Genomic DNA, 910,290 nt, shown 5'->3' with positions numbered 1-910,290 from the left:
TGGAAAAAGCGATACAACCTCACCCCAAAAGAGGGACGCGGTTGAAGGGGAAACCAATCCTCTTGATCGATGATGTAATGACTTCTGGCGCGACTTTGAGGGCCTGCGCGGACGTCTGTATTGAGGCTGGATCGGGGCCTGTTCGCATCCTGACACTAGCAAGAGCGGTCAAAGACGCTTAACTCCTTGTTCAACATCTGTTGAAAAGGACCTGATCATGAACGCTGTTGAAATCTACACTTCCCCTCTTTGTGGTTTTTGCCATTCGGCAAAACGGTTACTGAACCAAAAAGGTGTCAACTTTTCCGAAGTGAATGTACTGGCGAATCCAGAGCGTAAATCCGAAATGATTAAGCGTGCCGAAGGTAGCCGTACTGTACCTCAAATCTTTGTGGGCGACATTCACGTTGGCGGCTGTGACGAGCTTTATGCGCTTGAGCGTGCTGGCAAGCTTGATGCTTTGCTGGCCGTATGAAAACCGCGATTCTTCAGCTGAATGTAACCGATGATCCGGTCACAAATTTAGCTGTTACCCGTGGAATGTTGGCTGATGCGGTTGGGCAAGGCGTTGAATTTGTTCTCACGCCTGAGGTGACAAATTGTATCTCGACCAGCCGCGATCACCAACAGGCGGTCTTGTATCATGAAGCTGATGATCCAACTTTGGCTGCATTGCGGAGTGACGCAAAGCGGCACGGTATTTGGCTGTTGATCGGCTCGCTTGGTCTCAAGACGGAAGATGCAGATGGCCGTTTCGCCAACCGCTCCTTTATGATTGATCCGCAAGGTGAGATCGTCGCGCGGTATGATAAAATCCACATGTTCGACGTACAGGTTACGCCAACTGAGACGTGGAAAGAATCAGCGGCCTACCGTCCAGGGACGCAGGCGGTTCTTGCGCGGACATCCTTTGCAAATATCGGGATGGCAGTTTGTTATGATGTCCGCTTTCCCGAACTTTTTCAGACATTGTCAGAGGCTGGTGCGCAAGTTTTAACAATTCCGGCAGCATTTTCACCTGTCACAGGGCAGGCGCATTGGCATACGTTACTTCGTGCTCGTGCCATTGAAACGGGTTGCTTTGTCATTGCTCCGGCTCAAACGGGAACTCATGCCAGTGCCGAGCATAAGACGCGTGATACATATGGGCACTCGCTGGTGGTTTCTCCGTGGGGTGAGGTCATAGTAGACGCGGGTACTGAGGCAGGGGTATATGTTTTCGAACTGGATTTGGCGCAAACAGATGCGGCGCGCGCCAAAGTACCTAGCATGAGTCACAAGCGCCCTTTTGATGGACCTAAATGAGCGATGATTCCAACACCCTTGCGATTATGTTGTTCAGTGAAATTCTGGGTACTGATCAGATTTTGCGCAGTCGCCTGAGCAGGGTGCTGCCCAAGGGCATGGAAATTTCGCACTTTTCAGTTCTGAATCACCTCTCGTGGCGCGATGCAGAACGCACACCAGCGCAATTGGCTGAGACATTTCACGTCACACGTGGCGCAATGACCAACACTTTGGCCAAGCTGGAGTGGGCGGGATATGTACATATTCGCCCCGATTGGGATGATGCAAGGCGCAAGATGATTACGATCAGCCCCGCAGGCCGTCAGGCCCGTGAAACTGCGTTAGGTGCGATCGCGCCGATGATTACCCAAGTCGTTGAGAAGCTGGGCGAGGAAAAAGCCCGCGCCGCGCTACCCATCTTGCGTGAATTACGCAACCAGCTGGGCTAGTTACCTGTTCAGTCTTTTGGTTTCAGGCTGGCTGTGACGTAGTTAACACTTAGGTCACGCGAAGACAGGCTCCAGCTCCAGAGGATTGGATTAAAGACAAACCCTTTACGATCAACAGGCTCCATTCCTGAGTCTTCGAGTAGCTTGAATAGTTCATTTGGTGTAATGAATTTGGCCCATTCATGGGTGCCTTTGGGTAACCAACGCATCACATGCTCTGCGCCGATAATCGCTACAACGTATGATTTTGGATTGCGGTTGATGGTTGAGCAAATGTGCAACCCACCCGGTTTTAGCAGCTGGTGGCACGCCGTGAGATAACTAATCGGCGAGGCGACGTGCTCGACCACTTCCATGTTTAGAACAACGTCAAATTGTTCTCCGGCTTCGGTCATGGCTTCGGCGGTGGTGTGGCGATAGTCGATTTCCAGATCGGACTGATCTGCATGAATCTGTGCCACAGGAATGTTGCCAGCGGCGGCATCAGCCCCAACAACAGTTGCGCCAAGACGGGCCATGGGTTCTGACAACAGACCGCCCCCACAGCCGATATCCAGAATGCGCAGGCCCTTGAATGGCTCCGGTTCGGTTAGATCGCGGTCAAACTCACCTGCGATCTGGTTTGCGATATAGTCGAGCCTGCAAGGGTTGAGCATGTGCAATGGCTTGAATTTGCCCTCTGTATCCCACCATTCGGCGGCCATGGCCTCAAACTTTGCGACCTCATTTGGGTCAACTGTGCTTTGATGCGCTTGCATTTTGACGCTCCTGTATTCAATGTCGTCTCTCTTACTATATATAGGCTGGTAATGGATAAGACCCCTGATCAAAAGCGCGCAGTGCAGTATTTATATCCGCCGGTTGACCCGTTCGACCGACGCATGCTGTCTGTGGGGCAAGGCCATGAGATTTATGTCGAACAATGTGGCAATCCTGACGGTATTCCAGTTGTAGTGCTGCATGGTGGCCCTGGTGGCGGCTGTAGCCCGTCGATGCGCCGCTATTTTGATCCTGAAAAATTCCGTGTGATTCTGTTTGATCAACGCGGCTGTGGTCGATCAATCCCGCATGCTTCGGTTGTGGATAACACGACATGGCATCTGGTTGCCGATATCGAACTGATTCGTGAAACGCTGGGTATTGCGCAATGGGTTGTCTTTGGCGGCAGCTGGGGTGCGACACTTTCGCTGATTTATGCCCAGACGCATCCGGCGGCAGTGCGCAATTTAGTTTTGCGCGGCGTGTTCTTGATGACACAAACTGAGCTTGATTGGTTTTATGGCGGTGGTGCAGGAAAATTCTGGCCCGAGGTTTGGGACAAATTCACCGCCTTGGTTCCCGAAGAAGAGCAGGGCGATTTGATTAAGGCGTACCATCGCCGATTGTTCGGTGACGATATGCTGACGCAAACCCGCTACGCCCGTGCGTGGTCTGGATGGGAGAATGCGTTGGCCTCGATTCAGTCAATGGGACATATGAGTGAAGGTCCTGGCGAGTACGCGCGTGCCTTTGCCCGGCTTGAGAATCACTATTTTATAAATGCTGGTTTCCTTGAATATGATGGTCAAATCCTTGCTCAGATGGATCGCATCGCACACATTCCGGGTGTGATTGTGCAGGGGCGATACGATATGATTTGCCCGCCCGAAAGCGCCTATTCGATTGCAAAAGCATGGCCTAAATCCGAACTGAAAATAGTACGAAACGCGGGCCACGCTCTTAGCGAGCCTGGCATCACTGCTGAATTGATCCGCGCCATGGACAGGATTGCACTGACATGACGCGCAAGGCTTTTGATAGGCGCGCATTGTTTGCAAGCGGCGCGGCAGCAGCATTATTGGCTGCAGCGGGCGTCAGCGCTGGACCATTGCCACAGCGAGGCGGCAAACTGCGGCTTGCATTGTCAGGTGCCACGCGCAGTGATGACTGGGTGCGGGGCGACGGCCTGTTCATGCAGGTTGCGCGGCAAGGTTTGGTATTTGAAACACTGACCGAAGTCGCCGCAGATGGCACGTTGCGCGGTGAGCTGGCAACCGACTGGTCCAGTACGCAGGATGCGCAGGTTTGGATGTTTAATTTGCGTCAGAATGTACGTTTTCATGATGGTGTTCTGTTTTCTGCTGCGGATGTAGTCCACAGCCTTGCGGCGCTGGGCAAGGTGGAGGCCGTGGGCGCTAAGCAAGTGCGGATAACCCTGAATGCTCCTGATCCGTCCCTACCGTTTAAGCTCAGCAAAGCGGCGCATGTCATTCGTGCCGCCCATTCGCCAGATAGTGGTGTTGGGACCGGAATTTACCGTGTGCGTCATTTCTCTGCAGGTCAGCAGCTTTTAGCCGAACGTGCCGATACGCATTGGAAAGACGGTCAGGCGGGCTGGTTTGACAGTGTCGAATTGGTTTCGATTCCCTCTTCTCCGGTGCGTGCGCAGGCGGTTGCCGAATATCTGGTGGACGGTGCGGACGTTGAAGATGCGGGTGCTTTGACTGGCTATGATGATATTGTTGTGTTTGATGGTCAGGCGGTTTCGCGTAGCGTTTCGATGCCCTCGGTGTTGGGTCATGGTGTGTTTGATGACCTGCGCGCGCCGCAGCGCTGGTGGGGGGCTTGATGTTCTGAGGTTCCGCGCGTATATGATCGTCTAACAGCGGCGCGCTCGGGTCCAAACCAAGCGCCCACCGAACCTCTGACACGGGCCGCGCGCCCGTTTTTTTGTGCCTAAAGGCAAGAGACTTATGAACAACGATCTAATAGCAAAAGCAGCGATGGACCGCCGATTGGCCGAAATCATAACCCCTGTCATCGAAGACTTGGGTTATGAACTGGTACGCGTGCGTCTGATGACTGGTAAAACATCTACGCTGCAAATTATGGCTGATAAGCCTGATGGCGGTATCGAAGTTGATGACTGCGGCAAGATCAGCACGGCTGTTGGTGCGGTGCTGGATGTCGAAGATCCGATCATTGATGAATACGCGTTGGAAGTGTCCAGCCCGGGCATTGATCGCCCTTTGACACGTCTCAAAGATTTTGCGAACTTTGAAGGCTATGAAGCTAAGATCGAAACCGATGATTTGATCGATGGCCGCCGCCGCTTTAAAGGGCAACTGGCTGGCGTCGAGGGCAATGAAGTGCTGATTAACATCGAAGAAGGCACCGTAGGCCTGCAATTCGAATGGTTATCAGATGCCAAACTGGTCCTGACGGACGAGCTGATTAAAGAAATGCTACGCCAGCGCAAAGCGAGCGGCGTGATTGACGAAACCCAATTCGATGAACTGCAGACCGAAGAGTCTGATGAGGGAGAGACCTAATGGCCATTACATCCGCAAACCAGCTAGAGCTTTTGCAAACCGCTGAAGCCGTTGCGCGTGAAAAGATGATCGATCCGGTTCTGGTGATCGAGGCGATGGAAGAATCGCTCGCACGTGCAGCCAAGTCCCGCTACGGCGCAGAAATGAACATTCGTGTTGAGATCGACCGCAAAACAGGCCGCGCAACATTCACGCGTGTACGTACCGTTGTTGCGGATGAAGAGCTGGAAAACTACCAGGCTGAATTCACGGTAGTGCAAGCCAAGCAGTATATGGCCAATCCCGAAATCGGTCAGGAATTCGTCGAAGAAGTTCCACCTGTTGAAATGGGCCGCATTGCTGCGCAATCAGCCAAGCAGGTTATCTTGCAGAAGATTCGCGAAGCTGAGCGTGACCGTCAGTTCGAAGAATTCAAAGACCGCGCAGGCACGATCATCAATGGTCTGGTCAAACGCGAAGAGTATGGCAATGTTATTGTTGATGTGGGTGCTGGTGAAGCAATCCTGCGCCGCAACGAGAAAATCGGCCGCGAATCATATCGCCCGAACGATCGTATCCGCGTTTACATCAAAGACGTTCGTCGCGAGCAGCGCGGACCACAGATTTTCCTAAGCCGCACGGCGCCGGAATTCATGGCAGAGCTGTTCAAGATGGAAGTTCCGGAAATCTATGACGGTATCATCGAGATCAAAGCGGTTGCGCGTGATCCAGGTTCCCGTGCGAAGATCGCTGTGATTTCATATGATAATTCCATCGATCCCGTTGGTGCCTGTGTTGGTATGCGGGGCTCTCGTGTTCAGGCTGTTGTGAATGAACTTCAGGGCGAAAAGATCGATATCATCCCTTGGAATGATGACCAGCCAACGTTCCTTGTGAACGCATTGCAGCCTGCCGAAGTATCCAAGGTTGTTTTGGACGAAGAAGCTGGTAAAATCGAAGTTGTAGTTCCTGAAGAGCAATTGTCGCTTGCGATTGGCCGCCGGGGCCAAAACGTGCGTCTGGCCAGCCAGTTGACGGGTCTAGACATCGACATCATGACAGAAGAGCAAGAAAGCTCGCGCCGTCAGGCCGAATTTGAACTGCGCACCAAGCTGTTCATGGACAACCTTGATCTGGATGAGTTCTTTGCTCAGCTTCTGGTTTCTGAGGGCTTTACGAGCCTTGAAGAGGTTGCATACGTTGAAGTAGGCGAACTGCTGGTTATCGACGGTGTCGATGAAGCCACAGCGGGCGAGCTTCAGGCACGTGCACGTGACGTTCTGGAAGCGCAAAACAAGGCGGCACTTGATGCTGCCCGTGCACTGGGCGCAGAAGACAGCCTTATTGAATTTGAGGGTCTTACACCCCAGATGATTGAAGCGCTGGCAAAAGACGATGTTAAGACGCTCGAAGATTTCGCAACTTGTGCGGATTGGGAGCTTGCTGGTGGTTGGACCACTGAAAACGGCGAACGTGTTAAAGATGACGGTGTGCTGGAACCCTTCGAGATGAGCCTCGAAGATGCCCAGAAGATGATTATGACAGCCCGCGTTTTGTTGGGTTGGGTTGATCCAACAGACCTAGAAGCGGACGTCGAAGACGGTGGTGAAACAGATGAGGAGGCCGAGGCCTGATCGTAGGCTTCGGGGAGATCCAGCATGGGACGCGGTGGCGCATCTAAAGACCGTGAAAGCGGTGCAGAACGCAAGTGCCTTGCCACAGGTGAGGTGCAACCAAAGTACAAGCTTGTCCGTTTCGTCGTAGGACCAGACGGACAGGTTGTGGCGGACATCATGGGCAAGTTGCCCGCACGTGGTATGTGGGTGACGGCAGATCGTGCAGCCATAGAAACCGCAGTAAAAAAGGGATTGTTTTCACGCAGTGCGAAGCAGCCTGTTAAAACACCAGACGATTTGGTGGACGAAGTTGAAAAGCAGATGGCCCGCCGTGTGGTGGACCTAATTTCGATGCAACGCAAAGCGGGTAAAGCCGTTGCGGGCTATGAAAAGGTCAAGGGTTGGCTGCAAACTGAAGAGGCGCTGGTGTTGATCCAAGCTGTAGATGGATCAGGACGTGGCAAATCAAAACTGAGCACGCCGCATTACGGACACTATATTGGGTGTCTTACTGCGGATGAATTGGGTTTGGCATTCGGACGTCAAACTGTGATACATGGGGCGCTCGCCTCTGGTGGACTCACTCTACGTGTTGTAGAGGAGGCTCATAGATTGAACGGCGTGCGCAAAAACGAGGCTGGTATCGACCAGCCGAAAGGATAGACGAGCTAGATGAGCGATAGTGACGGCAGAAAAACATTGGGCCTTGGTGGCTCACGTCCCAGTAACGTAAAGCAAAGCTTTAGCCACGGGCGGACGAAGAACGTTGTGGTCGAAACCAAACGCAAACGCGTTGTGGTGCCAAAGCCTGGCGGCCAAAAACAAACTGGCCCTGGCGCTGGTCCGGTTGGCGATCCTTCACGGCGTCCCGCAGGGATAACCGATTCTGAGATGGAACGTCGCCTGAAAGCTGTGCAAGCAGCCAAAGCGCGGGAAGTCGAAGAGGCAGCCGCACGTGCGGCACACGATAAGGCGCGCGCAGAAGACCGCGAGCGCCGTCGTGCCGAGATCGATGCCAAAGAGGCAGCCGATCGCGAACGCGAAGAAAGCCTGAAAGCGAAAGCTGAAGAAGAAGAGCGCGCCAAACGTGAAGCGGAAGCCGCGGCACGAGCTGCTGCTGCACCTGCACCTGTTGCGAGTGCTGCTGCACAACCACGTGCTACGCCAAACAAGGCACTTCCAGCATCTACGCCTCGCAAGACCGAGCGTGATCGCGAAGAGACCAACAAGAAAAACCGTCAAGCTGACGATCGTCGCTCTGGTAAACTGACAGTGAACCAAGCGATGCGTGGTGGCGAAGGCGGCCGTCAACGCTCCATGGCGCAAATGAAGCGTAAGCAAGACCGTGCGCGTGCAAAAGCGATGGGCGGTAACGTCGAGCGCGAAAAGATCATTCGCGACGTACAATTGCCACCAGCGATTGTTGTGTCCGAATTGGCCGCGCGTATGGCTGAAAAGACAGGCGCAGTTGTAAAAGCGTTGATGAACAGCGGTTTGATGATTGGTCAAAATGAAACGATTGATGCAGACACCGCAGAGCTGATCATCGAAGAGTTTGGCCACAAGGTTGTTCGTGTTTCTGACGCTGACGTTGAAGATGTGATTAAGCTGGAAGAAGACGATGCAACCGATCTGGTTGGACGTCCTCCTGTGATCACGATCATGGGTCACGTTGACCACGGTAAAACATCCCTATTGGATGCGATCCGTAAGGCAAAAGTTGTTGCGGGCGAGGCCGGTGGCATCACTCAGCACATCGGTGCCTATCAGGTCACAACCGAAGGCGGTCAGGTTCTGTCGTTCCTCGATACTCCGGGTCACGCGGCGTTTACGTCAATGCGTTCTCGCGGTGCTCAGGTTACTGATATCGTGGTTCTGGTTGTTGCGGCGGACGATGCCGTGATGCCTCAGACCATCGAAGCGATTGCGCACGCAAAGGCCGCTAAGGTTCCTATGATTGTTGCGATCAACAAGGTTGATAAGCCATCAGCCGACCCTGACAGAGTGCGCGCAGCCTTGCTGCAGCACGAAGTCGTCGTCGAAAAGATGTCTGGCGAAGTTCAGGATGTTGAGGTTTCGGCCATCACAGGCCAAGGTCTTGATCAACTGCTCGAAGCAATTGCGCTTCAGGCAGAGATCCTTGAACTGAAGGCAAATCCATCACGCGCCGCAGTTGGTGCGGTGATTGAAGCAAAGCTGGACGTTGGCCGTGGGCCTGTCGCAACAGTTCTGATTCAGAACGGTACACTGCGCACTGGCGATATCTTTGTTGTAGGTGAGCAGTACGGTAAGGTTCGTGCGCTGATCGATGATCAAGGTAACCGCATCAAAGAAGCTGGTCCTTCGGTCCCTGTTGAGGTTCTTGGCCTGAACGGTACACCCGAAGCAGGCGATGTGTTGAACGTGACCTCAACTGAGGCGCAGGCACGTGAAATCGCGGAATACCGCGCGAACGCAGCCAAAGACAAACGCGCTGCTGCTGGTGCTGCGACGACGCTGGAACAATTGATGGCAAATGCCAAAGCGGACGAAGATGTGTCCGAGCTGCCCATCTTGGTCAAAGCCGATGTGCAGGGGTCTGCCGAAGCGATTGTTCAAGCGATGGAGAAAATCGGCAACGACGAAGTCCGCGTGCGCGTGCTCCACTCTGGTGTGGGCGCAATCACCGAGACCGATGTTGGTCTTGCCGAAGCATCCGGTGCGCCAATCATGGGCTTTAACGTCCGTGCAAACGCATCAGCGCGCAACACGGCAAACCAGAAAGGTGTCGAGATCCGCTATTACTCGGTCATCTACGATCTGGTTGATGATGTGAAAGCGGCTGCATCTGGCCTGTTGAGCAACGAGATCAAAGAAAACTTCATTGGCTATGCCAACATCAAAGAAGTCTTCAAGGTCACAGGTATCGGCAAAGTTGCTGGCTGTCTGGTTACCGAAGGGGTGGCTCGCCGTTCTGCTGGTGTTCGCTTGCTGCGCGACAACGTGGTTATCCACGAAGGCACGCTCAAGACGCTCAAGCGCTTCAAGGACGAAGTGCCAGAGGTTCAGTCTGGTCAGGAATGTGGTATGGCGTTCGAGAACTACGAAGACATTCGTCCAAACGATGTCATCGAGATCTTCACACGCGAAGAAGTTACACGCACACTGAGCTAATCTGGTGTGATAACTCAAAGAAAAGGGGACGGTGCAAAACACCGTCCCCTTTTTCATTTCAGCAGTCCGATGTGCTTATTTTCTTGTGACAGGCACGCCGGAAAAAACTGTGTTGTCCACCTGAACGGCGATGCGTCCATCTGGCATTGAACGTACAAAGGTTCCTTGAACAGAAACACAGCTTCCAATTGTAATAGTCCGTAGCATAACAATCCTCCCCAGAATTTCGCTACATCCACACTACAAAGACTTTTCAGTGTTTCCAGCACTAATTGGAAACAAAAGTAATATTTCTCGACTATTGGTGAAATATTCGAACGCTGACGTCACAGCCAATCCCGTAAGATCGCAATAAGAGGGATGTCAGCTGCTGGCATTGGGTAGTTTCGCATCTCATTTGGTTTAACCCATTTTAGGGTCTGCCCTTCACGCGGCTGTGGCGTGCCGTCCCATTTGCGGCAGGCAAACAAAGGCATCATCAGATGGAAGTCGTCATAGGAATGGCTGGCAAACGTGAGGGGAGCCAAGCAGGACGCCCAAGTATCAATTCCTAGTTCCTCGTCCAACTCACGGATGAGGGCGGCTTCTGGCGTTTCATCAACCTCTACTTTACCTCCGGGGAATTCCCACAGGCCCGCCATGGATTTCCCCTCTGGGCGTTGTGCCAGCAATACGCGGCCATCAACGTCAATCAATGCAACAGCCGAGACTAGAACCATCTTCATGAGCGGTAATCGGCGTTGATAGTGATGTACCCATGCGTCAGATCGCAGGTCCAAACCGTTGCCTTTCCTGATCCGATCCCGATATCGACCCCAATCTGGATGTTCTCATTTTTCATATGAGCTGCAGCGGCCTCTTCGGAATAATCTTCACTGCGCCATCCGTCCTTGGCTACTTCGACATCACCAAATCGGATGCTGAGCCGATCACGGTCTGCCGCAGCGCCTGATTTTCCGACGGCCATAACAATGCGGCCCCAGTTGGGGTCTTGCCCCGCAACGGCGGTTTTAACCAAAGGAGAGTTCGCAATCGACAGTCCATGTACCTTTGCATCTGCATCAGATGCGGCGCCAGTAACGGTGATTTCGACGAACTTTGTCGCCCCTTCGCCGTCGCGAACAACCTGATGGGCGAGGTCCTGCATTACGTTGCGCAAGGCAGCACCAAACCCCTCGTGACCATCTACCGTGACGCCGCTAGCGCCAGTTGCAGCAACAATCAAGCTGTCTGAGGTAGAGGTGTCGCTATCCACCGTGATGCAGTTGAAAGTTTGTTCGTTATGCGCCGATACTAAAGTTTGCAGGGCGTCCTGTTCAATTTTTGCATCGGTAAAGATGTAGACCAGCATGGTTGCCATATCTGGTGCTATCATTCCCGATCCCTTTGCGATGCCCGCAATAGAGATGGTTTTTCCGTCAATTTCAATTTCCGCCTTTGCGCCCTTTGGGAACGTATCGGTAGTCATGATTGCCTTTGCCGCATCCGCAATGCCACCTGCCAGAGTGTTTTTGCAAAGCGTTCCAAGGCACGCTGTAATGCGGTCGTGGGGCAATGGTTCACCAATGACACCAGTGGAGGAGGTGAAAACCCGCTCCTGTGGGATGTCACAGGCCTGTGCAACAGCATCAGTGATAGCGTTCACCGATGCTGTTCCGTTTTTTCCGGTAAACGCATTCGCATTCCCAGAATTTACAAGAATGGCCGCCCCCGCATCCGATGTCCGCCCCAGTTTTTCCTGACAGTCCCGAACGGGTGCTGCACGTGTGGCAGAGCGTGTGAACGCTCCCGCCACAACAGTACCAGGTGCCAACGTGGCAAGCATGACGTCAGTGCGCCCCTGATACTTTACACCTGCGGCTATGGTGGCAAATTTTACGCCCCCAATCGCGGGCAGAGACGGAAAATTGGCGGGTGCTAACGGTGAGACAGCGGAGGTGTTTACCATGGTTGCGCTTACTCCAGCACGTTGACTTGTTTGATGACAGACGGAGAAATGCCTTCCGCCCCGCTCCGGTCAACATCAGCCGCTGCTGTGATGGCCTCGATTTCTTCTTGAGCGTGGATTTGGCGAATTTGCAACTCGATTTCTTCGCGAACCTCTTCCAAAGCAGGAACATTTTGAACTCGAGTTTCATTCAGTTTGATCACGTGCCAACCGAATTGGGTTTTTACAGGATCAGAAACTGCTTCGACTTCTAATTCAGTGACGGCTGCTTCAAATTCTGGAACCATTGCGCCTTTGCCAAACCAGCCAAGTTGTCCACCGTTTGGGCCAGAGGGCCCCGTAGATTTCTCACGTGCAACGGCTGCAAACTCGGCGCCGTCAGCGAGTTCCTGCTGAACAGCAATTGCTTCTTCTTCCGTTTCTACAAGAATGTGAGATGCGTTGAACTCAGGTTCTTGGTCAGTATCGGCATAGTCTTTGTCATATGCGGCTTGGACATCTGCTTCGTCTAGTGGCGCTTCCATGATACCGTTCACGGCCTCGCCCGCTGTTAGTGAGCGGCGTTCGTTTTCCAACTGAAGTGCTATACGTGGTGGTAGGTTACCGTCAAACTGTTGTTGTAATGCTGTTTGCTGAACCAACTGGTCTAGGATGCCTTGGAAGAGAACATCATCGGGTAAACCTTGATACTGCTCTGGCAGGCCAGCCCATGCCACAATCATGTGACCAATTGTGATCTCGGTGTCGCCGACGGTCGCTACAACCGTTGATGGGTCTGCTTTTGCAGTCTCTTGGGCGGATAGTGGAAGGGCCAAAGTGGCTACAAATGCCAAAGAGGCTAGAAAAGTGAGGGGTTTTTGCATGGATCGTCCTATCATTCCGGTGCGATTGGGTCGGTTACATTGACACGCTACATGGTGGCCCTTACATCGCTGATGGGCGCGGCATTGAACCACCATTCTCACCTCCTATTTATGGACTGGGTGTTTGCGGGGCAAGCAGATCGCGCAGAACACTTATAACTTCGGCTGGAGATCGCATGCTGGGACTCGGAAAAATCACCAAAAAGGTTTTTGGTTCGCCAAATGATCGCAGGATCAAGGCCATCCGCCCGCTTATCGAAAAGATCAACGCGCTGGAGCCTGAGTTCGAAAAACTCAGTGACGAAGCCATCAAAGATAAAACCGAAGAGTTCGCTACGCGAGCTCTTAAAGGTGAAAATCTTGATGATTTGCTTCCCGAAGCCTTTGCTAACTGTCGCGAGGGCGCGCGACGCACGCTGGGTCTGCGGGCATTTGACACCCAGCTGATGGGCGGGATCTTTTTGCACCAAGGCAATGTAGCAGAGCAAAAAACAGGTGAAGGTAAGACCCTGACCGCAACGTTTGCGGCCTACCTGAATGCGCTGACACACAAAGGCGTGCACATTGTTACAGTGAACGAATATTTGGTGAAACGTGACGCCGAATGGATGGGCAAAGTGTTTGCCTCCCTCGGTCTCACAACCGGATACATCTCGCCAAACATGCCTGACGATCTAAAACGTGCGGCCTATGACTGCGATATTACCTATACGACCAACAACGAGCTAGGCTTTGATTATCTGCGCGATAACATGAAAGCCGAGCTGAGCGAGATATTCCAGAAAGAGCATAACTTTGCCATTGTGGATGAGGTCGACAGCATTTTGATTGATGAAGCGCGTACGCCGCTCATCATTTCTGGCCCGTCTGGTGACCGCTCGGACATGTACCAAACGATTGATGGGGTGATTCCGTCCTTGGCGGCAGAGCACTATGAGTTGGACGAAAAGACCCGCAATGTGACATTCACAGATGACGGGATTGAGTTCCTCGAAGAGCAACTGCGCGCTCGTGAACTTCTCGAAGAAGGCTTTACCCTCTACGACCCAGAGAGCACGTCAATTGTGCACCATGTAAACCAAGGCTTGCGTGCGCATAAGCTGTTTGAGAAAGACAAAGACTATATCGTGCGCGAAGGCGAAGTTGTCCTGATTGATGAATTTACGGGTCGTATGATGGCTGGTCGCCGTTTGGGCGACGGATTGCATCAGGCGATTGAAGCCAAAGAAGGCTTAGACATCAAACCAGAGAACATCACGCTCGCGTCTGTGACATTCCAGAACTATTTCCGTCTGTACAACAAATTGGCAGGTATGACGGGTACAGCATTGACCGAAGCAGCCGAATTTATGGAAATCTACGGGCTTGGCGTTGTCGAAGTGCCGACAAACGTTCCAGTTTCGCGCGTGGATGAAGACGATGCTGTTTACCGCACCGCTGCTGAAAAATATGCAGCAATGATTGAGAAGGTCAAAGAGGCCCATGCAAAAGGGCAGCCATGCCTTGTTGGTACTACCTCAATCGAGAAATCCGAAATGCTCAGCAAGATGCTCGAGGGTGAGGGGATCAAACATAACGTTCTCAACGCACGCCAGCATGAGCAAGAAGCGCAGATCGTTGGCGATGCTGGTAAATTTGGCGCAGTCACGATTGCGACCAACATGGCGGGCCGTGGTACTGACATTCAGTTGGGCGGCAACGTTGAGCTGAAGGTTCTTGAGGCGCTGTCAGCAGATCCAGAAGCAGATCCTGTTGCCACCCGCACCAAGATCGAAGCAGAACACGCAGACGAGAAGAAAAAAGTCCTAGAGTCCGGTGGCCTGTATGTTCTGGCGTCCGAGCGCCATGAAAGCCGCCGGATTGATAACCAATTGCGTGGCCGTTCCGGTCGTCAGGGTGATCCAGGGCGTTCATCTTTCTTCCTGTCACTCGAAGACGACCTAATGCGTATCTTTGGTTCCGAACGTTTGGAAAAAGTCCTGACTTCGTTGGGCCTAAAAGAAGGCGAAGCGATCATTCACCCGTGGGTGAACAAATCACTTGAGCGCGCTCAGGCAAAGGTTGAGGGCCGCAACTTTGACATTCGTAAGCAGCTATTGAAATTCGATGACGTCATGAACGAACAGCGCAAAGTTATCTTTGGCCAACGTCGCGACATCATGGAATCGCAAGATCTGCATGAAATCACCGAAGACATGCGCCATCAAATGATTGATGATCTGGTTGATCAATATATGCCGCGCAATACTTATGCCGATCAGTGGGACACTCAGGGCTTCTATGCTGCCGTGATTGAACAGCTAGGCGTTGACGTGCCTGTCATCGCATGGTGCGAAGAAGATGGCGTTGATGATGACGTCATTCGTGAACGTCTCGTTGAAGCGACTGATGCATTGATGGCCGACAAAGCCGAGCGATTTGGCCCTGAAAACATGCGCAACATCGAGAAGCACTTCTTGCTGCAGACTATTGATGCGAAATGGCGTGACCATTTGCTGACCTTGGAACACCTCCGGTCTGTGGTTGGGTTCCGCGGTTATGCGCAGCGCGACCCGTTGAACGAATATAAGAACGAGTCGTTCCAGTTGTTTGAAGGGATGCTGGACAGTCTACGTTCTGACGTAACACAGCGCCTCTCGCGTATCGAACCAGCAAATGAAGAAGAACAGCAACGCATGATCCAGCAGATGTTGGCGCAAGAACAGGCGGCAGCAGCAGCAGCTGAAAAAGCTGTGGATCAAGCCGAGGCAGCAGCGGATGCCGTTGAAGGGTTTGATGAAAACGACCCAACAACATGGGGAAACCCCGGTCGGAATGACATCTGTCCATGTGGTACCGGAAAGAAATTCAAACACTGTCACGGCCAACTTTCCTAAGCATTTTCTAGAAATGTCATAAGAATGGCGCGGGGCTGCCCCATTGCAGCCCCGTTTCTGAACAAAAACTATTCTCGACCCAAACCGCAACAAGGGACCGAGAATATGCGTTATCGCAAAGAAATCATCATGGCTGCCGGAACGCTGACTTGTGCTGTTGGCATCGGTTTCTTCATGCAGCAGTCAACATCGGACGCCGCGCCTTCTGCAGATTATGCTGGTGAAGCACTGATCAACGCAGATGCATCTGTTCTTGATGTCGAAGAGATCATTCTGACATCTGCCGATTTTGTGGAAAGCTACGTTGCCCCTAAGGCAGAAGATGTTGTTGCTTTAGTTGATACTCCTGAGAAGATTATGCCACCAGCGGATGAGGAAGACGTCCTTGCAAGCGAAGAGACTTTCGCGCCCGTCTGCGAAATTACGGCAAGTGCGCGCCCAATAGCGGCGGCGATGGTAAACTTAACATTGGATGCCAAATGCCTGCCCAACGAGCGGGTTACAGTACACCATAAGGGTTTGTTGTTTAGCCAAACCACTGATGACAATGGCGAATTTGACATCACAGTTCCCGCAATGACCAAAGACGCAACATTTGTTGTGGCCTTCACCAACGGCGAAGGCGCAGTAGCCCAAACGGTTGTAGATGAATTGGCCGATTATGATCGTGTTGCGCTGCAGTGGAAGGGCGACACGGGGTTTGAGTTACATGCCCGTGAATTTGGTGCCGAATATGGCTCGGAAGGTCACGTTTGGTCTGGTGCATCTCGTGATCTTACATTTGCGGTGACTGGTCAGGGAGGCTTCATCTCATCGTTGGGTGATGTAACTGTCGCTGATGGCTCTATGGCTGAGGTTTACACTTTCCCAAAAACACCCGCACAAGGCAGCGGTGATGTTTTCCTGAGCGTCGAGGCAGAAGTTGCCAAAAACAACTGCGGCTTAGAGATCGAAGCGCAAACGTTGCAGACGAAAAGTGGCAACGATATCACATCGAGGAGTTTGACAGTGTCCGTTCCAGACTGTGACGCCGCTGGTAACTTTCTAGTGTTGAATAATTTGTTCGAAAACCTAAAGGTTGCATCAAACTAACGCAAACCCGAGGTCACATGATCAAAGTGATATGTGCGGCGTTCTTCGCCGCACTTTTCCTATTTTGTACTACCCTGGCTGTTGTCGCTCAGGACGTTACACTTACCTCACGTGATAGCACGGTTGAGCTGAGCGGAACGCTGCTCGGCTTTGATGGTGAATTCTATCGCCTCCAAACTGAATACGGGGAACTAACAGTCGATGGATCGGCTGTTTTGTGCGCAGGGCCAGGGTGTCCGAATTTGCAGGATTTCGTGGCTGAGTTGCAAATCTCTGGAGCACCCACTTTGGGCGCAATTGTGATGCCTGCCTTGATCGAAGCCTTTGCACAGAAAAATAACTATTTGACTGAACGGGAAGATGGGGATGACCCCAGTAGCTTCACCTATTTAATCCGCCGTTCTGATGATCAAAAGCTGGCTGCGCGGTTCTATTTTAGGGTGACAAATACCAACGAGGGATTTGCCGATCTATTGGCAGACGAAGCGGATATAGTAATGTCTCTTCGTGAAATTCGCCCAGATGAACGCACCCGTGCACGGGAGGCTGGTTTGGGCGATATGACAGGCTTAAACCGTAGTCGTGTGTTGGCATTGGACGCGATTGTGCCTGTTGTGTCAGGCAGCAACCCGGTTCAGGGGATTTCGCCATCAAAATTGGCGCAGGTTTTGGCCGGAGAGATCACAAACTGGGATGCGTTGGGCGGACCTGATGTTCCGATTGACGTGCATCTGCCAGATGACAGTTCAGGGTTGGGGCAGGCTATTGTGGATCAGCTTTTACATCCCGCAAACCTCAAAGGTTTAACTGATCAGGCCACACGTCACTCTTCGCCTTGGGATTTGTCTCAGGCAGTTGCGGCGGACACATTTGCACTTGGCCTCACCAGCTATGCCGACCGAGGTGATACACAGCCGTTGATGTTGACTGGGAACTGCGGTTTTTCCATGCAAGCCTCACGGAGAACCATCAAGACAGAGGATTACCCGCTTACCGCTCCTATGTTTTTGTATTTTCCGGCACGTCGCCTCCCTCGATTGGCACGGGAGTTTTTAGCGTTCACACGAGGGCCAGCCGCCCAAATTGTGATCCGTCGATCCGGTTTTGTTGATCAGACCCCAGAAGAAATTGCAGTGGAACAGCAGGGGAACCGGTTTGCCAATGCGATCGCAAAGGCGGGGACAGAGATAACATTGGGTGAGTTGCAGCGCATGACTGCAACGCTCACGCCGATGGCGCGGTTAAGTACATCGTTCAGGTTTGAAGCTGGGTCCATTCGATTGGACGCGCAATCAAGATCCAATATCCAACAATTGGCGCGTGCGTTGGAGGTTGGGCAATATGATGCACGGCGTCTGCTGTTTGTTGGTTTTAGCGATGGAGAAGGACCAGCAGAGGCCAATCGTGATATCGCACTGCGACGGGCTGATGCAGTGCGCCGCGCAGTAAGTGAAGCGGCGGTTGCAGCCAATTTGGGTAGGGTAGAGCTGGGTGTGGATGCATTTGGTGAGGCAATGCCAATGGCCTGCGATGAAAGCTCATGGGGGCGCCGTGCGAATCGTCGGGTCGAGGTCTGGGTCCGCTAAAGATGTCCAGTTGCGCGAAAGCTAAGCTCTTGCGATTTTCCAATAATCAGATGGTCGTGCAGTGTGATGCCTAACGCGTCACAGGCATTTTTCACCCGTTGGGTCATGTCGATATCAGATGGCGATGGGGTTGGGTCGCCGGAAGGGTGATTATGGACCAGAATGACAGCGGAAGCATTTAGTTCCAGCGCGCGTTTGGCGACTTCACGTGGATAGACGGGAACATGATCCACGGTGCCTTTGGCTTGTTCCTCATCTCCGATCAGTACATTTTTACGATCCAGATAGAGGACGCGAAACTGCTCTGTCTCGCGGTGGGCCATCGTTGTGTGGCAATAATCCAAAAGGGCGTCCCAGCTAGATAAAATCTGTGTTTGCATGACTTTAGAACGCGCCATTCGGTGTGCCGCTGCTTCAACGATCTTTAATTCAGTAATGACAGCATCGCCTACACCTGAAATGTCGCGCAGGCGGGCATGGGATGCAGTGATGACGCGATTAAAGTCACCAAACCTGTCCATAAGATCACGGGCCAATGGTTTGACATCGCGACGCGGGATTGCGCGAAACAGGACAAGTTCCAGCAGCTCATAATCGGGCATGGCAGCGGCACCACCAGTCATGAAACGTGCCCGTAGCCGTTTTCGATGGTCAGCAATGTAGGAGGGTTGCTTTCCGGCTATGGGTGTAGCCGAAGTTGCCTCATCCATGAGGAACGGTAAGGGCTGCTCATCAAAATGGTTCATGCGAGCAGGATGCTGCAGGCATGGTTAGGGAATAGTTAACGGTGGGAGTAAAGTTTTGGGGGCTTTGGAACCGTGTCCTACGTGCGTAGAACTTTCTAGACGCTAGACTTACTTGGGAGGCGTAGCGTATTTGGGTTCAACCAGCGCACCATTTACGTGGTGCGCTGGTTAATAGGAGTTACCCCTTCATTGAATCCCAAAAGGATTTTACAGAAGAAAAGAAGCTGCTGCTTTCAGGGTGGTTCTCTTCAGAAAGCTCATCAAATTCGCGCAGGATCTCTTTTTGGCGGGCCGTTAGATTCACGGGTGTTTCCACCGCCAATTCGATGATCATGTCGCCTGTTGCGCCACCGCGTAGATGCGGCATACCCTTGCTGCGCAAGCGCATTTGTCGACCCGATTGGCTTCCGGCAGGTACTTGGACACGGCCACGGCCGCCATCGATGGTCGGCACTTCGATACTGCCACCCAACGCCGCACTACCCATCGTTACGGGTACACGGCAGAACAGGTTTGGCCCGTCCCGTTCAAACAGCTCATGCTCTTGTACTTCGAGGAAGATGTAGAGATCGCCGGATGGACCGCCACGCATGCCCGCTTCGCCTTCACCAGCGAGGCGAATGCGTGTCCCGGTTTCAACACCTGCGGGGATGTTAACCGATAGTGAGCGATCTTTTTCGACACGGCCGGCACCACGACAGGAATTGCATGGGTTCTTGATGATCTGGCCAAGCCCCGAACAGGTTGGGCAAGCACGCTCAACCGTGAAAAAGCCCTGCTGCGCGCGTACTTTACCGATGCCGGAACAGGTTGGGCAGGTTGTTGGTTCTGCGCCGCCTTCTGCGCCAGTACCGTTACAGGATCCGCACCCTACAGACGTGGGAACATTGATGGACTTTTGTAGGCCCGAAAATGCGTCCTCGAGAGAAATCCGAAGGTTGAACCGTAAATCAGAGCCACGCGCCGCACGTCGTCCACCGCCTTGTTGGCCACGACCGCCCATGAAATCGCCGAACAGATCGTCGAATACGTCGGAAAAAGCTGAGGAGAAATCACCCTGACCTCCACCGCCAAAGCCGCCACCTGGACGGCCACCGCCACCCATGCCACCCTCAAATGCCGCGTGACCGTAGCGGTCATAGGCCGCCTTCTTGTCATCGTTTTTGAGAACTTCGTAAGCTTCATTTGCCTCTTTAAATTGGCCTTCAGCTTCGGGTTTGTCTGTGTTGCGATCGGGATGAAGTTCTTTCGCCTTCTTGCGATAGCCCTTTTTGATCTCATCAGCTGACGCACCTTTGGCGACACCGAGGACCTCATAATAATCACGTTTTGACATCTTTAATATCCTTTACAGGAACGTGAAGGGCCGGCCCGTCTAATCGGACCGGCCCAATCATTGGTTCCGCCGCGCGGATTTACGTGCGTTTGTCGTTGTCGAGGTCTTCGAAGTCCGCGTCAACGATATCATCGTTTGCACCAGCATCAGGAGCCTCGTCCGCAGCTGCGGCCATGTCATCTTCGTTAGCATCATTAGCGTTCTTGTAGATCGCTTCGCCCAGTTTCATCGCTGCTTCGGTGACGTTTTGGATGCCGGATTTGATCTTCTCGGCGTCCTCGGTTTCCATTTCGTCTTTCAACGCAGCGATTGCCAGCTCGATGGCTTCGACAGTTGTTGGATCAACCTTGTCAGAGTGCTCTTCCACGGACCGTTCGGTCGAATGGATAAGGCTCTCGGCTTGGTTTTTCGCTTCGATCAATGAGCGGCGTTCTTTATCCGCCTCTGCATTGTCTTCTGCATCCTGAACCATCTTTTCGATGTCCGCATCTGACAAACCGCCAGAAGCTTGGATCGTGATCTTCTGCTCTTTGCCTGTACCTTTGTCCAAAGCGCCTACAGATACGATACCGTTGGCATCAATATCAAAAGTCACTTCGATCTGTGGCATGCCACGTGGGGCAGGCGGGATGCTTTCAAGGTTGAAGGCGCCGAGGATTTTGTTGTCGGCGGCCATTTCACGTTCACCCTGGAAGCAACGGATGGTCACGGCGTTCTGGTTGTCTTCCGCAGTCGAGAAGATTTGGCTCTTCTTGGTAGGGATCGTTGTGTTGCGGTCGATCAAGCGTGTGAACACACCGCCAAGGGTTTCAATACCCAAGGACAAAGGTGTTACATCAAGCAGAACAACATCTTTTACGTCGCCTTGCAGAACACCAGCTTGGATCGCGGCACCAAGGGCCACAACTTCGTCAGGGTTCACACCTTTGTGCGGCTCCTTGCCAAAGAACTTGGTCACTTCTTCGATGACGCGCGGCATGCGTGTCATACCACCAACAAGTACAACCTCGTCGATGTCAGAAGCGGACAGGCCGGCATCTTTAAGCGCTGCTGCACACGGTTTCATGGACGCTTTGATCAGGTCGCCAACAAGGCTTTCCAGTTTTGCGCGGGTCAATTTCATGACCATGTGCAATGGCTGGCCTGTGGCACCCATTGAGATAAACGGCTGGTTTATCTCGGTTTGGGTTGCTGACGACAGCTCGATTTTAGCTTTTTCGGCAGCTTCTTTTAGACGCTGAAGAGCCATCTTATCTTGCTTTAGGTCAACGGAGTTCTCTTTTTTGAACTCATCTGCAAGGTAGTTGACGATGCGCATGTCAAAGTCTTCACCACCAAGGAATGTGTCACCGTTGGTAGATTTTACTTCGAATAGGCCATCGTCGATTTCTAGGATCGTTACGTCGAACGTACCGCCACCAAGGTCATAAACCGCGATGGTTTGTGTTTCTTCTTTGTCGAGGCCATACGCCAACGCAGCTGCTGTTGGTTCGTTGATGATGCGCAGCACTTCGAGACCGGCAATTTTGCCTGCGTCTTTCGTTGCCTGACGCTGGGCGTCGTTAAAGTAAGCAGGAACCGTGATGACAGCTTGGGTTACTTCTTCACCCAAGTACGATTCAGCTGTTTCTTTCATCTTGCCCAGAATGAAGGCAGATATTTGCGAAGGTGAATATTTTTCACCACGGGCTTGAACCCATGCGTCGCCGTTGCCGCCATCGATGACTTCGAAAGGCAGGTTCTTTTTATCCTTGGCAAGATCGGCATCGTCGTTGCGACGGCCAACAAGGCGCTTTACGCCAAAGATTGTGTTTTCTGGGTTTGTGACGGCCTGGCGTTTTGCCGGCTGGCCTACGAGGCGCTCGTCTTCGGTGAAGGCCACGATGGATGGGGTAGTGCGAGCACCTTCTGCGTTTTCGATAACGCGAGGCTGGCTACCGTCCATGATGGCGATACAAGAGTTTGTAGTTCCAAGGTCAATACCAATTACTTTGGCCATGTGTTCGATCCCTTTTCTAGCTCAAGGCGATTACACGAAGCGTCGGCCCATTGTGGCACCATTACTTCGATCTGGTTAACGCTGGAAACGGCTCGTCTCCAACGGTTCGGTGGGTATATAAGGAGGGGGTGCGGGTGCTGCAACCATGGCTGACACCAAGATGTGATGATTCAGGAATTAATCGTGAAATTTGAGGGAAAAATGAGGGTATCGCCGTGAAATTGTCGGTTAAGGGCTTTGATATCCACTCAGGCTTGCTTGATGTCACCGAGCAACGTTCGGTTTTGGACGCAGTGCGAAGCGTCGTTACGCGTGCTCCGTTTTTTCGACCCGAGATGCCGAGTGGGAAACGGATGTCAGTTCGTATGACCGCGGCGGGGCAATACGGCTGGTATTCTGACAAAGAAGGGTATCGATATGTACCGACACAGCCGTCAGGTCAGCCATGGCCTGACATTCCGCTAGAGGTGCTTGAAATCTGGCAAGAAGTGACGGGACTAGAGCGAAAGCCAGAGTGTTGTTTGATCAACTACTACGATGCGGAAGCCAAGATGGGACTGCATCAAGATCGTGACGAAGCCGATATGGGATGGCCAGTGGTTTCAGTCTCTCTGGGGGATGAAGGGCTATTTCGTATGGGCAACGTGACGCGGGGCGGTAAAACCGAAAGCATGTGGTTGCGATCTGGTGATGTAGTGGTGATGGGCGGAGACGCGCGGCGGGCATATCATGGCGTAGACCGTATCAGGGCGGGTTCATCAAAATTACTACCTAAAGGGGGTCGGTTGAACTTGACGCTTCGGGTTGTGGATTGAGGGAGAGGCAACGTCTAGATGCGTCCAATATGTCACGTTGTGATGAGGGTCTTTGAACGTTAGCGCGGTAGTGCAATGTTGGAGAAGTGCTATGGAAAAACATGAGCTTGTTACGCTTCCAAATTCGAATATTCAGACGTTAGCCCAAATCGCTGAGCTTGATTTTTTTGATCGACAATCCGTCATATTATCAAAATCGGTGGCCCCGCTTGAAGCGTGGGGATCAATGATGTCACGCCCTTCGTTCATTCTAAATTTAGCGTTCCGGATTAGAGATGCGATTTCATCCATGTTTAACGTGAAAAGAATCGGAGGGTTTTCGAAATCGGCCCCCAAAACCGTTGCCGTGGGAGATAAGCTGGACTTCTTTTTGGTTGAGCACGTATCGGAAGACGTACTCTCACTATCTGAGCGGGACAGTCATCTGGATGTATTGACCTGCATATCGAGGGTTGGAAACGAATTGACGATCACGTCGTCCGTGAAGGTCCACAACACATTTGGGCGTTTGTATATGTTGCCTGTTGGTCCGGCACATAAATGGATCGTTCGGTCGTTCTTGCGCCGATTGAAAAAAGAACACAGCTGAATTTCAAAGAGCTACGCAAAGGTTTAAGGCTTAGCGCCTTGCGCTCCATGACAGCGAAGCATGTTTGCGAGTGTAAAATTCGCCCATCAGCCCGACCATTACCAGCACCAATCCGACCCATAAGGCGTACATCGGGTCGCTATAACGAGGATTGTAGTTGAGGAAGGCAAAGCCGCGCGCCTGATCAATGGTGTGGAACAAGGGGTTCCAATCAAACATGGCCAGCATGAAGCCTGGTAGGGTGTTTGCGACAAACATTTTACCCGATGCGATCATATTGGCGCGTTGATAGATGGTTGAAAAGATACCGACAGCAGTGGGAAACCACGGTTTGATTGCGAGCAGTACCAGACCCAATGCTGCACCAGTGAACCATGCTAGGATCAGCATCGCAAAAGCAGCAAACGGCTGTTCAATTTCCAACGGCGTAAAGGCCACATGATAGACAAACAGGATCATGGCCAACGACAAAACCTGAATATAAAGCGCACCAAGCGCCGCAGAGCAGATTGAGATAATTGTGTTCATGGGCGCGTGCTGCATCATCGGGCTCGCGGGACCCTCAGAGCCGACAACAGCGCCTAGCGCTTTGGAGTGCGTCATGTATAGAAAAATACCCGACATGATGTAGATCAAGAAATCACCGCGCAGTGCAGCACCTCGCAGACCCAAAATAGAGAACATCACATAGAAGGCGCCAACAAAAATCACCGACTGCAAAATATTCGTCGCGATAGCCAGAAACGCGTTGTTATGGCTTTTCCGCACTGACCTGACGATGGAATGATAGATCAATTCCCACATCGTCAAAATGACGTGCAGTGTGGATCGGTGTTTGCGAACGGGTTGGAACATTTGACTACTGCCTTGCGGTTATGACCACGATTGCACGGAATTCTTGCCGATCCGTTACAAGGGGATCATAAGGTATCTAAATTTTATATCAACGAAGGATGGCGAGAGTTGGGCATGGATTACGAAAAGTTGACGTGGGTGATGCGTAAGCTGGCATTGGAAGCTGGCGATAAGATCATGGAAATTTATGGTCAGGACGATTTTGATGTGAAGTCAAAGTCAGATGATAGCCCTGTAACGGCCGCGGATGAAGCAGCAGACAAGATCATTTCAGACGGTCTGCGCGCAGAATTTCCTGATGTGCTTTTGGTCACTGAAGAGCAGTCAGCGACACACAGCACAACAGGCGATACATTCCTGATCGTTGACCCGCTGGATGGCACCAAGGAGTTCATTCATCGCCGTGGTGATTTCACAGTAAATATTGCGTTGGTTGAGGGCGGTGTCCCGACTCGCGGTGTGGTTTACGCCCCAGCAAAAGATCGGATGTTCTTTACTGGTGTTGACGGTCGGTCCGTCGAAGAGACAGGCGATCTCGACAAAGAAACTGTTGGACCAATGAAGACGATATCAGTCTCTAATCCAGACAATTCGGCATTGATGGTGGTAGCAAGTAAGTCACACCGTGATCAGGCCACGGATGATTACATCGGCAAATATGCAGTAAAAGATATGAAGAGCGCTGGATCGTCCCTCAAGTTTTGTTTGATTGCGACCGGCGAAGCGGACATCTACCCGCGCGTTGGGCGCACCATGGAGTGGGACACCGCCGCTGGTCACGCAGTTCTAAAGGGCGCGGGTGGTGATGTGATCCGCTTTGATGATCATAGCCCGCTGACATACGGTAAAGATGACTATGCAAACCCCTTCTTTATTGCTTACGCGCCGGGCGTTGACCTGAAAAAGGCCTGAATGGTGTTATCGCAGATAAGTGCAAATTGACTATGAGTGATCAGACCGTCAGCGTGATTATCGTCAGCCGTGAGCGGCCCGATGCATTGCGCCGATGTCTGATCGCTGTTGCACAGCTGCAATATAGCGCGTTTGAGGTTGTGGTGGTTGCTTGTCCTGCTGGGATCGCTGTGACCGAAGAGCCTGATATAGTCTCGGATATTAAATGTATCGCATTTGATGAGGCTAATATCTCAGCAGCGCGCAACATCGGCCTGACCCATGCTGCGGGTGAAGTTGTGGCGTTTATTGATGATGACGCTGTGCCTGAACCCCTATGGTTACACCATCTAGTAGCACCTGCAGTGCAAAGTGATGTCGCGGCAATGGGTGGATTTGTGCGGGGTCGTAATGGCATCACTTTTCAGTACAAGGCCAGAATACTTGATGCGCAAGGCGCTCCGCAGGGCATAGATGTGGACCCACTGCAGGCGACGGTTCTAATTCCTCCCAAAGGCAAAGCGATCAAAACTGAAGGCACCAATATGGCCTTTCGACGTGACGTGCTGGTGGGTATCGGAGGGTTCGATCCTGCGTTTCGCTTTTTTCTGGATGAAACCGACGTGAATATGCGGCTGGCCCGCGGCGGCCATGCTACGGCATTGGTGCCGTTGGCGCAGGTGCATCATGGGTTTTCGGCTAGTGCAAGACGGCGCCAGGATCGCGTTCCACGCGATTTATACGAGATCGGCGCCAGTTGGGGTGTGTTTCAACGCAAGCACCTTCCAAAAGAGGACCGTGCAACGCATTGGCAAAAGCAATGCGCGTCTGAAAAACGAAGGTTATTGCGTCACATGGTTGCAGGTCGGCTAGAGCCGCGTGACGTGCGTCGGCTCATGAAAGGGTTGTTTGCGGGGTATGCGGAGGGGCAACAGCGCAGCTTTGGAGGGGCTCCATTGGCAAGGCATGCAGTGTTGCCATTCCGAGCAGTGAATGTTCCCCGGCGCATAGCAAATTTCACGGCAGTTCGTCGGGTACGTGGGGCAGTGGGTTTAAGAGATGCAGCCGTCCGTGTTGCAGCGGGAAGTATCGAAACGGTTGTTATCTTGTCGCGTACAGCGTTGTTTCATCACGTTTCATTCAACGCTCAAGGGGTATGGGTGCAGCGGGGCGGCCTGTTTGGACGTGCAGACAGAACAGATCGCTTGATTGGCACGACTACATTTTCACGCCGACGGGAACGGGAACGTGAGCGTGTTTCCCTTGTTCGGGGTCCTCTCAAAGGTTAAAAGTTGAAATATATTAGATTTTCCCCGTAGGTTTAGGCCGATTGGTCATATTTGCGCCTTGGTTGCGCAGCAATAGAATTGGTATATTCAAACTGCGATGTCATCTGGGCCAGTAAGCTGAAAGTGTGGAGCAAGGCCTCTCTAGATAGAGCACTAAAATAATTATGTAAGGTCTTCGAACAGATATGACAAATAAAGTCACAACAGCAGTATTTCCGGTTGCAGGTATGGGTACGCGATTCCTGCCCGCGACAAAATCCGTTCCAAAAGAAATTATGACTTTGGTTGATCGCCCTTTGATTCAATACGCTATTGATGAGGCCCGGGCTGCAGGCATCACCGAATTTATCTTCGTGACCTCACGCGGCAAAGGTGCGCTTGAAGATTATTTTGATCTCGCGCCCAATCTAGAAGAAGAGCTGCGCCGCAAAGGCAAGACTGAGCTCTTGAGCATGCTTGAAGAAACCAACATGGATAGCGGTGCAATCGCATATGTGCGCCAACACAAAGCGTTGGGCCTTGGCCATGCTGTATGGTGCGCGCGGCGTTTGATCGGTGATCAACCTTTTGCGGTTATTCTGCCCGATGACGTTATCTCGGCGGAGAAGCCCTGTTTGCAGCAGATGGTAGAAGCCTACGAAGAGACGGGCGGTAACATGGTTGCAGCGATGGAAGTGCCACCTGAAAAGACGTCGTCCTATGGTGTGCTGGATGTGGTGGAAGAGAGTGGTAACTTGCTCGACATCAAAGGCATGGTCGAAAAGCCCAAAGCTGAAGATTCTCCCTCAAACCTTGCTGTGATTGGCCGCTATATTCTTTCTCCTACTGTCTTGAAAAACCTCGACGAGATGAAGCAGGGCGCGGGTGGTGAGATCCAACTAACAGATGCGATTGCAGCGGAGCTGGAGCAAAAGCGCAAAGTTTATGGCTACCGATTTACTGGGCAACGATTTGATTGCGGCTCTAAGTCGGGCTTTTTGCAGGCAACTGTTGCCTACGGCTTGGCGCGACCAGAGCTTCGTGAAGATCTTGCGGCTTATATCAAAGATATTGCCCCAACTCTGAAGTAAGCCTGTTGAGGGTGAAAAGGGAGCGTATCGTTGAATATGTCACCGACTAACCCACCGTCAGCCCGTCTGCTGGATTTTACGCGTCTTTTGCGGCGTGCTGGGCGTGTCTGGACTGGTGTGGATAGGGTTGAGTTGGCTTATATTGAGGCCCTGATAGCGGATGCTATACCTGTTTGGGGTTTGGCGCGGACACCCTTTGGGTATGTTCTGCTGGACGAGGCGGGTTTGACTGAGATGTACGGCCGCTTAACCGGTGACATCGCGTTCTCAACACCTGATGTGCTGTCTCGTTTGCAGCTCAAATCAATCGCGACCTCACGGGGCGCGCAGACTGATGCGCGCAAGTTTGCTGTCGGTCGTTGTTTGCCGGGCGGGCTTGCCAAGCTTTTGAGTCGCCTGCTTCCGGCGGGAGTGGCATACCTGAATACAGGCCACAGCAACCTGACAGATCGGGTGCTATCAGCAGTGCGTAGCATGCCTAAATCTCAAATCACCGTTTTTATACATGATGTTATACCGTTGGAATTCCCCCAGTATCAACGCGAAGGAACGGTTGAGCCATTTGAGAAAAAGATGCGACGCGTGCAAGAACATGCTGATCTGATCCTGTATAATTCGGTTGATACAAAGGACCGGACAGAGGCTGTAATGACCCGATGGGGGGATGTTCCGAAGGGCATTGTTGCTCACTTGGGGACAATACCTCCTGCGGTGGACGTGTCAGAAATTCCTAAAGATGTGATGCCAGAGGCGCCGTATTTTATTACTGTTGGCACGATTGAGCCACGCAAAAACCATGCCTTGCTGTTGGACATATGGGATCGGTTAGGGCCGCAGGCTCCAATGTTGCTGATCTGCGGTGGGCGTGGTTGGAATAACCAAGACGTGTTCTCGCGGTTGGACGCTCTAGGTGAAGACGCGCGGATAAAAGAGCTTTCTGGCTTAACGGATGCAGCCTTGATGGCGCTTGTTGAGGGTGCACATGGCATGTTGTTTCCTAGCCATGCAGAAGGATTTGGTTTACCTGCTGTTGAGGCGCTACAGCTCGGAACACCTGTTTTGTGCAGCAATAAGGCGACATTTAGAGAAATCCTTGCAAATAACGCGGTTTATCTAGATGATTCAGACCATCAGTTGTGGGAAGAAAGAATAGTAAACTGGTCCAAACAGGCTCGGGAATCGTTGAGGGTAAGTGGTTTTGAGGCGCCGTCGTGGGCGACGCATTTCAAGATCGCATTAAGCTTTACCTGATAGGCGTGCCAGAAGACTGAAGGACCAAGAGTATGAGGGCGGTGTTTGGGTGCGATCCAATCATATCGGCTAAGGCTGCAACGGCAACGTTGGCGTGCTAGGGCATTTAGGAAACGGCGCGAGTTAAAGTGCGTTGTGGACCGGACCGATCAAATTCGGGCCGACGATATTCTTTTGTTCTGTACGCAGCGAAACGAAAAAATCCGGCTGTCATACTTCCTTGATTACTATCGTAAACAAGGGGTGAACCATTTCTTTTTCGTGGACAATGACAGCGACGATGGTGCGTTGGATTATCTGCGCAATCAGCCAGATGTATCACTGTGGTCTACACGTTCCAGTTACCGGCGGTCCCGTTTTGGTGTTGATTGGTTGAACTGGTTACAGCGTAAATATGCGCACGGGCATTGGACGTTGACCGTCGATCCAGATGAGTTCTTGGTTTACCCATTTTGCGATACTCGCCCATTGCGCGCGTTGACAGATTGGCTGGATGCTTCGTCAATCAAATCGTTCTCGGCGATGCTGTTGGATATGTACCCCAAGGGACGGCTAGACGAACAACCGTATCATTCGGGTGAAGATCCTATTGAGATTGCCTCTTGGTTTGACAGCGGAAATTATACTATGGCGCGTAATCACACCTTCACAAACCTGTGGATTCAAGGTGGCCCGCGCGCGCGCGTGTTCTTTGAAGGAACACCTGAAAAAGCGCCCGCACTGAACAAGGTGCCATTGGTGAAATGGGATCGTAAATACGTCTATGTCAGTTCGACGCACATGTTGCTGCCACGCGGTCTAAACCAAGTCTACGATGAGTGGGGTGGCGAGAAGGCTAGCGGTGTATTGCTGCATGCAAAATTCATTGACACATTCGGGGCAAAAGCCGCCGAAGAACTAGAGCGGGGCCAACACTACGCCGGGTCAGTCGAATACAAAGCCTATGCAGAGCAGGTTAAGGACAACCCACAACTTTGGTGTAAGTGGAGTGAGAAATATATCAATTGGCGTCAGCTTGAAATTCTAGGCCTGATGTCAAAAGGGAATTGGGCGTGACCGCCTCTATGGGCGTAGCGATGTTGGTGCACACTGCGTTGGGCCGCGCCGAACAGGTTGCGCGGCATTGGGCGGCAGCTGATGTGCCAGTGGTGATTCATGTCGACCGCAATGTTTCCAAGAAAACCTATGATAACTTTGTTGCTGCTTTGGCTGACGTGCCGAACGTTCTTTTCAGCAAACGATATCGTTGCGAATGGGGCACATGGGGCATTGTAGCCGCATCTCAAGCAACTTCAGAGCTTATGTTGGCTAGTTTTCCGGATGTGCGCCATGTCTACCTTGCGTCGGGTTCTTGTCTACCATTGCGACCCGTCCATGAATTGATCGATTATCTGGCCGACCGTCCCCGCACCGACTTTATCGAAAGCGCGACAACGGCAGATGTACCGTGGACGGTTGGTGGGTTGGACGAAGAACGGTTCACGATGCACTTCCCATTTTCTTGGAAGCGTCACCGCTATTTGTTCGATAAAACAGTCAATATTCAAAGATCATTAAAGCTCAAGCGTCGGATGCCGCGCGGCTTGGTGCCGCATATGGGGTCGCAGTGGTGGTGCCTGACGCGGCAAACCCTTTCCGCGGTTCTGCAGGACCCCGAACGCCCGAAGTATGACCGGTATTTCCGGCACGTGTGGATTCCAGACGAGAGTTACTTCCAGACGCTCTCAAGGCTCTATTCCACAAATATCGAAAGCCGTTCGTTGACGCTGTCCAAGTTTGATTTTCAGGGTAAGCCACACATTTTCTATGACGACCACTTACAGTTGTTACGCCGATCTGATTGCTTTGTTGCACGTAAAATTTGGCCATATGCAGATCGTTTGTACGAGGCGTTTCTTACCGACGCGGCGGGTGCGATGAAAAAGACCGAGCCGAACCCCGGCAAGATTGACCGTATTTTTGCAAAAGCGGTTGAGCGGCGGACACGAGGCCGTTCAGGTCTATATATGCAAAGCCGTTTCCCCAATGAAGATTGGGAAAATGGTGTGACGGCGGCGGAATACTCGATGTTCCAAGGGTTTTCTGAGCTGTTCGAGAATTTCGAACCCTGGCTGCATAATGCGACAGGTGCCCGTGTTCATGGTCATCTCTTTGCGCCTGATCGCGTTCACTTTGCCGAAGGGCAAACAACGTTGAATGGGGCGCTTAGCGACAATGCTATCCAGAGAGACTACAATCCGGAAACTTTCCTGACGAACCTGATCTGGAACACCCGTGGCGAGAGGCAGTGTTTCCAGTTTGGACCTTATGACAACCAGGAGATCAACTGGCGCATCGCCAAAGATCCAAACGCGCAAATTTCGGTAATTACTGGCGCATGGGCAGTCCCGTTGTTCAGGTCAAATATGGATTTTGTGGATATCCGTCGGATAGCGGCAACGTTGCAAAAAATTGAGAGCGAGCACATGGATGTTCTGCGCTCTCCTTATACGAAGTCGCGTGTACGTATTTGGTCCATGGCCGAGTTTATCGAGGCTCCGATGGAACCGTTGCAAGGGATTCTAGATGAGATCGGTCAAGCGCGGATTAGGCGCCTGTCAGAGGCCCCAAAGATGGTTGATCTACACGGTTTTGGTCAATTCCTGCAAAATCTGAAAAACCAGGGTATGCATCCATATTTGATGGGTGATTTTCCTGTAGAACGTGGCCCTGTTTCTAGCACGGAAGTGCCACGTAAACCTTATTTGGTGAAATAGAATGACAGAACGTTTTAGCAGTTTCGTTGTGTTTGCAGAAATGCGAACCGGGTCTAACTTTCTTGAGGCAAATCTGAATGCGTTCTCTGGAATTTCTTGCCATGGCGAGGCGTTTAACCCCCATTTTATTGGATATCCCAACACCACAAACATCCTAGGCGTAGATCAGGCAACCAGAGACAATGAGCCAATGGCGTTGTTGCGTGCGATACGTCACGATCATGGTGTGATGGGTGGGTTTCGGTATTTTCATGATCATGATCCGCGCGTTCTTGACCTTGTTTTGGATGATCCGAAATGCGCCAAGATTATTCTCACTCGGAACCCGGTAGAAAGCTATATCAGCTGGAAGATCGCGCAGGAAACTGGCCAGTGGAAGTTGACCGATGTTAAGGCCCGCAAGGGTGCGAAGGTTGCTTTTGATGCAACTGAATTTGAAACTCACCTTGAGGCTTTGCAAAAGTTCCAGCTGTTATTGATGAACAGGATGCAGACCAGCGGCCAAACAGCGTTCTATGTCGCCTACGAAGACCTGCAAAGTGTCGAGGTTATGAATGGAATTGCGACATATTTGGGTGTGCCAGAGAAGTTGGATGAGCTGGACAAGAACCTTAAGAAGCAAAACCCAAGCTCGCTGTCTGAAAAGGTCAGCAATTTTTCGCAAATGGAGCAGGCGTTGGGACGGTTGGATCGTTTTGATCTGACAAGAACACCAAACTTTGAGCCCCGAACTGGCCCAAATGTGCCTGGGTATGTGACGGGTGTCAAAGCGCCGTTGTTGTTTATGCCGATTGCAGGTGGCCCTCAGCAGGAGGTCCGTCGATGGCTTGCTGGCTTGGATGACCAAAAGCAGAATGCTTTGGGCATGAAGATGAATCAAAAAGAGCTACGCCAGTGGAAGCGTAAAAATGACGGTCACCGAAGCTTTACTGTGCTGCGTCACCCGCTGTTGCGTGCACACGAAGTTTTCTGTCACCGGATTTTGAATTCTGGACAAGGTAGTTTTTTGCAGCTTCGGCGTACGCTGGTCCGACGCTATAAATTGCCGCTTCCAGAAGCAGGGCAAGAAGACGATATCGATTTGGCGGCGCACCGCGCCGCATTCATGGCGTTCCTAACGTTTCTGAAGGGGAACCTTGCTGGCCAAACTGCAGTCCGCGTTGATAACGCGTGGGCAACGCAAGCCCAGCTAATTCAAGGATTTGGTGAGTTTACCTTGCCTGATGTGATTCTGCGCGAAGATTCATTGTCAAAAGATCTCGTTACGTTGGCCGCTGGTGTTGGATATACAGATGCAACCGTTATTCAGCCGCCGTCTTTCCACGGTACATTTGCGCTGGAAGACTTTTATGACGATGAGGTCGAAGCATTGGGTGCTGATGTCTATCAGCGCGATTACATGATGTTTGGCTTCGGTCGCTGGCGCTAACGCTCTAGGCTGCTTTCACGATCTCAGCTTCGGTCAAGATCGTGTACAGGGTGTTTGGGCTAGGGTTGGCCCGCAATTTGCTGCAAATTCCGGTGTCTCGTAGGGTGCGAGAAACCAGTGCCAAAGCCTTAAGGTGTTCGACACCGGCATTCTCAGGAGCAAAAAGAGCAAATGCAATGTCTACGGGTTGCCGGTCAACGGAACCGAAATCGACAGGTTTCTCAAGTAAGACAAACAAGCCTGTAACCTCTTCTACACCTTCAAGGCGCGCATGAGGCAGCGCCACGCCGTGGCCCACTCCTGTGGGCCCCAGCGCTTCTCGGGCGATCAATGCTTCGCAAACGCGTTGTGCGTTCAGATTGTAAGCACCTTCAGCCAACTCACCCAGATCCATAAGGAGCCGTTTTTTGCTGGTCGCGGATGACAGTACCTTTACCGCCTGAGGCGTTAGAAGTTTTGCGAAGTTCATGTATCTTCAATCCCTATGGGCACGTCGTGTGTGCCCTAGCTCAGTCTCTATGCGGGGTCAATCCAACCGATGTTGCCGTCTTCTCGGCGATACACGACGTTGACTCCATCTTCACCTTGTTTTTTGAACACCAGCGCGGGTGCGCCAGACAGCTCCATTTGCATAACCGCTTCGCCAACAGACAGAGTCGCAATTTTTGTCTGCATTTCGGCGATGATCATAGGCTGGAGAGTTTCTGGTTCGTCCCCTTCGGCGTCCTTTTCTGAAGCAAGGATATACGATGAAGCGCCGAAAAGCTCAACCGGTTCTGCGCGTTCGCGGTGGTGATCTTTCAGCCTACGCTTGTATCGCCTCAGTTGCTTTTCCATCTTTTCAGAACATCCGTCAAAGGCTGCATAGATCTCGTTTGCATGTGCTTTTGCAGACGCTGTAAGCCCTGTAGAGAGGTGTACGGTAGCTTCGCACACATACTCGTGGCCTGATTTGGAAAAGACAATTAGCGCATCAGTCGGTCGTTCGGCGTATTTCTGTACAACTACATCAAGTTCTGTCTTCACATGTGTCTGCAGTGCTTCGCCGATGTCGATTTGTTTTCCGCTGATTTGGTAACGCATAGTGTCTCCTTCAATGTGTGACCTGATTCTCTAAAAACGCGCCCAATGCAGGCGGCGAATTATGGATTCAGATGCGGGAAATGGCAGCAGGCAGCAGGTTGTTCAATACCGTCCCACCCGAAGGTGACAAAGCGTTTTCATACATGCATAGCCAGTTTGCCATACCTAATTAGACGGTCAATTGGATGTCAAAGTCAACCAAATTAGCTGTGTTCAGCAAGCTTGCGCGCGGCAAATGGCTTAAGAAATCTTAAAATTGTCACCAAGATAGACTCGGCGGACATCTCCATCCCGAACAACCTCATCTGGTGTGCCAGACATAAGAACACGCCCTTCGTGCAGGATATAAGCACGGTCAACAATCTCTAGCGTTTCTCGTACGTTATGATCAGTGATAAGCACGCCGATACCGCGTTTTTTCAAATCCGCGACTAAATGGCGGATGTCCCCAACAGAGATCGGATCTACGCCTGCAAATGGCTCATCGAGCAGAAGATACTTTGGATTCGCAGCCAAGCTACGTGCGATTTCGACGCGGCGCCGTTCACCGCCAGACAGGGCAAGGGCCGGCGCGCGGCGCAGATGTTCAATTGAGAACTCTGTGAGCAATTCCTCTAGGCGTTCTTGTTTTTTGCGGCGGTTCTTCTCAACTATGTCGAGAATCGCCAAGATGTTTTCTTGAACGGACATGCCGCGAAAAATGCTCATTTCTTGCGGTAGATATCCGATGCCCAGTTGCGCACGACGGTACATGGGGAGGGTAGTAACGTCCTTCCCATCAATCGTGACGCTGCCACTTTCTGGCGTCACCAGTCCGGCGACGGAATAGAATGTCGTTGTTTTGCCCGACCCGTTTGGTCCCAGCAAAGCCACAACTTCACCGCGCATCAATTCCATCGAGAAATCCCGAAGGACAATCTTTTTTCGATAAGATTTACGAAGGTGCGATATACGCAGTCCAGCGCTACCTTCCGCTACTTTTAGATCAGGGGTCGCCATCAGTTATTGCTACCAGTCTGCAGTCGGGTTTTTACATTGCCAGACATGTGAGCGGTGCCGTCGCGTAAGCGAATGGTCATTGTGTCTGCACTTAGGGCGCTTGCCCCCTGTGCCAAAAGAACATTCCCGCGCATCACAATTGTACCTTCATCAATACTATAATCTGCACGTTCCGCTTCGGCGGCATCGGGGCCTGAAACCAGCGTTACGCCGCCTGTGGCTTCCATCTTTGCGATCCCATCTGCTGTTGCACGGTACACAACCAGTACCCGTTGCGCAGACAGGCGCATTTCACCCTGACCAATGACCACGTTTCCAGTAAAAATCGCTGTGCCAGTTTCTTGATCTACAGACAGCTCATCCGAGCTAACCTCGACAGGCAGATTGGTGTCTTGGGCTATGGTGCCAAAGGCGACACTGGCACCTTGCGCAATAGCTGACGAGGAAACGAGCGCTGTAAATAGCGCGATCAACAACAGTCGAAGACCCATAATATTATAACACTCTCTTACTCAGTTAGGGACGTATACCAGTTTCACACCGCCACTGAAAATCATTTGCGTCGCTTCACGTTGATTTGAAGAAAAGACATGCATTTTTCCGGCAGTAAGGGTGCCCAACGGGCCGTCAACGTACACCTCTTGCGGTGCTGTGATGTCCAATCTGGACACCAGTGCATCAAGTTGTGCGGTGTTGATGTGGTAACCAGTTGAGGTCACCATTGATACATCTCCAGTCAGTGCCGCCGTGTCGCCCGCGATGTCCAGCTCCACAACATTGGCCTTTAGTTCAAATTTTGCACCGCGCGCGGTTTCGAGTGATGCGGTTGCGTCTTCTGCGCGGTTAGTACCAACACGTCCGTTCAATGTAATCAGCTTTTGCGCGGAAAACGAAATCTTGTCTCCGTCAGGTGTAGAACCGGAAAAGAATGGCCCGGTGATTTGTTGATCGCGCAGTCGATCCTGAATCTCTTTGTCCGCAAAGGGAATCGCCGTTTCTGTCTCCATCGCACGGGATAAAAGAAATAACGTCGATAACAACGCAAGCGCTGAGAGCGGGAAAGCCACCTTCAACAAAGCGATGGTTCGCGAGTGGCGATCCCGTGCAATCATGAGTGTGCAAAGATGTCCGAGTCAGGCCAGCCGGCCAGATCAAGTTTGGCGCGCATTGGAAGGAAGTCAAAACAGGCCTGTGCCATTTCCATGCGGCCTTCACGTACAAGCCGTCCATTTAACACGTCGCGTAGGCGATGAAGGTATAGAACGTCAGACGCGGCGTAGTCTATTTGCGCCTTCGTTAACTTCTCAGCACCCCAATCACTGGACTGTTGTTGTTTGGAGATGTCGACTGACAGCAATTCCTGAAGCAATTTGGCCAAGCCGTGGCGTTCCGTATAGGTGCGGATCAGGCGACTGGCGATTTTGGTGCAATAGACTGGCGCTGCAGCCGCCCCAAAGGCGTTCAACATTGCTGCGATGTCAAACCGTCCATAGTGGAACAGCTTTAGCACATTGGGATCTTCAAGCAGCTTGCATAAATTGGGCGCTTCGGTTTGGCCACGTGCGATCTTGACCAAATGCGCATGACCATCCCCGCTAGACAACTGAACAAGGCAAAGCCGATCACGGTGCGGATTTAGCCCCATGGTCTCACAATCAATAGCCACCATCGGCCCAAGGTTTAGCCCGTCTGGTAGATCGTTTTGGTATACTTTGTTTGTCATAGTGCGTTCTATACAGGGAGCAGAGCAAAGGGGAAAGCGCGGTGCGTTCAGTTCGGCAGGATATGGGTTAGTCTTGGTCTGGGCAGTTCTATGAGCAGCCTATCTAGTAGTACATGGCATCTGTGACCCACCCAATTTTCAGGGAGTAAGGAGAGCGGAAGTGCGGGATGCCGCAGCACGATACGTCGCCAGTTATGTACGATCAAACAGCGCAACACTGCAGTTTGCAATTGGTTCGGCCTGCTGTGTAACAACGCGCGTTCTACGTTTTGCAGCACTGGAATGAGGGCGCTGTATTCGTCTTCCAGCATTTGGGGGGCCATTTGTTGGCGCAACCAATTTGGGGCGGTATTTCCAGTTACTGTTAACGCCGATGCGGGCGGAATAGCGTGAGGTCCGCCCAAATAGACGCGAGGCAACACGGGTGTAAAACGGCGCTGCGCCATTTCATCCCGTGTCGGCGAACTGCTGTCTTCAAGCAGGACAAGTTGCCAGTTGGTTTCACGGGCTGATGGATTGGCGTAGATTCGCGTACTGGCTTGCTGTGTTTCTTGACGGCTAGTGGGCGTAAGCGCGTGACGGCGTGTCCGCCCCTGCTTTTGAGACTCAATCCAGCCGTCGTTGCGCAAGCGATGCAAAGCCACACGTACGGCTTCGGGGCGAACATCAATTTCAGCCATAATGGCAGATAGGACGGGGCCATCTATTGTGCTGCCTTCTGGCTGCGCTAGATCGCCGAAAATCGTAACCATCAACGACCAGACCCGCTGTCCGCCCAGCGCAAGCAGCGCAGTCTTGGTTTGCTGGTAAGTTTCAGGCGTCATAGGGTGATCCGTTAGAGTATATCTAGTACCAATATAGGTGTTTTGTGGCTCAGTACCAACACAAGCATTTCAACAGACTTCTTCTGCAACGAGGCTGATGAAATCTCCAACCTTAACCAGCCCCGGAACGTGGCGTGCAGTAAGAATGCCAGCACGTAAGCTACAGCATTCTGCAGGTGCAATTCCTGTTCGATCTGCAGGCCAGATGCGGGCAATGGGCTGGCCTATTTCGACTTGGTCACCAAGCTCGATCAGGTATTCGATCAGGCCAGGCATTTGGGAAAACAGAAAGCAGTTTTCATCTGGCATATCGAGTTGGGTGGTGGGTTCTGTTTCTACCTCACCGTCAAGAATTCCAGCATGGATCAGCAGATTACGGATACCCTTGCGGGCAATTTCGACGGTTCGTGCGGTCGATGTTCCGGCACCACCTAGTTCGGTCGTGACAAAAACCTTCCCTTGGTTTTCGACCTCGGTGTCGAACATGCCTAAGTTATCGATCTCCAACATCCTGACAGAATAGGGTGCGTTGAACGCCTGCATTGCGGCCATGCAGGCGGCTTCTTGTGATTTATCTTCAAGGATATGCGCGGCAGCGAAAGGCAGAAAATCAAGGGTACTACCGCCTGAGTGGAAATCGAGCACGATGTCCGCCTTTGGTACCAGTTGGGTGGCGATAAAGTCGCACAGCTTTTGAGTGACCGTTCCATTGGGTCGACCCGGAAAACTGCGGTTCATGTTTGCCCCATCGATAGGTGAGCATCGCTTTCCAGCAGCAAATGCGGGCATATTCATCATCGGCAGGATAATCACGCGGCCTTTGATGTCTTCTGGTTTGAGCGTGATTGCAAACTCTTGGAGCGCAATGGGCCCCTCATATTCATCGCCGTGATTAGCACCGGTCATCAAGGCGGTAGGGCCATCACCATTTGCAATGATGGTGATGGGAACCATAACAGATCCCCAAGCGCTATCATCACGGCTGTGGGGCAGTTTGAGGAAACCGTGGTGAACGCCGTTCGCATCAAGCGGTATCGTTGAGGTGATGCTCATGTTTTGACCGACAGTTCGCGGGGCGTTTTGCACAGGCATTCGTAGCCGCTATCCGTGATCAGGATTGGTTCGGTGATTTCCAAGCCTCCATCATCAAGCCAAAGCGCCGGCATAAAGTGGAACGTCATGCCGGATTGCAGAACGGTGGTATCCCCTCGACGAAATGAGATCGTCCGCTCGCCCCAATCGGGCGGATAGCTGATGCCAATGGCATAGCCACAGCGGCTGTCTTTTTCAAAACCGGCCTTGTTGAGGGTCGCGTTAAAGGCATTAGCGATATCTTGCGCTTGATTGCCGGGTTTTGCTTGTTCTAATCCGGCAGCGATCGCATCAAGGACGGCAGCCTCTGCGTCTTGGAATTTCTGGGGAACTTTACCCAGAAACAGGGTGCGCGATTGCGGACATTGATAGCGTTTATGCGCTCCAGCGATTTCAAAAAATGTCGCCTCTCCCTTTTTCATTGGGCGGTCATCCCAGGTGAGGTGCGGGGCAGTGGCATCTAGGCCTGAGGGCGCCATAGGGACAATCGCAGGGTAATCACCCCAATGGCCATCCGCCCCCTTTATGCCTGTGGCGTATATTTCGGCAATCAGATCATTCTTTCGCAATCCGGGCTCTGCAAGATCAAGGATTCGCGCGTGCATGGCCTCTACAATTCGCGCAGCTCGGCGCATGTATTCTATTTCTTGTGGTGATTTTACACCGCGCTGCCAGTTCACCAAACCTGTTGCGTCGTGCAGGACCGCATGAGGTAGCGCGGCCACAAGCGTGGCATGGGCTGCAGCGGTATAGTAGTAATTGTCCATCTCAACGCCGATGGTGGCGCGTTCTAATCCGTGCTCAGCCAGCAGGCCAGCCAGCTCTTTCATGGGGTGCTTTTCGGGATTCTGAACAAAGGTATCGTCATACCCTCGGATGTTGTCCGGATTTTCCATAAAAACCGTTCGGCGTGCGCCCTGCGCATCCATTGCACGGCCCCACCAAATGGGTTCACCCGTTAGAGTTAGGATCACACCCTGGTGTACATAAAACGACCAGCCATCATATCCCGTGAGCCATGACATATTCGATGGATCAGTAACAAAGATCGCTTGTAGTCCTGCGGCATCCATCGCGCTGCGCGTTCTAGCAACGCGTTCAAGATATTCAGCGGTCGTAAAGTTGGAGTCGTATGTTGACATATGCTGACCTCTGATCTGTGAACCCTCTGCCCAAACGGTCCTTTGTTTTTGCCATTCACGCAAGGATTTAGTTTTCGATCATCGTGATGGACGCAGTGCATAAAAACCCCTAGCCATGTTGGTAAGAGTAAGTAACCGTTTCGAATAAGGAAAACCCAATGACCAAGACGCAGACAAATGATGTGCTGACCCAATGGGATCATGACCACTTTTTCCACCCCTCTACGCATTTGGGGCAGTTTGCGCGGCGTGAATTGGGAAACCGGATTATTCAAACGGCGAATGGTGTTCACATCACCGACCGCGAAGGTCGCAGCTCACTTGATGCATTTGCTGGGCTGTATTGTGTGAATGTCGGGTACGGGCGCACCGAAATTGCAGATGCGATTGCGGCACAAGCGCATGAGTTGGCCTATTACCATTCCTATGTTGGGCATGGAACCGAAGCATCTATCACTCTGTCGCGTATGATTGCTGAGCGTGCGCCAAAGGGGATGAATCACGTCTACTACGGGATGAGTGGATCAGATGCGAATGAGACCAACATCAAGCTGGTCTGGTATTACAACAATGTCCTTGGACGTCCCAAGAAGAAAAAGATCATTTCCCGCTGGCGTGGATATCACGGATCTGGATTGGTGACGGGATCGCTGACAGGGCTTGAGTTGTTTCATAAGAAATTCGACCTGCCATTGGAGCAAGTGGTCCATACTGAGGCGCCATATTATTTCCGCCGCGAAGATCGAAACATGAACGAGGCGGAGTTCTCTGCTGATTGCGCGGCAAAACTGGAAGAACTCATTGAACGTGAAGGTGCCGATAACATTGCAGCCTTCATCGGCGAACCTGTGCTGGGGACAGGTGGTATTGTGCCGCCACCAGAAGGGTACTGGGCCGCTATTCAGGCAGTTTTGGACAAGCATGACATCCTTCTCATCGCGGATGAGGTTGTTACAGGATTTGGCCGTTTAGGCACAATGATGGGGTCGGAACATTACGGCATGAAGCCTGATTTGATCACAATCGCAAAAGGTCTGACTTCAGCTTATGCGCCTTTGTCAGGGTCGATTGTCTCGGACAAAATGTGGGCTGTGCTGGAGCAGGGAACAGATGAGTTCGGCGCTATTGGTCATGGTTGGACCTACTCAGCGCACCCAATTGGTGCGGCAGCAGGTGTTGCGAACCTTAAGCTACTGGATAGCCTTGATTTGGTGAACAATGCTGGTGCCGTCGGTGGGTATCTCAACACTGCGATGACACAGGCGCTGGGCGAACATGCAAATGTAGGTGATATCCGCGGAGAAGGCATGTTGTGTGCGGTTGAGTTGATGAAGGATCGTGACAATCATGTGTTCTTTGATGCAGCGGACAAAATTGGGCCGCGCATCGTCTCGGCGATGCTAGATCGCGGTGTGATTGCACGTGCAATGCCACAGGGTGACATCATCGGCTTTGCGCCACCATTTTCGCTCACGCGCGAGCAGGCAGATGAGGTTGTTGGTGTCACCAAAGAAGCTGTGGTCGAAGTTTTGGGCGGTTGATGGTATGATGTTGTTGATTGGTTTCGGCGGCAGTAGCTGGCATGCTCGCTTTCATGCTATTGTTCCCAGTTTGTTGAAGATTTAGGGTCAATTTATTGGCTAAAGCCGTTTGATCAGTTAGGACTAGCTCATGAAAAATATCGTACTCAAATTTCGCCATCTGCTTCTTGCGCTTTTCATTTTGTGCCCGTTTGCCTCCTTCGCAGCGAGTATCGACGATTTTGAGGGTACTTATGAAGGCGAAGCGCAATTTGTTTTTGAAGGTGTAACAACAAAGCGCGACATGAGTACGACGATCAAGGCGACCAAAAAGGGTTTTGAGCTGAGTTGGACGTCGGTTACCTACAAAGGTGATGGCCGAACAAAAGCGAAAACCTACACCATCGAATTCATCCCAAGTAACCGGGAAAACATCTATAAATCAGCGATGAAGACAAACGTGTTTGGCAAAGCAACGCCTTTAGACCCGCTTCAAGGTGAGCCTTTTGTCTGGGCGCGGTTTGAAGGGGATACACTGTCCTTATTTTCGTTATTCATCAATGAACACGGCGAATATGAATTGCAGGAGTTTCATCGCACGTTAACGGATGACGGTTTGAATTTGGTTTTTCGATTGGTACACAACGGAACCTCGGAAAAAGAGATCGTAACAACGTTAAAACGGGTCGAGTGATGATCAGCATAGTACAGGGTTGTTTTCCCTAAAACCGAAGCGCCGAAAATTCCTGAATATCAACAGAGGGGGTGCGCCCTTGTGCAAGGTCCACAACAATCTTCCCTGTTACACCTCCCAAAGTTAGCCCGATGTGTTGATGTCCAAATGCCAAAATAACGCGGTCGGATGCTTTTGAGGGACCAATGACTGGCAGCGAATCCGGCATTGTAGGGCGGTGCCCTAACCACGTGTCGTCAGGTACACTCAGGGGACCAAACATTTCCTCAGATTTGCGATGCAGATAATCAGTGCGCTCAGTACTAAACGGCGCATCAATTGCGTTAATTTCAACAGTTCCTGCAACGCGTAAACCGTCAGCCATTGGTGTTGCGTAAAATCCGGCCTCGGCCCACCCAACGGGGCGCGAAACAAGGTTGCCGAAGTCGCGATAGAGCACGTGGTAACCGCGTTCGGTTCCCAGTGGCAGATGCTCTGCACCCGTTCCCGTGATTTGACGCGACCGTGCGCCAGCCGTTAACGCCAGATGTCCGCCGCGCATCTGACTGCCATCGCTTAGAAACGCAGTTACACCCGCGGTATCAGGTTCGCTGCGCGTAACGCTGTGGGGAAGGTACGTACCGCCTAGCGCTTCAAATCGTGTTTGCATTCGGCTGACCAGCTCTTGCGGGCTGCTGATATGGCGCGCACCCTTGAAACGTAATCCACGGTGGATTGGTTGCTGCAGATTTGGCTCCAGCCCGCGAACGTCTTGCGCCGTAAGCTCATCAAAGGACACACCCTGCGATGCGCGCATAGCATTGCTGTCCCGCGCACTTTCAAATCCCGATTGGGTGGACCAAACATAAAGACAGTCATTATTGATGACCAAGTCTTCAGCCCCCGCCTCCTTTATCAGCGGGTTCAAGCCGTCGTCGGAATGGATCAAGAACCGACCCAGCGCTTCACTGATGTGTTTTACACGCTGTGGACGGCAATTATTCAAAAACGAAAGCATCCATCGCGGGTTTCGCAATCCATGCCCAATGTTAAAGCTCAGCGGGCTTTCCGGGCTGGTCAGGAGATTGGGAAGTGACCTAAATATTGAGGGGTGATTTACTGGTACACATGCGTAGGTTGCTATGGTGCAGGCCGAGCCGTATGTGGTGCCCGAACCTGCCGGATTTGGATCACAGATTAAGGTCTTTAAACCTTCCTTCTGGGCCCAAAGAGCCGTCGACATGCCGACGATGCCCGCACCCACAACGATTAAGTCAAAGTCGTTATCTGACATTTTTATTTCTTACCTTAATGCGTCCAGTTTTTCGATTTCTGGAAAAATCTAAACTGGTTTTTGATGTCATTTCAGTTGGATTGTCGTCAGCGTTTTGGCCAGCAGGTGTACCCATCCAAGATGATACGGTTGATGGCAGATGTTTCAATCCAAAGGCCACATAGTTTTGTAAATGCCAAGGGGATTTTTCTTTTGTGGACGATAGCTGTGCGCGAAAAAAGCCGCACCGCGCGTGATTTTTCATCTGTAGCATCCTGTTCCATCTTCGTTGGCGCAGAGAGGTTAATAGAAGGTCTGGTATGGGGTATTTTTGAACAGGGTATTTTTGTGCATCCAAACGTAGAAAACACGAATTATCCAGTAGCTCTATTTCTTGATCAATTCGGTGGTAAATAGTTGACTTGGGTATTTTTAAAACTAAATTCAACTAAAAGTAGATGAATTATTTTGATGCTCCCACGCGACAGTAGCGAAGCGGAACGTTAGTCCAACCAAGGAGTGAAATTATGCCCGTCGTTACTTCTTTGCCAACTCTGTTAAATGCACCTGACCAACCCGTGTCTGTCACGGCGAACCACTTCGGTTCCAATTTCCTTTTTGGGAAGGATGATCCGACTGAGGGGAGTCTCTATGACGTCATTAATGATGCAGTTAATGTTCAAACATTGCGATTTCCTGGTGGAACAGTGGCCGAATACCATGTGTCAGACGAGGAAGGGACTTCGATTCGAAGGTTTGACATAGAAAGTAGTGCTCACGCAGATATCCTCAGAGATTTTTTGGATTATTGCGCAAGAAATGGCCAAGGCGCGACCATCGTATTGCCGACATATAGGTATTTTGTGGATGGCACTGATGCAAGTACTAGCCCGGTAGATCCTGACGCAGAGACGATAATTAAGGACTATGTTGAATTAGTACTGGAAACAGCCGAAGCTAAAGGAGTGACCATTCAAGGATTTGAGATCGGTAATGAATTTTATCAATCTGATTTTGCTTGGACGTTTTCAGAATTCGCAGAACTTCAGGCGCAGTTTGTCGAATGGGTGAGTGACGCGATTGACGGAAGTGGCGTGATTGATGGGAATGGTGAGGGTGCTGAGATTTATATTCAATCAGCTAAAAAAATAAAAGATGTCCCAACATCTTTTGCTGAGGCAAACGAAATATTTCTTAATGCATTCAAGCCCAATTCGAACTCTGATCCAGATCTGAGTGATGTGGATGGAATCCTTACACACATATATTATAGCCCTAAAGAGAAAGATTTGTCCCAGATCGTAGCGGTGGAAGACCGCTTAGAGAGTTTAGAAAAAGTATGGGGCGATTATGATCTTGATACAATTATCACAGAGTGGAATGTGAGCGAAGCTGCATCAGCGGATTTTGTATATACTGGAGGTAATGCCGTTTACGGTTTTGCCCGCCTAGCAGCGCTGACGCGAGGCTTTGGAGATATAATCGGGCATGGTGTCGATACGGCTATGATTTGGTCAACGATTGCAGGCGGTTCCCGTGGACGAGCAACCCTCGCGAAACAAGCCGGAGATACTCTTCCGACAGATTATGGGTCCCTTATTCTTCCAACAGGCTATTGGTACCAGCTCATGGCCACAACATTGATCGACACAGAATTGGTGTCCAATCATGGGTACGGCGCTGCTTTCCTTGATGGAAATGGCGATTTTGCAGGTTACTCGCATACGTTTCAGGGGACGGGTGCCAAGAACAATGATTATCATGTTGTCTATGCGAGCGGCATTTATGACCAACTTGATCTAGACTTGGATATATCAAGCTTAATGTCAGCGGGTAGTTTTGTTTACGCGACCGTTATTCGCAACGAAGGTACTACTGCCCTGAGTAACTCTGACTCGGCTGATGATATTCTGGCGGCCAATCTGATAAATGCTAACGCGGAAGCCTCAATTGAGGTGATCACGAACCTGACAAGTGATGTCGATATCACCCTTGAGTCCTATGAATTCGTCGAAATCAACGTGGTGACAGGGCACGGGCTTAATCTAGATACGGACATGTTTAACGGCATTAAGGATAATCTAACGCTGACAATTCATGACGATGTTGTCTCGACCCATGATGGGAATGATACGGTCGTAGCAAACGGCGGCAACGATCGGGTCGATCTGGGATCAGGTAGTGATGTTGCTTATGGTGGTGACGGGGCTGATACTTTGTTTGGTGGTGCGGGCAATGATAAGCTGTATGGCGGTGACGGAATTGATGACCTCCGCGGGGAAGCTGGCAATGACACTTTGTTCGGGGAAGTAGGCAATGACCAGCTGGATGGCGGTGCGGGAAATGATATTCTGCTTGGTGGATTGGGAGCAGACATAATTAATGGGGGCGCTGGTATCGACCGTGCGCAGTATCATTTGGCTGTGTCCGCCGTTGAGGCCGATTTACAAATCGAGAGCGCCAACAAGGGAGAAGCGGCAGGGGATCAGTTCGACTTGGTCGAGAACCTGTTCGGCTCCAGATTCAACGACACCTTGAGGGGCGACAGTGGAGACAACCATATCTGGGGACATCTCGGAGATGACGAGCTGTATGGTCGCGATGGGAATGACGCGCTTCAAGGCCAAGATGGCAATGATAAGCTGTATGGCGGTAACGGAGTTGATGTCCTTCTCGGGGAAGCTGGCAATGACACTTTGTTTGGGGAAGCAGGCAATGACCAGCTGGATGGCGGTGCAGGAAATGATATTTTGCTTGGTGGATTGGGAGCAGACATAATTAATGGGGGTGCTGGTATCGACCGTGCGCAGTATCATTTGGCGGAGATCGCCGTTAAGGCCGATTTGCAATACGAGAGCGTCAACAGGGGAGAAGCGGCGGGGGATCAGTTCGACTTGGTCGAGAACATGTTCGGTTCCGGATTCAACGACACCTTGAGAGGCGACAGTGGAGACAACCATATCTGGGGACATCTCGGAGATGACGTGCTGCATGGTCGCGATGGGAATGACAGGCTTAACGGTGGTGCTGGTGAAGACGTATTTGTATTTGACGGGCAATTTGGTCAAGATGATGTATCCGACTTTACGCTAGGCCCAGACGGAGATGTCATAAACTTGATATTGATCACCAGCATCGCAAATTTCGAAGACCTTGTTTCGACCCATTTGAGCCATAATGGCGGACACGCGTTGATAAGCGATGGGAATGGGAACACAATTCAATTGGATAACGTGGACTCCACGCAGCTCACTGAAGATCACTTTTTCTTTATAGATGACTTTTCCGTTTCGTAGCGGGGGTACAGTACAGTTAGGCGGCCTCTTTGGATGTGACGTGACGGGAGTTTGATATGGTAAACGCAGTGCGCAAATCCTGAGTTTGTCGTCCAACACCGTCATGCAGATTGCGTAGTTCCGGTGAACAAAGCTCAGCATCACGAGGTTAAACCAGCACATATTCAGGCTCAACTTTTCTTCAGATGAACCGAAGTATTTTGCATTTTTACTTACTCAAAAATATGAAGCCCGTTCTAATTGCCACCGCTCAGGACAAGGAGGCCACTGGGTTTGGTCACGTCACCGTCGCTGATATGAAACGTTTGCTCGCCCCATATCCGCGCGACGCAGTGCTTCAGAGTTTTATGTGGGTTTTTGCTCCGTTGTATGAACAATGTTTTACGTTTGAAAAAGAAAATATTTCATTATCTGCGATTCAGGATGGCTTGTTACCCAAGCTCCTGAGCGGAGAGATCAAGGTTACCGGTGAGGTGACTCAATGAGCAGAGAATGGGTTTCAAGCAGTAAAAAGTCATTAAAAGTGTCGTAACCGCACTGCAAAGCGCATATTTGAAAAAATGACGACATTCATCAAAGATTGAATGACGGAGAGCCAATTAGAAATAAACGGCCTTTTGCCTGATAGAGAAGAATATTCATACGAGTGAAGCGAAGCGCATTTTTTGGATGGATCGAAACACCTACTATGAGGAAATTGAGTTTTGCCTATTCAAGCATCATGAAGTGGCGATTGGATTTATTAGGCAAAATGAGCTAAAGCCTGTTTTCAAGGGCTTGGTTTCTTCAATCAAACGAAAGAGAATTGTTCCGTTCGTCGGAGCCGGGATGTCGTTATCTTCGAGTTATCCCTTATGGAGGCGGCGCTTGAAGAGATTCTGGGCCGAATTGATGATATCGATGCGGCAGCAATTAAGGTCAAAATTGCCGACTGCGACTATTTCAATGTGGCACAGGACTTGTGGGACGCTGAACATGCACAATTCAAAAGCTATATTAGAAATAAGTTTGCAGACGGACGATTGCCTGGTGGAGGCGCCGGTCGGCGCAATAAACCTGCTTTAAAACTTGTGCGATGGCTGCATTGTAACAACGAATTTTGATCCGTTGATAGAAACGGTATTAGGTAAAGGCCACATCACTGGCTGCATGCATTGGCGTCAAGAAGGCAACAAGTTTTCAACGAAGCTGATCAAAGGTGAGCGATGTTTGCTAAAGCTTCATGGTGACACTGAAGATCATGAGACTTGTGTCTTTACATCAGAGCAGTATGACCAAGCATATGGTTCCCCTTAGACTTTACCAAGCTGCTCCCTAAGGCTCTGAGGCAGATTATTTTAAAAGCTCTTTGTTGTTCTTGGGCTGAAGTATGACACAGATAAGACACTTGAGCTTTTTCAGAGGTCATGAAAGATTCTGATTTTGATGTCTCTGACCACTTTGTTTTGATGTCTTTGCCAAATAGAAGAGAAACAAAAAATCAAAAAGAAGCACGCCTAAATGGGCTGTAAATACGTCCCATTTGGTATTCCGCAGAGGATCACACCTTCGAAGAGAAATACTTGAACCTCGCGTTGGATATGGCTGTGGAAAGGTTGAAAGATTTTTAACATGAGCTGGATTAGTGAAGACCAACTAGAAAAATGTGCCTCTCTTGGTTTGCGGATGTAGGATATGACTATAAACCCAGTCGTGACACGCATGAGACATATTCTGTTCTTTTGGAGAAGGTGGATGTGGTTCGCGTAATTTTACATGGTTTGGATTATAGCGGCTTTAAACAGAATGCTATGCAATTGCTTCCGGGGGCGATGAACCACATTCAGGGCGCGCAGGAGGACAGCAATAACCTTGATGGCAAACGGCGTTTTCTGGATGTTAAGGCGGCTATCGGCATGGCGTACACCCTGTGTAGTACTATGGACGAAGTCGCCCCAATCAAGAGAGAAATAGCTTTTCTGAGCGCAGTCAAAAACGCGATCACAAAATTTACAACTGTCGACAAGCGCCGGACAGATGAAGCGAAAAACTCTGCTTTGAAGCAGATAATTGACAATGCGATTGTTGCCGATGGTGTCGATGACATTTTCCATTTGGTCGGGTTCGATAGGCCAAACATTGGATTGTTGTCCCCGGAATTCATGGATGATGTTGCTAAGCTTGAAGAAAAGAACCTGGCTGTCGACTTGCTGGAGCGCTTGCTACGCGATGAAGTGAAGGCCCGTATGAAAACCGATGTTGTGTCGGAGAAAAAGTACTCAGACAGAATATTGGAAACCCTTCGCAAGTATCACAACCGCGCAATTGAAACAGCTCAAGTGATAGAAGAACTGATTCAGATGGCTAAAGATATGGCTGAGGATGCGGAGCTAGCTGAAAAATCTGGTCTAAATCCGGATGAAATAGCCAATTACAGATCGCTGAATCAAAATGAATCGGCAGTGAAAGAACTTGGAGATAACGACCTTCGAGAACGCGCCAAGCATGTGACAGCATAGCATAAGAAAAGGACCACTGTTGATTGGCAAGTTCGTGACAGCGTAAGAGCGAAACTGCGCAATCTAGTTCGTTGGGCGTTAAGAAAGTGGCGTTACCCACCAGATAGGGCTGATGAGGCAGTGGAACAGTGCCTGAAGCAGACAGAAGCATTGAGTGAAAGTTGTAGCCGCTAAGGTGGCGTTGGAGATGCTACGTAGCGGCACGCGTTACGTTGGTTTGGGGGTGGGTTTGACATAGAAAGGTAACCCCTAAAACGTATTGGTATACAAGAGATACCATAGAACTGGGACGTGCAGCGCGGGCTGCACAGTTGCATTCGAATTGCAATCTAAATGTCTGGTTTGGATCGGTTTTCACACTCTACAAGCCGATTGCGGCTTTTTGAACATGACTTGTGGTGACATCGTGATACGGGAACAGCTGTTAGGGATAATATCCAACCTGCACGCGCAGTTTATATCATCTTCCCATTCGACAACAGCAACGCGCACCTGATGCGACACTTCGATCTGCAAGCTCAAAGTGTGAAAGGTGGTCGGTAGCGTGGGTAACATCTCAGGTGGTATCCGTAATATATTGATCTTTATTCATATTTACGGAAAAATTGGTGCCCAGAAGAGGACTCGAACCTCCACACCGTTGCCAGTACTAGCACCTGAAGCTAGCGCGTCTACCATTCCGCCACCTGGGCACACCTTGTGAGAGCTGCATCTAAGGTGGGGAACACTAGGAGTCAATTGCATTTCAAGATAGAAAGTGAAGTTCTTTTGTTCTGCTATGTCCGAGCGATTTTTGAGCCTTGTTTGCATGGCTTTGGGGGGGTACACCCATGCGGGACAATCGTTGAGGGTATACATCATGTCTAAGCTGGTTACGATCTATGGTGGTTCTGGTTTTGTCGGGCGCTACATTGCGCGCCGGATGGCCAAAGAGGGCTGGCGCGTGCGAGTCGCGGTGCGGCGCCCCAACGAAGCGATCTTTGTGAAAACCTACGGCGTTGTTGGGCAGGTTGAACCTGTTTTGTGCAATATTCGTGATGACGCCTCTGTTGCGTCAGTCATGAAAGGCGCGGATGCAGTTGTGAACTGTGTAGGCGTTCTGGCTGAGGCTGGCAAAAATACGTTTGACGCCGTTCAGTCCGAAGGTGCTGCGCGGATTGCAAGACTAGCAGCTGAAGCGGGCATCACACGTATGGTTCAATTGTCGGCTATCGGTGCCGACGCTGATAGCGATAGCGAATACGCACGAACCAAAGCCGAAGGCGAAGCTGCCGTGCTTGAGCATCAGCCGGATGCAATGATTTTGCGGCCTTCTGTTGTGTTCGGTTCGGAAGATAGCTTCTTTAACCGCTTTGCCGGGATGGCACGCTTTGGTCCGGTTCTACCGGTAGTGGGTGCGAATACGCAGTTCCAACCAGTTTATGTGGATGATGTTGCCCAAGCTGCCGTTATGGGTGTGCTGGGGAATGCCTCAGGCGTCTATGAGTTGGGCGGCCCGGTAAAGATGAGCTTTCGCGAGTTGATGGAGCAGATGTTGCAGGTGATCCGACGCCGGCGTTTGGTTTTGAATATCCCGTTTTTTGCCGCACGGATTATGGCGTTTAGTTTTGATATGCTTCAAGCCGCATCCGGTGGATTGATCAAGAATGGCATGGTCACACGTGATCAGGTTAAAAACTTGGCCAATGACAATGTGGTTTCTGAAGGTGCTCAAACCTTTGAGACGTTGGGTATTGCCCCTGTCACGATGGCGTCTGTCCTGCCGGAGTACCTGTGGCGCTTCCGCCCATCCGGCCAGTATGACGCTATAAAGGAATCAGCAAGCAACCTGCGCTCCAGCTGATGGAGAACACCACGATTGTTGCGGCCTTTCTAGGCTTGCTAGAGGGGCTGACTGAGTTCATCCCCGTTTCCTCTACGGGACATGTCCTGCTTGCAGGGCATTTTTTGGGCTTCGAATCTGCAGGTAAAACCTTTGAGGTTGTTATCCAGTTGGGTGCCGTTTTGGCCATCCTTACATTGTACTCTGCACGTTTGATTTCGGTGTTTGCCGCCGCTCCTTCCGATCCACAAGCGCAGCGTTTTATCTGGTCTGTGCTGCTGGCCTTTTTGCCAGCGGTGTTCATCGGTGTGATGGCGCATGGTTTCATCAAAGAAGTTCTGTTCGAGACGCCAATGCTTATCGCTGTGATGCTGATCTTAGGCGGTATTGTATTGGTCTTTGTAGACCGTTTCGCGCCCGAACCTGTCTATGATGACGCGATGAAGCTACCTATTCCGATGGCGATCAAGATCGGATTTATCCAGTGCCTTGCGATGGTGCCCGGCGTTTCACGATCTGGCGCCACAATCGTTGGTGCGTTGATGTTAGGTGCAAGCAAGCGCGCTGCGGCAGAGTTTTCGTTCTTTTTATCCATGCCAACGATGGCGGGTGCCTTTGCATATGACCTCTATAAGAATCGTGATGTGCTAGACACTTCTGCGATGGGTGAAATCGCGGTTGGCTTTGTTATGGCCTTTATTAGTGCAGTTTTAGTGGTCAAGTGGTTGCTGGGTTACGTCAGCCGCAATGGGTACGCATTATTTGGCTGGTGGCGCATCATTGTAGGGTCTTTGGCTTTAGTCTTTCTTATCAGCGGCTTTTGACCTTTAAGGTTCGAACCGGACCTTAAATTGGACCTGTGCGGTGGGGGTTTCTAAGGTTGGGGCGAAAAAAGTTATATATAGGTCAGTAATACTGACTTTTAATTCCATTTGGCTTGGAGTATCCAAGGCGCTCAGACGGGATTTAAGGAACTTGCACCATGGCAAAGCAACCTATGTTGAAATTCACCAGCGTTGAGCGGGACATGCCGGAAAAACGGCCGCCGAACTTACGTCGTGAAGATTTTAACGAGATTTATGCAGAGTATGCCGACGCAAAGGCTAAGGAACAGTCCAGCCGTTGTAGCCAGTGTGGTGTGCCTTATTGCCAAAGCCACTGCCCGTTGCACAACAACATTCCGGATTGGTTGCGTCTAACCGCTGAGGGGCGTTTGCAAGAAGCCTATGAGGTGTCTCAAGCAACCAATACATTCCCAGAAATTTGTGGCCGCATCTGTCCGCAGGATCGCCTGTGCGAAGGTAATTGCGTTATTGAAAGTTCCGGACATGGGACTGTCACCATTGGGTCGGTAGAGAAATATATCACTGACACCGCATGGGAACAGGGTTGGGTTAAGCCAATCACTGCACCATCTGAGCGAACCGAGAGTGTCGGAATTATCGGTGCTGGTCCCGGCGGCCTTGCGGCGGCTGACTTCCTGCGTCGTTCTGGTGTTCAGGTCACGGTTTATGACCGTTATGACCGCGCGGGTGGTCTGATGACCTACGGAATTCCGGGCTTCAAGCTTGAAAAAGACATCGTCATGCGTCGGAACGAGCAGCTTGAGCAGGGCGGCGTGACCTTTAAACTGAACTGCGCTGTTGGCGAAGATATCTCATTTGCAGAAGTTCGTTCGGCTCATGATGCGGTGATCATCGCAACGGGTGTGTATAAAAGCCGCGATTTGCAAGCGCCGGGCGTTGGTGTGCAAGGCCTCGTTCCCGCGCTCGATTTCCTGACGGTGTCCAACAAAAAGAGCTTTGGCGATGATGTCCCTGAGTTCACCGACGGTAGCCTAAACGCTGAAGGTAAGAACGTGGTTGTTATTGGTGGCGGTGACACAGCAATGGATTGTGTACGCACTTCCATTCGTCAGGGTGCAAAAAGCGTTAAATGCCTCTATCGTCGTGACCGTGCGAACATGCCAGGAAGCCAACGTGAAGTCGCCAATGCCGAAGAAGAAGGTGTGGTGTTTGAATGGTTGAGCGCGCCAAAGGGCTTTACTGGTGATCCGATCGCTGGCGTGATGGTTCAAAAGATGCGTTTGGGTCAGCCCGATGCAACAGGCCGCCAAGCGCCCGAAGTAATCGAAGGCGCAGACTATGTTGAAGACGCTGATCTGGTGATCATGGCGCTTGGATTTGAGGCTGAAGATTTGCCAACGATCTGGGATTGTCCTGATCTGCCGGTGACCCGCTGGGGAACTGTAAAGGCTGATTTCACAACAGGCCGTACAGAGGCCGACGGAGTTTACGCCGTTGGTGATATCGTGCGTGGCGCATCATTGGTCGTTTGGGCAATCAAAGACGGTCGCGATTGTGCTGAGGCGATATTGGATGAATTCAACGGAAAATCAGCACTCGCTGCTGAATAAAGGCGCCTCGCGCCCCTCAAATTCATATCGATACACAGGTCCGTCGCAGCGGCGACACCCCATGTAAGAGAGTTTTAAAATGTCTGAAGATATTAAAGGCCAATGTTTATGTGGTGCAGTTCAAGTCACCGCGACAGTCGACAATCCGCGCATGCGGGCATGTCATTGTGACATGTGCCGCCAGCATACATCAGGACCGTTCTTTTCACTGGAAACGGTGCCGGGCAGCGTGACCGTGACGGGACCATCCAAAACGTTCAAATCATCCGATTGGGGCGGCAGGGGTTTCTGCGAAAAATGCGGATCGACACTTTGGTACGGCTTTGACGCGGATGGATCACGCAACCTGTCAGCTGGCCTTTTTCCCAATGGCGGCGGCGGCGTACTAAAAGTCGAATTTTTCTCAGACAAATGCCCAAGTGGCTATGCCCTAGCTGGCGATCAGAAAAAAATGACGACCGAAGAAACACTTGAACTATTTGCACCAAAAGATGGAGACGCCCAATGACCAAGTATGATGAAGCATGGGTTGCACGCGAAGAAGCCAAGCGCGCATTTGTGGCGGAAAAAGGCCTGTATTCACCAGAAGAGGAGCACTCCTCCTGTGGTGTGGGCCTTGTCGTAAACATTGATGGTTCGCGTTCACGCGAAGTCGTCGAGAACGGCATCAAAGCGCTTAAGGCGATCTGGCACCGTGGTGCTGTTGATGCAGATGGTAAAACTGGCGACGGTGCGGGTATCCACGTACAGATTCCAGTACCCTTCTTTTACGATCAGATTGAGTGGACAGGCCACAAGCCTCGCAAAGATGAACTAATGGCTGTCGGTCAGGTGTTCCTACCGCGGACTGATTTTGCTGCGCAAGAAACCTGCCGTACCATCGTAGAGACTGAAGTTCTGCGTATGGGCTACTACATCTATGGCTGGCGCCATGTGCCCGTGAAGGTCGAGTGTCTGGGTGAAAAAGCCAACGCAACCCGTCCCGAGATCGAGCAGATCCTAATCTCAAACGCTAAAGGCGTTGATGAAGAAACATTCGAGCGCGAGCTGTATGTGATCCGTCGCCGCATCGAAAAGGCAGCCATCGCAGCACAGGTTCCGACGTTATATATCGCGTCCATGTCGTGCCGCAGCATCATCTACAAAGGCATGATGCTGGCTGAACAGGTAGCCGAGTTTTACCCTGACCTGATGGATGAACGGTTTGAGAGCGCCTTTGCAATCTATCACCAGCGTTATTCCACTAATACCTTCCCGCAGTGGTGGCTGGCACAGCCGTTCCGCATGCTGGCGCACAATGGTGAGATCAACACGCTCAAGGGCAACCTCAACTGGATGAAGAGCCACGAAATTCGCATGGCATCTTCTACCTTCGGCGACATGGCTGAGGATATCAAACCAATCGTTGCAGCAGGGTCTTCAGACTCGGCGGCGTTGGATTCTGTTTTCGAAGTCTTGGTGCGTGCAGGTCGTTCTGCACCGATGGCCAAAACAATGTTGGTTCCAGAAAGCTGGTCCAAGCAGGCCGTTGATTTGCCGCAAGCGTGGCGTGACATGTATTCTTATTGCAACTCGGTCATGGAGCCATGGGATGGCCCAGCCGCGTTGGCAATGACAGATGGCCGCTGGGTTTGTGCAGGTCTTGACCGTAACGGCCTGCGCCCGATGCGTTATGTCGTCACCAGCGACGGTATGCTGATCGCTGGCTCTGAGGCGGGCATGGTGCCATTGGATGAAGCGCGTGTAATCCGTAAGGGCGCATTGGGCCCAGGCCAATTGCTGGCCGTGGACATGCAAGAAGGCAAATTGTTCGGCGATACCGAGATCAAGGACAAACTGTCCGCGGCGCGTCCCTTCGGTGATTGGGTTGGTAAGATCCATGAACTTGACGAAGAGCTATTGGGCGTAACTGAAAAGCCATTGTTTGAAGGTAATGAACTGCGCCGTCGTCAGATTGCAGCAGGCTATACTATCGAAGAGCTGGAACAAATTTTGGCTCCGATGGCCGAGGACGGCAAAGAAACGCTTGCGTCGATGGGCGATGACACGCCGTCTGCCGTGTTGTCTGGCAAATACCGTCCGCTGAGCCACTTCTTCCGTCAGAACTTTTCTCAGGTGACCAACCCGCCAATCGACAGCTTGCGCGAATTCCGCGTGATGAGTCTCAAAACGCGTTTTGGTAATCTTAAGAACGTGCTGGATGAAAGCAGTAGCCAAACTGAGATTCTGGTGCTGGATAGTCCGTTTGTTGGCAATGCGCAGTTTGATGAGCTGACCAAGCATTTCAATGCTGATCTGGTGACGTTGGATTGTACCTTCGAGGAAGGTACTGGAAACCTGAACACCGCATTGGAACGCATTCGTGCCGAGGCAGAGGATGCGGTGCGTTCGGGTGCAGGACATCTAGTTCTGACTGACCAGCACAGCAATGCGGATAAGATTGCGATCCCGATGATCCTTGCGACCAGTGCGGTCCATAGTCATCTGACGCGTAAAGGTCTGCGTACGTTTACGTCGATCAATGTGCGTTCGGCGGAATGTGTTGATCCGCATTATTTCGCAGTGCTAATCGGCTGTGGCGCTACTGTTGTGAACGCCTATCTCGCGGAAGATTCACTGGCCGATCGCATCGGTCGTGGTTTGATGGATGTTGATCTGACGGCCGCAATTGCACGCTACCGCGAAGCGATTGATCAGGGCCTGCTCAAGATCATGGCAAAGATGGGGATATCTGTTGTTTCCTCTTACCGTGGGGGTCTGAACTTTGAAGCAGTGGGCCTGTCCCGCGCTATGGTTGCCGAATTTTTCCCCGGTATGACCAGCCGTATTAGCGGCATTGGTGTCAGCGGCATTCAACGCAAGACCGAACAGGTCCATGCAAAAGGATGGTCCGGCACTGACGCGATTCTGCCAATTGGCGGTTTCTACAAATCACGTGCATCTGGAGAGACCCACGCATGGGAGGCAACCTCCATGCACATGCTTCAGGCGGCGTGTACCCGCGCATCTTACGAGATGTGGAAGCAGTATAGTGCCAAGATGCAAAGCAACCCACCGATCCACTTGCGAGACCTATTGGCGCTCAAGCCATTGGGTGAGGCAGTGCCGATTGAGGAAGTGGAAAGCATCACTGCGATCCGCAAACGCTTTGTTACTCCGGGAATGTCGCTGGGTGCTCTTAGCCCAGAGGCGCATAAAACGCTGAACGTGGCGATGAACCGGATTGGTGCAAAATCGGACAGTGGTGAAGGCGGCGAAGACCCAGCGCACTTCCACCCTGAGGCCAATGGCGATAACCCGTCAGCCAAGATCAAACAGGTTGCGTCGGGCCGTTTTGGTGTGACCGCAGAATACTTGAACCAGTGCGAAGAGCTGGAGATCAAGGTTGCGCAGGGTGCCAAGCCGGGCGAAGGTGGACAGTTGCCCGGTATGAAAGTGACCGAACTGATTGCCCGATTGCGTCACTCGACTCCTGGTGTGACACTGATCTCACCTCCACCGCACCACGATATCTATTCCATCGAAGATCTCGCGCAGCTGATTTATGATCTCAAGCAGATCAATCCGCGTTGCAAGGTGACCGTTAAGCTGGTCGCCTCCAGTGGTGTTGGTACAATTGCGGCGGGTGTGGCAAAGGCGAAAGCTGATATCATCCTGATCTCCGGTCACAACGGTGGTACTGGCGCCAGCCCTGCAACTTCGATCAAATACGCAGGTCTACCGTGGGAGATGGGCCTCACTGAGGCGCATCAGGTTCTGTCTATGAACAACCTGCGTGACCGCGTGACATTGCGGACTGATGGCGGTTTGCGCACAGGTCGTGACATTGTGATGGCGGCGATGTTGGGTGCTGAGGAATACGGCATCGGTACCGCCGCGTTGATCGCGATGGGATGTATCATGGTACGTCAGTGTCAGAGCAACACCTGCCCAGTAGGTGTCTGTACCCAAGACGAGGCGCTGCGTGACAAATTCACAGGAAATGCGGATAAAGTTGTGAACCTCATCACCTTCTATGCAACTGAAGTGCGGGAAATTCTCGCATCTATCGGTGCGCGTTCGTTGGATGATGTGATTGGTCGTGCTGATCTGTTGACGCAGGTTTCGCGTGGCTCTGCCCACCTTGACGATCTAGACCTCAACCCCTTGTTGATCTCCGTCGATGCAGAGCTGCACACGGTCTATGACCGTAACAAGCCGCGCAATGTTGTGTCTGATACTTTGGATGCACAGATCGTAGCGGATGCGGTGCGCTTCCTTGAGGATGGTGAAAAGATGCAGCTGAGCTATGCTGTGCAAAACACGCACCGGACAGTTGGCACACGCATTTCCAGCCATATTGTCAAACGTTTTGGCATGCGTAATGATCTGCAGCCCAACCACCTGACAGTGAATCTGACTGGTTCCGCTGGCCAATCATTGGGTGCATTTGCAGCGCCAGGTCTAAAACTGGTCGTAGCGGGGGACGCCAACGACTATGTGGGCAAGGGGTTGTCTGGCGGTACTGTTGTGGTCCGGCCGCAGATGAAATCCACAATTGTGGCCGCAGAGAACACAATCATCGGTAACACAGTCCTCTACGGTGCAACTGATGGGTTCCTGTTTGCAGCGGGCCGCGCGGGTGAACGGTTTGCTGTTCGTAACTCCGGCGCGCATGTTGTGATCGAGGGTTGTGGCAGTAATGGGTGTGAATACATGACTGGCGGCGTGGCGGTTATCTTGGGTGAAATCGGCGCGAACTTTGGCGCGGGTATGACGGGTGGTATGGCCTACCTGTATGACCCTGAAAACCGTGCTATCGCCATGATGAACCATGAAACACTGGTACATTGCGCCGTTACCCAAGATCACTGGGAGCAGCAGCTCAAGACTTTGATCGAACGTCATGTTGCTGAAACCAATAGCCGCAAGGCCATGGATATCTTGCAACATTGGGATCTAGAAAAAGGTAACTTTATCCAGATCTGTCCAAAGGAAATGCTGAACCGCATTCCTGTGCCGCTTGGCGATGAAGCACAGGCCATTCCAGCGGAATAACCGCATTATCAATTGTGTCAGCGAGGGAAACAATCTGTTTCGCTGACACAAAATGGCCCCGATTAGAAACAATTCGCGGCAAACTCTCGGCAAATTTGACCTGCATTTTAGGCATTAACCAATGCCGAGGATGCAGTTCATGCCAATTATTTACAAAGACCAGTTTTTCCAGATGGATCCGGGCAATCCGCCCGCTTTTGGAACCGCATTGACCGTTCAGCGCGCTGAGTTCATTGATTTCGATGAAAACGGTCAAATCAACCCAAACAGCAATGATACCTTTGAAGGCAACTTGATCTCTAGGGTTTGGGTGAATGACTCGATCACGATCAATGTGGCGGGTATTGGTAATATTCAGTATTTTGGTGTCACCTTCTATTTTGCCAATGGTGACCCGGCGGTTTTCACACCCAACGACGGGCAGGCGCTTCAAGACGGGACTTTCGTCAGCAGCACCTTTGTTAATACTAGTACGCAAATGCCCGTGGGAACATTTGGCCCCACCTGTTTCACCCCTGGAACACAAATAGACGTTCCCGGTGGAACCTGCGCGGTTGAAGACATTGTCGCAGGCGACCTGGTTGAGACAATGGATGAGGGCGCGCAACCTGTACGACTGGTTTTGCGTCAGACCGTGCGCGCCTATGGCAGTTTCGCCCCGATCCTTTTTGAGGAGGGCAGTATAGGAAATGAACGCGCATTTATGGTTTCGCCTGAACACCGGATGTTGATTTCGGATTGGCGGACCCAGCTGATGATGGGGTGTGATGAGGCCTTGGTGGCTGCGAAACATCTGGTAAATGATCGCGATGTACGTTTTGTAGAAGGGGGCGTAGTTGAATATATTCACCTGCTCTTTGACCGACACCAGATTGTTTTTGGTGAGGGCTGCCCCTCAGAAAGCTGTTTGCCGGATACGGGACTGGCGCTACAAGGGTGTGAACAACAGGCTGAATTGCTGACGCTCTTTCCGCAATTGGCAGATCACAAGTGTCGAACATTAGCTGCGCGTACAGTCGCTAGAAAGATTGAAGCAACCTGTTTAATGGCGGCGTGATGTTGCAGGTAGTAGGTTTTTACAATGGCAGTGCGGTTTTTGGCACGGCAGGGACTGATGTTAATCTCTTTTCACAGCAAAGTTCACAAATACGATATGCATCGCTATAGCTGAACAATGGCAAAACGTACTTCAAAAACCACAACAAAACCCAAGGGAAAAGCTCCGGCAAAAGAGCCCAAACGCCTGCCTTTGCGGCGACGCATCAGGCGTTTTGTTTGGCGGGTTGTGGCCGTTGTATTTTTACTGGTGGCAGCAGCTGTGCTGCTAGGGCGGATCGTGAACCCGCCAACAACGGCATATATGTTCAGCGAATCCCGTCGATTGGGTGGTGTGGATTATGAATGGGTACTGATGCGAGAGATTGCACCGGTAATGGCGCGCGCTGTTGTTGCTGCTGAGGACGCAAATTTTTGCGAACATTGGGGCTTTGACCTCAAGGCGATCAAATTGGCGATATCACAAGGATCAAACCGTGGTGCATCAACGCTGAGTCAGCAGACTGTAAAAAACGTCTATCTGTGGCACGGGCGCACGTGGATTCGCAAAGCATTAGAGGCAGGTATTACGCCGATAGTGGAAGCGGTTTGGCCAAAGCGGCGAATATTAGAGGTCTATCTAAATGTCGCAGAATTCGACGAAGGGGTATTTGGTGTTGAAGCGGCTTCGCGTCATTATTTCAAAGTTGGACCAGAAGAATTGACCGCGCGGCAGGCATCGCAACTGGCAGCGGTCCTTCCTTCGCCAAAAACACGAAGTGCATCGCGGCCGACGAATTACCTCAAAAAACGGGCGGCGCAAATCCGCTCGGGTGCGGCAACAATCAAAGCTGACGGGCGGGCAGATTGTTTCGAGAGTTGAATGTTTGCGCGTCACAAGGCATTTAGGTCGGGTACCCCATTTACGGATTTATCATGGCCCGCCTGTTTCACGTCCCTCTATCGCCCTTTTGCCGCAAGATTAGGCTAAGTCTCGCGGAAAAGAAAATTGAGTGTGAACTGGTTGAGGAACGGTATTGGGAGCAAGATCCAGACTTTTTACGTCGTAATCCGGCTGGCAAAGTACCAGTGCTTCGATTGGATGGTATCATGATGTCCGAAAGCGCAGCGATTTGTGAGTACATCGAAGAGACGCGCCCAGAGCCATCTTTGCTCCCGTCTGATCCTGCACAAAAGCTGGAAGTACGACGGTTGGTCAGCTGGTTCGACGACAAATTCCATCAGGAGGTCACCTCGAAGCTTTTGTATGAGCGGGTGAACAAGAAGATGATGAAGTTGGGTTATCCCGACAGCAAGAATGTAAAAGCAGGCGCACGTGCGATCAAATTCCATCTCGGTTATTTGACTTGGCTGCTTGATCATCGTCGCTGGTTGGCTGGTGATACAATGACCTTGGCTGATTTTGCAGCAGCCGCGCATTTGTCCTCGCTTGACTATATTTCGGATGTTGACTGGAATAGTTGCCCAGAAGTGAAAGATTGGTATGCGAAAATCAAATCGCGTCCTGCTTTCCGATCAATTTTGGCGGATCAGGTTCCCGGATTTACACCACCGAAGCACTATAATGATCTGGATTTCTGATTCCATTCCATGTGCTGCTTCTAGTACAGGCAGGCTGTGCGGAATTTGGTTCAAAGGCTTTTAGATCATGGATATTAAGGCAAGGCTGACCGCCCAAGCATTGGCTGAAGGGTTTGTGGCCTGCCGTATTTGTCGACCTGATTCCGTCCCAGAAGTGCCCGAACGATTAGATGCGTTTCTGGAAGCCGGATATCACGGGCAAATGGGCTGGATGGAAGAACGCAAACATTGGCGTGGCGATCCATCTGTTCTTTGGCCGGAGGCCCGCTCGGTCATCATGCTGGCTGAAAGTTACGCACCTGAACATGATCCGTTAGCAATTTTGGAGCGGCCAGACCTAGGGGCGGTTTCTGTTTACGCGCAGGGACGCGATTATCATGATGTCGTTAAGAAGCGTCTCAAGCGGTTAGCGCGTTGGCTCATTGAACAAGAACCGTGTCAGGTGAAGGTATTTGTCGATACCGCGCCCGTTCCAGAGAAGGCATTAGCGCAGGCCGCGGGGTTAGGGTGGCAAGGCAAGCACACCAATATCGTAAGCCGTGATTGGGGGAATTGGGCCTTTTTAGGCTCTGTTTTTACCACGCTAGAGTTAGAACCCGACGCGCCTGAAGTGGATCGGTGTGGAAGTTGTACCGCCTGTCAGGAGGTTTGTCCGACGAATGCATTTCCTGCACCATATAAATTAGATGGGCGGCGGTGCATTTCATATCTGACCATCGAACACAAAGGCCCCGTTGACGAGAAAATGCGTTCAGCGCTGGGCAATCGTATTTACGGATGTGATGATTGTTTGGCGGCGTGCCCTTGGAACAAGTTTGCCGTTGCGGCAAGTGACATGCGTTACCATGGCAGTGCAGGTGGTACGTTGGCCGAGCTTGTTGTGCTAGATGATGTAGCATTTCGCACGCGGTTTTCTGGATCTCCAGTCAAGCGGATAGGCCGGGATAGGTTTGTGCGCAATGTGCTCTATTCCATTGGGAATTCGGGCGACCTATCGCTGCGCGACGCTGCTCAGGCTCTATGTGAGGACCCTGACGGAGCTGTTGCTGATGCCGCGCGATGGGCAGTGGCGCAACTGGCACTTTAATGACGCGAATAGGCTGGCTTTGTTCTACTGGTAGGTTAGGACACTTCCCAACAACTCGAAGGAGAGATCCATGGCTTTGCTTTTGGGCGTAGATACTGGTGGCACCTACACGGACGCGGTGATTATCCGTGACGAGCGAGACGTGATCGCCAGCGCCAAGGCGTTAACCACGCGGCATGATTTGGCCATCGGCGTTGGAGGGGCCGTGCGGGCAGTTTTGGAACAGTCAGGTGTAGCAGCAGCAGACATCGCGTTGGCTTCGCTGTCTACAACCCTTGCAACAAATGCACTTGTGGAGGGGCAAGGCGGACGTGTTGCGCTAGTCTATATTGGTTTCAAAGAACGTGATCTGGAAACACATGGATTGCTCGAGGCACTCAAAGGTGATCCACATGTTGTGCTGGCGGGAGGCCACAACCACGCAGGAGGCGAGGCTGCGCCACTAGACGAAGAAGGCCTTCGGATGTTCCTGAAACAGCATGGTGCGGGCGTTGGCGGCTTTGCTGTGGCTGCCCAGTTTGGGACGCGTAATCCAGCGCATGAATTGCGGGCGATGGCCCTGATTAGTGAATTGACTGACAGACCAGTTTCCGCTTCGCATCAATTATCAGCAAAGCTGAACGGTCCAAAGCGCGCGATGACAGCCGTTTTGAATGCGCGGCTGATTGGTATGATTGATCGACTCATCGGACGGGCGGAAGACACGCTGAAAGACTTGGGCGTCGTTGCGCCATTGATGGTGGTGCGTGGTGATGGTGCGTTGATATCCAGCGCGCAAGCACGCGAACGACCAATTGAAACAATCCTGAGCGGCCCTGCGGCGTCCATTGTGGGCGCGCGGTGGATGACAGGCGCAGATCACGCATTAGTCTCTGATATTGGCGGAACGACAACTGATGTTGCCCTGCTTAGAGACGGTCGTCCGGCGATTGATCCAGCGGGCGCGCGTGTCGGCCCCTATCGCACCATGGTCGAGGCGGTTGCGATGCGGACGACAGGCCTAGGCGGTGATAGTGAAGTACATTTCCTGTCTGAAGGTTTGCAAGGCGGCGTTTCACTAGGTCCTCGGCGTCTGCTTCCGGTGTCTTTGGTTGCAATAGATGCGCCGGATATCGTGCATGCTACGCTTGAGTCTCAATTGCGAAGTACCCTCCCGGGGGAACATGATGGAATTTTTGTGCGCGCGGTTGCAGGTCAGACCATGGAGGGCATCGGGCCGCGCGAAGAGGCGTTGCTGGAACGAATCGCAGACAATGTCCATCCATTGGGTGATGTACTGCGTTCGCGGATTGAGAATGGTGCGCTTAAACGGTTGGTCGAACGTGGGTTAGTCCAGATCGCAGGTGTGACGCCCTCGGATGCGAGCCACGTACTGGGCTTGGCGGATACATGGGATGTGGATGCAGCCCAAAAGGCACTTACGTTGTTTGGCCGCAGGCGTACCGGATCAGGTGACAGACTTGCTGCTGATCCAAAGGTGATGGCGCGGATCATCATTTCTCAGCTCGAGCATCAAACTGCATTGACCTTGTTAGAGACTGCATTTGCCGAAGAAGAGACGAAATTCGGCTTAGAGCCGGATGTGTTGGCGCGACACGTCTTAATGCAGCGTGGATTGGGCGGACATCAGGGTTTAGTGCGTCTGGATACGGGGCTGGCCGTGCCTGTTATTGGATTGGGAGCGTCAGCGAGCACCTATTATCCTGCGGTTGGTACAAGATTGGGATGCGAAATGATCCTGCCAGAACACGCGGGCGTGGCAAATGCTATTGGTGCTGTTGTGGGCCGTGTGACCATGCGGGAAGCTGGCACAATAACGTCGCCTAGTGAGGGCAAATACCGTGTTCACTTGACCGAAGGCCCAGAGGATTTTGGCGATGCGGAGCAAGCACTTTTGCGGCTCGAAGATGTGCTGCGTGCTCGCGCATTGGCGGCAGCAGAGGCGGCTGGGGCCGAGGATATTCAAGTGAGCGTGGCACGCGATGTGCGCAGTGCAGGCGTTGAATCCCGTGAAGTGTTTGTGGAGGCTGAAGTGTCAGTAGAAGCCACAGGTCGCCCACGCGTTGCGGTTTGAAAAATGCAATTACGTCCTACATAATTTGCTCGCATAGCGCGAAGAAGTTGTTTAGATCGTGTCTCATGTCGATGATGAGATCACTCTCTTTCAGATTTCTTACATCCTGCGCATTGATTATTGCGTTGGCAGCTTCGGGTTTTGCCCATGCCAGTCCACGGATGGAATCTTCGCCTGAGCTTTTGGCCTACATCGCGGCGGGCGGTTCTCTGAGTGATCTATGCGGAACTGCTGGTGAACAGGATGGCGCACAGACCCAAAAATGTGAGGCCTGTCGACTGATTGGCGCGGTTGTTTTGCCGCGTGACTGTCACGGTGTTCCTGTTCTTCTATCCGATCAAGCTCTCAAGCTGTCCTTTGTCGCTAAGCGTGTACATCACACGCGCCCGCTTGATCCTTCCCGCCTAACACGCGCTCCTCCGCAAGCCTGACCTCACCTTACAGAGTTCAAATTTTTGCCCGCTATAGATGCGGACCCATAGGCGTGGAGCCAAAACATGACACCTACTGACACCAATGCGCAGCCCGAGGGCAGCGTAAATAAATTCTATTTCGCAGCGTGGCGCTGGCATTTTTATGCCGGGCTTTTCGTTATTCCGTTTTTCACGGTTCTGGCAATCACGGGCATGTCCATGTTGTGGATTGCTTGGATAGACGGCCGAGATGGGGAGCGCACTGTCGTAGTCCCACAAGAGATCATTGCACCGATCTCGCAACAAGCTGAAGCTGCTGTTGAGGCCATCCTTGGTGGGACGTTGATACAATATGTGGCGCCGCGTAACGATGCAGTCGCGAGCTTGTTTCGGGTTGATCTAAACGATGACGCCATAATGGTCGCCGTTGATCCCTACACAGCAAAAGTGATCGAAACATTCCCGCGGCACAGCGGGTGGTACGATTTCGCAGATAATATCCACGGTGAGTTGATGCTGGGTGTCACAGGCGACCGTATGATTGAAACGGCAGCTTCGTTGGCACTCGTTTTGATCGCAACAGGCTTGTACATGTGGTGGCCGCGTGAAGCGGGTTGGCACAAGGCGCTTATTCCCAACTTTTCTGGCGGTCGAACGATGTGGAAATCTCTTCACGGAGTCGTTGGCATTTGGTTGTCTGTGTTTTTGGTGTTCTTCCTGATCTCGGGGCTGTCGTGGTCGGGCGTATGGGGTGGCAAAATGGTGCAAGCGTGGAGCCAGTTCCCTGCTGAAAAATGGGATGCTGTGCCCTTGTCAGATGACATTCACGCCAGCATGAACCACGACCGTCGTGAGGTGCCATGGGCGCTTGAACAAACACAAATGCCTGCCTCTGGCAGCGATGCAGGAACAGGCGGCGTCGTGGACACGGCGGTTACGTTGGACGCGGTGGATACGCTGGCCCGTGAGATTGGATTTGATGCGCGATATCAACTGAATGTTCCACAATCAGATACAGGTGTTTGGACGTTGAGCCGTGATTCAATGAATACAGATAGCACTGATCCGATGTCAGATCGGACGGTTCACGTTGATCAATATACAGGCAAGGTTTTGGTGGACGTTCGGTATGAAGACTATTCGCTTGCGGGCAAGGCGATGGCAGTTGGTATTGCATTGCACATGGGCACGATGGGTCTTTGGAGTGTACTTGCAAACACGCTTGTCTGCCTATCGGTGATTTTTCTGTGTGTTAGTTCCATCGTTCTTTGGTGGAAACGCCGGCCTGCACATGCTGGCCGTTTGTCAGCGCCGCCAATGCCAAAAGAAATGCCACTTTGGCAAGGCGCCATATTGGTTGGGCTTGCCGTTTCAATGGCCTTTCCTATGGCTGGTCTGGCTTTGCTGGCGGTTCTGACATTGGATGGGCTGATCCTGTCGAGATTGCCACGACTACGCCATAGCCTGACCTAGTCAGGCGCCCGTATGGCTTCGTCAAATAAATGTTGCATGACAAAGAAAGGGCCACCCGATCTACTGGGTGGCCCTTAGTTATTATTCCGCTGCCGCACGCCTTGGCAGGACCCAATCGGGGCGGGGGAAGTGGCAAGTATATCCATTTGGAATACGTTCAAGGTAGTCTTGATGCTCTGTTTCGGCTTCCCAGAAGTCTGAAACTGGTTCAATCTCGGTGACGACCTTACCGGGCCAAATGCCCGATGCTTCGATATCGGCGATGGTATCCAGCGCGACAGATTTTTGGTCTTCGTCCTCAAAATATATCGCGGAACGATAGCCCATTCCGCGGTCATTACCTTGGCGGTTCTCTGTCGTGGGGTCGTGGATTTGAAAAAACAGTTCAAGCAATTCGCGGTAGCTAAAAACAGCCGGATCAAACATGACCTCTATGGCTTCAGCGTGGGTGCCATGATTGCGGTACGTCGCGTTTGGAACATCACCACCTGAATATCCCACACGGGTGCTGACCACACCTTTGCGTTTGCGGATCAAATCCTGCATGCCCCAGAAACATCCACCTGCCAGTACTGCGCGTTGATTGCTCATGTTACGTCCTCCACTTGATCAATGTATTTTCCATACCCTTCGGCATCCATGTCGTCGCGGTGGATAAACCGCAATGACGCCGAGTTGATGCAATAGCGCAGGCCGCCACGGTCAGGCGGTCCATCTGGAAACACATGCCCAAGATGGCTGTCACCATGGGTACTGCGAACCTCGGTGCGGACCATGCCCAATGTTGCATCGCGTAGTTCTTGCACGTGCTCTGTATCTATCGTCTTGGTGAAGCTGGGCCATCCGCAGCCGCTCTCGTACTTGTCAGCAGATGCGAACAGTGGCTCGCCTGAGACAATATCAACGTAGATACCAGGGGCTTTGTTCTCCAGCAACTTGCCCGTGCCCGGACGTTCCGTACCGCTTTCTTGCGTGACGTGGAATTCTTCAGGTGACAGGGTTGCGATAACGTCAGGGTTTTTGGTGTATTCCGACATGTGTGTTTCCTTGCGTTTTGCTTACCCTACTAGATGGGGCTTATAGAGGAGAAATCAAAGGGGTATTGCTTGAGACGAGAGATAGGCGATTGAGATATTCCTGAACTGGGTTAGCATTACACTCTAACAATTGAGGTCGCGATGCACGATAAACCTGATCTGGATAAAGCCTACGCATTAGAGACACCTGAGGACAATCAGGCACTCTATGCCGACTGGGCGACGACCTATGACGCAGGCTTTGCGATTGAGATGGACTACCAGTTGCCGCAAATCGTAGCGGAGATTTTGTCTGAACAGACACCTCAGGGACCGATCTTGGATGTTGGGGTGGGAACGGGGCTGGTAGCACAGGCGTTTCCATTGAAGAGCAGAATTGAGATGCATGCATTGGACATCTCTCCAGAACTGCTGGCTGTTGCCATGAACAAGGGGCTGTATACACGAGCAATACAGGCCGATCTGACGCTGCCACTGACGTTGGAGGTTGAAACATACGGTGCGGTGGTGAGTTCAGGTACGTTCACACACGGACACGTTGGTCCCGTCGCACTGGATGAGTTACTGCGAGTGGCTAAATCAGGCGCCGTTTTTGTCCTTGCGATTAATGCGGAACATTTTGAGGCACGTGGTTTTACAGAGAAGTTCGCGAGCTTAGAGACTGATATCGATGCTTTGGAGTTTCGAGAAGTGGCGATCTATGGCGCTGGTGCGGATATTGCGCATCGCAATGACACTGCGCAGATCGCGATATTTAGAAAACGTTGATACTTTAGCTGTGGTCAGACCAAAGAACCTTACCATCAGTGGCCTCCAACCCGGGTGGGATGCCATAGGCGGCGCGGTAGTTTTTTGAAAAATGCGACAAAGATTTGAATCCGCAAGCGATGCAAACATTCGTTACAGTTAGATCAGTTTGGCGCAATAAGTTGCGACCTTTTTCCAACCGGATGCGTAAATAATGTCGCTTGGGAGAGATGGACAAATACTTGGCAAACAACCGTTCTAGCTGCCGAGTAGATAGCCCAACAACGCCTCCAATTTCTTCAGGGCTTAGGGGGTCTTCGATGTTGTTTTCCATAACCTGCATAGCCAACAGCAATTTTGGATTACGCACCTCTGGCCGTGATTGAAGGGACATCCGTTGGGCGTCAGAATGGGCACGTGGCACAGTATAGACCATTTGGTCAGCAACCCATGTTGCCAAATCCGCGCCATAGTCGTCACGCAAGCGATGCAGCATCATGTCCATTGACGCAGCTCCGCCAGCGGAGGTGAATACGCGGCCATCAATGGAAAAGATTGTGTCTTCCATGATTACGTCAGGCAGCATTTCAGCGAGTGCGGTCTTGTACTCCCAATGGGTTGTGACGCGCTTGCCGCCAATCAAGCCAGCCAAAGCAAGGATGTAGGTTCCCGATGAGAGTGCGCCAAAATCATTTCCGCGCCGCGCTTCGCGGCGGAGCCAGTTCAAGAGGGTTTTTGAGCCCGCCTTACCGGCATGTTCTCCTGCGCAAACAACCAATGTCTCCCCGCGATCCAGCGGAGTTAGGGCGCTGTCTGTTGCGATCTTTACACCGTTATAGGCCTCGACAGGCTCGCCTGTTTCAGAAAGTAGACGCCAGCGGTAAAATACCTGTTTTGAGGGATGGTGGTTGGCAAGGGATAACGCATCAAGCGCACAGGAAAAGCCCAGCGTAGAAAAGCCGGGGAGAAGTAGAAAAGCGTAGGGTTTTGGGGTGGTGTGTGTGTCGGTCATAGACAACACAATACCAAATCGCAGCAACCCCACATGATGAGGTGCGTCATCTAGATGTCGGAATTAGGCCACGCGTTGGCGCGATATTTGAACCGCCAGAATACCAGCTGCGATGATTGCGACACCAATTATGTCTCGTGGCCCGAGGGCTTCGCCCAGCAAAAGGGCAGCTATTGCAACACCAAAGAAAGGATTGAGGAAATGGAACGTCGCCGCGCGGGTTGCGCCGATGCGGCCCACCAGAAGAAACCAAATCCATGTCGCGGTAAGGCCTGGAACGAGACAGGTGTAGACAAAAGCAATAGCAAGTGGCCAGCTTGGTGTGACTTGCGGTGTTTCAAATAAAAGCGTTGCAATGCTTAGTGCAACAAATCCCACTAACATCTGAAGACCCACGACCATCAAGAGGTTTCCACCTGCGGATGCGCCGCGCACGGTTAGCGTCGCGATGGTGAGTGCCAGCACTCCGATAAAGCAGATCCCAAGGCTGACGAGGTCCACACCATCGGTAATGCGTGAACCCATAATAAGCGCGACACCAACAAGGCCGGCGATGAGGCCAATAATGCCCAACGGGCTAAGCTTGTCCCCCATAAATGCCCACGCAGCCAGTGCGACCATCAAGGGCATTGTAGACGCAATGATTGAGGCAAGCGACGCTTCGATTGTCTGCATAGCCACAAAGAACAGGCCCAAATAAACTGCGTTCTGCAAAAATCCAAAGCTGATGGTAGCCCGCCATTGAGCGCGCGATAATCGCCAACTTTGTCCAAGTGCCCAAGCAAGCCCAACGCCGATAATGCCGGAAACAAGGTAGCGCATGGATAGGGCAAACAGAGGAGATGCATCTGTTACAATTATGCGGGCTGATGTGAAGGCAGAAGACCACATGAGCGCGAAAGCAAGGCCAAGTCCGATAGCGCGTATGTCCATGAAGTCTCTGCCTGCTGATCGCTGAATTCCGTTGACCATCGGTTAGAAAACAACGAGTTGCAACCGCCGATAATTCGGTTGAATGAGACGCAGTCGAAAAAGAAAAGGGCCGCCCGAATGGACGACCCTTTCATAGACAATCAGCTTATGGCTGATATCAACCGTTAACGCTGTCTTTCAGCGCTTTGGCGATGGTCATTTTCACAACCTTGTCCGCTTCTTTCTTGAACTGCTCACCAGTCGCAGGGTTGCGAACCATGCGCTCAGGACGTTCGCGGCAATAGATTTTGCCAACGCCTGGAAGAGTCACGGCACCGCCACCAGATACTTCTTTGGTGATCAGTGCGCATACTGCATCAAGTGCGCTGCCTGCAGCTTTTTTGTCGGTGCCCATTTCATCTGCCAGTGCGGCGACGAGCTGAGTTTTTGTCATTGGTTTGGTTGCCATTATTAATCTCCTCGGCTGCCCGAATGTTGGGCCTCATTAGCAGAATGTAACGGTATGTAGTAAGCAAACACAACGAATAGTGGCGACATTTCCTAAGAAATAGGAGGTTTTCCGCATATTTCTTAGGTCAATAGGCCTCAAAGGAAGGCAGTTTCGTCAAATGAGCGCAATTTCCGGCTGTGAATCCGCTCTAGCGGCATACCGCGAAGCTGCTCCATCGCGCGAATTCCGATCATCAAATGGTTTGCAACTTGGGTTTTGTAAAAGTCTGACGCCATACCGGGAAGCTTTAACTCGCCGTGCAGTGGCTTGTCTGAGACACATAGTAATGTGCCATAGGGCACGCGGAAGCGATAACCGTTTGCCGCGATTGTCGCGCTTTCCATATCCAGTGCAACTGCGCGAGATTGGCTGAGGCGTTGAACAGGGCCAGATTGGTCGCGCAGTTCCCAGTTGCGATTGTCGATAGTGGCAACAGTTCCCGTGCGCATGATGCGCTTCAGCTCATACCCCTCAAGCTGGGTCACCTGAGCGACGGCATTTTCAAGTGCGATCTGGATCTCAGCCAGCGCAGGGATTGGAACCCAGACCGGTAGGTCATCATCCAGCACGTGATCTTCGCGCAGATAGGCATGGGCGAGAACAAAATCACCCAAGGCTTGCGTGTTGCGCAGGCCTGCACAGTGTCCAACCATCAACCACGCATGTGGGCGCAGTACCGCGATGTGATCGGTCGCGGTTTTGGCATTGGATGGCCCGACGCCGATATTCACCAGAGTGATGCCAGAACCATCTGCGCGTTTCAGGTGGTAGGTCGGCATTTGCGGTAATTTGGCAGTCGCTTCGATGGGAGAATCCCCATCGGTGATTTCTTGATTTCCGGTTGAGACAAAGGAAGTGTAGCCACTGCTTTTGTCACGCAGCATGGCCCGGGCGTATTCTTCAAACTCAGTCACGTAGAATTGGTAGTTGGTGAATAAGACGTGGCACTGAAAATGGTCCGGATCAGTAGCCGTGTAATGCGCGAGCCGTGCCAGTGAATAATCCACACGTTGCGCGGTGAAGGGGGCCAATGGCTCCACACCATCTGGTGCCACATAGGTGCCGTTGACGATGTCATCGTTGGTGGTGCTAAGGTCGGGCACGTCAAAAACATCGCGCAGCGTAAAGTCGGCAGCACCATCTTGTGGCACCGTCATGCCCGCATCGCTGGTCATGGCAAAATGTACAGGGATGGGTGTTTCAGACGCGCCGATGATCACAGGTTGCCCGTGGTTTTCAATCAGCAGGCCAACCTGTTGGATGAGGTAGTTCCTGAACAGATCTGGCCGTGTGATTGTCGACGCATAAGTTCCAGGCCCTGAGACATGTCCAAAGCTTAGTCGCGTATCAACTTGGGCATAGGATGAGGTCGTAAACCGAATCTCGGGGTAAAACGCGCGAATACGCGTTGGGGGCGGCGTGTTGGCCATCGCATCGGCAAACTGCGTTCGCAAAAAACCAATCGACTGCACGTAAAGTTCGGTCAGACGGTCCACGGCGGCGGTGGCATCAGTGAATGCTTCGGCCTTGGGCGCGTCGGGTGTCAGAGTTTGGTACTGCTTCATAATACTATGTCTCAATTCTTTGTTTCAAACAGCGTGCCGATCTTATCCATGATCGTTTCTGAGCTGTCGGTGTCGTTAAGATCAAGGGATTCAACCGTTCGCATCAGTTCTAGCTCATAAGCCAGTTCTTCTTCGGAGGGTTCGGGCGTAGCCGATGAAATCCATTTCGCGAAAGGGTCGTTTGTTTCGGTGTCATGATATTCAGGGAAATTCGAAATTCCCAGCTCGCGTGCAGTTGTGGGCATATCTAGATCAAAGCGTTGTTTGAGAAACTCTTGCAAGGCGATAGGCGCGACAGGTTGCTCACTAGGGTCCAAGTCAGTGATGGCTCCAACGCCATGGTAATCTAATGCCGCCTGCAATGGGGTAATATCTGTTTGTTCTAATGCGCCCGCTTCTAGATAGCCCATGGCTAGAAATTGCAGCAGGACCAGCGGATCATCTGTGATCACCCTTAGGCTGTCATGCCCGATGTGGACAAAATGCTGTTTGCCCATTTCATCAAGCCAGATGGCAACCCTCCCTCCATCACCTGACGTGACGCCGATCTCAGCGATGCGGTTATCGACGGCCGTGTCAGGTGCTGACCAATGATTGGTATAGGGCACGGTTGTGCCGCCAAAGGTGACGTGGCTTGTTCCTAGGTGATTTAAGAATTCAGGCGGATAGATGGAGAGCCAATGATCTTCGGGTGCGCCTGTCTTTCGAAGATGAAGCCAACCTTGATCTTCTAACCAGTCGAAAACCTCAACCAAATCGGAAGGCAGCGTGACCCCCGCAGGCATAAGGGAGGTCAGCTTCTTTGCGAACGTCTTCATGTGACGATCACATCTACGAACTCAAAGGTACGCACATCTACCAACCCCAAATCAGAGATCCTCAGCTCGGGGATCACGACGAGCGCCAGCAACGAGTGCTGCATGTAGGCGTTATTAAGGGTGCATCCGCAGTCGCGCATTGCTTGCATCATGATGTCCGTCTTAGCGGCCACTTCGGCAGCGGGCTTGTCAGACATGAGGCCCGCAATGGGCAGATCAATGGTCGCGAGGGGGACACCGTCTTTGAAAACTGTGATGCCGCCGCCAAGCTGCTTGAGGTGGTTTGCCGCAAGCGCCATGTTTTCGGCATCAGTGCCGACCACGATCATGTGGTGGCTATCGTGTGCCACGGTCGAGGCCATCGCCATGTTCCCCGTATACCCAAAACCAGACACAAGCGCGTTGACCACGCCACCTGTTGCACGATGCCGTTCTACCAATGCGATTTGGCAGACATCACCGTGCGCGGTGACACGCCCTTCGGTTACTGGCAGCTCGAATTGCAGCGCGCGGGTGGGCGCCTGATTTTCGACCACACCAATTACATTTGCCGTGACAGCGTTGGCACCAGCAGGTGCGGTGATTGTAAAGTCGTCGCCTTTTAGATCACGCGCCATGTTGACAGTCTGACGCGCGTGAGTTGGCCAGTTGTAGTGTGGGCAATCGACCAGACATTCACCATCCTGTGCAACGATTTGGCCGCGTGCGATGACTGTCTCAATGGGCAACGTCTTGAGGTCCGAAGAGAGGATCACGTCAGCACGGCGACCTGGCGTGAGGGAGCCAATGTCACGTTCTAAGCCAAAGTGGGTGGCAGTGTTGATCGTCGCCATTTGCAACGCGACCAGCGGATCACAACCACAATCAATAGCGTGCCGCACGGCACGGTTCATGTGACCGTCATTGACCAATGTACCAGAGTGGCAATCATCGGTGCAAAGTATCATGTTGCGCGGATCAAGGCCGCGTTCGGTAATAGCGGTGATCTGGCTTTCGACATCATACCACGCCGAACCAAGACGGATCATGGATCGCATCCCTTGGCGCATCCGCGCGATTGCGTCTTCTTCGCAGGTGCCCTCATGATCATCAGCTGGGCCTCCGGCAACATAGGCTGCAAAAGGTGCGCCCAGATCGGGAGAGGCATAGTGCCCACCAACCGTTTTGTTCGCGCGCTGTGTTGCTGCGATTTCAGCTAGCATTTGAGGGTCGGCGTTGCTGACACCGGGAAAATTCATCATCTCTCCCAGACCAATGATTCCCGGCCACTCCATGGCTTCGGCTACGTCCTCGGCTGTGATCTCGAATCCGGTTGTTTCCATGCCGGGTGCGCTGGGCGCGCATGAGGGCATTTGTGTGAAGATGTTTATGGGCTGCATCAGTGCTTCATCGTGCATCATGCGCACACCCTCGAGGCCCAGAACATTTGCGATCTCATGCGGATCGGTAAACATACTGGTTGTCCCGTGTGGTATCACCGCACGGGCAAACTCAGCAGGGGTGAGCATGCCACTTTCGATGTGCATATGGCCGTCGCAAAGACCAGGGATCATGTAGCGGCCATTGGCCTCAATGATCTGAGTATCAGCTCCTTTGCAATGATCCGCTGAGGGACCAACAAATGCGATACGGCCGCGCACGATTGCGATGTCATGTTCAGGGATAGCTTCACGGGTATGGACGTTTACCCAGATGCCGCCAGTGATAATCATGTCGGCAGGCGTGCGGCCTGCGGCGACATTGACCAGATCGGTGGCCACGTCGGGCCAAGTGGGGAATGTTGCTTGTGTCATGTCCCAATATTTCACAGGGTTTGCGCAGGCACAAGCGGGAGGAGAAGTAATGGACTATGATCAAGTCGGAGCAGCGGAATTTGGCGCAGGGTTACGTGGGATTGGATTAAACCTGTTGGTAAGGGATGTTGCTGCACAAGTGGCCTTTTTAGAGACTGTTTTTGGTATGAGTGCCCACCAGTCGACTGCTGATTTCGCTATCATGGTTTATGGCGCACAAGTATTTCAATTACATTGCGACAGCACTTACCATTCGAATCCCCTGTTGGGGCTATTGCCCGAAAACCCACCACGCGGTGGAGGTATTGAGATTAGGCTGTATGACACCGATCCCGAAGAGGCCTGTGTGCGTGCAAAGGCAGCAGGTGGTACCATTTTACAAATGCCAACAAACAAGCCGCATGGCCTGCGTGAAGCGTATATCTTATGTGAGAATGGATATGCTTGGGTGCCGAGCCGCCCATTGGTTAACGACGAATAATGTCGCAGATAGGATGGACGGGTCGCCAATAGGATGATCTGTGGTAAGGCAAGGAAAAGGATGGATAAATGAGCGTTACAGAATTGAAATCGAACATGGACCACTGGCAAGAACGTGTGGATATGGCTGCTGCATTTCGCTGGACTGCGCGGCTTAATATGCACGAAGGTGTTGCGAACCACTTTTCCCTTTCGGTGAATGATGATGGAACGCAGTTTCTGATGAATCCAAATCAGGTTCATTTTAGCCGTGTTAAGGCGAGTGATCTGCTTTTAATCGACGCAAATGATCCAGATACCCTTGTGGGGCCTAATGCGCCTGATCCGACTGCGTGGGGGTTGCATGGCGGTGTTCACCGCGCTTGCGGCCACGCGCGCTGCGTTATGCATGTTCATTCGATTTTTGCGACCGTGCTGGCATGTCTTCAAGACAGCCGCTTGCCGCCGATTGATCAAAATTGCTGCACGTTTTTCAACCGAGTTGTGATTGACGAAGATTACGGCGGCTTGGCATTTGAGGATGAGGGAGCGCGCTGCGCCGAATTGCTGACAGATCCCAAGCAAAAAGTCATGGTTATGGGCAGTCATGGTGTGATGGTGATCGGTGACAGCGTAGCTGATACTTTCAACCGATTGTACTATTTTGAACGCGCCGCAGAAACATATATTCGGGCTTTGCAAACAAATCTTCCTTTGCGCCGGATCAGTGATGAAATTGCAGAAAAGACTGCAAGTGAGTTGGAAAACTACCCCGAACAAGATGCACGCCATTTGGCCGAACTAAAGGCGATATTGGACGGTGAAGGGTCCGATTATGCTGGCTGAATTACGGTAATCTACATGTGCCACAAGGCAAATCAATCTGTTCCCTTCACGAAGGGGCGGAAGCAAATAATGTGAATGCGTAAACGATTACATAGCGGGAAAAGACCATGATTTACGGCCTGACAGAAGAACATCAGATGATCGCGGATTCAGTGCGCACATTTGTTGAGAAAGAGATTTATCCGCATGAGGAACTGGTAGAGCGCACGGGCGAAGTACCAGCTGAGATCGCTCAGGAGATCAAACAAAAGACGATTGATCTGGGGTTTTATGCCTGCAATTTCCCTGAAAGTGTCGGATGTGCGGGATTGAACCACGTAGAATTTGCGCTGGTCGAGCGTGAGTTGGGCCGTGGCTCCATGGCGTTGAACCACTTTTTCGGTCGGCCGCAAAACATCCTGATGGCCTGCGAAGGAGAGCAGATCGAGCGTTACCTGATGCCAGCAGTCCGCGGTGAACGTATGGATGCGCTTGCGATGACAGAGCCGGGTGCGGGGTCTGATGTGCGCGGGATGAAATGTAATGCCGTGCGTGACGGTGGAGATTGGGTGGTCAATGGGACCAAGCATTTCATCTCTGGTGCAGATCATGCGGATTTCATCATTGTCTTTATCGCCACTGGTGAAGATCAGACACCCAAGGGCCCCAAGAAACGGATCACAGCCTTTTTAGTTGATCGGGACACACCGGGTTTTACCATTCGTGATGGGTACAAATCGGTCAGTCATCGCGGTTATAAAAACATGATCCTTGATTTTGATGACTGTCGATTGCCCGACGCACAGGTGCTAGGTGAAGTTGATAGCGGGTTTGAGGTGATGAATACGTGGCTCTATGCGACGCGCATCACGGTTGCCACGATGAGTGTTGGTCGCGCGCGCCGTGTGTTCGACTACGCCTTAAACTATGCGGCCGAACGTGAGCAGTTCGGTCAAAAGATTGGCAAGTTTCAGGGCGTGTCGTTCCAGTTAGCGGATATGATTACCGAGATTGACGCGGCCGATTTACTGACACTTGCAGCCGCAGATCGGCTGGACAAAGGCGTGTCTGCAAACCGTGAGATCGCCAGTGCGAAACTATACGCCAGCGAGATGCTGTCGCGTGTGACAGATGCTGCGATTCAAATACATGGCGGTATGGGACTGATGGATGATTATCCGTTGGAACGTTTCTGGCGCGATGCACGTGTTGAGCGGATTTGGGATGGTACGTCTGAAATTCAACGTCACATCATTAGCCGCGAAATGCTGCGGGCCTTGGGTGCGTAAAGGGACTGTGATGAAATACATAAAAGGAACGCGAAATGACGCGTGATCTATCGCGGCTGCTGCGCCCGCAATCGATTGCAGTGATTGGTGGTGGCGCATGGTGTGCACAAATCATCAAACAATCGCGGCGCATGAACTTTGCAGGCCGTATTGATGTTGTTCACCCTCGCGGAGAAATCATCGAAGGTGTTCAAGCCGTGCCTGAACTGGGCGCGCTTGATCATGCGCCAGACGCGGTTTTTGTCGGTGTTAACCGGCATGCAACCATAGAAGTTGTTGCCGCGCTTGCCGCTATGGGCGCGGGGGGCGCTGTGTGTTTTGCCTCCGGTTTTTCCGAGGCCGCGGCAGAAGATGAAACCGGCTCAGACCTACAGGCTGCATTGGTTGCGGCAGCAGGTGATATGCCAGTGTTAGGGCCAAATTGTTACGGGTTCATTAATGCGCTGGATGGCGCTCTTTTGTGGCCTGATCAGCATGGCTGTGTTGCGGTCGACAAAGGCGTTGCCATTCTGACGCAATCATCAAACATCGCGATAAACCTGTCCCTGCAGCAACGTGGTTTGCCAATAGCTTATGTGGTTGCCTGCGGGAACATGGCGCAAACATCACAGGCGCAAATTGCGACCGAACTGTTGGATGATCCGCGCGTGACAGCCATTGGTTTGCACATTGAAGGCTTTGGCGATTTGGCCGCTTGGCATGAGCTGGCCCATAAGGCCAAGCGCAAGGGCGTGCCGTTGGTTGCACTAAAGGTTGGCAAATCAGATCAGGCCCAGCAGGCAGCGGTTTCACATACCGCATCCCTTGCGGGGAGCGATGCAGGTGCCAAGGCGCTGTTGGCGCGGTTAGGCATTGGCCGTGTTTCTGATCTGCCTACATTTTTAGAGACACTTAAATTGCTGCATATGGTTGGTCCACTGGATGCGCCGACGTTATCGTCGATCAGCTGCTCTGGGGGCGAAGCGAGCTTGGCCGCTGATACGGCTGTGGGTTCAGGTATGACATTTCCAGCATTGTTGCCTGAACAGCGCCACGATTTGGCGGCGGCGCTTGGTCCGATGGTCGCGCTGGGCAATCCGTTGGATTATCACACTTACATTTGGCGTGATGCAGAAAAGATGGCGTCGGCATGGTTGCCCATGGCAGCCGAGCATATCGGCCTCACGCTTATTATCGTTGATTACCCGCATACAGACCCTGTTGATTGGGTTTGCGCAACCGAGGCCGCCTTGGCCGTCAGGGCGCAAAGTGGGCGGCCCGTTGCGATGGTCGCTACGTTGTCAGAATTGATGCCGCCGGATATTGCCATAACACTGATGGAAGGTGGCGTTGTGCCGATGTGCGGTTTGACAGAGGCAATCGCCGCTGCCGCTGTTGCTGCGACAATGGGCGCCCCTGATACCGCTGCAGTTCTAGTGCCCGGATCTGATCGTATAGCTGAGTTGGTTGATGAAGGTACAGCCAAGGCGGCACTTGCGCAGTACTGTGTTCCTGTCCCTAAGGGGGGCTTGGTCGCTGATATTGATGCATTGCCTACACAAGCGGCCCAGCTTGTTGGGCCATTGGTTCTGAAAGTGACAGGCCTTGCGCATAAGTCCGAGGCAGGTGGCGTAAAGCTTGGTGTGTCACCCGAAGATGTTGTCACCGCCGCGCAGTCGATGCCAAAAGGCGGCTATCTGCTTGAGGAAATGGTGCAGGGCGCAGTTGCGGAACTTTTGGTTGGCGTCTTACGGGATCCGGCGCATGGATTTGTACTGACGCTAGGCGCGGGCGGCGTTTTGACAGAGCTTTGGCAAGATACGGCATCAGTGTTGGTGCCTGCTTCGGCTCATTCTGTTGAAACGGCGCTGCGTTCGCTCAGGATATGGCCCTTAATTGAAGGGTATCGGGGTAAACCCGCTGCTAATCTGGATGCCATTGTTGCTGCGGTGATGGGTGTGCAGGATTACATTGTTGCCAATGCTGACCGCGTCAGCGAAGTAGAGATTAACCCGCTGATGTGTACACCCGACGTGGCCATCGCTGTGGATGCGCTTGTGCGCGAAGCTTAAGGAGATAACGACATGGACCCGATCAAGACACGCCGTGAAGGCGCCATTCTAGAGGTCACGCTGGACCGTCCCAAAGCCAATGCAATTGATCTAATGACTTCGCGGCGTATGGGCGAAGTGTTTGCTGAATTCCGCGATGATCCAGAACTGCGGGTTGCGATTATTACTGGCGCTGGAAATAAGTTCTTTTGTCCGGGGTGGGATTTGAAAGCGGCGGCTGATGGCGACGCGGTTGATGGCGATTACGGTATCGGGGGTTTTGGCGGATTGCAGGAATTACCAGGTTTGAACAAGCCAGTGATTGCTGCCGTGAATGGTATCTGTTGCGGTGGCGGGCTTGAATGGGCCCTGAGTGCTGACATGATTCTTGCCGCCGATCACGCAACATTTGCGCTGCCTGAAATTCGTTCAGGCACGGTTGCCGATGCGGCAAGTGTGAAGTTGCCCAAACGCATCCCGTATCACATCGCCATGGAGCTGCTGCTGACGGGCCGTTGGTTTGATGCGCAAGAGGGCAAAGGATGGGGCATGATCAATGAGATCGTTGCCGCAGATCAATTGATGGACCGCGCATGGGAGCTGGCACGCCTGTTGGCATCTGGCCCGCCGCTGGTTTACGCGGCGATCAAAGAGATTGTGCGCGACGCAGAGGATGCCAAGTTTCAAGATGCTATGAACCGGATTACAAAACGGCAATTGCCCAGTGTTGATATCCTCTATTCATCTGATGATCAGCTGGAAGGTGCGCGGGCATTTTCAGAAAAACGCGATCCCGTCTGGAAGGGTAAGTAACCACAATTTGCCAATTGTGGGCAGTTGAGGTTATCTGACCTGATTGATTAGATAGAAAGGCGATATGCCCCAATGAATATTATGTTTGTTCACCAAAATATGCCCGGCCAATATCGAGAGCTCGTGCAGTGGTTGGCCGAGAGGCGCGAACATAAGATTTACTTTCTGACCCAGCGAAAGAACCCTCCTAAGATCGAGGGCGTTGAGACACGTATCTACAAGCCACACCATGCCCCAAAGAAAGAGGCCTACGGCCTTAGTAAAGTTTGGGAAGAAGCAACTGGTGCCGGTTTTGGAGCTGCCATCGCGGGACAACAGCTCGAACAGAAGGAGGGTTTTAAGCCCGACTTGATCGTTGGGCATGTAGGGTGGGGTGAGCTGACATTCTTCAAGCAAGTCTGGCCAGACGTTCCGATAATTGGGTTCTTTGAATATTACTACCGCCTGCACGGCGGGCCAGTAAACTTTGATCCCGATGAACCGGTCAACGAGCACACGCCATTCTTGTTGCACGCACGTAACGCGGTGCCGGCAGCGAATATTACGACGGTTGATCGTGGGATTAGCCCGACCAAATGGCAGCGCGACTGCTTTCCACCGGAAATGCATAGCAAGATTTACGTTTGCCATGATGGCATCCGTACGGACAAGTTGGTTCCTAACCCCAAAGCGACACTAAAATTGGGCCGGATTGATAAGCTCCAAACCTGCGATGATGAGATCATTACCTACATGGCGCGCAATCTGGAGCGGATGCGTGGGTTTCACCAATTTATGCGCGCCTTGCCTGACATCTTAGAGGCACGGCCAAATGCGCGGGTGTTGATCATTGGTGGGAACGAAGTTTCATATGGTGCCAAAAACAAGAAGCCGGGTGGTTTGCGTGGCGAAATGGAAGCCGAAGTTGGCGATCGCGTGGATTGGAGCCGTGTGCATTTTCTGGGGCAGGTGCCCTATGAGGATTATCAGAAAATCATCCAAATCAGCAGATGTCATATCTACATGACGATGCCGTTTGTTCTGTCTTGGTCGCTGTTAGAGACGATGTCGATGGAAGCAACGATTGTTGCCTCGGATGTCGAACCGGTGCGCGAGGCGATGACGCATGGCGAGACTGGGTTGCTTGTCGATTTCCACAACCCTGCAGCGCTTGCGCAGCAAGTGATCGATGTGTTGGAACGGCCAGAAGATTTTGCCCACCTTGGCCCTGCAGCGCGAAAGCATGTGATCGCTGAGTATGACTTCCTGACAAAATGCCTGCCGGAACATATTGCCGAAATGAATGCCCTGCTGCCGCAGGACAAACAGATCAACATGCCCGATTAGTCGGGCGGTTTAGTTGCTGGCGATGTTAACCAGACCAAATGCTGAACCGACAAGGCCTACAATTACAGTAGCACTAGACACAGGGCTTTCGGTGGCCAGAACAAGGTCACCGGAATTGATGTGAAAATTCCGCGCAGAGAAAAGCCCGTCTGAGGTGGTTAGATCAATGGTAAAGACGACACGCTGTTGGCGTGGCCCGCGCTGACCGGATTTAAGCGCTGAGGCGGGGTATTCGCGCAGGACTAGCACACCTTTTGGATTTGCGCGGGTATCGTTAACGCCTCCAATGATGGAAAGCGCATCAAGTGCAGATACGTTATCTCTGTTAAAGTCGAACTGGCTTTCGGCACCTGCCGCCCCAAGAGATAGGAAGTAGCGTGGGTCTTTTTCTACAATGACCCTGTCGCCACCGCGCAGGCGGGTGTCCATGTCAGGGTTGTCAAATAGACGTTGAAGAGATGTTCGATAGGTTTTGTGGCTGCGGATCAGTTTGATTTGCGGATTAGTCAGCGCTTCATTTACGCCGCCAGCAGCAGAAATCGCCGCCATCACCGAGAAATTCTGATCTGGCATCCTGATGTTGCCAGGTGAACTGACCCCGCCGACCATATCAACCGAATTTATTCGGCCTTCTGTCACAGAGAGCTGTACTTGTACGCCCGGAGCCACCGTTTCAAGCTGGCGTTGAAGTAACATGCGGGCGTTATCAGGTGTCCGGTCGGCAACACGGACTTTCCCGACGTAGGGTACAAAGATTGATCCACCCTCAGATACGCGCAAGTTAGAAAGCTCTGTGCTTCTTTCATCTGGGCCCATCAGCAGTGAATTTTCCGCGCTGTCCCAGATGATAACGTTCAACGTGTCTCCAGCACGGATGATCTGTGCGTTTGATCCGTGGCTGTGGGACAACCAGTTATATCCGCGCTCTCCGGTCTTGGGCCACTCGGCTACGCTAGGTAGGAATGCCTTTGAAACTGGGTAGACGGCAAAATCTGCTTCAGGCTTATCGGCGCCTTTCGTGATCTCCGTTTGGATGGCTGCACCACGGGGCAACGTGCCACAAGCCGCAACAGTAACGCAAAGCGCGATCCAAAGAATGTACTTTGTTATCTTGCCCATTGGTTTCACCGCTCAATCTAATTCAATTTTACCCATTGGCCACACCGTTAATCCGGAGGGATTGGGTTGGAAATTCTTAAATCGCAAGATACTGCATGACGCCATGAGGTCAATCATTTCAACAAACGTCACAGACGATTCTCGGATGCTGTTGCTAGGTGCTAACGGGCGTTTGGGACGTATGTTGATGCGGCATTGGCCTATTCATGGCCAGATCAAAGGGCAGAGCAGGCATGAAATCGATGGTTTGTTACGCTTTGATCCACTTTCATCGCCAAATGACTTAATCGCAGCGTCTTTGGATGTTCAGGCGGTAATTTGCCTGTCTGGCATCACGCCGGCCCATGCCGCCGCTAGCGGGAATGCGATGAGTTTGAACAAAGATCTCGCTCTTGCGGTGATTGAAGCAGTGCCAGCCGCAACACGGGTGTTCGTTGCTTCATCTGCGGCGGTCTATGGTGCGGCAGATGGGCCACACTTTGAGAGTGCTGCGGTTAGTCCAATCAGCGAATATGGTCACGCCAAACTGGAGATGGAGCAAGCGGCCCTAGCGCAGGGTGGAGGAAGGGTCTGTGTCTTGCGGATCGGGAATGTTGCTGGTGCCGATGCTATTTTGGGTGGATGGCGGACAGGCATGGGGTTGGATGTGTTGCCAGACGGGCGCACCCCGCGCCGAAGCTATATCGGTCCGCAATCGCTTGCGAAGGTGATCCATGCTTTGTCGGTTGCTCCGACTGTACCAGACATTCTAAACATCGCGGCGCCGGGTGTCGTCGAGATGGGGGGGCTTTTGGATGCTGCAGATCTAGATTGGGCTGCCCGAACTCCAGATGCTAACGTCATTGAAGAGGTTGCGCTGGACACTAGTCGGCTCGAAGCGTTTTACCAGTTCGACCGAGATGAATGCACCCCGCAAGGGATGGTTGCGCAATGGAATATGAATGGGAAGCTTCGATGACATGGCGCAAGCGTATCTTTGATTTGTTTTTCGCCAGCTTGTTGGTGATAATCCTTGGCCCCATTATCATTTTCTTGGTGCTCTACATTTATCTAAAACAGGGCCGCCCGCTGTTCTATGTGGCTGAGCGGATGAAAACCCCGACCCAACCTTTTGGCCTGATCAAGTTTAGAACGATGACTGTCGTCAGCGATGATCAGGGTGTATCAGGGGCGCACAAAGCATCCCGCGTGACGCCTGTCGGCGCACGTTTGCGGTCCAAGAGATTGGATGAGTTTCCGCAGTTGTGGAATATATTGAAAGGCGATCTGTCCTTCGTGGGTCCACGGCCCCCGTTAAAGGAGTACGTTGATCGATTTCCAGGTATTTACGGTGAGGTGCTCAAATCTCGGCCTGGGGTAACGGGGCTGGCGACGATCCGCTTTCACAAACACGAAGAACGCCTGCTATCGCGCAGTACAACTGCGGAAGAAACCGACGACATCTATTGTCGCATCTGTGTGCCGCGAAAGGCGAAGCTGGACCTGATCTATCAACGGAAGCAAAGCACATGCTATGACTTTGATCTGGTCTTTCAAACGATCGGTAACCTTTTCAAGGGCTCAAAAGAGTGATGGCCGCGATCTAATTACGTCGGTTTATCATTTATTATGTGTTAGAGTGGATTTGGGTTAACGTACCCACAGGTTGTAGGTAACGCTTGCCGCCAACTAAACCGTTCTAAAGCTACACTTGGTCTTCCATTGAGTGATAGCGGCAAATATCTGTATTGTGGATCAGCTGATGTTAAATTTGATCAAGTCGCTCAATAAAGTGCAAAAGCGGCGGGTTATGCAGGCCTTGGATGCGGCGCTAGTGCCGCTTGCATTGATATTCGCGTTTGCTGCATCGGACCTGCCTAATGGCCTGTGGGCGAATATGGACAGCTATATGTTGCTGCTCCCCTACTTGATTTTGGCTGCCGCATGTATCGCTGCGTGGCTTGGTATCTGTGATATTCAGGTCAGCTCTTATGAGGCCGCATCGGTTGGTTTGACTGCAGTCCACGCGATTTTCTTGACGATAACGTCGATCACGATCTCGGATATTGCGGGGCTTGGGCTTCCTGTCGGCGTGCATATGGTTTTTGGCATGGTTTTCTTTTGCCTTGCTGTCGCCTGCCGGGCTGTCCTGTTGCAGTTGGTTCTGGCCGTTTACCGTTATTCAGCTAATCGCACCCGAGTATTGATTTACGGTGCAGGTACAACCGGTTCGCAGATGGTCTCGGCATTGCGTGGGCATGAAACAATTCAGCCCGTCGCGTTTGTGGATGATAGTAAGGGCTTGCATGGGATGCGCGTGCAGCGCCTTCCGGTTTATCCTGCGCTTAATATCGCGACCGTGGTGAAAGAGAAAAAAATTGATCGAGTGCTGTTGGCGGTGCCGTCTTTAAGCCGTCCCAAACAAGCGCAAATCGCGCGGCGGTTGGAGAAAATGGGTCTTGAGGTTCAAACGCTGCCATCGTTCTCGCAGTTGATTGGCGAAGAAGCGCTGGTGGATAAGCTAACACCAGTTTCCGCGAAACACTTTTTGGGCCGTGCCGAGGTTGATCATCCGTTGGCAGAAGCAGGCGTGAGTTATGAGGGCAAGGTTGTGCTGGTTACTGGGGCAGGTGGATCTATCGGATCCGAGCTTTGCCGTCAGGTGATCGATTGCAAGCCTTCTAAGTTAATCCTGTTCGAGCTGAGCGAGCTTTGCTTGTACAATATCGATATGGAACTGCGGAGCACGATCGAGCACGAAGGTCTCGAGATAGAATTGATTCCTGTGTTGGGCTCGATTACGGATAGCCGTCAGGTGCGTAAGTTGCTGGTCACGCATAGTGTTCAGGTTGTGCTGCACGCAGCCGCCTACAAACATGTACCGCTGGTCGAAGCCAACCCGTTAACGGGTTTGGTGAACAACGTGTTGGGGACACAGACCCTTGCTGAACAAGCCGCCAAAGCTGGTGTTGAACGGTTCATGTTGATCTCGTCGGACAAGGCAGTGCGCCCTACCAACGTAATGGGTGCGTCGAAACGTCTGGCAGAGTTGGTTGTGCGCGATATGGCCAAACGTGTTGGCAATAAATCAGGCACGGTTTTTTCCATGGTGCGCTTTGGGAATGTTCTAGGTTCTTCGGGGTCTGTTGTGCCGCTATTTCAGGATCAGTTGAGCAGGGGCGGCCCTTTGACTGTGACCGACAAGGGGGTTGAGCGGTATTTCATGACCGTTCAGGAGGCAGTGCGACTTGTGTTGCAGGCTTGCTCAATCAGCCGTGGGGCTGAGGTGTTTGTTTTGGATATGGGGCAACCTGTGCCAATTTTGCGTCTGGCCCGTCAGATGATTGAAAGCGCAGGCTATGAAGTACGTGACGCAGACAATCCGGATGGCGATATTGAAATTGAAATTACGGGCCTTCGTCCCGGTGAAAAGATGTCAGAAGAGCTGACGCTGTCTGATGACCTGTTGGGCACAACATATCCAAAAATCTTCATGACCCACGAAGAAGGCCTGTCCGAAATCGAGATTGCAACTGCTCTGCGCAGCCTGCGCGAAGCATTTATCGCGTGCGATGAGGACATGGCACGCGAAGTTGTGCGGCGTTGGGTTGAAGGGTTTCAGCCCAATGTTGCTAAGGTAGAAGTGTCGTAATCACGGGCGCATAATTGTCACGCAGTGATTCTATCGCGGTTGAAGCGATTCTGTTTTGTTTGCATAAGATAGATCGGGCGTGCATTAGTTTGCCCAAAGACAGTCCCGGGCAGAGAGCAGTAAATGATCCGACATCTTGCACACACCACTTTTGGCGCAGTACTTTTTGCCGCTACGGCATTGGTGCCAGCCTATGTTGCCGCACAGGATACAGACCGTGTTTTCAACACGCCTAACCGTCCTACCCTTAATTTTTATGGAACAACTGGGCTGATTGATATGCCCTCCGCCGAGATGTTGCCGGATGGTCAGGTTGCCATTGGTATTTCGACATTCGGCGCGTCCACGCGGACGACGCTCACGTTTCAGGCGCTGCCACGGGTTCAGGCCAGTTTCCGATATGCGGGAATTAAGGATGCAAACCTTTCCGGTTTCGACACGTACCGAGACCGCAGTTTCGACATCAGGTTTTTGCTCAATAAAGAAAGCCGTTTTTTCCCGGCTCTGACCGTTGGCTTGCAGGATTTTGCGGGTACTGGCATCTACGCGGGTGAATTCATTGCCGCGACCAAGAATTTTTCAGGTGCGCGTATTCCCGGCACGGTCAAGGCAACAGTCGGCCTTGGTTGGGGACGTCTTGGTAGCTCTGGAAGTATCGGTACGCCATTGGGAAGTGAACGCCCTGCGTTCCAATCCGGTGATACAGGTGGCGAACTATCAGTTGATCAATGGTTCCGCGGTGATGTCGCTCCCTTTGCTGGGATCGAATGGCAGATAAACGACAAATGGGGCGTTAAGGCCGAGTATAGCTCGGACGCATATGTCACTGAAACGAATGTTGATGTGATTGACCGCAAGTCACGGTTTAACTTTGGCGCTGAGTATCAGTTTTCTGAAGGCGTACGGCTAGGCGGTTATTACCTTTATGGTTCAGAAGTTGGCCTGAATCTTGAAATTCAGTTGAACCCTGATAGGCCCGTGTCCAAGCTGAGAATCCCGGCACCTCGCCCTTATTCAGTTCGGCCCAGCCGCCGTGCAGATCCGCAGGCTTATGATGACGATTGGATTGTAACGGATGCCGCCGCTTCGCGTGAAGTGCGCGACGCACTTATACCTCTGTTAGAAAAAGAAGGCCTGACGCTGATTGAAGTGAAGACAACAGCTTCGACAACCGAAGTGCGGTTTTCCAATGAACGTTATGGTGCAACAGCGGTTTCTGTAGGCCGCGTAGCACGGGCGATGGCGCGCCTATTGCCTGCATCAGTTGAGACATTCCGCATTGTGCCCGTTGTAAATGATCTGGCACAGTCTGTGATCGTATTCCGTCGCTCGGACTTGGAGGCCTTGGAGTTTTCACCGAACGCCCCTGATGCGCTGTTGGCTGTTACAGGATTTGGAAATGCGGATCCTGTGTTAGAAGGGAGCGCGCGGAACGAAGCGCTGTTCCCCGCAATCAATTGGTCAATTGGCCCCTACATAACACAGCGTTATTTTGATCCAAACGAACCGATCCGTTTGGATGCAGGTCTGTCACTGAATTTATCCTACAAGCCCGCACCTGGATGGAAGATAGCGGGCCAAGTACAGCACCGTTTAACCGGAAATGTCAGTGATATTTTCAGGCAGAACCAATCAAACCTTGAGCACGTGAGATCTGATGCTGTTGAGTACGATCAAGGCGGAGCAACGTCCATTCCGCAGCTATATGTAAGTCGTCAATGGAAAACCGCGCCTGATGTTTATACTCGGGTGTCTGCTGGCTATCTTGAACGCATGTTCGGTGGGGTTTCGGCCGAAGCGTTATGGAAACCCGTCGCGAGCAGGCTCGCGCTTGGAGCGGAAGTGAATTACGTAAAACAGCGTGCATTCGACGATATTCTCGGCTTCCAAGACTATAGCGTCGCGACTGGGCATGTGTCGGCCTACTATGAATTCAAACATGGACTGACTGGCCAGCTCGACGTGGGGCAGTATCTGGCTGGCGATGTCGGGGCGACGTTCACATTGGAACGTGAGTTTGCAAATGGCTGGCGTCTGGGCGGGTTCTTTACGCTTACAGATGCAACCGCAGAAGAATTTGGCGCGGGGTCCTTTGACAAAGGTATCATTCTAACGATTCCGGCAGATTGGCTGCTTGGGAAGCCGGACACGCGGGTTCGGTCAACAACAGTACGGCCCTTTAGCCGTGATGGCGGGGCACGTTTGAATGTGCCGGGTCGTCTTTATGAACAAGTCCGTAGTGGTCATCGCAAAGGGCTAGTCGGAAATTGGTCAGGAGTTTGGGAATGATTGAATTCGCATCGCGTACTATAGCTGCGGGTCTGATTGCGGCTCTGTTGGCGGGCTGTAGTTCTGATCAAACCAGTTCAGTGAACCTTACTAAGGTACTTGCGACAACTCTAGTTAGTGCGGTTAAGGCGCGTCGCTCTGATGCGCCTCAGCAGGTCAATGTTACGCCTGAAATGCATGCCAAAATCGTGATTCCTTTGCTTCAGGTGAATCCAGTGACATTGGGCGGGAGCGACTTTTTGCAACGCGTCGTTGCACGGCGTGATTCGCTTCCTGGGGCGGTTGAGGTCTGGAAATCGTCTGATAATGCGCAGATTTTTTTGAGAAATGGCGTTGTGATTGGGACACGTGGCATCGGAAGTGACATAATTGCTGCAGATGCAAACTACACGGTTAACGCATTAAAAACGGGCGTTAGCGGGAGTGGAATTCGCACATTTACTGTTTCCGATGGTGACGTGACGACCACAAAACGGCACTACCGTTGCGAAATAAGAAACCTAGGGTTGGAAAAAATTATCGTTGTAAACAAGGGGTTTGCAGTGACTCATTTCAGTGAATCCTGCAGTTCAACTATTGCGGGTGAGGCGGGTTTGCGCAACGAGTTTTGGGTGGAACGTGGTACTGGTGTGGTGCGTAAGTCCAACCAATGGATTGGTCCAGCAGTGGGGAACTTTGAAATGATCCTGCTTAAAAAATAGGCAACAACGCAACACTTGGCAGAAGCTCGCCAACAATGTAGTTCTAACCCCATAATACCGTTGAGAACTATTTTCCTTTCGGCTATTCATTTTTCAAACGGGTATGGCCCCGCACTGATCAACTTATAAACAGGATGACAATTATGTTGAAAACTATCTCATTCGCTACAATGCTAGCATTTGCCGCAACTTCTTCTTTCGCTGGCTCATTGGCCGCAACCGAAGATGATGATGACGTAATTGCATACGTTCCAACAGGCGGTTCCGGTATCGGTACGCCAGCAATCATCGGCGGCGTTCTCGCAGCCGTAGCAGTTGCTGCTTTGATTTCAAACAGTGACGACGACGATGACAGCTCCGTCGACGGTCACGGTTCAGCAGACTAAGATCTGTTCCTAGGTCTATAGTTGGGCGGCCCTTCCTAACGGAGGGGCCGCTTTTCGTTTGGGGTTCGGAAGATCCTATCTCCCCCCTGATATGACGAGGGCCCCGTATGGATAAGAGATTGCTATCATTCGGTCATGGTTTCAGCGCTCGCGCACTTGCAGCGCGTTTGATTCCAGAGGGCTGGCACATCATTGGCACAACCCGTAGCGAGAACAAGCTGGCCGAAATTGCTGAAACAGGGGTTGAGCCGCTGCTATGGCCTGGGTCCGATCCAACGGCACTTATCCAGGAGTTCCCTAATATCCTCATTTCTGCTGGTCCGGGCCCTGACGGCGATCCGTTGCTGGCGGAGCTGCATGACGCTTTTGCAACCGCAGCTTCAGATATGCGTTGGGTTGGTTACTTGTCGACAACTGGTGTCTACGGAGATCACCAAGGCGACTGGGTTGATGAGCAGACACCGCTTACGCCAAGTACGAAACGTGGTCAGGCGCGCGTGAAAGCTGAGGCGGCTTGGCAGAGTATTCCCGATATCCCTCTACACATCTTTCGCTTGGCTGGCATTTACGGGCCAGGTCGTGGGCCGTTTGCCAAGGTGCGCAACGGAACAGCGCGTCGTATCATTAAAGAAAATCAAGTTTTCAGCCGCATCCATGTGGAAGACATCGCACTTGCACTAGAGCTGTCTCTGGACGCGCCACATGCGGGGGCGGTCTATAATCTGTGTGATGATGATCCTGCTCCACCGCAAGATGTCATCGGGCACGCGGCTGAGTTATTGGGGCTGCCTGTCCCTGCTGCGATCCCAATCGAAGACGCGGATATGACATCGATGGCGCGCAGCTTTTATGCGGAAAGCAAACGTGTTCGGAACGATCATATCAAGCGCACGTTAGGCTGGAAGCCAATGTATCCTGATTACCGGAGTGGCCTTGCCGCGATGTTGGAACAAACTTTGCAAACCAAGGGCTAGTTCTATGCGTTTGAAGATGTTGCGATCCTGATTAACTGTAGGCGGTTTTTAAGTAACGCCTTTGCCTTGTTGTAGCAGGGTAGCCACGCCATATAACACGCAACCAGCGAACGACGGAGCCTTCATGAATTTCACCCAAAAGCTATCTGCCTACCTAGAGGCGGACCGTGTTCGCAATGCAATTTTGGTGGTGATCCTATTCAATGCAATAATCCTCGGGCTTGAAACCTCTAAGACCGTGATGGCGCAAGCGGGCGGATTGATCACACTCCTTGATCGCCTGTGCTTAGCTGTGTTCGTAACAGAGCTGGCTGCGAAATTGATTGCCTACCGCGGGCGGTTCTTTCGCGATGGATGGAACATCTTTGATTTCGTAATTGTGGGCATTTCGCTGGTTCCAGCCGCCCAAGGGTTCTCTGCACTTCGTGCATTGCGAATACTTCGGGTGCTGCGTGTTGTTTCTGTTGCCCCACGCTTGCGCCGGGTTGTTGAGGGATTTGTGACCGCACTGCCGGGTATGGCGTCGGTGTTCATTCTTATGGCACTCATTTTTTATATCGCTGCGGTGATGGCGACAAAGTTGTTTGGAACCTCGTTCGAGGAATGGTTCGGTACGCTTGGGCGTTCAGGATACTCCTTGTTCCAGATCATGACGCTGGAAAGTTGGTCGATGGGTATCGTCCGTCCTGTTATGGAGGTTTACCCCCATGCGTGGATGTTCTTTGTGCCGTTCATCTTGGTCACGACGTTTGCGGTTGTGAACCTATTGGTGGGTCTGATTGTGAATTCAATGCAAGATGCGCATCAGGAGGAATCGGTGGCGAGTACTGACGCCTACCGTGCAGAAGTATCCGAAAAACTGGCCGCACTTGAGGTCAAGTTGGACCAGTTGATCGCGTCAAAGAAAGACTAAGCGCTTTTTGCACCGATCTTGGCGATGCCAAGTGTGTCTAGAACCTTGGCTTCAATTTGTTCGGCATTCATACCCGCAACAGCGTACATGTCAGCCGGATTAGCCTGATCAATAAAGATATCGGGCAAAACCATTGAACGATATTTAAGGCCTGTATCGAATACACCTTCTTCTGCAAGCAGCTGTGCGACGTGGCTGCCAAAGCCCCCGATAGCACCTTCTTCGACGGTGATCAGCGCCTCGTGGTTATTCGCCAAGGACAAAATCATTTCGCGGTCTAGTGGTTTGGCAAAACGGGCGTCCACAATTGTTGGTGTGATGCCTTTTGCTCTCAGTGCTTCGGCGGCTTTCTCGACCTCTTCCAGACGGGTGCCAAAAGACAAGATCGCCACGCGGCTACCTTCGGAAATCATGCGGCCTTTGCCGATCTCTAAAGGCACACCGCGTTCTGGCATGTCTACGCCACGCCCTTCGCCGCGTGGGAATCTAAAGGCGATTGGACCGTCATCATAAGCGGCAGCGGTTGCGACCATGTGCTTCAGCTCGGCCTCATCAGCGGCGGCCATTACGACGAAACCGGGCAGGTTGGCCAGAAACGCGACGTCAAAGGAACCCGCGTGTGTTGCGCCATCCGCCCCAACCAGTCCTGCGCGATCAATCGCAAAGCGGACAGGCAAGCGTTGAATTGCCACATCATGCACAACCTGATCATAGCCACGCTGCAAGAATGTCGAATACATTGTGCAGAACGGTTTCATACCACCGGCAGCAAGGGCTGCTGAAAATGTCACGCCGTGCTGTTCGGCGATGCCCACATCAAAGCATCGCGAGGTGTAGCGTTCCATAAATAAGTTGAGGCCAGTACCATCAGGCATGGCAGCAGTGACTGCGCAAATCTTGTCGTCATCTGCGGCCTCTTGCAAAAGGCTGTCTGCGAAGACGTTTGTATAGCTTGGCGCGTTGCTGGGCGCTTTTTTCTGTTCACCGGTGATCACGTTGAACTTGGCTGTGGCATGGCCTTTGTCGCGTGCGGTTTCGGCAGGGCCGTACCCTTTACCCTTTTTGGTAAGTACGTGAATTAGGATTGGCCCCGTCGCGCGCGCCTTTACGGTGCGCAATACGGGTAGCAATTGGTTCATGTCGTGTCCGTCAATTGGTCCGACATAGCTGAAGCCAAGTTGTTCAAATAAAGTGCCACCGACCGCCATGCCTTTCAGTACCTCTTTGGCGCGTTTGGCCCCCTCCCTGAAGGGATAGGGCAGCAAACTCACCGCGCCTTTGGCTGCTGATTTGAGCTCTTGGAATGGCTCTTCCGCATAGAGTTGGCTCAGGTAGGACGACATAGCACCGACAGGTGGGGCAATGCTCATCTCATTGTCGTTAAGGATGACGATCATCCGCTTTTTCAAGTGGCCTGCGTTGTTCATGGCTTCATATGCCATTCCCGCAGACATTGACCCGTCCCCGATTACTGCAATTGCATCGCCAAGGCCCTCTGGCACCACGCCACCCAAATCGCGCGCGACAGCAAAGCCAAGTGCCGCAGAGATGGAAGTGGAGCTATGGGCCGCGCCAAACGGATCATAGGGGCTTTCTGAACGTTTAGTGAAACCGCTCAGGCCGTTCTCCATCCGTAACGTGCGGATGCGGTCACGCCGTTCGGTCAAAATTTTGTGCGGGTAACATTGGTGGCCAACGTCCCAAATGATCTTGTCGCGGGGGGTGTCAAAAACGGCATGAAGCGCGACGGTCAATTCAACCACGCCCAGACCAGCTCCCAAGTGCCCGCCTGTAACTGACACAGCCGAAACAGTTTCAACACGCACTTCGTCAGCAAGCTGCCTCAACTCACGGTCCGATAGGAATTTCATGTCCGCGGGGCGGTTGATCCGGTCTAGCAAGGGTGTATTTGGCGTATCGGTCATTTCGTCATTCCTGGCTAGCTTTTGCGAGCTACTACAAATAGTGCCGCTTCGCGCAGCGTTTCGGCATCATTGCCGTATTCGGATAACACATCACAGGCTGAGGTTACCAAAGACTGCGCGCGCGCTTTGGCACCATCAAGGCCTAGTAAGGACACAAATGTGGCTTTGCCTGCGCTGGCATCTTTACCTACCGCCTTGCCGACTGTTTCGGCATCGCCCTCGACATCCAGAATATCATCGGCAATCTGGAATGCGAGACCTAGATCACGGGCATATTGACTCAGTGCAGTTGGATCGGCTTGGGCCATGGTAGGGCCTGCTGTGGCAGACCATTCAATCAACGCGCCTGTCTTGCCAGCCTGCAGTGTTGTGATTTCCGGTAAGGTTAGTGGCACTTCCGCCGTTTCGGCGGCGATATCGCGTGCTTGACCGCCAACCATGCCGCGCACGCCAGAGGCCTGTGCCAGCGCGGTAATCAGCTTGATGCGGGCGGAGTCGGGGCAAATGGTTTGCGCGACCAACTCAAAGGCGAGTGTTTGTAGGGCATCTCCTACTAGGACTGCTGTAGACTCATTCCATTTGCAGTGCACGGTTGGTTGTCCGCGGCGCAAATCATCATCGTCCATACATGGTAGGTCATCGTGCACGAGGGAGTAGGCGTGCAATGCTTCAATCGCAGCGGCAGCCGGAGCGGCATCCATCTCATGCATCCCGTGTAATCGTGCGCTTTCCATCACCAGGAATGCGCGCAGGCCTTTGCCGCCTGTTGTCGCGTACAGCATTGCGTCACGGATTGGCCCCGTGGTTCCCTCCAAAGAGGTTGTGATCTGCGTTGCAGCCAGCTTGCCTGCATTTTGGAGCGCCGTTGCAAAAGGGGTCACTTTTACAGGCCTTCGACGGGCTTCAATCCAGCAGGGTTGCCGTCTGTGTCCAACGTAATGGCGGCAACTTTTTCTTCGGCTTCTTTCAATTTTGTCTCGCAACGTGCTTTCAGCAATGCACCGCGTTCGTACAAAGTAATGCTCTCATCCAGTGCAACGTCACCTCGTTCCAGCTTACCTAGAACGGTTTCCAATTCTGCCATTGCAGATTCAAAGCTCATCTCGTTGACGGGTGTGTCGGTCATAGAAAACTCTTTCAGTTCGTGTTGCTAGGACCATACTGATCCTGCCGCGTCATGACCAGCGGGTGCGCGGTTGTGAGCCACCTAAATTTGTAGATCGAAGCAGCGTCAAAAGGTTGAGTTTGTTTTTCAGTCAGGTGCAAGCATATATCCTGCGCCGCGTACGGTTTGCAGGTAGCGGGGTTGCTTTGGATCGGCCTCGATTTTGCGCCTTAGCCGTGTGATTTGAACATCCACCGCGCGTTCCTGTGCTTGTCCGCGATCACGACCCAAGTCTTCGACCAGTTTGGAGCGGCTCAATGCCTCCCCTGGCTTTGCTGAAAATATTTTCATGAGCTGAATTTCAGTTGCGGTAAGACGGACCAGCTCTTCACCCTGCCACATTTCTCCACGCTCCATATCGTAGCGGATTGGTCCAAGGTTCAGAACTTTGGGCGTAACGTCCTCAGGGACGGTTTCTGGCATCCTGCGTAAGATGGCATTGATCCGAAGCAACAGTTCTTTTGGTTCAAAAGGTTTGGCGAGGTAGTCGTCGGCGCCGGCTTCCAATCCTTCGATGCGATTGTCGGTTTCCCCTTTTGCGGTCAGCAATAGGATCGGTGTCGTCATCGTTTCGCGCAGAGATTTGGTTAGGCTTAGCCCGTCTTCGCCCGGCATCATCACATCAAGAATGATCATGTCAAACTCGAGCCCCGATAGAATGCGTCGAGCATGAGCCGCATCACGCGCGGCAGTCACCAAAAAGCCATGGCGCATCAGAAATTTCTGCAAGAGCGTGCGGATACGTTCATCATCGTCAACGATCAGGAGGTGTGCATCGGGAGTATTCATGATGTGCTATCCTTTAAGCGCGCGTAGCTGTTGCGCATTTCACTATCCATCATCGCTTCTAGAACGGTGCGGAAACCTGCGACGGCGTCAGGGCCTGCATCCCGAAAGGCGGCACGCATACGTGCGCGCTGGGCGTCCGATAATGTTTGTTCCAAATTGCGTCCTGCTAGCGTGAGGTTGAGGTGCCGTTCCCTCTTATCGGCCCGACCTATCTTACTTTCCACCAAACCATCGGCAATCAATGTACGCAATACACGGTTCAGAGACTGTTTTGTGACCCCGAGAATATTTAGAAGGTTGTTTACTGTGGTTCCGGGCGCGCGGCCGATAAAGTGGATAGCGCGGTGGTGCGCTCTACCATAAGCCATGTCAGCCAGAATACGGTCAGGATCAGCGGTAAAGCCCCGGTAGGCAAAAAACATCGCCTCGATTCCCTGCTTGAGTTGTTCGTCAGTGAGAAACAGCAATGCTTCACCGCTGGTGGGGCTGGATGTTCGCCTGTCCATTGTTCGCCTCCTGGGGCATTTCTGGAGGTGAGTTTAAGTCAGTGTTGTTGACATTCCAACCACGAAAGGCTACGCACCGCAAGGTTTTGCGTAATTATGTGTCGAAATATACGAGCTACACGCAATATTTGAAATAGACGTTGGATTCGAAAGGGAAATGCAATGACTGGTGGATATGATGATCGCGATGGTTACATCTGGATGGATGGGAAGATGATCCCATGGCGGGACGCCAACGTGCATGTCCTGACGCATGCCATGCATTACGCTTCCTCGGTATTTGAGGGCGAGCGTGCGTACAACGGTAAGATTTTTAAGAGCCGCGAACACTCTGAACGCCTAAAACGCTCTGCGCAAATGGTCGACTTTGAAGTACCGTATTCTGTCGATGAACTGGAAGCCGCCAAGGCAGAAGTGCTCAAGGCATCGGGTTTGCAGGATGCTTACGTGCGTGCAGTCGCATGGCGCGGTGCGGGCGAAGACATGGGTGTCGCCTCAGCGCGCAACCCTGTGCGTGTCGCGATCGCCGCATGGGAGTGGGGCGCCTATTACGGTGACGCAAAGATGAAGGGGGCCAAGCTCGACATCTCGAAATGGAAGCGGCCCAGCCCAGAGACGATCCCAAGCCATGCAAAGGCAGCGGGCCTCTATATGATTTGCACAATGTCCAAGCACGCGGCAGAGGCAAAAGGGTGCTCGGATGCGATGATGTATGACTATCGCGGCTATGTCGCTGAAGCGACGGGCGCGAACATCTTCTTTGTGAAGGATGGCGAAGTGCATACGCCAGATCCTGATTGTTTCCTGAATGGAATTACCCGTCAGACTGTGATCGGGATGCTCAAAGATCGTGGAATTACTGTGCACGAGCGTCACATCATGCCGGAAGAGCTTGGGAGTTTTGAGCAATGTTGGCTCACTGGTACAGCCGCAGAAGTTACTCCGGTTGGCCAAATTGGAGAGCATACTTTTGAAGTGGGCAAGTTGACGCGTGAGATCGCTGAAAGCTATGAAAAGCTAGTCCGGGAATAATTCGATACCTTAGACGTAGCCGCCAGCCGGAGCAAAGCTCCGGCTGGCGGCGTGGCGGGGCCGAAGGCCCCGCCACGCCGTATCTGATTTAGTATAGTGCGACAGGGTTGATCATGGCCTGAACCGTGCCAATGATCCGCGGCTGACCCAGCACAAACATGAATTCGTTCACACCTTCACGTAGTAGCGGCCCAACATTCATTGTCTCGAGAATGTAGATGCCGTTTTCCTTGAGTAATGTTACGTGGCCGTAGAATATCTTGTCACCTTCAGGTGCAGGGATAGGCTCCACGCCCCAAGTATCGGCACCAACGGCCATCGGGTTGAGCGATGCAACGTATACAGCGCCTTCATTGTTTAGGCCTGGCTCGGTGCTGCCCCATGCAGTCGGGTCACTTTCCAGCATTCCTTCGGTCCAACCTGTGTGGAACAGGATGATATCACCTTCACCCATGGTTACACCCTGCGCTTCGGCAGCTGCTTTTATTTCGACCGAGCCAAAATGTTGACCCGCCGCCATAACTTCAACACCTGCATGCGCGGCCATATCAAGGATCACTGCGCGCCCAACGAGGGGTGGTACATCGTGTGTGCCCAGCTTTGTCAGGCCAGTGATCGCGCTGATTTCTTTTTCATCAAGGCAGTTGTAGTAGTGTCCGCCCTCACCAAGGTGACCCAATCCATCTAGCTGTGAGCCGATACCGATCCACGTTTGAAGGATGTCGTCGTTGTAGTTCCCTTCATATCCGAAACCGGACAGCTTTTGACCACCTTGCTGGTTGGGCTGTACAATTTGTAAGCTGAGTGAGCGCGGCGGGAATGCAGGAGTGTTCGGCCCAATCGCAATGCCAAGTGGCATGGATTTGCCTTGCTTGATCAGTTGGGCAGCCTTCAGCGTCAGCTCTGGTGAAATCAAGTTGGCCGAACCAATGGTGTCATCTGGACCCCACTGGCTGGTCGAGGTGCACTCGGCCCAGGCAGCACCCGCGCCAAGGCTAAGACCAAGGCAAAGTGCCGTAATTTTCTTCAAAGTCATATCAATCCTCCACTATTGGACAGGCGAGTCCTCTAGCGGGACGATTCGTCCTGTTTGAAGTTTCACGCTAGCACGAGGTCTTGTGCCTCAGAGGGTTTTCGAAAGTGACGTTACGACGCTTTTTAGAAATCTACGCCGCGCTGGGCTTTGATACCTGCTTTGAACGGGTGCTTTACTTCGGTCATTTCAGTGACCAAATCGGCGTATTCGCACAGCTCCGGTTTTGCATCGCGACCTGTCAAAATCACGCCAGTACGGCTGTCTCGCGCGTCCAAACCAGCGATGACATCTTGCACGGAAATGTAATCATAGCGCATCGCGATGTTGATTTCGTCCATGATGATGAGGTCGTATTTGCCGCTTTCCATCATCTCACGGCCTTTGGCAAACGCAGCCTGCGCGGCAGCGATATCGCGCTCCTTATCTTGGGTGTCCCACGTGAAACCTTCGCCCATGGTGTGCCATGTGACATCACCCAAACGTTCAAAGAACAGGCGCTCACCTGTCTTCCACTTGCCTTTGATGAACTGGACAACGCCTACCTTTTGCTTCCAGCCCAGTGCGCGTACGACGACACCAAAAGCAGAGGATGACTTTCCTTTGCCTGCGCCCGTATGCACCAGCACCAACCCTTTTTCAGGATCTTTCAGCTCAGAGACGCGCTTGCGTTGCTCTGTCTGACGTTCCTGCATTTTCTTTTTATGATCGTCTGACATGTTAATCTCCTAATTTGGTGTGCCGGAGGGCGCAATGCTGGGCTTTGATTTGCTTCGATCCAAACCCAATTGCCGTTCGCGCCATATGATCAACACACCGCCAGCAATGACAAGGGCTGCACCGATCAAAATCGTCGCAGTTGGTATTTCGTTGAATGCAAGCCAGCCAATGAGCATTGCAAAGATCATCGAAGAATAATCAAAGGGTGCCAACATGGATGCAGTTCCAAACCGATATGATGACGTCACCATAATTTGTGCAATCCCCCCAATGAGACCTGCGCAGATGATCAGCGCAAATACGCTGAAATGGGGCGCGGTCCACGCGAGAGCGGGGATAGGAAACACCCACCCCAGTGGCAGGCTAAGAAGGGAAACAAGCGTCGCAGTGAGTGAGAAGTAAAACACAATTGCTGACGTACTATCCGTTTGAACAAGGCGACGGACGTGAATTTGAACCAGCGCCCGTAAAATCGCCGCAGTAAGGATCATCAATGCGCCAATTGTCGCGGTGTCAGTGTAGCTTTGATTTAGCGACAAGCGGGGGGCAATTACGATCATGACGCCGACGAGGCCAAGCGCGACCGCTGATAGACGAAACAAGCGTATCCGTTCACCCAAGAAAAACGCGGCGAAGATCACAGTAAACATCGGCGTTGCGTAGCCAATCGCGGTGACCTCAGGCAGAGGAAGCAAAGCGAGACCTCCAAAGGTCAACGCCATTGCGGATGTGCCAATCAGCCCGCGCCAGACATGACCTAAAACGTTATTTGCTTTAAATCCATCGTGCAGATGACCCTGCTGCCAAAGCCACGCAACTATGATTGGCATGGCAAACAAGGATCGAAAAAACACAGCTTGCCCAGCGGGTACGTCATCCGAGGCAGCCTTAATCAACGCCGCCATAATCATAAACAAGAATATTGCAGCCGTTTTGAGGGCAATTGCACGGCCGGGATTATTCTGGGTCAGGGGTTTGGACATGCCGATTTAATGCGCCTCGGTTTTGGAAAGTGCAAGGCGCACATAAAAAGATTCCGGTGTTATCCGATGGTTCCCCGGTTTGCGCCAATTTGCCCGCGATGTAGTAGCAAGTGATCTAAAATCACGCAAGCCACCATCGCCTCACCCACAGGCACGGCGCGGATGCCGACGCATGGATCATGGCGCCCCTTGGTGATGATTTCGGTTTCTTCACCCGTCTTTGTGATGGTTTTGCGTGTGGTGAGAATAGAGGAAGTCGGCTTGACCGCGAAGCGTACTACAATGTCTTGGCCTGTGCTAATCCCACCCAAAATGCCACCTGAGTGGTTTGACGAATACGACGGTTTGCCGTCATTTCCCATAAATATCTCATCTGCATTCAGCTCACCCGTCAGCATCGCGGCTGACATACCTTCGCCAATCTCAACGCCCTTCACGGCATTGATGCTCATCATTGCGGCAGCAAGATCGGTGTCGAGCTTGCCATAGACCGGCGCGCCGATGCCCGCAGGAACGCCGCGTGCAGTGACTTCGATGATGGCACCAACGGATGAGCCGGACTTGCGCAAGCCATCAAGGTATTCAGCCCATTCAGTTGCCGCGTTTGCGTCAGGCACCCAGAATGGGTTTTGTTCGATCTGGCCCCAGTCAAAGGCACTGCGATCAATTTGATTTGGACCCATCTGGACCATGTAACCAGTGATCTGAATATCCGGCGCAATTGCTTTTATCGCTTCGCGGGCTAATCCGCCTGCTGCCACACGGGATGCTGTTTCACGTGCAGACGAACGACCACCACCGCGATAATCGCGAATGCCGTATTTTTGGAAATACGTGATGTCAGCATGACCGGGGCGGAATTTCTCTTTGATGTCGCCGTAGTCTTTTGAGCGCTGATCTGTGTTCTCGATCATCAGTTGGATCGGCGTACCAGTTGTCACACCTTCAAACGTGCCGGATAAAATCTTCACTTCGTCGGCTTCGCGCCGCTGCGTGGTGTACTTATTTTGACCGGGCTTACGTTTATCGAGCCAGTGTTGAATCATCTCGGGTGTAATTTCTACGCCCGGAGGGCAACCATCGACGGTAGCACCCAATGCAGGCCCGTGGCTTTCGCCCCAAGTGGTCACGCGGAAAAGATGGCCAAAACTGTTGATCGACATGTGGGTGCTCCTTTGTCCTCTGCATTAACGGGGCAGGCCCTGCGCCTCAAGGGTTTTTGGCTTGCCAAACGCGCATCGGCCTCCTACGTCTATTTTCACCTCGGGGGGCTGTGCGTTTTTGGATTTCTGAAAACGCTAAGCTGAGATGCGAATGATCGCGGACCCGTTGAACCTGAACCGGTTAACACCGGCGGAGGGAAGGTCTGGACAATACTCCAACGCTTTCTGACGCCGCAATTTGGAGGATGCTATGAAGTATCTCACGTTTGCAGCTGCAACACTGGCCGCCACAGCGGCCATGGCGGAAACGCCAGAACTCACCGTTTATACCTACGACAGCTTTGTTTCTGACTGGGGCCCAGGCCCCGCGATTGAGAAAGCGTTTGAAGAAACATGTGCTTGTGATCTCAAATTGGTTGGCCTGGGGGATGGTGCAGCGTTGCTGGCACGCTTGAAACTTGAAGGCGTGCGTTCTGATGCAGATGTAGTGATGGGCCTTGATACGTCGTTGATCGCAGCAGCCAAAGAAACGGGCCTGTTCGCTGAAACAGCCGTCAGCGCAGATTACGCGTTGCCGATCGAATGGACTGATCCCGTGTTTGCGGCCTACGATTGGGGCTATTTCGCGTTTGTGCACAACAAGGACCTAGTTGCGCCTACAAACTTTAAGTCGCTGGGGGAGAGCGATCTAAAGATCGTGATCCAGGATCCGCGTTCTTCAACTCCCGGTTTGGGCTTGCTGATGTGGGTCAAGGCGGCTTACGGCGACGAAGCGCCTGCCATTTGGGACGCTTTGGCCGATAACGTGGTTACAGTGACCAAAGGTTGGTCCGAAGCGTACGGCCTGTTCCTAGAGGGCGAAGCCGACATGGTGCTGAGCTATACCACTTCACCAGCCTATCACCTGATTGCAGAAGAAGACGACAGCAAGGCAGCGGTAGAGTTTGAAGAAGGTCACTACATGCAGATCGAGGTTGTGGGTAAACTGGCAGGCACCGATCAACCTGAGTTGGCGGACAAGTTCCTTAACTTTATGGTTTCAGACGCGGCGCAATCTATTTTGCCAACAACAAATTGGATGTATCCAGCGGTAACTCCTGCTGCGGGTTTACCTGCAGGGTTTGAAACGCTGACAACTCCGGCAAAGGCACTGCTCATACCAGCCGCAGATGTTCCTGCAATTCGCGATGAAGCATTGGCCGAATGGCTCAAAGCGCTTTCCCAATAAGCCCAAAAACAGGGATCAGCGCGGCGCTTTTGGTGCTCGCGCTGATCGCTATCGCGCTGGGCGCGGTTTTGAGCCGTGCAGAAGCTGGCGCAGGATTGGGCGCGGGCGACTGGGCTGCAATCCGGTTCACGGTTCTGCAGGCCCTCGCGTCATCGGTCATCTCTGTCTTTCTAGCAATTCCAGTTGCGCGCGCGTTAGCGCGGCGGCGGTTTGTCGGGCGGGCGGCGTTGGTGACGCTATTGGGCGCGCCCTTTATCTTACCTGTGATTGTCGCGGTGTTGGGGTTGTTGACCGTATTTGGCCGCAGTGGTTGGGCGAACGCTTTGCTTGATTTCTTTGGCCTTCCCAGCGTGTCTATCTATGGATTTCACGGTGTGGTGCTGGCGCATGTGTTCTTTAACCTGCCACTGGCCACGCGCCTTTTGTTGCAGGGTTGGCAGAATATTCCTGCAGAGCGGTTCCGCCTTGTTGCGCAGCTGCGGCTAACGCCGCGTGCGATGTTCAGTGCGGTTGAGATGCCGATGCTGAAACAAATTGTGCCGGGTGCACTGGCGCTGGTGTTTGTGATTTGCCTGACCAGTTTTGCGGTTGCTCTGACATTGGGTGGTGGCCCAAAGGCCACGACAATCGAGCTGGCAATTTATCAGGCGTTCCGGTTTGATTTTGATCTGGGCCGCGCGGCGTTGCTGTCTGTGTTGCAACTGATTTTGGCGGGTAGTATGGCGGTTTTGGCATTGCGACTGGTGCCAGCAATTGCGGTGGATGGTGGTTTGGATCGCGTGATGCCTCGCTGGGATGCGCGTGCCGGTCTGCAACGCGTTGCAGACGCAGTTGTCATTGCGCTGGCGGCGCTGTTTTTACTGGTCCCGTTAACGGCTGTGGTTTTACGGGGAGTGATGGGCCTGCCTTCGATGCCATCGTCGGTTTATCAGGCCGCGTGGGTTTCGATTGGTGTCGCAGGGATGAGCATCCTTTTGCTGCTTGTGCTGGCGTTACCTATGGCGGGCTGGGTCGCTGGCCGCAAAAAGGGCGGCGTAGAAGCGGTTGGGTTGTTGGGTCTATCTGCATCTCCGCTGATGATCGGGACAGGCTGGTTCATCGTGATTAACCCCTACGCCGATCCGTTCGATTTTGCCTTGCCTGTAACTGTGCTGGTGAACGCGATGATGGCGCTGCCGTTTGCCCTGCGCATTCTTGTGCCGCCTCTGCGTGATACCGTCCAACAATACGGCAGACTTAGTGCGATGCTGGGCGTCACCGGATGGCGTTTGTGGCGGGTGTTGTTGATCCCGCGACTGCGCGCACAGATCGGGTTTGCTGCGGGGCTGACTGGGGCCTTATCTATGGGTGATCTGGGCGTCATTGCATTATTCGCTGACCCTGATCGCGTGACATTGCCGTTGCAGATGGTACGTCTGATGGGCGCATATCGCATGGACGCGGCGGCGGGTGCCGCGCTTGTATTACTTGCGCTTAGCCTTGGGATTTTCTGGATCTGTGACAAAGGGGGGCGTTGGGGTGCTGAAGCTTGAAAATGTGTTGATCGTGCAAGATGATTTCCAAATGCAGGCTGATTTCACCCTAGAGGCCTCGCGCAAATACGCGGTGATTGGCCCGTCGGGTGCGGGTAAATCAACCTTGCTTGGTGCGATATGCGGCTTTGTGCCTTTGGCGTCAGGTAGAATGCTGTGGGAAGGTAAAGATATCACTGATGTCTCTCCGGCTGAGCGGCCCATGACGATGCTGTTCCAAGATAACAACCTGTTCCCACACCTGAGCGTGTTGCAGAATGTGGGGCTGGGGATACGTCCTGATCTTGGGATGAGCGCAGCAGACCATCTGCGGATCAACGAGGCGCTTGAGCGCGTTGATCTATCCGATTTTGCGCGCGCCAAACCGGGGAGCCTGTCTGGTGGGCAACAAAGTCGCGTTGCACTGGCAAGGGTGCTGGTGCAGGCGCGTCCGCTGGTGCTGCTGGATGAGCCGTTTGCCGCGTTAGGGCCTGCGCTGCGCAACGAGATGTTGGATTTGGTGCAGGATACTGTTGCGCAAACAGGTGCAGCGCTGGTGATGGTTACCCATGCACCAGACGATGTGAGGCGCATTGCAGATGATGTGATTTTTGTTGAAGGCGGTCGCGCGCAAGCGCCGCGTCCGGCAAGGGCATTAATGGATGATCCCCCGCCGGAACTCCGTGCGTATCTTGGCTAGGCGCCCGCAACTAGTGAAAGTGCTGCGCGTGCGGCTTCACGACCTTTGTCGATAAAATGCGCGCGGTAGATTGTGTTGTGGTGATCCGTCTCTTGGTACTGATGCGGCGTCAATGAAACCGACAGAACAGGCACGCCTGTATCAAGGCCAACACGCATCAATCCATCCACCACGGCACCAGCGACAAAATCATGGCGGTAGATGCCTCCATCCACAACAAAGGCGGCACAAATGACGGCGTCATATTTGCCTGTCTTGGCCAGCTGTTGGGCTTTTAGGGGCATTTCGAATGCGCCGGGGACATCAAACACATCCGTTTGATGGGCGGCGGTTAGCTCGGTGAAGCCGTCATAGGCACGGTCAACAATATCAGCATGCCATTGTGCTTTGACAAAGGCGAAGCGGGCGGGGGTGTCAGTCATGGTAATCTCCTTTAGGTTCGACACGTCCACCCAAGGCGATCACAGACCAGTGGCCGCACCCGTAGGTGACGCCAAAAACCTGCATTCTCTTCCATCCGGACTATGACCGTCGGCTCCGGCATCTCACCGGATCTGCTGACCAAGCGTGCCCATAAGGACACACATTGCGCTCGCGGGCTCGAAGGTCAGGCCTCCATACCGCCGGTGGGGAGTTTCGCCCCGCCCTGAGAATAGTCCTAGATTGCCAACCATAGCCGACCTCTGCAATAGCTTATTGCATCACAAGTGTAGGAGAACGCTATGCACCCCAATCCGGTTTTTCACGATGCAGACACCGCGCGTAACATTGCGTTTGCCCGCGCACGTGCTTTTGGCGTGCTTGCGATTAACGCAGAGAATGGCCCACTCCTTAGCCATATCCCGTTCCTGCTGAATGAAGATGCGTCTTGTGCCGATTTACATTTAGTCCGCTCAAACCCCATCGCACGCATGGGCGAGGGGCCGCAGACAGCAAAGATTATCGTGTCTGGGCCGGATAGTTATGTTTCACCTGATTGGTACGGTGTGATCGATCAGGTGCCAACGTGGAACTATGTTGCTGTGCATCTGACGGGCACGCTGGAGCGATTGCCGCAGGAGGTGATGCACGACATGCTCGATCGTCAATCTGCTGCGTATGAGCAACAGTTATTGCCCAAGACGCCGTGGGTCACGGGCAAGATGACACCAGAGGTGTTGGAAAAGATGATGCGAATGATTGTGCCGTTTAGATTTACCGTGACGGGGGTGGATGGCACATGGAAGCTGGGCCAAAATAAACCAGAGCAAGTGCGCCTGAACGCAGCAAATGAAATGGCAACGCATGGCATCGGCAGTGAGCCAGACCTTATTGCGGCGATGATGCGGGATCTCGATCATACTTAATGTGTGGTTGCAAAGCAGGATGCTGGCGTAAAGAGTGTGAGTAAATGCACATCCAAGGAAGTTCCCCATGAAGCTCTATTACGCACCCACATCACCTTATGTGAGAAAAGTCATGATCCTGCTCGAAGAGACTGGGCAGCTTGGCGATGTTGAACTGATAAATGTGGCGACAACGCCTGTGGCAGCTAGTCCTGAATTGTTGGCGAAAAACCCGCTTGCAAAAGTTCCTGCACTTGAGCGGCCTGATGGTCCGACCTTGTATGATAGCCGCGTCATCACTGCCTATCTGGATGCGCGCGCGGGGGATAAATTGTATCCAACCGGGCCGCGCCGCTGGGACACGCTGACATTGGAAGCAACTGCAGATGGGATTCTGGATGCAGCCCTGCTGATGACCTACGAGGCGCGCCTGCGTCCCGAAGACAAGCGGATGCCCGAATGGGTAGAAGGACAGTGGGACAAGATTGTGCGCAGTGTAGCCGCACTCAACACGCGCTGGATGAGCCATCTGCAAGGGCCGTTGGACATGGGGCAGGTTTCCGTAGCTTGCGCGCTTGCGTATGTTGATTTCCGGCATGATGCGCGCGGTTGGAGGCAGGGAAATGACGGCCTGTCTGCATGGTTCAAAGAGTTCGAATCGCGCGACTGGATGCAATCAACTGTGCCGCCAGCCGCGTAAAACGGGCCAAAGTGGATCAAATCACAGGTGATTTTTTCAAACTGCGACCCTTTGCGCGTCTAAACCATCTGGACGAGTGGCGTACTGCAAGTTAGATACCGCAGCAATATCCGGCGCCTTTAGATAAGTGCGTCTTAATACCTGTTGGCCATATATTGGCCCAAAATACGGAGATACCAACGTGTCACATGCTGATGATACCGAAGGCAACCGGAGGGATTTCCTCTATTACGCCACCGCAGGCACAGGCGCTGTAGCTGTAGGCGCCGCTGTTTGGCCGCTGGTCAACCAGATGAACCCATCTGCTGACGTGCGTGCCCTGTCGTCTATCCGTGTTGACGTAAGCGGTGTTGAGCCAGGTACGCAATTGACCGTGAAATGGTTGGGTAAACCCGTATTTATCCGTCGCCGGACAGAAGATGACATTGAAAAAGGTCGCGCTGTTGAATTGGCTGACCTGCCTGATCCGATTGCTCAGAACGAGAACATGGGTGAAGCGCCGGCGCTTGATCAGAACCGTACGTTGGATGAAGCTGGCGAATGGTTGGTCATGATGGGTGTGTGTACGCACCTTGGTTGTGTGCCTTTGGGCGATGCTGGTGACTTTGATGGCTGGTTCTGCCCGTGCCACGGTTCACACTATGACACTGCGGGCCGTATCCGCAAAGGCCCCGCGCCGACGAACCTGCCCATCCCGGTGGCAGAGTTCCTCGACGAAGCCACATTGAAACTCGGTTAAAGGAAACAACACATGTCTGGAATTCCTCACGACCATTATGAGCCAAAGTCAAACGGCGAGAAGTGGCTTCACAGCCGTTTGCCAATTGTTGGTCTCATGTATGACACGCTGATGGTCCCCACGCCGAAGAACCTGAACTGGATGTGGATCTGGGGCATCGTTCTGACGTTCTGTCTGGCGTTGCAAATTGCAACTGGTATCGTTTTGGCAATGCACTATACGCCACACGTTGATCAGGCGTTCGCAAGCGTTGAGCACATCATGCGTAACGTAAACGGCGGCTACATGCTCCGTTACATGCACGCAAATGGTGCGTCACTGTTCTTTATCGCCGTTTACGCCCACATCTTCCGTGGACTGTATTACGGTTCATATAAGGCACCTCGTGAAATCACGTGGATCATCGGTATGCTGATTTATCTGATGATGATGGGTACAGCGTTTATGGGGTACGTTCTTCCATGGGGGCAGATGTCCTTCTGGGGCGCAACCGTAATCACTGGCCTGTTTGGTGCGATCCCACTTATCGGTGAACCGATCCAGACACTGCTGCTTGGTGGTCCTGCTGTGGATAACGCTACGCTAAACCGCTTCTTCTCGCTGCACTATCTGCTGCCGTTTGTGATTGCTGGCCTTGTAATCCTTCACATCTGGGCGTTCCACACGACAGGCAACAACAACCCAACGGGTGTTGAGGTACGTCGCACGTCTAAAGAAGATGCAGAAAAAGACACGCTGCCGTTCTGGCCATACTTTGTGATCAAAGACTTGTTTGCACTCGCTGTGATCCTTGTCGTGTTCTTTGCAGTTGTTGGCTTTATGCCGAACTTCTTGGGCCACCCAGACAACTACATCGAAGCAAACGCGCTTTCGACACCTGCACACATTGTGCCTGAATGGTACTTCCTTCCGTTCTACGCAATTCTGCGCGCCTTCACCGCCGACGTTTGGGTTGTACAGCTTACGTCTTTCCTGACTGCTGGTATCGTTGACGCCAAGTTCTTTGGTGTGCTTGCGATGTTTGGTGCAATTGCCGTAATGGCCGCTGTGCCGTGGCTTGATACAAGCCGTGTTCGTTCTGGTCGTTACCGTCCGATGTTTAAGTGGTGGTTCGGCTTGTTGGTTTTGGACTTCTTTGTCCTGATGTGGGTTGGCGCTATGCCAACAGATGAGCCTTACGCGACGATCTCGTTGATCGCTTCCGCATATTGGTTTGGCTATTTCTTGGTCATCTTGCCGCTGCTTGGCGTGATCGAGAAACCTGATGCACAACCTGAAACAATCGAAGCGGACTTTGACGCGCACTATCCGCCAAAAGCGGGTAACGCGACATCAGCCGCGAAATCTGCGGAGTAAATTGAGATGAACATGATCAAAGCAACACTCCTCTCCGCCGTATTGGCACTGACTGCACCTGTCGCATTTGCGGCGGGTGGGGGTAGTGGCCACGAGATCGAGAATGTTGATTTCTCCTTCGACGGTCCATTTGGGTCCTACGATGTGAACCAGCTTCAGCGTGGTCTGCAAATCTACACTGAGGTTTGCTCAGCGTGTCACGGTCTCCAGTATGTTCCACTGCGGACACTTGGTGATGAGGGCGGACCACATCTGCCCGAAGAGCAAGTGATCGAGTATTCCAAGCAGTGGGAAACGTTCGATCCGGACCTTGATGATTTCCGCCCTGCAACACCTTCGGACCACTTCCCGAAGTCGGGATTGTCAAATGCACCTGACCTGTCATTGATGGCGAAAAAGCGTGCGGCGTTCCACGGTCCTTACGGTCTGGGGATCAACCAGTTGCTGAAAGGCACTGGCGGCGCGGAATACATTTCTGCAATCCTGCACGGCTATACTGGCGAAGAAAAAGAGCAGGCAGGCGTTACGTTCTACGAAAACCATTACTTCCCTGGTGGCTGGATTTCGATGGCGCCTCCGCTGTATGACGAAGCCGTGGAATTTGCAGATGGTCACGCCAATACGGTTGAAGCGATGTCTCATGATGTTGCGGCATTCCTGATGTGGACAGCTGAACCAAAAATGGGCGCGCGCAAGCAAGCTGGTTTTGCTGCTGTTGTGTTCCTGACGTTGTTGTCGGTACTTTTGTACCTCACCAACAAGCGCATCTGGGCGACCGTCAAACGCAAAGACTAAGCTAAGTCTTGAGATACCTAAAACGCCCGCAGATTAGTTCTGCGGGCGTTTTGCGTTTTGATGTCTGAACAGGTTGGCGGCTCAGCGCTATGCAGTAAGCTGAGTGCCCTCTTGGCCCGTGATAGTGGTGGCGACGATCGCGCCTTCGGTCTGGGGTTCGATAAATCGAACCTCCGCAAATTGGGCAGTGCGACCCATATGTGGTTTTTCCATGAGAACCTGATGCAACTGACCTACCTGAGCCGTGAGGTGGCGCTGAACCTGTACATCTCCTGATGCGCGTAATTTAGCTGCGCGCACTTTGATGATAGCACCGTTCACGGGCGGCATACGGGCCGCTGGCGTGCCTTCCCGGGCTGAGTAGGGAAACACATGCATCCAAGTCAGATCGCATTCCTCGATCAGTTTTAGCGAGTTTTCAAACATAGCATCAGTTTCAGTCGGGAAGCCGGCAATGATATCGGCGCCAAATGTCATATCGGGCCGCAATTTGCGTGCTTGGGTGCAGAAATCAATTGCGTCATCGCGTAGGTGGCGGCGTTTCATCCGCTTTAGGATCATGTCATCGCCGTGTTGCAGGGATAGATGCAGGTGGGGCATTAACCGCGCCTCAGTTGCGATAGCTTGCATCAAATTCTCATCGACCTCGATGGAATCGATCGAGCTGATCCGCAGGCGAGGAAGGTCCGGCACAAGCCGCAAAATACGCATCACCAGATCACCCAACTTGGGTGCGGCAGGCAGGTCAGCGCCCCAAGAGGTGAGGTCAACACCTGTCAGGACAACTTCGTTAAAGCCCTTGTCGACAAGTCGCTTGATCTGATCCACCACAACGCCAGCAGGAACAGAGCGGGAATTTCCACGGCCATAGGGAATGATGCAAAACGTGCAGCGGTGATCGCATCCGTTTTGGACCTGCACGTAGGCGCGGCTGCGCGTGCCAAATCCATCAATGAGATGACCTGCGGTCTCGGTCACGGACATGATGTCATCAACCTGCAAGGCCTCGGTCTCACCTATAAAGTCAGCCGCCAACCCGCGCCAAGTGTCACCCAACATCTTTTCGGTATTGCCGATCACAACGTCGACTTCATCCATATCCGTGAATGTTGTGGGTTCGGTTTGTGCCGCGCAACCCGTAACGATGAGGCGGGCATTTGGATTGGCCTTTCGCAGCTTGCGAATGTCTTGTCGCGCTTTGCGTACGGCTTCGGCGGTGACCGCGCAGGTGTTGACCACCACGGCGTCCTTAAGGCCCGCGTCGCCGGCTAATTCTTTCATGGCTTCCAGCTCGTATTGATTTAGCCTGCAGCCGTGATTTGAAAATATTGGGGTACTCATGAGCAGCTCGCGATGAAGTCTGATGTGAATGTACCGTCTGCTACATGCATGGTTGGTCCGGTCATCCAGACACCATCATCACGCCAATCTATGTTTAAGGTGCCCCCGTCTAGCTCAATGCGTACTGAGCGCCCTGTAAGGCCGCGCCTGGCTGCTGCAATGGCCGTCGCGCAGGATGACGAGCCAGAAGCCAACGTGACCCCCACACCGCGCTCCCAGACGCGCATGCGTATGTGATCAGGGCCGATGATTTGCGCAACTTGTACGTTTGTGCGCTCTGGATAAAGCGGATGATGTTCATGTGCCGCGCCAAATTCTGCCAAATCAATCGCATCGGCATCCTCAACAAAGAATGTACAGTGCGGGTTGCCCATCCCTGTGGCCACTGGGGACCCCATGATAGGCAGGGACAGCGTATCCATCTCACGCGCCAAGGGCACCTCACTCCAATCAAGTTGGGGTTGACCCATATTGACCGATGTCAGTCCACCACCAGAATCCTTGGCGAACAAATCGCCGCGAACAGTGGTCAGATGGAGATTTGTCTTGCCCGTCTCATCCATCAAGTGACGTGCAATGCAACGTGTTGCATTACCACACGCCGCCGAGGTCGAACCGTCCGCATTGTAAAATGTAAGATGTGCGTCGCCGACGCCATTTTCGATGACGGTTAGTTGGTCGAAACCGATTCCCATCTGTCTATGAGCGATTCCTTTTATCACGCCCTGGGGTAAAGGGACTTCACCCTTGCGGGCATCGACAACAACGAAGTCGTTTCCTAGGCCATGCATCTTCATGAATGGCATCGGGGGAGGGGAAATCTGGCTCATGATGGGGATATAGCGACGGTGTAATAATTATTCCAGCACTGCAGTGATATTTCGTGCGTTATGGGGGTTGACCCGGTCGGCCCAGCTTTCTAAATACCGCTGCAGTGGGCCTGTAGCTCAGTTGGTAGAGCAACTGACTTTTAATCAGTAGGTCTCCGGTTCGAACCCGGACGGGCTCACCATAGATTTCAACGGGTTAGTAGTTTTCTGCTAACCCGTTTTTTGTTTGTAGCAACCACCTAGCTACCACCCTGCATGAAAAAGCGTAGAATTCTGTGATAATCCGTGCGCGAACGGCATGAGTTATTCCACCGATGGATTAGATTTCAAGCTATTGATATTAATTGTAAATTTGACTTTTAGTCGATTTTCAGTACACTGTATTTGACAGCATAGCACGCAGTAGACCTGTGTGGCGTGGTGTCAACTGCTATGAATCATACTCAACGCACTGATTTCAGTGTTGAAAATTTCCGCTACTACTCGGCTGAATGAACCGGCATTCTTGCCGTCGAAATCGATACCATCGGGTCGCGACTCATCCGACGCTTTACAACACGGGAGAACAGCGCTAATTTTTGTATGCTCTTTACGCGTTGTGCTAAGCAGCACGGTCAGGTGTATAGCCAGACCCAAATTTATTGGCGGCACTTTGGCGCGATAAGAAGAGTTTTCTCTTATCGTCCCGCTCGGCGCTCCTTCGATAAGAGAAAACCCTTCTTATCGCTTCTTTAAGGGTATTGAGCCAAATATAGATGAACTTGGACATTTTGGATCCACGCGACAACTTTATCCAACTAGTTGACCTGAAAAACTCAAAAGTTCAGCTGGAGCCGAGAATATTGTTTATTTGTGGCGGCCCTGTGGACGCAACAAAGCTGACAAACCATTCGATTCGCAACATGTTTATGAACTTGAGCGGCGGCCTCGAAAGCAAGGCAGACGGGTTTGTGTTAGCCGAAAATTTTCAAGATTGGGAACGTGGCTATAAGAGCCTCTCAGAGTTTGAAAATGACATCGCATTCATCTCCTCACTCGTAGTAATAATATTGGAAAGTGAGGGAGCGCTAACTGAGTTTGGGTTGTTCTTCGCTAATAATAAGCTTCGCGAAAAGTTAGTTGTAGTCCTGCATGACGAATTTCATGAGTCAAAATCCTTCATCAAGTTCGGACTTCTCAATCCATTGGAACAGAACGATCAAGGCTCTGTGCGTGTTTACAAGATTGATCACCGAAGAATCGAAAACGTAGAGAAATCTGAAGTCAAAGATATCTTGGACGATGTACTTGAACACTGCGAAGGAAAAAATCGAACTGAAAAGTTCAACGGCGCTGATCGAGGCCGCCTGATCTTTCTCGTCTTTCAGATAATTGATCTTTTTCATGGCCTGACAAAAACCGAAGTTAGGTTATACCTTTCTGGCATGAACGCTACACTTTCAGGTGCCGAGCTGGATTCGGCACTGTACATACTTCAAAAGTTCAACCTCCTGAAAATGGAGAAAAAATCGTCACAGTATTTCTACTATGTGCCATCCGGCTTAGCGGACCGGATCGATCTGAGTTTTTTGTCGCCTGATCGGCGTTATGACACGGCAACCATAAAAATAGCTGTAGCAGAATACTATAGAAGCGCTGCAATGGTCGACGCCAGCCACAAGCGGAGATTGAAGGTCTTAGAATCGGCAGCAAAGGGTGGCGCAAAATGAGTGTTTCAGAACTTATCTGCGCGCGCTTTTCATTCTCTCCGTTGGAGTTGCGGACCTATGCACGGACCTGCCCTTACCGCTATAAAACCTATCCCATTGATAAGCGAAATAGCGACGAAAAGAGGTGGATTTCACAACCCTCTAAAGATCTGAAGGCGGTTCAAAGGCTAGTACTTTCTGAGTTTCTTATGCCAAAACTTATAGTCCATGATTCGGCAAAAGCGTACAAGGCTGAGACTAACATTCTCGACAATGCTAAGCCTCATCTAAAGAATCAATTTCTCTTGAAGATGGATTTTCGGAACTTCTTCCCTTCGATCAAATCTGATGATTTCGTCACATACCTACTCGAAAAGGGTATCGTTCATAATGATGTTGAAGCTGGCCTACTTGGGGAAATATTTTTCAAGCACGAGGATGGTGAATTCGTTCTGAGTATTGGGTCGCCAGGTTCCCCAATCATTTCTAACGCATTAATGTTCTCGTTCGATAAAGAAATTTCAGACATTTGCGGTAAAGAAGAGGTGGCCTATACTCGTTATTCCGACGACATATCATTCTCTACAAATCGACGTGATCTTCTTTTCACTTGGCCCGCGAAGGTTGAAGCCGTAGTCGCCGGGCTTCGCGGTCTGCGGCTGGAAGTAACACACCAGCGATTACAATTGGATACAGCGACCATGCGATGAGTGCCGAAAGCCATCTGTTAAAGTAGTCTTGTGTGACTTTGAATAGTGTCAGTGTGATCATGACTGGCGCGATTCAGACAAGAAGCGTCACCACCATCTTCGAAAGCACCAACGTGTGCATCTTCGGTTCGAACCAGCTCTTCACCGAATATGCTGTGATCGTCACGCTCATCCCCAAGCAGCAAGCTATCAGCGCCATCCAAACCAAAGGCATCGAGGCCGTCTTCTCGGTGTTCGCGCTCCGCCGCATCAGATGCTTCCTCACGCGCAACAGATACGTTTCTGTATCGGTCTTGATTATAGCCAGCCCGCTTTCGGCAATGGTCTTCAAATCGGCCCTGAAGCTCTGCAACTGAGCTTCCATCAAGGCGGCGTTCTCGCCGCGCATCTGCTCTAGGTCCGCGTTCAGCTTCTCGCTCAATCGCTGTTTCGGCTGTCCAGTCTTCATGGGAAAATTCTCCTTTTAAGCGGCACCGCTCATTGGTGTCAGGGTCTTTGACCGTCAGGTAATTCTTGCCAGCACGAGGGACTTCGAAGCCCGCTTCTTTAAGCGCCTCGGTCAGCACGGCCCGATCCGTGATCAGACCCTCATATATCTGATCACGGATCCAGCCGTGGAGCGCCTCACGTCCCGGAGCGCGGTCCGGTGCCTCAGCCACCTTCTTCGTCTCGGCTGTACGAGCAGCATCCATTGGATCGGCCCAGTCGTTTTCCTTGTTCATCAGATCACGGAGACTATCGAAGGCACGTTCGTATCCTGGCGGTGCGATGTTCAGGCTTCGACCGCTGTGTAGTTCCATGCGCGGTGTGCAGAAATGCAGCTCAACGCGGCCTTCATGCGTGTGCCGCACCCACATGCAGGCGTGTTGGTCGCCATCGAGGCCAGCGAATGCCAACTCCTCGAAACGATCAATCACATACCGCTGTTCTTCTTCGCTTGGTTTGTCACCACCGGCAAAACTTATGACACAGGCGCGATAGCTCCAATTGTGGGGGCAAACATCAATCAGGTCGGTCATAATTGCAGCATCGCCGCGAAGAACCGCAGGCAGTGGATCGTGGGTTAAATGCTTTGGCTGCCCACTGGCATCGCGGATCAAGTCGCGGTTCTCATCATAGGCAAAAACGGTGCGGGCTGTCAGGTAGTCGACAGGTCCAGCACCGCCACCTTTGCCGTTTGGAAAGAACTTGAGCAGCATCATGACGCCTCGCGGTGGGCATCAATGATCTGTTCCAACTGCCGTTCAATCCCAACGAGCGCAGTGGTCACGCGTAGCGCATCAATCTGTGACGCATGGCCAGCACGCACCGCCGTGTTTAACCAGCGAGTCACCTGGTTGAGATTGCCACCGTAGCGCGACACGGCCAGCACCAAGGATGGATCAACGCGTGGCAATTTGCGCCTACGCTTTGGCTCCGTGCCGGTGGCGAGCTGGCGAAGGAAAGCTGACATGGACAGGCCGCGATCTTTGGCAGCCTGCCGGATCAGCGCCTTCTCTGCAGCCGAGCAATAGAAGAACACCGCTTCTGGTTTTGCGGCTGGACCTGGCTTCGTGGCAGGTCGGTTGGGGTTCGAAGGGGAGGCTTGCCGCCCCTCGCAAGGTCCCGGTTCAAAGGTCGCAGACCTAGAACTGGGTCGCCTTGCTGTTTCCCTATCTGCTGGTGCGATCTTGTTCATGATCTTAGCCCAGCGGCTTGGACTTGGGCCTCTGTCACCAGCTTGGACGCTAGCAACGCGGAGACTTGGGTTGGCGTGATGTGCTGGCACATCGGATGGCTATCGCTGATCCAGCAGGCAAGCCGCGCATGGTGATCGGCGGCCACAACCTCAGCTTCCTTCCGCTTGGCACGGATATCCTCGATGTATCCTTGCCAGCGCCGCGTCTGAAACCAGTTGTCGGAAAAGCAGACTCTCGAACGGGTGAAGCCTGCGCTTTCGGTCGCATAGGCTTGGACGGCCAGCAACATCTCTGCTGCTGCGATACCTTCGTTCACGGCCCCTTCGATCTGGGTAAGGCAAGCTTGTTTGTCACGAAGACGATCCGATGGATAGGCAGCCAAGATCTTCCCAGCCTCTAAGCCATCTGCATCCTCGCGCTTGCGCGGTGGTGGTTTAAGGATAGTTTGGGGTCCGCTGTGGACCAGGTACCGGGTCCACCATGGGCTGGGTTCCGGGTTCGGTCTGGACGGGGGCCACAGTGAACCCGGTCTCTATGTCTGATTCTCTTGTCAGTTCGAGAAGCATAACTTTGGCCAGTATCAGGCGATAGACGATGGTGTGACCGTTCTTGCATCTCTTCTTCTGACCCGTCTCAATCAAGATCCCTTCGTCTAGGAATTCCTTGATCGTCCGCTTCACAGTGCTTGCGCCAAGCTCGGTATGGCGCTGGATCATGCCCTTAGAACACCAGATGCCCGAGCCGTCGTCACTCGCCTTGTCAGCCAAGAACATGATGATCTGTTTGCGTGGAGCACTCCCAAACCTGCGTTCAGCGCATTCCTTTGCGACGCGCCAGCTCATCGAGAGGCCTCAATAACCGCAAGGGCCCACAAATTTTGTACAGGTTTTGTACAGGAATTTGGTGATTTTAGCCGACATCGGCCTGCATCGCCGCGCAAGTTTCTGCAAGCGCCTGCACAAAGCCCTGTAAATACGTCATATTTTAAAGGTGTTTTTGGTGACCCCGATTGGATTCGAACCAATAACCTGCCCCTTAGGAGGGGGCTGCTCTATCCAGTTGAGCCACGGGGCCGTTGAGGTGTGGTTATCCTAGTCTTGATCTCTATTCCAGAGTGGGAACATCATAAGTTGGTTTTGAAATGAGTCTCACAGTGGACTGGAGTCGAAAGTTGACTGGTTGCCGCGAAAAGGCAACTGGGTATGTAATCACACAGATCGCTGATTGCCTGTCACAACCTTATTCACTACGCTAACATTAACGATAGTCGTAAGCAGGAATACCAATTTGTCCCAAACGCACAAACGCCCACTCACCTTGCGCGATGTCTCTGAGGCTTGCGGTGTTTCTGAAATGACGGTGAGCCGCGTGCTCCGAAAGAGTGGGGACGTTTCGGCTGCAACCCGCGAGCGGGTTTTGATCGCAGCTAAAGAGTTGGGCTATGTCCCAAATCAGATCGCCGGATCGCTTGCTTCCCAGCGAGTCAATTTGGTTGCCGTGATCATTCCATCCCTGAGCAATATGGTCTTTCCCGAAGTACTCAATGGGATAAACTCAGCCCTTGACGACACGCCCTTACAACCCGTTGTCGGTGTCACCGATTACCGCCCTGAGAAAGAAGAGCAGGTCTTGTATGAGATGCTGTCGTGGCGCCCATCTGGTGTGATTATCGCTGGGTTAGAGCATTCCGAGGCAACGCGGGCGATGTTGTTGAATTCGGGTATTCCTGTTGTTGAGATCATGGATGTTGACGGCAATCCGGTTGATGCGATGGTCGGTATATCACACCGTCAGGCTGGGCGCGATATGGCGCGGGAAATCTTGCGTGAAGGGTATGAGCGGATTGGCTTTCTGGGAACCAAGATGCCACTAGATCACCGTGCTCGAAAGCGTTTTGAAGGTTTCACTGAAGCCTTGGCAAAAGAAGGTATCGAGATCGAAGATCGGGCCTTTTACTCGGGTGGATCTGCGCTGCTCAAGGGACGTGAGATGACCAAGGAAATGTTGGCGCGTTCCCCTGATCTCGATTTCCTCTATTACTCAAATGATATGATCGGTGCGGGTGGGCTGCTTCACCTGTTGGATGAGGGCATCGATGTTCCTGGTCAAATTGGCCTTGCTGGTTTTAACGGTGTTGAACTGTTGGCGGGGCTTCCCCGTCAGTTGGCGACAATGGATGCTTGCCGCCGCGAAATTGGAGAACAGGCTGCGAAGATCATCCTCAATGCATCCAGCCCTGAACCAAACGCTGATGTACCCAATACAGTGATCATGAAGCCGACGTTGTCACTTGGAGATACGCTGCGCCGCCGACGTCGCGGATGAATCTCCCACGTCTAAGCAATATTGCTGCGAGGCGTATTTTCCTGGACCGGCATGCACTGCTTGAGACTCCTCAAGGGGCAGCAGATAGCACTGGATTGTTGTCACTGATTGAACGACTTGGGTTTGTTCAGCTTGATAGTATCAACACTGTGGCACGGGCACATGACTTGATCCTGTTCGCCCGCAAGCCGCGTTACCGCACTGACGATTTGAAGCGTCTCTACGAGCGAGACAATGGGTTGTTTGAACATTGGACGCACGATGCGGCGGTGATCCCGATTTCCTATTATCCGCATTGGGAAATGCGACGCACGCGGGACTCTGCAAAGTTGCGTAAGCAATGGCGCAGCTGGCGGCGCGACGGATTTGAAGAACAGCTGCAGGGCGTATTGGATCACATTCGAGAAAATGGCGCATGCGGATCATCCGATGTGGGGCAAGGCGAAAAGCGCGGCTCAGGCGGTTGGTGGGACTGGCATCCTTCAAAAACGGCTCTCGAATACCTTTGGCGTAGCGGGTCGCTCCATGTTGTCGGGCGTCAGAACTTCCAAAAGCGCTATGATCTGGCAGAACGAGTATTGGCACCTCAGCTCCATTCACCCGACAGGGCACTGACGGAAGCGCAAACAATTGAATGGTGCTGCTCAGGGGCGTTGGACAGGCTTGGCTTTGCTACATCGGGTGAGATTGCTGCGTTCTGGGCACATGTGACTTCAGCGGAAGCGAAGGGGTGGTGCATGGACGCGCTCAAGGCTGAGCAGCTTGAAGAGATTGAAATCACGGGCACAGATGGCACACTCAAGCGCGTGTTTGCGCGGCCCAATCTTTGCGACGATCCTTCCACCGCGCAGGCTGCACCGCAGCGCCTTCGCGTCCTTAGCCCATTTGATCCAGCCCTGAGAGACCGTAAGCGGGCAAAATTCTTGTTTGGGTTTGACTACCGGATTGAAGTATTTGTCCCCCAAGCAAAGCGGGTTTTTGGTTACTATGTTTTTCCACTGTTGCAGGGTGATCGTCTGGTTGGCCGCGTCGACATGAAAGCCTTTCGAGGCGAAAACACTTTGCGGGTCCGTGCCATCTGGCCCGAACAAGGTGTTGTATGGGGCAAAGGGCGACATGCCGCATTTGAAGCCGAACTAGACCGGATCAAAAAGCTGGCGGGTGTGGAGAACATCGAATTCGAAGACGGCTGGCTGAGGCCTTCAGCTCAACACCAGTTCTGAAAGCTCGGTGGCGGCAGCCTGTAACCGCGGCAGATGGGCCTTTAGATCGTCTAGCGTAATACGTTGCGTTGGGGCATGGACCGATAGTGTGGACATCAGCCGCTTTTGAGCGTCGAACAATGGCACAGCTACCGCGACCATTCCGTCCAAGAATTCTTCGTTGTCAGTGGCGTAGCCATTATCACGGATCGTCTCGATTTCGGCAGCCAAAACGGCAGGTTCAGTATACGTGTGATTGGTGTGGGGATTCAGTGTGACGATGTTGAGATATTTGGCAAATAGCCGAGGCTTTAATGAACTAAGATACATCTTACCGCTTGCTGTGCAGTGGAATGGTACCTCAGTACCGACAGGCAATTGAATCCTCAGCGGCCACTTTGTTTCAACTCGGTCAAGATAAACCATCGCGTGGCGTTCAGGGATCGCAATATTGCAGGTTTCACCGACATCTTCCGCCAACGCATTCAGTACAGTCTGACGCACCATTCGGATCCGTGAGGTCGACAAGATCGAGCTAGCCAACCTACGCAGACGCACCCCCGGCGCGTACGAGCGACCGTCAATATCGCGCTGTAGAAAACCTTCCTGCTCAAGCGTATGAAAGAGACGATGAATGGTCGGTTTGGGAAGGCCCAGAACCTCATTCACTGCAGTAGGCGTAATGGGTACCCCGACCCGTGCAAGTTCTTCCACCAGCAACAGCAACCTCAAATTGGTTGGGATTGTTTTGTCCGTGTGGTTGGCATCGTCATGCATGGGTCAGGGTAGTCCTTATCTGCTTGGCAAAAGAAATAGTGCCAATTCAGGGGTCAGAGCTACGATAACCCAGACACTTATCAAAGCAATAAGGTAGGGAACCGTGTACTTCAACAGGCGGAAATAGGGGACGCCTGTGACTCCACTTGCCACATAAAGATTCAAACCATAGGGCGGTGTGATGAAACCAATCGATGCACCCACAAGGAAGATCACCGAAAAGTGGATCGGATCAATGCCTACAGACGCCGCAATGGGAGCCAAAATCGGAGCTAGAATGATTGTCACTGGAAGCGACTCGAGGATCATTCCAGTAACAAACACGATGGCCATCGATGTGAATAACACGGCGTGATAGCCGCCCATCCCTGTCACAAATTCACCGATGAATTCTTTTGCGCCCAAGGATGACATGACCTGTTGCATTGCAACAGACACCGCAATCAGCGGCACCAAAATGCCAGTGATCTGAGCGGAGCGTGATACGATGTTTGGCAGGTTCAGTAAGGTGAACCCCTCTACCACAAACATAGAAGCGACTGACTTTTCCTCTACTGGAGTATCGGAGTTGTCGCCCATGATCTTGTTAAGCGGGTAACTGATCATGCCAACGATGATACAAAAGCCCACCGTCACGCCAGCAGCTTCGGTTGGTGAGAACTTACCAGAATAGATGCCCCATAGAACCAGACCAATTGCGAAGAAACCCAACCATGCCCCAATTGCCGTTTTTATAACGCGCATCGGTGACAACCGGATAAGGAAGCCCCAGCCGTTGATCGTGCAGATGATAAAGGCTGCGGTCATCATCGCGAGAACCATCATGGCACCCGGAATGATACCTGCGATGAACAGATCAGAGATCGGTAAGTTCAGTAGGAAACCGTAAACGATGAAAATGATGGAGGGAGGGATGATGATCCCGACCGTACCGCCAGCAGCGGCGGTTGCCGCTGAGAACCGCTCGTCGTATCCGCCTTTGACCATTTCTGGATGAAGCATCGAGCCGATCGTCGCTGTCGTTGCTGAGTTTGATCCTGAGATCGCAGCGAACAAACCACATGCGGCAAGTGCTGCCATGGCCAAACCGCCACGCAGCCAACCAAGGCACGAATAGGCAAAATCAGATAATCGCCGTGCGATTCCTGATTGGTTAATCAGGTCACCTGTTAGGATAAACAGTGGCATCGCAAGCAAGGCAAAGCCCTTGTTAAAGACATTGAGCAACTCGTTGCCTGTGTTGTCGAGCGGAAGGTCGATGACAAAACTACAGCCAACAACCCAATAAAAGATCACTAACAAGACGGGTGTGCCCAGCATAAAGAATATCGTCACACCAAGAGAAATGAGTGTGATCCACGTTGCGTCAGCCATCAGGTATCCCCTCCGATTACAGCTTGCTTTATGATCGGATTGCCTGATTTGAAATTACCCCAATCTTCGATCCAGTTCCCGACAACACGGCCGGACATCAGGACAAAGGCAATCGGAACCGTGATATAGAACCACCACTTCATGACGTTATCCACGCCATCTACCATTTGGAAATTGTCGGCCGAATACGCGGTGAACCGCAGAGATGTTGTGATTGCGAGCAAACAGAAGCCAAGCCAAAGGATCGTATCCAAGGACAAGGCGCTCATCTGGCGACTTGGGCCCATCTTGGACCGAAATTCGCTAAAGCTTAGATGCGTGCGGAGCTTCACATTATAGGAGCACCCGAACCACGCCATAATCATAAACAAGAACGGTGGAACCGTTGTTGAGCCAGACCATTGGTTGGAAAAAACAAACCGATCAATCACACCCCAAAAGATAATCGCGGCGATCATCAAGTAAGCAACAACCGAAACACCGCGTTCCAGATGGCGTTCAATGAACGGCACGTTCTTAAACAACAGATGCGCTAGATAGCCACCTATAAGAGTTACAAACGCGCCGAAAAGCCACATGCCATCCGAATAGAACGCGCTTTTCATCTCCCATGGATCGCCGGAAAGAATGGCAGGCACAACTGACCACGCCTCAGACCAAATCGACATAGTTATCTCCCCTTTTCGCTATCCAGTCCCGCACTGAATATCGACCCTTTTTGCCTGCACATGAAACTGAAATAGCCGACCCGCGTCTTGCGGATCGGCTAAGGTCTTACCTAATTAGATTAGGCTTTCCACCAGCGACGTGGCTCAACGTTCTCTGGCAGAGTATTGCCATCGATTGTACGAACTTCGTCGTAGATCTCCTGATACGTGTCGTGTCCACCGGACCAACCGTTCAGGCGCTCGCGCCACTGTTCCCACAGCTGCGGCTGGAACTCAGGTGAACACATTTCTTCGGCTTTCTTGATTTCTGCGTCAGACAAGAATGCGTTGCGCACATTGTTCTGAGCAAAAATTGTACCTGGAAGCTGTGGATCAGACTGACCAACAGTTTTCACAAGTGCTGCCTCGTTTGCGGCCTGAACGTGTGTTTGTGCCCAGTAGGAAGATTCCAAAACAGCATCTTGCAGATCGCCGGAAAGACCATCGAAAACAGATGCGTTCATGGACGTCGCTTCAGTACCGCAGAAGAAGTTCAAGTGAACTGACTGAGACACAACAGGCGCCATGTTTGCATATGCAACCGCAGATGCCCAAGTTTCCGCACCATCAATCAGGCCCTGTTTTAGACCATCAAGAGTTTCTTCCCATGCAACCGGAACAGGGTTCAAGTTCATAGCCTTCATCGCGATGCGACCAAGTTGTGTACCTGTTACGCGGTTCTTTGTGCCAGCAAGCTGATCAACGGATGTAACCGTTGGCTTATCTTCCCATGACAGACCCAACTGGATGCCGCGCAGTTCTGCGTGTGAGAACAACAATTTCAGGCCGTGACGTTTTTCATAAGGCTCACGAAGCAACTTTGCGGATGCTGGTGAATACAAGAAGTGGTATTGGTCCGCGCGGTTACGGAACATGTATGCATAATCCAACACGTTCAGATATGGTGCGCCGCCAGCAGAGTTTTGCGTGGACGCCGCATAAAAATCAACGATCCCTTGCTGACATTTTTCAACGCATGAGGTTTGGCCACAAATTTGGTTGTCGCCGATAAATTCGATTCGAATCTCACCATCGGTACGTGATTCTAAATCACGAGCGAATTCCAGCGCACCCGCACGTTCGATCAAAAGGTTGCGTGCGTTAAAGCCCGCAGCACCAAATTTAAACGTGTGCTTTGCTGGTTTCGCGAAGCGCTTATCATACGTCGACTCAGCAGCAGTGGCCAAGTTTGCAAGGCTCATTGCGCCACCAAAGCCGCCAGCGGCTAGCAAGGTTGAGCTCATTCCGTAGCGACCTGCTACGCGAAAAAGATCTCGGCGTGAGATACCCTTTAAGTTATTTTGTGTCGTCATTGTCGTTCCTCCCGTTAGGTTTTGTCAATTAATGAGACTTTTTGTTTCAAAAAAGACTAGCTTGAATAGTTCGTTCTGTATAGAAATTTCTTTAACGCAGTAGAGGATTCCAGAATGGACGCAGATTTTATCGTTGTAGGCGCAGGTTCTGCAGGGTGTGTTCTGGCCAACCGGCTCAGCGCGAACCCACGCAACAAAGTGGTTTTGCTGGAAGCAGGTGGCCGAGACTGGAACCCTTGGATTCACATTCCGGTTGGATACTTCAAAACGATCCACAATCCGTCCGTTGACTGGTGTTACAAGACGGAACCTGATCCGGGGTTGAACGGGCGATCACTTGATTGGCCGCGCGGCAAGGTTTTGGGTGGGTCATCTTCCTTGAACGGTTTGCTGTATGTACGTGGACAACCGCAAGACTATGACCGTTGGCGCCAGATGGGGAATACTGGATGGGGTTGGGACGACGTGCTGCCGCTTTTCAAACGTGCTGAAAAAAATGAACGTGGCGCAGATGAGTTTCACGGTGATCAAGGGCCACTATCAGTCTCTAATATGCGTATTCAGCGCCCAATCACGGATGCCTGGGTCGCCGCGGCACAAGCGGCTGGGTACAAGTTCAATCCTGATTATAATGGCAAAGACCAAGAAGGCGTTGGGTTTTTCCAGCTTACCGCGCGCAATGGGCGACGTTGTTCAACGGCGGTGGCCTATCTCAATCCCGCCCGCCAACGTGAAAATCTACAAATCATCACACATGCGCAGGTTGAGAAAGTTGTCCTTGAGGGAAAGCGCGCTGTCGGCGTGCAGTACAAAGACAAGTCAGGCACCGTGCACACGCTGCGAGCCTCTAAGGAAATCATCCTGTCTGGCGGGGCTATCAACTCGCCACAGTTGTTGATGTTATCTGGAATTGGCGAGGCCGAGCACCTGCAAGAGCACGGTATCGAGGTCAAAGCAGACCTGAAGGGCGTCGGAAAAAACATGCAGGACCACTTGCAAGCGCGACTGGTTTACAAAACGCATGAGCCAACTTTGAACGACGAAGTTTCTAGTATGTTCGGGCAGGTCAAGATCGGACTTAAATACATGATGTTTCGCGCTGGCCCGATGACAATGGCAGCAAGTTTGGCCACGGGGTTCTTGAAAACACGGCCTGAAATGGAAACGCCGGACATTCAATTTCATGTTCAACCCCTTTCGGCCGAAAACCCGGGCAAGGGGGCGGACAAATTCTCTGCATTCACCATGTCAGTTTGCCAGTTACGTCCAGAAAGTAAGGGAGAGATCAGGCTCGCGTCATCTGACGGGCGTGCCTACCCCAAGATTATTCCCAACTACCTTTCGACAGAAACCGATTGTCGAACAATTGTTGAGGGCGTGAATATCGCGCGGCGCATTGCACGCAATGCTCCGCTGACGTCAAAGATTTCGACTGAATACCGCCCGAACCCAGATCTGGATATCGAGGATTATGATGCGACCCTAGATTGGGCGCGCAATAACACTGCATCCATCTATCACCCAACGGGTACCTGCAAGATGGGGAATGATCCTTCTGCTGTCGTAGATGCGCGTTTGCGGGTGCATGGTATTGCAGGTCTAAGGGTTGCTGATTGTTCAATCATGCCAGAAATTGTTTCAGGCAATACCAACGCACCTGCGATCATGATTGGGGAAAAGGCCAGCGATTTGGTGTTGGAAGACAACCCAACATAATGGGTTAAAAGGGAATTTAGTGGCATTGCCTTTGCCCTGCTGCTCTGGTCTGTCTGACGGACAGGAGGCAGCAATGCATCTCATCAAACCCCTCGTCGGTGTGTAATGGCATACCTGTTGCAGCTGATTTCTCGGCATGCCCGCTTGTGCCTGATTGTAGGGTTAGCGGCAGGGCTGATGCTGCCCGCTTTGGCGCAAGCTATGACGCCTTGGTTGCCTTTGATGATAGCGGCTTTGCTTACGATCACCGCTTTGCGCATTGGTCACGCAGCGGCGCGCGGCGCGGCAAGTGATTTGCGTTGGGGGCTCGGTGCCGTCGGCGTACTGCAGCTTGGCGTGCCGCTTTTCTGTTTGGGGGTGCTTACTTTTTTTGGGTATGCACAGACCCCTGCTGGGCTTGCGCTGGTCCTTGCCACGTCTGCGCCTGCCATTTCAGGCAGCACAAATCTGGCTTTGTTGTTGGGGCTCGATGCGGGACGCATGATGCAGATTATGGTTCTGGGCACAGCAACGTTTCCGATTACGGTGCTGCCAATTTTGATGCTTTCGCCGCAAATTGGAACGTTTGTGGATGTGCTTCAGTCTGCTAGTTTTGTCTTGTTGGTTATCCTCTGTGCTACTGCGCTGGGCTTTACGTTGCGCGCTACCTTTTATCCGTCACCATCCAGGACACAAATTCAAACATTGGATGGTGCGTCGGTACTGGCATTTTCGGTTATTGTTATCGCGCTGATGGCTCCGCTGAACCATGCGATTCAAACGGAACCATTGCAGGTTGCTCTTTGGGCGTTGTTGGCATTTTCGATCAGTTATGGCTTGCAGGCCGCGACCCTTTTGGCTTTGCGAGGCTCCGCACTGAGCGCCGTTTCAGGACCTCTGGCCATTGGCGCAGGCAACCGCAACATTGCCTTGTTTCTGGTTGCGCTTCCTCCCGAAACATTGGCTCCTGTACTGATCTTCATTGGCTGCTGGCAACTTCCCATGTATCTCACACCTATTCTGCTCCCAAAACTCTATAGGAAGGTTTTGCAAGATGGCTGAGTATCCGCGTATCCGGCAAGTCGGCCTATCTGGTCTGCTTGTTCAATTTGGTGAGGGCATGACTGAGCCTGCCAACCGCGCAGCTATTGCGTTTCGCGCAGCGATTGATGCGCAGCACTGGGCCGAAGTGAGCGAAACATCCACGTCTCTTGTTTCAACCTTTGTCGTCGCTGATTTGATCAACATGCCTTCGGAGGCTTTACTTGAAAAGCTACAGGAACTCCTGACAAGTCAGGATTGGTATGCCGCCCCATTGCCATCGGGGCGAACCCTTTGGGAAATACCGACGCTCTATGGCACCGATGCAGCACCCCAGTTGGAGGAAGCCGCACAGGCCGCTGGCGTGTCTCCAGAACAAGCGATTATAGAACTTTCCAGCGCGCGGGTACGTGTTCTCACCCTCGGGTTTGCGCCCGGTCAGCCCTATACGGGGGAACTGCCGCCTCATTGGGATATCCCTCGCCAACAGGCGCTGACGCGATCTGTTCCCAGTGGTGCGCTGGTTGTGGCGATCAGACAATTGATCATTTTCACCAATGCGTCGCCCACGGGGTGGCGGCATATTGGGCAAACTGCCTTTCGCACATTTCGCCCCACCAGCAGTGTTCCCATTGCATTATCGCCGGGAGATGAGCTGTGCTTTCCTTCAATTACCACCAAAGAATATGAACATATCCAGCAAAGTGACCTATCAGGTGATGGCGGTGCCCAGCGAAGTGTTTTGACATGAACGCGCAACTTGAAATCCTCTCATGCGGGCCAGCGGTTACCGTTCAAGATTTAGGCCGCCCTGGTTTCCTTGCCCAAGGGTTGACCCGAGGGGGGGCGGCAGATGTGCTTGCGCTTTACGAAGGGGCTGCGTTGTTGGGGCAACCACCGGACTTTGCCGCGCTAGAGATGGTAGGAATGGGCGGTAGCTTTCGGGCAAATGCCGACATGCGGATCGCTCTGACGGGTGCGCCGATGGCGACTACGCTCGACGATGTTCCAATTGCTTGGAATGCTAGCCACCTATTGCTTGCTGGAAGTATCCTTAAGATCGGTGGAGCCCGGAGCGGGACCTACGGATATCTGCACATCGGCGGTGGGATCGAAACGCCAATGATGATGGGCGCGCGCGCGACACATCTGAATGCTAGTTTGGGCGCGATGCTGCAGGTGGGTGAAATACTGCCTGTTGGGCAGGATCGCGGCAAAACAACGGGCATGACGCTTACGTCTGAGGACCGCTTTAACGGTGGGCGTATTCGCATCACGGCCTCGATGCAAACCGATCAATTCGATGTTGCCACGCGCGAACGTTTTACCTCGACTCCTTTTATCCGTGACGCCCGGGGCAACAGAATGGGGGTCCGCATGCAGCAAGACGGTGACCCGTTTATGGCTGCTGATCAGCTCAGCATTCTGTCTGATGTTATTGTTCCCGGTGACATTCAAATCGCGGGAGACGGCGCGCCATTTGTTCTCATGAGCGAATGCCAGACAACAGGGGGCTACCCGCGCATCGGGACTGTCCTGCCATCTGATATGGCCCGTGTTGCACAGGCACCTGCCGGAGCCCCCATTTCATTCGAGTTCGTTGATCTGCCCCAAGCCCGCGTAATTGAACAACGGGCAGTCATTGCCCGCAAGGCGCTGGGCAGTTCAGTTACTCCACTATTGCGAGACCCCCATAGCATCCGCGATCTGCTATCCTATCAGTTGATCAGCGGTGCTGTTTCTGCCACCCATGACCCATCCACACAAGAGGACTGACTATGCGCGTAGACCTGAATGCCGATATGGGCGAAAGCTTTGGACCGTGGCGCATGGGAGATGATGCGGCACTGCTGCGTACGGTTACGTCTGCCAATGTCGCCTGTGGTGGGCATGCTGGTGATGCTGATGTGATGTCTGCAACGATGACACTTGCTCATAAAAATGGCGTGGGTATCGGGGCGCATCCGGGTTTTATGGATTTGGCAGGTTTTGGTCGTAACCGTATGACTGTGCCGCGCGGCACGCTGCAAAACCAAATCCGTTATCAGGTTGCTGCCAGCGTTGGTATGGCGCGCAGTGTCGGCGCAAAAGTGCGTCACCTCAAGCTGCACGGCGCATTGTCCAATATGGCGTCTGAAGATCCCGTTTTGGCGCGCGATTTGTACGAAGCAGCCCTATCCGTTGATCCTGATCTTATTGTGATGATCTTGGCGGCTACGGCCCATCAACAAGCGGTCGAAGAGTTGGGGTGTGCATGGGCAGGTGAGATTTTTGCAGACCGCGCCTACAATGATGATGCCACGTTGGTAGATCGTAGTATTGACGGTGCAGTGATCCACGATCCGGAAATTGCAGGTAAACGGATGGTCGAAATGGTAAATGCGGGTGCGATCATTACCGAAAGCGGTAAACACATCCCCGCAGCGATCGACACAATTTGTCTACATGGCGACACCCCGACGGCAGTGCAAATTGCAGGCTCGGTACGTTCAGCGTTAGAAGGCGCAGGCGTTTCAGTTCAAACGTTCGAAGGGCGCGGTTGATCCTCCCAGAAGATTAAACGGTATTCCTTGGTTTTGAACTTGCGTAGTTGGCCGCCTCAAATTGTGACAAGAAGACCTTGCCAGTCATTTCTTGTAGGAAATGTTGCTCTTTCAGGCGGTCCATCACAGGGCCTTTGACCTCCGACAAATGCAGCTTCACATCCATTTCCTTGAGCCGTTCATTGATCATTTCAAGCGACTCAAGTGCGCTTAGGTCAATTTCATTGATCGCCGAACATTGCAGGATCACATGGCGAATTTTGGGGTCTCCTGCGACACGATTATAAATCTTGTCCTCTAGGAACCTCGCATTGGCGAAATACAGGCTTTCATCGACGCGCAGAGTGACAACATCTGGTTCTGTGATCACGTCATGCCGAAGAATATTCCGGAAATGCTCGGTACCTGCAATCAGGCCAACCTCGGCGATATGTGGTTTAGATGATTTATACAGATGTAGCAGAATGGAGAGCCCTACGCCTGCGGACACACCCACCTCAACTCCCATGGCGAGAGTGAGTAAGATCGTCGCGAGGACCGCAGCAAAATCCGCTTTTGAGTAGCTCCAACTGCGTTTCAAAATCGAAAAATCAACAAGGCTAAGAACCGCAACAATAATTGTTGCCGCCAAGGTTGCCTTGGGCAGGAAAAAGATCAAAGGCGTAAGCGTAAGTGCGGCGATTGCTAGACCAACTGCTGTGAACGCGCCTGCCGCTGGAGTCTCTGCGCCGGCATCGAAATTCACAACTGAACGCGAAAATCCGCCAGTGACTGGAAAACCACCTGTCAGTGATGCGCCGATATTTGCGGCCCCCAGTCCAATCAACTCTTGATCAGGATCGATCCGCTGGCGTTTTTTCGCGGCCAAAGTTTGGGCAACCGAAATTGATTCGACAAACCCGATGATTGAAATCAGAAATGCGGGAAGAAGAAGTTGGCCCAATAGGTCTGGCGAAAACGACGGCAGAGTCAACGGAGGCAAGCTTTGGGGAACTTCGCCCACGATTTTGACACCATTACCTGCCAAATCGAAAACCCAAACAGCCGTTGTTGATATAACAACAACGGCACCGGGGCCGGTTTTCACCAGAATCCCTGTCAGACCCGCGCTTAGGCCAAATCCCTCAAGCATCGGTTTTAAACCTTTGCGCACCCAAAAGAGAAACCCAGTTGCAAGAACGCCGATGATGGCCGTTGTCCAATTGGTTTCTGGCAGGTGTTCAATCAGAGAGATAGCCAGCTCCAGCAGGTTGTGTCCATGCGCATCGATGCCAAGGATATGCTTGAGCTGGCTTGCCGCAATGATGATGCCTGAAGCTGTAATAAAGCCAGCAATCACGGGGTGGGACAGGAAATTGGCAACAAACCCTAACCGGAACAAACCCATCGCCAAAAGAATAACACCGGACAATCCCGCAAGCGACAATGCGGCCACAGCGTAACCCATGGTGCCCTGCTCAACGATGTTACTGAGTGCGGCAGCAGTCATCAGTGAAACAACAGCAACTGGGCCAACCGCCAGCGCGCGGCTGGTGCCAAACACGGCGTAAAGAACAATAGGCAGGATGGACGCATATAGCCCTGCTTCAGGTGGCAGTCCGGCCAACAACGCATACGCAAGCGATTGAGGGATTAGCATGATCGTTACGATCAAAGCCGCCACAAGGTCACTCGATAGGGCAGAGCGGTTGTAGAGCCGCCCCCATGTGAGGATCGGCAGATAGTTTGAAAGTGTCATTCAATACCCGAAGCTTTACGGCTGCCCCATTCAGTGATTGGGACAGCCGAGGTGTTAGTTAACGGTGATCTTTTCAGGCTTGGCCATCCATTCGCGGCCCTTCAGCATGCCTTTCCAATAGATCGGGGGCAGTATCTTTTCCTTGAGAAACCAAGCGGCGCGCGATGGCTTGGTGCCATCAATTAGGAACTTTGGAAAACTAGGGAGCATTGTTCCGCCATAACCGAATTCGGCCAAAACGATTTTGCCCCGCTCAACCGTTAGTGGGCACGAACCATAACCGTTGTATTGGGCCACTGGCGCATGGCCTTGCATGTCGGCAACTATATTCTCAGCTATGATCGGAGCCTGAATGCGTGCGGCGGCAGCTGTCTTTGCATTGGGTGCATTCATGACGTCACCCAATGACCAAACATTGTCATAGGTTTTGTGCCGCAATGTGGCCTGATCAACATCTATCCAGCCTGCGGCATCAGCCAAGGGAGAGACGCGAATGAAATCTGGTGCAGTTTGTGGTGGACAGACGTGCATCATATCAAAACCCATCTCAACCCGTTCAACTGGTGTGTCGGGCTTAGCCACGTCGAACCACGCTTTTTTGGCAGCTCCGTCAACAGCTACAAGATTGTGGAAGAAATTGAGGCTGGCATCATATTTCTGGACGTATTCCATCAGGGCCGGAACATAATCTTTGACGCCAAAGAGGACACCACCAGCATTGTTGAACTGGATATCGATGTCTTTGAGGACATTGCGTCGATGCCACGCATCACCCGATAGATACATTGCTTTTTGGGGCGCACCGGCGCATTTGATCGGCATGGGAGGTTGGGTGAAGATTGCGCGACCTTCGTTCATGCCGTTAACCAGTTCCCATGTGTAGGGCGCAAGGTCGTAGCGGTAATTTGATGTGACCCCGTTATGGCCAAGTGTATCAACCAGCCCTTCCACTTTGTTCCAATCAAGCTTTAAACCCGGACAAACGATAAGGCGCCCGTATTTCACCACGCGACAACCGTCCAGAACAACAGCATTGTTTTCGGGTTCAAATGCAGCGACGGCAGACTTGATCCAATGCACATCGCGCGGGATCAATGAGCCCATGGTCCGCGCCGTTTGTTGGGGTTCAAAAATACCGCCACCAACCATCGTCCAGCCCGGTTGATAATAGTGAACATCTGAGGGGTCTATGATGGCAATTTCAAGATCGGGTTTGCGGGCCTTTAAGCTGGCGGCAGCGGCAATACCGCCCGCGCCAGCACCCACAATCACAACTTCATAGGTGGCATCACCTGTATCGGTTGGCGTCTTGCCACCATTGACGATCCGGCGCACCACTCCGCCCATGTCATACCCAGCAGCCTTTGTCGCAGCTAGGATATCCGCAAGGCTGCGCTGTTCGGATTGACAGAGCGACCAAAGGGTCGCTGAACGCGTCCCCGTTCGGCAATATGCCAGAATTGGCCCCGGTTGGTCTGATAGCAACTTATCGAACGCTGCAGCATCTTCATTGGTAACTTTCCCAGCAATGATAGGGAGGTATCCCACGTGGATATCAAGCTTTTCCGCCGCGGCCGTGATTTCCGCGCATGTGGGCTGATCCGCCCCTTCGCCGTCTGGACGGTTACAGATGATCGATTTAAATCCAGCATCCTTGATGGCCAGCATATCGCTAGGCACAATTTGACAGCTCACGGACAGGTCCGCGCTCAATGACTTGATTTCCAATTTATCTCTCCGGGATTAGATACCGTTGACGGGTATCTTCAACATCTGGTTGCCGTTTTCGTCAGTCGGGATTTCGCCAGCACGCATGTTCACCTGCAGCGATGGGATGATCAGCTTAGGCATAGAGAGCTGAGCATCACGTTCCGTGCGAAATTTGATGAAATCCTCGCGGGTTTTATCGCCACCGACATGAATGTTGGAGGCTTTCTGGTCAGCCACCGTGGTTTCCCATTGGATGGAACGGCCGTTTGGACCGTAGTCGTGGCACATGAACAGTCGCGTTTCATCAGGGAGGGAAAGAACCTTTTGAATGCTGTCATACAACTCCTCTGCGGAGCCGCCAGGGAAGTCACATCGCGCAGAGCCACCATCGGGCATAAACAATGTATCCCCCGCAAATGCAGCATCGCCAATGACGTGAACCATACAAGCGGGGGTGTGACCCGGCGTGAACATCGCAAATGCTTGCATCGTTCCAATCATGTAGGTGTCGCCGTCTTTGAATAACGCGTCAAATTGAGACCCGTCGCGTTGGAATTCGGTTCCCTCGTTAAAGATTTTTCCAAACGTTTCTTGGATGATCATGATCTTTTCGCCGACACCGATCTGTCCCCCCAGCTTTTGCTGGATGTAGGGTGCAGCGCTCAGGTGGTCTGCGTGAACATGGGTTTCAATAATCCAATCGAGGGTAAGCCCCTGTTTCTCAATTTCAGCGATTAGGGCATCTGCGTGATCGTAAGTAATGCGGCCCGCAGCATAATCGATGTCCATGACGCTATCGATGATAGCGCAATGATTGCTGGCAGGATCTTTGACAATATAGCTGATCGTATTGGTGGTCTCGTCAAAGTGGGCTGACACTTCGGGCTTCACTGACATGTTTACTGGATAGTCCAATTGATGTCCTTCCTTTACCTAAACTAGAGAACGCGCATGGTATCTGAACATGGCCTTCAACACTTTAGCAATGGCGATTCTGACGGGTAATGCTGTAGCGTGAAGTACAATTACAGCTATTAAAGCTTGCAGGTCCTGACGCCAATGATGCGGTACAATGGGCAGAACCGCATGCTAGATGTTGCCAGCATTACGGCGCCAGCAAGCATTGCAATGATCGTTGCTGTGCTAGATGCGAAGATAGCCCATCCTGTTACGAAGGGTGCGACAAGCAAGAAAATGCCCAAGATGATGCGGATGACGCGGTCGATGGTGCCAATATTTGCAGTCATTTCGATGTCTCCATTTGAATTTTCATTCAAGCTAAGCTTTTGGGAACCTCGCGTCGGTGACATTGTCACTAAGTGGTAAATTAACTCACGTGTTATGGTCTGCCAGTTGCTCAATTTGGATGCGCTCCGTTAATGCAACGCGACCTCTGCTTTGTTCTATCCAACCACGCCTTTGAAATTCCTGAAGCTGTCGTGAAATGACCTCCCGTGCGGTACCAAGTTCGACAGAAAGTTTTTGATGGGTGGTGGCTATGACATCCTGTTCATCGGAAAGCTCGATCAATTTGTGTGCAAGGCGCACGTCGAGCCGTTGAAAAGCCACTTCGTCAATCATTAGAAAAAGGTCAGTAATCCGCTTGGAAAACGCTGCAAAAACGAAATTGCGGAATGATTTTGATTGCGCGACCAGATCATCAAAAACCGCACGTGGCACAGCGGCTGCGCACACGGCTGTCTCGGCTATTCCCTCTGCCGAATAGTCGTCGTAGGCAAGTAGGCATGCCGTGGTTAAAACACAACTTTGACCAGCGTGAATGCGGTAGAGGACAATTTCATGTCCGGTTTCGGATACTTGTTGAACGCGCACTGTCCCCTCTAACAAGAACAACATATTCTCGGGTGAATTTCCGGGGCCAAATATTGTGGTCCCTTCGGGTGCGGAAATGATAGTACTGCGGTTTAGCAGTAGTTCCTTTATGGGCGCCTCCAAGCGCGACAATCCGGGAAATCGTTCAACCCATTCATTTGGATGTGTCATCGCAGTACTCCCTCGTCTTTGCGTGGGATCCAAAGGGCAAAGCGTGCCAACCGAAACCTGCTACCGTGCCATAGCGCCTCAAAGATACATTCAAGATGTTCTTTCTGTAAATGTGACACTTTGGATCATGTTCAAATGTAGGAAAAAGCGATTGAGGCATAGGGTCGGGGCACGGTTCGAATCTAGATGGCCAGGTAACAACCGAAATCCTGCGCGCTGTTGACGCATTGCAAGCGGGTGATGCTTCATGGATTGCTGCCCCCATGAATGGACACTCGATCGGGACGTAATCACCCCGCTGATCGTCACAGACGATCTAGCAAAAGATGCGTTTCAACAAGGCTTTATGAGGCGACGCGCCTACCTTCGCACTGCAAAATCTTAACCTTCCTAAGACAGATAGAATCATTACGAAACGGAGCACCTATGTTTGACGGTTTCACCGCAGAGACACTGGCGAGAGCGCAATTTGCGTTTACCGTGTCCTTCCACATTATCTTTCCTGCATTCTCAATCGGGCTGGCAAGTTACCTCACAGTCTTGAATGCCCTTTGGCTCCGCACAGGAGATGAAACCTACCAAACCTTGTTCAATTACTGGAAGAAAATCTTTGCAGTAGCCTTTGGTATGGGTGTCGTTTCGGGCATTGTGATGTCCTACCAGTTCGGCACAAACTGGTCTGTCTTTGCAGATAAAACAGGGCCAATTCTGGGACCTCTAATGGCTTACGAAGTCTTGTCTGCATTCTTCCTAGAGGCTGGGTTTTTAGGGATCATGTTGTTTGGCCGTGAACGTGTTGGGGATAAACTACATATGTTTGCAACGGCTATGGTTTCGTTTGGAACCTTGATGTCAGCAACGTGGATTTTATCGGTCAACTCATGGATGCAGACGCCCGTGGGCTATGGGATAAATGATTTGGGCCAGTTTGTACCTGAAGACTGGTGGCAGATTGTTTTCAACCCGTCCTTTCCTTACCGCCTCGTTCACATGGTCCTTGCGGCCTATCTGACCACAGCACTTGTCGTTGGCGGTGTTGGTGGCTTGCATTTGTTGCGCAACCGCGAAGATGCTCCTGCGCGCCGGATGTTTTCGATGGCGATGTGGATGCTGATCGTTGTGGCGCCTCTTCAAATTCTTGCAGGTGATTTCCATGGGCTGAATACTCTCGAGCACCAACCTGCCAAAGTCATGGCAATGGAAGGCCACTACGAAAGCCATCCGCACGGGGCACCATTGATTCTCTTTGGTATTCCTAACCCCGAAGAACGCCGGATCGATTACGCTATTCAGATTCCAAAACTATCGAGCCTGATTCTGAAGCATCATTGGGATGCCCCGCTTGCAGGTTTGGACACCATTCCCGACATTGACGAACCACCCGTCGCCATCCTGTTCTGGAGTTTTCGAATAATGGTTGGCCTTGGTTTCGCAATGCTGGGCCTTGGCATATGGAGCCTGTGGCTGCGGTTGCGGGGACGTCTTTATGAGAGTGGATGGGTGCACCGTGCAGCAATTGTTATGGGGCCGATGGGATTTGTTGCCGTGCTGGCAGGGTGGATCACCACCGAAGTCGGCAGACAACCGTTCACAGTTTATGGCTTGCTGCGGACGAGTGATAGCCTCGCCCCTGTCGCAGCACCAGCTGTTGCTGCTTCCCTGCTTGCTTTCATCATCGTCTACTTCTTTATCTTCGGGTCAGGTACATTTTATCTACTGCGGATGATGAATAATCCAGCAGGAACACAGCGTTTAGGTCTTCGTGACGGACCTATCAGGACCGCAAGAATGACTGAGCTGGTACATAAAGCTGGTGAAGCAACCTCCGGCAAAAAAGGAGAGTTATAATGTTTGAGCTTTCATTTATCTGGGCTGGGATAATCGCATTTTCTGTCCTGACATATGTGATCCTGGATGGTTTCGACCTAGGCATTGGCATTTTATTTCCTTTCGCCAAAAGTGAGCGGGACAAAGCGACCATGATGAATTCAATCGCGCCGATATGGGATGGGAACGAGACATGGCTGGTCATGGGGGGCGGAGGCCTGTTTGCAGTCTTTCCGCTTGCTTATGCCGTCATCATGCCCGCTCTATATATGCCGATCATCCTGATGCTTCTGGCGCTGATCTTTCGCGGTGTCGCGTTTGAGTATCGCTGGCGAACAGTACGTTGGAAGCCAGTGTGGGATGTCGCGTTCTTTGGTGGCTCATTTGTTGCAGCATTTATGCAGGGCATCGCGTTGGGTGCATTGGTTCAGGGCATCAAAGTTGTTGATCGCGCCTATGCAGGCGGCTGGTGGGATTGGTTGAGTATGTTTTCCATACTAACTGGATTTGCCGTCGTTATCGGTTATGCATTGTTGGGGGCGACGTGGATTATCCTGAAAACTGAAGGGAACTTACAGCGTCAGATGCAGGGTTATGCATGGTGGTTGGGGGTAGGGACATTGGGCTTTATCGGAGTCGTTAGTATCCTGACCCCGTTCCAAGACGCGATTTATTTCCAACGCTGGTTTAGTCTACCGGGTAGTATCCTCAGCGTCTTGATCCCGGGTGCAGTTTTGGCGACGGCGTGGGCGCTATTCTCGGGCTTGAGTGCTGGCAAAGATGCGCAACCTTTTCTTGCTGCTCTTGGTTTGTTTGTTCTTTGTTTTGCGGGCATCGGAATCAGCTTTTACCCCAACATAGTTCCCCCAAACCTGACAATTGCGGCAGCTGCAGCACCAGACGAAAGCCTTTGGTTCGCGCTTGTTGGTACCCTTGTTCTTGTACCAATGATTCTAACCTACACTGCATATACCTATTGGGTATTTCGCGGCAAAATAGACCCGGAAGAGGGGTATCATTGATGATACCTGCATCCCTTCGCAAGGTCGGCTGGTTTGTAGCCATCTGGCTGATGAGCGTCTTTGCGCTGGGTATCGTTGCCTATGTGATCCGTTTGGCAATACCGACTTGAGGTAAACGTGAAATACCACTGTGATTGCAGCGGCTACCAGTTCGGATTTCGAAACGTAGCCGCTTTGATCCTTTGTTAAGCCTCCGCAACCTCAGGAGATCGGCAGGAGAGCCAGAAAAATCCAGCAATCTGAAGAAGAGCAAACAATATTTCAGGAACGAGAAATATCCACACTAATGGTGTAATCCCAGAAAACAGCGCAACACCCATCCAAGCTGAGAAAAAACCACGAGCGACCCCATCATAGATGGCCAATCGTGTATCGTTCCAAACAAGACGAACCAACGACCAGATTATTACAACTGTTCCAAAAAAGTTAGCGAATAGCATCGAATGAACATCAAGGTCTGGGAGTGCTCCCAAACCTAAGGATGCATTCAGGGGTGACATCACTGACCCCCAAAAAATGGCCATCGTAAAGGGTACTGCAAACGGCCAAGTAACAAAGAGATCATACCAAGCGGAGATTCTATAGATCCTGTGGGGAACGCATTTGGGTATCATTTTCTTTCCTTTCATACCAACAGGAAGCGTTCTAAACCTTTGAGTATAGTCCAAGGTCAACAGGTATTTTTATGAGAATTGGTGAACTTGCAGACGCGACAAATGTGAGCACTGACACGTTGCGATTTTACGAGAAGCGAGGACTCATTCACTCTCAACGGCGTGCAAACGGCTACCGAGATTTTCACGAAGAGACTGTACAGCTTGTTGAGATCATTCGGCTGGGCAAAAGCCTTGGCTTCAATCTTCGTGAAATGACTGAACTGTCACATGCAATGTCTCAGGATAACGTGAACGAGCAGGAAACCGCAGAGATTTTGGCTCAAAAGCTTGCCGAGACAGACCAACGCATTCTTAGTTTGCAGCAGCTTCGGAAAACTCTGAGTGCAGCAATTTTGAGAAATTGCCCCATCAGAAAGCTAAGCAAACGACCATGAGGCAAGTCGCAACAAAGGTCTATCTGGGTTCGGAGTGCTTGACGTTTGAGTGCGTATAGCATGCCGCAGTAGTAGGATTTGAAACTAACATTCGCGGGATGCAGCCGAAACAGGGCGATGTCCGCTGATGAAGAATTAGGTCTCACTTTGCCCCTTGGGGTGCCAGCACCAAGCAGAGATGGACACTGAGTTGTTGAAATTTTAGCACGTGTTGGCCTCTTTACTGCCGCATTAGAATAGCAATCTACGTGGAAACCATACAGAGGTTATCATGGATTTATTGTCTCAGCTCTTTTCGACACTCATTGTGAGCTTCACCGATCTTGGCTCGCGGCTGGCTGTTTTTTATCTCTGTATCACTGTTTTGATCGTTGCAGCCTTGTGGATTGTCCGTGGCCGTCCCAAGACATTCGTGGAGTATCTGCTGCCCAAGGAGGTATACCTGCACAAATCAAACATCGTTGATATCAAGATTTTTCTGTTCAATTCACTGCTTTCGGCTGGTGGCCTATTTGCTGCCGTCACAATGACGCCGGTGATGACGACAACGGTGCTAAACGCTCTTATCTCGGTAACTGGCGCATCAACTGCGCCTGTTGACCTGACATTCGCAAAGTTGGCATTGGCCACAGTCATTATGATTTTGACACTGGATTTCTGCAAATACTGGGCGCACCGCCTGCACCATGAGGCTTCAATCCTATGGCCTTTCCACGCACTGCATCACTCCGCAGAAATCATGACGCCACTTACCGCAAATAGAAACCATCCAATGTTTTTGGTCCTGCGTGCGCTGATTTACACGGTTGTTGTTGGCTCCGTCCAAGCATTGATGCTGTTCTTGCTCATGGGTAAAATCGAAATTCTTGCCATTGGAACGGTGAACGCTGGATATTTCATGTTCAATGCTCTTGGTTCGAACCTGCGACACAGCCATGTTTGGCTTAGCTATGGGCCTGTGCTTGAACATGTCTTTGTATCGCCAGCCCAGCACCACATTCACCACTCGATCGACCCAAAGCACTACAATAAGAATTACGGCGAAGTATTTGCGATCTGGGATTTGGTGTTTGGGACACTGTATGTGCTGCGGTCCCATGAAGAGATTGTTTACGGTTTGGCCGATGAACATGGTGAGCGCATTGAACAGCCCTATCCGAACCTTCGCACTGCAATTCTGGACCCATTTAGGGACAGTTGGCGCGCCTTATGGAAGGGTACCTCACGCGATCCGAAGGCCATTCTTGCAACCAAAGAAAGTGCCACGTCGTGACCCGAGGACTCTCCATCTGGCTGGATGCGCTTCGTGTCTGGGCAACTATTGTTGTTGTCTTTTCGCACGTCGCTTATCCACGGTTTACACGGGGTGATTACATTTTCATCCGTGAACTCAATCTAGGCAGTGACAGTGTCATCGTGTTCTTTGTGATCTCGGGGATGGTGATTGCCTATGCCGCTGGTCGCGATGCAAAACTGTCCACATATGCCTTCAATCGCCTGACTAGATTGCTGTCTGTGTTGGTGCCTGCGTTGTTTCTAACGTTTGCCTTTGATCAAATCGGTCAACGCATTGGCCCAGAAGCATACAGCAGCTTTTACAGTCCTTTGCCACTGGGTGAGCTGTTGGTGCGTGGCCTTTCAATGACAAATGAGTGGGGCGCATTTGACCGCGTCCGCCTAGGGACAAATGGGCCGCTCTGGTCGCTCAGCTATGAGGCTGGTTACTACGTCCTATTTGCGGCCGCGTTTTTCCTGTCTGGTATTCGTAGAGTTGCCATTTTGATCCTGCTCACGCTGCTTGTCGGACCAAGGATTTTGCTGTTGATGCCTGCGTGGTTGATGGGTGTATGGCTCTGGAATTGGGTCTCGTCAGGTGGTCCTGCTCGGCTGTCAGCAAGCAAGGCACGTGTCTTTGCATGGGGTGGGCCGCTGCTTTATGTGTACTGCTTGTGGACGGGTGTGCCTGACGCTTTGGCCTCCTTAACTGCACAGTATTTCTTGCCCATGGATTATCGATTTGCACTCGCGTTTTCGGATGAATTTATCTGGAATGCTCTGTTGGGTACTATGACGGCATTCCATATCATGGGAATGGCACGGCTGCTGCAAGGCTATGAAGGAAACCATCCGCGTATCCGTTGGTGGGCAGGCGCAAGCTTTTCGATCTACGTCACGCACTATCCAGCACTGCACCTAATTGATGCCATTTTCCCTGCCGAAACGCTTGCGCGGGATGGTCTGCTTGTTGTCGGTTCAATTTTGGTTGGTTTGGTTTTTGCGCAGTTTTTCGAGCGACACATCGGTATGATCCGCCGCAAAGTGCTAACACTTCACGACGGATTACGCTCTGATCTAAAGAAAGCCTGAGATCAGACCTCAGTTGCGGTGAAATCACCGTGCAACGCGACCTCTAAAAGCTCAATATCCTCAGACACGTCTTGGTACTGAACAACCATGTTTGGCGGTATCACAAATCCGTCTCCGGCTTGGAGTTTGCGGTCTTCTTGCCCGTCCGCATGCAGGGTCATGGTGCCGTCCATCACAAACGTGAAATGGATGTCTGCATTATGGGTGAATGCAGGGGATACGCCGTCAGCGCGGCGAACAACCTGAATACCAGCAACGCCTTTTGTACCTTCAGAAATCCCTGTGTCACGGGCGGTGAAGCCGGAAATGCGGAAGGGCTTCCATGTTGCCGTATCTTTGACGTGATGAACAAACGTCTGCCCGTCCCATTCGCGGGCGGGGTCACCTTTGCCATTGGGTAGGGTGAAGTCATGGTCAATAGTTGTGACGTGTTCGGCCGGGACGCCGATTTCGATGACTTCGATGTTTGGTGATGCTTCTACAACACGGTGGCGAATACCAGGGGGTTGGGTGACGCAATCGCCTGCATGGAGCCTGATCATGTCGCCTTGATCTTCATAAAGAACATCTACCCAGCCACGGTAACAAAATATCAGCTGAAACCCGACTGTGTGGTAATGCACCATGTCTGGTACAGGCCCACCATCAGGAATGCGAATGTGGCTGGCAATGATCGATCCGCCCAATCGCGAAGGGATTAGATCGCGGTAATGCATGCCAGCACGCCCAATGACCCAAGGCGCCTCATCCGCGATCCTACGGACAGCAAATTCGTGCTGCGTGGTTGTGTGTTCGACTTGCGGTGTGAGCGGAACAATAGAAACGCGGGTACCATTGGGTGCCGTTAACTCACGCGCTCCATCTGCGAAACCATCCAGATCATCCGTCAGAATGCGTATGTGCCCTGGAGGGACGTCAGCCCCTTTTTCAATGCGAAGCCGCAAACCGTGACCTGAAAAACTAGCAACCGAAGGGTCATCGGCGGGAAAGATATTTTCCAACCGCATGCCTAGCGTTTTGGTGAAAAACGGCAGGTCATTGCGCAATTCATCTGTCGGCAACAAGAACTCTGCGAGGATGGGGGAGTCGGTCATTTTGGGGTCCTGTAATCAATGTTACTGCGGACGCTGCCAGCTTTTCTTTGATTGCTCAAGGCGCAAAGAAGCTTTTGATATTCAATGCGCGCCCAATCCAAGAGGGGCGCGCATTGATTTTAGTTTGTGTTAAAGGCTCGCGTTGAGCGCCTCAAGGATGACATCCCCCATTTCGGAAGTCGAAATCGGGGAGCCACCTTCTTCGCCCATCAGGTCTGCTGTGCGCGCGCCGTTTGACAGTACTTTTTCGATGGCCTGCTCCAGACGTGTTGCCTCGTCACCTTGATCAAACGAATAGCGCAGAGCCATCGCAAAGCTAAGGATACATGCAATTGGGTTCGCCTTACCTTGGCCGGTGATGTCAGGTGCGGAGCCGTGCACAGGTTCGTACATTGCTTTTGGGCGGCCATCAGCATTTGGCGCGCCAAGGGATGCAGAAGGCAACATGCCCAAAGAGCCAGTAAGCATGGCCGCGCAATCACTGAGGATATCACCAAAGAGGTTGTCAGTGAGGATCACGTCGAACTGCTTGGGCGCGCGCACCAACTGCATGGCGCCATTGTCGGCGTACATGTGGGATAACTCGACATCAGGATAATCCGTGTCGTGTACTTTTTGTACAACTTCGCGCCACAAGATACCGCTTTCCATCACGTTGGCTTTTTCCATCGAGCAAACTTTGTTGCCACGGCGGCGGGCCAGCTCGAATGCGGAACGCGCGACACGGTCGATTTCGGATTCAGTGTAGCGCTGCGTGTTGATGCCTACGCGTTCGTTGCCTTCTTGGAAGATGCCGCGTGGTTCGCCGAAATAAACGCCAGATGTCAGTTCACGCACGATCATAATGTCGAGGCCTGCGATCAAGTGCTTTTTCAGCGAGGAGAAATCTGCCAGCGCGTCAAAACACTGCGCTGGGCGCAGGTTGGAAAACAGGTCCATCTCTTTGCGTAGGCGCAGTAGGCCGCGCTCTGGTTTGACGGAGAAATCAAGATCGTCGTATTTGGGGCCGCCAACAGCGCCCAGTAGAACGGCGTCTGCTTCCAGTGCCTTTGCCATTGTATCATCGTGCAGAGGCGTGCCGTGCTTGTCATAGGCTGCGCCGCCGACCAGATCGTGGCTTACGTCAAACGCCAGATTACGCTTTTCGCCGAACCAGTCGATGATGCGTGTGACTTGGCCCATAACTTCGGGGCCGATGCCGTCACCTGCGAGGATCAAAAGGGTGGGGTTTGCCATGCGAATTTCTCCTGAAATTGGTTGCAGATGGCGTATCGCGCGCAGGGTTCGCCGTCAAGGATTGCGGGGGGTTATATCAACCCAAAGCAGACTGTGGCGACTGGCTTTGGGCGCGTACAGCGTGCCGTGGTTCACGATATGCCAGCGGGCAGAGGGCAGCAGATAATCCACACGTAAATCGCCGGGCAGGGGTTCTTTGAAGTCGGCTGTGGGGGAACTGTCAAAAGGGTTTTGCAACTTGCTGTGCGCGAGTAAGGCGTTGATGGCCTCGGGGCGTCCGCTGCCCCGCTCTGGATCGGTGTTTGCTGTGCCTGCTAGGACAAAGGGTAGACCACTCTTGTCACGGGCTAAATAATCGAGCCAGAAAGCCGTCTCGTCGTGGTTGCGCTTCCCGTTTCGGTCCTCGGGTCCGTCATACAGCGGGGGCGTGGCGTGATAAGTCATCAATCGCATCTTACCAAATTGGGGTGTGATGATCGGTACAACCCAGTGTCCGCGTGAGGATAGCCTATGGACTGAAAGCACGGCGTTGCCACCAAATGGCTTGCCGTTTTTTACTGGATACAGATGGTTTGGGAGGTCCCGCCAAAGAAAGGCGCTGTAGTCTTCAACAGCGTCCTCTTGGATAGGAAAGCGGGATAGGACTGCCATGCCGCCCATGCCGTTAAAGCGGCCAAAACCATGCGCGTCGTCCGCGTCACCTAGTTGTCCATTGCCGTTTAGATCAAGGCCAGTGTCTTGGCCTGCATTTGGCGCCGCTGAAAATAGATAGGAATAGTTTAACCCGTGTTTGGATAGGTCATCGGCCAGTGCTTTTAGGGCGGTTCTGCGCAGATCATAGTCAATGCCCTGAAGGGCAATGATATCTGGCCTGACTTCTAGCATCACAGATTTGAACGCGGCGATTTGAGAGTCTTCGCCCTTGAGAATATCCCGGAGCAAGAGGCCGGGACCTTTACGTATTAGTTCAGCGTTGAATGTCGCAATGCGCAGACCAGTTTCCTGAGCCGCAGCAGCGGTGCAAGCACAAGCGAACACCATTGCGATCAGCGTTTGGATCAGGCGGCTTGTAGACCACCCTCTGCATAGGTGCGCTTGCGTTTTTCTTCGATCATGTCGGCGATTTTGCCCATGGCGATGCCGCGCATGATGATGCTGGCTGGAAGGAAGGCCCATGCTGAAATTGTCCAGATAAGGGTTTGCGGGTTCTGCAATGAGATTGGATCTAACAGATCATTGGCCAGTTTGACTACTGCAGGGACAAGGAAGGGCAGCAAGAAGCCAAGAGCGATATTGATCCGCGCATCTCGTTGCAGGCGCTCCAAGACATCTCCACCAGCGGTTGGATCGAAAAGGGGCAGGTTTACCCAAACGTTGAATGCACCAGAACGTGCTGGCCAGTTCAGGACACGCACAAGGATCAGGAATGCTGTCATCGCGATGAGCGAGATCATATAGGCCAAGCCAGCCGCAGTGCGTACAAAGCTGACGGTTTCAAAAGATGCATCTGCAGGCAACATAAGCACAACAAGACGAACAGGTGAGTAGGGGAAATCAATAGCGTTACCGATGATGGTGCCAATTGACGTCAATGCGGCAGTCAGCAGCGTAGGACTGGTTATACCCTTCATTATGGCGCTTAGCAAAAAGACCGTAGCGAACAAAGAGGCAAACCGCAGACGGTTAAAGGGTGCCGCATCCCGAAATTCCACAATGCTGGGAAAAGTCGAGTTGTATTCAACAAATGTGAGGACAGCAGCCAGCAAGGCCACCAGCAACACAACTTGTGTCGAATCGCTCGCTAGACCCGGCAGCACAAGCGCCGGAGTCATAATTAGGGTCGCAACTAAAATTCCGCGCGCCGCAGCGCTGGTCATACGTACTATCAACGTTCTATCCCTTTCAAACTGGCCAGCTGCGTTTGCCGCGTGCTTGTCCCAACTTGATGCCTTCGGGTCGAGAAGGCCTGCCTCATTGTTGTCACAATCGTGCCTTCTTTCGCCTTAGTTCTCAAGACTATTGCGTCAGATCACCCTAGAGGTGGGGCGTTTTGAGGGAGAGGGTGGTGCGTTCTTGCATCATTTCAGCGGCGTAAATAAGGCAAGGGCAACATGTAGTGGGCGCGGCGTGCGCGCCCACTAGAAAATCAGCTCAAATTTGAGGAGATATTAAATAAATATTAAACCCATGGACGGCTTTGTTCGGCCGCAGCCTCGAACGTATCGATGGAGGTTACTTTCTCCATTGTCAGGCCAATGTCGTCCAGACCGTTCATCAGGCAATGCTTTTTGAACGCATCAACTTCGAACGCAATTGTTTCACCGTCCGAAGACGTGATTGTTTGGCTTTCTAGATCAATTTCGATCCGCGCATTTGCGCCTTTTTCCGCGTCCTTCATCAACAGATCTACTTGCTCCTGTGGAAGCACGATCGGCAGAATGCCATTCTTAAAGCAGTTGTTGTAGAAAATGTCCGCATAGCTTGGTGCAATGACGCAGGTGATGCCGAAATCCGCAATCGCCCATGGTGCGTGCTCACGGGAGGAACCGCACCCGAAGTTTTCACCCGCGACAATGATCTGTGCATCGCGGTATTGGGCCTTGTTGAGAACGAAATCAGGGATTTCGTTGCGGTCGTCATCATAACGCATTTCGTCAAACAGGTTCACGCCAAGACCAGAACGTTTGATGGTCTTGAGGAACTGTTTCGGGATGATCATATCGGTGTCGATGTTGATCAAAGGCATCGGTGCGGCAATACCGCTCAGGGTGGTGAATTTGTTCATGATTGAATTCCTGTTCTGCCGATTATGCACAATTCGCCACGAAGGCGAATAAGCCGTTCGTTTGTGGAGTTTCGTTGTAAGTTGTCAACTTCTCGCTCGGGCAATCGACTTGAATGAACTTTTGAATTTTGTCTGCGTCCCAACCTTCTGGGTTGTAGGTTCCATTCATTTGGCCATCTTTGAAGTTGAAAGAGAAGGCACCAGAATCCTTCGAAGCGACGTCGCCGCAAGCAGCAAGTGCCAGGCAGGCCATAAGTGAAAGGGCTTTGTACATCACATCATCTCCCGCACATCAGTGAGCTTACCCGTGATAGCAGCAGCAGCTGCCATTGCCGGTGACATCAAATGCGTACGTCCGCCGCGGCCCTGACGGCCTTCGAAGTTGCGGTTTGACGTAGCAGCGCAACGCTCACCCGGAGCAAGCTGATCGGGGTTCATGGCAAGGCACATGGAACACCCTGCAAGGCGCCATTCAAAACCAGCCGCAATGAAGATGTCAGACAAACCTTCTTCTTCGGCTTGGGCGCGGACCAGACCAGAACCTGGAACAACCATCGCACGGATGCCGTCTTTCTTCTTTTTGCCCTTCAGGATTTCTGCAGCGGCACGCAAGTCTTCGATACGGCCGTTGGTGCAGGAACCGATGAACACTGTATCGATCTCGACATCCGCAAGCGGCGTGCCAGAGGTGAGACCCATGTAATCAAGCGAGCGCTGTGCAGCACCTACTTTACCACCGTCAAAGTCGGATGCAGATGGAACGTTTGCCGTGATTGGCAGAACGTCCTCTGGGGATGTGCCCCATGTGACAACAGGCGCAATGTCTTCGCCCTTGAGTGTGATCACTTCGTCCCATGCGGCGTCATCGTCTGTGTAAAGTGTCTTCCACCATGCAAGTGCAGCTTCCCATTGTGCACCTTTTGGCGCGTGGGGGCGGCCCATGCAGTACTCATAGGTCTTTTCGTCTGGTGCGATCAGGCCGGCACGTGCGCCACCCTCAATTGCCATGTTGCAGACGGTCATGCGGCCTTCCATGCTCAAATCGCGGATCGCTTCGCCACAATACTCGATCACGTAGCCAGTACCGCCAGCAGTACCAGTGACGCCAATGACTGACATTGTGATGTCTTTTGCCGTCACACCGGGGAGCAACTTGCCGGTGATCTCGACTTTCATGTTTTTGGATTTTTTCTGGATCAGGGTTTGCGTAGCCAGAACGTGCTCAACTTCGGATGTGCCGATGCCGTGGGCCAACGCGCCAAATGCGCCGTGTGTCGCGGTGTGGCTGTCGCCGCAAACCACTGTCATGCCCGGAAGGGTCCAGCCCTGCTCGGGGCCAACAATGTGTACGATGCCCTGACGCACGTCAGAAACTGGATAGTAGTGAATGCCAAAGTCTTTGGCGTTCTTATCCAGCGCATCAACTTGAATGCGGCTGTCTTCGGTCATTGTTGTCGCGTCGGCACGGTCCAGCGTTGTTGGGACGTTGTGATCCGGAACAGCGATTGTTTTTTCAGGTGCACGAACTTTGCGCCCCGTCATGCGCAGACCTTCAAATGCCTGCGGGCTGGTCACTTCGTGGACCAAGTGGCGGTCGATGTACAAAAGGCATGTGCCGTCTTCGGCTTCGTGGGCTACGTGTGCATCCCAGATTTTATCATAAAGCGTTTTGGGGGACATGAGGTCCTCTCCCTTGGATTTGGATGATGTGGAGGTGTGCAATATCGGGTCAGCGCAGCATAGCAGGCGCGCTGGGCGTTCTTATAGCCGGGCCAGTACAGTATGCGTGGCGCCGAAAAAGCGTTCGCGCAGACGGGCGCGGTCTGCTTTATCAAAAACATGTTTCATAGGCGCTTTAGATACAGCGCAATGAGCAACGCTGCAAGGGTTGCAGGCGGTTCACCTTCATGCGACGATTCTTGCAGCAAGGAGCACTCATGCAAGACCCTGTCGACCCATTTGCAGAATTTCTGGTCTCGGTGCTTGGTCTTTGGACTGACGCGGTCAGTTTCCTTTCTGGGTTTATGGTGTCCGGACCGAAGCAAAATCAGGTAATCATTGTTGCGGTTTTGGCTTTTGTCGCGTGGTGCCTGCACCGCTGGACTGGGACGCTTCTGCAGAACTGGGTACGGTCATGCGAGGGCTGGGCCAAATGGCAGCTTCGCATGTTTGTGCAGCTCAAACGTCGGTTGGGGCTGATCTGGTTCGCTGTTTTGGCGGGGGGTGTTTATGTCGTAATGCAGAACATCACATGGCCATCATATTCTTATCTTATTGGAATTGCAGCAAAGTTGTCGTCTGTTTGGGTTTGTGTTGCGTTTGCTGCTCTGTTGGTCCGAAACCGCCCTATCCGGCGGATCGTTGCGTGGTTCTTATGGATATACGCTACTTTGTATTTGTTGAATGTATCTGACGATGTTTCATCTTTTCTGGACCGTATTGCACTTGATATAGGCGACTTTCACCTGTCGATCTTAACGCTCATCACGGCAATTGTGGTGATTGGCGTGTTAGTCACCATCGCGCGTATCATCTCTCAGGCAACGGCCAGTACGATCCGTCAGAACGAAGACATAAGCCCCTCCATGCAAGTTTTGGCCGTCAAAGCTGTCCAAATGGGGATGTACGGCTTTGCGTTTTATATGGGCGTCAAGGCTGTAGGCGTAGACCTGACAGGCCTTGCAGTGCTGTCGGGTGCTATTGGTGTTGGGCTTGGTTTTGGTCTGCAAAAAGTGGTGTCCAACCTTGTCTCAGGTGTAATCATCTTATTGGATAAATCTATCAAACCCGGGGATGTGATTTCGCTGGGTGATACGTTTGGTTGGATTCAAACGCTGGGGGCGCGGTACGCCTCGGTGGTGACGCGAGATGGCAAAGAATACCTAATTCCCAATGAGGACCTGATCACCGGTCAGGTGGTCAACTGGTCTCATTCAAATGACTTTGTGCGCCTAGATATCTACTTTGGGACCGCATATGGTGATGACCCGCACACAGTGCGTAAACTGGCAATTGAAGCGGCAAAATCGGTGGACCGTGTGTTGGCGCACAAGGCACCTGTTTGTCACATCGTCGGGTTTGGCGACAATTCAGTGGATTATATCCTCCGCTTTTGGATAAAGGACCCGACTGGCGGGCTCACGAACATTCGGGGCAATGTATATCTCGCACTTTGGGATACATTTAAGGAAAATGACGTATCTATTCCGTTTCCGCAGCGCGAAGTGCGCATGTTGGATGAGGGCTAAAGGGACTGATTCTAACGCCGCTTGGATCAGCGGCTAAATCCCGATGATTGTAATTTCCAGCGTTAAGATGTGTCGTGTGTCATCATTTTGAGGCGGCCAAGCGAAATGTCGCACCAATTGAAGGTTGCAGAAAGCAATGTGTTTGGGACGGCGTTAAAAACATCTAAGGCGCTCATTTCACAACAATATCTGCACCTTTACTATATGAACTTTGATGAATAGTGGTTCGCGAATGGTTGTTTAGGCAGATAAAATCGTCACAATGCACATAGTGCAAAGGCCTAAGATGATCGCTGTTATTGAATTGTAGCGTTTGCGTTGCTAACTACCCAGTAATCCCCAGCGCCGGGGGTCTGTCGGCGCCCCTTAAGGAGGACAATGTCCTGTCTACGCAAATTTCCGCAGGTTCACCTGCAATTCCTGGTGCAGTTGTAATGGCTGGTCAGAAACAAGCCACCAGCGATCTGCTGTTGGAAACCGTTCTTGCTTCACTCAATGACGATAAGGCCGAAGATATTGTGCAGATTGATCTGCGCGGCAAAACCGAGATTGGCGATCACATGATCATCTGCTCGGGTCGGTCGACACGTCAGGTAAGTGGTATCTCCGAAAGACTCGCTCAGCGGGTCAAAGATGAGTTTGGTCATACCGTTCGCACCGAAGGCAAAGATTCAGGCGACTGGGTCTTGATCGATACTGGCGATGTTATTGTCCATGTCTTTCGTCCCGAAGTACGTGAATTTTACCAGTTGGAAAAGATGTGGTCGCCAGAAGGCGATGCCGCAACTTAAGCGCATATGAAGGTACAGATTTGTGCCGTGGGCCGGCTGCGTGCCGGACCTGAAAAAACGCTGATAGACGACTATCTTACGCGATTTGATAGAACCGGCCGAGGGCTTTCCCTTGGGCCGGTTTCTGTTTTGGAAGTCGATGATCGCAAAGGCGGTGGAATGCCTGCTGAGGGCGCATTGTTGCGCCGGGCTGTGCCGCAAGGTGCTATCATCTGTGCGCTGGATGAACGCGGCACTGTTGAGACATCACCGAAATTTGCCCGTCGCATCGAAGGATGGCGCGATTCAGGTCATAGTGATTTGGCATTCGTGATCGGCGGTGCAGATGGAATTGATCCTGAACTGCGTGCGCAAGCCGACCACTTGTTATCTTTTGGTGCAATGGTCTGGCCGCACATGATGGTACGCGTGATGTTGGCCGAGCAGTTGTATCGCGCGGCCTCAATCCTGTCTGGTGGGCCCTACCACAGGGTTTAGGGCAGCTTTACAGTTTTCGTTTCTGCGGCCCAGCCCGTAACAGTGTCATGTGCCTCGATGACGACCGATTTAACACCGTCCGGAATCTTCACGCCTGACAACGAGCGGGTAAACGGCTGTTCGTTGACGTGGGGGTGGGCGAGCACGCGTTCGCCAAGAGTGTTGCCATTCATGTCTTTCACACGCCATGCATTTGCGTAGTCATCCCAGCCACTGTCAGAGTGCAAAAGGGTCACTTTGAAGGTATAGCTGCCGTTAGCTTTGGATACTTTAACGTTTTGCACTTTTACAGGGTCAGCAAGTGCAGGCGAAGCACAAAGCGCTAAGGAAATGAGAGTTTGTTTAATCATGTTCTTTGTCCAACTATAAGCAGTGAACATAACCCTTCACAGGTCTTCTTCCAATAGGACCTTACGCGATTGTGAAGCGAATTCTCGCCGCCAGATTACAACACATGTAACAATGGTAGCTGCAATGAGTGCGGCAGGTCCGGCAAGCCATGCAACTGTGGCTAAGCCAAAATAGATGGCTCTCAGCCCGCGATTGAAACTGCGCGCAGCGGCGATGTTCAATTCTGCGGCTTTATGGGAAAATGATGACGCTTTTGAGTGGTTTGGATCGTTTGGTGCAGCACCAACTAAAACCGAACAATACCCAAACAGCCGGTTTGACCAGACGAATTTCAAAAACGCGTTGGTCAGGAACAGGACGATCACAAGAAGCTTCAATTCCCAGACAATTGCTGGTGCGCTTGCGTCGGTAAGGTCCGCTGCGACGCCGGCAACCTGCTCTGCATTTCCGATCAGCGCGAGCGTTCCACCGATTGCGATCACGCAAGTCGAGGCAAAAAAGGATGTTCCTTGGCGTAGGGTTCCGATGGTTTGCGCGTCAAATATCCGCACATCGCGGTCTATCATTTGATCCATCCATTGGCGGCGATAGTTGGCCATTATCCATGACGTAGAAGGTGTTTTTGCAGAGGGATGTTCGATGCGCCATCCGATGCCACCCCATAACACCATCAGGAAAATCAGCGCTCCGGCATCAAGGCGTGTCAGAAATGAGAGGTTTTCAAGTGCGTTCATGGTGTCTCTCTAGGGGCCAACGCCGGCCAGCGCCAGTACACCCGTCGTTAACTGTCGGATTGTTTTGTGGCGTGTGGGCAAAAGCGCGCGCCACCCAATCGGTATCCAAATGCAATTTGGATATTTACCGTGTGTAAGTTTGTCTTCTCTAAAGCTGTATCTGTCTACTCTAAGTTTGTGGATGCTAGGGGAAATTGCAAGAGATCAGGGCCAGTAACGCAGCATGGCAAAGGAAGAAGCTTGTGTTTAATTTAAATTGGTAATATTAGTTTACCAATATAGAATGACGCGATCAAAACTGGAGACACGTTATGGAAATGCCCATCCCAAATCCTGCGATACTTGCGCGCAAGGCGCGTATTGTTGAACGCTTGAATTCTGTGCTTCCAACGGATGCCGTGATCCATGACGTTGCCGAGACGCGTGCATATGAATGTGACGCGTTGGCGGCGTATCGTTGCCCCCCTATGGTGGCTGTACTGCCCTCCACAACTGAAGAAGTATCCGCAGTATTGCGCATTTGCCATGAAGAGGGTGTGCCCGTTGTTCCGCGTGGATCGGGTACCTCATTGGCGGGCGGGGCGCTGCCTACAGCTGATTGCGTAATCCTTGGAATAGCGCGCATGAACGATGTCCTTGAGACAGACTACGACAACCGCATCATTCGCGTGCAAACAGGCCGCACCAATCTAAGCGTAACTGGAGCGGTTGAAGAGGATGGCTTTTTCTATGCACCGGATCCGTCCAGTCAGTTGGCGTGCGCAATCGCAGGCAATATCGCTATGAATTCCGGTGGTGCGCATTGTTTGAAATACGGCGTGACCACGAACAACCTGATGGGTGTGAAGATGGTCATGATGGATGGTGAGGTCGTCGAGATTGGCGGCGGGCATCTGGATGCAGGGGGGCTCGATCTGTTGGGCGTGATTTGTGGTTCCGAGGGTCAGCTAGGTGTTGTGACCGAAGCAACGCTGCGCATCCTGCATAAGCCCGAAGGTGCGCGCCCTGTGTTGATGGGTTTTGACGACAACGAAGTCGCTGGCGCATGTGTGTCTGACATCATCAAGGCAGGTGTGTTGCCCGTCGCGATCGAATTCATGGACCGCCCTTGCATTGAGGCGACCGAAGCCTTTGCCAAGGCGGGATATCCAATGTGTGAGGCGCTGCTGATTGTTGAAGTTGAAGGGTCAGATGCGGAAATTGACCATCAGTTAGAGCTGATTATGGAAATCGCCCGTCGGCATAATCCGGTCGAATTGCGCCAAAGCCGTTCGGCAGAAGAAAGCGCTGCGATCTGGCTGGGCCGCAAAAGTGCGTTTGGCGCGATGGGGCAGATCAACGACTATATGTGTCTCGACGGAACAATTCCCGTCTCCTGCCTGCCGCATGTATTACGCCGGATCGGTGAGTTGTCGGACGAATACGGGCTGAAGGTTGGGAATGTTTTCCATGCGGGTGATGGCAACATACATCCGCTCATCTTGTTTGATGCGAATAAGGCCGGCGACCTAGAGATTTGCGAGGCAATGGGGGCGGAGATCCTTAAGCTGTGCGTTGAGGTGGGTGGTTGTCTTACGGGGGAACACGGCGTGGGTATCGAAAAACGCGACTTGATGCATGTTCAATATAATCCCGTAGACCTTGATGCGCAAATGGCAGTGAAGGACGTGTTTGATCCGAAATGGCTTTTGAATCCTGCAAAAGTATTCCCGCTTGATGTGTCTGATACACGTCGGCAGCTGGCAGTTGCCGCAGAATGATACCGGGTACGTATCCCAAACCTTCCAGAGGATTTTATGGCTAAAGAATACTTAAACATGCCATCGGATGAAACCGAGCTGGCAGGGTGCATTGCCGATGCGACCGGCCCCTTGGCCATTCATGGCGGAGGTACACGCGGCATAACGGTTGATGGCACGCCATTGAGCACGTCCAAATTGCAGGGCATCACGCTGTATGAACCGGGCGCGATGACGGTAGTGGCCCAAGCGGGCACTCCGCTTAGTGAAATTGAGACCGCGCTTGTAGCCGAGAACCAACGCCTCGCGTTTGAACCCATGGATCATCGCGGTTTGTTAGGTACGCAAGGTGAGCCGACAATTGGCGGTGTTATGGCCGCTAACGTTAGCGGACCAAGGCGGATTTCGGTTGGGGCTGCGCGTGATTTTCTGCTGGGAGTGCGGTATGTCGACGGGATGGGCCGGATCGTGAAAAACGGTGGCCGTGTGATGAAGAATGTCACAGGCTATGATCTGGTGAAACTTATGGCAGGCGCGCATGGCACTTTGGGTGTGCTGAGCGAGGTCTCTCTAAAGGTTCTGCCCTGTCCCGAAACCCAAGCGACACTCGTTTTGCACGGGTTGGATGATGTGGCTGCAATCCAAGCTTTGTCCAAGGCGCTGGGCAGCCCGTTTGAAGTATCCGCTGCGGCGCATGATCCGGCGCAAAAGCAGACGTCCTTACGTCTTGAAGGATTTGAAGCATCGGTAAAGTACCGCATTCAATCTCTTCAGGATTTACTCGGTGGGGAAACCAGTATTGAGCAAGATAGTGCCGCACGCTGGGTTACTTGGCGGGATGTTCAGGACTTTGCAGACGTAGGCGAGGATGTGTGGCGCGTCTCTTGTAAGCCCTCTGTTGCACCAGCATTGGTCGCTAAATCAGGCGCGACTGGTGCGCGCTACGATTGGGCGGGCGGATTGATTTGGTTGCGGGTTTCGGCGGGCCATGATTTGCGGACGGCATTGGGTAGCTATGATGGTCATGCGACATTGGTGCGGGGAACCGGTCAGCCAAAATTTGAACCAGAAGCCGCAGGAGTAGCACGTATTAGTGCCGGAATTCGGGGCCGATTTGATCCGCGCGGCGTATTAAATGCAGGTCTAATGGGATGAGCTATTTAATTGTTTTTGTGATCGTTTTTGTTGGTGGCCCTCTGACATTCCGCGCGTTGACGCGTGATGGTCCTTCCCCGCGTGCATTCAGGCGCTTGGCCATGTTCACAGCGTTGAGCGCGGCAACAGGCCTCACGCTTCGCTACGGACTTGCGGATTTGTGGGGGAGTGATCTGCTGATCACTGGTACGGGTATAGCCTTCATCTGGGGCGGATGGATTGGTGTGTTAGCTTATGGCGTCCAAGCATTGCGCAGGATGGATACAGGGCTGGGCATGCATCGTTGGAGCGGTGTTATGGGTGCGGTAGGAACAACAGTGCCTTGGTTCGGTTTGGCCAGTGCCAACCTGCTGGTGGTTTAAGGGAACGATATGCAAACGACATTTTCAGACGAGCAGTTAAAAGACCCCGGTACCAGCCGCGCAAACGAGATTTTGCGGGCCTGCGTACACTGCGGCTTTTGCACCGCTACTTGCCCCACCTATCAGGTACTGGGGGATGAATTGGACAGCCCGCGTGGCAGGATTTATCTGATCAAAGACATGCTTGAGAATGAGCGTGAGCCAGATGCCAAAACCGTAAAGCACATTGATCGCTGTCTTAGCTGTTTGGCATGTATGACAACCTGCCCGTCCGGTGTTCATTATATGCATCTGGTGGATCATGCCCGCGACTATATCGAGCAGCGATACAAGCGTCCGTTTTCGGATCGCGCATTGCGTTGGATTCTGGCGCGTATTCTGCCTTATCCAATGAGGTTTCGCGTCGCCTTGATAGGGGCGAAAATCGGACGTCCCTTTGCGCGGTTCATGCCCGATGCGCGGCTGCGCGCTATGTTGGAAATGGCCCCCAAACATATCCCGCCTGTCAGCCGCAATGATGACCCGCAAACGTTCCAATCAAAAGCGCCCAAAAAGATGCGTGTCGCCCTGATGACGGGTTGTGCGCAAAAAGCGCTGAACACTGATATTAACGATGCGACCATTCGGGTGCTTACCCGTCTAGGTGCTGAGGTGGTTGTCGCCGAGGGTGCAGGATGCTGTGGGGCTCTTACGCACCACATGGGCAAAACCAGTGAAAGCCATGCCTCGGCTGCGAAAAACATCCGGGCATGGGTGCGCGAGATGGATGAAGACGGGCTAGACGCCATTGTGATTAACACATCTGGTTGTGGCACAACGGTGAAAGATTATGGGCACATGTTCCGAAATGATCCGCTTGCAAAAGACGCCGCGCGAGTTGCGGGCATTGCGCGTGATGTTTCTGAAGTGTTGATTGAGCTGACAGCTGCTGATGAACAAGGAAACGATTGGCAGCCAGAAGTGGAATGGAATGAAAGTGCCACATCCAGTCGCCGGGATGAGGCGATGGTTGTCGCGTATCATGCGGCCTGTTCATTGCAGCACGGCCAACAGATCAAAACGCACCCCAAAACTTTGTTAAAACGGGCGGGCTTTAGTGTTGTTGAACCGTCTGATCCGCATCTGTGTTGTGGCTCCGCTGGGACGTATAATTTGATGCAGCCAGAGATTTCAACGCAGCTAAAGGAACGCAAGGTCAAAACCTTAGAAGCAAAGAAACCTGACGTTATCGCAGCTGGAAATATCGGGTGCATGATGCAGATCGGCTCTGCCACGCAAACGCCGATTGTTCATTCTGTCGAATTGCTGGATTGGGCGTGGGGTGGACCAAAACCCGCCGCGTTGGATGGTACTTTCATTCGAAAGGATGAAATCCCTCGTTTACGATGATGGGGTGCCCTAATTCTGCCGTACGGTGTATATACGACACAGGTCTAGGGCGCTCTTTTAAGGGGAAATCAAATTGCGGCAATGGGTTATATTAACCATCTTTGGCCTGTTGCTCACCACTGGTGCAGTTGCTCAGGACGGTCGGCTTAAGCGGCTTGATAATGGTGACGATGCAAAAGCATGGGAAGCTGTTGGTCGGTTGAACATCGATGGCAAAGGCTTTTGTACTGGCGCGCTTATCGCCCCCAAGTTGGTTTTGACGGCGGCTCATTGCATGTTTGATGCGCGTACAGGTGAGCAGATTGACAAAGGCCATATTGAATTCTTAGCGGGCTGGCGCAACGGTCGTGCAGGTGCCTATCGCAATGTCTCCCACGTTGTTGTTCATCCTGATTATGCTTTTGACGACGCATTATCTTCGGAACGTGTGCGCAACGACCTTGCTTTGTTGGAGCTTGAACAGCCGATTCGCAATGTATCTATCAAACCTTTCAAGACGGCTGCACGTCCCCGCAAGGGAGACCGCGTAGGCGTTGTAAGCTACGCGCAGGACCGTTCTGAAGCACCATCCTTGCAAGAGGTTTGTTCTGTTTTGGCCCGCCAAGATGGCGTTCTGGTAACATCATGTTCGGTTGATTTTGGGTCCAGTGGTGCACCAATTTTTGTGATCGAAGATGGCATTGCTCAAATTGTTTCGGTTGTTTCAGCCAAGGCCGAAGTGCGCGGCGAAGAGGTGTCCCTTGGCACGGCACTTGGTCAACCTTTGGCTGAACTACAGGCCGAGCTAGTAGCTGGCCGCGCGGTGTATCTGGGGGCGAACCCCGAAGAGAGCCGGGTGCGTGTAGGTGACAGCAAGACAAACACAGGTGCAAAGTTCGTACGCCCATAGGGTTGCAATTGTGGCCCTTGAAACCGGAAAACCAAATCCCCACATCATTTGGGTTAGGACGCCTATTCAGGGTCCTGACGTAATAGCAGCAAGCCTGTCCAATCACGGAAGGCTCGCACTGACAATCGCTCTATGATGAGGATGAACACATGCGTAATTTTGATTTTGCACCGCTTTACCGCTCCACCGTTGGTTTTGACCAGATCGCCAATATGATGGACCGCGTGCTAACCACCGAGACAAGTCAGCCTAGTTACCCGCCCTACAACATCGAAAAGCTTGAAGATGAAGCCTACCGTATTTCTATCGCGGTTGCAGGGTTTTCAGATGCTGATCTGAATGTTGAAGTGCGTGAGAAGTCGTTGATTGTGTCTGCGCGTAAGGCGGACGAAGAAGTAGATAAATCCTATCTGCATCGCGGTATCGCAACCCGCGCATTTGAACGGCGCTTCCATTTGGCAGATCATGTCGTCGTAACTGGGGCTGCTCACGCAGACGGTATGCTCCACATTGAGCTGGAGCGGCAAGTACCTGATGCTCTGAAACCGCGTCAAATCCAGATCGCGACACAAACACCCAGCATCGCCAAAGATGTCGTTGATGCGAAATCAGTCAATTAATCAATTCTGATTTCAAGACGAAGGCTCGACGCATCAAAGCGTCGGGCCTTTTGTGTTTTGCGTGGGCGCTGTTACCAAATTTAAATTAATTACTGTCAGTTTGCTTAGAGTGTGATGATGCAGGTGATGTGATGTTTAGTTGGTTTGGCTTGGTAAGTCTGGTTTTCGCAATTTGGATTGGTGGTAATGCGCGTGCCGAAGCGGTCTCGATCTTTGGTGGTGGTGGAACTCCCCGAACGGCCTTGATTGGAGCACCAAAAACGGCGGTTCGGGATGTATCATTCGGTGCCTCAAGCCTTTTTATTGGGCGGGGTAAAGGGGGGCTGTTTGTTGACCGCGACGAGGCCGCACCAGCCTTTGCAAGCGCTGTTGTAGCTGGGATGTCCGGTAGGGCGGTTCAGATGATCCGCCACATCATTGGACAGGCTGAATCAAGTCGTGCGGGCTATGACGCCGTTCAGCACGGTGCGCGGATCAAACCGCCACGATTACCGACTCAAATGAAAGTTGCTGATATATTTAAGTGGATCGAGGCTACGCCGGGTCAGCCGCATGCTATCGGCCGATACCAGTTTATCCCTCAGACCTTACGGCGATTGATGCGAAAACTTGACCTTTCAGCGCAGCAGCGGTTTTCACCGGATTTGCAGGATAAGCTGGCTGACGTTTTGCTCGCTGAGGCGGGGTATCATAAGGTCAAGAGCGGCCAGCTGAGTAGGCATGCGTTCATGAATAACCTTGCAAAGATTTGGGCAGGTTTACCAAACGATACGGGGCGTTCGCACTATGACGGTTACGCGGGCAACAAGGCTAGCATGACCTGGGCGCAGTATGATGCGCAGATGGTGCGAGTATTTGTGCAGTAAGCGTGCCACCGACATCAAGAGATATCGGTGGCACGCAGGCGCGGATTAAACGCTCATGCAGATGTATTTCATCTCCAGATAATCCTCGATGCCGTGGTGGCTACCCTCGCGGCCAAGGCCGGATTGCTTGACACCGCCAAAAGGTGCGACTTCGGTGGAGATGATGCCAGTGTTCACGCCGACGATACCGTACTCCAAAGCCTCAGCGACCTTGTAAACGCGGCTCAAGTCTTTGGCGTAGAAATAACTGGCCAGGCCAAAGATGGTGTCGTTTGCCATTGCAATTACATCGTCAACTGTGTCGAATTTGAACAGAGGCGCGAGAGGGCCAAATGTCTCTTCTTGGGCTACTTTCATGTCCTGCGTTACGCCAGTCATGATTGTCGGTGCAAGGAAGTTGCCGTCCATTGCGCCGTTTTCGCCCAAGATAATCGTCGCGCCTTTGGCTTTTGCATCATCGATATGCTCTTTGACTTTTTCACCAGCTGCAGGAGTGATCAGTGGGCCAAGGTCTGTACCGGCTTCAAACCCGTCACCAACCTTCATCTTGGACACTGCTGTTTTCAGCTTTTCAGCGAATGCGTCATAGACACCTGCCTGAACGTAGATGCGGTTTGCGCAGACACAGGTTTGGCCGTTGTTACGGAATTTACACAGGATCGCGCCTTCGATTGCGGCGTCTAGATCTGCATCGTCAAACACGATGAAGGGTGCGTTGCCGCCCAGTTCCATCGAGCATTTCATGACCTGATCTGCGGCTTGTTTCATCAGAATACGACCTACTTCGGTCGAGCCTGTGAAAGTCAGCTTGCGCACTGCCGGATTTTCACAAAATTCTTTACCGACAGCAGAGGATGAGCTGGAAGGTACTACGTTAAACACGCCTGCTGGGATGCCAGCACGTTCCGCCAAAACACCCATGACAATAGCGCTAAGCGGTGTTTCCGCAGCAGGACGTGCAACAAAGGAACAGCCAGCTGCCAGTGCAGGCGCGGCCTTGCGGGTGATCATCGCATTGGGAAAATTCCATGGCGTGATGGACGCAGCAACACCAATTGGTTGCTTGAGCACGGTGATACGTTTGTCGCGCTGGTGGCCCGGAATTGTTTCACCGTAGATGCGCTTTGCTTGTTCACCAAAGAACTCGATGAAGGACGCACCATAAGCAATCTCGCCTTTGGCTTCTGCCAACGGCTTGCCCTGTTCGGCAGTCAAGATTGCGCCTAGATCATCTTGGTTCTCCATCATGAGATCGAACCATTTACGCATCACTGCGGCGCGTTCTTTGCCTGTCCAGCTGGCCCATTCTTTCTGTGCAGTCTCAGCTTGCGCAATCGCTCCCGCGACCTGTGCGCGGCTAAGGTCGGCAACTTTTGCAACAACGTCGCCTCGGGCCGGATTCGTGACGTTGAAAGTTCCGTCCTCGCCCTCAATCCATTTTCCGCCAACATATGCGCGGGTTTCTAGTAGGCTTGGATCTTTGAGCATTGATTTGAGATCAGTCGTCGAAGCAGTCATTATCGGTCCTCCATGAATTCTTACTGGAACCCAAAGCAAGTATGGATATGATTGTCCAGTTCACTTTGAAAGGATCATACCGATGAAGTTCGATGATGCCTATGCTAACGGAGCCTACATTGAGGGTGCCGATGCCTACCCTCCGCGTTGGGAAAATGCCGCAAAATCGTTTCGAGAGAAGCTGGGCGCACGCGCGCAGCAGGGGATTTCCTACGGGATATCCGACCGCCAAGTATTTGATTTCTTTCAGCCCGAAGGAGTTTCGCGCGGCACGATGATCTTTATTCATGGTGGCTATTGGAAGGCGTTTGACGCGTCTGTTTGGTCCCATCTTGCAGCTGGTGCTTTGGCGCGAGGGTGGGCAGTGGCGATGCCAAGTTATGATTTGTGCCCTGACGTGCGCATTAGCGACATTACACGCCAGATGGGGGCTGCTATCACTCGTATTGCTGATAGAACATTTGGCCCAATGGCACTGGTGGGTCACTCGGCTGGGGGGCATTTAGTGTGTCGCATGACCGATCGGTTGATTTTGCCTGCCGAAATTCGCGGTCGGATCAAACAAGTTGTATCAATATCTCCAGTGGCTGATTTGGCACCACTTATGGAAACCAGCATGAACGAAACATTGCGTATCGACGCCGCTGAGGTCAAATTAGAAAGCCCCATAAACATGCAGCCTCCGCATGGATTGGACATGACAATATGGGTCGGTGGGGATGAGCGGCCAGCATTCCTAGCGCAGGCTGAGCTACTTGCGCGCGCTTGGGGCGCACGGCGTATTGTTGATGAAGGAAAGCACCATTTTGATGTGATTGATGCCTTGGCGGATCCAGACAGCCCGATGATAAAAGCAGTACTAGGTTTGAAGTAGAACAGGAATAGTTTGCCTATCGGCGAAACGGGGGGTGATTGCGCCCCCTCAATTGCGGGTTGGGATGCGGCTAACCTGATTGTCTGTGAGGGCTTTAGTTTGGCACCGTGTTCGGGCTTTCCTTTGACGCAAGGTTTTGCGAAACTTTGTGGATAGAACGGTTGAGGGGGATGTAAATCGCATTCACATTCCCTATATTAATGAAAAGAAACACAAATACGGAGTTCTTAATGGCAAATCTCGATGCACAGGTTCGCGAATCCCAGACTCAGGTCGCTGAGGCACAAAGCAAAATCGCAGAGCTAACAAGCCGGATTGAAACTGCACGTGCGAAACTCAAGTCGGGTGAAGCTGCTGAAATTGACATTGAGAATGCCTCGCTCGAAGATGTTCATGCCCATACCGAAGTGATGAACGCCAACATCGCCGAGCTGATTATGGGGCTGGATGATGTAACCTCAGGCTTTTCCCGTGACTTTGACGACATGCGTTCAAAAACGGGTTGGGAGAGTGTCATTGGCATCTTTTCCTCGGCCAAGTCTGACAGCATGCGCCAAGAGCGGGTGCGCTCGGCCTCGATTGACGACAAGTTGCAGGACCTGATCGCTAAGTCCGATACAATTGTGCAGCTTCTTGAGGGGCAGTTGGCTGTTCTTGAAGAGCAAAAGACGAAAGTCGAAGCTAATCTGGTTGAGACACTGGATGATCGCGAAATGACTGTTGCTGAGTTGGAAGCCTTGCGCACAGATATCGGGGCGATGGACCCGGAGATCATTAAGCTTGAGAATGCGATCGGTTCTGAAATGGACGCAGCTAAACGTACAGCGCTTGAGACAGAGCTTGCCGAGGCGAACAGCCGTTACAATGCGATGGTGCAGGACGAACAGGTCAAGCTGGCCAAAAGCCAAACGCTTGAGCGTTACATCGACAAAGGTAAGACGTGGGTGGACAGCCTCCAGAACCAAGCAGCTACGCAGATGGTTTTGATCAACAAGCTGCAAACCGACACCAAGCAGCGCGTTGTTTTGTATGATGCACTGACCAAATCCCTCAAAACTGCTCAGCAGCAGGACGTTGCACACCGCATCAACGAGATCGGAGTGAAGACGGACCAAGAGGCACAATCAGCCATGGCAGGCATTGGTGCCGCGACAAATGCGCGTATGGCCGAGATGATGGAAAACCATGAGGACCACATGGTGTTTGCCCGTGACGTGCTAGAGCAAAAAGCAAAGGCCGACGAACGGTTTGCGCGCCGGTTTCAGAAGATTATCGAGAAACATGATAGCAACGCGTATGGCGAGTAATGCGAATTAGAACGCGGTCAGCAATTTTTTGTTTCAACGGGAATAGTGATTGGGATAGGGGCCGAGAAGATGGATCCGAACGCATTTAGTCATGAGGTTTCGATGCCGCTGGCCAGTATGTTAGCATGTATTGCATTCTGGTTTGTTGTTTTGAGTTTTGTTCCCTTTTTGCAAAGGGGGATGTGGAAAATTATGAAAATTCAAGACAACGGATACTACCTGTCCAAGTGGGAAGAGCGGTGCAACGGTCCTTTTGGAGAAGTAATGGAGTGGGTTAGCGGGATCAATCCTGACGGCACGTTGAAACCATGACTGACCCAGCCGCAGACCATTACGGCTTAACCGATACCTTCGCCAGCCGCCGGTATTTTGCCAAGTTCCAAGGTATCATGCAGCACATGCTGCGTGTGGCGGGGGTGATGGAGGCCGAAGGCCAGATGTCGCGCGATGAGGTGAATATCCTTACGCGCTATGCCGTAAGCCTGACGCATACGTTTCAGGCCCTCAGCTGGAAATATCTGCTGGTGGGCCGTGAGACGGGCCGCTTCTTTGGCTCCCTTTCAATTGACGGGCGCGACAGCGGTTTTCCCATCGCCGAAGAGCTGATGACCATGGCCAATGACGCCCAGCAGGCGCAGGTGCATCTGTCTGCCATGCCATCCGTCGATGTGCACAAAGACCAAATGGTGCAAACCATTTTGAGTGATGGAAAGATCCCGACGAAACTCCAGTTTAGTCTCTCACAAAGGCTCTATTACGAGGAATTGCTGAAGGGAGAACTGTTCTGGATACGCAATGATGCGCAGGCGGAATGGATGGGCGAGACAAAAGGCCGCCGCATGTACCGTGTGCATTGGGCCACGTATGACAGTCAGGTGAACCTGCCCGTTATCTACATGATGGAGCTTGAGGACACAGGCCGCGAAGCATTGCCGCGTGACACCCGCCGTTGGCCCGAAGTGCAGGCGCATCTAAGCGCCCAAGCGCTGGGCGGCCTTAAACTGGTGACAATCGCGCGCGGCTTTGATGAGGACTTTGATGATCTACATCCCAAACGTCTGCGCCGCTTCCACCTAGGCCCGATGTACAGCCACGCCTATACCCGCCAAACGGGCCCATTGCGCGATGTGTTGGCCGAAGCAAAAGCGCCCGAAGGTCAAGACTGGGCTATGGTCTGGACCGAAGAAGAGCTGATATCGGACCGAGTGATTGAAGAAAAAGCAGGCTGGTTCTCAACCGTTGAACGCCAGATATTTGCGCTAGATCCAATGGGCGAACAACTGCCCGATATGGGCTCCACCCGCACCGAACGTAGCATCATCCTGCCGCAACGCCCCTATCAGGTCCTCGAAGAGCACAACCCGCCGGGCTTTGCCGGTGTGCGCAAATTTGTGGTCAGCGGCGCAGGGCGGGTGTTGCAATATTGAGGGTAGGATGACGTTCAACATGTGGACAAAAAATGCGGTACTTCTGACCTGCCTTGTTGCATTGACTGGATGCGTTTCAACAGTGCGTCCGCAGGCCGAGGCAATTCATGTGAAGGCGCTTGATTGGAGTCCCAATAGCGAAAAGTTAAGTGGTTTTCCGATGCGGCGGGGATTTCGGGAATATACTTCTGAATGGGGCATGGGTGGTTATGATCACTGTGTAGAAAAAGCGCGCGGCGGAGCACTGTGGGGCGTTGATGTCGTGCGGTTTTGTGCGTCGGAAAATGGCCAGTTCCGAGTGAACCACTTTAATACCCACGGCACTGCGTTTGAGTGTTTCGCTTTTGATCCCGAGCACGGGACAACTAAAAAATGCGATGCCCGCCAATGATTTTTGAATTAAGAATTTTGAGGACAAGTTTCCAATGAGCCAGACATCAGATCAAATGGAGCTTCGCGAAGAAGACATCGTCAAACACACCGTGATGGCGCAGTCGCTGATCGAAGGGTTTGACCACGCGCCGCGGATTGGCAAATCCGTTGATGCGCCCACAACCGAGCGCTCATCAGGCGTTGGCACACGACGGCGGTTCCGCTCGACCACGCCGGGGTTGGTGACACAGCGGCGCACGGCGTCCGGTGCTGTTCAACTGATCGCGCGGATTGAAGGGGCTGACGACGATGATGCGTTGATGTCGCCGCTGCAATCTACTGTGCTACATGCCCTGCGCCGCGCGATTTCTATCGCTTTAGCTGTGGCTGAAAACTTCGCTGAGCAGTCCAGCCTCGGTGATCTAAAACGCGCCAATCTGGAAGGCTCCCTTCCCGCTGCGCGTAAGGCCGAGTTTTCCGAGCTGCTGGCCGCCGAGGCGCTTGTCACGCTCTATGTCTTTGGCAACGCAACCGCCTACCTTTTGTCCACGCACCTGACCGAAGCAACTGTTGAAGTTGGCGAGGTCGAAGAAGTGTTGACCGATAACGGCCAGACCGCGCTGCACGGCGCGCTGTGGGAGCTGGATCAAGATATCGCCGCCCATGCGCAAGACGATCAGCGGCTGGTTGCCACAGTCAGTGCATTTGCTGAAATGCTGATGGAAAAGGTCGCGCTGCGGGCCACGACGGCGCCGCGCTTAGACGCATTTGCCGCCGCCGCGTGGCACGTTGAGGCAGATGATTTCACTGTGCGCGGCTTTAGCCCTTCGTCCAAGGCGAAATCATCCAAGTTGACCATGACGTTCAAGAAACCAAACGAGGTTGTCGGCAATCACATCGCAAAATACCAGTCGATGAAACTGGCCAAAATGCTGATGGCCTATGATTTTGAGCGCCGCCTAAACCCGTTTGCCGAATTGGGCGGGTTCATCTTTACCTTCATGGGCGACGGCGCGCCGGGGACGGGTAAGACAACCTTGATCCAGATGATGGCGGGGCTGGTGTCGGAGTATTGCGGCAATGCGGATTATCCGTTTCGCTATCAAAACCTCAGCACCGATAACATCGACAGCTATCAGGGTAAGTCGGGCCAGAATGCCAAGGCGTTCATCAACAACGTGCTTGATCCCTCAGTCATCGGCTTTGGCACCATCGACGACATTGACCAACTTGCGGGTAAACGCGGTGATCGTCAGTCTTCGGCTGGTCAGTTGGAAATCACAGCTGTCCTGATGGAGAGCTTTGCAGGCGCCAACACCGTTGTGCGCGGCAATTGCACCTTTGGCATGTTCTCAAATTATCCTGAAAACGTGGACGATGCCCTGCGCCAACGGGCTGGCGCGCGCTTCCTTGTGGATGGTCCGCAGACGCGCGACGACTACGTTGATATCCTGTATTTGCTGATGGGCAAAAACCACGACATCCCGCTAGGCGATCACGAAGTGTTCGAGGCTCAGATGATCAAAAAAGCAGTTGCGGCGTCGTTCGAGGGCCACTCAAAACCGCATGAGGCTGGGCTGCTGAAAGTCTACGAAGCCGTGCGCGATGAGATCGGAGAGCTGGACACAATCAACAAGTTGGGCACCTACCTAAAGGCCATTCAAGAGGCCGATCCGCGCTTTACCGGACGCGCGATCAAAAACATCACGGACGCGGTAAAAGTCCGCGCGATGGATTTTGAACTGCCCGATGAATGGATGGAGCAACCCGACCTGTTCCTGTTCAAAGACTACGACACCAAAAAAGCGATGATCGAAGACATGCGCCAGCCCATCACGGTGGACATGGTGGTGCAGGAGATCAACCGCTACGCGGATTCTGAGTTCCGCTATGCCGATAAGTCGGATGAGGTGGCGATTGAGAGCATGGTCCGTGATATGGGGCGGAGTGTTGAGGCTAAGAAGCGGTATTTGGGGGGGGAGAGTTAATGGCAAAGCCTTCCACATCAATATTCTTAAGCTATTCACACCTAAATTTTCATGCTGCCGCATTAGTACGAAAAATATTAGAGGAAGAGCAGATTGAAACCTGGCATGATTCTAATTCACTCAAGGCAGGGGATGAATGGCGTTCATCGATTGATGATGGGATCGATACTGCGGACGTATTCGTACTTATTTTGTCGGAAGCTTCGATGCTTTCAGCCTATGTGACTTACGAATGGGCGCGTGCCTTAACACAAGGAACGACAGTCATTCCTGTTCGGATCGATGCTTGTAAGGCGCACCCAAAACTTGAACCTATCCAATACTTTGATTTCCAAACGCCGAGTGATTCGGACTACGAGAAGTTAGTCGCACGGGTTAAGGATAGTGTGGAAAACTCGGAGGAAACAGCACAGGATAAAGTAATAGAGCAGCGACATTCGAGCGATGCGGAAGTGGAAGATCATGACTTCGAGGAAATCAAAAAACAAATTATAGAATACATGAACGCACGTGGCCGAAGGTCGATTAGCTTCCACCTGTTGAGAGCGAAACTGGGGCTCAAGACTACTGACGCAAGATTTTCAGAGATGGTCGAAAAGGAAAGAATTTTTACACATAAAACCTTGCACTCGAGAGTAAATCCAAAGACTCGAAAGGGCCTGAGACTAAGATGAATATCTGTAAGTATAAACAATGAACCGCCTCATCCGCGCCGGCCTGATGTTCGGCAACCTCTTTCATGTCCACTCGCCCGCATTGGTCGAACGGTATAACCGCGCGCTGCAGCATCTTACGGGGCAGCAGACCGCGCTCATGGATTTCTACATCGACATTTCCGGCTACTCCCCCGAGATCGGGGATGAGTTGGGTGATCCGCTGTACCTCAACCATAAGGGCGTGAACCGGCAGTTTATCTTGCTGAGTGTGGATCAGCGCACCGCGCCCCTGCTCAACACGCAGTTCTCGACGTCCAAGGCGATCTTGCAGGAGTTTATCGAGGAAAACGAGGCGCCGCTGTTTGCCCTCACGGCCAAGGATGCCGTCGCGGGGGAGCTGGTGAATTCGGTTTATGATGTCTCTGACCCCAAGCGCTTGTTTGATATTCGCCGCATCACCATTGATGCCGACACCACAGGCGGCACCGTCAAAGACGCGGCCAAGCTGGCCGAGATGGTGGATGAGTTCCGCGATTCCGATGAGGGATGGTATGACGATGTGCTGATCGCGCAAATGATCGAACTGGCGGGCAAAACAGGTGATGTGGTGCGTAATCCGGTCAAGCTCAAAACGATGAGCTTTGATCAACGCAATTTCTGGACCGCGCATTTTGGCGGGCTGTTTGTGTTCCAAGATGTTGAACATCCGGCGGTGATTGCCCCTGCGGGCAAAACGGGGCTGGATAACATTCCGCTGGAATATGTGTTCGACGCCAAGCAACGCAATCGCATCGCGCAGTTCTTTCACCTCAACGGCCTAACTGAGACAATCCTAGAGGCACGCGGGATCAAATCCGCTGCCATCCTGCGCCAAAAGATGGATTTTGTTCTGATTGATGCCGTGGCTGGGCAGGGTGCCGACCTCAGCAGCCTTACCCGCGGTGATCTGCGCCGGCTTGCGCGCCAGCACGCGGACAAGCTGCCGCGCGAATTCCACACGCTGGGGCAACTGGTCAACTGGGCTGAAAATGGCGGGACCTTCCCCAAAATCGATAGTGATGATCCGGTCTATTTCTACACCCTGCGCGCGGCGGATACGCCGGACGCTGAGATGGTCAATATGCTACTGGCGCAACTGGCCCCCAAAGACATCCGCCAGCTGTTCATCTGCCACAAAGACCTGTTTTATGAGACATACGCAGGCTGGCCAGATGCGAAAAAGACCTATGTTGCCGAATTCCTTGAGCGTGAGTATCAAGTGGACAAGGCGGGCGTACGTGACGCACTATTTGGCCACGCGCCAGAGATACCACAACTACCGCGTAGCCGCAAAAAACCACCCCCCGTTCCGGACCGCATTGCGGCAGTCGGACCTTGGGGTTCTGTGAAGAGGAGATAGGCGTATGTTCGCACTTGCACGTTTGATGGTCGTCGGCTTTGTTGTTTTGTCCGTGATCTATGTTTGTCTGTCGCTGTATTCGCGCGCTGTGCGAAAGGGTAAGCTACGCGCGCAATGGCATGAAGGACCACAGGACCAGACGCTTGATGCGTTTCTGGACGACGGGCTAGAGGATTACGATAAATCCCTGCGGCGCAAATTGATCCTGTCGGTCTATGTTATTCCGGTGATCCTTGTGTCAGTGGTCATCTATCTTACGAATTTTAGTTAAAAGGGTACCGTATGTTTGGTTTTATCCGTTGGACGTTTTGGATCACTGTTTGGGTCCTTATCGCTGGAGTGTTTCATTACACGCTGCCGCAAATCGACATTGTGCGCATCACGGACACCTACGAAAAGCGACAGGATTTTGGGGAGAACTCATTGTTTTGGGCGCAGGCCGATACCGGCACTGACGGAACGCTGACAAACCGCGATGTGTTCTTTATCCAGACGCGCCGCGCCAAAGGTGATGTGATGGTGTACCGCAACGAGGATACGGGCTGGGGATGGCCGCCATATTTCAAGTTCGACACATCGAACCTACAGGCCGAGGCAGGTGATTTGAAATCCTCAGAGGATGCCGCACGTTATGTTGCGATCAAACATTACGGCTGGCGCAATGAATTCCTGACGATCTTTCCCAATGCGATTTCGGTGCGTGCGGTGGATGGCCCAGATGCGTCCAAGGGTATTCCATGGGTGAACATCTTTATCATCACCATCTTCCTGACGGTTGTGTATGGCATCTGGGTGCGGTGGCGGCGTTTCCGCATTGCGCGGATTGATCCAACCATGGAAGCCATCGAGGATGATCTGGCCGAGGCATCGGGTGCCGTGACAGGCTGGCTAGGAACGTGGCGCAAGAAAAGCTAAGCGCCACGAAATTTGATTTTTGATAAAGCGTCGGATGGTTAGCCTTTTGGTTGAACCATCCGGCGCATGTGTTCGCCACCTAGAACGTGCACGTGCAAATGGGGCACTTCCTGTACGCCGTGTTCCCCTGCGTTGCTGATCATGCGAAAACCGTCACCAGCGTCCAGCGACACACCTTCCATCCGGCAGACTTCGCCTATGGCGCGCGTGTAGTCAACGATTTCAGCATCCGATGCTTCGGCCGCAAAGTGGTCGTAGCTGATGTATGGCCCCTTGGGGATCACCAGCACATGCACGGGCGCTTGCGGGTATAGATCGCGAAACGCGAGCGCGTGTTCGGTTTCCAACACGGTTGTATTTGGAATTTCCCCGCGCAAGATTTTGGCAAAGATATTTTGGTCGTCATAGGGGTAGGCCACAAGCAGGTTCCTTAGTCGGAAAAGAGATAATCGGAGCTGGTAATTTCATGCGCCTTGTCGCCGCCAATACCCAAAAACTTGGCCAGTTCATGGGCGTTTTCGTCCGTGGAGGCGGTCTCGCGGATGCGGCAATGGTTCTCGAATTGAGCGTCACGGATTGCGTCACTTTCAAACACCATGTCATTGCGGATGGTTGGCAGCAGACGGTCCAGCGTTTCCTGTGAGGTCTGTTCACCCGCAAGCCCCACGCGCATCGCGTGCCCGATCAGGTAATCATCTGTGAAATTACAATCGATTTCGAGAATTCGGGTAACCGAGCGGTCAGCGGCAAAATCTTCCAGAAGGTCGAGGTTGCTGGGGTCCATGCAAACGATCAGGCGGTCGGTTTCAAAATAATCGAACAGCATACGCATCAGGGCACGGCGGTGGCGGGTGCGTTTGCCCAATGTCTTTTCAATGCCACCTAGGGCGGGCAGGGGTGTGTCTTCTTCGTTGAAGACATATTCGATGGCTGGCACGTTTGTATTCTGCCGAATCCGTTCTAGAACACGTTTGGCCACATGCCATTTTTTGCACACCACAATGAGCAGCTCGCGCTCGCGGCCCAATGTGCTTTCTGTCTCCCAGAACCGCATGGAAAAGCGACGCCCGATACGTCCACGGCCCGTGAGGAACTTGAACAGGCTACGCCCTTCGTTGCTGATCTGAAAATGCACCCCTTGCGCAGCGTAAAGCAGGCCCAAACGGCGCTTGAGATCGGATGCATCCGCGCTGATCTTGCGGGCAAACAGATAATCCTGACTAAGCAGTAAATCGTAGTGATCATTATAGAATGTCACCGGCATCCCGTAGTCGGTGAACATCAGGAAGGTTAGTGTTCGCCCGCGAATTTCGCCTTCAGGAACAAGGTGTCGGACCAATGTCTGGAAAAACGTTTCATCCGGAATCCAAGTGGTCTTGAAAAACCGGATCACGTCGCGGCGCTTTTTGGAGAAATCCAAAATCCATTCGATGGTCCGGCGACGCAGACACCACCACTGGCTGCCAATTTGGACCTGAAGATCTGCTGGTATCTCGCGGGTCAGTCCAAAACGTTTCTGGAACTTGAACATCCCATAAAATAATTTCTTCTGCGTCCGCTCGTTGAACCAATGGCGGTAAATTAGTCGCTCTTCTGTCCAACCCGTTTTGATCCAGTCACTTTCAAAATAGTCAAAGCTCTCGATGAAATCAGCGTCGTTATTGTCTAGAAAACGGTGCGTGTATTCGGCGGATTTGATTGCCATGCAATCACCGGACAGCATGTAGAAATGAGTTGCGCGTGGAAAGGATTCCACAGCGGATTCGACTGCGTATAATGTTGCCTGAACCAGTGACCATTCACCCCAGCCACAGCGAATGCGTTTGGCGGCAAAGGTGACGTTCGGGTTGTCAGCTAGCGCCGTGCGAATGGCCTTATATTGCTCTGGGTCCGCGCTGGCGTCAAAATGAATAGACATGTAGTCGCCGACGGCCGTTAGCCGCTCTGCCTGCTTGATAATGGCGTCTGGGTCTTTGTGACACAGGAGGATGTAGGCGATTTTTGCCATTCAGGAACTATTCACCCTAGATTTGCTCGATTGTTTACCTAGATAATGATGAACACTCATTGAATAAACAGCAAATATTTGCTTTTGTAAGCGAAAAGCTGTCCCAAGAGGCGGCGCAGTTAGTATGAGCAGGAGTATCGTGTCATGGGTTTTCCCGGAACTTGGATGACCGAAAGTGAAAGTGTTGTGTACCGCGTGGTGCCTAAATGCGCGTGTTCGACCATTGGCCAAATCATGTATTACTCTGATCACGGTACGTTTTTCGACGGTGATATCCATGATGCTAAGGGCGGTATGCACAAATGGGCGTTGGATGGCAGCCAAGAGGCCATCGCGCAGAATGTGCAAAACCATAGCTCCTACGCCTTCACTTGCGTACGAAACCCGTACACGCGAATTTTAAGTTCTTTCTTTGATAAGATCTGCGGAATCCAACGTAACGGACGACGCTACCGTGGCAATTTGGTCCCACTTTTGGTTCAGAAATACGGGATCGAAGTAGGTGGTGACGATGGAAAAGAAGAATTCGACCAGATCGCAAGCTTCCGCCGCTTCTTATTGTTTGCGCGTGACACCATTCGCTGGCGCCGCCCGATGGACCCCGACATCCATTGGTCGGGCATGTCCGGCCACGTGAGCACCTTCATCGTCAACGGTGGCAAATACGACAAAATCGTCTGGACCGAGAGCTTTAATGACGGCATGCGGGATGTGTTGGACGCGATTGAGACTCCGCACGCGGTTGATCTGGCAGGAATCCCTCGTTTTAATGAAAGCGAAGGACACGGGCCAAAACGGGCGCACCCTGTTGAGGATTACTTTGACGATTTGTCGATGCATCTGGTTTATGAAATCTACAAACGGGACTTTAACCTGTTCAAATATGATTTTGAGAACCCAGGAAACAAGATGCCAATCGGTGAGATCGATCTGGATGAGGTCCACGCCAAACTAGGCGACTAACTTCTTATTCGTTCCTTAATATTTTAATTAAAATACAATTGGTTGTTTCGCATGCGAAACGGCCTTTGTTGTCTGTCTGGACAATCATCGCGGTCTTCGGTTTAGTCTTGATTGTCTCAGGTCACACCCAGAAAAGGCACTCCTCATGGCTTATGTTTTTGACGCTCCACCACAGGCAAGTCTCGCTGTTCAAGATAATGATATGCGTTTTCCTGTGCGACGGATTTTTTGCGTTGGGCGCAACTATGAGGCGCATGCACGTGAAATGGGCAATGACCCAGATCGCGAGCCGCCGTTCTTCTTTACTAAACCGGCTGATGCAGCCTGTGACACGCCCTGCACGATTCCTTATCCGTCCCTCACCAACGATCTACACTATGAGATTGAGCTGGTCGTCGCGATTGGGAAAGGTGGCGCAAATATCGCCCCCAAGGACGTGGCAAATCACATCTGGGGCGCTTCTGTCGGGATTGACCTGACCCGCCGTGATTTGCAGGCCGATGCCAAGAAGACCCGCCGCCCGTGGGACTGGTCCAAAGCCTTTGATCTATCTGCCCCGATTGCACCCATAAAACAGATTGCTGATGTGCCTAGTCTGACGAATGCACGCATCTGGCTCGCGGTGAATGGAGAGATCCGTCAGGATGCCGACATTGCTGATTTGATCTGGTCCGTGTCCGAACACATCGCGACCCTAAGTGAGGGGGTCACACTTGCACCCGGCGATTTGGTGATGACAGGCACGCCTGCTGGCGTGGGCGCTGTTGTTTCCGGTGATGTGATAACTGGCGGAGTTGACGGCATCGCTGAGCTTGAGGTCACCATCGGGCCGCGCGCTTAAGGTCTATTCCTTCAGCCAGCAGGCTGAAGGATGCTAATAGGTGGGTGAACTCAACGGTTCGGTGGCAAACCCCACTGGTTTGCGGCCTCATGGGTCTTAGTGCAGTAGAATACGATCAAAATGATCCAGCCGATGATTGGAAGGAAGATCAGCAAATACCACCAACCTGCTCGCCCAGTATCGTGCAGCCGACGGATTGCTACTGCAATTGACGGCAGGAAAATCGCCAATGACACCAAAAGGCCAACTGGTCCTGAGTCTCCCGCTCCAAGAACACCATCAACAAACCTGGCGCCAATGCTGATGATGATAGACCACAGTGTCCACCACCAGAATTGAGGGCGAGTCGAACGGGACTTAAAATCCACGTAGCGGGCAAAACCGTCTTTGAGCGCGCCCAAGAACGTATTGGCATCGTTTCTGGCAGGGTCTTGGGAGTTGCTGATGGGGGCGTGCGGTTGTATCGGCTCGGCGCTGTCTAAGCCGCCTGCACGGCGATAGGGCAGCCAGTCTTCCATACCCTCCTGCCAGACCAGCGTATCGCTGCGAATGGTGCCGACACTCACCAGATTTTCAAATTCGGCTTGGCTCACGGGGCCATGAGATGTGCCTTCGATCGCGTAATACCATTCTGTGCTCATGATCTGTGCACTCCCATTTGTTTAATTACGCCAGCCTAGCGGCGCTTGCGCCATGCGGCAACGGTGTCAGTCGTTTTGGTTCGCAAGGGTATGGGCAGCACGCGTGCGGGCTTCTTGTGCGAGAGAGGGCAAGCCGGATTTGTCATAAACATCCCCCAACATCAGGTTCAGCGGCACTCCGTCAGGGTCATAGGTGCGGCGCATTTCCAGAACTTGTTGTGCGGATGATGCCTGTCCGTCTTGTATCAGTGCATCTAGGTGTATTTGTTCGAACAGATCGCGCTGTGCGTGGCTGCCACCGCATTCCGACATACGCGGCAGTGCGCGTGACATCAGAGAGATGGCTGTGCCCCAGTCACCTTTTGCGTGTGCCATGATGCCCTCGGCAGCAGGCAGGGCCACATCACGCCAAGGGATATGATCGTGTTTTGTGCTGTCATTTGCACGCTCAAAGATAGCGACCATCATTGTAGCTGCCTCTGGCCGTGCGGTGCGGGCTAAAGCGTATAAATATTGCAACGTTAGAAATGGGTTCACTGTATCGGCTCCGCGGGCGGCGATGTGATCGGCAACATCGCCCCACCGTTCGCCAACATCCACGCCTGCAAATTCCATGCGTGCCAGTAAGGACGTCGCGCCAACTTGATCTTGGGAATATTCCTTTGCCAGCCCCCATACATGGGTATCATAGGCGCGGCGCACGTCGTCATGGCGCCCAAGGCTCAGATAAAATAGCGCAAGATGCCACCAGTTGTGACTGCGCATAAAGCTGTTCAATTCACCCCACGAATCCGCAACGCTTTCCAAAAACGCCGCACCTTCAGACACGCGACCTTGGGTGAGCATGACATGGGCGATGGCGTGATGAGACCACGCATCGTCGTGTTGTAGCGTCATCGCGTGGCGCGCGGCTGCTTCTGCGCGCTCCAGCAGGTGGCATTGTTCATACCCGAAGGCGATCATGCCATGGGCATAAGCAATGTCATCGGCCTCTGGCAGCACAGCCAGCGCAGTGCGCAACATGCCTGTGGCATCCCCAAGGTTGAACAGGTGGTATTGCGCTAGTTTTAGAATTGCCATGTCGCGGGGGTAGTCGGCGATGATCTGGTCGCAGATTTCCAACAGCTTGGGTACTTCGCCGCGCGTCCATGCGGCGGCGGCATCAATCACTAGTGCTTCACGTGGAACAACACCATCGCGTGCAGCCTGCGCACGGGCCAGATACGGGGCGGCCTTTTGGGGTGCTACGGGTGCCTCAAGAAACATCCACAACAGGGCCGCATATGCATTGGCCAACGCGCAATCGGGGTCTGCGTCTGCTGCGGCGATGATGTGGGTTGCTTTGGTTTGGTAGCTGAGAAACCCGTGTATGAAGTCATTGATGCCTTGCAGGGTGTCGGGGTTCTCAACAGTGACGGGCAGGCCATAAAGGTCTTGGGTCATGCTGTGGTTTCCCCGTGCAAGGTGATGAAACGGCGTAAGTGATCGGCAACTGCATCGGGTGCGTCCCAATGGATGGAATGGCCTGCACCATTAATCAGATGTGTTGGGATGTCCGCAAAAGTTGGCATTGCGAGGTCTGCAGGCAGGATCAAATCCCCCTCAGCAAGTAGAGCCTGCGCGGGGCAAGTCAGCTCAGTAATGTCTTCGGGAACATATCCATCAAGGGCGGCAATCTGATGAGCCATGGCGTCACAGCTTTGGGCAAAAGGGTAGGCAAGGGACGCTGTTGCAGCCTGCGCCACTGCGCCGGGAATATCGTAAAGCGCGGGTGCGAACAGCCACGGGAATAATGCGTTTAGCCACGCGTCTGGGGCTGCATTGCTTTGACGAATCGCCAGCAGTGATTTGAACAGAGCTACGTTCCGCTCAAGCCGTAGCGGGGCAGACGCGGCAAGGGTGAGTGTTTTGACGGCGTGTGGGTGCGCACTGGCCAATCTTGTGGCGATCATCCCGCCTAAGGAATGGCCCATTACATGCGCAGGGCCGACGTTTAGGTGGTCTAACAAAGCCGCACAATCGGAGGCAAAGATATCTACGGAGCCGGGGGCATCCCACGGCGTTGTACGCCCGGTGGTGCGGTTGTCGGGGCGAATGACCGTAAAATGCGGCTCTAACAATGGAAGAAGGGGCGCCCAACTTGCACTGTCACTCATCATGCCCGCAATCAAAAGAAGCGACATCCCTTCACCAGAAACTTCATAATGGAGCGAGATCGCGTCGTGTTCAAAGATCGGCATTGGCAGTTTTCCAGCAAGGCATAATGTCCCCCTCGGATGGGGTGGCGGCGTAGACAGCGCGCGCAATTGCACGGCTAAGGCAAAGAGCTGCGGCGTGACCAGTTAGCAAAACATCGGCTGCGGGTTTTGCGCCCGTTGTCAAAGCAAAAACCAGATCACCGTCGTTGGGCGTATGCGCTGGCACACATGCGCGCGCAATTCCGTCATGCGCGGCTGTTGCCACGCGGTGGCACTCGGCCTTTGTGAGGGTCGCATCTGTTGCCACAATCGCAATCGTCGTATTGGCCCGTGAAGAGAGCGCATTCATCTTCCTGCTCTCACGGCTTAGGCCCAAACCGCTGCGGTGATCAGGGCCGGCGCCGCCAAATTCATCGTCCATCTCGAAGGGGGCTGCATAAAAATGGCGATCCCCCGGCGTGGTGACCGCGCCAACAGGGTTTGCGGCAACCAATGCTGCAACCGTGCTGCCGTCAGGCAATTGCAAGGATGCAGTCCCTAAACCACCTTTTAGCATCGCCGTCAGCGCGCCAGTTCCTGCGCCAACGGTCCCGATGTCGAATTCGGAGGTGGCAGAGTGGTAGGCGGCAAGCCCCAGCGCACGGTACGGATTTTCGGCCCAGCCTTTGTCGCCACCGTTCAGCAGGTCAAACAGAATGGCACCGGGGACAAGCGGGATTTGAGCGGACCCAATGACAAACCCGCGCCCGTCTGCGCGCAGCCCGTCAACGACACCTGAACATGCATCAAGCCCAAAAGCGGAACCTCCAGACAGAACAAGCGCATCGACCGCCGCCACAGATTTATCAGGGGCTAACAAATCTGTTTCGCGTGTTCCGGGCGCGCCGCCCATGACTGCAACCGAGGCAATGAAAGGCGCATCACCGACAACAACGGTTGTACCAGATTTTAAGGCATCGTCCTGCGCATTGCCTATGCGTAAGCCTGCAATGTCACTTAAGCTGTTTGTTGGACCCGATTGCATATGACTAAAGCCTTGGTTTGCTGCTGGCGGTTGCAGGGTCGCCTGAGTTTGGTGTGCCTTTTGGTTCGATCAACAGGACATGACATTCCTCAGATGCACGTGGACGGTGTGTGACGCCACGCGGAACGATGAACAGTTCACCCTCTTTTACAATATGGCTGGTGTCTTCGACATCCATGGTCATTTCGCCTTTTAGGACGAGAAAGAAATCATCGGTATCTTCGTGCAAATGGAAGGGAAACTCACCAATAAATTTGACGACCATAACGTCGTTGTCATTGTAATCGGCAATGACATGCGGGTCCCAATGGGTGCTGATTTTTGAGAGCTTATCTGTGAGGTTTACAGGTTTCATGCGGTCTGGCCTTTAATTTCGGGCAACACTGGTGCGGCTTCGATTAGGGTTTTAGTGTATTCGTGCTGGGGATTGGTGAACACGTTCTCGGTTTGGCCCTGTTCGACGATTTCGCCGGATTTCATCACTAGAACGCGATCCGTGATGGTGCGGACCACGCTAAGATCGTGAGAGATAAACAGATAGCTAAGGGAATACGCCGCGCATAGCTCCACCAGCAGATCAAGAATTTGTGCTCGCACTGAAACGTCCAGTGCACTGACGGCTTCGTCAAATACAATCAGGTCAGGCCGGATGATGAGGGCGCGTGCAATTGCGATACGTTGACGTTGCCCTCCGGAAAATTCGTGGATGTATTTTTGCGCATCAGCAGGGGTGAGCCCCACCGCGATCAATGCTTTGTCGATTGCTTTTTGACGCTCCGCACCTGTGGGTGGAGTATCTAACAGGTGGAATGGTTCAGTGATTTGACGCGCGACGCGGTGACGTGGATTGAAGCTGCCAAAGGGGTCTTGGAACACAACTTGGATGCGACGGCGCACAGCGAGGTTTGGTTTTGCGCCAGTGAACACTGGGTCGCCGCCAAGGGTGATGGTGCCTTCTTGAACAGGCTCAAGGCCCAACAGCGCGCGGGTTAGGGTAGATTTTCCGCACCCGCTTTCACCAACAAGGCCCAGACGCTCACCATGTTTGAGCGTAAAATTGACGTTGTTTACAGCGCGAAATTTGCCCGGTTTGCCAAACAGCGTTTTGCGCGGCGTTTGATAGTCACGGCTGACGCCCTTCACCTCCAACAAGGCGGATGAGGCGCCGTTGTCGGGAAGGTTAACGGTATGAGAGGATGCGGCGAACAGCATACGCGTATAGGGATGCTGCATGTTTTGGAGCAGTTCGAGTGTGTTGCCTTGTTCAACAATGTCTCCGTTGCGCATGACAATGATGCGATCCGCCATTTGCGCTACGACGGCCAAATCATGAGTGATCATCATCAGGCCCATGCCATCTTCGCGCGCTAGCTTGGTCAGTAGCGTTAGGATTTGTGCCTGCGTGGTGACGTCCAGCGCTGTTGTCGGCTCATCCGCGATGAGTAGGCGAGGGCGCAGTGCGATTGCCATGGCGATGACAACACGTTGACGCTGACCACCCGATAGCTCATGCGGGAAACGCGAAAGCGGGAACTTTGATTGGGGCAGTCCGACACGCTCTAGTGTTTGTGCGGCGCGGTTTAAGGCGTCTGCTTTGGATGTGCGTTCATGTATTTGGATGGTCTCTGCGACTTGATCGCCGATGGTTTTGACGGGGTTCAGCGCGGTCATTGGTTCTTGGAACACCATACCGATGTCATTGCCGCGGATGCTGCACAATCGTTGTTCTGTTAACGTGGTGATGTCATCGTCACCCAGCATAATGCGTCCGCTGGTGGTTGCCCCTTGGGGGAGCAACTGCATCGCGGCCAATGCGGTCATGGATTTGCCTGATCCGCTTTCGCCTGTAATCGCGACGATCTCACCTTCACCGACTTCAAAGGTAACATCGTGCAGGATGTCAAAGTCATGGATCGATAGGCTGAGGTTTTGAACAGAAAGGAGGCTCATACCCGTTTCACCCGAAGACGTGGGTCCAGATGATCGCGCAATCCATCCCCCATCAGATTAAGCCCAAGGACCGTGAGAATAATCGCAAAGCCGGGCATCAATGCCATGTGAGGTGCGATGCTTACCATGGTTTGCGCATCGGCCAGCATTCGGCCCCATGACGGTGTGGGCGGTTGCGCCCCAAGGCCAACATAGCTGAGGCCGGCCTCAGCCAAGATGCCCAAGCTAAACTGGATGGTGCCTTGAACGATCAGCAGATTGGTCACGTTTGGCAGAATATGCTCAAGCGAAATACGCGCGGCGGATTTACCAGCAACACGTGCGGCAAGGATAAATTCGCGCTCCCACAGGGATAGGGCAGCACCACGTGTGATGCGGGCAAAGACGGGGATGTTGAAGATACCGATGGCGATGATGGCATTGATTGCACCCGCGCCGAAAACAGCAGTGATCAGGATCGCGATGACAAGGCTGGGGAAGGCAAACACCAGATCATTGCCACGCATGATGATTTCATCAACCAAACTGCCACGCCGTGCAGCCGCCCAAAGGCCTAGCGGAATACCAAGGCAAACACCGATGCCGACCGCAACCAGAGCCACAGCAATGGAGGTGCGCGCGCCCACCATAATGAGGCTCAAAATATCGCGACCAAAGTGATCGGTTCCCAGAAGATGGGTCATGTTTGGAGATTGCAGGCGTGAGGGGATGTCTAGGAGTATGTGATCAAACGGGGTCCAGACAAAAGACAAAAATGCCGCAATCACAAATATGGAAGTGAGAACACCGCCCAAGATCAGGTTCCGGTTCATGTGCGCGCCCTCAGTCTGGGATCAACAACAGCGTAGGCCAGATCAACGGTGAAGTTCACAAAGATCACCGCAAAGACGAGCAACATGGTCACGCTTTCCACCACGATCAGATCCCGCGCCGAGATTGACTGAAAGATAAGGCGACCGAGGCCGGGAAGGTAGAACACCTGTTCAATGATGATGGCCCCCGCTAGCAAGAATGAGAATTGAAGACCGATGATCGTCAGCACCGGGATCATCGCATTGCGTAAACCGTGGCGCCATAAAGCTTGTCGCGCGGTTAGGCCTTTGGCGCGGGCGGTCCTCATAAAGTCCTCTCCAAGTACATCAAGCAAGGACGATCGCATAACGCGGGCAAGGATCGCAGCCTGCGGTAGGGCAAGTGCGATTGCGGGTAGTGTCAGGGAATGCAATCCGGCGAGCAGACCTTTTTCCCAGCCGACAAATCCCCCCGCAGAGAACCAGCGCAATTTGATCGCAAACAAAAGGACCAACATCATGGCAAACCAGAAATTGGGGATAGCCACGCCAAGCTGCGTCGCGCCCATCACCCCGATATCGCCAGCCTTACCGCGCCGTGCAGCAGCATAGATACCCGCTGGAAATGCGATCAAAGTAGAAAGCGTCAGCGCATATAGCGCTAGAGGAAGTGAGACCCAAAGGCGCTGGCCCACCATATCCGCTACAGGGGTTCGGTAGGTATAGGATGTCCCGAAATCACCGCGCAGCATACCTGTGATCCAGTCGATGTAACGCTGGGTTTTAGACAGATCGAGACCCAGCTCGCTACGCAGCGCAGCCAGCGTTTCAGGTTGCGCGTTGATGCCCAGCATAAAGGATGCGGGATCACCGGGCGCGATCTCGATCACTGCAAAAATCACAAAGGATGCAATGGCTAAGCTGATAAAGAGGGAGAGTAACCGTTTGAGGGTATAGCGTAACATTCTGCAGAGCGTAGGCGCTCATTTCTGGATGGTCCAGCGGGTTTTGCGCTGGGTGGTAATTATCTTTTTCACGGATAGTAGTTTGGTTCTAAAGGTAATTGTTCAATTTGTTGACTGGATGACGCGTGTCATAGGTGTTTAGCGCGATGCAGGGCGTGTTGCTGGTGGGCGAAGCGACGTTTTGAGCGAAGCGCTATCGTTTGAAGCGGCTTGTAGCTTGCTCGCCTGAATTGGTGGCTTGTTGATCTGGTCAGGCGGCGCAAGAAAAAAAGTGCTGTGGTGATCACCATAAACGTGCCAAAACTCAGGGTGTATAGGAGACCAATGTCGTTGAGTCGGGAACCGAAAGGTTGTTTGGATGATTTATGTCGCAAGCGTTTTTGCGCGATTTTTGCGCCGAACCAGCCGCCTATTGCAGCCCAAAATAATAGCGTTGCTTCTGGCGTGCGCTGTTGCTTCTCGATCGCATAGCGTTTGTCATTGGCGAAGGCCCGATAGGTGATCAGATTGGTGACTACCAAATACAAGATGAGCGGGATGATTAGTATCAACAAGGTAAATCTCGTTCTAGGAATTGTTTGAGGATACTACGTAAAAAGGCCCCACGATGTGGGGCCTTTGTTTGGTTTTATTGTGGCAATGGCGGAATTATTCCGACCAGCTTACTGCGGTTAGATCATTTGCTTGGGTCGGGGCATTTGACCAAAGGCCATTCAGCCCAGCCTTTGCGACAGACAATGCAGCAAGTTGGAACAAATAGCCGTTTACATAATCAGTAGAGATCATTTTTTGGGCGTCGCCCAGCATGCTCATGCGCATGTCGGGGTCTGTTGTTGCATTGAGTTTGGTCATCAACTCTTGGAACGCAGGGTTATCGTATTGGAAGTAATAGTCAGGATTGGCGTAGATGCCGATGTCCATTGGCTCGGTGTGGCTCACGATTGTGAGGCCAAAGTTCTTGCCTTTGAATACTGATTCCAGCCACTGCGCCCATTCGACGTTTGTGATCTCTGCCTTGATGCCGACCTGCGCCAGTTGTGAGGCGATGATTTCGCCGCCGCGACGCGCATATGAGGGGGGAGGCAAGAAGAGGGTTGTCTCAAACCCATCCGGATAGCCGGCTTCTGCGAGCAGCGCCTTGGCTTTTTCAGGGTCGTAATTGCTCATTCCGGTGAAATCGACATAGGCGGGGTTGTGAGGTGCAAAATGCGTCCCGATAGGGGTGCCGTAGCCGAACATTGCACCATCAATGATGGACTGGCGATCAATTGCGTGGGCCAGTGCTTCGCGTACCTTCACGTTGTCAAATGGCGGCATCTTGTTGTTGGTGGAAAGGATCGTTTCACCCTCAGTTGACCCAACAAGGACTTGGAAACGCGGATCTGCTTCAAACTGGGGAAGATTTTCAGGTGCAGGAAAGCCGGAGAACACATCGACGTCTTCCGCCATCATCGCAGAGAAGGCTGCAGTGGGGTCGGAGATAAATTTGAACGTCGCGCTAGTGAGCGTGGCAGGGGTGCCCCAATAATCTTCATTGCGGCTCAGCTCGACTTTGTCGCCTTGTGTCCAGCTGTCAAACTTGAATGCGCCGGTCCCGATGGGTGTCTGTTTGATGCCTTCAATGCTTTCGGGTGCGACGATCACGGCGTCCCCCCATGCCAGGTTGAACAGCATGTTGCCGTTGGCCTCAGACAGCTTGACCTCGACGGTGGTCGGGTCGATCACGTTCACTTCGCTGATTGCAGCGTACAGTGCTTTTTGTGCGTTCGCGCTGTCTTCAGCACCAATCCGGTCTAGTGAGAATTTCACGTCTTCGGCGTCCATGGTGGTACCATCGTGGAACTTAACACCGTCGTGCAACATGAAAGTATACGTCAGGCCATCTTCGGAGATTTCCCAGCTTTTTGCGAGGCCAGGAATGACACCGCCATCACTGTTGAAACGGGTAAGCCCCTCGAAGACGTTGGAGTACAGCACGGAATCAATAGCGCCAGCGGCAGCGCTGGTTGGATCCAAATGCGGCGGCTCTAGCTGGATTGCGATGGTGATATCGTCTTTTGCACTGGCGGCGCCAGCGAGCAGAGCAGCGGCGCTTACGCTTAGCAAAAGGGTACGAAAATTGAACATTATGGACTCCCATGGGAATTGATATGCAGGAATGTTAGGCGACGAACTTTGGGAAGGCTAGGAGAAACCTTGCGGCACACGGATCGCTGGGGTAGGGCGTCCTCCTTTGATATGCGAAGGAGTGGGTTATGGCAGTCTTGGGTGTGGATTTTGGAACGTCGAATTCGGCTGCGGGTGTGACCCGTGATGGTGCGCCCTATTTGATCCCGCTTGAAGGCAGCGAGATGACGCTCCCGACGGCTGTGTTCTTTGATTTTGAAGCCAAGCGAATGCTGATCGGCGGGGCCGCTGGAAAAGCACTTCTGGCTGGAGAAGAAGGGCGATACATGCGCGCCCTCAAGAGCCTTCTGGGCGCCCCCTTGATGCGCGAGAAGCGCAACCTATTGGGTGAAAAGCTAGACTTTATCGATATCGTTGCGCGGTTTCTGATGCAGGTGAAACAGCAGGCAGAACGCGACACAGGTGAGCGGTATGACCGCGCATTGTCGGGGCGCCCTGTTCGGTTTCATGCGGATGATGCCCGTAATGCGCAGGCCGAGGTCGATCTGCGCGAAGCCTATCTGCGTGCAGGCTTTGACGATGTTGCGTTCATGTTTGAGCCCGAAGCCGCCGCGCTTGCGAACCGCGCGTTGTTGGCTGAGGGCGATCTGGGGCTTATTGTTGATATTGGCGGTGGTACATCGGATTTCACTCTGTTTCGTAATTTGGCCGAGTCGATAGACATCTCGGCAAGTCACGGCGTTCGGTTGGGCGGGACAGATTTCGACCGCATGCTAAGCTTGGAAAATGTGATGCCGTTGCTTGGTCGAGGAAGTGCCATTCGACATGCGTTTGGTAATGAAACGCATGTCGCTCCGACAACTATTTTTAACGATTTGGCGACGTGGCAGAAGATTCCGTTTCTGTATGCGCCTGAAAGCAGACGGTTGGCTAAAGACCTCGCACAATACGCGGTAGAGCCGGAAAAGTTTGCGCGCCTTGTGTCTGTTCTGGGGGATGAGCTGGGCCATGACATTGCCTTTGCCGTTGAGGCAGGGAAAATCGCTGCGAATAACAATGGAACAGGTAAGGTGGAGCTTGGTGTTGTTGAGCGCGGGCTTGGTGTTCCTCTGGAAGGCGATATGGTTGAAAAATTACTGTCGCCAATGGCACAAGAAATGGCATCGGCCGCACTTACAACTGTTGCGCAAGCAGGTGTTGCGCCTGCTGATGTGACGCATCTGGTTTTTGTTGGCGGGTCGAGCCTGATGCAGGTGACACGCAACAGCCTGAGTGAGGTATTCCCTCAAGCTGCTGTGCATCACGGATCAGCACTGACCGCGATTGTGGACGGGCTTAGCCTTGCTGCTGAATCGGCGTTCGATTAGTCGCGGGGCAGCAAAAGCGTCTCTAGTGCAGCTCCCATAACGCAGGCGCTGTCGATCATATCATCAACGCCGATCCATTCATCCGGTTTATGCGCCAGCTCTAAAATGCCGGGGCCGTAGGCGATACAGTTTTTCAGCTTGCCGATGCGGTCGATGTGCTTTTGATCATAGGTTCCGGGCGAGGCGACGTATTGAGGGGCCTTGCCCATGACATCCTCAATGGCGCGCGCAACGGTTTGCACCACTGGCGCGTCTCGGTCTGTCATGGAGGGTAAAACCGAGTTAAGCTCGGTCAGTTCATATTCAAAATCTGGTCGGGTTGCACGTAGCCCCTCCAAAAGGCCAGTGACTTCGTCACGCACCTGATCAAGGGGTTCTTCGACAAGAAAGCGGCGGTCGATTGTGATGCGGCAACTGTCAGGAACGCAATGCGATGGCAGCCCGTCAAAATCTTCGTCTTGTTCCTTTTGTCCGCCATGGATGGAGTTGATGTTCATGGTCGAGCTGCGCGCGCCTTCGGGCACAACAGGCATGTCGGTAATACGGGCGGCCATTGCAGGGAATAGTTTCTCTTCGAATTCGTTCAGGACAGCGCCCATGTGGCGCACGGCGCAATCGCCCAGAAAGGGCATTGAGCCGTGGGCGATTTCGCCTTTGGTCTCAATTTCGGCCCACCATCCACCACGGTGCCCAAGGCAAATGCGGTCTTTGTTTAGGGGTTCAGGAATAATCACGTGTTGCACGCGCTCAGGGTTAAAATAGCCCTGCTCGGCCAAATAGGCGACACCGCCGTAGCCACCGGATTCTTCATCTGCAGTGCCGGAAATTTCGATGGAGCCAGCGAAGTCTTTGTAGATCTCGATAAAGGTTTCCGCAGCAATGATAGACGTAGCAAGCCCGCCCTTCATGTCACATGCACCGCGTCCGTAGATTTTGCCGTCCTTCAGTTCACCGCCGAATGGATCAGTGGTCCAGCCTCTGCCTTCTTCGACAACATCTGTGTGGCTATTGAAATGCACGCATTCCCCTGGATGAGTGCCTGTTCGACGTGCAATGATGTTCCAGCGTGGGTATTTGGTGCTGTCACCGGGGGTGCCATGAGCGCGGATGAGTTGCGTTTCAAAACCATGCGCTTTTAGGCGGCGGTCAAGATACTCGCAGATCGCCAGATAGTCCTGACCGGGTGGGTTAAGCGTGGGGATACGGATCAGGTCCTGTGTCAGGGCGATCAGATCGTCACGCTTGGCCGTTATGGCCTCTGATAAGGGCGTATTCATCCGGTTATCCTTTTCTTGAGCAAAAATGCAGGCTTATACGTTTTGACGCATCATTACCGATCGTCGGAGTTGTGCAAGTCCTGAATTTGATGTTTGGCACGATGATCTATATTTGATCTATAAGCTTTGAGTGAACAGCAATGAATGAAACCGAAATCACACCCGTATCTAAAGGGCCGATTGGTAAAACATGGGCTGCACTGCGCGGTGGTCTGCGGCAAATTAGTGAAACCAACTTAACGTTAATATCCGCAGGTGTCGGGTTCTATGGGATGCTGTCGCTGTTTCCCGCAATTGCTGCGCTGATCGCAGTGATGAGTTTGGTTTCAAATCCATCGGTTGTTGTGGCGCAATTGTCGGAAATGCGCGGGCTGTTGCCTGATGACGTTTATGAAATATTTAACACCCAGATCGTGAGCCTTGTGACGACCAGTTCGGATACTTTGGGCTGGGCGAGTGCGATTTCTATCGCGGCCGCGTTGTGGTCTGCACGGGCAGGTGTCGCAGCGATGATGTTGGGGTTGAACGCTGTGCACGGTGAACAAAACCGGACAGCTGCGTCGCATTACCTTCGTGCGCTGCTGCTGACATTGGCGTTGATCGGTGTTGGGATCGTTTCGCTGATCACGTTGGTCATTGCACCCGTTGCCTTGGCGTTTTTTCCATTGGGCGGCGTTGCGGGTGTAATCGCTGAGGCAGTGCGCTGGGCCACTGCTGTGTGTGTTCTTTTATCGGGTCTCAGTGTGCTGTACCGCTATGGCCCCAACCGCGACGAAACGCGCCGACGTTCTATTAGGGCAGGCGCAATTTTTGCTGTGGTGAGTTGGGCGGGGCTATCCGTATTGTTCTCGAATTATGTCGCGAATTTTGGAAACTATAATCAAGTATACGGGTCAATCGGGGCTGTAATTGCGATGCTGCTGTGGTTGTGGCTCAGCAGTTTCTTGATTTTGCTTGGTGCAGTTGTGAACGCGCAGGTTGAAAGACATTTTTACGGCGTGATTGTTCCTACGGGTATCCCTTTGGGGGGTGGATCGCCCCACATGTCAAATGATCAATCCAAAGACGAAGCGCCCGCTGAGGAGCAGTAGGTTTCCTAAATACGGGCCTAAAATACTGGCGGGGTCAGCGCGCTGACGATCTCACAAGGTTCTGTATCAATGTTGCGAAAACGGTGTGGCTGGTTGCTGTCAAAAAGATAGCCCTCTCCGACACCAAGTACTGCGATAGCATCCCCCACTGTCACCTCGATCTGACCACGGGTGATGATTCCCGCTTCTTCACCTTCATGGGCCAAAAATTCGGGTCCTGTGTCTGCGCCAGGCGGGTACGTTTCGTGCAGGACCTGAAGCGTGTGTTCGCGCGCGTTGCCCAATTGCCTCAACGACACTTGGCCCGGACCTTCGGGGGCAACATGGGTGAACTCATCTGCACGGTAGAACACCTTGGGTGTGTTGCTGTCTTCGAGTGATCCAAAGAACTCCGCCATCGAGATGGGAATGGCGTCTAGTAAGCTTTTGAGGGAGGCGACAGAAGGGGAGGTTTTATCGGTTTCGATCAATGAGATCGTACCGTTGGTTAACCCTGCGCGCGCGGCGAGTTCGCGCTGGGATAACCCGCGCTCCATGCGGATTTGTTTGAGGCGTTTTCCGATGTCCACAAAAGGCTTCCTGCTGTTGATGCGCGCGGTGTTGTAGCACGGTGGGTTTGCCGAAATTGACCACCCCGCAAGGGAAAATACAAGTGGTAGGATTATCATGATTGACAATTATATTAAACAGAAGGAAAGGTTTTTTAAACGCGGGTTTGCCGCGTCTGGTTTTCATTAAATTTAGGAGCGCACCATGGCCAGCCCTGCAAAACGTACACCTCGGAAGAGCACTAAGAAAAAAGCCCAGATTGCTATCGTAGAACCCACAGCACCAATCACGTATACAAATGCGGATTTGGTTGCGCGTCGCGAAGCTGCGGTGCCCCGCGGTGTGGCGTCTGCTGCGTCTGTCTATGCGTCTTACGCCGAGAATTCCGAATTATGGGATGTTGATGGCAAACGCTTCATTGATTTTGTAGGCGGCATTGGTGTTTTGAACACAGGTCATCGTCACCCCGGTGTGATTGCGGCGGCCAAAGCGCAAGAGGATTTGTATACGCACACCTCATTTCAGGTTGTGCCCTACGCGCCCTACATTGAGTTGGCCGAAAAACTAAATGCAATTGCCCCCGGTGATGCACCCAAGAAAACTCTGCTGGTGACAACGGGTGCTGAAGCGGTTGAAAACGCAGTGAAAATCGCGCGTGCTGCAACTGGCCGATCAGGTGTTATCGCCTTCACGGGTGCCTACCATGGACGCACGTTGTTGACGCTTGGCATGACTGGCAAAGTGTCACCTTACAAAAAAGACGTAGGCCCGTTTCCTGCCGATGTGTTCCGCGCGCCGTTCCCGAATGTGCGTGACGGTATCACGGTTGAGGACGCCCTTATTGGCCTGCGCAACATGTTCCTCACCGATGCGCAGCCTGACCGTATTGCCTGTATGATCATTGAACCCGTCTTGGGCGAGGGTGGCTATACGCCAGTTCCATTTGAGATGATGACCGCACTGCGCGACATTTGCGATGAACATGGCATCTTGCTGATTGCTGACGAAGTTCAGGCAGGCTTTGGCCGAACTGGCAAATGGTTTGCAATTGAACACTCAGGTGTTGTTCCAGATATGATCACAGTGGCAAAATCCATGGCGGGTGGCTATCCGCTGGCGGGTGTTATTGGCCGCGCTGATGTTATGGATGCGATGGACCCTGGCGGTTTGGGTGGCACTTATGGCGGTAACCCTGTCGCATGTGCCGCGGCCTTGGCTGCGATCACAGCGATTGAGGACGAAGACCTGCTCGCGAAATCCATTGCGATGGGTGACAAGCTCAAAGCGCGTTTTGCCGAGATCGGTGCGCGTGCAGCCCCCTATCGTATGTGGGATATTCGCGGCCTTGGCGCGATGGTTGCTGTTGAATTTGTCACTGATTTTGACAGTGCGGCACCGGACGGTGCCTTGACCAAACGTGTCATCGCGCATGCTCTGGAACGCGGTCTTTTGCTGCTGAGCTGTGGTATGCACGGAAACGCAATCCGCGTGATGGTTCCGTTGACTGCTTCAGAAGAAATCGTTGACGAGGGCCTCGCTATCTTTGAAGAATCCCTTGCAGCGGCCATCGCTGAGGGCACGATCTAAGCTGACTTATAGCGGCGAATTTTGAGCGCGCGGAGGGAAACCTCCGCGCGTTTTTTCTTTTCCTGATGAGGTTCTTCGGGGTAACCCAATGTGAAGGGGGATCGATGATGCGGCTTTTGATGATCTTGCTGATTGCGATGTTTGGGGGGCCAGTATTGGCCAAGGATGGACTGCGTCTGGGTGTCTTCGGTGTTGTCCAAACCGTTTCGCCATTGATGGTCGCAGGACAGAAAATTACCCTACCCGAAGACGTGCCCGTGATAAGCCCTCTTGGGCTTGGTCAAACGATCGGCGTGGGGGATACGCTGGCAGTTCGTGTGAAGATGGATCAAGGGTCTTTGACCGCGATGCGGATATTGCAAATTCATCCGATTGTTGGGCCAATTTCTTCAGTTCACGGCAATACGGCCATTATCATGGGGAGTGCGGTGCATGTTCCCCCTGATCTGGATCTTAAAACCGGAATGTGGGTCGCGCTAAGTGGCTTTTGGAGTGGTGAAAAGCTAATCACCACAAGGTCGCGCGGTATCACTCAAAGTGGTTTTGGGCATTTAACGGGTGTGGTTTCAAGCCAAGATTTCAAGTTGGGCGGAAGCGAGTTGTATGGTGCAAAGGCGCCAGATGAAGGTTTTGGCAATCACATCTGGATGTTTAGTGGCGCACCGCAAAAAGAGGGGCTTGGGGTGAGCCTGATTGCGAAGGGCATCTTCGGCGGCGACATGGATTTGGCTGTATGGCAGGGACATGCATCCCTGCCAATTGCCTCACAGACATATACAATCCACGGCACTGGTTTGATTGGAACTGCGCGCGATGCGCAGATGCCAGATGCCGGAGCGCTGATCACCCGCTGTACCCGCAAAGGCCGCATTCTGGATGTAGCACCAGATGGGATGGAAGCGGCGTTTGATGCGCTGGGCTGTTCTAGGTATACTCAGGCGGACTAAACGTTTCTGCGCTGGCACGTGACCAACGGTCTTTATATCCTAGGTGGTCTGCCGCATGTTCATCCACCAAAAATCCAATGGGAAGATACGGGAACGCTTTGTTCCCTTGAACCATGGACCGATCGGATTGCCGTTGCATCAGATGATGAGGCATGAAGCCGCTAGGATCGGACAAGCCGGCCGCACCCGTCATTTCACCAAGCGCATCCAAGGTGTTGCGATGAAAGCGGGTTACACGTTTTGACTTGTGGACTGGATCTAATGCGCGGGCGCGCGTCGGGTCTTGGGTGGCGACGCCGACGGGGCAATGGTTCGTGTGGCATGCTTGCGCCTGAATGCAGCCGATTGAGAACATAAAGCCGCGTGCAGAGTTGCACCAATCGGCCCCCAACGCGAGCGCGCGCGCGATGTCAAAAGCAGAGACTATTTTGCCCGCAGCGCCCAATTTTATCTCATCCCGAATGCCCGCACCACGTAGGGTATTGTGTACAAATGACAGCCCTTCAACCATGGGCATGCCAATGTGGTTTGCAAACTCCAAGGGTGCCGCGCCAGTGCCGCCTTCGGTTCCGTCCACAACGATAAAGTCGGGGATGATGCCCGTCTCGAGCATCGCTTTTACCATACACATGAATTCGCGTTGATGGCCGATGCAAAGCTTGAAGCCGACAGGCTTTCCACCGGAAAGTTCGCGCAGTTGGCCGAGAAAATTCATCATCCCCGTTGGCGTGGAAAAAGCAGAGTGTGAAGCTGGCGAAACGCAATCCTCGCCCATAGGGACGTCGCGCGCTTCAGCAATTTCTTGGGTGATCTTTGCAGCGGGTAGCATTCCGCCATGACCGGGTTTGGCGCCCTGCGATAGTTTGACTTCTATCATTTTCACCTGATCACGGGCTGCCTGTTTGGCAAATTTTTCAGGGCTGAATTCACCATCAGCCGTACGGCAACCGAAATAACCAGAACCAATTTCGTATATCAGGTCGCCACCACCTTCACGGTGGTGTCGGCTGATCCCGCCTTCACCTGTATCGTGTGCAAATCCGCCAGCGGCTGCCCCGACATTCAGTGCGGAGATTGCGTTAGCCGAAAGGGCACCAAAACTCATTGCGGAGATATTGTAGATGGATGCGTTATATGGCTTTTTGCAGTCTTTGCCGCCAATCTTGGTGCGAAAATCGGTATCTGCAATGTGCTTTGGCTGAACAGAATGCGTTACCCAGCTGTAGCCACCTTCATAAACCCGCTTTTTGGTGCCAAAAGGGCGCGCGTCTTCTTGGCCTTTGGCGCGTTGATAGACGAGAGAACGCGCATCGCGGCTGAATGGTTCTTCGTCTTGGTCATCCTCTAACAAGTACTGACGGATTTCAGGTCGAATGCTCTCTAACAAAAAACGCACATGGCCTAGTACTGGATAATTTCGCAGTATCGAGTGCGATTTTTGGCGAACGTCGTTCCACCCAAGTGCTGATAATGCCGTAAAGACGATGAGCGGTAGTGCGAACCAACCCGACCAGAAAACCGTGGCGATCAGGCTAAGTATGGCAAGGATGATTACAGCGGCAAACGTGCTGAAACGGGTAAGATCGGATAGATGCGGCATTCAAGGCTCCGGACTGTTTTTTACTAGCTAACGTGCATTTGTGTAGAGCTCATTAATGCGACACTTGGCAAGCGTGGGGTTATTGCTCTGGCGTGAACGTGATCTTTTTAGATTGAGGTTGTGAACGCTTGGCGGAACAGGGAAGCGAAAAGCTGCATGACTTTCATCACATTAGATTAACTGTCTTGCAGAACTCAGAGAGCGCTTGCTCATCTTTGGAAAGCTTCCTAAGCTCTTGAGAGTTTTGGACTGGTCTTTTAAAAACGATCAAATTGGTTGGTTCGAGAAATACTTGCCCAGTCATGCAATGCGCGAAATGAATGTGTTGTGTGGCGAGGATTGTGAATGCGTTACGAGGGGGAAAAGCTATTTTTAGAGACGTCGACCTAAAATTCTCTGCTTCGCGCGCAGGATTGGAACGCTCTAAAGGCTTATCGCACATCCTCATGGGTAAAGCCGAATTTGATTTGGGTCATTCGCACAAGATGATGGTGGTTTAAATTCACCTGATAACGATGTCATATTTGTTTCTGAACACCATAGCGACGCCATTGCATTTGGGCTGTTTTACTCATGCGGCAAAGGGCGTAAAGGTCTGCTGGAACGGCCAATGCCGTAGTTCCAGGAGTGAGCAAATATGACACCTTTCGCAATTGCAGGCGTACAGATGTACGTCAATGCCCTGCAGCCCAACGTTGACGGCATGATCCACCGGCTTGATATCTTGATGGCGCGGTTCCCATGGACCCAAATGGTTTTGTTTTCAGAACTGGCTGCATTTGGTCCGTTAGATCAGTATTCATTGCCGCCCCAAAACGAAGCGCTTGAAAAATTTCAGGCAGCGGCTGCAAAATATGGTGTTTGGTTGATCCCGGGGTCGATGTTTATTACCGATCCAGAAGACGGCCGGATTTATAACACATCGGTTGTGATTAACCCTGCAGGGGAGATCATCCGCCGATATGCAAAAATGTTCCCGTTCCGCCCGTATGAGTCTGGCATCGCCGCAGGCACCGAATTCTGCGTGTTTGACGTTCCTGAGGTTGGCCGATTTGGCCTGTCGATCTGTTATGATATGTGGTTTCCCGAAACCACCCGTCAGCTGACATCGCAAGGTGTTGAGGTTCTATTACATCCGGTTTTGACTGGCACAACTGACCGCGATGCAGAATTGGCCATTGCCCGTGCAACGGCTGCGCAGTTCCAATGCTATGTTATTGACGTGAATGGTTTGGGCGCTGGGGGTGTTGGTAAGTCTTGTGTGGTTGACCCTACTTCTATGGTTTTGCACCAGTCAGCTGGCCAAGAAGATATGTTCCCGATTGAGGTAGACCTTGATATGGTGCGTCGCCAACGTGAAACGGGCATGAAAGGCCTTGGTCAGGTTCTCAAGTCTTTTCGCGACCGTTCCACAGACTTCTCAGTCTATGATCGGTCTAGTGGAACTGACGAATATCTCAAAACGCTGGGTCCTCTTGCGATCCCGCAACAAGGAACTACTGCGGGTCTAGATGCGACAACACCAGCAATGCGTGTGCCACAAGCATCTTCGTCTGTAGGCGAGGATAGCCTGCCGGGTTTTGCCCATAAGGTGCCGCCTGCATTCCCTGATGAACCCTTACCAAACCCGTCCGCGGGTACGGCCACAACAGTGGCCAATCCCGTGGTACCAACGGGTACGCCTATTCCAATTGTCAAACCCGGTGTTCTGCCTGGAGCGACTGAAAACGATACATCCAGCGGCTAGGTCCCGTGAGGAAGGGGCAGGCAAAACGTCTGCCCCTTTTGCTTGAGCATCCTAGCTGCGCAGTAATATGCGGAGAACGATAGATGCATACGATGAAAGAATATTCGTCAGCGATTCAACTTCGGTCCGATCGCTGGAGTGCGCTTCGCGAAGCTACTGCCGCACTTATCCGCAGTCCAAGTGCGGGCGAGGCCGCGCAATTGCGCAGCACTGCAGAGGAGCTGTTCGACAGCTTGGGCACAATGGAGGCCTATTGGGCCTTTCCGGGGAAACACGCATTTGCATTGATCCGGCGACACTTTGAACAAGGCAAGCTTGAAGATGTCAGCTTTGCTGTGAGCCGAATTAAGCGTGCATTAACGACAGGTGCATATCGCCGCCGTTCCATCCCACTAGAACGCGATAGCGTTGATCAAGACGAACAGGACGACGAAGCCCACCACAGCCCGGAAATGCGGGCGCTATCCAAGCCCTATTTCGAGGTGCTGATAGTTGACAGTGTGAGCGAGCAGCAAGAGCGCTGGCTAAAGGCGAATGTAACGGGGATGCGCCGGCCAGAAGATCAGTTCATCTATGAGGCGGTTGTTGTGCCCTCAATCGAGGATGCGTTGATTGCGGTTCTGTTCAACCATAACATTCAAGCCATTGTTGTACGTCCGGGACTGGTGCTTCATTCGGTCCACGTGGAAGAAATCCTGACGCGATATTTAGCGCGCGCAGGGGGGCGAGAAGAAATCGACGCGATCCAGCCTGAAAACTATGGCCCCGAACTGTGCCGTATGATCGCCAAAGTGCGGCCAGAACTGGATGCGTATCTGGTTACAGAGCGGTCCGTTGAGGATATCGCTGGTCTTGATTTAGGGATATGCCGCCGGGTCTTTTATAACTCCGAAGACTTCATGGAGTTGCATCTCAATATCCTGCGGGGGGTACAGGCGCGTAATAAGTCACCGTTTTTCACTGCGTTGGTTGAATACTCCAAGCAGCCAACGGGTGTTTTCCATGCAATGCCGATCAGCCGCGGGAAATCCATCACGCGCTCGCATTGGATTCAGGACATGGGCGCGTTTTACGGGCCCAATATTTTCTTAGCAGAAACCTCGGCCACGTCAGGCGGGCTTGATAGTTTGCTAGAACCGCACGGACCGATCAAAGAAGCGCAAGAACTGGCGGCGCGTGCATTTGGATCAAAGCAGACGTTTTTCGCCACCAACGGGACATCGACCTGCAACAAAATCGTGGTGCAGGCCCTGATTAAACCGGGTGACATTGTGCTTGTTGATCGTGATTGCCATAAATCACACCACTACGGCATGGTCCTGTCGGGCGCACAGGTAAGTTATCTTGATAGCTATCCGCTCAATAAATATTCGATGTACGGCGCGGTACCGTTGTCCGAGATGAAAGAACGGCTGCTGGAGCTGAAAGATCAGGGTAAGCTGGACCGCGTTCGGATGCTGTTGCTGACCAACTGTACTTTTGATGGGCTGGTCTACAACGTTGAACGTGTGATGCAAGAATGTCTGGCCATTAAACCCGATCTTATCTTTTTGTGGGATGAGGCGTGGTTTGCTTTTGCCCGATTTAACCCAACTTATCGTCAACGCACAGCAATGAATGCGGCCAATGTTCTACGCGAAAAATTCAAGACCCAAAAACACCGCGAGGCTTATGACGCTCAACAAGAAGAGCTGAAAGATGCGGATAACGAGACGTTGCTGAACACGCGTTTGATCCCGCCACCTCATGCCCGTGTCAGGGCCTATTCTACGCAATCCACACATAAGACGCTGACATCTTTACGTCAGGGTTCGATGATCCACGTAAATGATCAGGACTTTAAGGGTGAGGTCGAGCAGAGCTTCCTTGAGGCTTACATGACCCACACCTCAACCTCACCAAATTATCAGATCATCGCATCACTGGATGTCGGGCGCCGTCAGGTTGAGCTGGAAGGGTTTGAGTTTGTTCAGCGCCAGATTGAGGCAGCTATGTCGATCCGTCGCGCAATTAGTGACCATCCGCTGCTTCAAAAATACTTTCAGGTCCTCACTGCGGGCGACATGATCCCTGAGAAACACCGTGAAAGTGGCGTGACCAGCTATTACGATGCGGACCAAGGCTGGACTGACATGTGGGATTGTTGGGAGCGGGACGAATTTGTTCTGGATGCGTCGCGTGTCACGCTTTTGGTAGGCGGCACGGGTTGGGATGGAGATACGTTCAAAAATAAAGTGTTGATGGATAAATACGGCATCCAGATCAACAAGACGTCCCGCAATACGGTTTTGTTTATGACCAATATCGGGACAACGCGGTCCTCGGTTGCCTATCTGATCGAAGTGCTGGTGGAGATCGCCAAATCACTGGACGAGCGCAATGATGATGCGAGCGGTATGGAAAAGCTTGGGTTTGACCGCCGCGTCAAGAATTTGTTGGAACACTATCCGCCGTTGCCAGATTTCAGCCGTTTCCACAAAGCATTCCTAGAGAGCGGCAATAGCCGGGAGGGCGACATTCGTAAGGCTTTCTTCCTCGCTTATGAAGAAAAGAATTGCGATTATCTTGAGTTGAACGGCACACTCAAGGACGCAATGGAAAAGGGAGAGACGATTGTCTCGGCCAGCTTTATAATTCCGTATCCACCGGGCTTCCCAATCTTGGTGCCAGGGCAGGTAATCAGTCAGGAAATCCTTAGCTTTATGCGGGCGCTGGATGTGAGCGAAATTCATGGCTATCGGCCTGATCTAGGTTTGAAAGTATTTGCCCAAAAAACGCTGGAAGACGCGACAACTGTTTCTAACAAAATTTCATCTGACTAAAGTTCAAGACAAGGAGAGCACGTATGGCCACCGTTCTGAGGAATATCTCTGAAATTCGCCGGTTTTTTCACCGAAACGAAGACCCTGTCTATTTTATATCGGCGACCAACTTTAATCTTCTTGGTCTTGATGAGTGGGTGAAGAACTTTAAATACATCTGCTACATCGACTGTTATGGCGGCAAGCACCCGAATGTGTTCTGCCCGACGGAACAACCGCATGCTGAATTCCAGTCCATTGAGGACATCAACAACTATCTGCTTCAGCACAAAGAGGTCATCGACTTTATCAAAAAGCGCGGCGGCAAGCCAAAGTTTGTCTTCCTGATGTTTGACGAAGAGACCGAGCGCCTAAGCAAAGAGTTGGGCGCAGACGTTTGGTTCCCCAAAGCTAAATTGCGCACAAATATGGACAACAAAATCGAAACTGTGCGTATCGGCAACAAGGCGGGTGTGCCGTCCGTGCCCAACACGCTGGCTGAGGTCACGTCCTACGAAAACCTGCGTGAAACCTGCGAAAAGGCAGACATAGGCCATGATTTGGTCCTGCAATCTGCATTTGGCGACAGTGGCCACACCACGTTCTTTATCAAGAACGAAGCTGATTTCAGGCGCCACCAAAGCGAGATCATCGGCGAGGGTGAGATTAAGATCATGAAGCGGATCAATTGCCGTGGTGCGGCGATTGAAGCATGTGCCACCAAAGAAGGCACCATTGTTGGTCCGTTGATGACAGAACTGGTCGGATTTAATGAGCTGACGCCGTATCGCGGTGGGTGGTGTGGGAATGAGATCTTGTCCACAGCATTCCCGCCAAAGGTCCGCCAACAAGCGCGCGATCTGACATTCAAGTTTGGCGAACAGCTGCGCAAAGAGGGTTATCGCGGGTATTTCGAGCTCGACTTTTTGATTGATAAAAAGACGGGTGACCTGTGGCTGGGTGAATTGAACCCGCGCATCACTGGCGCGTCCTCAATGACCAATCACGCCGCCTTTGCACATGCGGATGCGCCGTTGTTCTTGTTCCACCTGCTTGAGTTCTCAAAGAAGAAATTCAACCTTGATGTGGATGAGCTGAACGCGCGCTGGGCTGATCCTGCGAACATTGATAGCTGGTCGCAAATGGTGATTAAACACACCAAGGACAGCGTTGATATCTGCTCGGAAAGCCCTGAGACAGGCATCTACCGGATGCGTGAAGATGGCTCGGTCATCTGGGACCGCTTTGATTACCACCGTCGCGCCGTGGAGAGCGAGAACGAGGCGTTCTTCTTGCGGATCATGCAACCGGGTGATTATCGCTATGAGGGGGCCGATATTGGCATCCTTGTCACACGCGGACGGTCTATGACCAAAAGCTTCCAGCTTAATGAGCGGGCAAAGAAGTGGATACATGGTATCAAGAGCAAGGTTGATGGTTCGCCACTACCTGTCGCCGCTGCTGATCCGCTGTTGTCTGATCCGGCGTTCAAGATCCTTTAGGATAAATCTATTAGAAAGGCCGCCCATGTACTGGCGCGCAATCTCTGAGGATTTGCCCGGCCCCAAGTGGGCCGGGCTTTTCCGCGAATATTGGTCCGACTATCGGGCTTGGTGGCTCAAAGAAGGTGAGACCGCCCGCCCGACCTATGCCGAATGCCTGCGTGCCGTGCGCACCCACATGCCAGAGATTGTTCCGCTGTATGAAGAGTTGTGCGAGTTGGCAGGCGGTGGTGATCACGCGGCACGGTTCCTCAGCTTTTATACGCCACCACCCTATCTAGCGAGTTGCTCCCAAGCGATTTGGGCGGGCAAACAACCCGTCATGGTGCGCAATTACGACTATAATCCCAAGGCCTTTGATGGCCTTGTACTAAGGACGCGTTGGATGGGCCGCGCTGTTATGGGCACATCCGACGGGCTTTTTGGTTTGGTTGACGGTCTGAATGACAAAGGTTTGTCTATTTCGCTGACATTTGGTGGGCGGCGTGTGGTGGGCGAGGGGTTCGGCGTGCCGTTGATCCTGCGCTACGTTTTGCAGGTGTGCGAAACGGCTGAGGAGGCCGGAGAGGTTTTGGCGCGAGTGCCGACACACATGAGCTATAACGTGACTGTGCTGGACAAAAAACGGAACTATCTGACCGTGATGATGGCACCGGATCGCCCAGCAATCATCACCCATGCGGCGGTGGCGACGAACCATCAGGAAAATGTGGAATGGATCAGCCACGCGCGCTTTACCGCCACTGTCGAACGGGAGCGGTTCTTGCTTCAACGCCTGCGGCTACACCAAGATCCTGAAGACAAATTCATCAATGCGTTTCTGCGCCCGCCGCTGTATTCGACCGCGTTCAAACAGGGCTTTGGCACACTTTATACTGCGGTGTATCGCCCGCGCAAAAAACAGATGGAGCTGCGGTGGCCCGATGTGGTTTGGCCTTTGTCGCTTGATGAATTTGTTGAGGGCGCGCGCGAAGTCAAATTGCCAGGAGTTGAGTGATGGCCGGACCCTTAGCATCACTGAAAGTAGTCGAATTTTCCGGCCTTGGTCCGGCGCCATTGGCTGGGCAGCTCCTTGCCGATCTTGGCGCTGATGTGATTACCATTGATCGAAAGGCTGCTCCTGCGGACCCGACAGACATCAATCGAAGGGGGAAACGATCGGTTGTGTTGAACCTGAAATCACCCGAGGGGATAGAGGCCGCGCGCCGCCTGATCGCGTCCAGTGGCGTGCTGATCGAAGGCTTTCGTCCGGGTGTGATGGAGCGGCTGGATTTGGGGCCGGACAGTTGTGATAGCTCTCTGATTTATGCCCGTATGACGGGGTGGGGGCAGGAGGGGCCATGGGCACAGACAGCTGGCCATGACATTAACTACCTTGCGCTAACGGGTGCTTTGCATGCGATGGGTGATGCTGATCGCGCACCAGTGCCACCGCTTAATATGGTGGCGGACTATGGCGGCGGGACGATGTTTTTGCTGCTGGGTATCCTCAGTGCGGTGATCGAACGTGGCGTATCTGGCAAAGGTCAGGTTGTGGATGCCGCAATGGTTGACGGTGTCCCCGCGATGATGGGGTTGATCCATTCCATGCTTGCACGTGGTCAATGGAGCGAGACGCGCGGAACAAACTGGTTGGACGGCGGCGCGCCGTTTTATCGCTGTTATACCTGCGCTTGTGGCGGTTACATCTCGGTTGGTGCATTGGAACCTCAGTTTCATGCGCTGCTATTGGAAAAGGCGGGGTTGCCTGACGATCATCAGGAAACCCAAAACGATGAAAGGCAATGGGCCGCGCGCCATGTGTCATATGCCGCTGCCTTTCGGTGCAAGACCCGTGATCAATGGGCCGATGTATTTATGGACAGTGACGCGTGCGTTGCACCAGTTCTCACGTTTTCAGAGGCACAATTTCACCCCCACATGGCAGCACGTCAGACGATCCTTGCACCAGATGGTATTGCGCAGGCGGCCCCCGCACCGCGCTTTAGCAGGACCCCCGCCGCGATGCCAAAGTCTCCTACAGCCATTGGCGCAGACACAGATGATGTGTTGGAGGGGTTGGGATACGAGGCAAAAGCCCGTGCTGCGATAACAGGATAATGCATAGGCAACTCCTGTTGCCGCTTATGCCGCGATTGGGAGTGTTATAGCGCAAATGATGCGCTATATGTTGCGCATGTCTGAAGTTGCCGACCTTTCTCATGCGCCTCTTGAAGAATTAATTGTGTGCCCCGCTTGCGATGCGACCTATCAGTTGCGGCGCCCCAAACCGGGCGAGCGTGCAGTATGTGCCAGATGTCACAAAGTGCTGATCGAGCCGCGTAAGAAAGCGGGCATGCAAATTATCGCGGTCTCAATCGCGGTTGTCGTATTGATCATCGCAGCAAGTGTTTTTCCGTTTCTACAAATCTCGGCCGCAGGCCGCAGTAATTCGGTTTCGATCATTGATGCGGCACTTTCCTTTACCGAAGGGCCGATGCTGGTGCTTGCGCTGTTAACGGCTGGGTTCATCATATTTGTGCCATTGCTGCGGATGCTGCTGACCCTTTATGTCCTGATCCCAGTTGTGCTTGATCGTCCGGCGGCGAGATATGCAATGCGTGCATTCCGGTTGTCCGAGGCGATGCGTCCGTGGTCGATGGCCGAAATTTTTGCATTAGGCTGTGCGGTTGCATTGGTGAAAGTGGCTGATTTAGCCACGGTTAGTTTTGGTCCTGCGTTTTGGATGTTTGGTGTCTTAGTTGTATTGGTCATCGCGCAAGACGGTTATATGTGTAAGTGGTCTGTATGGAACTCTCTGGAACACCCCAAAAAACGGTAACAGCCCGCGAGGCTGGCCTAGTGGCGTGCACGCGTTGCACCCGTGCTTGGCCGCTCGGAACGGATGTCTGTGGGCGTTGTGGCGCAACCCTCGTTTCGCGTGATGCCATGAGTTTGCAAAAGGTATGGGCGCTGTGGATCATGGGCCTGATGTGTTACGTGCCTGCCAACGTTTTTACGATGCTGCGCACCCAGCAGTTGTTTGATGTCGACGAAAGCACAATTGTCGGCGGCGCTGTGGAATTGGCGCATCATGGTGCATTGGGGATTGCCGCAATTATTCTGATTGCCTCTGTGTTGATCCCTCTGGGTAAGTTCTGGGCCATTGCATTTTTGGCTATTAGCGTGCGTTCGCATAACAGTTTCACATCCCACAGGCGACTACTGATGTACGAAATCGTTGAGTACATCGGCCGTTGGTCGATGATTGATATCTTTGTTGTTGCCATCCTGTCCGCTCTGGTGCAACTCCACGGGCTAGTTTCTATTACACCTGGGCCAGCTGCATTTTTCTTCGCACTGTCAGTGATTTTCACCATGCTATCTGCCCAAGCTTTTGATCCGCGCATGATTTGGGATGCGCAACTTAATGATGACGAGGCACCTGAACATGTCTGATACGCCACCACCTGTTTCGATCAAATCTACGCGCAAAAGCGGCGTGTCAGGAGCGTCTCTAATCTGGATTATTCCGGTGATTGCGCTGTTGGCTGCATTTGGCGTGGCGTGGCAATCGTATTCAGCGCGCGGTCCATTGATTGTTGTAAGCTTCGCTGGCGGGTCAGGTATTGCGGCAGGCGAGACCAAACTAAAGTACCGTGATGTTGAAGTTGGCGAAGTCGAAGAAGTTGGCTTTAGCGATGACTTAGCCGTGGTTCAGGCACATATCCGCCTCAAGAAAAGCATTGCGCCTTTTGTGGACGCGAACTCAGTCTTTTGGATTGTGCAGCCGGAAGTCACCGCGCAGGGGATCACCGGATTGAGCACCGTCTTAAGCGGTGTCTACATTGAGGGGTCTTGGGATAGTGATGTTGATCAGTTTGCGGACACGTTCCGCGGTTCTGACGTTGCGCCGCTGATCAAGCCGGGTGAAAGCGGCTTGCAGATTGCTTTTCGTACAACCACAAATGGGTCGCTGACCGATAATGCGCCTATCTTGTTTCGAGGCATCCAAGTCGGCCAAGTTGGACGTGCGCAGATTGCGCGTAGCGGTGCGTTTGCGATTACTGAAGGCCTGATTTACGAAGAACATCGCCACCTGATCAACTCTTCCACGCGGTTCTGGGATACGTCCGGTTTCGAAGTGTCCATTGGCCCTGCAGGAGCCGAAGTTGATTTTTCCTCACTTGCAACATTGATCGGTGGGGGTATCACGTTTGACACATTTGTGTCCGGTGGAGACACTGTGCGCGACGGTGAAGTTTTTGAGGTTTACGAAGAAAAGGAACAAGCGCGTAATAGCCTGTTTGCGGCGTCCGAAGTTGACCCACTTCATCTCAGCGTGATCTTTGATGAAAACGTCTCTGGTTTGACTGTGGGTGCGCCTGTTGAACTAAGTGGCTTGCGGATTGGATCAGTGGATAGCTTGTCTGGCATCGTTGACTTTGATCAGTTTGGCGATAGCCGCGTGCGCCTAAATGTTATTTTGTCGATTCAGCCTGCGCGCCTTGGTTTGCCGGGCGACGTATCGGCGGATGCTGCGCTTAGTCTGCTGCAAGATCGAGTGGTGAATGGTCTGCGGGCACGTCTGGCATCTGCCAGTTTGTTGACTGGGGGCCTAAAGGTTGAGTTCGTTGAGGTTGAAGATGCGCCGCTGGCGCGTGTGATCATATCAGGTTTGGACTTGCCGATTATCCCCACAACCAAAGGCGAAACCTCGGATGCTGCTGCGACAGTAGAGGGTGTTTTTACTCGCATTAATAACTTGCCTATTGAAGACTTGTTGAACAGTGCAATCAATGTGATGAATTCGGCTGACGCTCTTATCTCTAACAATGATTTACAGGAAACACCTGCAGATGTGCGCGCATTGCTGAGTGATTTGTCTGGTATTGTTACATCGGATGATGTGAAGAACATTCCCATTGCGTTGAATGCGACCCTTACGCGGGTTGAAGGACTGGTTGCGGAACTAGAGAAGCAACGAATTGCCGAGACATTGGGTAAGACACTGACTGCGGCGGCTGAAGCGGCTGATGCGGTTACCTCGTCTGTCGCGGGCGTGCCCGAATTGATCGAAGATATTCAAACAGTAGCGGCCAAGGCGGCGACATTGGAATTCGATACGTTGATCCAAGAGCTGACATCGCTCACGTCCTCTGCCGAAGCATTGGTGAGCAGCCCAGACACTGCGCAACTGCCCGCTGCCCTAAAGGGTGCGCTGGACCAGCTGAACGCTACTTTGCAAGAACTACGTGAAGGCGGCGCGGTCGAAAATGTAAACCAAACACTGGCTTCTGCGCGTAATGCTGCCGACAGTATCGCAGTTTCAGCCCGTGATCTGCCAGAGGTGATAAACCGCCTAAACGGGTTGTTTGCGCAAGCGGGCCGCACAATTGAAGGCTATAATAAGGGCGATCAATTGAGCCGTGCCGCCGAGGCGGCGCTGCGCGATATTCAACAAGCTGCCAGCGCGCTGGAAAAACTGGCGCGTACCATCGAACGAAATCCGAATTCTCTGCTGCTGGGAAGATGATATGATATTTATGAAACCTCTCGCCGCCGCTGCCGCGCTGGCCTTTTTGGCCGCTTGCGGCGCACCTGATAGCATTGTGGTCCAAGCACCTGCCATCACCGAAACTGTGCGTATCGGGTTCCGGTCGGTTGAGGTGAAGGACGTGTCCCTACCTAGTTATGCGGCCGCAGACGAGATTGCACAGCAGGCTCCGGATGGGTCGTTGATTACCTCTAAGGTGCTGTGGGCAGATGCCCCTGATCGCGCGATTGGCTTGGAGCTGAGCCGCAACCTTGCGCGGCTTACCCGTGCGCGGATCGCATCCGAACCATGGCCATTTGAAGAAGACGCCGCTGCTGCGCTAGATGTGCGTTTTTCCGATTTGATTGCTGGAACCGATGGGACCTTCCGTGCGACAGGGCAGTATTTTGTTGCTGTGTATGAAGGGCGTGAACGTTCAGGCTTGTTTGACCTCAGTGTGGCATATGATCCTAACGGCGGTCCCGCTGCCATCGCCCGTGCGCGTGGGCAGATTATTCTGGATCTCGCGAAATACATCGCAAGCAAAGGGCTGCGTTAGGGCAATCCCTTGCGCAAAGGGCGCTAGCGCCCTACATCGCTAACTATGGCTCAGGTAAAATCATCTTCCAAATCGGACCCCAACTATAAGGTCGTCGCAGAAAACCGCCGCGCGCGGTTTGATTATGCGATCGAAGAAGACATTGAATGCGGGATTATGCTGGAGGGATCCGAAGTGAAATCCCTACGCATGGGCGGCTCTAACGTTGCCGAAAGCTATGCCGCTGTTGAAGATGGTGAGCTGTGGCTCGTGAATAGTTATATTGCGCCATACAAACAGGCGAAAACCTTTGGTCACGACGAGCGCCGACGCCGCAAGCTGCTGGTCAGTCGCAAACAATTGGCCGAGATGTGGAATGCAACTCAGCGCAAAGGCATGACGCTGGTGCCGATGGTGATGTATTTCAACCATCGCGGCAAAGCCAAGATCAAGATCGGCATCGCTAAAGGTAAAAAACTGCACGACAAGCGTGAAGACGCAGCCAAGCGCGACTGGTCACGTCAAAAATCCCGCCTGATGAAAGATCACGGCTGAGAGGCCTGATTTCTAATTCCCCGTTAACCATTTCAGTCCTCGTGATAGCGTGCCCTTCACTCTAGGAAAGCCGCGCCAAGGGCGCTTTTTAAATTCTGCGGCGCGAGGAATATATTATGGAACTTTTAATTGGCCTGATTTCAGGCGCTTTGGGCGGTAACGTTGCAGGCAAAGCTATTGGTGGCATTAACCAAGGTACGTTGATCAACTCGATTGCGGGTATCGTAGGTGGTGGCCTTGGTGGTTCGATCCTTGGTATGATCACCGGTGGAGGTGCTGCAGCAAGCGGCATGGATATTGGTTCGATCATTACGCAGATTGCTGGCGGTGGCATCGGCGGCGGTGTTGTTTTGGCCGTGGTCAGCATGATTCGCAACAAGCTGGGCTAATTTGCCATGTAGGGTAGGTGGCAAAAGCCTCCTGCCCTTGCCAGACTCGCCCCAGACAGCTAGGCAAAGAAAAATCTTGTCGGGGGCATGAAATGGTAAATGATCCGAAAACGCTGGTCTCAACTGAATGGCTGGCGAAACATCTTAAAGATCCTGATCTTCGGATATTGGACGCATCGTGGTATCTGCCAGCGGACGGGCGTGACCCAAAAGCGGAGTATGACGCAGGCCACATTCCTGGTGCGCGCTTCTTTGACATTGATGAAATTTCGGATGGCAGGTCCAACTTGCCGCATATGGCGCCTCCGATAGAAAAATTTATGTCGCGGATGCGTGCGATGGGCGTTGGTGATGGTCATCAGATCGTTGTGTATGACGGCGCAGGCATTATGTCAGCGCCGCGTGTTTGGTGGCTTTTCAAATTGATGGGTCAAGAAAATATTGCCGTCCTCGACGGTGGTCTACCCAAGTGGATCGCGGAAGGGCGCGCAACAGAAGACATGCCGCCAATCCCGCGCGACCGTCACATGACGGTTCGGTTTCAAAATCAGTTGGTGCGTGATGTGACGCAGGTTGCGCATGCATCCAAGCTTGGGTTGCCCCAGATTGTGGATGCTCGGGCTGCCGTACGCTTTCGTGGTGAAGCACCAGAACCGCGTGAAGGTCTGCGTTCGGGGCACATTCCCAAGGCGCGAAATGTGCCATTTGGGACGTTGCTAAATGCCGATCAAACTCTAAAGACAGCCGCTGAAACCAAGGCCGTGTTTGAGGCTGCAGGCGTTGATTTGGCCAGGCCGATTATCACATCGTGCGGGTCAGGTGTGACCGCTGCTGTGCTGGCCTTGGCTTTGGAAAGAATGGGCCATACTGAGTGGGCCCTTTATGATGGATCATGGGCCGAGTGGGGAATGTTCCCGACCGTGCCAATCGCAACCGGAGATGCGTGATGTTTGAGACCCTAAAGCAGCAACCAGCAGATAAAATTCTGGCTCTTGTTCAGATGTACCGCGAGGACCCACGCGAGTCTAAGGTAGACCTTGGTGTTGGTGTCTACAAAGATGCTACGGGCCTTACGCCAATTATGCGCGCTGTTAAAACGGCAGAGCATCAACTGTGGGAAACCCAAGACAGCAAGGTTTATACTGGTCTTGCGGGTGATCCGGCATTTGGCGATGCGATGGTTGATTTGGTTCTTGGCGATGCCGTGCCGCGCGCCAATGTTGCGGCAGCGGCCACTCCGGGTGGTACGGGTGCTGTGCGTCAGGCATTTGAGTTGATCCAGATGGCACGCCCGGATGCGCGTATTTTTGTGTCTAATCCGACATGGCCCAACCACATTTCAATGCTGTCATACCTTGGCATTGAAATGGTCCCTTATCGATATTTCGATGATGAGACACGGGGTGTTGATTTTGATGGTTTGATTGCTGACCTAAAGACCGCGAAAAAGGGTGATGTGGTTCTGCTGCACGGCTGCTGTCACAACCCGACAGGCGCGAACCTCAATAGCGCTGAGTGGGATGAGGTTATCAAAGTGCTGCTGGAAACCGGCGCTACCCCGATGATCGACATCGCCTATCAGGGCTTTGGGGATGGGTTACAGGAAGACGCAGCCGCCACGCGCAAGCTGGTCGCGGCGGTTCCTGAATGTCTGATCGCGGCAAGCTGTTCAAAAAACTTTGGTATCTACCGTGAACGCACGGGCCTGTTGATGGTTGTTAGTGCTGAGAGCAGTGCAAAGGCGCTTTATCAGGGGACACTTGCGTACCTCAATCGTCAAAACTTTAGCTTCCCGCCCGATCACGGCGCACGTTTGGTCACGATGGTATTGAACGACGCAGAATTGCGGGCCGATTGGGAGGCTGAGCTGGAAGATGTTCGTCTAACCATGTTGGGGCTGCGCACCCAGTTGGCCGCTGAATTGCAGCGGTTGTCTGGTTCGGATCGTTTCGGTTTCCTTGCCCAGCACCGTGGGATGTTCTCTCGTCTAGGGACAACACCTGAAATGGTGGAAAAACTACGCGCTGAGCACGGGATTTATATGGTTGGCGACAGCCGCATGAATATCGCGGGCTTGAACAAGCAAACAGTGCCAATCCTCGCAAAGGCGATTGTGGACATCGGCATTTAAGCCTGAAGGTTTTTAGTGCTTCAAATAGAAAAAGCCCCGCATCAGATGATGCGGGGCTTTTTGTTTGCCTTGTGAATGCGCGGCCCTCTGGGAGGAGGTCGAAGGCCGCGCATTTGAATTACCCGCGGGTGAATTCAGGGTAGGCTTCCATACCCAGTTCGGCCATGTCGAGGCCCATGATTTCGGCTTCTTCGCTGACGCGAATGCCCATGGTTGCCTTGAGGATAAACCAGACCGCGCCGGATACGACGAAGGTGAAGACACCTACAACAATGATGGAATAGAGCTGCGTGCCGAGGCTCGCGTCACCATTCGTAAGAACAACAGCGATTGTGCCCCAGATACCTGCAAACAAGTGCACAGGGATTGCGCCAACAACGTCGTCGATCTTGAGCTTGTCTAGGAACGGAACCGCGAAGACTACGATCACACCACCGACGCCACCGATCAGTGTCGCCATACCAAGGGACGGCGTGAGCGGCTCTGCCGTGATGGATACGAGACCCGCCAGTGCACCATTCAAGATCATGGTAAGGTCAGGCTTTTTGTACAAAAGCTGTGTCAGCACCAGCGCCGCAATAACACCACCAGCAGCAGCAGCATTAGTGTTGGCGAAGATGCGGGAAACGTCTGCGATATCGCCTACAGTACCCATCGCCAGCTGTGAGCCACCGTTAAAGCCGAACCAGCCGAGCCACAGGATGAACATACCCAGTGTCGCCAAAGCAAGGTTGGAACCAGGCATTGGGTTTACACGCCCACCTTTGTATTTACCGATACGTGGTCCAAGGATCAGCGCGCCTGCCAGAGCAGCCCAGCCGCCTACAGAGTGCACAACAGTGGAACCTGCGAAGTCAAGGAAGCCCATTTCGTCCAAGAAGCCACCGCCCCATTTCCATGACGCTTGCAAAGGATAGATGATGCCGGTCAGGATGATCACGAAGATCAGGAAAGGCCATAGTTTGATGCGCTCGGCCAAGGCACCAGAAACGATGGATGCAGTTGCCGCGCAGAACATCAGCTGGAAGAAGAAGTCAGAACCGGTTGAGGCATATTCTCCGTCATCCGCACTGGCCAGATCGATGCCAACGGCTTCGAGAACACCTGTTCCGAATACGCCGGACAGAACGCCCTCAACGGACCATGTACCAAGCGGGTACATCAGATTATAGCCGAACGCCCAATAGGCGATTGTGGCCAAGGAAAAGAGTGCCACGTTTTTGGTCATCTGCATGGTCACGTTTTTGGAACGTACCAATCCGCCCTCTAACATGGCAAAACCAGCAGCCATGAAGAAAACCAGAAAACCGCCGATCAGGAACAACAGCGTGTTCATGATCCAAATCATTTCAGCTGAAGAGGGGACAGCCGCGTCTTGTGCCAGTGCAAAAGTCGGCAGCGTGGCTGCGGCGACAGTGACCGGAATGAGAGATTTCATATTCATCTTATTGTCCTTGAGTTAGATAGCGTCTTCGCCGGTTTCGCCTGTACGCACGCGCACAACCTGCTCGACATCGAGCACAAAGATCTTGCCGTCACCGATTTTTCCGGTTTGTGCAGTTTTGCTGATCACTTCGACCATCTGGTCCGCAACGCCGTCTGCAACGACGAGTTCCAGTTTGACCTTTGGTACAAAGTTCACGACGTATTCTGCGCCGCGGTAAATTTCGGTATGGCCCGACTGCGCGCCAAACCCTTTGATTTCTGTAACCATAAGACCGCGCACGCCCGCTTCGGTCAGCGCTTCGCGGACTTCCTCGAGTTTGAATGGTTTGATCGTGGCAATGATGAGTTTCACCTAATTGTCCCCTCTTAAGTTGCAGGCTTTCCTGCTTAATGCTTTTGGAGAGAACTGGATAAACACATCAAAAGGGAAGGATTCGTGGGGGTAATTTGGTACATCACCGTACGGCAGTGATTAAAATTTAATCGATAAGTCGAATCTGCCTAAAAACCGTGCATCAATATGAAGCTTTCTGAGGTATCAAGTGCTAAACAATTGGGCCGCAGGGGGCTAAGATGAAAAAAAACAACAGCCGAGCAGGCCCTATTAATGACTGATAAACCTAAACGCAGGCGGCCCTTGGTCGCTGAGAACCGGTATGGTAGCAAAGCCCGCGCAGCAGCGAGCAAATCTGCAACAAAGACACGAGCGAAACCTAAGCCAAAGGCCAAAGCAAAGCGTACGGCAAAGCCCGCGCGTAAACGGCGTGGCGGTATCTTGGGGTTCTTGTCGGGGTTAGTGCGTTGGTTCTTTAGATTGATCTGGGTGATTACGTCCCGTTCGGTGCTTGCTGGCCTTGCGATATTGGCCCTGTTTGTGGGCTATTATTACACCACGCTGCCGCCAGCCGGAGAGATGTCGGATGGGCGTGCTGGTGGATCTGTCACGATGTTGGACTACAAGGGTGAGGTCTTTGCTTGGCGCGGTGATCAGTTCGGTGGAGCGGTGACAGCAGAAAACGTGTCTCCCCATCTTATGAATGCAGTGGTGGCGACAGAGGATAAGCGGTTCTTTAGGCACTTCGGTCTCAGTCCACGGGGCATTGCTTCTGCAGTTCGGATTAACCTGAGCGAAGGGCGAGGTCCCCTTTCGGGTCACGGGGGGTCTACGATCACGCAGCAAACTGCCAAGCTGTTGTGCTTGGGGGAGCCATTTGACGTAACATCTGGCCAGACCGAAGCGGAATATGAGGCGGAATGCCGCCGTGGTTCGCTGAAGCGTAAAGCCAAAGAGGCCGTTTATGCGATGGCGATGGAGGCGAAATACTCCAAGAATGAAATCCTGTCGATCTATCTGAACCGTGCTTATATGGGCGGTGGTGCTTATGGTGCGGAGGCCGCAGCGCAGCGTTTCTTTGGCAAACAGGCTGCCGTTCTTAACCCAGCTGAATCCGCTATGCTTGCCGGTTTGTTAACTGCGCCTAGCACCCTTTCACCTACCTCAAATCTTGAGCGGTCCCGTAATCGGGCGGCAACCGTTTTGCGTCTGATGAAAGAACAAGGGTACCTTTCGGATGAAGAAGAAGCGGCTGCGCAGGCTTCTCCAGCAGCTCTTTCTGAGGCGGCGCAAGCGCGTGCAGGTGGTGCTTTTGCCGATTGGGTTATGTCCACAGGACCAGAATTTTTCACCCGCAAAACCACAGAAGACGTGATCATTCGAACAACGCTAGATCAACGCATGCAACGAGCTGCAGAGGATGGCCTGAACTGGGTCTTCGAAAATAAGGTTCGTGCAGGTTCAAAAGCACAAGCCGCAATTGTTGTGATGAGCGCAGACGGCGCTGTCCGCGCAATGGTAGGTGGACGCAAAACCAAAGTGTCGGGCGCGTTCAACAGGGCCACGCAGGCACTGCGTCAGACAGGGTCTGCATTCAAACCGTTTGTGTACGCAGCAGCGCTTGATCTGGGTTATTCGCCCAATGACCTTGTAGATGACAGCCCCTATTGTCTGAATATTCCGGGTTCAGGCCAATGGTGCCCAAAAAACTATACTAAACGATTTGTTGGACAAACGACGATGACAAACGCATTGGCGAAGTCGCTGAACATTCCTGCGGTCAAGATATCTGAATCTGTTGGTCGTCAAACAGTGAGTGCAGTTGCGTCGCAATTCGGGATCAAAAATGATCTGGCGACTGGTCCTGCTTTGGCCCTTGGTGCGTCTGAAAGTACTTTGATCGAAATGACGGGGGCTTTTGCGGGTATTCTGAATGGTGGCTCATCTGTGACCCCCTTCGGATTGATTGATTTACGCCTGAGGGGCGACTCTGAGCCATTGATGGGGACAGGGGGCGGTATCGGGGAGCGTGTCATTCAAGAAGATGCAGCTGGCCAGTTGATCTATATGATGGAAAAGGTTGTCTCTGAAGGGACGGGAAAACGTGCGCAATTTGGCGGCCGCCAGATTGCAGGCAAGACGGGTACAACGTCGGCAGCCAAAGATGCGTGGTTTATCGGATTTTCTGCTGATTATGTTGCTGGCGTCTGGATGGGGTACGACGATAATACCCCGCTCAAAGGGGTTACTGGCGGTGGCTTGCCAGCTGAAATTTTCCGCGAAGCGATGAAACGAGTTCATGAGGGTGTCCCAATAAAGCCGTTACCGATGGTTGATCCGGCACCTGCTCAGGTTATTTTTGAGGGTGACGTCAACGAAGTTACTCCTTTTCCTCAATCTCAGCAGAACAATCGTCCTGCCAGTATCATTGATCAAGTACTCCAAGATATATTTGGGGGCAGTGGAAGCGGTAGCGGAACAAGTAACCCAACTGGTGGAGATCGCTAAGCACTCGTGTGTAACGATCCCATGTTGCGCGGTCGTCGGGTACGGAATATGCCTTGTTAACGCATGTTATGCTTGGCTACAGTCGGCGTTATATGGCTGTGGTGTTTGGCGTGCTGTCGTTATTTCGCGATCTATGAGCGCCGAAGGTCGTTTTGAAAGGTATTTATGCAAACCGATGCAATTAAACGAGGGCGCGAAGAGTTGCGTCAGATTCGTAAACGTAGTCGTTCCCTCTATTGGACCGTAGGATTATTTTCGGCATTTGCGAATCTGCTGATGCTGACTGGTCCGCTTTATATGCTGCAGGTTTATGACCGCGTATTGGGGTCGGGGAGCCAGGAAACACTGGTGGCTCTTTCACTGTTGGTTGTGTTTCTCTACGCTGTTATGGGTATTCTCGACTATACGCGTGGCCGGATTATGGCCCGCGTGGGTGCGCGGTTTCAGGATGATCTGGATCGGCGTGTGTTCGATGCTGTTGTGCGCAAATCTGCTGTGGCACCTGACGCAAAAACCAACGGAAGCCTCACCGATCTAGAATCGGTGCAGCGGATGATCATATCGCCAGTATTGATGGCGGCGTTTGACCTTCCTTGGACGCCGATATTTTTTGCGGGCATTTTTGTTTTTCACGCCTATTTGGGGTATATGGCCCTGATCGGTGGGGCGGTATTGATTGTTATTGCGATCGCCAACCAGTTTCTTTCGCGCGGCGCTCAGGCGCGGGCGGGGCTTGCAGGCCAACATGCGTCTAGCATGGCTGATCAGATTCGCACCGAAGCTGAGATGGTGCAGGCGATGGGCATGCGTGAGGCAGCGTTCAACCGCTGGCAAAAAGCACGGACTGAAGCCCTTCAGGGACAAGTACGTGCGGCAGACGTTGGTGGCACGTTTAGTTCGATGACAAAGACTATTCGGTTGTTTCTGCAATCTGCGATGCTGGGGATGGGGGCCTATTTGGTTCTACAAAACCAGCTGACGCCGGGTGCGATGATTGCTGGTTCGATCCTGTTGGGTCGTGCGTTGGCACCCGTCGAGATGATGTTGAACCAATGGCCAATTGTGCAACGCGGTATGACAGGATGGTCAAATCTGGTGGAGCTTTTGGGCACAGTCGCCGTTGAAGGGCCGCGCACCGAATTGCCAAAACCAAAAGCATCATTGATTGCTAAAAATCTCACTGTGGTTCCTCCGGGAGAAAAACAAGCGTCACTTAAGTCTATCTCGTTCAAGGTTGAGCCGGGACAGGCTGTTGGTGTGATCGGGCCTTCGGGCGCGGGCAAAACGACATTGGCGCGTACGCTCACCGGGGTCTGGCGTCCTGCGGGTGGCTCAATTCGTCTGGACGGTGCCGCGCTTGAACATTACGGGACCGAGACATTGGGTGGACACATCGGTTATTTACCGCAAAGCGTTTCATTGTTTGATGGCACCATTGCACAAAATATCGCGCGATTGGCGGAAGCCCCTGATGATAAAAAGGTTGTCGCAGCAGCGAAAATGGCCGCAGCCCATGAGATGATCCTTGAGTTGCCAGATGGGTATGACACTGTTATCCGGTCGGGGCAGGTGCGCCTTTCTGGCGGCCAAATGCAACGCATTGGCCTTGCTCGCGCTTTGTACGATGAGCCGGTCTTGCTGGTGCTGGATGAGCCGAATTCGAATCTCGACAACACCGGATCGCAGGCATTGAACCATGCAATCCGCGCGATGAAAGCATCGGGGCGTTCGGTGCTGATCATGGCCCACAGGCCAGCCGCCATTCAGGAATGTGATACGCTTCTAGTGCTTGATGCAGGTGTGCGCATGGCATTTGGTCCTAAGGACGAAGTGCTAAAGGGCATGGTGAAAAACCACCAAGAAATCCAAAAAGCGCCAGCCGGTGCAGGAGGCGTGTCATGAGCGAAAAAACGAAGTGGTCCGCTTGGCGTCCCGTTACCATTGGTATGATCGGGATTTTGATTCTGTTCGGTGGCTTTGGCACATGGTCTGTGATGTCCAATATTGCGGGCGCAATTGTTGCATCGGGGCGCATAGAGGTCGATCGCAACAGACAGGTAGTGCAGCACGATACAGGCGGCACCATCTCTGAAATACTTGTCGATGAAGGCGATCTGGTTAAGGCGGGCGATTTGTTGCTGAGGCTTGATCCAGAGCAGGCGCAATCTGAATTGACGCTCATTGAGGGGCAGTTGTTTGAACTCATGGCGCGCCGTGGTCGTCTAGAGGCGCAGCGCGATGAAGGGGACACAATAGAATTCGCCGACTCTCTCGTGGAAGTGGGCAAAATGAACCCTGACGCTCAGGAATTGATGGACGGTCAAAGAAACCTGTTCTTTGCACGCCGCGATAGTATCAAACAAGAGATCGATCAGTTGGGTAAGCAAAGCAATCAGATCGAAGACCAGATCATAGGTATTAATGCACAAGAGGAGTCTCTTGTTACGCAACTTGGGTTGATTGAACAGCAACTTGTAAGTCAGCAAACATTGTTGGACCAAGGGCTGGCGCAAGTTTCTTCTGTACTGGGTCTGCAACGGGAGATGGCGCGCCTTACAGGTGAAATCGGTAGTTTGATTGCATCGCGCGCGCAGGCTGAGGGCCGCATTACAGAGATCGATATCATTGAATTAAAACTGGGCACATCTGGTCGTGAAGAGGCGATATCGCAGTTGCGGGAAATTCGTTATCAAGAACTGTCTCTTGTTGAACGGCGTCGCGCATTGAAGGCCACGATTGACCGTTTGGATATTCGTGCACCAGTTTCCGGCATAGTCTATTCTTTGCAAGTGACCACACCGCGTTCGGTTATTCGCCCTGCGGACCCTTTGATGTTCTTGGTTCCCCAAGACCGCCCGCTGGTGATTGCAGCACAAGTCATGCCCACAAATGTTGACGAGATTTCGGTTGGACAAGAAGTAAACTTGCGGTTGTCCTCGCTTGATCAGCGCACCACACCCGAATTGAAGGGGCTTGTGGTGCTGATCTCAGCGGATGCACTGGATGACCAAACAACCGGGGCTAGCTATTTCCGCGCCGAGATAGTTCTGTCTCCTGGTGAGATGGAGCGGTTACCGGAAGGCACCCAATTATTGCCCGGTATGCCAGTGGATGCGTTCATCAAAACCGGTGACCGATCCCCGCTGACGTATCTGGTTAAACCAGTGACCGACTATTTTGTGAAATCTTGGCGCGAAAGCTGAACCTTGGGTCTTTCGCGCGAAGGCTAACGGGGTTAGCTTCCGCGCGACTCAACTGACCAAAGGACTTAAAATGAGCATTGCACAACGTCTCAAAGATCAGAATATTACTCTGCCTGACGCCTCGGCCCCAGCGGCTAACTATGTCCCATTCGTTCAGGTGGGCAATACACTGTATGTGTCTGGCCAGATTTCGCGCACGGATGACGGGTTGATATTGGGCGTATTGGGTGAAAACATGAGCGTCGAAGACGGTGCTGCGGCAGCTCAAACCTGTGCATTGCAGCTTTTAGCTCAAGTTCAGGAAGCCTGTGGCGGAGACATTAATCGTCTTAAGCGTGTGATCAAGCTTACCGGTTTTGTGAACTCTACCAAGGACTTTACGGACCAACCCAAAGTTATCAACGGATGCTCCGATTTCTTGGTTGAGGCATTGGGTGAGGCCGGACGCCACGCGCGTTCCGCCGTTTCCGCAGGTGCATTGCCATTGGGCGTTGCCGTTGAGATCGAAGGCATTTTCGAAATTTCATGACCAAAGCTGCGTTACCAGATAGCTTTGCGCGGGTGCCCTTGGCACACCGCGCATTGCACGACGTTGCCGATGGCCGTCCGGAGAATTCCCGTGCGGCCATTTGTGCGGCTGTTGAGGCCGGATACGGCATTGAAATTGATCTCCAGCTGAGTTCAGATGGGGAGGCGATGGTCTTTCACGACTACCATCTTGAGCGGCTGACAGAGACCCAAGGAGCTGTCCAATTGTTCACCGCTGCTGCGCTCAAGGAGACCCCCTTGCGCGGCGGAGATGAGGGTATTCCAGATTTGGCGGAGGTCCTAACGCTGATTGGGGGACAAGTGCCGCTGCTGATTGAACTCAAAGATCAAGACGGAGCAATGGGCTCTAATGTGGGTACGTTGGAACGGGCTATCGCTGAGGCACTTGTTGGTTACGTCGGTGATGTTGCGGTCATGTCGTTTAACCCGAATTCGATTGCGATGATGCAAGAGCTTTGTCCTGATGTTCCACGTGGCCTTGCGACATGTGCTTACGATACACATGAATGGCCACTGTCAGATGCCGTCTGTGAACGGTTACGTGCCATCCCTGATTATGACCGTGTCGGCGCGTCGTTCATCAGCCATGAGGTGAATGATTTGGACCGCGCAAGAGTAAACGAACTAAAGCAAGCTGGCGCATTTATCTGTTGTTGGACAGTGAGCAGCGCCGAGCAGGAACAGCAGGCGCGGCGGATGGCAGATACCATTACATTTGAAAGCTATCTTGCGGCGCCTCCTGCTTGAACATCTCTGTTAAGGTGCCACTTATAGTGAACAGACCAACAGCAGGGACATCAACATGAGCGCGCAAGAGGTCGAGATTACGATTGTCCAGTCGCTGTCCGAGATTAACGCCGCCGATTGGGATGCATGTGCCTGCCCTGAGGCTGTTGACGGCGCCCGGCCCAATGATCCCTTTACCACTCACCGCTTTCTTAAGGCGCTTGAGGACAGTGGCAGTGTTGGTGGGAGGACAGGGTGGCAACCTCAGTATTTGACGGCGCGGATTGCGGGCCAGATCATTGGTGTCGCGCCGCTGTATGTGAAATCGCATTCTCAGGGTGAATACATCTTTGACCACTCTTGGGCGCATGCCTACGAGCAGGCGGGCGGGCAGTATTACCCCAAGCTTCAGGTCGCGGTACCGCATACGCCTGCTTCGGGCCGACGGTTTTTGACGCGAGAGGGGTTTGAAGAAACGGGGTTCAATGCACTGGTCCAAGGGGCTGTGCAGCTCACTGAGAATAACAATCTAAGCTCTCTTCACGCGACATTCTGCACCGAAGAAGAGGCTAAGCGTGCTGAGGCTTTGGGCATGATGGTGCGCAAGAACCAACAGTTTCATTGGTGCAATGAGGGGCATAGCGATTTTGATGCTTTCCTAAGCACCCTCAGCTCCCGCAAACGCAAGAATATCCGAAAGGAACGTGCAACCGCTCAAAGCTTTGGAGGGAATATTCAAACCTTTACGGGAGATAGTCTGAAACCTGAGCATTGGGATGCGTTTTGGAGGTTTTATCAAGACACAGGCGCGCGCAAATGGGGGCAACCCTATTTAACACGGGCGTTCTTTGACATCGCCCATGAGGTGCTGCGCGACGATATTGCGCTGGTACTGGCCGAGCGTGATGGGCGGTGGGTTGCTGGCGCGCTCAATTTCATAGGCGCGGATACGTTATATGGTCGATACTGGGGCTGCAGCGAGCACCATTCCTGTTTGCATTTCGAACTGTGTTATTATCAAGCTATCGATATTGCGATCGAAATGGGATTGGGTAGTGTTGAAGCTGGCGCTCAGGGAGAACACAAGCTGGCACGTGGCTATCTTCCGACGCCGACATGGTCGCTTCACTGGATGCGAGACGCAGGATTCGCGCGCGCTGTAGGCGAGTTTCTAAACGCTGAACGTGCCGCAGTGGATGAAGAAATAGAGATACTGACCGATTACGGACCTTTCAAAAAGACGAAAGTCGAGGAGCAGGAATGACAGAGAAGCTAAGTGTAGAGACACGCGGACCATTGCTTGATCCACTATTCCAAAATGGCTGGGCTATGGTTGAAGGACGTGATGCGATTGTCAAAACCTTCAAATTTGATGACTTTGCAGATGCGTTCGGCTGGATGACCCGCGCGGCGATTTGGGCCGAGAAATGGGATCACCATCCCGATTGGAGAAATGTCTATAACAAGGTGATTGTTACGCTCATCACGCATGACGTTGATGGTCTTAGTACGCTTGATGCCAAACTGGCGCGCAAAATAGATCGTCTTTGAACAATAGATCGCTGAACTGCAGATAGGCCAATGCCCAAAGGGTAAAAGAGGTTAAACAGGGTCGCACAATGTGCGACCCTGTTGTCGTTTTACATGCTGTCGAGCAGGCTTTCACCACCAGAGACGTCGCAGACGCCGGAGTTTTCTTCGGCTTGAAACAGCGTCACCTTACCATCATCAACCAGCATCGCATATCGTTTGGAACGCGCAACCAGACCAGCAGGTGCCGCATCAAAATCCATCCCAAGTGCCTTGGTGAATTCAGACGACGCATCGGCCAGCATTGTGATGCCTGCTTCAGTTGCACCAGTTGCTTCGCCCCATGCCTTCATGACGAAAGGGTCATTGCAGGATACGCAGATGATCTCGTCTACGCCTTTTGCATCGAACTGATCTTTTGTGCGAACAAAGCTGGGAACATGGGCAGAGTGGCATGTAGGCGTGAAGGCACCCGGCACAGCAAAGATCACAACTTTGCGGCCTTTGGTTTTGTCGCTCATTTGCACTGGTGCTGGTCCTTCAGCGCCCATTTGTACAAGTGTCGCGTCGGGCAATGTATCGCCTTGAGAAATTGGCATGTGGTAACCTTCCATGTGATTGTGTTTATCCTTATGCCAGATATAGGGTCTGCACAGTGCTAGGGCCAGTGCATCAAGGGAGATAACCATGCGCCATATCGTAGTGATCGGAGCAGGGCAGGCGGGATCATCTTGTGTGGTTAAGCTGCGCAATGGCGGTTTTGATGGAAAAATCACTTTGATTGGTGCCGAATCCCACCCCCCTTACCAACGCCCACCATTGTCTAAAGCCTATTTGATGGGGGATATGACGCTTGAGCGTCTATTTTTGCGGCCCGAGAGTTTTTATGGCGAGAATGACATTGATTTACGTTTAGGCGTGACTGTTGAGGCAATTGATGCCGCTGGGCAAAAGATAACCACCAGCGATGGTGTGATCGGATATGATGAACTGGTGTTCACAACGGGCTCCATACCGCACAAATTGCCTGCTGCTATCGGTGGTGCTCTTGACGGGGTCCATGTTGTGCGTGGATTGGCTGATGTTGATGCAATGGAACCGCGCTTTGTAAAAGACGCGCGTGTGCTGATTGTCGGCGGCGGTTACATCGGGCTAGAGGCTGCATCGGTTGCCGCCAAGCTAGGCCTTGAGGTTACTTTGGTCGAGATGGCACCGCGGATCTTGCAGCGGGTGGCGTCACCTGAAACGTCTGATTTCTTTCGCACTCTGCACCAGGGTCATGGCGTTGATCTGCGCGAGGGTGTTGGCCTTGAGCGGTTGACTGGTGAAGGTGCCGTAAATGGAGCTGCGCTTACGGATGGTACCACGCTTGATGTTGATTTTGTCATCGTTGGTGTGGGCATCGCGCCTGCCACGGCATTGGCCGAGGCTGCAGGTGTAGCGCTGGACAACGGGATTGCCGTTGATGGTCACGGGCGTACCAATGTTCCCCACGTCTGGGCCGCGGGTGACTGCGCCTCGTTCCCGTATCGTGGCGGACGTATCAGGCTGGAAAGCGTACCAAACGCAATCGAGCAAGCCGAAGTTGTGGCTGAAAACCTGATGGGTGCGGAAAAGGATTATACTGCGAAGCCGTGGTTTTGGTCTGATCAGTATGACGTGAAGCTGCAAATTGCGGGCCTAAATACGGGTTATGACCGCATTGTTACGCGCGGCGCGGCGCCTGGACCTGTTTCATTTTGGTACTATAAGGGTGAAACGCTGTTGGCAGTGGATGCCGCCAATGATCCGCGCGGATATATGGTAGGAAAGCGCCTGATCGAGGGCGGTAAATCACCCGCACCTGAGGTGGTCGCTGATCCTGAAACTGATCTCAAGGCACTGCTCAAAGCGTGAGGATCATATCAGGGGCATATCGCGGAACGGTGTTGGCAGATGTGGGCAAGGGCGACGTGGCTGCGCATTTGCGTCCTACATCAGATCGCGTCCGCGAGAGTCTGTTTTCCATGCTGACACATCTCAACGTTATCAACGGCGCACGCGTGCTTGATCTATTTTCAGGTACTGGCGCGTTGGGCATAGAGGCGCTGTCGCGGGGTGCCAAAGACGCGGTGTTTGTCGAAAATGGCCGCGTTGCGCAAAAGCTGATTGCTCAGAACGTCGATAAAGTCAGAGCTGGTGAAAAGACCACGCTTATGCGCAATGATGCGACCAAGCTTGGCAAGTGTTCAGCCACGCCTTTTGATCTGGTTTTTCTTGATCCGCCTTATGGCAAAGGGATGGGGCAGCAGGCACTCGCCGCTGCGCGCATGGGCGGGTGGCTGGCTAAAGGTGCGTTGATCGTTTGGGAAGAAAATGCGCCGATGGATGCGCCAGATGGCTTCACACGAACCGAACGGCGTAAATACGGCGACACGCACGTCACCTTGCTGACACACAACTGATCCGCACCGCTCATGAGCCGTGCGGATCAAGCGTTATGAATGTTGATCAATACGTCGGGTGGAATTTTCCAGCAGGCGACAGAGTAAAAATCTCACACCCATCTTCTGTTACGCCAATGGAATGTTCGAACTGCGCTGACAGGGATTTGTCGCGCGTAACGGCTGTCCAGTCATCGGCCAACGTTTTGGTTTCGGCGCGACCCAAATTCACCATGGGCTCAATCGTAAAGAACATACCTGGCTCTAGAACGGCTTTTGTACCTGCCTTGCCGTAGTGCAAAACATTTGGCGGCGCGTGAAAAACACGGCCCAGACCATGGCCGCAGAAATCAGTTACTACAGACATCCGATGCCCTTCAGCAAAGGTTTGGATCGCGTGGCCGATGTCACCAAAGGTGTTGCCGGGTTTGACGACCTCAATACCCTTCATCAAAGCCTCGTGCGTGATGTCGATCAGGCGCTCGGCCTTGCGGCCCAATTTGCCCGCAACATACATGCGTGATGTATCGCCGAACCAACCGTCAACAATAACAGTTACATCGATGTTGACGATGTCGCCGTCTTTCAGCTTTTTGTCGCCGGGGATGCCGTGGCACACAACGTGGTTGATCGAAATACAGCTGGCATGTTCATAGCCTTTGTACCCGATAGTTGCTGATTTTGCGCCAGCGGCGTTGACCTTCTCTTCGATCAGGCGGTCAATCTCGGCTGTGGTTTGTCCTACAACAACATGCTCGGCGATCTCATCAAGGATGGTCGCGGCAAGTTTGCCTGCGGCGTGCATGCCAGCAAAATCTGCAGCTTCATGGATGCGAATGCCGTCTTTTGTCGTGCGACCTTTGTGGGTGTCTGTCACCGGTCTCTCCATCGGTTGTTTGGCCTTGTTTAGCGCGCAGTGCGGCCAAGGACCAGAGGGGTGGCAATGGTGATGCCTTCTGGGGTGATGTGGGTGCCAATGCACAGGGTTTCAACGCCTGCCTTTGTAGCGTCTTCATGGGCGGCGGCATAGGTCGGGTCGATGTCGTGGGCGATGTCGACATGTGTGCAATCGGTGCGTTGTACCAAATACAACAGCACGGCGCGATGGCCTGCCTGCGCCATCTTGGCAAGTTCTGCCATGTGTTTTGCCCCGCGTGCAGTGACCGAGTCGGGGAATTCTGCTAAACCTTGGGTGCGGCATAGGGTAACGGATTTCACCTCAACATAGGCATCCGGAAGGCTGTCTTGGGTGAGTAAAAAATCAACACGAGAATTGGTTCCGTATTTCACCTCTGGGCGCACGGTGGTGTAGGCGGCGAGTGGCGCTATCGCGCGGGCCTCTAACGCGGCGCGCAACACACGGTTGGGCAGTGAGGTATCAACGCCTGTGAAATGACCGTTTTCATGATCAACCAAACGCCAGCCATATCGCAGCTTTTTCTTGGGATCGTCATTTGGTTCGAGCCAGATTTTACTGCCCTCAACAGCGAGCCCCATCATTGAACCAGGGTTGGCGCAATGGGCTGTTACCTCACGTCCGTCTTCCAACCTGCAATCGGCAAGGAAGCGTTTATATCGGCGGATTAGGCGGGCGGGTACAAGATCGGTTTGAAAGCGCATGCTAGGGGGCTATACCTTTGAGAGAACAGGCTCAAGGAGAGGCGAAATGACGAACCCCACTGCGGCGATGTTGGTGATCGGGGATGAGATCCTCTCGGGACGGACACGGGATGCGAATATGCACCATCTGGCTGGGCAGCTAACTGAAGCAGGCATCACGCTGGCCGAGGTGCGTATTGTGCCGGATGAGCGCGATGTGATTATCGCGGCCGTGCAGGCGTTGGCTGCTGGTTACGAGAATGTATTTTCATCCGGCGGGATTGGTCCGACGCATGATGACATCACCGCGGATTGCATGGCGGCAGCCTTTGGTCAAAGCATCGATGTGCGCGATGATGCCCGCGCAATTTTGCAGGCGCATTATGACAAAGCAGGAACCGAAATGAATGAGGCGCGTCTGCGTATGGCGCGTATTCCTGCTCAGGCGACGTTGATCGATAACCCCGTTTCATCCGCGCCGGGTTTCACCATCGAGAACGTGCATGTGATGGCTGGCGTCCCAAGTGTTTTTACCGCGATGGTCGCAAGTGTTTTGCCAACGCTGACAGGCGGCGCGCCATTGCTCAGCAAAACATTGACCGTGCATCGCGGTGAAGGCGATATCGCTGGCCCGTTTGGCGCATTGGCCGAAGCTTATCCTGCGCTTTCAATGGGCAGCTACCCTTTTCAACGTGATGGTAAATATGGTGCTAATCTGGTTGTGCGGGGCCATGATGCTGGAATGCTCGACGAGGCGATGAGTAAGCTGGAAGAGGTGTTTGCATGACATCTGATGTGCAGCAACTTTATGATGTTGTTGAGGGTACATGGCCGCCAGCGCGGGTATGGTCCGATGGGCCATGGACATTGCGCGATGGTGCTGGCGGCGGGAAACGTGTGTCGGCTGCAACGGCGTCGGGTGATTTTGTCGACGGTGATATCGCGTTGGCAGAGGCGGCCATGCGCGAGATTGGCCAAACTCCGTTATTCATGATCCGTGAAGGTGACGGCGCACTCGATGCACTGCTGGCCACGCGCGGGTATGATTTGATCGACGAAGTTGTGCTGTATAAAGCCCCGATTGAGATACTCACGGATTTGCCAATTCCGCGTGTGACCTGTTTTCCGATTTGGGAACCTCTCGCCATAATGAGTGAGATTTGGGCGCAGGGCGATATTGGCCCTGCGCGATTGGATGTGATGGGGCGTGCCAAAACAAAAACAGGTGTGTTGGCGCGGTGGAATGAAAAACCAGCGGGAGTGGCATTTGCCGGAATTCATGATGGCGTTGCGATGGTTCATGCAGTTGAGGTTCTACCGCATCAGCGCAAACAAGGCGTCGCACAATGGTTGATGCGCGCGGCGGCTATCTGGGCCGAAAAGCAGGGTGCAACAGAAATCGCTGTCTTGTGTGTGACTGCAAATAAACCTGCCAACGCGCTCTATACCAAGCTGGGCTTTGCCCGCGCTGGGACGTATCATTACCGAATATTATCAGATCAAAGGAACGCACCATGAGTGACGAAGCCCCCACCGCCCTTGACTTGCCCATGGTTGATCCGCTGCCTGCGGAGACGCAAAAGTACTTTGATATTTGTACGGAAAAGTTGGGGATGATCCCTAACGTTCTGCAAGCTTATGCTTTTGATATCGACAAGCTGAACAGCTTTACCGCGCTGTATAACGATCTGATGCTGGGCCAAAGCAACCTGAGCAAGCTAGAGCGCGAAATGATTGCAGTTGTTGTTTCCGCAGTAAACCGTTGTTTCTATTGCCTCACGGCGCATGGTCAGGCAGTCCGCGAATTGTCTGGTGATCCGATCTTGGGTGAGACGCTGGTGATGAATTACCGCGTTGCCGATCTGGACCCTAAGACGCGTATGATGTTGGATTTTGCAGTCAAGCTTACTGAAGCCCCAGAGGTGATCGAAGAAGACGATCGCGAAGCGCTGCGTGCCATTGGGTTCTCGGATCGTGACATTTGGGATATCGCATCGGTTGCTGCGTTCTTTAACATGACCAACCGTGTAGCAAGCGCGTCAGATATGCGACCCAACAAGAGCTATCACGCGCGATCACGATGAAGCATTGGCTATGCGCACTGGCGGTTATGTCTGCAGGAACCGCGCAAGCGGTTGACCTGCAGCTGCCCGCTGGTGCACGGCAGATGATTGTACGCGATACAGTCCAAGATCGGTATTTTGCGCCGATTGCGCCTTTTTCAGAGGGTGATCTGCCAACCTTAATGCTGGAGGGGGCAGTCGCGCGCAGTGCATGGCGTGTTGATGTGGCGGGGTTGACGCCGCTGCAACTGATAACACCGCTGCGGGATCAGTTGTTGGCGGCGGGGTTTCGCATTGTGTTGGACTGCGCAGCGTTGGATTGCGGAGGATACGATTTCCGCTTTGCGACTGAGGTGCTGCCAGCCCCCAACATGTACGTCAATATCCGAAACTATCACGTCATCACGGCACAACGTGGTGCTTTGGATTCGCCTGAGGTTGTGACAATCCTTACGAGTGCTTCAAGCGGTGGATCATTTGTTCAAATCATTCAGGTGGGCGGTGATGCTGCCGAGAACAGGATTGATGCCGTGTCAGGGCGAACAAGCACGCTTTCTGAGGGCGACATAGATGAAACCCTGCTGAGGGACGGGCATGTTGTACTGGCTGGCCTGGATTTCCAAAGCGGTACATCCGAATTAGGCGCTGGCCCGTTTTCGGCGTTGGCGGATTTGGCTCAGGTGCTGAAATCACAACCTGAAATGCGCGTGGCGCTTGTTGGTCATACGGATAATGTTGGCGAGTTGGATGGGAATATGCTGCTTTCGCGCGATCGGGCAAATGCAGTGCGTGCGCGATTGATCGAGCAGTATGGTGTTGCCTCTTCGCGATTGGATTCGCAGGGAATGGGATATCTGGCGCCCTTCACTTCGAACCTCACCGAGGCAGGCCGCGAAACAAACCGACGCGTCGAGGCTGTTGTACTCGGAAACTAAAAAGCCCCCGATATTGCAACTGCAATACCGAGGGTGAAGGTCACCGAGGGGACTTGGTGTTTTATGTCTGGCTTACCACTCGCTTGGGCCTTTTTCGGCAAAAGAGTGGACCAGAAAGTCGATAAAGGCGCGGACTTTGGGCTGCGTGAAGCGTCCGGGAGGATAGACCGCATAGATGCCTTGGGTTTCTTGTGGCAACTCAGGAATTGCATCGACAACCAGACCTTTTTCCATGGCTTCTGCGTAAAGAAAGCTAGGGAGGTATGCGATGCCAAGGCCAGAAATTGCGGCGTTTAGCAGCGATTGGCCGTCATTCACAGAAAGCCAACCAGCTGTGCGAACCTGACGTTTTTCACCAGATGGCGCAGTGAGTTTCCACACGTTGCCCGAGGACTGGTTTGAATAGTGCAGCAGCTTGTGATCATTCAGATCATCAATCTTTTCAGGACGGCCATACTTCTCGAAATACCCGGGAGAGGCGATCATCCGTTTGGTCGTTTCCGTTAGCTTCCGTGCGCGAAGGGTGCTGTCTTCCAGCTCCCCGATGCGGACTGCCATGTCGAAACCTTCAGAGATCAGCTCGACGTAGCGGTTGTTGAGGACCATGTTGACTGTGATGTCTGGGAAGTCACCTAAGAATTCCGATAAAACCGGCGATAGGTGGTTCACCCCGAAATCGGTTGCGACCGATATTCGTAATAGGCCCGAGGGCGCGGATTGCATGGATGTGACCAGCGCATCTGCTTCACCAGCGTCATTCAGAACGCGGCGGGCGCGGTCGTAGTAGGCTAGGCCAATTTCTGTCGGGGACACACGGCGTGTCGTCCGGTTGAGAAGGCGTGCACCAAGGCGGGCCTCAAGTGAAGAGACGTGCTTTGAAACAGCGGATTTCGAAATCCCCATCTTCTTTGCGGCATCGGTAAAGCCACCTTGATCCACTACCGTGGCAAATGCTTCCATTTCTGTAAGGCGGTCCATGCCGTCCCCTTCCATTCCTAGTTCGAGGATCAGCTATGATGGGGGAATGGGGCGCAAACGGGGCAAGTGTGAGACAGTAGCAAGGTAATTGCATAACCGTTGCAGTACGGGAAACGCTGGAACAGTGTGTTTCCCGTCTTGGCTTTAGCAAACTAGCAAGTCTGCTCATGCCGATTGCTGTATGTCGTATAGGCGCTCTCCGAAGGAGGATCTCCCTCGGAGAGTATTTGTAACTACAGGCTTGCTGCCAGTCGTGTGCCTTGGTCGATCGCGCGCTTTGCATCCAGTTCGGAGGCGACATCAGCACCACCGATCACGTGGCATGTCTTGCCCTTTGCTTCCAACGCGTCGGCAAGTGAGCGATCCGAAAGCTGGCCAGCGCACAGAACAATAGTATCAGCAGGAATAACCTGGGGGTTCTCACGCGCTTCACCAAAGGAGATATGAACGCCGTCATCGTCGATCCGCTCATAGTTGACGCCTGCGATCATCTTGACGTTTTTCATGGTCAAAGATGCACGGTGAATCCAGCCTGTGGTTTTACCTAGGCCTTTACCCGGTTTGGTTGGTTTGCGCTGCATCATTGTGATGGCGCGGGTTGGCTTGTGAGGTTGCGGCCCCTCAGGTGCGAGGCCCGAGCGGTGCTCGGACGTGTCGGCTACACCCCATTCCCGCATCCATTCCGGTAGGTTCAAGGTTGTGCTTTCACCGTCATCCACAAGGTGCTCGGAAACATCAAAGCCGATGCCGCCAGCGCCGATGACCGCAACGTGATCGCCAATCTTGGCGTTGCCCTTGAGTACGTCGATATAGCTGTAGACGTTTTTATGGTCTTGGCCGTCGATCTGCGGATCACGCGGCACAACACCTGTAGCGATGATAACCTCGTCAAACCCATCCAGATCGTTTGCAGAGACTTCTGTGTTCAGCTTTACGTCGATGCCATGATGGGCAACCATGGTGCGGTACCAATCGACAAAGCCCCAAAACTCTTCCTTGCCCGCAACTTGTTTCGCAAGGTTCAATTGGCCGCCGATCTCGGACGCACGGTCAAACACGGTGACGGTGTGGCCACGCTCTGCGGCCGCAATCGCTGATGACAGGCCAGCAGGGCCTGCGCCAACAACTGCGATGGTTTTTGCAGCTGTGGTTGGCTCCAATACCAATTCGGTTTCATAACAAGCGCGCGGGTTCACAAGACAAGACGAGATTTTACCGCTGAAGGTGTGATCAAGGCACGCTTGGTTACAGCCGATGCAAGGTGCGATGTGCGCGCCTTTGCCAGCTGCTGCTTTGTTTACGAAGTCAGGATCCGCCAGCATGGGCCGCGCCATAGACACCATATCGGCGCATCCGGTCGATAGGACCTCTTCGGCGACTTCGGGTGTGTTGATGCGGTTGGAGGTGATGAGCGGAATGGAGACTTTGCCCATCAATTTTTTCGTGACCCAAGCAAACGCCGCACGCGGAACGGAAGTTGCGATTGTGGGGATACGAGCCTCATGCCAACCGATACCAGTGTTGATAATCGTGGCACCCGCTTTTTCGATCTCTTGAGCCAACTGCACAATTTCATCAAAGGTTGAGCCGTTCGGTATAAGATCGATCATCGACAGGCGGTAGATCACGATGAAATCGGTGCCGACCGTTTCGCGGACACGTTTGACGACCTCAATCGGCAGACGCATACGGTTTTCATACGAACCACCCCATTCATCGGTTCGCTTATTTGTGTGGGTCACCAAGAACTGATTGAGGAAATACCCCTCAGAACCCATCACCTCAACGCCGTCATAGCCCGCTTCTTTTGCGCGACCCGCACAGGCGGCGATGTCTGCGATCTGTTTTTCAATGCCTGCTGCATCCAGCTCGGTTGGCGGGAAGGGAGAGATCGGGGATTTGATGGCGGACGGAGCTACACATTTTGGGCCATACGCATAGCGACCTGCATGCAGGATTTGCATAGCGATTTTGCCGTCTGCATCGTGGACACGGTCCGTGACGATCTTGTGGTTTGCGACGTCTTCATCGCTGGTTAGCATCGCAGCACCGGGTAGCACTGACCCTTCTAAGTTGGGGCCAATACCGCCCGTCACCATAAGGCCAACGCCGCCACGCGCACGTGATGCATAAAATTCTGCTACGCGGTTCCAGTCTTTTGTTTCTTCCAGACCGGTGTGCATTGAGCCCATGAGGACACGGTTTTTGAGGGTGGTAAAACCCAGATCAAGCGGAGCAAGCATATTGGGATAGCTGGACATGGGGATAACCCTTCTGGCGTTATAAAGTTCGGTTCAGCATGGCGGTGGCAGCACCGCTTGTCATTAAAAACGCGGCGTCAGGGGCGGGGAGGTTTCAGCGCTGTAAATGATGATGTAGGTTTGATTTCAAACGTATCAAATAGTTGGATGTTTCAATGACACCAGAAGAAATTGAAAAACTGCCTTACCGTCCATGTGTCGGTGTGATGGTGGTGAACGCGGCGGGACATGTTTTTGTTGGGCAACGCGTGGATCGTGATTACGATGCTTGGCAAATGCCGCAGGGTGGTGTGGACCCCGGCGAGGACCCGCGTGAGGCCGCACTACGCGAACTTGAAGAAGAAACGGGCATCACACGTGATCTTGTGACGGTTGAGGCTGAAACCAAAGATTGGCTGCCGTACGAACTGCCCCGTGATCTGGTGCCAAAACTGTGGAAGGGTCGTTTTCGCGGACAGGAGCAAAAATGGTTCTTGCTTAGGTTCAATGGCACTGACGCACAGGTGAATATTCAGACAGAGATACCTGAGTTTAGCAAATGGCGCTGGCTTGCAGCTGATGAAATGCTGGATGGGATCGTACCGTTCAAACGTGAGGTTTACGCGCGTGTGCTGGATGAATTTGGGGATTTGCTGTGAGGGGTGTAATAATTGCGGCTTTGGTCGCAGTTACGCCAGTCTCAGCGACGGCACTGTCTTGCACGCCTCATTCAGTGGAAGTCGCGTATCAACAGGCTGATGCCGATGACGCGCATTTTGTGATTGTACGCGGTTCTCTAGATTTTGACGCGGGCGAATTGCCGAAAGGTGGCGTGGAAAACCAAAGCCGTACAGTGCCATTAACGCAAATCAAGGCGACGTTGTCAGGGCGGGCGTTGTCGCAAAAAGGATTTTCTACACCATTCAATAAGTCAGTAACGCTTGAGGTTGCCTGCTATGGCCCGTGGTGCGCGCGTCCCCAGATTGGGCACGACGTATTGGCCTTTGTTGAGTTGACGCAGGACGGTGGGGTAATTGCAACCAACCCTTGCGGTGGGTATTTATTCAATTCGCCAGCGCCAAAAATGATCAGTGCAGTCAAAAGTTGCTTTGCCGGAAAGACGTGTCAGCCGCTTAGATAACGGGCACCCATGCCGCGGCATTTTCGGGTAGGGCACCGATTAGACGCGGGTCATCGTCGATTTCCACTTCACGTTTGTATGGCGTAAAGCCTGAGCGAACGTAAAAGTTGAGTGCTTGGGGGCTATCGATTGTGCAGGTATGGACATGAAAACGGCTGATGTCGGTATCCCATGCATGGCTTATCGCTTGGTTCATGAGATAACGGCCCGCTCCTGTCCCAATGAGGTTGGATGTGAGACCAAAATAGGCTAACTCACATGCGCCATCCATGCGAAAATCAAGCTCAAGAAGGGCTTCGTCCACGCCGCCCTTGCTGAGCGTGAAGACGATAACCTTTGGATCATCAAGGATCGCTTGCAGCTCGGCATCGGGCATTTTGAGACGCCCGTACCATAGCCAGTCAAGTGCGCCGACACGGGTAAACACATCGCGGTACCACTCCAGTGTCGGTTTGACCTGCCGAAATGTAATGCCCTCTGGCAGCGGTACATCTTTGATAGGCGCAGGCGCGTGCATTTCCAAATGCGTGACAATCATCGCCAGCTTACCCTTTGGGACAGCGTGGTACCCATCCGCCAGCATCAGATCAGGCCTGCTTTTTCGAACTCTTTCATCATGTCCTTGGCGGGGCGTGGCCCAACATGAGAGATGACTTCGGTGCCGCATAGATTTCCCATACGCCCACATGTTTCCAGATCGCGGCCTGTCGCGATGCCATAAATGAATCCAGCAGCAAATTGATCGCCTGCGCCAGTTGCGTCAACTGGGACAATGCGCGCGGGTGCGGGGATATCAACGCGTTCTGATCCACGGATCAGAGTCACGCCATCGCCACCGCGTGTACACACCATGATAGGGCACATTGCGGCGGTCTTGTTCATGGCATCTTCAAGGTCGTCTGTTTCGAACAAGGATTTGAGCTCGGCTTCGTTACCAATGACAAAGTCCAGCTCGTGTTCGATCATCTGCAAAAAGTCAGCCCGGTGGCGTTCTACACAGAAGGGGTCAGAGATGGTGATTCCCGCCATACCGCCACCTGCTTTGGCTGCGCGCGCGGCTTCGCGGAATGCTGTTTTACCAGCGTCTTCGTCAAACAGGTAACCCTCAAGGAACATGATCTTGGCGTTTCCTGCGACTTCCTGTGGAACATCTGATGATGCCAAGCCCGTGGATATACCAAGATAGGTATTCATCGAGCGTTCGCCATCTGGGGTCACAAAGATCATGCTGCGGGATGTGGGGCGATTGCCATCAACCACAGGGGGGTTCACAAAATCAATACCGTTATCCGTCATGGCATCTGCATAAAAGCGGCCCAGACCATCATCACGTACCCGCCCGATAAATGCTGTTTTCAGACCCAATGCACCGACGCCAGCAATGGTGTTAGCCACAGCGCCACCGGGCGTTTGTAGGCGATCACCCATCGCACCATACAACTGTTCGGCCCGGTCTTGTTCGACCAGCTGCATGATGCCTTTTTCAATGCTCATGTTATCCAGAAACGCGTCATCCGAATGGCTGATGACATCCACAACTGCGTTGCCGATACCGACGAGATCGTAAGTCTTCATTCTGTTTTGTCCTTGTATTCGCATAGATCCCGAATGATGCAGGTCCTGCATTGGGGTTTGCGAGCTTTGCAATGATAGCGTCCGTGTAAGATAAGCCAGTGGTGCGCATGCAACTGGAAATCCGCAGGGATATTGTCTTCGACCGCGCGCTCAACCGTGTCCACGGTTTTGCCGGGCGCAATGCCAGTGCGATTGCCGACGCGAAAGATATGGGTGTCTACTGCTTGCGCAGGCTGATGCCACCACATGTTCAGCACGACGTTGGCGGTCTTGCGTCCCACGCCGGGCAATGATTGTAGCGCTGCGCGTGAATTGGGGACTATGCTGTCGTAATCGTCCACCAAAATCTGGCTCAGCTTGATCACGTTCTTGGCCTTTTGGCGGAACAGACCGATTGTCTTGATGTGTTCGGTCAGACCTTCAAGACCTAGGTCCAGCATCTTTTGCGGCGTGTCAGCGATTTCGAACAACGCGCGGGTTGCTTTGTTAACGCCCACGTCGGTTGCTTGCGCGGACAGGGCCACGGCGACTACCAATGTGTAAACGTTTACATGTTCCAGTTCACCTTCCGGTTCTGGATCGGCTTCTTGGAAGCGTTCCATGATGGCGCGAATGGTATGATAGTCGAGTTGTTTTGAAGGATTGTTCATGGGGCAAGGGTATGCGCAGGTTTCGGGTCGCGTGCAAGCGGGCGGCGGCATAATGTGATGTCATGATACAGATGATGCAAAATCCAGATGAAACCCAAAACACCTATCATTACGGGGTGATTGCCCGCGCAATTGCGTTGATCGACAGCGTTGAAGAACCGCTTAGCCTTGAGGCACTCGCAGCTGAAATGGGAATGAGCGCTGCACACTTCCAACGCGTGTTCTCTATGTGGGCGGGTGTTTCTCCCAAACGGTATCAACAATATCTGACACTAGGGCATGCCAAGTCGTTGCTAAGGTCGCAGTTCACGACCTTGGAGGCCGCACATTCTAGTGGTCTATCTGGCACAGGAAGATTGCATGATCTGTTTGTGCGCTGGGAAGCCATGAGCCCGGGAGATTTTGCCAGAGGCGGTTCAGGACTTCAGATTGACTGGGGTTGGTTTGATAGCCCCTTCGGGCCCGTATTGGTGATGGGCACGCAAAAGGGCATTTGTGGCCTGTCGCTTGCTGCTGAAATGGGAGAGCAGGCTGCGATGGAAGATTTGCGTAAGCGATGGCCTGCAGCAACGTTTCGCGAAAACCCCGAGCGGATAAATCCGTGGGTGCAGACTGCATTTGGACAAGGCAGCAAGAATGAGAAGGCGCCGCTATACCTGACGGGTGCGCCGTTCCAGATTAAGGTTTGGGAGGCGTTGTTGCGTCTGCCAGAGGGGCAGGTAACGACCTATGGTGCGATCGCGGAATCGATTGGCAATCCAAAAGCGGTCCGTGCTGTGGGTACAGCTGTTGGACGTAACCCAATTGGGTATCTCATTCCGTGCCACCGAGTGTTGCGCAAATCTGGGGGGCTGGGAGGCTATCACTGGGGGTTGCCGATGAAACGGGCCATGCTGGGATACGAGGCCGCACGAGCAGAGAACCGCTGATCTGACACAATACGCGCCCGTTTTGCGCAAGATGCCGCTTATTCCCCGTAACGAGCCATTTTGTCGGGGAGAGTTAGTCCTTATATTGTTTCTATCGAAAAGATGCTTCGCCCGAACGGAGCCGAAACAGTAAGGCAGTAGTACTATGACATTTCTAAAATTCCCTCTCGTTGCTGCGGTGACGGGTCTTGTCGCGTTGGGCGCATGTACCGATCCAAACGGCTCCATTCTGGCCCAAGACGGCGATGCGAACAAAAATCTGAAAAACGGCGCACTTCTTGGTGCGGGCGCGGGTGCTGTGATTGGCGCGCTGTCCAAAGGTGACGGTAACCGTGATCAGGGTGCCGTACGTGGTGCATTGATTGGTGCGGCGCTGGGCGCTGGTGGCGGTGCGCTGTTGGATCGTCAGGAACGTGACCTGCGTCAAAGCCTCGGCAACGACAATGTGACCATCACCAACACAGGTGATCGTTTGATTGTGACCTTGCCACAGGACATTCTGTTCGCCAGCGGTTCCTCTGCTGTGCGTCCTGACTTGCAGCGTGATCTAGGGGCAGTGGCCAGCAACCTGCAGGCTTATCCGAACTCCTCTATTCAGGTTGTCGGGCACACTGATAGCGACGGCGACGCGGGATATAACCAACAACTTTCCGAAAGTCGGGCCAATGCGGTTGCAAATGTGTTGATCAACAACGGCATCTCCGGATCACGCATTATTGCGAATGGCCGTGGCGAAAGCCAGCCAGTGTCGAGCAACCTCAACCCACAAGGCAAAGCCCAAAACCGCCGTGTGGAAATCATCATTCTGCCAAACGCAGCCTGAATGATCTAAATGCCGATGATGGGCCCCGATGCAGCAATGTCTCGGGGCCTTTGTTCGTTTAATGCATAGATGCACAGCAACTGTTTGTGCACGCGTCTTGAGATAAAATGTAAAATCGTCAGTTTGGTTAGGCAAACGCAAAACTGATGAAGGATCAATCTCATGGCTCTCCCTAAACTTGTTGGTATTTCAGGATCTCTGCGTAAGGACAGCCATAATTCCTTTTTGCTAAAAGAAGCCGCGCGGTTATTTGGGCCTGCTGATTATATACAGGCAGATATCAATTTGCCGCTGTATTGCGGCGACAACGAAGAAGCGGACGGCGTGCCTGCATCAGTTGATGCGTTGGCCCAGCACATCATGGATGCGGATGCGGTTCTGATTTCAACACCAGAATATAACTCTGGCCCGTCAGGTGTTTTAAAGAACGCGTTGGATTGGATTAGCCGTTCGTCAATAAAACCATGGGGTGGTAAGCCGCTGGCGGTCATGTCGGCGGCGGCTGGTCAATCAGGTGGTACCCGCGCGCAGTCTGTGCTGCGCGGATTTATGGTGCCGTTTCGGACACGAATTTTGCAAGGGCCGGAAGTCCAGATTGCCGCCAGCTACGCCGCGTTTGATGAAAACGGTCAGTTGACGGACGAGAGGCATATCAAAAGCCTAACAGAGTTGATGGAAAGCCTGTGCGCTGAAATCGCGACTTAAGCGGGGTTGCTAATCTCGATGAGGTTACCATCGGGGTCACGAATATAGATCGATAGGATTGCTCCGGTAGCGCCAGTGCGGCGTACCGGATCGATTTCGATCTCTACGCCCTGTTCAGTCAAATGGGCCTGCCATTCTGTTAGAGGCGTCTGAGACAGAAAACACAAATCAGCAGAGCCTGTTTTCACATTTTGCGCCTTGGGCTCAAACTCGGCACCGTTTTGATGCAAGTTGATCTTCATTGTGCCAAAGCATAGCGCGTGCCGTGTGCTGCCATCTGCAACCGTGAACGGTGCGGGGACCATGCCTAAAACCTTAGTATAAAATGTGAGGGTGCTGGGAATGTCAGCGACAGTCAGGACAAGATGATCAAGCGTTGAAAGTTGTGGTGTCATAGATTGTCCTCGACCCTAAATCCGTCTGGAATGGTATCAGTGCCATCAAGAATAAGATCAGCCATTACTTGAGCGATCTTTGGGGCCATTCCAAAGCCGATCTTGAAACCACCATTGGCGATAAAGTGACCAGTGCGATCAGGCCACATGCCCAGCATCGGCGAACGGGTCCGGGAGCGCGGGCGCACACCAGCCCAACGGGCTATAACGGGTGCATCCTGCAAAATTGGAATGACTCTGCGCGCTGCAGTGATAACATCGTCTAGCTGCGCATCTGTACTGGTTGCGTTTTCGAAATATCGTTCCGTGGTTGAGCCGACAGCGACCGTACCATCCAAGTGGGGGATGACATGCACGCCCTCTGAAAACAGTTGGGGCAAGCCGCTTGCATCATATTGTAACAAGGCTGCCTGCCCCTTTTCGCCACTACCTACAATGCGGCTGCGCCCCAAGTTTAATTCTTCCAGCCCAGCGGCCCCTGTAGCCCATAAAACTGCACCTCTGTCCGGCGCTTGGGGTTGAACGTTGACACCTTTGGCTTCCAGTGCGGCGACCAGAGCGTCACATGCGCGGCGAGGGTGAATGTGCGCGCTTAGCGTATCTCGGATCAGGTGGCCATCAGGGCTGATGGGCTGCCAGTCGGTGTTTGATGTCGGGATGACTTCCCAATTTGCATTGTCTTGCCAGAGTTCGCGGGCTGTCTCTATCCGGCGTAGGGCCTGCGCGCGCGCAGTTTCGTTCGCAATTGATTGCAAACGCCCTGTCCGCGCGTAGCCTGCATCCTTACCACCAGTAGCGGCGATTTCACTCCAGAACTGCTCTGTCATCAGCAGGCTTTCCAGCTGGAATGCCTTTTTGGTGTTCCAGCTTTCAGGCACATGCGGCGCCAATGCCCCAACAAGGCCGCCACTGCTGCCAGCCCCAGCACCGTTGGGATCAATGATCTGAACGGTAGCCCCGCGCTGGACGCATGCCCATGCAATTGACAGCCCAAAGATGCCTGCGCCGCGAATGGTAATATCGGTCATTGCCCCTGCCTTTGATTGCGCGCAGATTGCGCCTGAAAAACAGTTATAGGGCTATAGCGTGCAGGACCAGACAGCACAGATCGAATGGCGTGATGGGCGGGTGCCTGTTTCAACCCAGTTTGATGATCCATATTTTAGCTTAGAAAACGGCATGGACGAAACGCGCCATGTTTTTTTGGACGGAAATGACCTGCCTGCGCGGTTTGAGGATCGGTTTCATGTGGCCGAATTAGGGTTTGGCACAGGGTTGAATTTCTTAGTGGCGCTGCAGGCATTTCGCGATTGCGGTTGTGGCGGGACATTGCGGTTCACCAGCTTTGAGGCTTTCCCGATGGCGATGACCGATCTACATGCAGCATTGCGTGCCTTTGAAGGGTTGCCTGATGATCTGGCAGACGCGACCGAATTCCCAGTGCAACTAGATGGCCCTGATTTTGAATTACGTGTCATTCTCGGGGACGCACGTGAAACCCTGCCCGTGTGGGATGACAAAGCCGATGCGTGGTTTCTGGATGGGTTTTCTCCCGCTAAAAATCCTGAGCTGTGGTCACCCGAATTGATGGCCGAAGTCGGCGCGCATACGGCCCATGGTGGCACCGCAGCTACTTACACTGCCGCGGGCTTTGTGCGGCGTGGATTGGCGGATGCGGGTTTCTCGGTGAGCCGCGTACAAGGGTATGGCCGCAAACGGCACATGACACGCGCGGCAATAGTGTGACGCAAAGCAACAATATCCCGCTCGGCATTATGTTGATGATTGCGACAACGCTGGTTTTTGCAATTCAGGATGGGCTGTCACGACATCTGGCTGGTGAATATAACGTGATGATGATCGTGATGATCCGCTATTGGTTTTTTGCGGCTTTTGTCATTGCGATTGCCAAACGTTATGTGGGTGGCATCCGTGCGGCAGCCCGTACCGAGCAACCTGCGGTCCAGATCATTCGCGGGCTGCTGCTGTCGCTTGAGATTTGCGTCATGGTCGCCGCCTTTACCATCCTTGGATTGGTAGAAAGCCATGCGGTGTTTACCTGCTATCCGCTGTTGGTTGCTGCCCTGTCAGGGCCTGTGTTGGGCGAACATGTGGGTTGGCGGCGCTGGGCGGCGATTGGGGTCGGGTTTATTGGTGTGATCATCATTCTACAGCCAAACGGCGATGTGTTTGATATCCGCGCGCTGATACCGTTGCTGGCCGCTACAATGTTCGCCGTTTATGGGCTGCTGACCCGCTATGCCTCTCGTCGTGATACATCTGCGACCAGTTTTTTCTGGACGGGTGTGGTCGGTGCTGTGACCATGACGATATTGGGTGTTTGGTTTTGGGAGCCGATGACAGGCCCAGACTGGTTTTGGATGGGGTGTCTTTGTATCACAGGCGTAACTGGACATTGGCTGCTTATACGCTGTTATGAGGTGGCGGAAGCCAGTGCAGTCCAGCCGTTTGCCTATCTACAACTCGTATTCGCGGCAACGATTGGCATCGCGATCTTTGGCGAAACCATAGGTGCAAATGTTGCGATTGGTTGTGTGATTATCGTGGCGGCAGGGCTATTCACGTTTTGGCGCGAACGCCTTCAGGGTTGAGCCGGTCAGCTCTTCGTAGAAGGGGATCGGCAGTGGATCTAGGCCAAGGCGTGCGCGATAGATGGGCAGGCTTTCTGTGACGCGCATGATATAGTTTTGCGTTTCGCGGAAGGGGACCATTTCAACCCAGTCCGTAATATAGATATCGCCTTCACGTGGATCGCCGTTTTCGTTCATCCAGCGGATAGGGCGGCTTGGGCCTGCATTATATCCAGCTGACATCATCACAACGTTTCCGTCAAAACGCCCTGCAAGCTCGGCCAGATACTGTGACCCCAGACGCGCATTGTAGACGGGATCAGCCGTCAGGCGGTCAGTGGTGTGCTGTGGTAAAATACCAAGACCTTGGGCCACTTCACGGGCTGTGGCAGGCATCAACTGCATAAGACCTCGCGCACCAACACTGGATTGAACAACCGGATCAAATTCACTTTCGCGGCGGGCGATGGCTAGGGTCATCTCGGGGGCCATTGGCAGGTCGGCTTTGCCCGCGGGATGTAGTGCGTAATAGGGGGCGGCAATTTCTAGGCCACGGCGCGCGGCGCGTTTGCCGATCATCACCGCGATGTGGGGTTGCTCCACATCAATAGCGGCTTGGCCCAAAAGCTCCAGGTCAGGCTCTAATAGCTGCCCGGCTAGATGGGTCCAGAAACGTTCAGCCAAATCCAACTCGCCTGACGCCTGAAGCAAAAGACCAGCTTCAAATAAGGGAGCCGTTGCCAGTGGGCTGGTCTTCCAATTGGTTTGAGGGGTGGCACCTTTTAGTTTTTCTGGGAAAGGTATGCGCGCACGCTCTGCTGCAAGTAACCCATAAAAGGAAGTCTGGAAGTTCGCGCCCATTTGATAGGCAGCGGTAGCACCTTCGTTATCTCCTGCAACCTCAAGGGCCCGCCCCTGCCAATACCCGGCTCGGCCTTGGCTGATGGGCGATTCAACGGCTGAATCGTGGTTCAGAAAGTGTTGATGTGCCTTCATCGGTTCCTTTAGAAAGCGAAGAGCAATATAACCGGAAAGCCATTCTAGATCGGCGTAATCCGAGCCTTCGGTAAGGAAGTGCTGTGAGGCCATCGCGTAGGCACGTTTGGGGTCGCCAGAACGCATCTCACCGCGCGCCAATGCGCGGCGGCGATTGCCCCATGGGGCCGGATCACCCAAGGTTTCGATGCTTTCAGATGCTTCAAGAAGTAAGTCTTTTGCATCACCAACACGGCCCTTGCGGATGCGCCATTCAAACCGAGCGTGGTTTACGCCGCCGGTGTTCTTTAGGTTGTCGGGTAGTTTTTCATAGATGTTCGCAGCGCTGTCAGAGCGGCGGTAGAATGCAATGCGCGCCTCGGCTGCCTGTTCGGCTGCTTTGCTGGCGACACCGTACATTTGCCTTGCTTCGTTATATTCGCGCTGCCACACCATCGCATCAAGCCGAGCGTCGTGATGGGGCTTTAGCAACTCTGCGTTATTTTTTAGGAAAGCGGCCTGAGAGTTGGCATTCATCGACATGGTTCGCCAGGCGAGCACCAGATTTACTTCCGCAGGCCCCGTCAAGCCTTTGGCGGTGAGAGCATTTGCATGGGCTAACACGCCACGCGGAGTTTGCGCAGGGAACTGCTCAAAGAAGGCAATTATTTTTTCATCGTCTTGTTTGATGACATCGGGCTCTGAGCGGCGCAGTAAATACTCCATTCCTGGCCAGTCAGGTCGCCGCTTTATGAAGTCGATTAGTTGGCCATAGGTGCCTTGGGCTGCACGCAATCGGTGCCAAATAATGACATCCTGCGCAACAGTACCGTCCCGTATTGCGATCTTTTCAGCGGCATCAAAATCACCACCACGCATGGCATCTAGGGCCCATCCCAAGGGGCGCGGACGCTCTGCATTGGCAGAGACCGCCATGGCACACAGCAGCAACAGGGCCGTCAGATAACGTGTCATGGCTTGCATTTCCTATCTTGCTCACAGTACAGCCTTTTAACATAGTCTATCTGCGCGCGGGTACAAATCACGTGTCCGCAAGCAGGCGGTCTTTCTCTTGTGGTCTCGATCTTCGGGACGCATTCACCCCGGATGGCCTTTCGGTCTCCAGCACATAAGGAGCGTGCACATGTTTTCAGGTTCTATGCCTGCCCTCGTCACGCCGTTTCGCAACGGCGAGCTGGATATTGAAACACTTAAGAAACTCGTGGAATGGCATGTGGGCGAAGGGTCTGACGGGCTTGTTCCTGTTGGGACTACGGGCGAATCGCCTACTTTGACCCATGCCGAACATGAGGCTGTTGTCGAAGAGGTTGTGAAAGCCGCCGCTGGCCGTATTCCAGTTATTGCAGGCGCTGGTAGCAACAACACGTTGGAATCCATTCGCCTTGCGCAGCATGCAGAAAAAGTGGGCGCAGATGGTATTCTGCTGGTCACGCCATATTACAACAAACCCACTCAGCGCGGTTTGATTGCGCATTTCACGGCCGTGCATGATTGCTGCAAACTGCCAATCATTATCTACAACATCCCCGGACGTTCGGTTGTTGATATGACACCAGAAACAATGGGCGAGCTGGCTAAGCTTGAGCGGATCGTCGGCGTTAAAGACGCAACAGGTGATCTGGCGCGCGTTTGCGAACAACGCATCACGTGTGGGCCTGATTTTATCCAGTTGTCTGGCGAAGATGCGACTGCACATGGTTTTAACGCACAAGGCGGCGTTGGCTGTATTTCGGTTACGGCAAATGTAGCGCCTAAACTGGCATCCCAACTGCAGGCCGCGTGTACAGCAGGTGATTATGCAACTGCGCTGCAAATTCAAGACAAACTGATGCCACTGCACCAAGCGATCTTTACCGAGCCGGGCTTGGTTGGGGTGAAGTATGCAATGTCTCGTCTTGATTTGTGTTCCGAAGAAGTGCGCCTGCCGCTAACAGGCCTGAGCGACGAAACACGCGCATTGGTCGAAGCAGGCCTGAAACACGCCGAACTGGTCTAATATTTGGGCGGCTTAGCTGCCCTATACACATCGCGAATTTTCGGACGTAGGATGGGGTGAACCCACCTATGTCCGGAGACAGCTTGATGAACATTCTTCCCGTTATTGCCGATAGTACCGAAGAGCTGACCGCGATATTTCGTGATCTGCACACCCATCCTGAAATCGGTTTCACCGAAGAACGCACCAGTGCAATCGTTGCGGAAAAGCTGCGCGAGTACGGCGTTGATGAGGTGCACACAGGTTTGGGTAAGACAGGCGTTGTGGGGCTGATCCATGGCAAGCAAAAGGGCAACCGCCGCGTCGGGCTGCGGGCGGATATGGACGCTTTGCCAATCCACGAGATTTCGGGCCTTGAGTATTCTTCAGTGAATGATGGTGTGATGCACGCCTGCGGCCATGACGGACACACAACGATGCTGCTGGGCGCTGCCAAACATCTGGCGGCAACCCGTGATTTTGACGGCACGGCCGTGGTGGTGTTTCAGCCCGCCGAAGAGGGCTTGGGCGGTGCACGCCAGATGATCGCCGACGGTTTGTTTGAGCAATTCCCCTGTGACGAAATTTATGGAATGCACAATTTGCCCAATGGCCAACCGGGAAAGGTGGGCATCTGCAAAGGTGTCGCGATGGCGGGTGCGGCGTTCTTTGACATCAAAGTAACGGGCAAGGGTAGCCATGCAGCACGGCCGTCGGACAGCAAAGATGCGTTGATCATTGCGGCCAGCCTCACCACCGAGTTGCAGACTATACTAAGCCGTAATGTGCCAGCACTTGATGCGTGCGTGTTATCCGTGACGCAGCTGCATGCTGGTGCTGCCTATAACGTGATTCCCGAGGTCGCGGCTCTGGCAGGGACAATTCGTTATTTCAAAGATGAGGTCTACGCCTTGGCCGCGGATCGTATGCAGGCGATTTGCGACGGGTTCGCCTTGGCGCATGATGTTCAGATCACGTTAGATTTGCGAAATGTGTTTGATGTTTTGATCAATGATGACGCGCTGTCAGATGCATATATGGACGCTGCCGCTGACATCGTTGGGGCCGATAATATCTTCAACAAGGCTGAGCCTGCGACAGGGTCCGAAGATTTCGCTGATATGCTCAAGGTTGTGCCGGGGGCGTATTGTGTTGTTGGGCATGCGGGAACGTTGCCGCTGCACAATCCGTCCTTCACCCTTGATCCTGACATCTTGCCTATTGGCGCTTCGGTCATGGCGCGGGTCGTTGAAAAACGTCTACCGCTTTAGATACTGCGCGCCATGTGCGGGATCACGCGGTCGGGGATCGCCTCGGAGGGCGTGTCGTGGATAATCTTAAAACCCAGCCTTTTATAAAACGGCACTGCTTCCGGATCGGCGTCTAAGACAAGTTTTGTAAATCCCAAGGCTTGCGCATGACTTAGCAACTTGTTCCACAAAACCTTACCTACGCCGCGGCGTTTATGCTCGGGGGCGATGAAGAATGCGCAGACCTCAGCAGTGTTGGCGTCTTGGGGATCTAACATGGCGCAGCCAAGAAGTTGGTTGTCGGCCTCTGCCAAAAAGGCATGTCGCTGTTTTAGGATTTCGGGTGTGACACGCAATACATCAACGCAAAGTTCCATAAAGGCATCATCATATCCGTTGGATTTTTTTGAACGGAAGATGAGGGAAGTGAGCGCCGCAGCATCTTCTGAAACTGCGGCGCGAATTTGTATTTGGGGGTTGTTCATCGCTTGCCGTAGTACAGACCAACGACATGTTCAGCCTCAGCAAAAAATAACCAGCGTGCCGTTAGGACGCCTGCGATATGTGCCACTACGGCAAACAGCGCCAAGAAGTGGTTGAAGGAGATTACCAGTAGAATGATCGGTAGAACAACCATCAAGATGATCGCGATGATCCGTAGCTTTTGGGCGTGTTTGCGTCCGACAACATGCACAAATTCACGCAGCAAATAGTTGGTGCCAGTGTGGGGTGGTTCAAACGCGCGCACGCTTCCGATGTTGCCAAGGCCAGTGGCCGTTTCCATGTTTGTTCCGCTTTGTGCAAATGCGGTGTCGCCGCGCATCCATGTCGCGATCTGAATGCCACCCGCAACCAGCAGCAGCAGCATGGCCCATTTCACCTCACCTGACAAAAGCGCGCCGCCTGCGATGCAGAGCGACAGGAAGTTTGCAGGTGTCAGTGGGCTGTTCCAGCGCGGAACAGTTTTGAGTTGGCCGTAGATCATTGAGGTTGTGTAGACGGTCCCCAAGGACGCGATCGCGCCCAGTAGACCTAACAAAACCCAACGTTGGCCAAAAAACACAAGTCCAGCGCCATAAACCGCCATGAGCGTCAGCGCGGCGACTGCGCACCATGCTTCGCGGGACAACCAGCTGGTGCGCCATTGGCTGAATGCCTTTAGCGCGCGTTCGGGACGTCCAAGGTGGAAGGTGGATGAAATCAACCCGCCGACAGCAAGCAGATAAGCGATGACAAAGAAGGCAAAGGCGCTCCACCCTGTGACGCCCGGCATGCCGAGACCAAGAAAAATCAACAAGCCAAAACCTAGGCCTGAGAAGGAAGAGAAGAAGATGACGGAGGGTGCCGGATGCATCAGAGTTTCTCCAGTGTTTTATCGAGCCAGCTGAGGAAGCCCTTTGTTTCGGTGGCAACAGGTTCAAGGAAGGGCGCAAGAATATCGATCTGCTCGTCTTGCTGGGCCAGTTGATCCTTGGGGCGTGGTGGCAGGTATTTATTGACGGGCTTGGTGCCCAGTTCGGGCATCAGGTCCATGCCGCCGCGTTCGGCTACCAGCAGGCTCACGTCTGAATTGGGATCACCCAAATCGCCAAAATGGCGCGCGTTTGAAGGGCAGGTGCGCACGCAGGATGGTGTACGGTCAATTTCTGGCAGGTTTTCATTATAGATGCGGTCAACGCATAGGGTGCATTTCTTCATCACGCCTTCGGCTTGGTCTAGCTCACGTGCGCCATATGGGCAGGCCCATGCGCACAGGCCACACCCGATACAGTCGGATTCATTAACCAATACGATGCCGTCTTCGACCCGTTTGTAGCTGGCGCCCGTTGGGCAAACGGTGACGCAGGGCGCGTCTTCGCAGTGCAGGCAGGATTTGGGAAAGTGAATAAGCTGCGCGTCGCCCTCTTTTGGCTGGACCTCGTAGCTGTGCACACGGTTTAGGAAGGTGCCGGATGGGTCCGCGCCGTAGGGATCTTGATCGCTTAGGGGGGCGCCGTAGTTTTCGGTGTTCCAACCTTTGCAGGAAATCACGCAGGCATGACAGCCAACACAAGTATCCAAATCGATGACAAGCCCGAGCTTTTTGTCGGTGTGTGTGGGCAACTGGGTCATTGGCCGACCTTCCATTTAAGTTCCGGGGCAGCTTTGCCAACGGGTGATTTGATCGGCGGCATCGAGGGTTTGGATTCCTCGTCCGTTGGCGCAGCAACCTTTTTGATCGCCACCTTAAGGTCAAACCATGCGGCCTGTCCTGTGATCGGATCAGAGTTGGCCCACCGCAGGCCATCACCTTTGGGGGGCATCAGCTCATGGATGAGATGGTTGAGCAGAAAACCTTTGGTGGCTTCGGGCGCGCCTTCATCCAATGCCCACGCACCTTTGCGTTTGCCAATGGCGTTCCATGTCCAGATCGTATTTTCGTTCAGCGCGGCCATCTCCATTACGGGCACAGTGATAGCACCGTGCGGGGATGTGATCTCTGCCCAGTCGCCATCTGATAGGTCGTTTTCGCGCATCAGCTTTGGCGGCATGTACATCGGGTTGCGGCCATGGAGTTGGCGCAACCACGCGTTCTGGCCACCCCATGAGTGGTACATCGCCATCGGGCGCTGGGTCAGAGCCGTGACAGTGTAACCCTCGTTCCCTACTTGATCAGTCTCGTACCAATAAGGCAGTGGTGACATCTTTTCTTTGATGCGCTCGCGCAGATGCTCGGGAGGTTGGCGATCCCCATGGCCTTCGGCAGCAAGTTGAAATTTGCGCATGGGTTCGGAATAGAGCGTGAAAAGGTAGGGCTGAGGGGTATCAAACAGTCCCATCTTCACGGCCCAATCCTGATAGGCTGCGTTCCACGGTTTGTAGTAGTTTGCGCCGTCAGGAATATGTTCGACAAAGAAGCCACCGTTTTCGATGTACTTGTCGAGCTGATTTTTATTGACGCCGCCACGTCCACTTTGCGGGCCGTCTTCGCCCATGCGCCACCCTGCGAGGGGGCCAACACCGGGGCGGCGTTCGTGGTTGACGATATAGTCGGCATAATCGGCGTACTTCTGGCTGCCATCTTCATTCACAAATGCGGGTAGGCCCAGCTTTGCACCCAGATCACACAGGGCGGATTGAAAGCCTTTGACGTTGCGATCAGGCTCTACAACAGGCCAGCGGATAGCATCGGCGACAGCGTCTGCTTCGCAGATGGGACGATCCAGCAAAGAGATACAATCATGGCGCTCAAGGTAGGTGGTGTCAGGCAAGATCAGGTCGGAATAGGCTACCATTTCCGAGCTATAGGCATCTGAATAGATGATGCGTGGGATCACGTATTCGCCGTTCTCATCCTTGTCTGTCAGCATCTGTGTGACGCCCGTTGTGTTCATGGACGAGTTCCAAGACATGTTCGCCATGTACATGAACAAGGTGTCGATCTTGTAGGGATCACCCGCATAAGCGTTTGAGATCACCATGTGCATCAGGCCGTGCGCAGACATGGGATTTTCCCACGTGAATGCTTTGTCGATGCGGGCCGGGCTGCCATCATCTTTCAACGCAAGGTCTTCGGGGCCGTGCACAAATCCGAGGTGCGGACCGTCAAGCGGAGCGTTTGGTGTGACTTTGCAATGGGGCTTTGGATGGGCTGTCGCAGGTTTGGGGTAGGGTGGCTTAAATCGGAACCCACCCGGAACTTCGACGGTGCCAAGAATGATCTGAAGTGTGTGCAAGGCACGGCAGGTTTGGAAGCCGTTGGCATGTGCCGAAATTCCGCGCATCGCGTGGAATGAAACAGGGCGGCCTGTCATCGTCTTGTGATGTTCGCCGCGGAAATCCGTCCACTCATGCTCAAGCTCGAATGCTTCGTCAAAGGCGACGCGTGCGATTTCTGCCGCCAATGTGCGGATGCGCGGTGCCGAGATACCGCAACGTTCGGCCACTGCTTCGGGTGCGTATTTCTCGTCCAGATACATATCAGCCATCTGGTGGAAAACGGGGCGGTGGGTGATGCCCTTAATGCGGTAGGTCGCGGCCAGATCGGGCTTTACGCCCTTTTGGTCGTATGGCGCCAGCTTACCGGTGTTGCGATCAACAACCAGCTCTTTGCCGTCGTCATCGCGCAGCTTTAGGCCAAACTCCGGCGATTTTTCATCGCCATTAATCAGGACGGCGGCATCAGTGTATTGCGCCAGATAGTTCAGATCCATTTTGCCAGCCTTCATCAGGCAATGGATCATCGACAGGATAAACAACCCGTCTGTCCCGGGTGTGATGCCCACCCAATCATCTGCGACGGCATTATAGCCTGTGCGGATGGGGTTCACGCCAATGATGCGGGCGCCGCGCTTTTTGATTTTGCCGATGCCCATCTTGATGGGGTTGGAATCGTGATCTTCGGCCACACCGAATAGCATGAACAGCTTGGTGTGATCCCAATCTGGTTGACCAAATTCCCAGAACGCACCGCCCATGGTGTAGATGCCAGCCGCCGCCATATTAACCGAGCAGAAGCCGCCGTGTGCCGCATAGTTGGGCGTGCCAAAGGACTGCGCGAACATCGAGGTAAAGCTCTGGGACTGATCACGTCCCGTGAAAAATGCCAGCTTTTCAGGATTGGTTTCGCGGATGGGCTTCAACCAACTTGCAGCAATCTCATAGGCTTCATCCCAGCTGATTTCTTCAAACTCGCCTGAGCCGCGTTCGCCTACGCGTTTCATCGGCGCTTTGAGGCGCGAAGGGGCATTGTGTTGCATGATGCCAGCAGACCCTTTGGCACACAGAACACCTTGGTTTACGGGGTGGTCCCGGTTGCCCTCAATGTACGCCACCTTAAGATCGCCAAGCGGGTCTTTTTTCATATGGACGTTAATGCCACAGCGACAGGCGCACATATAGCAGGTGGTTTTACGTATCTCGTCAGAGACTTTGGGGCTCAGGTCCAGCGTGGGCTGCTTATGGGTCATAGTCTCTCCTGGCGGGTCAATTTGTAGCTTGTAGAGTAGTGACGGCGATCATGTTGGTGACATCTGTGGCAGTGCAGCCGCGTGATAGGTCATTTGCGGGCTTGCTGAGGCCTTGGAGTACCGGACCGATTGCATCACAGCCCCCAATACGCTGGGCGATCTTGTAGCCGATGTTTCCGGCATCAAGATTTGGGAAAATAAGGACGTTGGCATGGCCTGCGACATCTGAACCGGGTGCTTTTGACGCGCCAACTTCGGGAATGAATGCGGCGTCAAATTGTAGCTCACCATCGGCGGACAAATTCGGGTGGCTTTCGTGTAGCAGAGCAAGCGCGTCGGTGACCTTGGTCACACGTTCATGGCGTGCAGAGCCTTTGGTTGAAAAGCTGAGGAGAGCAACCTTGGGTGCATCACCCAAAAGCTGTTGGCACGAGGCCGCAGATTGTGCGGCAATCGCGGCGAGTTCGGTGGCATTGGGATCAATGACCAAACCGCAGTCACCGAATATCATCGCAGAGCGGCCAGTCGAGTGGCCCTCAGGCATAGCCATTAGAAAAAAGGACGAAACAAGTGCAGCATCAGGTGCTTTGCCGATCACCGTAAGAGCCGCACGCACCGTGTCAGATGTGGTAGCGACTGCCCCACCCACAGTGCCATCCGCGTCTCCGTTACGGACCATCAGTGCGGCAAATACCAGCGGATTGCGGACCTGTCGTGCGGCAGCTTCTTCGCTCACGCCCTTGTGTTTGCGCAGTTCAAAGTAGAGGGCGGCATAAACTGGAGTTAATTCGGAGGTTTCAGGGTCTTGAATGTGCAGATTGGCGTGCGTCTTTGCACCAGCCTCTGCTAGCCGTGCCTGAACATCAGCAGTGAGGCCAACAAGTGTGATGGGCCCCATGCCAGCATCAAGTGCGGCAAGCGCTCCGGCCACGACCCTTTGATCGTGACCTTCGCTTAGGACAATATGGGCAGGCCGAATGGCTGCGCGTTTTTGTAGATCGCGCAACACATTCATGTCGGCCTAACCCTTTTGTTTTGTGCAATCATTGGCACGTTTTAGACAGTTTGCTCACGCATGTCGGATGCATCGATGCCTGCTACTTCAACAGGGTTTTTCATTGCATCACGGCGGAACGGGTCACCCAGCTCTTGGTTGATCATCGCTTCGATCAGGGTGGTTTTGCCGTGGTTCATCTGGTCATCCAGCGCCTTGGCAAGAGCTGCGGTTAGCTCCTCTTGTGTGCGTGCGACAACGCCTTCCAAACCACAGGCCTGCGCGATGCCGGCATAGGAAACGTCTGTGTCCAGCTCGGTGCCTACAAAGTTGTCATCGAACCACAGGGTTGAGTTACGCTTTTCCGCGCCCCACTGATAATTGCGGAAAACAACCTGTGTCACAGGTGGCCATTCGCCACGGCCGATTGCAGTAAGTTCGTTCACGGCGATACCAAAGGCGCCGTCACCTGCAAAACCAACAACCGGAACGTCAGGTTGACCAATTTTCGCACCAACAATCGCTGGTAGGCCGTATCCACAAGGGCCGAACAAACCAGGTGCCAAATACTTGCGGCCTTCGTTGAAGGACGGGTAGGCGTTACCGATTGCGCAGTTGTTACCGATGTCAGAAGAGATGATCGCCTCTTGTGGCAGTGCGGATTGGATCGCGCGCCATGCCATGCGTGGTGACATCCAGTCAGGTTTGGCTGCACGTGCACGCACGTTCCAGTCTGTACCCGGATCGTCTTGCTCATCAGTCATGGACGTCAGTTCTTGGGCCCATGCTGATTTGGTTTGTGCGATCAATGCAGTGCGGTCTTTGCGACCCGCATCGCCTGCAGTGTCAGCCAGTTTGGCAGTGATGGCTTGTGCAACTTTGGCTGCGTCACCAACAATACCCACAGTGACCTTTTTGGTCAGGCCGATGCGGTCAGGATTGATATCAACCTGAATGATCTTGGCGTCTGTTGGCCAGTAATCAATGCCGTAACCTGGAAGGGTTGAGAACGGGTTGAGGCGAGTGCCGAGGCACAAAACAACATCTGCCTTTGAGATCAGCTCCATTCCAGCCTTGGAGCCGTTGTAGCCAAGAGGGCCAGCAAACAGCGGGTGGTTGCCAGGGAAGGCATCGTTGTGCTGATAGCCAACGCAAACAGGTGCATCGAGTTTTTCCGCCAAAACGCGGGATGCTTCAATGCCACCAGCAGCAAGCACAACGCCCGCACCATTCAAGATCACTGGGAACTTGGCAGTGGACAGCATTTCAGCTGCTTTGCTTACGGCGTTTTCACCACCTTGGGGCAGTTCAAAGTCGACAACTTCTGGGATCTCGATATCGATCACCTGGGTCCAGAAATCACGCGGGATGTTGATCTGGGCTGGGCCGGATGCGCGTTTTGCTTGCATGATCACGCGGTTCAGCGTTTCGGCAATGCGCGACGGATCACGTACTTCTTCTTGGTAGGCAACGCAGTCGGCGAACAGGTTCATCTGTTCCATCTCTTGGAAGCCGCCCTGACCGATTGTCTTGTTTGCAGCCTGAGGTGTAACCAACAACAGCGGTGTGTGGTTCCAGTAGGCTGTCTTAACAGCAGTCACAAAGTTTGTGATGCCAGGGCCGTTTTGCGCGATCATCATCGACATCTTGCCAGTGGCGCGTGTGTAGCCGTCAGACATCATGCCCGCAGAACCCTCATGGGCGCAGTCCCAGAAATTGATCCCTGCTTTTGGGAAAATGTCAGAGATGGGCATCATGGCGGAACCGATGATGCCAAAAGCATGCTGAATGCCGTGACGCTGTAGGGTTTTTACAAATGCTTCTTCGGTGGTCATCTTCATAGGAGGTGATCCTTGATTTGGGTGGATGAGAATCTGGCTTGGCCGCAATTTAGAATCTAAGCGAGTAATCCGTTAGGGCCAGTTAGCGCGGCGGAATATAACCAGAGCCTAACATGGCTCTAATTTCGGAGGATATGACTTTTATCCCGTCCGAGATGCGTGAGGATGGTATCGAGGAATAGCCGAGGCGGTAGAAATTTTTGGGCTGTGCGTCGCCGGCGAAAAACGAATGACCGGGTTCTATAAGGACGCCAACGTTGCGCAATCGCGTGGCAAGGATCTGGGTGTCTATTTCTTCTGGCGCGCGCATCCAATAGGAAGAGCCGCCATGCGCACCCTGACCCGCAATTTGCAGCCTGTGCTGCAGGATCGCTTCCTCCATCTTTGTGCGCCGTTCATGCAAGGCGGTGCCCGTACGGCGCACCAAAGCATCATAGTGACCCAGCGAAAGAAAGTAGGAAGCCGTGCGCTGAATATGACCCGGAGGGTGTCGTAGTACCGAAGCGCGCAATGCGCGCGCCTCGCGGATAAACGGTTCTGATCCCACGAGGTAACCAAGGCGCAAGCCCGGAAATAGGGACTTTGAGAAGCTGCCAACATAAATGACCCGCCCATCCGCATCGAGCGATTTCAACGCAGGCGAAGGAGGGCGCAGAAATGAAGTTTCGAATTCGTAATCATCTTCGACAACGATTGCTTCGATTTCTTTTGCCCTTTCAAGCAGTGCGCGGCGACGTTCCATGGGCATAGTCGCATTCGTCGGGCATTGGTGGCTTGGCGTGGTGAATATGACATCGGTATCGGGTGGAATCGCGTTAGGTGGAAGGCCGTCAGAGTCCACACGTACGGGCGTTACGTGGCAACGCGACTGGATTAAAATCTCGCGCAAGGCATGATAGCATGGGTCTTCAATGGCGGCACGTCTGCGCTGTGTCAGCAAAACCTGGGCTGTCAACCACAGCGCATTTTGTGCGCCCATGGTGATCAGGATTTGTTCGGGTGCCGCGGTGATGCCGCGGCGCGGCAGCGTGTGGCGCGCGATAAATTCGACTAGATTTGGATCGTCTTGATCATAGTAGTCATTGGTCATTGAGCTAAAGTCGCGCTGCCCAAGAGCCTGCATTGCGCAGAGCCGCCAATTGGCGTGATCAAACAATGACTGATCGGCCTGCCCATAGACAAATGGATAGCGGTATTTGGACCAATCTTGTGGTTTTGTAGGAGTTACGCCACCGCTAAACCGCTGCCCGATGGCGCGGTTCCAATCAACAGCATCTTGCATACTTGGGCTGGGGGAGAATGACGGTGGGCTAGGGGCATTTTCCGAGACGTAGTACCCCGAGCGCCCTTTGGAAGAGAGGTAATCATTTGCCAAAAGTTCTGTGTACGCGATGGTCACCGTAATGCGGCTGACGCCAAGGTGAACTGCTAACTTGCGTGTAGAGGGGAGTTTTTCACCGCATTGAAAACGACCAGACAGAATGCCCTGTGCGATCATCTGCTGTATCTGCGACTGCAGGGTTCCTTGGGCTTGGGCCTGAAGGAAGAAGGTTTCTACCGGGAGTGCCATAAATGGAGTTTATTCTGGACTTAACGGCATGTCAGTTTGGACTTACCGTCGGGCGAAATGGATAATAAAGATGCAGCATAATACCAAATCCTCTGGGAAACACAATCGGATAATGAGACTTGTGGTTCCAATTTAATTATTCATGGTTTTAGGCGCGTGGTTTGCTCACGCAATTTCTATCGATGCAGGCGGCCTCTTAGAGGACAGCGCAATTGGGTAAATTGTCGGGAGTTGCTATATGGCTTCCAAAACAGACTGTGACGCAGGCTAATTTGGCAAAGAAGGCACCAATAAACGTGTTTCAGAAAAAGTTAAGCACGTGCGCGCTGTGTCTGATCTGTTGTCCGGCTGAGTCCGAAGATCGGGGAAAAGCGCAAACAGTTCTTCGCGGGCCGCTGGGTGCATATTTTCTTTGGATACGTCGCCAGTGTGTAGGCTCTCGGTTGGTGCGCCATTGGCCGTTATGATCTGGTGGCGGGCAAAGGCGAGGTGAATGTATGTCACGCCTTGTTTTGCAGTTTGTGATAGTATCGTGCTGTCATTGAGCAGGCCTTTGGCAGGTGCTAAAAGTTGATCTGCGCTAAACAGGAGCTGGGCGCGCCAGCCGCTCAGAAGCATGCGGTGCTGCGGTGAAACAAGCAGATCCCTGTCAGGCAGGTTCGGCCCCAAACTGCCAGCCTTTAGTAGGATCGGGCGCAAATGTGGGGTTTGGGTAAGTTCTTGTCCGCTCAAATGGGTGCGGGTTGTGATTAGAACCGGCTGTGGACCCTCGTCATGCGTAAGTACTATGTCGCCTTTGGCAATATCGGCGACATCCCGTAACCCGTAACCCGTAAGGAGTGGCGATCACCGTTCCTGGCGTAAAGCAAAGGATTTGACCTATTTCAAACCCAACGAGGCCGAGAGATTCCGTGGCATGGGCAGAGTTGCCGTCACCAGTTTCCTCGTCAAACTTTGCAGTGATTGTGCCAGTCGAACCAGTTGTGCTGGCTCCGTTTGATAGAACGACATTGCCTGCATCAGCGTCGTTTATCGATTGGGTTTCACCAAATACCGCGCCGTCGGTCAGGCTGCCGCCTAGAGCATAACTGCTTGTTGATGTGCCAAGACTGCTGTGAAGTGAGGCGTAACCTGCTGTTCCGTCACCGCCTGTAGAAATTGCGATCCACCCAACATCTTCGCCAGTGTCGACACCATCAGATAGTGAACCTTCCTGCAATGGGACATCAAAACTACTGCCGGTGACGTTAAACGGATCGCTGTCGACAACATCGGGGTCATTTTGGCTCATGACATTCGTTAAAACAACGGGTGTGCCGCCATGTGCGCCTGCAAGCGAGACAGAGCTTGCAGCGTCTGTTGCGGTTGTTGTTCCTGCTTCGATTACACGGCCATCCGAAAGGGTGTGAACTCCGGTTTCGACTGCGATCCAGTTGATTGTTTCCGTGGCTGGGTGGGGGCCGTCTTCGTCTTCCCACTCATCTAGAACGAAATTGAAACCGTTGGCATCTACAGAGATGACGGGCAGGGAGAATTCGTTACCGCCTTGGTTGGTTGAGGAAAGGTGGATGATGGCGTCCGTCATGGGTTCGGTGAAATCAATCCGAACGACTTCACCATCTCCAAAACCGCCACGTACTAGCGTACCAACCTCACCAATGGGCATGGTGCACCTCACTCATAAATACAATTTTCTAGTAATTTTTCTAGAATTTAAAACGGGCAGGAATGAGTTGAAACCGCGTTGAACCTATGTTGAAAACTACAGTTTCAACTGAATTTCGGGGAAATTTGAGGGGTGGTGGATCATCTGTGATGCCGTTGATCAGAGAGGGTGAAGATCAGCAAATAGCTGTTTGCAGCTGGGCTTCAGACAAAAAGAGCCCCGTTTTTGAACGGGGCTCTTTTAATAGCAGTTGGTGTCTGCAGGATTTTAGCCGAACACGCGACCCAGCGCACCATCCACAGCACCGACGATTTGATCGATGTCGTCTTTTGTCGCGATCAAAGCTGGTGAGAAGCAAAGCGTGTTATTCTTGCCCGGCAAGGAGCGGTTGGTTGCGCCAATGATGACGCCCTGTTGCATACAATCCGCGACAACGGCTCCCACCATCTTTTCTGGCATAGGTGTTTTGCTGGTGCGATCTTCGACCAGCTCTAGACCAAGGAAAAGGCCTTTACCGCGCGCCTGACCGATCACCGCATGTTTGTCGGTTAACGCGTTTAGCTGATCGAGCATGTAGTCACCCATTGTGACCGTATTTTCGAGCAAGTTTTCACGCTCGATAATTTTCATGTTCTCAATTGCTGCTGCTGGTCCCGCAGTGCACCCGCCAAACGTCGAGATGTCACGGAAGTAGTTGAGCGGATCAGTTGCATCGTCTTTGAACATGTCAAAGACCGCTTCGGTAGTCACGAGGCAAGAGATCGCCGCATAGCCGGAGGCAACGCCTTTGGCCATTGTGACCATGTCGGGTTTGATACCGTAGTGCTGGTATCCAAACCATGTGCCAGTACGACCCACGCCACAGACAACTTCGTCAATGTGCAGCAGTATTTCATACTGATCACAGATTTCGCGGATGCGTTCCCAGTATCCATCAGGAGGGGTGATAACGCCACCGCCCGCTGTCACGGGCTCAAGGCAGAGCGCGCCAATGGTTTCAGGACCTTCACGCAAGATTACTTTTTCAATCTCGTTTGCAGCCCAAACGCCGTAGTTTTCATCTGGCGCACCGTCTTGTTCGTGTTTGCGGTATTCTAGGCAGTGAGGAACGCGAATGAATCCGTCGGGGAAAGGGCCGTAATGTGCGTTGCGTTCGTCTTGACCGCCACAGGCCATCGTGGCGATGGTGCTGCCGTGGTAATCGCGATCACGGTACAGGATTTTATGTTTTTTGCCACCAAAGCGTTTTACCGCAATTTGGCGGACCATCTTATAACCCTTCTCGTTCGCTTCAGAACCGGATGAGCAATAATAGACGCGGCTCATGCCTGGCATTTTGTCGATCAGCATTTCAGAGAAGATCGCGCCGGGGATAGAGCCAGCTGTGCCGCCAAAGAAGTTCAGTTTTATCAGTTGATCGCGCACGGCGTTCGCAATTGATTCGCGGCCATAGCCTACGTTGACTGTCCAAACGCCGCCAGCAACAGCGTCAATGTGCTCTTTGCCTTTTTGATCCCAAACACGCATGCCTTTACCCTCAACAATGATGCGAGGGTCGGATGTTTCGTAAGGTTTATGCTGGCTTAGGTGGTGCCAGACATGGGCGCGATCCGCCTCAACGATGCGTGAAATGTCATTTTCGTTAAATGTACCGTCCATGATGGCGACCTTTCGAGTGAGTAGCTTGTTAGGGGAAGTCGGGCAAAGTGATTGCCGATTAAGTATACACCTGACATGGGATTTTCGGGAAAAAATAGGGCCAAAGATTACGTATGAATATAGCCAGATTGGCGATTTGAGTGAATCCTCGTTGTTTCTCATGGTTTCACGGCGGCCAAAGGCGAGTAGTGCTTGCCTAAAATTTAGGCCTCGAGAGGGAGTTAGTTTCTATGGGGGCGGATTTGGGGCCTAGAAAACAAGGGCGCGCTGACGAATGTAGATGGCTTAAAAAGCTCATATAAATTGGATGAATTGGAGATCGCGGAAACCGTTTCACGTGCAAATGATGCGAAATTTCATTCGCTAGGCGTCGGCTGAGTTGACGAAAGTAGGGCTGGAGAGCTTATGTTGAATACTTAAAGCTGGACTCATTGCGGGTGCTCAACTGGACATTTTCTTATTAGCCTATGCAGCCAGAGTGATTGTTGTTCGAAAGATTGTGCATAAGGTGTTTTGTTGAATGATGCGGATAGGCTGGCAGTTATGTCCGAGTGTGTCGATTTCTTCACCTTGGTCGCGTGTAAGTGTGTTAAACCTAATAGGACCAAAAATGGGACCGCTAGACCCAATAATACGTTAAACATTATTGCAAGTGGCAGAGGCTTCTCTAGGATGTCTATGTCGGTTGCGAATTTCGTAACGATCAATCCCGAGTGCCGCAAAGGGACCGGGCAATAAAATAACTGGGAGAAATAAAAATGATGAAAAAAACAGTAAGCGCATTTGTCGCCGGCGCCGTGATGTCAATCGCTGCTACGTCCGCTTTTGCAGATGGTCACGAAGAAATCACCGTAGCCTATTTCCTTGAATGGCCAATGCCGTTTCAGTTCGCAAAAGTGAACGGAACATACGAAGAAGTTCTGGGCAAGAAAATCAACTGGGTTAGCTTTGACAGTGGCGTTGCAATGTCCGCAGCGATGGCATCTGGCGACGTACAGATTTCCGTAAGCCAAGGTGTGCCACCATTCGTTGTAGCAACATCCGGCGGTCAGGATCTTCAGATTGTTGACGTTGCTGTATCCTATTCCGAGAACGACAACTGCGTTGTTGCTTCGGGCTTGGAGATCGACAAAACATCCGCAGCCGAGCTGGCTGGCAAAAAAGTTGCCGTACCACTGGGTACCGCTGCTCACTACGGCTTCCTTAAGCAGATGGGCCACTTCGGCGTAGATGTTGCTGGCATGTCTGTTGTTGATATGGCCCCTGCCGAAGGCGCAGCCGCGCTGAGCCAAGGTGCTGTAGACATGGCATGTGGTTGGGGTGGTGCACTGCGCCGCATGAAAGAATCCGGCAACGTGTTGCTGACCGGCGCAGAAAAAGAAGAGCTGGGCATTCTGGTGTTTGACGTGACATCAGCTACCGCTTCTTATGTTGCCGAAAGCGGTGATGATCTGGCCAAATTCCTCAAAGTAACGGCAGATGCCAACGCAATGTGGAACTCTGGTGAGAACACCGACAAAATGCTGCCAGTGATCGCAAAAGATGCGGGCATGGACGAAGCGGCAACAGCAGAAACTCTTGCTGGTTTTGTATTCCCATCCGTGGAAGACCAGCTGAGCGCCAAATGGTTCGGCGGCGGCAGCCAGGCATTCATGGGCGGCGTTGCAGACGTATTCCTTGAAAGCGGATCCATCGACAAGACGCTGGAAAGCTATGAAGGCACTGTAAACACAGGCCCATTGATGGCTGTAAAAGGCATGTAATTCCTTAGGGGGTTAACACGGCCCGGCGCGTTGATATCGCGCCGGGCCTTTTTCTTCAAAGAGGCGGGGCCCACCTCGTCCTATATCGGCTCATATTAGTGGCCAGAAAGCAGGGACATGTCCGGACTTTCAATTGATAAACTCTCGATGCGATTTGATCTGCCAGGTGGTGGATCAGTGCAGGCGCTCAAAGACGTCTCGCTGGACCTGAAGGCGGGTGAGCTGTTGAGCGTGCTGGGGCCATCAGGCTGTGGCAAGACAACGTTGTTGAACATTGTCGCAGGCTTTTTAGCACCCACCGCAGGTGTGATGACCCTGAATGATCATGTGATTAAGGGCCCTGATGCCGAACGCGGCATGGTGTTCCAGCAAGGCGCGTTATTTGAATGGATGAGCGTACGTGAAAACGTAGGTTTTGGTCCTTCAATGAAGGGCATGCCAAAGAACGACAAAACAGAGATCGTTAACCACCTTCTGGACGTCGTCGGGTTACAGGATTTCAAGGAAAAGGCGGTGTATGAACTGTCTGGTGGGATGCAGCAGCGTGTGGCTTTGGCCCGTTGCTTGGCGAACGACCCTGATGTGATTTTGATGGATGAGCCACTAGGCGCATTGGACGCGCTGACGCGCGAGAAGATGCAATCGCTGGTTCTGAAGTTGTGGAAAGAAACGGGCAAAACGATCATCCTGATCACGCACTCCGTTGAAGAGGCATTGCTGTTGGGCGAGCGTCTGATCGTGATGGCACCCCGCCCCGGCCGTATCCACAAAGAATACCGTCTGCCGTTTGCAGAACTTGGTGTGAATTCCGATTTACGTGAAGTGAAATTGCATCCTGATTTTGGACCTAAACGCGAAGAGATCCTCAATATGATTTGGGACATGGAAGAAGAAATTATGGGCACCGCGGAGGCAGACGCATGACCGGACTTATCGTACTGGCCGTTTATGTCGGCATCTTTGTTGGATCGATGATGATCTTTACCCGTATTGGCGCAGGTATCCGCGACTATACGTCTCTCAAGACGGTGACGTTTGGCGATGAAAGCGCTGTGCGTCCCAATCGTGCAGCAGGTATTATTTCGCTTCTCACGCTGTTCCTGTTGTGGGGGATGTTTACAGGCTCCTCGCTTATTCCCGGCTTTTTACATGCGCCTGCGCCTTACGCGGGTGAGACATCGTTTGAATATACCGTTGAGGTGAATGGCGAGACCGACACAGCAACTGTGAAGGTACTTGTACACAAACGTGAAGAAACCCCTGATGCACCCGCTGTTGAACCGGGTGAAGGTTTTGCCAAAAACGACAGCATCAAAGTTGCCCAATATCGCAGCCAGTTGGTGTCGTTTGATAAGAACGATGATTTGAAAAAGAAGGATGGTGCCAAGATCGTAGCCATCAACGGGCAAAAAGTTCAGCCCGGTGATACGGTCGAAATCGAAGGTGGTTCCGTAACGATCTCCCAAAAGGGCACGCCGAATTTTGCACCCGAGAATGGCTTGCAGATGGAGCCGCTTTATCTGCCGTCTCCAGAGGCGGTGATCGCGCGCACAGGCAAAGTACTAGACGAGGGTTTCCGTGGCACATCGCTGCTGGGTCACTTGGGTTGGTCGCTGTTCCGTGTTGTTGCGGGCTTTATCTGTGGTGCGATTGTTGGCATCCCGCTGGGGTATGCGATGGGTCTAAGCAACTGGTTCCGTGGTTGGTTTGATCCGATTGTGGAGTTCATGCGTCCGGTTCCGCCTCTTGCATTGATCCCGTTGGTCATCATCTGGGCTGGTATTGGTGAGACAGGCAAAATTATCCTGCTCTTCCTTGCAGCGCTTTGGATTATGGCAATCGCGGCACGTTCGGGTGTGTCTGGCGTGAATATTTCCAAGGTACACGCGGCCTATTCGCTGGGCGCCAGCAAATGGCAAATCATGCGCTATGTGATTATCCCGAACTCACTCCCGGAAATCTTTACGGGTGCGCGTGTGGCGATGGGTGTGTGTTGGGGGACTGTTGTTGCGGCCGAATTGGTTGCAGCCGAAAAGGGGGCAGGCATGATGATCATGGTCGCGTCCAAGTTCCAGAACACTGACATCGTTATCTTGGGTATTATCCTGATTGGTGTGATCGGTTTTGGCATTGATATGCTAATGCGCGGTGCTGAGCGGATTATGGTTCCTTGGAAAGGCAAAGGCTGATCTAGCCTGCGCGTATTTCCTGCATGATACAGAAAAGGCCGGAGCAGATGCTCCGGCCTTTTTCGTTTCTACCAAGAACCACTAGGCAGTTCAAAGAATGTCCTGCCTAGTGGTTTGTATTTTACTTCTTAGGGCCGCTTGGCTTTTTGCTTTTGCCCGGAGGGGTAAAGCGCTTGGATGAATCCGCTGCGCGGTTATATCCGCCTTCTGGTTTTGCATCGCGTTTTGGCGCACCCTCTTTCGCTGGCTTCTTCCAAACGGCTTTTGAGGCTGGCTTGTCGCTGGCTGCACCGGTTGGCTTGTCTTTCCAGACGGGTTTTGCCTTGGGTTTTTCACCAGCCTTCATCGGCGTGCGCTCGGTCTTGTGAGACTTTGGCGGCCGTGTTGCGTCCCGCTTGGATTTGGCAGGGGCACCGCGTGGTTTGGATTCGGATGTGCGGGGTTTGTATTCCGCTGCTGGCGCATCGTCGCGTGGTGGGCGCGGTTTGTGCGCTGGCTTTGGTGCATCGGGATCATAGGCCGGCTTGCTGCGAGCGTCCGGCTTTGGCCCTTTGTCATACGCAGGTTTCGGGCCTTTATCATACGCGGGCTTCGAGCCCTTATCGTATGCTGGTTTGGGGCCGCGTTCCTGACGTGGGCCTTTGGGGCCAAAATCGGGAACACCGTCAAGGCGGGTGAGGGTCACGCCATCTTCGGCTTTCATGTCTTTACCAAGTGCATTGACCAATTTCGGTACAGCGCCTTCAGCAACTTCCACATAGGAGTGGCGCGGCTGTACGCGTATTGCACCGATGTCGTCACGTGTCATGTCACCTACGCGGCACAGCATTGGCAGCAAGGTGCGCGGCTCTGCTCCGTCATTACGGCCTGTGGATACGGTGAACCAAATAGATTTACCGAATTCCATGCGTGGTGCGTTCTCTTTGCCGTCGCCGGGGTTGGAGAGTTCTTCGGGTGCGGATCCGCGTGAGCGGTGCAGGTTTACAAACGCAGTCGCGAGTTGCTCTGGCGTGTAACGTTCTGCCAGTGTTGCCACAAATTCTACAGCATCTTCTGGCGCAGGCGTTGTCCATGCATCATCATTGAGCAGACGCTCTTGGTCCGCGGCGTTCACTTCGGCGGCAGATGGGGGCAGGGCCCATTCGGCATCAAGCTTGGCCCAACCCATCAGGCGGGTTGCTTTTGAACGCATTTTTGGTGGTACGATCAACGCAGATACACCTTTACGGCCCGCGCGACCTGTACGGCCAGAGCGGTGCAGAAGCGTGTCAGCGTTGGTGGGTAGGTCAGCGTGAATCACCAGCTCAAGGTTGGGCAGGTCGATACCGCGTGCAGCAACGTCGGTTGCCACACAGACGCGGGCACGGCCGTCGCGCAACGATTGCAGGGCGTTGGTACGTTCTGTCTGGGACAGTTCACCCGACAACGCCACAACTGAGAAGTTGCGGTTCGTGAGGCGCGTGGTCAGGCGTGCCACGGCGGCACGTGTGTTGCAGAATACGATGGCGTTCTTGGCTTCGTAGAACCGCAAAAGGTTCAGGATCGCATTCTCGGTATCGCGCGGATTCACGGTGAGGGCGCGGTATGAGATGTCAGAGTGCTGCTTGCCGTCAGACACAACAGAAACACGCTGTGCATCGCGCTGATATCCTTTTGCCATCTTTGCAATGGCGGCAGGAACGGTAGCGGAGAACATCAATGTGCGGCGTGTTGCAGGGGATTCGCCCAAGATAAACTCAAGATCTTCGCGAAAGCCCAGATCAAGCATTTCGTCTGCTTCATCCAGCACCACAGCGCGAATATCCGTGAGGTTGATGTTGTTGCGTTTGATGTGGTCACACAGGCGGCCTGGCGTGGCGACAACGATGTGTGCACCCCGGTCTAGCGCGCGGCGTTCGGTACGGGTGTCCATGCCACCCACACAGGTGGTGACGATGGCGCCTGCTTTTGCGTAAAGCCATGTCAACTCACGACTAACTTGCATCGCCAGCTCACGTGTGGGGGCGATAACAAGGGCCAATGGCGCGCTTGCGCGGCCGAAATGCGTTTCATCGCCCAGCAATGTGGGGGCGATGGCAAGGCCGAAGGCAACCGTTTTGCCAGAGCCAGTTTGAGCGGAAACCAATAGGTCTGCGCCATCTAGTTCAGGCGCGATTACGGCGTCCTGTACGGGTGTCATTGTTTCGTAGCCTTGGGCGGCCAGTGCGTCTGCGATCGTTTGAATCAAGGGATTTTCCTGAGCGGATAAGAATGGAGTTGGCCTGCCCCTACTGGGTTGCAGGCTGTTTGTATACGGGTGATTTCGCGCGAACGGGACTGCGCGAGGCGCATAGCTGTGCGGAAAACCGATGTATATGGGTAAAAAGGGGGGGTGTCAAAAAGGGGGTTTTAAAGTAGAACAAAAAGAGAACAAACTGGGGGATGTATGATGAGCGATTCTTCTTTGGGTCAGTTGGTGCAACTGGGGCTGCGGCGCGGTGTGGTGGATGTCCCTGCGCCGGATGCTGCGCAAGCGGTGTTAAAGGATGCACTGTCGGTGCAGCCGTTCGATGCGGCGGCCACGGCATTTGTGCTGGCATGTTTGCCGCGCAGCAAGGCTCCCGTGTTGTGGGTCCAAGACCGCGCCTCGCGATTGGAAAACGGGCGGGTATATGGTCCTGCCCTCAAAGGGCTCAAACTGCTGAGGGTAGATGTGAGCCATGCACGCGATGTGTTGTGGGCGATGGAGGAGGGCGCGGCTTGTGCTGGCTTGTCCGCAGTTGTGGGCGAGGTGCACGGCGCACCGCCCGTTCTGGATTTTACGGCAACCAAGCGGCTTGCGATGCGCAGCGAGGCGTCGGGTATACCTGTCTGGTTGATCCGATCGGGGGCGGCAGAAGGGTTGAGCGCGGCACGCGAGCGGTGGCGAATAGGGTCTTTGCCCTCTGCCAAGCATCCCTACAACGCGGCAGCCCCCGGTGCGCCGATATGGGAGGCCGAGCTGTTTCGGGCGCGTGGGCGCAGTCCGGGCGTCTGGTCGGTGTCCGATGAAGGACGGGGGCGCACGAATAGTCTCCGTTTTCTTCCCCGATCTAGCGATGGATCGATGGAGGCGGATCACGGCTCAGCAACGCACGTTACCGGATGATGTGGTGCCAGTGGTGCTGTCTGCGCACGGAACCCACGGACCGGTTGTGTACGCGGTGAACGCTGCGGGGCTGGCGCGCGGTATTTGTGTTGACGCGCGGGTGGTGGATGTGCAGGCGATCCACCCGGACATGCATGTAGAGCAGGGGGATCAAAATGGGGATCGTGCGCTGCTAGATCGGTTGGCCATGTGGGCGCGACGATGGTGCCCGTGGACGGTAGCCGAGGCTGACGGGATGCTGATGGATGTGCGCGGTGCGGCGCATTTGTTTGGCGGCGAAGTACAGATGTTGCGTGATATGCATGGTCGCTTTGCCATGCAGGGATTACGGGCGCGGCTGGCTTTGGCCCCTACACGCGGTGCGGCGCAAATGTTGGCACGGTTTGGTGCGCAGGGTGTGATCTGTGGGCCTGAGGATGTGGCGCAGGTTTTGGCCCCGCTATCTGTAGCGGCTCTTCGATTGCCCAGCGATACAATACGTTTGCTGGATCGATTGGGGTTAAAGACCATCGGTGCGCTGGAGGGCGTGCCGCGTGTAGGACTTATGCGGCGCTTTTCAGGGGCGGCAGAAGAGCGTAATCCGCTGGTGTTGCTGGACCGCGCATTGGGGCGCAGTGCAGATCCTTTGGATGCGCCACCTGATGTGCAGATATGGCGCGCGTATGCGCGCATGGCGGAACCCGTAATTGACCCGATCCCATGGCTAGGGGGTTTAGCAGAAGATTTGACAACGCAACTGGCGGCGGCTGAGCAGGGCGCGCGGCGCTTGCGCTTGACGATTTACCGCGTGGATGGGGAGTGGCGTTTTCGGGATGTGTCTACGGCCAGTGCAAGCCGCGATCCGGCGCATTTTGTGCGGTTGGTGACGGGTAAACTGGAGGGGATCGACCCTGGCTTTGGGTTTGATTTGATGACGCTGGAAGCGTTAAATGCCGAACCGCTCTCCTTGCATCAGGACCAGTTGGGGGGGGCGCGGGATGCGAGCGCGGACATCGCGGCGCTGTTGGATCGGCTGACGGCTAAGTTGGGGTCATCTAAGGTGACATGGGCGGTATGGCTACAGAGCCACAAGCCGGAACGGGTGGAGCGCGGAGTGCCTGTGTTGGCGGGCGGCGGGCAAACCGTGGCTGAGGTGGCGCATGAACGACCGTTGCGGATGTTTGATCCACCTGAGGAGATTGCGGTGCTGTACGCGGTGCCCGAAGGGCCACCTGCGCGATTTCGGTGGCGGCGTGTTGCGTTTTTGATGGCGCGGTTTGAGGGGCCTGAACGGATAGCCCCTGAGTGGTGGCGCGATAGGGCGGGGACGCGGTTGAGGGATTATTACAAGGTTGAAGTGACGGACGGGAGGCGGTTCTGGCTCTTTCGGGAAGGGATTGTCGGGGATGCACGAGGAGGTGCTCCGCGCTGGTTTGTACATGGCGTTTTTGGATGACATGAGACGTGCACCTATGGGCGACACCCCTCCCGCCATCCCAAGCGGTTGGTTGATGGCATCCGAGTTGAAGGGGATGAGCGCGAATGATGCGCTGTAATAAAAGATAGGGCTGCCACCTGATGCCAGAGCAAGATGGACATAAGCGCCGCTCAATTGAAGAAGATGAACCGTTCCACCCGAATGACCCCAGCGTTTATGTGGAGCTGGGTTTGTCCACGTGTTTTTCGTTTCTGCGCGCGGCGTCTGATGCGGTGGATTTGACGGCGACGGCAAATATGCTGGGATATCATGCGATGGGTGTTGCAGACCACAATACGCTTGCAGGTGTTGTGCGGGTGCATGCTGAGGCGAAAACCGCGAAGGTGCGTCCGCTGATCGGGGCGCGCTTGGTGTTATTGTGTGGCACCGAATTGTTGGCTTATCCGCGTGATCGCAGTGCCTATGCGCGGCTCTCGACGCTTCTGTCCAAGGGGAAGATGGCGGATGTGGATGGCGAGTGGCAGCTGAAAGGACAGACCCACCTGACGTTGGAGATGGTCGCTGGGCACAGCGATGGTGTGCAGCTGATTGTTATGCCGCGGGAAAATTTGGATGTGTTTGAGGTGGGATTGGGCCGATTGTGTAATGCCTTGCCCACATTGCGGCATGTGGGGGCTGCCTATCTGTATCGCGGTGATGATGTTGCGCGGATCAATCGATTGGACTGCATCGCGCGCGCGCATGGTTTGGAAATACTTGCCACAAATGACGTATTGTACCACACGCCTGAACGGCGTCCATTGCAGGATGTGATGACCTGTATTCGCCACAGTAAGACGATTGAGACGGTGGGTTTTTTGCTTGAGGCGAACGCTGAGCGGCATTTGAAATCGCCCGATGAAATGTGCCGCCTGTTTGCGCCGTGGCCGCATGCCATTGCCGCCACGCGGTTGGTCGCGGATGCTTGTGCATTCAGTCTGGATGATTTGAAGTATGAATATCCGCATGAGATCGTGCCGAAGGGTCGCAGCCCGATGGAAGAACTGGAACGGCTGACATGGGAAGGTGCGGCGTGGCGATACCCTGAGGGGGTGACGCAGCGTGTCAAAGCGATCATCGAAAAGGAATTCGACCTCATCCGATCAAAAAAGATCGCGCGTTATTTTCTGACGATCAACGACATTGTGCGGTTCGCGCGCCATGAGGCCAGTCCACCCATCCTGTGTCAGGGACGCGGATCTGCTGCTAATTCGGTGGTGTGTTTTTGCTTGGGAATCACGGCAGTAGACCCAGAGGAACACGACGTCTTGTTTGAGCGGTTCTTGTCTGAGGAGCGTGACGAGCCGCCGGATATCGATGTGGATTTTGAGCATGAACGTCGCGAAGAAGTGATCCAGTACATGTACGCTAAATACGGGCGGGAACGGGCAGGGCTATGCGCCACGGTCATTCATTATCGCCCTCGCAGCGCCATTCGCGAAGTCGGTAAGGCGATGGGGCTGAGTGAGGATGTGACGAGCAAGCTGGCAAGTACTGTCTGGGGTAGCTTTGAAAAACAGATGGGGGATGAGCGCGTCAAGGATGCGGGAATGGATTTGTCTGATCCGTACCTGCGGCGGGTGATCACGCTGGCGCGGCAGATGACGGGGATGCCACGGCACCTGTCCCAGCATGTGGGGGGCTTCATCCTGACGGAACGGCCGCTGACAGAGATGGTCCCGATTGGAAATGGAGCGATGCCGGAGCGGAGCTTTATTGAGTGGGATAAGGATGACATTGATGTGCTTGGCATCTTCAAGGTGGATATCCTCGCGCTTGGAATGCTGACCTGTATCGCCAAGGTGTTTGACATGCTGGGGGCGCATTACGGGGTGCATCATGATCTGGCGAGCGTGCCAAGTGATGATGAGGACACCTATGACATGCTCTGTGCTGGCGATAGCTTGGGGGTGTTTCAAGTCGAAAGCCGCGCGCAAATGGCGATGCTCCCCAAGCTGCGCCCGAGGCGTTTTTATGATTTGGTGATCGAGGTGGCGATTGTCCGGCCTGGTCCCATTCAAGGGGATATGGTGCATCCGTATCTGCGCCGGCGTCAGGGAATTGAGGGGGTTAGCTATCCCGCGCCGGGATCCGAGTATCCGCAAGATGAGCTGCTCAAGATTTTGGGCCGGACATTGGGTGTGCCTATCTTTCAGGAACAGGCGATGAAGATCGCAATTGATGCCGCGCAATTTTCGCCGAAGGAGGCCAATGAATTGCGCAAGGCGATGGCGACGTTTCGATCCCGCGGGACAATTGAAACACTGCAGGCCAAGATGGTCGGGCGCATGACCGATCGCGGTTATGCCCAAGAGTTCGCAGAGCGATGTTTTAACCAGATCAAGGGGTTCGGTGATTACGGTTTTCCCGAAAGCCATGCCGCGAGCTTTGCCAAGCTGGTGTATGTGTCCAGTTGGATGAAGTGCCACTATCCGGCAGCCTTTGCCTGCGGTCTGCTGAACAGCCAGCCGATGGGGTTTTATGCGCCAGCCCAGATCGTGCGTGACGCGCGCGATCACGGGGTCGAGGTGCGTGCAGTTGATGTGAATTATTCGGATTGGGATTGCACGTTAGAGCCTTGCGCGGATGGCTTTGCATTGCGTCTTGGGTTGCGTCAGGTGGACGGGATGCGCCGTGATGCAGCTGCGCGCATTATGGCTGCGCGGTCCGAGCCTTTTGTCGATGTGGCAAACCTAAAGGAACGGGCCAAGGTGGATCGTGGGGCGATAGGTAAGTTGGCCGCGGCAGATGCGTTCCGGTCCTGTGGTATCGACCGCCGACAAGCATTGTGGCAGGCGCAGGGGTTGCGCGATGCGCCGTCGTTACCGATTTTTGAACATGCCGAGGCAGTAGGTGAGGGCAGTGAACCACTGGTTGCATTGCCCGCGATGGCGCAGGCCGAACATGTCGTGGCAGATTACCAAACACTCAGGCTTTCGCTAAAGGCACACCCCATGAGCTTTTTCCGAACCAGCCTATGTAAGCAGGGGTTTGCTAGTTCGCATAACCTTATCCACATGGCGCATGGCGCGCGGGTGTCGCTGGCTGGATTGGTACTGGTACGCCAGAAACCGGGGAGTGCCAAGGGCGTGTGTTTTATCACGCTGGAGGATGAGGACGGCGTGGCGAACCTTGTCATCTGGCCCAAGTTGTTTGAACATTTTCGCGCATTGATTATGACCGCGCGCCTGTTGGTAGTGCATGGGCGTGTGCAGACAGATGGCCGTGTGATCCATGTGGTGGCGGATCGGTTGGAAAACCGCACTGACCGTCTGGATGGTTTGGCGGATGAGCATGTGCCAATGAGCCAAGTGGGTGGCGAAACCCCTCCGCAGCAGCGGCCAAACCACGTGGCAGGCGGGCGTAAGCATCCACGAGATGTACGCATAATTCCGAAATCACGCGATTTTCACTGAGAGAATGCTGGGTTAAGGTAGGGTACCTAGAAACAAAGGCCCATCCATGAATAACCCGCTGTATGACACGATGTTTGCGCCCTACGCTGGCAAAGATACACCCTTTTTGCAGTTGCCAGAAGGCGGGGTCATCACCCATGCAGAATTTGTAAACCGTGCAGCACAGTTGGCGCATGCTCTTGAAAGGTATGGCGTAAATACTGGTGACCGTGTGGCGGTACAGGTGGAGAAATGCCCAGATATGCTGGCGCTTTACGCGGCATGTGCGCAATTGGGTGCGATTTTCCTACCGTTGAACACGGCCTATAAGGCTGCTGAATTGGCCTATTTTGTAGGGGATAGTGGCGCGGCGTTGCTGGTTGGGGATCCTGCGCGGGCGGATGAGTTGGACGCCGTTGCAAAAGCATCAGGCGCTGCATTCGCGACATTGGATGCAGCAGGCGGCACTCTGAGCGATAGTGCTGATAACCAGAGCCAGACCTTTGAGACGGTTAAACGCAGTGAAGATGATCTCGCCGCGTTTCTATATACCTCAGGCACAACAGGGCGTTCTAAGGGCGCCATGCTGAGCCAGAAAAACCTGATCAGCAATGCGGCAACGTTGAAAAAACTGTGGCAGTTCACGCGCGATGATGTGCTGTTGCATGCATTGCCGATCTTTCACACGCATGGCCTGTTTGTTGCGACCAATGTGATGTTGATGGCGGGTGGTTCGATGGTGTTCATGCCCAAGCTTGATATCGACCAGATGATTGAATGGATGCCCCGCGCCACAGCAATGATGGGTGTGCCGACATTCTACACGCGCCTGCTGGATGATGTCCGGTTTGATCATTCGTTGACAGTAAATATGCGTCTATTCATCTCGGGCTCAGCACCCTTGCTGGCCGATACGCATGTCGCGTTTGAAGAACGTACTGGTCACCGTATTTTGGAACGCTACGGCATGACCGAAACGAATATGAATACTTCTAACCCCTATGAGGGTGAGCGGCGCGCGGGCACTGTTGGGCTGCCGTTGCCGGATGTGGCGTTGCGGGTTGCAGATGGTGACGGAACTGAATTGGCGCGCGGTGAGACAGGCGTGGTTGAGGTCCGTGGGCCTAATGTATTTCAAGGATATTGGAACATGCCTGAAAAGACCAAAGAAGAACTTCGAGAAGACGGGTTCTTCATCACTGGGGATCTGGGTGTGCAAGACGAAGAAGGTTATGTCACTATCGTTGGACGCGGCAAAGATCTGATCATTTCTGGGGGTTACAACATCTACCCCAAAGAACTGGAATTGGTGCTGGATGCCCAAGTGGGTGTGTTAGAAAGTGCAGTGATCGGTATCCCGCATGATGATCTGGGCGAAGTGCCGCTGGCGGTGCTGGTGCCCGAGGCGGGCGTGCAAATTGATTTGGAGGCCGTGAAAGCAGCAGTGAATGAGGCGCTTGCACGGTTCAAGCAACCGCGTGAATATCGCGTGCTGGATGGATTGCCGCGTAACACCATGGGCAAAGTGCAGAAGGTCGCTCTGCGAGAGGAATTTGGCACATGATTGACCCGACTAAACAAGCGTTTCTGACTTCTCTGTTTGATGCTGCTGTAACAGCAGCGGATGCGCGTGCCGCATTAGAACCACACCTGCCACAACGCCCAAAAGGGCGCACAATTGTTGTAGGTGCTGGCAAAGGTTCAGCGCACCTTGCCGCGGCATTCGAAGACTTGTGGGATGGTCCTGTTCAGGGCGTTGTGGTCACGCGGTACGGCTATAGCTGTCCGACAAAATCGATTCGCGTGATGGAGGCTTCACACCCTGTGCCTGATGCCGCAGGGCTGGCTGCGACTGACGCATTGTTTGAGGCTGTGTCAAACCTTGGGCCAGATGATTTAGTGGTGGCGCTTATATGCGGTGGAGGCTCTGCATTGCTGCCCTGCCCACCTCAAGGGCTGACGCTAGAGGACGAGCAGGCACTGAACGAGGCACTGCTGGCCTCTGGTGCCCCCATCGGCGTGATGAACGCGATACGCAAACACGCAAGTGGGATCAAAGGCGGGCGCCTTGCTGCTTTGGCGCATCCGGCGCGGGTGGTCAGCCTTGTTGTTTCGGATGTTCCCGGCGATGACCCTGCACAAGTGGCCTCTGGCCCGACGGTTCCCGATGCCGTGACACTGGAGGACGCGTTGAGCCTGATTAAGGCACGCGGGTTGGAATTGCCGCCTACTGTGCTGGCAGGGTTTGTACGGGCGCCTATGCCTGATGATCCGGTGTTCGAGGCAAACGAGGTGCATGTCATCGCATCGGCGCGGCTTTCGCTTGAGGCTGCAGCAAGCGCAGCAGAGGCCGCGGGCGTGCCTGCGGTCATCCTGTCAGATGCAATTGAGGGCGAGGCCGAGGTCATCGGTCAGATGCATGCGGCAATCGCGCGCGAGGTGGCCACGCAGGGCCGCCCGTTCAAAGCTCCGATTGTTGTGCTGTCGGGCGGTGAAACAACTGTGACCCTGCGCCATAAAGATGGGCGCGGGGGGCGCAATACGGCGTTCTTACTGGCATTTGCACAGGCGATTGAAGGTATGACAGGTATCACTGCACTGGCTGCGGATACAGACGGGATTGACGGTTCTGAAGATAACGCAGGTGCCTTTGCAGATGGCGGCACTGCAGTAGCAATGCGCGCAGCTGGAATTGATCCGGCAGATGCCTTGCGCCGCAATGATGCGTGGGGGGCATTTGACGGTGCGGGCACTATCTTCAAGCCGGGCCCTACGGGCACCAACGTGAATGATTTTCGCGCAATCTTGATTGACGGCTAGGGTAGCGTGTCAGGAAATAAGTGGGCTCTCTCTCAAGAGGGCTGTCGAAATAGGCGAGATCAGGGAGCGCGGTAGAAACCGCCAATGACGTCCTATGCCCGAAAACGCCGTAATCAATAGTGCCTAGTACGCGCAAAAACAGGAAAAATTGTAGATTGAGTGCTTGCGGTGTTCTGGCCTGAGCGAACTTTAAGGAGAAAGTGGTCGCCAAGTATCACTTGTAGGTCTTTGGCTTCAAACGGTTCTCGTTTTTTTCGACTGGGGGAGGTTTGTGGGGATCGACTTCAGTTTCAGCGCGACGTCCGGTTCCACAATTTGCTCTGGGACAAACCCGTTTAGAAAAACCCGAAAAATACTGAAACTCTTCTTCAGCGGTGCTGGAGCAATAGTCACACCGCCTAGCCGTTCATTCTCCAAGTTGGCATCGCTCACGGTCAAGTCGCAAATGGCTAGTGACGGCATAAATGTCGCTCTTCGCTCACCTCAACGCAGGGTACTTGGACAAGTCGCCCATGCTTTTTGTGTGATATTCAGGAAGGCTTTTGATTTTATGGCCCTGTAAGGCCTTCACCCACTTGAGGGGTGATTGGTGGAGCATAGCGGGATCGAACCGCTGACCTCCTGCATGCCATGCAGGCGCTCTCCCAGCTGAGCTAATGCCCCAAATCACGCAAGCGTGGAATGGTATCCCCTAGAGGATCTGAGTTTGACCCAACAGGGTCAATGCGCCGTGTACTAGGCACAAGCGGCGGCGGGATCAAGCGAAAAACGCATCACCCGCCACAGCAATTTAGCTATCGTCTTCGTTTGCTGCTACGTCCGCGATTTCTTCGAGCGGAACAGTATCGCTATCGTCTTCGTCATCGTCCAGCAGATCGTCGTCCAGATCTACGTCTACATCGTCGTCATCGACCAGATCATCTTCGTCCTTGACCTCAGCAGCTTTGGCTTTTGTGGTCGCGGCATCTGCAGCATCAGCGGCAATCATGCGGGATTTGGATTGATCGACTTCAACCACTTCGCCCGAGTACGGGCTGATGATCGGATCTTTGTTTAGGTCGTAGAAACGCTTGCCCGTGGTGGGGCAGAGGCGCTTGGTTCCCCATTCTTCGTTGGGCATGGATTTCCCCTTTTATACTTGGTGTTGTGTCTAGATGATTCAGCGCAATTGCCATATGCAAAGGGTGCTGTCCAGTCTAAAGCCAATTCACCCCATACCAAGAGCCTGATATGTCCGACCCGCATCTGCCCGGAGACCCGCCCATCCCCCTGATCTTGCGGCGCTCTGCGCAGGCAAAGCGTATTTCGTTGCGTATCAGTCAATTGGATGGGCGCGTTACATTAACGATGCCAAAACGGCTGGTTGAGCGCGAAGCGATGGATTTTGCCCGCAGCAAAGAAGCATGGATTCGCAAACATCTAGGCGCGCGTGGCGAGGATGTGATGATAGGTGAAGGTGCTGAGCTGCCTCTGAGTGGACGGATGTATCCAGTTCTTGCTGGGACGGGACGTCGCGTAAAGATCACACCAGATGGTATTTTTGTTCCAGGCCCACCCGAACGCATGGGCAAGCGTCTTAGCGCGCATCTCAAGGAATTGGCACGTGATAGGCTGGCTGGGGCCAGTGATGATTATGCCGCGCGACTGGGGCGTGGTTACACACGCCTATCGTTGCGCGATACGCGGTCACGTTGGGGGTCATGTACCTCGGATGGTGGGTTGATGTATTCTTGGCGGCTGGTGATGGCCCCGCCCGAGGTGCTTGATTATGTAGCGGCCCATGAAGTTGCGCATTTGGCAGAAATGAATCACTCAGCCGCGTTTTGGGCGGAGGTGACACGGATATACGGCGACTATTCTGCTGCACGGAGCTGGTTACGCACGCATGGCAGTACGCTGCACCGATACAAGTTTTAACCAATTTTGTGATCACATCATTGACGTTCATCGTTGTTGTGATCACAAGGGCAATATGACACTGACCGCTCGTCCAATTGACCCCGCTCCATTAGCGCATGACCGCGTCTATCGCCATCTGCGATCGCGCATCATGCATGGTGACATACCCCCAGGGCATGCCCTAACGCTGCGGGGGCTTGGCAAGGAATATGGAGTCTCGATGACGCCTGCGCGTGAATCTATTCGCCGGCTGGTTGCTGAGGGCGCACTGAGCATGTCCAACTCGGGCCGGATTTCGACGCCGCTGCTGAACAATGAACGAATTGAAGAACTAGCCGCTCTGCGTGCCCTGATTGAGGTAGAGCTTGCCTCGCGGGCGTTGCCGCGTGCGCATTTGGCGTTGATTGAACGGCTGCAAAACATCAATGCAAAGGTCGGTGAGGCTGTCGCACATCGTGATGCGGTGAGCTATATCCGTACTAATCTGGAATTTCACCGCACGCTTTATCTGCGGGCTCAAGCGCCCGCGATGCTTGCCATGGCAGAAACGGTCTGGTTGCAGATGGGCCCAACAATGCGCGCGCTTTATGGTCGTTTGCGCCGAACCGAGCCGCCTCACTTCCATCGCCTTATTATTGCGGCCTTACGTGCAGGGGATGAACCAGGTTTGCGGCTTGCGGTACGTTCTGACGTAACACAAGGCCTGCGGATGTTGGCGAGCTAGGGCATCTTGACCCAGCGTATTGGACGGGTGATGTTGAGATATGAAAACTGAAAGCTCTCATATCACAGTGTATTATCGCCGCTCCATATAACGCGCGGACGATCCCCCTATATTTTAATTTATCGTGCCGCCGTCTGTGCGGGTTTGTGGCGTGGGCGGATGGCCTCTCAGGAGCCTGAACATGACCCAGATACGACCCATCATTGAAGCAGATATTCTTGACGTTCTACCCATGATCCAAGCGTTGGCGACGCATCATGGCGACAAGGCGGCAATCACTGTGGACGAGCTGCGCCGTGATGCACTTGGACCATCGCCTTGGGTGCGGGTGCTGGTTGCCGAAGGGTTGGGCTATGCTGCTCTTTGCCCCTTGTCGCAGTTGCAATTTGGTGTGCGAGGCATGGATTTACATCATATATTTGTTGTCGAATCGGCGAGGGGGCGTGGTGTGGGGCGCGCCCTGATCGATGCTGCAATCGCATGTGCTAAGGCCGAAGGTGCGAGGTATTTGACCGTTGGAACACACCCCGAAAACGTGCACGCGCAGGATATTTACCGTTCTGCGGGCTTTGAAGAATTTAATGCAGCCGGCGTGCGCTTTAGGATGAAGTTTTAGGTTGCGTCGTGCGGGCAATCTGAGCGGCTATTGATGTGCGGATGAATGCCGCCTGTTCTGGGGTGTCAGGCACTGGCACACCACGTTTGGCGCTGACATGTTGCAGTGTCATTTCCGCATCAAATCCAAAATGCCCCAAAATGGAACAGGTCAACATTCCTGAACGCCCGATACTAGCATAGCAATGAACCGCAATATTTGCGCCGTGAATTAGCTGATCTGCGAGGTCAGCGGTAAACGCAGCAAAGCTGTCTGGATCAGGTAGGTGCATATCGCGGATGGGATGATTTAGGAAGGTTATGTCCAAAGCCGCACAAATTTTGGCCTCATCCTTGAGATCAAATTTCGCGGCTTCGGCGGGCTCTAGCAGGGAAACGATGGTATCAATTCCAGCGCTGTGAGCTGCGGCAATATCCCCTGATACGTCATGCGGGCGCGCCATAATAGCGAGCGAACCCGGCAGTTTAGTGATCAGGGGGTATAGCGTATTCAGGCTGCCAGTCCTCGGTCACCCATATCAAGATACTTCTCGCGCCTGTCTTTGATCAGCGCTTTGGGGGCCTTGCCTTCCAATGACTTTAGCATTTCAGAAATTGCCTCAGACACAGATGCAATCGTCGTTTGCGGGTCACGGTGCGCGCCGCCTCTGGGCTCGGGGATAATCCGGTCAGCGACACCAAGTTGCTTGAGGTCTTGTGCGGTCAGGCGCAGGGCTTCGGCGGCTTCGCGCATCTTTTCGGCATCTTTCCACAGAATTGCGGCACAGCCTTCAGGCGTGATGACGGAATAGACGGAGTGTTCCAACATCGCGACACGGTTGGCGGTTGCGAATGCAACAGCACCGCCAGAACCACCTTCGCCGATGATGACGCTCACAAGTGGGACGCCGATCGCGAGGCACTTCTCAGTTGAACGTGCGATGGCTTCGGATTGGCCGCGTTCTTCGGCACCTTTGCCTGGATATGCGCCCGGTGTATCCACAAGGGTGATGACAGGCAGGCCAAAACGGTGGGCCATTTCCATCAGACGAACAGCCTTCCGGTAACCCTCAGGGCGGGCCATGCCAAAATTACGTTCGATACGGGAGGTCGTATCATCCCCTTTTTCATGGCCGATCACCATGACAGGTTTGTCGTTAAACCGCGCAAGCCCGCCCATAATTGCATGGTCATCTGCAAAGTTGCGGTCACCAGCAAGGGGGGTGTATTCGGTGAATAACGCCTCAATGTAATCTTTGCAGTGAGGGCGCTCTGGGTGGCGTGCAACCTGACACTTACGCCAAGGCGTAAGGTTCTGATACAAGTCGTCCAGCATTTTATCCGCTTTAACGTCGAGCGCTTTTGCCTCTTCGGTCACATCGGTTTCAGGGTCGCGCCGCGCCATCGCGCGCAGCTCTTCGGCCTTTCCCTCAATCTCGGCTAGGGGTTTTTCAAAGTCCATATACTGGGTCATTGCATGCTCCGCACAGATTATTGGTCATTATATGGCGGTCAATTCATCGGTTTGCAACGCGTGGCGGTAGCGTTATTGAATTGGGCAACAAGGAGTGAAGTGATGAAACAGTTTTACCTAGCCATTGCATTGGCTGTGATGGTCCCTCAATTCGGCTTGGCGCAGTCTGTCCAGTTTGGTGACAACAGCAGTGAATGGGCGAAAGACGGCGAATGTGATGATCGACGGTTTCGCGGTGCCGCCATGGCGTCCAGTCTGGATGCGGATGACACGGGCAAGGATAGAACCGACTGCAAGCGCGGCTATGACATGGGGCAGCTTAAGATCTGGGACTTTAAGGAAGCGCTTGCCGCAACTCAGTGCCACGAGATCAACTTTGGGGATAACAAATCAGACTGGCCCAGGGATGGTGAGTGTGACGATTTTCGCTTTGAGGGGCCAGGTACGGATGGCGTTATGATGCAATCAGACGTGGGCCACGACGCATCTGATTGTCGTAAATTATGCGATGCTGGAAAGATCGCGCTGCGCAATTACTAGTTAATTCTGCAAAACGGGGTACAGCGAGGCGACCAACAATGTTGCCATCGTCCAATTATAGACCCGCAAACGACGCGGATTTGTAAGGATGCGCTGGAGTTGCTGTCCGGCGATTGTCCACATGGAAACAGACGGTAGATTGATGAGGCTAAATAGCGCCGCACCTGCGGCCAGCCAGATCATCGCTGAGTCCCCGACATAGACAGTGACTGCCGTCAGGGCCATTGCCCATGCTTTTGGATTAACCCATTGAAAGGCTGCGGCCTGTAAAAATGTCATGGGAACACCTGCGTCGGCGCTTTTTGTAATCGGCGCGGCGTTTGCGATCTTCCACGCCAGCCAAAGCATGTAGATGACGCTGGCGACTTTTAAGATGTCATAAATGACTGGGAAGCGGTCAAATATCTGGACCAGCCCACTGCCAACAGAAAACAACATCACCATAAATCCAATGGAAATGCCCAGCATATGTGGGATCGAACGCCAGAAACCAAAGTTGGCTCCAGACGCCATAAGCATCAAGTTGTTTGGCCCCGGCGTTGCGGAACTTACAAAGGCGAAAACCGCAAGGGCGGTGAGAGTTTCAAATGTCATGGCGCAATGATTGATTGAAATGCGCGACATGAAATTGCAAACTTTGGGCATAATTGAGGAATTGCACAATCTATGACCAAAATTGATCAAAAATCAGATGAGATATTGCGTGTGCTAGGTCGAGATGGCCGGATCAGCAATCTGGAACTCGCGGATCGGGTGGGATTGTCGCCTTCAGCGTGCTTACGGCGGGTGCAAGAGCTTGAAAGGCGTGGGGTTATCAAAGGGTACCGCGCGGTACTTGATCGGGCCGCGATGGGTGCGGGGTTTGTAGCCTATATTGGTGTAGGACTGAGTGACCATAGCAAGGCCTCACAGGAGGCCTTTGAAAGGTCGATCTCTCGCGCACCAGAAGTGCGGGAATGCCACAATATCACTGGAACAATCGAATATCTGCTGCGCGTCGAATGTGCTGACCTACCTGATTACAAACGGTTTCACACCGATCATTTAGGGGCCTTGCCGCAGGTGGCAAAAATCACGTCATATGTTGTGATGGGATCACCTAAGGATGAACGGGCCTAAATGAAAAACGGCCCGCCAAAGGCGAGCCGCAAATATTGAGCTTGAGAGCGATTAACCTGCAAAGAGTTCAGACTGACGCACAATGACCTCTGCCTGTTTGATGGAGGCGATGTCCACAAGGCGGCCCTTGTAGACGGTTGCGCCTTCGCCGTTGGCTTTTGCGGTTTCCATTGCGGCTAGAATTTCGCGCGCTTCAGTGACTGCTTCTTCGGAGGGTGTGAAGACCTCGTTCGCGGTTGCGATCTGCTTGGGGTGGATGGCCCATTTGCCAACCATACCCAGTGTTGCAGAGCGGCGCGCCTGCGCGCGGTACCCTTCATCGTCCGAGAAGTCCCCGAATGGGCCGTCAACGGGCAGGATGCCATGGGTACGGCAGGCCGCAACGATAGCTGTTTGTGCCCAGTGCCACGGGTCTGACCAATATTTTTGGCCTTCGCGCAGCATGTAGTAATTTTCCTGCGTACCGCCGATGCCAGTGGTTTGCATGCCCATTGAGGCGGCAAAATCGGCCGCACCAAGGCTCATCGCTTCGAGGCGGGGGGAGGATGCGGCGATGGCTTCCACATGTGCGATGCCAGCGGCACTTTCGATGATGACTTCGAAGGCGATGCGTTTCTTGCGGCCCTTTGCAGCTTCAATCGCGCTGACCAATGCGTCGACGGCATAGACGTCTTCGGCACAGCCAACCTTTGGGATCATGATTTGGTCAAGGCGCTCAGAAGCTTGTTCCAACAGGTCCACAACGTCGCGGTACCAGTAGGGCGTATCGAGGCTGTTGATCCGCACGGAAAGGGTTTTTGTGCCCCAATCCACTGTGTTGATGGCTTCAATGACGTTGGCGCGGGCCATGTCTTTGTCATTTGGCGCAACGCTATCTTCGAGATCAAGGTTGATCACATCCGCAGCTGATACTGCCATTTTTGCGAATAGTTTTGTATTGGAGCCTGGGCCGAACAGCTGGCAGCGGTTTGGGCGTGCGGGCGCGGTGGGTTGTAGGCGAAAGCTCATGGGGCCGATCCTCTTAAGACATAAAATGTCGTATACTTGCCTGTCGGGGTTATAAAATTACGCGGCGCCCTGCAAGAGTGTTTTGCACTTGCAGCATTTCAAGAGATGCAAAAAACGTGTGCATATTTGACGAATATTCGTAAAATTGTGCGCCAACGTGGCGTCTCTTGAGAGAAAAGCAATTGAATTGCGTGAGTTTTGGCGCAATCTGCGCAAAAGTCATATCTTAGCGGAGAATCGAACCATGATCCAAACCCCATATTTGCTGTTTCTGGGCGATGCCCCTGATCAATTGACCGCCAAAGTGGCACAAGGCATCAAGGATTGGCGCCCCGAGAACGCTTTGGGGCAGTTCCGTTTGGATGGGTGTAAGGCCGACGTTGGTGTGGCTGATATGACTTTGGCTCAGGGGCTGGAAGCTGGCGCTAAGACACTTGTGATTGGTGTTGCCAACCGTGGTGGCCAAATTTCCCAGATGTGGAAAGAGGCGCTGATCGAGGCGTTGGCCATGGGCTATGATCTGGCATCTGGCCTGCACAACCTGTTGAACGAAGAAGCGGACCTGGTTGAGGCGGCTGAAAAGCATGGCCGGGTGTTGCATGATGTGCGCATCCCTACCGTTGATTACCCAATCGCAACTGGTGTTAAGCGGACAGGCAAACGGGTTCTCGCCGTTGGGACCGATTGCTCGGTTGGCAAGATGTACACAGCGCTTGCGCTAGACGTTGCCATGCGTGAACGCGGTATGAAATGCACATTCCGCGCGACAGGTCAGACGGGTATTCTGATCACAGGTGATGGTGTTCCATTAGACGCGGTGGTTGCCGACTTTATGGCGGGGTCTGTTGAATACCTGACGCCGGACAATGATGCAGATCACTGGGATATCATTGAGGGGCAGGGCAGCTTGTTCCACGTGAGCTATTCTGGTGTGACGCTGGCGTTGATCCATGGTGGTCAGCCTGATGCGTTGATCATTTCGCACGAACCAACGCGCGAACATATGCGCGGACTGCCTGACTATAAGGTTCCCGAAATGTCTGCGATTCGTGACGTTGCCCTGACTCTGGCCAAAGTCGCCAACCCAGATTGTAAAGTTATTGGCATTTCCGTGAATACTCAGCACATGTCCGAAGACGAAGCCCGCGCCTATCTGGCAAAGGTCGAAGCTGAGATGGGTTTGCCTGCAGTTGATCCATTCCGACACGGTGCTGAGCGGTTGGCAGAAGCTTTGGCGGCGCTATAAGTCACGTTAAGGTTAAGAGTAATAGTGAACTGCAAGGGGCGCTGATGTGCCCTTTGCATCTCGCGTGAGGAGTGATGATGCAGATTGAAGTAACCGCAGATGTGTTTCGATTGGCGCAGGTATTTACGATTTCAAGGGGATCACGCACCGAAGCCAAGGTGCTGACGGTTCGCATCACAGATGATGGCGTGACGGGCATGGGCGAATGTGTACCCTATGCGCGTTATGGCGAAACGCTGGAAAGTGTCACCGCCGAGATCAAGGGACTAAGTGGTCAGCTGACCCGCGAGGCGCTGTACGATCTTCTGTCCGCAGGTGCTGCGCGCAACGCAGTAGATTGCGCGCTGTGGGACCTGGAAGCAAAGCGCAGCGGAAAATCCGCGTGGGAATTAGCCGGTCTTGCGCCGCTTAAGCCCGAGATCACCGCATATACATTGTCCTTGGACACGCCGGAAAAGATGCGCGCACAAGCTGCCGAGCATTCCTTTCGCCCGTTGTTGAAGATCAAATTGGGTACACCCGATGACATGCCTCGCCTAGAGGCCGTGCGCGCAGGCGCGCCTGATAGCACTATTATTGTTGACGCAAATGAAGGCTGGTCCGCCGAAGTATATGCAGATCTTGCGCCGCATTTGGTGCGCCTTGGCGTTGCGTTGGTTGAACAGCCGCTGCCCGCTGGTGAGGATGACGCGTTGATTGGGATGGACCGTCCCGTGCCCGTCTGCGCCGATGAAAGCTGCCATGACCGCGCGAGTCTTGCGGGGCTCAAAGGGAAGTACGATGTCGTGAATATCAAACTGGATAAAACAGGCGGCCTTACTGAGGCACTTGCATTGCGTGATGCTGCGCTGGCCGAAGGTTATGACGTGATGGTCGGCTGCATGGTTGGATCGTCTTTAGCAATGGCACCAGCAATGCTTGTAGCGCAGGGCGCCAAGATTGTAGACCTTGACGGGCCGCTGTTGTTGGCCGAAGACCGCGATGCAGCTTTGATATTTGATAAGGCTGGCGTGCACCCGCCCAGCCGTGAACTTTGGGGATAAGACGATGCGGACAGTTTACGTAAACGGCGAATATATGCCGGAAAATGAAGCCACGATTTCAATCTTTGATCGTGGGTTTCTGATGGCAGATGGCGTCTATGAGGTGACATCAGTTCTGGATGGTAAGCTGATCGACTTTGACGGTCACGCGGTACGTCTTGAGCGTTCACTGAGTGAGCTGGACATGCGCAACCCGATTTCCAAAGAAGACCTGCTGGAAGTTCATCGTGAGCTGGTAAGCACAAACGAGATCAACGAAGGTTTGATCTATCTTCAGATCACACGGGGCTCTGACGGAGATCGCGACTTTGCCTTCCCTGATCCTGAAACAACAGTGCCGACAATTGTTCTGTTTACCCAGAACAAGCCGGGTATGGCCGACAGCCCTGCTGCCAAAAAAGGTGCAAAGGTTATCAGCATCGAAGACATCCGTTGGGGCCGCCGCGACATCAAGACAATCCAGCTGCTTTACCCGTCAATGGGTAAGATGATGGCCAAAAAGGCGGGTTGTGACGATGCGTGGCTGGTTGAGGATGGCATGGTGACTGAGGGCACATCCAACAACGCTTATATCGTTAAGGGCAATAAGATCATCACACGCCAATTGAGCACTGATATCTTGCACGGCATTACCCGTTCGGCAGTTCTGCGGTTTGCGCGTGAGGCCCAGATGGAGGTCGAGGAGCGTTCCTTTACTATCGAGGAAGCGCAAAAAGCGGATGAAGCCTTCACAACCTCGGCCAGCGCCTTTGTGATGCCTGTCGTCGAAATTGACGGTGTTGAATTGGGTGAGGGTACGCCGGGGAAAGTGGCGCTGCGCCTACGCGAGATTTACCTCGAAGAGATGCGCAAGGCAGCGGTTTAAGTAGTCGCTCAAATTAAGCCCCCTCAGTGAGTTAATGTCTGAGGGGGCTAAGCTGCTTACGCAAATCCGGCCAGCTGAAGATCTGCGGCATCTATGATAGAAATGTCCACGTTGGATGCGTCGCTGTCATTAAGTCCGTTCAACACGGCCACTTCCTCATCCCGCCAAAATGCACGTAAGGCATTTTCATCTGAATCGTAGCGCAATTCGATTTCTTCTGCGGGGTCGTTCGCTTCTGGAACGAATACAATTAGCGTGTCTTTTTCGATTTCGAAGTCCGTTATTGTGACCGCTTCGGTGTCCACACTTGCAGGTTGGATCGCTGCAAAAATGTCAGCACCGTCGCCGCCAGTAAGGATGTCTCCATTGTCACCGAACAAAACATCCTCACCTGAGCCGCCATCGAGGGTGTCGGGAGCATCAGGTGTATTCCCTATGCCGAAGGCAGCAAGGACGTCATCACCATCGTCGCCATAAAGAGTATCGCTGCCGCGGAAGTCGACGATCCCGTCATCTCCAGAACCACCGCGGATGATATCATTTCCACGATCGGTGACCTCATCCTCCTCGGCGACATAGATGTCTTCTCCGTCACCTAAGAATATAAGGTCATCACCCTCGCCACCAATCACGGAATCATCGCCATCACCAGCATAGATGGTGTCGTTCCCTGCTCCGCTGTCTATTGTGTCTGCGCCGCCATTGGCCTGAATGAAATCATTTCCGCCTTCAGTAAAAATGAGATTGCTTTCATCATTTCCTTCTACGGGGTCAATTGCGTCTTCTTCGCTAGAGTTGACGATGTCGCTGTCATCACCGCCAGTATCTTCATCTATAAAAAGCGCGAGCCCCAGCAGGGCAGGGACGAGTAACAGTGCAAGCATTCTAGGGGCCTATTTCAATTTTGAATAACGTTGAGTTAAAGTTAAATTTGAAACAAGGCAGGAATTGGCCGGGGACACGTTGGTTGTTTGACTACTTCAGGTTGTTTGATCTGCTGAGTGTCTCCGAAAGGCGATAGGTCGCTGGTGCTGCTGGATTTACAGATGCTATTTTTCGAAGCTATTCTTTTCCGACATTCTCAGCGAAGGCGGTTTTGAATGCCTCTTGCTGTGTGCCAGTTGCCTCGGTTTGGTGGTTGGCTTTCCATTCGTCCATGGTCATGCCGTAAAACAGCTCACGTGCTTGGATCTTGCCTATTTCGACACCACGTTCGGCAGCGGCCTCTTGATACCAACGGGACAGGCAGTTGCGGCAAAAGCCCGTGAGATTCATCATGTCGATGTTTTGAACGTCTGCCCGGTCTTGCATCAAATGCTGCTGTAAACGGCGGAACGCGGCGGCCTGAAGTTCGATCTCTTGTTGGCTGTATTCGGTCATGATGGCTCCTGTGGGTTAGCATGTTAGATGAATGCAGGGCGAAGTGCGGTCAAGTTATATGCTATTGCTGTATTGTCACGCCCTTGAAATGGTTTTCGGGTTCAAGTTCCCTTGATATGAAGGTAAAGCTTGATAAATGGGTGGTGTGAGCGCTAACATTCCGCCGAAACTCGAGGTAAAGGAACACAAGTATGAGACGCCAACGCAATGTAAAGATTCTGGCCACGCTTGGACCCGCCTCTGATACGCATGAAATGATCAGCAATTTGCACAAGGCTGGCGCGGATGTGTTCCGCCTGAATATGAGCCACGGCACCCATGACGAAATTCGCGCCAAGCACGCGGTGATCCGCGCCGTCGAAAAAGAATTGGGCTCGACTATCGGGATTTTGGCGGACTTGCAGGGGCCCAAGCTGCGCGTTGGCGTGTTTGCAAATGAAAGCGAAGACCTAGTTGTTGGAGCTGCCTTCCGGCTTGACCTAAACGAAGCTGCGGGCGATTTGCAACGTGTTTGCCTGCCGCACCCCGAGATTTTTTCAGCGCTGAAAGAGGGTGCATCCCTTTTGGTGAATGACGGTAAAATCCGCTTGCAGGTTAAAGCCTGCGGCGTTGATTTTGCTGATTGCGAAGTCATCACAGGTGGTGCGATTTCCAACCGTAAGGGCGTGAACGTTCCTGACGTGGTGCTGCCTTTGGCAGCTCTTAGCGAAAAGGACTTAGCGGATCTGGAAGTTGCATGTGAGCTGGGTGTGGATTGGCTTGCGCTTAGCTTTGTGCAGCGACCTGAAGATGTGACCGAGGCGCGCGCGCTTGTAAAAGGTCGCGCGGCGATCCTTTCCAAGATTGAAAAACCTTCCGCTGTTGAACGGTTCGACGATATTCTTGCTGTGAGCGATGGCATTATGGTCGCCCGCGGCGATCTGGGTGTTGAATTGCCAGTCTCTGCAGTGCCACCAATTCAAAAGCGTCTGGTCCGTCGATGCCGGGCCGTGGGCAAACCAGTGATTGTCGCGACCCAAATGCTAGAGTCGATGATTGAAAGCCCGATGCCAACGCGTGCGGAAGTATCCGATGTTGCGACTGCAATTTATGAGGGTGCAGATGCGATCATGTTGTCTGCCGAATCGGCCGCTGGTAGCTTCCCCATTGAGGCGGTTACCATGATGGATAATGTGGCCATCGAGGTTGAACGTGACCCGACCTATACGCAAATCATCGAATCCAGCCGCACAGCATCACGATCAGGGATTGCCGATGCCATGGTTGCCGCTGCGCGCGAGATTGCGGAAACAACTGATGTGAAGGCGATCTGTTGTTTCACTCATTCAGGCACCACGGCTCTGCTGACGGCACGTGAGCGGCCTCGTGTTCCGATCATCGCGCTGACCCCGTTGGTCGATACGGCGCGCCGTTTGGCGTTAAGCTGGGGCGTGAACTGCGTGCTTACCGAAGAACTAGATCGATTCAAGAAGGCAGTTGTGAGTGCGGCGCGCGCCGCGCGCGAAGAAGGTTTTGCCAATGAGGAAGATTTTGTCGTGGTAACGGCGGGTGTGCCCTTCAACGTACCGGGCAGCACAAATATCCTGCGCGTTGCCCCTTGCGATGAACGTTTGATCTTCGCGTCTGATCCGGAGTAATCTCACGGAAACGTTAACGAAGGGACTAACACATTGGATACAGATCTTGCGCTTGTTGTGGGCATTGTCATTGCGGCATTGTCGGTCCCTTCGATTCTATCCGCGCTAACAGACAAACGCGCACCGCGCGCCTCGGCTATTACAGTCCTGATTGCGGGTGGTCTCATCGTGTTTGCCGTTCAGGGTAAACCCGGTGGCTACCAATTGCAGCAAATACCAGATGTGTTTGTGAACGTAATTGCACGTTTTATGCCCTAACTGGCGCACTGCTGCTTTCCTCTATTGCGTTAATTAGCGGTGCAGCCTATAGCCAGCTTTCATTCCTGCGTGGCCGGCCTCAAGTGGCATGCCGAGTCGCGCATAAACCGTAGACTATAGGAGACGGAAATGCCCAAGATGAAGACGAAATCGAGCGCAAAAAAGCGCTTTAAGATCTCGGCGACCGGTAAGGTCATCGGCAGCCAAGCTGGTAAACAGCACGGCATGATCAAGCGGAGCAACAAGTTCCTGCGTAACGCACGCGGCACGACAGCACTTTGTCCTGCTGATGCCAAGATCATCAAGGGCTTTATGCCCTACGACCGCTAAGGAGAGCCGATATGTCCCGTACAAAAGGTGGTACAGTTACCCACGCCCGTCACCGTAAGGTCGTTAAGGCAGCCAAAGGTTATTATGGCCGTCGTAAGAGTACCTTTAAGGTCGCACGCCAGGCCGTCGATAAGGCCAACCAATACGCAACCCGTGACCGCAAAAATCGCAAGCGCAACTTCCGCGCATTGTGGATCCAGCGGATCAACGCGGCTGTGCGCGCCCATGATGCAGAGCTGACGTATTCACGCTTCATCAATGGTTTGAACATTGCCGGTATCGAAGTTGACCGTAAGGTTCTTGCTGATCTGGCCGTGAACGAGCCAGAAGCGTTTACTGCGATTGTTAAGCAAGCACAGGCGTCTTTGGCAGCTTAAGGCTCTCGAACGTTTAAACAGATAGAGAATAGCCGCTCCCAAATGGGGGCGGCTTTTTTCGTTTGGTAGTGGGTTAGGTGGCCGAGGTGCCCAATGCGCCGACCTGCGTGAGCCAACGATCAACTTGTCCGGTCTTGGGGTGGCTGGCACCTGACAAAAAGGTGAAGCGTGTCGGGGTGATGCCGACAAACTTGAGAACTTGTTTTCGCAGCTGATGGATGATCGCGCTGCGGTACATCAACGACAGGAACCAGCGCGGCGTATCTGAGGTAAGGATTACCCGTGCGCTGCGTCCACTAAGTATGGGGAGGGGCATCTTTCCGGGTGGCACCCGCGAATCAAACGTGCGGCCAGGCAGGAAGCTACGGTCGATGGCGCCCTTCAGCTTGGCAGGTATGCCTCCCCACCACATTGGCGTCACCAGTACCAGATGCTCACACCATTCGATGTTTTGCATCATGGTTTCCAATGCAGGTTCAAGTGGTTTGTGGTTTGCAAACCCGCCAAAGCCATAATCGATGTCGAAATCCATCTCGCTTAAGTTCTGTGTGCGAACGTGATTTCCAGCAGCTTTTGCGGCAACGGCATAGGCCTGTGCCAAGGCTTTGTTCAGGGATGTATCGGCTGGGTGGCCGTTGAGGATAAAAATGCGTTTTGTCATGAGACTCTCATTTAATTGACCGTGGTCATTATTAATTACGTACAAAAATGACCACGGTCAACATCAATTTGATAACGGTCAATAAATGTGAAATGAAAGCGTATGGAAAAACCGATTCAAAAAAGAACGCTCGCCACACGTGCCAAGTTGATTGCGGCGGGGGAGGCGATAGTATCGGAAGGTGGTTTTGACGCGCTTCGAGTGGAGGAGGTGGTTTCGCGCGCGGGTGTCGCCAAGGGTACATTCTTCGCGCACTTCCGCGACAAGGATGCGTTGATGGAGCGTCTGATCGGAGCGCGTTTGGATAGCATCCTTGATGCGTTGTCCGAGGTTCCAGCGCCCGCAACAATCGACGCCATGGTGGATGAAATGCTGCCCATGCTGCAATTCATGGTCAGTGAGCGTTACGTTTTCGATCTGATCCTGCGGTATTCAGGTGCTGCGCTGATTGATGATATTGGCCCAATCGGTATGTGCATTGGGCGTCACGAAACGGTAGTGATGGGGTGGTTGAACGCAGACGGGCTGCGGCGTGATGTTGCCCCCAAGATTTTGGCCGAAGGCATTCAGGCCTTTGTTTTCCAAACGCTGGCGCTGCATTTTTGCGCGCTTCATTCCGATATAGCGATACAAAGTAGGCTACGGTCGTATCTAAAGCCGTGGCTGCTGGCACATTAAGACATTGGTTTAGAGCCACGCCAACGTGCCCAATGGGTTGCGTTTGCGCGCGGTTCTGGTAGCAGGATTGCATATTCTAAAGGGCGTATGTGACATGGATGATCTCAAGCAAAAGTACCTGAGCCAGATTGCGAATGCAGGTGATGAATCCGGACTGGAAGATATCCGTCTGGCTGCTGTTGGCAAAAAGGGCGAAGTTGCGCTCAAGATGCGTGAACTGGGCAAGATGACCCCAGAAGAGCGTCAGGTAGCTGGCCCCACGCTGAACGCGTTAAAAGACGAAATCAACAGCGCACTTGCCGCCAAAAAGGCCGCCCTTGGCGATGCCGCATTGGACGAGCGCCTGCGCAGCGAGTGGCTCGATGTCACGCTGCCGTCGCGTGAGCGTCCTGCGGGCACGTTGCACCCTGTGTCTCAGGTTACCGAAGAACTCACCGCGATCTTTGCCGAGATGGGATTTTCCGTGGCTGAGGGGCCGCGCATTGATACCGATTGGTATAACTTTGACGCGCTGAACATTCCGGGACACCACCCTGCGCGCGCCGAGATGGACACGTTCTATATGGCCCGCGCTGAGGGTGATGAGCGCCCGCCGCACGTTTTGCGTACCCACACCAGCCCCGTACAAATCCGCACGATGGAGGCCGAGGGCGCACCGCTGCGCATCATCTGCCCCGGTGGTGTGTACCGCGCTGATTATGACCAAACGCACACGCCGATGTTCCATCAGGTTGAAGGTCTGGCGATCGACAAAGATATCTCAATGGCGAACCTCAAATGGACCCTTGAGGAATTCTTCTCGGCGTTCTTTGAAATTGACGGCATCAAGACCCGCTTCCGCGCGTCCCACTTTCCCTTCACCGAGCCATCCGCCGAAGTCGACATCCAGTGTTCGTGGGTCGACGGCCAGCTGCGCATTGGTGAGGGTGACGGTTGGATGGAAGTCCTTGGCTCCGGCATGGTGCATCCTAAAGTGCTGGCCGCTGGCGGGATCGATCCGGACATCTGGCAAGGCTTTGCCTTTGGCATGGGCATCGACCGCATCGCGATGCTGAAATACGGCATCCCCGATTTGCGGGCGTTCTTTGATAGCGATTTGCGCTGGTTGCGTCACTATGGGTTTGCCAGCTTGGATCAGCCTAACTTGCATGGTGGCTTGAGTAGGTGAGTGATCCAATCAGTTCTGACCATGTGAGTTTTCTTGTTCAGATTGGTCGTTTTTTTCCTGAGAGCGATATCGTATGGGCAGCCCTTATTGGCTCGGCAGCTTATCTACTAAAAGGCTGGATGGATCGGAACCGTTGGCTTCTCGATCAGCGAGTGAACAGCTCAGCCGCTGCTGCGGATGCTCTGGTCGATTTTTTTGCTGCTCTGAACGAAACTGAACAGATGCCCATAGAGTTGGCATTACGAAAAGCAAAGGCAGCTCAACCAAAGATGGTTCTGTTCTGTTCGCGCAGAACAGAAGAAAAAGCACTTATCTTTCTTAAATACGCAAATGAACTTTCAGGCTATATGGGTGGCTGTGAAGTGAATTCTGACGCTAGCATTATGAAAAGAAAGAAAGAGAGCTCGAGAGAAGCTGCCACGAACTTCTTGAATTCTCTCAGGCTAGACATACTCAGTTGGTCGCGGTTTGGAATGATACATAGAATATCGACTTGCTATGATCGTTTCAATTGGCGGCGGAATGAAGGAAAGAAGAAATGAAATTCACTCTCTCCTGGCTCAAAGAGCACCTCGACACCACGGCTTCGGCTGATGAGATCACCTATGCGCTGACCAATTTTAGCTTGAAGGCGCTTACGGTAATGTGAGGTGACAGCACCGCTGCTGCCGCTACGTTGCATCAGATGAAAAAATTTCTCTCCATTCTTATCGCCTTAACGCTCCTCCCTGCCATGGGGCCGTGGAAATCTGCCTGTGAAGGGGAGGTTGCCTGCGCATTAGGTGACCGCTCGTATCACGTCCGCGCACCTGACGGGTGGGATGGTGAAACGCCCATGCCCGTTTTGCTGCATTTTCATGGCTGGGGGCGGCAGGGTGATTTGATCGTGAAGCACACCCGCATCGCAACCCATACGCGCAGCCGTGGGGTTTTGCTGCTTGCACCCAATGGCCTTGGGCGCACGTGGGATTTCTGGCGCGCTGGCAGTGCGGATGTTGATTTTGCCGCCGCCGTTATCGAAGACGCGGCCAAGCGTTATCCGATTGATCGTTCGCGTATCTATATTTCGGGCTATTCTTTTGGATCGGCCATGGCGTGGCGTTATGCCTGTGACAATGGAACGGATGTTGCTGCTCTATTGGCGATCAGTGGTTCGCTGCCTCAAGACACTGAGTGCGCCACCATGCCGCGCGAGGTGCGCCATGTGCATGGGTTGGATGACACGGTGATGGATTTCCCGATGGGGGCAGGCGGGGACGAAACCTATCCTGTCGCGCTTTGGCGTGGCGCGTTTGAGTGTGGCAGCAGCACTGCGCAGGGCAGCTACAAGATCAGGCCGTTCCTTGCGTTTCAGCGCACACAATGGAGCGATTGCGCCGATGATCATACCGTCACATTGGATGTACACACTGGCGGTCACTTTATCCCGCATGGCTGGATTGGCTGGCAGTTGGACGAGTTGGCAAGCCAGACGCCGCGATATCCGTGAATGGCGTTGAAAAGCGCGCCATAAGGCGTTACCCAAACGGCAAATAGGCCCGTAAGGACGCACGCGATGAAATTCACTCTCTCTTGGCTCAAAGAGCACCTCGACACCACGGCTTCGGTTGATGAAATCACCTATGCCCTGACCGATTTGGGTCTGGAAGTGGAGGGCGTCGAAGATCGTGGCGCCAAGCTGCGCGGTTTTACGTTGGGTTTTGTGAAATCCGCCGAAAAGCACCCCGATGCGGATCGCTTACGTGTGTGTCAGGTTGAGACGGATGAAGGCCTGCAACAGATCATCTGTGGCGCGCCGAACGCACGTGAAGGCATCACCGTCGTGATCGCCAAGCCGGGTGTTTATGTGCCGGGCATCGATACCACCATCGGTGTGGGCAAAATTCGCGGGATCGAAAGCTTTGGCATGATGGCCTCCGAAAAGGAGCTTGAGCTGTCGGACGAACATGACGGCATCATTGAGCTGGCGTCAGGGAATGTTGGCGATAGCTTTGTTGATTGGCTGGCGGAAAACGATCCTGCCAAGGTTGATCCGGTGATTGAAATTGCGATTACGCCCAACCGTCCTGATGCGCTGGGCGTGCGCGGTATTGCACGTGATCTGGCGGCGCGCGGTTTGGGCAAGCTCATTAAGCGCGAAGTCGCTGCTGTTGAGGGCATGTTCCCGTGTCCCGTAAGTGTGAGCATTGATGAAGACACGCTAGAACAGTGTCCGGTGTTTTATGGCCGTCTCATTCGAGGTGTGAAAAATGGTCCGTCGCCTGTGTGGCTTCAGGATGCGCTGCGCGCGATTGGCCTGCGTCCGATCAGCTTTTTGGTCGATGTGACAAACTTCTTCACCTACGACCGTAACCGCCCTTTGCACGTATTTGATGCGGATAAGATCGCGGGAAATACACTGCGGGTGCACCGTGCCAAAGGTGGTGAAACCTTGCTTGCTTTGGACGACAAGGAATACACTTTTACCGAAGGTATGACGTTGATCTCTGATGCGAATGGCGTCGAGAGCATCGGTGGCGTGATGGGTGGTTTGCAATCTGGTGTGACCGAAGAAACCGTAAATGTCTTCCTTGAGGCCGCCTATTTTGATCGGGTGCGTACGGCATACACGGGTCGCGCGCTTAAGGTGAACTCCGATGCACGCTATCGTTTTGAGCGGGGCATTGACCCAGAGTGGACACCCTACGGGATCGAACACGCAACGCGGATGATCCTTGATCATGCGGGCGGCGAAGCATCCGAGGTTGTTGTGGCTGGCAAGGTGCCGGATACGTCGCGTGCTTACCGTTTGAATGCCAAGCGCGTGATTTCGCTGGTTGGTATGGATATCCCCGAATCTGAGCAACGTCAGACGTTGACTGCGCTTGGCTTCCGTCTGGAAGGCGATATGGCCCACGTGCCAAGTTGGCGCCCTGACGTACAAGGCGAAGCTGATCTGGTTGAAGAAGTGGCACGCATTGCGTCCCTGACCAAATTGGAAGGTCGTCCGCTACCCCGTTTGACCGCAGGTGTGCCGCGCCCGATCATGTCACCTGTACAGCGCCGCGAAGTGGCGGCGCGACGTACTGCTGCTGCATTGGGGTACAATGAATGTGTGACCTACAGCTTTATTGACCAACCCTCTGCTGCATTGTTCGGTGGTGGTACAGATGTCACGCGTCTGGAAAACCCAATCAGCAATGACATGAGCCACATGCGCCCGGCGTTGTTGCCCGGTCTGTTGCAGGCTGCTGCACGCAATCAAGCGCGCGGTTTTGCTGACATGGCACTGTTTGAGGTTGGTCCTGCGTTCCATGGCGGTGAACCGGGTGAGCAGCATATGCTGATCTCTGGCCTGTTGGTTGGCCGCACTGGTCCAAAAGACGTGCTGGGTGCTGCACGCGATGTCGATGTCTTTGATGTCAAAGCGGATGCGGAAGCTATCTTGGCAGCTATTGGCGCACCAGCAAAAGTGCAAATTCTGCGCGGTGCAGCTGACTGGTGGCATCCGGGCCGTCACGGCAAGATCTGCCTTGGTCCCAAGAAGGTGCTAGGTATTTTTGGCGAAGTACATCCCAAAGTGCTGGCAGCGATGGATGTGAAGGGCCCTGCGATGGCGTTTACTCTATGGCCAGGTGAAGTGCCGCTAAAACGTAAAGCTGGGGCGACTCGTCCTGCTCTCAAGACGAGTGATCTGCAAGCTGTTACGCGTGATTTTGCTTTTGTTGTGGATGCGGATGTTGAGGCGCTGACATTGGTCAATGCTGCGATGGGTGCGGATAAGACTTTGATCGAGGACGTGCGCGTATTTGATGAATTCATTGGCGGCAGTCTTGGTGAGGGCAAGAAGTCTCTTGCGCTGACGGTACGTTTGCAACCGCGTGAACAGACGCTCAAGGATGCGGATATTGAAGCCCTTAGTGCCAAGGTTATCGAGAAGGTAGCTAAAGCAACGGGTGGCGTGTTGCGCGCCTGAACTTAGGCGACGGTTTGAATTTGATGGAGACGTAAGAGATGTTGAAAGTTTATCTGTCTGGTGAAATCCATACTGACTGGCGTGAGCAGATTAGTGAAGGTGCGCGGGGGCTGGATATTGAGTTCACAGCCCCTGTAACGGATCACGGCGCTAGCGATGATTGCGGTGTCGAAATTCTAGGCCCTGAAGCAGACAAATCCTGGCACGACCGTAAGGGCGCGCAGATCAACGCAATCCGCACCCGTAAAGGCATATCCGAGGCGGACGTTGTCGTCGTGCGCTTTGGGGATCAGTACAAGCAATGGAATGCAGCCTTCGACGCAGGTTATGCGGCCGCATTGGGTAAGTCGCTGATTATCCTGCACGGACCAGACCATGCACACGCGTTAAAAGAAGTAGATGCGGCGGCACTTGCCGTGGCATCCGAGCCTAAGCAAGTCGTTGATATCTTGCGGTATGTTCTGACGTCCAAATTACCTTGAAAGGCGCGCCGAACGCTTAGGTCTTCACCACAAGAGATATAAGATTTCTTGTGGGTTAGCCCATAAAAGAACGGCGTCCAGTGTGCTGTGGCCCCGTGAAATGAATTAAATATTCGGTCCATTTACTGTGCAACAGGGGTTCCACGTGCTGGGGCTAAGCCAGCCCTTTTTCCCCTTAAATACAAGCTGCTCAAAAAGCTTACATGTGTTAAAAAGCTGCACAACGGTACAGTGGGTGGGAAAATCCGCGCGCCGAAAACAAAAGGGACAAAAAAATGCTAAATGAATTCAAAGACTTTATCGCCAAAGGCAACGTCATGGACATGGCCGTTGGTATTATCATCGGTGCGGCGTTCACCGCAATTGTTGGCAGCTTGGTTGCCGACATCATCAACCCGCTGATCGGCCTCTTCATGGGTGGTGTTGATTTTGGTGGGCTTTCTGCTTCCGTTGGCGATGCAGTATTTACTTATGGTACCTTCATCATGGCGATCATCAACTTCCTGATCGTCGCGTTTGTCGTCTTCATGCTGGTTCGCACTGTGAACAAAATGAAGAAAGCCGAAGAAGTAGCCGCGCCAGCGGCGCCAGCAGGCCCAACACAAGAAGAGCTTTTGGCTGATATCTTGGCTGCGCTGAAGAAGTAATAATCCATTCATGGATGTGGAAGGCCCGCCAAACTGGCGGGCCTTTTTTGTCTAAACCTTTAAGGCTTGCTGCGGCGTAATCACATCAATGCCAAGGGCCTTACCGACGGCATCATAGGTTAGCTGCCCTGCGTGGACGTTCAGCCCGGCAAGCAGGTGTTCGTCATCAACACAGGCCTGTTTCCAGCCCTTGTCAGCAAGGGCCAACATGAACGGCATCGTGGCATTGCCAAGTGCGATGGTCGCTGTACGTGCAACCGCGCCTGGCATGTTGGCAACACAGTAGTGCATGATGCCGTCGACCTCATAGATAGGGTCTTGGTGGGTCGTCGCGCGCGAGGTTTCAAAACATCCCCCCTGATCAATCGCGACATCAACAAGCGCTGCTCCGGGTTTGAGTTCGCCAAGCTGCGCACGGCTGATCAATTTCGGGGCTGCTGCTCCGGGGATCAGGACCGCACCGATGATCATATCTGCTTCGCGCGCCAACTCGATTGTGTTGCCAGCAGAGGCAAAGCTGGTTTTGAAATCACCACCGAACACGTCATCCAGATAGCGCATGCGCGGCAATGAGCGGTCAAGTACTGTAACGTCCGCACCCATGCCCGATGCAATGCGCGCCGCTTGTGTACCAACGACACCGCCGCCGATGACAACAACTTTTGCGGGGCCAACGCCGGGTACGCCACCCATCAATACGCCACGACCACCATTGGCTTTTTGCAGCGTCCATGCGCCCACTTGTGGTGCAAGGCGGCCAGCAACTTCGGACATTGGAGCAAGCAGAGGTAGGCCACCTGATCTGTCTGTTACGGTCTCATATGCAATACATGTCGCGCCTGAAGCTATCAGGTCTTTTGTCTGTTCGGGATCGGGGGCGAGGTGAAGGTATGTAAATAGGATCTGACCTTCGCGCAGCATCTTACGTTCGCCTGCCTGAGGTTCTTTGACCTTAACGATCATGTCTGCAGCGGCAAAAACTTCAGCAGCTGTACCGATGATTGTCGCACCAACAGCAACATAATCGGCATCTTCAAAGCCAGCCCCGATACCAGCATTTGTTTCGATGATGACTTCGTGACCGTGGTTAACAGCTTCAAGAGCCGCATTAGGCGTCATGCCAACGCGAAATTCCTGAGGTTTGATTTCTTTTGGGCAACCGATTTTCATATCTTGTTTCCTCCTCCATTTATAAAAAGAAGAATGCGCTTGTTTCTCCGCATTTTTAGACGATAATCTATCGTCAAATCGCACCATATTCGAATAGTGTTGCGTGAAATGACCCAATCACGCAAAGGCGTTGCATCATGCTGGATTCCATCGACCGAAAACTTCTTGTTGCGTTGCAAAAGCGCGGGAGGATGTCCAATGCGGATCTTTCCGAGCAGGTTAACCTATCCCCGTCTGCTTGTCATCGTCGGGTGCAGCGACTTGAAGCGGATGGGTATATTCGTGATTATGTCGCCTTGCTGGATGCCCGAAAGATTGGTGTTCCAACAACCGTTTTTGTTGAAATTACATTGCAAGGTCAAGCAGATGAAGTTTTGGAAGCCTTTGAAAAATCCGTAGCGCGCATTCCTGACGTTCTGGAATGTCATCTTATGGCGGGCTCTGCAGATTATCTTCTTAAAGTTGTTGCCGAAGACACAGAAGATTTTGCCCGTATTCACCGCCAGTATTTGGCACGTTTGCCAGGCGTGGGACAAATGCAATCCAGTTTTGCGTTGAGAACAGTGTTCAAGACAACAGCGCTGCCCTTATAGACCGCTTAAGGTTGCTGGAATAGTGTTTTGCAAGGCAATCACCTCGTAAGATTTGAGGCACATTCGAACAGTTGAACCAGAATTATTGTCTTTTTCAGCCAGTTCCGGGAAAATTTCCAAAACCTCGTTTCGTGTGTCTACATCCAGCGCATTTAGGCTGGCGGTGCCAGGATGGAAACTTTCGCTCAACGCGCCGTTTGCGTAGATGATTTGATGTTGGTCGAAAAGGATATGGATGTATGTCACTTCCTTGGGGCGTTCGCGGCGAACCCCCTTCATCATTGTTAGACATTTTGCCGCCACTAAAATTTCGGACGCGCCAAATAGCAATTCAGCGTCTACCGATCTGACAAGCATCCGGTGGTTGGGTGACACCGATAGCTTGCTCTCGTTGCCGATAGTATTTTTGTCAAAGACTACGGGAGCATTTTTATTCGTAACATCAAGTGTTTTTGATCCGACCCAACGGATTGGCTGAAATCCGCAATCTAGCGTAAGGACGAAGTCCCCCACCTCAAGGTCTTCGACAGCGACTTCACCAACGTCTGTTTTGATCATTGTGCCTTTGGTAAAGCAGGGTGCGATTTCCGTGTTTACGTTTCCGGCAGCGCCTTCCCGCGTATAAGATTCGCCAACAACAAGTGGAATGGACGCGCCTGGTAAGCTGTACAGTGCAGTTGATGTCTGCCATCCACCGCCGACTTTAGGCACCAGAAAATCGTCGGCTGATGAACCGGATTCTATTCCGCGCGAGCCACCAAAATAGAACGTATCGCCTACGTCCCAGCCAGAGGGTGCGCCCGGACCCAATGATTGAATAACTGGTGGTGCACCTGTTTCTGTCGTGGCGTTGTTTGATAGTTGGTCGTCACCGACACCGAAATTGTCATCAGAATCAAAAATAGTGACGGTAAATGAACCAGTGACAGTGAATGAGGAGTTCCCACTGCCGGAGATCGTATACATCGTAAAGGTATATGTTCCGCTTGGCATTTGGTCACCTCAGTAAGATGTCAGCCCGTCAAAAAACGACATCATTAAGACACCACCGCAAGTTTGGAGGAGGGATGTTGTTGAACTGAAATGACGGAATTTTGCTGAAATCGAGTAAACAAAACGGAACGAACTAGGTCATCTTGCAGACAGTTTTCCATTAATCGATCAGAGGAGGGCGCGGCACACAAGTGTCAGTGGGGTGTCGTCTTTGGGACCTTGGGGTAATAAAAAAACCCTACAGCCACAGGGGCTGTAGGGTAATTAATTATTCAAAGCTTGGAGGGGATGATTTACATCATACCTTCGCGTTCTAGCTTCTTACGTGCCAATTTACGGGCACGACGGATCGCTTCGGCTTTCTGGCGTGCATTTTTTTCGGACGGTTTCTCGAAATGTTGCTTGAGCTTCATTTCACGAAACACACCCTCGCGCTGAAGTTTTTTCTTCAGGGCGCGCAGCGCTTGATCGACGTTATTATCGCGAACACTAACCTGCATGTGGTTTTCACCACCTTTCTAGTTTGAAGTTGCAAGGATTTGCAGGAATTTGCGCTATAGCAAAGCTGTGTTATGTTGTCTAGTGTTCAGACCCCAGCAGGAGAGCGACGATGCCCAATTCCCAAGCCACTACACAGGCTGGCCCAAAAGACTTGCTGCTTCTGGCTGCACTGGATCATGTGCCCTTTGATGGCTGGTCGCCGATAACCTTTGGGGCGGCGATTGCCGATTCGGATGTAGAGCCTACCGTAGCCAATAGTGTTTGCCCCCGCGGTGCGGTTGATCTGGCCATTTTATACCACGAACGTGGTGACGAAATGATGCTGGCATCATTGGCGCAGGCCGATTTGGAGGGCATGAAATTTCGCGATCGTGTCGCGGCTGCAGTTCGGTTCCGCATGGAGGTTGTTGAGGACAAGGAAGTTGTTCGTCGTGGAACAACTTTGTTTGCTTTGCCGATGTATGCCGCAGATGGGGCTAAGGCGATTTGGGGCACTGCAGATGCAATATGGAATGCGCTGGGGGACACATCGGAGGATGTGAACTGGTACACAAAACGCGCAACACTTAGCGGCGTTTATTCGGCCACTGTTCTCTATTGGTTGGGGGACACAAGCGAAGACCATGCAGAAACATGGGCATTCTTGGATCGCCGGATTGAGAACGTGATGCAGATTGAAAAGTTAAAAGCACAAGTGAACGCCAGCCCGATCCTGAGTAAGATCATGGCAGGGCCAACATGGCTGATGGGCCATGTCAAAGCGCCACAGCGTGCGCCACAGTCTGGTTTACCTGGCAGATGGAACGGCTTCTAAGGTTTGGTCTGTTCGCGGCGAGGTCTGGCTGTTAGATCAGCTTTGATTTTCTAGCCGCAAGGTTTGCAGAGTGCCCACCAATACCAGATTGATAGAATTGAATGCCGTCGATTTTGCAATTGACGGAAAAGATGTGCTGCGCGGAATTTCCCTTTCGTCTGATGCGCACCGTTTGGCGGTTGTGGGTCGCAATGGTTCGGGCAAAAGCACGCTTGCGCGGGTTATTGCAGGGTTACAAACGACAAGTGGTGGTAGCGTGCGGGTGGATGGCGTGGATGTGGCGCGTGACAGACGCGGGGCATTGGGCGCTGTCGGGATATTGTTTCAAAACCCAGACCACCAAATTATTTTCCCTACCGTCGGAGAAGAGCTTGCCTTTGGCCTCACCCAGATGGGTCTTACCAAACAGGAAGTTGGTGATCGTGTTCGCCAAACGCTTGAGCGATTTGGAAAGGCGGAATGGCACGACGCTGCAATTTATCAGCTTTCTCAGGGGCAGCGACAGCTTGTCTGCCTGATGGCAATCCTTGGAATGGCACCAAAAGTGATCATTTTGGATGAACCGTTTGCTGGCCTGGATATCCCAACTGCAATGCATTTGACGCGGGTGTTGGATGGATCTGATGCCGCTTTGGTGCACATCACCCATGATCCGCGCATGATCATTGGGTATGATCACGCGGTTTGGATCGAGGCGGGCGCGGTCGAAATGCAGGGACCAGCGGCGCAGGTCGCAAAAGCGTTTGAGGATGCCATGCAAAAACTTGGAGAACGTGATGATCTCACTCACCTCTCCGGTTAAAACCCGCGCGCACGGCTGGCCTGCTGGGATCAAGCTGTTGGCGTTGTGCGTTGCGTCGGTGGTTCTATTTGCAGCCCCGTATCTTTGGTTTCAGGCAGTGGCGGCCTGTGTGGTTCTTGTTCTTTATTCCCTTCCAGGGCGGGTGTTTTGGCAGTACGGTTTGCGGCGCATTCGGCCACTTTGGCCGTTTGTTGTAGTAGTTCTGGCATGGCACCTGTTGACGGGTGCACCACAACTGGGAGCGGTGATCACATTGCGGATGCTGACCGCAGTTGCCTTGGCGAACCTTGTCACGATGACAACAACACTTGAGGCGATGATGAGCGTAATTCGGCGCTTGCTGGCGCCCCTTTCCCGCCTCGGTCTCAATTTGCGGGCGGTTGAGCTTGCAACTGCGATGGTGATCCGCTTTACCCCCGTTCTAGCCCAAAAGGGCGCAGCGCTGACGTTGGCGTGGCGTGCGCGTGCACGGCGTCGTGCGGGCTGGAGAGTAATCGTGCCATTCATGGTGTTGGCATTGGATGATGCTGACCATGTGGCTGAAGCGCTGCGCGCGCGCGGCGGTTTTGAACTGGAAAAAGAGAAGACATAATGGAACGTACTGTTACGCAGGTGGCCTTGTTCGCAGCATTGATCGCGGCACTTGGCCTGATCCCACAGCTCACCTTGGCCTTTGGTGTGCCGATCACGGCGCAAAGCCTTGGCGTTATGCTGTGTGGCACAGTTTTGGGGGCACGTAGAGGTTTCCTCGCGGTGCTGTTGTTCGTTGGCTTGGTCGCCGTTGGCCTGCCGCTATTGTCTGGCGGGCGCGGTGGCTTGGGGTTGTTTACGTCGCCGACAGCTGGGTTCTTGATCGGCTTTCCTATCGCGGCATTTGTAACCGGATTTGTTATGGAGCGTCTGAGTAACCTGAACACAGCTGTTGCTGCTGGTATCGCTGCAATTGTTGGCGGTGTTCTGGTGCTTTATGTGTTTGGAATTGCCGGCTTGGCTATCGTGCTTGGTAAAACCGTCGGCGATGCAGCGCTGTTGGTAACCGCATTTATTCCGGGTGATTTGATCAAGGCAGTTTTGGCGGCGCTGATTACAGCCGCGCTTTATCGTGCACGCCCAAACAGCGTTCCGTCACGCGCTTAAAATTACGGCCGTCGCGATGCCGCCCGCAGCGGCAATCGCGGCAAGCCCCCTGCCGCCTTGCGTGCGCAACTCGTGAAATAGTCGAACAGCATTGATTGTACCGGATGCGCCGATTGGGTGGCCTCGTGCTAATGCGCCACCACCCAGATTGACACATGCGGGATCAAGGTTCGCGCCTTGCACACAAGCGATGGCTTGGACGGCAAAGGCCTCCATTACTTCCGCGCACTTGATGTCATTTGTACGCAGGCCTGTTTTCCTCAACGCCGCCTTGATTGCGGCGATCGGCGCAATTCCCGGCAGTTCTGGGGTGTCGCCCTTTGTAGCTCCACCCAAGATTTCGACGCCCTCACATCTCAACGCGCGCAGCATCTTTTCTGACACGACCACGCAGAAAGCGGCGCCATCCGCTGCTACGGCCATATTTGCGGCTGTGATTGTGCCGCTGACTTGTTTAGCGCGGGTAGCCAAGGCAGGGGTCATTTTACGGCTGAACGGATCGCGTGATTGCCCCTCAATAACAACCATCTCAACACTGGTAGGTGTGTGGTTGAGGGCCTTTTTGTGGCTATCGACTGCCCATGCATCTTGTACATCTTTGGTGATGCTCAAAGATGTACTCAGGGTATTTGCGGCCACTGCCATATCTGGATCGCGGTCAGGCCATGGGGTGAAAGGGGGGCGGTCATAGGCTTTGGGGGCGCCGCCATCTGCAAAAGTGCGCAAACGCTGCGGTCTACGGGAGTAGCTCTCGACGCCGCCAGCAACCACAATATCTGCCGCACCACTTTCTATCATCGCTTTGGCGAGCAGTAGGGCATCAAGCCCACCAGCACATTGGCGATCAATGCTTAGGCCCGCGATGCTCTCTGGAAGGCCAGCAGCAAGGGAGACAAGCCGTGCAGGGTTGCCGCCGCCGCCAATAGCGTTGGAAACGATAACTTCATCCACCTGATCAGATTCAAGGCCTGCCTGTGTTAATGCAGCGCGCAGCACAGGTGCGCCAAGCGCATCAATTGAGAGCGCATTGAACGCGCCTCCGCGCGGCACCACGGCGCTGCGACAGGCTGCGATGATGTGCGCGGTCATGGGGTAGCCCCTGTTAGTTCAGCGATGCGGCGCATGTCTGGTTTGCCTGAGGGGAGTTGGGGCAGGGGATCAAGAAAGACGACATCACGTGGGATATGTAGGTTTTCTGCTTTGCAGTGATCCAAAATTTTATCGCGAATTGTAGTACTTGCAGCACCATCCACCACAGCGATTACATGGTGCCCACGCATCTGGTCGGGCCGCGCAAGCAGGACGCACTGTGGAATATATGGGGCCGCGCTCATTTCGGCCTCAAGCTGATCAAGGTGTATGGTTTGATCCGCAATATTGACGGACCGTCCAGCGCGTCCGCGCAAAAACAGGTTGCCATGTTCATCCATCATACCTTGCTCTCCAACAGTGAGCCATGCGCCGTCACGTGAGGTGTGTTTGCTGTCGCCCTGCAGGTATCCGTCAAAGAGATAGGGACTGTTGATCCAGATGGTGCCGATGTCAGTCTCATCAAGATCACGAACCTGTATTTGAACATCGGGATAAGGTTTGCCGACAGAGGTGGCGGGCGTTGTAGCATCGCTGAGAGTGACAAAGCTGGTCTCGGCCGCTCCGTAAAAGACGTGTAAGGCGGCGTTCGGGCAATACGAAGCTATGTGTTTGCGGGTTGCTGCATTCAATGTGCCACCACCACAAAGGATCAGGCGCAGATCACCAAGTGGGGCATCGGGCCTGAGCAGCCTTAGCTGGCTAGGTGTGGCATACAAAATGGTGCAGCCGTGCAAGCGCATTTGCGCAACCTGCCCAGCGGGAGAGAGCGACGACAGGACGTGCGTATTCAGGCCCAGATGCAGAGCTTCGAGAACGCCGTATAACGCCAAGGAATGGCTCAGCGCGCCAAGCACTGCGATGCTATCGTTCGCTGAATACTGAAATTGGGCTGCGTTCGCATCAAAGCTGCGAATCCACGAGGCCTGACTGCGGGCGATGATCTTTGGTGTGCCGGATGTACCGCCCGTGAGTGTGGCGAATTGTGCGGTGTCTAATGCTTTAAGGCATGGATGTTCGTAGTCGCTGATGCAAAATGGCGTGCCGCTGCTCAATACGCGGCTTAACGATGACAAGGCGCTTGCGATGGGCTTTGCCGGAATGTGGCGCGGTACGGTTCCAGTTTGGGGCATGACTTTTTCCGCACCTGCATAGGCGTGGGCATCTGGATGCCACTGGAATTGGGGCAGGGGCATGTTGCTGTCCTTAATGTGCCGTTGCGTCCTGCCATAACAAAGCCGCGCGGCGCTGGCCACAGTGCAGCGTATGGGGGTGTACTCCGCATTTACGCGGCTTATGCTGCGTCTGATTGAATTATTCCAAAGGAGCAGCCCATGTCCGAGAACGCAACCGAGATGATGCGCGCAGTGGAGATTACCAAACCGGGTGGTCCCGAAGTGCTGCAACTGACGCAGCGCCCTGTGCCCCAGCCTGCGCACGGCCAAGTGGTGATAAAAGTCGCTTGGGCAGGGGTGAACCGCCCTGACGCGCTGCAACGTGCTGGCGCCTATGCGCCGCCGCCGACAGCCAGCGACCTGCCCGGCTTGGAAGCATCAGGTGTGGTGAGTGCGATAGGTGAAGGCGTGTCAGGTTTCGCACTGGGCGATGAAGTGTGCGCCCTGTTGCCGGGCGGTGGATATGCGGAATATGTGGCGACTCCAGCAGCTCATTGTTTGCCTGTCCCCAAGGGATTGAGCCTCAAAGAGGCGGCATGCCTACCCGAGACATTTTTCACGGTGTGGTCCAATGTGTTTATGCGCGGCGGGCTGAAAGCGGGTGAGCGGATTCTAATCCACGGTGGCTCTTCTGGAATCGGCACAACGGCGATCCAGCTGGCAAATGCCTTTGGTGCGCGGGTATTCGTGACGGCAGGCAGTGCGGAAAAATGTGAGGCCTGTGTTAAACTTGGCGCTGAGCGGGCGATCAACTACCGCGAAGAGGACTTTGTTGAGGTTATGCAAGCCGAAGGTGGTGCTGATCTGATCCTTGATATGGTTGGCGGTGATTACATCGCGCGCAACCTCAAGGCGTTGGATTTTGATGGCCGTTTGATTCAGATCGCGTTCTTGGGCGGACCGAAGGCCGAGATTAATTTTGCGCCATTGATGATGCGCCGTCTGACGATGACAGGGTCTACTTTGCGCCCGCAGTCTGACTTGGCCAAGGCCCGTATCGCGACTGAACTGGGTGAAGCCGTCTGGCCACTGTTGGCGTCAGGCCGCGTTGCACCAGTGATGGATAGTGAATTTGCCTTTGAGGATGCCGCTGGCGCGCATACGCGGATGGAAAGCAGCGGGCACATCGGGAAAATTGTTCTCAAAGTTGGCGGCTAATTTATCAATGCCTTGGGCTGCACTTTTGTTAGCCCAAGGCGACCCGGCCCTGTTACCGTAAGGGCGTAAATAACGCGTCTTTTAGCGTGCAATCCTTGATCACATCGCGGCCGCAGGGCACTGGCGTAAGATCGCGAGACAGACAAATCCGCGCCTCTTGGATATACCCCTGACGGCAGGTGATGGTGATTTCGTTGCGCGAAAGTAACGGGTTATCTTTTAAAAATGCATCCTCAACAACTGAAGCGGGTAGTTTCACAGCGCGATCTAGTTTGCGAAATACCAAAGGCCGCGTGACGGTCTCGTAGGCACGTCGCGATAGGGCGAAATAGTCTGATGCGCTTAGATCTGTGCAGGTGCCATGCTTTTTCCATTGATGCCACGCTAGGCCACCTGTCCCCATAATATCTGCCATGTCGTTCGTCATGCCGCGTGACGGTGGGCGTTTGGCAGTATGACAAAACGATGGGTATCCGCGGTGAAATTGCGGCCAAAGGCCATGCATAATCCATCCATGATCCTCAGATGCGTCACATTGAGGAGAGTTTTTTGCATCACCCTCAATTGCACACCAATTGGCGGACCAACTTAACGCCAAAACGTAATAGTCGAACTCTCCCGCGCGCTCGCCTTTGGCGAAAACGGGCATAGTAGTAAGGGACAACAGCAGGGTCAGAAAAATGCGGCGCATCAGGGGTCTTTCCTTATGGACGGTCTTTATCTATATAAGCCACAAGTTCCCCCAAATTGGAAACGGTTCCGGCATCCGGGACAGCCTCTTTCAGGCGACGGGGAAGGTGCGTTTAAAGGAGAGACACATGGGCAAACCGATTATGGCAAAAGCCACCGCCGTTTGGTTGGTGGATAACACAACAATGACCTTCAAGCAGATCGCGGATTTCGTCGAGATGCACGAGCTGGAAGTGCAGGGCATTGCAGATGGCGATGTAGCAACTGGTGTCAAAGGGTTTGACCCGGTTACCAACAACCAGCTGACACAAGAAGAGATCGACAAGGCGCAAGCCAACCCGATGCACAAGCTGGCACTTAAGTTCCTTGCAGCAGCTCAAGGCGAAGAAAAACGCCGCGGCCCGCGCTATACGCCTTTGTCCAAACGTCAGGACCGTCCAGCGTCAATCCTGTGGTTGGTCAAGTTCCACCCGGAATTGTCAGACGCCCAAGTGAGCAAACTGGTTGGCACAACCAAGCCTACCATTCAGGCCATCCGCGAGCGGACGCACTGGAACATCTCAAATATCCAACCGATCGATCCGGTTGCGCTGGGCCTGTGTAAACAGTCTGAGTTGGACGCGATGGTGCAAAAAGCGGCAGCCAAGAAGGCAGCTGAAGGTGGCGTTATGTCCGATGACGAACGCCGCAAATTGGTCAGCACCGAGCAGAGCCTGGGTATGGGCATTGAGCCGAAAGCCCCATCTGCTATTGAGGGTCTGGAAACGTTTACATTGTCGACTGATGTGGTTGATGATGACGAAGACACCAGCAAAAACAGTGATTTTAGAGATGCTGAAAGCTTCTTTAACCTGCCAGACGGCGGTGATGATGAAGACGAGGATGCGAAATAAGACGTTTGACGGGGTCGTTCGGATAACCGATCGCTACCTTTGATGTTTAGATTAGAAGGGCGTCCGATTGTGGGCGCCCTTTTGCATTTTTGGGTGCAGTGTATGCGTCTAGTTTTCTATCGCCCGCGTTTTGCTTGCGCTAAGTCTGTCAACCCAAAGTGAACACCAATACGCTCACTCACATGCGTCAAGGATCAGCTTGTGATGAGGTTCAGAATGAAAAATGTGCTTGGCTACGTTATTGCCTTTTTTGTGTCGGTAACTTCGCCAGTATTTGCATCTCAGGTTATTGGGTTACCTGGAGGGAGACCGATATCGGGAAAGCAAGCCGTTATGAATTTGGAGGTTTTACATCGACGCGATGCGAACCGAGATTTGGCCAATCTAAAACTGATAAACGTAAACTGAAATTCTCTGGGGAAGACGGGACCGTCTCTAATTGTTTGGACGCTGACCTTCCTGAAAAAGTTCTAATGTCCATGACAATTCTCGGAAGAAGCCGCGCTTCTGCGATGAAGCAGTTTTCAGATTATACACGGGAAGCTGGAGGAATTTTTTGCAATACAGGTTATCTGAGAGGTGACAAATACGCGGTGTTGGTTGTCCATTTGCCATATGAGGCGGATATTTTGGCATCACAGAAATGTAGAGTGCGTTTGGAAAAACTTGCATACTAAGGGTGCAGATTTTTTTGATGAGGAGGAACGATTAGATCGTTCTCTAGGGAGCAAGGGCACCCGCCCGTTTGGGGGCCTGTCCTAATGTAGTCTTACTATAGCTGTTTGCGGGCGCGCATCGCAGCCGTGATTGTCCCATCATCGAGATAATCAAGCTCACCACCAATAGGCACACCTTGGGCGAGAGACGTCAGTTTGACTTGATTTTCTAACAGGTCGGCGATGTAGTGCGCGGTTGTCTGGCCGTCGATAGTTGCGTTTAGCGCAAGGATCACCTCGCTGATGGCCTCACTTTTTACACGGTCCAGCAGTCGGGGAATGCGCAGTTCTTGGGGACCAATGGCATCCAACGCCGAGAGCGTACCGCCAAGCACGTGATACCGTCCATGAAAAACGCCAGAGCGCTCCATGGCCCAAAGGTCAGCCACGTCTTCAACCACACATAACTCGCCGTTGGCGCGTTTTTCGCTTTCGCAAATGTCGCAGATGTCTGAGGTGCCCACATTCCCACAATTGAGGCATTCGCGCGCGGTGGCGGCGACTTGCTGCATCGTGTCAGCCAGCGGCGTGAGCAACAGCGCGCGTTTGCGGATCAGATGCAATACAGCACGCCGTGCAGAGCGCGGGCCAAGCCCGGGCAGCTTTGCCATCAGCTCAATCAAAGCATCGATATCTCGGGTGGAACTCATTAGATCACATCCGAGACATTTTGTGGGTTGGGGACAATTCCAATGTACAGTGAAATTAGAAGGGCAGCTTCATGCCGGCAGGTAGACCCATGCCTTCGGTCAGCTTGCCCATTTCTTCTGCCGCGCGCTCGCTTGCTTTACCTTGCGCGTCTTTGATGGCGGCAAGGATCAGGTCTTCGACAACTTCTTTGTCGTCGCCGTTAAAGATCGATGGGTCAATGTCCAACCCCTTTAACTCACCCTTGGCTGTGCAGGTTGCCTTAACAAGGCCAGCACCCGCTTCGCCAGTGACCATGACGTTGTGCATTTCTTCCTGCATCTCGGCCATCTTGCCCTGCATCTCTTGGGCTTTTTTCATCATTCCGGCCATATCGCCGAGACCGCCTAATCCTTTGAACATGTCTTATCCTTTTGGGTTTTGCGCCGTTTGAAGGCGGTATAAAAGCTTGAAACAGATATGGCAGCACAGATGGCAATCGACAAGTGGGGCGGACCGAGACAGCCTTCTTGTTGCATCAACTCGTAGAAATTGACGCTTATGTCGTCAAGGTGAGGTAACTTGACTGCAGCCCATCCAATGAGGGCGGCGACAATTCCACAGATGGCCCAGAGCCAGCGCCGCCGAAAGAGCAAGGCCAGTGCGCAAACGGCAAGAAGGAGCCATCCAATCGGGGATGTCAGGTAGCCTATAGCTTCTTGCCATGCAGATACGGGGCCGCCATTCCATAAGGGACGTTCTTTGTCGCAGACCTCAGCGAATAGGGCTGTTGGCGAAACCAGTAATCCAAGAAAAACGACTAAGCGCATTAGCTGTCCTCGAACGGATCCCATTCGTCTTCGACTTCGGGCAGGGCTTCTTCTACAGCAGCGGCAGCGATGTCTTGCGGGGTCCGAATAGCGGTGATTTTCGCCCGCGGAAACTGGGCCATGACGGCCTGCATTAACGGATGCTCCTCAGCCTCTTCGCGCAGGGCGTTGTCTTTTGCATCTCGAATCGAGGCGATGGTGGGCGCGCCGCCTGTGTTGACGATGCTGACCGCCCAGCGATTGCCTGTCCAAAGTTGCAGCTTTGCGCCAAGGCGCTGGGCCAAATCGCGTGGTGCGTTGTCCGTAGGGACAAATTCAACGCGCCCCGGCTGGTAGGCGGCAAGCTGCAGTGACGTTTCGACCTCAACCAATAGTTTGACGTCGCGGTTGTGGCGGATCAGTTCAAGGACATGCTCAAACGTGGGGTACAGCGCGAGTGCCGCTGAGGGCTCATTCGCCAGTGCCGCGGTCGGGCCTGCGCCGTTGGGGTTTGCGGCCATGCGCGTTTGGGGTTGCTGAATTGCCTGAGCGCTGCCGCCACCTTTGGGGGCGGGCGCATGGCCAGCCATTGGCGCGGCTCCGGCGCTGGGCGCCGGTGTGTTTTGCAATGTGCGCACCAGTTCGTCAGGGGAGGGCAGGTCGGCAACGTGGGTCAGTCGGATAATGGCCATTTCGGCAGCCATCATAGCGTTTGGCGCGCTGGCCACTTCTTCCAACGCCTTGAGCAGCATTTGCCATAATCGAGTTAGAACGCGGATGGGAAGCGCATCGGCCATGACACGGCCACGGTCGCGCTCTTCTGGTGAAATGGTCGGATCTTCGGCGGCATCGGGGGTGATTTTCACCACGCTGATCCAGTGCGTGATCTCGGCGAGATCACGCAGAACAGCCATCGGGTCTGCGCCTTCGGCGTATTGCGAGCCGATTTCGGTAAGGGCACCAGCAGCATCACCGCGCAAGATCATTTCCAGCAGGTCCAGCACACGCGCGCGATCTGCGAGGCCCAGCATTGCGCGGACCTGCAAAGCGGTTGTTTCGCCGGCGCCGTGGCTAATGGCCTGATCCAGCAGCGAGGTTGCATCGCGTGCAGACCCTTCGGCAGCGCGGGTTATCAGCGCAAGCGCGTCATCTGCGATTTGTGCTGTTTCACCAGCGGCGATCTTGCGCAATAGCGCGATCATGACTTCGGGTTCGATACGGCGCAGGTCAAAGCGCTGACAGCGAGACAGGACCGTTACAGGTACCTTGCGAATCTCAGTGGTCGCAAAGATGAACTTCACATGCTCTGGTGGCTCTTCAAGCGTCTTGAGCAAGGCGTTGAACGCTCCGGTTGAGAGCATGTGCACTTCATCAATGATGTAGACTTTGTAGCGGGCCGAGGCGGCGCGGTAGTGGACGCTGTCGATGATTTCGCGGATGTTGGCGACACCAGTATTGGATGCAGCATCCATCTCGATCACGTCAACATGGCGGCCTTCCATGATTGCGGTGCAATGTTCGCATTTACCACAGGGTTCGGTGGTTGGTCCCGATGTGCCGTCAGCACCAATGCAGTTCATGCCTTTTGCGATGATACGAGCAGTTGTTGTTTTGCCCGTTCCGCGAATACCCGTCATGATGAAGGCCTGCGCTATGCGATCCGCTTCAAACGCGTTTTTCAGCGTGCGCACCATTGCTTCCTGACCGACAAGATCGGCAAAGGTTTCGGGGCGGTATTTGCGGGCAAGTACGCGGTAGGCTGTAGCGTCTGACATGAATATCCTGACGGTGGGATTCGGGTGTGGTGTTAAAGTAGGCCTTGGCGGGCTTGGGGGCAACGGTGATGGGGATTTGTAGTCCAGTAGTTTGACAAGAATATCGCGCATTTCGCCCAACGTGTTCGACAACCGTGCCGAACGGAGCAATTGCGCAGGTATTATTCCCACTAACGCTCAGTGCGCGGGCAGAATAATCTGCCGTCGAGGAATCCGGTTCCTTTGATGATTGAACTTGAGCGGGGCGTTTGTGTTAAGGTCTCGCAACACTAAAGATTAAAGGGGAATGCCATGCGGCTCAGAGGGATCAAACGCAGTAGCAATGTTGAAATGCGCGGCGGTAGCGGTGGGTCTCGACGTGCAGGTGCAAAAAGCGGTTTGGGCGTTGCTGGAATACTTGCGGTACTTGCGATTGGATATTTCACGGGCATTGATGTTTCACCTTTGCTGCAGGGTGGCGGCGTTCAACAAGAAAGCACAACATCCAGCACTGGCGATGATGCTGCGGCCAATTTTAGCGCCCAAGTATTGACCACAACCGAATCTGTTTGGACCAACGTGTTTCGCGAACAGCTGGACCGTGAATACGTCCCCCCGAAACTGGTCATTTTTAGCGGTGTCACCCAAAGCCCGTGTGGCGGGGCAAGCGGCGCAACTGGTCCGTTCTATTGTCCTGCTGACAGCAAAGCCTATCTGGATACGCAGTTCTTTCAGGCGCTTGATCAACAGATGGGGGCCGGTGGTGACTTTGCTGCGGCGTATGTGATCGCGCATGAAGTTGCCCACCATGTTCAAAACGAGCTGGAGATTTTGCCCAAGGTGAACGCGGCGCGACAGCGCGCCTCGGAAACTGAGGCCAATGCGCTGACAGTTCGTTTGGAATTGATGGCGGATTGCCTGTCAGGGATTTGGGCGCGCAATGTCAAAGGGTTAATGGAACGCGGCGATCTGGAAGAAGCGCTTAATGCGGCGCGTAAGATTGGCGATGACCATTTGCAACGACAAGCGGGGCGTGTACCGCAGCCTCATACATTTACCCACGGTACATCAGAACAGCGCGCGCGTTGGTTCGGGCGCGGATATGATAGCGGGTCAGTGGGTGAATGTGATACTTTTGCAGCGGCGCGCCTTTAGGGCGTTCCGTTTGCGTCATGTCTTTAATATCGGGAATAAGGTGAGAGATTGATAACGACCCAAGCGGGACCCGTTGTGGCTGCTGCCTTCCGGCTCTGACCAGGTTGGCGAGGCGCCTGCCCGCACCAACCTCTCGATCGTTGATATAGGCAATCTGTTCCTCCGCTGCAAGACCCGAGAATTTGATAGGATGCTGTAAGCTCTCTCGGCGCATTGTCTGTCATGTTTGGGTGCAATTACTGTGGATATGCCCAATCTCCATTAGCTGTGGAAGGGGTGCCGGATGGTTCCGTTTGGCGGCCCAATTTGCGCGAATCGCCTTTGTACAGTGATTTGAGAAGTGACTGTTGAACTGAGCAACAATTTCGTGATGGTGCAAAACCGACTGGTCCTTGATCCAGTCCTGTGGCAGCAAGAGCCTATAAATGTGGGCATGTGCCAAAAATCGTAACCATGTTAGGCACGCGTCGTCTGGCAATACCGCTGTGCATTGGCCGAATTTGATCGGAGTAATGCTTCGAATTTTAAGGACTAAAAGATGAAAAATGCAGAGCAGGTGACGTTTGGTGGTTCGGGTTTGGACCGTGCAGGGGAATTGCGTGGAAACCCTCAGGCATTGGCTGATGCTGCTGCTGATCCGGCAGCCCGTACGATTGTGTTTTGGCGGGGCAAGCCGCTGATCTCACCTGAACGCCCTTCGGGTTTGATCCGTTTGGGTATGGATCATGCAGTATTACGTGATGCGGCTGAAGCGCCAATGCTGCTGGGAAGCGAAGATGGCGCGCCGATCTTTGCTGTTGATGTGTCTGCTTGGACGCCAAGCGACCTTGATGAAAGCAGCCTTGGTGGTTTTCTTGATCCATCTGAGCAACGGCACCCTGCATTGCCCGAGTGGATGGTTTTTGCTGAACTACGCCGCGTGATGACGTGGCTAACACCGCGTGATGCAGAGCTGGCAGCATCGGGCAAGGCAGTGTTTGGTTGGCATCAATCCCATCAGTTCTGCGCACGTTGTGGGGCGAAAACACAGTTGGCGCAGGGCGGCTGGCAACGCAATTGTGCATCCTGTGGGACATCGCATTTTCCACGCACTGACCCAGTTGTTATTATGCTGATCACTCATGGAAATTCCGTTCTTGTTGGTCGCTCGCCAGGGTGGCCGCAGGGGATGTATTCCCTGCTCGCAGGCTTTGTTGAGCCCGGAGAAACGCTTGAGGCGGCTGTCCGACGCGAAGTGTTTGAAGAGGCGGGTGTTCAGGTTGGTGAGGTTGGATATCTTGCAAGCCAACCATGGCCTTTTCCAGCATCTTTGATGTTTGGATGCTGGGGTCATGCGACCAGCACAGACATCACAATTGATCCGGTCGAGATCGAAGATGCGCGCTGGATCACCCGCGAAGAAATGATGACAATTTCTAGCGGAAACCATCCAGAGATCATGCCTGCACGTAAAGGTGCTATTGCACACTTCTTGATTGAACGTTGGCTCGGAGATGCTTTGGATTAAGGATAGATTTTCGATTTTCGATAACTATTTTCGATTCAGGCGGTTGACCGCTTACTAGGTGGGGTTACATTCATGCTCCACAGGCGGCGAGGCCAAAATGAAGATAGGGCAATCATGAAATTCTCAACTAAAGAAGACATCGAAGCGCCCATAGGGGATGTTTTCGACATGCTCTGCGATTTCGAGACATTTGAGCGTGCGGCGATGCGCCGTGGTTCTGAGGTTCAGCGTGCGGATACTAAAACTGTTCCGGGTGTTGGTATGTCGTGGAATGCTGTCTTTAGTCTGCGTGGCAAGCGGCGTCAGGTTGAGATCGAAATGATCTCTTTTGATAAGCCCGATGAGATGGTTTTTGAGTGTCGCTCGCAGGGGTTGATGACCTTATTGAACATCGAGTTGGTTGCGCTGTCCAAGAACCGCACTCGACTTATGCTTTCTTTTGATATCAAGCCACTTAATCTGTCCGCACGCCTTTTGGTTCAATCCCTCAAGTTGGCAAAAACGTCTCTGACCAAGAAATTCAAATTGGGCGTTGCCGAATTTGCAAAAACGTTGGAAGAGCGGCACAAGCGCGTTTGACCTGCTTGGACCCGACGTTTTTAACGGTGGGGATGAGCCGGATAAACGCCCAGTACATCAAGCATGTTTGTGAAATAGTCTAACTCTTCTAGCGCGCGTTTGACGGCCGGATCGTCAGGGTGGCCTTCGATATCCGCGTAAAATTGTGTTGCTGTAAATGACCCACCGACCATATAGCTTTCTAGCTTTGTCATGTTTACGCCATTTGTCGCAAAACCGCCCATAGCTTTATACAATGCGGCAGGGATGTTACGTACTTCAAAGACAAATGTGGTCATCATTTTTTCGCCACGCGGCGTATGATCGGCATTGGGCGCCATGAGCAAAAAGCGTGTTGTGTTGTGATCTAAATCCTCGACCCCGTCAGCGAGCACAGTGAGGCCGTGAATTTTTGCGGCGACCGAGCTGGCGAGGACACCTTCATGTGCTGGACCGTTCGTGGCCAGTTCTTCTGCGGCGCCGGCGCTATCTGCGGCGGGTTCGGATGTAATGCCGTGGGTATCAAGAAAACTGCGGGCTTGTGGCAACAGCACAAGGTGCGCGCGTACATGTTTGATTTGGTCTAGCGTTGTGCCGGGACGCGCCATAAGCGCGATTCGAACGCGAACAAATGCTTCTTCGATAATGTGCATGCCGCTTTGTGGTAAAAGACGGTGAATATCTGCGACGCGACCATAGGTTGTGTTTTCAACAGGAAGCATTGCTAGATCGGCGCGTCCGTCACGTACTGTGCTCAGGACGTCTTCAAAGGTGGTGCATGGCACGGGGATTCCGTCAGGGCGGGCCTGTAAACATGCCTCGTGGCTATAGGCCCCAAGGGCGCCCTGAAAGGCGATGCGGGGGGGCTTGTTTGAGGTCATCACATCGGTCCTTTGTAAAAACATGCATAGATGGTCGATTGGTCGCGGTAAGTACATCTTGCTTGCGGCGAGGGAAAGCAATAGATAGCCCAACAAACAATTGAACAATTCAAAGCGATGGACCGAGCCATGGATACAATGACCCTTACAAAAGTTGCTGCCGGTGTGCTTGGCGCATGGTTGATACTGTTGCTGGCCAAATGGGGCGGTGAAGAGCTGTACCACACGGCATCCCATGGCGAGGCATCATATGTGATCGAAGTTGCGGGCGCAGAGCCTGTAGACGCAGAACCTGAAGTGCCGTTTGCAGAATTGCTTGCCTCTGCCTCTGCTGACAAAGGCGCGAAAGTATTTCGCAAGTGTACTGCTTGTCACAAAGCAGAAGACGGCGCGAACGCAACAGGCCCTTACCTTTACGGTGTTGTGGGTCGCGATATTGATTCAGCAGTCGGTTACGGCGCCTACTCTGGCTCGCTTCTAACGAATGGCACTGTTTGGACGCCTGACAATCTGAACGCGTTTTTGACCAAGCCAAGCGATTGGGCCCCTGGCACTTCAATGAGCTTTGCAGGTTTGAAAAAACCTGAAGACCGTGCAAACGTCATTGCCTATCTAGACAGCCTTGACGACTAATCGCTGTTAAGCCTGTGAAAAATTAGGAAAGGTCGCCAATCGGCGGCCTTTTTTCTGTTTATGTTCAGAATTTCGTTAGATTACAGACTTGCAACTTGTATCTTGGCGCGCGGCCTTTAGCCTAGTTTTTGAATATTTGTTCGTCCCTTCCAAGGAGCCCCTTCATGATGCCGATTTCCACTGCTCGTGTTCAGAAACGTCAATTGCCAATGATGCAGTTATGGACCGCCTTGGCAGTCACTGTGTCAGTTGCAGTTTTGGGCGCAGACTTGTGGGCGGAAGAGCAAGGAGAGATCATCACAAGTCATGGGTATTCCTTCTACGGCGATTTGAGGTATCCGGCTGACTATTCACATTTTGATTATGTGAACCCCGATGCACCAAAGGGCGGTGAGATTTCACTGCCATTTGTGGGTACGCTTGATTCGATGAATCCCTATTCAGGCAAGGGGCGGGCGCATCTTTTTTCGATTTTTGCTTATGAGTCGCTGCTTGGCGAATCTCCTTCGGGCGAAGGTTTGCCTGCAGATGTGTACGGAGAGGCTTACTGTCTTCTGTGTGAAACGGTTGAATATCCTAAAGATAAATCATGGGTCATCTTCCATATGCGCAAGGATGCGAAGTTTTCAGATGGCACACCTGTAACTGCACATGACATAGCATTTTCGCAGAACCTGCTGCTTGACGAAGGATTGAAGTCCTATGCCGATGCGGTGCGTAAACGTATCCCGAAGATCGAAGTGATTGATGACCTGACAATCAAATTCCATTTCGCAGATGGCATTTCACGGCGGAGCTTGATCGAAACTGTTGGTGGTGTGCCTGCGTGGCCGTCCAAATGGATGAAAGAGCGCGGTGTGGGGCTCAAAGACGACTGGTTAGAATCTCCTCCAGGTTCTGGTGCATACATTATTGATGACATTGATCTGAGCCGCCAGATTAAGCTGACGCGCAATCCTGATTATTGGGGTAAAGATTTGCCTATCAATAAAGGGCGGTTCAACTTTGATACGATCAAGTTAGAAATCATCAGCGATGATACGGCGTCGTTCGAGGCGTTTAAGTCTGGCTTGTATACTTTCCGTAGTGAAGGCGATTCCAAGAAGTGGGCGGCGGGATATGATTTCCCAAAGGTCACGGACGGGTTCATCAAGAAGGCCGAACTGTTTGACGGGTCACCTCCCACGCCAACGGGCGTTGTTTTCAATTTGAGTAGCGAAATATTAAAAGATCGCGCTGTGCGTCGCGCGATTGCTTTGATGTTTAACTTTGAATGGACCAACGAATCCTTGCAGTATGGCCTTTTCAAGCACCGTGCGTCGTTCTCGCAAGGAACGCCTGTTATGGCAAATGGTGTTCCGGAGGGGGCGGAACTGGAGTTGCTGGCCTCTCTAGGTGACTTAATTCCGGCTGAAATGCTGACGCAGGATGCTGTCGTGCCGCATACCTCTAGCTCAAAGCGGTTATTGGACCGGCGCAACGCACGCGCCGCGCAGAAATTGCTGGATGATGCGGGTTGGGAGGTTGTGAATGGGCGACGCCAAAAAGACGGTGTGCCGCTGCGTTTGGAATTCTTGTTTAACTCTACATCATCACCCACGGTTACTGCCGCGATCGAAAATTACATCTCAAATCTGCGCGGCATAGGTATCGATCTTCAGCTCGAGAAGGTGGATAGTTCACAATACACATCACGCGAACGCGGGCGCGATTTTGACCTCATTTATGAAAGCTACGCAGCCTTCTTGGGCACGGGCACAGGCCTGTCACAATATTACGGTTCAGAAGCAGCGGAGTTTTCGCTGTTCAATCCTGCAGGTCTTGCTAGTCCAATGGTCGATGCCATTATTGACGCATCGTTGGCTGCTCAGACGAGGGAAGAAGAAGAGGCCGCGATGTCAGCTTTGGATCGTGCACTACGGTATGAATTTTTCATTATACCTATGTGGTATAATGACGTGAATTGGGTTGCTTACTACGATCAATATGATCGCCCCGAAACCCAACCGCCATATGCCGTTGGCCATCTTGACTACTGGTGGTATGACGCGGACAAAGCGCAAAAACTGCGTGATGCAGGCGTGCTGAGGTAACTTATCTATGGGTAGTTATATATTACGGCGGGCGCTACTGATCCCCGTAACGTTATTCGGAATCATGCTGGTCAATTTTGCGCTTGTGCAATTTGTGCCCGGAGGCCCTGTTGAACAGGCGATTGCTCGTATTCAGGGCGGCGGTGACGTGTTCGGAGGCTTTGCAGGCAGTAATAACGATGCGGGCGCTGATACAATGTCCCAAGTAGGGCAAAGTGAATATATCGGCGCACGGGGGCTTCCACCTGAGTTCATCGAGGAACTTGAGCGTGAGTTCGGCTTTGATAAGCCTCCGGTCGAGCGCTTCTTTCGGATGCTCGGCAACTATTTGAGGTTTGATTTCGGAGACAGCTATTTCCGCTCGATCTCGGTCATTGATTTGATCAAGGAAAAGCTGCCTGTATCGATAACGTTGGGCCTTTGGTCGACGTTGATCGCCTATATGATATCGATCCCGCTGGGAATTAAAAAGGCCGTGCGCGATGGCTCGCGGTTTGACACGTGGACCTCGGGTGCGATCATCGCAGCCTATGCGATCCCCGGATTTCTATTTGCGATTTTGCTGTTGGTTTTGTTTGTGCCAGCAAACTGTTTCCGCATTCCCGGTATCGCCGAAATGTGGCCCGGCGGCGCAACCTATAACCCAACCTGCCATGAGCTGTTTCCGCTGCGCGGTCTAACCTCTGACAACTTTGAAGAGCTCAGTGCGTGGGGCAAGGTAAAGGATTACGTTTGGCACATCACACTGCCTGTACTTGCTTCGACGATTTCGGCATTTGCGACACTCACGCTACTGACCAAGAACAGCTTTTTGGACGAGATCAAGAAACACTACGTTATGACCGCCCGTGCCAAGGGCCTGTCAGAGCGTAAGGTGCTGTACGGTCACGTGTTCCGTAATGCGATGCTGATTGTAATCGCAGGTTTCCCTGCTGTCTTCATTGGGGTTTTCTTTGGTTCTAGCCTGATCATCGAGACGATCTTTTCACTGGATGGGTTAGGACGTTTGGGGTTTGAGGCCGCCGTTGCGCGCGATTACCCAATTGTGTTCGGCACGCTGTTCATCTTTGGCCTGATTGGCCTTGTTGTCGGAATTATCTCTGACTTGATGTATGTGCTGGTTGATCCGCGCATTGATTTTGAGAAGAGGGAAGGCTGATGGCATTGTCCCCACTCAACCAGCGTCGTTGGCGCAATTTTGCCCGTAACCGGCGTGCCTATTGGTCGCTGTGGATTTTTGCAGTGGTGTTCACCCTGTCGCTGTTCGCTGAGTTCTTGGCAAACGATAAGCCGATCCTCGTGAATTACCGCGGTGATTACTATACGCCTATCTTCAGTTTCTACCCCGAGACGGCATTTGGCGGTGATTTCCAAACCGAAGCGGCCTATCGCGATCCAGAGGTGAAATGTTTGATTGCCACTGGTGGGCTTGAGGATTGTTTTGATGATCCTGACGGTATTCTGGAAGGTGTCCATGAAGGCACTTACGGCGATGGCGTTGTGGGTTTCCATAAGGGGTGGTCCATCTGGCCGCCTATCCCCTACAGCTATGACACTGCCGTTGATCGCCCAGGTGCCGCGCCGCTGCCGCCCAATGGTGAAAACCTGCTTGGTACGGACGGGACCAAACGTGATGTGATGGCGCGTGTCATTCACGGGTTCAGGTTGTCGATTGTGTTTACATTGGTGGTTACAGGCCTTTCCACGATCATCGGCATTACTGCTGGTGCTGTGCAAGGTTTCTTTGGTGGTTGGGTTGATCTGATTTTTCAACGGATCATCGAAATTTGGACCTCTACGCCGTCGCTTTATGTGATCATCATCATGTTTGCGATTTTAGGGCGAAGTTTTTGGCTACTGGTATTCTTGCTGGTGTTGTTCAGTTGGACGGCGCTTGTTGGGGTCGTGCGGGCTGAATTCTTGCGTGCCCGCAATCTGGAATATGTGCGTGCGGCGCGGGCGTTAGGTGTGGGCAATGTCACCATCATGTTCCGCCATATGCTGCCAAACGCGATGGTTGCCACGCTGACCATGTTGCCCTTCCTGATTACGGGCACGATCTCTTCGCTTGCTGTGCTCGACTTCCTTGGGTTTGGCTTGCCGTCCTCCGCGCCTTCGCTGGGGGAATTGACATTGCAGGCCAAGCAAAACCTGCAAGCGCCATGGCTGGCATTCACGGCTTTCTTTACCTTTGCGATCATGTTGTCGCTGCTTGTGTTTATTTTTGAGGGGGTCCGCGATGCGTTTGATCCCAGAAAGACGTTCTCCTGATGACTCCGCTTTTGGACGTGAAAGACCTCACCGTGTCCTTTCGGCAGGATGGAAAACTGACGCCAGCGGTTAAAGGCATTTCGTTTCATCTAGAGCGGGGTGAAACCGTTGCGTTGGTTGGTGAGAGCGGGTCAGGTAAGTCTGTTTCTGCGCTCAGCACGGTTAGCTTGTTGGGGGAAACTGCCCATGTTGAGGGTTCAGTGACCTATGACGGTCAGCAGATGATTGGCGCGAATGATGCGCTGCTGCGCAAGGTGCGCGGCAATGACATTAGCTTCATCTTCCAAGAACCAATGACCTCGCTGAACCCGCTGCATACAATTGACAAACAGCTCGCAGAATCGCTGGCCCTGCATCAGGGATTGACCGGTGCCGTACTCAAGGAACGTATTCTGGAGTTGCTGGAAAAGGTCGGTATCAACGATGCCGAAAGCCGCCTTGGCTCTTATCCGCATCAGCTGTCTGGCGGGCAGCGGCAACGCGTGATGATCGCAATGGCGTTGGCGAATAAACCTGATGTGCTGATTGCGGATGAGCCGACAACGGCGTTGGATGTGACCATTCAGGCCCAAATCCTTGATCTGTTGAAAGATCTGAAAGACAGCGAAGGCATGGGCCTGCTGTTCATCACGCATGACTTGGGGGTGGTGCGCCGCATTGCGGACCGTGTTTGTGTGATGCAACAGGGCGAGATTGTAGAGCAGGGTGCTACCTCAGAGATATTCGATAATCCTCAACACCCCTATACGAAAAAACTGTTGGGCGCTGAGCCAACAGGCCGGCCGGCGCCGGTGCAAGAGGATGCTGAGGTTATTGCCGCGACTGATAAGTTGAAAATCTGGTTCCCAATCCAGCAAGGTCTGCTGCGCCGCACCGTTGGCCACGTGAAAGCCGTGAATGATGCGAGCTTAAGCGTGCGCGCAGGTGAAACCATCGGGATCGTGGGGGAGAGTGGCTCTGGCAAGACCACACTTGCGCTTGCGATGATGCGCCTGATCGCCTCTGAGGGTGGTATCAGTTTCATGGGGAACGATGTGCGCAAGTGGTCTACCAAAGATCTAAGACGCCTTCGCAAAGACATGCAGATCGTATTTCAGGACCCCTTTGGCAGCTTGTCACCGCGCATGACATGTATGCAGATTATTGCCGAAGGTCTGACCATTCACAATGTGGACCCTGACCGTGATCAGCGCGAATTGGTACGTGACGTGATGATCGAAGTCGGCCTCGACCCTGAAACGATGGACCGCTACCCGCATGAGTTCTCAGGTGGACAGCGGCAGCGGATAGCGATTGCGCGGGCGATGGTATTGCGTCCCCGTCTGTTGGTTCTTGATGAACCGACAAGCGCCCTGGATATGACCGTACAGGTTCAAATCGTTGACCTACTACGTGAATTGCAGGTCAAATACGGGCTCGCCTATTTGTTTATCAGTCACGATCTAAAGGTTGTGCGTGCTATGTCTCACCGTGTGATGGTGATGAAACAGGGCGACGTGATTGAGTACGGCGACGTTGATGCATTGTATGACAATCCCCAGACAGAATACGCGCGCAGCCTGTTGCAGGCCGCGAGCTAAATCACTGTTGCATAAGCCTGCGCTAACCCTGACATGAATGCAGCTTGGACCTGTGGCGCAGTCAGTTCGACATCGCCAAATTGCGCTGACTTTGCGCCACAAGCACTCGCAATAACAGTCACATTATATCCAAAATCACGCGCAGCGCGCACGGTGGCATCGATACACATCTGGCTCATGGCGCCAATGATAGTAAGGTCGGTAACCCCAAGGTCTTGAAGATGGCTATGCAGGCCAGTTTCGTGAAAGCTGTTAGGGCGGTGCTTGAGGAATACGGTTTCATCTGAACGTGGGGCGACGCTGGGGTGAAACTCAGCTCCGGCAGTGCCGGGGCGGAAGAACGGCGCAGTATCCGACAACGCCTCATGGCGGATATGGATGACATGGTCGGTTGCTTCTCGGGCTTGTGCGAGAATGGCAGCAGCGGATTGGGCCACTTTATCCATTTCTTCAACAGGCCAAAGGCCGCCAGTGAAATAGTCGTTTTGAATGTCTATCAAGATGAGGGCGCTTGTCATGTGCGATGACCTTACAGTTTGTTTGGATCTATGGTGCGGAATGTCTTCCGCTGAAACCAGCGCTGCCGCTTGACTTCGGACGCTGGCGGCATGTCCTGTACCCGAATTTGACCTGTTCGTGTGGCAGTCATAAACGTTTGTGCGTAGATATTGATCATGGCTGGTCTCCTTTTTCTCACTCCATACTTGAAGTTTGTGGACCAAAATGCGAGTCATGCTTCCTGACAATATGTAAGTTAGGATAACATATGGAGTGGCGATTCCTTCCACCACTGTCCGCATTGCGCGCGTTTTCAGCCTTCGCTGAGCAGGGCAATGTTGTTGGTGCTGGCGATGTGTTGGGCGTGTCGCATGCTGCGATTAGCCAGCAATTGCGCGTGCTTGAAACACATCTGAATGTCAGCTTGTTGGATCGCTCTGGTCGTGCGCTTAGGCTGACAGATGAGGGGGAGCAGTTAGCGCGTTCACTGCGCGGTGGCTTTGCACTCATTGGGGAAGGTGTTGCTGCAGTGACGGGCGCGCGGGATGCACGACCTCTTCACATTTCGGTAACGCCAACCTTTGCAGCTTCATGGTTAATGCCGCGACTTGCAGGGTTTCGTGCGATGCATCCTGATATTGATTTGATGATTGATCCCACCACGGACGTGGTCACGCTTGGCCCTGATGGGATCGATGTTGCGATCCGCTTTGGTCAGGGTGGCTGGAGCGGTTTGGAATCTGCGCTATTGTGGGAAAGCACTTTGGTTGTTGTTGGAGCGCCTTCACTGGTCGGTGAGACGGCTTATGCCGATCTAGATGCATTGGCCCGATTGCCGTGGATCGAAGAGTTAGGCACTTCTGAATCGACGAATTGGTTGCAGACGCATGGCGTGACGCAACGCGCAGTGGGCGTAATTCGGGTACCGGGTAATTTTCTGATTGATGGCGCGCGTGACGGGCAAGGGCTTGCCGCCACAGTGCGCCGATTTGTCGAGCGAGACATCGAAGCTGGCAGACTGCGGGTATTGCACGAAGAGCAACGCAGCGGCAGTGGCTACCACATCGTAACGCGTGCAGGTGTGATGCGTGCGCCGTTAAAAGCGTTTGTAAATTGGCTGAAGCGGGAGGGGCGAACCCCTTAACCCGGTCCAATCATAAAGCAGCTGACATTACGCGCCTTTAGGCGACGACAGGCCAAGTCTGCAGTTTCACGTGTCATGCCAAGGAAATTGGCGTCAAAACCTTGTGGCTTGCGAACAACCTTGCGAAGTGAGCCGTCAAGTGTGGCCATTTCTGCAAGCGCGGTTTTGATCAACACCTTTTCGGCAGCATAGCGGCTACCATAGCGACCTACATTCACACCCCAATGACGCCCTCCCGACGTAGAAACGCGGGTTACAACCTCTTGCGGGGCAGGGGGTTTTTTGGCCCTGGGTTGGGCGCCAATTACAACAAGCCCTTTGGGCCGTAATGTTGGGCGGATCGAGGCTGTAGCAGCGGCTAGAACAACATTCTCTGGTTGGGTTGCGGGTGCTGCTGCCCTTGGCTCTGGTTTTAGTTCAGGCGCTGCGGGTTCTGCAACAGCTTGCGCAACGGCCTCGGCAATAGCCGAGCTCAGGATGTCACTGATCCCACCTTCAGTTGCTGCGGAGGCTACGACAACAGGAGCACTTTCCCCTGGCCGCAGTTTAGGTCGTGAGGACGTTTTTACGGCACGGATTAGGCGGAGGGTTTTACCTTTGGCGCCCGGCGCGGGTTTTGTCTGCGGTTCTGAAGAAGGTGTTGGTTTTGCTTCAGCAATGTAGTCAGGCAGGGCTGGTTTGCGTACCCGGGCACGCGATGGCGCGCGGCGGAAACCAAGATCCATCAGCTCAGCCACTTTTGCATTTCGCGACGTTGTAGATTTTCCACCAAATACCGTCACAATCACACGCTCATTGCCGCGTTCGGCGGAAGCGGTCAGGTTGAATCCCGCAGCGCGGGTGTAACCAGTTTTGATCCCATCTGCACCTTTGTAGGCGTTCAGGAAGCGGCGGTTGGTATGGCTCACTTTGCGAACACCTGCATCTGCCGTGATCCGCGAAAACAAATTGTAGTACTGTGGGTAATCATACAGCAGGTGGCGGCCCATTATTGTCATGTCATGGGCGGTCGACAGGTGGCCTGCCTCGGTGAGGCCGTGGGCGTTTTTGTATGTGGTTCGCGTCATGCCTAGCTGCTTGGCTGTGCGATTCATGCGGCGGGCAAACTTCGCCTCTGAGCCTGAGATCGCTTCACCGATGGCGGTGGCAGCGTCGTTTGCGGACTTAACAGCGGCGGCACGGATGAGGTAACGCATTGCGATACGTTGGCCAGTTTTGAGACCCAATTTGCTGGGTGGCTCTGCTGTAGCGTTTTTGGAAATGCGAACTTTTGTGTCCAACGAGATTTCGCCACGCTCAATCGCTTGGAACGCGATGTAGAGCGTCATCATTTTGGTGAGAGATGCGGGATGAAGGCGCGTATCGGCATTGCGAGAATGCAGTACCTCGCCTGTTCGCGCATCAATGACATAAGCAGCATAAGGGGCTGCCATTGCACTCATCGGAACGAGAACAAGCAACCAAATAGCCGCCAAAACGAATAGCCCAAAACGGGCCGGCTGCACGCGCCGCACCTTCATGATAACCTGCCTAATTCTGCCTCTGACCCCCGATTTTTCGGGTGGCCTTATTATTTATTGGCTAAAACTTAGCACGAAAGACCGCCTCTGATAACCCTTATTTTGCGCGGATTTACGCCATTTTCTGCAACGCAGCATAGCACATATGGGTGTGGTTTAGGGTTGAACCACTAGACCCGCCAATGTGGCGGGAATGTGGCAGCATTGGGGCACGATTTGCCCCAATCTAAAGTTGCGATTCATTCAAGCGTTAGGGAGACGTAGTTGCGTTCAATGAAGCCCAACTCGATCCCAAAAATGCAGGGTGGTGGGATCAGGGGGCGCAATGCAGCTTCAAGTGCACTCAAAAGCGCCTGCATAAATGCGTCATCGCGGTGTGATTTGTTGAGCATTCGCACCATCAGTTGCACATGGGTATGGTGTGTTTGCTCCAACGGATAGGCGCGACCTTTGCAAGCGCCAGCGCCGCCATCATGTGCGCTAATGACAGCCTCAATAGCAGCTAGAACAGCGGGGGCGTCCAATGGGATTTGTGATGAGTAGCTTAGGTCAGCCTGTGGCATGGATATCTCCGGTGATTATGGATTTGATTAGATCAGGCAGATTGCCCAAATTAGTGATTTCGTGGAATTTCGGATGCTCTGGCGCGGTGGCGTGTTCTATGGCCCATGAAAGGCCATGGGGTGCGAATACACCCCAACCGCCCGCGTCGATCATCGGGATCACATCAGATGCCATAGAATTGCCTACCATCAGGCCCTGATCTGCGCCTGTACCGTGCTGGGCAAAGATGCGAGTATAGGCTTCAGGTGTCTTTGCCGAGACTATTTCGATGCCATGGAACAAATCGCGCAATCCGGATTGTGCCAGTTTGCGCTCTTGATCCAATAAGTCGCCTTTGGTGATGACAAGAACCTTATAATCACTTCGCAGAGTTTGGATCGTTTGCGCAGCGTGGGGCAGCAGATCAACGGAATGGCTCAACATGTCGCGGCCAGCATCAAGGATTTGTGATATGACGGATGCAGGAACACGACCGTCGGTGACTTCAATGGCGGTCTCTATCATCGACAGCGTGAAGCCTTTGATGCCGAAGCCGTAGTGAGGAAGATTGCGCCGTTCCGCGGCCAATAGGCGGCCCATCAGAGTGTCACTTTCTGTATGATCGGCCAACAACTCGGCGAAATGGTCTTGGGTGAGCCTAAAGTAGCGTTCGTTGTGCCAAAGCGTATCGTCGGCATCAAATCCGATTGTTGTCAGAATATGAGACATTACGCCGCTATTTCCTTTTCTGGCCCGCGCCTCTTTTCTAAAGGGGGCTTCACGTTATATAGACAGGATAATATCCCGATGAAAATGCAACTTCCGCAGGAGCAGTAATGCACCTAGATCCAATATCCATGGCAGGCCCGCAAGACGGTGATGAAACCGAGCTGTTGACCAAAGTGAAGCCAAAGACCAAGCGGCCACCCCTCTACAAGGTGATGCTGCTCAACGACGATTTCACGCCAATGGAATTCGTAGTGCATGTTTTGGAACGGTTTTTTGGCCTCAATCACGCGCAAGCGTTTGAGATTATGTTGATCGTCCACAAAAAAGGGCTGGCCGTAGTGGGCGTGTTCAGCCATGAGATCGCGGAGACAAAGGTGGCGCAAGTTATGGATTTTGCACGCCGTAACCAGCACCCACTACAATGTACTATGGAAAAAGAAGAATAAGCGATGCTCGATTCGCGATTGCCGCTGGCGCTTAATGGCGGCGGACTTGTGTGGCCTGATGAAGGCCCTATTGCCGTTTTTGCACCCTCTCCGGATGCCGATCTAGATGGTATCCCCAAAGAACGTGCCAAAATCGTTCATGATTTTTATCCCGCACACGCCGCTTGGTCTGGGCGCGGTTTTGATGTGGCTGTGGTAAGCGAAGACAGCTACGCCGCTGCGGTTGTTTGTTTGCCGCGCGCCAAAACTGAGGCGCGCGCGATGATTGCCGAGGCTTGCGCGCTGAGCAAAGGTGTTGTGGTGATTGATGGTCAAAAGACCGACGGCATTGAGGGCATTCTAAAAGCAATGAAAGCCCGCGTGAGCGTGCATGGCCCCGTCACCAAGGCGCACGGCAAATTATTCTGGATTGATGCGCCCGCCGCTGATTGCTTTGCCGATTGGGCCGCAGGGCCCCAGCTGGGAGAAGGCGGGTTTTGGACTGCGCCGGGTGTCTTTTCTGCAGATGGTGTCGATCTGGCGTCGGCGTTGCTGGCGGATGCATTGCCGGGCAAGTTGGGCAAACAGGTCTGTGATCTGGGCGCAGGCTGGGGCTTCCTTTCAGCGCATATTCTGATGCGTGAAGGGGTCGAGGCCGTTCACCTGGTTGAAGCAAATCACATGGCGCTTGAGTGTGCGCGCCGCAATGTTTCTGATCCCCGTGCTGAATTTCATTGGGCGGATGGCACCGATTGGGCACCAGCGTTCAAGTTGGATACCATTGTGATGAATCCGCCGTTTCATGTTGGACGGGCTGCAGAGCCACAAATCGGGCAGGCCTTTGTTGCGTCGGCTGCGCGGTTGTTGGCTCCTCATGGACATCTTTGGATGGTGGCGAATCGTCATTTGCCTTATGAAGCTGAACTGAAAACCCGTTTTATGCAGGTCGACGAAGTCGGCAGTGATGCGCGGTTCAAGCTATTCCATGCGTCGCGTCCTTTGCGTAAGCGCCGCGGACAGAGTTAAAGGACAGCACATGTCATTCTCTATTTCTGGCAAGACAGCAATTGTTACTGGGGCAGCCAATGGCATCGGCCTGTCCATAGCCCGCGCATTTGCGGATAAGGGCGCCAACGTGATGTGCGCCGATATGGATGAGAAAAAGCTCAAGCTTGAGTTGGGCGAGGCGCGAGACGAAGGCAATATCCGCTTTTTCGCTGGGGACCTGCGCCAACGGCTGACAATTGCGAATCTAGTTTCGGCCACAATCGATGCATTTGATCAGGTGGATATTCTGGTGAATGCTTCGCGTCAGGTGATGCCTACCGACGCTTTGGATGTAGATGATACCTCTGTTGAGATTTTGCTAGAACAGAACCTGATGACATCGCTTCGTTTGACCCAACAAGTGGCCAAGCGAATGATGAAACAAGCCAAAGAACAACCCGAAGGTCCTATAGGGTCGATCATCAACCTTAGCTCGGTTGCGGCGCAACACACACACCCCGAACTGATGGGCTATTCGATTGCAACTGCTGCCTTGGACCAAATGACCCGCTCTATGGCGCTAGCCTTGGCCCCACACCGCATCCGGGTGAATGCGGTTGCCTTTGGTTCTGTCATGTCTGCGTCCCTCAAGGCGTCAGTGGCCGAAAACCGTGAATGGCGTGATGATATTCGCAGTCACACACCTTTGGGCCGCATCGCTGCCCCGTCTGAGCTGGTTGACGCTGTTCAGTTTTTGGCCGCTGAAAGCTCAAGCTTTATGACGGGTGAAGTTATGGTCGTTGACGGCGGCCGTTCATTGCTGGACGCGGTTAGCGCTCCGGCGCACTAGTCGACGCTGCTCAAGCGACAGATGGCTGTATGCACAGCCTTGGATTAATTCGACAGAAAGCGCGATCATGACAACACCATTCGAGACAGAGAAAAACCGTGCCAGTGCATGGTTTAGCACACTGCGTGATGAAATTGTCTCCTCGTTTGAAAGGCTTGAGGCGTCTCATGTTGATGGACCACTCAGCGACATGAAGCCCGGCCAGTTCGAAGTGAGCAGTACAACACGCACATCTGATGACGGGTCCGACGCGGGCGGCGGTCTGATGAGCGTGATGCGAGGCGGGCGTGTCTTTGAAAAAGTGGGCGTAAATACCTCAACTGTTTATGGCACGTTGGGCGATCGCGCGCAAAAAGCGATGGCGGCGCGCGGCGTACCGGGCATGGCGGATGATCCACGGTTCTGGGCCTCTGGCATCAGCCTTGTTGCGCACATGCAAAACCCGCACGCGCCTGCGGTTCACATGAATACCCGCATGTTCTGGACCCCGGGTGCATGGTGGTTTGGGGGCGGTTCCGACCTGAACCCGTGCATTGAATATGATGAAGATACTGCGCATTTTCACGCCACCCAGCAACAACATCTAGATCCGCACGGAACCGATATTTATCCCAAGCTAAAAAAGTGGGCGGATGAGTATTTCTATATCCCTCACCGGAACCGCGCGCGCGGCGTTGGGGGCATCTTTATGGATGATCGCAATACTGGCGATTGGGAAGCCGATTTTGCCTTGACCCAAGATATAGGCCGCGCATTTTTGCCTGCATATGTTCCACTGGTAGAAAAGCGAAAGCCGCAGGTTTGGAACGACGCTGACAAGGACGCGCAGCTGATCCACCGTGGCCTCTATGCCGAGTATAATCTGGTTTATGACCGCGGTACAAAGTTCGGTTTAGAGACGGGTCATGACGCCAATGCAGTGCTCATGAGCCTACCTCCGATGGCGAAGTGGGTCTGACGCGCAAAATACCATGTTGTCAGGTGTTGTTTCTGTCTTGACGTAGGCGGGCGGCTATCATAGTTCACGGCGCACGGCGTTATAGCTCAGTTGGTTAGAGCGAACGACTCATAATCGTTAGGTCCCTGGTTCAAATCCAGGTAACGCCACCACTTTTCCCCATGTTTGTTTCGGTTAATGCGCATTGTTGCACTGCAATGCCGTTTTTTTGCATAATGAACAAAAGGCTTTGTTGATAGTTACATTTTCAACTGCTCTGTGTCTTTGACGGGGTAGACCAAAGTGAGGCTTCAAAAAGAAGCCCTGCGCGATCTCGCGTGACAATACTGGATGAGACGCATAGCGTTTCACGAAACGATATGCGCTGCACAGCAGTTTTGCTGATGATGTGGCGCTTCTAATGGGAGGAAGACCAATGAAACTCACACGTAAATCATTCCTAGGTATGGTAGGGGCCGCAGCGCTCGCCGCTGGTATGGGCACAGCGCCTGCCATGGCGCAGGACGTTACATTGCGCATGCACCAGTTCTTGCCAGCGCAGGCGAACGTACCAAACCTGATACTCTATCCGTGGGCCGACCGTGTCGAGGCGGCCAGCGAAGGCCGTATCAAGATTGAGCGGTATGCGTCCATGCAGCTTGGTGGTTCCCCACCAGAATTGATGGATCAGGCGATTGATGGCGTCGCAGACATCGTCTGGACGGTTGTTGGCTATACCCCTGGCCGCTATCCAAGCACCGAAGTATTCGAGCTTCCGTTCATGATGAATAACGCACGCGCGGCGTCTTCTGCGTATTGGCAGATGTTCGAGAAGAACATGAAGGACACTGAGTTCAAGGATGTGAAAATTCTTGCAACATGGGTCCACGGCCCCGGTGTGATCCACGCAAACAAAGTGATTGAAACGCCTGCCGATATGGAAGGCCTCAAGATGCGCGGCGGCTCACGTCTTGCCAGTGTGTTGCTGAGTAAGCTGGGCGCCACGCCTGTTGGTATGCCAGTGCCCGCCATCCCCGAAGCGCTTAGCAAGGGTGTTGTGGATGGTACGACCATCCCGTGGGAAGTAACCGGCGCGTTGAAAGTTCCTGAGCTGGTCAAGAACCACACTGAGTTTGAAGGCAATGCTCTTTATACGCTCGGCTTTGTGTTGGCGATGAACAAGGATCGTTTCGAAAGCCTTGATCCTGAGCTGCAGAAGGTTCTGGAAGAGAACTCTGGTCTTGAGTTTTCAATCCTTGCTGGTGGGACAATGGCAGATGCCGATGGCCCATCACGTCAAGCTGCTATTGATGCAGGGAACAACATCGTCACCGTATCCGGAGATGCAGTACAGGTGTGGAAAGACGCGGCGCAGCCCGTTTATGACGACTGGACAGCAGACATGACAAGCAAAGGCATCGATGGTCAGGCCCTGATCGACGAAGCGCGCGCACTGATGAATGCTTACAGCGAGTAAAGTCAAAAATCTGCGCGCCGGATGTCATTCCGGCGCGCAGTAGACTTACGTACAAGGGTCAAACATGCATCGCATTATCCGAAACCTTGCGCACGCCACGGCTTTGACTGGCGGCTGCGTTCTAATCGCTTTGGTCATCATGACCACGCTCTCTATTATTGGTCGCTCAGCAAATAAGTTCCTGCATGCTGATTTCTTTGAAACAAAGCTCACTGGTTTCTCGCAGTTCCTGCTTGATTTGGGTGTTGGCGAGATAAACGGTAACTATGAGTTGCTAGAAGCTGGCGTAGCCTTTGCCATCTTCTCGTTTTTGCCGATCTGTCAGTTTTACGGTGCGCATGCGTCGGTAGATGTTTTCACGTCCGTTTTACCTGCGCGGATCAATCGCTGGATTGTTGCCTTTTGGGAGGTGGTCCTAGCGGCTGTGATTCTGCTGATCATCTGGCGCCTTTACGGCGGGCTTCAACGGTATCTGGGCAACGGCGAAACAACATTTTTCCTGCAATTCCCTGTTTGGTGGTCCTACGCGGTTAGTTTTGTCGCGGGCATCGTTGCTTGTATTGTAGCAGTATATTGCGCGGCGGCGCGCATTGCCGAGGCTGTAGGTGGTTCTGCCATTCTACCGTCCGAGCATGGGGAACACTAAGCATGAGCAATCTTGAGCTGGGCTTTTGGTCCTTTCCGATCCTTTTGGTGATGGTTTTCCTGCGCGCGCCTATTGGGCTAGCGATGCTACTATGTGGCTTTGGCGGCTGGTTTATGGCGATGGGCGGCAACCCCGCGCCTCTGCTGGCCAAGCTGAAATCCGAAACTTACACAACGTTTTCCAGCTATTCGCTGACCATCATTCCTCTGTTCTTGTTGATGGGCCAGTTTGCTACACTGTCTGGTATGTCACAGGCCCTGTTTCGCGCTGCAGAGAGCTTCCTTGGTCACCGCCGTGGTGGTGTGGCTATGGCAGCTGTTGGCGCTTGTGCGGGCTTTGGTGCGATTTGTGGCTCTTCGCTGGCGACAGCCGCAACAATGTCAAAAGTCGCCCTGCCAGAGCTGAAACGCTATGGCTATTCGGGAGGGTTCTCAACGGCGACGCTAGCTGCGGGTGGTACGCTAGGTATTCTGATCCCACCATCCGTGATTTTGGTGATCTACGCGATCCTGACAGAGCAAAATATCGCAAAGCTGTTTTTGGCCGCTTTCATTCCCGGTATCTTGGCGGCAATTGGCTATGTCCTGACCATATCGATCTATGTGCGTCTGCACCCTGATGCGGCAGGCACGCGTCCTCCTGTCCCCATGTCCGAACGCTTTGCCGCGCTGAGTAAAACGTGGCCTGTTATGGCGATCTTTTTCTTGGTTGTTGGCGGTATCTACTTGGGGTGGTTTACCCCAACCGAAGCTGCGGCTGTTGGTGCTGCGGGGACAGGGCTTGTGGCCCTTTTGTCCGGTTCACTCGGCTGGGGAGTTCTGAAGCAAAGTCTGGTCGGAACGGCGCGTACTACAGCTATGATTTTCTTTATCGTGCTCGGTGCTGGTTTTTATAACGGTTTTCTCGCGCTTTCCGGTGTGCCGCAATTCATGGCCGACTGGGTTGTGACCCAAGGCCTCAGCCCATGGTTGGTGCTGTGCATCATACTTGTCTTTTACTTGATCTTTGGCTGCTTGATGGACAGCCTATCCATGATTTTGCTAACGGTCCCGATCTTCTTTCCTGTCATTTCCGCAATGGATTTTGGAATGAGCGCGGAACATGTCGCGATATGGTTTGGTATTTTGGTTTTGATTGTTGTTGAGGTCGGGCTGATTACGCCCCCGGTCGGGATGAACCTGTTTATCATTAACTCGATGGACCGTGAAACGCCGATGACCGAAACCTACAAAACGGTGATGTACTTCATTGCTTCAGACATCGTTCGGGTCATCATCTTGGTCGCGTTCCCATCAATTACCCTATTTTTACTGAGCTAGTACCGCGCATGTGAGGTGCTGCGTGTCGGCAGCACCGTATTCGAAAATCTGGTACTCCCAAAAAAAGGGCCGCGAAATACGCGGCCCTTTTGTCGTTCTAATTAGCGGTGAAGCGCTTTAGCTCCATGCCATCCGTGCTGGATGGTATTCGAAACTGATATGGTGGTCCGCACCTGTCAGGCCGTCTTTTGTATGGTTATAGAGCGAACGCCAGTAAGGCTGGATCGTAACGCCTTCGTCCTGAATCATCGCTTGACCTTTCATCATAAGAGCCCGGCGTTTTTCCACGTCCGGAGTGGCCAACGCTTGTGTCAGCAATGCGTCGAACTCTGCGTTTGACCAACCAAATTCGTTCCACGCTTCGCCGGAACGGTAGGCCAAAGCCCAGATCTGAACGCCAAGTGGGCGAGGGTTCCAGTTGGTTGAAGAGAAGGAGTACTTCGTCCAGTCATTCCAGAATGTGGAGCCGGGTAGGATTGTCCGCTTCACCTTGATACCTGCGTCGCGCAGCTGGGCTGCCACGGCGTCAGTTGTATCTTTGCGCCATGCATCGTCGATTGAGAACAATTCGTGCTCAAAGTCGGCCATGCCTGCTTCTTCCATCAGGGCCTTAGCACCTGCTGGGTCTACCTTGCGTGCAGGCAGTTCGGCATATTCGGGGTGCATTGGACCAACATGGTGGTTTTCGGCTGGAATGCCTCGACCGCTATAGCCCAGCTCAAGCAGGACATTGTTATCCACAGCCATCGCAAGGGCCTGACGGACACGAACGTCCTCGTAGGGGCGCTTGCCGTCTACTTCGGCCAGCTGGTTCGGGCGAACGACGATGGTCGCTGCTGTGGCGATTTCATGCTCTACCCAGCCGTCGAGGCTGGACATGATATCAATGAATTCACCTTCCATGGAATAGAACGCATCGACTTCCTCGGCTTCAGCAGCCGCAATCCATGCGGACGGGTCTGTACCGTAGTCGATGTACTCCAAGCGGTCGATGTAGGGTCCGCCAGTTAGTTCGGTTCCCCACCATGTGTGATCAGCGTTCTTGACCAGCACACCTTTGACGCCAACTTCGAGGGTTTCTGGCAGGTAAGGGCCAGTTCCGATCGGGTTGTCGATCATAGAGTCTGCGCTGAACGAGCTGTGTACGATTGCCGCAGGATAATCAGCCATACCAGCAATCAATGTGATGTCTGGCGCGGGCAAGTTCAGTTTGATTGTGTGGCTATCCACAACTTCGATGACGCCATCAGCTGCTTTACCGGAGGCTTCGTCGATCAATGTCGCAAAGCGGCCTGCCATTGAGTTGCCCTCAAGGGACTTATCACACCAGCCTGTGATATTGCGTGCAACGTCATCAGCAGTAAAATCTTCGCCGTTGTTCCACGTTACGCCTTTACGGACGTTCAATGTGTACTGTGTGGCGTCATCATTGATCTCCCAGCTTTCCAGCAGGGCAGGAGTGAACGTACCGTCGTTTTCGTAGATGGCGAGATATTCCAACCAACCGCGTGAGAAGTTTGCGATCTGAGACCAGTCATATGTACGCGGGTCTTTTAGTGCGCGGACTTCCATCTGCATGCGCACAGTGCCGCCCATCTTTTTGTCTGCATGAGATGCTGCTTGTGCTGGCGCTGCCATGCCGATCATGGCGTATGCTGTAGCCGTAGTGGCGCCAAAGGCGCTGGCCATTGCAAGGAATTCGCGGCGGTTAACGGGATCTGCTTTGGCTTGATCTGCGCTATCCAGAATGGACTGCGGCAGCGGTTTGCCAGTGCGGGTGGTGAATGTCATCTATCTTCCTCTCTGTTGTACAAGTGGCGGCACGTCGTTTGGTGTGCTGCCACGTAAGACCCATTGAAGGGTTTGGCGACTGTAGGTTTTTCCTACTATTGGTGCGGCCGGACGCTCGGGCACTGAAGGCGGATGATTGTTTGATACGGCTTGTCCGTCAACCCCAAGAAGGGGGGAATATATCGACCAACTTTACGCCCCGTTTGGAAAACAAGGCCATCTGCGGCAAACAGTGTTGGTGCAAAGGGGCAATAACGACATTTGCCTGCGCTCAACGTCGCCTTGGAGATAGTGGCGCTTTCTTTGCCGCTTCCTCATTCGGTGGGCTGACATTGGGTTTGCGACAGTAAAAAGTCGATTTATTCAGTTGAAGGCGCTTTTAGCCTTCAACAAAGATCAAATTTGCCGATTCTTCGCATCTGGATAAAATGCATCCTGCCTCTAAATGGATCATCTTTGGGATCACAGCAAAGGCTAGCCAAACACTTTAGAAGTCGGCGTCAACACCCGGCAAGTTTAAGGCTTTAATCAGGTCGCGCAACTCTTGGCGGGCTGCGATGTTGGAGATATTAAGCTGTTTGACCCCGATATCCTTGAGATCCAGCAGCGTCAGGCCGCGAGGGAACAGTTCGCGAAAAATGACGCGTTCGTTAAATCCCGGTGCAATCCTAAAACCGATACGCTTGCTGAGGTTTTGAACCGCCCGCTCCATCTTGTCCTTGTTGACCATCCGCTGTGCGCCCATTCGGTTGCGTACAACGACCCAGTCAATCGGAGGTAGGCCGGCCTGCGCGCGCAATTGCCGCGCGTTCCAGACCATTTCGGAATAGACCGATGGGCCGGTGATCTTATCGCCTGAGGCGTCAGTATGGGCCAGTAGATCAAAATCGATAAAGCTGTCGTTCAACGGGGTGATCAGCGTATCAGCAAGGCTGTGTGCAACTTGGCTCAATCGCGTGTGGGAGCCGGGGCAGTCGATAAGGATGAAGTCGTTGTTTGGTTCCAGCTCAGCCACAGCGGCGGATAGGCGGTGGTCATAGACATTCTCGCCTGGCTTTAGATTGCTTGCGTCAACTTCGGGCAATTCGTGACAACGAGGGCTGGGGAGCTCTAGGCCGGATTCTTTGAGAAAGGACTGACGATTCTCGGCGTAACGGCCAAATGTGCGCTGACGTAAATCTAAATCCAACGCGCTGACTTGGTGACCCATTCGAGCCAAGGCAGTAGCAACGTGCATAGAAACCGTAGATTTCCCTGCGCCGCCTTTTTCGTTTCCGACGACGATAATATGCGCCATGCCCGATACCTTCTTATTCGTTGCCTGCCTTAGCGCAGGGTGCTGATAATGGCACTATATGTGGGGTTTGGGCCTTTGGAAAGCATTGAACGCCCGACATATGAAACACTGGGACATCCTTGCCGCCTTTGACGAAAAAAAGTTGCAGTGCATTTAATGGCCGACGCCCATTTTGGACCCAGCATAATCCGGACCTTCAGACGAAAAAAGGCGTACCCAATGGGTACGCCTTTTAATCCGAAATATTGAGGTGGGTTTAGAAGCCCAGACCTGCGTACTTGTTTTTGAACTTGGACACGCGGCCACCAGTATCCAGCAGACGACCGGATGTGCCGGTCCATGCTGGGTGTACTGTAGGGTCGATATCAAGCGACAGTTGATCGCCTTCTTTGCCCCAAGTTGATTTCATTTCCAAGATCGTGCCGTCGGTCATTTTGACGTTGATCGTATGGTACTCGGGATGTGTATCGGTTTTCATCTAACTTACCCCTTCGGTGCTTTGTAGTGTGCGTTCTCGACGATACGCGCGGATTTACCACGGCGTGTACGCAGATAGTACAACTTGGCGCGACGTACACGACCGCGGCGAACCACGGTGATGTTGTCGATGTTTGTGGAGTGCAGCGGGAATACACGCTCCACACCTTCGCCAAAAGAAATCTTGCGAACAGTGAATGCGCCGGCAATACCTTTGCCGTGCTTGCGGCTGATGCAAACGCCTTCGTAGTTCTGCACACGGGTACGTGTGCCTTCGGTGACTTTAAAGCCAACCCGGATCGTGTCGCCAGCGCGGAAATCAGGGATTTCCTTGGCGAGTTCGGCGATGTGTTCCGCCTCGATTTGAGCAATCAGGTTCATCTGATGCGTCTCCTATGATGCTCGTGGTATGCCACGAAGTTTTTAATGTGATCCCAGAGCTTCGGTCTGTCTATCGGGTCTGCGCACAGCCCACCGGAGGTAACGATCTTCTTTGCTTGGTATGCGCGCATAGCGCAAACACCCTGAGTCGCAATTTAGCGATTCTGAGTTGTTGCGCGTATAGGCTTGATGGGGGAGCGGATCAAGGGGCGAGTTGTTTGGAAGGGGCTTGATCCATGTCAAAATACGACTGCCGTCGTGGGGTATGTTTGGGGCAAAGAATATGACTTTGGAAGGGACCTGAATGACTGACGCGCCAAAAGACCAAATCAAAGAGGCACGTAATGCCCAAATCGTAGGATTCGAGCAGGGTGAATATCCCTATAAAACCAAATTATCTCGCCGTGCCTATGAAGCTGAAAAGGCGGCGTTGCAGGTTGAGCTGCTGAAGGTTCAGCATTGGATTCAAGAGACGGGACAGAAATTTGTGTTGTTGTTTGAAGGGAGGGATGCTGCTGGTAAAGGCGGCACGATCAAGCGCTTTACAGAACATCTAAACCCACGTGCCGTGCGGGTTGTTGCCCTCAATAAACCAACGGATAAAGAGCGCGGCCAATGGTACTTCCAGCGATACGTTAAGCATCTGCCAACAAACGGTGAAATGGTTCTTTATGACCGTTCGTGGTATAACCGTGCGGGCGTTGAGCGCGTGATGGATTTCTGTGAGCCTGCAGAATATCTTGAATTTATGCGTCAAACACCTGAGTTCGAACGCATGTTGGCCCGTAGCGGTATTCGGCTTTTCAAATATTGGTTCTCGGTCACACGCGAAGAGCAAAAACAACGCTTTGCCTCACGAGAAACAGATCCGCTGAAGCGCTGGAAACTGTCACCGATTGATCGTGCAAGCTTAGGTAAGTGGGACGATTACACCGAGGCCAAAGAGGCGATGTTCTTTTATACAGACACCGCAGATGCGCCTTGGACAGTAATCCGCTCCAACGACAAAAAGCGGGCGCGCCTTACCTGCATGCGTCACTTCCTGTCCGAGCTGGATTATCCTGAAAAAGACCCCGAAGTGGCCAAAGCGCCGGATCCTAAAATCTTTCATCAGGCCGAAGCATTGTTGCAGCAAAGCCAACACATCTTGGCTTCATCTTTACACCCGAAACACCGCAAATCTTAAAGAGGAAGAGTATGTCACATACCCCACACGAACTTCACGAAGAATTCCCGCAACAAGTAAAACAGATGGCTGCCTTGCGCCAATCTGATGCGCATTTCGCCAAGATGTCAGATGCATATCATACCTTGAATCGCGCCATTCACCGCGCCGAAGCCGATGTAGAACCGACCAGCGATGAGAATATGCAAAAGATGCGCCGTGAGCGGATGACGTTGAAAGATGATATCGCGGCGTACCTGCGGGAAAACGCCTGAACTTTGGAGGCATCTCAGGCCGACGAGATGCCTCTGTCGCCCTTATGGAATGGCGAATCCGAAGCTTGTTTTTTAGTAAAGTTTCATACCCATCAGTACGATCTCGGAATACATATGGTCGATCTCTGCCGGTAGCAGGCTGGTTCCCTTGTAAAACCGGGGCACTTCTATCTGTTCTGTGGCATCTGGGGTTGCGCCGTTCACCAACCGGCTATCAATGCTGAAAACACCGCCCACTTCAGGCAGCAACGTGTCGGCGATCACACGGCCATGTGCGGCTAGCAATTCAGGTTGACCCACATAGACGACCTCATGTGTGACGTATTCATTGACCTTTTGTTTGACAGAAAGAACCAGCGTGATCGGCCCATCGGATGTCTCGATCACCATAGGCTTGAGATTGAGGTCTGCATGATCCGCCAATACTTGGGCATCAACGGGATTTAAGTCAGCGTCCGCCAAAGGGTCTAGGGTTTGGGATAAGGGGGCGGTGCCGTTTTGCTGCCAGACATGCCGCTGGGCATCCAGCACTTTGAACCCAATCCGGTCTACCAGCGGCAATGCCGCTTTAGCGCTGGTCAGGTTGGTCGACGTTGCCTCAGGGTCGGCCATCGCATGATGCATCAGTTTTTCACCAAGGCCCATGCCGCGATGTGTTTTCAAGACATACCATGAGGTCAGGTTGCGATAGCGCCGCGGGCCGCGCGGGGTGTGGCGCAGACTGTCATTCATGCCCATCACGCCAACCAATTGGTCGCCATCCCGCGCGGTCACTGCAAATTCACCGTTTTTGCCGCCCCAACGATTGGCGAGCAAACGCTTCCAGCCATCCGCACCCCATTTTGCACGCGGGAACGCAGCATGCATAAAGGCCTCAACCTCAGCGCGCTGATCTATCGTGGCAAAGGTAACATTCAACATGGCTTAGGCTTCCTTTTGCATTTCAGGGACGGTTACCCACATTCCGCGTGTTCGGGCAAACAGCTGATCCGAAAATTCCCAGATATCATCGCCTGTCTGTAGGTGGTGGGTCACGTAACCGATGGGCTTTGTAGGTGCATTCATGCGGCGGTCTTTTAGGTGTTCCAGAAACATCGCCAGCATCTTGGCTTCGCCGCGAAAGACGCGGTCATATTTCCAGCGGATCGGATCGAGGTGCGCATCAATATGCACGAGCCCTTCAACGGGTGCCGCATCGCCGCGCCCTTCATAGGCGGATAGAAAACTATACCCCCATTCGGGCAGCAGCCTGCGGGTGGCATCCCCGATCCGGTTCCACGGCGGGACAAATGCGTTCAATAAACGGGGCATTTGCGCAGTCTGCAAAATGTTCCACCCTTGCTGAAGGTCGTCTTTTTGCAAGGTGAGGTCGCGGGTGTTCCCAACTTCCGATGCGGGCAGGCCCTTTGGTTCGTGGTTGATGTGGCGCAGACCGTGTTGCAGGACATATGCGTGATCTGTGTCACGCAGACGTAGAACCAGATCGGGCTGTAGCCCCTCAGGGATCACGGAAATATGCGCTGGAACGCTATAGGTTTGGGAAAGATGTAGCAGGCGCTCTAGCGCGGGTGTGACTGTTTGGGCGTCGTCATCGCGCCACCACAGTTGCGGGGTGATGCCTGCGGCGTCCCATTGTTCCAGTTCGGTGTCCAGTGCGATCCAATCAGTCATGGATCTGCGCTTTATGTGCTGCCCACAGATCGGGGCGGCGTTCCTGAGTGAGCTTGTGAGACATTTCACGCCGCCATTTTGCAATCTCGGCGTGGTTGCCCGACATCAGAACAGGAGGGATTTCGTGACCCTTCCACTCGGCGGGTTTGGTGTACTGAGGGTGCTCTAACAACCCGGCAGAGTGGCTTTCCTCAACTGTGCTATCGGCGTTGCCCAAAACACCGGGCAACAGGCGTACGGTTGCATCGATCATGGCTTGAGCTGCCAGTTCACCACCCGTCATCACAAAATCCCCAAGGGAGACTTCGGTTATGCCGTAGTGTTCGATGACGCGTTCATCTACGCCTTCAAAGCGACCACACAGCATGGTCACGCCAGCGCAATCGGCCAAATCGCGGGCCATAGCCTGATCAAACCGCCGTCCACGTGGCGACATGTACAAGATCGGCCACCGGCCTTGCGCGCGTGACTGCACCGCCTCAATTGCTGGACCAACAACATCGGCGCGCAGCACCATGCCTGCGCCACCACCAGCAGGGGTGTCGTCAACATTGCGATGTTTCGTGAGGCCGTGCGCGCGCAGATCATGGGGGTGCAACTGCCAACGCCCTTCTTTTAGGGCGCGGCCCGTCAGGCTGGCACCCAACACACCGGGGAACAGTTCGGGGAATAGGGTGAGGATATGGGCCTGCCATACATGTGCATAATCAGGCACGTCGCGCATCAGTTCGCGCGGTTTTAGGCTGGGGATCACGCGTTGTTTCCCGTGTGAGCGGTTGGGCGGTGTCATGTTTGTGGTCCTTTACCCAGCAACGCATCCTTTGCGGTGTTGCGTGCTTTGGTGTCTGTATGTGTTCGGTTGATCTCTAGCAAGGCGGCGAGAGTGTTCTCACTCAGACGTGTGTTTTGCGGTGGTTGCGGTACAAGGGCCGCGCGAATGTCCGCAGGAATATCGCATATGTCCAATACAGGGTCTGCTGGCCCAAGGGGCAGGGACGCGCAGTCCTCAAGGGCATAGCTGTGTACGGGAGCTGGTACGCGACGCGTTACATCTTGGACGATTTGCGCAAGGTCGGATGCGCCAGCGTAGCGTTGAATGTAGTTATCATAATCCAATGTCATGCCCGATGATTTTACGTGTTCTGCCCATGCAGAGCGTTGCCAATCAGCCCGGTTGCGGGTTGCAAAGACAAAGTGAACGGGCGTTTTGGGAAAGGCGGCTTTCGCACGTTCCCAGAAAAGATACATCAACACCGGAGTTGCGCTATAATCAGTAAGCGCGCCGCGTCCGGGCATATGCCCCGATAGTTCTTCGGCGCTCATCAATAATGTCCGGCGTGGCATGCCGGGCAGGTCCGTTAGCAACGCATCAAAGCGGCGGCTTACCTTGTCCAACGCATCCGGAGTGCCATCGGTAGAATACCCACGCGTTGCATGCATCAATTCCTGCATCTGACCTTTGAGGCGGATTGCGAGGGCTGGCATCAGGGCTTTGCGGTTGTCTCGCAAGACAGCTTGAACCGTCGAGGTGCCCGTTTTATGAAACCCTGCATGAATAACGATTTTACGCGGCATCTTTGGCCTCATCTAGGAAGGCTCGTTTGGCCTTGCGCAGGGCTGTAGGTTCTAGATTTGAACGGTTAAGGGCCAGAAGTTCGGCTTTGATTTCGTCAGATAGGGCGGCATTGCGAAGAACGCCTGCTTTCAATACCGCGCGGCATTCAGGACTAAGATTCAATTGATCCAATAGGGCTTCGGCTGGACCCAAGGGGCGTTCGATATGTTCCTCAAGGGATGTGCTTACAAGTGCATGGTCCGAGATTTCGCGTTTGATCAGATCAAGGGTCTTGTCATGATCCGCTGAAGTCTTGAAACGCTTGAGATAGTCTTCTTCGTCCCACACCATGCGGGACGCCTGAAGATGTTGCGTGTAGCAGCTTCGCAGCCAAGGATCAGCTGCACGTGTGGTAAAGAAAAACGTCAACTCATCATCAGGGGCTGCCGCCTTAAAGGCCACCGAAAGAGCACGCATCAAATGCGGCGTGGCACCATATCCATGTAACCCGTGACGTCCCGGCATGTGACCGCTTAGATCTTCTGAGGTGATGAGGATGGTGTTCGCATCCTCTTCTTGCAATGTCTCGGCCAGCAACGCCGCCTCGTATTTTACCAACCCCAGATCATAGTCTTCACGCGAACGGCTATAGGCGCGTGCGGTTTCGCATAGGGCGGTCATACTGGGGCGCAGCACCAGACGGATATCGGGCCGTAACGCTGCACGGTTTGCGCGCAGTGTTTGTTGCAGGCTGGTGGTGCCAGTTTTGTGAAATCCCGCGTGGATGATGATGCGCCGCACGCTCAACTCTCGGTGGGTGCAGGCTTTGGCGTGGGCAAAATGCCATCGGGCGGGTCAGCGATGATCCGGCCAGCGGCAAGGTCTACCGTGGGCACTGCCGCTAGTGTGAAAGGCAGGAATGTGGTAGTTGAGGTTCCGCTAAGTTGTAGCTCTAGCAAATCATCAGCGCCGTGGTTTTGGACTGTTTTTACACGGCCCAGCAATTCGCCACCAGTATCATAGACGTCCAATCCAATCAGATCGGCATGGTAATATTCGTCATCGGGCAATGATGGTAGTTGGTTGCGCGGTGCATACAGCTTTGTAGCGCGCATGACATCAGCATCTTCTTTTGTCGCGATCTCGGGCAGCCGGGCGGAATAGCCGTTTTTGATGGGTCGCAGAATGGCCAATGCAAACTGTTGCTCGCCGGCTTCATCTGTCAGTGGGCTATAGTTTTGAATGTCTTCGGGAATAGCACAAAAGCTTTTGACTCGCATTTCGCCCTTAACGCCATAAGAACCTGAAATAACACCAACACAAATAAGATCATCGTTCATTGGGACACCCCTGAATTTACACAAACTGAACCCGTCCATTGGCCATCGCCAGACGTACATTCGGCCTTCATCAACATCTCTTTGGCCTGAAAGCCAAGGTAAGCACCAACGCCAAGAACAACGGAGAATTTAAGTAGTCGGAACATTAGCGGTCCTCAATATGCAGGGATGCGGCACGCGCCTCCCAGCCTTTTGTTTCAAGCTCTGGTGTTAGGGATACATCGCGCGGCCAGCCAAGGCAAAGATAAGCGACAAGGGACCAGCCTTCTGGTGCATCCAGATCACGGCACAATTGTTCAGGATCCAAAACAGAGACCCACCCGATGCCTAGGCCCAGTGTGCGGGCGTGGAGCCACATCAACGTGATAGCACCCACCACGGAATAGCGGCGCATTTCCGGCATGCTAGCCACGCCAAGGCCAGAACCCTTGGGCGTGTTATCATCACAGAATATAGCGAGATGTTCAGGTGCTTCGCGCATGCCAGATAGTTTGAGTGACGCATAAAGCGAAGCTTTATCGCCGCTGTATCCTTCAAGGGCACGTGCATTTGCAGTTTGGTAATTATCAAGCGCGGCTTTGCGCGCGGCTTCAGAACGGATACGCATGACGCGCCAAGGTTCTGATAGCCCGACGGAAGGGGCCAAAGAAAGAGTGGAGAGGCACTCTTGAACAAGTGCCTCATCCACTGGATCCGTGCGAAACTGGCGCACATCGCGGCGCCATCGCATCAGGTCGGTCAGCCCGGCACGGAAATCATCTGAAAACTCATGCATACCGGGCTGTCCTTTTTACTCTTCTGCAGTCGCTTCTTCTACTGCTGGAGCGGCTGCTGCTTCTGCTGCGGCCGTTGCCTTGTCGGCTTTCTCTTGCGCACGGTCTTGCGCTTTTTTGCCTGGAGTACCCTTCGTTGGGTTGCTGCGATCCGTCTTTGGACGTGCGCCCGCAGCTTCCAACATACGCTGGATACGGTCTGTTGGCTGTGCGCCTTGACCCAACCAGTACTCAATGCGCTCCATGTTCATTTTAACACGGTCTTCGCTGTCTTTTGGCAGCAGTGGGGAGTATGTGCCCAGCTTTTCGATGAAGCGACCATCGCGTGGCATGCGGCTGTCTGCTGCAACGATACGGTAAAATGGGCGCTTTTTGGAACCGCCGCGGGCGAGACGAATTTTCATAGCCATGGTGTGTAGTCCTTTAGGTGTTATCTTGATGTTGTTTGTGGTGCTGAATGACTTCAGCGATGATGAAGTTGAGAAACTTCTTGGCGAATTCGGGGTCCAGATCGGCCCGAGTTGCCAAATCTTCTAGCCGTGCGATCTGGTCCGCTTCGCGGTTTGGATCGGACGGGGGAAGGTCGTGTTCGGCTTTGAGTTTCCCCACAGCCTGAGTGTGTTTGAACCGCTCGCCCAATGTATAGACGAGGATCGCGTCAAGGCGGTCAATGCTTGCGCGGTGCTCTTTAAGAACCTGCGCAGCGATCTTTACTGGATCGGTCATATTGCCCCCTTTGGATGACGGTAAACGTGAACGGGTGCATCGAGGAACGTGTCTTCACGCTCCAGTACGGCACCCAGACGTGTGGCAAGTGTAGCAGACCGCGTATTGCTAGGTGCGATGTAGCTGATTACGCCGTCGTGACCTAGATTTTGTGCCGCATATTTACGTGCAGCCTGTGCCGCTTCGAATGCAATGCCGCGCCCTTCGGCGCCTGCAAATACGGACCAACCTAATTCAGGTTCATGCCAGCCCGGTGCAAAAATGATACCGGCTGAGCCGAGCATTTCATCAGTGTCTTTGTCTGCGATATGCCACATGCCGTGACCTTTTAGGGCCCAGCTGCCGATTGTGGACAGCATCATGCGATGCACATTACGCTCGTCTTGTGGGCCGCCAACCATATGGCTGCGGTCCGTCGCATAGAATGCTGTAAGGGGCGCAAGATCATCCATCTTGGGTGCACGAAGACGCAAGCGGGGTGTCTCAACCACGGGAATATGATCTGTCATCACGCTCATGTCAGCGCCTCAGGAGCGGGATGGCGATAGAGGTTCTCGGTGCCCATGTTGACGTTTGTGTAGGTACGTTCAAATTTAGCACCAAGGCGTTCGGCAAGGGCGATTGAACGCTCATTACCAGGAACGATGTTGCTGCTAAGTGTCGTGAAACCCAACGCAGAGTACGCATGTGCGCGCACAGCAGTGGCGGCCTCGAATGCGATGCCTTTACCCTCAAAGCCGTCAAATGCGATCCAGCCAATTTCAGGCTCTGGCCAGCCTTCAGGATTCCACAGCCCGCAAATCCCTGCGGCGGTATCGTCGCCCTTAAATGTGATTGTCCAAAAGCCGTAGCCGCGCAGCTGCCAGTGCCCAATTGAGCTTGCGAACCAGCGCCATGCCTCGTCACGCGGCAATACGCCGCCAAACCCAACCGACCGGATGGGATCAGCATAAAATGCTGCAATCGCTTCGAAATCCGAAGCAACCGGACCGCGTAGGATCAAGCGGTCTGTTTCTATGATGGGTGCTGGTGTCACTTACTTTTTCTTACCAAAGCCAGACAGGCCTGCGGGCAGGCCCATACCGCCGCCCATGCCGGGCAGTTTCCCACCCATTTGCTTGGCGGCTGCTTCCAGCGCTTTGGGGTCCATGCCTTGGGCCATTGCCGCAGGGTCCATGCCGCCTTTGCCCATCATCTGTTTCATGGCGGTTTTCATCATGCCGCCTTTGCCTTTGCCCATCTTCTTCATCATGTCAGACATCTGGCGCTGCATTTTCATCAGCTTGTTAAGGTCGGACACCTGCATGCCTGCACCTTTGGCGATCCGCTTTTTACGGCTCGCTTGCAGGAGCGCGGGGTTAGCGCGCTCTTTCTTTGTCATGGAGTTGATAAGGGCGATTTGTTGTTTCAGGACTTTGTCGTCAAGGCCGGCTTCTTCGACCTGCTTGGCCATTTTGCCCATGCCGGGCATCATGCCCATCATGCCTTGCATGCCGCCCATTTTGATCATCTGCTCAAGCTGCATCTTGAGGTCGTTCATATTGAACTGACCCTTCGCCATGCGGCGCATCATCTTTTCGGCTTGTTCGGCCTCGATGGTTTCCTGAGCTTTTTCAACCAGTGCAACAATGTCGCCCATGCCAAGGATACGGCCAGCAATGCGTTCAGGCTCGAATGTTTCGAGCGCGTCCATCTTTTCGCCAAGGCCAACGTATTTGATCGGACGGCCTGTGACTGCACGCATGGATAGGGCAGCACCACCGCGGCCATCGCCATCCATACGCGTCAGGACAACGCCAGTGATGCCAATGCGCTGGTTAAAGTTCTCGGCGGTTTGAACGGCGTCTTGGCCCGTCAGACCGTCGACAACCAGCAATGTTTCGCGTGGCGTAACCACATCGCGCACGGCCTCAACTTGTGCCATCAGCTCGTCGTCAATGGACAAGCGGCCTGCAGTGTCGAGCATGTATACGTCATAGCCGCCAAGGGAGGCTTGGGTCTTGGTGCGTTTGGCGATCTGTACAGGGTTTTCGCCCTTAACGATCGGCAGGGTGTCTACGCCTATTTGTTGACCAAGGATCGCAAGCTGTTCCATCGCCGCGGGGCGGTTAACATCGAGGGATGCCATCAACACGCGCTTGCCGTCTTTTTCTTTCAAACGTTTGGCCAGTTTGGCGGTCGTGGTGGTTTTACCGCCGCCCTGTAGACCGACCATCAGGATCGGGGCAGGTGGGCTGTCGATTTTCAGATGACCTGGCTCACCTTCACCGCGCAGGGTGTCGATAAGGGCGTCATGTACGATTTTGACGACCTGCTGGCCCGGCGTAATGGATTTCGTGACGGCTTGACCCGTCGCTTTCTCCTGTACGGCATTCACAAAATCACGTGCCACCGGCAAGGAGACGTCAGCCTCCAGCAGGGCAACACGAACTTCGCGCAGGGCCGTTTTTACGTCCTCTTCGGAGAGCGCGCCTTGTTTGGTCAGGCGGTCAAAGACACCAGAGAGGCGTTCGCTGAGATTCTCAAACATGGGCGGGAGCCCCTTTTCGTCGGTTGCGGTATGGCTTCTATGTAGGAAGCCTCGCGTAAATGCACAAATGCCCCAGTGGGCGTAATACGCTGACTGGGGTCGATCCTGAACGAGTCAGGACCGGAAGGCTTTGCTTCCGGAGATTTGAGCTAGCATTTAGCGGTGAGGCAGGCAGCTGTCAACCGCCTGCCTCCTTTGTCATAGGGCTGCGATGGCCGCGCGCGCATCAGTGATCGCCTGCTCACCTTGCGCCATGACACGGTCGGCCGCGATGATTTGCACATCCGTTATCCCGATGAAGCCCAATACGAAACGCAGGTAGTTGGAGGCGAAATCCATGTTGCTCCCTGTGGGCGTGCCGCCAGTAGCGATTACAATGACCGCACGTTTGCCTGTCAAAAGACCTATCGGGCCGTTTTCAGTGTAATTGAACGTGATTCCACTGCGACAGATGTGATCAATCCATGCCTTAAGCGTGGAAGGTATGGAGAAGTTATAGAGTGGCGTTGAAATCACCAGCGTATCCGCGTTTTGAATTTCTGAAATAAGGGTGTCAGAAAGGGCGAGGCGGGCTGATTGCTCGGCGGTGCGGTCGGCTGCTGGCGTGAAGTTGGCTGCGATCCATGCGCTATCAATTGCGGGAAGGGCTGCGTTTGTGTCACGCGTGGTGACGTCGCCTTCCAAATGCGCGGTGGTTTCGCGGCCCAGCATGGAAGAATTGGATTCGCCGGGGTTCGCTGATGAGGTGATATGAAGGATGGGCATTGGGGTGATCCATTTGTTTGAAGATAGCGGGAAGATATGGCTTTGCAAAAATACACGATAGATATAATATCGAACGAGTTGTGTGTGAATTTGCACAGAGATGAAGTAAGGTAAGGCGATGGAAAATTGGGATGAGGTGCGCACTGCTTTTCAGGTGGCGCGTAAGGGCACCGTGAGCGGTGCAGCCGAAGTACTAGGTGTGCATCATGCCACTGTGATCCGGCACATCGATTCGCTGGAAAACCGTTTGGGCATCAAGTTGTTCCAGCGCCATGCACGGGGTTATACGGCTACGGAGGCTGGGCAGGACCTTTTGCGTGTTGCTCAAGCCACCGAAGACCAGTTCAGCCAATTGGTGAGCCGCATCAAGGGGCGTGGGAATGAAGTGTCCGGTGATTTGGTTGTGACTTCACTTATGTCCTTTGCGCCGCGTATTGCCCCGCTTCTTGTTGCGTTTCAGGAAGAATACCCAGACGTGATTGTGCGCTACCTCACCGGAGATCGCCTGTTTCGTCTGGAATATGGTGAAGCACATGTGGCCATTCGAGCGGGGACAGCGCCAGAACAGCCAGATAACGTAGCCCAACCGTTGGCGGATCAGCCAATGGGGCTGTACGCGTCCAAAGCTTATGTCGCTGCACACGGTGTTCCGAATGGACCAGAAGACTATGAACAGCACCGTTTTGTTGGTCATGAGGACGCAGAGAGCCGCGCACCTTGCTATAGATGGATGTCAAAAGAGGTCGCGCGTGAGAACGTGGTGTTTCGCAGTGATGATGTGCAGGCACTGGCATTGGCCGTGAGTGGTGGTGCCGGGATTGGATTTTTGGCCCCGCAGGATGCCGCAGGTATTCCTGATCTGGTAAGGGTCGCCGCGCCGCGTCCAGAATGGTCTTCGCCGTTATGGTTGGTGACGCATATGGATTTGCATAGAACCAGTAAGGTGCAAGCGCTTTTGAAGTTTCTGAAATCACATATGCAGGATGGTGTTTTGTGATGGCTCCGCAGGCACAAGGCCACCTTGCCATGCTGCTTTTTTCGGCTCTGGTCGCAGGGTCATTTTCGTTGGGCGGGATGGTTGCCAATGAAATTGCACCGCTTGCTTTAAATGCGGTCCGGTTTGTGATTGCAGGTGTTGCGGTTGGGACTGTGGCGATGATGACGACAGGCATCCCGCGCAGTGCATTCGCTGCACCGTGGCGGTACCTGCTGTTGGGCGGATTGTTTGCGATCTATTTTGTGTTGATGTTTGAGGGACTCAAAACCTCTGCGCCAGTTAGCTCAGCGGCTGTGTTTACTTTGGTCCCTGCTATGGCAGGTGTGTTTGCTTGGTTCTTATTGCGGCAACGCACAACTTTGCGGATGGCTGTTGCGTTAGGGATCGGGGCGGCTGGCGCGCTTTGGGTGATTTTTCGTGCGGATATGGCGGCGCTGCTGGCGTTTGATATCGGACGTGGCGAGGTCATCTTTTTCTTCGGATGTATTGCCCATGCGGTCTATACTCCGCTGGTCCGGCGGCTGAATCGCGGAGAAAGCGCTGTAGTGTTTTCGTTCGGTACCTTGGTTGCGGGTGCGTTGTTATTAGCTGTGGTCGGGATGGGGGACATTCGTGCAACTGACTGGGCGTCACTGCGTCCGATGGTTTGGGTGACGATCCTTTATGTTTCGTTGTGCGCGAGTGCGATCACATTTGTATTGGTCCAGTTTGCGACGCTGCGCCTGCCCTCGGCCAAAGTCATGGCATACACTTATCTTGTTCCAAGCTGGGTCATCTGTTGGGAAGCGGCGCTGGGCAATAGCCTACCGCCTGTCATGATTGCGGTGGGTATTGGGCTGACAATATTGGCGCTGCTTTTACTGCTACGTGATGATGATGCGGTCGCGCTGCGTGCTGAAGCCACGTGAATTTCGCATTTGCTGGATTTGATCGTGGCGCGTAATGTCTTAGTCAGGAATAACTGAGGAGGTATTTCCCATGCGTAACATTATCTATCTCGTCGTACTTGTTGCGGTTGTAGTTCTCATTCTGCGTGGAATGGGCGTTATTTAGCGACCCAAGGTTCGGGCTCGCACAATAGAATCAACCTGACGCCTCTGGTGGCTCGGGAAGTTCTTGCTTGAGGAACCGCTCAAAGGCATCAAGATTTACAGGCTCGAACTGGCCAAACCCCTGCATCCAAACAGATGCCGAGCGCATTGCATCTGGATCTAATTTGCACCACTTTACCCGCCCGCGTTTTTCCTGAGTGATCAGGCCAGCCATAGTCAAAACACCCAGATGTTTGGAAATCGCGGCCAGAGAGACCTCAAACGGCTCCGCAACATCAGTCACTGCCATATCGTCCTCCAACAACATCGCGAGGATCGCGCGGCGCGTGGGATCGGCCAATGCCGCAAATGTGGTGTCGAGCTTGGATGCCATAGGTGTTGTATATATCCCGAGTGGGGCGGCGGGGAAAGCGATCAAAGTCGCGGATGATGGATATTGAAAAGCGTGTGGTTACGTCTGGGATCGATCGCGCTGTTGGGATCAATCCCTGCGTCACGTACAAGATGCTGGGAAAGTCCGGCAATATGAGGGTTCCGTGGCTTTCTCTTGCCAATGCGGTTTAGAAATTTGAAAAAACGCACAGATCTAGTGTTTGAGTTGCCCTCGTTCGGGCGGATGAATAGCGGCTCTATTTGATATATAAACATATGCTTTTGTCCCGTATCTGGTCGAAATACACAAAGACCATTGCTTGACATGTATTGTGCAAAAAACGCACAAATCTTGTATGAGTCGCCGTCTCCCTCCGCTAAATGCACTGCGCGCCTTTGAGGCTGCGGGCCGCCACGAGAGCTTTAGCCGTGCCGCGCAGGAGCTTTCCGTCAGCCATTCATCCATTAGTCGCCATGTGCGCGGGTTGGAGGATCGCCTTGGGGTCCAGTTGTTCAGAGATAATGCGCGCGGCATCAAGCTGTCTCCGGATGGCGCGGCATATCTGGCGCGTGTTGGTCCGGCGCTGGACGCAATCGCCGAAGCGACCGAAGGGTTGACGCAGGCTCCCGAAGGCGCGGTGACGCTTAACAGTGAGCCGCTGTTTGCTACGAAATGGCTTATCCCTCGTTTGGCAGAGTTCCAAACCAAATTCCCAGACGTCGATTTACGAATAGAGGCTTCGCGTTATTTGGCTGACGTTGCCCGCTATGAGGCTGACGTTGCCATTCGATTTATCCCGCCGGGCGCCGTGTATCCGGGGTCCGTGCTTATTAGCGATGCGATGCTACGTCCCTATGCCTCCCCTTCGTTGGTATCTGACCCGATAAGTAATCCGGCAGAGATGTTGAACTATCCTTTGATGCGAGATCGAACAAACGGGACATGGGGCGAGTGGTTTGCCAAGGCTGGTGGTGTTGCTGCCAGTGACGTGCCCGAAGCAGGATGGCGGATGTCGTCAATTCTTGCGGTAGAGGCGGCAATCGCGGGGCAGGGCATTTTGTTGGTTTCTGATGAGGTCGTCGCAAGCGAAGTGGCGGCGGGTAGGCTGGCCGCAGTTTCCGACATCGGGTTTCGCGAAGGCGGGTATCATATGCTCTTTGCGGATGGGGCGTTGCGCCGCAAGGCAGTGCGTGTTTTCCGCAATTGGATGCTGGAAGAAACGGAGTGTTGGCGGAGCGCTTTGTCTAAAGATCAACCAAATGGTTGAATAACAAGCTGAGCCAAAATTACGCCAAATTTCCAAAAACCAACTGCGGCACCTGCGCGCACGATATGAATTATCATTACTAATCAGTCTTCTAGGTGGTTCATGGTGGTCGTTGACTCGGGGGGCAGTGCGCAGTAGCTACCGTGCAAGACATCCCAGTGGGGCCAAACACATGAACGACCAAGATCGCAAAGCAGAAATGGCCGCGATCAAGGCGCGGATTGTAGAGGCCAAAGGCGCAGCGGCGCCGGAACCACGTGCGGATGAACACTACTCTCAGGCCCAGATGGCCTGGCGAATGGTGATAGAGCTTGTTGCCGGTCTTGGGATCGGTTTCGGCATCGGATACGGGCTAGACTTGTTCTTTGGAACACTGCCCATTTTCATGGTGCTGTTTGTCATGTTGGGCCTCGCGGCTGGAGTAAGGACGATGCTCCGCTCTGCGCAGGAAATGCAGGACCAAAAGTTGGCCGAAGAGGCTGGCATCGAATACGTCCCTAATAGGGGCAGAGTAAAACCACCCACTAAGGGTGAAGAGAGTGAAGGGGCCTAGACATGGCAACAGAAGCACACGGCGCAGAAGAAGGCGGTCTGGTCTTTCACCCGATGGATCAGTTCATCGTATCGCCTTTGAGCGGTGACGGCCCAGTACACTGGTACACGTTCACTAACTCGGCGCTTTGGACGGGTTTTGCTGTTTTGGCGGTTTTCTTGTTGTTGGTTGTCGGTACATCCAAGCGCGCGGTAGTTCCGGGCCGGATGCAATCTGTTGCTGAGTTGGCCTACGGATTTGTTTATAAGATGGTCGAAGACATCTGTGGCAAAGAAGGCGTTAAGTACTTTCCTTACATCATGACACTGTTCATGTTTATCGTTTGCGCCAACTTCCTTGGCATGCTTCCAACGGCGTTTACGCCTACATCACACTTCGCTGTGACAGTTGTTTTGGCATTTGCGGTATTCATCGTTGTGACGGTTCTTGGTTTTGTCAAAAACGGTGCTGGCTTCTTGAGCTTGTTTTGGGTGGCTTCGGCTCCACTGGCTCTGCGCCCCGTCTTGGCGATAATCGAGCTTATCTCTTACTTCGTGCGCCCCGTTAGCCACTCTATTCGTTTGGCTGGTAACGTTATGGCTGGTCACGCAGTTATCAAAGTTTTCGCAGGCTTTGCAGCATTGGTTGCTGTGTCGCCCATCGCGATCCTCGGGATCACGGCGATGTACGGTCTGGAGGTCCTAGTGTCCTTTATTCAGGCTTACGTCTTTACGATCCTGACTTGTGTGTACCTTAAGGACGCACTTCACCCACACCACTAACAACCTAACGAACGGCGGGCATGTGTCCGCCACTTACACTACAACTTCCAACGCATAGGAGAATTACTATGGAAGGCGAACTCGCACACATCGGCGCAGGTCTAGCAGCAATCGGTTCCGGCGCAGCCGCTATCGGTGTTGGTAACGTTGCTGGCAACTTTCTTGCCGGCGCATTGCGCAACCCATCCGCAGCTGCTTCGCAGACTGCAACACTCTTCATCGGTATCGCGTTCGCCGAAGCGCTTGGGATCTTCGCGTTCCTCGTAGCACTTCTGCTGATGTTCGCCGTATAAGCGACTGACGTTTATTTCCTATGCTTGGGGCGGTACGGTACGCTGTACCGCCCTTTGGATTGAATGTTTAGTTTTGACAGGAGGCCATGATGGCAACTGAAACCGCAACAGACGCCCACGGCGCTGCGGAAGCAGCAGGCCCCGGCATGCCGCAACTGGATTTCTCTACTTGGGGAAACCAGATCTTCTGGCTGGTACTTGCTCTGATCGCAATTTACCTAATCCTGTCGCGCGTAGCGCTGCCGCGTATCGCGGCCGTTCTGGCCGAGCGTCAGGGCACTATTACAAATGACATTGCCGCCGCTGAAGATCTCAACGCGAAAGCGATTGACGCCGAAGCAGCCTATGACAAGGCACTACTCGATGCCCGTGCGGAAGCACAGCGCATCGTCGCGGAAGCAAAAGTAGATATGCAAGCGGATCTGGACAAGGCAATCGCCAAAGCCGACGATCAGATTGCAGCCAAATCTGCTGTATCTGAAAAGGCCATTTTGGAAATTCGCGCTGGCGCTATTGATAGCGTCAAAAAGGTAGCGAAGGACACGGTCAAAGAAATCGTTTCAGCCATGGGTGGCAAGGCCGACGCCAAAACCATCACAGCTGCTGTAACCTCACGGATGAAAGGATAACGTCATGCGTTTCACACTGACATCCGTAGCTGCGCTTTTGGGTGCAACTCCTGCCTTCGCGGCATCGGGTCCATTCTTCTCGCTGGGCAATACAGACTTTGTTGTTCTGTTGGCCTTCCTGCTGTTCATCGCAGTGCTGTTCTACTTCAAGGTACCGACCCTATTGGGTGGTATGTTGGATGGTCGCGCTGATGGCATCAAAAACGAGATCGAAGAAGCCCGCAAACTGCGCGAAGATGCGCAAACACTGTTGGCCTCTTACGAGCGCAAGCAAAAAGAAGTTCAAGCCCAAGCAGACCGTATCGTTGCGGATGCAAAAGCTGAAGCTAAAGCTGCAGGCGAACAAGCCCGCGTTGATCTTGCTACATCTGTGGAGCGCCGTCTGGCCGCCGCAGAAGAGCAGATCGGTTCCGCGCAAGCGGCTGCCGTCAAAGAAGTACGTGATCAAGCTGTGGTGATTGCTATTGCGGCATCCCGCGACATCATCGGCCAGCAAATGACTGCTACTGATGGCAACAAGCTGATCGACGAAGGTATTGCTCTGGTTGGTGAGAAGCTACACTAAGCAAACCGACCGCGAACGAATAGAAAGCCTCGATCGGTTGATCGGGGCTTTTTTTTGGCCCTGGGCAAAGGGCGAAACACGTAGGTTCTTGTTTGCAGCCGCTATGGAATCCAGTTTTCACCAAGTTGATTAATCTGCACCTCGGCTGCACGAATAGCTCCTTCTGCTTCAGAACCTGCACGTGCCAGTAAGAGACTGATGATCGTTTCCATGAGCACCAGAGTAGCAGCGTAGGATGAGAAAAATTGCGGACTTTCTGTTGAAACCACAAAACTATGGTTCGAGAATTGTAGTGCAGGTGAGGTGCGGCTGTCTGTGATCACGACTGTTGTCGCGCCAGCCTCACGCGCTGTCTTTAGGGCCGCTATCGTCCTGCGCGCGTAGGGGGCCTTTGCCAAGGCAAAGACAACGTCGTCTGATCCCAAGCGTGACAAAGATGGTGATAGCTCGGTTCCATTTCGGCCAACCGTTTTCCAATTCCCTTTGAACCACTGAGCCATGTATCCGAAATAGTCAATTATACCCGCCGATCCCATTGCACCGATCAAAAGAACGGTCCGCGCATCGTGTAAACACTGTACTGCGGCGTTTAGGCGGTCTGGATCAATGTTGTTGTGAAGGTTCTCAATATTGGAAATGCAGGCTGTCGCTTGGCGGTGCAAAACCGTGGAACTTCCTTGTTCTGAGGTGGCTAAACGCAAGGCATGCGCGCGTTCGGAAAAGGGCGCCATTTTCCTCTCAACTGTTTCGCGGCCGTCTTGACGCATTTGCTCATAATCAGCGTAGCCTAAGGCACGGGCCAATCGGGAGAATGTGGCAGGGGATACTCCTGTTGACGCGGCGACGGATCTAAGAGACCGCGTTGCGATATCGACAGGGTTTTTAGCTGCAAATTTAGCTGCGATCTGAAGCTTGTCGCTAAGCCCTGCGTAAGAAGTATTTATACGGTCTTGGATGGTTGTGGGCTCGTTCATGAATTCCCCCGCTGTGGTGTGAAACTGACTGTTTCAATCGTATCGCGTATTGCCACCTAATGAAACAAGTGTTTCATTAGGTGTGACAAAGGACTCAAACATGATTGAAATAAAATTTCCGCCTCGTGTACCATGGGCCGTTCCTAGTGGTGCAATCTGGGGAAACGCCACACAGCGTCACCTCATGGATATGCGGCCATGATGCGGTCACCGAAGATAACGGTCGCGCCAAACGGCGCACGCCTGCAACAAACCGATCATGCTGGTTTGCCTGTATCAGCCAGCGAATTGGCTGTAACGGCCCGTGCCTGCCGTGTTGTTGGTGCGGACGCCATCCATTTGCACGTGCGCGACGGGCAGGGGCGCCACAGCTTGGATGTTGATCTGTACCGTGTTGCAATCTCTGCAGTGTCTGAGGCTGCGCCAGATATTGAAATACAGGTCACGACAGAATCTGCAGGCATCTATGATGTACCTGCCCAGCTGGAGTTACTCCGCGAACTTAAGCCCGGCGCTGCCAGTGTCGCGGTCCGTGAAATTGCCCGCGCACCAGAACTTGCGGCGCAAGTCTATGCGACCGCTTTGCTGAACGGCACAAGGGTTCAGCACATTTTGTACGGCGCAGACTGCCTTGACCTTTTGCTGGGGTGGCTTGCCTCTGATATTGTCCCAACAAACTTGCGCGATGCAATCTTGGTTCTGGGGCAATATAAACCGCCGTGTGCAGGTAAACCAGTTGATTTACTGCCGCTGATTGTGCGTGCTCAAGAGGCGGGGCTGCGGATGAGCGTCTGTGCGTTTGGTGCCCAAGAACAGACCTGCTTGCTTGCAGCTGCGAACCTTGGATGTGATTTGCGCGTGGGTTTTGAGAACAACTGCATCTCACCGGATGGGGCCGTTTGGTCCAACAACGCTGAGGCTGTTTCATCTTTGACCAAGGCGTGCGCCAAACTCCATGAGAGATGTAAATTATGAGAGTTGTAGTAGAAGATCGTGATCCTGTCAGACTGCGGTGCAGTTTTTCATACGCTGGCGCTTGCCGATATCATGAACCTAACGGTTTTGACCAACCCAGTATTCAGTTTGCCTCTACCCTTCCAAATGGAGAAGTTTGATGTCCCATGTATTTCCCCGCGATTGCCGTAAATCCCCTCCTGTCGCCGTTCGCGGGGAGGGATGTTACCTTTATGACAGCACCGGAAAGGCCTATCTTGATGGATCGGGCGGTGCTGCAGTGTCGTGCCTAGGTCACGGGGACGCCGATGTCATTGCTGCGGTACAAAAGCAGGTGGCTGACCTTGCATTCGCCCATACAGGCTTTCTTACGTCCGAACCTGCAGAGGCATTGGCGGACTTACTCATTCAGCACGCGCCCGGCAATTTAGACCGCGTCTATTTCGTTTCTGGCGGATCTGAGGCGACGGAAGCAGCCATCAAACTGGCGCGTCAGTATTTCGTAGAAACAGACAGGCCCGAGCGGCGCCATTTGATCGCCCGCCAACAAAGCTATCACGGAAATACCTTGGGCGCGCTTTCTGCCGGGGGTAATGAATTGCGTAAGCGGCAGTTTGCACCGCTGCTGGTAGAAGTCAGCCATATCGCACCATGTTATGAATACGTTTTACGAGCCGAGAACGAAACCGCTGCAGAATACGGTCTGCGCGCGGCACAGGAACTCGAAGATGAGATCCTGCGGTTGGGCCCTGATACCGTCATGGCGTTTATGGCGGAACCTGTCGTGGGAGCGACCCTAGGGGCGGTTCCCGCGGTGGAAGGGTACTTTAAACGTATTCGCGAAATATGCGACAAATATGGTGTGCTGCTTATCCTTGATGAAGTGATGTGTGGCATGGGCCGTACAGGGCATTTGTTTGCCTGTAATGCTGATGGTATTGCGCCTGATATTTTGTGCATCGCAAAAGGGTTGGGGGCAGGATACCAGCCGATTGGCGCTATGATGTGTACTGATACGATCTATGATGCGATCAAGGGCGGCAGCGGCTTCTTTCAACACGGGCACACCTATATTGGCCACCCGGTTGCCGCGGCCGCTGGGCTTGCGGTGGTCCAAAAGATACTTGACCAGGACCTTGCCGGACGTGCGGCTTCCCAAGGCGAAGTTTTATCTGCGGCGTTGCATGCGAAATTTGGACAACACCCAAATGTCGGTGACATTCGAGGGCGCGGCCTGTTCCAAGGTGTTGAGCTTGTCGCGAACCGTGAGACAAAAGAAACATTTGATCCTGCACGCGGGCTGGCTGGAAGAATCAAATCAGCGGCTTTTGAAGCAGGCCTTATTTGCTATCCGATGCCCGGCACGCGGGATGGTCGATACGGAGACCATATCCTGCTTGCACCGCCGTTTATTATTTCTGATGCGCAAATAGACGAGTTGGTTTCAAAGCTGCATACAGCGATCGAGCAAACTCTTTGATGGGTAAGGCGCGTTAGGACGGCATTATTAAACTGAGAAGGTGAGGCTTGAACGGCCTTACCCTTTTAATTCGTGATCTAACCGTTGGCGGGCAACGTTCTCGTGACGTTCAGCGCGTTGTTGATCCATCAACGCGCGCTCAACGTAGTTCAAGTGGGCCTCGACTGCAGCGCGCGCGCCTGCGGCATCACGCGCCATAAGGGCGTCGTGGATCATGCGGTGTTGTTCTAATAGTACTGCGCGTTTTGTCTGTTGTTTGAACATAATCTGGCGGTGGTAAAAGACTCCGCCACGCAGTAATTCATACATCGAACGCATCATGTGCAACATAACCACATTATGGCTCGCCTCGGTGATGGCCATGTGGAACTGCGCATCAAGAGCAGCCTGTTCCTCTGGGTTGTTGTTATCGTCGACGCTTTCCATCTTTGTGAAAACAGCACTGATGACTGCAAGGTCTGTGTCTGATCCCAAACGCGCGGCTCGCTCAGCGGCCAGACCTTCCATATCACGTCGAAATGCTAGGTAGTCGATGGCCGCTTCATCATGGCGTGCAAACAGAGCCATGAGCGCAGGAGAAAACGCAGATCCCAATACGTCAGCGACAAAAACGCCAGCCCCGGGTTTGGCCGTGAGCAGGCTCGCTTCTTGGAGTTGGGCAATCGCGTCACGAAGTGAGGGGCGTGACACGCCTAACCGCTCTGCCAGTTCGCGCTCTGGCGGAAGCCGTTTTCCGGGTTGTAGGATGCCGCGCAAAATCAATTCCTCAACTTGGCGCACAACCGCAGTTGAGAGTTTTTCAGGGCTGACGGGTCGAAATGGCATGAGGTATCCTTTGACTGGTCAACTTATATGACCAATCAAAGGGTCGGGCAAGCAGCGGTAGCGTTGCAGCTCTTATTTTTTGGGTCGCAGTAGAACTGTGGTTGGAGGGTATGCGAATTCGCCCTTTTCAGGGTCGGCTCTGGCGGCTGTAACCGCACCCACAACAAGAACCCCGATGAGGCCGCCTGCTGAGGCACCGCACATACGTTTTTGGGTGGTTGCATTAAACGCATTGATGGTTTTGGAACCGCTTTGATCTTCAGAGATGCAGCGGATGAAGATTGCAGGTGAGTTGGGCCCGTAATCTGGCACAACAAGGTTTGCAGGTGTCACAAATGATGCGGTGTATAGTCCTGAATCTAGTGTGCATGGCACGCCGGACAGTTCTTTGCGTTTGCCGTCGCTTACAATAGCTGAAGAGCGCACAGCAATGGTTTCTTGCCCCCGGAATTTCGGAACCGGATTACCGCGACGACGGGGGCCAGCATAGACATCAAGGCCAACAGCGTGCGCTTTGTTTGTGGGCGTGACTGAGATTGGCGGTGAACTGATCTCCGCAGGTGTACAGGCGACTAAAAGCGAAGTGGCGCAGATCATGAATTTGGTAAGTGGCTGAATTAAAATATTCTTTCTAAATCGTAGATGGAGAATATTTTCACTTTATAGTGACAGAAGAAAGCGAGATGTCTGACTTTCAGTCTAGTAGCGCCAAATGCGCAACGCTGAGCCAGCGCAGGTGGGCGCTCCAAATTGTTAAAATAATTGAACGATCTAATGAGGGCATTAATGATATGTTAAGTATGAATTCTTCTTAATGAAATCATGAAATATTACATCCTGATTATCTTCCTATCTGTTGCCTCTTGTAACACAGCAGGCCCCCATTTTAGGGGCTTGCCTGCAACAACGGTGACTGTTGAGGGCTCTACCTTTGATGTGCGTGTCCGGGGAGAGTTGGCAGAGGCTATTCGGACAAATTCGGAGTATGCTCCGCGGTTTGGCCCCATTCGGGAACGGGCGGGCCGGGCGATGGAGATTGTGAGCGGATGTGAGGTGAAGGAAGTGCGCGGTGATCAGTCGCTGGCAACCGGTATCTTGCGATGTGGCAAGGGTGGTAAACGATCTACGCCAGTACAACCAACTGCGTTGGAATGCGTGCCCATTCGGGGAACGGAAATTAAGCAGTTGGGCGGCACTTCAGTTGAGATTGACTGCGAACCAGTTCTGTAATTGCATTAACTTGTGGATAAGTCCGCAAACGCAACTGTTGCTTGTGGGCGGCGGTTGACAGCTGCGTATCTTCATCGCAATTCTACCCGTCGGTCCGGAATCATCCCACAGGCGGTATATGCGCTTTTCGAAACTCAGGCTTACAGGCTTCAAAAGCTTTGTTGACCCCACTGATCTGATCATCGCTGATGGTTTGACAGGTGTTGTGGGACCGAACGGCTGTGGGAAATCTAATCTGCTTGAGGCATTGCGTTGGGTCATGGGTGAAAACCGCCCAACTGCGATGCGTGGTGGCGGTATGGAAGATGTGATTTTTGCAGGCGCTGCTACACGGCCTGCGCGAAATTTTGCTGAAGTATCGCTTCAGATCGATAACAGTGAACGTCTCGCACCTGCTGGATTTAACGAGAGTGATAGTCTGGATATCGTCCGCCGAATAACCCGCGACGTTGGCAGTGCCTATAAGGCGGCAGGGAAAGACGTGCGCGCGCGTGACGTGCAGATGTTGTTTGCAGATGCATCAACGGGCGCGCATTCACCTGCGCTGGTACGGCAAGGACAGATCAGTGAGCTGATCAACGCGAAACCCAAAAACCGCCGCCGTATTCTGGAAGAGGCCGCTGGCATTTCGGGTCTATATGCGCGCCGTCATGAGGCGGAGCTAAAGCTCAACGGTGCAGAGACCAACCTTGCCCGTGTCGATGATGTGGTTGAACAGTTAGCTTCCCAACTTGCTCAGCTTGCAAGACAAGCACGGCAAGCGGCGCGATATCGTGAGATTGGGGATCAACTGCGCCGAACTGAAGGCACGTTGTTGTATCGCCGGTGGCGTGAAGCTGATGATGCGCGCGCACAAGCTGCAGATGAACTGCGTAATAGACTGTTGGCAACTGCTCAGGCCGAAGGACTGGTGAAAACCTGTGCAAAGGCGCGCCAAGACGCGGAGGGTGCACTGCCAGCGCTGCGCGAAGAAGATGCGATTGCGGTGGCTGTGGTTCAACGTCTTGTTGTGCAGCGCGACACACTTAGCGACCAAGAAAACCGTGCAACGGCGCTGATTGAGACCCTACAAGGCCGCGTTGCGCAATTGACCCGCGATATTGACCGGGAAAGCGGCCTGAACCGTGACGCTGGTGAAACAATCGAACGGCTGGAATGGGAAGCGCGTGAGCTATCCAAAGCGGGCGAAGGGCATGAATCCGCCCTTGAGACCGCATCTGTGGCTGCACGCGAAGCGGCGACTATTTTGCAAACACGTGAAGGTGATCTTAGTCAGCAAACCGAGGATGTGGCACGCCTTGCTGCGCGCTATGGTTCTGCCGAAAGGCTGTTAGAAGACAATCGTAAAACCCAAATTAGATCCGAAACCGAATCCGTGCGCGCAAGAGAGGCCGTTCTGGCAAGCCAAGCTGCATTGACTAAAGCTGCCGGCGATTTTGAGGTGGCTTCAAGCGCCGAAGTTGTTGCTGTTGCTGCAGCTGAAGCTGCTGATAAGGCACTGATTGATGCGGAAGATGCGCGCGCACAGACCCAATCTCGTGAGGCCGATGCCCGTGGTGAACGCTCCGAGGCTGAAGGTGAGATGAATGCGCTTAGGGCTGAAGCAACGGCGTTGGCGAAATTGGTTGAACGTGACACAGCTGAGGGTGGCCAGATACTGGATCGCTTGCAGGTTGAGCACGGGTTTGAAAAGGCTCTGGGGGCAGCGCTTGCGGATGATCTGCGCGCTCCCGAAGTCGAGGCAGATGGGCCATCTGGCTGGTCAACGCTTGCTTCTTATTCTGACGTACAGACGCTGCCTGCGGGTGTAACGCCGCTGACAAACCATGTGTCCTGCCCAGATGTATTAGATCGGCGTATGGGACAGATCGGGCTTGTTGATGCCGATGATGGGCCGCGTTTGCAGTCTGCGCTAAAACCGGGCCAACGCCTTGTGTCTCTTGAAGGGGATTTGTGGCGTTGGGACGGGTTTCGGGCTTGGGCCGAAGACGCTCCGTCGGCTGCAGCGCTTCGTTTGCAACAGCTCAACCGGTTGGAAGTTTTAAAGCAGTCGCTTGAGCAAGCGAGCCAGCGTGCTGAGGGCGCGCGTGCCGCACATGAGAGCTTAACCGCGCAACTGGTTTCCCAAAGCGAGGCGGATAAGCGTGCGCGTGATGCACGGCGAGATGCCGACAGGATGGTCGCCGATGCAGGCCGAGCCCTTAGCCGCGTCGAAGCAGATCGTAACCTTGCCGCTGGCCGTCTTGAGAGCTTGGGCCTTGCGGTAACACGTCACGAAGAAGAATCCATGGGTGCGTGGGCCCGCGTGCTAGAAGCCGAGCGCGCACTTGCCGATCTGGGTGATCTAGGGGATGCAAGAGCCGCTGTAGAGGGTATCCGGATAGCAGTAGAAGCGGCACGCATCACGATGATGTCACGCCGTTCCGGCCATGATGAATTGCGCCGCGAAGGCGAAGCGCGCCTGAAACGCGCGCAAGAAGTGACCAAGGAACTCAGTGGGTGGCGTCACCGTTTGGAAACTGCCGAAAAGCACAGTGATGATCTGGTGGAACGCAAGCAGCAATCCGAAGCCGAACTGAAAGAGGCAGGTGCTGCCCCTGCCGAGATCGCAGTGAAGCGAGATGAGTTGAGCACCGAGATCGCCCGCTCTGAGGCGCGCCGCACAGAAGCCGTTGCTAAACTATCGGGTGCGGAAGTGACATTGCGCGATGCCACTTTGGCCGAACGCGAGGCTGAGCGTACGGCTTCAGAAGCGCGTGAAGCGCGCGCCCGGTCCGAAGCTCGAAATGATGCGGCAAAAGAAACGGTTAATGCTGCGGCCGAGCGGATTGCAGAAGATCAACACCTTACGCCCAATCAGTTGCTGATTCAATTGGATGTAAATCCTGATCAGATGCCAAGTGCCGAAGCGCTGGAAGCAGATGTGAACCGCCTCAAGCGCCAGCGAGACGCACTAGGTGCCGTGAACTTGCGTGCCGAAGAAGATGCCAAAGAAGTGCAAGAAGAGCATGATGGATTGGTCACTGAAAAGGCGGATCTGTTGGAGGCGATCAAGACGCTTCGGTCTGGAATTTCGAGCCTGAACCGCGAAGGTCGCGAACGTCTATTGACCGCATTTGAGCAAGTGAACTCAAACTTCTCGTTGTTGTTTACGCACCTGTTTGGGGGCGGTGAAGCCAGTTTGGTGATGGTTGAATCTGAGGACCCTCTAGAAGCTGGCCTTGAGATCATGTGCCAACCGCCAGGTAAAAAGCTGAGCACGTTGAGTTTGCTGTCGGGTGGTGAGCAAACACTTACCGCTATGGCGCTGATCTTTGCTGTGTTCCTTGCCAATCCAGCACCGATTTGTGTGCTGGACGAAGTCGACGCTCCGCTGGATGATGCCAACGTGACGCGGTTTTGTGATTTGCTGGATGAGATGTGCCGTCAGACGGATACGCGGTTTTTGATCATCACACACCATGCGGTGACGATGGCGCGTATGGACCGCTTGTTCGGTGTGACAATGGCCGAGCAGGGCGTGAGCCAACTTGTTTCCGTTGATTTGAAAAAGGCGGAAACACTGGTCGCGTAAGCGGACGCAACCAGCCATGTTTGCCGTGTTATGCTGACAACATGGCTAGTGGTTTGCAATCAGGCCTTAGGTTTTACCTGTTCGACAGGCCCGCCCGATTTCTCCCATGTGCTAAACCCCTCTTTGATGTGTGCGGCGTCAAAACCCATGTCTTGTAATGTGGCTACAGAGATGGCCGAACGCCAACCTGATGCACAGTGGAAAACAAACTTTTTGTCCTGTGCAAAAACATCTTTGAAATAGGGGCTGTCAGGGTCGATCCAGAACTCCAACATGCCACGCGGGCAGTGAAAACTACCGGGGATGAAACCGCTACGTTCCCGTTCCCGTGGATCGCGCAGATCAACGATTTGGACTTTTGGGTTGTTGACCATGCCAATGGCATCAGCAGTTTCGACTTCTTCAATGCGGGCACGGGCATTTGCGACCATTTGCGCAGCGGTGATTTTTAGGCTCATGGTGCTTTCTTTCCTTCAAGTTTGGCCAGTAGTGCTGGCGTTGGCCATGCATCGGCGGGCAGCTTAAGTCGCTTCTGCTCCTTTTGAACGGCAATGCGGGTATTTGCCCCCAAGATTCCGTCGATTTTACCAACATTATGACCGCGTTTTTGAAGCACGGTTTGCAGGCGTTTCATTTGGCTGCCGCTGAGACCTTTTTCAGGATTACCTGCGTTATAAACCTGTGCGCCGTTTAGGCGGGTTGCGAAGTAGGCTGCTGTTAGAACGTAGGTAAAGCTTTGGTTCCATTCGAAATAAACGTCAAAATTTGGATACGATAGAAACGCGGGGCCTTTGCGACCTTGAGGAAGGATGAGGGAGGCAGGCAGATTGTTTGAAAGCTGCCCATCGCGTGGCTTGATCCCAAGTTTGGCCCATTCCGAGGCGCGTTTTTTAGTGCCAAGTCCGCTGAGCGACCAGTCAAAGTCTTTTGGCACTGCGACTTCGTCAATCCATGGCTCGCCCTTGCGCCAACCAAGGGACTTGAGCATCTTACCGCCCGACATTAACGCATCAGGCGCTGATGTCTTTAGGGACACGTGGCCATCACCATCGCCGTCAGTGCCGTTTTCGAGAATGTCATGGGGCAACATCTGTACCATGCCGATCTCTCCAGCCCACGCGCCTGTGGTTTTGGCGGGATCAAACTCGCCACGCTTATATAGTTCCATAGCGGCAAAAATCTGAGGGCGGAACAGTTCGGGGCGGCGGCAATCATGGGCAAGGGTGACCAGTGCATTGGCTGTGTTGAAATTCCCTTGGATAGCACCAAAGTCAGTTTCGAATGCCCAAAAGGCCAGCAGCACGCCACGGTCCACGCCATAGTTCTGTTCAACGCGATTAAAGGTCTTGTTGTACCGTTTGCCGTTGCTACGGCCGCGGTTGATCCGGTCATTTGAGATCAAGCGACGGGAGAAATCAACGAAAGGGCGTTGGAACACACCTTGGGAACGGTCTGCGCGCAATACAGCTGGATCAGCGCGGATTGAGCGTAAGAACCGTTCCGCAGTGGCCTTGTCGATGCCGTGACGCGGTGCCTCGGCCTTGAGGCCATTTACAAAGGTGTTGAAGTTTCCGCCACACGCCGCATCGGCAATGGAGGGGAGGGACGCAAGGGCTAAAAGAGCCGCAAAAATATTGGAACGCATTGAAAACCTTTAAATCTAAATACCTAAATGAGAGCTAACAAAATCGTTAACCCCAGCATAATGCCCCATGCCTGCCAAAGCATGCGAACAGATGCATCAATCTCTTTTGGCCCGATAATACGCGCACCTGCACCGCCCACCCAAGGGAATTTTTGCATTTTCCCATCATAAGCGCGCGGGCCCGCCAGCGCCACACCGATGGCGCGGGCCATTGCGGCCTCGGGCCAACCGGCGTTGGGAGAGCGATGTTGAGCGGCATCTTTTGCGATCTCCTGCAGGGTTGCGATGACGCGCGCTGGCACAGCAATAAGGATGCACGTTAGGCGTGCGGGAACCAAGTTCATTGCGTCGTCCATATAGGCGGCAGCCTTACCAAAGCGTTCGTATTGCGGTGTGCGGTAACCGATCATGCTGTCTGCAGTGTTGACGATTTTATAAACCATTAGACCCGGAAGCCCCGCGACGAGAAACCAGAATGCAGGCGCAATAACACCGTCAGACAGATTTTCAGCACCACTTTCGATGGCAGAACGGGCGACTGCGGATTGGTCCATCGCTGCCGTATCCCGGCTGACAATCATCGAAACAGCGCAACGTCCGTCACCCAGTGAAACACGCAATCCGTCCGCCACCAACGTGACATGCTGCACCAAGGATCGCTGCGCCAACAAGATTGCAACGATGACAATTTGCACACCACCACCAAGTAGACTCAGTGCCCATCCGATCAGGGCAGCGCCAAACATCAACAGCAGCAATGCCGCAATACCTGCCACAATACCGCCTTGAGTAGCATTAAGCCTGCGATCCAGAAACCCAACAGCACGTCCCATCAGGACAGCGGGGTGCGAAAACCGTGACCAAAGCCATCTGGGTTCGCCCATTACGGCGTCTAGTAACATGGCCAGAACAAGGATTATTGCTACGCTCATGTCAGTGCTGCCTCTACTCGGCGCCATTGGTCCGGAGCGGGCAAGCCAAGGCGAAGCCAACGGGAATTGTACGGAAAGACACGACTCCAGATGTGGTGCTGGGCAAGGCGTGTCTGCCATGCGGCTGCGTCGTCTACGTCATAGAGACGAAACAGGGATGTCCCCCCCACCAGCGTGGCTCCGGCGTCTATCATGTTCACATCCAGCCGCGCGGCATCTGTTGACAGGCGTTGGCGTGTTTGGTCAGCCCAATTGTGATCGCGCAGGGCCCTTGTTCCGATTTCCAGTGCGGGGCCTGCAACAGGCCATGGCCCAAGCATTTGCTGTAACTGCGCTACCAATTCAGGGTCGCCGATCACAAAACCAAGGCGTAACCCGGCCAACCCCCAAAATTTCCCAAAACTTTTGAGGACAAGCGTACCAGTTTGATCAGCATGAGAAACCAAGGATGCATCGGGCAGAATGTCACAAAAGCTCTCATCGATGATTCGTAGAGGTGCATGTAAGTCTGCGCCGGTGAAAATCCGTCCGTCCGGGTTGTTGGGGTGTACGATGACCTGCGCGTCAGCATCTGAGAGCTGCTGTGCTGGGGTCCATCCGTTGGCTGCAAATGCAGCTGCATGTTCGTTATAGGTTGGGGCAGAGATGTGGATTTGACCTTTGATACACAGGCGCGGAATCATGGCAATGGGCGCCGATGCACCAGGTGTTGCGAGAACGGCAGCACTCTGGGGTATCTGCCAAAAATCGCGTGCCGCCTGTATAAGGGCAGATTGCGCCGTCTGATCGGGTAGGGCCGTCCACGCATCGTGGTTAATGTCGCCAACGGGATAACTAACCGGATTGATTCCCGTAGACAGATCGATCCAGTCAGCACGTGTGCCGCCAAACTTCTGCGCAGCAGCATCCAACCCGCCGCCATGATCTTGATTTTTAAGTGCCAATTGTTATAATCTTCTCTTAGATGAGTGGCTGAATTCTGCCAGTTTTCCCCGTTCGACAAAGCGGAGTTTGGCATAACTATCAAGAGGTGGTTATGATGATTGTGTGAAAGCGCCCTTCACACGTTTGTTTCAGACAGTTTTGGATGATTGCCAGCGAACCAGGAGGTTTTTCGATGACTTGTAAAATACCTCAAAAGACACGTGTCTTGATTGTAGAAAGTGTTCCAGAGCTTGCAGTTGTTTGGCACAGTCATTTGGTGCGACTTGGCATAGATGCCGTTTATGTCACGGATCAGGAATCAGCTATCGAACATTTGTCGGAACATGAGACAGATATCATCATCCTTGACTTGGTTGTGGAGCAGGGATCCGCATTGGCGATTTCCGACTATGCCAACTATCGCCGACCGAACACCCGAGTGATCTTTGTCACTAACACAAGTTTCTTTTCTGACGGGTCAATTTTTGCCCATTCGGCCAACGCGCGCGCCTTTGTGCAAAGCAATACACCGCCAGAGGATCTGGCGGCGATGGTTGAACATTACGGTGCCGAACGGCGGGCAAGTTAACCGCGACCGTGTGGTGCATGCCAGTCGATCACCGGATTGATTGGCGTTATCCGGTTGGGGTTTATGGTTTCGTGACTATAGTGATAGTGGCGTACGATGTGATCGAAATGAACCGTCTCGGCCACGCCTTCCCTCTGATATAGCTCTCGGGTGTAGGCCCACAGATTTGGGTAATCGATGATCCTGCTTCGGTTACATTTAAAGTGCTGGTGATAGACAAGATCAAAGCGGACCAAGGTTGTGAACAGACGCCAGTCAGCTTCGGTAATGCGATCTCCGGTCAAGTAGCGGTTCTTTGACAAGATATCTTCAATCCAGTCCAAAGTATCAAATAATGGGTGGATGGCCGCGTCGTATGCTTCTTGTGTTGTTGCAAAACCGGATTTGTAGACGCCGTTATTGAAGGTGTCATAGATGCGTGCATTTACCTCTTCGATCGAGTCCCGTAAATCAGTTGGCCAGTAATCATCGCGATTTCCGGTGATGTCGTTGAACGCAGAATTCATCATCCGAATGATTTCTGACGATTCATTCGAAACAATGGTTTCGCGCTGTTTGTCCCATAAGATAGGAACAGTGACGCGACCGGTAAAGTCAGGCACTGCACGCGTGTAGATGTCGCGGGCAAAAGGCAGACCAAATAATTGATCACCCGTGGCCCCATCAAAATCAGTTTCAAACGTCCAGCCGTCTCCCAGCATGTCGGGATGCACAACAGAGACATCGATGAGTTGATCCAGCTTTTTTAGAGAGCGAAAAATCAATGCACGGTGTGCCCATGGGCACGCATGGCTGATGTAGAGGTGATATCGGTCTGCCTCGGCCTTGAAACCACCTTCACCGCTAGGGCCTGCGCTGCCATCTGCCGTGATCCAGTTGCGAAAATTCGCCTCTTGTCGCTTGAACGCACCGCCGTTGTCTTTGGTGTCATACCAGCTGTCTTGCCATTTGCCTTCGACCAACAGTCCCATTGGGTATCCTCTTTGATTTGGTAACAAGGTTGTAACCTTGGTCCTTTAGGAATCGAACCCGTACAGCCGCGCAGCGGGGGTGCAAAAATGCACAGTGAGAAATATAGTTACAAAAATTAGTTGTTCTTGGGAATTATTGGAAATAATCTTGGACGACAGTATCAGGAGAGAATCATGGACATATTTTTGCCAGAGGGTTTCGAGGCAGGCCGTGCAAGAGCACCGATGAGCCGTCCTGCGAGTGCGCGCAAATTGTCCGTTGAGGCGGAAGGTGTTCATTATCCAGTGCTGCGGCGTTGGGCGACTGGTTTTGCTGCGGCAGCCGATTCGGCACCTGTTCTGAAGGGTGTCGTGAGCCTATACGACGGGTCCGAGTATTTGCATCAGTGCCTTATTACGGGACATGAGGGTGTTGAGGATCAGCAGGTGTATTCATTTAGACGTGCAGCCGAGATCGACCATGCAGCGCAAGTTGACGCAACCTAGATTTTGCAAGGAAATCAGTCAAAGCCTTGATTGTTTCACACCCGGTTTTGTAGAAAGGGCGCCCGTAGTGAGGCGCCCTTTTATCGTTATTGGAGATCTTTAAATGCTTCGGCCAGACGCGCGCAGGCCTCTTGGACACGGGCGCGCGGGGTCGCGATGTTAAAGCGAAGGTAGCTGTCGCCCCCTGATCCAAAGGTTGGTCCATGATTCGCGGCGATACCCGCACCTTGTTCAACGCGTTTGGTGAATTCTTCACGGGTCATGCCTGTGCCCTCGAAATCAACCCACGCCAGATAGGTTGCTTGCAGGGGCATCGATTGCAACCCGGGGATTGCGTTGACTGCATCATCAAACAGGCGTCGATTGCCATCCAGATATGTGATCAGTTCATCAACCCACGCAGCGCCTTCAGGGGAATAGGCGGCTGTCGCCATGAACAAACCAAAGCTGTTGGGAGACACGCCAAGTGCGGCCATCCGGCCTGCGAACTTTGCCCGCAGGTTAGGGTCTGCGATGATCACGTTGCCAGAGTGGCTACCAGCGATGTTGAAGGTCTTTGTTGTGGCAGTCATCATGACCAGACGGTCTTCGATCCCGTCGATTAGGGTCATGGCAGTGTGTTTTTGGCCGGGCATCACCAGATCATGATGGATTTCATCAGAGACCAGCACCAGATCGTGACGTTTGGCAAACGCGGCAACTTGCTCCAGCTCTTCACGCGTCCAAACGCAGCCACCCGGATTGTGCGGAGAGCACAGGATAATCATTTTCTCATTACCGGTCATCTGTGCGTCATAGGCATCAAAATCCATCCGGTAGCGGCCATTTTCGGGCACCATCTCGCATTCAACGACCTTACGGTCGGCCGCATTAATCACTTTGGCAAACGCATGATAAACTGGCGTGAACAGTACAACACCTTCACCGGGCTTGGTGAAGGCATCGACGCACATCGCCGTGCCGTTGACCAGTCCGTGTGTGGTAAAGATATGCGCGGGATCAAGATCCCAGCCATGGCGTTCTTTCATCCACCACTGAATTGCGGCGCGGTATTTGCTTTCGTCGCCGAAATAACCGTAGACGCCATGATCAACCATAGCTTGGACAGCATTAGTGACAACAGGCGCTGTCGCAAAATCCATATCAGCGACCCACATCGAGATGCCAGTATCAGCGGGGACGCCGTAAATCTGTTCCATACCGTCCCATTTGACACAGTGGGTGCCGCGCCGTTCAATTGGTGTGTCAAAGCTCATCTAAGTTCTCCTAATGCATTTGATCGGAAAGTAACGGTGCGAGACTTATGTGCAAGCCCTGCTTGCGGCAACAAGGGGCATGCCCTACATGACCATGCATGAAACGCCCAATTCTATATCACCCCGACCCGCGCCTGAAAAAGTCCTGTGCTGCTGTTGCTGATCTGACCGATGATCTGCGCAAGCTGGCGGATGACATGCTGGCAACGATGTATGATGCGCCCGGTGTCGGGCTTGCTGCCCCTCAGGTTGGCGTCTTGACGCGTTTGGTCGTGTTAGATTGCGTGAAAGAAGAAGGCGAAAAACCACGCCCTTTAATCATGTTCAATCCCAAGATTGTGAGCGCGTCAGAAGAGTTAAACACATATGAGGAAGGCTGCTTGAGCATTCCTGAGCAGTTTGCCGATGTGACGCGCCCAGCCGAAGTAGAAGTGTCATGGATCGACCGTGACGGGAATGAACAGCATGAGACAATGGATGGTCTTTGGGCCACTTGCGTGCAGCACGAGATCGATCACCTCGAAGGCAAGCTGTTCATCGATCATATCAAACCTCTTAGGCGTCAAATGATCACCCGTAAAATGATCAAATTCAAACGCGAACTTGCTCGCGGATGAGCATTCTGCCCATCCTGCTGTGGCCTGATCCTAAGCTGATAGAAACTTGCACGCCGATTGAGGAAATCACACCGGAGATCGAAACGCTGGCAGCGGATATGTTGGAAACGATGTACGCGGCCCCCGGACGGGGCCTTGCGGGGCCACAGGTGGGTGCGATGTTGCGGATATTCGTCATGGATACTGGTTGGAAAGAGGGTAAGCCCGATCCGCTGGTTTGTATCAATCCGATGTTTCATGAGATTGGCGAAGAACGCGCAACCAATTCCGAAGGGTGCTTAAGCATCCCCGGCGTAAGCGCTGAAATTTCGCGCCCCGCGCAGGTCCAGATGGTTTGGACAGGCCTGAACGGTGGACGCTATGTCCAAAGCTTTAGCGGATTTGCCGCAGCCTGCGCCCAGCATGAATTAGATCATCTGGACGGCGTAGTTACCTTTGATCACCTAGATGCCGACACCCGCGCGGTGTTGGAAGCGGAGTATGCAGCATGACGGTTCGACCAATTTTGACATGGCCTGATAAACGCCTGCGCGTAGCCTGCGCAGACGTTCCAGAAGTGACCGATGAAATCCGCGCCATCTGGCAGGACATGATTGATACGATGGATGCCATGCCCGGTGTTGGTCTTGGTGCGCCGCAGATCGGCGTGTTGCTGCGTCTTGCTGTGGTGGATACCTCCGAGGCACGCAATACCCGTATTCGGTTGGCCAATCCCGAAGTGATTGATGCATCTGCGATCATGAACGAACACGAGGAGGCCTCGCCCTGTCTGTCGGGCGTATCGGCAAAGATAAGTCGCCCGCGCGGCGTGCGTGTCCGGTTTATGGATGAACATGGCGAAACTGTTGAGCGCGATTTTGTCGGGTTGGACGCAACCAGCGTGCAGCACCAGATCGATCACCTAGCGGGCAAACTGTATGTTGATCGCCTCAGTAAGATGAAACGCGATATGCTGCTACGCCGTGCGCGCAAGATGAAAGTCTAGCGCCATGCGGATCGTTTTCATGGGAACGCCGGATTTTTCGGTGTCGGTTTTGAATGCATTAGTTAATGCGGGCCACGAGATTGCGGCAGTGTATTCGCAACCGCCTCGCCCAGCGGGTCGCGGGAAAAAAGACCGCCCTAGCCCAGTGCATGCCCGCGCGGATGCTTTGGGTATTGAGGTGCGTACGCCAGTTTCCTTAAAAACAGCAGAGGCTCAAGCGGAATTTGCCGCGCTAAATGCTGATGCGGCAGTTGTTGTTGCCTATGGGCTGATCCTCCCCCAAGCTATCTTGGACGCGCCTGCATCTGGCTGTCTGAATATCCATGCAAGCCTGCTGCCACGTTGGCGCGGTGCGGCACCTATCCACCGCGCGATTATGGCGGGGGATGCGCAAACGGGAGTGTGTATTATGCAGATGGAAGCGGGCCTTGATACTGGGCCTGTTTTGCTGCGTGAGGCATTGGACATCGGTGCGGAAGAAACAACAGCACAACTGCATGACCGCCTTAGCGATATGGGGGCGCGTCTGATCGTTGATGCGCTTGGCCAGTTGAATGATCTCACAGCCGAGGTGCAGCCAGAAGCAGGTGTGACCTACGCCGCCAAGATAGACAAAGCAGAAGCGCGTATCGATTGGAGCCTGCCTGCGGATCAGGTAGATCGCCAAATTCGCGGTCTTTCCCCATTCCCCGGAGCGTGGTTTGAGTATGAAGGTACTCGGATCAAGGTGCTAGGTTCATGCGTGGTTGAAGGTGCTGGCGTTGCGGGAACAGTGTTGACTGACACGTTGAATGTCGCTTGCGGCGAGGGTGCCGTTGCGCTGACCCGCTTGCAAAAAGCGGGCAAAGGGGCGCAGGATGTGGATGTGTTTCAGCGCGGTGTACAGATCGCAACTGGAACTGAATTAATTCAAGGATAGTCCTATGTTTCCAACGATGATCGGCACAGTTGTGATCGCAGGGATCGTTGGCTATTTGGCCGAGAGATCCGAGTTCACACACAACGGGATTTTGCAATCCATCATCATCTGCATTGGCGGCGCATTTTTATTCTATTTTGTCAGATTGATGTTTGGCATTGGCTTTGGTTCGGCAGGGGTGAACGCCATCGTTTCATCTATCGGCGCACTGATCATGGTACCGTTCCACTGGCGTAAATAGCGCCCAAGGTTATTTTTTCGGTGGAGCGCTTTTGTAAACTGGCAGGTGCCAGCCGAACAAGATAGATCCTGCACGCAAAATCCACGTCATTCCTGCTCCAAAAATAAGGGGGTAGGGAACGTCGGGCAAATACATCTGTAAAAGGACTGCGGTGAAGGCCCCTGCAAATGCTGCAGTGACGTACAACTCACCTTGTTTGAGGACAACGGGTACATCACCAACAACCACATCGCGCATCAGTCCGCCCATGCATCCCGTCACAATACCCATCAAAACGACAATTGCGGGGCTTTGATTCAAGCTCATTGCGACACCAACACCAGCGGGAACAGCGACGGCAAGGGCCAGACTATCAAGCCAAATGATCGCGCGCAGGCGGCTTTCGAGTAAGTGCGCGCTAAAGAACGTGATCACTGCTGCGATGGCTGCGGCGCCCAGATATGCAGGTTCAGCGATCCAAAAGATTGGATTGCGGTCCAACAAAAGGTCGCGGATCGTGCCACCGCCCACTGCCGTAAGGCACGCGATAAATGCAAAGCCAACGAGATCAAGCTGCGCGCGGCTGGCGACCAGCGCGCCAGTGATCGCAAAGACGATGACTGCAGCATAATCTAGAAAGCCAATAAGGCTCATTTTGGTTTGAAAGGTGCCATGCCCGCACGGGCAAGCTCATCCGCACGCTCGTTCTCGGGGTGGCCTGCATGGCCTTTGACCCATTCCCATGTGACGCGATGACGGGCGTTGGCCTCATCAAGGCGCTGCCACAACTCGACATTTTTCACAGGTTTTTTGGCAGCGTTTTTCCAGCCATTTTTCTTCCAGCCGAAAATCCAGCCTGTGATGCCATTTTTCACATAGTTGCTATCGGTGACGATGGTGATCTCGGTGTCACGTTCAAGCGCCTCAAGTGCGTGGATCGCAGCCAACAGTTCCATACGGTTATTGGTTGTGTGTGCCTCGCCGCCCTTGAGCTCACGTTCCTTGACGACTTTGCCGCCGTCCATTGCTTGCATCAAAGCCCCCCAGCCACCGGGGCCGGGATTGCCTGAACAGGCTCCATCTGTATATGCGAATAATTTAGCCATCTGCGGCGAGTGCTATCCAATCAGCATAGGTGCCGTCCAGCCCCTTATCGCGTCCCGTGACCGAATTCGTCACTGTGAAACCAGCATCCCCCAGTAGATTGCGCAATTCGGTCTCGGTTACGTAGGTGTATTTGCGGCCGATTGTGTCCCTTTTGGTATCATCGCCAAGTTTCATCGCGATGTGGAACCCGCCTCCTGTACGCAGTGCCATGTGCAAAGACCGCAGGATGCGCGGTAGGGCGTCACGTTCCGCATGCAAAAGGCTGAAGTTCGCCCAGATGCCATCATAGATATTGGTGCCCGCTATCTCGTCAAAGGTTTTCACTTCGGCCCGGACACCCTGTTCCTGAGCAGCAAGAGCAATCATTTCCGGCACCGCGTCAACGGCGTGAACATCTAGCCCTGCCTTGGCCATTATGGCTGCGCTAATGCCGGGCCCACAACCCAGATCAAGCACGCTGCCACCGTTGGGAGTGGCGGCGATGAACGCGGCCAAAATTGGATCGCGCGCAGCAGGGCCGCTTGTGATGTTGGCATATTCTTCTGTCTTGGCCGCATAGACCGCAAGGGTTTCAGGATCGCTCATCTGTGTACTCCTATCATGAGGCCAGGTTGCTGTTGGTCTGGTTTTAGGCGCGCTCGAACGCGAGGCGGCCAGCGAGAGCAGCAAAGATTGCTGCAAAGGATCGGTTTAACCATGTCATCACGCGCGTCGATCCGAGCAGTCTGCGGCGCGCGGCGGCGGCAAAGACGCCATAAAGCACAAACACTGCAAAGGTCATGGCCATAAATACCGCTCCTAGCAACGCCATTTCAGCTGTTGCTGATGCGGCATTGCCTGAAAGGAAAGGTGGCAACAGCGCCAAGAAAAATATGGATAGTTTTGGGTTTAGGATGTTGATGAGTGCGCCACGTCGCGCGATCTGCCAGCCGCTGTCGTGGCTCTTTGATGCGCTCACGCTTAATGCACCGTCCTGTTTGAGGCTTTGCCATGCGAGATAAAGAAGGTAGGCAACACCCGCCCATTTCACGACAGAAAACAGCAAAGCGGATGTATGCAAAACTGCAGCCAATCCTAACGTAGCAGCCGCAAGATGTGGCACGATGCCAAACGTACACCCAACAGCGGCCCATAGCGCAGCGCGGGGTCCTTGGCCCAAACCCAGTGCAAGCGTGTAGATAACGCCGGTACCAGGGGCCAGCACAACGACAAGAGCAGTGAGCACAAATTGAAGTGAAATCATGTTAGCATCCTATCTCAGTGTATAGGCGCATAGCGTAACGGCATTTCCCCAGAGGGGAATAGAATTGTGCAGACGTAGGTTGCCCGAGAGAATCAGGCAGGTACGCGCAGGACGCGGGGCACTTTGAACTCTACGTTTTCAATGGCCGTTTCAACCAGCTCTTCGGTGACATCATACCGTGCTTTGAAGGCGTCGATGACCTCGTTGATCAGCACTTCGGGCGCTGATGCGCCTGCAGTGATCCCGATGCTGGTAATCCCGTCCAGCGCGCGCCAGTCGATGTCTTTTGCGCGTTGCACCAGTTGTGCATAGGCGCAGCCCGCGCGTGAGCCAACTTCGACCAATCGTTTGGAGTTTGACGAGTTAGGTGCGCCCACAACCAGCATAGCGTCACATTTTGGTGCAATGGCTTTGACCGCTTCTTGGCGATTTGTGGTTGCGTAACAGATGTCTTCCTTGTGGGGTCCTACGATCGCGGGAAAGCGCGCATGCAGTGCGGTCACAATATCAGCAGTGTCATCTACGCTCAGTGTGGTCTGTGTGACATAGGCCAATTTGGATGGGTCGCGAACCTCAACATGGGCGACATCTTGTGGTGTTTCGACCAGCAATACTTCGCCGTCAGGAAGCTGCCCCATGGTGCCAACAGTTTCTGGATGGCCTTCGTGGCCGATCATTATCATTTGTAGGCCTGCATCTGCGTGGCGCTGGGCCTCAATGTGGACCTTGCTGACGAGGGGGCATGTCGCGTCCACGTAAACCATGTTGCGGGCTTGTGCTGCATTGGGGACGGATTTTGGCACGCCATGGGCCGAAAAGATCACTGGCCGATCATCGGGACATTCAGACAGTTCCTCGACAAACACGGCACCTTTGGCGCGCAGCCCATCTACAACAAATTTATTGTGCACGATCTCGTGGCGTACATAAACGGGTGCGCCCCATTTGGTGATCGCCATTTCGACGATCTTGATCGCACGATCAACGCCCGCGCAGAAGCCGCGCGGGGCTGCAAGGTATAGTGTCAGGGGCTGCTTGGTCATTTTGATCTCCGCATTGGTCTACAGAGGTAAATGCGCCAAGCGGTCAGGTCTAGCCACCATTTGCCGCAGGTGCGTTTAATCAGCAGCGGGTACCGGATCACGAGGAGGGCGACCAACAACATCGCGCAAATCGTCCAGCTCGATAAAGTTATCTGCCTGTCGGCGCAGCTCATCTGAGATCATTGGTGGTTGGCTACGGATGGTCGATACAACTGAAACACGTACACCTTGCCGTTGCAGGGATGCGATCAGTGGCCGGAAGTCGCCATCGCCCGAAAAGATGACAATGTGATCAACGTGCGGAGCGAGTTCCATCGCGTCAACGGCCAGCTCGATGTCCATGTTGCCCTTTACCTTACGGCGGCCCATGCTGTCAGTGTATTCTTTGGCGGGTTTCGTAACCATGGAGAAACCGTTGTAGTGCAACCAATCAACCAGCGGCCGGATCGGAGAATATTCATCATTTTCCAAAAGGGCCGTGTAGTAGAATGCACGCAGCAGCTTCCCGCGGCGCATAAATTCGGATCTTAAGAGCTTGTAATCGATATCAAAGCCCAGTGTTTTGGCGGCTGCGTAAAGGTTAGATCCATCAATAAACAGCGCCAAGCGTTCATCTTTATAAAACATTATGCTTCCTCGGAAATACGCGCTGCTTGCAGCGAGAGAAAATTTTAGTCAAATATCGAATCAGGTCTGCGTAATTTGGAGGCCTGAACCGTTCCACCGTTCTATGTAGTCAGATTTGCAGATGTCTCAAGGTGCTGTCATGGGGAAAAAGGATGCCTCTCCTATCCAAAAGGATAGGGTGTGCTTGGTGGCGCTCGGTTCTAACCTAAAATTTGCAGGTGAAAGCCCAGCCATAGTGCTGGATGCTGCAATTCTTGCGTTGAGATCACGAGGATTTGTGATTCGGGCGTGTAGCAAGTATTTTGATACGCCTGCCTTCCCAGCGGGCGCTGGGCCCAACTTTGTGAACGCGACAATTGCGATTGAAACGGCTTTGCCTGCCGAGGTGATTCTAGCTCAGTTGCACGAAGTCGAAGCCGAAATGGGGCGAAGTCGCACGGTGAGGTGGGGGGCGCGAACGCTGGATCTGGATATCATTGCTGTGGGCTCGCAGGTATTGCCGGATGCGCAAACTCACCAGTACTGGCGCGAATTGCCGCTTGATAAGCAGGAAACTATCACACCACAGGAATTGATATTGCCGCATCCGCGTCTAGCGGAGCGGGCATTTGTGCTGGTGCCTCTGATGGACATCGCGCCTGAGTGGCGACATCCTATCACCGGAGTGACTATTAGGCAGATGCATGATGCTTTGTCCGCCGCACAACGAAGTGAGGTGATTGCCCTATAATACGTGCTTGTAAATCAGGACGAACGAGCCTAGGTAGCCTTTTCTAACAGATATTTTTATTGGAGCGTCCAATGGCCCGCGTTACCGTCGAAGATTGTGTTGATAAAGTCCCGAACCGGTTTGAACTGGTTATGCTAGCGGCGCACCGCGCACGTGAAATCTCGGCAGGTTCTACAGTGACTGTGGATCGTGATAACGATAAAAACCCTGTTGTTTCCCTGCGTGAGATCGCTGATGAGACACAATCCGCTGATGATCTGCGGGAACGTCTGATCGAAAGCAATCAAAGCCAGATCGAAGTCGATGAACCTGAAGAAGACGCAATGGCGATTCTTATGGGTGCCGAGCAGGACAAGCCCGAAGAAGACAGCATGTCCGAAGAAATGCTTTTGCGGCAGCTTATGGCGGCGCAAGGGCAGGGGTGATAGCGGCGGGAATGACCTTCTTCCTGCCTGAGGGTTGAGGCAGATCATGACAACCACTGCCGATGACCTTGTCACATTGGTTCGAGGGTTTAACCCCAAAACAAACGAAGCGCTGATCCGCGCGGCTTTCGCTTATGGCGAGAGAATGCATCAGGGTCAGTTCCGCCATTCCGGTGAACCTTATTTTACGCACCCAGTTGCTGTTGCCGCTATTCTGGCAGAACAGCAACTGGATGATGCGACCATCATCACTGCTCTGTTGCATGACACTATCGAGGACACTCCGGCGTCTTATAGTGAGGTGCAGGAACTGTTTGGCACAGAGGTTGCTGAGCTGGTTGATGGCGTCACCAAGTTGACCAACTTGCAGCTAACGTCTTCTGAGACAAAGCAAGCCGAGAACTTTCGCAAGCTGTTCATGGCAATGGCCAAGGACCTGCGGGTTATCTTGGTTAAACTCTCTGATCGCCTGCACAACATGCGCACGATCAAGGCAATGCGCCCTGAAAAGCAATCGCAAAAAGCACGTGAAACCATGGATATCTTTGCGCCACTTGCGGGCCGGATGGGTATGCAGTGGATGCGTGAAGAGCTGGAAGATCTGGCCTTTCGCGTTTTAAACGCCGAAGCCCGCCAATCGATCATTCGTCGCTTTATTATGCTGCAAAAAGAGACAGGCGATGTGATTGAGCGGATCACAACTGACATGCGCAAGGAGCTGGCCAACGCTGGCGTTGAGGCCGAAGTGCTTGGCCGTGCCAAGAAGCCCTATTCGATCTGGCGAAAGATGGAAGAGAAGGAGCAGTCGTTCTCGCGGCTGTCCGACATCTACGGATTTCGCATCATTACCGCGAACGAAGACGACTGCTATAGGGTGTTGGGCGCGATCCACCGCCGTTGGAGTGCCGTTCCGGGGCGGTTCAAAGACTATATCAGCCAGCCAAAAACCAACGGGTATCGTTCGATCCACACCACTGTGTCTGGACGAGACGGCAAACGGGTCGAGGTGCAAATCCGTACCCGCCAGATGCATGACGTAGCAGAGACAGGCGTGGCTGCGCATTGGTCGTATCGTGACGGTGTTCGGTCGCGCAACCCCTTTGCGGTAGATCCAGCTAAATGGATTGCGCAGCTCACCGAGCAGTTTGATGGTGAGGATGATCATCAATCGTTCCTCGAAGCAGTGAAGCTGGAAATGTACGCAGATAAGGTTTTCTGCTTCACGCCCAAGGGCGAAGTAATTAAGCTGCCAAAAGGCGCAACACCAATTGATTTTGCATATGCGATTCACACCAGAATTGGGTCGGCCTGTGTTGGGGCGAAAATTGATGGTATCCGTGTCCCGCTTTGGACGCGGGTTAAGAACGGTCAATCGATAGAGATCATCACAGCCGAAGGGCAAACACCTCAGGTGACGTGGTTGGATATTGCAACCACGGGCAAGGCAAAGACTGCCATTAGGCGGTCCCTGCGTGAAGTAGATCGCGAAAGATTTGCCAAATTGGGGCGTGAGCTTGCGCGGTCGGCGTTTGAACACGTTGGTAAGAAAGTAACCGATAAGGTTCTTGCAACAGCCGCACGTGCGTTGCGTGTGAATGGTGTGGACGATCTGTTGGTACAGCTAGGTAGTGCGGAAAAAACAAGCCGCGAGGTTGTTAGTGCCGTCTATCCTGAACTTGGCAAAGTGAACGGTGAAGAAGTGGATCGCCGCCGCGCTGTTATTGGCCTGGAACTGGGCCAGTCGTTTGATCGGGCGCCCTGTTGTGAACCCCTTCCGGGCGAGCGGATTGTGGGCATCACATTTCGCGGTAAGGGCGTGATCCTTCATGCGATCGATTGTGACCGCCTGAGTGAGTATGAAGAACAACCCGAGCGGTGGCTTGATTTGCGTTGGCATGACGGGAGCCATCCAGCAGCGTATGGTGTTACAATCGACCTGACCGTTGCAAATGATCCCGGTGTTCTTGGGCGCATCTGTACCTTGATCGGCGAGGCAGGGGCCAACATAGCAGACCTCAATTTTGTGGAACGTAAGCCCGATTATTTCCGCTTGTTTGTACACGCAGAGTTGCGGGACGCGGCGCAGCTGCATTCACTGATGCTGACCCTTGAGGCCGAAGGCGGTGTTGCAGCGCTCAGCAGATATCGAAATATGGACGCCGTACCGGATATGAAGTCGTTGGGGGGGGACGGAAGGTGATCTTCAAACGCAGAGATCCAAAGCCATTCCTTCGTTCGATGGCTGAGTTCTTGTGGCCTCGCGGTGGATGGGGGCGGGCGTTTCACTATGTTAAACACCGCATGCGTCGATTGCCCGATAGCCCGGAACGCATTGCGCGCGGCATTTGGGCAGGCGTTTTTATCACCTTCTCACCATTATTCGGAATGCACTTTTTCTTTGCAGTCTTTTTGGCAAAGTTAATGAAGGGCAACATTCTGGCATCCCTGATGGCGACCTTTGTCGGAAACCCGGTGACATTTGTGTTTATCGCACTTTCGTCTCTTAAGTCTGGGCACTGGATTCTAGGTACTGAGTTGGAGCAAGGTGAGCTGCGTTCTTTGAGCCGAAAGTTCTCGAATGCAGGTAGTGACCTTTGGCACAATGTGCTGTCGATTTTTACGTCTGACACGATGGATTGGTCGGGCCTTACAATCTTTTCGCGGGATGTTTTTTACCCTTATCTGATTGGCGGCATTTTACCCGGTATAATCTTTGCAACATTGGGCTACTACTTGGCTGTACCGTTGTTACGTGCATATCAAAGACGGCGCAGAGGCGCGATCAAAGCTAAGTTTGAAGCGCTAAAAGCGAAGACTGCTGCGAAAGCGGAAGAGAAAAAAAAGGCTGCGAAAGAAAAGAAGGGACAAGTAAATGGCTGAGCTGGAAAAACTTCGTTTGGGCATAAACATCGACCACGTTGCGACTGTGCGTAATGCACGGGGTGGGCACACGCCTGATCCGTTGCGCGCGGCCCGCATCGCGCAAGAGTCTGGTGCAGATGGCATCACGGCGCATTTGCGCGAAGATCGTCGGCATATTTCGGATGCTGACATCGAAGGGTTAATGGATATTCTGACCGTGCCTCTCAATTTTGAGATGGCTGCAACGGATGAAATGCAAAAGATCGCATTACGCCACAAGCCGCACGCGGTATGTATTGTCCCCGAAAAACGCGAGGAGCGCACAACTGAGGGCGGTCTTGAAGTCGCGCGTGAAGAAAACCGTCTTGCTCATTTTATCGCCCCATTGCGCGAAGCAGGTAGTCGCGTGTCGATATTCATTGCAGCGGAACCAGCCCAGATCGAAGCCGCGAATCGTATTGGTGCCGAAGTCGTAGAACTGCATTCTGGCGCCTATTGTGATGCGTTTCACGAGGGCCGTTTTGAACAAGCAGATTTGGAATTGGGTAAACTGCGGGAGATGGCCAGTTTTGGCCACTCGCTGGGGCTTGAGATGCACGTCGGGCATGGTTTGACTTATGATACAGTTTCTCCTGTGGCGGCTTTCCCCGAAGTGCGTGAACTGAATATCGGGCATTTCCTGATCGGTGAGGCAATTTTCTTGGGGCTTGCACCCGCGATGGCAGAAATGCGCCGCTTGATGGATGAGGCCAGAGGAAACCTGGTTTGAAAAACGGATTGAGTAGTGCAGGCAGTTCAATCGGTAAAGATGGAAGCTAAAGCGTGATTTTAGGCATCGGAACAGACCTCGCCAATATTGAACGTATTCAAGGGACGCTGGAACGGTTTGGCAACCGTTTCCGCAACCGTGTTTTCACAGATGTTGAACAAGCTAAAGCGGAGCGTCGTAAAGACGTAGTTGGCACCTATGCCAAGCGCTGGGCGGCAAAAGAGGCATGTTCAAAAGCGCTGGGGACAGGTTTGCGTATGGGGATCAGCTGGCGGGACATGGCTGTCAGTAACCTTAAGACAGGCCAGCCTGTGATGGAGGTAACTGGATGGGCGGCTGATCGCCTAACCTCCATGACACCGGAAGGCCATGAGGCCATCATCCATGTCACATTGACCGATGATCATCCTTGGGCGCAGGCGTTTGTGGTCATCGAAGCCCGCCCGCTACCTCAACCCACAGGTAGCGCACCTTGACACTGCGCGCCGCCCTGCGCATGTAACCCACATAAAAACATTAGGAGCGCCGCATGGCCAAGACGGAAAAAACGGGCAATGCCGTTGTCGAGACGATCAAAACGGTTGTCTACGCGCTGCTCATCGCAGGTGTGTTCCGGACCATGTTTTTTCAGCCGTTCTGGATTCCGTCGGGCTCGATGAAAGAGACACTGCTGATTGGTGATTTCTTATTCGTGAATAAGATGGCTTATGGGTATTCCTACGCGTCCTGCCCCAGCATTGTAGTGCCACGTTTTGGTATTAACCTAGATGCGCAAAAACTGTGCGGCGCATTTGATGGTGACAATAAGCGCTTGTTTGGTGGCGACCCAGAGCGCGGAGACGTTGTTGTATTTCGTCACCCAACATCAGGCCGCGACTATATCAAACGTTTGATTGGTTTGCCGGGGGATAAAATTCAGGTGACGGGTGGTGTTGTTCAGATCAACGGAGAGGCTGTTCCGCAAACACCGGATGGCCAATTTGAAGAATTGATGGAACTTCAGGGTCCCCAAGGGCTGCGTCCACGATGTGCCAATGGCGCGGTTGGACAGGGCGGTATTTGTGTCAAAGACCGTGCAATGGAAACCATGCCAAATGGCAAAACCTATAAAGTGCTCAATATTGGGCCACAGGCATCTGACCGCACAGGCGTCTATTCGGTGCCCGAAGGCTATTACTTCTTTATGGGCGATAACCGCGATAACTCTGCTGACAGCCGTTTGGCGCAAGCAGCAGGCGGCGTTGGTTTCGTTCCATATGAAAACCTGATCGGCCGTGCCGACCGCATCGTATTCAGCTCCAGTGGGCGTTCGATGTTGTTCTTTTGGACGTGGCGCGGTGACCGCTTTTTCAAAGGAATCAAGTGAAGCTTTCGGCAGAACTCAAAGCGTTTGAACAACGCCTTGGTTATCAATTCCTGACGCCCAAACTATTGAGCGAAGCGGTTACGCACGCGTCAATGTCTACGCCTAACCGCGATGATAACCAGCGGTTAGAGTTTTTGGGTGACCGTGTGTTAGGGTTGGTAATGGCCGAAGCATTGCTGAACTTGGACACTCAGGCATCTGAAGGGCAATTGGCCCCTCGGTTTAATGCGTTAGTACGCAAAGAAGCATGTGCCGACGTCGCCCGCGAAATCGACATCGGTGCCGTGTTGCGGCTTGGGCGGTCCGAAATGCTATCAGGTGGTCGCCGCAAACAAGCCCTGTTGGGCGATGCGATGGAAGCTGTGATTGCTGCGGTCTACATGGACGGTGGATTTGATGCTGCGCGCGCACTGATCCTACGCCTATGGGGTACACGCACAACTTCTGTTAAAGACGATGCACGAGATGCAAAAACATCGCTGCAAGAATGGGCACAAGCACGTGGGCTAGAACCGCCAGCTTATGTCCTGACCAAACGGAGTGGGCCGGATCACGCTCCGATATTTACAATCGCCGCGCGCCTGTCCACGGGACAGACTGCCAGTGCGACAGCAGGCGCGAAACGCGCCGCAGAACAGGACGCCGCAGCCTCGCTGTTGGCCCAATTGGAGCTAGAGACATGAACACAACACCGACACGCGCGGGGTTTGTTGCCCTCATTGGGGAGCCTAACGCAGGCAAGTCCACGCTGCTAAACCGGATGGTCGGGGCGAAGGTCTCGATTGTGACGCATAAAGTTCAGACAACGCGCGCCCGCATTCGCGGTGTCGCTATGCAAGAACAGAGCCAAATTGTGTTTGTGGATACGCCGGGCCTGTTTGAGCCGCGCCGCCGGTTGGACCGTGCCATGGTTGCTGCCGCGTGGGGCGGTGCTGCGGATGCGGATGTTGTTGTATTGTTGATCGAGGCGCAGCGCGGTTTGACCGAGGGCGTTGAGCGTATCCTAGAGCGGTTGAACGAAATCGGTGAGGGTGCCCGTGTCGCGCTGGCGATCAACAAAATTGACCGCGTAGAAGCGCCAAAGTTGTTGGGCTTGAGCCAAAAGTTGAATGACGCGTACCCTTTCATTGAGACATTTATGATCTCAGCTGAAAAAGGACATGGCGTCGAAATGCTCAAGACGTGGCTTGCAGGTGAAGTTCCTGAAGGTCCGTGGCTTTATCCCGAGGATCAGATCGCTGACTTGCCAATGCGCATGATCGCAGCTGAGATGACTCGCGAGAAATTAACACTGCGCCTCCATCAGGAATTGCCCTACCAAATGACGGTTGAGACCGAAAATTGGGAAGAGCGTAAAGACGGCTCCGCCAAGATTGACCAGCTGATCTATGTTGTGCGCGATGGCCACAAGGGAATCGTTTTGGGCAATAAGGGCGAAACAATCAAAGCTGTCGGCAAAGCTGCGCGTGAAGAAATGGAAGAATTTCTGGGGCGCAAGATTCACCTGTTCTTGCAGGTGAAAGTCCGACCAAATTGGCTGGAAGAATCCGAACGCTATTCAGAAATGGGTCTGGAGTTTAAGGACGGCAATCAGTGATGAGTTGCTTTCTTCTTACAGATCGGTGGATGATTTGCCTCGTTTAACTGCGCGGTTCTGGGTGGATGCCTATCTGGCCAGACTGCGGATGTATGACATCCCTGCCTATGTGGTTGCGCATGGTGATGACACGGGCGGTGCCGTTCTGGTAAAACTCGCGACGCTCGATGGCAATGCCGTCCTATTTCAGCGTTCGTTTGATTTGATGAGCGGCGATCGGGTCTGGGTTGAATCGGCCAAAGGCGCGGAACGGGACGTTGATGAAGCCGTAGGCAAGCAACGTTCGTTTGATCCTGACCTTTGGGTGATCGAGGTTGAGGACCGTGAAGGTCGTCACCTGCTGGACCAAGAAGGTCTGGCCTGATGGAATGGCGCGATCAGGGAATACTGCTGAGTTCGCGCCGCCACGGGGAGACCTCGGCCATTATTGAGGTGTTTACACCCAGCCAAGGACGCCACGCAGGGATTGTGCGGGGTGGGACCAGCAGAAAAATCGCTCCAATCTTGCAACCGGGTGCTCAGCTTGATCTAACGTGGCGCGCGCGGCTTGAAGATCATATTGGTGCTTTTAATGTCGAACCTGTGCGTAGCCGCGCCGCAATTGCCATGGGCGGGCGGCTGTCGCTGGCTGGCCTCAACGCGGTCACGGCATTGATCAGTTTCAGCCTCCCTGAACGAGAGGCGCACCTGCCGCTTTATTCTCGTACCGAAGCCTTGCTGGACTTGTTGGGGCAAGATGAAGTCTGGCCACTGGCGTACCTCCAGTGGGAACTGAGCCTGCTGTCCGAGTTAGGGTATGGGCTTGATCTGAGCGAGTGTGCTGTGACTGGGGCGACGGATGATTTGATCTATGTTTCGCCAAAGTCGGGACGCGCGGTATCTCGTGAAGGGGCCGGAGAATGGGCTGATCGCTTGCTACCATTACCTGATGTAATGCGCGGTATTGGTGCTGGTGATGATGAAGAAATTGTACTGGGGTTTAAGACTACAGGCTATTTTTTAGAAACGCATCTAGCTGCTGATTTAGGATCAAAGCCACTGCCTGAAGCACGGGCGCGCTACATCGAGGCGTTTAATCGGTCCCTCTAAATACCATTTCAAGCCCGTCCGTATTTGAGAGGATCAACGTGTTGCCTGCAACTTCGGATAAGGTGGCCGCTTCAAGTGCGGTCAGGAAGGTGGTTTCTACGGCTAAGTCGGGGCAAGCCATGCGAGTGCTGCCGATTGGCCCTGTATCGAACCACGGATAGGGGGCAGTCATCGCGCCAAAGTAGCGGTTGCAAGGTCCTTGCCCAACGATTTCACCGGGCTTGGGAAACGTGAGTGTGGCGGTAGCAGGAAACGATGCGCCATTTAATTCCGTGAGGGTCCAGACCTGATCAGCGCCGCCAAAGGCGCGCACGGTTTCATCTTCACGGCAGGCGGCAAGCGAGACCACCAGCAAAGCGCACGTGATCATCACCTTCATGCGAGGGCCACAATCGTATCAACGAGTGCATCAAAAGCGGCAGTGGTATCTGCTTCGGCGCGTAGGTGGGGCAAGCCAATCAAAGTGGCAAGGATGGCGTGGCCAAACGCAGGGTTACGCAGGCCAAATTGTCGTAACAAGTGATTGAGGTAGGTTGAGCGTTCGGCATCAACCTCTGTGAGGCTTGCTGCAACAATGGGATCACTTTGGGCCCAAGCACGCAGGGCAGCTTCGTTTGGATTGTTTAAAATGGCGTGCCCAAATGCCAGCAGACGGGCGTCAGCAGGGCCGCTTTCGCCAAGCCTTTCAACAACATCGGCCAAAGCTTGTGCATGCCAGTGACGCAACAGTGCTGCGTGATAGGCGGGAACATCTTTGAAATGCCAATAGAATGACCCTTTGGTCGTTCCCAATTGGCGGGCCAATGGTTCTGCAGCCAGTGCTTGGGGCCCTTGTGCCGCAAGCGCTGCAAATCCTGCATCGATCCATTTTTCGGGGGATAGTTGGGTGCTGCTCATATCGTTAGAGGTAATTGGAGGAGGGACGCGCCGCAAGGGCACGCCCCGATTGCATCGGCAAAGTTTAGCCCAGAATGCGGCGCGCGATCACTTGTGCCTGAATTTCCGCCGCACCTTCAAAGATGTTGAGGATTCGTGCGTCACACAAAACGCGGCTAATCTTGTATTCCAATGCAAAACCGTTCCCGCCATGGATCTGCAAGCCGTTGTCCGCAGCTGCCCAAGCAACACGCGCGCCAAGTAGTTTGGCCATGCCCGCTTCAACATCACAACGACGGCCCTCGTCTTTCTCGAACGCTGAGAAATACGTGAGCTGGCGTGCAACCATGATCTCAACAGCCATCATCGCCAGCTTGCTGGAAACGCGCGGGAAGTTGATGAGGGATTTGCCAAACTGTTTGCGATCAATTGCGTATTGCATCGAGATATCAAGCGCGGACTGGGCGACGCCAATGGCACGGGCGGCAGTCTGGATGCGCGCGCTCTCGAAGGTTTCCATCAGCTGCTTAAAGCCTTTGCCTTCTTCACCGCCAAGCAGGTTCTCTGCTTTGACATCAAAGCCATCGAACGCAAGTTCGTACTCTTTCATACCGCGATATCCGAGAACTTCGATCTCGCCGCCGGTCATGCCTGCAGTAGGGAAGGGGTCTTCTACGCTGCCGGGGGTCTTTTCCGCTAGGAACATCGACAGGCCTTTGTAGTTGTCTGTCGATGGATCGGTCCGGGCAAGAAGAGTCATCACATGGGTACGCGCAGCATGCGTGATCCATGTTTTATTGCCTGTGACCTTGTAGGTTTCGCCCTCTTTTACCGCGCGCGTGCGCAAGCTGCCAAGGTCGGAGCCTGTGTTAGGTTCTGTGAATACGGCAGTGGGCAGGGTTTCCGCAGAGGCGATCCTAGGAAGCCATTTTTGTTTCTGCTCTTCGGTACCGCCAGCAATGATCAGCTCAGCGGCGATTTCAGAGCGGGTGGCGAGGGAGCCCACGCCAATGTAGCCGCGTGAGAGTTCTTCAGAGACAACGCACATGGAGGCTTTTGATAGGCCGAAACCGCCGTATTCTTCGGGGATGGTCAGGCCGAACACACCCATTTCTGCCAGCTCGTCGATGATTTCAATCGGGATTAACTCGTCCTTGAGGTGCCATTCATGGGCGAAAGGTTCTACCTTCTCCACGGCATAACGGCGGAACTGATCACGGATCATTTCCAGTTCTTCATCAAGACCCGTCGCGCCAACAGTCACATTGGCAGAATGCTCTTGCATCAATTCCACAAGACGCGTGCGCGCGTTTTGCGTGTTTCCGCCTTGGGTAAGCGCCATGACCGCAGGGTTCATCAGATCACTTTGGTCTTCTTGGCTCAATCCCAGATCTTGCAGGCGAACGATTTCGCCTTGGTTCATCTGGATGCCGCCATAGATTTGCCAGAGGTATTCACCAAAAGCGATCTGGTGAATCAGGCTTTCGGTTTCGCCGAATTTGCCGTCAGCGTTTATCCGTTCAGCCCATGCTTGCATCTGGCGCAGGGCCTGGGCGTATGTCGCCAGCCATGCCAACCCATGCGCCGCGGTTTGGTTTTGTTCGACCAACGCGTTTGAGACGCGACCATCCTCACTGACCAATGCGCGAACGGTATCAGTCGCGCGCACAAGGATCGCTTCAACAGGGGCAACCGCCTGCGCTGTTAGTGCTAAAAGATCATCAAGAAGAGCCGAAGACCCTGTGTTCTGTTGTCCATCATGTGGCATCAAAAAAAATCCTATTTTGCTTAACGCTCGGCATAATCACTTTGCAAGTGCAGCGCAATAAAGATACGTTTTCATGCGACAATTCGGATGAAAATTTCGCGTCAGAATTTACGTGCGTCCCACTTCGTGTTTGTTATGTAGAGCCATGGATACAATTTTCCCGCTCTTAACACCAACCGAGCTTGGTCTTGCTGCCTTGGTTGCGATTCTTGCTGGCTTTGTCAAAGGCGTGGTGGGATTCGCAATGCCTCTGGTTTTTATCTCTGGGCTGACAATCTTCATGCCCCCAGAGCTTGCGCTGGCGGGGCTGATTGCACCAACACTTGCCACAAATGCATTTCAGGCGTTGAGACAAGGTGTACAAGCTGCGGTTAAGTCGACAGTGGAGTTTAAGGTATTTCTAGCGGTTGGTGGCGTGGCTCTATTGGCCAGTGCACAACTGGTTCGTGAAATTCCCGTTCAGACAATGATGGCCATAATCGGTGTGCCGGTGACATTCTTTGCAGTACTTCAGCTGAGTGGATATCAGATTAAATTGGCACGCCGGAATCCAATAATAGAATGCATTGCTGGTGCGGTTGCAGGGATATTGGGTGGCATGTCGGGGATTTGGGGTCCACCTACAGTGGCCTATCTAACAGCTCTTAATACGCCAAAGCATGATCAGATGCGCGTGCAAGGTGTGATCTACGGACTAGGTGCTATCGCCTTACTTGTCGCCCACGTTGGCTCTGGTGTTTTGCGGTTGGAGACAATTGGGTTCTCCCTAGCCATGGTTCCCACTGCCCTGATCGGGGTTCGGATGGGCATGGCTGTGATGAACCGGATAGATCAGGCGGTGTTTCGCCGCGCCACACTATTTGTGTTGTGTGTGGCGGGGCTTAACCTGATCCGGCGCGCGTGGTTTGGTTAATCAACCTTTGCGAGCGACTGTCATTCCCGAGATATCCTCGATGAACGTCACGATGCGAGATTTGACAGTCTCGTCTTGGATCGCGGCAAGTGCGCTGACGATTTCCATGCCTGAATCAGGAAGCTTTTCGTTGCTGTTTGCTGCATCATACAGGCCGTCAAAGAAATAGGCGGGAGATACGTCAAATATCTGCGCCAGTTCAAATAGGCGGCTTGCAGCAATTCGATTTGATCCAATCTCATATTTTTGAATTTGCTGGAATGAAAGGCCCAACCGTTGTGCGACATCGGTTTGGGAATAGCGTTTCATGGTGCGGATCTGTTTAAGCTTGCGACCAACATGTACGTCAACTGGATGTGCCATAATTCATATACCTTAAGTTGTAGTTATACTCTTTTTCCAAAAAATTGGGCGTTCGATCAATTGGATAGATTTAGATTCTTTCGAACAATCTATAGTTGCATTGGTGATTATAGATGTTACTTTGATGGGTGATTTTTGTTGCCATGATGGGTGATTAATGTACAGGTTGTTTGGTGACTGAAAAAAGATTCACCCCTACTCACGAAGACTTGCGGCACAATTCGCCAGGGCTTTTGTATGAGATGATGCGTTCATTCGCAGGTTTGGCCAGCACGCTGAACCTGAGCGTTGCTGTTGAACAGCTTGGTAGTACCCGTCAAACCGTACGTCGGCATATCGGTCAGCTAGAAGATGCTATGGGGTTCAAGCTGTTTGAGGTCGAAGATAGACGGTACGTACTAACAGATCGTGGTGCGCGTGCGCTGGCGCCAGCTGAGGTGTTCCTAGATCAAGGCGCAGTTTGGTTTAGTGGGCAATTCGAACATGTCGCAGGAATGCTCAAGTTTTCTTATGAAAGCGGGACGGGCTGGATTTATCATCAACAACAACAGCCTATCAGTATGATATGGGGTTGTGAGTCGAAGCTGTTGAGGGCTGCGCTAAAGGCGTGGACGTTGTCTGAAGGCCAGCTCGAAAGTGAGCACATGGCAAAAATCCGTCCCCATATTGTGGCTTACCGGGAGAATATGGAGGGGTGGATTTGCGTCGAGGTTGGCGAAAATTCATTTTATTCCAATTGGTTTGGCTGGGCACAGGCGCGCAGTAGCGTCGGGCGTGCGCTAGGCCAGTTCCCAGGCGGTGATGCTGTAGCAAGCCTTGCGGATGCACCGTTTCAGGATATCCGCGTCGGTGGCGGTATCCGGGTGGATCAGGTTTTGACCAAGCTTCCGCTAGGCGGTGGCGATGGGCCGATGCGCCTGATTGTGTTTGATCGCTTGCTTATGAGCGTTCAGCTACCCGACGGATCGCCGATAATTGTTTCCGTTGTAGACCGCGCCCGAAAGATACGGATTTCGGGAATGGGTTCGGAAGTTTTGGATACTATGCCAGAGGAGGCTAGGATTGATTTTATAGAATAACGCGTAATTTGAGGTTGTTTGTTGCATAATTCGCTACAGTGTTCCTGTAGCGATAGCAAAAGGTGATTCCAGATGACTCTAGTAACTATTCAATCAAGCGATAGATTTGTAGCTAACAGTGCTGAAATCTTTCAGCATTATGGCGTTCAAATGGAGGTCGGGTACGACTTTGAAGCGTATAGGGACATCCTAAAATTTGCTAGGCCGGACCAAGCATTGGGAACTCCTTTTGATCCGGACATTCATGAAATGACCCCAGAGAATGCATTGTGGATGATTGGGCGTAACGCGACAGGCGAAATTGTGCACACGCAGGCACTACGGATGTTGGACATGAGCGGACTAACCGTAGCGGAGTATTTTTCGCGCCGCTTCCGCGAATTCCCTCCGGCAGCGCCCGGTCTTGATCTCGCTCGGTCGCGGTTCCGCGCAGGCCCACAGGCAAAACGCATGCGAGGCACGGTTTGCTATAACGGCGAATTCTGGATCAAGCCCGGTGATGCGACATTACGCGGGCAGGGGCTTTCTTGTGTCTTGGGCCGTTACGCGTTTTTCCAAGCGATGCAGCACTGGGATCCGGATCACATGGTTGGGTTCATGGCCAAACCTGTCGCCTGCAAGGGGTTCCCGCAGCGGTTAGGATGGATGCATACGCAACCTGGCGCATTGCGGTGGTATTTTGAGGGGCGGGATGATCCAGTCGAGGGGTTTATGACCTTTATGGAGCGCGACGATCTGCACTACGTACTGGAACTTCCTCTTAACGATTTGATCGCATTAGCTGCTTGATTAAGTAAAAATATAATAAAACTCGAAAGAAAAAAGGCCGCTGCAAATACTGCAGCGGCCCGTTAGTATTTAGCTATTAGAAATGCTTAGCGGATAACAGCGGCTTTCACTTCATCATCTATGTGCGGCATGTACTGTTCGAAATTTTCGGCGAACATTGCGACCAATTTGCTTACCTGACGGTCATATGCTTCTGCATCATCCCAAGTGCGGCGTGGATCAAGCAGGATGTCCGCAACACCCGGTACTGAAACAGGTACGTCAAAGCCAAAATTTTCATCTACGCGGAAATTTCCTGCAACCAACGAACCATCAAGAGCGGCTGTCAGCAAGGAGCGGGTGGCGCGGATTGGCATACGTGATCCGGTACCATAGGCCCCGCCAGTCCAACCAGTGTTCACCAGCCAGCAGGTCGCGCCGTGCTGTGCGATCTTTTCACGCAGCAGGTTGCCGTATTCCTCTGGACGGCGCGGCATGAAGGGGGCGCCAAAGCAGGTCGAGAATGTAGGCTCAGGTTCGGTAACGCCGCGCTCCGTGCCCGCTACCTTTGAGGTGAAGCCGGACAAGAAGTGGTACATCGCCTGAGCAGGTGTCAGGCGAGCGATGGGTGGCAGAGTGCCAAAGGCATCGCAGGTGAGCATGATGATGTTCTTTGGGTGCCCACCGACGGCTTTTTTGGATGCATTTGAGATGTAGTGCAGCGGATAGGCACATCGCATGTTTGCCGTAAGGCTGTCATCGTCGAAATCGAGGTCCTTGGTCTCTTCGTCATAGACCATGTTCTCGATGACGGTACCGAACTTTTCCGTCGTCGCGTAGATTTCCGGCTCTGCTTCAGCGCTCAGATTGATGGTCTTAGCATAGCAACCGCCTTCAAAGTTAAAGGTGCCTGTATCGGACCAACCGTGCTCATCATCGCCGATCAAGGTACGGGATGGATCGGCAGATAGCGTTGTCTTGCCAGTACCAGACAGGCCAAAGAAGATTGCTGTATCCACAGGGTTGCCAATTGCGTGGTTTGCCGAGCAATGCATTGGCATCACGCCTTTTTCGGGCAGTAAGTAGTTCAGTAGTGAGAAAACAGATTTCTTGTTTTCTCCAGCGTACTCGGTGCCGCCAATCAGGATCAATTTGCGATCAAAGTTCATCGCAATCACTGTTTCGGAGCGGCAGTTGTGTTTTTTCGGATCTGCTTGGAAGCTGGGGCAGTTGATGACTGTGAAATCCGCCAAGTAGTCGTCCAACTGATCACGATCAGGTCGGCGCATCATGTTGCGGATGAACAAACCGTGCCACGCAAGCTCGGTTACAAAGCGGACGTTGATCGCGTGCTTTGGATCGGCACCACCGACGAGATCCTGAACAAAATAGTCGCGACCTTCCATGTGGGCGAGCATATCGGTGTAGAGCGCATCAAAACCTGCCTCTGACATCTCAGCGTTATTTTCCCACCAGATGGTATCTTTGACGCTATCGGTCATTACAACATGTTTGTCTTTTGGAGAGCGTCCAGTGAATTTGCCCGTGGTAACCAAGAACGCGCCGCCTTTACCAAGTGAGCCCTCTTCGCGTTTGAGGGCCGTCTCAATTAGTGCTGGCTCCATCTGGTTGTAATAGACATTGCCTAGCCCTTTGATCCCTTGATCGTCGAGGCTAAAGTTCGGGTTGACCCGTCCGGTTTGCATGCAATGTCTCCTTTAGAAACTGCGCGAAAAGCACAGCGTATTGGGGAATGCCCGGGACCAAAAGCGCACGGGCGTATGTGGAATATCGGCCTCTTAGCACGATGATTTACGCAATGAACAGGTACGTTTGAACAGTTAGCGCCACCACAATACCAAATGCCACAGGCGTAACCGTAATGGCGCATTCTTGCCTGCTCTGTTGGTCAAAGGGTCGCAGGGGATGGTGGTTATTTTTGCGTAATGCGCGCGAATGTGAGGCAATTTAGCCATTCCGAAACAAATTATGGCTGAAATAAGGCCATCAGATAGGGCGATTCGCAGTTTTGGGATTGATTCGAAGACGTAAGGAGTGATCAATGTACCAAAAAATAAGAAATAATTGAGCAGCACAAGGAAACAGGCAATGTCAAAAATTGCATTGGTAGACGACGACAGGAATATCCTGACGTCCGTTTCAATGACACTCGAAGCCGAAGGTTTTGAGGTGGAAACATACAATGATGGTCAGGCCGCGCTAGACGCTTTTAACAAGCGTATGCCGGATATGGCCGTTCTAGATATTAAGATGCCGCGGATGGATGGGATGGACCTCCTTCAGCGCCTTCGTCAAAAATCCGCAATGCCAGTCATCTTTCTGACATCTAAAGATGACGAGATTGATGAAGTGCTCGGGTTGCGTATGGGCGCAGATGATTACGTCAAAAAACCGTTTTCACAACGTTTGTTAGTTGAACGTATTCGCGCGCTTTTGCGCCGTCAGGATGCTGTAGCAACCGATGAAGTTGGCGATACAGAAGAAACCAAAGTGATGGATCGTGGTGATCTGCGGATGGATCCGCTCCGCCACGCTGTGAGCTGGAAGGGGAAAGACGTGTCGTTGACTGTCACTGAATTCCTGCTTCTTCAAGCTTTGGCGCAGCGCCCCGGATTTGTGAAGTCTCGGGACCAGCTGATGGACGTTGCCTATGACGATCAGGTGTACGTAGACGACCGTACCATTGATAGTCACATCAAACGCTTGCGTAAAAAGATGCGTACAGCAGATGATGAATTCTCCGCAATTGAGACGCTTTATGGTATCGGTTATAGATACAACGAAGACTAACTTGACCGAATGGCGTTAGCCGAAAGGAACTTCGTGCGCGATTTTACCCCCGCAAAAAGCGATGGTGATGTTGTTCTTGGCGACGATTGGGTCGCTCCGGACAGTGCTGCACCAAATGAGATCAGGGCCCGCCGAGAGCGGCGAGGCCTGTTTTCTCTGCGTGCGTCACCGCTGACGCGTAAAATCATCACATTCAACCTTATTGCGTTGAATGTGCTGGTTGCGGGTATTCTGTATCTGAATTCCTCACGCGAAAGCCTTGCCGTACAACGTGCGGCTTCTCTCGTTTCCGAGGCCGAACTGATCGCGGATGTGATCGAGGCGCAGTTGCCGGATGGCGCAGCTGTTGACCTATCTGTCGGCGAAGCTGTTGACCTATCTGTCGGCGAGGGTGTCGACATCGACAAGACGCTGTCAGGCCTAGACCTGCGGACTGGCATTCAAGTGTTCGTTTTCGACACTGAAGGTGTCTTGATCTCACAACTTGAGGGTGCCAGCGACGCGCTCGCAGAAGGGCGGGCAAGTGGTGCTGAAAGTAAGACGATCCTCACTGACGGGTTAAACTGGCTCTGGCAGGCGGTTTCGTCTCCTTTCCATTCCGAGAGCGAGAAGCTGACGATTGAGGAGCGCCTCAAGCCAGTAATCGATGCGGCATTGGTGAATGGTGCACAGATTAAAGAAGAACGTGATGAAGTAGGAGCAACCTTGCTGGCAGTTGCTACTCCAATTGAACAAAGTGGAACAGCAGTTGGTGCCGTGGCAATCGCCAGCGCAAGTGGTGAAATTGATCGCTTAGTGCGCGGCGAACGTGAACGCGTCTTGCAGATGTTCATTATCGCAACACTTGTTTCAATTGGTCTCAGTCTTGTCCTTGCATCTACGATAGCAAACCCGTTGGCTGACCTTGCAGCAGCTGCTGAATTGGGTCGCGATAAAGATGCCCGTAAGATGAACCCTGGACGTATTAGAATTCCAGACCTGACAGCACGGCCAGATGAGATTGGGCGTCTGTCTGGTGCGCTGCGCGGTATGATTTCCGCGTTGTATAATCGTATCGACGGGAACGAGCAGTTTGCTGCGGATGTTGCCCACGAAATTAAGAACCCGCTTGCTTCTCTGCGTTCGGCAGTAGGGACATTGCGGATGATCAAGCGTGATGATCAGCGTGCAAAATTGCTGGATGTTATTGAGCATGATGTGCGCCGCTTGGACCGTTTGGTTAGCGATATCTCGAATGCGTCTCGTTTAGATAGTGAACTGGTCAAAGAAGAAGAAGAACCATTCAATCTGATGAAAATGCTGGGTAATCTCGGTCAGTATTTGGGTGAAGACGCTAAGGGCAATGGCATTGATTTTATTGTGGATCTACCTCAGGAACCGATTGTTGTTCAGGGGCTTGAAGCACGTTTGGCGCAGGTCTTTGTTAATTTGATCACCAACGCCATTTCGTTTTGCGAAGACGGTGATGCAATTCGTGTCTGGGCGCGTAAACGTGAAAACCGCGTGTTGATTGTCGTCGAAGATACAGGTCCGGGTATCCCTGATCAAGCTTTGGCAAAAATCTTCAAACGCTTCTATTCGCAACGCCCGGATGAGCATTTTGGCAATAACTCAGGCCTTGGTCTTGCGATCTCCAAGCAAATTGTTGAGGCGCATGGTGGTGTCATTTGGGCGGAAAATATTCGCCCAACCGAAGCCGATATTACGTCCGATCCGCTTGGCGCACGCTTTGTCGTCGGTCTGCCGATCTAAAATATGGATACTCAAGGCCTGACTCTTCATGCAACTACCGTTGCGTTTGAGGGCAAAGGGATCATGATTTTCGGGCAATCCGGCAGCGGAAAATCGTCTTTGGCCCTTGAACTAATAGGGCTTGGCGCTGATCTGGTTGCGGATGACCGCACTCTGGTTGAATCTACTGCGGGGAGGGTTGTCGCATCTTCGCCGTCAGCCATTACGGGCCTCATCGAGGCAAGAGGTGTTGGGATTCTTCCTGTCCAGTATGTTAAATCTGCTGCCGTTGTCTTGACCGTGGACATGTCTTGCGTTGAAACTGAACGCCTGCCTTTGCAGCATAGTATGACTGTGCTGGACATACCGCTGCCATGTCTGCACAAGGTTAATGCACCCTATTTCCCGGCCGCAATTCGTACATATTTGCGCGGCCTCAAAGTTGAGATGTAATGATTGCACCTGATCCGACACTACGCCGTATTGTATTCGTTACTGGGCCTTCGGGCGCGGGACGCTCTTCTGCGTTGAACGTGTTAGAGGATGCGGGTTTTGAAGTGATCGATAATCTGCCAATGCGATTGATGCCGGTATTGTTCGAAGAACCTGATCAAAACCGTCCGCTTGCACTGGGTATTGATGCGCGTAATCGCGATTTTTCTACAAATTTGGTGATTGATTTACTGGGTCGATTGTCGTCTCAACCTGGGGTCGTTGCAGAATTGCTGTTTCTAGATTGTAGTACTGATGTGCTGCTGCACCGGTTTTCTGAAACCCGTCGGCGTCACCCAATGGCTCCGGCCGATCGTCCAGCAGAAGGTGTGCAAGCTGAGCTAGAACTGCTTGGTCCTTTGCGCGCCCGCGCGGACGTGTTGATCGATACTTCTAGTTTGAATGTCCATGAACTCCGTGCCGAGGTTGAGCATTGGTTTGCGCCAGGCGGAAAGCGGCATCTGTCCGTGACGGTACAGTCGTTTTCTTATAAGCGCGGTTTGCCTCGATCTGTGGATATGGTCTATGATTGCCGGTTTTTGAAGAACCCGTATTGGGAGCCTACACTGCGATCATTCAACGGAACTGATGCGCAAGTTGCGCAATATGTAGCCACCGATCCACGCTATGCAGAGTTTTCGCAGAAAATCTTAGATATGAGCTTGTTGATCTTGCCAGCCTGTCAAGAGGAAGGCAAAAGCCACTTCTCTATCGCCTTTGGGTGCACTGGAGGACAACATCGGTCAGTGACCCTTGCGGAAAGCCATGCATTGCAGCTTGCAGATGCGGGCTGGCAGGTGTCAATTAGACATCGAGAAATTATGGCACGCCAGCAAAAAGGGGCGCAACAAACGTGATTGGCATTGTGATCGTTGCACATGGTGGACTGGCGCTTGAATATCTTGCAGCCATCGAGCATGTCGTTGGATCGCAAAGTGGTGTTCAGGCAATCGAGATCCGCGCGGACCACGATCGTGCTGCTAAGCAATCAGAGATTTGTGAAGCTGCCGATGCCGTGGACACGGGCCAGGGCGTTGTCGTTGTTACGGATCTTTTTGGAGGGTCTCCATCAAATCTAAGCCTTTTGGCATGCCAGCCTGCTGGCCGCAGAATCGTATACGGCGCGAACCTGCCGATGCTCATAAAACTGGCCAAGTGTCGCGATAAAACAGTACCAGATGCTGTTCGTGCTGCGCTTGAAGCAGGTAAGAAATATATTGACGCCCAGAACGTCAGCACAGAATAGCAAGGCTATCCAATGACTCAGATCACCCTTGAAATCGTAAATGAAAAAGGCCTTCATGCGCGGGCATCGGCAAAACTTGTTGAAGTTGTCGAAGGATTCGATGCCAGCGCTGAAGTCACAAAAGACGGGATGAATGCATCGGGGGACAGCATCATGGGGCTTTTGATGTTGGCGGCAGCAAAAGGAAGCTTTATTGATATTGTAACGTCTGGTGTAGACGCCGATGCCTTAGCGGCCGCATTAACCGCGCTGGTTGCTGACAAGTTTGGTGAGGGCATGTAATGCTGTCGCTAAGCAGGAAGTATGAGCGGGAGGTTCTCCAGTGACTGAAGAAACCCAGTCTGTTGGTTCTCAGAAACGCACCGGCGGCGACACTGAAACGGTGAACTTTCATAAATACGATCGACGTAGCTTGTCGTATGCTTCTACGTTTGAAGATCCTTGGAAGTCGCGGATGATTTCTGTGATGGAGCTTTTGACGGGTAAGCTGCAAGTCCTGCGTATGATCAAGAAGTTTGAGCAGCAAGGCACTCCAAGCGGGCAGGGCTTTTGGCGTGCTGCGTTGGATACGATGGGGATTGAACGGACAACTCCTCAGGCACAGCTGGATTTAATTCCTAAAGAAGGTCCTGTGATTGTTGTTGCCAACCATCCGCACGGGATGGTTGATGGCATGATATTTGCGGATTTGATCGGTCGTGTACGGCCTGATTACCGTATTCTTACACGCTCATTGCTGACCTCTCTTGATGAGGTGGCAGGCAGTTATATGATTCCTGTGCCTTTCCCTCACGACCCTGATGCGCAGCGCAAAGGCGTTCAAATGCGCGCCAACGCGATGAAGCACCTTAAAGAAGGGGGCGTTGTAGCATTGTTTCCGTCCGGAGTTGTTGCGACGTCAGAGACATGGTGGGGAACTGCGAAAGAAGCAGAATGGAACGTTTTCACGGCCAAGATGATCCGCCGTTCGGGAGCTCAGGTTGTGCCAATGAAATTCCCGGGTCAAAATAGCCGCGCATATCAAATCGCCAATCAACTTTCTCCTATGCTGCGGCAGGGCCTGTTGCTGCATGAGATTGTTCATAGCTGCAACAAACCACAAAAGCCCGTGGTCGGGGCGCCGATCCCTCAGTCGGAAATAGACGCGCGTGCTGACGATCCACGTGGTTTTATGGAATGGCTGCGGGCGCACACGTTGGCCTTAGAAGACTAGAGCAAGCCCGCAAACCGTTAACGCGTAGGAACGGGCACTTCGCCGCGATAATCATAGAACCCGCGTTTGGTTTTGCGGCCTAACCAGCCTGCTTCAACATATTTAGTAAGCAGTGGGCAGGGACGGTATTTTGTATCCGCCAAGCCATCATGCAATACATTCATAATGGCTAAACATGTATCCAAACCAATGAAGTCGGCCAGCTCTAACGGCCCCATGGGATGGTTCGCGCCTAGTCGCAATGAACTATCGATTGATTGAACATTTCCGACACCTTCATAAAGCGTGTAAACTGCCTCGTTGATCATCGGCATCAGAATGCGGTTGACGATAAAGGCGGGGAAATCTTCGGCAGACGCGGCTGTCTTATTGAGGCGATCAACAACTTCCTTACATGCAGCAAAGGTCTCTTCATCCGTTGCGATGCCCCTAATCAGTTCGACCAACTGCATCACAGGGACCGGATTCATAAAGTGGAAACCCATGAACTTTTCAGGTCTGTCTGTGCGGCTCGCCAGACGTGTGATTGAGATTGAAGAGGTGTTCGATGTCAAAATGGTCTCAGGCTTTAGATGCGGCAGTAGCTCGTCAAAGATAGCCTGTTTGATGTTCTCACGCTCTGTTGCCGCTTCAATGATCAGGTCGCAGCACCCTAGCTCGGTCAGTTTTTTTGTTGTAGTTATCCGCGCAATCGCGGCTTCCATGTCAGCCTCAGCGATTTTACCTCGGCCAACCTGACGTGACATATTACCGTGCATCACCTCCATGGCCTTGCTGAGGGCGTCTTCACTGATATCGTTCAGCATCACGTCATATCCTGCCAATGACATTACGTGGGCAATGCCATTGCCCATTTGTCCTGCACCAACGATGCCAATTTTTTGGATATGCATGTGTTTCATTCCTTTGCTGAGATTGGCGCAGCTTACGGTGGAGTGTCGCGGGGCTGCAAGGGCTGTAACTAAGTAAAAACTGATGTGAATTAGGTCTTTAAACGAATCGTAACGCCCTGCGCCGATAGTCTCCTTGGGTGAGATAAAAGGTGGGCGTTATGACCTATGATGTACAAGGGCTGGGGGCCCTTGATTACTTGCCGTACCGGCATGGTACGTCGAGATTAGTATTCCGTGGACCAAGGCGTGAATTGGAGGCGCCATATGTGGCCTTCTTAGGGGGCACGCAGACATTTGGTAAATTTATTGAACAACCTTATCCCTTGAAGGTTGAGCATTTGACTGGTGTTACATCCGTCAATCTGGGTCAAATCAATGCAGGCTTAGATGTTTTTGCAAATGAAACTGTTTTGCACGAAATATCGCGCAATGCTCGGGTAACGGTTTTGGAGGTTTTGGGTGCCACGAATTTGGGGAACCCGTTTTATGCAGTGCATCCGCGCCGCAATGATCGATTCCTTAGGGCATCCAAACCTCTAAAAGAGCTGTATCCTGATGTCGATTTTACGCAGTTCAACTTCATACAGCACATGCTTCAACATCTTTGGACACTAGACGCTGAGCGGTTTGAACTGGTTAAACGTATGCTGCAACGTGTTTGGGTGCGCCGAATGCGTAAACTAATCAAAAAGCTGGGGACTGGCGTTGTTCTGCTGAAGTTAGACGTGCACGAAACAAACAATGACTGGTTGGGCCATATGCAAAAGGGACCGACATTTGTCACTGACAAGATGATCGATCGGCTATGCCCCTTGGTCAAAGCGACTGTGCCAGTCCCTTCTGTTATTGTGACCAGAAATCGGCAAATGGAGGGAATGGTATTCAATCTGTTTCAAGAGAAAGCAGCACTCGCGCTGCAAGGCTCTGAATATCACACGGCGGTCGCAAACGTGCTTAGGCCTGTATTGGACCGGCTGATGTAGAAACGAAAAGGCCCGCCTCAATGGGCGGGCCAATTCAAGTCAAAAGCTCCTAAGGTTTAGAGCTTTTCGATCAGATCGGGCACAGCCACGAAGAGGTCTGCAACAAGGCCAAAGTCGGCAACCTGAAAGATTGGCGCTTCTTCATCTTTGTTAATTGCCACGATGATCTTGCTGTCTTTCATACCGGCGAGGTGCTGAATGGCGCCAGAGATACCGACGGCGACATACAGATCAGGCGCGACGACCTTACCAGTCTGACCAACCTGCCAGTCGTTAGGTGCATAGCCCGAGTCAACGGCAGCGCGTGATGCGCCTACAGCAGCACCAAGCTTATCAGCAAGCTTTTCGATCAAAGCAAAATCATCTTCGGAACCCACACCGCGGCCACCAGAAACAACTACACCAGCTGAGGTGAGTTCGGGACGGTCGCTTGCGGCAACTTTGTCCTCAATCCACTCGGAAAGGCCGGGGTTTGCTGCAGCGGATACTGTTTCCACTGATGCGGAACCGCCTTCGCCTGCTGCGTCAAAGGTAGATGTACGGAAGGTTACGACCTTCTTTGCATCCAGTGACTTAACGGTCTGAACGGCGTTACCAGCATAGATAGGACGTTCGAATGTGTCAGCATCTACAACGCCGGAAGCGTCAGAGATGATCATCACATCCAACAATGCCGCTACACGTGGCATTACGTTTTTGGCGTCTGTTGTGGCTGGTGCTACGATGTGGTCGTAATCACCCGCAAGAGAAACCAACAGCGCTGCTGTGGCTTCAGCCAGACGGTGGCCAAGCGATGGATCTTCGGCAACCAGTACTTTGGAAACGCCGTCAATTTTTGACGCAGCTTCGCCCGCTGCAGCGGCGGAACCGCCTGCGGCCAAAACAGTCACATCACCCAGCTGCTTGGCGGCTGTCACGGCTTTTGCCGTGGCGTCCATTGCCAGTTCGCCGTCGTTTACTTCTGCAAGGAGTAGAACAGCCATTACACAGCCCCCGCTTCTTTGAGTTTCGCTACCAGTTCGTCTACCGAAGCAACCTTTATACCTGCGGCACGTGCTGCTGGCTCTACAGTTTTTACGATTTCCAAACGGTTGGATACGTCTACGCCGTAATCAGCCGGTGTTTTTTCATCCAGTGGTTTTTTCTTTGCCTTCATGATGTTGGGCAAAGATGCATAACGTGGCTCGTTTAGGCGCAGATCAACGGTGATGACTGTGGGCATACCAACTTTGATCGTCTGCATGCCGCCGTCAACTTCACGTGTAACCACGGCTTTGTCGCCTTCGATCGCGACTTCAGACGCAAATGTCCCTTGGGACCAGCCCAAAAGTGCGGACAACATCTGGCCAGTGGCGTTCATGTCGTTGTCGATGGCTTGTTTGCCACAAAGAACCAGACCTGGCTGTTCTTCGTCTACAATCCCTTTCAGGATTTTGGCGACTGCAAGCGGCTCGATGTCATTGTGAACATCGTCTGAGGCAATCACAAGGATTGCGCGATCAGCGCCCATGGCTAGTGCTGTGCGCAGTGTTTCTTGCGCCTGTTTCACACCAACGGATACGGCAATAACTTCGTCCGCTTGGCCCGCTTCTTTCAGCCGAATGGCCTGTTCGACTGAAATCTCGTCGAATGGGTTCATGGACATTTTGACGTTGGCAAGATCGACACCGGAACCGTCCGCTTTTACGCGCACTTTCACGTTATAGTCGATCACGCGTTTGACAGGTACGAGCACCTTCATGAGCGATTATCTCCTTGGTTGCGACTCAGACCCAGTGGGGCCCAGTCAATAATTCTGAGGCATGTGTAGCGAAGCGTGCCCGCTCAAAACAGCGCAAAATCGCCGTATGAAGTATGATGCACGTCACGTTACATAGTTTTAGGGGTAAATACGGTAAGAATGTTGCGCCGCTGTTTCACAATTCGGATCATTTGGTGCGGCTCAATAGGGGTGTTTTAGCGGTTTGCGCCTGGGACCCATAAGACGTCATCCTTGCCACCGTTATTGGCAGATCGCGCGGCAACAAAGAACCAATCACTAAGCCGGTTCAGATACCGAATGGTGGCGTCATTGATGGTTTCTTGGGTAGCTAACTCAGTGGTGAGGCGTTCTGCGCGGCGGGCAACTGTGCGACATACATGCAAATGTGCGGCCAACTGCGAACCGCCCGGCAGGATAAAACTGCGCAGAGGCTCAAGTTCTGCGTTCATTACATCAATCTCGGACTCAAGGCGGTCAACCTGAGTGCCGATCATGCGCAGGGGAGGGTATTCTGACTCCGCGTCCTTTTCCATATCGGGGCGGCATAGGTCTGCACCCAGATCAAAAAGATCATTTTGAATGCGTGATAGCGCTGCATCTGTTTCAGATTCGGCATGAAGGCGGGCAACGCCAACAAAGCAGTTTAATTCATCGGAGGTGCCATAGGCTTCGACCCGTACGTCGTGTTTGGCCACCCGTGTGCCATTGCCTAAGGCGGTATCGCCTTTGTCACCTGTGCGTGTGTAAATTTTGTTCAGAACTACCATTCAGCTCACCCTTTAAAGAAATAGACGTATACCACGATGAGTACGACAGCGATAAATTGAGTGATAATACGCCAGCGCATCAACTTGTTTGAGTTAGCCTTGTTAAAGGCGCCACCGCCTGCAAAACCGCCAAGGCCCATGACCAAGACAATAACAACTGCAAGGACTGCAATAACAACTAGAATGAAAAATGGATCGGACATCGGGGGCTCCCTTCGATGGTTGTTAAGTGATGTAGCGCGCTTGGATGCGTTGGCACCCCATTAACGGGATAAAACTAACGGGATAAAACGCGATCCAGTAGGCGTGTTGGTAGTATACGTCGCATAATTCCAGCCAGATAAGTAGGTGTTGTGACATAGTAGCGCGGGCGAGGGCGGTTGGCTTCGACGGCATGGATCAGCTTTTTCACCACGGCTTGTGGCGGCAGTTCAAATTTCTCTGGTCCGTTCTCACCGTAAAGGCGTTGTGCCAAATCGGTTTCGTACTGATCCGCGCGCGCGGAGTTTTCCCAATCGATCCACCGCTCGAAATGGGGGATCGAATTTGCCCGAAGCTTTGAGGTTACCGGACCAGGCTCGATCAATATCGGGTGTACACCTGTCCCACGCATCTCAAGGCGAAGGGTGTCGGTTAGTCCCTCCAGGGCGAACTTGGTGGCATTATACGCGCCGCGCCATGGCATTGCGACAAGTCCTAGAACGGATGAACATTGAACAATGCGGCCATGCCCCTGTGCGCGCATCACAGGAATTATTGCACGGGTTAGCGTGTGCCACCCAAAAAAGTTGGCCTCAAATATCTCGCGCAAAGCCTCAGTTGGCAAATCCTCAACAGCACCCGGCGTCGCGTGCGCTCCGTTGTTGAATACAGCGTCCAGCGTGCCGCCCGTATCTTCCAATATATCGGCCAAAGCGATGATAATGCTATCGGGATCAGTATAATCGATACGAGGGCTGTCAAAACCTTCGTCCCGCATCCGCGCGCAATCAAGCTCTTGTCGGCAAGCGGCATAGACGTGCCAACCGCGTTCACGCAGCCCATAGGCCGCAGCATACCCGATGCCCGAAGAGCAACCAGTAATCAGAATGGTTCGTTTGGTCATTAAAAAGGCCCCGTCGATGAACGAGGCCTGAAATGCGCTGTTTTGTATGGTTTGGCAATTGCCCTTGGTACAATCAGCCCGAAGTGAGCAAGAAATCGGCCATCCAACCTGCTTCGCCGCCATCAACGGGTTGCATACGAACCCAGCCGTCTCCGTTATCCTCTAGGATTTTGACCGTTTCACCACGTGTTAGTTTGCTAACGATGCCGTAATCCGTAGACGGGCCGCCGCGTACGTTGACACGGTTACCAGAAACCGTGCGAATATCGCCGTCAGGAATTGCTGCGATATCTGTTGTGGTCGGTTGATCTGGTGCGATCAGGCTGGGCAGAATAATCTGAGGGGTTTCGGTGCTGTCGATAATTGTTGCTGTTGTTGTGGTGGTTTCAGCTTGTTCTGCTGCCTCGGTCACGTTGGTGAGGTTCAGCGAAACACGGGTTACACTCGGCGTGCTGTCAATTTTTGTGATAGCTGCGGTGCTCACAACTTCGGTTGTTTCTGTGGCTTCGGGGGTAGGCGTGGCAACCACAACGTCTTCTTGGACTTCGGGCGCTTGTTCAGCAAGGCGGGCGCTGGCGGGTTGGAAATCAGAGCCGCCGCTCAACTCATAAAATGCAAAGGCCAAAAACCCAAAGGTCAGAACAATAAAGGTTTTCATGGCATCGGCTCCAGCAGATTCTTTAGAAACCAAGAATCTGGCTTCCCCCGCTACATAGCTACCAAAGATTACGACTCATTTTGAGGGGGAAAATTAAGAAAGTTGGGACGTCACAGGAATGACACGCTCGCGATGCGAGGAAGCGTTTTTGTCAAAGCAGACGCTTGTCGCCCCGTGGTCACGCAGCTACACATCAAGCATGTCAGATACCGATAATCCAACTCCGCCCCGTTTCGAAGAAACATCCGAGCCACTTCGCCGTGCGTTGGGTGACCGATATCTGACCTATGCGCTTAGTACGATTATGCACCGTGCATTGCCTGATGCGCGGGATGGGCTGAAGCCTGTTCACCGCCGCATACTGTATGCGATGAGCCGTCTGAAATTGAACTCGACAGGTGGGTTCCTGAAATCGGCCAAGATCAGCGGCGACACAATGGGAGACTTCCACCCGCACGGTGACGCCGCGATTTACGATGCGATGGCGCGTTTGGCACAGGATTTTAACGTCCGTTATCCATTGGTTGACGGACAGGGTAACTTTGGCAACATCGACGGCGATAACCCCGCCGCAAGCCGTTACACTGAAGCCCGCATGACAGCAGTTGCTGAGGCGATGCTGGAAGGGCTCAGTGAGAACGTCGTCGATTTCCGCGACAACTATGACGGACGTCTTACAGAACCCTCTGTCCTTCCTGCGCAGTTCCCCAATCTATTGGCCAATGGCTCTAGCGGGATCGCGGTGGGTATGGCCACGAATATTCCACCGCACAACATATCTGAGCTGTGTGATGCCTGTATCCATCTGATCAAAACACCTGATGCGCGCGATGACACGTTGCTGAATTTTGTGCCCGGTCCTGACTTTCCCACTGGTGGCGTCATAGTTGAACCGCCCGAGAATATTGCAACTGCGTATCGCACTGGCAAAGGCGGTTTCCGTCTGCGTGCCCGTTGGGAGGTCGAAGACCTTGGTCGTGGTCAATGGCAGATTGTTGTCACCGAGATCCCCTATCAGGTGCAAAAGTCCAAACTGATCGAAAAGATAGCCGAAGCGATCCAGATCAAGAAAATACCAATCCTTGCGGATGTGCGCGACGAAAGTGCCGAAGACGTCCGTATGGTTCTTGAGCCACGCTCCAAAAACGTGGACCCCGAAGTTTTGATGGGAATGATGTTCCGCGCCTCTGATCTTGAGGTTCGGTTCTCGCTCAACATGAACGTGTTGATTGATGGCGTGACGCCAAAGGTTTGTTCGATGAAGGAAGTGCTGCGCGCATTCCTTGATCACCGTCGTGAGGTTCTGGAGCGCCGCTCGATTCACCGGATGGAAAAGATCGACCACCGTCTGGAGGTCTTGGAAGGCTTTATTGTCGCGTTCCTAAATCTTGACCGCGTGATCGACATTATCCGGTATGATGATGAGCCTAAAGCAGCCTTGATGCGTGAAGACTGGGGTAAGACCCATGTGCGTGCGATGGACGAAAAGGACTACGTCTCACCTCTGCCCGGTGATGGCGAACTGTCCGAGGTTCAAGCCGAAGCAATCCTGAACATGCGCCTACGCAGCTTGCGCCGTTTGGAAGAACTAGAGCTGATGCGTGAGCAATCCGAGTTGATGGAAGAACGCGCTGGCCTTGAGGACTTGTTGGAAAACGAGCACCTGCAGTGGAACAGCATCACCGATCAGCTGCGTGAGACGAAAAAGCAGTTCGGCAAGCAATATGATGGTGGTGCACGGCGCAGTACCTTTGCCGAAGCAGGCGAGTTTGAGGATGTGCCAATCGAGGCGATGATTGATCGCGAGCCGATCACGGTTGTCTGCTCTGAAATGGGTTGGATTCGTGCAATGACGGGCCATATCGATTTGACGCGTGAGCTAAAGTTTAAGGACGGGGACGGGGCTCGCTTTACCTTCCATGCCGAAACAACCGATCGTCTGCTGGCCTTTGGCAGCAACGGGCGTTTTTACACGATTTCTGCTGCCAACTTACCCGGTGGGCGTGGCATGGGGGAACCTCTGCGTTTGATTGTTGATTTACCAAACGAAGTACAACTTGTTGATCTGTTTATTCACAGGCCAGATGGAAAACTGCTTGTTGCATCATCAGCGGGTGACGGATTTGTCGTGCCCGAAGCTGACGTCGTTGCGCAGACCCGTTCGGGCAAACAAGTGTTGAATGTGCGCGGTGACGTGCACGCCTTGATTTGCAAGCCGATCACGGGTGACAGCGTTGCTGCCGTTGGTGAAAACCGCAAAGTACTGGTGTTCGACCTTGAAGAGCTGCCCGAAATGGGCCGTGGCAAAGGCGTGCGGATGCAGAAGTACAAGGATGGCGGTCTATCGGACGCCGCCACCTTTACCCGCGCTGACGGCCTAAGTTGGCTTGACCCTGCGGGCCGCACACGGACTGAAATGGATTTAGGCGAATGGACTGGCAAACGCGCAAGCGCTGGCCGCATGGCACCCCGAGGCTTCCCGCGTGACAACAAATTTAACTGATGGTGCGCCACCACCCGTGCCTGAGCATGGGATGGATGTGTGGTTTGTTGGCAATCGCTCGGCCTTGTTTTGGTTGGCGCTGAAGGCTGGCTTCTGGACCGTTTTGACTCTTGGGTTTTATCGTTTCTGGATGAAAACAAGGCTGCGCCGCTGGTATTGGTCTGCGATCCGGCCGGGCGGGCATCCGTTGGAATATGTAGGTGATCCGTGGGAAAAGCTGCTGGGATTTTTCATCGCAGTGGTGATCCTGACATTCTACATCGGCATTGTGAATTTGCTCCTGATGTTCGTCAGTTTTTCCTTCTTCCAAAACTCATTTGTTGGGTATTTCACTAGTGCTATTGGCGTGATTCCCGTGTGGTTTTATGCGCAATACCGTGCGCGGCGTTATGTTCTAGGTCGTACGCGCTGGCGCGGGGTGCGCTTTGGATTGGAAAAGGGCGCTTGGGGCTATGCATGGCGGGCTTTGGTTCATTGGCTGCTTACGATTTGTACTGCTGGGTTGCTGTGGCCGCGCATGACGTTCTATCTTGATAAATATAAGACGGACCGCACGTTCTTTGGCTCGGCTAAGATGTTGCAGGGGGGGCGCTGGCCCATGCTCTACCGTGCGGCGTGGCCGTTTATGGTCGCAATCTTGTGTTCTACAGCGTTGATCGTGACTCTAGTTTGGCTAGATCCACTTTTCTCGAGAGAGGACGGGTCATGGAGTGCCTTTTTCGAAGACATCGACACGTTGATTGATAGCGAAACTTTTGATGTTGGATGGGAACGTCCTTTCCGCCTTCTTTTGCTCATTCCGGCGTTGCTGGGGCTGATCTATGGCGCTGTGCACTACCGATTTGCGAGTAAGCGGATATTGGCAAACCACAAACACGCTGTCGGTGTTCAGATGAGCTCAAAACTTAACAGTTTGCGTGTCTCTATGATCTATGTGCTCGGAACGACAATTGCCTATTTCATCCTTATCGGAGGTGTTGTTGGGATTGTCTTGCTTGCGTTTGTGCTGCTGGGGCCGGATACATTTATTCAGGCGCAGTTGGGTGCAAGCAACCCCTTTGGGGATTGGCCGCGTTGGGTGTCGCTGGGGGTTTTGGGGGCGTTGTACCTGTCTGTCTTTTTATTCTGGGGTGTTTTACATAATGCCTTTGTTACCTTTCCGTTGATGCGCCACATGGCCGTGACGCTTCGCTTGGAAAACACTGCAGGCTTGTCGCAAGTTAGCCAGCGTGCCCGTGACGAATTCGCTGAGGCCGAGGGTTTCGCCGAAGCACTTGATCTGGGGGCCGCGATATGACCTTGCCGCCCGATATTCCACAGCAACAACCTGCTTCCACTGGGCGTATCTTTAATGGGCTTCATAGTGCCTATTTTGATGGTGACGCACCAGTACCACATGACGTGACCTTGATGGTCGAAACGCAGCGCCGCGTGTTGGAGATTGGTCTTCCTGCCAGTACGACTGCGGGTGTGCATTGGCCGTTGGATGAAATTCGCGTGCTTGAAGATACTGCTGGGCAGGAAGGTGTTATCCTACGGTGGATTGGTGACCCCCTAGCGCGGTTGCATCTACGTGACTCTGATGTGATGCGTTACATGCATCACCTTGGCCGTCGTGCACCCCCTAAAGGTCGCGGGCGATTGGCCGTTTGGGCCTTTGCCGCTGTGGCCGCTGTAGCCTTTCAGGTTGGCGTTTTGGTTCCTTTGCTTGCAAACCAATTGGCGACCTATGTGCCGGCAGCAGGTGAGCGAGCATTGGGCGAGGCAACATTTGGCCAGATCCGTCAGGCTTTGGCTGGAACAGGCCTGCCGCCGTTACCAGTTTGCGAGAATGAGAAGGGCGTCGCAGCATTAGAAAAAATGCTTGTTGGCTTGGGTGTTGAGCGGGGTACAGATGATGCGATTAAGATCTTTGTTTTAGATCACGAGATGGTAAATGCATTTGCGTTACCCGGCGGGTATGTCGTGTTTTTTCGCGGCATGATTGATGCGGCGCAAAGCCCAAATGAGATCGCTGCCGTCTTGGGGCATGAGGTTGGCCACGTGGCGAACCGCGATCCAACCCGACATGCGTTGCGCTCGGCTGGATCAATTGGGATTCTTGGGCTTTTGTTTGGTGATTTCGCAGGCGGTGCAGCAGTGTTGTTTTTGACGGAAAAACTAATCAGCGCAAACTATGCACAAGATGCGGAAAGTGGTGCGGATGAATTTGCGTACATTGCATTGGAAGATGCAAATGTGTCGCCTGCCGCGCTAGGCGATATGTTTGAGCGGTTGCGCGATGAATACGGTGACACTGATGGCATCGTTTCCCATTTCGTGAGCCATCCAACCCTGACCAGCCGTATCGAGCGTTCGCGTGAAGCGGCGCACGCAACTGGAGAATACGGCGACATTCTGGGCGATCCAGATTGGGCTGGTTTGAAAAATATCTGTAACTAGATTTGGCCAAGATACCTGCGCGGGCAGTTTGCCAGCGCATTGCGGCTTGAGAGACGTTGCGGTATCGCTTTGGTTAAGATCAGGGGAAGGTACTTAATGGCTCAGATTAAAATGATACGGATTGCATGCGCGTTGCTGTTGGCGGGCGTTGTCGCCGCCTGTAATGGGGCTGCTGATCTGGGTGACCCTGCTGTGCCACTGGGCGATTTTAGTCTTGAACATAACATCGTTGTTGCGCCAAAGGTTCAAAAAATCCCTCTTGGTCGTACGCTAGATACCGAGGTTATGACGGAGTTATTGAAAGAGGCCGTGTCGGAGCGGTTTGACCGTTACGATGGTGATCGCCTCTATCATTTCGGCATCTCAATCGAGAGTTACTTTTTAGCGCCTCCAGGAGTGCCAATCGTCGCGGCACCCAAATCGGCAATGATCATTCGCATCACTGTTTGGGATGATGCCAAGAACAAAAAGCTGACATCTAAGGCGCATCAGATAACGGTGATAGAATCGCTGGATCAGGGGCCACTTGTCGGATCGGGCTACACCAAGTCGGCGAAGGAACAATTTAAAAACCTCAGCCAGAATGCAGTTAAACAGATTGAGAACTTCCTTGTTAAGAAAAATGCCGAAGAGGGTTGGTTTAACGATGGCGTTATAACCGCTAAATCAAGTGGAGTGGAGACAGATAAGGCACCCGACGAATAAGCGTGGGGTAATCTTGCTGTATTCGGACATGAAACTATGGCCTTGGATCAAGACTTGCTTGATTTTACTCTTCAGACCAAATATGTGGCGCGCCATACGCAATAAAGGTCCGTTTTGGGCCATGTGATTTTTGGAAGGGCGCCACCATGGCAAAGGAAAAGTTTGAACGTAACAAACCGCACGTCAACATCGGCACAATTGGCCACGTTGACCACGGTAAGACGACACTGACCGCGGCGATTACCAAGTATTTTGGTGATTTCCAAGCGTATGACCAGATTGATGGTGCGCCGGAAGAAAAAGCACGTGGTATCACGATTTCCACGGCGCACGTTGAGTATGAAACTGAAGCACGTCACTACGCGCACGTTGACTGCCCAGGCCACGCTGACTATGTGAAAAACATGATCACTGGTGCTGCTCAGATGGACGGCGCAATCTTGGTTGTGAACGCAGCAGACGGCCCAATGCCACAGACGCGCGAGCACATTCTGCTTGGCCGTCAGGTTGGCATCCCGTACATGGTTGTTTACATGAACAAAGTTGATCAGGTTGACGACGATGAGTTGTTGGAACTGGTTGAAATGGAAATCCGTGAGCTGTTGTCCTCGTATGAGTACCCTGGCGACGACATTCCAATCATCCCTGGTTCCGCTCTTCACGCGATGAACGGCACTAAGCCAGAAATCGGCGAAGAATCCATCAAGAAACTGATGGCAGCTGTTGATGAGTATATCCCAACACCAGCACGTGCTGTTGACCAGCCATTCTTGCTGCCAGTTGAAGACGTATTCTCGATCTCCGGTCGTGGTACAGTTGTAACTGGCCGTATCGAGCGTGGCGTAGTCAACGTTGGCGATAGCATCGAGATCGTTGGTATCCGCGACACCAAAACAACGACTTGCACAGGCGTTGAAATGTTCCGCAAGTTGCTGGACCGTGGTGAAGCAGGCGATAACGTTGGCGTTTTGTTGCGCGGTATCGACCGTGAAGGCGTTGAGCGCGGCCAAGTTTTGTGTAAACCAAAGTCGGTTAACCCACACACAAAGTTCGAAGCCGAAGCCTATATCCTCACCAAAGAGGAAGGTGGCCGTCACACGCCATTCTTCGCGAACTACCGTCCACAGTTCTACTTCCGTACAACTGACGTGACTGGCACAGTTCAGCTGCCCGAAGGCACTGAAATGGTTATGCCTGGTGACAACCTGAAGTTCGACGTAGAACTGATCGCACCGATCGCCATGGAGCAAGGCCTGCGCTTTGCGATCCGTGAAGGTGGCCGTACCGTTGGTGCGGGCGTTGTATCCAAGATCACTGAGTAATCAGTAAGGCGGGCACAAGCCTGCCCCAGACCTCAAAAGAAAGGGCCGCTCAGTAATGAGCGGCCCTTTCTGCTTGCTGGGCCGCGTGGCTTGGCTTTTTGCTCATCAGCGTGCAAACCTGAGCGTAAGAGAGGACATCTTATGCCTAGCTCACCGAATTCATTTCCGGACCCATGCCAAAAGCACCCAGTTTCTTTGCCCGATGGCAGCACGCATCAAGGCACAGTCTTTCTTTCTGCAGCCGTTGATCACCCGCGCATGGAGGTTGGCATCTACACGTATGCTAGCGCGCATGCGGCACCAGACGACTGGGCGGCTAGACTTGCGCCCTATCTATATGAGTTTAGCCCCGAGCGGCTTGTCATAGGCAAGTTTTGCCAAATTGCGGATGGGGCGCAGTTTATTACCGCCTCTGCCAATCACAGGTATGACGGCATATCCACCTTTCCATTTGCGATATTTGGCTCCGGCTCAAAGGAGGAGCGCCCATCCTTGCCCGGTGCAGGACCCGATACCGTGATCGGAAATGACGTTTGGATAGGACAAGGAGTGCGCATCCTGCCGGGGGCCAGAATAGGGAATGGTGTTATCATCGGGGCGGGTGCTGTTGTCGCGGGACAAGTGCCTTCTTACACGATCGTTATTGGTAATCCGGCGAGGGTCGTGCGCCACCGATTTGGGGCTGCGCAAATCGCAACCTTGGAAATGCTTAAGTGGTGGGACTGGCCCATTGATCTGATTTTGGAGAATGAAGCACTGATCTGTGATGGTGATGTGGAGGCCCTCGTGGCGGTGGCATCAGAATCGTTTTGATTCCACTGCTCCCGATTCTGTTGCCCTGAAGGGTGAGTGGCTAAATCTTTCCCAGATTTGCACCATTTGGGTCCCTGTTCCGGCCAAAAATGGTGGGCTTTGAAACACCGTAAGTGATTTTCCTTCATGATGGGCCTGATCGCTCTTGATCCTTTGGGCAATCCAGAATACCCACGGCCTCGGCATAGGGGTTTAGCTCAGTTGGTAGAGCATCGGTCTCCAAAACCGAGGGTCAAGAGTTCGAGTCTCTTAGCCCCTGCCAATTCACCAACATAATCATGCTACTTAGCGGTAGTTGAGCGGTTTCGCCTGCTGGCGGTCTCGACTATTTGGCGCGCAATGGGCAATTGGTGGCTGTTAATCAGAAATTCACAGTATGAGCCAGCGCGTGGGCATACATCAAATGCCATCTATCCAGTTTCAGGAAGTAGTGACTATTTCTGGGAAGTCTGTCCTCCTTAAATAACCAGCTTTGAGTTCGGATCATGTGCTTGCTTGGGCTGCAAGCGAAACGTTTCATACGGCCAAAGCCTGACAAGTTTAATTTACTTCTTCACCAAAGGTGAGGTGGAAAACAAGTAAGATGCTGAGTATCCAATTGTCACCAAAGGATAATACCGTAAATTTTCCGTGATCCTATTGTTTCTATAGGTTTGGTTTTCTTGTTTGGATTTGCAAGGCCAAGGAGCGTTAGCGCGTAAACCGAGACAATGACAATCTCCTACCACAAAGGGACCATTCAACTGCCACATAAGCTTGGGAAATAGAGTGCCTAACACATTAGCGCAGTTGGTATGGATAGATGACAGCAACCAAAATTACATCGCCTCAGGATGCCCGCGCATCCGAAGTTGAGCTTGACTTGGATTCGCTCAATGCGATCCGGTCGATCCTCACAGAGGAAGATAAGCCTGCCCCGCGTCAGAAGACGCCACGGACTGCAAACCAGCATGCGGAAACTGCAATAAATGACGCTCCCGTTCGTCGTAAGGCGGATGCATTCCCTCCGTTGCAAAATGCGGACACCGACGCGGAAGGTGGCTCGACTGCTGCAAAGCCAAAACGTAGTTTTTCGCTGTGGCGTAAATCGGTTGTCCCCAAGCTGGCCAACTCAAAGCCTGTGGTCTCCAGTGAAAAATCGAAAAAAAGCAAAGGTGGCGGCAATACGATAGTCGATCGCTTTCGTGCTTACCGCCCGACTCCGGTGCATATCGGGCTGGCTGTCATAGCCTTAATTGTCGTGACGCGCCCTTGGTTGGTTCTGGGTTTGTTGTTCTTGTCTATTACTATTCTGACGGGTGTCTTTTTAATTACCGGATATGATGGGTTTTGGCAGGGTGTGGTGAAAATCAGCCGTTGGTATGCGAACCGTAGACCAAGACGTGCTGCTGCTATTCATGCGCGTCTGGATCGGTTTGCCGTGCGGTGGGATTCTATTTTGGATCGCTTCCCCGAAGGAACTGTCGACGCCTTGTATTTGCCCGATTTTGGCGATCTGGCGCAGGCCGACGCGCGCCACGGCGAAGCGTTAGAGCGCCGTTTGGCAGGGTTGAACGAAAAAGGCGCGTGATCGCGACCTAATTGCAGTCTTGAAACACTGCGCGGCAGCGGCTAGATGCATCTAACACGACAATTCAGGATGTGATCCATGGCCACCACCAATCCGCTTCAGTTTATTCAGCAAGTCCGCGCCGAAGTGGCGAAGGTCGTTTGGCCTACGCGTCGCGAAGTGATGCTTACCACCGTTATGGTATTTATCCTTGCAGCCCTTACGGCTGTGTTCTTTGCGCTGGTTGATATCGTGATCCGTGGTGGGCTGCAGTACGTGCTCAACATGTTTGGCTAAGGCCAGTCAAAAGCGCGAATCGGGCAATTTTGCCCGCAAATATCTTCGCAAACACTTGAATCCTTATGGCGTGTGGTCTAGTCCGCAAGCCTGTCCCTTGGTAGTCTGCGTTGATTCGAGTCGCGCAGTGACTTCGATCAGGGATAGCAGAGCGCAAGCTCTTGAGTAATTTATGAATTCGTAAGCGCACAGGCGCTCAGGACAAGGACGAAAAGATCAAATGGCAAAACGGTGGTATTCGGTCAGTGTCCTTTCCAACTTTGAGAAAAAGATAGCCGAGCAAATTCGCACAACTGTTGCGGAACTTGATATCGAAGACCAAATCGACGAAGTGCTGGTGCCTACCGAAGAGGTGATAGAGATCCGTCGCGGTAAGAAAGTCACAACCGAGCGCCGCTTTATGCCCGGGTATGTTCTGGTCCACATGGAAATGTCTGATCGTGGCTATCACCTGATCAACTCAATCAACCGCGTCACAGGATTCTTGGGGCCGCAGGGCCGCCCAATGCCGATGCGCGATGCCGAAGTGATTGCGATTCTTGGCCGCGTTCAAGAAGGCGAAGAAGCACCTCGTACACTTATCCACTTTGAGATCGGTGAGCGCGTTAAAGTTGCTGATGGTCCGTTCGAAGACTTCGACGGCATGGTTGAGCAAGTTGACGAAGATAACCAGAAGCTTAAAGTTATGGTGTCGATCTTTGGTCGTGAAACGCCAGTTGAGCTGGACTTCACTCAGGTGAACAAACAAGTCTAATCACGCATAGCCTGACAATAGTATTTCTCGACGCCGTAGCGAAAGCTGCGGCGTCTTTTGCGTTTAGGGTTGCGGTTGCATATTGATCCACGACTTCGAGGTTATTGTAATTATATCCCGGAGGTGGCCCGCTTGCGCCTCTGGAGGAGCGCTTTTTCTAGTGCAATGCGACACACAGCAATAAAAGATATGCTACCGATGGCAAGCGGAACCAGAAAAATTGGACTTGGGCCATGGCTCATTTGGGAAACTACAGCCACATATACGACCAAAGCAACAGAGCCGGAAACAAGTGCTGCAAGTAGCCACAATAGCGATCTTTGTTCTGAGGGTCGTCTTAGCGCTTGTGATAAAATATCCAAGTACACCCATGTGATTGCGGTATACAGAAAGGGGCCAGTCGCCACCCAGAAGTTCGGCGCGCTGGAGCTTTCGCTTCCCAGTAAAAGTAATCCGAAAATACCAGACAATAAGAGAGCAATGATAGACAGCGAGAGGTTGCTCCAATAAGCAATGACGAGGACGGGGTTCGGTGATGTAAGGGAATTGGAGCTCATTCGTATTCCTTCAGTGATGTCTTTGGTGGCCTCTCTTATACTCACTAATGGGGCGCCTTTGGGGCGGAATTTCGGTGTCCATACCGACAACGGTTTGCACATTATGAACAGTACCTTCTTTTGCAAAGCCCAAGCGGGGTCTCAATTCCTACGAAGATATAGTTTGATCTTACTTGGAAAGTGACCTAGGACGCGAGCTCTTGCGTCACTTGGCATTGCCACGCGGCGAATCGTTTGTGGGAGGCGAGATGCGCGCGCGCATCAGACCAGACCACGCTAGAAAATGGACCTCAACGCGTTAGGGTCTTGTAGGGCAGGGGAAACCTTGCCGATGACAAAGGAGAAGGCCAATGGCCAAGAAACTCGTCGGTACGATGAAGTTGCAAGTTAAAGCGGGTCAAGCAAACCCATCCCCACCTGTGGGTCCAGCGCTGGGTCAGCGCGGCATTAACATCATGGAATTCTGTAAAGCGTTCAACGCCAAGACAGCAGACCTAGAGCCGGGCGCACCGTGCCCGACCGTGATCAGCTATTATCAGGATAAGTCCTTCACAATGGACATCAAGACGCCACCAGCGTCCTACTACCTGAAAAAAGCAGCTAAAGTGACATCTGGCGCGAAAACGCCGTCACGTGAAACTGTTGGCACCATTACTGGCAAGCAGTTGCGTGAGATTGCAGAAGCCAAAATGGTCGATCTGTCCGCAAACGATGTGGAACAGGCAATGAAAATCATTCTGGGCTCAGCACGGTCCATGGGCATCGAGGTTAAGTAAGATGGCTAAACTTGGAAAACGCACCCGCTCCGCACGCGAAGCATTCGCAGGCAAAGAAAACGTTACTGTTGAAGAAGCAGTTGCGCTGATCAAAGGTAACTCGAACACCAAGTTCGACGAAACCATCGACATCGCAATGAGCCTTGGCATTGACCCACGTCACGCAGACCAAATGGTTCGCGGCGTTATTGGCTTGCCAAACGGCACAGGCAAAAACGTTCGCGTTGCAGTATTTGCACGCGGCCCAAAAGCCGACGAAGCAACAGCTGCCGGTGCTGATATCGTCGGCGCAGAAGACCTGATGGAAATCGTTCAGGGCGGCAAGATCGACTTTGATCGTTGCATCGCAACACCTGACATGATGCCCGTTGTTGGTCGTCTGGGTAAAGTACTTGGCCCACGTAACCTGATGCCAAACCCAAAAGTTGGTACAGTGACCATGGACGTTGCGGCAGCTGTTGCAGCGGCCAAGGGCGGCGAAGTACAGTTCAAAGCTGAAAAGGGCGGTGTCGTCCATGCAGGCGTTGGCAAAGTATCCTTCGACGAAGCTAAACTGGTTGAAAACATCCGTGCCTTTATTGGCGCAGTTGCAAAAGCCCGTCCTGCTGGCGCCAAAGGTGCTTACATGCTGAAAATCGCGCTGAGCTCCACAATGGGCCCATGTGTGACTGTTTCTGTGGACAACGCTGTTACTGAATAAGCGGCTGTTCTAACAAGATGTGAAGGGCGTCCCGAAAGGGGCGCCCTTTTTCGTTGAGGGACTCAATTGAGATGTGTGCATTCTCGCTTGCTCCTGACATGAACAAGGTAACTGGGGCATCAACGATAAAAGCGTTCCTAAATAGCAAATGAGTTGTTTGTAGCTTCAGGTCAGCTTGGCGATAAGTTCTTTAGGTTTAAAATTTTAAACTTGAAATAAATAAAATTCCGAGTCATGTTTTCTTCAGAACCGAAACTGGAGATGTTGTATCATGAAAATTGCATGCCTTGGTGGTGGACCTGCAGGTCTATATTTTGCCATCTCTATGAAGTTGCACGATCCAGCTTGTGAGGTTGTAGTTTTCGAACGTAATAAGGCTGACGACACCTTTGGATGGGGTGTTGTTCTGTCTGACGAGACCCTCGACAATCTACATGAAAATGATCCCGAAAGTGCAGATACAATCCGTGAGCACTTTGCCTATTGGGACGACATCGCCCTGCATTTTCGAGGTGAGCGGATGGTGTCTACAGGGCATGGCTTTTGTGGGATCGGTCGAAAAAAGTTACTGATGCTATTACAAGAACGCGCCTCCGAATTGGGTGTCGATCTACGCTTTGAAACACAAGTGGAGAGTGCGGAAACTTACCGTACTGAATATGATGTTGTGGTCGCATGCGATGGACTGAATTCGCACACTCGGACGCTTTATCAGGATACCTTCAAGCCAGATGTGGATGAGCGGCTATGTCAATTTGTTTGGCTTGGGACACATCAGACGTTCAAGGATGCGTTTACCTTTATCTTTGAAGAAACAAAGCATGGCTGGGTTTGGGTTCATGCCTATCAATTCGATGAAAACACCGCGACCTTCATCGTGGAATGTACCCAAAAAACATTTGACGCGTGGGGCTTTGGCGAGATGTCGCAGCAAGAAAGTATCGCCACTTGCGAAGATATTTTCAAAGATCACTTAGGGGGGCATCCCCTAATGACAAATGCCAATCACATCCGAGGGTCCGCTTGGATTCGCTTCCCCCGTGTCATGTGCGAAAAGTGGAGCCATGAAAATGTTGTGCTGCTTGGTGACGCTGCTGCGACGGCCCATTTCTCAATTGGATCAGGAAGTAAGCTCGCGCTAGAGAGTGCTGCCTCACTTGCAAGGCTGATCCATGAAAAACCAAGCCTTGAGGACGCATTTTCTGCGTATGAAGATGAACGACAGCTAGAAGTTTTGCGTCTGCAATCTGCTGCGCGCAATTCGCTGGAATGGTTCGAACAGGTGGAGCGTTATCTTGAATTGGATCCGGTTCAACTAAATTACTCCATGCTGACTCGTAGCCAAAGGATCAGCCATGAAAACCTACGTGAGCGTGATCCAAAGTGGCTTGGATCGGCAGAACGTTGGTTTATGGACCAAGCTGGATTGCCCGTGGATGCGCCATTGCGTGCACCAATGTTCACACCGTTCAAGATGCGCGACATGCAACTTAAGAACCGTATCGTTGTCTCGCCCATGGCCCAGTATAAAGCCACAGATGGCACCCCTGATGACTGGCATCTGATCCACTATGGCGAGCGCGCAAAGGGCGGCGCGGGTCTGGTCTATACGGAGATGACCTGTGTCAGCGCTGAAGGGCGGATCACGCCAGGCTGTCCAGGGCTTTATGCCCCTGAGCACGAAGCTGGTTGGGCGAGGTTGACAACGTTTGTCCACTGCCAGACAGATGCCAAAATCTGCTGCCAGATCGGTCATTCTGGGCGCAAGGGCTCTACCAATATCGGGTGGGAAGGCATGGATGCGCCGCTGGCTTCAGGCAACTGGGAGACTGTATCCGCCTCCGCAATTGCTTGGTCCAAAGACAACGCGGCTCCGCGTGAAATATCACTGGTTGAAATGGATCAAGTGAAGGCGGAATTTGTCGCTGCAACGCAAATGGCTGATTGCGCTGGTTTTGATATGATTGAACTGCATGCTGCGCACGGGTATTTGGTGTCGTCGTTCATTTCACCTGTTTCGAACACCCGCACTGACGCTTATGGCGGCAGCTTAGAAAACCGGATGCGTTGGCCCTTAGAGGTCTTTACTGCCATGCGCGGTGTTTGGCCTGTCAACAAACCGATGTCGGTACGCATATCGGCAAATGATTGGGTTGGTGAAGATGGCGTAACCCCGCATGAGGCGATTGAGATTGCCAAAATGTTTTCACAAGCGGGTGCCGATCTTATCGATGTCTCTGCTGGTCAAACAACAGTCGATGGACAACCCATTTATGGCCGAATGTTCCAGACGCCTTTTTCAGACTTGATCCGCAATGAGGCGGGCCTGCGCACTATGGCCGTGGGAAATATCTATGAAGCCGATCACGCCAATTCGATTTTAATGGCGGGGCGCGCTGATTTGGTGGCCATTGGTCGCCCGCATTTGGCAAACCCCAATTGGACGTTACATGAGGCCGCAAAAATTGGCGATCGCGCAGCTACGGATTGGGCTAAACCATACGAGGCGGGTCGGGATCAACTTTGGCGGCTTGCTGACCGTGAGGCAGAAATGGCTGATAAGGTATGAACATTTCTGGCAAACATGTTGTCGTAACGGGCGGCGGGACTGGTGTTGGCGCAGAAACAGCTCGCCAATTTGCCGATGCCGGAGCGCTGGTTACGATCATGGGCCGCACTGCAGAAAGTTTAATAGAGCAGGGCCTGCCTTATCAGGTTTGTGACGTCACCGACCCCGAAGCGGTCAAGACAGCTTTTGATGCAGCACGCGCTGTCCACGGTCCTGTTTCGGTTATGGTGGCCAACGCCGGGGCTGCATCAAGCATCCCATTTGCGAAACTTACACCTGACGCCCTAAATGACATGATGTCTGTCAACTTGGGTGGTGTCGTCAATTGTTGGCAAGCTGTGTTACCTGACATGAAATCGGCGGGCTGGGGCCGCATGATTGCAATTGCCTCGACCGCCAGTTTGCGTGGATATCCTTATGTCAGTGCGTATTGCGCAGCCAAGCACGCTGTTGTTGGGCTGACACGATCATTGGCAAGGGAATTGGCACGCACAGGCGTCACCGTAAATGCGATCTGTCCGGGGTTTATAGAAACCCCTCTGTTGGAGCGCTCCATTTCGAATATCGCTAAGGCTACAGGTATGAGCGCAGAAGATGCAGCACAAACCTTGAAAGCGGACAACCCACAAGGGCGATTTATTCAAACTGATGAAGTCGCCGGTACTGCCCTTTGGCTTTGCTCGGACGCGGCGCGTTCAGTAAATGGGCATGCCCTTACCCTTTCGGGAGGAGAGATATGACCCCTCAACGAGAAACTCTAACAGAGCCAATGTCAAAAACACGCCTGCGCCTGTGGCTAAAGCTCCTAAAGACCAGCAGTAGGATCGAAGGGGAGCTTCGGCGACGTTTTCGCGATAAATTTGCGACCACGTTACCCCGTTTTGACGTAATGGCCGCGCTGTCACGGTTCCCTGACGGACTAAAAATGAGCGAACTCTCCGATCTTTTGCGCGTTTCCAACGGCAACGTGACTGGCATCGTGGATCGCCTTACAAATGATGGACATGCATTGCGCGTGGCTGTCCCCGGTGATCGTCGTGCGCAGTTGGCGCGCCTGACGGCTGCTGGGCAGGCGGCCTTTGCGGAATTGGCGCAAGCACACGAGGCGTGGCTTGATGAGCTTTTGCAAGGATTGGACGCCGCTGATGCTGCCGTCCTTCATTCTTTGCTTGGAAAAACAGAAGGGGAAACCGATGCGCAGTGACGTAGAACATTTTCAATGCCAAATTTCTGACGGGATCGCATTTATAAACTTGAACCGGCCTGACCGGAAAAACCCACTGACGTTTGATAGCTATGCCGAACTGCGCGACTGGTTTCGCGATCTGGTTTATGCCGATGATGTCCATGCGGTGGTTTTTGGATCGAACGGTGGGAATTTCAGCTCGGGTGGCGACGTTCATGACATCATTGGTCCGTTGACCAAAATGTCGATGAAAGAGCTTTTGCAATTCACACGCATGACCGGTGATCTGGTCAAAGCGATGATACATTGTGGAAAACCAATCATCGCAGCGATTGACGGGATTTGCGTTGGTGCGGGTGCTATCATTGCGATGGCCTCTGACCTTCGTATTGCGAGCCCAACTGCAAAGGTTGCATTCCTATTCAACCGTGTAGGTCTGGCAGGATGTGACATGGGCGCCTGCGCCATCCTTCCCCGTATTATCGGACAAGGCCGTGCGGCGGAGCTGCTTTATCTTGGCCGCTCAATGGGGGCAGACGAAGGTGAACGCTGGGGTTTCTTCAACACCGTCGTCCAAGCCGATGAATTGGAAACAGCGGCTGCTGATATGGCGAAACGAATTGTTGCAGGTCCGACGTTTGCCAATTCTATTACCAAAACGATGTTGGCCCAAGAATGGTCCATGACCATCGATCAGGCGATTGAGGCCGAGGCGCAAGCTCAAGCGCTTTGTATGCAGGGCAATGATTTCACACGGGCCTATGACGCGTTTGTCGCAAAAGAAAAACCTGTTTTTGGAGGTGACTAATGGCAGATCGTTCTTTCCTAACATGGCCGTTTTTTGAGGATAGCCATCGTGATTTGGCCGACAGGCTAGACGTCTGGGCCAAGGCCAATTTGTCCCAGCTCGATCACAGTGACACAGACGCGACGTGTCGCAACCTTGTTAAGGTGATGGGCGACGCTGGTTGGTTGGAATATTCTGCATCAGAGGCCGGAAAGCTAGATGTCCGGACCTTGTGCCTGATCCGAGAAACACTGGCGCGCCACGACGGATTGGCCGATTTCGCCTTTGCAATGCAGGGTCTAGGCACGGGTGCAATTACACTGTTCGGGACGCAGGCGCAAAAGGCTACTTGGCTCGCACAAACCCGGGCAGGCCGTGCGATTTCGGCCTTTGCCTTGACCGAACCGCAATCTGGGTCAGACGTCGCCAATTCGACGATGACGGCAACCCGCGAGGGTGATTTTTATGTTTTGAATGGTGAGAAGACTTGGATCTCAAATGGTGGCATTGCTGATGTCTACACAGTTTTTGCCCGGACAGGTGAAGCGCCCGGCGCTAGAGGTTTGTCAGCCTTTATTGTTCCCGCAAACACCGCAGGTTTGAACATTAAGGAGCGGTTAGAAACGATTGCACCGCACCCTTTGGCGACACTAGAGTTCAAAGACTGCCGCGTTCCTGTCGTTGATATGATTGGGGCTCCGGGACAAGGGTTCGCGATCGCGATGTCGGTTTTGGATGTGTTTCGCTCAACCGTCGCGGCAGCCGCGCTTGGCTTTGCACGACGTGCCCTTGATGAGGCGTTAACCCGTGTGACCAAACGACAGGTACAAGGACAAGCCCTGGCTGAACTGCAACTGGTTCAAGGTCATATTGCGGAAATGGCACTGGACATCGATGCGGCTGCCCTTTTGATCTATCGCGCAGGTTGGACCAAAGACAGTGGTGCGCCCCGCATTACCCGCGAGGCCGCGATGGCCAAGCTGTTTGCGACTGAACAGGCGCAGGTGATCATTGATAAAGCTGTACAGCTTCATGGAGGTGACGGGGTCCGCTCGGGTCAGACTGTTGAACGGCTTTATCGCGAGATCCGCGCCTTGCGTATCTACGAGGGCGCCTCGGATGTTCAAAAGATCATTATCGCGCGGCAAACCTTGGGTGCCCATAAGGAAGATATTTAATCATGGTTCATGCGTCAGCCCATACCGATACCTTTACCCACGATAACCTGCCCCCTAGCGACACGTGGCCAGAACTGTTGTTAGACGGTTTCAATTACCCTGATCAACTAAACGCAGGGACCGAGTTGACGGATATGATGGTCACAAAGGGTTTTGGGGACCATACGGCTTTGATCGGGAATGGCCGCCGACGGACCTACAAAGAACTGACCGATTGGACCAACCGGATTGCTCATGTCCTGGTGGATGACATGGGCCTTCAACCCGGTAATCGCGTTTTGATAAGATCGGCGAACAACCCCGCGATGGTTGCCTGTTGGTTAGCCGCGACAAAAGTTGGTGCTGTGGTGGTCAACACGATGCCGATGTTGCGCGCTGGAGAGTTGAGTAAATACGTAGACAAAGCGCAGATTGCCTTTGCCCTCTGCGACACACGTTTGATGGACGAGATAGAGGCATGTGCGGCCAGCAATCCAACGCTGAAAAGAGTGATGGGTTTTGATGGCACGTCCAATCATGACGCTGAATTGGACAGATTGGCATTGGAAAAGCCGGTGAGGTTTGAGGCCGTACCCACATTGCAAGATGACGTTGCATTGCTGGGGTTTACGTCTGGCTCAACTGGCGACCCAAAGGCGACGATGCACTTTCACCGCGACCTGTTGATCATCGCAGATGGGTACGCAAAAGAAGTTTTGGGTGTGACGCCGGATGATATCTTTATAGGCTCACCCCCGCTTGCGTTTACCTTTGGCCTTGGTGGGCTTGCCATCTTCCCACTTCGGTTTGGTGCAGCTGCGACACTACTTGAAAACGCGTCCCCGCCCAACATGATCGAGATCATCGAGAAATATCGCGCGACAGTTTGCTTTACCGCGCCAACTGCTTACCGCGCGATGCTGCGCGCGATGGATGAGGGAGCAGACTTGTCGTCTCTCAGGGCGGCTGTCTCAGCGGGGGAAACGCTACCAGCCCCAGTTTATGATGAATGGATCGCCAAGACAGGCAAACCAATGTTGGACGGCATCGGCGCCACAGAAATGTTGCATATTTTCATCTCAAACCGGTTTGATGATCATCGCCCCGCTTGTACGGGGAAGCCTATCACTGGGTATTTGGCCAAAGTTATCGCAGACGATGGAACCGAGCAGCCTCGCGGAATTCCTGGACGGCTTGCGTTGAAAGGCCCGACTGGATGCCGATACTTGGGCGGTCATCGACAGGAAGAGTATGTAATTGATGGATGGAATATCTCAGGCGACACTTTCATTCATGACAAGGACGGTTATTTCCATTTCTCTGCGCGGAATGACGACATGATCGTCTCTTCTGGCTACAATATCGCGGGCCCCGAGGTGGAAGCTGCTCTGCTTGCTCATGACACAGTATCAGAATGTGCAGTCATAGCTGCGCCCGATCCGGAACGGGGCTTTATCGTTGAAGCACATGTCGTATTGTTGGAAAATTCAGCACCCGACGCAGCGCAGGTGAAAGCGTTACAGGAACATGTGAAGTCCATGATCGCTCCTTACAAATATCCGCGAAGCATTGTCTTCACACGTTCCTTGCCAAAGACGGCAACGGGGAAAATCCAGAGATTTTTGCTAAATCCCGGAGGTGACAACCAAGCACAACACTAATCATCGCGTCATTTTGATGATGCGGCGTTTCTAAAAATAAGGGCAAAATGCCTAAGACGACAAATCTTCCCAACAGAGGACCTTACTATGAAACTGAAATCACTTATCCTTTCGACGGCCCTAGCGGCACTCTCTAGCGGCGTATCCGCTGAGGGCGTCAAGATTGGCATGATCACCACGCTTTCGGGTGGCGGTGCTGGATTGGGCATTGATGTCCGCGACGGATTTATGCTGGCCATTGAGCAATCTGACCGCACGGATATCGAGGTCGTTATCGAAGACGATTTGCGCAAGCCTGATGTTGCCGTTCAACTTGCTGATAAAATGATCCAGTCTGAAAAAGTCGACGTAATGACAGGGATCATCTGGTCCAATCTTGCAATGGCAGTGATCCCAAGTGCGACAGCCCAAGGTAAATTTTACCTGTCACCTAATGCCGGACCTTCAGCACTTGCCGGTAAGGGATGCCACAAGAATTATTTCAACGTCGCATGGCAGAATGACAACTTGCACGAAGCCGCAGGCGCATATGCAAAGGGCACTGGATACAAAAACAGCTTTATTCTGGCCCCGAATTATCCCGCAGGCCAAGACGCGTTGACTGGTTACAAACGGATGTATGACGGTGAGCTAGCAGGCGAAATCTTCACCAAGCTTGGTCAAACAGATTACGCCGCAGAAATCGCACAAATCCGTGCTTCGGGTGCAGACAGCGTTTACTTTTTCTTGCCCGGTGGCATGGGGATCTCGTTCTTGAAGCAATATGCTGACAGTGGCGTTGACCTTCCTGTTGTAGGCCCTGCGTTTTCCTTTGATCAGGGTATTTTGCAGGCGGTCGGTGATGCCGCGCTTGGTGTCATCAATACCAGCCAATGGAATAAAGACATCGACAATGCGACCAACGCTGCATTTGTCGAAACCTTTAAGGCTGAATATGGGCGCCTTCCATCGCTGTATGCCAGCCAAGGGTTTGACACGGCCAACTTGCTAATCTCGGCGTTGGAAACTGCGCATCCTGACGATGCAGATGCATTCCGCGCCGCGTTAGAGGCTGCCAACTTTGACAGCACGCGTGGCGATTTTGCATTCGGGCCAAACCACCATCCGATCCAAGATATCTATGCGCGTGAAGTGATCAAAGAAGGCGACGTGTACACTAACAAAATCATTGGTGTAGCCCTCGAAAATCACAGCGACGCATACGCTGCCGATTGCTCATTCTAGGTTAAAACCGGTTCGGGGGGATTTCCTCCCCGAACCATAAAAGGTTCCCCAACATATGTCCTCAATCTTGATCATTGAGCAGATCTTGAACGGTCTGCAATCTGGCATCATGCTGTTTTTAATGGCGGCTGGCCTGACACTTATCTTTGGCGTTATGGGGCTCATCAACCTCGCCCATGGATCGCTCTATATGATTGGTGCGTTTGCCGCTGCAGCTGTTGCTGGGTTAACGGGATCATTCGTTTTGGCCTTGATCGCAGCAATGGTGGCTGCAGCTCTTGCCGGTGTCCTTGTCGAAATGTTGGTAATACGCAGGCTTTATGCGACAGACCATCTTGACCAGGTGCTTGCGACCTTTGCCCTGATCTTGATTTTTTCCGAAGGAACCCGTTGGGTCTTTGGGTCTTTCCCTCTCTTTTTAGAAATCCCCGATTATCTGTCTGGCCCAGTGACCTTGCCGGGCGGAATTCAATATCCCCTTTATCGCTTGGTTCTCATTGGTGTTGGGTTGCTTGTTGCCGCTGGTTTGGGCCTTTTGATCACCCGCACGCGGATTGGCATACAGATCCGTGCAGGCGAAAATGACCGTGAGATGATTGCGGCACTTGGGGTAGATATTTCGAAACTTTACACATTGGTCTTTGCCTTAGGTGCAGCTCTTGCTGGTCTAGCTGGTGCATTGGTTGGCGCGATCCAGTCGGTCCAAGTCGGGATGGGCGAACCCGTCTTGATCCTCGCCTTTGTGGTCATTGTCATTGGTGGAATCGGATCGATCAAGGGGGCCTTGATTGGCGCGCTTTTGGTTGGATTGACCGACACGTTAGGAGGCGTCTTCTTGCCCCAATTGTTCAAGCTATTCATGGAACCCTCCGCTGCGCAATCCTCTGGGTCAGCTTTGGCGTCGATGGCGATTTATATCCTGATGGGAGCAGTCTTGATATGGCGACCAACGGGCCTGTTTGGAGCACGCGCATGATACGCGAACGCTATTTGAACGGGCTTGTGTTGGTACTTTTACTCGCTGTACCGTTGTGGGCTCATTTTATTGACCAGCCCTTTACGATCACGCTGGCGACACGTGCCGTAATCTTTGCTTTGGCTGCCGTTGGGTTGAATATTGCCCTTGGATTGGGCGGTTTGGTCAGCCTTGGGCATGCTGCATTTTTTGGAATTGGCGGTTACGCGATGGGTATTCTTGCGCATCACGCCCAAACATACTCGCCAGTGATGGAACTTCCCTTTTTGATCGAGGGGACCAAATCGATGCCCGTGATCTGGCTGGTTGCGATGACCGCATCGGCGATAGCGGCCTTGCTCATCGGGTTGTTGTCCCTGCGCACGACAGGTGTCTATTTCATTATGATCACACTGGCATTCGGGCAGATGTTCTATTTCTTCTCGATCAGTTGGGCCGCGTACGGCGGTGAAGATGGGCTGTTGATTTACGTTCGCAACGGTTTCCCTGGGGTAGATACGCTCATCCCTATCAACTTTTTTGCCATCTGTTTTACGATCCTATGTCTTGTCTTACTCCTAAACGGATTGCTTGCGCGATCCCCATTTGGCTTGGCTCTAAACGCGGCACGTCAGGTACCACAACGGGTGCAGACAGTCGGGCTGGACCCGCAACGTCTTAAGTTGGTGGCCTTTGTTCTGTCAGGCGTGATCACTGGATTGGCGGGTGCATTATTTGCTGATCTGAACCGTTTCGTCAGTCCCACAATGTTCAGTTGGCAAATGTCAGGTGAGATCATGATTTTTATCATCCTCGGCGGTACCGCACGCCTTTGTGGGCCTGTCATTGGTGCTGTTGTCTTTGTGATGCTCGAACACTTCCTCGGCGGGTTAAGTGAGTATTGGCATATCTACTTAGGTGCGTTGCTGTTGCTTGTTGTCCTATTTGCACGGGGCGGGTTGGTTGGCCTCCTCGCTGGACGGGAGATAGCACATGACTGATCCAGTCCTTGCCACGCACAATTTGCAAAAATCGTTTGGCGCGCTTAAGGCGACAAACGATGTATCAATTGATCTATATCCAGGTGAAATACACGCAGTTATCGGTCCGAATGGGGCGGGGAAATCCACGTTAATTGCCCAAATTTGCGGTGGGCTAAAGCCCGATGCCGGACGTATTGAGCTTTTGGGCCAAGACGTAACTCAGGCCAATACCGCGACACGCGCAAAGGCAGGTATTGGTCGCACGTTTCAGATTTCGGCTTTAGCGATGGAAGACACGGTTTTGCAAAACGTCATGCTTGGTGCAGTGGGTGCCGATGGGTCGCCATGGCGGTTTTTGCGTCCCGTGCTGAGAGATAAGGCGTTACGTTCAAAGGCAGCCGATGCATTGAAACGGGTTGGTTTACAAGATAGCGCGGCGCGGCGCACCTCTGACTTAAGTCATGGACAGCGTCGTCAGTTGGAAGTTGCTGTCGCCTTGACGCTAAAGCCCAAGGCCTTTGTCATGGATGAACCGATGGCAGGTTTGGGAGCAGAAGGCTCAAAAACGCTCACTGGATTTCTGGATGGTTTGCGCGATGAAGCGCCAATCCTACTTGTTGAACATGACATGGACGCAGTCTTTGCGTTGGCCGACCGGATCAGTGTGTTAGTCTACGGCCAAATCATTGAAACGGGCACGGTTGATCACATCAGATCTAGTGCCGCTGTGCGGGAAGCATATCTAGGGGGTGACGCATGAGTCTTCTTTCCCTGCAAAACGTTCAGGCCAGTTATGGCTCATCCAAAGCACTGTTTGACGTCAATTTGGAAGTGTCAGAGGGCGAAGTCGTTGCGCTAATGGGGCGCAATGGGATGGGCAAAAGCACTACCGTCAAAGCAATATGCCGAATGATCCCCGCTTCAGGTCAGCTCAGGTTTGACGGGCAAGACCTAAACCGCCTTGCCAGCCATCAAGCTGCCCGGCTGGGGATCGGCCTTGTGCCGGAAGGACGTCGTTGTTTCGCCGATCTAACCGTCACCGAAAACTTGATTGCGGCATCTCGAAGTGGGCCGTGGAACATGGCCCGTGTTACGACATTGTTCCCCCGGCTGGGCGAACGCAAGCATCAACGCGCAAGCACTTTGTCGGGGGGGGAGCAGCAAATGCTAGCCGTCGGCCGTGCCCTAATGACTAATCCGCGACTGTTGATCCTTGATGAGGCCACCGAAGGTCTCGCTCCCATAATTCGACAAGAAATTTGGGGGGCGATAGCCAAACTCAAAAATGAAACTGGAATGGCCATTATTGTGATCGACAAATCTTTGGCAGAGCTGGGCCAAGTCTGTGACCGCGCGACCATTCTTGAACGTGGCAAAACCGTTTGGAACGGCGCAATGCAAGATCTAACAACTGACATTTCTGAACGACTGATTGGGGTGTAGGTGATGTTTAAAGTGCAGCAAAAAGTTCTTTTCAGGCACTGCGATCCCGCTGGGATTGTGTTTTTCCCGCGATATTTTGAGATGATGAACGATTGCATCGAAAGTTTCTTTGACAACGGTCTAAAATGCCCGTTTGAACAATTCATTCAATCAGCGGGCATCCCGACAGTAAGCATCGCAACAACGTTTAATAACCCTAGCCGTCATGGTGATGTGTTAGACTTAAGATTGAATGTGACGCGGATTGGAAAGACCAGTTTCAACTACGAAATGGTTTGCCATTGTGCCGATGAACAACGTTTCATCACCAATGCGACCCTCGTTCACATCGATTTGAATGGCATTCCAATACCATTGCAGAACGACATAAAACTAAGTCTCAAAGATTTCACTAAGGTATCATCATGACACATAAAACGATCCAACCAGAGGGCTGGGCGCCAGCGTTAGGGTACGCAAACGGTGTGCTCACCAAAGACGGCACCTTGCACATTGGTGGGCAAATCGGCTGGGATAAAGACAAGGTCTTTGTATCAAAAGAATTTGTTCCACAGATGCAGCAGGCGTTACAGAATATCTCTGAGATCGTGGTTGCCGCGGGTGGAAAACCATCAGATGTTGTTCGACTGACGTGGTTTGTAACTGACAAGGCAACCTACATGGCCAATCAGCGCGCCGTTGGAGCGGCCTACCGCTCAGTTTTCGGTAAACACTTCCCTGCAATGTCAATGTTGGTAGTTGCAGGCTTGATAGAAGATGACGCTTTGGTTGAGATCGAAGCGACGGCCCAGCTAGACTGACTTTTGGGTCCTAAAGTCCATTGGTTTTCGGAACGTGAACTGTCCAAAGATAGGGTCCTGTGTTAAGGTTGGACAAATCGCCCAATCTTTGCTGAATTTGGCCGTTGCAGGCCTGAAGCCTCGATTGCCGCGAAACCTGGCTTTGTCACGTTGCGGCATTCCTGCAATTTGGAATCTAAGCGGTCCTTCGCTGCATTCGCAGAGTGCTCCGAGCGGCTACTTGATGATTGTGTGGCCTGATGCGGTTTTGCTGTTGGCATTCTCTCGTATTCAGACTAATTCAACCCTTGCATCATAGCGCACGATTCGTCGTGCGCTTTTTGCGCTTCGTCCGAGATGGTGGGTGGACTGGGAATTCAGTCCATAATTCCTGCCTGAGATGGGGAATGACTATGACTTTTCGTGAGCAACGCTCTCGGACGGTCTTGGGAAGGACCCGTAAGGACCCGACGTCGAACATTCGTTCGGCAAAACGAGCCCGGAGGGTAACACCTCCGATAACTTTGGAGAGAAACTGTGGATAGAGCACAAAAAGAACAGCTGGTCGATGAACTCGGCCAGATCTTTGAAAGCTCTGGCGTTGTAGTGGTTAGCCACTACGTCGGTCTGACAGTTGCTGAAATGCAGGATCTACGTGCGCGGGCAACCGCTGCGGGTGGGTCTGTGCGTGTTGCCAAAAACAGGCTCGCCAAGATCGCCCTTGAGGGCAAGCCATGTGCAAGCATTGCTGACCTTCTGACGGGTATGACCGTTCTAACCTATTCTGAGGATCCTGTAGCTGCGGCTAAGGTTGCTCAGGAATTCGCCAAAGAGAATGACAAGCTTGTCATCCTCGGTGGTGCAATGGGTGAGAATGCGTTGGACGTCGCCGGTGTCGAAGCCGTGTCCAAAATGCCTTCGCGTGACGAGCTTATCGCCACAATCGCGGGTATGTTGGGCGCACCAGCATCGAACATCGCCGGGGCCATTGGCGCACCTGCAAGCAATATCGCATCCATCTTGTCAACAATCGAAGACAAGGCTGCGTAAGCGACAATATCGTCAAATCGGCGTGTTAGTTGATACTACACGTTGGAACACACATATCGTTAACGGAAAGAGCTAAAACATGGCTGATCTGAAAAAACTAGCAGAAGACATCGTTGGTCTTACATTGCTTGAAGCACAAGAACTGAAAACAATCCTCAAAGACGAGTACGGCATCGAGCCTGCAGCCGGTGGCGCAGTCATGATGGCGGGCCCTGCTGATGGCGCTGGCGCCGAAGAGGAAAAAACTGAATTCGACGTTGTTCTGAAGAACGCCGGCGCATCCAAAATCAACGTGATCAAAGAAGTTCGCGCGATCACAGGCCTTGGCCTGAAAGAAGCCAAAGACCTCGTTGAAGCTGGCGGCAAAATCAAAGAAGGCGTCGACAAAGCCGAAGCCGAAGAAGTGAAAGCCAAGCTGGAAGCAGCTGGCGCAGAAGTCGAGCTGGCCTAAGCCGTCTCAAGCAGGAAGTTAATTCCTGCTGTAAATACTGGCTGGATGGGGTGAGAACCTTGTCCAGCCAAACCTGTCTTGAAAGGCGCTTTAATTAACAAGCGTCTTTCTGGATAGGTCCAAGGGTCGGAAGGGGTGCGGTGGGACGCGCTCCAGCATAGACCGGATTTAACCGCTCTTATGGGTGTGCATCGCGGCCCCGGCGATGGCGCATTCGGCAAGAGACACGAAAGGTGACACGACACATGGCACAATCCTTCCTTGGCCAGAAGCGTCTACGTAAATACTACGGCAAAATCCGCGAAGTGCTGGAAATGCCGAACCTCATTGAAGTTCAGAAATCTTCATATGATCTGTTCCTGAATTCCGGCGATGCAGAAACGCCCACCGATGGTGATGGCATTCAGGGTGTGTTCCAGTCGGTATTCCCGATCAAGGACTTTAACGAAACTTCCATTCTGGAATACGTTAAGTACGAGCTAGAAAAGCCGAAGTACGACGTTGAAGAGTGCCAGCAGCGCGACATGACTTACTCCGCGCCGCTTAAGGTTACTCTCCGTCTGATCGTGTTTGATATCGACGAAGATACAGGTGCAAAATCTGTAAAAGACATCAAAGAACAAGATGTGTTCATGGGCGATATGCCGTTGATGACGCCAAACGGTACGTTTGTTGTAAACGGCACCGAGCGCGTAATCGTGAGCCAGATGCACCGTTCACCGGGTGTTTTCTTTGACCATGATAAGGGTAAGACACACTCGTCTGGTAAGCTCTTGTTTGCTTGCCGCATTATCCCATATCGCGGTTCGTGGTTGGATTTCGAATTTGACGCAAAAGACATCGTATTCGCACGTATTGACCGTCGTCGTAAGTTGCCTGTCACTACATTGCTGTATTCCCTTGGTCTTGACCAAGAAGCGATCATGGACGCGTATTACAACACCGTCACGTATCGTCTTGATGCTGGCAAAGGTTGGATCGCACCGTTCTTCCCAGAACGTGTTCGTGGCACCCGTCCAACTTATGACATCGTAGATGCGGCCAGCGGCGAAATCTTGTTCGAAACGGGCAAGAAAGTTACGCCTCGCGCTGTGAAAAAGCTGATCGATGAGGGCAACGTCACCGAACTGCTACTGCCATTCAATCACATCGAAGGCACGTTTGTCTCCAAAGACATCATCAACGAAGAAACTGGCGCGATCTATGTCGAAGCCGGTGACGAGATGACGCTGGAGTTTGATAAAGACGGCACGCTCATCGGCGGTACCGCCAAAGAGCTAGTCGATGCTGGCATCACCGAGATCCCACTCTTGGACATCGATAACGTCAATGTTGGCCCGTACATGCGCAACACGATGGCGGCGGATAAGAACATGAACCGCGACACCGCGCTCATGGACATCTACCGCGTTATGCGTCCGGGTGAGCCACCCACAGTTGAAGCAGCGTCAAACCTGTTTGACACGCTGTTCTTTGATGGCGAACGTTATGACCTATCAGCTGTTGGCCGTGTGAAGATGAACATGCGTCTCGCACTCGACAAAGAAGACACCCAGCGTACGCTGGATCGCGCTGACATCGTGTCGTGCATCAAAGCGCTTGTTGACCTGCGCGATGGCCGCGGCGATATCGACGATATTGACCACCTCGGCAACCGTCGTGTGCGTTCTGTTGGCGAACTGATGGAAAACCAATACCGCGTTGGTCTGCTCCGCATGGAGCGCGCGATCAAAGAGCGTATGTCTTCCGTCGAAATCGACACAGTCATGCCACAAGACCTGATCAACGCGAAGCCAGCGGCTGCTGCGGTACGTGAATTCTTCGGCTCCTCGCAGCTGTCGCAGTTTATGGACCAAACCAACCCGCTGTCAGAGGTCACGCACAAGCGTCGCCTTTCAGCGCTTGGACCAGGTGGTTTGACACGTGAACGTGCTGGTTTTGAAGTACGTGACGTTCACCCAACCCACTACGGTCGCATGTGTCCGATTGAAACGCCTGAAGGTCCGAACATTGGTCTGATCAACAGCCTCGCAACATTCGCACGTGTAAACAAATACGGCTTTATCGAAACGCCTTACCGCAAGGTAAAAGACGGTATTGTGTCGGATGAAGTCCAATACATGTCTGCTACTGAGGAAATGCGCCACACCGTGGCGCAGGCCAACGCGAACCTTGATGAAAACATGAAGTTCGTGAACGATTTGGTTTCCACGCGGAAATCGGGTGACTACACGCTTTCGCCTTCCATGAACGTTGACCTCATTGACGTTTCGCCAAAGCAGTTGGTTTCCGTTGCTGCCTCGTTGATCCCGTTCCTTGAGAATGACGATGCGAACAGGGCCTTGATGGGCTCGAACATGCAACGTCAGGCTGTGCCATTACTTCAAGCTGAAGCACCGCTTGTTGGTACAGGTATCGAAGAAGTTGTAGCACGCGATTCCGGTGCGGCTTATATGGCCAAACGCGCAGGCGTTATTGACCAAGTAGACGCCACACGTATCGTTATCCGCGCAACCTCTGATCTTGAGCTGGGCGACGCAGGCGTAGACATCTACCGCATGCGTAAATTCCAGCGTTCAAACCAGAACACCTGCATCAACCAGCGTCCGCTGGTGAAGGTTGGCGATCGGGTTACAAAAGGTCAGGTCATCGCGGATGGTCCGTCCACAGACATGGGTGAACTTGCTCTTGGTAAGAACGTGATCGTCGCGTTTATGCCTTGGAATGGGTACAACTATGAGGACTCCATCCTGATTTCTGAGCGCGTTTCGCGTGACGACGTCTTTACCTCGATCCACATCGAGGAATTCGAAGTCGCTGCACGTGATACCAAGCTTGGCCCCGAGGAAATCACTCGCGATATTCCAAACGTTGGTGAAGAAGCGCTGCGCAACCTTGATGAGGCGGGTATCGTCTACATCGGTGCAGACGTTGAACCAGGTGACATCCTTGTCGGTAAAATCACGCCAAAAGGCGAAAGCCCGATGACGCCGGAGGAGAAACTCCTGCGCGCCATCTTTGGTGAGAAAGCGTCCGACGTTCGCGATACATCGTTGCGTGTAAAACCGGGTGACTTTGGTACAGTTGTAGAAGTGCGCGTCTTTAACCGCCACGGCGTGGAAAAAGACGAACGTGCCCTGCAGATCGAACGTGAAGAAGTTGAACGTCTTGCACGTGACCGCGACGATGAGATGGCGATCCTTGATCGCAACATCTTCGCGCGTTTGCGTGAAATGATCCTTGGCAAAGTGGCTGTAAAAGGCCCGAAAGGCGTACGCCCGAACAGCCAGATCACCGAAGAGACACTGGATGCCGTTCTGACACGTGGTCAGTGGTGGCAGCTAGCGCTTGAGGACGAAGACGACGCGAAAATTGTCGAAGCCCTGAACGAGCAGTACGAGATCCAGAAACGGACCTTGGATGCCCGCTTTGAGGACAAAGTCGAGAAAGTACGCCGTGGCGATGATCTGCCCCCCGGTGTGATGAAGATGGTCAAAGTATTCGTAGCGGTTAAGCGTAAGCTGCAGCCGGGCGATAAAATGGCCGGACGTCACGGGAACAAGGGTGTTATCTCCAAGGTTGTACCAATGGAGGACATGCCGTTCCTCGAAGACGGTACTCCGGTTGATTTCTGTCTGAACCCACTTGGCGTTCCATCACGTATGAACGTTGGTCAGATCCTTGAAACACACATGGGCTGGGCCGCACGCGGTTTGGGCATCAACATCGACGAGGCGCTGCAAGAATATAAGCGTTCCGGCGATATGACACCTGTGCGTGAAGCGATGAAGTTGGCCTACGGCGATGATGTCTATGAAGAAGGCATCACTGGCATGGACGAGGAAGATTTGTTGGAAGCGGCGGGCAATGTTCGCAACGGTGTTCCAATCGCGACTCCTGTCTTTGACGGCGCAAAAGAAGCCGATGTGAACGATAGTCTTGCACGTGCGGGCTTTGACACATCCGGTCAGTCGGTTCTGTTTGACGGTCGTACCGGAGAACAGTTCAGCCGTAAGGTGACTGTTGGCGTGAAGTACCTGCTGAAACTGCACCACCTTGTGGATGACAAAATCCACGCGCGTTCGACAGGTCCATACTCGCTGGTTACCCAGCAGCCATTGGGCGGTAAAGCGCAGTTCGGTGGACAGCGCTTTGGTGAGATGGAGGTCTGGGCACTTGAAGCTTATGGCGCTGCATACACCCTGCAGGAAATGCTGACCGTGAAATCGGATGACGTTGCAGGCCGTACGAAGGTCTATGAAAGCATCGTCAAAGGCGAGGACAACTTCGAGGCTGGTATTCCAGAATCGTTCAACGTTCTTGTCAAAGAAGTCCGTGGCCTCGGCCTGAACATGGAACTCCTGGATGCGGAGGAAGAAGAGTAGGGCATAGCCGGAATTTGATATTCCAGACCGCCTCTCGACTGAGGGGCGGTCCCTCTCTCTCCACTGCTTTCGAGAATAAATCTAAGGATTGAAAATGAACCAGGAACTGACAAACAACCCGTTTAACCCCGTCGCGCCTACTAAGACGTTTGACGAGATCAAGGTATCTCTGGCATCGCCAGAACGTATCTTGTCGTGGTCATTCGGTGAGATTAAAAAGCCGGAAACTATCAACTACCGTACGTTCAAGCCTGAGCGCGACGGCCTGTTCTGTGCGCGTATCTTTGGCCCGATCAAAGACTACGAATGTCTGTGCGGCAAATATAAGCGTATGAAATATCGCGGCGTTGTCTGCGAAAAATGTGGTGTGGAAGTTACGCTTCAAAAAGTACGTCGTGAGCGTATGGGCCACATCGAGCTGGCATCCCCAGTTGCGCACATCTGGTTCCTCAAGTCGTTGCCATCGCGCATCGGCCTGATGCTGGACATGACATTGCGCGATCTTGAGCGTGTTTTGTACTTTGAAAACTACGTTGTAATCGAGCCGGGCCTTACGGACCTCACCTACGGTCAAATGCTGACCGAAGAAGAGTACATGGATGCCCAAGACGCCTACGGTATGGACGCATTCACCGCCAACATCGGCGCCGAAGCGATCCGCGAAATGCTGGCAGCAATTGACCTCGAAGCAGAAGCCGACCAGCTGCGCGAAGAGCTCAAAGAAGCCACCGGCGAATTGAAGCCTAAGAAGATCATCAAGCGTTTGAAGGTCGTCGAGAGCTTCCTTGAATCCGGTAACCGTCCTGAATGGATGATCCTGACCGTGATCCCTGTGATCCCGCCAGAGCTGCGCCCGCTGGTGCCGCTGGATGGTGGTCGTTTTGCGACCTCAGATTTGAACGATCTTTACCGTCGTGTGATCAACCGTAACAACCGTTTGAAGCGTCTGATTGAGCTGCGTGCGCCTGATATCATTGTGCGTAACGAAAAGCGGATGCTGCAGGAATCTGTTGACGCATTGTTCGATAACGGTCGTCGTGGTCGTGTGATTACTGGCGCCAACAAGCGTCCGTTGAAATCACTGTCAGACATGCTGAAAGGTAAGCAGGGTCGCTTCCGTCAAAACCTTTTGGGTAAGCGCGTCGACTTCTCCGGTCGTTCGGTCATTGTGACTGGTCCGGAACTGAAGTTGCATCAGTGTGGCTTGCCCAAAAAGATGGCACTCGAACTGTTCAAACCGTTCATCTATTCACGCCTGGAGGCCAAAGGTCTGTCTTCCACAGTGAAGCAAGCCAAGAAACTGGTTGAAAAAGAACGTCCCGAAGTCTGGGATATCCTGGATGAAGTTATCCGCGAACACCCCGTCATGCTGAACCGTGCGCCTACATTGCACCGTCTTGGCATTCAGGCGTTCGAACCAGTTCTGATTGAGGGTAAAGCCATCCAGCTGCACCCGCTTGTTTGTTCTGCGTTTAACGCTGACTTTGACGGCGACCAAATGGCTGTTCACGTACCGCTCTCGCTGGAAGCCCAGCTTGAAGCGCGCGTTTTGATGATGTCCACCAACAACGTTCTGTCGCCTGCAAACGGCGCTCCGATCATTGTTCCATCGCAGGATATGATCTTGGGTCTCTACTATGTGACCTTGGGCCGTGACGGCATGGTTGGTGAAGGCAAAGTCTTTGGTAACGTGAATGAAGTTCAGCACGCGCTGGACGCTGGCGAAGTACATCTGCACGCCAAAGTCAAATCACGGATCAAACAGATCGACAACGAAGGTAACGAAGTGCTTGTGCGCTTTGATACCACACCTGGTCGTGTGCTCCTTGGAGCGCTGTTGCCGCTGAACGCAAAAGCACCGTTTGACCTGGTCAACCGTCTGCTGCGTAAGAAAGAAGTGCAGCAGGTCATCGATACGGTTTACCGTTATTGTGGCCAAAAAGAATCCGTTATCTTCTGTGACCAGATCATGACAATGGGTTTCCGCGAAGCGTTCAAGGCAGGCATCTCGTTTGGTAAAGACGACATGCTGATCCCCGATAGCAAATGGCCACTGGTTGAAGAAACACGCGGTCAGGTTAAAGACTTTGAACAACAGTACATGGATGGCCTGATCACTCAGGGTGAAAAGTACAACAAAGTTGTGGATGCATGGTCAAAGTGTAACGACAAAGTCACCGACGCGATGATGGGTGCGATTTCCGACACCACGTACGCCGAGAATGGTTCCGAAAACGAACCAAACTCAGTGTACATGATGGCGCACTCCGGTGCGCGTGGTTCTGTTACGCAGATGAAACAACTTGGCGGGATGCGTGGCCTGATGGCCAAGCCGAACGGCGACATCATCGAGACACCGATCATCTCGAACTTTAAAGAAGGTCTAACCGTTCTTGAGTACTTCAACTCAACGCACGGTGCGCGGAAAGGTCTGTCGGATACGGCTCTGAAAACAGCTAACTCCGGTTACCTAACGCGTCGTCTGGTAGACGTTGCACAGGATTGCATCATCCGTCAGCACGATTGCGGCACTGATATTGCGATTACTGCAACTGCAGCCGTGAACGACGGTGAGGTTGTTTCCTCACTGGCCGAACGTTTGTTGGGTCGTGTCGTTGCCGAGGACATCATGCGTCCGGGTACCGAAGAAGTACTGGTTGCCAACGGCACAATCATTGATGAACGTCTGGCTGACATCATTGATGAGGCAGCTGTTGCCTCTGCACGCATCCGCTCGCCGCTTACTTGTGAAGCGGAAGAGGGTGTCTGCGCCCAGTGTTATGGTCGTGACCTTGCGCGCGGTACTTTGGTGAACCAAGGCGAAGCGGTGGGTATCATCGCGGCGCAGTCTATTGGTGAACCTGGTACACAGTTGACAATGCGGACGTTCCACATTGGTGGTGTTGCTCAGGGTGGTCAGCAGTCTTTCCAGGAAGCTGGTCAGGAAGGTACGATCCAATTCGAAAACACCATGACGCTGCAAAACTCTGCAGATGAAACCATGGTTATGGGTCGTAACATGAAGCTGCTTATCATCGATGAAAACGGTGATGAACGTGCGAGCCACAAAGTGGGTTACGGTACCAAGCTGTTTGTCAAAGAGGGCCAAGAAGTGGCGCGCGGCGATAAATTGTACGAATGGGACCCCTACACGCTGCCAATCATCGCTGAAGCGGCTGGTACAGCCAAGCACGTCGATCTTATCTCTGGTATCTCTGTCAAAGACGAGACCGATGACGCGACAGGCATGACGCAAAAGATCGTCATCGACTGGCGCTCTGCTGCAAAAGGCAACGAGCTGAAGCCTGAGATCATTCTGCACGACAAGGATGGAGAGCCACTGCGTAACGCCGCGGGCAACCCGATTACTTATCCAATGTCTGTGGATGCGGTTATGTCCATCGAAGACGGTAGCGAAGTTGCTGCTGGTGACGTTCTTGCGCGCATCCCGCGTGAAGGCGCCAAAACCAAGGATATTACTGGTGGTCTGCCACGTGTTGCGGAACTCTTTGAGGCACGTCGCCCCAAGGATCACGCGATCATCGCAGAAATCGACGGTTATGTGCGCTACGGCAAAGACTACAAGAACAAGCGCCGCATCGCGATCGAGAGCTCGGAAGATCCGGACTACAAAGTCGAATACATGGTGCCAAAGGGCAAGCACATCCCAGTGGCCGAAGGCGACTTCGTTCAGAAGGGCGATTACATCATGGACGGCAACCCAGCGCCGCATGACATTCTCGCAATTATGGGTGTCGAAGCGCTTGCCGATTACATGATCGACGAAGTTCAGGACGTGTATCGTCTGCAAGGTGTGAAGATCAACGATAAGCACATCGAAGTCATCGTGCGTCAGATGCTGCAAAAGTGGGAGATCCAAGAGAGCGGAGACACCACGCTGCTGAAAGGCGAACACGTAGACAAGCTCGAGTTCGACCAAGCCAACGAAAAGGCATTGTCCAAAGGCGGCCGTGTCGCCAAGGGCGAGCCGATCCTATTGGGTATCACCAAGGCATCGCTGCAAACTCGCAGCTTCATCTCGGCGGCATCCTTCCAGGAAACCACTCGTGTTCTTACTGAGGCATCTGTCCAAGGTAAGCGTGATAAATTGGTTGGTCTTAAAGAGAACGTCATCGTTGGCCGCTTGATCCCTGCGGGTACTGGTGGGGCAACTCAGCAGATGCGTCGTGTTGCAGCTGATCGCGATAATGTCGTGGTTGAAGCGCGCCGCATCGAGGCAGAAGAGGCGGCGCGTCTTGCCGCTCCGACAAAGCCTGTTGATGATGTCGTCGGTGGCGATGTGTTCTCCTCCATGCCAAACTATGATGAGGAAAGCCGCGATTAATACCGCGCTTCTGATAAAGAACTAAAAAGCCCCCGCAGCCTTCAGGTTGCGGGGGCTTTTTCTTGCGCCGTAGAGTATGTAGCGCATTGCCCTAGTGTTACTGATCGGACACTGTCAGCAACAGATCTTAGGAAATGCGAATGTCCCCAAATACCAAAGGCGCACTGCTAATGATGGCTTCTATGGGGGCTTTCGTAGTGAATGATATGTTTCTCAAGCTCACCAACGGAGCCATCCCGCTGTTTCAGTTGATATTTATGCGCGGCATACTTGCGACGGTGTTCGTCTATCTCGTTGCGCGTGGCCTTGGGGCATTGAGCGGTGAAATTTCGCGGCACGACAAGCAGGTGATTGCGCTGCGTGGTTTAACCGAGATTGTGACATCATATTTTTTCCTGAATGCGTTGTTCAACATGCCTTTGGGGAACCTGAATGCGATCATGCAGGTGGTGCCGCTGGTTGTGACCTTGGGCACTGTGTTGGTGTATCGTGAGGCCGTAGGCTGGCGACGCATGTTGGCAATTTTGATTGGCTTGGGGGGTGTTATGCTGATCATTCGCCCCGGAGCGGAGGGGTTCAATATCTGGTCTCTTTACGCGCTTGCTGCAGTTCTTAGTGTGACAGTCCGAGACCTTGTTACAAGGCGCTTGTCGCCCAATGTGCCGGGAATGGCAGTTACCCTTGGTACTACAGTTGCGGTTATGTTGGCGGCGGGATTTGCGTCAATGACCCAAGAATGGGCGCCGATCACCGTTCCATTGGCAAGCTACATCATTGGTTCTGCGATGTTTGTTATCACAGGGTATTTTTTCAGCATTCAGGTCATGCGCAGTGGAGACGTCTCGTTTATTGCGCCGTTCCGGTACACAGGATTGATCGGCGCGATGATTATTGGTTTTCTGGTTTTTGGCGAAGTTCCCACAAAGCTCACGCTAATCGGAGCCGCGATTGTTATTGGCACGGGCCTGTTTACATTCTACCGCGAACGAAAGCTATTAAGGGCGTGAGAAGACCTGTTTAACATGGGTATTGTCGATGCCGAATGTCTCGCGAATATGGGCCGCTTCGGCGTCGTCCATGGTTTTGTAATCGAACACGTTCTTTTTGCCCTTTAGCCGACTATCGTTGAAGTCGTTATGTCCGCGCATCATCATATCCTCACCAGTAAAGGTCATAGTTGGCATTGTCTTCCAAAGGTTCTGGTGGCCATGGCTCATGATGGTATTTGTGTTACCTGCCTCTACAACCATTCCGAGGGCGATCGCCGAATAGGGATAGTGGTAAGGCCAGAGTTTTACGCCATCAGCGCCAGCGGTAAAAACATACCCTTGATTGTAATCAATTGCGATGCTGCCGTGGTGGGACCTGATGCCGTTTAAGTCATCTACTGTCTGCTTCAGCTTTTCAACAAAGCTCAAAGCCATAGCATCGTCGTCATCCAATCTGAATTGCAAACAAGGTTCATCAGGTTCGCCGCGCCATTCATTGATGGCTTTGGCCATGATAATCCTGTGGGGGCGGGGCGGAAACTGCCTGATTTTGCATTGAGGTATGTGTGCAGTCAACTTGGTCAACCGCTCTAGATATTCAGCGGGGAACCATTTTCCGGTTATGATCAAAAACGTAAAATCGGGGTCGGTTTGTTTGGCAACGCACGGCAGCGTAATTGCTTCGAATAGCCGGAACCGTTCTTCCATCCGCTCTGGGTTGTAAAGGTATGTAGCTAATTCCGCCTCATCTTCATGGGTGACCTTGAAGCCGCCACGCCCGGCATAGGAAAATCGACAGATACCTACGGTACGCATGTTATTTCTCCGTGAAAATACGGCTGACGTTATCAATGTCGATGGCAAAGCGATCTTTGAACATCTGCGTTTGTTCAAAATCAATCGGCTGGACGGGTACCTTTTTGACTGGCTTTTGGCGGCTGTCGTTGGAGCTATTGTGGCTGCGCACAAACATCTGTGCTTCAGGGTAGCTAACAACGGGCATAAAGCGAGCAATCTTTTCGTGGGCAAAATTCATGATTGTGAGGGGGGAACCGCCGCGGATCTGCATACCCATTGCAGCGGGATATAGCTGTCGGAAGATATCCGTAGATGCAATGCCATTTGGTCCAAACTCGGCGACGATCCCTTTGTTCCAGTCAAAGTTGACAGCCTTGTGTTGGGCGGTCAGGGCCTGAGCATCGTGAGATGCGGCGCGCAATCGTTCAATGAAATCGACGGCAAAGGCATCGTCATCGTCATGGCGAAACTGTAAACACGGAACTGAGGGGTCTTTGCGCGCCTTGTTGAAGATTTCTTTCATCACTTCGCGCTGTGGGCGTGGTGGCTCTGCGATGATCCGGATTTGAGGGATGTCGGCAGTGATGTCATGTAGGCGGTCGGAATGTTCTTTCGGGAATTGATCGCCGATGACAATGATCAACTCAAAATCCTCATCAGTCTGCGCTTTGATGCAGGGCAGGGCAACTGCCTCCATCAGTCTAAAGCGTTCTTCCAGCCGGGCCTTTTCATAAAGGTATGCAATACGATCTTCGGTCGTCTCGTGTTCGACCTGGAAACCACCGATTGCTGGATAGGAAAATCGGCAAAGGCCAATCACTTGGAGCGTCACTAGAGTTCTCCCACGCTTTTTTCAGCATTATGCGGTTTCAGGTGTTAGTTTTGCAAGAGGTGGTTCTGATAAGTGGGCAGGGGGGAGTCAGGTTGACACTATCGACGACTCTGAGTATACGCCCGTTATCTCGCTAATGGGGGTCGCCCCTGCCGCGCATATCATAACGCATGTGGTCAAGATCCAGGCCGCCTTAATTGGCCCGATCCTCTGAAGCATAGCCGCCTCGCTTACCTCGGTACGGAAGCGTTGCGGCCTTACTGCTTTGCACCATTTGCTCCAGCCACGCCGCGTGGACGTACGCGGCATACTATTCACCGCGCTGAGGTTTGCCCTCGGTGCATTCAAGATCGCAACACGGGGATAAAACCGGAATGCCAACAATTCAGCAGCTGATCCGCAAACCGCGCCAGCCGAAACGCAAAACATCGAAATCCATGCACCTGCAGGAATGCCCGCAGAAGCGCGGCGTTTGTACACGCGTTTATACAACCACTCCTAAGAAACCTAACTCCGCGATGCGGAAAGTTGCCAAGGTTCGCCTGACCAACGGTTTCGAAGTGATTTCCTACATCGGCGGCGAAAGCCACAACCTTCAGGAGCACTCTGTGGTTCTGATCCGTGGCGGTCGCGTAAAAGATCTTCCAGGTGTTCGTTACCACGTCGTTCGCGGTGTTCTCGATACGCAGGGTGTTAAAGACCGGAAACAACGCCGCTCCAAATACGGTGCCAAGCGTCCGAAGTAATTTCGCCTTTGGCCGGGTGGATGACACCCGGCTGTTACAATCTGACACTATGCATCGCTCTGCGCTGCACCCCGCCAAGAGGAAGACAATAAGATGTCACGCCGCCACGCCGCTGAAAAACGCGAAGTACTACCAGACGCCAAGTATGGTGATCTGATCCTGACGAAATTCATGAACAACCTGATGATCGACGGCAAAAAAGCTGTTGCTGAACGGATTGTTTACAACGCATTCGATCGTGTTGAGTCCAAAATCAAACGTGCGCCAGTGGAAGTGTTCCACGAAGCGCTCGAAAACATCCAGCCATCCGTCGAAGTGCGTTCGCGCCGCGTTGGTGGTGCAACCTATCAGGTTCCAGTTGAGGTACGCCCAGAGCGTCGTCAGGCACTGGCCATCCGTTGGTTGATCAAAGCTGCACGTTCGCGCAACGAAAACACCATGGAAGAGCGCCTTGCAGGCGAGCTGATGGACGCCGTTCAGTCCCGTGGTACAGCCGTTAAAAAGCGTGAAGACACGCATAAAATGGCCGACGCGAACAAAGCATTCAGCCACTACCGCTGGTAACACTTTAAGATCGGGGCCCGGATCCGCTGGGCCCTTGACCTTTTTCAAAGCACACTCCTGAGGAAGCTTTCAAATGGCACGCGACTATCCCCTCGAACTGTATCGTAACTTTGGTATCATCGCACACATCGATGCTGGTAAAACAACATGTTCCGAGCGTATCCTGTACTACACTGGTAAAGAGCATAACATTGGCGAAGTGCATGACGGCGCTGCGACAATGGACTGGATGGAGCAGGAGCAGGAACGGGGTATTACAATTACTTCCGCTGCGACGACTACATTTTGGGAACGTACAGAAGACGGCGTAGCGCCTGACTCTGCTAAGCACCGCATGAACATCATTGACACACCAGGTCACGTTGACTTCACGATTGAAGTTGAACGTTCGTTGGCTGTTCTCGATGGTGCGGTTACCGTTCTTGACGCCAATGCTGGTGTTGAACCGCAGACTGAAACAGTTTGGCGTCAGGCCGACCGTTACAAAGTTCCGCGTATCGTGTTTGTTAATAAAATGGATAAGATCGGCGCTGACTTCTACAACTGCGTTGACATGATCCAAAAACGTACTGGCGCGACACCAGCCCCAATTCAAATTCCAATCGGTGCAGAAACCGAATTGGAAGGCATGGTTGACCTCGTCACCATGGAAGAATGGGTTTGGGAAGGTGAAGACCTCGGCGCAAGCTGGGTTAAAAAGCCAATCCGCGACAGCCTGAAAGAGACAGCCGACAAGTGGCGTGCACATCTGATCGAAAATGCGGTCGAGATGGACGATGAAGCCATGGAAAACTATCTGATGGACGGCGCCGAGCCTGATGTTGATACGCTCCGCAAGCTGATCCGTAAGGGTACACTCGCGATCAAATTCATCCCCGTACTTTGTGGATCTGCGTTCAAGAACAAAGGCGTCCAGCCTCTGCTCAACGCTGTAATTGACTATCTGCCATCCCCGATGGACGTTGTTGATTACATGGGCTTCAAACCCGGTGACGAAGAAGAAACACGTGACATCCCGCGTCGTGCGGATGATGCTATGGCGTTCTCGGGCCTTGCCTTCAAAATCATGAATGACCCTTTTGTGGGCTCGCTCACGTTCACACGCGTTTACTCTGGTACGCTGAACAAGGGCGACACGCTCTTGAACTCCACCAAAGGTAAAAAAGAGCGTGTTGGCCGTATGATGATGATGCACGCCATCGATCGTGAAGAAATCGTCGAAGCCTTTGCAGGTGACATCATAGCGCTTGCAGGTCTGAAAGACACGACAACAGGCGATACTTTGTGTTCCGTTGCTGAACCAGTGGTTCTGGAAACGATGACCTTCCCGACACCGGTTATCGAGATCGCGGTTGAGCCTAAAACCAAGGCTGACCAAGAAAAGATGTCCACAGGTCTGGCCCGTTTGGCTGCTGAGGATCCATCCTTCACCGTTGAGACGGACATCGAGTCCGGTCAGACGATCATGAAAGGCATGGGCGAATTGCACTTGGACATCCTCGTGGACCGTCTCAAGCGTGAATTCAAAGTTGAAGCCAACATTGGTGCGCCTCAGGTTGCTTATCGTGAGACAATCTCACGTGAAGCTGAAATCACTTACACTCACAAGAAACAGTCCGGCGGTTCCGGTCAGTTTGCTGAAGTGAAAATGATCCTGATGCCAACCGAACCGGGCGAAGGATATTCCTTCGAGAGCAAAATCGTTGGTGGTGCTGTTCCAAAGGAATACATCCCTGGCGTTGAAAAAGGCATCAAGTCAGTTCTAGACTCTGGTCCTTTGGCTGGCTTCCCTGTGATTGACTTCAAAGTTGCGTTGATCGACGGTAAGTTCCACGATGTTGACTCCTCCGTTCTCGCGTTTGAAATCGCTGCTCGTATGGGCATGCGTGAAGGCATGAAAAAGGCGGGCGCCAAGATGCTTGAGCCAATCATGAAGGTCGAAGTGATAACACCTGAAGAATATACAGGCGGCATCATTGGCGATCTGACTTCACGTCGTGGTCAGGTTCAAGGTCAAGACACTCGTGGTAACGCGATTGCCATTGACTGCTTCGTGCCACTTGCGAACATGTTCGGTTACATCAACACGCTGCGTTCGATGTCTTCTGGGCGTGCGAACTTCAGCATGCAGTTCGACCATTATGAAGGTGTCCCACAGAGCATCTCTGACGAGATCCAAGCTAAATTCGCATAACAACGACGGCCCGCATTATTGCGGGCCTGTCAAACTTACATTGAACATTAAGGAGCCAACACCATGGCAAAGGAAAAGTTTGAACGTAACAAACCGCACGTCAACATCGGCACAATTGGCCACGTTGACCACGGTAAGACGACACTGACCGCGGCGATTACCAAGTATTTTGGTGATTTCCAAGCGTATGACCAGATTGATGGTGCGCCGGAAGAAAAAGCACGTGGTATCACGATTTCCACGGCGCACGTTGAGTATGAAACTGAAGCACGTCACTACGCGCACGTTGACTGCCCAGGCCACGCTGACTATGTGAAAAACATGATCACTGGTGCTGCTCAGATGGACGGCGCAATCTTGGTTGTGAACGCAGCAGACGGCCCAATGCCACAGACGCGCGAGCACATTCTGCTTGGCCGTCAGGTTGGCATCCCGTACATGGTTGTTTACATGAACAAAGTTGATCAGGTTGACGACGATGAGTTGTTGGAACTGGTTGAAATGGAAATCCGTGAGCTGTTGTCCTCGTATGAGTACCCTGGCGACGACATTCCAATCATCCCTGGTTCCGCTCTTCACGCGATGAACGGCACTAAGCCAGAAATCGGCGAAGAATCCATCAAGAAACTGATGGCAGCTGTTGATGAGTATATCCCAACACCAGCACGTGCTGTTGACCAGCCATTCTTGCTGCCAGTTGAAGACGTATTCTCGATCTCCGGTCGTGGTACAGTTGTAACTGGCCGTATCGAGCGTGGCGTAGTCAACGTTGGCGATAGCATCGAGATCGTTGGTATCCGCGACACCAAAACAACGACTTGCACAGGCGTTGAAATGTTCCGCAAGTTGCTGGACCGTGGTGAAGCAGGCGATAACGTTGGCGTTTTGTTGCGCGGTATCGACCGTGAAGGCGTTGAGCGCGGCCAAGTTTTGTGTAAACCAAAGTCGGTTAACCCACACACAAAGTTCGAAGCCGAAGCCTATATCCTCACCAAAGAGGAAGGTGGCCGTCACACGCCATTCTTCGCGAACTACCGTCCACAGTTCTACTTCCGTACAACTGACGTGACTGGCACAGTTCAGCTGCCCGAAGGCACTGAAATGGTTATGCCTGGTGACAACCTGAAGTTCGACGTAGAACTGATCGCACCGATCGCCATGGAGCAAGGCCTGCGCTTTGCGATCCGTGAAGGTGGCCGTACCGTTGGTGCGGGCGTTGTATCCAAGATCACTGAGTAATCAGTAAGGCGGGCACAAGCCTGCCCCAGACCTCAAAAGAAAGGGCCGCTCAGTAATGAGCGGCCCTTTTTGTTTGATTATAGCGAGGGCCTGATGAACGTTAACTGGATCGCTTTGTTGGGTTGTTGGTCCACAAATAAAGGAGCGACCCCTTAGAGAGATCGCTCCTTTTTGTTAGATGCTTTAAGTGAGGCCGCAACCTCACTTAATCGTTGATTGAGTCTGTAAGGTTAGGTTGCTTGAACCGTTTTGGCATCACGGAAGGACAAAAGCTTTTTAGACTTCTCGTCCCAAAGATGCAGTCGGGCGTTCGCAAAACTCTCTTTGACCGTCATACGATTGATGTCTGCAAGACCTGAGTGATCGCGCAAAACTTCCGGCAGACGATAAAAAGGGATCCTGCTGTAGAGATGGTGGATGTGATGAATGCCAATATTTGCGCTGAGCCATTGTAGAACTGATGGCAACACATAGTGCGAGCTGCCTTGCAGCGCAGCTTCATGTAGGTCCCATGTCTCATCCGCTTCCCAATGCGTCGTCTCAAACTGGTGTTGAACATAAAATAACCAGACGCCCGCTGTAGCAGCCAAAAGGGTGGAAGGAATGAATATCAACAAGATCGGCATAAGGCCGCCAAAATACCAAATCACAAAAAGTGCGCCGATGATTGCTGCATTAGTGCACATCGCGCTGACCCAATAGCGTGCCTTTTCCATCAAACCCAGGGGGAGACGGTTTTGCAAAAAGAACAAGTATCCAGGGCCAAGGCCAAATAGGACAACTGGATGACGATAGATGCGATAGACAAAGCGTTTGTAGGGCGTAAGCGCCTGATATTCTGCTACGGTAAGCGTGGCGATGTCACCAATGCCGCGGCGATCCAAATTGCCGGATGCACTGTGATGCATGGAGTGAGTTCTACGCCAGACATCGTATGGCGTGAGTGTCAAAACGCCAATGGCCCGCCCGACCCAATCACTAAGAGCACGTTCCTTGAAAAAGGAAGCATGCCCACAATCGTGTTGGATGGCAAAGAGGCGGAGCAAGAATGCCGCGTTGCACAGCGATATTGCAAGGGTTAGCCACCCACTGATCGACATGGACCACCACGCGAGTATCCAAAGGGCGACGAATGGCCCAAGTGTGATGCCCAATTCATAGAAACTGCGCCAAGTACTGGGCTCGCGATAGCTTGCAAGGACTTTAACCCAGTCCCGCGCGCGTGTCGGATCCGGGGTTTTATCGAAATAACCAGAATGTTTGTTCATGTGCCTGCCACTTATCATTGTTGCCAGCATTGATAGAGCAATGCGCCCAGCGAACAACTTATAAAGCGGTCTTATACATCAAGATTCCGTAAAGAGTGGGGATAAACTTAGAATTTTGGTTTGTTTTCAATTTTGATGTGACAAACAGACGCTCCCAAAACGTGATGTGGACCAATTCTGATCCAAGTTTTGCGGCAAAAAAACCTTGTTCGGCTTGATGTTTTCTCCAAAGGTTGGATGTAAAAATCGCTAGGGTTGAATTGTGGTCCTGCTAACCCGCCGAGGCGGACGGCTAAGGGACTAGGGTTTTAGTGGATTGGTTGTAATCGCACTGTTGGCGCGTTTGCCTAATCAGGATTGTATTTAGGGTAAATAGCCCCTTGCTACAAAGAACGACTCCCCCTATACGCCGACTTAACTACTCGGGGTGCGCCATTTGCGTGCCCCGATGACGTTAGACTACAGCGCGAAGAGGGGGCACGATGAGCGTGCGTCCTCCAATCCGTCTCCATCCCGAAGATAAGGGATTTGTATTATGGCTGCTAGCCAAAACATCCGCATCCGCCTGAAGGCGTTTGACTATCGGGTGCTTGATGCCTCCACTCAGGAAATCGTCAACACCGCAAAGCGCACTGGCGCTTCTGTTCGCGGCCCAATTCCGCTGCCGAACAAAATCGAAAAATTCACCGTTCTACGTGGTCCACACGTTGACAAGAAATCCCGTGACCAGTTTGAAATCCGCACGCACAAGCGCCTGCTGGATATCGTTGATCCGACCCCCCAGACCGTTGACGCGCTGATGAAGCTCGACCTCGCTGCTGGTGTGGACGTCGAGATCAAGCTGCAGTCATAAGCGTAGGAGGGTAATATTATGTTGCGCTCAGGCGTTATTGCAAAAAAGATGGGCATGACCCGTCTGTTCATGGAAGACGGTAAGCAGATTCCTGTAACCGTTCTTCAGCTCGATAACCTTCAGGTTGTTGCACAGCGTACCATCGAAAAGGACGGCTATGTAGCTGTTCAGCTCGGTGCAGGTACAGCAAAAGTAAAGCGGACGTCTCAGGCGATGCGCGGACACTTTGCAGCAGCAAAGGTTGAACCAAAGCGTAAAGTAGCTGAATTCCGCATTGATGCGGAAGCGATGATTGCTGTGGGCGAAGAGATCATTGCTGATCACTACTTTGCTGGCCAGTATGTTGACGTTGCAGGTACTTCCATCGGTAAGGGCTTTCAGGGCGCGATGAAGCGTCACAACTTTGGCGGCTTGCGTGCGACACACGGTGTTTCCGTATCGCATCGTTCGCACGGTTCCACAGGCCAGTGTCAGGATCCCGGTAAGGTTTTCAAAGGCAAGAAAATGGCCGGACACATGGGCGCTGCCCGCGTGACAACCATGAACCTTGAAGTTGTTAAAACTGATACAGCACGTGGCCTGATCATGGTCAAAGGCGCTGTTCCAGGCTCCAAGGGTGGTTGGGTGACTGTTAAGGATGCGGTTAAGAAACCGTTCCCTGAAAACGCACCAGTGCCAGCCGCTCTGAAATCAGCAGCTGCTCCTGCAGTTGAAGCAGCCGCAGAAACTCCTGCGGAAGGTGGTGAAGCATGAAACTAGACGTCATCAAACTCGACGGCGGCGCTGCCGGATCGATCGACTTGGACGAGGCCCTGTTTGGTCTTGAACCACGCGCCGATATCCTGCACCGTGTCGTTCGCTGGCAGCGTAACAACGCGCAGGCTGGTACTCACAAGGTGAAGACACGTCGCGAAGTCAACTATTCCACCAAAAAGATCTATCGCCAAAAAGGCACCGGTGGCGCTCGCCACGGCGCCCGCTCGGCACCGATCTTTCGTGGGGGCGGTATCTATAAGGGTCCAACCCCTCGTAGCCACGGCCACGAGTTGACAAAGAAGTTCCGTAAACTGGGTCTGCGCATGGCGCTCTCCGCAAAGGCAAAAGCCGGCGCGTTGGTCATCATCGACGATGCAGCATCAGACGGTAAAACATCCGCACTGGCCAAGCAGGTTTCTGCATTGGGTTGGAAGCGGGCGTTGATCATTGACGGTACATCCGTGAATGAGAACTTCCTGCAAGCCGCGCGCAACATTGAAGGTCTGGATATCCTGCCAACAATGGGCGCAAACGTATACGACATCCTGAAGCGTGACACACTTGTGATCACGAAGTCCGGGATTGAAGCACTGGAGGCCCGTTTAAAATGAGCGCGAAACCAGAACATTACGATGTGATCCGCAAGCCCCTCATTACCGAAAAAGCGACAATGGCATCAGAAGCCAACGCCGTGGTATTCGAAGTGGCGATCGGCAGCAACAAGCCAATGATCAAAGAAGCTGTTGAAGCTCTCTTCGGTGTTAAGGTGAAGGCCGTGAACACGTCCATCACTAAAGGTAAAGTGAAGCGCTTCCGCGGTCAGCTGGGCACACGTAAAGACGTGAAAAAAGCCTATGTGACGCTTGAAGAAGGCAACACAATTGACGTGAGCACTGGCCTTTAAGGTCCGCTCATCTCAGTAATATTGAAAAGCCCTGCCGGCGACGGCGGGGCTTTTTGTGTTGGTAGTGTCGACAGAGTGATGATGTGCAAGATGTAACCTGCTGAAAATCGCTGCGGATTACGACGTTTCCGAAAGGTACCTTGGGATTAGCAACGCTTCCAGTTTATCGTGCAAGCTTCGTGATATCGAACGTGAAGACAAGGGGTGATCGACCCACGGCTAGTTAGGCGATGAATAGATCTCGTCATTTCCCTTCGTGTTATGCTTTGTCCAAGAGTATTTATATTGCTGTTTGTTGGCGCAGTTCTTTTTCACCTGCATCGCAGTGATTAAGATTTGAGATAAGTGGTTTGCCATATTTTTTCGAGAACGCTTCACCACTAGCTTTTAGGGTTCTGATGATCGCCCGTTTTCCCTTGAACACTGTCACACGGTTGAGGACGGGTTCCATCCCTTTGTCTTCACGTTTATCCAGTGTAAGACTGTCGCAGCGCTTGGCGATATTTACAGCAATGTTAAATGCCGCAGTTTTTCTAGAGCGGTTAGGGCTTCCCACTTGATGTAAGCTGGACGTGCGCGATACTCGGATTCCCTTTTTTGAGGGGCTTCAACGTTGGCCTCTACATTTACATCCCAATAGGGAAAATGCCGCGAGCATCGTGAATGCGTTTCTAATCATAACTTTTCCAAATATCCGGCGCTTCCCCAGTGAAATGCCATTTCTCACAGTTTGGATGAGGTCGAAATTATGTTCAACTTGCTTCGCCAGCGGTGCGCACTTCCGCGCGTCAGGGTTGTAACTCGGCTGCAGTTTTCGATTTCAATGGGTTAGCCACAGAGTGCTGAGGCTGAACGTCTGCGGTGGACGTGATTGGATGGTCAGGCAAATTGATTGCTATTGGTTTGAGCTTGGTAAACTCTGTTGGTCAGTGATTGTACAGGAACCGCAGATGATGCGCACAATTCGCCAACTATTTTTCAGTTTCATCGTGGTGCTGGTGGGCCTGCCTGTCTTAGCGCGTGAAGATCATGATCATGACGATGCTCCTATTGGCGAGGCCGTGAGCGAGCTGCTGCTGTTCGACGCGCATATTCACTACAAGGAGCCTGCGTGGGGGCCTTACCCAGTGGAAAAGGTGATCAGGCTTATGGATCGCTCAGGGGTCGCTATGGGGTTGGTATCCTCGACCCCTGATGAGGGGACGATCAAGCTGTGGGAGTTTGCGCCGAACCGTATCGTGCCGGAACTACGGCCGTATCACGGGAATGCGGGGTCATCGAACTGGACCGAGATGCCGACGATGGAAAGCTATCTAGAAGGGCGTCTTGAAAAGTACCCCCATCAGGGTATCGGAGAGTTCCATATTCGTAACCGCTCCATGTGGGACCGCGCGTTGTTCCGTCGCATCATTGATATGGCGAAAGAACGTGATCTCTTTTTACATGTGCATTCTGACGCAAAGCCGATCCGCTGGCTCTATAATCTGGACAAGGACGTCAAGATCATCTGGGCGCACGCTGGATTGGGCGAAGACGCGGATACAGTTTATAGGGTGATGAAGCGGTACCCTAACCTGATGGCTGATACCTCCCTGCGGGAATTTGCGATCCGCGGAACGGGAGATGATCTAGACCCTAAGTGGAAAAAGATCGTGTTAGAGTTTCAGGACCGCCTGATGATCGGCAGCGACACATGGGTGAATGCGCAGTGGGACAGCTATGATACCATCATGGCATCTAACCGGGATTGGTTGTCCAAGCTACCGCGTCCCGTTGCAGAGAAGATCGCATACCAAAATGCCGAGCGCGTATTCGGCCGGACAGTTAGTATGCAGCTGATCGGAAAGCGGTAGCAATCCGCTGATAGTTGGCTTGCTCACATGACGGCGTATTAAAAAAGGTTGCTTATGTAGCCTTAAAGGCGCATGGGAGACGGGCGACGTTACTACATCTATCGGAATCACTGCTCCTTACGGCTCAGTCATACGATCTTTAACGGACTTAGCCGACCTGCCGCATTCTGCGGGCAGACTACATAAGGAATACGAATATGGCCAATGGCACAGTAAAATGGTTCAACTCCACAAAAGGCTTCGGCTTTATCGCACCTGAAGGCGGCAGCAAAGACGTGTTTGTACACATCTCCGCCGTTGAGCGCGCAGGCCTCACAGGTTTGGCAGATGACCAAAAAGTAACATTCGACATCGAAGCAGGCCGCGACGGTCGCGAATCCGCGACGAACATCGTTCTGGCGTAAGCTGACTGGCTCCTACGGGAGCTGATGTCTGAAAGAATTTGAAGGGCGTAGCTGTAATGGCTACGCCCTTTTGTGCTTTATCGATTGGAGGCCAATTTTGAATCTGCATAAGAATGTAGCAAAATATTTAGCTGATTTGCGTTATGCTCTCATTTCGCCCCCAATCCCTCACGTTCGTGCGAAAGACCCGAGTGCGATAGCATATTATCTTTACGCATTGGATAAAGTGACAGCTAAAGAATGGCACTGGTTGGGCTATCTGTTTGCAAAGCTTCCCCCAAATCAAAATCTTTGGGAGTTCGCGTTAATTTGCTCGCATGTCGCCGCCCATGTGCCTGACTTGGGGGTGAAGTTTGTTGATGCTTTAGCTGATGTCTGTACTGGGTCATATGTCGAGGCCCAATATGAACAGATGTTACAGATCTTTGCTGAGGTGTTTTGTATTTATCGTATCCTGAAAATGCCTTGGTCAAAGGATGCAAACTTTCAGCATGAACCAAAGGGTGCAAACGGGAAGCGCCCCGAGTTTCGAGTTTTAGCAGGTGGCGCCTACTTTATTTTCGAAGTGAAGGCTCCGAGCCTTTTGGAGCATCAGCGTCGGCGAGCTAGGGCCCCGACTCAAATACCTGCGCGACTGCATCCTGACCTTACAGCAGCGCTAAACGCGAGTGGGGGAGGAGGCGCGCTTATGCCGAGGGATAACCCAGTCAAAGACTTCCTCGTTGACGCAAATAATAAATTTGTTGGCTTTGAGAGCGGGGGGGGAGTGAACATCCTGATCATCGTTTGGGATGACTTTATATATGAACCTCTCGCAAGTTTAATTGGCGAAACTGGACTCCTCACTGTGAACTCTTTTAACCGGATTGAGAATAAGGCAGTTCAATACAGGGCCGTAGACATGGTGGTTTGTATGCGTCACCTGAGCGTTTTCCAGCAGGGACTTGCGGAACGCGAGCTTCCAGATGGACGTGAAACCATGTTTGATTTTGGTTCGAACCCGCGCACTCCTAATGTTCACGTTCCAACTCCATGGGGAAAACCCGTCCCCGAACTTATCACCAATGGTTTGAGTTCGTTAAATTACAATGATGAAGTTCTTCGCGATGTTGCTGAGTACCGGACGCCAGAGTTGATAATCTGGTTGGGCGGAACGACAGAAATTGTTTCTAACGATCCTTGACCCTCACCCCAACACCCCCTAACAGACACTATCGGCACAGCCCCAGATTCGTCTGGGGCTTCGTCTTTGTGCATAGGTCAAACCTTGCACTATCTACTGGGACCTTCGGGGCCCTCTAACCACAGCGTACCTACGGGGACGCATACAAGCAAAACGGAAGACAGAGAACATGGCACTCAAGTCGTACAAACCGACGACGCCAGGCCAGCGCGGGCTGGTACTGATTGACCGTTCGGAGCTTTGGAAAGGCCGCCCTGTAAAGGCCCTCACTGAGGGACTTAGCAAACACGGCGGACGGAACAACACCGGACGGATCACAATGCGTCGCAAAGGTGGTGGTGCAAAGCGCCTCTACCGTATCGTAGATTTCAAACGTAACAAAATGGACGTCACAGCGACGATCATGCGTATTGAATATGACCCGAACCGGACCGCGTTTATCGCACTGGTGAAATATGCAGACGGTGAGCAGGCCTATATCCTTGCTCCTCAGCGTATCGCAATTGGTGATCAGGTCGTGGCATCCGCCAAGGCAGACATCAAACCCGGTAACGCAATGCCATTCTCAGGCATGCCTATCGGTACAATCATCCACAACATCGAGATGAAGCCAGGCAAAGGCGGCCAGATCGCCCGTGCTGCAGGCACCTACGCCCAGTTCGTGGGACGTGATGGTGGCTACGCTCAGATCCGTCTGAGCAGTGGTGAACTTCGCCTCGTGCGTCAGGAATGCATGGCCACCGTTGGTGCCGTGTCTAACCCTGACAACTCGAACCAGAACTTCGGTAAAGCGGGCCGCATGCGTCACAAGGGCGTTCGCCCAAGTGTTCGTGGTGTTGTCATGAACCCGATCGATCACCCCCACGGTGGTGGTGAAGGTCGTACGTCCGGTGGTCGTCACCCGGTTACCCCTTGGGGCAAGCCGACTAAAGGTGCCAAGACTCGTAACAAGAAAAAAGCGTCAAGTGCTCTGATCATCAGATCACGCCACGCCAAGAAAAAGGGACGTTAATTTATGTCTCGTTCAGTATGGAAAGGTCCTTTTGTTGACTCTTATGTCCTCAAAAAGGCCGACGCCTCTCGTGAGAGCGGTCGTAACGAAGTGATCAAGATTTGGTCGCGCCGTTCCACGATCCTTCCTCAGTTTGTTGGTCTGACATTCGGTGTCTACAACGGCCACAAGCACATCCCAGTAAACGTCACAGAAGACATGATTGGTCAGAAGTTTGGTGAGTATTCACCAACGCGGACCTATTACGGTCACGCAGCTGACAAAAAAGCGAAGCGGAAATAAGCCATGAGCAAGGATAAAAATCCCCGCCGCGTGGCAGACAATGAAGCACGTGCAAAACTGCGCATGCTGAAGACGTCGCCGCAGAAACTTAACCTCGTTGCAGCAATGATCCGCGGCAAGAAGGTAGACAAGGCCCTTACGGACCTTACCTTCTCCAAAAAGCGTATCGCTATTGATGTGAAGAAGTGCCTTCAGTCCGCGATCGCCAATGGCGAGAACAACCACAACCTCGACGTGGATGAGCTGATCGTAGCCGAAGCCTATGTAGGCAAGAACATGACACTCAAGCGTGGTCGTCCACGTGCGCGTGGCCGTTTCGGCAAGATCTTGAAGCCGTTTGCGGAAATCACAATCGTCGTACGTCAGGTTGAGGAGCAAGCATAATGGGTAATAAAGTCAATCCAATCGGCATGCGCCTGCAGGTTAACCGTACTTGGGATAGCCGCTGGTATGCCGACACGAAAGATTTCGGTGATCTTCTTCTCGAAGATCTCGCGATCCGTGCGTTCATCAAGAAAGAGTGCCATCAGGCGGGTATCTCCCGTGTGATCATCGAACGTCCGCACAAAAAGTGCCGCGTTACGATCCACACAGCACGCCCTGGTGTTATCATCGGTAAGAAAGGTGCAGACATCGAAGGTCTGCGCAAGAAACTTGCCGCGTTCACCGACTCCGAATTGCACCTCAACATTGTTGAAGTTCGCAAGCCAGAGCTCGATGCTGCACTTGTTGGTGAGTCCATTGCACAGCAGTTGGAACGTCGTGTATCTTTCCGTCGCGCTATGAAGCGTGCGGTACAGAACGCAATGCGTATGGGTGCCCTTGGTATCCGTGTGAACCTTGCTGGCCGCCTTGGCGGTGCAGAAATCGCGCGTACTGAATGGTACCGTGAAGGCCGCGTTCCGTTGCACACACTGCGTGCGGACATCGACTATGCACATGTTGAAGCGATGACTGCTTACGGCATCATCGGCATCAAGACGTGGATCTTCAAAGGCGAGATCATGGAACATGATCCAGCTGCGCACGATCGTAAGTTACAAGAAATGCAAGACGGCCCAGCACCTCGTGGTGCCGGCGGTCGGCGTTAAGGAGTAGATAGATGCTACAGCCAAAACGTACGAAATTCCGTAAGCAGTTCAAAGGCTCTATCAAGGGTCTTGCGAAGGGCGGGTCTGACCTGAACTTCGGTACTTACGGTCTCAAAGCACTTGAGCCTGAGCGGGTAACTGCCCGCCAGATCGAAGCCGCACGTCGTGCCATGACGCGTCACATGAAGCGTCAAGGCCGTGTCTGGATCCGTATTTTTCCAGACGTACCTGTTACATCCAAGCCCGTCGAAGTTCGTATGGGTAAAGGTAAGGGTTCCGTCGACTTTTGGGCATGCAAGGTCAAACCAGGCCGCGTAATGTTCGAAATCGATGGCGTCAACGACGACATCGCACGTGAGGCCCTGCGCCTTGCCGCGATGAAGCTGCCGATCAAAACGCGCGTCATCGTACGCGAAGACTGGTAAAGCGACGCGCTTGCGCAAGCAGGCGCTGTCGAGCCGGAGGTTGGGTATTTTCTTGTGAATGCCCGTTCCGGCCTCGCTAGAAAAAGAAGCCCCCGCTGCACTACAGCGGGGGCTTCTTTCGTTCTGATATTGGCCTAGCGTTATCCCTCTGAAAACACGGTGGGTTGCCTTGATGATAACTTCTTCCAGATCATAGCAATCAACAGGGTCATGCCGACATGGCCTACAAAAGACGACTGTGTGTAGGTGCCGAAACCCATCATAAAGCTACGGCCCATAAATGGTGCTAATATCCCTTGCGCGACAAACCACAACGCAACGCCCGCCGTGATGCCAGCGGTTGCATACCCAAATTTGCTGACGTGTTTAACAAGATAAACAACAGCGGCAAATCCCAATGCCCCAATGAGGAAGTGGATTGCAAAGGCCACTGTATAGGGTAACTGAATTCCAGTGGCGGCTTTGGTCAATCCGATAACCAGATTTGCGGGTTCCAGCTTAACTCCAAAGAGGATCGGTGAGATGAGCCATGAATAGGCCTCAAATGACAGTTCTCCGATCAAACCTGCGATCCCAATGTTCTGTCGGTCAATGTGCATCATTCTGAGTGGTCCTGTTAATCTACGGTGAACATGTGCGCCGTGCCTCGAGCATCCGACCGTTTGCAGATGGTCGCGATGGCGCTCACAATCCAGCAGGGCAGGGCCCTTTGCGCTGCATCGTGATGTCGCGTGAACATGTCTTGAAGGGAAAGGCGTTCTTGGTTGGATGCAAAGAACCTGACGGGGCTAGCTCCTATGGTCATCCGCAGCCTGCTTAAGTAGGATGGCAGAGAGCTTCTAACAACGGAGGAAACATCCCATGAAACAAGTTCCCAAGCCCACCACCGACGAAGACCTCATCAAGGAGTTCCTCAATAAAGGGGGCGCCATCAAGAAGGGCAAGACAAAACCGATGCCTGCCGACCTTGGCCTGTCCAATAATCAATGGGGCAACAAGATGACCAAGGAAGAAAAGGCGCTTGTGAAAGAGCAGGAAGAAGCCCGCAAGAAATACCCTCGTCCTTAACCCAGTTGAGGGCCAGTGATGACCAAAATTGCTGCCGATCGTATGACGGCCAAAATCGAGGGGGATTTTATTGTTTTCCTGATTGGGATGCGGATCAACCGGTTTTGGAAAGTAACGAAGTGGGTGCCTGCGTTTATGGCGATGCCTCGCATGCTCAAAGAACTCAGCACGCGCCCGTCAGAAGAAACAGGTTTCCTTGGCTATAACATCTTAGGCTTTGGCAGCATCGTTCAGTACTGGCGCAGCTTTGAACATCTCGAAGCTTATGCCAATTCTCACGATGGGGAGCATTTCCCCGCTTGGGTTGCGTTCAACAAGCGAATGAAAAACAGCCGCGGCGACGTTGGCGTCTGGCACGAAAGTTACGCGGTTAAGGCTGGCAACTATGAGACGCTGTATATGTTCATGCCGCCCCATGGGTTGGGCAAGGCGGCATCGCTGGTGGCTGCCACTGGCACACTCAGCAGCGCACGCAAGCGGTTCGACGCAGGGACTTAAGCCCAGTTGTAGTTGAATGAGACGCTGATCCGGTCGTCCTCGGACATGTTCATGGGGACTTCGTGGCGTAGCCAGCTTTCCCATAACAAGACATCACCTACTTCTGGTGCGACGTAAGAAAAGGTCCGTAGTTCTTCGCGTGCATCCTTGCGGCGACCGGGTGCGGCCATCATCATAGGCAACCGCGGGTCTTCGAGCTTGAGCGCGCTTGCGTCCGCAGGCATCGCGACATAGGTGGTGCCGCTGATGACCGAGTGGGGGTGGATGTGGCTGGTGTGGATACCGCCCTCAGGCAGGATGTTGATCCAGATGTCTTCCAGCTTCAGCTCACGACCATCCAGATCGAACTCCAGATCAACCGCAAATGCCGCGACATGTGTGTCGATGGCTTTGATCACGTCAGCGAAAATGGGAAAACGCCAGCCTAGATCGGTGAGCGAGGCATAGGATGTGTAGCCCGGAAATCCGTTCTCTTCACACCACGCCTGTCCGGCCTCGTCGTCCTCCGCAATGGAGTAGCAGGACACCTCAAGCTCAGAGGCATCAATATCGCCAAGCGGCGCTTGGTATAGGCGGGTCACAAAGAGGGATTTTATCTGTGTCATACCCCCTATTACCCTCCCGCTCGAAGAAGGGCGAGGGGGCCTTTGGCCTTAGTTTTGAATAAATACGATATCATCGATGCTAATATTGACATCGTCGCCCAAGCGGATCACTGCCGTATGCTCGCCGTAGATGTCCGTCGCAGCAAAATACATGTTTATGGAGGATTGTGAGCTTTCCACCCCTTGATTAGTACTGGTTGTCGTGACGATTTCGGCCCCTGTCATCACGCGGTCTTCATTCCCTTCCGCGCGATCGACCTGGATCACAAGGCTGTCTTCATCCGCGTTAAAATCGTCAAGGGAGATGCCAGTAGCTCTTTCCGTATCGGACGTAGACGGAAAATCACCGTAATATCCGCCGTTCATTTTGAGTAGAAGTTCGATGCTGTCAGCGCCCTCACCGCCAGTTACAGACGTGGCAGGGATTGCATCAGCGGGGTAACCGATGTCGGTGCTGACCATAATCGTATCGTCGCCAGCTCCACCATCTATGACAAAACTACCACTATAGTAGTCAATAACCTCCCCAATCAGGAGATCATCACCAGCACCACCATAGAGATTATTGTTGTCGTTCCCGATCAGCGTGTCATTTCCTTCGTCGCCGTTTAGTGTGCTCAGGTCGGTGCCTGCTTCGATCAGGTCGTCGCCGCCGCCTGAAACCGAGCCACCAATGCCAGTGAATGTGATTGTGTCGTTGCCTAGTCCGCCTTCTATGTTGGGTCCGTACAAAGGGATATCAACCAAGTCGTCTCCGTCACCAAGTCTGATGTTACCCACGTCGCGATAGAAATCCTCATCAGTGGTATATTCCGAGATGAGCGTGTCATTTCCGTCGGTGCCAATGATATCGCTCCCGTCATCCGGAATTGTCAAAACGTCGCCCATAATTACTCCCGGACCAGCCACAAACTCGATATCGTCAATCGTAATTTCAACGTCCGATTCAACTCTGATCCAAGTGGTGAAAGTGCCGGTCGTTTCTGTCGCCGCAAAATTCATTTGGACCACTTGCTCCAAAACAGGTCCAGGCGAGCCCACATCGGTAAAGTTACGCAAAACAATTTCAGCCGAGGTCATCTCAACGTTTGAGTCTTCGTTGCCATTTATCTGGACCGCGAGGACATCCTCATGGGGATTGAAATCAACTATATTCAAAAATGTATCGCGTTCGACGTCCTCTAACGAATTGGCGGCTAAAATATTACTTGGCATTGTGATCTGGACATCAAATACGTCAGCACCTTCGCCACCTGTTACATCCAGAAGTGAATCGTAATTCGATGTGTCGGAGTTGAAGCTGTAGGAATGAGCGGTGAGTGTATCATCCCCTTCGTCGCCAGACATCCTGGTTCCAAAACCTTCGGCTGCTGCATAGGGGTATGCAGTGCCGGAGATGACATCATCACCCGCCCCGCCGGAAGCAATGCCGCCGTCCGATATGGTGTCATTTCCATTTCCGCCTTGTGAGGTTCCACCACCCTCACCAATCAAAAGGTCATCACCGTCATCGCCGAATAACTCCGATCTGTCCTAAGCGACGAGCGTGTCGTTACCGTCTCCGCCATGTATCTCATTTTCGATGATTAGTGGGTCAGCATAGTCATCACCTGCTCCGAGGAATATGTCGGGGCCACCGAGATCATCACCCTCATCGCCGATCACCGTGTCATCGCCCTCCGTCCCGATCACAAAGCTACCCGTAACATCATATGTTAGAACGCTATCGCCGATTTCGAATGTTTGGGGGGCGTCCGGCTCGGTAGTTTCATCCGTGTCAGTGTCTTCAGGTTCAGCGTCCGAGGTGGTGTCGTCATTTGATCCACCGCCCATGCCAGCAGCAAACCCAAACCCAAGTAGACCTAACAAAATTGCAATTTCCATCTGACAGCGACCCAGTACCAATTTATGTTCCATCGGTGATTGCATTGGTGCAGAGGGGTGTCAAATAGTTTGAATAAAAATGCCCGAACTACAACATGTTACGCGGCAGTTCCCGCATTTGGGGAATCTTTGTTTCCAATTTAAGGACAATGCAATCGTTCGGGGGGATGCAAAGAAGTCGAACGTCCTTCGTTCGAATCAAGGATTTTCAATGCAGCCATGGGATATCGATAGAAGCAGAGCCTTTTGGCTTGCGTTGTTGGGGTATTGGGCCTAAACGGCAACTTCATCATGAACTCCACCAGAATCATGGTCACCCTATCGGGGCCTACTGGTGATGTTGAAAGGAAATGGCATGATCGCCAAAGAACTACACGACAAGACGCCGGACCAGCTCCGCGATGAGCTTGTTAACTTGAAAAAAGAAGCGTTCAATCTGCGTTTCCAACAGGCCACTGGCCAATTGGAAAACCCAGCACGCCTGCGCACCGTTAAACGTGACGTTGCTCGTGTTAAAACAGTATTGAACCAAAAAGCTGCATCCGCAGCGACAGACGCGTAAGAGGAGCCTGAGTAATGCCAAAGCGTATCCTGACAGGCACCGTAACCTCGGACGCCAACGAACAAACAGTAACTGTATCCGTAGAGCGTCGCTTTACGCACCCAGTTCTGAAAAAGACCATTCGTAAGTCCAAAAAATACCGGGCGCACGATGAAAACAACACATTCAAAGTGGGCCAACAGGTTCGCATTATTGAATGTCCACCACGTTCCAAAACCAAGCGTTGGGAAGTGATCATCGCGGAAGCATGATCCTTTGCGCGGTCACCCTTGAGGGCGGCCGCGTTACTCGTTCCTGAGTAACAACTTAATCGAAACCCTAGGGATCAGGCACGCATCGCCCCCTACAGGTCGGGAGAAACCAAATGATCCAGATGCAGACCAACCTGGATGTTGCTGACAACAGTGGCGCTCGCCGCGTTCAGTGCATCAAGGTCCTGGGTGGTTCCAAGCGTAAGTACGCATCCGTTGGCGACATTATTGTCGTATCGGTAAAGGAAGCCATTCCACGCGGCCGTGTGAAGAAGGGTGACGTGCGTAAAGCCGTCGTCGTTCGTACAGCCAAAGAAGTTCGTCGTGACGATGGCACAGCCATTCGTTTTGATCGCAACGCAGCTGTTATTTTGAATAACAACAACGAACCAGTTGGCACCCGTATCTTCGGGCCAGTAGTTCGTGAATTGCGCGGCAAAAACTTCATGAAAATCATCTCACTCGCTCCGGAGGTGCTGTAATCATGGCTGCTAAATTGAAAAAAGGTGACACTGTCATCGTGCTGGCCGGTAAGGACAAGGGCAAAGAGGGCGTTATCTCCTCTGTTGATCCAAAATCCAACAAAGCCATCGTTGACGGCGTAAAGATCGCACTTCGCGCGACACGCCAGACACAAGAATCTCAGGGCGGCCGCATCCCGAAAGCGATGCCAATCCACTTGAGCAACCTCGCGATCAAGGATGCCAACGGCAAGCCTACACGCGTTGGTTTCAAAATGGACGGCGAAAACAAAGTCCGTTTTGCTAAGACAACAGGGGATGTAATCTGATGCTTGATACTGCAGCGTATACACCCCGCCTTAAAGCTGACTACAAAGACCGCATTCGTGCGGCTCTGAAAGAAGAGTTTAGCTACTCAAACGACATGCAAATCCCACGTCTGGACAAAATCGTCCTGAACATCGGTTGTGGCGCAGCGGCTGTCCGTGACAGCAAGAAAGCCAAATCCGCTCAGGTAGACTTGACACTGATCGCGGGCCAGAAAGCACTGACAACCATCGCCAAGAAATCCATCGCGGGTTTCCGGGTACGGGAAGAAATGCCACTGGGCGCGAAGGTTACACTTCGCGGCGACCGTATGTTTGAATTCCTTGATCGTCTGATCACGATTGCAATGCCTCGTATCCGTGACTTTCGCGGCGTGCCGGGTAAATCTTTTGATGGTAACGGCAACTATGCCATGGGCCTGAAAGAGCATCTCGTGTTCCCCGAAATCGATTTTGATAAAATCGATGAGAACTGGGGCATGGACATCGTAATCGCCACCACGGCGAAAACCGACGCCGAAGCGAAGGCAATGTTGAAGCTTTTCAACATGCCCTTCAATTCTTAAGCGCGGAGAGGAACAAGATATGGCTAAGAAATCCATGATCGCACGCGAGAAGAAGCGTGAAGCATTGGTCAAAAAATACGCCACCAAGCGTGCGGAGCTGAAAGCAATTATCAGCGACGAAACACAGCCTATGGAAGAGCGCTTTCGCGCAACTCTGAAGCTGGCGAAACTGCCACGCAACTCTTCGGCTGTGCGTTTGCACAACCGTTGCCAGCTGACCGGCCGTCCACACGCCTATTATCGTAAACTTAAAATCTCGCGGATCGCGTTGCGGGATCTTGGCTCAGCAGGCCAGATCCCCGGCATGGTCAAGTCGAGCTGGTAAGGAGCGCATCACATGACCGATCCTATCGCAGATATGCTGACACGCATCCGCAACAGCCAACTTCGCGGCAAATCCACTGTCATGACACCAGCCTCCAAGCTGCGTGCATGGGTATTGGACGTACTCGCCGACGAAGGCTATATTCGTGGCTATGAAAAGATGACGGGCGCCGATGGCCACCCTGCTATCGAGATTAGCCTCAAGTATTACGAGGGCGAACCTGTTATTCGTGAGTTGAAACGGGTTTCAAAACCTGGTCGCCGCGTTTACATGGGCTCACAAGACATCCCAGCAGTCCGTCAGGGCTTGGGTGTGTCGATTGTCTCCACCCCACAGGGTGTGATGTCGGACGCACGCGCACGCGCAGCCAACGTTGGCGGCGAAGTGCTCTGCACCGTATTCTAAGGAGAAATTGATGTCTCGTATTGGTAAAAAACCTGTCTCTCTCCCTAGCGGTGTTACTGCTTCGGTAAGCGGCCAAACAATCGAAGTGAAAGGCCCTAAAGGGGTCCGTACCTTCAAAGCAACTGACGATGTGACCATGGCCGTTGAAGACAACGTCGTGACAATCACACCGCGCGGCAAATCAAAGCGCGCACGCCAGCAGTGGGGCATGTCCCGCACGATGGTGGGCAACCTTGTGACTGGCGTGACTGACGGTTTCAAGAAAGAGCTTGAAATCCAAGGCGTTGGTTATCGTGCTGCCATGACTGGCAACACATTGAAACTGAACCTCGGCCTGTCCCATGACGTTAACTTTATCCCGCCAGAAGGCGTGACAGTTACGGCACCAAAGCAGACCGAAATCATTGTGGAAGGCATTGACGAACAGCTTGTTGGTCAAGTCGCTGCGAACATTCGCGCCTGGCGCAAACCTGAACCCTATAAGGGCAAAGGCATCCGCTATAAGGGTGAGTTCGTCTTCCGCAAAGAAGGCAAGAAGAAGTAAGGAACGCAAAGATGGCAAACAGCAAAAGACAACTGTTCATCAAACGCCGCTTGCGCGTTCGGAACAAACTTCGTCGCACGAACCGTGGGCGCATGCGCCTCAGCGTGCACCGCTCCAACAAGAATATCAGCGTTCAGCTGATCGACGATGTGAATGGCGTAACTGTCGCCGCAGCCTCGTCGCTTGAAAAAGATCTTGGCGTAGTAGGTACAAACAACATCGAAGTGGCCACTAAAGTGGGCGCAGCAATTGCTGAGCGCGCAAAAAAAGCCGGTGTTGAAGAAGCCTATTTCGATCGCGGCGGTTTCCTCTTCCACGGTAAAGTGAAGGCCTTGGCCGACGCAGCCCGTGAAGGTGGTTTGAAGATCTAAATCTGGAGGCGGGGCGTCTGCTCTGCTGACAAAAACGAAGAGGCCCACCGCTTGGGCCTCTCGATGATCCAGGGGATCTATCCCACTAGGATTGTGAAAACAGGGCATTGCCCGCAAATTCAAGGAGGCCAGCATGGCCAGAGACGACAACCGGGGTGGCAACCGCCGCAACCAACGCGACGAAGCCCCCGAATTCGCAGACCGTTTGGTCGCGATCAACCGCGTATCCAAAACCGTAAAAGGTGGTAAGCGCTTTGGTTTTGCTGCTCTTGTGGTAGTTGGCGACCAAAAAGGCCGCGTTGGCTTTGGTAAAGGTAAAGCCAAAGAGGTGCCTGAAGCGATCCGTAAGGCAACTGAGCAAGCTAAGCGCCAAATGATCCGCGTTCAGCTGCGCGAAGGCCGCACGCTGCACCACGATATGGCTGGCCGTCATGGCGCAGGTAAAGTAATCATGCGTACAGCACCAGAAGGTACTGGCATCATTGCTGGTGGTCCTATGCGTGCCGTGTTCGAAATGCTTGGCATCAAAGACGTTGTGTCCAAGTCTATCGGTTCACAAAACCCATACAACATGATCCGCGCCACCATGGACGGATTGAAAAAAGAACAGTCTCCACGTTCTGTCGCGCAGCGTCGCGGTAAGAAAGTGGCTGACATTCTGCCCAAGCGCGAAGAAGCAACTGATTCTTCTGCTCAAGTGGCTGAGGAAGCATAAGCATGGCTAAGACAATCGTGATCAAGCAGGTAGGTTCTCCTATCCGCCGCCCCGCAAAGCAGCGTGCAACGCTGGTAGGTTTGGGCCTCAACAAAATGCACCGTGTTCGTGAATTGGAAGACACCCCTTCCGTTCGTGGAATGATCAACAAGATCAGCCACATGGTAGAAATCATCGAAGAAAAAGGCTAAGCTCTAAGCGAGGCATTTTACATTTGATGAGATCGATTTGATATTAAACGCCCTGCAGTTTCTGTGGGGCGTTTTGCTGTCTTATGGAACCGTTTGTGCAACTCTAAAGATTGACAGTTTTTTGAACCTTTTCGCCATAGAATTCCCCTAATTCTCTGTTCCTTTAGTTAATATGACTCATGCGATGATTACTACTGACACAATGGCAGCAGCCCACACATCAGCTCGCTTGTCTTCGCGCTTTGACGCGATAGACAGTGCGAAGGGTATTGGCATTGTGCTTGTGGTGTTCGGGCACGCGTGGCGGGGTGCTATGGGCGCGGGTTTGATCTCTGATGTTAAACTATTCGCGCTGATAGATTCGGCAATCTACGCCTTCCACATGCCATTATTCTTTTTTCTGTCCGGCCTTTTGTTCCTTGAGGGGCTTCAAAAGTATAAGACCAGTGTTTTGCTGCGCGGCAAAGTGACGCGATTGCTCTGGCCGATGGCATTGTGGACGTGGTTGTTTTTCAGTCTAAAAATTTTTGCGGGAACCGCCGCAAATACACCCGTCGATTGGATTGACTTTCCATTCATTCCGCTACCGCCTTTTGAACACCTCTGGTTCCTTTGGGCTCTTTTTCTATGTCAGAGTATTTTGGTTCTGGGATACACGTGTGTCCCGCGAAATGTGACGACGCTCACTTTGCGTAGGTCTGCAGCCGTAGGAGCGGTTGTTTTAGCTGCATTCAGCTCAGTCATCTACGTTCCGTCCCTAATTTGGGGCCCGATGATTGAGAATGTACCTTATTTCCTTGCTGGCATTGCTGCAGGGGGGCTCCTTGCCGTTCGTTCGCCACTTTGGCTCGGTTCGGTTTGTGCCATCGGATTTGCGATTTTACTGATGGGGGTTCAGGGATCGAAAGCAACTGTCATTCATTCTCTCGCGTTGCTTGCGTTGGGGTGGGCTGGTTGGCTGTGTTTGGATGGGGTTGTTGCTAGGGCTGGTCGATCGTTAGGTGTGCTTTGTTATCTTGGTCAGACATCGATGGTCATCTATTTGACCCACACGACGTTTTCAGCAGCGGTGCGGATTGCGATGTTGTGGCTTGGGTTTGACGGGGCAGGTGGTGTGGTTTTGATGACTGTACTTGCTGGACTGACCCTACCGTTGTCTGTGTTGTGGATGGCGCGCAGGCTGCAGCTGGTAAAACTCCTCGGGTTCTGAGGGCGGGTTCCTCTTGCTTCAAATTATGGCATCGCCTATACGCGCGCAGTGGACACTATTGTGTCTGCTCGAATCGTAACGCCGCGTCTGCCCACTCCCGTCGCTGGGGGGCATTTCCGGCAAAAGGAGAAGCGACATGAAACTTCATGAACTTTCAGACAATGTAGGCGCAACGAAACCTCGCAAACGCGTAGGCCGTGGTCCTGGTTCCGGCACCGGTAAAATGGGTGGCCGTGGTATCAAAGGTCAAAAATCCCGTTCGGGTGTGGCGATCAAAGGGTATGAAGGCGGCCAGATGCCCCTCTACCAACGTTTGCCAAAGCGTGGCTTTAACAAGCCGAACCGCAAATCTTACTCCGCAATCAACTTGGGCCTGATCCAAAAGTTTGTTGACGCGGGCAAGTTGGATATCAAATCTGTCATCACAGAAGACGCATTGGTAGCTTCCGGTGTTGTTCGTCGTAAGCGCGACGGCATTCGCATCCTTGCAAAAGGCGATTTCTCAGCCAAGCTGAATCTTGACGTGACAGGCGCATCTAAGACGGCGGTTGACGCAGTTGAGAAGGCGGGCGGTAGCCTGACTGTTAAAGCTGCGGCGGTAACAGAAGCTTCTGAATAACGCTTCGGTCTTGTGAGCGGCAGCGATGCCGCTTACATAGTCTTTAAGTTTTCCCAAACGCCGCCCGCCGGAAAACGGTATGGGCGGCGTTTTTGTTCAAAAAGAGAGCCTTCACATGGTATCTGCCGTCGAGAATATGGCCGCAAACTCAAGCTGGTCCGCCTTTGGTAAGGCAACCGACTTGCGCCACCGCATCCTTTTCACGCTAGGTCTTCTGATCGTTTACCGTCTGGGGACATTTATCCCTGTGCCGGGAATCGACGGCGCCGCTCTGCGGGAGTTTATGGAGAGCGCTGGCCAAGGTATCGGCGGCATGGTTTCGATGTTTACCGGTGGGGCCCTTGGGCGCATGGGTATTTTTGCGTTGGGTATCATGCCCTACATCTCGGCTTCCATCATTGTGCAACTTCTGACGTCCATGGTGCCGTCGCTGGAGCAGCTCAAGAAAGAAGGCGATCAAGGCCGCAAGAAGATCAACCAGTACACTCGTTGGGGTACGGTTGCGCTGGCAACTGTTCAGTCCTACGGCTTAGCTGTCTCGCTTGAGGCGGGGGATATTGCTGCTGATCCGGGCATGTACTTCCGGATTGCCTGCATGATCACGTTGGTTGGTGGTACGATGTTCCTGATGTGGCTAGGTGAGCAAATCACCGCGCGTGGCATCGGTAACGGGATCTCGCTTATCATTTTCGTGGGCATTATTGCGGAAGTACCTGCAGCGATTGCACAGTTCTTTGCCTCTGGCCGTTCTGGCGCCATCAGTCCTGCGGTGATTGTAGCCGTGCTGGCAATGGTGATTGTGACGATCATGTTCGTGGTGTTTATGGAGCGCGCCTTGCGCAAGATCCATATCCAATACCCGCGCCGTCAGGTCGGTATGAAGGTATATGATGGTGGTTCCAGCCACTTGCCGATCAAGGTTAACCCAGCTGGTGTTATCCCAGCGATCTTTGCAAGTTCACTATTGCTGCTGCCTGTCACGATCAGCACCTTTTCAGGCAATTCAACAAGCCCGGTGATGTCATGGTTGTTGGCTAACTTCGGCCCGGGCCAACCTCTGTACTTGTTATTCTTTATCGCGATGATCGTCTTCTTTGCGTATTTCTATACGTTCAACGTTGCGTTTAAGCCTGACGATGTTGCTGATAATCTGAAAAACCAGAACGGTTTTGTTCCAGGCATTCGCCCAGGGAAAAAGACAGCGGAATACCTTGAATATGTAGTAAACCGTGTTCTTGTTTTGGGTGCAGCATATTTGGCGGCAGTTTGTATTTTGCCTGAAATCCTTCGTGGACAATTTGCAATTCCATTCTACTTTGGCGGGACTTCCGTTTTGATCGTAGTATCGGTTACAATGGACACCATTCAGCAGGTGCAAAGCCACCTGTTGGCACATCAATATGAAGGTCTTCTGGAAAAGTCGCAGTTGCGCGGCAAATCTGGTAAGGCTCGCAAAAAACGGAGCCCTGCACGCAAATGAACATTATTCTTCTCGGACCCCCAGGCGCGGGCAAAGGTACACAAGCACGCCATCTCGTGGAAACACGTAACATGGTACAGCTGAGCACTGGCGATATGCTGCGTGAAGCGAAAGACAGCGGGACCGAGATGGGTAAAGTCGTGGCAGATGTCATGGCGCGCGGTGCACTTGTTACGGATGAGATTGTGATTGGTCTGATCCGTGAGAAGCTCACTGACAAAGCAGAGCATGGCGGGTTCATTTTTGATGGCTTTCCACGTACATTGGCACAAGCTGATGCACTGGGTGAACTGATGTCGGTTGAAAACCAAACGCTAGATTCTGTTATCGAAATGCGTGTTGATGACGAAGCATTGGTTGGCCGGATCACGGCGCGTTCAACCTGCAGCGGTTGTGGTGAGGTCTACAACGACAACACAAAGCCTGTGCCTGCGGATGGTAAATGCACGTCTTGTGGCAAGGCCACAGAATTTAAGCGCCGTGCAGACGATAATGAAGAAAGCCTCAAAACGCGTTTGATGGCCTATTACAAGCAGACATCACCGCTCATTGGTTACTACTATGCCAAAGATATGCTTAGCGCTGTTGATGGCTTGGGCGCGATCGAAGCCGTTCAGACTGAGATTGCTACCGCGCTCGGAGACTAAGCGAGTGTCAGGACAGATGGCCACGCTGTTGTGGCTCGTCCAGTTAAGCAACGGCGGTGCGATATGAAGCCTAAGCGGCTTTTTGATGGCGAATCGCTCCGCGCTGAACTTTTTAATGGTTCGGCTCAACGGCTCTTTGTTTCTTTTCGCCAACGGGTCGGGGATCCAGGCAGCTTTTCAGATGCCACTCCGGTTCGGAATTTTACAGGGCACGGTTTCGCACATCTGTATCTCCAATCAAAACGCAACGATTGGTATATTAATTCTGAAACCGAGGCGCTGGAAAGCGTCTTGGGGGCGCATTGTACGCGTTATTCTGACGCTGTCGCGATGGGCTTTTCCATGGGCGGCTATGCGGCACTGCGGTTTGCACGCGTTCTTGGACTGTCAAATGTTGTACTGGTTTCGCCGCAGGTATCCATTCATCCTAAGGTCGTGCCGTGGGATCGTCGCTATCGGGATTGTGCGGGCGGTTTTGACCGAACCTTGGGTGATTTAGCCATCCATGGTGCTGTGGGTTTGCGGGGGTTGATGTTGTTTGATCCATTCCGACCCAAAGACCGGCGTAATTCGGATGCCATAAGTGACCTTTTTCCTGGCATTCAACCCTGCCGGCTGGCAGGCGGCGGACATCCTGCGACGCAGATACTTCGAGCCGCGGATGGTTTTAAGGTGCTCCAATCTGGGCTGCGAGATGGTGAATTGGTGCGAAGGGACATCCTGGACCTGCACCGTGAAGCGCGTGCAGGGGAGGCAACCTATTGGCGACGTTTAGCCAAAGTAGCGGAGCGGCATAACAAACCGATACTTGCGAAGGAAGCATCAGCGCGTGCTGTTGCAAGCAACCCTCTTTCCAAGGGTTGACGGCGTCGGGAAATCCCCATAATCAGCCATATCTCGACAGAGAATCAAACTGTGGGTGTGGTCGCACCATCCCCTCAGGATCACCTGATCAGCTGAAGCCCGCAGGTACTACGTGCCTCGGGCTTGTGTTGTGAAAAAAGGGTCTGGCGTAACGGACCCGCAACGAAAAGGAATTGCACACGTGGCACGTATTGCCGGCGTTAACATCCCGACTGCAAAGCGGGTTCCAATCGCCCTCACATATATCACTGGTATCGGTACAACTTCAGCTCAAGCCATCTGCGAAGCAGTAGGCATTGACGCGACGCGTCGCGTCAATGAACTGTCCGACACTGAAGTTGTACAAATTCGCGAGCACATCGACGCAAACTATACCGTCGAAGGTGACCTGCGCCGTGACACACAGATGAACATCAAACGTTTGATGGATCTGGGTTGCTACCGTGGCCTGCGCCACCGTCGTAACTTGCCTGTGCGCGGTCAGCGTACACACACCAACGCTCGCACGCGCAAAGGCCCTGCAAAGGCCATTGCCGGTAAGAAGAAATAAGGGAGGGCTCAGATAATGGCACGCGAAGCAAAACGCGCTAAGAAGAAGGTCTCCAAGAACATCGCCGCAGGTGTGGCGCATGTGAATTCTTCTTTCAACAACACAAAAATTCTCATCTCTGACGTACAGGGCAATGCAATCGCATGGTCCTCTGCCGGCACAATGGGCTTCAAAGGATCGCGTAAGTCGACTCCTTATGCTGCTCAAATGGCTGCAGAAGATGTAGGCAAAAAAGCACAAGACCACGGCGTGAAAACGCTGGAAGTTGAAGTGCAAGGCGCTGGTTCCGGTCGTGAGAGCGCATTGCGCGCACTTGCAGCTGCTGGTTTCAACATCACTTCGATCCGTGATGTGACACCAATGGCCCACAACGGCTGTCGCCCACCAAAGCGTCGCCGCGTTTAAGCGATCAATATTCTACTTTGGGTCCGCGTTTTGCGCGGGCCCATTACGACTTTTTGAAACCTCGGGAGTTTGCCCCGGTCGGACATACGGGCGCAGACAGGAATGGAGGGACACATGATCCATAAAAATTGGGCCGAGCTGATCAAGCCAACACAGCTTGACGTTAAACCCGGCAACGATCCTGCGCGTCAGGCCACTGTGATTGCAGAACCGCTCGAGCGCGGCTTTGGTCTCACGATGGGTAACGCGCTGCGTCGCGTTTTGATGTCGAGCCTTCAAGGTGCGGCGATCACGTCTGTACAGATTGATAACGTACTTCACGAGTTTTCAAGTGTTGCTGGTGTACGTGAAGACGTCACCGACATCATCCTGAACCTCAAAGGTGTTTCCATCCGCATGGAAGTTGAGGGACCAAAGCGTCTTTCGATCTCTGCGAAAGGCCCTGGCGTTGTGACGGCTGGCGACATCAGCGAATCTGCTGGTATCGAAATCCTGAACCGCGACCATGTTATCTGCCACCTCGACGATGGCGCAGATATCTACATGGAGCTGATGGTCAACACTGGCAAAGGCTATGTGTCTGCAGACAAGAACAAGCCTGAAGACGCACCTATCGGTCTTATCCCGATGGACGCGATTTACTCGCCTGTGAAAAAAGTTAGCTACGATGTTCAGCCTACCCGCGAGGGCCAAGTGCTGGATTATGACAAGCTGACAATGAAAGTTGAAACCGACGGCTCCCTGACGCCTGACGATGCCGTAGCATTTGCTGCGCGTATTCTTCAGGATCAGTTGGGCATCTTCGTCAACTTCGACGAGCCTGAATCAGCGTCCCGTCAGGACGACGATGATGGTCTTGAGTTCAACCCGCTTCTGCTGAAGAAAGTGGACGAGTTGGAACTGTCAGTACGTTCGGCCAACTGCCTGAAGAACGACAATATCGTATATATTGGCGATCTGATCCAGAAGACCGAAGCTGAAATGCTGCGCACTCCGAACTTTGGCCGCAAATCCTTGAACGAGATCAAGGAAGTGTTGTCAGGTATGGGTCTGCACCTCGGCATGGACGTTGAGGATTGGCCACCGGACAACATCGAAGATCTGGCCAAGAAGTTCGAAGACAACTTCTAAACCATTCGGGCGGGGTGCAAATCCCGCCCAATACCACGACTGGGCATACTGCCCCAAGGAGAGTTGGCGCTACGCACGCCAGCCAGACAAAGTAAAACCGCCCGTAGAGGGCACATCTATTGGAGAACTAAAATGCGTCACGCACGTGGATACCGTCGTCTTAATCGCACACATGAGCACCGCAAGGCGCTTTGGGCCAACATGGCCGGCTCACTGATCGAGCATGAGCAGATCAAGACAACATTGCCAAAAGCAAAAGAATTGCGCCCGATCATCGAGAAGATGATCACGCTTGCCAAACGTGGCGATTTGCACGCCCGTCGTCAGGCCCGCGCGCGTCTGAAAGAAGACCAGTATGTCTCGAAATTGTTCGACATCCTCGGCCCACGCTACAAAGACCGCCAAGGTGGTTACGTGCGCGTGTTGAAAGCTGGCTTCCGTTATGGCGACATGGCCCCGATGGCGATCATCGAATTTGTGGACCGTGACCGCGACGCCAAAGGCGCCGGGGACAAGGCCCGCGTTGCAGCTGAAGAAGCCGCAGAATAAGATTTCACCGTTAGGTGAGTTGAGAGGCCCTGCCATTTGGTGGGGCCTTTTGCATTTGTTGGATCAACAATTGAGTTCAATTCGACACAGAGCGGTTGCATGATGGCAGGCGGCTGCGCATATCATGATGCATGAGATATATTGCCCTGATCCTCGCCCTTGTCGCTGCACCGCTTAGCGCGCAGCAAGTCCCGCAATCATCTGCCGAAATGCAGCTCAGTTTTGTACCAGTGGTCAAACAGGCAGCACCTGCTGTTGTAAACATTTACGCTAAGTTCATGCGTGAAGTTCAAAGCACGCCGCTGCAGTCTGATCCATTCTTTGAACGGTTCTTTCAGAACCCATCAGCGACGCCTAAACCACGTGTGCAAAACTCGCTTGGATCAGGTGTGATTCTTTCGGCTGACGGAATTGTAGTAAGTAACTATCACGTAGTGGGCATGGCGACCGATATCCGCGTTGTGCTGAATGATCGACGAGAATTCACAGCAAGGGTTTTGCTTGGAGATGAGCAAAGCGATTTAGCTATTCTCAAGATTGATGCACCAGATCCGCTACCTTTTCTTCGTTTGCGCGACAGTGACAGTGTTGAGGTTGGTGAGTTGGCTTTGGCCATTGGAAATCCGTTTGGCGTGGGGCAAACGGTAAGCAGTGGTATTGTGTCCGGTCTGGCGCGTTCTGGCGGATCGGGTGGGCGCGGACACGGTTATTTCATTCAAACGGACGCGCCAATTAACCCGGGTAATTCCGGCGGCGCGCTGGTGGATGTGGCGGGCCAGTTGATTGGGGTGAATACTTCGATTTTGACACGATCTGGAGGCTCAAACGGAATTGGGTTTGCCATTCCAGCTGATCTGGTTGCGGCATTTGTTGCTCAATCCCAAGAGGGGCATGAGGGCTTTGGACGTCCGTGGGCTGGTATCAACGGGCAGCCGTTAGATACGGATATGGCGGCCACGCTGGGGTTCGATCGATCTGGTGGGATCATTATTTCCGGCCTACACCCTGTTAGCCCGTTTCTTGAGGCCGGGTTGGCGGTAGGCGATGTGATCCTGACCGTTGGCGGACAATCGGTGAATACGCCGTCAGAGATGATTTACCGAATGAGCGTCGCAGGCTTAGGTGCGCAAGCAGATGTGTTGTTTAGTAGGCAGGGTAAGGAGCAGCAGGTCCAAGTCGCGCTTATCGCGGCACCCGATGACCCCTCGCGTGATCAATTGACCTTGCCAGAGAAAAGCCTGTTTCCAGGGCTGACGCTGGCTCGGATCAACCCTGCTGTATTGTCCGAGTTGAATTTGCCGTTGGAAGCGAAAGGTGTTGCTGTAATTGAAGTGGGCAACTTTGCTGTTCGGGCTGGGCTGCGCGTTGGCGATGTGCTGATGTCTCTTAATGGAGTAACACTGTCCCATCCTGATCAGGCTGCTCAGGTGTTGTCGGGGGAAGTACGCCGCATTGAAATGAGTGTTCAGCGAGGTGCACAACGCATTTCGATGCGGTTCAGAGGATAATCATGGCGGATCTGTTTGGCGCGCCAGTTGTATTAGATAGCGGACATCGGCCCTTGGCTGATCGGCTTCGACCAAAGGCATTGGCCGAGGTGATTGGCCAACGGCAAGTGCTCGGTCCGGAGGCTCCGCTGACAGTAATGTTGGGTGGTGGTGCGCTAAGCTCACTGATATTTTGGGGCCCACCGGGGGTAGGTAAGACGACAATTGCACGTCTTCTTGCGGATGAAACAGATCTGCATTTTGTACAAATAAGCGCGATTTTCAGCGGCGTCCCTGAGTTGCGCAAGGTGTTTGAAGCGGCGAAGATCAGGCGCCAAAACGGGCAGGGGACGTTGCTGTTCGTGGATGAAATTCACCGTTTCAACAAGGCTCAGCAAGACGGCTTTCTGCCCCATATGGAAGACGGTACTATCCTGCTGGTAGGTGCGACAACCGAAAACCCCAGTTTTGAGTTGAACCGCGCTGTCCTAAGTCGTGCGCAGGTGTTGGTTCTTGAGCGTCTGGATGGTGATGATTTAAAAAAACTCGTGGTGCGGGCTGAAGAAGAATTAGATGTGACTTTGCCGTTGGACTCCGCAGCACGTCAGGCGTTGTTGGATATGGCAGATGGCGACGGGCGTGCATTGCTCAATCTGATTGAGCAGATAGCTGCATGGAAAGTGGACACACCGCTGGATACTGCCGCGCTTGGAAAGCGTCTTAGCAAACGGGCTGCGCAATATGACAAAGGTGGGGATGAGCATTACAATCTCATCTCGGCATTGCATAAATCGGTCAGGGGTAGTGACCCGGATGCGGCGCTTTATTGGTTTGCGCGCATGCTTGAGGGTGGCGAAGACCCGCGATATCTCGCGCGGCGTTTTGTGCGTATGGCTGTTGAGGATATCGGGCTTGCGGACCCCCAAGCGCAGGCTGTGTGCCTTCAAAGTTGGGATGCCTATGAACGGTTAGGCTCCCCCGAAGGGGAATTGGCGCTGTCTCAGGCAGTGATCTATCTGGCGCTCGCGCCCAAAAGCAACGCAAATTATGTGGCTTATAAGGGTGCGCGCAATGCGGCTAAGGCGACAGGTTCTGCGCCGCCACCCAAACACATCCTCAATGCGGCGACTTCTATGATGAAAGATCAAGGGTACGGCGCTGGCTATGCCTATGATCATGATGCCGAAGATGGTTTTTCGGGACAAAACTATTTCCCCGACGAGATGGAGCGTCCTGCACTCTATCGGCCGGTTGAACGCGGGTTTGAGCGGGACCTGAAAAAGCGGCAGGATTACTTCGCAAAGCTGCGTGCGCAGCGAGAGAGTTGACATCTAGTTGACTCTGGCGCTCGCCCGCGCGATGGGGTCAGCATGATTTCAACAATATCCCTTGTCGCCCTTGGCGGTGCCATTGGCGCTGCGTGTCGGTTTCTTGTAGGGGTGGGCGTTATGCGTCTCACTGGCCCTGCTGAATTCCCGCTGGCGATCATCACTGTAAACGTCATCGGGTCGTTCCTGATGGGCGCTTTTGTGGTTGCTGCGGCCCATAAAGGGCTGACGCATTATAGCCCCTTTGTCATGACAGGCATTTTGGGCGGCTTTACCACGTTCTCGGCATTTTCGCTGGAAACTGTGACACTGATTGAACGCGGCCAGATTGCTGCGGCGGGTGCTTATGTGGCACTGTCAGTTGCGTTAAGCTTGGGTGGATTAATGTTGGGGCTATGGATCGCCAGAGGGATATTCGCATGAGCCGCGTACAAACAATTACAGTTAAAGAAGGTGACGGAGATCAACGTCTGGACCGCTGGTTCAAACAGGTTTTTCCGCACGTGCCACATGGCCGCATTGAAAAGATGTGCCGCAAGGGTGAAATTCGCGTTGATGGAGGCCGGGTGAAGGGCTCCACACGTGTGGAAGCAGGGCAGGAAATCCGCATTCCGCCGCTGCCAACAGGTGATGCTCCGGCGCCAACAAGACGCACAACCGTAACCGATGCCGAAGCCAAGATGATCCGCGCCTGCGTGATCTACCGTGATGATCACGTAATTGCGTTGAACAAACCTCCGGGTTTGCCTGTACAGGGTGGCTCGGGGCAGGGCGAGCGGCATGTCGATGCCCTGTCTGAGGCGTTGATGTTTGATATGGATGAAAAGCCTCGCTTGGTGCACCGGTTGGACAAAGACACTTCAGGTGTTCTGGTCCTTGCACGGACACGCGAAGCAGCCAAAGCGCTGACTGCAAACTTTAGGCACCGTGAAACACGCAAGATTTATTGGGCGGCCGTTGCAGGTGCTCCACACCCGCGCAATGGCACGATTAAGTTTGGTCTGGTCAAAGGCACGGGGCATGGAGCAGGCGGTGCGGGCGAGAAAATGCATGCGGTGCACCCGCGCGATGTAGACAGCACTGAAGGTGCCAAGCGCGCTACAACCGATTATTCCGTGCTGGAGCAGGTAGGCACCCGTGCGTCATGGATGGCCCTGAGCCCCGTAACAGGCCGGACGCACCAGCTGCGCGTTCACATGGCTGAAATCGGACATCCGATTGTGGGTGACGGCAAATACGGCGGTTCGGGTCAGGAAAACATGGGCGACGGTTGGGGTGCCCAACTGGGCGGTGAAATCTCGAAAAAGCTCCACCTGCACGCACGTAGCCTAACAATCCAGCACCCCGCGACGAAGGCGACACTCAATCTGGTGGCGCCCATGCCGGAGCACATGCAACGCACATGGGACACATTTGCGTGGCAGACGAAATTTGCACCTGCTGACCCGTTCGGGGACACTTGGGGATGAGCGACGCACCATTGCGATTGGTGATCTTTGACGTTGATGGCACGCTGGTAGACAGTCAGGCTGATATACTTGGCGCTATGCATTTGGCGTTTGCGGGAGAAGGTCTGCTGACCCCGCCTCGTGAAGAGGTTTTGGGTGTTGTCGGCTTGTCGTTGGACGTGTTGATGCCGCGACTTGCGCCTGAAGCTGATGGCGGCACCCTCGCGCGTCTCGTTCAGGGCTATAAAGATGCCTATATGTCGCTGCGGTCCGAACAGGGTGGCGAGATATCCTCGCCGTTCTATCCTAGTGCCCGTGCAACCCTTGAGGCCTTACAGGCACAGCCTGATGTGCTGCTTGGGGTCGCTACAGGAAAATCGCGCCGTGGTTTGGACAAGCTGATTGAGGCACATGAACTCAAGGGCATTTTCGTGACCCAGCAAGTTGCCGATTTTCACCCCTCCAAACCGCATCCTGCCATGCTGCTTGCAGCATTGAGCGAGACAGGCGTTGAACCTGAAAACGCGGTGATGGTTGGGGATACGACATTTGATATGGAAATGGCGCAGGACGCTGGCATAACAGGGATCGGCGTGAGCTGGGGCTATCACCCGCCTGCGCATCTGGTGGCCGCAAAGCACATCCTTGAAAGCTTTGATGCGTTGCCACCGCTGTTGGACAAAATCTGGAGGGACTGAACGATGAGCGAATGGAAAGCAAAACGTTTCTGGAAAGAAGCTGCTGTCGTTGAGGTCGGCGATCGTTTCACCGTCGAGCTAGATGGCCGGCCAGTTAAGACACCCGCTAAACAAGCTATGCTTGTTCCGACGCAGGCCATGGCGGATGCAATTGCATTGGAGTGGGACGCGCAGGTTGATGCGATCAACCCAAATACAATGCCAGTCACCAAAACTGCAAACGCGGCGATTGATAAAGTCACAGTGCAACACGCCGAGGTTGCTGAGATGTTGGCAGCATACGGTGACAGTGATCTTTTGTGTTACCGCGCTGATGCCCCCGAGGAGCTGGTTGAACGTCAGGCCGCTCAATGGAATCCGATGCTGGAATGGGCTGCCGAAACGCTTGGTGCGCAGCTGGAAACACGAACCGGCGTTATTCACGCGCCTCAAAATCCAAAATCAGTGGAATTGCTGCGAAAGCGAACACATGAGTTGGATTTTTTCGAGCTGGCAGCGTTTCACGATTTGGTCAGCTTGTCTGGTTCACTTGTCCTTGGATTCGCGGCCTCATTGGGTGAACGTCCAGCCGAGGAATTGTGGATAATTTCCCGTTTAGACGAGATTTGGCAAGAAGAACTGTGGGGTGAGGACGATGATGCCACTTCACTTGCAAATGTTAAGCGTGAAGCGTTCATCCACGCGAAACGAATGTTCGACCTCGCGCAACCAATATTATCACCCGATTTTTAGGCTTACCTTTGGTCAAGCAGGGTTTTGTAATTTCTTTCTGACTGCTCTCCCCTTGACCTTAGCGCGGGAATCCGCCCACACTTACTGCCACTACTCGAGCACTGCTCGTGGAGTATCACAACCGGCATGCAAAGTGCCGGTAGTATCCACCCAAAAAGTGGTGGAAAATCAGGAAGAGGTAAAAATGAAAAAAACAATTATTCTTGGCGCGCTGACGATCGCTGGTTTGTCTGCTGGTGCAGCTGCCGCTGGTACGCTCGACGATGTCAAAGCACGTGGCAGTCTGAACTGTGGCGTTACAACTGGTCTAGCTGGCTTTGCTGCGCCTGACGCGAATGGCGTATGGGTCGGTTTCGACGTATCCGTTTGTCGTGCGGTTGCTGCGGCTGTTTTGGGCGATGCAACAGCTGTTGAATTTATTCCAACAACTGGCAAAACACGCTTCACTGCCCTGGCCTCCGGCGAGATCGACGTGCTGGCGCGTAACACCACATGGACATTCTCCCGCGATGTCGACCTAAAGTTCGATTTCGTAGGCGTGAACTACTATGATGGCCAAGGCTTCATGGTTCCAAAAGAGCTAGGCGTGTCTTCCGCAAAAGATCTGGATGGCGCTACTGTTTGCATCCAAACTGGTACAACAACTGAATTGAACTTGGCCGACTTCTTCCGCGCCAACAACATCAGCTATGAGCCAGTGCCAATCGAAACGAACTCCGAAGCTCAGCAGCAGTATCTTGCCGGTGCTTGCGACGTTTACACAACAGATGCTTCCGGTCTGGCCGCAACACGTGCCACATTCGAAAAGCCTGACGAGCACACGTTGCTGCCAGAAATCGTATCCAAAGAGCCACTCGGCCCGCTGGTACGTCATGGTGACAACGAGTGGGGCGACGTTGTTCGCTGGACACTTAACGCACTGATCACAGCTGAAGAGCTGGGTGTGTCTTCCGCAAATGTTACCGAAATGGCAGCATCCACAAACAACCCAGAAGTTGCGCGTCTGCTCGGTTCTGAGGGTACTTTGGGTGAAATGCTGGGTCTTGATGCGGACGCATTCAAGCGTGCCATCGAAACACAAGGTAACTACGGCGAGATCTTTGCCAAGAACATCGGCGAAGAAACTCCAATCGGTCTGGCGCGTGGTTTGAACGCACAGTGGACAGACGGCGGCCTGCTGTACTCCCCACCATTCCGCTAAATACTTGAGCCAAAGGGCGCGGGATTTCCCGCGCCCTTTGTGCATTACGGCTAGACAAATAAATAAGTTACCCGGCACTGACGTCAAAAGGCGCAGAAAATACAGCTGGGACAACGGGGATACATTTTATGTCGACACTCACGGACCCTCCTAAGGGAACGTTCCGGCTATCTATGCTGTTGAACGACTCCCGGTATCGATCGATGACACTACAGGTCGTCGCTGCGATCGCATTGGCTTTGGCCTTACTTTATCTTTATTCAAACCTCGCCGCTAACTTACGCGCAGCCGGTTTGAATATCTCGTTCTTGTTTCTGGGCAGTCCGGCTGGCTACGACATCAACCAGACATTGATCGACTACAATAGCCAGTCTTCTAATCTGAGGGCCGCTATGGTGGGTATCCTCAATACTCTGCTGGTCGCCGTTATGGCGTGTATCACTGCGACGGTGATTGGTGTCATTGCGGGTGTTCTTCGGCTTTCAAAAAACTGGCTTGTCCGCAAGCTGATGTCTTTTTACGTGGAGATTTTCCGTAACATTCCTGTGCTGATCTGGATCATCATCATTTTCACGATCATGACTGCAGTGATGCCTAGCCCGCGTGACTATCGTGGTGAAACACCCAAAGCTTCGATGTTCCTAGACTCAGCAGCGTTTACCAATCGAGGCGTCTACGTTCCAAAGCCAGTATTCCAAAACGGGTTCTTGCAGAACGGCGGCGAAGAGGTGCTGGCAGAAGGTGGCCGTAAAGCGAGCGGTTTGGCGAAATTCGCTGAAAGTGGCGCGCTGGATTGGATCGCAGTATTTGTGGTCTTGCTGGCCTCTTGGCAGATCACCAAACGTGTGAACGCAAGTGCAATCAAAAAGCAACAAGAGACGGGCGTGAGGCCGACGACGCTTTATACGAATCTAGCGATCTGGATTTTGCCTGTGGCCGCATTGTTGTGGTTCCTTGGGCTGACATGGGAATACCCTGCTCTCAAAGGTTTCAACTTTAGTGGTGGTATCAAAATTGGTGGCCCGCTGATTGCTCTATGGCTTGCCCTATCAGTCTACACAGGTGCTTTCATCGCAGAAAACGTGCGTGCGGGTATTCAGGCGGTGTCTAAAGGACAAACCGAAGCTGCTGCCGCACTTGGTCTTCGCCCACGCCGCGTCATGAGCCTTGTTGTTCTACCACAGGCATTGCGTGTGATTATCCCGCCGCTGATTTCACAATTCTTGAACATCACCAAAAACTCTTCGCTTGCGATTGCGGTAGGGTACGCTGACATCACAGCGACCTTGGGGGGCATTACGCTCAACCAAACGGGCCGCGCGATTGAATGCGTTTTGTTGCTGATGTTGTTCTATCTTGTGATCTCATTGCTAATTTCGGCAACCATGAACGTTTATAATAACGCTATGAAATTGAAGGAGCGTTGAGATGTCAGATACAAACTCTCACTCAGTCGCCTTCGTTCGTGAAACATCGATCCCGCAATCTACGCCTCCCTCCAGTGCGGCGGGCCCGGTTAAGTGGATGCGTGACAATTTGTTCGCGACGATTCCGAACGGCATTTTGACCATCCTTGCATTCTATGTTGTCTATTTGGTCCTGAGCAGCACGTTGCCGTGGATTTTCAACGGTGTCTGGAATGCGGCCAATTTAGCTGAATGTCGTGAAATTCTACAGGGCACGTCTGGCGCATGCTTTGCGGTGTTGGTGGAACGCTGGCCACAGCTGCTCTTTGGTTTCAAATACCCTGCCACCGAATATTGGCGTCCGGTAACTGCATTCATCTTTATGCTTGTTGCCATCGCGCCGGTGCTGTTCTTTGACCTGCCGCGCAAGTTGTTGATCGTCACCATCTTGTTCCCCTTCGCGGCCTATTGGCTAATTTGGGGTGGTACGATCTGGGTCCCAATCTTTGCGCTGATCGGTTTTGCGGCTGGTTATGTCGTCTATTCCAGATTTGTCGCACAGAGCTTTGCCGTTGGTTTCTTCGGAGGCATCGCAAGTGCCGTAGTTGTATGGTTCCTTGCGGGCTTTATCGTGCCTGTATTAGCGCCAGAACAGCCATACCTCGAAGCGGTACCATCGCGTGATTTGGGTGGTTACATGCTCAATATGATGCTTGGGATTACGTGTGTGTCATTGTCGATCCCTCTTGGCATCGCACTTGCGCTGGGACGTCAAAGCTCCATGCCGCTGATCAAGTGGATTTGCGTGGTCTTCATCGAACTTATTCGTGGTGTCCCGTTGATCACGCTGCTCTTCGTTGCGAGCGTTATGTTGTCGTATTTCTTCCCACCGGAACAGACTGTGGATTTGTTTATACGTGTTGTGATCATGATCACAATCTTCTCGGCGGCTTATATCGCGGAAGTGGTGCGTGGCGGTTTGGCTGCTTTGCCAAAAGGTCAGTATGAGGCGGCAGATAGCTTGGGTCTGGATTATTCGCAAGCAATGCGTTTGATCATCTTGCCTCAGGCGTTGAAGATTTCGATCCCTGGGATCGTCAACATTGCCGTTGGCCTCTTTAAGGATACCACGCTGGTTTCCGTCATCTCGATGTTCGACATCATCGGCATGATCCGAGGTCCGATCCTAGCATCAACCGATTGGAACGGCGTCTACTGGGAGCTTTTGGGCTTTGCCTGTCTCGTCTTCTTCGTCGTTTGTTATTCCATCTCACAATATTCGCAGTGGCTGGAACGCCGTCTTGCGACAGATCATCGTTAAGGAGCCCGCAACATGGCCGATACAGCAAAACTACAAGTATCCGACGAAGTCGCGATCTCTATTCAGCAGATGAACAAGTGGTACGGCACATTTCACGTGCTGCGCGACATTGATCTGACGGTGTATCAAGGTGAACGTATCGTGGTTTGTGGGCCGTCTGGCTCTGGTAAATCCACGCTCATTCGCTGCATCAACGCGCTGGAAGAGCACCAGAAAGGGTCGATCGAAGTGGACGGCACGCTGTTGTCCTCTGACCTCAAGAACATCGACAAGATCCGTTCAGAAGTGGGGATGTGTTTTCAGCACTTTAACCTGTTCCCGCATCTGAGCATTCTGGACAACCTCACGCTGGCTCCGATTTGGGTGCGTAAAACACCTAAGAAAGAAGCCGAAGAAGTTGCGATGCACTATCTTGAGAAGGTGAAAATCCCCGATCAAGCAGACAAGTTCCCTGGCCAACTTTCTGGTGGTCAGCAACAGCGTGTGGCGATTGCCCGTTCGCTCTGCATGAAACCGCGCATCATGCTGTTTGATGAACCGACTTCGGCGCTTGATCCTGAGATGATCAAGGAAGTTCTCGATACAATGATCGAGCTTGCCGAAGAAGGTATGACAATGATCTGTGTAACGCACGAGATGGGCTTTGCCCGTCAGGTGGCGAACCGCGTTATATTTATGGATGAAGGCCAGATCGTTGAACAAAACGAGCCTGAAGCGTTCTTTAACAATCCACAAAGCCCGCGCACGCAACTGTTCCTGAGCCAAATCTTGGGTCACTAAGCGTTAACAGCTAAATCGTTATGGAATAGGGGCGGGGGGAAACCTCCGCCCCTATTTTGTTTTGCCTTACTTTGTGATGTCACGCGGAACGATGAATTGGATAGTCTTCCCTGTCCCCAGCCGGAGATCGCGCCAGTCGGTAATGTCGAAATCAACAACAAGCGTTGCACAGGTTGGGTATTTGAAAAATTGCGGATGATCAGGTGCGTGCGCCAATAACATCTCTGCCAGCATGGCACTGCCGGGGTTATGTGCGACCATCAAAATGCAGGCCTCAGTGCGCGAACGTAATGCTGCCGCCATCACGTCAGTTTCCGCGAGATAGAGGTTTCGCAGGAATGTACTAGGGACATCCCCAAGGTTTAACCGTTGCAACGTTTCGCGGGTGCGAGCAGCATCGGAGCACAGGATATGGTCTGGCTGCAGTTTGTTCTGCCTTAGCCAATCGCCCATTGCTGATGCGCTTTCTTGTCCACGCTGGTTTAGCGTGCGGTCATGGTCACTGGTGTCGCGCTCAGACCAATCTGATTTGGCGTGGCGCATAAGGATCAGACGTTTCATTCAAACTCCTTTGAAGGCGGTCATGTGAAAGGCATTCTGCGCAGAGGGGCGATCAAACGCTTGACTAATCGGGCAAGCAAGGCGCGTGGCGCAGCCTTTGGTCATACAGTCAGTCCCCGCAGGAGATGCGATATGACCTTTGCAATTTGGCACATCATAGAAATGCATATCTGAAAGGGCATCTACAGGACATGCACTGACGCAAGCGCGTGTAGCGCAGCTATTACATGGATGCAGGGCCTGTTGGGCGGGCAGGGGAATGCGGCCAGTGAATATGATGCCTCCACGGTATGAGATGAGCAGCCCTGCGCGGATATGAACTAACATGCCGACAGGGCTATCAAAGGCCTCGCCTGTTTGCTTGGCCCATGCGATAAACGGAGCATAGGGCGGGCCACCAAAGGGATAGACTACCCCTATGCCGCCTGCCGCCTCCATGATCTGTGGCACGATGCGTTGGGACCAACGGTCGATAGGGTCCGCCGCCCCGTCTTGATATTCTGTGCTTTGCGTGAAGTGATCCCAAAAATTTGGTGCAGTCCCAATGAGGACAATGGTTTGCGCGGCTTGATCTGGATTTGTGTGCGCGCCACCCATTGCCATTAGCCCGTGTGGTGCTGCGAGGGCATCAACCTTGTCTAACAGGCGCTGTGCGAGCTTTTCCGGGGCTGTGCCTGACGGTTTCACCCTGCGCGGATGATTGAGCCCGCACCATGCTCTGAGAATAGCTCAAGCAAGCAGGCATGCGGCGCGCGACCGTCTAGAATAACACTGGCACGGACACCCGCGTTTAGGGCATCCAGCGCAGTTTGCGTTTTCGGGATCATGCCACCTGCGATGGTGCCTTCTTCGGTCATCTGTTTGATTTGCGATGCCGTGAGTTCTGTCAAAACGTCACCTTCTGCGTTTTTGACGCCGGAAACATCTGTAAGCAGCAGCAGGCGATCTGCCTTGAGTGCTGCTGCGATAGCACCGGCTGCAGTGTCACCGTTGATGTTAAATGTCTCGCCTTTCATTCCCATGCCAAGAGGGGCAATAACGGGTATTAGTTCCTTTTCAGCCAGATCAAGGAGCAGGCCCGGATTTATGGTGGTGGGCTTCCCAACCAAACCCAGTGCTGGGTCCTCGGGTTCACAAATGATCAGGCCACTGTCCTTGCCAGATACACCAACAGCGCGGCCGCCCTGTTCGGTAATGGCCTGTACTATGCGGGCATTCACCAAACCCGACAGAACCATTTCAACAACTTCCATTGTTGCAGCGTCGGTCACACGTTTGCCGTTCACAAACTGAGATTCGATCCCCAGCCGCTTCAACATGCTGTTGATCATCGGGCCACCGCCATGAACGATCACGGGTTTCACGCCAACTTGGCGCATTAAAACCACGTCGCGGGCGAATTCCATCATCGCCTCGTCGCTGCCCATCGCATGGCCGCCCAGCTTGATCACTATGGTCGCATCATTGTAGCGCTGCATGTAAGGCAGAGCTTGTGAAAGGGTGGCGGCGGTTGTGGCCCAATCGCGGTTCATGTCTTGTGTTCTCATATCTGATTTCCCGAAGTCTGACGGGATCATAGGCGCTTATTCCAGCGTGGCAATCACAGACCGCAACGTGGGAATGCCCCAGCCTTTTTCTGACGAGGTCACGATGATCTCAGGGTAGGCAGCAGGGTGTTTGCTGAGCGCGCCGCGCACTTGATCAAGGATCTTTTCGCGCTCTACTTCTTTCACCTTATCGGCTTTTGTCAACACAACCTGAAATGTCACGGCTGCACTGTCCAGCAGGCTCATTATTTCATTGTCCACCGCTTTGGCCCCATGGCGTGCATCAATCAGGACAAAGGCACGGCGCAATGTTTGGCGCCCTTGCAGGAATTGCTTCAGCAACCGCTGCCATTTTTCCACCACAGGCAGAGGCGCGTTTGCATAACCATAGCCGGGAAGGTCAACGAGGTAGAGCTCTTCACCCGCGGTGAAGTAGTTGATTTCTTGTGTACGTCCTGGCGTGTTTGAAGCACGGGCAAGCGCCTTCATTCCCGTTAGCGCATTGATTAAGGTTGATTTACCCACGTTTGATCGCCCAGCAAAGCAGACCTCAATACGGTCCGCTTCGGGCAGGCCCGACATAGCGACCACACCTTTAACAAAATCGGTTTCACCTGCAAAAAGAAGGCGTCCACGTTCTAGGGTTTGTGCATCTGGTTCTTCGACAAGCGGGAAAGGCAATTGCATTAGACAAGCTCCAATTGGTCGCCAACTGCCACTTGGCCGGTTTCAATAACGCGGGCGTAAATCCCAAAATCTTGGTGACCCAAGGTGTTCAACGCCTTGAGAGTGTCGACATCGCGCACACCAGTGTCTGTATTCACAGTTGTGGCGAGGCAGCGCGTGATCCGTTCTTCGATCTTGAGGCGCACAGTGCCTAGATTGGCCTCACGCCCGATCCAATCAAATTCGGACCACGCGGGCGCTCCCTCAAACCAAATATTTCCGCGCCATCGGTCGGCCTGCAATGGCGTATTCGTTAGTGTTTCAACAGCGGCGTGGGTTGCACGGTTACACAAGGATATCGAAGGGAAGGGCGTGTCAGTAAAGCTGCGTCCGTCCAGTCGCAAAATTCGGGCTGGCATCGCGCGGCTGCTGTTTGCCAACTTGCTGACCCATTCAAGTAGGGCGTCAGGGTCAACATCTGGCTGGACCGTTAGATCTGACTGATCAGGGTGGCGCAAAGTAAGCGTCTCGGTTTCTTCATCCAAGGTGGCAGTAATCGCCATCAAGGATGGTGATTTGGCCCCGCGGCTAAAGTTTTGGCAGGCAGCCCACTCTGAACCATCAGCTTTTGCCGCGTCATGGGCAACGGCCCAAAGACGGTCATAAGGCATGCTTTGACCTTCATTGAGCGTGACACGCGTGAGCGCCTCACGTCCATGGCTTTTGAGGGGGTGGCGCCAAAGGGCGGTAACCTTCATCACTTTTTCGAATCTACTTTTGCTTTGCGCCCAAAGCCGCCTCTTATGTTGCCCAAAAGGTCAGGTTTGTACCCTTGGCTGCGCATGATCAGGTATTGCTGCGTGAAGGTGATGGTGTTGTTTGCGATCCAGTAAACAACCAGACCCGATGCAAAGCTGCCCAGCATGAACATGAATACCCAAGGCATCCAAGCGAAGATCATCTGCTGAGTCGGATCTGTAGGCGCTGGGTTTAGCTTTTGCTGTAACCACATGGAGATACCCAAGAGCAGCGGCAAAATACCGATAAATACCAGCGCCATGATGCTACCCACTTCGGGTGCGGCCCAAGGCAGGGCGCCATATAGGTTAAAGATCGTTGTAGGGTCAGGTGAGCTGAGGTCTTGGAACGGGCCAAAGAATGGTGCGTGGCGCAGTTCGATTGTGACGAAGATCACCTTATACAATGAGAAGAAGATGGGGATCTGCAGCAGGATCGGCAAACAACCAGCAGCAGGATTTACCTTTTCCTTTTTGTAGAGCTCCATCATGCCTTGCTGCACTTTTTGGCGGTCGTCGCCAGCGTCTGCTTTCATCTTTTCCATTTTCGGCTGAAGCTCTTTCATCTTGGCCATTGAGACGTAAGATTTATAAGCCAGCGGAAACAGCAATGCCTTGATAAACAAAGTCAGTGCGATAATCGAAATACCCATATTGCCAATCAGCAGGTTGATATGGTGCAGTAGCCAGAAGATCGGTTTGGTCAGGAAAGAGAATATGCCCCAATCAATCGAGTCGATGAAGTTATAGACGCCGCCTTTTTCGTATCCATTCAACACTTCCCACTCTTTTGGGCCAACGAATATTTGAGTGGTGTTCGAGATGGTTTGGCCCGCGGCCACTGTCTGAACAGTGCTTACGGCTTCGGTTTGGTAGATGTCGCGGCGTTCGTCGTATTTTGCCACGGCTTTAAACGCAGTCCCTTGGGTTGGGATCAGAACGCTCATCCAATAATGATCGGTAAACCCAATCCAGCCATTTTCGGTGATGTTCTCTTCTTGGGTGCGTGCGCCTGCGCGTTGGTTGTACTCGAATTCGGGCAATTTATCCCAGTCGGTTTCTGAGTACTCGCCGTCTGTCATGGCGACAACACCCTCGTGCAAGATGAAAAAGTTCTTGAGATCAGTAGGGATGCCGTGGCGCGCCAGAATGGCGTAAGGTGCCATTGATGCTGATGCATCGCTTGTATTTTCAACAGATTGCGTGACCGTGAACATATATTTGTCATCGATCGCAATTTGTTTTGAGAACCGGAGGCCTGCGCCGTTGTCCCAGCTAAGCGTAATAGGTGCATCCACGCCTAGCGTGTCGCCTGAGGCTAGTTGCCATTCGGTGTTTGGACCAGGGACGGCCGTTGGATCTACACCTGTTGAGGCGGCCCAGCCGTTTAGGACATATTGCGCATTTTCCTCGTTCGCGGGGAACAGGATTTCAACGATTGTCGCGTCATCGTCCAATGAGGTGCGATAGTCGTTCAAGGACAGCTCGTCGATCCGACCACCCAACAGAGACAAAGAACCGCTCAGGCGTGGGGTTTGGATCGCAACACGTGGAGCGCTTTCGATCGCACTTGGCTCGGTTTCAGTACTCGCTGTTGTTGTAGTTTCCGAACCGGGGGTGTCTGCGCTTGGGGTAGCCAATGTCCCTTCGGCAGGGGCCGATAGGGATGCGGTGCTGCCGTTAAGTGGCGTTTCGGCCTCTGGTGGTGGAAAGAGTACAAACCACACAAGGATCACAACAAAACTAAGTGCTGTTGCGATGATTAGATTCTTGTTTTGATCGTCCATTGGTCCGGCCACCTGATGTCTGAAAACTGTCCGCTGGGTACACAACGAGGACGGCCAAAGGTCAAGCGGATTCGGGTATGCAGGTGTGATTGTTGTTTAGGTTTTTGGCAGATTTCAAGCTATTTTGGCCGGCTTTGCATGATCTGGGGAACATCGCGCAGTTTTGCGTTATGCGCATTGATCCACTCAAGTGTTTGATCAAATGGCATGGGGCGAGCGATACCAAAGCCTTGAACGTGACCGCAGCCAAGCTGCGCCAACAAAACGTGTTCCCCAACGGTCTCGACACCTTCTGCAAGCGTTTCGACCTGCAATCTTTCAGCCATGGTGAGAATTGCGCTGATCATGCGCTGTTGCTCTGGATCCCGATCAGCCTTCATTACAAAGCTGCGGTCGATCTTGATTCGGCTTACGGAAAAGCGGCGAATGGAAGAAATTGAGGCATTTCCTGTGCCAAAGTCATCCAGATCAATTTTGCACCCCAGTTCACCTAGAGCATTGATATTACGTGTTATCATGTCGTCTGGTGAGCTGGCTACGACGGTTTCAAGAACCTCTACAGCCAAGCGGTCTGGGGTAAGCTCAAAACGATCTAGGTCCCATTTTATCTTTTCGACAAGGCGCGGGTTGCTCAATTCGGAGCCCGCGAAATTGACCCCAATCTGTGGAACTACAACACCAGCGGTGTCCCATTTCTTGAGTGCGGCAAAGCTGTGGTACATCATGACTTCAGCTAGGCGTTCTAACAGATTGGTGGCTTCAATAGCTGGCAAAAAATGTGCTGGCGGAATGACCCCTCGGGTGGGGTGGGTCCAGCGGGCCAGGGCCTCAAAACCAGTGATGCGCCCAGTATCCGTGCAAATTTGGGGCTGGAACCAAGGTAAAATTTCTCCACTCTCAAGGGCGGTAGCAACGTCTTCATGCAGCTCACGACGTGTTTTGCGTTCTTGATGCATTTGAGCAGAGTATGCTCGGATGCTGGACGGGCCGTGGGCCTGGGCACTGCGAAGTGCAATACATGCCGCTTCTAACCAATCTCCGGACCGATTGTCAGGTGCTCTGGAATGTTGACAGAAGCCAATGCAAACATCCGCATAGATTACTGTCCCGTCAATAGATGTCGGTTCCTCTGCAGCAGCTTGGAGGCGGCCTGCCATTTGAATGCAAAGATCCAATGAGAGTTGGCGAACTGGATTGACACAGATTGCAAAGCGCGCATCGCCGATCTGACCAATCATGTCGCCGTCGCGCATAACACTGATCAGTCGTTCCGCCATCCGTTGGATGACTGTGTCTCCAGCTGTTGGGCCAAACCGATCAACAAGGTCCGTAAATCCTTCGATTTCCACAACTTGGATGCATGAATGCTGGCCGTTTCTCGTGGCATCGGCGTAAATTTCTTCACACTGTGCAACCATTTGAGTACGAGGAAGCGGACCAAGTTGGCCTGAGCTTCCAAAGTGTAGATTTCCTGCGCCGGGGGTTAAGCCCCCTGAAAGCAAGTAAGCTGCAGGTGCAAGGGCTGCTACTACCAACAATGCACCCTCACCGCCAAACCAGAAGGCAGCAAGCGATATAGCTGGAATGAATGCTAGCGCCGGTGGGCCAGTGAGTAGACTTATGATTCGGGCACGTAACCCAACCAATTGAACCCGACCTTTTTTGCCGCTGTTTTGCACGGGCGTCCTCCTGATGTTAGCCGCTCATGCGACTCGATGAGGTCACCTTAGGTCGGAAATATTCAGCCGGAGGTTAATACAGGCAAGCATATTGAGGCTGCTTTACTTCAAATTTTCACTATCCCGGGATAACCCTGCAAAATCAAACAAAGCAGGATCAAGTAAATGAGATGGACGTGTATTGTTTAGCGCGCGGAACATAGTTTGACGACGACCTGGGCTGTTGCGTTCCCATTCATCCAGTATCGCCTTTACTTGCTGTCGCTGCAGGCCATCTTGGGATCCGCAAAGATCGCAGGGGATAATGGGGTAATTCATTGCCGTCGAAAACTTTTCACAATCGGCTTCAGCGACAAAGGCAAGGGGGCGGTAAACGAAAAGATCACCTTCCTCATTTAGCAGCTTTGGTGGCATCGTTGCTAAACGGCCGCCATGAAAGAGGTTCATAAAAAATGTTTCCAGAATGTCATCGCGGTGATGTCCAAGGACAACAGCCGAGCACCCTTCTTCACGTGCAATCCGGTACAGATTACCCCGTCGCAAGCGCGAGCAAAGCGCACAAAAGGTACGGCCTGCAGGGATTTTGTCCATCACAATGGAGTAGGTGTCTTGATATTCAACCCTGTGCGGGACGCCCATTTTATTGAGAAATTCGGGCAGGACCGTCGCGGGAAAATTGGGCTGGCCCTGATCCAGATTACAGGCCAACAACTCAACGGGCAGAAGGCCACGCCATTTCAATTCGTGTAGGATGGCAAGCAGTGTATAGCTGTCTTTCCCGCCCGATAAACAGACCAGCCATTTAGTACCCGGTTCGATCATGCCGAATTGATCGATAGCTTCACGGGTTTGACGCACGATACGTTTGCGCAACTTCTTGAAGTTGGTTGTTTGGGGAGCCCCTTCAAACAGAGCGTGAATTTCTTTGGAATGATCAAGCATGTCGTGATCCTTGGGCGGTTTGTGCTTCTTAGAACACGAAGGGTGCGAACTAAAAAGGTTAGATGTCAGTCGTGGGTTTGAAGAACCTGTTCTGATAATATTTCCCCGGTGGGAATAGCGATGCGTGCTGCATGGGTGCCGTCGGATGTGCTGAATATGATGTCAAAGGCGCTATCGCTGATGGCTGTTGTCGATAGCACAGATATCACACCGTGAGTGACCTTAACGGGCCAGTTCCAGTGCGGGCTTGTTAGGAGTAGCGTTTTTGTATCGTGGCCTGACAGGCGGGCATCGTCATTGGTGTCTTCTAGAACCACAGTAAGCAGTTGGCCGAGATGATTAGACTTATGGTCGGGGTAAGAAAGCGTGATCATGCGTGTGTCTAGGATTAGGCGGTTCATACCTTCAAATAGCCAATGATTGGTCTGGGCACTTATATCGACAATGCGGTAATTGATTAGGTCCCTGCTATTGTTCTTGCTGATTCCCAGATTTGGATGGCTTTGGTCTGCGTATATGGGCAGGGCATAGATGCCCTTGTTGCTTGGGTCATTTGGCGCACCAAAGTATCGTTTCTGCTCAGCTGCTTGATCCGGTTGTTCGTGAGCGTCGATAAACGTGTTGGAGGTATGTGTCGGGAAAACATTGCGCCTTAAAGTTCCAGTAACTTGCCATAGAATGACGGTAAGAACTAAGATCACGCAAACGGCGATTGCCACAGCGTTGAACCTCCAAGCCCACTTGAAAAAACCAGTCTCCATAGCTCACTCCGTATCTGGTACGGGGTCGTATCCATCGCCGCCAAATGGGTGGCATCGGCCGATACGGCGCGCAGCGAGTAGGCTGCCTTTGACGGGCCCGTGTTTTTCCAACGCTTCCAGGGCGTAAGCAGAGCAAGTGGGTTGGTAGCGGCAGTTGAAGCCGACCCATGGGCTAAAAACTAATCGATAAAACCTTACGGGCAGGGCGATCAACTTGGCGACCGGGGTCATTTGCGCGATCCGTGAAGGATGCTCAGTGCCTTCTCCATATCAGCCAGGAGTTGGTGATAGGGTAGGGCGGCGGTGGCTGTATTGCGCCCAATAAGGACATAGTCATGCCCGTCCTTGCCCAAAACAGGTAGGATGGCGCGCGCCACTTCGCGCAGGCGCCGCTTTGCCCGATTGCGGGCTACAGCGTTACCGACTTTTTTAGAACAGGTATAGCCGATTCGAATCCCCGCAGCGTCGCCGTCGGGGCGTTTCAGCATCTGGAGAACGAATCCAGGCATTGCCACACGTTTACCCCGTGCGGTGCGTTGAAAATCACGCCGTTGGGTTAGAACGGTAGGTGGCGAGCGTAACAAAACCGCCGGAGACGATGCCCCGTTGGCGTTAGTGCCAATCAGGTCAGTCTCCGGCGGTGTCATAACAATAGCCTTAAACGCGTATTACGCGGTCAGCTCTTTGCGGCCATGTGCGCGGCGCGCATTGATGATCTTGCGACCAGCTTTCGTTGCCATGCGTGCACGGAAACCGTGGCGGCGCTTGCGGACGAGGTTCGAGGGTTGAAAGGTGCGTTTCATCGCTCCGTCTCCATCTTGTGTCAGTTGCGTTCAGCGGATTCGCCAATACGCGTCAATTCAGACCCGTCCTTTAAGACGCTGTCGCGCCCAAGTCAAACCCTGCAGGGCGTTAAATAGGCTCATCTGCAATAAAACTTCGAATGAGGGACGTGGTATGTTTCAATACGCCCCTAATATGGGCGAACATCCACTAAATTCCAACACGGATGATCAACCAAACGTGAGCTGCCTGTCTTTGGCGCGCTCAAAGGGGCATCTAAGGGGCAATCTACCCCCGTAGGAAAATGAAAATGACAGATGCGAGCCAAAGTATGACCCCCAAGTCCTCCATCGGGCGCTACGCCCCGATCGCTGCAATAGCAGTTTTTGCAATTATCGGAGCCTTTGCGCTGCGCGATTACCTGAGCTTTGATGCATTGCGTGACAACCGAGAGGCTCTCATCGCTTTTCGCGACAATAATTTTGTACTGACGATTCTTGGATTTGTGGGGATCTACATATTGATCGTGACGTTCTCGCTGCCGGGGGCGACGATTGCTACACTGACGGGTGGATTTTTGTTTGGTACATTCTTTGGGGCTGCTGTGAATGTTACGGCTGCTACTCTGGGGGCAACGCTTATCTTTCTCGCAGCACAATTTGGTTTGGGCGATAAGTTAAAGGCGCGGATGGAAACCTCAGCGGGGATGGTTGCTCGGATTAAGAAGGGTCTTGATGAAAACCAATGGTCGATGTTGTTTTTCATTCGGTTGGTCCCCGCGGTGCCGTTCTTTGTTGCGAACCTGTTACCTGCCTTTTTGGGGGTGCCGTTGCGCCGTTTTGTAATTTCGACGTTTATTGGGATCATTCCAGGGTCACTTGTCTATAGTTCGGTGGGTGCGGGCCTTGGCGAAGTGTTTGAGCGTGGTGAAAACCCAAATCTAGGGGTTATCTTTGAACCGCACATCTTGTTGCCAATATTGGGGTTATGCGCTTTGTCGGTGTTGCCTGTAGTTATTAAGGCCCTGTCGGGCAAAAAGGACCTTTCGAAATGAAACATATCAAAACTGACATTCTGGTTATTGGTGCAGGCTCTGGTGGGCTTTCGGTTGCTGCCGGGGCGGCGCAGATGGGTGCTAGTGTGGTTTTGTTGGAAGGGCACGAGATGGGGGGCGATTGCCTCAATTTCGGGTGCGTTCCGTCCAAGGCGCTGATTGCAACAGGCAAGGCGGCGTATGGTCAGAAAAACAGTGCGCAATTCGGTGTGGCTGATGCTGCTGGTGTTGTGGATTATGCGGCGGCCAAAGACCATGTTGCGGATGTGATCGCTACAATTGCGCCTATGGACAGTCAGGAGCGGTTTGAGGGGTTTGGGATCAATGTGATCCGCGAGTTCGGCAAATTCATCTCACATGATGAGGTGCAGGCTGGTGACACGGTAATCAAAGCACGGCGCATTGTTATTGCTACGGGATCTTCTCCGCTGGTGCCGCCTATTCCGGGTCTTGATACTGTTCCCTATGAAACCAATGAAACACTGTTTTTGTTGCGTGAAGCACCTGAACATTTGCTAATCATTGGCGGTGGCCCAATCGGAATGGAGATGGCGCAGGCCCATATTCGGATGGGGTGTAAGGTCACGGTCATTGAGGGCGCAAAGGCGCTGGGCAAAGATGATCCTGAATTGGCCGAGGTTGTCTTGTCTTCGCTCAAGGACGAAGGCGTCGAGATTGCAGAAGATGCGTTGGCCGCGGAGATTCGTGGGCAGGCGGGTGCGATCGAAGTTGAGGTTCAGGATGGGCGCATATTCAAAGGGTCGCACCTTTTGATGGCTGTGGGGCGCAAGGCAAACACTGACAAGTTGGATCTTGAAGTGGGGAATGTTGAGCCTTCCAGAAACGGGATTAAAGTGGACGAGGGTCTACGAACAACCAATAAAAAAGTTTATGCGATTGGTGATGTGGCGGGCGGTCTGCAATTTACTCACGTTGCAGGGTACCATGCGGGCGTTATCATCCGCTCGATGTTGTTTGGTCTGCCATCCAAGGCAAAGACATCCCATATTCCCTGGGCAACCTATACCGACCCGGAATTGTCGCAAGTTGGTATGACTGAAGCGGAAGCTAAAGAAAAATATGGTGATTCTTTGGAAGTTGTGCGCTTTGACTACAGCCATAATGACCGGGCCATTGCAGAGCGGAAAACCAAGGGCTTTATCAAGTTGATGGTTGTGAAAGGCCGTCCTGTCGGTGCGTCAATTGTTGGATATCAGGCGGGGGAATTGATCAACCTATGGGCATTGGCACTGGCCAATAAAATGAAGATGAGCCAGATTGCTGCGATGGTCGCTCCTTATCCAACTATTGGTGAAATCAACAAACGTGCGGCAGGTGCGTATTTTACTCCAAGGCTATTCGAGAGTGATATGGTGAAGCGCGTTGTTGGCTTTGTTCAGCGGTTTGTCCCATGAGCTGCGCGGCGCGCGTCTACGACGACGCCCCGCCCACCATCCCGTTCAGGGGGTGGTCTGTAGGATGATCAACTCGCTTTCTGGTCGGCTTTTGGTGCTGACGACGATCTTTGTGATGGTCGCTGAAGTCACAATTTTTGTACCGTCTATCGCGCGTTTTCGCGAAGACTATATGCTCAATCGATTGGAGCGCGCGCAGATAGCTTCTTTGACGCTGTTGGCAGATGACATGATCGATGCTGAGCTTGAAGCTGAACTGCTGCGGAATGCGGAAGTATTTAACGTGGTCTTGCGACGTGATGAGATACGACAGTTGGTGCTATCTTCTCCGATGCCGCAGTTGATTTCAGGTACAATTGATTTGCGGGACAATTCTGCGCTGGTTCTGATCCGCGATGCGATGAGCCGACTTGTTTCGCCGGAACGCGAAGTCATTCGTGTGATTGGGGCGCCAGTTCGGGATGCCGGCTTATTGATTGAGGTAACGATGGAAACGGCGCCAATGCGTGCTGCCATGATTGATTATGGGCTACGAATTTTGCTGCTTTCCGCTGTGATTTCGGTGATCACTGCGTTCTTGTTATTTGTTGCGATGCGAATTTTGTTGGTGAAGCCCATCAAGGGGGTGGTGCATCACATGCAGCATTATGCGGCCTCACCTGAGGATGCGCGGCGCATTATAACCCCCACGGCGGGTGTCACCGAGCTGCGCGAAGCGGAAGAGGCGTTGAAGTCGCTTCAGACAGAGCTGACAAGTGCGCTAAAGCAAAAAGAGAGGCTAGCCCAATTGGGTTCTGCAGTGAGCAAGATTAGCCACGACTTACGCAATATCCTGACATCTGCCCAGTTGTTCACCGACCGGATCGAGATGTCGAAGGACCCTGTCGTCGCGCGGATGGCACCCAAGTTGGTGAGCTCTATTACTCGTGCGGTCCATCTTTGCGAATCAACCTTGGCCTTTGGCCGCGCCGAAGAGCCCGGTCCGACCCTTACTTTGGTAAGTTTAGTCGATATCGTTGAAGAGGTGTTGGATAGTGAGCGCCTGTCGATTGGTGATTTTGATCTTTCTCTAAAAACTGACATACCAGAACCGTTTGAAATTAGGGCTGACCCAGAACAAATGTATCGTGTGTTGGGTAATTTGATCCGTAATGCGCGACAGGCGATTATAACATCTCGTGCATCTGGTGAGATTTGCATTAGCGCATCTGAAAGTGCAGCAGCTTGGGAGATTCGCCTTCGAGACAATGGCCCTGGCTTGCCTGCAAAGGCCCAGGAACACTTGTTTTCGCCCTTTCAGGGGTCAGTTCGCAAAGGCGGGTCAGGCCTTGGACTGGCTATATCAATGGAGTTAATTCGCGGTCATGGGGGTGATGTCCGTCTGATCAAAAGTAACGACCAGGGGACTGAATTTCTCTTAACTCTTCCTAAAGGGGACGGCGCACTTTAAAGAATTTTGCGATCCTACTCTTTTTGATGTCATGAGGGCTTGCATTGCCTGAGCGCTACTACTAAACCGCCCTCAATGCACCCGTAGCTCAGCTGGATAGAGTACCTGACTACGAATCAGGGGGTCAGAGGTTCGAATCCTCTCGGGTGCACCACTTTTCACTTCACTCCCTAAACCACCCCCTAAGGCTTTGAATACTAAGGCCGTTTTGGGTGTTCTAGTACCTGTATTTCGGTGGTAGTGAAGGCGCTCTGTAAAGGCCAGTTTGAGGACTGTTTGACGGAGGGCGGATTGGCCTGTTTCCCATATTTTCCAAGGGTTTGACAGAAATTGCATGGCGTGTTCTAGCACATCGTCGAAACTGCCCTTTGGCGTGGCGCGATTTGCCAGATTTTCCTGTAAAAGACGCTTTGTTTTATCGAGCTCGGCTATTTTTCCCTCATACGCACGGATGATGGTAGCGTTTGTGGCCTGCATGATCCGTTCCAGCATTGCGTCGCTCTGTTTTTCAGTTGCGTGGATTTGCTCGTTTAACGAGGCAATGACATCTTTTGCTTGAGCTGAGCGCATAACTACAGTGGGCGTCTGGCTCGTCCAAATCCCCTGTGTCAAAATATGGAGGATGGCAGGGCAGGGCCCTGTTTCGATGTTAGCTTATCTTTGAAAATGGATAGCGATCATTGGTGCAAAATGCAGCGGATGGCTCCTAAGAGCTCGCTGTACTTTTTTTGTGTCGCGGCGAATGTCCGGTTTCAGGAAAATCGGCCGGTGATCTTGGAAAATCAACTCCAGAGCAGCCATTTGCATATCGGTCAGATCCTGCAACGCCGCCTTCCAAAACCTATCTATTGCTCCCCAGATCCCTATTGCTTACCTCACAGAGGTATTCTCTGAATCGGTCAGGAAATTTTCCAATATGGCATTAAACAAGACAGACTTTTCCAAATGCGGCGCGTGGGCGCACCCGGGAAGAACTGCCAGACACGCGCCCTCAATGGACCTCCATAACTCTTCGGTCTGTTTCCACGGATAAGTTCTATCGTGGTCGCCCCAAATAACCAAAGTCTTGGTCTTAATGTGAGGGAGATAAGCGGTACCGCTCCATCCATTCATTGCGTCTAGCCCGGCAAGAATTGCCTCGATTCCGCTAAGCTGCGCGATTTGCGCGCAACTTTCATAGGCGGGTGCCTGATCTTTGTGCAGAAACCATGTTGCCGCAATCCGTCTGGCTGTGGCGCTTGCTCCTTCGGCTTGCACACGATCTTTTGAAGTGGCGATCGTCTCAAAACGCCCTGGCAAAACACCCGTCGCGCCTGTTCCATAAAGCACTAACCGATCAACCCGTTCAGGGGCGTGCTCTATCATCTCTTGGGCAACCATTCCTCCCATTGAATGCCCAATGAGATTAAATCGCTGAACGCCGCGAGAACTCAGTTCACCCAAAGCCCAATCTGCAAAATCTGAGATGCTGGTTAAGGCTTTGATCTGGGCGTTTCTGCCAAAACCTGGAAGGTCCAGAGCCACACTATCAAAGTCGGGAAACGCCTCCTGTTGTTGCGCCCATTGCTGACTGCCCCCCATCAAGCCATGAACAAAAACCAGCGATGTCACTTGCGCCCCCCTTGCACGATGCGATCAAGGATCATTGCGCAGAAGAGTATAGCGAAGCCCGCCAGAATACCCTGCCCCACATTGGCATATTGCAAAGCTTCCAACACGTCTTCGCCAAGACCTTTTGCGCCGATCAAAGATGCCACAACGACCATTGCAAGTGACAACATAATTGTCTGGTTTATCCCCGCTCGAATGGACGGCCCTGCCAAAGGCAGATCAACCTTGGTGAGCAGATACCATTTGTTTGCCCCAAAGCTTATCGCAGCCTCGCGGACACTTTCTGGCACGCCGCGCAGGCCCAGAACAGTCAGGCGCACAACGGGGGTGCCGCCAAAGATCATCGTCGTGACAACAGCGGCAGGTTTGCCCGTACCAAAGAAGGCAATGACAGGGATCATGAACACGAAGGCCGGCATAGTTTGCATAAAGTCCATAACGGGCTGGATCGCTTTGTAGAACCGTGGCCGGCGGGCGGCGAACATACCTAGCGGGATGCCGATGAGGATCGACAGACACGCGGCCGTGCCAAGCAGGGCGAGCGTTGTCATGGCTTTTTCCCAGAAGCCGAGAAGGCCCATATAGGCGAGAAAGGCACTGGAGTAGATTGCCATGCGAACTCCGGCAGTGAGCCACGTGAGCAGGATAATCAGTGAGGCGATGACGATCCACGGCGTGCTGACAAAGACGATCTCGAGCGCGTCAAGCACCATGCGGATTAAATAGGTGATAGCGTCAAACAGGACTTCGCCATTGAGCACTGCCCAGTTGAAGAAGGCTTCGACGCGGTCGATACTGCCAAGGCGGATATCAGGATCAGTGGGGAATTCCGAGAGTAGCGAGAAGCGACCCGGAAACGAGTAATGCATCATCGCCGCAAAGGCGATCAACGCCATAAAGATCGCAGACAGCACGATATGTGTCACAGGCAGGCCAAAGCGAACGCTGCGGTCGCTCATCCAGTCAGAAAAGCGCGCCTCTAGTGCGGTGTTGGCCATGATGGATTGGGCAATCTTTACAAGGACCAAGATTATCAGACCAGTAAGCGCTACCGTCGGACCCGTTGCCGCTATCGCATCAGCCTCCGCGCGGATTCCGCCGATGTTGGCCTCAAGGCTGTCCACTGTACGTTGGAATGCATCGACGCGGTCCGAGTTGCTCTCGATTGCTGCGGCAAGCTGTTGGCGTCGCAGATCCAATGTACCCTCAATGGAGGCGATGCGCGCCATGGCCTCTGCACCCAGATCGCCGAACAGGCCGCGCGCGATTTGCACAAAGGCCAGTGTTTCGATGATCAAAAAGGGCAGCGCCCAATTCCAAAGCCCCCTTGCGCCGAACCATACAGGACCAAAAACGCCAGCCATCGCGTTGAAAGTCGGGGTGAAGGACGAAGACGCACCAATCTTGTCGAACATGCTGATGTAATAGTCAGGATTGGTGCGCACAAATGTGCGAATATTGTCTCGCCGCTCTGCTGCGTAGGCGAGTGCTGCTTTGCTTGTCGTGTCTTCCAACGGGTTCACACCGAGGTTTTCCATTGCTTCACTCATGAGACTTCGGTTCCTTCAATCACGGTACGGAGGAGGTCCGCACGGGTAATAACGCCTGCATCTTTGCCATCCTGTTGGACGATAATTGGATTCTCGTCATCAATCGCGAGGTTGATGAGCGTGCTGAGGTTTTCGCCGCCGTCTACACGGGGCGCACCTGCTGCAATGGGGCCATAGGATTTAGTATGTGCTGCGATGGGTTGCATCACCGCATGGGCATGCACCACTTTGAGACGGGAAATACCAGCGACGAACTCGGCGACATAGTCATCGGCGGGCGCCATCACGATCTCCTCGGCTGTGCCCATCTGCACCACCATGCCGTCGCGCATAATCGCGATCCGGTCGCCGATGCGCACAGCCTCGTCCAGATCATGAGTGATGAAGATGGTCGTCTTTTTCAGTATTTTGCTCAGGCGGATGAATTCATCCTGCAACTGGCGGCGGATGAGTGGATCAAGCGCGGAGAAAGGCTCGTCCATTAGCAGCACATCGGGGTTCGCAGCCAAGGCGCGGGCAAGGCCTACGCGTTGCTGCATTCCCCCCGACAGTTCGTGCGCGAATTTAGCACCCCATGCACCCAGCTCGACGATGTCCAGAATGGCAGCAGCTTGGCGCATCCTCTCGTTCTTGGGTACTTTGCGGATTTCCAGTGGCATCGCGACATTATCAAGGACGGAGCGGTGCGGCATCAGGGCGAAGTTCTGGAACACCATCCCGATCTTTCTATTTCGAAATTCCTGGAGCTCACGCGTGCCAAGGGCCATCACATCTGTGCCCTCGATCTCGATTTTGCCCGCGGTGGGCTCTAGCAAGCGGTTGAAGTGACGGACCAGCGTGGATTTGCCGCTGCCCGACAGACCCATGATACAGAAAATCTCGCCTCGGTTCACCGACAGGCTGACATCTGCCACACCGACAACAGTGTTGAATTCGGCCAAGACCTGCGCCTTGGTCAGCCCACGCTCGCGCACAGCCTTAAGGGCTTCTTCGCTTCGGTTGCCAAAAATCTTCCAGACATTGGAGATTTCAACGACGGTATCGTTTGCCATGACTGGTCTCGCTTGTTGAAAAAGGAAAGGATTTGATTGCGGCACCGGAACGCACCAGTGCCGCAGATGTTCAAAGCTGATCTGGCTTAGAGGCCCAGCATTGCGTCGACGCGGTCGGAGTTAGCTGCGATCCACTCTTTCGCGGCGTCCGCAGGCTCTTTGCCATTGGCACTGATCTCATAGGCGAGGCCGGAGACATCATCTGACGTCAATGAGAAGTTGGCGAAGAATTCGGCAATCGCGGGAGAACGCTCTTCGAGTGAGTTGGACCATGCGATTTGCACATCCTTCAGCGCATCTTTGGTCGCTACAGAAGACTTCTCATACCAATCGGCATCGTCAGAAGGTTGAAGCATGGTGTATTTTGCCGGATCAAATGTCGGTTCCGTCAGCATCTCTACGTCGAACATGAACCAGACGGCGTGCGGCTTATAGCAATAGAATGCATAACCTTCGCCCTTGGCAATGCTGTCCTTGATCCGCGCTGTTTTCACGGCTTCTTCGGTACGGACGGGTTCGATGAAATCAAGCAGACCGTAGTCGCGTACCTTCACTTCATTTACGTTGGCAGAGGCCCAACCAGGTGCGCCGATCCACATCTCGCCTTTGCCGTCGCCATCGCTATCCATCAACGCTGCCACATCAGGGCGGCCCAGATCGGCGATATCGGTAATGTTATTGGCGGTTCCAAAATCCTTGCTTACGCAAAAACCCTGATTTCCCTCATAGGGGTTGGTGGACAGTGTAACTGTCCCCGCATCTTTGACGTATTTGTCGGTAAAGCTCTGTTGGTTCGGGAGCCACACATCAGGATGCACGTCGATGTCGCCCTTCCCTTGATCCATCGCCTGGAAGATCGTTGCGTTGTTGCCTGGTACATATTCAACCTGACCGCCAATGCGCGATGTGACGATTTCGCCCAAGACGTGGCCGATTGCTTGTGCGCCCGTCCATGACGGCAGGCCAATTTTTACTTCTTCTGCAGCAAAGGCTGGCAGGGCAAAAATGCTGATTGCGGCTGCAAGGCCAAGTGTGTTCAATTTGGTTTTCATATTTATTTTCCCAGTTGGTTCGCGCCGGATTTATGGCGTCGTTTGCGTGGTTGGATCGTTGTCCACCGTAAACCGCAGCTTGTGCCTTGGTTTGCGCCGAGGATGCCAAAGGAAAGCAACCGCAGCGTATGTTCCAAGAATAGGACCGGAAAATTCGAAAGGGCCAATTCTAACATTTCATCAAACTATTCGTAATTTGCATAATGTGGTTTAAGCTGATCGTGAGACCCGTTTCGGGATAAGGACAAAACATTGGATTTAAATTGGCTGGGCGACTTTGAATGCCTTGCGCGAACGCTGAACTTTACTCGCGCTGCGAATGAACGAAACATTACACAGTCTGCATTTAGTAGGCGAATCAAAGCGTTGGAGAGTTGGGTAGGCACGCCATTGATCAACCGCGCGCATTATCCCGTGCAGCTCACGGAGGCAGGAACACAGTTTCTGCCCGTGGCGCTTGCGGCGGTTTCACAACTCGAAGAACAGCGGCAAATAATCCGTGATACTGATAGAGGCGGCCGGCGGTTTCTCAGATTTTCGGCTCTTCACACCATATCGGTTAATTTTTTGGCACCTCGCATAGATACCCTGCAGGAAGAAATTCCAGATCTGCACACACAGGTTGTGTCTGATTCTATGAGCACCTGCTGTGAGTTGTTGGTGGAGGGCGCGGTGGACATTATGCTGTGTTATTATCACCAGTCCGTCTCACCGCGCATTGATGAGACTGCATTTGCGCGTAAAGACGTGTTGACCGACTGGTTGATCCCTGTCGCGGCATCTGCTCCGACGTTGGCTCAGGGCTGGGACCTCGGAAATGCTTCCAGCCCTCCGATCCCTTATCTGGCGTACGAACCGTCCAGCTTCCTTGGCATGGTTGTGGGCAGAACGTTGGAGGGGAAAATGCTTAATGCCGAAACGATCTATATCGACGGGCTGGTCGAGACGATCAAGCGTCGGGTGCTAAAGGGCAGTGGCTTTGCATGGATGCCTCAGACGGCAGTAGCTAAAGAGCTGGCCGATGGGCGCCTGATGCAGATCGGAGACGAGACATGGACAACGCGCCTCACGATTGCAGCACTTGCCAATCCCGCCAGTTTTGACCCCGTTGCACAGGTGGTCTGGGACAAATTGTAAACGTGGCGCTACCCTGAGGTTGAAAATTCCACAATTGCTTGGGCCAGCAAATCGACTGTGTCCACCGCCTGCGCACCCTCTGCGACACTCTGCGCGATGAGAGAGAATTCGGAGCAGGCGACAAACTGCAGCGCTGCACCCGCCGCCACCAGTTCCGAGGAGGCAAGTATTAGCGCGTCGCGCGCCTCTGGCACGGGCCCATCCATTTTGATCTGACGGATCGCCAAGAGCATCGCCGCGTCTTGGTCAGGCCAGATCACGGAAATACCGTAAGCCTCAAGGGCGCGCTCAAACAATTCGGTCTTTCGCACGGCGGGGGAGGCGAGGATGCCCACACATCCACCCTTGCCGAGTTTTTCTGCGGCGTGTTGTGCTGCCAGATCAATCATGTTGAGGAGTGGTATTTGCACCGCATCCGTGATCGCGTCCGCATAATGATGTGCGGTGTTGCAGGGCATGGCGAGGGCGGCACAGCCTGCATTCTGCAAGCGCTCTGCCATTGCTGCAAGGATCGGACCGGGGTCTTCGCCTGTCCCTTCAAGCAGATGGGCAATGCGCGACGGCACCCGCGGATTCATCTCGATGACCAAGGGAATGTGGTCGCTATCGTCGCGGGCAAGGACCGCATCCAACACTTTTCTTTGCAACAGTATCGTCGCTTCGGGCCCCATCCCACCGAGAACTCCGATGGTGCGGGGCCCGCGCGTCATTACATGTTCACCCAGTTAGCGGTGTGATCGAATGCAAAGTCGTAGCCGCCAAGCGCCGCCGCACCACCTGTGTGCAGGAAGACAACGCGTTCGCCCTTGAAATGGCCCTTACGTGCCAGATCAATCAGGCCAGCGGCCCCTTTGGCGGAGTAGCAAGGATCGAGCAGGAGACCCTCAAGCTCGGCGAACATCTTGATCGCCTCAATGCCGCTCTTGGTCGGGATGCCATAGCCTTCGCCGACATAATCGGTGTTCGCCATCACATCCTCACGCTTGACTACTCCGGGGCAGCCGAGTTTTTCGGCTGTTTTACAGGCAAGATCATAGACCATCTGCTCCTGTTTTGGCTGTGGCGCGCGGGTGCCGATGCCCAAAATCGGGATCTGTGCGTTCATCGCGCACATGCCTGTGACCAGACCGGCCTGCGTACCCGACGATCCAGTGGCGTGGGTTAGGCGGTCGATTTTGAGGCCCATCTTGTTGGCTTGCTCAACCAGTTCAAACGCAGCATTAACATAGCCGAGCGCCCCCGTTGGATTGGAGCCACCACCCGGGATGACATAAACGGTGTGACCCTCAGAGCGCATTTTTTCTGCGGCTTTTTCCATCTCGCCGGGCATGTCGTGGCCTGCGGGGAACTTCTCGGTCGTGGCACCGTGCAGGTGATCTAGCAGGACATTGCCATTGGTGTTATAGTTTCCGTCCTGATAGCCAGTACGGTCTTCGAGCAAGATATGGCACTTGAGGCCCATCTTGGCGGCAAAGGCAGCCGTCTGGCGGCCATGATTTGTCTGGGTAGCACCCTGCGTCATGACCATATCCGCGCCCTGCTCAACCGCTTCGGCCATAAGGAATTCCAGCTTGCGCGTCTTGTTGCCGCCAGTGGACATGCCTGTGCAATCGTCACGCTTGATCCACAACTCGACGCCCAGTTCTTTTGAAAGCCGCTCCATGGGTTCAAGGGGCGTGGACAGGTGGGCAAGGTGAACGCGGGGGAAACGGGCGAGATGCATGATATGGTTCCTATATGTGATTACCGCAACTTATCTCTTTCATTACTACTTTCCTAATGCGTATATTGCGCCCCAAGTTGCAAATTTTGCAATTTAGTGCTGTAGAAAGGACGTACGGACCATGAGACTTGAATGGATTGATGATATCTTGGCGGTTCTCGACTGTGGCTCTCTTGCACAAGCCGCGGAAAAGCGAGGGATCACTCAATCCGCATTCACACGTCGGGTACGCACAATTGAAGACAGCATCGGCACGACCCTTTTCGATCGCCGCCGCAAGCCGGTCACGCTGATGCCTGGTGTTCAAACACTTGAACCAGAGATGCGGGAATTAAGCGCGAGGCTACACAAGCTGGGTCATATGCTGAAGACCGCAAGTAGCCAGAGAGGTAAGCCGTTGACCTTTGTTTGCCAGCACGCCCTGACAACGACCATCTCTCCTCGGATTGTGCGCGCGGCGACAAGAGATGGCGAATTGTCTGTTCGCGTTCACTCGGGCAATCAGGATGATTGTTTGATGCAACTGCTTTCCAAGGAAGTTGATCTTGCGATCATGTATGCACTTCCCCAGGAACCTGAAACGGAAATTAGCAGGGCTTTCGAGTCAGTAGATCTTGGTGAGGATTGTTTAATTCCGGTGTGCGCGCCTTCGCTGTGCGACAAAGCTTCTTGTGCTGCTATCCCGATTATTGCCTACCCTGCTGACGTTTTTCTGGGGCAGGTTTTCACCCAAATGATTGGCCCTCGGCTGCCCATCGGGGCCGCGACCCTGCCCATAGCAGAAACGGCTTTAACACTTGCCATGTTGCAACTGGCGTTGAGCGCTATTGGGATAGCATGGTTGCCTTTGTCATTGGTCTCGCAGTCTCTGTCACGGGGGGATCTGGTCCGACTTGACGATGCTTTGCCCGCACAAACTCTGGACATCAAGATGGTCCGTCTGCGCACAACACAAACAGAGCGACGTGAAACGATCTGGCAGCACCTCGCAACAGAACTTAGCCCCTTTTCCAAAAATGAAAATCTTCTAACTGAAAGCAGGGGGATTATAGAGTAGGTAGGACGCTTGGGGCCCCTGAGGTAATGTACTTTAACTCAGTGAGTGCCCGACAGTTTTGCAATAACAGAACTCTGTATTCTCAAGGAGGCCGAATGAGCGAAACCGTTTTTTGTGATGCCTTCCACCTTGGATAAGTGCTCATGGTATCCGACTGCGGCAAAAATCCATTTTTCGGGATTAAAGACTTTCACGACCCATGTGCAGCTTAGAAAGCGGTCAATGCCGCATTAGGCGGCACAGAGTCGCTTTGTCCTGTGTGGATGGCTCCTGTTTAGTAAGACATTTCTGATGTGATTTATGTTTGTCAGATGTGGTCTTGTGTCCGGCCTGTTTGCGCGGATCACTTGGCCGCCAGCCCTGCCTCTCGTGCATGTTTTCCACAAACCAAGTCCCATTCTGCATATCTTACAACATGTGTTCAGGACAAAGCACGGTGTGTCTTGGTTTTAGGGTCGACAAAATTTCCATCACTTCATTGGTCATTGCGACGGCAGCTACTTTACCCGGCTTTTGGGCCATGATCTCTGCGAACCATGGGTCACATCGCTCAGGTTTTTTGGTGATTTGGCGCATTCGAGACATCATGCCGATGACGAGTAATCGTCGAATATACCTGTCCCCCATCCACTGCCCTCTCATAGTTTGCCTGCAAACCATGAGAGGGGTCGAGATGCGTCCCAACTTCTCTTTACCACCACAGGAGCTATTTAGAGGTGCGAGGCCCAGCGTCACACCAAAGGCGTGCTTTCAACACGACGCAGCAAAATCGCGACCCGAACTTTTTGTCAGTGCCAATTGTGGCCACGATGGCGGACGCCGTGATAGACCCTATTCTAGGGATCGTTTGCAAAAGAGCGACGCGATGTTCGCGGTTCGCCACCTGCGTCAACTCATGAGTGTAGTTTGCGATCTTCCCATGTAGGAATGGGATCTGTTCGCAGAGTTCGGCAACGACGTTGCCTGCGGTGTCAGGCAAATCGGGGCTGTCACCTTCAAATAGGCGCTTTGCAAATTGGGTTGCGTGCCCAATGCCTTGCGGAAACACGATGCCAAATTCTGCCAACTGCGCGCGCAACATGTTGATCGTTTGCGTGCGCTGTCGAACCTCAAGATATTGTGTCCGGTACAGAGCAAGGATCGCTTGCTGACCTGGCGTCTTGGTTTCGGCAAATCTCATGGTCGACCGTGTCACAGCTTCACAAATGGCTTCCGCGTCGGCGGCATCAGATTTACCCTTTTTAACATATGGCTTCACCTAAATGGGCGGGATCAACTTTACGTCGTGGCCCAATCAAACCAGCTCCCTCGCCCAGTGATGGCTCGTACCGCATGCCTCAATTCCAACAAGACACGGATCAAGACATTCAAAGGATTTTAATAACTGCGTACGTCGTAGTGCGCGATTGAATGCGACCTCGCCGCCGTCTGTAATGCCATGAACTTGAAAATGTTCTTCGTTAAATCTGTGCCTACTGTTGTAACTTTCATTGGGTCGCGTTCCCTCCACGATCAGCCGCGAGGTCCGGCGCAATGGTGGTGCTGCGGGTTATCGCGCGACGGCACAGATCAGGCGGCATGGAACCGTGCCCTGCGCCCTAAGCCATGCAAGCTGGCTTGCCACCCAGCATTGGGCCACGCAGTGTCAGCAAAGCTACGGCGTAAGTGGTCTCCCGAGCAGGTTGCGGGCTGGCTCAAACGCACGTTTCCGGCAGAGGCGCACAAACAGGTGTCACACGCACTGATCGGCAGGGTGTTGCGTAACAATGTCCCGAGAGGGAGATCATCTATCGAAGCCTTTATATTTAAGCGCGCGGCGTGCTGAAGAAGGAATTGCGTGAGCACTTGCGCGCCAAACGCACGGTCCGCCGCTCCAGACACGCAAGCCTCAAACGCAATGGTCTTGGTCAATTTAAAAACGCTGTATCAATTAGTGAAAGGTCCGCATCTGTCTAGGGTCGTGCCGAACCTTGGCATTGGGAAGGTGACTTGATCGGCGGCTCCAAGAACAGCTATATTGCGACACTTGTCGAGCGCCAGTCAGGCTATGCTCTATGAGATCAATGCACTGACCCCGTGAGTGTGCTTTACCATCTCGGCGTCACTGGGATCCAGAACACTCGCCTTTATCGCGGAAAAATGGGCGTGGTTTTTGACGGCTTCAGGCAGGCAATCAAGTGATCGCACAATGATCTTTATGCTTTTGCCGCGTGCTAATAATTCTTGCTACAAGCAGACGCTCTGTTGCTCCGCTCGCTCGGATGATGAGGGTTATCACAGTTGGTTCCAATGTGGGGTTGCCAACGGTTTAGCGCGCTGCAGTGCATATGCGACTTTCCCACTCCTGACTGAAAGTTATCTGGTCATATGGGAACTTGTGCGCCAAGGCGCTGCCATAGGTGTTCTGGATGCTCATATCGGGGACGAGGACCCGTCTGTCCGCCAGGTTCTTCCTAACCTCTAACCGCTCAGCTTTCCGATCTGGCTGGTAGCGCACCGGGAACTCACAACAAGCCGTCGCATACGAATGGTTTATGATTTTCTAGCAGAAGAACTGAGGCGGGGCTAACTTAAGGACGCAAAGTCGACAGGAGAGATAATGCTCGCGAGCAATCTATCGGTCATCATCCTAGCGTCGGTCCAAGGGTAGTCACGGATCGTATTGATACAAAGTGCGATGCCGATCATTCCGGATATGAGTGTGTCGGAGCTTGCTTTGACGTTTCTGTCATCTTGCAGAACGACATGCAGCAGATCCGAGAACATCTGGAAGTGTGCCAAAGTTTCTTCGTCCATTACAAATGTGCTGACGTCCGACCGCGTTACGTCGTTCGACATAAAGACGAGTCGAAAATGGTCGGGATGATCGACCCAATAAGATACAAAGGTCTGCACAGCTATCTGTAAACGTTCAGCCGGTACATTGATCCGTTCTAGTTTTCCTTGAATTTCGCCCGACATGTCGGTAAGAACATCTGCCCACAGATATCGTAGAATATCCTGTTTTCCCTCAAAATGCGCATAGATCGTCATCGGGGCACATCCGACTTCCTTGGCAAGACGGCGCATCGATACCGCCCCGAAGCCTTCTGCACGATAGATCGCAAGGGCTTGTTTCGCGATCTTTGATCGAAACTCCAAAATATCACTCTCGCTGCGAGGCGGCCTGCCTGCGGTCTTAGCCATGGGTTGGTTTCTCCAATAGTATTTTAGTACGCGTCACAAGTAATGCTTGCGTTGTCAAGATTGTATTATTATAGAACGCGTACTAATTAAAATAGACGCTCAACTGAAATCCCCCAAGGAACATAGAAATGAAAAAGATCAATTTATTGAACATGATTGTTGTGATTGTCGGCGTAGCCATTATCTTTCTTGGGCTCAACGTCGGTTTAGGTGGGATCAAAACACTCGGCTGGCAAACGACGCGTGACTTCATTTCGATCACGGATGCTACCACATTTCATGCACAAGACAGCCACATACGTTTCATTGGTGGTATTTGGTTTTGTGTTGGTGCTGTGTTCGTGATCGGTGGTCTCGCGATGCGCAAATTTCGCCCAACGTTGATCACTCTGTCGTTCATGATCGCAATTGCTGGTCTTTTCCGGTTGAGTGATATGGACAGCGGTGTGATCTTCAGCGCAGCAATTGCCCCATCACTTGCATTAGAGCTGATTGGCTTCCCCCTTCTTGCATGGTGGTTAGCGATGTCCAGTGAAAGAGAGGGACAAAGATAACAACCAGCCTTTTTTAGAACGACGCACCCAAATAACCCAAGGAGAAGAATTGTCGAAACAGCGGCAACGGTGAAACATGATTTCGTAATTGTTGCGCGCTGATCGCATAAACGAGAGAACTCGACAAGTTTGGCCAACTTAAGATCATAGCTGTAATGCCAAGGTTTTCGGTGTAGTCAAAAAGTGCAGCACCTACCGAAAACACAATACCAGTACGCACAACTTTTATGTTGGACAGGCGCGACCCGAACCAGATAATTTCCGAAGCCAAAGTTATCGAGAGCAATGCAGGATATAGGATATCGATTGGAATCAGGCGCGAGAGATAATGCCTGCGTCCCTCTTCCCTTAAAGCGTCGAGAAGTTGCGCAACCTGTTGAGGGACGCATATCAAAGGGAGCTTGACCAGACAGAGCTTCAATGTGCGCGAGTGTTACGTTGATCATCAGCATGTATATTGCTGTGTCCAAGGTGGGTTCATTTCCGACCTCAGCTGCACAATGCACGAACTGGTATGCGCCCGACGTTTGTACGTTGCTGCTTCAACTTTCCCACGGCAATTGTTTGCAAGTTGAAACCAGATGATCCACGAAAAACCGTTGCCGGGTGGACTGGAAACGGGTTGGTTGGAACACTGCGTAGATGGCGCGTTTGGGCGGTGTCACGTAATCAGACAAAACTGCTTGCAGCTCTTGGTTTTTGATATGTTCGGCAACGTAGAAGATGGGTAAAATAGCAATGCCGACGGCCTCTAATGCCGCACGACATAGTATATCTCCAGAATCTGATTTGAATTTCCCGCTCCAACCTACCTGGTCGTGCTGACCTTCCGCGTCTTGATAACGCCTCTCGTGCAGCCCGCTGTTTCCTGTGAAGGCCAAAACATTGTGGTGTGCAAGATCATCAGGTTTCTGTGGGATGCCGTGTGCTTCAAGATAACCGGCGCTTGCGCACATCACAAAAGGACAGGCGCCATGCAAACATACTGCGCAAGACGGCACAACACGCTTTGCGACGAGAGATGGACGAAGCTTTGAGGCCACTTGGCCTGAGTGTCTCCCAATACGCTGTGATGGCTGATATTGAGAGGACGCTGGGACTTACGAATGCCGATCTTGCCCGCAGGGCATTTATCACGCCTCAATCCATGCAGGGCATTTTGTCGAATTTAGAAAAATCGGGGCTGATTCTACGCGGAAGCGATGTAAACCATGGCCGTAGACAGCCCTCTGAGTTGACCGCGAAAGGCAGAGTTATGCTACGGAATGCTGAGACAGTCGCTCACAAAATGGAATAAAAAATGTCCCAAGCGATAGCGCCTCTAAGCGCAAGTGAGGTCTCAGCTTTGTTTGCCCGAATCTCCGCGGAGTTCTCGTAAAAGTTGTGGAATAGACATTTGTTCACCTGCAGAGAAACTGAAGTGTGGGCTCAAACCTGCCGTTCGCTGCAATTAGCAAGGGTCACTTGATGGGGTCTTGGTCCTTGCAAAATGATGGCTTCACATATCTGCTTCTCCTTGAGTTTCTCTAATGCTGCCGTCTGAAATTGCCGCTTCGCAGACCCCGAGAAACGTGTTCATCAACCCTGAACTTGTCGTTCCGCGTGCCCGGGCGATCACCACTTTGTAGTGACCGATGTTCTCCCTGATCGGTCTTGCGACAACTGGGTCGCCTTCGATTGTAATGTTCTGTTTGGGCGCGAAGCCAACTAGTGTGAACCCGAGACCTTTTCCAACGTAGGCCTGCACCAACTCTCGTGATTGGGATTGAAACGGCACTTCAGGATGTATGCCCGCGGCTTGCAATATTTGAAGATAACTTGGGCCAGGACCTGTGGGCGAAACTGCAATGTAGGGTAGGCCAGTTAGATCAGACAATCCAATCTGGTTTTGTGCCGCCAGCTCGTGGGTTGCGGACAGCAGCACAAGCGGGGGCAATTTCATGAGGCCCTCGACATTGTGGCGCGCCGACACGAACCCTTGATCAAAGACGACCAGTGCATCCACTTCTCCGGCATCCAATGCGTCTACCAAACTTGGATAATCAGCTTCTACGACCTCAATACGAACGTCAGGATGGCTTTCGCGAAAGGCAAGGACAGCTGGTAGAATTATTTGTTGTGCCAATGCGTGGTGGGTTCCGATGCGGATCGTTCCAGTTCGCCCCGCCACCAAATCCGCCGCGTTGTGTTCGAGCGCTGCGGCTTGTGCCAAAAGTGCCGTGGCCTGTGCTGAAAACTCTTCTCCGGCGCGAGTCAGACGCATACCTTGGGCTGGAAATCGATCAAACAGGGTCAGCTTGGTTACAGCTTCAAGCTTGTCGATCGCTGAGGCAATGGCCGCTGCTGAAACGTTCAGGTGCCGCGCGGCTTGGGCTATTCCGCCCTGCTGCGCGGTCTGCGTCAGGTAGGTTAGTTGGCGAATCGTAAATTTAATCATCTATAAAATCTCTCTTTATAGATGATTAAATCAGTTTTTATGTGCTTTGGACACGCCCTATGATCGAGGCGGAGCATCAGGGAGGATGACATGGAGATTTTGCCACTGACGGGTGGATTAGGCGCAGAAATTTTTGGTGCGGATATTCGCCGCGACACTGATTTTGAGGCAATCCACGAGGCATTCGCGAAACATTCGGTGATTGTTTTGAGGGGGCAAGATGCTGGGCCAACGGATCAGCTTGCTTTCGCCCACAGCTTTGGCCCCGTGAACATTAACCGATTTTTCAAGCCAGTTGAGGGGTATCCTGAAATCGCCACGGTTTTGAAGGAAAAGGACCAGACAGAAGCCGTAGGCGAGGGGTGGCATACAGACCACTCCTATGATCAGGCACCGGCATTGGGGTCCATTCTTCATGCCATTGAAGTGCCCCCTTATGGCGGCGATACCCTATTTGTGTCCATGGCGGCTGCCTATGAGGCATTGTCTGCGCCGATGTGCCAGTTTCTGGACGGATTGTCGGCAGTCCATTCGTCGCGTCATGTGTTTGGCGCCGCTGTGATGGACAGTGAGGCAGCCAAAAGTGGTCGCCTGGGAAATGCAGATGCCGCAACTCAGGATGTGCGCCACCCCATTGTCATCACGCACCCATTAAGCGGGAGGCGCGGATTGTTTGTGAATCCAGTGTTCACCACTCACATTGTGGGGCTGAGTGGTACGGAGTCTGATGCGTTGCTGGAGATGCTCTATGCCCATTGTCAGCAACCTGAATTTCAATGCCGCGTGCGGTGGCAGACCGGAGACATCACCATGTGGGACAACCGCGCCACATGGCACAAAGCGATCAATGACTATCACGGTTTTCGCCGACTGATGCACCGCGTTACTGTCGAAGGTGTTCCGCTGTCGTAACCTCAATTGTTTAATCACCCTCGGAAGGGTTGCCATGTCTGATACTGCTCCTACCGCAAAGCCGGGCCGCCCCAATGTCGTCCTCATTCTGGCGGATGACATGGGTTTTGCAGATCTGGGTTGTACTGGATCAGAAATTCGAACCCCGAATATTGATGCCCTTGCACAAGGGGGAGCACTGCTCTCGGCGATGTATAACTGTGCGCGGTGCTGCCCGACTCGTGCCTCGCTATTGACGGGGCTGTATCCGCACAATGCCGGGGTAGGGCACATGGGGGCCAATTTGGGTAGCAGCGCCTATCAGGGCTTTTTGCGCAATGACAGCGCCACTATTGCTGAACACCTGCGTGCCAGTGGCTATACGACATTGATGTCAGGGAAATGGCATGTGGCAGGTGACTTTGAGGCGCGTGATATGGACAACTGGCGGGTCGGCGACGTAGAGCACCCAACCCCGCGCCAGCGAGGTTTTGACCGCTTTTACGGGATCATGGATGGAGCGACGCATTTCTTTTCACCGCATTACATGCTTGAGGATGACAGCCGGATCGAGACTGTTCCCGATGATTTCTACTTCACCGATGCGATTACCGATAAGGCTATTGGCATGATCGAAGGTGCCGTGAGCGATGAAAAGCCGTTCTTCCTTTATCTGGCCCATACCGCACCGCACTGGCCGCTCCATGCCCATCCGGAAGACATTGCGCAATATGATGGAACCTACGCCAAGGGGTGGGACCATATCCGCACCGCCCGCCATGAGACGATGAACGGGAATGGTGTATTTCAACGCAACTGGGACATCTCTGCGCGTGACAGCTCGGTGCATGGCTGGGCACAGGAGGAGAACAAGGACTGGGAGGCCAGCAAAATGGCCACTTATGCGGCGATGGTCGACCGCATGGATCAATCTATTGGAACCCTTGTTGCCGCGCTGAAACGGTTGGGGCAGTTCGAGAACACGATGATCATGTTCTTGTCCGACAACGGCGGCTGCGCCGAGTTTATGGCCGAGGATGGATGGGCAAAGTTCTACCCCGACCAGACCCATGACGGTAAACAAATAACCATGGGTAATGTGACTGGCCTGCGGCCCGGCGATGCGCAGACGTTCCAGAGCTATGACAAGCCTTGGGCCAATGTCTCGAACGCGCCCTTCCGGCTGTATAAGCACTATGTGCATGAGGGCGGCATATCGACCCCGTTGGTTGTGCATTGGCCCGAAGGGTTCAAGCCGCGCAGCACCGCCCATGCCGCGTGCCATGTTGTGGATATTCTGCCGACTATTCTTGAGGCCACCGGTGCATCCTATCAGAGCGAAGTGGGGGGCCATGAGATCCAACCGCTCCAAGGCGAGTCCCTTCTTGGGTTGTTTCAGGGCGCGAACTGGCAGCGCGAACAGCCCATCTTCTGGGAACATGAAGGCAATGCTGCGATCCGGTTAGGGCAGTTCAAGTTGGTGCGCCTGCACGACCGCCCATGGGAGCTTTATGACCTTGAGACCGACCGCACGGAATTGCATGATCTTGCAGGACACAACCTGGTGCTTGAAAGGGACTTGACCCGCCAGTACCAATCCTGGGCTGACCACGTAGGGGTTATGGATTGGAACGAGGCCCTGCCAAAGCTGCTTAAGGCATGGAAGATGCAAACCCCTGACGGATGACATCCGAACCATGCTCCTACTCACAGAATTCGTTCGAAATACTGCTTTTCTCGCAAAGCTAGCCGCAAATATTCCATCATGCGACGCTCACTACTGAGGCCACTGTCTGTGTGTAACTGTATTGCGGTCACTTGGAGGCAACGTGCGTTCGTTCTTCTGGTCAGATCAGTATCAAGCTTGGAGACGGCAAGAGCATGGCAGCGGCAAGATCGGGAAAGGCGATATAGGCCGTTTCTTCGATCTATAGCAAACTGGCCACCGAAGCGCTCTCTCTCAAGAACGTCGCGACGGCCGCAATTAGTTAAATCTTAGGACACATAGCCAAACGCGATCTTTGGAGTGACTCCACTATCAAGCCACACACTTTTGGGGCTGGTATATTCCATCAAAGCGTCGGTGCCGCTGGACCTTCCAAACCCAGAATTGAGCGACCCTCCAAAGGGGGATGAAACGTGGATTGCTTTGTAGCTGTTGATCCAAAATGTCCCTGCACGCACTGCCGAAGACATACGATGCGCACGGCCCAGATCGGCGGTCCACACAGCACCCGCAAGGCCAAAGTTGGTGTCATTTGCGATAGCGATAGCTTCTTCTTCGTCCTCAAAGGGGATTGCTGTGGCCACTGGTCCAAAAATTTCAGTTTGAGCTGCAGTTGATGCATTGTTTAATCCGGCCAAAATAGTCGGCGGGACAAAGAACCCAGTGTTTGGCAATTCGGACCGTGTGCGAACATTAGCGCCTTCACCCTGTGCGCCCTTAATCATGCCAGTGACATGGGCAAACTGACGTGCGTTGCTAATGGGGCCAATTTCTGTGGTGTCATCCATAGGATCACCAAGCTTGATAGAATTCATGCCTGTAGCGATCATATCCAACAATTCTGCGTGAACCGATTTGTGTACCAACAAGCGCGATCCAGCAACGCAACTTTGTCCAGCGCCAGAGAAAATCGCGGCTTGTGCGCCCAAAGCAGCGTGTTTCAAATTCGCATCACCAAAGACGATATTGGCAGATTTACCACCAAGCTCCAAAACGGTAGGTTTCAGCGCTTGGGCGGCGGCAACCGCAACACGGCGACCTGTTTCGGGGGAACCGACAAAGATAACTTTGCGCACAGCCTTGTGCTGCGTGGCTGCCTGTCCAGTGGTTGGCCCAAATCCGCAAAGGACATTGACCAAACCTTTTGGCAGTCCGGCATCTTCAGCTATTTTTACCAACGCGACGGTCGTGACAGGCGTGAGTTCGCTTGGTTTGATTACAACACCGTTTCCGGTCGCAATTGCGGGTGCGATCTGCCAGCCAGCAGTAAAAATGGGGGCGTTCCAAGGTGTGATTTGGAACACAACGCCAAGCGGTTCACGCAATGTGTAGTTCAAATGACCGCTGGGAACGGGAATGACTTCGCCGTGCAACTTGTCTGCCCAGCCCGCATAATAACGGAACATTTCAATGACCTTGGCGACCTCGACGCGGCAATCACGAATGGGTTTTCCTGCAATAAGTGCCTCCATCTTGGCCAGAGGTTCAACATGGGCTTTTACTGCTGTTGCGATGTCTTGCATGATCTCGCCGCGACGTGCGGCAGATGTGCCTTTGGCCCAACCCACTTGGGCAAGAGCGGCAGCTTCACAAGCTTGCGCCGCAAGATCAGCGCCGCAATCCGGATATACTGCCAACGTAGTTTGCGTATAGGGATCTTCGAGCGTGATTGGATCACCTGTACCATCGCATAGAACGCCCCCAATAATACTTTGAACCGTTTTCCCAAGATTAAGGTCTGTCATCAGGGTTTGAAAAAGAGTGGCACGTTCAGACATCTTTAGGCGCTCCGTATTTGTAAATCTCGTTAAAATCGGCACTGTCTTCGAGCATTGACCTGCTGTCCTCCCAAATCGCGGCAATCGCGCGTGTAGCGGGCAGATCTAGACCAGCGCTGTCAGCTAATTTAGTCGCAAGGCCAACGTCTTTGCGCATCAATCCCATAGTGAAGCCGGAGTCGTAGCCATTGCTTAGAATCCATTTGGGGAAATTCACTTCACTCACCCCACTACGTCCGGAGCCAGCATTGACTCCCTCCAGCAGGTTGTCCAACGGAATGCCTGCGTTTTCGGCAAGGCGGGCCATTTCGCTGACAAGGACAAGATTTGCAGCGCAGAGCAAGTTATTCGCGATCTTTGCAGCATGACCTGACCCAGATGGCCCAACATGAACAATCTTGGCCGTCAGGTCGATGAGAATTGGTCTAATTGTATCAATAGCTTCTTGGGAACCGCCCATGACCATTGTCATAGTGCCGCTTCTTGCACCAAGAGGGCCTCCGCTGACGGGACCATCTAGAAAGACATAGTTGGACGCCGTTGCAGTTTGTGCCAACGCTTTTGTTGTCGCAGGCTCAGATGTAGAGGTATCTAAAACAATTGTGGCGGGATTTATATGGGGGCCTAATTCTGCCATGACTTGCGTCACGATATCCGCACGCGGCAGGGATAATATGATCAAATCGCAGGCCGCCGCGAGGGAGCTCAAATTATCTTTAACCGTACCGCCTTTCGCTTCGGCCCTCTGGCGTGCTTCTGGCAACGCATCATAACATTGTACTGCATGTCCTTGCTCAACAAGACGCGCGATCATTGCGCCGCCCATCGCACCACAGCCTACTAGTCCTATCATTATACGTTCCTCAATTTGTAAGTTCAGTTGGTTTTCTAACCCCAACGCGCGGGGCAGTGTCCAACAGCATTTGCGTATAGTTACTTTCAGGGGCTTCGTACAAAGCCTCTGCGTCACGGCATTCGACGATCTGCCCCTGTTTCATGACGGCAACCCTATCCGAAACTTGCCGTACAACTGCCAAGTCATGGCTGACAAATAACATTGTTAACCCCAAGGATCGACGTAGTTCCATCAACAGGGCCAACATGTCGGCTTGAATGGAGACATCCAGTGCCGATGTCGGTTCGTCGCAAAGAAGAAACCGTGGCCGTACTGATAAGGCACGCGCGATACAAATGCGTTGACGTTGGCCACCTGAAAATTGATGCGGGAATTTGCGACCGGAATCGGCAGGTAGTCCGACACGCTCAAGCAGCGCACCTACAAGGCGATCAATTTCACCGCGTTCTGCCAAGCCATGAAAACGAATAGGTTCTGCCAATATCTGGCCAACACGCATACGGCTGTTGAGCGACGAATACGGGTCCTGAAAAACAACCTGTACGTCGCGGCGAAATGCCTTGCGTGCGCTGGCAGATCTTATGTCAGCCAAAGGCCCATGATCGCCAAAAGACACATTGCCAGTGGTGGGCTTTATTAAGCCTGTCAAAATGCGTCCAAGGGTCGATTTTCCTGATCCGCTTTCTCCAACAAGGCCAAGGACCTCCCCACGCTTGATTGTCATGGTATCGACCTCAACGGCGCGAAAACTACCGGACTTTCCCCAAAACGTAGTCTTTCGGGTCGCAAAGTCTTTTGTCAGCGCGCTTGTCGTAAGATAATCACCATCACGCTCGCCTTGTTGGCCTTCCAACAACCACTGGTCTATTTTACCTGTTTTCTTGGGTGGGTTTCTGAACCGTTCCTCACGTTCATCAATGCTCGGGATCGCAGAAATTAGGTCCTTGGTATATTGCTCGGAAGGTGTTCCGATAACTTGGGCTGTCGGCCCTGTTTCCACCAATTTACCATGGCGCATCACATACACGCGGTCAGCGGTTTCTGAAATGACACCCATATCGTGAGTGACCAAGATAACCCCTAAAGAGCGATCAACGCAGATGCAGCGAATAAGATCTAGCACCTGTTTTTGCACGGAAACATCAAGTGCTGTTGTCGGCTCGTCCGCAATTAAAAGGTCGGGATCGCCTGCCATGGCCAATGCAATGACAACACGTTGGCGCATACCGCCAGAAAACTCGTGTGGGTATTGACCCATTCTGTTTGCAGCGTCTGGGATGCCGACACCGTCGAGCCGCTCAATCGCAATGGTACGTGCTTTTGACATTGAGATATCTTGCAGCAGTGAGATGGATTCACTGAGCTGTTCGCCAACGGTCATCAGCGGGTTGAGAGATGTCATCGGATCTTGGAAAATCATTCCAATACGGCGCCCGCGCAAATGTGCCATCTGACTGACAGACTTCTGGATAAGGTTTTCGCCGTCCAAATGGACGCTGCCAGACGTGATCTTTCCCGGATGTGACAGTAGTCCCATAATTGCGTTGCCGATGGTTGATTTCCCAGCTCCGCTTTCACCGATCAGACCGACGATCTCACCGCGCCGGACCTCCATATCGAAGCCATGCACAGCGACAAAATCGCCAAGCCTGTTTGGAAATGTGATCTGAAGTCCTTCAGTTTTACAAAGTAAATCGGTCATCGTAACCTCGGATTTAAATAGTCACGCACCCAATCGGCTACGAGATTGAACGCAATAACCATGACCAACAGCATCGTGCCGGGGAAGATAACAACCCACCAGATGCCAGAGAATAAATACTGGCTGCCAATTTGAATCAACGCACCAAGAGATGGTTCAGTGAGAGGGGTGCCGAGACCTAGGAACGATAATGTGGCCTCTGTCACGATAGCGACCGCGATTTGCAACATGGCGAGCACCAGAACCGGCCCGAGGATATTTGGCGTAATGTGGCGCAAAATGATTGTGAAGGTTGGCAAGCCGATAGCCTGACAGGCCGTCACATAGTCCTGTCCGCGCTGTACAAGGACCGAGGCGCGCACAATGCGTGCAAACTGGACCCAACCTGCCAAACCAATCGCTAGTATCATGATGGGCACGGCGGCTTGCGTAAAGACATTCGCGGGTAGGGACGCTTTCAGGATACCGTTGAACAGAAGTGCAATCAAAATTGGGGGAAATGCGAATTGAATCTCGGCGATGCGCATCAGGATAGCATCCGTCACTCCACCAAAATAGCCAGCCAAGAGCCCTACGGTCATTCCAATCACAACCGACAGCGCAACAGCGCCAAGCCCAACCAGCAATGATATACGCCCGCCATACAGCATCGCCGATAACACGTCGCGACCCTGTAAATCAGTCCCAAGCAAAAAGCGCGGATCAGAGCCGCTTTCCCATGCAGGAGGCAGGTTGTTGTCCATGATCGAAATTGTGGCGGGGTCAAACGGCGTGTGTGGAGCGAATATCGGTGCAAATGTGCAGCCGAGGACCATCAGTAGAATGATAACTGATGATACAACAGTGACAGGGGAGTTCAGCAACTCATACCAGAAATCGGAGCGGATTTTTTCCAACATGTCAGCGTGCTCCGTGACGGATGCGTGGGTCGATCAAAACGTAGATGGCATCGACCACAAGGTTAGAGATAGTGAAGACCAAACCAACAAAGATCAAATAGGCAGCAAGCAGAGGTATGTCGCTCTGACCGATCGCATGCAGCAGCAATGATCCCATGCCTGGCCATTGAAAGACCCGCTCAGTGATAATGGAAAATGCGAACAACGAGCTGAGTTGCAGGCCAATTGCCGTGACAACTGGTACTAGCGTGTTCTTAAGGGCATGGCGCAAATAGACACGCTGGCCGGGTAGGCCACGCGCCCATGCAAATCGGATGTAATCGGTACGCAACACCTCAAGCATTTCCGCACGGATCAGACGCAGGATCACACCCAGTTGAAACAGGCACAATACGGCGGCTGGCATCAACGCATGGCTTAAGCCATCCCACGTGAATAGGCTGGACCTAAATCCGAAAACTGAAATTATATCACCTCGCCCAAAAGACGGCAGCCAATTTAGCCAAACCGAATAGACAAGGATCAAGAGTATTCCCAGCAAGAATGATGGCACAGAGACCCCAATGACTGACAGCGCCATGATTGTCTGCGCAAGCCCGCCTTTACGGCGAATACCAGTGTAAATGCCTGCGGGAATTGCCAAAATGAGAGAGAGAACACCGGAGAGCAGAACCAGCTCAATCGTGGCTGGAAGACGGTCTGCAATCATCTCGCTCACGTCTCGATTGAAGCTGTAGGAAATGCCGAAATCCCCTTGGATTGCGTTCGCCACATACCGAAAGTACTGGATGAAAATAGGATCGTTTAACCCCAAGCTTTCGCGCAGCATTTCGCGATCTTCAACTGATGTTTCTTGTCCAACAAGCGACAGAACCGGGTCGCCGACGTACTGAAAGACGAGAAAGCCAACAAATGCGACGCAAAGCATAACAATCGTGGCCTGGACCAATCTGGTCAGGAGGAAATACATGTGTGGTATCCATGTGGAAGGTCAAGGAATGAACGGCCCAGCAAAGTACTGAGCCGTTCATTTGGGATCAATTTACGTTATAATATTCCAACGGAAACTCAAACGTTGGATGCTGAACGATGTCGATGTTGTCGGCAGCGCCCCAGACCAGCTGCTGGACGTGAAGCGGCACAAGGCACACATCCGCGACCATCAACGCCATGGCGTCTTGGAGCATCTGTTCACGTGCCGCGGCGTCCATTGTGTTGGCGGCCTCGGCGGCTAAAGCATCGGCTTCAGGGACTGAGCATCCGGAAATATTCCAAGCACCAATGCCTGCATCCAAGTCCCGTGTGCCAAGAACGTTTTGGAACACATTGAGGCTGTCCATGGTGGATGGTGTCCAGCTGAGCAGGAAGAACGATGTGCCAAAGTCAGGTGCGACCACTTTCGGGAAGAACTGCGCTTTGGGCTGGGCGATCAAGTTTACTTTGATATCCACACGCGCCAGCAAGCTGACAACTGCCTGACAGATTTGTCCATCATTGACATACCGGTCCGTCGAGCAATCCATCGTCAGTTCAAACCCGTCTGGGTAACCAGCCTCAGCCAATAGGGATTTGGCGGTTTCAACGTTGTATTCCAACCGTGTCAGGTCTGGATTGTAGCCGTTCACTTTATCCATAACATACTGTGTTGCCAGTGTTGCTTGGCCTTGCATCACACGATCAATGATCGCTTCGGCATCAACAGCGTGAGCAAAAGCTTGGCGTACTCTAAGATCCAAGAACGGGTTGCCTTCTACCGAGCTTTCAATGATCTGGTCGCGCCACTGATCCATACCGATATACATTGTGCGGGCTTCTGCGCTGGACACCACTTTGACGCCATCGGCGCCCTCTACGCGGGGGATATCTTGCAGTGGCAACGGCATGACCATATCGACTTCGCCCGACAGCAAAGCAGATACCAAAGTCGCTGCATTGTTGATGGGGGTGAACACGACTTCGGTCACATTGCCAGCTTCACCCCAGTAGGCGGTATTGGCTGCAAGCGTTGTCTTTTCGCCCTGTGCCCGTGAGACCACACTGAATGGGCCCGTACCATTTGCATTGGTTGCGCTGAACGCTTTTTCTTCAGCTTGCAGATTAATGGGTTCTTGTGCGCCGTTTGCTTCTGCCCATTGTTTATCAAGGATCATCAAATCCAGAAGATCATTCAGCAAAATGGGGTTTGCAGCCTTGGTCTTAATCTCAACCGTCATGTCGTCAATTGCTGTGAAGCTCTCAACCGAAGCGAGGACATGCTTGAAGTTTGATGGTTCAGAAAGCGCGCGTTCCATGCTGAAAATCACGTCATCGGATGCAAAGCTTGACCCGTCATGAAACGCTACGCCAGAACGCAGCTTGAACTGCCAAGTGGTCGCATCTACCTGCTCCCAGCTTTCCGCAAGTTGGCCTGCAATGTCAAAATTCCGATCTCGTGCAACAAGCCCCTCATAGACGTTGGCGAGAAAGTAATTTGTAAAACTTTCATTATGGCTATGTGGATCAAGACTGGTGGCGTCGCCTTGCGACGCAATCCGCAACGTTTCAGTCTGCGCGGTTCCAGCCAGTGCTGTTGAGAGAGCCAAGACCGCTGCAATGGACGTCAGTGTCTTTTTTGACATTTGTTTTCCCCTGTTGATTTGATTCTTATGAGAGAAACGTACTTCAACAGGAGAGGTGCGGGAATTGCGCCAAAGGATATTTAACGTTGCAAATTACGCAACACTAGTTGGACTGCTTGAACGCTGCCATAGACCGGATAACATGATCTACCAAACGGGTAGCCCCTTCTGGTAGGCGTCGACCAGCACGCGTGAAAACTGACGCTTCACCTTTGCTCAATTCTGGAATGTCGAGCGATTTAGTGATGATGGTTTTGTCGGCTATTTCGCGGGTGACAACGAAAGCTGGTAAAATCGTTGCCCCTAACCCTTCACGCACGAAATTACGCAGCACTGCCAGAGAATTAGATTGAACAGTTGCTTGAAGTCGTGCGCCATGGACCCCTTCAGCTTCGCGTATCATATCTCCGACACCGAAGCCGCTTTTCAAAAGTGCACATGGGAGTGTTTCCAACTGCTCCATTGTAATGGGTTGCGAGAGGTCGGCCCATTGCGACGTCGGGCTTACCAACACCTCAAGGGGCTGCTTAACTTGCGCTGCGGTTCGAATGGCGCGTTCCTGCCGGGCGTTATAAGCAAGGCCAATATGTGCGCGGTCGGTGCGTACTGCATGAAGTACCTGATCGGTCGAACCGCTTACCAAGTCATAGGTGAACCCTGGAAAGGCCAACTTATACGTTGTCAACGCATTGCCGATAAAGTCACTGATAAAACCATCACCAACTGCTACGACCAGCTCGCCTCGACGCATCCCAGAAAGCTCGTCGAATTCAGACAACAGAGTTTCTTGATCGCTTTGCTGACGTTTCAGATACGTGAGTAGAATGTTCCCTGCCTCCGTCGGACGTACGCCTTTCCTTCCACGTTCTACCAAAGTGATATTTAGGGAGCTCTCCAGTGCGCTGATATGGCGGCTGATTGTAGATGGCTCTACTCCCAACCGCTCAGCTCCTGAACGGATTGAGCCTTCTTCACAGATTACTAGAAAGGATGCAGCTTGGGCTGTCTCAATCTTAAACACGTTAGCAAACAACCCTTTTTATAAACTAGTATCCATTGAAGTATTTGGACAAATGCTCAGTCCACGAACTTGATTGATGATGTTTTAGGATGGCTATCAGTCATTTGGCTGCAATGTGAGAGTGCGTTCAAAACTAGCGGTGTCTGATCTGTAGGCTGCGTTTTTGTTGCTTCGGTCTGGGGGCAACGCGGTTTTGTCGCCCACGTCATCCTTCTCGGCCGGGTTCGTCCTGATCATTGGAGAAGAGTGCGATCTTGTTGCCCTGAGGATCACGAAGGTATCCGACATAAAAATGAGTTCCATAGGAGGCGCGAAAACCGGGCTGGCCCTCGTCAAAGCCGCCCGCGACAAGCGCGGCGGAATGAAGGTCACGAACCTGCTTTTGACTTACCGCCTCAAATGCGATCATAGCACCGTTCCCAGCCGAGGCCGGATGACTATCAAAGGTTGGTTTAACGTAAAAATCCGGAAGAATGGGAGATTGACCCGGCTTTACAGGCAGCTCGTAGCTAAGGCCTTCAGGACCTTCCTTAAGCCCGTAATCAAGGGCTGGCAGGAACGCAGAGTAAAACCGTTTCGCGCGAGTGATGTCATCAGCACCAACTGTGACGTAAGCAATCATGCTGCGAGTTCCTTTCCGGAAGTTTGGCTATTGCGACACGTTTACTGCTTTATGCTAGAGCAACACACCATTTTGCTCAATATGCGCTAAACGACACGCAGCATGATCGACTGTTTAGACATATTGCGGCTAGAGTCTTGAAATTGAGGCTAGAGTCTTGAAGTCGTCACTCGGATGTAGGCAATTTCACTCTGGCAACGAACGCTTTCTAAAGCTGTGCATCAAAAACAATTGCTGGCAGCGCGCCCAGCAGCCTCACCAGTAGCAAATGCTGTGCCCATCACTCGGATTGAGCCGTATGCCTTGTCATCGGCCCCAATTAGTCGACCCGCATAAAAAACATTGTCCAGTCCTTTTGCACGCATGCAGTCCAGTGGGATGTCGGCGAAACCGTCCCCTCCGAGAGAATGATACACTGGCTTTCCTGCTATTGAATGATCCTCAATAGGCCAGGCTGCTCTTGCAACACTATCGCTGCGTTGGCGGCCTATGAGCAGGTCTTCTCCTGTAATGTCATAGCGGGCAGGGGGATGGCGGCTTTCGCGGACACCGATTTGCGGGCCGGTTGACGTTAGATAGGCGTGCTGGAAACCCGGCACATGGCGGCGCAGAATTTCAACATAATCATGCGCCGCACCACGTGCCGCTTGCTCGGCCTTGGTAAAGCTTTGGGAGGATAGATCGACCATCGCGTGATCGAACATCATCCACCACATCTCTCCAGTGCGAGGGACTGTGGTGAATATACCGCCGTCGGTGCGGGCTGAGGGGTATTTTCCGGATTGGTTATAAACTTCAAAACCCTCGATCAATGCCGCACGGTCAATAGGCACTGATAGGTCTCGTCCGCCAATTCGAATGGGGCCCGAGACCGCTTGCAAGTGACCGCGACCGTTTCCAACCCGACACTCTAGTCCGGCCAGCATAGCAAGGTTTGCATCGCCAGTGGCATCAACAAAGGCTTCCGCGGCAATCCGCATGCGGCCATCCATTCCTGCAAGTGTCACGGACTGAATGCGATCCGCGGTACGTGCGACAGCAGCCACTCGTGTGTGTAACAACACATCCACGCCTGCATTGATCAAGACTCGGTCTAACGCCAATTTCACGGCTTCTGGTTCTAACAGGATGATCCAGTTCAGCGTTGTTGGAGAACAAAATGGATCACAGTCGACCGCTAAGGCGCGTAATTCATCCAAGACCAGATCAGCAACGCCGCCAACCGCCTTGATCGCCGTCTCGCCTTGTTGAAAGAAGCCGCAATAGGCGAGCACATTCGACGTCGTAGCAGCACCACCCAAGAAGCCGTATTTTTCAACGAGAAGAACATCAGCACCTTCAAGAGCTGCTCCTAATGCCGCGCCTACGCCGCCTGCGCCGCCGCCGGCGACAACAACGTCATAATCGCATTCGGGTCTACGGCTCATGCCCGCCACCCAAGAAGGCGGCGCTCAATCAATCCGATTACGGTGCTGAGGATGACGCCCATAAGCGACAAGATGACAACGCCTGCGAACAGACGCTCCAGATCATAAAGCGATCCTGCTTCTAGGATATACGCACCGATGCCATATTCCGCGCCAAGCATTTCTGCTGCGACAAGCAAGATGATCGCAATAGCGAGTGAGATACGAAGGCCGGACAAGATACCGGGCATCGCGCCGGGCAGCACAATTTTGCGCACGATTGAGAACCACGACAACCCAAAGCTTTGGCCCATTCGGATCAAAGAACGATCTACATTGTCCACGGCGCCGTAGGTTGCGACAACTGTTGGCGTGAATGTGCCAAAGGCGATCAGGGCGTATTTGCTGGTCTCATCGATCCCGAACCAGATGACGAACAACGGCAAAAGCGCAATTTTGGGAATTGGGAAGATCGCGGCAACCAGCGGCACGAGGCCAGCGCGCGCGTATGAGAACAATCCAATCAGGACGCCGACGATGATGCCAACTGACGCGCCAATAACGGCCCCAACTGCAAGGCGGCTTAGGGATGGAGCGAGATGTTTGAACAACAGTCCGCTTTCCCAAAGTTCACCAAAGGTTGCCAGCACATCAGAAGGTTTGGGCAATGTCAGAGCGGATATCCATCCACTGCGGGTGCCAATTTCCATGACTGTGATCAAGAAAACAAAAACAGCCAGCCCCATCCAGCGATGCGGTTTTGGGGCAAAGCCCCCCCCGCGAAACCGGACTTCAATTGGGTCAAGTTTATTAAGCACATCAGACATTGAGCAACTCCTCATCAGCCGCGCGGGCTTCTTCGCGCATTAGGTCCCAAAGATGGCGTTGGATTTTTTCTAACTCTGGATTTCGATGTTCTCGTTCTGCCAACGGCATTTCGATCTCGACGATTTCGCGGATTTGACCGGGTCTGCGCGACAAGACGACGATACGGTGGCCTAGCCTTACAGCTTCTTGCAGATTGTGAGTCACATAGGTCGCGGTAAAGGGTTGTCGGGCCCAGAGGGCCACAAGATCGTCCATCAACAGTTCACGCGTCTGACTATCAAGGGCGGACAGTGGCTCGTCCAACAGCATTACCGCGGGTTTGACAGCAAGGGCGCGTGCGATCGCGACGCGTTGCTTCATACCGCCAGACAATTGTCGTGGCAGGGCCCTGCTGAAATCGCTGAGCTTGGTGCGGGCAAGAACATCCGAAATGATCACATCGGCGCGGGCACCTCTTATTCCATGATCCTCAAGCACCAATGAGATGTTGCCGTGCACAGACCGCCACGGCAGCAGTGCAAAATCTTGAAAAACATACGTGAGCGGGTTCAAGCATCCTTCGGGGGGGGAGCCCAGCTGTAGAATACGGCCCTTTGAGGCGCGTTCCAACCCACCGATGAGGCGCAGCAATGTAGATTTCCCGCAACCAGACGGCCCAACAAGGCACACGATTTTGCCATCGGGAATATCCAACGAGATGTCGCGCAACACTTCGGTGTTGCCATAAGAGTGGCTGATCGCGTCCAAGCGAATGTCCATGAACTTGTCCTGCATAAAGAGAATTCAGCTGGCCCTACAATGCGTGGGCCAGCTGTGTTTTAGGGCTTAGGCTTCGTACGTTTCGACGTAGCTTGTGTCGACAAACGTATCGAGGGTGATGTCGCCGTCGATCAGGCCCTCAGACTGGAACCAGCTGAGTTGGTCCTGAACTGAAGCCACGTTCAAGCGTGCGCCCTCATTGATCCGCATTGTGCCATTGATAATCGATGGAGCCGCTTTTTCGCGTGGGCGATCTGTGTAGACGTATTTGTGGATCAGATCGACCATCTCGTTGACGCCATCTTCACCATGCGCTTTGTCGATCATAGTGGAGTTGTAGTCAGATGCGCCCATGCCAAACGCCTTGATGAAGGCTTCGGTTTGGTTGCGTTCATCGTCGGCGTTCTTGGCGGACGTGAATACCGTTGTGACCTGATAGTTAGGCAAATAGTCGGACACGTTACCGATAATGTGAACCGCGCCGGACCCAGACAATGGCTTGGCGATGTGGGGCACGATGGACCACGCATCAATTTGACCCGACTTCAGCGCGCCGATGATTGCGCCCACTTTTTGAAGCGGCGTAAAGGACACGTTGGCACCCTCTGCTTGGGCAATTTTTGAGCCCATGTAGTGGAAAGACGAGCCGGCGGTTGAGATGCCGAATTTCTTGCCGTCCAAGCCCGCTGGCGAAGTGAGGCCAGCCTTGAATGCCGCGTCCGAAGCAAGGATTTTTTGACCGTCTATGCCCGGCTCTTCGCTTAACGCGCCACCGATGACTTTGATTGCGCCTTTGTCAGCCAAAGAGATCAGGCCACCCGAGATCGCCGTCACGGCATAATCGACATCGCCAGAGGCAATCGCGACTGCCATAGGCTGTGCTGCCTGGAAAAAGCGCAACTCGACATCAAGGCCCGCGTCTTGGAAATACGCGCGTTCTGCCGCGATGAAACTGGCCGAATGGGACGTAAAGCGCAACGCGCCCACGACGATCTTTTTGTTTGCTGCGATTGCTGGTGCTGCGAGGCTAGTTGCCGCCGCGGCCCCAATCAGACCTATTGTCTGGCGTCTGTTAAAAGTGATCATTGTTTCCTCCCTAAATGATCTGTTTCGTTTTTTTAGGCGCCCAAGTCGGCACCAATTTCGTCTTCAAGAACAGCCAGTGCGCGATCTTCGTCGCGTTCCATGATAGCGTCTTGTAATTCGGTCCGACGTGCGGCCCGTGCGGCAAAATCGATGCGACCTTCGCGCAATAATGCCAATCGAAAGCGGCGGGATTGCCCATAAAACTGTGCGGCCATATCCGATAATCTTGGAGATCCGCTTGCTGAGATAAGCGTCATGCTAAGATCGCGACAGGCCTCGTCCCATTCCAATGCAGTCACGTCATCAGGATTTTCCTGAACAACAGCATCTGCACGGCTGACGCCGTGCAAGGCCGCAACCACACGGCTTTCCCAAGCGACGTCACCACGCTCAAGTGAACGTTTCAGGCCGATTTTTTCGACCTCAAGCCGAACCAGCAGAATATCGCGCAGGTCGTCCTCTGTGGCAGATGTGACGCGGAACCCACGTTGGTTGGTCGCTTCAACCACGCCTTCCGAGGACAAAATACGAAGTGTTTCGCGCATCGAATGGTTCGAGCCGCCGTAAGCTTGCCGCAGATCTGCAAGTTTGAGCTTTTGATCAGGGCGCAACACGCCAAACGATATGTCACGCCGGATTGCGGACGCGAGCATTTCGACAACTGTATCGTCTTCTGACTTACGTCCACCAAAAACCAATTTGTTCACCATTTCAAATAATGTTGGATATTATTCGCAATATTTGAGTTGCTGAGTCAAGATAGTTTTTGAAAAACCTTGGGTTCGCATCTCAGGAAAAAACCAAAATCAATGGCACTGCAGTGGCTTAGACGTCAGAAGATTTATCGTGTCTCTGTATCGATATGAGATTTCTTACGGCAGACTTCAGATGCTTCGGACAGACTGCGCGCCGTCACCTGAGCCACATTTGGATTGATCACCAATTTCGGCATTTAAGCGGCACCAGAACCCTCTGTCTTTATGCACAGAGCTTGACGCATCATTGAAATCTGGGCCGCGCTGTATTGTGTAAGTGTTGCCAGTAGTTCCGTTAAGACATGGTTTTTCTTGTCGGTGCGCACCACGAGGATATCCGCATCCAATCCTTAAATCATTGAGTCCCGGATGCGAAAACCCGTGCCATTAGATTTACTGCATGTAGCATTCAAACAAGCGTTATTTATGCTGGTACAAAGGTATTAGCTCCCAATGGCTTCCTGGACGACGCGGCCATCAAAGTTCATGTTCATGCGATCACTTTGCGCAATCCAAGCATGTCGCGTGCTTGCTGCCATGTCGCTACTGGGCGTTCGTATTTGGTGCAAAGATCCACCGCACGTTGGACCAATTCAGCGTTGGACCCGGCAAGCCTGTTGCGGTCCAGTCGCACGTTATCCTCTAAACCTGTTCGCGTATGCCCGCCTTTGGAAATTGACCACTCATTCACGGTTAATTGAGCTGCACCAATACCTGCCGCACACCATTGCGCATCAGGCGCTAGGCGTTTCAGTGTTTGGATATAGAAATCAAAGATCGGTTCATCAGCGGGCATAGAATTTTTAACCCCCATGACAAACTGGACGTACAGCGGCCCTTTTAGCCGCCCATCGGCGGCCATGCGTGTGGCCTGCACGATATGACCTAGATCAAAAGCCTCGATTTCTGGTTTCACTTCATGCGCACGCATTTCGGATGCAAGCCAGTCAACCAGATCGGGGCTGTTCTCGTAAACGCGAGTTGGGAAGTTGTTCGACCCTACCGACAAAGACGCCATGTCAGGCGACAGTGGTAACATTCCACCGCGGTCGCGCCCCGCGCCAGAACGGCCACCTGTCGACAGTTGCACGATCATGCCGGGACAGTGTTGTTCAATCCCTTCTTTGAGCCGCGCAAAGCGGTCAGGGTCAGAGGTGGGTTTGCCGTCATCATCACGGACATGACAGTGGGCGATGCTCGCGCCAGTTTCGAATGCTTGGTGCGTGCTTTCGATCTGTTCAGGAATCGTGATGGGCACGGCGGGGTTGTTGTCTTTGGTGGGCAACGAGCCTGTGATGGCCACGCAGATGATGCAGGGGGTGGTCATATTGGCCTCACACGTCAAAGAAAACAGTCTCGCCATCGCCCTGTAGGCAGATGTCAAAATGATAAGTATTGCTGTCCGCCCTTGCTATCAGCGTTTTGCGGCGATGCGGTTGTTCGATCAAGTTTAGGACGGGATCGACTGCGTTCGCAGTTTTTTCGTCGCCAAAATACATCCGCGTATTGAGACCTACGTTGATCCCACGTGCCACCAGCCAAAGATTGAGATGCGGGGCCATCGCCCGTGCATCGTGTCCCTGCACCGAACCCGGCTTCACAGTCTCAAACGAGAATTGGCCTGTTTCAAAGTCAGGCACCACGCGGCCCCAACCGCGAAAGCCGTCCTCAACATCACCTTTGCCCGGATACACGCCATTCGCGTTCGCTTGCCAAACCTCGATCAGAACGTCTTTTATCGCGGCACCCGTCCCATCGGTCACAATGCCCGTTACGGTAATACGTTCGCCTTGCGCATTTGGGCCAGTAATATCGCGGCCAAGCTCGGTTTTGTAGATGTCGAAACCAGCGTCGCCGGGGGCGAGGCCAATATGAACAAAAGGGCCTGCAGTTTGGGACGCGGATTCTTTTAGATAGTTCAGTGTCTGCACCATGATCAATTCCCCTCTGGTCGGTTTTCAAAGAATGTCGAACGATGCCCGCGCAGAACGATGTCGAATTTATAGGCAATGCTGTCGAGCGGAGCACTTGCATTCAGATCCAAGGCCGCAACCAGTTGGTCGATGGCGCGCTGATCTGGGATCGTTTTTACAATGGGGCATTTGGCAATCAAGGGATCGCCCTCGAAATACATCTGCGTGATCAGACGTTGCGCGAATGCGGTTCCAAAGACGGACACATGGATGTGGGCGGGCCGCCAATTGTTAACCCAGTTGCGCCACGGATAGGCTCCGGGCTTTATCGTGCGAAATTTATAGAAGCCATTTTCGTCTGTGAGGGTTCTGCCACACCCGCCAAAATTGGGATCAATCGGAGCCAGATAAGTATCCTTTTTATGGCGATACCGGCCGCCCGCGTTTGCCTGCCAGATTTCGACCAGCGTATTGGGTACGGGGCGGTCGTTTTCGTCCAACACACGCCCGTGCACAATAATCCGCTCGCCAATTGGACCGCCTGATGTTGCGTAATTGCTGATCAAATCGTTGTCGATGGGGTCAATGTCATTGTGACCAAAGGTCGGTCCTGTCAGTTCGCTGTCGGAACCTTGAAGCGACAACATCGCAAACCGAGGCGAGCGGGCGACACTGGTTTTGTAATCTGGTGTCAGGGCAGGGGGATGCCATTCGCGATCTCGTTGATACAGGTCGTTTTTGCTCATGATGGTTCCCTTTCCATTTCCGCGTAAGTCTGTTTGGCGAGTTTAATCGCGTGATTGGCAGTGGGTACACCTGCATAGATCGCGACATGCTGAAAGGTCTCGATGACGTCAGTCTTGGATGCGCCGGTGTTGGCAGTCGCGCGGATGTGCATTGGGATTTCCTCGAAATTCTTTGTCGCTGCCAGTAAGGCAAGCGTCAACATGGATCGTTCCCGCAAACTGATCGCATCGCTTGACCAAACCGTGCCCCAAGCGCTTTCGGTGATTAAGGTTTGAAAAGGTGTGTCAAAGTCGGTCTTTGACGCCTCTGCCCGGTCCACATGAGCGTTACCTAGAACCTTACGGCGGATGGCCATGCCTTGTTTTTGTCGGTCTGACATCCTGTAACTCTCCTTAAGGTTCGGACGTGTTAGCGTCCGCTTCATGCTGTGCTTGTTGCCAATATTTGGCTTTCCCTTGAAACTGGACTTTCCAAATAGGTATGTAAAATGATAATTTGCGCTACTTAGTTGCGAAATTGGAATGCAAATGGATCGTCGGATCAAATATCGCCACCTCGAAGCCTTTATCGCTATCGCACGCGTTGGGCGATTGAACCGTGCGGCTGATCAGCTCAATTTGACGCAGCCTACGATTTCGAAAACGTTGAAAGACCTTGAGGATATTTTAGGCGTCACTTTGTTGATGCGCGACCGGGCAGGTGTGGCGTTGACCCCTGAAGGGCAAGTGTTTTTTCAATTTGCTGAACAGAGTATCGCGGCGCTCCAGATCGGTTTGCAAAATATCACAAACTTGAGTTCGGATGCCGGGTCGACTCTTTTGATCGGTGCTTTACCAAGTGTGGCGGCACAGATCCTGCCAAGAGCGGTCGAGAACTTTCTCCATGTCGCGCCAGATACGGTCATACAAATTGACGAAGGGTCGCACGCGGAACTGACTGGTCGCTTGAGGGCGGGAAATCTTGATTTACTTGTCGGGCGCATGGGGTCGCTCGAAACGATGGAAGGTCTGTCGTTTACCCAACTATACAATGAGAAGATTGTTGCTGTCGTTGCGCCCGACAACCCACTTTGTGACGCGACGAAGCTTGCACAGATCACGGATTCACTGGTGATCTACCCACCTAAGGATTCCGCGATCCGGCCGCTTTTGGCGCGTGCGATGATCGCAAGTGGTTTGCCCATTTTTAAAAACCGGATCGAGACAGTGTCTGGCTCATTTGGTCGTGCAATGGTGTTGGGTCCACAGCGCGCGGTTTGGTTCATTTCGCATGGCGTTGTGGCAGATGATCTTGGCCAAGGGCGATTGGCCAAAGTGCAGATTGATTTAGGCACGACGCAAGGACCTGTCGGCATAATGGCGAGGTCTGAAGAAATGGCGGGCTCACATGTCCACTTGTTCCGTCAAGCGCTGCTTGAGGCCTCAATATCGCTGAGAAGTTCGCAGATGTGACACCCGTTAGTCTGAATTTTCAGGTCTATACCCGATCACAACTGAGCCTAGAACGATATCCCGCAGACGCCGCCGCAGGCGGACTTGCCCTTGTTCCGAGTGCAGCGTATCGCCGAAGCTGGCCGAGAAAGTAGCTTGGTTCGAAACGTTGTAAAAACAGAATGCACTGATGGTCCAGTGGAGTTCGAGCGGGTCGGCAAAAGCGCGAAATTGGCCAGCAGCTTTGCCTCGATCACAGACGTCTGCCAGTTTGTCGATGATTGTCTTGTTGAGTTTTTGGATCACTTCAGAGCGGCTCAGGTATTCGGCATTGTGGATGTTTTCAATCGCGATCAGGCGGATAAATTCAGGATTCGCGGCATAGGCGTCAAAGGTGGTGGTTGTGAGCAGCGCCAAGGCCTCTGTCGGTTCTAGATCCCCGACCTTGAGGGTTTCTTCGCTTTCGCGCAGGGCTGCGTAGACACCCTCTAACACGCTTTTGTACAACCCCTCTTTGTTCCCGAAATAGTAATAGATCATCCGCTTGGACACTGTTGAGCGTTTTGCGATTGCGTCAATGCGACCACCCGACAAGCCGTAAGTTGCGAACTCTTCGGTTGCGACACGCAAGATATCGGCCTTCACCGCGTCGGGGTCCTGCTTCCAGTTCCCTTTGCGAAGTTTGTCTGACGCCTTGGGTGAGGTGTCCATTTTGCGACCTCAAGAATGGTTACGATTCGAGAGACTATATAACGCAATTAACTCGATGGTACATTTGATTGACAAATTAACCGTTCAGTACATTTTAAAGATATCGCTTCTGAAGCATCAGATTCGGCGGCGACGGATTTAAAGGGAGGAAGACATGTTCACTAGAATTTTCAGCACGGTTTTTGCACTCGGGCTCACCGCTACGGCAGGCATGGCCGAATTTCCTGAAAAGGAAAAACAAGGAATTATCCAATGGGGCGCGGGCGGTTCAACGGCTATCCGCTTGGTCCGATGATATTAGGCGTGACCCTATCGAGGCTTCTTGATGACAATTGGCGTCGGGCCATCATCTCGGCGCACGGCGATCTGGGTGAATTCTTTGAGGGAGAGTTCACATCGCTTCTTTCGCTTGTCCTTTTCATGAGTGTGATCTTGATCCTTGTAAGCCAAACCCCAGTTTGGGCTCGTATGAAGCAGCGCATCTCTCGTGGTACGTCGATTGATTAGGGCTGTGGCAGCCTGTTCGACAACAGCTATAGTCTACAAATAATCTTAGTTTCGAAATGGAGTGTATGTCTTGAACATCACTGGTCAAACGCAAATATTCCCGATCGTTGGGCATCCTGTAAACAAGGTGTTTTCACCAACTGCGTTCAATTTGTGGTTTAAAGAAAATGATGTGAATTGCTGCATGGTAGCCTTGGACATCCCGGCAGATGGGCTGAGCGGTTTCCTGTCTTTGTTGAGAGGCAGTCCCAGCTTTCTGGGCTGTTCAATCACTTATCCTCACAAGCAAGCTGCATTGCAGTACGTCGATGCATTGACGCCTCAGGCAGAACGCCTTGGCGCATTGAATACAATACGACGAGAACCGGATGGGCGATTGGTCGGCGACGCAACGGATGGCAGGGCTTTGGTGGCTGCAGTACGCGCAGGTGGCGGAAGTATCATAGGCCAAACGGCAATGATCTTAGGTGCTGGTGGTGGGGCGGGCATGGCAATTGCGGACGCATTTTGCGCAGCTGGGGTCGTTCGTCTCATCCTCGCAGATACAGATATTGAACGTAAGAAACAGGCCCATCAGATGGTTTCGACGTATTGGCCAGAGGTTGAAATACTTGACGAGGCCCGAAATATCCAAGTCTTGGTCAATGCAACGGCACTTGGATCCAAGCCAAGCGACCCATGCCCATTTAATACTCAGTTAATAGCAAATGCAGACTTCGTGTGCGATGTAATTTCTGGTCAAAAATTGGTGGAAGCGGCTAGTGCTTTTGGCACTCGACTTATTAATGGATTGGAAATGGGGCAAGCGCAGGTGCATCCACAATTGAGCTTCCTAGGGCTGACACAATGAATGCGGGCGGCAGATCATCCGGATGATATCAGGGTATTTGGCGAAACAAAGCACCACGTCGCGAATGTGAGCTATGCCTTCAAGCTTCTCGGTGTCATTGGCCCTTTTTAAGACGGTAGGCATGGGGGGCTTGGCCAACGGCCCGTTTGAAGGTGCGGCTAAAGAAGGCGGCGTCCTTGAAGCCAGATCTGTGAGCAATCTCCGATATAGGCAATCGCGTATACTCAAGTAAGCGCTTGGCTTCGAGTATCCGCCGTTGCCGAACCAGATCGATAGGAGATGATCCAAGAACGCGTCTGCATATTCGGGTCAGGTGCGGTGCAGATATGCCGACTTGATTGGCGTAATGATCAACAACCCAAGATTTGTCAAAATTCTCATCAATGAGGACGCAAAATTTTTCTGCCTGCGCTTCATGCCGTGTTAATTGAGTTGCTGAGTTAAAGTTACCAATAGCTTTTTGTGCTCGGGCTTCGGCGAATAGATACGCCAAAATGAGCTGTGTGACAGAGCCAAGCAGCGCAGTGCGTTCAAGCCCGACGGTATGGTAGATGGAACGAAGCTGATTGATCAATTCTGCGATGTGGTCAAAGTGAGTGGTGTTGCTGCGTGATAAAATACCGCTTGAGCTTGTTGAAAAAGGCTCCAATTGCTTTTGAGCCGCTGCGCCGATTTCGTCCATGCGAAGGCTTAGGACATCTCCAACAACATCTTTTGAAAACCGAAAACCATGCGCAATCCCTGATGGAACAACAAGGATCATCGGCTCAGTGCTTGTGTATTCTTGGTCGCCATGTCGAACGAAGACGCCGGGCGTTTGAAAGATAAAGATCTGCGCGAGCCTACTATGGCGGTGAAGTCGAATTGTCCAATTATGCTTGCTGCTACGTTCTTCGATTGTTTCGTGGTGAATTGAGTCGGTATGACTGCCTGCGAGTAGCTCACCAAAGAGTTCGAAGGTCGGGATGGAACGATTCATAGTGATTAAGCAGCCGTTGATGTAGTTTGGAATTTATAATTGTGATCGGATAGTGCAAAACTATGCATGGCTTGTCCATTTTAATATCCCATTTTTTCGATATCTCTGTTGGATGAAAATATTTCAGAGAGGATCCATGCGTTCTAACGGCATCGCTTTCTGGCTAAGGGCACGTAGTTTGAGGAACATCCCATGAGCACAACAATAAAAACACAGGTTTGCATCATCGGAGCAGGGCCAAGCGGTTTGCTCTTGGCACAGCTTTTGGCGAACTCCGGCATTGATACGGTTGTATTGGATCGCAAGGACCGCGCCTACATTGAGGGCCGCATTCGGGCTGGTGTGTTGGAACAGGGGACTGTGACCGCACTTGAAGAAGCGGGGGCTGCGGAGCGTCTGCACCGAGAGGGTCTTACACATGATGGGTTTGAATTGGCGTTTGATGGTATCCGCCACCGCATCGATATTGCTGCGCTGACAGGTAAGACCGTTACAGTTTACGGTCAAACGGAAGTGACCAAAGACTTGTTCGACAAACGTTACGCTGAAGGCCAAGTGTTTTACTTTAACGTGGAGGATGTGAAGCCGACAAACCTGAAATCGGATCAACCTGCTGTGCATTTCACGAAAGATGGTGAGAACATCGTTGTTGAGTGCGACTATGTCGCGGGATGTGATGGTTTTCATGGCGTGTCGCGTCGGGCGATCCCCGCGGATGTTCTTAAGACCTACGAGCGGATTTACCCATTCGGATGGCTTGGGATTTTGGTCGAAAAACCTCCCGTCAGTCATGAGCTGATCTACGCAAATCATGAACGTGGTTTCGCGCTTGCGTCCATGCGCTCTGATACGCGCAGTCGATACTATATTCAGTGCGGGGTGAATGACGATCTTGCAAATTGGTCCGATGATAGGTTTTGGGAAGAGTTTGCTCTGCGTCTTGGCCCAGATGCTGCTGCGAATTTGCAGACTGGTCCGTCTTTCGAGAAATCGATCGCGCCGCTACGCTCATTCGTCGCCGAACCGATGAGATACGGCAATCTGTTTCTCGCAGGGGATGCGGCGCATATCGTGCCGCCAACAGGGGCCAAGGGGTTGAACCTAGCAGCGTCTGATATTCGGATCCTGTCACGCGCGTTGGTCGAGCACTATAAAAATAATAATGATCATTACATGGATACCTATTCCGCCACTGCGCTTGCGCGTGTGTGGAAAGGGGAACGTTTCTCGTGGCAGCTTTCAGCTTTGATGCACCAATTCCCCGACCACTCACCATTTGAACGGAAAATGCAGCGCGCGGAATTTGACTATATTATGGGATCCGAAGCAGCGTCACGTTCGATTGCCGAGAACTATGTTGGTTTACCGCTGGAGTAAGAGAGAGCGCAAGCGAGGCACATAAACGGCCAAGTGGATGTTTACTTTTGGTCGTTTGTGGTGAGATCGAGCATGATTTTAGGATATCACTGAAATGGTTCCCTAGCAGCCACTGTATTGGACACAAAGAGTTTCATTTTGATGTTGGGATGCTGCAATGAGATTATCCTTAAGCTAGGATAGATCATGTAGCCCGCTGTGCTTGCAATTGTGCACAATGAAAGAGACAAACACGATGAGACTACTGGGATTTGGTTGGGGTGAACTGGAACAATGACGTATCTGCTTGAGCCAGCCATTGGTATTTGCCGCTTTTCGTTTTGTGGTAAGGGGGATTGGCGGACGTCTCGGGTGGCCAAAACACCCTCCCAAATCGAAGCCATGCGGAGCAAGGTAGCGACAGATCTTTATGCCCAAGAGCGGATGGAACTGAGGTTTTTCCTGTTTGAGAACTTTTTGGTGCCATCGCTTGAGGCGCAGTTGGACAAGAATTTTATCTGTCTGATTTTGACGTCAGATATCATGCCAGAAACCTATAAAACGCGACTACATGACATCTGTGCCGCTTCGCCAAATCTTGAGCTTTTAGTGTCCAGCGAGGTGACCGTTCACGAGGCGCTTTGGCCCAGAATTTCAGAATTGAATTCCCTTGCAGGCAGACCGTTGGTCAATTTTCGAATTGATGACGATGATTGTCTGTCTCGTGATTATATTCAGGAATTGCGCAGCTTTATGAACCGACTTGGGGACCGAGTGCCCGTCAGCTATTCACGTTCCAACGGGCTGGTGATCACCAGTTACGACGCGGACAAAGAGACGTTTATCTACAAGGCGAACCTGCCATTCAACAGTATGGGTACTGCTATCCGTGTTCACGGAGAGCGAACGGTATTTTCTTTTGGCCACAATGCTTTGCATAAACGGTTTCCTGCGATCGTTGATAATTCGGGGATGGGATACATCTCGATCAAAATTGACGGTCACGACTCTGAACCGATCAGCATGTTAATGCCTCACATCAAAAACAGTCATGTTCCGATTGAAGCGGATGAAACCGAAGTCATCCTGTCAAAATGGTTTTCTTTTCTGGGGGATGATACCGGTTCGCGCTATGATGTCTTGATCAGCAAGATCAATCAAGCGGTGTCTTTATTTAGACAGACAACAACTGCATCAGCATCATAACCCGCTCTTACAGAAGTAGTAGTTTTAGGCAGGACGTTGTGGTTTCATACTGCACAAGATACTTTCTAGCGGCGCTTTGAATGATTTGGCGAAACCGTCACAGAGAAATGTGTAGGCCACCGGGGACTATGAGACCAACGCACGGAGAGATTTGATGGCTTTAGACTTCAAGATGACGCGGAGCCTGCTTTGACGAAGGTCTTCAGCATTTTTGAGCGGATCGGCTTGGGCGGCGGCGGCAAAGTTAGAGCTGTCTACCACCGCTTGAACGCGTTTGCTGAAATGTCTGAGTTCGATCCTGTCCTGCTCAACCTTGACCATAATCCAAACCAAAAACTTAAGTTTGCTGAGCTTCAATCGAATGGCACGATTGCACAAGGTGTTCGTTATCTGACAGTTCCTGAGGCCTGTCATGACGCGGCCATTGCTGCGGGTATTCAACCCTTTTCAGACTTCCCAGAATTTGATGAAAAAGTTAAAATGGGCAAGAAGGTAGTCTACTTGAAAAACGGCGAAACCGTTATGGTAGATAGGAAAATCAAAACACCAATTGGTGAAATGACTAAACGCGCAGTGCCGATCGAAGGCAGGGAACGCCTTTATAAGTTTATCGATGGCAACATTCACCAACTCATTGAACGACAGGCCGATGGTTTTGTTGAGACGACAGATTTTGCGTACTCGCTTCCCGTTCGTTGGACCAAAACCCAAACTGGGAAATTTGTGATCGGGAAAAATCTGATTACCGATACGATTTGTAGAATGGAGCGTATCTACGGGCAGAATGTGTTTGAAATGATTGAATGGGAGAATTCGGTTGTTTTCTTTGATGGGGTGACATCTGCCTACCTTTCTCCAGTGACAAAAGCGCAGCGCGCATTGTTCCTGCATGCAGACCATCGCGGACCCGATGGGGAAATTGTTCCGCGATCAAAGTTCTTAATCGAGAATTTTGATGGTGAGGCCGTTATCACCTCGACCAATGTTCACAAGGCTCAGATTGAGGAAGACCTAACGCCTTCGGCCAAACTATTTGTCATTCCTCATTTTTGTGAAATTGGGAACTCTCCTGAACAGGAGCGAGAGCATCTTGTGACGGTCTCGCGGTTGGAACTGACGGGCAAACCAATTCATGAATGCATTGAGGCGTTTTGCCGGATCAAAGATGATTTCCCAGGAACCGACTATCTGATCTATGGTGAGGGTGCGGGTAGGGAACAGCTGGAGGCGCAAATTGCCGAATTGGACTGTGGTGATCGCGTACAGTTGGCGGGCTATACCACTGAGCCACTGGAAATTTTCAGAGGTGCTTTGGCATCCGTTTATCCAACAACTACTGAAGGGTTTGGGCTTTCTATCCTTGAGGCGCTTTCAAACAGTTGCCCTGTGATTTCCTATGATGTGAACTACGGACCGCGTGAGATGATCTCGCCGGGCGTGAATGGAGAGCTCGCGCTTCCGGGTGATATCGCGGCAATTGCTGAGGCAATGCGCAAGGTGCTGTTGAACCCATTACGGTATCAACGTGACACAAATATAGGATTGGAACGTTATGCGCGGTCAGCCTATCTGTCCAATTACCGCGATACCGTTAATGCCCTCACGAGTACAAATTAGAGGACTAGTTTTGGGTTACGTGTAGGTGTTGGCACACCTGCCGGAAGGACCGAAACGACAGAGGTGAGAACATGAGTATACACTAGGCCCCAGCGGGCTAGGTCACTCCTAGTGAGAGGGAGGTTCGCGAGCGGACTGAATACGCAACCGCAATACAACGGTTTGCACAAAGGCCAGTTGATGACTGTGTTGTGCAGGATGTTTTAGACGCGTAACTAGTATGCGCAAAATGGTGTCGAAGGTTGGAACGCCCTTTCTCGTTTGACAGGTATGATTTGGCTGGTGGTTATTTGCTCGCTACTCAAGGGCTGCTTTGCTGTTCCGTTCGCAAGTTCGACCAGTTTTATTCAACGATCTGGATGGGCTGCAATGAATGCTGGATGCTTTTCGCAAGCCGCTTCAATGAATTTGATGCGTGGGCATGCAGAATAGTCTGCGCCCCAGCGTTTTGCATTGTAGATTTGCGGCATCAGGACAATGTCGGCCAGTCCGGGTGTGCTTCCACAGCAAAACGGGTTTTGTTCAAAGCCTTCCAGCAGTGTCTCGAACGCGGCCATCCGCGGCGTGATGAAATGGCGCATCCAATCGGTGCGCGCTGGCTCTTTGCCTTTTGTGGCATAGCCCACAACTGACAGGTTGCAGACCGGATGCAGATCAACGGCTATGGCATGGGCAAGGGCGGTTTGACGTGCCTGCTGTGCAGGATCGACAGGTAGTAGGCCCAAGGCACGCGTTGCGTCCAGATATTCCAAGATCGCAAGTGACTGTGTTAGGCGATGACCATCAATGTCTAGGACTGGCACAAACCCTTGTGGATTGCGAGCCAAGTGATCCTCGCCTAGATGATCTTTCCCAAGGAGATCAACATTTTCAATTCGGTACTCAATCCCTGCAAGATTAAGGGCAATCCGCAAACGGTAGCTGGCGGACGACTTTGGATAGTCCCACAGGATGACTTCGCTCATTTTGCAGCCTCAAGCGCCTGTGTGATAATGCTTCGGTCACCAATGTGATTGGCAAGCACCAGAATGAGACGCGCATTAAAGGCCTCGCTTTGCTTATCGTTAAGATCCTCATGGGCGCGGATCAGTTCTTCGTAAAACCCGTCAGGGTCGGGAAGGTTGGGGTTTAAGTTGAGCATGATCAGGTCTTTCCGATAGCGGTTTTCAGGGCTGCGGCAATTGCAACCGCGTCAAAGTCAGGCCAGCGCGCCACAATGTGCTGATCGGGGCGGATCAGGTAGACGGCTTGGGGCGCGTCACCTAAGTAGCGGGCGCTGAGGGCCTCTGATGGCGCCACGACATTCAGCGCTGCGGCGGTTATTCCAAAGGCAGCCACATCTTGTGCTTCGCATCCGAGTGCGAGGACAGAAAAGCTGCCGCCCAAATGATCAAGGATAAATCCGTCACCATGGGGTGCGTCAGGGCAGGTCATGCCAGGTTGCGTACTGCTTGGCCCTTCCAGCGCGTCATCTGCAAATAAATCAAACCCAAGATAACTACAGGGCACGGAAAGGCGACCAGAGTTCACCAGTGGGCGCGCAAAGGCGTGTTTATTAGCGAGTTCCAGCACGGCATTGCGGAAGGTTTTAGACACCTCGGTTTTAGGTGTCATAAAGTCAGTCGCGCGAGAGGAATTGAGAATGTTCTCATCTGCGCCATGCTCCCGCTCGGTTGCATAGCTGTCTAGCAAGGCGTCATCGGCCAGTCCCTTTAGGACCAGATCCAGTTTCCAAGCGAGGTTATCAGCATCTTGCACGCCAGAGTTGGCTCCACGCGCGCCAAAGGGCGAAACCTGATGCGCGCTATCGCCTGCAAAAATCACGTTGCCATGGCGAAATTTTTCCATCCGACGGCATTGGAACGTATAGATTGAGGTCCATTCCAGCTCGTAATGGGGCACCTCACCAACCTGCGAGGCAAGCATGGCATCAACGCGGGCGCGGATGCGGTCGGGGTCTAATTCATATTCGCGGTCGATGTCCCAACCCAGTTGGAAATCGATACGCCAGATATCATCCGGTTGTTTATGGAGCAGCGCAGATTGGCCGCTGCCCTTGAACGGAGGTTCAAACCAGAACCAGCGTTCGGTCGGGAAATCCGCCTTCATGTGAACATCCGCAATCAGGAAATTATCCTCGAACACGCGCCCATCAAAGCTGAGGCCCATCATGTCACGGATCGGGGAACGTGCTCCGTCACAAGCAATGAGATAGTCGGCTTCGACCTGGTAGGGGCCGTCGGGCGTATCAACAGTAAGAGTACTGTAGGTGCCGTGGTTTTCGACGGCAGTTACGCAGTTTTGGCCGCGAATTTCGATCGGGGCGCCAGCGGCTTGAGCTTCTCTGATTGCATCAACGAAGTACTTTTCAAAATAGGGCTGCTGCAGATTGATGAAGGCCGGATTACGATGGCCTGCTTCGGGTTGCAGATTGAAATCAAACACTTTGTGATCATCGTGAAAGACTTTGCCGACGTTCCAGACAACACCTTTGTCTACCATCGATTGGCCGGCACCCATTCGGTTTGCGATGTCGAGCGTGCGTTTTGCAAAACAGATCGCTTTCGAGCCAAGGCCAGCACCGTCATGATCATCCAGAACCAAAGCGGGCGTGCCTTTTTGACCAAGGTCTAACGCCAACGCGAGGCCAATGGGGCCACCACCAACAATCACAACCGGGTGGCGAAGGGGGGCGGCGTCTTGGACGTCCAGCTTCTGATAGGGGTATAGTTTGAAAGCGGTCTTGTAACGTGTAGCAACCATTGGTTTTCTCCCTGTAGCACTTTTGGTGCGCCTCCTCGCTCAGGCGCACCCCTCCCGTTATTTCGCAATTAGCCCTGCAAAGCGGCCCACATCTCTAGATCGCGTTCGGCCGTCCAGATGCGCGGGTGGGTGATGCCGCGTGCTTCGTCGTAGGCGCGTGCAACGTTGAAGGGCAGGCAGTGCTCATAGATCGCGTATTCGGCGAACTTGGGGTCACATTCGGCGCGAACCGCGTCCCATGCCTGTTTCAATGTACCGCCTTGGGCAGCGACACGTGCTGCAGGCGCATAGGTGGAATCTACAAAGTCGCGGGTGCTCTCAATCGCGCGGTTCACGGCCTCCTTGCCAATCAGCGCACCGCCCCGACCGGGTGCAATAGAGTTCACATCGTAGGCTTTAATCGCATCCAGTGTGTTGCCCCAATCGGCAAAGTGTCCGTCGCCGCAATAACAGGCTGAGTGGTCTTCGACGATGTCACCTGTGAACATGACGTTCTCATCGGGCACATGGATCACAATGTCGCCCGCTGTGTGCGCACGACCCAAATGCATCAAATCAACGCGGCGTTTGCCTAGATGTACTGTCATGCGGTCGTTGAATGTGGTGGTTGGGAAAGTCAGGCCCGGGATGCTTTCATACCCTTCAAACAAGCGCGGGAAGCGTTGGAATTCCGAATCCCAATCTTCTTGGCCGCGCTCCATCACCATGCCACGGGCTGCTTCGCCCATGATGATTTGATCCGCGCCGTAAGCAGAGGCACCCAGCACGCGCACAGCGTGATAGTGGGTAAGGACCACGTGGCTGATCGGCTTGTCCGTGACTTCGCGAACTTTCTCGATCACTTTGTGCGCCAGACGTGGTGTGGCCTGCGCCTCAACGATCATCACGCTTTCGTCGCCAATGATCACACCTGAATTGGGATCACCTTCTGCCGTAAAGGCCCACAGGTCGCGACCGATTTCGTCGAATGTGATTTTCTTTTCGGCCATGTCCCCTTGGGACGCGAATGCTTTTGCCATTTAGTGGCTCCTTTTTGGTGCGCCTATAGGTGTTTCGTGCCTAAAGCGGTGTATTTGTGTAGGGATTTACGGGAGTTCAACAGAGGGCAAAATGGTGCCCACACAATCCCCAAAACCGATTTGGAAGCCGTCGCCTTTGGCGGCACCGCGCAATGTCATTGTGTCGCCGTCTTCAAGGAAGGTGCGGGTTTCACCACCGTCTAAGGTAAAGGGCTCGCGACCTGCCCATGAGAGTTCCATTAGCGATCCGTACTCTGCCTTGGTCGGGCCGGAAATGGTGCCTGATCCCAGTAGATCGCCTGCATTCATGCCACAGCCGCCGATGGCGTGGTGGCACAGCTGTTCGGCTGCGGAGTAATACATCCGGCTGTAGTTGGTCTTGCTCAGGCTTGTCGTTGTGCCAGAGCCGCTGGGTTGCATCAGGACTTCAAGCTCAATGTCATAAAGCCCATCAACGCTGCTGTTCAGGTAGGGCAGTAGCTCCTTTTCGCGTGGCGGTGTCGGCGCGCGGAAGGGTTCAAGCGCTGCTGACGTCACGATCCAAGGTGAGACAGAGGTGCCAAAGGCTTTGCCTTGAAACGGTCCAAGAGGTTGGTATTCCCAGCCTTGGATGTCGCGCGCGGACCAGTCATTTAGCAGAACATAGCCAAAGATCATTTTATCAGCTTCATCCACGGTAATCGGTTGCCCGAATTCCGAGGAGGTGCCGACAATGGCACCCATTTCCAGCTCGATGTCCAAACGTTTGGATGGGCCAAAGGATGGCATGTCTGCATCCGGTGCTTTTGATTGACCAAGTGGCCGGTGAATGTCGGTGCCAGACACCACCACGGATGACGCCCGTCCGTTATAGCCAATTGGGATGTGCAGCCAGTTGGCGGGTAAATCGGGTGAACCGCGCAGGATTGCCCCCATGTTTGCGGCGTGCTGACGACCTGCATAAAAGTCGGTGTATTCTGAAACCACCATCGGCATTTCCAGAGCAGCGTCTGCCAATAGCACCAGTAGCGGTGTTACGGCCGCCTGTTCTGAGGAGCCATCTGCAAGCAGTTGTTGGAGGCGGGCGCGCAAGGCAGTCCATGCCTCAGGGCCCAGATCCATAACGTCGTTCCAGTAGGGCACGTCGAACACTGGCTCATCGGCGATCTCGATCAGGCCTGCTTCTTCTGCGGCATACATATCAAGGATCATATCCCCAATCGCCACACCGCAGCGCGGTTCGACGTCTGCGGTAGAGAAAACGCCATATGGCAGATTGTTGAGAGGGAAAGGAGTGTCTGCGCTGTTAGCGCTGTCCACCCAAGATTTCATCAAAGTCATGTAAGTTCCTTAAGTCGTGGTACGAATTGTTCGCACCGTTGATCAGTCGCCGCCACCACAGTCGCTATCGGTACCACCGACGTCGCCGCCGTTGTTTTTCCGAACGTTATGATAGCCAGTGCGAAATCGGGATGGCTTGTAATAGTCCCACGCGATACCCGCGCCGCAAAATACGATAAATGCGAGTATGATGAGGGCCATTTCCATTATTTCTTACCCGGTGTGCCGTCGAATTTCTTCTCTAGATCGCTCCAGCAGTCAATGTAGTCATCTTGCAGGGGCGCTTCCTTGGCTGCAAATTGGGTCAGGTGCTGCGGAAAACGGGTTTCGAACATGAAGGACATCGTGTTCTCTAGTTTTTCCGCCTTAAGGTCAGCGTTGGATGCGCCCTCAAATGCGGTTTTGTCAGGCCCGTGCGGTATCATCATATTGTGCAAACTCATGCCACCGGGAACAAATCCTTCTGGCTTGGCGTCATAGATGCCAAAGATGTTGCCCATCATTTCTGACATGACGTTCTTGTGGTACCATGGTGGGCGGAATGTATCTTCGGCCACCATCCAGCGATCGCGGAACAATGCGAAATCAATGTTTGCAGTGCCCTCAACACCGGAATCGGCTGTGAGCACGGTAAAGATCGATGGATCAGGGTGGTCAAACAGGATTGCGCCAATAGGGCAGTAGGTGCGCAGATCGTATTTGCAGGGGGCGTAGTTCCCGTGCCACGCAACTACATCCAAAGGCGAATGGCCGATCTTGGTTTCATGGAACTGGCCTGCCCATTTGATGGTGACAGTTGAGGGGGTATCGCGGTCTTCAAATGCGGCTACTGGCGTTTTAAAATCACGCGGATTGGCCATGCAGTTTGCACCAATGGGGCCACGCCCGGGCAGGTGGAATTTTTGCCCATAGTTTTCGCAGACAAATCCGCGCGCAGGCCCTTCCAGAACCTCAACACGGTACACTAATCCACGTGGAATAATCGCAATTTCCTGTGGCTCAATATCAATGACACCCAGTTCAGTGGCAAACCGCAGCCGCCCTTCTTGGGGGACAACCAGCAATTCCGAATCTGCTGAATAGAAATACTCATCCTTCATGGATTCTGTGACCAGATAGATGTGGCTTGCCATGCCCACTTGCGTGTTTACATCACCCGCTGTTGTCATCGTACGCATGCCCGTGAGCCAATTGAGCGGCTGATCGGAGTGAGGCACGGGGTCCCAGCGGTACTGACCCAGCGATATTACGTCGGGGTCAACATGAGGGGCAGACTTCCAATAGGGCAGGTCGATCTTTTCAAAACGGTGCGTGTGTTTCACGGATGGGCGAATACGGTAGCACCATGTGCGCTCATTCTGGTGGCTGGGCGCAGTAAATGCGGTGCCGCTTAGTTGTTCGCCGTAAAGGCCGTAGTTCACCTTTTGAGGAGAGTTCATCCCTTGAGGCAATGCGCCCGGCAGTGCCTCGGTTTCGAAATCATTGCCAAAACCAGGCATATAGCCCTCAACGGTGCCTACCGGAGTGGCAGCAGATTGCAGGCCATGTGACTTGAGCTGTTTATTCATGGTTTTCCCCTTTGACGTGTTCAGGTGGAAATATTAGTTTGAAATGTAACTAACAACCTGTAAGTTGAAAAAATGACAGATGATGATTTCGATTTAGGTCAATTCCTTCCCTACGCACTGAATCAGGCGGCGGAAGCGGCAAGCATTGGTTTTCAAAAGCACTACCGGCAACGATATGGCATGTTGCGAACAGAATGGCGGGTGCTGTTTCACTTAGGGCGTAATGGCGCAATGACGGCCAAAACCATTTGTGAGCGCGCAAGTCTGCACAAAACCAAAGTCAGTCGCGCAGTTGGAGCTTTGGAAAAAAAGCGGTTTTTGGCGCGGGAAGAACAGGCGAATGACCGCAGGCTAGAGACGTTGTCGCTGACACGCCAAGGACAAGCGGTCTACGCCGATTTATACAAATCTGCCAAGGTGTTCGATGCGGGTTTGAGTTCACATTTTTCCGCACAAGAGCGCGACGTGTTGAACCGCTGTTTAGAGAAGATCGCCAAACTATAGGCAGGCCGACACGTTCAGCAGCCTGCCATAGGTGTATTTCGGTTAGTCCGTTTTCATTTCACCAGTGTGCTTCATGCCGCTATGATCGTCTGCACCGCGGGCTTCAACGTTAAAGACGATGTCGAGTTCGCCAGCTGTTTCAAAGACGAGAGTCGCCTCGATTTTTTCGCCCACTTCAAATGGATCGCCGCCCAATCCCATAAACATAACATGCAGGCCTCCGGGCTTGAACATGACCGTTTCACCTGCAGGGATCGAAACGCCATCCTGCTTTATCATGCGTGCAACGCCGTTGGCGTCGGTTTCAGACAAGTGCAATTCAGTGCGGGGGATTTCGGCAACGCGCACGGCGATCAGCTTGTCTGCGGTTTTTGACGTGTTTTCGATTGTCATGTAACCGCCGCCAACATTCGCGGTTTTAGCCGTCTCAAAGGCCTTGGGATGCATAACCGTTATGCCGCCAACTTTGTAGTCATGTGCAAATGCTGCAGTGGTGGTAAGGAGTGCCGCAACTGCGGTGATGATGAGATTTTTCATAGTGTTTCCTGTAGTGCTGCAGGCAAGTTTAGCCCGCACAAATATGACGTGTTTTGAATGTCGAGACGTCAGCTAGCAGGAGGGGCTCGCACAGGAGGGCGATTGCGGGTGAACATCAGGGTGTGGGGTTTTGACTTTCCCTGACATAGATCTAACGATGTAAACACCAAAGCAGGGCGAAGGATCTGCACAGCGGGCGGCACCATCATAGAGGCCACAATGGCACATGTCTCACAGCCGCCAACCGAATGACCATTTGCATCGCCGCAAATGTCAGACAGATCGCCGCCCATCGCAAGGAACTGTGTTAGTTCAGGCGTGATCGGTGCTGCACCCGCGCGATGCGCAAAGGGCAGGCTCAGCAAAGCAAGCGCCATCAGGGCCATAACAGCCCTGCCAAAATGGGTATGGTGCAAGTTACTCATGCCGATAAGTTTACACTGCCATTCTGGGTGAAACCAGTGCAGAGCGTTGCGACATTTCTTCACGGGTGTTGGGGTGATAATAACGCAAAAGCCCCGATGCAGGGGAGCACATCGGGGCAGGTGTCCTTTGGCTTGTGCCAAAGGAAGTAACCCACGCGGAGCATTGGGGATGGCGCGTGGGAAAGGGGTTAAGCTTTTTGTGGAACGAGTGTGCCGATGGTCACATCCAAGATCAGTTCTTTGCCTCGGCGCAGCACGGTCATGTTCGCACGGTCATCGGGGTCTTTATCTGCGACTGCACGAGTCAAATCGCGCAAAGCTTCGATTTCAGTCCCGTCAAAGCTCAGGATGATGTCACCTTTCTTTAATCCAGCCGCTTCAGCAGGGCTGTCTTTTGAAATAAGATCAACCACAGCACCTTTTGAAGTCTCAAAGCCAAGAACTTGGGCGACCTCGTCGCTCATCGGACGAATGCTGACGCCAAGCCAGCCACGGGTGACTGAACCATCTTTGGCCAGTTCGGCTACGACGTTACGCACGACATCTGATGGCACGGCGAAACCGATCCCAACAGATCCACCACCTGGCGAAATGATGGCTGTATTCACGCCAATCACGTCACCGTCGTTGTTGAACAAAGGCCCGCCTGAGTTGCCGCGGTTAATGGCGGCGTCCGTCTGGATGAAATCGTCGTAAGGACCGGAGTTGATGTTGCGTGATTTGGCCGAAATAATCCCGCTGGTCACGGTAGAGCTAAGCCCGAATGGATTGCCAACGGCAACAACTTCGTCACCCACACGCATGGTTTGGGAGGTGCCAAAGGAAACAAAGGGCAGCTCGACTTCGGCTTTGATTGAAAGCAGTGCAATATCTGTTGCGGGGTCGCTGCCCAACACTTCGGCGTCAAACGTACGCCCGTCAGCCATTTTCACGCGAACGGATTGGGCGCCGTTGACAACATGGTGGTTGGTTACGATTTGGCCCTCTTTCGATATAATAAAGCCAGATCCAAGGCCGCTCTGAGGTGCGGTTTCAGGGCGGTGCTGCTCAAACCGCCTGCGTAGGGATTCTGGTATGTTGTCAGGCAGTGTTGCTCCTGTTTGCGTAACTCCAGTTACCTCAATAAAGACAACCGCTGGCGCGACGTTCTCAACAAGGTCACCGTATCCTCCGGCGGGTACAGCTAGGGCAACCGTAGGCGCCAGCATGGGGGCCATTGCAAGTGCTGCGGCAACGGCGATTGGGGCGGATTTAGAGAGCAAAGATGTCATATTGTTCCTCGTGCATCAGATTGCGATTGTAATGAAGATGGGTGCACAAGGTTACGGGACAGCCTGTGTCGGATATACAAAACTGTAATGCTGCACGGGGTGCGGTGGGTTGCAAAATTGGTTATATTGAACGTTATGAAATTACTTGTGATTGAAGATGACGCCACCACAGGCACCTACATCGCGCGCGGTTTGCGCGAAGAGGGCCACGTTGTGGATTTAATGGATGATGGCCGCGCTGGGCTGCTTGCTGCGACAGGCGGCGGGTATGATGTGCTGATTGTAGATCGCATGTTGCCGAATGTTGACGGGCTGACATTGGTGAAAACACTGCGCGGCGCGGGCAGCACAACCCCCGTTCTGTTCCTGACGGCCATGGGATCGGTCGAGGACCGGATTGGCGGACTAAATGCCGGTGGCGATGACTATCTGCTGAAACCCTTCGCATTCGGAGAGTTATCGGCACGTGTTGCGGCACTTGGTCGTCGTCCGCAGGTGCTAGAGCAAGAGACCGAATTGCAGGCAGGCGATTTGAACCTAGACCTTCTCACCCGCAAGGTAACACGAGATGGTCAAGAATTAGACCTGCTACCGCGTGAGTTTTCACTGCTTGAGTTCTTGTTGCGCCGCAAAGGTCGGGTTCAGACGCGTACAATGCTGCTGGAAGGGGTGTGGGATCTTTCCTTTGATCCGATGACCAATGTTGTAGAAACACACATCAGTCGTTTGCGGGCAAAAGTGGACAAACCCTTTCCCACCGAACTGATCAAAACAGTGCGTGGCGCTGGCTACCGGATCGATGGATGAAGCGCTTATGGCGCTCAATGCCACTCCGATTGGCACTGATGCTGGTTGTGCTGTTTGGCACGGTCAGCTTGCTGAGCCTTGCAGCCAGTTACGCCTTTACCCGCGCCGCGTTTGAACAATCAATTCGTGATGACCTTGCACAAGATTTGGCTGGATTTCGCGCGGCACCCTCTGCGCGGGCTGTTGCGGCATTGGTTCAGGCAGAATCAAATGGGACTGACCCTGATAGGCTAGTGCTGAGTTACGTGACGCGTACTGACCAAATTTTCGGGAATGGCGCTGTGGGGCGTGATGATGAGGGGTTCCATATTATCTCTCTCGAAGAGGGACGTGCAGAACTAAAAGGCGAATATCTCGCCTTGAGTGCGCGTCTATACGGTGGGCGGCTTACCATCGCACGCAGCCGTGCAGAGATTGAAGCGCTGCAGCCTGTTTTCCTGAATATTCTATGGATCAGCTTGCTGCCCACTGTTCTGATTGCGCTGTCTGGCGGTCTTATCCTTGCCCGCCGTTCCCAGCGCCACGTCGAAGTGATCCGGGGTGCCTTAGAGCGTATGACCGGCGGAGACCTTGGCGCGCGTGTGGTGACGGGGCGGCGATGGTCTGATGACCTGCTGCGGATCGGTACAACGGTAAATGGCATGGCGGGCGCACAGGAACGTTCGGTTATGGCGCTCCGGCAGGTGTCCTCGGACATTGCCCATGATCTCAAGACGCCAGTGCAGCGCGTATCGCTCAGGCTTGAGGCGTTGGCTGACGTTGTTGAGGACGGGCAGGCGGCTGATCTGGTTGCGCAAACGCGCGACGAGGTCGATGGTATATCGGCAGTTTTTCAATCGTTGCTTCAATTGGCGCAGGTTGAAAACGGGGCCCTCAAGGAGCAGTTTGCACCCGTCAATCTAGCGCAACTCTGTCGAACCATGGTTGAGGTATATGAGCCCGCAGCAACGCAACGCAGTCAAACCGTGGTGTTTGAAGGGCCCGAAGAGGCGGTTGTTCAAGGTGAGAAGAATCTGTTGGGCCAATTGGTGGCCAATCTGATTGAAAATGCGCTACGTCACACAGATGAGGGTGCGCAGATTTCTGTCGCTCTTGAACAATCGCCAACCGAGATGATACTTAGCATCACCGATAATGGCCCCGGCATTCCCGAAGGCGAGTTTGATCGTGTTACTCAGCGATTGTACCGCTTGGATCGCAGTCGAAACACGCCGGGAAATGGGCTGGGATTGAGCCTTGTTGAGGGTGTGGCGCGGCTGCACGGAGCGAAGATGGCGTTGGAAGACGCAGGGCCGGGGCTGCGCGTGATCCTAAGGTTTGCCGCGAAGTAACGGTGCGGCAATGGGACATTTTTCAAATGTCGCGCCGGTATGTCGCCTTGATCTTGGTTGTTGAGCACGCCAAGTTGCGCGCGAATTGATCGCAAAGGACGTCCTCCTATGAAGGCCATGCAAGTTACACAATACAATACTCCGCTGGTCCTCCAAGAACTGGATATGCCGCAAGCGGGGACCGGCGAAGTCGTTGTGCAAGTCGCCACTTGCGGTTTGAACTTTGGGGATACCCTATTGGTCAAAGGCAGCTATCAGGAAAAGCCAAAGCTGCCATTCACGCCGGGTATGGAATTGGCTGGCACGATTGTGGCTGTTGGAGGCGGGGTGAGCGGCCTTAAGATCGGCCAACGCGTGGCGGCTTATTGCGGCGTGGGTGGGTTGGCTGAGGTTGCGGCCGTGCGTGCTGAGATATGCGTGCCGTTGCCTGATGAGATGTCATTTGAAGATGCTGCTGCCTTTTTGATTACCTATGGGACCAGCCATCTGGCGCTGGGCGCAAAAGCTGATCTGCTACCTGGCGAGCGGTTGTTGGTTTTGGGGGCATCGGGCGGTGTTGGCCTAACGGCAGTTGAGCTGGGCCATCTGATGGGCGCAGAAGTTATCGCCTGCGCACGCGGCGCTGAAAAGCTAGCGATTTGTGCACAAAAAGGTGCCGATTATCTGATCGATTCCGATCACGCAGATATTCGCGACAGTGTTAAGGCGCTTGGCGGTGCTGATGTGGTCTATGACCCCATTGGCGGCGCGCAGTTTGAGGCTGCCATGCGGGCTAGCAACCAAGGCGCGCGCTTGTTGCCTTTGGGTTTCGCCAGTGGAGACGTGCCGCAAATTCCGGCCAATATCTTGTTGGTAAAGAACATGACTGTGTTGGGCTTTTATCTAGGTGGCTTTGCCAAGCTGCATCCAAAAGCGATGGCAAGAAGCTGTGAAACGCTCCTTCAATGGTACCTTGAAGGTAAGCTGAAACCCCACGTGAGCAATGTTTTGCCATTAAGTGAGGCCAACGAAGGGTTGGACCTCCTGCGCACGCGTAAGGCAACAGGCAAGGTTGTCATAAAGATTGCCACTTAATGTCGTCTGGCGACAGGGCGTGGACTGATGCGTTTTGCTTTGCTGCGTTCGCGGAAAAATACAAACAGGCCTGACGAGAGAATGAGCGCGATGCCTGTCCAGACTTCCCAAGTAGGAATGTCGCCAAATATGATCAGCCCCCAGAAGACAGCTAAAGGCAGGCCGATGTATTCAAAGGGCGCTACTGTGGCTGCATCGGCAAGGCGGTAGGCTTGACTGAGGCAATAGCCGATTAGCGCTCCGTTTACACCCATTCCCAGCAGCACCCATCGATCTTGAGGGGCGGGCCATACCCATGCGCGTAACAAGAAATCCAGCGATGCATTTGTGGTTTGCGTGGCAAAACGCCCATCCCCCGCAACTATGAAAAATCCAACCGATACAACAAGGAATGAACCTTGGATATAAATCGCGAGGGCAGAAGCGGGTGCATTGACGCCCAGTTTTCGGGTCATCAACTGATTGAGCGCATAGGTAAGCGCCGCCAGAACAGGCAACAGCAAAACGATGCGGGACACCGTGAGGGCTTCTGAGGGTTCCCAAGGGCGCTGCATGATAACCACGCCAATAAAGCCCACAAAAACGGCACCGAGGCGCAAGGGACCTACCTTTTCACCCAAAATAGGGATGGACAGCAGCGTGATAAACAAAGGCGCGGCAAAGAACAGAGCCGTCGCATCAGCCAGTGGTATGACGGCAAGCGCCAGAAAGAACGACATGTTTGCTATCACAACCAAGATGCCGCGCAAGAAGTGCAGCCAAGGTTGATCCGTGCGCAATGCGGGCAACCCACCTTCAAAGTGCAAAAAGACAAGGCTGACCAACAACGCAATAAAGGACCGGAAAAATACGATCTGGTGCAGCGGATATCCGCTGGAGAGTTGCTTGATCAGCATGTCGTTTAGGGAAATGCACAAGACCCCGAAAAGCACAAAAGCAATTGCGAGACCTGCACGGTTTTTTGGCAATGTCATATTCGTACATTCATCAATCGCGTTGCGGCTGTCTAGAAAAATTCATAGCGTGCCCTCAGATAAATTCAGGAGAGCACGCCCATGCAAATGTCCGATACCCGTCAAATTTCAGCGACACCAGCCCAAGTTTATGCCGCGTTATTGGATCCTGAGATGCTCAAGGCGTGCGTGCCAGGCGCAACCGAAGTCGAAGGTTCACCGGAAACTGGATTTTTGGCAACTGTTGTTCAAAAGGTAGGACCGGTTAAAGCGACATTTAAAGGTGAGGTCACGATCACGGATATGGTGCAAGACGTGTCATTGCGGATCGACGGAGCAGGCAAAGGTGGCGCTGCGGGTTTTGCCAAGGGTGGCGCCGACGTTCGGGTGTCCCCTAATGAGGGCGGTTGCGAGCTTAGCTATGATGTCGAAGCAAAGATCGGTGGTAAGCTTGCGCAGTTGGGCAGCCGGATCATTGATGGATTTGCCAAAAAGATGGCTGAGCAGTTTTTTAGCAACCTTCAAGAAGCGCTTGAGGGGCCAAAAGAAGAAACCGAGAGTGATGATGGGGCCTCTGGCAAAAAAGGGTGGTTTGGCCGATCCAAATCGTAACGCACCGTCTCACTTGTTGAACGATTGAAATCCTGTCTAATTATTCAGGTCCATAACCGGAGACCTCTATGCCCCCCATTCTCGAAGTGACTGCCCTGCGCAAAGCCTATGCTGGGGGCTTTGAAGCACTCAAAGGGATTGACCTGACGATCGAAGAGGGCGAAATACTTGCGTTACTAGGGCCAAATGGTGCGGGTAAAACAACTCTGATTTCAACGGCTTGCGGAATTACTACGGCTACGTCAGGTAGTGTGCGCGTTGGCGGGCATGATACTGTCGATGACTATAGAGCAGCGCGTGCGATGATCGGACTTGTGCCACAAGAGATCAATCTGGAACCGTTCGAGCGGGTCCAAAACACTGTCAGGTTTTCACGCGGATTGTTTGGTAAATCTGCAAATCCAGCGTTGATCGAAAAAATCTTGCGGCAGCTTTCCTTGTGGGACAAGCGTAACAGCCAAATTCGCGAACTATCAGGTGGCATGAAGCGTCGTGTGCTGATCGCAAAGGCCCTTAGTCATGAACCGCGCGTGCTATTCTTAGATGAACCAACGGCGGGTGTAGATGTAGAACTGCGCCGCGATATGTGGGAAATCGTGGCTGAGCTCAAACGTGACGGCGTTACGATTATCCTGACCACACATTACATCGAAGAAGCCGAAGCCATTGCCGACCGCATCGGTGTGATTGCAGGCGGTCAAATTCTGTTGGTTGAAGATAAAGACAAACTAATGGCGCGGATGGGCAAGAAGGAGCTAGAGGTTCAACTCTCTGAGCCCATCAGCGAAATTCCGGCCAGCCTGATATCTGACGCGTTGCGTCTTAAGGAAGGCGGCACCGCGCTTATTTATTCCTACGACACCAAAAGCGAGCGCACCGGCATTACAAAGCTACTGTCTGAAGTTGCGGCTGCAGGATTGGTTTTGCGCGATGTTGTTACGCGGCAATCCAGCCTTGAAGATATATTTGTGGACCTGGTCCATGAGGGAGATGCGCCATGAACTGGACTGCTGTTAAATCTATCTACGTGTTCGAAATGGCGCGATTTTTTCGAACGATAGCACAAAGCTTTATTTCACCAGTTTTGTCGACTTCCTTGTATTTCGTGGTGTTCGGCGCTGCCATCGGCAGCCGTATCCAAGAGGTCGAGGGAATCTCTTACGCTTCGTTTATTGTACCGGGCCTCATCATGCTCAGCGTGATCACCCAGTCGATCTCCAACGCGAGCTTTGGGATCTACTTTCCAAAGTTTATTGGGACAATTTTCGAGTTGTTGTCAGCACCGGTGAACTTCCTCGAGATTGTTATGGGGTATGTGGGCGCTGCGGCGACCAAGGCGTTGTTTATTGGGGTAATTATCCTTGCGACAGCGTTCCTGTTTGTTGACCTGAAAATACAACATCCGTTTGCGATGGTCGGATTTTTGGTGCTAACATGCATCAGCTTCTCGCTAATGGGGTTCATCATTGGCATTTGGGCAGGTAATTTTGAGCAACTGCAGCTGGTGCCATTGTTGATCATCACTCCGCTCGTCTTTTTGGGTGGATCATTCTATTCGATCTCGATGTTGCCACCCGTTTGGCAGGTTATTTCCCATTTTAATCCAGTAGTTTACCTGATTTCCGGCTTTCGCTGGTCGTTCTTTGGCAGCGCTGATGTCTCAATAGGCCTTAGCCTGTTTGCGATCACGGCGTTCACGGCGCTTTGCCTGTCCGTGATCTGGTGGATATTCAAGACGGGCTGGCGCATTCGCCAATAAAATCGCGCGCCTCCTTGTTGCGGGGCGTGCACCACTCTACATGTGAATCCATGATACAATGGCTCCCCTTTTTGAAAAGTGACCCGACCGTTGCCGTTATTCGGCTGTCGGGTACTATTGGTTCGGCAGGTCGCGGTGCGTTGAATGACGCAACCCTCGGACCTGTCATTGAAAAAGCGTTTACCAAAGGCAAACCTGTTGCCGTCGCGCTTGAGGTGAATTCACCCGGTGGTAGCCCTGTTCAATCCTCTTTGATCGGCGCGCGCATTCGACGGCTTGCTGAGGAAAAGAACATTCCGGTTATCGCCTTTGTTGAGGATGTAGCGGCTTCCGGCGGCTATTGGCTTGCCGCGGCGGCGGACGAAATCTACGCCGACACATCGTCGGTTGTGGGGTCTATCGGTGTGATCTCGGCTAGCTTTGGGTTGCACGAGTTGCTGGAGAAAAACGGGGTAGAGCGGCGCGTTTATACAGCCGGGAATTCTAAATCCATGCTTGATCCTTTCCGCCCCGAAAAGCCCGAAGATGTTGCGAGACTCAAAGAGCTGTTGGAAGACATTCACGTCAATTTCAAAGAGCACGTTACGACACGGCGTGCGGGCAAGCTGCCCGAAGGTCGCGATCTGTTTACAGGAGAAATCTGGCTGGCGCGTAAGGCGATTGAAGTTGGCCTGATTGATGGCATCGGCCACATCAAGCCGCACCTGCAGGAACGGTTTGGTAAAAAAGTTAAACTCCGCCGCTATGGCGCTAAAAAAGGCATGCTGAGCCGGTTTGGTGCGCAGATTGTGGGTGACGCGCTGCACAGTGTAGAAGAGCGCGCCCAATTTGCCCGGTTCGGTTTGTAATATGATCCTAAAGATTGTTGCTCTTTTCCTTGTGTTTATCGGCGTGCTTGGCTGGTTTGGGAAAATGCATTGGATTGGGGGCAAAACCCTAACTCAACATAAGTGTAATTCGTGCGGGCGTTACCGCATTGGTAAAGGGCCCTGTGCCTGTGGAGGGAAACGGGGATGATGTCTGCGTGGTTGCTGTCTGGGCTTGGATTGATCATTTTGTTGCTGGCTGGTGATGCGCTTGTAAAAGGCGCTGTAAACCTCAGCTTACGAATTGGTATTCCAGCCTTGATCGTGAGCCTGACAATTGTTGCCTTCGGAACGTCAGCGCCAGAGCTCCTTATTTCGATAAAGGCTGTTTTGGATGATGTTCCCGGAATTGCGATGGGCAACGTCGTTGGGTCAAACACTGCCAACATCTTGCTAGTTCTTGGTGTTCCTGCTTTGCTTGCGACGATGCACACCTCCGAGTGTAACACACGAAAATCCTTTAATCACATGATCGCAGCAACATTGCTGTTCATTGCGCTGGCCTACAGAGGTGTTTTTGATAAAATCTCAGCGGTTGCGCTGCTGGCCGCCCTTGCTGCGATGTTGTTTGATGCGGCACGTGATGCACATGCACACAAAAAGGCCGATTCAGCCTGCGCAACAAATGAGGAAGATTTAGAAGGCGTCGATCCAGATATGCCGGGTTGGCGTATCGCGTTGTTTCTCGTGTTGGGAATGATCGGCCTGCCACTGGGCGCAAGTCTGCTGGTGGATAATGCAACTGTCATCGCCAAGGAATTTGGTGTGAGCGATACTGTGATTGGCCTCACGTTGGTGGCGATCGGTACGTCCTTGCCTGAGCTAGCAACCACTGTCATGGCCGCACTGCGCCGGCAGGCAGACGTGGCGCTGGGCAACGTTATCGGGTCCAACATGTTCAATCTACTGGCGATCATCGGCATCGCCAGCTTTGTAGGTCCAATTGAGGTTGACCCCGCGTTCTTGCAATTTGACCTTTGGGTGATGCTGGGGGCTTCATTGTTGTTGATCCCATTTGTCTATCTTGGGCAAAATCTCACTAGGATTTGGGGAATTGCGCTGACTGTACTATATGCCACTTATCTGTTTGTGGTTTTGGCTGGCTGAGGGATTAAAATGAAACGAGCACTAGTTACTGGCGCGGGCAAGCGACTTGGCCGTGCAATGGCGTTATATCTGGCGGGTCGCGGCTTTGATGTAGCGGTGCATTACTCCAGTTCTAGAGATGGCGCAGACGAGGTTGTCACCGAAATCAAATCAATGGGACGCAACGCAGTGGCCCTACAGGCGAACCTCCTTGAGATTGACGCGATGGAAGGGCTGTTTCCCGCGGCTGTGGCCGCCCTGGGTGGGCCGATTACCTGTCTGGTAAACAACGCATCTATCTTCGAACACGACACCATCTCAAGCGCTACGCGTGACAGCTGGGACAAGCATATGAATTCCAACCTGCGCGCGCCCTTTGTCTTAAGCCAAGCAATGGCTGCGCAGGGTTTGAAAGCAGACATCGACGAAGCAGGGGAGCAGGTCGCGACGGGGTTGATTGTGAATATGGTTGATCAGCGCGTCCGCAAGCTTACTCCAGAATTTATGACCTATACGCTTGCTAAGATGGGACTGTGGGCACTGACCCAAACAACGGCGCGCGCGCTGGCACCAATGGTGCGTGTTAATGCAATTGGACCGGGCCCAACCCTAAAAGGAGGCCGGCAAACTCCGGTTCATTTTGAGGAGCAGCGGGCCGCAACAATTTTAGAACGCGGCTCAAATGCGACTGATATCACTGCCGCTTTGGGTTATTTCCTGGATGCACCCGCTGTCACTGGCCAACTCTTGTGTGTGGATGGTGGGCAACATTTGGGATGGAAGACCCCTGATGTGTTGGGTGTTGAGTGATTGAGAGCGAATCAAAGTTCTGCACGGCAAGATTGTAAACCTAGAAACTGTTACAAAATTTCGGTGTTAATGGGTTGTTTTACATAGGTGAAATTTTAATATCGTTTAATACCAATGTCTTAGATTTGTGCCTAAAAATTAGACAAATTAACGAAGCATTTAGAATACAACGAAAAATTGCCAACATCTGAAAGTTATAGACAGACTTATCCACAGGAAACGGGGACATGTTTTTAGTTGATACCATTGCTAAAACGTGGAGCGAAATGGAGAATCGAACGTAGTGTCTGACGTGAATGAAGCCAAACCTACCGGCTATGAGATTATCCATGCCTATCTCAGGACATTGGACAGCTCGCCGGGGGTTTACCGGATGCTCGATAGTGAAAGTAGGGTTTTGTATGTGGGCAAGGCGCGCAACCTGCGTGCTCGTGTTAGCAGCTATTCTCGCCCGACGGGACACACGGCGCGCATCGCGCGGATGATCGACAACACCGCATCGATGATGTTTCTGACAACAAAAACAGAGACCGAAGCGCTGCTCCTTGAGCAGAACCTGATCAAACAACTCAAACCGAAATTCAACGTGTTGCTGCGCGATGACAAAAGCTTTCCCAATATTTTAGTCACCAATGAACACGACTATCCTCAGATCAAAAAACACCGGGGCGCCAAAAAGGAAAAGGGATCGTATTACGGCCCGTTTGCCAGCGCAGGTGCGGTGAACCGGACGCTCAACCAATTGCAGCGGGTGTTTCTTTTGCGCGATTGCACGAATTCGCAATTTGAATCGCGCACACGCCCCTGCCTGCAATACCAGATCAAGCGATGTTCAGCTCCCTGCGTAGGAAAAATCAGCGCTGAGGAATACGTGCAGACAGTGCAAGATGCGCAGAAGTTTCTAACGGGTAAAAGCACGGGCATTCAGACGCGGTTGGCCGAGGAAATGGCAAAAGCCTCTGAAGAGTTGGAGTTTGAACGGGCCGCTGCTTTGCGGGACCGGATCAAGGCGTTGACGCAGGTTCAAACTGCGCAAGGGATTAATCCAAAAGGGGTCAGCGAGGCGGACATCATCGCGCTACATATGGCGGACGGGCAGGCCTGTGTTCAGGTGTTCTTTATCCGCTCAGGGCAAAACTGGGGCAACCACGATTATTACCCGCGTGTCGGGGAAGATGTGGATGCGGCCGAGGTACTGGAGGCGTTCATCGGTCAGTTTTATGATCAACGCGAACCACCTCGTCAGCTGTTGTTGAGCAATGCAATTGAAAATATCGAACTGATGGCAGATGCCTTGGCAACCAAGATTGATCGCAAGGTCGAAGTACTGGTGCCTCAACGCGGTGAGAAGGCTGAGCTTGTTGATGGCGCTCTGCGCAATGCACGTGAAAGCCTTGCGCGGAAAATGGCAGAAAGCGCAAACCAGAAGAAACTCCTTAAAGGGCTGGCAGAGGCCTTTGAGTTGCCAAAACCGCCAGAGCGGATTGAGATTTACGACAACTCCCACATTCAGGGGGCTTTTGCCGTTGGAGCGATGGTGGTTGCTGGTGCCGAGGGCATGATCAAGAACCAATACCGGAAATTCAACATTCGCGGTGAGGACCTCACTCCCGGTGATGACTTTGGCATGATGAAAGAGGTGTTAACGCGCCGCTTTAAACGTCTGATCAAAGAAGACCCGGAGCGCAAAGAAGGGCATTGGCCTGACCTGTTGTTGATTGATGGCGGCGCAGGGCAGGTGAGTGCGGTACGCGATATTATGCGTGAGTTCGGTGTTGAGGACATCCCGATGATAGGTGTTGCAAAGGGCCTAGAACGGGACGCTGGCAAGGAAGAATTCCACCGCACGGGCAAACGGGTCATGGCGCTGCGCCACAATGATCCGGTACTCTATTTCGTGCAGCGCATGCGGGATGAGGCACACCGGTTTGCAATTGGAACACACCGCGCCAAGCGGGCCAAATCAGTGGGTGCGACGCCTCTTGATGAAGTGCCGGGCGTGGGCGCGACACGTAAGCGCGCATTGCTGGCGCATTTCGGTTCGGCGAAGGCCGTAGCGCGTGCGAATTTGCATGACCTTAAGGCTGTTGATGGCGTCTCGGATACTTTGGCAGATACAATTTATGCCTACTTCCATGAAAAGGGCTGATTGCAATTGCTTGTCCATGTTCCGCTGGTGTTCGGGTTCGTGCTTTTACGTTCTAAGCGGGCGGTGTAGGGTGCAGATATGAATTGGAATGTACCAAATATACTTACTGTCCTTCGCTTGCTGGCTGCGCCTTGTCTTGCCATCATGTTTCTGTACTTTACGCGGCCATATGCGGATTGGTTTGCGCTGATGTTGTTTGTCTCGGCTGCAGCGACAGATTGGATAGATGGGTATCTGGCACGGGCATGGAAGCAAGAGACCAAATTGGGTGCAATGCTGGATCCTATTGCCGACAAGGCAATGGTTGTCATCGCATTGATGGTCATCATCGGGTTTTCCAGCTGGTCGCCGTGGCTTATTCTTCCCGCGACAGTAATCCTGTTTCGCGAAGTTTTTGTGTCGGGGTTACGGGAATATTTGGGTGACACTGCTGGTACGCTGAAGGTAACCAAACTCGCTAAATGGAAAACTGCGCTGCAGATGACGGCTATTGCGGTTTTGTTCAGTCAGGGCGTGTTTGAGCATTACCTCGGGATGGGGATATATGGCATGGACAGTGCCATGGTTCAGGCGATCCTGACAGGCGCCGAAGAGGACGTTCTGGGCCTTGGTTGGAAAGTCGAGGCTACGGAGTGGTCAGGTCGGATTGGTCTGTGGTTGTTATGGTTGGCTGCTGGACTGACCGCAGTTACCGGATGGGATTATCTGATGAAAGCAGCCCCATATCTCAAGGAGTCTCGCTAATGGATGTATTGTATTTCGCATGGGTGCGTGAACGCATCGGTCTGCCACGTGAAGTGATCGAGACAAAAGCTGCAACTGTGAATGAACTTGTCGCAGAACTAAGCGCGCGTGAAGAACGCTATGCCGCTGCCTTTGAAGACATTAGCGCATTGCGTGTTGCATTGGATCAGGAGTTGTCTGATTTTGACGCCTCCCTTGATGGCGTTCGTGAGGTAGCCTTCTTTCCTCCAATGACAGGTGGGTAAGATGCGTATTTCGGTCCAACACGAACCATTTGATCTGGGCGTTGAAAGTACTGCGTTTGCGACGGGCCATAGCGATATGGGTGCCATCGTGACCTTCACGGGTATCGTGCGCGATCTACCGAACAATTCAATGGATGCGATGGAGATCGAGCATTATCCAGGGATGACTGAAAAGGCGATCGAAGCGATGGCAGAAGATGCCAAAACGCGGTTCTCATTGGGGGATGTCCTAGTGATTCATCGCCATGGCCGGCTGCAACCGGGTGAGATGATCATGATGGTAGCCACTGCAGCGCGTCACCGCAAAGACGCATTTGAAGCGGCCACATTCCTGATGGATTATCTCAAGTCCCGTGCGCCATTTTGGAAACGCGAAATTTCGGCCACGGGCGAAGTATGGGTCGAATCCAAGGACGAGGATGAGGTGGCGCTGGCCCGCTGGTAATGAGGCGCTGGCTGCGCGTTGATCCACATCAAGGCGGCCGTTCTGTGAAGGGTGATATGGTCTGAGGATCATCCCATAGGAGGGCAGGATATGATTTCTTCGATTGTTGTTGGCATAGATGGTTCTGACGCTGCAGACCGCGCCTTAGTGTTGGCTTGTGTGGTGGCAAAAAAGTTCGGTGCGACGCTACAGATTTCCCACTCTCCGCGAGACGAAACCGTCGCATACGCGGCCGAGGCCATATCAGGGTTTTATGTAGGGCCAAATACTGTCCACAAAGAAGTATTGCACGAGGCAGCAAATAGGTTGGTCGAAAAAGCACGCGAGGATGCTATTGCGCAGGGCGTCGATTCTGTTGAGATTCACGTTGGTCAGGGTGATCCTGCGCGGGATTTATTAGCAGTAGCCAAATCAGTTAACGCCGACTTGATTGTCACGGGGCGGCGCGGGCTGGGAGATTTGGGGGCCTTCGTCTTGGGCAGCACATCGCACCAGATCAGCAAGCAAGCGCACTGCGCCTGCATGACCGTTCCCTAGGTGGACTAACCTGCGCGCTGGCTTTCAATGTAGGCGCGCATTTCTTCAGCTTCATGGCGTGCATCGCGCAAGCCGTCCATTGCTGCACGCAATTCTGCTTCGGTCTGGGCCAACTGATTTGTCAGTTCGGCTTCGCGTTGCTGAAGATAGGTGATCGCCTGATCACGCGTTTCTTCGGCTTCATGCAGCTCTTGGCTCATCCGGTCCAGTTGCGCGACATCATCTGCTGCGACGCGCGTAAAGCGGTGGAGCAACCAGTTTGCAAACCACCCCATGCAAAACGCAACAAATAGAATGACGGCAGTCGCGAGGACAAATTCAAATCGGCTCATTCGGATGCGCTTTCTTCAGTGGTCGTATCAGGGGCTGTATCACCGTTTTCGGCGGTGTTTTCCAGCGTTGTTTCTTCGGGTGTTGTAACTGTATCCGGGCGAATGAGGCGGAATTCGATGCGGCGGTTGGCTTCGCGGCCCGCTTCGGTGCCATTATCTGCAACAGGGCTTTCTTCACCATACCCAACCGCTTTGAATGATCCGGTGACAACACGGCGGGCGCGCAACTCGTTCAGAACCGATTCTGAGCGGCTTTGACTTAGGGCGAGGTTCATTTCTTCGCGGCCCTGACTGTCTGTGTAGCCTTGGATTTCAAGGCGTAGATCGCCGCAGCGTTTCAGGATGGCAGCAATGTCATCCATGGTGCCCAACGCGGAAGAATCAATTGTTGCAGAGCCGGGTTCAAAGTTGATCTTGCCTGCCGCAACGATCGCGCCAATTTCGGCTTCGCACTCATCCGGCGTTGGAAGGCCAAGGACCGGATCCAGTTTTTTCTGGTAAGTTACATTCACGTCAAATGCGCTGCCTTCGCCCAGTTTACCTGCCAGCAAGGATGCAATTTCAGTAGAGGCGTCAGGATTGCCCGTGTTGCCTGTTAGCACGAGAAGATCGGGGGTAACCGAAATCGCGCCGTTGCTGAGCTGGCTCAAACCTTCGAGGCCAGCAAGGACGCGTGTCGCCCAATCAGCGGGCAGGTCATCAACAACACGCGTTGCAGTGTATACGCTGTCTGATCCAAAATGCGCTTTAGCAAAGCTGGTGGTGAGGTCGCGCAGCGCATCGTCATTTACACGGCCGCGTAATTGTACCTGCCCCTCTGGGCTAAGGGTTGCAGTGAATTCGGGTGGGCCAGCATTTGGATCTTGCTCTTGGGGCAGTTTAGCCTGAAGTGCAAAAACGGGTGGCAGCGTGTTTTCCAGCTCACCGACGATCTTGTCGAATTCGGACTGGGTTGTTTGCGCAGTTGCAACAAGGGAAATATCTGCATCAGCGATTGTTACCGATCCTGCGCCCAACTTTGTAACTGCGTTGATTGATGCAGTTACGGCATCGGCCCAACGAGGACTAGGGACACCGAGCCCAACAGTACAACGAGGATTGACGGCACCAGCTGCTTTGCCTGCGCTGATGATACGTTTCGCTGCCAGCTCGGTATCAGCTGAACAGGCATCAAAACTGGTGCCGTCCTCAGTAATTTGGAAACGGGTGGTGAAGGGGGTTATGACGGGACGCGGCGCCGAAATCTTCAAACCTAAATCGATCTGACTGGGGGCCATACGCCTTAGGTTTTGCTCAAGGCGGGCCTTTTCTGGGGCGCTGTCGGTGATTGCAGTGATCGCAATATGCTGGGCCGTAACAGATACTTTTGCGCGGGGCAGGCTGCTCATTGCGGTTAATGCGAATTCCAGTGACCTTTCCCAGCCATCTGGGGCAGGGTAATTTGCCGTTTCCAGCAGGTCGGTTACGCCATTTGAACCGGCAAGGCTGTTAAACCGTGCAATGACATAGTCGCGGTCTGTACTGGTTGGGATTAAACCAATCACAGAAAGACCGCTGTCGTTGCGCAAAATTTCGACGGAAAATTTAGGGGCGGCTAAGGCCTCTTGGGCAGCTACGCCCATGTCATCAATCACCCGCGCGGCATCGACGACCGAACCCGCCGTTGTTAGTGCCGAAAAGCGCACAGCTTCGGTTGGTGCGATGCCGGAAAGGGAGACCTGAAGCCCATTCGCTTCGACCTCTGCCCATGTCATGCCTTTATCGTCTAATGCGTCGCGTACGCCGATTTCGGACGAATCCTCGATCAAACTGACAGAGAAATTGGCGGCAACAAGAGACACAACCGCTGCGGCGGCAAATGTCAGGAAAATCGTGAGCATTGAAGAGAGGCGCATGGGCACTTTCGAAATAGTTCAAGAATTAATCACGGGTGTACGATGCCGCCGCCTGTGGTGCAATCAAAGGAGTAGCGCAGCGGCGAAAAAGAGCAGCGGGATCATGCCGGTGTCTCGGTTAACGCGAAACAGTTGCAGCATTTTCTCGGCATTGTTGATATCCAACCCGCGCAATTGCCATGCCATGTGCCACCCCATGGCCCAAGGTCCGCAAATGGCTACAGCCAGCGCAAGAACAGATGCGTTTGGCACTGCAGCATAGACTACGGCGATGCCCATAAGTCCAACAGTACCCATCAAAAAGCGGCGCAGCCATTTCCCAGAGTTCTCGCCAAACAGTCGCGCAGTGGATTTGACCCCGATGAGCGCGTCATCTTCGGTATCTTGATGCGCATAGATTGTATCGTAAAATAGGGTCCATGCTATCCCAGCGAGATAAAGCACAACCGCAGGCGCATCTAGGCGACCAGTATGCGCGGTCCATGCCAGTAAGGCGCCCCAGTTGAACGCAAGGCCCAAGAAGGCCTGCGGCCACCACGTAAAACGTTTCGCAAAAGGGTAAATCGCAACAGGGATCAAGGCAAGAACACCAAGGCGGATCGCCGCTGCATTGAACGTTAACAGAATGGCGAATGATATAAGCGCTTGTAGGGCCATCCAGAGTACAGCGCCTTTAACACTGACCTGACCGGATGGAATAGGGCGTGAACGGGTGCGTGCGACCTGCGCGTCAATGTCGCGGTCAGATATGTCGTTCCATGTGCATCCCGCACCGCGCATCAGGAATGATCCGATTGCGCACCCAACGAATATCCACAGATCAAACCATTTTGGTTGACCGTCATAAAGCATCGCAAGCGAAAGACCCCACCAGCATGGCAGGAGCAACAACCATGTGCCAATCGGCCTGTCTGCACGGCTTAGACGCAGAAATGGGCGTGTTTTAGCAGGTGCATAACGGTCTACCCAATTGTCTGAATAAGCATCAGCGACGATTCCATCGTCGCTCGGGTCTGGTGATGGGACGTCGTCTTGCATATATCCATCCTTATGGACGCGAAAATTAGACTTTATGTAGAGCACCCTTTGGGTGCGGGGCAATCAGTTCCTTTGGATCGAGGGCAGGCGCATTACCTTTTTGGGGTGATGCGGCAGGCCATCGGCGGGCAAGTATTGCTGTTAAACGGGCAAGATGGCGAATGGCGTGCGCGCATTACCGAGGCGGGTAAGCGCGGCGGCATGCTATCGTGTGATGAGCAGACCAAGCCGCTGCAAATGCCCCCTGATCTTTGGCTGTGTTTCGCGCCTATTAAAAAGGCCCGCACAGATTTCATCGTAGAAAAGGCGACCGAAATGGGCGCTGCGCGGATTGTGCCCATGCAGACAGAATTTACTAACTCCGGCCGTATTCAGCGCGACCGTCTGCAAGCGCATGCAGTAGAGGCGGCTGAACAATGTGGTGGCACCTATGTCCCCCAAGTCAGTGAGATGATCCGTTTTGACAGGTTGCTGCATGATTGGGATCCAGACCGTCAGATCATGTTCTGTGACGAGGCGCTGGCCGCTTCGGGTGTGGCGCACGGCCTTGAGGGAACGGGGCCATGGGCCATTTTCATCGGGCCTGAGGGAGGGTTCTCAGACGTGGAGCGTAAGCGGTTGCATGGATTGGCTCACGCCACAGCTGTTTCGCTAGGCCCACGTATTTTGCGCGCGGATACGGCGGCCGTCGCTGCCATGACAATTTGGCAGCAAACCCTAGGAGACTGGACGTGAGTGCGTCACAACTGCGTTTACGCAAGGCTGGTGACGGCGATGCGGTAAACCTTGCGGCTTTTCTGGGCAAATATCCTGAAACCTCTATGTTTTTGCGTGGCAATCTGGCGTCGCATGGTTTGGGCGTTTCAAATCACCGCCACTCAACGACTTATTGGCTGTATGAGTCGCAATGTATCGAAGCCGTCGTTGCGTGCACCAAAGGTGGCTATCTGATGTGTCAGGCTCCGAATGGCGATGCCGCGTTTTGGGATGCGGCGGCTGCTGTGCTTATGGGGCGAAAAATTGCTGGCATTACGGGTGTTCCAAATCAAGTGGATGCTTGGGTAAATGCGTTAGGTCTCGAACGGGCTGTGTTTTCGGTAAAAGAAACTGAACCGTTGTACCGCTTGGCGTTGGAGGATCTGCAGCTGCCTCAGCTAACAGGGCTGCAACTCCGTAAGCCAACGGAAGCTGACAAAGTGGTGCTGGAGGATTGGTTTGACGGATATGCGCAGGATACAGGAATCACCCCAACAGATGGTGCCTCAGGTGATGTGGCTGCGGCAGTTTTTGCTGCCCATGATGCTGCGCGAATATTGGAGCGTGATGGCGTCGCTGTAGCGATGACTTCATTGAATGCGCGTGTGGCAGAGACGGTTCAGATCGGCGGAGTTTACGTCCCTACAGCGTTAAGGGGGCAGGGCTTGGCTGGCGCGGTTGTTGCAGCCCAGTTATTTGAGTTACGCACAATGGGTACAACAACAGCCATCCTCTTTGCAGCCAATGCTGCGGCTGCGCGCGCGTATGAACGTATTGGTTTTCAACGCGTTGGTGACTACGAAATTGCCCTGCTCAAAACACCCTTTGAGGTGAAAGGAAGCCATGATGTTTTTCAGACCTGAAGCAAAGGCCGCACTTTGGCAGTGGCGTGAAGTAATAATCGCTATCGGCCTTGCCCTGTTAGGCCTGTGGTGGATCGTGGGGCCGGGGCGTTTGTTGGCTTTGCCGGGGTGGGCCTTGGTTTTGGCCGGCGGTGCACTTGCGCTTGTTGGCGTGCAACGTGCACGGTTTCGCGGGGCTGGTGACGGACCGGGGGCGGTGCAGGTTGATGAAGGTCAAGTCTCTTATTTCGGGCCCCTCACCGGAGGGGTGGTCGCGCTTACTGCGCTAGAGCGGTTAAGCCTTGATGCCACCATGAATCCTGCGCATTGGCGGCTTGATGCCGCTGGGCAAGACACTGTTTTAATACCCGTAAATGCCGCAGGTTCGGATGCGTTATTTGATGCATTCGCGACATTGCCGGGGTTGCGAACCGAGCGCATGCTTACTGAATTGCGTGCGGGTCGTAGGCACGCTGTTGTGATTTGGGAACGCTCCCCCTTGCGTCCCGCCCACGCCTTACTGCATTGACGACACAGAGAATCTCCGCAAGGCTGCGGAACACACAAATAGCGGAGCGCATCGATGTCCATTCCACAATCCGGCGGCGGCCCGATCGAACATTTTGACCAACTAGCAGAGTTTCTTGCCGAGGGATGTAAGCCCAAAGACGAGTGGCGCATCGGGACCGAACATGAAAAATTCGGGTATTGCAAAGACACACTAAAGCCACTGCCCTATGAGGGAGAACGCTCTATTCGGGTGATGCTTGAGGGTTTGCGCGACCGTCACAATTGGACCCCCGTCGAAGAAGGCGGCAAACTGATTGGTCTGGAAAAGGACGGTGCGAACGTTTCCCTTGAACCGGGCGGCCAGTTGGAACTTTCCGGTGCGCCCGTTGAGACCATCCACGAGACATGTGACGAAGTGAATACCCACCTGCGCGAAGTCAAAGATGTTGCCGATGAAATCGGTGTGGGTTGGATCGGTCTGGGTGCCGCACCCATTTGGACCCATGAGCAGATGGATCTGATGCCCAAGGGCCGTTACAACCTCATGAACGACTACATGACCAAGGTCGGTACAATGGGCCGCGTCATGATGCGCCGGACTTGTACAGTTCAGGTGAACCTCGATTTCGGATCAGAGGCAGACATGGTGCAAAAGATGCGCGTAGCTGTTGCCTTGCAACCTGTTGCTACCGCGTTATTTGCCAATTCGCCCTTCTTTGAGGGCAAGCTGAACGGTCATAAGTCGTGGCGCAGCCGCGTATGGCGTGATCTCGATCCTGCGCGCACTGGCACGATCCCTTTCATTTTCGAAAAGGGTTTTGGATTTGAAGCATGGGTGAATTACGCGCTCGATGTGCCGATGTATTTTGTCTACCGTGATGGAAAATATATTGATGCGCTGGGCATGAGTTTCCGTGACTTTATGGTTGGGAAATTGCCTGCGCTGCCCGGTGAGACACCTACGCTTAGCGATTGGGCTGATCACCTCACCACCGCATTCCCCGAAGCGCGGATGAAGAAATACATTGAGATGCGCGGCGCAGATGGCGGCCCGTGGCGTCGTTTGTGTGCGCTGCCTGCGTACTGGGTTGGGCTGATGTATGATCAATCCGCGCTAGATGGTGCATGGGACTTGGTCAAAGATTGGGATGCAGAAACCCGCGAAGAATTGCGTGTTGCTGCGTCAGTTGACGGATTGCAGGCGCAAGTGAACGGGATCAAAATGATTGATCTGGCGCGTGAAACGGTTGCCCTGTCCGAGGCTGGCCTGAAAGCGCGTGCGCGCAGCGGTGCGGGCGGGCTTGTACCTGACGAGACACATTTCTTGAATGCGCTGAAAGAAAGCGTCGAGACCGGAAAAACACCGGCCGATGAGCTGATCGATTGCTACAATGGCGAGTGGAACGGCGATCTAAGCCGGATTTATTCCGAGTTTTCTTACTGAGGCGCTGACTAAATGCTCGCAGCCGGTTTCAGGACATGGCTGCGATAATAGTCTGTTATCTCTGCCTTGCGTGCGGCCTGCTGTGCGGGCGTCACTGGCTTGTCTTTTTCGTACAACAGGGCATAGCCCTGCATGGCGCGTTTGTGTGCATCTTGTGCCACTGGTGCGCCTGTGGTGCTAACGCGTGCTGTCTGCTTGGCTGCCCCGTAGATGCTGGAGGATGTGTTGGAAGGTAGGACATACAACACTAGCAGCACCAATCCCCCAATCACTGGAATGAAGTTGAGCAGAATCCAAAATCCAGAAAACCCTGCGTCATGTAGGCGACGCACAGATAAGCTGAGCAGTGGGATGAGTGTAATTACACCCACATACATTGAGGAAAAATCGGCCGCGCCGAGCGAGAAAAGCCCTAGATCACCTTGTTCTTGGATAACCCTCGCCACCATCATGGCATCGAACACACCAGCGGTAATTGATGCGATGATGATGGCCCCATAGGGCCACCAAAATTCAGAACGCGTAGACCGACCAGAAAAATTGAAGATGTTTACAAACGCCTGCGTGAGGGCTGTGAATGGTCCGGTCATGGTGCGTTCCCTTGTTGCGTGTGTGCACATTGCAGGCTGTGCGTGGCGCAAAAAGGGACGAAATATGGTAAAATGGTGACCAGAACAAAAGCAGGCCGACCTAGTGGGCCGACCTGTTGTTTCATTTTCTTGATCCGTTATGCAGCGGCGGCGACATCCACTTTGTTGCCCGCATCCTGCATAACAGCGCGCAGGGTGCCGACGGCCTGAGTGAAACCCAACCCAAGACAAAGTGCGGCAAACCCAAGCGCGGCGAGGAAGCCAGCGAGAGCCGCATCTGACAACAGTGGCAAAACAGCACCGATCAGAATGACACCACCTGCGCCGATAGCGGCAAATCCGGTGGCTATGGTGACCGCTGCCGCGCGGACACTTGGGCCGCTGTCTGGGCATTCGGCTAACATGGAGCCAATGCGCAGGATCATAGCGGCAAGGGCGGTTAAGGCTCCGAAACCCAGAGCGATATATAGAACAGCAAGTACAATCATTGGTTCGTTCCTTTTTGTTGATTTTGTTGAGGGTTACATGCGGCGCGGTTTGGCAAAGAAGTCGCGCCGCAGATGTTGGTAGATCCGGCCAAAGCAATAGGCCCAAGCCATCGCGAAAATCATGCCAAACCCGCTTAATATGAGGCCAGAAGCAAGGAGATCACCATCGCCAGTAAAGGCCGCTGCCAGTGGAACCAAGAGGCCTACACAGCCCATGGCTATTAAGCCAAGTACAGCTAGGTCAATTGGGTCACCGTCATGATCTCGCAGATACCAAAGCAATATGGGAGTGCCGACAACAAGGTAAACTGGTCCCCCTAAAATCAGAGCAAAGACAGGGATTAAGAGTACCCAGAAGCTGAGGGCCGTAAACAACAGCGGTCCTCCGATAAGGGCGATAAAAAACGCAACCGGATCGATGATGTAGCGAGGCGGATAGGGAACCTGCGGAGGGGTGATAAGGGTGTGCATAGCAATACCTTTCACTGAGTAGTAAGAATTTGATGGATAACGGTTTGGGCGACATCCCGATGAATGTCATTCATTTCTGATTTACCGATTATTTCTGTCATGACAGAAATTCCAAGTTAAAAGTTTTAGCTGTCTTTGTTTTTTGGCAAAAAGCGGGCGATGCGACCGCCAAGTTTAATCGCGGCCATCTGTACGGAGCGGGGCAGGCGCGTGACGTCCGAGTACCAGCTGTCAAACATCTGCATTGTTTCAAGTGTCTCTTTGATACGCGCCTTGACGGCGGGGGGCGTTGCGTCTTGTTCTGCTTCGCGCTGGACCTCTTGCAGGGCGCGCAGGGTGGGGACGTATTCCCGTTCGCGGCGGCTTTCAATCACGGTGGTGGTCAGGTCAAACATATCGCGGATCGATGTGAAATGATCGCGGCGATCCCCCAGCTTGCGCTGGGATTTGACCATTCCAAGGCTTTGTAATTCCTTGAGGCCGTTGGATACATTTGAGCGCGCCAGATTGAGCAATCCACAGATTTCATCTGCGCTGAGGGGCTCAGGCATAATGTGCAACAGAGCGTGGATTTGCGCGACTGAACGGTTGGTGCCCCATTTTGCACCCATGTCACCCCAGTGGAGGATAAAGTTCTGCATGGCGGGAGTAAGGTGCATCTGAGCTACTCATTCTTTAATTTCTGTCAGTACAGAAATAAAAGAATGATGGACTAGTTGCGGCGGTTAAGGCTCAGGCCGAAAATACCCGACGACATCTTGATCTTGCGCAGCGATTGCTGGGCGCCTGCCACATCGTAGCTCAATTGCATCTTTGCTGATGAGATACGCAGTGGCGATAAATGTCCGGGACCTGCGATTACTTTGTAGCTCATGGAGCAGGACAAGACCGCCCCCGATTGCTCACTGGCAGACGGTTTAAGCGCAATAACACGGCGGCCATCATACAATAGCATCGCAGCAGGGCATCCTTTTGCAGTGATCAGCTGCCCGATTGCACGAACTGGATCAATCACACCAGATTGTACCTGTGCGGCATCCGATTGGTCAGTTTGCTCGCTAACTGGTGTGATGGCGATGTTTACGGCTTTGCCTTTTGAAATTTCAACAGTAACAACACGTTGTTTGCGTGAAGATTTGCTTTCGCCGACAAACGTGCTGCTGCGCAATGACCCAGCGCTAGTGCCTTTAAACGTCCCGTTAAATACCCCCAGCGGCGTACTATCGAGCGTTGAGGTGAGTGTCCTGTTCCGGCCATTTTTTGTAAAGCTCAACTCACCAAGTGCTTTTCCACCTAGGGAAACGTCAAAGGTTTCTGCGCTAACTGGGGTGGCCAAGATCACTGCACAGATGAAAGCTGTAAGTTTCATTGCGCAATCTCCGGTTCCGATTGGGAACGTATCACAAAAGTTATGGGCATAGCCGCCTATTGTTCTGCAAGGGATGTGACTAAAAATAGAGGTGCGGGTTCTCTCATCCTTTTTTGCCGATCTTTGGCTCTGTTCCTGCCTTGATGCGAGCGATGTTGGAGCGGTGACGCCAAACGACGATCACTGTTAGAACGACACACAACAGATAGGCGATGCCGTATCCCGTAAGGATTACCAAGATGCTGGATGCGGCCGCTGCGACCAACCCTGCCACGGAAGACATTCTTGTGATAGCAGCTGCGGCAAGCCATGCCAAACAGGCGCCAATGCCAGCAGGCCATGCAAGTGCCAGCAAGATGCCCAAAAAGGTTGCGACACCCTTGCCGCCGTTGAATTTCAGCCAGACAGGATAGCAATGGCCCAACATCGCGGCGAGGGCGGCGATTTGTGCGGCATCTTCACCCGCTATATTGCGCGCAAGCAACAGAACAACAGCGCCTTTGCCCGCATCCAAAATCAACGTCGCTGCTGCCGCGGGCTTTGATCCAGTGCGCAGCACATTTGTTGCGCCGATGTTCCCAGAGCCGATATCGCGCAGATTGCCCAGCCCCATGAGGCGCGCAACCACAACACCAAAAGGAATTGATCCAATGAGGTATCCAAGGACGGCCCAAAGCAGCAAGATCATCATGGTGTTTTCAATTACTGGCATAGGAATTCTCTCATATTATACTTCATAAACACAGGTGCCCGCGACATAGGTTGACAGCACCTTACCCTGCATCCTGACACCGTCAAACGGCGTATTGCGCGATTTTGACCGGAGTGTGGCGCGGTCCATCACAAACGGCGCATGGGGGTCAAATATCACAAGATCAGCTGGTGCACCTGCCTCCAAGCGACCGGAAGCCAACCCCAGACGTTGTGCGGGATTAAACGACAAGGCCCGCCACAACTGGGGCAGGGTGATCATTTCAGAATGCCACAACCGCAAGGCAGCGGGCAACAAAGTCTCAAGACCCACCGCGCCGGATGCCGCTTCTTCAAATGGCAGGCGTTTGCTTTCTTCGTCTTGCGGCGTGTGCATCGAACAAACAATATCGATTAGGCCACTCGCGACAGCTTCTACCATCGCTACTCGGTCATCCTCATCACGCAAAGGCGGCTTTAGCTTAAAGAACGTTCGGTAGTCAGCCACATCAAGCGCGTTTAGCGTGAGGTGGTGAATGCCGATGCCCGCAGTGACGTCCAGCCCGTTGGCCTTGGCCCGCGCCAGCGCTGGCAGGGCCCGCGACGTGGTGATCTGGTCCGCGTGATACCGCGCGCCTGTCATTTCAACCAAGGCGATATCTCGATCCAATCCCATGCGTTCCGCCATAGGTGAAACAGCAGGTAGGCCGCGCAATGATGCAAATTTTCCTGATGTTGCGGCGGCACCGCGGCTTAGAATTGGTTCCTGAGGATGGGCGATAACCAACGCGCCAAGGCTGCGCGCATAGGTGAGTGCGCGGGAAAACACCTTTGTATCGGTGACCACATGATCACAGTCGGTAAAGGCTACTGCGCCTGCATCCATCAAAAAGCCGATTTCGGTCATTTCGCGGCCAGCGCGCCCTTTTGTGAGGGCGGCCATTGGCATCACGTTGACTGGTGCTGCCTCATTGGCGCGGCGCGTCACAAACTCTAACGTTTCGGGGTTGTCTATGGTTGGGTCTGTGTCGGGCCGGGTGATCATGGTAGTCACGCCGCCTTTGGCCGCTGCCAATCCTGCAGAGCGATAGCTTTCTTTGTGTCGCTCGCCGGGTTCGCAGACCTTTACACCCAGATCTACAATGCCGGGCGCGAGGTATTTGCCCGCGCAGTCAATGATTTCACCTTTTGGGTTTGCCAGCCCACCTGCAGTCACAGCGGTGATGCGGCCTTCATGGACACTGACGGAGCCACTAATTTCGGTCCCGGCATCGGGATCAATCAGAGTGGCGTTGATGAAGTGAAGGGTCATGACGTCTCTTTCTGAATCTGCCGCATGAGGTGGTATATTTTTCCAACATGGTCAATGCGTGTGTATTGTGGGGGCTGGTCTGTGCCTACCAAGGGAGGTCTTCGTCTCGCGCAATATGCCTTCCTATAGATTGATCATATGGTGAGGCGTCCGCGTGCGGCCAGGATTTGGGCCGCGACATCAGAGGGATCATCCACATAGGGAATCCGCACCCGCAATCCGCCCTTAAGAAAGACAATAACCGTCCAGCCCAATCGTTTGCGAACGTCAATAATGTCAGCCAAAGGGATACGGACTTCACCTTCGGGACCATGATGAAAAAGTGCATCTGAGCGAAGCAACCATTGGTTTTCTTTCGCGGCACGCCACCGTGCGGGGTCTTCAAAGGCCACGTTGTAGGCCAGCGCAAGAACCGGACCGACATACAGCGCCTGCCAATATCCAGTTGTTGCGCCAATCACCCAGCCTGCAACTGCGACAATAGCTAAGGTTAGAATGCCAACTATGACTGTGCGGCGCATGAAAACGCGCAGGGCAGGTTGCCAAGCAGCCAGCGCGTCACTGCTCATCCGGCCATCCAGACCATGCCGCCCGCAACAGCAAAGGCCACAAGCAGGGCAACCGTCGCGACACGGCCGGACATTTTGGGATCGGGTTTAGGTTCTTTCATCGTAATATCCACCATATCAAAAGAAGGGCTGCCAGCACAGCCATTGCTGTTATCGCGCTGCCCACGCGCGATCGGGTTGGTGTCTTAGGGGCTGTCGCCACACCAGAGTAAGGTGCAGCAGAGGAAGAAGCGATTGGCGTTCCGGTATGTGACGCCTTTGGTCCCGCGTAGGTTCCGATTAGGGTCAGCTCAGCGCCTGTATTCAAGGTGACATCGCCATCGTTGTTGACACGTGAAAACAGAAGCAGGACATACCCGTCAAGGGCGTCAAGCCGCCTGCGATCCGTCCGAATGGCGTCTTTGTCAATATCATAGCCGTCTGTCAGGTAGGTTGGTAAACCAACGCCTTCCAAATCTGAAATGGCAAAAACTTCGATATCCTCAGCTGAAACCGCGTGAGACAACATTTCCGAGGCCAGCGCAGCCTTGGGCTGTTGTTTGAGCGCGCGCGCCATGTCTGACATGGGGCGTGAAATGGCAAAGACACGAATTACACCATGTTCGGCCATGGAGATATCAATCAAAGACATAGTGAATTTCTTGCCCAAGCAGTTTTTTAAGAGAAAGCATCAGTTTAGCTTCGTCAGGTGGGGCAGCAATTCATCAGCCGTCTCGATGAAATCAAATCCTATGCCCTTCGATTTGCTGCGGTTTGCTTTGAGGAAGCTCACACTTGCTGGTATTGTGGTTTGTCTTTTGGGATGTCTCATCGCCTTTAACGGATACGCTTTGACGCGGGTTTCTTCACCCGTGATGTGAAAAAATATCGCGCGCTTGTCCGTGAGCGCATAGCGGGTGTTGGTGTAGGTCTTTAGCTGTTGCCAAGTGGCGCGCGCAGGAATGAATACTAGCAACGCAGGCAGGACCAAAAGCCACATGTCACCCTTGGCACCAGTTGTGAAAATGAACAACCAAGCGGCAGCCAGCAGTCCTGTTGCGGCCATAGGGGCGGCCCCATATAGCTGCCAATTGCGCCAATGAAACCGTGGCTTTGGACGTCCAGTCCAAAGAAGTTTTTCATCCGCCTCCAGCACGCTATTCCAAAAGTCTGACGTACTCATTTGCGGCTTTCCGCCAGATTTTGGGCCAAAAGGTCCATGGCGGCCATTCTGACGGCGACACCCATTTCAACCTGATCCTGAATAACGCTGCGGTTAATGTCATCTGCCAGCGTGCCGTCTATTTCCACGCCGCGGTTCATCGGTCCGGGGTGCATGACAATAGCATCTGGCTTGGCGTGGGCTAACTTTGCCGCATCCAGACCATATCGGTGATAGTATTCCCGCTCGCTGGGGATAAACCCACCATCCATGCGCTCTTTTTGCAAGCGAAGCATCATGACAACGTCCACGTCTTTCAGGCCTTCTTCCATGTTATCAAAGACCTCCACACCGAATTCACCGATGCCTGAAGGCATCAAAGTGGGCGGCGCGATCAGGCGAATGCGGTTTTCCATTTTACCCAACAGCATGATGTTGGAACGGGCCACACGGCTATGCGCGATATCACCACAGATCGCGATCGACAGACGGTGAAGACGCCCCTTGGCGCGGCGGATCGTTAGCCCATCCAGCAACGCTTGCGTTGGGTGCTCGTGACGGCCATCGCCTGCATTTAGCACGGCACAGTTCACCTTTTGCGCCAACAAATCCACAGCACCTGACTGAGGATGCCGCACTACCAGCAAATCAGGATGCATTGCATTCAGTGTCATTGCCGTATCAATCAGCGTTTCACCTTTTTTGATAGATGACGCCTGCATGGCCATGTTCATCACATCCGCGCCCAGCCGCTTGCCGGCGATCTCAAAACTCGCTTGGGTGCGGGTTGAGTTCTCAAAGAACATGTTGATTTGCGTCAGCCCCTTTAGGGCCGAGCCATGTTTGTCGGGCTTGCGGTTTTGCTCGGCGTAGCTGTCTGCAAGGTCCAACAATGTCGTGATCTCTTGGGGGTGCAGCGGCTCGATGCCAAGCAGGTGGCGGTGGCGAAAACTCATGGTAAAACCCTACGATGTTTCGCCCGTTATAGGGATGCAGACACAGCGCGGCAAGAAGCGCCGCAAAGGGCATTTTGATCCGGCGGTCAGAGGCGTAGAGTGCGGATATGGAATCAGTTGATTTTCACACGGCGCGCGCGCTTTTGGAGTGGCAGATAGAACTGGGCGCGGATGAGTGCATCAGCGATACCCCTGTGGACCGCTATGCGCTGCCCGACCGTCTGACAAAGCCGAAAAAGCCGGATGCAAAGCCGCACCTGACCAAAGGTCCGGTCAAGATGGAAGCGCGTGATCCGTTAGCAGAGGCTCAAAAAATTGCCAACGGAGCAGATACCCTTGAGGCGCTCCGCGTTGCAATGGAGGCGTTCGATCTGTGTGATCTTAAACGTGGCGCGCGCAATATGGTTTTCTCGGGTGGGATCGCCGGGGCACCTGTGATGATTGTCGGCGAAACACCGGACCGCGACGAAGATCGTTCAGGTAAACCGTTTGTCGGGGCACCGGGCCATCTGCTTGACCGGATGTTTGGTGCGATTGATATGGGGCGTGAGAACGCGGAGGCCCCGATTTACATCACAAATACCCTGCCATGGCGGCCCCCGCACAACCGTGATCCAAAGCCAGAAGAGATCGCAATGATGAAGCCGTTTTTGCTGCGTCATATCGAACTTGCTGATCCAAAGGTGGTTGTGATCATGGGCAATTGGGCCTGTCAGGCGCTCATGTCTAAACGCGGCATCACCCGCCTGCGCGGAGAATGGACAACGGTTGCGGGCAAACCCGCCTTGCCGATGTGCCACCCTGCCTATCTTTTGCGCAATCCGGCTGCAAAGAGGGAAGCATGGGCCGATCTTTTGAGCTTAAAGGCGGCTATAGATAAATGATTGATCCGATAACCCTATTGGCGTTTGTGCCAGCTGCATTAGCACTGAATGTAACGCCGGGCGCGGATATGATGTTGTGTCTGGCCCAAGGCATGCGATCGGGTCGCACGTCGGCATGGGCGGCCAGCGCGGGTGTTAGTGCGGGATCTATGGTGCATGTGACGATTGCGGGTCTAGGTCTGGGTGCTGTTGTGGCGGCCTTTCCTGGGGCTTTTGAGGTGATCCGCTGGCTCGGGGTGGCATACTTATTGTTTCTGGCAGTTCAGGCCTTGCGCAGTGGCACAATGAAAGCAGGTGCGTTGGGCATGCGCCCGTGGAAGGCATTTCGCGCAGGGCTGTTTACGAACCTGAGTAATGTTAAAGTGATCTGGTTCGTTCTTGCCTTTATCCCACAGTTTGTGGAGCCTGAGGCAGGGCCCGTATTCGTTCAATTCCTGCTCTTTGGTTCGTTAATTGCTATCGGCGGATTTTTCATTAACGGCCTTGTTGGTGTGTTTGCAGGAACGCTTGGTGAAAAGCTGATGCGCTCTGGCAAGGCGCTAGGGTATGTGACGGGCAGTATTTACGCCGCGCTTGCAGCGCGGTTGGCTGTGATGGAGTAAGCAATGAGCGGAATGGATGACAGCAAGGAATTTGTGGCGGTACGCATTGCGGTGCTGACCGTGTCTGACACGCGCAGCGCGGATGAAGACCGCTCAGGCGATGTGCTGGTTGCACGGCTGAAGGACGCTGGCCACGAGTTGGCGGATCGCATGATCTTGCGGGATGAGAGGTCTGAAATTGCTGCGCAGTTGCGTGCGTGGTGCGCGGATCCACAGGTTGATGTTGTTATCTCAACGGGGGGCACAGGGCTGACAGGGCGCGATGTCACCGTAGAGGCGCACCGCGATGTGTATGAAAAAGAGATAGACGCATTTGGCACGATCTTCACGATTGTCTCCATGCAGAAAATCGGCACAAGTGCTGTTCAGTCGCGCGCAACTGGCGGTGTGGCAAATGGCACGTATCTTTTTGCGCTGCCGGGCAGCCCGGGGGCATGCAAGGATGCATGGGACGAAATTCTGCTCAAGCAACTCGATTACCGTCATCGCCCGTGCAATTTCGTGGAAATCCTGCCGCGTCTGGATGAACATCTGCGTAGAAAATAGCCGTGTAAAAATTTATCTAGCGAATAAGTGACGGAAACCTCTGCGCTGTGCGTATATGTTATACTTGCCAAGTGCCTATGCTGCGCTACCATTTCTGATTGAAACGATTAAAACGGATACACGATGCGGTTTCTGAGACAAAGTATGATCGGTCTGTTTCTGGCGGCGGTAACGCTAGGGCTGTTGGTTTGGGCAGTGCAAATGGTCGGCGGCGCAGTACAAGATCGCATGGCGGACAGCCCTGCAGCCCCCCCCGCACGTGAGCGGGTGTTCTCGGTCAACGTTGTTACAGCCGTAGCTGGATCGCAAACGCCTGTCCTCACAAGTTTTGGTGAAATAGCCAGCCGCCGTACGCTGGAATTGCGGGCTGCTGGCGCTGGACGTGTTATCGCTCTTGCGGATGGATTTGAAGACGGCGGCGCGATAACCGCAGGCGACGTGTTGGTGCGGATTGATCCGGCGGATGCCGAGTCAGAAGTGCAACTTGCACAAAGTGATGTGGCCGACGGTGAGGCCGAAGAGCGTGACGCAGCGCGTGGCCTTGTATTGGCCCGAGACGAATTGCTTGCAGCGCAAGAGCAGGCAGAGCTGCGCGTGCGTGCGGCCAATCGGCAGAATGATTTGGTGACGCGTGGTGTGGGAACAACAGCCGCAACTGAAACCGCTGAACTTGCCGCATCGGCGGCGCGTCAGGCGGTGCTTGCGCGCCGTCAGGCAATTGCACAGGCAGAAGCGCGCGTGGATCAATCCGCCACAAGCACTGCGCGGTATGAGATCGCATTGGATGAAGCGCAGCGGCGGTTAGACGACACGGTGCTACTTGCCCCATTCACAGGTACGCTGAGCGAGACAACAGTAGTTGAGGGGCGCTTGGTCAGTGCCAATGAGCGATTGGCCGAATTGCTCGATCCCGATGATCTGGAAGTTTCCTTTCGCCTGTCCACGGCACAATATGTCCGTCTGTTGGACGAAAGTGGCGACATCGTGAAAGCCGATGTAACCGTCACTTTAGACGTTGCAGGCGTTGATTTAGCGGCGCAAGGGCGTATCACGCGTACATCTGCTGCGGCCGGTGAAGGGGTTACGGGGCGTTTAGTATTTGCTGCACTTGAGGCGCCTGCGGGGTTCAAGCCAGGCGATTTTGTGACTGTTCTGGTCCAAGAACCACCGCTTGAGAATGTTATTTTGTTGCCAGCCTCTGCGGTTGATGCCTCTGGTGCAGTGCTCTTGCTCGGTGATGAAAACCGGCTAGAGGCGGCCTCAGTTGAGGTCCTGCGCCGTCAGGGCGATCATGTATTGGTGCGCGGTGACATCGTTGGTCGTGAAGTCATTGAGACGCGGTCTCCTCTGCTTGGGGAAGGCATAGCCGTAAAGCCCCTGCGAAAAGGGGTTGAAGCACCTAAGGGTCCAGAGATGTTGGAGCTGTCTGAAGATAGGCGTGCAAAGCTAGTGGCGTTTGTTGAAGGCAATCAGCGGATGCCACAAGACGCAAAAGCCCGTGTATTGGCGCAACTTGCACAGGCACAGGTGCCTGCGCGCGTGGTCCAGCGTATCGAAAGCCGGATGGGGGGCTAAGCCATGGCGCGTGCTATTCCTAAATCCGCTGTTGGTATTTTGTCGTATTTCACACGGCATAAAACAATTGCGAACCTGCTTTTGGTTTTGATGCTGGTTGCAGGGTTTGGCGCTGCACCCAATATGCGAGCGCAGTTTTTTCCAGATGTAATTATCGACAGCGTAAGCGTCACAACCATTTGGGACGGCGCAGGTGCCGAAGACGTGGACGAGGCCATTAGCCAAGTTCTTGAAACGGCACTGTTGGGTGTTGAGGGTGTCGAAAGCTCAACCAGCACATCGCGCGAAGGCGTCGGTATTATCAATCTTGAGTTTGAACCAGATTGGGATATGGCGCGTGCGGCTGCCGACGTGCAGACTGCTGTTGACGCTATTACGACCCTCCCCGATGAGGCCGAAGACCCAACAGCGCGGCGCGGCGCATGGAGTGACCGAGTAACCGATGTTGTAATTACGGGCCCTGTTGATCCTGCCCAATTGGGTCGGTTTGCGGATGAATTTGTGACCCGCTTGTTTGCTGCTGGGGTGACACGCACGACCATCCGAGGGGTCGCAGCCCCCCAGACCTTGGTTGAAGTCCCTTCCTCAAAATTGATTGAGTTTGACGTGACCATGGCCGAAATCGCGACGGCCATTGCGCAAGAGGTTGACGCAGATCCGGCGGGAGATGTGGACGGCGCCAACGCGCGGGTGCGCACAGGAACGGCTAAACGGTCACCTCGAGAGATTTCAGGAATTACACTTCGCTCCAATTCTGATGGTTCAAAACTGTTGGTTGGGGATGTCGCCGATGTACGCTCTGAGGGTGTGGACCGGGAGAGCAGCTTTTTTGTGGGTGACAGCCCTGCAATGACCGTTCGAGTTGATCGCTCAGATCGTGGCGATGCCATTGCCATTCAAGAATCCGTTGAAAAAGTCGCTGCTGAACTGAAATCAAGCCTGCCAGCCAGTGTTTCGGTTGAATTGATCAGAACGCGGGCTGCTGCGATTTCGGGACGCCTTGATCTGTTGATCGACAACGGGCTGATGGGCCTTGGGCTGGTCCTGACACTTCTCTTTTTGTTTCTCAACGCGCGAACCGCGTTTTGGGTGGCAGCGGGTATCCCTGTGGCGATGGGCGCTGCAATTGCACTAATGTATCTGGGCGGTTTGACGATCAACATGATTTCGCTGTTCGGATTGATCATCACGCTGGGCATCGTTGTGGATGATGCCATCGTTGTGGGTGAACATGCCGATCACCGATACCGTCTTGGCGGGATGAGCGCGGCTGAGGCAGCCGAGGGCGCGGCACAGCGGATGGCGATGCCAGTGTTTGCCGCAACGCTGACCACAGTGATTGCGTTCTTTGGATTGGTCGCCGTGGGGGGGCGGTTTGGGGATTTGATCCGCGATATTCCGTTTACCGTGATTGCGGTGCTGATTGCCTCGCTGATCGAATGCTTCTTGATTTTGCCACACCACATGAACCACGCCCTTGCGGGGATTGAGAAACGTGCGAAATTCTCAGTGGGTAAGCTGGTTGTTGGCGGTATCGTGAGCACGGTTGTGTTTAGTGCGCTGACCTGTGCTGTGATATTTGCGGGTTCTTATGGCGTGTTGCGTCTGAGCGGGGCTGAGACAACATTTTCCTACGAGGGATATCTCGCGTTTGCAGGGGTGTTGCCTTTTGTGATTGCGGCATTGTGTGTTGGTGCGCTGATTTCGCGGCGCGGTGTGGCGCGGCGTATGATCAATGCAATTGGTATACATGGGATTGATACGCCCTCAGTGGTTGTAAACCATGGGTTTGTCTGGGTCCGCGAACGTCTTTTCCGCCCTTTCATGGCAGGTGTTATTATGGCGCGCTATGTTGTCTTGGCGGGTGTTCTGGTTATCTTGGCCAGTCAGATTTCCCTGTTCATCAGCGGTGACGTGAAATGGCGTTTCTTTAACGCGCCTGAACGCGGGTCAGTTACGGGCAACTTTATCATGGCCGAAGGGGCCTCACGGGCGGATACCCTTGAGATGATGCGCGAAATGCAACGCGCCACCGAAGAAGTCGCTAAACAAATGGAAGACAAACACGGCACGAATCCGCTTGATTACGTGATGGGGCAAATCGGTTCTAACTCGGGTCGCGGTTTATCAGCTGCCGACGGAAAAGATGGCGATCTGTTGGGCGGTATTTCGATTGAGTTGATTGATGCGGATCTGCGCCCTTATTCCAGTTTTGCCTTTGTGGCATTACTTCAGGATGCGGTGGTGAACCATCCGCTGGCAGAAACAGTTAGCTTTCGGGGCTGGCGTTCTGGTCCGGGTGGGGACGCGCTGGATGTTCAGTTTTATGGGGCCAGCACGCAAACTCTCAAAGATGCATCAGAAGCGTTGCAAACTGCCTTGCTGAAATACTCCGAAGTCAGCGCCGTTGAAGACAATCTCGCCTATGACAAAGAAGAGCTGATCCTTGATTTAACCCCGCAAGGGTTGGCGTTGGGCTTTACGATTGACCAGCTTGGTAGTGTTTTGCGCAACCGTTTGGGCGGTATTGAAGCCGCGACATACCCTGATGGTCCTCGTTCGGCTACGATCCGTGTGGAACTGCCTGTGGGTGAGTTGACAGCTGATTTCCTTGACAGAACCCAGATGCGCACGGTGGACGGTAACTATGTAGCGCTGGGCGATATCGTCAGCGTGCAGCAACGGACTGGATTTAGCACGGTGCGGCGTGAAAACGGCATCAGGCTTATTTCCGTGACAGGCGATATTTCTGAGGATGATCCCACCCGCGCGACCGAAATTAACACCGCTTTGGCGGAAGAGATCCTGCCGCGCATCGCTTCTGAGATGCAGGTGGAATACCGTCTTGCTGGGTTGAGCGAACAAGAAGACCAGTTTTTGACGGATGCGTTGACCGGATTGGTGCTGTGTTTGACAGGTATTTTCTTGGTACTGGCATGGGTGTTTGGCAGCTGGACACGTCCATTGGTTGTGATGGCGATCATTCCATTTGGCTTGGTGGGTACGATTTACGGACATTATGTCTGGGGAGTTCCGCTTAGCATGTTTACGGTTGTGGGCCTGTTGGGCATGACGGGTATCATTATCAATGACTCGATTGTTTTGGTCACCACAATTGATGAATACGCCGCAGACCGTGGCCTATTTCCGTCGATCATTGATGGTGCAGCTGACAGGTTACGCCCTGTGATGTTGACCACCCTTACCACTGTGTTGGGTATGGCACCGCTGTTGTTTGAACGCAGCCAGCAGGCGCAATTCCTCAAACCGACAATCATCACGCTGGTTTATGGGCTGGGGTTCGGGATGCTATTGGTTTTGTTGGTGGTGCCTGCACTGGTAGCGGCGCAACATGATATCGGACGCCAAATAACCGCCATGCGCCGTGCGTTACGATCTCCTGCGCGGGGGTTGCAGCTTGGCTTGGGTGCGCTTTGGGCGCTGATGCTGGGGTGGGGGGCAATCACAATTGGCTATGCGGCGGTTCAGGGTGCCCTATATGCGCCGTTTGCGCAGGCATTTCCAATGATTGCCAACATGTCAGCAATGTCTGCGGGGTTCTTTATGTTTATAGCAGGTGCAGCCGTGCTTGCGTTGTTAGGCTATATTCTGGGCGCACTTACGATGCTTCTGCGGAGCCGCAAGGTATCGCGGCCATAAAGGTGCAGAGACCTATCTGCGAAGCGTTTTAGCTGGATATGCACCCACGCAAGTCCACTGCATGAGAAGTACCCAACACGGTAAACCGAATGGCTGAACGGTCCAACGCAAATGCGCCAGTGCCATTTGATACCATTTCCGCATGTGCGGTGAGTGTGTTGCCACTTCTGCTTGTCTTGGCTTCGGAAACCCACACATCAGGCCTGCCTGCTTCGATAATTACGTGCTCTTTGCCACCCGTTGAGGGAAGTGTCAGCTTTGCAGTGATGTTCAATCCATCCTCAGATGCGCTGAGCGCGCAAGTGACACCGCGTGCGCCTGCTTCGGCGGCTGAAAAGGGCTGTTCTGCCAGTGCTGCGGCTATGGCTGGGACGGGCGTTGCTGTGGATGCATCAAGGGTGCCTTTTAACGTGAGCGCCTTGGGGATACAGATGTCTTTACAGACACCAATTTCCATTTTGAGATTGATTTTCACAGGCTTATCCGCACGTTTAGCGGAAACAGTGAGGGGCAACGTAACCTGATGGGAATACCCGATAGAGCGCATGCCGTTTTGGTTAAACACTTTGGGTGTCGGCCAGCTCACTGCGATTCCAGCAAGGTTTTGGGAACCGTTCCAGTCAAATTCAGGGGGAATACCAGCATCCCCGGGCGCGCGCCAATAGGTCTTCCAACCATCAGCCAGCGTAATCCGCACCGCGCTGACGTAGGTGCCATCGGCCTGTTGCCACCCGTCAATCAATGTTGCTGTGGCAGGTATGCCAATGCTGTCCTCAGCATGGGCGACAGAAACTGTTGTGATTAGCGCAGTTGCGCAAAGGAGTGATTTTATCATGTACTATATGTGGAGGTGCCGGCGTCGTTTGCCAAGTCACAACTCGGTTAGCCATGTTTCGCCGATGGTGCTTGCGGGGCTGCGCCGTGCTCGTCACACTGTGATAGATGATGCGATTTGAGGAACTAAGATGGATTTGACGGGGCAGCTTTTGATTGCGATGCCAGGGATGAGCGATCCGCGGTTCTCGCGTTCTGTTGTATTGATCTGCGCACATTCCGATGAGGGAGCCATGGGCCTGATCGTGAATAAACGTGCAAGGAGGATCAGCTTGGACGAGGTTTTTGCACGCCTTGATATCAAACCTTCCCAAGACACCAGCACCATGCCCGTCCATATTGGAGGCCCTGTCGAAACCCAGCGAGGTTTTGTTCTGCACCAAGATCAAACACGCCTTGCTGCGGATGCATTAACGATTGGTGATGACTATGCTCTGACGGCCACCCAAGATATTTTGAATGACATTGCAATCGGGGCTGGGCCGGAACCCGTTTTGTTTGCGCTGGGGTATTCGGGATGGGGGCCGGGCCAGTTGGAAGGCGAAATTGGGCAAAATGGCTGGCTTACTGCTGCGGCGACCCCCGAGTTGGTATTTGGGGGTGCTCATGAGGTGATGTGGGAGATGGCGTTGCGCAGCATCGGGATCGATCCAATCACTCTTTCGGCTGCAGCAGGACGGGCTTAGCCGCGCGGTGCTGCAGCGCGGTTAAGTCGATCATTGATCGCACAACCCAATCCCTGCATCGGGATCGGAGCAACAGCAATGGCGCCACCCATCGCGTCTAATTGGTGCAGATGTCCAAATAAGTTTGCGGCGGCTTCTGTTAGGTCGCCATCCGCTGATAGGGTTAGGATTCCGCTGACCTTGCCAAACCCCAGCATCAATTCACCGTCATGCGCGGCAGTGGCATTCAACCGCACAGCGCCGCGTGGCGCATAGTGAGACGTTAACTGTCCCGGTGCGGTGATCTTAGTGTTTTGAGGGTGTGCCAAGGACTGGCCCAGTACGGTTTCGATTTCTTCAGTTGGCAATCCGCCAGCACGCAACAGGACGGGCGTGCCGTTATCAAATCCGATGATGGTGCTTTCCAGACCCACAGTGCACTGGCCATCATCAACAACCGCAGCAATGCGGCCTTCTAGGCCAGCAATTACATGATCTGCCGTCGTCGGGCTAATGCGTCCAGAGGGGTTGGCGGAGGGGGCCGCAACAGGGCCAGTGAAATGCGTCAAAAGCGCCTGTGCGGTTGGATGGGCAGGGACGCGCACTGCGACAGTAGGCAGTCCTGCGGTGACCAGCGGAGATAGATCGTGATCGGCGCGCAGGGGCAAGACCAACGTAAGCGGCCCCGGCCAAAAGGCTTGCGCTAGGGTTTCAGCGCTGTCGCTCCATTCGACGTAATTTTTTGCGGCTGCTGTATCAGCTAAATGTATGATCAAAGGGTTGAAAGACGGCCGGCCCTTTGCCTTATAAATTCCGGCAACTGCCTCGCCTTGGCGGGCATCAGCCCCAAGACCATATACCGTTTCAGTCGGAAATGAGACAAGCGCACCTTGACGCAAAAGGTCGGCCGCGTGTTTTAGATCGGCTGAATTTGGTGTCAGGCGTTGGGTTAAAGGGGACATTACCTGTTCCTGCGGTTTTGCCTATGACGCGGCGTTTCGGTTGCGCTGAGATAGGCGGGACTGCAACGTTGCCGCCATCGAGTTGGTCCGCTATGCGAAAGACCAGTTACTTTCTGAAAGGCCTATGTATGACGTATCGCGCACCTGTTGAAGACTACAATTTCTTATTCGAGCATGTTGTGGGGCTGGAAGCGCTGCGGGCAACAGAAAAATTCAGCGAAGCCACCGATGACGTAACCCGCGCGATCCTGACTGAGGCTGCAAAACTGTGCGAAGAAGTACTGGCACCACTGCAACGTGTTGGCGATCTTGATCCAGCACACCTTGAGAATGGTGTTGTGCGCACGCCAAAAGGATTTGAGGCGGGCTTTAGGGCGATTGCCGACGGTGGCTGGGTTGGGATGTCTGCTGATCCTGAATACGGCGGCATGGGGTTGCCTATGGCGCTCACGGCTTCGGTTGGAGAAATGATGAGCGGGGCCTGTATTTCGCTGCAACTGGCGCCGATGTTAACACAGGGCAACATTGAGGCCTTGGAACACCACGCAAGTGATGCCCTCAAAGAGTTGTACCTGCCCAAGTTGATCAGTGGCGAATGGATCGGGACGATGAACCTGACCGAACCGCAGGCGGGCTCCGATGTTGGCGCGCTGACTTCCAAGGCCGTGGATAATGGCGATGGAACCTACGCGATCTCGGGTCAAAAGATATACATTACATGGGGCGACAATGATTTTGCTGGCAGCAATACCTGCCACCTCGTTTTGGCGCGCTTGCCTGATGCACCAGCGGGTGTGCGCGGCATTAGCTTGTTCTTGGTGCCCAAATTATTGCCAGACGAGAACGGCAATGCAGGCGCGCGTAACGGCGTGAGCGTTGTCAGCCTTGAGCATAAGTTGGGTCTGCACGGGTCTCCTACTTGTGTCATGCAATATGATGATGCCACGGGCTGGCTTGTTGGTGAAAAAGAAGGTGGCATGGCTGCGATGTTCACCATGATGAACAACGCGCGTTTGGGTGTTGGTGCGCAGGGCGTTGGCATCGCTGAGGCGGCATATCAACACGCGTTGGCCTATGCGACAGATCGCAAGCAAGGCAAAACCAATGCGTTGGCGGCAACTGATTCCATCCTTGGGCATGCCGATGTGCGCCGGATGTTGACCAGCATGAAGGCGGATGTGTTTGCTGCGCGTGCGATTTCTGTCTGCAATGCGGTTGCAATCGACATGGCGACTGCAACGGGTGAAAAGGCATGGAAAGCCCGCGCCGCATTGCTGACTCCAATCTCAAAGGCGTTTGGATCGGACACTGGCATCGCGGTGGCGGATACAGGTGTTCAAGTGCATGGCGGTATGGGATTTGTCGAAGAAACAGGCGCCGCGCAATTTTGCCGCGACGTGCGTGTTACTTCGATTTACGAGGGGACAAACGGCATTCAAGCTATGGATTTGGTCGCGCGCAAGATGATGGATGGTGGCGATGCTGCAATGGCGTTGTTGGATGAAATCGAAGAAGAAGTTGAGCAAGCCAAAGAAGTCTTTCCCAACTTGGCTAGTGATGTTTGGGAGGCTTGTGAAAGCCTGCGCGAGGCGACCGAGTGGATGGTTGCTCAGACAGATATGCAAGAACGATTTGCGGGCGCAGTGCCTTACTTGCGCGCGTTTGCACGCGTCCTTGGGGGGCATTTACACCTCAAGGCGGCGCTTGCGGATCGCGGCGGCCCACGTGAGAAATTGGCGCGGTTCTACATCCAGCGTCTGTTGCCAGAATATGCCGCTCAATTAGTTCATGCACAGGCAGGTGCCGCTGGTCTTTATGCACTTACAGAAGAGGAGTTGGCCCTTTAATGGCTGATGTCGCACCAAAAGGCCTACGGTATCCGTGGGAAACGCCGCCAACTGGATCTGAAGCTATCGAAGTTGCCCCCGGTGTATTGTGGATGCGTCTCCCGCTTCCCATGAAGCTGGATCATGTCAACATTTATGCTTTTGACGAAGGCGATAGCTGGACCATCATCGACACTGGATTTGCCTCAAAAAAGACAAAGGCGATCTGGGAAGAGATTATGGCAGGCCCGTTGGGCGGCAAACCGATCTCACGTGTGATTGTTACCCATCACCACCCCGATCATATTGGCCTTGCTGGATGGTTCCAGACTGAGCATGGCGCCGAATTGGTCACAACGCGCACGGCGTGGCTTATGGCCCGTATGCTGACGTTGGATGTGCAGGAAGTGCCCAATGCGGAAAGCCTTGCGTTTTACCGCTCTGCAGGGATGGACACGGCGATTTTCGACAAACGCGCAGCGGACCGTCCCTTTAATTTTGCTGACATCGTCGCACCGTTGCCGCAGGGTTACACGCGGATCAAACAGGATGACACAATCCAAATTGGCGGTCGTACGTGGGATGTGCACATGGGCAACGGCCACGCGCCTGAGCACGCGACCTTCTGGAGCCGTGACGACAATCTGGTCATTGCTGGCGATCAAATTCTATCCTCGATCAGCCCGAACGTGGGTGTTTATGCGACAGAACCAATGGCCGACCCAATTGGCGAATGGCTAGAGGCCTGTGAACGTTTGGCGGTCATGGGGCGCGAGGATCATCTGGTTTTGGGCGGCCATAAGTTGCCGTTTACCGGATTGCCCACACGCATGCGCCAGTTGATTGATAACCACCACGGCGCGTTAAAACGCTTGTCGGCATACATCGACACACCCAAATCGGCTGGTGACGTTTTCCCACCTTTGTTCAAAAGAGCGATAGGTGAGGGGGAATATGGCCTTGCACTGGTTGAAGCCTTTGCGCATTTGAGCCACCTTCACCAAGAAGGCCATGCCATCCGAACCAAGCGCGAGGATGGAGCGTGGTTGTATCAGCGTAAAGGGTGAGCCATGGGCGATCAGATTGAAACAACAGCCGAAGCCATTGAGGGTAGCGCACTGCCGCGTGTCCATGAGGTGCACACTGATCCAAAGGCCAAAAATGCCAAGGATCAACCCGTACCAAAAGGTGTTTCGGATAAACCTGTAGAACAAAAGTCACCTGCGCAGTGGGCGTACGAGCGTACAGTTCTTTACCTCAAAAAGTTTGAGGAAGCGCTGGACGATGACCATGAGGTTGCAATGGGCTTTGCAGGGACAGACGCAGGTGTGCTCAAGATCGAAGGCATGGGCTATTTTGATCCAGACATTGTGACGTTTTATGGATCTGATCCTGCGGGCGCAAAGATGCAATTGGTGCAGCACGTCAGCCAGCTGAGCGTTGTATTCCGCGCCGCGCCCAAATCCGCAGAAGCAGCTGAGCCAAACCGAATTGGTTTCAAATTGCTCGAAGATCTGGAGCAAGGTGAAGCATAAGCGCGGCATCTTATCCATATCCCGTAAATCTGGCGTGACAGGGCGCATTAAATGCCGTAACCCCTGTCCAACGCTAAGCCAACTATGACGAAAGGGACATTCCCATGGCCGAACATGAACATGGCACCATGAACACCGAAGCGAACGAAAAGACATTTGACGGTTTCGTTAGTTTTGTCTCACGCTCAGTGATTGTGATTATCGGAATCCTCGTTTTCATGGCGATTTTCGCCCGCTAATTCGACGGACTTTATGATGATAAAACCTTTTTTGGCGCTGGCCGTAGCTGCGGCGTTGCTAGCAGGGTGCGCTGAAAAGGGAAAAGAATCGCCCGCTCAAGAGATTGAGGCGGGGATTTTTCTGTACCAAGGTCAGCCAAAGATCACATTGATTACAATGGTTAACAACCGCACTGGTGCGGGTGGGCATACCGCGCTGTTGGTGCAGGGCTCGCAATCTGTTATTTTTGATCCTGCTGGCTCGTTCGAACATGAACGCGTACCTGAGCGTGGGGACGTCTTATACGGCATGTCGCCTCGATGGATTCAGATTTATAAATCATCCCATGCGCGCAGTAACTTTCACGTGGTCAGCCAAGAATTTGTGGTAACGCCTGCGCAAGCGGAACGCGCGATGCAGTTGGTTCAAAGTAACGGAACCGTTCCCAGCGCGTTTTGCGCCAGTGCGACATCCGGCATTTTGGGTCAAATTCCTGGGTTTCAGTCGATCCGCTCAGGGTTTTATCCCGTCAAGCTGATGGAGCAGGTCGAACAATTGCCCGGCGTCAAAACCACACGGTACTATGAAGATGACGAAGGTAATGTGACAGACGGCATCCCCGAGTTAGCCGAGTAAATACAGCAGCCCGTACAGGGTTGCAGCACCGCTGAACACCGCCATCAATACATTTTTCGTAAGTAATCCAACAGTTAAGGCAGCGACGGCGGCCGCTGCTCGCGGGATGTCAAATACCCCGTCAGTGGCGCTGGGCCAGACAACCTGTGGTGCTACTAACGCGGGCAAAATAGCTACCGCAGTATATCGCAGATGTCGCAATAACCACGTCGGCATGGCGCGGTCGCCGACAAGCCCGGTAAACACAAACCGCAAGCCAAAGCTGCCAAGCCCCAACAAGATGATCACAGTCCATAGTGTGCCTGTTTCAATCATGGGCGTGCCGCCCTTCGCTCGAGCCATAACTCGGTTTGGGCGCCAGCTATCATGCCAGCTATACCCGCAATGATGAGGCCTAATGAGTAGGGGATGCTTGCGGCAAATAGTGCAACAACCACCGCGACAAGCGCCGCAACCACATGGGCGGCAGTGCGAAACATCGGCGCAATCATCGCCAGAAATGCAATTGGTGTCGCAAAATCAAGCGCCCAGCTGTCAGGGACCTGAGTGCCCAACAGCGCGCCGATCAATGTGAAAGCGTACCACAACGGAACAATTGGAGTGACTGCACCAAAAAAGTAGGCCACGCGTTCGGGTACTGTCATTTCAGGCGCTGCCTCGAACTTGGAGACGCCAACAACATAGGATTGATCCACTGTCATGTATGCGCATAGCGCACGTTGCCACAGTGGCGCGGCCCCGATGTAGGGTGTGAGAGAGGCAGAATACATCGCCATACGCAGGTTCACGGCCAAAGCTGAAATTAAGACAATCGCTGTGGGCGCGTTTTCTTGCATCAGCTGCAAGGCGGTGAATTGTGCAGCACCCGCGATCACTACGATCGAAAATGCCATTGTCTCGATCACATTCAATCCCGCCTCTGTCGCCAAAACGCCAAACAAGGACGCAAAGGGGATAATCACCAAAATGAAGGGGCTGCTATCAATGATCCCTTGGCGGTAATAGGATTTGCGGGTGGAAGTGGTCATGCGATGCCCCTAGGTTACCAGTACTGCGTAGCGTGTTGCTGTAGGGGGTGCAATTGGCTGAACTTGATGATTTGTCGGAATATTTGATCGCGCCTGATCCAGCCGCGCGGCGGCTCACGCGTGCTGTTAAGGGTACGGATCACAACGGGATTACCCAAGAGATCAACGTGGTCGAAGAACGTCCTTTGACGATTTACCTGAACCGGCAGGAAATTGTGACGGCCATGACAATTGGGGATTACCCTGATTATCTCGCGCTGGGTTTTCTGCGCAATCAGGGCATGTTGCACGTCGACGATGAAATTACGCGGGTCGATTACGACGAAGAGCTGGAAACCGTCGTTGTACGCACTGCCCGCGAAACCGATTACGAAGATAAGATGAAGCGTAAAACACGTACCAGCGGTTGCGCTGTTGGCACTGTGTTTGGTGATATGATGGAAGGGTTAGAGGATGTGACCTTGCCCCAAACGCAGGTACGGACCTCATGGTTGTATGCGTTGTCAGCCAAGATAAATCGCACGCCGAGCCTGTATTTGCAGGCCGGTGCAATCCATGGAACGGTTTTATGCGCGGGTGATCGACCTCTGGTCTATATGGAAGACGTAGGTCGCCACAACGCTGTCGATAAAATAGCAGGTTGGATGCTTTCTGAGGGGGTCAGCGCCGATGATAAAATCCTATACACAACGGGCCGCCTGACATCCGAAATGGTGATCAAAACGGCGATGATGGGGATACCCGTGCTTGCCTCAAGGTCTGGTTTCACCGCGTGGGGTGTCGAGATTGCACAGCAATTGGGCCTTACGCTGATTGGCCGGATGAAGGGGCGACGCTTTATGTGTCTCGCTGGCGAAGACCGCTTGCTGCGTGATGCAGATCCGGCCGCAGTTGCGGATGAGCCAAAACGTGCAAGCCGGAAGGCCGCGCCATGAGTGATGCACGTTGGCAGTTTGATGTTTCTCCGACAACAGCCGAAGCATATGAGGCAATGGTGATTGTTGGCCGTGGCTTGTTAACGCGTCGAACAAAAACGTTAGTGTTTGTGCATTCTATATTTAACGGACTTTTAGCGCCGCTAGGCGCGGTGCTGGTTTTCTGGAGTTTCGTCGTAATGGTTGTGGGAAACGATAATTCAGCTCTAAGAGGTGCAACTCTCCCAATAACTCTTTTGATTTTCGGGGGAATTGGGATTTGGTTGACGAGAAAAGCCCATCTTGTGATGGCAGAAGCATCCGTAAAATCTCATTTTGGACGACAGTACCATGTGTCCTTGGACTGCAGCGGAATTACGGTAACCACAGATAACAGTCGTTGGCACAGCGGATGGCATGATGTGTCTGTGGTGCGAGGCGGTAAACAGGTTCTTGCGGTGGGTATATCTAGTAAAACTATTGCAGTGCCACGCCGCGTGTTCTTGGGGCCTGATGACGCGACAGATGCTTTGGGCGTTATGCAAGCATGGCAAGAGGGTGCACAATGAACGGTTTTGAGCTGGTAGTTGCTCTGGAGGCATCACGATGAAGCAACCCTTTGGTGTGATCCTTGCAGGCGGGCAGGCCACCCGCATGGGCGGTGGTGATAAAGGTCTGCGAATGTTAGGCGGGCAAAGCCTGCTTGCGCGGGTAGAGGCGCGCCTTGCGCCGCAAGTAGCCGAGGTCGCGCTGAATGCAAATGGCGATGCCGCGCGCTTTACAAGCTTCGGGATGCCCGTGATCGGGGACAGTGTTGAAGGCTTTGTGGGGCCACTTGCGGGTGTTCTGGCTGGGTTGGATTGGGCTGCATTGCACGGGGCCGAAACGATTGTGACTGCCGCAGCGGACACGCCGTTCTTCCCCTGCGATCTAGTGCCGCAACTCTTGTTGGCGTCCGAGGGGATGACCCATCCGCTGGTCCTTGCCGCGACGCCTGATGCAAAGCGGGGCCGCGCACGCCACCCTACCTTTGGTCTCTGGCCTGTCGCATTGCGCGATGATCTGCGCGAAGCGCTTGAGGGTGGGTTGCGAAAGGTTGTGTTGTGGACAGATACGCACGGCGGCCGCGAGGCGCTGTTCCCGCAAGAAGAAGCATTCTTTAACGTAAATACGCCCGATGATCTGGCCCAAGCGGAGACAATGTTATGAGGGTTTACGGCGTAGTTGGCTGGAAGAACGCAGGCAAGACAGGCCTTATGGAGCGCCTCGTGACTGAGATCACAGGCCGTGGGTTTTCAGTCTCAACTGTTAAACATGCCCATCACAGCTTTGATGTGGATCACCCCGGCAAAGATAGCTTTCGCCACCGCGAGGCAGGAGCGTCGCAGGTATTATTGGCCTCGCGCAACCGCATAGCACTGATGCATGAACTGCGCGGCGCGCCTGAACCCTCATTGGAGGAATTACTTTCCCAGCTTGCTCCGGTAGATTTGGTTTTGGTTGAAGGGTACAAGCGCGACGCCCACCCAAAGATCGAAGCGCACCGCGCTGTTACAGGCAATCCGCTGATTTCGCCGGATGATCCAACCATCCGCGCAGTGGCAAGTGATACGGAGCTGTTACTAGATTTACCAATTTTCGATCTTGATGACACTGCGGCCATCGCTGATTTCATTTTGGCTGAGGTCGAACTGTGAAGCCATTTGACACAATCCTTGTTGTGCATTGGTCTGCGGGAAAACGTGCAGGTGTCGCGCCGCGAAAAGATGCGATCTGGCTAGGGCTGACGCGCGATGGCATCAGCCAAGAACCACAATATTGCCGTTCCCGCCAAGAGGCGGAGCAGGCGATAGCTGAATTGATCAAGGATGAAACCCGCGCAATGCGGCGGTTGCTTTGCACGTTTGATTTTCCCTTCGGTTATCCCACAGGTTTTGCACGCCACGTGACGGGATCAGATGACCCATTTGTCCTCTGGGATTGGTTTGAAGGTCGCATCACAGATGCAGCCGACGGGAGCAATAACCGCTATGAGGTTGCCGAGAGTCTGAACCAGATGTTTGAAGGCGAAGGACCGTTTTGGGGTAAGCCTGATCAGGATAGATGGCCAGATGTACCTTATCGCAAAGCTGGTATTCGCTTTGATCAGGTAGCGGAAAATCGGACCTGTGATAGGGTTTCAAAGGCGTCCTCGTCCTGCTTCCAGCTTGCGTTTCCACCAACTGTAGGTGGGCAAATGATGATGGGGCTGCCCATGCTCAACCGCTTACGCAGAGTGCAGGGTGTCGCCGTTTGGCCGTTTGAGGAAACACAGGACGCGAATGTAGTTCTGGCAGAAATATGGCCGGGTTTGATTGAGGACGCGGTAAAGGCTGAACTGGCCCAACAAGGCAAGAGTGCGATCCGCGACCGCGAGCAGGTGCGCCTGCTGGCCAATGCGCTGGCACGTTTGCCTGTTGAACAGCTGGCCAAACATATGGTGGATGTTCCACCCCTTGCTAGGGAAGAGGCGTGGGTTTTGGGCTCTGGACTTTCGAGTGAATTGAACGTGTTGGTGCGAAATTCACCCGCTTTGCGGAATGATTGTTTTGCCTTGCCACAGGGTATCCACTGGACACCTGTTAAAGAAGCGCATGCATTGCTGCGCGACCAGCTTACACCAATAGCTGCGACCGAAATACTTCCTTTGGCGCAGGTCGCAGGCCGTATTTCTGCGCAGGATGTTATCGCCGCACGTGCTAATCCTCCACTGCCTAACACAGCTGTCGACGGCTATGGGTTTGCAGGGGGGCGAGACGAGGGCACGCACCGTCTACCTTTAATGCAGGGCCGCGCGGCGGCAGGTGACGCCCCTACAATAGTTCCGACAGGCCACGCCATTCGGGTTCTGACGGGGGCCGCATTGCCTGACGGTGTTGATACGGTGGTCTTACAAGAAGATGTTAGCATCGAGGAATCACATGTCGTATTTCACGGTGCCCTCAAGCAAGGTGCAAATGCGCGCCGCGCGGGTGAGGATGTTCTTGCTGGGGATTTGATATTGCGCGCAGGCCGCCACATTACACCGGCTGATTTGGCTTTGCTGGCGGCAACTGGCGTGTCGCAGATTTGTGTAAGGGTGCCATTGCGCGTGGGGGTGCTTTCTACGGGCGATGAGTTGGTTGAAAGCGGAGATAGGGCCAAGGCGGGCCAAATCTACGATGCAAACCGCCCCATGCTGTTGGCGCTATTGTCCAATCTGGGGCATCAGGCCGTTGACCTGGGCCGTGCGCCCGACAATCGCGATGAGTTGCGCAAGATTTTGGATGTAGCGGCAGATCAAGTTGATGCGATTATCACTAGCGGTGGTGCATCAGCAGGAGACGAAGATCACGTTTCTGCATTGCTTCACGACGCTGGTGCGCTGGCGCTCTGGCGGATTGCGATTAAACCAGGGAGGCCGCTTGCACTCGGTATGTGGCACGGCGTGCCTGTGTTTGGGTTGCCCGGTAATCCAGTGGCGGCGATGGTATGCACGTTGATATTCGCGCGACCCGCTTTGGCGCAATTGTCAGGTGCAGATTGGACCACACCGCAAGGGTTTGAAGTGCCTGCAGCCTTTAGCAAAAGCAAAAAGGCAGGTCGCCGCGAATACCTGCGTGCGCGCATGCGAGATGGCCAGGTTGAGGTATTTGTATCTGAGGGATCGGGGCGCATAAGCGGATTAAGCTGGGCAGAAGGGTTGGTCGAACTATCTGAAGAAGCACGGGAGATAAGCGCGGGTGATTTAGTGCGCTTTATTCCGTTTGGGAGCTTTGGGTTTTAGGAGAGATACGATGTGGAAAGCCGGATTGATTTTGTTGGCTTCAGCAACTGGTGCACAGGCTGCAGGCTGTAATGGTGCGGCGTTGCAATTTGTTGAAAGCGCGCCACGTGATCGGTTCGAACTGAGTATAGGGGCAGATGTTTTGCGTTCGGTGACTGTGGATTTGCGCGGTTCAAAAGGTCAGCTTATCTTTGACACAGCCAATGGCGGGACAGGCGTAGAAGTGTTTCAGCCATTGCGTGACGAGGGTGGCACACAGGCTGGCGAAGTAGCTGATGGTGCTGAAGTGATCAAAGTGGCGCTGCGGGATGCGCGTGCTGGCGGACGTGCCGCATTTTCCATTGATGTCGATGACCGTCTTACAGCTTCTGAACTAGGCCAAATCCGCGTGACGGGTGGCGAGATGGCAGGTGCCAGTGCAACGTTTGAAACCGAAGGCGGCGAAATGTTGGTCGCGGTTTTTGACGGAAATAATCGCGCGGTGCATTGCCCATAACCCGAAAGGGTTAGTCGAATGTTCCGGCAACACGACCGAGTAGCATAAAGGCACGTGCTGTGCGCGTGTCTGCCATGGCTGAAATCTCAGAATCTGTCGCAACTTTTTCGAAATCGGCAAAGAGCTTGTCAAAACGACGCAGAAAATGGTGCGCGGCATCGCGAAAAATGGGGTCTTGCTTCATCCGGCCAGACGTTAACGCAAGCGAAGAGCGATCACGAATACCGCCCAATGCAGCGATAGGGCGTCCGCGCTGTCCTTGACCGAACATGCGCCAAATTTCGGGGCGGGCACGGTCAGGCCGAAGATCATCCATATAGATGCCGTCTTGGCTAAGGAGCGTTAGGATATCTTGGGCTGCTTGGATCAGTTGCGCCGCGTTACGGTCCTTCATGGCGCGACGTAGCGCGGCAAAGCCTGCTTCGTCCTCGGCCGTTTCAGGAAAGTTAAGCGCGCGGATTAGGTCATCCCCTTCAAGCGGGGGAGCCATATCAGCACTTTGCGTTCCAAGGGCCAATGTCTGCTGGTCTTCGGCGGATATTTCTTTGACAGGCTGCGCGGCGCGCGGCGCGTCTTCGCGGCGGGTAGAAAAGGTGGCCAGCGTTGTTTCAGTCTTGCGCGTTGCCGCTGCGATCTCGTCCAACTTGCGCGAGACGGAAGGTTCGGTTGTGAGCCTGCCACCTTGCTGCTGGGCGATATAGGCATGGCGAATAGCATCAATTGCCGCCTGCAAACGCAAGCTTTCTTCGCGCATGACGCGACTGGCGCGCGCGGCAGTGGCAGCCACCCAAACCATAGCCACGGGCATAAACACCGCGAGCATTGTCATTAAAAAGCGTAACCCACCCTGACCCTCAACTGCAGGGGCCTGAGGCATGAAGACGAAAAAGATCAAACACCCGACCAGCCATATTGCCGACAGCACAAGTGCTGTGATCTCGATGCTGGTAATACCGTCGGGACGGGATTTGTCGTAAATGCCTAGAGGCGTCGGGCGCGCGTTTGCCGGTTTTGCGGTGCGCGCATTTGCGGCACCTGCGGGGGCGCGGGCCTGTGGCTGCTCTGGTGATGGGGCATCAGTCATGATGGGCGTTCCAATCAGGCATATACGATTTTGAGAACCTCATAAGATCGTTGTCCACCCGGCGTGCGGACTTCGACGCTATCGCCTTCATCTTTGCCGATCAGGGCGCGGGCGATGGGTGATTTGATGTTGAGTAGGCCCAATTCGATGTTGGCCTCGTATTCGCCCACAATCTGATAGGTTTTTTCCTCGTCGGTATCTTCATCTGCCAGCGTTACTTTTGCGCCGAATTTAATCGTCCCGCTTAGTTTGGCAGGGTCAATAACCTCAGCAAGTGAGATCGCACCCTCAAGTTCTTTCACGCGCCCTTCGATAAAGGACTGCTTTTCTTTAGCAGAGTGATACTCGGCATTTTCAGACAGGTCACCGTGTTCGCGTGCTTCGGCGATTGCCTTGATGATGGCAGGGCGTTCAACGGTCTTGAGGTGTTTTAACTCGGTCTCAAGGGCCGTGTGGCCACCGCGGGTCATTGGGATTTTTTCCATGGCGTTCGTGTCCGTCATACTAAGGCGCGCCCCGAAGTTGGTTCGGGGCGCGTGTTTGCGTTGCTTATCACCTGACCCAAGTTGCACGTTAAATGCAAGCGGATAAGGGGCAGGTGCTGGCGCGGTTTCGCCGAAATGGGCATTCTTAATCGTATTGAACAACCTCGAATTCGATACCGTCGCTATCGTGAAAATAGAAACGCCGCCCTGGCTCATAGTCGTAGTGCTCTCCCACGCTAAACCCTTGGTTGTGTACTGCGGCTTCCACGGCATCCAAATCGTCAACTGTTACTGCGATGTGGTTCAAACCGCCGATACTGGTGTAGCTGTCCAGTTTGGCGGTCAAGGGCACGTTCGGTTTATATATCGCGAGGTAGCGATCTGCCGTGCCGACATGAATGCTATACCCACCTGATATAGCATCGCCCTGCCAACGGATGTGCCAGCCAAAAATATCCTGCATCCATTTTGCAGTCGCTGCCGGATCCGATACGGTGAAATTTGCATGTTCAAGTTGCGCAGTCATTTGATTTCCTTTCGATGAAATAACGTGACGCCTTTGTTTGTAATTGCTAAACCTAACTTTAGGTCAAGGAGTTTTTTGGAGGTTCTATGCCCGTAAATGAAGGTCTTACAATTGGGGCGCTCGCGTCGCGTACTGGGCTCGCTGTATCTGCGATCCGTTATTACGAGCGTCAGGGGCTGATTAAACCTTGGCGCAATGCGGGTGGCCAACGCCGATTTGCGCGCGCTGATCTGCGGCGTCTTAGTTTTGTTATGATCGCGCAACAATTCGGGTACACTCTCCCGCAAATTCGCGAGCAGCTTGATCAGTTGCCTCAAGGGCGAACACCCACCAAAGGTGATTGGACCAAGATTAGTGGAGGCTTTCGAGAGAGTCTGGATGCCCGGATCGCCACATTAACAAAACTGCGTGATAATCTGGATGGCTGTATCGGTTGTGGGTGTCTTAGCCTTGAGGCATGTGCGCTGTATAATCCGCTGGATGCTGCCGCTGTTGGCGGGCAGGGGCCGCGCTATTTGATGGGGGATAAGCCAATGCAGGCCCATCGTTAGCGCTCACCTTGATAAGTTTGGGTGAAAAGCCCTATCGAGAAGCAATTTAACGCCTCGTCGTGATTGCAATGATGGGTGTCAGAGGCTAGGCCGGATAAAACCGTTTTTTAGGGACATGGGGAGCGCCTGATATGGCCGAGATTGAACGCGAAGCGATGGAATATGATGTTGTAATCGTGGGGGCAGGTCCTGCGGGCCTTTCTGCGGCGATCCGTCTCAAGCAGCTTGATGCAGATTGCACTGTGGTTGTGCTGGAAAAAGGCTCCGAAGTGGGCGCGCATATCCTGTCAGGTGCGGTGCTGGACCCATGCGGCCTTGATGCGCTTATTCCCGATTGGAAGGAAAAAGGCGCGCCGCTGAATGTCCCCGTGATCGAGGACAATTTTTACGCGCTGGGTGCGGCGGGTGGAGTGCGTATTCCTAACTTTCCTATGCCCCCTTTGATGAGTAACCACGGCAACTATATCGTTTCCATGGGGAATGTTTGCCGCTGGATGGCAGAGCAGGCCGAAGAGATGGGCGTGGAAATCTTTCCAGGCATGGCATGTTCTGAAGTCGTTTATGGTGACAACGGTGAAGTCAAAGGTGTGGTTGCTGGTGAGATGGGCCTCGCGGCCGATGGAACCCCTGGCCCTAGTTACGAGCCTGGTATGGAGTTGCACGGTAAATATGTGTTCCTCTCCGAGGGCGTGCGCGGCAGCCTAAGCAAACAGGTCATTGAAAAATATGATCTGGCCAATGGCAAAGAGACGCAGAAATACGGCCTCGGCATGAAAGAAATTTGGGAAATCGATCCTGCCAAACACAAAGAAGGGTCAGTCACGCACACGATGGGTTGGCCTTTGGGTAAGAAGGCGGGCGGCGGTTCGTTTATCTATCACCTTGAGAACAATCAGGTCTATGTAGGTTTTGTTGTTCACTTGGGTTATAAAAATCCGCATGTTTTCCCCTACATGGAATTCCAACAGTTCAAGCACCACCCAATGGTTGCTGAGCTGCTGAAGGGCGGCAAACGCGTCGCATATGGCGCGCGTGCAATTACTGAGGGCGGATACCAATCCATGCCCAAGATGGTTGCACCGGGCGTGGCGCTGTTGGGTTGTTCTGTTGGCATGGTTAACCTGCCGCGCATCAAGGGTAACCACAACGCGATGATCTCCGGTAAAGCAGCTGCTGAAGCTGCCTATGTTGCGATCCAAGCGGGCCGCTCAGGTGATGAACTGCCGGACTACGAGCACGAGGTTCGTAATGGCGAGATCGGCAAAGACCTGTTTAAGGTGCGCAACGTCAAGCCGCTTTGGTCTAAATTTGGCCTTGTCGCATCGCTTGCGGTTGGCGGGTTTGATATGTGGTGTAACACCCTATTTGGCGGCTCTTTGATGGGCACTTTGGGTCACGGTAAGAATGACGCAGAAGTTACCGAACCTGCTGCAGACCATAAGGTGATCACCTATCCAAAGCCTGACGGCAAACTCAGCTTTGATCGACTTACAAATGTTGCGTTCTCCTTCACGAACCACGAAGAAAGCCAACCCGCGCACCTGACACTGAAAGACGATACCGTGCCAGTTGGGGTGAACCTTGAGACATTCGCAGGCCCATCCGCGCGCTATTGCCCTGCAGGCGTTTACGAATTTGTAGAGGAAGAGGGCAAAGACACCCGCTTTGTCATCAACTTCCAGAACTGCGTGCATTGCAAGACATGCGACATCAAAGATCCTAGCCAGAATATCGTCTGGACAACGCCTCAGGGCGGTGACGGGCCAAACTACCCGAACATGTGATCAATTTTCGCGGCTTCCTGCCTATTCAGATGGGGGGCCGCCATTGCGCGGACGCGCAAACATGCTAGCCTCAATAAAAAGAATGAGGCTAGAGTAAATGCAAAAATTCCTGACCACCGTTAGCGCTGCCGCCCTTGGCGTGGCAGTTATGATAAGCATTCCTGCAATGGGTGTGGCTGAAACGCTTGCGGGATCGTATCTGGCTGGACGCAGTGCGGCACTGCACAATGATTATGCTCTTGCGGCGCGGTATTATGCCTCCGCGCTGGCACGCGACCCAGGCAATGTAGAGATGATGGATAACGCGACGTTATCTTATCTCGCGCTGGGTGATGTGACAAAGGCACTGCCGCTGGGCAAAGCGATTGTCGCTTCGGGGCAGCGTTCTCAGGCTGCGCGGATGGTGATTTCGGCAGGGTTGGCTGCAGATGGTAGTTTTGCGGAATTAGCCACGCTGGAAATCCGGACAGATGGTGTTAACCCTTGGTTGGATGGTCTGGTCAAAGCTTGGGCGCTGATTGGGTTGGACGATGTCGATGGCGCAATTGCGCAGTTTGACAGCATCTCAACGGATGCGGGCATGGCGGGGGTGATAGCCTTTCACAAGGCGCTCGGGCTTGCGACTGTGGGTCGTTACGACGAGTCCGAAGCGGTGTTTGCTGGAGGCACACTTGGCGCTGCGGCGCGTACCCGTCGTGGTGTTATAGCTCATGCCGAAGTGCTGTCTCAGTTGGGACGTAATGCGGATGCGATAAAGGTCATCGACAAGACCTTTAATGGCGCCACTGATCCAGAGCTAGATATTCTGATCGCCAAGTTGAATGCCGATGCCGCGGTACCCTTTACCCACGCGCCGACCGCGCGCGCTGGGCTGGCCGAGGTTTATTATACTTTTGCCGCGCTTTTACGGGCTGAACGCGCAAGTGATTACTACACGCTGCTTTATGCGCGGGTTGCACGGTATTTGCGCCCTGATCATGTGGACGCGCTGTTGCTCACGGCTGATCTGCTCGAAGATTTGGGCCAATATGAGCTGGCCATAAAGGAATATCGTGCCGTGCCAGCCGATGATTCTGCCTACCATGTTGCTGAATTGGGACGCGCGGCTGCACTGCGTCGCCTCGAAAAGGCAGATCAGGCCATTGAGGTGTTGGAACAGCTGTCGCGCAGCCATGGGGATCTGGCCGTTGTGCACTCCACATTAGGGGACACGCTGCGCGCCCAAGATGAAGACCAAGCCGCTATCAAAGCCTATTCACGCGCGCTGGATCTGACGGCACAGGGCGATACACGCGGCTGGTTATTACATTTTTCACGCGGGATCGCTTATTCGCAAGATGGTGATGATGTTGCGGCTGAGGCCGATTTTCGTGCTGCGCTGGCGATCAATCCCGATCAGCCGCAGGTGCTGAACTATCTCGGGTACTCACTGGTTGAAGAACAGCGCAAGCTAGATGAAGCGCTGGATATGATCGAACGCGCAGTCGCGGCCAGCCCTGACAGCGGATATATCGTGGATAGCTTGGGTTGGGTGTATTATCGCTTGGGTCGCTATGATGAAGCTGTTGTGCAGATGGAGCGCGCGGTGGAGTTGGAGGCCGTTGATCCGGTGGTGACTGACCATCTAGGGGATGTCTATTGGGCGGTAGGGCGCACGCGCGAGGCACAATTCCAATGGCAGCGGGCGCTGTCGTTCGTCCAGTTTAGCCAAACCGATACCGAGGCCGAACCGGACCGCATCCGCCGCAAGTTAGAAGTTGGATTGGATGCCGTGTTGGCAGAAGAAGGTGCCGCTCCGCTGAAAGTTGCCAGTGACGACTGAAGCGTTTGCGGCCGCAAAGGTAAACCTCACGCTACATGTGACCGGGCAACGCGGTGACGGGTATCATTTGCTTGATAGTTTGGTCGTGTTTGCAGACATTGGTGACCGTCTTTGGTTTGATCCAGCACCTGATCTGCAGATTGAGGTTTCGGGCCCTTTTTCAGATGGCGTACCAACGGACGATCGTAATCTGGTTTGGCAGGCAGCTGAGTTGGCGGGCTGGAGCGGTCGAATTCATCTAGAGAAAAACCTGCCTCATGGTGCAGGCATTGGCGGTGGCTCATCTGATGCGGCGGGGGTGCTGCGTGCGTTTGGTGGTGGTGACCGTGCTGCAACTTTGGGGGCGGACGTACCTGTTTGCCTTACCCCCCGCGCGCAACGGATGAGGGGGATTGGCGATGTGTTGGATGCGGTTGCCCCGCTACCGGATATGGAAATAGTGCTGATCAACCCACATGTGCTGGTGCCAACAGCCCCCGTTTTTGCGGCGTTGGAAAGCAAGCATAATAGCCCGATGTCGGATGTATTGCCAACGTTTGAAAACGCGGATGATTTTTGCAAATGGTTAAAGGCACAGCGCAACGATTTGGAAAACCCTGCACGCGCGATTGCCCCGCAGATCGATGTGGTGGTTGAGGCATTGGAGGACGCCATGATCGCCCGCATGTCAGGATCAGGGGCGACCTGCTTCGGCCTCTATCAACACGGAGCAAAAGCCGCCGCCAAACGCATAGCATTGGCGCACCCCGATTGGTGGGTGGCTGCGGGAAAGCTACTTAGCTGACGCGGCTGACGACGTAATCGGCAAGGTCGATCAGCATATCTTTGATCTCATGCGCAGGCACGGGGGTAAGGGCCGCTTTTGCCTTTTCGGCCCATTCCATTGCATCCGCTTGCGTTGCTTTGAGCGTACCATGTTTGAGAAGCAGCGAAATTGCATGTTCCAGATCGCCGTCATCTTGTTTGCCGCGTTCGATTGTGCGCGTCCAAAAGGCGGTCTCTTCTTTATCCGCAAGGGCGATTGCCTTGATCACAGGGAGCGTTAGCTTGCGTTCACGAAAATCATCGCCAACGTTTTTGCCTGTGGCGTCTTCTTGGCCTTGATAGTCCAGCAGGTCATCGACAATTTGGAATGAAATGCCCAATGCATCTCCGTAATCAAATAGCGCGCGGACAATTTCGTCTGGCGCATCGGCAATCACGCCGCCAACTTCGGTAGCGGCTGAAAACAATGCAGCAGTTTTTCCGCGTACAACTTGCAGGTAAACACTCTCATCCGTCGCAAGGTTCTGGGCAGCCGTAAGCTGAAGAACTTCACCTTCGGCAATGGTGGCTGCGGCGTTAGATAGAATCTGCATGACTCGCATTGAGCCGGGTTCGGTCATTAACTGAAAGCTGCGGGCAAAAAGATAGTCACCGACCAGTACGGAGGACTGATTATCCCACAGCAGGTTTGCAGTCGGACGTCCACGGCGTTGGCTGCTTTCGTCTACGACATCGTCGTGCAGTAGAGTGGCGGTGTGAATGAACTCCACAGTCGTGGCCAAGTGGATGTGATACGGGCCTTCATAGCCACACAGAGCAGCCGCAGCGAGTGTCAGCATAGGGCGTAGCCGTTTGCCGCCTGCCTCTACCAAATGCGCTGTAACCTCTGGAATGCGGGGCGCATGTTCAGACGACATGCGCTCGCGAATTAATTGGCTTACGGCCTCCATTTCGCTGCTCAGCGCAGCGGCAAGGCGATCATGAGGTTTTTGGCTCATCTCTATGGTCATTTTTCTGTGCCCCCACGCTCGACAAGGGGTCATGCCCCAGATTACATCACCACTATGAAAGAACTTTTGCGCAGCTCCGACCCTACGATCATCGCATTTGCTTGTGCTCTTTTACAGGGCGAGGATATAGACTGCTTTCAGATGGACGTAAATATGAGCATTCTTGAAGGTGGCATAGGAATTTTTCCGCGCCGTCTGATGGTTCACCCTGATAATCTTGATGCAGCAACGCTGGTTATGCGTGACAATGATATTCCGCTGGGCCTGTGAGTGACCATGGCCTGACCCACGACGCCTTTCTGGGCGGGCTGTTACACCTTTGGCAGCCGCGGGACGGATACCGCGCGGGCGTTGATCCTGTGCTGCTTGCAGCCACCATACCTGCGGTTTCAGGGCAGCGCGTGCTGGAATTGGGCTGCGGCGTCGGGGCTGCTGTATTGTGTCTGGGCGCGCGGGTTCCGGGCCTCATCCTTACCGGAGTAGAGCGCGAGGCGACCTACGCCGAACTGGCCATGCGCAACGGTGGCAGTGGGCTTGAGGTTGTGCATGCGGACATTGCAGAACTCCCCTTAACCTTGCGGCAGCGACAATTTGACCATGTATTGGCAAACCCTCCTTACTGGCGGCGCGATGCCTCGGTTGCAGCACGCAATCCCACCCGCGAGGCGGCGCTGGGCGAGGAAACGGCCCTTAGCCTATGGATTGAGGTCGCCTCAAAGAGATTAGCCCCTAAAGGCTACATGCACATCATTCACCGTGCTGAACGTTTGCCTGATCTACTAGCTGCCTTGCCCAAAGACATGGGCAGTATCGAGGTTTTACCAATTTCTGCACGTCAGGGCCGTGCGGCGGAGCGGGTTATTATGCGTGCTCGCAAATCAGGACGTGCGGATTTTCGCCTACATGCACCGCTTGTTCTGCACCGCGGCGAGAGCCATTTGGACGGTGATCAGTATGTTCAGCCTGTGCGAGATGCTTTGCGCGCAGGGGTTGCGTTGAAGTTTTAGGCGGCGTTAAGCAATTATTCACCACCTTTGAGGGTATGCTGCAGAGCGGCGTGACTTCGTTTTCGGTTCATGCTTCACTGACACTGCACTTTTAACAACTGGAGGAAGTATGTCCCTTAACGCACATCTGGATACGTTGAAAAAGAAGCACAGCGACATTGGCGAGGAGATTGAGCAAGCTCAACGCGCGCCGGGCGTTGATGGCCTTCAAGTGGCCACCATGAAAAAACAAAAAATGCGCCTGAAAGAAGAAATCAACAGACTGTCGAATTAGACTAATTTGAAGAAAAGCTGGCGCGCGCTGCAACACCCGCGCCGCCAGTGATCAGCAGTGTGGCCCAAAGTAATGTCATGCTGGGTGCGGCAATCCCTGCCAAGATCAACACAAGCGTAGACAGCAGTGGTGCTGCGTATGAACTGGTGCCTAAAAGCTGAATGTCGCCGTGTTTGCACCCGATATCCCAGACATAAAATGCGAACCCTACTGGTCCTAGGCCAAGGCCTGCTATGCTTGCCCATCCAAGGGCGGTAGTGGGAAATACTGTTTCTTCAAACATGAGATGTAGCGGAAAGGACAGTAGTGAGGTTGCAATGCAAAAAACTGCAACGCTTGCTGTGGGTGCTGAACCGACCAGTCGTGACAGAACCGAATACCCCGCCCAAGTGAAAGCGGCCAACAAAGCAAGCAGATAGCCCGGTAGGTACTCGGTGCTGAGGCCTGCACCGCCGCCGGAAATAATGAGAGCAGCCCCAGAAAAACCCAAGATAGCGCCAATAACATGACCTGCTTTGAGGGTTTCTGAGGGGAGTAGCCCTGAGAAGACGACAATCAGCAGGGGCCATAAGTATGCGATTAACCCTGCCTCGGCAGCAGGTGCTAGGCGGAGGGCTGAGAAATACAGCAAATGATAGGCAAACAGTCCCAAAGCTCCAAACGCATAGACACGCAGGGGCACGGTGCGCATTTGTGGCACACTTCCCGTAGCCCATGCCCATATCAGGCCAACGATACCGCCGATGCCAAAACACAACGTGTTGAGCAGTAGCGGCGGGGTAGGGGAAGAGCCCACTGTAAACAGAGCCAAAAGCGCCCAGAGCAAAACGGCGATGAAACCTGTAGCAGTTGCTGTTGCGCGGCTCATAACGTTTCCAGTTCCAGTATGGTGAGGGTTTCGCTGATATGGGCTGTTTTTTCAATTTCCTGCAATATCCAATCACGGAATGCTGCGATCTGCGGGCGATGCTCCATGCCTTTGAGACATAAAAAGCTGAACCGTGCTCCTGTTGAAAGAGCTGTTGAAAAAGGTGCAACTAATCTGCCTTCAGCAAGGTCTTTGACGACCAATGCGCGCCGACCGAGCACAACCCCAACACCTGCAAGTGCGGCATCAAGCGCATGGTCCGCTTGAGAAAATCGTGGTCCAAGTGTTGGCGTGTATGGGCTTTCCATGGCTGTGAACCACGACGACCAGCTTACACGAGGGTCCAAGAAGTTAATCGAATCATCAAAAATAATGGGTGCTTGCTGAAGGCTTTCAACGGTCGAGTACTTCTCGGCCATGGCAGGGGTCATCACAGGGGTGATCCACTCTTCAGCCAGTGGCAGGGAGTATAGATCGGGTGTGGTTGTGTTGCTAAAGCGGATCGCAACATCGACGTTATCGCGGGTCAGGTCCATGCGCTGGAGGGATGCTGCAAAGCGCAGTTCAATATCTGGATGAGCTTGCGCAAATTCATAAAGGCGCGGAGCGAGCCATTTTGCGGTAAATGCAGGCCCCGCAGTCACGGTAAGGGTCTGCGTGTCTTGGGTGCGTTGGGCCGCACGCCATGCCGTCGCCAAAGTTTGAAAGCCCTCAGCTGCGCCTGATGATAGGGCATCTCCCGCTTCGCTGAGTTCAACAGCACGGTTCAGACGCCGAAACAGCGGCGCACCGAGGTGCTGCTCAAGTGACTTGATCTGAAATGACAAAGCCGCAGGCGTTACGTTGAGCTCAGCAGCGGCCTGCGCAAATGACATGTGGCGCGCAGCGGCATCAAAAGCTCGCAAAGCGGTGAGGGGGGGGAGGCGAATAGACATGTTTCAGTTAAGTATACCTTGTGTGAGGCGTTGAAAAGTCTCGTTTGTCGGTTTGTTGATAAAGGCGCATATTGATTTCAATGAAGTCATATTGATCTGATCGAGATCGAACTAGGAGATGCGCAATGTTTGAAGCCACAACAAACCCCGCTGCTCGTACCGCGATGAATACTGCCCACGCCGAGCGTGGCCGCATGATGTCTGAGTTTTTTGCATGGTTGCGCAGCCCGCTGCGCAGTTAGGGATTTTCCGCTGACAGTGTGCACGCTGTCTTACGGAATAAAATAAGGGGCCGAAGGAGTGATCCTTCGGCCCCTTTGCTATTAGCCCTATAAACGGAGCTAATGCTTAGACAAAGAACTGCCCGCCGTTTGCGGTGATGGTCGAGCCGTTGATGAAACCTGCATCATCAGCAACAAGGAAGGACACTGCCCGTGCAATCTCTTCCGGCTCACCCAAGCGACCCGTTGGAATCTGAGCGATGATGCTTTCGCGTACTTTTTCTGGCACGGCCATAACCATATCTGTCCCAATGTAGCCCGGGCAAATTGCGTTGGCGGTGATGTTGGCGCGCGCGCCTTCTTGCGCCAAGGATTTCACGATGCCCAAATCGCCTGCTTTGGTTGCGGCATAGTTCACTTGTGCGAATTGGCCTTTTTGACCGTTGATTGAGGAGATCACGACGATACGGCCGAATTTGCGTTCGCGCATGCCAGGCCAGATTGGGTGAATGGTGTTAAACACGCCTGTCAGGTTTGTGTCGATGACCTGATGCCATTGCTCGGGTGTCATTTTGTGGAATGGAGCGTCACGAGTGATGCCCGCGTTGGCCACAATTACTTCGACTGGGCCAAGGTCGGCCTCAACCTGCGCGATGCCAGCTTTTGAGCTGTCATAATCGGCAACGTTCCATTTGTATGTCTTGATACCAGTTTCAGCAGTAAATGCTGCAGCGGCCTCATCGTTGCCTGCGTAAGTCGCGGCGACGGTGTAGCCTTTATCATTTAGCTCTTTGGAAATAGCGGCGCCGATCCCGCGGCTGCCTCCTGTAACAAGTGCGACACGCGACATATGATTCTCCTAAAGGTAATGTTGTTGCTGTTAGCGGCGTGGGCACGCAACTATCTTGCGCGCCCAATTCCTCTTAGGGCCGTTCGAGGCACATGGCAACACCCATACCGCCACCAATGCACAACGTTGCGAGACCTTTTTTCGCATCGCGGCGTTTCATTTCAAACAACAGGGTGTTGAGGATACGCGCGCCAGATGCTCCGATTGGGTGACCAATGGCAATTGCGCCGCCGTTTACGTTCACGATTGCTGGATCCCAGCCCATGTCCTTGTTCACGGCACAAGCCTGTGCAGCAAAGGCTTCATTGGCCTCAACAAGGTCCAGATCTTCGGGTTTCCAACCTGCTTTTTCCAGCGCCTTGCGTGATGCAAAGATTGGGCCAGCACCCATAATGGATGGGTCCAAACCAACTGTTGCGTATGATGCAATCCGTGCAAGTGGCTCAATGCCGCGCTTTTCAGCATTTTCAGCACTCATCATCAATGCACCAGCAGCTCCATCGTTGAGGCCGGACGCGTTAGCCGCAGTGACCGAGCCGTCTTTGGCGAATGCAGGGCGCATTTTTGCCATCGCATCAATGTTGGCGCCGTGACGGATGTATTCGTCGGCATCTACAATCGTGTCACCGCGACGACCGGGTACTGTGTAGGCAAATATCTCATCTGCAAAACGTCCAGCCTTTTGGGCGGCTTCAGCTTTGTTCTGGGAGGCAACAGCGAATTCATCCTGTTGTTCGCGTGTAATTTCCCATTTGGCAGCAACGTTTTCTGCGGTCTGTCCCATGTGATAGCCGTTGAATGCGTCCCACAGGCCATCTTTAATCATGGTGTCGATGAGCTTCATGTCGCCCATTTTGTGGCCAGCGCGCATTGATTGAGCGTGAGGCGACATGGTCATGTTTTCTTGGCCACCAGCAGCGACGATGTCCGCATCACCCAATTGGATGTGCTGAGCAGCCAGCGCTACAGATCGCAAACCAGAACCGCAAACCTGATTGATTGACCATGCAGCTGATTCGATTGGTAGGCCAGCATTTATGTGGGCCTGACGGGCAGGGTTTTGACCCTGTGCGGCTGTAAGAACCTGTCCCAAAATCGTTTCAGAAACTTCGGATGGGTCGACACCTGCACGCGCAACGATTTCCTTCAGCATAGCTGCACCCAGATCGTGGGCGGGCGTATTGGCAAACGAGCCGCCGAAACTGCCGACGGCAGTACGGGCAGCAGAAGCGATTACGACATTGGTCATGGAATGTGGTCCTCTCAATATGACGCGCGGCAGAGGACAAGTTGAATAAATGCGCGAAGGGCCGCGCTATCTCTCCCCTACCTTGTAGGGTTTGGATAACGCATGGATTGCAGCGCGGCAAGAAGTGTAGGGAATATCCTGTGCTAAGCCCTTTGACGGTCGTTTTTGTCAGTCAACCATTCAGGCTGGGTTGTTGGGGCGGCAAAGTAATATCCTTGTAAGCAATCGATCCCGATGTCCGTAGCAAAGGCGGCATCTTCGGCTGTTTCAACCGATTCTGCGACAGTCAGCATGCCAAACTCGCGTGCAATACCGTGCAGCGCACGTGTAAGGGTTTGCTGATCGGGGCTTTGGGATACACCGCGTATGAATTGCCCGTCGATTTTCAAAATGTCGAAATCGAAATCTTTGAAGTACTTAATGGCCATCGGGCCGGACCCAAAATGATCCATGGCAAAGCAGATGCCTCTTGGTTGAAGGCGTTGGATGAAATCAATGACCAGTTCGGGTACTGTCATGGCCGAGCTTTCCGTGATCTCCAAAATAAGCCGCTCTCCCAGTTCTGGAGTCGCTTTCAAGAATCGATTGAGGCATTCCATCCACGGGCGATACCCGATGGAACGGGCGGACATATTGATAGACAGGCGAAGGGCCGGATTTGCCTTAAGATTGCGCAATCCATGACGTAGCGCGAGGACATCAATGTCCCGACCTGTTTCAGTGTCTTCAATCTTTCCCATGAATTCACCAGCAGGGATCACACGTCCAGTTGGATCCAAAACACGGATTAAGCCTTCATAATATCCAATCTGGGTTTGCGAGCTGCTGCGCATGATTGGCTGATACGCAAGCAGCGTTTGACCATGTTGAATGGCGTCTTTGACCATCCCCATTGTACCTCTAGACTGTTGGGTAATGGCATGATCCAGCGGACTAAACCCGCCAGATGGGATGTCCGCCATTTGGCGTTTGGATTTGCCTTTCACGGGATGTCCTTTGTGATTTTTTGCTTTGTACGAGACCTTTGAAAAGGGACATTGGACCCGAGCTGCTAAGAAGGTGTTAAACATCCAATTTTGTGCCAAATGTAACGAAACAGGAGGATCATTTGATTATGGCAGCATGTGAGTGGGCGGGCCCCGAGCAGATTTATATCGATTATCACAACACAGAGTGGGGCGTGCCGGAGTATGACAGTCGTGCGTTGTGGGAAAAATTGATCCTAGATGGGTTTCAAGCGGGGCTAAGCTGGATCACAATCCTTAAAAAGCGAGACGCTTTTCGAGAAGCATTTGAAGGTTTTGATCCGAATGTGATTGCTGAATGGGGGGAAGACGACGTTCAGCGATTGCTGGGCAACGCTGGTATTATCCGTCATCGCGGTAAGATTGAGGCCGCCATAGTGAACGCACAGGCATGGCAACGTATCGAGGCGCAAGGCGGCTTTGACAAGTTCATGTGGGATTATGTGGGCGGTGCTCCGCTCCAAAATAAATTTGAAACACAAGCAGATGTACCGCCAAAGACCGAGCTATCCGAACGGGTGTCCAAGGATTTAAAGAAAGCAGGATTTAAGTTTTGCGGCCCTACAATTGTATATGCGTGGATGGAGGCATGTGGGTTGGTCAATGATCATTTATTAGGCTGCCCGCGTCACGCTGATTGTGCACGAAAGGTACGGTGAACGGCGAATGGGCGGCGAAGCCATCGTGTATGGGGGCGATGTCAACAGCGGCGCGCCTGTGTAATTCCACTCGGTCAACGTTCTTTTGCCCAAGAACAGGTTCTCAATAGAACATCTTAAGAACCAATTTTTTGCATCGGTAATTTCAGGAATGATCAACACCCCTAAACTTGCTGCTATGCTACTTATCGGACTGATAAACATCACTGCGCCTGTAGCCGCAGAAAGTAGTTTCTGCTCTAAGGAGGCATCTACGCAACGTTGGTTGTCGGATTACAGACACATGCTGATGAACGCGCTACTCGTCCAGATTGCAACGCGGATCGAATGTGGCGTGTTAGAGGCGGCGGATATGGACGCGCTGCACAGTGTCCATGAGACACGTGGGTGCAGCAGAGATACCCCTTTTGGGGAATACATTCATAGCTTTGTTGATGGAGAGAACGCGGATAGGCTGAGAAAAATAGTACACCCGAATAGGCACGGCAAAAGTGACGATCTGTTGGCTATTTGTACTGAGATTCGGGAAAGCGAATTGCCGTCAAACTTCGCCTGGTGGGTTGAAGGAACTGCGGCAGGAAATGTCGAGGCTTCGGACTTTGAAAAATTGAAGTGGCACTGGGGTAACTTTCAAGAATTGTTTCGCGGTGTACGTTGAGCAGTTGAGGTTAGGAAAGGTGGTCTCAAGCTGAAATGCCTGACTGCTCTCTGATCATAGATGCTGGAAAGGGTTGATGGATAAGCAATAAGTTGGTTGTATGACTTAGCATGCAGCGTGAAAAACCATTTCCATTTATGCTAGGTGTTCACCTTTGGTGGCATTTATTTAAGCCAATAGTTTAAGCTGGTCCATCACACTCTCATGTTCACGCATTGACTCCCTTTCACATATCATAGTAAGCGCGCCCTTGTTGGTGTTGGTGGACCTCGCAAGAGGATCCCTGTCGGAGTGAAGACTCAGAGGACAACGCCCTTTAACTGCCTTTCGGGGCCACATGAAGGAGAACAGCCGTGACTAAACGTACAGCTGCCAAGCACAAAATTGACCGCCGCATGGGCGAAAATATCTGGGGCCGCGCAAAGTCTCCAGTAAATCGTCGTGAATATGGCCCCGGCCAGCACGGTCAGCGCCGTAAGGGCAAGATTTCCGATTTCGGTATCCAGTTGCGCGCCAAGCAGAAGCTTAAAGGCTACTACGGCGACCTGACCGAAAAACAGTTCCGTCGCATCTATGGCGAAGCTGAGCGTGTAAAAGGCGATACAGGTGAGAACCTGATTGGTCTGCTCGAACGCCGCTTGGACGCAGTTGTTTACCGCGCCAAGTTCGTGGCAACAGTATTTGCTGCACGTCAGTTCGTGAACCACCGCCACGTACGCGTGAACGGCAAACTGGTTAACATCCCATCCTACCGCGTAAAAGAGGGTGACGTAATCGAAGTACGTGACCGTTCCAAGCAGATGGTAGCACTGATCGAAGCCACGCAATTGGCCGAACGTGACGTTCCTGACTACATGGAAGTAGACCACTCCAAAATGACAGCGAAATTCGTTCGCACTCCGTCATTTGGCGATGTTCCATACCCTGTTGTTATGGAACCAAACCTTGTGGTTGAATTCTACGCGAAGAACTAATCTTCGCCGCCAAGAGTTACGATTTAAAAAGCGCCCTGCCGGATTTCCGGTGGGGCGTTTTCTTTTTGTGTTAACGGTCAATTGTAGACAGATGTGCCCGGTGTGAAAATCGCGGGTGGTTGCGGCGCGGATGAGCGGCTAAAAGAAATTTAGCAAAGAAAGAGCTTTGATATGACACATACAATCGCGCCCCAACCCGGCATCATGGATATTTCCCTTTATCAGGGGGGCGCGTCCCATGTGGCAGGGCATGATAATGTCCTTAAATTGAGCTCGAATGAGAACCCGTTCGGCCCATCGCCTGCGGCGCAAAAAGCCTATGAGGCTGCTGCCCGTTCCCTGCACCGCTATCCCAGCTCGGACCACGCCGAGTTGCGCAGCGCGATTGGGCAGGTGCATGGCATTGATCCTGAACGTATTATTTGCGGTGCAGGATCGGATGAAGTGATCGCGTTTTTGTGTCAGGCTTATGCGGGCCCAAATACCGAGGTAATCCACACCGAACACGGCTTTGCCATGTACCGTATCTCTGCGCTTGCCGCGGGTGCCACACCTGTCGAGGTTAAGGAGCGGGAGCGGGTCACAGATGTTGATGCCATCCTAAAGGCCTGCACGGAAAAGACGCGACTGGTGTTTTTGGCCAACCCCAACAACCCGACGGGCACAATGATCGGTCAGGCAGATATCGCGCGATTGGCCGAAAAGCTGCCTCCCAAAGCACTGCTGGTGCTAGATGGCGCGTATGCGGAATATGTTGAGGGCTTTGATGGCGGGTCAGCGTTGGTTGATGCACGCGAAAACGTCGTGATGACGCGCACTTTCTCAAAGATCTACGGATTGGGAGGCCTGCGTGTTGGATGGGGTTACGGCCCTGCGCATGTGATCGACGTTTTGAACCGCGTACGCGGCCCGTTTAACGTGAGTAACGCAGCACTTGCAGCCGCCGAAGCGGCCGTTCGTGATGTCGCTTATATTGAGCATTGCCGCACCGAAAATGCTCGGTGGCGCACATGGATGGCGGACGCGTTGGCTGAAATGGGTGTGCCCTCTGATGTGTCGCTGGCAAACTTCATTCTCGCGCGGTTTACATCTCAGGAAGAGGTCGAAGCCTGCGACAATTATCTCCAGTCACAAGGGCTGCTTGTGCGGCGTGTTGCCGGATACAAGTTACCTACTGGGTTACGGATCACTGTGGGCGATGAAAGCGGCTGTCGCCGCGTGGTGCATGCCGTGCGCCAGTTCAAGGAAGGCTGAGCGATGGCGCAAGTATATGAACGTGTGGCCTTAATTGGATTGGGGCTGATTGCATCTTCAATTTTTTGGGCATCTAAACGCAGGGATTTGGCGGGTGAGATCGTGGGCTATGCGCGATCTGCTGAAACACGTGAGACAGCGCGCGAAATTGGCCTGTGTGATGTTGTATATGACGACATAAATGAAGCCGTGCGCGATGCTGATCTGGTTATTCTATGTGTACCTGTCGGTGTTATGGGGCAGGTGATGGAACAGATTGCCGGGTCCTTGAAGCAAGGGGCAACCGTTACTGACGTTGGGTCCGTGAAACGCGATGTGATCGACAATGTGACGCCGCATTTGCCCAAAGGTGTTGAGTTTATCGCAGGTCATCCGCTTGCGGGAACCGAGCATTCAGGCCCGCGTTCGGGGTTTGCGGAGTTGTTTGATAACCGCTGGTGTCTTTTGGTTCCGATAGAGGGGTCAGATCCCGATGCGATCGCCCGTCTGCGTGGGTTTTGGGAGGGCCTTGGCTCAAACGTTGAAGAGATGGACGCAGACCACCATGATCTGGTCCTTGCTGTTACGTCCCATGCGCCGCACCTGATTGCCTATACGATGGTTGGCGTCGCCGACGATTTGCGCCGTGTGACGGACGGCGAAGTGATCAAGTATTCTGCAGGAGGATTTCGTGATTTTACCCGTATCGCGGCCTCGGACCCTACGATGTGGCGTGATGTTTTCCTGTCTAACAAAGACGCCACGCTGGAAATCCTCGGGCGATTTACGGAAGAGTTGTTTGCCTTGCAGCGTGCGATCCGTCAGGGGGACGGTGATCATCTATTCGACTATTTCACGCGAACCCGTGAAGTCCGTCGCAGCATTATTGAAGCGGGACAAGATACCGATGAACCAGATTTTGGCCGCGGCAGCGGTGGGACAAAATCATGAAACGTCTTGTGGTGCTTTTCTGTGTCATGGCAACGATTTCTTACGCCGCACCTGATAATTCACAACGACCTGAATCGCGCCCAGGGACGGGACGGCCGACAATCTCGGCGGATGGGACAATTGATCGCTCTGCGGCTGAAAACAAGCAGAGTGGTTTTTGGAAATCCATGCGTCCTGTTTTCCGATCCCCCAAGGCGGGGCGTGAACTGCGCGCGCAGCAAAAGGTGCTGGCAGCGGGTGCTGTCTGCGGTGATATATCGATTCAGGGTAAGGCAATTGGGCGTGTGCCTGCACGGATTTCAGGATGTGGCGTTGAAAACGCGGTGAAGATTTCATCGGTTTCGGGCGTGAGCCTTAGTAGTACATCTACAATGGATTGCGGCACCGCGCGCGCATTGAAAACATGGGTAGACCGCAGCGCAAAGCCGGCATTGTCCAAAAAAGGCGGTGGGCTGAAGCAGATCAAAGTTGCGGCCCACTATGCCTGTCGTCGTCGCAATAATGCCAAAACTGGTAAGATATCCGAGCACGGCAAAGGTCGGGCAATTGATATTTCGGGCTTTAGACTGGCGGATGGCAGTGAGATTTCAGTGCTTAAGGGCTGGAACGCACGCAGCAGTCGCAAGGCGTTGCGCAAAATGCATGCGGATGCCTGTGGTCCATTTGGAACCGTGCTTGGCCCAAAGGCGAACCGGTTTCACCTCGATCACTTCCACTTTGACACCGCGCGCTATCGTTCGGGCAGCTACTGCCGTTAACGCAGGATGATGCGCGGCGCGTTGCCAAGCGGGATAAAGCCCATGCGCATCCGCCCCTTGTCGATTGTGATTTCAACATCAAGTGTTTCAGCGTTGCCGGAAAGACCTGACAATAGATTTAGAATACTCTCGGCTTGGGGCCGCGCCTGAGGGGATAGCGCGCCGCCTGCGCTTGCGAGGTCCAGCATGCGTTGCCAGTTGTGTGCCTGTAGGTTCGCCGTGCCCGATGCTGTGCCATTCGGTTCAATCTGTAAATCCGCCCCAAATGTGATGCTCAGGTCTGCCCAAATGGCGGTGACCTGCTCTACCGTGATTGCGCGCGGTTGGGGGCGATGGGTCTCCAGTGCGCTACGATCCCACGGGCGATCAAAGGTCACGGTCATATCAGCGATCAGCGTTTCAAAGGTTTCCGGCCATGCTGCGGGTAGGCGTAAGCTTTGTCGAATAACGCTACCGGGGGCAAAGCCTGTAGCCGCAAGGTCAATATTGTAGGTTTCAGGTTCAAGCCCTTGCTCAACATTTGCCTGCAGGGTCTGAACACTCAAAATCCGTCCTTCTACCAGATCAAAAGACAGATCGGTGCTGGCGGCGGTCAGTGCCTCCAATTGTAACGACGTGCCAGGATGAAGGCGCAATGCTGCCTGGGCACCATCCGAGGATATCGTAACAGCGCCTTGCTGCGTGGATATGACAATCGGCTCTGCTGGCAGGGTCAGGGTTACGTGACCAGGCCAATAGATCGGAGTGGATAGCGTGAATTGTGGGATGTTAAGAGCAAGGGCAGTTTCTGGGTCCGCAATGGCCGTGTCCGACAGTGTGCTTGCGATGCGTAGGGGGAACCCGACACGTGACATATCGCCAACATCGGCTTGCCATCCCTCGCTGCGCCGTGCATCCAGCCATGCCATTAGGTTATTTTGGAGGCTGCTTGTTGCAATCCACCACCACCCACTGAGTATAAGTGTGATCAGGATGACTATTTTCGCTGTGAAACGACGCATGGGCTCTGCCCCTCTTTTCATCTGGCTTTGCATGGGGTTTATCTGCGTCAACACAGGAGAACCAGATGAGTATGTGGGTATTTGGCTATGGCAGTTTGCTTTGGAACCCCGGTTTTGAAGTCGCTGAAAGTGTAATCGGCACCTTGCCAGACTACGCGCGCTCATTTTGTATGCGCTCGATTCATCACAGGGGAACAGTGGCCGACCCGGGGCTAGTACTGGCATTGGATCAACAAGCGGGCGAAGCATGTGAAGGCGTTGCGCTACGGGTTGTTGCGGGCCAAGAGGCGGAAACGCTGGCCTATTTGCGTGAACGTGAGTTGATCTCATCCGCTTATGTGGAAAAGGATCTGACTGTGCAGCTAAGCGATGGGCGTGAGGTCACTTCGGTGGTGTATGTGATTGATGAAGCACATGAACAATACTGCGGCGGGCTGCCGCTTGAAGAGCAGGCGCAGATCATTGCGCACGCTATTGGAGGACGTGGGCCAAATACCGAATATCTGTATAATACTGCGGAACATCTGGTGTCTGTCGGTTTGCATGATCCTGCTCTTGAATGGCTTGCAGGGCGGGTAAAAATCATAACTGCATAAAGCCTTGGGATTGTAAAAAATTCGGGTTAAGCTAAGCCGAAATAATAATAAGGTCAGGAGCAGGAAGCGCATGGCGCAACCAGACCGCGAGGCAGAACCGCAATTTTCACAACCGGTCCGGCAGATCACCTTGATGCTGTTGGCACTGGGCCTGTCAGGGTTTGGCGCATTTATTGCGCTCCCAAAGGTACTGCCCGTCTTCCAAGCGAACCCGTATCTTAACGGATTTATCGTTTTTGTTTTCTTGATCGGCGTTGTGGCCTGTTTCTATCAGGTGTTGCAGCTTATCGGATCTGTCCGGTGGATCGAGAACTTCGCGTCGGATAGCGAAGCGCCCAATGATACGCCGCCGCAAATGTTGGCGCCGTTGGCGGCATTACTGCGTACACGCGGCGCGCGGATGCATGTGAACTCGTCTTCGACGCGGTCAATCCTAGATTCGGTCGCAACCCGTATCGACGAAGCGCGTGAACTCACGCGTTATATCGTCAATATGCTGATCTTTCTGGGACTTTTGGGCACGTTCTATGGTCTGGCGACAACGGTCCCTGCCATTGTAGACACGATCCGTAGCCTTTCACCGCAGGAGGGTGAAGCCAGTACTGATGTCTTCAACCGCCTGATGACAGGTCTTGAATCCCAACTGTCAGGTATGGGCGTAGCATTTGCCTCATCCTTGTTAGGGCTTGCAGGGTCGTTGATTGTGGGCTTGCTTGAGTTGTTCGCAGGCCACGGTCAGAACCGTTTTTATCAAGAGCTCGAAGACTGGCTTAGCTCGATCACACGGGTTGGTTTTGGCTCTGGCGAAGATAGCACGCCTGAACAAGCGGTGATGGCGGGCATGGTCGATCACATGGCCGAGCAGATGGAAAGCATGCAAGAGATGTTCAGCCGTTCAGAGGCTGGGCGTGCAGAAGTTGAGCAAAGTTTAGGGAGTTTGGCTGTAGCGATTGAGCGGATGGCGGTGCAATTGGGTGATCAAGGCGGATCATCTGACGCACTAGACCGGATTGCATATGGTCAGGAACGCATGATTGGCGCACTTGAGCACCGTCTTGGCGAGGCTTCCGAAAACGGCGGATCTGACGCAGAAAGCAGGATGCGCCTGCGATCCATTGATGTGCAGATGCTGCGCATATTGGAAGAAATCTCTGCTGGTCGTCAGGAAAGCATGGCCGAGTTGCGCCAAGAGTTGTCCTATTTGACCAAAGCGCTTTCTTCACCGCGCAGCAGTACTGAACCACGACGCATGCGTGCCACCGGTCAACCCGGTGGCGGGGAGCGCTAGCAATGGCCTTGTCGCGACGCACAGGTTCGCGGTTTCAGGCGTCGATCTGGCCCGGGTTTGTGGACGCAATGACTGGCCTGTTGCTGGTGTTGATGTTCGTTCTGACTATATTCATGGTTGTCCAGTTTGTTCTCACGGAACAAATCTCGGGTCAGGAAACAGAACTGGATACGCTATCCTCTGAGGTTGCAGCGCTTGCGCAGGCCCTAGGATTGGAAGAGCAGACAAACTCGGATTTGGAAACGCGGGTTGGTGCGTTGCGCAGTTCTCTGGCCGAAGCACAGACACAAGCGTCAGATCAAGCCTCTCTTATTGTGTCGCTGCAATCTGAACGGGCTGCACAGGCACAAGCGCTGGATGCTGCTCAAACGCGGATCACCAACTTTGAGGCCCAAGTTGCATCCTTAATTGCTGACCGTGATACAGCCCAAGAACGTGTAGGCGACCTTGAGGGGCGTGAAGCCACTTTGTTGAGTGAGCAAGAGGCGCTGAATCTCGCCCTCGCAACCAGCCGAAACGAAGTGAACGCACAAGAAGAGGCCGCACGCCTTGCGGCTGCCCGTCGTGAAGCGTTGGAGGCATTGATGGCTGATCTGCGTGCGCAAAATGCCGAAGCAGAGGATGGTATCAAGACGTTGACCTCAGAAGTGGCTTCCGCGCAAGATACGTTGACGGCCCAAGAAGCATTGATCGCTGATCTGCGCGACCGCAATACTGCAGCGCAGAATGAAATAGGAAGGCTAAATTCTGATGCGGCGTCTGCTCAGGAAGCGTTGACTGCGCAGGAAGCGATACAGTTGGCAGATGCGGCGGCTGCGGCAGCGCTTCGTAAACGGTTAGAAAATGCAGATACTGAGCTGACCGCGATGACGCTTTCGCTGGAGGCGCAGCGGAAACGTGCGGAAGAGACGCTAACCCTTTTGGCCGCAGCGCGTGCCGCTGAAGAAGAATTGGACTTGAGGTTGGCAAGTGCCCTTAGTGATGCGCAAGGAAGCGAGGCGCAATTGCTGAGCAACCTGCAGGACGCAACCACGCGGATCGTGGCATTGGAAGCGCAGCTGGGTGCAACAGAATCAGAAACTGCCACCCAGATAGAGGATTTGCGCACACGGCTTGCTGCGGCATTGGCCGCTAAACTGGCCGCAGAAGGCAACGTGGACGAAACGCAGAGCGAGGTTAAACGCCGCGCTGCATTGCTTGCCCAGGCTGAAACGCTTTTGACGCAAGAGCAGGAAATATCCGCCGCCGCACAACGCCAGACCGAATTGTTAAATCAACAGGTTGCTGCCTTGCGCGCCCAATTGATCAGCCTTCAGGGGTTGCTGGATCAGGCCGATGCCGAAGATGTAGCGCGTGAAGTTGAGCTGCAGTCCTTAGGGTCACAGCTCAACACGGCATTGGCGCGGGTCGCGACAGAAGAGCGGCGGCGGGCAGAGCTGGAGGCGGCCGAACGCAAACGTTTGGAGGCAGAGACGAAGAACCTTGAGCAATACCGCTCTGAGTTTTTTGGTCAGCTTCGCAGTGTTCTTGGGGCGCAAGAGGGGGTTCGCATCGAAGGCGACCGCTTTGTCTTTAGTTCCGAAGTGCTGTTCCCGCCAGGGGGGGCTGATCTGTCGCGTGCAGGGACGCGTGAGATTGCTAAAGTGGCTAACATTCTGCGAAACGTAGCCGCGGATATCCCAGAGGGGATTGACTGGGTGATCCGCGTGGATGGTCACACGGATGATGTGCCGCTATCGGGGTTAGGTGAATTTGCTGACAACTGGGAGCTAAGTCAGGCCCGCGCGCTGTCAGTGGTCAAGTATATGGCCAACTTCCTTGCTATTCCGCCCGGCCGCCTTTCGGCTAATGGGTTTGGGCAGTACCAGCCCGTTGATACGGCCGACACAGACGAAGCGCGCACGCGAAACCGTCGGATTGAGCTGAAGTTTACCGAGAAATAAGTTCAGGGCATGATGAGCGAGAGGCTTTGACTGTCTATTATTTGTTCATCGCGCAACAACGTGACCTCGCCAGAATAGAGACCCGCGGGCCACCGTGCGCTTTTTAGCTTCTTCCCTGCAGCACGAAACGACTGTGCTTGGTTGCGTTTCAGGAGCGTGTCTCGCTCAACTATTTCGCCATCCGGACCAATAAGGGACAGGCGAATGATATCCCCTTTCTGAGTGCCAAACAGGAATGCGTACATCACCAATGCATTACTTTGCGCATCGGGTGGCGTTACGGTATTGGCGCGGATATCAGAAAATTCTGGAATGGCGGCACTGGTGCCAATCGTCACAATACCGCCTGCACGGTAGCTGGGATCCTCCGACCACAGCGTGTCGGTTTCGGTTTCACCGCAGGTGATGGTTCCGTCAGGATCAAAGGGGTCGACAACTTTGCCGTCATGGCGGACGGATAGGTGCACGTGAGGAAATTCCGCGCGGCCTGACATGCCGACCTGTCCTAGAATATAGCCAGTGTTGATCTGCTGCCCTTCAGAAACCGTGACCGACCCTTTGCGCATATGGCAGTATTGGGTTTCCCAACCATCTGCATGACGCAGGACGATACCGTTTCCGCATTCACGCCCTTTGATTTCTGCTTCACGGTCGGATGAATAGCGCGCATCCTCCATTCCGTCGCGAATGCCTGCAACAATGCCAGAGGCGCTGGCCAACACATCAACGCCTGTAGCGATCATGTCGTAAGTAGGTAACGCGAAATCTGTGCCTTTATGCCCATCATAGCTGAGGCCTGAACAGGTGAAATCCGAGGCTTTTGGGGATGGATCATGATCGACATACTGCTGGATATAGCAGGGACCATTCAGGTCACAATCGATCGGGGAGCTTAACGATAAATCCCCCGCCGCGACTGGCGCGGCGAGAGAGAGTAAGGCCAAAAGACCAAACCGCATTATTCTGCCGTAAGCAGCGGTGGTTTGTCGTCAGTCAGGCGCGGGCTATCGGGGCCTTCAACAACCAAATCCAATTCGCCTTTTTTAACACCGACCTTAACCACGCCACCTTTGGCGAGTTTGCCAAACAGCAATTCTTCGGAGAGAGGTTTTTTGATGTATTCCTGAATGACGCGGCCCAAAGGACGCGCACCCATTTTCTCATCATAGCCTTTGTCAGCAAGCCATTCGGTGGCTTTTCTGCTCAACTCGATGGTTACGTTACGGTCCATCAGCTGTGCTTCAAGCTGCAGAACGAATTTTTCGACAACCTGCATGATCACTTCTTTTGGCAACGCGCCAAAGGAGATCACGGCATCCAGACGGTTGCGGAATTCGGGTGTAAACGTCCGCTCGATCGCTGCTGTGTCCTCGCCTGTGCGGCGATCACGGCCAAAGCCGATAGCTTCTTTCGCCTGCTCGGATGCACCTGCATTTGAGGTCATGATCAGCACGACATTACGGAAATCTACCGAGCGGCCGTTGTGATCGGTGAGCTTGCCGTGATCCATAACCTGAAGCAGGATATTATAGACATCAGGGTGCGCTTTTTCCATCTCATCAAGGAGCAGTACGCAGTGCGGATCCTGATCAACACCATCTGTCAACATGCCGCCCTGATCAAACCCCACATAACCCGGAGGGGCACCGATAAGGCGGCTTACAGCGTGCTTCTCCATGTACTCGGACATATCAAAACGCAGCAGTTTGACACCTAAAGTATCGGCAAGTTGCTTGGCAACTTCGGTTTTACCCACACCAGTAGGGCCTGCGAACAGGTAATTACCAATGGGCTTTTCAGGTTCGCGCAGACCTGCACGGGCCAATTTAATGGCCGAGGAAAGCGCGTCGATTGCTTTGTCTTGACCAAAGACCACCCGCTTGAGCGACGCTTCTAGATCGCGCAGCACAACAACATCGTCTTTTGAGACGTTCTTTGGTGGGATGCGCGCGATCTTGGCGACAACGGCTTCGACTTCTTTGGTGCCGATTGTTTTGCGGCGTTTGGAGAGTGGGACCAAGTGCTGCGCCGCGCCAGCCTCATCGATTACGTCAATAGCCGAGTCTGGCAATTTACGGTCGTTGATATAGCGGTGCGCCAATTCCACAGATGTCTTGATGGCATCAGCAGTGTATTTCACGCCGTGGTGATCCTCAAAATAGGGTTTGATGCCTTTGAGGATTTTTTGTGCGTCTTCAACCGATGGTTCAGGCACGTCAATTTTCTGGAAACGACGGCTGAGCGCGCGGTCTTTTTCAAAATGCTGACGGAACTCTTTGTAGGTAGTGGAACCCATTGTCCGCAACTTACCGCCAGCAAGGGCGGGCTTGAGCAGGTTGGAGGCGTCCATTGCACCACCCGATGTTGCGCCAGCGCCGATGACAGTATGAATTTCATCGATGAACAGAACAGCATCGTCGTGCTCTTCAAGCTCGGTCACAACCGCTTTCAGGCGTTCTTCGAAATCACCGCGATAGCGCGTTCCAGCCAGCAACGCGCCAAGATCTAGCGAGTAAATGGTTGCGTTTGCCAAAACCTCAGGCGTTTCACCCGCAACGATCTTGCGGGCAAGGCCTTCTGCGATGGCTGTTTTACCAACGCCGGGATCCCCCACAAGCAGGGGGTTGTTCTTGCGGCGGCGGCACAGGACTTGAATGCAGCGTTCCACCTCTGAATCGCGACCGATCAGCGGATCAATGTCGCCATCCCGCGATTTCGCGTTGAGATCGACGCAGTATTTCGCCAGCGCGGATTCCTTCTTTTCGCCCTCGGTTACGCCTTGGGGTTCTTCCTCGTGCTCGGGCGCGCCGGATACAGGGCGTGGATCACCAAAAGCCGGATCTTTTGCAACACCGTGTGCAATAAAGTTCACTGCGTCATAGCGTGTCATTTCTTGCTCTTGCAGGAAGTAGGCCGCGTTACTTTCGCGTTCGGCAAAGATCGCTACCAGTACATTAGCACCTGTTACTTCGGTACGACCTGAGGACTGCACGTGAATTGCCGCGCGCTGTATTACGCGCTGGAAGGCGGCTGTTGGCACCGCTTCAGAGCCTTCGACGTCAGTGATAAGGTTACTGAGGTCTTCGTCGATAAACTCCGTTAGTGTCTCGCGGAGTTCTTCAACATCAACGGAGCAGGCTTTCATAACCTGAACGGCATCCGGCTCATCCACCAGGGACAGCAGCAGATGTTCAAGTGTTGCAAATTCGTGTTTGCGTTCATTAGCCAGCGCAAGCGCGGCGTGGATGGATTGCTCAAGAGTGGTCGAGAATGAAGGCACGTGCGTGCTCCTTTTCGATAGGGGGCCGGGGGTGGCATGAAGTATCTCAATGCCTGCCGTCCGACTATGGCCTGATTATATTAGAGTTTGGTTGATCGACGCCAAGCTTCAAGTCTTTTCTTAAATAAAACAGTCACAATTATTTTTTTGGACCGTTCATGATGGCGTTTTGGGTGAAAATTGAGTGAACAATCCAATATCTAAGCACTGTATCCCCTTAGTGGTACCCATGGGGCGTGAATAAATGTGTAAACTTCCGCTTCTAAGCCAATGTATGGCTTTGGATGCTGGAGTGCGATCAAAAATTGTCTTTGCGTTTGCGCACTTCCCTAAACACCTCGGCGTCGGTTGCCTGAGGCATGCCAAGTTCCTTGCGCAGCCCTGTATCACCAGACCTAAGGTAGGGATTTGTAGCGCGTTCTAAGCCCATCAGCGAGGGGACCGTAAAGCGGCCAGCGGCACGCGCGGATTGGGTTTCGTTGTTTCTAGCCTGCAGCGCGGCATTATCGGGATCAACCGTCAGAGCAAACGCGATATTGGCGGTGGTGTATTCGTGTCCTGAACAGATCAGCGTGTCATCTGGCCAGTTGTTCATTTTTGCAAAGCTGGCGTGCATTTGCTCCGGTGTGCCCTCAAAAAGGCGTCCACACCCGCCAGCCATCAGACTATCTGCTGTAAAGGCGGCCTGCGCTGCGGGGGCGAAGAATGCGATGTGACCAATCGTATGGCCTGATACGTCGATCACATGGACCTGGGTATCGCCTAGTTCAAAGCTGCCTCCGTCACTTAGCGCGACATCCAGTTCGGGTAAGCGGTGCGCGTCTGCGGCGCCACCATAAACAGGTGCGGGAAAATCAGCCAATATGTCGGGCAGGCCGTCGATGTGATCAAAATGGTGATGGGTCAGCCAAATCTGGTTCAAGATCCAGCCGCGCGCGTTTAGCTCTGCTTTTATTGGGGCGGCTTCGGGGACGTCGATAAGGGCGACTACGCCTGTCTCCTTTTCGCGCAGCAGATATGCATAGTTATCCGAGAGGCAGGCAATGGTGACCAGAGTATGGCTGTTGGTCTCGATGGTCTCGGAAGGCATGGGCAAGGTTCCTTTGCTGGGCTAGAGTGAACCAGAATGGCGTAATGAGAGGCCCTGTCAATGCATCTTGATGTGCAAGATTTGCGTAATTTCTACTATCGCAGTGCGCTGGGCCGTGCGGCACAGAAGTCATTACGCAACCGGATGTTGGAGCTGTGGCCAGAAGCAAAGGGCCAGACAGTAGTTGGCTTTGGTTTTGCAGCACCTCTTTTGAGGCCCTATCTGAAAGAAGCGCGGCGCGTAATTACACTGATGCCGGGGCCGCAGGGCGTCATGCCTTGGCCTGCGGGGATGGCCAACACGTCAGTCCTGACAGAAGAAACGCTTTGGCCTATCGAGACGGGCCATGTGGACAAGCTGGTTTTGATGCATGGTCTTGAAACGTCTGAGCGGGCCTCTGATTTGCTGGAAGAATGCTGGCGTGTATTGGGGCCGGGGGGCAAGGCGCTGTTTATTGTGCCAAACCGTGCAGGCCTATGGGCGCGCCGTGATGGCACGCCGTTTGGGTATGGTCGGCCCTATTCGCCGGGGCAGTTGGATGCCCAATTGCGTAAACATCAGTTCCTCCCAGAGCGCCACGCGGGCGCGTTGTACCAATTGCCATCGGGCAAGCGGATGTGGATGAAATCGGGTGGGATATTTGAGCGGGTAGGGCGCAACGTGCCGACCATTATGGCAAGTGGCGCGTTTATGGTTGAAGCGACCAAACTGGTTTATCCCCCTAAGGGGCGTGTGGCGCGAAAGCGGTCTCTCGCGCCGATCAGTGTTTTGGAACCAAGTGCAAAACCAGCCTAACCGCCCACCAAATTCCCATTTCGATCTTAGCTGAACGTAAAGGCGATGTCTTCCTCGCGTAGACCTGCAAGCCTTTCGAGGCGCAATGTTGGGCCGCTAGCGTTTCATGCCCACAATTTGGTCCTGAGTAGTTCATCACCCGTGCCACCCTCCAGTACTTAAAGCGTTGAGTTAGACTGAACGTACTCATTTGTCCTATCGTCGCCTGTTAGGCCCGATACAGTGTCGGTTTCCAGGTTAGGGTCTTTGATGCCATCGTTGTAATCGTGATCGGCGAAGATCAGAATATCCTCGCCTGTTGTTGGTAAAATTGTTGTGGTCACAATGACGTCTCCGAGTGAAATGCCATTATCTCCCGTTCGGATCACGACCAATGTGACCTCTGCGCTTACATTGATAGAGGGGATCGCGATGACCCCGGTACAGATTCCTTCTTCCGAGTGGCACAACTCCAATCCATCAAACCGAAAACCGGTTGCATCATTTGAGCCGCTGGAAAAGTTAAGAGTGCTATGGCCAACGTTGTAAGGCCTTTCGATTTCAATGCCAAAGCCTGCCATAGTTGGGATGTCGATCCGTTTCTGCGGTGCGCAGATTCATAGTGGCAGAAACGTTGAAGTCATCTCTGGGACCACCGCCACCGAGCAAAACCGCGCCATGTGTTTCGTTGGAACCGCCAGTCCTAAAAGCATCGTCATGGCCATCACCGTCGTTCGTGGTATTTTTAGTCCCTAAAATGTTAAAGGTATCTTTGCCGAATTTGCAATTGGCCACATTATTTGCCCCATTGAGTTTGCCCCATCGAGTTTGAATGTGTCATCGTCATAGCCGCCGTTAAGGACGGCTTCGCGACTGGTCGTCGTTGCGCTAAACCTGCTGTTGCCCAGAAAGCCGTTGATAGCTCGGCTTGATGAGGTTGTTGACGCATCCGCCCCGTTTGAGGCCCCTAGGATCGCGGTCGAATCGTCGAAATTGCCCTTCGACCTTGAATTCAAATAACATTAATCTTAGGGCAAAAGGCCGCAGATTTGCCAAACCCTTGAAATGTAGGGAAATGTGCAGAAAGCGTCATCACTATACTGTATTGCGGCATGAAGAACGGTCTGTTACATCGCCCTAGATTTAATCGCTTGGAAAGGTTTTCCAAGCCCGCGCCAACACACTGGTATCGCTATTCTGGCGAGCCCAGTGAAGACGTATGAGAGGATGGACGTGTCCGAACCAGCTTCGATCTCCACAGGCATCGCGCAACGCTATGCGACTGCCGTATTCGAATTGGCCAAAGAGGCCAAAAAAGTCAAAGCCGTTGAAACGGATTTGACAGCCCTGCATGACGCGATGAGCACTAGCGATGAATTTCGCGCGCTGATCAACTCGCCGATCTACACACGTGATCAGCAAGCAGGTGCAATCACTGCAATTGCAAAAAAGATGAAGCTGTCGCCTGTAATGGCGAACACGCTGGCACTGATGGCGCAAAAGCGTCGTCTGTTTGTGCTTCCGCAGCTGGTGCAAACCCTGCGCGACATCATTGCTGAAGACAAAGGTGAAGTGACCGCGGATGTAACAACCGCAAAGGCACTCACAAAGACGCAGGCCGACAAGTTGGCCACGTCCCTTAAGAAGACAACCGGTAAAACCGTGACACTACACCAAACCGTAGATGAAAGTCTCATCGGTGGTTTGATTGTTAAAGTAGGCTCCAAGATGATCGACACGTCGATCCGCTCGAAGCTTAATTCCCTCCAGAACGTAATGAAAGAGGTCGGATAAATGGGTATCCAAGCTGCAGAAATTTCTGCGATCCTGAAGGACCAGATCAAGAATTTTGGTCAAGAAGCCGAAGTGGCCGAAGTTGGCCGCGTGCTTTCCGTTGGTGACGGTATTGCGCGTGTATACGGCCTGGACAATGTCCAAGCTGGTGAAATGGTCGAATTCCCCGGTGGTATTCAGGGTATGGCCCTGAACCTCGAAGCGGACAACGTTGGTGTTGTTATCTTCGGTTCCGACCGCGACATTAAAGAAGGCGACACCGTAAAGCGCACAAACTCCATCGTGGACGTGCCAATCGGTGACGAACTGCTGGGCCGTGTTGTTGACGGCTTGGGTAACCCAATTGATGGCAAAGGTCCACTTGGTGCTACCAAGCGCGGTCTGGCCGAAGTTAAAGCGCCGGGCATTATCCCGCGTAAATCCGTGCACGAACCAATGGCAACCGGCCTGAAGTCTGTGGATGCGATGATCCCTGTTGGCCGTGGCCAGCGCGAATTGATCATTGGTGACCGTCAGACTGGTAAAACAGCTGTTGCTCTCGATGCGATGCTGAACCAAGCACAGGTTAACAAGGCCGCCGGCGACGACGAGAGCAAAAAGATGTACTGTGTGTACGTCGCGATCGGTCAAAAGCGTTCAACTGTTGCCCAGCTTGTTAAAAAGCTCGAAGAAACTGGCGCGATTGAATATTCTATCGTAGTTGCTGCGACAGCGTCCGAGCCTGCACCTATGCAGTTCCTCGCACCTTACTCCGCGACAGCCATGGCAGAGCACTTCCGCGACAACGGCCGCCACGCTTTGATCGTTTATGATGATCTTTCCAAGCAGGCTGTGTCCTATCGCCAGATGTCACTTCTGCTGCGTCGTCCACCCGGACGTGAAGCTTATCCTGGTGACGTTTTCTATCTTCACTCCAGATTGCTTGAGCGTTCCGCCAAACTTGGTGATGACGCTGGTAACGGTTCCCTGACGGCTCTGCCGATCATTGAAACCCAAGGTGGTGACGTTTCTGCGTTTATTCCGACTAACGTGATTTCGATCACCGACGGTCAGATCTTCCTTGAGACCGAATTGTTCTACCAAGGCATCCGCCCTGCTGTGAACACTGGTCTGTCGGTTTCGCGTGTTGGTTCCTCTGCCCAGACAAAAGCGATGTCTTCGGTTGCTGGCCCTGTTAAGTTGTCCCTCGCTCAGTATCGCGAAATGGCAGCCTTTGCTCAGTTCGGTTCCGATCTGGATGCCTCCACCCAGCAGTTGCTGGCCCGTGGTGCGCGCCTGACAGAGCTGATGAAGCAAGCGCAGTACAACCCGCTGACCAACGCCGAAATCGTCTGCGTGATCTTTGCAGGTACCAACGGCTATCTGGACTCAGTGGATGTTAAAGAAGTTGGCCGCTACGAAGCCAGCCTTCTGAAGCACCTGCGCGGCAAGCACGCCGACCTTCTGGCCGATATCACCGACAATGACCGTAAGGTCAAAGGTGAGCTAGAAGATGCAATCAAAGCGGCTCTCGACGCGTTCGCTGCTGATTTCGCTTAAGGAGAGATAGGCAATGCCCAATCTCAAGGACCTTAAAAACCGGATCGCGAGTGTGAAGAACACTCGTAAGATCACGAAAGCCATGCAAATGGTTGCCGCGGCGAAGCTTCGCCGCGCGCAGGAAGCAGCTGAGGCGTCCCGTCCGTATACGGAACGCTTCAATGCTGTGATGACGTCGCTTGCGGCGTCTGTTGGTGGATCTGATTCCGCGCCCAAACTGCTGAGCGGTACGGGCAAAGATGATGTGCATCTGCTGTTGGTTATGACGTCTGAAAAAGGCCTTTGTGGTGGGTTCAACTCGAACATCGCCAAAAAGGCCCGCGCACACGCTCAAGACCTGATTGCTAAGGGTAAGGAAGTTAAAATCCTGACCGTTGGTAAAAAGGGTCGTGACCAGCTCAAGCGTGATTTGGGTAAACACATGGTCGGCCATGTGGACCTGACCGAGGTCAAGCGTATCGGCTACGTCGAAGCGCAGGGCATCGCGAAGGACGTACTGGGCCGTTTTGACGAAGGCGAATTCGATGTCGCCACTCTGTTCTTCTCAGAATTCGTCAATGTGGTTACGCAAATCCCTACGGCGTTGCAGATCATTCCGGCTAAATTCGACGTAGCTGAGGGCGACGCGCCTGACGTTCTGTTCGATTACGAGCCATCAGAGGAAGCAATCCTCGCTGATCTTCTGCCACGTGGTGTGGCTACGGCTATCTTCTCGGCACTGTTGGAAAATGGTGCATCCGAGCAGGGCGCGCGTATGTCCGCGATGGACAATGCGACGCGTAACGCGGGCGATATGATCGACGATCTTACGATTGTCTATAACCGTTCACGTCAGGCCGTCATCACCAACGAGCTGATCGAAATCATTTCCGGCGCGGAAGCGCTGTAAGGTATTGGAGAAAAACGACATGGCACAAGCAGTCGGCAAAATCACCCAAGTCATCGGCGCGGTCGTTGACGTTCAGTTCGAGGATAATCTGCCACAGATTCTCAACGCTCTGACAACGGAAAACAACGGCAAGAAACTGATCCTCGAAGTGGCTCAGCACCTTGGCGAAAACACAGTTCGTACCATTGCGATGGATGCGACTGAAGGTTTGGTTCGTGGTCAGAAAGTAACTGACAACGGCGCGCCAATCACGATCCCAGTTGGTAACGCCACGTTGGGCCGCATCATGAACGTTGTAGGCGAGCCTATCGACGAAAAAGGCCCTGTTGAAGCGACCGAGCACCGCTCGATCCATGCTGAAGCACCTGCGTTTGCTGAACAGGCGACCACTTCCGAAGTTCTGGAAACAGGCATCAAGGTGATCGACCTTTTGGCACCATACGCCAAGGGTGGTAAAATTGGTCTGTTCGGTGGTGCCGGTGTTGGCAAAACCGTGTTGATCATGGAACTGATCAACAACATCGCAAAAGTGCACTCGGGTTTCTCCGTGTTTGCGGGCGTTGGTGAGCGTACACGTGAAGGTAACGATCTTTACCACGAAATGATCGAATCCAACGTTATCGTTCCTGATAACTTGCTCGAATCCAAAGTGGCACTGGTTTACGGTCAGATGAACGAACCTCCAGGTGCGCGTATGCGTGTTGCCCTGACAGGTTTGACATTGGCCGAGCAGTTCCGTGACCAATCCGGTACAGACGTTCTGTTCTTTGTGGACAACATCTTCCGCTTCACACAGGCTGGTTCCGAAGTTTCCGCTCTGTTGGGTCGTATTCCTTCTGCTGTTGGCTACCAGCCAACATTGGCCACCGATATGGGCCAGATGCAGGAACGCATTACATCCACCAAGTCCGGTTCGATTACGTCCGTTCAGGCCGTATATGTTCCTGCGGATGACCTTACAGACCCTGCACCAGCGACATCGTTTGCGCACCTCGATGCGACAACAGTTCTGGATCGCTCGATCTCGGAAAAAGGTATCTATCCTGCGGTTGATCCGTTGGGCTCCACGTCGCGTCTGCTTGATCCACTTGTAATCGGTGAAGAGCACTACAAAGTTGCGACAGACGTTCAGCAGATCTTGCAGCGCTACAAATCGCTTCAGGATATCATCGCGATCCTCGGCATGGACGAACTCTCAGAAGACGACAAACTGGCAGTAGCCCGTGCGCGTAAGATCGAGCGTTTCTTGTCCCAGCCGTTTGACGTTGCGAAGGTCTTTACCGGTGCGGATGGTAAGCAGGTTCCACTTGCGGAAACTGTTCAATCGTTCAAAGAAGTCGTTGCTGGCGAGTATGACCACCTTCCAGAAGGTGCGTTCTACATGGTAGGCGGCATCGAAGAAGTGAAGGCGAAAGCCGAGAAAATGGCGGCTGACGCTGCTTAAGGAGGCCCTGTAATGGCAGACACGATGCAATTCGATCTGGTGTCGCCTGAGCGGCGCCTTGCCTCGGCCCAAGTGGCTTCGGTGCAGATTCCCGGTGCGGATGGTGACATGACGGCTATGCCTGATCATGCACCAACCATCACCACTCTGCGCCCCGGCATCCTGACAGTGGACGGCCCTGATGGGCAGTCTCAGTATGTGGTTACCGGCGGTTTCGCCGAGATCACTGCAACGGGTGTGTCGGTTTTGGCAGAACGTGCGTTGGCTAAGGCTGACATGACGCAAGAAACCATGAACGAGATCATGGAAGAGGCTAAAACCACCTATACCAAGGTGAAAGAAGCTTTTGAAAATGAACCTGGCCCCGTGGATGACGCAGCAAAACTGTTGTCAGATATGGTCGCAATGGGCGAACACATGGGTCTAGCGGCCAAAGAGTGAACTAATTCACTTTGAATTCAGAGGGCCCCGCGTGATTGCGGGGCCTTTTGCATTTTATAGACCAAACTTTTGCCGTAAACATAGGTCAGTTTACCCGTCTGAGTTACCATTGGAATAAAGTGTCTATGAAGAAATTACGTAGTTCGATTGTCGGAATAGACAGTGGTGACGAAGTCCTGTTCGAGGACTTTGAAGACGGAGGTGAAATGTGGACAGGTCGTGGCCAGCGAGAACGCCGCCGCCGCATCAAGTTCTCTGAAAAATATCAGAGTTATCCAACCGTTCATTTGTCGATTTCTCTTTGGGATATGGATGCGGGCAGTGTTTTGCGTGCAGATGTGTCAGCCGAATCTGTCACTGAAAAGGGCTTTGATATGGTGTTCCGCACGTGGGGAGACACCAAGGTTGCGCGTGCGCGCATTGCATGGACCGCGATCGGCGAACTTGAAGATGCTGACTTTTGGGATGTTGGCTGACCGCTGATATTAGGCGGTCAGAGTGATCTCTCCCGAAGGAGAGATCAGGTAGCTTCATAAAGATGAGTAGGGCGCTTAGAAGTTGTCGCCGTACATGCCGTCATAGATCGGGCCAAGCGTGTCTTGTTCAAACAGTGATGAAACGGACGTGCCGTTCCAGATGTTCAGGATTGCTTGGGCAAAGATGGGCGCCGTTGGAACAATGCGGATATTTGGTGCTTGTTTGATCGCATCTGTAGGCGCGATGGTGTCGGTAATCACGAGTGATTTCATCACAGAATTTGTGACACGCTCTACCGCGGGGCCGGACATAACGCCGTGGCTGATATAGGCGTGAACTTCTTTTGCACCATTTTCCAACAAAACTTCGGCTGCTTTGCAGAGGGTGCCAGCGGTATCGCAGATATCATCGATGATGAGGCAGGTCTTGCCCTTCACGTCACCAATCACAGTCATCTCGGATACTTCACCAGCTTTTTCGCGACGTTTGTCGACGATGGCCAGTGGCGCGTTCAGGCGTTTGGCCAATTCACGCGCACGGGCAACACCACCCACATCAGGCGAGATGATCAGCAGTTCGTCCATCCGGCCTTTGAATTCGTTTTTGATATCCAGCGCAAAAACAGGCGACGCATACAAGTTATCAACAGGAATATCGAAAAAACCCTGAATCTGCGCGGCGTGTAGGTCCATTGTCAGGATGCGTTCGATCCCAGTGCCAACTAGCATGTTCGCAACCAACTTGGCCGTGATTGGCGTGCGCGCCTTTGTGCGGCGATCCTGACGGGCATAACCGAAGTACGGCAATACTGCAGTGACACGCTGAGCTGAGGAGCGGCGCAAGGCGTCTGCCATGATCAGCAGCTCCATCAGGTTGTCATTAGCAGGGTTCGATGTGGATTGGATGATGAACATATCCTCACCGCGGACGTTTTCAAAAACTTCGACGAAAACTTCGCTGTCGTTAAAGCGTTCGACGCGCGCATCAACCAAATCTACGTTTACCCCCCGATGTAATGACATCCGCCGCGCGATGGCTTTGGCAAGTGGCATGTTGGCATTGCCGGAAATCAGCTTTGGCTCAGGGGTATTTGACATATGGGGGAGGCTCCGTGGCAGCGGTGTACAGAATCGTCTCTGGAACACCGATTAACATGTGCCTAGGGTTAGGCAAAGCAGACACACCTTGTTGGAGGACCAAATGGCCCAGATCGATTACTATTTTGCAACGCTTTCTCCTTATTGCTACCTCGCGGGCACTCGGTTGGAGAAAGTTGCCGCAAAACACGGCGCAACCATCAACTATAAGCCGTTCGATATTGTGCAAGGGTTTGGCCGTACTGGCGGGACAATGCCAAAAGACCGCCACGCCAGCCGTGTTGAATACCGTGCCCAAGAATTGCAAAGACAGGCAAAAAAACTTGATTTGCCCTTCAACATCAAACCAGCGCATTGGCCGACCAATGGTGCGCCTGCCGCGTATGCATTTATTGCTGCGCAAAATGCGGGCGGCGGCGATTTAGGGGCGTTGGCTCATAGCATCGCGCGCGCGGTTTGGGCAGAAGACAAGGACATCGCAGAAGATGATGTTGTCCGCGCCTGCCTGACCGAGGCGGGATTTGATCCGGCATTGGCAGATAGTGGTTTGTTAGAAGGTGCCGAAACATATGCGCGCAACCTCGATGAGGCGGTTGATGCGGGTGTGTTTGGCGCGCCGTTCTATGTGGTTGATGACCAACGGTTCTGGGGCCAAGACCGGGTCGATGACGTGGATCTGTATCTGCAAGGAAAGCTGTGACGCTACATACACACACGCACCTTTACGAGGGAGCAGAGCGTCGTGCGCTCGCCGTTCACTGTACCTTGGGCCATTCTGGCGCATGGCGGGGGGTGGCGGCCGCATTAAAAGATGATCTGAGCCTTTTGGCGTTTGATTTGCCAAGCCACGGCAAGTCAGGCGTTTGGGACCGATCAGGTAACGTGCATGATGTTGCGACGGATATGGCGCGTGGGCTGATTGAAGGTCCGATGGACCTGATCGGTCACTCCTTTGGTGCGACCATTGCGTTACGTATCGCGGTCGAAAGCCCGGAGCTAGTGCGCAGTCTCACATTGATCGAACCTGTGTATTTCGCCGCCGTCTTGGTTGATGAGCCTGAGCTGCTGGAGGAATACAAACGTGAGAATGCGGCGATGGATGCTGCATTTGCATCAGGTGATGAACGTGAAGCTGCGCGGGTGTTTAACCGTGATTGGGGGGATGGTACGCCTTGGGACTTGTTGCCTGAGCGTATGAAGGACCACATGACGCGGTTGATCCACTATGTGCCTGCAAGTTCCGCGTTTCTGCACCATGACAGCGCTGGTCTGCTTGATGCTGGCCGTATGGAGCGGGCGTCCATGCCCACAGTACTTATCGAAGGGGATAAATCCCCCCCGATGAGCGCAAAGGTTGCGGCGTCACTGCAAAAGCGATTGCCCAATATCGAACGGGTTGTTGTGGAAGGGGCAGGGCACATGTTGCCCATCACCCATCCCGGTGCTGTTGTTGGCCCGATACAGGCCCTCCTTGCGCGGAGTTAGATGCTAGAAGTGACTTAGAAACTGGTCGACGAGGACATCCGTCATCGACCAGTCGCACACCAAACGTGCACCTAGGTTTTCATCTGCGGGACCATTCGCAACATCACCGTCCAGCACGTAATATTTCGCGCCATCCGCATGCAGTTTTTGATGAACACTGCGCGGGAAGCGGGCGAAAATCATATTAGCTTCAGGGGTGGTTTTCATCTCTGCTCTGGCTGCGATCAGACCTTTGGCCAAACGCGCGCAGGCGGCATTTGCACTACGCGCCATGTCTTTCCACAGATCGTCCTGCAGGTAGCCCGCCATCTGTGCCGAAAGATAGCGGTGCTTGGAGGCTAGATGCGCGCCCCGTTTGCGACGCAACTCGAACTCCCATGCCTTTTTAGGGTCAAAGAAAATAACGGCCTCAACGCCCATGCAGCCGTTTTTTGTACCGCCAAAGCTGACCACATCCACGCCTGATTTCCACGTCATTTCAGCTGCCGAACAACCCAGGGCAACCAGAGCATTTGCAAATCGAGCACCGTCCAGATGGACGGGCAGGTTTGCGGCTTTTGCCACTGCCGTTAGCGCGCGCAATTCTTCCAATGTGTGAACCGCGCCAAATTCGGTAACTTGGGTGATCGAAACGGGGCCAGCTTGCGCCATATGCACGTTAGAATTTGCAGGGCGGCGCGCGATAGCCGCGGCTAAATCATCGGGGTGCATTTTGTCATCGGTAGGGATTAGCGTTAGCTTTGCACCGCCTGTGTAGAATTCGGGCGCGTTGCACTCGTCTTCCTCGATATGGCTGTGCTGGGCGCAGAATATTGTCTGAAATGGCTGCGTGTAACAGGCCAGCGCCAGTGAGTTGGCAGCTGTTCCTGTGGCGACCAGATAAACGGCAGCTTCGGGTGCTTCAAATGTTGTGCGTATGGCATCGCGGACTTCGTCCATGATTGCATCGTTGCCGTAGGGCATGGCGTAGCCCGTATTGGCATCCATCACACGTTTCATTATTTGCGGATGGACAGGTCCGGAATTGTCAGATGCAAAAAACATTTAGATAGGTTCCTCGATTATGTGGTCTTCCCAGTCTTCGAATGCGGTTTCCCATTCATTCACCGTACGGCCCCGCATGGAAACGCCAGCCTTGTGCACGCTTTCTTGGGTGCCGGTGATCAGTGGGTGCCATTCAGGCAACGGCTTGCCCTTCCATAGCAGGCGATAGGCACAGGTCTGTGGCATCCAATAGGCGTGATCGTCGATGTTCTCGGGGGTCATGACAATACAGTCAGGTACAAACTGGTGGCGGATATCATACTGGGAGCAGTGGCAGGTTGCGTCATCCAACAGACGACAGGCGACGTTTGTCAGAGCGACTTCGTTGGTGTCTTCGTCCTCCAACTTGTTAAGGCAGCATTTGCCACAGCCATCACACAATGCTTCCCATTCTTTGGGGTTCATCGACTTGAGCGGTTTACGCTCCCAGAACTTTTTGGACAGGCCGTCGCGGTCGATAGGGTCACTCATAATGCGGCCAGAATGTTGCGTGCGCGTAGGCTGTCTGCGTCCATTTGAGTGATGAGCGCCTTAAGGCTGTCAAATTTCTCTTCGCCGCGCAGGTGCTCGACCAAGCCGACAGAAAGGGGTGTGCCGTAAAGGTCGCCCTTAAAGTCAAAGATGAATGTTTCAAGGTTTGGTTTGTTCTCACCAAACATCGGGCGGACCCCCATTGAAGCGACACCGTTGTAACTGCCCGCATGTGGCCCCTCAAGGACATCAACCAGCACGGCATAAACGCCAAATGCGGGCGGGTGCAATCCGTCGATGGACATATTGGCAGTCGGATAGCCCAGCTCACGGCCGCGTTGCTCGCCGCCTATCACAGGGCCCTCAATGCGGTGCCAGTGGCCCAACATGGCTGCCGCATCGCGCGGGCGGGCCTCGGTCAAGGCGCTGCGGATGGCAGTAGAGGAAACGGTTTGCTCGGATTGCGCCACAAGCGGGGCGATGGTGACGCCAAATCCAAGCTGCGCGCCAAAGTCGACCAAATCTTGTGCCGTACCTGCGCGACCCTTACCAAAGCAAAAATCAGCGCCTACTACGACGTGCTTTAGGCCTAAACCGCGATGCAGAACTTTATCTGCAAAATCGAAAGGCGTAAGAGAGGCCAGCGCAGTGTTGAAGGGCAATTGATACAGCCGCTTCACGCCTACTTTTTCAAGGCGCGATGCGCGGGCAGCACTGCTCATCAAACGAAAGTGCGGCGCGCTAGGGGCGAAATAGGTGCGCGGGTGGGGATCAAACGTGACAATGCCAAGGGGCGCATCAGGTGCGGCGCTGCGCGCCAGCTCAATCACCGAGCGGTGGCCAAGGTGTACGCCATCAAAGTTGCCAATCGCTGCTGTTGCGCCGCGATCGGTATCTTCTACAAACTGATAGTCAGAAATAATTCGCATGCGCTTTGAGTAGCTGCCCATGCGGGTTCGTGCAAGGTCAGTCGAACTTGCGAGATGGTGCTAAAACAGTCGCTTCACCGACCAAGACCTTTTTGCCATCTACGGAGCAGTGGCAATCCATCTTTACGATGCGTTTGGCGGGGTCAATGTCTGTGACTTTCACCTCTGCATAAACAGTATCGCCGGGGCGCACTGGGCGCAGGAATTTCATGGTTTGCGCGAGGTAGACTGTGCCGTGGCCCGGCAACTGCTCTCCGATGACGGCTGAAATCAGGCCCGCCGTGAGCATGCCATGGGCAATACGACCCTGAAAGATCGTATCTTGGGCATAATCATCATCAAGGTGCACAGGGTTGCGGTCCGTCGAGACGGTTGCGAACATTTCGATATCTTCATCGGTGACCTGCTTGCGCAGATACCGGAACATGCCGATTTCAATGTCTTCGATTACGATAGTGCCGCGTGGTAGATTGTCCAACATGCCTGCCCCCTAAGTAATAAACATGCGGGCGAATTGCCCTGTGTGTAACTTAATTACTTTGCAGGTGCAGAAATGCAAGCCGAAAATGGGTCAGCGTAGATGCCCTATTGTGAAGGGAGGATTCGATTTTTCTTTTTCAAGATAGCTGGTTAGCGCGATTTCATCGGGTTGGGTGACAGTTTTTGTTTCTGCAGCTGCTAAGCCGCCGGAGATGAATAGGGAATCAATTCCTTCATCTATGCCGCCTTTTACGTCCGTCAGGATGCCATCACCGATTGCTAGGATACGTCCATCTTGAATAGCGTTGCCAAGTTTATGCAACCTGCGTCGTGCCAAATCATAAATTGGCGCGTGCGGTTTACCAAAATAGAGGCTTTCGCCGCCCATCTCGGCGTACATCTTTGCGACGGCACCAGCGCACCATTCGCGGATTTCGCCGCGGTCAACAACAATGTCAGGATTTGCGCACAGCAGCTTGAGGCCACGGGCAAGAGCGGCTTCCAGATCGGGCCGCCATGTTTCTGGATCAGCCTGCGGATCAAAAGGTCCGGTGCAGACGATGCCTGTCGCCTCAGCAAGTGGAACGCGTTTGATTTCCACAGGGTTCTCAAGAATCTCCAGCGGATCGAAAAAGCGGCTGTCGGTTGCAGGGCCGTAGTGCCAGACGTTGTTGCCCACCACACCGCGGTACATCGCTGAGCGCGCTGAATCGCCTGAAGTTGCGATGGCGTCATATGCGTCTTCGGGAACTTTGAAATGGATCAACTGCTTGGCGACACCTGCGCGGGGGCGCGGCGAGTTGGTGACAAGGATCACGATGCCGCCGCCTTTGCGGTACTCCTGCAAAGCGGCAACCGCACTTGGAATGGCTTCAACCCCGTTGTGTACGCAGCCCCACAGATCGACAAATAACGCCTCGTAGTTCGATGAAATCTCGGAGAGGCTGTTGATGATACGGGTCATGGTTCTGGTCCTGTTGGGGCGGTTTGTAGACGGGATAACTGAGCAGAGAAGGGATGCAAAGAGGCCGTTCTTACAAGGTGGGCTTGTTAAGGAGGCTGTTTAGGCCTGCCGAGAATCACAAGAGGCAGACCAATGGCCTGCCTCTTGCTGCTGTTATCTGGATAATTTTAGAATTTGACCGCGACGCCAGTTGCTTTGCGTGCGCCCCAGCTTAAGGGAACAACTACAACTTCGCCCACCGTGACATTGATCACAGCATCTGCGCCCAACTTTGCTGCGGCTTCTTGCAGACGTTTGATTGCAGCTTCACGTGTCGGAGTCGGGTGGAAGGCGGTCAGCTTGTTGACCGAAATGTCGAGCGGGCCAAGCGCAGTGTAGGCCCGCGCAGGTGCGCCTTCAAAAATCTGAACATCAGCCGCTTGGACGGGTTCAGCTGTTGCTGCTGCACCCGCTACGGGTTTTGTTGACGATTGGCTCTCAGTGGTAAATTGGCCGTCTTGAATATCGCAAGCTGCAATTGCCAAAGTAGCGAGCACTGCCAATAGTTTGATAGACTTCATGTCTAACTATACCTTCAGGTTTGGGATGATCTGCTTTTTGCGGCTCATGATGCCAGGTAGAACAACCGTGTCGCCAGAAACTTTGGCGTCGAATGATTTTTCAGCAATGGATTTGGTCATCTCGTTGGGGACCAGCAGAGTTGCTTCTTCGTTGAGGATATCAACAACAAACAGCAACACTTGATCGGCACCATCTTCGGTTGCAACGCCGGGCATTGCCGCCATCAGCGCGTCTTTGCGGTCCAGCACTGTGGCAGGTGACGTTGTTTCCAGAACGGAGACGCGCAGCTTTTTGCCGTCTACTTCGAATTCTTTGCTGTCCATGCGCAACAGTTCGGCTTCGGAGAAGGAAGACACGTCAGATTTGGCGGCAAACATCGCTGCGGCGTATTCTGGAATGTTGACGCCCAATTCTTCGGCCAGTGACCATGCAACAGCTTTGTCTTCTTGGGTTGTTGTTGGTGAGCGGAATTCCAACGTGTCTGACAAGATGCACGTCAGCATCGCACCTTTTACGTTTTCAGGCATCTTTGCCATGTCTTTGCCGATCAGCTTCCACATGATTGTGGCGGTACAGGCCAATGGTTCGATGACCATGTGGATTGGTGCTTTTGTCTCAAGGCCGCCAACCAGCTTGTGGTGGTCGATGATGGCGCGGATGTCTGCGTTGTTGATGTTGGCAGGCAACTCGGCTGGGTTGTTTGTGTCAACGATGACAACAGGTTGATCATCGGCAACGTCTGAAATGATCTCTGGCTTGTCCAGTTTCCAGTGGTCCAGCATGAAAAGGGCTTCGGTGTTTGGCTCACCAAGCAGGGCAGGTTTGGCTTTTACGTCCAAGACTTCGTTAAGGAACCATGCCCAAATGATCGGGCTGCCGGTGCTGTCTGTATCTGGGGATTTGTGGCCGAAAACGAGAGTAGTCATTATGCGCTCCTGCTGGAAATAAGATCAATTTCCGGCCTTATAGCAGGAACAATCGCCGTGTCACCCAGCGCATTTCCAAAGGGTGGGTTTGTGTATCAGAGAGGCGACTGTACTATATACCCAATGACGTGCGCAGTTTGCGCGTCAGCCCAGAGGCAACCATGTCATAGGATGCGCGGATATGGTCCTGTAGGCTGACATCGGACAGGCCAGGCGCATCATATTGCTGAATCCACTTCAGGCCCCGCGATGCCATATAGGGTGCCGGGCGTAATCCCGGACTGTCCGACAGAATTTCAAATGCCATGTGCGAGGTTTTGAATGTTACGGATGCGCCGCTATTTCCCATACCCACGATAGCAAACACTTTGCCGCCAATTTTGTAGACGTCCGCATTTCCCCATTGGACCACGTGAGTGGCATGGGGGAGGGCGGCGCAAAAGGTGGTTAGCTCGTCTCTTGTCATGGGGATACAGTTTAGGGGGATTCACGGGGTTTGGGAATGGTGATAGCGTATTTGCATGAGCGCTCGTGAGACTGATTTGTACCCGCCTGTAAAAGCCTTCTTGGAGGATCAGGGATATGTGGTGAAAGCCGAAGTGGGCGCGGCTGATGTCGTTGGAATCCGCGGTGCGGAGTCGCCTGTGGTTGTCGAACTAAAGCTGGGGTTTTCGCTGGCGTTGTTTCATCAGTGTGTGGAACGGTTAAGGGTGAGCGATGATGTGTATCTGGCCGTGGCCCATAAAGCGGGAAAGCCGTTTTATAAAGCGGTAAAGGCCAATACGACGCTTGCACGGCGGTTGGGTCTAGGCCTGATGACGGTTCGGGTTGAGGATGGCTTGGTGACGGTTCACTGCGATCCCGGTCCTTACGCGCCACGCAAAAATGCCAAACGCAAGGCGACCCTGCTGCGGGAGTTTTCGCGCAGGCAGGGTGACCCCAATGATGGCGGGCAGACGCGGGCGGGGCTGGTGACAGCCTACCGTCAGGATGCCGTCAAAGTTGCGGTCTACCTGTTTGAGGTTGGTGCCAGTAAAGGGGCCGACGTTGCGCGCGAAACTGGAGTGAAACGTGCAACTACAGTGATGCGCGATAATTACTATGGCTGGTTTGAGAAGGTCGAAAAGGGCGTTTACGGCATAACCCCTTCAGGTGCAGACGCCGTTGCTGTGGCCAGCCGTGTTCTAGGCGCTGACTAGACTAAGCCCGTCTGAACAAAAAAATATCAACGCAGTTGTTGACTCATCACCAAGTCGACCATACCTATCCCTCGTTATCACTCGACCTAGGTGAGTGATAACGGCTGGCAGCTTCAGGTGAAGGGCCGGTCATAGGATATAACTTTGAGCATCAAGGAGCTACAAAGATGGCATTGACACCGCTTCACGACCGCGTGCTGGTTAAGCGCACAGAGGGCGACGAGAAAACTGCTGGTGGACTTTTCATTCCCGAAAGCGCGAAAGAAAAGCCTTCTGAAGGTGAAATCGTTTCTGTTGGCGAGGGCGCCCGCAAAGACAACGGCGAACTGATCGCACCAGCGGTAAAAGCAGGCGACAAAGTTCTGTTCGGCAAATGGTCCGGCACAGAAGTAACTGTCGACGGCGAAGAAATGCTGATGATGAAAGAAAGCGACATCATGGGGATTCTGTCCTGATCACAGGATAGGCGGACCTTTCGGTCCCCACATGACATGCTTTCCATCAAATAATTTTTAGGAGATTTCGAAAATGGCTGCAAAAGACGTCAAATTCGGTACAGACGCGCGTAATTCTATGCTTCGGGGTGTTAACATCCTTGCAGACGCCGTTAAGGTAACCCTCGGCCCTAAAGGCCGTAACGTGGTTCTGGACAAATCGTTCGGCGCCCCACGTATCACAAAAGACGGTGTATCTGTCGCCAAAGAGATCGAACTGGAAGACAAGTTCGAGAACATGGGCGCACAGATGGTTAAGGAAGTTGCTTCCCGCACCAATGACGAAGCAGGCGACGGTACAACAACCGCTACTGTTTTGGCTCAAGCGATCGTACGCGAAGGCATGAAATCGGTTGCCGCTGGCATGAACCCGATGGACCTGAAGCGCGGCATCGATTTGGCCACGCTGAAAGTTGTTGAAGCGATCAAAGCGGCCTCGCGCCCTGTATCTGACAGCGACGAAGTTGCTCAGGTTGGTACAATCTCTGCCAACGGCGAAGCAGACATTGGTCAGCAGATCGCAGATGCGATGCAAAAAGTCGGCAACGAAGGTGTTATCACTGTTGAAGAGAACAAAGGTCTGGAAACAGAAACCGATGTTGTTGAAGGCATGCAGTTTGACCGCGGTTACCTGTCCCCTTACTTCGTAACCAACTCCGACAAAATGACTGTTGAGCTGGAAGATGCGATCATCTTGCTGCACGAGAAGAAGCTTTCTTCGCTTCAGCCAATGGTTCCACTGCTCGAGCAGGTGATCCAGTCACAGAAACCACTTTTGATCATCTCAGAAGATGTTGAAGGCGAAGCACTTGCAACTCTGGTTGTGAACAAACTGCGTGGCGGTTTGAAAATTGCTGCGGTTAAAGCACCTGGTTTCGGCGATCGCCGCAAAGCCATGTTGCAAGACCTTGCAGTTCTGACCGGCGGTCAGGTTATCTCTGACGACTTGGGCATGAAGCTTGAGTCCGTGACAATGGACATGCTTGGTTCCGCCAAGAAAGTGTCGATCACAAAAGACGAGACAACTATCGTTGAAGGCGCTGGCGACAAAGCCGACATCGAAGCACGTGTTGCTCAGATCCGTAACCAGATCGAAGAAACAACATCTGACTACGACAAAGAGAAGCTGCAAGAACGCGTTGCCAAATTGGCCGGTGGTGTTGCTGTTATCCGCGTTGGTGGCATGTCCGAAGTGGAAGTCAAAGAGCGTAAAGACCGCGTTGACGATGCACTGAACGCGACACGCGCTGCTGTTCAAGAAGGTATTGTTGTGGGTGGTGGTGTTGCACTTATCCAAGCGGGCAAAGTTCTTGAAGGCCTCAAGGGTGCAAACTCCGATCAGGACGTTGGTATCACGATCATCCGCAAGGCACTCGAAGCGCCACTGCGTCAGATCGCCGAAAACTCCGGTGTTGACGGTTCCGTAGTTGCGGGCAAGATTCGCGAAAGCGGAGACGTAACGTTCGGCTTTAATGCTCAAACCGAAGAATATGGCGACATGTTCAAGTTTGGTGTTATTGACCCGGCCAAAGTTGTACGCACAGCGCTTCAGGATGCAGCATCTGTTGCAGGTCTGCTGATCACAACCGAAGCTATGGTTGCTGATCGTCCAAGCAAAGACGGCGGCGGCGCAGGCATGCCTGACATGGGCGGAATGGGCGGCATGGGCGGCATGATGTAAACTCATAAACTTAGTTTATGAGCGTCCCATAGTTTGATTTTCCGCAAGGAAACGCGATCTATGGGTGCCAACCTTGTCTATATAAGACAGTGCAAAGGGCCCCTTGGGGTCCTTTGTCACGTTTTGGGGTAACGTTAACTGTCCTGAAATAATCGAAGTGGTAGGGATCAGGGGAATGCAATCTCAAAGGTGATCAATGACGCGGACGGCTGCACTCGTTGAAACTCGCTCTTCAGGTCCTCCGCAGGATGACCCTCAGAACATTGACGATTTCATCTATTTGATGAGCCATGATTTGCGTGCTTCTGTACGGGCTTTGCTAGAATTACCGAACTGGATTTCAGAGGATTTGCAAGAAGCGGCGATTGATCTACCCGCATCTGTGACATCCTCCATTGAATTGATGAACAGGCACACAGCGCGGCTTGACCAGATGCTTGTTGACCTGCTGGCGTATTCGAGGATCGGCAGATTTCAGGACGTGGACCGTGTTGATCTTGACGCTGCGTTGAGCAGGGTATTGGAGGGGCTTCAGTTACCTGAGGGGCTGCGCGTGCTGCGCGACATAAACTGTACCCACGCAATGCTGGGTGAGCAGGACGCTCTGCTTTTATTGAGCGCGTTGATCGATAATACTACCAAGCATCATCATGCGGCAACGAGTAGGGTTAAGATATCCACACGGGCTGAGGGTAGCATGATCCGTTTGACAGTTAGTGACGACGGCCCCGGAATTCCGGAGAAATACTATGCTAAAGCGCTGGGCGCATTGTCGACATTGCGGCCGCGCGACGAGGTTGAAGGTACAGGCATGGGCCTTGCCAATGTGAACCGAATTGCGGAGCATTATGGAGGGTACATGACCTTGTCGCCTGCACAAGATAGCGAAACTGGCCTGGAAGTTGATGTGGTTTTTCCACATGGTTGCGATGAAACTAAATAATTTGAGACGATTAGCGTGCAGAAGATCCCCTAGAGGCACCCTATGAAGCCGTTTCTGTTTATCGTTTGGTAGGTTCGACAGCCCTATTCTGCTCGTGGTGAGTAAAAGTGGGAAGGGTGACGATATGTCAATGAATGCCGAAATGAACGCGCCGAGAATAGGGGCGTTTCCAACACCAATTCAAACGCTGTTGTTGGATGATAGTGCGTTTGACCGTGCGCGTATTCGACGCATGAGTGGGAAAATTGATCTGAACGTGAACCTAACTGAGGTGAGCGGCATCACAGAATTGAAAACGGCGATCGAAACCAAGCTTTTTGACCTTGTATTGATTGATTACCGCCTCCCCCAAGGAGACGGTTTGGATGTACTTGCTTGCATCCAAAAAAGTGATCTCAATTGTAATGCTGGCCTGATTATGATCACCGGAGAAGGTGACACACGGACTGCAGTGACGGCCATGCGCAACGGGTGTCATGATTTCCTGACAAAGGACGCAATGACAGCTGATCAATTGCAAGTTGCAATGATGGGTGCGATGCAAACAGTACAAGATAGGCGGAAAATACGGACCCAGACAGCAGTGCAGAATGACACGATCCGCAAGAGCCTGTCAGATGCATTGATGGAACAAGATATTCGAGGGACCGTTCGGCAATTGTTCAAAGATGAGTTTGCAGCCCGCATGCCCCCGCCACGGGTAGAGAATTGGGCTGGCGGGGATAGCAGTGAGTTGGACGCATTGCTGGCGACGATGGATGATGACGATGAGTTTATCTTCAATTAAAAGTGTTCGCGCAGATTGAGCTTGGCCAACTTCTTTCTGCGCGGTACGCCTGATTATGCGTTTGATTTTACTCACTGTACTCACCATGTGCGCCTTTGCTGCTAATTCGGTCCTTACCCGCGCAGCGGTTGAAGGCGGTCATTTGGGCCCTGGCGCATTTTCTATTCTTCGAGTGGCTGCTGGGGCGGCGATGCTGGGTGGGATTGCCGCGTGGCGGGGAATTTCGGTGCCTCTGTTGCGGCGCGCGCGCTTGCCGGGTGCTATTAGCCTTACGGCCTATATGGTCGGGTTTTCGCTTGCATATCTGACACTGGATGCGGGTTTAGGGGCGCTTATCCTGTTTGGAGTAACCCAAATTACGATGTTTACCCACGGTGCGGTGACTGGACAACCACCAACAACAAGGCAACTTTGCGGTGCTGGTATTGCTTTTGCAGGGTTGCTTTTGGTGCTTTGGCCTGGTGCGGGCAGTGTCGCGGATCCGCTGGGTGCTGCATTGATGGTTTTGGCTGGGGTTGGTTGGGCAGTGTACACAATCGCGGGACGAGGCGCTGCAGATCCTTTGGCCGCGACGGGCGCAAATTTCATTTTGTGCCTTCCGCTGCTGACAGTTCTCTTGATCGGCAGCGATTTATCGGGCGACTGGTGGGGTGTTGTTTTGGCGCTGTTCTGTGGGGCAGTGACATCAGGGTTGGGCTATGCGCTGTGGTATAATGTCTTACGGCAAATGCAGGGTGCCACTGCAGCAATTGTGCAGCTTAGCGTTCCTGTAATCGCAATTCTTGCTGGCGCTGTATTGTTGGGTGAAACGGTGCCGTTAGTGGTGATGCTGGCTGCTGGGTTGGTTGTGGGTGGTATCGGTTGGGCGGTGACCGCTAAACGATAATCGGTTCTAGCGGATCATACATTGGGGCGTCAGCGTCCTGCCACGCGACTGCTGCCAAGCTATCGGGCTTAACCCGCAGTTGGCTAAGTTGATCGCGGGTGACCCAACGCCTGTCTGTCACCACTGCATCCACATCTTGCCAGTTATGATCTAACGTCGGCGCGCCCACCAAAGTGCAGTGGAAATAAACATCAACCTGATGAAAACTACCGTTAGGATCATGGAATTCATTCACGAGGCAGGGCAGCCCGACAGTGACTTCCAATCCTGTTTCTTCAAAAACTTCGCGTTTGAGATTGTCGGGTAAGGCACTGCCACGTTCAACCCCGCCCCCCGGAGCACACATAAGGTCGCTTTTGCCATCAGGCCACGCGTTCACTAACAGCAGGCGGTCTTCGTGAATTATGATGGCACGCACAGCAAGGCGAGGCGATTGTATTGGCGTCATGAGCATATCCTTAACCAAGCGACAGTTTTCCGCCCGAGAGGGGCGTTGGGGGCTTACAAGCCAGACGATAGGCACTACATAGCGTGGCATGAGAATTATTGCGATAATATGTGCATGGTGTCTAACGGCAAGCGTAGCAGATGCGCGTTGCGTCGTGTTGCTTCATGGTTTGGCGCGGACGGAAACATCGTTTGCGTTGATGGAGGCCGCGCTGGAGGCTGAAGGGTGGCGTGTCGTTCGCCCGGGCTATCCTTCGACAGAAGCCCCGATCGAAGAACTCACACTGCGCACCTTGCCAAATGCGGTTGCTGAATGTGGTACAGCCAAGGTCGATTTTGTGACTCATTCTATGGGTGGAATTCTGGTGCGCCAATGGGTGGCGGACGTTGGGCCAGATCAAATTGGCCGCGTGGTCATGCTTGGACCGCCAAATCAGGGCAGCGAAATCATTGATGAGCTACGGGATGTGATCGCGTTTGACTGGATCAATGGTCCAGCGGGGATGCAAATGGGAACGGGAGAGGACTCACTTCCGCGCAGTTTGCCCGCTGCAAATTTTGAATTGGGCGTTATTGCGGGATCTCAATCCATTAACCCATACTTTTCGTCCATATTGCCGGGGCAAGACGATGGCAAAGTGGCGGTTTCCTCTACAAAGTTGGAAGGAATGAAGGCGCATATTACGTTGCCAGTGACACATACATTTATGATGAACAATCCGCGTGTTATCGCTCAGACGGTCGATTTTTTGCGAGAAGGGCACTTTGATCCAGACCTGACATTGTTAGGTGCTGTGTTAGAACAATTAGGGTGTCCCGACGGTGGTTGTTTGCCTGGTGTGGAGGGACCAAATGTTAAGCCTTGATCTGATCGGCGCCGAGGTGCTTGGGCCACGTGGTTTGCACCGTGACATGTTGTCGTTTGCTGATGGTGTGATTGTGGACGCGCCGGTGGGCCGTTCTGTCGACCTGAACGGATATTTGGTTTTGCCCGGTATTGTCGATGTGCACGGCGATGGGTTTGAACGGCATCTCGCTCCGCGGCGCGGTGCGATGAAGGACATGGCCGAAGGGTTGGTTGCCGTTGAGGCAGAACTGGCTGCAAACGGGATTACCACCGCGACATTGGCGCAATTTGTCAGTTGGGAAGGCGGGGTGCGCGGGCTGGAATTTGCAGAACAGGTATTTAGCCACTTACGGGATGTCGCGCCCAGTATGGTGACCGATCTGCGCGGGCAGCTTCGTTTTGAAACCTATCAGCTTGAACTCTATGATGAGTTGCCAGCAAAAATGACGGAATGGGGCCTTAGCTATATCGTATTCAACGATCACTTGCCGCACGACCGCCTAAAAGAAGGGCGGCAACCGCGCAGGCTGGTTTCCCAGGCGTTAAAAGCACGGCGTAGTCCGGAAAACCATCTAGCGTTGATGCAGTCACTCGAATCCTACAGCGATGAAGTGCCCTCAGCGCTTGATTGGTTATGTGGACAGTTGGCGGCGCAGGGCATCGCGATGGGTAGTCATGATGATACCACATCGGCAGGCCGTGCCGAGTGGGCAGCACGTGGTGTTAATGTGGCAGAGTTCCCAGAGACGCTTGAGGCGGCAGAAGCGGCCGCTGCTGCGGGTGGAATTGTAGTTATGGGCTCACCCAATGTGGTGCGGGGCGGTTCGCACAATCTGAATGTCTCGGCAGTGGATTTGATTGCCATGGGCTATTGTGATGCACTGGCCTCAGATTACCATTATCCCAGCGCGCGGCGGGCGGCCTTGATGCTTTGGCAAAACGGTATGCGTGATTTGGCTGATGCGTGGTCGCTGGTTTCTGCAGGACCTGCTGCTGTGCTGGGCTTGGCTGACAGGGGCGTCTTAGAGGTCGGCAAACGTGCCGATATGGTGGTGCTTGAGCGTGACAGTCTGCGGGTGGCTGCAACTTTGGTTCAGGGGCGCGTCAGCCACATGCGCGGCGATATCGCCGCGCGTTTCATGGCCTGAAAATCTAGCGTTTGATCCGGTTGACATGGCCCATCTTACGGCCTGCTTTGGTTTCGACCTTACCGTATAGGTGGATAGCGCAGTTGGGTTCTTTTGCGAGGGCCGGAACCGCATCAACGTCATCGCCAATAAGGTTTTCCATAACCACGTCGGCATAGCGGGTGCCATCGCCCAACGGCCAGCCAGCAATCGCGCGAATGTGCTGTTCAAACTGATCTACAGCACAGCCATTTTGGGTCCAGTGACCGGAATTGTGCACGCGCGGGGCGATCTCGTTCACGATCAAGCCTTGTGGCGTCACAAATAGCTCGACGCCCATGACGCCTACATAATCAAGCGTGTTCAGGATCTTGGCTGCCAACAATACGGCGTCTATGCGTAAACGCGCGGGCAGGGTAGCAGGCACAGTTGTTGTGTGCAAAATACCGTCGCGGTGAACGTTCTGGCCGGGATCATAGCAGGCGATCTCACCCTGTGGGTTGCGCGCCGCGATGATGGAAATCTCGATTGAGAAGTCCACAAACCCTTCCAGCACCGATGGTGCGCCAGCCATATCCGCAAGAGCGGTTGTAGCATCTTCAGGCGATCTTAGGCGCGATTGGCCCTTTCCATCATACCCGAAACGGCGGGTTTTCAGGATTGCAGGTGTGCCAATAGTTGCGATCGCCGCCTCTAGGCTTGCGGCATCCGTAATGTCCGCAAAGGGAGCAACCGTGAGGCCATTGTCCTGCAGGAAGTTCTTCTCAACCAACCTGTCTTGAGATGTCCCCAAAGCGCGGCGATTGGGGTGGATCGGTGTGATCGCCTCAATAATGTCCAGCGCCTCGGTCGGGATGTTTTCAAACTCATAAGTCACAAGATCAACGGATTGTGCAAATGCCGTGAGGGCGGCGATGTCTTCATAAGACGCCGTAGTTACCGCATTCGCGACATCCGCCGCGGGTGGATTGCTGCCGGGTTCATAGATGTGGGTGCGCAGACCAAGGCGCGATGCGGCTACGCTCAACATGCGGCCAAGTTGACCACCACCCAAAATGCCAATGGTTGCGCCGGTCGGGAGTGGATTAGTCATCAGTTGGAACTTCCGGAATGGATGCAGAAAGGGCGGTCCGCCACGCGTCAAGGCGGGCAGCGATGTCTGCGTCTTGCAGCGCTAGGATACCTGCCGCCATAAGGGCCGCATTTGCGGCACCCGCAGCACCAATTGCCATGGTCGCAACGGGAAAGCCGCGCGGCATCTGCAAAATGGAATAAAGGCTATCAACACCTGATAGGGCCTTGGTTTGAACTGGTACACCGATCACAGGCACGCGGGTTTTGGAGGCCATCATGCCGGGCAAATGTGCAGCACCGCCAGCGCCTGCGATGATAACTTGAAGGCCGTTATCCACAGCTGTTTTGCCATAGTCCCACAGGCGATCGGGCGTGCGGTGCGCCGAGACAATACGCGCTTCATACGCGATGCCTAGCTCATCCAGTAAATCTGCTGCTTCGCGCATGGTGGACCAGTCAGACTGGGATCCCATGATGATGCCAACGGGAGGTGTGCTCATGCTGCTACGGCCTTTACGTCAGAGTTAAGAAGCGGGCACTATAGCCATCTGATCCCTTAGGGCAATGTGGTGAAGAGACCAAAATTCCGGCAAAATCTGTATCTAGGCAGTGATGTCGGGCGTGAGGCGGTCCTTGATCTGCGCAATGCGATCTTTGAACAGCAGTTTGCGCTTTTTCAGGCGCTGCACGGTGAGTTGGTCTGAAGTGCCTCGTTCCACCAAGGCGCGGATTGCATCGTCCAGATCGCGGTGTTCACGTCGGAACACCTCTAGTTCGACCCGTAGGACCTCTTCGGTTTTCATAGAGAGATCGGTTGGTTCGTTCATTGGGGCTCTGATTCTGCTTAACATATGGGAATTTAATCATATGCTGGAATGGCTTTGTCGCATAGCCCTTGCGCCGCGCGCGTTGTCTTCCCATATTTGTGTAGTGCTGTTGCCGATTGTGGGGCAGCACAAGACTGTCGCTTAAGATGAAAAGGACGTGTCGAAGATGACGAAACTAACGCTTGCCTCTTATCCCCATATGTTGGGATTTGAACAGCTAGAGCGCGTGCTGGAGCGTAATGCAAAATCCGGCAATGAAGGCTATCCGCCTTTTAACATTGAACAGACTTCGGAACGTAGCTACCGCATTACGCTGGCAGTTGCGGGTTTTTCCGAAGCAGATTTGTCGATCACTGTTGAAGACCGTCAACTGGTCATCCGTGGGCGGCAGAGTGACGACAGCGAGGGCCGCGTGTTTTTGCATCGCGGAATCGCGGGGCGCCAATTCCAACGCAGTTTTGTGTTGGCTGACGGTGTCGAAGTAGGTGAGGCTTTGATAGAAAATGGTCTGCTGCACGTGGACCTGACCCAAGCCAAGCCTGAAACCGTTGTACAAACGATTAACATCCGAAAGGGGTAAACGATGGGAGAAACAGTAATGACAGGGCCGCAGGATCGGACCGTATACGTCAAGACAATCGCTGTGACTGATCTGCCCCGCGAGGTGCGCGATCAGGCTGAAGGGCTGGAACAGCTTTATGCGGTGCATGACGCCGAGGGCCAGCAACTGGCGCTGGTTGGTGATCGCAAGCTGGCGTTTGACCTCGCGCGTGAGCACAACTACGCGCCTGTATTGGTACATTAACGCGCTTGACCGCGCTGGTCATAAAGACATGTTGAAGGGGTCGCAGTTTTTGCGGCCCCTTTGCATTTGGAGATCAAGATGGCGTTTGAATTTGACTGGGTAGATGCGTTTACGGATACTGTGTTTGGCGGCAACGGCTGTGCGGTGGTGCATGGCGGCGCTGTATTGTCTGATGCCGTGTGTATGGCCTATGTCCGTGAGACATCGCTGGTTGAATGTACGTTTACGGGTCCCTCAGATGTTGCCGATATTCGTGTGCGCTATTTCCTTGCCAGTCGTGAAATTCCTTTTGCGGGGCACCCGACGGTGGCGACCGTTGTTGCACTACGCAATCGGGGCATGATCAGTGACGGGCCGCTGGTGATCGAAACATTGGCAGGGTTGATTCCTGTTGAGGTGCTGGGCGACCGCGTGACCATGACCCAGATTGCGCCAGTGTTTGGGCAAAAGGTAGATGTTGCAGTGGTGGCTGCTGTCGGCGGGCTGGATCCATCGGATATCTTGCATGAGCCTCAGGTCGTCTCAACAGGGTTACCGTTTTGCGTAACGGTGGTCAAAGATCGCGCCACGCTGGAGCGGGCAAGCATGAATGCTGATGCGCTAGCGGCCTATTCAGCATCACTTGACCAAGGCGGCGTAGATATTATGGAACCTTTTTGGGTGACGTTGGAGGGCGCCACACAGGCGGGGGATACATTCAGCCGCCTATTGATGGCGCCGCCCAGCCCGCCCGAAGATCCATTTACCGGGTCTGCAACGGGGTGCATGGCCAGTTACCTATGGGCGCACGGGCTAATTGATGGGCCAACCTTCACCGCAGAACAGGGGCATGGCATGGGACGGGCAGGGCAGGCTGGCGTTGAGGTGCTAGGTGCGCGCGATGCGATTACTGGCGTAAAAGTGAGCGGACAGGGCGCTTTGGTGATGTCTGGTAAGGTCTATTTGGGCTGAATCCTTAATGTGAATTTTTAGGTGTGACTTGACTTAGCTTAATTTATCCATAAATCATGATATATGGATAAATTAAAAGCCCTCGATGCCTTCGCAGCTTTAAGTCAGGCCACCCGTCTCGACGTTTTCCGCCTTCTTATTAAGGCTGGGGACATTGGCATGACGGCAGGTAGCATCAGCGACACCCTTGATGTGCGTCAAAATACGATGTCCGCCAACCTTTCGGTTCTGACGCGTTCTGGCTTGATCCGGAGCGAACGAGAGGGGCGTAGCATTCGTTATTTTGCGGATATGGCGGGGATGCGCGGCTTACTTGCATTCTTGCTGGAGGATTGTTGCGGAGGGCGACCTGATCTGTGCCAGCCCGTCATCAATGAAATTGCCTGCGCATGTTAGGCAGACCTAGTGATCCGGTCTTTCGGCGCCTGGGCAATCCCTTCCAGTTGCTTAGGTCACATTTTTCAAATCTAGAAGCCAATAACGCTGACGCGGTTGTCCAAGTCCATATGTTACTTGCGCGCACCCATTTGTTGAAAGAGGCGCGCGTATCCCGAATTGACGAGAAAGGAAAAGGCGTTGCCTGATACTCCGAACATTGAAGAACAGCATTTCGATGAGATCAATACAGATCGTCTACTGACATCTATTCACCCAAAACATGCGCCGCGTATTCTGTTACTGTATGGGTCCTTGCGAGAACGTTCGTTCAGTCGGTTGATGACAGAAGAGGCCGCGCGCATTTTGACGCGACTTGGGGCGGAAACACGTACGTTTTGCCCTTCTGGCCTGCCTTTGCCGGATGACGCAGGGGTTGAGCATCCGAAAGTACAGGAATTGCGTGATCTGGCCACATGGTCTGAGGGTATGGTCTGGTGCTCGCCCGAACGGCACGGCGCGATGACTGGGATCATGAAAACACAGATCGATTGGATTCCGCTTTCCCTTGGGGGTGTGCGCCCTACTCAAGGGAAAACCCTTGCAGTGATGCAGGTGAATGGCGGCTCTCAAAGCTTTAATACCGTCAACCAGCTCCGTATTTTGGGACGGTGGATGCGGCTGCTCACGATCCCGAACCAATCCTCCACACCAAAGGCGTTTCTCGAATTTGACGATGCAGGTCGGATGAAACCATCGCCGTTTTACGACAGGGTTGTTGATGTAATGGAGGAGCTGGTGAAGTTTACAGTTCTTACGCGCGGGAACGAAGGCTACCTCTTGGATCGGTATAGCGAGAGAAAAGAGACTGCTGAGCAGTTGTCCAAACGGGTGAACCAAAAGACGATTTAACCTGCCATCCTGTGCGCGGTTTCAGAGGGGTTGGCCTTTTCAGTATCCAAAAAAAAGGCCAGCCCAATTGGGCTGGCCTAATGGTATTAATCTAGAGCTAGATTAGCCTTTAATCAGACCCATGCTTTCCAACTTGAGCAGAACTTGGTGCGCGCAGTTATCTACGTCCACGTTTTCTGTCTCAACGCTCAACTCAGGGCTTGCAGGAACGTCATAGGGATCGGAGATGCCTGTGAATTCCTTGATTTTGCCTTCGCGTGCCAGCTTGTACAGGCCTTTGCGATCACGACGTTCGCACTCATCAATTGAGGTCGCTACGTGTACTTCGACAAATGCACCGAATGCTTCGACGTCTTCACGTACCGCGCGGCGGGTGGTTGCATAAGGCGCAATTGGCGCACAGATGGCGATGCCGCCGTTTTTGGTGATCTCTGACGCAACATAGCCGATGCGGCGGATGTTCAGATCGCGGTGCTCTTTGCTAAAGCCCAGCTCGGAGCTGAGGTTTTTGCGCACGATGTCACCGTCAAGCAATGTCACAGGGCGACCGCCTTGCTCCATCAATTTGACCATCAAAGCGTTGGCGATGGTGGATTTGCCGGAACCGGAGAAGCCAGTGAAGAACACTGTGAAGCCTTGGCTTGCACGTGGTGGCTTGGTGCGGCGCAATTCTTTTACAACTTCAGGGAATGAGAACCACTCAGGGATATCAAGACCTTCGGCCAGACGGCGGCGCAACTCGGTGCCCGAGATGTTCAAAATGGTAACATCTTCTTTGTCTTTGATTTCGTCCATGGCTTCGTATTGGGCGCGTTCTGCAACCCATACCATGTGTTTGAAATCGACCATTTCGATGCCCATTTCTTCTTGGTGCTCGCGGAACAAGTCCTGCGCGTCATAGGCACCATAGAAATCTTCACCAGCAGAGTTGGAGCCGGGGCCAGCGTGGTCACGACCAACGATGAAGTGTGTGCAGCCGTGGTTTTTACGGATCAGGCCGTGCCATACCGCTTCACGTGGGCCAGCCATGCGCATGGCAAGGTTCAGCAGGGACATTGCCGTTGTTGCTTGTGGGTACTGGTCCAGAACAGCTTCGTAGCAACGAACGCGTGTGAAGTGGTCAACATCGCCCGGCTTGGTCAGACCGACAACTGGGTGGATCAACAGGTTCGCTTGTGATTCGCGTGCGGCGCGGAACGTCAGTTCTTGGTGCGCGCGGTGCAGTGGGTTACGTGTTTGGAACGCAACAACTTTGCGCCAGCCCATTTTGCGGAAGTGGGCGCGCATTTCATTTGGCGTGTCGCGGCGGGATTTGAAATCGTAGTGTACAGGCTGCTGGAGGCCAGTAACCGGGCCGCCGAGGTATACTTTGCCGGCTTGGTTGTGCAGGTAGTTCACCGCTGGGTGTGCATCGTCGTCTGCGCCGAATACTTTTTCCGCTTCGAGTGCTTTGTTTGGCACCCAGTTGTCGCTGACGGTCATGGTGGCGAGGATAACACCCTCTTGATCGCGCAATGCGATGTCTTGCCCAATTTCAAGCTTGCCCGCGAACTCTTCGGAGACGTCCAGCGTGATGGGCATTGGCCACAGGCTACCGTCTGCAAGGCGCATGTTTTCAACAACACCGTCATAGTCGGCTTGTGAAAGGAAACCTTTGAGCGGGTTAAAGCCACCGTTCATCAGCAGTTCCAGATCGCAGATCTGACGCGGTGTCAGATCGTGGCTCACCAGATCGGTTGCTTCGAGTTTCAGTTTTTCTGCGCTGTCGTAAGAGACATATAGCTCAGGGATGGGGGCAAGGTTATTTTGCATGAGTTTTGTCCTGATTTTCAAGGGAGAGAGGCCAGAAGTTGTGCCGGTTAATTCAGCGTGCAACGCGTCGTATTCGGCAAACTTGCGGGTTAGGAATTGGTCGGTGATGCGGTTTTTTTCCGCCGCACCGCGGGTTGTGATTGCATAGGCAAAACGGGCCCGTTTGTCTGGGCCGTTGCGGTCAGTAATATTGACAAGGCCTGCATCGGTGGCTTGGCGCAAAAGCGCATTCAGGCGACCTAGCGAAACCCCAATTGCCGTAGCCGTCGCCCGTTGGGACGCATGGGGCGCGATATCCACCTGTCGCAACAGGCGGAACATTTGATCCTCCTGCTCGGAGGTGATTTTTTCGGGCGACATGGCCATCGGGACAGACTCAATCTTTGTTCACGAATGAACACATAAAGAAAAAGTATGTTCATGCAAGAACAAACTTTCGTCTCCGATGGCCAAAGCTCAATCGTGTGAGTTCGGCAACATTAGGTAGTGTGGATCAGTCTGATGTTTCAATTGCGGTGATCATATCCACCCGCTTTGCATGGCGCCCGCCCTCAAATTCAGCGTCCAGAAAGGCATCAACGATATCTATCGCAAGGCCCGCACCCACCACTCGCGCCCCCATCGAGAGCACGTTTGCATTATTGTGCTGACGAATCATGCGTGCAGAAAACGTGTCAGAGCAGACTCCACAGCGAACACCGTCCACCTTGTTGGCTGCCATCATGATGCCTTGTCCGGTGCCGCACAAGATAACGCCCAATGCGCAATCACCAGAGGCAACATGGCGTGCAGCAGCTTCGCCATGTTTAGGGTAGTCGGTGCTTTCGTTGGTGGTGGGGCCGATATCAACAACCTCCCAGCCGCGCTGCGCGATATGCGCGGCAATCATCTGGCGTAGTTCAATATCGGCGTGGTCGCTGGAAACGACAATGCGAGTATTAGTGGTCATGTGGATGCTTCCTGTAATCAGGTGTCTTAGGGTTATTCGTCGACTTCGGCCAAGAAACGCTCAGCCTCTAGGGCAGCCATACAGCCCATGCCTGCGCTGGTGACGGCCTGACGGTATTTGTGATCAGTCAAATCGCCTGCTGCAAATACACCGGGGATAGATGTTTCGGTGCTGTCTGGTTTTGTAACAACATAGCCGCCCATGTGCGTTTCAAGCGTATCTTTCACCAGCTCATTTGCGGGCGCGTGACCAATCGCAACAAACACACCTTTGCAGGGGATGTCAGTGATCTCACCAGTTTTGGTGCTCTTTACTTTGATCCCTTCAACGCCCAGCGGGCTGTCGGTGCCATAGACTTCCTCAAGCTGGTGGAACCAAAGCGGTTCGATCTTGGGGTTTTTCTCTAGGCGGTCGATCAGGATTTTCTCTGCACGCAGCTCATCGCGGCGGTGGATCAACGTTACCTTGGAGGCAAAGTTGGTGAGGAACAGCGCTTCTTCGACGGCTGTGTTGCCGCCGCCGATCACAACGATCTCTTGTCCACGATAGAAAAAGCCATCGCAGGTCGCGCATGCAGACACGCCAAAGCCTTTGAATTTTTCTTCGCTCTCAAGACCCAGCCATTTGGCGCGCGCACCAGTGGCCAGAACAACCGATTCAGCTTCATAGATTGTACCGCTGTCACCTTTTGCGATGAACGGGCGCTTGCTGAGATCGAGATCCAAGATGATATCGCCGATGATCTCGGTGCCCATCGCTTTGGCGTGGGTTTCCATGCGGATCATCAGGTCAGGGCCTTGGACTTCGGAATCTCCGGGCCAGTTTTCAACTTCGGTAGTTGTGGTCAGCTGGCCGCCCGGCTCAATGCCCTGAACAAGGATGGGGTTCAGCATTGCGCGGCTTGCATAAACGCCAGCGGTATAGCCAGCGGGGCCGGAGCCGATGATCAAAAGCTTGGTCTTGCGTGTCTCGGCCATATGGCACCTTTGTGTACTTGAAGTGAGGATTCTTTGTTAGCACTGATATATACAGCGGCTGGGGTGGCTTAAACCCCTTGGGGGGTATGTGATCACAGTGAGGTGATCTTGGATGTCGTGTTTTGGGGCACTGTGCCCCTGCGTTGTGCCGCGGATAGCCGCTAACTTCTGGATGTTTTAATATTATTGCGTCTATGTGAAACAATGTTGCGCGTGATAGCGTTATCTATATAACAATCGAAAATCTATAGGGGGCCTTATGGCTGGTTCACGACTTGATCCGATTGATCGGAAAATCTTGGCTGAGTTACAGGCAGACGGGCGTATGACCAATGTGGAATTGGCCAAACGCGTTGGCATTTCAGCGCCGCCTTGTTTGCGCCGCGTGCGCACCCTTGAGGAACACGGATTTATTCGCGGTTACCACGCTGACGTGGATGCACGTGAGTTGGGGTTTGAAGTTCAGGTTTTTGCGATGGTCGGTTTGAATAGCCAAGCAGAGGCAGATCTGTCCGCATTTGAGGAACGCTGCCGCGAATGGTCGCTGGTTCGCGAGTGCCACATGCTGAATGGTGAGGTGGATTTCATGCTTAAATGCGTCGCGCCTGACTTGTCCAGCTTTCAGAGTTTTTTGACTGGTCAGCTTTTGACTGCGGCGAATGTGGCCAGTGTAAAGACTTCATTGGTAATTCGGAACGCCAAGGATGACCCCGGCGTTCCGTTTGACGTTTTGGAGGAACGCTTGAGCGTTCAGGCCTGAGATAGCCTAAACGCCCGAAGAATTAGTGAATGTCGATTTCTGGCGCGCGCGGGTGTGCCAGCGGGCCGAAGTCAGACAAATGCCCAATACGTGGAAAGAGCGAGATAAAGCGGTCGCGCAATGAGTGGCTGACCTCACGCGGCGCTGCTGAACCGGGATGAAACGTCTCCATCTCAATTCCGTCTACATTGATTACGGCATGTCGTGACAGACAGATGTGGAACAGGCGCGTTGGCGTTGGCGGCGTGACTTCGATCACGTTTACACCATCTACAAATTTTGATGCGGGCGTCAGCAACTGTTTTCCATCAGCCAAACCGCGAAGGTTGGCGGGTGTGTGCAGGATACGAGCACCGGGTCCAACCGTAAGAGAGCGTTCTGGACGCGACTGGCCAAGGCTGTCTGGCATGATGCGAATGAGAGGCGTTCGTTTGCCCGCATCTGCCGGAGAGAAGGTGGAGGTGCCAATCCAAGTCAGTTGTGCCGCTTCGCCAGTGGAAGTCTGAACCATATCGCCCGGCTGGAGGTCTTCCACAGCGACAGGGCCCATTGTTGTTTGCACTAAGCTGCCATGTGTAAACGCCGAGAATGCATCTTCAAAAAGCGGGATCGCTGGTGCCGAGCTTTGGCCAATGAACAATGAATTGTCCTCACGCAATGCAGCGACCTCATAGGTGCGCGTTGGCAATTGAGCTGCCAGCGTCTGGCCGTTTGATGTCGGCATGGAAGAAGTTGTCATTCCGTACCCCGTTTTACGCGCTGCTGAACGTGCGGCAGCTGGATTGGCAGTTAGTGTCATGCGATTCACCTATCATGGTTGGTCACATCCCTCGTCGGCCCCCACCGACAACGACGGAAATAACGTTTTGGTCATTTCATGTCTTTCGTTGGGTCTAATTCGCCTTGTTTCAGCCCTATTGTCAAAGGTTCCATGACATTTGAGAGGCTTTGAGCATCAATTCATACAAATGATACAGGTTTGTTTCCCAAAAATTGAGATGTGCTGCCACATTCCGATCAGGAATCAAAAAAAACCCTCCCTGCGAATCTACGCAGAAAGGGTTTCTTTGGTGGCGGCAGGCCTATGAGGGGAGGAGGTGACCTGCTGCCGGGGAGAATCTGGGTCTTATGCTGCTTTGCGTTGTGTCATCTCAGCGGCGCGGCGTTTTGCAACAAATGCAGCGCGACGTGTGCCGCGGGCCCAAGGCATGACCGTATCGTTGTCTGCTGCGGCTTTTGTGATCGACTTGATAAAGCGTGCGTTGGTTTTCATGGCTCTGGTCCTCGGTCTCTATTGTTGTTTGGGCGCTGCCCTTGCTTGAGACTGAATATGACGGGGCATTCGGGCTAGTTTTGGGCATTTAAATTAAAAGTAGGGAAAACAGCAGAGGCATTGATGTTGGAATGTGGCGATGGGGCCATATTCAGGTCAGGCCCTTAAAAATATGAAGGTTTCGGATGATTGTACGCGCTGTGGCAACAATCTTGCCGATTGTTTCGCGATTTAGGGAGGTCAACTTGGGCAAACACGTGACCCATTTTGCCTCAATCGCGCCAAAATCAAAGGGTGATGGCGGCAATCAAGCGACCATAGTCCGCTTCTTTGGCATGTGTCGTGCGCCGATAGGAGTAGAATCGATCTGCATCTGAAAATGTACAATGGCGTGTCCATTCGGCATGGCCAACGCCAGCGGCGCGCAATCGGTTAAGGCCAAAGCCGGGAAGATCAAACAGCATGCGATCGCCCTCACCGTTGATAAAGTAACGGGCATAGTCGGGGTCTTCGGAGATAAAGCTGTCCAAAAACTCGGGGCCAACTTCATAAGCTGCTTGGCTGATTGAGGGGCCGATGACGGTCACGATGTTCTCGCGTTTGGCGCCTAAGGCCTCCATAGCGTCTATAGTGGCATGTAATACGCCATCCAGCGCGCCGCGCCATCCAGCGTGTGCGGCCCCGATAACGCCTGCTTCGGCATCTGCAAAAAGTACGGGCTGGCAGTCCGCAGTCAGGACAGACAAGGCAAGGCCAGGTGTCGCTGTGACCAATGCATCCGCACGAGGTTTTTCCGCCATAGGGCTATCAGCGGTTATGGCGGTTGCTGAATGAACTTGGTGCACGCCCAGCAGATGAGTGTGTGGAACGCCCATGGCATCCGCTACAAGTGCGCGGTTGATTGCAACAATTTCGGCTTGATCGGTAGATCCTTGACCACAGTTGAGTCCCGCAAAAACCCCAGATGAAGCCCCGCCGCGGCGGGTGAAGAACCCGTGCTTTACTGGCAGGGCGTCTGAGGTCAGGATTTCTAAGGTCATATGTCCAGTCCGGGTAACATTGGTTTGCCTTCGGGAACGATTCCGAAAACCTTGAACAAGTTTCCCATTTCCTGCGGGTGCGTCAAGCGGCGATGTGCGGCCACATGAGTTTCAAGAGCTTCACCGCTTAGAGTTTGTGCAAGGGCTTGTGCGCGTGGCGTGATGCCAAGGCGTTCCAGAAATACTCCTTGGGGTGTGATGCGGCTGGGTGTGCAGGATGCGCTTGCATGCAAAAGAGCTTCGAAATCTACATGCGCGGTAAGGTCGGCGTGACCCGGCGCGGCCAGTGGATCAGCGGGCGCATGGTTCTGAATGGCCTGAAGGGTGTCACCCAGAGTGCGCCAATCACCGTAATCGAAAACCAGTCCGGCACCACCATAGGCTTTGATCCGTTCACAAAGGATAGAAAGAATAGGGGCCGCTGCGGCGCAATCCTCGATGAGGTCACCGTCCTTTGTGTCTTCAATGCGGTGCATCAAAGCGGGTTGCGGTTGCGTGGGGCCAAGCCCAAATGCAAGTGCGCCGTCTTGTAGGCCAACCTGCCGCTCGCGCCAATTTGCGCCATCGCGAACGAATTGTCGGATCGGCAGCGCATCAAAGAATTCGTTGGCGATGAAGAATGTGGATTGCTTTGGCAGATCCTCAATGGTGTCGATCCATTGTGGGGCAAAACCTGTTAGTGCTTTGCCTTGGATCGCGCGCAGGGCAGGGGATGCCTCTAGCAGGATAATATCTGCGGCATCTACAAAACCAGCAACGCTGGAGCAGGCGCGCAGTGCGTCAGCCATCAGTGTGCCGCGTCCCGGTCCCAGCTCAACCAGAGAGAACGGCTTGGGCGCGCCTTGGTTAAGCCATGCCTGCGCCAGTGACAATCCAACAAGTTCGCCAAACATCTGGCTGATTTCTGGCGCAGTAATAAAATCACCTGCCGCGCCAAAAGGCGTGCGTGTCGTATAGTATCCGTGCTCAGGGTGCAGCAAACACGTTGTCATATAGCTGTCGAGCCGCATCGGGCCTTGCGAGATAATCTGAGACGTCAGGATGTCAGATAGGCTCATTTGGTGCGCCGTGCCCGTAGAATAAAGAAGAGGCCGATTGCCATCATTGGTAAACACAGGACTTGACCCATGGTCAGGCCATAGCCGTTGATTTGCCATGCGAGGCCCAGCGGATTGCCTGCCGAGATAAACTGCGCGTCGGGTTGGCGGAAGAACTCCACAATAAAGCGGGCAACTCCGTAACCGGCTAGGAATGTTCCCATAATGACACCGGGTGTTTTGAGGGCACCACGTCGCCATGCAAGCCAGATTAGGAATGCGCCAAGGATGAGGCCTTCAAGGGTCGCTTCGTATAGCTGAGACGGGTGGCGTGCGCAGATGCCAATGACGTCGGGACAATGCTGTGCTTGTTCGGTGGGGAATGCGACGCCCCAAGGCAAGTCGGTCTGACGGCCCCAAAGTTCGGCATTAACGAAGTTAGCGATGCGGCCCAGCAGCAGACCGGGGGCAATGCCAAGCGCCACGATGTCTCCGGCACTGATACGTGCGATCTGGTGGCGACCTGTATATAGGAATGCCGCAAAGATCACGCCTAGCGCGCCGCCGTGAAAGGACATGCCGCCCTCCCAAACCCGCAGGATTTGCGCAGGGTTGGACAGGTAATAGGCGGGTTGGTAAAATAACACATACCCGAAGCGCCCCCCAAGGATCACGCCAAGGATCACCCAAGTGAGCAAGTCCTCGATTTGCGGGCCAGTCATGACGGGCTTTTGATCACGCCACAGGCGCGGTGTGTTTGCCGCACGCAGCACCAAACGCCAGCCAAGCAGAATGCCGACGATGTAGGCCAGTGCGTACCAGCGCAATGCGAAGGTCATCCCCAAAAGGGAAATGGAAAATATCTCAGGAGAGATGTCGGGGAAGGGAATAAGAGCATGCATGTGGTGATTGAGCGCGGTCTTGCAGGGAAGTCAACCTTGCATGAGGGCGCAGGCAGCCCCATATAGAGCACATAGCCAGTGGAGAGACCTGATGCAGACCCGCAACAAAATTTTTGACGACCTGAGCCAGATCATGACGAACGCTATGGGCGTGGCCCAAGGCGCAAAAGACGAGGCCGAGAATGCCATGAAAGGCATGATGGACCGCTGGCTGGCTGATCGCGATTTTGTGACCCGCGAAGAATTCGACGCGGTGCGCGCAATGGCGCAAAAAGCCCGCGAAGAAAACGGAGCACTGAAAGCTCGTTTGGACGCGCTAGAGGCAAAGTGACCTGAAGGGCGCGCTGCCGCGCGACACCTTTTTCTATTTGCCACACATCATGTGATCGCCTCCGGTATCTGCTGGGGGCGTTTTTGTGTATGCGATGCAGGCGCAAAAGAGGCCAGTTATCGAAGGAATTGAGGGTTATCCCCCGCTGATTGGGGTTATCCCCAGAAAAACACTTGCCAGATACTACCCAGACCGCCACCATATATTGTAGGACGCACAGGCATATCCGCGTTCTATAGCGTAAGCACCCAAGGTTCAGGGGCGATAACAGCTCTGATAGCTTTGGCGAAAACAATAAAGGTGGCAAAATGGCCCTGTCCGAGCAGTATTTGGAAGACGACATTCACCCGATCGACATTGTCGAGACGCTGGCAGCCCATCACGATTGGGATTTCGACCGCATCTCTGACGAGCAAATATCCATGTCCGTAGAAGGACAGTGGCGTACCTATTCGGTGACGCTAGCATGGTCGGCTTATGACGAAACGCTGCGCCTGATTTGTTCGTTCGAAATGGAGCCACCCGAAGATAAAATTCCAGCACTTTATGGTTTGTTGAATGATGTGAATGACCGCTGTTGGGCGGGCGCGTTCACCTATTGGGCAGAACAGCAGATGATGGTCTATCGCTATGGGCTGGTCCTTGCTGGTGGCCATGTCGCAAGCCCTGAACAGATTGATACTATGATCGGTGCAGCTGTTATGAGCTCGGAACGTTACTATCCTGCGGTGCAATTGGTTGTTTGGGGAGATCAGTCTCCGAAGGAAGCATTGCAAGTCGCCATTGCAGAGGCCTACGGGCGCGCGTAATTCTATCCCCCTGACTTGTAGGGGGATATATGGAAAATTCACGAATAGCGGCTGATGGTCTGGTTCTTTTGGGCTGTGGCAAGATGGGCTCGGCCATGTTGGAGGGTTGGTTGGCGCGTGGCCTACCTGCTGCCTCAGTTTGGGTCAAAGACCCATTTCCGTCTGATTGGCTGAAAAGCACGGGCGTTCATATAAACGAAAATTTGCCAACCGCACCTGCAATCGTCTTGGTGGCTGTTAAGCCGCAAATGATGGCTGAGGCGTTGCCGACCCTTAAGTTGATGGGCAACGGCAAGACGCTGTTTGTCAGCGTCGCAGCTGGAACACCGATTTCATTCTTTCAAGAGACGCTGGGGCAAGAGACGCCTGTGGTGCGTGCGATGCCAAATACTCCTGCTGCGATATCGCAGGGGATCACGGCGATTGTTGGGAATGATCATGCGGGTGCTGAAGGGCTGGATGAGGCTGAATTGCTGCTGAGTGCAGTGGGCGAAGTCGTCCGCCTGAGCGAAGAGGCGCAAATTGATGCTGTCACAGGCGTCAGTGGCTCAGGCCCGGCCTATGTGTTCCACATGATCGAGACATTAGCCGCTGCGGGTGAAGCCGAAGGCCTGCCTGCTGACATGGCGTTGCAATTGGCGCGTGCCACTGTCGCGGGTGCAGGTGCTTTGGCGATGGTTGCGGATGAGGGGCCTGCGCAGTTGCGCGTGAATGTGACCAGCCCCAATGGCACAACACAGGCAGCGCTAGAAGTGCTGATGGATGAGGACAACGGCTTCCCGTCGCTGATGCGTCGCGCTGTAGCCGCTGCAACAAACCGTTCAAAGGAACTGGCACGTGGCTGAGATTTCGTTTGATGATTTTATGAATGTCGACATTCGTACTGGGCGCGTGGTGAAGGCCGAACCTTTCCCCGAAGCGCGCAAACCAGCGATCAAGGTTTGGATCGATTTTGGTGACGGAATTGGGGTGCGCAAGACGTCTGCCCAGATCACTGTCCATTACACACCCGAAGCGCTGATCGGGCGTCAGGTAATGGGGGTTGTGAATTTCCCGCCCCGTCAGATTGGGCCCTTTATGTCGGAGGTTCTGCTGTTGGGGGTGCCTGATGAAAACGGCGCGATCGTTCTGGTTGGTCCGGATAGTGAAACGCCTAGTGGAGGACGCATGCATTGAAAAAGGTACTAGTTGGTCGGGGATTGCCCGAAGACGTCTACGCGTTACTTGAAGGTTTGGATGTCACGCGGCGGGATGAAACATCCCCGCTGGGTGGAGATGAAATGCGTGCAGCACTGTGTGAATATGATGGCGTGATCTGTACGTTGGGTGATCAGTTCTCGGCTGAGGTGTTTGCAGATGTACCCAATCCGCGGTGCAAGGTTTTGGCAAATTTTGGCGTTGGGTATAACCACATTGATGTGGAGGCCGCGAAAGCGGCGGGAGTAACTGTCACAAACACACCTGGCGCTGTTACGGATGCAACAGCGGATACTGCGATGACACTGATGTTAATGAGCGCACGGCGCGCGGGCGAGGGGGAACGCTTGGTTCGGTCTGGCGCGTGGGAGGGTTGGCATCCAACGCAGATGCTGGGCCTTCATCTGAGCGGCAAAACCGTCGGTATCGTTGGTATGGGGCGCATCGGGCAGGCGATTTCGCGGCGGTGTCACTATGGATTTGGCATGACCGTAGCCTACTATGGGCGCGGGGAAAAAACGCTGGATTTCGAAGCGACTTTTTACAGCACGCTAAACGACCTGGCCGCAAAGGTTGATGTACTGGTTGTTTCCGTCCCTGGTGGCGCTGAAACACACCACCTGATTGATGCGGATGTGATGGCGGCCATGCAGCCTCACGCGCGGTTGATCAACATCGCGCGCGGCAATGTTGTAGAACAAGCCGCCCTTATTTCGGCCCTTCAGGCCAATGAAATAGGGGGAGCGGGCTTAGATGTGTATGAGTTTGAGCCCGAAGTTCCGCAGGCTTTGTTAGATCTGGATAACGTGGTTCTATTACCGCATTTAGGTACTGCAACCGAGGAAGTGCGTGTGGATATGGGGCGTATGGCGGTTGAAAATCTACAAGCCTTCCTGCGCGGTGATACCCCTCCAAATCCGGTTTAGGTGTCACCAATCGCCTCACGCCAATGACGGCGGCACAGAGAAATATAACTTTCGTTGCCACCGATCTGTACTTGCGCACCTTCGCGCAGAACATTGCCCTCGGCGTCTTGGCGAACAACCATCGTCGCCTTCTTGCCGCAGTGACAGATGGTACGAATTTCCCGCATCTCATCGGCGAGCGCTAGCAATGCCGCAGACCCAGGAAACAGCTGTCCCCGAAAATCGACCCGAAGACCGTAACACATGATCGGCACGCCGAGATCATCAACAGCGCGCGCCAAATCCCAAACCTGTGCGTCACTCAAGAAATGCGCCTCATCAACAAAGATACAGGCGCAAGGCCCTTCAATGAGGCGGTTCGAAATCTTTTGGAGCAGATTTTCTGTGACGTTATAAGTGTCGGCATCTTGGGAAATACCGATGCGTGATGCGATCTTGCCTTCGCCCGCACGATTGTCAAATTGCGCAGTCATGAGATAGGGGACCATGCCCCGCTCGCGATAGTTATGCGCCGCCTGCAATAGAACAGTCGATTTTCCCGCATTCATGGTCGAATAATTGAAATAGAGTTTAGCCATTTGCGTATTTATCCGGTACTTGGGTTGGTGTGCAAGACGATCATAGGCGAAATTACAATTAGCAGGATAAATTGCACTAGGACTCCGGTGGTAGGAACGATATATAGCTTTAAACCATACAAAATTTGCGTGTGGAGACACATCGAGTAAGGGCTATTAAAATGGATGCACCAGGCAACTATTTGAAAAAACACACAGAAGCCTTGGTGAAGGCAGTTGGCGTTGAAGCTGCCTGTGAAGTCACTGGGAAATCTAAAGCAACGTTGGGGCGGTATTATTCTGACCATGACGAGCATGCTGACCGATTTATGCCCGTTGATGCGGTTGCTGCGCTGGAAACAGCAGCGGGATACCCCCATTTAACGCAAGCTCTAGCAGAGCTTTCAGGTGCGCACCTTGATTTCGACCAAAGGCGTCCAAACGATACGTCTATTGGCGGTGTGAATGCAGATGTGATCGCGCTTAGTCAGCGTTTCGCGATGCTGATGGGGGAATATCAGCAGTCCATTGCAGATGGAAAAATCACGTTCAATGAGGCCAAGCGCTTGTTGAAAGAGACCACAATGCTGCAGCAGGTTCTCGTGGACATGAAGCTGCATTTGGAAGACGAAAGCGTTTAAGGCGGCGACAGGGCCGTCCCGAACATCTTGGTAATATTTGTTCTCAACGGGTTGAGAGCACGGCTGAAGCTCAAATCCTTTAGCCGTGTTTTTGTACAATGACTGAGCCAACAGAATAACCTGCGCCGAACGAGCAGATAAGGCCTGTATCACCATCTTCCAAGTCGTCAGAATACTTTGAGAATGCAATGATTGAACCAGCCGAGGATGTGTTGGCATAATCTTGCAGGATATTTGGTTGTTCGCCTGCTTCGGGTGTTCGGCCTAGAACCTTCTTACCAATAAAATCATTCATCGATTTGTTCGCTTGGTGAAGCCAAAGGCGTTTTAGATCAGATGCCTGCATGCCTTCATCTGCCATCTGATTTGCGATGTGTGCTGATACCATTGGCAGGACTTCTTTGAATACTTTGCGGCCGTTTTGCATAAACTGCATATCGCGGCGATCTGCTACGCCGTCGGGGCGTGAACGGCGCAAGAAACCATTGTTGTTGCGAATGTTGTTTGAAAAGTCGGTCGCGCAACGTGTTGATTTGATTTCAAAGTAGGGGCCTGCTGCATTTTCGGATCGTTCGATCAATACTGCCGTAGCCACGTCACCAAAGATAAAGTGGCAGTCACGGTCGCGCCATTCTAGGTGGGCTGAACAAATTTCGGGACACACAACCAATGCGCTGCGGATGGAACCAGAGCGGATCATGTCAGCAGCAGCCTGAATGCCGAATGTGGCAGAGGAACACGCAACGTTCATGTCAAAGGCGAAGCCGTTGATCTCTAGAAGGTTTTGGATTTCAATTGCCACGGCAGGGTAGGCACGTTCGAGGTTTGAAGCAGCACAAATTACAGCATCCACATCAGCAGCGGTTTTTCCAGCTGCGGTGAGGGCCTTGTTTGCGGCATCCAAAGCCATTTCAGCCATCAGAGATGGCTCATCATCACTGCGTTGACGCAGTAACGGATGCATGACCTTTGGGTCAAGTATGCCAGTTTTATCAATGACATATCGTTGGTTAATGCCTGAAGCCTTAAAGATAAACTCCTCAGAGGAATAGTCTTTTGCTGGAAGGTCGCCAGCGGCGATTTGGTCCGCGTTTTCGGCGTTGTAGATGTCCACGTAGGCGTTGAAGCTTTCGACCAACTCGGCATTGGTGATGGTTTCAGAAGGCGTAAAGACGCCTGAGCCTGTAATTGCGGGTGTGTACATCTCATTTTCCTCTTTACGGTCAGCGACTTCAGTCGCCAAGTGCCTGTGGATAACATCATTCGGTGTCGGGCTGTCTTCTAACACCTTGTTTTACTCACGCCATGCACTGTGCGTGTACAAGTCGTACTGAGAAACATTTTAACGGGTTTTGTTAGAAGTGCCTATGGATAAATTCTGAAACTCATACTGAGGATGGCTGAGGCAGAGAACGGAGTTTTCTGGACGCTCGAATGGATCAGGTATCAAAGGTTGTTGCTTGGTCGAAGCGAACATTGTCTGAGGTCGCGATCTTTCAGCCGTCCAACTGAGGTCGCATGGCCGTATAAACAACGGCTGTTGCTACGTTCGCCAAGTTTAGTGACCGAACGAGGGGGCTGAGCATGGGAAGCTTAAATACCCGGTCATCCTGGCCCTCTAAGATTTTAGGAGGCAACCCTTTGGATTCACAGCCAAATACTAAAAATGCATCATGCTGGTACTCGGGGGCGTAGATGGTTTGCGCGCCATGTTCCTCAAAGAAGTATGTGCTTTCACGTGGTGGATTACGCTCAGCTAAAAAGCTTTCCCAGCTTTCATATTCGGTCAAGTTTACGTGTTTCCAGTAGTCGGTTCCTGCCCGCCGAACTGCTTTTTCGTCCAATGAAAACCCGTAAGGTTTGATCAGAATGAGTTCGAGATTTAGCGCTACGCAGGTCCGCCCGATTGCACCTGTATTATAGGGAATTTCGGGTGTCACTAATACGATTTTCATTCGGGAATCTGGCATAGGATATTTGGACTTTCTAAGTCACGGGCGCGGGATCAGCCCAGTATTATCCCAAACCCCAAGCGGGCATTTGTAAGTGCCTGCTTGGGGGTGCTCTTAACCTTGTAGCGGTTTCACCCCGAGATCGTCCTCTGCTTGCGCCTTGATTGCCAGTGCGGCGGCATGAGCGCCAGCGGCGGTCGTGTAGTAGGGGATTTTATCATAAAGGGCGATTGAGCGGATGGATTTGCTGTCCTCAACCGCTTGTGCGCCCTCAGTTGTGTTCATGACGAGGTGGATCTGTTCGTCCTTCATCATGTCGGTGATGTCTGGACGCCCCTCATAGACCTTGTTCACTATTTCACAGGGAATGTCGTGCTCTGACAGCCATGATGCGGTGCCACGGGTGGCGACAATGGTGAAAGATTGAGCAATCAGGATACGTGCCGCTTCTACAACATCAGCTGTTTTGTCGGCATCCTTGATGGAAAGAAACGCATTGCCAGAACGCGGCAGCATCGTGCCTGCGCCCATCTGCGCCTTAAGGAAGGCACGCGGGAAATCGCGATCCCAACCCATTACTTCGCCAGTTGAACGCATTTCAGGTCCAAGGATTGTATCAACACCGGGGAAACGTGCGAAAGGCAGCACGGCCTCTTTGACCGAGAACCATGGCATGTTTGGATTGGCCAATGTCATCGGATCACCGAGTGGCAGAATATCGTCGTATTTGGCATTTTCGTCATAGGGAGCACGCAGCGGGAAGTTGCTGAGCGGTTCACCCGCCATGATACGGGCAGCGATGCTGGCGATGGCACTATCTGTGGCTTTGGCAACAAACGGCACCGTACGAGACGCGCGCGGGTTCACTTCGATCAAGAAGATTTCCTCAACGCCTTCAGCATTCGCTTTGACCGCGAACTGAATGTTCATCAGGCCAACAACATTAAGTGCTTTTGCCAGTGCTTTGGTTTGCACTTCGATCTCGGCAATGATGTCTTTGCTGAGGGAGTAGGGAGGGAGCGAACAGGCGCTATCACCTGAGTGCACGCCAGCCTCTTCGATGTGCTGCATGATGCCTGCGACGTGAACATCTGTGCCATCAGAAAGCGCGTCAACATCCAGTTCCACAGCGCCGGACAGATAGCTATCAAGCAAAACAGGGCTGTCACCAGAAACAACTACGGCCTCAGAGATATACCGCTCTAGCTGGGTCTGGTCGCGCACGATTTCCATCGCGCGGCCGCCCAAAACGTAGGAAGGGCGTATGACCAGTGGGAAGCCGATGTCTTTTGCAATTTCAAAAGCTTCTTCATCCGTATGGGCGATACCATTATGCGGCTGTTTCAGGCCAAGGTTTTGCACAAGATCGGCAAAACGTTCACGGTCTTCCGCGAGGTCGATCATGTCAGGCGTCGTGCCAAGGATTGGGATGCCTTCGTCTTGCAGGGCCTGTGCGATTTTCAAAGGCGTTTGGCCACCAAACTGAACAATAACACCGTGCAGCGTGCCATTTTCCTGCTCAACACGTAGAATTTCCATAACGTGCTCAAACGTGAGCGGCTCAAAATACAGACGATCCGAGGTGTCATAATCGGTTGAGACGGTTTCGGGGTTACAGTTGACCATGATCGTTTCATAGCCAGCATCCGTCAGCGCATAACAGGCGTGGCAACAGCAATAATCAAATTCTATCCCTTGACCGATACGGTTCGGGCCACCACCAAGGATCACAACTTTATTGCGATCAGATGGCCGCGCTTCACATTCGGCCTCGCCCATCATCGGGCTCTCGTAGGTGGAATACATGTAGGGCGTTTGCGCTTCAAACTCCGCGGCGCAAGTATCGATGCGTTTGAACACGGCTTTAACGCCAAGGTTCAGGCGTGCGCGGCGTACGTTGTCTTCGTCGCGGCCCGTGAGCTTGCCTAGGCGCGCATCGGTAAAGCCCATCATTTTGATGGCGCGCAGGGCGTCTTCGGTGACAGGCAGGCCGTTTTTTCGAATGTCTTCTTCGGCCTCAATGATCTCGCGGATGCGGGCAAGGAACCAAGGGTCAAACATGGTGGTTGCGTGGATGTCTTCATCCGACATGCCGTGACGCATGGCCTGAGCGATAGTGCGCATGCGATCAGGAGTGGTCTTGCTGATGGCTTTGGTAATCGCAGCGGTGTCTGGTGCGCCGGGGATATCGATTTCGTCAAATCCGGTCAGGCCTGACTCCATTGATGCGAGCGCCTTTTGCAGGCTCTCATGGATGGTGCGGCCAATCGACATTGCCTCGCCCACAGATTTCATCGCCGTTGTCAGGTAGGGCTCGGAACCGGGGAATTTCTCAAACGCGAACTTCGGAATCTTGGTGACAACATAGTCGATTGTCGGCTCAAAGGACGCGGGCGTGACACCTGTGATGTCATTGTCCAGCTCATCCAGCGTGAAGCCAACAGCCAGCTTTGCCGCGATCTTGGCAATCGGGAAACCTGTTGCCTTGGACGCCAAAGCCGAGGAACGCGATACGCGCGGGTTCATCTCAATCACAACCATACGCCCATCGGCAGGGTTGATGGACCACTGCACGTTGGAACCGCCCGTTTCCACGCCGATTTCGCGTAATACCGCGATCGACTGGTTGCGCATGATCTGGTATTCTTTGTCCGTCAGCGTCAGGGCCGGGGCAACTGTGATGGAATCGCCTGTGTGCACACCCATCGGGTCGACGTTTTCAATGGCGCAAACGATGATGGCGTTGTCGGCTGTGTCGCGCACAACTTCCATCTCAAATTCTTTCCAACCCAGTAGGGATTCGTCGATCAGGATTTGGCCCATCGGTGACGCATCCATGCCCGAGCGGCAGAAGAATTCGTAATCTTCGCGGTTATACGCGATGCCGCCGCCTGTGCCGCCCATCGTGAATGCGGGGCGGATAATTGCGGGCAGGCCGATCTCTTCGAGAGATTCGAGCGCAATCGCAACACCAGCAGCAAGGTCTTTTTTACCGTTCGCATCTTTAGGCGCTGTGCAGATAGTCGCTTTGGGGTTTTCGATGCCGAGGCGGTCCATAGCTTCGCGGAACAGCTTGCGATCTTCTGCCATTTCAATGGCTTCACGCTTTGCGCCGATCATCTCGACGTTGTATTTTGCCAGTACACCCATTTCCTCAAGCGCAAGCGAGGTGTTGAGGCCAGTTTGCCCGCCCATGGTAGGCAGCAGCGCGTCAGGGCGTTCTTTTTCAATGATTTTTGCAACAACTTCGGGTGTGATCGGCTCGATGTAGGTCGCATCGGCAAGGCCCGGATCGGTCATGATTGTCGCTGGGTTGGAATTGACGAGGATGACGCGGTAGCCTTCCTCCTTCAACGCTTTACAGGCTTGCGCGCCTGAGTAGTCGAATTCGCAGGCCTGTCCGATGACAATAGGCCCCGCACCAATGATCATGATCGACTGGATGTCGGTTCTCTTTGGCATGGCGTCAGCCCCCTAAAAATTGGCAAATTTGTGCGGTTATAGGCCGATGGCTGCGGGGTGCAAGGTGGAATCAGCGATGATTTTCATAGTGCGGTGTTCCGCTTGTCTTGGCGCGCGATTTGCTTGGCCTCGAATTGTTCCCAAACATGCATGCGCCCTTTCTGGCGTGCATCCGCTAACCAAAGCTTCTGACGTGCGTCGGGAAGTTCCAGTGATTTATATTGTCCACCAGAGTATTTTGGCCAGTCGATGGCAAGCCCGAGTTTGACCATTTCAGCAGAGAGGTCTCGGCCATCTTGTAGATAGCATTTTGCCACAGTACGTCCGTAGGAATCTTGATCAGTTATCGTTGCCAAAACTGTCTGGCCTTTGCACAAAGAAACCAGAGCCCATTTGGCCTTCTTTCCATAGGGGTGGTTCATCTCGGGTGCATCGACGCCGTATAAACGTATTTGGGTTTTTCGGATAACCAACGTGTCGCCGTCAATCACATATGCGGCACCTTGCAAGGTCGACTTGGTCGGTTCAGCTTTAACGCTCTTTGCATCAAACGGAAGATGTTTTGCTGCGGGCCTTTTGTGGATTTTTGGTTGGCTCGGTGGTTTGTAATCCTTGTCACCGTTCTTGCCAGCAAATGCATATATCAAGAGGCCGATCATCAGGAGAATAAATAGTAAAATTTCCAATTAACGAAGCCTTGTCTAATTCACGGTGCTGAATTTTACTTAAAACCCAATAATATGTCTTCTGCTATGTGCCGAGATAATTTTGGTTCGATAGGAATGATTTGTCCAGCCCTTGAAAAGAGCCCGGTTGTTGTCGCCGATTGTAGTGGCGAACACTCAATTGGGTATTTCGGACTAAGCAAGCTTCACGCATCCAGATAGGTGCGCACGGCTGCTTCAAACGCGCGGGGGCGGTCGGCGTGGAGCCAGTGGCCTGCTTGGGGCAGTTTGGCAAAACGGGCGGCAGGGAATAGCGATTTGATCAGCGGGCGGTCTTCGGGGCTGACGTATTTGCTGTCGGCTCCGGTGAGAAAGAGGGTGGGGTTTTCGAAGGTGCCGGATACGTCGGGGAAACCAATGATGTGATCCATCTCGGCGTCCAAGACTTCGAGGTTCAAGCGCCAGCGTTTTTCGGCAACATCGAGCGATTGGGTGAAAAAGCTCTGTAACGCAGGTTCCACGCCTTGTTCAGCAAGCTGCGCCGCCGCATCCGAGCGGCGGGTGATCGATTGCAAATCAACCCCAAGCATTGCTTTGATTTGGTGAGATTGGGAATGGTCATAGGTGACAGGCGCGATATCAGCCACAATAAGACGGCGCAGCAAGTCAGGGTATTTTAACGCCATAACCATCGCGGCCTTGCCCCCCATCGAGTGACCGCACAAATCAACGGGGCCACCAATGTGGCGGATCACTTCGGCAAGATCGTCTGCCAAATCTTCGTAGGTATGGGTGTCCGCGCGCGGGCTGTGGCCATGGTTGCGCATGTCGGGGGTGATGACGCGGCGGGTGTCTGACAGACGTTTGGCAATCACACCCCAGTTGCGGCCAGAGCCATAAAGGCCATGTGCAATAACAAGGGGGACTGAGCCTGCGGCGCTTTCGCCAAATTCGGTATAACTAAGCATGTCATAGGCGTAGCGCCATTGCAGCGCCAAGGCCAGAGGCATAGACAGGTCACATGATCACGGACAAAGATATGGCCACAAAATCGCGAAAACTGCGCGGGTTGATGCAGCAAAAGCTGGATGTGCGTGGCCGTGACCTGCGACAATCCTTGCGCAGGGCGGGGCGGCGGCTGCCGCGTTCCGTGCGTAAACGCGGTGCCGATCTGATGCGCGCCGAGATGCTGGCCCATAACCCCAAAACAGCGCGTCAGGTCAATGCAATTGAGGTGGATCAAGCATATGAATACATGCGCGCGCACCTTGAGGCGATTGATGTGAATGAGCAGCGCAAGACCCGTATCCTAAGTCTCACAGGTGCGATTATTGCGAATCTGCTGCTGGTTGTTTTGCTGTTTGTGGTGTGGTTGTGGTGGCGTGGTTATATCTAGGCCGAGTACTGCGCGTCAGTCACATGCTCCATCCATGTAACGGCTGATCCATCCAGTTCTTCTTGCAATGCGATGTGGGTCATTGCGACGTCGGGCGCGGCGCCATGCCAGTGCTTTTCATTCGGTTCAAACCAGACGGTATCGCCGGGGCGGATATGCTCAATTGAGCCACCTTCACGCTGTACTAGACCAACGCCCGCAGTCACGATCAATGTTTGGCCAAGCGGGTGGGTGTGCCAAGCCGTGCGCGCGCCAGCTTCAAACGTAACCGTCACGCCGCGCAATCGCGCAGGGGCAGGTGTGCTGATCAGCGGATCCATTCGCACAGTGCCGGTGAAATAGTTGGCTGGGCCTTTGCCAGAGGGGCGGGAGCCTACGGGGTGGATGATCATGAGGTGCGTTCCTTTTTGTGGAGGTTATCAATTAAACGGTACGATGACTAAAGTCCGCTTGGAGCCCAAATATACCAACTCTCGTTACCAAATTCTGGCATAAGACAGTCAGCTTTCCATCGAGACCTCTTCGACATCATCACCTGAAAAGCGTACTGACAAAACACAATCCGTCACATTTTCCGGCAAGCTGAAATCAAACACATTAATAATACCGTCGTCCTCATAACTCCAAGACGAGACCAAGACCAATGAATTGAGCATTTGAGACGCCTCTGGCTTCGGAGTGCCGTAAGTCTTTGAGAAATAATCAGCGTCAAGCTCTTCTAGGTGGTGCTCAATAAATAATTCAACGTTATCCTCACCTTCGGGCGTTCCGAGCAAGGACTTAATTGCCGTTAGTGCAGCTGTTTGTTTTTGCTGGTTGTCCATCGATAATCCCGTTGTACTGATTGCTGATAGTTCGGAAGTTGTACGATTTTCACGGACTCATCAAGCGTTCCAATTTGCAGTTTTATCGAATGGCTGAAAAGTCCACATAGCAGACCGAACCTTCAAAAACCAATGGCCCCGAACATCGCTGTCGGGGCCATTGTTGTCTTATAAAAGGCGAGAGGCCTATTATTTACAGGTTCGGGTAGATTGGGAAGCGGGCGCACATGGCCTCTACTTCTGCTTTTACCTTTGCCTCAACCGCTGCGTTGCCGTCTGCGCCGTTGGCTGCAATGCCGTCCACTACTTCGATGATCCAATCCGCGATCTGGCGGAACTCGGCCTCGGCAAAGCCGCGCGTTGTGCCAGCAGGGGAACCGAGGCGGATGCCGGAGGTCACGGTTGGTTTTTCCGGATCAAACGGAACGCCGTTTTTGTTACAGGTGATGTGCGCGCGGCCAAGGGCCTTGTCCACGATGTTACCTGTGACGCCTTTTGGACGCAGATCAACCAGAACAACGTGGGTGTCCGTGCCGTGCGTTACTGTATCCAAACCACCTTTGATCAGCTGATCCGACAGTGCTTGGGCGTTCAAAACAACCTGTTTGATGTAGGTTTTGAATTCCGGCTGAAGCGCTTCGCCGAATGCAACTGCTTTGGCTGCAATTACGTGCATCAACGGGCCACCCTGAATGCCGGGGAAGATGGCGGAGTTGAACTTTTTCGCCAGCGCCTCATCGTTGGTGAGGATCATGCCGCCGCGCGGACCGCGCAGTGTTTTGTGGGTTGTTGTTGTTGCAACATGTGCGTGTGGGAAGGGGGAGGGATGCTCTCCTGCGGCAACTAGGCCAGCAAAGTGGGCCATGTCCACGTGCAGATACGCGCCAACGCTATCGGCGATTTCGCGCATGCGGGCAAAATCGATCTGGCGTGGAATGGCGGAGCCGCCCGCGATGATCATTTTTGGCTGATGCTCGGTCGCAAGGGCCTGCACCTGATCATAGTCCAGCAGGTTGTCCTCTTTGCGCACACCGTATTGGATGGCGTTGAACCATTTGCCGGATTGGTTTGGCTTTGCGCCGTGGGTCAGGTGGCCACCAGCGTCCAGTGACATGCCAAGGATGGTATCACCTGGCTGAAGCAATGCTTGGAAAACGCCTTGGTTCGCTTGGGAACCTGAGTTGGGCTGAACGTTGGCGAAGTCGCAAGCAAACAATTCACACGCACGTTCGATCGCCAGATTTTCAGCAACGTCCACAAATTGGCAGCCACCGTAATAACGACGGCCCGGATAGCCTTCGGCGTATTTGTTGGTCATCACGCTGCCTTGGGCTTCCATAACGGCAGCGGACACGATGTTTTCGGATGCGATCAGTTCGATCTCATTGCGCTGGCGGCCCAATTCTAGGTTAATTGATTCTGCGATGGCCGGATCAGTATCGGCGAGCGAGCGGGTGAAGAAATCTGACATGGTGGCTCCTTGAGCGTGCTTGTACGGTTTCGTGTTTCGTATCGGAAACCTGATCGGAGGTGAAGATGCGAAAGCGACAGGGCGAGACATAGATGCGCCACGCAGGGTCTGCAGCACTCTTTTTTGCCTATCGGGTGATTTAGCACTGCTGCGCTGGTACGCATCCGCATATTGTGATTGTTTGAGTGGAAAGCGGCGCAGATCGGAAACACCATGCCTCAGAAGATATCCTTTTTAGCGAGCAGGACGCCCGTAGCTCAGACTGCGCGTGCGGCGCTGATTGGCCGTTATGGTGACGTGTCGCCTGAAGAGGCGGACGTGATTGTGGCGCTGGGCGGGGACGGTTTCATGTTGCAGACGCTGCATGGCACCCAAAATTTGCCTGCACCTGTTTATGGAATGAATCGCGGCACAATTGGTTTTCTGATGAACACCTACGCAGAAAGCGATCTGCGCGAGCGGTTGGCCGCAGCAGAAGAAGCAGAAATTAATCCGCTGTCCATGAAGACAACCCATGTGGATGGTCGGGTATCAAATGCATTGGCTTTGAATGAGGTCGCGCTGCTGCGGCAAGGGCCACAAGCCGCCAAGTTGCAGATCACGGTTGATGGTCGACTTAGGATGCAAGAGCTGGTGTGTGACGGCGCGCTAGTTGCGACGCCTGCTGGTTCAACTGCGTACAACTATTCCGCTCACGGTCCGATCTTGCCGATTGGCGCAGATGTTTTGGCACTGACGGCTGTGGCCGCGTTTAGGCCACGGCGCTGGCGTGGCGCGTTGTTACCCAAGACAGCAGTTGTGCGGTTTGACGTGCTAGAACCTGAAAAACGCCCCGTGATGTCAGATGCCGACGGCACCAGTTACCGTGATGTCGCTAGTGTTGAGATACGCTCTGAACCGAGTATCATGCACAAGATCCTTTTTGACCCGGGTCATGGGCTGGAAGAGCGGCTGATCTCAGAACAATTCACGTAGGAAATTGCGATACCCGAATACATGAAAAAGAGCGGCTCTTGAAAAGGGCCGCTCTTTTTTGATTTAACTGAATGTCTCGCTGAGAGGGTGGTTACCCTTTGGCATAACCGATGGTTTGTAGGGCTTCTTTGATTTCATCCAAGATGGCTGGATCATCTATTGTTGCAGGCATTTTGAACGCTTCGTTATCGGCGATTTTTACCATCGTTGCGCGCAGGATTTTACCTGAGCGTGTTTTGGGTAAGCGATCCACGACAAGCGCAAGTTTGAATGCGGCAACGGGGCCGATTTGATCGCGGATCAGTTTGACGCATTCAGCTGTGATCTCATTGTGGGGGCGGTTCACGCCAGTTGTCAGGCAGACAAAGCCCATAGGCGCCTGACCTTTGAGCGCATCACCGACACCAATCACGGCACATTCCGCAACATCTGGATGGCTGGCAAGGACCTCTTCCATGGCGCCAGTAGACAGGCGGTGGCCCGCAACGTTAATCACGTCATCGGTGCGCGCCATAATGTATAGGTAGCCGTCTTCGTCGACCATACCCGCATCGCCCGTTTCATAGAAACCAGGGAAGGTGTTGAGGTAGCTTTTGTGGAAACGGTCTTCTGCGTTCCACAACGTTGGCAATGTCCCCGGAGGCAGAGGGAGCTTGATTGCAATCGCGCCCAGCTCACCTGCTGGCATTGGATGGCCAGCTTCGTCCAGAATTTGTACGTCATAGCCGGGCATCGGAACGGTCGGGGATCCAATTTTGACGGGTAGTGCCTCTAGGCCAGCTGGGTTGCCAGCAATAGTGTAGCCTGTTTCGGTCTGCCACCAGTGATCATAGACTGGTTTGCCCAAAACGTCCTGGGCCCAGACAATTGTGTCAGGGTCCGCGCGCTCACCTGCAAGGTATAGCGCACGCAAGCACGACAGGTCGTATTTCTTAGCTTCCAACCCTTTGGGGTCTTCGCGTTTGACCGCACGAATAGCTGTTGGCGCAGTAAAGAAGCTGCGCACGTTATGTTCTTCGATCACCCGCCAAAACGTTCCCGCATCTGGAGTGCCGACAGGTTTTCCTTCAAACACAACAGTTGTGTTGCCATGGATCAAAGGGCCGTAGGTGATGTAGCTGTGTCCAACGACCCAACCCACATCGGAGGCCGCCCAAAACACATCACCGGGATCAACCTGATAGATGTTTTTCATGGTCCAGTTCAGCGCCACAAGATGGCCCGCCGTATGACGAACAACGCCTTTTGGCGCGCCTGTGGTGCCGGAAGTGTATAGAATATAGGCAGGATGATTGCCTTCAACGGGAACGCATTCAGCAGGTGTGCCAAGGGCGATGGCTGCGTGCCATTCCAGATCGCGGCCTTCAATCAGATCGCAGATTTCCTGCTCGCGTTGCAGGATGATGCAGGCATCAGGCTTATGCGCGGATTGCGCGATGGCGTCATCCAGGAGCGGCTTGTAATGGACCGTGCGGTTTGGCTCAAGTCCGCAAGACGCGGCGATGATTGCCTTTGGTGTGCAATCGTCGATCCGTACGGCTAGTTCATGTGCGGCAAACCCGCCAAACACAACTGAGTGGACGGCACCAATACGTGCGCATGCCAGCATCGCATCAAGCGCCTCTGGAACCATTGGCATGTAGATGATGACGCGGTCGCCCTTGGTGACGCCTTGGGCAACCAAAGCCCCCGCCAATCCGGCAACACGTGTTTGCAGCTGAGCGTAGGTGATTTTTTCGATTGTGCTAGTGATTGGGCTGTCGTGGATGATGGCGACCTGATCAGCGCGACCATTCTCAACGTGGCGATCCACAGCGTTGTAGCAGCCATTTACCTTTGCGTCCGCGAACCATTCATACAGGCTGTTTCCTTTTTCAAAAAGCGCGCGCTTGGGTGCGTCGACCCAATCTATTGCTTTAGACTGTTCCAGCCAAAAACTTTCCGGATCTGATTTTGCGGCTTGGTAAACCTCTGCATAACCCATGGCGTATTCCTCCCTAATGTTAGTTAATGTGGTGGCTCAGAGAAGCGAGAACAGCAAGTGGAATACGCAGTTTTGGGTAGTTGCTGTAAAATAATTTACAGCCAGTACGCTTACCATTTGTCCTGAAGGCATTTTGCTTGGTGTCGCTTTGACTGTAGGTTTGCCCGATATAGTACTTGTCTTATATCCTGTAACGGACGCGAAGTTACGCACCTGCCCAGTGACATAATTTGCTATAAATAGGGTCTTCAGGCGAACTGGCTTGGAAAGGGATGGTCGTTATCCGCTTGAAATGTCAAGTAATTGGGATCTGCATGGTACTCTGTTTGACCTTGAAGATCGGCTTCACCGTTTCCGTATAGTCGATCGTAAAACCGCGACTAAATGGCCATCAAATAGCCAAACTACGGTCTGTGACGTTTTCGCTATTTCGGGCATTTGATCACACTTCATGCACCGGAATGCTCTCTCCCGGCCAGTGGGCCATTAGTCTGCTTTGATCTCAGGGGCTCAGACAAAAAAACCGCACCTGTAAACGGGTGCGGTTTTTTGGTTTTCTAGGTGTGAAAGACTTAACCGTATTCAGTGACGGGTGTTCCTGCAATTGCTGCCATGTTGAGCAGTCCGCGTGCCGTAATTGAGGGTGATACAACATGAGCGCGATTGCCCATGCCCATCAGAATAGGGCCGACTTCTAGTCCGCCACCCTTCATTTTGAGGATGTTGCGCACACCTGATGCTGCATCCGCGTGGGCAAAGACCAATACGTTTGCTGGCCCTTCCATGCGATTGTCTGGGAACTGGCGTTTGCGCAGTTCGGGGTCTAGCGCGGTGTCGATGTTCATCTCGCCCTCATAGGCGAAATCGTGGCCACCTTCATCCAAAATTTGGATGGCTTGGCGCAGGCGGCTGCCGGACCCGTCTCCCTGATTGCCGAATTGTGACTGTGAGCACATTGCGACGTTAGGGGTTAGGCCAAAGCGGCGCACGTGACGGGCGGCTCCTATCGCGATCTCAGCAATTTGTTCTGGATTTGGATGTTGATGCACCTGGGTATCAGCAATGAACAGGGGACCATCTTCGAGGATCATCATCGACAAAGACCCGTGGGCACGATTGCCGTCACGCCCCAGTACCTGTTCGATGTAATTGAGATGCCAGCGGGTTTCTCCGAAAGTCCCGCAGATCAGGCTGTCAGCCTCACCGCGATGGACCATAACCGCACCAATCGCAGTTGTATTTGTCCGCATAATGGCGCGCGCGATATCCGGCGATACCCCGCGCCGCGCAAGGAGGTTGTGGTAGGTTTCCCAATAGTCGCGATAACGGGGGTCGTTTTCGGGGTTCACCAGATCAACATCAGAACCCAGCTTGAGCGTCAGGCCAGCCCGCTCCATTCGTTGCTCCATGACTTCGGGACGACCAATGAGGATCGGGCGTTCGGAGGTTTCTTCCAATATTGCTTGGGCGGCGCGCAGCACACGTTCGTCTTCGCCCTCAGCAAATACGATGCGGCGTGGAGTTGCCCGCGCAGCTTGAAATACAGGGCGCATCAATAGGGCTGACTTGAACACGGAACTGTCTAGGGTAGCTTTATACGCTTCCATATCTTCAATGGGACGGGTCGCAACGCCTGTTTCCATGGCGGCCTTTGCCACGGCTGAAGAAACGATGCCCACAAGGCGGGGGTCAAACGGTTTCGGGATCAGATAATCCGCGCCAAAGGTCAGCTGCTCACCTTGATAAGCGGCGGCAGCTTCAGCGCTGGTGGTTTCACGTGCAAGGGCTGCAATACCTTCGATGCACGCGATTTTCATCTCATCGTTGATTGTGGTTGCTCCGACATCCAGCGCACCTCGGAAAATGAAAGGGAAACACAATACGTTGTTGACCTGATTAGGGAAATCCGAACGGCCCGTGGCGATAATAGCATTAGGCGATACCGCACGGGCGGCATCTGGCATGATTTCTGGTGTCGGGTTCGCCAATGCAAAAATGATGGGCGTATCTGTCATCTTTGCGACCATTTCAGGGGTCAACACATTGGGGCCCGATAGGCCAAGAAACAAGTCAGCGTCAGGGATCACATCATCCAGTGTGCGCAGATCAGTTTTTTGGGCGTATTCGGATTTGATCGGGTTCATGTCTTCGGTACGGCCTTCATAGACCAGCCCGTGAACGTCACATAGCCAAACGTTTTCACGCTTAACGCCTAGTTTTAACAGCATGTTGAGGCAGGCAATTCCTGCCGCGCCCCCCCCTGTTGAAACAATTTTGATGTCTTCAAATTTTTTGCCAGCGACATACAAGGCGTTTGTTGCTGCTGCACCCACAACAATAGCTGTGCCGTGCTGGTCGTCGTGGAACACGGGGATGTTCATCCGCTCATTGCATATACGCTCAACTGTAAAACAATCGGGTGCCTTGATGTCTTCAAGGTTGATCGCGCCAAATGAGGGTTCCAGCGCGCAAACTATATCAGCAAGTTTTTCAGGGTCGGACTGGTCCACCTCAATGTCAAAGCAATCGATGTTGGCGAATTTTTTGAATAGTACCGCCTTACCTTCCATCACTGGTTTAGAAGCGAGCGCGCCGATATTGCCCAAACCCAAAACAGCGGTGCCGTTTGTCACGACAGCCACCAGATTCGCCCGAGAGGTGTAGAGAGCGGCAGTTGACGGGTCTTTTTTGATTTCGATGCAGGCCTCGGCGACGCCAGGGCTGTAGGCAAGTGACAGATCACGGCCATTCGCCAGCGGTTTGGTTGCGCGCACCTCCAGCTTCCCAGGTTTAGGGAGTGCGTGATAATCAAGTGCAGCTTGGCGATTTTTGGCATTTTCGGGCACGATATGGACCTTATTTTTGGAATTAGTTTAATGCTAAACTATTTTTTTTGGAAGGCTAGCACGAACTTCCTAAGTAAAGATATCGGCGGTTTTCTTTCGGGGAAATAGTCTGCTGAAAACCCTTCGCATCTTGCCCCATCTGGGGCTAGGGTGAAAGGCCAGGTAACAGGAGTGTGACGTGACAGATTTGCGGCAAGTGGCGATGGCGGTTCGTGAAAACGCCCATGCGCCTTATTCAGGGTTCAAAGTAGGGGCTGCATTGCGCGGCGCATCGGGTGCAATTTATCGGGGCTGTAACGTTGAAAACGTTGCCTATCCTGAAGGCACCTGTGCAGAGGCTGGTGCAATTGCGGCGATGGTTGCCGCGGGTGAAACTGTATTTACGCAGGCCTATGTTGTCGCTGGATCACCACTGCCCGTGACGCCTTGCGGGGGATGCCGTCAAAAGCTTGCAGAATTTGGTGCAGGCGATGTGGTAGTAACGATGGCGACAGTGGACGGTGTTGAGAAAACCCTGAGTATCGCAGATCTTTTGCCGGGTGCATTTGACCCTTCATTCTTGGGGGGCTGAATGGAAGCGCGGAGTATTCTGGCCAAGTTGCGCCATGATCTACCTTTAAGTGTAGACGAACTGACATGGGTTGCCGGCGCGCTGGCAGATCAAACCCTAAGTGCGGCCCAAGCTGGTGCATTTGCCATGGGCGTTTGCCGCAATGGTTTGGATCAGGCAGGGCGTGTTGCGCTGACACAAGCGATGTGTGCCTCGGGGCAAGTGCTGAAATGGGATTTGGATAAACCTGTCTTGGATAAACACTCCACTGGCGGTGTCGGAGATTGCGTTAGTCTTGTTTTAGCGCCTGCTTTAGCCGCTTGCGGGGCTTATGTGCCTATGATTTCCGGCCGTGGGTTGGGCCATACTGGCGGGACGCTGGACAAGCTCGAAGCGATCCCAGGTGTGAATGTCATGCTAGATGAGGCGCGGTTGCGCGGGGTAGTGGGGCAGGTGGGGTGCGCGATTGTTGGCGCGACGGGTGATATCGCACCTGCGGACAAACGGCTTTATGCAGTACGCGATGTGACCGCAACAGTCGATAGTCTGGATTTGATTACGGCCTCGATCCTTAGCAAAAAACTGGCGGCGGGCCTTGAGGGGTTGGTGCTGGATGTCAAAGTGGGCTCTGGTGCGTTTATGAAAGATGTGGAGGCCGCGCGCGCACTTGCGCAAGCCTTGGTGAGTACCGCGAATGCTGCTGGATGTCCCACGCGTGCGATCATCAGCGATATGAGCCAGCCACTGGTGCCTAGCCTTGGAAATGCGCTTGAAGTTGCCGAAGTTATGCGTGTGCTACGCGGCGAAAAGACTGGCGCGATGGTTGAGCTATGCGGAGCACTGGGTGGTGTGTTGCTGGCAGGCGCGGGTCTGGCAAAGGGCGCCGATGCTGGTGCAGCACAGATCAAAGCAGCAATTGCGGATGGTCGCGCAGCCGAACGGTTTGGCGCGATGATCGCAGCGCTTGGTGGTCCAGTTCATTTTGTCGAGAACTGGCAACGCTTCTTGCCCGAGGCGACAGTCATGCGTGAGGTTACAGCGCAAAAATCCGGTATTGTTCAGGCAATTGACGCTGAGGCGCTGGGCCTTGCTGTTGTAGCATTAGGCGGTGGCCGCACGGTCGAAAGCGATCCTGTTGACCCTGCTGTTGGTCTGTCGGATGTGGTGCGCCTTGGCGCGCGCGTTGAAAAGGGGCAGCCCCTTGCCGTTGTGCATGCATCGCGCCCTGTGCAGGCGGATCAGGCTGCGGCAACGGTGCGTTCGGCCATTTCGTTAGGTGAAAAAGCGGGCACTCTGCCAACGCTAATTGTGGAGCATATAAGCTGATGGCGCGTGCATTTCTTGTTGTGATGGACTCTGTTGGTATTGGTGGGGCGCCTGATGCCGACACTTTCTTTAATGGAGATATCCCTGACACCGGTGCCAACACGATTGGCCATATCGCACAAGCTTGCACGGCGGGGCAGGCCGAAGAGGGCCGTAGTGGTCCGTTGCATGTTCCTACCCTTGCATCACTAGGTTTAGGGGCTGCGATCAAAGCTGCAAGTGGGCTGGAACTGACCGATTTTGATGTTCCACTTGTGGGGACGTGGGGGGCAGCGACCGAAGTGTCACGAGGCAAAGATACGCCATCGGGGCATTGGGAACTGGCAGGTCTGCCCGTCCCATGGGAGTGGCAATATTTTGAACGCACAGAAGGATCGTTTGACGCCGACCTGATTGCGAAGGTTTGCGAGATGGCAGGCAGTGACGGAATATTGGGCAATTGCCATGCGCCCGGCACGGCGATCATCGAAGAATTCGGTGCAGAACATATCCGTACAGGTCAACCGATCTGCTACACTTCGGCAGATAGTGTTTTTCAGATTGCGGCACACGAAGAGAGTTTTGGCCTTGAACGCTTGTTACAGCTTTGTGCAGACCTTGCGCCTGCGCTGCATGACAGGCGCGTTGGCAGGGTGATCGCGCGGCCTTTTGTGGGTGACGCAGAAGCGGGATTTACCCGAACCCCGAACAGGCGGGATTTTGCGATTATGCCGCCAAAGCCCGTGCTCAGCAATTGGGTGCAGGACGCGGGGCATGCAACATTCGCCGTGGGCAAAATCGGTGATATTTTCTCGATGCAGGGTTTTGACGAGGTGCGCAAAGGACCTGATGCAAAACTAATGGAGCATCTGGGCGATTTGGTGCGTGATGCACCCGATGGCAGTCTAACCTTTGCAAATTTTGTCGAGTTTGACAGCCTGTATGGTCATCGCCGCGATATATCTGGCTATGCGCGCGCGCTTGAATGGTTTGATCGTGAGATTGGTGCGCTAATCGGGCAGATGTGTGCAGGTGATATCATGGTGCTGACGGCGGATCACGGGAATGATCCAACATGGATAGGCACCGATCACACGCGCGAACGCGTTCCGGTGCTGATAGCAGGCGCTGGGGCAGGTACGTTAGGGCAAATTGGATTTGTCGATGTTGCTGCTTTTGTTGCGGCGCATCTGGGCGTAGATGTTCCTTAAATAATCAAGGAGCCGGACATGAGCGATCAACATCTCACCGTGGTGGATCATCCGCTAGTACAACATAAACTGACCATCATGCGCGACCGTGGCACGCCAACGGCTGTGTTCCGACAGTTGCTGCGCGAGATCAGCCAGTTGCTGGCCTATGAGGTCACGCGTAATCTTGCGATGACAACAAAAAGCATCGAAACCCCGATGCAGAAGATGGATGCCCCCACACTAGACGGTAAAAAGCTGGCACTTATCAGCATTTTACGGGCCGGTAACGGTCTGTTGGACGGCGTGCTAGAGCTGATCCCCTCGGCCCGTGTCGGTTTTGTCGGGCTTTACCGTGACGAGGAAACACTGCAGCCAGTTCAGTATTACTTCAAAGTACCTGAAGCGATGGAAGACCGTGTCGTGATTGCTGTGGACCCAATGCTTGCGACAGGCAATTCGTCGGTTGCCGCGATTGATCTGTTGAAAAAGTCAGGTGCTACAAATATTAGGTTTCTCTGCTTGCTAGCCGCTCCCGAAGGGATCGCTCGTATGAAAGAAGCACATCCCGATGTGCCGATTGTGACCGCGTCTGTAGATGAAAAGCTGAACGAGCTTGGGTACATTGTACCTGGTCTGGGTGACGCTGGTGACCGGATGTTCGGTACCAAGTAACAGAAAACAAACCGGATTCGGCACGAAGTGGAGGGTTTCCACGGCATGCATGTCGAATCCGGTAAATTAAGAATCAAATTTGTCTCGTATTCATTAGATTAAAATTAGAGATAATGTGTTCAAAATATGGCGATTGTTGACGTAGACTCTTTACTCTGCGTCGGTGATTGGGCATTCTTCACCCCATATATTGTGGGGGCGTGAATGAAATTTACTAAACTTATTGCGATGGCACTGGTCACTAGCACCGTTGGCGCAGGCGCACTTATGGCTCAAACCCGACCCGGTAGTGAACCATCCGAATTTCCGCCCACTTCTTACAAAGGCAAGCAATATGTAGACACCAAAGGGTGTGTGTTCATTCGCGCTGGCATTGATGGAAACGTGTCGTGGGTCCCGCGTGTGACGCGTAAACGTACAGGCGTTTGCGGGTTCAAGCCGACATTCGCTGGTAAAGTGACCGAGCCTGCACCAGTGCAAACTGCGGCTGCCGCTCCCAAGATCACCAACCCCGCACCAATTGTCGCACCAGTTGCTGTTGTAGCACCTAAACCAAAGCCTGTTCGTGTGGCCAAGGTGGTCCCAAAGCCTAAGCCTCGGGTTGTCCGCCAAGTTGCAAAGCCCCCTGTTCCAATTGTTGAAAAAGCGGTTCAGTCAACACCTGCGCCAGTACGTGTGGTGCAAACAGCGCAAGCAAGCACCGCGGGTGAAGCAGCCTGCGAAGGCGTTTCGAGCATCAGCAGTAAATATCTACGCCGCGGTAAATTAGCAGTTCGCTGTGGCCCGCAGACAGCACCAATCGTGGGCGCCCGGATTTCATCTGAGCCAACGCCTCGGACGACTGCTGTTGCATCATCCCAGACGGTTGTTGCGACGGTACCAGCCCGCGTCACGACCACGCAGCAACCTATCCGCGTATCCAAGAACCGCCGCATTGTACCGCATCATGTTGCAGTGAACCGTGTGAATACAACCAATGTAAAAGTTCCGCGCGGCTACCGTAAGGTCTGGAGTGATGGCCGTCTGAACCCAAATCGGGCCGAGCAGACACTGGCAGGTCACAAGGCGATGAGCCTGATCTGGACATCTACTGTGCCGCGCCGCTTGATCAATCAGGCGGATGGGGTTGATGTGACTGCTTCAATTCCGCTGGTCTATCCTTACACGGATTATGCTGCCCAGCAGAAAAAGCTGGGTCAGGTGACAATTGTTCAGCGCAATGGCCAGACGCTTAAGCGGATCATTCGCAATACAACTAACGTTTTCCAGCCGGAGCCAACACAGGCGCGAGTGGCGACGGTTCAACGCAAACCGACCTATTCGTCCCGTTCGGCACCAAAAGTAGCACCAAAAGCGACTGCAAAGCGTGCACAGCCTAAAGCCGAAGTTGCTGGTCGTGGTTTTGTACAAGTTGGCAAATTCGTGGATGCCGCCGCAGCGCAGCGTATGGCGAAAAAGGTTCAGCGGATGGGGATGCCTGTACGTGTGGGCCGCTATACCCGCGATGGTCAAACCATACGTTTGGTTATTGCTGGCCCGTTCGGCGCAGAGCGTGACGTGAAACGCGCGGTTAGCCGTTTGCGCGGTGCAGGCTACAGTGCATTTGCACGCTAAGCCTTTCAGCTAAATTGAATTTATGGCCCGTCAGAGATAATCTGGCGGGCCATTTCTTTTGCCCATTGGGAATAGATGGCAGGACCAGGGTGAAAACCGTCTTCGGCCATATCACTGACATCCAGCGTCCGCGGTAAAAGCACATATGTTGTATCCGGTTCCATCGCCAAGGCGGAGCGCAGCGCGACGTCAAAGCGAATAGCGCGGCGCCCTAGTAACCAGCGAAGCGGGTTTGGTAGAAGGGGGAATGCCCCCAATGGCGGAATTTCAGAAACATATAGACGTCGCGCACCAGTTTGATCGCGCAGCAGTGTGCGCAGCGCCGCATGGATGCGTAGCCAGCGGGCCTTTGGGCCACCACGGGTCACATCATTTACACCTAGAGCAATAACGACAACATCAGCCGGTTTCAGCATTTCGTTTTGAAGATGGGAAAGTGTCGTGGAAGTTGTGGCACCAGTACTTGCGATGAGGTGCCAATGAACCGTGTGATTTGGGGCTAAGGCCGCGGACAATTGACCTGCAAGTGCCTCGTTTTGGGTCAGTGCGCCAACACCCGCTGCTGCACTATCGCCGATGATGAGGATTTTTAATGGGGTGCCTACGCCCTGTGTGGCGAAACGTGGGCCTGACGCTTCGGGAAGGCGCAGGGCCCTTTTCCGCACTCTGATGGCCTGAGCTAACAAGACCGGAGACAGCACTAACGTTACAAGTGTGTCGAAGATCACCCGCCGCAAAGTCCTTGAAGGCGCAGCCATGTACTGTCTGGCAGCAGGGGTTCGGTCTCCTGGCCCTGCATCGGATCCCCTTCAATCAGTTCCAAAACTGACTCTCCGGTGATGTCGCGCGCGCGCGCATAGGGGGTAGCGGGTACATCTGAGGCTTCAAACAAGGCCAACAGGTTCACAATGTTCGGATCATCCTTTTGTGCGGTCATCAAGTATTCGGCGTAAGTATCTAACGCGCCTTCAGAAACTTCACCCGTGGTGAGAAGGCGGAAGTTTTCCAATACTCCTGTCACATCCAGCATGTCACCTAACGGATCGCTCTCAACTTGCAGGGCGAGCTCTGCCAAGATGTACCCAGCGGCAACATCGGGTTCTTCCCAGTCTTCAAAAACCGAGCGATCCAAAACGATTACACCGCCCGGCAGATGCAGGGCAGGACGGCCCAATCCACGGACTACTGCAAGCTTTGGTGTCTCTAGGCGCACGCCGAGGCGGCGCAGGGCGCGTAGGCCAGCGGCATCATTACACATAGGGCCAGTAACACGTTGCATGCGTTCGATCAGCGCAACACCTAGTGCCTCACGTTTTACCTGAGGCACGACGCGCAGGGTATTGTCGCGCATCGCACCGGGCAACCAGAACAGGACCAATGAGGCGACTGCGGTGATAGACAGTATTACGCCTAGCCAGCGCAAGCGACCGGGTCGCGGGCGGCTTTTTGCGATTGCAGTGCGCAGTGTTTCGATAGCCTCAACCATTTCGGTTTCATGTTCAGGCAGTTCCAGCGTTTCACCGTCATCTCCATCTGGATGAAAAACTGCCGGCAATTTTCCGGGGTTAGAGCGATCCACAGCGGCAAGAGACCAGTGGGCGATGGCCTGATCATTCATATCCGCAATCATAAGAGTCGCATTGCCAATAGACACGATCACTTCGCGCCGCTGCCCGTCAGGATCGGGCCGCCAGAGGCCGGTGGCCTCAAGGCGATCATATTTGGTCAGCGCGGTCATTGGGTTTTCTGCTCGGTATTGTTATCTGTTCACATTAGCATTTGAGTGGGGCAGGGCAATGGCCGGAGGGAATGATATGCAGATCAGACGTGCGCAAGAAGGTGACATTTTAGGGATCGCCCAGATTTGGCATTTGGGTTGGCACAGCGCGCATGCGTCGATTGTGGATGCCGATCTGGTGCGTTTGCGCGCCCCTGCTGAATTTATGACCCGAACCACTGCGCATCTTGGACAAACCCACGTTGCCATTATCAGTGGTGAAGTTGCCGGATTTTTTATGATCGATGGCGACGAGCTGTATCAGTTTTATGTCGATTCCGCCCATCACGGCAAAGGGGTGGCACGTCAGATGATGGCAGAGGCCGAAACCCTTTTGCCATCACCAACAGCATGGTTGGCGTGCAGCGTTGGAAATGACCGCGCGGCAGCGTTTTATACAAAATGCGGGTGGAAAAACACCGCCCAAGAAGAACTACAAGTCGAGACATCTGACGGACCAAGGCCCGTCAGCATTTGGCGTTTTGAGAAAGCGGTTTAACCGCGATCTGTTAGAGCGTTTCGGCGATCTTGCGCAGCTCAAACTTTTGAATTTTGCCCGTAGATGTTTTGGGCAGTTCTTGGAAGACGACCTGTTTTGGCGTTTTGAACCCCGCAAGAGTTTCACGTGTAAAGGCGATTAGGGTTGCTTCGTCGATGACGACACCGGGCTTTAGTTCAACAAACGCACAAGGAACTTCGCCCCATTTATCATCCGGCTTTGCAACCACAGCGGCCAACATTACGGCGTCATGGCCCATCAGTGTGCCTTCAATCTCGACTGATGAGATATTTTCTCCGCCAGAGATGATGATGTCCTTTGCGCGGTCAGCGATCTGAATGTAACCATCACCGTGCTGCACGGCGAGGTCTCCTGAGTGGAAATACCCCCCCTTAAAAGCTTCTGATGTGGCTTCAGGGTTCTTGAAATACCCCTTCATAACCGAGTTGCCGCGGATCATGATTTCGCCTTGGGTGGTGGCATCACGGGGGATTTCGGCCATGTTCTCATCCATCACCGTGATGTGCTCCATCATCGGGAACGCAACGCCTTGGCGTGATTTGACGGCTGCAAGCGCAGGCTTGTCCAACGCGGCCCAATCCTCTTCGCGCCAGATGCATTCGGTGACGTGGCCGTAGGTTTCAGTGAGGCCATAGACGTGTGTGACGTTAAACCCCAGTGCTTCGATCTTGCCCAATGTTGCGGGGGCGGGCGGGGCGCCAGCGGTGAAGACTTCAACAAGCTGGTCAAATTCGCGACGCTCGTGATCTTCGGCGTTCACCATCATGTTGAGGACAATAGGTGCGCCGCCAAAGTGGGTAACACCTTCATCCGCAATTGCATCGAATATTGCCTTTGCCGTGATATCGCGTGCACAAACCAAGGTGCCACCGATCAGGGGCATCATCCATGTGTGGTTCCAGCCGTTACAATGAAACAGCGGGACGATCTGCATGAATACGGGATGCAGCACCATCCGCCATGAGATCACAGTGCCCATGGTCATCAGATACGCACCGCGGTGGTGACAGACGACGCCTTTGGGTTTTCCGGTGGTGCCGGACGTATAATTGAGCGCAAGGCTCTCCCATTCATCCTGCGGCATGTGCCATTCAAATTGGTTATCGCCCGTTGCGATCACATCTTCATAAATGGGATGGCGGCCACTGGCGGGAAAACCCTGCGCGGGATCGGGCACTTCGATGATGTGAAGGGCGGAACCTTTTATGCGAGCAATGGCGGCTTCTGCCAGTTCCAAGAATTGCGTATCAACCAGAACAACTGACGCACCACCGTGTTCAAAGATGTAGGTCACCGTATCAACATCAAGGCGTGTATTAATTGTATTGAGCACAGCACCGCAAGCAGGCACGCCAAAATGCGCTTCCGCTTGGGCAGGTGTATTGGGGAGCAGGGTTGCGACAACGTCACCGTCCTGCACCCCCATTTTAGACAGCGCGGAGGCAAGTCGCGTGCAGCGTGCGTAATATTGGGCGTATGTGACGCGGTGTTCGCCGTAGATAACTGCGGTTCGGTCTGCAAAAACATCCGCTGCGCGCCGCAGGTGCGACAACGGACTTAACGGTACATAATTGGCCGTACACTTCTCCAGTCCCGTCTCGTCTTTCATCCAGCCCACATTCAGCACTCCTGATAACAATATTGCGCAAACTTCACAGCACGATATGCAGGGGGAGGGAATTTGCAATCGTGAAGATCGCAAAATGACATCAAGGATAACAGGAATGAGCAAAAGCGCACTACGGCCGGGGGTGGCGGCCTTCTCAATATTAGGTGGTATGTTTGCGCTGGGGATTACCGATAATTTCGTCCCGTATATTTCAGAGACAGGATCACTGTGGCAGTTCCATATGTTGCGTGGTGTTTTGGCAGTGGTCTTGCTTGCGATGCTCGCGGGAGTGGGCATTGGTGTGATCCGCCCGCTCAGTTGGCGTGCTGTTCTGGGGCGTAGCATGTTTCCCGCAACTGCCATGCTTATTTATTTCGGGTGTCTATCGGTTTTGCCGATTGGGGTTGTTGTGGCGGGGTTGTTCACCGCGCCGATGTTTGTGCTGCTAATGTCAGTAGTCTTCCTAGGAGAGCGCGTTGGCACCGTTCGCATATGCGCTGTCTTTTTGGGGTTTGTCGGTGCACTTTTGGTCATTCAGCCAGATCCACGCGCATTGGATCCAATTTCATTTTTGCCCATTGTCGCGGGGCTGCTGTATGCGGTTGGTGCACTTGTGACGCGGTTGTGGTGCGCCAATGAGGGTGCAATCGCGCTGTCCGCTGGGTTCTTTGGGATGTTGGCGGTGTTTGGTGCAATTGGCCTGATGATCCTGCCAGCCGGAGGACCAGAGGGGTTTGATGGCTTTGTGCAACGCGGATGGGTGCCGCTGACGGGGGCAATGTGGTTCTGGATAGGTGTACAAGCCGTTGGATCAATCATCGGCATCGGGTTGATCTTTCGGGGGTATCTATTGGGCGAAGCGGGATACGTCGCCGTGTTTGAATATTCTTTATTGGTCTTTGCAAGCTTTTGGGCGTGGGTGCTGTGGGGCCAGACGGTGGACCCTCTTGCGCTTTTGGGCATGGTTTTGATTGCTGGTGCTGGGGCCGTGATCACGCTGCGCACGGATGATACGATTACGGTACGTTCGGTTAAAGTGCCGGAAGACACACCATGATTTTATCGCGCGGGCGGCGATACCTCTTTATTCATGCGCCCAAAACAGGTGGGACCTCCATGGCGCTGGCGCTTGAGGCGCGTGCGATGAAAGACGACATTATGCTGGGTGACACCCCAAAGGCCGTCAAACGACGTAAGCGCCTTGAGGGGGTGCAGGCGGCAGGACGGCTATGGAAACACGCAACCCTAGCTGATCTTGACGGGGTTGTTCATGCAGAGGAATTGGATGATCTGCTCATCTTTACGATGGTGCGCAATCCTTGGGACCGGATGGTGAGCTATTATCACTGGCTCCAAGAACAAAAATTTGAGCACTTTGCAGTTGAGTATGCCAAGCGGCTGGATTTTGCAGGGTTTGTCGCGGAACCCGCAATTGCTCAAAGTTTTGCGCACTCACCCGTTGCGTCTTATGTGACGGATGCAAAGGGCGTTGAGCGGGCTGATCTGTTTATCAGGCTAGAACACCTGTCCGAGGACATACTTCCACTTGAGGCGCATCTGGGATTTGAACTGGAAATGCCGCATGTGAATAAAAGCACGCGCAGCCAGGACTATCGAAAATCCTACACGGATCGCAGCCGCGAACATGTGGCACAGATGTGCGCGGCGGACATTGCGCGCTTTGAGTATCAGTTCGATACGTAAAAAGAGAATCATTTTTCTGTTGCATCCCATTTGGGGGAATTGGCAAGGAAATTTGTTCTGAAATGCCATGAACCCTGAAAAATTGTCTCGTTTATCAACCAAATCTTTATGGTTTTGGCCAAATTATGACTGTGATTGATAACAATGCCCTAAATCCGCCCCTTTCATGACCCTTGTTTGCCCAGAGAAAAAGTAAAAATGATCTTAACAAAACAAAGCACCACAAAAACACGGTGCACACTTAGGGGAATTGGGATGATGTTTGGATTGGGTTTTAAATCAAAACAGCCTGCGTACCGCGCAGTAGAAATGACTGGCGCATATGATGGTGGCATCGCAACGATGAGCCATGGTTTGATGGCTGGAACGCGGGTTGCCAGTAATTTGGGCTGGCGTGCAATTGATGCGCTTGCTGTTGGTGACAAGGTGCTGACCTTTGATCACGGCATGCAGGAAATCACCGAGATCCGCCGCGCCTATATGTGGCTTGATGGGCCAGAAACGTCCGACATGCTGTGGCCAGTTGTTGTGCCTGTTGGCGCGCTTGGCAATCGCGAAGAGCTGGTATTGCTCCCTGATCAAGGTGTTATGGTCGAAAGTGACGCAGCCCAAGACATGCACGGTGATCCCTTTGCTATCCTGACAGCACATAGCCTTGTTGGTCTTCGTGGTATTCGCCGGCGCCAACCGATGGAACGTGTTGAGCTGATCGCAGTATATTTTGCATCTGATGAAGTGATCTATGCCGAAGGTGGCGCATTGGTCCATTGCCCTAGCGATATGTCGACCTTGGACAAGTTCATTGAAGCGGGAACACAAACCTACAGCGTATTGAGCGGCGAAGACGCAGAAGAATTGGCGGATATGCTGTACTATGAGGATCGTATGTTGGGCCAAGACGCTACAGCACGTCAACATTCCGTGATCTAAGGTAGATGAATTAGGCGTTGAGACGTCACAAAAACGCCATTCCCCGTGGTTGTTTAGGGTCGCCTTGGCGGCCCCTTTTTTATGTCCCAACAGTAATTTTGTATTACTGCAGCGGGATAGCCCACTGTCTAGGGGGCCACAGTCGAAAATGCGATTGGACGACCTATGAGACAAAAAAAGGGGCGCATAAAACGCCCCTTCTTCAATTTTTAGTATAACGTCTTAAGCTGCTTCAACGGCCTTCGAGCCAAAGCGGCCATAGAATGTCTGGTTCTTGTCAGCCATTTCGCGCAGCAGATCAGGGCATTTGAAACGCTCACCAAATTGCGCTTCCAGCTGGTCACAGCGTTCTGCGGCGTAAGGTGTGCCGATCATATCGAGCCATGAAAGCGGACCACCAGACCAAGGCGCAAAGCCCCACCCAAGGATCGCACCAACATCGCCCTCACGGATGTCCATCAACACGCCTTCTTCCAGCGCGCGAACAGCTTCCAAAACCTGAACAAACATCAAGCGATCTTGGACGTCTTGCAGTTCGGGTTGTACTTCGGCCAGCGGGTATTTGTCCTGCATCCCTTTCCAGTATCCCAAACGTTTGCCCTTTTCGTCATAGTCGAAATAGCCCGCCTTGGTTTTGCGGCCCAAGCGACCTTTTTCTTCCAGCCAAACAATCAGCTCGTCCGCTTCTGAGGCAGGGTAGGCGTTGCCCATTGCGGCCTTTGTGGCGCGCATGATCTTGGTCGCCAGATCGACGGAAGTCTCGTCACCCAACTGAACAGGCCCAACCGGGAAGCCCAGCATTTGTGCCGCTTGATCGATGTACCAAGGTGCGACACCTTCGGTGATCATGCGGTTTGCTTCGCCGCCATATGGGATGATGCAACGGTTCGCGTAGAAGAAGCGTGCATCGTTAACCACAATTGGCGTCTTGCGAATCTGACGTACATAATCGAGCGCCTTTGCAACTGCGCGATCACCCGTGTTGGCGCCCTTGATGATCTCAACCAATGCCATCCGCTCAACAGGTGAGAAGAAGTGGATGCCGATGAATTGCTCTTGGCGCGATGACGCTTTTGCAAGATCGGTGATGGGCAGGGTGGAGGTGTTGGAGGCGTAGATGCAATCCGCAGGGATAACGGCTTCGACCTTTTGGGTCATTTCGGCCTTCACCTTTGGATCCTCAAACACGGCTTCGATGATCAGGTCACACTCTTTCAGCGCGTTCAAATCAGACGTTGCAGTGATGAGAGATAGCAGTGCGTCCTTCTTCTCTGGCGTTGCCTTTTTGCGCGCGATGCCCTTGTCCATATAGGTTTCTGAATAGGCTTTTCCCTTGTCCGCAGCCGCTTGATCACGGTCGATCAGGACAACTTCGATGCCAGCCTGGGCAGAGACCAATGCAATGCCAGCACCCATCATGCCCGCACCCAAAACGCCGAGTTTTTTGACGCGTTGATCCGCGACGCCATCAGGGCGCACAGCCCCTTTTTCGAGTGCTTCCTTGTTCAAGAACAGTGAGCGGATCATCGCAGAGGATGTTGGGTTCAACAGAATTGAAGTGAACCACCGCGCTTCGATTTTGAGGGCCGTGTCGAATGGTACCAGCGCACCTTCATAGACCGCAGATAGCAGTGCTTTTGCTGCCGGGTAGACGCCTTTGGTTTTGCCGTTCACCATTGCGGCAGCGCCGACAAATGTCATGAATCCTGCTGGGTGGTACGGGGTGCCACCCGGCATTTTATAGCCTTTTGCGTCCCATGGTTTGAGGATGTCCGCGTCTTTGGCGGACAGAACCCATTCGCGAGCAGCAGCCATTGGGTCGTCAGATACTTCGTTGATGATGCCCGCCTTTTTGGCCGCATCAGGAGATAGCATTTTGCCCTCTAGCAATAGTGGGGAGGCCGCCATGGCACCTAACATGCGAACCAGACGGGTGGTTCCGCCTGCGCCGGGAAAGATGCCAACCTGAATTTCGGGCAGGCCAATGCGTGCCTTTGGGTTGTTGGCGACAAAAATGCGGTGCGTTGCAAGGGGCAGTTCCAGACCAATGCCTGCAGCCGTACCGGGCAAGACTGAGGCGACTGGTTTGCCGCCTTTGTTGGTTTTCGGATCCATGCCCGCGCGCTCGATCTTGCGCAGCAGTTTGTGCATGCGCATCGTGCCGTCAAACAGGCCGCGTGCGGGATCGTCGCCCGCGTCTGATTTCATCTTGGCCAGCAGATTTAGATCCATGCCGCCAGCAAATGAGCCTGCCTTGCCTGATGTAATGATGATGCCTTTTACGGCGTCATCGGCTAATGCCTGATCAGTCAACGTCTCCAGCTCTTCGAGGCCTTCCACGGACATTACGTTCATGGATTTGTCTTCGACATCCCATGTGATTGTCGCGATGCCTGACGCATCAATGTTCATTGTAAAATCGGTCATATTGCGTTCCTGATTTCTATCTATTGTTTCGATGTACGGGCCTGACGCATCCTGATTGCGTTGCCGACGATCGTTGTCTTGTCCAACGCATATTGGCTTGAGGTGATCTGCCAACGCGCGTCGATGAATTCGAGCACCGAGAATGAAGGAAACGGTTCTGCCACACGTTGGTTGCCCGACATCAAATGGGTGATGTGCATGGCCTCGATACGCGTATCAGAGCGGTATTCCGCAACTTCACAGAAGCGCGCCAAATTCGTAACCTGCTGGCGGCTGTACCCTGCAACTGCCGTGTTAAAAAGTTCGCGCAAATCTTCGCGGGTTTCCAACACAGTCTTATTCTCGGCGGTGGCGATGAAATGGGGGATGTAAAAATGATTTGAAAAGCGATCAAAGTCATTTTCAAGCAACGCAGTTCCAGTGATCTCCAAAAGCATTTCGGAGATCTCCTTTGCTGGTTGCCTGTCTCCCCCGCCCATGGCCCTAAACCCGCTCGATGATCGTTGCTGCTCCCATTCCGGACGCGATGCAAAGTGTCGCTAGACCTACTTCTTTGTCTGCGCGCTCTAGCTCGTCAAGCAATGTGCCGATGATCATCGCACCCGTTGCGCCGAGTGGGTGACCCATCGCAATGGAGCCGCCGTTTACGTTGACCTTATCGTGATCCACATCAAACGCCTGCATGAAGCGCATAACAACGGAGGCGAACGCTTCGTTTACTTCGAACAGGTCGATGTCTTTGATGTCCATGCCGTTATCAGCAAGGATTTTCTCGGTTACAGGAACGGGACCAGTCAGCATGATTGTTGGGTCAGTGCCTATTTTGGCTGTGGCGCGAATGCGTGCACGTGGTTTGAGCCCGTATTTTTCGCCAAACTCTTTGTTGCCGATCAGAACCGCAGCAGCACCGTCTACGATACCGGAAGAGTTGCCAGCATGGTGGATGTGGTTGATCTTTTCCAGATGCGGGTACTTCATCAGGGCAATGTTATCAAAACCCGGCATTGATTCACCCATCTGCTTGAACGCAGGGTTCAAGGAACCAAGAGACTGCATGTCCGTTTGTGGGCGCATATATTCGTCACGGCTCAGGATTTCGAGACCGTTCTGATCGCGGATCGTGATGACGGATTTGTCAAAACGGCCCTCATCCCATGCTTTTTTTGCACGCTGTTGGGATGCGATCGCCAATTGATCCGCCTGTTCACGGGTAAACCCGTATTCGGTTGCGATAATGTCAGCCGAGATGCCTTGTGGAACAAAGTACTGGTCCATCGCGATGGACGGATCAGCCGCAATCGCCGCACCGTCGGAACCCATTGGTACACGGCCCATCATTTCAACACCGCCCGCGATGTAGGCCATGCCCGCCCCGCCGCGTACTTGGTTTGCAGCGAGGTTTACAGCTTCCATGCCGGACGCGCAGAAGCGGTTGATCGCTAGGCCGGGGATGCGTTCATCCAGATCAGAAGCAAGAACCGCAGAGCGCGCAAGGCAGCCACCTTGTTCCATGACTTGGGTTACGTTGCCCCAGATCACATCCTCAACGGCATGGCCTTCGAGGTTGTTGCGTTCTTTTAGGGCGTTCAATGTCAGTGCCGAAAGGCGCAGGGATGTCAGCTCATGCAGGGCACCGTCTTTGCGGCCTTTGCCGCGCGGAGTGCGTAGGGCGTCGTAGATGTATGCTTCGGTCATTGTCGTTGTCCTTTCTCGAGGAAGTCTTCCAGCAAAGAGGCAAGGTATGCCGTTTCACTGCGGGATAGACTGTATTGGGCTTTTCCTTCGTCGGTGTAGAACCGGAAGGTGATCGGTTTGTTGGCGTTGTCAGTTTCATACATCATCAAGCCATCCGAGATCCGCTTGCGATTGAGTGTTAGAGCACGCAGCGGATTGAACTTGCTGAACCAGTATGATGCTACGTTTGGCTTCATGCGCGATCGGCAGGGGAGCCGGGCATCAGGTCATAGGGTGCTTTCCAGCCTGGTGTTTCGGATATGCGGGTCAGCCATGCGTCGATATTCGTATAGGCTGAGCGATCAAAGCCAAACTCTTCGGGATAGTAGAGATACCCACAGCAGCTGAGATCAGCATTGGTGATGCTGTCGCCGACGATCCAATCGCGGCCCTCAAGATGGCTGTTCAACAAGTCATAAGCGGCGGCAAGGCGACCTTGGTTAAAGGCGATGACCTCTTTTGGCTGTTTGTCAGCGGGCAAGAAGTTCATCAAGAAACGCGTCATGCCTGCCATTGAGCTAAGCTTGTGGTTGTCCCACAGAACCCAACGCAGGATTTCGCGGCGCTCAGCGCTGTCTTTCCCGCCAAACTTGCCGGATTTCTCAGCAACATAATCTTGGATTACACCCGACTGTGTCAACTTCACATCGCCGTCAATCATCACCGGAACTTCACCCAGATTGTTGATCTCAGCGCGGTATTCAGGGGTGCGTGTTTCACCGCCAAAAAAATCCACCTTTACGGGTTCCCAATCAAGGCCGGAGAGTTCAAGCGCGAGGGCCGCTTTGTAGGCATTGCCGCTTTCGCCAAAGCAGTGGAGTTTGATTGTCATGGCTCTATTCCTGTTACTGATGTCTGGTGCGGGACTGGCCCGCAAATGAGGGAAGATGTCTTACAGATTGCGCGAGATAAGCTCTTTCATGATTTCGTTGGTACCACCGTAGATGCGTTGCACACGGGCGTCCGTCCACATTTCGCCGATGGCATATTCTTGCATAAAACCATATCCGCCGTGCAGTTGGAGGCATTCATCAAGGACTTCGCCTTGGGTGTCGGTCAGCCAGTATTTGGCCATTGCAGCACGGTCGACCGTCAGCTCACCGCGCAGATGTTCGGCGATACATTGATCAAGGAAGGCGCGAGCCACGATGGTTTTTGTTTTGCATTCGGCCAGTTTGAAACGTGTGTTCTGAAACTGCGTGAGGGGGCCACCAAACGCTTCGCGCTCTTTGCAATATTTGATGGTACGCTCAACGGCACCTTCCATTGCGCCAACCGCTTCGCAGGCGATGATCAGGCGCTCTTGGGGGAGCTGCTTCATCATCTGGTAAAAGCCTTTGCCTTCTTCGCCACCTAAAATATTCTCTGGCGGGATTTCGACGTTGTCAAAGAACAGTTCTGAGGTGTCGGACGCGTGTTTGCCAATTTTATCAAGGTTGCGACCGCGTTGAAAGCCAGCGGCACCTTCGGTTTCGACCACAACAAGACTGACGCCTTTTGACCCTTCAGTAGGGTCCGTCTTAGCCGCGACAATGATCAGATCAGCGTGTTGACCGTTGGTGATGAACGTCTTTTGGCCAGACAGGCGGTAGGCATTACCGTCCTTGATGGCTTTGGTTTTGATCGCTTGCACATCTGATCCGGTGGAGGGTTCTGTCATCGCCAGTGCGCCGACCATCTCGCCCGAGATCATCTTGGGGAGCCAACGTTGTTTTTGCTCTTCGGTACCATAGGCCAGCACATAATGGGCCACGATGCCCGAGTGAATTCCCGCGCCCCAGCTTGCCAGATTTGCACGCGCACTCTCGATCAGGATCGCGGCCTCATGGCCAAAATCACCGCCTGCGCCGCCGTATTCCTCTGGGATTGATGGGCACAACAGGCCTAGTTCAGCCGCCTCATTCCATGTGCTGCGGTCCATTTGGGATTGTTTGCGCCATTTTTCAAACCGGGGTGCCCATTCGGTGTTGATGAAATTCGCTGTCATATCCGCGAGCATCTGATGTTCGTCGGTCATCCATGTGGACGTTTTGGGGGCAAAATCATTCATGTTGTTATCCGATTTCCTTCGGCGTGCCGTGATCAAAGGTGGCAACTTTTGCGGCGGTAGTGGCGCGTGCATTTGTTGGTGAATTATATGACGCGGCACTGGCCGCCAAAAAAAGGGCAGCTGTAATAAGCAACATGTAGATCATTTCAGTATCTCCTCAGTGGTCGAACGCGCCGATTATTGTGGCGCTTTACTGGTCTTAGTAATCTTATCAAAGTTGAGCATTTGGGGGCCTATTTTTTTCGGTTCTCCAAGTCGGAGTTGAATAACCTTAGGCGTGCAGTCAGGTTCTCTTCGTTGATAACAGACGAAAAATTCTCAAATAGGAAAGACAATGCCTCACCTTCATCCAAACCTGCATCGGCGCTAAATTTCTTGAGACGACGATAGCCATCTTCTGTCATGGCGACAGGAAAGCGGCGGGTCAGGCGAAATCGTTTTGGCATACTCTCTCCAAATGGGATGGGCGGGGGATAGGCCCCCGCCGCACCAGCTTAGAAGTTTGCCGCATCCAGCGCCATCACAGTATCGGCACCAGTTTGGATGCGCGTAAGGTGAAGGGCAGTCGCAGGCAATTGGCGTGCCATATAAAAACGGCCAGTGGCCAGCTTTGTCTCATGGAACGTGGCGTCTGACGTGCCATTCGCCAGTGCTTCAGTTGAGGCTTTGGCCATCATTGCCCACATCAAACCAAGGCAGACATGACCAAACATGTGCATAAAGTCATTGGACCCTGCCAGCGCGTGGTTTGGATTTTTCATACCGTTCTGCATGAAGTACATGCCCGCAGCTTGTAGATCTTTAGACGCGGCTTTAAGCGGCTCGATGAAATCTTTGTCAAACGCTTCGGCTTTGCCAGCGTTGTCTTTGGCAAAAGATTTGACCAGATCAAAGAACGCCATGACGTGTTTGCCGCCGTCTTGTGCCAGCTTGCGTCCAACCAGATCAAGCGCCTGAACACCGTTGGCCCCTTCATAGATCATGGCAATACGAGCATCGCGTGTGAACTGGGACATGCCCCATTCTTCGATGTAACCGTGGCCGCCATAAACCTGCTGAGCCTTAACGGTCATGTCATAGCCAACGTCCGTCAGGAAACCTTTGATGACAGGGGTCAGCAGCGACACAAGGCCATCGGCGTCTTTGTCGTCTGCGCGGTGGGATGCGTCGATCATCGTCGCGCCCCACAAGATGAATGCGCGGGCGGCCTCAATGAAGGATTTCTGCTCCATCAACGAGCGACGAATGTCGGGGTGTACGATCAGCGGATCGGCTGGTTTGTCAGGTGCTTGCGCACCAGTCACAGCGCGACCCTGAAGGCGGTCATTGGCGTAGGTCACCGCGTTTTGATACGCGACATCGGCGGCTGCAAGACCCTGCATGCCGACACCCAGACGTGCTTCGTTCATCATGGTGAACATGGCACGCATGCCTTTGTGTTCTTCGCCCAGAAGATAGCCGGTTGCTTCGTCATAGTTCATGACGCAGGTTGAGTTGCCGTGGATGCCCATCTTTTCTTCGATCGAGCCAACAGTTGCGCCATTGCGTGTCCCCAGTGTGCCGTCATCGTTCACGTTGAACTTTGGAACGATGAACAAGGAAACACCTTTGATGCCCTCTGGCCCGCCCTCAATCTTGGCCAGCACCAGATGGATGATGTTCTCCGCCATGTCGTGCTCACCAGAAGAGATAAAGATCTTCTGGCCCGAGACCTTGTAAGATCCGTCAGCCTGTGGCGCCGCTTTTGAGCGCATGAGGCCCAGATCGGTGCCGCAATGTGGCTCCGTCAGGTTCATGGTGCCGGTCCACTCACAGCTGACCATGTTTGGAAGGTATTTGTCTTTCTGCTCGTCCGTGCCGTGGGCAAGGATAGCAGAGGCAGCGCCGTGGGTGAGGCCCTGATACATTGTTAAGGCTTGGTTGGAGGCTGAGAACATCTCGCCAACCGCAGAGCCGAGAACATAGGGCATGTTCTGGCCGCCGTATTGTTCGGGCATATCCAGACCAGTCCAACCACCTTCTTTGATCTTTTCAAAGGCCTCTTTGAAACCTTTAGGAGTGTAGACCACACCGTTTTCCAAACGACAGCCTTCTTTATCACCAACCGCATTCAATGGCGCGAGAACTTCGGATGTTAACTTACCCGCTTCCTCTAGCACGGCACTGGTGAAATCAGCTTCCAGATCGGCGTAGCCGGGGATTGTGGATTCGCTTACCTTAAGCACATCGTGCAGTACAAATTGCATATCTTTGGTTGGGGCTGTGTATGTTGGCATTGGTCTCTCCCTAGGTCGTATAATCAGTGGATTGGTTAACCCGCTTTTCGAGGCTGGCGCAGAGAGGAGATCATTTTCTCCCCCCACTTCAACTGGTCCCGTAAATCGGTGATTGCTTCTTCAATGTCTGTGCGTTGCTTTTCCAAGTCTTCAAGGCGTTTGCAGGCTAGGTCATAGCTTTGTTCAAGTTGGCTCAATTGGCCGTCACCTTTGTAGTAAAGTTCCAACAATTGGCGAATTTCTTCCAATGAAAAGCCAAACCGTTTGCCACGCAGAATCAGTTTTAGGCGTGCGCGGTCGCGTTTTGTGAACAGGCGCTTTTGGCCAAGGCGCTGGGGGAACAACAGCTCTTTTGCTTCGTAAAAACGCAATGTGCGCGGCGTCACATCAAAAGTGTCGCACATTTCACGAATGGTAAGCGTTTCAGTACTCATAAAGGTCTCACAAGGTTAACAGCGCACATTTGGCCGTTTATTATCAGGAAGGGTTATAATGTTTGGCTTAGTTTACGTAGTGGTACGTAACGTCAATTTTTAGCCTTACGCAGAGTTACTTCACGTCAACTTTTTCTAACGAGTTGTTTTTCGCGATAATTCGCTGATGGCCTATCAGAACGGAGCTGTTGCACATGCGCGACAGCTCAACTTGACCGTGTAAAATTGCGTGCGTTATCGGCGAATGCGTATTATCCATGCCGCATTGCAGCGAGCGTCAGTCAGGAGGTAACCGATGACATCTCTGGTTTATTACAACAGACGCGCCAAAGCGGGCGAGGTCACCAATTTTGACGATTACCTTAAAGCGGCAGCCAAGATCGTCGAAACAATAGCGTTCGAAGCTGCCAGCCAAGCACCTGCAGCAACTGTAGAAGAGCTACTCAGATTGGCGTGTGGGATTGAATATGCCGCAGCTAAGCTGAAACGGGCGAACTAGGCCTGCTCAGCCAATGTGATTAGCGTTAAGTCCCGCAGGCGGGTCAGTTCGGTGAATGCTTCTTCCAGTTCGGCGCGTTTGGTCGCCAATTCTGCGATCTGGCCATTGGCCATATCCACCCAAGCCCGCATTTGCGCCTCGGTGCCTTCATTTTCGTAGATAAGGAGCCATTGGCGAATATGCTCAAGCGCAAAGCCAAAGCTGCGCCCCCGCAGGATTAATTCCATGCGCGCTCGCTCACGTGGGCCATAGAATCGGGTGCGCCCCTCCCGATCAGGAGACAGCAGTTCAATATACTCGTAATACCGCAAAGTACGTGGAGTTACGTCGAACTTTGCGCACATTTCCTTAAACGTCAGGCGTGTTTCATCGCTCATAGCTGTTTCCCCCTCTGGAGTTTAAGCTATGGGTAGAGGGCGGGATGTGCAACGCCCACTCTTGCCCTTTTTGCAGCCTTGAGCTGTAAGGGACGTAACGGAGGGGCCGATCAGGCCATCTTCTAGGAGAACTTATGACTGATAAAACCGTGCTCGCAAAACAGTTCATCAATGCATTGCCACATGCTGTGATGCTTGGGTTGGAGCCTCAGGAAATGGGGGATGGGGTCGCTTCGATCTGTATGCCTTACAAAACGGACCTGATTGGCGATCCGGTTACAGGTGTAATTCATGGCGGCGCGGTGTCAGCATTGATGGATACGTGCTGCGGTGCGGCGGTTATGTGTCATCCTGAAAACGGTGGCGGTACAGCTACCATCGACTTGCGCATTGATTACATGCGCGCGGCCACGCCTGGTCAAACGATTACTGCTCGCGCGACCTGCTATCACATCACACGGTCGGTTGCGTTTGTCCGCGCGGTGGCATTGGACGAAGATGAGGACAACCCGGTGGCAACAGCTACAGGTGCCTTCACAGTGGAGGCACGCCGATGAATACCCGCACACGTCCAGAACCTGTTCAAGTGGTCAAGCAACGCCGCGATGCCGCCCTGCGCGCTTTGGCTGGCGCCGTTCCCTATATTCGATTTCTTGGCATAGAATTTGAACGCCGTGGCGATGAGCTGACAGGGATTATGCCTTTCAGCCAAGGCCTGATCGGCAATCCGCTCATACCTGCGTTACATGGCGGTGCCACTGCTGCATTTTTGGAAATCACGGCTGTTATGACGCTAAACTGGGCGCATCTGTGGGACGATCTAGAGGCTGGCAAGTTGGACCTGGAAGATTGCGCACCCAAAGATTTGCCGCGTTTACCAAAGACAGTGGATTTCACGGTGGATTACCTGCGCGCGGGCTTGCCACGCGATGCCTATGCCCGCGCACGGATTACACGGGCAGGGCGGCGATATGCTTCGGTTCAGGTTGAGGCATGGCAAGACAATCGCGATCGTCTTTATGCACAAGCAATGGGGCATTTTGTGATGCCAGCACCCCGTGACTGAAAGCGTTGTAGAACAGTTGACGCATAAACGTGTACTCAATATCGCCATTCCGGTGGTGTTGTCGAACGCGACCGTGCCGATTCTTGGCGCGGTAGATACAGGGGTTGTGGGGCAATTGGGCCTTGCTGCGCCGATTGGCGCGGTTGGCATTGGTGCTGTGATCCTGTCGGCGTTCTATTGGGTTTTTGGCTTTTTGCGGATGGGGACTGTTGGCCTAACTGCGCAGGCCGAAGGACAAGGCGACACAAATGAAGTCGCGGCCTTGTTGACCCGCGCGCTGATGATCGGGTTCGGGGCGGGCGTTGTAATTATCGCGATGCAGGCAGCCCTGTTTTGGGCCGCGTTTAAGGTATCTCCGGCTAGTGCTGAGGTTGAGGGTTTGGCCCGCCAATATATGGCGGTTAGGGTTTGGTCCGCTCCGGCGGCTATTGCACTTTATGGTGTGACGGGCTGGCTGATTGCGCAGGAACGCACACGTGCCGTGTTGGTGATGCAGTTATGGATGAACGGGCTGAATATTGGTTTGGACATCTGGTTTGTCATCGGGTTGGGCTGGGGCGTGCAAGGCGTTGCAATTGCGACTGTCCTTGCAGAATGGAGCGGTTTTGCGTTGGGCTTGTGGTTCTGCCGGGCTGCCTTTGCAGGTGCTGCATGGCGCGCATGGAACCATGTTTTTGACGCCGCGCGCTGGAAACGCATGATGGGCGTGAACAGCGATATTCTGATCCGCTCTCTTTTGCTGGAAGCGATATTTGTAAGCTTTATGTTCATGGGCGCGGGGCAAGGTGATGTGACGTTGGCGGCCAATCAGGTGCTGCTGCAATTCTTGATGATCGCAAGTTACGCCTTGGACGGGTTCGCGTTTTCTGCCGAAGCCTTGGTGGGCAAGGCCACGGGCGCAGGTTCCCCGTCACGGGTACGCCGCGCGGCGATTTTGGCGTCGGGATGGGGAATGGCATCAGCCATCTTGATGGCCATAGGTTTTGCTGCGTTCGGGGGCTGGATTGTGGACGCAATGACAACCGCGCCGGATGTGCGTGAACAGGCGCGCATCTATCTGCCTTATCTTGTGGGGCTGCCCGTGATCGGATGTGCCGCATTTATGCTGGATGGGATATTCGTTGGGGCAACGCGTAGTGGCGATATGCGCAACATGATGGCCCTGTCCTTTGGCGTATATGTAGTTTGTGTTCTGCTGCTGGTGCCGATGTTTGGCAATCACGGTTTGTGGCTGGCAATGCTGATTTCATTTGTGGCGCGCGCGATCACACTGGGTGCGCGTTATCCTGCGTTAGAACGCGCCGCTGCAGGCTAACGTTTGGTAGCGCGCAAAAGGTAACTCATGGGCAGTTGCGCGGCTTGGTTTGCGTAGACGTCGTACTCAACTTCGCGAATGGAATGGGGGTATTCGTGCAGTGCATTCAATGTCAGCCCAGCGTCCAGCGCGGCCTGCACAATTGATGATAACGTATGGGGAAACCAATGCGCCTCTGGCCCGCCGTTAGTACCGCTACCATCATAGGTGATGGTCTGGGTTTCGATGTGGGCATCTGTTTTGAAGTAGCTAAAGGCAGGCGTGTGTGGATCGTCAGCTGCTGGGTCAAACATCTCTAACATGGGGTGGGTTTCGTAGATCACCAGTTGCCCACCGTTTCGCAACAAGCCAGAGACCGCTTCGAAAAAACGGGGTAGGTCTGGCATCCAGTTTAGAACACCGATGGTGATCAGGGCGATGTCAAAATCACGTGGCGCATTGGCTGGAAGTGCGTAGATATCAGCACATAGAAACTGCGCCTCGTGTGGTGATAAGGCTTTTAATTCATCTGCTTGTGTCAAAAAGGCCTGTGATTGGTCAATCCCCCAACCCTCAGTGGCACCCAGTGCCATTGCGGACAGGACCTCGCGACCGTTGTTGCAACCGATCTGTACCAATTTACTGCCTTTGATGCCTGCAGTGTTCAACGCGACTGTCAGGACCTCATCCAAGGTGGAACCGCCTGCGCCAATCGTTGCACACAGTGTGTCCCACGCAGGGCCAACGCCATGCAGCGGCGCTGAAGCGTCCCATGCGGCACGGTTTAGGGTGGTGATGGTCGCAGTGTCGCTCATAACAGGTCTTTCACGGCCTCTGGTGGGCGCCCGATGATGGCATGTGTGCCCGAGAATACAATGGGCCGTTCGATCAGGATCGGGTGATTGGAGGCTGCATCTAACAAGACCGATTGGTCATCATCGCGGGATAAACCCAATTCTTTGAACAGCTTCTCAGCGGAGCGCAGCATTTTAAGTACGGGTAGATCAAGAGCGGCTTGCGCGGCCTCAAGCTCTGCGAGTGTGGGCGCGTCTTCAAGGTATTTACGCACGGTGTGCGGCTTGCCGGATGCTTCGATCAACGCCAGCGTTTGGCGCGATTTTGAGCAGCGTGGATTGTGCCAGATCGTGATCATAACCATTCGCCTTTGCGGCTGCCGATGGCGTCAGCAACGTTTGCAAACCCGTCGCTGGCCAACCGCTCGTCTATGCCGCGCGCTATGGTCCCGACCATCGACAGGCCACCAAATACCAACGCGGTATAGAGTTGAACAGCAGATGCGCCCGCGCAGATTTTTGCATAGGCCTGGTCGGCATTACTGATCCCGCCAACGCCAATGAGGGGTACATCAGTGAGGGTCGACAGGCGTGCAAGTACACGTGTTGATTTCTCGAACAAAGGCGCACCTGATAAACCACCTGCTTCGCTTTTATGGACCGATTGCAGGCCTTCGCGGGACAGTGTGGTATTGGTCGCAATGATGGCCGAAACACCTGCATCTTGGGCGACCTGCGCCACATCGGCAATCTCGTCCTCGCTTAAATCCGGTGCGATTTTGAGCATCACTGGCGTGTCGCCGTGCACCTCCATCACCCCCTCAAGCAGGCCAGCAAGGGCGGCTTTGCCTTGAAGATCTCGCAGCTTTTCGGTGTTTGGGGACGAGACGTTGACCGTTGCGAAATCGACGTGGTCTTTTGCGGCTGCCATCACGTGGGCAAAATCTGCTGCACGGTCTGTGCTGGTTTTATTTGCCCCCAAATTCAGGCCAACGGGAATTGTACGTTTTGTGGCTGCAATACGGGCGCAGATTGCGTCCATGCCATCATTGTTAAACCCAAAACGGTTAATCGCTGCACGGTCTTCGGTTAGGCGGAACAGGCGGGGTTGTTCATTACCAGGCTGGGGCAAAGGCGTGGCTGCACCCACTTCGATAAAGCCAAAGCCAGCTTTGCTAAGGGGGGCAATGGCAGTGGCGTTCTTATCAAAACCGGCGGCAAGGCCAACAGGGTTGGGCAGCTTCATGCCCGCCAGCTCAATCGCCAGCCGGGGTGTGCTGATGGGCCCCGGTGTGGGGGTGAGGCCCGCCCGCAGTGCACGAATTGCAAGGCCGTGGGCAGCTTCGGGGTCAAATTGGCGCAGGACGCTTAGGCCCATGGCTTCTAATAGGGCATTCATGCGAAAATATCCGTTGGAGGGAGAGGACGTGTGCGGATCAAGCGGGAGTTCATGACCGCTGCCTGACGGTGCACCACTGCTTTTTGGTACTCGGGATTGGTCACCATATCCAGAAATGCACCTGCAGTTTCGTAGTGCACGATAAACATCGCATCCCAGATTTCGGAGGTGTCGCCAATGAGGGATACATCAAACCCTCCGCGCCAAATAATTTTTGCGCCAACGCGGCTCATGACAGGGCCGCTTGCAGTGCCGTAGTTTTTGTAGGCCTGCGCGCCCGTCAAATCATCGCCAGCCAACGGGTGGTCACTGGGGTAGGTCGCTTTTTCAAAGAACTGCACAAGGTTGAGCATATTGATCGGTGTGTTCCGATCAAGTGACTTAAACATGTCAAATTGCGTGCGGTCTGTGTCTGTGAAGCGTGTCACTGGGCGGCATCCTCTAAGCCTGCGGGAAATTGATGCGCACCGTCGACAAGTGGTAAGGGCTGGGCCCAAACAACGTCTCTTAATGTCATCTCGCGGTAGAGGTGGGGGAATAAATCATCGCCGCGCGACATTTCCCATTCCAGTTCTTGCCCCAGCTTGTCGGTTTCAGCGGCGATCAGGAACAGCCCATCCTCATCCGCGAAATGCTTGGCCGCAGTTTCGGTCGCTTGATTTGCGGTGGAAAAGTGGATGTAGCCATCGGCTACGTCGATCGGGGCACCTGTGGTTTGGCCCTGCGTGCGCAAGGTTTGCCATTCTTCGGTGCGGAATATTTTGAATATAAGCATGGGCTCTGTGATGCCGCTCCGCGCTCAAGGGGTCAAGACCTCTTGCAGATGTGATCCTTGTGATGAAGCGGTTTGGTGTGTGTTTTAAGGTCCAATCGTTGTTTAGCTATCGCGATTAGGGTGGCGCAAAAGCATGCAATAGGTTGCCGTTGACGCTAGGAGACCTATTGCTTGGATCATATCATCTTTGACACCTGCGGTGCTGCTTGTCACGATGGCGCCATTCAAACCAACCTTGGGGACTATCATGAAACGATTCCTTTTGAGCGCGGCTGCACTCAGCTTGACGGCTGGCATGGCTGCTGCCGACTACTCGGTCACAATTTTGCACACCAATGACTTTCACGCGCGTTTTGAACCGATCAGCAAATATGATGGTCCTTGCGGCGCCGAAGACAACGCGGAAGGCAAGTGTTTTGGAGGAACCGCGCGTTTGGTCACAGCCATTGCTGATGCACGTGGACGGACCAATAACTCTATCCTAGTAGACGGTGGAGACCAGTTTCAGGGCACGCTTTTCTATTCCTATTACAAAGGCAAAATGGCCGCCGAGATGATGAACAAACTCGGTTATGATGGCATGACCGTAGGCAACCATGAATTTGATGACGGCCCCGAAGTTTTGGCCGGCTTTATGGATGCAATCAATTTTCCAATTCTTATGTCCAATGCCGACGTAAGCGCCGAACCCCTGCTGGCAGGTAAGCTTGCGAAATCCACAGTGATTGAACGTGGTGGCGAAAAGATCGGCATGATCGGTCTTACACCACAAGACACAGACGAGCTGGCAAGCCCGGGTGATAACGTGAGCTTTTCTGATCCAATTGCTGCTGTGCAGGGCGAAGTGGATAAGCTGACAGCGCAGGGCGTGAATAAGATCATCGTGCTCAGCCACTCCAGCTATGCAGTTGATCAAAAGGTTGCGGCTGGGACAACTGGCGTTGACGTAATCGTTGGGGGGCACTCAAATACGCTGCTCAGCAACACCAATGAACGCGCCCAAGGGCCGTATCCGACGATGGTTGGCGCAACGGCAATTGTGCAGGCGTATGCCTACGGGAAATACTTGGGTGAACTAAACGTCACCTTTGACGATGCAGGCAACATCACCGAAGCCAAAGGTGAGCCGATCCTGATCGATGCTGGCGTGAACGAAGATGCAACCACTGTAGCGCGGGTTGCAGAATTGGCTGCGCCACTTGAGGAAATCCGTAACAAGGTTGTGGCCCAAACAGCCGAAGCGATTGAAGGTGATCGTTCAGTGTGCCGCGCGCAGGAATGCGCAATGGGCAATCTGATTGCTGATGCGATGCTGGCCCGTGTTGCGGACCAAGGCATTACAGTTGCAATTCAGAATGGTGGCGGTATTCGCTCGTCTATTGATGCTGGCGAAGTCACCATGGGTGAAGTCCTGACGGTTCTGCCGTTCCAGAACACGCTGTCGACCTTTCAGGTCACAGGCGCGGTGCTGGTTGAGGCGCTTGAGAATGGCGTAGGTCAAGTGGAAGAGGGCGCTGGCCGCTTCCCGCAGGTTGCAGGTATGACATTTGCCTTTGATGGCGCAGCAGAGGCGGGCAGCCGTGTTTCTGATGTGATGATCGGCGGCGAAGCTGTTGATATGGCCAAAGTGTACGGCGTTGTTTCCAACAACTATGTACGCAATGGTGGCGACGGTTATAAAATGTTTAAAACTGCAGCAAACGCGTATGACTTTGGACCTGATCTGGCTGATGTCACCGCAGAATTTCTTGCGGCAAATGCTCCTTATAAGCCGTTTACGGACGGCCGTATCACTCTGAAATAAAGTGGTTTTGATAGCTTAAGAAAGGCGCGTCCATTTGATTGGGCGCGCCATTTTTATGTGCGCTACGTGATGCGCGTCATAAAACAGTTGTTGCTAGCGGATCGCACGTCAACAAATGCGATCTCGTCGCGCGCCAACAGCTCTGCCGCATATTCGGACAAATCCGCAGGGGCTACGATTTTGCCTGTGCCATAGCGGATGCGCTCGTCTGCGGTGTATCCCTTTAACAGATATCCCGCTCTTGAGCTTAGGACTGGTGGCACGGCGTCCCCCGCGTAGGCAACACATGCATCACCGCACAAGAATATCGGACCAGTTTCAGCATATGGCTGCAATGCCTCAAACGGTCGATGTGCAAGGATCAACATGTCGGCACCAGCGGGGATGTCGTCTAGGCAATGGCGACACGGCAGTCCTGTTCCGTCCGAGGTTGCGTGTTCGGCGGGCAGCCCATAGGCGTCGGGCGCGCCATTTCGCATGGCCTCGACATAGTCTGTAGCGAGTGGAGTATAGGTAATTTTGTTCATGTGATGTCTCCTTTTTTCCTCCTATGGCGGAGCGTCGACTGCGCAAGCGATCCGAAAGATGCGCATTGGGCATTTTCTACGGCCGCATTTCTGCGCTACCCTGACGCCAATACAGAATGGAGTTGCCCGCATGTGTGGACGAATGGCTGTGACCTTGCCACCCGAAGCGATGGCGCAAATGTTTGAAGCGGCTCCGGCAAACACCCTACCTGTGGGTCCGAATTATAACATCTGCCCGACAACACAGGTGGCCGTGGTTACAGGTGGCTCTGATCAGCCACGCCAGATGGAGGCCATGCGGTGGGGGCTGATCCCGTCGTGGTATAAAAAGCCCAATGATGGCCCTTTGCTGATCAATGCCCGCGCCGAAACGATACTGGAAAAACCAGCCTTCAGGTCCGCAGTACATGACAGGCGGGTGTTGGTGGTGGCGAATGGTTTCTATGAGTGGACAAAAGATGCGCTGGGCGGTCGTGACCCGTGGTACATTACCCGCCGCGATGGTGCGCCGCTGGCGTTCGCCGGATTGTGGCAGGGTTGGCGTGATCCCGACACTGGCGAAGACATGCGTACTGTAGCCGCGTTAACCATAGCCGCAAATACGCCGATGCAGACAATCCATCATAGGATGCCCGTTATCATTGAGGTCTGCGACCGCGCGCTTTGGCTTGGCGAAAACGGCAAAGGCGCCGCTCCGCTGATGCGGGCGGCTGCCGATGATGTGCTGCATTGGCATAGGGTCGATCGCGCAGTGAATTCAAACCGCGCATCCGGCCCAGAACTGATCGAGCCTTGGGAGCCGTTTGAAGATGGTTCAGTCTGACGCAATTCAGTGTTGTTTAGTTTTCTACGGCGACAGGAGGGCCGCTGAAGTTCATACGACCCACAACTTGGACATTGCCGTCTGCGTCGACCTCGTCTTCGCTGCCACCTGGAACCATGCTAAGGTATGCGTTTGGCATGTCTTCAAGAATTGTCAGGGATGCTGTTGATCCATCAGCTAGATCCGCAACAGTCCAAGTAGCGTCTTCGGCAACGACGGTACGGGTGCTTCCGGAAATGTTTTCAAAAATGATCACGTCTCCAGGTTCAACATAACTGACCTCTGGAAAGAATGCGTAATCCATCATCAAGATGTGGTATTCTTCGGCAGAGGCGGAGCCTGCGGTACCTGATAGTGCGACAGCTGCGATGGCCGCGCGCATAAAAATTTTGCTAAGCATTGCTATGCTCCTTGGTGTCGGCCCCCACCTTCACGAAATTCGGGTATAGCCAGCGAATGTGGCCGAAGTTGGGCATTGTCGTTATTTCGTTAACCTTGTTTTTAACGCCTTACGTGTCGTGTATTTGCTGCTTGAGCCACGCACAAAAGGCAACCAGCGGTGGCGGCGCAGGGCGGTCTTCGGGCCAAACAAGGTAATAGCTGCCGATGCTTTCGGTGGTTTTGTCGGAGGCAAGGATAAGCTGGCCGTCCTTTAAGTAGGGTTCGGCCACAAATGTGGGAAGAAGGGCGATGCCCAGCCCATGCAATGCGGCCTGTGCCATTGTCGCAAATTGATCAAACATCATGCCGTGTGGGGGATCACAAGGGTGGCCCACGGTGTCAAACCAACGGCTCCATGCGCGCGGACGGGTTTCCAGATGCAAAAGCGGGTGGTCCAATAATGTCTTTGGATCGCTAAAGGGTGCTCCGACTAAGTCAGGTGCGCAAACCGGGACCACGATCTCGGGCATCAAGGGCATGTAATGAACGCCGGGCCAATCTTCGTGACCAAAATGGATGGCGGCATCAAACGGGCTGGGCCCCAATGCAAACGGTTGTAACCGCGTTGATAGATTTACCGTGACTTCGCGGTGGTCGGCCGCAAAGTTTGCAAGGCGCGGGGCGAGCCAATGCATGCCAAAGGCAGGCAAAATGGCCAGCGCCAGTGCACCAGATTGTGCCTCGGTTGTCGCATTTAAGGACGCACCTGCCAGCCGCCGTAGGATTTCGCGCACTTCACGCACATATTCCGTTCCTGCAAGTGTCAGGGCAAGGTGACGCCCTTGCCGTGACATGAGATCTACACCCAGTTGCCCTTCAAGGGCTTTGATTTGACGGCTTATGGCTGATTGGGTCAAAGACAGCTCTGTCGCGGCTTGCGTGGCGCTGCCCAACCGGGCGCATGCTTCAAACGCAAGCAGCGCCGAGATGGAGGGGAGATAGCGGCGTGGGGCAATCATGTATTACAAAAACTCATGAGTAGAGGAGTAAGCATCGTTAGAGCTTTGCACAAAAATATGCAATGAAGAGGCTAAATATACTGTAATTTCTACCGAAGGATTCTCCCATGAACGCCGAAGCTCCCATCCTCAAAGCCAAAGACGCCCCTGATTTGGGTAATTTTGAATGGTCTGATCCATTGCGGTTGGAGGATCAGCTGCAAGAAGACGAGCGGATGATCATGGAAAGTGCGAAATCCTACGCGCAAGAAAAGCTGCAACCGCGCGTGATCAAAGCTTTTGCCGAGGAAGAAACCGACGCGGGCATCTTCCGTGAAATGGGTGACATGGGCCTGTTGGGCGTCACTATTCCGGAAGAATACGGCGGGCTGGGTGGCTCATACGTTTCATACGGTTTGGTCGCACGCGAAGTTGAGCGGGTCGATAGCGGTTACCGCTCGATGATGTCTGTGCAGTCCTCTTTGGTGATGTATCCGATCTATGCGTATGGCTCCGAAGAACAACGCATGAAATATCTGCCGAAACTTTCTAGCGGTGAATTCATTGGCTGCTTTGGCCTGACCGAACCTGATGCGGGATCTGATCCAGCGGGTATGAAAACCCGCGCTGTTAAGACGGCGAATGGCTACAAGATCACTGGCTCCAAAATGTGGATTTCAAATTCACCGATTGCAGATGTTTTTGTGGTTTGGGCCAAATCCGAAGAACATGGCGGCAAAATCCGAGGCTTCATCCTTGAAAAAGGGATGAAGGGGCTTTCTGCCCCCAAGATCGGCAATAAACTGTCGCTGCGGGCATCGATTACGGGTGAAATCGTGATGGACAACGTGGAAGTTGGCGATGATGCACTGCTGCCAAATGTTCAGGGCCTCAAAGGCCCTTTTGGGTGCTTGAACCGTGCACGTTATGGCATTGCATGGGGTGTTATGGGCTCGGCTGAGTTCTGCTGGCATGCGTCACGTCAGTACGGCTTGGACCGTCACCAGTTCAACAAACCTTTGGCGCAGACACAGCTGTTCCAGAAGAAACTGGCCGACATGATGACCGAAATCTCGTTGGGTTTGCAGGCCGCGTTACAAGTGGGCCGCCTGATGGACGCCGCAAACGCCGCGCCTGAGATGATTTCAATCATCAAACGCAACAACTGTGGCAAGGCGCTTGAGATTGCGCGGCATTCCCGTGACATGCATGGTGGCAACGGTATTTCCGGCGAATTCCAAGTGATCCGTCACATGATGAACCTTGAAACTGTGAATACCTATGAAGGTACGCACGATGTTCACGCGCTCATTTTGGGCCGCGCGCAGACAGGTTTGCAGGCCTTTTTCTAAGACTTTTCCCAGTAACCAGTAACTTCCTGAGTACTACCTCCCGCGCAACGGTGTTGCGCGGGCTTTTTGTTTCTAAGCAGTTGGTTAGTCTTTGGGAGCAGGTGCGCCGCCCTCAAAGCTGTTCCCGTTGACGTAGTCGCAGGGCGCTTCCTGCATTTCCAGATGCAGGCCATCGCCAGTGTAGGGATGCGCGCGGGCCAATTCTTCGTCTACTTCAATACCCAAACCAGGTGCAGTTGGAGCAGTAACAAAACCATCTTCAACGCGGATGCTGCCCTTGATCAGTTGATCATGGAATGGCGTTTCGATGGTTTCGGCCATGAGCAGATTGGGGATGCTCACTGCAAAATGGATGTTGGCGGCCCATTCAACAGGTCCCGCATACAAATGTGGTGCCATTTGCGCGTTATAGACCTCGGCCATGGCCGCGACCTTTTTCATCTCCCAGATGCCACCAGCGCGGCCCAAGGCAGGTTGCAAAATCGTTGCAGCGCCATTGCGCAGGACGGGGGCAAATTCGGCCTTGGTTGTCAGACGCTCGCCTGTGGCGATCGGAATGCGGACCGCGCCTGCGACCTTGGCCATTTCGGCTACACTGTCCGGCGGTACAGGTTCTTCGTACCAAAGCGGGCTATAGGGTTCTATCGCTTGCCCTAGGCGAATTGCACCCGCAGTGGTGAATTGTCCATGTGTGCCAAACAACAGGTCAGCACGGTCACCCACGGCCTCACGGATCGCACGGCAAAAGGCGACGGATTGGCTGATGTCACTCATTGCGGGCATGTGACCGCCGCGGCCAGTATAAGGGCCTGCGGGGTCAAATTTTACGGCGGTATAGCCGCGGTTCACTGCGTCCAACGCGCTTTCGGCGGCCATCTCGGGTGAGGTCCAAAAGGCGGTTAGGTCATGGTGGGGAAGGGGGTAGAGGTAGGTGTAGGCGCGCACACGTTTGTTCATGACGCCGCCCAACAAAGCATAGACAGGGCGATCACGGGCTTTGCCTAGAATGTCCCAGCATGCAATTTCTAAGCCCGAAAATGCTCCCATCACCGTAAGGTCAGGGCGCTGGGTGAAGCCAGAGGAATAGGTGCGCCTGAACATCATCTCGATATTTTCAGGGTTATCGTTGGCCATATGGCGGTCAAACACGTCCTGTATGACGGCGCGCATTGCTTCGGGTCCGACGGAGGAGGCATAGCATTCGCCCCATCCGACAATCCCGCACGCCGTGGTGAGTTTGACCAATATCCAATACCGCCCCCCCCAACCGGGGGCAGGCGGTGCGGTGACGATGATGTCCAAGTCTTTGAGCTGCATTTCGGTTTTCCTATCGGTCATCTTGAACAGGCTGACATTAACTGCCAGCCTATAGTTCGCGGTGGTTTGGACCGTCTATTTATTGAACAAAATTACATTGCGCCGCGCGTTGCCTGTTTTTGTATCGGCAATCGCTTCGTTGATCTGTTCCAGATTCCAACGGTCCGAGATGAGCTCGTCGAGCTTCAAACGCCCTTGGGTATATAGATCGACCATCCATGGGATGTCCCGCTGGATCACAACATCACCCATTTTCGAACCAATCATTCCTTGACCTACCGCCGCTAGATTGACGGGCTCATAGGTTGCGGTTGCGCCAGAGTGGGGCATGCCAACCATCACAACCTTACCGCCGTAGGCGAGGTAGTTGGGGGCAGAATCGTAGGCAGGGATCGCGCCCACGGTGACAATCACGGCATCCGCGCCACGGCCCATTGCGTGCTTTGCATCTTTCCATGGGGCGTCTGCTGTTGCCAACACGCCGTCGGTTGCGCCAAATTCGCGTGCAATGGCCAGTTTTTCTTCGCTCATGTCGACAGCTACGATGCGCCGCGCGCCAGCAATGCGTGCGCCTTGGATCGCGTTAAGGCCAACACCGCCTGCGCCAATCACAACAACATCTTGGCCTGCGCGCAATCCGGCTGCATTCACAACTGCACCAACGCCAGTGATGACCCCACATGCGATAAGGGCTGCACATTCTTTTGGGATGTCCTCACCGATCTTCACAACCTGCCGTTGGTCAACAACAACAGCTTCGGCAAATGCACCGCAGGCCATCGCCTGATGGAGTTTTCCGCCGTCCGCTGTTTTGATCGGTCCATGGTCGCCATCATAGGGGGTGCTACACAAGGTAGGCGTGCCACCTGCACATGAGGGGCATGTCCCACATGACCGAATGAGCGTCACGATGACGCTGTCACCAATGGCAATACCGTTTACGCCAGTGCCAACTGCAGCGACTTTGCCAGCAGCTTCATGGCCATAAACCGCAGGCAGCGAACCACCCCATGCGCCTTCGGCAAAGGAGATGTCTGAATGGCAAATGGCCACGGCATCCAGCGTAACTTCTACCTCGCCAGCCTCTGGCGCACGCAGGTTGATTTCTTCGATAGTGAGGGGCGCGCCAAATTCATGGCATACGGCGGCTTTAATCTTTTTCATCAGACGTCCTTGTTACATGTCACGCAACAGTGTTTGCCCAGATCATGATTCCGGACAAGCATTATTCGGTCCTATAACTTGGACGTAGGGTCAGTTTTTGCGACGGCTCGCCAGCACAACGGCTAATCCTAAAATACTCAGCGCAGCAGCAAGCAGGAATGGAGCGCCTGGCAAGTAGATAGGGGCCTGTGCATCGGTGAACTGTGCAAACGTATATGTCATCACCAAAGGCGATAGGATCATGGCCAATGCTGAGGCGGATGTAAGCGCGCCTTGAAGTTCTCCTTGGGCGTCATCAGCGACACGGGTTGACATGATGCCTTGGAGTGCGGGGGGGATAATTCCGCCCAATGCAGCAACAGGTGTGAAAACCAAGACCCAAAACCCAGATGTCATCGATGCAATGCTAACAAGCGCAAGTATGCTGAAAAGCTGACCTGCAATGACCGTTCCGCGTTCGCCAAAGTACTTTAGGAATGGCCTGATGAGGCCCGCCTGAACCAACGCCATTGCAATACCAAACAGCGCAAGGGAAAGGCCGATTGTAGCAGGTGACCAATCAAAGCGTTCTTTGCCAAAATAGGACCAGACAGCGGGATAAACCGCAAAACCGACATGGTATAGGAAATACACAAACAGCAGTTTGGTCACACCGGGCAGTTTACCTAAAGAGCGAAGCGCGCCCAGTGGGTTAGCACGCCGCCAGTTAAAGCTGCGGCGGTTTGCGTCGGTTACAGTTTCGGTCAGGACAAACCAGCCAAACACAGCATTTGCAAATGCCAATCCTGCAGCAAGCCAGAAGGGTGCGCGGGTCCCGTATTCTGCCAATAAACCGCCTGTAATTGGGCCAAGGACAAATCCGGCACCAAAGGCTGCACCAACAAGGCCAAACCGTGCAGCGCGCTCATGGGGGGCAGAAATGTCGGCGATATACGCGCTCGCCGTTGATTGGGTCGCAGCGGTAATACCACCAATGACACGCCCGACCAGAAGCAGCCACATGGCCCCAGCAACGGCCATCAAAACATAATCAAGCGCCATCACCGTCAGCGCAATGAGTAGAACAGGCCTGCGGCCAAAACGATCTGAGATCCCGCCGATCACTGGCCCGAAAAGAAACTGCATCACCGCGAAGGTTGTCGAAAGTATTCCACCCCAAATGGCCGCTTGTGACAATGTTCCACCGCCCAGTTCTTGGATCAGATCGGGCATGACAGGTATGATCAAACCGATGCCAATGGCGTCAATCATTACGGTCAGCAGAATAAAGATAATGGGCAGACGCATGTTATTTTAACTCTTGAGCACGGGCAGCGAATGCGCGGGCCTCTTGGGGGGCTAGGCCAAGTGCCTGTGTTGGATCAAACAGGTCTTTGGACAAATCTGGATGGGCTTCGCGCGCCAGTGTTTCCAGAGGTACGCCTTTGTCTTGAGCGGCGCGGCATAATTCTTTGGTGAGCGCTTGCGCTTGGGGGCGGTGCATTTTGGCCGCCAGTGCAAAGCTGAGCGCTTCGGCGTGGATCAAGCCAAGGCCGCCATTCAATGTGGCCGCCATTCTGACTGTATCTGGCGACATCGATTTGGTCAGCGATTTTGCGTGTTGCAATGCGCTTGCGGCGTTGAGTGCAATTTGCGGCAGAACCATCCATTCGGTAAACCACGCGGCACCATCACGTTGGTGCAAATGCGAGGTTGCGGGGGCCAATGCCGCGCGCAGGCCCGTTACCTGATGTCCCAATGCGTGCAACGCCGAAGGCGCTACAGGGTTTTGTTTTTGCGGCATCGTTGAGGACGCGCCAGCCGCGCCAAGGCGCACTTCGCCTGTTTCTGTGCCCGTAAGGGCCACCAGTGTAGCCCCCATGCGGGCCAAGGTGGATACGACCTGCACCAACCAATCGGCAATTCGCAGGATAGGGCCACGATCAACATGCCAGCTGCGCGCGGGATCGTTCAACCCTAGCCCTTTGGCCAATGCCGCGCGGGTTTCAGCCGCCTGAGGTCCAAGGGCGGATGAGGTGCCCGCAGCACCAGACAGAGACACAAGCAACGAGGAATCGCGCAAGGCGGGCAGGGCCTCTACTAGGTCACACAGCGCATAGCCCCAGTCGGCCACCACAGCGCCCCAACTGGTTGGCGTCGCCTGCTGCCCATAGGTACGTCCGGCCATTGGCGTTTGCGCATGTTGCTTTGCTTGGCTTGCAAGATTTGCAATGATGTCTCGCAAATCTTGTTCGGCCAACAGCAGTAATTGGCGCAGGCGCAGCATCAGACCCGTATCAATGACATCTTGCGAGGTCGCGCCCCAATGCACAAATTGCGCGTGTTCGGGCGCATTCATTTCGGCACGAAATGCGGCCACAAGGCCCGGAACACTAACGCCATTTTCACCAGTGGCACGGGCAATGGCACCCGGATCAATTTGGATTTCCATTGTCGCGCGCTGGATCGCTTTGGCGCTTAGTTCTGGAATGATGCCTTGTTCACCCTGCGCGCGGGCCAGTGCGCCCTCGACCAACAACATTGCGCGCAAGGCGGCCGTGTCTGAGAATAACCTTCCGGCCTCACCTGTCGGGAACAAATGTGCGAAAAGGGGGCTGTCAAAAACGCTGGCTGCCATAGGTCTGTCTGCTCCGTCTGTGTTCTTACTTGGTGCCTTGTCGTATCTGTCAGACGTGACCAACACCAGTGAGGAAATCAGACAAAACTTGCGCGTATTCTTCGGGCTGTTCAACACAGGGCAGGTGGCCAGCGCGCCGGATCAGGTGGAATTTTGAGCCGGGGATCAGATCGGTTGTTTCGCGCACCAGATCTGGCGGAGTTGAGCCATCTTCGGCACCTGCGATCCCTAAACAGGGCAACCGCAAGCCACTGGTGGGGGTGTAGAAATCAGTCCCTGAAATTGCTGCTGAGCAGCCCGTATATCCATCGCTGGCCTGCTGGACCAGCATGTTGCGCCAAAGTTCGATCTGAGGATCGCTGCGGAATTCCTTTGAGAACCAACGCTCCATCACGCTATCAGCAAGGCTTTCGATGCCATTTTCGTTCACGGCTGAAATACGATCATTCCACATGGTTGCATTGCCGATTTTGGCTGCTGTATTGCTCAGCACAACGGCGCGGATCAGATCGAGCCGTTTGATCGCAAGTCCCTGCGCAATCATACCGCCAATGCTAAGGCCGACAAAAACGCAATTACGTACCTCTAGGTGATCAAGCAATTTCTCGCAGTCACCAACAAGAGCGCCCATCGAGTAAGGCCCCTTTGGTACAGTAGAAAGGCCGTGACCGCGTTTGTCATAGCGAATGATGCGCAGGCCCTTGGGCAGCAGTGGCAGGATAGGGTCCCACAACCGCATATCCGTTCCAAGGGAGTTGGCAAAAACAACCGGAGCACCATCTGCAGGGCCATCTACGCGGTAGTGTAGACGTACATCGCCAGCATCAAATAACTGCATCACTTCTCTCCTTTGAGCTTGATATGTGCCATAATCTGGCCGTGATCCGAGGCCAGCTTATTATAGGGCGCTTCGGGGTGGCTGCCATCGGTTAGGTGATCGTTGAGCACGCTGAAGTACTCCATCTCGCCAATGCCATCGGAAGTTTCGGGTAGGAAATGACGGGACATGTAAATCTGGTCAATGCTTTCGTAGACGCCGCCAAAGGCTGCGGTGAAAACCATGTCGCGCAGGGATTTGCGGGTGAACAGTTTTTCAGCGGCGTGCAGGCGCACGGTTTCGATATCTTCGGTGATCTGTTTGGCGTCTTTTTCGGAATAACGATCGCCGCGATGTTCTGCGTCATGGCGCAACATCCACTGATAATTCTTGAAAGGATGCTCCCCGCTGATGATTTCCGAACTCACTGCGTTTTCGGCATCGTTAAAATCACCCAACACCATTACCGGATTGCCGGCCTGCAGTTCTTGTACGATTGCACCGCGCAAAACCCATGCTTCGGCCATGCGGCGCATTGCGGCACGCGCTGATCCCAGCGCACGCCCTACGGCATCGTATTGTGTTAGGTCGCTTTCAGGAGCAGGGCCACCATCACTTGGGCGCACAAATTCGCCCAGCTTGGACTTGAGGTGGCAATTAAAGACCGTGATCACGTGATCCCCAACAGGGACGCGCACCTTTAGGATGGGTCTGCTAAGGCGGCTGATGCGGAAAAAGCCGCCGTCTTCGTCACCATCCGCAAAGGGGATGTCCAAGGGCTGGCCTAAGTCCTGAATAATTTCAGGTTCACCGACAAATCCAAAGCGTGACAAAACAGCCAAACCGGGGCGGCGATGGCCCGGTTCACCGTCGTGCATATTGGGCGCAAATGCGATTTCGGCATCGCGGTAGCTGCCATAGGCCAGTTTATCAAAAATCGCGCGTTTGCGATAACGTTTGCTGCCATCGGGCAGTGAAAATTCGTTGTGATCGTCGCCGTATTTATCAGCCAGCGTGATCATGTCGCGCAGGCTGTCTTCGTCAAATATCTCTTGGAAACCAACAATATCGGCGTCCAGCGTGACCATCTGATCCGCAAGCCAATCGCGTTTCCACGCGTATTCCTCTGGGGTGTAGGATTGGAACTGGTAGTATTCCTTGTCTGCGCCGATCAGGTTTTTAACGTTAAAACTTGCGATGGTGAAACGGGTCATAACTGCTCCAATGCACGGGCGAACATGGCAGGATCCACGTTGCCGCCTGATATTGTGACGATAACGTCATCCCCTTTGATTTCGTCGCGCCGGTACAGGGCTGCAGCAAGGGCTGCGGCACCGCCGGGTTCGGCGACCAACTTAAGGCGCAAGAACGCCTGCGCCATCGCGCCAAGCGCCTCGGTCTCGTTAATGACAAGGCCGGGGCCGCATAGCCGCTTCATGATCGGAAAGGGGATATCGCCAGCTCGAGGTGTGATGATGGCGTCGCAAATATTACCTGATGTGGCAGTGTTGCTTTCGATCACACCTGATCGCAGCGAGCGGGCGACATCGTCAAATCCTTCAGGCTCAGCGGGGCGCACGCGCAAGGTAGGGGCGTCGGCCTCTAGCGCGAGCGCAATTCCTGAGGTCAGTCCACCGCCACCGCAGCACACAATGACGTCTGCGTTGGTGATGCCCATCGCATTTGCGTCCTCAGCGATTTCCAACCCTGTGGTGCCTTGCCCCGCGATGACTTGCGGTTCGTCAAAGGGTTTTACCAAGGTCAGGCCGCGCTCACGGCTGAGACGGTCACCGATTTCGTCGCGGTCTTCAGAACCACGTTTGTACAACACAACCTCGGCACCGTACGCACGCGTATTTTCGATCTTAAGCTGAGGTGCGTCCGATGGCATGATGATCACAGCTGACGTGCCATGCATGCGCGCAGCAAGTGCGACGCCTTGTGCGTGGTTTCCAGATGAAAACGCAATGACACCATTGGCGCGGATTGCAGGGTCCAAGGCGCTAAGAGCGCTATAACCTCCGCGAAATTTGAAGCTCCCGGTGTGCTGTAAACACTCAGGTTTAATCCAAACACGTCGGCCTGCGATTTCGTCAAGGAAGCCGGAGTTTAGCAGTGGGGTGCGCAGGGCGTGACCGTGAATGCGGGCGGCAGCTGCGCGGATCATTTCAATATTCATAACATGGCCTCGATCCATTTATTGAGGGCTGTGACTGCCTCGGGTTCATCTAGGAATGGGATGTGGCCCCGATCAGGAACGCGGCCCAAGATCATATCAGGGCGGCGTTTTTGCATCTCTGTTACTGTATCAACTGATAACAGGTTGGAGTTCAGGCCCCAGATTAACACCAGCGGCAGATCCGCCATCGCATCAAAGAACGGCCACAGATCAGGCATCATCTGCTCACCAGCGGCAAGCACCGCGTCGCGCAGACGTTTGTCATAGGTGATGTGCAGGCCATCGGCGTCTTGTGTGTAGTGTTTGCGCGCTTCTTCCAGCCAGCGGCCTTCGGGCATATTGGTAAATTCGGGAAAGGCCTGCGCCATCGCGGCTGCGGCGTCTTCAAAAGTTTTGGCGGCGGGATTACGGCCAATGTAATCTTTGATGGTCTCTATACCTTTGGGATCGATCACAGGCCCTACATCATTAAGTGCAATACCTAGCAAGCGATCCTTGGCCCCCATCGCCAGACCCATCGCATTTAGCCCACCACGCGATGTGCCGATGATAGCAACCTTCTCCAGACCCAAATGATCCAGCAGCTCGATCACATCGCGGCATTCGACGGGAAGGGTGTAGTTCTTCCAATTGGGATCAAAATCCGATTTCCCACGCCCACGGTAGTCAAGTTTGATCAAGCGGTGATCGCTGAGGTGCGGGGTCACATAATCAAAGTCGGCAGTGGTGCGGGTCAATCCGGCAAGACACAGGATCGGCAAGCCAGCGCCTTCGTCGGTGTAATACAGCGAAAGCCCGTCTGAGGTGGTGAAGTTTGCCATTAGATCCCTGCCAGTGCGGGGATGCCCGTGAGATCGCTTAGCATGTGGGCGGGTTTCCATGGGAGTCGATCCATTGGATCGCCACCGCGGTTCACCCAAGCGGTGGTGAAGCCATAACCAGTTGCGGCTGCAGCGTCCCATCCGTTGGAGGATACAAACAAAACCTCCTCTTTGGCACAGCCAAATTCGGCCCCTACCAGATCATAAACGCGCGCATCCGGTTTGAAGATGCCAACGCTTTCTACGGACAGGAGTGCGTCCAAGACACCGCCAATGCCTGCGCTGTCCACCGCACCCTGCAGCATTGCGGGTGAGCCGTTGGAAAGGATGCCCGTATTCAATCCTGCGTCCTTTAGAGCGTGAAGCATTGTAGGTACCTCAGGGTAGGCGCTTAGTTCCCAATAAAGTTGCAACAGCCGTTCGCGCAGCGGCGCATCTCCGCCATGGCCTGTCTTTTCTAACGCCCAATCAAGGCCTTCTTGCGTGACTTGCCAGAAATCGCAATGGGCATCGGCCACAGCGCGCAGCCAGCTGTATTGCAACTGCTTGAGGCGCCAATGCTCGGCCAATTGGGGCCAGTCATCTTTTATGGCGGCGTAAGCGGGCTCGCTGGCTGCTTGGCGCGCGGCAGCGGCCACATCAAATAATGTGCCATAGGCATCGAAGATACAGGTGGTGATAGGCATAAGGGCTCCGCGTATTTTCGGGTCAATTTATCGTACACTTGCATGGGGGTGGCGTCTGGAAAAGGGCGAAATGGGGGTTGTGGTTTTGTGCAGGGCTTGAAAAGATATGGCCATCTTTTGGAGCACCCGTGCAGATACGCGGCCTCTACCCCTTTTCCCCGATCAGAATGGAGACGAACAATGGCCGAAGTTAAGGCAGGCGACACTGTGCATTTGCACTACACAGGTACACTTTTGGATGGCAGCACCTTTGACAGCTCAGCTGGGCGCGAACCGCTGCAGTTTGAAGTAGGTTCAGGTCAGATCATTCCGGGTTTGGATGTTGCGATTCCTGGCATGAAAATTGGCGATAAAAAGATCGTGAAAATTGGTGCCGATGATGCATACGGCCAGTTGAACCCTGAAATGCGCCAAGCTGTGCCTCGCGAAGGCATTCCTGCAGACATCCCGCTGGAAGTTGGCACGCAGTTGCAAATGCAAACACCAGACGGGCAGGCAATGCCTGTGACTGTGGTTGAAGTGGATGAGGCAACTGTAACGCTAGACGCCAACCATCCACTGGCGGGCAAAGACCTACAGTTTGATATCGAACTGATGAAAATCGACGCGGCATAATCCCTAATCAGGGGGCGCTGTACATCAATGTGTCCTGAAACGGTTTTGCAAAAACGAATGCGCTGTCCGAAACATCGGATGGCGCATTTTTTTAATTACAGGCTTGAGTGATCGACGGTCTGTCGAGCTTACGCTTTTTTGCGCAACCGGATTACAACATCCACTGACGCAATCTCGGCACCTTCGGGCGCATCGGGAAGTTGCGCGATCACCAACTGGTCTGAAGGCGCATCCGTTAGGCGCGCTTCGTCTTCCCAAAAGAAATGTGGATGGTCGTGAGTGTTTGTATCGAAATAGCTGCGCGAGCCATCAACGGTGACTTCTTGCAGCAGGCCTGCATCGCAGAACGCGCGCAAGGTGTTGTAAACCGTCGCTAGGGAAACGCTATCGCCGCCATCTTTGGCCGCATCAAACAGGCTTTCGGCAGTGACATGCCTGTCCTGGCCATCTCCCACAAGCAGCGAAGCCAGTACCACACGCTGACGCGTTGGGCGCAGGCCTGCAGTCGCAAGCCACTTGGTTCCGGTTTCTAGGTGGGTATCAAACATGATCTGCCTCGTTGCGAAGTAGTTGCAATATAGAGTGCGAAGGGCGGCAATTTCAATTGCAAATGCTGCCTGAGGGTATTCATGACATGTAAAATGAGCCGATAGTGCCTATTTGAACAGTGCATTGCAGCAGGTGCTGCGACAATTAGCTCCCCCTTGCAGCCGCGTAAGCCTCGGTGTTAGGTGGAAAACAACATAAAATCGCGCAGGAGATACCCCATGGCAGACTACCCAACGAGCTTTGACAAAGAAGACTTGCTGAAATGTGCGCGTGGAGAATTATTTGGTGAGGGCAATGCACAGCTGCCCGCACCGCCCATGCTGATGATGGATCGCATCACCGAAGTCTCCGGCGATGGCGGCGAACATGGCAAAGGTCACATCGTGGCCGAGTTCGACATCACCCCTGATCTTTGGTTCTTTGATTGCCACTTTCCGGGTAACCCGATCATGCCCGGATGCCTTGGCCTTGATGGCTTGTGGCAACTGACAGGGTTCAACCTTGGCTGGCGCGGCTGGCTGGGACGCGGCATGGCTGTTGGCGTTGATGAAGTGAGGCTAAAGGGCATGGTGCGTCCTGACCGTAAAATGCTCACTTACAAAATTGATTTCACCAAAGCGCTCCAAACACGACGCCTCACCATGGGGGTGGCGAATGGTATCGTCGAGGCAGACGGCGAAGTGATTTACGAGGTCAAAGGACTGAGGGTGGCATTGAGCCAGAGCTAACTCTGTTAACCTGAGAAAGCGCGTCACGATATGGTGTCCCAGAACACCACCGTTTGCCTGATGAAGCAAACGGTGGTGTTTTTGTTTTGTCTTAATGATGGTTCGGTCTGATCCCAAGCCTATCTTGTTCTCCTAGGGTGATTGGGACAGCGGGCTGTCTCTTAAACTGCTTTCTTCTGAGGGTGCCAATGGTTAAGTCCAGTAACAACCGCACTTTCAGAAAGCGGTGACAGCTTGAGCTTTTGATAGAGTAAGAACAAAATGAAAAAGAAGAGCGTCACGCTTTATTACATGACAGCAGGGTGGCTGCTGCTGGGAGTGATCATAGGTGGACATTTTCTCTTTACCAGCATGAAGCCAACAGCTGACGTGAAGGCAAAGTATCGAACCAACGTACACAGAATTTGGATAGATGAATTGGAACCCGGCGATGTCACCGTGTTTCACGTTGACCAGAAGCCAATTGTTGTCTGGCACCGTGACCTAGAAGAGATTGCTACTGCGATGGCGCAGCTTGAGCCGGAAATCTCAAGAGAAGAGTGGTCGACAGCGCTTACCGACGGGACGCTAGCACTCGAAATTGGCGCAGATGCGTATACACGTTTAGAATGGTTCATTGCTAGCGCAGTAAACGTCGACGGGATAGGCTGCATTGTGTTGAGCAAAACTGGAGATTACGAGGGATTCTTTGATCCTTGCCAAGGAACTCATTTTGATCTTTGGGGGCGCTCCCTAAAGGGACCAGGGCCACAAAGTCTTAAAGTAACTCCCGCTCAGTTCAGTGATGATCGCCTAACGGTGTTGCTTGATCTAACAGAGATGCCAAAGACAAGATGAAATTGGAAACATGCTGCACACGCGCCTTCATTTCTACAGGCAACTTTGTCAGCAAAGTGGATCTGCCCTCAATCAGCAACACTACCTTGAGTGCTCTTGGAACCGATCACTGTTTTTGACGAGATGCATGTGCAGCGTTTAGGATATCAAAATGCCAGCCATCCGTTGAAGTTTGCACCCAAATTCGCTAACGCTCTCATAGCGGTAGGGTGGGGCGAGTTGCTTGCGCCGTGCTGCGGGCCTGTCCTAAGAAGGGGCAGAGAAGTTTAGGGAGTGCTGCATATGCGCCGCGTCGTCGTCACAGGGCTGGGAATTGTCTCATCCATCGGGAACAATGCAACCGAGGTCAAAGCATCGTTGAAAGCGGGCACCAGCGGTATTGTCGCCTCTGAATCCATGACCGAGCACGGCTTTCGCAGCCGGATTGCTGGTACTCTCAAAATCAAACCGTCCGAGCATATCGACAAGCGCACGTTCCGCTTTATGGGCGATGGCGCGGCTTATGCCTACCTTGCGCTGGGTCAGGCGATTGAAGACTCTGGTCTGGGCGAAGAAATGGTTTCGAACCCGCGCACAGGGTTGGTTGCAGGTTCTGGTGGGCCGTCAACGTCGGCCATGCTGGCGGCGCATGATGTTGTCAAAAACACTGGCGCGACCAAACGCATCGGGCCGTTTGCAGTGCCAAAATGCATGAGCTCAACAGTGAGCGCGAACCTGTCCACGGCCTATAAAATCAAAGGCATCAACTATTCCATCACCTCGGCCTGCTCGACCTCATTGCATTGCATCGGTAACGCGGCTGAACAGATCATGATGGGCAAACAGGACGTCATGTTTGCTGGTGGTGGAGAAGAGCTAGATTGGACGCTGTCCTGTCTGTTTGACGCCATGGGAGCGATGAGCAGCAAATATAATGACACACCAGAGCTGGCCTCTCGCGCGTTTGACCAAAACCGCGACGGTTTTGTTATCTCCGGCGGCGGCGGCATGGTTGTGCTGGAAGACTTGGAACACGCCTTGGCGCGCGGTGCCAAAATCTACGCCGAAGTCACGGGTTACGCTGCGACGTCTGATGGCCACGACATGGTTGCCCCAAGTGGTGAAGGTGGCGAGCGCGCAATGCGCCTTGCGCTGCAATCGTTGCCAGAAGGCCGCAAGGTCAGCTATATCAACGCACACGGCACCTCGACGCCTGTTGGTGACGTGGGTGAAATCGAAGCAGTCCGCCGCGTATTTGGCCAAGGCAGCACGCCGCCCGTTAGCTCAACCAAGTCCATGACAGGCCACGCGCAGGGTGCTGCGGGTGCATTAGAGGCAATCTTCTGCCTGTTGATGTTGGAAGGTGATTTCATCGCGCCGTCCATCAACGTGCAGGAACTCGACGATCGTCTGGACCCAGCCGAGATCGCAACGACGCGCGTAGACGGTGCGGGCCTAGACTCGGTGATGACCAACTCGTTCGGGTTTGGCGGCACTAACGGATCAATGATCCTCTCGAAATACCAAGGTTAGGATCAAATAATGACCGGAATGCTGAGCGGAAAACGCGGACTAATTATGGGCGTCGCAAATGAGCGCTCAATCGCATGGGGCATTGCAAAAGCAATGGCCGAGGCGGGCGCTGAATTGGCGTTCACCTATCAGGGCGATGCATTTGGCACACGCCTCAAGCCACTGGCTGAGAGCGTTGGTTCTGACTTTATGGTTGATGTGGATGTGACGGATGATGCGTCGCTGGATGCGGCGTTTGACCAGCTGGGCGCGCGTTGGCCGACAATTGATTTTGTGGTTCATGCCATTGCGTTTTCCGACAAATCCGAGCTGACAGGCCGTTTCCTGAACACCAGCCGCGCGAACTTTAAACACTCGATGGATATCTCAGCCTATAGCTTTATCGAGGTCGCGCGCCGTGCGCATCCGATGATGAATGAGAATGGCGGCACGCTGCTGACGCTCACGTATCAAGGTTCTAACAAGGTTGTGCCAAACTATAACGTCATGGGTGTGGCCAAAGCGGCACTTGAAAGCGCTACGCGCTATCTAGCGAATGATCTGGGTCCTGAAGGCATCCGTGTTAACGCGATTTCGCCTGGCCCGATGAAGACATTGGCAGGGGCCGCTATTGGCGGTGCGCGCAAGACTTACAAGCACACAGGTCTGAATGCCCCAATGCGTGAGAACGCGACGCTGGCAGCGGTTGGTGGCACGGCGGTTTATCTGGCCTCTGATGCAGGCGCCTGCACCACGGGCGAGATCATCCACGTTGACGGCGGTTACCACGTGTTAGGGATGCCGCAGGCTGAAAACCTCTGAAGGGTTTCTCGGTTTTAGATATATAGAAGGCGCTGCTGCAAAGCGGCGCTTATTCTATCTCTGAGCTGTTGAACTTTTGCCGGAAACCGGACCTGATGCTAAGCGCATGGAAAGACCGCTTCGAGCCCACTTTACCGGATGCTGCACTGCGTTTGAATGTCAGCTTCGGTGTAGATAGTGCGCACCTCCTTTAGCGCCGTCTTTGTAGCAAAATATGCGTCAGCACCGCAGCAAACACGATTGCTCCGCCTGTCGTGGTTTCGACGCCCGGTGTTTCCGCGAACAACAACCACACCCAAATTGGTGCAAGCGGGGCGTCCAGCGCGCCGATTAAAGCCGTTTCGATAGCTGGCAATATTCGGGCACCCAAGGTGAACAAGGCGAGCCCGATAGCGGAGTTCACGAGACCGAAAAGTGCAAGCAAGCCGAGATCATATCCGCCAACTGCAAGTCCCTGACTGAAGGGTATGGCGACCGCACTGCTCAATAGTGCCGATACACAGGCGGCAGGCATTGTCGGAATGTTTTTGTATCGACGCGAGATCACCATCATCGCAGCAAGAGACAGGGTCATTCCGAATGCGAGGGCATCGCCTGATAAAGACCCCTCGCTGCCAAAACCAACAATAACCGCGACACCCGCCAGAGAAATCACACTTGCGATGATAGCGCTTCTAGAAGGCCGCTCATCGATGACGAGCCAAGCCATTGCGGCGGCAACGAAGGGCACAGTTGCGTAGATGATCGACACATGTGCGACCGTCGTCATCCGCAGCGAGGTGATGAAACACAACATCCCGAAGGCTGAAACGACAGCAAAGAGCCAACCTGGCCAGCCCATGCGGCGATAGTCGCTGATAGCCGTGCGCCCTTGCAGGGCGATCGCAACCGCAAGAATGCCAAGTGCGCCGAACAGCCCCCGCCAGACAAGCATGGTGCCGACATCCAGCGAGATGATGCGTGTGAATAGGCCAGCCGTGCTCCATGCAATAGCAGAGGCGGTGACGAGTGTGAGGCCCAACCGGTAGCTGGAGGGCGATAGAGTGGCAGAGTCAGTCATTAGATGTTTTCCAGTCACCGCTCTTGTTCCACCAGCGATGCGGATTGTTTTTATCGTCAAGCCCCTTACAGGTGCTGCGCAGTACATCCTGAACGGTTATGACGGGTTCATAATAGCTACTGACTTCGTAAATTGCCTCGATGACCTGATCAAGAACAGCCGTATCGCGAGGGATTAAAAACCGGACTTCATCAACATTCGGGCGATGGCGAACCTCATCTTCCGCCCCTGTAGGCGTGCCTTCCAGCGGACGATAAATTTCAACCCCGCCGCGCGCTTGATAGGCGTTACGGTCTGTCTTTCCGTGTTTTAGAGGGACAGTTTTGGTGATCTCGCCGAAGATACGATCCACATCTTCTTGCGGTGCTTGATAGGCGACCTGCCAAAGCGGCTCCATCGTCATTGGTCGGGTTTCAAACCCTGCTTTCAGGATATCCTGTGCCATCGTTATTTCCTTTGCGATTGTGCATTGGAAGCCACTTTAGGGACACACTACTGACATGGGTCTGTCAGCAGTGATGTGCCATTCGTAATTATTATTTGTAGGATCGGATATCAAATGCGCTCAACCCGAATGATTGAGATCATCCAGTTGCTTCGCTGTGCGAATGAGCCCTGCACTGCTCAGCAAATTGCTGATGCTTTAGAGGTTACGAAACGGACGATTTATCGCAATATAGTTTCGCTTTAAACGATGGGTGTTCCCATCGAAGGAGAGGCTGGTGTAGGTTATGTGATGCAGCGCGGTTACAACCTCCCACCAGTGAATTTCGATATTGAAGAAGCAGAGGCTATTTCGGTTGGATTGAGCATGATTTCCCGCACAGGCGATAAGGGCCTAGAGCAGGTGGCAGCAAGGGCGGCTCGCAAACTGTCCGAGGTAACAGAGCTCGGCAAATCCCTGTTCTCGTCGAGCTGGGGGGTAAAAACGCCTATGCATGCTGATCTTTCTGACATCCGGAATACCGAGCGAACGATACGACCGATTGCCATGATCTACTACGCGGAAGCTGCGGTCATCGCGGCGTGAGTTGCGCTAAGACTTCCGCCATTTCAGAGCCGACAGAATTCTATCCTGCGAAACTCTGAAAGAGAAATATCTTGGGACAGGTGCTGAACTGAGACGTCACTGGGAGGATACACAAGGAACCAGTTTTTAGTCTGCGAGTTGATTATTCCCCTTCGAGCGGCTTTCCAAAATGCCGAACAGGGCTGATTGCGGCCATTGGTGCATTTGATGCGAATGACCGATCTGTCCACACTGCGGCCGTCGATACTAAATTGGACCAACGACCACTTTTGGACGGAATACCTGCGCTTGTTTCAGTCTTAAGCGATATCCAATGGCGGTAAGGATTTCACCACATCATCCACCGCTTTCATCTGGGTAAGGAATTGCTCCAGCTTGTCCAACGGCAACGCGCTTGGGCCATCACAGAGAGCATTATCAGGGTTTGGATGTGCCTCAAGAAAGAGGCCCGCAATCCCGACACCCAAACCTGCGCGGCCCAATTCGGCGACTTGTCCACGACGGCCACCAGATGCGGCACCACCCGGATCGCGCATTTGCAGCGCGTGGGTGACATCAAAGATGATGGGGGCATCGTCTGACACATCGCGCATGGTGCGAATGCCCAGCATATCCACAACTAGGTTGTCATAGCCAAAGCAGGCACCGCGTTCGCACAGCATGATCTGGTCATTGCCGCATTCACGCAGCTTTTCGACGATGTTTTTCATCTGGGGTGGGCTGATGAACTGGGGTTTCTTGACGTTAATCACAGCGCGGGTTGCGGCAACTGCGGCGATCAGATCGGTCTGGCGGGCAAGGAAGGCGGGCACTTGAAGGATGTCACACACTTCGGCCACGGGCGCGCATTGGGCCTCGGTGTGGATGTCGGTGATGACGGGTACGTTGAAGGTGCTTTTGATCTCTTGAAAGATCTTCAGACCTTCTTCCATGCCGGGACCACGGTAGGAATGCACAGACGAGCGGTTGGCCTTATCAAAGGAGGCCTTGAACACGTAAGGGATGCCCAGCTTTGTGGTGACTTCCACATAGGCCTCGGCCACCTGCATAGCCATGTCGCGGCTTTCGAGAACATTCATGCCCCCGATTAGGGTCATGGGTAGATCATTGCCAATGGTCAGGTTTGCGACGTTGATATGGGTCATATTGGGATGTCCTTTGTTATCTTAACGGCGGAGTTTGCCACAGCCAGACCTTCATGCCGCCATGCGCGATGGCGGGGCCTTGGGGTTTCCACGGTAGGGCAGTTGCTTTTGCGAGGGAAGGCTCACTGGTGACTAGCGCCACGCGCCAGCCCTTAAAGCGGGTTAGCAGGGTTTTGCCAAGTGTGCCGTATAGCGGGTAAAGCAGTTGCTTGTTGCCGATGCGCGCCCCGTAGGGTGGGTTCACGATCACAAGGCCGGGAGGGCCTTCAGGCGGTGTAAGTTCACCGGCGGGGCGATTGACGAAATGTGTAAGGTCTTGGATGCCAGCGCGTTCGGCATTTGCCTGAGCCATGCGAATGACACCTGCGTCGCGATCTGACCCATAAAAGTGAGCTGGGGCTGTGCGCGTCGGAACATCCTTCATCTGGGCGAATGCGTCGGCGTCATAATTAGCAAGCTGCTGAAACGCGAATTCGCGGGTGCGCCCCGGCAACAGACCTGTGGCGATTTCGGCAGCCTCAATCGGGAATGTGCCTGAGCCACACATCGGGTCCACAACGGGTTCTTTTCCGGTGTATCCAGCTTGTCGCAACATCAGCGAGGCCAGCGTTTCGCGCATTGGCGCTTTGCCAACGGCCTCTTTGTGGCCGCGCTTGTGCAGGCTTTCGCCCGATGTATCGAGGCTGAAAAGGACCTGATTGTCGTCAATGCGGACCTTGAGAACTAGCGTGGCCTCTGGATCAAGCGTGAGGCCATGGGTGTCGGTCAGCGCGGTCTCGACCCGTTGGGCGGCAGCGCGTGCATGGTAAATCTTGGACGCCTTGGTTGTGACCTGCACGCGCAATGGAACGTCTGTACGCAACAGATCACCAAAGGGAAACTTGCGGCTGCGTTTGTCGAGCTGGGCAAGGTGGAATGCCATAAAGCCGCCGATGCGGGCCAGCACACGTGTGGCACCGCGCAACACAAGATTGGCGCGCCAAACATCTGGCCATCCTCCCTGAAGCGTCACGCCCCCCGGTACGGCGACAGCTCCGGCAAAGCCACATTCAAGTGCTTCTTCGCACAGCACAGATTCCAGTCCCGGCACGGTCACCAGAAAAATCTCAAAGGGTTGGGGATCATTCATGCGGATGGGTCTAGAGGCTGTAGGCGTCGCCTGCACGCTGTTTTTGTGTGTGTCGTCAAAATATCGCCGTGATTGCCAGTTAATCGGGGGCATGGAATTTTCAGAAACATACCGCGAAGAGCGGCTGATCAATCGCCGCTCCCGTGGGCGCAAGGCTCGTATCTTGGGTCGTATCATCGGATTCGGGCTAAGTGCTTGTCTGCTTATGGCGCTGCGCACTGACCCGCAATTGCGCGACATGGTGCAGGATTTGACGCTTGCCGTTATCGGCGGTGGTGACGCGCAACATGCAAGCGCAGAAGACGTGAGAAACGATGCCATTCGCGGTCTTGGCTATACCCCAGGCAGCCAAGAGGCGCAGGCACTGGAGCAGTTGGGTATTTCAGGCGAGCGACCTCAAGCAAGACCAAACACGGGCCAAATGCCGCAGAGCCGTATCAAGATCAATCGACCGGGATCAGGGTGACATACGGAATTCCAGGACGACGTGATCCACGGTGTGCTGAGGTTTTTAATTCCGGTTCAGTCGGTTATGGCTAATTTCCTGACCAAGCTGCTTTGCAAATTTGGCGTGTTTGTTCGTGTCACTGCTGATGATGTCGATCAATCCTATGTTTTGAAATTGGGCCATTGAAAATGGCTGGCAGTTTGGCATGCTCGCAATCCCGATGGGTTTTGCGGATTGGCTTGCGCTTTCATACTCAGGTTTTGCCAGCGTCAAACTTGTGCTGATCGCATTGGGCATGTTGTTGTTGGTAATCAGTGTGATGACAAGTATTGCTGGCCGTTTGATCAAGAAGCCAAGCAAGGGCTATGGGCCGCGCGCCATCAGGCAGAGCACTAGCCAGCGCCGGATGATTTACCAAAAAGGTGAGTGATTCAGAACCATTGCCCCGGTTCCATCAATCCCAAATCAAGCAGTTGGCGGGAATGCCATTCAAACGGGGCAGAGTTGTGCCATTTGAACGTATCAATATCGTATCTGCTGCCAGGGTTTGCCTTGAGCGCCTTGGCGGTGCGGAACGAACAGACAGTGGCGGTAATGTTGTGGTGCCACGGGCAGGCATAAGTATTGTACTCTTCATCCGAGAAGGTGTGATCGTCTCGCAAGGTCAAACCGGGAGTAGCGCGGAACAATGCGACACGGTCTATTTTGCGACGTGCGGCGGGTACGTGCTCTTCATACCGCCAGCGCAACCCGCCATAAAAATCTAGCTGTCGTTCCTTTGGGTGTCCGTCATTCATTGGATCAGGGCGCGCCAATGCGTAATACCCCGAACGGTCAAGATGGGCGCGTTCTAGTGAAACTGCGTGAGGGTGTTCATCTAAATCATCTGCATAAAGATCGATGATGTAAGTGAGCATAGAATCGCGACGTTCTTCAGTATGAAACGCCAGCATTTCTGTGATCGCGCGGGTCTCACAAAACGGGAAGAACAGGTATTCAGCATTGTAGCAGTAATAAATCCACTGTCCGGGGGCGGCTTTGATGAGGGCATTGATGGCCTTCTCGGTCGCGCCTACGAGAGACATTTCATAGTCGATACGGTGGGCAGTTTCTTGCAAATCACGCGGCAGATCGAACTGAGCAGGCATGAGAGCCAACACCATTTCAAAACCTGATTGCAGATGGTGACGCAGGGTTGTGTCAATTTCGACATCGTCTTCGACCAGCACAACGGCGATGGGCCCTTTGGCTAGGGCAGCCCCTTGTTGGATGATGAACTGGTCTAATGAAGAGTAACGCATGAAATACTATGGTATCCGGTTCGGTAATATACAAGTTGCGCACAGAATCGGTTAATTCGGCGTGCATTGCAAGATGCCGCGCACGCTGATACTTCGCGCGGCATCCTTCCCAAACGATTATCCGTAGGCGCACATCATGTCCGAGACCAAAAACGACACACCCAAAAAGCTCTTTATCAAGACCTATGGCTGTCAGATGAATGTCTATGACAGTGAACGCATGGCAGAGAGCCTTGAAGGGTATGTGCAGACAGACACCGCTGAAGATGCGGATATGATCCTGCTCAACACATGCCACATCCGCGAAAAAGCGGCTGAAAAGGTGTATTCTGAACTGGGTCGCATGAAGCCGCTTAAGGAACTGAATCCTGATCTCAAGATCGGTGTGACTGGGTGTGTGGCGCAGGCTGAGGGTGCCGAGATTATGCGCCGCCAACCTGCTGTTGATTTGGTTGTGGGTCCTCAGTCTTACCACCGTTTGCCGCAGATGGAGGCGCGTATCCGCGAAGGGAAAACCGCGCTCGACACGGATTTTCCCGAAGAGGACAAGTTTGCGCATCTTAAGGGGCGAGGCGGCAAAGCACGCCGCGCACCCGCTGCATTTTTGACGGTTCAAGAAGGCTGTGACAAATTTTGCGCATTTTGCGTGGTGCCGTACACCCGTGGTGCCGAGGTGTCGCGTCCTGCGGACCGCGTTGTTCATGAGGCCCAAGAGCTGGTTGAGCGGGGCGTGCGCGAGGTCACTTTGTTGGGGCAAAACGTCAACGCCTATCACGGTGGCATGACACTGGCGCAACTGGTCCGCGCCCTAAGCAAAATCGACGGTCTTGAGCGTATTCGCTATACCACCTCGCACCCGAACGACATGGACGACGATCTGATTGCAGCCCACGCAGATACGGACAAATTGATGCCCTATCTGCACCTGCCAGTTCAGTCGGGATCGGACCGTATCCTTAAGCGCATGAACCGCAGCCACACGGCTGAAAGCTATTTGCGCCTGATCGAACGCATTCGCGAAGTGCGACCTGACATTATGATGTCAGGTGATTTCATCGTGGGCTTCCCTGAAGAGACAGAAGAAGATTTCCAAGCCACAATGGATTTGGTTGAGCAAGTCAACTACGGCTATGCCTACAGCTTTAAATATTCCACCCGCCCCGGAACGCCAGCAGCGACGCGTGCGCAGGTTGACCCTGCCGAGGCGGACGAACGGCTGCAGCGCTTGCAGGCCCTGATCACGCGCCAACAGCGCGCCATTCAGGAAAGTATGGTAGGGCGCGATTTATCAGTTCTAGTGGAAAAGGTTGGCCGCAAGGATGGTCAGATGTTGGGAAAATCTGAATATCTCCATGCTGTTCACATTGAAAATGCGACCGCGCAAATAGGGGATGTGGTTCCTGTGAGGATCACCCGAGCGATGACAAACTCGCTGACGGCGCAACAAATCTAGGGGTTTGCCCGTCTAATTGGGCTTTGATCGCATCAAAGTGGGCGAATTTGAGGCAAATTGACCCAGCGGAACATACAGGGTCCTATTAAATGCACCTGAATTTGCGGTTTTCCGCAAAGTACCCACCATATGTGGCACATAGTTCTTTCCTAGTCCCATAGTTTTGCCTAAGGTATTCGAATATGGAGCTTTCTGGGGCGCGTTGCGTTCTAAGTACGCTTCGGGGGAACAGAAAGAGGAAAAGAGCTGTGGCGAACACACTTTTCAAAACACTTCGGTTGACAGCAGGAGCAGCGATGATTGCTGCACTTGCTTTGCAGGGCGCCGCCGTGAGTGCGCAAACAAAAAGCCAGTCTGGCCGCGATAAGGGCCAGTATATTCCAACGATCTGGGTCGACCCTGATGGGTGTGAACACTGGGTTATGGATGATGGTGTTGAAGGTTATATGACACCGCACACAAGCCGTCAGGGTATTCCTGTTTGCCGTCGCGGCAATGTTTGTGGCGTGATGCAAAGCGATCAGTTCTTCTCAACAAACAGCGCGCGCGTTTCCAAAAGCGGGCAGCAGCGTTTGCAGGAATTCTTTAGCAGCTCCGAAGCGACTAGCTTTATCATCACAGGTCACACAGATAGCCGTGCCTCTGACGCATATAACATGCGCCTGTCATTGAACCGCGCGAACTCGGTTGCCAAGGTTGCCAAAGCATCGGGCGCACGTGTCGCTGATGTGCGCGGATACGGTGAGCGTCAGCCCGCCGCATCCAATGGCTCCGCTTCTGGCATGGCAAAGAACCGCCGCGTCGAAATTATCTGTGTTCGCTGAGGGGATTAAGCATATGAACATTCTTAAAATCACCGCGCTTGTAGGGTTGGCCACATTGGTTTCAGCCTGCGAGGACTTTCAGCTTCGCGCAAATGGTCCTGATAAAACGGTTGATGGCGGCATTGACAAAAAGCACCTGAGCCAGCTTGAAGCAGGTATTTGGGTTGATCCCAACGGGTGTGATCACTGGATCATCGATGACGGCGTTGAGGGATACCTTTCTGCGCGTCTCGATAAATACGGTAAGCCTGTATGTTCTGGCGTTGCTCCGCCTACACATACTGTTGGCGATTTCAAAAAAGGCGCAACAAGCATCATCGGCGATCCGATCTAATTTGTTGCATTTGACACGATATAATGAGGGCCGCGTGCATTGCACTGCGGCCCTTTTTCGTTTGGGCACTGGCATTGGTGCACATCACGTCTTATCTCATTTATCTGAACGCCTGAAAGGAACCGCTCTTGTCTCAATCTGATACGCTCACACCTGAAACAGGTCCGCCCGGTCCTGTGCTGGATTTCTCCGATAACCGTTTGCTGATCGACCTTTGCGGGCCTTTTGATCAGCATCTGGCGTTGGTCGAGAAGGCGTTGGAGATTCAGATCGTACGACGCGGTAATTTCTTGACCCTACTGGGGGAGCCGCAGGCGACTGAGCGGGCGGCGCAAGTTCTGCAGACGCTTTATGCGCGCCTTGAAGGCGGACGCAGTGTTGAGCCTGCTGATGTAGAGATGGTTTTACGCATGGGCACTTCGGCGGAAGATACGGGTGTGCGTGACGGCGATCAGATTGAAATGCCAATCAGCGGTGGCATAGAAATCCAGACCCGTAAAAAGCGGGTTGAGCCGCGCACCAAAGCCCAAAAAGCCTATGTTGAAGCGCTGTTTAATAATGAGCTGGCATTTGGCATTGGTCCTGCTGGCACTGGCAAAACCTATCTGGCGGTTGCTGTGGGTGTCTCGATGTTTCTGTCTGGCAAGGTTGATAAGATCATCCTCAGCCGGCCCGCAGTTGAGGCTGGCGAAAAGCTTGGCTTTTTGCCCGGAACGCAGGATGAAAAAGTCGATCCATACATGCAGCCCCTGTATGATGCGTTGAATGATTTCTTACCGGGTAAGCAGCTTGCCAAGTTACGTGAGGAAAAGACGATCGAGATCGCGCCGCTTGCCTTTATGCGGGGTCGTACGTTGTCCAACGCGTTTGTAGTACTGGACGAAGCGCAAAACGCTACCGCGATGCAGATGAAGATGTTCCTAACGCGCTTAGGCGAGGGATCGCGGATGGTGATCACGGGAGACCGTACCCAAATCGATTTGCCGCGTGGGCAGGCCTCAGGGTTGGCGGATGCGGAGCGTTTATTGAACCGTATTCCCAAGATCAGCTTTAGCTACTTTACCTCCAAGGATGTTGTGCGCCACCCGTTGGTCGCCGCGATCATTGAGGCCTATGAAGCCGAGGCTGAACGCGCCGTGAAGCGCGACGGTTAGGCAGTTGGACACGCTTGATATTCTTATTGAGGCGCCTGTTTGGGATGAGGCCATGCTGACGTCATTGGCGCAGCGCGCGGTGGTTGCCACGCTGCAACACATGGCGCTGGTGCCAGATGAGTGTGAGGTCGCGTTGCTGGCCTGTGATGATGCACGCATTGCGGTCCTCAACGAAGAATTCCGCGACAAGCCAACACCTACCAATGTGTTGAGTTGGCCTGCGCAACCGCTTGCGCCGCCTGCGGAAGGCATAGCGCCTCCAGCGCCGCAAATCGGCTATGACGGGATGCTAGAACTGGGTGATATTGCGCTAAGCTATGACACTTGCGCACGCGAAGCTGTCGAATCATCCAAACCGTTCGAGGATCATTTGACCCACCTCATTATTCACGGAGTGTTACATTTACTGGGGTATGACCACCTTACAGAGGGCGATGCATCGCTTATGGAAGGAATTGAGGTCGAAATTCTTGGTAATTTGGGGTTAGATAACCCATATTATATCGATAACACGATTACAGGTGACCAATGAGGTCGCCGCTTCCAGAGACAGGACCCAATGGGCGACACTGACGGATCTTCTATCGCTGCGCACAGCGCGCAGAATCAAACTCCTTCCAATGACATATCCCAGCAGGGCGAACCCCACACGGGCCGAAGTGGCTTTTTCAGCCGTGTAATCGGTGCGCTCAGCCCTTCTGATGTTGACGATAGCACCCTGCCTACTGCCGTGAACAACGAACGGGGCACTACAGGTATGGGCAATTTACGCCGTATGCGTGTGGATGATGTGATGATCCCAAAGGCGGATATTGTTGCAGTCAGCCAGACGACGACGATGGATGAATTGGTGGCGGTTTTCAAAGAAAGCGGTCTAACGCGCCTCCCTGTTTATGACGGGACCCTTGATACACCTATTGGTCTAGCACACCTGAAAGATCTGGCTTTGCAGTTTGGGTTTAACGGAAAACCCAAGAATTTCGATCTGTCCGAAATGACACGCCCGCTGGTCTATGTGCCCCCATCCATGACCATCGGTGTTCTGCTCAGCAAAATGCAAGCCGAGCGGCGGCACATGGCGCTGGTTATTGATGAATACGGCGGTGTTGATGGCTTGGTCACGATCGAGGATTTGATCGAACAGGTTATTGGCCAAATCGAAGATGAGCACGACATTGATGAAGGTATCTATTGGTCAGAAGAGAAGCCTGGCCAGTACCTTGCGCTTGCCAAAACGCCTCTGTCTGACTTCGAAGAAGAAGTGGGCCTGTCGCTGACCGAACATGACGATGTGGACGAAGAAGATATCGACACATTGGGTGGGTTGGTCTTTATGCTTTCTGGGCGTGTACCTGCGCGCGGCGAGGTTGTTGTTCATCCTGATGGACCCGAATTTGAAGTGATGGATGCTGACCCACGCCGCATTAAACGGCTGCGTGTTCGGATGAACGGCTCTCCTACGGGATGAACGGCCGTCTTAAGTGGGTCGCGCTGCCAGCTTTGAGTGGCGCAATTGCGGCCCTAGGGCAGGCGCCTTTTAATCTACCTGCGATGATGCTTGCTGGTTTGGCGCTTGTCGCGTTCCTGATGGGCGAACGTAAACCCACAGCTGCACAAGCGGCCGCTATGGGATGGGCATTTGGCTTTGGCTATTTTCTGATCTCACTTCACTGGATTGTCTCACCCTTTCTGGTTGATGCGCCGCGGCACGGTTGGATGGCCCCTTTTGCAGTGATTCTGATGGCCGCAGGCGGTGGGCTATTTTGGATGGTGGCGTTCTGGGCTGCGCGCAGACTAGGGCAAAACGTGGCATGGCTAATCCTCACTTTGCCGGGAATTGAGTTGCTGCGCGCATATATTTTTACGGGATTCCCGTGGGCCTCTCCTGCGCAAAGCACTGTTGATAGCTTGATGGGGCAGGGGCTGGCAGTGATCGGGCCACATGGGGTGAATGTTGGCGTGGTTGCAATTGCAGTTGCGATTTCACAATTGAGACCACGCGGGCGCTATCTTGGTACTGCTTTGGCTGTTGGGATGGCTCTGCCGATGGTTTTGCCGTTTGTACCAACGGACGTGCAGCTGACTGATCATGTTGTACGGTTGGTGCAACCCAATGCACCTCAGCACGAAAAATGGGATCCGGAGATGATCCCGATCTTTTACGATCGTCAGCTTCGCTTTACGGCTGCCCCACCGACCAAAGGAATGCAGCCCCCAGCGCTGGTCATCTGGCCAGAGACAGCCATACCTTGGACCCTGAACCGTAGCGGCATTATCCTTGAAGAAATTAGTGCTGCTGCTGGCGGTACTCCAGTTATTTTAGGGGCACAACGCAGTGAAGAAGGGCGTTACTACAACGCGCTGGCGACGCTTGGTTCGCAGGGGCAAGTGACCCAGATATATGACAAACACCATCTAGTCCCGTTTGGAGAATATGTCCCACTGGGGGATTTTGCCGCGCGGTTTGGCTTTTATGGGATGGCCCCCCAGCACGGCGCAGGGTTTAGCAGTGGGGATGGTGCTCAGTTGATGGATCTGGGGCCGCTTGGACGCGCGTTGCCGTTAATTTGTTACGAGGCAGTCTTTGCCCATGACGTCAACTCAGCACCTGAGCGTCCAAATTTTATCATTCACGCCACCAATGACGCGTGGTTTGGGACTTATGCTGGCCCGCAACAGCATCTCGCCCAGGCTCGTATGCGCGCGATTGAGCAGGGTTTGCCAATAGCCCGCGCTGCAAATACTGGCATCACTGCTATGATCGGTCCGCGTGGGCAGATTCTGGACAGCATTGGTTTGGGGATCGCAGGGTACATTGACTCCCGGCTGCCTCTGCCGCGCTCACAAACAATTTACAGTCGTACAGGCGATCTACCTTTGGCCGTTTTAATGGTTTTGTTCCTTGGTGTTGGGGTGTTGCGCGCTGTGGCGAGACAGCGCACGCAGTCTGAATAGCGATTGACCCGATGCGCACAGAAGCCTAGTTCGGTTTGAACGCACCACAACGGCTTCCTGGCGTGGTGCAGATTTTTATTGGAGCACGTACATGTCCCGCAAATCCTATGTCTTTACCTCGGAATCCGTTTCTGAGGGCCACCCAGATAAAGTCTGTGACCGTATCAGTGATGCCGTCCTGGATGCATTCATCGCCGAAGAACCCGAAGCACGTGTTGCCGCAGAGACCTTTGCGACCACAAACCGTGTTGTGATTGGCGGCGAGGTCGGTCTGTCTGACCGTACCAAGCTGCATGAATACATGGGGCGAATTGAAGACATCGCGCGCAGTTGTATCAAAGACATTGGCTATGAGCAGGACAAGTTTCATCACGAGACTGTTGAAATTACAAATCTCTTGCACGAACAATCTGCTCATATCGCGCAGGGCGTGGATGCTGACGTGGACAAGGACGAAGGTGCTGGTGATCAGGGTATCATGTTTGGTTTTGCGACAGATGAAACCAAAGAACTGATGCCCGCGCCCGTCCATTATGCACACGCCATCTTGCGCCGTTTGGCGGAGGTGCGCAAAGACGGGACCGAACCAACGTTGCGTCCCGATGCAAAATCCCAACTGTCAGTGCGCTATGAAGACGGCAAACCCGTTGGAGTGAGCTCCATTGTGCTGAGCACGCAGCATGCGCACGAAAGCCAGACCAGTGCGGATATCCGTGACATCGTAGAACCCTACATTCGGGAAGTTTTACCAGAAGGTTGGATTTCAAATGAAACTGAATGGTGGGTGAACCCGACGGGCACTTTTGTCATCGGCGGCCCCGACGGGGATGCGGGGCTGACCGGGCGCAAGATCATCGTGGATACATATGGCGGCGCAGCTCCGCATGGGGGCGGTGCGTTTTCGGGTAAAGATCCAACAAAGGTTGACCGCTCTGCCGCTTATGTTGCTCGATATCTTGCTAAAAACGTTGTCGCGGCTGGTTTGGCCTCTAAGTGCACAATTCAGCTGAGCTATGCCATCGGTGTGAGTAAACCACTCTCCATCTATTGTGACACGTTTGGCACAGGCGAAGTTGATCCAGAAGCGATTGAAAAGGCCATTGGTCAAATCATCGACCTTACGCCGCGCGGTATTCGCAACCATTTGGAACTCAATAAACCGATCTACCAGCGCACGGCGGCCTACGGCCACTTTGGGCGTGCACCAGAGGCCGATGGCGGCTTTAGCTGGGAACGTACGGATTTGGTTGATGCGTTAAAGGCCGCCGTTTAAGGCGCATAACGCCCTAATCCGGACGACGTCGAAAAATTGAGGGCGGTTTGGCTTGTTTTGTTTCAGGCCTGCCGCGCTGGGTTGTCGGGACACGGGCGTTTATGCTCATTTCCGTGCGTTGGCTGCTGGTGCGCTGGCCTGCAATGGTTGGTTCCTTGGGAATTGATGCGCTACCGAGTTGGTCCAGATCGTCCAAGAAGGACCACAGCCTGCGCAATGACCCCTCAACCTTTTCCACGCGTTCGGCAGCATCTTGAGGTTTTTTTAGATCGATGTCCCGCATCTGCCGCATCATGCGGCTGACAATGGGTTTGATGTCTTGCGCGCATTCGCGTGAAAAACTCTGGAGAGATTCATGCATTGGCGGGCGCTGGGCCCCGCCGTTGGCCATACCATGCGCCAGCCTAGCCTTTTGCAACGCTGTTATTGCTGCGCGCGCCAATGTCTCTTGGGATAACTCTTCTTTGGTCAGGTAGTCACTGAATCCCAGCTTGAGCGCTTGTACGGCGATATCAGTTTGTTCTGTGCCCGTGATCATTACAACTGCTGCACCGCTATTGACGCGGTCCGCACGTACGGCATCAACTCCTTGCAATCCTGTACCGTCCGTCAGGTGATAATCTAGTAAAATCAGGTCAAACCGATCTTTCTTTAGCTTGTCGCGCATCGCAGCAAGTGTATCGGCTTCAACAACCTGTGTGGTGAAATCAAAAGCGCGGCACATGCGGTTTAGGCGGGCGCGATCAAACCGTTGATCATCTACAATGAGGATGCTGGCAAACTGGGGGCCACTGGCCGCTTGTTGTTGTTCGGAGGATTGGATCTGGGTGTAAAAACTCATCGGGGGCCTTTTGCTTTGGGGTGCTTCCCCCTTTTCTACGACATTGTGTATTAACGGAGTGTATCTGGCGAAGGCATTGCAGCGCAGCGCCAACCCCGTTACATCCGCGGGCATGAATACACCTGTAAAACCCCGCCGTAACTTTTATGGCCGCCTCAAGGGCCACAATCTCAAGCAGTCCCAGAAGGATTATCTTGATGAAGACCTTGCTGTGCTGTCACCGGGCCTTGTGGATTGGGATGCAAACCCGAAGCGGGAAATGCTGGACACGGATGCGATGTTTGACGGCAAGCCTATTTGGCTTGAGGTTGGCTTTGGCGGTGGAGAGCACATGGTGCATCAGGCGGCTTCCAATCCTGACACAGGGATCATTGGATGTGAGCCATACATCAACGGTGTTGCCATGCTGTTGGGCAAAATTCGACGCGAAGGCGTGAACAACGTCAAAGTACATCCCGGAGATGCGCGCGACATTTTTGATATTCTGCCTGAACAAAGCATTTCACGGGCCTTTCTGTTGTACCCCGACCCTTGGCCAAAGACGCGCCACCATCGCCGCCGCTTTGTCACCGAAGAACATTTGGTTCCTTTGCACCGTGTCCTTAAGAAAGGTGCGATCTTTCGTGTGGCAACAGACATCGAAGACTATGTGCGCCAGACACTGGAAGAAGTACCGCGTTACGGATTTGAATGGTTGGCTGTAAGCCCCAAAGACTGGCGCAACCCATGGGATGATTGGTATTCCACACGTTATGAGCAAAAGGCGCTTCGCGAGGGACGTGTCCCGCACTATCTGACATTCCGCCGCGTCTAACGAGCGGGCGAAAATATAAATGCCGATGCGCCGATCTATGGGTCATGCGCGCGGGGTCAAATTAACAGGGTGGTGTGGACGGTGCAAAGACACTGAGCTAGAACCCTATTAGCTGCAAAATGAGGGCGCTAACATGTCGAGCCACGGTGATCCTATTCCAATGACGTCAACGGCCTGTGGGCCCCTAAACGGAACAGCCAATGTTCCGGGTGACAAGTCGATCTCGCACCGCTCCCTTATTCTGGGCGCCATGTGTGTGGGTGAAACGACGATCACCGGATTGCTTGAGGGGCAGGACGTGCTGGATACAGCCGCAGCTATGCGCGCGTTTGGCGCTGAAGTGACCGATCACGGTGGCGGCAGCTGGTCTGTCCAAGGTGTAGGTGTTGGCGGTTTTGCTGAACCAGACAACGTGATTGATTGCGGCAACTCGGGCACTGGTGTGCGGCTGATTATGGGCGCCATGGCGACACAGCCGATCACAGCAACCTTTTCAGGGGACGCCAGCCTGAACGGACGTCCGATGGCGCGGGTTACTGATCCACTGGCCTTGTTCGGCTGTCAGACCGTTGGCCGCGAGGGTGGGCGTTTGCCCATGACATTGGTTGGCGCACGTGAGCCTGTTCCTGTGCGTTACGTTGTTCCTGTGCCCTCAGCACAGGTGAAATCTGCTGTCTTGCTGGCGGGGCTTAATGCACCCGGTCAAACAGTGGTTATTGAAAAAGAAGCAACACGCGATCACACCGAGCGGATGCTCGAAGGGTTTGGCGCAGAGATTTCTGTCAAGGAGACCGATGAGGGCCGTGAAATCACGCTCACTGGTCAGCCTGAATTGAACGCACAGCATATCGAAGTGCCGCGCGATCCTAGCTCAGCAGCGTTTCCGGTGTGTGCAGCCCTGATTGTTCCAGGTTCGGATGTTTTGGTGCCAGGCATTGGCCTAAACCCAACACGCGCTGGCCTGTTTACCACGCTGCGCGATATGGGCGCTGATCTGGTCTATGAAAACGAACGTATTGAAGGTGGCGAACCAGTTGCCGACCTGCGCGCGCGTTACTCCCCCAACATGCACGGCATCGAAGTGCCGCCAGAACGTGCCGCCAGCATGATCGATGAATATCCTGTTCTTAGTGTTGTGGCGTCTTACGCCAGCGGCCAGACCGTGATGCGCGGCGTGCGCGAATTGCGTGTGAAAGAAAGCGACCGGATTGATGCGATGGCCAAGGGCTTGCGCGCCAATGGCATCACAGTAGACGAGGGCGAGGATTGGTGGATTGTCACAGGCGCCGGGCATGGCAATGTTGCGGGTGGTGGGCTGTGTGCCAGCCAGCTGGATCACCGCATCGCGATGTCCTTTCTGATCCTTGGCATGGCATCCAATGCGCCAGTCCGTGTGGATGACGGCGGCCCAATCGCGACCTCCTTCCCGATATTTGAGCCACTGATGACGGAACTAGGCGCAACTGTTACACGTGACTAAAGCGAAACTTACGGAGATGTCATGAGCGACGGATTTACAGTGGCGATCGACGGACCTGCGGCTGCGGGCAAGGGAACTGTTTCCAAGGCTGTGGCTGCGCATTTCGGTTTTGCGCATCTGGACACGGGTCTGCTGTACCGTGCGGTTGGGGCAAAGGTGCTGACGGGCACTGATCCTATCGAGGCAGCGCTTGCGCTGATGCCGGATGATCTGGAGGATGACAGCCTGCGCACGCCTGAAGTTGCGCAAGCCGCCAGTAAGGTTGCTGTAATTGCGGAAGTGCGGGCCGCACTGGTGGATTTCCAGCGCAGTTTTGCAGCGCGGGCAGGGGGCGCTGTTCTGGATGGCCGTGATATCGGTACGGTGATTTGCCCACAGGCCAACGTAAAGCTGTTTGTGACGGCCAGTGCCGAAGTACGCGCGCAGCGTCGTTTTGCTGAACTGTCGGCAAGAGGGATTACTGACAGTTTTGAGCAGGTGCTTGCGGATGTAAAAGCCCGCGATACACGCGACATGGAGCGCGCCGAGGCCCCATTGCGCCCTGCGGATGATGCAACTGAGATCGATACGTCTCGCTTGACGATTGATCAGGCTGTTGCTGCGGCTGTAGCCGCGGTTGCGGCAATACGGACCACCTCGTAACCTGTATTAGCAGAGCGGCGGATAATTTGGAGACGGGTATGGCTACGGTTAAAAAGCAGATCATTTGTATCAACTGGGGCACGAAATACGGCCCGCCCTATATCAACCGCCTTTATGCGATGTGCGCGCGCAACATCACGGGTGAGTTCACGATGACTTGCTTTACCGACAACCGCGAAGGGGTTCGCCCTGAGGTGATCTGTCAGGATTTGCCACACAGCGATATCGTGATGCCCAAGTCAAAGGGCATTTGGCCAAAGTCGAGGCTTTGGAACGAGACGTTGGATGGGGTTGAGGGGCCTGTGTTGTTTCTAGATCTAGACCTTGTCATCACCGGAAGCCTTGATGGGTTTTTTGAGTACGGCGATCCAGATGATGTGATCCTAGCCCGCAATCCGACAACCCCGTTCGAAAAGTTGGGTCAGACCTCGATCTTCCGCTTTCCTGTGGGGAAACTGGCACCGCTGTTAGAGATTTTTCGCGCTGACCCGCAGGGGATTGCAGACCAATATACGTTTGAGCAGCGTTTTGTGACACGCAATGCGCCAGGTGGGATAAAGTTCTGGCCCAAACCGTGGGTCCGGCACTTTCGCACGCAGTGCGTGCCGCTGTTCCCGCTCAATTACTTCATCGCGCCAAAGCTGCCTGCCGATGCGCGCGTGGTTATTTTTCCTGCCACGCCAAACCCGCCGGATGCAATTTTGGGGCGTTGGGTGCCTGAAGAAGGGGATCGCACACGCGGCGAACACCTGATGCGCGCCATTCGTGGGCCGCGCCACTTTAAAAAACGGTTCCGCCATTTGCGTCGCTTTATGTTGCCGACTCTTTGGATCAAGGACCATTGGCGTGAATGAGGTAGAGGCGTTTAGCCTGCTCCATCTTTAACCTGATCGCGCAGAAACGTTTCTCACCAAAGGGTGTATCGCCTTTTTGCGCCCAATTGCTAAGCTCTCCTTAACTTAAGGAGACCTCACTATGATCCGTGCTCTGACCTTTGCTTTGATGCTGTGTCCTGTTACCCTGACGGCACAACAGACTACGCCCGTTGAACCAGAACCGCAGGCTGAAGTTGAAGCCGAAGGTCCCATGACGATCGAACGCCTTGCAGGGATTGTGCAGGCGATTGATGCAGATGTGATTGCGCAGGGACCGACATTGCAATTTAGCATCGACGGTATTCCGGTGATGATTGTGGCGGATGTTGTTGCGGACCGGATGCGGGCAATGGTGCCAATCGCCAGTTCTGACGGCCTGAGCCAAGATGATTTGCTGCGCATGATGCAGGCGAATTTTGATACAGCCCTGGATGCCCGATATGCGATAGCGAACGGGCGGCTGTGGGGCGTGTTCATTCACCCGTTGTCCCCACTTGAGCGGGATCAATTAATCAGCGCATTGGTGCAGACCGTCAATGTCGCGCGAACCTATGGGCAGACCTATTCAGGTGGTGCGCATGTGTTTGGCGGTGGCGATTCCAACGGCATCTACCGTGACCTTTTTGAAGAATTAAAGAAAAAGGGCGAGGCGCTGTAACTGCAGCTCTGTTGACATTTGATGTTCAAACCCACGACAGATGACCTGTCGTGGGTTTTGTCTTTAGTAGTCGTTGTTCAACGCGTCGGCTTCGGGAATTTCGCGTTCACGCCGCGCGATGTAATCTAACAATGCATCGTTTGTGGATTGCTCGAGCTTTGGTTCTTGATACTCGCTAAGCAGTTTGCGCGCATGGATTAATGCGCGTTCTGTGATTTCAATGCCACCAGCAGCTTGCCATTGCTCGATTGAATTGTTGTCAAACATCTCAGGCATGAAAAACGCGCGCTGGAAGTTTTCCAATGTGTGCGGATGGCCAAGGTAATGACCGCCCGGACCGACATCGGCAACCGCGGCCATGCCTTCGTCAAAATCGTCCCACCGTGGCCCTTCGGCCATGCGATACGCCATCGCGCACTGCTCTGCGTCCACGATGAATTTGGCGGTCGAACAGTGCATCCCTGCCTCATTCCAGCCCGCAGAGTGCCAGATGTAATTTGCCCCGGAATGCATGACTGCGGATAGGGTTGTTGCGCTTTCATACCCTGCTTGGGCGTCAAAGGTTTTGGCCCCGCCCAAGGTATTGGAGGTGCGCCACGGTACATCGTAAAACCGCGCCATCTGGCCAATCATAAAGTTCATCATGCTAATTTCGGGTGTGCCAGCCATCGGCGCGCCTGACTTCATCGAAACGGACGCCAGATAGTGCCCATAAATAGCAGGGCATCCTTTACGCACCACTTGGGTGTAGGCCAGCGCGCTGAGGGCTTCTGCGTTCAGCTGCGCCACGGTTGGGGCCACCGAGGCGGGCGTGTTTGCGCCGCCCAACACGAAGGGTGAGCACAGCACGGGTTGGTTGCGGCGGTTGAACGCGCGCATCGCGCCCAGCATCGTCTCATCCCAAACCAGGGGGGAGTTGCCGTTGCAATTGCCCGTCACGACGGGGTGTGTCTCCATGAATTCCTCGCCAAACAGAATCGCGCACATGTCCAGCACGTCTTCGGCGTTTTTGGGGCTGGTGGTCATGCCCATGAATGTCTTGTCTGAATGTTTCATCGACGAATAAGTGATCCGTAAATGGCGCTGGCTGATCGCGTGATCGTAGGGTTCCACGATGTGATGAGCCGAAGAATGCAGCGCGGGCATCATATGGGCCAGCTTGTGAAACATCGCTAGATCATCCAGCGTGGGGTTGCGGCGGACATCATCCAGATCGCGTAAAAATGGCGCGCCTGTCATCGGGATGAACATCGAATGCTTGCCGCCCAGCCTGATGTTTCGATCTGGGTTGCGGGCGTGATAGGTGAAATCCGAAGGGATCGTTTTGATCAGCTCACGTACAAGGCCGCGATCCAAATGCACCACTTCGCCGCGCACGTCGGCACCCGCTTTTCGCCAATCTTCCAAGGCGATAGGGTCGCGAAACACGATGCCGATGTTTTCTAGGATAGACATGGAGGCGTTATCGATCCGCGTGACTTGATCGTGGTCCATGACCTCGCAGACGGGCAGGGCGCGCGTCAGCCCCGGCAGCATGGTGATGTCGGTTGCAGCCCTTGTTGCGCGTCGTGCGTTACGGCCCCCCGAACGTATCGGCTTTTTCTCAGTGGTTTGCATTTGTGTCCCTCCATTCACACCTGATTGAACGCTGTTTTGGGATGTTTGCGCGAACATCCCAGCGACATGCATGGCAGTGAATGTGGCGCCGTAATGGCCCGCTGCGATCTAAAGCGGCGAAGGGTAGCCCACAATAACCAGCAGGCAGTGCAGCCTCTTGCACCATCACGCCAAATCCCATATACGCGCGCTTGTCTAAGGGGCGAATACAGGCACCGGACGCGATAACTTGGGCAGGGTCGGATTCTTCCGGCCCTCTTTCATTATCTCGGTCGGTTCAGTTTTCCCTGAGGTCCAATTTTCACCCAAGACCGGCGGAGACAACCGCACGGCCAGATACAACATACCAAAGGATACTATACGCTACATGGCGAATATGATGGACGAGTTTGAAGCACTCTTGAACGAAAGCTTCGAAATGGACACGCCCGAAGAGGGTTCTGTTGTCAAAGGTAAGGTCATCGCAATCGAAGCGGGCCAAGCCATTATCGACGTCGGCTACAAGATGGAAGGCCGCGTTGAGCTAAAAGAATTTGCCGATCCTGGCGAAGCTCCCAAAATTGCTGTCGGCGACGAAGTCGAAGTGTTCCTGCGTCAGGTAGAGAACTCCAAAGGCGAAGCTGTAATCTCCCGTGAGATGGCGCGCCGTGAAGAAGCATGGGATCGTCTGGAGAAAGCCTACGCTGCAGAAGAACGCGTCGAAGGCGCAATCTTTGGCCGTGTTAAAGGTGGCTTTACTGTTGATCTGGGCGGCGCTGTTGCGTTCTTGCCTGGTTCTCAGGTTGACGTGCGCCCCGTGCGCGATGCTGGCCCATTGATGGGTCTTAAGCAGCCGTTCCAGGTTCTGAAAATGGACCGTCGTCGTGGTAACATCGTTGTATCGCGTCGTGCGATCCTCGAAGAATCACGTGCCGAACAGCGTGCCGAAGTTATCGGCAACCTCACCGAAGGCCAGACGGTCGACGGCGTGGTCAAGAACATCACCGAATACGGTGCGTTCGTGGACCTTGGCGGCGTAGACGGCTTGCTGCACGTGACAGACATGGCATGGCGCCGTGTGAACCACCCATCCGAGATCCTCGCCATCGGCGAAACGATCAAGGTTCAGGTGATCAAGATCAACAAAGAGACACACCGTATCTCCTTGGGCATGAAGCAGTTGCAAGAAGATCCATGGGATCTGGTTGCTGCGAAATACCCACTGGAATCCTCACACACTGGCCGCGTGACCAACATCACCGATTACGGCGCCTTTGTAGAGCTGGAGCCAGGCGTAGAAGGTCTTGTGCACGTTTCCGAGATGTCTTGGACCAAGAAGAACGTACACCCGGGCAAAATCGTGTCTACTTCACAAGAAGTCGAAGTCATGGTTCTGGAAATCGACGGTTCCAAGCGTCGCGTTTCCCTTGGTCTCAAGCAGACCATGCGCAACCCATGGGAAGTGTTTGCAGAAACGCACCCTGAAGGCACCGAAGTTGAAGGCGAAGTCAAAAACATCACCGAATTCGGTTTGTTTGTTGGCCTGCCAGGCGACATCGACGGCATGGTTCACCTCTCTGACCTGTCATGGGACCAGCGCGGCGAAGAAGCCATTCAGGACTACCGTAAAGGCGACACAGTCGGCGCGGTTGTATCTGAAGTCGACGTTGAGAAAGAGCGTATCTCGCTCTCCATCAAAGGTGTTGGCGGCGACAAGTTCGCGGAAGCGGTTGGCGGCGTGAAGCGCGGCTCCGTGGTGACAGTTGCTGTGACCTCCATCGAAGATGGCGGCATCGAAGTTGAGTATGAAGGTATGAAAGCCTTTATTCGCCGCTCCGACCTGTCCCGTGACCGTGCTGAGCAGCGCCCTGAGCGCTTCTCTGTTGGCGACAAAGTTGATGTACGCATCACAAACGTCGACACCAAAGCACACCGTCTGGGCGTCTCGATCAAAGCGCGTGAAATCGCTGAAGAGAAAGAAGCCGTGGAACAGTATGGTTCTTCCGACTCAGGTGCGTCACTTGGCGACATCCTTGGTGCGGCGCTGAAGACCAGCGACGACTAAATATCAACCGAAAGGTTGTCTGAAAATTGAGGCCCCGTGCAGTGATGCACGGGGCCTTTTCTTTGCGAATCGCACTTTCGAGTTTTTTGCTTGGTGTTGGGATGGGCCGTATTTTGCAGAGCAAAACAGACCAAAGTTGCGCTATGCAGGCGGACTCGTTAAGAAAAGTACAATAAATTGCTTCATTTGGTCGGATCAGTCACTTTCCGGTGTACGTGTTTTTTCCTATAGTGAAGTTATAGTGACGCAAAAAAAATAGCGCAGGGGAGATATAAATGATCCGGTCAGAATTGATCCAGAAGATCGCAGACGACAATCCACATCTGTACCAACGAGACGTGGAGCGGATTGTGAATACCATATTTGACGAGATAACGAGTGCGATGTCGCAAGGTGATCGCGTCGAGCTGCGCGGCTTTGGCGCGTTTTCGGTCAAAAAACGGGATTCACGTGTAGGACGCAATCCACGCACTGGTGAGACTGTTAATGTTGAAGAGAAACATGTACCGTTTTTCAAAACGGGGAAGTTGCTCCGTGATCGGTTAAACGGGAAAAGTTAATGCGCTACGTTCGGTATCTATGTATCGCCATCTTTGCGGTGGCTTTGATTTCTGTTGCTTTGGCAAATCGCGGGATGGTTTCTCTGCAGGTATTGCCGACAGAGGTCTCAGGCTTGTTTGCTGTGAACCCCTCTATGCAGCTCCCGCTGTTTATTGTGATTCTGGGAAGCGTCCTTGCGGGTCTTTTGATCGGTCTGGTCTGGGAATGGATCCGTGAATACGGTGAGCGTGCAGAGGCTGCAAAGCAGGCGCGTGAAATGCGGCGTTTACAGCGCGAATTGGACAAGTTGAAAGCCCAAAAGCACGAGGGCAAAGACGAAGTCATCGCGCTGCTGGACAAAGCTGGCTAATAGCAGATGCCATCTGACACTGCAGTCAAGATTTGCGGGCTGCGGGACAGCGCGAACATACGTGCGGCGGCGCAAGCTGGCGCACGGTATGTTGGGTTTGTGTTTTTCCCAAAATCTCCACGTCATATTGAATTTCAGGATGCAGCGGCTTTGGCCGCAACCGTTCCTATGGGTATTTGCAAGGTTGCACTCACGGTGAATGCCGATGATGCGATGTTGGATGCGCTGACGCAGGCGGTTCCCTTGGACATGCTCCAGTTGCACGGTTCTGAGAGCCCCGAACGTGTGGCGCAGGTGAAGGCCCGCTATGGCTTGCCTGTGATGAAAGCCATTGGTGTGGCTGACCGCGCTGATTTGGCGCAGCTTGATTTATACGCGGGTGTGGCTGATCAGTTATTGGTTGATGCAAAGCCGCCCAAAGGGGCCGACCTTCCTGGTGGGAACGGGCTGGCCTTTGATTGGCAATTGCTGGCGGGGCGTGTTTGGCGTTCTCCTTGGATGCTGGCAGGCGGGCTAACCCCTGACAATGTCGCGGAGGCGATCAAGCGGACAGGCGCGCGGCAGGTGGATGTTTCCTCCGGCGTTGAGCGTGAAGTTGGTGTGAAAGACCCCAACTTAATCCGTGCATTGATTCAGGCCGCCACGCGCGACTGAGGCCTAAGTTTTAGACTAGATTCAGAAACGGGGCCTTCTGTGGGCTCATGGCTGCTTTACCATTGCTGCTATGGACGATATTGATTTTCGCAACACATTATCCGAAAGGCACAAGTGCTATGGAAGACGATCTTTTCAACAGCTTCATGAACGGCCCTGATGAGAATGGCCGCTTTGGTGATTTTGGTGGCCGCTTTGTGTCGGAAACCTTGATGCCGCTGATCCTTGAGCTGCAGGCGGAATACGAAAAAGCGAAAACAGACGAGACCTTCTGGGCTCAGATGGATGATCTTTGGGAGCACTATGTTGGGCGCCCAAGCCCACTTTATCACGCGGAGCGTTTGACCGAAGAGTTGGGCGGCGCCAAGATTTACATGAAGCGCGACGAGCTGAACCACACAGGCGCGCACAAGATCAACAACGTGCTGGGCCAGATCATTCTTGCCATGCGCATGGGTAAAAAGCGGATCATCGCTGAAACCGGTGCAGGTCAACACGGTGTGGCAACGGCAACTGTTTGCGCCAAGTTTGGCCTTAAGTGTGTGGTCTATATGGGCGCGCATGATGTTGAACGTCAGGCGCCAAATGTGTTCCGTATGCGCCTTCTGGGCGCCGAGATCATTCCAGTGACCTCCGGCCGTGGCACGTTAAAGGACGCCATGAACGATGCGTTGCGCGATTGGGTCACAAACGTGCGCGATACATTCTACTGCATTGGGACTGTGGCAGGTCCACACCCGTATCCTGCAATGGTACGCGACTTCCAAAGCATCATCGGCAAAGAAGTACGTACTCAGATGGAACGTGCAGAAGGCCGGTTGCCCGACACGCTGATCGCGGCCATCGGTGGCGGTTCAAACGCGATGGGCTTGTTCTTCCCGTTTCTTGACGACAAATCGGTCAACATCATCGGGGTTGAGGCTGGTGGTAAAGGTGTGAACGCCAAGATGGAGCACTGCGCCTCCCTTACTGGTGGTCGCCCTGGTGTATTGCACGGCAACCGGACCTATTTGCTGCAAGACGATGATGGTCAAATCCTTGAAGGGTTCTCGATCTCTGCGGGTCTTGATTACCCGGGCATCGGGCCAGAACACGCATGGCTGCATGATATCGGCCGCGCGCAATACGTCTCGATTACGGATGTTGAGGCATTGGCTGCATTCCAGAAATGCTGTCAGCTGGAAGGGATCATCCCCGCGCTTGAACCATCGCACGCGCTGGCGCATGTGATGAAAATCGCACCTGAGCTGCCCAAGGATCACATCATTTGCATGAACATGTGTGGCCGTGGCGACAAAGACATTTTTACCGTTGCACGTGCGCTGGGTTTTGAGATGGGCGAATTCGCCTAAAGAAACGGTAGGGGCCGGTTGGCCCTTACCGCGTCAATTCCAAAATATCAAAGTCACTCTCATTGATCGGCGCAGGGAACATCAATCTTGCGCGGGTTTCTGAGATACGCTCAAACACCGCCACATCTGGCGTGATGGTGCCTGTGCCTTCAAAATCGGGTGCCAGATCGCTGTAGGATTGTGGCTGTTCGTTGGAGACATACCCGACACCTAAATAGACCGCTCGCCCGCCGCGCATTTCGATGCGACCAGAAGTGCGCTGCGAGCCAGACAGCTTTTCAAAGGTGACGCCAGTGTTGTCCAATGTCATGTGGCATTTGAAATTCGTGTACACCACCAATGCTGCGCTTCCGCCCAGCTTCATCGTGCGGCAGCGCCATTCTCCTTGCAGGGACGGATCAAACGCCACTTGTGGTGTGCCTGATAAGGCGGTGCCTAAAGCTGCGACATCCGCAGGCGAACCTCGTGATAATCCATCAAGCAGGGCACGTCCGGCCAAGCGCTCATATCGATCTAACCGCGCTTGTTCTTGTGGCCTGATCTCTTGCGCGGTTGCTGTTGTTGCTATCAGCGCCATGACGCCCGCTAGCAGTAGGTGCTTCATGGGCGCGGCTCAGTGGCGTGTGCGCGCAAAACATCCAAAGGGACAACTTCCAACGCGCGGATGTGCGTAGCCGCCAAATTCACCATGGGCCCACAGCCCTCATCAGCGGCCTGCAAGAACCGCCCGGCACATAAACACCACGGGTCCCCGGCCTTGAGGCCGGAAAACCCGAAGGTCGGATTAGGCGTTGATAAATCATTGCCTACATATTTTGAAAACGCGAGGAACTCTGCGGTCATTATGGCGCAAACGGTGTGGCTTCCCTCATCGTCAGCGCAGGTATTGCAATGCCCGTCGCGGTAATAGCCCGTCACGGGATCGGTGCCACATAACCCGAGGGTTCCGCCCTCTACATTGATGCTCTCATCTGGTTCCATCATGGGCTCCTTAGATGCCGTTGGCGATGCTGCGGAAAATCGCGACGTTCTGTTCAGAAACGCCATCTTCGCGGAATTTTTTGTCTGCTGCGTTTGTTGCGATCACCACGCCGCGCGTGCGGTTGATATAGACGTATTGGCCATAGATGCCACGCGCCATAAATTCACCCTCGACTGCCCCCTGAGGGATCCACCACTGATAGCCATACCTAATCTCTCCGGCGGCTGTAGGCGCCGAAGGCACGGTAGAGGCGGCAACCCACTCCTGCGGTACAATCTGGGTCCCGTTATAGTTCCCGTTTTGCAAAAACATCTGCCCCATACGCGCATAGTCGCGGGTGATCAGGTTCAGCCCACCTAACACAAATGCGGTGCCAAAACCGTCTGTCAGGTAATAGGGTGCATGCTCCAGCCCCATGGGGACTATGATTTTTTCGCTGAGCAATTCCGCAATTGGGCGGCCCGCTGCACCGCGCACAACCATGGACAAGATATGCGTGTCGATCGAGACGTATTTCCATTCCGCGCCCGGCTCTGCGAAGCTTTCGCTGATGTCGGCGGCAAACTTATCCATGCTACCCCCAAGGGCAAGTACCCGACCCATGCGGTTTATGTCAGATTTTTGATCAAGGTAGTCTTCGTCAAAGGTGACACCGCTGGCCATGTTCAGCACATTTCGGATACTCGCCTTTTCATAGGCTCCGCCAATGAGGGAAGGGGCATATTTTGTTACGGGGTCGTCGATAGAGGCAATGACACCTTCTTCTAACAAAACACCAAACAACGCGGATAAATAGCTTTTTGCGACGGACCATGAGATGCGCAAATCTTCGGGCTCAGTGCCCTTGTAATAACTCTCATGCACAATATCGCCGTCTTTTAGCACAACAAGCGCTGTCACGCTTCGGTCGTTGATCCATGGCATGACTTCATCGGGCAGCGCTGCGTCGTCGCCATACGGCAGCTCGGCAGTTGGGCCCGTGCCGCGGGGTACAGGAGTATTAAGAAAGGCGGCATCCATGTGTGAAAAATTATGGACGATCTTTTCGGCGGAAAACAGCGAATTGACGGCCATAAGCCGCGTAATCTGTTCACGTTGCCATAGGCCAACAACGACTGTTGCTAGAATCAGTACTGCTATAATGCGAATAATCCACTTACCAAACCTGCGCATTTACGATCTCCATGCTAAACCTACCGCACTCAAACATGTCTGTCGCGGACTAGCTAGGTCAAGTTCACGCGCCCTCGTATTGCCAATTGATCCAGCGGCCGTGGAAATCCGCACGCCCCAAGTGAAGCGTGATATTTCCGGGCCATAGGCGCAGTGTGACAAGAGCACCTTTGCCGCCTTTGGTGTCTCCGTCACTTTCCATGGACAGCCACCCAAGCGGGCGCTCTGGCGTTGCTTGCGCGCCTGCGGCCTCAATCAGGGCGGTGCCACGGGCCTGCACTGCTAAGGGGAAATACTGCCAAGCAACCGAATGCTGGATCAGATGTAGATGACCCTGTGGTGCCTCACTGAGCCTGCCTGATAGCCACTCAACAGCATCGCCAGAATCAATCTGCGCGTTCATCACAGATGCCGCAGCGCGGGTAAGGGACAGGCGTTCAGGTTGGTCGGGCCACAGATAGGCAGTCAGTCGCAGCAGGTGGTCTGCACGCTGTGGATCTAGTGGGTTAAGGTCGACGCCCGCGCGCGTTGCGATATTTGGCGTCCGGGCAGGCGGCATCGCGCCCGTCCAATCTGGTTTTAGCGTAAGGGCGGGTTTGCTTGGTCCGAACTGTGCTTGTGTTAGGTCTAATCCGTAATGGTCCCACATCAGGTTTAGGCCGCCACTGGCACCCAGCTCACTGAGGTGCAGCGGAAGATCAAAATGGGTCACGGCAACACGGGCGCCAGCGATCAGCGCAGCAGAGCGGCGGACTTCATTTGTCTGGGGCGGGCTGTCTGTCCAGTCGAGCAGGAATTCAGCGTGTGTTTTCAACGCGGCCAAAACGGCATCGCGCAGATCTGCATCAGAGGCTGTATTTGGCGGGTAAACCTGTGCCAACCCTGCGTCTTGCCCCGTCAGGACAAGCGCATGCAGGCCACCAGCCGTGCGTAGCGGGAGGGAGTGGCCCGCAGGCCCGATATCGCCCTCAAAACCCGCAAATTTCTGCGCCAATGCGCTGTCTGTTGGCCAGTTATCAGCCAGTACGTTCAGAAGTTGGCTCATAAACGGGCTGGCCAATGCTGCGCATGATATGGCTTGGTGGCGAAATGCTTTGATTAAACTCATTTGAACCTATCCATCAATTTTTGCACTGCTGAACGATTGTCTGAGGCCTCTTTTATTGGGGCCGCGGACACGGGCTCAGATGGCGCTTTGGCTGGGCCTTTTTTACCGGTTGAGGGGCGCGCGGGTGCGGTGCGCATGCTCACGGCATTCATGAATTTGGCGTTGTCGCCCTCGGCGAGGTAGGCTGCGCCATCGCTGACGCCGCGCAACACGTCGTCCAGCCAATCTGCTTCGGCTTTGGCAAAATCATTCAGGACATATCCTGCAACTCGGTCCTTATGTCCTGGATGACCAATGCCAAGGCGGACGCGGCCATAATCTGGGCCAAGGTGGCTGTGGATCGAACGTAAGCCGTTGTGCCCGGCATGCCCGCCGCCCATCTTGAACTTTACTTTACCGGGCGCAAGGTCGAGCTCGTCGTGGAAGACGACAACGTCTTCGGAGTCGATCTTGTGAAATCGCATCGCGGCCGCGACGCTATCGCCAGACTTGTTCATAAATGTCTCAGGGCGCAGCAGGATGGCGCGGGTACTGCCGAAACGGCCCTCGCTGATGCTGCCTTGGTGTTTGCTTTTCCACGGGCCAAACCCATGATCCGCAGCAATCTGTTCAACAGCCATAAAGCCGATGTTGTGACGGTTGCGGGCGTATTTGCTGCCCGGATTGCCAAGACCTACAATAAGTTTCATGCGTTTCTCCGCTGCTTGCCCTGTAGATACTTTGCCCAAGCCCTAACCGCAAAGCAAAAAGGGCCGCCCGAAGGCGACCCAATCTGTAGCATTTAAAGAAGTGGGAAGATTACTCTTCGCCGCCCTCTGTAGCTTCTGCTTCGCCTTCGGCGCCGTCTTCGTCATCGCTGGAAGCGGATGCCAGACCGGATGGTGCGGAAACCTGTGCAATAACAAAGTCGCGGTCGATGATTGGCTTGCAACCTTCAGGCAACTTAACATTTGCGATTGTCGCGTTGTCGCCGATTTCCAGTTCGGAAATGTCTACAACGATGCTCTCAGGGATGTCTGCTGCAGTAACCAGCAGTTCAACTTCGGAACGAACCAAGTTCAGCGTGCCGCCTTTTTTCAGGCCTGGGCACTCTTCTTCACCAGCAACTTCAACGTTGATGAAAAGGTTGATCTTGGTTGTACGCTTGAGGCGCATAAAGTCGACGTGCGTTGGCAGGTCTTTTACAACGTGGCGCTGAACGTCGCGGCAGATAACGCGAACGTCATCGTGGCCTTCGACTTTCATGTTGAACAATGTCGCTTTAAAGCGGCCTTTGCGCAACATGGTCAGCAGCTTGTTGAAATCCATCTGGATTGGCAGCGGGTCAACGTCGCCACCAAAGATGATTCCTGGGACCAAGCCATCGCGGCGTGCCTGACGAGCGGCGCCCTTGCCTGTCCCCGTGCGTTCTTGAACTTCAAGATCTGGGATCTCTCCGGCCATAATAATTCTCCAATAAGTTAGGGCGGAACGCCTCCAAGGCTGTCGCTCCGCGTGAATTCGCGCGTATAGACGGGAATCTGCTGCGTGAAAAGAGATAAATGTTTGGACGCGCTTGTGAATGGCGAATTCGCGTGACAAGCCCTGCGGATATGAACATTTTGCAAGACATATCCGCTTCCCGCAAGCCACTTGGAGGCTTTATCGCCATTGGGGTGGCGTGGTCTGCGTATTTTGCCCAAATGCCTGTTGTGAAGACTGGGGTTGATGCTTCTGACGGAGAGTATGGAATCGCGGTTCTTTGGGCATCTTTAGGGGCTGTTGCCGCGATGTGGCTTGCTCCGATGGCGCAGGTGATAGCAGGGCGTTTCGCGGTCTGTATCGCTATTTGCACTGTTGGGTTGGGCCTGCTGGGGGCGGGGATGGTCCCCACGCTTTGGGCGTTGGCGGTGATGTTGACGGTTCTTTCCGCAGGGACGGGTGTGGTTGACGTGCTCGTCAATGCGCAGGTCGCAGATATTGAGGCGCGCACAGGGAGCAGTTTAATGAACCTCAATCACGCGTTGTATTCGTTTGCTTACGGTGGTGCCGCACTTGCTGTTGGTGTCCTCCGAAATGCGGGATGGGTGCCTACCGAAGTGTTTGCATCGCTGCTTGTTTTATTCGGCCTGCTGGCGTGGATCGCTATCGAAGATGTCATGCCCTCTGAAATTGAAGCCGTAGAAGAACCCACCCGCCGGATGCCTTTGCAACTGGTTCTCTTGGCAGGCGCCTTGGTGTTTTTTGCTTTCCTGACCGAGGCGTCAGCAGAGGGATGGTCGGCACTCCATATTGAGCGTGGTTTGGGCGGTTCAGCCCAGCAGGGCGCATTGGGGCCTGCGTTGCTCGGCTTGATGATGGGGGTAGGGCGTTTGTCTGGTCACGCCTTGGCGCAATATATGCGTGAAACCACACTGATGATGCTGGCCTGTCTGCTTGCAGCGATTGGTCTTGTCGGCGCGGCTGTTGCATCCAATGTCGGCTTGGCGTTGTTGTCCTTTGCGGTGGCGGGGCTGGGCATTTCGGTGGTGGCCCCGCTGACATTGGCATTGGTTGGCCGTGTGGTGCCGCGCAAGATACGCCTGGCAGTGATCGCGCGGGTGTCCGTGTTGGGGTATGGTGCGTTCTTCTTTGGGCCGCCGATGATGGGGCTGATCGCAGAAGGCTTTAGCCTAAGCACTGCGTTCATGTCGGTCGCCATTGTGTTAGTTATTGTGGCCGTATCGGTGGTGCCTTTGCTCGCACGGGTAAGCAGCGTCGCGCGCTAGGCCCGTGCGAGCAATGTTACCACTCGGATATGAGATGGCCACTTGCTTCAATAACCTGCGTGTGAAGAGTTATTTCGCTGGCGTAGTGGGTCTCAAAGGCTGTCTGGGTAGTCTTTGAAATTGGTGTAGGCGCTGGGGGCGAGATATTTTGTGGTTTGAACGAAATCTCTGATCCCATTCGGGCGTTTAGCCATGTGCGCAGTATGGGTTGCGTTTCATAAGCAAACAGATGGGTGATTCCCAGCTTTTCATTTGGGCCAGTAAGGAAATCGAACTGGTTCCCTATACGTGCCCATTCAGGAGGTTTCGGGGATATGACGGCTTGGACAAAGCCGTCAAAATCAACATCCAAGGTTGCCGCGCGGTAGCGATACCAACTGCGTAAATGCTCAAGCGGCGCGCGGATCACGGCCATTGTTTCAGGCTCTAGTTGGTAGGCCTCGCGCAGGAAGGGCGCGATCTTGCGCTGATAGCGGCCCACTGGCGTGTGCTTGCGGTGTTTGTAGAACGCAATGTCTGCCCACGGCTTGAGCGCGACTTCCATCGCGGTCGAGCCAGTTTTGGGCACTGAAAAGAGCACAAGATTCTGCTCTGAAAAGATCAGCATCAGTCTTGCCAGTCGCCCTCAAAGTTTTTTGGGATCAACAGGTTGTGACGGCCAAGGTTTTCAACCTGTGTTTCACCACACAAGGCCATGGTTGTATCCAGTTCCTTGTGGATGACTTCAAGCGCGCGTGTAACGCCCGCTTGGCCCATCGCCCCAAGACCATAAATGTATGCGCGGCCGATGTAGGTGCCCGTTGCGCCCATTGCCATCGCCTTTAGGACGTCCTGCCCAGAACGAATGCCGCTGTCGAGGTGGACCTCAATCTGATCGCCAACCGCATCAAGGATCGCAGGTAGCATTCGGATGGAGCTGAGTGCACCATCGAGCTGGCGTCCGCCGTGGTTGCTCACGATGATCGCGTCCGCGCCAACCTGCATCGCCATTTTTGCATCTTCAGCATCAAGGATACCTTTGAGGATCACCTTGCCGCCCCATTGCTCTTTGATCTTGGCGATTTTGCCCCAATCAAGGCTTGGGTCAAATTGCTCGGCTGTCCACGCGCTCAGGTCTGAAGCGTCCGAGATATTATCGACGTGGCCGACGATGTTGCCAAATCCGCGGTTCTTGGTTTGTAACATCTCTAGGCCCCAACGCCACTTGGTCGCGAGGTTTGCAATGGTGGAGGGCGTCAGCTTGGGAGGGGCGGTCAGGCCGTTTTTAATGTCTTTGTGACGTTGACCTAAAATTTGAAGATCAAGGGTGATCACCAATGCCGAGCAGTTGGCCGCACGGGCCCGCTCAATCAGACGGCTCACATAGTCTTCGTCCCGCATGGTATACAGCTGGAACCAGAATGGTTTGTGGGTTGCCGACGCGACGTCCTCGATGGAATTGATCGACATCGTGGAAAGGGTGAAGGGAACGCCAAAAGCTTCTGCGGCGCGCGCCGCTTTGATTTCGCCGTCAGCGTGCTGCATGCCGGTGAGGCCAACAGGGGCCAGTGCAACGGGCATGGCGACGTTTTCACCGATCATCTTTGTGGCCGTGCTGCGACCCGACATATCAACGGCTACGCGCTGGCGTAGGCGGATTTGGTCAAAGTCCGAGGTGTTTTCACGAAAGGTTTGTTCTGTCCAGCTGCCGCTTTCCGCATAGTCATAAAACATCTTGGGTACGCGACGGCGATGGATGCGTTTGAGGTCGTCGATATTGGTAATGACGGGCATGGCGGCTTTCCGGTTTGTAATTGGTAATTTTTGTTTACCAATTACAAACCGTCAAATCAACAGAGCATTTTTGCGCGTCTCAAACCGGCCTCAGGCTGAGTGCGCACCGTCTGATAATGATTTTACAAATGCGAGCACTTCATCGGTGCTTTTTTGGGCCGCGATCTGACTCACGATGGCCGAGCCAACAACAACGCCATCAGCGACTTTTGCAATCGCATGGGATTTTTCAGGAGTGTTCACGCCAAAGCCAACAACAACGGGCAGGCCTGTCGCCTCACGGATGCGCGCAACGGCTGGGGATACGTCGCCAGCATCGGCTTCAGCCGCGCCTGTGATTCCTGTGATTGAAACATAATAGACAAAACCGGATGTGTTCTGCGCAACACGCTTGAGGCGCTTGTCATCCGTTGTGGGGGTGGCCAATCGGATAAAATTCAGGCCTGCCTCATGTGCTGGCAGGCACAGCTCGCTGTCTTCTTCGGGTGGTAGGTCGACCACGATCAGACCATCAATGCCCGCTGCTTTAGCTGCCTTTAAAAAGGCTGGGACGCCCATGGAGTAGATCGGGTTGTAATAACCCATCAATACAATTGGCGTCGTGTCATCGTCTTTGCGGAACTCGGTGGCCAGCTCCAATGTGCGTAATAGTGTCATGCCGCCGTCCAGTGCACGTTGCCCTGCCAATTGGATTGTAGGACCGTCGGCCATTGGATCAGTAAAGGGTAGGCCCAGTTCGATAATGTCGACACCAGCAGCGGGAAGGCCACGTACGATTTCTAATGAACGGTCAAAGTCGGGATCACCTGCCATAATATAGGACACAAATGCCTTTTTGCCTTTGGCTTTGAGGTCAGCGAATTTTGCGTCAATACGTGTCATGGTAGGGCCTTTCGGAAGTGTTCATGTTGCAATGCCCAATTCAAACGCGGAAATCAATGCGCAAGGCGTAGGTGGCGCAACGGATTCGTTGAAAACCGCTGTCTGGAGAAGTAGAAATAAAAACGAGGCGGTTGTGTGCGTGCGCCGGATTATGGTCTGGCTGCTCACCCTTGCGTAACGGGCCGTGACACCCTAACACGGCGCAAACGCAAAAGAGGACGCTGTCATGGGTTTTAAAATGGGTATCGTAGGTCTGCCGAACGTAGGCAAATCAACGCTTTTCAACGCGCTCACCCGCACTGCGGCTGCTCAGGCTGCCAATTTTCCCTTTTGTACGATTGAGCCGAACGTCGGCGAAGTCGCCGTGCCGGACGCACGCCTTGATCAATTGGCCGCCATTGCCAAGTCAAAATCGATCATCCCTACACGCATGACGTTTGTGGATATTGCTGGTCTGGTAAAGGGCGCTTCCAAAGGTGAAGGCCTTGGAAACCAATTCCTTGCCAACATCCGCGAGACAGACGCGATTGCCCATGTGCTACGCTGTTTCGAGGACGATGATGTCACACACGTCGAGGATCGCGTTGATCCTGTTGCGGATGCGGAAACCATTGATACCGAACTGATGCTCGCCGATCTGGAGAGCATTGAGAAACGCCGCACTGGCCTCGTGCGCAAGATCAAAGGCAATGACAAAGACGCGGTTCAACAAGACCGCCTTCTGGCCCAAGCTCAAGCCGCGATTGAAGAAGGCCAACCCGCCCGGACCGTTGAAGTGGACGAGGACGATGCAAAAGCTTGGCGTATGCTGCAACTGCTCACGACCAAGCCTGTATTGTATGTCTGTAACGTGAGCGTAGCAGACGCGGCCGAGGGCAACGCGCATTCCGCGGCCGTGGCCGAAATGGCCGAAGCGCAGGGCAACTCAGCTGTGATCATCTCCGCCCAGATCGAAGAAGAGATCAGCCAGCTCGACGCCGAAGACGCAGAAATGTTCCTTGATGATATGAACCTTGAGGAAGCGGGCCTCGACCGTCTGATCCGCGCAGGCTACGAGTTGTTGCACCTTGAGACATATTTCACCGTAGGGCCCCAAGAGGCGCGCGCATGGACCATCAAGCAGGGCACCTCAGCGCCCAAAGCGGCTGGTGTGATCCACGGTGACTTTGAAAAAGGCTTTATCCGTGCAGAGACCATCGCGTATGATGATTTTGTGTCCTTGGGTGGTGAAGGCCCAGCCAAAGAGGCAGGCAAAATGCGCGCGGAAGGGAAGGCGTACACTGTCAAAGACGGCGATGTTCTTCACTTCCTGTTTAACAACTAATTTAGGACGCCCGAGCTAACCCTGTTTGTGTAGCTGACCCTGTTTACCTAACAGGCTGTCGTTTTCTACTGCTGCGCGGGTAGGGGTGTCAGGATGCAACTACTGTTGTATTCCAGTTGTCGCAATTCGCTTGTAGCTCTTTGGTCAACGCGCAGTTTGTGAACAGTATGTCCACATCTGCCAACGAACAGATGGTAAGCGGCGCTTTGCGCAGAAACTTGATGCTGTCCGCGACAACCATAACTTGTCGGGACCTTTGGATTGCTGCCTTGCTAACCATGACTTCCTGATCATCGAAATCAAGCAGATCACCGTCGGCATCAATGGCAGAGCATCCCAATACCGAATAATCGAATTTGAATTGTTTCACCATTTCAGCTGTCAAACCGCCGACAATACCACTGTCTGTGCGGCGTAGCTCACCTCCTGTCAGGATGATCTTGCAGGTCGGATTGGCGGCAAGGATATGGGCGATGTTCAGGTTGTTGGTAACCACCAACAGGTTCTCGTGATCGAGCAGCTCGCGCGCAACGGCCTCGGTGCTGGTTCCGATATTCATAAAAACCGATGCGCTGTCAGGAATTGATTTTGCGCATCGTTCAGCGATTTCGCGCTTGCCTGTTTCATTCAGGCGGCGTCTTTCTTCGTACAGTATGTTCACAACGCCTGACGTGGCGATTGCACCGCCATGAACCCGTTGCAGGCGTCCACTATCCGCCAGATCCGACAGGTCTCGCCGGATGGTTTGAACTGTAACATCATACATCTCGGCCAAACCATCGACAGTGACTTTGCCCTCTTTTCGAGCCAGTTCAAGAATCTCTTTTTGCCTAAAATTCGACGCCACTAACGTCTCCCTAGTCCTGTTCATAGACTGCGCAAGGTCTCTGTCACGTAGTGTACATCCTGAGGATAATAATCAACACTCCTGTGTTTTCGTCAAGGTGATGTGATCTGTCAGGTGGAGAATTCGACAAAATCGAAAAGAAAAGCGCTTCATATTCGGGCGCTTATGCGAAAAGGAACATAAACGAACATTCGTTATTGATTTGTTTGGCGATTTCGCGTTCATTTACCAAGTGCCGGATTCTGAGTGAGAACGCTGGCAAAACAGGGGAACGCTTCATTGAACCAGCACGCAAACCATACTGTCGTGGATCTTTTCGTCATTGGTGGTGGAATTAATGGATGTGGCATTGCGCGTGACGCTGTTGGTCGCGGGTTAAGTGTTGAGCTTGCTGAAATGAATGATTTGGCTTCGGCCACGTCTTCCGCATCTACCAAGCTGTTTCACGGAGGCTTGCGCTATCTTGAATATTGGGAAGTTCGCCTTGTTCGCGAAGCATTGATTGAGCGCGAAACCCTCCTAAAAGCGATGCCCCACATTTCATGGCCGATGCGGTTTGTTCTGCCCTACCACAAAGACATGCGGTTTGAGGGCGATACGCCAACTTCGAAAATTTTGAATGTTGTGATGCCATGGATGAAAGGCCGTCGGCCTGCTTGGCTTATTCGGTTCGGCCTGTTTCTTTATGATAATCTGGGTGGGCGCAAAATTCTAAAGGGGACGACCTCCCTGAACCTTTCAAACGCGCCTGAGGGTGCGCCGCTGCAGGACAGGTTCGAAAAGGCATATGAGTATTCCGATTGCTGGATCGAAGACAGCCGTTTGGTTGTTTTGAATGCCCGCGACGCCGAAGCGCGCGGCGCACGGATCAATGTGCGTACCAAGGTTGTCTCGGCAGAGCAGAATGACGGCGTTTGGCATGTTACGTTAGAAGACAAAGACAGCGCAGAGCGCCGGCTGGTTGTTGCGCGTATGCTGGTCAATGCTGGTGGTCCATGGGTGGGCGATATCATTCGCAACACAGTTCGGATCAACGCGACTGAGGGTGTTCGTCTGGTGCGGGGCAGTCATATTGTCACATCCAAGTTATATGACCATGACAAATGCTATTTCTTCCAGGGTGAAGATGGGCGGATCATTTTCACGATCCCCTATGAAACTGATTTCACCTTAATCGGGACCACGGACGCCGAACATTCTGACCCGTCGGTCAAACCAGTTTGCACGGAAGAAGAGCAAGATTACCTAATAAATTTCGCGTCGAAATATTTGAAGAAACCTGTCACCAAAGACGATATCGTTTGGTCCTATTCGGGCGTGCGCCCGCTTTATGATGATGGGGCTTCATCTGCCACTGCGGCAACGCGCGATTACGTTCTGAAGGTTGATCAATCGGCCGGTGCGCCAATTTTGAATGTGTTTGGCGGGAAGATCACCACATACCGCAGGTTGGCTGAAACAGCGCTGGAAGAGATCGCAGCCTTCTTTCCAGATACGCAAAAGCCATGGACGGCTGGCGTAGCCTTACCTGGCGGTGATTTCCCGGTTGATGGGGTTGAGCCTTTGAAGGCGTTGTTGCGCACGCAATATCCGTTCTTGGACGAACGCTGGGTTGCTCGATTGGTTCGTGCCTACGGCATGGATGCCTTTGAGGTTCTGGGGGATGCAAAAAGCGAAGCAGATCTAGGGCAAAACTTTGGCACCAACCTGACAGCTCGCGAAGTCGATTGGCTGATTGAAAACGAATATGCGCGCTGCGCAGAAGATGTCGTATGGCGCCGGTCCAAATTGGGTCTGAGGCTGACGGCTGATGAGATAAAAGCGCTGGATGATTGGATGGCCGATGTCGCCGTTAAATCATCAAAAAAACGCGCAGTTTGAATTACGAAGGGGAGAGAGAATGTCACTTGTTCTAGAGGGCGTTTCAAAGGTTGTTGAAGGCCAGACGCATATCTACACAACCGATCTTGCGCTGAAAAGTGGCACGATGAACGTGCTGCTTGGGCCAACGTCGTCGGGTAAGACGTCGCTGATGCGATTGATGGCTGGGCTGGATGTGCCAAACACTGGCAAGGTCATCTGGGACGGTAAGGATGTGACCGGTTTGCGGGTTCAGGATCGCGGTGTTGCGATGGTGTACCAGCAATTCATCAACTACCCCTCCATGACGGTTTACGACAATATCGCTAGCCCGATGCGGTTGCTCAAACAATCTGCTGCGCAGATCGATGCTGCGGTAAAGAAAGCCGCCGAATTGATGAAGCTGGGGGCGTTCTTGGATCGTAAACCTCTTGAGCTGTCAGGTGGCCAGCAGCAGCGCTGCGCCCTTGCGCGCGCGCTTGTGAAAGATGCGGGTCTTGTGCTGCTGGATGAGCCACTGGCCAATCTTGACTATAAGCTACGTGAAGAATTGCGCGCAGAGATCCCCAAGATTTTCGAAGAAGCGGGCTCCATATTTGTTTACGCCACAACCGAGCCCGAAGAGGCGCTGTTGTTGGGCGGCAATACTGCGGCGATGTGGGAGGGTAAGATCACCCAGTTCGGCAAAACGCCAACAGTCTACAGACAGCCCGTTAATGCCACAACTGCGCGGGTGTTTTCTGATCCACCGATGAACTTCCTCAATATCCGCAAGTCAGGTGATCGCCTGTTGTTTGGAGACGGGCAGGCGGCTGCTGCGTCTGGCACGTTTGAAGGTCTTGCTGACGGGAACTATGTGGCAGGGTTTCGTCCCAACCATCTTGAGCTGCAGAAAACGGCATCAGATGCGCTTGAGTTTTCGGGTACTCTAAATGTGACAGAAATCACTGGGTCTGAAACCTTTGTCCATTTGGATCATCATGGCGAAAACTGGGTTGGGCTGATCCACGGGGTGAAGGATTTGGAGATCGGTGCCTCTTTGAACGTCTACCTCGACCCAATCCACATCTACATTTTTGCAGAAGATGGCACGTCGGTTGCGCCTGCATCTTATGCAATCGCGGCCTGAGGGGAACTCACAATGGCAAAAATCACCTTAGAGAATTTGGCGCACTCATATTTGCCCAACCCGAAAAACGAAGACGACTTTGCGCTCAAGGAACTCAACCATGATTGGGTTGACGGTGAGGCCTATGCGTTGCTGGGGTCTTCTGGCTGCGGCAAGTCTACTTTGCTTAATATTATTTCCGGTTTGGTCACGCCAAGTCAGGGGCGTATCCTTTTTAATGACCGCGACATGACTGGCGCGCCCACCTCCGAGCGTAACATCGCGCAGGTGTTCCAGTTCCCGGTTGTCTACGACACAATGACAGTGCGCGATAACCTTGCCTTTCCGCTGCGCAATCGCGGAGCGGACGCAAATTATGTGCGCGACCGTGTTCAGCAAATTGCCGCGATGATTGGCATGGAGGCCACATTGGACCGTAAGGCCCGCGGCCTAACGGCTGATGCCAAGCAGAAGATTTCGCTAGGCCGTGGCATGGTGCGTGAAGACGTGAATGCGTTGCTGTTTGATGAGCCGCTGACCGTGATCGACCCGCATATGAAGTGGGAGCTACGCACACAGTTGAAATCACTTCACCACGAATTTGGCCACACGATGATCTATGTGACACATGACCAAACCGAGGCGCTGACGTTTGCGGATAAGGTTGTGGTTATGTATGACGGCCGCGTTGTGCAAATGGGCACACCGCAACAATTGTTTGAAACACCTGAGCATACGTTTGTTGGCTATTTCATCGGCTCACCGGGCATGAATGTGTTGGATGCCAAGGTGATGGGCGACAAGGCCGTGCTGGCGGGCAATGAGATATCGTTGGGCCAAGGGTACGGCGATCTAACGGGTAAAACAGAGATTGGTGTGCGGCCAGAATTCACCTCCCTAGCGGAGGGGGGCGAAGGCCTACCTGTGACAATCAAACGTGTCGAAGATGTGGGTCGCCATAAAATTGTACGCGCAGATTTTCACGGTACCGAAATCAATGTGATTGCCCCTGAGGGCGCAAATATTTCGCCGGATATGAACCGTGTTGTCTTTGATCAGGCAGGTATCAACGTTTATTCCGACAGCTGGCGTGTTGCGCCGAAGGTGGCCTGATATGACCTTGAACATTTTACCGCTCATTCTGCGAAAAGGAACGCACCATGAATAAAACGGTTAATCAAAAAGCTTGGTTCCTCATTTTACCCGTTTTGGTGTTGGTCGCGTTTTCTGCCGTGATCCCGTTGATGACGGTTGTGAACTATTCGATCCAAGACACCTTTGGGAACAACAAGTTCTTCTGGGCTGGCCTTGAATGGTTCAAGGAAATGATGGAATCCGAACGCATGTGGTCTGCTTTGGGCCGCCAAATCGCGTTCTCCAGCATTATCTTGGCGATCGAAATTCCGTTGGGTGTGTTTGTCGCACTGAACATGCCGAAAAAGGGATTTTGGGCATCTCTTTGCCTTGTGCTGATGTCCTTGCCGCTGCTCATTCCATGGAATGTGGTTGGCACCATCTGGCAGATTTTCGGCCGCGTTGATATTGGCTTGCTTGGCTATACGCTGGATGCCATCGGTATTGATTATAACTACACCCAAGACTTCTATGCTGCTTGGATTACCGTCATTGTTATGGATGTCTGGCACTGGACCTCGCTTGTTGCGCTGTTGGCTTACGCTGGTCTGCAATCGATCCCTGATGCCTACTATCAGGCCGCAAAGATCGACCAAGCAAGTCGCTGGAAAGTGTTCCGTTTCATTGAGTTGCCCAAAATAATGGGTGTGTTGATGATCGCAATTCTGTTGCGCTTTATGGACAGCTTTATGATCTACACCGAGCCATTTGTGGTGACGGGTGGGGGACCGGGCAACTCCACGACGTTCTTGTCGATTGATTTGGTCAAAATGGCGCTTGGACAGTTTGACCTTGGTCCCGCTGCTGCCTTCTCGATTATGTATTACCTCGTGATTTTGCTGGTGTCTTACGTCTTTTACACCGTGATGACGAACCTCGACAAAAGGGATGGCCACTGATGTCTGATCTTACCAACTCCAACGGGAAATCGCGTGGATTTACGCTGCCAAAGATCAAAGGCAGTGCCATTGTGATGGGGCTTTATCTGCTGTTCTTGTTGTTGCCAATCTACTGGTTGGTGATGATGAGCCTGAAGACAAACTCAGAGATTTTGAACTCGTTCACTCTGTGGCCTAATGACCTGACATTTAACAATTACCTGACCATTCTAACTGATGCGTCATGGTACACGGGCTACCTGAATTCGATGGCATATGTTGTCATGAATATGGTGATCTCATTGGCTGTTGCACTGCCTGCGGCATACGCTTTTAGCCGCTATACGTTCCTGGGTGACAAACACCTGTTCTTTTGGCTTTTGACCAACAGAATGGCGCCGCCCGCCGTGTTCGCACTGCCGTTCTTTCAACTTTACAGCTCGGTAGGGTTGTTTGACACGCACATCGCAGTGGCGTTGGCGCACTGTCTGTTTAATGTGCCATTGGCGGTTTGGATCCTTGAGGGGTTCATGCGCGGCGTGCCAAAAGAAATCGACGAAACCGCCTATATCGACGGCTATTCGTTCCCCCGATTCTTTATCCGTATTTTCACGCCGCTTGTTGCGTCGGGTATCGGTGTGACAGCGTTCTTCTTGTTCATGTTCAGCTGGGTTGAGCTGTTGTTGAGCAGGACATTGACCAGCGTGAACGCCAAACCAATTGCGGCGACGATGACACGAACTGTGGGTGCTGCGGGTATCGATTGGGGTGTTCTGGCAGCGGCAGGGGTTTTGACAATCTTGCCCGGTGCTTTGGTCATCTATTTTGTCCGCAATTATATCGCCAAGGGTTTCGCCCTGGGCCGCGTTTAAGGAGAGATCGACATGGAATGGATGGCATGGACATGGCAGACCGCTACATTCTTCGGAATTATTGCGGCGACCTTGGTAACTTTCACGATCCTAGCGATCAAATATCCCGAGGTCCCGCGTATGGGCATCTTGCGGATGGAAACAACGCGGGGTGACAGACTGTTCATCACGCTATTGGGCTCGGCCTTTATTAATCTGGCTTGGCTTGGACTACTCAGCGGACCCCAGTGGGGTGCGTTGATTGTAAGCTTCTTTTACGCCTTGGCTGTCTTTCGCTGGGTTTAATTGAGGTAAAATTGGGAAGGTTTTGAACTTCAATACCTAACCCATTTCGACTGTTCTATTTTTAGGGAGGAACAAAAATGAACTTGCGACTTAAAGGAACGACAGCGCTTAGCGTTGTGGCGTGCATGCTTGGTGCACCTGCGTTCGCGGACATGGATGCTGCAAAAGCATTTCTGGACACGGAAATTGGCGAGCTTTCGACGCTCTCACGCGCTGATCAAGAGGCTGAACTAAAGTTTTTTGTTGATGCGGCTCAGCCTTATTCAGGCATGTCGATCAATGTTGTCTCTGAGACAATTGGTACTCACACATACGAGTCCACTGTTCTTGCGCCAGCGTTTGAAGCCATCACAGGCATCAAGGTTACACATGACCTGATCGGTGAAGGCGATGTTGTTGAAAAACTGCAAACACAAATGCAGTCCGGCGAAAATATCTATGACGCCTATATCAACGACTCTGACCTGATCGGTACGCACTGGCGTTACCAGCAGGCGCGTAACCTTACCGACTGGATGGCGGGTGAGGGTGCGGCTGTAACCAACCCTAACCTTGATCTGGAAGACTTTATCGGTCTGTCCTTTACCACTGGTCCAGATGGAAAAGTCTATCAGTTGCCAGATCAGCAGTTCGCGAACTTGTATTGGTTCCGGTATGATTGGTTCAACGACGAGCAGAACAAAGCCGATTTTAAAACAAAGTACGGCTATGATCTGGGCGTTCCAGTCAACTGGTCTGCCTATGAGGATATCGCAGAATTCTTCACTGGCCGTGATTTGTCACGTTTGGGCGTAGAAGGCGAAGTCTTTGGCAACATGGACTACGGCAAAAAAGACCCATCCTTGGGTTGGCGCTATACTGATGCGTGGCTGTCCATGGCTGGTGCCGGCGACATCGGTGAGCCAAATGGCCTGCCAGTTGACGAATGGGGTATCCGCGTAAACGAAAAGTCACAACCGGTTGGTTCCTGTGTGGCACGTGGTGGTGCAACCAACGGTCCAGCTGCTGTTTACGCTGTGACCAAAGCAATCGAATGGTTGGATAAATACTCTCCACCGGCCGCTGCTGGTATGACATTCTCTGAGGCGGGCCCAATTCCTGCACAGGGTAACGTTGCCCAACAGATGTTCTGGTACACTGCATTTACTGCAGCGTCCGTAGAACCTGATCTGCCCGTAATGAACGAAGATGGCACGCCAAAGTGGCGTATGGCACCTTCGCCACACGGTGCATATTGGACTGAAGGCACAAAAATCGGCTACCAAGATGCTGGTTCATGGACTTTGATGGAATCTACACCAGTTGACCGTGCACAAGCGGCTTGGCTCTATGCGCAATTCGTTACATCCAAAACTGTGGACGTAAAGAAAAGCCACGTTGGTCTGACATTCATTCGTGAATCCACGATCCAACACGAGAGCTTTACCGAGCGTGCACCTAAGCTGGGTGGTTTGATTGAATTCTACCGCTCGCCTGCGCGTGTTCAGTGGTCTCCAACAGGTACCAACGTTCCTGACTATCCAAAGCTGGCTCAGCTGTGGTGGCAGAACATCGGCGACGCAATGTCCGGTGCGAAAACCCCACAAGAGGCACTTGATGCACTTTGCGCAGATCAGGAAAAAGTCCTGATCCGTTTGGAGCGTGCAGGTGTTCAAGGTGATATTGGACCCGTCATGAACGACGAGATGGATCCAGAGTACTGGTTGTCTCAGCCCGGTTCGCCAAAAGCGAAACTGGCAAACGAAGACGAAGCTCCGGTAACGATCTCTTATGACGAGCTGATCAAATCCTGGCAGTAAGCACTACTTTGGGGGCCAAGAAATTGGCCCCCAACCCTCAATCTCCCCTTTCAACTTTTGTGACTGGACGGGCTGCGACCGTTTGGTAAGATTTGCAACCGCACCCGAGCGGCAGCAATTTCTGCAACCTAAATAATAAAGGTGCGCGCATGACCTATGTTCTGGCGATCGACCAAGGCACAACATCCACCCGTGCAATCGTATTTGACGAAGCAATGAGCGTCGTTGCAAGCGCCCAAGAAGAATTCACTCAACATTTCCCGCAATCAGGCTGGGTCGAACATGACCCAAATGATCTGTGGACCACGACGACAGCAACCTGTCTGAAAGCCGTGGAGACCGCCAAAATTTCATCCGATCAGATCGCCGCCATTGGGATCACCAATCAGCGCGAAACGGTTATTGTCTGGGATAAGCAGACAGGCGAACCAATCCACAATGCTATCGTTTGGCAGGACAGGCGGACCGCTGACAAATGCCGCAGCATGCGCGACGCTGGTCATGAAGAGATGATCTCCGCGCGTACGGGTCTTTTACTGGATCCCTATTTTTCAAGCACCAAACTGGCGTGGATTCTAGACCACGTTGAAGGCGCGCGCGAACGGGCCGCCAAAGGCGAGCTGTTGTTCGGTACTGTCGACAGCTATCTGATTTGGAAGCTGACAGCCGGTGCTGAACATGTCACGGATGCCACAAATGCAGCGCGCACGATGCTGTATGACATCCACAAAGGACGCTGGAGCAGCACCATTTGTGGACTGTTGGACATCCCCATGGCGATGTTGCCGCAGGTCAAGGATTGCGCCGCCGATTTTGGCCATACTACGCCTGATCTGTTTGGGGCAGGGGTGCCGATCTACGGTGTCGCAGGGGACCAACAAGCCGCCACAATAGGGCAGGCGTGTTTTGAACCCGGTATGCTGAAATCAACCTATGGAACGGGGTGTTTCGCATTGCTGAACACTGGCGAGGCGCCTGTGAATTCGAAAAAACGGCTGCTCACGACGATTGCATATCAGCTGGATGGCAAACCCACCTATGCCCTCGAAGGATCCATCTTTGTGGCTGGGGCGGTTGTGCAGTGGTTGCGCGACGGGTTGCAGATTATCGATGATGCGGCGCAAACACAGGCATTGGCTGAGCAGGCTGATCCGACCCAGAATGCAGTTATTGTACCCGCTTTTGTAGGGCTGGGTGCGCCGTATTGGAACCCTGAATGCCGTGGTGCAGCCTTTGGTCTGACCCGTGGCACAGGACCCGCAGAGATGGCCAAGGCTGCGCTGGAAAGCGTGGGCTATCAAACCCGCGATTTACTAGAGGCGATGTCAGAGGATTGGCAGGCAACGGGCGTGCGGCCAACCTTGCGCGTGGATGGCGGTATGTCCGCCAATGATTGGGCGATGCAGTTCCTGTCTGACATCATCGCCGCACCAGTGGACAGACCTAAAAATCATGAAACCACCGCGCTTGGTGTTGCTTGGCTTGCTGGGATGCGGGCAGGGATCTACCCCGACCAGAAAACCTTTGCAGCGTCATGGGCCCGCGATGCCCAATTCCTACCAGCTATGGATGAAACCGTTCGGAGCGAAAAATACGCGGCTTGGCAACGGGCTGTCCAAGCGACGATGCTGTTTTGAAGTAGGTTTGATCAGCATGGCATTTTCGTTCTTCAGTCCACAGGCGCTTCATTTCGGGCGTGGCCAAAGCCTTCGTGCTGCCGAAATGGCCGCTGCGTATGGTTCCAAAGTTCTCGTTGTTCACGGCGCAAATGCCGCCCGTGCACAGTGGTTAATCCAATCTTGCGACGATGCGGGTCTGCAAGCCCGCACCATCAGTTGCAGGAATGAACCTACATTGCCAGAGGTTGAGCAGGCATTGGCGGCACTAACCGGATTTTCACCCGATGTTGTCATCGCGCTCGGGGGCGGATCTGTTATCGACTTTGCCAAAGCACTGGCCGCGCTTTTGCGGTGCTCTGGTCAGCCTCAAGAATACCTTGAAGTGGTTGGTTCTGGACGTGCTTTGGAACATGCTCCTGTGCCGATGATTGCCCTTCCAACAACGGCAGGAACGGGGGCGGAAGTCACTAAAAACGCCGTCATCGCGGTGCCAGAGCAAGGTGTTAAGGTCAGCCTGCGTGATCCAGGAATGGTGCCCGATATTGCCATTGTTGATGCGGGCCTGATGCAAGGTGCGCCGAGACGTGTTGCCCTTGCGGCTGCACTGGACGCAATTACGCAGGTCATCGAACCCTATCTGTCGGTCAAAGCAAACCCAATGACCGACGCTCTTTGCATCAGCGCAATTCCGACCGGGTTAATGGCGTTGCGTGCGTTGGTCGAGGATGATGCGCCTGAGGCATGGGATAACATGGCGTGGGTTAGCACCTGTGGTGGTTTGGCACTGGCGAATTCGGGGTTGGGGGTCGTTCACGGTTTTGCAGGGGTGATCGGCGGCATGACGGCTGCACCGCATGGTGAAATTTGCGGAATATTGTTGCCTGCAGCTCTGGAGTCACATCTAGAACATTCACAGAAAGGAACTGATATTCACACACGGCTGCATTGGGTTCTGGGGCAAATTGACATCTGCTTTGCAACCTCTGGCCGGGGTAGGGGTATTATCGATCTGCGTGAGTGGTCGATGGAAATGGGCCTTCGCTGCCTGTCAGAACTGGGCGTTACGGAGGCAAATCACATTGAAGTGGCTCAAGCCTCTCAAAATACTTCGTCTATGAAAGGGAGCCCTTTTATTCTTTCATGTCATGAGCTTGTGACCATCCTGCAACGGGCTCAATAGATCGTTAAGGGGATTTTCGACGATCTATTCGAATGAGGAATCTTGAGGGGAACTTGTTTGGTTTTATTTTTGATGAGGTAATGCGATGAGAATTATTCCCATTGGATCTTTCACAAAATAGAGCTGAAATCCCCGGGGTTCATCGGTCAGCCCATAGATAATTTCAGTTCCTTTGCGCAGGTAACTCTAAACGAATTGAGGCGAGCAGGCGCAGCGGTCGGACCCCAAGGCGATTTCGCTGTGAGGGAAGCTACCTACACGCCCGCCAAGCCCGCGTGTTCAGTGTTTCAATGGGCTAATTTCACCGATCTTGAAGTCTCGGACGTAAATTTAGAAAATTGGGTATTTTCGGCTTGTAATACCCATGTTTGCTTGGCTATACGCGTCGGTGGAGACGTGGCCGAGTGGTCGAAGGCGCTCCCCTGCTAAGGGAGTAACGGGGTGACTCGTTCGAGGGTTCGAATCCCTTCGTCTCCGCCACTTACTTCACGTAAGTGACTGGAATTATGAAAAATATATAAAAATTTTCGATTCGTTCCCATGTTCAGCCCCACACTTGATCCCTGCTTGATTGTTGCGGTAAAGCTGAGTCAGACGTCTTTCCCGTAATCAACTTGCGTTGCTCATCGTGACTGAATTGCCCGTAATCCACACCCAGAGACTGGCATTGAGCCTAGAGTCTGTACGAAAAATACTGGTTGAGCGCTGATTGCTAAGATCGGCGATCAGAGCCCGAAGCTGGCTGTTGTAGTCGGGATTGGCGCTGGAGTGCTACTTCCACAATGCGGACATCTGGGGAAGCTGGTTTCGTCGCCTCAACGCTAACTTGCAAAGTTACTGCCTGGACCCAAGGCTACCAAGGAAGAAAGGCTATGCGTGGCACCTGCAATTTGTGACGCTCTGCTCACAAATTTTTTGCGCTGTCAGTCAGTTATTATACTTGCCATTCGATAGCTAATAAAGAGGTGTTTAACCCAGTTCGCGCACCGCGATAAGGGCCATCTCCAAGATGGCCTCACGTGACGCTGCAACCGCGATAAAGCGGGCGTTATGGCAGAATTTCGCACCCTTTACGCCGCTCGCATCCTCGAGGGCGACGTCTGTTAATCCGGCCCATGCGGCCGGAAGATCGGCGCGCTGTTCAAACGTGTCATTCGAAATCTTAATGCCGTTGAGGGTCCAGTCATCACCACGCGGATTGATCACGAACAGCATGTGTTCGGCCTCAGCATCGTCAAGCGCGGAACGATAAGGCATGCCCATCGGTAATTCGAGGATCGGGGAGGTGCCCGCGTTGGTGATGGCCCCCAGAACGATGCTATGCGCACGGGCTTTTGCCGCGTAGTTGCGAATTTTTGCTTCTACAAAGCTGCGGGCTATGGGGAGTGCAGCAAGGAATGCATCGTCATCAGCGGTTGGCGACGCGTCATCAAAAACGGGTTTCAGACTACCCAGTAAGGAGGGTAGTGTCAGGATCGAAAGAGGGCCCGCAACAGAGGGTTCAATCGCGCCGTTGTCCAGCAGATCAATAGGCAGGACAAACTTGTTGTCAAATTGACTGTGTAGTTCCTCGATGTCGCCTGCAGGTACATCCATCGCGGCCAGATAGTCACGACCATAATGGGCCCATATCAGGCCAAAAGAGCTGTAGGGTTGTTCGTCATCGCGCAAAGGGCCGGGACGTTGGTGGTGATCGAAGATCTGTGCAGCAGTGTCATAGTCGCCGCCAACATCATAAATGATCTTGTCAGCTGCAGGCGTTATCCACTGGCGATCCCGTGTGCGTAGGATCTGCGCATTTGGAAACAGTCGGGTGAGCACAACGGAAGACAGCAACTCATCCGCGTGAAAACCGCCTGAATGGGTGACAAGATGCTTAATGGTCATGGTTGTTTCCAAACGAGATACTGACGAAAAAGGTTGGTACTTTAGGTGCCCTTTTGCGGGCACACCACTGGTTTGTCAAAGCTTCCCAGTCAGTTCAAGGTTAAACGTCACGGAAACAAACTCATTCCATTTTGGACAAAATAACAGCTCGCTGATAAATGAAGCGCTTAGACAAGATTGATGAGTATTTTTCGTGCCGTTAGGTCACACTTTCCTTGGAGTTGGGCCATGTTAACGTTCGGTAATCAATGAACGTATCCACTGCTAGCAAGACAGCTTGAGGTTGTTTCTCATGGTGGTACGGAACAAACCCAAAGAAAGAGATTTATTATGTCTTTGCCAAAGACCTATCTGCAATTGCTGTCCACAGTAACTGAAGCTGGCGAACTACAGATGCACTTCGCTGAAAAAGAAATGCCAACACCGGGTCCTGATGAGGTGTTGGTGCGCGTTGAGGCTGCACCGATCAACCCATCTGATCAGGGCGTAATGTTTGGCTGGTCTTCAATGGGTCAGGCTGCAACGTCCGGATCAGGGGCTGAAACCGTTCTAACTGCACCCGTTTCGGAACAAGGTATGAGGGTCATGAAGGCCCGCGTTGGACAAGACCTTCCTATCGGTAATGAAGGCAGCGGAACAGTTGTTGCCGCTGGTGAAAATGCGCAGGGACTGATGGGTAAATTGGTCGGTGTCATGGGCGGCGAAATGTATTCTCAGTATCGTTTGGTCAAAGCGATAATGTGCATGCCGCTTGGTCCGGATCATACGGCTAAAGATGGTGCTGCTTGTTTTGTGAACCCGTTGACTGCGCTGTCGATGGTCGAAACCATGCGCTTAGAAGGGCATACAGCGCTTGTTCATACTGCTGCTGCCTCCAACTTGGGACAAATGTTGAACCGCATTTGCCAAGCAGACGAAGTTCAGCTGGTCAATGTTGTGCGGTCGGCGGCCCAAGAGAAAATTCTGCATGATATGGGCGCAACCTATGTTGTGGACAGTTCAAAAGACAGCTTTATGGCTGACCTCATTGATGCTGTGCATGAAACAGGTGCGACGCTTGCGTTTGATGCGACGGGTGGCGGGCGTTTGGCGTCTGATGTCCTTAGCGCGATGGAGGCCGCTGCAGCACGCACTCCGGGTGCATACAGCATTTACGGTTCTGTAAAACACAAACAGGTCTACCTTTATGGCGGGCTGAACCCGTCAGAGACGACGCTTACGCGTGGGTATGGTATGGCGTGGGGTGTTGGCGGATGGTTGCTGCCCAACTTCCTTGGCCGTGTTGGACAAGAAGTTGCAGGCCGCATGCGTGCACGGGTGGTCAAAGAATTGACTACGACATTTGTAAATGAATACTCGGATGAGATTTCCCTCTCAGACGCTTTGCAGGCGGATGTTGTTGCGCGCTACAATGCGAAGAAGACTGGCGAAAAGTTCCTGATCAACCCTCAGTTGCCAATCTAACCCGCTATCCTGAAATTACCCGCTTTGGTGCATACTGCCTATGTGTCGGAGCGGGCTCCACGTCCAAATTTTTCTATGTGGCATGCAATATGCTGATATTAACACATTTGTGTTCAGCTAAGGCGTGACCAATCCTCCCTTTTCAGTTACAGATGTAACCTAATGAGAATTGCAGGCAAGGCGCTTAGATGAGACTGTTTTCTAGTAAACAAAGACCTATCCATCAGGGGCCATATCCCTGTGAATTGTTGTCTCGGCAATCAAATGTAACAAGCCTTACAAATGTCCCACCACATCCGGCGCTGAAATTTGAAAACACCGATGATCCGCGCAGCATCGTGAATGCCATGCGAGAGTATCAGGCGATGCTGGATGCGATCCGCCAAGGGCGCACAAATGCACAACGCGCGGCATGTCCTGACAACCTTGACGAACGTGCTGAGCATTTGAAATCGTTTGGCTATTTTTCTGATGCAGCAGTGGTGGGGACGTGCTTGTTGCCTGCCAGTGCAATGCTATCAGAACCGCACCGCAATCCCGAATTGTCGCGCTTTGTTGAAGCCCTACAAACCCGCCAGACCAAAACACTGGCGGCAGGGATCGACATGATTATGGCGGATCTGAAGGACTCGATAAAGGCGCCACCAGCGCCGATTGATGCACATACTCACGCCATTGTATTTATGTATGAAAACCCACGCGATGCGGCGCATGATGAATGCGGCGGAGACTGGTTTCAGGGGGCTCAGGCCCACCGTGCTGGCCTGTTGGGAGCAGAAACGGCTGTGGTGTTGGCCGAATATATTCGGCTACTTGGTTTTGACGCGCGCGCGCATACTGTTTCGGATGCTGACGTTGATCTGAACCAGCTTGCGGTCGCTGCAGGGTTGGCCACCGTCGAAGATGGTGTGCTTAGCCATCCCTACATAGGCACGCGATTTGGCCTTGCTGCTATCACAACAACCTTTGAAGTCACGCCTGATCTACCGCTTGAACCAATGGCGAAGCAACCAGCGTCAGCATTTGGCGCCAAGTGGCGTTTGGGTGGCGCTTTTGAGCGTAACGCAACAAATGCAGTTCCATTTGCCAAACGTCGCTTTGTGGATGGAGCGTACCCTTTCGAAACGCTTAAGCGTGTAGACAATCCAACTACCTATATCGATGCAGCCCGTGTGGCGCGGGTTCCTAAACGGGCGGATTTATTTGCCCGTGCGCAGTTTGGCGACATGGGAAAGGCTGTGCAAAAGGGGGCAGGCGGCGGCTATTATGCCCGCAAGGCGGCGCCCTCAATGGCGCAGCGCCGTGCTTTGGGTGCGTTTGTATTGCTGCAAGACGGACCCGCGGCAAAAGAGACAGTGAAATTAGCGCCTCAGGAAGCTGCCGATCTGGTCAAGGCAACAGCTTATTGGTTGGGCTGTGATGCCGTTGGAATTTCGGCCTGCCCTGATTGGACATGGTATAGCCATGACGCTCGGGGGGACGTTATCAATCCGCCGCACGAACAGGCAATTAGCATGATCATTGATCAGGGCTATGATACGATGGAGGGCGCCAGCGGAGATGACTGGATTGGCGTGGCACAGTCTATGCGCGCCTATTTGCGGTTCTCATTATTGGGCGGTGTGATCGCCCAACAAATTCGAAATTTAGGTTATCATGCCAAGGCACACACTGTGATGGACGGTGAGGTTTTACAACCGCCGTTACTATTATTGGCAGGTTTGGGAGAGGTCAGCAGGATCGGCGAAGTGATCCTCAATCCGTTCCTAGGACCGCGTCTTAAATCAGGTGTTGTGACAACCAATCTGCCCATGGCACATGATAAACCTATCGATTTTGGCCTGCAAAAGTTCTGCGAGAGTTGCAATAAATGCGCCCGTGAATGCCCCTCTGGTGCAATCACGGCAGGGCCGAAGTTGATGTTCAATGGCTACGAGATCTGGAAATCCGACAGTCAGAAATGCGCAACCTACCGCATTACAACAGAGGGGGGGGCGATGTGCGGGCGGTGTATGAAAACCTGCCCTTGGAACTTAGAAGGGCTATTTGCAGAAAAGCCATTTCGCTGGGCGGCGATGAATATTCCTGCAGCTGCGCCAATGTTGGCCAAGCTGGATGATGCATTGGGACATGGTGAACGCAATCCCGTGAAAAAATGGTGGTGGGACCTAGAGCTGGATGAAAGCGGTGGATACCTAGAGCCAAAACATCCTGTGAACGCACGCTCGCTGCAAAAAGATCTGGACCTGAAATATGAGGATCAGACGCTTGCGGTGTACCCTGCCAACCTTGCGCCGCCACCCCATCCTTATCCGTTTCCGATGGACCGCGAAGCGGGGATAGAGGCCTATCAGGCGATGGTCACCGCAGAGCAATATAAGGTGCATTTGAAAAACGGCACGTTGGATGAGGTCGCCCATATTTACACGGCAGATGGCGATAGCCCCGTCATTCAGGTTGAGGTTTCAAAGGTTGAGACCTTGACCGATGACGTGACGTTGTTTGAATTGCGCGCGCTTGATGGCAGCGATTTGCCAGAGTGGCAGGCTGGTGCGCATCTGGACATCGTCGTGACGCCTGAATACCTGCGCCAGTATTCCATGTTGGGCGATCCGGCGGATAGGTCTTGTTATCAAATTGCAGTTTTGCGTGAAGATGAAGGCCGCGGCGGTTCCAAAATGATGCACCGGATATTTAGCCAAGGGAGGCGTGTGTTCGTTTCGCGCCCGATCAATCACTTCCCACTGGTACGCGAGGCAACGCATTCGATCCTGATGGGCGGCGGCATTGGCATCACACCGATGATCGCGATGGCACATGAACTGCACGCCCAAGGGCGTGAATTTGCGCTGCATTACTCAGGGCGATCCCGCACCACAATGGGCTTTTTACCAGAGCTGGCAGGGTTTGCGTGGGCCGACCGCGTTCATTTTCATATCTCAGACGAGGGAACGCGCGCAAACTTGGACGAGGTATTTAAGCGTGTACCTAACGGAGCGCATGTCTATACCTGTGGTGCAGAACAATACATGGCAGCTGTTATTGCTGCAGCCTCGGATGCTGGATTGCCTGAGGACGCGCTGCATCTTGAGTATTTCTCGATCCCCGAAGCGCCTGAGTACGAGAACCATGATTTCACACTGCGTCTTGCAAACTCGGGCCGTGAGTTTTTGATCCCAGCGGATCGTGTTGCAACTGATGTATTGGCCGAAAACGGTGTTCATCTGGATGTGAAATGCGGCGATGGTCTGTGCGGTGTGTGCAAATGTGGTTTGGTTTCTGGCGAGGTCGAGCACCGCGATTTTGTCCTGTCAAAGGCTCAGAGAGAGACCAATGTCATTTTGTGTCAATCGCGCGCAGCACATGCAGGGGGCGTGATCGAGGTCGATCTTTAAAGCCGATAAGGTCACTCATACCCCGTCATCTCTAGATACCCGATGCCTTTTCGGTTGCCTGATACTCGCACTGGACCTTCCCAATAGGCGACGGTCATATCCATCCACGCTTGTGTGTTGATGGCTGTGACCGTCACGTCCACGTCGTGATCGGGCAATGTTATCTGCCACTGTGTAGGGATTTCGCGGTCCCCCACGATTGAAGTCTCCAGCGGCGTTGCGTCAAAGCTGCCATTGGGAAGCGAGGTGGTGGCGCCATTGGCCTCGATCCAAGTGCCGGATGTGAAGTAAGTACCGTCAGATTGACGAAGCCTGAACCCCATGAGCTTCTCACCTTCCTCAAACGAGATCGAAAACCAATCCCATCCTGTTTGATCCGCCGCCAGCGGTTGGGACGACCATTCCCGATCCAGCCAAGCAGTTCCCGTGACTGGAACATCCCCGTCCGGCAGGGTGAGCGTACCGTTCAGCGTGAAAAAGGGCTGTGAATAGTAATAGCTTGCCTGCCCCTGATCGGATTTGACGGAAAACCCTTCTTTACCGTGAAATACCAGCGGACCTTGGGCGGTTAGGGCAACGTCATAGGCAAATTGTGGCCCTGCTGCGCGCAGCTGCATCTGGTCAAATGTCTCGCCACGCATGTGCCATTCATCAATCCATGCTTCAAAAGGGGCCGCCGTAACGCCGGCCTGACCTGTTCCGCCACGGGCAAACCGTTCAGACGTGTAATGTGCATCAGGGGTGGTCACTGCGGCATTCCCCAACCAAATTTGTGGGCTGTCCCAGCCTTGGGTCGCATAGGGTGCAAGGGCGGATCGGAACAATGTCCATTGCAGTCCATAATCTGTGCCATCGGGGCCCTGCATGTTGGCGGTCAGATACCACCATTCGATCCGGTATTGCGGGTGGGCGCCATGATCGACAGGGAAGTCGAAATTGTGCCCAAGCGTTGGGGTCGCAAAGCCATCCGCATCGCTGCCCATCCCTGCAAAACCCTGAGCAATCAGGGGCGCAGGGGCGCAAAGCACCAGCATGAAAACAAGGAATGCGGCCTTAACGTTCATTGGCAAATACCTTCAACAAATCTGCGGGGGGTGTTTGGGCCAACTTGCGTGCAGGCCATGCAGCAGCCAAAACAGCCGCAGTCAGTGCGAATAATCCCAACACCGCATAATCGCGCGGGAACAGATACATCGGCAGGCGCCATCCAAACGCTTCAACGTTGACAACGGCCAGCAACACCCACGCCAGACCAAGGCCCAGCGGTAAGGCAAGCGCTGCGGTTAGCAAAGCCAGTACTACGGCGCGGATCAGCTCAAGCTGGCCTAAACGCCGCCGTGTCATTCCCAGCGCCCAAGCGGGTGCCAACTGCGGTACGCGCATTCCTGCAAGGGTGAGCAAACTCATGAAAATGGCAAACCCTGCCACGCTTAAAGTTAGGATGTTCAGCGCTGCGGTCACAGTAAAGGTCCGCTCGAATACACCCAATGAAAACGCCTTGATCTGTTCCTGATTGGTGATGCCCTCAGCCGCCAGCCCAAAGTCCTGCGTTAGCGCCTTTGTGAGGGCGACAGGGTCGTCCGTTCTGAGCCCGAACCGCGTCGCCCGAACCTCGGGGTGGAGTGCCCGAAACATTACTTCGCTGATAACAGCCTGCCCAATGGGATTGCCGTAATCTCCGAATACGCCTGCAATGGGCAGCATCTGCCCTTGCGGTACTGTCAGCGTATCGCCAACCCATATTTCGGCGCGGCGGGCCAGTTGCTCGTTGATCAAAACGGCCTCACCCGTGGCAACACGCTCCCACGCCATAGGGGAGGAGGCCAACAGGTTCCAATTGTCACTGTAAGTTGGGCCAATACGCGCACCGTATAACTCGGCGGGTAACCCTGCCAGTTCAACCTCGACAGAAAGCCGAGGTAGGATTTCTGTAGTTTTATTTTGGACAAAGGCCTCCATTGCGCGGGCCTGCTCTGTGCTTTGGGTATTGATATATAGCTCGGCCGCGAGCCGTTGATCCAGAAATCCAGTAAAGGTGAGGCGGAAGCTTGAGACCATTGTGGAGACGCCCACATTGGCAGCCATGGCCAGTAAAAGCGCCATCAGCGCTAGGCTAAGGCCGGGCAGCTGTTGGCGTGTATCGGCCCAAAACCACTGTGCGGTCACACTGCGCGCACGTGCGCCTGCCAGCCGCAAAACACCCTCGATGACAAGGGGGAGTGCAAGGGCTGCTCCTATCAACAGACACGCCAATAAGCCAAAGCCCATGATCAACCCGTCCCCAACTAGGGCAAGTATTCCTGCGATGCTCAGGAGGCCCAGACTGGTTGCCATTTGCACATATCGGGCTTTACCGCGTGCAACCGCCCATGCGCGGGGTTGCGCACTGGCCAGCAGGGGCATGCGGGCCACGGATATCAGCGCGCCTGTTGCCGCAACTGCAGTGCCCAGAACAGATATTGCCAAACCAGATAACCACCAGGTGGGGCGCAATTGTAATGTGCCGGAAACTTGCGCGCCGTACAGCCCTTTGAGGGTTGCGGCCACATCCGGTAGCAGGCTTGCCGCGACAAGATACCCAAGACATACACCCACCACACCACCGATCAAGGCAAGCACCAACAGCTCACCTGCTAACAGCACGACAAGCATCCGCAAGGGCATGCCCAATGCCCGCAAGGTCCGCACCATCGCGCGGCGTTGTTCAAACGCTAAGCCGATGGCCCCGTGTACAATGAAAATACCCACAGCAAAGCTGAGCAAGCCAAAGGCGGTGAGGTTGAGGTGAAAACTGTCCGTAAGGCGCGCCACGTCCGATCCCGCCTGCGCCGCACGGCGGGTGAGTTCTGGCGCGATCTGCGTCAAAGGCGCCCGGTTTAGCGGCTGTTGGCGTGCAAGGATCAGACGGTTGAAAGTTCCGTCCGCATTCAACAGGCGCTGGGCGACCGAAATATCGGTGATCGCGGTGCCTGGTGCGATGGTCGGTTCAATCAGAACTGGCGCGTCGATTAGCCCTTCCAGCTTGGCTGCGGTCTGGGCATTTGCGAACACGGGCTGGTCTTGTAGGAATTGCGCTAGCCCCATACCGCCGCTGTTGCCCATAGGCCCTAACCCGCCTGGGGCGGTGAGCGGATCAATTCCGATCAACCGAATCTGCGCGCCTAGAGAACCAACACGCCCCTCAACGACGGGACCAACCAGCCAGCCAGCACGGCGCAGCGCGACAAAGGTTTCCTGCGAGATAGTCTCTCCCGCGGTGGGCAAAAGCTGATCATATTGCCCTTCACCTAAAGTGGCGGCAGCAGCATCATAGCTGGCGCGGGCCTCGGAATTGACGGCCTGCACGCCAGACCAAAGTGCTGTGGCCAGTGCCAAACCCGCAATCAGCGTGAACAACTGCAAGGGATTGCGCCGCCAATGGGACAACAGCGCAGAGAGGCCAGCCTTAATCACGCAAGCAGCCCTTGGCGCAGGTGAAGACGGCGTGACATTTGTCCTGCCAGTTGCGGCGAATGGGTTACCATCACCAGCGCCGCCCCTGTCTGTGCGACCAAGGCCAACATCTGGGCCATGACTTCGCTTGCAGTTGTTTCATCCAGATTGCCTGTCGGCTCATCAGCAAGAATGAGCTGGGGTTTGGCAGCAAGTGCGCGCGCAATCGCAACCCGCTGCTGTTGCCCACCTGACAACTGGTCAGGGAATTTCTTTAACTGGGCACTCAGGCCTAGGGCATCCGCCAATTCAGTTGCGCCTGTAAGGTCATACACACCGGCAAGCCGGGCCTGAAACGCGATATTGGCCATCACATCCAGCGACGGGATCAGATTGAATTGTTGAAAAATAATGCCAACACTTTTTCGTCTGATCATGGCGCGGCCTGCATCGTCCAGACTGGAAATCTCTTGACCATTCAAGGTGATACTGCCTGAATCAGCCGTGTCCAACCCGCCAATTAAATGCAACAGCGTGCTTTTGCCCGACCCGCTTTCGCCTGTTAGCGCCAGCGTGTCACCCGTAGCGACTTGCATGTCGATACCGCGCAATACGTCTACAGGGCCTTCGGCCCCTGAATAAGATTTTTTGAGCGCGTTTACAGTGAGCAACATTGCGACCTCCGTAGTCGATTGGAACCTAGCGCAATTGCTGGCAAAGGCCAGTAGCAGACCGCCGCGAAATAACGACGATCTGCTGGTGCTTTAGCTTTCTTTGGTGTCGTCGATCACGTTCATTCCTGCCAGACCGGAATTGCCCAGCTCAACCCCGGCAAAGGGGCCGCCGTGGCACATGTGATTGGCGTCATGCGGATCCATGGGCGGTTCGTTTGCTAGAACTTCCTCAGCGAATTGTTCTGCATTGTCCTGCGGACGGTAGCCCAAAAAACTGGCCTTTGAATTATCCACGGGTGCGCGGTCATTGTCGCTGACGCCGTAGATTACGGCAAAGCCGGTTACAGGCGTTTCAAGGCAACGTGTCACCAATTGGATCAAATCATCATAGCTAAGCCACGATCCCAGCGCGCGGGCGTTGTTCACCTGAGCGCAAGACAGGATGCGCATGTGTACGCTTTCTAGTCCGCGTTTTTCCCAATACATCCGGCCCAAATCTTCGGTGAAACACTTGGCGAGGCCATAGAACGTGTCGGGGCGGTGGGCGACTTCGGTGTCGATGAATTCGTTCTTTGGGTACATGCCGACCGCGTGAATGGAAGAGCCATAAACAACGCGACGTACACCGTGGCGCGAGGCTGCTTCCCAGATATTGTATGATCCGACAAAGTTAGGGCCTAGCAACTGTTCAAACGGACCTTCGTCCACAAATGCACCCATGTGCACAACCATTTCAGCGCCTTCAATAACGGCGTTCATGGCGTCAAAATTGGCCAGATCGGCCTGAACATACGTCTCACCTGCATAAAGCGTGCTGGGTTGTTCTTTGATGTCTGTTGATACCAGTTCTTTGCACAGTTTGGACAGTGGTTCGCGTAGGTAAGAACCAAGGCGGCCAGCGGCCCCTGTGAGGACGATTTTACTAAACTTAGGGGACATGGAATAGGCCTTTCGGAGTTATTATTTCAGGCGACTTTTGACATTTGCCAACAAGGCGTCAGTTGCTTTTGCCAATAGCGCAGTGTCGGTGCCGCAGGCAACAAAGGTAAAGCCTTCGTTGAGCAAATCAGCAGCAAATTCAGCGTCATTGACCAAGGTGCCAACGGGTATTCCCTTGGCGATCAGTTTTTGTGCGCAAGGGCGGATAAGATCCCAAACGCCTTTGTCTAAGGGTTTGCCAAGCAGACCAATATCAGCAGCGATGTCCGCAGGGCCAAAGAATATGCCATCTACACCGTCAACATCTGCAATGGCTTCTGCCTGTTCAATTGCGTGGCGTGTTTCAAGTTGCAGTAGGACTGTTGTCTCATCCTCAACCCGCGCAAGGTAATCGGGCACACGGCCAAAGTTATTGGCCCGTGTCATGCCGGAAAAGCCACGAGTTCCGTGGGGTGGATATCGCGTGGCAGCCACAGCTGCTTCAGCTTCGGCAACCGAATTGATCATGGGAAAGAGCAACCCGCGCGCGCCCAAATCCAGCAGGCGTTTGACGATCACCGGATCGTTCCATTCAGGACGAATGATTGTTGTGGTGCTGGTTGCAGCAAAAGCCTGCATTTGGCCCAAGGTCGTGAAATAATCGTTGGGCGTATGCTCCATATCGATCAAGGCCCAGTCATATCCGGCGGGCGCGGTGACCTCGGCGGCAAAGGGACTTGTGAGGCTGATCCAAAGGCCCAACTGTTTTTGCTTGGCGCGCAGCGCATGGGTGAACGGATTGTCTGGGAATTCCATTAGATGTCCTCTCCGGCTGTGATCGCTGATTGCGCTGCTGCGATGTCGTCCGCGCTCAGACCATAATCATCGGCTGCTGAGGCTGCTGTGATATACCCGCGGGCCAGATCGCGTTTCACGGCCGCAGCGTTGCGTTCGCTGGCAGGCCCGTATCCCGCGCCTCCGGGGAAGGCCATGTGCACACGCGCGCCGTGCGGGACAAACTGACGGCCCTTGCCCTGCATCGGGGTGCCATCGTCACGTGCGATTGTGGTTGCCGCGCCATTGCCGCCACCACGGCGACCACGTGCGGGATGATCCACACGGTCAAGCATGGCAGAGATGTCAAATTCATGCCCTTCGCGCGCGCCTACTTCCATAAACTGACCCAAGCCGCCACGTTGACGGCCTACGCCGCCTGATCCTGGACGCAATTCCTTGCGCCAGATGATCACAGGGCCTGCATGTTCGGTTGCCTCAACAGGCATGGTCATCACACCCGAAGGGAAGGCCGTTGCGTTTAGCCCATCCACCGTAGGTCGTGCACCAGCACCGCCCGAATTGAACGTCAAAACCTCGGCACGCCGCGTGTCATCTGGGGCAGGTGCATCGGTGCGTGGGCGCAGGGATACTTGGAAGTTGCACAAACACCCTGCACCCTCAGCGGGCACAACATTTGGCAGGATTTTGTCTAACGCATCATACACCGTGTCGGGCACAAAGTGGCCAACGATGTGACGCAGGGCGACAGGGGCAGGGTGCAACGCGTTTACGATGGTGTTTTCCGGCGCGTAAATCTCAAACGGGGCGAGGGATGCCGCGTTATTGGGAATTTCCGGCGCAATGGCACATTTCAACGCATAGCACGCATAAGCTTTGGCATAGACCAGCGGGCAGTTGATCCCCTTTGGATCAAGGCCCGAGGTCCCTGTGAAATCGCTCAGGATGCGGTCTTTTTCAATAGTGAGGGTGACGCGCAGGGTGATGGGCGTGGCAAAGCCGTCAACGGTCATCTCGCCTGTCGCTGAGGTGCGTGGCAGTGCAGCAATGCGTTCCAGCGTGGCACGACGGGAATTGTCGAAAATGAATTCGGCGATGCCAACCAGATCTGACAGATCAAATTCTCTCATCATCTCCAATAGGCGGCGGTGGCCGATTTCATTGCAGGTTGCTAAGGCATAGAGGTCACCAACCAGTTGATCAGGTTCCCGTACATTGCCACGCACGATGCGCAGCAGCGTTTCATCCACTTCACCGCGATTGGCAAATCGCATGATCGGCAGGTACAACCCTTCTTCGTAGACCGAGTTGGCATCCGCACCAAATCCGCGCCCGCCAATATCGACAACATGCGCTGTGCAGGCAAAGAATCCGACCAACGCGCCGTTATGAAATGAGGGCGTGACCATGGTGATATCGTGCAGGTGGCCTGTGCCTTCCCATGGATCATTGGTGAGGTAGACGTCGCCTTCAGCCATGGTTTCGCGCCCGATGCGGCGAATGAAATGGGCCACCGCGTCGGCCATTGCATTCACATGGCCCGGCGTACCAGTCACCGCTTGTGCAAGGATAAGGCCGTTCGCGTCATAGACCCCAGCGGATAGATCGCCTGCCTCACGGACCGATGTAGAAAAAGCAGTACGCACAAGAGCTTGTGCCTGTTCTTCAACGATAGAAATCAGGCGGTTCCACATGACCTGATAGGCGACATTTGAAGGGGTGCTCATGCGGTTTCCTCCTGCGTTGTGATGTCGATACATCCATCGGGCTGGCGTACGGCCTGTCTGCTGCTTGGGATAATGATTGTTGTCTCGTCTTCGACGACCTTTGCGGGCCCTGCGATGGTTGCACCAGATTTCAGTTGTTCACGCTCAAAGAGATATCCGTGCATCATTTTCGATTGAGCAGCGTCGAAAAAGCTGCACTTGCCATTCATTACGGCAACGCTGCTGCCAGCATCCTGCAAGACGGAATCAACCGTTTGCGGTGGGGTTGTCGCATTGACGGACCAGACGGTGATTTCGATATCCATGCCTGCCACAGGGCGGCCAAAGAGGCGGGTATAGTCCTCGTTAAAGCGGGTCCCAAACACTGCTGGATCGGGGTTTTGCGCCTGCTCGGCAGTAAGGGCGATCGGGATCTCCCAACCCTGTCCTTTGTAGCGCATGTAGACTTTGTATTCCGCACGTATTTCAGCATCTGGCGCGCAGTTGCGGACAAATGCGGTCGCCTCATTGCGTAACTCTTCCAGCAATGTGGTCACTACATCGCCTTTGAATGCGGCAAGTGTCATGTAGGCGGAGCGGGTTGCCTCAAAACTAAAGGGGGCGCGTAGGAAGCCGATAGCTGATCCCACACCGGCACCGGGCGGTACGAGCAGACGATCAACACCCAGTTTTTCGCATAGGCGGGCGGCATGTAACGGGGCTGCGCCGCCAAACGCGATCATGGTGTAATCTGACAGGTCTTCACCGTTTTCAACCGCATGCACACGGGCCGCATTGGCCATGTTTTCATCGACAACTTCGGCCAGTCCAAAGGCGGCAGTTCGCGCATCTAAATCAAGGGGTTTGCCCAGCACATTTAATACGGCGTCTTTGGACGCTTGCGTATCAAGCGTGATCGTCCCGCCTGCAAACCCGTCTGCTTCCAACTTACCAAGGACCAGATCAGCATCCGTCACAGCGGGCTTTTCGCCGCCGCGCCCATAACATGCAGGCCCCGGTTCTGATCCCGCACTTTCTGGCCCAACGCGAATTTGGCGCAATGCGTCGACGTGCGCCAGTGATCCACCGCCTGCGCCGATTTCAACCATGTCGATCACGGGGATCGAAATAGGCATGCCTGAGCCTTTTTTGAAACGATAACTGCGCGCGACCTCAAAAACACGGGAGGTTTTTGGCGTCTGGTTCTGGATCAAGCAGATCTTTGCAGTGGTGCCGCCCATGTCAAAGCTAAGCACTTTATCAAGCCCGTAGCGCGCGGCGATGTGTGCTGCAAAGACGGCCCCACCTGCGGGGCCGGATTCGACCAGCCGCACAGGGAATTCTGCGGCATTCTCTAGCGAGATGATGCCACCACCAGAATGCATCAGGAAAATGGTGCTTGTGACACTTTCGTCGCGCAGACGCCCTTCAAGGCGGCCCAGATAACTTTTCATCAGGGGTTTGATGTAGGCGTTGGCGACCACGGTGTTGAACCGTTCGTATTCGCGCATTTGAGGGGACACTTCGCAGCTGAGTGATATCATCACATCGGGTAGGCGCGCGGCGAGAACATCGCGCACCAGTCGTTCATGGGCGGGGTTCAGATAGCTGTGCAGCAGACCAATGGCGACACTTGTGTAACCCGCCGTGGCGATCGCCTCAATAACAGGTTCGATATCAGCGGCAACCAGCGGGATCAGCTCAGCGCCGGTGGCATCAATGCGCCCCGGAACGGTATAACGCATTTGGCGGGGCAGCAGGGGCTCTGGCAGTTGCAGGTTTAGGTCATATTGCTCAAACCGCGACTCGGTGCGCATTTCGATGACATCGCGAAAGCCCTCGGTGGTGATCAGTGCGGTTTTAGCGCCGCGCCGTTCAATCAGGGCATTGGTAGCAAGAGTGGTGCCATGGATGACTTGGGTGATGTCGCTGGGCGATAGACCCGCCTTTTTGCAGACCTGATGCATGCCGTCGATAATAGCGTTTTCAGGCGCGGCATAGGTAGTAAGCACCTTTGTAGAATAGCTTTTGCCACCTGCTTCAAGAACCACATCTGTAAAGGTTCCACCAATATCTACGCCTAAGCGCGCATCTTGCCTGCTCATGTCAATTTCCTGAATTATAGTTTGGTGTCGTAGGTGATCCACTGCGTGCGGGTGGCGGTGCGATCATAGAGGCTGCGTGCGCGGTAGTTATCGTCTGCGGTGATCCAGCGAATAAGCGCCCAACCCTTTTCACGTCCAACATCGCTGACGGCGTCAATCAAGGCTTGCGCCGCGCCGCTGCCACGTGCGTTTGGATCGACATACAGATCATCCAGAAATCCCCGAACATTGGCCGCCAGCGGCGAATAGAACGGGCGGTAATGCGTGAGGCCAACAAGTTTGCCATCAACTTCGGCAACAAAGCCGCTCACTTCATGGGTGTCATCGTTCAGCCAACCCCAAACGGTTTCGCGCATTTGCTCTGTTTGCGGGACACCGTAAAAATCGGCATAGCCTTTGTACAAGGTTTCCCATGCTGCTCTGTCTGCTTGGGAGGAAGGGCGGATTGTTACTGTCATAGGATGTGCTCCTGTCAAAAGTTAGATGACTGCGGTTTCTAGGAAATGCTGCCCGCGCGCGGTTCGGTTCACGTCAAATGCGCTTAGGTCCAGACTGCGGTATTCGCCGTAGGCAATCAGCTCAGCAATGCCGCGCCCCATGGCGGGGGATTGTTGCAGCCCATGGCCCGAGAACCCATTCACAAAGATAAAGTTAGGGCACGTTTCGGCGCGACCCAGCAGGGCGTTTTGATCAAAGGTATTGTAGGCATAATGCCCTACCCATTCATTGATCACTTTTATGGCTTCAAACTGCGGAATACGGGTGGCGATGGCAGGCCAGACCTTGTTTTCCCAAATGCTGTGATCAAATTCAAAATCATCATAGGCGACATCCAAATCGTCATCAGGCGGGCATCCCGCAAGGTAATATTTTCCCTCGGAACGCATGTGAACACCGGAAGGATCAATCGTAAGTGGCAGGTCACGGTCCAGCGGCTGGGCGGCGTCAAAGATAAATGTGTAACGTTTGCGCGGGGCAACAGGAATATCTAACCCTGCCATTTGCGCTGTCGCAGCGGCGCGCGGACCTGAGGCATTTACGACAGTGGCACAGGCGATCACGGTTCCATCATTCAAGGTGACGCTTTGCACGCTATCCCCGTTGCGGGTAATGGCAGTGACCTCAGCGTGCACGTATTCTACGCCATTGGCGCGGGCGTTGCGTTTGAACCAATCAAACATCGTGCCGCCGTCAAAATAACCTTCATTCACCAGATTGTGGTTGCCTGCGACAATATCATCAAGCTGGTAGAACGGGTAAGCCGCCGCAATCTCGTCGCGGCTCATGTGTTTGGTTGCTGCACCTAGAGAGTGCTGGATTGTTTGCGCTTCTTTCAGGGTGGTTGCGAACTCTGGCGTGTCGGCCAGATACATGTAACCATAGCTTTGGAGGGTCAGATGCGGAACTTCCTCACTACCGCCCATATATTTGCGAAAGTTTCGGATAAACTCTGCACCAAACTGGCTTACCTGAATGTTAGTGGCATTGCTAAACTGTTGGCGGATGCAACTGTTGGTGTGGGACGTTGAGGCAAAGGTGTAGGTCGGATCACGCTCAACTACCAAAACCGTGCCGTCAAAGCTCTCCATTTGCGTGAGCCACCATGCAACGGACGAGCCATAGATGGCCCCGCCAATTATCACGACATCATAGCTGGAGCGGGCGGGGCTGTTCATGGCGAGTCCTTTTGCGGGAGGTGTTTTTCGAAGCTAACCATGGAGTGCTGACAATGCCCAGAGGGAATCTAGGGATCGAATGGGTGTTGAATTGCGCGGGCAAGCATCTCCAAACGGTCTTGCCCATAAAACATGTCACCGTGCACAAAGTATGTGGGCGATCCAAATAGGTTACGAGTGATCGCTTCGGCAGTATTTGTTGCGTGTTTCGCCTTCACAACATCAGAGGATGCGGCCTTGAGAAGGGCCTCGCCGTCCTCACCGCAATCGTGCGCGATTTGCAACAGCGTTGCCGCATCTGCAATATCCGCATCATCGCGCCAATGTGCCTGTAATATAGCAAAGCTGATACGATCAGGGGTGTTTGAAGCGATGATCATGCCATTCGCGGTGCCAAGCGGATTGTCATGATAGGTCGGTCGATGGCTGATTATGGGCAGACCTCGCCACTGCGCCCAACGGCTTAGCTCTCGTCCAAAGAAGTAATCAATATGCGCTGGGCTGCGGGCTTTGAGACTTTGCGCACCTGCGGCGTCAACGACAGGCAAAAAATCAAACGGACGATGAACAACCTGCCATCCCGTGTCGCGGGCTATTTCGGCCAATTTGGGCGCACCTAAATAGGCATAAGCCGAATGAGCGGAATAAAAATACTCGATGACGTCGTCACTCATGGGCGTCTCCTAAAGGCGTTAAGGTCATGTGGTCTTAGTTGGCTTGGATGTTGTTCGCTAAGAAACGATAGGGCGCTTTTAATCTCTTGCCCAACGGGAAAAGAATTTTACTGGACCGAAAGGCATAGCTGCGTCATCACTATCGTATGAAAACACCATTGATTGACAACCTTCAGTACGCGCAATTCTCCCCTCGCATCTTTGAACAGATGCGCGCAGGGGGCGTCGATGCGGTGCATGTCACCATCGCCTATCACGAGAGTTTTCGCGAGATGGTGCTGAACCTTGAGCAGTGGAACCGCTGGTTTGAGGCGCACCCGGATCTGATTTTCAAAGGCACAACAGCGACCTGCGTGCGCCGCGCCCAAGAAACAGGGCGCACAGCGATCTTTTTCGGGTTCCAAAATCCTAGCCCAATTGAGGATGACATCGGGCTTGTTGAGATTTGCCACCAGTTGGGCATCCGCTTTATGCAGCTGACCTATAATAACCAATCGCTGCTCGCGACGGGTTGTTATGAAGATTATGATGCGGGCCTCACCCGTATGGGCCGACAGGTTGTGACTGAAATGAACCGCGTGGGGCTGGTGGTGGATATGTCCCATTCTGGCGATCGCTCGACCCTCGACGCGATTGAACATTCTACGCGACCAATTGCCATCACCCATGCCAACCCTGCGTGGTGGCACAAGGCCCTGCGCAACAAATCCGATGATGTTCTGAACGCGCTGACGCAAAGCGGCGGCATGTTTGGGTTTTCCATCTATCCGCATCATTTGGAGGGTGGACCAGAGTGTACCTTGCAAAGATTTTGTCAGATGGTTGAGGAAGCCGCGCGGCGCTACGGGGCGCATTCCCTCGGGATCGGCACCGACCTGTGTCAGGATCAACCCGACAGCATCGTGGAATGGATGCGCGTTGGGCGGTGGTCCAAAGTGATTGATTACGGCGAAGGATCAGCGGCAAACGCTGGATTCCCGCCGATGCCAAAGTGGTTTGGGGATAACCGTGACTTTGGCAACATCCGCGACGGATTGGCGGCGACCAGCCTCAGCAGTGAAGACGTTGATGGCATCATGGGCGGCAACTGGCTGCGGTTTTACGAAGACAGCTTTGGGGCCGCGCCATGAAGGATAGCGTAGTAACACCAGCGCAGGTCCCCTTGCGCCCCCCTGAGCAGGTGATGCGCCTGACCCGAATGGGGTCAATGTTTCCTACACGATTGTCTTTTTTGCGCAGCCTAATCCGGCGTTTGGGGCAGGAACAGGCGCAGGTTATCCGCAGGACGTGGGAGATGTGCGAAGACGGTTTTGGTCATGCTGTGTTTTCTGTTGAATTGGGCGGGCACACCTATTCGCTGGTTGCTGTTTCCACTGATCTACCGCCAGAGCTGCGCACTGACCGTGTGATCGCGACCGCGTGGGATACCGCCTATGTGCTGTTTGATGGTGTGCCAGACGCGGAAGACATCGCGCGCATCACCATAAATGCGCCCTTGCAAGAGGCAGGGCGTTTTGGCCCTCGTGATCTGATCCTAAGCCGTGCAAACAAATCGGTTCGCTTGTTTTCGCATGTCACACAGGCCCTGCGCGCAGGGCAGCAACCTGACAAGCAGATGATCCGTGATGTTGGTTATCTCATGCGGACAACCGCCGTTTACGGCAATGGAAAGTTCGGTATTTCTGACCGCGCCGCCTATGATACGCGCGCAGGCCTTGAAGGACCGTTTGCCGCTGAAATGCTCACGGTTTGGCTGATCCGCCATTTCACCCATGCCTTGGCCGAACATGTGGGACAAGGTACACTCGACCCTGCGATCAAACGGCATCTGGGGATAGGAAATTCCACGGGCCTTGGCATGGCACCCTTTTTGGTGACCCATCCTGTTTTACTGAACAATTGGATGCTGGCACGCGAGACAGCTCTTGCCCGCGTCCGCGCGGTTGAACATTTAACTGAAACGCAGGTGGCTCGTTTAGGTGCCTTGGCAATGCGTGCAACTGCCCATTTGGCGCAATGGAATGTGCCCGACCCAGAACACCAATCACGGATCGAAACGCTGCGCGCAGATTGGGCGTTAGCCACTGCGCTGCTGACGTCAGAACGTTTGACGCAGCGAATGCCGTTGGATGCTGTGATGAACGCCATTCAGTCAATGTCGGTTGATGTGCAAGAGCTGATGGCCGCGCTGTTGATCGAACCATTTGCTGAGCTGGTAGACGGGCTAGCCGATTGTATGGCTGATCCGTTTGGTGCCTTCGCGCCGCCTTTGCAGGATACGAATGCCTTGCGCGACCAGATAGAAAACATGTTTGGTTGGGTGCTGGGCACAGATTACGTCGCACCCGAAAATTGCGGGCAATTCTGGTATGTTTCCGAGGCAAAGATGGAACCGCGTCTGGGGCTTAGATTTGAGGAAGAGGGGGCGGCGCTGGAGTCCCCGCTCGATATCGCGCGCCGTGTTCACAGCGCCTATGCTGACCTGCCGCGTGAACCCGAACTGATCTCAACTTACCTTGCGCGCCATCCCGAGCATGCCTTGGCTGTTGAACGCGTCACGCTGACAGCTCGTTATCCTTATGGCGAAATCCGGGATAACCTTATTGCCCAAAGCTGCCTGCCTATCGATATGCTACGTTGCAAATTATCGTTTTTCGGAGCCTCGAAATTTGATCCCAAGTCAGACCGCTGGACTCGCATAACCCTGTGCCAAGGCGCGCCATTGGCGGATGAGCTGGACCGTGATGCGGATGACTGGTGGCTTCCGGTGTTTGCGCCATGACCCGTTCGATGAATGAAGTGATGGCGCTGGCCACAAAAGCAGCGCGCGGCGCGGGTGCCCCACCTGCACAGGCTGCGCTGTTTGGTGCTGCCGCTGTTGCGCATCTTGCGAATGGCAAAGAGCTGCAAGACCTTCACAGCGCGCTGGCTGCATTGCCTGATGGGCCAATCATCTCGCTTCCGCTCGATATCACCCGCGTTGCAGAAACGGCACGGGCGGGTAAGGCTACGGGTCGAGCTGCGGCGGGTCGGACGGCTTTGCTGCAAAGCTATATCTCGACGCTTCCATATCAGGCAGAACTGTCGCAAGGGGGGGGAATCCATCTGGATTTAACCAAGCCCGCCGCGCGTATCGCTGTGCGGCGCATCGACTTACCCGCAGATATCAATGCGCAATGGAGTGCACTTGCAGCGCGCCTATTGGTACCTGAAAGCGAAGCCTCGCGACTGTCTGGCGCAGGTGCTGGCCTTAGTGATAACGACTAGTCAAAAGGCGACGTGTCGTACGAAACCCCAGCCAGATACAAACCATGAGGCGGCGAGACCGGACCACAAGCTGCGCGGTCACGCGCATCAAGGGCGACCTTCACTTCGTCTGGTTCCATTGAACCACTACCCACACGTTCTAACGTACCAACAAAACTGCGGACCTGATTGTGCAGGAAAGATCGCGCGCGCACATCGAAATGTACTTCTGTGCCATGCACTGTCTCGACTTCCCAAATATCCAGCCTATCCAGCGCTTTAACAGGGCTGAGAGATTGGCAGATCGTCGAGCGAAAGGTGGTAAAGTCATGTTTGCCTAGCAGATGGCTTGCGCCCTCTAGCATCGCGTCTACGTCAAGCGGCTGTTTCACCTGCCAGACGAACCCGCGCGCATGAGTCATGGGCGCACGGCGTGCGAGAATTCGAAACAGGTAACGGCGTTCTTTGGCTGAAAATCGCGCGTGGAATGTGTCGGGCACGGCTGCGCAGTTCACAATCGAGATCGGGTTTGGCTTGAGGTGATAGTTCAACGCTTCGGACAGGCGGAAAGGCGTCCAATCGCGTGTCATGTCGCAATGCGCGATTTGTGCCAAGCCGTGCACGCCCTTATCGGTGCGGCCCGCCGCCGCGATCTTATGGGGCCCAGGCTCTAGTTTGGTGAGGGCAAGTTCAATAGCGCCTTGAACAGACGGGAGATCGGTCTGGCGTTGCCATCCGAAGAACGGCGCGCCGTCATATTCTACTTGAAGTGCATAACGTGGCATAAAAGGGGCTTTATCCTGCGTGCTGTCCTGTGGCAATCCCTGCAAAACAGTCCTATGTAGAGGGCTACAAAGAGGACAATGCGCGCGTGGTACTTTCTCAAATCGCAGATGGCATCTGGCGGCAGGTCGAGGCCGTACAAGATACAGTCTCTGAGACGTTCTTTGAGCCGGTAATCAGGCTGGGCGTCACGGGGCTGGCGCGTTCAGGTAAGACGGTTTTTATTACCTCATTGGTTGCCAATTTGATGGATCGTGGCCGTATGCCCGGCCTTGTTGCAGCAGGTGAGGGCCGGATAGAGGCTGCATTTTTGCAACCACAGCCAGATGATACCATTCCACGGTTCGAATATGAGACACACCTTGGTGCGCTCACCGCGCAAACACCCAGTTGGCCAGACAGTACGCGCGCCGTGTCCGAATTGCGCCTGAGCCTGCGTGTGCGTCCCAAAGGGTTGCTGTCGGGGCTACAAGGCCCGCGCACGATACATTTGGATATCGTCGATTACCCCGGTGAATGGCTGCTGGATTTGGGTCTGCTCGACATCAGTTATGATGAATGGTGCGTACAAACGCTTGAACGCATCGCGCCGCGCACGCAGGCGCAGGCCTATTTGGCATTGGTTGAGGGCACGGACCCCCAAGCAGCACTGGATGAGCCACAAGCCAAAGCTTTGGCTGCGTCTTTTGCGGCCTACCTGACCCAAGCGCGCAGTGATGGGTTTTCAGATTGCACGCCGGGGCGGTTCCTGTTGCCGGGTGATCTGGCGGGGTCACCTGTTTTGACATTTGCGCCACTGCCGGCCCAAGACGGCGATGCCCGCAAAAGCCTGCGCCGCGAAATGGGCCGTAGGTTTGAGGCGTATAAACGCGAAGTCGTAAAGCCGTTCTTCCGCGATCATTTTGCCCGCATCGACCGTCAGGTAGTGTTGGTGGATGCGCTGGGCGCAATCAATGCGGGCCCGCCCGCCGTCGAAGACCTGCGCGCCGCGATGAGCGAAACACTGGGCGCGTTCAGGCCGGGGCGTAACGGATTCCTGAGCAAAATCATGGGCGGCAAACGGGTGGAGAAAATTCTCTTTGCGGCGACCAAGGCAGATCACCTTCATCACAGCCAACACGCCCAACTGACCGCGATTATGGAGGCGTTGACCCGTGAAGCGCGTGAACGTGCCCGTTTTGCTGGCGCGGATACACAAGCCTTGGCCATCGCATCTTTGCGCTCAACCACTGAGGACACGATGAACCATGAGGGGACGGCCCTTGATGTTGTACGCGGTACATTGCTGGATACGGGCAAGCAGGCGGCGTTTTACCCCGGCGATCTGCCCGAAGACCCAGCACATTTATTGAACCCTGCACGCGCAGGAGTTGAAAAATGGCTTGACGCAGATTACCAAATTATGCGCTTTGCGCCTGCACCCCTTACCTTGCGTCCCGGAGATGGACCGCCGCACATCCGGCTGGACCGCGCAGCAGAATTTTTGATCGGAGATCGGTTGTGAGTATTATCACGATCCGCCCAGCCCGCACGCTAGATGCAGGCAAACTTGCAGATATCATGGGCGCTGCAAACGCACGCCTGCAGTGGTTGCCAAAACTGTATAGTGGCGCCGAAGAGATAATGTTGGTGGGGGATATGATCGAGGCAGGCTGGGTGCGCACAGCCTACGCCGATGAGGTGCTGGCCGGATTTATTGCGCGCAAGGGGACAGAAATCCACGGGCTATATCTGCTGCCGCATCTGCAAGGGCAGGGCATCGCACGCAAACTGATCACTGATGCACAGCGCAGGGCCAAAAAACTAGGCCTTTGGAGCTATGAAGAAAACGAACGGGCCGCGCGCTTTTATCGCAAGGCAGGATTTGAAGGCATCACGCGCACGGATGGTGAGGGCAATGACGCAAAGCTGCCTGATATCCGCTTTGAGTGGATCAAGGAGAACGGATAATGGCCAAAGGCCCGGTTCTTTTTGATCTTGAGGAAGACACAAACGTGCGCCCTTCAGTGTCAGATGCCCCACCAGTTGTGGATTTGCCCGCCCAAGACGCCCCTCAAGGGCAGGCCATGCAAATCGCAGCAAGGTTGGCGGCACATAAGCCCTCGCTGTTGACACGTCTGTTCTGGGCACTGGCTACCACCCTGATTGGTGCGCTAGTTTCCATAGCAGCTTGGACGTTCATCACTGATCTGCTGGCGCGTTATCCGCTGCTGGGTGCGGCCATGACCGTGTTGATGGCGGTCTTCCTTTTGGTTTTGGCGCTGATCGCCTTGCGCGAAATGGCGGCCTTTGGTCGTTTGGGGCGTCTTGACGGGTTGCGTCACAGCGCAGCGCAAGCATTGGCCCACGAAGACCTTGCTGTCGCGCGCGATGTATCCGACCGGTTGCTACGCTTGTACAAAGGCCGCGAAGATACCCGTTGGGGGCGCGATCGTTTTGCAGAGTTGCGCGGTGATCAGCTGGATGCAGCGGGCCTGCTGGCTGTTGCCGAGATCGAAGTTCTGGGGCCGTTAGATATTGCCGCTCAGCGCGAAGTTGAAGCAGCTGCACGTCAGGTTGCTACTGTAACGGCTTTGGTGCCGCTTGCCCTTGCGGATGTCGCGGCTGCACTGACGTCCAATTTGCGGATGATCCGGCGGATTGCCGAGATCTACGGCGGGCGTTCCGGCTTTTTTGGCAGTTGGCGTTTAACCCGTGCCGTGCTGTCACACTTGGTCGCCACCGGCGCGGTCGCTGTTGGCGATGACATGCTAGAGCCGATCCTTGGTGGTTCACTATTGGGCAAACTAAGCCGTCGATTTGGTGAGGGGCTTGTGAATGGTGCGCTGACCGCACGCGTGGGCGTGGCCGCGATCGAAGTATGCCGTCCACTTGCGTTTACAGCCTCTGAACGCCCAAAGGTGCGCGGCATCATCGCACGCAGCCTTGGTGGGCTGTTTGGCAAGTCTGGCAAATAAAACTAAGGTTTTCCTTACTTTTACCTAATCGGTCCCGTTGTTACTGACGGGGATATTTCGAAATTTCTGACGGGACAAGTGGTATGGACGGAATATTGGTTGTTGTTGGGTTATTGGTGCTGGCCATTCCTGTGACGCTTATCGCGTTGATGATCGGTCTATCCAATTTGCGTAACCGGCTTAACCAGGCAGAAAGCAAAATCATCACCTTGCGTGATCAAGTTGATGCATTGCGCAAAGATGGCGTTGTCGTGCCAAAGACCGTTGATCTGCCCAAGACTATGCCTGTGGTTCAACCAAAAACCACTGAGAGTGTGTCGCAGGATGTCCTTCCGGCAGTGACCCGGTCAGTTCGTGAACGACCTCAGATTACGCCGCCGCCACTTGTTAAGTCTCGACCTCCTGAGCCTGCACCTCAAACGGTGCTGGATAAGGCGCTTTCCAATTTGGGGCCTTGGTTGCAGCAAAACTGGTTTTACGCTGTATCCGCCGCATCCCTCGCATTGGCGGGGATATTCCTTGTTCAATACGGGATGGAGAACGGCCTGTTGCCTCCGCGTGCGCGTGTTGCGGCGGGGCTGGCGTTTGGGGGGGCACTGATTGGTGTGGGTGAATTTATTCGCCGCAGGTTTGGCGATGGGGAACAATCAGCCACGGCTTACTTGCCATCCGTCTTTTCTGGCGCGGGAATTGTGACGCTATTCGGAGCAATCCTGTCTGCGCGGATGCTGTATGAATTGATTGGCGGCGGTTCCGCGATGATTGGCATGATTGCGGTTGCACTGATTGCGGTTGTTCTTGGATGGATGCATGGCCCGCTGCTGGTCGCTGTTGGTGTTATCGGCGCTTATGGAGCGCCGTTTATGCTGGCGGGCAGTGACGCTGATCCTAGCCCGTTGTTCGGGTATTACGGAATTGTTGCAGCGTTGGGGCTAGGTGTGGATACGATCCGGCGTTGGGACTGGATTTCGGCGCTTACGCTGGTCTTGGCCTATGTCATGGGCTTTGCCACGATGATGGGCGGGAATGTAACCGCGTGGACGGGTCAGCTCTATTTTGCAATGCTGCCGCTGCTTGCGATCCTCATTCCATCCCGCAGCTTGACGCCAGATCACGCAGGCCCACCAGCCTTGCTGGGCGTTCTTGGTCGCGTCACATTCGGGGCAAAGGACCGTGGCCTGACATGGCCTGCATTCCCGACACTGCTGGCGTTTGCCAGCGTGGCCGCAAGTTGCTTTATCTTGTTGGTTGCATGGAAATCCGGCGAATCTGAAATCTGGCTGAGCATGGGACTGCTTACAGTTCTGTCAGTCCTTTTGATCTCATGGTCAAATCGCGCACCAGCTTTGCAGGATGCAGCACTTCTACCTGCGCTGATTTTGTTGTTATCCGTATTCGCGCAGTCCGAAAATGGCAGCGAAACCTACACGGGCTTTACCCAGACTTATAGCGAAAGCCCCGAAGCGGGGTTTCCTTGGATCATCACCATATTGATCGCTATCGGTGTTTTGATCTCTGTTCTGGCGCTGTGGCGCGCATTGCGCGGCGGGCAGTTTGGCATGATTTGGGCTGTTGTAGCGGCTGTTTTTGCACCCGCATTGGCGATCGTGCTTGAGATGGGCTGGCAGCCCTCGGGCGTGATCGGTCCCTATCCGTGGGCGCTGCATGCCGCAGGTTTGGCCGCGCTGATGGTGCTTTTTGCAGAGCGGTTTGCCCCCGTAGACGGTCAAGAACGCCTGCGGGTTAGTTTTGCAGTGATGTCGGCCTTGGCCTGTATGGCGTTTGCCTTTGTGATTGTGCTGAGCTCGGTTGCCTTGACGGTAGCGCTGGCTGTGACCGTTGTTGCGGCAGCGGTGCTTGATCGCAAATGGAATCTGCCCCCTTTAAGCTGGTTTATTGCGGTGGGTGTTGTGACGCTTGGCTATCGTTTGGTTGTTGATCCGGGACTGGAATATGGTGCTGAGGGGCCGTTGGTGGGTGTTTTGGTTGCCTATGTCGGTACGTTGTTGGCGTTTGTTGCATCGTTGTGGATGCTGCGTCCTCTTACGCGTCCAACTGCGCAGGTAATGTTGGATTCTGCGGCGTGGTCGACCGCGGGGCTAACCCTTAGCTTGCTGATATTGCGTTGGATCGAAAGTTCCGTTGGCGCGGGCTATGTCGATACCCATTGGAGCCTTGGGCTAAACGCGGCGATCTGGCTGGGGCTTGCACTGGCACAGGTGCAGCGCAGCGAAGGGCGCACCGCTGGCCTGTTGGACAAGGTGCGGTGGGCCTTGGCATGTGTGTTTGGTTTGATCGGTGGTGGGGCGCTGTTGAGTGCATTGATTGTAGAGAACCCGCTGTTCCGTCACGGTTTAACCAGTCACGTGTATGGCCCGATAGTGTTTAATACGTTGGCTGCTGCATACTTAATTCCAGCGTTGGTGTTATTGTTGGGGGCTTGGCGGCTTGTCCGTATCGACACCCGCCTGCGTTTAGCAGCTGCGATCACTGGAGGTGCTCTTGTTGCGTTTTGGGCGCTTATGGGGGTTCGCCACTTCTGGCAGGGCGGCGCGGCCATGAACCTTGATTTCAACGTCTCCCAAGCAGAGCAGTACACCTATACGATTGTGTTGCTCGTGCTGGGCGCTGGCCTGTTCTATCAGTCGCTGGCCCGCAAATCGGCATCCATTCGCAAGGCGGGGCTGGTGGTGATCGGGCTTGCCGTGGCCAAAGTGTTCCTGATCGACATCAGCGATCTGGATGGCCTCACGCGGGTGTTCTCATTGTTGGTACTGGGTCTGTCGCTTGCGGGGCTTGCGTGGCTCAACCGCTGGGCGCAGGACCGCGACCGCGAACAGGGCGATGTAGCGGCATCCCCGCCCGAATTACCAAGCCAAGACTAAGACGCGCTTGCCCCCTTGGGGGCAGGTGCCTATAAGCCTCGTCAAGATGACAGCCTACCTGATCATACAACGAATTACTTCCCCGGCGCTCGGCCAATCCTGAGCCGCCGGGCCAAGGTGTTTGAGCCTCTCGCACCGACCCCAAATTTTTGACATAACCGACCACAAAGGACGCCAGACATGTGCGCCGAGACCCCAGAATATAAATCTACCCTTAGCTTGCCAAAGACTGACTTTCCGATGCGCGCGGGCCTTCCCAAGCGCGAGCCAGCATGGCTGGAGCGCTGGAAAGAGATGGGCATCTATGATCGTCTGCGCGAAAAGGCCAAGGTGGAAACACGTGAACCCTTTACGCTGCATGACGGCCCTCCCTATGCGAACGGGCATCTGCACATCGGTCACGCGCTGAACAAAACCATCAAAGACATGATCGTGCGCAGTCACCAGATGATGGGCCGCGACGCGCGCTATATCCCGGGTTGGGATTGCCATGGCCTGCCGATTGAGTGGAAAATCGAAGAGCAGTACCGCAAAAAGGGCCGTGACAAAGATCAGGTTCCGATCAATGAATTCCGCGGCGAATGCCGTAGCTTTGCAGCGGGCTGGGTTGATATCCAACGCGAAGAATTCAAGCGTCTTGGCATTCAGGGGAACTGGGAAAAGCCCTACCTCACAATGGACTTCCACGCCGAACGTGTGATCGCCGAAGAATTTATGAAGTTCCTCACCAACGGTACGCTGTATCAAGGCTCCAAGCCAGTGATGTGGTCGCCTGTTGAGCAGACCGCATTGGCCGAGGCCGAAGTCGAGTACCACGACAAAGACAGCTTCACGATCTGGGTGAAGTTCAAAGTTGTTGGTGGTGGTGATCTGGAAGACGCGCAAGTTGTTATCTGGACAACAACACCGTGGACCATGCCGTCTAACAAAGCCGTCGTTTACGGCGCGGGTATCTCTTACGGTCTTTACGAGATCACCGAGACACCCGAAGAGTGCTGGGTGTCTGTGGGCGACCGCTATCTGTTGGCTGACAATCAGGCTGCGGATGTTATGGGCCGCGCACGCCTAGAGGACGGCCAGTGGGCCCGTGTCCGTGATGTGACTACCGCAGAACTCGAAACCATCAGCCTCAAACACCCGCTGCATGGCGTAGAGGACGGCAATGGCGAATGGGATGATCTGCGTGATTTCCGTGCGGCTGACTTTGTGACCGATACGGATGGCACGGGTTTTGTACATTGCGCACCAAGCCACGGTTTGGATGAATATGACCTATACCGCGAATTGGGCATGTTGGAGCAGGTGATCACTTATAACGTGAACCCTGATGGCCGTTTCCGCGATGATCTGCCGCTGTTTGGCGGCAAGGCGATCCTCAAGCCGAACGGCAAAGAGGGCAACGCCAACGCGGCAGTGATCGACAAGCTGGTCGAAGTTGGCGGTCTGTTGGCGCGTGGCAAGATCAAACACTCCTATCCACACAGCTGGCGCTCCAAGGCACCCGTTATCTATCGCAACACGCCCCAGTGGTTTGCAGCGATTGACCGCCCCGTGGGCGACGGGCAGGACACATTCGGCAAGACAATCCGCGAACGTGCATTGACCGAAATCGACAACGTCAAATGGACACCGAAATCAGGCCGCAATCGCCTGCATGCAATGATGGAGGCACGTCCTGATTGGGTGCTGTCGCGTCAACGCGCATGGGGTGTTCCGCTGACCTGCTTCACCCTCAAAGGCAAGCTTCCGACAGATGCAGATTTCCTGCTGCGCAACGATGATGTGAACAAACGCATTGTTGAGGCGTTTGAAATCGAAGGTGCGGATGCATGGTACGAAGAGGGCGCCAAGGAGCGCTTCTTGGGCGGTATCGTAAACCCTGATGACTATAATCAGGTTGTGGACATTTTGGATGTCTGGTTTGATTCCGGTTCCACACACGCGTTCACTTTGCGTGACCGCGAAGACGGGTCCGAGGATGGCATCGCTGACGTTTACATGGAAGGCACCGATCAACACCGTGGTTGGTTCCACTCATCCTTGTTGCAGTCGGTTGGCACAACGGGACATGCGCCTTACCGCAATGTGATTACGCATGGGATGACATTGGATTCCAAGGGCTTCAAGATGTCCAAATCCATCGGCAACACGATCGTTCCTGAAAAGATCATCCAGCAGTACGGTGCCGATATCTTGCGTCTCTGGGTGGCTCAAACGGATTACACGACCGATCAGCGTATCGGGGACGAAATCCTGAAAGGCACATCAGACAGCTATCGCCGGCTTCGCAACACCATGCGTTACATGCTTGGGTCGCTCCCTGACTTTGACGCGTCCAAGGCCGTTAAGGTAGAGGATATGCCCGAATTGGAGCGCCTGATGCTTCACAAACTGGCCGTGCTGGATGATGTTGTGCGCAAAGGGTACGCGGCGTTTGATTTCCAAGGCGTGTTCCGCGCAATCTTTGAATTTGCTACGCTTGATCTGTCATCGTTCTACTTCGATATCCGCAAGGATGCGCTGTATTGTGATGGGGACACGCCACGCCGTCTGGCTGCGCTGACCGTTCTGGATCACTTGTATGCACGCCTGACCACGTGGTTGGCACCAATCTTGCCGTTCACGATGGAAGAGATCTGGCTGCAGCGCAATGGGGAAGAGACCTCTGTGCATTTGGTGGATTTCCCGCAAACGCCAGACAATTGGCGTGACGATGCGCTGGCTGCGCGTTCTGAAACCGTACGTGCGGTGCGCCGTGTTGTGACTGGTGCGCTCGAAGAGCAGCGCACAGCCAAGGTCATCGGGTCCTCCCTTGAGGCCGCACCAACCGTGTACCTCTCGCCAGAACTTGCAGCGGTTATCACCAACCGCGAAACATTTGCGGATCTGTGCATCACAAGCCAGATCACGGTTGTTGAAGGCGAGGCACCAGAGGGTGCATTCACATTGGATGATGTGATCAACGTCGGCGTTGTCTTTGACAAAGCGGACGGGGAAAAATGTGCACGGTGCTGGAAGGTGCTGCCAGACGTTGGCACACATACCCATGAAGCTGTCTGTGCACGTTGTGATGCAGCCATCTAAGGCATAACCTAAGACTGAATTTTGAAAAGGGGCGGGTTCAATACCGGAGCCATTCCGAGTTATAGGACACGGGCGGTGATTTTCCTCACCGCCCGTTACTTGTTTGGGTCCTTGCTTGTCGTGATATTGAGCTTCGTTTCTGGACCTGCCCCAGCAAACTAAGATCTTATTTTTGCGCGTGCCGTATGGAATGCAGATAAAGGCGGAATTTTAACTCCAAAGCCCCCTCAAAATTTCAATAAAATGGCTCTTCTTTGATTTCTGACGCTGCGACGGGAATGCTGTATCCGAACTTGAAAATTGTCTCATTAACCACATTGTGAAACCACGAAGGGGCATAAGGCGAGATGACAACTTTCTGAATGAGATCGTTGAGATCACAGGGCATTAAAAATCCGTCTAATGAGTTTTCCAAGTCGTTTGGCAAATCTGCCCTAACTTCCCTCTCGTGAGCAAGGGACGAGCGCTTGCGGTAAATCCGTTGATCTCCAGCCGCAAAGTGTTTTGTAAAATCAATGTAGTGGACCTTACCAATGATTGCGTTCTGTTCGTTCCTGCTTGCACCCCACAAACGCGTGACATTTGTCTTCACTGCAACGCCTGGTGCGCCCGGAGAACAGTAAATCCTCCATAGAGCTTCAGACTCCACATTGTTCATGTGCCAACAGCTAACGAGCAAGTCTCTTGCTCCAGCATATGCCGCCTTGAGTTGATGAAGCAGTCGATCAGATTCCTGATCAACTTAATCCTCTGACTTTTTAACGGGCGGAAATCCGGCGGGAGGGGTTACGACCGCGTCCTTGAAGAAGCTCAAATAATGCTGGTTCCACGTAATCTCCCGCGAAGAGATGCCCGCTGCCTCCTCAAACGGATCACTAAAATCGGAAGCCCGAGTGAAATATAACCCGCCCTGCTGCAACATTGCTACGAACTTCGAAAAATCCATATAGCGCCATATTGCTTGGGTTTCGTCTACGGACAAATCGAGTGTCCCGGTCCAGTAAACTGGCGTTGCTAATTCCTTCAAGGCATCAGAGCAATCAGCGCAAGTGACAAGTGGAGAATTCCCACTACCGTAGCCTGCAAATGCAGGGCGCTTTTCTTCAATAGTTTTACCGCAGATACTACAACGATTGTATCGTTGGGTCATGATGCGCCTTAGTTCGTTTGAAATTTTACCAGAAGATTGCAACCGGCTAAAAAATATCCTTGTCTGCGTCCTCAAAGTTAATATCGCTCATGTTATACCTCCATGCTTTTTCGAATATTTATGCACCTTACCGAACGAAACCGACTACAGGATAGTGGATCAACACAGTATGCTGACAGCCCCGTATATTCTGGGACAAACTACCTTCTTTGGAGCTTTGCCCACATCGGCGTTCGGTGAAAAAGCCACGGTTGATAGAGGATTCGTGAGAGATTCGGTAGGTAGGGGCGATCATCTCGCCTGAGATCCTTTTTCTCTTTCGGCGAGGATGCAGCCATTTCGGAACCTGGATCATTCTGAGTGTTGTCTTGCGATGTTCTGGCAGCGGCATTTACAGCTGCTTCGTCAGCGGCCCGCTTTCTTGGCGCTGACGAAGTGAGCACGCCCATCCGCATCGCAGGTGTGGTACGTTTTGGTTGAGTTGCGCGCCGAAGAGGCTCAAATATTTTTGGTTCGTTCCCAGCACTACAAGCTGTCTCATACGAGGCTTCATATTGCCACCGCCGACGCCTTCTAAGCCGCTTTCCTCAGCAGAATCGACTGGAGGCTGATAGGTTCGCCAATCAAAAAAGTTGTAATGAACACGCCATATGTTCATCAATGCGATCAGCATCCGAGGACTATAGGCGGCAGCATTGATGTAGCTCAGGCCATTTCTCGCGCTACGGCCGCAAGCCCGCTGGATGATGCTGACCCGCTCACGGATAGCGTTCATGTAGGTCGAAATCGGCTGAAGTGTTGCCATTAGAACGCGGCGTGTAATAGCCGCCCGAAAATCCGGGTCGGTGATTTGATCATTCATACCCAACCTCCGATAAACTTTCCGGTAGCGTGGCGAGAGGATCGGAAACCCGACTTTCTTATCTATCTCATTTGCTGCTTGGACTGGACTGCTGATCCACAAACTTGGAAAGAAACTGAAGCAAAGTTTGACCCTGGCCATCGATTGACATTACCATTTGCTGCCTTACGAACTGCAGGCTTTAGGTTCGCGGATGCCCAGCTTGCTAACCCGTCCCAATGCTCAAGATTCGGATGCATATTCCTCCAGTTTCGAAGACTGTCACGGGACTCTGCCTGTCGGGTCTCAATCAAGCCTATGGATGGTTTCTTGTTAAATCCAACCACTGCCCACTCAAAACGATCGGCGAGTATCTCTTTTCGGAAAATGTGCGGCACCACACGTGCCATCGCGGCTTCCTGTTCTCCGACAAGCGTGATTTATCCTGATGGAACCATCATCTTGAGACAGGACAATGAAGCAGCTTTGGTGAAGGTATCACGCGTCATAATGCCGTTGAAACTGTTCCTGCTGTCCCGCTCGTGCTCGACGAAATTGAACCAATGTTCGCGCAGGTATTCGATTTTGTCAGTGCGTTTATTTGTTTGGTTTATGGCCTGATATGCTTCATTCGTCAGGGCTTTCGCCTTTGCGTCGAGAGCCTTTTCAGTGCGGCTAACAAAGTGTCGAAGCTGCTTCTCCGCAGCCGCGAAGAGCGCGGGCTCGTCGAAGCGTCCGGTCGGTCGCTGGAAGTGCATAAGCGGGGCAGTGAAGGTTCCGTCAGAATTTTGGTATTGCTTGCCGAGGGTCACGCTTTTGGCAACTCCGAAATAGGCGTCCTCCACGACCTCAAGAGGATCAACCGTAGGATCAAAGTCGACATCACAACGGAACACATATCCCGATTTGATGTCGGCACTTACTGCGCAGTTCGATTGGGTACTCTTCCGGTCAATTTTAGCCTGCCAGTTGACCCCAACACTGATGCCATCTTGGGTGATCCGAGAATGCGTGTAAGGTTTCCCGTTCTTGACCGCTTGTTTTTCGACGCGCTTTCGCCATTGCGTAAGCTGTGCCTTTTCATAGGCTAGCAATGCCCGATCGAGCCAGAAAATTCGGTCATAAAGTCGGGACATTCCCGGTTCAGCTTCACCCCTTGGGCTGCGGAGGATGCGTCGCATATCGTGGATACTGGCGCCATTGGCGATCATCGTGAGTATTTGAATATTTTTATCGCGCTTCTTCTGGCGTCGGTGATCGCTGGTAACGGTGAAACGAGCTCCGGGAAGACCCTTGCAGGGTTTGTGGATGACCCGGACAGAACGGGCCCGAGACTCAGAACCCTTTTTATGCCCAACCATCCGAGTCGGGTTCCCATTCGCTCCGTTGAAGGCAAACTCATGGGGTGCCTCCAAATAGCTGGTTCCACAATTTCCACTAATGGGGCCTACGAGGGCACCGTTCTGGGTGAGCAGACGGTTCCGCTCTTCCTCGAAGGCATCGTTTGTAAGTAACTAAGTTTGCACATTGCATTCCGAGTTTCCTCGAAGATGTTGGCACACGAGAACCCTGCCGTCATTCCAGGCCCTAGGGTTACCTTCAAGCTCGAACGCGTCCGTCTCACGATGGGATGCCTCGTCGCTGTCAGACATAATTTTGTAGCGCCCAACACCCTTTGCGATGGAGGGGTCGGACATAGCAGCCCTAAGCCGCTTCTCCGCAGCCCCACGACCCACAAGTGAGTGTATCGTGGGTGCAGGTTCGATTCCGTAGTTCCCATAGTCGGGGTCGCCGCAGCAGTTCATATTTGTATCACCCGATACTCGGGGGTATATTTGAGCAAGCGAAAGGTTTGGGAGACTTTGCATTCCGTTCGGTCCTTTGGTCCGTTTCGTCAAGAGCTTGCTCACTAATAATGTTGGCCAAAGCGGCTAGACGCGAAATTTTTAATGACACAAAATGATGCCACTCAGGGGAAGTTTGAACTTCCCGTGAGTATGCGCCTTAAATGCTAAGATTTCGACGAAATTTAGGCGTAAAAACAAAGCCTGCCAGCGTTTCAGCTGACAGGTTTTAGAAGTCTATGTCCTACAGTACGGAATGGCTCCTTCAATACTGGCCCCTTTTTCTATTCCTTGGAGGATTTTATCATCATTCGGATTGAGTGGTGAACGCACAGCGCGCATACTCAAGATATGAAAACATGCACCGTAGCCACACAATTTGGCGATTTGATCCTCACGCAAGAAGGTGACCACATAACCAAGCTTGATTGGGGAAAGGCGGCCAATGAGGACAGTACTGAGGTTTTAGATGAAGCGCGCCGCCAGTTGGTTGCTTATGACGCGGGAGAGCTGGAGGTGTTTGATCTGCCGCTTCAGGTCAAGGGAAGTGAGTTTCAGCGCGCTGTTTGTGCTGCAATGTCAGCGATCCCTTTTGGCGATACCTGTACTTACGGCGACATCGCCAAACAGTTAGGCGCGCCTGCGCAGGCAGTGGGTGGTGCGTGCGGCGGAAACCCGATTCCCGTCATCATCCCGTGCCACCGCGTTATGGGGGCAAAGGGACTTACGGGGTTTTCAGGTGCAGGTGGGGTTGAAACCAAAGTTGCACTGCTACGTCATGAAAAAGCAGGTGGTTTTCTGATTTAGATATCAGCGCCATCATACATGATTTGCTGCGCAACACCGGCGAAGATAAGATAGATTGAGGTCACAACTAAACCCCACGCTGCCCAACTTTCTGGATGAAAATTCACCAAGGCAGCCCAACCGGCAAAGAATGTCCATGCCAAGGCCATTGGCAATGTGACGTTGCGCCAACGCTCGGTACGGACTGGGTGCACAAATTTCAGCGGGATAAACATGGTGATGGCGAGGAATGTCACCAGCACAAGGCTGATGTGCCACGGAATGTTTAGGGCAAAGATGACCAGCACCAGCATGTTCCAGCATCCGGGAAAACCAGAGAATGAATTGTCTTTTGTTTTCATGCGCGTATCGCAAAAATACATCGCGCTGGCAAAGGTGACAATGATCAGCATCAACCAGCCGCTCCATCCGTCCATTCGGCCTGATTGGAATAGGGCAAACGCAGGGATGAAAACGTAGGTGAGATAATCAATGATCAGATCAAGAAGCACGCCGTCAAACTCCGGAGCGTTTGTTTTGACGTTATATCTACGCGCCAACGGCCCATCGATGCCATCCACAAAGAAGGCCACAACCAGCCAGAAAAACATGATGTCATAATTTTCTTGAACGGCGGCCAACATGGCCAGCATGGCAAAAACCGCGCCTGTGGCGGTGAGGAAATGAACAGCGAGCGCTTTTTGTTTGATTGTCATACGGGATGTCTCGCAAATCAAAGAGGCAGATGCAAAAGGAAAAGCGTCATGCGCGGGGATGGGCGCGGTTATACACTTCCATCAAGCGCACAGTATCCACGGCCGTATAAGCTTGAGTGGTGGAAAGAGACGCGTGGCCTAACAATTCTTGGATTGCGCGCAAATCACCACCTGCATCTAGCAGATGGGTGGCAAAGCTGTGGCGCATTGCATGCGGTGTTGCACTAGCGGGAAGGCCCAGTTGCATACGGGCATTTGCCATCACTTTTTGGATTACGCCAGCGGATAGGCCGCCGCCACGTACGCCGCGGAAAAGCGGCTCGTTTGATTGGTGTGGATGCGGGCATGCCCGCAGGTAGGCATCAACGGCGTTACGTGCAGCTGGTAAGACAGGAACAACCCGTTCCTTTCCGCCTTTACCAGTGATCCGCAAAACATCGGGCAACGGCGCATCGGCCCCCGTCAAACCCAAGGCTTCGGAAATACGCAGGCCACATCCCCAGAGTAACGTCAGCACAGCCACATCGCGTGAAGCGACCCAAGGATCACGGCCTTGCGTCTCGACGCAGTCGATCAATTCACGCGCCGCATCAATGGCCAGCGGGCGGGGGAGTTTTTTTGTGAACTTAGGGGAGCGCGTGGCCAGAACGGCGGTGGGTTCAAAACCCTCACGCTCTGCCAGCCATCGATAGAACGCTTTTACAGCGGATAATTTGCGCGCAAGGCTGCGCGATCCCACATCGGCGTTGCGCGTCTGGGCCATCCACGCGCGCATGTCACTTACCGTGATTTTGGCAAGCGCACCAAGGCCTTGGGTCTGGCCGTGATGCACGCTGATAAACGCCAGGAATTCGGTTACGTCGCCGCGATACGCCGTCAGGGTGTTTTCTGCCGCCCCTTTGAGGGCACGCTGATGATCTAACCACGTCTGCAAAGCGTCCCGCGCAGCGGGAGAGATGGCAAGGGTATCTGGTATGTCGCTCAAGACAGCCAGCGGCGCATGGTCCGCTCGAATACACCTGTAAAGAACATCAACAGATCTGTTCCTTGCTGAGGGCCAAACATATGCGGGTCCTCGGCGCCCATTACCAACATGCCGGGCAGGCGACCTGCGCCAAAGTCCAGCTTGAGGCATGCTTCAGAACGAATCCATTCAGCGTTAGGGCCGTAGATGGTTTCGGATGCATCCTGAACCGAACGCAAGGTAACCTGACGCACTGCGCCGCCGCGTCCTTGGCTAAGGTAGCTGTCGATAAATCCGGGCTCTGCCACGCTTAGGACTTCGCCAAGGCGCTGCACGGCGGGGTCAGTATCGTTCTGGACAGATTCGAGAACCAGCTTGACCGCATCAACGCGCAAAATCTCGGCAACATCGCCACCAAGGTCCCGCAGGAAGGTTTCAAATTCAACCGGATCAAGCATGCGTAGAATCGCGCGGTGGATCTGGTTGGTGCCAGCAAGGTTTTCATATGCGGCTGCAATAACGCTACGGTGGGTGTCTTCGAGACGGTCAAGGCGCGTCTCAAGGCGTTCCATCGCGATTCCGCGTAGGTCGACAATATTGCCGCCCATGGCTTTCTCGTTTGCGGCAATCAGCGCCTGCATGACATCGTTGTCGTCCAGAATCACATCTGGTTGCGAAATGATCGCTTCGCGCAGGGCGTCTTCAATTTTTGGGCTGCTGCTCATGCTGCTCTCGTCTTGTTTTGAAGTTCTATACCACGGCAGATTTTGATTTTCTGCTCTTTTTTGCTGACTTAATAGGCAATCGTGCCAAAAATGCCGTTTCAGGGGAGGGCATCATGCCCATTCCCCTGATTTTATCGATTTGTATGTCCTAACGTCAGCCTATGGAAAAACAGCAAACAAATGTGCCTTTACCGATATTCCCCCTGACCCCAGAGCAGCTGCGTGCGCTGCTGGGATCAAAAGGCTGACGAAGTTCTGCAGTAATTACAGGATGTTTTGACCGGTTTTCGCCCAGTCTTTCATGAACTGCTCAAGACCTTTGTCGGTCAGCGGGTGTGTTGCTAGCTTGCGGATCACTTCTGGTGGCGCTGTCATCACGTCGGCACCAACAAGGGCGCATTCACGCACATGGCCAACCGTGCGGATGGATGCCGCAAGGATCTGTGTTTCATAACCATAGTTGTCATAGATGGTGCGGATGTCTTCGATCAGGTCCATGCCATCAATGTCGATGTCATCCAAACGGCCGATGAATGGTGAGATGAATGTGGCGCCCGCTTTTGCGGCCAGCAACGCTTGATTGGCTGAGAAACAAAGGGTCACGTTGACCATTTTGCCTTCGCCTGACAGTACTTTACACGCTTTCAGGCCGTCCCAAGTAAGGGGCAGCTTGACGGTGATGTTCTCGGCGATCTCGGCCAGCTTGCGGCCTTCTGCGATCATCGCGTCTGCTTCCATGGCGACCACTTCGGCAGAAACGGGGCCGGAAACGATGCTACAGATTTCTTTGGTGACTTCCATGATGTCACGGCCTGATTTCAGAATCAGTGAGGGGTTGGTTGTAACCCCGTCGACCATTCCCAGATCGTTCAGCTCGGCAATGTCTTTGATCTCGGCGGTATCTACAAAAAATTTCATATCTGGTCCTTCACGGTTGGAATGGGGCGCAGGGCGGTTATGTTGGGCACAAGTTGTTGGCTTGTCTTCAAGGACGCTGATAGCCCTCGTTCCCCTCAGGCGCAAGGAAGCCTCGTTTGTCTCAGCAGATGTTCTTTGACGAAGGTACGCTGGTCGCGGTGCTGACAACACAGCCGCTGGACCGCGCACTTGATTATAAAGCTCCCGAAGGCGGTTGCCAGTTGGGTGCGTTCGTTGAGGTGCCTCTGGGCCCGCGAAAAGTGATCGGTGTGGTGTGGGGCGCTGGTAAAGGCGATTTTGACTATAACAAGGTGCGCTCGGTTATGCGGGTTTTGGATGCGGCCCCAATGCGCGCAGAAATGATGTCGTTCCTTGAGAAATCCGCAGCCTACACGTTAACAGCACTCAGTTCGATGTTGCGGCTTACAACGCGTGCGCCGGGTTTGGGTGATCCGCCATCGATGCAACGAATCTATCGCCGGGGTGAGGGCGAGCCGGACCGCGTGACCGCAGCGCGCACAAAAGTGCTGGAAACTCTCAGCGAATATGGTGATTTGTCCTTTACCCTAAAGGAACTGGCAGAACTGGCGGGGGTGACCTCATCCGTGATCAAGGGATTGGTTAAACAAGGCGTTGTGCATGAAGAAGAAAGCCCGCGCGACTTGCCATTCCAGCGGCTGGACCCTGATTTGCCCAGCAAAGAGCTGACAGAGGATCAGGCCAATGCGTCTGAGATACTGGCAGCGGCGGTGTCGTCAGGCGATTACGGAACCACATTGCTGCGCGGTGTGACCGGGTCAGGCAAGACCGAAGTTTATCTAGAGGCGGTTGCAGCGGCATTGCGTGCGGGGCGTCAGGCGCTGGTACTACTGCCCGAGATCGCCTTGACGTCTGAGTTCCTCACACGGGTTGAGGCACGTTTTGGGGCGAAACCTGCCGAGTGGCATTCAGGCGCGACAATGACCGAGCGGCGGCGCATTTGGCGGATGGTAGGGCAGGGGCAGGCACAGCTTGTGATCGGCGCGCGCTCTGCGTTGTTTTTACCCTACCAGAACTTGGGTTTGGTAGTGGTCGATGAAGAACACGACACGTCCTACAAACAAGAAGAGGGCGTTCTGTATAATGCGCGGGACATGGCGGTGTTGCGGGCGTCGATTTGTGGCGCACACGTTGTGTTGGCATCGGCGACCCCTTCATTGGAGTCATGGGCCAACGCGCAAGCTGGTAAATACACCAAGCTAGAGCTAACTTCGCGGTTTGGTCCTGCGGTGATGCCAACGATGGGCACAATCGATATGCGCGCCGAGGGGCTGCCGTCGGATCGATGGGTCTCACCCAAGCTAAAGGCCGAAGTGGATTTGCGGCTTGAGCGCGGCGAGCAGGCGATGTTGTTCATCAACCGCCGTGGCTATGCACCCGTGACCCTGTGCCGTGCATGCGGACATCAAATTGCATGTGACCATTGCGATGCGCGCATGGTCGAGCACCGCTTTCTCAAACGTCTTGTCTGTCACCAATGTGGTGAGAGTAAGGAAATGCCAACCGTCTGCCCCTCGTGTGAGGCCGAAGATAAACTGGCACCCGTTGGTCCCGGCGTTGAGCGTTTGGGCGAAGAAGCCACCGCGCTTTGGCCTGATGCGCGTATAGCAACGCTTAGCTCTGACATGTACGGCTCGGCTCGTGCGCTCAAGGCTGAGATCGCAGGTATTGCGCAGGGCACAGCAGATATTATCATCGGCACGCAATTGGTTGCGAAGGGGCATAACTTTCCCAAGTTAACCCTAGTTGGGGTCATTGATGCAGACCTTGGGTTGATGGGCAGCGATCTGCGCGCAGCAGAACGTACGTTCCAATTGATGCGGCAGGTGGCGGGGCGTGCGGGGCGTGCCGAGGCACCGGGCACGGCGTTGTTACAAACCTATCAACCGGATCATCCCGTGATACGTTCCATTCTGGCGGGTGACGAAGAGGGGTTTTGGAAAGCCGAGGCAGGTGAGCGTAAGCAGGCTGGTATGCCGCCCTATGGGCGTTTGGCGGGAATTATCCTTAGCGGGCCGGACATGGCGGCGGTGTTTGATGCAGGCAACCAACTTGCGCGCAATGATCGCGTCTTGCGGGATGTTGGTGCACAGGTTTATGGGCCAGCACCAGCACCTATTGCGCGGGTGCGTGGACGCCACCGCGTTCGGCTTTTGGTGAAGGCAGATAAAGGCGTGGCGTTGCAGCGCGCGCTCAGCATTTGGGTCAGCCAGATCAGGCTAAAGGGCGACCTGCGCCTTGCCGTTGATATTGATCCGCAAAGCTTTTACTAGCGCTATCCGTGACATGGCTGCACAGTAAATGTGCAGCAATACCTATCGCCTTTGCCAAAAAGCAGGCGTAGAGCTTGCGTATGATAGATTTTCTCACCCTCGATGATGCCAAAGATCAACCGTTCTGGCGGCGTCCCATAACGCTCTTGTTTGTGATGGCTTTGGCCATGCCGATTGCGTTTTTCACGTGGTATGCGCTGCTCAATAACTTTGTAAATGAAGTGGCGCAATTTGACGGTGCGGACATTGGCCTGCTGCACACCATTCGTGAAATTCCTGGGTTCTTATCGTTTCTGGTGATTTTTCTGATCATCGCTGTGCGCGAGCAGGTTCTTGGGCTGGTTTCTCTGATTATGCTGGGTGCGGCGACTGCAGTGACAGCGTGGTTCCCTCAACTTACGGGGATCATGATCCTGACATTCCTAAGCTCTGTCGGGTTTCATTATTATGAGACGGTGAACCAATCTCTGCAGCTGCAATGGCTGCCAAAAGACCGCGCGCCGCAAATCATGGGATGGCTCATGGCGGCGGGATCTGCGGCGACATTCTGCGTGTATTTCGTTATCATGATCCTGTGGGAGCCCTTGGGCCTAACCTATAATATCGTCTTTATGGCGGGTGGCGGTATCACGATGGCATTGGCGTTGTTCGCGCTGCTGGCCTATCCGCAATACGAAAGCCCGCATCCGCAAATCAAACGGCTGGTCCTGCGCCGCCGCTATTGGCTGTATTATGCGCTGCAATTCATGGCTGGCGCGCGGCGTCAGATTTTTATGGTCTTTGCTGGGTTTATGATGGTCGAAAAATTCGGCTTTGCTGTGCATGAGGTTGCGGGGCTGTACCTGATTAATTTGGTGCTGAACATGTTGATCGCACCGATGTTGGGCAAGATCGTCGCGCGTTTCGGTGAACGCCGTGCGCTGTTGTTTGAATACGCAGGGTTGGTGTTTGTGTTCCTGTCTTACGGCGGTGTTTACTTCTTTGATTGGGGTTTTCAGGTTGCCGCAGTTCTTTATGTTCTAGATCACATGTTCTTTGGCCTCGCATTGGCGCTCAAAACCTATTTCCAGAAAATTGGCGCACCAGGTGATATGGCCCCAACAGCGGCTGTGGCATTTACAATCAACCACATCGCGGCCGTGGTTTTGCCTGTGTTGCTAGGCCTGTTGTGGCTGGTTTCACCTGCGGCTGTGTTCATACTTGCGGCTGGCATGGCATCGGTTTCGTTTATGTTGGCGACCTTTATTCCGCGCCATCCTGAAGCTGGTAATGAGACGGTGTTTACATCCCGCGTGGCGCAGGCAGCGGAATGAGCGGGCAGGGTCGGTTTTTAACTGGCTCTACCCTCGGTCATGTTGTGCGAATGACCGCGACTGGGGCGCTGGGCATCACGTTTGTGTTCGTCGTGGATGCGGCGAACCTATTGTGGGTTTCCCAGCTAGGTGACAAGCAACTGGTCGCGGCTATCGGCTTTGCCTATGCGGTTCAGTTCTTTTCCGTCTCTGTAGCCGTTGGACTGATGATCGCTGCAACGGCGGTGGTGTCCCGTTCGATCGGGGGCGGCGACAGAGAAAAGGCGCGTCGTCAGGCGGGTGCCGCTGTTGTCATTTCCGCCTGCACTTTGGCTGTTGTGGCTGCGTTGATTGTGGGGCTGCGTCATAAATTGGTCGGCTTTGCCGGAGCAGAGGGCGAAACCGCGCGGTTGGCTGCACGCTATTTGGCCATCACAATCCCTTCGCTTATCCCGATGTCTGCGGCTTTGGTCATGTCGGGCACATTGCGTGCCGATGGATTTGGCGCAAAGGCGATGTACATCACGCTGATTGCGGGTGTTGTACTGCTGATCATTGATCCGTTCTTCATCTTTTATATGGGTTGGGGGTTGGACGGTGCCGCGATTGGATTGGTGCTGTTCCGCTTTGCGCTATTGGCGTTGGCGATATGGTTTGCCATCTATGACCTGCACCTGATTGATCGTCCTCGCCTGAGCACGTTGCGCAACATTGGTGCACCTTTTGTCGCTGTTGCTATTCCTGCCATTGCAACCCAGATGAGCACGCCAGTGGGAAACTACCTTTTGACCATCGTGATCGCTCCCTTTGGGGATGATGCGGTGGCGGCATGGGCTGTTGTTGGGCGGTTAACAGTAGTTGTGTTTGGCGGCATCTTTGCACTGTCAGGTGCCATCGGTGGGATATTTGGCCAGAACTTCGGCGCAGGTAAGCTGGACCGCGTGCGCAGCACCTACCGCGACGCGCTGATTTTCTGTCTCCTATATACGCTTGTCGCATGGGGGCTGTTTGTAGCCGCGGTACCCTATGTCATCGCAGCATTTGATTTGTCAGGGCAGGGCGCAGATGTTTTGAATGCCTTTGCCGTGATCGGCGTGGGCGGCTTTATCTTCTTTGGGGCGTTGTTTGTGTCCAACGCCGCTTTCAACAACTTGGGCAAACCCGGACGTTCGACAATGGTGAACTGGATCAAAGACGGCGTGCTGAGCCTGCCTGCCGCGCTTTGGTTCTCAGGAATGTTTGGTGCAGCTGGCGTGATCTATGGCCAAGCGGCTGCAGGGATCACTGTTGGCGCGCTGTCCGCACTGTGGGGATGGTTCTACGTGAAAGGTTTGCGGGCAGATGACGCAGCCCTTGACCCTAGCGCGCCAGCCCCATACCCGAACCTAGATAGACACAGGAGCCGATAAATGCCCACTTTCACAGCGCTGACGACACTCACAGGCCGCGATGCCGCCTATAAACTGGGCGAAGCGATGGAAGACCTGACGCCAGAACCCACAGGTGTAGGTGTGTTCGAGGTCGAAGACGGCTCTGGTCTGTGGGAAGTGGGCGGCTATTTTGAAGCAGCCCCTGATGAAACCGCTCTGGCGCTGCTGGCAGCTGCAATGGATGCAAAGAGCTTTGTAATCTCCGAACTACCGGAAACAGATTGGGTGGCCCATGTGCGCCGTGAACTGGCCCCTGTCGAGGCTGGGCGGTTTTTCGTCTATGGATCACACGATGCGGATAAAGTGCCTGCCGACTGCGAACCGCTGCTGATTGAGGCTGCGATGGCCTTCGGCACCGGGCACCACGGCACCACGTTGGGCTGCCTGAATGCGCTGGACCGTTTGGCAAAGGACGGCTTTGTTGGACGCCGCGTTGTGGATATCGGCTGCGGTACTGCCGTTTTGGCGATGGGTGCTGCGCGCATCTGGGCAGATACTGTGCTTGCCTCCGATATTGATGAAGTCGCGGTTGATGTGGCGCGCGCCAATGTTTTGGCAAATGATCTGGAGGGGCGGGTTACCTGTGTTGAGGCTGCTGGCTTTGATCACCCTGCTTTGGCCGATGCTGCGCCCTTTGATTTGGTGTTCGCGAACATCCTAAAAGGCCCATTGATTGCGCTGGCACCGGACATGGCAGGTGTCATGGCATCAGAAGGCTACGCGATTCTGTCAGGTCTCCTGAAAGAGCAGGCGGATGAAGTTATCGAGGTTTATGCACGTTCTGGCATCAATCTACACCACCGCGAAAGCATTGGTGACTGGACGACGTTAGTGCTTCGGAAAATGAACTAAGTTTAACCCTATTTGTGGTGAATTGGCCTTAATTGCCCCATTTCTGCCACATTCTATGAATAAAAATTGAATCAACAACGGTGGGGGCTGTTGTTGAGAGAGACCGATGCCATGGTTTACACCAGAGAAGATTTTCACGCCCGTGTTGGAAGCGTAGACAAAGCCCAATCGCGCCTCGTGCGTCGTGGCTACACCACACGGATCGACAAAAACGGCCTAATCATTGCGAAGCCAAAAAAGATGCGCTTGCGCTTTCCCGTTAAGGGAATTCTGGTAATGGTCCTTAGCTTTTTCTGCCTTAAGGCATTGATGCTTTCCGCAAATGGTCCTGATACATATCAGGACCGCCTTGCCACTCTTCAAAATGGTACTGTTGTTGAAGCAATGGGTGCCCGTGTTCTGGGCATCGATCCAGCGACGCAATTTATCGCGGATAAGATAGGCCCACTCTTTCGGTAAGGCCTGATTACCTCTGTGGTGGGCCTTCCGGGGGGAGGGGCTACCGCAGAGTTTTCTTATAAGTGTTTTCTCTCACACAAATGAAAAAGGACACACCCAGTGAATACTGGGTGTGTCCTTTTTTTATATCAACGCTGGTAGTGCAGTCGGCGCGTTGCCGCGCCTACTGCTGCTTAGCGGATGAAGTTGCTACGTGCTACATCTTCGATGTCGCCACGCGACAAACCGATGTCTGTCAGCTCACGGTCTGTCAGTTTGGAAAGCGCTTTGTTGGTGATGCGTGCGTCATTCCATGCAGATGCTGCGTGAGCCATTTCGGCTACAAAAGCGATTGCGCGGTTTGTAAATGATGCAATGTCATATGTGGTGCGAGTGGAGTTAAAAGTTGCCATTGGAGCCGTCCTTCTTTTTTGTTTATGTTGTGCTGAATTCTTCAGCGTTCTGATGTCCAGATAGGCAGAGTTTGAATTTCCCGCAAGAGATGGGATTGCACACCTGATATGCAATTTCCGCATAGCTGAAAATGATCCTGAAACACCTTTAATATATGGCAAAAATGCGCCTATCTGAACGTCGCAATTCGCATTTTTGATGTCGCGATTGCTGCATTGCAGCACATAACGTTGTTTTGCGACATCTGGGGTGTCGGAATTGTGCGGATTAATGAAACATGTAGGCAATGTTCGCGTTTCGTGCTACTGCATCCAAAAAGCAACAATATTGAGGGTGACAGGTAAGTGATAAGGGTAATCGGCATTGATCCAGGCCTGCGGAACATGGGTTGGGGAATCATTGATGTGGCGGGAAGTAAGTTAAGCCATGTCGCAAATGGTATTTGTCACTCGGATACTGGCGTTGAACTGGCCGAACGGCTGTTGACGCTGCATGCGCAGCTCACTCGTGTTTTTACAACATACCGCCCACAGACGGCAGCCGTTGAGCATACTTTTGTAAACAAAGACGGTGTTGCCACGCTCAAATTGGGGCAGGCGCGCGGGATTGCGTTGCTGGTGCCAGCGCAGATGGGGTTGAGTGTGGGGGAATATGCCCCCAACAATGTTAAAAAGACCGTTGTAGGTGTTGGTCATGCGGACAAAGGGCAGGTGGCCCATATGGTGCGTATGCAACTGCCTGGCGTTCACCTTGAAGGGCCTGATGCGGCTGATGCATTGGCTGTTGCGATTACACACGCACATCACGGCGGTGCGTCCAGTTTTGCCGCAGCAGTTGCAAAGGCAAGCGCATGATTGGGAAGCTCACAGGCAGGATCGAATATCGCGCACTTGATCACGTATTGATTGACGTGCGCGGCGTTGGGTATCTGGTGTATTGTTCCGAACGAACACTCGCAGGATTGCCAGCCGTCGGTGAGGTTGCGGCAGTATATACCGATCTGCTGGTCCGCGAAGATTTAATGCAGTTGTTTGGCTTTACCACTTTGGCCGAGAAAGAATGGCATCGCTTGCTGACTTCTGTTCAGGGGGTTGGAGCGAAAGCGTCACTGGCGATCCTTGGGGCGTTAGGGCCAGATGGCGTGGGCCGTGCCATTGCACTGGGGGATTGGAACGCTGTGAAGGTCGCCAAAGGTGTTGGGCCAAAAATTGCACAACGGGTTGTGCTGGATCTCAAAGATAAGGCACCGTCGATGATGGCCATGGGTGGCACTGTCGCCGAAGCACTGGGGGATCAAGACGCCGAAGTGATTGAGGCACCAATAAAGCGCAAAGCGCCTGCACCTGCGCCAAATGCCTCTGCACAATCCGAAGCCTTGTCGGCCTTGTCCAATCTGGGCTACGGACCAGGGGATGCTGCGGGCGCTGTTGCGCAAGCGGCTGGTGAAGCACCTGATGCAGAAACGCCAAGCCTCATTCGTGCGGCGTTGAAACTTCTGGCTCCTAGAGAGTAATGTGCGCACAACGTGCCCCTGTAGGGTACTTGGCTTGGGGACAGCATGATTGACAGTGATCCGATAGTGCGGCCAGAGGGCATGCCCGAAGATTTTGACCGCGCATTGCGTCCGCAGATGCTGGATGAATTTGTCGGCCAAGCTGGCGCGCGCGCCAATCTCAAGGTTTTTATACAATCCGCTAAACAGCGCGAAGAGGCGATGGATCATACGTTGTTCCATGGCCCTCCGGGGCTGGGTAAGACGACGTTGGCGCAAATCATGGCACGTGAGTTGGGTGTTGGCTTTCGCATGACGTCTGGTCCGGTGCTGGCGAAAGCAGGTGATCTGGCCGCGATCCTCACTAACCTTGAGGCACGCGATGTGCTGTTCATCGACGAAATTCACCGTCTGAACCCCGCCGTTGAAGAAGTGCTTTATCCCGCGCTTGAGGATTTTGAGCTGGATCTGGTCATCGGCGAAGGGCCAGCCGCGCGCACAGTGCGCATCGAGCTGCAGCCCTTTACGTTGGTTGGGGCCACCACGCGGATGGGTTTGCTGACAACGCCGTTGCGCGATCGTTTCGGCATTCCAACGCGTCTGGAATTTTATACCGAAGATGAGTTGTTTATCATTGTTGAGCGCAATGCGCGTAAACTGGGTGCCCCAGCGGATGAGGGCGGCGCCCGCGAGATTGCCAAACGCGCCCGCGGTACGCCGCGTATCGCAGGCCGCTTGTTGCGCCGCGTTGTGGATTTCGCAGTTGTTGAAGGCGACGGGCGTGTCACACGTGCCTTGGCTGATATGGCGCTCACGCGGCTTGGCGTGGATCATCTGGGGTTAGACAGCGCAGACCGCCGTTACCTGCGGCTGATCGCTGAAAACTATCAGGGCGGTCCAGTGGGCATTGAAACGATGTCCGCTGCTTTATCCGAGGCCCGCGATGCATTGGAAGAAGTGATAGAACCGTTCCTGTTGCAGCAGGGCCTGATCCAACGTACCCCGCGTGGGCGCATGTTGGCGCAAAAAGCATGGGTGCATCTGGGCATGCGACCGCCAAAGCAGGACGTTGACCTGTTCGGTGGATGAGGCGCGTTTATGGCGTGGCCAAATAATAGGACGATTGAGTAATGGAACCTGAACAGATTGAAGCGCTGTTTACACGCGAAGACGGACAATTTGTATTTGCAAGGTGGGGGCGCCCGATTGCGCCCGTAGTATTCGGTGTTCAGGAAGAGACGCTTGAGGTTGTCAAAGGCGCGCTTGAGGCTGTCACGGCTTTGGCTGGTCATAAGATGGCCGAGACGGACATGGAGTTGGGGTCAAACCTGATGGTGTTCTTCTTTTCAGAATGGTCCGAACTGCTGGATGTGACTGGTATGGAACGTCTGGTCCCTGACTTGGCCACATTGGTGGGTAAGCTCACAAAGGTAGACGCCAACCAGTACCGCTTTTTCCGTTTTGATGAACAGGGCGCGATCAAAGCCTGCTTTGTGTTCCTGCGGATGGATGAACACCTAAGCGAAATACCTGCACAGACATTAGCGCTGAGCCAGATTGTGCAATCCTACCTGTTATGGTCCGACACAGCGTTCAAGGATCAATCGCCATTGGCCATTGCCGGAGACAACACAATCTTGCGCCCCGATGTGGCTGGTCTTATCCGCGCGGCCTATGATCCTGTCATGCCTGCCGCCGCAAACGACAGCAGTCATGCGTTGCGCCTATTCGCGCGCATGCAAGCGGGAGAGGTCCAATGATCCACCGCAAAGAAATTCGCGTCTATTATGAAGACACCGACATGGCGGGGATCGTCTATTACGCCAATTACCTGCGTTTCATCGAACGTGCGCGCAGTGATTGGGTCCGTGAAGTAGGCATTGATCAGCTTGCGATGAAAGAAGCGGGCGTTGTATTCGCCGTGCGCCGTGTTGAGGCCGATTACGTCAGCCCCGCGCGTTTTGATGATATTTTAGAGGTGCGCACAACGCTTGATAGCCTCAGTTCTGCGCGCATGGTCATGGCGCAAGAAGTCTGGCGCGGGGACGTCCTGATCTTCACTGCAAAGGTGCTGATTGTCTGTATTGGAGCCAGTGGAAAACCCGTCAGACTTCCAGCGGAATGCCGCCTGCTGGAAACGTGATTGGGCGGGGGCACGCTTGGCCCTCGCTTTTTGCTTTGCGCTGCGCTAGATTCACTCCAAATGGAGCCTGACAACAGGCCCACCCGAGGCAGTAGAGTAGAGCACAAAACATGCAGACAGCATTGATCGCAGCCGAAATTGGCGGCAGCATTACCGTATGGGGCATGTTCGCCCAAGCGACATTCACCGTAAAGCTGGTGATGATGGCCCTTATTCTAGCCAGTTTCTGGACGTGGTCGATCATTGTCCAAAAGACCATCCAATACCGCAAAGCCAAACGAGAAGCAGAAGAGTTTGACCGCGCGTTTTGGTCGGGTGAACCGCTGGATGGTCTGTATGACCAGATCGGCCCAGAACCTGCAGGTGCTGCGCAAAAGATTTTCTCGGCAGGCATGACAGAATGGCGCCGCTCGCACCGCGAAGACGGCGGGCTGATCCCCGGCGCAACCGCGCGCATTGATCGTTCAATGGATGTGGCAATCTCTAAAGAGGCCGAGCGTTTGCAAAAAGGTCTGCCTGTTCTTGCAACCACCGGCTCAACCGCGCCCTTTGTCGGTCTATTCGGGACCGTGTTCGGGATTATGAACGCGTTTATCGAGATTGCTGAACAACAAAACACTAACCTTGCCGTTGTGGCACCTGGCATTGCCGAGGCGCTTTTGGCTACGGGCCTTGGCCTCATGGCAGCAATCCCTGCGGTGGTTTTCTATAACAAGCTGAACGCAGATAGTGACCGTATCCTTGGTGGATACGAGGCATTCGCGGATGAATTTGCCACCATCCTTAGCCGCCAGTTGGATAGCTGAGCCATGGCAGGTGGTGTAATGCAAAAAAGCGGTGGAGGGACCGGACGTCGTAGACGGCGCGGTGGCGCGCAGCCCATAGCCGAGATCAACATCACGCCCTTCGTGGATGTTATGCTGGTGTTGTTGATCATCTTTATGGTTGCAGCTCCTCTGTTGACTGTCGGCGTGCCGGTTGAACTGCCAAAAACGGCTGCCCAAGCTTTGCCTGCCGAACAGGAAGAACCCCTGACCGTGACGATCACGGCTGAGGGTACTGTGCAAATCATGACAACAGAGACCGCGCGCGAAGAACTTGTTTCAAAGTTGCGCGCAGTTGCAACCGAGCGTGAAGGTGACCGTGTGTTCCTGCGCGCAGATGGTTCTGTCCCTTATAGTGCCGTGATGGAGATCATGGGCGCACTAAATGCAGGTGGTTTTTCCAACATTGGTCTGGTGACGGATATCGGCGGGCCAACGCTGGATGGTTCTGGGAACTAAGCGATGTCGCGGGCGCGCAAAATTGGCAATATCGTTTCCGGGGTGGGGCATGTTGGCTTCATCGGCTGGGTTTTGTTTGGCGGATTGTTCACATCGCGTCCTGACCCTGTGGAGGTGCAAGAAGTTGCGATGATTTCGGGCGCGGAATTTCAGGCGCTTGTGGATGCATCGCGTCAACCCGTTGAGGTTGCCGAAGTTCCAACACCCGCAGCCCCTGAAGTGACCGAGGACGCCCCCGAAGTTGATGTTGCGCCAGAAGAGCCAATCGCAGCGCCAGAGCCTGATGTGGCAGAGCCCGCTGAAGAACCTGTTAAGGCTGAAGAACCCGTTGAGGAAGCGGCACCAGAGATTTCCCAGGCTGCCCCCGAGCTGCCCGAACCGCCAGCGGAAGTCACTGTTGAAGACGCCCCTGTTGACGATACGCCTGTTGAGCGCGCAGCAGAGGTTGTTGCCCCAGAACCCGCTCCGCGCCCAGAGCCAGAAACAGTGCAAGAACCAACTCCACAAGAAGCTGTTATTCCCGAAGAAACAGGTGAAACTGTAGAGCAACCTCAAGAAGCGGCTGAAACACCCGAAGCGTCAGACCGGATTGTTACGGAAGCCACCGAGGCACCCGCCGCAGCGCCAACAGCCTCAATGCGGCCTCCAGCGCGCCGGCCTTCGACCCCGCGTCCTACGCAAACAACGCAAACAGCAGTAGCGCCAACTGAAGAAGACAGCACCGTTGACGATGCCGCAGTTCAAGCCGCCCTTGAGGCGGCGCTGAGTTCGGCGGAAAGCGACGTTCCTAGCGGGCCGCCCATGTCATCGGGTGAAAAAGACGCGCTGCGTTTGGCCGTGCAAAACTGCTGGAGCGTAGACCCCGGTGCGCGGTGGGCACAAACGACCGTAACAGTTGCCATGAACATGACGCAGGATGGCAAGGTTGTCTCATCCTCCTTGCGGATGATCGCAAGTGAAGGCGGCGATGCCTCAACCGCCAATGCGGCCTTTGGCGCAGCGCGGCGTGCGATTTTGTTGTGCCAAAAAGGCGGCTATCCATTGCCGAGCGAAAAATACGGCCAGTGGAAAGAAATCGAAATGACATTTAACCCCGAGCGGATGCGGATCAGATGAGGGGCCCAATTAACAAATCGACGGCTCTTTGTTTGGCTAGCCCCGTTTGGGTGCAAGCCTCTGCGCTCATGCGCGCAGAGATACAGGCGGTTGCTGACGCATTTTCAGCAGCCAAACGGGCGGTTTTGCGCTGTGGGAGAGATGGCGAAACTCTCCCCGTTGAGAAATATGATCAATGGCGGGATATTGAACTACGGTTTGACCCTGAAAGGACAAGTTCCAAATGAAGTTTTTGAGTATCTGTATGGCAGTATTTCTTGCCTTGGGGTTCACCTCGGTTGCGCAAGCGCAAGATGGGCCTTTGCGCATCACCATTGAAGAAGGTATCATTCAGCCCCTTCCTTTTGCAATTCCCGATTTTCAGGCCGAAACGGGCGAGGCAGGCCAACTGGCAGGTGATTTGGCACGTGTGATTGCGGCTGATTTGCAAGGTACTGGCGTGTTTCGCGAGATCCCAAGCTCAGCGTTCATCGCGCAATACGGCGATTTTAACGCGCCGGTTTCATTCCCTGACTGGAAAGCGATCAATGCGCAGGCGCTGGTCACGGGGGCCGTATCGGTTTCTGGCAATAACGTGAACGTTAAATTCCGCGTCTTTGATGTGGTGTCAGGCACCAATCTGGGCGAAGGCCTGCAGTTTTCGGGCACCACGGATGGTTGGCGTCGCATGGCGCATAAGGTTGCGGATGAAGTGTATTCACGGATCACGGGCGAGGGCGGGTATTTTGACAGCCGCGTCGTGTATGTTTCTGAGACAGGCCCAAAGAACGACCGCAAAAAACGCCTGGCAATTATGGATTATGACGGCGCGAACGTGCGTTACCTGACTGACAGCAGCGCCATCGTTTTGGCGCCGCGTTTTTCACCCACAGGTGATCGCGTGCTTTATACCAGTTACGAGAGCGGCTTTCCGCGCATTTATGTGCTTAATGTAGGGTCGGTGCAGCGTCGAGTGTTGGAAAGTGCTGAAGGCACAATGAGCTTTGCACCGCGCTTTTCGCCGTCAGGACAAACGGTGGTGTTTTCCATCAGCCAAGGCGGGAACACAGACATTCATACGATGGACATTGCGTCCGGCCAATCCGTGCGCCTGACCAATACGCCGTCCATTGAAACTGCGCCCAGCTATAACCCGGATGGCAGCCAGATTGTATTTGAAAGCGACCGCTCAGGATCGCCACAGCTATACGTTATGGCGGCAAGTGGTGGTGAGGCACGTAGAATTTCCTTTGGAGAGGGGCGTTACGGCACACCTGTTTGGTCACCGCGTGGTGATCTGGTTGCCTTTACAAAGCAAAATGCTGGGCGCTTCCACATTGGTGTGATGCGTACGGATGGTTCTGAAGAGCGCCTGCTCACGGCATCGTTTCTGGATGAGGGCCCAACATGGTCGCCAAATGGTCGCGTGATTATGTTTACCCGTGAAACTCAGGGGGAGGGTGGTGCGTCCTCGATCTACTCGGTGGATATCACCGGCCGTGTTTTGCGGCAGGTCGCCACCCCTGAAGGTGGATCAGATCCCAGCTGGTCGCCATTGCAGCAGTAAGTGTCTTTCCACAGTATGGCACGCTGTGGTATTGTGGCGCTAATAATAATAAACTCCAAGTGAGGTCGAGACAGATGAAATTCCTACCCATGAGCCTTTTGGTCGCCGCTGTTGCGTTGTCGGCCTGTACCAACCCAAACCGTTTTGGCGGGGATGATGCATTGAGCAATCCAAGCAACTCGGCTGGCGGTACGCCGCTAAACGGTATTATTCCGGGCAGCGCAAATGATCCCACTTCAACAGCGTATTTCAACCAAGCTGTCGGGGACCGTGTTTTGTTTGAAGTGGACCAATCCACGTTGACGGCAGGTGGGCGTGCTACGTTGGACGGACAGGCGACATGGCTGACAACAAACAACGATTATCAGGCCGTCATTGAAGGTCACGCAGATGAGCAGGGCACACGTGAGTATAACCTCGCGCTGGGCGCACGCCGTGCTAACGCTGCACGCGAATACCTGTTGTCCAAAGGTGTGCCATCTGAACGTCTGCGGGTTGTGAGCTACGGCAAGGAACGCCCAATCGAGATTTGTTCGAACGAGGCATGTTATGCCAAAAACCGCCGCGCAGTGACTGTGCTGGCCGGTGGCCAAACCAGCTAAAGGAGCGGCACCATGCGCTTTGCATTTATCTTTGCAGTTGTTTTGGGGGCGGTGCCGATGGGCGCTGTCGCTCAGGATGCACAAACTCTTGCTGACATCCGCCAAGAGCTAACAGTGTTGAATGTCGAGATGACCAAGCTCAAGCGTGAGCTGGCCACAACAGGGACTGCGGGCGGCGTTCAGCTGCCAGCCTCTGTGCTTGATCGTGTGAATGCGATGGAAAGTGAGCTGTCGCGTGTCACGGCCAAGACCGAGGAACTTGAGTTCCGGATTAACCGGATTGTGGATGATGGCACGCGCCGCATTGCCGATTTGGAATTCCGCCTGGTTGAACTAGAAGGCGGTGATATTTCCACCTTGGGCGAGACCACCACATTGGGCGGGGCCGATCAGGCAACAGCACCCGCCCCAGCGCCTGCACCGCAAGCCAACACCAGCCAGCTTGCCGTTGGTGAACAAGACGATTTCAAGCGGGCGCAGGAGGCGCTCGCATCCGGTGACTTTCGTACCGCCGCAGACCAGTTTGCGACCTTCAATCAGGCCTACCCCGGTTCTCCGCTAGCGGCCGAGGCAGACCTGAGGCGCGGGGACGCATTGGATGGCACCGGTGACGCCCGCGAAGCAGCGCGCGCCTATTTAGCAAGCTTTGGTGCAGCGCCTACAGGGCCAAGTGCACCGGAATCATTATACAAACTGGGCGCGTCTTTGGGCACCTTAGGGCAAAGTAGCGAAGCCTGTGTGACCTTGGGTGAGGTGCCTGCACGGTTCCCCAATAGCCCATTCGCAGGGCAGGCTACTGCGCAGCGGCTGGCATTAGGCTGTTCGTGATCTAATGGACGCCCGAGCGCTTGAGGCTGCGGTCGAGACCGCACTTGGCGCACCAGTGCCTAAACGACTCGGCGTTGCGGTGTCAGGCGGCGGCGATTCACTGGCGCTGCTCTATCTTCTTAATGATATCTATACAGGTGCTGGCGGCGTGTTGCAGGCCATCACGGTTGATCATGGTCTTCGGGCTGGATCAGGCGCTGAAGCGGAAATGGTAGCGGATCAATGCGCCAAACTGGGCATTTCGCATCAGATATTGCGTTGGCAAGGCTGGGATAAGACAGGAAACCTGCAAGATGAAGCGCGCCGCGCCCGCTATGGGCTGATGGCCGATTGGGCGCGCGCCGAGGGTTTGGATGCTATTGCATTAGGTCACACAGCGGATGACCAGGCAGAAACCGTATTAATGCGACTTGCGCGCCGATCAGGTGTTGACGGTCTAGCTGCGATGTCGCCAAAACGAAAAGCTAATGAATTGATCTGGCTGCGCCCAATGTTGAATCTGAAGCGTAATGATTTGCGCAACTATTTGGCAGGTTCAGGGATCACATGGATCGAAGACCCGAGTAATGAAGACACCCGTTTTGATCGCATCAAAGCAAGGTATGCACTGGATGCACTTGCTGACTTGGGGATTGATGCCAGCAGCCTGAGTGTAGTTGCTCAGAACATGAACGATGCCCGTGAGGCGCTTGAAGTATTTGCTCAAAACGCTGCGCATGACTGCATGCGGGTATCCCATGGTAGCGTTATTTTTGACCGTATTGCGCTATTGGCGTTCCCCTCTGAGGTGCAGCGTCGTCTTTGGTGTCATGCGCTTGATTGGATCAACCCAGCACCTTATCCGCCGCGCAGGGCGGCATTGGCCCAACTATTGGGTGCGGTTGAGGCTGAACAAGCAACAACATTGGGCGGATGTGCGATTAAATGCAGAAAAGGTGAGGCTTGGCTTTTTCGCGAATTTAATCAAGTTTCCAATCACACAGTACCCTCTCAACAGGTCTGGGATGGCCGCTGGCGCTGTTTTTGTGCTAATCCATCTGAGGTGATTGACGGTGCGGAATTGCGTGCTCTTGGTGCTAATGGATTGAAACAATGTGATAATTGGCGCGACTATGATCTGCCGCGTGGCGTTCTTCTGAGCCATCCAGCGCTGTGGCATGGTGACACGGTTCTCAGCTCGCCAACCGCGAAACCAAACGATAATTGGCGCTGGAAACTGGTGCGAGATGAAAAACCCTTTTTTGACTCCGCATTATGACATTGAACTGAGCCTGTGCATGTTTATCTTAGGGACGTAACCAGAGCTGACCTTTGGTTGATATGTATTCAGGAGAGTTTCCTTGGGCAATTTCCGCAATCTTGCGTTTTGGGCTGTATTGCTGGTTCTCGTTTTCTCGTTGTTCAATTTGTTCAACGGTGGCGGAAACAGCGGTATGCAAAATCGCGAGATCAGCTATTCCGATTTTATCACCTCCGTTGAAAACGGGAATGTTAGCAATGTGACCCTAGATGGGGAACAGGTGCGCTTCCGCCAGTCGGACGGTGAAGACTATGTAACTATCAAACCGATGGACGCCGAAGTGACGAAGCTGCTCACTGAGCGCAGCATCCCCTTCCGCGCCGAAAGCCAGGAGGAAAGTGGTTTACAGGCATTCCTCTTCTCGTTGCTTCCGATCCTGTTGCTGATTGGTGTGTGGATCTACTTCATGAATCGCATGCAAGGTGGCGGCAAAGGTGGTGCGATGGGTTTTGGCAAATCCAAAGCCAAGATGCTGACCGAAAAGCACGGGCGCGTGACGTTTGATGATGTTGCAGGCATCGATGAAGCCAAAGAAGAACTCGAAGAGATCGTAGAATTCCTGCGCAACCCGCAGAAATACTCGCGTCTTGGTGGTAAAATTCCTAAGGGCGCGTTGCTTGAGGGCCCTCCGGGTACTGGTAAGACACTGCTGGCCCGCGCAATTGCGGGTGAGGCGGGTGTGCCGTTCTTCACCATCTCTGGTTCTGATTTTGTTGAAATGTTTGTAGGTGTAGGTGCATCCCGTGTGCGCGACATGTTCGAACAGGCGAAAAAGAACGCGCCTTGCATCGTGTTTATCGATGAAATTGACGCTGTTGGGCGCTCTCGTGGCGCCGGCTATGGTGGCGGTAACGATGAACGTGAGCAGACGCTTAATCAATTGTTGGTTGAGATGGACGGTTTTGAAGCCAATGAAGGTGTGATCATAATCGCGGCGACAAACCGTAAAGATGTGTTGGACCCTGCGTTGCTGCGCCCCGGTCGTTTCGACCGTCAGGTCAGTGTGGGCAATCCCGACATCAAAGGCCGTGAGAAAATCTTGGGTGTGCATGCGCGCAAGACGCCTCTTGGTCCCGACGTTGATCTGCGGATCATTGCGCGCGGTACGCCGGGCTTTTCAGGTGCGGACCTTGCGAATCTCGTAAACGAGGCGGCGTTGACTGCTGCTCGTGTTGGCCGCCGTTTTGTGGCGATGCTGGATTTCGAATCTGCCAAGGACAAGATCATGATGGGTGCCGAGCGGCGCTCGATGGTTCTGACCCAAGATCAGAAAGAAAAGACAGCCTATCACGAAGCTGGCCACGCGATTGTCGGCATCAAGCTGCCTAAATGTGATCCGGTCTATAAGGCCACGATCATTCCACGCGGTGGTGCATTGGGTATGGTGATGAGTCTGCCTGAGATGGACAAGCTTCAGATGTTCAAAGACGAAGCCGAAGAGCGTATCGCCATGACTATGGCGGGCAAAGCGGCTGAAATCTTCCAGTACGGTGCGGACAGCGTATCCTCTGGTCCTGTTGGCGACATCATGCAGGCCAGTTCTTTGGCGCGCGCCATGGTGATGCGCTACGGCATGTCCGACAAGGTTGGTAACATCGACTATCAGGAAGCGGCTGCAGGATATCAGGCCAATGGTGGCGCAGGGGGCTTTAGTGTCTCAGCGGCTACCAAGGAACTGATTGAAAGCGAAGTGAAGCGGATCATCGATGAAGGTTATGCGCTTGCGTATAAACTGATCGAAGATAACGCCAAAGAGTTCGATCGTTTGGCACAAGGTTTGCTTGAGTATGAAACCCTCACTGGGGAAGAGATCAAGCGCGTCATGGTTGGCAAACCACCAAGCGAACCTGACGAAGATGACAAGCCCGACAGTGGTTCTGCACCAAGTGTGACAGCTATTCCAAAGGCAAAGGGTAAAAAGACGCCTCCTGCTGGCGGGATGGAGCCTGAACCTTCTGTCTGATAACGGTATGTGAAGCTTAAAATACAAAACTTCATAAGGTCCCGCCTCGGCGGGGCCTTTTCTTTTTCTAGGGGGTGACTAAGGATGTGCCTAGAAAATTCAGGAGGCGGATATGCCCGAACTATGCCCAACAGATTATACCGCGACGATTACATGGCTGGGTAAGGTGCCTATGGACCGTGCCAATATCCGTTCCCAAGCGTTGAACACGGCAAGAGCGACCTACGGCGGGTTTATTGATGATTATCACAGTGGCTTGACGCGTGCGTCCTGCATGCGGGTCAAGGCCCAGCATCCCGAGGGAACCGAGATACGTAATACACGGCAACTGTCTATCCTGTCGGCGGAAGAAATGGCACAGATCGCACAGGACATCGGAGTTGAGCACCTTGATCCAATTCTGCTGGGCGCATCTATCGTTGTTGAGGGTATCCCCGATTTTACCTTTGTGACTCCGGGGTCACGCTTGCAGGCGCCGGACGGCACAACAATTGTCATTGATGTGGAAAACGGGCCCTGCAACTTTCCCGCGCGCGAGATCGAAAAAGATGCGGAAGGCCACGGCAAAGCGTTTAAAGCAGCGGCGCGCGACAAGCGTGGGGTCACCGCATGGATCGAGCGGGAAGGCACCTTAAACGTTGGGGACAAGTTGCGCCTGCACGTCCCTAACCAAAGGCCGTGGGCGCCCTAAATTCGATGAGGTAATTCACCCAGTCCATGTCGAAGATGGAATGGGTGAACCTTGGCTAGGCGTTTGTCAGCCAGCCCGCTGCAAGCTGGCGTTTATGGGCGACCATTGCGTTGCGCATCAAGATCGCAACCGTGACTGGTCCGACACCACCGGGCACAGGGCTGATCCAACCAGCGACTTCTTTCACGGCGTCTGTATCTACGTCTCCGACAATTTTTGGTCCATCATCAGTTTCGATCTGGTTGATGCCGATATCGATCACAGCTGCACCCGGTTTGATCATGGAAGGCCCGATAAGGTGGGCCTTGCCTACGGCCACAACAACAACGTCGGCCCGCCGAGAATGCATTGCAACTGATCTGGTCATATGATGGCAGACGGTGACAGTGCAGCCTTCGGCCATCAGCATCATCGCGGCAGGTTTCCCGACAATCTCGGAATGACCTATCATGACAACTTCTAATCCTTCCAACGGCAGACCAGTTTCTTTGATTAACTCGACGCTTGCTGCGGCGGTACACGGCGCCAACGCTACATCTGAATAGACGATGTTACCGATGGAAGCAGGGTTCATCCCCTCTACGTCCTTCAAAGGGTGGATAGCCGATTGCAGTGAGCGGACATTAATGTGCTCGGGCAGGGGACGCTGTAGGATGACGCCTAGAACCGTAGGATCGTCATTCATTGCTAGAATACGGTGCTTGCACTCTTCCTGTGAAATATCACCAGGCCAGCGCAGTTGCTCAAATGGCAGACCTGCCTGCTGCGCGCCGCGCGCTTGGTTGCGCACGTATACGTCTGCTTCGGGTGTGTCACCCACAAGAATGGACATCAGGCGCGGCATATTGATTTGGCCTGCAGTATATTCTTGGATCTCTTGAATTATGCGTTTTTTGACGGAAACACCGTCAATCAATCGGTTGTCTATCATGTTTTTCTGCTGTCCTGCTCACTTTGCCCAACTGGATTTGAGCTACCGCCAACTTACTGCCACGCAGGTTTGACCTGATCGTGATACACGACGTCGCTGTGATATTTTACGACTGAGCACAAGAAATCGGGCGCAGCATCTGTGTTGAATAGCGGGTGGATGGTTTCTTAAAAGAAACGCTGAGGTGAACCTACGCCGCAACGCGCGTCGAAAATGTCGCAATCCAGACCTGCCAAGATGTCCTGCCCTTGTATGCATTCTATAGAATCTGCCGAACTGGCTCAGAATGGGGAATACCATGGCTTTTAAGACTGACATTCAAATCGCGCGCGAAGCGAACAAGAAACCCATTCAGGAGATCGGCGCAAAGCTGGGTATCTCTAGTGATGATCTGCTGCCTTATGGCCACGACAAGGCGAAGGTCAGCCAATCTTTCATCAATTCGGTTCAGGACCGTAAAGACGGCAAGCTGATCCTTGTGACAGCGATCAACCCGACACCAGCAGGCGAAGGCAAGACGACCACAACTGTTGGTCTGGGTGACGGCCTGAACCGTATTGGCAAAAACGCGTGTGTTTGTATCCGCGAAGCATCCCTTGGGCCAAACTTTGGCATGAAGGGCGGCGCAGCAGGCGGTGGCTACGCGCAAATCGTGCCAATGGAAGAAATGAACCTGCACTTTACGGGCGACTTTCACGCCATCACATCTGCGCACAACCTGCTTTCTGCGATGATTGATAACCACATCTATTGGGGCAATGCTCTTGAGATCGACACACGCCGTGTTGTATGGCGCCGCGTTGTTGACATGAACGACCGCGCATTGCGCACAATCACGGCCTCCTTGGGTGGTGTCTCCAACGGCTTCCCACGTGAAGCGGGCTTTGACATCACAGTAGCGTCCGAAGTGATGGCGATCCTGTGTCTGTCGAAAAACCTCGAAGATCTGCAAGAACGTCTGGGTTCCATGATCGTGGCACACCGCCGCGACCGTAGCCCGGTTTACTGCCGCGACATCAAAGCAGACGGTGCAATGACTGTTCTGCTGAAAGATGCAATGCAGCCAAACATCGTTCAGACGCTGGAAAATAACCCTGCATTTGTTCACGGTGGTCCGTTTGCGAACATCGCACACGGTTGTAACTCAGTAATTGCAACAACGACAGCGCTTAAGCTGGCGGATTACGTTGTAACTGAGGCGGGCTTTGGCGCCGATTTGGGTGCTGAAAAGTTCATGAACATCAAATGTCGTAAGGCAGGTCTGGCCCCGGCAGTTGTTGTTGTTGTAGCCACTGTGCGCGCTATGAAAATGAATGGTGGCGTCGCAAAGGCCGATCTGGGTACCGAGAATGTGGATGCGGTCGAAAAAGGCTGTTCCAACCTTGGCCGTCACGTTGAAAACGTGAAATCCTTTGGCGTGCCTGTTGTTGTGGCAATCAACCACTTCGTCACCGACACAGATGCCGAAGTTCAAGCGATCAAGGACTACGTAGAAGCCCAAGGTGCCGAGGCAATCCTGTCACGCCACTGGGAGCTTGGCTCAGAAGGGTCTGCGGACCTGGCAACACGTGTTGCTGAAATCGCAGATGCAGATGAGGCGAACTTTGCACCGATCTATCCAGATGACATGCCGTTGTTCCAAAAGATCGAAGCAGTGGCCAAGCGTATCTACCGCGCTGACGATGTGCTTGCGGATCAGAAAATCCGCAATCAGTTGAAAGACTGGGAAGAGCAGGGTTATGGCCATTTGCCAGTTTGTATGGCGAAAACACAATACAGCTTTACCACTGATCCAGATCGCCGCGGCGCACCTGTAGGCTTCTCTGTGCCAGTGCGCGAAGTACGTCTGTCTGCGGGTGCTGGATTTGTTGTGGTGATCTGTGGTGAGATCATGACCATGCCGGGTCTGCCGCGCGTCCCTTCTGCTGAAAACATCAAGCTGAATGCAGATGGCGATGTCGAAGGTTTGTTCTAAACCGTACAAATGATACGCAATGGGCAGGTCCGCTTGCCCATTGCGCGAAATCGGATCACGTTGGTTTCAATGCGCGAAAAAGGATTCCCCATGATCAGATTTACTCTTGCACTCATAGCCATGTTTTGGACTGCTACTTTCGCAGCAGCTGATGATGGGTATGTCGGGTATTATTATCCCGAAGTGACCACCAAGGAAACATTTGACCGGATGATCCGCGCTAGTGGTTCCAGCAGTAAAGCAGTGCGTGTTGATTTCGTAAATCAGTTGACGAACTCCCAGCTCAAATCCCCAGAAAGCCCGCGCTTTGTGTTTTTCTCGAAAGGGGACGATGCTTCAACGCTGATTTTGACGGCATTGGATGATGAGGTCTTTTCCACGCTCTACCGTGCCCGTGCGATCATGGCACAATTAACAGTCTCGGTGCGCGGGGGCGGCTTTTTCAAACAAGAAGAGCTTCAATATCTCGCCACGTTTTATGATCTGCTGCAATTGATGCAGTTTGATGAACTTCTGATCACCGACGGCGAAACATGGACGCACCGCGTCACTTTCACCCGGTACTGATCAAAAAACAGGAACGATAATATGACGGCTAAAATCATTGATGGCAAAGAATTCGCGGCCCGTGTGCGCGCCAAAGTGGGCGAACATGTGACCCGGTTGAAAGCCGATAACAACATCACACCCGGTCTTGCCGTGGTACTGGTGGGGGAAGACCCTGCTTCACAGGTGTATGTGCGGTCCAAAGGCAAAATGACGCTTGAGGTTGGGATGAAGTCAGTTGAGCACAAGCTTGACGTGGAGACGCCCGAGGCGGATTTACTGGCGCTTATTGATCAACTCAACAACGATCCTGAAATCCACGGTATTTTGGTGCAGTTGCCGCTGCCCAAACATCTGGACGAAGATTTGGTGATCAACTCAATCTCACCAGCCAAGGACGTCGATGGTTTCCACATTTCTAACGTGGGTTTATTGGGAACTGGGCAAAAATCAATGGTGCCGTGTACGCCGCTGGGCTGTTTGATGATGCTGCGCGATCACCATGGGTCGATTTCCGGTATGGATGCGGTTGTAATTGGCCGTTCCAACATCGTTGGCAAACCGATGGCACAGTTGTTGTTGAACGACAGTGCCACAGTGACCATCGCCCATAGCCGTACCAAAGACCTAGCTGATGTTGTGCGCCGCGCTGATATTGTGGTCGCTGCTGTTGGTCGTCCCGAAATGGTGCCGGGTGACTGGATCAAGCCGGGCGCAACCGTGATTGACGTAGGCATCAATCGTCTGGACGCACCGGAAAAGGGCGAGGGCAAAACCAAGCTGGTTGGCGATGTGCACTTTGAAAGTTGCGCCGCCGTTGCGGGTGCTATTACGCCCGTTCCGGGTGGTGTTGGGCCAATGACCATCGCCTGCCTGCTGGCAAACACGGTCACGGCCTGTTGCCGTGCAAACGGTCTGGCAGAGCCTGAAGGCTTAACCGCCTAAGAATACCGCATGCATCAGACGGCCGGGCAAGAACGTAAATGCACCGGCTGTGATCAAAGCCCCAAACACAAGCGTCTTCATCTGGCGCTTGTGATCCTTCACGTGGTGGCCCCGCGCTGCGGTCACGCCGCGCACCAAGGTCCAAAGCGTAAGAATGGATAGCAGATGGATCGGGCTAAACGGCCCAACCACCCGCAGCTCATTGATCCAAAAACTACTGAGCGCGACAACCGCCATCATCAACACCCATGCCCAGCCCATCGTGCGGTGCAATGGGCTGCCTTTGCGCAGTGAAAATATCCCTACCGTTAATGCTACAGCCCCAAGTGCCAGCAAGGTGTGTATCTGGATGACAAGTGATGCATTTGCGAAAGGTGAGAAGTTCATATTCTGGGCTCCATTGTGTTGGGTTGCCCTGTCATGGCAAACTGTCTGGATTGGGGCTATGCGCACTGCGTGAGCGGTCTGATTGATACGTGAATTACAGGGATGACATTGGGGATGCAGCTCACGCTTCGTGAATTGGCACGCTTTCGGGTGCCGCTTTTGATCTGGGTTACGCTCTCGATTGTGGCCGCTGTTGCGGGACCCTTTGGCACGTTGAACGCGTTGGGTGTGGGCGGGAGATTCGTATATTGGGGTGCGGTTGTTGGATGCTCTGTGGGGCTGAGCATTGGTGCAACTATTCTGGCATCCCGCGTTTCTCAGTATGGTCGAGTTATCGCATGGAGCGGATTTGTTCTGCTGCTGTCCACCACTGTGCATGTCATCAACAGCTTTGTTTTTAGCGAAATGAAGGGTTGGGAGAACTGGCTCTATTTGTTGGCGGTAGTGGCGCTTGTCACGACAGCAGTTCAATTACTGATTTGGGTCATCAAACCAACCCCCAAAGCGGAAGTTGAGGCGCACGATACATTTATGCTTCGTCTGCCAGTTGAAGTGCGCGCAGCATTGGTGCGGATTGAGGCGCAGGACCATTACTTAAGCGTAGTAACTGCGCGCGGCACTGCGCTGATCTTGATGCGACTTAGCGATGCGATTTCCGAGGTATCAGGGCGCGGAATTCAGGTGCATCGCTCTCATTGGATCGCAACAGATGCAGTTACCCGACACCGCCGCGACAAGGGGCGCGATGTGTTGGAAATGTCTGATGGAACCGATATTCCGGTGAGCCGCAGTTTTCGGGAAACGGCACAGAAGGCGGGTTTGTTTTAGCGCGGCATTAGCCCCCAAATACCAGTCTTTGCCTGTGCTGCAATTTGCGTCAGCCCCTTAGCGAAGAAGATACACCAAGGACAGCGCGGTCTCCTTTGAGGAAACGCCAAAGATCGTTGATGTCAAAGGCCAAGCAGATGGCAACGGTGAGGGTCAGCAGTGTTGTATAACTTGTACCATCTGCCGCGATCACCAACCATAATAAGAGCGGGATCCATGGCACCAGGTGCGCCAATGCAAGGATACGGCGAAGGCCTCCGTCATATCCAATTTGTCCGGCCAAAAGCGGCGCAGTTGCGCAATAGGCGACTAGTGTTACTTCTGCGACCCTGTCTGGCAAGTAGACAAATGCAGCAAGGAAAACACCGTTCAGAAAGATCAGCCAGATTTTGACCCACATCGGAAAGGCCATCCACGATGTTGCAAATGCCCTTAAGTGTTCCCTATTAGTGTGACCGTGCGATTGAAGGCCAAGTATCCAAAGCTGTGCAACACCAAGACTGGCCACGCCAATTGCGACGATCACCGCCACGGTGATGCCTAAAGGTGTCGTTATCCAAAAGTTTGCAACGATCAATCCAAGTGTAGCAAGCCACCAACTAAAGTCGCTCAGTGAAAACCAAATGACTTCTGCTTGGCGTATGTTGGTGCGTCGGGAGGCGACAACCAGATGCAAGCCATTCACCAGCAATCCAATGCCGAGCGCAATGATGGTTGCTTGGGGGACTTGGCCCAAGAACGTCGTGACGACGTGAGGCAGGCCAATAAATAAAAGTCCAAATGAAATGCAGCTCGCGGCGTTCAGGCGCATAACAAATTTAAGACTGTCCATTTGATTGCTCCATGTTGTAAACTGAATTTACGACTATAGAGCGGGATGCATCATGTCAACCAAGATGACAACAATTGACGAGTCACTTGTATACGAGATGGCAGACAGCCGTTCGCTCAAGCTTGTTCATCTGGCATCAAACTTCGAAAAGCGTGCCCAAAAATGGTTGGTCGATCTGTTGCGCAGCAGCGGCTTCACGGAGTTGACGCAAAGCCAATTGAATTTTTTAGGGGCGTTGGATTGTGGACCGAACTACGCCTCCCAAGTTGCACATCAACTTGGGATCACACGCCAAGCCGTCCATAAAACGGTCAAAGAACTCGAAGCTTGTGGCTGGTTGCAAACCGTCTCAGATCCTATCCGTCGAAACCAACGGATCATCACCTTCACAGATGAAGGCGAGCGCATGATGTCAGAGGCGCGTGCGCTCTTTAAGCAGCTTGATGATAGGTTGTTCGTGGGCTGGGACGGTGATCGAATAGATGCCGTGTTCGCGCTGCTAGAGAGCCCGTTGGGGGACTAGATAGCGTCGGCTACTTCGGCATGGGGATGATGGTTTCGGTATTTCCGGTGAGTACTGCAATGGCTTCTGACCGCATGAGCAATGACAGTGGGTGGCTGTCGTCACGCATGCCGTCAGAGTAGGTGCCATAGGCAGGCAAGATCACGCGATTACTATCAATCAGGAACGCCGCACGGGTTATGGTACGCCCATCAACCGATGCGGTTGCTTTTGGGTGGTAATGCCCCGAGACCTCACCGCTTGCGCCATTTAGTGCGGTGTGGCGGAATGTGAGAGGGGAGAGTGGCAACTCAGCAAGGTGTGCACCGCCGAATTCCACAGGACCAGCGTTATGAGTGCCCTCAATCCAGACCCATCGCCGGCCAGCCTGAAGGCGGGTAATCCACTGACGTTCTTCCTCGGGGAGTGTGTCGATTGTTTCCAGATCATCAAAGCTGTCGCCCAGGCAAATCACTGTGCGTGCATGGGTCAGTGCCAGATCAGCAGCCAATCGGTTTAGGGTGTCGCGTGTGTCATATGCGGGCAGGGACGCGCCGCCACGGCGCGCGATACGATCTGACTTGCCCAAGTGCAGATCGCTGACCACCAGCAGGCTTTCCTCTGGCCACCAAAGCGCGCCAGAACCAAGTGCCTTGAGTGGGGCACCTGAAAGGGTGAAATCATATCCGTTCATCGCTAAAGTTTGGAGCACAATGCGCAGGGCCGCAAGGGGGTGACCTGATGATCTATTTGCGCGGTTTGAGCTTTGCGATGGTGTCTTGCACGGCTTGGGGCAGTGAAACATCTGCACCATCGGGTGCTGCATCCAATGCGCTTGCGACGTCTTTGACGAGAATACCAATTGTATTGTCAGGTTCAAGGCCGTCGCGCGCGAACTCGATTGAGTTAAAGCCAGAGGCGAACCAGTTTTGCCCAGATGATGTGTGAATAAGGTCGAGTAAGGCACTGGTTTCCAAGCCCGTTTCATCCGCCCAATCCAGCACCAAACGAGTCATAGCAGTGTTTGAGGCGGCAAGAAGGTTATTGAGGACCTTGGCTTGCATGCCTGAGCCAAACTCACCCATGCGGTGAAAGTGTTTACCCATCGCATCAAACAGGGGCTGTACAGCCTTGATATCATTATCATCCCCGCCAATCATAAAACTCAGCCGTGCTTCTTGGGCTGCGATCTGAGCGCCTGACATGGGCGCATCAATAAGGGCGATATGCGACGGTACACGCGCCCGCAGATCACGCACATAACGTGGCGATAATGTTGAGCTGATGATGATGCGGATCAGGTTGGGAATGGCCGCTAGGTTTTGCTCTCCAAACAGGACAGCCTCGGTTTGGTCAATATCACGCACGACCGTGATCAGCGTTTCTAGCTCTTCCGAGAAAACGGCGATGTCATCGGTGATATGAGGCTCGTCCATGGGCACGACATCATAACCGCGCGCGGGTAGGCCTGCGGCACGCAATGCGGCCAGCATAGGGCCTCCCATGCGGCCACATCCTGCTACTCCTGTACGAGAATGCATATAGTTATCTCACGATTTCTTCGTCTTTGACGAACATGTTGGCCCACGCACGGTCCATCAGATCAGGGGACATCTGATAGGGGATGCCTTCAAATTCACAGATGGCGATGATCTGGTCGATCAAAAAGATCGGCTGATAGTTCGCATAGACGTTGTCGATGGTGGGGTATTTCTTTTTCAGCAGGTGGATCAGCGTAGCTTCATCCAGTGGCATTTTGCGTTTCTTGGCGACCATTGCAAAAATCTTGAGGAAGTTTGCTTGGTTCGGCCCGTCGATTTTAATCTTAAAGAAGATCCGGCGCAGAGCGGCGGTGTCAAAGATCTCATTGGGGTGGAAGTTGGTAGAGAAGATAACGAGGGTATCGAACGGCACCTCGAACTTTTCACCTGATTGTAGGGCAAGGATATCCTTGCTTTCTTCCAGCGGAACAATCCAACGGTTCACAAGCGACTGGGGCGGCTCTGATTGGCGACCAAGGTCATCCACGATGAAGATGCCGCCAGTCGATTTCAGCTGGAGAGGGGCCTGATAGGTTTTTGCGGTTGGGTTATAGACCAGATCAAGCATGCTGATTGTCAATTCACCACCCGTGATCACGGTGGGGCGCTCACAGCAGACATAGCGCGCATCAAAACGGGTAATACGGCGCAGGGAGTTGGGATCTTGTTCTTCTAGGGCGAACTGATTGTGCACAATCGGGTCAAAGACGGTGATCACCTGAGACGCATATTCAATCGCGTGAGGCACATAAACCTGATCTCCAAGGGCATCGCGAATGCCGTTTGAGATAGACGATTTACCGTTGCCGGGAGGGCCGTACATCAGGATTGAGCGGCCAGCGGACACCGCAGGGCCTAGATTGTCGACCAGATCGTCAGGTAATACCAAATGCCCCATAGCCCCAACAAGTTGGGAACGGGTGATCTGCATGTTGCGAACGGATTGCCGCTTTACCTGTTCTTTGTAGACATTCAGGGGAACAGGCATCGGGCCAAAATATTCAGATTGGGCTAACGCATCGAGGGCGCGGGATTTTCCCGTGTCTGTCAGCTGGTAACCCATTTCATTGCCGCTACTCGCGCTTAAGGTGCCTGTCGCTTCGACCAGACGTTGGGTCCGGCACATATCCACCAGTTCTTGAACCACGGGGATGGGCAGGCATACCGCCTTTGAAAGGTCGCTTACCAGATCAAGGTTCTTGCGAAAGATGGTTTTGATGAGGATGTCGCGCATCATCACAATTGGCAGACGCATATCTGCCAATGTCTTTGGGGGTGGCGGTGCCATTACGGCTGCGTTTGGAGCGTTCATTCTGCTGTTTCCCTCTGCTCAATGGGGCGTTTAATACCCTATAGAAGATGAAAATGGTCTTATTCAGGCACCATAAAGAAGGCCAAGGACAAGATAGATGGTCAGTGTGGATCCCAAGGCGAGGCCCATAGGGAATTTTTTGCCCTGATCCCAGCTGGTCCAACTTGGCGCGAGCTTCCTTAGGGGCGTGTATTTTGCGGTTCGGTGTGTGACAAATGAGGCCAGTAAGGTTGCCATGAACAGCCACAACAAAAGCCGCAAATCACCAAGCGCGATATAGGGGGCTGCAGCGGCGATAAATTTACTATCGCCGGCACCCATAACACCTACGGCGTTTAGAATGATGCCAACGATCAGAACGATCACAAGGCTCAATAAGCGCCACAAATAGACGTCAAAGGGCAACGCAATTAGCCCGATAACCACAAACACACCAGCCAAAGCCAGATTGGCTTTGTTGGTGATCTTCATAGAAGACACATCCGTATAGATGACGTACAGGCATATCGGCAGTACGAAGGGTAGGAACCATGCCGCTGCGAAAACCGTAAGCGCCATTAGCTTAGGCTTCGAGAGCGGCGAGGGACCGGGATGCTGCCTCAAAGTGCTGGGGATGCGTATCGATTGCTTCGCGCAGCAGGCCTTTGCCCGTCTCTACGTCGCCTTGTTTGATCGCAGAAAGGGCCATCGTGTGCAGCAACTGTGCGCGTTCGGTTTGGTCCATAGGAACAACTGGCAAGTTGTAGTTGCGTTGTGCACCACGGGCGAGAACGAGGTTGTTTTTGGCGGTAAAGAGTGAGCCATCTTGCACAATTGCGCTACTGAACAGACGCTCTGCGTCTTGGTAGTCGCCGCGTGTCAGTTTGGAATATCCCCAGTTGTTCAAAACGGGAGCAGGTTTGGTGGTGAGGCCTACCGCAATCTCATAAAAACTATCGGCTTTTTTCCACTGCTGCTTGCTGTCTGCAACAATCGCTTCAAGGCGGTAGCGTTTGAATGTTTCGTGTGTTGGCGGAATTGCAGTCAGTGTTTTTTCTGCACCAGACCAGTTGCCGGAACGGATCATGGCATCTGCCAGCTCTACACGGTCATCGTCGGTGGCCCCCGGAAGGGAAACGGTTTTCTGCCACGCGGCGGCACCTTCATCGTATCGCTTTGCACGAACCAACGACAGTGAAAGACCGCGATGGTGTTCGATATTATTAGGCTGTTCTTGGATGACCCGTTGGAAGTAGCTGACTGCTTCATTCGGGTCCCCGACTGTCAACATGACATCATTGAGGTTCGCATCATCAATGACGTTAACATCTTGAAACGCGCGCTCTACGGTTTCTTCAGCGCTTTTTTCAGCGCAAGCGGCCAGCATGGTGGCCCCTGCAAGCAGGGAAATCAGAACGGTAGTGTGGCGCATGGGTGCGTCCTTTGCTGCTTCTGCCTCATCCAGTGTGCCTGCGCGGGTGTAGTGCCATGCCTATTTTTAGGTCACAGCTCCGAGTGGATCACATAGTCTGCAGATCCGCGGCGCACCAGTTTATAGTCGTTAGTATCAGGCAGAGATATACCAGAATTATCCGTTTTTTCGAGCGCTAATCTCAGATTGTCCCGGATTGAGACACTTTGGCCATTGTCGAGCGCAAAAGCCTTGCGAAATATCTGTGTTGCGTCGGCATTTTTGCCACGTTCCATCAGGACAACGCCCAAGTTATTCCAGATTTCCGGCTGGGTTGGGTCACGCTCAACAGCGCGGCGCAGCAATGTTTCTGCCTGCCCCAAGCGTCCCAAACCTAAATTTGCAGTACCTAAACCTGATAAGATTTCGGCATCAATTGTGCCTCGGTCAATGGCGGCGCGGTTAAAGGAGCGAATGGCAAGCTCATATTCGCCCGAGGCGACCAACCGGTGACCCGTTTCAAGGTTGTCAGCCCCATCAGCGCGTAAATCTACACCAGGTGCATCCAACGGATTGGGTTCTTTTGGGCCGAACGTTGACGTGCCAAAGCCGCCTGAAGAACAGGCGGCCAAAGCAAGTATTAAGATCGGAAGGGCAATAGACCGCCCTAATCGTGATGTCATTAATTGGCTCCAGGGGCACCCATTTCACCCATTTTGGTGATACCAAGAACCGAAGGACCAACAAGAATGACCAGCAGCGGCGGCACCGTGAACATCATTGTGGCAAGTGTCATCTTGGTTGGCAACTTGTTTGCGGCTTCTTCGGCTTTCATCACGCGTTTATCACGCATTTCAGCAGCATAGACCCGCAAAGCATCTGCGATGGACGTACCAAAGGCAGCAGATTGTACCAACACAGTCACAAAAGACGAGACATCCTGCACGCCACACCGTGTTCCCATATCGTTAAGGACGTTAACTTTGTCTTTACCAGCCTTCATTTCCTGCGCGACAACTTCGAACTCATCCGCAAGAGCGGCATATGAAGCCTTCAGTTCTGAAGCAACGCGGACGATACATTGGTCCAATGACTGGCCCGCTTCGACGCAAACCAACATCATGTCCAGCGCATCAGGGAAGCCGCTTTCGATCTCTTCTTTACGTGCCTCTACGCGGCGGGTGACCCAATATTTAGGGAGCCAGTATCCGGCCGCACCGGGACCAAGGGTCCACATGATTGTCTTTTGGGTTGTCATCTCTACTTCGACTATGAAGTTTGTGTAGATCACGCCAAGCAACAAGCCGAGCAGACCAAGAGACATTTGTGCAAAATAGAACATCCGCACAGCATCGCGGGATTGGTAACCAGCCTGCCGCAGCTCAAGCTGTTTTTGGCTCATTTCTTCAGCATCAGCCGGTTCAAGGAACGTTGCAAACTTCTCAAGCTGCGCATTCCCATCCTTTTGACGCAAGGCAGCGGGTGTATCGCCGCTGCTGCGAGATGAGTTGGCTTGTCGCTTGAATTTATCCAACGGGTCTTCGGGTTGGTTCATCATCATCACTACAGTCGCAAGAACAGTGATGATCCCAATTACACCAAGGATGATGATCAAGCCGAATGGCCCCATCACATCGCTGATTCCTGAATTTAGGGTGTCAAACATAGCGGCCTCCTTACACTTTGATGTTTGTGAGCACGCGCATCACAATCAGGTTAATGGCCAGGAAGATTCCAACGAAGAAACATGCCGGAATGAAGTATGGCGTTTCTTTGACCTCGTCATAGTATGTCGGTTTGGAAACATTGATCACAACGAGGGCCATCAGCGGGAAGCCAGACAGGAATTTCCCAGACCATTTGGCCTCGGCGGTGATCGCTTTTACGCGACGGAACAGACGGAAGCGGGCGCGGATCACTTTGGCCAATCCAGCTAGAATCTCGGCGAGGTTACCGCCTGATTGCTGTTGGATCGTCACAGCAACCGCGAGGAAGCGCATATCTTGCATGTCCAAACGTTCGGCCATGTCTTTGAGGGCTTCGCCAACGTCGCGGCCGTATGCGGCTTCATCTGCAATTACACCAAATTCGGACGCAAGTGGATCTTGGATCTCCTTGGACACAATCGTGATTGCATTGGTAAAGGGATGACCGACACGCAACGAGCGAACCATAAGCTCAACTGCGTCGGGCAGCTGCTCTTCTATCAGGGCCATACGTTTGCTGGCCTTGGTCGAGATCCACATGAAAACAGCACCAACACCCATGCCGATAGACATTGCTATTCGAACGGGTACTTCGGTTGCGGTACCAATCGTTAATCCAAAAAATACGATGACTGATAAACCCGCCATCACCAACAGTAGTTGCTGTGGGGTAAACGCAATCGCCGCCTTTTGCGCCTTTTCGGCCAGCAAAGAATATAGCGGGATAGATTTCGCATTCATGTGCTGCTGCATTTCTTTGCGCAGCTTGTCTAGCACCTCTTCGCGGCGTTGACCTTTTTCCAGCATCTCAAGACGGCGATTAACACGACTGTTGAGAGAGATGGATTTACCAAATGCGACCAGATACAGGCCCTCAACGAGTACCAAAACGCCGATAAAGATCAGCCCGTAGATGATTGGTTCTGCACTCATGACTTTTGTCCTTACTGTGCCGCGATGGGTTCATAGATGGATGCTGGCAGGTCGTAGCCCCACATGCGGAAACGTTCCGCATAGTGGCTGCGCACACCTGTAGCGGTGAAGTGGCCGATAATTTTGTTGTCTGGCGTTAAGCCGACACGCTGGTAACGAAAGATTTCCTGCATGGAAATCACATCGCCTTCCATCCCGGTGATTTCGGTGATGGAGGTCATGCGACGGCTACCGTCCTGAAGGCGCGAGGCCTGAACAATCAGATTCACAGCAGATGAAATCTGGCTGCGGACCGCTTTGAGAGGCATTTCGATGCCGGCCATCGCAATCATGTTTTCCAAACGAGACACACCATCGCGCGCCGAGTTGGCGTGAATTGTCGTCATCGAGCCGTCGTGGCCGGTGTTCATGGCCTGAAGCATGTCGATAACTTCCTCGCCACGTGTTTCACCAACGATGATCCGATCAGGGCGCATACGCAGGGCGTTTTTCAAACAGTCGCGCGGGGATACCTCGCCTTTGCCTTCCACGTTTGGTGGGCGGCTTTCCATTCTGCCAACGTGGGTTTGTTGAAGCTGAAGTTCCGCTGTGTCTTCGATTGTTAGGATACGTTCGGCGTTATCGATGAAGCTGGACAGCGCATTAAGCGTGGTTGTTTTACCAGAACCTGTACCGCCAGACACGATTATGTTCAGGCGTGTTGCAACGGCGGCTTGTAGATATGCAGCCATTTCTTCGGTGAAAGCGCCGAATTGTACTAGATCATCGATACCCAACTTGTCTTTTTTGAACTTACGGATGGAAACGAGGCTTCCGTCCACCGCAACAGGTGGAACCATTGCGTTAAAGCGCGAACCGTCTTTCAGGCGGGCATCCACGTAGGGGTTACTTTCATCCACACGGCGGCCAACGGCCGATACGATCTTGTCGATGATCCGCATCAGGTGACGTTCGTCTTTGAATGTGACGTCTGTCAGCTCCAACTTACCTGAACGTTCCACAAAGATCTGCTGTGGACCGTTCACAAGAATGTCGTTGACGGTTTCGTCTTTAAGCAAGGTCTCAAGCGGGCCAAGGCCGGTTACTTCGTCATAGAGTTCGGAGTTCAGAGTAATGCGATCTTCGCGACCCAAAACAATTGAGTTTTCGGAAAGATGCTCAGCCGAGATCGAATTGATCTCCTGACGCAGATCAGCTTCGCTTGCATGCTCAAGAGCGGCAAGGTTGAGATTGTCCAACAAAACACGGTGAAGATCCAGTTTGATGTCACCCATCCGCTGCTTGCGTTTGAGTTCTTTATCTTCTGTCACCACTGTTGCTGCTGGTGCCGCAGCACGACGCATGCTCGTCTTTGCTTCGGGTTTTGCCGCTTCAATGGGCGTCACTGTTGCCTCTGAAGCAGGAGTGGCTACTGGCTTTTTGTATTTTGAGAACATTGCGATGTGCTTTCTATGTTCAGGACTTAGGCTGCTGCCACGTCACTGTCGCGCAAGCTGTGGATTGAGGCGGCCAGTTTGGCGATCTCTTTACGCAGCGGGCTTTTGGGTGCGGAGGTAGCCAGGGGCTTGCCGTGGTCGTTGGCTTGCGTGATCGGCTTGCCGCCATCGGGCAGTTGAATATCGATGCTGATTGCGAGGCTTTCGGCCATCCGCTTGACGCGACCTTTCGCGCTGATGTCGGTAAACTTCGGTGCGCGGTTCATCACATACCGTAGTTTTTCAATTGGTAAATCTTCGGATTGCAAAGCACGTTTGAAACGCAGGGTGTTCTGTGCGGAACGCATGTCCAGCTCAAGCATTGCAAAGTAGACGTGTGCGGATGTCAGCACTACTTCGGACCACTGCACCAAGGTTGAGGGCATGTCGACGATGACATAATCAAACTGATTGCGGGCAATATCCAGAACACGGCCAATGTCTTCTGACGTCAGAAGATCCAGCGGCAACATATCTGACGGAGCTGTGAGAACCTGAAGTTTGTCTTCATAATTCAACAACGCTTGGCCAAAGATTTCTTCATCCATGCCTTCTGTGTCTGAAAGCATTTCATAGACAATCTCGCGGCGGGGTAGGTCAAGGAAGGTGGAGACCGATCCAAACTGTAAATCCAGATCAAGCAAGCAAACGGATGGCCCGCCTGTCGGTTGGGCATTGGCCAATTCCCAGGCGAGGTTAACAGCCAAGGTGGTCGCACCAGTGCCGCCAGCTAACCCATGCACAACAATCACGGCACCGTCTTTTTGTGCGCCCGAGGTCAAAGTGCTGGTACTTGCAGCTTCTGGAGCAGGCGCTGGTGTGCGAATGCGCTCAATGGCTTCGGCCAACTCCCCTTCGGGAAGAGGGTAGGGAACAAATTCATCCGCGCCTTGGCGTAAAAGAGAGTGCAATGCACTCGGCGTTACATCTTCGGCAATCAAGATCACCTTCAGGCCACGCTGTTTGGCCTGAACAATGATGTCGGTTAGCAGAGGCATATTCTCTTCGTCTGCGTCATCCATCGCCAGCGCGATGAACTCCATGTTCTCTGCTTCGGCCTGGCCAAAGAATGCGAGAGCTTCAGCAAAACCCAAATCTCCCCAGCTTTCACCCAGCGCGCTTTCCATATCTTCGATCAGTAGATCAAAGTTTTGCACATCACGGCTGACTGTGCATGCAAGGATTACGTCCTGATCTGGTTGCGGCATTACGCTACTCATCGCCTTCATTCCTTCAATCAAAGGGCATCAATGTCCCAGCATGCCGCAGTGGCACACATCAGGGATTGAGATGCCCCCTGCCGGTTCATTTGACCGAACAGAGTTTTCTCGTTGAAGAATTAATCGCAGTGAAGTGGGGCGAGATTGGGGCCTAAAAGCTGCTATTGTAGGATTTAGTGAAACGATCGTGGTAATCTGGGAGGATTGATCAAAGCAGATAGCAGCCGTTAAAAGTAAAAAAGCCGCCTTAAGAGGCAGCTTTCCTGTTTTATGTCAGATGGTTACTCGGCTGAATCGAGGCCCGTGACTGCATCTGAGGTGAGTTGCGTTGGCGCTACAGCGCTTGTCACATAGTCACGATAAATGATTTGGGCGTATTTTCCGTCCAGCACAGTTGGATGGCGTTTCACAAAACCATTCACCTCGGTGACAGTACGGCGATTACGACGTTCACGGCCTTGCGATACGACCAGTGGTTGGGTTTCACCAAAAGAAACAACCGCTTCTAGACGGCTGCGGCTAATTCCTTGTGTCGAGAGATAGCTCACAACCGCATTGGCGCGGCGTTGTCCCAGGCTTTTGTTTGAACGGTTCGACCCAACAGCGTCAGTATGGCCGTAAACGCGGAAACGAATTTCAGGGAACTGTTTGATCCAACCCGCTTGTTGACGCAGAATTTCTTGTGCACTGCTGTCCAATTTGGACGAATTGAATGCGAAATTCACTGTGCTGTTCACTTCGTTCGAGAAGCGTTTAGCCAAATCAAAGGTATACTGGCGTTCGCCCGTCATCACGAGACGGTTGTTTAACGTGGCTTCGCCAAAACCGCCTGTGTCTACCAGTGATCCAGCTTCGGAATAAAACTGAGTGTATATTTGATCAGTACTGCCAGTGCAGGCGGTCAGCCCGATAACAGCCGACAGCAAACTGCCAGTGATGATTGTGCGTTGGCTCATACGTTGCATTGTTTCAATCCAGTACATAACCATATGACCCCGTAAAGTCCTGCTTGGCAACCTCACCCGCGGCGCCTTTTTGAGGAGTGCGCGTGCCAGCTGCAGTACGACCATGCAAGAAAAGGTCTTTTTCTGTTGGCGGCTTGATGCGATCTGTCGGCAATGCCAGTGCTTCGCCACGGGTAGGTGTGACGAGGTGGGCACTGATGATGATCACCAATTCAGTTTGGCTACGTTGATAGTTTGCAGAGCGGAAGAGGGCGCCCAATACTGGCACGTCACCGATCCAAGGAAGCTGCGCAGAACTGTCTGTGAAGTCATCTTGCAACAGACCTGCAATGGCAAAGCTTTCGCCATCCCGCATTTCTACTGTGGTCGAGGTTTCACGACGAGAGAAAGCGGCAATCTCGAAGCCGTCAATGTTGATACCGTTTGTAGTATCAATGGCAGATACTGCTGCTTTGAGCTCGAGGTTAATTAGGTCTTTGTCGACTACCCGGGGAATAAAGGCGAGTTCAACGCCAAAGGGTTTGAATTCGACAGTAGTCGTATCATTATCTTGAGCTACGGGAACCGGATATTCACCGCCTGCAAGGAATTTGGCCTCTTGGCCAGAGAGAGCCACAAGGTTTGGCTCAGCTAGAAAACGTACAACGCCTTTTTGCTCAAGTGCTTCGAGCAAAATACCGACCTGAGTCGAACCAGCGTTAAAGCCGAACAATATCGCGCCTGTATTGCTGTTTGAAGCGGGGAGGGACCCTGCGAGTGCTGAGGTGCTGCCTCCGTTTGAAACAAGAGTGCCGGAACCTGCGGAAACGCCCACGTCACTTCCGAATGCGCCGCCCAAAGATAGGGAGGAGCTAAGAGATTTGGACACAGAACGCTGCATTTCAGCAAAACGTACTTTCAACATGACTTGTTGAATGCCGCCAACGCTCATTAGGTTGGAAACGCGTTGCGGTGCGTACCGTTCAGCCAGTTCAAGCGCACGCTGCAGCTTTTGAGCAGACGAAACAATGCCTGACAGAACAACACCATCATTGGCAGAGCGCACTTCGATCCGTTCACCAGGAAGGATTTGACGAAGGCGTTCCTTAAATTCGGACAAATCGGGAGTGACCTGTACCTCGACATTTGTAATCAGACGACCAGCTGCATCAAACAACGTAAGCGTTGTTGTCCCTGGGGATTTACCAAGGACGTAGATGGTTCGATCTGAAAGAGAAGAAAGATCGGCAATGCCAGGATTGGCGATGCTCAGCTCTGCAAAGGGCGTATCGCTCTCAACAACAATTGCGCGGTTGAGCGGCACTTGCAATTTAGTGCTGGTGCCACTTTTAACTACGCGCAGGTTATCAGCACTAACAGCCGTAGGGGCAGTCACTGCATATGTGGATACGCTTAGCGTTAGCCCTAGAAGGACCGCTTTAATAAATCTATCGATTTTCATGTGACCTGCCTTTTTGATCACGCCTCAAAATAGGGTCTTTTTGCCCGTCGTTTGAAATACACTGCTGCAATTAGATTTTTTTTGCAAGAATCAATGCGTTCGGTCGAATAGTTTCTGTGGATAAATGGCAACAGATGCAAAATGCAAAACGCCGCCCGTTTTCGGGGCGGCGTCTTTTTGTAAGTCTAATCAGACGGATAATCCTGATCTATTGTTCAGTTTGTGCAAGGGATCGGAATGCTAACCACCTCCGCGCCGCGACGTGTGCGGATGGTGCAAACTTTCTCGGCTGCAGCTGCAGGGGCTTTTGTTTCTTTTACGATGCCGAGTAGATCCTGCTGGTTCACTTCAATGTTGTTCGCGATTACAATATCGTCGCCAGCGCCAACCAGTGATAGGGATAAACGGCCAGTTGATTGGGCCTGAGCAAGCGATGCCACTTGATTTGGTGTAACCGCTACAGTCACTGTACGGGCGATGCGGGCACCTTCCACTTCACCAGAGCTTTGATCGACAGCGATCAATGAAATGGTTGACTGGATCAATTTGGTCACTTCAAGGCGGTTTTGGCCGTTGCCACTGCGGCCCGTCCAATAAATATCGACACGGTCACCTGGGCGCAGAAAGCCTGATACACCGGAAGAAACGTCAACAGAGATCGCAAACGCACGCATCCCGCGTTCTAAGCGCGATGTTAATCCTGCGTCCTCACCCGGTTTAGAGACTTTGACGCTCAGTAAGGCTTCGTCTTTTTCGATGGGGCGTAGAATTACGCGCTGCTCATCGGTTGTTTCTGGGAAAATCGCAGTCAGTTCGGTGAAGTGGCCATCAGGAAGAGCCGCTATTGGAAAATCAACGATCCTAACGTCATCCTTACTCAGCTTTTCGCCGTATTTTAGGGCGCGATTGACTACAAATATCTTTTGGGTTGGTACAATTTGCGATTTGGCGGCTTCTGCGCGCGCAATCGCGTTTTTGTATTGGCCGATTTGCCCCTTAGCGAGATACACAGCGCCTCCAGCCAACGCGATGCCAACCAACAACACGAGTCCAAATATCATACGCATAATGTGTTCCTCTTTACCTTGGGGTTCGGGCATGCCCGAACGGATTAAGTTCTTTGGCAATGATGCCTATTGATTGTGGTGATTTTACGTCATTCTGAGAAAACCATCTGCCAATGGGCCATCTGGGGTCAATTGACGTTTTATTCGAGGCCAGCAATCTCTTCGACACTTGTATCGAGTAGGTAAGTCTCTACGTTGCCGGACACACTTTCACCGCCTTGTTGGATGGCCGCAAAAGACGCGATAGCCAACCCGCAAACTGCGGCTGTTAAGACAACCCAGTCAACAGTTACTGCACCGTCTTCTTTTGAAAGAAATATTTCTAACTTATGGAACATATGAGGTCTTTCTTTTTCGGTCGCACATGGCACATGGCACATTGTGCGAAGCCAAAGGAAAAGGGGCTGCATTCTATGCAGAACGCAGCCCCCACTCATTGGTAATAGCTTTAAGCTATCAACCGGTCAGCTTCTTACTCAGAAGCAGGTGCACCGATTGAACCAACAGCTTGCTCGCCGAGGAAGGTGGCGGTGTTTGCTGTCATTGCTTCGGAACCGGACTGGATGGAGCCGTAGGCAGCAATCGCCAGGCCAACAACCGCAGCTGTCAAAACAACCCAGTCAACTGTTACTGCGCCGTCTTCGTCATTGCGGAAGTTTTTTACGAAATTCATCATGGTAGTATCCCTCCAAAGGATTATTTTAAGTTTTCAATTTCAACCTCGTCTCACCGTGTGGCCCGCTCTCATTCAGGCCTGCTCGACTTGGTATGACCCTATATAGCTGTATGAATGGGGCATGAATTTGGCAGCAAATGCGGCATTTGCATTCGTTAGTATTTATTTGGTTAAATTTGTGATAGCACGTTGAAATTATTGAGTTTTAAAGTTTGAATGAATTGATATTTGTTAATATTTGAGGCTCAAACGCCCCAATTGAGGCAAAATCGCCATGTTTGCCGCCTCATTTGCTGGATTGAGAGGCCATTTTGAGCAATATTATTGGAAAAAAGCAGTAGATAATGAGAGCAGGCCTGATGAAACGTACGTTTTTAGCAGTGGCATTAGGTGCTGCACTGACATTTTCGCCCGCAGGATCGACATTACGTGCCGATTCACCTCCTCCGTTTCCTGATTTTAAGCCAAAATTTGTAAAACCCCCCAAATCGGGGGCGCGCAAACGGGTGAATGTGCAAATAAATCGTCCTGCACCAGGAATCACACCTGATCCAGTGGTGGCCGTGGCGCCGTCCGGCACGGTGACTCGTCCCAAAACGGGTCAGTATGATTGGTTCTGGGCCAAAGTATCGCCTGATGCGTCGAAATCGGGTCCAGGGCGATTGGAAGTCGCCATGACTACCTTATCAGGAGCAACCTCAAAGGTTTCCGCACCACGTTTGCAGCACATGCAGGACATCGCAAAGATACATGGCATTGATATCTTGCGTTCAACCATCGGGACTAACGTCTCTCCGGCGCTTGCGCTTGCAGTAATCTCGGTCGAGTCGTCAGGCCGTACAGACGCAACAAGCAGCGCGGGCGCGCAGGGTTTGATGCAGCTGATGCCTGCAACCGCCAGCCGTTTTGGTGTTAAAGACAGCTCAGTCCCCGAGCAGAACATCGCTGGTGGGATCAAATATCTGGATTGGTTGATGGGGGAGTTTAAGAACGACCCGATCCTCGTACTTGCTGGATATAACGCAGGCGAGGGATCAATACGTAAATATGAAGGTGTGCCGCCCTATGCGGAGACCCGTGACTATGTACCAAAGGTACTGGCCGCGTTTCAGGTGGCTAAGGGGCTATGTAAAACGCCGCCCGAGTTGATCTCGGACGGCTGTGTGTTCGCGAATATGAAGTAAAGTGAAGATTAGACCAGCGTCGCTTCAGTTGCGGCGCGCAATTCCTCTTCGGTGACGCCTTCAGCGCACTCTACAATACGCAGACCACCCTCAACGACATCCAGTACACCCATGTTGGTGATGATCCGGTCAACAACACCTTTGCCTGTTAGGGGCAGGGTGCATTCTTTTAGGACTTTGCTTTGCCCGTGTTTGTTGGCGTGATCCATTACAACGATCACGCGGCCAACGCCTGCAACCAGATCCATCGCGCCGCCCATACCTTTGACCAGCTTGCCCGGAATCATCCAGTTAGCCAGATCACCGTTTTCAGCGACTTCCATTGCGCCTAGAATCGCAGCAGCAATTTTGCCACCACGGATCATGCCGAATGACGTAGCTGAGTCGAAATAGGCTGTGCGGTCCATTTCGGTGATGGTTTGCTTGCCTGCGTTGATCAGGTCAGCGTCTTCGTCACCCTCAAACGGAAACGCGCCCATGCCTAGCATGCCGTTTTCAGATTGAAGAGTAATGTCTTTGTCGCCGACATAGTTCGCCACCAGTGTCGGAATACCGATGCCTAGGTTCACATACATGCCGTCTTCCAGCTCGAGTGCGGCGCGTGCCGCCATTTGGTTGCGGTCCCACATGATTATGCTTCCTCGCGTTTACGGGTTGTACGTTGTTCGATGCGTTTTTCGTGCTGACCTTGGATGATACGGTGCACATATACGCCGGGCAGGTGGATCAGATCGGGGTCTAGGCTGCCTGTTGGCACGATTTCTTCTACTTCTACCACACAGATTTTACCGCACATGGCGGCGGGCGGGTTAAAGTTACGGGCAGTCTTGCGGAAGACTAGATTACCTGTCTCATCCGCTTTCCATGCTTTGACGATTGCGAGGTCGGCAAAGATGCCCTCTTCAAGGATGTAATCCTGACCGTGCCAGTTTTTCACATCTTTACCTTCGGCAATCACAGTACCAACACCGGTTTTTGTGTAAAATCCTGGAATGCCAGAACCGCCAGCGCGCATGCGTTCGGCCAATGTGCCTTGTGGCGTGAATTCCAGTTCTAACTCACCTGATAGATACTGACGCATGAATTCAGCGTTTTCCCCTACATAGGACGAGATCATCTTTTTGACCTGCTTGGTTTGCAGCAAGATACCGATCCCAAAGTCATCAACGCCTGCGTTATTTGACGCAAATGTCAGGTCTTTGGTGCCAGCATCGCGGATCGCCGCCAAAAGCAATTCAGGGATTCCACACAGGCCAAACCCACCTGATGCGATCAACATGCCATCTTCGAGGATCCCATCGAGGGCCTCGGCGGCATTTGCGTAGACTTTTTTCATGAATTTCTCTCCCCATGATCCATGACTGGTTGAGGAGTTGTGACCCGACGGAAGGAAGGTGTCAATAAGATGCCGCGTCGCAGCGATGCGAGCGCAGCATCTCTCGGTGCTCAGGGGGCATATGAATAGCTTAGAACAGCCGGACCTGCGTGCCAATTTCGGCAAGAGCAAACAGCTCTTCGACCTTATGGTTATAGAGACCGATACAACCGTCCGACGATTGACGCCCGATTTTGCGTGTATCGTGGGTTCCATGAATAAGATAGGCAGGCCAGTCTAGGTACATCGCATGGGTGCCCAGCGGGTTGCCGGGGCCGGGGGGCATGTATTTTAATTCGGGGTTACGTTCCATCATGGATGCTGTCGGTGTCCAATCGGGCCCAACACGTTTGCGCACAATTTTGGTATATCCACGTTTGGTGAGCTCATCAGTACGTGGAACCGAGGAGGGATAGACGTTGTAGATTTCGCCGTCACCACTCCAAAAATGTAGTGCGCGCGAGCTTATGTCAGCAACAATTGCACCTTTTCCTAGCTCATCAAAGTGATCCTGCCACCGCTGCGTTGTAAAGCTCATTATGTTGCGGCGGTGTGTTTCGGGCACTGGAACCTCTTGGGCCAATACCAAAGACGGGGTGGCAAGGGCTGCTCCGGTTGCAACCATCATCCGGCGTCGGGAGAAAATCGATCCTGTCATTGCACTGCTCTTTTTGGGACTGTTCAAAATAGCAGATAATGATTTTTTTGACCCCGAACAGGGCCACACAGCAGCGTCACGCGAATGTGACGGGTTTGTGATCGGCCCCGCGCCTCAGCGCAGGGCCGAGACACCTATTCTTCTTTTGCAGTTGCTGCTTTTTTTGCAGGCGCTTTCTTGGCGGCCGTTTTGGGCGCGGCTTTCTTCTTCGCTGCAGGCTTTTTCTTGGGCGCGGCCTTCTTTTTGGCAGCGGGTTTTTTCTTACCTGACTTTTCAGCGCGTTCATCAATTAGATGAATCGCCTGTGTTAGCGTGATTTCTTCAGGTTCGATGGTGTCAGGAATCGTTGCGTTGATCTTTTCCCACTTAACGTAAGGTCCGTATTTGCCTTTCATGACATTTACCGGACCGCCAGCTTCGGGGTGTTCACCCAATTCGCGCAGTGGCGCTGCAGGTTGTCCGCGTGCACCGCGAGAGGCGACTTTTTCCGCCAACAGTTGTACGGCACGGTTCATCCCAACGGTAAACACCTCATCAAGGCCTTCAAGGTTGGCATTTGTGCCGCCACGATCAGATGTGCTGGGTGCGTGTTTGAGGTAGGGGCCATAGCGGCCGATATTGGACCAAACCATGATGCCGTCTTCGGGGTGTGGCCCGACCTCACGAGGCAATGAAAGCAGCATAAGCCCGCGTTCAAGATCAAGCTCCTCAGGGGGCCATTCTTTTGGAACTGACTGGCGCGGAGGTTTTTTGTTTTCTTCGGTCAAGGCGCCGCGCTGAACGTAGGGGCCAAAGCGGCCCTTAAAGACGCGAATTTCCTCACCCTCATCCTCGCCTAGCAATTTGCCGTCTGGGGGAATCGCAGATGCTTCCGCTTCTGGGTTTGGTGGGCCAAACGGACGTGTGTAACGACATTCTGGATAGCTGGAGCACCCGATGAACGCGCCGCCTGAGCGTGCTGTGCGCATGCTAAGACGTCCAACGCCGCAATTCGGGCACAGGCGCGGGTCCGTACCTTCTTCATTCGCAGGGAAAAGGTGCGGGGCCAGCACGTCATTGATTTTTTCGAGAACTTCAGTGATCCGCAGCTCAGATGTTTCAGCGATAGCTGCCGAGAAATCATGCCAGAACCCGTGGAGAACCTTTTTGTAATCTGCTTCACCAGCGGAGACTTTATCCAGCTGATCTTCTAGATCGGCAGTGAAATCATACCCGATGTAGCGGCGGAAATAATTTTCAAGGAAGGCCGTAACAAGACGCCCCTTGTCCTCAGGGATCAAACGCTGGCCTTCGCGGCGCACATAGCCACGGTCCTGAATGGTTGTAACGATGCTAGCATAGGTTGACGGTCGGCCAATGCCCAGCTCTTCCATACGTTTAACCAGCGTCGCTTCGGTGTAGCGGGGCGGTGGCTGTGTAAAGTGTTGAGAGCCAAGCACGGCATCGGTTTCCGCAAGCAAAGCGCCTGATTTGCGCTGCATACCTGATGGGCCTTTGTCGCCCGTATCGATAAGTTCGTCATCTTTAACGCCAGCAGCTTTGCTGAAGTCTTCGCTGTAGCGCGCAGCGGCAGCTTTCTTCAGTGCGTCGCCTTGGGCGATTTGGGGCAGGCGCTTTTCATCATCATCCGCAACATCATCGCGACCTTCTTCATAAACCTTGAGGAAACCGTCAAACAGGACCACTTGGCCAGTTGCGCGCAGAGTGACCTGATTGTCAGCCGATGAAACCTCAACGGTGGTGCGCTCCATACGGGCACTTTCCATCTGGCAGGCCAGCGTGCGTTTCCAGACCAGATCATACAGCTTGCGCTGGTCGCCATCCATCAGCTTGAGCGCATCAGCGTCTTTGGACATTTCGGTTGGGCGTATACATTCGTGCGCCTCTTGGGCGTTTTTAGCTTTGTTTTTATAAACGCGCGGTTTTGCAGGCACGTATTTGTCGCCGTAGCGGTCTGCAATTGAATCGCGTGCCATCTGCACGGCTTCGGGTGCCATATCGATGCCATCTGTCCGCATGTAAGTAATGTGGCCGGCCTCATACAGGCGCTGTGCCGTGCTCATCGTTTGACGGGCACCCATGCCAAATTTGCGGCTGGCCTCTTGCTGCAAGGTCGAGGTCATGAAAGGGGCAGAGGGGTTGCGAGAGGCAGGCTTGGCTTCAACCGAAGACACTTTAAGGTCACGGCTGGACACAGCCTGAACAGCCATTTCTGCTTTGGTCGCGTCGTTAAGGTCAAATTTATCGAGCTTCTTACCAGCCAATTCGGTCAGGCGAACCTCGAATTCTTGCCCCGCCGGAGTGGCAAGTAGTGCTTTCACGCTCCAGTATTCACGAGGGCGGAAGGCTTCTATTTCCATTTCGCGTTCGGTGATAACGCGCAGAGTGACCGATTGCACGCGGCCTGCAGATTTTGCACCGGGCAGTTTGCGCCACAAAACGGGACTGAGGTTGAAGCCCACCAGATAATCCAATGCGCGGCGGGCAAGATAGGCCTCTACCAGCGGCATATCCACTTGTCGCGGGTTCTTCATTGCCTCGGTAACAGCGCTTTTGGTGATGGCATTGAAAACAACACGGCTGACGGGCGTGTCTTTTTTGATCGACTTGCGGGCAGTTAGCGCCTCTTGAAGGTGCCAGCTGATCGCCTCGCCTTCGCGGTCCGGGTCAGTTGCGAGAATGAGTTCGTTGTCATCCTTCAGCGCGTCCGCAATCGCTTTCATGTGCTTTTTTGAGCCGCTGTCGATTTCCCAAAGCATCTCGAAATCATTGTCGGTATCGACTGATCCGTTCTTTGGCGGCAGGTCTCTTACGTGGCCATATGAGGCAAGTACCGTAAAGTTATCACCGAGATATTTGTTGATCGTCTTGGCCTTGGCGGGAGATTCGACAACGACTACTGGCATGTATTTACGATCCTTCGACGGGGTGTTTGGCGGCGTCTATGGCCTTTGACATGTGGGATGCAAGGGGTCTTTGTCAATGCGGCCTACAATCTGGGGTGCTGTTGTCGGCGGGGAAAATACCCAGACATGCTGCAGGTGCGGGGATCAAACGTGTCCAATTTCGGAGTGATTTGTGATTTAGACAGGGCGTGAAAGCAGGCCGCCAGGGCTACGCATGACTTTGCCATCCATCTCTAATTCTACAAGGGTGGGGGTGATCGCGGCAGATGGAATCTGCAGGTCACGTATCAGTTGATCTTCGGCCACGGGGGATGGGCCAAGCCGCTGAAGGATCGTTAAGTGCAGATTCGCCGTCTCACGTAATGAACGGCGCGTTTTCGTCGCAGGTGGTTTTTTCTTTGGGGTAGGAATCGGCAATTCTGGCGTGTCGTTTTCAAAAGAAGAGAGCGCTTCGAGAATGTCATTTGCATTGCGCACCAATGTTGCGCCATCACGGATCAACATGTTGCACCCCGCAGCGCGTGCATCAAACGGGTGGCCGGGCACAGCCAGAACATCGCGTCCTTGATCAAGGGCATCGCGCGCTGTGATCAAACTACCGGACTTTGCTGCTGCTTCGACCACTACCGTTGCGCGCGAAAGGCCCGAAATGATGCGGTTGCGTTTGGGGAAATGGCGGGCAGTTGGTTGCGTCCCCATTGGCTGTTCTGAAATGCGTAGCCCCTGTTGGGCGATGTCATGCGCAAGGTTGGTATTTTCAGCAGGGTACATAATGTCGACTCCACCAGCCTGTACGGCAATGGTCCCAAAAGGCAATGCAGCCAAATGCGCGGCGGCATCCACACCGCGGGCAAGGCCGGACACTACGACAAAGCCAGCTTCGCCCAGCTCATGGGCGAGGGTTCGTGCCATGCGCGTGCCAAGTGAAGATGCGTTTCGCGCACCGACCAGCGCAATTGTGGGCCGTGTAAGAAGTTTAGGATCGCCGAGCAGCCATAAGAATGGGGGCGCATCTGAAAGCTCTGCCAAAGTGGCGGGGTAATCTGGGTGGTCAATGTGCAATAATTTTGCGCCCTGTGCGTGTCCGGCACGCAGTTCGGCACGTACAACGCCTTCTGGGCATATCTCGTAACTGGAAACGCCCGCGGCGCGCGCTACCTCTGGTAGCGCGGCCAGCGCATTTTGCGCAGTGCCGTGTTCAGCCAGTAGTCGTTTATACGTAGAAACACCGACCCGGCGCGAGCGCAACAGACGGAGACGGGCAAACTGTTCGTCTTCCGGGGTGGGTGGGAGTGGGGGGTGAGTGGAAGAAGGATTGTGGTCCTCGATAGTCATCCCGTTGCTCCGTCTGTTGCTAGAATCAGGTATAACTTTTGCTGGTTAACAGGGGATGAATCAAATGGGGGCAATTCGGTTCAAGTCAAAATTCAATGGGGTTGAGGCGATATCAGCCCGCCTCTACTTATTGATTTCGCAATGCACCAGAAAGTGAAGGCCATTGCGCCGCCATAGAGGATCAGAATGACGGGATGGATATCAGTGGAAAAGAACGGAAGGTACAACAAGATAGAGGACACCATACCGAAGAGAACCATGGTGAGCCAGCGGCCGTAGCCCCTATGTGCAGCAGCCAAAAAGAAGGCACCGCCGAAGATCAATCCGTACCAAGAAAGCAGGGGGCTGAGGATGAAGAGTCCACCAAATCCGAATAGGTATCTCGACCAAAATAGCTCTATCTCCGACAACATTTGACCGATCATTATGAGCAGCCCGCCAAGCGCAACCCAAAATGCCATCACCCCCCAAAATGGCGAGGAGCGCAGTCGACGCTGAGATGGTCTGGGCAGCTGATACGTCATTGCGCCATATCAGCTGTCGCAGTGAACCGCTCAAGCGGCTGAACCACCTACCGTTAGTCCACCAATCATCAACGTTGGTTGGCCAACGCCAACAGGCACCCACTGGCCCTGCTTGCCGCAGTTGCCCATGCCGGGATCAAGGGCGGGATCATTGCCGATGGCGCGGATTTGTTTGAGGGCGGTCGCCCCGTCACCAATTAGCGTGGCACCTTTGACAGGTGCGCCGACAACGCCGTTTTCAACGCGGTACGCTTCGGTGCACGAGAACACGAACTTGCCGTTGGTGATGTCCACCTGACCGCCGCCAAATCCCACAGCGTAAATACCATCCTTGAGTCCCGCCACGATGTCACCGGGGGCAGTATCACCGCCCAGCATATACGTATTGGTCATGCGCGGCATTGGGATATGAGCAAAGCTTTGGCGGCGTCCGTTGCCTGTGCTTTTGACACCCATCAGACGCGCGTTTTGGCGGTCTTGCATATAGCCGACCAGTTTACCGTCTTCGATCAGCACGTTTTTGGCGCTGGGCGTGCCTTCATCATCGACTGATATGCTGCCGCGACGATCGGGAATCGTTCCGTCATCCAAAACAGTGACACCCTTGGAAGCAATTTGTTGGCCCATCAGCCCCGCAAACGCGGATGTACCCTTGCGGTTGAAATCACCTTCCAAGCCGTGGCCAATCGCTTCGTGTAATAAGATTCCGGGCCAGCCAGGCCCAAGGACCACGTCCATAACACCAGCGGGCGCGGGAACTGCCTTTAGGTTCACCAAGGCGACTCGCAAGGCTTCGCGGGCTTTGCCCTGCCAGTCCTCAGCGGCCAACATGCCATCAAGCGGGATTCGCCCCCCACCCCCAGCAGTGCCGCTTTCGCGGCGGCCCTCATGTTCTACAATGATTGAAACGTTTACCCGCGTCATTGGGCGGATATCGCGCACAGAGGTCCCTTCGGGTCGCAAGATTTCAATCTCTTGGATTGAAGCGGCGATTGACGCACTTACCTGAACCACCCGTGAATCAAGTGATCGGCAAAAATCATCGATCTCGCGCAGTGTTTCGACTTTTACAGAAAATGCGGCCCCGGCAATCGGGTCTTCGTCTGTGTATAGCTTTTTGTTGGTGCCAGTTGGCGCGTCGGCCCATGTGCCACCACCGTCGCCAACAGCCAGTCGCGCAGTTTGTGCGGCGCGGCGCAGGGCTGCTTCGGAAATCTCTGTTGAGTGCGCATATCCGGCAACCTCACCGCGTACTGCGCGCAGGCCAAAACCTGTTGCAGCATCATAACTTGCGGTTTTCAGGCGCCCGTCATCGTACATCAAGCCCTCCGAGCGTCGCCGTTCGAAAAATAATTCGCCGTCATCGGCGCCAGCAACGGCTTCCCGCAATACGGTTAGGGCAGTGTCGCGGTCCAGATTTTCTTCGAACGGCGAAAATGGTGTGTCGGCCAAGGTAAGTACTCCGTAAAGTTGGGAAGGGGTGCCTCGCGTCTATCTGACGCAAGCATAGGACTTTCTTTCGTTCTCAGAATATGATTGTAAGGCGCAAGATTACAACGGCAGGGTGCCTTCCTGTTCGTTTTTGCCAACCCGGGTCAAGAATATCAGGACGACAATTATGAAAAAGCAGCTCACTCTTGCCAGTCTTTTGGCTGGCTTCACTAGCCTACCAGCATGGGCCCAAAGCGTTGATCCTCAAGGGCTTGAGATTATTGGCGCGCCAATCGATGGGAAAATGGGCTTTCAGCCGGGTGTTACAGAGCTCGCTACTGATTTGCAGTGGCTCGATGGAATGATTCTTGTGATCATTACACTTATTTCCCTGTTCGTGACGGGCCTGATGATTTGGGTTGCGATCCGCTATAACGCCAAGCGTAACCCGACACCTGCGACATTCACACACCACACACCTGTTGAGATTGCATGGACGATTGTACCGATCCTTGTTCTGGTCGCGATTGGCGCATGGTCGTTGCCGATTCTTTTCCGCCAGCAGGAAATTCCTGTTGCCGACGTGACAATCAAAGCAACTGGCAACCAATGGTACTGGTCATATGAGTATGTAGACAGCGACTTTGGCTTTGATAGCTACATGATCGGCGCACCGGCGCTGGGCGGCGAAAATATGAAGACGCCTGAAGTTATCGCGCAACTTGAAGAGGCTGGATATTCCGAAAGTGAATGGCTTTTGGCGACGGATACCGCGGTTGTAGTGCCGATCAACAAGACAATTGTTGTTCAAGTAACTGGTTCCGACGTGATCCACGCATGGGCTGTTCCTGCCTTTGGTGTAAAGCAAGACGCCGTTCCGGGCCGTCTGGCCGAACTATGGTTTAAAGCCGAAAAAGAAGGCGTGTACTTTGGTCAGTGTTCCGAACTGTGCGGTAAGGCTCACGCCTATATGCCAATCACGGTTAAGGTTGTATCCGAAGAAGCATACGAAGAATGGTTGAACCGCGCTGCAGAAGAATACGCAGGAATTTTTCAGCCCCTTACAGTCGCATCTGCTGACTGAACGTTTGACGGGGTTCGCCCCAGCTAGCCATATGCCGCAGTGTGCTTGATCCCATGCTGCGGCTTCGCCACACGAATTGCCATGAGGTACACCGCCAATGACTGACGTGACAAACGCACAAAGCTACGAAAGTGAGCCGCAATTGGGGGATTATTATGCCCTGATGAAGCCACGCGTCATGCAGTTGGTTGTTTTTACTGCTGTTGTTGGCATGCTCGCTGCACCAGTGTCTGTGAACCCAATTATTGGTTTCACCTCTATCCTGTTCTTGGCCATTGGTGCTGGTGCTTCTGGCGCATTAAACATGTGGTGGGACGCCGACATCGACGCGGTGATGAAGCGTACGCTTAAACGTCCTATTCCGGCGGGTAAGGTTACTGCACAATCGGCCATGTACCTGGGTGTTGCTCTGTCAGGCCTGTCGGTCATGATGTTATCCCTAAGCGCGAACCTACTTGCAGGCTTCATGCTGGCCTTCACTATCTTTTTCTACGTTGTACCTTATACGATGTGGCTCAAACGCACGACCCCGCAGAACATCGTTATCGGTGGCGCAGCCGGAGCATTCCCACCGGTTATCGGTTGGACTATCGCAACAGGTGGTTTCGCGCTTGAACCGTGGCTGATGTTCGCGTTGATCTTTGTGTGGACGCCTCCGCACTTCTGGGCGTTGGCGTTGTTTATGCGCAATGATTATGATGACGCGAAAATACCGATGCTGACGGTTACGCACGGTCGCCGCGCCACGCGCAATCACATCCTAGGTTATACTGTTTTGCTGGTGATTCTGGCTGTTGGCACTGCATTTAGCGCGATTGGCGGTTGGGTCTATTTGGCTACGGCGCTGGTGCTGAATGCGATGTTCCTGAAAGGCGCATATGACATCTGGGGCCGTGACGAAGACATGAGCGAAGCAGATGATTTCGCGGTTGAGCGCAAGTTTTTCTTGCTGTCGCTGTGGTATCTATTTGGGCACTTTGTGGCCATATTGATTGAAGCAGGGCTGAAACCCTTCGGATTGGGAGGCTGGTAATGTCGCTGCGCAAAGAGCACGAGATTCACGAACGTCGCAAAAGCCTCAACATCGGAGTGGGTGTGATGCTGGGGGCGTTTGTTTTGCTGGTCATGGTTTTGACCTTCACCAAAATCACGTCTGCGGGCTTTAGTATTCCTGCCTCAAAAGCTTCTGGCGTGGGTGAGCAACTCAGCACCGAGGGCTCTGACTGATGGCGATGACCGGCCCTCAAAAAACGGTAGCTCAAACTGTTGGGCTTGTTGTTGTTATGGGCGGGCTCGCTTGGGCCTCAGTGCCGTTTTATGATTGGTTCTGCCGCGTTACTGGTTTTGGGGGCGTGCCGGGGGTTTCTGCCGTTGCTTCGGATGAAATACTGGAAAAAACGGTTAAGATTCGTTTTGACGGATCCCTGAACAGCAACATGGCTTGGGAATTCAAACCTGTTGAACATGAAATGGAAATACGCATCGGTGAAACGGGATTGGCGTTTTATGAAGCGTATAACCCAACGGACAAACCGATCGCCGGACAGGCGTCCTATAATGTGACGCCATATCAGGCGGGCGGATTCTTCCAAAAAATCGACTGCTTTTGTTTCGAAGAGCAGGTGCTGGCTCCTGGTGAGCGGGTGCAAATGCCGGTCAGCTTCTATGTTGATCCCGAAATCGTGAGTGACAGTGAAGGTCAGTATATACATACCATCACCCTCTCATATACATTCTACGAAATTGATCTGCCCGAGGGATATGCCTCCCTTGATGTAGATCAGCCAACTGACTTGAACTAATAAAAGGACATAGGGACGCGCGCCATGGCCCATGCAAAAAATCACGACTACCACATTCTGTCTCCTTCCATCTGGCCGCTGCTCAGCGCGCTGTTTGCTTTTGTCATGCTCACAGGCGGTGTCCTGTGGATGCATGAGATGACGCCTTTTGTCTTTTTGATCGGCTTTGCTGGCACGCTGTATTGCATGTTTGGCTGGTGGTCTGAGGTTGTTGAAGAGAGCAAGATTGGCGATCATACCAAGGCTGTTCAGATTGGCCTGCGTTATGGCTTTATCCTGTTTATCATGTCCGAAGTTATGTTCTTTGCGGCGTGGTTCTGGAGTTTTTTCAAACACGCCATTTACCCGATGAACGAATACTTGGGGTCTACTTATGTACCTCCAGTGATCTATCAGGTCGATGCCTTCCACTTGCCGCTGATCAACACGTTGATCTTGCTTTTGTCCGGTTGTGCCGTGACATGGGCGCACCACGCATTGGTACACGGCAACAACCGCGCTGACCTAAAGAACGGTCTGATCATTGCTGTTGTCCTTGGTGTTCTCTTCACGTGTCTGCAGGCATATGAGTACGAACACCTGCTGCACGAAGGTTGGGAATTTGGCGGAGACAAGTTCTTCTCTAACTTCTTCATGGCCACAGGGTTCCACGGCTTCCACGTGGTGATTGGTACCATCTTCTTGTTTGTCTGCTGGCTCCGTGCACGTGCGGGTCACTTCACATCCGAGCATCACGTAGGCTTTGAGGCCGCAGCTTGGTACTGGCACTTTGTTGATGTTGTATGGCTCTTCCTGTTCTTTGCCGTCTACATCTGGGGCATCCCGTCCTAAGGGCGGACTTGCACCTGTAGCTACACAGTTTAAATACCAACGCGCGGGGCACATGCCTCGCGCGTTTTTCATTCCAAACAGACCATAGGCCTATCATGCGTCGCAATCTTTTTTTCATTGTTATCGGTGTAGGCGGGGCCGCTGTCCTGTTGTGGCTTGGCTATTGGCAGACGGGGCGGTTAGGAGAGAAGCTGAACATCATCAGCGACATCAATGCGCGCATCGCAGCAGATCCAGTTGAGCTGCCCGTATCACCTGATCCTGATAGTGATTCCTACTTGCCTGTTGAGGTGTCTGGCCAACTGGGCAGCGAATACTTGCGCGTTTTGGTCAGCCAAAAAGAGATCGGCGCGGGCTACCGCATTATCTCGGTGCTGGACATGGGTGGCCGCCGTGTGCTGCTTGATCGCGGGTTCACGCCCGTAGCCCAGCAGAACATCCCCACGCACGAGGGCACCGTCACGGTACAAGGCAATCTGCAATGGCCACAAGAGACCGACGGCTTCACGCCTGAGCCAGATACAATAAAAAACATCTGGTTTGCCCGCGATGTGGCCGTCATGGCCGAAACGCTCAAGACTGATCCGATCCTCATTGTGGCCAAGAAAACGTCATTCAATGACGCACCTGTTAGCCCCCTTCCTGTTGACACTGCCGCGATTCCAAACGACCACCTTTCCTACGCTATCACTTGGTTCTCGCTTGCGGCGATCTGGATGGCGATGACTGTGGCCTTTCTCATGCGCGCCCGTCGCGCACCCCAACCAAAGAGCTGATCCATGCGCTATATTTCGACCCGAGGCACCGCCCCAACATTGACCTTTGAAGAAGCAATGCTGACCGGACTAGCCCGCGATGGCGGCCTGTATGTCCCAGAAAACATTCCGCAGCTGAGCCACGCGGATATCAAAGCCATGGGTGGGCAGACCTATGAGGAAATCGCCTTTACCGTTATGCGCCCGTTCATTGGCGATACGTTTACCGATGCCGAGTTCCGCGATCTGATCGCAAAAGCTTACGCAGGCTTTGGTCACGACTCGCGTGCGCCGTTAAAAGAACTCGCGCCGAACCACTTCCTGTTGGAGTTATTCCACGGGCCCACGTTGGCATTTAAAGATTTTGCCATGCAGCTGATTGGTCAAATGTTCCAGCTTGCGCTGGGGCGTAAGAATGAACGTGTGACAATTGTGGGCGCGACCTCGGGTGATACCGGGTCTGCTGCGATTGAGGCGTTTCGCGGTTTGGATAACGTGGATGTTGTTATCCTCTATCCGCATGGTCGCGTGTCCGAAGTGCAGCGCCGCCAGATGACCACTCCCAGCGAGAGCAACGTGCACGCACTTGCGGTAGATGGTGATTTCGACGATTGCCAAGCGCGCCTGAAAGACATGTTTAACGATTTTGAATTTCGTGACGACGTAAAGCTGGCAGGTGTGAATTCGATCAACTGGGGCCGCGTGTTGGCGCAAGTTGTGTATTACTTTTCATCGGCTGTGTCCTTGGGCGCGCCGGATCGCAAGATCAGCTTCACTGTACCCACTGGCAACTTTGGCGACATCTTCGCGGGCTACATCGCCAAACGCATGGGCCTGCCTATTGATCAACTCATTGTGGCGACAAATCAGAATGACATCCTACACCGCTGCCTGTCCGGACAGGGCTATCACAAAGACACTGTGCATCCCTCCATTAGCCCGTCGATGGACATTCAGGTCAGCTCGAATTTCGAGCGGGCGTTGTTTGACGCTTATGACCGCGATGGAAGTGCCGTGGCTCAGCTGATGACCGAACTGGGGCAGGGTGGGTTTGACGTCTCTCAAGGCGCTGCACAGACCTTGTCTGAGCACTACACATCTGGTCGCGCCTCTGAGACAGAAACAACGCAGACCATTGCAGACATGCTGGAACGTAGCGGCGAACTGCTATGTCCCCACTCGGCTATTGGTGTGAAGGTCGCAAATGAAATGCGTGTTGCCTCCACACCGATGGTGACCCTCGCCACAGCGCATCCAGCCAAGTTCCCCGATGCGGTTGAGGCAGCGACAGGTATTCGCCCCCCCTTGCCAGCGCGTATGGCCGACCTTTATGACCGCTCTGAGCGTTTGACCCGTGTGCCAAACGATCTTGAAGCGCTTAAGTCTCAAATCAAAGGACTGATTTCTCAGTGACATTGCAAACGCACCGCCTCGCCAATGGCTTTCGCATCGTGACCGAAAACATGCCGGGGCTTGCCTCGGCTTCTATCGGGGTATGGGTTGGCGCAGGTGGCCGCCATGAGACACCTGAGCAAAATGGCATCGCTCATTTTCTGGAACACATGGCCTTTAAGGGCACCAAGACACGTACCGCGCTGCAGATTGCAGAAGCGATCGAGGATGTGGGCGGATATATCAACGCCTACACCTCGCGTGAGGTGACCGCCTATTATGTGCGTGTGCTGGAAAACGATGTGCCACTTGGCCTTGAGGTGATCGCAGACATCCTGCGCAATCCAGTCATGGACGAGGCCGAGATCGAAGTTGAACGTGGCGTGATTTTGCAAGAGATTGGCCAAGCGCTGGATACACCTGACGATGTGATCTTTGACTGGTTGCAGGAACAGGCCTATTCCGACCAGCCCATGGGCCGCACCATTCTGGGCCCTGCCGAGCGTGTATCGAACTTTAGCCGTAACGACTTGAATGGGTTCATCGATCAGCATTATGGCCCCGAACAGATGATCTTATCCGCTGCTGGCGCTGTCGATCATGATGCTTTGGTTGCGATGGCTGAAAAGCTGTTTGGTGATATGAAGCCCAAGCCAGCCAGCCTTGCGCTTCCGGCTGTGTTTTCTGGTGGTGAGCACCGTCAGAATAAATCATTAGAGCAGGCGCATTTTGCACTTGGCTTTGAAAGCCCCGGCTACCGCGCTGACGATATCTATGTCGCGCAAATTTACGCATCTGCCCTTGGGGGCGGCATGTCGAGCCGCCTGTTCCAAGAGGTCCGTGAAAACCGTGGACTGTGCTATACGATTTTTGCTCAGGCAGGGGCCTATGCGGATACGGGCATGATGACCGTCTATGCAGGCACCTCAGGTGAGCAGTTGCCAGAGCTGGCAGGCATCACCATCGACGAGATGAAGCGCGCAGCCTCTGACATGTCGCCTGCCGAGGTGGCACGTGCACGTGCGCAAATGAAGGCAGGTTTGCTTATGGGGCTGGAAAGTCCGTCCAACCGCGCAGAGCGGTTGGCGCGGTTGATCCAGATTTGGGATCGTATCCCAGCATTGGAAGAAACCATTGCCCAGATTGATGCTGTAACCACTGGCGATGTGCGTGACTTTGCTGAACGAATGGCAGGCACGGCACCTGCGGCATTAGCGCTGTATGGTCCTGTAGAAAACGCGCCTACTCTTGAAGCGCTTGAGGCAAGGCGCGCTGCTTGATGCTACTGATGCGGCGCAAGTTGAAGCTTGAAACGGAGCGCATGACGCTGCGCGCTCCGGTGCAGCAGGATTTCCGGTCATGGGCTGCATTGCGCAGTGCCAGCCGTGAATTTCTGTCTCCGTGGGAGCCAGCGTGGTCGGCAGATCATCTGACTCGCAAGGCGTTCTCGAACCGGGTCTATTGGGCCAACCGTTCGATCAATGCAGGCACTGCGATGCCGCTGTTTCTTGTGCGCCGCAAAGACCAAGCACTGCTGGGGGCTATCACCCTAGACAACATTCGCCGTGGCCCTGCATTAGCAGGCACGTTGGGGTACTGGACCGGAGAGGCATTTACCCGCCGAGGTTACATGCGCGAAGCGATCGAAACGGTTGTGCACTACGCCTTCACCCATCTTGAACTCAGCCGCATCGAAGCGGCATGTCTGCCGGAAAACACCGCGTCACGCGGATTGCTAGAGCGTTCGAGTTTTAAGTATGAGGGCGTCGCGCAGAGCTATCTGCAGATTGACGGGCGCTGGCGTACGCATGTGCTGTATGCCGCATTACGCGGTGATCGTCGGGGGAAGACGACCACCACGTAAATATCTTACTTAGTTACGGCCCACGTTTACATGCTTTTTGCTGCGACGATTGTTTTTGTTCAGCGCATCATAAACAGGTTTGTTGTAGACGCCCTCGCGGCCATAGGCGCCGTGTGTTGGTGAGCCAAAGTGACCACCATGGCGGTGTTCGCTAAAGGAGCGATCACGGGTGCGGGATGCAAATACGCTGATATTGTTGGAAGTGCTCCATGTAACACCGTTCTGCTTGTAGGTGATTTTGTTGCCACCTGCTGTGGCAGCGGAACCTGTGAGAGCCAGACCAGCGGACAATGCAAGGGCGGAGAAGACTGCGATAATCGGTTTCATGTTGTGTTCCTTTTTAGGGCGTTGTTTTACTTTGTACCTCCAAACTGGTGTTGGGGGCCGCTCAGTTCAAATGAATTGGCTGTGACGGAGTGTGAGAGGTACGGGCATTGAAATGCGGTTTGGTGCTTGTAAATATAGTGTTTTGAGATGTTGGGAGTGAAACAATCGATCACGGAGGTGCGTGAGCGGTAGGTCTTCAATACAGCGAGATCACAGCTTGGTGTCGAGTTGGGAGCGAGCGTTACCGAAATTGACTGAACTATTGGGCTACTTGCTCTTGCATCCGGTGCGATCGCGTTAGATCAAAGAGCATGACACATGATCTGAACCCCGCCGATGATGCCTTTGCTGAAACCCTGCGTGCCGCGCTGCCTGATGGGACGTTGGAAACATTATCTGCGGGCTACCTCGAAGAACCCCGCGGGCGCTATGTGGGGCAGGGCGGCGTATTAGCCAAGCCGCGCAATGTGCAAGAGGTCGCAACCCTGATCCGCCTTGCAGGCCTGTCCCGCGTTGGAGTGATACCCTACGGTGGCGGTACGGGACTTGTTGGCGGGCAGGTGATGCCAGATGGCCCACCTCCATTGATCCTGTCACTTGAACGCATGACAGCTATTCGTTCCATTCATCCTGATGAAAATGTTCTGGTGGCCGAAGCAGGGGCCATTTTGGCGGATGTGCAAAACGCAGCCCAAGCACAGGATCGTCTATTCCCGCTATCGCTTGCCGCACAAGGCAGTGCGCGCATCGGTGGGAACCTTGCCACAAATGCAGGCGGCACAGGTGTGCTGCGGTATGGCAATGCGCGTGATCTTTGTCTTGGCCTAGAGGCGGTGATGCCCAACGGTGAAATTTGGCATGGGCTGACAAGGCTGCGCAAAAACAACACGGGCTATGATCTGCGTCATTTGCTGATCGGAGCAGAGGGCACATTGGGAGTGATCACTGCTGCGGCTCTCAAATTGTTCGCGCGCCCAGCGATGACGGGTACGGCGATGTTGGTTGTCGAAAGCCCCGCCGCCGCCCTCAAATTGCTGAGCATGGCGCGGGGCCTGTTTGGTGAGATGGTCAGTGCGTTTGAATTGATCCACCGTCAGGGATTTGAATTCTTGAGTGAAACAATGCCCGAAGTACGCCAGCCCTTTGATACGCCGCCCGAATGGTGCGTGCTGATCGAATTGGGTTTAGCCGCGGATATGGACCCTCAAACAGCATTGGAAACCTTGTTTGTTGATGCCTCTGAGGCAGGTTTTGTGCCGGATGGGTTGATTGCACAGTCTTCTGCCCAAGCTGAAAGCTTCTGGACCATCCGCGAAAGCATCCCCGCAGCAAACAAACACATTGGCTCAATTTCCAGCCACGACATTTCTGTGCCGCTGGGGGCAATTCCTGAGTTCATCATCCAAGCGGGTGCGCGGTTGGCTAAAATGGGTGATTTTAGGATCAATTGCTTTGGTCACGTGGGCGATGGCAACTTACACTATAACGTCTTTGCCCAAGTGGGCCGCAGCCGCGCTGATCACGAAAACCAGCGCGATGTGATCAAGACGTGCGTGCACGATCTGGTGCATGCGCTGGGTGGGTCAATCTCGGCTGAGCATGGGGTAGGGCGGCTCAAGGTCGGCGACCTTGAGAAATACTCTGATCCGACCAAATTGACTGCGATGCGCGCGATCAAAGCGGGGCTTGATCCGCAGGGCATCATGAACCCTGGTGCAGTTCTTAGATAGGTCTGATCCGAAAGCTTGATCTAAGCTTTCGGTTCAGATTTTGACTATGGCCTAGTGACCGTCAAATTCACACAAGACCTGAACGTCATGACCCATCGCTTCCAAACGCTTGCGGCCACCCAATTCGGGCAGATCGATGATGAAACTGGTCGAGACGATCTCGGCGCCCAGACGTTCCAGCAACTTGATGCCCGCTTCTGCGGTGCCACCCGTGGCCAGCAGATCATCGATAACCAGTACTTTTTCGCCAGCACGCACCGCATCATCGTGGATTTCCATCGTCGCTTCGCCGTACTCAAGCTTATAGTCCTGCTGCAACGTCTTGCCGGGTAGTTTGCCCTTTTTGCGGATCGGAACAAAGCCAACGCTGAGCTGGTGGGCAATCGCGCCGCCCATGATAAATCCGCGTGCCTCTAGCCCGACAACCTTATCGATGCGCATGCCCGCATAGGGATGCAACATCTGGTCAATCGCCATGCGAAACCCACGTGGGTCGGCGAATAAGGTTGTCACATCGCGAAACATGATCCCTTTGTGGGGAAAGTCGGGGATGGTACGGATGTAATCTTGAACCGATTTCATGATGTGCTCCTGCGCAATGTGGCGGTCAAAATGCCCATGGTAATAAGGGCGCCTCCGCCTGCACGTGTGATCCAAGTAATAACGTTGGGCCGCGCGATGATGCTGCGAAGGCGGTCTGCGGCCAGCGCATACGCCAGTGAGTTGGCAGCGGCAAGAGTAACAAAGGTAGCGATGAGGATTGCAAACTGCGGTAGCAAGGCTGCGTCTGCGCGGATGAACTGAGGCACAAACGCGATGAAGAACGCGATGCTTTTAGGGTTAAGTGCTGTAACAGCAGTTGTATGCCCAAAGACACGCGAAGCAGTGATGTTTTCAGCTTCCGGCATTTCTAATCCGCTGGTGGGGGCAGAGCGGATCAGCTTGAAGCCAAGATAGATCAGGTATGCCGCACCAACCCATTTGAGCGCGACAAACAATGTTGCAGAGGCAAGTACCAGTGCGCCAAGCCCGGCCAGCGATGCCGTCATGGCGATCAGATCACCCAAAGCAACTCCTGCCGCAGAGGCAACCGCAACAGATCGCCCCTTAGAGAGGGCGTAGCTGAGCACCAATAAAACAGTTGGGCCAGGAATAAGAAGCAGCGCCATAGAGGCGGCGACAAACGTAAGCCAAAGATCAAAGGGCATGGGGTGCTTTCAGTTAGGGGGATAGTGGCGGATCAATGCAATCTTGTCCTGAGTGCCTAAAACTTTCAAGCTGTTGTCCGCGTTCTGGGACAGGATAGATCGGCTGCGATAATATGGATTTGAGATATCAGTGATCAAACCCAATGCTTGGGTGATTTCTTCTAGCATCACAGATTCGTATTGCCGGATGCTCATCGTGCGTGACAACCCAATTGAAGCCCCGTTGATCAGCCCACCGTCAATATCCAAAGCCGTGATGGCATTTGCCAGTGTGAACCCATTAAGCGGGTTGGCTTGTTTGGCTGTGATTTTTTCACCTCTGGCGGTATCCAGTAGATAGATTGCGATGTCGGGATTATCCGTGCTGTGCCTTAGGGTTATCCCCATGTTCACAGCGTTAAGGTGTTGCACTGCGCGCACAACTGCGGCGTCTGCGCGTTTGATCTTTCCACCCAAAAACGGGGCGTCTCGTTGAACTATACCTACGGTGAGAGCCATTTTTGGCCACTTGTAAAACGGTTTTGCGCATGGCCCGCCGACGGGGGCCGCACAAGCGACAAGGCGATAAAAATCGTTATCATTCAATGGGCCTTCGCTTTTAACATAGTCTTGCGCGTGCGCAGGAAATGCTGCGCACGCGGTTAAAGCAAGGGCAAGACGCACCGCGTTCAGAGGACCCGTCCGGCAACCGCGTCCAGTTTGGCCAGCATGTCGGGGTCGCGGGCCTCGGGTTGGGTCATGATTGCGTACTCCAACGCGCGGTCACAGCCATGTGGGCAGGGCGCGCGGCTGGCACCCAGCAGGGTTGGTAACTGCGCCACCAGGTTGCGTGCATTTGCGGCGTTGCCCTGCAATGTTTTAATGATTTCAGTCACATCAACCTCGCCGTGGTCAGGATGCCAGCTGTCGTAATCCGTGATCATCGCGATGGATGCATAACACAGCTCTGCTTCCCGGGCGAGCTTGGCCTCGGGCATGTTGGTCATCCCGATCACATCCGCGCCCCAACTTTCGCGGTACATCTTGCTTTCGGCCAGTGTTGAGAATTGGGGGCCTTCCATCGCCAGATATGTGCCGCCGCGGTGCACGTTGACGCCTGTTGTTCTGGCAGCTTCTTCGCAGGCGTCAGACAGGCGCGCGCAGGTGGGATGCGCTACGCTGACATGGGCCACACAGCCCGTGCCAAAGAACGACTTTTCACGTGCAAATGTGCGGTCAATAAATTGATCTACAATGACAAAATCACCTGGCGCCATTTCCTCGCGGAAGGAACCACACGCCGAGACCGAGATCACATCGGTGCAGCCCAACCGTTTTAATGCGTCAATGTTGGCGCGGTAGGGAACTGTGCTGGGCGAGTGGACATGCCCGCGCCCGTGACGGGGCAGAAACGCCATATCGACACCGTTTAATGTGCCCGTCAGGATCGCATCCGAGGGCGCGCCCCACGGCGTGTCCACCGTTGTCCATTGCGCGCCCTCAAGCCCGTCAATGTCATAGATACCTGAGCCGCCGATCACTGCGATTTTTGTCGATGTCATGAAATGTCCTTTGGTCCGTTTGCACATAATGGTGGCGCGGCTCACCGTGTAATGCAACCGCACATTTAATCACATGTTTGCTGGGGGCAGGGGCGCATTATTGCGCCCCACGATCAGAGTAATGTGCGGCACGAATCCCATAATACTATGCGCCATACGCACTGGGACGGGCGGGGCGCTTTTCTTCTTTGCTTGCATGGTCTAGGTGCTGGGCAAACGATTTTCCCAAATTCACTCCGTAGGAGACACCGCCGTGCGCTCGACATTTCGTAGTTTTACTCAAAACCTGACGCCCAAAGACGTGACCGATTTGCGCTGGATGGGCGAGGACGGTTTCTCGGTTTCGCGGATGCGGATCGAATTGCTGTCCGGTTTGACAGTTGCTTTGGCACTGGTTCCTGAAGCGGTTGCATTTGCATTCGTTGCAGGGGTTCACCCGTTGGTGGGTCTTTATGCGGCGTTTATGGTGGGGTTGATTACTGCGTTGATTGGTGGCCGCCCTGGTATGATCTCGGGTGCGACGGGCGCTTTGGCGGTTGTCATGGTTGCTTTGGTCGCACAGCACGGCGTTGAATACTTGTTCGCAACCGTTGTTCTAATGGGGCTTTTGCAGATATTTGCTGGCGTCATGCAGTGGGGGAAATTCATCCGCTTGGTCCCGCATCCAGTTATGTTGGGTTTTGTGAACGGCCTCGCGATTGTGATTTTCCTCGCGCAAATGGGCCAATTCAAAGTCCCCGGTTCGATGGTCGATACAGGTCACGGCATGTCGGGCGGTGAATGGTTGTCAGGTTTACCAATGATCCTGATGCTGGTGCTGGTTGGCGCAACGATGGCGATTATTTGGGTTATGCCACGCATTACCAAACTGATCCCAGCGCCGCTTGCTGGTATCGGTATTGTTGCAGCTGTTGTTATATTTACGGGAATGGACGTACCGCGCGTTGGTGATTTGGCTTCCATTCAGGGCGGTTTTCCAACCTTCCACAACCCGTTTGGCACGGGTGAGGGGCTTTATGGTACGGCTCTTGCGCCGTTTAACCTCGAAACACTTTACATCATTGCGCCGTTTGCTGTGATCCTTGCGGCGATTGGCCTGATCGAAAGCTTACTGACGCTGAACCTTGTGGGCGACATGACCAACACACGTGGTGGTGCCAGCCAAGAATGTATCGCTCAGGGTGTTTCAAATACTGTGACTGGTTTCTTTGGTGGTATGGGCGGTTGTGCGATGATCGGTCAGTCGATGATTAACGTGAAATCAGGCGGCCGGACGCGGGTTGCGGGTATCGCTGCTGCGATCTGCCTGCTGCTGTTTATCGTTGTCGCGGCGCCGCTGATCGAGCTGATCCCGCTGGCTGCATTGGTTGGTGTGATGTTCATGGTGGTGATTGGGACGTTCGCATGGAACAGCCTGACCATCCTGCGCAAAGTGCCACTTACGGATGCGTTTGTGATCCTGCTGGTAACGGTAGTGACCGTATACGAAGACCTTGCCGTGGCCGTAGTGGTTGGTGTGATCGTCAGCGCGCTGGCCTATGCATGGAACAACGCGCGCCGCATCCACGCGACCAACTATCTCACGCCAGAAGGTGCCAAAGTGTACCAGATCCAAGGGCCGTTGTTCTTTGGCTCCGCTGAGGGGTTCTCAGAGCTGTTTGACGTAGCCAATGATCCTGCTGCTGTAATTGTCGATTTCAACGACAGCCGCGTGGTGGATCAATCTGCGTTGCAAGCAATCGAAGCGATTGCAGGCAAATATGAAAGCGCAGGCAAGCGCATCGAGCTGCGCCATCTAACCCGTGATTGCCATGCTCTGTTGACCAAAGCAGGCCACCTGATGATCGACAGCGATGATGATCCGGATTATCAGATCGCAGTCGATTATCAGGTACGTACGGGTATTCTGGGAGGCCACTGATCCAGTTCGATTGGTGCACCCCTAACTGCAATTCGCCCGTCTTTTGAACCCTAGCGTACAAAAGGCGGGCAGATACCGATCCAATCTTTGCAGTCTGCTATAATACGCAGCGTTTTGGGCTTTGGACCTGTTGGCTTACGCAGAAATTTGGTTTTTGCGCCTGTAGGAAGAGGAATGCGCTTCCACGATTGGAGCGTCCAAAGACCTTCGTTGGCTGCGCGAAGCTCGTCCGTTGTGAATGTTCCAAAGGGCGCGCCATCTAATATCAGTTTCATTTTCCCTTGGCTGCCCTCAGAGATTCCTAGCATCACTTCTGTCGCTTGCGCGTCGATGTGACAATCTATTGCCTCACCGTTGCGCAGCCTCTGGATAGGCACTCCTAAACGGTCAGGCACAATGCGCTTTGCTTGCTTGTCTTTTGCGCGGACCATTGTTGGGGTCAAAAATCTGATGGTTGGCAATGGCTTCTTTGGCGCTGTTTTCGCCAAAATACCTTCGATCCAGTAACGCGCGAACATTGAAGGTAGCGGTTGGGTGTGAAACCCAGACTGGCACAGGACTTCAAAGTCATTCAGATTGCGGGGTTCAAACCAACGCAATGGATAAAGGTTCATCATCGGTTCTGACCAGTTGTCCGCAATCAGATGGGCGCCTAATTCTTCAGGTGGTGCAATAGATAAATCGAATTCTTCAAAGCCTACATGTTGACCATTTCGGTACAGCCCTAGCTCGATTGTTTCTTCAGAGCGTACGCGGTTGCGCCAACTTTCATGACTTGAGCGATCAATGAAGTGTTGCGCCAGTTCTGGCGGCAGCAAGTTTAGGTAAGGCAGGCGCGAAGAATGATAATCAATCGGAGCAATTCGATTGGGCGTCTCGCCAATATACAAAAGTCCCTCAGGAGGGAGCGCCTCCCAACACAGTCGAAGTGTTTCGAGCCGCTCGCTGATGGTCAGGTGTTCTAGAACGGCGTAAAGAAATATGACGTCAAATTGCTCGTTTGCCAGAATGTCTGGTAGATCTTCGGCCTCCTGCAGGCGCAGATCTGCGTTTGTGATGTTCAGCGCTTCAGCGTTTGCCACGCCCATGGCCAAGCCATCGGCATCAAGGTCAATGCCTACATATTCTTTAAACATCGGCGCAAGCGCACAGGTTTTCGGGCCTTCACCACAGCCAACTTCCAATGCGCGCATTTTGTTCAATGGACGCCCGGTTTGCTGGAGAAGTGGCGCAACAAAACGCCTAGCTTGTTCAAAGCGTTGTTTGAACTTTCCGGTATGGTGAGAGGTTCCCATGAATTGCTGTTCCTATAAGTTAAAATTGCAAAACTGAAATGCACCCGGAGCGGCGCAGTCTGGCCAGTGGTGGGAACATGTCCAGGCTGCGTTCTTTACCGTTGAAAGTACAACCAAAATTCATGGGCAGCCCAGTCTTGATGCGGCCTGCGGACTCAGAGTTGCTATGGAGTGCAGTTAGTCGTCAGGTCTGATGATCTCAAACACTTCACGCACGGCGGTGTAGTCGCGATATCCAAGACGGCTGAGCGGGACATAACGGGTCACGTCGAACCGGCCTTCGACGACACAGTCATCGCGGAGGTGAACGCCAATGACTTCGCCAAAGCACACAAAATTGGAGGCACCCTCAATCTGGACAATCTGCGTCATGCGGCACTCAAGGGCCGCAGGTGCATTGCTCACACGCGCGCAAGCGATTGCTTCGCATTCGGCCTTTTCGATCCCGGCATGGGCGAACTCATCCGTTCCGTGGGGCAGGGTGGCAGATGATTTATTCATCGCATCTGCGGCTGCGTATTCAACAACGTTGACGCAGAACTCACCCGTTTCGCGGATATTGGCCATGCTGTCCTTGGTGCCGTCCACATCGTCTTTGACACCGGTTGAGGCAAACATGACCTGCGGCGGAACATAGGCGACCCCGTTAAAGAAGGAATAAGGCGCTATGTTATCGCGTCCCTGCGCGTCGCGGGTGGAAATCCATCCGATGGGGCGGGGCGTAACAATGGCATTGAACGGGTTATGGGGCAGGCCGTGGCCGTTTGCGGGGCGATAGAACATGGATTGTCTTCCTTGTTGTGATTGAAACCAGAGCTAGCGTCGTGATAGGGCGCTGACCAGTAGAAAGCTGCCGGAGCCACGCACCTGTGTACGATATTGCCGCCGAAACAGCAGATGACCTTTGGGAGGTCGAAGCACTGTATGACACCTGCTTTGCGCCGGGGCGTACTGCGTTGTCATCCTACCGCTTGCGCGAGAATGTTTCCCCCGTTGCTGGGCTAAGCCTTGTTGCGCGGGATGATCTGGATATTTTGGCGGGGGCCATCCGGTTTTGGCCGGTTGAGGTTGGGGGACATGCTACCTTGCTTTTGGGTCCAGTTGCCGTGCACCCCACGCGTCAGGGCGAGGGTCTTGGTGCATTGCTCATTGAAGAATCGCTTGATCGGGCCGGGCCGCAGGGTTGGGACCGTGTGATGCTGGTCGGCGATGCGCCTTATTACGGGCGCTACGGGTTTGTGCGGCTAGATGGCGTTATCATGCCACCTCCTACTAATCCTGAACGCGTATTGGGCCGCGCCCTCACACCAGATGCTTGGGTGGGTATTATGGGCGAAGTCACCCGCGCGCGTTGAATTATCGGCTTTGATTCCCCACATTAAGGTCAAAGGAGCCTCCGATGATCGAACAAAACCTGCCCGTAGCCATTGATGTAGACGCCGAGTTGGAAACTATTGCGCGGCGATATAAAGCGGCCAGCGGTGTTGGGATCAATGTTTTGAACCTTATTGGTGGTCAGGCTGAAAACCTGCTGGAACGCCTGCCAGCAAGTGTCAGAAAACAATTAGAAGCCGCAACCGTGCGCGCGTTGGATCATGCGATGTCTGCGGCCAGCAAAAGCAGAGACGCGGTGCCTGATCAGGCTTCATGGCTCAATTCAGCAGTGTCAGCGGCGATGGGTGCTGTGGGCGGCGCGGGTGGATTGCCGACGGCCCTAGCAGAGCTGCCTGTGACAACCACGCTGCTGTTGCGCGTGATCGAGGGCGTCGCAGTTGAACACGGATTTGATCCCAAATCGGAATCTGTGCGTTTTGATTGTGTGCAGGTGTTTTCCGCTGCTGGGCCACTGGCGCAGGATGATGGGTCTGACCTTGCGTTTTTGACAACGCGCATGGCGTTGTCGGGTAAGGCCGTGCAAGCGGTTATTCACAAGGTTGCACCGCGATTGGCTGTGGTGATGGGCCAAAAACTGGCGGCGCAGACGGTGCCAGTTTTGGGGGCCGTGGCAGGGGCGGCGACAAATTACGCCTACACCAACTATTATCAGGAAATGGCCCATGTCCATTTTAGCCTGCGTAAGCTGGCAATCGATGCGGATATCGATTCTGAACAGCTGAACATGCGCCTCGCCGACAAGATGCGACTGCTGACTGTTGCTTAAGAGGGTTTAGGCTCTAACAGCTCGATCTCGACAAAGGCGCATTCAAAATCATTTGCATTGATCACATCATGCTCTGTCCCAAACTCGCGGTAATAAGGGATACCATTTTGCATCTGGGCGGTGACGCGTTCGCCGTTCCCTAGGTCGATCTCTAACGTGCCATCAAATAGCGGGACCACAACGTAGTCGTAATCGTGACGATGCCAACCTGTATTATCTCCGCGATTGGCAAACCGCCACTCGGTAACTCTGGCACGTTCGTTTTTAATCTGCACGGTTGCTGTGGCAGTTCCAGTGCTTGAACACATGTGTTGGCCTCTCTCAGGTCAGCGCCCGATGCTGGAGGGGGCGACAGTGGTTGCTTTTAGGATCGCATAGATTTGCGCGCCTTCACGGAGGTCTAACGCCGTAACCGCACGGCTAGTGACGCGCGCAAGCAGCGTATCATCTCCCGCGGTTAGTGCAATCGCGGCACCAGGTCCGTCGCCTTGCCGGATGTTTTGGACAGTGACAGGCAGGACATTCAATGCGCTAATACCGCTGGGGCGTTCGCGCGATAGCATCACGTCTTGGGCCATGACGCGCAGGCGGACCCGTGTGCCAACGGGCGCTTGTACGCCGGGCAAGTCTAAAGTGCCTGCACTTATTTCCAGTTGGGACAGGCCATCATCAGCGTGGCTTATGACGGTGGCCTCGATGACAGCTCCCGCTTCGCGTACGCCCAATAGCGGCACAGCGGCAGGGTCGGCCATAACGTCGCGCAGCGGCCCCTGTGCGGCGATGCGCCCGTTCTTTAGCAACACCAGCGTGTCGGCAAGGCGGGTGATCTCATCCACTGCGTGGCTGACATAAAGGATTGGCAAGCCAAGAGGGCCGTCGCGCAGGTGCTCAAGATAGGGGAGAATTTCTTGCTTGCGCGCGCCATCTAGGCTGGCAAGGGGTTCATCCATCAGCAACATGCGCGGTGCGCTCAGTAAGGCGCGGCCAAGGGCTACGCGTTGTTTTTCACCGCCAGAGAGGGTGTTTGGGGCACGTTCCAGCAAGGGCGATAAGCCAAGCAGGTCGATCACATCACCGCGCGGCACGTTTGCAGCCTGCGGCGCGTAGCGTGTTCCGAAATCAAGGTTCTGGGCCACGTTGAGGTGCGGGAAAAGGCGTGCGTCCTGAAAAACTGTGCCAAAACGGCGTTTGTGCGGAGCTGTGTGGATGCCGCGCTTTGTGTCCATGAGAGTGATGCCATCGACCTCTAGAAAACCCTCATCAGGTTGCAAGAGGCCCGCGACTGCGCTGATGATTGTGCTTTTTCCAGCGCCTGAGCGGCCAAATAGCGCAGTTATGCCAGCGCCGGCTTCCAGCGATAAATCTAGCGTGAAACCACTAAAGCTGTGTTTGAGTATTAGTTTCATCGCGTGCCCCCGATGCGGGTTGCGACGCGCCGCGCCAGTGCCTCGGAGAGGAACACCGCACCAAGGGCGACCGCACAAGACAGCAGTGCCATGGCGGCGGCGCGACCTTCACCACCAGGGATCTGCAAGGCAGTCCAGATCGCGATGGGTAGAGTTTGTGTTTGGCCTGGGATGTTCGCAACAAAGGTGATTGTCGCGCCGAATTCTCCCATGGCTTTTGCAAACCCCATTACCGCGCCCGCTAATACTCCGGGTGCAATCAATGGCAGGGTCACACGGGCAAACACAGCAGTGCGGGACGCACCCAAGGTTGCGGCGGCCTCTTCCAGTTTGGGATCAACGGCCTCAATGGCCAGCCGTATCGCGCGCACCATCAGGGGAAACCCCATGACAATGGCGGCCAACACGGCACCAGTCCATTTGAATGCAAGGGTTAATCCAATAGCGCTGAGCGCAGCACCAGCGGGTGCAACGGGCGAGAATAGAGTGAGCAGGATATACCCCGTAACAACGGGTGGCAGCACAAGCGGCAGGTGCACCACCGCATTGAGCAGCGACTTTCCCCAAAATTCGCGGCGCGCCAAGACCCATGCGACCCAAAGCGCGAGAGGCACTGCGATTATTGTGGCCCATACGGCCACCAAAAGGGATAGCCGCAATGCATCCCATGCGACGGCGTCCAAACTCATGGGGCAAACCCGTGTTTGGTGAAAATGGCGATCGCTTGCGGCGTGCTCAGGTGTTCAAGAAAATCGCGTCCCGTTTCTGTAATCGCAGCAGCAGGGTAGCGGATGGGTGCGTGGGCATCCGCTGCGATTGAATGTAAAATGCGGACGCGTGGCTCGGCCATGGCATCAGAGGCATAGACCAGACCCAAAGGAGCGGCGCGCTGGGCCACAAGGGCAAGGGCCGCGCGGACATTGTCAGTTTCAGCCAACTGCGATGATAGGACATCCCACGCGTCAATATGTTGCAACCATTCGCGCGCATATGTTCCTGCGGGTACGCCATCGCGTTGCCCCATCGCTAGACGCCCGCCATTGAGGGCACTCATTAACGTGGCTGTGTCGGTGTTTGGGATTGGGACAGCATCAGGTGCGCCGATCAGAACCAATTGGCCCCCTGCAACTTCTTGTGTGGTGTGAGGAAGGATAAGCCCACGGGCATCCAGCCACATTGCCCAATCACGGTGAGCCAGAACAACGGCATCAGCAGGTGCACCTGCGGCGACTTGCCGGGCTAACGTTCCGGATCCTGCAAAGGACAAAGTAACATCATCTGGATATTGCATAGCAATCTCGTTCAGGGCCTCGCGCAAGGACGCTGCTGCGAACACAGTCACAGGTTGCGCCTGCAGGGGCAGGGCAAGGAATAGTGTAATAAATATCTGAGTAATTAGGTGACGCATATGGCCCAGACTATCTGACAAGCCACGCAGCGCCGCAAGGGGGGCTGAGTGGCTGGTCATGACAGAATATTCACGTTAGGAGATCACTATTACGTGGCTTAGGGCGGGGTTTCCGCAAGATGGTTAATCAATTGCCTATTTCACTCCATGGAGGCGCAAAGGGCAGTGCGCGCACGCAATTTGGCGCGCTGTGCTGGCGACGTAAGGCAGGGAAAATTCAAATCCTACTTGTGACCTCACGGCGCACGAAGCGTTGGATCGTCCCTAAAGGGTGGCCAATGGACGGGAAAACCCCTGCGCAATGTGCATTGATTGAAGCATGGGAAGAAGCAGGTGTTGTCGGCGGGGCAAGTGATGCCTGTGTTGGTGTCTATTCTTATGCGCGTCTGCGTGAAGGAGAGGACATATTGCCCTGTCTTGCGATGCTCTATCCCGTTAAGGTGAAGCGACTTAAGAAAAAATATCCCGAAGTGCGGGACCGTCGCCGCAAATGGGTGTCGCGCAAAAAGGCGGCAAAAATGGTACAACACAAGGAGCTGGGTAAGCTGATTATTGGCTTTTCTCCCCCAAAAAGGGCGTCCCTTGCTTGACCGCACTAGGGCGCATGGCACATCGTAGTGCATCGGAATTATGTTTAGGAATGGGTGAATGATCCGCTACGCGTTGAAATGTGAGGAGGGCCACGAATTTGAAAGCTGGTTCCAATCGGCGTCAGCGTTTGATTCCTTGGCCAAATCTGGACACCTAAGCTGTGCTGTATGCGGAGCTACTCAGGTAGAGAAAACCCTTATGACACCGCGCGTTGGCGCTGACAAAGATCGCGCAGTAATTGTCGACCCAAAAGTCGAAGCGCTTGCAAAGATGCGCCGCGACGTCGAAGAGAATGCGACTTATGTCGGTGGTGAATTTGCCGAAAAGGCACGTGAGATGCACGAAGGTACCTCACCTGAAGGGGCTATCTATGGTGAGGCAAGTGCGGCAGAAACGCGCGCGCTCATTGAGGATGGGGTTCCTGTGATGCCGCTCCCTTTTAAACCAAAACAGAAATTACAATAACCTGACAAGGAACCCGACATGACGGTTGTTATTACAGGCGCTAGCCGTGGCATTGGCGCAAAGCTGGCTGAACATTACCGCGCGCAAGGCGTTGATGTGATGGGGACGGGCCGTTCGGTCACCGCAGACATCACGTTGGATGTTACGCACCCAAGCGGCCATTCCGAGATGGCTGAGAAGTTGGGGCAAACACCAGTCGAGCTATTGATTTGTAACGCGGGTGTCTATCTGGATAAGGCCGACGATATCGAAACTGGATATGGTGCTGATTTGTGGGCCCAGAGCTTTGCCACCAATGTGACTGGCGTTTTTCTAAGCGTTCAGGCGCTGCTCCCTCATTTACGGCGTGCGCAGAATCCGCGCATTGCTATTATTTCCTCGCAGATGGGCTCGTCCGAGCGCGCGCCGGGGGGCAGCTACATTTATCGTGCTTCAAAGGCGGCGGCGCTGAACCTAGGTCGGAATTTGGCGGCGGACCTTAAAAGTGAAGGCATCGCTGTGGGTATTTATCATCCTGGTTGGGTGCAGACCGACATGGGGGGTGCAACAGCGGAAATCACGGTGGATGAGGCCGTTTCGGGCCTCACGGCGCGTTTTCAGGAATTATGTCTTGAAAAGACGGGCTGTTTTGAGACATGGGACGGGCGGCCGCACCCCTACTGATCTTGCGCCTGCGCGCGTGCTGGCGTAGATGCAGCGCGGAGTGAAGATGACGAGGGTCTTATGCCTGTATTGGTAATGAAATTCGGTGGCACATCCGTGGCCACATTGGACCGTATTCGCCGCGCCGCAAAACGCGTCGGTGTTGAGGTGGCCAAAGGCTATGACGTGATTGTCATCGTCTCTGCAATGTCGGGCAAAACAAACGAGCTGGTGGGGTGGGTTAATGAGACATCCCCCCTTCATGACGCGCGCGAATATGATGCGATTGTGTCCAGCGGAGAAAACGTGACGGCAGGCCTTATGGCGCTGACGTTGCAACAGATGGATGTGCCAGCGCGCAGCTGGCAGGGCTGGCAAGTCCCAGTGCAAACAACATCTGCCCACTCAGCGGCGCGTATCGAGGCCATTCCACCCGAAAATATCATGGCAAAATTCGCTGATGGTATGAAGGTAGCTGTGGTTGCTGGTTTTCAGGGTGTAAGCCCTGAGGGACGGATCACAACGCTGGGGCGCGGTGGTTCTGACACAACTGCGGTTGCGTTTGCAGCTTCTTTTGATGCTGAACGCTGCGACATTTATACAGATGTTGATGGTGTTTACACCACTGATCCGCGCGTTGAGTCCAAGGCGCGTAAGCTGGACAAGATCTCGTTTGAGGAAATGCTAGAGCTTGCGTCACTTGGTGCAAAAGTACTGCAGACCCGCTCAGTTGAATTGGCAATGCGCTACAAGGTTAAGCTGCGCGTGTTGTCTAGTTTTGAGGAACAAAGCGACGATGCTGGTACGCTCGTCTGCGATGAGGAGGAAATAATGGAGAGCAATGTAGTAGCGGGCGTCGCATTCAGCCGCGATGAAGCCAAGATGACGCTGGTATCGGTCGCTGACCGTCCCGGCATTGCGGCACGCATCTTTGGCGCGCTCAGCGATGGCGGCGTCAACGTTGATATGATTGTGCAGAATATCGCCGAAGAAGGCCGCACCGATATGACGTGGTCTTGCCCCGTTGATCAGGTCACGCGCGCGCAGGCCGCTATGCAAAAAGCCGCCGATGACGGTGTGATCAACTATCAAGAACTGATCGCAGATGAGGGCGTTGCCAAAGTATCCGTTGTTGGTATTGGCATGCGCAGTCACACAGGCGTGGCCGCTAAGATGTTTAAAGTGCTTTCTGATGAAGGCGTTAACATCAAAGTTATCACAACTTCAGAGATTAAAATCAGTGTTCTGATTGATCGTAAATACATGGAGCTTGCGGTGCAGGCACTTCATGATGCGTTTGAATTGGACAAAGAAGTTTAACAGACCGATTTTGTGGCCCATTGATTTGTTCATTTTATCAATGGGCTATGTTTTTTTTCTAGCAAGTTGCACAAAAAATAGACATCTTTAGGTGCATTCACGCATGGCGCGTAATTGCCCCTCCCATTCTTGTTTTGCAGCGGGTATGATCAAGCTCAAGCAAAGACTAGGGATGCCATGCCAGAACGTACTGAAAGCGACAGTCGCAAGCTGTTGGGGCGCCTGCGGGATGCTATGGCGGGGGATGACGCAGGTCAGGCCCGCCTTGATAAGATCACTCATTTGATCGCTACCTCTATGGGGTGCGAGGTGTGTTCGATCTATCTATTTCGTGATGATGATACGCTGGAACTTTGTGCCACTGAGGGTCTGAATAAGGACGCGGTGCATGAAACACGCATGAGAATGGGTGAAGGTCTGGTGGGCCGTGTGGCCAAGCAACGGCGGGTGATTAACACCCCTGATGCGCCTCAGGCTAAAGGTTTTCGGTATATGCCCGAAACGGGCGAAGAGATTTACTCCAGTTTTTTAGGTGTGCCTATCCAACGATTGGGTGACACATTGGGCGTTCTGGTTGCGCAATCCAAAACGGCACGCGAGTTTAATACCGATGAGGTGTACGCGCTGGAAGTTGTCGCCATGGTGCTGGCCGAAATGACCGAACTGGGTGCGTTTGTGGGTGAGGGGGCAGCGATGTCTGCACGCCACAGCCAGCCAGTATTGTTGCGCGGCACCGTCGCCCAAGAGGGCGTTGCAGAGGGGCACATCTGGCTGCACGAACCGCGTGTTGTTGTTTCAAATCTTATCTCGGATGATCCTGAACGTGAGGCGCAGCGCCTGATCGAGGCAGTTGATACCCTGCGCTTGAGTGTAGATCAGATGCTGACCATGGCGCTGGGCGATAAAGACCAGCAAGAGGTCATCCAGACCTATCGTATGTTCGCGAATTCAAAGAGCTGGATGAAGCGGATGCAAGACGACATCATACAGGGCCTGTCCGCCGAGGCTGCTGTGGAAAAAGAACAATCACTGGCCCAGTCCCGTATCGGGCAATCGTCAGACAGCTATATGCGCGAACGGTTGAGCGATTTGGACGATTTGTCCAATAGGCTCCTGCGGATTTTGACAGGCCAAGGATCTGATACTGGCGCGGAAATGCCTGCAGATCCAATTTTGGTGGCCCGTAATATCGGGCCGGCAGAGTTACTGGAATACGGGCGTTCCTTACGAGGGATCATTCTGGAGCAAGGCTCGGTTGGGTCCCATGCGGCGATTGTTGCCCGTGCGCTGGCGATCCCGCTGATCGTGCACGCAGGTCGCATCACCAATGAAGGGCTGAACGGCGATCATGTTATGATCGACGGAGAGCAGGGCATTGTGCATCTGCGCCCTGACGATGCTGTGGCGACCGCGTTCCGTGATAAGATCGCGATGCAAGCCGCTGCGCAGGAACGGTATACCTCTATTCGGGACAAGCCTGCTGAAACGAAATGCGGGAATATCATTTCCTTGCAAATGAACGCAGGGTTGATGGCTGATTTGCCTTCGTTGGTGAACTCGGGCGCCGAAGGGGTCGGGTTATTTCGGACCGAGCTGCAATTCCTTGTGCGCAACCAAATGCCGCGCCGCTCGGACCTTAGCTCGCTTTACAAACGTGTCCTTGACGCTGCTCAGGGCAAACGGGTGGTGTTTCGCACGCTCGATATTGGGTCAGACAAGGTTTTGCCCTACATGAAGCCAAACGACGAGCCCAACCCCGCATTGGGGTGGCGCGCGATCCGTGTTGGGCTGGACAAACCCGGCATCATGCGGATGCAACTGCAAGCATTGTTTCGCGCAGCTGACGGTGGGCCACTGACGGTGATGTTTCCCTTTGTTGCGCAATTCGAAGAATATCGTGCTGCCCGCGCTGAAATCGACAAGACACTCGCGCGCGAAGCAAAGCTGGGCCACAAGCTGCCGTCCTCGATTGAGGTTGGTGCAATGTTGGAGACGCCAAGCCTTGCCTTTGCGCCTGATAAGTTCTTTGAAGAAGTAGATTTCTTATCCATTGGCGGTAATGATCTCAAGCAGTTCTTCTTTGCGGCGGATCGCGAAAACGAACGTGTGCGCAAGCGCTATGATACGTTGAACCTTAGCTTCCTTACCTTTCTTGAGGGGATCGTTCAGCGCTGTGCCGATACTGGTACGCCTGTATCATTCTGCGGCGAGGACGCTGGCCGCCCTGTTGAGGCCTTGTGTTTTGCGGCGATTGGTTTGCGGGCATTGTCGATGCGCCCGGCCTCTATTGGGCCTGTTAAAAGCCTGTTGCGCCGTTGTGATCTTACCGAAGTCCGCGCCGTAATAGAGGATGCGCGTGAGCGCGGTGAGATGTCGGTGCGCAGCTCAGTGATGGAATACTTGCGCTCGCAATATTGAGTTGAGAACCGTTCTGGAGGTCTTCTTATTGTGACGTTGATAGTTCGACCCGAGAACATTGATCGGTTGGAACGATTTTTGGATGCGCAGGGGTCTGTGTGGCCAACTGTCATTGAAGAGCTAAAGAACGGATCGAAAAAGAGCCATTAGATGTGGTTTGTGTTTCCGTAATTGCGATCACTGGGAAGAAGTGCAACTGCACATTACTTTGGATTGTCAGGCTTGGTCGAAGCAGATCGATACCTTAGTGACGCGGTGCTAGGCGAGAGACATTGTGAGTGTTGCGAAATCTTGAGGGACTTAGAGTGCTCTGATGCTCTCAAGGTACTGGGTCCGCCGGGTAACTTGAAACTACACTCATCCATGACGCTGTTTTTCAAGTGCGCATCTTTCGAAACGTCGGCCTTGGCAGTATTGGACAAGTTCTTTGGCAGTCATCTGGATGAGAGAACTGTTCAACTCCTCGACTTAGATTTGAGGAAATGAGGGATGCCGGTTTTCGGCATAGACAGGCGAGCGCGCCATTTTGAATCTGGCCAGATCAAAGGGATGGCATCATGGCTCATATCAATAAAGTTGTCCGGTCTATTAACCTAGATGGTGAAACCATTTGTGTTGATGTTTTTGCCCGCCCCGATGGGACATTTGGATTTGATGAGTTCCGCCGTGATCCCGAAGATGGGCGCGGATGGTATAGTATTGGCCACCATGGGACCGCGACATTTGAAAACTCTGATGCCGCACTGGAGGCTGCTAAAGCGGCAGTTTCTTGGCTGGGGGACGCATGTTCCGAATGACGCTTGGAGTGGTCGAAGACACAACCTCTTAAAAATAGAATATACTTTTTAAGGCGTTAGGGGTCTTGGCTAATCTTGACTACCCTTTATAGGTGTGGTCGTTCGACTAAGTCACACCAATTTGAAAGATATCCTCAATGCGCATTTTACCTTCATTTTTGGCCCTTGGTCTCGCTTTTTCCCTTGTGGGATGTTCGGGCTCTGACGCTGATTACGTCAGACTTTCCAAAGACTACGGCAAAGATAGAATTCTATTGGCTGTCCAGGGCGCGCCAGACGGAACTGTGTGCCAAGTGGCTACTCCAGATGGAACTTTGAAAAATGATAACCTAAAGAACCTGATGGAAGTGCCCACAAAATTTAGAAACTCTCCTTTGTCCTGCCGGCTTCCAAACGGATCAGTCAAAAAGTTGAGGGTTCTTAAATCCATACCAGCAGGAACAAAACGCTCAGCTGCTGTAACGGTACATCTCCCTACAGGCCAAGGGCATTCAACATATGCCAATGCTCAGGGGCAATTGGTTCAGCCTCAATGGAACGCAAATGAGTTTTAAAGCGTAATACACTTTATATGCGGCGCCTTAATTCTGCGGGCTGTAGCGATATCCGCCGAATGTGGGCCGACAGCGTATTGTCGGCCCCATCTTCGTGTTAGAAAGATGTATCAGGGTGGTCCATGGTGAATGCTTGCGATTATGCTTGCAGATTGAACTAAGGAACACTCTGCAGACATCTTTCGAATTTGTCGAAGCAGTGCCATTGATCACCTTAACGAATTGTTTTGGATTAGAAATTTTTCAAAGGTTAGCAGGGAAAGGCTCGAACAGTCTGAAGGAGTCCAGCTATTTAGCGTCGTGAAAAATCACACCTAAGGTATGCCGCTGCCCGCCTTTGAGCCTACTTACTCCATGCCGCACGTTCACACGATAGTCGCGTTTTGCACCTTTGACAGGACGGTTCCGTACTGCAAAAACAACGGCATCCCCTTGATCCAATGAAACGACTTCGGTTCTGCTTTGCATGCGGGGTCTTTGTTCCGTCAAAACGTACTCTCCGCCCGTGAAATCATGCTCTGACCGCGACAACAAAACAGCGACTTGTAGCGGAAACAGAAGGTCGCCGTAGACGTCTTGACGCAGGCAATTGAAATCGTTTACCGCGTATTGAAGAAGCAATGGCGTTGGCCGAGTTTGACCTGCGGTATGGCACTTATCAATATAGTCCGAATGTGAGAGGGGGAACCGAGGCTCCAACCCCATCCGTTCATTCCATTCGTTGGCTACAGGAACCAGTTTTGGATAGAGCTGCTCACGAATAGTCGAGACCGGCTCGGGCAGGGGGTATGAAAAATACTTGTACTCGCCTTTTCCAAAACCATGACGCGCCATGTGGATATGGCTGCGGAATGGTTTGTCCTCGGGATACAACCGAGAAATCTCCCCGTACTGCTCTGGTGACAGTATGCCTTTGAGCGTTGCGCATCCGAAGGCGTTTAAGTCTGTTGCAAGATCGCCATTGGAAATTGCACCGATGCGGCTTGAGAGTTCTTGAATACTATTCATCTTGAGTACTATCCTGCTTTTCTTTCAATTTCCAGAATTACGCTCTTGCGTTCAACGCCCCAACGGTAGCCCGACAATCCACCGTCGGAGCGCACGACGCGGTGACAGGGGATGGCGACAGCGATGTTGTTCGCACCGCACGCCTGCGCCACGGCGCGAAACGATTTTGGTGCGCCGATTTTTTCCGCAATCTCGCCGTAACTCGCAGTAGTGCCGACGGGAATGTCTCGTAGGGCCTCCCAAACTCGTTGCTGAAATGCCGTTCCTTGAATATCTAACGGCAGCTTGAAGCCGTAGTGCGGATTGTCCACAAACTGGATTACCTGGGCGATAAGTGTTTCATAATCGGGGTCATTCCCAATCAATTCGGCCGCTGGAAACCGCCCCTGCAAATCGTCCAAGACAGCCTCTGGGGTGTCGCCAAGCAGCATAGAGCAGACGCCCTTTGCGCTGCTGGCAATAAGAACTGAGCCAAGTGTGCTTTCACCGATGGCAAATAGGATTTTCACGTCTTTTCCGCCTTTGCGCACCTGCTTTGGGGTCATCCCGAGCGCACGCGTTGCTGTTTCGTAAAACCGACTGCTGGACGCGTATCCTGCATCATAAATTGCAGATGTGATTGACGCCTCGCTTGAATTCAAAATGTCCTGAAACCGTTTCATGCGGTGGGCTTTTGCATAGGCTTTGGGAGACACACCCATCGCTGCCTTAAAGGTACGTTGGAAGTGAAATGTGCTTAATCCGCTTTGCTTGGCGAGTTCATCTAGGCTCGGTTCTTCTTCTGCAGTTTCAATGACGCGGCACGCCGAGGCTATGCGAGATGCGGTTTCTTCCTTTGGTGATTTTAGGCTTGGCCGACACCGCAAGCACGCGCGAAATCCCTCATTCTCGGCATGTCGTGTCGTCGGGTAATACGCGACGTTCTGGCGTTTTGGGCGGCGAGACGGGCAATTTGGACGGCAGTAAACCCCTGTCGTTTTTACAGCGTAGAAAAACTGTGGATCAGGGTTTTGATCTCTTTCAAGAACCGCTCCCCACATGGCATCAGTTTCTTCCATCCGTATTATCCATCATTAAGTTTCGATTGTGGATGATCCGCAATCGCTAAAGATATGTGCGTTCCCAAGTAGGGAGAAACGGGCCAGCAAGCAGCCCGTTTCTTGCGCATTCAAAATAGCTAGACTTTATCAATCGAGTTTCCGCCATCAACGACCATTGCGCTGCCAGTGACAAAACTTGAGTTATCCGATGCAAGGAACAGTGCTGCTTTTGCAATCTCTTCTGGGTCAGCCATGCGCTTTAACGCGTGAATGGAGTCGTAAAACGCCTTTTGATCAGGGTTTGCATCCAGATCACCTGCCATGGCAGTCCTTGTGCCGCCGGGCAGCAAAGTATTCGCCCGAATGCCATCAGCACCATGTTCAGTTGCCAATACTTGAGCCAACCCAATTAAACCGGATTTGCTTGCAGCGTAGGCTCCCATTCCCGGAAACGCGGCCGTGTAGCCAACGAAACTTGATGTAAAGATGATCGATCCTGCTCCTGTGCGCTTCATCGCAGGGATCTGATGCTTGGCAGCATAAAACGCGCTTGTAAGGTTGGTTTTTAATACTGCGTCCCAATCTTCAGATTCCATGTCTGGCACTGGTACAGGGTTACCCATCGTGCCTGCGTTGTTGAAGGCAGCATCCAAGCCGCCATAGGTGTTTTCAGCCATCTCAACGAGGGATTTGTTGTACTCCTTATCCCCGACGTCACCAGCCAAACAGACGGCATTGCCGTTGCTTTGGTTGATCTGACCGACGATCGACATAAGCTCTTTCTCGCGGCGTGCGCCAAGCACAAGTTTGGCACCTTCGTTGGCAAACATGACGGCTGCTGCTGCACCGATACCGCTGCTTGCACCTGTAATAATGACTGTCTTGTCTTTGAGTTGCATCGTTTATCTCCTGATCTGATGTCTGGAGTTCAAATACGTCGACGCCGTTTTCCCAAATATCCGTTTCTTGTTGTGGTAGTGATTTTTGATGTTTTGTGCGCTCGCTATTGATTATTCGAAAGGTTTGGCAAGCCAGTGTCTTAATAATCAATTGTGATTATGGTGGATTACCGGGGCTTTTGGCTCCGACTAAGACTAAGAAAAATGGGGGCCATCGAGCTTTGCAGAATGCTGGCGGCCTGAAAAACGCACACCCTGACACATCTTTGTACGTTTGATCAAATTGTGGGGTTTTGTGGTAAGAGAGGGTAAGAATATGTGTGGGTTTCACTAATAGCAGACTGGTCAAATTACAGGTATCAGCTAAAATTTTGGAGCGGGTGAAGCTCAATGGCACGTAGTCGAGATGAGAAAAGCTATACAGACACGCGCACCAAGCTACTTGATGTTGGCATGAACCTAATTCGGGCTGGCAGCTATGCAAGTGTAGAGATCAATGACGTTCTAAGAGCTAGCGGAACGCCCAAAGGATCATTCTACCACTATTTCCAACGCAAAGAGATGTTTGGTCTAGAAGTGGCCAAGCACTACTATGCGGAGTTGTTAGAAAGCACAAAAAATGACCTGCAAAACTCTGAGTGCACAGCTGACGTGCGCCTTAAGGCATTTTTCCAAACAGCGCATGATGATTTTGAAGATCGGGGTTTTGCTAACGGTTGCCTGATGTGTAACCTCTCAACAGAGCTTGCGAATGAATATCCGGACTTCCAAGAACTGCTTGGAAATCATTGGCGCGCTGTCAGTTCAGAAATCACTAACTGTATTGCCGAGCTGGATAAAAGCGACATTGGCCTAGAGCACCTCACAGATGAAGAGGCGGGTGACTGGCTTCTTAATTCTTGGAGTGGCGCCCTGACGCGGGTGAAAGCGGTGCGTGACGGTGAGCCGCTACGCCTTTTTCCTAAAAACAACTTTCAGAAAGGGGAAGTAATATATGTCGAAATCAAAGACAATACTGCTCGCAGGCACAAGCCGAGGCATCGGGCTTCTCGCCGCCAAGGCCATCGCTGATCAGGGCATTATGTGTATGCTTCAATGCGTAACAAAGTGGGTGGCAACCGACCGGCGGCGGAAAAGCTGCGGGTCCGGGCTGCAGAAAATAAGTTCTCATTAGAAATCGTCGAACTGGTTGTAGCCAGTCAAAAGTCAATCAATGTCGTTGTTGACAGAATTGAGGAGAACCAGCCTCTCGATGTATTGGTCAACAATGCAGGTGTGATGCCAACAGACCTAACTGAGGCGTATACGCTAGCGCGCGTCAATGACGCTGTTGCGCCTATTCAAATGGAATTCATTAACAGGGTGATGCCTGTTTACTTAAAGGAGCTTGCAAGTGCGTAAACCTGCAGAACGCCTATATCTTTTTGCGACAATCAAACCAAAACCAGAACATTTCAACGATGCAAAAGCAGCATTGGAGGAATTGATACCGCCAACTTTGGGTGAACCCGGTTGTCACTTATTCACAGTTCTTGAGAGTCGGGATGAGTTGGGGGTCTTGCACCTCTTCGAGATATTTGACGATGAAGCTGCTGTGCAGGCACATTACGAAAAAGAGTATACAAAAAGTGTGTTTTCAAAATACCAAAGTTGGCTAAGTTCACCAGTAACCATACAACATCTATCTATGACTTCGCCTTCTTCATTGGAGCAATTTGTATGATTGGTACCGCTCTAATTGTTGGTGCGGGCCCAATGCTAAGCACATTGCTGGCGAAATTTTTAATCAAAGAAGGTATGGATGTTGTACTAGCGGCGCGTGACACGCAAAAACGCTCTTCAATATGTAAAGAGATTGGTGCTGAAGCTGTTTAGCGCGACGCATCTGATCCCAAAAGTGTCGAGCATTTGTTCCAACAACTTGATGACAAAGTAAAGTCGCCTGACCTAGTCGCTTATAATGCTGGTGTATATTTACACGGCCCCATCATCACCCTTGATGCCGAAGACGTGCGTAATTCCTTATTGGTTAATGCATTCGGCGCCATGCTTGTTGCGCAAGAAGCCGCAAAGCACATGCTTAAAAAGGGTTCAGGTACACTTTTGCTTACGGGGGCCTCTGCGTGCGTAAAAGGGTTTGCTCAGTCGGCCCCATTTGCGATGGGCAAGTTCGCTTTGCGTGGTCTTTGTCAAAGCTTGGCCCGAGAACTGGTTCCACAGAATATTCATGTAGCACACTTTGTGATTGATGGGGTTATCCCAAACTCGGAGCGTGGATCACCCTATGACGACTCCGACAAAACATTGGATACTGACCAAATTGCGAAGACATATCTTGCTATCGCACAGCAAGATCGCAGTGCTTGGACGTGGGAAATTGAATTGCGACCGTCAGTCGAAGTTTGGTAGAGTTTCCTATTTTCTGAACAATTCAATTCTGAAATAGCTTTTGTTCAGAATGCCTCTCGAAACGGCCTGTAGGTGCGCATGGCTCGAAAGGCTGGTCTGGGATAGGCTGCCGTTCGCAGGGCGCTGCATCAAATTATATGATTTTTGGCGCTTTCAATGTATCGACATGTCCGTCCCATTTAGAAAGTGCGGTCTTAGGCGTCGCACTCGACTGTTCAGTAAGTAACTCTTTAATTTAGAAGCAAAAGAGAGGCGTGTACGAAAGGAGAGGCGATTGTAACTGGCCATATTTTTAGCAGCAGATGACTCTGATGCCTAACCAGTACTAGCAAATAAAATATCATATTTGTTGTTGGGCTCTCCCAACTTGATCAAAAAACAGGTTCCGAAATAATGCAACTTTTGCATCAGGCATATGCACAAAATGCGAAACCGCTCAGCGATCTAGATCGATCTCACATCGGGTGCCTGCGGGTATATTTCCTGACCCGTTTGGAATAGTCAGTTGGATGCCGAAAGTCCCGCTGGCTGCATCGAACACCGTATCCACAGCACTGACCGTCGCGTCAAATACACCTGTAAGTGGCGCAGTCTGAGCCACCTTGAACACGTCACCGACTGCAATTTCATCGTAATAGTCGAGGGGGGCAAATACTTCGACGTGGAGTGGGTCAATATCGGCGAGGGTAAGCAGCTGTAGCTGTTCGGATGCAAAGGCACCGGGGGCGGCCTGAACCGCAACGACGACACCGTCGATTGGGCTGTTCAGGGTGCGGTGTTCCAAAAGAGTACGTGCTTGCTGGTGTTCAATGTCCGCGAGAGCCGCGGTCAGGCGTGCTTGTTCGACCGTCAGTTTGGTTAACTCCATCTCAATCTGGGCATCCTCAACTTGCGTCATGGCAGCAACGTTGCGGTCGGCCAATGTCTGGGCGCGATCAAGGTCTTTAGTGCGTTGGACCAAGCGCGCCTGTGCAGCTCTCATCTCTAGGTCTGACTCTTTTCTGACCTGAGCCATAGCAAGGTTCAGCCGCTGTACATCATCCTCCAAGACAACCAGAACATCGCCTATTTTGACACTGCTTCCACGACGTACCTTGATGCTGGCTATGCGCCCTTTTTCCGAAGAAACCAGATTGATGATCGCTTTCGGCTCAATTACGCAATCCAGTGGTGCGGCAAAGCCTAACGTAGGCAAAAGCGCGATGGCAAAGGCCAATGCGGGTACCTTTGGGATGGGGCCGTGTCTGCGCATCTGCGATGTCTCCCGTGGAGCCGGCCAATCCGGTTACTGGGTAGCTTGCACTAGGCGAACCTTAGGCGCAAGATAACACCATGAACCAGAAAAATATAACTTTTGAGACCCATCTTCTGGATGATATTCCAAGTCTTATGGCATTGCGGGTGGGTTTAAAAACAGGGGTTCTGCAGGTGCTGCACAAAGGGCCTATGTCGCGCGAAAGCTTAGGCGCGCAGACGTCGTTGCCGTGCAGTGGTCTGGATAACTTGCTGGGTCTTTTCAGGCAATGCGGCATCGCGGTGCTGGAAGGAAAATGTTGGCAGCTCACTCCGATGATGCAAGACCTTATGTCTGTGGACCCCGCAGCATTAAGGCGGCGGGCAGATTTTGTAGCGCTGGCCGCGTGTGACGTGCTTATGCATGGCGACAGCCTGATGAGTGATCCGCAGGCCTTTCAGCGCGCTGCGGCTACGTTCCGTTTCTTTCGGTATGACAGGGCGCTTGGAACAGGGGCCGCGCATCTGGAAGACACCGCGCCTTGGGCCAACTATGTATCCGACCTGACGGCGCGTGAGGTTCCTGATCTGGTGCCACTTATCCCGTTGGAGGGGATGGGCCACTTGCTTGAAGTGGGTGGGAATACTGGTATTTTTGCACGGGGTCTTTTGGAGAGGCATAGAGGTTTGCGGGCGACAGTGCTGGACTTGCCTGCAGTGTGTCATCTTGGGGCAGGCGTGCTCCCCGAAACGTTCAATACCAGATTGACTTTTTTGGCGGGAGACGCGCGCGAAATCGAGTGGCCTGATGGTGACGCGGTATTGTTTAAATCGGTTTTGCACGACTGGACAGATGAGGCCGCCCAAAAAATGATAAACAAAGCGGCGCAGCATGTGCCCGTCGGGGGGCGGGTCATCATTTGTGAGCGCGGTCCGATTGTTGAAGAGCCGACAATGTGTGGCGCGACGGCGTCTGCAAATCTTGTGTTTTCTCAATATTATAGATCGCCCTCATTCTACGAGGCAGCTATAAACGCTGCGGGTTTGAAGTTACTGCCGCGCCAGTCGGTTTCTCTTGATATGGCGTTTCATGTAGTTGCTGGTGAGCGGATTTGACACAGGGGCCGATCATAGCCATTTGTGGGGCGCCTGGGGCAGGAAAATCACGTCTAGCCAAGGGGTTATCTGTGCGCATGGGATGCGAGCTGATCTCGTATGACACCTACGAGACCTTCACGCGCAGCGGGCCAGAAACTGTACAGGAATGGATTTCGCGCGGTTCTCCTTATTCGGAGATCGAAACACCGGGGCTCAGCGATGCGCTGCGGGTCGCGGCAGCACATGGCCCTGTTGTTTTCGACACGCCTTTAGGTCGGGCACACCCGCAAACCGGCAAACTGATAGACAAGGCTGTCTGGATTGATTGCCCTGCCGATCTTGCGCTGTCGCGCAAGGTGGCTCAATTGGCCGACACTGTGCCAACTGCACGCGCAGGTGCATTCGTGGACTGGCTGAAAGGCTATCTGGCGCAGTATGAACTGATCGTCAGACCTGCATGCGCGCTGCAATTGGCGCGGGTGAAACCGCTGTGCGAGGTCTGCGTGGATGCCCATCATCAGGTCGATTATATTCTTGACGGGTTGGTTGATCAGCTCAATGAGCGCTGATCAGCGCAAGGTTTTCAAATAATTGTGAACTCTTGACAACTAGTTGTGATGTTAAGCGCGTAAGTGTGCTAATGTTAGGCTATTGTCTAAGCCATTGTTTTGAAAACGTCCTAGTTTCACTCGCTTATTTGTTGACCACCTAGTTGTTCCATCCGAGTTGATACTTCATTTTTTGGAGACGTCCATGTCCGCGCCTTTCCGCCAAATTCCGACCGGTTCGCTTCCAGCTCTTCCAATTAATCGGCGATCAAGTAGGCGACTGAAAAAGCGTGATGTCTCCCGCTTTTATGCGATGGAAAAGGCTGCGCGTTCGCTGCTTTTGGACCCCCTAGAACCGAGGGTTTTGTTGAACGCTGATGTGCTCGCGCTTGACCTCACGACAATGTATCAGGACAACCGCGATCATGAGCTTCTGGTGCAGCTTCACGAAGACGTTCAAGAAGCAGAAAGTGGTGCGACATCAGTACAAAGGGTCCAAATCGTCGACCGTGCGGGCGGCGCGATATTGGCCTTTGGCGACCTAAGTGAAATCACCGGAGTTTCGATCCTTGGCGGGGGCGGAAACGACGCATTTGTGATCGACGCTGCAAGCTTTGGAGACACCACACCTTTCACTTTTAACATCGACGGCGGCGGCGGTGTGGACAGTGTTGTTTTTGACACGGATCGCAACACGTCTTGGGTCATCGGAGACTCAAGTGAAGGCACTGCAAACGATGGCTTTGTGACCGTTGATTTTGCTGGTGTAGAATGGGCCATCGGTGCCGAGGACAACGAGGACGAATTCATTGTTTCCCCGACTGGCAGCATGGTGGGAATCGATGGTGGTGCGGGGGGCTTTGACACACTGATTCTGTCTGAAGGCCACTACAACTCGATAGAGTATCAAGCGATTGATGCCAATTCGGGGACAATCATCCGTGATGGGGATGTATTGTCTTTCCTAGGATTGGAGCCAGTCCAGCAGATTGCGACTGTCGATCACTTCACAGTCAATCTGATTCCAAACAGCGCGCCGCTTCTGACGGGGACGGCTACGTTGGACGCTGGCAGTCTGGTTGGATCTAGTTTCGACATCGTTGTTGATGGTGCCAATCTAGAACGCTATGAACTCAACGCGCCGACCGACAGCTTGACGGTTTCAAGCAGCAACGCGCTTGTTGATCCGGTGATTACGCTGAACATCAACAGCTGGTCTGACGCCTTTACTGGTGACCTCATCGTTGAAACGGAAGTCATCAATGTTGCGGCGGGTGTTTCTATCGGCTCTGACGCGGCGAAATTGTCTAGTGTGAAATTGCACGCCTCCGATAGCGCAAATGACGGATCGCTTACCGCCCTCAACCTGATCGGCAGTGGAACTGTTAGCAGCGCTGTGGATGTCCAAGGTTCGATCTATGCCACAGGTGAAGTTAGCTTAAGTGCGACAGCGGAACGGATTGCCGACGCGACGGGCGACTTTTCGATCTTCTCGCCATCAGGTGCTATTCCACTGCAGATGCCAACGTTAGAGGCTACGGCGACAGTGGGCAGTGCGTCTCGGATTGTGGCGGGTGCCTTCGGACTAACGGCCACAACAAATCTTGATATTTCGGTAGATGCGGGCCAGTCCGTACTGGGCTCTTTTACTCAGAACATTCTGGCTGACACCACAACACATGCGACCGTGCAATCTGGCGCGATTGTCGAAATCGGCAGCGATACATTGAGTGGCGAAAGCGTCAGTGGGTTGGTTAGGGCTGAAGATACGTCGACCCTGAGTATTGAGCTGACACCGGATGAATCCGGCCTGCTTGGATCTGTTTTGTCAGACTTTGGCGTTAGCTTTGCGGTATTGACCGTGGATCGTGACACACAGGCTGTGGTGAATGCTGCTACCTTTGGCACTGCATCGTCAGGCGCGCTGGCGGTTGAGGCAAAAAATTCGGGCTCATTCACTAACGAAGTAACGGCCAGTGTGATCGGTGTCACCTACATCAATGGTTCGGATACCGTGTTGGCGTCAGTGAATGGGGCCACAGTACGCGGCGCGTCTCTGTCGGTTTCGGCAGGCAACACCTCGACCTACGAAAGTGGCGCAAAAGTATCGATCAACACGATCACCGGCAGTACCCGCGCGTTGGTCAATTTGGCCGATATTGACCTTGGCGGCGCACTGGATGTGTCTGCCAATGACCAAACTACGCTGACCGCAGGGTCCAAGGATTTTGACGGTATTTTGGGCGACTACGCTGCCGTTGACCTGTCGCTGGCCGGAGCGGTCAACCAGATGAATAAAACCGTCGAAGCTGCCGTTGTCGGTGGCGAGGCAAATGCTGGGGCCGTATCTGTAACGGCAGTGAATGCACAAGCGATGACAAGCCGTGCTGAAGCTCTCCAAGTTCGGGAAGGTTCTGCGTCGCTAAGCAGTTACAACCTGTCGATGGGCGGCGCGCTATCGTCCAACGAGATGCTCGGCGAGACTATCGCCGCCATTCGCGACGGTGCAGATGTGACATCTGATGGCTTGGTACTGGTCGAGGCTACAAATGCCGCAATTATGGATAGCACCACGGATGCGACCACCAAGATCACCGGTGGGGCCAATTCTGCTGTTGGGGTGAGCGTTGCGTTTAACCTCATCGGTCATGACGTGAGCAATATTCTTTTTCTTGGGATTGATACGCTTTTGGGTCTTGGCATAGGCGCGACAGCAACGCCGTCAAATGCGCACGCCTATATTGACGCTTCTGAAGTGGCAGCGACTGGCGCGCTGACAGTGAACGCCAAAAATACTTCTACACTAAATGCGACCGTCTCAAATACTGCCAAATCAGCGGCAATTGGTGGTGACGGCTCGTTTGTTGACCCACTCTACCAGGCCAGCGGTATGGGTTTCTCGATGATCTTTGCGTCTAATAAGGTCGCGTCAGAAGCTTTGGCCGAGATCACCAATGCCCCGACCGATGGCGACATTACTTCGGGTGCGACACTGGCTGTCAGTGCTGCGGATGAAATAGGGCTGTTTTCGAACGGCAAGGTAGTGTCGTCTTCCGTTACAACAAACGATGGCGGCGCCACGCAGATTGATGCCGCATTGGGCGAATTGGTTTCGGCGCTGTATCGCAGTAACGGTCTCGTTGTGACAGACACTGACGGGGACACATTGGCTTCCAATAGCCAATCGGTTTCCTTTGGGGACCGCGTAGGTGTGACGACGGACTGGGAAGATAGTGGCACAGGCAAAGCGTCGGCAGGGACCGTTTACCGCTTTATGGGTGGCACTACGATCACACCTGACCTGACCAATACGGATTTCACAAATAAAGACCTTTGGCAGCCGGTTCCCGAGACTGAACTTGTGCCAACTGGTACAAACCTATCCGATAGCGACAGCGTCGGTGTGGGTGGCATGGCCATTCGCAACCAGCTTGACGGCGGCGCAACTGCCCGGATCCGCAACGCCGATGTGCAGGCTATTGGCGACCTTACCGTCATCGCCACGGAGACGGCCACGTTGAAAGCTGAAAGCGATATCGGAGTAGAAAGTTCCGGTGGCGGCGCAGACGGTGGTGGTACATCCCTTGCTGTGGGCGGCGTACTAGTGGTGAACACGGCCAATGCCTCTGCGTTGGCAGAAATTGCGGACGGCTCTGATGTCACTTCTACTGCGGGCCTTGTGACCGTTGACGCAACAAATACCGCATTGTTAGATGCAGATCTAAAAGCGGTAATCAGTTCGGGGGCAGATGCCGTCGGTGTTATGGTAGCCTTCAACACGTTGGGATATGCACCTGAAAACCTGCTATTCCAGACCATTGATGCGCTGATCGGGACCGATATCGGGGATAAGACACCCTCTGACACAACCGCACGTATCATCGATTCAGATGTCTCCGGTCAAACTGGCGTGACTGTCGAAGCGGATAACAAAGCAACTCTGAAGGCACGCATCGGCACTGATGTGTCTTCAAAGGGCGCTGCTTTCCAAGGTGCTTCGGCCATGTCGGCACAAGGGGTTTTGGCCTCCAATATGTTGGCAGGAATGGCGCGCGCCTACATTGACGACACCGATGGAACACCATCGGACGAGGCGGTTACTGCAGCCGGAGGTACCGTTACGGTGCGGGCCGAAGATGTGACAACAATGGACAGTCAGACGCTTTTGGTCACTGGCGCGGCGCGGACCAACGATCTGGGCATCGGAATGCTGAACAGCTTTGCGCAAGAATTGCTGGACGCCTATCAATACACGACGGAATCCGGTGAAAGGCCGCTGGTTTTCGGTAACAAAGTCTATATAGCGTCCACGCATCCGGTCGAAGACCTGCGCGGAAAAGTGTTCCAGTATATGGGCGAGGGCGGCACTGCGGCTGACACCGTAGACCTCGGTAGCGCCACGTTCGATCCGACCGATAAAGATTATTGGAAAGAACTGGATGAGACCAACGTTATCCCATCCGTGATTGCCAAGCTGGCGATCAAAGGTGCGGGCTTGGACGGTGGATCGGCCAAAGCATATTATGTGCTGGTAAGCCGGAACGAAGCTGATGGCGGGGCAGAAGCCTTTATCGACGACTACGATGTCACCGCACAGGCCGTAGCGCTTATCGCGCGTGAACGCGCAACCATGAAGGCGCTGGATGGCAGCACGATCAATGCCGCCAATACCTATGGCGGCATCATGGCCACCAATGAATTGAACTCTCGCGCCTCGGCCTACATTACCGACAGCGACATTGAGGCAACCGCTGGTGATATCAGTGTAGATGCCTTCAATCTTGCAGTTCTGAACGCGTCTACCGTTGGCGCGATGACGTCCTCGGGTGATGCAGTCAATGTGATCGTGGCCTTCAACTCGGTTGGGTTTGATGGCAGCAACATCTTTTTCCAGGCTGTTGATGCCATCTTGGGCTCGGATTACCTGATCGAAACATCGCCAACGGGCGCGCAGGCCTATATTGAAAACAGCACACTTGATGCGTCAGGTGATATTTCGGCGAATGCTGAAACCAGCGAAGAGATCAGCGGAATCAACTTTGGCACAACCGATGCGCAACTGCTTGACGATATGGCAGACACTGTACTGCTAGACGATGAGGACGCTGCACAAGACGAGACCTCGCTAGAGGCGCTGAAAGCTTCCTTTACCACTGCTGGAATTGCCTTCACGGGTGAGTTGAAAGTCGAAACCGTTGAGACACAATCGCGTTGGTATGTCTCCGACGAGGTTGGCCACACATGGATGATCGAAGATGACGGCGGCACGCTGCGCTTGTTGCGTGTCAACCTTGTGGATGCCCGGGTTGGCAACGAGGCGATATCGACCGCCAAGAATGACCGCGCGTTGTTCGATGCAGCCGTTGACAGCCAAGACACTAAGAACAAGGGCAAGGGCCTGAAAGACCTCAAGCACGGGGCAAACGGCATGGCGGGCGGGGGTATCCTTGCCACTAACCGGATCGCATCAGAAACCTCGGCATGGATTTCCAATACTGGCCCTGATCACCTGTCGACAGAGACAATCACTGGCCTACGATCGGGTGACACAGTTGCAGTGGCTGGCGATGTTTTTGAATATGTCGGTGCTGATCATCTGCAAAATGAAGACTTTGATTATACGAGCCGTGGTGAGATTGCGACGCTGGAAAGCGGCGACCGCATAAAGATGCATGAGGCTTCGGGCACATGGGCCAAAGACGATATCGTCATCTATACTGGACCGCCACTGAGCGACCAGGATGTGTCCATGCTGGTCATAAGTGAGTATTCCCAGTTCACGCCAGGAAATCCCGCGCTGGCGATCAATCTTGCTAACAGCACCCAGAATTATGCCACCAACTCCAATTGGGAACTGCGCGATTCTAGTCTGCCTGTGGGGGTTGCCAATGCTGGCGGCTCGGTTCTGGTAAATGCCGAAGATAACGCTCACATTCGCTCTGACAGCAGCCTTAAGGTGTCGTCAGTGGTCGTCAATAACAACGATGCCTTTACCAAACTGGCAGCTGATCAGCTGAAAAACGAATACATCTATACGACCAAATCTGGTGAGCGGTCGCTGCTACTAGGCGATGTGATCTTTATTGCGTCTGACGGACCTGCTGCTGATGTGGGTAAAACGTTCCAATATGCTGGTACAGGCGACCCCGTTGATCTGGGGACTTTGTCATCGCTGGACCTTGTCGAACCTACGTGGATCAACATCTCTGGTGTCGCGTCGATCGAGGATGCGTTCCCGAACTTTGGCAACCTTGCCGAAAGTAACTCACGCGCCGTGGGTGGGATCATTGTCACCAATGATGTACGCGCCGCCGCGAAAGCCATCATTCAAGACATGGTTGTCACTGCAACGACTGGCAATATTACAGTGAGCGCGCAATCGGACGCGACGCTGAAGGCCACTTTGACTTCAGAAGTGACCTCATCAGGCGGTAGCGCCTGGGGTACTGGTGAATCGCTGGCCGTAAACGGGCAGATCGCCACCAACATGGTCCGTTCTAGCGCTGACGCTCTGGTTCAGGATTCCACCCTTAACGCCATGGTAGGCGACGTGAGTGTGTTGGCCGACAATGCGTCGATCCTTGATGCTACGCTGACCTCTGCAACTAATACTGGCGATACTGGTGTGGGCATTACGCTTGCCTTCAACACGTTGGGTTGGCAGGCGTCGAACCTGCTGTTTAACGCGGTTGATGCCTTTGTCGGGGATCCACTGATTGCAGATGCGCTTGACGGGGAAGAACCGTCAAATGCGCAGGCTCGGATCATCAATTCCGACGTTAACGCGGGCGATGCGCTGACTGTTGACGCGCTGTCGTCAGAGCGGCTGAATGCGACTGTCTCAAATGCCACGATTTCAGAGGCTTCGGCACAAAAAGATGCAGGCGGCAAGAGCATTGGTGTTGTGCTGGCCTCGAATAAGGTTTCGGGCGCAGCTACGGCGTTGATCGATAATACTGGTGCGGCTGTTGGCATCGATATTACCACGGGCGGTGATTTGTCTGTCACGGCGCGAGATAACATCGGGCTGTGGTCCAATTCCAAGCTGGTTTCAAAATCCACGGCGACCAATGATGGCGGTGCTGCGGTTCTCCAAGAAAGCCTGAACGATATACAACCTGCTGACTGGAATGCGTTCAGCACAAGTACACAAGTCGTCAACCTCAAGTTCGGGCACAAAGTCCGTCTGGACGATGGTTATTCCGGCAGCGGTGACGCGGGTAAGGTTTATGAATTCCTTGGTTCGGATATTGAGGGAACAGGCGTTGATCTAAACGCGGGTGGCGACGGTACCAAATCTGACTTTAGCAATACGGATTTCTGGAAGCTGACGCTCGACAGTCAGACCGTGCCGCAGGGGCTTAACGTCTCGGATAGCGACTCTATTGGTGTTGGTACAATCCGCGTTCTGAATGATTTGCGCTCTGAGGTGAATGCGATTGTGCGTTCCGCCGAAATGACAACAACCAACGGTGATATTCTGGTGCAGGCGATCGAAAACGCCAGCATGGATGCCAACGTCGATGCGGCGACATCTTCTTCCGGTGGTAGTGCTACTGGGGATGGCACGTCATTGGCAGTGGGGGCTGTGATGGTCACCAATGTCATGCAAGGCGGCGCAAATGCAGGTGTGATCGACAGCACGCTAACGGCTGGTGAAACTGCGGATTCAGGCAAGGGCGAGATCACAATCGATGCGCAGAACACAGCGGCCTTAACCGCTGTAAATAAGGCTTTGGTAGCAACTGGTGACACTGGCATTAGCGCCATCCTTGCCTTTAACTCGGTTGGTTGGCAGCCGTCCAACATCCTATTCAATACCTTGGATGCGCTGTTGGGTGACCCTCTTGTCTCTGAAGCGTTTGACGGCGAAGCACCTGTCGAGGCAGAAGCCTATGTGCTCAACAGCACGATCGAGGCTGATGGCAGCGTGAACGTGACCGCTAAGTCAGATGCGGACATCACTGCCAGCACTTCAAATGATACAACTTCCAATGCGTCTGCCCTGAAAGATGCCAGCGGCACAGCCGTGGGCGCGGTGATCGCGATGAACAAAGTATCGGGCGGGGCGCAGGCCTATATCGATCTAGCCAATATGCGTGCCGCTGACGGCGAGCAGCGCGTGAGCACTGGTGACCGCGTTGTGAACAGTTCGGGCGACGTGTTTGAATACAGTGGTGATACGGATGTGATCGACCTCGCCTCCGAGACTTTTGCAGGCGCCGAGTGGAGCCTGATCCACAACTCAAACGGTTACCGCAATGACATCGATGCCGGACGGGGTGTGAACGTCACCGCTGATGATGAGAACACGATCAATGCGGACAACCTTATGGAAACCACAACGACGGTTACCAACGATGGGGGCGCTGGGCTGATCTATACCGCCGTCGAGGGTGTTGCTAACGAACATACCTATACGACGAAATCAGGCGTGCAGAATGATGTGCAGTTCGGCCAACGGGTACTGATCGGTTCTGATTACACCGCTGCGATGGGTGTGGCTGGTGATTTCTATATGTATTCTGGGATCGCAGATCCTGTTGATCCAATGGATACGGACGAAACGCCGCTGCCGATGGACCTGACGGGCACACCCGTTGATCTGGGCGCTATCGACTACATATCTGATGCAGACTGGGTCAAGATTGATCCGCTGGACATAAAAAGCCTGATCCCACCGGGTCTGAACCTCAACGTCTCTGAAACCGATGCGACCGCCGTAGGTGGCATGATTGCAATGAACGATGTGCGTGGCGGTAGCGTGGCGCGGATCAACGATGCGACAGTAGATACCGTTACGGGCAACATTACCGTAGATGCGCAGGAACGCGCCACTATTGAGGCCCATAATGTAGGGAACGTGAAAGCTGACGGCGGCAGTCTGTTTGGTGAAGGTGGTACAACCTTGGCCGTCAATGCGTTGATTGCCACAAACCTTGTACAAGCAACCGCAGATGCAGAACTGCACAACAGCGACGTGGATTCGGTTGCAGGCAGTATCAGAGTTGCTGCGTCGAACCTTGCGATGATCGACAGCGATATTGATATGGAAACCATCGCCGAGGGTGGTGGAGATTCTATTGGTGTCGGCGTCACATTGGCGTTTAACTCGATTGGTCACGCGAGCCAGAACTTCCTGTTCAACACGGTTGATGCGTTGTTCGGGCTGGTGCCCGCAGATGAAATCCCCTCAATGGCGACCGCTTCAGTTCTCAACACGGATATGAATGCCGCTACTGGCATCGCAGTAGATGCAGACAGTATTATGACGCTGAACGCTGACATCATGAATGCGGCGCTGGCCACCTCTATTGCGCTTGATGACAATACGGCTGTGACTGTTGCGCCCATCATAGCGCTGAACAAAGGCAGCTCAGGCGCGCAGGCGCTGATCAGTAACTCTGGAACCGTACAAACGGACGCAGGCAATATTGCTGTTACAGCCGATGATGCCTCGATCATTCATGCTGAAGTGATCTCGGCGGCGGCCTCACTGGCTGTAGGTACTGGCAAATCAACTTCTGTTGCTGTGGCGACAACTTTTGCGCGCAACGTCTTGCGTAACACTGTCGACGCGGGAATTCTGTCCAGCGGTACGGTCAATTCTGTTGAGGCAACCACCGGAGCCGTGCAGGTCACAGCAATTCGCAGCGGTACCATCGATGCGGTGTCTCGTGCGGTAGCAGCAACGCTGTCTGTCAGCGGAGATGGTAACTCCATCGCAGTTTCTGTCGGTGGTGCAGTCGCGGTTAACCGGCTTTATGGGTCAGTCGATGCCAGCATCGAAGACAGCGAGATTACAGCTAATACAGTTACCATCGAGGCGGAATCCGTTTCGGTCATCAATTCCGAAGTGATTGCAGTCGCATTGAGCGCTGCAGTCTCGGCGTCCGGCAATAGTACTGCTGTGGCCATTGGGTTGGCAGTTGCCGATAACCTGATCGGCTGGGCCGATGCTCCGGTTACCGCAAATTACATTAGTGATCAAACTGTTGAGATCGACAACGGCGATATTGTTTTAGTTGTGGATGGTGCGCTGCGCGGTCGCAGTTTTGAATACATCGGCACGGATCAGGATGATCTACAGGATCTTTCCATAGCCGATTACAACGATACGCAAGCTTGGAAACAGATCGGTCTGAGCCGCGAAGGCGCGCTAACGTCAGCACACATGGACGATACGACCGTTCTGGGTGGGGCGGGCACTGATGCCTTGCTCGATATTACTGCGATCACCGAACAGCGGATCGTGGCCACGGTATTGGCTGGTGCGGCAGCTGTGGGCGTAGGTAAAGGCGGCGCTGCTGTTGGCGGTAGCGGTAGCTTCTCACGCAACCGGATCGCGTCAGACGCTGAGGCATATATTTCGGGTGATGGCGATAATGGCCTTACTCTTATCTCTGGTCGGGTTGAAGCGTTTGATCGATCGACAGTGGATAGCATCGTCGGTGCGGCCTCCTTGGCCGGACAGGTTGGCACTTCCAGCACGGCGGCAGCAATTTCTGTTGGTGTGGCGATCGCGATGAACGAAATCTCGAACCGCGCCGAAGCTTATGTTGAAGACGCTGATGTCACAGTGACTGGCGACCGCGCGGGTGAATCACTGGTTGTTCAGGCAGAAACATCGGCCGGACCATCGTTCGATGTATTGGGTACCGGACTGACCGAAGCTAAGCTGAAAGATGCCGCCGAAGTTGATTTGGCTGAAGGCAATCTCGACAACAACGTTGAGGGTGACCCGAGCACTGAAGAAGATGACGTGATCGTAGACGCGGCAGATGAGGCGGGCGACGCTGTTATCCTGCAAGACATCAAGGATGCGCTTAATTCTGTGTTGCTTGCGCAAGACCAGATTACCGGCACGCTGCGGGTATCCCAATCTGCGCTGCATGGCTGGGTTGCGGTGGCCGAAGACGGCCGCAGCTTTAATTTGGAAATTGACGGCAGCACGTTGAAGGTAGAGCGGGCCTCGATCAACGCAGTCTCTATTGCAGCCGCTATTAGTGTGTCAGTCAGCCCGTCGTCGACGTCAGTTGCGGTCAGCGGAGCGGGTGCCTATTCCGAGAACGTGATCACCAGCAAAGCGTTGGCGCACATCGACGGATCAACCATCGATGCCACAGGTGATGTGGTTGTGGACGCGGATAATGCATCCACCATCAATGCTTCGGTTCTGGCCGTTTCGCTGGCCGTTTCAGTCAGTGGGTCCACTGGTGTGGGCGTATCAATTGGTGTGGCCATCGCGCGCAACTTTATCGGGCAAGACAGAACAGGCGACGACGATGCGGTTCAGGTTCATGCCTATCTGCTCGACTCCAGCGTGATTTCATCGGCTGGCAACGTGGCAGTGACCGCTGATGCGGCGCAATCAATCCATGCGCTGACTTTCGCAGGGTCCGCTGCCGTTTCAGGTGGCAGCACGGGCATCGCGGTGAGCGGTTCAGGCGTCTGGAATGAGAATACGGTCAATATCGATGTTTTGGCAGCCATCGACGGAGACACCGGCACAGGTCTGCGTGCAGCAGAGGGAGATCTGGTTACAGTCGCTGCGATGAACGATTCAGAGATTGCAGCGCTTGCTGGGGCTGCTTCAGTTGCAGTGGCGTTTGGTTCTACAGGTGTGGCTGTTTCCATCGGGTTGGGCCTGGCGCAGAACACTATTGGTGGCTTGGTCGAAGCGCGCATTCAGGGCGCTGGTGACGGCGTTATCGCGCGCAGTGGCAATGTCTCTGTCACGGCAGAAGACTCAGCTGAGATCGAAGTGTTGGCTGCTGCAGCTTCTATTGCAGCAGGCTTCGGCAGCACCGGTATCGCCGTGAGCGGCGCTGGCGCTGAGGCGACTAACCGCATCAATACCACCACACGTGCGCATCTGACCAACAGTGAAGTTATCGCCACAACTGGCGACGTGATTGTTGAGGGCCGCGCTACGGGCGATATCGACGCGGTGGTCATCGCGGCATCCGCAGCGGTTGCTGTCGGGTCAACCGGCGTTGGCGCATCCATCGGCGTTGCCGTTGCGCGCAACTTAATCGGCTATGATCAGGCGCTGGTCACCACCACGAACACCACGGCAGATACGGTCACCCAGCTGACCAAAAATGTAACAAGTGTGATCATCGAAGCAGGCGCACGTGCAGGCGATAGCTATCTTTATATCGGGGATACGGTCACGCAGGCCGACAATGTCATCGACAATGATGACAACACTGCACCCTATGCGCTAAGTGCGCAGGATTTCGGTAATAATGATCTGTGGAAACTGATCAATCTGGACGAAAGCCGCGCAATTGTCGAAGCTGCGGTGAACGATAGTGTTGTGACCGCCGGAGGCGCGCTGGTTGTTGATGCCAAATCGGTACAAGGTATCAAGGCGCGTACGATTTCGGGTTCTGTTGCTGTAGCCGGTGGGTCCGTCGGTATTGCGCTATCGGGCAGCGGTGCGGCGGTTGAAAACCGTATAGCTACGGATGTTTCGGCCCATATCTCGGGCAGCGATACGGTTGTGACTGCAGACAACGTTACGATCAATGCGGATGACATTTCTACGATTGACGCGATTTCTGCCGCGCTCAGCATCTCGGCCGCCTTTGGCCAGACAGGTGTTGCGGTTTCCAT

At 53.3% G+C, this 910,290-nt stretch carries 929 protein-coding genes, 8 tRNA genes, 1 other RNA gene, 5 pseudogenes and 3 riboswitches (2 of these 946 running past the window's edge); of the genes and pseudogenes, 534 read left to right on the top strand and 409 right to left on the bottom strand.

Features of this window, described 5'->3' with window-relative positions:
* The 4 genes in view from V7775_RS04875 to V7775_RS04860 are tightly spaced (at most 35 nt apart) and all read left to right on the top strand, a layout consistent with a single transcriptional unit that may run on beyond the window.
* Positions 1 to 182, top strand: the end of a protein-coding gene (locus tag V7775_RS04875; protein WP_335750725.1) for a ComF family protein. It extends 547 nt beyond the left edge of the window; only the last 182 of its 729 coding nucleotides appear in the window; its start codon lies off the left edge, out of view; the stop codon is at positions 180 to 182.
* A 35-nt stretch (positions 183 to 217) separates the two neighbouring features.
* Entirely contained in the window at positions 218 to 475 is a 258-nt protein-coding gene (gene grxC / locus V7775_RS04870) for a glutaredoxin 3 (protein ID WP_335750724.1), read from the top strand.
* Positions 472 to 1,305, top strand: coding sequence for a carbon-nitrogen hydrolase family protein (locus V7775_RS04865; protein ID WP_335750723.1), 834 nt, complete (start codon positions 472 to 474; stop codon positions 1,303 to 1,305). The genes grxC and V7775_RS04865 overlap by 4 nt, the downstream gene beginning before the upstream one ends.
* Positions 1,302 to 1,736: a MarR family winged helix-turn-helix transcriptional regulator gene (locus V7775_RS04860; RefSeq protein WP_335750722.1), complete on the top strand. Its 435-nt coding sequence runs from the start codon at positions 1,302 to 1,304 to the stop codon at positions 1,734 to 1,736. The genes V7775_RS04865 and V7775_RS04860 overlap by 4 nt, the downstream gene beginning before the upstream one ends.
* A gap of 8 nt (positions 1,737 to 1,744) precedes the next feature.
* Here the strand turns inward: V7775_RS04860 and ubiG are convergent, their stop codons facing one another.
* The gene (gene ubiG / locus V7775_RS04855) at positions 1,745 to 2,494 is read right to left on the bottom strand and encodes a bifunctional 2-polyprenyl-6-hydroxyphenol methylase/3-demethylubiquinol 3-O-methyltransferase UbiG (RefSeq protein WP_335750721.1); all 750 of its coding nucleotides are present in this window, start codon (positions 2,492 to 2,494) and stop codon (positions 1,745 to 1,747) included.
* A gap of 51 nt (positions 2,495 to 2,545) precedes the next feature.
* Between ubiG and pip the strand changes: the two genes are divergently transcribed.
* From pip to infB, 6 genes are all read left to right on the top strand, one after another.
* A complete protein-coding gene (pip, locus tag V7775_RS04850; RefSeq protein ID WP_335750720.1) occupies positions 2,546 to 3,517 on the top strand; it encodes a prolyl aminopeptidase in 972 nt (323 codons plus the stop codon).
* Positions 3,514 to 4,344, top strand: coding sequence for an ABC transporter substrate-binding protein (locus tag V7775_RS04845; RefSeq protein ID WP_335750719.1), 831 nt, complete (start codon positions 3,514 to 3,516; stop codon positions 4,342 to 4,344). The genes pip and V7775_RS04845 overlap by 4 nt, the downstream gene beginning before the upstream one ends.
* Before the next feature lie 124 nt (positions 4,345 to 4,468).
* On the top strand, positions 4,469 to 5,047 hold the full coding sequence (gene rimP, locus V7775_RS04840) for a ribosome maturation factor RimP (RefSeq protein WP_335750718.1): 579 nt from the start codon (positions 4,469 to 4,471) through the stop codon (positions 5,045 to 5,047).
* The gene (gene nusA / locus V7775_RS04835; protein ID WP_335750717.1) at positions 5,047 to 6,660 is read left to right on the top strand and encodes a transcription termination factor NusA; all 1,614 of its coding nucleotides are present in this window, start codon (positions 5,047 to 5,049) and stop codon (positions 6,658 to 6,660) included. The genes rimP and nusA overlap by 1 nt, the downstream gene beginning before the upstream one ends.
* Positions 6,661 to 6,684: 24 nt before the next feature.
* Positions 6,685 to 7,305 carry an RNA-binding protein gene (locus V7775_RS04830; protein ID WP_335750716.1) on the top strand — a complete coding sequence of 207 codons (621 nt, stop codon included), beginning with the start codon at positions 6,685 to 6,687 and terminating at the stop codon, positions 7,303 to 7,305.
* Between the two features lie 9 nt (positions 7,306 to 7,314).
* Positions 7,315 to 9,795, top strand: a complete 2,481-nt coding sequence (gene infB / locus V7775_RS04825; protein WP_335750715.1) for a translation initiation factor IF-2 — start codon at positions 7,315 to 7,317, stop codon at positions 9,793 to 9,795.
* Between the two features lie 326 nt (positions 9,796 to 10,121).
* Here infB and V7775_RS04820 read toward each other — a convergent pair whose 3' ends face one another.
* Genes V7775_RS04820 through V7775_RS04810 form a run of 3 tightly spaced genes read right to left on the bottom strand, consistent with a single transcriptional unit; the run spans position 10,122 to position 12,606 of the window.
* Positions 10,122 to 10,520, bottom strand: a complete 399-nt coding sequence (locus tag V7775_RS04820; RefSeq protein ID WP_335750714.1) for a (deoxy)nucleoside triphosphate pyrophosphohydrolase — start codon at positions 10,518 to 10,520, stop codon at positions 10,122 to 10,124.
* Positions 10,517 to 11,743 carry a bifunctional glutamate N-acetyltransferase/amino-acid acetyltransferase ArgJ gene (gene argJ / locus V7775_RS04815; RefSeq protein ID WP_335750713.1) on the bottom strand — a complete coding sequence of 409 codons (1,227 nt, stop codon included), beginning with the start codon at positions 11,741 to 11,743 and terminating at the stop codon, positions 10,517 to 10,519. The genes V7775_RS04820 and argJ overlap by 4 nt, the downstream gene beginning before the upstream one ends.
* An 8-nt stretch (positions 11,744 to 11,751) precedes the next feature.
* Complete coding sequence (locus tag V7775_RS04810) at positions 11,752 to 12,606, bottom strand: peptidylprolyl isomerase (protein WP_335750712.1); 855 nt, start codon at positions 12,604 to 12,606, stop codon at positions 11,752 to 11,754.
* 176 nt (positions 12,607 to 12,782) lie between these two features.
* Between V7775_RS04810 and secA the strand changes: the two genes are divergently transcribed.
* From secA to V7775_RS04795, 3 genes are all read left to right on the top strand, one after another.
* Positions 12,783 to 15,482: a preprotein translocase subunit SecA gene (secA, locus tag V7775_RS04805; RefSeq protein ID WP_335750711.1), complete on the top strand. Its 2,700-nt coding sequence runs from the start codon at positions 12,783 to 12,785 to the stop codon at positions 15,480 to 15,482.
* A gap of 105 nt (positions 15,483 to 15,587) precedes the next feature.
* Positions 15,588 to 16,574: a hypothetical protein gene (locus V7775_RS04800; RefSeq protein ID WP_335750710.1), complete on the top strand. Its 987-nt coding sequence runs from the start codon at positions 15,588 to 15,590 to the stop codon at positions 16,572 to 16,574.
* Positions 16,575 to 16,591: 17 nt separating this feature from the next.
* Positions 16,592 to 18,160, top strand: coding sequence for a phosphate ABC transporter substrate-binding/OmpA family protein (locus tag V7775_RS04795; RefSeq protein ID WP_335750709.1), 1,569 nt, complete (start codon positions 16,592 to 16,594; stop codon positions 18,158 to 18,160).
* On the opposite strand, the gene radC is transcribed toward V7775_RS04795, so the two are convergent.
* The 3 genes from radC to dnaK form a co-directional block, all read right to left on the bottom strand.
* Positions 18,157 to 18,870, bottom strand: a complete 714-nt coding sequence (gene radC, locus V7775_RS04790; RefSeq protein WP_335751063.1) for a RadC family protein — start codon at positions 18,868 to 18,870, stop codon at positions 18,157 to 18,159. The two genes, V7775_RS04795 and radC, sit on opposite strands and share 4 nt — an antisense overlap.
* Before the next feature lie 214 nt (positions 18,871 to 19,084).
* Positions 19,085 to 20,242: a molecular chaperone DnaJ gene (dnaJ, locus tag V7775_RS04785; RefSeq protein WP_335750708.1), complete on the bottom strand. Its 1,158-nt coding sequence runs from the start codon at positions 20,240 to 20,242 to the stop codon at positions 19,085 to 19,087.
* Between the two features lie 79 nt (positions 20,243 to 20,321).
* Positions 20,322 to 22,241 carry a molecular chaperone DnaK gene (dnaK, locus tag V7775_RS04780; protein WP_335750707.1) on the bottom strand — a complete coding sequence of 640 codons (1,920 nt, stop codon included), beginning with the start codon at positions 22,239 to 22,241 and terminating at the stop codon, positions 20,322 to 20,324.
* A gap of 215 nt (positions 22,242 to 22,456) precedes the next feature.
* Here dnaK and V7775_RS04775 point away from each other — a divergent pair, with 215 nt between their 5' ends.
* Entirely contained in the window at positions 22,457 to 23,056 is a 600-nt protein-coding gene (locus V7775_RS04775; RefSeq protein WP_335750706.1) for an alpha-ketoglutarate-dependent dioxygenase AlkB family protein, read from the top strand.
* Positions 23,057 to 23,147: 91 nt separating this feature from the next.
* On the top strand, positions 23,148 to 23,645 hold the full coding sequence (locus V7775_RS04770) for a DUF2867 domain-containing protein (RefSeq protein ID WP_335750705.1): 498 nt from the start codon (positions 23,148 to 23,150) through the stop codon (positions 23,643 to 23,645).
* Positions 23,646 to 23,675: 30 nt separating this feature from the next.
* Here V7775_RS04770 and V7775_RS04765 read toward each other — a convergent pair whose 3' ends face one another.
* The gene (locus V7775_RS04765; RefSeq protein WP_335750704.1) at positions 23,676 to 24,500 is read right to left on the bottom strand and encodes an ABC transporter permease; all 825 of its coding nucleotides are present in this window, start codon (positions 24,498 to 24,500) and stop codon (positions 23,676 to 23,678) included.
* Between the two features lie 114 nt (positions 24,501 to 24,614).
* Between V7775_RS04765 and cysQ the strand changes: the two genes are divergently transcribed.
* The 7 genes from cysQ to V7775_RS04730 all read left to right on the top strand — a co-directional run bounded on the left by cysQ (position 24,615) and on the right by V7775_RS04730 (position 33,186).
* A complete protein-coding gene (cysQ, locus tag V7775_RS04760; protein ID WP_335750703.1) occupies positions 24,615 to 25,412 on the top strand; it encodes a 3'(2'),5'-bisphosphate nucleotidase CysQ in 798 nt (265 codons plus the stop codon).
* A gap of 32 nt (positions 25,413 to 25,444) precedes the next feature.
* A complete protein-coding gene (locus tag V7775_RS04755; protein WP_335750702.1) occupies positions 25,445 to 26,680 on the top strand; it encodes a glycosyltransferase family 2 protein in 1,236 nt (411 codons plus the stop codon).
* Between the two features lie 185 nt (positions 26,681 to 26,865).
* Complete coding sequence (galU, locus tag V7775_RS04750) at positions 26,866 to 27,750, top strand: UTP--glucose-1-phosphate uridylyltransferase GalU (RefSeq protein WP_335750701.1); 885 nt, start codon at positions 26,866 to 26,868, stop codon at positions 27,748 to 27,750.
* Between the two features lie 36 nt (positions 27,751 to 27,786).
* Positions 27,787 to 29,001, top strand: a complete 1,215-nt coding sequence (locus V7775_RS04745) for a glycosyltransferase family 4 protein (protein WP_335750700.1) — start codon at positions 27,787 to 27,789, stop codon at positions 28,999 to 29,001.
* Positions 29,002 to 29,046: 45 nt separating this feature from the next.
* Positions 29,047 to 30,057, top strand: a complete 1,011-nt coding sequence (locus V7775_RS04740; RefSeq protein ID WP_335750699.1) for a glycosyltransferase family 2 protein — start codon at positions 29,047 to 29,049, stop codon at positions 30,055 to 30,057.
* 8 nt (positions 30,058 to 30,065) lie between these two features.
* Positions 30,066 to 31,757 (top strand): DUF5927 domain-containing protein, encoded by a 1,692-nt coding sequence (locus tag V7775_RS04735; RefSeq protein ID WP_443070093.1) that lies wholly within the window; start codon positions 30,066 to 30,068, stop codon positions 31,755 to 31,757.
* A 1-nt stretch (position 31,758) separates the two neighbouring features.
* Positions 31,759 to 33,186 carry a nodulation protein NodH gene (locus V7775_RS04730; RefSeq protein ID WP_335750698.1) on the top strand — a complete coding sequence of 476 codons (1,428 nt, stop codon included), beginning with the start codon at positions 31,759 to 31,761 and terminating at the stop codon, positions 33,184 to 33,186.
* Positions 33,187 to 33,190: 4 nt separating this feature from the next.
* Here V7775_RS04730 and V7775_RS04725 read toward each other — a convergent pair whose 3' ends face one another.
* The 9 genes from V7775_RS04725 to doeA all read right to left on the bottom strand — a co-directional run bounded on the left by V7775_RS04725 (position 33,191) and on the right by doeA (position 40,049).
* A complete protein-coding gene (locus V7775_RS04725; protein WP_335750697.1) occupies positions 33,191 to 33,655 on the bottom strand; it encodes a PTS sugar transporter subunit IIA in 465 nt (154 codons plus the stop codon).
* A gap of 47 nt (positions 33,656 to 33,702) precedes the next feature.
* Complete coding sequence (gene hpf, locus V7775_RS04720) at positions 33,703 to 34,269, bottom strand: ribosome hibernation-promoting factor, HPF/YfiA family (protein ID WP_335750696.1); 567 nt, start codon at positions 34,267 to 34,269, stop codon at positions 33,703 to 33,705.
* A gap of 240 nt (positions 34,270 to 34,509) precedes the next feature.
* Positions 34,510 to 35,268 (bottom strand): LPS export ABC transporter ATP-binding protein, encoded by a 759-nt coding sequence (gene lptB / locus V7775_RS04715; RefSeq protein WP_335750695.1) that lies wholly within the window; start codon positions 35,266 to 35,268, stop codon positions 34,510 to 34,512.
* Positions 35,268 to 35,759 carry a lipopolysaccharide transport periplasmic protein LptA gene (gene lptA / locus V7775_RS04710; RefSeq protein WP_443070081.1) on the bottom strand — a complete coding sequence of 164 codons (492 nt, stop codon included), beginning with the start codon at positions 35,757 to 35,759 and terminating at the stop codon, positions 35,268 to 35,270. Before lptA ends, lptB begins: the two co-directional genes overlap by 1 nt.
* A gap of 21 nt (positions 35,760 to 35,780) precedes the next feature.
* Complete coding sequence (locus V7775_RS04705) at positions 35,781 to 36,380, bottom strand: hypothetical protein (RefSeq protein WP_335750694.1); 600 nt, start codon at positions 36,378 to 36,380, stop codon at positions 35,781 to 35,783.
* Positions 36,377 to 36,991: a ribonuclease D gene (locus V7775_RS04700; RefSeq protein ID WP_335750693.1), complete on the bottom strand. Its 615-nt coding sequence runs from the start codon at positions 36,989 to 36,991 to the stop codon at positions 36,377 to 36,379. The genes V7775_RS04705 and V7775_RS04700 overlap by 4 nt, the downstream gene beginning before the upstream one ends.
* Positions 36,992 to 37,038: 47 nt before the next feature.
* Positions 37,039 to 37,815, bottom strand: a complete 777-nt coding sequence (locus V7775_RS04695) for a PaaX family transcriptional regulator C-terminal domain-containing protein (protein ID WP_335750692.1) — start codon at positions 37,813 to 37,815, stop codon at positions 37,039 to 37,041.
* A 69-nt stretch (positions 37,816 to 37,884) separates the two neighbouring features.
* Complete coding sequence (gene doeB, locus V7775_RS04690) at positions 37,885 to 38,868, bottom strand: N(2)-acetyl-L-2,4-diaminobutanoate deacetylase DoeB (RefSeq protein WP_335750691.1); 984 nt, start codon at positions 38,866 to 38,868, stop codon at positions 37,885 to 37,887.
* A complete protein-coding gene (gene doeA, locus V7775_RS04685) occupies positions 38,865 to 40,049 on the bottom strand; it encodes an ectoine hydrolase DoeA (protein WP_335750690.1) in 1,185 nt (394 codons plus the stop codon). The genes doeB and doeA overlap by 4 nt, the downstream gene beginning before the upstream one ends.
* Positions 40,050 to 40,207: 158 nt before the next feature.
* Between doeA and V7775_RS04680 the strand changes: the two genes are divergently transcribed.
* Positions 40,208 to 41,590: an aspartate aminotransferase family protein gene (locus V7775_RS04680; protein WP_335750689.1), complete on the top strand. Its 1,383-nt coding sequence runs from the start codon at positions 40,208 to 40,210 to the stop codon at positions 41,588 to 41,590.
* A 130-nt stretch (positions 41,591 to 41,720) separates the two neighbouring features.
* Complete coding sequence (locus V7775_RS04675; protein WP_335750688.1) at positions 41,721 to 42,263, top strand: hypothetical protein; 543 nt, start codon at positions 41,721 to 41,723, stop codon at positions 42,261 to 42,263.
* Between the two features lie 28 nt (positions 42,264 to 42,291).
* On the opposite strand, the gene V7775_RS04670 is transcribed toward V7775_RS04675, so the two are convergent.
* A complete protein-coding gene (locus V7775_RS04670) occupies positions 42,292 to 43,536 on the bottom strand; it encodes an NAD(P)/FAD-dependent oxidoreductase (protein ID WP_335750687.1) in 1,245 nt (414 codons plus the stop codon).
* Positions 43,537 to 43,668: 132 nt separating this feature from the next.
* Here V7775_RS04670 and V7775_RS04665 point away from each other — a divergent pair, with 132 nt between their 5' ends.
* The 6 genes and pseudogenes from V7775_RS04665 to V7775_RS04645 all read left to right on the top strand — a co-directional run bounded on the left by V7775_RS04665 (position 43,669) and on the right by V7775_RS04645 (position 49,483).
* Entirely contained in the window at positions 43,669 to 43,932 is a 264-nt protein-coding gene (locus V7775_RS04665) for a hypothetical protein (protein ID WP_335750686.1), read from the top strand.
* Between the two features lie 110 nt (positions 43,933 to 44,042).
* Positions 44,043 to 46,811 carry a calcium-binding protein gene (locus V7775_RS04660; protein ID WP_335750685.1) on the top strand — a complete coding sequence of 923 codons (2,769 nt, stop codon included), beginning with the start codon at positions 44,043 to 44,045 and terminating at the stop codon, positions 46,809 to 46,811.
* Positions 46,812 to 46,996: 185 nt separating this feature from the next.
* The gene (locus V7775_RS04655) at positions 46,997 to 47,296 is read left to right on the top strand and encodes a hypothetical protein (RefSeq protein WP_335750684.1); all 300 of its coding nucleotides are present in this window, start codon (positions 46,997 to 46,999) and stop codon (positions 47,294 to 47,296) included.
* A 369-nt stretch (positions 47,297 to 47,665) separates the two neighbouring features.
* Positions 47,666 to 47,914, top strand: a complete 249-nt coding sequence (locus tag V7775_RS04650; protein WP_335750683.1) for a hypothetical protein — start codon at positions 47,666 to 47,668, stop codon at positions 47,912 to 47,914.
* The gene (locus V7775_RS24700; RefSeq protein ID WP_443070080.1) at positions 47,880 to 48,107 is read left to right on the top strand and encodes an SIR2 family protein; all 228 of its coding nucleotides are present in this window, start codon (positions 47,880 to 47,882) and stop codon (positions 48,105 to 48,107) included. Before V7775_RS04650 ends, V7775_RS24700 begins: the two co-directional genes overlap by 35 nt.
* A gap of 347 nt (positions 48,108 to 48,454) precedes the next feature.
* Positions 48,455 to 49,483 (top strand): annotated as a pseudogene (locus V7775_RS04645) (DUF3387 domain-containing protein).
* A 432-nt stretch (positions 49,484 to 49,915) separates the two neighbouring features.
* On the opposite strand, the gene V7775_RS04640 reads toward V7775_RS04645, so the two are convergent.
* A tRNA-Leu gene (locus V7775_RS04640) sits at positions 49,916 to 50,001 on the bottom strand.
* A gap of 167 nt (positions 50,002 to 50,168) precedes the next feature.
* On the opposite strand from V7775_RS04640, the gene V7775_RS04635 reads away from it, so the two are divergent.
* From V7775_RS04635 to V7775_RS04580, 12 genes are all read left to right on the top strand, one after another.
* Positions 50,169 to 51,152, top strand: a complete 984-nt coding sequence (locus tag V7775_RS04635; RefSeq protein ID WP_335750682.1) for a complex I NDUFA9 subunit family protein — start codon at positions 50,169 to 50,171, stop codon at positions 51,150 to 51,152.
* Positions 51,152 to 51,955 (top strand): undecaprenyl-diphosphate phosphatase, encoded by an 804-nt coding sequence (locus V7775_RS04630; protein ID WP_443070079.1) that lies wholly within the window; start codon positions 51,152 to 51,154, stop codon positions 51,953 to 51,955. The genes V7775_RS04635 and V7775_RS04630 overlap by 1 nt, the downstream gene beginning before the upstream one ends.
* A 158-nt stretch (positions 51,956 to 52,113) precedes the next feature.
* Complete coding sequence (locus V7775_RS04625; protein WP_335750681.1) at positions 52,114 to 53,547, top strand: NAD(P)-dependent oxidoreductase; 1,434 nt, start codon at positions 52,114 to 52,116, stop codon at positions 53,545 to 53,547.
* Between the two features lie 79 nt (positions 53,548 to 53,626).
* Complete coding sequence (locus V7775_RS04620; protein ID WP_335750680.1) at positions 53,627 to 54,055, top strand: GFA family protein; 429 nt, start codon at positions 53,627 to 53,629, stop codon at positions 54,053 to 54,055.
* Positions 54,052 to 58,584, top strand: a complete 4,533-nt coding sequence (gltB, locus tag V7775_RS04615; RefSeq protein ID WP_335750679.1) for a glutamate synthase large subunit — start codon at positions 54,052 to 54,054, stop codon at positions 58,582 to 58,584. Before V7775_RS04620 ends, gltB begins: the two co-directional genes overlap by 4 nt.
* A gap of 139 nt (positions 58,585 to 58,723) precedes the next feature.
* Positions 58,724 to 59,641 carry a Hint domain-containing protein gene (locus V7775_RS04610; RefSeq protein ID WP_335750678.1) on the top strand — a complete coding sequence of 306 codons (918 nt, stop codon included), beginning with the start codon at positions 58,724 to 58,726 and terminating at the stop codon, positions 59,639 to 59,641.
* Positions 59,642 to 59,758: 117 nt separating this feature from the next.
* A complete protein-coding gene (gene mtgA, locus V7775_RS04605) occupies positions 59,759 to 60,502 on the top strand; it encodes a monofunctional biosynthetic peptidoglycan transglycosylase (RefSeq protein WP_335750677.1) in 744 nt (247 codons plus the stop codon).
* Between the two features lie 53 nt (positions 60,503 to 60,555).
* On the top strand, positions 60,556 to 61,221 hold the full coding sequence (gene fzlA, locus V7775_RS04600) for an FtsZ-binding protein FzlA (RefSeq protein ID WP_335750676.1): 666 nt from the start codon (positions 60,556 to 60,558) through the stop codon (positions 61,219 to 61,221).
* Between the two features lie 67 nt (positions 61,222 to 61,288).
* Positions 61,289 to 62,308 (top strand): tRNA epoxyqueuosine(34) reductase QueG, encoded by a 1,020-nt coding sequence (gene queG, locus V7775_RS04595; protein ID WP_335750675.1) that lies wholly within the window; start codon positions 61,289 to 61,291, stop codon positions 62,306 to 62,308.
* A gap of 70 nt (positions 62,309 to 62,378) precedes the next feature.
* On the top strand, positions 62,379 to 64,382 hold the full coding sequence (locus V7775_RS04590; protein ID WP_335750674.1) for a hydantoinase/oxoprolinase family protein: 2,004 nt from the start codon (positions 62,379 to 62,381) through the stop codon (positions 64,380 to 64,382).
* Positions 64,383 to 64,447: 65 nt separating this feature from the next.
* Complete coding sequence (locus tag V7775_RS04585) at positions 64,448 to 64,813, top strand: hypothetical protein (protein WP_335750673.1); 366 nt, start codon at positions 64,448 to 64,450, stop codon at positions 64,811 to 64,813.
* A 66-nt stretch (positions 64,814 to 64,879) separates the two neighbouring features.
* Entirely contained in the window at positions 64,880 to 66,268 is a 1,389-nt protein-coding gene (locus tag V7775_RS04580) for a PepSY-associated TM helix domain-containing protein (RefSeq protein ID WP_335750672.1), read from the top strand.
* An 81-nt stretch (positions 66,269 to 66,349) separates the two neighbouring features.
* Here the strand turns inward: V7775_RS04580 and msrA are convergent, their stop codons facing one another.
* Positions 66,350 to 66,859, bottom strand: coding sequence for a peptide-methionine (S)-S-oxide reductase MsrA (gene msrA / locus V7775_RS04575; protein WP_335750671.1), 510 nt, complete (start codon positions 66,857 to 66,859; stop codon positions 66,350 to 66,352).
* On the bottom strand, positions 66,856 to 67,305 hold the full coding sequence (gene msrB, locus V7775_RS04570; RefSeq protein ID WP_335750670.1) for a peptide-methionine (R)-S-oxide reductase MsrB: 450 nt from the start codon (positions 67,303 to 67,305) through the stop codon (positions 66,856 to 66,858). The genes msrA and msrB overlap by 4 nt, the downstream gene beginning before the upstream one ends.
* Before the next feature lie 141 nt (positions 67,306 to 67,446).
* On the opposite strand from msrB, the gene V7775_RS04565 reads away from it, so the two are divergent.
* Positions 67,447 to 68,073, top strand: a complete 627-nt coding sequence (locus tag V7775_RS04565; RefSeq protein WP_335750669.1) for a class I SAM-dependent DNA methyltransferase — start codon at positions 67,447 to 67,449, stop codon at positions 68,071 to 68,073.
* 4 nt (positions 68,074 to 68,077) lie between these two features.
* On the opposite strand, the gene V7775_RS04560 is transcribed toward V7775_RS04565, so the two are convergent.
* The 6 genes from V7775_RS04560 to ade all read right to left on the bottom strand — a co-directional run bounded on the left by V7775_RS04560 (position 68,078) and on the right by ade (position 74,663).
* Complete coding sequence (locus V7775_RS04560; protein WP_335750668.1) at positions 68,078 to 69,064, bottom strand: GlxA family transcriptional regulator; 987 nt, start codon at positions 69,062 to 69,064, stop codon at positions 68,078 to 68,080.
* A gap of 63 nt (positions 69,065 to 69,127) precedes the next feature.
* Positions 69,128 to 69,997: a DMT family transporter gene (locus V7775_RS04555; protein ID WP_335750667.1), complete on the bottom strand. Its 870-nt coding sequence runs from the start codon at positions 69,995 to 69,997 to the stop codon at positions 69,128 to 69,130.
* 157 nt (positions 69,998 to 70,154) lie between these two features.
* Positions 70,155 to 70,445: an HU family DNA-binding protein gene (locus tag V7775_RS04550; protein WP_335750666.1), complete on the bottom strand. Its 291-nt coding sequence runs from the start codon at positions 70,443 to 70,445 to the stop codon at positions 70,155 to 70,157.
* Positions 70,446 to 70,582: 137 nt separating this feature from the next.
* On the bottom strand, positions 70,583 to 72,052 hold the full coding sequence (locus tag V7775_RS04545) for an AMP nucleosidase (protein ID WP_335750665.1): 1,470 nt from the start codon (positions 72,050 to 72,052) through the stop codon (positions 70,583 to 70,585).
* Between the two features lie 11 nt (positions 72,053 to 72,063).
* Complete coding sequence (locus V7775_RS04540) at positions 72,064 to 72,870, bottom strand: hypothetical protein (RefSeq protein ID WP_335750664.1); 807 nt, start codon at positions 72,868 to 72,870, stop codon at positions 72,064 to 72,066.
* Positions 72,867 to 74,663: an adenine deaminase gene (gene ade / locus V7775_RS04535; protein WP_335750663.1), complete on the bottom strand. Its 1,797-nt coding sequence runs from the start codon at positions 74,661 to 74,663 to the stop codon at positions 72,867 to 72,869. The genes V7775_RS04540 and ade overlap by 4 nt, the downstream gene beginning before the upstream one ends.
* A gap of 49 nt (positions 74,664 to 74,712) precedes the next feature.
* Here ade and V7775_RS04530 point away from each other — a divergent pair, with 49 nt between their 5' ends.
* The 6 genes from V7775_RS04530 to V7775_RS04505 all read left to right on the top strand — a co-directional run bounded on the left by V7775_RS04530 (position 74,713) and on the right by V7775_RS04505 (position 81,405).
* Positions 74,713 to 75,144, top strand: a complete 432-nt coding sequence (locus tag V7775_RS04530) for a VOC family protein (protein ID WP_335750662.1) — start codon at positions 74,713 to 74,715, stop codon at positions 75,142 to 75,144.
* 68 nt (positions 75,145 to 75,212) lie between these two features.
* A complete protein-coding gene (locus V7775_RS04525; RefSeq protein ID WP_335750661.1) occupies positions 75,213 to 75,968 on the top strand; it encodes a class II aldolase and adducin N-terminal domain-containing protein in 756 nt (251 codons plus the stop codon).
* Positions 75,969 to 76,075: 107 nt separating this feature from the next.
* Positions 76,076 to 77,236, top strand: coding sequence for an acyl-CoA dehydrogenase family protein (locus V7775_RS04520; protein ID WP_335750660.1), 1,161 nt, complete (start codon positions 76,076 to 76,078; stop codon positions 77,234 to 77,236).
* 35 nt (positions 77,237 to 77,271) lie between these two features.
* Entirely contained in the window at positions 77,272 to 79,287 is a 2,016-nt protein-coding gene (locus tag V7775_RS04515; protein ID WP_335750659.1) for an acetate--CoA ligase family protein, read from the top strand.
* Between the two features lie 12 nt (positions 79,288 to 79,299).
* On the top strand, positions 79,300 to 80,079 hold the full coding sequence (locus tag V7775_RS04510; RefSeq protein ID WP_335750658.1) for a carnitinyl-CoA dehydratase: 780 nt from the start codon (positions 79,300 to 79,302) through the stop codon (positions 80,077 to 80,079).
* 72 nt (positions 80,080 to 80,151) lie between these two features.
* Positions 80,152 to 81,405 (top strand): glycosyltransferase family 4 protein, encoded by a 1,254-nt coding sequence (locus V7775_RS04505; protein ID WP_335750657.1) that lies wholly within the window; start codon positions 80,152 to 80,154, stop codon positions 81,403 to 81,405.
* 9 nt (positions 81,406 to 81,414) lie between these two features.
* Here the strand turns inward: V7775_RS04505 and V7775_RS04500 are convergent, their stop codons facing one another.
* Entirely contained in the window at positions 81,415 to 82,524 is a 1,110-nt protein-coding gene (locus V7775_RS04500; RefSeq protein ID WP_335750656.1) for a polysaccharide biosynthesis/export family protein, read from the bottom strand.
* Between the two features lie 103 nt (positions 82,525 to 82,627).
* Here V7775_RS04500 and V7775_RS04495 point away from each other — a divergent pair, with 103 nt between their 5' ends.
* The 8 genes from V7775_RS04495 (at position 82,628) to V7775_RS04460 (ending at position 91,418) form a co-directional block, all read left to right on the top strand.
* On the top strand, positions 82,628 to 83,482 hold the full coding sequence (locus tag V7775_RS04495; protein ID WP_335750655.1) for an NAD-dependent epimerase/dehydratase family protein: 855 nt from the start codon (positions 82,628 to 82,630) through the stop codon (positions 83,480 to 83,482).
* On the top strand, positions 83,479 to 84,096 hold the full coding sequence (locus tag V7775_RS04490) for a sugar transferase (RefSeq protein WP_335751059.1): 618 nt from the start codon (positions 83,479 to 83,481) through the stop codon (positions 84,094 to 84,096). The genes V7775_RS04495 and V7775_RS04490 overlap by 4 nt, the downstream gene beginning before the upstream one ends.
* A gap of 169 nt (positions 84,097 to 84,265) precedes the next feature.
* Positions 84,266 to 86,155 (top strand): polysaccharide biosynthesis protein, encoded by a 1,890-nt coding sequence (locus V7775_RS04485; RefSeq protein WP_335750654.1) that lies wholly within the window; start codon positions 84,266 to 84,268, stop codon positions 86,153 to 86,155.
* 123 nt (positions 86,156 to 86,278) lie between these two features.
* Complete coding sequence (locus V7775_RS04480) at positions 86,279 to 88,444, top strand: YjbH domain-containing protein (protein WP_335750653.1); 2,166 nt, start codon at positions 86,279 to 86,281, stop codon at positions 88,442 to 88,444.
* Positions 88,441 to 89,145 carry a YjbF family lipoprotein gene (locus tag V7775_RS04475; protein ID WP_335750652.1) on the top strand — a complete coding sequence of 235 codons (705 nt, stop codon included), beginning with the start codon at positions 88,441 to 88,443 and terminating at the stop codon, positions 89,143 to 89,145. The genes V7775_RS04480 and V7775_RS04475 overlap by 4 nt, the downstream gene beginning before the upstream one ends.
* Before the next feature lie 143 nt (positions 89,146 to 89,288).
* A complete protein-coding gene (locus tag V7775_RS04470) occupies positions 89,289 to 89,531 on the top strand; it encodes a hypothetical protein (RefSeq protein WP_335750651.1) in 243 nt (80 codons plus the stop codon).
* A gap of 107 nt (positions 89,532 to 89,638) precedes the next feature.
* Entirely contained in the window at positions 89,639 to 90,505 is an 867-nt protein-coding gene (locus tag V7775_RS04465) for an SDR family oxidoreductase (RefSeq protein WP_335750650.1), read from the top strand.
* A gap of 124 nt (positions 90,506 to 90,629) precedes the next feature.
* On the top strand, positions 90,630 to 91,418 hold the full coding sequence (locus V7775_RS04460; protein WP_335750649.1) for an ion transporter: 789 nt from the start codon (positions 90,630 to 90,632) through the stop codon (positions 91,416 to 91,418).
* On the opposite strand, the gene dxs is transcribed toward V7775_RS04460, so the two are convergent.
* The 5 genes from dxs to V7775_RS04435 form a co-directional block, all read right to left on the bottom strand.
* Entirely contained in the window at positions 91,415 to 93,343 is a 1,929-nt protein-coding gene (gene dxs, locus V7775_RS04455) for a 1-deoxy-D-xylulose-5-phosphate synthase (RefSeq protein ID WP_335750648.1), read from the bottom strand. The genes V7775_RS04460 and dxs overlap by 4 nt on opposite strands.
* Positions 93,344 to 93,357: 14 nt before the next feature.
* Entirely contained in the window at positions 93,358 to 94,224 is an 867-nt protein-coding gene (locus V7775_RS04450) for a polyprenyl synthetase family protein (RefSeq protein WP_443070078.1), read from the bottom strand.
* 2 nt (positions 94,225 to 94,226) lie between these two features.
* Positions 94,227 to 94,469, bottom strand: a complete 243-nt coding sequence (locus V7775_RS04445) for an exodeoxyribonuclease VII small subunit (protein ID WP_335750647.1) — start codon at positions 94,467 to 94,469, stop codon at positions 94,227 to 94,229.
* Between the two features lie 126 nt (positions 94,470 to 94,595).
* A complete protein-coding gene (locus tag V7775_RS04440) occupies positions 94,596 to 95,297 on the bottom strand; it encodes a response regulator (RefSeq protein ID WP_335750646.1) in 702 nt (233 codons plus the stop codon).
* Positions 95,294 to 95,803 (bottom strand): MarR family winged helix-turn-helix transcriptional regulator, encoded by a 510-nt coding sequence (locus V7775_RS04435; protein WP_335750645.1) that lies wholly within the window; start codon positions 95,801 to 95,803, stop codon positions 95,294 to 95,296. The genes V7775_RS04440 and V7775_RS04435 overlap by 4 nt, the downstream gene beginning before the upstream one ends.
* A gap of 162 nt (positions 95,804 to 95,965) precedes the next feature.
* On the opposite strand from V7775_RS04435, the gene V7775_RS04430 reads away from it, so the two are divergent.
* Entirely contained in the window at positions 95,966 to 96,835 is an 870-nt protein-coding gene (locus tag V7775_RS04430) for a branched-chain amino acid aminotransferase (protein WP_335750644.1), read from the top strand.
* An 88-nt stretch (positions 96,836 to 96,923) separates the two neighbouring features.
* Here the strand turns inward: V7775_RS04430 and V7775_RS04425 are convergent, their stop codons facing one another.
* The 4 genes from V7775_RS04425 to aroC all read right to left on the bottom strand — a co-directional run bounded on the left by V7775_RS04425 (position 96,924) and on the right by aroC (position 100,734).
* The gene (locus V7775_RS04425; protein ID WP_335750643.1) at positions 96,924 to 97,871 is read right to left on the bottom strand and encodes a cyclase family protein; all 948 of its coding nucleotides are present in this window, start codon (positions 97,869 to 97,871) and stop codon (positions 96,924 to 96,926) included.
* A gap of 122 nt (positions 97,872 to 97,993) precedes the next feature.
* Positions 97,994 to 98,587 carry a cob(I)yrinic acid a,c-diamide adenosyltransferase gene (cobO, locus tag V7775_RS04420; protein ID WP_335750642.1) on the bottom strand — a complete coding sequence of 198 codons (594 nt, stop codon included), beginning with the start codon at positions 98,585 to 98,587 and terminating at the stop codon, positions 97,994 to 97,996.
* Between the two features lie 9 nt (positions 98,588 to 98,596).
* Positions 98,597 to 99,571 (bottom strand): DMT family transporter, encoded by a 975-nt coding sequence (locus V7775_RS04415; RefSeq protein WP_335750641.1) that lies wholly within the window; start codon positions 99,569 to 99,571, stop codon positions 98,597 to 98,599.
* A gap of 59 nt (positions 99,572 to 99,630) precedes the next feature.
* The gene (gene aroC / locus V7775_RS04410) at positions 99,631 to 100,734 is read right to left on the bottom strand and encodes a chorismate synthase (protein WP_335750640.1); all 1,104 of its coding nucleotides are present in this window, start codon (positions 100,732 to 100,734) and stop codon (positions 99,631 to 99,633) included.
* Positions 100,735 to 100,825: 91 nt separating this feature from the next.
* Positions 100,826 to 100,950, top strand: a riboswitch (TPP riboswitch).
* Positions 100,951 to 100,984: 34 nt separating this feature from the next.
* Here aroC and thiB point away from each other — a divergent pair.
* Genes thiB through V7775_RS04395 form a run of 3 tightly spaced genes read left to right on the top strand, consistent with a single transcriptional unit; the run spans position 100,985 to position 104,173 of the window.
* Entirely contained in the window at positions 100,985 to 101,962 is a 978-nt protein-coding gene (thiB, locus tag V7775_RS04405) for a thiamine ABC transporter substrate binding subunit (protein ID WP_335750639.1), read from the top strand.
* Positions 101,938 to 103,494: a thiamine/thiamine pyrophosphate ABC transporter permease ThiP gene (locus V7775_RS04400; RefSeq protein WP_335750638.1), complete on the top strand. Its 1,557-nt coding sequence runs from the start codon at positions 101,938 to 101,940 to the stop codon at positions 103,492 to 103,494. Before thiB ends, V7775_RS04400 begins: the two co-directional genes overlap by 25 nt.
* On the top strand, positions 103,481 to 104,173 hold the full coding sequence (locus tag V7775_RS04395) for a thiamine ABC transporter ATP-binding protein (protein WP_335750637.1): 693 nt from the start codon (positions 103,481 to 103,483) through the stop codon (positions 104,171 to 104,173). Before V7775_RS04400 ends, V7775_RS04395 begins: the two co-directional genes overlap by 14 nt.
* On the opposite strand, the gene V7775_RS04390 is transcribed toward V7775_RS04395, so the two are convergent.
* Entirely contained in the window at positions 104,170 to 104,595 is a 426-nt protein-coding gene (locus tag V7775_RS04390) for a 6,7-dimethyl-8-ribityllumazine synthase (protein WP_335750636.1), read from the bottom strand. The two genes, V7775_RS04395 and V7775_RS04390, sit on opposite strands and share 4 nt — an antisense overlap.
* 79 nt (positions 104,596 to 104,674) lie before the next feature.
* A riboswitch (FMN riboswitch) is annotated at positions 104,675 to 104,831 on the bottom strand.
* 64 nt (positions 104,832 to 104,895) lie between these two features.
* Here V7775_RS04390 and V7775_RS04385 point away from each other — a divergent pair.
* The 5 genes from V7775_RS04385 to V7775_RS04365 all read left to right on the top strand — a co-directional run bounded on the left by V7775_RS04385 (position 104,896) and on the right by V7775_RS04365 (position 109,088).
* Positions 104,896 to 105,519 (top strand): FMN-binding negative transcriptional regulator, encoded by a 624-nt coding sequence (locus tag V7775_RS04385; RefSeq protein WP_335750635.1) that lies wholly within the window; start codon positions 104,896 to 104,898, stop codon positions 105,517 to 105,519.
* A 67-nt stretch (positions 105,520 to 105,586) separates the two neighbouring features.
* Entirely contained in the window at positions 105,587 to 106,198 is a 612-nt protein-coding gene (locus tag V7775_RS04380; protein ID WP_335750634.1) for a glutathione S-transferase, read from the top strand.
* A gap of 181 nt (positions 106,199 to 106,379) precedes the next feature.
* On the top strand, positions 106,380 to 106,937 hold the full coding sequence (gene petA, locus V7775_RS04375; protein ID WP_335750633.1) for a ubiquinol-cytochrome c reductase iron-sulfur subunit: 558 nt from the start codon (positions 106,380 to 106,382) through the stop codon (positions 106,935 to 106,937).
* Positions 106,938 to 106,949: 12 nt separating this feature from the next.
* A complete protein-coding gene (gene petB / locus V7775_RS04370; protein ID WP_335750632.1) occupies positions 106,950 to 108,293 on the top strand; it encodes a cytochrome b in 1,344 nt (447 codons plus the stop codon).
* A 12-nt stretch (positions 108,294 to 108,305) separates the two neighbouring features.
* Positions 108,306 to 109,088, top strand: coding sequence for a cytochrome c1 (locus V7775_RS04365; RefSeq protein ID WP_335751057.1), 783 nt, complete (start codon positions 108,306 to 108,308; stop codon positions 109,086 to 109,088).
* An 87-nt stretch (positions 109,089 to 109,175) separates the two neighbouring features.
* Here the strand turns inward: V7775_RS04365 and mtaB are convergent, their stop codons facing one another.
* Complete coding sequence (gene mtaB, locus V7775_RS04360; protein WP_335750631.1) at positions 109,176 to 110,429, bottom strand: tRNA (N(6)-L-threonylcarbamoyladenosine(37)-C(2))-methylthiotransferase MtaB; 1,254 nt, start codon at positions 110,427 to 110,429, stop codon at positions 109,176 to 109,178.
* A complete protein-coding gene (dapF, locus tag V7775_RS04355; RefSeq protein ID WP_443070092.1) occupies positions 110,426 to 111,268 on the bottom strand; it encodes a diaminopimelate epimerase in 843 nt (280 codons plus the stop codon). Before dapF ends, mtaB begins: the two co-directional genes overlap by 4 nt.
* A 97-nt stretch (positions 111,269 to 111,365) precedes the next feature.
* Here dapF and V7775_RS04350 point away from each other — a divergent pair.
* The 3 genes from V7775_RS04350 (at position 111,366) to V7775_RS04340 (ending at position 113,657) form a co-directional block, all read left to right on the top strand.
* Positions 111,366 to 111,441, top strand: a tRNA-Lys gene (locus V7775_RS04350).
* A 573-nt stretch (positions 111,442 to 112,014) separates the two neighbouring features.
* The gene (locus tag V7775_RS04345; RefSeq protein ID WP_335750629.1) at positions 112,015 to 112,968 is read left to right on the top strand and encodes a retron St85 family effector protein; all 954 of its coding nucleotides are present in this window, start codon (positions 112,015 to 112,017) and stop codon (positions 112,966 to 112,968) included.
* Positions 112,965 to 113,657 (top strand): reverse transcriptase domain-containing protein, encoded by a 693-nt coding sequence (locus V7775_RS04340; RefSeq protein WP_335750628.1) that lies wholly within the window; start codon positions 112,965 to 112,967, stop codon positions 113,655 to 113,657. The genes V7775_RS04345 and V7775_RS04340 overlap by 4 nt, the downstream gene beginning before the upstream one ends.
* On the opposite strand, the pseudogene V7775_RS24695 reads toward V7775_RS04340, so the two are convergent.
* From V7775_RS24695 to V7775_RS04315, 5 genes and pseudogenes are all read right to left on the bottom strand, one after another.
* Positions 113,617 to 113,742, bottom strand: a pseudogene (locus tag V7775_RS24695) (type IV secretion system protein); the annotation flags it as partial. The gene V7775_RS04340 and the pseudogene V7775_RS24695 sit on opposite strands and share 41 nt — an antisense overlap.
* Positions 113,743 to 114,855: 1,113 nt before the next feature.
* Complete coding sequence (locus V7775_RS04330; protein ID WP_335750626.1) at positions 114,856 to 115,335, bottom strand: plasmid mobilization protein; 480 nt, start codon at positions 115,333 to 115,335, stop codon at positions 114,856 to 114,858.
* Positions 115,332 to 115,718, bottom strand: a complete 387-nt coding sequence (locus V7775_RS04325) for a hypothetical protein (protein WP_335750625.1) — start codon at positions 115,716 to 115,718, stop codon at positions 115,332 to 115,334. The genes V7775_RS04330 and V7775_RS04325 overlap by 4 nt, the downstream gene beginning before the upstream one ends.
* 52 nt (positions 115,719 to 115,770) lie before the next feature.
* A complete protein-coding gene (locus tag V7775_RS04320) occupies positions 115,771 to 116,178 on the bottom strand; it encodes a hypothetical protein (protein ID WP_335750624.1) in 408 nt (135 codons plus the stop codon).
* 155 nt (positions 116,179 to 116,333) lie between these two features.
* Positions 116,334 to 116,410 (bottom strand) — tRNA-Arg (locus V7775_RS04315).
* A 213-nt stretch (positions 116,411 to 116,623) separates the two neighbouring features.
* On the opposite strand from V7775_RS04315, the gene V7775_RS04310 reads away from it, so the two are divergent.
* The gene (locus tag V7775_RS04310) at positions 116,624 to 117,661 is read left to right on the top strand and encodes a LacI family DNA-binding transcriptional regulator (RefSeq protein WP_335750623.1); all 1,038 of its coding nucleotides are present in this window, start codon (positions 116,624 to 116,626) and stop codon (positions 117,659 to 117,661) included.
* Positions 117,658 to 118,884 carry a winged helix-turn-helix domain-containing protein gene (locus tag V7775_RS04305; protein WP_335750622.1) on the top strand — a complete coding sequence of 409 codons (1,227 nt, stop codon included), beginning with the start codon at positions 117,658 to 117,660 and terminating at the stop codon, positions 118,882 to 118,884. Before V7775_RS04310 ends, V7775_RS04305 begins: the two co-directional genes overlap by 4 nt.
* On the opposite strand, the gene V7775_RS04300 is transcribed toward V7775_RS04305, so the two are convergent.
* From V7775_RS04300 to V7775_RS04285, 4 genes are all read right to left on the bottom strand, one after another.
* On the bottom strand, positions 118,864 to 119,640 hold the full coding sequence (locus V7775_RS04300; RefSeq protein WP_335750621.1) for an IclR family transcriptional regulator: 777 nt from the start codon (positions 119,638 to 119,640) through the stop codon (positions 118,864 to 118,866). The genes V7775_RS04305 and V7775_RS04300 overlap by 21 nt on opposite strands.
* Positions 119,641 to 119,655: 15 nt before the next feature.
* Positions 119,656 to 121,014 carry a TRAP transporter large permease gene (locus tag V7775_RS04295; RefSeq protein ID WP_335750620.1) on the bottom strand — a complete coding sequence of 453 codons (1,359 nt, stop codon included), beginning with the start codon at positions 121,012 to 121,014 and terminating at the stop codon, positions 119,656 to 119,658.
* The gene (locus V7775_RS04290) at positions 121,014 to 121,682 is read right to left on the bottom strand and encodes a TRAP transporter small permease (RefSeq protein WP_335750619.1); all 669 of its coding nucleotides are present in this window, start codon (positions 121,680 to 121,682) and stop codon (positions 121,014 to 121,016) included. Before V7775_RS04290 ends, V7775_RS04295 begins: the two co-directional genes overlap by 1 nt.
* 119 nt (positions 121,683 to 121,801) lie before the next feature.
* The gene (locus V7775_RS04285; RefSeq protein WP_335750618.1) at positions 121,802 to 123,034 is read right to left on the bottom strand and encodes a TRAP transporter substrate-binding protein; all 1,233 of its coding nucleotides are present in this window, start codon (positions 123,032 to 123,034) and stop codon (positions 121,802 to 121,804) included.
* A gap of 114 nt (positions 123,035 to 123,148) precedes the next feature.
* On the opposite strand from V7775_RS04285, the gene V7775_RS04280 reads away from it, so the two are divergent.
* The 5 genes from V7775_RS04280 (at position 123,149) to V7775_RS04260 (ending at position 128,313) form a co-directional block, all read left to right on the top strand.
* A complete protein-coding gene (locus V7775_RS04280; protein ID WP_335750617.1) occupies positions 123,149 to 124,750 on the top strand; it encodes a GMC family oxidoreductase in 1,602 nt (533 codons plus the stop codon).
* Between the two features lie 105 nt (positions 124,751 to 124,855).
* Positions 124,856 to 125,791: a hypothetical protein gene (locus V7775_RS04275; protein WP_335750616.1), complete on the top strand. Its 936-nt coding sequence runs from the start codon at positions 124,856 to 124,858 to the stop codon at positions 125,789 to 125,791.
* Complete coding sequence (locus tag V7775_RS04270) at positions 125,784 to 126,521, top strand: 5-oxoprolinase subunit B family protein (protein ID WP_335750615.1); 738 nt, start codon at positions 125,784 to 125,786, stop codon at positions 126,519 to 126,521. Before V7775_RS04275 ends, V7775_RS04270 begins: the two co-directional genes overlap by 8 nt.
* Positions 126,518 to 127,546, top strand: coding sequence for a biotin-dependent carboxyltransferase family protein (locus V7775_RS04265; protein WP_335750614.1), 1,029 nt, complete (start codon positions 126,518 to 126,520; stop codon positions 127,544 to 127,546). The genes V7775_RS04270 and V7775_RS04265 overlap by 4 nt, the downstream gene beginning before the upstream one ends.
* 2 nt (positions 127,547 to 127,548) lie before the next feature.
* Complete coding sequence (locus V7775_RS04260) at positions 127,549 to 128,313, top strand: LamB/YcsF family protein (protein ID WP_335750613.1); 765 nt, start codon at positions 127,549 to 127,551, stop codon at positions 128,311 to 128,313.
* A 13-nt stretch (positions 128,314 to 128,326) separates the two neighbouring features.
* Here V7775_RS04260 and V7775_RS04255 read toward each other — a convergent pair whose 3' ends face one another.
* The 5 genes from V7775_RS04255 to V7775_RS04235 form a co-directional block, all read right to left on the bottom strand.
* Positions 128,327 to 130,051 carry a SulP family inorganic anion transporter gene (locus tag V7775_RS04255; protein ID WP_335750612.1) on the bottom strand — a complete coding sequence of 575 codons (1,725 nt, stop codon included), beginning with the start codon at positions 130,049 to 130,051 and terminating at the stop codon, positions 128,327 to 128,329.
* A gap of 54 nt (positions 130,052 to 130,105) precedes the next feature.
* Complete coding sequence (locus V7775_RS04250; protein ID WP_335750611.1) at positions 130,106 to 131,779, bottom strand: TIGR01244 family sulfur transferase; 1,674 nt, start codon at positions 131,777 to 131,779, stop codon at positions 130,106 to 130,108.
* 15 nt (positions 131,780 to 131,794) lie between these two features.
* Entirely contained in the window at positions 131,795 to 132,658 is an 864-nt protein-coding gene (locus V7775_RS04245; RefSeq protein ID WP_335751056.1) for an MBL fold metallo-hydrolase, read from the bottom strand.
* Between the two features lie 137 nt (positions 132,659 to 132,795).
* Positions 132,796 to 133,008: a YgaP family membrane protein gene (locus V7775_RS04240; RefSeq protein WP_335750610.1), complete on the bottom strand. Its 213-nt coding sequence runs from the start codon at positions 133,006 to 133,008 to the stop codon at positions 132,796 to 132,798.
* An 85-nt stretch (positions 133,009 to 133,093) separates the two neighbouring features.
* A complete protein-coding gene (locus V7775_RS04235) occupies positions 133,094 to 133,765 on the bottom strand; it encodes a Crp/Fnr family transcriptional regulator (protein WP_335750609.1) in 672 nt (223 codons plus the stop codon).
* A gap of 426 nt (positions 133,766 to 134,191) precedes the next feature.
* Between V7775_RS04235 and V7775_RS04230 the strand changes: the two genes are divergently transcribed.
* From V7775_RS04230 to V7775_RS04220, 3 genes are read left to right on the top strand one after another with little or no spacing between them, the layout of a single operon-like run.
* The gene (locus tag V7775_RS04230; protein WP_335750608.1) at positions 134,192 to 135,613 is read left to right on the top strand and encodes a cytochrome ubiquinol oxidase subunit I; all 1,422 of its coding nucleotides are present in this window, start codon (positions 134,192 to 134,194) and stop codon (positions 135,611 to 135,613) included.
* Positions 135,613 to 136,614 (top strand): cytochrome d ubiquinol oxidase subunit II, encoded by a 1,002-nt coding sequence (cydB, locus tag V7775_RS04225; RefSeq protein ID WP_335750607.1) that lies wholly within the window; start codon positions 135,613 to 135,615, stop codon positions 136,612 to 136,614. The genes V7775_RS04230 and cydB overlap by 1 nt, the downstream gene beginning before the upstream one ends.
* Complete coding sequence (locus V7775_RS04220) at positions 136,614 to 136,724, top strand: DUF2474 family protein (protein WP_335750606.1); 111 nt, start codon at positions 136,614 to 136,616, stop codon at positions 136,722 to 136,724. Before cydB ends, V7775_RS04220 begins: the two co-directional genes overlap by 1 nt.
* 75 nt (positions 136,725 to 136,799) lie before the next feature.
* On the opposite strand, the gene V7775_RS04215 is transcribed toward V7775_RS04220, so the two are convergent.
* Positions 136,800 to 137,114: a hypothetical protein gene (locus V7775_RS04215; protein ID WP_335750605.1), complete on the bottom strand. Its 315-nt coding sequence runs from the start codon at positions 137,112 to 137,114 to the stop codon at positions 136,800 to 136,802.
* A 185-nt stretch (positions 137,115 to 137,299) separates the two neighbouring features.
* Between V7775_RS04215 and V7775_RS04210 the strand changes: the two genes are divergently transcribed.
* The 3 genes from V7775_RS04210 (at position 137,300) to V7775_RS04200 (ending at position 140,032) form a co-directional block, all read left to right on the top strand.
* Positions 137,300 to 137,665, top strand: coding sequence for a MerR family DNA-binding transcriptional regulator (locus tag V7775_RS04210; RefSeq protein ID WP_335750604.1), 366 nt, complete (start codon positions 137,300 to 137,302; stop codon positions 137,663 to 137,665).
* Between the two features lie 271 nt (positions 137,666 to 137,936).
* Positions 137,937 to 138,938 carry a sterol desaturase family protein gene (locus V7775_RS04205; protein WP_335750603.1) on the top strand — a complete coding sequence of 334 codons (1,002 nt, stop codon included), beginning with the start codon at positions 137,937 to 137,939 and terminating at the stop codon, positions 138,936 to 138,938.
* Entirely contained in the window at positions 138,935 to 140,032 is a 1,098-nt protein-coding gene (locus V7775_RS04200; RefSeq protein WP_335750602.1) for an acyltransferase family protein, read from the top strand. Before V7775_RS04205 ends, V7775_RS04200 begins: the two co-directional genes overlap by 4 nt.
* A 2-nt stretch (positions 140,033 to 140,034) precedes the next feature.
* Here V7775_RS04200 and V7775_RS04195 read toward each other — a convergent pair whose 3' ends face one another.
* The 7 genes from V7775_RS04195 to leuC all read right to left on the bottom strand — a co-directional run bounded on the left by V7775_RS04195 (position 140,035) and on the right by leuC (position 146,827).
* Positions 140,035 to 141,126: a cupin domain-containing protein gene (locus V7775_RS04195; RefSeq protein ID WP_335750601.1), complete on the bottom strand. Its 1,092-nt coding sequence runs from the start codon at positions 141,124 to 141,126 to the stop codon at positions 140,035 to 140,037.
* 129 nt (positions 141,127 to 141,255) lie between these two features.
* Complete coding sequence (gene leuB / locus V7775_RS04190) at positions 141,256 to 142,362, bottom strand: 3-isopropylmalate dehydrogenase (protein ID WP_335750600.1); 1,107 nt, start codon at positions 142,360 to 142,362, stop codon at positions 141,256 to 141,258.
* 54 nt (positions 142,363 to 142,416) lie between these two features.
* Positions 142,417 to 143,304, bottom strand: a complete 888-nt coding sequence (locus V7775_RS04185) for an endonuclease/exonuclease/phosphatase family protein (RefSeq protein WP_335750599.1) — start codon at positions 143,302 to 143,304, stop codon at positions 142,417 to 142,419.
* 116 nt (positions 143,305 to 143,420) lie between these two features.
* Positions 143,421 to 144,251 (bottom strand): hypothetical protein, encoded by an 831-nt coding sequence (locus tag V7775_RS04180; RefSeq protein ID WP_335750598.1) that lies wholly within the window; start codon positions 144,249 to 144,251, stop codon positions 143,421 to 143,423.
* 290 nt (positions 144,252 to 144,541) lie between these two features.
* Positions 144,542 to 145,147 (bottom strand): 3-isopropylmalate dehydratase small subunit, encoded by a 606-nt coding sequence (gene leuD / locus V7775_RS04175; protein ID WP_335750597.1) that lies wholly within the window; start codon positions 145,145 to 145,147, stop codon positions 144,542 to 144,544.
* 22 nt (positions 145,148 to 145,169) lie between these two features.
* Positions 145,170 to 145,421, bottom strand: a complete 252-nt coding sequence (locus tag V7775_RS04170) for a hypothetical protein (protein ID WP_335750596.1) — start codon at positions 145,419 to 145,421, stop codon at positions 145,170 to 145,172.
* A complete protein-coding gene (gene leuC / locus V7775_RS04165; protein ID WP_335750595.1) occupies positions 145,421 to 146,827 on the bottom strand; it encodes a 3-isopropylmalate dehydratase large subunit in 1,407 nt (468 codons plus the stop codon). Before leuC ends, V7775_RS04170 begins: the two co-directional genes overlap by 1 nt.
* Positions 146,828 to 147,084: 257 nt before the next feature.
* On the opposite strand from leuC, the gene V7775_RS04160 reads away from it, so the two are divergent.
* From V7775_RS04160 to rlmH, 3 genes are all read left to right on the top strand, one after another.
* On the top strand, positions 147,085 to 148,395 hold the full coding sequence (locus V7775_RS04160) for a mechanosensitive ion channel family protein (protein ID WP_335750594.1): 1,311 nt from the start codon (positions 147,085 to 147,087) through the stop codon (positions 148,393 to 148,395).
* A 434-nt stretch (positions 148,396 to 148,829) separates the two neighbouring features.
* Positions 148,830 to 149,186: a ribosome silencing factor gene (rsfS, locus tag V7775_RS04155; protein WP_335750593.1), complete on the top strand. Its 357-nt coding sequence runs from the start codon at positions 148,830 to 148,832 to the stop codon at positions 149,184 to 149,186.
* Positions 149,187 to 149,192: 6 nt separating this feature from the next.
* The gene (rlmH, locus tag V7775_RS04150) at positions 149,193 to 149,663 is read left to right on the top strand and encodes a 23S rRNA (pseudouridine(1915)-N(3))-methyltransferase RlmH (RefSeq protein ID WP_335750592.1); all 471 of its coding nucleotides are present in this window, start codon (positions 149,193 to 149,195) and stop codon (positions 149,661 to 149,663) included.
* Here rlmH and V7775_RS04145 read toward each other — a convergent pair.
* Both V7775_RS04145 and V7775_RS04140 read right to left on the bottom strand, forming a co-directional pair.
* A complete protein-coding gene (locus V7775_RS04145; RefSeq protein ID WP_335750591.1) occupies positions 149,660 to 150,013 on the bottom strand; it encodes a hypothetical protein in 354 nt (117 codons plus the stop codon). The two genes, rlmH and V7775_RS04145, sit on opposite strands and share 4 nt — an antisense overlap.
* Before the next feature lie 36 nt (positions 150,014 to 150,049).
* Entirely contained in the window at positions 150,050 to 150,748 is a 699-nt protein-coding gene (locus V7775_RS04140; RefSeq protein ID WP_335750590.1) for a DUF599 domain-containing protein, read from the bottom strand.
* A gap of 311 nt (positions 150,749 to 151,059) precedes the next feature.
* On the opposite strand from V7775_RS04140, the gene V7775_RS04135 reads away from it, so the two are divergent.
* The 7 genes from V7775_RS04135 (at position 151,060) to V7775_RS04105 (ending at position 157,768) form a co-directional block, all read left to right on the top strand.
* A complete protein-coding gene (locus tag V7775_RS04135; RefSeq protein WP_335750589.1) occupies positions 151,060 to 152,508 on the top strand; it encodes an FAD-linked oxidase C-terminal domain-containing protein in 1,449 nt (482 codons plus the stop codon).
* A gap of 36 nt (positions 152,509 to 152,544) precedes the next feature.
* Positions 152,545 to 153,642, top strand: coding sequence for an FAD-binding protein (locus V7775_RS04130; RefSeq protein WP_335750588.1), 1,098 nt, complete (start codon positions 152,545 to 152,547; stop codon positions 153,640 to 153,642).
* Positions 153,639 to 154,004, top strand: a complete 366-nt coding sequence (locus V7775_RS04125; protein ID WP_335750587.1) for a hypothetical protein — start codon at positions 153,639 to 153,641, stop codon at positions 154,002 to 154,004. Before V7775_RS04130 ends, V7775_RS04125 begins: the two co-directional genes overlap by 4 nt.
* Positions 154,005 to 154,013: 9 nt before the next feature.
* The gene (gene glcF / locus V7775_RS04120) at positions 154,014 to 155,393 is read left to right on the top strand and encodes a glycolate oxidase subunit GlcF (RefSeq protein WP_335750586.1); all 1,380 of its coding nucleotides are present in this window, start codon (positions 154,014 to 154,016) and stop codon (positions 155,391 to 155,393) included.
* Between the two features lie 73 nt (positions 155,394 to 155,466).
* The gene (locus tag V7775_RS04115) at positions 155,467 to 156,282 is read left to right on the top strand and encodes a trypsin-like serine peptidase (protein ID WP_335750585.1); all 816 of its coding nucleotides are present in this window, start codon (positions 155,467 to 155,469) and stop codon (positions 156,280 to 156,282) included.
* Between the two features lie 149 nt (positions 156,283 to 156,431).
* On the top strand, positions 156,432 to 156,902 hold the full coding sequence (locus V7775_RS04110; RefSeq protein ID WP_335750584.1) for an Hsp20 family protein: 471 nt from the start codon (positions 156,432 to 156,434) through the stop codon (positions 156,900 to 156,902).
* Positions 156,903 to 157,033: 131 nt separating this feature from the next.
* The gene (locus V7775_RS04105; protein WP_335750583.1) at positions 157,034 to 157,768 is read left to right on the top strand and encodes a hypothetical protein; all 735 of its coding nucleotides are present in this window, start codon (positions 157,034 to 157,036) and stop codon (positions 157,766 to 157,768) included.
* A 45-nt stretch (positions 157,769 to 157,813) separates the two neighbouring features.
* On the opposite strand, the gene V7775_RS04100 is transcribed toward V7775_RS04105, so the two are convergent.
* Positions 157,814 to 159,286, bottom strand: a complete 1,473-nt coding sequence (locus tag V7775_RS04100; protein WP_335750582.1) for an NAD-dependent succinate-semialdehyde dehydrogenase — start codon at positions 159,284 to 159,286, stop codon at positions 157,814 to 157,816.
* Positions 159,287 to 159,368: 82 nt separating this feature from the next.
* On the opposite strand from V7775_RS04100, the gene V7775_RS04095 reads away from it, so the two are divergent.
* The 10 genes from V7775_RS04095 to V7775_RS04050 all read left to right on the top strand — a co-directional run bounded on the left by V7775_RS04095 (position 159,369) and on the right by V7775_RS04050 (position 168,224).
* Positions 159,369 to 160,160 (top strand): alpha/beta hydrolase, encoded by a 792-nt coding sequence (locus V7775_RS04095; protein ID WP_335750581.1) that lies wholly within the window; start codon positions 159,369 to 159,371, stop codon positions 160,158 to 160,160.
* 230 nt (positions 160,161 to 160,390) lie between these two features.
* Positions 160,391 to 161,467: a hypothetical protein gene (locus V7775_RS04090; RefSeq protein ID WP_335750580.1), complete on the top strand. Its 1,077-nt coding sequence runs from the start codon at positions 160,391 to 160,393 to the stop codon at positions 161,465 to 161,467.
* A gap of 69 nt (positions 161,468 to 161,536) precedes the next feature.
* On the top strand, positions 161,537 to 161,779 hold the full coding sequence (locus tag V7775_RS04085) for a hypothetical protein (protein ID WP_335750579.1): 243 nt from the start codon (positions 161,537 to 161,539) through the stop codon (positions 161,777 to 161,779).
* Complete coding sequence (locus V7775_RS04080) at positions 161,776 to 162,894, top strand: hypothetical protein (RefSeq protein ID WP_335750578.1); 1,119 nt, start codon at positions 161,776 to 161,778, stop codon at positions 162,892 to 162,894. Before V7775_RS04085 ends, V7775_RS04080 begins: the two co-directional genes overlap by 4 nt.
* A 7-nt stretch (positions 162,895 to 162,901) precedes the next feature.
* A complete protein-coding gene (locus V7775_RS04075) occupies positions 162,902 to 163,285 on the top strand; it encodes a hypothetical protein (RefSeq protein WP_335750577.1) in 384 nt (127 codons plus the stop codon).
* Positions 163,286 to 163,319: 34 nt separating this feature from the next.
* On the top strand, positions 163,320 to 165,254 hold the full coding sequence (locus V7775_RS04070) for an AAA family ATPase (protein WP_335750576.1): 1,935 nt from the start codon (positions 163,320 to 163,322) through the stop codon (positions 165,252 to 165,254).
* On the top strand, positions 165,254 to 165,928 hold the full coding sequence (locus tag V7775_RS04065) for a toll/interleukin-1 receptor domain-containing protein (RefSeq protein WP_335750575.1): 675 nt from the start codon (positions 165,254 to 165,256) through the stop codon (positions 165,926 to 165,928). Before V7775_RS04070 ends, V7775_RS04065 begins: the two co-directional genes overlap by 1 nt.
* 19 nt (positions 165,929 to 165,947) lie before the next feature.
* Positions 165,948 to 167,309: a DUF6638 family protein gene (locus tag V7775_RS04060; protein WP_335750574.1), complete on the top strand. Its 1,362-nt coding sequence runs from the start codon at positions 165,948 to 165,950 to the stop codon at positions 167,307 to 167,309.
* Positions 167,310 to 167,313: 4 nt separating this feature from the next.
* Complete coding sequence (locus V7775_RS04055; protein WP_335750573.1) at positions 167,314 to 167,580, top strand: hypothetical protein; 267 nt, start codon at positions 167,314 to 167,316, stop codon at positions 167,578 to 167,580.
* Between the two features lie 11 nt (positions 167,581 to 167,591).
* On the top strand, positions 167,592 to 168,224 hold the full coding sequence (locus tag V7775_RS04050; RefSeq protein WP_335750572.1) for a DUF1523 family protein: 633 nt from the start codon (positions 167,592 to 167,594) through the stop codon (positions 168,222 to 168,224).
* Between the two features lie 38 nt (positions 168,225 to 168,262).
* On the opposite strand, the gene V7775_RS04045 is transcribed toward V7775_RS04050, so the two are convergent.
* Positions 168,263 to 168,643, bottom strand: a complete 381-nt coding sequence (locus V7775_RS04045; protein ID WP_335750571.1) for an HIT domain-containing protein — start codon at positions 168,641 to 168,643, stop codon at positions 168,263 to 168,265.
* Between the two features lie 11 nt (positions 168,644 to 168,654).
* On the bottom strand, positions 168,655 to 170,232 hold the full coding sequence (locus V7775_RS04040; RefSeq protein ID WP_335750570.1) for a DUF5928 domain-containing protein: 1,578 nt from the start codon (positions 170,230 to 170,232) through the stop codon (positions 168,655 to 168,657).
* Positions 170,233 to 170,376: 144 nt separating this feature from the next.
* On the opposite strand from V7775_RS04040, the gene V7775_RS04035 reads away from it, so the two are divergent.
* Positions 170,377 to 171,195, top strand: coding sequence for a sulfotransferase family protein (locus V7775_RS04035; RefSeq protein ID WP_335750569.1), 819 nt, complete (start codon positions 170,377 to 170,379; stop codon positions 171,193 to 171,195).
* Positions 171,196 to 171,340: 145 nt separating this feature from the next.
* A complete protein-coding gene (locus V7775_RS04030) occupies positions 171,341 to 172,036 on the top strand; it encodes a fumarylacetoacetate hydrolase family protein (protein ID WP_335750568.1) in 696 nt (231 codons plus the stop codon).
* 50 nt (positions 172,037 to 172,086) lie between these two features.
* Here the strand turns inward: V7775_RS04030 and V7775_RS04025 are convergent, their stop codons facing one another.
* The 10 genes from V7775_RS04025 to V7775_RS03980 all read right to left on the bottom strand — a co-directional run bounded on the left by V7775_RS04025 (position 172,087) and on the right by V7775_RS03980 (position 181,732).
* Positions 172,087 to 172,677, bottom strand: coding sequence for a DUF805 domain-containing protein (locus V7775_RS04025; RefSeq protein WP_335750567.1), 591 nt, complete (start codon positions 172,675 to 172,677; stop codon positions 172,087 to 172,089).
* Positions 172,678 to 172,743: 66 nt separating this feature from the next.
* Positions 172,744 to 174,120, bottom strand: a complete 1,377-nt coding sequence (locus V7775_RS04020) for a tetratricopeptide repeat protein (protein ID WP_335750566.1) — start codon at positions 174,118 to 174,120, stop codon at positions 172,744 to 172,746.
* Complete coding sequence (locus V7775_RS04015) at positions 174,117 to 174,917, bottom strand: alpha/beta fold hydrolase (protein WP_335750565.1); 801 nt, start codon at positions 174,915 to 174,917, stop codon at positions 174,117 to 174,119. Before V7775_RS04015 ends, V7775_RS04020 begins: the two co-directional genes overlap by 4 nt.
* The gene (locus V7775_RS04010; RefSeq protein WP_335750564.1) at positions 174,904 to 175,899 is read right to left on the bottom strand and encodes a P1 family peptidase; all 996 of its coding nucleotides are present in this window, start codon (positions 175,897 to 175,899) and stop codon (positions 174,904 to 174,906) included. Before V7775_RS04010 ends, V7775_RS04015 begins: the two co-directional genes overlap by 14 nt.
* Before the next feature lie 4 nt (positions 175,900 to 175,903).
* Positions 175,904 to 176,254, bottom strand: coding sequence for a cupin domain-containing protein (locus V7775_RS04005; RefSeq protein ID WP_335750563.1), 351 nt, complete (start codon positions 176,252 to 176,254; stop codon positions 175,904 to 175,906).
* Positions 176,251 to 177,849 (bottom strand): ABC transporter ATP-binding protein, encoded by a 1,599-nt coding sequence (locus V7775_RS04000; RefSeq protein WP_335750562.1) that lies wholly within the window; start codon positions 177,847 to 177,849, stop codon positions 176,251 to 176,253. Before V7775_RS04000 ends, V7775_RS04005 begins: the two co-directional genes overlap by 4 nt.
* Positions 177,846 to 178,661 carry an ABC transporter permease gene (locus V7775_RS03995; protein WP_335750561.1) on the bottom strand — a complete coding sequence of 272 codons (816 nt, stop codon included), beginning with the start codon at positions 178,659 to 178,661 and terminating at the stop codon, positions 177,846 to 177,848. Before V7775_RS03995 ends, V7775_RS04000 begins: the two co-directional genes overlap by 4 nt.
* Entirely contained in the window at positions 178,658 to 179,605 is a 948-nt protein-coding gene (locus V7775_RS03990; RefSeq protein ID WP_335750560.1) for an ABC transporter permease, read from the bottom strand. Before V7775_RS03990 ends, V7775_RS03995 begins: the two co-directional genes overlap by 4 nt.
* Positions 179,606 to 179,733: 128 nt before the next feature.
* Positions 179,734 to 180,159, bottom strand: coding sequence for a DUF1294 domain-containing protein (locus tag V7775_RS03985; RefSeq protein ID WP_335750559.1), 426 nt, complete (start codon positions 180,157 to 180,159; stop codon positions 179,734 to 179,736).
* Between the two features lie 94 nt (positions 180,160 to 180,253).
* A complete protein-coding gene (locus tag V7775_RS03980) occupies positions 180,254 to 181,732 on the bottom strand; it encodes an ABC transporter substrate-binding protein (protein WP_335750558.1) in 1,479 nt (492 codons plus the stop codon).
* A gap of 128 nt (positions 181,733 to 181,860) precedes the next feature.
* On the opposite strand from V7775_RS03980, the gene V7775_RS03975 reads away from it, so the two are divergent.
* Positions 181,861 to 183,099, top strand: a complete 1,239-nt coding sequence (locus V7775_RS03975) for an Hsp70 family protein (RefSeq protein ID WP_335750557.1) — start codon at positions 181,861 to 181,863, stop codon at positions 183,097 to 183,099.
* On the opposite strand, the gene V7775_RS03970 is transcribed toward V7775_RS03975, so the two are convergent.
* Positions 183,096 to 184,376: an acetylornithine deacetylase/succinyl-diaminopimelate desuccinylase family protein gene (locus V7775_RS03970; protein WP_335750556.1), complete on the bottom strand. Its 1,281-nt coding sequence runs from the start codon at positions 184,374 to 184,376 to the stop codon at positions 183,096 to 183,098. The genes V7775_RS03975 and V7775_RS03970 overlap by 4 nt on opposite strands.
* A 140-nt stretch (positions 184,377 to 184,516) precedes the next feature.
* Between V7775_RS03970 and V7775_RS03965 the strand changes: the two genes are divergently transcribed.
* A complete protein-coding gene (locus V7775_RS03965) occupies positions 184,517 to 185,467 on the top strand; it encodes a YihY/virulence factor BrkB family protein (protein WP_335750555.1) in 951 nt (316 codons plus the stop codon).
* A gap of 17 nt (positions 185,468 to 185,484) precedes the next feature.
* Here V7775_RS03965 and V7775_RS03960 read toward each other — a convergent pair whose 3' ends face one another.
* Positions 185,485 to 186,036: a cupin domain-containing protein gene (locus V7775_RS03960; RefSeq protein ID WP_335750554.1), complete on the bottom strand. Its 552-nt coding sequence runs from the start codon at positions 186,034 to 186,036 to the stop codon at positions 185,485 to 185,487.
* A gap of 184 nt (positions 186,037 to 186,220) precedes the next feature.
* On the opposite strand from V7775_RS03960, the gene gabT reads away from it, so the two are divergent.
* Complete coding sequence (gabT, locus tag V7775_RS03955; RefSeq protein ID WP_335750553.1) at positions 186,221 to 187,603, top strand: 4-aminobutyrate--2-oxoglutarate transaminase; 1,383 nt, start codon at positions 186,221 to 186,223, stop codon at positions 187,601 to 187,603.
* 104 nt (positions 187,604 to 187,707) lie between these two features.
* Positions 187,708 to 188,550 (top strand): hypothetical protein, encoded by an 843-nt coding sequence (locus V7775_RS03950; RefSeq protein ID WP_335750552.1) that lies wholly within the window; start codon positions 187,708 to 187,710, stop codon positions 188,548 to 188,550.
* Here the strand turns inward: V7775_RS03950 and V7775_RS03945 are convergent.
* Entirely contained in the window at positions 188,528 to 190,150 is a 1,623-nt protein-coding gene (locus tag V7775_RS03945; RefSeq protein ID WP_335750551.1) for an FMN-binding glutamate synthase family protein, read from the bottom strand. The two genes, V7775_RS03950 and V7775_RS03945, sit on opposite strands and share 23 nt — an antisense overlap.
* 637 nt (positions 190,151 to 190,787) lie before the next feature.
* Here V7775_RS03945 and V7775_RS03940 point away from each other — a divergent pair.
* The 13 genes from V7775_RS03940 (at position 190,788) to V7775_RS03880 (ending at position 205,328) form a co-directional block, all read left to right on the top strand.
* Complete coding sequence (locus V7775_RS03940) at positions 190,788 to 191,897, top strand: carbon-nitrogen hydrolase family protein (protein WP_335750550.1); 1,110 nt, start codon at positions 190,788 to 190,790, stop codon at positions 191,895 to 191,897.
* An 83-nt stretch (positions 191,898 to 191,980) separates the two neighbouring features.
* Positions 191,981 to 194,719, top strand: coding sequence for an aminotransferase class I/II-fold pyridoxal phosphate-dependent enzyme (locus tag V7775_RS03935; protein ID WP_335750549.1), 2,739 nt, complete (start codon positions 191,981 to 191,983; stop codon positions 194,717 to 194,719).
* Positions 194,720 to 194,742: 23 nt separating this feature from the next.
* A complete protein-coding gene (locus tag V7775_RS03930; RefSeq protein ID WP_335750548.1) occupies positions 194,743 to 196,200 on the top strand; it encodes a biotin carboxylase in 1,458 nt (485 codons plus the stop codon).
* 25 nt (positions 196,201 to 196,225) lie between these two features.
* A complete protein-coding gene (locus V7775_RS03925) occupies positions 196,226 to 197,197 on the top strand; it encodes a C45 family peptidase (RefSeq protein WP_335750547.1) in 972 nt (323 codons plus the stop codon).
* Positions 197,197 to 198,300 carry a CaiB/BaiF CoA transferase family protein gene (locus V7775_RS03920; RefSeq protein ID WP_335750546.1) on the top strand — a complete coding sequence of 368 codons (1,104 nt, stop codon included), beginning with the start codon at positions 197,197 to 197,199 and terminating at the stop codon, positions 198,298 to 198,300. The genes V7775_RS03925 and V7775_RS03920 overlap by 1 nt, the downstream gene beginning before the upstream one ends.
* 55 nt (positions 198,301 to 198,355) lie before the next feature.
* Positions 198,356 to 199,021: a paraquat-inducible protein A gene (locus tag V7775_RS03915; RefSeq protein ID WP_443070077.1), complete on the top strand. Its 666-nt coding sequence runs from the start codon at positions 198,356 to 198,358 to the stop codon at positions 199,019 to 199,021.
* Positions 198,988 to 199,638 carry a paraquat-inducible protein A gene (locus V7775_RS03910; protein WP_335750545.1) on the top strand — a complete coding sequence of 217 codons (651 nt, stop codon included), beginning with the start codon at positions 198,988 to 198,990 and terminating at the stop codon, positions 199,636 to 199,638. The genes V7775_RS03915 and V7775_RS03910 overlap by 34 nt, the downstream gene beginning before the upstream one ends.
* Positions 199,631 to 201,715 carry an MlaD family protein gene (locus V7775_RS03905; RefSeq protein WP_335750544.1) on the top strand — a complete coding sequence of 695 codons (2,085 nt, stop codon included), beginning with the start codon at positions 199,631 to 199,633 and terminating at the stop codon, positions 201,713 to 201,715. Before V7775_RS03910 ends, V7775_RS03905 begins: the two co-directional genes overlap by 8 nt.
* 1 nt (position 201,716) lies before the next feature.
* Complete coding sequence (locus tag V7775_RS03900) at positions 201,717 to 202,274, top strand: PqiC family protein (protein WP_335750543.1); 558 nt, start codon at positions 201,717 to 201,719, stop codon at positions 202,272 to 202,274.
* A 45-nt stretch (positions 202,275 to 202,319) separates the two neighbouring features.
* On the top strand, positions 202,320 to 202,808 hold the full coding sequence (gene smpB, locus V7775_RS03895; RefSeq protein WP_335750542.1) for an SsrA-binding protein SmpB: 489 nt from the start codon (positions 202,320 to 202,322) through the stop codon (positions 202,806 to 202,808).
* Between the two features lie 116 nt (positions 202,809 to 202,924).
* Positions 202,925 to 203,197 carry a hypothetical protein gene (locus V7775_RS03890; RefSeq protein ID WP_335750541.1) on the top strand — a complete coding sequence of 91 codons (273 nt, stop codon included), beginning with the start codon at positions 202,925 to 202,927 and terminating at the stop codon, positions 203,195 to 203,197.
* A 92-nt stretch (positions 203,198 to 203,289) separates the two neighbouring features.
* The gene (gene sseA / locus V7775_RS03885; RefSeq protein WP_335750540.1) at positions 203,290 to 204,144 is read left to right on the top strand and encodes a 3-mercaptopyruvate sulfurtransferase; all 855 of its coding nucleotides are present in this window, start codon (positions 203,290 to 203,292) and stop codon (positions 204,142 to 204,144) included.
* Positions 204,144 to 205,328: an amino acid aminotransferase gene (locus V7775_RS03880; protein WP_335750539.1), complete on the top strand. Its 1,185-nt coding sequence runs from the start codon at positions 204,144 to 204,146 to the stop codon at positions 205,326 to 205,328. Before sseA ends, V7775_RS03880 begins: the two co-directional genes overlap by 1 nt.
* 118 nt (positions 205,329 to 205,446) lie before the next feature.
* Here the strand turns inward: V7775_RS03880 and amt are convergent, their stop codons facing one another.
* Complete coding sequence (gene amt, locus V7775_RS03875; RefSeq protein ID WP_335751054.1) at positions 205,447 to 206,766, bottom strand: ammonium transporter; 1,320 nt, start codon at positions 206,764 to 206,766, stop codon at positions 205,447 to 205,449.
* 21 nt (positions 206,767 to 206,787) lie between these two features.
* On the bottom strand, positions 206,788 to 207,126 hold the full coding sequence (locus tag V7775_RS03870) for a P-II family nitrogen regulator (protein ID WP_335750538.1): 339 nt from the start codon (positions 207,124 to 207,126) through the stop codon (positions 206,788 to 206,790).
* Between the two features lie 255 nt (positions 207,127 to 207,381).
* On the opposite strand from V7775_RS03870, the gene V7775_RS03865 reads away from it, so the two are divergent.
* The 7 genes from V7775_RS03865 (at position 207,382) to V7775_RS03835 (ending at position 215,645) form a co-directional block, all read left to right on the top strand.
* Entirely contained in the window at positions 207,382 to 209,616 is a 2,235-nt protein-coding gene (locus V7775_RS03865; protein WP_335750537.1) for a transglycosylase domain-containing protein, read from the top strand.
* Positions 209,617 to 209,781: 165 nt separating this feature from the next.
* A complete protein-coding gene (locus tag V7775_RS03860; protein WP_335750536.1) occupies positions 209,782 to 211,518 on the top strand; it encodes a type I secretion system permease/ATPase in 1,737 nt (578 codons plus the stop codon).
* A complete protein-coding gene (locus V7775_RS03855; RefSeq protein WP_335750535.1) occupies positions 211,515 to 212,819 on the top strand; it encodes an HlyD family type I secretion periplasmic adaptor subunit in 1,305 nt (434 codons plus the stop codon). Before V7775_RS03860 ends, V7775_RS03855 begins: the two co-directional genes overlap by 4 nt.
* Positions 212,820 to 212,889: 70 nt before the next feature.
* Entirely contained in the window at positions 212,890 to 213,348 is a 459-nt protein-coding gene (locus V7775_RS03850) for a RidA family protein (protein ID WP_335750534.1), read from the top strand.
* Positions 213,345 to 214,115, top strand: a complete 771-nt coding sequence (locus V7775_RS03845; protein ID WP_335750533.1) for a glycerophosphodiester phosphodiesterase family protein — start codon at positions 213,345 to 213,347, stop codon at positions 214,113 to 214,115. Before V7775_RS03850 ends, V7775_RS03845 begins: the two co-directional genes overlap by 4 nt.
* 55 nt (positions 214,116 to 214,170) lie before the next feature.
* A complete protein-coding gene (locus tag V7775_RS03840; protein ID WP_335750532.1) occupies positions 214,171 to 215,358 on the top strand; it encodes a GNAT family N-acetyltransferase in 1,188 nt (395 codons plus the stop codon).
* On the top strand, positions 215,355 to 215,645 hold the full coding sequence (locus V7775_RS03835; protein WP_335750531.1) for a 4a-hydroxytetrahydrobiopterin dehydratase: 291 nt from the start codon (positions 215,355 to 215,357) through the stop codon (positions 215,643 to 215,645). The genes V7775_RS03840 and V7775_RS03835 overlap by 4 nt, the downstream gene beginning before the upstream one ends.
* Before the next feature lie 89 nt (positions 215,646 to 215,734).
* On the opposite strand, the gene V7775_RS03830 is transcribed toward V7775_RS03835, so the two are convergent.
* Entirely contained in the window at positions 215,735 to 216,223 is a 489-nt protein-coding gene (locus V7775_RS03830; RefSeq protein WP_335750530.1) for a peroxiredoxin, read from the bottom strand.
* 88 nt (positions 216,224 to 216,311) lie between these two features.
* Here V7775_RS03830 and V7775_RS03825 point away from each other — a divergent pair, with 88 nt between their 5' ends.
* On the top strand, positions 216,312 to 217,520 hold the full coding sequence (locus V7775_RS03825; RefSeq protein WP_335750529.1) for an NAD(P)/FAD-dependent oxidoreductase: 1,209 nt from the start codon (positions 216,312 to 216,314) through the stop codon (positions 217,518 to 217,520).
* Positions 217,517 to 218,068, top strand: coding sequence for a 16S rRNA (guanine(966)-N(2))-methyltransferase RsmD (gene rsmD / locus V7775_RS03820; RefSeq protein ID WP_335750528.1), 552 nt, complete (start codon positions 217,517 to 217,519; stop codon positions 218,066 to 218,068). The genes V7775_RS03825 and rsmD overlap by 4 nt, the downstream gene beginning before the upstream one ends.
* A 46-nt stretch (positions 218,069 to 218,114) precedes the next feature.
* On the opposite strand, the gene map is transcribed toward rsmD, so the two are convergent.
* Both map and sfsA read right to left on the bottom strand, forming a co-directional pair.
* Positions 218,115 to 218,936 carry a type I methionyl aminopeptidase gene (gene map, locus V7775_RS03815; protein ID WP_335750527.1) on the bottom strand — a complete coding sequence of 274 codons (822 nt, stop codon included), beginning with the start codon at positions 218,934 to 218,936 and terminating at the stop codon, positions 218,115 to 218,117.
* Positions 218,937 to 218,953: 17 nt separating this feature from the next.
* On the bottom strand, positions 218,954 to 219,667 hold the full coding sequence (gene sfsA, locus V7775_RS03810; protein ID WP_335750526.1) for a DNA/RNA nuclease SfsA: 714 nt from the start codon (positions 219,665 to 219,667) through the stop codon (positions 218,954 to 218,956).
* A gap of 46 nt (positions 219,668 to 219,713) precedes the next feature.
* Here sfsA and V7775_RS03805 point away from each other — a divergent pair, with 46 nt between their 5' ends.
* The 4 genes from V7775_RS03805 to V7775_RS03790 are packed head-to-tail and all read left to right on the top strand — an operon-like array spanning position 219,714 to position 222,644.
* Positions 219,714 to 220,433 (top strand): competence/damage-inducible protein A, encoded by a 720-nt coding sequence (locus V7775_RS03805; RefSeq protein ID WP_335750525.1) that lies wholly within the window; start codon positions 219,714 to 219,716, stop codon positions 220,431 to 220,433.
* A complete protein-coding gene (locus tag V7775_RS03800; RefSeq protein ID WP_335750524.1) occupies positions 220,430 to 221,164 on the top strand; it encodes a GNAT family N-acetyltransferase in 735 nt (244 codons plus the stop codon). The genes V7775_RS03805 and V7775_RS03800 overlap by 4 nt, the downstream gene beginning before the upstream one ends.
* On the top strand, positions 221,161 to 221,730 hold the full coding sequence (locus tag V7775_RS03795; RefSeq protein ID WP_335750523.1) for a peroxidase-related enzyme: 570 nt from the start codon (positions 221,161 to 221,163) through the stop codon (positions 221,728 to 221,730). Before V7775_RS03800 ends, V7775_RS03795 begins: the two co-directional genes overlap by 4 nt.
* A complete protein-coding gene (locus V7775_RS03790; RefSeq protein WP_335750522.1) occupies positions 221,727 to 222,644 on the top strand; it encodes an OmpA family protein in 918 nt (305 codons plus the stop codon). The genes V7775_RS03795 and V7775_RS03790 overlap by 4 nt, the downstream gene beginning before the upstream one ends.
* 72 nt (positions 222,645 to 222,716) lie before the next feature.
* Here the strand turns inward: V7775_RS03790 and V7775_RS03785 are convergent, their stop codons facing one another.
* A complete protein-coding gene (locus tag V7775_RS03785) occupies positions 222,717 to 223,622 on the bottom strand; it encodes a LysR family transcriptional regulator (protein WP_335750521.1) in 906 nt (301 codons plus the stop codon).
* A 233-nt stretch (positions 223,623 to 223,855) separates the two neighbouring features.
* Positions 223,856 to 225,883 carry an NADPH-dependent 2,4-dienoyl-CoA reductase gene (locus V7775_RS03780; protein WP_335750520.1) on the bottom strand — a complete coding sequence of 676 codons (2,028 nt, stop codon included), beginning with the start codon at positions 225,881 to 225,883 and terminating at the stop codon, positions 223,856 to 223,858.
* Positions 225,884 to 226,038: 155 nt separating this feature from the next.
* On the opposite strand from V7775_RS03780, the gene V7775_RS03775 reads away from it, so the two are divergent.
* On the top strand, positions 226,039 to 226,521 hold the full coding sequence (locus V7775_RS03775) for an RNA pyrophosphohydrolase (protein ID WP_335750519.1): 483 nt from the start codon (positions 226,039 to 226,041) through the stop codon (positions 226,519 to 226,521).
* Entirely contained in the window at positions 226,518 to 227,003 is a 486-nt protein-coding gene (locus tag V7775_RS03770; RefSeq protein WP_335750518.1) for a hypothetical protein, read from the top strand. The genes V7775_RS03775 and V7775_RS03770 overlap by 4 nt, the downstream gene beginning before the upstream one ends.
* Here V7775_RS03770 and V7775_RS03765 read toward each other — a convergent pair.
* From V7775_RS03765 to nth, 3 genes are read right to left on the bottom strand one after another with little or no spacing between them, the layout of a single operon-like run.
* Positions 226,996 to 227,586 carry a GNAT family N-acetyltransferase gene (locus tag V7775_RS03765; protein WP_335750517.1) on the bottom strand — a complete coding sequence of 197 codons (591 nt, stop codon included), beginning with the start codon at positions 227,584 to 227,586 and terminating at the stop codon, positions 226,996 to 226,998. The two genes, V7775_RS03770 and V7775_RS03765, sit on opposite strands and share 8 nt — an antisense overlap.
* The gene (locus tag V7775_RS03760; protein WP_335750516.1) at positions 227,586 to 228,578 is read right to left on the bottom strand and encodes an adenosine kinase; all 993 of its coding nucleotides are present in this window, start codon (positions 228,576 to 228,578) and stop codon (positions 227,586 to 227,588) included. The genes V7775_RS03765 and V7775_RS03760 overlap by 1 nt, the downstream gene beginning before the upstream one ends.
* Positions 228,575 to 229,228, bottom strand: coding sequence for an endonuclease III (gene nth / locus V7775_RS03755; protein ID WP_335750515.1), 654 nt, complete (start codon positions 229,226 to 229,228; stop codon positions 228,575 to 228,577). Before nth ends, V7775_RS03760 begins: the two co-directional genes overlap by 4 nt.
* 62 nt (positions 229,229 to 229,290) lie before the next feature.
* Between nth and V7775_RS03750 the strand changes: the two genes are divergently transcribed.
* From V7775_RS03750 to V7775_RS03740, 3 genes are all read left to right on the top strand, one after another.
* Positions 229,291 to 230,157 (top strand): bifunctional helix-turn-helix domain-containing protein/methylated-DNA--[protein]-cysteine S-methyltransferase, encoded by an 867-nt coding sequence (locus tag V7775_RS03750; protein WP_443070076.1) that lies wholly within the window; start codon positions 229,291 to 229,293, stop codon positions 230,155 to 230,157.
* A gap of 145 nt (positions 230,158 to 230,302) precedes the next feature.
* Positions 230,303 to 230,980, top strand: coding sequence for an OmpA family protein (locus tag V7775_RS03745; RefSeq protein ID WP_335750514.1), 678 nt, complete (start codon positions 230,303 to 230,305; stop codon positions 230,978 to 230,980).
* A gap of 162 nt (positions 230,981 to 231,142) precedes the next feature.
* Positions 231,143 to 231,685: an NADPH-dependent FMN reductase gene (locus V7775_RS03740; protein ID WP_335750513.1), complete on the top strand. Its 543-nt coding sequence runs from the start codon at positions 231,143 to 231,145 to the stop codon at positions 231,683 to 231,685.
* Here the strand turns inward: V7775_RS03740 and V7775_RS03735 are convergent.
* Both V7775_RS03735 and V7775_RS03730 read right to left on the bottom strand, forming a co-directional pair.
* The gene (locus tag V7775_RS03735) at positions 231,682 to 232,080 is read right to left on the bottom strand and encodes a VOC family protein (RefSeq protein ID WP_335750512.1); all 399 of its coding nucleotides are present in this window, start codon (positions 232,078 to 232,080) and stop codon (positions 231,682 to 231,684) included. The two genes, V7775_RS03740 and V7775_RS03735, sit on opposite strands and share 4 nt — an antisense overlap.
* Positions 232,077 to 233,108 carry an NAD(P)/FAD-dependent oxidoreductase gene (locus tag V7775_RS03730; RefSeq protein ID WP_335750511.1) on the bottom strand — a complete coding sequence of 344 codons (1,032 nt, stop codon included), beginning with the start codon at positions 233,106 to 233,108 and terminating at the stop codon, positions 232,077 to 232,079. Before V7775_RS03730 ends, V7775_RS03735 begins: the two co-directional genes overlap by 4 nt.
* Before the next feature lie 58 nt (positions 233,109 to 233,166).
* Here V7775_RS03730 and mnmD point away from each other — a divergent pair, with 58 nt between their 5' ends.
* On the top strand, positions 233,167 to 233,826 hold the full coding sequence (mnmD, locus tag V7775_RS03725) for a tRNA (5-methylaminomethyl-2-thiouridine)(34)-methyltransferase MnmD (RefSeq protein ID WP_335750510.1): 660 nt from the start codon (positions 233,167 to 233,169) through the stop codon (positions 233,824 to 233,826).
* Positions 233,827 to 233,855: 29 nt separating this feature from the next.
* Positions 233,856 to 234,692, top strand: coding sequence for a DMT family transporter (locus tag V7775_RS03720; protein WP_335751052.1), 837 nt, complete (start codon positions 233,856 to 233,858; stop codon positions 234,690 to 234,692).
* Here the strand turns inward: V7775_RS03720 and V7775_RS03715 are convergent.
* Positions 234,657 to 236,630 (bottom strand): lytic transglycosylase domain-containing protein, encoded by a 1,974-nt coding sequence (locus tag V7775_RS03715; protein ID WP_443070075.1) that lies wholly within the window; start codon positions 236,628 to 236,630, stop codon positions 234,657 to 234,659. The two genes, V7775_RS03720 and V7775_RS03715, sit on opposite strands and share 36 nt — an antisense overlap.
* Before the next feature lie 160 nt (positions 236,631 to 236,790).
* Here V7775_RS03715 and dapA point away from each other — a divergent pair, with 160 nt between their 5' ends.
* Positions 236,791 to 237,663, top strand: coding sequence for a 4-hydroxy-tetrahydrodipicolinate synthase (gene dapA, locus V7775_RS03710; protein ID WP_335750508.1), 873 nt, complete (start codon positions 236,791 to 236,793; stop codon positions 237,661 to 237,663).
* A gap of 86 nt (positions 237,664 to 237,749) precedes the next feature.
* Positions 237,750 to 238,913 (top strand): M20 aminoacylase family protein, encoded by a 1,164-nt coding sequence (locus tag V7775_RS03705; protein WP_335750507.1) that lies wholly within the window; start codon positions 237,750 to 237,752, stop codon positions 238,911 to 238,913.
* Here V7775_RS03705 and V7775_RS03700 read toward each other — a convergent pair.
* From V7775_RS03700 to V7775_RS03655, 10 genes are all read right to left on the bottom strand, one after another.
* Positions 238,910 to 239,377 carry a GNAT family N-acetyltransferase gene (locus V7775_RS03700; protein WP_335750506.1) on the bottom strand — a complete coding sequence of 156 codons (468 nt, stop codon included), beginning with the start codon at positions 239,375 to 239,377 and terminating at the stop codon, positions 238,910 to 238,912. The two genes, V7775_RS03705 and V7775_RS03700, sit on opposite strands and share 4 nt — an antisense overlap.
* On the bottom strand, positions 239,374 to 240,246 hold the full coding sequence (locus V7775_RS03695) for a dimethyl sulfoxide reductase anchor subunit family protein (RefSeq protein ID WP_335750505.1): 873 nt from the start codon (positions 240,244 to 240,246) through the stop codon (positions 239,374 to 239,376). Before V7775_RS03695 ends, V7775_RS03700 begins: the two co-directional genes overlap by 4 nt.
* Positions 240,246 to 241,004 (bottom strand): 4Fe-4S dicluster domain-containing protein, encoded by a 759-nt coding sequence (locus V7775_RS03690; protein ID WP_335750504.1) that lies wholly within the window; start codon positions 241,002 to 241,004, stop codon positions 240,246 to 240,248. The genes V7775_RS03695 and V7775_RS03690 overlap by 1 nt, the downstream gene beginning before the upstream one ends.
* Complete coding sequence (locus V7775_RS03685; protein WP_335750503.1) at positions 241,001 to 243,841, bottom strand: molybdopterin oxidoreductase family protein; 2,841 nt, start codon at positions 243,839 to 243,841, stop codon at positions 241,001 to 241,003. Before V7775_RS03685 ends, V7775_RS03690 begins: the two co-directional genes overlap by 4 nt.
* A 16-nt stretch (positions 243,842 to 243,857) precedes the next feature.
* Positions 243,858 to 244,856: a phosphate acetyltransferase gene (pta, locus tag V7775_RS03680; RefSeq protein WP_335750502.1), complete on the bottom strand. Its 999-nt coding sequence runs from the start codon at positions 244,854 to 244,856 to the stop codon at positions 243,858 to 243,860.
* 41 nt (positions 244,857 to 244,897) lie between these two features.
* Positions 244,898 to 246,676, bottom strand: coding sequence for a sulfoacetaldehyde acetyltransferase (gene xsc, locus V7775_RS03675; protein WP_335750501.1), 1,779 nt, complete (start codon positions 246,674 to 246,676; stop codon positions 244,898 to 244,900).
* 82 nt (positions 246,677 to 246,758) lie between these two features.
* Positions 246,759 to 248,246: a MocR-like pyridoxine biosynthesis transcription factor PdxR gene (gene pdxR / locus V7775_RS03670; protein ID WP_335750500.1), complete on the bottom strand. Its 1,488-nt coding sequence runs from the start codon at positions 248,244 to 248,246 to the stop codon at positions 246,759 to 246,761.
* Positions 248,247 to 248,513: 267 nt separating this feature from the next.
* Positions 248,514 to 249,035 carry a Hint domain-containing protein gene (locus tag V7775_RS03665; protein WP_335751051.1) on the bottom strand — a complete coding sequence of 174 codons (522 nt, stop codon included), beginning with the start codon at positions 249,033 to 249,035 and terminating at the stop codon, positions 248,514 to 248,516.
* Entirely contained in the window at positions 249,019 to 249,912 is an 894-nt protein-coding gene (locus V7775_RS03660) for a hypothetical protein (RefSeq protein WP_335750499.1), read from the bottom strand. The genes V7775_RS03665 and V7775_RS03660 overlap by 17 nt, the downstream gene beginning before the upstream one ends.
* Before the next feature lie 267 nt (positions 249,913 to 250,179).
* A complete protein-coding gene (locus V7775_RS03655) occupies positions 250,180 to 251,571 on the bottom strand; it encodes an aminotransferase family protein (RefSeq protein ID WP_335750498.1) in 1,392 nt (463 codons plus the stop codon).
* A 761-nt stretch (positions 251,572 to 252,332) separates the two neighbouring features.
* Between V7775_RS03655 and V7775_RS03650 the strand changes: the two genes are divergently transcribed.
* From V7775_RS03650 to V7775_RS03640, 3 genes are all read left to right on the top strand, one after another.
* On the top strand, positions 252,333 to 253,334 hold the full coding sequence (locus V7775_RS03650) for a taurine ABC transporter substrate-binding protein (RefSeq protein ID WP_335751050.1): 1,002 nt from the start codon (positions 252,333 to 252,335) through the stop codon (positions 253,332 to 253,334).
* A 117-nt stretch (positions 253,335 to 253,451) separates the two neighbouring features.
* Positions 253,452 to 254,258, top strand: a complete 807-nt coding sequence (locus V7775_RS03645; protein WP_335750497.1) for a taurine ABC transporter ATP-binding protein — start codon at positions 253,452 to 253,454, stop codon at positions 254,256 to 254,258.
* On the top strand, positions 254,255 to 255,523 hold the full coding sequence (locus tag V7775_RS03640; RefSeq protein WP_335750496.1) for an ABC transporter permease subunit: 1,269 nt from the start codon (positions 254,255 to 254,257) through the stop codon (positions 255,521 to 255,523). Before V7775_RS03645 ends, V7775_RS03640 begins: the two co-directional genes overlap by 4 nt.
* Positions 255,524 to 255,644: 121 nt before the next feature.
* Here V7775_RS03640 and V7775_RS03635 read toward each other — a convergent pair whose 3' ends face one another.
* Positions 255,645 to 257,750 carry a DEAD/DEAH box helicase gene (locus V7775_RS03635; protein WP_335750495.1) on the bottom strand — a complete coding sequence of 702 codons (2,106 nt, stop codon included), beginning with the start codon at positions 257,748 to 257,750 and terminating at the stop codon, positions 255,645 to 255,647.
* Between the two features lie 201 nt (positions 257,751 to 257,951).
* On the opposite strand from V7775_RS03635, the gene V7775_RS03630 reads away from it, so the two are divergent.
* From V7775_RS03630 to V7775_RS03610, 5 genes are all read left to right on the top strand, one after another.
* Positions 257,952 to 258,650: an ImuA family protein gene (locus V7775_RS03630; protein WP_335750494.1), complete on the top strand. Its 699-nt coding sequence runs from the start codon at positions 257,952 to 257,954 to the stop codon at positions 258,648 to 258,650.
* Positions 258,601 to 260,085 (top strand): Y-family DNA polymerase, encoded by a 1,485-nt coding sequence (locus V7775_RS03625; RefSeq protein WP_335750493.1) that lies wholly within the window; start codon positions 258,601 to 258,603, stop codon positions 260,083 to 260,085. Before V7775_RS03630 ends, V7775_RS03625 begins: the two co-directional genes overlap by 50 nt.
* Positions 260,086 to 260,207: 122 nt before the next feature.
* The gene (locus tag V7775_RS03620) at positions 260,208 to 263,522 is read left to right on the top strand and encodes an error-prone DNA polymerase (RefSeq protein ID WP_335750492.1); all 3,315 of its coding nucleotides are present in this window, start codon (positions 260,208 to 260,210) and stop codon (positions 263,520 to 263,522) included.
* A gap of 46 nt (positions 263,523 to 263,568) precedes the next feature.
* Positions 263,569 to 265,065: a malonate--CoA ligase gene (locus V7775_RS03615; protein ID WP_335750491.1), complete on the top strand. Its 1,497-nt coding sequence runs from the start codon at positions 263,569 to 263,571 to the stop codon at positions 265,063 to 265,065.
* Positions 265,062 to 266,321 carry a glycerate kinase type-2 family protein gene (locus tag V7775_RS03610; RefSeq protein WP_335750490.1) on the top strand — a complete coding sequence of 420 codons (1,260 nt, stop codon included), beginning with the start codon at positions 265,062 to 265,064 and terminating at the stop codon, positions 266,319 to 266,321. The genes V7775_RS03615 and V7775_RS03610 overlap by 4 nt, the downstream gene beginning before the upstream one ends.
* A gap of 587 nt (positions 266,322 to 266,908) precedes the next feature.
* Here the strand turns inward: V7775_RS03610 and V7775_RS03605 are convergent.
* Both V7775_RS03605 and V7775_RS03600 read right to left on the bottom strand, forming a co-directional pair.
* Positions 266,909 to 266,984: transfer RNA gene (locus V7775_RS03605), tRNA-Ala, on the bottom strand.
* A 127-nt stretch (positions 266,985 to 267,111) separates the two neighbouring features.
* A complete protein-coding gene (locus V7775_RS03600; RefSeq protein WP_335750489.1) occupies positions 267,112 to 267,441 on the bottom strand; it encodes a TIGR02300 family protein in 330 nt (109 codons plus the stop codon).
* 110 nt (positions 267,442 to 267,551) lie between these two features.
* On the opposite strand from V7775_RS03600, the gene V7775_RS03595 reads away from it, so the two are divergent.
* The 3 genes from V7775_RS03595 to V7775_RS03585 all read left to right on the top strand — a co-directional run bounded on the left by V7775_RS03595 (position 267,552) and on the right by V7775_RS03585 (position 269,560).
* Positions 267,552 to 268,238 carry a M48 family metallopeptidase gene (locus tag V7775_RS03595; protein ID WP_335750488.1) on the top strand — a complete coding sequence of 229 codons (687 nt, stop codon included), beginning with the start codon at positions 267,552 to 267,554 and terminating at the stop codon, positions 268,236 to 268,238.
* A gap of 55 nt (positions 268,239 to 268,293) precedes the next feature.
* Positions 268,294 to 268,944, top strand: a complete 651-nt coding sequence (locus tag V7775_RS03590; RefSeq protein ID WP_335750487.1) for a GntR family transcriptional regulator — start codon at positions 268,294 to 268,296, stop codon at positions 268,942 to 268,944.
* A 181-nt stretch (positions 268,945 to 269,125) separates the two neighbouring features.
* The gene (locus tag V7775_RS03585) at positions 269,126 to 269,560 is read left to right on the top strand and encodes a GNAT family N-acetyltransferase (protein WP_335750486.1); all 435 of its coding nucleotides are present in this window, start codon (positions 269,126 to 269,128) and stop codon (positions 269,558 to 269,560) included.
* On the opposite strand, the gene V7775_RS03580 is transcribed toward V7775_RS03585, so the two are convergent.
* Positions 269,544 to 270,002, bottom strand: a complete 459-nt coding sequence (locus V7775_RS03580; RefSeq protein ID WP_335750485.1) for a protein-tyrosine phosphatase family protein — start codon at positions 270,000 to 270,002, stop codon at positions 269,544 to 269,546. The two genes, V7775_RS03585 and V7775_RS03580, sit on opposite strands and share 17 nt — an antisense overlap.
* Before the next feature lie 47 nt (positions 270,003 to 270,049).
* The gene (locus V7775_RS03575) at positions 270,050 to 271,012 is read right to left on the bottom strand and encodes an acetyl-CoA carboxylase carboxyltransferase subunit alpha (RefSeq protein ID WP_335750484.1); all 963 of its coding nucleotides are present in this window, start codon (positions 271,010 to 271,012) and stop codon (positions 270,050 to 270,052) included.
* Positions 271,013 to 271,114: 102 nt separating this feature from the next.
* Between V7775_RS03575 and V7775_RS03570 the strand changes: the two genes are divergently transcribed.
* Positions 271,115 to 271,552: a hypothetical protein gene (locus V7775_RS03570; RefSeq protein ID WP_335750483.1), complete on the top strand. Its 438-nt coding sequence runs from the start codon at positions 271,115 to 271,117 to the stop codon at positions 271,550 to 271,552.
* On the opposite strand, the gene V7775_RS03565 is transcribed toward V7775_RS03570, so the two are convergent.
* Complete coding sequence (locus V7775_RS03565) at positions 271,553 to 272,146, bottom strand: LysE family translocator (RefSeq protein WP_335750482.1); 594 nt, start codon at positions 272,144 to 272,146, stop codon at positions 271,553 to 271,555.
* Positions 272,147 to 272,218: 72 nt separating this feature from the next.
* Between V7775_RS03565 and V7775_RS03560 the strand changes: the two genes are divergently transcribed.
* Positions 272,219 to 272,671, top strand: coding sequence for an Lrp/AsnC family transcriptional regulator (locus V7775_RS03560; RefSeq protein WP_335750481.1), 453 nt, complete (start codon positions 272,219 to 272,221; stop codon positions 272,669 to 272,671).
* Between the two features lie 51 nt (positions 272,672 to 272,722).
* Here the strand turns inward: V7775_RS03560 and V7775_RS03555 are convergent, their stop codons facing one another.
* Positions 272,723 to 273,679, bottom strand: coding sequence for an L-malyl-CoA/beta-methylmalyl-CoA lyase (locus V7775_RS03555; RefSeq protein ID WP_335750480.1), 957 nt, complete (start codon positions 273,677 to 273,679; stop codon positions 272,723 to 272,725).
* A 244-nt stretch (positions 273,680 to 273,923) separates the two neighbouring features.
* Between V7775_RS03555 and dgcN the strand changes: the two genes are divergently transcribed.
* From dgcN to V7775_RS03540, 3 genes are all read left to right on the top strand, one after another.
* Positions 273,924 to 274,925, top strand: coding sequence for an N-acetyltransferase DgcN (gene dgcN, locus V7775_RS03550; protein ID WP_335750479.1), 1,002 nt, complete (start codon positions 273,924 to 273,926; stop codon positions 274,923 to 274,925).
* 77 nt (positions 274,926 to 275,002) lie between these two features.
* Positions 275,003 to 275,968, top strand: a complete 966-nt coding sequence (gene dgcA / locus V7775_RS03545; RefSeq protein ID WP_335750478.1) for an N-acetyl-D-Glu racemase DgcA — start codon at positions 275,003 to 275,005, stop codon at positions 275,966 to 275,968.
* 4 nt (positions 275,969 to 275,972) lie between these two features.
* Complete coding sequence (locus V7775_RS03540; protein ID WP_335750477.1) at positions 275,973 to 276,833, top strand: D-amino-acid transaminase; 861 nt, start codon at positions 275,973 to 275,975, stop codon at positions 276,831 to 276,833.
* A 56-nt stretch (positions 276,834 to 276,889) separates the two neighbouring features.
* On the opposite strand, the gene V7775_RS03535 is transcribed toward V7775_RS03540, so the two are convergent.
* Both V7775_RS03535 and V7775_RS03530 read right to left on the bottom strand, forming a co-directional pair.
* Positions 276,890 to 277,717: a calcium-binding protein gene (locus V7775_RS03535; protein WP_335750476.1), complete on the bottom strand. Its 828-nt coding sequence runs from the start codon at positions 277,715 to 277,717 to the stop codon at positions 276,890 to 276,892.
* Positions 277,718 to 277,895: 178 nt separating this feature from the next.
* On the bottom strand, positions 277,896 to 278,213 hold the full coding sequence (locus V7775_RS03530) for a DUF1244 domain-containing protein (protein ID WP_335750475.1): 318 nt from the start codon (positions 278,211 to 278,213) through the stop codon (positions 277,896 to 277,898).
* Between the two features lie 191 nt (positions 278,214 to 278,404).
* Here V7775_RS03530 and pyk point away from each other — a divergent pair, with 191 nt between their 5' ends.
* The 4 genes from pyk (at position 278,405) to rplT (ending at position 280,815) form a co-directional block, all read left to right on the top strand.
* Entirely contained in the window at positions 278,405 to 279,850 is a 1,446-nt protein-coding gene (gene pyk / locus V7775_RS03525; protein ID WP_335750474.1) for a pyruvate kinase, read from the top strand.
* Positions 279,851 to 279,883: 33 nt separating this feature from the next.
* Positions 279,884 to 280,108 carry a hypothetical protein gene (locus V7775_RS03520; protein ID WP_335750473.1) on the top strand — a complete coding sequence of 75 codons (225 nt, stop codon included), beginning with the start codon at positions 279,884 to 279,886 and terminating at the stop codon, positions 280,106 to 280,108.
* Between the two features lie 129 nt (positions 280,109 to 280,237).
* Positions 280,238 to 280,438 carry a 50S ribosomal protein L35 gene (gene rpmI, locus V7775_RS03515; RefSeq protein WP_025063609.1) on the top strand — a complete coding sequence of 67 codons (201 nt, stop codon included), beginning with the start codon at positions 280,238 to 280,240 and terminating at the stop codon, positions 280,436 to 280,438.
* An 11-nt stretch (positions 280,439 to 280,449) separates the two neighbouring features.
* Positions 280,450 to 280,815, top strand: a complete 366-nt coding sequence (gene rplT / locus V7775_RS03510) for a 50S ribosomal protein L20 (protein WP_335750472.1) — start codon at positions 280,450 to 280,452, stop codon at positions 280,813 to 280,815.
* A 73-nt stretch (positions 280,816 to 280,888) separates the two neighbouring features.
* Here rplT and V7775_RS03505 read toward each other — a convergent pair whose 3' ends face one another.
* A complete protein-coding gene (locus V7775_RS03505; RefSeq protein ID WP_335750471.1) occupies positions 280,889 to 281,476 on the bottom strand; it encodes an NAD(P)H-dependent oxidoreductase in 588 nt (195 codons plus the stop codon).
* A gap of 102 nt (positions 281,477 to 281,578) precedes the next feature.
* On the opposite strand from V7775_RS03505, the gene V7775_RS03500 reads away from it, so the two are divergent.
* The 7 genes from V7775_RS03500 (at position 281,579) to mscL (ending at position 288,406) form a co-directional block, all read left to right on the top strand.
* Positions 281,579 to 282,154, top strand: coding sequence for a TetR/AcrR family transcriptional regulator (locus tag V7775_RS03500; RefSeq protein ID WP_335750470.1), 576 nt, complete (start codon positions 281,579 to 281,581; stop codon positions 282,152 to 282,154).
* Positions 282,155 to 282,248: 94 nt separating this feature from the next.
* Entirely contained in the window at positions 282,249 to 283,322 is a 1,074-nt protein-coding gene (pheS, locus tag V7775_RS03495) for a phenylalanine--tRNA ligase subunit alpha (RefSeq protein ID WP_335750469.1), read from the top strand.
* Entirely contained in the window at positions 283,319 to 283,864 is a 546-nt protein-coding gene (locus V7775_RS03490; protein WP_335750468.1) for a hypothetical protein, read from the top strand. The genes pheS and V7775_RS03490 overlap by 4 nt, the downstream gene beginning before the upstream one ends.
* Positions 283,865 to 284,007: 143 nt before the next feature.
* Positions 284,008 to 284,811, top strand: coding sequence for an alpha/beta hydrolase family esterase (locus V7775_RS03485; protein WP_335750467.1), 804 nt, complete (start codon positions 284,008 to 284,010; stop codon positions 284,809 to 284,811).
* A gap of 66 nt (positions 284,812 to 284,877) precedes the next feature.
* Positions 284,878 to 287,277 carry a phenylalanine--tRNA ligase subunit beta gene (gene pheT / locus V7775_RS03480; protein ID WP_335750466.1) on the top strand — a complete coding sequence of 800 codons (2,400 nt, stop codon included), beginning with the start codon at positions 284,878 to 284,880 and terminating at the stop codon, positions 287,275 to 287,277.
* Positions 287,278 to 287,315: 38 nt separating this feature from the next.
* On the top strand, positions 287,316 to 287,759 hold the full coding sequence (locus V7775_RS03475; RefSeq protein ID WP_335750465.1) for a YtoQ family protein: 444 nt from the start codon (positions 287,316 to 287,318) through the stop codon (positions 287,757 to 287,759).
* A gap of 275 nt (positions 287,760 to 288,034) precedes the next feature.
* A complete protein-coding gene (gene mscL / locus V7775_RS03470) occupies positions 288,035 to 288,406 on the top strand; it encodes a large conductance mechanosensitive channel protein MscL (RefSeq protein ID WP_335750464.1) in 372 nt (123 codons plus the stop codon).
* A 51-nt stretch (positions 288,407 to 288,457) separates the two neighbouring features.
* Here the strand turns inward: mscL and ald are convergent, their stop codons facing one another.
* Positions 288,458 to 289,576: an alanine dehydrogenase gene (gene ald / locus V7775_RS03465; protein WP_335750463.1), complete on the bottom strand. Its 1,119-nt coding sequence runs from the start codon at positions 289,574 to 289,576 to the stop codon at positions 288,458 to 288,460.
* Between the two features lie 134 nt (positions 289,577 to 289,710).
* Between ald and V7775_RS03460 the strand changes: the two genes are divergently transcribed.
* Positions 289,711 to 290,169 carry an Lrp/AsnC family transcriptional regulator gene (locus tag V7775_RS03460; protein WP_335751049.1) on the top strand — a complete coding sequence of 153 codons (459 nt, stop codon included), beginning with the start codon at positions 289,711 to 289,713 and terminating at the stop codon, positions 290,167 to 290,169.
* Here the strand turns inward: V7775_RS03460 and V7775_RS03455 are convergent.
* Both V7775_RS03455 and rpsU read right to left on the bottom strand, forming a co-directional pair.
* On the bottom strand, positions 290,164 to 291,162 hold the full coding sequence (locus V7775_RS03455; RefSeq protein ID WP_335750462.1) for a Hint domain-containing protein: 999 nt from the start codon (positions 291,160 to 291,162) through the stop codon (positions 290,164 to 290,166). The two genes, V7775_RS03460 and V7775_RS03455, sit on opposite strands and share 6 nt — an antisense overlap.
* 293 nt (positions 291,163 to 291,455) lie before the next feature.
* Positions 291,456 to 291,662 carry a 30S ribosomal protein S21 gene (gene rpsU, locus V7775_RS03450; RefSeq protein WP_335750461.1) on the bottom strand — a complete coding sequence of 69 codons (207 nt, stop codon included), beginning with the start codon at positions 291,660 to 291,662 and terminating at the stop codon, positions 291,456 to 291,458.
* A gap of 110 nt (positions 291,663 to 291,772) precedes the next feature.
* Here rpsU and V7775_RS03445 point away from each other — a divergent pair, with 110 nt between their 5' ends.
* From V7775_RS03445 to V7775_RS03430, 4 genes are all read left to right on the top strand, one after another.
* Complete coding sequence (locus V7775_RS03445) at positions 291,773 to 292,477, top strand: COQ9 family protein (RefSeq protein ID WP_335750460.1); 705 nt, start codon at positions 291,773 to 291,775, stop codon at positions 292,475 to 292,477.
* A 70-nt stretch (positions 292,478 to 292,547) separates the two neighbouring features.
* Positions 292,548 to 293,279, top strand: coding sequence for an energy-coupling factor ABC transporter ATP-binding protein (locus tag V7775_RS03440; RefSeq protein WP_335750459.1), 732 nt, complete (start codon positions 292,548 to 292,550; stop codon positions 293,277 to 293,279).
* Positions 293,254 to 293,871 carry an energy-coupling factor transporter transmembrane component T family protein gene (locus V7775_RS03435; RefSeq protein WP_335750458.1) on the top strand — a complete coding sequence of 206 codons (618 nt, stop codon included), beginning with the start codon at positions 293,254 to 293,256 and terminating at the stop codon, positions 293,869 to 293,871. The genes V7775_RS03440 and V7775_RS03435 overlap by 26 nt, the downstream gene beginning before the upstream one ends.
* The gene (locus V7775_RS03430) at positions 293,871 to 294,416 is read left to right on the top strand and encodes a biotin transporter BioY (protein ID WP_335750457.1); all 546 of its coding nucleotides are present in this window, start codon (positions 293,871 to 293,873) and stop codon (positions 294,414 to 294,416) included. Before V7775_RS03435 ends, V7775_RS03430 begins: the two co-directional genes overlap by 1 nt.
* Here V7775_RS03430 and V7775_RS03425 read toward each other — a convergent pair.
* Positions 294,405 to 295,505 carry a thiolase family protein gene (locus V7775_RS03425; protein ID WP_335750456.1) on the bottom strand — a complete coding sequence of 367 codons (1,101 nt, stop codon included), beginning with the start codon at positions 295,503 to 295,505 and terminating at the stop codon, positions 294,405 to 294,407. The genes V7775_RS03430 and V7775_RS03425 overlap by 12 nt on opposite strands.
* A complete protein-coding gene (locus V7775_RS03420) occupies positions 295,502 to 296,701 on the bottom strand; it encodes an AMP-binding protein (RefSeq protein WP_335750455.1) in 1,200 nt (399 codons plus the stop codon). The genes V7775_RS03425 and V7775_RS03420 overlap by 4 nt, the downstream gene beginning before the upstream one ends.
* Before the next feature lie 138 nt (positions 296,702 to 296,839).
* Between V7775_RS03420 and V7775_RS03415 the strand changes: the two genes are divergently transcribed.
* Entirely contained in the window at positions 296,840 to 297,838 is a 999-nt protein-coding gene (locus V7775_RS03415; protein ID WP_335750454.1) for an NAD(P)H-quinone oxidoreductase, read from the top strand.
* 52 nt (positions 297,839 to 297,890) lie between these two features.
* On the opposite strand, the gene V7775_RS03410 is transcribed toward V7775_RS03415, so the two are convergent.
* Positions 297,891 to 298,529, bottom strand: coding sequence for a ribonuclease T2 (locus V7775_RS03410; protein ID WP_335750453.1), 639 nt, complete (start codon positions 298,527 to 298,529; stop codon positions 297,891 to 297,893).
* A gap of 127 nt (positions 298,530 to 298,656) precedes the next feature.
* Between V7775_RS03410 and V7775_RS03405 the strand changes: the two genes are divergently transcribed.
* Entirely contained in the window at positions 298,657 to 299,421 is a 765-nt protein-coding gene (locus V7775_RS03405; RefSeq protein ID WP_335750452.1) for a DUF1013 domain-containing protein, read from the top strand.
* 772 nt (positions 299,422 to 300,193) lie between these two features.
* On the opposite strand, the gene recR is transcribed toward V7775_RS03405, so the two are convergent.
* The 3 genes from recR to V7775_RS03390 form a co-directional block, all read right to left on the bottom strand.
* A complete protein-coding gene (recR, locus tag V7775_RS03400; protein ID WP_335750451.1) occupies positions 300,194 to 300,787 on the bottom strand; it encodes a recombination mediator RecR in 594 nt (197 codons plus the stop codon).
* A gap of 55 nt (positions 300,788 to 300,842) precedes the next feature.
* Entirely contained in the window at positions 300,843 to 301,187 is a 345-nt protein-coding gene (locus V7775_RS03395; protein WP_335750450.1) for a YbaB/EbfC family nucleoid-associated protein, read from the bottom strand.
* Positions 301,188 to 301,593: 406 nt separating this feature from the next.
* Positions 301,594 to 303,348, bottom strand: coding sequence for a DNA polymerase III subunit gamma/tau (locus V7775_RS03390; protein ID WP_335750449.1), 1,755 nt, complete (start codon positions 303,346 to 303,348; stop codon positions 301,594 to 301,596).
* A gap of 291 nt (positions 303,349 to 303,639) precedes the next feature.
* Between V7775_RS03390 and ypfJ the strand changes: the two genes are divergently transcribed.
* Positions 303,640 to 304,482 (top strand): KPN_02809 family neutral zinc metallopeptidase, encoded by an 843-nt coding sequence (gene ypfJ / locus V7775_RS03385; RefSeq protein ID WP_335750448.1) that lies wholly within the window; start codon positions 303,640 to 303,642, stop codon positions 304,480 to 304,482.
* 38 nt (positions 304,483 to 304,520) lie between these two features.
* Here ypfJ and ffs read toward each other — a convergent pair.
* Positions 304,521 to 304,618, bottom strand: an RNA gene (gene ffs / locus V7775_RS03380) — signal recognition particle sRNA small type.
* Positions 304,619 to 305,020: 402 nt separating this feature from the next.
* Here ffs and nudC point away from each other — a divergent pair.
* Together nudC and V7775_RS03370 are read left to right on the top strand one after the other, a co-directional pair.
* Positions 305,021 to 305,989: an NAD(+) diphosphatase gene (gene nudC, locus V7775_RS03375; protein ID WP_335750447.1), complete on the top strand. Its 969-nt coding sequence runs from the start codon at positions 305,021 to 305,023 to the stop codon at positions 305,987 to 305,989.
* 114 nt (positions 305,990 to 306,103) lie between these two features.
* Positions 306,104 to 306,568 carry an SRPBCC family protein gene (locus tag V7775_RS03370; RefSeq protein ID WP_335750446.1) on the top strand — a complete coding sequence of 155 codons (465 nt, stop codon included), beginning with the start codon at positions 306,104 to 306,106 and terminating at the stop codon, positions 306,566 to 306,568.
* 20 nt (positions 306,569 to 306,588) lie between these two features.
* Here V7775_RS03370 and V7775_RS03365 read toward each other — a convergent pair whose 3' ends face one another.
* The gene (locus V7775_RS03365; RefSeq protein ID WP_335750445.1) at positions 306,589 to 307,428 is read right to left on the bottom strand and encodes a prephenate dehydratase; all 840 of its coding nucleotides are present in this window, start codon (positions 307,426 to 307,428) and stop codon (positions 306,589 to 306,591) included.
* Positions 307,429 to 307,557: 129 nt separating this feature from the next.
* On the opposite strand from V7775_RS03365, the gene V7775_RS03360 reads away from it, so the two are divergent.
* From V7775_RS03360 to V7775_RS03340, 5 genes are all read left to right on the top strand, one after another.
* Complete coding sequence (locus V7775_RS03360; protein WP_335750444.1) at positions 307,558 to 308,061, top strand: c-type cytochrome; 504 nt, start codon at positions 307,558 to 307,560, stop codon at positions 308,059 to 308,061.
* 167 nt (positions 308,062 to 308,228) lie between these two features.
* The gene (locus tag V7775_RS03355) at positions 308,229 to 310,154 is read left to right on the top strand and encodes an extracellular solute-binding protein (RefSeq protein WP_335751048.1); all 1,926 of its coding nucleotides are present in this window, start codon (positions 308,229 to 308,231) and stop codon (positions 310,152 to 310,154) included.
* A gap of 7 nt (positions 310,155 to 310,161) precedes the next feature.
* Positions 310,162 to 311,313 carry a microcin C ABC transporter permease YejB gene (locus V7775_RS03350; RefSeq protein WP_335750443.1) on the top strand — a complete coding sequence of 384 codons (1,152 nt, stop codon included), beginning with the start codon at positions 310,162 to 310,164 and terminating at the stop codon, positions 311,311 to 311,313.
* Complete coding sequence (locus V7775_RS03345) at positions 311,313 to 312,425, top strand: ABC transporter permease (RefSeq protein ID WP_335750442.1); 1,113 nt, start codon at positions 311,313 to 311,315, stop codon at positions 312,423 to 312,425. The genes V7775_RS03350 and V7775_RS03345 overlap by 1 nt, the downstream gene beginning before the upstream one ends.
* Positions 312,425 to 314,005 (top strand): ABC transporter ATP-binding protein, encoded by a 1,581-nt coding sequence (locus V7775_RS03340; protein WP_335750441.1) that lies wholly within the window; start codon positions 312,425 to 312,427, stop codon positions 314,003 to 314,005. The genes V7775_RS03345 and V7775_RS03340 overlap by 1 nt, the downstream gene beginning before the upstream one ends.
* On the opposite strand, the gene V7775_RS03335 is transcribed toward V7775_RS03340, so the two are convergent.
* Positions 314,002 to 314,523 (bottom strand): cysteine hydrolase family protein, encoded by a 522-nt coding sequence (locus V7775_RS03335; RefSeq protein WP_335750440.1) that lies wholly within the window; start codon positions 314,521 to 314,523, stop codon positions 314,002 to 314,004. The two genes, V7775_RS03340 and V7775_RS03335, sit on opposite strands and share 4 nt — an antisense overlap.
* Positions 314,524 to 314,534: 11 nt before the next feature.
* A complete protein-coding gene (locus tag V7775_RS03330; protein WP_335750439.1) occupies positions 314,535 to 314,681 on the bottom strand; it encodes a hypothetical protein in 147 nt (48 codons plus the stop codon).
* Between the two features lie 90 nt (positions 314,682 to 314,771).
* On the opposite strand from V7775_RS03330, the gene V7775_RS03325 reads away from it, so the two are divergent.
* The gene (locus tag V7775_RS03325) at positions 314,772 to 315,647 is read left to right on the top strand and encodes a LysR family transcriptional regulator (protein ID WP_335750438.1); all 876 of its coding nucleotides are present in this window, start codon (positions 314,772 to 314,774) and stop codon (positions 315,645 to 315,647) included.
* Here the strand turns inward: V7775_RS03325 and V7775_RS03320 are convergent.
* From V7775_RS03320 to V7775_RS03310, 3 genes are all read right to left on the bottom strand, one after another.
* Positions 315,644 to 317,167: a D-alanyl-D-alanine carboxypeptidase family protein gene (locus tag V7775_RS03320; protein WP_335750437.1), complete on the bottom strand. Its 1,524-nt coding sequence runs from the start codon at positions 317,165 to 317,167 to the stop codon at positions 315,644 to 315,646. The two genes, V7775_RS03325 and V7775_RS03320, sit on opposite strands and share 4 nt — an antisense overlap.
* Before the next feature lie 239 nt (positions 317,168 to 317,406).
* Complete coding sequence (locus V7775_RS03315; protein WP_335750436.1) at positions 317,407 to 317,730, bottom strand: hypothetical protein; 324 nt, start codon at positions 317,728 to 317,730, stop codon at positions 317,407 to 317,409.
* Complete coding sequence (locus tag V7775_RS03310) at positions 317,717 to 318,439, bottom strand: HAD family hydrolase (protein WP_335750435.1); 723 nt, start codon at positions 318,437 to 318,439, stop codon at positions 317,717 to 317,719. Before V7775_RS03310 ends, V7775_RS03315 begins: the two co-directional genes overlap by 14 nt.
* 107 nt (positions 318,440 to 318,546) lie before the next feature.
* Here V7775_RS03310 and clpS point away from each other — a divergent pair, with 107 nt between their 5' ends.
* The 8 genes from clpS to V7775_RS03270 all read left to right on the top strand — a co-directional run bounded on the left by clpS (position 318,547) and on the right by V7775_RS03270 (position 325,080).
* Positions 318,547 to 318,885 (top strand): ATP-dependent Clp protease adapter ClpS, encoded by a 339-nt coding sequence (gene clpS / locus V7775_RS03305; RefSeq protein WP_335750434.1) that lies wholly within the window; start codon positions 318,547 to 318,549, stop codon positions 318,883 to 318,885.
* Between the two features lie 3 nt (positions 318,886 to 318,888).
* On the top strand, positions 318,889 to 319,890 hold the full coding sequence (locus tag V7775_RS03300; protein WP_335750433.1) for a class I SAM-dependent methyltransferase: 1,002 nt from the start codon (positions 318,889 to 318,891) through the stop codon (positions 319,888 to 319,890).
* Positions 319,891 to 319,900: 10 nt separating this feature from the next.
* Entirely contained in the window at positions 319,901 to 320,701 is an 801-nt protein-coding gene (locus V7775_RS03295) for an SDR family NAD(P)-dependent oxidoreductase (RefSeq protein ID WP_335750432.1), read from the top strand.
* Positions 320,702 to 320,768: 67 nt separating this feature from the next.
* Positions 320,769 to 321,659, top strand: a complete 891-nt coding sequence (gene hemF, locus V7775_RS03290) for an oxygen-dependent coproporphyrinogen oxidase (RefSeq protein ID WP_335750431.1) — start codon at positions 320,769 to 320,771, stop codon at positions 321,657 to 321,659.
* 75 nt (positions 321,660 to 321,734) lie between these two features.
* A tRNA-Met gene (locus V7775_RS03285) sits at positions 321,735 to 321,811 on the top strand.
* A 263-nt stretch (positions 321,812 to 322,074) separates the two neighbouring features.
* Positions 322,075 to 323,115: a TRAP transporter substrate-binding protein gene (locus V7775_RS03280; RefSeq protein WP_335750430.1), complete on the top strand. Its 1,041-nt coding sequence runs from the start codon at positions 322,075 to 322,077 to the stop codon at positions 323,113 to 323,115.
* Between the two features lie 64 nt (positions 323,116 to 323,179).
* Complete coding sequence (locus V7775_RS03275) at positions 323,180 to 323,761, top strand: TRAP transporter small permease (protein WP_335750429.1); 582 nt, start codon at positions 323,180 to 323,182, stop codon at positions 323,759 to 323,761.
* A gap of 2 nt (positions 323,762 to 323,763) precedes the next feature.
* Positions 323,764 to 325,080: a TRAP transporter large permease gene (locus V7775_RS03270; RefSeq protein ID WP_335750428.1), complete on the top strand. Its 1,317-nt coding sequence runs from the start codon at positions 323,764 to 323,766 to the stop codon at positions 325,078 to 325,080.
* Positions 325,081 to 325,197: 117 nt separating this feature from the next.
* Here V7775_RS03270 and V7775_RS03265 read toward each other — a convergent pair whose 3' ends face one another.
* From V7775_RS03265 to rplS, 4 genes are all read right to left on the bottom strand, one after another.
* The gene (locus tag V7775_RS03265; protein WP_335750427.1) at positions 325,198 to 326,871 is read right to left on the bottom strand and encodes an ABC transporter substrate-binding protein; all 1,674 of its coding nucleotides are present in this window, start codon (positions 326,869 to 326,871) and stop codon (positions 325,198 to 325,200) included.
* A gap of 487 nt (positions 326,872 to 327,358) precedes the next feature.
* Complete coding sequence (locus V7775_RS03260; protein ID WP_335750426.1) at positions 327,359 to 328,168, bottom strand: division plane positioning ATPase MipZ; 810 nt, start codon at positions 328,166 to 328,168, stop codon at positions 327,359 to 327,361.
* A 256-nt stretch (positions 328,169 to 328,424) separates the two neighbouring features.
* On the bottom strand, positions 328,425 to 328,646 hold the full coding sequence (gene rpmE, locus V7775_RS03255; RefSeq protein WP_335750425.1) for a 50S ribosomal protein L31: 222 nt from the start codon (positions 328,644 to 328,646) through the stop codon (positions 328,425 to 328,427).
* 5 nt (positions 328,647 to 328,651) lie between these two features.
* A complete protein-coding gene (gene rplS / locus V7775_RS03250; protein WP_335750424.1) occupies positions 328,652 to 329,026 on the bottom strand; it encodes a 50S ribosomal protein L19 in 375 nt (124 codons plus the stop codon).
* Positions 329,027 to 329,330: 304 nt separating this feature from the next.
* Here rplS and ppk2 point away from each other — a divergent pair, with 304 nt between their 5' ends.
* Together ppk2 and V7775_RS03240 are read left to right on the top strand one after the other, a co-directional pair.
* Positions 329,331 to 330,212, top strand: a complete 882-nt coding sequence (gene ppk2, locus V7775_RS03245) for a polyphosphate kinase 2 (RefSeq protein ID WP_335750423.1) — start codon at positions 329,331 to 329,333, stop codon at positions 330,210 to 330,212.
* 11 nt (positions 330,213 to 330,223) lie between these two features.
* Entirely contained in the window at positions 330,224 to 330,466 is a 243-nt protein-coding gene (locus V7775_RS03240; RefSeq protein WP_335750422.1) for a YdcH family protein, read from the top strand.
* A 72-nt stretch (positions 330,467 to 330,538) separates the two neighbouring features.
* On the opposite strand, the gene V7775_RS03235 is transcribed toward V7775_RS03240, so the two are convergent.
* From V7775_RS03235 to V7775_RS03170, 14 genes are all read right to left on the bottom strand, one after another.
* Positions 330,539 to 331,387 (bottom strand): GNAT family N-acetyltransferase, encoded by an 849-nt coding sequence (locus V7775_RS03235; protein ID WP_335750421.1) that lies wholly within the window; start codon positions 331,385 to 331,387, stop codon positions 330,539 to 330,541.
* Between the two features lie 3 nt (positions 331,388 to 331,390).
* Entirely contained in the window at positions 331,391 to 332,137 is a 747-nt protein-coding gene (locus V7775_RS03230; RefSeq protein WP_335750420.1) for a polysaccharide deacetylase family protein, read from the bottom strand.
* Positions 332,130 to 332,927 (bottom strand): tRNA (guanosine(37)-N1)-methyltransferase TrmD, encoded by a 798-nt coding sequence (gene trmD, locus V7775_RS03225; RefSeq protein ID WP_335750419.1) that lies wholly within the window; start codon positions 332,925 to 332,927, stop codon positions 332,130 to 332,132. The genes V7775_RS03230 and trmD overlap by 8 nt, the downstream gene beginning before the upstream one ends.
* On the bottom strand, positions 332,924 to 333,712 hold the full coding sequence (locus V7775_RS03220) for a hypothetical protein (protein ID WP_335750418.1): 789 nt from the start codon (positions 333,710 to 333,712) through the stop codon (positions 332,924 to 332,926). Before V7775_RS03220 ends, trmD begins: the two co-directional genes overlap by 4 nt.
* Complete coding sequence (locus V7775_RS03215; RefSeq protein ID WP_335750417.1) at positions 333,702 to 334,493, bottom strand: hypothetical protein; 792 nt, start codon at positions 334,491 to 334,493, stop codon at positions 333,702 to 333,704. The genes V7775_RS03220 and V7775_RS03215 overlap by 11 nt, the downstream gene beginning before the upstream one ends.
* A gap of 2 nt (positions 334,494 to 334,495) precedes the next feature.
* Positions 334,496 to 335,032, bottom strand: coding sequence for a ribosome maturation factor RimM (gene rimM / locus V7775_RS03210; RefSeq protein WP_335750416.1), 537 nt, complete (start codon positions 335,030 to 335,032; stop codon positions 334,496 to 334,498).
* Positions 335,029 to 335,178, bottom strand: a complete 150-nt coding sequence (locus V7775_RS03205) for a hypothetical protein (RefSeq protein WP_335750415.1) — start codon at positions 335,176 to 335,178, stop codon at positions 335,029 to 335,031. Before V7775_RS03205 ends, rimM begins: the two co-directional genes overlap by 4 nt.
* Positions 335,178 to 335,807 (bottom strand): 5,6-dimethylbenzimidazole synthase, encoded by a 630-nt coding sequence (bluB, locus tag V7775_RS03200; protein WP_335750414.1) that lies wholly within the window; start codon positions 335,805 to 335,807, stop codon positions 335,178 to 335,180. The genes V7775_RS03205 and bluB overlap by 1 nt, the downstream gene beginning before the upstream one ends.
* Before the next feature lie 15 nt (positions 335,808 to 335,822).
* On the bottom strand, positions 335,823 to 336,215 hold the full coding sequence (gene rpsP, locus V7775_RS03195; RefSeq protein WP_335750413.1) for a 30S ribosomal protein S16: 393 nt from the start codon (positions 336,213 to 336,215) through the stop codon (positions 335,823 to 335,825).
* Positions 336,216 to 336,228: 13 nt separating this feature from the next.
* Entirely contained in the window at positions 336,229 to 336,531 is a 303-nt protein-coding gene (locus V7775_RS03190; RefSeq protein ID WP_335750412.1) for a chorismate mutase, read from the bottom strand.
* Positions 336,528 to 337,049: a GNAT family N-acetyltransferase gene (locus V7775_RS03185; protein WP_335750411.1), complete on the bottom strand. Its 522-nt coding sequence runs from the start codon at positions 337,047 to 337,049 to the stop codon at positions 336,528 to 336,530. Before V7775_RS03185 ends, V7775_RS03190 begins: the two co-directional genes overlap by 4 nt.
* On the bottom strand, positions 337,046 to 337,567 hold the full coding sequence (locus V7775_RS03180) for a GNAT family N-acetyltransferase (RefSeq protein WP_335750410.1): 522 nt from the start codon (positions 337,565 to 337,567) through the stop codon (positions 337,046 to 337,048). Before V7775_RS03180 ends, V7775_RS03185 begins: the two co-directional genes overlap by 4 nt.
* Positions 337,568 to 339,061: a signal recognition particle protein gene (gene ffh, locus V7775_RS03175; protein WP_335750409.1), complete on the bottom strand. Its 1,494-nt coding sequence runs from the start codon at positions 339,059 to 339,061 to the stop codon at positions 337,568 to 337,570.
* A gap of 198 nt (positions 339,062 to 339,259) precedes the next feature.
* Positions 339,260 to 339,826, bottom strand: a complete 567-nt coding sequence (locus V7775_RS03170; protein WP_335750408.1) for an FMN-dependent NADH-azoreductase — start codon at positions 339,824 to 339,826, stop codon at positions 339,260 to 339,262.
* A gap of 118 nt (positions 339,827 to 339,944) precedes the next feature.
* Here V7775_RS03170 and V7775_RS03165 point away from each other — a divergent pair, with 118 nt between their 5' ends.
* Together V7775_RS03165 and V7775_RS03160 are read left to right on the top strand one after the other, a co-directional pair.
* Positions 339,945 to 340,823: a LysR family transcriptional regulator gene (locus tag V7775_RS03165; RefSeq protein ID WP_335750407.1), complete on the top strand. Its 879-nt coding sequence runs from the start codon at positions 339,945 to 339,947 to the stop codon at positions 340,821 to 340,823.
* Positions 340,823 to 341,731: a DMT family transporter gene (locus V7775_RS03160; RefSeq protein ID WP_335750406.1), complete on the top strand. Its 909-nt coding sequence runs from the start codon at positions 340,823 to 340,825 to the stop codon at positions 341,729 to 341,731. The genes V7775_RS03165 and V7775_RS03160 overlap by 1 nt, the downstream gene beginning before the upstream one ends.
* A gap of 175 nt (positions 341,732 to 341,906) precedes the next feature.
* Here V7775_RS03160 and V7775_RS03155 read toward each other — a convergent pair whose 3' ends face one another.
* Positions 341,907 to 342,248, bottom strand: coding sequence for an ArsR/SmtB family transcription factor (locus V7775_RS03155; RefSeq protein WP_335750405.1), 342 nt, complete (start codon positions 342,246 to 342,248; stop codon positions 341,907 to 341,909).
* A gap of 355 nt (positions 342,249 to 342,603) precedes the next feature.
* Between V7775_RS03155 and V7775_RS03150 the strand changes: the two genes are divergently transcribed.
* The 6 genes from V7775_RS03150 to V7775_RS03125 all read left to right on the top strand — a co-directional run bounded on the left by V7775_RS03150 (position 342,604) and on the right by V7775_RS03125 (position 346,316).
* Entirely contained in the window at positions 342,604 to 343,515 is a 912-nt protein-coding gene (locus V7775_RS03150; RefSeq protein ID WP_335750404.1) for a LysR substrate-binding domain-containing protein, read from the top strand.
* 172 nt (positions 343,516 to 343,687) lie between these two features.
* The gene (locus tag V7775_RS03145; RefSeq protein ID WP_335750403.1) at positions 343,688 to 344,068 is read left to right on the top strand and encodes an AtpZ/AtpI family protein; all 381 of its coding nucleotides are present in this window, start codon (positions 343,688 to 343,690) and stop codon (positions 344,066 to 344,068) included.
* 2 nt (positions 344,069 to 344,070) lie between these two features.
* Positions 344,071 to 344,829, top strand: a complete 759-nt coding sequence (locus tag V7775_RS03140; RefSeq protein ID WP_335750402.1) for a F0F1 ATP synthase subunit A — start codon at positions 344,071 to 344,073, stop codon at positions 344,827 to 344,829.
* 68 nt (positions 344,830 to 344,897) lie between these two features.
* Entirely contained in the window at positions 344,898 to 345,122 is a 225-nt protein-coding gene (locus V7775_RS03135) for a F0F1 ATP synthase subunit C (protein WP_267157269.1), read from the top strand.
* Between the two features lie 89 nt (positions 345,123 to 345,211).
* On the top strand, positions 345,212 to 345,751 hold the full coding sequence (locus tag V7775_RS03130) for a F0F1 ATP synthase subunit B' (protein ID WP_335750401.1): 540 nt from the start codon (positions 345,212 to 345,214) through the stop codon (positions 345,749 to 345,751).
* Between the two features lie 4 nt (positions 345,752 to 345,755).
* Positions 345,756 to 346,316: a F0F1 ATP synthase subunit B gene (locus tag V7775_RS03125; RefSeq protein ID WP_335750400.1), complete on the top strand. Its 561-nt coding sequence runs from the start codon at positions 345,756 to 345,758 to the stop codon at positions 346,314 to 346,316.
* 101 nt (positions 346,317 to 346,417) lie between these two features.
* Here the strand turns inward: V7775_RS03125 and V7775_RS03120 are convergent, their stop codons facing one another.
* Entirely contained in the window at positions 346,418 to 347,290 is an 873-nt protein-coding gene (locus V7775_RS03120) for a MurR/RpiR family transcriptional regulator (protein ID WP_335750399.1), read from the bottom strand.
* Positions 347,291 to 347,488: 198 nt separating this feature from the next.
* Between V7775_RS03120 and V7775_RS03115 the strand changes: the two genes are divergently transcribed.
* Both V7775_RS03115 and V7775_RS03110 read left to right on the top strand, forming a co-directional pair.
* Positions 347,489 to 348,265 carry a 3-keto-5-aminohexanoate cleavage protein gene (locus tag V7775_RS03115; protein WP_335750398.1) on the top strand — a complete coding sequence of 259 codons (777 nt, stop codon included), beginning with the start codon at positions 347,489 to 347,491 and terminating at the stop codon, positions 348,263 to 348,265.
* A 139-nt stretch (positions 348,266 to 348,404) separates the two neighbouring features.
* Entirely contained in the window at positions 348,405 to 349,724 is a 1,320-nt protein-coding gene (locus V7775_RS03110; protein ID WP_335750397.1) for an aspartate aminotransferase family protein, read from the top strand.
* 57 nt (positions 349,725 to 349,781) lie between these two features.
* On the opposite strand, the gene V7775_RS03105 is transcribed toward V7775_RS03110, so the two are convergent.
* On the bottom strand, positions 349,782 to 350,549 hold the full coding sequence (locus V7775_RS03105; protein WP_335750396.1) for an FCD domain-containing protein: 768 nt from the start codon (positions 350,547 to 350,549) through the stop codon (positions 349,782 to 349,784).
* A 72-nt stretch (positions 350,550 to 350,621) separates the two neighbouring features.
* Positions 350,622 to 351,146, bottom strand: a complete 525-nt coding sequence (locus V7775_RS03100) for a hypothetical protein (RefSeq protein WP_335750395.1) — start codon at positions 351,144 to 351,146, stop codon at positions 350,622 to 350,624.
* Positions 351,147 to 351,371: 225 nt separating this feature from the next.
* Here V7775_RS03100 and V7775_RS03095 point away from each other — a divergent pair, with 225 nt between their 5' ends.
* Positions 351,372 to 351,779: a hypothetical protein gene (locus tag V7775_RS03095; protein ID WP_335750394.1), complete on the top strand. Its 408-nt coding sequence runs from the start codon at positions 351,372 to 351,374 to the stop codon at positions 351,777 to 351,779.
* A gap of 118 nt (positions 351,780 to 351,897) precedes the next feature.
* Positions 351,898 to 355,353, top strand: coding sequence for a chromosome segregation protein SMC (gene smc, locus V7775_RS03090; protein ID WP_335750393.1), 3,456 nt, complete (start codon positions 351,898 to 351,900; stop codon positions 355,351 to 355,353).
* Positions 355,354 to 355,412: 59 nt separating this feature from the next.
* Here smc and V7775_RS03085 read toward each other — a convergent pair whose 3' ends face one another.
* From V7775_RS03085 to cobD, 4 genes are read right to left on the bottom strand one after another with little or no spacing between them, the layout of a single operon-like run.
* Positions 355,413 to 355,811, bottom strand: a complete 399-nt coding sequence (locus V7775_RS03085; RefSeq protein WP_335750392.1) for a rhodanese-like domain-containing protein — start codon at positions 355,809 to 355,811, stop codon at positions 355,413 to 355,415.
* The gene (locus V7775_RS03080; protein WP_335750391.1) at positions 355,808 to 356,998 is read right to left on the bottom strand and encodes a lytic murein transglycosylase; all 1,191 of its coding nucleotides are present in this window, start codon (positions 356,996 to 356,998) and stop codon (positions 355,808 to 355,810) included. The genes V7775_RS03085 and V7775_RS03080 overlap by 4 nt, the downstream gene beginning before the upstream one ends.
* Positions 356,999 to 357,021: 23 nt before the next feature.
* Entirely contained in the window at positions 357,022 to 357,930 is a 909-nt protein-coding gene (gene cbiB, locus V7775_RS03075; protein ID WP_335750390.1) for an adenosylcobinamide-phosphate synthase CbiB, read from the bottom strand.
* The gene (gene cobD, locus V7775_RS03070) at positions 357,927 to 358,874 is read right to left on the bottom strand and encodes a threonine-phosphate decarboxylase CobD (RefSeq protein ID WP_335750389.1); all 948 of its coding nucleotides are present in this window, start codon (positions 358,872 to 358,874) and stop codon (positions 357,927 to 357,929) included. The genes cbiB and cobD overlap by 4 nt, the downstream gene beginning before the upstream one ends.
* 173 nt (positions 358,875 to 359,047) lie before the next feature.
* Between cobD and V7775_RS03065 the strand changes: the two genes are divergently transcribed.
* Positions 359,048 to 359,443, top strand: a complete 396-nt coding sequence (locus V7775_RS03065) for a response regulator (RefSeq protein ID WP_335750388.1) — start codon at positions 359,048 to 359,050, stop codon at positions 359,441 to 359,443.
* Here the strand turns inward: V7775_RS03065 and V7775_RS03060 are convergent.
* Complete coding sequence (locus V7775_RS03060; RefSeq protein ID WP_335750387.1) at positions 359,440 to 360,414, bottom strand: glutathione S-transferase family protein; 975 nt, start codon at positions 360,412 to 360,414, stop codon at positions 359,440 to 359,442. The two genes, V7775_RS03065 and V7775_RS03060, sit on opposite strands and share 4 nt — an antisense overlap.
* Before the next feature lie 174 nt (positions 360,415 to 360,588).
* Between V7775_RS03060 and V7775_RS03055 the strand changes: the two genes are divergently transcribed.
* On the top strand, positions 360,589 to 360,900 hold the full coding sequence (locus tag V7775_RS03055) for a hypothetical protein (protein WP_335750386.1): 312 nt from the start codon (positions 360,589 to 360,591) through the stop codon (positions 360,898 to 360,900).
* Positions 360,901 to 360,986: 86 nt separating this feature from the next.
* Here V7775_RS03055 and V7775_RS03050 read toward each other — a convergent pair whose 3' ends face one another.
* Positions 360,987 to 362,156, bottom strand: coding sequence for a MalY/PatB family protein (locus tag V7775_RS03050; protein ID WP_335750385.1), 1,170 nt, complete (start codon positions 362,154 to 362,156; stop codon positions 360,987 to 360,989).
* 98 nt (positions 362,157 to 362,254) lie between these two features.
* Between V7775_RS03050 and def (V7775_RS03045) the strand changes: the two genes are divergently transcribed.
* Genes def (V7775_RS03045) through V7775_RS03025 form a run of 5 tightly spaced genes read left to right on the top strand, consistent with a single transcriptional unit; the run spans position 362,255 to position 364,918 of the window.
* The gene (gene def, locus V7775_RS03045) at positions 362,255 to 362,773 is read left to right on the top strand and encodes a peptide deformylase (RefSeq protein WP_335750384.1); all 519 of its coding nucleotides are present in this window, start codon (positions 362,255 to 362,257) and stop codon (positions 362,771 to 362,773) included.
* Complete coding sequence (gene def, locus V7775_RS03040; protein WP_335750383.1) at positions 362,770 to 363,264, top strand: peptide deformylase; 495 nt, start codon at positions 362,770 to 362,772, stop codon at positions 363,262 to 363,264. Before def (V7775_RS03045) ends, def (V7775_RS03040) begins: the two co-directional genes overlap by 4 nt.
* Positions 363,261 to 363,758, top strand: coding sequence for a peptide deformylase (gene def, locus V7775_RS03035; RefSeq protein WP_335750382.1), 498 nt, complete (start codon positions 363,261 to 363,263; stop codon positions 363,756 to 363,758). Before def (V7775_RS03040) ends, def (V7775_RS03035) begins: the two co-directional genes overlap by 4 nt.
* A gap of 4 nt (positions 363,759 to 363,762) precedes the next feature.
* A complete protein-coding gene (gene fmt / locus V7775_RS03030) occupies positions 363,763 to 364,677 on the top strand; it encodes a methionyl-tRNA formyltransferase (protein WP_335750381.1) in 915 nt (304 codons plus the stop codon).
* 4 nt (positions 364,678 to 364,681) lie between these two features.
* The gene (locus V7775_RS03025; protein ID WP_335750380.1) at positions 364,682 to 364,918 is read left to right on the top strand and encodes a hypothetical protein; all 237 of its coding nucleotides are present in this window, start codon (positions 364,682 to 364,684) and stop codon (positions 364,916 to 364,918) included.
* Positions 364,919 to 364,927: 9 nt separating this feature from the next.
* Here the strand turns inward: V7775_RS03025 and V7775_RS03020 are convergent, their stop codons facing one another.
* The 6 genes from V7775_RS03020 to V7775_RS02995 all read right to left on the bottom strand — a co-directional run bounded on the left by V7775_RS03020 (position 364,928) and on the right by V7775_RS02995 (position 368,917).
* A complete protein-coding gene (locus tag V7775_RS03020; protein ID WP_335750379.1) occupies positions 364,928 to 365,551 on the bottom strand; it encodes a trimeric intracellular cation channel family protein in 624 nt (207 codons plus the stop codon).
* The gene (gene rnhA / locus V7775_RS03015; protein ID WP_335750378.1) at positions 365,548 to 366,003 is read right to left on the bottom strand and encodes a ribonuclease HI; all 456 of its coding nucleotides are present in this window, start codon (positions 366,001 to 366,003) and stop codon (positions 365,548 to 365,550) included. The genes V7775_RS03020 and rnhA overlap by 4 nt, the downstream gene beginning before the upstream one ends.
* A complete protein-coding gene (locus tag V7775_RS03010; RefSeq protein WP_335750377.1) occupies positions 365,996 to 366,589 on the bottom strand; it encodes a class I SAM-dependent DNA methyltransferase in 594 nt (197 codons plus the stop codon). The genes rnhA and V7775_RS03010 overlap by 8 nt, the downstream gene beginning before the upstream one ends.
* A 43-nt stretch (positions 366,590 to 366,632) precedes the next feature.
* The gene (locus tag V7775_RS03005) at positions 366,633 to 367,247 is read right to left on the bottom strand and encodes a LysE family translocator (protein WP_335750376.1); all 615 of its coding nucleotides are present in this window, start codon (positions 367,245 to 367,247) and stop codon (positions 366,633 to 366,635) included.
* A gap of 92 nt (positions 367,248 to 367,339) precedes the next feature.
* Complete coding sequence (gene ispH, locus V7775_RS03000) at positions 367,340 to 368,290, bottom strand: 4-hydroxy-3-methylbut-2-enyl diphosphate reductase (RefSeq protein ID WP_335750375.1); 951 nt, start codon at positions 368,288 to 368,290, stop codon at positions 367,340 to 367,342.
* A 75-nt stretch (positions 368,291 to 368,365) separates the two neighbouring features.
* Entirely contained in the window at positions 368,366 to 368,917 is a 552-nt protein-coding gene (locus V7775_RS02995; RefSeq protein WP_335750374.1) for a LabA-like NYN domain-containing protein, read from the bottom strand.
* 187 nt (positions 368,918 to 369,104) lie between these two features.
* On the opposite strand from V7775_RS02995, the gene folK reads away from it, so the two are divergent.
* From folK to recO, 11 genes are all read left to right on the top strand, one after another.
* Positions 369,105 to 369,647, top strand: a complete 543-nt coding sequence (folK, locus tag V7775_RS02990; protein ID WP_335750373.1) for a 2-amino-4-hydroxy-6-hydroxymethyldihydropteridine diphosphokinase — start codon at positions 369,105 to 369,107, stop codon at positions 369,645 to 369,647.
* 71 nt (positions 369,648 to 369,718) lie between these two features.
* On the top strand, positions 369,719 to 370,072 hold the full coding sequence (gene rpoZ / locus V7775_RS02985; protein WP_335750372.1) for a DNA-directed RNA polymerase subunit omega: 354 nt from the start codon (positions 369,719 to 369,721) through the stop codon (positions 370,070 to 370,072).
* 46 nt (positions 370,073 to 370,118) lie between these two features.
* Complete coding sequence (locus tag V7775_RS02980) at positions 370,119 to 372,272, top strand: RelA/SpoT family protein (protein ID WP_335750371.1); 2,154 nt, start codon at positions 370,119 to 370,121, stop codon at positions 372,270 to 372,272.
* Positions 372,269 to 372,952 carry a DUF2062 domain-containing protein gene (locus tag V7775_RS02975; protein WP_335750370.1) on the top strand — a complete coding sequence of 228 codons (684 nt, stop codon included), beginning with the start codon at positions 372,269 to 372,271 and terminating at the stop codon, positions 372,950 to 372,952. The genes V7775_RS02980 and V7775_RS02975 overlap by 4 nt, the downstream gene beginning before the upstream one ends.
* Positions 372,945 to 373,703 carry a pyridoxine 5'-phosphate synthase gene (locus V7775_RS02970; RefSeq protein ID WP_335750369.1) on the top strand — a complete coding sequence of 253 codons (759 nt, stop codon included), beginning with the start codon at positions 372,945 to 372,947 and terminating at the stop codon, positions 373,701 to 373,703. The genes V7775_RS02975 and V7775_RS02970 overlap by 8 nt, the downstream gene beginning before the upstream one ends.
* Positions 373,704 to 373,756: 53 nt before the next feature.
* Positions 373,757 to 374,179, top strand: a complete 423-nt coding sequence (gene acpS, locus V7775_RS02965) for a holo-ACP synthase (RefSeq protein ID WP_335750368.1) — start codon at positions 373,757 to 373,759, stop codon at positions 374,177 to 374,179.
* A gap of 53 nt (positions 374,180 to 374,232) precedes the next feature.
* Positions 374,233 to 375,069, top strand: a complete 837-nt coding sequence (gene lepB / locus V7775_RS02960) for a signal peptidase I (RefSeq protein ID WP_335750367.1) — start codon at positions 374,233 to 374,235, stop codon at positions 375,067 to 375,069.
* A complete protein-coding gene (gene rnc, locus V7775_RS02955) occupies positions 375,066 to 375,752 on the top strand; it encodes a ribonuclease III (protein WP_335750366.1) in 687 nt (228 codons plus the stop codon). The genes lepB and rnc overlap by 4 nt, the downstream gene beginning before the upstream one ends.
* On the top strand, positions 375,749 to 376,666 hold the full coding sequence (gene era / locus V7775_RS02950) for a GTPase Era (RefSeq protein WP_335750365.1): 918 nt from the start codon (positions 375,749 to 375,751) through the stop codon (positions 376,664 to 376,666). Before rnc ends, era begins: the two co-directional genes overlap by 4 nt.
* Positions 376,667 to 376,700: 34 nt before the next feature.
* Positions 376,701 to 377,030 (top strand): DUF1491 family protein, encoded by a 330-nt coding sequence (locus tag V7775_RS02945; RefSeq protein WP_335750364.1) that lies wholly within the window; start codon positions 376,701 to 376,703, stop codon positions 377,028 to 377,030.
* Positions 377,030 to 377,755, top strand: coding sequence for a DNA repair protein RecO (recO, locus tag V7775_RS02940; RefSeq protein ID WP_335750363.1), 726 nt, complete (start codon positions 377,030 to 377,032; stop codon positions 377,753 to 377,755). Before V7775_RS02945 ends, recO begins: the two co-directional genes overlap by 1 nt.
* On the opposite strand, the gene V7775_RS02935 is transcribed toward recO, so the two are convergent.
* The 3 genes from V7775_RS02935 to V7775_RS02925 form a co-directional block, all read right to left on the bottom strand.
* Positions 377,739 to 378,134, bottom strand: coding sequence for an META domain-containing protein (locus V7775_RS02935; protein ID WP_335750362.1), 396 nt, complete (start codon positions 378,132 to 378,134; stop codon positions 377,739 to 377,741). The two genes, recO and V7775_RS02935, sit on opposite strands and share 17 nt — an antisense overlap.
* Entirely contained in the window at positions 378,131 to 378,652 is a 522-nt protein-coding gene (locus V7775_RS02930) for a TetR/AcrR family transcriptional regulator (protein ID WP_335750361.1), read from the bottom strand. The genes V7775_RS02935 and V7775_RS02930 overlap by 4 nt, the downstream gene beginning before the upstream one ends.
* A gap of 64 nt (positions 378,653 to 378,716) precedes the next feature.
* Positions 378,717 to 380,399 (bottom strand): acyl-CoA dehydrogenase family protein, encoded by a 1,683-nt coding sequence (locus tag V7775_RS02925; protein ID WP_335750360.1) that lies wholly within the window; start codon positions 380,397 to 380,399, stop codon positions 378,717 to 378,719.
* A gap of 145 nt (positions 380,400 to 380,544) precedes the next feature.
* Here V7775_RS02925 and V7775_RS02920 point away from each other — a divergent pair, with 145 nt between their 5' ends.
* Complete coding sequence (locus V7775_RS02920) at positions 380,545 to 381,312, top strand: sulfite exporter TauE/SafE family protein (protein ID WP_335750359.1); 768 nt, start codon at positions 380,545 to 380,547, stop codon at positions 381,310 to 381,312.
* Here the strand turns inward: V7775_RS02920 and V7775_RS02915 are convergent, their stop codons facing one another.
* On the bottom strand, positions 381,313 to 381,675 hold the full coding sequence (locus V7775_RS02915) for a helix-turn-helix domain-containing protein (RefSeq protein WP_335750358.1): 363 nt from the start codon (positions 381,673 to 381,675) through the stop codon (positions 381,313 to 381,315). It abuts the gene before it with no gap.
* 242 nt (positions 381,676 to 381,917) lie between these two features.
* Here V7775_RS02915 and V7775_RS02910 point away from each other — a divergent pair, with 242 nt between their 5' ends.
* Both V7775_RS02910 and V7775_RS02905 read left to right on the top strand, forming a co-directional pair.
* Entirely contained in the window at positions 381,918 to 382,754 is an 837-nt protein-coding gene (locus V7775_RS02910) for a helix-turn-helix domain-containing protein (RefSeq protein WP_335750357.1), read from the top strand.
* 72 nt (positions 382,755 to 382,826) lie between these two features.
* Positions 382,827 to 383,543, top strand: a complete 717-nt coding sequence (locus V7775_RS02905; protein ID WP_335750356.1) for a hypothetical protein — start codon at positions 382,827 to 382,829, stop codon at positions 383,541 to 383,543.
* 86 nt (positions 383,544 to 383,629) lie between these two features.
* Here V7775_RS02905 and V7775_RS02900 read toward each other — a convergent pair whose 3' ends face one another.
* Positions 383,630 to 385,228: a phosphoenolpyruvate carboxykinase gene (locus tag V7775_RS02900; protein ID WP_335750355.1), complete on the bottom strand. Its 1,599-nt coding sequence runs from the start codon at positions 385,226 to 385,228 to the stop codon at positions 383,630 to 383,632.
* Positions 385,229 to 385,631: 403 nt separating this feature from the next.
* On the opposite strand from V7775_RS02900, the gene V7775_RS02895 reads away from it, so the two are divergent.
* The 7 genes from V7775_RS02895 to V7775_RS02865 are packed head-to-tail and all read left to right on the top strand — an operon-like array spanning position 385,632 to position 391,015.
* On the top strand, positions 385,632 to 386,333 hold the full coding sequence (locus tag V7775_RS02895) for a response regulator transcription factor (RefSeq protein ID WP_335750354.1): 702 nt from the start codon (positions 385,632 to 385,634) through the stop codon (positions 386,331 to 386,333).
* A gap of 9 nt (positions 386,334 to 386,342) precedes the next feature.
* Positions 386,343 to 388,085 carry a sensor histidine kinase gene (locus V7775_RS02890; protein WP_335750353.1) on the top strand — a complete coding sequence of 581 codons (1,743 nt, stop codon included), beginning with the start codon at positions 386,343 to 386,345 and terminating at the stop codon, positions 388,083 to 388,085.
* A gap of 3 nt (positions 388,086 to 388,088) precedes the next feature.
* Positions 388,089 to 388,517, top strand: coding sequence for an HPr kinase/phosphorylase (locus V7775_RS02885; RefSeq protein ID WP_335750352.1), 429 nt, complete (start codon positions 388,089 to 388,091; stop codon positions 388,515 to 388,517).
* On the top strand, positions 388,517 to 389,413 hold the full coding sequence (rapZ, locus tag V7775_RS02880) for an RNase adapter RapZ (protein WP_335750351.1): 897 nt from the start codon (positions 388,517 to 388,519) through the stop codon (positions 389,411 to 389,413). Before V7775_RS02885 ends, rapZ begins: the two co-directional genes overlap by 1 nt.
* The gene (locus tag V7775_RS02875) at positions 389,410 to 389,802 is read left to right on the top strand and encodes a PTS sugar transporter subunit IIA (protein ID WP_335750350.1); all 393 of its coding nucleotides are present in this window, start codon (positions 389,410 to 389,412) and stop codon (positions 389,800 to 389,802) included. The genes rapZ and V7775_RS02875 overlap by 4 nt, the downstream gene beginning before the upstream one ends.
* 12 nt (positions 389,803 to 389,814) lie before the next feature.
* Entirely contained in the window at positions 389,815 to 390,084 is a 270-nt protein-coding gene (locus V7775_RS02870; RefSeq protein ID WP_335750349.1) for an HPr family phosphocarrier protein, read from the top strand.
* A gap of 40 nt (positions 390,085 to 390,124) precedes the next feature.
* Positions 390,125 to 391,015 carry a lysophospholipid acyltransferase family protein gene (locus V7775_RS02865; protein ID WP_335750348.1) on the top strand — a complete coding sequence of 297 codons (891 nt, stop codon included), beginning with the start codon at positions 390,125 to 390,127 and terminating at the stop codon, positions 391,013 to 391,015.
* Positions 391,016 to 391,032: 17 nt separating this feature from the next.
* Here the strand turns inward: V7775_RS02865 and V7775_RS02860 are convergent, their stop codons facing one another.
* Positions 391,033 to 391,908, bottom strand: coding sequence for a 3-hydroxybutyryl-CoA dehydrogenase (locus V7775_RS02860; protein ID WP_335750347.1), 876 nt, complete (start codon positions 391,906 to 391,908; stop codon positions 391,033 to 391,035).
* A 158-nt stretch (positions 391,909 to 392,066) separates the two neighbouring features.
* Here V7775_RS02860 and V7775_RS02855 point away from each other — a divergent pair, with 158 nt between their 5' ends.
* Positions 392,067 to 392,891 (top strand): DUF6473 family protein, encoded by an 825-nt coding sequence (locus V7775_RS02855; RefSeq protein ID WP_335750346.1) that lies wholly within the window; start codon positions 392,067 to 392,069, stop codon positions 392,889 to 392,891.
* A 56-nt stretch (positions 392,892 to 392,947) separates the two neighbouring features.
* On the opposite strand, the gene V7775_RS02850 is transcribed toward V7775_RS02855, so the two are convergent.
* The 6 genes from V7775_RS02850 to V7775_RS02825 all read right to left on the bottom strand — a co-directional run bounded on the left by V7775_RS02850 (position 392,948) and on the right by V7775_RS02825 (position 397,183).
* Entirely contained in the window at positions 392,948 to 393,874 is a 927-nt protein-coding gene (locus tag V7775_RS02850) for an electron transfer flavoprotein subunit alpha/FixB family protein (protein WP_335750345.1), read from the bottom strand.
* Positions 393,874 to 394,632: an electron transfer flavoprotein subunit beta/FixA family protein gene (locus V7775_RS02845; RefSeq protein WP_335750344.1), complete on the bottom strand. Its 759-nt coding sequence runs from the start codon at positions 394,630 to 394,632 to the stop codon at positions 393,874 to 393,876. The genes V7775_RS02850 and V7775_RS02845 overlap by 1 nt, the downstream gene beginning before the upstream one ends.
* 215 nt (positions 394,633 to 394,847) lie before the next feature.
* Positions 394,848 to 395,420, bottom strand: a complete 573-nt coding sequence (locus tag V7775_RS02840; RefSeq protein ID WP_335750343.1) for a cob(I)yrinic acid a,c-diamide adenosyltransferase — start codon at positions 395,418 to 395,420, stop codon at positions 394,848 to 394,850.
* 5 nt (positions 395,421 to 395,425) lie between these two features.
* The gene (locus V7775_RS02835) at positions 395,426 to 395,623 is read right to left on the bottom strand and encodes a twin transmembrane helix small protein (protein WP_335750342.1); all 198 of its coding nucleotides are present in this window, start codon (positions 395,621 to 395,623) and stop codon (positions 395,426 to 395,428) included.
* A 74-nt stretch (positions 395,624 to 395,697) separates the two neighbouring features.
* Positions 395,698 to 396,525 (bottom strand): SDR family NAD(P)-dependent oxidoreductase, encoded by an 828-nt coding sequence (locus V7775_RS02830; RefSeq protein WP_335750341.1) that lies wholly within the window; start codon positions 396,523 to 396,525, stop codon positions 395,698 to 395,700.
* Positions 396,526 to 396,598: 73 nt separating this feature from the next.
* On the bottom strand, positions 396,599 to 397,183 hold the full coding sequence (locus V7775_RS02825) for an SH3 domain-containing protein (RefSeq protein ID WP_335750340.1): 585 nt from the start codon (positions 397,181 to 397,183) through the stop codon (positions 396,599 to 396,601).
* Positions 397,184 to 397,382: 199 nt separating this feature from the next.
* Between V7775_RS02825 and parC the strand changes: the two genes are divergently transcribed.
* From parC to V7775_RS02675, 30 genes are all read left to right on the top strand, one after another.
* Positions 397,383 to 399,686, top strand: a complete 2,304-nt coding sequence (parC, locus tag V7775_RS02820; RefSeq protein WP_335751047.1) for a DNA topoisomerase IV subunit A — start codon at positions 397,383 to 397,385, stop codon at positions 399,684 to 399,686.
* Positions 399,667 to 400,983 (top strand): DUF898 family protein, encoded by a 1,317-nt coding sequence (locus V7775_RS02815; RefSeq protein ID WP_335750339.1) that lies wholly within the window; start codon positions 399,667 to 399,669, stop codon positions 400,981 to 400,983. The genes parC and V7775_RS02815 overlap by 20 nt, the downstream gene beginning before the upstream one ends.
* On the top strand, positions 400,980 to 402,128 hold the full coding sequence (locus V7775_RS02810; protein ID WP_335750338.1) for a M48 family metallopeptidase: 1,149 nt from the start codon (positions 400,980 to 400,982) through the stop codon (positions 402,126 to 402,128). The genes V7775_RS02815 and V7775_RS02810 overlap by 4 nt, the downstream gene beginning before the upstream one ends.
* A gap of 96 nt (positions 402,129 to 402,224) precedes the next feature.
* Positions 402,225 to 402,833: a hypothetical protein gene (locus tag V7775_RS02805; RefSeq protein ID WP_335750337.1), complete on the top strand. Its 609-nt coding sequence runs from the start codon at positions 402,225 to 402,227 to the stop codon at positions 402,831 to 402,833.
* 146 nt (positions 402,834 to 402,979) lie between these two features.
* Positions 402,980 to 404,155 (top strand): elongation factor Tu, encoded by a 1,176-nt coding sequence (gene tuf / locus V7775_RS02800; protein WP_335750310.1) that lies wholly within the window; start codon positions 402,980 to 402,982, stop codon positions 404,153 to 404,155.
* 141 nt (positions 404,156 to 404,296) lie between these two features.
* Positions 404,297 to 404,968 (top strand): CatB-related O-acetyltransferase, encoded by a 672-nt coding sequence (locus tag V7775_RS02795; RefSeq protein WP_335750336.1) that lies wholly within the window; start codon positions 404,297 to 404,299, stop codon positions 404,966 to 404,968.
* A gap of 186 nt (positions 404,969 to 405,154) precedes the next feature.
* Positions 405,155 to 405,230: transfer RNA gene (locus V7775_RS02790), tRNA-Trp, on the top strand.
* 540 nt (positions 405,231 to 405,770) lie between these two features.
* Entirely contained in the window at positions 405,771 to 406,538 is a 768-nt protein-coding gene (locus V7775_RS02785; protein ID WP_335750335.1) for a hypothetical protein, read from the top strand.
* A 78-nt stretch (positions 406,539 to 406,616) separates the two neighbouring features.
* The gene (gene secE / locus V7775_RS02780; protein ID WP_298858298.1) at positions 406,617 to 406,814 is read left to right on the top strand and encodes a preprotein translocase subunit SecE; all 198 of its coding nucleotides are present in this window, start codon (positions 406,617 to 406,619) and stop codon (positions 406,812 to 406,814) included.
* Positions 406,815 to 407,034: 220 nt separating this feature from the next.
* The gene (nusG, locus tag V7775_RS02775; protein WP_335750334.1) at positions 407,035 to 407,568 is read left to right on the top strand and encodes a transcription termination/antitermination protein NusG; all 534 of its coding nucleotides are present in this window, start codon (positions 407,035 to 407,037) and stop codon (positions 407,566 to 407,568) included.
* A gap of 907 nt (positions 407,569 to 408,475) precedes the next feature.
* A complete protein-coding gene (gene rplK, locus V7775_RS02770; RefSeq protein ID WP_335750333.1) occupies positions 408,476 to 408,901 on the top strand; it encodes a 50S ribosomal protein L11 in 426 nt (141 codons plus the stop codon).
* A 1-nt stretch (position 408,902) separates the two neighbouring features.
* Positions 408,903 to 409,601, top strand: a complete 699-nt coding sequence (gene rplA / locus V7775_RS02765) for a 50S ribosomal protein L1 (RefSeq protein WP_335750332.1) — start codon at positions 408,903 to 408,905, stop codon at positions 409,599 to 409,601.
* Positions 409,602 to 409,872: 271 nt separating this feature from the next.
* Positions 409,873 to 412,170, top strand: a complete 2,298-nt coding sequence (locus tag V7775_RS02760) for a bifunctional salicylyl-CoA 5-hydroxylase/oxidoreductase (protein WP_335750331.1) — start codon at positions 409,873 to 409,875, stop codon at positions 412,168 to 412,170.
* Positions 412,167 to 412,910 (top strand): SDR family NAD(P)-dependent oxidoreductase, encoded by a 744-nt coding sequence (locus V7775_RS02755; protein WP_335750330.1) that lies wholly within the window; start codon positions 412,167 to 412,169, stop codon positions 412,908 to 412,910. The genes V7775_RS02760 and V7775_RS02755 overlap by 4 nt, the downstream gene beginning before the upstream one ends.
* A complete protein-coding gene (locus V7775_RS02750) occupies positions 412,907 to 413,374 on the top strand; it encodes a MarR family winged helix-turn-helix transcriptional regulator (RefSeq protein WP_335750329.1) in 468 nt (155 codons plus the stop codon). The genes V7775_RS02755 and V7775_RS02750 overlap by 4 nt, the downstream gene beginning before the upstream one ends.
* Positions 413,364 to 414,164, top strand: coding sequence for an enoyl-CoA hydratase family protein (locus V7775_RS02745; RefSeq protein WP_335750328.1), 801 nt, complete (start codon positions 413,364 to 413,366; stop codon positions 414,162 to 414,164). The genes V7775_RS02750 and V7775_RS02745 overlap by 11 nt, the downstream gene beginning before the upstream one ends.
* Positions 414,164 to 415,321 (top strand): acyl-CoA dehydrogenase family protein, encoded by a 1,158-nt coding sequence (locus V7775_RS02740; protein WP_335750327.1) that lies wholly within the window; start codon positions 414,164 to 414,166, stop codon positions 415,319 to 415,321. The genes V7775_RS02745 and V7775_RS02740 overlap by 1 nt, the downstream gene beginning before the upstream one ends.
* A 2-nt stretch (positions 415,322 to 415,323) precedes the next feature.
* Positions 415,324 to 416,961: an AMP-binding protein gene (locus V7775_RS02735; protein WP_335750326.1), complete on the top strand. Its 1,638-nt coding sequence runs from the start codon at positions 415,324 to 415,326 to the stop codon at positions 416,959 to 416,961.
* A gap of 87 nt (positions 416,962 to 417,048) precedes the next feature.
* Positions 417,049 to 418,185, top strand: coding sequence for an ABC transporter substrate-binding protein (locus V7775_RS02730; protein WP_335750325.1), 1,137 nt, complete (start codon positions 417,049 to 417,051; stop codon positions 418,183 to 418,185).
* 55 nt (positions 418,186 to 418,240) lie between these two features.
* Positions 418,241 to 419,161, top strand: a complete 921-nt coding sequence (locus V7775_RS02725; RefSeq protein ID WP_335750324.1) for a branched-chain amino acid ABC transporter permease — start codon at positions 418,241 to 418,243, stop codon at positions 419,159 to 419,161.
* Positions 419,158 to 420,141: a branched-chain amino acid ABC transporter permease gene (locus tag V7775_RS02720; protein ID WP_335750323.1), complete on the top strand. Its 984-nt coding sequence runs from the start codon at positions 419,158 to 419,160 to the stop codon at positions 420,139 to 420,141. Before V7775_RS02725 ends, V7775_RS02720 begins: the two co-directional genes overlap by 4 nt.
* Positions 420,134 to 420,883 (top strand): ABC transporter ATP-binding protein, encoded by a 750-nt coding sequence (locus V7775_RS02715; protein WP_335750322.1) that lies wholly within the window; start codon positions 420,134 to 420,136, stop codon positions 420,881 to 420,883. The genes V7775_RS02720 and V7775_RS02715 overlap by 8 nt, the downstream gene beginning before the upstream one ends.
* Positions 420,880 to 421,566, top strand: coding sequence for an ABC transporter ATP-binding protein (locus V7775_RS02710; protein ID WP_335750321.1), 687 nt, complete (start codon positions 420,880 to 420,882; stop codon positions 421,564 to 421,566). The genes V7775_RS02715 and V7775_RS02710 overlap by 4 nt, the downstream gene beginning before the upstream one ends.
* A gap of 3 nt (positions 421,567 to 421,569) precedes the next feature.
* Complete coding sequence (locus tag V7775_RS02705; protein WP_335750320.1) at positions 421,570 to 421,974, top strand: acyl-CoA thioesterase; 405 nt, start codon at positions 421,570 to 421,572, stop codon at positions 421,972 to 421,974.
* On the top strand, positions 421,971 to 422,366 hold the full coding sequence (locus V7775_RS02700; protein ID WP_335750319.1) for a RidA family protein: 396 nt from the start codon (positions 421,971 to 421,973) through the stop codon (positions 422,364 to 422,366). Before V7775_RS02705 ends, V7775_RS02700 begins: the two co-directional genes overlap by 4 nt.
* A 516-nt stretch (positions 422,367 to 422,882) precedes the next feature.
* Complete coding sequence (gene rplJ, locus V7775_RS02695) at positions 422,883 to 423,395, top strand: 50S ribosomal protein L10 (protein WP_335750318.1); 513 nt, start codon at positions 422,883 to 422,885, stop codon at positions 423,393 to 423,395.
* Between the two features lie 79 nt (positions 423,396 to 423,474).
* Positions 423,475 to 423,846: a 50S ribosomal protein L7/L12 gene (rplL, locus tag V7775_RS02690; protein WP_335750317.1), complete on the top strand. Its 372-nt coding sequence runs from the start codon at positions 423,475 to 423,477 to the stop codon at positions 423,844 to 423,846.
* Between the two features lie 245 nt (positions 423,847 to 424,091).
* Positions 424,092 to 428,231: a DNA-directed RNA polymerase subunit beta gene (gene rpoB, locus V7775_RS02685; RefSeq protein WP_335750316.1), complete on the top strand. Its 4,140-nt coding sequence runs from the start codon at positions 424,092 to 424,094 to the stop codon at positions 428,229 to 428,231.
* 94 nt (positions 428,232 to 428,325) lie between these two features.
* Positions 428,326 to 432,576: a DNA-directed RNA polymerase subunit beta' gene (gene rpoC / locus V7775_RS02680; RefSeq protein ID WP_335750315.1), complete on the top strand. Its 4,251-nt coding sequence runs from the start codon at positions 428,326 to 428,328 to the stop codon at positions 432,574 to 432,576.
* Positions 432,577 to 432,716: 140 nt separating this feature from the next.
* Entirely contained in the window at positions 432,717 to 433,583 is an 867-nt protein-coding gene (locus V7775_RS02675) for a DMT family transporter (RefSeq protein WP_335750314.1), read from the top strand.
* Here the strand turns inward: V7775_RS02675 and V7775_RS02670 are convergent.
* Together V7775_RS02670 and V7775_RS02665 are read right to left on the bottom strand one after the other, a co-directional pair.
* Positions 433,572 to 434,381: a putative rhamnosyl transferase gene (locus V7775_RS02670; RefSeq protein WP_335750313.1), complete on the bottom strand. Its 810-nt coding sequence runs from the start codon at positions 434,379 to 434,381 to the stop codon at positions 433,572 to 433,574. The two genes, V7775_RS02675 and V7775_RS02670, sit on opposite strands and share 12 nt — an antisense overlap.
* A 1-nt stretch (position 434,382) precedes the next feature.
* Positions 434,383 to 435,195: a putative rhamnosyl transferase gene (locus V7775_RS02665; RefSeq protein ID WP_335750312.1), complete on the bottom strand. Its 813-nt coding sequence runs from the start codon at positions 435,193 to 435,195 to the stop codon at positions 434,383 to 434,385.
* A 374-nt stretch (positions 435,196 to 435,569) separates the two neighbouring features.
* Here V7775_RS02665 and rpsL point away from each other — a divergent pair, with 374 nt between their 5' ends.
* From rpsL to tuf (V7775_RS02645), 4 genes are all read left to right on the top strand, one after another.
* Positions 435,570 to 435,941 carry a 30S ribosomal protein S12 gene (gene rpsL, locus V7775_RS02660; protein WP_184562946.1) on the top strand — a complete coding sequence of 124 codons (372 nt, stop codon included), beginning with the start codon at positions 435,570 to 435,572 and terminating at the stop codon, positions 435,939 to 435,941.
* Positions 435,942 to 436,034: 93 nt separating this feature from the next.
* Complete coding sequence (gene rpsG / locus V7775_RS02655) at positions 436,035 to 436,505, top strand: 30S ribosomal protein S7 (RefSeq protein ID WP_267168689.1); 471 nt, start codon at positions 436,035 to 436,037, stop codon at positions 436,503 to 436,505.
* 73 nt (positions 436,506 to 436,578) lie between these two features.
* Complete coding sequence (gene fusA / locus V7775_RS02650; protein ID WP_335750311.1) at positions 436,579 to 438,699, top strand: elongation factor G; 2,121 nt, start codon at positions 436,579 to 436,581, stop codon at positions 438,697 to 438,699.
* Between the two features lie 63 nt (positions 438,700 to 438,762).
* Entirely contained in the window at positions 438,763 to 439,938 is a 1,176-nt protein-coding gene (tuf, locus tag V7775_RS02645) for an elongation factor Tu (protein WP_335750310.1), read from the top strand.
* Positions 439,939 to 440,168: 230 nt separating this feature from the next.
* On the opposite strand, the gene V7775_RS02640 is transcribed toward tuf (V7775_RS02645), so the two are convergent.
* Positions 440,169 to 441,206: a fatty acid desaturase gene (locus V7775_RS02640; protein WP_335750309.1), complete on the bottom strand. Its 1,038-nt coding sequence runs from the start codon at positions 441,204 to 441,206 to the stop codon at positions 440,169 to 440,171.
* A 535-nt stretch (positions 441,207 to 441,741) separates the two neighbouring features.
* Here V7775_RS02640 and rpsJ point away from each other — a divergent pair.
* From rpsJ to V7775_RS02620, 4 genes are read left to right on the top strand one after another with little or no spacing between them, the layout of a single operon-like run.
* Positions 441,742 to 442,059, top strand: a complete 318-nt coding sequence (gene rpsJ / locus V7775_RS02635; protein WP_025063450.1) for a 30S ribosomal protein S10 — start codon at positions 441,742 to 441,744, stop codon at positions 442,057 to 442,059.
* A gap of 18 nt (positions 442,060 to 442,077) precedes the next feature.
* Positions 442,078 to 442,812, top strand: coding sequence for a 50S ribosomal protein L3 (rplC, locus tag V7775_RS02630; protein WP_335750308.1), 735 nt, complete (start codon positions 442,078 to 442,080; stop codon positions 442,810 to 442,812).
* Entirely contained in the window at positions 442,809 to 443,426 is a 618-nt protein-coding gene (rplD, locus tag V7775_RS02625; protein WP_335750307.1) for a 50S ribosomal protein L4, read from the top strand. The genes rplC and rplD overlap by 4 nt, the downstream gene beginning before the upstream one ends.
* On the top strand, positions 443,423 to 443,719 hold the full coding sequence (locus V7775_RS02620) for a 50S ribosomal protein L23 (RefSeq protein WP_335750306.1): 297 nt from the start codon (positions 443,423 to 443,425) through the stop codon (positions 443,717 to 443,719). The genes rplD and V7775_RS02620 overlap by 4 nt, the downstream gene beginning before the upstream one ends.
* Before the next feature lie 280 nt (positions 443,720 to 443,999).
* Here the strand turns inward: V7775_RS02620 and V7775_RS02615 are convergent, their stop codons facing one another.
* Positions 444,000 to 444,275 (bottom strand): hypothetical protein, encoded by a 276-nt coding sequence (locus tag V7775_RS02615; RefSeq protein ID WP_335750305.1) that lies wholly within the window; start codon positions 444,273 to 444,275, stop codon positions 444,000 to 444,002.
* A gap of 394 nt (positions 444,276 to 444,669) precedes the next feature.
* Between V7775_RS02615 and V7775_RS02610 the strand changes: the two genes are divergently transcribed.
* The 8 genes from V7775_RS02610 to rplP all read left to right on the top strand — a co-directional run bounded on the left by V7775_RS02610 (position 444,670) and on the right by rplP (position 449,969).
* Positions 444,670 to 445,572, top strand: a complete 903-nt coding sequence (locus tag V7775_RS02610) for an amidohydrolase family protein (protein ID WP_335750304.1) — start codon at positions 444,670 to 444,672, stop codon at positions 445,570 to 445,572.
* A 197-nt stretch (positions 445,573 to 445,769) separates the two neighbouring features.
* Positions 445,770 to 445,976, top strand: coding sequence for a cold-shock protein (locus V7775_RS02605; RefSeq protein WP_335750303.1), 207 nt, complete (start codon positions 445,770 to 445,772; stop codon positions 445,974 to 445,976).
* A gap of 97 nt (positions 445,977 to 446,073) precedes the next feature.
* Positions 446,074 to 447,159 (top strand): hypothetical protein, encoded by a 1,086-nt coding sequence (locus tag V7775_RS02600; protein ID WP_335750302.1) that lies wholly within the window; start codon positions 446,074 to 446,076, stop codon positions 447,157 to 447,159.
* Between the two features lie 169 nt (positions 447,160 to 447,328).
* Complete coding sequence (rplB, locus tag V7775_RS02595) at positions 447,329 to 448,171, top strand: 50S ribosomal protein L2 (protein WP_335750301.1); 843 nt, start codon at positions 447,329 to 447,331, stop codon at positions 448,169 to 448,171.
* Positions 448,172 to 448,174: 3 nt separating this feature from the next.
* Positions 448,175 to 448,453 carry a 30S ribosomal protein S19 gene (rpsS, locus tag V7775_RS02590; RefSeq protein WP_335750300.1) on the top strand — a complete coding sequence of 93 codons (279 nt, stop codon included), beginning with the start codon at positions 448,175 to 448,177 and terminating at the stop codon, positions 448,451 to 448,453.
* A 3-nt stretch (positions 448,454 to 448,456) separates the two neighbouring features.
* On the top strand, positions 448,457 to 448,837 hold the full coding sequence (gene rplV / locus V7775_RS02585) for a 50S ribosomal protein L22 (RefSeq protein ID WP_335750299.1): 381 nt from the start codon (positions 448,457 to 448,459) through the stop codon (positions 448,835 to 448,837).
* Positions 448,837 to 449,544: a 30S ribosomal protein S3 gene (rpsC, locus tag V7775_RS02580; RefSeq protein ID WP_335750298.1), complete on the top strand. Its 708-nt coding sequence runs from the start codon at positions 448,837 to 448,839 to the stop codon at positions 449,542 to 449,544. Before rplV ends, rpsC begins: the two co-directional genes overlap by 1 nt.
* 11 nt (positions 449,545 to 449,555) lie before the next feature.
* Positions 449,556 to 449,969, top strand: a complete 414-nt coding sequence (gene rplP / locus V7775_RS02575) for a 50S ribosomal protein L16 (RefSeq protein WP_335750297.1) — start codon at positions 449,556 to 449,558, stop codon at positions 449,967 to 449,969.
* A gap of 140 nt (positions 449,970 to 450,109) precedes the next feature.
* On the opposite strand, the gene V7775_RS02570 is transcribed toward rplP, so the two are convergent.
* The gene (locus V7775_RS02570) at positions 450,110 to 450,571 is read right to left on the bottom strand and encodes a hypothetical protein (protein ID WP_335750296.1); all 462 of its coding nucleotides are present in this window, start codon (positions 450,569 to 450,571) and stop codon (positions 450,110 to 450,112) included.
* A gap of 259 nt (positions 450,572 to 450,830) precedes the next feature.
* Here V7775_RS02570 and V7775_RS02565 point away from each other — a divergent pair, with 259 nt between their 5' ends.
* Complete coding sequence (locus tag V7775_RS02565; protein WP_335750295.1) at positions 450,831 to 451,037, top strand: hypothetical protein; 207 nt, start codon at positions 450,831 to 450,833, stop codon at positions 451,035 to 451,037.
* Between the two features lie 18 nt (positions 451,038 to 451,055).
* Positions 451,056 to 451,535 (top strand): DUF4188 domain-containing protein, encoded by a 480-nt coding sequence (locus V7775_RS02560; protein WP_335750294.1) that lies wholly within the window; start codon positions 451,056 to 451,058, stop codon positions 451,533 to 451,535.
* Here the strand turns inward: V7775_RS02560 and V7775_RS02555 are convergent.
* From V7775_RS02555 to V7775_RS02545, 3 genes are read right to left on the bottom strand one after another with little or no spacing between them, the layout of a single operon-like run.
* Positions 451,532 to 452,140: a 2OG-Fe(II) oxygenase family protein gene (locus tag V7775_RS02555; protein WP_335750293.1), complete on the bottom strand. Its 609-nt coding sequence runs from the start codon at positions 452,138 to 452,140 to the stop codon at positions 451,532 to 451,534. The genes V7775_RS02560 and V7775_RS02555 overlap by 4 nt on opposite strands.
* 48 nt (positions 452,141 to 452,188) lie before the next feature.
* Positions 452,189 to 453,634: a calcium-binding protein gene (locus tag V7775_RS02550; protein ID WP_335750292.1), complete on the bottom strand. Its 1,446-nt coding sequence runs from the start codon at positions 453,632 to 453,634 to the stop codon at positions 452,189 to 452,191.
* Positions 453,635 to 453,673: 39 nt separating this feature from the next.
* The gene (locus V7775_RS02545) at positions 453,674 to 454,057 is read right to left on the bottom strand and encodes a hypothetical protein (protein ID WP_335750291.1); all 384 of its coding nucleotides are present in this window, start codon (positions 454,055 to 454,057) and stop codon (positions 453,674 to 453,676) included.
* A gap of 322 nt (positions 454,058 to 454,379) precedes the next feature.
* On the opposite strand from V7775_RS02545, the gene rpmC reads away from it, so the two are divergent.
* From rpmC to V7775_RS02395, 30 genes are all read left to right on the top strand, one after another.
* Positions 454,380 to 454,586, top strand: coding sequence for a 50S ribosomal protein L29 (gene rpmC / locus V7775_RS02540; RefSeq protein ID WP_335750290.1), 207 nt, complete (start codon positions 454,380 to 454,382; stop codon positions 454,584 to 454,586).
* A 14-nt stretch (positions 454,587 to 454,600) separates the two neighbouring features.
* Positions 454,601 to 454,837, top strand: a complete 237-nt coding sequence (gene rpsQ / locus V7775_RS02535; protein ID WP_335750289.1) for a 30S ribosomal protein S17 — start codon at positions 454,601 to 454,603, stop codon at positions 454,835 to 454,837.
* A 113-nt stretch (positions 454,838 to 454,950) separates the two neighbouring features.
* Positions 454,951 to 455,319, top strand: coding sequence for a 50S ribosomal protein L14 (gene rplN / locus V7775_RS02530; RefSeq protein WP_025045929.1), 369 nt, complete (start codon positions 454,951 to 454,953; stop codon positions 455,317 to 455,319).
* 2 nt (positions 455,320 to 455,321) lie between these two features.
* Positions 455,322 to 455,627 (top strand): 50S ribosomal protein L24, encoded by a 306-nt coding sequence (rplX, locus tag V7775_RS02525; protein WP_335750288.1) that lies wholly within the window; start codon positions 455,322 to 455,324, stop codon positions 455,625 to 455,627.
* Entirely contained in the window at positions 455,627 to 456,190 is a 564-nt protein-coding gene (gene rplE / locus V7775_RS02520) for a 50S ribosomal protein L5 (protein ID WP_335750287.1), read from the top strand. The genes rplX and rplE overlap by 1 nt, the downstream gene beginning before the upstream one ends.
* Positions 456,191 to 456,209: 19 nt before the next feature.
* Positions 456,210 to 456,515, top strand: a complete 306-nt coding sequence (gene rpsN / locus V7775_RS02515; RefSeq protein ID WP_335750286.1) for a 30S ribosomal protein S14 — start codon at positions 456,210 to 456,212, stop codon at positions 456,513 to 456,515.
* 12 nt (positions 456,516 to 456,527) lie between these two features.
* Positions 456,528 to 456,920: a 30S ribosomal protein S8 gene (gene rpsH / locus V7775_RS02510; RefSeq protein WP_335750285.1), complete on the top strand. Its 393-nt coding sequence runs from the start codon at positions 456,528 to 456,530 to the stop codon at positions 456,918 to 456,920.
* 10 nt (positions 456,921 to 456,930) lie between these two features.
* Positions 456,931 to 457,464 (top strand): 50S ribosomal protein L6, encoded by a 534-nt coding sequence (rplF, locus tag V7775_RS02505; RefSeq protein WP_335750284.1) that lies wholly within the window; start codon positions 456,931 to 456,933, stop codon positions 457,462 to 457,464.
* Between the two features lie 11 nt (positions 457,465 to 457,475).
* The gene (gene rplR, locus V7775_RS02500; RefSeq protein WP_335750283.1) at positions 457,476 to 457,835 is read left to right on the top strand and encodes a 50S ribosomal protein L18; all 360 of its coding nucleotides are present in this window, start codon (positions 457,476 to 457,478) and stop codon (positions 457,833 to 457,835) included.
* Positions 457,836 to 457,968: 133 nt separating this feature from the next.
* Entirely contained in the window at positions 457,969 to 458,550 is a 582-nt protein-coding gene (gene rpsE / locus V7775_RS02495) for a 30S ribosomal protein S5 (protein WP_335750282.1), read from the top strand.
* Between the two features lie 2 nt (positions 458,551 to 458,552).
* A complete protein-coding gene (gene rpmD / locus V7775_RS02490) occupies positions 458,553 to 458,741 on the top strand; it encodes a 50S ribosomal protein L30 (protein WP_299025152.1) in 189 nt (62 codons plus the stop codon).
* Positions 458,742 to 458,925: 184 nt separating this feature from the next.
* A complete protein-coding gene (locus V7775_RS02485; protein ID WP_335750281.1) occupies positions 458,926 to 459,951 on the top strand; it encodes an acyltransferase in 1,026 nt (341 codons plus the stop codon).
* A gap of 136 nt (positions 459,952 to 460,087) precedes the next feature.
* On the top strand, positions 460,088 to 460,570 hold the full coding sequence (gene rplO, locus V7775_RS02480) for a 50S ribosomal protein L15 (RefSeq protein ID WP_335750280.1): 483 nt from the start codon (positions 460,088 to 460,090) through the stop codon (positions 460,568 to 460,570).
* Positions 460,571 to 460,685: 115 nt separating this feature from the next.
* A complete protein-coding gene (secY, locus tag V7775_RS02475) occupies positions 460,686 to 462,050 on the top strand; it encodes a preprotein translocase subunit SecY (protein ID WP_335750279.1) in 1,365 nt (454 codons plus the stop codon).
* A complete protein-coding gene (locus V7775_RS02470; RefSeq protein WP_335750278.1) occupies positions 462,047 to 462,697 on the top strand; it encodes an adenylate kinase in 651 nt (216 codons plus the stop codon). The genes secY and V7775_RS02470 overlap by 4 nt, the downstream gene beginning before the upstream one ends.
* Positions 462,698 to 462,760: 63 nt before the next feature.
* Entirely contained in the window at positions 462,761 to 463,561 is an 801-nt protein-coding gene (locus V7775_RS02465) for an alpha/beta fold hydrolase (protein ID WP_335750277.1), read from the top strand.
* 181 nt (positions 463,562 to 463,742) lie between these two features.
* On the top strand, positions 463,743 to 464,111 hold the full coding sequence (gene rpsM, locus V7775_RS02460) for a 30S ribosomal protein S13 (protein ID WP_335750276.1): 369 nt from the start codon (positions 463,743 to 463,745) through the stop codon (positions 464,109 to 464,111).
* 15 nt (positions 464,112 to 464,126) lie between these two features.
* A complete protein-coding gene (rpsK, locus tag V7775_RS02455; protein WP_335750275.1) occupies positions 464,127 to 464,516 on the top strand; it encodes a 30S ribosomal protein S11 in 390 nt (129 codons plus the stop codon).
* Between the two features lie 114 nt (positions 464,517 to 464,630).
* Positions 464,631 to 465,647 carry a DNA-directed RNA polymerase subunit alpha gene (locus tag V7775_RS02450; RefSeq protein ID WP_335750274.1) on the top strand — a complete coding sequence of 339 codons (1,017 nt, stop codon included), beginning with the start codon at positions 464,631 to 464,633 and terminating at the stop codon, positions 465,645 to 465,647.
* A gap of 132 nt (positions 465,648 to 465,779) precedes the next feature.
* Complete coding sequence (gene rplQ / locus V7775_RS02445) at positions 465,780 to 466,196, top strand: 50S ribosomal protein L17 (RefSeq protein ID WP_335750273.1); 417 nt, start codon at positions 465,780 to 465,782, stop codon at positions 466,194 to 466,196.
* Between the two features lie 131 nt (positions 466,197 to 466,327).
* Positions 466,328 to 467,704, top strand: coding sequence for a trypsin-like peptidase domain-containing protein (locus tag V7775_RS02440; RefSeq protein WP_335750272.1), 1,377 nt, complete (start codon positions 466,328 to 466,330; stop codon positions 467,702 to 467,704).
* 2 nt (positions 467,705 to 467,706) lie between these two features.
* The gene (locus V7775_RS02435; protein ID WP_335750271.1) at positions 467,707 to 469,011 is read left to right on the top strand and encodes a replication-associated recombination protein A; all 1,305 of its coding nucleotides are present in this window, start codon (positions 467,707 to 467,709) and stop codon (positions 469,009 to 469,011) included.
* 42 nt (positions 469,012 to 469,053) lie between these two features.
* Positions 469,054 to 469,434 carry a fluoride efflux transporter CrcB gene (gene crcB / locus V7775_RS02430; RefSeq protein ID WP_335750270.1) on the top strand — a complete coding sequence of 127 codons (381 nt, stop codon included), beginning with the start codon at positions 469,054 to 469,056 and terminating at the stop codon, positions 469,432 to 469,434.
* Positions 469,431 to 470,480, top strand: a complete 1,050-nt coding sequence (locus V7775_RS02425) for an RluA family pseudouridine synthase (RefSeq protein ID WP_335750269.1) — start codon at positions 469,431 to 469,433, stop codon at positions 470,478 to 470,480. Before crcB ends, V7775_RS02425 begins: the two co-directional genes overlap by 4 nt.
* Positions 470,477 to 471,157: an HAD-IA family hydrolase gene (locus tag V7775_RS02420; protein WP_335750268.1), complete on the top strand. Its 681-nt coding sequence runs from the start codon at positions 470,477 to 470,479 to the stop codon at positions 471,155 to 471,157. Before V7775_RS02425 ends, V7775_RS02420 begins: the two co-directional genes overlap by 4 nt.
* Before the next feature lie 3 nt (positions 471,158 to 471,160).
* A complete protein-coding gene (locus V7775_RS02415) occupies positions 471,161 to 471,889 on the top strand; it encodes an ATP12 family chaperone protein (RefSeq protein ID WP_335750267.1) in 729 nt (242 codons plus the stop codon).
* Positions 471,890 to 472,073: 184 nt separating this feature from the next.
* Positions 472,074 to 473,090, top strand: a complete 1,017-nt coding sequence (locus V7775_RS02410) for an amino acid ABC transporter substrate-binding protein (RefSeq protein ID WP_335750266.1) — start codon at positions 472,074 to 472,076, stop codon at positions 473,088 to 473,090.
* A gap of 128 nt (positions 473,091 to 473,218) precedes the next feature.
* The gene (locus V7775_RS02405) at positions 473,219 to 474,517 is read left to right on the top strand and encodes an amino acid ABC transporter permease (protein WP_335750265.1); all 1,299 of its coding nucleotides are present in this window, start codon (positions 473,219 to 473,221) and stop codon (positions 474,515 to 474,517) included.
* Position 474,518: 1 nt separating this feature from the next.
* Complete coding sequence (locus V7775_RS02400) at positions 474,519 to 475,817, top strand: amino acid ABC transporter permease (RefSeq protein ID WP_335750264.1); 1,299 nt, start codon at positions 474,519 to 474,521, stop codon at positions 475,815 to 475,817.
* Between the two features lie 12 nt (positions 475,818 to 475,829).
* Positions 475,830 to 476,597, top strand: a complete 768-nt coding sequence (locus V7775_RS02395) for an amino acid ABC transporter ATP-binding protein (RefSeq protein ID WP_335750263.1) — start codon at positions 475,830 to 475,832, stop codon at positions 476,595 to 476,597.
* 66 nt (positions 476,598 to 476,663) lie between these two features.
* Here V7775_RS02395 and V7775_RS02390 read toward each other — a convergent pair whose 3' ends face one another.
* From V7775_RS02390 to rpmH, 12 genes are all read right to left on the bottom strand, one after another.
* Positions 476,664 to 477,158 carry a SixA phosphatase family protein gene (locus V7775_RS02390; RefSeq protein ID WP_335750262.1) on the bottom strand — a complete coding sequence of 165 codons (495 nt, stop codon included), beginning with the start codon at positions 477,156 to 477,158 and terminating at the stop codon, positions 476,664 to 476,666.
* Entirely contained in the window at positions 477,159 to 477,845 is a 687-nt protein-coding gene (locus V7775_RS02385) for a ferredoxin (protein WP_335750261.1), read from the bottom strand.
* Positions 477,842 to 478,705 (bottom strand): acetylglutamate kinase, encoded by an 864-nt coding sequence (argB, locus tag V7775_RS02380; protein WP_335750260.1) that lies wholly within the window; start codon positions 478,703 to 478,705, stop codon positions 477,842 to 477,844. The genes V7775_RS02385 and argB overlap by 4 nt, the downstream gene beginning before the upstream one ends.
* A gap of 36 nt (positions 478,706 to 478,741) precedes the next feature.
* Positions 478,742 to 479,392, bottom strand: coding sequence for a ribosome biogenesis GTP-binding protein YihA/YsxC (yihA, locus tag V7775_RS02375; RefSeq protein ID WP_335750259.1), 651 nt, complete (start codon positions 479,390 to 479,392; stop codon positions 478,742 to 478,744).
* Positions 479,392 to 480,129 carry an MOSC domain-containing protein gene (locus tag V7775_RS02370; protein WP_335751046.1) on the bottom strand — a complete coding sequence of 246 codons (738 nt, stop codon included), beginning with the start codon at positions 480,127 to 480,129 and terminating at the stop codon, positions 479,392 to 479,394. Before V7775_RS02370 ends, yihA begins: the two co-directional genes overlap by 1 nt.
* Positions 480,129 to 481,955 (bottom strand): membrane protein insertase YidC, encoded by a 1,827-nt coding sequence (gene yidC, locus V7775_RS02365; RefSeq protein WP_335750258.1) that lies wholly within the window; start codon positions 481,953 to 481,955, stop codon positions 480,129 to 480,131. Before yidC ends, V7775_RS02370 begins: the two co-directional genes overlap by 1 nt.
* A 119-nt stretch (positions 481,956 to 482,074) precedes the next feature.
* Positions 482,075 to 483,634, bottom strand: a complete 1,560-nt coding sequence (locus tag V7775_RS02360; RefSeq protein ID WP_335750257.1) for a putative bifunctional diguanylate cyclase/phosphodiesterase — start codon at positions 483,632 to 483,634, stop codon at positions 482,075 to 482,077.
* Positions 483,635 to 483,736: 102 nt separating this feature from the next.
* Positions 483,737 to 484,576, bottom strand: a complete 840-nt coding sequence (ttcA, locus tag V7775_RS02355) for a tRNA 2-thiocytidine(32) synthetase TtcA (RefSeq protein WP_335750256.1) — start codon at positions 484,574 to 484,576, stop codon at positions 483,737 to 483,739.
* A 65-nt stretch (positions 484,577 to 484,641) separates the two neighbouring features.
* Positions 484,642 to 485,337: a hypothetical protein gene (locus V7775_RS02350; protein ID WP_335750255.1), complete on the bottom strand. Its 696-nt coding sequence runs from the start codon at positions 485,335 to 485,337 to the stop codon at positions 484,642 to 484,644.
* Positions 485,338 to 485,340: 3 nt separating this feature from the next.
* Positions 485,341 to 485,568 (bottom strand): membrane protein insertion efficiency factor YidD, encoded by a 228-nt coding sequence (yidD, locus tag V7775_RS02345; RefSeq protein WP_335750254.1) that lies wholly within the window; start codon positions 485,566 to 485,568, stop codon positions 485,341 to 485,343.
* Positions 485,565 to 485,984, bottom strand: coding sequence for a ribonuclease P protein component (gene rnpA / locus V7775_RS02340; RefSeq protein WP_335750253.1), 420 nt, complete (start codon positions 485,982 to 485,984; stop codon positions 485,565 to 485,567). The genes yidD and rnpA overlap by 4 nt, the downstream gene beginning before the upstream one ends.
* Before the next feature lie 21 nt (positions 485,985 to 486,005).
* A complete protein-coding gene (gene rpmH, locus V7775_RS02335; protein WP_335750252.1) occupies positions 486,006 to 486,140 on the bottom strand; it encodes a 50S ribosomal protein L34 in 135 nt (44 codons plus the stop codon).
* 290 nt (positions 486,141 to 486,430) lie between these two features.
* Between rpmH and V7775_RS02330 the strand changes: the two genes are divergently transcribed.
* The 4 genes from V7775_RS02330 (at position 486,431) to V7775_RS02315 (ending at position 490,193) form a co-directional block, all read left to right on the top strand.
* On the top strand, positions 486,431 to 487,174 hold the full coding sequence (locus V7775_RS02330) for a TVP38/TMEM64 family protein (protein ID WP_335750251.1): 744 nt from the start codon (positions 486,431 to 486,433) through the stop codon (positions 487,172 to 487,174).
* Positions 487,171 to 488,589 carry a dihydrolipoyl dehydrogenase family protein gene (locus V7775_RS02325; protein WP_335750250.1) on the top strand — a complete coding sequence of 473 codons (1,419 nt, stop codon included), beginning with the start codon at positions 487,171 to 487,173 and terminating at the stop codon, positions 488,587 to 488,589. Before V7775_RS02330 ends, V7775_RS02325 begins: the two co-directional genes overlap by 4 nt.
* 64 nt (positions 488,590 to 488,653) lie before the next feature.
* A complete protein-coding gene (locus tag V7775_RS02320) occupies positions 488,654 to 490,039 on the top strand; it encodes a sensor histidine kinase (RefSeq protein ID WP_335750249.1) in 1,386 nt (461 codons plus the stop codon).
* 77 nt (positions 490,040 to 490,116) lie between these two features.
* A tRNA-Arg gene (locus V7775_RS02315) sits at positions 490,117 to 490,193 on the top strand.
* A gap of 716 nt (positions 490,194 to 490,909) precedes the next feature.
* Here the strand turns inward: V7775_RS02315 and V7775_RS02310 are convergent.
* The 4 genes from V7775_RS02310 to V7775_RS02295 all read right to left on the bottom strand — a co-directional run bounded on the left by V7775_RS02310 (position 490,910) and on the right by V7775_RS02295 (position 495,304).
* Positions 490,910 to 491,650, bottom strand: coding sequence for an alpha/beta fold hydrolase (locus V7775_RS02310; protein WP_335750248.1), 741 nt, complete (start codon positions 491,648 to 491,650; stop codon positions 490,910 to 490,912).
* Positions 491,647 to 493,200: an ABC transporter permease gene (locus V7775_RS02305; RefSeq protein ID WP_443070074.1), complete on the bottom strand. Its 1,554-nt coding sequence runs from the start codon at positions 493,198 to 493,200 to the stop codon at positions 491,647 to 491,649. Before V7775_RS02305 ends, V7775_RS02310 begins: the two co-directional genes overlap by 4 nt.
* Positions 493,197 to 494,252, bottom strand: coding sequence for a quaternary amine ABC transporter ATP-binding protein (locus V7775_RS02300; RefSeq protein ID WP_335750247.1), 1,056 nt, complete (start codon positions 494,250 to 494,252; stop codon positions 493,197 to 493,199). The genes V7775_RS02305 and V7775_RS02300 overlap by 4 nt, the downstream gene beginning before the upstream one ends.
* 86 nt (positions 494,253 to 494,338) lie before the next feature.
* Positions 494,339 to 495,304 carry an ABC transporter substrate-binding protein gene (locus V7775_RS02295; protein ID WP_335750246.1) on the bottom strand — a complete coding sequence of 322 codons (966 nt, stop codon included), beginning with the start codon at positions 495,302 to 495,304 and terminating at the stop codon, positions 494,339 to 494,341.
* A 252-nt stretch (positions 495,305 to 495,556) separates the two neighbouring features.
* On the opposite strand from V7775_RS02295, the gene V7775_RS02290 reads away from it, so the two are divergent.
* Positions 495,557 to 496,441, top strand: a complete 885-nt coding sequence (locus tag V7775_RS02290) for a LysR family transcriptional regulator (RefSeq protein WP_335750245.1) — start codon at positions 495,557 to 495,559, stop codon at positions 496,439 to 496,441.
* Positions 496,442 to 496,449: 8 nt separating this feature from the next.
* Here V7775_RS02290 and V7775_RS02285 read toward each other — a convergent pair whose 3' ends face one another.
* The gene (locus tag V7775_RS02285) at positions 496,450 to 497,151 is read right to left on the bottom strand and encodes an aspartate/glutamate racemase family protein (protein WP_335750244.1); all 702 of its coding nucleotides are present in this window, start codon (positions 497,149 to 497,151) and stop codon (positions 496,450 to 496,452) included.
* Positions 497,151 to 498,164 carry a D-cysteine desulfhydrase gene (locus V7775_RS02280; RefSeq protein ID WP_335750243.1) on the bottom strand — a complete coding sequence of 338 codons (1,014 nt, stop codon included), beginning with the start codon at positions 498,162 to 498,164 and terminating at the stop codon, positions 497,151 to 497,153. Before V7775_RS02280 ends, V7775_RS02285 begins: the two co-directional genes overlap by 1 nt.
* 121 nt (positions 498,165 to 498,285) lie before the next feature.
* Here V7775_RS02280 and V7775_RS02275 point away from each other — a divergent pair, with 121 nt between their 5' ends.
* Entirely contained in the window at positions 498,286 to 499,221 is a 936-nt protein-coding gene (locus V7775_RS02275) for a LysR family transcriptional regulator (protein WP_335750242.1), read from the top strand.
* Between the two features lie 408 nt (positions 499,222 to 499,629).
* Here the strand turns inward: V7775_RS02275 and V7775_RS24690 are convergent.
* A pseudogene (locus V7775_RS24690) lies at positions 499,630 to 500,712 on the bottom strand (IS110 family transposase).
* On the opposite strand from V7775_RS24690, the pseudogene V7775_RS24685 reads away from it, so the two are divergent.
* Positions 500,709 to 501,276, top strand: a pseudogene (locus V7775_RS24685) (IS30 family transposase); the annotation flags it as partial. The pseudogenes V7775_RS24690 and V7775_RS24685 overlap by 4 nt on opposite strands.
* A 510-nt stretch (positions 501,277 to 501,786) precedes the next feature.
* Here the strand turns inward: V7775_RS24685 and V7775_RS02255 are convergent.
* Positions 501,787 to 502,407, bottom strand: coding sequence for a TetR/AcrR family transcriptional regulator (locus V7775_RS02255; RefSeq protein ID WP_335750238.1), 621 nt, complete (start codon positions 502,405 to 502,407; stop codon positions 501,787 to 501,789).
* A 128-nt stretch (positions 502,408 to 502,535) separates the two neighbouring features.
* Between V7775_RS02255 and V7775_RS02250 the strand changes: the two genes are divergently transcribed.
* Positions 502,536 to 502,961 carry a DUF4345 family protein gene (locus V7775_RS02250; RefSeq protein WP_335750237.1) on the top strand — a complete coding sequence of 142 codons (426 nt, stop codon included), beginning with the start codon at positions 502,536 to 502,538 and terminating at the stop codon, positions 502,959 to 502,961.
* A gap of 542 nt (positions 502,962 to 503,503) precedes the next feature.
* On the opposite strand, the gene V7775_RS02245 is transcribed toward V7775_RS02250, so the two are convergent.
* Positions 503,504 to 503,917: a LysR substrate-binding domain-containing protein gene (locus V7775_RS02245; protein ID WP_335750236.1), complete on the bottom strand. Its 414-nt coding sequence runs from the start codon at positions 503,915 to 503,917 to the stop codon at positions 503,504 to 503,506.
* Between the two features lie 65 nt (positions 503,918 to 503,982).
* Between V7775_RS02245 and V7775_RS24680 the strand changes: the two genes are divergently transcribed.
* A complete protein-coding gene (locus V7775_RS24680) occupies positions 503,983 to 504,258 on the top strand; it encodes a MarR family winged helix-turn-helix transcriptional regulator (RefSeq protein ID WP_443070091.1) in 276 nt (91 codons plus the stop codon).
* 201 nt (positions 504,259 to 504,459) lie between these two features.
* On the opposite strand, the gene V7775_RS02240 is transcribed toward V7775_RS24680, so the two are convergent.
* Complete coding sequence (locus V7775_RS02240; protein WP_335750235.1) at positions 504,460 to 505,398, bottom strand: LysR family transcriptional regulator; 939 nt, start codon at positions 505,396 to 505,398, stop codon at positions 504,460 to 504,462.
* A gap of 90 nt (positions 505,399 to 505,488) precedes the next feature.
* Here V7775_RS02240 and V7775_RS02235 point away from each other — a divergent pair, with 90 nt between their 5' ends.
* Complete coding sequence (locus tag V7775_RS02235) at positions 505,489 to 506,310, top strand: TauD/TfdA dioxygenase family protein (protein WP_335750234.1); 822 nt, start codon at positions 505,489 to 505,491, stop codon at positions 506,308 to 506,310.
* 34 nt (positions 506,311 to 506,344) lie between these two features.
* Entirely contained in the window at positions 506,345 to 507,976 is a 1,632-nt protein-coding gene (locus V7775_RS02230; RefSeq protein WP_335750233.1) for an arylsulfatase, read from the top strand.
* A 308-nt stretch (positions 507,977 to 508,284) separates the two neighbouring features.
* Here the strand turns inward: V7775_RS02230 and V7775_RS02225 are convergent, their stop codons facing one another.
* The 17 genes from V7775_RS02225 to pcaC all read right to left on the bottom strand — a co-directional run bounded on the left by V7775_RS02225 (position 508,285) and on the right by pcaC (position 525,384).
* Positions 508,285 to 509,793, bottom strand: coding sequence for an aldehyde dehydrogenase family protein (locus V7775_RS02225; RefSeq protein WP_335750232.1), 1,509 nt, complete (start codon positions 509,791 to 509,793; stop codon positions 508,285 to 508,287).
* Positions 509,786 to 510,646: an NAD(P)-dependent oxidoreductase gene (locus V7775_RS02220; RefSeq protein WP_335750231.1), complete on the bottom strand. Its 861-nt coding sequence runs from the start codon at positions 510,644 to 510,646 to the stop codon at positions 509,786 to 509,788. Before V7775_RS02220 ends, V7775_RS02225 begins: the two co-directional genes overlap by 8 nt.
* Before the next feature lie 10 nt (positions 510,647 to 510,656).
* Positions 510,657 to 512,351 (bottom strand): ABC transporter ATP-binding protein, encoded by a 1,695-nt coding sequence (locus V7775_RS02215; RefSeq protein WP_335750230.1) that lies wholly within the window; start codon positions 512,349 to 512,351, stop codon positions 510,657 to 510,659.
* A complete protein-coding gene (locus V7775_RS02210; protein WP_335750229.1) occupies positions 512,348 to 513,250 on the bottom strand; it encodes an ABC transporter permease in 903 nt (300 codons plus the stop codon). Before V7775_RS02210 ends, V7775_RS02215 begins: the two co-directional genes overlap by 4 nt.
* Before the next feature lies 1 nt (position 513,251).
* Positions 513,252 to 514,220, bottom strand: a complete 969-nt coding sequence (locus tag V7775_RS02205) for an ABC transporter permease (protein ID WP_335750228.1) — start codon at positions 514,218 to 514,220, stop codon at positions 513,252 to 513,254.
* Positions 514,221 to 514,287: 67 nt separating this feature from the next.
* Complete coding sequence (locus V7775_RS02200; protein WP_335750227.1) at positions 514,288 to 515,868, bottom strand: ABC transporter substrate-binding protein; 1,581 nt, start codon at positions 515,866 to 515,868, stop codon at positions 514,288 to 514,290.
* A 103-nt stretch (positions 515,869 to 515,971) separates the two neighbouring features.
* Positions 515,972 to 516,889 (bottom strand): LysR family transcriptional regulator, encoded by a 918-nt coding sequence (locus V7775_RS02195; RefSeq protein ID WP_335750226.1) that lies wholly within the window; start codon positions 516,887 to 516,889, stop codon positions 515,972 to 515,974.
* Between the two features lie 205 nt (positions 516,890 to 517,094).
* On the bottom strand, positions 517,095 to 517,511 hold the full coding sequence (locus V7775_RS02190) for a VOC family protein (RefSeq protein WP_335750225.1): 417 nt from the start codon (positions 517,509 to 517,511) through the stop codon (positions 517,095 to 517,097).
* 221 nt (positions 517,512 to 517,732) lie between these two features.
* On the bottom strand, positions 517,733 to 518,938 hold the full coding sequence (locus V7775_RS02185; RefSeq protein ID WP_335750224.1) for an FAD-dependent oxidoreductase: 1,206 nt from the start codon (positions 518,936 to 518,938) through the stop codon (positions 517,733 to 517,735).
* Positions 518,935 to 519,744, bottom strand: coding sequence for an ABC transporter permease (locus V7775_RS02180; RefSeq protein WP_335750223.1), 810 nt, complete (start codon positions 519,742 to 519,744; stop codon positions 518,935 to 518,937). Before V7775_RS02180 ends, V7775_RS02185 begins: the two co-directional genes overlap by 4 nt.
* Positions 519,737 to 520,504: an ABC transporter ATP-binding protein gene (locus V7775_RS02175; protein WP_335750222.1), complete on the bottom strand. Its 768-nt coding sequence runs from the start codon at positions 520,502 to 520,504 to the stop codon at positions 519,737 to 519,739. The genes V7775_RS02180 and V7775_RS02175 overlap by 8 nt, the downstream gene beginning before the upstream one ends.
* Before the next feature lie 66 nt (positions 520,505 to 520,570).
* Positions 520,571 to 521,590: an ABC transporter substrate-binding protein gene (locus V7775_RS02170; protein WP_335750221.1), complete on the bottom strand. Its 1,020-nt coding sequence runs from the start codon at positions 521,588 to 521,590 to the stop codon at positions 520,571 to 520,573.
* A gap of 32 nt (positions 521,591 to 521,622) precedes the next feature.
* Positions 521,623 to 522,300 carry a GntR family transcriptional regulator gene (locus V7775_RS02165; RefSeq protein ID WP_335750220.1) on the bottom strand — a complete coding sequence of 226 codons (678 nt, stop codon included), beginning with the start codon at positions 522,298 to 522,300 and terminating at the stop codon, positions 521,623 to 521,625.
* Between the two features lie 535 nt (positions 522,301 to 522,835).
* Positions 522,836 to 523,672: a 3-keto-5-aminohexanoate cleavage protein gene (locus V7775_RS02160; protein ID WP_335750219.1), complete on the bottom strand. Its 837-nt coding sequence runs from the start codon at positions 523,670 to 523,672 to the stop codon at positions 522,836 to 522,838.
* A gap of 7 nt (positions 523,673 to 523,679) precedes the next feature.
* On the bottom strand, positions 523,680 to 524,279 hold the full coding sequence (pcaG, locus tag V7775_RS02155; protein WP_335750218.1) for a protocatechuate 3,4-dioxygenase subunit alpha: 600 nt from the start codon (positions 524,277 to 524,279) through the stop codon (positions 523,680 to 523,682).
* 2 nt (positions 524,280 to 524,281) lie between these two features.
* Positions 524,282 to 525,004, bottom strand: coding sequence for a protocatechuate 3,4-dioxygenase subunit beta (gene pcaH / locus V7775_RS02150; protein ID WP_335750217.1), 723 nt, complete (start codon positions 525,002 to 525,004; stop codon positions 524,282 to 524,284).
* Positions 525,001 to 525,384: a 4-carboxymuconolactone decarboxylase gene (gene pcaC, locus V7775_RS02145; RefSeq protein WP_335750216.1), complete on the bottom strand. Its 384-nt coding sequence runs from the start codon at positions 525,382 to 525,384 to the stop codon at positions 525,001 to 525,003. The genes pcaH and pcaC overlap by 4 nt, the downstream gene beginning before the upstream one ends.
* A 148-nt stretch (positions 525,385 to 525,532) precedes the next feature.
* Here pcaC and pcaQ point away from each other — a divergent pair, with 148 nt between their 5' ends.
* Positions 525,533 to 526,456 (top strand): pca operon transcription factor PcaQ, encoded by a 924-nt coding sequence (pcaQ, locus tag V7775_RS02140; RefSeq protein ID WP_335750215.1) that lies wholly within the window; start codon positions 525,533 to 525,535, stop codon positions 526,454 to 526,456.
* Positions 526,457 to 526,462: 6 nt separating this feature from the next.
* Here pcaQ and V7775_RS02135 read toward each other — a convergent pair whose 3' ends face one another.
* The gene (locus tag V7775_RS02135) at positions 526,463 to 527,146 is read right to left on the bottom strand and encodes a TetR/AcrR family transcriptional regulator (protein ID WP_335750214.1); all 684 of its coding nucleotides are present in this window, start codon (positions 527,144 to 527,146) and stop codon (positions 526,463 to 526,465) included.
* Between the two features lie 252 nt (positions 527,147 to 527,398).
* On the opposite strand from V7775_RS02135, the gene V7775_RS02130 reads away from it, so the two are divergent.
* Complete coding sequence (locus V7775_RS02130; protein WP_335750213.1) at positions 527,399 to 527,653, top strand: hypothetical protein; 255 nt, start codon at positions 527,399 to 527,401, stop codon at positions 527,651 to 527,653.
* A gap of 70 nt (positions 527,654 to 527,723) precedes the next feature.
* Positions 527,724 to 528,503: a shikimate dehydrogenase family protein gene (locus V7775_RS02125; RefSeq protein ID WP_335750212.1), complete on the top strand. Its 780-nt coding sequence runs from the start codon at positions 527,724 to 527,726 to the stop codon at positions 528,501 to 528,503.
* A gap of 94 nt (positions 528,504 to 528,597) precedes the next feature.
* On the opposite strand, the gene V7775_RS02120 is transcribed toward V7775_RS02125, so the two are convergent.
* Positions 528,598 to 529,185, bottom strand: a complete 588-nt coding sequence (locus tag V7775_RS02120) for an AraC family transcriptional regulator (protein ID WP_335750211.1) — start codon at positions 529,183 to 529,185, stop codon at positions 528,598 to 528,600.
* A 489-nt stretch (positions 529,186 to 529,674) separates the two neighbouring features.
* Between V7775_RS02120 and pobA the strand changes: the two genes are divergently transcribed.
* The 3 genes from pobA (at position 529,675) to V7775_RS02105 (ending at position 533,661) form a co-directional block, all read left to right on the top strand.
* Complete coding sequence (gene pobA / locus V7775_RS02115) at positions 529,675 to 530,859, top strand: 4-hydroxybenzoate 3-monooxygenase (RefSeq protein ID WP_335750210.1); 1,185 nt, start codon at positions 529,675 to 529,677, stop codon at positions 530,857 to 530,859.
* Between the two features lie 273 nt (positions 530,860 to 531,132).
* Positions 531,133 to 532,044, top strand: a complete 912-nt coding sequence (locus V7775_RS02110; RefSeq protein WP_335750209.1) for a glycosyltransferase — start codon at positions 531,133 to 531,135, stop codon at positions 532,042 to 532,044.
* Between the two features lie 189 nt (positions 532,045 to 532,233).
* A complete protein-coding gene (locus tag V7775_RS02105) occupies positions 532,234 to 533,661 on the top strand; it encodes a glycosyltransferase (protein ID WP_335750208.1) in 1,428 nt (475 codons plus the stop codon).
* Between the two features lie 347 nt (positions 533,662 to 534,008).
* On the opposite strand, the gene maiA is transcribed toward V7775_RS02105, so the two are convergent.
* The 7 genes from maiA to hmgA form a co-directional block, all read right to left on the bottom strand.
* Positions 534,009 to 534,626, bottom strand: coding sequence for a maleylacetoacetate isomerase (maiA, locus tag V7775_RS02100; protein WP_335750207.1), 618 nt, complete (start codon positions 534,624 to 534,626; stop codon positions 534,009 to 534,011).
* On the bottom strand, positions 534,623 to 534,802 hold the full coding sequence (locus V7775_RS02095; RefSeq protein WP_335750206.1) for a DUF2783 domain-containing protein: 180 nt from the start codon (positions 534,800 to 534,802) through the stop codon (positions 534,623 to 534,625). The genes maiA and V7775_RS02095 overlap by 4 nt, the downstream gene beginning before the upstream one ends.
* Positions 534,803 to 534,804: 2 nt before the next feature.
* Positions 534,805 to 536,424 (bottom strand): FAD-dependent oxidoreductase, encoded by a 1,620-nt coding sequence (locus tag V7775_RS02090; RefSeq protein WP_335750205.1) that lies wholly within the window; start codon positions 536,422 to 536,424, stop codon positions 534,805 to 534,807.
* A gap of 68 nt (positions 536,425 to 536,492) precedes the next feature.
* Positions 536,493 to 537,443, bottom strand: coding sequence for an MBL fold metallo-hydrolase (locus tag V7775_RS02085; protein ID WP_335750204.1), 951 nt, complete (start codon positions 537,441 to 537,443; stop codon positions 536,493 to 536,495).
* A gap of 66 nt (positions 537,444 to 537,509) precedes the next feature.
* A complete protein-coding gene (gene fahA / locus V7775_RS02080) occupies positions 537,510 to 538,763 on the bottom strand; it encodes a fumarylacetoacetase (RefSeq protein WP_335750203.1) in 1,254 nt (417 codons plus the stop codon).
* A 42-nt stretch (positions 538,764 to 538,805) separates the two neighbouring features.
* Positions 538,806 to 538,964, bottom strand: coding sequence for a hypothetical protein (locus V7775_RS02075; RefSeq protein WP_335750202.1), 159 nt, complete (start codon positions 538,962 to 538,964; stop codon positions 538,806 to 538,808).
* Between the two features lie 5 nt (positions 538,965 to 538,969).
* Positions 538,970 to 540,331 (bottom strand): homogentisate 1,2-dioxygenase, encoded by a 1,362-nt coding sequence (hmgA, locus tag V7775_RS02070; RefSeq protein ID WP_335750201.1) that lies wholly within the window; start codon positions 540,329 to 540,331, stop codon positions 538,970 to 538,972.
* 72 nt (positions 540,332 to 540,403) lie between these two features.
* On the opposite strand from hmgA, the gene V7775_RS02065 reads away from it, so the two are divergent.
* Entirely contained in the window at positions 540,404 to 540,835 is a 432-nt protein-coding gene (locus tag V7775_RS02065) for a MarR family winged helix-turn-helix transcriptional regulator (protein WP_335750200.1), read from the top strand.
* A 42-nt stretch (positions 540,836 to 540,877) separates the two neighbouring features.
* On the opposite strand, the gene V7775_RS02060 is transcribed toward V7775_RS02065, so the two are convergent.
* From V7775_RS02060 to V7775_RS02050, 3 genes are all read right to left on the bottom strand, one after another.
* Positions 540,878 to 541,372 carry a copper chaperone PCu(A)C gene (locus tag V7775_RS02060; RefSeq protein ID WP_335750199.1) on the bottom strand — a complete coding sequence of 165 codons (495 nt, stop codon included), beginning with the start codon at positions 541,370 to 541,372 and terminating at the stop codon, positions 540,878 to 540,880.
* A 68-nt stretch (positions 541,373 to 541,440) separates the two neighbouring features.
* Positions 541,441 to 541,758, bottom strand: coding sequence for a hypothetical protein (locus tag V7775_RS02055; RefSeq protein WP_335750198.1), 318 nt, complete (start codon positions 541,756 to 541,758; stop codon positions 541,441 to 541,443).
* 227 nt (positions 541,759 to 541,985) lie between these two features.
* Positions 541,986 to 543,068, bottom strand: coding sequence for a trypsin-like peptidase domain-containing protein (locus V7775_RS02050; protein WP_335750197.1), 1,083 nt, complete (start codon positions 543,066 to 543,068; stop codon positions 541,986 to 541,988).
* 135 nt (positions 543,069 to 543,203) lie between these two features.
* Between V7775_RS02050 and V7775_RS02045 the strand changes: the two genes are divergently transcribed.
* From V7775_RS02045 to V7775_RS02035, 3 genes are all read left to right on the top strand, one after another.
* A complete protein-coding gene (locus tag V7775_RS02045) occupies positions 543,204 to 543,875 on the top strand; it encodes a response regulator transcription factor (RefSeq protein ID WP_335750196.1) in 672 nt (223 codons plus the stop codon).
* On the top strand, positions 543,872 to 545,206 hold the full coding sequence (locus V7775_RS02040) for a sensor histidine kinase (RefSeq protein ID WP_335750195.1): 1,335 nt from the start codon (positions 543,872 to 543,874) through the stop codon (positions 545,204 to 545,206). The genes V7775_RS02045 and V7775_RS02040 overlap by 4 nt, the downstream gene beginning before the upstream one ends.
* 108 nt (positions 545,207 to 545,314) lie before the next feature.
* The gene (locus tag V7775_RS02035; RefSeq protein ID WP_335750194.1) at positions 545,315 to 546,280 is read left to right on the top strand and encodes an NADPH:quinone oxidoreductase family protein; all 966 of its coding nucleotides are present in this window, start codon (positions 545,315 to 545,317) and stop codon (positions 546,278 to 546,280) included.
* Here V7775_RS02035 and V7775_RS02030 read toward each other — a convergent pair.
* Complete coding sequence (locus V7775_RS02030; RefSeq protein WP_335750193.1) at positions 546,277 to 547,254, bottom strand: DMT family transporter; 978 nt, start codon at positions 547,252 to 547,254, stop codon at positions 546,277 to 546,279. The genes V7775_RS02035 and V7775_RS02030 overlap by 4 nt on opposite strands.
* 81 nt (positions 547,255 to 547,335) lie before the next feature.
* Between V7775_RS02030 and V7775_RS02025 the strand changes: the two genes are divergently transcribed.
* The 11 genes from V7775_RS02025 to V7775_RS01975 all read left to right on the top strand — a co-directional run bounded on the left by V7775_RS02025 (position 547,336) and on the right by V7775_RS01975 (position 556,486).
* The gene (locus V7775_RS02025) at positions 547,336 to 547,845 is read left to right on the top strand and encodes a CoxG family protein (protein WP_335750192.1); all 510 of its coding nucleotides are present in this window, start codon (positions 547,336 to 547,338) and stop codon (positions 547,843 to 547,845) included.
* A 68-nt stretch (positions 547,846 to 547,913) separates the two neighbouring features.
* Entirely contained in the window at positions 547,914 to 548,846 is a 933-nt protein-coding gene (locus tag V7775_RS02020) for an ABC transporter ATP-binding protein (protein WP_335750191.1), read from the top strand.
* A complete protein-coding gene (locus V7775_RS02015; protein WP_335750190.1) occupies positions 548,843 to 549,604 on the top strand; it encodes an ABC transporter permease in 762 nt (253 codons plus the stop codon). Before V7775_RS02020 ends, V7775_RS02015 begins: the two co-directional genes overlap by 4 nt.
* A 50-nt stretch (positions 549,605 to 549,654) precedes the next feature.
* On the top strand, positions 549,655 to 550,452 hold the full coding sequence (locus V7775_RS02010; protein WP_335750189.1) for a S49 family peptidase: 798 nt from the start codon (positions 549,655 to 549,657) through the stop codon (positions 550,450 to 550,452).
* Between the two features lie 168 nt (positions 550,453 to 550,620).
* Positions 550,621 to 551,577 (top strand): calcium/sodium antiporter, encoded by a 957-nt coding sequence (locus tag V7775_RS02005; RefSeq protein ID WP_335751044.1) that lies wholly within the window; start codon positions 550,621 to 550,623, stop codon positions 551,575 to 551,577.
* A gap of 9 nt (positions 551,578 to 551,586) precedes the next feature.
* Entirely contained in the window at positions 551,587 to 552,366 is a 780-nt protein-coding gene (locus tag V7775_RS02000; protein ID WP_335750188.1) for an SDR family oxidoreductase, read from the top strand.
* 283 nt (positions 552,367 to 552,649) lie between these two features.
* Positions 552,650 to 554,515, top strand: coding sequence for an excinuclease ABC subunit UvrC (uvrC, locus tag V7775_RS01995; protein ID WP_335750187.1), 1,866 nt, complete (start codon positions 552,650 to 552,652; stop codon positions 554,513 to 554,515).
* Between the two features lie 78 nt (positions 554,516 to 554,593).
* Positions 554,594 to 555,259, top strand: coding sequence for a CDP-diacylglycerol--glycerol-3-phosphate 3-phosphatidyltransferase (gene pgsA, locus V7775_RS01990; RefSeq protein WP_335750186.1), 666 nt, complete (start codon positions 554,594 to 554,596; stop codon positions 555,257 to 555,259).
* Positions 555,259 to 555,504, top strand: a complete 246-nt coding sequence (moaD, locus tag V7775_RS01985; protein WP_335750185.1) for a molybdopterin converting factor subunit 1 — start codon at positions 555,259 to 555,261, stop codon at positions 555,502 to 555,504. Before pgsA ends, moaD begins: the two co-directional genes overlap by 1 nt.
* A gap of 1 nt (position 555,505) precedes the next feature.
* Complete coding sequence (locus V7775_RS01980; protein ID WP_335750184.1) at positions 555,506 to 555,949, top strand: molybdenum cofactor biosynthesis protein MoaE; 444 nt, start codon at positions 555,506 to 555,508, stop codon at positions 555,947 to 555,949.
* Positions 555,950 to 556,039: 90 nt separating this feature from the next.
* Positions 556,040 to 556,486: a universal stress protein gene (locus V7775_RS01975; RefSeq protein ID WP_335750183.1), complete on the top strand. Its 447-nt coding sequence runs from the start codon at positions 556,040 to 556,042 to the stop codon at positions 556,484 to 556,486.
* A gap of 5 nt (positions 556,487 to 556,491) precedes the next feature.
* On the opposite strand, the gene V7775_RS01970 is transcribed toward V7775_RS01975, so the two are convergent.
* From V7775_RS01970 to ubiA, 3 genes are all read right to left on the bottom strand, one after another.
* Entirely contained in the window at positions 556,492 to 556,818 is a 327-nt protein-coding gene (locus V7775_RS01970; protein ID WP_335750182.1) for a hypothetical protein, read from the bottom strand.
* Complete coding sequence (locus tag V7775_RS01965) at positions 556,815 to 558,713, bottom strand: OmpA family protein (protein WP_335750181.1); 1,899 nt, start codon at positions 558,711 to 558,713, stop codon at positions 556,815 to 556,817. The genes V7775_RS01970 and V7775_RS01965 overlap by 4 nt, the downstream gene beginning before the upstream one ends.
* 63 nt (positions 558,714 to 558,776) lie before the next feature.
* Positions 558,777 to 559,751 carry a 4-hydroxybenzoate octaprenyltransferase gene (gene ubiA, locus V7775_RS01960; protein WP_335750180.1) on the bottom strand — a complete coding sequence of 325 codons (975 nt, stop codon included), beginning with the start codon at positions 559,749 to 559,751 and terminating at the stop codon, positions 558,777 to 558,779.
* A 12-nt stretch (positions 559,752 to 559,763) separates the two neighbouring features.
* Here ubiA and V7775_RS01955 point away from each other — a divergent pair, with 12 nt between their 5' ends.
* The 4 genes from V7775_RS01955 to V7775_RS01940 are packed head-to-tail and all read left to right on the top strand — an operon-like array spanning position 559,764 to position 563,303.
* Complete coding sequence (locus V7775_RS01955; RefSeq protein ID WP_335751043.1) at positions 559,764 to 560,486, top strand: 16S rRNA (uracil(1498)-N(3))-methyltransferase; 723 nt, start codon at positions 559,764 to 559,766, stop codon at positions 560,484 to 560,486.
* Positions 560,483 to 561,370: a GNAT family N-acetyltransferase gene (locus tag V7775_RS01950; protein WP_335750179.1), complete on the top strand. Its 888-nt coding sequence runs from the start codon at positions 560,483 to 560,485 to the stop codon at positions 561,368 to 561,370. Before V7775_RS01955 ends, V7775_RS01950 begins: the two co-directional genes overlap by 4 nt.
* Positions 561,351 to 561,878, top strand: a complete 528-nt coding sequence (locus tag V7775_RS01945) for a hypothetical protein (RefSeq protein ID WP_335750178.1) — start codon at positions 561,351 to 561,353, stop codon at positions 561,876 to 561,878. The genes V7775_RS01950 and V7775_RS01945 overlap by 20 nt, the downstream gene beginning before the upstream one ends.
* Before the next feature lie 54 nt (positions 561,879 to 561,932).
* Positions 561,933 to 563,303 (top strand): glutamate--cysteine ligase, encoded by a 1,371-nt coding sequence (locus V7775_RS01940; RefSeq protein WP_335750177.1) that lies wholly within the window; start codon positions 561,933 to 561,935, stop codon positions 563,301 to 563,303.
* 8 nt (positions 563,304 to 563,311) lie between these two features.
* Here V7775_RS01940 and V7775_RS01935 read toward each other — a convergent pair whose 3' ends face one another.
* The 11 genes from V7775_RS01935 to V7775_RS01885 form a co-directional block, all read right to left on the bottom strand.
* Positions 563,312 to 563,893 (bottom strand): DUF805 domain-containing protein, encoded by a 582-nt coding sequence (locus V7775_RS01935; protein WP_335750176.1) that lies wholly within the window; start codon positions 563,891 to 563,893, stop codon positions 563,312 to 563,314.
* Positions 563,894 to 564,030: 137 nt separating this feature from the next.
* The gene (locus tag V7775_RS01930) at positions 564,031 to 564,381 is read right to left on the bottom strand and encodes a hypothetical protein (RefSeq protein ID WP_335750175.1); all 351 of its coding nucleotides are present in this window, start codon (positions 564,379 to 564,381) and stop codon (positions 564,031 to 564,033) included.
* A 33-nt stretch (positions 564,382 to 564,414) separates the two neighbouring features.
* The gene (locus V7775_RS01925) at positions 564,415 to 564,852 is read right to left on the bottom strand and encodes a hypothetical protein (protein ID WP_335750174.1); all 438 of its coding nucleotides are present in this window, start codon (positions 564,850 to 564,852) and stop codon (positions 564,415 to 564,417) included.
* A 125-nt stretch (positions 564,853 to 564,977) separates the two neighbouring features.
* Positions 564,978 to 565,511, bottom strand: a complete 534-nt coding sequence (locus V7775_RS01920) for a GbsR/MarR family transcriptional regulator (protein ID WP_335750173.1) — start codon at positions 565,509 to 565,511, stop codon at positions 564,978 to 564,980.
* Positions 565,512 to 565,564: 53 nt separating this feature from the next.
* Entirely contained in the window at positions 565,565 to 566,221 is a 657-nt protein-coding gene (locus V7775_RS01915) for a hypothetical protein (protein ID WP_335750172.1), read from the bottom strand.
* Between the two features lie 103 nt (positions 566,222 to 566,324).
* Positions 566,325 to 566,933, bottom strand: coding sequence for a glycerol-3-phosphate 1-O-acyltransferase PlsY (gene plsY / locus V7775_RS01910; protein WP_335750171.1), 609 nt, complete (start codon positions 566,931 to 566,933; stop codon positions 566,325 to 566,327).
* A 15-nt stretch (positions 566,934 to 566,948) separates the two neighbouring features.
* The gene (gene pyrC, locus V7775_RS01905) at positions 566,949 to 568,223 is read right to left on the bottom strand and encodes a dihydroorotase (protein ID WP_335750170.1); all 1,275 of its coding nucleotides are present in this window, start codon (positions 568,221 to 568,223) and stop codon (positions 566,949 to 566,951) included.
* Between the two features lie 134 nt (positions 568,224 to 568,357).
* Positions 568,358 to 568,792 carry a hypothetical protein gene (locus tag V7775_RS01900; protein ID WP_335750169.1) on the bottom strand — a complete coding sequence of 145 codons (435 nt, stop codon included), beginning with the start codon at positions 568,790 to 568,792 and terminating at the stop codon, positions 568,358 to 568,360.
* Between the two features lie 97 nt (positions 568,793 to 568,889).
* Positions 568,890 to 569,423, bottom strand: a complete 534-nt coding sequence (locus V7775_RS01895) for a hypothetical protein (protein WP_335750168.1) — start codon at positions 569,421 to 569,423, stop codon at positions 568,890 to 568,892.
* Positions 569,424 to 569,462: 39 nt separating this feature from the next.
* Positions 569,463 to 569,954: a hypothetical protein gene (locus V7775_RS01890; RefSeq protein ID WP_335750167.1), complete on the bottom strand. Its 492-nt coding sequence runs from the start codon at positions 569,952 to 569,954 to the stop codon at positions 569,463 to 569,465.
* On the bottom strand, positions 569,951 to 570,889 hold the full coding sequence (locus tag V7775_RS01885; protein ID WP_335750166.1) for an aspartate carbamoyltransferase catalytic subunit: 939 nt from the start codon (positions 570,887 to 570,889) through the stop codon (positions 569,951 to 569,953). The genes V7775_RS01890 and V7775_RS01885 overlap by 4 nt, the downstream gene beginning before the upstream one ends.
* Before the next feature lie 107 nt (positions 570,890 to 570,996).
* Here V7775_RS01885 and V7775_RS01880 point away from each other — a divergent pair, with 107 nt between their 5' ends.
* From V7775_RS01880 to V7775_RS01860, 5 genes are all read left to right on the top strand, one after another.
* Positions 570,997 to 571,773, top strand: a complete 777-nt coding sequence (locus V7775_RS01880; protein WP_335750165.1) for a uracil-DNA glycosylase — start codon at positions 570,997 to 570,999, stop codon at positions 571,771 to 571,773.
* Complete coding sequence (locus V7775_RS01875) at positions 571,770 to 572,375, top strand: LysE family translocator (RefSeq protein ID WP_335750164.1); 606 nt, start codon at positions 571,770 to 571,772, stop codon at positions 572,373 to 572,375. The genes V7775_RS01880 and V7775_RS01875 overlap by 4 nt, the downstream gene beginning before the upstream one ends.
* Positions 572,376 to 572,378: 3 nt before the next feature.
* Positions 572,379 to 572,921 (top strand): molybdenum cofactor biosynthesis protein B, encoded by a 543-nt coding sequence (gene moaB / locus V7775_RS01870; protein ID WP_335750163.1) that lies wholly within the window; start codon positions 572,379 to 572,381, stop codon positions 572,919 to 572,921.
* A gap of 123 nt (positions 572,922 to 573,044) precedes the next feature.
* Positions 573,045 to 574,496, top strand: coding sequence for an efflux RND transporter periplasmic adaptor subunit (locus V7775_RS01865; RefSeq protein ID WP_335750162.1), 1,452 nt, complete (start codon positions 573,045 to 573,047; stop codon positions 574,494 to 574,496).
* A 3-nt stretch (positions 574,497 to 574,499) separates the two neighbouring features.
* The gene (locus V7775_RS01860) at positions 574,500 to 578,156 is read left to right on the top strand and encodes an efflux RND transporter permease subunit (protein ID WP_335750161.1); all 3,657 of its coding nucleotides are present in this window, start codon (positions 574,500 to 574,502) and stop codon (positions 578,154 to 578,156) included.
* A 28-nt stretch (positions 578,157 to 578,184) separates the two neighbouring features.
* Here the strand turns inward: V7775_RS01860 and V7775_RS01855 are convergent, their stop codons facing one another.
* Complete coding sequence (locus tag V7775_RS01855) at positions 578,185 to 578,991, bottom strand: protein-disulfide reductase DsbD domain-containing protein (RefSeq protein WP_335750160.1); 807 nt, start codon at positions 578,989 to 578,991, stop codon at positions 578,185 to 578,187.
* Positions 578,992 to 579,121: 130 nt separating this feature from the next.
* Between V7775_RS01855 and V7775_RS01850 the strand changes: the two genes are divergently transcribed.
* Complete coding sequence (locus V7775_RS01850; RefSeq protein ID WP_335750159.1) at positions 579,122 to 579,676, top strand: YqgE/AlgH family protein; 555 nt, start codon at positions 579,122 to 579,124, stop codon at positions 579,674 to 579,676.
* Here V7775_RS01850 and V7775_RS01845 read toward each other — a convergent pair.
* The gene (locus V7775_RS01845) at positions 579,673 to 580,617 is read right to left on the bottom strand and encodes an L-threonylcarbamoyladenylate synthase (RefSeq protein WP_335750158.1); all 945 of its coding nucleotides are present in this window, start codon (positions 580,615 to 580,617) and stop codon (positions 579,673 to 579,675) included. The two genes, V7775_RS01850 and V7775_RS01845, sit on opposite strands and share 4 nt — an antisense overlap.
* Before the next feature lie 128 nt (positions 580,618 to 580,745).
* Here V7775_RS01845 and V7775_RS01840 point away from each other — a divergent pair, with 128 nt between their 5' ends.
* The 5 genes from V7775_RS01840 (at position 580,746) to V7775_RS01820 (ending at position 584,833) form a co-directional block, all read left to right on the top strand.
* Positions 580,746 to 582,464: an acyl-CoA dehydrogenase gene (locus tag V7775_RS01840; RefSeq protein ID WP_335750157.1), complete on the top strand. Its 1,719-nt coding sequence runs from the start codon at positions 580,746 to 580,748 to the stop codon at positions 582,462 to 582,464.
* Complete coding sequence (locus V7775_RS01835) at positions 582,464 to 583,510, top strand: MBL fold metallo-hydrolase (protein ID WP_335750156.1); 1,047 nt, start codon at positions 582,464 to 582,466, stop codon at positions 583,508 to 583,510. The genes V7775_RS01840 and V7775_RS01835 overlap by 1 nt, the downstream gene beginning before the upstream one ends.
* A 3-nt stretch (positions 583,511 to 583,513) precedes the next feature.
* Positions 583,514 to 583,978, top strand: coding sequence for a DUF6173 family protein (locus V7775_RS01830; protein WP_335750155.1), 465 nt, complete (start codon positions 583,514 to 583,516; stop codon positions 583,976 to 583,978).
* A gap of 104 nt (positions 583,979 to 584,082) precedes the next feature.
* Positions 584,083 to 584,217, top strand: a complete 135-nt coding sequence (locus V7775_RS01825; RefSeq protein ID WP_335750154.1) for an aa3-type cytochrome c oxidase subunit IV — start codon at positions 584,083 to 584,085, stop codon at positions 584,215 to 584,217.
* Positions 584,218 to 584,233: 16 nt separating this feature from the next.
* The gene (locus V7775_RS01820) at positions 584,234 to 584,833 is read left to right on the top strand and encodes a hypothetical protein (RefSeq protein WP_335750153.1); all 600 of its coding nucleotides are present in this window, start codon (positions 584,234 to 584,236) and stop codon (positions 584,831 to 584,833) included.
* On the opposite strand, the gene V7775_RS01815 is transcribed toward V7775_RS01820, so the two are convergent.
* Both V7775_RS01815 and V7775_RS01810 read right to left on the bottom strand, forming a co-directional pair.
* Positions 584,822 to 585,148 (bottom strand): AzlD domain-containing protein, encoded by a 327-nt coding sequence (locus V7775_RS01815; protein WP_335750152.1) that lies wholly within the window; start codon positions 585,146 to 585,148, stop codon positions 584,822 to 584,824. The two genes, V7775_RS01820 and V7775_RS01815, sit on opposite strands and share 12 nt — an antisense overlap.
* The gene (locus V7775_RS01810) at positions 585,145 to 585,861 is read right to left on the bottom strand and encodes an AzlC family ABC transporter permease (RefSeq protein WP_335750151.1); all 717 of its coding nucleotides are present in this window, start codon (positions 585,859 to 585,861) and stop codon (positions 585,145 to 585,147) included. The genes V7775_RS01815 and V7775_RS01810 overlap by 4 nt, the downstream gene beginning before the upstream one ends.
* Positions 585,862 to 585,908: 47 nt before the next feature.
* On the opposite strand from V7775_RS01810, the gene V7775_RS01805 reads away from it, so the two are divergent.
* From V7775_RS01805 to V7775_RS01780, 6 genes are read left to right on the top strand one after another with little or no spacing between them, the layout of a single operon-like run.
* Positions 585,909 to 586,796: a formate dehydrogenase accessory sulfurtransferase FdhD gene (locus V7775_RS01805; protein ID WP_335750150.1), complete on the top strand. Its 888-nt coding sequence runs from the start codon at positions 585,909 to 585,911 to the stop codon at positions 586,794 to 586,796.
* Positions 586,793 to 587,344 carry a hypothetical protein gene (locus V7775_RS01800; protein WP_335750149.1) on the top strand — a complete coding sequence of 184 codons (552 nt, stop codon included), beginning with the start codon at positions 586,793 to 586,795 and terminating at the stop codon, positions 587,342 to 587,344. The genes V7775_RS01805 and V7775_RS01800 overlap by 4 nt, the downstream gene beginning before the upstream one ends.
* Positions 587,345 to 587,381: 37 nt before the next feature.
* Entirely contained in the window at positions 587,382 to 587,984 is a 603-nt protein-coding gene (gene mobA, locus V7775_RS01795; RefSeq protein ID WP_335750148.1) for a molybdenum cofactor guanylyltransferase MobA, read from the top strand.
* Entirely contained in the window at positions 587,981 to 588,472 is a 492-nt protein-coding gene (mobB, locus tag V7775_RS01790) for a molybdopterin-guanine dinucleotide biosynthesis protein B (RefSeq protein ID WP_335750147.1), read from the top strand. Before mobA ends, mobB begins: the two co-directional genes overlap by 4 nt.
* Positions 588,469 to 590,580 carry a molybdopterin-binding protein gene (locus tag V7775_RS01785; RefSeq protein ID WP_335750146.1) on the top strand — a complete coding sequence of 704 codons (2,112 nt, stop codon included), beginning with the start codon at positions 588,469 to 588,471 and terminating at the stop codon, positions 590,578 to 590,580. Before mobB ends, V7775_RS01785 begins: the two co-directional genes overlap by 4 nt.
* A gap of 10 nt (positions 590,581 to 590,590) precedes the next feature.
* Positions 590,591 to 591,076, top strand: a complete 486-nt coding sequence (locus V7775_RS01780) for an aggregation factor core (protein WP_335750145.1) — start codon at positions 590,591 to 590,593, stop codon at positions 591,074 to 591,076.
* Between the two features lie 10 nt (positions 591,077 to 591,086).
* Here V7775_RS01780 and V7775_RS01775 read toward each other — a convergent pair whose 3' ends face one another.
* From V7775_RS01775 to V7775_RS01765, 3 genes are all read right to left on the bottom strand, one after another.
* Positions 591,087 to 592,160, bottom strand: coding sequence for a hypothetical protein (locus V7775_RS01775; protein ID WP_335750144.1), 1,074 nt, complete (start codon positions 592,158 to 592,160; stop codon positions 591,087 to 591,089).
* Between the two features lie 14 nt (positions 592,161 to 592,174).
* Positions 592,175 to 592,645: a transcription elongation factor GreA gene (greA, locus tag V7775_RS01770; protein WP_335750143.1), complete on the bottom strand. Its 471-nt coding sequence runs from the start codon at positions 592,643 to 592,645 to the stop codon at positions 592,175 to 592,177.
* 145 nt (positions 592,646 to 592,790) lie between these two features.
* Complete coding sequence (locus V7775_RS01765; protein WP_335750142.1) at positions 592,791 to 593,171, bottom strand: VOC family protein; 381 nt, start codon at positions 593,169 to 593,171, stop codon at positions 592,791 to 592,793.
* A gap of 86 nt (positions 593,172 to 593,257) precedes the next feature.
* Between V7775_RS01765 and soxR the strand changes: the two genes are divergently transcribed.
* From soxR to V7775_RS01745, 4 genes are all read left to right on the top strand, one after another.
* Positions 593,258 to 593,722 carry a redox-sensitive transcriptional activator SoxR gene (gene soxR / locus V7775_RS01760; protein WP_335750141.1) on the top strand — a complete coding sequence of 155 codons (465 nt, stop codon included), beginning with the start codon at positions 593,258 to 593,260 and terminating at the stop codon, positions 593,720 to 593,722.
* 131 nt (positions 593,723 to 593,853) lie between these two features.
* Positions 593,854 to 595,506 (top strand): electron transfer flavoprotein-ubiquinone oxidoreductase, encoded by a 1,653-nt coding sequence (locus V7775_RS01755; RefSeq protein ID WP_335750140.1) that lies wholly within the window; start codon positions 593,854 to 593,856, stop codon positions 595,504 to 595,506.
* A gap of 97 nt (positions 595,507 to 595,603) precedes the next feature.
* Positions 595,604 to 597,328, top strand: a complete 1,725-nt coding sequence (locus V7775_RS01750; protein ID WP_335750139.1) for a tetratricopeptide repeat protein — start codon at positions 595,604 to 595,606, stop codon at positions 597,326 to 597,328.
* A complete protein-coding gene (locus V7775_RS01745; protein WP_335750138.1) occupies positions 597,318 to 598,112 on the top strand; it encodes a 4-(cytidine 5'-diphospho)-2-C-methyl-D-erythritol kinase in 795 nt (264 codons plus the stop codon). The genes V7775_RS01750 and V7775_RS01745 overlap by 11 nt, the downstream gene beginning before the upstream one ends.
* Here the strand turns inward: V7775_RS01745 and V7775_RS01740 are convergent.
* Positions 598,105 to 599,103 (bottom strand): polyprenyl synthetase family protein, encoded by a 999-nt coding sequence (locus tag V7775_RS01740; protein ID WP_335750137.1) that lies wholly within the window; start codon positions 599,101 to 599,103, stop codon positions 598,105 to 598,107. The two genes, V7775_RS01745 and V7775_RS01740, sit on opposite strands and share 8 nt — an antisense overlap.
* Positions 599,104 to 599,157: 54 nt before the next feature.
* Between V7775_RS01740 and V7775_RS01735 the strand changes: the two genes are divergently transcribed.
* The 3 genes from V7775_RS01735 (at position 599,158) to V7775_RS01725 (ending at position 600,384) form a co-directional block, all read left to right on the top strand.
* On the top strand, positions 599,158 to 599,373 hold the full coding sequence (locus V7775_RS01735) for a putative signal transducing protein (RefSeq protein WP_335750136.1): 216 nt from the start codon (positions 599,158 to 599,160) through the stop codon (positions 599,371 to 599,373).
* Complete coding sequence (locus V7775_RS01730) at positions 599,370 to 600,110, top strand: tRNA1(Val) (adenine(37)-N6)-methyltransferase (protein WP_335750135.1); 741 nt, start codon at positions 599,370 to 599,372, stop codon at positions 600,108 to 600,110. Before V7775_RS01735 ends, V7775_RS01730 begins: the two co-directional genes overlap by 4 nt.
* A gap of 109 nt (positions 600,111 to 600,219) precedes the next feature.
* Positions 600,220 to 600,384, top strand: a complete 165-nt coding sequence (locus V7775_RS01725; protein WP_335750134.1) for a YdcH family protein — start codon at positions 600,220 to 600,222, stop codon at positions 600,382 to 600,384.
* Position 600,385: 1 nt separating this feature from the next.
* Here the strand turns inward: V7775_RS01725 and yddG are convergent, their stop codons facing one another.
* The 5 genes from yddG to V7775_RS01700 form a co-directional block, all read right to left on the bottom strand.
* Positions 600,386 to 601,252 (bottom strand): aromatic amino acid exporter YddG, encoded by an 867-nt coding sequence (yddG, locus tag V7775_RS01720; protein ID WP_335750133.1) that lies wholly within the window; start codon positions 601,250 to 601,252, stop codon positions 600,386 to 600,388.
* Positions 601,249 to 602,187: a transcriptional regulator GcvA gene (gene gcvA, locus V7775_RS01715; RefSeq protein WP_335750132.1), complete on the bottom strand. Its 939-nt coding sequence runs from the start codon at positions 602,185 to 602,187 to the stop codon at positions 601,249 to 601,251. The genes yddG and gcvA overlap by 4 nt, the downstream gene beginning before the upstream one ends.
* Positions 602,188 to 602,535: 348 nt before the next feature.
* The gene (gene phbB, locus V7775_RS01710) at positions 602,536 to 603,258 is read right to left on the bottom strand and encodes an acetoacetyl-CoA reductase (protein WP_335750131.1); all 723 of its coding nucleotides are present in this window, start codon (positions 603,256 to 603,258) and stop codon (positions 602,536 to 602,538) included.
* 73 nt (positions 603,259 to 603,331) lie between these two features.
* Positions 603,332 to 604,507 (bottom strand): acetyl-CoA C-acetyltransferase, encoded by a 1,176-nt coding sequence (locus V7775_RS01705; protein ID WP_335750130.1) that lies wholly within the window; start codon positions 604,505 to 604,507, stop codon positions 603,332 to 603,334.
* Positions 604,508 to 604,650: 143 nt separating this feature from the next.
* The gene (locus V7775_RS01700; RefSeq protein WP_335750129.1) at positions 604,651 to 605,493 is read right to left on the bottom strand and encodes an EAL domain-containing protein; all 843 of its coding nucleotides are present in this window, start codon (positions 605,491 to 605,493) and stop codon (positions 604,651 to 604,653) included.
* A 128-nt stretch (positions 605,494 to 605,621) separates the two neighbouring features.
* Between V7775_RS01700 and V7775_RS01695 the strand changes: the two genes are divergently transcribed.
* The 6 genes from V7775_RS01695 (at position 605,622) to V7775_RS01670 (ending at position 610,765) form a co-directional block, all read left to right on the top strand.
* Entirely contained in the window at positions 605,622 to 606,191 is a 570-nt protein-coding gene (locus V7775_RS01695; RefSeq protein ID WP_335750128.1) for a DNA-3-methyladenine glycosylase I, read from the top strand.
* Positions 606,192 to 606,342: 151 nt separating this feature from the next.
* Positions 606,343 to 606,849, top strand: coding sequence for a hypothetical protein (locus tag V7775_RS01690; protein ID WP_335750127.1), 507 nt, complete (start codon positions 606,343 to 606,345; stop codon positions 606,847 to 606,849).
* 353 nt (positions 606,850 to 607,202) lie between these two features.
* The gene (rpsD, locus tag V7775_RS01685; RefSeq protein ID WP_335750126.1) at positions 607,203 to 607,823 is read left to right on the top strand and encodes a 30S ribosomal protein S4; all 621 of its coding nucleotides are present in this window, start codon (positions 607,203 to 607,205) and stop codon (positions 607,821 to 607,823) included.
* Between the two features lie 171 nt (positions 607,824 to 607,994).
* On the top strand, positions 607,995 to 609,077 hold the full coding sequence (gene hisC / locus V7775_RS01680) for a histidinol-phosphate transaminase (RefSeq protein WP_335750125.1): 1,083 nt from the start codon (positions 607,995 to 607,997) through the stop codon (positions 609,075 to 609,077).
* 3 nt (positions 609,078 to 609,080) lie between these two features.
* Positions 609,081 to 610,007 (top strand): prephenate/arogenate dehydrogenase family protein, encoded by a 927-nt coding sequence (locus V7775_RS01675; protein WP_335750124.1) that lies wholly within the window; start codon positions 609,081 to 609,083, stop codon positions 610,005 to 610,007.
* Positions 610,004 to 610,765 (top strand): extensin-like domain-containing protein, encoded by a 762-nt coding sequence (locus tag V7775_RS01670; RefSeq protein ID WP_335750123.1) that lies wholly within the window; start codon positions 610,004 to 610,006, stop codon positions 610,763 to 610,765. The genes V7775_RS01675 and V7775_RS01670 overlap by 4 nt, the downstream gene beginning before the upstream one ends.
* Here V7775_RS01670 and V7775_RS01665 read toward each other — a convergent pair.
* Positions 610,762 to 611,766: a DUF2125 domain-containing protein gene (locus tag V7775_RS01665; protein ID WP_335750122.1), complete on the bottom strand. Its 1,005-nt coding sequence runs from the start codon at positions 611,764 to 611,766 to the stop codon at positions 610,762 to 610,764. The two genes, V7775_RS01670 and V7775_RS01665, sit on opposite strands and share 4 nt — an antisense overlap.
* A gap of 65 nt (positions 611,767 to 611,831) precedes the next feature.
* Here V7775_RS01665 and V7775_RS01660 point away from each other — a divergent pair, with 65 nt between their 5' ends.
* The 3 genes from V7775_RS01660 (at position 611,832) to V7775_RS01650 (ending at position 615,593) form a co-directional block, all read left to right on the top strand.
* Positions 611,832 to 612,362 carry a gamma-glutamylcyclotransferase gene (locus V7775_RS01660; RefSeq protein ID WP_335750121.1) on the top strand — a complete coding sequence of 177 codons (531 nt, stop codon included), beginning with the start codon at positions 611,832 to 611,834 and terminating at the stop codon, positions 612,360 to 612,362.
* A 70-nt stretch (positions 612,363 to 612,432) separates the two neighbouring features.
* Positions 612,433 to 613,650 carry a biopolymer transporter ExbB gene (locus V7775_RS01655; protein ID WP_335750120.1) on the top strand — a complete coding sequence of 406 codons (1,218 nt, stop codon included), beginning with the start codon at positions 612,433 to 612,435 and terminating at the stop codon, positions 613,648 to 613,650.
* Positions 613,651 to 613,652: 2 nt separating this feature from the next.
* The gene (locus tag V7775_RS01650; RefSeq protein ID WP_335750119.1) at positions 613,653 to 615,593 is read left to right on the top strand and encodes a peptidoglycan -binding protein; all 1,941 of its coding nucleotides are present in this window, start codon (positions 613,653 to 613,655) and stop codon (positions 615,591 to 615,593) included.
* A gap of 2 nt (positions 615,594 to 615,595) precedes the next feature.
* On the opposite strand, the gene V7775_RS01645 is transcribed toward V7775_RS01650, so the two are convergent.
* The 3 genes from V7775_RS01645 to gloB form a co-directional block, all read right to left on the bottom strand.
* Positions 615,596 to 616,552: a M23 family metallopeptidase gene (locus tag V7775_RS01645; RefSeq protein WP_335750118.1), complete on the bottom strand. Its 957-nt coding sequence runs from the start codon at positions 616,550 to 616,552 to the stop codon at positions 615,596 to 615,598.
* Positions 616,552 to 618,873, bottom strand: coding sequence for an ATP-dependent Clp protease ATP-binding subunit ClpA (clpA, locus tag V7775_RS01640; RefSeq protein WP_335750117.1), 2,322 nt, complete (start codon positions 618,871 to 618,873; stop codon positions 616,552 to 616,554). The genes V7775_RS01645 and clpA overlap by 1 nt, the downstream gene beginning before the upstream one ends.
* A gap of 298 nt (positions 618,874 to 619,171) precedes the next feature.
* Positions 619,172 to 619,963: a hydroxyacylglutathione hydrolase gene (gene gloB, locus V7775_RS01635; protein ID WP_335750116.1), complete on the bottom strand. Its 792-nt coding sequence runs from the start codon at positions 619,961 to 619,963 to the stop codon at positions 619,172 to 619,174.
* Between the two features lie 60 nt (positions 619,964 to 620,023).
* Here gloB and V7775_RS01630 point away from each other — a divergent pair, with 60 nt between their 5' ends.
* Positions 620,024 to 620,758: a methyltransferase domain-containing protein gene (locus V7775_RS01630; RefSeq protein WP_335750115.1), complete on the top strand. Its 735-nt coding sequence runs from the start codon at positions 620,024 to 620,026 to the stop codon at positions 620,756 to 620,758.
* Between the two features lie 158 nt (positions 620,759 to 620,916).
* Here the strand turns inward: V7775_RS01630 and V7775_RS01625 are convergent, their stop codons facing one another.
* Positions 620,917 to 621,318, bottom strand: a complete 402-nt coding sequence (locus tag V7775_RS01625; RefSeq protein ID WP_335750114.1) for a hypothetical protein — start codon at positions 621,316 to 621,318, stop codon at positions 620,917 to 620,919.
* Positions 621,319 to 621,970: 652 nt separating this feature from the next.
* Between V7775_RS01625 and V7775_RS01620 the strand changes: the two genes are divergently transcribed.
* The 6 genes from V7775_RS01620 (at position 621,971) to V7775_RS01595 (ending at position 627,320) form a co-directional block, all read left to right on the top strand.
* The gene (locus tag V7775_RS01620) at positions 621,971 to 622,531 is read left to right on the top strand and encodes a F0F1 ATP synthase subunit delta (RefSeq protein WP_335750113.1); all 561 of its coding nucleotides are present in this window, start codon (positions 621,971 to 621,973) and stop codon (positions 622,529 to 622,531) included.
* On the top strand, positions 622,532 to 624,070 hold the full coding sequence (atpA, locus tag V7775_RS01615) for a F0F1 ATP synthase subunit alpha (RefSeq protein WP_335750112.1): 1,539 nt from the start codon (positions 622,532 to 622,534) through the stop codon (positions 624,068 to 624,070).
* A gap of 13 nt (positions 624,071 to 624,083) precedes the next feature.
* Positions 624,084 to 624,959 carry a F0F1 ATP synthase subunit gamma gene (locus V7775_RS01610; RefSeq protein ID WP_335750111.1) on the top strand — a complete coding sequence of 292 codons (876 nt, stop codon included), beginning with the start codon at positions 624,084 to 624,086 and terminating at the stop codon, positions 624,957 to 624,959.
* 19 nt (positions 624,960 to 624,978) lie between these two features.
* Entirely contained in the window at positions 624,979 to 626,403 is a 1,425-nt protein-coding gene (gene atpD / locus V7775_RS01605) for a F0F1 ATP synthase subunit beta (RefSeq protein ID WP_335750110.1), read from the top strand.
* 12 nt (positions 626,404 to 626,415) lie between these two features.
* A complete protein-coding gene (locus tag V7775_RS01600) occupies positions 626,416 to 626,844 on the top strand; it encodes a F0F1 ATP synthase subunit epsilon (RefSeq protein ID WP_335750109.1) in 429 nt (142 codons plus the stop codon).
* A 125-nt stretch (positions 626,845 to 626,969) separates the two neighbouring features.
* Positions 626,970 to 627,320 (top strand): H-type lectin domain-containing protein, encoded by a 351-nt coding sequence (locus V7775_RS01595; RefSeq protein WP_335750108.1) that lies wholly within the window; start codon positions 626,970 to 626,972, stop codon positions 627,318 to 627,320.
* A gap of 75 nt (positions 627,321 to 627,395) precedes the next feature.
* On the opposite strand, the gene V7775_RS01590 is transcribed toward V7775_RS01595, so the two are convergent.
* On the bottom strand, positions 627,396 to 628,418 hold the full coding sequence (locus V7775_RS01590; protein WP_335750107.1) for a ribose-phosphate pyrophosphokinase: 1,023 nt from the start codon (positions 628,416 to 628,418) through the stop codon (positions 627,396 to 627,398).
* A 103-nt stretch (positions 628,419 to 628,521) separates the two neighbouring features.
* Between V7775_RS01590 and V7775_RS01585 the strand changes: the two genes are divergently transcribed.
* Together V7775_RS01585 and V7775_RS01580 are read left to right on the top strand one after the other, a co-directional pair.
* Positions 628,522 to 629,118: a 2-hydroxychromene-2-carboxylate isomerase gene (locus V7775_RS01585; protein WP_335750106.1), complete on the top strand. Its 597-nt coding sequence runs from the start codon at positions 628,522 to 628,524 to the stop codon at positions 629,116 to 629,118.
* Positions 629,115 to 629,903, top strand: a complete 789-nt coding sequence (locus tag V7775_RS01580; protein ID WP_335750105.1) for an alpha/beta fold hydrolase — start codon at positions 629,115 to 629,117, stop codon at positions 629,901 to 629,903. Before V7775_RS01585 ends, V7775_RS01580 begins: the two co-directional genes overlap by 4 nt.
* 3 nt (positions 629,904 to 629,906) lie before the next feature.
* On the opposite strand, the gene V7775_RS01575 is transcribed toward V7775_RS01580, so the two are convergent.
* The 8 genes from V7775_RS01575 to V7775_RS01540 all read right to left on the bottom strand — a co-directional run bounded on the left by V7775_RS01575 (position 629,907) and on the right by V7775_RS01540 (position 635,744).
* Complete coding sequence (locus V7775_RS01575) at positions 629,907 to 630,947, bottom strand: threonine aldolase family protein (RefSeq protein WP_335750104.1); 1,041 nt, start codon at positions 630,945 to 630,947, stop codon at positions 629,907 to 629,909.
* A complete protein-coding gene (locus V7775_RS01570; protein ID WP_335750103.1) occupies positions 630,948 to 631,418 on the bottom strand; it encodes a YcgN family cysteine cluster protein in 471 nt (156 codons plus the stop codon).
* A complete protein-coding gene (locus V7775_RS01565) occupies positions 631,415 to 632,347 on the bottom strand; it encodes a bifunctional riboflavin kinase/FAD synthetase (protein ID WP_335750102.1) in 933 nt (310 codons plus the stop codon). Before V7775_RS01565 ends, V7775_RS01570 begins: the two co-directional genes overlap by 4 nt.
* Positions 632,348 to 632,384: 37 nt before the next feature.
* Entirely contained in the window at positions 632,385 to 632,828 is a 444-nt protein-coding gene (locus tag V7775_RS01560) for a MaoC family dehydratase (protein ID WP_335750101.1), read from the bottom strand.
* Between the two features lie 90 nt (positions 632,829 to 632,918).
* Entirely contained in the window at positions 632,919 to 633,791 is an 873-nt protein-coding gene (locus V7775_RS01555; RefSeq protein ID WP_335750100.1) for a TIGR01459 family HAD-type hydrolase, read from the bottom strand.
* Between the two features lie 167 nt (positions 633,792 to 633,958).
* Entirely contained in the window at positions 633,959 to 634,351 is a 393-nt protein-coding gene (locus V7775_RS01550; RefSeq protein WP_335750099.1) for a heavy metal-binding domain-containing protein, read from the bottom strand.
* 6 nt (positions 634,352 to 634,357) lie between these two features.
* A complete protein-coding gene (locus V7775_RS01545; RefSeq protein WP_335750098.1) occupies positions 634,358 to 635,278 on the bottom strand; it encodes a manganese-dependent inorganic pyrophosphatase in 921 nt (306 codons plus the stop codon).
* Positions 635,279 to 635,390: 112 nt separating this feature from the next.
* Entirely contained in the window at positions 635,391 to 635,744 is a 354-nt protein-coding gene (locus V7775_RS01540; protein WP_335750097.1) for an MmcQ/YjbR family DNA-binding protein, read from the bottom strand.
* A gap of 55 nt (positions 635,745 to 635,799) precedes the next feature.
* Here V7775_RS01540 and V7775_RS01535 point away from each other — a divergent pair, with 55 nt between their 5' ends.
* From V7775_RS01535 to V7775_RS01510, 6 genes are all read left to right on the top strand, one after another.
* Entirely contained in the window at positions 635,800 to 636,477 is a 678-nt protein-coding gene (locus V7775_RS01535) for a DUF2161 domain-containing phosphodiesterase (protein WP_335750096.1), read from the top strand.
* A gap of 167 nt (positions 636,478 to 636,644) precedes the next feature.
* Entirely contained in the window at positions 636,645 to 636,932 is a 288-nt protein-coding gene (locus tag V7775_RS01530) for a co-chaperone GroES (protein WP_335750095.1), read from the top strand.
* 73 nt (positions 636,933 to 637,005) lie between these two features.
* Entirely contained in the window at positions 637,006 to 638,652 is a 1,647-nt protein-coding gene (gene groL, locus V7775_RS01525) for a chaperonin GroEL (protein WP_335750094.1), read from the top strand.
* Between the two features lie 196 nt (positions 638,653 to 638,848).
* Positions 638,849 to 639,595: a sensor histidine kinase gene (locus V7775_RS01520; protein WP_335750093.1), complete on the top strand. Its 747-nt coding sequence runs from the start codon at positions 638,849 to 638,851 to the stop codon at positions 639,593 to 639,595.
* A gap of 124 nt (positions 639,596 to 639,719) precedes the next feature.
* Positions 639,720 to 640,382 (top strand): response regulator, encoded by a 663-nt coding sequence (locus tag V7775_RS01515; RefSeq protein ID WP_335750092.1) that lies wholly within the window; start codon positions 639,720 to 639,722, stop codon positions 640,380 to 640,382.
* Positions 640,383 to 640,437: 55 nt separating this feature from the next.
* Positions 640,438 to 641,268 (top strand): DMT family transporter, encoded by an 831-nt coding sequence (locus V7775_RS01510; RefSeq protein WP_335750091.1) that lies wholly within the window; start codon positions 640,438 to 640,440, stop codon positions 641,266 to 641,268.
* On the opposite strand, the gene V7775_RS01505 is transcribed toward V7775_RS01510, so the two are convergent.
* The gene (locus tag V7775_RS01505) at positions 641,258 to 641,722 is read right to left on the bottom strand and encodes an NUDIX domain-containing protein (protein WP_443070090.1); all 465 of its coding nucleotides are present in this window, start codon (positions 641,720 to 641,722) and stop codon (positions 641,258 to 641,260) included. The two genes, V7775_RS01510 and V7775_RS01505, sit on opposite strands and share 11 nt — an antisense overlap.
* Positions 641,723 to 641,804: 82 nt before the next feature.
* Between V7775_RS01505 and V7775_RS01500 the strand changes: the two genes are divergently transcribed.
* Complete coding sequence (locus tag V7775_RS01500; protein ID WP_335750089.1) at positions 641,805 to 642,581, top strand: alpha/beta fold hydrolase; 777 nt, start codon at positions 641,805 to 641,807, stop codon at positions 642,579 to 642,581.
* Positions 642,568 to 643,710 carry an alpha-D-ribose 1-methylphosphonate 5-triphosphate diphosphatase gene (locus V7775_RS01495; protein WP_335750088.1) on the top strand — a complete coding sequence of 381 codons (1,143 nt, stop codon included), beginning with the start codon at positions 642,568 to 642,570 and terminating at the stop codon, positions 643,708 to 643,710. The genes V7775_RS01500 and V7775_RS01495 overlap by 14 nt, the downstream gene beginning before the upstream one ends.
* A 4-nt stretch (positions 643,711 to 643,714) precedes the next feature.
* Here V7775_RS01495 and V7775_RS01490 read toward each other — a convergent pair whose 3' ends face one another.
* The 3 genes from V7775_RS01490 to V7775_RS01480 form a co-directional block, all read right to left on the bottom strand.
* On the bottom strand, positions 643,715 to 644,782 hold the full coding sequence (locus V7775_RS01490; protein WP_335750087.1) for a 5-(carboxyamino)imidazole ribonucleotide synthase: 1,068 nt from the start codon (positions 644,780 to 644,782) through the stop codon (positions 643,715 to 643,717).
* Positions 644,775 to 645,263: a 5-(carboxyamino)imidazole ribonucleotide mutase gene (gene purE, locus V7775_RS01485; protein ID WP_335750086.1), complete on the bottom strand. Its 489-nt coding sequence runs from the start codon at positions 645,261 to 645,263 to the stop codon at positions 644,775 to 644,777. Before purE ends, V7775_RS01490 begins: the two co-directional genes overlap by 8 nt.
* Positions 645,264 to 645,365: 102 nt before the next feature.
* Positions 645,366 to 645,590, bottom strand: a complete 225-nt coding sequence (locus V7775_RS01480; RefSeq protein ID WP_335750085.1) for a YdcH family protein — start codon at positions 645,588 to 645,590, stop codon at positions 645,366 to 645,368.
* A gap of 166 nt (positions 645,591 to 645,756) precedes the next feature.
* On the opposite strand from V7775_RS01480, the gene V7775_RS01475 reads away from it, so the two are divergent.
* The 5 genes from V7775_RS01475 to arsH all read left to right on the top strand — a co-directional run bounded on the left by V7775_RS01475 (position 645,757) and on the right by arsH (position 648,633).
* On the top strand, positions 645,757 to 646,170 hold the full coding sequence (locus tag V7775_RS01475) for an Hsp20 family protein (RefSeq protein ID WP_335750084.1): 414 nt from the start codon (positions 645,757 to 645,759) through the stop codon (positions 646,168 to 646,170).
* Between the two features lie 3 nt (positions 646,171 to 646,173).
* Positions 646,174 to 646,395: a DUF1150 family protein gene (locus tag V7775_RS01470; RefSeq protein WP_335750083.1), complete on the top strand. Its 222-nt coding sequence runs from the start codon at positions 646,174 to 646,176 to the stop codon at positions 646,393 to 646,395.
* 78 nt (positions 646,396 to 646,473) lie between these two features.
* Positions 646,474 to 647,346 (top strand): PhzF family phenazine biosynthesis protein, encoded by an 873-nt coding sequence (locus tag V7775_RS01465; protein WP_335750082.1) that lies wholly within the window; start codon positions 646,474 to 646,476, stop codon positions 647,344 to 647,346.
* A gap of 63 nt (positions 647,347 to 647,409) precedes the next feature.
* Positions 647,410 to 647,742 (top strand): ArsR/SmtB family transcription factor, encoded by a 333-nt coding sequence (locus tag V7775_RS01460; RefSeq protein ID WP_335750081.1) that lies wholly within the window; start codon positions 647,410 to 647,412, stop codon positions 647,740 to 647,742.
* A gap of 180 nt (positions 647,743 to 647,922) precedes the next feature.
* The gene (gene arsH / locus V7775_RS01455; protein WP_335750080.1) at positions 647,923 to 648,633 is read left to right on the top strand and encodes an arsenical resistance protein ArsH; all 711 of its coding nucleotides are present in this window, start codon (positions 647,923 to 647,925) and stop codon (positions 648,631 to 648,633) included.
* A gap of 102 nt (positions 648,634 to 648,735) precedes the next feature.
* On the opposite strand, the gene V7775_RS01450 is transcribed toward arsH, so the two are convergent.
* The 3 genes from V7775_RS01450 to trxB form a co-directional block, all read right to left on the bottom strand.
* The gene (locus tag V7775_RS01450) at positions 648,736 to 650,766 is read right to left on the bottom strand and encodes a bifunctional sulfate adenylyltransferase/adenylylsulfate kinase (protein ID WP_443070073.1); all 2,031 of its coding nucleotides are present in this window, start codon (positions 650,764 to 650,766) and stop codon (positions 648,736 to 648,738) included.
* Positions 650,767 to 650,938: 172 nt separating this feature from the next.
* Positions 650,939 to 651,394, bottom strand: coding sequence for a ribose 5-phosphate isomerase B (gene rpiB / locus V7775_RS01445; RefSeq protein ID WP_335750078.1), 456 nt, complete (start codon positions 651,392 to 651,394; stop codon positions 650,939 to 650,941).
* Positions 651,395 to 651,426: 32 nt separating this feature from the next.
* Positions 651,427 to 652,371, bottom strand: coding sequence for a thioredoxin-disulfide reductase (gene trxB, locus V7775_RS01440; protein WP_335750077.1), 945 nt, complete (start codon positions 652,369 to 652,371; stop codon positions 651,427 to 651,429).
* 259 nt (positions 652,372 to 652,630) lie between these two features.
* On the opposite strand from trxB, the gene V7775_RS01435 reads away from it, so the two are divergent.
* Positions 652,631 to 653,131: an Lrp/AsnC family transcriptional regulator gene (locus V7775_RS01435; protein WP_335750076.1), complete on the top strand. Its 501-nt coding sequence runs from the start codon at positions 652,631 to 652,633 to the stop codon at positions 653,129 to 653,131.
* 22 nt (positions 653,132 to 653,153) lie between these two features.
* On the opposite strand, the gene V7775_RS01430 is transcribed toward V7775_RS01435, so the two are convergent.
* The 5 genes from V7775_RS01430 to lgt form a co-directional block, all read right to left on the bottom strand.
* Positions 653,154 to 653,930 carry a Hint domain-containing protein gene (locus tag V7775_RS01430; protein WP_335750075.1) on the bottom strand — a complete coding sequence of 259 codons (777 nt, stop codon included), beginning with the start codon at positions 653,928 to 653,930 and terminating at the stop codon, positions 653,154 to 653,156.
* A 327-nt stretch (positions 653,931 to 654,257) separates the two neighbouring features.
* Positions 654,258 to 654,404: a hypothetical protein gene (locus V7775_RS01425; RefSeq protein WP_335750074.1), complete on the bottom strand. Its 147-nt coding sequence runs from the start codon at positions 654,402 to 654,404 to the stop codon at positions 654,258 to 654,260.
* Between the two features lie 287 nt (positions 654,405 to 654,691).
* The gene (gene pgeF, locus V7775_RS01420; RefSeq protein ID WP_335750073.1) at positions 654,692 to 655,444 is read right to left on the bottom strand and encodes a peptidoglycan editing factor PgeF; all 753 of its coding nucleotides are present in this window, start codon (positions 655,442 to 655,444) and stop codon (positions 654,692 to 654,694) included.
* Positions 655,441 to 656,502: a class I SAM-dependent methyltransferase gene (locus V7775_RS01415; RefSeq protein ID WP_335750072.1), complete on the bottom strand. Its 1,062-nt coding sequence runs from the start codon at positions 656,500 to 656,502 to the stop codon at positions 655,441 to 655,443. The genes pgeF and V7775_RS01415 overlap by 4 nt, the downstream gene beginning before the upstream one ends.
* On the bottom strand, positions 656,499 to 657,383 hold the full coding sequence (lgt, locus tag V7775_RS01410) for a prolipoprotein diacylglyceryl transferase (protein ID WP_335750071.1): 885 nt from the start codon (positions 657,381 to 657,383) through the stop codon (positions 656,499 to 656,501). Before lgt ends, V7775_RS01415 begins: the two co-directional genes overlap by 4 nt.
* A gap of 91 nt (positions 657,384 to 657,474) precedes the next feature.
* Here lgt and V7775_RS01405 point away from each other — a divergent pair, with 91 nt between their 5' ends.
* From V7775_RS01405 to V7775_RS01385, 5 genes are all read left to right on the top strand, one after another.
* A complete protein-coding gene (locus tag V7775_RS01405; protein WP_335750070.1) occupies positions 657,475 to 657,714 on the top strand; it encodes an accessory factor UbiK family protein in 240 nt (79 codons plus the stop codon).
* 308 nt (positions 657,715 to 658,022) lie between these two features.
* Entirely contained in the window at positions 658,023 to 658,523 is a 501-nt protein-coding gene (locus V7775_RS01400) for a YbjN domain-containing protein (protein ID WP_335750069.1), read from the top strand.
* A 29-nt stretch (positions 658,524 to 658,552) separates the two neighbouring features.
* Complete coding sequence (gene proC, locus V7775_RS01395) at positions 658,553 to 659,368, top strand: pyrroline-5-carboxylate reductase (RefSeq protein WP_335750068.1); 816 nt, start codon at positions 658,553 to 658,555, stop codon at positions 659,366 to 659,368.
* On the top strand, positions 659,361 to 659,699 hold the full coding sequence (locus V7775_RS01390; RefSeq protein ID WP_335750067.1) for a tRNA-binding protein: 339 nt from the start codon (positions 659,361 to 659,363) through the stop codon (positions 659,697 to 659,699). Before proC ends, V7775_RS01390 begins: the two co-directional genes overlap by 8 nt.
* The gene (locus V7775_RS01385) at positions 659,696 to 660,646 is read left to right on the top strand and encodes a 2-hydroxyacid dehydrogenase (protein ID WP_335750066.1); all 951 of its coding nucleotides are present in this window, start codon (positions 659,696 to 659,698) and stop codon (positions 660,644 to 660,646) included. The genes V7775_RS01390 and V7775_RS01385 overlap by 4 nt, the downstream gene beginning before the upstream one ends.
* Here V7775_RS01385 and V7775_RS01380 read toward each other — a convergent pair.
* Positions 660,643 to 661,224 (bottom strand): thymidine kinase, encoded by a 582-nt coding sequence (locus V7775_RS01380; RefSeq protein WP_335750065.1) that lies wholly within the window; start codon positions 661,222 to 661,224, stop codon positions 660,643 to 660,645. The genes V7775_RS01385 and V7775_RS01380 overlap by 4 nt on opposite strands.
* Positions 661,225 to 661,385: 161 nt before the next feature.
* On the opposite strand from V7775_RS01380, the gene V7775_RS01375 reads away from it, so the two are divergent.
* Positions 661,386 to 661,844 carry a hypothetical protein gene (locus tag V7775_RS01375; protein ID WP_335750064.1) on the top strand — a complete coding sequence of 153 codons (459 nt, stop codon included), beginning with the start codon at positions 661,386 to 661,388 and terminating at the stop codon, positions 661,842 to 661,844.
* A gap of 79 nt (positions 661,845 to 661,923) precedes the next feature.
* Here V7775_RS01375 and V7775_RS01370 read toward each other — a convergent pair whose 3' ends face one another.
* The 5 genes from V7775_RS01370 to V7775_RS01350 all read right to left on the bottom strand — a co-directional run bounded on the left by V7775_RS01370 (position 661,924) and on the right by V7775_RS01350 (position 668,891).
* Positions 661,924 to 663,048 (bottom strand): beta-ketoacyl-ACP synthase III, encoded by a 1,125-nt coding sequence (locus tag V7775_RS01370; RefSeq protein ID WP_335750063.1) that lies wholly within the window; start codon positions 663,046 to 663,048, stop codon positions 661,924 to 661,926.
* A 292-nt stretch (positions 663,049 to 663,340) separates the two neighbouring features.
* Positions 663,341 to 663,799 (bottom strand): tRNA (cytidine(34)-2'-O)-methyltransferase, encoded by a 459-nt coding sequence (locus V7775_RS01365; protein ID WP_335750062.1) that lies wholly within the window; start codon positions 663,797 to 663,799, stop codon positions 663,341 to 663,343.
* Between the two features lie 111 nt (positions 663,800 to 663,910).
* On the bottom strand, positions 663,911 to 667,258 hold the full coding sequence (gene carB, locus V7775_RS01360; protein WP_335750061.1) for a carbamoyl-phosphate synthase large subunit: 3,348 nt from the start codon (positions 667,256 to 667,258) through the stop codon (positions 663,911 to 663,913).
* Between the two features lie 83 nt (positions 667,259 to 667,341).
* Positions 667,342 to 667,944 (bottom strand): thermonuclease family protein, encoded by a 603-nt coding sequence (locus tag V7775_RS01355; RefSeq protein WP_335750060.1) that lies wholly within the window; start codon positions 667,942 to 667,944, stop codon positions 667,342 to 667,344.
* 185 nt (positions 667,945 to 668,129) lie between these two features.
* On the bottom strand, positions 668,130 to 668,891 hold the full coding sequence (locus V7775_RS01350; protein WP_335751042.1) for an alpha/beta fold hydrolase: 762 nt from the start codon (positions 668,889 to 668,891) through the stop codon (positions 668,130 to 668,132).
* Positions 668,892 to 668,944: 53 nt separating this feature from the next.
* On the opposite strand from V7775_RS01350, the gene V7775_RS01345 reads away from it, so the two are divergent.
* A complete protein-coding gene (locus V7775_RS01345) occupies positions 668,945 to 669,319 on the top strand; it encodes a hypothetical protein (RefSeq protein WP_335750059.1) in 375 nt (124 codons plus the stop codon).
* Here the strand turns inward: V7775_RS01345 and V7775_RS01340 are convergent.
* The 3 genes from V7775_RS01340 to glyA form a co-directional block, all read right to left on the bottom strand.
* Entirely contained in the window at positions 669,316 to 669,711 is a 396-nt protein-coding gene (locus tag V7775_RS01340; protein ID WP_335750058.1) for a (R)-mandelonitrile lyase, read from the bottom strand. The genes V7775_RS01345 and V7775_RS01340 overlap by 4 nt on opposite strands.
* Positions 669,712 to 669,819: 108 nt before the next feature.
* The gene (locus V7775_RS01335) at positions 669,820 to 670,143 is read right to left on the bottom strand and encodes a DUF2004 domain-containing protein (RefSeq protein ID WP_335750057.1); all 324 of its coding nucleotides are present in this window, start codon (positions 670,141 to 670,143) and stop codon (positions 669,820 to 669,822) included.
* Positions 670,144 to 670,336: 193 nt separating this feature from the next.
* Positions 670,337 to 671,614, bottom strand: coding sequence for a serine hydroxymethyltransferase (gene glyA / locus V7775_RS01330; protein WP_335750056.1), 1,278 nt, complete (start codon positions 671,612 to 671,614; stop codon positions 670,337 to 670,339).
* A 213-nt stretch (positions 671,615 to 671,827) separates the two neighbouring features.
* On the opposite strand from glyA, the gene V7775_RS01325 reads away from it, so the two are divergent.
* Positions 671,828 to 672,589: an NAD kinase gene (locus V7775_RS01325; RefSeq protein WP_335750055.1), complete on the top strand. Its 762-nt coding sequence runs from the start codon at positions 671,828 to 671,830 to the stop codon at positions 672,587 to 672,589.
* A 91-nt stretch (positions 672,590 to 672,680) separates the two neighbouring features.
* On the opposite strand, the gene V7775_RS01320 is transcribed toward V7775_RS01325, so the two are convergent.
* A complete protein-coding gene (locus V7775_RS01320; RefSeq protein ID WP_335750054.1) occupies positions 672,681 to 674,573 on the bottom strand; it encodes a propionyl-CoA synthetase in 1,893 nt (630 codons plus the stop codon).
* 572 nt (positions 674,574 to 675,145) lie between these two features.
* A complete protein-coding gene (locus V7775_RS01315; protein WP_335750053.1) occupies positions 675,146 to 677,419 on the bottom strand; it encodes an NADP-dependent malic enzyme in 2,274 nt (757 codons plus the stop codon).
* Between the two features lie 178 nt (positions 677,420 to 677,597).
* On the opposite strand from V7775_RS01315, the gene V7775_RS01310 reads away from it, so the two are divergent.
* From V7775_RS01310 to V7775_RS01290, 5 genes are all read left to right on the top strand, one after another.
* Positions 677,598 to 677,990: a cytidine deaminase gene (locus V7775_RS01310; RefSeq protein ID WP_335750052.1), complete on the top strand. Its 393-nt coding sequence runs from the start codon at positions 677,598 to 677,600 to the stop codon at positions 677,988 to 677,990.
* Positions 677,991 to 679,295, top strand: coding sequence for a thymidine phosphorylase (locus tag V7775_RS01305; RefSeq protein WP_335750051.1), 1,305 nt, complete (start codon positions 677,991 to 677,993; stop codon positions 679,293 to 679,295).
* On the top strand, positions 679,295 to 680,485 hold the full coding sequence (locus V7775_RS01300; RefSeq protein WP_335750050.1) for a phosphopentomutase: 1,191 nt from the start codon (positions 679,295 to 679,297) through the stop codon (positions 680,483 to 680,485). Before V7775_RS01305 ends, V7775_RS01300 begins: the two co-directional genes overlap by 1 nt.
* Positions 680,486 to 680,503: 18 nt before the next feature.
* Entirely contained in the window at positions 680,504 to 681,139 is a 636-nt protein-coding gene (upp, locus tag V7775_RS01295) for a uracil phosphoribosyltransferase (RefSeq protein ID WP_335750049.1), read from the top strand.
* Between the two features lie 204 nt (positions 681,140 to 681,343).
* Positions 681,344 to 682,753 (top strand): SPOR domain-containing protein, encoded by a 1,410-nt coding sequence (locus tag V7775_RS01290; RefSeq protein ID WP_335750048.1) that lies wholly within the window; start codon positions 681,344 to 681,346, stop codon positions 682,751 to 682,753.
* Positions 682,754 to 682,773: 20 nt separating this feature from the next.
* Here V7775_RS01290 and V7775_RS01285 read toward each other — a convergent pair whose 3' ends face one another.
* Positions 682,774 to 683,481: an SGNH/GDSL hydrolase family protein gene (locus V7775_RS01285; protein ID WP_335750047.1), complete on the bottom strand. Its 708-nt coding sequence runs from the start codon at positions 683,479 to 683,481 to the stop codon at positions 682,774 to 682,776.
* Positions 683,478 to 684,491, bottom strand: a complete 1,014-nt coding sequence (locus V7775_RS01280; protein ID WP_335750046.1) for a hypothetical protein — start codon at positions 684,489 to 684,491, stop codon at positions 683,478 to 683,480. Before V7775_RS01280 ends, V7775_RS01285 begins: the two co-directional genes overlap by 4 nt.
* A 76-nt stretch (positions 684,492 to 684,567) precedes the next feature.
* On the opposite strand from V7775_RS01280, the gene V7775_RS01275 reads away from it, so the two are divergent.
* A complete protein-coding gene (locus V7775_RS01275) occupies positions 684,568 to 685,029 on the top strand; it encodes a GNAT family N-acetyltransferase (protein WP_335750045.1) in 462 nt (153 codons plus the stop codon).
* A gap of 10 nt (positions 685,030 to 685,039) precedes the next feature.
* On the opposite strand, the gene V7775_RS01270 is transcribed toward V7775_RS01275, so the two are convergent.
* On the bottom strand, positions 685,040 to 686,668 hold the full coding sequence (locus V7775_RS01270; RefSeq protein ID WP_335750044.1) for an AMP-binding protein: 1,629 nt from the start codon (positions 686,666 to 686,668) through the stop codon (positions 685,040 to 685,042).
* Between the two features lie 106 nt (positions 686,669 to 686,774).
* Between V7775_RS01270 and V7775_RS01265 the strand changes: the two genes are divergently transcribed.
* From V7775_RS01265 to V7775_RS01255, 3 genes are all read left to right on the top strand, one after another.
* A complete protein-coding gene (locus V7775_RS01265; protein WP_335750043.1) occupies positions 686,775 to 687,716 on the top strand; it encodes a DMT family transporter in 942 nt (313 codons plus the stop codon).
* Positions 687,713 to 688,363, top strand: a complete 651-nt coding sequence (locus V7775_RS01260; protein WP_335750042.1) for a sulfotransferase family 2 domain-containing protein — start codon at positions 687,713 to 687,715, stop codon at positions 688,361 to 688,363. Before V7775_RS01265 ends, V7775_RS01260 begins: the two co-directional genes overlap by 4 nt.
* Positions 688,364 to 688,618: 255 nt before the next feature.
* Positions 688,619 to 689,293 (top strand): Hint domain-containing protein, encoded by a 675-nt coding sequence (locus V7775_RS01255; RefSeq protein ID WP_335750041.1) that lies wholly within the window; start codon positions 688,619 to 688,621, stop codon positions 689,291 to 689,293.
* A 222-nt stretch (positions 689,294 to 689,515) separates the two neighbouring features.
* Here the strand turns inward: V7775_RS01255 and V7775_RS01250 are convergent, their stop codons facing one another.
* The 10 genes from V7775_RS01250 to V7775_RS01205 form a co-directional block, all read right to left on the bottom strand.
* Positions 689,516 to 691,720: a 3-hydroxyacyl-CoA dehydrogenase NAD-binding domain-containing protein gene (locus V7775_RS01250; RefSeq protein ID WP_335750040.1), complete on the bottom strand. Its 2,205-nt coding sequence runs from the start codon at positions 691,718 to 691,720 to the stop codon at positions 689,516 to 689,518.
* 20 nt (positions 691,721 to 691,740) lie between these two features.
* Positions 691,741 to 692,157: a hypothetical protein gene (locus tag V7775_RS01245; RefSeq protein ID WP_335750039.1), complete on the bottom strand. Its 417-nt coding sequence runs from the start codon at positions 692,155 to 692,157 to the stop codon at positions 691,741 to 691,743.
* Positions 692,158 to 692,203: 46 nt separating this feature from the next.
* On the bottom strand, positions 692,204 to 693,415 hold the full coding sequence (locus V7775_RS01240) for an acetyl-CoA C-acetyltransferase (protein WP_335750038.1): 1,212 nt from the start codon (positions 693,413 to 693,415) through the stop codon (positions 692,204 to 692,206).
* Positions 693,412 to 693,651: a hypothetical protein gene (locus V7775_RS01235; protein WP_335750037.1), complete on the bottom strand. Its 240-nt coding sequence runs from the start codon at positions 693,649 to 693,651 to the stop codon at positions 693,412 to 693,414. Before V7775_RS01235 ends, V7775_RS01240 begins: the two co-directional genes overlap by 4 nt.
* On the bottom strand, positions 693,648 to 694,286 hold the full coding sequence (locus V7775_RS01230; RefSeq protein ID WP_335750036.1) for a glutathione S-transferase family protein: 639 nt from the start codon (positions 694,284 to 694,286) through the stop codon (positions 693,648 to 693,650). The genes V7775_RS01235 and V7775_RS01230 overlap by 4 nt, the downstream gene beginning before the upstream one ends.
* A gap of 60 nt (positions 694,287 to 694,346) precedes the next feature.
* Positions 694,347 to 695,504, bottom strand: a complete 1,158-nt coding sequence (locus V7775_RS01225) for an acyl-CoA dehydrogenase family protein (protein ID WP_335750035.1) — start codon at positions 695,502 to 695,504, stop codon at positions 694,347 to 694,349.
* A 4-nt stretch (positions 695,505 to 695,508) separates the two neighbouring features.
* Positions 695,509 to 695,649 (bottom strand): hypothetical protein, encoded by a 141-nt coding sequence (locus V7775_RS01220; protein ID WP_335750034.1) that lies wholly within the window; start codon positions 695,647 to 695,649, stop codon positions 695,509 to 695,511.
* Between the two features lie 88 nt (positions 695,650 to 695,737).
* Positions 695,738 to 695,950, bottom strand: coding sequence for a hypothetical protein (locus V7775_RS01215; protein ID WP_335750033.1), 213 nt, complete (start codon positions 695,948 to 695,950; stop codon positions 695,738 to 695,740).
* Positions 695,951 to 695,998: 48 nt separating this feature from the next.
* A complete protein-coding gene (locus V7775_RS01210; protein ID WP_335750032.1) occupies positions 695,999 to 697,780 on the bottom strand; it encodes an acyl-CoA dehydrogenase C-terminal domain-containing protein in 1,782 nt (593 codons plus the stop codon).
* A 35-nt stretch (positions 697,781 to 697,815) separates the two neighbouring features.
* Positions 697,816 to 698,214, bottom strand: coding sequence for a MerR family transcriptional regulator (locus tag V7775_RS01205; RefSeq protein ID WP_335750031.1), 399 nt, complete (start codon positions 698,212 to 698,214; stop codon positions 697,816 to 697,818).
* Positions 698,215 to 698,509: 295 nt separating this feature from the next.
* Here V7775_RS01205 and V7775_RS01200 point away from each other — a divergent pair, with 295 nt between their 5' ends.
* The gene (locus V7775_RS01200) at positions 698,510 to 698,713 is read left to right on the top strand and encodes a hypothetical protein (protein WP_335750030.1); all 204 of its coding nucleotides are present in this window, start codon (positions 698,510 to 698,512) and stop codon (positions 698,711 to 698,713) included.
* Here V7775_RS01200 and V7775_RS01195 read toward each other — a convergent pair.
* Positions 698,710 to 699,090 (bottom strand): MerR family transcriptional regulator, encoded by a 381-nt coding sequence (locus V7775_RS01195; RefSeq protein WP_335750029.1) that lies wholly within the window; start codon positions 699,088 to 699,090, stop codon positions 698,710 to 698,712. The two genes, V7775_RS01200 and V7775_RS01195, sit on opposite strands and share 4 nt — an antisense overlap.
* A 134-nt stretch (positions 699,091 to 699,224) precedes the next feature.
* Between V7775_RS01195 and V7775_RS01190 the strand changes: the two genes are divergently transcribed.
* The 3 genes from V7775_RS01190 to V7775_RS01180 are packed head-to-tail and all read left to right on the top strand — an operon-like array spanning position 699,225 to position 701,471.
* Positions 699,225 to 699,647: a PaaI family thioesterase gene (locus V7775_RS01190; protein WP_335750028.1), complete on the top strand. Its 423-nt coding sequence runs from the start codon at positions 699,225 to 699,227 to the stop codon at positions 699,645 to 699,647.
* Entirely contained in the window at positions 699,644 to 700,156 is a 513-nt protein-coding gene (locus V7775_RS01185) for a PaaI family thioesterase (RefSeq protein WP_335750027.1), read from the top strand. The genes V7775_RS01190 and V7775_RS01185 overlap by 4 nt, the downstream gene beginning before the upstream one ends.
* Positions 700,149 to 701,471 carry an MATE family efflux transporter gene (locus V7775_RS01180; protein ID WP_335750026.1) on the top strand — a complete coding sequence of 441 codons (1,323 nt, stop codon included), beginning with the start codon at positions 700,149 to 700,151 and terminating at the stop codon, positions 701,469 to 701,471. Before V7775_RS01185 ends, V7775_RS01180 begins: the two co-directional genes overlap by 8 nt.
* Here V7775_RS01180 and V7775_RS01175 read toward each other — a convergent pair.
* Genes V7775_RS01175 through V7775_RS01155 form a run of 5 tightly spaced genes read right to left on the bottom strand, consistent with a single transcriptional unit; the run spans position 701,468 to position 704,418 of the window.
* Complete coding sequence (locus V7775_RS01175; RefSeq protein ID WP_335750025.1) at positions 701,468 to 702,265, bottom strand: class I SAM-dependent methyltransferase; 798 nt, start codon at positions 702,263 to 702,265, stop codon at positions 701,468 to 701,470. The two genes, V7775_RS01180 and V7775_RS01175, sit on opposite strands and share 4 nt — an antisense overlap.
* Positions 702,262 to 702,603, bottom strand: a complete 342-nt coding sequence (gene arsC / locus V7775_RS01170) for an arsenate reductase (glutaredoxin) (protein WP_335750024.1) — start codon at positions 702,601 to 702,603, stop codon at positions 702,262 to 702,264. The genes V7775_RS01175 and arsC overlap by 4 nt, the downstream gene beginning before the upstream one ends.
* Entirely contained in the window at positions 702,600 to 703,643 is a 1,044-nt protein-coding gene (locus tag V7775_RS01165) for a quinone-dependent dihydroorotate dehydrogenase (RefSeq protein ID WP_335750023.1), read from the bottom strand. The genes arsC and V7775_RS01165 overlap by 4 nt, the downstream gene beginning before the upstream one ends.
* Complete coding sequence (locus tag V7775_RS01160) at positions 703,640 to 704,071, bottom strand: DUF1330 domain-containing protein (RefSeq protein WP_335750022.1); 432 nt, start codon at positions 704,069 to 704,071, stop codon at positions 703,640 to 703,642. The genes V7775_RS01165 and V7775_RS01160 overlap by 4 nt, the downstream gene beginning before the upstream one ends.
* Positions 704,068 to 704,418 (bottom strand): DUF952 domain-containing protein, encoded by a 351-nt coding sequence (locus V7775_RS01155; protein WP_335750021.1) that lies wholly within the window; start codon positions 704,416 to 704,418, stop codon positions 704,068 to 704,070. Before V7775_RS01155 ends, V7775_RS01160 begins: the two co-directional genes overlap by 4 nt.
* Before the next feature lie 247 nt (positions 704,419 to 704,665).
* Here V7775_RS01155 and V7775_RS01150 point away from each other — a divergent pair, with 247 nt between their 5' ends.
* Complete coding sequence (locus tag V7775_RS01150; protein WP_335750020.1) at positions 704,666 to 706,222, top strand: bifunctional metallophosphatase/5'-nucleotidase; 1,557 nt, start codon at positions 704,666 to 704,668, stop codon at positions 706,220 to 706,222.
* Between the two features lie 62 nt (positions 706,223 to 706,284).
* Here the strand turns inward: V7775_RS01150 and V7775_RS01145 are convergent, their stop codons facing one another.
* Positions 706,285 to 706,749, bottom strand: a complete 465-nt coding sequence (locus V7775_RS01145) for a DUF1203 domain-containing protein (protein ID WP_335750019.1) — start codon at positions 706,747 to 706,749, stop codon at positions 706,285 to 706,287.
* A 130-nt stretch (positions 706,750 to 706,879) separates the two neighbouring features.
* On the opposite strand from V7775_RS01145, the gene V7775_RS01140 reads away from it, so the two are divergent.
* Positions 706,880 to 707,572 (top strand): SOS response-associated peptidase, encoded by a 693-nt coding sequence (locus V7775_RS01140; RefSeq protein WP_335750018.1) that lies wholly within the window; start codon positions 706,880 to 706,882, stop codon positions 707,570 to 707,572.
* 16 nt (positions 707,573 to 707,588) lie between these two features.
* On the opposite strand, the gene V7775_RS01135 is transcribed toward V7775_RS01140, so the two are convergent.
* Together V7775_RS01135 and V7775_RS01130 are read right to left on the bottom strand one after the other, a co-directional pair.
* On the bottom strand, positions 707,589 to 707,972 hold the full coding sequence (locus V7775_RS01135) for a cupredoxin domain-containing protein (RefSeq protein ID WP_335750017.1): 384 nt from the start codon (positions 707,970 to 707,972) through the stop codon (positions 707,589 to 707,591).
* Positions 707,973 to 708,081: 109 nt separating this feature from the next.
* Entirely contained in the window at positions 708,082 to 708,972 is an 891-nt protein-coding gene (locus V7775_RS01130; protein WP_335750016.1) for a LysR substrate-binding domain-containing protein, read from the bottom strand.
* A 107-nt stretch (positions 708,973 to 709,079) separates the two neighbouring features.
* Here V7775_RS01130 and V7775_RS01125 point away from each other — a divergent pair, with 107 nt between their 5' ends.
* Entirely contained in the window at positions 709,080 to 710,303 is a 1,224-nt protein-coding gene (locus V7775_RS01125) for an acyl-CoA dehydrogenase (RefSeq protein WP_335750015.1), read from the top strand.
* An 84-nt stretch (positions 710,304 to 710,387) separates the two neighbouring features.
* Here V7775_RS01125 and V7775_RS01120 read toward each other — a convergent pair whose 3' ends face one another.
* The 9 genes from V7775_RS01120 to V7775_RS01080 form a co-directional block, all read right to left on the bottom strand.
* Positions 710,388 to 711,620, bottom strand: coding sequence for a mandelate racemase/muconate lactonizing enzyme family protein (locus V7775_RS01120; protein ID WP_335750014.1), 1,233 nt, complete (start codon positions 711,618 to 711,620; stop codon positions 710,388 to 710,390).
* A gap of 75 nt (positions 711,621 to 711,695) precedes the next feature.
* The gene (locus V7775_RS01115; RefSeq protein WP_335750013.1) at positions 711,696 to 712,784 is read right to left on the bottom strand and encodes a Zn-dependent alcohol dehydrogenase; all 1,089 of its coding nucleotides are present in this window, start codon (positions 712,782 to 712,784) and stop codon (positions 711,696 to 711,698) included.
* Positions 712,785 to 712,874: 90 nt separating this feature from the next.
* Complete coding sequence (locus V7775_RS01110; protein WP_335750012.1) at positions 712,875 to 714,071, bottom strand: TCR/Tet family MFS transporter; 1,197 nt, start codon at positions 714,069 to 714,071, stop codon at positions 712,875 to 712,877.
* 1 nt (position 714,072) lies between these two features.
* Entirely contained in the window at positions 714,073 to 715,401 is a 1,329-nt protein-coding gene (locus tag V7775_RS01105) for a lyase family protein (RefSeq protein ID WP_335750011.1), read from the bottom strand.
* Positions 715,402 to 715,450: 49 nt separating this feature from the next.
* The gene (gene pcaD / locus V7775_RS01100) at positions 715,451 to 716,239 is read right to left on the bottom strand and encodes a 3-oxoadipate enol-lactonase (protein ID WP_335750010.1); all 789 of its coding nucleotides are present in this window, start codon (positions 716,237 to 716,239) and stop codon (positions 715,451 to 715,453) included.
* Positions 716,239 to 717,432 (bottom strand): endonuclease/exonuclease/phosphatase family protein, encoded by a 1,194-nt coding sequence (locus V7775_RS01095; protein ID WP_335750009.1) that lies wholly within the window; start codon positions 717,430 to 717,432, stop codon positions 716,239 to 716,241. The genes pcaD and V7775_RS01095 overlap by 1 nt, the downstream gene beginning before the upstream one ends.
* Positions 717,429 to 718,397 carry a threonine ammonia-lyase gene (locus tag V7775_RS01090; RefSeq protein WP_335750008.1) on the bottom strand — a complete coding sequence of 323 codons (969 nt, stop codon included), beginning with the start codon at positions 718,395 to 718,397 and terminating at the stop codon, positions 717,429 to 717,431. The genes V7775_RS01095 and V7775_RS01090 overlap by 4 nt, the downstream gene beginning before the upstream one ends.
* Positions 718,394 to 719,218: an alpha/beta fold hydrolase gene (locus V7775_RS01085; RefSeq protein WP_335750007.1), complete on the bottom strand. Its 825-nt coding sequence runs from the start codon at positions 719,216 to 719,218 to the stop codon at positions 718,394 to 718,396. The genes V7775_RS01090 and V7775_RS01085 overlap by 4 nt, the downstream gene beginning before the upstream one ends.
* Positions 719,218 to 719,904, bottom strand: coding sequence for a haloacid dehalogenase type II (locus V7775_RS01080; protein ID WP_335750006.1), 687 nt, complete (start codon positions 719,902 to 719,904; stop codon positions 719,218 to 719,220). The genes V7775_RS01085 and V7775_RS01080 overlap by 1 nt, the downstream gene beginning before the upstream one ends.
* Before the next feature lie 180 nt (positions 719,905 to 720,084).
* On the opposite strand from V7775_RS01080, the gene V7775_RS01075 reads away from it, so the two are divergent.
* Positions 720,085 to 720,519, top strand: a complete 435-nt coding sequence (locus tag V7775_RS01075; protein WP_335750005.1) for an FKBP-type peptidyl-prolyl cis-trans isomerase — start codon at positions 720,085 to 720,087, stop codon at positions 720,517 to 720,519.
* A 128-nt stretch (positions 720,520 to 720,647) separates the two neighbouring features.
* Here V7775_RS01075 and irrA read toward each other — a convergent pair whose 3' ends face one another.
* On the bottom strand, positions 720,648 to 721,067 hold the full coding sequence (irrA, locus tag V7775_RS01070; protein ID WP_335750004.1) for an iron response transcriptional regulator IrrA: 420 nt from the start codon (positions 721,065 to 721,067) through the stop codon (positions 720,648 to 720,650).
* Between the two features lie 219 nt (positions 721,068 to 721,286).
* On the opposite strand from irrA, the gene fabA reads away from it, so the two are divergent.
* The 4 genes from fabA (at position 721,287) to V7775_RS01050 (ending at position 724,946) form a co-directional block, all read left to right on the top strand.
* Positions 721,287 to 721,796 (top strand): bifunctional 3-hydroxydecanoyl-ACP dehydratase/trans-2-decenoyl-ACP isomerase, encoded by a 510-nt coding sequence (gene fabA / locus V7775_RS01065; RefSeq protein ID WP_335750003.1) that lies wholly within the window; start codon positions 721,287 to 721,289, stop codon positions 721,794 to 721,796.
* A gap of 261 nt (positions 721,797 to 722,057) precedes the next feature.
* Positions 722,058 to 722,633 (top strand): ubiquinol cytochrome C oxidoreductase, encoded by a 576-nt coding sequence (locus tag V7775_RS01060; protein ID WP_335750002.1) that lies wholly within the window; start codon positions 722,058 to 722,060, stop codon positions 722,631 to 722,633.
* 282 nt (positions 722,634 to 722,915) lie between these two features.
* Positions 722,916 to 724,145 (top strand): beta-ketoacyl-ACP synthase I, encoded by a 1,230-nt coding sequence (gene fabB / locus V7775_RS01055; protein WP_335750001.1) that lies wholly within the window; start codon positions 722,916 to 722,918, stop codon positions 724,143 to 724,145.
* A gap of 9 nt (positions 724,146 to 724,154) precedes the next feature.
* Entirely contained in the window at positions 724,155 to 724,946 is a 792-nt protein-coding gene (locus tag V7775_RS01050) for an enoyl-ACP reductase FabI (protein ID WP_335750000.1), read from the top strand.
* 190 nt (positions 724,947 to 725,136) lie between these two features.
* Here V7775_RS01050 and V7775_RS01045 read toward each other — a convergent pair whose 3' ends face one another.
* Positions 725,137 to 726,006 carry a DMT family transporter gene (locus tag V7775_RS01045; RefSeq protein ID WP_335749999.1) on the bottom strand — a complete coding sequence of 290 codons (870 nt, stop codon included), beginning with the start codon at positions 726,004 to 726,006 and terminating at the stop codon, positions 725,137 to 725,139.
* Positions 725,999 to 726,451 carry a hypothetical protein gene (locus tag V7775_RS01040; protein ID WP_335749998.1) on the bottom strand — a complete coding sequence of 151 codons (453 nt, stop codon included), beginning with the start codon at positions 726,449 to 726,451 and terminating at the stop codon, positions 725,999 to 726,001. Before V7775_RS01040 ends, V7775_RS01045 begins: the two co-directional genes overlap by 8 nt.
* A 114-nt stretch (positions 726,452 to 726,565) precedes the next feature.
* Between V7775_RS01040 and V7775_RS24675 the strand changes: the two genes are divergently transcribed.
* The gene (locus V7775_RS24675) at positions 726,566 to 726,697 is read left to right on the top strand and encodes an HTH domain-containing protein (protein WP_443070072.1); all 132 of its coding nucleotides are present in this window, start codon (positions 726,566 to 726,568) and stop codon (positions 726,695 to 726,697) included.
* Between the two features lie 3 nt (positions 726,698 to 726,700).
* Positions 726,701 to 727,036: a helix-turn-helix transcriptional regulator gene (locus tag V7775_RS01035; protein ID WP_335749997.1), complete on the top strand. Its 336-nt coding sequence runs from the start codon at positions 726,701 to 726,703 to the stop codon at positions 727,034 to 727,036.
* Between the two features lie 299 nt (positions 727,037 to 727,335).
* Here V7775_RS01035 and kdsA read toward each other — a convergent pair whose 3' ends face one another.
* Entirely contained in the window at positions 727,336 to 728,181 is an 846-nt protein-coding gene (gene kdsA, locus V7775_RS01030; protein WP_335749996.1) for a 3-deoxy-8-phosphooctulonate synthase, read from the bottom strand.
* Between the two features lie 16 nt (positions 728,182 to 728,197).
* Positions 728,198 to 729,310, bottom strand: a complete 1,113-nt coding sequence (locus V7775_RS01025) for a THUMP domain-containing class I SAM-dependent RNA methyltransferase (protein WP_335749995.1) — start codon at positions 729,308 to 729,310, stop codon at positions 728,198 to 728,200.
* Between V7775_RS01025 and V7775_RS01020 the strand changes: the two genes are divergently transcribed.
* Positions 729,309 to 729,776 carry a hypothetical protein gene (locus V7775_RS01020; RefSeq protein WP_335749994.1) on the top strand — a complete coding sequence of 156 codons (468 nt, stop codon included), beginning with the start codon at positions 729,309 to 729,311 and terminating at the stop codon, positions 729,774 to 729,776. The two genes, V7775_RS01025 and V7775_RS01020, sit on opposite strands and share 2 nt — an antisense overlap.
* Positions 729,777 to 729,963: 187 nt before the next feature.
* Entirely contained in the window at positions 729,964 to 730,188 is a 225-nt protein-coding gene (locus V7775_RS01015; protein WP_335749993.1) for a hypothetical protein, read from the top strand.
* A gap of 1 nt (position 730,189) precedes the next feature.
* Here the strand turns inward: V7775_RS01015 and V7775_RS01010 are convergent, their stop codons facing one another.
* Positions 730,190 to 731,059, bottom strand: a complete 870-nt coding sequence (locus V7775_RS01010; protein WP_335749992.1) for a hypothetical protein — start codon at positions 731,057 to 731,059, stop codon at positions 730,190 to 730,192.
* Positions 731,060 to 731,195: 136 nt separating this feature from the next.
* On the opposite strand from V7775_RS01010, the gene miaB reads away from it, so the two are divergent.
* The 8 genes from miaB (at position 731,196) to metK (ending at position 739,052) form a co-directional block, all read left to right on the top strand.
* Positions 731,196 to 732,512: a tRNA (N6-isopentenyl adenosine(37)-C2)-methylthiotransferase MiaB gene (gene miaB, locus V7775_RS01005; RefSeq protein ID WP_335749991.1), complete on the top strand. Its 1,317-nt coding sequence runs from the start codon at positions 731,196 to 731,198 to the stop codon at positions 732,510 to 732,512.
* 248 nt (positions 732,513 to 732,760) lie between these two features.
* Positions 732,761 to 733,336, top strand: coding sequence for an OmpA family protein (locus V7775_RS01000; protein WP_335749990.1), 576 nt, complete (start codon positions 732,761 to 732,763; stop codon positions 733,334 to 733,336).
* 13 nt (positions 733,337 to 733,349) lie between these two features.
* Complete coding sequence (locus tag V7775_RS00995) at positions 733,350 to 733,670, top strand: hypothetical protein (protein ID WP_335749989.1); 321 nt, start codon at positions 733,350 to 733,352, stop codon at positions 733,668 to 733,670.
* 128 nt (positions 733,671 to 733,798) lie between these two features.
* Positions 733,799 to 734,824: a PhoH family protein gene (locus tag V7775_RS00990; protein ID WP_335749988.1), complete on the top strand. Its 1,026-nt coding sequence runs from the start codon at positions 733,799 to 733,801 to the stop codon at positions 734,822 to 734,824.
* Positions 734,825 to 734,828: 4 nt separating this feature from the next.
* A complete protein-coding gene (gene ybeY / locus V7775_RS00985; protein WP_335749987.1) occupies positions 734,829 to 735,356 on the top strand; it encodes an rRNA maturation RNase YbeY in 528 nt (175 codons plus the stop codon).
* A 27-nt stretch (positions 735,357 to 735,383) separates the two neighbouring features.
* A complete protein-coding gene (locus tag V7775_RS00980; RefSeq protein ID WP_335749986.1) occupies positions 735,384 to 736,292 on the top strand; it encodes a hemolysin family protein in 909 nt (302 codons plus the stop codon).
* Entirely contained in the window at positions 736,289 to 737,779 is a 1,491-nt protein-coding gene (gene lnt, locus V7775_RS00975; protein WP_335749985.1) for an apolipoprotein N-acyltransferase, read from the top strand. Before V7775_RS00980 ends, lnt begins: the two co-directional genes overlap by 4 nt.
* Before the next feature lie 38 nt (positions 737,780 to 737,817).
* A riboswitch (SAM-SAH riboswitch) is annotated at positions 737,818 to 737,865 on the top strand.
* A gap of 5 nt (positions 737,866 to 737,870) precedes the next feature.
* Entirely contained in the window at positions 737,871 to 739,052 is a 1,182-nt protein-coding gene (gene metK, locus V7775_RS00970) for a methionine adenosyltransferase (RefSeq protein WP_335749984.1), read from the top strand.
* Between the two features lie 13 nt (positions 739,053 to 739,065).
* Here metK and V7775_RS00965 read toward each other — a convergent pair whose 3' ends face one another.
* On the bottom strand, positions 739,066 to 739,893 hold the full coding sequence (locus V7775_RS00965; protein ID WP_335749983.1) for a response regulator: 828 nt from the start codon (positions 739,891 to 739,893) through the stop codon (positions 739,066 to 739,068).
* Positions 739,894 to 740,005: 112 nt separating this feature from the next.
* Between V7775_RS00965 and trmB the strand changes: the two genes are divergently transcribed.
* The 5 genes from trmB (at position 740,006) to V7775_RS00940 (ending at position 744,362) form a co-directional block, all read left to right on the top strand.
* Positions 740,006 to 740,707, top strand: a complete 702-nt coding sequence (gene trmB, locus V7775_RS00960) for a tRNA (guanosine(46)-N7)-methyltransferase TrmB (protein ID WP_335751041.1) — start codon at positions 740,006 to 740,008, stop codon at positions 740,705 to 740,707.
* Positions 740,708 to 740,840: 133 nt separating this feature from the next.
* Positions 740,841 to 742,187: a 3-phosphoshikimate 1-carboxyvinyltransferase gene (aroA, locus tag V7775_RS00955; RefSeq protein WP_335749982.1), complete on the top strand. Its 1,347-nt coding sequence runs from the start codon at positions 740,841 to 740,843 to the stop codon at positions 742,185 to 742,187.
* 21 nt (positions 742,188 to 742,208) lie between these two features.
* On the top strand, positions 742,209 to 742,829 hold the full coding sequence (gene cmk, locus V7775_RS00950) for a (d)CMP kinase (protein WP_335749981.1): 621 nt from the start codon (positions 742,209 to 742,211) through the stop codon (positions 742,827 to 742,829).
* Positions 742,830 to 742,867: 38 nt separating this feature from the next.
* Complete coding sequence (locus V7775_RS00945) at positions 742,868 to 743,683, top strand: glycosyl transferase (protein ID WP_335749980.1); 816 nt, start codon at positions 742,868 to 742,870, stop codon at positions 743,681 to 743,683.
* Between the two features lie 121 nt (positions 743,684 to 743,804).
* Complete coding sequence (locus tag V7775_RS00940; RefSeq protein WP_335749979.1) at positions 743,805 to 744,362, top strand: hypothetical protein; 558 nt, start codon at positions 743,805 to 743,807, stop codon at positions 744,360 to 744,362.
* 63 nt (positions 744,363 to 744,425) lie between these two features.
* Here the strand turns inward: V7775_RS00940 and V7775_RS00935 are convergent, their stop codons facing one another.
* Positions 744,426 to 745,979 carry a trimethylamine methyltransferase family protein gene (locus V7775_RS00935; protein ID WP_335749978.1) on the bottom strand — a complete coding sequence of 518 codons (1,554 nt, stop codon included), beginning with the start codon at positions 745,977 to 745,979 and terminating at the stop codon, positions 744,426 to 744,428.
* A gap of 367 nt (positions 745,980 to 746,346) precedes the next feature.
* Here V7775_RS00935 and rpsA point away from each other — a divergent pair, with 367 nt between their 5' ends.
* The 5 genes from rpsA (at position 746,347) to trpB (ending at position 750,939) form a co-directional block, all read left to right on the top strand.
* Positions 746,347 to 748,023 (top strand): 30S ribosomal protein S1, encoded by a 1,677-nt coding sequence (gene rpsA / locus V7775_RS00930; RefSeq protein ID WP_335749977.1) that lies wholly within the window; start codon positions 746,347 to 746,349, stop codon positions 748,021 to 748,023.
* A 275-nt stretch (positions 748,024 to 748,298) separates the two neighbouring features.
* Positions 748,299 to 748,583 carry an integration host factor subunit beta gene (gene ihfB / locus V7775_RS00925; protein WP_335749976.1) on the top strand — a complete coding sequence of 95 codons (285 nt, stop codon included), beginning with the start codon at positions 748,299 to 748,301 and terminating at the stop codon, positions 748,581 to 748,583.
* The gene (locus tag V7775_RS00920) at positions 748,583 to 748,933 is read left to right on the top strand and encodes a LapA family protein (protein ID WP_335749975.1); all 351 of its coding nucleotides are present in this window, start codon (positions 748,583 to 748,585) and stop codon (positions 748,931 to 748,933) included. The genes ihfB and V7775_RS00920 overlap by 1 nt, the downstream gene beginning before the upstream one ends.
* Positions 748,934 to 748,939: 6 nt before the next feature.
* Positions 748,940 to 749,587: a phosphoribosylanthranilate isomerase gene (locus V7775_RS00915; protein ID WP_335749974.1), complete on the top strand. Its 648-nt coding sequence runs from the start codon at positions 748,940 to 748,942 to the stop codon at positions 749,585 to 749,587.
* Between the two features lie 119 nt (positions 749,588 to 749,706).
* Positions 749,707 to 750,939 (top strand): tryptophan synthase subunit beta, encoded by a 1,233-nt coding sequence (trpB, locus tag V7775_RS00910; RefSeq protein ID WP_335749973.1) that lies wholly within the window; start codon positions 749,707 to 749,709, stop codon positions 750,937 to 750,939.
* 25 nt (positions 750,940 to 750,964) lie between these two features.
* Here trpB and V7775_RS00905 read toward each other — a convergent pair whose 3' ends face one another.
* From V7775_RS00905 to V7775_RS00880, 6 genes are all read right to left on the bottom strand, one after another.
* Positions 750,965 to 751,543, bottom strand: a complete 579-nt coding sequence (locus V7775_RS00905; protein ID WP_335749972.1) for a DUF4893 domain-containing protein — start codon at positions 751,541 to 751,543, stop codon at positions 750,965 to 750,967.
* Positions 751,540 to 751,920, bottom strand: coding sequence for a DUF2237 family protein (locus tag V7775_RS00900; protein ID WP_335749971.1), 381 nt, complete (start codon positions 751,918 to 751,920; stop codon positions 751,540 to 751,542). Before V7775_RS00900 ends, V7775_RS00905 begins: the two co-directional genes overlap by 4 nt.
* A gap of 10 nt (positions 751,921 to 751,930) precedes the next feature.
* Positions 751,931 to 753,094, bottom strand: coding sequence for a serine hydrolase domain-containing protein (locus V7775_RS00895; RefSeq protein WP_335749970.1), 1,164 nt, complete (start codon positions 753,092 to 753,094; stop codon positions 751,931 to 751,933).
* A 64-nt stretch (positions 753,095 to 753,158) separates the two neighbouring features.
* On the bottom strand, positions 753,159 to 754,202 hold the full coding sequence (locus tag V7775_RS00890) for a DUF2332 domain-containing protein (RefSeq protein WP_335749969.1): 1,044 nt from the start codon (positions 754,200 to 754,202) through the stop codon (positions 753,159 to 753,161).
* The gene (gene pth / locus V7775_RS00885; RefSeq protein WP_335749968.1) at positions 754,199 to 754,891 is read right to left on the bottom strand and encodes an aminoacyl-tRNA hydrolase; all 693 of its coding nucleotides are present in this window, start codon (positions 754,889 to 754,891) and stop codon (positions 754,199 to 754,201) included. The genes V7775_RS00890 and pth overlap by 4 nt, the downstream gene beginning before the upstream one ends.
* Positions 754,892 to 755,000: 109 nt before the next feature.
* On the bottom strand, positions 755,001 to 755,645 hold the full coding sequence (locus V7775_RS00880; RefSeq protein ID WP_335749967.1) for a 50S ribosomal protein L25/general stress protein Ctc: 645 nt from the start codon (positions 755,643 to 755,645) through the stop codon (positions 755,001 to 755,003).
* Between the two features lie 98 nt (positions 755,646 to 755,743).
* On the opposite strand from V7775_RS00880, the gene V7775_RS00875 reads away from it, so the two are divergent.
* A complete protein-coding gene (locus V7775_RS00875; protein ID WP_335749966.1) occupies positions 755,744 to 756,949 on the top strand; it encodes an MFS transporter in 1,206 nt (401 codons plus the stop codon).
* A gap of 16 nt (positions 756,950 to 756,965) precedes the next feature.
* On the opposite strand, the gene V7775_RS00870 is transcribed toward V7775_RS00875, so the two are convergent.
* From V7775_RS00870 to trpA, 3 genes are all read right to left on the bottom strand, one after another.
* Positions 756,966 to 757,556 carry a hypothetical protein gene (locus V7775_RS00870; RefSeq protein WP_335749965.1) on the bottom strand — a complete coding sequence of 197 codons (591 nt, stop codon included), beginning with the start codon at positions 757,554 to 757,556 and terminating at the stop codon, positions 756,966 to 756,968.
* Positions 757,556 to 758,722, bottom strand: coding sequence for an alpha-hydroxy acid oxidase (locus tag V7775_RS00865; protein ID WP_335749964.1), 1,167 nt, complete (start codon positions 758,720 to 758,722; stop codon positions 757,556 to 757,558). The genes V7775_RS00870 and V7775_RS00865 overlap by 1 nt, the downstream gene beginning before the upstream one ends.
* 90 nt (positions 758,723 to 758,812) lie before the next feature.
* Positions 758,813 to 759,604, bottom strand: coding sequence for a tryptophan synthase subunit alpha (gene trpA / locus V7775_RS00860; RefSeq protein WP_335749963.1), 792 nt, complete (start codon positions 759,602 to 759,604; stop codon positions 758,813 to 758,815).
* A gap of 226 nt (positions 759,605 to 759,830) precedes the next feature.
* On the opposite strand from trpA, the gene ychF reads away from it, so the two are divergent.
* Complete coding sequence (gene ychF, locus V7775_RS00855; protein WP_335749962.1) at positions 759,831 to 760,928, top strand: redox-regulated ATPase YchF; 1,098 nt, start codon at positions 759,831 to 759,833, stop codon at positions 760,926 to 760,928.
* An 88-nt stretch (positions 760,929 to 761,016) separates the two neighbouring features.
* Here the strand turns inward: ychF and V7775_RS00850 are convergent, their stop codons facing one another.
* Complete coding sequence (locus tag V7775_RS00850; protein ID WP_335749961.1) at positions 761,017 to 761,775, bottom strand: DeoR/GlpR family DNA-binding transcription regulator; 759 nt, start codon at positions 761,773 to 761,775, stop codon at positions 761,017 to 761,019.
* A 279-nt stretch (positions 761,776 to 762,054) separates the two neighbouring features.
* On the opposite strand from V7775_RS00850, the gene glpD reads away from it, so the two are divergent.
* From glpD to V7775_RS00800, 10 genes are all read left to right on the top strand, one after another.
* Positions 762,055 to 763,656 (top strand): glycerol-3-phosphate dehydrogenase, encoded by a 1,602-nt coding sequence (glpD, locus tag V7775_RS00845; RefSeq protein ID WP_335749960.1) that lies wholly within the window; start codon positions 762,055 to 762,057, stop codon positions 763,654 to 763,656.
* A gap of 19 nt (positions 763,657 to 763,675) precedes the next feature.
* Positions 763,676 to 764,764, top strand: a complete 1,089-nt coding sequence (locus V7775_RS00840) for an ABC transporter ATP-binding protein (RefSeq protein WP_335749959.1) — start codon at positions 763,676 to 763,678, stop codon at positions 764,762 to 764,764.
* Positions 764,765 to 764,776: 12 nt separating this feature from the next.
* A complete protein-coding gene (locus V7775_RS00835; protein WP_335749958.1) occupies positions 764,777 to 765,856 on the top strand; it encodes an ABC transporter ATP-binding protein in 1,080 nt (359 codons plus the stop codon).
* 47 nt (positions 765,857 to 765,903) lie between these two features.
* Positions 765,904 to 766,776: a carbohydrate ABC transporter permease gene (locus tag V7775_RS00830; protein WP_335749957.1), complete on the top strand. Its 873-nt coding sequence runs from the start codon at positions 765,904 to 765,906 to the stop codon at positions 766,774 to 766,776.
* Complete coding sequence (locus tag V7775_RS00825) at positions 766,776 to 767,627, top strand: carbohydrate ABC transporter permease (RefSeq protein ID WP_335749956.1); 852 nt, start codon at positions 766,776 to 766,778, stop codon at positions 767,625 to 767,627. Before V7775_RS00830 ends, V7775_RS00825 begins: the two co-directional genes overlap by 1 nt.
* A 12-nt stretch (positions 767,628 to 767,639) precedes the next feature.
* Positions 767,640 to 767,912: a DUF2160 domain-containing protein gene (locus V7775_RS00820; protein ID WP_335749955.1), complete on the top strand. Its 273-nt coding sequence runs from the start codon at positions 767,640 to 767,642 to the stop codon at positions 767,910 to 767,912.
* A gap of 77 nt (positions 767,913 to 767,989) precedes the next feature.
* Complete coding sequence (locus V7775_RS00815; RefSeq protein ID WP_335749954.1) at positions 767,990 to 769,711, top strand: ABC transporter substrate-binding protein; 1,722 nt, start codon at positions 767,990 to 767,992, stop codon at positions 769,709 to 769,711.
* A 149-nt stretch (positions 769,712 to 769,860) separates the two neighbouring features.
* A complete protein-coding gene (gene glpK, locus V7775_RS00810) occupies positions 769,861 to 771,348 on the top strand; it encodes a glycerol kinase GlpK (protein WP_335749953.1) in 1,488 nt (495 codons plus the stop codon).
* 16 nt (positions 771,349 to 771,364) lie between these two features.
* Positions 771,365 to 772,510 carry an iron-containing alcohol dehydrogenase gene (locus V7775_RS00805; RefSeq protein WP_335749952.1) on the top strand — a complete coding sequence of 382 codons (1,146 nt, stop codon included), beginning with the start codon at positions 771,365 to 771,367 and terminating at the stop codon, positions 772,508 to 772,510.
* Positions 772,511 to 772,900: 390 nt separating this feature from the next.
* Positions 772,901 to 772,990 (top strand) — tRNA-Ser (locus V7775_RS00800).
* 489 nt (positions 772,991 to 773,479) lie between these two features.
* Here the strand turns inward: V7775_RS00800 and V7775_RS00795 are convergent.
* Positions 773,480 to 774,397 carry an MYG1 family protein gene (locus tag V7775_RS00795; RefSeq protein ID WP_335749951.1) on the bottom strand — a complete coding sequence of 306 codons (918 nt, stop codon included), beginning with the start codon at positions 774,395 to 774,397 and terminating at the stop codon, positions 773,480 to 773,482.
* 330 nt (positions 774,398 to 774,727) lie between these two features.
* Between V7775_RS00795 and V7775_RS00790 the strand changes: the two genes are divergently transcribed.
* Together V7775_RS00790 and V7775_RS00785 are read left to right on the top strand one after the other, a co-directional pair.
* Positions 774,728 to 775,861: a zinc-binding dehydrogenase gene (locus tag V7775_RS00790; RefSeq protein ID WP_335749950.1), complete on the top strand. Its 1,134-nt coding sequence runs from the start codon at positions 774,728 to 774,730 to the stop codon at positions 775,859 to 775,861.
* 188 nt (positions 775,862 to 776,049) lie between these two features.
* Positions 776,050 to 779,256, top strand: a complete 3,207-nt coding sequence (locus V7775_RS00785; RefSeq protein ID WP_335749949.1) for a reductive dehalogenase — start codon at positions 776,050 to 776,052, stop codon at positions 779,254 to 779,256.
* Positions 779,257 to 779,267: 11 nt separating this feature from the next.
* Here V7775_RS00785 and V7775_RS00780 read toward each other — a convergent pair whose 3' ends face one another.
* From V7775_RS00780 to V7775_RS00735, 10 genes are all read right to left on the bottom strand, one after another.
* Positions 779,268 to 780,320, bottom strand: coding sequence for a lipocalin-like domain-containing protein (locus tag V7775_RS00780; RefSeq protein WP_335749948.1), 1,053 nt, complete (start codon positions 780,318 to 780,320; stop codon positions 779,268 to 779,270).
* The gene (locus V7775_RS00775; RefSeq protein ID WP_335749947.1) at positions 780,310 to 782,709 is read right to left on the bottom strand and encodes an FtsX-like permease family protein; all 2,400 of its coding nucleotides are present in this window, start codon (positions 782,707 to 782,709) and stop codon (positions 780,310 to 780,312) included. The genes V7775_RS00780 and V7775_RS00775 overlap by 11 nt, the downstream gene beginning before the upstream one ends.
* Entirely contained in the window at positions 782,706 to 783,362 is a 657-nt protein-coding gene (locus V7775_RS00770) for an ABC transporter ATP-binding protein (RefSeq protein WP_335749946.1), read from the bottom strand. The genes V7775_RS00775 and V7775_RS00770 overlap by 4 nt, the downstream gene beginning before the upstream one ends.
* Positions 783,363 to 783,452: 90 nt before the next feature.
* Positions 783,453 to 784,301, bottom strand: a complete 849-nt coding sequence (locus tag V7775_RS00765) for an NAD-dependent epimerase/dehydratase family protein (protein WP_335749945.1) — start codon at positions 784,299 to 784,301, stop codon at positions 783,453 to 783,455.
* Positions 784,302 to 784,322: 21 nt separating this feature from the next.
* Positions 784,323 to 785,096, bottom strand: coding sequence for an HpcH/HpaI aldolase family protein (locus V7775_RS00760; RefSeq protein ID WP_335749944.1), 774 nt, complete (start codon positions 785,094 to 785,096; stop codon positions 784,323 to 784,325).
* Positions 785,096 to 786,802: a hydantoinase B/oxoprolinase family protein gene (locus tag V7775_RS00755; protein WP_335749943.1), complete on the bottom strand. Its 1,707-nt coding sequence runs from the start codon at positions 786,800 to 786,802 to the stop codon at positions 785,096 to 785,098. The genes V7775_RS00760 and V7775_RS00755 overlap by 1 nt, the downstream gene beginning before the upstream one ends.
* On the bottom strand, positions 786,799 to 788,886 hold the full coding sequence (locus V7775_RS00750) for a hydantoinase/oxoprolinase family protein (RefSeq protein ID WP_335749942.1): 2,088 nt from the start codon (positions 788,884 to 788,886) through the stop codon (positions 786,799 to 786,801). The genes V7775_RS00755 and V7775_RS00750 overlap by 4 nt, the downstream gene beginning before the upstream one ends.
* Positions 788,887 to 788,900: 14 nt before the next feature.
* Complete coding sequence (locus V7775_RS00745) at positions 788,901 to 789,344, bottom strand: GNAT family N-acetyltransferase (RefSeq protein ID WP_335749941.1); 444 nt, start codon at positions 789,342 to 789,344, stop codon at positions 788,901 to 788,903.
* A 21-nt stretch (positions 789,345 to 789,365) separates the two neighbouring features.
* On the bottom strand, positions 789,366 to 790,562 hold the full coding sequence (locus V7775_RS00740; protein ID WP_335749940.1) for an NAD(P)/FAD-dependent oxidoreductase: 1,197 nt from the start codon (positions 790,560 to 790,562) through the stop codon (positions 789,366 to 789,368).
* A 68-nt stretch (positions 790,563 to 790,630) separates the two neighbouring features.
* On the bottom strand, positions 790,631 to 791,236 hold the full coding sequence (locus V7775_RS00735) for a 2-hydroxychromene-2-carboxylate isomerase (RefSeq protein ID WP_335749939.1): 606 nt from the start codon (positions 791,234 to 791,236) through the stop codon (positions 790,631 to 790,633).
* A gap of 146 nt (positions 791,237 to 791,382) precedes the next feature.
* Here V7775_RS00735 and V7775_RS00730 point away from each other — a divergent pair, with 146 nt between their 5' ends.
* From V7775_RS00730 to V7775_RS00720, 3 genes are read left to right on the top strand one after another with little or no spacing between them, the layout of a single operon-like run.
* The gene (locus V7775_RS00730; RefSeq protein WP_335749938.1) at positions 791,383 to 792,366 is read left to right on the top strand and encodes a membrane dipeptidase; all 984 of its coding nucleotides are present in this window, start codon (positions 791,383 to 791,385) and stop codon (positions 792,364 to 792,366) included.
* A complete protein-coding gene (locus tag V7775_RS00725; RefSeq protein ID WP_335749937.1) occupies positions 792,363 to 794,018 on the top strand; it encodes a hypothetical protein in 1,656 nt (551 codons plus the stop codon). Before V7775_RS00730 ends, V7775_RS00725 begins: the two co-directional genes overlap by 4 nt.
* The gene (locus V7775_RS00720) at positions 794,015 to 794,503 is read left to right on the top strand and encodes a hypothetical protein (RefSeq protein WP_335749936.1); all 489 of its coding nucleotides are present in this window, start codon (positions 794,015 to 794,017) and stop codon (positions 794,501 to 794,503) included. Before V7775_RS00725 ends, V7775_RS00720 begins: the two co-directional genes overlap by 4 nt.
* Here the strand turns inward: V7775_RS00720 and truA are convergent.
* Positions 794,500 to 795,267 (bottom strand): tRNA pseudouridine(38-40) synthase TruA, encoded by a 768-nt coding sequence (gene truA / locus V7775_RS00715; RefSeq protein ID WP_335749935.1) that lies wholly within the window; start codon positions 795,265 to 795,267, stop codon positions 794,500 to 794,502. The two genes, V7775_RS00720 and truA, sit on opposite strands and share 4 nt — an antisense overlap.
* Before the next feature lie 86 nt (positions 795,268 to 795,353).
* On the opposite strand from truA, the gene V7775_RS00710 reads away from it, so the two are divergent.
* The 5 genes from V7775_RS00710 (at position 795,354) to ileS (ending at position 804,191) form a co-directional block, all read left to right on the top strand.
* Positions 795,354 to 796,769, top strand: a complete 1,416-nt coding sequence (locus V7775_RS00710; protein ID WP_335749934.1) for a YcjX family protein — start codon at positions 795,354 to 795,356, stop codon at positions 796,767 to 796,769.
* Positions 796,766 to 797,215 carry a GNAT family N-acetyltransferase gene (locus V7775_RS00705; RefSeq protein ID WP_335749933.1) on the top strand — a complete coding sequence of 150 codons (450 nt, stop codon included), beginning with the start codon at positions 796,766 to 796,768 and terminating at the stop codon, positions 797,213 to 797,215. The genes V7775_RS00710 and V7775_RS00705 overlap by 4 nt, the downstream gene beginning before the upstream one ends.
* A complete protein-coding gene (locus tag V7775_RS00700) occupies positions 797,215 to 798,222 on the top strand; it encodes a YcjF family protein (RefSeq protein WP_335749932.1) in 1,008 nt (335 codons plus the stop codon). Before V7775_RS00705 ends, V7775_RS00700 begins: the two co-directional genes overlap by 1 nt.
* 83 nt (positions 798,223 to 798,305) lie before the next feature.
* Positions 798,306 to 801,107, top strand: a complete 2,802-nt coding sequence (locus V7775_RS00695) for a DUF2339 domain-containing protein (RefSeq protein WP_335749931.1) — start codon at positions 798,306 to 798,308, stop codon at positions 801,105 to 801,107.
* Between the two features lie 180 nt (positions 801,108 to 801,287).
* Positions 801,288 to 804,191 carry an isoleucine--tRNA ligase gene (gene ileS / locus V7775_RS00690; protein ID WP_335749930.1) on the top strand — a complete coding sequence of 968 codons (2,904 nt, stop codon included), beginning with the start codon at positions 801,288 to 801,290 and terminating at the stop codon, positions 804,189 to 804,191.
* 235 nt (positions 804,192 to 804,426) lie between these two features.
* On the opposite strand, the gene V7775_RS00685 is transcribed toward ileS, so the two are convergent.
* From V7775_RS00685 to V7775_RS00670, 4 genes are all read right to left on the bottom strand, one after another.
* Positions 804,427 to 804,783, bottom strand: coding sequence for a hypothetical protein (locus V7775_RS00685; protein WP_335749929.1), 357 nt, complete (start codon positions 804,781 to 804,783; stop codon positions 804,427 to 804,429).
* 150 nt (positions 804,784 to 804,933) lie between these two features.
* Positions 804,934 to 805,341 carry a hypothetical protein gene (locus tag V7775_RS00680; protein WP_335749928.1) on the bottom strand — a complete coding sequence of 136 codons (408 nt, stop codon included), beginning with the start codon at positions 805,339 to 805,341 and terminating at the stop codon, positions 804,934 to 804,936.
* A gap of 391 nt (positions 805,342 to 805,732) precedes the next feature.
* A complete protein-coding gene (locus V7775_RS00675; protein ID WP_335749927.1) occupies positions 805,733 to 806,203 on the bottom strand; it encodes a hypothetical protein in 471 nt (156 codons plus the stop codon).
* Between the two features lie 419 nt (positions 806,204 to 806,622).
* The gene (locus V7775_RS00670; protein WP_335749926.1) at positions 806,623 to 807,543 is read right to left on the bottom strand and encodes a hypothetical protein; all 921 of its coding nucleotides are present in this window, start codon (positions 807,541 to 807,543) and stop codon (positions 806,623 to 806,625) included.
* A gap of 834 nt (positions 807,544 to 808,377) precedes the next feature.
* Between V7775_RS00670 and V7775_RS00665 the strand changes: the two genes are divergently transcribed.
* On the top strand, positions 808,378 to 808,833 hold the full coding sequence (locus V7775_RS00665) for a methylated-DNA--[protein]-cysteine S-methyltransferase (RefSeq protein ID WP_335749925.1): 456 nt from the start codon (positions 808,378 to 808,380) through the stop codon (positions 808,831 to 808,833).
* Here the strand turns inward: V7775_RS00665 and V7775_RS00660 are convergent.
* From V7775_RS00660 to fsa, 4 genes are all read right to left on the bottom strand, one after another.
* Positions 808,830 to 809,528, bottom strand: coding sequence for a CDP-alcohol phosphatidyltransferase family protein (locus V7775_RS00660; RefSeq protein ID WP_335749924.1), 699 nt, complete (start codon positions 809,526 to 809,528; stop codon positions 808,830 to 808,832). The two genes, V7775_RS00665 and V7775_RS00660, sit on opposite strands and share 4 nt — an antisense overlap.
* 46 nt (positions 809,529 to 809,574) lie before the next feature.
* The gene (locus V7775_RS00655; protein ID WP_335749923.1) at positions 809,575 to 810,513 is read right to left on the bottom strand and encodes a tyrosine recombinase XerC; all 939 of its coding nucleotides are present in this window, start codon (positions 810,511 to 810,513) and stop codon (positions 809,575 to 809,577) included.
* On the bottom strand, positions 810,510 to 811,217 hold the full coding sequence (locus V7775_RS00650) for a DUF484 family protein (RefSeq protein WP_335749922.1): 708 nt from the start codon (positions 811,215 to 811,217) through the stop codon (positions 810,510 to 810,512). The genes V7775_RS00655 and V7775_RS00650 overlap by 4 nt, the downstream gene beginning before the upstream one ends.
* A gap of 264 nt (positions 811,218 to 811,481) precedes the next feature.
* Complete coding sequence (gene fsa / locus V7775_RS00645; RefSeq protein ID WP_335749921.1) at positions 811,482 to 812,135, bottom strand: fructose-6-phosphate aldolase; 654 nt, start codon at positions 812,133 to 812,135, stop codon at positions 811,482 to 811,484.
* A gap of 128 nt (positions 812,136 to 812,263) precedes the next feature.
* On the opposite strand from fsa, the gene V7775_RS00640 reads away from it, so the two are divergent.
* From V7775_RS00640 to V7775_RS00620, 5 genes are all read left to right on the top strand, one after another.
* Entirely contained in the window at positions 812,264 to 814,447 is a 2,184-nt protein-coding gene (locus V7775_RS00640) for a primosomal protein N' (protein ID WP_335751040.1), read from the top strand.
* A gap of 80 nt (positions 814,448 to 814,527) precedes the next feature.
* On the top strand, positions 814,528 to 815,760 hold the full coding sequence (locus V7775_RS00635; protein ID WP_335749920.1) for an MFS transporter: 1,233 nt from the start codon (positions 814,528 to 814,530) through the stop codon (positions 815,758 to 815,760).
* Positions 815,757 to 817,148, top strand: coding sequence for an MATE family efflux transporter (locus V7775_RS00630; protein ID WP_335749919.1), 1,392 nt, complete (start codon positions 815,757 to 815,759; stop codon positions 817,146 to 817,148). Before V7775_RS00635 ends, V7775_RS00630 begins: the two co-directional genes overlap by 4 nt.
* Complete coding sequence (locus V7775_RS00625; RefSeq protein WP_335749918.1) at positions 817,149 to 818,021, top strand: 50S ribosomal protein L11 methyltransferase; 873 nt, start codon at positions 817,149 to 817,151, stop codon at positions 818,019 to 818,021.
* 111 nt (positions 818,022 to 818,132) lie between these two features.
* A complete protein-coding gene (locus V7775_RS00620; protein WP_335749917.1) occupies positions 818,133 to 818,480 on the top strand; it encodes a hypothetical protein in 348 nt (115 codons plus the stop codon).
* 173 nt (positions 818,481 to 818,653) lie between these two features.
* Here the strand turns inward: V7775_RS00620 and V7775_RS00615 are convergent, their stop codons facing one another.
* Entirely contained in the window at positions 818,654 to 818,872 is a 219-nt protein-coding gene (locus V7775_RS00615) for a DUF1127 domain-containing protein (RefSeq protein ID WP_335749916.1), read from the bottom strand.
* A 348-nt stretch (positions 818,873 to 819,220) separates the two neighbouring features.
* Between V7775_RS00615 and ruvC the strand changes: the two genes are divergently transcribed.
* The 14 genes from ruvC (at position 819,221) to V7775_RS00545 (ending at position 831,837) form a co-directional block, all read left to right on the top strand.
* Positions 819,221 to 819,727, top strand: a complete 507-nt coding sequence (gene ruvC / locus V7775_RS00610) for a crossover junction endodeoxyribonuclease RuvC (protein ID WP_335751039.1) — start codon at positions 819,221 to 819,223, stop codon at positions 819,725 to 819,727.
* Positions 819,724 to 820,386 carry a Holliday junction branch migration protein RuvA gene (ruvA, locus tag V7775_RS00605; RefSeq protein WP_335749915.1) on the top strand — a complete coding sequence of 221 codons (663 nt, stop codon included), beginning with the start codon at positions 819,724 to 819,726 and terminating at the stop codon, positions 820,384 to 820,386. Before ruvC ends, ruvA begins: the two co-directional genes overlap by 4 nt.
* A gap of 45 nt (positions 820,387 to 820,431) precedes the next feature.
* On the top strand, positions 820,432 to 821,454 hold the full coding sequence (gene ruvB / locus V7775_RS00600; protein ID WP_335749914.1) for a Holliday junction branch migration DNA helicase RuvB: 1,023 nt from the start codon (positions 820,432 to 820,434) through the stop codon (positions 821,452 to 821,454).
* Positions 821,455 to 821,495: 41 nt separating this feature from the next.
* Positions 821,496 to 822,125: a hypothetical protein gene (locus V7775_RS00595; protein ID WP_335749913.1), complete on the top strand. Its 630-nt coding sequence runs from the start codon at positions 821,496 to 821,498 to the stop codon at positions 822,123 to 822,125.
* Positions 822,122 to 822,508 (top strand): tol-pal system-associated acyl-CoA thioesterase, encoded by a 387-nt coding sequence (gene ybgC / locus V7775_RS00590; RefSeq protein ID WP_335749912.1) that lies wholly within the window; start codon positions 822,122 to 822,124, stop codon positions 822,506 to 822,508. Before V7775_RS00595 ends, ybgC begins: the two co-directional genes overlap by 4 nt.
* 110 nt (positions 822,509 to 822,618) lie before the next feature.
* Positions 822,619 to 823,314, top strand: a complete 696-nt coding sequence (tolQ, locus tag V7775_RS00585) for a protein TolQ (protein WP_335749911.1) — start codon at positions 822,619 to 822,621, stop codon at positions 823,312 to 823,314.
* Between the two features lie 3 nt (positions 823,315 to 823,317).
* Positions 823,318 to 823,791, top strand: a complete 474-nt coding sequence (gene tolR, locus V7775_RS00580) for a protein TolR (RefSeq protein WP_335749910.1) — start codon at positions 823,318 to 823,320, stop codon at positions 823,789 to 823,791.
* Between the two features lie 3 nt (positions 823,792 to 823,794).
* Positions 823,795 to 824,907 (top strand): energy transducer TonB, encoded by a 1,113-nt coding sequence (locus V7775_RS00575; RefSeq protein WP_335749909.1) that lies wholly within the window; start codon positions 823,795 to 823,797, stop codon positions 824,905 to 824,907.
* Between the two features lie 244 nt (positions 824,908 to 825,151).
* Entirely contained in the window at positions 825,152 to 826,453 is a 1,302-nt protein-coding gene (gene tolB / locus V7775_RS00570; RefSeq protein WP_443070089.1) for a Tol-Pal system beta propeller repeat protein TolB, read from the top strand.
* 74 nt (positions 826,454 to 826,527) lie between these two features.
* Positions 826,528 to 827,055: a peptidoglycan-associated lipoprotein Pal gene (gene pal / locus V7775_RS00565; protein ID WP_335749907.1), complete on the top strand. Its 528-nt coding sequence runs from the start codon at positions 826,528 to 826,530 to the stop codon at positions 827,053 to 827,055.
* A 12-nt stretch (positions 827,056 to 827,067) separates the two neighbouring features.
* Positions 827,068 to 827,883 (top strand): tol-pal system protein YbgF, encoded by an 816-nt coding sequence (gene ybgF / locus V7775_RS00560; RefSeq protein ID WP_335749906.1) that lies wholly within the window; start codon positions 827,068 to 827,070, stop codon positions 827,881 to 827,883.
* Positions 827,884 to 827,887: 4 nt separating this feature from the next.
* Positions 827,888 to 829,141, top strand: coding sequence for a tRNA lysidine(34) synthetase TilS (gene tilS, locus V7775_RS00555; RefSeq protein WP_335749905.1), 1,254 nt, complete (start codon positions 827,888 to 827,890; stop codon positions 829,139 to 829,141).
* An 82-nt stretch (positions 829,142 to 829,223) separates the two neighbouring features.
* Positions 829,224 to 831,146 (top strand): ATP-dependent zinc metalloprotease FtsH, encoded by a 1,923-nt coding sequence (ftsH, locus tag V7775_RS00550; protein WP_335749904.1) that lies wholly within the window; start codon positions 829,224 to 829,226, stop codon positions 831,144 to 831,146.
* Between the two features lie 112 nt (positions 831,147 to 831,258).
* Positions 831,259 to 831,837, top strand: coding sequence for an MOSC domain-containing protein (locus V7775_RS00545; protein ID WP_335749903.1), 579 nt, complete (start codon positions 831,259 to 831,261; stop codon positions 831,835 to 831,837).
* 55 nt (positions 831,838 to 831,892) lie between these two features.
* On the opposite strand, the gene V7775_RS00540 is transcribed toward V7775_RS00545, so the two are convergent.
* Entirely contained in the window at positions 831,893 to 832,768 is an 876-nt protein-coding gene (locus V7775_RS00540; RefSeq protein ID WP_335749902.1) for a bifunctional 5,10-methylenetetrahydrofolate dehydrogenase/5,10-methenyltetrahydrofolate cyclohydrolase, read from the bottom strand.
* Between the two features lie 298 nt (positions 832,769 to 833,066).
* On the opposite strand from V7775_RS00540, the gene V7775_RS00535 reads away from it, so the two are divergent.
* The 3 genes from V7775_RS00535 (at position 833,067) to folD (ending at position 836,234) form a co-directional block, all read left to right on the top strand.
* A complete protein-coding gene (locus V7775_RS00535) occupies positions 833,067 to 834,743 on the top strand; it encodes a formate--tetrahydrofolate ligase (protein ID WP_335749901.1) in 1,677 nt (558 codons plus the stop codon).
* Between the two features lie 90 nt (positions 834,744 to 834,833).
* Complete coding sequence (locus V7775_RS00530) at positions 834,834 to 835,310, top strand: hypothetical protein (protein WP_335749900.1); 477 nt, start codon at positions 834,834 to 834,836, stop codon at positions 835,308 to 835,310.
* Positions 835,311 to 835,331: 21 nt separating this feature from the next.
* The gene (folD, locus tag V7775_RS00525) at positions 835,332 to 836,234 is read left to right on the top strand and encodes a bifunctional methylenetetrahydrofolate dehydrogenase/methenyltetrahydrofolate cyclohydrolase FolD (RefSeq protein WP_335749899.1); all 903 of its coding nucleotides are present in this window, start codon (positions 835,332 to 835,334) and stop codon (positions 836,232 to 836,234) included.
* Here folD and V7775_RS00520 read toward each other — a convergent pair.
* On the bottom strand, positions 836,223 to 836,621 hold the full coding sequence (locus tag V7775_RS00520; protein ID WP_335749898.1) for a DUF2306 domain-containing protein: 399 nt from the start codon (positions 836,619 to 836,621) through the stop codon (positions 836,223 to 836,225). The genes folD and V7775_RS00520 overlap by 12 nt on opposite strands.
* 114 nt (positions 836,622 to 836,735) lie before the next feature.
* On the opposite strand from V7775_RS00520, the gene V7775_RS00515 reads away from it, so the two are divergent.
* Positions 836,736 to 837,449 carry a LytTR family DNA-binding domain-containing protein gene (locus V7775_RS00515; protein WP_335749897.1) on the top strand — a complete coding sequence of 238 codons (714 nt, stop codon included), beginning with the start codon at positions 836,736 to 836,738 and terminating at the stop codon, positions 837,447 to 837,449.
* A 49-nt stretch (positions 837,450 to 837,498) separates the two neighbouring features.
* On the opposite strand, the gene V7775_RS00510 is transcribed toward V7775_RS00515, so the two are convergent.
* Positions 837,499 to 838,281 (bottom strand): hypothetical protein, encoded by a 783-nt coding sequence (locus V7775_RS00510; RefSeq protein WP_335749896.1) that lies wholly within the window; start codon positions 838,279 to 838,281, stop codon positions 837,499 to 837,501.
* Between the two features lie 52 nt (positions 838,282 to 838,333).
* Between V7775_RS00510 and V7775_RS00505 the strand changes: the two genes are divergently transcribed.
* Positions 838,334 to 838,804, top strand: a complete 471-nt coding sequence (locus V7775_RS00505; protein WP_335749895.1) for a MarR family winged helix-turn-helix transcriptional regulator — start codon at positions 838,334 to 838,336, stop codon at positions 838,802 to 838,804.
* A 10-nt stretch (positions 838,805 to 838,814) separates the two neighbouring features.
* Here V7775_RS00505 and pdeM read toward each other — a convergent pair whose 3' ends face one another.
* From pdeM to V7775_RS00430, 15 genes are all read right to left on the bottom strand, one after another.
* Positions 838,815 to 839,477, bottom strand: coding sequence for a ligase-associated DNA damage response endonuclease PdeM (gene pdeM, locus V7775_RS00500; protein WP_335751038.1), 663 nt, complete (start codon positions 839,475 to 839,477; stop codon positions 838,815 to 838,817).
* A gap of 52 nt (positions 839,478 to 839,529) precedes the next feature.
* Positions 839,530 to 840,288, bottom strand: coding sequence for an NAD(P)-dependent oxidoreductase (locus V7775_RS00495; protein ID WP_335749894.1), 759 nt, complete (start codon positions 840,286 to 840,288; stop codon positions 839,530 to 839,532).
* A gap of 40 nt (positions 840,289 to 840,328) precedes the next feature.
* The gene (locus V7775_RS00490; protein WP_335749893.1) at positions 840,329 to 841,636 is read right to left on the bottom strand and encodes an ATPase; all 1,308 of its coding nucleotides are present in this window, start codon (positions 841,634 to 841,636) and stop codon (positions 840,329 to 840,331) included.
* A gap of 63 nt (positions 841,637 to 841,699) precedes the next feature.
* Positions 841,700 to 842,194: a prepilin peptidase gene (locus V7775_RS00485; protein WP_335749892.1), complete on the bottom strand. Its 495-nt coding sequence runs from the start codon at positions 842,192 to 842,194 to the stop codon at positions 841,700 to 841,702.
* 4 nt (positions 842,195 to 842,198) lie between these two features.
* Positions 842,199 to 843,047: a tetratricopeptide repeat protein gene (locus V7775_RS00480; RefSeq protein ID WP_335749891.1), complete on the bottom strand. Its 849-nt coding sequence runs from the start codon at positions 843,045 to 843,047 to the stop codon at positions 842,199 to 842,201.
* A 71-nt stretch (positions 843,048 to 843,118) separates the two neighbouring features.
* Positions 843,119 to 843,709, bottom strand: coding sequence for a tetratricopeptide repeat protein (locus tag V7775_RS00475; RefSeq protein ID WP_335749890.1), 591 nt, complete (start codon positions 843,707 to 843,709; stop codon positions 843,119 to 843,121).
* Positions 843,709 to 844,692 carry a type II secretion system F family protein gene (locus V7775_RS00470; protein ID WP_335749889.1) on the bottom strand — a complete coding sequence of 328 codons (984 nt, stop codon included), beginning with the start codon at positions 844,690 to 844,692 and terminating at the stop codon, positions 843,709 to 843,711. The genes V7775_RS00475 and V7775_RS00470 overlap by 1 nt, the downstream gene beginning before the upstream one ends.
* Positions 844,693 to 844,702: 10 nt before the next feature.
* Positions 844,703 to 845,665 (bottom strand): type II secretion system F family protein, encoded by a 963-nt coding sequence (locus V7775_RS00465; RefSeq protein WP_335749888.1) that lies wholly within the window; start codon positions 845,663 to 845,665, stop codon positions 844,703 to 844,705.
* Between the two features lie 11 nt (positions 845,666 to 845,676).
* A complete protein-coding gene (locus V7775_RS00460) occupies positions 845,677 to 847,101 on the bottom strand; it encodes a CpaF family protein (protein WP_335749887.1) in 1,425 nt (474 codons plus the stop codon).
* A gap of 26 nt (positions 847,102 to 847,127) precedes the next feature.
* Positions 847,128 to 848,360 carry an AAA family ATPase gene (locus V7775_RS00455; RefSeq protein ID WP_335749886.1) on the bottom strand — a complete coding sequence of 411 codons (1,233 nt, stop codon included), beginning with the start codon at positions 848,358 to 848,360 and terminating at the stop codon, positions 847,128 to 847,130.
* Between the two features lie 281 nt (positions 848,361 to 848,641).
* The gene (locus tag V7775_RS00450; protein ID WP_443070071.1) at positions 848,642 to 849,343 is read right to left on the bottom strand and encodes an OmpA family protein; all 702 of its coding nucleotides are present in this window, start codon (positions 849,341 to 849,343) and stop codon (positions 848,642 to 848,644) included.
* Complete coding sequence (locus V7775_RS00445; protein WP_335749885.1) at positions 849,330 to 850,766, bottom strand: type II and III secretion system protein family protein; 1,437 nt, start codon at positions 850,764 to 850,766, stop codon at positions 849,330 to 849,332. The genes V7775_RS00450 and V7775_RS00445 overlap by 14 nt, the downstream gene beginning before the upstream one ends.
* 215 nt (positions 850,767 to 850,981) lie before the next feature.
* On the bottom strand, positions 850,982 to 851,833 hold the full coding sequence (gene cpaB, locus V7775_RS00440; protein WP_335749884.1) for a Flp pilus assembly protein CpaB: 852 nt from the start codon (positions 851,831 to 851,833) through the stop codon (positions 850,982 to 850,984).
* Between the two features lie 140 nt (positions 851,834 to 851,973).
* Positions 851,974 to 852,171 carry a hypothetical protein gene (locus tag V7775_RS00435; protein WP_335749883.1) on the bottom strand — a complete coding sequence of 66 codons (198 nt, stop codon included), beginning with the start codon at positions 852,169 to 852,171 and terminating at the stop codon, positions 851,974 to 851,976.
* A gap of 134 nt (positions 852,172 to 852,305) precedes the next feature.
* Entirely contained in the window at positions 852,306 to 852,509 is a 204-nt protein-coding gene (locus V7775_RS00430) for a Flp family type IVb pilin (RefSeq protein WP_335749882.1), read from the bottom strand.
* 359 nt (positions 852,510 to 852,868) lie between these two features.
* Between V7775_RS00430 and V7775_RS00425 the strand changes: the two genes are divergently transcribed.
* Positions 852,869 to 853,693: a lytic transglycosylase domain-containing protein gene (locus tag V7775_RS00425; protein WP_335749881.1), complete on the top strand. Its 825-nt coding sequence runs from the start codon at positions 852,869 to 852,871 to the stop codon at positions 853,691 to 853,693.
* Positions 853,694 to 853,701: 8 nt separating this feature from the next.
* Here the strand turns inward: V7775_RS00425 and V7775_RS00420 are convergent, their stop codons facing one another.
* The 7 genes from V7775_RS00420 to tldD all read right to left on the bottom strand — a co-directional run bounded on the left by V7775_RS00420 (position 853,702) and on the right by tldD (position 861,943).
* Entirely contained in the window at positions 853,702 to 854,325 is a 624-nt protein-coding gene (locus V7775_RS00420) for a 3-oxoacid CoA-transferase subunit B (RefSeq protein WP_335751036.1), read from the bottom strand.
* Positions 854,325 to 855,029 (bottom strand): CoA transferase subunit A, encoded by a 705-nt coding sequence (locus tag V7775_RS00415; protein ID WP_335749880.1) that lies wholly within the window; start codon positions 855,027 to 855,029, stop codon positions 854,325 to 854,327. The genes V7775_RS00420 and V7775_RS00415 overlap by 1 nt, the downstream gene beginning before the upstream one ends.
* 130 nt (positions 855,030 to 855,159) lie before the next feature.
* Complete coding sequence (locus V7775_RS00410; protein ID WP_335749879.1) at positions 855,160 to 855,726, bottom strand: L,D-transpeptidase; 567 nt, start codon at positions 855,724 to 855,726, stop codon at positions 855,160 to 855,162.
* Between the two features lie 134 nt (positions 855,727 to 855,860).
* Positions 855,861 to 858,632 carry a type I DNA topoisomerase gene (gene topA, locus V7775_RS00405; protein ID WP_335749878.1) on the bottom strand — a complete coding sequence of 924 codons (2,772 nt, stop codon included), beginning with the start codon at positions 858,630 to 858,632 and terminating at the stop codon, positions 855,861 to 855,863.
* A gap of 177 nt (positions 858,633 to 858,809) precedes the next feature.
* Positions 858,810 to 859,967, bottom strand: a complete 1,158-nt coding sequence (gene dprA / locus V7775_RS00400; RefSeq protein WP_335749877.1) for a DNA-processing protein DprA — start codon at positions 859,965 to 859,967, stop codon at positions 858,810 to 858,812.
* A 92-nt stretch (positions 859,968 to 860,059) separates the two neighbouring features.
* A complete protein-coding gene (locus V7775_RS00395) occupies positions 860,060 to 860,428 on the bottom strand; it encodes a hypothetical protein (protein WP_335749876.1) in 369 nt (122 codons plus the stop codon).
* 93 nt (positions 860,429 to 860,521) lie between these two features.
* The gene (gene tldD, locus V7775_RS00390) at positions 860,522 to 861,943 is read right to left on the bottom strand and encodes a metalloprotease TldD (protein WP_335749875.1); all 1,422 of its coding nucleotides are present in this window, start codon (positions 861,941 to 861,943) and stop codon (positions 860,522 to 860,524) included.
* Between the two features lie 166 nt (positions 861,944 to 862,109).
* On the opposite strand from tldD, the gene coxB reads away from it, so the two are divergent.
* From coxB to V7775_RS00345, 9 genes are all read left to right on the top strand, one after another.
* The gene (gene coxB / locus V7775_RS00385) at positions 862,110 to 863,006 is read left to right on the top strand and encodes a cytochrome c oxidase subunit II (protein WP_335749874.1); all 897 of its coding nucleotides are present in this window, start codon (positions 862,110 to 862,112) and stop codon (positions 863,004 to 863,006) included.
* 97 nt (positions 863,007 to 863,103) lie between these two features.
* The gene (cyoE, locus tag V7775_RS00380) at positions 863,104 to 864,039 is read left to right on the top strand and encodes a heme o synthase (protein WP_335749873.1); all 936 of its coding nucleotides are present in this window, start codon (positions 863,104 to 863,106) and stop codon (positions 864,037 to 864,039) included.
* Positions 864,039 to 864,233, top strand: coding sequence for a cytochrome C oxidase assembly protein (locus V7775_RS00375; RefSeq protein WP_335749872.1), 195 nt, complete (start codon positions 864,039 to 864,041; stop codon positions 864,231 to 864,233). Before cyoE ends, V7775_RS00375 begins: the two co-directional genes overlap by 1 nt.
* A complete protein-coding gene (locus tag V7775_RS00370) occupies positions 864,233 to 864,808 on the top strand; it encodes a cytochrome c oxidase assembly protein (RefSeq protein WP_335749871.1) in 576 nt (191 codons plus the stop codon). The genes V7775_RS00375 and V7775_RS00370 overlap by 1 nt, the downstream gene beginning before the upstream one ends.
* A gap of 24 nt (positions 864,809 to 864,832) precedes the next feature.
* Positions 864,833 to 865,639 (top strand): cytochrome c oxidase subunit 3, encoded by an 807-nt coding sequence (locus V7775_RS00365; RefSeq protein ID WP_335749870.1) that lies wholly within the window; start codon positions 864,833 to 864,835, stop codon positions 865,637 to 865,639.
* A gap of 95 nt (positions 865,640 to 865,734) precedes the next feature.
* Positions 865,735 to 866,415 (top strand): SURF1 family protein, encoded by a 681-nt coding sequence (locus tag V7775_RS00360; RefSeq protein WP_335749869.1) that lies wholly within the window; start codon positions 865,735 to 865,737, stop codon positions 866,413 to 866,415.
* A gap of 3 nt (positions 866,416 to 866,418) precedes the next feature.
* Entirely contained in the window at positions 866,419 to 867,807 is a 1,389-nt protein-coding gene (gene thrC / locus V7775_RS00355; RefSeq protein ID WP_335749868.1) for a threonine synthase, read from the top strand.
* Positions 867,804 to 869,066 (top strand): M16 family metallopeptidase, encoded by a 1,263-nt coding sequence (locus V7775_RS00350; protein WP_335749867.1) that lies wholly within the window; start codon positions 867,804 to 867,806, stop codon positions 869,064 to 869,066. Before thrC ends, V7775_RS00350 begins: the two co-directional genes overlap by 4 nt.
* Positions 869,066 to 869,650, top strand: coding sequence for a GNAT family N-acetyltransferase (locus V7775_RS00345; protein ID WP_335749866.1), 585 nt, complete (start codon positions 869,066 to 869,068; stop codon positions 869,648 to 869,650). Before V7775_RS00350 ends, V7775_RS00345 begins: the two co-directional genes overlap by 1 nt.
* A 9-nt stretch (positions 869,651 to 869,659) precedes the next feature.
* Here the strand turns inward: V7775_RS00345 and V7775_RS00340 are convergent, their stop codons facing one another.
* The gene (locus tag V7775_RS00340) at positions 869,660 to 869,977 is read right to left on the bottom strand and encodes a hypothetical protein (protein WP_335749865.1); all 318 of its coding nucleotides are present in this window, start codon (positions 869,975 to 869,977) and stop codon (positions 869,660 to 869,662) included.
* Between the two features lie 311 nt (positions 869,978 to 870,288).
* Here V7775_RS00340 and V7775_RS00335 point away from each other — a divergent pair, with 311 nt between their 5' ends.
* Positions 870,289 to 871,707: an FAD-binding oxidoreductase gene (locus tag V7775_RS00335; RefSeq protein WP_335749864.1), complete on the top strand. Its 1,419-nt coding sequence runs from the start codon at positions 870,289 to 870,291 to the stop codon at positions 871,705 to 871,707.
* Between the two features lie 51 nt (positions 871,708 to 871,758).
* Here V7775_RS00335 and V7775_RS00330 read toward each other — a convergent pair whose 3' ends face one another.
* The 4 genes from V7775_RS00330 to V7775_RS00315 all read right to left on the bottom strand — a co-directional run bounded on the left by V7775_RS00330 (position 871,759) and on the right by V7775_RS00315 (position 874,456).
* On the bottom strand, positions 871,759 to 872,289 hold the full coding sequence (locus V7775_RS00330; protein ID WP_335749863.1) for an adenine phosphoribosyltransferase: 531 nt from the start codon (positions 872,287 to 872,289) through the stop codon (positions 871,759 to 871,761).
* Positions 872,286 to 872,915 (bottom strand): LysE family translocator, encoded by a 630-nt coding sequence (locus V7775_RS00325; RefSeq protein ID WP_335749862.1) that lies wholly within the window; start codon positions 872,913 to 872,915, stop codon positions 872,286 to 872,288. Before V7775_RS00325 ends, V7775_RS00330 begins: the two co-directional genes overlap by 4 nt.
* 9 nt (positions 872,916 to 872,924) lie before the next feature.
* Positions 872,925 to 873,413 carry a hypothetical protein gene (locus tag V7775_RS00320; protein WP_335749861.1) on the bottom strand — a complete coding sequence of 163 codons (489 nt, stop codon included), beginning with the start codon at positions 873,411 to 873,413 and terminating at the stop codon, positions 872,925 to 872,927.
* Positions 873,414 to 873,583: 170 nt separating this feature from the next.
* Positions 873,584 to 874,456, bottom strand: coding sequence for an S-methyl-5'-thioadenosine phosphorylase (locus V7775_RS00315; RefSeq protein ID WP_335749860.1), 873 nt, complete (start codon positions 874,454 to 874,456; stop codon positions 873,584 to 873,586).
* A gap of 319 nt (positions 874,457 to 874,775) precedes the next feature.
* Between V7775_RS00315 and V7775_RS00310 the strand changes: the two genes are divergently transcribed.
* Positions 874,776 to 876,377 (top strand): SulP family inorganic anion transporter, encoded by a 1,602-nt coding sequence (locus tag V7775_RS00310; RefSeq protein WP_335751035.1) that lies wholly within the window; start codon positions 874,776 to 874,778, stop codon positions 876,375 to 876,377.
* 50 nt (positions 876,378 to 876,427) lie between these two features.
* Here the strand turns inward: V7775_RS00310 and V7775_RS00305 are convergent, their stop codons facing one another.
* Positions 876,428 to 877,672, bottom strand: a complete 1,245-nt coding sequence (locus V7775_RS00305; RefSeq protein ID WP_335749859.1) for a class I SAM-dependent methyltransferase — start codon at positions 877,670 to 877,672, stop codon at positions 876,428 to 876,430.
* A 177-nt stretch (positions 877,673 to 877,849) separates the two neighbouring features.
* Positions 877,850 to 878,455: a flavin reductase family protein gene (locus tag V7775_RS00300; RefSeq protein ID WP_335749858.1), complete on the bottom strand. Its 606-nt coding sequence runs from the start codon at positions 878,453 to 878,455 to the stop codon at positions 877,850 to 877,852.
* 86 nt (positions 878,456 to 878,541) lie between these two features.
* Here V7775_RS00300 and V7775_RS00295 point away from each other — a divergent pair, with 86 nt between their 5' ends.
* Together V7775_RS00295 and V7775_RS00290 are read left to right on the top strand one after the other, a co-directional pair.
* Positions 878,542 to 879,027, top strand: coding sequence for a GNAT family N-acetyltransferase (locus V7775_RS00295; RefSeq protein ID WP_335749857.1), 486 nt, complete (start codon positions 878,542 to 878,544; stop codon positions 879,025 to 879,027).
* 44 nt (positions 879,028 to 879,071) lie between these two features.
* Complete coding sequence (locus tag V7775_RS00290; protein ID WP_335749856.1) at positions 879,072 to 879,833, top strand: EcsC family protein; 762 nt, start codon at positions 879,072 to 879,074, stop codon at positions 879,831 to 879,833.
* Here V7775_RS00290 and V7775_RS00285 read toward each other — a convergent pair.
* The 4 genes from V7775_RS00285 to modA are packed head-to-tail and all read right to left on the bottom strand — an operon-like array spanning position 879,830 to position 882,707.
* A complete protein-coding gene (locus tag V7775_RS00285) occupies positions 879,830 to 880,141 on the bottom strand; it encodes a cupin domain-containing protein (RefSeq protein WP_335749855.1) in 312 nt (103 codons plus the stop codon). The genes V7775_RS00290 and V7775_RS00285 overlap by 4 nt on opposite strands.
* Before the next feature lie 18 nt (positions 880,142 to 880,159).
* Positions 880,160 to 881,239: a molybdenum ABC transporter ATP-binding protein gene (gene modC, locus V7775_RS00280; protein ID WP_335749854.1), complete on the bottom strand. Its 1,080-nt coding sequence runs from the start codon at positions 881,237 to 881,239 to the stop codon at positions 880,160 to 880,162.
* Entirely contained in the window at positions 881,236 to 881,928 is a 693-nt protein-coding gene (gene modB, locus V7775_RS00275; protein WP_335749853.1) for a molybdate ABC transporter permease subunit, read from the bottom strand. Before modB ends, modC begins: the two co-directional genes overlap by 4 nt.
* Positions 881,925 to 882,707 carry a molybdate ABC transporter substrate-binding protein gene (gene modA, locus V7775_RS00270; protein ID WP_335749852.1) on the bottom strand — a complete coding sequence of 261 codons (783 nt, stop codon included), beginning with the start codon at positions 882,705 to 882,707 and terminating at the stop codon, positions 881,925 to 881,927. Before modA ends, modB begins: the two co-directional genes overlap by 4 nt.
* A 59-nt stretch (positions 882,708 to 882,766) precedes the next feature.
* Between modA and V7775_RS00265 the strand changes: the two genes are divergently transcribed.
* From V7775_RS00265 to V7775_RS00240, 7 genes are all read left to right on the top strand, one after another.
* A complete protein-coding gene (locus V7775_RS00265) occupies positions 882,767 to 883,237 on the top strand; it encodes an NUDIX hydrolase (protein WP_335749851.1) in 471 nt (156 codons plus the stop codon).
* 58 nt (positions 883,238 to 883,295) lie between these two features.
* On the top strand, positions 883,296 to 883,703 hold the full coding sequence (locus V7775_RS00260) for a DUF1178 family protein (RefSeq protein ID WP_335749850.1): 408 nt from the start codon (positions 883,296 to 883,298) through the stop codon (positions 883,701 to 883,703).
* Between the two features lie 18 nt (positions 883,704 to 883,721).
* On the top strand, positions 883,722 to 884,366 hold the full coding sequence (locus tag V7775_RS00255) for an SDR family NAD(P)-dependent oxidoreductase (protein ID WP_335749849.1): 645 nt from the start codon (positions 883,722 to 883,724) through the stop codon (positions 884,364 to 884,366).
* 60 nt (positions 884,367 to 884,426) lie between these two features.
* The gene (locus V7775_RS00250) at positions 884,427 to 885,665 is read left to right on the top strand and encodes an aspartate kinase (protein WP_335749848.1); all 1,239 of its coding nucleotides are present in this window, start codon (positions 884,427 to 884,429) and stop codon (positions 885,663 to 885,665) included.
* A 177-nt stretch (positions 885,666 to 885,842) separates the two neighbouring features.
* Complete coding sequence (ptsP, locus tag V7775_RS00245; RefSeq protein WP_335749847.1) at positions 885,843 to 888,083, top strand: phosphoenolpyruvate--protein phosphotransferase; 2,241 nt, start codon at positions 885,843 to 885,845, stop codon at positions 888,081 to 888,083.
* A gap of 171 nt (positions 888,084 to 888,254) precedes the next feature.
* Entirely contained in the window at positions 888,255 to 888,569 is a 315-nt protein-coding gene (locus V7775_RS24670; protein WP_443070070.1) for a DUF1810 family protein, read from the top strand.
* 71 nt (positions 888,570 to 888,640) lie between these two features.
* A complete protein-coding gene (locus tag V7775_RS00240) occupies positions 888,641 to 888,880 on the top strand; it encodes a hypothetical protein (protein WP_335749846.1) in 240 nt (79 codons plus the stop codon).
* A gap of 842 nt (positions 888,881 to 889,722) precedes the next feature.
* Here V7775_RS00240 and V7775_RS00235 read toward each other — a convergent pair.
* The 3 genes from V7775_RS00235 to V7775_RS00225 all read right to left on the bottom strand — a co-directional run bounded on the left by V7775_RS00235 (position 889,723) and on the right by V7775_RS00225 (position 892,381).
* Positions 889,723 to 890,442 (bottom strand): 2OG-Fe(II) oxygenase, encoded by a 720-nt coding sequence (locus tag V7775_RS00235; RefSeq protein ID WP_335749845.1) that lies wholly within the window; start codon positions 890,440 to 890,442, stop codon positions 889,723 to 889,725.
* Between the two features lie 8 nt (positions 890,443 to 890,450).
* Entirely contained in the window at positions 890,451 to 891,500 is a 1,050-nt protein-coding gene (gene ada / locus V7775_RS00230) for a bifunctional DNA-binding transcriptional regulator/O6-methylguanine-DNA methyltransferase Ada (protein ID WP_335749844.1), read from the bottom strand.
* A gap of 119 nt (positions 891,501 to 891,619) precedes the next feature.
* Positions 891,620 to 892,381: an SDR family oxidoreductase gene (locus tag V7775_RS00225; protein WP_335749843.1), complete on the bottom strand. Its 762-nt coding sequence runs from the start codon at positions 892,379 to 892,381 to the stop codon at positions 891,620 to 891,622.
* Positions 892,382 to 892,771: 390 nt separating this feature from the next.
* Here V7775_RS00225 and V7775_RS00220 point away from each other — a divergent pair, with 390 nt between their 5' ends.
* From V7775_RS00220 to V7775_RS00200, 5 genes and pseudogenes are all read left to right on the top strand, one after another.
* Positions 892,772 to 893,452: a TetR/AcrR family transcriptional regulator gene (locus V7775_RS00220; protein ID WP_335749842.1), complete on the top strand. Its 681-nt coding sequence runs from the start codon at positions 892,772 to 892,774 to the stop codon at positions 893,450 to 893,452.
* Between the two features lie 24 nt (positions 893,453 to 893,476).
* A complete protein-coding gene (locus tag V7775_RS00215) occupies positions 893,477 to 893,782 on the top strand; it encodes a hypothetical protein (protein ID WP_335749841.1) in 306 nt (101 codons plus the stop codon).
* The gene (locus V7775_RS00210) at positions 893,775 to 894,104 is read left to right on the top strand and encodes a putative quinol monooxygenase (RefSeq protein WP_335749840.1); all 330 of its coding nucleotides are present in this window, start codon (positions 893,775 to 893,777) and stop codon (positions 894,102 to 894,104) included. Before V7775_RS00215 ends, V7775_RS00210 begins: the two co-directional genes overlap by 8 nt.
* Complete coding sequence (locus V7775_RS00205; RefSeq protein ID WP_335749839.1) at positions 894,101 to 894,256, top strand: hypothetical protein; 156 nt, start codon at positions 894,101 to 894,103, stop codon at positions 894,254 to 894,256. Before V7775_RS00210 ends, V7775_RS00205 begins: the two co-directional genes overlap by 4 nt.
* Before the next feature lie 15 nt (positions 894,257 to 894,271).
* Positions 894,272 to 894,790: pseudogene (locus V7775_RS00200) on the top strand (SDR family NAD(P)-dependent oxidoreductase); the annotation flags it as partial.
* Positions 894,791 to 895,226: 436 nt separating this feature from the next.
* Here the strand turns inward: V7775_RS00200 and V7775_RS00195 are convergent.
* A complete protein-coding gene (locus V7775_RS00195) occupies positions 895,227 to 896,042 on the bottom strand; it encodes an efflux RND transporter periplasmic adaptor subunit (RefSeq protein ID WP_335749838.1) in 816 nt (271 codons plus the stop codon).
* Between the two features lie 80 nt (positions 896,043 to 896,122).
* On the opposite strand from V7775_RS00195, the gene V7775_RS00190 reads away from it, so the two are divergent.
* The 3 genes from V7775_RS00190 to V7775_RS00180 all read left to right on the top strand — a co-directional run.
* Positions 896,123 to 897,139, top strand: coding sequence for a methyltransferase (locus tag V7775_RS00190; RefSeq protein WP_335749837.1), 1,017 nt, complete (start codon positions 896,123 to 896,125; stop codon positions 897,137 to 897,139).
* Entirely contained in the window at positions 897,136 to 897,690 is a 555-nt protein-coding gene (locus V7775_RS00185; protein WP_335749836.1) for an AAA family ATPase, read from the top strand. Before V7775_RS00190 ends, V7775_RS00185 begins: the two co-directional genes overlap by 4 nt.
* Before the next feature lie 184 nt (positions 897,691 to 897,874).
* Positions 897,875 to 910,290 carry the start of a calcium-binding protein gene (locus tag V7775_RS00180; protein ID WP_335749835.1) on the top strand. It continues 17,569 nt past the right edge of the window, so 12,416 of the gene's 29,985 nt are visible here — the first part of the coding sequence; its start codon is at positions 897,875 to 897,877; its stop codon lies off the right edge, out of view.

The sequence above is a fragment of the Sulfitobacter sp. genome, from assembly GCF_036960155.1.
Classification (GTDB): Bacteria; Pseudomonadota; Alphaproteobacteria; order Rhodobacterales; family Rhodobacteraceae; genus Sulfitobacter.
The sequence above is the reverse complement of the archived record's forward strand: the minus strand, read 5'-3'. Positions and strand labels throughout refer to the sequence as shown.

Coding starts and splice junctions, on each gene's coding strand:
- grxC (WP_335750724.1), top strand. CDS start 218: ATGAACGCTGTTGAAATCTACACTTCCCCTCTTTGTGGTTTTTGCCAT.
- V7775_RS04865 (WP_335750723.1), top strand. CDS start 472: ATGAAAACCGCGATTCTTCAGCTGAATGTAACCGATGATCCGGTCACA.
- V7775_RS04860 (WP_335750722.1), top strand. CDS start 1,302: ATGAGCGATGATTCCAACACCCTTGCGATTATGTTGTTCAGTGAAATT.
- ubiG (WP_335750721.1), bottom strand. CDS start 2,494: ATGCAAGCGCATCAAAGCACAGTTGACCCAAATGAGGTCGCAAAGTTT.
- pip (WP_335750720.1), top strand. CDS start 2,546: ATGGATAAGACCCCTGATCAAAAGCGCGCAGTGCAGTATTTATATCCG.
- V7775_RS04845 (WP_335750719.1), top strand. CDS start 3,514: ATGACGCGCAAGGCTTTTGATAGGCGCGCATTGTTTGCAAGCGGCGCG.
- rimP (WP_335750718.1), top strand. CDS start 4,469: ATGAACAACGATCTAATAGCAAAAGCAGCGATGGACCGCCGATTGGCC.
- nusA (WP_335750717.1), top strand. CDS start 5,047: ATGGCCATTACATCCGCAAACCAGCTAGAGCTTTTGCAAACCGCTGAA.
- V7775_RS04830 (WP_335750716.1), top strand. CDS start 6,685: ATGGGACGCGGTGGCGCATCTAAAGACCGTGAAAGCGGTGCAGAACGC.
- infB (WP_335750715.1), top strand. CDS start 7,315: ATGAGCGATAGTGACGGCAGAAAAACATTGGGCCTTGGTGGCTCACGT.
- V7775_RS04820 (WP_335750714.1), bottom strand. CDS start 10,520: ATGAAGATGGTTCTAGTCTCGGCTGTTGCATTGATTGACGTTGATGGC.
- argJ (WP_335750713.1), bottom strand. CDS start 11,743: ATGGTAAACACCTCCGCTGTCTCACCGTTAGCACCCGCCAATTTTCCG.
- V7775_RS04810 (WP_335750712.1), bottom strand. CDS start 12,606: ATGCAAAAACCCCTCACTTTTCTAGCCTCTTTGGCATTTGTAGCCACT.
- secA (WP_335750711.1), top strand. CDS start 12,783: ATGCTGGGACTCGGAAAAATCACCAAAAAGGTTTTTGGTTCGCCAAAT.
- V7775_RS04800 (WP_335750710.1), top strand. CDS start 15,588: ATGCGTTATCGCAAAGAAATCATCATGGCTGCCGGAACGCTGACTTGT.
- V7775_RS04795 (WP_335750709.1), top strand. CDS start 16,592: ATGATCAAAGTGATATGTGCGGCGTTCTTCGCCGCACTTTTCCTATTT.
- radC (WP_335751063.1), bottom strand. CDS start 18,870: ATGGATGAGGCAACTTCGGCTACACCCATAGCCGGAAAGCAACCCTCC.
- dnaJ (WP_335750708.1), bottom strand. CDS start 20,242: ATGTCAAAACGTGATTATTATGAGGTCCTCGGTGTCGCCAAAGGTGCG.
- dnaK (WP_335750707.1), bottom strand. CDS start 22,241: ATGGCCAAAGTAATTGGTATTGACCTTGGAACTACAAACTCTTGTATC.
- V7775_RS04770 (WP_335750705.1), top strand. CDS start 23,148: ATGGAAAAACATGAGCTTGTTACGCTTCCAAATTCGAATATTCAGACG.
- V7775_RS04765 (WP_335750704.1), bottom strand. CDS start 24,500: ATGTTCCAACCCGTTCGCAAACACCGATCCACACTGCACGTCATTTTG.
- cysQ (WP_335750703.1), top strand. CDS start 24,615: ATGGATTACGAAAAGTTGACGTGGGTGATGCGTAAGCTGGCATTGGAA.
- V7775_RS04755 (WP_335750702.1), top strand. CDS start 25,445: ATGAGTGATCAGACCGTCAGCGTGATTATCGTCAGCCGTGAGCGGCCC.
- galU (WP_335750701.1), top strand. CDS start 26,866: ATGACAAATAAAGTCACAACAGCAGTATTTCCGGTTGCAGGTATGGGT.
- V7775_RS04745 (WP_335750700.1), top strand. CDS start 27,787: ATGTCACCGACTAACCCACCGTCAGCCCGTCTGCTGGATTTTACGCGT.
- V7775_RS04735 (WP_443070093.1), top strand. CDS start 30,066: ATGGGCGTAGCGATGTTGGTGCACACTGCGTTGGGCCGCGCCGAACAG.
- V7775_RS04730 (WP_335750698.1), top strand. CDS start 31,759: ATGACAGAACGTTTTAGCAGTTTCGTTGTGTTTGCAGAAATGCGAACC.
- V7775_RS04725 (WP_335750697.1), bottom strand. CDS start 33,655: ATGAACTTCGCAAAACTTCTAACGCCTCAGGCGGTAAAGGTACTGTCA.
- hpf (WP_335750696.1), bottom strand. CDS start 34,269: ATGCGTTACCAAATCAGCGGAAAACAAATCGACATCGGCGAAGCACTG.
- lptB (WP_335750695.1), bottom strand. CDS start 35,268: ATGGCGACCCCTGATCTAAAAGTAGCGGAAGGTAGCGCTGGACTGCGT.
- lptA (WP_443070081.1), bottom strand. CDS start 35,759: ATGGGTCTTCGACTGTTGTTGATCGCGCTATTTACAGCGCTCGTTTCC.
- V7775_RS04705 (WP_335750694.1), bottom strand. CDS start 36,380: ATGATTGCACGGGATCGCCACTCGCGAACCATCGCTTTGTTGAAGGTG.
- V7775_RS04700 (WP_335750693.1), bottom strand. CDS start 36,991: ATGACAAACAAAGTATACCAAAACGATCTACCAGACGGGCTAAACCTT.
- V7775_RS04695 (WP_335750692.1), bottom strand. CDS start 37,815: ATGACGCCTGAAACTTACCAGCAAACCAAGACTGCGCTGCTTGCGCTG.
- doeB (WP_335750691.1), bottom strand. CDS start 38,868: ATGAGCATCACCTCAACGATACCGCTTGATGCGAACGGCGTTCACCAC.
- doeA (WP_335750690.1), bottom strand. CDS start 40,049: ATGTCAACATACGACTCCAACTTTACGACCGCTGAATATCTTGAACGC.
- V7775_RS04680 (WP_335750689.1), top strand. CDS start 40,208: ATGACCAAGACGCAGACAAATGATGTGCTGACCCAATGGGATCATGAC.
- V7775_RS04675 (WP_335750688.1), top strand. CDS start 41,721: ATGAAAAATATCGTACTCAAATTTCGCCATCTGCTTCTTGCGCTTTTC.
- V7775_RS04670 (WP_335750687.1), bottom strand. CDS start 43,536: ATGTCAGATAACGACTTTGACTTAATCGTTGTGGGTGCGGGCATCGTC.
- V7775_RS04665 (WP_335750686.1), top strand. CDS start 43,669: ATGGCAGATGTTTCAATCCAAAGGCCACATAGTTTTGTAAATGCCAAG.
- V7775_RS04660 (WP_335750685.1), top strand. CDS start 44,043: ATGCCCGTCGTTACTTCTTTGCCAACTCTGTTAAATGCACCTGACCAA.
- V7775_RS04655 (WP_335750684.1), top strand. CDS start 46,997: ATGAACCGAAGTATTTTGCATTTTTACTTACTCAAAAATATGAAGCCC.
- V7775_RS04650 (WP_335750683.1), top strand. CDS start 47,666: ATGGAGGCGGCGCTTGAAGAGATTCTGGGCCGAATTGATGATATCGAT.
- V7775_RS04635 (WP_335750682.1), top strand. CDS start 50,169: ATGTCTAAGCTGGTTACGATCTATGGTGGTTCTGGTTTTGTCGGGCGC.
- V7775_RS04630 (WP_443070079.1), top strand. CDS start 51,152: ATGGAGAACACCACGATTGTTGCGGCCTTTCTAGGCTTGCTAGAGGGG.
- V7775_RS04625 (WP_335750681.1), top strand. CDS start 52,114: ATGGCAAAGCAACCTATGTTGAAATTCACCAGCGTTGAGCGGGACATG.
- V7775_RS04620 (WP_335750680.1), top strand. CDS start 53,627: ATGTCTGAAGATATTAAAGGCCAATGTTTATGTGGTGCAGTTCAAGTC.
- gltB (WP_335750679.1), top strand. CDS start 54,052: ATGACCAAGTATGATGAAGCATGGGTTGCACGCGAAGAAGCCAAGCGC.
- V7775_RS04610 (WP_335750678.1), top strand. CDS start 58,724: ATGCCAATTATTTACAAAGACCAGTTTTTCCAGATGGATCCGGGCAAT.
- mtgA (WP_335750677.1), top strand. CDS start 59,759: ATGGCAAAACGTACTTCAAAAACCACAACAAAACCCAAGGGAAAAGCT.
- fzlA (WP_335750676.1), top strand. CDS start 60,556: ATGGCCCGCCTGTTTCACGTCCCTCTATCGCCCTTTTGCCGCAAGATT.
- queG (WP_335750675.1), top strand. CDS start 61,289: ATGGATATTAAGGCAAGGCTGACCGCCCAAGCATTGGCTGAAGGGTTT.
- V7775_RS04590 (WP_335750674.1), top strand. CDS start 62,379: ATGGCTTTGCTTTTGGGCGTAGATACTGGTGGCACCTACACGGACGCG.
- V7775_RS04585 (WP_335750673.1), top strand. CDS start 64,448: ATGTCGATGATGAGATCACTCTCTTTCAGATTTCTTACATCCTGCGCA.
- V7775_RS04580 (WP_335750672.1), top strand. CDS start 64,880: ATGACACCTACTGACACCAATGCGCAGCCCGAGGGCAGCGTAAATAAA.
- msrA (WP_335750671.1), bottom strand. CDS start 66,859: ATGAGCAATCAACGCGCAGTACTGGCAGGTGGATGTTTCTGGGGCATG.
- msrB (WP_335750670.1), bottom strand. CDS start 67,305: ATGTCGGAATACACCAAAAACCCTGACGTTATCGCAACCCTGTCACCT.
- V7775_RS04565 (WP_335750669.1), top strand. CDS start 67,447: ATGCACGATAAACCTGATCTGGATAAAGCCTACGCATTAGAGACACCT.
- V7775_RS04560 (WP_335750668.1), bottom strand. CDS start 69,064: ATGACCGACACACACACCACCCCAAAACCCTACGCTTTTCTACTTCTC.
- V7775_RS04555 (WP_335750667.1), bottom strand. CDS start 69,997: ATGGACATACGCGCTATCGGACTTGGCCTTGCTTTCGCGCTCATGTGG.
- V7775_RS04550 (WP_335750666.1), bottom strand. CDS start 70,445: ATGGCAACCAAACCAATGACAAAAACTCAGCTCGTCGCCGCACTGGCA.
- V7775_RS04545 (WP_335750665.1), bottom strand. CDS start 72,052: ATGAAGCAGTACCAAACTCTGACACCCGACGCGCCCAAGGCCGAAGCA.
- V7775_RS04540 (WP_335750664.1), bottom strand. CDS start 72,870: ATGAAGACGTTCGCAAAGAAGCTGACCTCCCTTATGCCTGCGGGGGTC.
- ade (WP_335750663.1), bottom strand. CDS start 74,663: ATGACACAAGCAACATTCCCCACTTGGCCCGACGTGGCCACCGATCTG.
- V7775_RS04530 (WP_335750662.1), top strand. CDS start 74,713: ATGGACTATGATCAAGTCGGAGCAGCGGAATTTGGCGCAGGGTTACGT.
- V7775_RS04525 (WP_335750661.1), top strand. CDS start 75,213: ATGAGCGTTACAGAATTGAAATCGAACATGGACCACTGGCAAGAACGT.
- V7775_RS04520 (WP_335750660.1), top strand. CDS start 76,076: ATGATTTACGGCCTGACAGAAGAACATCAGATGATCGCGGATTCAGTG.
- V7775_RS04515 (WP_335750659.1), top strand. CDS start 77,272: ATGACGCGTGATCTATCGCGGCTGCTGCGCCCGCAATCGATTGCAGTG.
- V7775_RS04510 (WP_335750658.1), top strand. CDS start 79,300: ATGGACCCGATCAAGACACGCCGTGAAGGCGCCATTCTAGAGGTCACG.
- V7775_RS04505 (WP_335750657.1), top strand. CDS start 80,152: ATGAATATTATGTTTGTTCACCAAAATATGCCCGGCCAATATCGAGAG.
- V7775_RS04500 (WP_335750656.1), bottom strand. CDS start 82,524: ATGGGCAAGATAACAAAGTACATTCTTTGGATCGCGCTTTGCGTTACT.
- V7775_RS04495 (WP_335750655.1), top strand. CDS start 82,628: ATGAGGTCAATCATTTCAACAAACGTCACAGACGATTCTCGGATGCTG.
- V7775_RS04490 (WP_335751059.1), top strand. CDS start 83,479: ATGACATGGCGCAAGCGTATCTTTGATTTGTTTTTCGCCAGCTTGTTG.
- V7775_RS04485 (WP_335750654.1), top strand. CDS start 84,266: ATGTTAAATTTGATCAAGTCGCTCAATAAAGTGCAAAAGCGGCGGGTT.
- V7775_RS04480 (WP_335750653.1), top strand. CDS start 86,279: ATGATCCGACATCTTGCACACACCACTTTTGGCGCAGTACTTTTTGCC.
- V7775_RS04475 (WP_335750652.1), top strand. CDS start 88,441: ATGATTGAATTCGCATCGCGTACTATAGCTGCGGGTCTGATTGCGGCT.
- V7775_RS04470 (WP_335750651.1), top strand. CDS start 89,289: ATGTTGAAAACTATCTCATTCGCTACAATGCTAGCATTTGCCGCAACT.
- V7775_RS04465 (WP_335750650.1), top strand. CDS start 89,639: ATGGATAAGAGATTGCTATCATTCGGTCATGGTTTCAGCGCTCGCGCA.
- V7775_RS04460 (WP_335750649.1), top strand. CDS start 90,630: ATGAATTTCACCCAAAAGCTATCTGCCTACCTAGAGGCGGACCGTGTT.
- dxs (WP_335750648.1), bottom strand. CDS start 93,343: ATGACCGATACGCCAAATACACCCTTGCTAGACCGGATCAACCGCCCC.
- V7775_RS04445 (WP_335750647.1), bottom strand. CDS start 94,469: ATGACCGACACACCCGTCAACGAGATGAGCTTTGAATCTGCAATGGCA.
- V7775_RS04440 (WP_335750646.1), bottom strand. CDS start 95,297: ATGAATACTCCCGATGCACACCTCCTGATCGTTGACGATGATGAACGT.
- V7775_RS04435 (WP_335750645.1), bottom strand. CDS start 95,803: ATGGACAGGCGAACATCCAGCCCCACCAGCGGTGAAGCATTGCTGTTT.
- V7775_RS04430 (WP_335750644.1), top strand. CDS start 95,966: ATGACTGGTGGATATGATGATCGCGATGGTTACATCTGGATGGATGGG.
- V7775_RS04425 (WP_335750643.1), bottom strand. CDS start 97,871: ATGACTTTGAAGAAAATTACGGCACTTTGCCTTGGTCTTAGCCTTGGC.
- cobO (WP_335750642.1), bottom strand. CDS start 98,587: ATGTCAGACGATCATAAAAAGAAAATGCAGGAACGTCAGACAGAGCAA.
- V7775_RS04415 (WP_335750641.1), bottom strand. CDS start 99,571: ATGTCCAAACCCCTGACCCAGAATAATCCCGGCCGTGCAATTGCCCTC.
- aroC (WP_335750640.1), bottom strand. CDS start 100,734: ATGTCGATCAACAGTTTTGGCCATCTTTTCCGCGTGACCACTTGGGGC.
- thiB (WP_335750639.1), top strand. CDS start 100,985: ATGAAGTATCTCACGTTTGCAGCTGCAACACTGGCCGCCACAGCGGCC.
- V7775_RS04400 (WP_335750638.1), top strand. CDS start 101,938: ATGGCTCAAAGCGCTTTCCCAATAAGCCCAAAAACAGGGATCAGCGCG.
- V7775_RS04390 (WP_335750636.1), bottom strand. CDS start 104,595: ATGACTGACACCCCCGCCCGCTTCGCCTTTGTCAAAGCACAATGGCAT.
- V7775_RS04385 (WP_335750635.1), top strand. CDS start 104,896: ATGCACCCCAATCCGGTTTTTCACGATGCAGACACCGCGCGTAACATT.
- V7775_RS04380 (WP_335750634.1), top strand. CDS start 105,587: ATGAAGCTCTATTACGCACCCACATCACCTTATGTGAGAAAAGTCATG.
- petB (WP_335750632.1), top strand. CDS start 106,950: ATGTCTGGAATTCCTCACGACCATTATGAGCCAAAGTCAAACGGCGAG.
- V7775_RS04365 (WP_335751057.1), top strand. CDS start 108,306: ATGATCAAAGCAACACTCCTCTCCGCCGTATTGGCACTGACTGCACCT.
- mtaB (WP_335750631.1), bottom strand. CDS start 110,429: ATGAGTACCCCAATATTTTCAAATCACGGCTGCAGGCTAAATCAATAC.
- V7775_RS04345 (WP_335750629.1), top strand. CDS start 112,015: ATGAACTTGGACATTTTGGATCCACGCGACAACTTTATCCAACTAGTT.
- V7775_RS04340 (WP_335750628.1), top strand. CDS start 112,965: ATGAGTGTTTCAGAACTTATCTGCGCGCGCTTTTCATTCTCTCCGTTG.
- V7775_RS04330 (WP_335750626.1), bottom strand. CDS start 115,335: ATGAACAAGATCGCACCAGCAGATAGGGAAACAGCAAGGCGACCCAGT.
- V7775_RS04320 (WP_335750624.1), bottom strand. CDS start 116,178: ATGAGCTGGCGCGTCGCAAAGGAATGCGCTGAACGCAGGTTTGGGAGT.
- V7775_RS04305 (WP_335750622.1), top strand. CDS start 117,658: ATGAATCTCCCACGTCTAAGCAATATTGCTGCGAGGCGTATTTTCCTG.
- V7775_RS04300 (WP_335750621.1), bottom strand. CDS start 119,640: ATGCATGACGATGCCAACCACACGGACAAAACAATCCCAACCAATTTG.
- V7775_RS04295 (WP_335750620.1), bottom strand. CDS start 121,014: ATGGCTGACGCAACGTGGATCACACTCATTTCTCTTGGTGTGACGATA.
- V7775_RS04290 (WP_335750619.1), bottom strand. CDS start 121,682: ATGTCGATTTGGTCTGAGGCGTGGTCAGTTGTGCCTGCCATTCTTTCC.
- V7775_RS04285 (WP_335750618.1), bottom strand. CDS start 123,034: ATGACGACACAAAATAACTTAAAGGGTATCTCACGCCGAGATCTTTTT.
- V7775_RS04280 (WP_335750617.1), top strand. CDS start 123,149: ATGGACGCAGATTTTATCGTTGTAGGCGCAGGTTCTGCAGGGTGTGTT.
- V7775_RS04275 (WP_335750616.1), top strand. CDS start 124,856: ATGGCATACCTGTTGCAGCTGATTTCTCGGCATGCCCGCTTGTGCCTG.
- V7775_RS04270 (WP_335750615.1), top strand. CDS start 125,784: ATGGCTGAGTATCCGCGTATCCGGCAAGTCGGCCTATCTGGTCTGCTT.
- V7775_RS04265 (WP_335750614.1), top strand. CDS start 126,518: ATGAACGCGCAACTTGAAATCCTCTCATGCGGGCCAGCGGTTACCGTT.
- V7775_RS04260 (WP_335750613.1), top strand. CDS start 127,549: ATGCGCGTAGACCTGAATGCCGATATGGGCGAAAGCTTTGGACCGTGG.
- V7775_RS04255 (WP_335750612.1), bottom strand. CDS start 130,051: ATGACACTTTCAAACTATCTGCCGATCCTCACATGGGGGCGGCTCTAC.
- V7775_RS04245 (WP_335751056.1), bottom strand. CDS start 132,658: ATGTCAGTGAAGCCCGAAGTGTCAGCCCACTTTGACGAGACCACCAAT.
- V7775_RS04240 (WP_335750610.1), bottom strand. CDS start 133,008: ATGACTGCAAATATTGGCACCATCGACCGCGTCATCCGCATCATCTTG.
- V7775_RS04235 (WP_335750609.1), bottom strand. CDS start 133,765: ATGACACATCCAAATGAATGGGTTGAACGATTTCCCGGATTGTCGCGC.
- V7775_RS04230 (WP_335750608.1), top strand. CDS start 134,192: ATGTTTGACGGTTTCACCGCAGAGACACTGGCGAGAGCGCAATTTGCG.
- cydB (WP_335750607.1), top strand. CDS start 135,613: ATGTTTGAGCTTTCATTTATCTGGGCTGGGATAATCGCATTTTCTGTC.
- V7775_RS04220 (WP_335750606.1), top strand. CDS start 136,614: ATGATACCTGCATCCCTTCGCAAGGTCGGCTGGTTTGTAGCCATCTGG.
- V7775_RS04215 (WP_335750605.1), bottom strand. CDS start 137,114: ATGTCACCCCTGAATGCATCCTTAGGTTTGGGAGCACTCCCAGACCTT.
- V7775_RS04210 (WP_335750604.1), top strand. CDS start 137,300: ATGAGAATTGGTGAACTTGCAGACGCGACAAATGTGAGCACTGACACG.
- V7775_RS04205 (WP_335750603.1), top strand. CDS start 137,937: ATGGATTTATTGTCTCAGCTCTTTTCGACACTCATTGTGAGCTTCACC.
- V7775_RS04195 (WP_335750601.1), bottom strand. CDS start 141,126: ATGACCGACTCCCCCATCCTCGCAGAGTTCTTGTTGCCGACAGATGAA.
- leuB (WP_335750600.1), bottom strand. CDS start 142,362: ATGGCAAACCCCACCCTTTTGATCCTCGCAGGTGACGGCATCGGCCCC.
- leuD (WP_335750597.1), bottom strand. CDS start 145,147: ATGAACAAATTCACCACCCTGAGCGGTATTGCCGCACCGATGCCTTTG.
- V7775_RS04170 (WP_335750596.1), bottom strand. CDS start 145,421: ATGTACAAAGCCCTTTCACTTATGGCCTGCCTGGCACTTGCTGCTTGC.
- leuC (WP_335750595.1), bottom strand. CDS start 146,827: ATGTCCCCCAAAACGCTTTATGATAAAATCTGGGATGCACACGTAGCC.
- V7775_RS04160 (WP_335750594.1), top strand. CDS start 147,085: ATGCAAGACCCTGTCGACCCATTTGCAGAATTTCTGGTCTCGGTGCTT.
- rsfS (WP_335750593.1), top strand. CDS start 148,830: ATGGCTGGTCAGAAACAAGCCACCAGCGATCTGCTGTTGGAAACCGTT.
- rlmH (WP_335750592.1), top strand. CDS start 149,193: ATGAAGGTACAGATTTGTGCCGTGGGCCGGCTGCGTGCCGGACCTGAA.
- V7775_RS04145 (WP_335750591.1), bottom strand. CDS start 150,013: ATGATTAAACAAACTCTCATTTCCTTAGCGCTTTGTGCTTCGCCTGCA.
- V7775_RS04140 (WP_335750590.1), bottom strand. CDS start 150,748: ATGAACGCACTTGAAAACCTCTCATTTCTGACACGCCTTGATGCCGGA.
- V7775_RS04135 (WP_335750589.1), top strand. CDS start 151,060: ATGGAAATGCCCATCCCAAATCCTGCGATACTTGCGCGCAAGGCGCGT.
- V7775_RS04130 (WP_335750588.1), top strand. CDS start 152,545: ATGGCTAAAGAATACTTAAACATGCCATCGGATGAAACCGAGCTGGCA.
- V7775_RS04125 (WP_335750587.1), top strand. CDS start 153,639: ATGAGCTATTTAATTGTTTTTGTGATCGTTTTTGTTGGTGGCCCTCTG.
- glcF (WP_335750586.1), top strand. CDS start 154,014: ATGCAAACGACATTTTCAGACGAGCAGTTAAAAGACCCCGGTACCAGC.
- V7775_RS04110 (WP_335750584.1), top strand. CDS start 156,432: ATGCGTAATTTTGATTTTGCACCGCTTTACCGCTCCACCGTTGGTTTT.
- V7775_RS04105 (WP_335750583.1), top strand. CDS start 157,034: ATGTTTAGTTGGTTTGGCTTGGTAAGTCTGGTTTTCGCAATTTGGATT.
- V7775_RS04100 (WP_335750582.1), bottom strand. CDS start 159,286: ATGACTGCTTCGACGACTGATCTCAAATCAATGCTCAAAGATCCAAGC.
- V7775_RS04095 (WP_335750581.1), top strand. CDS start 159,369: ATGAAGTTCGATGATGCCTATGCTAACGGAGCCTACATTGAGGGTGCC.
- V7775_RS04090 (WP_335750580.1), top strand. CDS start 160,391: ATGGCAAATCTCGATGCACAGGTTCGCGAATCCCAGACTCAGGTCGCT.
- V7775_RS04085 (WP_335750579.1), top strand. CDS start 161,537: ATGGATCCGAACGCATTTAGTCATGAGGTTTCGATGCCGCTGGCCAGT.
- V7775_RS04080 (WP_335750578.1), top strand. CDS start 161,776: ATGACTGACCCAGCCGCAGACCATTACGGCTTAACCGATACCTTCGCC.
- V7775_RS04075 (WP_335750577.1), top strand. CDS start 162,902: ATGACGTTCAACATGTGGACAAAAAATGCGGTACTTCTGACCTGCCTT.
- V7775_RS04070 (WP_335750576.1), top strand. CDS start 163,320: ATGAGCCAGACATCAGATCAAATGGAGCTTCGCGAAGAAGACATCGTC.
- V7775_RS04065 (WP_335750575.1), top strand. CDS start 165,254: ATGGCAAAGCCTTCCACATCAATATTCTTAAGCTATTCACACCTAAAT.
- V7775_RS04060 (WP_335750574.1), top strand. CDS start 165,948: ATGAACCGCCTCATCCGCGCCGGCCTGATGTTCGGCAACCTCTTTCAT.
- V7775_RS04055 (WP_335750573.1), top strand. CDS start 167,314: ATGTTCGCACTTGCACGTTTGATGGTCGTCGGCTTTGTTGTTTTGTCC.
- V7775_RS04050 (WP_335750572.1), top strand. CDS start 167,592: ATGTTTGGTTTTATCCGTTGGACGTTTTGGATCACTGTTTGGGTCCTT.
- V7775_RS04040 (WP_335750570.1), bottom strand. CDS start 170,232: ATGGCAAAAATCGCCTACATCCTCCTGTGTCACAAAGACCCAGACGCC.
- V7775_RS04035 (WP_335750569.1), top strand. CDS start 170,377: ATGGGTTTTCCCGGAACTTGGATGACCGAAAGTGAAAGTGTTGTGTAC.
- V7775_RS04030 (WP_335750568.1), top strand. CDS start 171,341: ATGGCTTATGTTTTTGACGCTCCACCACAGGCAAGTCTCGCTGTTCAA.
- V7775_RS04025 (WP_335750567.1), bottom strand. CDS start 172,677: ATGAGCACAGAATGGTATTACGCGATCGAAGGCACATCTCATGGCCCC.
- V7775_RS04020 (WP_335750566.1), bottom strand. CDS start 174,120: ATGACCCAAGACCTTTATGGCCTGCCCGTCACTGTTGAGAACCCCGAC.
- V7775_RS04015 (WP_335750565.1), bottom strand. CDS start 174,917: ATGCCGATCTTTGAACACGACGCGATCTCGCTCCATTATGAAGTTTCT.
- V7775_RS04010 (WP_335750564.1), bottom strand. CDS start 175,899: ATGCAATCGGGTCCAACAAACAGCTTAAGTGACATTGCAGGCTTACGC.
- V7775_RS04005 (WP_335750563.1), bottom strand. CDS start 176,254: ATGAAACCTGTAAACCTCACAGATAAGCTCTCAAAAATCAGCACCCAT.
- V7775_RS04000 (WP_335750562.1), bottom strand. CDS start 177,849: ATGAGCCTCCTTTCTGTTCAAAACCTCAGCCTATCGATCCATGACTTT.
- V7775_RS03995 (WP_335750561.1), bottom strand. CDS start 178,661: ATGAACCGGAACCTGATCTTGGGCGGTGTTCTCACTTCCATATTTGTG.
- V7775_RS03990 (WP_335750560.1), bottom strand. CDS start 179,605: ATGTTACGCTATACCCTCAAACGGTTACTCTCCCTCTTTATCAGCTTA.
- V7775_RS03980 (WP_335750558.1), bottom strand. CDS start 181,732: ATGTTCAATTTTCGTACCCTTTTGCTAAGCGTAAGCGCCGCTGCTCTG.
- V7775_RS03975 (WP_335750557.1), top strand. CDS start 181,861: ATGGCAGTCTTGGGTGTGGATTTTGGAACGTCGAATTCGGCTGCGGGT.
- V7775_RS03970 (WP_335750556.1), bottom strand. CDS start 184,376: ATGAATACGCCCTTATCAGAGGCCATAACGGCCAAGCGTGACGATCTG.
- V7775_RS03965 (WP_335750555.1), top strand. CDS start 184,517: ATGAATGAAACCGAAATCACACCCGTATCTAAAGGGCCGATTGGTAAA.
- gabT (WP_335750553.1), top strand. CDS start 186,221: ATGGCCAGCCCTGCAAAACGTACACCTCGGAAGAGCACTAAGAAAAAA.
- V7775_RS03950 (WP_335750552.1), top strand. CDS start 187,708: ATGATGCGGCTTTTGATGATCTTGCTGATTGCGATGTTTGGGGGGCCA.
- V7775_RS03945 (WP_335750551.1), bottom strand. CDS start 190,150: ATGCCGCATCTATCCGATCTTACCCGTTTCAGCACGTTTGCCGCTGTA.
- V7775_RS03940 (WP_335750550.1), top strand. CDS start 190,788: ATGACACCTTTCGCAATTGCAGGCGTACAGATGTACGTCAATGCCCTG.
- V7775_RS03935 (WP_335750549.1), top strand. CDS start 191,981: ATGCATACGATGAAAGAATATTCGTCAGCGATTCAACTTCGGTCCGAT.
- V7775_RS03930 (WP_335750548.1), top strand. CDS start 194,743: ATGGCCACCGTTCTGAGGAATATCTCTGAAATTCGCCGGTTTTTTCAC.
- V7775_RS03925 (WP_335750547.1), top strand. CDS start 196,226: ATGTACTGGCGCGCAATCTCTGAGGATTTGCCCGGCCCCAAGTGGGCC.
- V7775_RS03920 (WP_335750546.1), top strand. CDS start 197,197: ATGGCCGGACCCTTAGCATCACTGAAAGTAGTCGAATTTTCCGGCCTT.
- V7775_RS03915 (WP_443070077.1), top strand. CDS start 198,356: ATGATGCGCTATATGTTGCGCATGTCTGAAGTTGCCGACCTTTCTCAT.
- V7775_RS03910 (WP_335750545.1), top strand. CDS start 198,988: ATGGAACTCTCTGGAACACCCCAAAAAACGGTAACAGCCCGCGAGGCT.
- V7775_RS03905 (WP_335750544.1), top strand. CDS start 199,631: ATGTCTGATACGCCACCACCTGTTTCGATCAAATCTACGCGCAAAAGC.
- V7775_RS03900 (WP_335750543.1), top strand. CDS start 201,717: ATGATATTTATGAAACCTCTCGCCGCCGCTGCCGCGCTGGCCTTTTTG.
- smpB (WP_335750542.1), top strand. CDS start 202,320: ATGGCTCAGGTAAAATCATCTTCCAAATCGGACCCCAACTATAAGGTC.
- V7775_RS03890 (WP_335750541.1), top strand. CDS start 202,925: ATGGAACTTTTAATTGGCCTGATTTCAGGCGCTTTGGGCGGTAACGTT.
- sseA (WP_335750540.1), top strand. CDS start 203,290: ATGGTAAATGATCCGAAAACGCTGGTCTCAACTGAATGGCTGGCGAAA.
- V7775_RS03880 (WP_335750539.1), top strand. CDS start 204,144: ATGTTTGAGACCCTAAAGCAGCAACCAGCAGATAAAATTCTGGCTCTT.
- amt (WP_335751054.1), bottom strand. CDS start 206,766: ATGAAATCTCTCATTCCGGTCACTGTCGCCGCAGCCACGCTGCCGACT.
- V7775_RS03865 (WP_335750537.1), top strand. CDS start 207,382: ATGACTGATAAACCTAAACGCAGGCGGCCCTTGGTCGCTGAGAACCGG.
- V7775_RS03860 (WP_335750536.1), top strand. CDS start 209,782: ATGCAAACCGATGCAATTAAACGAGGGCGCGAAGAGTTGCGTCAGATT.
- V7775_RS03855 (WP_335750535.1), top strand. CDS start 211,515: ATGAGCGAAAAAACGAAGTGGTCCGCTTGGCGTCCCGTTACCATTGGT.
- V7775_RS03850 (WP_335750534.1), top strand. CDS start 212,890: ATGAGCATTGCACAACGTCTCAAAGATCAGAATATTACTCTGCCTGAC.
- V7775_RS03845 (WP_335750533.1), top strand. CDS start 213,345: ATGACCAAAGCTGCGTTACCAGATAGCTTTGCGCGGGTGCCCTTGGCA.
- V7775_RS03840 (WP_335750532.1), top strand. CDS start 214,171: ATGAGCGCGCAAGAGGTCGAGATTACGATTGTCCAGTCGCTGTCCGAG.
- V7775_RS03835 (WP_335750531.1), top strand. CDS start 215,355: ATGACAGAGAAGCTAAGTGTAGAGACACGCGGACCATTGCTTGATCCA.
- V7775_RS03830 (WP_335750530.1), bottom strand. CDS start 216,223: ATGCCAATTTCTCAAGGCGATACATTGCCCGACGCGACACTTGTACAA.
- V7775_RS03825 (WP_335750529.1), top strand. CDS start 216,312: ATGCGCCATATCGTAGTGATCGGAGCAGGGCAGGCGGGATCATCTTGT.
- map (WP_335750527.1), bottom strand. CDS start 218,936: ATGGAGAGACCGGTGACAGACACCCACAAAGGTCGCACGACAAAAGAC.
- sfsA (WP_335750526.1), bottom strand. CDS start 219,667: ATGCGCTTTCAAACCGATCTTGTACCCGCCCGCCTAATCCGCCGATAT.
- V7775_RS03805 (WP_335750525.1), top strand. CDS start 219,714: ATGACGAACCCCACTGCGGCGATGTTGGTGATCGGGGATGAGATCCTC.
- V7775_RS03800 (WP_335750524.1), top strand. CDS start 220,430: ATGACATCTGATGTGCAGCAACTTTATGATGTTGTTGAGGGTACATGG.
- V7775_RS03795 (WP_335750523.1), top strand. CDS start 221,161: ATGAGTGACGAAGCCCCCACCGCCCTTGACTTGCCCATGGTTGATCCG.
- V7775_RS03790 (WP_335750522.1), top strand. CDS start 221,727: ATGAAGCATTGGCTATGCGCACTGGCGGTTATGTCTGCAGGAACCGCG.
- V7775_RS03785 (WP_335750521.1), bottom strand. CDS start 223,622: ATGGACCGCCTTACAGAAATGGAAGCATTTGCCACGGTAGTGGATCAA.
- V7775_RS03780 (WP_335750520.1), bottom strand. CDS start 225,883: ATGTCCAGCTATCCCAATATGCTTGCTCCGCTTGATCTGGGTTTTACC.
- V7775_RS03775 (WP_335750519.1), top strand. CDS start 226,039: ATGACACCAGAAGAAATTGAAAAACTGCCTTACCGTCCATGTGTCGGT.
- V7775_RS03765 (WP_335750517.1), bottom strand. CDS start 227,586: ATGCTGGCGGATGGGTACCACGCTGTCCCAAAGGGTAAGCTGGCGATG.
- V7775_RS03760 (WP_335750516.1), bottom strand. CDS start 228,578: ATGAAGACTTACGATCTCGTCGGTATCGGCAACGCAGTTGTGGATGTC.
- nth (WP_335750515.1), bottom strand. CDS start 229,228: ATGAACAATCCTTCAAAACAACTCGACTATCATACCATTCGCGCCATC.
- V7775_RS03750 (WP_443070076.1), top strand. CDS start 229,291: ATGATACAGATGATGCAAAATCCAGATGAAACCCAAAACACCTATCAT.
- V7775_RS03745 (WP_335750514.1), top strand. CDS start 230,303: ATGACATTTCTAAAATTCCCTCTCGTTGCTGCGGTGACGGGTCTTGTC.
- V7775_RS03740 (WP_335750513.1), top strand. CDS start 231,143: ATGGCTCTCCCTAAACTTGTTGGTATTTCAGGATCTCTGCGTAAGGAC.
- V7775_RS03735 (WP_335750512.1), bottom strand. CDS start 232,080: ATGACACCACAACTTTCAACGCTTGATCATCTTGTCCTGACTGTCGCT.
- V7775_RS03730 (WP_335750511.1), bottom strand. CDS start 233,108: ATGACCGATATTACCATTCGCGGCGCAGGCATCTTTGGGCTGTCAATT.
- V7775_RS03720 (WP_335751052.1), top strand. CDS start 233,856: ATGTTGATGATTGCGACAACGCTGGTTTTTGCAATTCAGGATGGGCTG.
- V7775_RS03715 (WP_443070075.1), bottom strand. CDS start 236,630: ATGCAAGCCATGACACGTTATCTGACGGCCCTGTTGCTGCTGTGTGCC.
- dapA (WP_335750508.1), top strand. CDS start 236,791: ATGTTTTCAGGTTCTATGCCTGCCCTCGTCACGCCGTTTCGCAACGGC.
- V7775_RS03705 (WP_335750507.1), top strand. CDS start 237,750: ATGAACATTCTTCCCGTTATTGCCGATAGTACCGAAGAGCTGACCGCG.
- V7775_RS03700 (WP_335750506.1), bottom strand. CDS start 239,377: ATGAACAACCCCCAAATACAAATTCGCGCCGCAGTTTCAGAAGATGCT.
- V7775_RS03695 (WP_335750505.1), bottom strand. CDS start 240,246: ATGCATCCGGCACCCTCCGTCATCTTCTTCTCTTCCTTCTCAGGCCTA.
- V7775_RS03690 (WP_335750504.1), bottom strand. CDS start 241,004: ATGACCCAGTTGCCCACACACACCGACAAAAAGCTCGGGCTTGTCATC.
- V7775_RS03685 (WP_335750503.1), bottom strand. CDS start 243,841: ATGACCCATAAGCAGCCCACGCTGGACCTGAGCCCCAAAGTCTCTGAC.
- pta (WP_335750502.1), bottom strand. CDS start 244,856: ATGAATGTGTTGCGCGATCTACAAAAACGCGCAGCCATTCGGCCTGCC.
- xsc (WP_335750501.1), bottom strand. CDS start 246,676: ATGAAGATGACCACCGAAGAAGCATTTGTAAAAACCCTACAGCGTCAC.
- pdxR (WP_335750500.1), bottom strand. CDS start 248,246: ATGGCACTCCCGGTAGAAACCTTCTTCCTTCAGGCCCAAGCCCAAGGA.
- V7775_RS03660 (WP_335750499.1), bottom strand. CDS start 249,912: ATGCCCATTGGTGAGGTTGGTACGCTAGTACGTGGCGGTTTTGGAGAT.
- V7775_RS03655 (WP_335750498.1), bottom strand. CDS start 251,571: ATGGACGGTACATTTAACGAAAATGACATTTCACGCATCGTTGAGGCG.
- V7775_RS03650 (WP_335751050.1), top strand. CDS start 252,333: ATGAAAAAAACAGTAAGCGCATTTGTCGCCGGCGCCGTGATGTCAATC.
- V7775_RS03645 (WP_335750497.1), top strand. CDS start 253,452: ATGTCCGGACTTTCAATTGATAAACTCTCGATGCGATTTGATCTGCCA.
- V7775_RS03640 (WP_335750496.1), top strand. CDS start 254,255: ATGACCGGACTTATCGTACTGGCCGTTTATGTCGGCATCTTTGTTGGA.
- V7775_RS03630 (WP_335750494.1), top strand. CDS start 257,952: ATGAGCGATTCTTCTTTGGGTCAGTTGGTGCAACTGGGGCTGCGGCGC.
- V7775_RS03625 (WP_335750493.1), top strand. CDS start 258,601: ATGGATCGATGGAGGCGGATCACGGCTCAGCAACGCACGTTACCGGAT.
- V7775_RS03620 (WP_335750492.1), top strand. CDS start 260,208: ATGCCAGAGCAAGATGGACATAAGCGCCGCTCAATTGAAGAAGATGAA.
- V7775_RS03615 (WP_335750491.1), top strand. CDS start 263,569: ATGAATAACCCGCTGTATGACACGATGTTTGCGCCCTACGCTGGCAAA.
- V7775_RS03610 (WP_335750490.1), top strand. CDS start 265,062: ATGATTGACCCGACTAAACAAGCGTTTCTGACTTCTCTGTTTGATGCT.
- V7775_RS03600 (WP_335750489.1), bottom strand. CDS start 267,441: ATGCCCAACGAAGAATGGGGAACCAAGCGCCTCTGCCCCACCACGGGC.
- V7775_RS03595 (WP_335750488.1), top strand. CDS start 267,552: ATGTCCGACCCGCATCTGCCCGGAGACCCGCCCATCCCCCTGATCTTG.
- V7775_RS03590 (WP_335750487.1), top strand. CDS start 268,294: ATGACACTGACCGCTCGTCCAATTGACCCCGCTCCATTAGCGCATGAC.
- V7775_RS03585 (WP_335750486.1), top strand. CDS start 269,126: ATGACCCAGATACGACCCATCATTGAAGCAGATATTCTTGACGTTCTA.
- V7775_RS03580 (WP_335750485.1), bottom strand. CDS start 270,002: ATGGCGCGCCCGCATGACGTATCAGGGGATATTGCCGCAGCTCACAGC.
- V7775_RS03575 (WP_335750484.1), bottom strand. CDS start 271,012: ATGACCCAGTATATGGACTTTGAAAAACCCCTAGCCGAGATTGAGGGA.
- V7775_RS03570 (WP_335750483.1), top strand. CDS start 271,115: ATGAAACAGTTTTACCTAGCCATTGCATTGGCTGTGATGGTCCCTCAA.
- V7775_RS03565 (WP_335750482.1), bottom strand. CDS start 272,146: ATGACATTTGAAACTCTCACCGCCCTTGCGGTTTTCGCCTTTGTAAGT.
- V7775_RS03560 (WP_335750481.1), top strand. CDS start 272,219: ATGACCAAAATTGATCAAAAATCAGATGAGATATTGCGTGTGCTAGGT.
- V7775_RS03555 (WP_335750480.1), bottom strand. CDS start 273,679: ATGAGCTTTCGCCTACAACCCACCGCGCCCGCACGCCCAAACCGCTGC.
- dgcN (WP_335750479.1), top strand. CDS start 273,924: ATGATCCAAACCCCATATTTGCTGTTTCTGGGCGATGCCCCTGATCAA.
- dgcA (WP_335750478.1), top strand. CDS start 275,003: ATGCAGATTGAAGTAACCGCAGATGTGTTTCGATTGGCGCAGGTATTT.
- V7775_RS03540 (WP_335750477.1), top strand. CDS start 275,973: ATGCGGACAGTTTACGTAAACGGCGAATATATGCCGGAAAATGAAGCC.
- V7775_RS03535 (WP_335750476.1), bottom strand. CDS start 277,717: ATGCTTGCACTGTTACTCGTCCCTGCCCTGCTGGGGCTCGCGCTTTTT.
- V7775_RS03530 (WP_335750475.1), bottom strand. CDS start 278,213: ATGACCGAATACAGCCAACAAGAGATCGAACTTCAGGCCGCCGCGTTC.
- pyk (WP_335750474.1), top strand. CDS start 278,405: ATGAGACGCCAACGCAATGTAAAGATTCTGGCCACGCTTGGACCCGCC.
- rpmI (WP_025063609.1), top strand. CDS start 280,238: ATGCCCAAGATGAAGACGAAATCGAGCGCAAAAAAGCGCTTTAAGATC.
- rplT (WP_335750472.1), top strand. CDS start 280,450: ATGTCCCGTACAAAAGGTGGTACAGTTACCCACGCCCGTCACCGTAAG.
- V7775_RS03505 (WP_335750471.1), bottom strand. CDS start 281,476: ATGACAAAACGCATTTTTATCCTCAACGGCCACCCAGCCGATACATCC.
- V7775_RS03500 (WP_335750470.1), top strand. CDS start 281,579: ATGGAAAAACCGATTCAAAAAAGAACGCTCGCCACACGTGCCAAGTTG.
- pheS (WP_335750469.1), top strand. CDS start 282,249: ATGGATGATCTCAAGCAAAAGTACCTGAGCCAGATTGCGAATGCAGGT.
- V7775_RS03485 (WP_335750467.1), top strand. CDS start 284,008: ATGAAAAAATTTCTCTCCATTCTTATCGCCTTAACGCTCCTCCCTGCC.
- pheT (WP_335750466.1), top strand. CDS start 284,878: ATGAAATTCACTCTCTCTTGGCTCAAAGAGCACCTCGACACCACGGCT.
- V7775_RS03475 (WP_335750465.1), top strand. CDS start 287,316: ATGTTGAAAGTTTATCTGTCTGGTGAAATCCATACTGACTGGCGTGAG.
- mscL (WP_335750464.1), top strand. CDS start 288,035: ATGCTAAATGAATTCAAAGACTTTATCGCCAAAGGCAACGTCATGGAC.
- ald (WP_335750463.1), bottom strand. CDS start 289,576: ATGAAAATCGGTTGCCCAAAAGAAATCAAACCTCAGGAATTTCGCGTT.
- V7775_RS03455 (WP_335750462.1), bottom strand. CDS start 291,162: ATGCCAAGCGGAACATATACCTTTACGATGTATACGATCTCCGGCAGT.
- rpsU (WP_335750461.1), bottom strand. CDS start 291,662: ATGCAGGTTAGTGTTCGCGATAATAACGTCGATCAAGCGCTGCGCGCC.
- V7775_RS03445 (WP_335750460.1), top strand. CDS start 291,773: ATGCCCAATTCCCAAGCCACTACACAGGCTGGCCCAAAAGACTTGCTG.
- V7775_RS03435 (WP_335750458.1), top strand. CDS start 293,254: ATGATCTCACTCACCTCTCCGGTTAAAACCCGCGCGCACGGCTGGCCT.
- V7775_RS03430 (WP_335750457.1), top strand. CDS start 293,871: ATGGAACGTACTGTTACGCAGGTGGCCTTGTTCGCAGCATTGATCGCG.
- V7775_RS03425 (WP_335750456.1), bottom strand. CDS start 295,505: ATGACCGCGCACATCATCGCAGCCTGTCGCAGCGCCGTGGTGCCGCGC.
- V7775_RS03420 (WP_335750455.1), bottom strand. CDS start 296,701: ATGCCCCTGCCCCAATTCCAGTGGCATCCAGATGCCCACGCCTATGCA.
- V7775_RS03415 (WP_335750454.1), top strand. CDS start 296,840: ATGTCCGAGAACGCAACCGAGATGATGCGCGCAGTGGAGATTACCAAA.
- V7775_RS03410 (WP_335750453.1), bottom strand. CDS start 298,529: ATGCGCCGCATTTTTCTGACCCTGCTGTTGTCCCTTACTACTATGCCC.
- V7775_RS03405 (WP_335750452.1), top strand. CDS start 298,657: ATGGGCAAACCGATTATGGCAAAAGCCACCGCCGTTTGGTTGGTGGAT.
- recR (WP_335750451.1), bottom strand. CDS start 300,787: ATGAGTTCCACCCGAGATATCGATGCTTTGATTGAGCTGATGGCAAAG.
- V7775_RS03395 (WP_335750450.1), bottom strand. CDS start 301,187: ATGTTCAAAGGATTAGGCGGTCTCGGCGATATGGCCGGAATGATGAAA.
- V7775_RS03390 (WP_335750449.1), bottom strand. CDS start 303,348: ATGTCAGACGCTACAGCCTACCGCGTACTTGCCCGCAAATACCGCCCC.
- ypfJ (WP_335750448.1), top strand. CDS start 303,640: ATGCGGCTCAGAGGGATCAAACGCAGTAGCAATGTTGAAATGCGCGGC.
- nudC (WP_335750447.1), top strand. CDS start 305,021: ATGAAAAATGCAGAGCAGGTGACGTTTGGTGGTTCGGGTTTGGACCGT.
- V7775_RS03370 (WP_335750446.1), top strand. CDS start 306,104: ATGAAATTCTCAACTAAAGAAGACATCGAAGCGCCCATAGGGGATGTT.
- V7775_RS03365 (WP_335750445.1), bottom strand. CDS start 307,428: ATGACCTCAAACAAGCCCCCCCGCATCGCCTTTCAGGGCGCCCTTGGG.
- V7775_RS03360 (WP_335750444.1), top strand. CDS start 307,558: ATGGATACAATGACCCTTACAAAAGTTGCTGCCGGTGTGCTTGGCGCA.
- V7775_RS03355 (WP_335751048.1), top strand. CDS start 308,229: ATGCCGATTTCCACTGCTCGTGTTCAGAAACGTCAATTGCCAATGATG.
- V7775_RS03350 (WP_335750443.1), top strand. CDS start 310,162: ATGGGTAGTTATATATTACGGCGGGCGCTACTGATCCCCGTAACGTTA.
- V7775_RS03345 (WP_335750442.1), top strand. CDS start 311,313: ATGGCATTGTCCCCACTCAACCAGCGTCGTTGGCGCAATTTTGCCCGT.
- V7775_RS03340 (WP_335750441.1), top strand. CDS start 312,425: ATGACTCCGCTTTTGGACGTGAAAGACCTCACCGTGTCCTTTCGGCAG.
- V7775_RS03335 (WP_335750440.1), bottom strand. CDS start 314,523: ATGACAAGCGCCCTCATCTTGATAGACATTCAAAACGACTATTTCACT.
- V7775_RS03330 (WP_335750439.1), bottom strand. CDS start 314,681: ATGATCAATATCTACGCACAAACGTTTATGACTGCCACACGAACAGGT.
- V7775_RS03325 (WP_335750438.1), top strand. CDS start 314,772: ATGGAGTGGCGATTCCTTCCACCACTGTCCGCATTGCGCGCGTTTTCA.
- V7775_RS03320 (WP_335750437.1), bottom strand. CDS start 317,167: ATGAAGGTGCGGCGCGTGCAGCCGGCCCGTTTTGGGCTATTCGTTTTG.
- V7775_RS03315 (WP_335750436.1), bottom strand. CDS start 317,730: ATGCCACAGGCTGACCTAAGCTACTCATCACAAATCCCATTGGACGCC.
- V7775_RS03310 (WP_335750435.1), bottom strand. CDS start 318,439: ATGTCTCATATTCTGACAACAATCGGATTTGATGCCGACGATACGCTT.
- clpS (WP_335750434.1), top strand. CDS start 318,547: ATGCACCTAGATCCAATATCCATGGCAGGCCCGCAAGACGGTGATGAA.
- V7775_RS03300 (WP_335750433.1), top strand. CDS start 318,889: ATGCTCGATTCGCGATTGCCGCTGGCGCTTAATGGCGGCGGACTTGTG.
- V7775_RS03295 (WP_335750432.1), top strand. CDS start 319,901: ATGTCATTCTCTATTTCTGGCAAGACAGCAATTGTTACTGGGGCAGCC.
- hemF (WP_335750431.1), top strand. CDS start 320,769: ATGACAACACCATTCGAGACAGAGAAAAACCGTGCCAGTGCATGGTTT.
- V7775_RS03280 (WP_335750430.1), top strand. CDS start 322,075: ATGAAACTCACACGTAAATCATTCCTAGGTATGGTAGGGGCCGCAGCG.
- V7775_RS03275 (WP_335750429.1), top strand. CDS start 323,180: ATGCATCGCATTATCCGAAACCTTGCGCACGCCACGGCTTTGACTGGC.
- V7775_RS03270 (WP_335750428.1), top strand. CDS start 323,764: ATGAGCAATCTTGAGCTGGGCTTTTGGTCCTTTCCGATCCTTTTGGTG.
- V7775_RS03265 (WP_335750427.1), bottom strand. CDS start 326,871: ATGACATTCACCACCCGCACTGGCAAACCGCTGCCGCAGTCCATTCTG.
- V7775_RS03260 (WP_335750426.1), bottom strand. CDS start 328,168: ATGGCGCATATTATCGTCGTCGGAAACGAAAAAGGCGGCGCAGGGAAA.
- rpmE (WP_335750425.1), bottom strand. CDS start 328,646: ATGAAAACCGATACACATCCCGAGTACCATACGATCAACGTCAAAATG.
- rplS (WP_335750424.1), bottom strand. CDS start 329,026: ATGAACCTGATTGCTCAAATCGAGGCGGAACACATCGCCGAACTCGCC.
- ppk2 (WP_335750423.1), top strand. CDS start 329,331: ATGACTGACGCGCCAAAAGACCAAATCAAAGAGGCACGTAATGCCCAA.
- V7775_RS03240 (WP_335750422.1), top strand. CDS start 330,224: ATGTCACATACCCCACACGAACTTCACGAAGAATTCCCGCAACAAGTA.
- V7775_RS03235 (WP_335750421.1), bottom strand. CDS start 331,387: ATGTTGAATGTTACCTTTGCCACGATAGATCAGCGCGCTGAGGTTGAG.
- V7775_RS03230 (WP_335750420.1), bottom strand. CDS start 332,137: ATGACTGATTGGATCGCACTGGACACCGAACTGGAACAATGGGACGCC.
- trmD (WP_335750419.1), bottom strand. CDS start 332,927: ATGACACCGCCCAACCGCTCACACGGGAAACAACGCGTGATCCCCAGC.
- V7775_RS03220 (WP_335750418.1), bottom strand. CDS start 333,712: ATGCCGCGTAAAATCGTTATTCATGCAGGGTTTCATAAAACGGGCACC.
- rimM (WP_335750416.1), bottom strand. CDS start 335,032: ATGAACGATGATCTTATTTGTGTTGGTGTTATTTCAGGTTCTTATGGC.
- V7775_RS03205 (WP_335750415.1), bottom strand. CDS start 335,178: ATGTTCCGACTACTTAAATTCTCCGTTGTTCTTGGCGTTGGTGCTTAC.
- bluB (WP_335750414.1), bottom strand. CDS start 335,807: ATGCATGAGTTTTCAGATGATTTCCGTGCCGGGCTGACCGACCTGATG.
- rpsP (WP_335750413.1), bottom strand. CDS start 336,215: ATGGCTATGAAAATTCGTCTCGCCCGCGGCGGTTCCAAAAAGCGCCCA.
- V7775_RS03190 (WP_335750412.1), bottom strand. CDS start 336,531: ATGACCGATCCAGTAAAGATCGCTGCGCAGGTTCTTAAAGAGCACCGC.
- V7775_RS03185 (WP_335750411.1), bottom strand. CDS start 337,049: ATGAGCGTGATGACAGATCATATTCCCGTGGTTGAGACACCCCGCTTG.
- ffh (WP_335750409.1), bottom strand. CDS start 339,061: ATGTTTGAGAATCTCAGCGAACGCCTCTCTGGTGTCTTTGACCGCCTG.
- V7775_RS03170 (WP_335750408.1), bottom strand. CDS start 339,826: ATGCCCATCCTTCATATCACCTCATCAGCGAACCCCGGCGAATCCAAT.
- V7775_RS03165 (WP_335750407.1), top strand. CDS start 339,945: ATGGAAAATTGGGATGAGGTGCGCACTGCTTTTCAGGTGGCGCGTAAG.
- V7775_RS03160 (WP_335750406.1), top strand. CDS start 340,823: ATGGCTCCGCAGGCACAAGGCCACCTTGCCATGCTGCTTTTTTCGGCT.
- V7775_RS03155 (WP_335750405.1), bottom strand. CDS start 342,248: ATGGCATCCAAGCTCGACACCACATTTGCGGCATTGGCCGATCCCACG.
- V7775_RS03150 (WP_335750404.1), top strand. CDS start 342,604: ATGAGTCGCCGTCTCCCTCCGCTAAATGCACTGCGCGCCTTTGAGGCT.
- V7775_RS03145 (WP_335750403.1), top strand. CDS start 343,688: ATGAACGACCAAGATCGCAAAGCAGAAATGGCCGCGATCAAGGCGCGG.
- V7775_RS03140 (WP_335750402.1), top strand. CDS start 344,071: ATGGCAACAGAAGCACACGGCGCAGAAGAAGGCGGTCTGGTCTTTCAC.
- V7775_RS03135 (WP_267157269.1), top strand. CDS start 344,898: ATGGAAGGCGAACTCGCACACATCGGCGCAGGTCTAGCAGCAATCGGT.
- V7775_RS03130 (WP_335750401.1), top strand. CDS start 345,212: ATGGCAACTGAAACCGCAACAGACGCCCACGGCGCTGCGGAAGCAGCA.
- V7775_RS03125 (WP_335750400.1), top strand. CDS start 345,756: ATGCGTTTCACACTGACATCCGTAGCTGCGCTTTTGGGTGCAACTCCT.
- V7775_RS03120 (WP_335750399.1), bottom strand. CDS start 347,290: ATGAACGAGCCCACAACCATCCAAGACCGTATAAATACTTCTTACGCA.
- V7775_RS03115 (WP_335750398.1), top strand. CDS start 347,489: ATGATGCGGTCACCGAAGATAACGGTCGCGCCAAACGGCGCACGCCTG.
- V7775_RS03110 (WP_335750397.1), top strand. CDS start 348,405: ATGTCCCATGTATTTCCCCGCGATTGCCGTAAATCCCCTCCTGTCGCC.
- V7775_RS03105 (WP_335750396.1), bottom strand. CDS start 350,549: ATGCCATTTCGACCCGTCAGCCCTGAAAAACTCTCAACTGCGGTTGTG.
- V7775_RS03100 (WP_335750395.1), bottom strand. CDS start 351,146: ATGATCTGCGCCACTTCGCTTTTAGTCGCCTGTACACCTGCGGAGATC.
- V7775_RS03095 (WP_335750394.1), top strand. CDS start 351,372: ATGAAATATTACATCCTGATTATCTTCCTATCTGTTGCCTCTTGTAAC.
- smc (WP_335750393.1), top strand. CDS start 351,898: ATGCGCTTTTCGAAACTCAGGCTTACAGGCTTCAAAAGCTTTGTTGAC.
- V7775_RS03085 (WP_335750392.1), bottom strand. CDS start 355,811: ATGAGCCTAAAAATCACCGCTGCGCAAATGGTCGCAAATGCCCGTGCC.
- V7775_RS03080 (WP_335750391.1), bottom strand. CDS start 356,998: ATGCGTTCCAATATTTTTGCGGCTCTTTTAGCCCTTGCGTCCCTCCCC.
- cbiB (WP_335750390.1), bottom strand. CDS start 357,930: ATGAGCGTAGCAATAATCCTTGTTCTGGCCATGTTACTAGACGCCGTA.
- V7775_RS03065 (WP_335750388.1), top strand. CDS start 359,048: ATGACTTGTAAAATACCTCAAAAGACACGTGTCTTGATTGTAGAAAGT.
- V7775_RS03060 (WP_335750387.1), bottom strand. CDS start 360,414: ATGGGACTGTTGGTCGAAGGCAAATGGCAAGACAGCTGGTATGACACC.
- V7775_RS03055 (WP_335750386.1), top strand. CDS start 360,589: ATGGACATATTTTTGCCAGAGGGTTTCGAGGCAGGCCGTGCAAGAGCA.
- V7775_RS03050 (WP_335750385.1), bottom strand. CDS start 362,156: ATGAGCTTTGACACACCAATTGAACGGCGCGGCACCCACTGTGTCAAA.
- def (WP_335750384.1), top strand. CDS start 362,255: ATGAAACGCCCAATTCTATATCACCCCGACCCGCGCCTGAAAAAGTCC.
- def (WP_335750383.1), top strand. CDS start 362,770: ATGAGCATTCTGCCCATCCTGCTGTGGCCTGATCCTAAGCTGATAGAA.
- def (WP_335750382.1), top strand. CDS start 363,261: ATGACGGTTCGACCAATTTTGACATGGCCTGATAAACGCCTGCGCGTA.
- fmt (WP_335750381.1), top strand. CDS start 363,763: ATGCGGATCGTTTTCATGGGAACGCCGGATTTTTCGGTGTCGGTTTTG.
- V7775_RS03025 (WP_335750380.1), top strand. CDS start 364,682: ATGTTTCCAACGATGATCGGCACAGTTGTGATCGCAGGGATCGTTGGC.
- V7775_RS03020 (WP_335750379.1), bottom strand. CDS start 365,551: ATGAGCCTTATTGGCTTTCTAGATTATGCTGCAGTCATCGTCTTTGCG.
- rnhA (WP_335750378.1), bottom strand. CDS start 366,003: ATGGCTAAATTATTCGCATATACAGATGGAGCCTGTTCAGGCAATCCC.
- V7775_RS03010 (WP_335750377.1), bottom strand. CDS start 366,589: ATGAGCGATCCTGAAACCCTTGCGGTCTATGCGGCCAAGACAGAAGAA.
- V7775_RS03005 (WP_335750376.1), bottom strand. CDS start 367,247: ATGATTTCACTTCAATTTGTGCTCACTGCTCTTGTCGTTGTGCTGGCC.
- ispH (WP_335750375.1), bottom strand. CDS start 368,290: ATGACCAAGCAGCCCCTGACACTATACCTTGCAGCCCCGCGCGGCTTC.
- V7775_RS02995 (WP_335750374.1), bottom strand. CDS start 368,917: ATGTTTTATAAAGATGAACGCTTGGCGCTGTTTATTGATGGATCTAAC.
- rpoZ (WP_335750372.1), top strand. CDS start 369,719: ATGGCCCGCGTTACCGTCGAAGATTGTGTTGATAAAGTCCCGAACCGG.
- V7775_RS02980 (WP_335750371.1), top strand. CDS start 370,119: ATGACAACCACTGCCGATGACCTTGTCACATTGGTTCGAGGGTTTAAC.
- V7775_RS02970 (WP_335750369.1), top strand. CDS start 372,945: ATGGCTGAGCTGGAAAAACTTCGTTTGGGCATAAACATCGACCACGTT.
- lepB (WP_335750367.1), top strand. CDS start 374,233: ATGGCCAAGACGGAAAAAACGGGCAATGCCGTTGTCGAGACGATCAAA.
- era (WP_335750365.1), top strand. CDS start 375,749: ATGAACACAACACCGACACGCGCGGGGTTTGTTGCCCTCATTGGGGAG.
- recO (WP_335750363.1), top strand. CDS start 377,030: ATGGAATGGCGCGATCAGGGAATACTGCTGAGTTCGCGCCGCCACGGG.
- V7775_RS02935 (WP_335750362.1), bottom strand. CDS start 378,134: ATGAAGGTGATGATCACGTGCGCTTTGCTGGTGGTCTCGCTTGCCGCC.
- V7775_RS02930 (WP_335750361.1), bottom strand. CDS start 378,652: ATGAGCAGCACCCAACTATCCCCCGAAAAATGGATCGATGCAGGATTT.
- V7775_RS02925 (WP_335750360.1), bottom strand. CDS start 380,399: ATGCCACATGATGGACAACAGAACACAGGGTCTTCGGCTCTTCTTGAT.
- V7775_RS02920 (WP_335750359.1), top strand. CDS start 380,545: ATGGATACAATTTTCCCGCTCTTAACACCAACCGAGCTTGGTCTTGCT.
- V7775_RS02915 (WP_335750358.1), bottom strand. CDS start 381,675: ATGGCACATCCAGTTGACGTACATGTTGGTCGCAAGCTTAAACAGATC.
- V7775_RS02910 (WP_335750357.1), top strand. CDS start 381,918: ATGATGCGTTCATTCGCAGGTTTGGCCAGCACGCTGAACCTGAGCGTT.
- V7775_RS02905 (WP_335750356.1), top strand. CDS start 382,827: ATGACTCTAGTAACTATTCAATCAAGCGATAGATTTGTAGCTAACAGT.
- V7775_RS02900 (WP_335750355.1), bottom strand. CDS start 385,228: ATGCAAACCGGACGGGTCAACCCGAACTTTAGCCTCGACGATCAAGGG.
- V7775_RS02895 (WP_335750354.1), top strand. CDS start 385,632: ATGTCAAAAATTGCATTGGTAGACGACGACAGGAATATCCTGACGTCC.
- V7775_RS02890 (WP_335750353.1), top strand. CDS start 386,343: ATGGCGTTAGCCGAAAGGAACTTCGTGCGCGATTTTACCCCCGCAAAA.
- V7775_RS02885 (WP_335750352.1), top strand. CDS start 388,089: ATGGATACTCAAGGCCTGACTCTTCATGCAACTACCGTTGCGTTTGAG.
- rapZ (WP_335750351.1), top strand. CDS start 388,517: ATGATTGCACCTGATCCGACACTACGCCGTATTGTATTCGTTACTGGG.
- V7775_RS02870 (WP_335750349.1), top strand. CDS start 389,815: ATGACTCAGATCACCCTTGAAATCGTAAATGAAAAAGGCCTTCATGCG.
- V7775_RS02860 (WP_335750347.1), bottom strand. CDS start 391,908: ATGCATATCCAAAAAATTGGCATCGTTGGTGCAGGACAAATGGGCAAT.
- V7775_RS02855 (WP_335750346.1), top strand. CDS start 392,067: ATGACCTATGATGTACAAGGGCTGGGGGCCCTTGATTACTTGCCGTAC.
- V7775_RS02850 (WP_335750345.1), bottom strand. CDS start 393,874: ATGGCTGTTCTACTCCTTGCAGAAGTAAACGACGGCGAACTGGCAATG.
- V7775_RS02845 (WP_335750344.1), bottom strand. CDS start 394,632: ATGAAGGTGCTCGTACCTGTCAAACGCGTGATCGACTATAACGTGAAA.
- V7775_RS02840 (WP_335750343.1), bottom strand. CDS start 395,420: ATGGTAGTTCTGAACAAAATTTACACACGCACAGGTGACAAAGGCGAT.
- V7775_RS02835 (WP_335750342.1), bottom strand. CDS start 395,623: ATGTCCGATCCATTTTTCATTCTAGTTGTTATTGCAGTCCTTGCAGTT.
- V7775_RS02830 (WP_335750341.1), bottom strand. CDS start 396,525: ATGACCAAACGAACCATTCTGATTACTGGTTGCTCTTCGGGCATCGGG.
- V7775_RS02825 (WP_335750340.1), bottom strand. CDS start 397,183: ATGAAAACCTTTATTGTTCTGACCTTTGGGTTTTTGGCCTTTGCATTT.
- parC (WP_335751047.1), top strand. CDS start 397,383: ATGTCAGATACCGATAATCCAACTCCGCCCCGTTTCGAAGAAACATCC.
- V7775_RS02810 (WP_335750338.1), top strand. CDS start 400,980: ATGACCTTGCCGCCCGATATTCCACAGCAACAACCTGCTTCCACTGGG.
- V7775_RS02805 (WP_335750337.1), top strand. CDS start 402,225: ATGGCTCAGATTAAAATGATACGGATTGCATGCGCGTTGCTGTTGGCG.
- tuf (WP_335750310.1), top strand. CDS start 402,980: ATGGCAAAGGAAAAGTTTGAACGTAACAAACCGCACGTCAACATCGGC.
- V7775_RS02795 (WP_335750336.1), top strand. CDS start 404,297: ATGCCTAGCTCACCGAATTCATTTCCGGACCCATGCCAAAAGCACCCA.
- V7775_RS02785 (WP_335750335.1), top strand. CDS start 405,771: ATGACAGCAACCAAAATTACATCGCCTCAGGATGCCCGCGCATCCGAA.
- secE (WP_298858298.1), top strand. CDS start 406,617: ATGGCCACCACCAATCCGCTTCAGTTTATTCAGCAAGTCCGCGCCGAA.
- nusG (WP_335750334.1), top strand. CDS start 407,035: ATGGCAAAACGGTGGTATTCGGTCAGTGTCCTTTCCAACTTTGAGAAA.
- rplK (WP_335750333.1), top strand. CDS start 408,476: ATGGCCAAGAAACTCGTCGGTACGATGAAGTTGCAAGTTAAAGCGGGT.
- rplA (WP_335750332.1), top strand. CDS start 408,903: ATGGCTAAACTTGGAAAACGCACCCGCTCCGCACGCGAAGCATTCGCA.
- V7775_RS02760 (WP_335750331.1), top strand. CDS start 409,873: ATGAAAATTGCATGCCTTGGTGGTGGACCTGCAGGTCTATATTTTGCC.
- V7775_RS02755 (WP_335750330.1), top strand. CDS start 412,167: ATGAACATTTCTGGCAAACATGTTGTCGTAACGGGCGGCGGGACTGGT.
- V7775_RS02750 (WP_335750329.1), top strand. CDS start 412,907: ATGACCCCTCAACGAGAAACTCTAACAGAGCCAATGTCAAAAACACGC.
- V7775_RS02745 (WP_335750328.1), top strand. CDS start 413,364: ATGCGCAGTGACGTAGAACATTTTCAATGCCAAATTTCTGACGGGATC.
- V7775_RS02740 (WP_335750327.1), top strand. CDS start 414,164: ATGGCAGATCGTTCTTTCCTAACATGGCCGTTTTTTGAGGATAGCCAT.
- V7775_RS02735 (WP_335750326.1), top strand. CDS start 415,324: ATGGTTCATGCGTCAGCCCATACCGATACCTTTACCCACGATAACCTG.
- V7775_RS02730 (WP_335750325.1), top strand. CDS start 417,049: ATGAAACTGAAATCACTTATCCTTTCGACGGCCCTAGCGGCACTCTCT.
- V7775_RS02725 (WP_335750324.1), top strand. CDS start 418,241: ATGTCCTCAATCTTGATCATTGAGCAGATCTTGAACGGTCTGCAATCT.
- V7775_RS02720 (WP_335750323.1), top strand. CDS start 419,158: ATGATACGCGAACGCTATTTGAACGGGCTTGTGTTGGTACTTTTACTC.
- V7775_RS02715 (WP_335750322.1), top strand. CDS start 420,134: ATGACTGATCCAGTCCTTGCCACGCACAATTTGCAAAAATCGTTTGGC.
- V7775_RS02710 (WP_335750321.1), top strand. CDS start 420,880: ATGAGTCTTCTTTCCCTGCAAAACGTTCAGGCCAGTTATGGCTCATCC.
- V7775_RS02705 (WP_335750320.1), top strand. CDS start 421,570: ATGTTTAAAGTGCAGCAAAAAGTTCTTTTCAGGCACTGCGATCCCGCT.
- V7775_RS02700 (WP_335750319.1), top strand. CDS start 421,971: ATGACACATAAAACGATCCAACCAGAGGGCTGGGCGCCAGCGTTAGGG.
- rplL (WP_335750317.1), top strand. CDS start 423,475: ATGGCTGATCTGAAAAAACTAGCAGAAGACATCGTTGGTCTTACATTG.
- rpoB (WP_335750316.1), top strand. CDS start 424,092: ATGGCACAATCCTTCCTTGGCCAGAAGCGTCTACGTAAATACTACGGC.
- rpoC (WP_335750315.1), top strand. CDS start 428,326: ATGAACCAGGAACTGACAAACAACCCGTTTAACCCCGTCGCGCCTACT.
- V7775_RS02675 (WP_335750314.1), top strand. CDS start 432,717: ATGTCCCCAAATACCAAAGGCGCACTGCTAATGATGGCTTCTATGGGG.
- V7775_RS02670 (WP_335750313.1), bottom strand. CDS start 434,381: ATGCGTACCGTAGGTATCTGTCGATTTTCCTATGCCGGGCGTGGCGGC.
- rpsL (WP_184562946.1), top strand. CDS start 435,570: ATGCCAACAATTCAGCAGCTGATCCGCAAACCGCGCCAGCCGAAACGC.
- rpsG (WP_267168689.1), top strand. CDS start 436,035: ATGTCACGCCGCCACGCCGCTGAAAAACGCGAAGTACTACCAGACGCC.
- fusA (WP_335750311.1), top strand. CDS start 436,579: ATGGCACGCGACTATCCCCTCGAACTGTATCGTAACTTTGGTATCATC.
- tuf (WP_335750310.1), top strand. CDS start 438,763: ATGGCAAAGGAAAAGTTTGAACGTAACAAACCGCACGTCAACATCGGC.
- V7775_RS02640 (WP_335750309.1), bottom strand. CDS start 441,206: ATGAACAAACATTCTGGTTATTTCGATAAAACCCCGGATCCGACACGC.
- rpsJ (WP_025063450.1), top strand. CDS start 441,742: ATGGCTGCTAGCCAAAACATCCGCATCCGCCTGAAGGCGTTTGACTAT.
- rplC (WP_335750308.1), top strand. CDS start 442,078: ATGTTGCGCTCAGGCGTTATTGCAAAAAAGATGGGCATGACCCGTCTG.
- rplD (WP_335750307.1), top strand. CDS start 442,809: ATGAAACTAGACGTCATCAAACTCGACGGCGGCGCTGCCGGATCGATC.
- V7775_RS02620 (WP_335750306.1), top strand. CDS start 443,423: ATGAGCGCGAAACCAGAACATTACGATGTGATCCGCAAGCCCCTCATT.
- V7775_RS02610 (WP_335750304.1), top strand. CDS start 444,670: ATGATGCGCACAATTCGCCAACTATTTTTCAGTTTCATCGTGGTGCTG.
- V7775_RS02605 (WP_335750303.1), top strand. CDS start 445,770: ATGGCCAATGGCACAGTAAAATGGTTCAACTCCACAAAAGGCTTCGGC.
- rplB (WP_335750301.1), top strand. CDS start 447,329: ATGGCACTCAAGTCGTACAAACCGACGACGCCAGGCCAGCGCGGGCTG.
- rpsS (WP_335750300.1), top strand. CDS start 448,175: ATGTCTCGTTCAGTATGGAAAGGTCCTTTTGTTGACTCTTATGTCCTC.
- rplV (WP_335750299.1), top strand. CDS start 448,457: ATGAGCAAGGATAAAAATCCCCGCCGCGTGGCAGACAATGAAGCACGT.
- rpsC (WP_335750298.1), top strand. CDS start 448,837: ATGGGTAATAAAGTCAATCCAATCGGCATGCGCCTGCAGGTTAACCGT.
- rplP (WP_335750297.1), top strand. CDS start 449,556: ATGCTACAGCCAAAACGTACGAAATTCCGTAAGCAGTTCAAAGGCTCT.
- V7775_RS02570 (WP_335750296.1), bottom strand. CDS start 450,571: ATGATGCACATTGACCGACAGAACATTGGGATCGCAGGTTTGATCGGA.
- V7775_RS02565 (WP_335750295.1), top strand. CDS start 450,831: ATGAAACAAGTTCCCAAGCCCACCACCGACGAAGACCTCATCAAGGAG.
- V7775_RS02560 (WP_335750294.1), top strand. CDS start 451,056: ATGACCAAAATTGCTGCCGATCGTATGACGGCCAAAATCGAGGGGGAT.
- V7775_RS02555 (WP_335750293.1), bottom strand. CDS start 452,140: ATGACACAGATAAAATCCCTCTTTGTGACCCGCCTATACCAAGCGCCG.
- V7775_RS02545 (WP_335750291.1), bottom strand. CDS start 454,057: ATGGAACATAAATTGGTACTGGGTCGCTGTCAGATGGAAATTGCAATT.
- rpmC (WP_335750290.1), top strand. CDS start 454,380: ATGATCGCCAAAGAACTACACGACAAGACGCCGGACCAGCTCCGCGAT.
- rpsQ (WP_335750289.1), top strand. CDS start 454,601: ATGCCAAAGCGTATCCTGACAGGCACCGTAACCTCGGACGCCAACGAA.
- rplN (WP_025045929.1), top strand. CDS start 454,951: ATGATCCAGATGCAGACCAACCTGGATGTTGCTGACAACAGTGGCGCT.
- rplX (WP_335750288.1), top strand. CDS start 455,322: ATGGCTGCTAAATTGAAAAAAGGTGACACTGTCATCGTGCTGGCCGGT.
- rplE (WP_335750287.1), top strand. CDS start 455,627: ATGCTTGATACTGCAGCGTATACACCCCGCCTTAAAGCTGACTACAAA.
- rpsN (WP_335750286.1), top strand. CDS start 456,210: ATGGCTAAGAAATCCATGATCGCACGCGAGAAGAAGCGTGAAGCATTG.
- rpsH (WP_335750285.1), top strand. CDS start 456,528: ATGACCGATCCTATCGCAGATATGCTGACACGCATCCGCAACAGCCAA.
- rplF (WP_335750284.1), top strand. CDS start 456,931: ATGTCTCGTATTGGTAAAAAACCTGTCTCTCTCCCTAGCGGTGTTACT.
- rplR (WP_335750283.1), top strand. CDS start 457,476: ATGGCAAACAGCAAAAGACAACTGTTCATCAAACGCCGCTTGCGCGTT.
- rpsE (WP_335750282.1), top strand. CDS start 457,969: ATGGCCAGAGACGACAACCGGGGTGGCAACCGCCGCAACCAACGCGAC.
- rpmD (WP_299025152.1), top strand. CDS start 458,553: ATGGCTAAGACAATCGTGATCAAGCAGGTAGGTTCTCCTATCCGCCGC.
- V7775_RS02485 (WP_335750281.1), top strand. CDS start 458,926: ATGATTACTACTGACACAATGGCAGCAGCCCACACATCAGCTCGCTTG.
- rplO (WP_335750280.1), top strand. CDS start 460,088: ATGAAACTTCATGAACTTTCAGACAATGTAGGCGCAACGAAACCTCGC.
- secY (WP_335750279.1), top strand. CDS start 460,686: ATGGTATCTGCCGTCGAGAATATGGCCGCAAACTCAAGCTGGTCCGCC.
- V7775_RS02470 (WP_335750278.1), top strand. CDS start 462,047: ATGAACATTATTCTTCTCGGACCCCCAGGCGCGGGCAAAGGTACACAA.
- V7775_RS02465 (WP_335750277.1), top strand. CDS start 462,761: ATGAAGCCTAAGCGGCTTTTTGATGGCGAATCGCTCCGCGCTGAACTT.
- rpsK (WP_335750275.1), top strand. CDS start 464,127: ATGGCACGCGAAGCAAAACGCGCTAAGAAGAAGGTCTCCAAGAACATC.
- V7775_RS02450 (WP_335750274.1), top strand. CDS start 464,631: ATGATCCATAAAAATTGGGCCGAGCTGATCAAGCCAACACAGCTTGAC.
- rplQ (WP_335750273.1), top strand. CDS start 465,780: ATGCGTCACGCACGTGGATACCGTCGTCTTAATCGCACACATGAGCAC.
- V7775_RS02440 (WP_335750272.1), top strand. CDS start 466,328: ATGAGATATATTGCCCTGATCCTCGCCCTTGTCGCTGCACCGCTTAGC.
- V7775_RS02435 (WP_335750271.1), top strand. CDS start 467,707: ATGGCGGATCTGTTTGGCGCGCCAGTTGTATTAGATAGCGGACATCGG.
- crcB (WP_335750270.1), top strand. CDS start 469,054: ATGATTTCAACAATATCCCTTGTCGCCCTTGGCGGTGCCATTGGCGCT.
- V7775_RS02425 (WP_335750269.1), top strand. CDS start 469,431: ATGAGCCGCGTACAAACAATTACAGTTAAAGAAGGTGACGGAGATCAA.
- V7775_RS02420 (WP_335750268.1), top strand. CDS start 470,477: ATGAGCGACGCACCATTGCGATTGGTGATCTTTGACGTTGATGGCACG.
- V7775_RS02415 (WP_335750267.1), top strand. CDS start 471,161: ATGAGCGAATGGAAAGCAAAACGTTTCTGGAAAGAAGCTGCTGTCGTT.
- V7775_RS02410 (WP_335750266.1), top strand. CDS start 472,074: ATGAAAAAAACAATTATTCTTGGCGCGCTGACGATCGCTGGTTTGTCT.
- V7775_RS02405 (WP_335750265.1), top strand. CDS start 473,219: ATGTCGACACTCACGGACCCTCCTAAGGGAACGTTCCGGCTATCTATG.
- V7775_RS02400 (WP_335750264.1), top strand. CDS start 474,519: ATGTCAGATACAAACTCTCACTCAGTCGCCTTCGTTCGTGAAACATCG.
- V7775_RS02395 (WP_335750263.1), top strand. CDS start 475,830: ATGGCCGATACAGCAAAACTACAAGTATCCGACGAAGTCGCGATCTCT.
- V7775_RS02390 (WP_335750262.1), bottom strand. CDS start 477,158: ATGAAACGTCTGATCCTTATGCGCCACGCCAAATCAGATTGGTCTGAG.
- argB (WP_335750260.1), bottom strand. CDS start 478,705: ATGAGAACACAAGACATGAACCGCGATTGGGCCACAACCGCCGCCACC.
- yihA (WP_335750259.1), bottom strand. CDS start 479,392: ATGCAATTGCCTTTCCCGCTTGTCGAAGAACCAGATGCACAAACCCTA.
- V7775_RS02370 (WP_335751046.1), bottom strand. CDS start 480,129: ATGAAGGTTACCGCCCTTTGGCGCCACCCCCTCAAAAGCCATGGACGT.
- yidC (WP_335750258.1), bottom strand. CDS start 481,955: ATGGACGATCAAAACAAGAATCTAATCATCGCAACAGCACTTAGTTTT.
- ttcA (WP_335750256.1), bottom strand. CDS start 484,576: ATGCTTGATCATTCCAAAGAAATTCACGCTCTGTTTGAAGGGGCTCCC.
- V7775_RS02350 (WP_335750255.1), bottom strand. CDS start 485,337: ATGGAGACTGGTTTTTTCAAGTGGGCTTGGAGGTTCAACGCTGTGGCA.
- yidD (WP_335750254.1), bottom strand. CDS start 485,568: ATGACCCCGGTCGCCAAGTTGATCGCCCTGCCCGTAAGGTTTTATCGA.
- rnpA (WP_335750253.1), bottom strand. CDS start 485,984: ATGACACCGCCGGAGACTGACCTGATTGGCACTAACGCCAACGGGGCA.
- rpmH (WP_335750252.1), bottom strand. CDS start 486,140: ATGAAACGCACCTTTCAACCCTCGAACCTCGTCCGCAAGCGCCGCCAC.
- V7775_RS02330 (WP_335750251.1), top strand. CDS start 486,431: ATGACAGATGCGAGCCAAAGTATGACCCCCAAGTCCTCCATCGGGCGC.
- V7775_RS02325 (WP_335750250.1), top strand. CDS start 487,171: ATGAAACATATCAAAACTGACATTCTGGTTATTGGTGCAGGCTCTGGT.
- V7775_RS02320 (WP_335750249.1), top strand. CDS start 488,654: ATGATCAACTCGCTTTCTGGTCGGCTTTTGGTGCTGACGACGATCTTT.
- V7775_RS02305 (WP_443070074.1), bottom strand. CDS start 493,200: ATGAGTGAAGCAATGGAAAACCTCGGTGTGAACCCGTTGGAAGACACG.
- V7775_RS02300 (WP_335750247.1), bottom strand. CDS start 494,252: ATGGCAAACGATACCGTCGTTGAAATCTCCAATGTCTGGAAGATTTTT.
- V7775_RS02295 (WP_335750246.1), bottom strand. CDS start 495,304: ATGAAAACCAAATTGAACACACTTGGCCTTGCAGCCGCAATCAGCATT.
- V7775_RS02285 (WP_335750244.1), bottom strand. CDS start 497,151: ATGACGCGCGGGCCCCGCACCATCGGAGTTCTCGGTGGGATGGGGCCC.
- V7775_RS02280 (WP_335750243.1), bottom strand. CDS start 498,164: ATGCATCTCGCCCGTTTCCCCCGCGTTCACCTTGCCCACCTGTCCACG.
- V7775_RS02275 (WP_335750242.1), top strand. CDS start 498,286: ATGAGACTTGAATGGATTGATGATATCTTGGCGGTTCTCGACTGTGGC.
- V7775_RS02255 (WP_335750238.1), bottom strand. CDS start 502,407: ATGGCTAAGACCGCAGGCAGGCCGCCTCGCAGCGAGAGTGATATTTTG.
- V7775_RS02250 (WP_335750237.1), top strand. CDS start 502,536: ATGAAAAAGATCAATTTATTGAACATGATTGTTGTGATTGTCGGCGTA.
- V7775_RS02245 (WP_335750236.1), bottom strand. CDS start 503,917: ATGTGCGCAAGCGCCGGTTATCTTGAAGCACACGGCATCCCACAGAAA.
- V7775_RS24680 (WP_443070091.1), top strand. CDS start 503,983: ATGGACGAAGCTTTGAGGCCACTTGGCCTGAGTGTCTCCCAATACGCT.
- V7775_RS02240 (WP_335750235.1), bottom strand. CDS start 505,398: ATGATTAAATTTACGATTCGCCAACTAACCTACCTGACGCAGACCGCG.
- V7775_RS02235 (WP_335750234.1), top strand. CDS start 505,489: ATGGAGATTTTGCCACTGACGGGTGGATTAGGCGCAGAAATTTTTGGT.
- V7775_RS02230 (WP_335750233.1), top strand. CDS start 506,345: ATGTCTGATACTGCTCCTACCGCAAAGCCGGGCCGCCCCAATGTCGTC.
- V7775_RS02225 (WP_335750232.1), bottom strand. CDS start 509,793: ATGTCTGAACGTGCCACTCTTTTTCAAACCCTGATGACAGACCTTAAT.
- V7775_RS02220 (WP_335750231.1), bottom strand. CDS start 510,646: ATGATAGGACTAGTAGGCTGTGGTGCGATGGGCGGCGCAATGATCGCG.
- V7775_RS02215 (WP_335750230.1), bottom strand. CDS start 512,351: ATGACCGATTTACTTTGTAAAACTGAAGGACTTCAGATCACATTTCCA.
- V7775_RS02210 (WP_335750229.1), bottom strand. CDS start 513,250: ATGTTGGAAAAAATCCGCTCCGATTTCTGGTATGAGTTGCTGAACTCC.
- V7775_RS02205 (WP_335750228.1), bottom strand. CDS start 514,220: ATGTATTTCCTCCTGACCAGATTGGTCCAGGCCACGATTGTTATGCTT.
- V7775_RS02200 (WP_335750227.1), bottom strand. CDS start 515,868: ATGTCAAAAAAGACACTGACGTCCATTGCAGCGGTCTTGGCTCTCTCA.
- V7775_RS02190 (WP_335750225.1), bottom strand. CDS start 517,511: ATGATTGCTTACGTCACAGTTGGTGCTGATGACATCACTCGCGCGAAA.
- V7775_RS02185 (WP_335750224.1), bottom strand. CDS start 518,938: ATGAGCCGTAGACCCGAATGCGATTATGACGTTGTTGTCGCCGGCGGC.
- V7775_RS02180 (WP_335750223.1), bottom strand. CDS start 519,744: ATGTCTGATGTGCTTAATAAACTTGACCCAATTGAAGTCCGGTTTCGC.
- V7775_RS02175 (WP_335750222.1), bottom strand. CDS start 520,504: ATGGACATTCGCTTGGACGCGATCAGCCACTCTTATGGCAACACCGAA.
- V7775_RS02170 (WP_335750221.1), bottom strand. CDS start 521,590: ATGATCACTTTTAACAGACGCCAGACAATAGGTCTGATTGGGGCCGCG.
- V7775_RS02165 (WP_335750220.1), bottom strand. CDS start 522,300: ATGGTGAACAAATTGGTTTTTGGTGGACGTAAGTCAGAAGACGATACA.
- V7775_RS02160 (WP_335750219.1), bottom strand. CDS start 523,672: ATGACCACCCCCTGCATCATCTGCGTGGCCATCACAGGCTCGTTGCCC.
- pcaG (WP_335750218.1), bottom strand. CDS start 524,279: ATGGTGCAGACACTGAACTATCTAAAAGAATCCGCGTCCCAAACTGCA.
- pcaH (WP_335750217.1), bottom strand. CDS start 525,004: ATGAGCAAAAACGACCTGTATCAACGAGATCGCGAATGGCATCCCCCT.
- pcaC (WP_335750216.1), bottom strand. CDS start 525,384: ATGTCAGACCGACAAAAACAAGGCATGGCCATCCGCCGTAAGGTTCTA.
- pcaQ (WP_335750215.1), top strand. CDS start 525,533: ATGGATCGTCGGATCAAATATCGCCACCTCGAAGCCTTTATCGCTATC.
- V7775_RS02135 (WP_335750214.1), bottom strand. CDS start 527,146: ATGGACACCTCACCCAAGGCGTCAGACAAACTTCGCAAAGGGAACTGG.
- V7775_RS02130 (WP_335750213.1), top strand. CDS start 527,399: ATGGGGCGCGGGCGGTTCAACGGCTATCCGCTTGGTCCGATGATATTA.
- V7775_RS02120 (WP_335750211.1), bottom strand. CDS start 529,185: ATGGACGAAATCGGCGCAGCGGCTCAAAAGCAATTGGAGCCTTTTTCA.
- pobA (WP_335750210.1), top strand. CDS start 529,675: ATGAGCACAACAATAAAAACACAGGTTTGCATCATCGGAGCAGGGCCA.
- V7775_RS02110 (WP_335750209.1), top strand. CDS start 531,133: ATGACGTATCTGCTTGAGCCAGCCATTGGTATTTGCCGCTTTTCGTTT.
- maiA (WP_335750207.1), bottom strand. CDS start 534,626: ATGAGCGAAGTCATCCTGTGGGACTATCCAAAGTCGTCCGCCAGCTAC.
- V7775_RS02095 (WP_335750206.1), bottom strand. CDS start 534,802: ATGCTCAACTTAAACCCCAACCTTCCCGACCCTGACGGGTTTTACGAA.
- V7775_RS02090 (WP_335750205.1), bottom strand. CDS start 536,424: ATGGTTGCTACACGTTACAAGACCGCTTTCAAACTATACCCCTATCAG.
- V7775_RS02085 (WP_335750204.1), bottom strand. CDS start 537,443: ATGGCAAAAGCATTCGCGTCCCAAGGGGACATGGCCGAAAAGAAAATC.
- fahA (WP_335750203.1), bottom strand. CDS start 538,763: ATGACTTTGATGAAATCTTGGGTGGACAGCGCTAACAGCGCAGACACT.
- V7775_RS02075 (WP_335750202.1), bottom strand. CDS start 538,964: ATGGCCCTCATCATACTCGCATTTATCGTATTTTGCGGCGCGGGTATC.
- hmgA (WP_335750201.1), bottom strand. CDS start 540,331: ATGAATAAACAGCTCAAGTCACATGGCCTGCAATCTGCTGCCACTCCG.
- V7775_RS02065 (WP_335750200.1), top strand. CDS start 540,404: ATGACAGATGATGATTTCGATTTAGGTCAATTCCTTCCCTACGCACTG.
- V7775_RS02060 (WP_335750199.1), bottom strand. CDS start 541,372: ATGAAAAATCTCATCATCACCGCAGTTGCGGCACTCCTTACCACCACT.
- V7775_RS02055 (WP_335750198.1), bottom strand. CDS start 541,758: ATGGCCCTGATGGCGCTTGCTTTGCTGAGCCTGCCCTTTGCGCATCGC.
- V7775_RS02050 (WP_335750197.1), bottom strand. CDS start 543,068: ATGACATCTTTGCTCTCTAAATCCGCCCCAATCGCCGTTGCCGCAGCA.
- V7775_RS02045 (WP_335750196.1), top strand. CDS start 543,204: ATGAAATTACTTGTGATTGAAGATGACGCCACCACAGGCACCTACATC.
- V7775_RS02040 (WP_335750195.1), top strand. CDS start 543,872: ATGAAGCGCTTATGGCGCTCAATGCCACTCCGATTGGCACTGATGCTG.
- V7775_RS02035 (WP_335750194.1), top strand. CDS start 545,315: ATGAAGGCCATGCAAGTTACACAATACAATACTCCGCTGGTCCTCCAA.
- V7775_RS02030 (WP_335750193.1), bottom strand. CDS start 547,254: ATGACATTGCCAAAAAACCGTGCAGGTCTCGCAATTGCTTTTGTGCTT.
- V7775_RS02025 (WP_335750192.1), top strand. CDS start 547,336: ATGCAAATGTCCGATACCCGTCAAATTTCAGCGACACCAGCCCAAGTT.
- V7775_RS02020 (WP_335750191.1), top strand. CDS start 547,914: ATGCCCCCCATTCTCGAAGTGACTGCCCTGCGCAAAGCCTATGCTGGG.
- V7775_RS02015 (WP_335750190.1), top strand. CDS start 548,843: ATGAACTGGACTGCTGTTAAATCTATCTACGTGTTCGAAATGGCGCGA.
- V7775_RS02010 (WP_335750189.1), top strand. CDS start 549,655: ATGATACAATGGCTCCCCTTTTTGAAAAGTGACCCGACCGTTGCCGTT.
- V7775_RS02005 (WP_335751044.1), top strand. CDS start 550,621: ATGTCTGCGTGGTTGCTGTCTGGGCTTGGATTGATCATTTTGTTGCTG.
- V7775_RS02000 (WP_335750188.1), top strand. CDS start 551,587: ATGAAACGAGCACTAGTTACTGGCGCGGGCAAGCGACTTGGCCGTGCA.
- pgsA (WP_335750186.1), top strand. CDS start 554,594: ATGAATTGGAATGTACCAAATATACTTACTGTCCTTCGCTTGCTGGCT.
- moaD (WP_335750185.1), top strand. CDS start 555,259: ATGGATGTATTGTATTTCGCATGGGTGCGTGAACGCATCGGTCTGCCA.
- V7775_RS01980 (WP_335750184.1), top strand. CDS start 555,506: ATGCGTATTTCGGTCCAACACGAACCATTTGATCTGGGCGTTGAAAGT.
- V7775_RS01975 (WP_335750183.1), top strand. CDS start 556,040: ATGATTTCTTCGATTGTTGTTGGCATAGATGGTTCTGACGCTGCAGAC.
- V7775_RS01970 (WP_335750182.1), bottom strand. CDS start 556,818: ATGAGCCGATTTGAATTTGTCCTCGCGACTGCCGTCATTCTATTTGTT.
- V7775_RS01965 (WP_335750181.1), bottom strand. CDS start 558,713: ATGCGCCTCTCTTCAATGCTCACGATTTTCCTGACATTTGCCGCCGCA.
- ubiA (WP_335750180.1), bottom strand. CDS start 559,751: ATGCAAGACGACGTCCCATCACCAGACCCGAGCGACGATGGAATCGTC.
- V7775_RS01955 (WP_335751043.1), top strand. CDS start 559,764: ATGGACGCGAAAATTAGACTTTATGTAGAGCACCCTTTGGGTGCGGGG.
- V7775_RS01945 (WP_335750178.1), top strand. CDS start 561,351: ATGATGTTTTTCAGACCTGAAGCAAAGGCCGCACTTTGGCAGTGGCGT.
- V7775_RS01940 (WP_335750177.1), top strand. CDS start 561,933: ATGTCCATTCCACAATCCGGCGGCGGCCCGATCGAACATTTTGACCAA.
- V7775_RS01935 (WP_335750176.1), bottom strand. CDS start 563,893: ATGACCGGACCATTCACAGCCCTCACGCAGGCGTTTGTAAACATCTTC.
- V7775_RS01930 (WP_335750175.1), bottom strand. CDS start 564,381: ATGATTGTACTTGCTGTTCTATATATCGCTCTGGGTTTCGGAGCCTTA.
- V7775_RS01925 (WP_335750174.1), bottom strand. CDS start 564,852: ATGCACACCCTTATCACCCCTCCGCAGGTTCCCTATCCGCCTCGCTAC.
- V7775_RS01920 (WP_335750173.1), bottom strand. CDS start 565,511: ATGCACCTTACTCCCGCCATGCAGAACTTTATCCTCCACTGGGGTGAC.
- V7775_RS01915 (WP_335750172.1), bottom strand. CDS start 566,221: ATGAAACTTACAGCTTTCATCTGTGCAGTGATCTTGGCCACCCCAGTT.
- plsY (WP_335750171.1), bottom strand. CDS start 566,933: ATGCCAGTAATTGAAAACACCATGATGATCTTGCTGCTTTGGGCCGTC.
- pyrC (WP_335750170.1), bottom strand. CDS start 568,223: ATGACCCTTCACTTCATCAACGCCACTCTGATTGATCCCGATGCCGGG.
- V7775_RS01900 (WP_335750169.1), bottom strand. CDS start 568,792: ATGAGCAGTGACGCGCTGGCTGCTTGGCAACCTGCCCTGCGCGTTTTC.
- V7775_RS01895 (WP_335750168.1), bottom strand. CDS start 569,423: ATGTCTTTGATTGATATCTCCATGGCCGAACATGGTGTAATTCGTGTC.
- V7775_RS01890 (WP_335750167.1), bottom strand. CDS start 569,954: ATGAGTACGTCAGACTTTTGGAATAGCGTGCTGGAGGCGGATGAAAAA.
- V7775_RS01885 (WP_335750166.1), bottom strand. CDS start 570,889: ATGAGTTTTCGCCACCGCCACCTGCTTGGCATCGAGCCGCTGCACCCC.
- V7775_RS01880 (WP_335750165.1), top strand. CDS start 570,997: ATGGAATCAGTTGATTTTCACACGGCGCGCGCGCTTTTGGAGTGGCAG.
- V7775_RS01875 (WP_335750164.1), top strand. CDS start 571,770: ATGATTGATCCGATAACCCTATTGGCGTTTGTGCCAGCTGCATTAGCA.
- moaB (WP_335750163.1), top strand. CDS start 572,379: ATGAGCGGAATGGATGACAGCAAGGAATTTGTGGCGGTACGCATTGCG.
- V7775_RS01865 (WP_335750162.1), top strand. CDS start 573,045: ATGCGGTTTCTGAGACAAAGTATGATCGGTCTGTTTCTGGCGGCGGTA.
- V7775_RS01860 (WP_335750161.1), top strand. CDS start 574,500: ATGGCGCGTGCTATTCCTAAATCCGCTGTTGGTATTTTGTCGTATTTC.
- V7775_RS01855 (WP_335750160.1), bottom strand. CDS start 578,991: ATGATAAAATCACTCCTTTGCGCAACTGCGCTAATCACAACAGTTTCT.
- V7775_RS01850 (WP_335750159.1), top strand. CDS start 579,122: ATGGATTTGACGGGGCAGCTTTTGATTGCGATGCCAGGGATGAGCGAT.
- V7775_RS01845 (WP_335750158.1), bottom strand. CDS start 580,617: ATGTCCCCTTTAACCCAACGCCTGACACCAAATTCAGCCGATCTAAAA.
- V7775_RS01840 (WP_335750157.1), top strand. CDS start 580,746: ATGACGTATCGCGCACCTGTTGAAGACTACAATTTCTTATTCGAGCAT.
- V7775_RS01835 (WP_335750156.1), top strand. CDS start 582,464: ATGGCTGATGTCGCACCAAAAGGCCTACGGTATCCGTGGGAAACGCCG.
- V7775_RS01830 (WP_335750155.1), top strand. CDS start 583,514: ATGGGCGATCAGATTGAAACAACAGCCGAAGCCATTGAGGGTAGCGCA.
- V7775_RS01825 (WP_335750154.1), top strand. CDS start 584,083: ATGGCCGAACATGAACATGGCACCATGAACACCGAAGCGAACGAAAAG.
- V7775_RS01820 (WP_335750153.1), top strand. CDS start 584,234: ATGATAAAACCTTTTTTGGCGCTGGCCGTAGCTGCGGCGTTGCTAGCA.
- V7775_RS01815 (WP_335750152.1), bottom strand. CDS start 585,148: ATGATTGAAACAGGCACACTATGGACTGTGATCATCTTGTTGGGGCTT.
- V7775_RS01810 (WP_335750151.1), bottom strand. CDS start 585,861: ATGACCACTTCCACCCGCAAATCCTATTACCGCCAAGGGATCATTGAT.
- V7775_RS01800 (WP_335750149.1), top strand. CDS start 586,793: ATGAGTGATGCACGTTGGCAGTTTGATGTTTCTCCGACAACAGCCGAA.
- mobA (WP_335750148.1), top strand. CDS start 587,382: ATGAAGCAACCCTTTGGTGTGATCCTTGCAGGCGGGCAGGCCACCCGC.
- mobB (WP_335750147.1), top strand. CDS start 587,981: ATGAGGGTTTACGGCGTAGTTGGCTGGAAGAACGCAGGCAAGACAGGC.
- V7775_RS01780 (WP_335750145.1), top strand. CDS start 590,591: ATGTGGAAAGCCGGATTGATTTTGTTGGCTTCAGCAACTGGTGCACAG.
- V7775_RS01775 (WP_335750144.1), bottom strand. CDS start 592,160: ATGACTGATGCCCCATCACCAGAGCAGCCACAGGCCCGCGCCCCCGCA.
- greA (WP_335750143.1), bottom strand. CDS start 592,645: ATGGAAAAAATCCCAATGACCCGCGGTGGCCACACGGCCCTTGAGACC.
- V7775_RS01765 (WP_335750142.1), bottom strand. CDS start 593,171: ATGACTGCGCAACTTGAACATGCAAATTTCACCGTATCGGATCCGGCA.
- soxR (WP_335750141.1), top strand. CDS start 593,258: ATGCCCGTAAATGAAGGTCTTACAATTGGGGCGCTCGCGTCGCGTACT.
- V7775_RS01755 (WP_335750140.1), top strand. CDS start 593,854: ATGGCCGAGATTGAACGCGAAGCGATGGAATATGATGTTGTAATCGTG.
- V7775_RS01750 (WP_335750139.1), top strand. CDS start 595,604: ATGCAAAAATTCCTGACCACCGTTAGCGCTGCCGCCCTTGGCGTGGCA.
- V7775_RS01740 (WP_335750137.1), bottom strand. CDS start 599,103: ATGACCATAGAGATGAGCCAAAAACCTCATGATCGCCTTGCCGCTGCG.
- V7775_RS01735 (WP_335750136.1), top strand. CDS start 599,158: ATGAAAGAACTTTTGCGCAGCTCCGACCCTACGATCATCGCATTTGCT.
- V7775_RS01725 (WP_335750134.1), top strand. CDS start 600,220: ATGTCCCTTAACGCACATCTGGATACGTTGAAAAAGAAGCACAGCGAC.
- yddG (WP_335750133.1), bottom strand. CDS start 601,252: ATGAGCCGCGCAACAGCAACTGCTACAGGTTTCATCGCCGTTTTGCTC.
- gcvA (WP_335750132.1), bottom strand. CDS start 602,187: ATGTCTATTCGCCTCCCCCCCCTCACCGCTTTGCGAGCTTTTGATGCC.
- phbB (WP_335750131.1), bottom strand. CDS start 603,258: ATGTCGCGTGTCGCACTTGTTACAGGAGGCAGCCGCGGGATCGGCGCC.
- V7775_RS01705 (WP_335750130.1), bottom strand. CDS start 604,507: ATGACCAATGTCGTAATCGCTTCTGCTGCCCGTACTGCCGTCGGCAGT.
- V7775_RS01695 (WP_335750128.1), top strand. CDS start 605,622: ATGGCAGCATGTGAGTGGGCGGGCCCCGAGCAGATTTATATCGATTAT.
- V7775_RS01690 (WP_335750127.1), top strand. CDS start 606,343: ATGATCAACACCCCTAAACTTGCTGCTATGCTACTTATCGGACTGATA.
- hisC (WP_335750125.1), top strand. CDS start 607,995: ATGACACATACAATCGCGCCCCAACCCGGCATCATGGATATTTCCCTT.
- V7775_RS01675 (WP_335750124.1), top strand. CDS start 609,081: ATGGCGCAAGTATATGAACGTGTGGCCTTAATTGGATTGGGGCTGATT.
- V7775_RS01670 (WP_335750123.1), top strand. CDS start 610,004: ATGAAACGTCTTGTGGTGCTTTTCTGTGTCATGGCAACGATTTCTTAC.
- V7775_RS01665 (WP_335750122.1), bottom strand. CDS start 611,766: ATGCGTCGTTTCACAGCGAAAATAGTCATCCTGATCACACTTATACTC.
- V7775_RS01660 (WP_335750121.1), top strand. CDS start 611,832: ATGAGTATGTGGGTATTTGGCTATGGCAGTTTGCTTTGGAACCCCGGT.
- V7775_RS01655 (WP_335750120.1), top strand. CDS start 612,433: ATGGCGCAACCAGACCGCGAGGCAGAACCGCAATTTTCACAACCGGTC.
- V7775_RS01650 (WP_335750119.1), top strand. CDS start 613,653: ATGGCCTTGTCGCGACGCACAGGTTCGCGGTTTCAGGCGTCGATCTGG.
- V7775_RS01645 (WP_335750118.1), bottom strand. CDS start 616,552: ATGCGGTTTGGTCTTTTGGCCTTACTCTCTCTCGCCGCGCCAGTCGCG.
- gloB (WP_335750116.1), bottom strand. CDS start 619,963: ATGCCTTCCGAGACCATCGAGACCAACAGCCATACTCTGGTCACCATT.
- V7775_RS01630 (WP_335750115.1), top strand. CDS start 620,024: ATGCATCTTGATGTGCAAGATTTGCGTAATTTCTACTATCGCAGTGCG.
- V7775_RS01625 (WP_335750114.1), bottom strand. CDS start 621,318: ATGGCAGGCTTTGGCATTGAAATCGAAAGGCCTTACAACGTTGGCCAT.
- atpA (WP_335750112.1), top strand. CDS start 622,532: ATGGGTATCCAAGCTGCAGAAATTTCTGCGATCCTGAAGGACCAGATC.
- V7775_RS01610 (WP_335750111.1), top strand. CDS start 624,084: ATGCCCAATCTCAAGGACCTTAAAAACCGGATCGCGAGTGTGAAGAAC.
- atpD (WP_335750110.1), top strand. CDS start 624,979: ATGGCACAAGCAGTCGGCAAAATCACCCAAGTCATCGGCGCGGTCGTT.
- V7775_RS01600 (WP_335750109.1), top strand. CDS start 626,416: ATGGCAGACACGATGCAATTCGATCTGGTGTCGCCTGAGCGGCGCCTT.
- V7775_RS01595 (WP_335750108.1), top strand. CDS start 626,970: ATGAAGAAATTACGTAGTTCGATTGTCGGAATAGACAGTGGTGACGAA.
- V7775_RS01590 (WP_335750107.1), bottom strand. CDS start 628,418: ATGTCAAATACCCCTGAGCCAAAGCTGATTTCCGGCAATGCCAACATG.
- V7775_RS01585 (WP_335750106.1), top strand. CDS start 628,522: ATGGCCCAGATCGATTACTATTTTGCAACGCTTTCTCCTTATTGCTAC.
- V7775_RS01575 (WP_335750104.1), bottom strand. CDS start 630,947: ATGTTTTTTGCATCTGACAATTCCGGACCTGTCCATCCGCAAATAATG.
- V7775_RS01570 (WP_335750103.1), bottom strand. CDS start 631,418: ATGAGTGACCCTATCGACCGCGACGGCCTGTCCAAAAAGTTCTGGGAG.
- V7775_RS01565 (WP_335750102.1), bottom strand. CDS start 632,347: ATGCGAATTATTTCTGACTATCAGTTTGTAGAAGATACCGATCGCGGC.
- V7775_RS01560 (WP_335750101.1), bottom strand. CDS start 632,828: ATGTTGGACAATCTACCACGCGGCACTATCGTAATCGAAGACATTGAA.
- V7775_RS01555 (WP_335750100.1), bottom strand. CDS start 633,791: ATGACCCGTATCATCAACAGCCTCTCCGAGATTTCATCGAACTACGAG.
- V7775_RS01550 (WP_335750099.1), bottom strand. CDS start 634,351: ATGAAGTCTATCAAACTATTGGCAGTGCTCGCTACTTTGGCAATTGCA.
- V7775_RS01545 (WP_335750098.1), bottom strand. CDS start 635,278: ATGACTACTCTCGTTTTCGGCCACAAATCCCCAGATACAGACAGCACC.
- V7775_RS01540 (WP_335750097.1), bottom strand. CDS start 635,744: ATGACAAGAGACGAGCTAACCACCTTTTGCGCCGCCCTCCCCCATGCC.
- V7775_RS01535 (WP_335750096.1), top strand. CDS start 635,800: ATGAGCGCTCGTGAGACTGATTTGTACCCGCCTGTAAAAGCCTTCTTG.
- V7775_RS01530 (WP_335750095.1), top strand. CDS start 636,645: ATGGCATTGACACCGCTTCACGACCGCGTGCTGGTTAAGCGCACAGAG.
- groL (WP_335750094.1), top strand. CDS start 637,006: ATGGCTGCAAAAGACGTCAAATTCGGTACAGACGCGCGTAATTCTATG.
- V7775_RS01520 (WP_335750093.1), top strand. CDS start 638,849: ATGACGCGGACGGCTGCACTCGTTGAAACTCGCTCTTCAGGTCCTCCG.
- V7775_RS01515 (WP_335750092.1), top strand. CDS start 639,720: ATGTCAATGAATGCCGAAATGAACGCGCCGAGAATAGGGGCGTTTCCA.
- V7775_RS01510 (WP_335750091.1), top strand. CDS start 640,438: ATGCGTTTGATTTTACTCACTGTACTCACCATGTGCGCCTTTGCTGCT.
- V7775_RS01505 (WP_443070090.1), bottom strand. CDS start 641,722: ATGCTCATGACGCCAATACAATCGCCTCGCCTTGCTGTGCGTGCCATC.
- V7775_RS01500 (WP_335750089.1), top strand. CDS start 641,805: ATGAGAATTATTGCGATAATATGTGCATGGTGTCTAACGGCAAGCGTA.
- V7775_RS01495 (WP_335750088.1), top strand. CDS start 642,568: ATGTTAAGCCTTGATCTGATCGGCGCCGAGGTGCTTGGGCCACGTGGT.
- V7775_RS01490 (WP_335750087.1), bottom strand. CDS start 644,782: ATGACTAATCCACTCCCGACCGGCGCAACCATTGGCATTTTGGGTGGT.
- purE (WP_335750086.1), bottom strand. CDS start 645,263: ATGAGCACACCTCCCGTTGGCATCATCATGGGATCCCAGTCTGACTGG.
- V7775_RS01480 (WP_335750085.1), bottom strand. CDS start 645,590: ATGAACGAACCAACCGATCTCTCTATGAAAACCGAAGAGGTCCTACGG.
- V7775_RS01475 (WP_335750084.1), top strand. CDS start 645,757: ATGACGAAACTAACGCTTGCCTCTTATCCCCATATGTTGGGATTTGAA.
- V7775_RS01470 (WP_335750083.1), top strand. CDS start 646,174: ATGGGAGAAACAGTAATGACAGGGCCGCAGGATCGGACCGTATACGTC.
- V7775_RS01465 (WP_335750082.1), top strand. CDS start 646,474: ATGGCGTTTGAATTTGACTGGGTAGATGCGTTTACGGATACTGTGTTT.
- V7775_RS01460 (WP_335750081.1), top strand. CDS start 647,410: ATGGATAAATTAAAAGCCCTCGATGCCTTCGCAGCTTTAAGTCAGGCC.
- V7775_RS01450 (WP_443070073.1), bottom strand. CDS start 650,766: ATGTTCCGCCTGTTGCGACAGGTGGATATCGCGCCCCATGCGTCCCAA.
- rpiB (WP_335750078.1), bottom strand. CDS start 651,394: ATGACCACTAATACTCGCATTGTCGTTTCCAGCGACCACGCCGATATT.
- trxB (WP_335750077.1), bottom strand. CDS start 652,371: ATGGCCGAGACACGCAAGACCAAGCTTTTGATCATCGGCTCCGGCCCC.
- V7775_RS01435 (WP_335750076.1), top strand. CDS start 652,631: ATGGCTGGTTCACGACTTGATCCGATTGATCGGAAAATCTTGGCTGAG.
- V7775_RS01430 (WP_335750075.1), bottom strand. CDS start 653,930: ATGACACTAACTGCCAATCCAGCTGCCGCACGTTCAGCAGCGCGTAAA.
- V7775_RS01425 (WP_335750074.1), bottom strand. CDS start 654,404: ATGAAAACCAACGCACGCTTTATCAAGTCGATCACAAAAGCCGCAGCA.
- pgeF (WP_335750073.1), bottom strand. CDS start 655,444: ATGACCTTAGAAATCCTGACCTCAGACGCCCTGCCAGTAAAGCACGGG.
- V7775_RS01415 (WP_335750072.1), bottom strand. CDS start 656,502: ATGAGCCTATCTGACATCCTGACGTCTCAGATTATCTCGCAAGGCCCG.
- lgt (WP_335750071.1), bottom strand. CDS start 657,383: ATGCATGCTCTTATTCCCTTCCCCGACATCTCTCCTGAGATATTTTCC.
- V7775_RS01405 (WP_335750070.1), top strand. CDS start 657,475: ATGCAGACCCGCAACAAAATTTTTGACGACCTGAGCCAGATCATGACG.
- V7775_RS01400 (WP_335750069.1), top strand. CDS start 658,023: ATGGCCCTGTCCGAGCAGTATTTGGAAGACGACATTCACCCGATCGAC.
- proC (WP_335750068.1), top strand. CDS start 658,553: ATGGAAAATTCACGAATAGCGGCTGATGGTCTGGTTCTTTTGGGCTGT.
- V7775_RS01380 (WP_335750065.1), bottom strand. CDS start 661,224: ATGGCTAAACTCTATTTCAATTATTCGACCATGAATGCGGGAAAATCG.
- V7775_RS01375 (WP_335750064.1), top strand. CDS start 661,386: ATGGATGCACCAGGCAACTATTTGAAAAAACACACAGAAGCCTTGGTG.
- V7775_RS01370 (WP_335750063.1), bottom strand. CDS start 663,048: ATGTACACACCCGCAATTACAGGCTCAGGCGTCTTTACGCCTTCTGAA.
- V7775_RS01365 (WP_335750062.1), bottom strand. CDS start 663,799: ATGAAAATCGTATTAGTGACACCCGAAATTCCCTATAATACAGGTGCA.
- carB (WP_335750061.1), bottom strand. CDS start 667,258: ATGCCAAAGAGAACCGACATCCAGTCGATCATGATCATTGGTGCGGGG.
- V7775_RS01350 (WP_335751042.1), bottom strand. CDS start 668,891: ATGCTTAGTTATACCGAATTTGGCGAAAGCGCCGCAGGCTCAGTCCCC.
- V7775_RS01345 (WP_335750059.1), top strand. CDS start 668,945: ATGATCACGGACAAAGATATGGCCACAAAATCGCGAAAACTGCGCGGG.
- V7775_RS01340 (WP_335750058.1), bottom strand. CDS start 669,711: ATGATCATCCACCCCGTAGGCTCCCGCCCCTCTGGCAAAGGCCCAGCC.
- V7775_RS01335 (WP_335750057.1), bottom strand. CDS start 670,143: ATGGACAACCAGCAAAAACAAACAGCTGCACTAACGGCAATTAAGTCC.
- glyA (WP_335750056.1), bottom strand. CDS start 671,614: ATGTCAGATTTCTTCACCCGCTCGCTCGCCGATACTGATCCGGCCATC.
- V7775_RS01325 (WP_335750055.1), top strand. CDS start 671,828: ATGCCTCAGAAGATATCCTTTTTAGCGAGCAGGACGCCCGTAGCTCAG.
- V7775_RS01320 (WP_335750054.1), bottom strand. CDS start 674,573: ATGGGTTATGCAGAGGTTTACCAAGCCGCAAAATCAGATCCGGAAAGT.
- V7775_RS01305 (WP_335750051.1), top strand. CDS start 677,991: ATGGAAGCGCGGAGTATTCTGGCCAAGTTGCGCCATGATCTACCTTTA.
- V7775_RS01300 (WP_335750050.1), top strand. CDS start 679,295: ATGGCGCGTGCATTTCTTGTTGTGATGGACTCTGTTGGTATTGGTGGG.
- upp (WP_335750049.1), top strand. CDS start 680,504: ATGAGCGATCAACATCTCACCGTGGTGGATCATCCGCTAGTACAACAT.
- V7775_RS01290 (WP_335750048.1), top strand. CDS start 681,344: ATGAAATTTACTAAACTTATTGCGATGGCACTGGTCACTAGCACCGTT.
- V7775_RS01280 (WP_335750046.1), bottom strand. CDS start 684,491: ATGACCGCGCTGACCAAATATGATCGCCTTGAGGCCACCGGCCTCTGG.
- V7775_RS01275 (WP_335750045.1), top strand. CDS start 684,568: ATGCAGATCAGACGTGCGCAAGAAGGTGACATTTTAGGGATCGCCCAG.
- V7775_RS01265 (WP_335750043.1), top strand. CDS start 686,775: ATGAGCAAAAGCGCACTACGGCCGGGGGTGGCGGCCTTCTCAATATTA.
- V7775_RS01260 (WP_335750042.1), top strand. CDS start 687,713: ATGATTTTATCGCGCGGGCGGCGATACCTCTTTATTCATGCGCCCAAA.
- V7775_RS01255 (WP_335750041.1), top strand. CDS start 688,619: ATGATGTTTGGATTGGGTTTTAAATCAAAACAGCCTGCGTACCGCGCA.
- V7775_RS01250 (WP_335750040.1), bottom strand. CDS start 691,720: ATGACCGATTTTACAATGAACATTGATGCGTCAGGCATCGCGACAATC.
- V7775_RS01245 (WP_335750039.1), bottom strand. CDS start 692,157: ATGCTTTTGGAGATCACTGGAACTGCGTTGCTTGAAAATGACTTTGAT.
- V7775_RS01240 (WP_335750038.1), bottom strand. CDS start 693,415: ATGACCGAAGCATACATCTACGACGCCCTACGCACTCCGCGCGGCAAA.
- V7775_RS01235 (WP_335750037.1), bottom strand. CDS start 693,651: ATGAAGCCAAACGTAGCATCATACTGGTTCAGCAAGTTCAATCCGCTG.
- V7775_RS01230 (WP_335750036.1), bottom strand. CDS start 694,286: ATGACAATCAAACTCCACTGCTTTGGCGAAAGCGGCAATGCCTACAAA.
- V7775_RS01225 (WP_335750035.1), bottom strand. CDS start 695,504: ATGAATGATTTTGCCCCCAAAACGTCCACATGGATGACCGACGAACAT.
- V7775_RS01220 (WP_335750034.1), bottom strand. CDS start 695,649: ATGATCTACATGTTGCTTATTACAGCTGCCCTTTTTTTGGCGGCCAGT.
- V7775_RS01215 (WP_335750033.1), bottom strand. CDS start 695,950: ATGCCAAAACGATTTCGCCTGACCCGCCGCTTTCCTGTCGCCATGACA.
- V7775_RS01210 (WP_335750032.1), bottom strand. CDS start 697,780: ATGCCAACATACACAGCCCCAACCAAAGATATGCAATTTGTACTGCAC.
- V7775_RS01205 (WP_335750031.1), bottom strand. CDS start 698,214: ATGAGTACTGAAACGCTTACCATTCGTGAAATGTGCGACACTTTTGAT.
- V7775_RS01200 (WP_335750030.1), top strand. CDS start 698,510: ATGACATCTCTGGTTTATTACAACAGACGCGCCAAAGCGGGCGAGGTC.
- V7775_RS01195 (WP_335750029.1), bottom strand. CDS start 699,090: ATGAGCGATGAAACACGCCTGACGTTTAAGGAAATGTGCGCAAAGTTC.
- V7775_RS01190 (WP_335750028.1), top strand. CDS start 699,225: ATGACTGATAAAACCGTGCTCGCAAAACAGTTCATCAATGCATTGCCA.
- V7775_RS01185 (WP_335750027.1), top strand. CDS start 699,644: ATGAATACCCGCACACGTCCAGAACCTGTTCAAGTGGTCAAGCAACGC.
- V7775_RS01175 (WP_335750025.1), bottom strand. CDS start 702,265: ATGAGCGACACTGCGACCATCACCACCCTAAACCGTGCCGCATGGGAC.
- arsC (WP_335750024.1), bottom strand. CDS start 702,603: ATGATCACGATCTGGCACAATCCACGCTGCTCAAAATCGCGCCAAACG.
- V7775_RS01165 (WP_335750023.1), bottom strand. CDS start 703,643: ATGAATGCCCTATTAGAAGCCATGGGCCTAAGCGTCCTGCGCCAATTT.
- V7775_RS01155 (WP_335750021.1), bottom strand. CDS start 704,418: ATGCTTATATTCAAAATATTCCGCACCGAAGAATGGCAAACCTTGCGC.
- V7775_RS01150 (WP_335750020.1), top strand. CDS start 704,666: ATGAAACGATTCCTTTTGAGCGCGGCTGCACTCAGCTTGACGGCTGGC.
- V7775_RS01145 (WP_335750019.1), bottom strand. CDS start 706,749: ATGAACAAAATTACCTATACTCCACTCGCTACAGACTATGTCGAGGCC.
- V7775_RS01140 (WP_335750018.1), top strand. CDS start 706,880: ATGTGTGGACGAATGGCTGTGACCTTGCCACCCGAAGCGATGGCGCAA.
- V7775_RS01135 (WP_335750017.1), bottom strand. CDS start 707,972: ATGCTTAGCAAAATTTTTATGCGCGCGGCCATCGCAGCTGTCGCACTA.
- V7775_RS01130 (WP_335750016.1), bottom strand. CDS start 708,972: ATGATTGCCCCACGCCGCTATCTCCCCTCCATCTCGGCGCTGCTTGCG.
- V7775_RS01125 (WP_335750015.1), top strand. CDS start 709,080: ATGAACGCCGAAGCTCCCATCCTCAAAGCCAAAGACGCCCCTGATTTG.
- V7775_RS01120 (WP_335750014.1), bottom strand. CDS start 711,620: ATGCAGCTCAAAGACTTGGACATCATCGTCACCGCACCGCCTGCCCCC.
- V7775_RS01115 (WP_335750013.1), bottom strand. CDS start 712,784: ATGAAAAAGATTAAAGCCGCCGTATGCCATGAATTTGGCGCGCCCCTC.
- V7775_RS01110 (WP_335750012.1), bottom strand. CDS start 714,071: ATGCGTCTGCCCATTATCTTTATTCTGCTGACCGTAATGATTGACGCC.
- V7775_RS01105 (WP_335750011.1), bottom strand. CDS start 715,401: ATGGCAGCCAGCGTTTTTGACAGCCCCCTTTTCGCACATTTGTTCCCG.
- pcaD (WP_335750010.1), bottom strand. CDS start 716,239: ATGCAGTTATTTGATGCTGGCGATGTACGTCTACACTACCGCGTAGAT.
- V7775_RS01095 (WP_335750009.1), bottom strand. CDS start 717,432: ATGACCCGTTTCACCATCGCAAGTTTTAACGTTAAAAACCTGATCGGC.
- V7775_RS01090 (WP_335750008.1), bottom strand. CDS start 718,397: ATGAATATTGAAATGATCCGCGCAGCTGCCGCCCGCATTCACGGTCAC.
- V7775_RS01085 (WP_335750007.1), bottom strand. CDS start 719,218: ATGGCAAACTTCACCACCTCAGACGGGCTTTCGCTGTATTACACCGAC.
- V7775_RS01080 (WP_335750006.1), bottom strand. CDS start 719,904: ATGCCTATCACCACCTGTATCTTCGATGCCTATGGCACATTATTTGAT.
- V7775_RS01075 (WP_335750005.1), top strand. CDS start 720,085: ATGGCCGAAGTTAAGGCAGGCGACACTGTGCATTTGCACTACACAGGT.
- irrA (WP_335750004.1), bottom strand. CDS start 721,067: ATGTTTGATACCCACCTAGAAACCGGAACCAAGTGGCTTGCGACTGCA.
- fabA (WP_335750003.1), top strand. CDS start 721,287: ATGGCAGACTACCCAACGAGCTTTGACAAAGAAGACTTGCTGAAATGT.
- V7775_RS01060 (WP_335750002.1), top strand. CDS start 722,058: ATGAAAAAGAAGAGCGTCACGCTTTATTACATGACAGCAGGGTGGCTG.
- fabB (WP_335750001.1), top strand. CDS start 722,916: ATGCGCCGCGTCGTCGTCACAGGGCTGGGAATTGTCTCATCCATCGGG.
- V7775_RS01050 (WP_335750000.1), top strand. CDS start 724,155: ATGACCGGAATGCTGAGCGGAAAACGCGGACTAATTATGGGCGTCGCA.
- V7775_RS01045 (WP_335749999.1), bottom strand. CDS start 726,006: ATGACTGACTCTGCCACTCTATCGCCCTCCAGCTACCGGTTGGGCCTC.
- V7775_RS01040 (WP_335749998.1), bottom strand. CDS start 726,451: ATGGCACAGGATATCCTGAAAGCAGGGTTTGAAACCCGACCAATGACG.
- V7775_RS24675 (WP_443070072.1), top strand. CDS start 726,566: ATGCGCTCAACCCGAATGATTGAGATCATCCAGTTGCTTCGCTGTGCG.
- V7775_RS01035 (WP_335749997.1), top strand. CDS start 726,701: ATGGGTGTTCCCATCGAAGGAGAGGCTGGTGTAGGTTATGTGATGCAG.
- kdsA (WP_335749996.1), bottom strand. CDS start 728,181: ATGACCCATATCAACGTCGCAAACCTGACCATTGGCAATGATCTACCC.
- V7775_RS01020 (WP_335749994.1), top strand. CDS start 729,309: ATGCGGATGGGTCTAGAGGCTGTAGGCGTCGCCTGCACGCTGTTTTTG.
- V7775_RS01025 (WP_335749995.1), bottom strand. CDS start 729,310: ATGAATGATCCCCAACCCTTTGAGATTTTTCTGGTGACCGTGCCGGGA.
- V7775_RS01015 (WP_335749993.1), top strand. CDS start 729,964: ATGCTCGCAATCCCGATGGGTTTTGCGGATTGGCTTGCGCTTTCATAC.
- V7775_RS01010 (WP_335749992.1), bottom strand. CDS start 731,059: ATGCGTTACTCTTCATTAGACCAGTTCATCATCCAACAAGGGGCTGCC.
- miaB (WP_335749991.1), top strand. CDS start 731,196: ATGTCCGAGACCAAAAACGACACACCCAAAAAGCTCTTTATCAAGACC.
- V7775_RS00995 (WP_335749989.1), top strand. CDS start 733,350: ATGAACATTCTTAAAATCACCGCGCTTGTAGGGTTGGCCACATTGGTT.
- V7775_RS00980 (WP_335749986.1), top strand. CDS start 735,384: ATGGGCGACACTGACGGATCTTCTATCGCTGCGCACAGCGCGCAGAAT.
- lnt (WP_335749985.1), top strand. CDS start 736,289: ATGAACGGCCGTCTTAAGTGGGTCGCGCTGCCAGCTTTGAGTGGCGCA.
- metK (WP_335749984.1), top strand. CDS start 737,871: ATGTCCCGCAAATCCTATGTCTTTACCTCGGAATCCGTTTCTGAGGGC.
- V7775_RS00965 (WP_335749983.1), bottom strand. CDS start 739,893: ATGAGTTTTTACACCCAGATCCAATCCTCCGAACAACAACAAGCGGCC.
- trmB (WP_335751041.1), top strand. CDS start 740,006: ATGAATACACCTGTAAAACCCCGCCGTAACTTTTATGGCCGCCTCAAG.
- aroA (WP_335749982.1), top strand. CDS start 740,841: ATGTCGAGCCACGGTGATCCTATTCCAATGACGTCAACGGCCTGTGGG.
- cmk (WP_335749981.1), top strand. CDS start 742,209: ATGAGCGACGGATTTACAGTGGCGATCGACGGACCTGCGGCTGCGGGC.
- V7775_RS00945 (WP_335749980.1), top strand. CDS start 742,868: ATGGCTACGGTTAAAAAGCAGATCATTTGTATCAACTGGGGCACGAAA.
- V7775_RS00940 (WP_335749979.1), top strand. CDS start 743,805: ATGATCCGTGCTCTGACCTTTGCTTTGATGCTGTGTCCTGTTACCCTG.
- V7775_RS00935 (WP_335749978.1), bottom strand. CDS start 745,979: ATGCAAACCACTGAGAAAAAGCCGATACGTTCGGGGGGCCGTAACGCA.
- rpsA (WP_335749977.1), top strand. CDS start 746,347: ATGGCGAATATGATGGACGAGTTTGAAGCACTCTTGAACGAAAGCTTC.
- ihfB (WP_335749976.1), top strand. CDS start 748,299: ATGATCCGGTCAGAATTGATCCAGAAGATCGCAGACGACAATCCACAT.
- V7775_RS00920 (WP_335749975.1), top strand. CDS start 748,583: ATGCGCTACGTTCGGTATCTATGTATCGCCATCTTTGCGGTGGCTTTG.
- V7775_RS00915 (WP_335749974.1), top strand. CDS start 748,940: ATGCCATCTGACACTGCAGTCAAGATTTGCGGGCTGCGGGACAGCGCG.
- trpB (WP_335749973.1), top strand. CDS start 749,707: ATGGAAGACGATCTTTTCAACAGCTTCATGAACGGCCCTGATGAGAAT.
- V7775_RS00905 (WP_335749972.1), bottom strand. CDS start 751,543: ATGAAGCACCTACTGCTAGCGGGCGTCATGGCGCTGATAGCAACAACA.
- V7775_RS00900 (WP_335749971.1), bottom strand. CDS start 751,920: ATGGAACCAGATGAGAGCATCAATGTAGAGGGCGGAACCCTCGGGTTA.
- V7775_RS00895 (WP_335749970.1), bottom strand. CDS start 753,094: ATGCGCAGGTTTGGTAAGTGGATTATTCGCATTATAGCAGTACTGATT.
- V7775_RS00890 (WP_335749969.1), bottom strand. CDS start 754,202: ATGAGTTTAATCAAAGCATTTCGCCACCAAGCCATATCATGCGCAGCA.
- pth (WP_335749968.1), bottom strand. CDS start 754,891: ATGAAACTTATTGTAGGTCTTGGCAATCCGGGCAGCAAATACGCCCGC.
- V7775_RS00880 (WP_335749967.1), bottom strand. CDS start 755,645: ATGGCCGGAGAGATCCCAGATCTTGAAGTTCAAGAACGCACGGGGACA.
- V7775_RS00875 (WP_335749966.1), top strand. CDS start 755,744: ATGTTTGGACGCGCTTGTGAATGGCGAATTCGCGTGACAAGCCCTGCG.
- V7775_RS00870 (WP_335749965.1), bottom strand. CDS start 757,556: ATGCTGATCTTTTCAGAGCAGAATCTTGTGCTCTTTTCAGTGCCCAAA.
- V7775_RS00865 (WP_335749964.1), bottom strand. CDS start 758,722: ATGCCCGTCATTACCAATATCGACGACCTCAAACGCATCCATCGCCGT.
- trpA (WP_335749963.1), bottom strand. CDS start 759,604: ATGACACGTATTGACGCAAAATTCGCTGACCTCAAAGCCAAAGGCAAA.
- ychF (WP_335749962.1), top strand. CDS start 759,831: ATGGGTTTTAAAATGGGTATCGTAGGTCTGCCGAACGTAGGCAAATCA.
- V7775_RS00840 (WP_335749959.1), top strand. CDS start 763,676: ATGTCACTTGTTCTAGAGGGCGTTTCAAAGGTTGTTGAAGGCCAGACG.
- V7775_RS00835 (WP_335749958.1), top strand. CDS start 764,777: ATGGCAAAAATCACCTTAGAGAATTTGGCGCACTCATATTTGCCCAAC.
- V7775_RS00830 (WP_335749957.1), top strand. CDS start 765,904: ATGAATAAAACGGTTAATCAAAAAGCTTGGTTCCTCATTTTACCCGTT.
- V7775_RS00825 (WP_335749956.1), top strand. CDS start 766,776: ATGTCTGATCTTACCAACTCCAACGGGAAATCGCGTGGATTTACGCTG.
- V7775_RS00820 (WP_335749955.1), top strand. CDS start 767,640: ATGGAATGGATGGCATGGACATGGCAGACCGCTACATTCTTCGGAATT.
- V7775_RS00815 (WP_335749954.1), top strand. CDS start 767,990: ATGAACTTGCGACTTAAAGGAACGACAGCGCTTAGCGTTGTGGCGTGC.
- glpK (WP_335749953.1), top strand. CDS start 769,861: ATGACCTATGTTCTGGCGATCGACCAAGGCACAACATCCACCCGTGCA.
- V7775_RS00805 (WP_335749952.1), top strand. CDS start 771,365: ATGGCATTTTCGTTCTTCAGTCCACAGGCGCTTCATTTCGGGCGTGGC.
- V7775_RS00795 (WP_335749951.1), bottom strand. CDS start 774,397: ATGACCATTAAGCATCTTGTCACCCATTCAGGCGGTTTTCACGCGGAT.
- V7775_RS00790 (WP_335749950.1), top strand. CDS start 774,728: ATGTCTTTGCCAAAGACCTATCTGCAATTGCTGTCCACAGTAACTGAA.
- V7775_RS00785 (WP_335749949.1), top strand. CDS start 776,050: ATGAGACTGTTTTCTAGTAAACAAAGACCTATCCATCAGGGGCCATAT.
- V7775_RS00780 (WP_335749948.1), bottom strand. CDS start 780,320: ATGAACGTTAAGGCCGCATTCCTTGTTTTCATGCTGGTGCTTTGCGCC.
- V7775_RS00770 (WP_335749946.1), bottom strand. CDS start 783,362: ATGTTGCTCACTGTAAACGCGCTCAAAAAATCTTATTCAGGGGCCGAA.
- V7775_RS00765 (WP_335749945.1), bottom strand. CDS start 784,301: ATGTCCCCTAAGTTTAGTAAAATCGTCCTCACAGGGGCCGCTGGCCGC.
- V7775_RS00760 (WP_335749944.1), bottom strand. CDS start 785,096: ATGGAATTCCCAGACAATCCGTTCACCCATGCGCTGCGCGCCAAGCAA.
- V7775_RS00755 (WP_335749943.1), bottom strand. CDS start 786,802: ATGAGCACCCCTTCAAATGTCGCCTATCAGGTCATGTGGAACCGCCTG.
- V7775_RS00750 (WP_335749942.1), bottom strand. CDS start 788,886: ATGAGCAGGCAAGATGCGCGCTTAGGCGTAGATATTGGTGGAACCTTT.
- V7775_RS00745 (WP_335749941.1), bottom strand. CDS start 789,344: ATGACAGTAACAATCCGCCCTTCCTCCCAAGCAGACAGAGCAGCATGG.
- V7775_RS00740 (WP_335749940.1), bottom strand. CDS start 790,562: ATGAACAGCCCCGCCCGCTCCAGCTATGATGTCGTGATAATTGGCGGG.
- V7775_RS00735 (WP_335749939.1), bottom strand. CDS start 791,236: ATGAGTGACGACGTCATCGAGTATTTTTATTCCGCTCATTCGGCTTAT.
- V7775_RS00730 (WP_335749938.1), top strand. CDS start 791,383: ATGAAAACACCATTGATTGACAACCTTCAGTACGCGCAATTCTCCCCT.
- V7775_RS00725 (WP_335749937.1), top strand. CDS start 792,363: ATGAAGGATAGCGTAGTAACACCAGCGCAGGTCCCCTTGCGCCCCCCT.
- V7775_RS00720 (WP_335749936.1), top strand. CDS start 794,015: ATGACCCGTTCGATGAATGAAGTGATGGCGCTGGCCACAAAAGCAGCG.
- truA (WP_335749935.1), bottom strand. CDS start 795,267: ATGCCACGTTATGCACTTCAAGTAGAATATGACGGCGCGCCGTTCTTC.
- V7775_RS00700 (WP_335749932.1), top strand. CDS start 797,215: ATGGCCAAAGGCCCGGTTCTTTTTGATCTTGAGGAAGACACAAACGTG.
- V7775_RS00695 (WP_335749931.1), top strand. CDS start 798,306: ATGGACGGAATATTGGTTGTTGTTGGGTTATTGGTGCTGGCCATTCCT.
- ileS (WP_335749930.1), top strand. CDS start 801,288: ATGTGCGCCGAGACCCCAGAATATAAATCTACCCTTAGCTTGCCAAAG.
- V7775_RS00680 (WP_335749928.1), bottom strand. CDS start 805,341: ATGACCCAACGATACAATCGTTGTAGTATCTGCGGTAAAACTATTGAA.
- V7775_RS00675 (WP_335749927.1), bottom strand. CDS start 806,203: ATGAATGATCAAATCACCGACCCGGATTTTCGGGCGGCTATTACACGC.
- V7775_RS00670 (WP_335749926.1), bottom strand. CDS start 807,543: ATGGTTGGGCATAAAAAGGGTTCTGAGTCTCGGGCCCGTTCTGTCCGG.
- V7775_RS00665 (WP_335749925.1), top strand. CDS start 808,378: ATGAAAACATGCACCGTAGCCACACAATTTGGCGATTTGATCCTCACG.
- V7775_RS00660 (WP_335749924.1), bottom strand. CDS start 809,528: ATGACAATCAAACAAAAAGCGCTCGCTGTTCATTTCCTCACCGCCACA.
- V7775_RS00650 (WP_335749922.1), bottom strand. CDS start 811,217: ATGAGCAGCAGCCCAAAAATTGAAGACGCCCTGCGCGAAGCGATCATT.
- fsa (WP_335749921.1), bottom strand. CDS start 812,135: ATGAAATTTTTTGTAGATACCGCCGAGATCAAAGACATTGCCGAGCTG.
- V7775_RS00640 (WP_335751040.1), top strand. CDS start 812,264: ATGTTCTTTGACGAAGGTACGCTGGTCGCGGTGCTGACAACACAGCCG.
- V7775_RS00635 (WP_335749920.1), top strand. CDS start 814,528: ATGATAGATTTTCTCACCCTCGATGATGCCAAAGATCAACCGTTCTGG.
- V7775_RS00630 (WP_335749919.1), top strand. CDS start 815,757: ATGAGCGGGCAGGGTCGGTTTTTAACTGGCTCTACCCTCGGTCATGTT.
- V7775_RS00625 (WP_335749918.1), top strand. CDS start 817,149: ATGCCCACTTTCACAGCGCTGACGACACTCACAGGCCGCGATGCCGCC.
- V7775_RS00620 (WP_335749917.1), top strand. CDS start 818,133: ATGGTTTACACCAGAGAAGATTTTCACGCCCGTGTTGGAAGCGTAGAC.
- V7775_RS00615 (WP_335749916.1), bottom strand. CDS start 818,872: ATGGCAACTTTTAACTCCACTCGCACCACATATGACATTGCATCATTT.
- ruvA (WP_335749915.1), top strand. CDS start 819,724: ATGATTGGGAAGCTCACAGGCAGGATCGAATATCGCGCACTTGATCAC.
- ruvB (WP_335749914.1), top strand. CDS start 820,432: ATGATTGACAGTGATCCGATAGTGCGGCCAGAGGGCATGCCCGAAGAT.
- V7775_RS00595 (WP_335749913.1), top strand. CDS start 821,496: ATGGAACCTGAACAGATTGAAGCGCTGTTTACACGCGAAGACGGACAA.
- ybgC (WP_335749912.1), top strand. CDS start 822,122: ATGATCCACCGCAAAGAAATTCGCGTCTATTATGAAGACACCGACATG.
- tolQ (WP_335749911.1), top strand. CDS start 822,619: ATGCAGACAGCATTGATCGCAGCCGAAATTGGCGGCAGCATTACCGTA.
- tolR (WP_335749910.1), top strand. CDS start 823,318: ATGGCAGGTGGTGTAATGCAAAAAAGCGGTGGAGGGACCGGACGTCGT.
- V7775_RS00575 (WP_335749909.1), top strand. CDS start 823,795: ATGTCGCGGGCGCGCAAAATTGGCAATATCGTTTCCGGGGTGGGGCAT.
- tolB (WP_443070089.1), top strand. CDS start 825,152: ATGGCAGTATTTCTTGCCTTGGGGTTCACCTCGGTTGCGCAAGCGCAA.
- pal (WP_335749907.1), top strand. CDS start 826,528: ATGAAATTCCTACCCATGAGCCTTTTGGTCGCCGCTGTTGCGTTGTCG.
- ybgF (WP_335749906.1), top strand. CDS start 827,068: ATGCGCTTTGCATTTATCTTTGCAGTTGTTTTGGGGGCGGTGCCGATG.
- tilS (WP_335749905.1), top strand. CDS start 827,888: ATGGACGCCCGAGCGCTTGAGGCTGCGGTCGAGACCGCACTTGGCGCA.
- V7775_RS00545 (WP_335749903.1), top strand. CDS start 831,259: ATGCCCGAACTATGCCCAACAGATTATACCGCGACGATTACATGGCTG.
- V7775_RS00540 (WP_335749902.1), bottom strand. CDS start 832,768: ATGATAGACAACCGATTGATTGACGGTGTTTCCGTCAAAAAACGCATA.
- V7775_RS00535 (WP_335749901.1), top strand. CDS start 833,067: ATGGCTTTTAAGACTGACATTCAAATCGCGCGCGAAGCGAACAAGAAA.
- V7775_RS00530 (WP_335749900.1), top strand. CDS start 834,834: ATGATCAGATTTACTCTTGCACTCATAGCCATGTTTTGGACTGCTACT.
- folD (WP_335749899.1), top strand. CDS start 835,332: ATGACGGCTAAAATCATTGATGGCAAAGAATTCGCGGCCCGTGTGCGC.
- V7775_RS00520 (WP_335749898.1), bottom strand. CDS start 836,621: ATGAACTTCTCACCTTTCGCAAATGCATCACTTGTCATCCAGATACAC.
- V7775_RS00515 (WP_335749897.1), top strand. CDS start 836,736: ATGCAGCTCACGCTTCGTGAATTGGCACGCTTTCGGGTGCCGCTTTTG.
- V7775_RS00510 (WP_335749896.1), bottom strand. CDS start 838,281: ATGGACAGTCTTAAATTTGTTATGCGCCTGAACGCCGCGAGCTGCATT.
- V7775_RS00505 (WP_335749895.1), top strand. CDS start 838,334: ATGTCAACCAAGATGACAACAATTGACGAGTCACTTGTATACGAGATG.
- pdeM (WP_335751038.1), bottom strand. CDS start 839,477: ATGAACGGATATGATTTCACCCTTTCAGGTGCCCCACTCAAGGCACTT.
- V7775_RS00495 (WP_335749894.1), bottom strand. CDS start 840,288: ATGGGAGGCCCTATGCTGGCCGCATTGCGTGCCGCAGGCCTACCCGCG.
- V7775_RS00490 (WP_335749893.1), bottom strand. CDS start 841,636: ATGAACGCTCCAAACGCAGCCGTAATGGCACCGCCACCCCCAAAGACA.
- V7775_RS00485 (WP_335749892.1), bottom strand. CDS start 842,194: ATGGCGCTTACGGTTTTCGCAGCGGCATGGTTCCTACCCTTCGTACTG.
- V7775_RS00480 (WP_335749891.1), bottom strand. CDS start 843,047: ATGCGCCACACTACCGTTCTGATTTCCCTGCTTGCAGGGGCCACCATG.
- V7775_RS00475 (WP_335749890.1), bottom strand. CDS start 843,709: ATGACATCACGATTAGGGCGGTCTATTGCCCTTCCGATCTTAATACTT.
- V7775_RS00470 (WP_335749889.1), bottom strand. CDS start 844,692: ATGTTTGACACCCTAAATTCAGGAATCAGCGATGTGATGGGGCCATTC.
- V7775_RS00465 (WP_335749888.1), bottom strand. CDS start 845,665: ATGAGTGCAGAACCAATCATCTACGGGCTGATCTTTATCGGCGTTTTG.
- V7775_RS00460 (WP_335749887.1), bottom strand. CDS start 847,101: ATGTTCTCAAAATACAAAAAGCCAGTAGCCACTCCTGCTTCAGAGGCA.
- V7775_RS00455 (WP_335749886.1), bottom strand. CDS start 848,360: ATGAGTAGCGTAATGCCGCAACCAGATCAGGACGTAATCCTTGCATGC.
- V7775_RS00450 (WP_443070071.1), bottom strand. CDS start 849,343: ATGTACTGGATTGAAACAATGCAACGTATGAGCCAACGCACAATCATC.
- V7775_RS00445 (WP_335749885.1), bottom strand. CDS start 850,766: ATGAAAATCGATAGATTTATTAAAGCGGTCCTTCTAGGGCTAACGCTA.
- cpaB (WP_335749884.1), bottom strand. CDS start 851,833: ATGCGTATGATATTTGGACTCGTGTTGTTGGTTGGCATCGCGTTGGCT.
- V7775_RS00435 (WP_335749883.1), bottom strand. CDS start 852,171: ATGTTCCATAAGTTAGAAATATTTCTTTCAAAAGAAGACGGTGCAGTA.
- V7775_RS00430 (WP_335749882.1), bottom strand. CDS start 852,509: ATGATGAATTTCGTAAAAAACTTCCGCAATGACGAAGACGGCGCAGTA.
- V7775_RS00425 (WP_335749881.1), top strand. CDS start 852,869: ATGAAACGTACGTTTTTAGCAGTGGCATTAGGTGCTGCACTGACATTT.
- V7775_RS00415 (WP_335749880.1), bottom strand. CDS start 855,029: ATGAAAAAAGTCTACGCAAATGCCGCCGAGGCCCTCGATGGGATCCTC.
- V7775_RS00410 (WP_335749879.1), bottom strand. CDS start 855,726: ATGACAGGATCGATTTTCTCCCGACGCCGGATGATGGTTGCAACCGGA.
- topA (WP_335749878.1), bottom strand. CDS start 858,632: ATGCCAGTAGTCGTTGTCGAATCTCCCGCCAAGGCCAAGACGATCAAC.
- dprA (WP_335749877.1), bottom strand. CDS start 859,967: ATGACTATCGAGGACCACAATCCTTCTTCCACTCACCCCCCACTCCCA.
- V7775_RS00395 (WP_335749876.1), bottom strand. CDS start 860,428: ATGGCATTTTGGGTTGCGCTTGGCGGGCTGCTCATAATGATCGGTCAA.
- coxB (WP_335749874.1), top strand. CDS start 862,110: ATGAAAAAGCAGCTCACTCTTGCCAGTCTTTTGGCTGGCTTCACTAGC.
- cyoE (WP_335749873.1), top strand. CDS start 863,104: ATGACTGACGTGACAAACGCACAAAGCTACGAAAGTGAGCCGCAATTG.
- V7775_RS00375 (WP_335749872.1), top strand. CDS start 864,039: ATGTCGCTGCGCAAAGAGCACGAGATTCACGAACGTCGCAAAAGCCTC.
- V7775_RS00370 (WP_335749871.1), top strand. CDS start 864,233: ATGGCGATGACCGGCCCTCAAAAAACGGTAGCTCAAACTGTTGGGCTT.
- V7775_RS00365 (WP_335749870.1), top strand. CDS start 864,833: ATGGCCCATGCAAAAAATCACGACTACCACATTCTGTCTCCTTCCATC.
- V7775_RS00360 (WP_335749869.1), top strand. CDS start 865,735: ATGCGTCGCAATCTTTTTTTCATTGTTATCGGTGTAGGCGGGGCCGCT.
- thrC (WP_335749868.1), top strand. CDS start 866,419: ATGCGCTATATTTCGACCCGAGGCACCGCCCCAACATTGACCTTTGAA.
- V7775_RS00345 (WP_335749866.1), top strand. CDS start 869,066: ATGCTACTGATGCGGCGCAAGTTGAAGCTTGAAACGGAGCGCATGACG.
- V7775_RS00340 (WP_335749865.1), bottom strand. CDS start 869,977: ATGAAACCGATTATCGCAGTCTTCTCCGCCCTTGCATTGTCCGCTGGT.
- V7775_RS00335 (WP_335749864.1), top strand. CDS start 870,289: ATGACACATGATCTGAACCCCGCCGATGATGCCTTTGCTGAAACCCTG.
- V7775_RS00330 (WP_335749863.1), bottom strand. CDS start 872,289: ATGAAATCGGTTCAAGATTACATCCGTACCATCCCCGACTTTCCCCAC.
- V7775_RS00325 (WP_335749862.1), bottom strand. CDS start 872,915: ATGCCCTTTGATCTTTGGCTTACGTTTGTCGCCGCCTCTATGGCGCTG.
- V7775_RS00320 (WP_335749861.1), bottom strand. CDS start 873,413: ATGGCTCTCACCGTAGGTATAGTTCAACGAGACGCCCCGTTTTTGGGT.
- V7775_RS00315 (WP_335749860.1), bottom strand. CDS start 874,456: ATGACATCGACAAAAATCGCAGTGATCGGCGGCTCAGGTATCTATGAC.
- V7775_RS00310 (WP_335751035.1), top strand. CDS start 874,776: ATGGGCGAGGACGGTTTCTCGGTTTCGCGGATGCGGATCGAATTGCTG.
- V7775_RS00305 (WP_335749859.1), bottom strand. CDS start 877,672: ATGGGAACCTCTCACCATACCGGAAAGTTCAAACAACGCTTTGAACAA.
- V7775_RS00300 (WP_335749858.1), bottom strand. CDS start 878,455: ATGTTCTATCGCCCCGCAAACGGCCACGGCCTGCCCCATAACCCGTTC.
- V7775_RS00290 (WP_335749856.1), top strand. CDS start 879,072: ATGATCGAACAAAACCTGCCCGTAGCCATTGATGTAGACGCCGAGTTG.
- V7775_RS00285 (WP_335749855.1), bottom strand. CDS start 880,141: ATGTGTTCAAGCACTGGAACTGCCACAGCAACCGTGCAGATTAAAAAC.
- modC (WP_335749854.1), bottom strand. CDS start 881,239: ATGAAACTAATACTCAAACACAGCTTTAGTGGTTTCACGCTAGATTTA.
- modB (WP_335749853.1), bottom strand. CDS start 881,928: ATGAGTTTGGACGCCGTCGCATGGGATGCATTGCGGCTATCCCTTTTG.
- modA (WP_335749852.1), bottom strand. CDS start 882,707: ATGACCAGCCACTCAGCCCCCCTTGCGGCGCTGCGTGGCTTGTCAGAT.
- V7775_RS00265 (WP_335749851.1), top strand. CDS start 882,767: ATGGTTAATCAATTGCCTATTTCACTCCATGGAGGCGCAAAGGGCAGT.
- V7775_RS00260 (WP_335749850.1), top strand. CDS start 883,296: ATGATCCGCTACGCGTTGAAATGTGAGGAGGGCCACGAATTTGAAAGC.
- V7775_RS00255 (WP_335749849.1), top strand. CDS start 883,722: ATGACGGTTGTTATTACAGGCGCTAGCCGTGGCATTGGCGCAAAGCTG.
- V7775_RS00250 (WP_335749848.1), top strand. CDS start 884,427: ATGCCTGTATTGGTAATGAAATTCGGTGGCACATCCGTGGCCACATTG.
- ptsP (WP_335749847.1), top strand. CDS start 885,843: ATGCCAGAACGTACTGAAAGCGACAGTCGCAAGCTGTTGGGGCGCCTG.
- V7775_RS00240 (WP_335749846.1), top strand. CDS start 888,641: ATGGCTCATATCAATAAAGTTGTCCGGTCTATTAACCTAGATGGTGAA.
- V7775_RS00235 (WP_335749845.1), bottom strand. CDS start 890,442: ATGAATAGTATTCAAGAACTCTCAAGCCGCATCGGTGCAATTTCCAAT.
- ada (WP_335749844.1), bottom strand. CDS start 891,500: ATGGAAGAAACTGATGCCATGTGGGGAGCGGTTCTTGAAAGAGATCAA.
- V7775_RS00225 (WP_335749843.1), bottom strand. CDS start 892,381: ATGCAACTCAAAGACAAGACAGTCATTATTACAGGTGCAAGCAGCGGT.
- V7775_RS00220 (WP_335749842.1), top strand. CDS start 892,772: ATGGCACGTAGTCGAGATGAGAAAAGCTATACAGACACGCGCACCAAG.
- V7775_RS00215 (WP_335749841.1), top strand. CDS start 893,477: ATGCGTAACAAAGTGGGTGGCAACCGACCGGCGGCGGAAAAGCTGCGG.
- V7775_RS00205 (WP_335749839.1), top strand. CDS start 894,101: ATGATTGGTACCGCTCTAATTGTTGGTGCGGGCCCAATGCTAAGCACA.
- V7775_RS00195 (WP_335749838.1), bottom strand. CDS start 896,042: ATGCGCAGACACGGCCCCATCCCAAAGGTACCCGCATTGGCCTTTGCC.
- V7775_RS00190 (WP_335749837.1), top strand. CDS start 896,123: ATGAACCAGAAAAATATAACTTTTGAGACCCATCTTCTGGATGATATT.